At 42.6% G+C, this 922,746-nt stretch carries 822 protein-coding genes, 5 tRNA genes, 3 rRNA genes, 1 other RNA gene, 28 pseudogenes, 2 riboswitches and 6 other annotated features (2 of these 867 cut by a window edge); of the genes and pseudogenes, 656 read left to right on the top strand and 203 right to left on the bottom strand.

Translation table 11 applies throughout. The features are described 5' to 3' along the window. The 7 genes from rpsK to truA (IGJ05_RS09735) form a co-directional block, all read left to right on the top strand. Positions 1-367 carry the 3' portion of a 30S ribosomal protein S11 gene (rpsK, locus tag IGJ05_RS09765; RefSeq protein ID WP_005227104.1) on the top strand. It extends 23 nt beyond the left edge of the window, so 367 of the gene's 390 nt are visible here — the last part of the coding sequence; its start codon lies beyond the left edge, outside the window; the stop codon is at positions 365-367. 79 nt (positions 368-446) lie between these two features. Continuing rightward, positions 447-1,385 carry a DNA-directed RNA polymerase subunit alpha gene (locus IGJ05_RS09760; protein WP_008376367.1) on the top strand — a complete coding sequence of 313 codons (939 nt, stop codon included), beginning with the start codon at positions 447-449 and terminating at the stop codon, positions 1,383-1,385. 70 nt (positions 1,386-1,455) lie between these two features. After that, entirely contained in the window at positions 1,456-1,836 is a 381-nt protein-coding gene (rplQ, locus tag IGJ05_RS09755; protein ID WP_003128038.1) for a 50S ribosomal protein L17, read from the top strand. A 271-nt stretch (positions 1,837-2,107) separates the two neighbouring features. Next, the gene (locus tag IGJ05_RS09750) at positions 2,108-2,944 is read left to right on the top strand and encodes an energy-coupling factor ABC transporter ATP-binding protein (protein ID WP_005227109.1); all 837 of its coding nucleotides are present in this window, start codon (positions 2,108-2,110) and stop codon (positions 2,942-2,944) included. Next, complete coding sequence (locus IGJ05_RS09745) at positions 2,920-3,786, top strand: energy-coupling factor ABC transporter ATP-binding protein (RefSeq protein ID WP_005232516.1); 867 nt, start codon at positions 2,920-2,922, stop codon at positions 3,784-3,786. Before IGJ05_RS09750 ends, IGJ05_RS09745 begins: the two co-directional genes overlap by 25 nt. Next, positions 3,776-4,573, top strand: a complete 798-nt coding sequence (locus IGJ05_RS09740; protein WP_005227113.1) for an energy-coupling factor transporter transmembrane component T family protein — start codon at positions 3,776-3,778, stop codon at positions 4,571-4,573. The genes IGJ05_RS09745 and IGJ05_RS09740 overlap by 11 nt, the downstream gene beginning before the upstream one ends. 154 nt (positions 4,574-4,727) lie before the next feature. Continuing rightward, on the top strand, positions 4,728-5,474 hold the full coding sequence (truA, locus tag IGJ05_RS09735; protein WP_266166198.1) for a tRNA pseudouridine(38-40) synthase TruA: 747 nt from the start codon (positions 4,728-4,730) through the stop codon (positions 5,472-5,474). Positions 5,475-5,531: 57 nt separating this feature from the next. Here the strand turns inward: truA (IGJ05_RS09735) and IGJ05_RS09730 are convergent, their stop codons facing one another. Next, positions 5,532-6,845: an MFS transporter gene (locus tag IGJ05_RS09730; RefSeq protein WP_266166197.1), complete on the bottom strand. Its 1,314-nt coding sequence runs from the start codon at positions 6,843-6,845 to the stop codon at positions 5,532-5,534. 299 nt (positions 6,846-7,144) lie between these two features. On the opposite strand from IGJ05_RS09730, the gene IGJ05_RS09725 reads away from it, so the two are divergent. Beyond that, entirely contained in the window at positions 7,145-8,131 is a 987-nt protein-coding gene (locus tag IGJ05_RS09725) for an Rgg/GadR/MutR family transcriptional regulator (protein WP_266166196.1), read from the top strand. Positions 8,132-8,340: 209 nt separating this feature from the next. Here IGJ05_RS09725 and IGJ05_RS09720 read toward each other — a convergent pair whose 3' ends face one another. Continuing rightward, the gene (locus IGJ05_RS09720; RefSeq protein ID WP_266166195.1) at positions 8,341-10,989 is read right to left on the bottom strand and encodes a YfhO family protein; all 2,649 of its coding nucleotides are present in this window, start codon (positions 10,987-10,989) and stop codon (positions 8,341-8,343) included. Positions 10,990-11,151: 162 nt separating this feature from the next. Beyond that, a complete protein-coding gene (gene rpmB, locus IGJ05_RS09715; protein WP_003128045.1) occupies positions 11,152-11,340 on the bottom strand; it encodes a 50S ribosomal protein L28 in 189 nt (62 codons plus the stop codon). Positions 11,341-11,606: 266 nt separating this feature from the next. Here rpmB and IGJ05_RS09710 point away from each other — a divergent pair, with 266 nt between their 5' ends. The 14 genes from IGJ05_RS09710 (at position 11,607) to ftsY (ending at position 29,852) form a co-directional block, all read left to right on the top strand. After that, complete coding sequence (locus tag IGJ05_RS09710) at positions 11,607-11,969, top strand: Asp23/Gls24 family envelope stress response protein (RefSeq protein ID WP_005227125.1); 363 nt, start codon at positions 11,607-11,609, stop codon at positions 11,967-11,969. 46 nt (positions 11,970-12,015) lie between these two features. Further along, complete coding sequence (locus IGJ05_RS09705; RefSeq protein ID WP_005227126.1) at positions 12,016-13,698, top strand: DAK2 domain-containing protein; 1,683 nt, start codon at positions 12,016-12,018, stop codon at positions 13,696-13,698. A 111-nt stretch (positions 13,699-13,809) separates the two neighbouring features. Continuing rightward, positions 13,810-15,840 carry an ATP-dependent DNA helicase RecG gene (gene recG / locus IGJ05_RS09700; RefSeq protein ID WP_015508817.1) on the top strand — a complete coding sequence of 677 codons (2,031 nt, stop codon included), beginning with the start codon at positions 13,810-13,812 and terminating at the stop codon, positions 15,838-15,840. Between the two features lie 45 nt (positions 15,841-15,885). Then, positions 15,886-16,905: a phosphate acyltransferase PlsX gene (plsX, locus tag IGJ05_RS09695; RefSeq protein ID WP_010748622.1), complete on the top strand. Its 1,020-nt coding sequence runs from the start codon at positions 15,886-15,888 to the stop codon at positions 16,903-16,905. A 110-nt stretch (positions 16,906-17,015) separates the two neighbouring features. After that, on the top strand, positions 17,016-17,258 hold the full coding sequence (gene acpP / locus IGJ05_RS09690; protein ID WP_005227129.1) for an acyl carrier protein: 243 nt from the start codon (positions 17,016-17,018) through the stop codon (positions 17,256-17,258). A gap of 324 nt (positions 17,259-17,582) precedes the next feature. Then, positions 17,583-18,590: an ABC transporter ATP-binding protein gene (locus IGJ05_RS09685; RefSeq protein WP_005227130.1), complete on the top strand. Its 1,008-nt coding sequence runs from the start codon at positions 17,583-17,585 to the stop codon at positions 18,588-18,590. After that, a complete protein-coding gene (locus IGJ05_RS09680) occupies positions 18,591-19,535 on the top strand; it encodes an ABC transporter ATP-binding protein (RefSeq protein WP_005227131.1) in 945 nt (314 codons plus the stop codon). Then, a complete protein-coding gene (gene opp4B, locus IGJ05_RS09675) occupies positions 19,535-20,491 on the top strand; it encodes an oligopeptide ABC transporter permease (RefSeq protein WP_005227132.1) in 957 nt (318 codons plus the stop codon). The genes IGJ05_RS09680 and opp4B overlap by 1 nt, the downstream gene beginning before the upstream one ends. Positions 20,492-20,554: 63 nt before the next feature. After that, on the top strand, positions 20,555-21,424 hold the full coding sequence (locus IGJ05_RS09670; protein ID WP_153883525.1) for an ABC transporter permease: 870 nt from the start codon (positions 20,555-20,557) through the stop codon (positions 21,422-21,424). Between the two features lie 16 nt (positions 21,425-21,440). After that, complete coding sequence (locus tag IGJ05_RS09665; RefSeq protein ID WP_010748623.1) at positions 21,441-23,228, top strand: oligopeptide ABC transporter substrate-binding protein; 1,788 nt, start codon at positions 21,441-21,443, stop codon at positions 23,226-23,228. Positions 23,229-23,440: 212 nt separating this feature from the next. Then, positions 23,441-24,133, top strand: a complete 693-nt coding sequence (gene rnc, locus IGJ05_RS09660) for a ribonuclease III (RefSeq protein WP_005227136.1) — start codon at positions 23,441-23,443, stop codon at positions 24,131-24,133. Between the two features lie 15 nt (positions 24,134-24,148). Then, a complete protein-coding gene (smc, locus tag IGJ05_RS09655) occupies positions 24,149-27,727 on the top strand; it encodes a chromosome segregation protein SMC (RefSeq protein ID WP_225000633.1) in 3,579 nt (1,192 codons plus the stop codon). Positions 27,728-27,739: 12 nt separating this feature from the next. Beyond that, a complete protein-coding gene (locus tag IGJ05_RS09650; protein WP_010748625.1) occupies positions 27,740-28,558 on the top strand; it encodes a Cof-type HAD-IIB family hydrolase in 819 nt (272 codons plus the stop codon). A gap of 1 nt (position 28,559) precedes the next feature. Then, positions 28,560-29,852, top strand: a complete 1,293-nt coding sequence (gene ftsY / locus IGJ05_RS09645) for a signal recognition particle-docking protein FtsY (RefSeq protein WP_010748626.1) — start codon at positions 28,560-28,562, stop codon at positions 29,850-29,852. A gap of 281 nt (positions 29,853-30,133) precedes the next feature. Here ftsY and IGJ05_RS09640 read toward each other — a convergent pair whose 3' ends face one another. Then, entirely contained in the window at positions 30,134-30,502 is a 369-nt protein-coding gene (locus tag IGJ05_RS09640) for a BlaI/MecI/CopY family transcriptional regulator (RefSeq protein WP_005227140.1), read from the bottom strand. Between the two features lie 246 nt (positions 30,503-30,748). Between IGJ05_RS09640 and gshAB the strand changes: the two genes are divergently transcribed. Both gshAB and IGJ05_RS09630 read left to right on the top strand, forming a co-directional pair. Beyond that, positions 30,749-33,013 (top strand): bifunctional glutamate--cysteine ligase GshA/glutathione synthetase GshB, encoded by a 2,265-nt coding sequence (gene gshAB, locus IGJ05_RS09635; RefSeq protein WP_010748627.1) that lies wholly within the window; start codon positions 30,749-30,751, stop codon positions 33,011-33,013. A 903-nt stretch (positions 33,014-33,916) separates the two neighbouring features. Continuing rightward, complete coding sequence (locus IGJ05_RS09630) at positions 33,917-35,293, top strand: LysM peptidoglycan-binding domain-containing protein (protein WP_266166193.1); 1,377 nt, start codon at positions 33,917-33,919, stop codon at positions 35,291-35,293. A 220-nt stretch (positions 35,294-35,513) separates the two neighbouring features. Here the strand turns inward: IGJ05_RS09630 and IGJ05_RS09625 are convergent, their stop codons facing one another. Then, positions 35,514-35,933, bottom strand: a complete 420-nt coding sequence (locus IGJ05_RS09625) for a hypothetical protein (protein ID WP_266166191.1) — start codon at positions 35,931-35,933, stop codon at positions 35,514-35,516. Between the two features lie 14 nt (positions 35,934-35,947). Continuing rightward, positions 35,948-36,400, bottom strand: a complete 453-nt coding sequence (locus IGJ05_RS09620; protein ID WP_010748630.1) for a YueI family protein — start codon at positions 36,398-36,400, stop codon at positions 35,948-35,950. 107 nt (positions 36,401-36,507) lie between these two features. On the opposite strand from IGJ05_RS09620, the gene IGJ05_RS09615 reads away from it, so the two are divergent. From IGJ05_RS09615 to IGJ05_RS09590, 6 genes are all read left to right on the top strand, one after another. Beyond that, complete coding sequence (locus tag IGJ05_RS09615; protein WP_010748631.1) at positions 36,508-37,077, top strand: GNAT family N-acetyltransferase; 570 nt, start codon at positions 36,508-36,510, stop codon at positions 37,075-37,077. Between the two features lie 15 nt (positions 37,078-37,092). Further along, positions 37,093-37,470 (top strand): iron-sulfur cluster biosynthesis family protein, encoded by a 378-nt coding sequence (locus IGJ05_RS09610; protein WP_266166189.1) that lies wholly within the window; start codon positions 37,093-37,095, stop codon positions 37,468-37,470. A gap of 1 nt (position 37,471) precedes the next feature. Continuing rightward, positions 37,472-38,365, top strand: a complete 894-nt coding sequence (locus IGJ05_RS09605; RefSeq protein WP_010748632.1) for a metallophosphoesterase — start codon at positions 37,472-37,474, stop codon at positions 38,363-38,365. 85 nt (positions 38,366-38,450) lie between these two features. Continuing rightward, complete coding sequence (locus tag IGJ05_RS09600) at positions 38,451-38,672, top strand: DUF2829 domain-containing protein (protein ID WP_005227147.1); 222 nt, start codon at positions 38,451-38,453, stop codon at positions 38,670-38,672. Then, positions 38,669-39,418 (top strand): 3-oxoacyl-ACP reductase, encoded by a 750-nt coding sequence (locus IGJ05_RS09595; RefSeq protein ID WP_266166187.1) that lies wholly within the window; start codon positions 38,669-38,671, stop codon positions 39,416-39,418. The genes IGJ05_RS09600 and IGJ05_RS09595 overlap by 4 nt, the downstream gene beginning before the upstream one ends. Before the next feature lie 30 nt (positions 39,419-39,448). Continuing rightward, a complete protein-coding gene (locus IGJ05_RS09590) occupies positions 39,449-40,015 on the top strand; it encodes a nucleotidyltransferase family protein (protein ID WP_010748634.1) in 567 nt (188 codons plus the stop codon). A 91-nt stretch (positions 40,016-40,106) separates the two neighbouring features. Here IGJ05_RS09590 and IGJ05_RS09585 read toward each other — a convergent pair whose 3' ends face one another. The 4 genes from IGJ05_RS09585 to acnA form a co-directional block, all read right to left on the bottom strand. Then, the gene (locus IGJ05_RS09585) at positions 40,107-40,646 is read right to left on the bottom strand and encodes a biotin transporter BioY (protein WP_005227150.1); all 540 of its coding nucleotides are present in this window, start codon (positions 40,644-40,646) and stop codon (positions 40,107-40,109) included. 105 nt (positions 40,647-40,751) lie between these two features. Further along, a complete protein-coding gene (locus IGJ05_RS09580) occupies positions 40,752-41,606 on the bottom strand; it encodes a helix-turn-helix domain-containing protein (protein ID WP_010748635.1) in 855 nt (284 codons plus the stop codon). 104 nt (positions 41,607-41,710) lie between these two features. Continuing rightward, on the bottom strand, positions 41,711-42,961 hold the full coding sequence (icd, locus tag IGJ05_RS09575; protein WP_010748636.1) for an NADP-dependent isocitrate dehydrogenase: 1,251 nt from the start codon (positions 42,959-42,961) through the stop codon (positions 41,711-41,713). Continuing rightward, entirely contained in the window at positions 42,954-45,650 is a 2,697-nt protein-coding gene (gene acnA / locus IGJ05_RS09570; RefSeq protein WP_081116163.1) for an aconitate hydratase AcnA, read from the bottom strand. Before acnA ends, icd begins: the two co-directional genes overlap by 8 nt. A gap of 235 nt (positions 45,651-45,885) precedes the next feature. Between acnA and IGJ05_RS09565 the strand changes: the two genes are divergently transcribed. The 4 genes from IGJ05_RS09565 to spx all read left to right on the top strand — a co-directional run bounded on the left by IGJ05_RS09565 (position 45,886) and on the right by spx (position 50,115). Beyond that, complete coding sequence (locus IGJ05_RS09565) at positions 45,886-47,247, top strand: citrate/2-methylcitrate synthase (RefSeq protein WP_010748638.1); 1,362 nt, start codon at positions 45,886-45,888, stop codon at positions 47,245-47,247. Positions 47,248-47,481: 234 nt separating this feature from the next. Then, the gene (locus tag IGJ05_RS09560) at positions 47,482-48,927 is read left to right on the top strand and encodes a peptidoglycan DD-metalloendopeptidase family protein (RefSeq protein WP_270286655.1); all 1,446 of its coding nucleotides are present in this window, start codon (positions 47,482-47,484) and stop codon (positions 48,925-48,927) included. Positions 48,928-49,213: 286 nt separating this feature from the next. Continuing rightward, a complete protein-coding gene (locus IGJ05_RS09555; RefSeq protein WP_005227156.1) occupies positions 49,214-49,615 on the top strand; it encodes an Asp23/Gls24 family envelope stress response protein in 402 nt (133 codons plus the stop codon). A 50-nt stretch (positions 49,616-49,665) separates the two neighbouring features. Next, positions 49,666-50,115 carry a transcriptional regulator Spx gene (gene spx / locus IGJ05_RS09550; protein ID WP_010748641.1) on the top strand — a complete coding sequence of 150 codons (450 nt, stop codon included), beginning with the start codon at positions 49,666-49,668 and terminating at the stop codon, positions 50,113-50,115. A 147-nt stretch (positions 50,116-50,262) separates the two neighbouring features. On the opposite strand, the gene rpsD is transcribed toward spx, so the two are convergent. Next, entirely contained in the window at positions 50,263-50,874 is a 612-nt protein-coding gene (gene rpsD / locus IGJ05_RS09545; RefSeq protein WP_005227158.1) for a 30S ribosomal protein S4, read from the bottom strand. A gap of 367 nt (positions 50,875-51,241) precedes the next feature. Here rpsD and IGJ05_RS09540 point away from each other — a divergent pair, with 367 nt between their 5' ends. From IGJ05_RS09540 to IGJ05_RS09375, 34 genes and pseudogenes are all read left to right on the top strand, one after another. After that, complete coding sequence (locus tag IGJ05_RS09540; protein WP_005227159.1) at positions 51,242-52,039, top strand: formate/nitrite transporter family protein; 798 nt, start codon at positions 51,242-51,244, stop codon at positions 52,037-52,039. Between the two features lie 217 nt (positions 52,040-52,256). Then, a complete protein-coding gene (locus tag IGJ05_RS09535) occupies positions 52,257-53,033 on the top strand; it encodes a Cof-type HAD-IIB family hydrolase (RefSeq protein ID WP_005227160.1) in 777 nt (258 codons plus the stop codon). Between the two features lie 118 nt (positions 53,034-53,151). Next, positions 53,152-53,574, top strand: coding sequence for a methylglyoxal synthase (locus IGJ05_RS09530; RefSeq protein ID WP_008376307.1), 423 nt, complete (start codon positions 53,152-53,154; stop codon positions 53,572-53,574). 37 nt (positions 53,575-53,611) lie between these two features. After that, entirely contained in the window at positions 53,612-54,847 is a 1,236-nt protein-coding gene (gene pepT, locus IGJ05_RS09525; protein WP_005227162.1) for a peptidase T, read from the top strand. Positions 54,848-54,997: 150 nt separating this feature from the next. After that, complete coding sequence (locus IGJ05_RS09520; protein ID WP_010748642.1) at positions 54,998-55,795, top strand: TIGR00282 family metallophosphoesterase; 798 nt, start codon at positions 54,998-55,000, stop codon at positions 55,793-55,795. A 7-nt stretch (positions 55,796-55,802) separates the two neighbouring features. Beyond that, positions 55,803-56,192 carry a YlbF family regulator gene (locus tag IGJ05_RS09515; RefSeq protein WP_010748643.1) on the top strand — a complete coding sequence of 130 codons (390 nt, stop codon included), beginning with the start codon at positions 55,803-55,805 and terminating at the stop codon, positions 56,190-56,192. After that, positions 56,176-58,728, top strand: a complete 2,553-nt coding sequence (gene mutS / locus IGJ05_RS09510) for a DNA mismatch repair protein MutS (RefSeq protein WP_010748644.1) — start codon at positions 56,176-56,178, stop codon at positions 58,726-58,728. The genes IGJ05_RS09515 and mutS overlap by 17 nt, the downstream gene beginning before the upstream one ends. A gap of 15 nt (positions 58,729-58,743) precedes the next feature. Beyond that, positions 58,744-60,852: a DNA mismatch repair endonuclease MutL gene (mutL, locus tag IGJ05_RS09505; RefSeq protein ID WP_010748645.1), complete on the top strand. Its 2,109-nt coding sequence runs from the start codon at positions 58,744-58,746 to the stop codon at positions 60,850-60,852. Next, positions 60,849-61,409: a Maf family protein gene (locus IGJ05_RS09500; protein WP_081116165.1), complete on the top strand. Its 561-nt coding sequence runs from the start codon at positions 60,849-60,851 to the stop codon at positions 61,407-61,409. The genes mutL and IGJ05_RS09500 overlap by 4 nt, the downstream gene beginning before the upstream one ends. Positions 61,410-61,411: 2 nt before the next feature. After that, a complete protein-coding gene (locus tag IGJ05_RS09495) occupies positions 61,412-61,810 on the top strand; it encodes a GFA family protein (protein ID WP_010748647.1) in 399 nt (132 codons plus the stop codon). Positions 61,811-61,898: 88 nt separating this feature from the next. Further along, positions 61,899-62,330, top strand: coding sequence for a peptide-methionine (R)-S-oxide reductase MsrB (gene msrB / locus IGJ05_RS09490; RefSeq protein WP_008376288.1), 432 nt, complete (start codon positions 61,899-61,901; stop codon positions 62,328-62,330). Between the two features lie 181 nt (positions 62,331-62,511). Beyond that, a complete protein-coding gene (ruvA, locus tag IGJ05_RS09485; RefSeq protein WP_005232405.1) occupies positions 62,512-63,102 on the top strand; it encodes a Holliday junction branch migration protein RuvA in 591 nt (196 codons plus the stop codon). Between the two features lie 14 nt (positions 63,103-63,116). After that, positions 63,117-64,118, top strand: a complete 1,002-nt coding sequence (ruvB, locus tag IGJ05_RS09480) for a Holliday junction branch migration DNA helicase RuvB (RefSeq protein ID WP_010748648.1) — start codon at positions 63,117-63,119, stop codon at positions 64,116-64,118. Positions 64,119-64,470: 352 nt separating this feature from the next. After that, the gene (locus IGJ05_RS09475) at positions 64,471-65,382 is read left to right on the top strand and encodes an ABC transporter permease (RefSeq protein WP_005232388.1); all 912 of its coding nucleotides are present in this window, start codon (positions 64,471-64,473) and stop codon (positions 65,380-65,382) included. 11 nt (positions 65,383-65,393) lie between these two features. Next, positions 65,394-66,275 carry a carbohydrate ABC transporter permease gene (locus IGJ05_RS09470; protein ID WP_005227173.1) on the top strand — a complete coding sequence of 294 codons (882 nt, stop codon included), beginning with the start codon at positions 65,394-65,396 and terminating at the stop codon, positions 66,273-66,275. 14 nt (positions 66,276-66,289) lie between these two features. After that, on the top strand, positions 66,290-67,891 hold the full coding sequence (locus IGJ05_RS09465; RefSeq protein WP_010748650.1) for a sugar ABC transporter substrate-binding protein: 1,602 nt from the start codon (positions 66,290-66,292) through the stop codon (positions 67,889-67,891). Positions 67,892-68,189: 298 nt separating this feature from the next. Further along, positions 68,190-68,792: a DUF624 domain-containing protein gene (locus IGJ05_RS09460; RefSeq protein ID WP_010748651.1), complete on the top strand. Its 603-nt coding sequence runs from the start codon at positions 68,190-68,192 to the stop codon at positions 68,790-68,792. Continuing rightward, positions 68,785-69,705 (top strand): acetylxylan esterase, encoded by a 921-nt coding sequence (locus IGJ05_RS09455; protein ID WP_010748652.1) that lies wholly within the window; start codon positions 68,785-68,787, stop codon positions 69,703-69,705. The genes IGJ05_RS09460 and IGJ05_RS09455 overlap by 8 nt, the downstream gene beginning before the upstream one ends. Beyond that, positions 69,696-70,475, top strand: a complete 780-nt coding sequence (locus tag IGJ05_RS09450; RefSeq protein WP_010748653.1) for an endonuclease/exonuclease/phosphatase family protein — start codon at positions 69,696-69,698, stop codon at positions 70,473-70,475. The genes IGJ05_RS09455 and IGJ05_RS09450 overlap by 10 nt, the downstream gene beginning before the upstream one ends. Positions 70,476-70,481: 6 nt before the next feature. Next, a complete protein-coding gene (locus tag IGJ05_RS09445) occupies positions 70,482-72,632 on the top strand; it encodes a glycoside hydrolase family 3 N-terminal domain-containing protein (RefSeq protein ID WP_010748654.1) in 2,151 nt (716 codons plus the stop codon). A 15-nt stretch (positions 72,633-72,647) separates the two neighbouring features. After that, positions 72,648-75,938 carry a GH36-type glycosyl hydrolase domain-containing protein gene (locus tag IGJ05_RS09440; RefSeq protein WP_010748655.1) on the top strand — a complete coding sequence of 1,097 codons (3,291 nt, stop codon included), beginning with the start codon at positions 72,648-72,650 and terminating at the stop codon, positions 75,936-75,938. Between the two features lie 13 nt (positions 75,939-75,951). Then, a complete protein-coding gene (locus IGJ05_RS09435; protein ID WP_010748656.1) occupies positions 75,952-76,911 on the top strand; it encodes a LacI family DNA-binding transcriptional regulator in 960 nt (319 codons plus the stop codon). Between the two features lie 633 nt (positions 76,912-77,544). Continuing rightward, a pseudogene (locus IGJ05_RS09430) lies at positions 77,545-82,331 on the top strand (hypothetical protein). 14 nt (positions 82,332-82,345) lie between these two features. Beyond that, entirely contained in the window at positions 82,346-82,714 is a 369-nt protein-coding gene (locus IGJ05_RS09425) for an LPXTG cell wall anchor domain-containing protein (protein WP_010748658.1), read from the top strand. Continuing rightward, complete coding sequence (locus IGJ05_RS09420; RefSeq protein WP_266166292.1) at positions 82,683-83,360, top strand: WxL domain-containing protein; 678 nt, start codon at positions 82,683-82,685, stop codon at positions 83,358-83,360. The genes IGJ05_RS09425 and IGJ05_RS09420 overlap by 32 nt, the downstream gene beginning before the upstream one ends. Before the next feature lie 45 nt (positions 83,361-83,405). Beyond that, positions 83,406-84,206, top strand: coding sequence for a WxL domain-containing protein (locus tag IGJ05_RS09415; protein WP_010748660.1), 801 nt, complete (start codon positions 83,406-83,408; stop codon positions 84,204-84,206). 11 nt (positions 84,207-84,217) lie between these two features. Continuing rightward, the gene (locus tag IGJ05_RS09410; RefSeq protein ID WP_010748661.1) at positions 84,218-84,958 is read left to right on the top strand and encodes a WxL domain-containing protein; all 741 of its coding nucleotides are present in this window, start codon (positions 84,218-84,220) and stop codon (positions 84,956-84,958) included. Positions 84,959-85,025: 67 nt separating this feature from the next. Next, positions 85,026-86,108 carry a DUF916 and DUF3324 domain-containing protein gene (locus tag IGJ05_RS09405; protein WP_015508842.1) on the top strand — a complete coding sequence of 361 codons (1,083 nt, stop codon included), beginning with the start codon at positions 85,026-85,028 and terminating at the stop codon, positions 86,106-86,108. After that, on the top strand, positions 86,098-86,898 hold the full coding sequence (locus tag IGJ05_RS09400; protein WP_438725222.1) for a class A sortase: 801 nt from the start codon (positions 86,098-86,100) through the stop codon (positions 86,896-86,898). Before IGJ05_RS09405 ends, IGJ05_RS09400 begins: the two co-directional genes overlap by 11 nt. Positions 86,899-86,942: 44 nt before the next feature. Continuing rightward, positions 86,943-87,434, top strand: coding sequence for a hypothetical protein (locus IGJ05_RS09395; RefSeq protein ID WP_015508844.1), 492 nt, complete (start codon positions 86,943-86,945; stop codon positions 87,432-87,434). Continuing rightward, positions 87,412-88,872, top strand: a complete 1,461-nt coding sequence (locus tag IGJ05_RS09390) for a helix-turn-helix domain-containing protein (RefSeq protein ID WP_266166174.1) — start codon at positions 87,412-87,414, stop codon at positions 88,870-88,872. Before IGJ05_RS09395 ends, IGJ05_RS09390 begins: the two co-directional genes overlap by 23 nt. A gap of 208 nt (positions 88,873-89,080) precedes the next feature. Beyond that, positions 89,081-89,650 (top strand): TetR/AcrR family transcriptional regulator, encoded by a 570-nt coding sequence (locus IGJ05_RS09385; RefSeq protein WP_005227190.1) that lies wholly within the window; start codon positions 89,081-89,083, stop codon positions 89,648-89,650. 3 nt (positions 89,651-89,653) lie between these two features. Continuing rightward, positions 89,654-90,112, top strand: a complete 459-nt coding sequence (locus tag IGJ05_RS09380; protein WP_010748668.1) for a low molecular weight protein-tyrosine-phosphatase — start codon at positions 89,654-89,656, stop codon at positions 90,110-90,112. Positions 90,113-90,220: 108 nt separating this feature from the next. Further along, positions 90,221-90,574: a hypothetical protein gene (locus tag IGJ05_RS09375; RefSeq protein WP_005227192.1), complete on the top strand. Its 354-nt coding sequence runs from the start codon at positions 90,221-90,223 to the stop codon at positions 90,572-90,574. Positions 90,575-90,637: 63 nt separating this feature from the next. Here the strand turns inward: IGJ05_RS09375 and IGJ05_RS09370 are convergent, their stop codons facing one another. From IGJ05_RS09370 to IGJ05_RS09345, 6 genes are all read right to left on the bottom strand, one after another. Next, complete coding sequence (locus IGJ05_RS09370; protein WP_010748669.1) at positions 90,638-90,997, bottom strand: iron chaperone; 360 nt, start codon at positions 90,995-90,997, stop codon at positions 90,638-90,640. 360 nt (positions 90,998-91,357) lie between these two features. Further along, positions 91,358-92,863, bottom strand: a complete 1,506-nt coding sequence (locus tag IGJ05_RS09365; protein ID WP_005227194.1) for a helix-turn-helix domain-containing protein — start codon at positions 92,861-92,863, stop codon at positions 91,358-91,360. 118 nt (positions 92,864-92,981) lie between these two features. After that, complete coding sequence (brnQ, locus tag IGJ05_RS09360; RefSeq protein WP_081116168.1) at positions 92,982-94,334, bottom strand: branched-chain amino acid transport system II carrier protein; 1,353 nt, start codon at positions 94,332-94,334, stop codon at positions 92,982-92,984. 204 nt (positions 94,335-94,538) lie between these two features. After that, positions 94,539-95,273, bottom strand: a complete 735-nt coding sequence (locus IGJ05_RS09355; protein ID WP_005227196.1) for an amino acid ABC transporter ATP-binding protein — start codon at positions 95,271-95,273, stop codon at positions 94,539-94,541. Positions 95,274-95,284: 11 nt separating this feature from the next. Continuing rightward, the gene (locus tag IGJ05_RS09350) at positions 95,285-96,874 is read right to left on the bottom strand and encodes an ABC transporter permease subunit (RefSeq protein WP_016609561.1); all 1,590 of its coding nucleotides are present in this window, start codon (positions 96,872-96,874) and stop codon (positions 95,285-95,287) included. A gap of 115 nt (positions 96,875-96,989) precedes the next feature. Beyond that, positions 96,990-97,163: riboswitch (Lysine riboswitch) on the bottom strand. A 147-nt stretch (positions 97,164-97,310) separates the two neighbouring features. After that, on the bottom strand, positions 97,311-97,613 hold the full coding sequence (locus IGJ05_RS09345; RefSeq protein ID WP_005227198.1) for a hypothetical protein: 303 nt from the start codon (positions 97,611-97,613) through the stop codon (positions 97,311-97,313). A gap of 316 nt (positions 97,614-97,929) precedes the next feature. Between IGJ05_RS09345 and IGJ05_RS09340 the strand changes: the two genes are divergently transcribed. Together IGJ05_RS09340 and IGJ05_RS09335 are read left to right on the top strand one after the other, a co-directional pair. After that, a complete protein-coding gene (locus IGJ05_RS09340; RefSeq protein WP_266166173.1) occupies positions 97,930-98,847 on the top strand; it encodes an ABC transporter ATP-binding protein in 918 nt (305 codons plus the stop codon). A 1-nt stretch (position 98,848) separates the two neighbouring features. Continuing rightward, a complete protein-coding gene (locus IGJ05_RS09335) occupies positions 98,849-99,610 on the top strand; it encodes an ABC transporter permease (RefSeq protein ID WP_010748673.1) in 762 nt (253 codons plus the stop codon). A gap of 75 nt (positions 99,611-99,685) precedes the next feature. Here IGJ05_RS09335 and IGJ05_RS09330 read toward each other — a convergent pair whose 3' ends face one another. Together IGJ05_RS09330 and IGJ05_RS09325 are read right to left on the bottom strand one after the other, a co-directional pair. Further along, the gene (locus IGJ05_RS09330; RefSeq protein WP_266166172.1) at positions 99,686-100,591 is read right to left on the bottom strand and encodes a sensor histidine kinase; all 906 of its coding nucleotides are present in this window, start codon (positions 100,589-100,591) and stop codon (positions 99,686-99,688) included. A 13-nt stretch (positions 100,592-100,604) separates the two neighbouring features. Then, positions 100,605-101,273, bottom strand: coding sequence for a response regulator transcription factor (locus IGJ05_RS09325; RefSeq protein ID WP_015508850.1), 669 nt, complete (start codon positions 101,271-101,273; stop codon positions 100,605-100,607). A gap of 157 nt (positions 101,274-101,430) precedes the next feature. Between IGJ05_RS09325 and IGJ05_RS09320 the strand changes: the two genes are divergently transcribed. The 7 genes from IGJ05_RS09320 (at position 101,431) to IGJ05_RS09290 (ending at position 108,144) form a co-directional block, all read left to right on the top strand. Continuing rightward, the gene (locus tag IGJ05_RS09320; RefSeq protein WP_081116171.1) at positions 101,431-102,123 is read left to right on the top strand and encodes an NAD-dependent protein deacylase; all 693 of its coding nucleotides are present in this window, start codon (positions 101,431-101,433) and stop codon (positions 102,121-102,123) included. A 13-nt stretch (positions 102,124-102,136) separates the two neighbouring features. Continuing rightward, the gene (locus tag IGJ05_RS09315; protein WP_005227205.1) at positions 102,137-102,985 is read left to right on the top strand and encodes a chorismate mutase; all 849 of its coding nucleotides are present in this window, start codon (positions 102,137-102,139) and stop codon (positions 102,983-102,985) included. Continuing rightward, positions 102,982-103,506, top strand: a complete 525-nt coding sequence (locus tag IGJ05_RS09310) for a transcription repressor NadR (RefSeq protein WP_005227206.1) — start codon at positions 102,982-102,984, stop codon at positions 103,504-103,506. Before IGJ05_RS09315 ends, IGJ05_RS09310 begins: the two co-directional genes overlap by 4 nt. A gap of 121 nt (positions 103,507-103,627) precedes the next feature. Further along, positions 103,628-103,866: a binding site (T-box leader), on the top strand. Between the two features lie 360 nt (positions 103,867-104,226). Then, positions 104,227-105,303, top strand: coding sequence for a methionine ABC transporter ATP-binding protein (locus tag IGJ05_RS09305; RefSeq protein ID WP_010748679.1), 1,077 nt, complete (start codon positions 104,227-104,229; stop codon positions 105,301-105,303). After that, a complete protein-coding gene (locus IGJ05_RS09300) occupies positions 105,304-105,984 on the top strand; it encodes a methionine ABC transporter permease (protein WP_010748680.1) in 681 nt (226 codons plus the stop codon). A gap of 52 nt (positions 105,985-106,036) precedes the next feature. Next, positions 106,037-106,876: a MetQ/NlpA family ABC transporter substrate-binding protein gene (locus IGJ05_RS09295; protein ID WP_010748681.1), complete on the top strand. Its 840-nt coding sequence runs from the start codon at positions 106,037-106,039 to the stop codon at positions 106,874-106,876. Positions 106,877-106,935: 59 nt separating this feature from the next. Next, entirely contained in the window at positions 106,936-108,144 is a 1,209-nt protein-coding gene (locus IGJ05_RS09290) for a M20 family metallopeptidase (protein ID WP_438725171.1), read from the top strand. A 78-nt stretch (positions 108,145-108,222) separates the two neighbouring features. Here IGJ05_RS09290 and def read toward each other — a convergent pair whose 3' ends face one another. Further along, positions 108,223-108,786: a peptide deformylase gene (gene def / locus IGJ05_RS09285; protein WP_005227211.1), complete on the bottom strand. Its 564-nt coding sequence runs from the start codon at positions 108,784-108,786 to the stop codon at positions 108,223-108,225. A 246-nt stretch (positions 108,787-109,032) separates the two neighbouring features. On the opposite strand from def, the gene IGJ05_RS09280 reads away from it, so the two are divergent. From IGJ05_RS09280 to IGJ05_RS09180, 21 genes are all read left to right on the top strand, one after another. Further along, entirely contained in the window at positions 109,033-110,097 is a 1,065-nt protein-coding gene (locus tag IGJ05_RS09280; RefSeq protein ID WP_010748683.1) for a DUF871 domain-containing protein, read from the top strand. After that, complete coding sequence (gene murQ / locus IGJ05_RS09275; RefSeq protein ID WP_010748684.1) at positions 110,090-110,998, top strand: N-acetylmuramic acid 6-phosphate etherase; 909 nt, start codon at positions 110,090-110,092, stop codon at positions 110,996-110,998. Before IGJ05_RS09280 ends, murQ begins: the two co-directional genes overlap by 8 nt. Then, positions 110,998-113,010 carry a glucose PTS transporter subunit IIA gene (locus IGJ05_RS09270; protein WP_010748685.1) on the top strand — a complete coding sequence of 671 codons (2,013 nt, stop codon included), beginning with the start codon at positions 110,998-111,000 and terminating at the stop codon, positions 113,008-113,010. The genes murQ and IGJ05_RS09270 overlap by 1 nt, the downstream gene beginning before the upstream one ends. A 128-nt stretch (positions 113,011-113,138) precedes the next feature. Continuing rightward, the gene (locus IGJ05_RS09265) at positions 113,139-114,170 is read left to right on the top strand and encodes an LPXTG cell wall anchor domain-containing protein (protein ID WP_010748686.1); all 1,032 of its coding nucleotides are present in this window, start codon (positions 113,139-113,141) and stop codon (positions 114,168-114,170) included. A gap of 266 nt (positions 114,171-114,436) precedes the next feature. After that, on the top strand, positions 114,437-115,105 hold the full coding sequence (locus tag IGJ05_RS09260; protein WP_005227217.1) for a TetR/AcrR family transcriptional regulator: 669 nt from the start codon (positions 114,437-114,439) through the stop codon (positions 115,103-115,105). Continuing rightward, a complete protein-coding gene (locus IGJ05_RS09255) occupies positions 115,098-116,825 on the top strand; it encodes an ABC transporter ATP-binding protein (protein WP_005227218.1) in 1,728 nt (575 codons plus the stop codon). The genes IGJ05_RS09260 and IGJ05_RS09255 overlap by 8 nt, the downstream gene beginning before the upstream one ends. Further along, positions 116,822-118,702 (top strand): ABC transporter ATP-binding protein, encoded by a 1,881-nt coding sequence (locus IGJ05_RS09250; protein ID WP_005227219.1) that lies wholly within the window; start codon positions 116,822-116,824, stop codon positions 118,700-118,702. The genes IGJ05_RS09255 and IGJ05_RS09250 overlap by 4 nt, the downstream gene beginning before the upstream one ends. Before the next feature lie 203 nt (positions 118,703-118,905). Further along, positions 118,906-120,051, top strand: a complete 1,146-nt coding sequence (locus IGJ05_RS09245) for an acetylornithine transaminase (RefSeq protein WP_081116173.1) — start codon at positions 118,906-118,908, stop codon at positions 120,049-120,051. A gap of 146 nt (positions 120,052-120,197) precedes the next feature. Further along, on the top strand, positions 120,198-121,220 hold the full coding sequence (gene argC, locus IGJ05_RS09240; RefSeq protein WP_010748689.1) for an N-acetyl-gamma-glutamyl-phosphate reductase: 1,023 nt from the start codon (positions 120,198-120,200) through the stop codon (positions 121,218-121,220). Between the two features lie 77 nt (positions 121,221-121,297). After that, positions 121,298-122,488 carry a bifunctional glutamate N-acetyltransferase/amino-acid acetyltransferase ArgJ gene (argJ, locus tag IGJ05_RS09235; protein ID WP_010748690.1) on the top strand — a complete coding sequence of 397 codons (1,191 nt, stop codon included), beginning with the start codon at positions 121,298-121,300 and terminating at the stop codon, positions 122,486-122,488. 35 nt (positions 122,489-122,523) lie between these two features. After that, complete coding sequence (gene argB, locus IGJ05_RS09230; protein ID WP_015508861.1) at positions 122,524-123,285, top strand: acetylglutamate kinase; 762 nt, start codon at positions 122,524-122,526, stop codon at positions 123,283-123,285. 175 nt (positions 123,286-123,460) lie between these two features. Beyond that, positions 123,461-124,282 carry a VOC family protein gene (locus IGJ05_RS09225; RefSeq protein ID WP_010748692.1) on the top strand — a complete coding sequence of 274 codons (822 nt, stop codon included), beginning with the start codon at positions 123,461-123,463 and terminating at the stop codon, positions 124,280-124,282. A 199-nt stretch (positions 124,283-124,481) separates the two neighbouring features. Continuing rightward, positions 124,482-125,498, top strand: coding sequence for a serine hydrolase domain-containing protein (locus IGJ05_RS09220; RefSeq protein WP_225000908.1), 1,017 nt, complete (start codon positions 124,482-124,484; stop codon positions 125,496-125,498). Positions 125,499-125,543: 45 nt separating this feature from the next. Continuing rightward, complete coding sequence (gene manA / locus IGJ05_RS09215; protein ID WP_170920124.1) at positions 125,544-126,497, top strand: mannose-6-phosphate isomerase, class I; 954 nt, start codon at positions 125,544-125,546, stop codon at positions 126,495-126,497. Positions 126,498-126,696: 199 nt separating this feature from the next. After that, on the top strand, positions 126,697-127,836 hold the full coding sequence (locus tag IGJ05_RS09210; RefSeq protein ID WP_015508865.1) for a cysteine desulfurase family protein: 1,140 nt from the start codon (positions 126,697-126,699) through the stop codon (positions 127,834-127,836). A 68-nt stretch (positions 127,837-127,904) separates the two neighbouring features. Further along, positions 127,905-128,246: a DUF1831 domain-containing protein gene (locus IGJ05_RS09205; RefSeq protein WP_005232263.1), complete on the top strand. Its 342-nt coding sequence runs from the start codon at positions 127,905-127,907 to the stop codon at positions 128,244-128,246. 177 nt (positions 128,247-128,423) lie between these two features. Then, positions 128,424-129,269, top strand: a complete 846-nt coding sequence (locus IGJ05_RS09200; RefSeq protein WP_010748695.1) for an aldo/keto reductase — start codon at positions 128,424-128,426, stop codon at positions 129,267-129,269. Between the two features lie 41 nt (positions 129,270-129,310). Beyond that, positions 129,311-129,916: a metallophosphoesterase gene (locus IGJ05_RS09195; RefSeq protein WP_005227234.1), complete on the top strand. Its 606-nt coding sequence runs from the start codon at positions 129,311-129,313 to the stop codon at positions 129,914-129,916. Positions 129,917-130,121: 205 nt separating this feature from the next. Then, the gene (gene amaP / locus IGJ05_RS09190; protein ID WP_060792382.1) at positions 130,122-130,685 is read left to right on the top strand and encodes an alkaline shock response membrane anchor protein AmaP; all 564 of its coding nucleotides are present in this window, start codon (positions 130,122-130,124) and stop codon (positions 130,683-130,685) included. A gap of 11 nt (positions 130,686-130,696) precedes the next feature. Further along, complete coding sequence (locus tag IGJ05_RS09185) at positions 130,697-130,891, top strand: DUF2273 domain-containing protein (protein WP_005227236.1); 195 nt, start codon at positions 130,697-130,699, stop codon at positions 130,889-130,891. A gap of 56 nt (positions 130,892-130,947) precedes the next feature. Next, positions 130,948-131,466, top strand: a complete 519-nt coding sequence (locus tag IGJ05_RS09180; protein ID WP_005227237.1) for an Asp23/Gls24 family envelope stress response protein — start codon at positions 130,948-130,950, stop codon at positions 131,464-131,466. Positions 131,467-131,551: 85 nt separating this feature from the next. Here IGJ05_RS09180 and IGJ05_RS09175 read toward each other — a convergent pair whose 3' ends face one another. After that, positions 131,552-132,265 carry a C39 family peptidase gene (locus IGJ05_RS09175; RefSeq protein ID WP_010748697.1) on the bottom strand — a complete coding sequence of 238 codons (714 nt, stop codon included), beginning with the start codon at positions 132,263-132,265 and terminating at the stop codon, positions 131,552-131,554. Between the two features lie 412 nt (positions 132,266-132,677). Between IGJ05_RS09175 and mnmA the strand changes: the two genes are divergently transcribed. Continuing rightward, positions 132,678-133,796 (top strand): tRNA 2-thiouridine(34) synthase MnmA, encoded by a 1,119-nt coding sequence (gene mnmA, locus IGJ05_RS09170; protein ID WP_034695311.1) that lies wholly within the window; start codon positions 132,678-132,680, stop codon positions 133,794-133,796. Between the two features lie 123 nt (positions 133,797-133,919). Here the strand turns inward: mnmA and IGJ05_RS09165 are convergent, their stop codons facing one another. Together IGJ05_RS09165 and IGJ05_RS09160 are read right to left on the bottom strand one after the other, a co-directional pair. Then, positions 133,920-134,876 carry a 1-phosphofructokinase family hexose kinase gene (locus IGJ05_RS09165; RefSeq protein WP_010748699.1) on the bottom strand — a complete coding sequence of 319 codons (957 nt, stop codon included), beginning with the start codon at positions 134,874-134,876 and terminating at the stop codon, positions 133,920-133,922. Further along, a complete protein-coding gene (locus IGJ05_RS09160; RefSeq protein ID WP_005227243.1) occupies positions 134,873-135,634 on the bottom strand; it encodes a DeoR/GlpR family DNA-binding transcription regulator in 762 nt (253 codons plus the stop codon). Before IGJ05_RS09160 ends, IGJ05_RS09165 begins: the two co-directional genes overlap by 4 nt. Positions 135,635-135,915: 281 nt before the next feature. Here IGJ05_RS09160 and IGJ05_RS09155 point away from each other — a divergent pair, with 281 nt between their 5' ends. The 5 genes from IGJ05_RS09155 to IGJ05_RS09135 are packed head-to-tail and all read left to right on the top strand — an operon-like array spanning position 135,916 to position 139,175. Continuing rightward, positions 135,916-136,377, top strand: a complete 462-nt coding sequence (locus IGJ05_RS09155; RefSeq protein WP_005227244.1) for a PTS sugar transporter subunit IIA — start codon at positions 135,916-135,918, stop codon at positions 136,375-136,377. Between the two features lie 20 nt (positions 136,378-136,397). Continuing rightward, complete coding sequence (locus IGJ05_RS09150; protein WP_005227245.1) at positions 136,398-136,697, top strand: PTS sugar transporter subunit IIB; 300 nt, start codon at positions 136,398-136,400, stop codon at positions 136,695-136,697. Between the two features lie 36 nt (positions 136,698-136,733). Next, positions 136,734-138,125 (top strand): PTS galactitol transporter subunit IIC, encoded by a 1,392-nt coding sequence (locus IGJ05_RS09145; protein ID WP_010748700.1) that lies wholly within the window; start codon positions 136,734-136,736, stop codon positions 138,123-138,125. A 28-nt stretch (positions 138,126-138,153) separates the two neighbouring features. Next, positions 138,154-138,405, top strand: a complete 252-nt coding sequence (locus IGJ05_RS09140) for a hypothetical protein (RefSeq protein WP_008376154.1) — start codon at positions 138,154-138,156, stop codon at positions 138,403-138,405. A gap of 17 nt (positions 138,406-138,422) precedes the next feature. Next, positions 138,423-139,175 (top strand): class II aldolase/adducin family protein, encoded by a 753-nt coding sequence (locus IGJ05_RS09135; protein WP_266166168.1) that lies wholly within the window; start codon positions 138,423-138,425, stop codon positions 139,173-139,175. A 267-nt stretch (positions 139,176-139,442) separates the two neighbouring features. Here the strand turns inward: IGJ05_RS09135 and IGJ05_RS09130 are convergent, their stop codons facing one another. Next, positions 139,443-140,630, bottom strand: a complete 1,188-nt coding sequence (locus IGJ05_RS09130; protein WP_010748508.1) for an IS110 family transposase — start codon at positions 140,628-140,630, stop codon at positions 139,443-139,445. Positions 140,631-140,946: 316 nt separating this feature from the next. Between IGJ05_RS09130 and IGJ05_RS09125 the strand changes: the two genes are divergently transcribed. Beyond that, positions 140,947-141,237 carry a hypothetical protein gene (locus IGJ05_RS09125; protein WP_010748703.1) on the top strand — a complete coding sequence of 97 codons (291 nt, stop codon included), beginning with the start codon at positions 140,947-140,949 and terminating at the stop codon, positions 141,235-141,237. A gap of 57 nt (positions 141,238-141,294) precedes the next feature. On the opposite strand, the gene IGJ05_RS09120 is transcribed toward IGJ05_RS09125, so the two are convergent. Next, positions 141,295-142,155 carry an AAA family ATPase gene (locus tag IGJ05_RS09120; RefSeq protein WP_010748704.1) on the bottom strand — a complete coding sequence of 287 codons (861 nt, stop codon included), beginning with the start codon at positions 142,153-142,155 and terminating at the stop codon, positions 141,295-141,297. A 311-nt stretch (positions 142,156-142,466) separates the two neighbouring features. On the opposite strand from IGJ05_RS09120, the gene IGJ05_RS09115 reads away from it, so the two are divergent. Beyond that, positions 142,467-142,844 carry a DUF1033 family protein gene (locus IGJ05_RS09115; protein ID WP_005227251.1) on the top strand — a complete coding sequence of 126 codons (378 nt, stop codon included), beginning with the start codon at positions 142,467-142,469 and terminating at the stop codon, positions 142,842-142,844. Then, positions 142,777-144,849 (top strand): DNA topoisomerase III, encoded by a 2,073-nt coding sequence (locus IGJ05_RS09110; protein ID WP_005232250.1) that lies wholly within the window; start codon positions 142,777-142,779, stop codon positions 144,847-144,849. Before IGJ05_RS09115 ends, IGJ05_RS09110 begins: the two co-directional genes overlap by 68 nt. Positions 144,850-144,930: 81 nt before the next feature. Here IGJ05_RS09110 and IGJ05_RS09105 read toward each other — a convergent pair whose 3' ends face one another. Genes IGJ05_RS09105 through IGJ05_RS09095 form a run of 3 tightly spaced genes read right to left on the bottom strand, consistent with a single transcriptional unit; the run spans position 144,931 to position 148,925 of the window. After that, entirely contained in the window at positions 144,931-146,484 is a 1,554-nt protein-coding gene (locus IGJ05_RS09105; RefSeq protein ID WP_266167031.1) for a response regulator, read from the bottom strand. Further along, the gene (locus IGJ05_RS09100) at positions 146,462-147,910 is read right to left on the bottom strand and encodes a sensor histidine kinase (RefSeq protein ID WP_010748706.1); all 1,449 of its coding nucleotides are present in this window, start codon (positions 147,908-147,910) and stop codon (positions 146,462-146,464) included. Before IGJ05_RS09100 ends, IGJ05_RS09105 begins: the two co-directional genes overlap by 23 nt. Before the next feature lie 10 nt (positions 147,911-147,920). Then, positions 147,921-148,925 (bottom strand): ABC transporter substrate-binding protein, encoded by a 1,005-nt coding sequence (locus tag IGJ05_RS09095; protein ID WP_266167030.1) that lies wholly within the window; start codon positions 148,923-148,925, stop codon positions 147,921-147,923. Positions 148,926-149,157: 232 nt separating this feature from the next. Here IGJ05_RS09095 and chvE point away from each other — a divergent pair, with 232 nt between their 5' ends. The 4 genes from chvE (at position 149,158) to IGJ05_RS09075 (ending at position 153,480) form a co-directional block, all read left to right on the top strand. Further along, on the top strand, positions 149,158-150,258 hold the full coding sequence (gene chvE / locus IGJ05_RS09090; RefSeq protein ID WP_005231478.1) for a multiple monosaccharide ABC transporter substrate-binding protein: 1,101 nt from the start codon (positions 149,158-149,160) through the stop codon (positions 150,256-150,258). A 146-nt stretch (positions 150,259-150,404) separates the two neighbouring features. Next, the gene (mmsA, locus tag IGJ05_RS09085) at positions 150,405-151,934 is read left to right on the top strand and encodes a multiple monosaccharide ABC transporter ATP-binding protein (protein ID WP_005231476.1); all 1,530 of its coding nucleotides are present in this window, start codon (positions 150,405-150,407) and stop codon (positions 151,932-151,934) included. A 1-nt stretch (position 151,935) separates the two neighbouring features. Next, positions 151,936-153,132, top strand: coding sequence for a multiple monosaccharide ABC transporter permease (mmsB, locus tag IGJ05_RS09080; RefSeq protein ID WP_266167029.1), 1,197 nt, complete (start codon positions 151,936-151,938; stop codon positions 153,130-153,132). A 12-nt stretch (positions 153,133-153,144) separates the two neighbouring features. Then, complete coding sequence (locus IGJ05_RS09075; protein WP_010748708.1) at positions 153,145-153,480, top strand: PTS sugar transporter subunit IIB; 336 nt, start codon at positions 153,145-153,147, stop codon at positions 153,478-153,480. Positions 153,481-153,992: 512 nt separating this feature from the next. Here the strand turns inward: IGJ05_RS09075 and IGJ05_RS09070 are convergent. The 3 genes from IGJ05_RS09070 to IGJ05_RS09060 all read right to left on the bottom strand — a co-directional run bounded on the left by IGJ05_RS09070 (position 153,993) and on the right by IGJ05_RS09060 (position 157,112). Then, entirely contained in the window at positions 153,993-155,102 is a 1,110-nt protein-coding gene (locus tag IGJ05_RS09070) for an ABC transporter ATP-binding protein (protein ID WP_005227260.1), read from the bottom strand. Between the two features lie 107 nt (positions 155,103-155,209). Next, positions 155,210-156,040, bottom strand: coding sequence for a helix-turn-helix domain-containing protein (locus IGJ05_RS09065; protein WP_010748709.1), 831 nt, complete (start codon positions 156,038-156,040; stop codon positions 155,210-155,212). A gap of 205 nt (positions 156,041-156,245) precedes the next feature. After that, positions 156,246-157,112 (bottom strand): SHOCT domain-containing protein, encoded by an 867-nt coding sequence (locus IGJ05_RS09060; protein ID WP_081116181.1) that lies wholly within the window; start codon positions 157,110-157,112, stop codon positions 156,246-156,248. A 149-nt stretch (positions 157,113-157,261) separates the two neighbouring features. Between IGJ05_RS09060 and IGJ05_RS09055 the strand changes: the two genes are divergently transcribed. From IGJ05_RS09055 to IGJ05_RS09035, 5 genes are all read left to right on the top strand, one after another. Then, entirely contained in the window at positions 157,262-158,368 is a 1,107-nt protein-coding gene (locus tag IGJ05_RS09055; protein ID WP_375351966.1) for a GntR family transcriptional regulator, read from the top strand. A gap of 4 nt (positions 158,369-158,372) precedes the next feature. Next, positions 158,373-159,968, top strand: coding sequence for a xylulokinase (locus IGJ05_RS09050; RefSeq protein ID WP_266167027.1), 1,596 nt, complete (start codon positions 158,373-158,375; stop codon positions 159,966-159,968). A gap of 19 nt (positions 159,969-159,987) precedes the next feature. Further along, positions 159,988-160,683: an L-ribulose-5-phosphate 4-epimerase gene (locus tag IGJ05_RS09045; RefSeq protein WP_010748713.1), complete on the top strand. Its 696-nt coding sequence runs from the start codon at positions 159,988-159,990 to the stop codon at positions 160,681-160,683. Between the two features lie 19 nt (positions 160,684-160,702). Further along, a complete protein-coding gene (araA, locus tag IGJ05_RS09040) occupies positions 160,703-162,127 on the top strand; it encodes an L-arabinose isomerase (protein ID WP_266167026.1) in 1,425 nt (474 codons plus the stop codon). Between the two features lie 197 nt (positions 162,128-162,324). Continuing rightward, positions 162,325-164,691, top strand: a complete 2,367-nt coding sequence (locus IGJ05_RS09035) for a phosphoketolase family protein (RefSeq protein ID WP_438725166.1) — start codon at positions 162,325-162,327, stop codon at positions 164,689-164,691. A 129-nt stretch (positions 164,692-164,820) separates the two neighbouring features. On the opposite strand, the gene IGJ05_RS09030 is transcribed toward IGJ05_RS09035, so the two are convergent. Then, on the bottom strand, positions 164,821-165,741 hold the full coding sequence (locus IGJ05_RS09030) for a LysR family transcriptional regulator (protein ID WP_005227268.1): 921 nt from the start codon (positions 165,739-165,741) through the stop codon (positions 164,821-164,823). Between the two features lie 126 nt (positions 165,742-165,867). On the opposite strand from IGJ05_RS09030, the gene IGJ05_RS09025 reads away from it, so the two are divergent. The 12 genes from IGJ05_RS09025 to IGJ05_RS08970 all read left to right on the top strand — a co-directional run bounded on the left by IGJ05_RS09025 (position 165,868) and on the right by IGJ05_RS08970 (position 180,666). Next, positions 165,868-167,022: a cobalamin-independent methionine synthase II family protein gene (locus tag IGJ05_RS09025; RefSeq protein WP_266167025.1), complete on the top strand. Its 1,155-nt coding sequence runs from the start codon at positions 165,868-165,870 to the stop codon at positions 167,020-167,022. 126 nt (positions 167,023-167,148) lie between these two features. Then, positions 167,149-167,383: a binding site (T-box leader), on the top strand. Positions 167,384-167,691: 308 nt separating this feature from the next. After that, a complete protein-coding gene (locus IGJ05_RS09020; protein WP_438725164.1) occupies positions 167,692-168,336 on the top strand; it encodes an amino acid ABC transporter permease in 645 nt (214 codons plus the stop codon). Positions 168,337-168,348: 12 nt separating this feature from the next. Continuing rightward, positions 168,349-168,981 carry an amino acid ABC transporter ATP-binding protein gene (locus tag IGJ05_RS09015; RefSeq protein WP_010748718.1) on the top strand — a complete coding sequence of 211 codons (633 nt, stop codon included), beginning with the start codon at positions 168,349-168,351 and terminating at the stop codon, positions 168,979-168,981. A gap of 13 nt (positions 168,982-168,994) precedes the next feature. Beyond that, on the top strand, positions 168,995-169,798 hold the full coding sequence (locus tag IGJ05_RS09010) for a transporter substrate-binding domain-containing protein (protein ID WP_438725163.1): 804 nt from the start codon (positions 168,995-168,997) through the stop codon (positions 169,796-169,798). A gap of 176 nt (positions 169,799-169,974) precedes the next feature. Continuing rightward, positions 169,975-170,292, top strand: a complete 318-nt coding sequence (locus IGJ05_RS09005) for an AbrB/MazE/SpoVT family DNA-binding domain-containing protein (protein ID WP_010748720.1) — start codon at positions 169,975-169,977, stop codon at positions 170,290-170,292. A gap of 7 nt (positions 170,293-170,299) precedes the next feature. Continuing rightward, on the top strand, positions 170,300-170,737 hold the full coding sequence (locus IGJ05_RS09000) for a type II toxin-antitoxin system VapC family toxin (RefSeq protein ID WP_010748721.1): 438 nt from the start codon (positions 170,300-170,302) through the stop codon (positions 170,735-170,737). 130 nt (positions 170,738-170,867) lie between these two features. Then, on the top strand, positions 170,868-173,306 hold the full coding sequence (locus IGJ05_RS08995) for an FtsK/SpoIIIE family DNA translocase (protein ID WP_010748722.1): 2,439 nt from the start codon (positions 170,868-170,870) through the stop codon (positions 173,304-173,306). 41 nt (positions 173,307-173,347) lie between these two features. Continuing rightward, complete coding sequence (locus IGJ05_RS08990; RefSeq protein WP_005232219.1) at positions 173,348-174,049, top strand: GntR family transcriptional regulator; 702 nt, start codon at positions 173,348-173,350, stop codon at positions 174,047-174,049. Between the two features lie 61 nt (positions 174,050-174,110). Continuing rightward, entirely contained in the window at positions 174,111-174,911 is an 801-nt protein-coding gene (gene proC / locus IGJ05_RS08985; RefSeq protein WP_010748724.1) for a pyrroline-5-carboxylate reductase, read from the top strand. Between the two features lie 46 nt (positions 174,912-174,957). Then, positions 174,958-175,632 (top strand): HAD family hydrolase, encoded by a 675-nt coding sequence (locus tag IGJ05_RS08980; protein WP_005227279.1) that lies wholly within the window; start codon positions 174,958-174,960, stop codon positions 175,630-175,632. Positions 175,633-175,919: 287 nt separating this feature from the next. Beyond that, a complete protein-coding gene (locus tag IGJ05_RS08975) occupies positions 175,920-178,625 on the top strand; it encodes a YhgE/Pip domain-containing protein (protein WP_266167024.1) in 2,706 nt (901 codons plus the stop codon). A 217-nt stretch (positions 178,626-178,842) separates the two neighbouring features. After that, positions 178,843-180,666, top strand: coding sequence for an APC family permease (locus tag IGJ05_RS08970; RefSeq protein WP_005227281.1), 1,824 nt, complete (start codon positions 178,843-178,845; stop codon positions 180,664-180,666). Between the two features lie 72 nt (positions 180,667-180,738). Here IGJ05_RS08970 and IGJ05_RS08965 read toward each other — a convergent pair whose 3' ends face one another. Continuing rightward, complete coding sequence (locus IGJ05_RS08965; protein WP_438725159.1) at positions 180,739-181,629, bottom strand: ArsR/SmtB family transcription factor; 891 nt, start codon at positions 181,627-181,629, stop codon at positions 180,739-180,741. Between the two features lie 315 nt (positions 181,630-181,944). On the opposite strand from IGJ05_RS08965, the gene IGJ05_RS08960 reads away from it, so the two are divergent. The 10 genes from IGJ05_RS08960 (at position 181,945) to IGJ05_RS08915 (ending at position 192,859) form a co-directional block, all read left to right on the top strand. Then, the gene (locus IGJ05_RS08960) at positions 181,945-183,195 is read left to right on the top strand and encodes an extracellular solute-binding protein (protein WP_005227283.1); all 1,251 of its coding nucleotides are present in this window, start codon (positions 181,945-181,947) and stop codon (positions 183,193-183,195) included. A 46-nt stretch (positions 183,196-183,241) separates the two neighbouring features. Beyond that, positions 183,242-184,132 (top strand): carbohydrate ABC transporter permease, encoded by an 891-nt coding sequence (locus tag IGJ05_RS08955; protein ID WP_005227284.1) that lies wholly within the window; start codon positions 183,242-183,244, stop codon positions 184,130-184,132. Positions 184,133-184,144: 12 nt separating this feature from the next. Next, complete coding sequence (locus IGJ05_RS08950) at positions 184,145-184,996, top strand: carbohydrate ABC transporter permease (RefSeq protein WP_005227285.1); 852 nt, start codon at positions 184,145-184,147, stop codon at positions 184,994-184,996. An 8-nt stretch (positions 184,997-185,004) separates the two neighbouring features. Continuing rightward, the gene (locus IGJ05_RS08945; protein ID WP_010748727.1) at positions 185,005-185,421 is read left to right on the top strand and encodes a hypothetical protein; all 417 of its coding nucleotides are present in this window, start codon (positions 185,005-185,007) and stop codon (positions 185,419-185,421) included. A 15-nt stretch (positions 185,422-185,436) separates the two neighbouring features. Next, entirely contained in the window at positions 185,437-186,393 is a 957-nt protein-coding gene (locus tag IGJ05_RS08940; RefSeq protein ID WP_266167023.1) for a glycoside hydrolase family 43 protein, read from the top strand. An 18-nt stretch (positions 186,394-186,411) separates the two neighbouring features. After that, positions 186,412-188,034, top strand: coding sequence for a glycoside hydrolase family 43 protein (locus tag IGJ05_RS08935; RefSeq protein ID WP_010748729.1), 1,623 nt, complete (start codon positions 186,412-186,414; stop codon positions 188,032-188,034). A gap of 10 nt (positions 188,035-188,044) precedes the next feature. Then, positions 188,045-189,490 carry an alpha-N-arabinofuranosidase gene (locus IGJ05_RS08930; RefSeq protein WP_010748730.1) on the top strand — a complete coding sequence of 482 codons (1,446 nt, stop codon included), beginning with the start codon at positions 188,045-188,047 and terminating at the stop codon, positions 189,488-189,490. Positions 189,491-189,494: 4 nt separating this feature from the next. Then, complete coding sequence (locus IGJ05_RS08925) at positions 189,495-189,761, top strand: DUF6171 family protein (protein ID WP_034695322.1); 267 nt, start codon at positions 189,495-189,497, stop codon at positions 189,759-189,761. A 137-nt stretch (positions 189,762-189,898) separates the two neighbouring features. Beyond that, positions 189,899-190,825, top strand: coding sequence for an AraC family transcriptional regulator (locus IGJ05_RS08920; protein WP_010748732.1), 927 nt, complete (start codon positions 189,899-189,901; stop codon positions 190,823-190,825). 33 nt (positions 190,826-190,858) lie between these two features. Then, on the top strand, positions 190,859-192,859 hold the full coding sequence (locus IGJ05_RS08915; protein ID WP_266167022.1) for a glycoside hydrolase family 31 protein: 2,001 nt from the start codon (positions 190,859-190,861) through the stop codon (positions 192,857-192,859). Between the two features lie 123 nt (positions 192,860-192,982). Here IGJ05_RS08915 and IGJ05_RS08910 read toward each other — a convergent pair whose 3' ends face one another. Then, the gene (locus IGJ05_RS08910; RefSeq protein ID WP_266167021.1) at positions 192,983-194,248 is read right to left on the bottom strand and encodes a glycoside hydrolase family 27 protein; all 1,266 of its coding nucleotides are present in this window, start codon (positions 194,246-194,248) and stop codon (positions 192,983-192,985) included. A 120-nt stretch (positions 194,249-194,368) separates the two neighbouring features. Between IGJ05_RS08910 and IGJ05_RS08905 the strand changes: the two genes are divergently transcribed. The 5 genes from IGJ05_RS08905 (at position 194,369) to IGJ05_RS08885 (ending at position 200,967) form a co-directional block, all read left to right on the top strand. After that, entirely contained in the window at positions 194,369-195,268 is a 900-nt protein-coding gene (locus IGJ05_RS08905) for a helix-turn-helix domain-containing protein (RefSeq protein ID WP_266167020.1), read from the top strand. Positions 195,269-195,318: 50 nt separating this feature from the next. Then, positions 195,319-197,259 (top strand): glycoside hydrolase family 127 protein, encoded by a 1,941-nt coding sequence (locus tag IGJ05_RS08900; protein WP_010748736.1) that lies wholly within the window; start codon positions 195,319-195,321, stop codon positions 197,257-197,259. A gap of 154 nt (positions 197,260-197,413) precedes the next feature. After that, positions 197,414-197,677, top strand: coding sequence for a type II toxin-antitoxin system Phd/YefM family antitoxin (locus IGJ05_RS08895; RefSeq protein ID WP_010748737.1), 264 nt, complete (start codon positions 197,414-197,416; stop codon positions 197,675-197,677). Further along, positions 197,677-197,943 (top strand): Txe/YoeB family addiction module toxin, encoded by a 267-nt coding sequence (locus tag IGJ05_RS08890; protein WP_081116192.1) that lies wholly within the window; start codon positions 197,677-197,679, stop codon positions 197,941-197,943. Before IGJ05_RS08895 ends, IGJ05_RS08890 begins: the two co-directional genes overlap by 1 nt. A gap of 192 nt (positions 197,944-198,135) precedes the next feature. Continuing rightward, positions 198,136-200,967, top strand: a complete 2,832-nt coding sequence (locus tag IGJ05_RS08885; RefSeq protein WP_266167017.1) for an endo-beta-N-acetylglucosaminidase — start codon at positions 198,136-198,138, stop codon at positions 200,965-200,967. Between the two features lie 132 nt (positions 200,968-201,099). Here the strand turns inward: IGJ05_RS08885 and IGJ05_RS08880 are convergent, their stop codons facing one another. The 4 genes from IGJ05_RS08880 to IGJ05_RS08865 are packed head-to-tail and all read right to left on the bottom strand — an operon-like array spanning position 201,100 to position 204,501. Next, positions 201,100-201,762, bottom strand: coding sequence for an ABC transporter permease (locus tag IGJ05_RS08880; RefSeq protein WP_005227316.1), 663 nt, complete (start codon positions 201,760-201,762; stop codon positions 201,100-201,102). Between the two features lie 4 nt (positions 201,763-201,766). Beyond that, positions 201,767-202,687, bottom strand: coding sequence for an osmoprotectant ABC transporter substrate-binding protein (locus IGJ05_RS08875; RefSeq protein ID WP_010748740.1), 921 nt, complete (start codon positions 202,685-202,687; stop codon positions 201,767-201,769). After that, positions 202,687-203,322 carry an ABC transporter permease gene (locus IGJ05_RS08870; protein WP_010748741.1) on the bottom strand — a complete coding sequence of 212 codons (636 nt, stop codon included), beginning with the start codon at positions 203,320-203,322 and terminating at the stop codon, positions 202,687-202,689. Before IGJ05_RS08870 ends, IGJ05_RS08875 begins: the two co-directional genes overlap by 1 nt. Before the next feature lie 3 nt (positions 203,323-203,325). Continuing rightward, entirely contained in the window at positions 203,326-204,501 is a 1,176-nt protein-coding gene (locus IGJ05_RS08865) for a betaine/proline/choline family ABC transporter ATP-binding protein (RefSeq protein ID WP_005227327.1), read from the bottom strand. 352 nt (positions 204,502-204,853) lie between these two features. Here IGJ05_RS08865 and queA point away from each other — a divergent pair, with 352 nt between their 5' ends. Beyond that, positions 204,854-205,885 carry a tRNA preQ1(34) S-adenosylmethionine ribosyltransferase-isomerase QueA gene (queA, locus tag IGJ05_RS08860; RefSeq protein ID WP_010748742.1) on the top strand — a complete coding sequence of 344 codons (1,032 nt, stop codon included), beginning with the start codon at positions 204,854-204,856 and terminating at the stop codon, positions 205,883-205,885. A 449-nt stretch (positions 205,886-206,334) separates the two neighbouring features. Here queA and IGJ05_RS08855 read toward each other — a convergent pair whose 3' ends face one another. Then, on the bottom strand, positions 206,335-207,045 hold the full coding sequence (locus IGJ05_RS08855; protein WP_015508900.1) for a DUF975 family protein: 711 nt from the start codon (positions 207,043-207,045) through the stop codon (positions 206,335-206,337). Between the two features lie 198 nt (positions 207,046-207,243). Between IGJ05_RS08855 and tgt the strand changes: the two genes are divergently transcribed. Both tgt and yajC read left to right on the top strand, forming a co-directional pair. After that, positions 207,244-208,389, top strand: a complete 1,146-nt coding sequence (gene tgt / locus IGJ05_RS08850; RefSeq protein ID WP_005227333.1) for a tRNA guanosine(34) transglycosylase Tgt — start codon at positions 207,244-207,246, stop codon at positions 208,387-208,389. Positions 208,390-208,472: 83 nt separating this feature from the next. Continuing rightward, positions 208,473-208,814 carry a preprotein translocase subunit YajC gene (yajC, locus tag IGJ05_RS08845; RefSeq protein ID WP_005232170.1) on the top strand — a complete coding sequence of 114 codons (342 nt, stop codon included), beginning with the start codon at positions 208,473-208,475 and terminating at the stop codon, positions 208,812-208,814. 131 nt (positions 208,815-208,945) lie between these two features. Here yajC and IGJ05_RS08840 read toward each other — a convergent pair whose 3' ends face one another. Then, positions 208,946-209,377 (bottom strand): Hsp20/alpha crystallin family protein, encoded by a 432-nt coding sequence (locus tag IGJ05_RS08840; protein WP_005227339.1) that lies wholly within the window; start codon positions 209,375-209,377, stop codon positions 208,946-208,948. Positions 209,378-209,624: 247 nt separating this feature from the next. Between IGJ05_RS08840 and IGJ05_RS08835 the strand changes: the two genes are divergently transcribed. From IGJ05_RS08835 to IGJ05_RS08795, 9 genes are all read left to right on the top strand, one after another. Next, complete coding sequence (locus IGJ05_RS08835; protein WP_438725156.1) at positions 209,625-210,467, top strand: YitT family protein; 843 nt, start codon at positions 209,625-209,627, stop codon at positions 210,465-210,467. A 26-nt stretch (positions 210,468-210,493) separates the two neighbouring features. Beyond that, entirely contained in the window at positions 210,494-211,222 is a 729-nt protein-coding gene (locus IGJ05_RS08830) for a GntR family transcriptional regulator, LSA1692 subfamily (RefSeq protein WP_016609636.1), read from the top strand. Between the two features lie 25 nt (positions 211,223-211,247). Then, positions 211,248-212,549, top strand: a complete 1,302-nt coding sequence (locus IGJ05_RS08825; RefSeq protein ID WP_266167015.1) for a Sapep family Mn(2+)-dependent dipeptidase — start codon at positions 211,248-211,250, stop codon at positions 212,547-212,549. A 124-nt stretch (positions 212,550-212,673) separates the two neighbouring features. Then, positions 212,674-213,621 carry a N(4)-(beta-N-acetylglucosaminyl)-L-asparaginase gene (locus IGJ05_RS08820; protein ID WP_266167014.1) on the top strand — a complete coding sequence of 316 codons (948 nt, stop codon included), beginning with the start codon at positions 212,674-212,676 and terminating at the stop codon, positions 213,619-213,621. Positions 213,622-213,660: 39 nt separating this feature from the next. After that, positions 213,661-213,993 carry a PTS sugar transporter subunit IIB gene (locus IGJ05_RS08815; protein WP_266167013.1) on the top strand — a complete coding sequence of 111 codons (333 nt, stop codon included), beginning with the start codon at positions 213,661-213,663 and terminating at the stop codon, positions 213,991-213,993. A gap of 68 nt (positions 213,994-214,061) precedes the next feature. Next, positions 214,062-215,417: a PTS cellobiose transporter subunit IIC gene (gene celB, locus IGJ05_RS08810; protein WP_266167012.1), complete on the top strand. Its 1,356-nt coding sequence runs from the start codon at positions 214,062-214,064 to the stop codon at positions 215,415-215,417. A gap of 17 nt (positions 215,418-215,434) precedes the next feature. Further along, a complete protein-coding gene (locus IGJ05_RS08805; protein ID WP_266167011.1) occupies positions 215,435-215,953 on the top strand; it encodes a GrdB-related putative oxidoreductase in 519 nt (172 codons plus the stop codon). Between the two features lie 340 nt (positions 215,954-216,293). Further along, complete coding sequence (gene adhE / locus IGJ05_RS08800) at positions 216,294-218,885, top strand: bifunctional acetaldehyde-CoA/alcohol dehydrogenase (protein WP_010748754.1); 2,592 nt, start codon at positions 216,294-216,296, stop codon at positions 218,883-218,885. Positions 218,886-219,494: 609 nt separating this feature from the next. Continuing rightward, on the top strand, positions 219,495-219,842 hold the full coding sequence (locus tag IGJ05_RS08795; protein ID WP_266167009.1) for a hypothetical protein: 348 nt from the start codon (positions 219,495-219,497) through the stop codon (positions 219,840-219,842). A gap of 238 nt (positions 219,843-220,080) precedes the next feature. Here the strand turns inward: IGJ05_RS08795 and arfA are convergent, their stop codons facing one another. After that, a complete protein-coding gene (arfA, locus tag IGJ05_RS08790; RefSeq protein ID WP_266167008.1) occupies positions 220,081-221,613 on the bottom strand; it encodes an arabinosylfuranosidase ArfA in 1,533 nt (510 codons plus the stop codon). A gap of 101 nt (positions 221,614-221,714) precedes the next feature. Here arfA and IGJ05_RS08785 point away from each other — a divergent pair, with 101 nt between their 5' ends. The 8 genes from IGJ05_RS08785 to sufB all read left to right on the top strand — a co-directional run bounded on the left by IGJ05_RS08785 (position 221,715) and on the right by sufB (position 229,203). Further along, positions 221,715-222,482, top strand: a complete 768-nt coding sequence (locus IGJ05_RS08785) for an AraC family transcriptional regulator (RefSeq protein ID WP_266167007.1) — start codon at positions 221,715-221,717, stop codon at positions 222,480-222,482. Between the two features lie 91 nt (positions 222,483-222,573). Next, positions 222,574-223,059 carry a hypothetical protein gene (locus IGJ05_RS08780; protein ID WP_266167006.1) on the top strand — a complete coding sequence of 162 codons (486 nt, stop codon included), beginning with the start codon at positions 222,574-222,576 and terminating at the stop codon, positions 223,057-223,059. Between the two features lie 113 nt (positions 223,060-223,172). Next, positions 223,173-223,715 carry a GNAT family N-acetyltransferase gene (locus IGJ05_RS08775; protein ID WP_266167005.1) on the top strand — a complete coding sequence of 181 codons (543 nt, stop codon included), beginning with the start codon at positions 223,173-223,175 and terminating at the stop codon, positions 223,713-223,715. A gap of 226 nt (positions 223,716-223,941) precedes the next feature. Beyond that, positions 223,942-224,715 carry a Fe-S cluster assembly ATPase SufC gene (gene sufC / locus IGJ05_RS08770; RefSeq protein WP_005232112.1) on the top strand — a complete coding sequence of 258 codons (774 nt, stop codon included), beginning with the start codon at positions 223,942-223,944 and terminating at the stop codon, positions 224,713-224,715. Between the two features lie 13 nt (positions 224,716-224,728). Next, on the top strand, positions 224,729-226,069 hold the full coding sequence (gene sufD / locus IGJ05_RS08765) for a Fe-S cluster assembly protein SufD (protein WP_266167004.1): 1,341 nt from the start codon (positions 224,729-224,731) through the stop codon (positions 226,067-226,069). After that, positions 226,066-227,310, top strand: a complete 1,245-nt coding sequence (locus tag IGJ05_RS08760; RefSeq protein ID WP_015508911.1) for a cysteine desulfurase — start codon at positions 226,066-226,068, stop codon at positions 227,308-227,310. The genes sufD and IGJ05_RS08760 overlap by 4 nt, the downstream gene beginning before the upstream one ends. After that, on the top strand, positions 227,288-227,782 hold the full coding sequence (sufU, locus tag IGJ05_RS08755) for a Fe-S cluster assembly sulfur transfer protein SufU (protein WP_005232105.1): 495 nt from the start codon (positions 227,288-227,290) through the stop codon (positions 227,780-227,782). The genes IGJ05_RS08760 and sufU overlap by 23 nt, the downstream gene beginning before the upstream one ends. Before the next feature lie 29 nt (positions 227,783-227,811). Beyond that, positions 227,812-229,203 carry a Fe-S cluster assembly protein SufB gene (gene sufB / locus IGJ05_RS08750; RefSeq protein ID WP_005232103.1) on the top strand — a complete coding sequence of 464 codons (1,392 nt, stop codon included), beginning with the start codon at positions 227,812-227,814 and terminating at the stop codon, positions 229,201-229,203. Positions 229,204-229,298: 95 nt separating this feature from the next. Here sufB and IGJ05_RS08745 read toward each other — a convergent pair whose 3' ends face one another. Continuing rightward, positions 229,299-230,441: a tyrosine-type recombinase/integrase gene (locus IGJ05_RS08745; protein ID WP_002301919.1), complete on the bottom strand. Its 1,143-nt coding sequence runs from the start codon at positions 230,439-230,441 to the stop codon at positions 229,299-229,301. Positions 230,442-230,479: 38 nt separating this feature from the next. Continuing rightward, positions 230,480-231,214, bottom strand: coding sequence for a helix-turn-helix transcriptional regulator (locus IGJ05_RS08740; RefSeq protein ID WP_002287709.1), 735 nt, complete (start codon positions 231,212-231,214; stop codon positions 230,480-230,482). Positions 231,215-231,446: 232 nt separating this feature from the next. Between IGJ05_RS08740 and IGJ05_RS08735 the strand changes: the two genes are divergently transcribed. Both IGJ05_RS08735 and IGJ05_RS08730 read left to right on the top strand, forming a co-directional pair. Further along, complete coding sequence (locus IGJ05_RS08735) at positions 231,447-231,722, top strand: helix-turn-helix domain-containing protein (RefSeq protein ID WP_002287723.1); 276 nt, start codon at positions 231,447-231,449, stop codon at positions 231,720-231,722. Positions 231,723-231,819: 97 nt separating this feature from the next. Beyond that, positions 231,820-233,817, top strand: coding sequence for a hypothetical protein (locus IGJ05_RS08730; RefSeq protein WP_025188151.1), 1,998 nt, complete (start codon positions 231,820-231,822; stop codon positions 233,815-233,817). Positions 233,818-233,892: 75 nt separating this feature from the next. Here the strand turns inward: IGJ05_RS08730 and IGJ05_RS08725 are convergent, their stop codons facing one another. Continuing rightward, complete coding sequence (locus tag IGJ05_RS08725; protein ID WP_002354523.1) at positions 233,893-234,228, bottom strand: helix-turn-helix domain-containing protein; 336 nt, start codon at positions 234,226-234,228, stop codon at positions 233,893-233,895. Positions 234,229-234,356: 128 nt separating this feature from the next. Between IGJ05_RS08725 and IGJ05_RS08720 the strand changes: the two genes are divergently transcribed. The 5 genes from IGJ05_RS08720 to IGJ05_RS08700 all read left to right on the top strand — a co-directional run bounded on the left by IGJ05_RS08720 (position 234,357) and on the right by IGJ05_RS08700 (position 236,815). Next, on the top strand, positions 234,357-234,572 hold the full coding sequence (locus IGJ05_RS08720; RefSeq protein WP_002404111.1) for a helix-turn-helix transcriptional regulator: 216 nt from the start codon (positions 234,357-234,359) through the stop codon (positions 234,570-234,572). Between the two features lie 36 nt (positions 234,573-234,608). Next, positions 234,609-234,971, top strand: coding sequence for a zinc ribbon domain-containing protein (locus tag IGJ05_RS08715; protein ID WP_025188152.1), 363 nt, complete (start codon positions 234,609-234,611; stop codon positions 234,969-234,971). A gap of 45 nt (positions 234,972-235,016) precedes the next feature. Further along, on the top strand, positions 235,017-235,343 hold the full coding sequence (locus IGJ05_RS08710; RefSeq protein ID WP_010822397.1) for a hypothetical protein: 327 nt from the start codon (positions 235,017-235,019) through the stop codon (positions 235,341-235,343). Positions 235,344-235,830: 487 nt separating this feature from the next. Beyond that, complete coding sequence (locus IGJ05_RS08705; protein WP_010784189.1) at positions 235,831-235,968, top strand: hypothetical protein; 138 nt, start codon at positions 235,831-235,833, stop codon at positions 235,966-235,968. A 64-nt stretch (positions 235,969-236,032) separates the two neighbouring features. Beyond that, complete coding sequence (locus IGJ05_RS08700) at positions 236,033-236,815, top strand: hypothetical protein (protein ID WP_139907553.1); 783 nt, start codon at positions 236,033-236,035, stop codon at positions 236,813-236,815. Positions 236,816-237,308: 493 nt separating this feature from the next. Here IGJ05_RS08700 and dcm read toward each other — a convergent pair whose 3' ends face one another. Then, positions 237,309-238,586, bottom strand: a complete 1,278-nt coding sequence (gene dcm / locus IGJ05_RS08695; protein WP_025188154.1) for a DNA (cytosine-5-)-methyltransferase — start codon at positions 238,584-238,586, stop codon at positions 237,309-237,311. 222 nt (positions 238,587-238,808) lie between these two features. Between dcm and IGJ05_RS08690 the strand changes: the two genes are divergently transcribed. After that, positions 238,809-240,287, top strand: coding sequence for a Sau3AI family type II restriction endonuclease (locus tag IGJ05_RS08690; RefSeq protein WP_002354533.1), 1,479 nt, complete (start codon positions 238,809-238,811; stop codon positions 240,285-240,287). Positions 240,288-240,300: 13 nt separating this feature from the next. On the opposite strand, the gene IGJ05_RS08685 is transcribed toward IGJ05_RS08690, so the two are convergent. The 4 genes from IGJ05_RS08685 to IGJ05_RS08670 form a co-directional block, all read right to left on the bottom strand. Then, a complete protein-coding gene (locus IGJ05_RS08685) occupies positions 240,301-240,732 on the bottom strand; it encodes a very short patch repair endonuclease (protein ID WP_002354535.1) in 432 nt (143 codons plus the stop codon). A 1,003-nt stretch (positions 240,733-241,735) separates the two neighbouring features. Continuing rightward, positions 241,736-242,032, bottom strand: a complete 297-nt coding sequence (locus IGJ05_RS08680; protein WP_081117388.1) for a YciI family protein — start codon at positions 242,030-242,032, stop codon at positions 241,736-241,738. Between the two features lie 291 nt (positions 242,033-242,323). Next, entirely contained in the window at positions 242,324-242,725 is a 402-nt protein-coding gene (locus IGJ05_RS08675; RefSeq protein ID WP_081117389.1) for a VOC family protein, read from the bottom strand. A gap of 123 nt (positions 242,726-242,848) precedes the next feature. Further along, a complete protein-coding gene (locus IGJ05_RS08670; protein ID WP_081117390.1) occupies positions 242,849-243,094 on the bottom strand; it encodes a hypothetical protein in 246 nt (81 codons plus the stop codon). 1,337 nt (positions 243,095-244,431) lie between these two features. Between IGJ05_RS08670 and IGJ05_RS08665 the strand changes: the two are divergent. From IGJ05_RS08665 to IGJ05_RS08625, 9 genes and pseudogenes are all read left to right on the top strand, one after another. Next, positions 244,432-245,622 (top strand): annotated as a pseudogene (locus tag IGJ05_RS08665) (IS256-like element ISLgar5 family transposase). A 401-nt stretch (positions 245,623-246,023) separates the two neighbouring features. Beyond that, positions 246,024-246,626 (top strand): exosortase family protein XrtG, encoded by a 603-nt coding sequence (gene xrtG, locus IGJ05_RS08660; RefSeq protein ID WP_002326396.1) that lies wholly within the window; start codon positions 246,024-246,026, stop codon positions 246,624-246,626. Next, entirely contained in the window at positions 246,626-247,960 is a 1,335-nt protein-coding gene (locus tag IGJ05_RS08655) for a TIGR03111 family XrtG-associated glycosyltransferase (RefSeq protein ID WP_081117380.1), read from the top strand. The genes xrtG and IGJ05_RS08655 overlap by 1 nt, the downstream gene beginning before the upstream one ends. 6 nt (positions 247,961-247,966) lie before the next feature. Next, the gene (locus tag IGJ05_RS08650; RefSeq protein ID WP_002326398.1) at positions 247,967-248,338 is read left to right on the top strand and encodes a 6-carboxytetrahydropterin synthase; all 372 of its coding nucleotides are present in this window, start codon (positions 247,967-247,969) and stop codon (positions 248,336-248,338) included. A gap of 13 nt (positions 248,339-248,351) precedes the next feature. Continuing rightward, positions 248,352-249,872 carry a TIGR03766 family XrtG-associated glycosyltransferase gene (locus tag IGJ05_RS08645; protein ID WP_025478680.1) on the top strand — a complete coding sequence of 507 codons (1,521 nt, stop codon included), beginning with the start codon at positions 248,352-248,354 and terminating at the stop codon, positions 249,870-249,872. 439 nt (positions 249,873-250,311) lie between these two features. After that, positions 250,312-251,016: an EAL domain-containing protein gene (locus IGJ05_RS08640; protein WP_194185778.1), complete on the top strand. Its 705-nt coding sequence runs from the start codon at positions 250,312-250,314 to the stop codon at positions 251,014-251,016. 17 nt (positions 251,017-251,033) lie between these two features. Continuing rightward, positions 251,034-252,203: a GGDEF domain-containing protein gene (locus IGJ05_RS08635; protein ID WP_162783196.1), complete on the top strand. Its 1,170-nt coding sequence runs from the start codon at positions 251,034-251,036 to the stop codon at positions 252,201-252,203. 62 nt (positions 252,204-252,265) lie between these two features. Continuing rightward, the gene (locus tag IGJ05_RS08630) at positions 252,266-252,970 is read left to right on the top strand and encodes a Firmicu-CTERM sorting domain-containing protein (RefSeq protein WP_002326402.1); all 705 of its coding nucleotides are present in this window, start codon (positions 252,266-252,268) and stop codon (positions 252,968-252,970) included. Positions 252,971-253,228: 258 nt separating this feature from the next. After that, positions 253,229-254,419, top strand: a pseudogene (locus tag IGJ05_RS08625) (IS256-like element ISLgar5 family transposase). 387 nt (positions 254,420-254,806) lie between these two features. On the opposite strand, the gene IGJ05_RS08620 reads toward IGJ05_RS08625, so the two are convergent. Both IGJ05_RS08620 and IGJ05_RS08615 read right to left on the bottom strand, forming a co-directional pair. Next, on the bottom strand, positions 254,807-255,187 hold the full coding sequence (locus tag IGJ05_RS08620) for a DUF7006 family protein (protein WP_194185775.1): 381 nt from the start codon (positions 255,185-255,187) through the stop codon (positions 254,807-254,809). Positions 255,188-255,840: 653 nt separating this feature from the next. Beyond that, complete coding sequence (locus tag IGJ05_RS08615; RefSeq protein ID WP_266167241.1) at positions 255,841-256,278, bottom strand: hypothetical protein; 438 nt, start codon at positions 256,276-256,278, stop codon at positions 255,841-255,843. Positions 256,279-256,450: 172 nt separating this feature from the next. Here IGJ05_RS08615 and istA (IGJ05_RS08610) point away from each other — a divergent pair. Both istA (IGJ05_RS08610) and istB (IGJ05_RS08605) read left to right on the top strand, forming a co-directional pair. Further along, positions 256,451-257,688: pseudogene (gene istA, locus IGJ05_RS08610) on the top strand (IS21 family transposase). Then, entirely contained in the window at positions 257,678-258,418 is a 741-nt protein-coding gene (istB, locus tag IGJ05_RS08605; protein ID WP_010747573.1) for an IS21-like element helper ATPase IstB, read from the top strand. Before istA (IGJ05_RS08610) ends, istB (IGJ05_RS08605) begins: the two are co-directional and overlap by 11 nt. 67 nt (positions 258,419-258,485) lie before the next feature. Here the strand turns inward: istB (IGJ05_RS08605) and IGJ05_RS08600 are convergent, their stop codons facing one another. Together IGJ05_RS08600 and IGJ05_RS08595 are read right to left on the bottom strand one after the other, a co-directional pair. Continuing rightward, a complete protein-coding gene (locus IGJ05_RS08600; RefSeq protein ID WP_317756474.1) occupies positions 258,486-259,475 on the bottom strand; it encodes a helix-turn-helix domain-containing protein in 990 nt (329 codons plus the stop codon). 78 nt (positions 259,476-259,553) lie between these two features. Next, a pseudogene (locus tag IGJ05_RS08595) lies at positions 259,554-260,744 on the bottom strand (IS256-like element ISLgar5 family transposase). Between the two features lie 126 nt (positions 260,745-260,870). On the opposite strand from IGJ05_RS08595, the gene IGJ05_RS08590 reads away from it, so the two are divergent. From IGJ05_RS08590 to IGJ05_RS08580, 3 genes are all read left to right on the top strand, one after another. Then, on the top strand, positions 260,871-261,839 hold the full coding sequence (locus tag IGJ05_RS08590) for a GGDEF domain-containing protein (protein WP_225001295.1): 969 nt from the start codon (positions 260,871-260,873) through the stop codon (positions 261,837-261,839). A 446-nt stretch (positions 261,840-262,285) separates the two neighbouring features. Continuing rightward, on the top strand, positions 262,286-262,603 hold the full coding sequence (locus tag IGJ05_RS08585; RefSeq protein ID WP_081116992.1) for a hypothetical protein: 318 nt from the start codon (positions 262,286-262,288) through the stop codon (positions 262,601-262,603). A 58-nt stretch (positions 262,604-262,661) separates the two neighbouring features. Then, positions 262,662-263,204 (top strand): DUF3267 domain-containing protein, encoded by a 543-nt coding sequence (locus IGJ05_RS08580; protein WP_208788461.1) that lies wholly within the window; start codon positions 262,662-262,664, stop codon positions 263,202-263,204. Positions 263,205-263,398: 194 nt separating this feature from the next. Here IGJ05_RS08580 and IGJ05_RS08575 read toward each other — a convergent pair whose 3' ends face one another. Next, the gene (locus tag IGJ05_RS08575; protein WP_005232083.1) at positions 263,399-263,818 is read right to left on the bottom strand and encodes a DUF2000 domain-containing protein; all 420 of its coding nucleotides are present in this window, start codon (positions 263,816-263,818) and stop codon (positions 263,399-263,401) included. Further along, positions 263,811-264,644 (bottom strand): AraC family transcriptional regulator, encoded by an 834-nt coding sequence (locus IGJ05_RS08570; protein WP_081116990.1) that lies wholly within the window; start codon positions 264,642-264,644, stop codon positions 263,811-263,813. Before IGJ05_RS08570 ends, IGJ05_RS08575 begins: the two co-directional genes overlap by 8 nt. Positions 264,645-265,011: 367 nt before the next feature. Here IGJ05_RS08570 and IGJ05_RS08565 point away from each other — a divergent pair, with 367 nt between their 5' ends. Continuing rightward, a complete protein-coding gene (locus IGJ05_RS08565; protein ID WP_081116989.1) occupies positions 265,012-265,116 on the top strand; it encodes a putative holin-like toxin in 105 nt (34 codons plus the stop codon). Between the two features lie 519 nt (positions 265,117-265,635). Here IGJ05_RS08565 and IGJ05_RS08560 read toward each other — a convergent pair. Beyond that, on the bottom strand, positions 265,636-267,060 hold the full coding sequence (locus IGJ05_RS08560; protein WP_060792765.1) for a glycoside hydrolase family 1 protein: 1,425 nt from the start codon (positions 267,058-267,060) through the stop codon (positions 265,636-265,638). Between the two features lie 168 nt (positions 267,061-267,228). Here IGJ05_RS08560 and IGJ05_RS08555 point away from each other — a divergent pair, with 168 nt between their 5' ends. Together IGJ05_RS08555 and IGJ05_RS08550 are read left to right on the top strand one after the other, a co-directional pair. Further along, positions 267,229-267,942, top strand: coding sequence for a GntR family transcriptional regulator (locus IGJ05_RS08555; RefSeq protein ID WP_005227520.1), 714 nt, complete (start codon positions 267,229-267,231; stop codon positions 267,940-267,942). A 145-nt stretch (positions 267,943-268,087) separates the two neighbouring features. Next, positions 268,088-269,416 (top strand): PTS sugar transporter subunit IIC, encoded by a 1,329-nt coding sequence (locus IGJ05_RS08550; RefSeq protein ID WP_194185668.1) that lies wholly within the window; start codon positions 268,088-268,090, stop codon positions 269,414-269,416. A 190-nt stretch (positions 269,417-269,606) separates the two neighbouring features. Here IGJ05_RS08550 and IGJ05_RS08545 read toward each other — a convergent pair whose 3' ends face one another. Beyond that, positions 269,607-270,359, bottom strand: coding sequence for a MurR/RpiR family transcriptional regulator (locus tag IGJ05_RS08545; protein WP_005227526.1), 753 nt, complete (start codon positions 270,357-270,359; stop codon positions 269,607-269,609). Between the two features lie 145 nt (positions 270,360-270,504). On the opposite strand from IGJ05_RS08545, the gene IGJ05_RS08540 reads away from it, so the two are divergent. The 8 genes from IGJ05_RS08540 to IGJ05_RS08505 all read left to right on the top strand — a co-directional run bounded on the left by IGJ05_RS08540 (position 270,505) and on the right by IGJ05_RS08505 (position 279,743). Then, on the top strand, positions 270,505-271,830 hold the full coding sequence (locus tag IGJ05_RS08540; RefSeq protein WP_060792763.1) for a 6-phospho-beta-glucosidase: 1,326 nt from the start codon (positions 270,505-270,507) through the stop codon (positions 271,828-271,830). Positions 271,831-271,832: 2 nt separating this feature from the next. Next, positions 271,833-272,558 carry a glucosamine-6-phosphate deaminase gene (locus IGJ05_RS08535; RefSeq protein ID WP_081116986.1) on the top strand — a complete coding sequence of 242 codons (726 nt, stop codon included), beginning with the start codon at positions 271,833-271,835 and terminating at the stop codon, positions 272,556-272,558. Between the two features lie 14 nt (positions 272,559-272,572). Continuing rightward, positions 272,573-273,835 carry a PTS sugar transporter subunit IIC gene (locus tag IGJ05_RS08530; protein ID WP_081116985.1) on the top strand — a complete coding sequence of 421 codons (1,263 nt, stop codon included), beginning with the start codon at positions 272,573-272,575 and terminating at the stop codon, positions 273,833-273,835. Between the two features lie 363 nt (positions 273,836-274,198). Beyond that, on the top strand, positions 274,199-276,238 hold the full coding sequence (locus tag IGJ05_RS08525) for a BglG family transcription antiterminator (protein ID WP_081116984.1): 2,040 nt from the start codon (positions 274,199-274,201) through the stop codon (positions 276,236-276,238). Further along, positions 276,235-276,516, top strand: a complete 282-nt coding sequence (locus IGJ05_RS08520; RefSeq protein ID WP_005227537.1) for a PTS sugar transporter subunit IIB — start codon at positions 276,235-276,237, stop codon at positions 276,514-276,516. The genes IGJ05_RS08525 and IGJ05_RS08520 overlap by 4 nt, the downstream gene beginning before the upstream one ends. 16 nt (positions 276,517-276,532) lie before the next feature. Further along, entirely contained in the window at positions 276,533-277,897 is a 1,365-nt protein-coding gene (locus IGJ05_RS08515; RefSeq protein WP_015508967.1) for a PTS ascorbate transporter subunit IIC, read from the top strand. Positions 277,898-277,919: 22 nt separating this feature from the next. Continuing rightward, positions 277,920-278,777, top strand: a complete 858-nt coding sequence (locus tag IGJ05_RS08510; RefSeq protein ID WP_005231438.1) for a transketolase — start codon at positions 277,920-277,922, stop codon at positions 278,775-278,777. Positions 278,778-278,780: 3 nt separating this feature from the next. Beyond that, the gene (locus IGJ05_RS08505; RefSeq protein WP_081116982.1) at positions 278,781-279,743 is read left to right on the top strand and encodes a transketolase family protein; all 963 of its coding nucleotides are present in this window, start codon (positions 278,781-278,783) and stop codon (positions 279,741-279,743) included. Positions 279,744-279,857: 114 nt separating this feature from the next. Here the strand turns inward: IGJ05_RS08505 and IGJ05_RS08500 are convergent, their stop codons facing one another. Then, on the bottom strand, positions 279,858-281,324 hold the full coding sequence (locus tag IGJ05_RS08500) for a PH domain-containing protein (RefSeq protein WP_081116981.1): 1,467 nt from the start codon (positions 281,322-281,324) through the stop codon (positions 279,858-279,860). Beyond that, positions 281,314-281,805 (bottom strand): PH domain-containing protein, encoded by a 492-nt coding sequence (locus IGJ05_RS08495; protein ID WP_005227545.1) that lies wholly within the window; start codon positions 281,803-281,805, stop codon positions 281,314-281,316. The genes IGJ05_RS08500 and IGJ05_RS08495 overlap by 11 nt, the downstream gene beginning before the upstream one ends. A gap of 105 nt (positions 281,806-281,910) precedes the next feature. Between IGJ05_RS08495 and IGJ05_RS08490 the strand changes: the two genes are divergently transcribed. Then, on the top strand, positions 281,911-282,111 hold the full coding sequence (locus IGJ05_RS08490) for a transcriptional regulator (RefSeq protein WP_081116980.1): 201 nt from the start codon (positions 281,911-281,913) through the stop codon (positions 282,109-282,111). 387 nt (positions 282,112-282,498) lie between these two features. Further along, positions 282,499-283,341 carry a class I SAM-dependent methyltransferase gene (locus IGJ05_RS08485; RefSeq protein WP_081116979.1) on the top strand — a complete coding sequence of 281 codons (843 nt, stop codon included), beginning with the start codon at positions 282,499-282,501 and terminating at the stop codon, positions 283,339-283,341. 119 nt (positions 283,342-283,460) lie between these two features. Here IGJ05_RS08485 and IGJ05_RS08480 read toward each other — a convergent pair whose 3' ends face one another. The 3 genes from IGJ05_RS08480 to IGJ05_RS08470 form a co-directional block, all read right to left on the bottom strand. Then, positions 283,461-283,922: a GNAT family N-acetyltransferase gene (locus IGJ05_RS08480; RefSeq protein ID WP_081116978.1), complete on the bottom strand. Its 462-nt coding sequence runs from the start codon at positions 283,920-283,922 to the stop codon at positions 283,461-283,463. A 99-nt stretch (positions 283,923-284,021) separates the two neighbouring features. Then, positions 284,022-284,540 carry a helicase gene (locus IGJ05_RS08475; protein ID WP_228077443.1) on the bottom strand — a complete coding sequence of 173 codons (519 nt, stop codon included), beginning with the start codon at positions 284,538-284,540 and terminating at the stop codon, positions 284,022-284,024. A 40-nt stretch (positions 284,541-284,580) separates the two neighbouring features. Then, positions 284,581-285,489 (bottom strand): helix-turn-helix transcriptional regulator, encoded by a 909-nt coding sequence (locus IGJ05_RS08470; protein ID WP_194185669.1) that lies wholly within the window; start codon positions 285,487-285,489, stop codon positions 284,581-284,583. 93 nt (positions 285,490-285,582) lie between these two features. Here IGJ05_RS08470 and IGJ05_RS08465 point away from each other — a divergent pair, with 93 nt between their 5' ends. From IGJ05_RS08465 to IGJ05_RS08450, 4 genes are all read left to right on the top strand, one after another. Then, complete coding sequence (locus IGJ05_RS08465; RefSeq protein WP_081116975.1) at positions 285,583-286,011, top strand: effector binding domain-containing protein; 429 nt, start codon at positions 285,583-285,585, stop codon at positions 286,009-286,011. A 15-nt stretch (positions 286,012-286,026) separates the two neighbouring features. Continuing rightward, a complete protein-coding gene (locus IGJ05_RS08460; RefSeq protein ID WP_081116974.1) occupies positions 286,027-286,539 on the top strand; it encodes a ClbS/DfsB family four-helix bundle protein in 513 nt (170 codons plus the stop codon). 422 nt (positions 286,540-286,961) lie between these two features. After that, positions 286,962-289,325: an HAD-IC family P-type ATPase gene (locus IGJ05_RS08455; protein ID WP_194185670.1), complete on the top strand. Its 2,364-nt coding sequence runs from the start codon at positions 286,962-286,964 to the stop codon at positions 289,323-289,325. A gap of 229 nt (positions 289,326-289,554) precedes the next feature. Beyond that, positions 289,555-290,481: a LacI family DNA-binding transcriptional regulator gene (locus tag IGJ05_RS08450; RefSeq protein ID WP_179135473.1), complete on the top strand. Its 927-nt coding sequence runs from the start codon at positions 289,555-289,557 to the stop codon at positions 290,479-290,481. 415 nt (positions 290,482-290,896) lie between these two features. Here the strand turns inward: IGJ05_RS08450 and IGJ05_RS08445 are convergent, their stop codons facing one another. Then, positions 290,897-291,085 (bottom strand): hypothetical protein, encoded by a 189-nt coding sequence (locus IGJ05_RS08445; RefSeq protein ID WP_005227564.1) that lies wholly within the window; start codon positions 291,083-291,085, stop codon positions 290,897-290,899. Between the two features lie 957 nt (positions 291,086-292,042). On the opposite strand from IGJ05_RS08445, the gene IGJ05_RS08440 reads away from it, so the two are divergent. The 4 genes from IGJ05_RS08440 to IGJ05_RS08425 all read left to right on the top strand — a co-directional run bounded on the left by IGJ05_RS08440 (position 292,043) and on the right by IGJ05_RS08425 (position 295,119). Further along, the gene (locus tag IGJ05_RS08440; RefSeq protein WP_081116972.1) at positions 292,043-292,501 is read left to right on the top strand and encodes a hypothetical protein; all 459 of its coding nucleotides are present in this window, start codon (positions 292,043-292,045) and stop codon (positions 292,499-292,501) included. A gap of 322 nt (positions 292,502-292,823) precedes the next feature. Then, the gene (locus IGJ05_RS08435) at positions 292,824-294,131 is read left to right on the top strand and encodes a DUF3440 domain-containing protein (protein ID WP_438725151.1); all 1,308 of its coding nucleotides are present in this window, start codon (positions 292,824-292,826) and stop codon (positions 294,129-294,131) included. A 36-nt stretch (positions 294,132-294,167) separates the two neighbouring features. Further along, entirely contained in the window at positions 294,168-294,659 is a 492-nt protein-coding gene (locus tag IGJ05_RS08430; RefSeq protein ID WP_005227570.1) for a hypothetical protein, read from the top strand. Continuing rightward, positions 294,586-295,119: an IbrB-like domain-containing protein gene (locus IGJ05_RS08425; RefSeq protein WP_005227576.1), complete on the top strand. Its 534-nt coding sequence runs from the start codon at positions 294,586-294,588 to the stop codon at positions 295,117-295,119. Before IGJ05_RS08430 ends, IGJ05_RS08425 begins: the two co-directional genes overlap by 74 nt. A 51-nt stretch (positions 295,120-295,170) precedes the next feature. Here the strand turns inward: IGJ05_RS08425 and IGJ05_RS08420 are convergent, their stop codons facing one another. The 3 genes from IGJ05_RS08420 to IGJ05_RS08410 form a co-directional block, all read right to left on the bottom strand. Beyond that, positions 295,171-295,323, bottom strand: a complete 153-nt coding sequence (locus IGJ05_RS08420) for a hypothetical protein (protein WP_179135471.1) — start codon at positions 295,321-295,323, stop codon at positions 295,171-295,173. A gap of 491 nt (positions 295,324-295,814) precedes the next feature. Continuing rightward, on the bottom strand, positions 295,815-296,690 hold the full coding sequence (locus tag IGJ05_RS08415) for a LysR family transcriptional regulator (RefSeq protein ID WP_194185672.1): 876 nt from the start codon (positions 296,688-296,690) through the stop codon (positions 295,815-295,817). A 457-nt stretch (positions 296,691-297,147) separates the two neighbouring features. Further along, the gene (locus IGJ05_RS08410; protein WP_016609732.1) at positions 297,148-298,653 is read right to left on the bottom strand and encodes a helix-turn-helix domain-containing protein; all 1,506 of its coding nucleotides are present in this window, start codon (positions 298,651-298,653) and stop codon (positions 297,148-297,150) included. 266 nt (positions 298,654-298,919) lie between these two features. Between IGJ05_RS08410 and IGJ05_RS08405 the strand changes: the two genes are divergently transcribed. Then, a complete protein-coding gene (locus IGJ05_RS08405) occupies positions 298,920-301,817 on the top strand; it encodes a bacterial Ig-like domain-containing protein (protein WP_266167281.1) in 2,898 nt (965 codons plus the stop codon). Between the two features lie 169 nt (positions 301,818-301,986). On the opposite strand, the gene IGJ05_RS08400 is transcribed toward IGJ05_RS08405, so the two are convergent. Beyond that, a complete protein-coding gene (locus IGJ05_RS08400) occupies positions 301,987-302,562 on the bottom strand; it encodes a recombinase family protein (RefSeq protein WP_005227582.1) in 576 nt (191 codons plus the stop codon). Positions 302,563-302,740: 178 nt separating this feature from the next. Between IGJ05_RS08400 and IGJ05_RS08395 the strand changes: the two genes are divergently transcribed. Beyond that, positions 302,741-304,231, top strand: coding sequence for a helix-turn-helix domain-containing protein (locus IGJ05_RS08395; RefSeq protein ID WP_266167280.1), 1,491 nt, complete (start codon positions 302,741-302,743; stop codon positions 304,229-304,231). A 196-nt stretch (positions 304,232-304,427) separates the two neighbouring features. On the opposite strand, the gene IGJ05_RS08390 is transcribed toward IGJ05_RS08395, so the two are convergent. After that, a complete protein-coding gene (locus tag IGJ05_RS08390; protein WP_081116967.1) occupies positions 304,428-304,631 on the bottom strand; it encodes a hypothetical protein in 204 nt (67 codons plus the stop codon). 880 nt (positions 304,632-305,511) lie between these two features. Here IGJ05_RS08390 and IGJ05_RS08385 point away from each other — a divergent pair. Continuing rightward, entirely contained in the window at positions 305,512-306,375 is an 864-nt protein-coding gene (locus tag IGJ05_RS08385; protein WP_438725150.1) for a hypothetical protein, read from the top strand. Here IGJ05_RS08385 and IGJ05_RS08380 read toward each other — a convergent pair. After that, complete coding sequence (locus tag IGJ05_RS08380; RefSeq protein ID WP_228077446.1) at positions 306,280-307,047, bottom strand: helix-turn-helix domain-containing protein; 768 nt, start codon at positions 307,045-307,047, stop codon at positions 306,280-306,282. The two genes, IGJ05_RS08385 and IGJ05_RS08380, sit on opposite strands and share 96 nt — an antisense overlap. 205 nt (positions 307,048-307,252) lie before the next feature. On the opposite strand from IGJ05_RS08380, the gene IGJ05_RS08375 reads away from it, so the two are divergent. From IGJ05_RS08375 to IGJ05_RS08355, 5 genes are all read left to right on the top strand, one after another. Further along, a complete protein-coding gene (locus IGJ05_RS08375; RefSeq protein ID WP_010748825.1) occupies positions 307,253-308,053 on the top strand; it encodes a MurR/RpiR family transcriptional regulator in 801 nt (266 codons plus the stop codon). 113 nt (positions 308,054-308,166) lie between these two features. After that, a complete protein-coding gene (locus IGJ05_RS08370) occupies positions 308,167-309,537 on the top strand; it encodes a glycoside hydrolase family 1 protein (protein ID WP_081116966.1) in 1,371 nt (456 codons plus the stop codon). A gap of 5 nt (positions 309,538-309,542) precedes the next feature. Next, complete coding sequence (locus IGJ05_RS08365) at positions 309,543-310,832, top strand: PTS sugar transporter subunit IIC (RefSeq protein ID WP_008378054.1); 1,290 nt, start codon at positions 309,543-309,545, stop codon at positions 310,830-310,832. 108 nt (positions 310,833-310,940) lie between these two features. Further along, positions 310,941-312,647 (top strand): glycoside hydrolase family 3 protein, encoded by a 1,707-nt coding sequence (locus IGJ05_RS08360; RefSeq protein WP_010748826.1) that lies wholly within the window; start codon positions 310,941-310,943, stop codon positions 312,645-312,647. A 24-nt stretch (positions 312,648-312,671) separates the two neighbouring features. Next, complete coding sequence (locus IGJ05_RS08355) at positions 312,672-315,083, top strand: glycoside hydrolase family 2 TIM barrel-domain containing protein (RefSeq protein WP_266167279.1); 2,412 nt, start codon at positions 312,672-312,674, stop codon at positions 315,081-315,083. A 125-nt stretch (positions 315,084-315,208) separates the two neighbouring features. On the opposite strand, the gene IGJ05_RS08350 is transcribed toward IGJ05_RS08355, so the two are convergent. Next, positions 315,209-316,993: an ABC transporter ATP-binding protein gene (locus tag IGJ05_RS08350; RefSeq protein WP_208788466.1), complete on the bottom strand. Its 1,785-nt coding sequence runs from the start codon at positions 316,991-316,993 to the stop codon at positions 315,209-315,211. Beyond that, a pseudogene (locus tag IGJ05_RS08345) lies at positions 316,986-318,719 on the bottom strand (ABC transporter ATP-binding protein). The gene IGJ05_RS08350 and the pseudogene IGJ05_RS08345 overlap by 8 nt, the downstream one beginning before the upstream one ends. A 106-nt stretch (positions 318,720-318,825) precedes the next feature. Here IGJ05_RS08345 and IGJ05_RS08340 point away from each other — a divergent pair. From IGJ05_RS08340 to IGJ05_RS08295, 10 genes are all read left to right on the top strand, one after another. Then, a complete protein-coding gene (locus tag IGJ05_RS08340) occupies positions 318,826-319,629 on the top strand; it encodes a MerR family transcriptional regulator (protein WP_080646970.1) in 804 nt (267 codons plus the stop codon). 99 nt (positions 319,630-319,728) lie between these two features. Beyond that, positions 319,729-320,478, top strand: a complete 750-nt coding sequence (locus IGJ05_RS08335; RefSeq protein WP_081116963.1) for a YczE/YyaS/YitT family protein — start codon at positions 319,729-319,731, stop codon at positions 320,476-320,478. Positions 320,479-320,617: 139 nt separating this feature from the next. After that, positions 320,618-321,985 (top strand): RsmB/NOP family class I SAM-dependent RNA methyltransferase, encoded by a 1,368-nt coding sequence (locus IGJ05_RS08330; protein ID WP_438725149.1) that lies wholly within the window; start codon positions 320,618-320,620, stop codon positions 321,983-321,985. A gap of 68 nt (positions 321,986-322,053) precedes the next feature. Beyond that, positions 322,054-322,389: a hypothetical protein gene (locus IGJ05_RS08325; protein ID WP_005227636.1), complete on the top strand. Its 336-nt coding sequence runs from the start codon at positions 322,054-322,056 to the stop codon at positions 322,387-322,389. Between the two features lie 131 nt (positions 322,390-322,520). Next, complete coding sequence (tadA, locus tag IGJ05_RS08320) at positions 322,521-323,027, top strand: tRNA adenosine(34) deaminase TadA (protein WP_081116961.1); 507 nt, start codon at positions 322,521-322,523, stop codon at positions 323,025-323,027. Between the two features lie 29 nt (positions 323,028-323,056). Then, positions 323,057-323,143: signal recognition particle sRNA small type (ffs, locus tag IGJ05_RS08315), an RNA gene on the top strand. Positions 323,144-323,774: 631 nt separating this feature from the next. After that, on the top strand, positions 323,775-325,157 hold the full coding sequence (locus IGJ05_RS08310; protein ID WP_081116960.1) for a bifunctional metallophosphatase/5'-nucleotidase: 1,383 nt from the start codon (positions 323,775-323,777) through the stop codon (positions 325,155-325,157). Positions 325,158-325,247: 90 nt separating this feature from the next. Next, entirely contained in the window at positions 325,248-325,868 is a 621-nt protein-coding gene (locus IGJ05_RS08305) for a YutD family protein (RefSeq protein WP_081116959.1), read from the top strand. Between the two features lies 1 nt (position 325,869). Continuing rightward, entirely contained in the window at positions 325,870-326,640 is a 771-nt protein-coding gene (locus IGJ05_RS08300; protein WP_010748835.1) for a TIGR01457 family HAD-type hydrolase, read from the top strand. Further along, a complete protein-coding gene (locus IGJ05_RS08295) occupies positions 326,637-327,275 on the top strand; it encodes a TIGR01906 family membrane protein (RefSeq protein WP_081116958.1) in 639 nt (212 codons plus the stop codon). Before IGJ05_RS08300 ends, IGJ05_RS08295 begins: the two co-directional genes overlap by 4 nt. 108 nt (positions 327,276-327,383) lie before the next feature. Here the strand turns inward: IGJ05_RS08295 and IGJ05_RS08290 are convergent, their stop codons facing one another. The 5 genes from IGJ05_RS08290 to IGJ05_RS08270 all read right to left on the bottom strand — a co-directional run bounded on the left by IGJ05_RS08290 (position 327,384) and on the right by IGJ05_RS08270 (position 331,120). Beyond that, complete coding sequence (locus IGJ05_RS08290; protein ID WP_438725219.1) at positions 327,384-328,259, bottom strand: IS3 family transposase; 876 nt, start codon at positions 328,257-328,259, stop codon at positions 327,384-327,386. Continuing rightward, on the bottom strand, positions 328,229-328,795 hold the full coding sequence (locus IGJ05_RS08285) for a helix-turn-helix domain-containing protein (RefSeq protein WP_016249835.1): 567 nt from the start codon (positions 328,793-328,795) through the stop codon (positions 328,229-328,231). The genes IGJ05_RS08290 and IGJ05_RS08285 overlap by 31 nt, the downstream gene beginning before the upstream one ends. Before the next feature lie 83 nt (positions 328,796-328,878). Further along, positions 328,879-329,388, bottom strand: coding sequence for a phosphatidylglycerophosphatase A family protein (locus IGJ05_RS08280; protein ID WP_005227653.1), 510 nt, complete (start codon positions 329,386-329,388; stop codon positions 328,879-328,881). A gap of 107 nt (positions 329,389-329,495) precedes the next feature. After that, positions 329,496-330,137 carry a bis(5'-nucleosyl)-tetraphosphatase (symmetrical) YqeK gene (yqeK, locus tag IGJ05_RS08275; RefSeq protein WP_081117372.1) on the bottom strand — a complete coding sequence of 214 codons (642 nt, stop codon included), beginning with the start codon at positions 330,135-330,137 and terminating at the stop codon, positions 329,496-329,498. Between the two features lie 5 nt (positions 330,138-330,142). Then, on the bottom strand, positions 330,143-331,120 hold the full coding sequence (locus IGJ05_RS08270) for an NAD(P)/FAD-dependent oxidoreductase (protein WP_010748839.1): 978 nt from the start codon (positions 331,118-331,120) through the stop codon (positions 330,143-330,145). Between the two features lie 140 nt (positions 331,121-331,260). Here IGJ05_RS08270 and IGJ05_RS08265 point away from each other — a divergent pair, with 140 nt between their 5' ends. Further along, on the top strand, positions 331,261-331,848 hold the full coding sequence (locus tag IGJ05_RS08265; protein WP_005227659.1) for a peptidylprolyl isomerase: 588 nt from the start codon (positions 331,261-331,263) through the stop codon (positions 331,846-331,848). Positions 331,849-331,935: 87 nt separating this feature from the next. Here the strand turns inward: IGJ05_RS08265 and IGJ05_RS08260 are convergent, their stop codons facing one another. Beyond that, complete coding sequence (locus tag IGJ05_RS08260; RefSeq protein WP_081117374.1) at positions 331,936-333,117, bottom strand: MalY/PatB family protein; 1,182 nt, start codon at positions 333,115-333,117, stop codon at positions 331,936-331,938. Between the two features lie 93 nt (positions 333,118-333,210). Here IGJ05_RS08260 and IGJ05_RS08255 point away from each other — a divergent pair, with 93 nt between their 5' ends. The 8 genes from IGJ05_RS08255 (at position 333,211) to IGJ05_RS08220 (ending at position 341,120) form a co-directional block, all read left to right on the top strand. After that, positions 333,211-333,591 carry a CvfD/Ygs/GSP13 family RNA-binding post-transcriptional regulator gene (locus IGJ05_RS08255; RefSeq protein WP_005227662.1) on the top strand — a complete coding sequence of 127 codons (381 nt, stop codon included), beginning with the start codon at positions 333,211-333,213 and terminating at the stop codon, positions 333,589-333,591. A gap of 67 nt (positions 333,592-333,658) precedes the next feature. Further along, entirely contained in the window at positions 333,659-334,021 is a 363-nt protein-coding gene (locus IGJ05_RS08250; RefSeq protein WP_005227664.1) for a hypothetical protein, read from the top strand. A gap of 204 nt (positions 334,022-334,225) precedes the next feature. After that, a complete protein-coding gene (tnpA, locus tag IGJ05_RS08245) occupies positions 334,226-334,678 on the top strand; it encodes an IS200/IS605 family transposase (RefSeq protein ID WP_010750015.1) in 453 nt (150 codons plus the stop codon). Between the two features lie 637 nt (positions 334,679-335,315). After that, a 16S ribosomal RNA gene (locus tag IGJ05_RS08240) occupies positions 335,316-336,875 on the top strand. 229 nt (positions 336,876-337,104) lie between these two features. Next, positions 337,105-340,019: ribosomal RNA gene (locus IGJ05_RS08235) — 23S ribosomal RNA — on the top strand. Positions 340,020-340,100: 81 nt separating this feature from the next. Further along, positions 340,101-340,216, top strand: a 5S ribosomal RNA gene (rrf, locus tag IGJ05_RS08230). The 16S, 23S and 5S rRNA genes sit together here with 1 tRNA gene alongside, the layout of an rRNA operon. An 11-nt stretch (positions 340,217-340,227) precedes the next feature. Then, positions 340,228-340,301: transfer RNA gene (locus tag IGJ05_RS08225), tRNA-Asn, on the top strand. Positions 340,302-340,469: 168 nt separating this feature from the next. Further along, complete coding sequence (locus IGJ05_RS08220; protein WP_005225128.1) at positions 340,470-341,120, top strand: HAD hydrolase-like protein; 651 nt, start codon at positions 340,470-340,472, stop codon at positions 341,118-341,120. 48 nt (positions 341,121-341,168) lie between these two features. On the opposite strand, the gene IGJ05_RS08215 is transcribed toward IGJ05_RS08220, so the two are convergent. After that, positions 341,169-341,525, bottom strand: coding sequence for an iron-sulfur cluster biosynthesis family protein (locus IGJ05_RS08215; protein ID WP_015509034.1), 357 nt, complete (start codon positions 341,523-341,525; stop codon positions 341,169-341,171). A gap of 392 nt (positions 341,526-341,917) precedes the next feature. Here IGJ05_RS08215 and IGJ05_RS08210 point away from each other — a divergent pair, with 392 nt between their 5' ends. From IGJ05_RS08210 to IGJ05_RS08200, 3 genes are all read left to right on the top strand, one after another. Then, positions 341,918-342,352: a universal stress protein gene (locus tag IGJ05_RS08210; RefSeq protein WP_005225130.1), complete on the top strand. Its 435-nt coding sequence runs from the start codon at positions 341,918-341,920 to the stop codon at positions 342,350-342,352. 637 nt (positions 342,353-342,989) lie between these two features. Beyond that, positions 342,990-343,229: a hypothetical protein gene (locus IGJ05_RS08205; protein WP_081117386.1), complete on the top strand. Its 240-nt coding sequence runs from the start codon at positions 342,990-342,992 to the stop codon at positions 343,227-343,229. A 200-nt stretch (positions 343,230-343,429) separates the two neighbouring features. Beyond that, positions 343,430-344,725, top strand: coding sequence for an ISL3-like element ISEfa11 family transposase (locus IGJ05_RS08200; RefSeq protein WP_153884166.1), 1,296 nt, complete (start codon positions 343,430-343,432; stop codon positions 344,723-344,725). 122 nt (positions 344,726-344,847) lie between these two features. On the opposite strand, the gene IGJ05_RS08195 is transcribed toward IGJ05_RS08200, so the two are convergent. Continuing rightward, positions 344,848-344,920: transfer RNA gene (locus IGJ05_RS08195), tRNA-Thr, on the bottom strand. Between the two features lie 194 nt (positions 344,921-345,114). On the opposite strand from IGJ05_RS08195, the gene IGJ05_RS08190 reads away from it, so the two are divergent. Then, positions 345,115-345,188: transfer RNA gene (locus tag IGJ05_RS08190), tRNA-Asn, on the top strand. 115 nt (positions 345,189-345,303) lie between these two features. Here the strand turns inward: IGJ05_RS08190 and IGJ05_RS08185 are convergent. Then, a complete protein-coding gene (locus tag IGJ05_RS08185) occupies positions 345,304-346,692 on the bottom strand; it encodes a hypothetical protein (protein WP_225001137.1) in 1,389 nt (462 codons plus the stop codon). Continuing rightward, positions 346,689-347,078, bottom strand: coding sequence for a GntR family transcriptional regulator (locus tag IGJ05_RS08180; protein ID WP_081116804.1), 390 nt, complete (start codon positions 347,076-347,078; stop codon positions 346,689-346,691). Before IGJ05_RS08180 ends, IGJ05_RS08185 begins: the two co-directional genes overlap by 4 nt. A gap of 164 nt (positions 347,079-347,242) precedes the next feature. On the opposite strand from IGJ05_RS08180, the gene IGJ05_RS08175 reads away from it, so the two are divergent. The 6 genes and pseudogenes from IGJ05_RS08175 to IGJ05_RS08150 all read left to right on the top strand — a co-directional run bounded on the left by IGJ05_RS08175 (position 347,243) and on the right by IGJ05_RS08150 (position 353,997). Further along, the gene (locus IGJ05_RS08175; RefSeq protein ID WP_081116803.1) at positions 347,243-348,259 is read left to right on the top strand and encodes an acyltransferase family protein; all 1,017 of its coding nucleotides are present in this window, start codon (positions 347,243-347,245) and stop codon (positions 348,257-348,259) included. A 119-nt stretch (positions 348,260-348,378) separates the two neighbouring features. Beyond that, positions 348,379-349,707, top strand: a complete 1,329-nt coding sequence (locus tag IGJ05_RS08170; protein WP_005225135.1) for an aminopeptidase C — start codon at positions 348,379-348,381, stop codon at positions 349,705-349,707. Positions 349,708-350,051: 344 nt separating this feature from the next. Next, positions 350,052-351,440, top strand: a complete 1,389-nt coding sequence (locus tag IGJ05_RS08165) for an L-cystine transporter (RefSeq protein WP_010747447.1) — start codon at positions 350,052-350,054, stop codon at positions 351,438-351,440. Positions 351,441-351,597: 157 nt separating this feature from the next. Further along, positions 351,598-352,376: pseudogene (locus IGJ05_RS08160) on the top strand (tyrosine-protein phosphatase). Positions 352,377-352,392: 16 nt separating this feature from the next. Next, positions 352,393-353,205 (top strand): fructosamine kinase family protein, encoded by an 813-nt coding sequence (locus tag IGJ05_RS08155; RefSeq protein ID WP_266166785.1) that lies wholly within the window; start codon positions 352,393-352,395, stop codon positions 353,203-353,205. 33 nt (positions 353,206-353,238) lie between these two features. Continuing rightward, positions 353,239-353,997: an acyl-ACP thioesterase domain-containing protein gene (locus IGJ05_RS08150; protein WP_081116801.1), complete on the top strand. Its 759-nt coding sequence runs from the start codon at positions 353,239-353,241 to the stop codon at positions 353,995-353,997. Between the two features lie 50 nt (positions 353,998-354,047). On the opposite strand, the gene IGJ05_RS08145 is transcribed toward IGJ05_RS08150, so the two are convergent. After that, positions 354,048-355,016: an asparaginase gene (locus IGJ05_RS08145; RefSeq protein WP_005225140.1), complete on the bottom strand. Its 969-nt coding sequence runs from the start codon at positions 355,014-355,016 to the stop codon at positions 354,048-354,050. A gap of 88 nt (positions 355,017-355,104) precedes the next feature. Here IGJ05_RS08145 and IGJ05_RS08140 point away from each other — a divergent pair, with 88 nt between their 5' ends. The 3 genes from IGJ05_RS08140 (at position 355,105) to IGJ05_RS08130 (ending at position 357,434) form a co-directional block, all read left to right on the top strand. Continuing rightward, a complete protein-coding gene (locus IGJ05_RS08140; RefSeq protein ID WP_016610430.1) occupies positions 355,105-355,935 on the top strand; it encodes a DUF72 domain-containing protein in 831 nt (276 codons plus the stop codon). A gap of 8 nt (positions 355,936-355,943) precedes the next feature. Next, on the top strand, positions 355,944-356,804 hold the full coding sequence (locus tag IGJ05_RS08135) for a Cof-type HAD-IIB family hydrolase (RefSeq protein ID WP_081116800.1): 861 nt from the start codon (positions 355,944-355,946) through the stop codon (positions 356,802-356,804). Between the two features lie 99 nt (positions 356,805-356,903). Beyond that, the gene (locus IGJ05_RS08130; protein WP_081116806.1) at positions 356,904-357,434 is read left to right on the top strand and encodes an HAD family hydrolase; all 531 of its coding nucleotides are present in this window, start codon (positions 356,904-356,906) and stop codon (positions 357,432-357,434) included. A 71-nt stretch (positions 357,435-357,505) separates the two neighbouring features. Here the strand turns inward: IGJ05_RS08130 and IGJ05_RS08125 are convergent, their stop codons facing one another. Then, positions 357,506-358,855 (bottom strand): aspartate kinase, encoded by a 1,350-nt coding sequence (locus tag IGJ05_RS08125; protein WP_081116799.1) that lies wholly within the window; start codon positions 358,853-358,855, stop codon positions 357,506-357,508. 358 nt (positions 358,856-359,213) lie between these two features. On the opposite strand from IGJ05_RS08125, the gene ezrA reads away from it, so the two are divergent. The 10 genes from ezrA (at position 359,214) to IGJ05_RS08075 (ending at position 371,471) form a co-directional block, all read left to right on the top strand. Then, positions 359,214-360,935, top strand: a complete 1,722-nt coding sequence (ezrA, locus tag IGJ05_RS08120; protein WP_005225145.1) for a septation ring formation regulator EzrA — start codon at positions 359,214-359,216, stop codon at positions 360,933-360,935. A gap of 186 nt (positions 360,936-361,121) precedes the next feature. Then, positions 361,122-362,264, top strand: coding sequence for a cysteine desulfurase family protein (locus IGJ05_RS08115; protein ID WP_026008148.1), 1,143 nt, complete (start codon positions 361,122-361,124; stop codon positions 362,262-362,264). 47 nt (positions 362,265-362,311) lie between these two features. Then, on the top strand, positions 362,312-363,520 hold the full coding sequence (thiI, locus tag IGJ05_RS08110; protein WP_081116798.1) for a tRNA uracil 4-sulfurtransferase ThiI: 1,209 nt from the start codon (positions 362,312-362,314) through the stop codon (positions 363,518-363,520). Positions 363,521-363,674: 154 nt separating this feature from the next. Continuing rightward, positions 363,675-364,328, top strand: coding sequence for a redox-sensing transcriptional repressor Rex (locus tag IGJ05_RS08105; RefSeq protein ID WP_005225148.1), 654 nt, complete (start codon positions 363,675-363,677; stop codon positions 364,326-364,328). Between the two features lie 65 nt (positions 364,329-364,393). Further along, positions 364,394-364,885, top strand: a complete 492-nt coding sequence (gene tpx, locus IGJ05_RS08100; protein ID WP_081116797.1) for a thiol peroxidase — start codon at positions 364,394-364,396, stop codon at positions 364,883-364,885. Between the two features lie 57 nt (positions 364,886-364,942). Then, positions 364,943-365,177: a binding site (T-box leader), on the top strand. Between the two features lie 345 nt (positions 365,178-365,522). Further along, complete coding sequence (locus IGJ05_RS08095; protein ID WP_074934637.1) at positions 365,523-368,168, top strand: valine--tRNA ligase; 2,646 nt, start codon at positions 365,523-365,525, stop codon at positions 368,166-368,168. Positions 368,169-368,315: 147 nt separating this feature from the next. Beyond that, positions 368,316-369,629 carry a bifunctional folylpolyglutamate synthase/dihydrofolate synthase gene (locus tag IGJ05_RS08090; protein ID WP_081116796.1) on the top strand — a complete coding sequence of 438 codons (1,314 nt, stop codon included), beginning with the start codon at positions 368,316-368,318 and terminating at the stop codon, positions 369,627-369,629. Then, entirely contained in the window at positions 369,622-370,296 is a 675-nt protein-coding gene (locus IGJ05_RS08085) for an HAD family hydrolase (protein WP_081116795.1), read from the top strand. Before IGJ05_RS08090 ends, IGJ05_RS08085 begins: the two co-directional genes overlap by 8 nt. A gap of 82 nt (positions 370,297-370,378) precedes the next feature. Beyond that, positions 370,379-371,071, top strand: a complete 693-nt coding sequence (gene radC / locus IGJ05_RS08080) for a RadC family protein (protein ID WP_005225154.1) — start codon at positions 370,379-370,381, stop codon at positions 371,069-371,071. A 199-nt stretch (positions 371,072-371,270) separates the two neighbouring features. Beyond that, positions 371,271-371,471: a cold-shock protein gene (locus tag IGJ05_RS08075; protein WP_005225155.1), complete on the top strand. Its 201-nt coding sequence runs from the start codon at positions 371,271-371,273 to the stop codon at positions 371,469-371,471. Positions 371,472-371,613: 142 nt separating this feature from the next. On the opposite strand, the gene rnjA is transcribed toward IGJ05_RS08075, so the two are convergent. Both rnjA and IGJ05_RS08065 read right to left on the bottom strand, forming a co-directional pair. Further along, positions 371,614-373,293, bottom strand: coding sequence for a ribonuclease J1 (gene rnjA / locus IGJ05_RS08070; RefSeq protein WP_005225156.1), 1,680 nt, complete (start codon positions 373,291-373,293; stop codon positions 371,614-371,616). Between the two features lies 1 nt (position 373,294). Continuing rightward, positions 373,295-373,507 (bottom strand): DNA-directed RNA polymerase subunit epsilon, encoded by a 213-nt coding sequence (locus IGJ05_RS08065; RefSeq protein ID WP_005225157.1) that lies wholly within the window; start codon positions 373,505-373,507, stop codon positions 373,295-373,297. 401 nt (positions 373,508-373,908) lie between these two features. On the opposite strand from IGJ05_RS08065, the gene IGJ05_RS08060 reads away from it, so the two are divergent. From IGJ05_RS08060 to IGJ05_RS08050, 3 genes are all read left to right on the top strand, one after another. Further along, positions 373,909-375,642, top strand: a complete 1,734-nt coding sequence (locus IGJ05_RS08060; RefSeq protein ID WP_010747462.1) for an ABC transporter ATP-binding protein — start codon at positions 373,909-373,911, stop codon at positions 375,640-375,642. After that, positions 375,639-377,396 carry an ABC transporter ATP-binding protein gene (locus IGJ05_RS08055; protein ID WP_081116793.1) on the top strand — a complete coding sequence of 586 codons (1,758 nt, stop codon included), beginning with the start codon at positions 375,639-375,641 and terminating at the stop codon, positions 377,394-377,396. Before IGJ05_RS08060 ends, IGJ05_RS08055 begins: the two co-directional genes overlap by 4 nt. Positions 377,397-377,458: 62 nt before the next feature. Continuing rightward, entirely contained in the window at positions 377,459-378,052 is a 594-nt protein-coding gene (locus IGJ05_RS08050) for a gamma carbonic anhydrase family protein (protein ID WP_005231095.1), read from the top strand. 62 nt (positions 378,053-378,114) lie between these two features. On the opposite strand, the gene clpP is transcribed toward IGJ05_RS08050, so the two are convergent. Next, positions 378,115-378,705: an ATP-dependent Clp endopeptidase proteolytic subunit ClpP gene (gene clpP, locus IGJ05_RS08045; RefSeq protein ID WP_005225161.1), complete on the bottom strand. Its 591-nt coding sequence runs from the start codon at positions 378,703-378,705 to the stop codon at positions 378,115-378,117. A 175-nt stretch (positions 378,706-378,880) separates the two neighbouring features. Here clpP and IGJ05_RS08040 point away from each other — a divergent pair, with 175 nt between their 5' ends. The 6 genes from IGJ05_RS08040 (at position 378,881) to glnA (ending at position 384,598) form a co-directional block, all read left to right on the top strand. Then, positions 378,881-379,399, top strand: a complete 519-nt coding sequence (locus IGJ05_RS08040) for a hypothetical protein (protein WP_266166781.1) — start codon at positions 378,881-378,883, stop codon at positions 379,397-379,399. Positions 379,400-379,622: 223 nt separating this feature from the next. Next, positions 379,623-380,372 (top strand): glycerophosphodiester phosphodiesterase, encoded by a 750-nt coding sequence (locus IGJ05_RS08035; protein WP_081116792.1) that lies wholly within the window; start codon positions 379,623-379,625, stop codon positions 380,370-380,372. Next, positions 380,369-381,286 (top strand): tRNA (adenosine(37)-N6)-dimethylallyltransferase MiaA, encoded by a 918-nt coding sequence (gene miaA / locus IGJ05_RS08030; RefSeq protein ID WP_208788393.1) that lies wholly within the window; start codon positions 380,369-380,371, stop codon positions 381,284-381,286. Before IGJ05_RS08035 ends, miaA begins: the two co-directional genes overlap by 4 nt. Beyond that, a complete protein-coding gene (gene hflX, locus IGJ05_RS08025; protein WP_005225165.1) occupies positions 381,283-382,527 on the top strand; it encodes a GTPase HflX in 1,245 nt (414 codons plus the stop codon). The genes miaA and hflX overlap by 4 nt, the downstream gene beginning before the upstream one ends. 290 nt (positions 382,528-382,817) lie before the next feature. Beyond that, positions 382,818-383,198 carry a MerR family transcriptional regulator gene (locus tag IGJ05_RS08020; protein ID WP_005225166.1) on the top strand — a complete coding sequence of 127 codons (381 nt, stop codon included), beginning with the start codon at positions 382,818-382,820 and terminating at the stop codon, positions 383,196-383,198. 59 nt (positions 383,199-383,257) lie between these two features. Next, complete coding sequence (gene glnA / locus IGJ05_RS08015; RefSeq protein WP_005225167.1) at positions 383,258-384,598, top strand: type I glutamate--ammonia ligase; 1,341 nt, start codon at positions 383,258-383,260, stop codon at positions 384,596-384,598. Between the two features lie 317 nt (positions 384,599-384,915). Here glnA and IGJ05_RS08010 read toward each other — a convergent pair whose 3' ends face one another. Further along, positions 384,916-385,305 (bottom strand): YxeA family protein, encoded by a 390-nt coding sequence (locus IGJ05_RS08010; protein WP_081116790.1) that lies wholly within the window; start codon positions 385,303-385,305, stop codon positions 384,916-384,918. Between the two features lie 234 nt (positions 385,306-385,539). Here IGJ05_RS08010 and IGJ05_RS08005 point away from each other — a divergent pair, with 234 nt between their 5' ends. After that, positions 385,540-386,142 (top strand): LysM peptidoglycan-binding domain-containing protein, encoded by a 603-nt coding sequence (locus IGJ05_RS08005; RefSeq protein ID WP_016611944.1) that lies wholly within the window; start codon positions 385,540-385,542, stop codon positions 386,140-386,142. 153 nt (positions 386,143-386,295) lie between these two features. Beyond that, complete coding sequence (gene nagB, locus IGJ05_RS08000; protein WP_081116789.1) at positions 386,296-386,997, top strand: glucosamine-6-phosphate deaminase; 702 nt, start codon at positions 386,296-386,298, stop codon at positions 386,995-386,997. On the opposite strand, the gene IGJ05_RS07995 is transcribed toward nagB, so the two are convergent. Then, positions 386,938-387,243, bottom strand: coding sequence for a hypothetical protein (locus IGJ05_RS07995; protein WP_225001135.1), 306 nt, complete (start codon positions 387,241-387,243; stop codon positions 386,938-386,940). The genes nagB and IGJ05_RS07995 overlap by 60 nt on opposite strands. Here IGJ05_RS07995 and IGJ05_RS07990 point away from each other — a divergent pair. Further along, positions 387,229-387,939, top strand: a complete 711-nt coding sequence (locus IGJ05_RS07990) for an MgtC/SapB family protein (protein ID WP_034858162.1) — start codon at positions 387,229-387,231, stop codon at positions 387,937-387,939. The two genes, IGJ05_RS07995 and IGJ05_RS07990, sit on opposite strands and share 15 nt — an antisense overlap. A 61-nt stretch (positions 387,940-388,000) precedes the next feature. On the opposite strand, the gene IGJ05_RS07985 is transcribed toward IGJ05_RS07990, so the two are convergent. Next, entirely contained in the window at positions 388,001-388,825 is an 825-nt protein-coding gene (locus IGJ05_RS07985) for a DUF92 domain-containing protein (RefSeq protein WP_081116788.1), read from the bottom strand. A gap of 136 nt (positions 388,826-388,961) precedes the next feature. On the opposite strand from IGJ05_RS07985, the gene IGJ05_RS07980 reads away from it, so the two are divergent. The 6 genes from IGJ05_RS07980 (at position 388,962) to IGJ05_RS07955 (ending at position 397,041) form a co-directional block, all read left to right on the top strand. After that, positions 388,962-390,269 carry an NAD(P)/FAD-dependent oxidoreductase gene (locus IGJ05_RS07980; RefSeq protein WP_081116787.1) on the top strand — a complete coding sequence of 436 codons (1,308 nt, stop codon included), beginning with the start codon at positions 388,962-388,964 and terminating at the stop codon, positions 390,267-390,269. Continuing rightward, positions 390,259-391,701: a helix-turn-helix domain-containing protein gene (locus IGJ05_RS07975; protein WP_081116786.1), complete on the top strand. Its 1,443-nt coding sequence runs from the start codon at positions 390,259-390,261 to the stop codon at positions 391,699-391,701. The genes IGJ05_RS07980 and IGJ05_RS07975 overlap by 11 nt, the downstream gene beginning before the upstream one ends. A 131-nt stretch (positions 391,702-391,832) precedes the next feature. Continuing rightward, positions 391,833-393,353, top strand: a complete 1,521-nt coding sequence (glpK, locus tag IGJ05_RS07970) for a glycerol kinase GlpK (RefSeq protein ID WP_005225176.1) — start codon at positions 391,833-391,835, stop codon at positions 393,351-393,353. A 3-nt stretch (positions 393,354-393,356) separates the two neighbouring features. Continuing rightward, on the top strand, positions 393,357-395,186 hold the full coding sequence (gene glpO / locus IGJ05_RS07965; protein ID WP_081116785.1) for a type 1 glycerol-3-phosphate oxidase: 1,830 nt from the start codon (positions 393,357-393,359) through the stop codon (positions 395,184-395,186). Next, a complete protein-coding gene (locus IGJ05_RS07960) occupies positions 395,179-395,895 on the top strand; it encodes an MIP/aquaporin family protein (protein WP_005225178.1) in 717 nt (238 codons plus the stop codon). The genes glpO and IGJ05_RS07960 overlap by 8 nt, the downstream gene beginning before the upstream one ends. A 90-nt stretch (positions 395,896-395,985) precedes the next feature. After that, the gene (locus IGJ05_RS07955) at positions 395,986-397,041 is read left to right on the top strand and encodes an alpha/beta hydrolase (RefSeq protein WP_194185653.1); all 1,056 of its coding nucleotides are present in this window, start codon (positions 395,986-395,988) and stop codon (positions 397,039-397,041) included. Between the two features lie 59 nt (positions 397,042-397,100). Here IGJ05_RS07955 and nrdF read toward each other — a convergent pair whose 3' ends face one another. The 3 genes from nrdF to nrdH form a co-directional block, all read right to left on the bottom strand. Beyond that, on the bottom strand, positions 397,101-398,066 hold the full coding sequence (gene nrdF, locus IGJ05_RS07950) for a class 1b ribonucleoside-diphosphate reductase subunit beta (protein ID WP_005225180.1): 966 nt from the start codon (positions 398,064-398,066) through the stop codon (positions 397,101-397,103). 97 nt (positions 398,067-398,163) lie between these two features. Further along, entirely contained in the window at positions 398,164-400,323 is a 2,160-nt protein-coding gene (gene nrdE / locus IGJ05_RS07945) for a class 1b ribonucleoside-diphosphate reductase subunit alpha (protein ID WP_081116783.1), read from the bottom strand. Positions 400,324-400,420: 97 nt separating this feature from the next. Beyond that, positions 400,421-400,645, bottom strand: coding sequence for a glutaredoxin-like protein NrdH (nrdH, locus tag IGJ05_RS07940; protein WP_005225182.1), 225 nt, complete (start codon positions 400,643-400,645; stop codon positions 400,421-400,423). 357 nt (positions 400,646-401,002) lie between these two features. Between nrdH and IGJ05_RS07935 the strand changes: the two genes are divergently transcribed. The 15 genes from IGJ05_RS07935 to IGJ05_RS07865 all read left to right on the top strand — a co-directional run bounded on the left by IGJ05_RS07935 (position 401,003) and on the right by IGJ05_RS07865 (position 415,811). Continuing rightward, complete coding sequence (locus IGJ05_RS07935) at positions 401,003-401,470, top strand: FeoA family protein (RefSeq protein ID WP_060793026.1); 468 nt, start codon at positions 401,003-401,005, stop codon at positions 401,468-401,470. Further along, positions 401,470-403,608, top strand: a complete 2,139-nt coding sequence (feoB, locus tag IGJ05_RS07930; RefSeq protein ID WP_142967585.1) for a ferrous iron transport protein B — start codon at positions 401,470-401,472, stop codon at positions 403,606-403,608. Before IGJ05_RS07935 ends, feoB begins: the two co-directional genes overlap by 1 nt. Beyond that, entirely contained in the window at positions 403,605-403,736 is a 132-nt protein-coding gene (locus IGJ05_RS07925) for a FeoB-associated Cys-rich membrane protein (RefSeq protein WP_115224854.1), read from the top strand. The genes feoB and IGJ05_RS07925 overlap by 4 nt, the downstream gene beginning before the upstream one ends. 432 nt (positions 403,737-404,168) lie before the next feature. Beyond that, positions 404,169-404,615, top strand: a complete 447-nt coding sequence (locus tag IGJ05_RS07920; RefSeq protein WP_016610455.1) for a PTS sugar transporter subunit IIA — start codon at positions 404,169-404,171, stop codon at positions 404,613-404,615. 1 nt (position 404,616) lies between these two features. Beyond that, entirely contained in the window at positions 404,617-404,982 is a 366-nt protein-coding gene (locus IGJ05_RS07915) for a PTS sugar transporter subunit IIB (protein ID WP_016610456.1), read from the top strand. A gap of 25 nt (positions 404,983-405,007) precedes the next feature. Then, positions 405,008-406,294 (top strand): PTS ascorbate transporter subunit IIC, encoded by a 1,287-nt coding sequence (locus IGJ05_RS07910; RefSeq protein ID WP_081116782.1) that lies wholly within the window; start codon positions 405,008-405,010, stop codon positions 406,292-406,294. A 24-nt stretch (positions 406,295-406,318) separates the two neighbouring features. Then, complete coding sequence (locus tag IGJ05_RS07905) at positions 406,319-406,984, top strand: SIS domain-containing protein (RefSeq protein WP_060793029.1); 666 nt, start codon at positions 406,319-406,321, stop codon at positions 406,982-406,984. Further along, positions 406,981-407,886: a 4-hydroxy-tetrahydrodipicolinate synthase gene (dapA, locus tag IGJ05_RS07900; protein ID WP_060793030.1), complete on the top strand. Its 906-nt coding sequence runs from the start codon at positions 406,981-406,983 to the stop codon at positions 407,884-407,886. Before IGJ05_RS07905 ends, dapA begins: the two co-directional genes overlap by 4 nt. 23 nt (positions 407,887-407,909) lie before the next feature. Continuing rightward, positions 407,910-410,012, top strand: coding sequence for a BglG family transcription antiterminator (locus IGJ05_RS07895; RefSeq protein ID WP_081116781.1), 2,103 nt, complete (start codon positions 407,910-407,912; stop codon positions 410,010-410,012). Between the two features lie 436 nt (positions 410,013-410,448). Beyond that, complete coding sequence (locus tag IGJ05_RS07890) at positions 410,449-411,714, top strand: CapA family protein (RefSeq protein WP_060793031.1); 1,266 nt, start codon at positions 410,449-410,451, stop codon at positions 411,712-411,714. A gap of 232 nt (positions 411,715-411,946) precedes the next feature. Next, positions 411,947-412,561 carry a hypothetical protein gene (locus IGJ05_RS07885; RefSeq protein WP_005225192.1) on the top strand — a complete coding sequence of 205 codons (615 nt, stop codon included), beginning with the start codon at positions 411,947-411,949 and terminating at the stop codon, positions 412,559-412,561. 266 nt (positions 412,562-412,827) lie between these two features. Continuing rightward, positions 412,828-413,484 carry an HAD family hydrolase gene (locus tag IGJ05_RS07880; RefSeq protein ID WP_081116780.1) on the top strand — a complete coding sequence of 219 codons (657 nt, stop codon included), beginning with the start codon at positions 412,828-412,830 and terminating at the stop codon, positions 413,482-413,484. 578 nt (positions 413,485-414,062) lie between these two features. After that, the gene (locus IGJ05_RS07875) at positions 414,063-414,446 is read left to right on the top strand and encodes a DUF7006 family protein (protein WP_010747547.1); all 384 of its coding nucleotides are present in this window, start codon (positions 414,063-414,065) and stop codon (positions 414,444-414,446) included. Between the two features lie 239 nt (positions 414,447-414,685). Continuing rightward, complete coding sequence (locus tag IGJ05_RS07870) at positions 414,686-415,528, top strand: Cof-type HAD-IIB family hydrolase (protein ID WP_015509100.1); 843 nt, start codon at positions 414,686-414,688, stop codon at positions 415,526-415,528. Positions 415,529-415,646: 118 nt separating this feature from the next. Continuing rightward, on the top strand, positions 415,647-415,811 hold the full coding sequence (locus tag IGJ05_RS07865) for a hypothetical protein (RefSeq protein ID WP_016610470.1): 165 nt from the start codon (positions 415,647-415,649) through the stop codon (positions 415,809-415,811). A gap of 157 nt (positions 415,812-415,968) precedes the next feature. On the opposite strand, the gene IGJ05_RS07860 is transcribed toward IGJ05_RS07865, so the two are convergent. Continuing rightward, entirely contained in the window at positions 415,969-416,607 is a 639-nt protein-coding gene (locus IGJ05_RS07860; protein WP_015509102.1) for a CPBP family glutamic-type intramembrane protease, read from the bottom strand. 513 nt (positions 416,608-417,120) lie between these two features. On the opposite strand from IGJ05_RS07860, the gene hisG reads away from it, so the two are divergent. The 8 genes from hisG to hisIE all read left to right on the top strand — a co-directional run bounded on the left by hisG (position 417,121) and on the right by hisIE (position 424,433). Beyond that, a complete protein-coding gene (hisG, locus tag IGJ05_RS07855) occupies positions 417,121-418,680 on the top strand; it encodes an ATP phosphoribosyltransferase (RefSeq protein ID WP_010747551.1) in 1,560 nt (519 codons plus the stop codon). Continuing rightward, positions 418,677-419,957, top strand: coding sequence for a histidinol dehydrogenase (gene hisD, locus IGJ05_RS07850; protein WP_081091763.1), 1,281 nt, complete (start codon positions 418,677-418,679; stop codon positions 419,955-419,957). Before hisG ends, hisD begins: the two co-directional genes overlap by 4 nt. Beyond that, the gene (gene hisC / locus IGJ05_RS07845) at positions 419,954-421,012 is read left to right on the top strand and encodes a histidinol-phosphate transaminase (protein WP_060792981.1); all 1,059 of its coding nucleotides are present in this window, start codon (positions 419,954-419,956) and stop codon (positions 421,010-421,012) included. Before hisD ends, hisC begins: the two co-directional genes overlap by 4 nt. Beyond that, positions 421,009-421,602: an imidazoleglycerol-phosphate dehydratase HisB gene (gene hisB, locus IGJ05_RS07840; RefSeq protein ID WP_266166774.1), complete on the top strand. Its 594-nt coding sequence runs from the start codon at positions 421,009-421,011 to the stop codon at positions 421,600-421,602. The genes hisC and hisB overlap by 4 nt, the downstream gene beginning before the upstream one ends. 65 nt (positions 421,603-421,667) lie before the next feature. Beyond that, entirely contained in the window at positions 421,668-422,291 is a 624-nt protein-coding gene (hisH, locus tag IGJ05_RS07835) for an imidazole glycerol phosphate synthase subunit HisH (protein ID WP_060792980.1), read from the top strand. Further along, a complete protein-coding gene (gene hisA / locus IGJ05_RS07830) occupies positions 422,288-423,007 on the top strand; it encodes a 1-(5-phosphoribosyl)-5-[(5-phosphoribosylamino)methylideneamino]imidazole-4-carboxamide isomerase (protein ID WP_015509107.1) in 720 nt (239 codons plus the stop codon). The genes hisH and hisA overlap by 4 nt, the downstream gene beginning before the upstream one ends. Continuing rightward, positions 423,004-423,762 (top strand): imidazole glycerol phosphate synthase subunit HisF, encoded by a 759-nt coding sequence (gene hisF / locus IGJ05_RS07825; RefSeq protein WP_005225205.1) that lies wholly within the window; start codon positions 423,004-423,006, stop codon positions 423,760-423,762. Before hisA ends, hisF begins: the two co-directional genes overlap by 4 nt. A gap of 38 nt (positions 423,763-423,800) precedes the next feature. Beyond that, positions 423,801-424,433, top strand: coding sequence for a bifunctional phosphoribosyl-AMP cyclohydrolase/phosphoribosyl-ATP diphosphatase HisIE (hisIE, locus tag IGJ05_RS07820; RefSeq protein WP_010747556.1), 633 nt, complete (start codon positions 423,801-423,803; stop codon positions 424,431-424,433). Positions 424,434-424,565: 132 nt separating this feature from the next. On the opposite strand, the gene IGJ05_RS07815 is transcribed toward hisIE, so the two are convergent. Then, positions 424,566-425,015: a DUF305 domain-containing protein gene (locus IGJ05_RS07815; RefSeq protein WP_005225207.1), complete on the bottom strand. Its 450-nt coding sequence runs from the start codon at positions 425,013-425,015 to the stop codon at positions 424,566-424,568. Between the two features lie 259 nt (positions 425,016-425,274). Here IGJ05_RS07815 and IGJ05_RS07810 point away from each other — a divergent pair, with 259 nt between their 5' ends. Beyond that, positions 425,275-425,748 (top strand): DUF1456 family protein, encoded by a 474-nt coding sequence (locus IGJ05_RS07810; protein ID WP_010747557.1) that lies wholly within the window; start codon positions 425,275-425,277, stop codon positions 425,746-425,748. Between the two features lie 395 nt (positions 425,749-426,143). Further along, complete coding sequence (locus IGJ05_RS07805; protein ID WP_081116779.1) at positions 426,144-428,615, top strand: MucBP domain-containing protein; 2,472 nt, start codon at positions 426,144-426,146, stop codon at positions 428,613-428,615. A gap of 103 nt (positions 428,616-428,718) precedes the next feature. Here IGJ05_RS07805 and IGJ05_RS07800 read toward each other — a convergent pair whose 3' ends face one another. Continuing rightward, positions 428,719-429,153, bottom strand: a complete 435-nt coding sequence (locus tag IGJ05_RS07800) for a hypothetical protein (protein ID WP_005225210.1) — start codon at positions 429,151-429,153, stop codon at positions 428,719-428,721. A 531-nt stretch (positions 429,154-429,684) separates the two neighbouring features. On the opposite strand from IGJ05_RS07800, the gene IGJ05_RS07795 reads away from it, so the two are divergent. The 15 genes and pseudogenes from IGJ05_RS07795 (at position 429,685) to IGJ05_RS07725 (ending at position 443,774) form a co-directional block, all read left to right on the top strand. Further along, positions 429,685-431,178: a helix-turn-helix domain-containing protein gene (locus IGJ05_RS07795; protein WP_081116778.1), complete on the top strand. Its 1,494-nt coding sequence runs from the start codon at positions 429,685-429,687 to the stop codon at positions 431,176-431,178. A 485-nt stretch (positions 431,179-431,663) separates the two neighbouring features. Next, positions 431,664-432,044, top strand: coding sequence for a DUF7006 family protein (locus IGJ05_RS07790; protein ID WP_005225213.1), 381 nt, complete (start codon positions 431,664-431,666; stop codon positions 432,042-432,044). 198 nt (positions 432,045-432,242) lie between these two features. Further along, entirely contained in the window at positions 432,243-432,836 is a 594-nt protein-coding gene (locus tag IGJ05_RS07785) for an HD domain-containing protein (protein WP_060792975.1), read from the top strand. A 206-nt stretch (positions 432,837-433,042) separates the two neighbouring features. Further along, a pseudogene (locus tag IGJ05_RS07780) lies at positions 433,043-433,384 on the top strand (DNA topoisomerase); the annotation flags it as partial. 573 nt (positions 433,385-433,957) lie between these two features. Further along, a protein-coding gene (locus IGJ05_RS07775; RefSeq protein ID WP_438725142.1) for an IS3 family transposase occupies positions 433,958-435,120 on the top strand; the annotation gives its coding sequence in 2 pieces (ribosomal slippage) (positions 433,958-434,234 and positions 434,234-435,120; 1,164 coding nt in all). 406 nt (positions 435,121-435,526) lie between these two features. After that, a complete protein-coding gene (locus IGJ05_RS07770) occupies positions 435,527-435,949 on the top strand; it encodes a cupin domain-containing protein (protein WP_002307506.1) in 423 nt (140 codons plus the stop codon). An 83-nt stretch (positions 435,950-436,032) separates the two neighbouring features. Then, complete coding sequence (locus IGJ05_RS07765; RefSeq protein WP_002307505.1) at positions 436,033-436,686, top strand: ABC transporter ATP-binding protein; 654 nt, start codon at positions 436,033-436,035, stop codon at positions 436,684-436,686. After that, positions 436,683-437,447 (top strand): ABC transporter permease, encoded by a 765-nt coding sequence (locus IGJ05_RS07760; protein WP_002318452.1) that lies wholly within the window; start codon positions 436,683-436,685, stop codon positions 437,445-437,447. The genes IGJ05_RS07765 and IGJ05_RS07760 overlap by 4 nt, the downstream gene beginning before the upstream one ends. A gap of 175 nt (positions 437,448-437,622) precedes the next feature. Further along, positions 437,623-437,829, top strand: a pseudogene (locus IGJ05_RS07755) (IS256 family transposase); the annotation flags it as partial. A gap of 534 nt (positions 437,830-438,363) precedes the next feature. Further along, positions 438,364-438,936, top strand: coding sequence for a Dps family protein (locus tag IGJ05_RS07750; RefSeq protein WP_002292150.1), 573 nt, complete (start codon positions 438,364-438,366; stop codon positions 438,934-438,936). A 144-nt stretch (positions 438,937-439,080) separates the two neighbouring features. Then, entirely contained in the window at positions 439,081-439,785 is a 705-nt protein-coding gene (locus IGJ05_RS07745; protein ID WP_003125436.1) for a Crp/Fnr family transcriptional regulator, read from the top strand. Between the two features lie 228 nt (positions 439,786-440,013). Next, positions 440,014-440,352, top strand: coding sequence for a hypothetical protein (locus IGJ05_RS07740; RefSeq protein ID WP_081116777.1), 339 nt, complete (start codon positions 440,014-440,016; stop codon positions 440,350-440,352). Next, positions 440,337-441,191 (top strand): prolipoprotein diacylglyceryl transferase, encoded by an 855-nt coding sequence (lgt, locus tag IGJ05_RS07735; RefSeq protein WP_438725145.1) that lies wholly within the window; start codon positions 440,337-440,339, stop codon positions 441,189-441,191. Before IGJ05_RS07740 ends, lgt begins: the two co-directional genes overlap by 16 nt. Positions 441,192-441,337: 146 nt before the next feature. After that, positions 441,338-441,571 carry a heavy-metal-associated domain-containing protein gene (locus tag IGJ05_RS07730; RefSeq protein ID WP_003125439.1) on the top strand — a complete coding sequence of 78 codons (234 nt, stop codon included), beginning with the start codon at positions 441,338-441,340 and terminating at the stop codon, positions 441,569-441,571. 319 nt (positions 441,572-441,890) lie between these two features. Then, entirely contained in the window at positions 441,891-443,774 is a 1,884-nt protein-coding gene (locus tag IGJ05_RS07725) for a heavy metal translocating P-type ATPase (protein WP_081132257.1), read from the top strand. Between the two features lie 18 nt (positions 443,775-443,792). On the opposite strand, the gene IGJ05_RS07720 is transcribed toward IGJ05_RS07725, so the two are convergent. Continuing rightward, complete coding sequence (locus IGJ05_RS07720; RefSeq protein ID WP_002389568.1) at positions 443,793-444,473, bottom strand: IS6 family transposase; 681 nt, start codon at positions 444,471-444,473, stop codon at positions 443,793-443,795. A gap of 74 nt (positions 444,474-444,547) precedes the next feature. On the opposite strand from IGJ05_RS07720, the pseudogene IGJ05_RS07715 reads away from it, so the two are divergent. Together IGJ05_RS07715 and IGJ05_RS07710 are read left to right on the top strand one after the other, a co-directional pair. Next, positions 444,548-444,778, top strand: a pseudogene (locus IGJ05_RS07715) (ferritin-like domain-containing protein); the annotation flags it as partial. A 16-nt stretch (positions 444,779-444,794) separates the two neighbouring features. Continuing rightward, positions 444,795-445,487: a Crp/Fnr family transcriptional regulator gene (locus IGJ05_RS07710; protein WP_005225225.1), complete on the top strand. Its 693-nt coding sequence runs from the start codon at positions 444,795-444,797 to the stop codon at positions 445,485-445,487. Between the two features lie 110 nt (positions 445,488-445,597). Here the strand turns inward: IGJ05_RS07710 and IGJ05_RS07705 are convergent, their stop codons facing one another. The 4 genes from IGJ05_RS07705 to IGJ05_RS07690 form a co-directional block, all read right to left on the bottom strand. After that, complete coding sequence (locus IGJ05_RS07705; protein WP_206902100.1) at positions 445,598-446,026, bottom strand: replication protein; 429 nt, start codon at positions 446,024-446,026, stop codon at positions 445,598-445,600. Then, complete coding sequence (gene mobV, locus IGJ05_RS07700; RefSeq protein WP_154694252.1) at positions 445,984-447,174, bottom strand: MobV family relaxase; 1,191 nt, start codon at positions 447,172-447,174, stop codon at positions 445,984-445,986. Before mobV ends, IGJ05_RS07705 begins: the two co-directional genes overlap by 43 nt. Before the next feature lie 113 nt (positions 447,175-447,287). After that, positions 447,288-447,908 carry a CadD family cadmium resistance transporter gene (locus tag IGJ05_RS07695; RefSeq protein ID WP_438725144.1) on the bottom strand — a complete coding sequence of 207 codons (621 nt, stop codon included), beginning with the start codon at positions 447,906-447,908 and terminating at the stop codon, positions 447,288-447,290. A 400-nt stretch (positions 447,909-448,308) separates the two neighbouring features. Continuing rightward, positions 448,309-448,503, bottom strand: a complete 195-nt coding sequence (locus IGJ05_RS07690; protein WP_154694254.1) for a hypothetical protein — start codon at positions 448,501-448,503, stop codon at positions 448,309-448,311. Positions 448,504-448,775: 272 nt separating this feature from the next. Here IGJ05_RS07690 and IGJ05_RS07685 point away from each other — a divergent pair. The 7 genes and pseudogenes from IGJ05_RS07685 to IGJ05_RS07655 all read left to right on the top strand — a co-directional run. Further along, a pseudogene (locus tag IGJ05_RS07685) lies at positions 448,776-449,070 on the top strand (IS110 family transposase); the annotation flags it as partial. Between the two features lie 126 nt (positions 449,071-449,196). Beyond that, positions 449,197-449,634 carry a hypothetical protein gene (locus IGJ05_RS07680; protein WP_170924071.1) on the top strand — a complete coding sequence of 146 codons (438 nt, stop codon included), beginning with the start codon at positions 449,197-449,199 and terminating at the stop codon, positions 449,632-449,634. Positions 449,635-449,888: 254 nt separating this feature from the next. Then, the gene (mobL, locus tag IGJ05_RS07675) at positions 449,889-450,566 is read left to right on the top strand and encodes a relaxase MobL (RefSeq protein WP_266166955.1); all 678 of its coding nucleotides are present in this window, start codon (positions 449,889-449,891) and stop codon (positions 450,564-450,566) included. A gap of 105 nt (positions 450,567-450,671) precedes the next feature. Then, positions 450,672-450,815, top strand: a complete 144-nt coding sequence (locus IGJ05_RS07670) for a hypothetical protein (RefSeq protein ID WP_242596012.1) — start codon at positions 450,672-450,674, stop codon at positions 450,813-450,815. A gap of 282 nt (positions 450,816-451,097) precedes the next feature. Then, on the top strand, positions 451,098-451,523 hold the full coding sequence (locus IGJ05_RS07665; RefSeq protein ID WP_086293244.1) for a hypothetical protein: 426 nt from the start codon (positions 451,098-451,100) through the stop codon (positions 451,521-451,523). Between the two features lie 186 nt (positions 451,524-451,709). Continuing rightward, positions 451,710-452,069: a transcriptional regulator gene (locus tag IGJ05_RS07660; protein WP_236596215.1), complete on the top strand. Its 360-nt coding sequence runs from the start codon at positions 451,710-451,712 to the stop codon at positions 452,067-452,069. Between the two features lie 345 nt (positions 452,070-452,414). After that, complete coding sequence (locus IGJ05_RS07655) at positions 452,415-452,558, top strand: putative holin-like toxin (protein ID WP_221928441.1); 144 nt, start codon at positions 452,415-452,417, stop codon at positions 452,556-452,558. Between the two features lie 401 nt (positions 452,559-452,959). Here IGJ05_RS07655 and IGJ05_RS07650 read toward each other — a convergent pair whose 3' ends face one another. Beyond that, complete coding sequence (locus IGJ05_RS07650) at positions 452,960-453,289, bottom strand: hypothetical protein (RefSeq protein WP_142425322.1); 330 nt, start codon at positions 453,287-453,289, stop codon at positions 452,960-452,962. A gap of 373 nt (positions 453,290-453,662) precedes the next feature. Between IGJ05_RS07650 and IGJ05_RS07645 the strand changes: the two genes are divergently transcribed. The 7 genes from IGJ05_RS07645 to IGJ05_RS07615 all read left to right on the top strand — a co-directional run bounded on the left by IGJ05_RS07645 (position 453,663) and on the right by IGJ05_RS07615 (position 460,598). Continuing rightward, complete coding sequence (locus tag IGJ05_RS07645; protein WP_266166956.1) at positions 453,663-454,088, top strand: thioredoxin family protein; 426 nt, start codon at positions 453,663-453,665, stop codon at positions 454,086-454,088. A gap of 647 nt (positions 454,089-454,735) precedes the next feature. Further along, positions 454,736-455,050, top strand: coding sequence for an ArsR/SmtB family transcription factor (locus tag IGJ05_RS07640; RefSeq protein ID WP_266166957.1), 315 nt, complete (start codon positions 454,736-454,738; stop codon positions 455,048-455,050). A gap of 13 nt (positions 455,051-455,063) precedes the next feature. Then, positions 455,064-456,143 carry an ACR3 family arsenite efflux transporter gene (arsB, locus tag IGJ05_RS07635; protein WP_266166958.1) on the top strand — a complete coding sequence of 360 codons (1,080 nt, stop codon included), beginning with the start codon at positions 455,064-455,066 and terminating at the stop codon, positions 456,141-456,143. A 17-nt stretch (positions 456,144-456,160) separates the two neighbouring features. Further along, positions 456,161-457,828, top strand: coding sequence for an FAD-dependent oxidoreductase (locus tag IGJ05_RS07630; protein ID WP_266166959.1), 1,668 nt, complete (start codon positions 456,161-456,163; stop codon positions 457,826-457,828). Between the two features lie 120 nt (positions 457,829-457,948). Continuing rightward, positions 457,949-458,305: a hypothetical protein gene (locus IGJ05_RS07625; protein ID WP_223597931.1), complete on the top strand. Its 357-nt coding sequence runs from the start codon at positions 457,949-457,951 to the stop codon at positions 458,303-458,305. A gap of 80 nt (positions 458,306-458,385) precedes the next feature. Continuing rightward, positions 458,386-459,492 (top strand): GGDEF domain-containing protein, encoded by a 1,107-nt coding sequence (locus IGJ05_RS07620; protein ID WP_266166960.1) that lies wholly within the window; start codon positions 458,386-458,388, stop codon positions 459,490-459,492. A 404-nt stretch (positions 459,493-459,896) separates the two neighbouring features. Then, positions 459,897-460,598, top strand: a complete 702-nt coding sequence (locus IGJ05_RS07615; protein WP_438725143.1) for a chromate transporter — start codon at positions 459,897-459,899, stop codon at positions 460,596-460,598. A gap of 22 nt (positions 460,599-460,620) precedes the next feature. Here IGJ05_RS07615 and IGJ05_RS07610 read toward each other — a convergent pair whose 3' ends face one another. The 3 genes and pseudogenes from IGJ05_RS07610 to IGJ05_RS07600 all read right to left on the bottom strand — a co-directional run. Beyond that, a complete protein-coding gene (locus tag IGJ05_RS07610) occupies positions 460,621-461,301 on the bottom strand; it encodes an IS6-like element IS1216 family transposase (RefSeq protein ID WP_001015311.1) in 681 nt (226 codons plus the stop codon). 246 nt (positions 461,302-461,547) lie between these two features. Then, positions 461,548-461,616, bottom strand: a pseudogene (rpsI, locus tag IGJ05_RS07605) (30S ribosomal protein S9); the annotation flags it as partial. Between the two features lie 243 nt (positions 461,617-461,859). Next, a pseudogene (locus tag IGJ05_RS07600) lies at positions 461,860-462,039 on the bottom strand (hypothetical protein); the annotation flags it as partial. Here IGJ05_RS07600 and IGJ05_RS07595 point away from each other — a divergent pair. The 3 genes and pseudogenes from IGJ05_RS07595 (at position 461,996) to bsh (ending at position 465,700) form a co-directional block, all read left to right on the top strand. Next, positions 461,996-462,968: pseudogene (locus IGJ05_RS07595) on the top strand (polyprenyl synthetase family protein). The pseudogenes IGJ05_RS07600 and IGJ05_RS07595 sit on opposite strands and share 44 nt — an antisense overlap. Before the next feature lie 415 nt (positions 462,969-463,383). Next, on the top strand, positions 463,384-464,688 hold the full coding sequence (locus tag IGJ05_RS07590) for a conjugated bile salt MFS transporter (protein ID WP_266167286.1): 1,305 nt from the start codon (positions 463,384-463,386) through the stop codon (positions 464,686-464,688). 34 nt (positions 464,689-464,722) lie between these two features. Then, positions 464,723-465,700 carry a choloylglycine hydrolase gene (gene bsh / locus IGJ05_RS07585; protein WP_002326152.1) on the top strand — a complete coding sequence of 326 codons (978 nt, stop codon included), beginning with the start codon at positions 464,723-464,725 and terminating at the stop codon, positions 465,698-465,700. A gap of 194 nt (positions 465,701-465,894) precedes the next feature. Here bsh and IGJ05_RS07580 read toward each other — a convergent pair. Then, positions 465,895-466,212, bottom strand: a pseudogene (locus tag IGJ05_RS07580) (IS6-like element IS1216 family transposase); the annotation flags it as partial. Positions 466,213-466,291: 79 nt separating this feature from the next. Here IGJ05_RS07580 and IGJ05_RS07575 point away from each other — a divergent pair. Further along, a protein-coding gene (locus IGJ05_RS07575) for an IS3 family transposase (RefSeq protein WP_438725142.1) occupies positions 466,292-467,454 on the top strand; the annotation gives its coding sequence in 2 pieces (ribosomal slippage) (positions 466,292-466,568 and positions 466,568-467,454; 1,164 coding nt in all). A gap of 130 nt (positions 467,455-467,584) precedes the next feature. Here the strand turns inward: IGJ05_RS07575 and IGJ05_RS07570 are convergent. Next, positions 467,585-467,944: pseudogene (locus tag IGJ05_RS07570) on the bottom strand (IS6-like element IS1216 family transposase); the annotation flags it as partial. A 299-nt stretch (positions 467,945-468,243) separates the two neighbouring features. Between IGJ05_RS07570 and IGJ05_RS07565 the strand changes: the two are divergent. The 5 genes and pseudogenes from IGJ05_RS07565 to IGJ05_RS07545 all read left to right on the top strand — a co-directional run bounded on the left by IGJ05_RS07565 (position 468,244) and on the right by IGJ05_RS07545 (position 471,906). Then, positions 468,244-468,444 (top strand): cold-shock protein, encoded by a 201-nt coding sequence (locus tag IGJ05_RS07565; RefSeq protein ID WP_005237682.1) that lies wholly within the window; start codon positions 468,244-468,246, stop codon positions 468,442-468,444. A gap of 66 nt (positions 468,445-468,510) precedes the next feature. After that, positions 468,511-468,726 carry a hypothetical protein gene (locus tag IGJ05_RS07560; RefSeq protein ID WP_266166770.1) on the top strand — a complete coding sequence of 72 codons (216 nt, stop codon included), beginning with the start codon at positions 468,511-468,513 and terminating at the stop codon, positions 468,724-468,726. 1,057 nt (positions 468,727-469,783) lie between these two features. Continuing rightward, positions 469,784-470,029 (top strand): annotated as a pseudogene (locus tag IGJ05_RS07555) (MerR family transcriptional regulator); the annotation flags it as partial. A gap of 415 nt (positions 470,030-470,444) precedes the next feature. After that, positions 470,445-471,353 carry an IS982-like element ISEfm1 family transposase gene (locus IGJ05_RS07550; protein ID WP_266166769.1) on the top strand — a complete coding sequence of 303 codons (909 nt, stop codon included), beginning with the start codon at positions 470,445-470,447 and terminating at the stop codon, positions 471,351-471,353. A gap of 55 nt (positions 471,354-471,408) precedes the next feature. Continuing rightward, positions 471,409-471,906: a GNAT family N-acetyltransferase gene (locus IGJ05_RS07545; RefSeq protein ID WP_060792668.1), complete on the top strand. Its 498-nt coding sequence runs from the start codon at positions 471,409-471,411 to the stop codon at positions 471,904-471,906. A 36-nt stretch (positions 471,907-471,942) separates the two neighbouring features. On the opposite strand, the gene IGJ05_RS07540 is transcribed toward IGJ05_RS07545, so the two are convergent. Then, positions 471,943-472,545 carry a PHP domain-containing protein gene (locus IGJ05_RS07540; RefSeq protein WP_266166771.1) on the bottom strand — a complete coding sequence of 201 codons (603 nt, stop codon included), beginning with the start codon at positions 472,543-472,545 and terminating at the stop codon, positions 471,943-471,945. A 388-nt stretch (positions 472,546-472,933) separates the two neighbouring features. Between IGJ05_RS07540 and IGJ05_RS07535 the strand changes: the two genes are divergently transcribed. The 9 genes from IGJ05_RS07535 to IGJ05_RS07495 all read left to right on the top strand — a co-directional run bounded on the left by IGJ05_RS07535 (position 472,934) and on the right by IGJ05_RS07495 (position 480,732). After that, positions 472,934-473,686: an amino acid ABC transporter permease gene (locus IGJ05_RS07535; protein WP_003125416.1), complete on the top strand. Its 753-nt coding sequence runs from the start codon at positions 472,934-472,936 to the stop codon at positions 473,684-473,686. A 35-nt stretch (positions 473,687-473,721) separates the two neighbouring features. Continuing rightward, positions 473,722-474,534 (top strand): transporter substrate-binding domain-containing protein, encoded by an 813-nt coding sequence (locus IGJ05_RS07530; RefSeq protein ID WP_060792670.1) that lies wholly within the window; start codon positions 473,722-473,724, stop codon positions 474,532-474,534. 12 nt (positions 474,535-474,546) lie between these two features. Beyond that, positions 474,547-475,257, top strand: a complete 711-nt coding sequence (locus IGJ05_RS07525; protein ID WP_021150492.1) for an amino acid ABC transporter permease — start codon at positions 474,547-474,549, stop codon at positions 475,255-475,257. Next, entirely contained in the window at positions 475,254-476,000 is a 747-nt protein-coding gene (locus IGJ05_RS07520) for an amino acid ABC transporter ATP-binding protein (RefSeq protein ID WP_054114517.1), read from the top strand. The genes IGJ05_RS07525 and IGJ05_RS07520 overlap by 4 nt, the downstream gene beginning before the upstream one ends. A 23-nt stretch (positions 476,001-476,023) precedes the next feature. Then, positions 476,024-477,244, top strand: a complete 1,221-nt coding sequence (locus tag IGJ05_RS07515) for a PLP-dependent aminotransferase family protein (RefSeq protein WP_060792671.1) — start codon at positions 476,024-476,026, stop codon at positions 477,242-477,244. A gap of 12 nt (positions 477,245-477,256) precedes the next feature. Further along, positions 477,257-478,228, top strand: a complete 972-nt coding sequence (locus IGJ05_RS07510) for an NAD(P)-dependent oxidoreductase (RefSeq protein ID WP_081117243.1) — start codon at positions 477,257-477,259, stop codon at positions 478,226-478,228. Positions 478,229-478,253: 25 nt separating this feature from the next. Further along, positions 478,254-479,006 carry an amino acid ABC transporter ATP-binding protein gene (locus IGJ05_RS07505; protein WP_060792673.1) on the top strand — a complete coding sequence of 251 codons (753 nt, stop codon included), beginning with the start codon at positions 478,254-478,256 and terminating at the stop codon, positions 479,004-479,006. A 14-nt stretch (positions 479,007-479,020) separates the two neighbouring features. After that, positions 479,021-480,193, top strand: a complete 1,173-nt coding sequence (locus IGJ05_RS07500) for an MFS transporter (protein WP_081117242.1) — start codon at positions 479,021-479,023, stop codon at positions 480,191-480,193. 92 nt (positions 480,194-480,285) lie between these two features. Beyond that, on the top strand, positions 480,286-480,732 hold the full coding sequence (locus tag IGJ05_RS07495; protein ID WP_005470356.1) for an Lrp/AsnC family transcriptional regulator: 447 nt from the start codon (positions 480,286-480,288) through the stop codon (positions 480,730-480,732). A 58-nt stretch (positions 480,733-480,790) separates the two neighbouring features. Here IGJ05_RS07495 and IGJ05_RS07490 read toward each other — a convergent pair whose 3' ends face one another. Continuing rightward, positions 480,791-481,222, bottom strand: a complete 432-nt coding sequence (locus IGJ05_RS07490; protein WP_003125427.1) for an Lrp/AsnC family transcriptional regulator — start codon at positions 481,220-481,222, stop codon at positions 480,791-480,793. A 158-nt stretch (positions 481,223-481,380) separates the two neighbouring features. On the opposite strand from IGJ05_RS07490, the gene IGJ05_RS07485 reads away from it, so the two are divergent. The 4 genes and pseudogenes from IGJ05_RS07485 to IGJ05_RS07470 all read left to right on the top strand — a co-directional run. Continuing rightward, complete coding sequence (locus tag IGJ05_RS07485) at positions 481,381-482,727, top strand: aspartate ammonia-lyase (protein ID WP_081117241.1); 1,347 nt, start codon at positions 481,381-481,383, stop codon at positions 482,725-482,727. A gap of 297 nt (positions 482,728-483,024) precedes the next feature. After that, positions 483,025-484,215 (top strand): annotated as a pseudogene (locus IGJ05_RS07480) (IS256-like element ISLgar5 family transposase). A gap of 279 nt (positions 484,216-484,494) precedes the next feature. Further along, positions 484,495-485,906: pseudogene (locus IGJ05_RS07475) on the top strand (IS5 family transposase). Positions 485,907-485,938: 32 nt separating this feature from the next. After that, positions 485,939-486,373: pseudogene (locus IGJ05_RS07470) on the top strand (AI-2E family transporter); the annotation flags it as partial. A gap of 356 nt (positions 486,374-486,729) precedes the next feature. On the opposite strand, the gene IGJ05_RS07465 reads toward IGJ05_RS07470, so the two are convergent. Continuing rightward, positions 486,730-487,944: a helix-turn-helix domain-containing protein gene (locus IGJ05_RS07465; protein ID WP_438725141.1), complete on the bottom strand. Its 1,215-nt coding sequence runs from the start codon at positions 487,942-487,944 to the stop codon at positions 486,730-486,732. Positions 487,945-488,081: 137 nt separating this feature from the next. Between IGJ05_RS07465 and IGJ05_RS07460 the strand changes: the two genes are divergently transcribed. The 8 genes from IGJ05_RS07460 (at position 488,082) to IGJ05_RS07425 (ending at position 499,219) form a co-directional block, all read left to right on the top strand. Further along, positions 488,082-490,574: a glycoside hydrolase family 2 TIM barrel-domain containing protein gene (locus tag IGJ05_RS07460; protein WP_266167371.1), complete on the top strand. Its 2,493-nt coding sequence runs from the start codon at positions 488,082-488,084 to the stop codon at positions 490,572-490,574. Positions 490,575-490,654: 80 nt separating this feature from the next. Beyond that, positions 490,655-493,240, top strand: a complete 2,586-nt coding sequence (locus IGJ05_RS07455) for a glycosyl hydrolase (protein WP_266167372.1) — start codon at positions 490,655-490,657, stop codon at positions 493,238-493,240. A 12-nt stretch (positions 493,241-493,252) separates the two neighbouring features. After that, positions 493,253-494,539, top strand: a complete 1,287-nt coding sequence (locus IGJ05_RS07450) for a PTS sugar transporter subunit IIC (RefSeq protein ID WP_266167374.1) — start codon at positions 493,253-493,255, stop codon at positions 494,537-494,539. Next, positions 494,529-495,998, top strand: coding sequence for a glycoside hydrolase family 1 protein (locus IGJ05_RS07445; protein WP_266167375.1), 1,470 nt, complete (start codon positions 494,529-494,531; stop codon positions 495,996-495,998). Before IGJ05_RS07450 ends, IGJ05_RS07445 begins: the two co-directional genes overlap by 11 nt. A gap of 702 nt (positions 495,999-496,700) precedes the next feature. Continuing rightward, on the top strand, positions 496,701-497,300 hold the full coding sequence (locus tag IGJ05_RS07440) for a tyrosine-type recombinase/integrase (protein ID WP_266167376.1): 600 nt from the start codon (positions 496,701-496,703) through the stop codon (positions 497,298-497,300). 48 nt (positions 497,301-497,348) lie between these two features. Next, positions 497,349-498,044, top strand: a complete 696-nt coding sequence (locus tag IGJ05_RS07435; protein ID WP_087627004.1) for a Fic family protein — start codon at positions 497,349-497,351, stop codon at positions 498,042-498,044. Positions 498,045-498,099: 55 nt separating this feature from the next. Further along, complete coding sequence (locus tag IGJ05_RS07430) at positions 498,100-498,477, top strand: hypothetical protein (protein ID WP_087627007.1); 378 nt, start codon at positions 498,100-498,102, stop codon at positions 498,475-498,477. 490 nt (positions 498,478-498,967) lie between these two features. Next, a complete protein-coding gene (locus IGJ05_RS07425) occupies positions 498,968-499,219 on the top strand; it encodes a transposase (RefSeq protein WP_029485507.1) in 252 nt (83 codons plus the stop codon). Between the two features lie 161 nt (positions 499,220-499,380). On the opposite strand, the gene IGJ05_RS07420 is transcribed toward IGJ05_RS07425, so the two are convergent. Then, positions 499,381-500,061 (bottom strand): IS6 family transposase, encoded by a 681-nt coding sequence (locus IGJ05_RS07420; RefSeq protein ID WP_016628553.1) that lies wholly within the window; start codon positions 500,059-500,061, stop codon positions 499,381-499,383. A gap of 73 nt (positions 500,062-500,134) precedes the next feature. Here IGJ05_RS07420 and IGJ05_RS07415 point away from each other — a divergent pair. The 3 genes and pseudogenes from IGJ05_RS07415 to IGJ05_RS07405 all read left to right on the top strand — a co-directional run. Continuing rightward, positions 500,135-500,575 (top strand): annotated as a pseudogene (locus tag IGJ05_RS07415) (conjugal transfer protein TrbL family protein); the annotation flags it as partial. 16 nt (positions 500,576-500,591) lie between these two features. Then, the gene (locus IGJ05_RS07410) at positions 500,592-501,560 is read left to right on the top strand and encodes a hypothetical protein (protein WP_270273447.1); all 969 of its coding nucleotides are present in this window, start codon (positions 500,592-500,594) and stop codon (positions 501,558-501,560) included. Positions 501,561-501,588: 28 nt separating this feature from the next. Then, positions 501,589-501,942, top strand: coding sequence for a hypothetical protein (locus IGJ05_RS07405; protein WP_438725138.1), 354 nt, complete (start codon positions 501,589-501,591; stop codon positions 501,940-501,942). A gap of 59 nt (positions 501,943-502,001) precedes the next feature. On the opposite strand, the gene IGJ05_RS07400 is transcribed toward IGJ05_RS07405, so the two are convergent. Then, on the bottom strand, positions 502,002-502,379 hold the full coding sequence (locus IGJ05_RS07400; RefSeq protein ID WP_002339800.1) for a hypothetical protein: 378 nt from the start codon (positions 502,377-502,379) through the stop codon (positions 502,002-502,004). Positions 502,380-502,621: 242 nt separating this feature from the next. Between IGJ05_RS07400 and IGJ05_RS07395 the strand changes: the two genes are divergently transcribed. The 7 genes and pseudogenes from IGJ05_RS07395 to IGJ05_RS07365 all read left to right on the top strand — a co-directional run bounded on the left by IGJ05_RS07395 (position 502,622) and on the right by IGJ05_RS07365 (position 512,111). Continuing rightward, positions 502,622-502,867, top strand: a complete 246-nt coding sequence (locus IGJ05_RS07395; RefSeq protein ID WP_087627009.1) for a restriction endonuclease subunit S — start codon at positions 502,622-502,624, stop codon at positions 502,865-502,867. Between the two features lie 461 nt (positions 502,868-503,328). Further along, positions 503,329-504,876 (top strand): type I restriction-modification system subunit M, encoded by a 1,548-nt coding sequence (locus IGJ05_RS07390; protein ID WP_266167079.1) that lies wholly within the window; start codon positions 503,329-503,331, stop codon positions 504,874-504,876. Next, entirely contained in the window at positions 504,873-506,093 is a 1,221-nt protein-coding gene (locus IGJ05_RS07385; RefSeq protein WP_266167080.1) for a restriction endonuclease subunit S, read from the top strand. The genes IGJ05_RS07390 and IGJ05_RS07385 overlap by 4 nt, the downstream gene beginning before the upstream one ends. Before the next feature lie 2 nt (positions 506,094-506,095). Further along, on the top strand, positions 506,096-509,194 hold the full coding sequence (locus IGJ05_RS07380) for an HsdR family type I site-specific deoxyribonuclease (protein ID WP_266167081.1): 3,099 nt from the start codon (positions 506,096-506,098) through the stop codon (positions 509,192-509,194). A 192-nt stretch (positions 509,195-509,386) separates the two neighbouring features. Next, positions 509,387-510,798, top strand: a pseudogene (locus IGJ05_RS07375) (IS5 family transposase). Between the two features lie 7 nt (positions 510,799-510,805). After that, on the top strand, positions 510,806-511,144 hold the full coding sequence (locus IGJ05_RS07370) for a chromate transporter (protein WP_225582140.1): 339 nt from the start codon (positions 510,806-510,808) through the stop codon (positions 511,142-511,144). A 40-nt stretch (positions 511,145-511,184) separates the two neighbouring features. Beyond that, entirely contained in the window at positions 511,185-512,111 is a 927-nt protein-coding gene (locus IGJ05_RS07365; protein ID WP_087627012.1) for a Spy0128 family protein, read from the top strand. Between the two features lie 81 nt (positions 512,112-512,192). Here the strand turns inward: IGJ05_RS07365 and IGJ05_RS07360 are convergent, their stop codons facing one another. Beyond that, entirely contained in the window at positions 512,193-514,127 is a 1,935-nt protein-coding gene (locus tag IGJ05_RS07360; RefSeq protein WP_060792678.1) for a BglG family transcription antiterminator, read from the bottom strand. Positions 514,128-514,374: 247 nt separating this feature from the next. Here IGJ05_RS07360 and IGJ05_RS07355 point away from each other — a divergent pair, with 247 nt between their 5' ends. The 5 genes from IGJ05_RS07355 to IGJ05_RS07335 all read left to right on the top strand — a co-directional run bounded on the left by IGJ05_RS07355 (position 514,375) and on the right by IGJ05_RS07335 (position 520,026). Then, the gene (locus IGJ05_RS07355; protein ID WP_005225261.1) at positions 514,375-514,836 is read left to right on the top strand and encodes a PTS sugar transporter subunit IIA; all 462 of its coding nucleotides are present in this window, start codon (positions 514,375-514,377) and stop codon (positions 514,834-514,836) included. Further along, positions 514,833-515,156: a PTS fructose transporter subunit IIB gene (locus tag IGJ05_RS07350; protein WP_005225262.1), complete on the top strand. Its 324-nt coding sequence runs from the start codon at positions 514,833-514,835 to the stop codon at positions 515,154-515,156. Before IGJ05_RS07355 ends, IGJ05_RS07350 begins: the two co-directional genes overlap by 4 nt. An 18-nt stretch (positions 515,157-515,174) precedes the next feature. Further along, a complete protein-coding gene (locus IGJ05_RS07345) occupies positions 515,175-516,275 on the top strand; it encodes a PTS fructose transporter subunit IIC (protein ID WP_060792679.1) in 1,101 nt (366 codons plus the stop codon). 263 nt (positions 516,276-516,538) lie between these two features. Continuing rightward, a complete protein-coding gene (mngB, locus tag IGJ05_RS07340; protein WP_005225264.1) occupies positions 516,539-519,214 on the top strand; it encodes a mannosylglycerate hydrolase in 2,676 nt (891 codons plus the stop codon). Between the two features lie 383 nt (positions 519,215-519,597). Continuing rightward, a complete protein-coding gene (locus tag IGJ05_RS07335; protein WP_005225265.1) occupies positions 519,598-520,026 on the top strand; it encodes a GNAT family N-acetyltransferase in 429 nt (142 codons plus the stop codon). Positions 520,027-520,111: 85 nt separating this feature from the next. Here the strand turns inward: IGJ05_RS07335 and IGJ05_RS07330 are convergent, their stop codons facing one another. Continuing rightward, positions 520,112-520,939: a LysR family transcriptional regulator gene (locus IGJ05_RS07330; RefSeq protein ID WP_081117234.1), complete on the bottom strand. Its 828-nt coding sequence runs from the start codon at positions 520,937-520,939 to the stop codon at positions 520,112-520,114. Between the two features lie 150 nt (positions 520,940-521,089). Between IGJ05_RS07330 and IGJ05_RS07325 the strand changes: the two genes are divergently transcribed. From IGJ05_RS07325 to IGJ05_RS07305, 5 genes are all read left to right on the top strand, one after another. Further along, the gene (locus IGJ05_RS07325; RefSeq protein ID WP_081117235.1) at positions 521,090-522,058 is read left to right on the top strand and encodes a TDT family transporter; all 969 of its coding nucleotides are present in this window, start codon (positions 521,090-521,092) and stop codon (positions 522,056-522,058) included. Positions 522,059-522,151: 93 nt separating this feature from the next. Next, positions 522,152-523,111: an L-lactate dehydrogenase gene (locus IGJ05_RS07320; RefSeq protein WP_010747562.1), complete on the top strand. Its 960-nt coding sequence runs from the start codon at positions 522,152-522,154 to the stop codon at positions 523,109-523,111. A 318-nt stretch (positions 523,112-523,429) separates the two neighbouring features. Continuing rightward, entirely contained in the window at positions 523,430-524,506 is a 1,077-nt protein-coding gene (locus tag IGJ05_RS07315) for an ABC transporter permease (protein WP_010747563.1), read from the top strand. A gap of 5 nt (positions 524,507-524,511) precedes the next feature. Beyond that, complete coding sequence (locus IGJ05_RS07310) at positions 524,512-525,213, top strand: ABC transporter ATP-binding protein (RefSeq protein ID WP_438725135.1); 702 nt, start codon at positions 524,512-524,514, stop codon at positions 525,211-525,213. Positions 525,214-525,260: 47 nt separating this feature from the next. Beyond that, on the top strand, positions 525,261-525,887 hold the full coding sequence (locus IGJ05_RS07305) for a TetR family transcriptional regulator (protein WP_081117236.1): 627 nt from the start codon (positions 525,261-525,263) through the stop codon (positions 525,885-525,887). Between the two features lie 115 nt (positions 525,888-526,002). Here the strand turns inward: IGJ05_RS07305 and IGJ05_RS07300 are convergent, their stop codons facing one another. Continuing rightward, positions 526,003-527,430 (bottom strand): APC family permease, encoded by a 1,428-nt coding sequence (locus IGJ05_RS07300; RefSeq protein WP_005225272.1) that lies wholly within the window; start codon positions 527,428-527,430, stop codon positions 526,003-526,005. Positions 527,431-527,987: 557 nt separating this feature from the next. Further along, positions 527,988-528,527: a hypothetical protein gene (locus IGJ05_RS07295; RefSeq protein ID WP_010747566.1), complete on the bottom strand. Its 540-nt coding sequence runs from the start codon at positions 528,525-528,527 to the stop codon at positions 527,988-527,990. 140 nt (positions 528,528-528,667) lie between these two features. On the opposite strand from IGJ05_RS07295, the gene IGJ05_RS07290 reads away from it, so the two are divergent. The 10 genes from IGJ05_RS07290 (at position 528,668) to istB (IGJ05_RS07245) (ending at position 537,606) form a co-directional block, all read left to right on the top strand. Continuing rightward, on the top strand, positions 528,668-531,145 hold the full coding sequence (locus IGJ05_RS07290) for a vitamin B12-dependent ribonucleotide reductase (protein WP_010747567.1): 2,478 nt from the start codon (positions 528,668-528,670) through the stop codon (positions 531,143-531,145). Between the two features lie 86 nt (positions 531,146-531,231). Then, positions 531,232-531,621: a DUF4430 domain-containing protein gene (locus tag IGJ05_RS07285; RefSeq protein WP_010747568.1), complete on the top strand. Its 390-nt coding sequence runs from the start codon at positions 531,232-531,234 to the stop codon at positions 531,619-531,621. A gap of 538 nt (positions 531,622-532,159) precedes the next feature. Continuing rightward, complete coding sequence (locus tag IGJ05_RS07280) at positions 532,160-532,648, top strand: AAA family ATPase (RefSeq protein ID WP_010747569.1); 489 nt, start codon at positions 532,160-532,162, stop codon at positions 532,646-532,648. 392 nt (positions 532,649-533,040) lie between these two features. Further along, complete coding sequence (locus tag IGJ05_RS07275) at positions 533,041-533,292, top strand: type II toxin-antitoxin system Phd/YefM family antitoxin (RefSeq protein ID WP_317726403.1); 252 nt, start codon at positions 533,041-533,043, stop codon at positions 533,290-533,292. After that, complete coding sequence (locus IGJ05_RS07270; RefSeq protein WP_225001469.1) at positions 533,277-533,540, top strand: Txe/YoeB family addiction module toxin; 264 nt, start codon at positions 533,277-533,279, stop codon at positions 533,538-533,540. The genes IGJ05_RS07275 and IGJ05_RS07270 overlap by 16 nt, the downstream gene beginning before the upstream one ends. 661 nt (positions 533,541-534,201) lie before the next feature. Continuing rightward, complete coding sequence (locus IGJ05_RS07265; protein WP_154694168.1) at positions 534,202-534,450, top strand: AbrB/MazE/SpoVT family DNA-binding domain-containing protein; 249 nt, start codon at positions 534,202-534,204, stop codon at positions 534,448-534,450. Beyond that, on the top strand, positions 534,451-534,768 hold the full coding sequence (locus IGJ05_RS07260; protein WP_225001468.1) for a type II toxin-antitoxin system RelE/ParE family toxin: 318 nt from the start codon (positions 534,451-534,453) through the stop codon (positions 534,766-534,768). It abuts the gene before it with no gap. Between the two features lie 275 nt (positions 534,769-535,043). Further along, positions 535,044-535,574: a DUF3324 domain-containing protein gene (locus IGJ05_RS07255; RefSeq protein ID WP_010747571.1), complete on the top strand. Its 531-nt coding sequence runs from the start codon at positions 535,044-535,046 to the stop codon at positions 535,572-535,574. A gap of 63 nt (positions 535,575-535,637) precedes the next feature. Further along, complete coding sequence (gene istA / locus IGJ05_RS07250) at positions 535,638-536,876, top strand: IS21 family transposase (protein WP_096742316.1); 1,239 nt, start codon at positions 535,638-535,640, stop codon at positions 536,874-536,876. Continuing rightward, entirely contained in the window at positions 536,866-537,606 is a 741-nt protein-coding gene (istB, locus tag IGJ05_RS07245; protein ID WP_010747573.1) for an IS21-like element helper ATPase IstB, read from the top strand. Before istA (IGJ05_RS07250) ends, istB (IGJ05_RS07245) begins: the two co-directional genes overlap by 11 nt. 21 nt (positions 537,607-537,627) lie before the next feature. Here istB (IGJ05_RS07245) and IGJ05_RS07240 read toward each other — a convergent pair whose 3' ends face one another. Together IGJ05_RS07240 and IGJ05_RS07235 are read right to left on the bottom strand one after the other, a co-directional pair. Then, a complete protein-coding gene (locus IGJ05_RS07240; RefSeq protein ID WP_010747574.1) occupies positions 537,628-537,801 on the bottom strand; it encodes a hypothetical protein in 174 nt (57 codons plus the stop codon). Beyond that, positions 537,801-537,887, bottom strand: a pseudogene (locus IGJ05_RS07235) (resolvase); the annotation flags it as partial. The pseudogene IGJ05_RS07235 and the gene IGJ05_RS07240, both read right to left, overlap by 1 nt. 87 nt (positions 537,888-537,974) lie before the next feature. Here IGJ05_RS07235 and IGJ05_RS07230 point away from each other — a divergent pair. The 5 genes from IGJ05_RS07230 to xylB all read left to right on the top strand — a co-directional run bounded on the left by IGJ05_RS07230 (position 537,975) and on the right by xylB (position 545,768). Further along, positions 537,975-538,607: a YitT family protein gene (locus tag IGJ05_RS07230; RefSeq protein WP_010747575.1), complete on the top strand. Its 633-nt coding sequence runs from the start codon at positions 537,975-537,977 to the stop codon at positions 538,605-538,607. 329 nt (positions 538,608-538,936) lie between these two features. Further along, entirely contained in the window at positions 538,937-540,241 is a 1,305-nt protein-coding gene (gene xylA, locus IGJ05_RS07225; protein WP_438725129.1) for a xylose isomerase, read from the top strand. A gap of 73 nt (positions 540,242-540,314) precedes the next feature. Beyond that, on the top strand, positions 540,315-542,258 hold the full coding sequence (locus tag IGJ05_RS07220) for an alpha-glucuronidase (protein ID WP_317726409.1): 1,944 nt from the start codon (positions 540,315-540,317) through the stop codon (positions 542,256-542,258). A gap of 465 nt (positions 542,259-542,723) precedes the next feature. Beyond that, on the top strand, positions 542,724-544,253 hold the full coding sequence (locus tag IGJ05_RS07215) for a glycoside hydrolase family 43 protein (protein ID WP_081117180.1): 1,530 nt from the start codon (positions 542,724-542,726) through the stop codon (positions 544,251-544,253). An 18-nt stretch (positions 544,254-544,271) separates the two neighbouring features. Continuing rightward, complete coding sequence (xylB, locus tag IGJ05_RS07210; protein ID WP_010747579.1) at positions 544,272-545,768, top strand: xylulokinase; 1,497 nt, start codon at positions 544,272-544,274, stop codon at positions 545,766-545,768. A gap of 227 nt (positions 545,769-545,995) precedes the next feature. Here xylB and IGJ05_RS07205 read toward each other — a convergent pair whose 3' ends face one another. Next, complete coding sequence (locus IGJ05_RS07205) at positions 545,996-547,165, bottom strand: ROK family protein (RefSeq protein ID WP_010747580.1); 1,170 nt, start codon at positions 547,163-547,165, stop codon at positions 545,996-545,998. A gap of 174 nt (positions 547,166-547,339) precedes the next feature. Here IGJ05_RS07205 and IGJ05_RS07200 point away from each other — a divergent pair, with 174 nt between their 5' ends. Next, positions 547,340-548,821 carry a GH39 family glycosyl hydrolase gene (locus tag IGJ05_RS07200; RefSeq protein WP_081117181.1) on the top strand — a complete coding sequence of 494 codons (1,482 nt, stop codon included), beginning with the start codon at positions 547,340-547,342 and terminating at the stop codon, positions 548,819-548,821. Positions 548,822-548,913: 92 nt separating this feature from the next. Continuing rightward, positions 548,914-550,683: a family 43 glycosylhydrolase gene (locus IGJ05_RS07195; protein WP_010747582.1), complete on the top strand. Its 1,770-nt coding sequence runs from the start codon at positions 548,914-548,916 to the stop codon at positions 550,681-550,683. An 85-nt stretch (positions 550,684-550,768) separates the two neighbouring features. Here the strand turns inward: IGJ05_RS07195 and IGJ05_RS07190 are convergent, their stop codons facing one another. After that, a complete protein-coding gene (locus IGJ05_RS07190; RefSeq protein ID WP_428209343.1) occupies positions 550,769-551,548 on the bottom strand; it encodes a helix-turn-helix domain-containing protein in 780 nt (259 codons plus the stop codon). Between the two features lie 218 nt (positions 551,549-551,766). On the opposite strand from IGJ05_RS07190, the gene IGJ05_RS07185 reads away from it, so the two are divergent. Genes IGJ05_RS07185 through IGJ05_RS07175 form a run of 3 tightly spaced genes read left to right on the top strand, consistent with a single transcriptional unit; the run spans position 551,767 to position 554,836 of the window. Then, positions 551,767-552,642 (top strand): sugar phosphate isomerase/epimerase family protein, encoded by an 876-nt coding sequence (locus IGJ05_RS07185; RefSeq protein ID WP_010747584.1) that lies wholly within the window; start codon positions 551,767-551,769, stop codon positions 552,640-552,642. Between the two features lies 1 nt (position 552,643). Further along, positions 552,644-553,804 carry a Gfo/Idh/MocA family protein gene (locus tag IGJ05_RS07180; protein WP_010747585.1) on the top strand — a complete coding sequence of 387 codons (1,161 nt, stop codon included), beginning with the start codon at positions 552,644-552,646 and terminating at the stop codon, positions 553,802-553,804. Between the two features lie 15 nt (positions 553,805-553,819). Then, the gene (locus IGJ05_RS07175; RefSeq protein ID WP_010747586.1) at positions 553,820-554,836 is read left to right on the top strand and encodes a Gfo/Idh/MocA family protein; all 1,017 of its coding nucleotides are present in this window, start codon (positions 553,820-553,822) and stop codon (positions 554,834-554,836) included. A 65-nt stretch (positions 554,837-554,901) separates the two neighbouring features. On the opposite strand, the gene IGJ05_RS07170 is transcribed toward IGJ05_RS07175, so the two are convergent. Further along, entirely contained in the window at positions 554,902-555,732 is an 831-nt protein-coding gene (locus IGJ05_RS07170) for a helix-turn-helix domain-containing protein (RefSeq protein ID WP_010747587.1), read from the bottom strand. Positions 555,733-555,951: 219 nt separating this feature from the next. On the opposite strand from IGJ05_RS07170, the gene IGJ05_RS07165 reads away from it, so the two are divergent. From IGJ05_RS07165 to istB (IGJ05_RS07115), 11 genes are all read left to right on the top strand, one after another. Then, the gene (locus tag IGJ05_RS07165) at positions 555,952-557,649 is read left to right on the top strand and encodes a sugar ABC transporter substrate-binding protein (protein WP_231473213.1); all 1,698 of its coding nucleotides are present in this window, start codon (positions 555,952-555,954) and stop codon (positions 557,647-557,649) included. An 89-nt stretch (positions 557,650-557,738) separates the two neighbouring features. Beyond that, positions 557,739-558,704, top strand: coding sequence for an ABC transporter permease (locus tag IGJ05_RS07160; RefSeq protein ID WP_080646945.1), 966 nt, complete (start codon positions 557,739-557,741; stop codon positions 558,702-558,704). A gap of 18 nt (positions 558,705-558,722) precedes the next feature. Further along, positions 558,723-559,619 (top strand): carbohydrate ABC transporter permease, encoded by an 897-nt coding sequence (locus tag IGJ05_RS07155; protein ID WP_010747590.1) that lies wholly within the window; start codon positions 558,723-558,725, stop codon positions 559,617-559,619. A gap of 38 nt (positions 559,620-559,657) precedes the next feature. Continuing rightward, a complete protein-coding gene (locus tag IGJ05_RS07150) occupies positions 559,658-560,266 on the top strand; it encodes a YesL family protein (protein WP_081117184.1) in 609 nt (202 codons plus the stop codon). 267 nt (positions 560,267-560,533) lie between these two features. Next, a complete protein-coding gene (locus tag IGJ05_RS07145) occupies positions 560,534-562,660 on the top strand; it encodes a glycoside hydrolase family 3 C-terminal domain-containing protein (protein WP_010747592.1) in 2,127 nt (708 codons plus the stop codon). 12 nt (positions 562,661-562,672) lie between these two features. After that, entirely contained in the window at positions 562,673-563,773 is a 1,101-nt protein-coding gene (locus tag IGJ05_RS07140; protein WP_010747593.1) for a glycosyl hydrolase family 8, read from the top strand. Positions 563,774-563,868: 95 nt separating this feature from the next. Next, positions 563,869-565,032: a GDSL-type esterase/lipase family protein gene (locus tag IGJ05_RS07135; RefSeq protein WP_438725125.1), complete on the top strand. Its 1,164-nt coding sequence runs from the start codon at positions 563,869-563,871 to the stop codon at positions 565,030-565,032. A 21-nt stretch (positions 565,033-565,053) separates the two neighbouring features. Then, positions 565,054-565,953: an alpha/beta hydrolase gene (locus tag IGJ05_RS07130; RefSeq protein ID WP_010747595.1), complete on the top strand. Its 900-nt coding sequence runs from the start codon at positions 565,054-565,056 to the stop codon at positions 565,951-565,953. Positions 565,954-565,970: 17 nt separating this feature from the next. Next, the gene (locus IGJ05_RS07125) at positions 565,971-567,509 is read left to right on the top strand and encodes a glycoside hydrolase family 43 protein (RefSeq protein ID WP_231473215.1); all 1,539 of its coding nucleotides are present in this window, start codon (positions 565,971-565,973) and stop codon (positions 567,507-567,509) included. A 478-nt stretch (positions 567,510-567,987) separates the two neighbouring features. Then, the gene (istA, locus tag IGJ05_RS07120) at positions 567,988-569,226 is read left to right on the top strand and encodes an IS21 family transposase (protein WP_096742316.1); all 1,239 of its coding nucleotides are present in this window, start codon (positions 567,988-567,990) and stop codon (positions 569,224-569,226) included. Then, positions 569,216-569,956 (top strand): IS21-like element helper ATPase IstB, encoded by a 741-nt coding sequence (gene istB, locus IGJ05_RS07115; protein WP_010747573.1) that lies wholly within the window; start codon positions 569,216-569,218, stop codon positions 569,954-569,956. The genes istA (IGJ05_RS07120) and istB (IGJ05_RS07115) overlap by 11 nt, the downstream gene beginning before the upstream one ends. 338 nt (positions 569,957-570,294) lie before the next feature. Here the strand turns inward: istB (IGJ05_RS07115) and IGJ05_RS07110 are convergent, their stop codons facing one another. Then, positions 570,295-571,482, bottom strand: a complete 1,188-nt coding sequence (locus tag IGJ05_RS07110) for an IS110 family transposase (RefSeq protein WP_010748508.1) — start codon at positions 571,480-571,482, stop codon at positions 570,295-570,297. Positions 571,483-571,801: 319 nt separating this feature from the next. On the opposite strand from IGJ05_RS07110, the gene IGJ05_RS07105 reads away from it, so the two are divergent. From IGJ05_RS07105 to IGJ05_RS07095, 3 genes are all read left to right on the top strand, one after another. After that, entirely contained in the window at positions 571,802-572,107 is a 306-nt protein-coding gene (locus tag IGJ05_RS07105; RefSeq protein WP_010747600.1) for a DUF7006 family protein, read from the top strand. Positions 572,108-573,482: 1,375 nt separating this feature from the next. Continuing rightward, positions 573,483-574,223 (top strand): helix-turn-helix domain-containing protein, encoded by a 741-nt coding sequence (locus IGJ05_RS07100; RefSeq protein ID WP_010747601.1) that lies wholly within the window; start codon positions 573,483-573,485, stop codon positions 574,221-574,223. A 13-nt stretch (positions 574,224-574,236) separates the two neighbouring features. After that, positions 574,237-574,632 carry a hypothetical protein gene (locus IGJ05_RS07095; RefSeq protein ID WP_010747602.1) on the top strand — a complete coding sequence of 132 codons (396 nt, stop codon included), beginning with the start codon at positions 574,237-574,239 and terminating at the stop codon, positions 574,630-574,632. A gap of 525 nt (positions 574,633-575,157) precedes the next feature. On the opposite strand, the gene IGJ05_RS07090 is transcribed toward IGJ05_RS07095, so the two are convergent. Continuing rightward, a tRNA-Lys gene (locus tag IGJ05_RS07090) sits at positions 575,158-575,230 on the bottom strand. Between the two features lie 78 nt (positions 575,231-575,308). On the opposite strand from IGJ05_RS07090, the gene IGJ05_RS07085 reads away from it, so the two are divergent. From IGJ05_RS07085 to IGJ05_RS07030, 12 genes are all read left to right on the top strand, one after another. Beyond that, on the top strand, positions 575,309-575,545 hold the full coding sequence (locus IGJ05_RS07085; protein WP_010747603.1) for a helix-turn-helix domain-containing protein: 237 nt from the start codon (positions 575,309-575,311) through the stop codon (positions 575,543-575,545). A gap of 60 nt (positions 575,546-575,605) precedes the next feature. Further along, positions 575,606-576,793 (top strand): tyrosine-type recombinase/integrase, encoded by a 1,188-nt coding sequence (locus tag IGJ05_RS07080; protein ID WP_223347065.1) that lies wholly within the window; start codon positions 575,606-575,608, stop codon positions 576,791-576,793. A 494-nt stretch (positions 576,794-577,287) separates the two neighbouring features. Beyond that, positions 577,288-577,854: a DUF1836 domain-containing protein gene (locus tag IGJ05_RS07075; protein ID WP_010747605.1), complete on the top strand. Its 567-nt coding sequence runs from the start codon at positions 577,288-577,290 to the stop codon at positions 577,852-577,854. Beyond that, positions 577,847-578,707: a DegV family protein gene (locus IGJ05_RS07070; protein WP_010747606.1), complete on the top strand. Its 861-nt coding sequence runs from the start codon at positions 577,847-577,849 to the stop codon at positions 578,705-578,707. The genes IGJ05_RS07075 and IGJ05_RS07070 overlap by 8 nt, the downstream gene beginning before the upstream one ends. 132 nt (positions 578,708-578,839) lie before the next feature. Further along, the gene (gene yycF / locus IGJ05_RS07065) at positions 578,840-579,544 is read left to right on the top strand and encodes a response regulator YycF (RefSeq protein WP_010747607.1); all 705 of its coding nucleotides are present in this window, start codon (positions 578,840-578,842) and stop codon (positions 579,542-579,544) included. Between the two features lie 3 nt (positions 579,545-579,547). Further along, the gene (gene walK / locus IGJ05_RS07060) at positions 579,548-581,389 is read left to right on the top strand and encodes a cell wall metabolism sensor histidine kinase WalK (protein WP_005225283.1); all 1,842 of its coding nucleotides are present in this window, start codon (positions 579,548-579,550) and stop codon (positions 581,387-581,389) included. Then, a complete protein-coding gene (locus IGJ05_RS07055) occupies positions 581,386-582,696 on the top strand; it encodes a YycH family regulatory protein (RefSeq protein WP_225001446.1) in 1,311 nt (436 codons plus the stop codon). Before walK ends, IGJ05_RS07055 begins: the two co-directional genes overlap by 4 nt. Continuing rightward, a complete protein-coding gene (locus IGJ05_RS07050) occupies positions 582,697-583,551 on the top strand; it encodes a two-component system regulatory protein YycI (protein WP_438725121.1) in 855 nt (284 codons plus the stop codon). It abuts the gene before it with no gap. A 55-nt stretch (positions 583,552-583,606) separates the two neighbouring features. Further along, positions 583,607-584,413, top strand: coding sequence for an MBL fold metallo-hydrolase (locus IGJ05_RS07045; RefSeq protein WP_005231151.1), 807 nt, complete (start codon positions 583,607-583,609; stop codon positions 584,411-584,413). Between the two features lie 42 nt (positions 584,414-584,455). Next, positions 584,456-585,193 carry a MurR/RpiR family transcriptional regulator gene (locus IGJ05_RS07040; protein WP_010747610.1) on the top strand — a complete coding sequence of 246 codons (738 nt, stop codon included), beginning with the start codon at positions 584,456-584,458 and terminating at the stop codon, positions 585,191-585,193. Between the two features lie 155 nt (positions 585,194-585,348). Beyond that, positions 585,349-586,641, top strand: coding sequence for a PTS sugar transporter subunit IIC (locus tag IGJ05_RS07035; protein ID WP_010747611.1), 1,293 nt, complete (start codon positions 585,349-585,351; stop codon positions 586,639-586,641). A 25-nt stretch (positions 586,642-586,666) separates the two neighbouring features. Then, positions 586,667-588,097, top strand: coding sequence for a 6-phospho-beta-glucosidase (locus IGJ05_RS07030; RefSeq protein ID WP_438725119.1), 1,431 nt, complete (start codon positions 586,667-586,669; stop codon positions 588,095-588,097). 42 nt (positions 588,098-588,139) lie between these two features. On the opposite strand, the gene IGJ05_RS07025 is transcribed toward IGJ05_RS07030, so the two are convergent. Beyond that, positions 588,140-588,784 carry a CPBP family intramembrane glutamic endopeptidase gene (locus IGJ05_RS07025; RefSeq protein WP_005225290.1) on the bottom strand — a complete coding sequence of 215 codons (645 nt, stop codon included), beginning with the start codon at positions 588,782-588,784 and terminating at the stop codon, positions 588,140-588,142. 217 nt (positions 588,785-589,001) lie between these two features. Between IGJ05_RS07025 and groES the strand changes: the two genes are divergently transcribed. Then, complete coding sequence (gene groES / locus IGJ05_RS07020) at positions 589,002-589,286, top strand: co-chaperone GroES (RefSeq protein ID WP_005225291.1); 285 nt, start codon at positions 589,002-589,004, stop codon at positions 589,284-589,286. Positions 589,287-589,318: 32 nt separating this feature from the next. Then, on the top strand, positions 589,319-590,947 hold the full coding sequence (groL, locus tag IGJ05_RS07015; protein WP_005237384.1) for a chaperonin GroEL: 1,629 nt from the start codon (positions 589,319-589,321) through the stop codon (positions 590,945-590,947). A gap of 206 nt (positions 590,948-591,153) precedes the next feature. Here groL and IGJ05_RS07010 read toward each other — a convergent pair whose 3' ends face one another. After that, a complete protein-coding gene (locus IGJ05_RS07010; RefSeq protein WP_231435116.1) occupies positions 591,154-591,360 on the bottom strand; it encodes a hypothetical protein in 207 nt (68 codons plus the stop codon). A 390-nt stretch (positions 591,361-591,750) separates the two neighbouring features. Here IGJ05_RS07010 and IGJ05_RS07005 point away from each other — a divergent pair, with 390 nt between their 5' ends. The 3 genes from IGJ05_RS07005 (at position 591,751) to IGJ05_RS06995 (ending at position 594,418) form a co-directional block, all read left to right on the top strand. Beyond that, the gene (locus IGJ05_RS07005; protein WP_034695380.1) at positions 591,751-592,497 is read left to right on the top strand and encodes a YcjF family protein; all 747 of its coding nucleotides are present in this window, start codon (positions 591,751-591,753) and stop codon (positions 592,495-592,497) included. Between the two features lie 95 nt (positions 592,498-592,592). After that, the gene (locus IGJ05_RS07000) at positions 592,593-593,099 is read left to right on the top strand and encodes a hypothetical protein (RefSeq protein WP_231473121.1); all 507 of its coding nucleotides are present in this window, start codon (positions 592,593-592,595) and stop codon (positions 593,097-593,099) included. Continuing rightward, entirely contained in the window at positions 593,099-594,418 is a 1,320-nt protein-coding gene (locus tag IGJ05_RS06995; protein ID WP_231435115.1) for a glycosyltransferase family 2 protein, read from the top strand. The genes IGJ05_RS07000 and IGJ05_RS06995 overlap by 1 nt, the downstream gene beginning before the upstream one ends. Before the next feature lie 65 nt (positions 594,419-594,483). Here the strand turns inward: IGJ05_RS06995 and IGJ05_RS06990 are convergent. Further along, a pseudogene (locus IGJ05_RS06990) lies at positions 594,484-595,182 on the bottom strand (GntR family transcriptional regulator). 199 nt (positions 595,183-595,381) lie between these two features. On the opposite strand from IGJ05_RS06990, the gene IGJ05_RS06985 reads away from it, so the two are divergent. From IGJ05_RS06985 to IGJ05_RS06970, 4 genes are all read left to right on the top strand, one after another. After that, positions 595,382-596,761, top strand: coding sequence for a glycoside hydrolase family 1 protein (locus IGJ05_RS06985; protein WP_074932468.1), 1,380 nt, complete (start codon positions 595,382-595,384; stop codon positions 596,759-596,761). Between the two features lie 11 nt (positions 596,762-596,772). Next, the gene (locus IGJ05_RS06980; protein ID WP_016620624.1) at positions 596,773-598,086 is read left to right on the top strand and encodes a PTS sugar transporter subunit IIC; all 1,314 of its coding nucleotides are present in this window, start codon (positions 596,773-596,775) and stop codon (positions 598,084-598,086) included. A 152-nt stretch (positions 598,087-598,238) separates the two neighbouring features. Continuing rightward, entirely contained in the window at positions 598,239-598,538 is a 300-nt protein-coding gene (locus IGJ05_RS06975) for a MazG-like family protein (RefSeq protein ID WP_081117217.1), read from the top strand. Between the two features lie 72 nt (positions 598,539-598,610). Beyond that, entirely contained in the window at positions 598,611-599,069 is a 459-nt protein-coding gene (locus IGJ05_RS06970) for a GNAT family N-acetyltransferase (protein WP_081117216.1), read from the top strand. Between the two features lie 256 nt (positions 599,070-599,325). On the opposite strand, the gene IGJ05_RS06965 is transcribed toward IGJ05_RS06970, so the two are convergent. After that, positions 599,326-600,165, bottom strand: coding sequence for an AraC family transcriptional regulator (locus tag IGJ05_RS06965; protein WP_081117215.1), 840 nt, complete (start codon positions 600,163-600,165; stop codon positions 599,326-599,328). Positions 600,166-600,279: 114 nt separating this feature from the next. Here IGJ05_RS06965 and IGJ05_RS06960 point away from each other — a divergent pair, with 114 nt between their 5' ends. Next, positions 600,280-601,158, top strand: a complete 879-nt coding sequence (locus IGJ05_RS06960; RefSeq protein WP_081117214.1) for a DMT family transporter — start codon at positions 600,280-600,282, stop codon at positions 601,156-601,158. A 74-nt stretch (positions 601,159-601,232) separates the two neighbouring features. Here the strand turns inward: IGJ05_RS06960 and IGJ05_RS06955 are convergent, their stop codons facing one another. Beyond that, positions 601,233-601,373, bottom strand: a complete 141-nt coding sequence (locus tag IGJ05_RS06955; RefSeq protein ID WP_005237363.1) for a hypothetical protein — start codon at positions 601,371-601,373, stop codon at positions 601,233-601,235. Positions 601,374-601,984: 611 nt separating this feature from the next. Here IGJ05_RS06955 and IGJ05_RS06950 point away from each other — a divergent pair. Both IGJ05_RS06950 and IGJ05_RS06945 read left to right on the top strand, forming a co-directional pair. Further along, the gene (locus IGJ05_RS06950) at positions 601,985-603,631 is read left to right on the top strand and encodes an SH3 domain-containing protein (RefSeq protein ID WP_271292445.1); all 1,647 of its coding nucleotides are present in this window, start codon (positions 601,985-601,987) and stop codon (positions 603,629-603,631) included. Between the two features lie 244 nt (positions 603,632-603,875). Then, positions 603,876-605,648: an oleate hydratase gene (locus tag IGJ05_RS06945; RefSeq protein ID WP_081117212.1), complete on the top strand. Its 1,773-nt coding sequence runs from the start codon at positions 603,876-603,878 to the stop codon at positions 605,646-605,648. A gap of 86 nt (positions 605,649-605,734) precedes the next feature. On the opposite strand, the gene IGJ05_RS06940 is transcribed toward IGJ05_RS06945, so the two are convergent. Beyond that, complete coding sequence (locus IGJ05_RS06940; RefSeq protein WP_081117211.1) at positions 605,735-606,523, bottom strand: MerR family transcriptional regulator; 789 nt, start codon at positions 606,521-606,523, stop codon at positions 605,735-605,737. Between the two features lie 73 nt (positions 606,524-606,596). Between IGJ05_RS06940 and IGJ05_RS06935 the strand changes: the two genes are divergently transcribed. From IGJ05_RS06935 to IGJ05_RS06920, 4 genes are all read left to right on the top strand, one after another. Next, entirely contained in the window at positions 606,597-607,220 is a 624-nt protein-coding gene (locus tag IGJ05_RS06935; RefSeq protein ID WP_271292446.1) for a GNAT family N-acetyltransferase, read from the top strand. A gap of 156 nt (positions 607,221-607,376) precedes the next feature. Further along, on the top strand, positions 607,377-608,216 hold the full coding sequence (locus IGJ05_RS06930; protein ID WP_179135483.1) for a Cof-type HAD-IIB family hydrolase: 840 nt from the start codon (positions 607,377-607,379) through the stop codon (positions 608,214-608,216). Positions 608,217-608,324: 108 nt separating this feature from the next. Then, positions 608,325-609,272, top strand: coding sequence for a hypothetical protein (locus tag IGJ05_RS06925; RefSeq protein ID WP_262119018.1), 948 nt, complete (start codon positions 608,325-608,327; stop codon positions 609,270-609,272). Between the two features lie 228 nt (positions 609,273-609,500). Continuing rightward, a complete protein-coding gene (locus IGJ05_RS06920) occupies positions 609,501-611,165 on the top strand; it encodes a peptide ABC transporter substrate-binding protein (protein WP_010747630.1) in 1,665 nt (554 codons plus the stop codon). Positions 611,166-611,358: 193 nt separating this feature from the next. Here the strand turns inward: IGJ05_RS06920 and IGJ05_RS06915 are convergent, their stop codons facing one another. Beyond that, the gene (locus IGJ05_RS06915) at positions 611,359-611,943 is read right to left on the bottom strand and encodes a polymer-forming cytoskeletal protein (protein WP_010747631.1); all 585 of its coding nucleotides are present in this window, start codon (positions 611,941-611,943) and stop codon (positions 611,359-611,361) included. Positions 611,944-612,203: 260 nt separating this feature from the next. On the opposite strand from IGJ05_RS06915, the gene IGJ05_RS06910 reads away from it, so the two are divergent. The 8 genes from IGJ05_RS06910 (at position 612,204) to IGJ05_RS06875 (ending at position 620,332) form a co-directional block, all read left to right on the top strand. Further along, complete coding sequence (locus IGJ05_RS06910) at positions 612,204-612,935, top strand: GntR family transcriptional regulator (protein ID WP_194185683.1); 732 nt, start codon at positions 612,204-612,206, stop codon at positions 612,933-612,935. 156 nt (positions 612,936-613,091) lie between these two features. Then, the gene (locus IGJ05_RS06905) at positions 613,092-614,504 is read left to right on the top strand and encodes a glycoside hydrolase family 1 protein (protein ID WP_262119019.1); all 1,413 of its coding nucleotides are present in this window, start codon (positions 613,092-613,094) and stop codon (positions 614,502-614,504) included. Between the two features lie 11 nt (positions 614,505-614,515). Continuing rightward, positions 614,516-615,826 carry a PTS sugar transporter subunit IIC gene (locus IGJ05_RS06900; protein ID WP_194185685.1) on the top strand — a complete coding sequence of 437 codons (1,311 nt, stop codon included), beginning with the start codon at positions 614,516-614,518 and terminating at the stop codon, positions 615,824-615,826. 340 nt (positions 615,827-616,166) lie between these two features. Beyond that, entirely contained in the window at positions 616,167-617,042 is an 876-nt protein-coding gene (locus IGJ05_RS06895) for a hypothetical protein (protein WP_194185686.1), read from the top strand. Between the two features lie 11 nt (positions 617,043-617,053). Further along, entirely contained in the window at positions 617,054-618,280 is a 1,227-nt protein-coding gene (locus tag IGJ05_RS06890) for a glutathionylspermidine synthase family protein (RefSeq protein ID WP_194185687.1), read from the top strand. Further along, entirely contained in the window at positions 618,277-619,029 is a 753-nt protein-coding gene (locus IGJ05_RS06885; RefSeq protein WP_194185688.1) for a hypothetical protein, read from the top strand. Before IGJ05_RS06890 ends, IGJ05_RS06885 begins: the two co-directional genes overlap by 4 nt. A gap of 257 nt (positions 619,030-619,286) precedes the next feature. Next, a complete protein-coding gene (locus tag IGJ05_RS06880; protein WP_005225331.1) occupies positions 619,287-619,487 on the top strand; it encodes a cold-shock protein in 201 nt (66 codons plus the stop codon). A gap of 491 nt (positions 619,488-619,978) precedes the next feature. After that, entirely contained in the window at positions 619,979-620,332 is a 354-nt protein-coding gene (locus tag IGJ05_RS06875) for a nuclear transport factor 2 family protein (RefSeq protein ID WP_262119023.1), read from the top strand. A 450-nt stretch (positions 620,333-620,782) separates the two neighbouring features. Here the strand turns inward: IGJ05_RS06875 and IGJ05_RS06870 are convergent, their stop codons facing one another. Beyond that, a complete protein-coding gene (locus IGJ05_RS06870; RefSeq protein ID WP_208788507.1) occupies positions 620,783-622,183 on the bottom strand; it encodes a metallophosphoesterase in 1,401 nt (466 codons plus the stop codon). Between the two features lie 391 nt (positions 622,184-622,574). Between IGJ05_RS06870 and IGJ05_RS06865 the strand changes: the two genes are divergently transcribed. Then, entirely contained in the window at positions 622,575-623,951 is a 1,377-nt protein-coding gene (locus IGJ05_RS06865; RefSeq protein ID WP_262119025.1) for a CHAP domain-containing protein, read from the top strand. 132 nt (positions 623,952-624,083) lie between these two features. Here IGJ05_RS06865 and IGJ05_RS06860 read toward each other — a convergent pair whose 3' ends face one another. Both IGJ05_RS06860 and IGJ05_RS06855 read right to left on the bottom strand, forming a co-directional pair. After that, the gene (locus IGJ05_RS06860; RefSeq protein ID WP_194185691.1) at positions 624,084-625,379 is read right to left on the bottom strand and encodes an ISL3 family transposase; all 1,296 of its coding nucleotides are present in this window, start codon (positions 625,377-625,379) and stop codon (positions 624,084-624,086) included. A gap of 255 nt (positions 625,380-625,634) precedes the next feature. Continuing rightward, on the bottom strand, positions 625,635-627,776 hold the full coding sequence (locus tag IGJ05_RS06855; protein ID WP_438725112.1) for a HelD family protein: 2,142 nt from the start codon (positions 627,774-627,776) through the stop codon (positions 625,635-625,637). Positions 627,777-628,039: 263 nt separating this feature from the next. Here IGJ05_RS06855 and IGJ05_RS06850 point away from each other — a divergent pair, with 263 nt between their 5' ends. The 14 genes from IGJ05_RS06850 to IGJ05_RS06785 all read left to right on the top strand — a co-directional run bounded on the left by IGJ05_RS06850 (position 628,040) and on the right by IGJ05_RS06785 (position 637,674). Continuing rightward, on the top strand, positions 628,040-629,077 hold the full coding sequence (locus tag IGJ05_RS06850; RefSeq protein ID WP_142967811.1) for an NADH:flavin oxidoreductase/NADH oxidase: 1,038 nt from the start codon (positions 628,040-628,042) through the stop codon (positions 629,075-629,077). A gap of 154 nt (positions 629,078-629,231) precedes the next feature. Further along, positions 629,232-629,549, top strand: a complete 318-nt coding sequence (locus tag IGJ05_RS06845; protein WP_008377296.1) for a PadR family transcriptional regulator — start codon at positions 629,232-629,234, stop codon at positions 629,547-629,549. 6 nt (positions 629,550-629,555) lie between these two features. Continuing rightward, the gene (locus IGJ05_RS06840; protein ID WP_159161268.1) at positions 629,556-630,389 is read left to right on the top strand and encodes a hypothetical protein; all 834 of its coding nucleotides are present in this window, start codon (positions 629,556-629,558) and stop codon (positions 630,387-630,389) included. Positions 630,390-630,507: 118 nt separating this feature from the next. After that, positions 630,508-631,452, top strand: a complete 945-nt coding sequence (locus IGJ05_RS06835) for a tocopherol cyclase family protein (RefSeq protein WP_262119033.1) — start codon at positions 630,508-630,510, stop codon at positions 631,450-631,452. Between the two features lie 90 nt (positions 631,453-631,542). Next, a complete protein-coding gene (locus IGJ05_RS06830; protein WP_194185694.1) occupies positions 631,543-633,522 on the top strand; it encodes a S9 family peptidase in 1,980 nt (659 codons plus the stop codon). A 300-nt stretch (positions 633,523-633,822) separates the two neighbouring features. Next, positions 633,823-633,975 (top strand): 50S ribosomal protein L33, encoded by a 153-nt coding sequence (rpmG, locus tag IGJ05_RS06825; protein ID WP_005225339.1) that lies wholly within the window; start codon positions 633,823-633,825, stop codon positions 633,973-633,975. A 16-nt stretch (positions 633,976-633,991) separates the two neighbouring features. Continuing rightward, positions 633,992-634,261 carry a 30S ribosomal protein S14 gene (gene rpsN / locus IGJ05_RS06820; protein ID WP_005225340.1) on the top strand — a complete coding sequence of 90 codons (270 nt, stop codon included), beginning with the start codon at positions 633,992-633,994 and terminating at the stop codon, positions 634,259-634,261. Positions 634,262-634,276: 15 nt separating this feature from the next. After that, the gene (locus tag IGJ05_RS06815) at positions 634,277-634,411 is read left to right on the top strand and encodes a putative metal homeostasis protein (RefSeq protein WP_005237325.1); all 135 of its coding nucleotides are present in this window, start codon (positions 634,277-634,279) and stop codon (positions 634,409-634,411) included. 29 nt (positions 634,412-634,440) lie between these two features. Next, complete coding sequence (rpmF, locus tag IGJ05_RS06810; RefSeq protein WP_005225341.1) at positions 634,441-634,611, top strand: 50S ribosomal protein L32; 171 nt, start codon at positions 634,441-634,443, stop codon at positions 634,609-634,611. Between the two features lie 37 nt (positions 634,612-634,648). Continuing rightward, positions 634,649-635,044 carry a hypothetical protein gene (locus IGJ05_RS06805; RefSeq protein ID WP_005225342.1) on the top strand — a complete coding sequence of 132 codons (396 nt, stop codon included), beginning with the start codon at positions 634,649-634,651 and terminating at the stop codon, positions 635,042-635,044. A gap of 25 nt (positions 635,045-635,069) precedes the next feature. After that, on the top strand, positions 635,070-635,477 hold the full coding sequence (locus IGJ05_RS06800; protein ID WP_034868672.1) for a NusG domain II-containing protein: 408 nt from the start codon (positions 635,070-635,072) through the stop codon (positions 635,475-635,477). Positions 635,478-635,852: 375 nt separating this feature from the next. After that, a complete protein-coding gene (locus IGJ05_RS06795) occupies positions 635,853-636,560 on the top strand; it encodes an EAL domain-containing protein (RefSeq protein ID WP_194185696.1) in 708 nt (235 codons plus the stop codon). A gap of 4 nt (positions 636,561-636,564) precedes the next feature. Next, complete coding sequence (locus IGJ05_RS06790; protein ID WP_228077455.1) at positions 636,565-636,981, top strand: hypothetical protein; 417 nt, start codon at positions 636,565-636,567, stop codon at positions 636,979-636,981. A gap of 9 nt (positions 636,982-636,990) precedes the next feature. Further along, complete coding sequence (locus tag IGJ05_RS06785) at positions 636,991-637,674, top strand: GGDEF domain-containing protein (protein WP_228077456.1); 684 nt, start codon at positions 636,991-636,993, stop codon at positions 637,672-637,674. Between the two features lie 443 nt (positions 637,675-638,117). Here the strand turns inward: IGJ05_RS06785 and IGJ05_RS06780 are convergent, their stop codons facing one another. Next, positions 638,118-639,305 (bottom strand): IS110 family transposase, encoded by a 1,188-nt coding sequence (locus tag IGJ05_RS06780; protein ID WP_010748508.1) that lies wholly within the window; start codon positions 639,303-639,305, stop codon positions 638,118-638,120. 319 nt (positions 639,306-639,624) lie between these two features. Here IGJ05_RS06780 and IGJ05_RS06775 point away from each other — a divergent pair, with 319 nt between their 5' ends. Next, positions 639,625-641,454, top strand: a complete 1,830-nt coding sequence (locus IGJ05_RS06775) for a lantibiotic ABC transporter permease (protein WP_262119037.1) — start codon at positions 639,625-639,627, stop codon at positions 641,452-641,454. Positions 641,455-641,646: 192 nt separating this feature from the next. On the opposite strand, the gene IGJ05_RS06770 is transcribed toward IGJ05_RS06775, so the two are convergent. Next, complete coding sequence (locus tag IGJ05_RS06770) at positions 641,647-642,528, bottom strand: AraC family transcriptional regulator (protein WP_034872044.1); 882 nt, start codon at positions 642,526-642,528, stop codon at positions 641,647-641,649. Positions 642,529-642,727: 199 nt separating this feature from the next. Between IGJ05_RS06770 and rhaB the strand changes: the two genes are divergently transcribed. The 4 genes from rhaB (at position 642,728) to fucO (ending at position 647,461) form a co-directional block, all read left to right on the top strand. Then, positions 642,728-644,143 carry a rhamnulokinase gene (rhaB, locus tag IGJ05_RS06765; protein WP_244323950.1) on the top strand — a complete coding sequence of 472 codons (1,416 nt, stop codon included), beginning with the start codon at positions 642,728-642,730 and terminating at the stop codon, positions 644,141-644,143. Next, the gene (gene rhaA, locus IGJ05_RS06760; RefSeq protein WP_016612607.1) at positions 644,140-645,393 is read left to right on the top strand and encodes an L-rhamnose isomerase; all 1,254 of its coding nucleotides are present in this window, start codon (positions 644,140-644,142) and stop codon (positions 645,391-645,393) included. Before rhaB ends, rhaA begins: the two co-directional genes overlap by 4 nt. Positions 645,394-645,400: 7 nt before the next feature. Then, a complete protein-coding gene (rhaD, locus tag IGJ05_RS06755) occupies positions 645,401-646,225 on the top strand; it encodes a rhamnulose-1-phosphate aldolase (protein ID WP_438725109.1) in 825 nt (274 codons plus the stop codon). An 84-nt stretch (positions 646,226-646,309) separates the two neighbouring features. Continuing rightward, positions 646,310-647,461 carry a lactaldehyde reductase gene (gene fucO, locus IGJ05_RS06750; protein WP_194185768.1) on the top strand — a complete coding sequence of 384 codons (1,152 nt, stop codon included), beginning with the start codon at positions 646,310-646,312 and terminating at the stop codon, positions 647,459-647,461. Between the two features lie 279 nt (positions 647,462-647,740). On the opposite strand, the gene IGJ05_RS06745 is transcribed toward fucO, so the two are convergent. Beyond that, positions 647,741-648,604 (bottom strand): alpha/beta hydrolase, encoded by an 864-nt coding sequence (locus IGJ05_RS06745; RefSeq protein ID WP_194185769.1) that lies wholly within the window; start codon positions 648,602-648,604, stop codon positions 647,741-647,743. A gap of 169 nt (positions 648,605-648,773) precedes the next feature. On the opposite strand from IGJ05_RS06745, the gene allC reads away from it, so the two are divergent. From allC to arcC (IGJ05_RS06710), 7 genes are read left to right on the top strand one after another with little or no spacing between them, the layout of a single operon-like run. Next, positions 648,774-650,003, top strand: a complete 1,230-nt coding sequence (allC, locus tag IGJ05_RS06740; RefSeq protein WP_081116829.1) for an allantoate deiminase — start codon at positions 648,774-648,776, stop codon at positions 650,001-650,003. 15 nt (positions 650,004-650,018) lie between these two features. Beyond that, on the top strand, positions 650,019-650,804 hold the full coding sequence (allE, locus tag IGJ05_RS06735; protein WP_081116828.1) for a (S)-ureidoglycine aminohydrolase: 786 nt from the start codon (positions 650,019-650,021) through the stop codon (positions 650,802-650,804). A gap of 13 nt (positions 650,805-650,817) precedes the next feature. Then, a complete protein-coding gene (gene allD / locus IGJ05_RS06730) occupies positions 650,818-651,894 on the top strand; it encodes an ureidoglycolate dehydrogenase (protein WP_081116827.1) in 1,077 nt (358 codons plus the stop codon). Positions 651,895-651,902: 8 nt separating this feature from the next. Beyond that, a complete protein-coding gene (gene fdrA / locus IGJ05_RS06725; RefSeq protein WP_074932374.1) occupies positions 651,903-653,657 on the top strand; it encodes an acyl-CoA synthetase FdrA in 1,755 nt (584 codons plus the stop codon). Positions 653,658-653,669: 12 nt separating this feature from the next. Then, a complete protein-coding gene (locus IGJ05_RS06720; protein WP_081116826.1) occupies positions 653,670-654,932 on the top strand; it encodes a DUF1116 domain-containing protein in 1,263 nt (420 codons plus the stop codon). Between the two features lie 38 nt (positions 654,933-654,970). Further along, complete coding sequence (locus IGJ05_RS06715) at positions 654,971-655,834, top strand: DUF2877 domain-containing protein (RefSeq protein ID WP_081116825.1); 864 nt, start codon at positions 654,971-654,973, stop codon at positions 655,832-655,834. Beyond that, complete coding sequence (arcC, locus tag IGJ05_RS06710; protein WP_061053108.1) at positions 655,807-656,742, top strand: carbamate kinase; 936 nt, start codon at positions 655,807-655,809, stop codon at positions 656,740-656,742. The genes IGJ05_RS06715 and arcC (IGJ05_RS06710) overlap by 28 nt, the downstream gene beginning before the upstream one ends. A 30-nt stretch (positions 656,743-656,772) precedes the next feature. Here the strand turns inward: arcC (IGJ05_RS06710) and IGJ05_RS06705 are convergent, their stop codons facing one another. Beyond that, on the bottom strand, positions 656,773-658,404 hold the full coding sequence (locus tag IGJ05_RS06705) for a PucR family transcriptional regulator (RefSeq protein WP_060791737.1): 1,632 nt from the start codon (positions 658,402-658,404) through the stop codon (positions 656,773-656,775). Positions 658,405-658,534: 130 nt separating this feature from the next. On the opposite strand from IGJ05_RS06705, the gene IGJ05_RS06700 reads away from it, so the two are divergent. The 4 genes from IGJ05_RS06700 to abc-f all read left to right on the top strand — a co-directional run bounded on the left by IGJ05_RS06700 (position 658,535) and on the right by abc-f (position 664,267). After that, a complete protein-coding gene (locus IGJ05_RS06700) occupies positions 658,535-659,749 on the top strand; it encodes a pyridoxal-phosphate-dependent aminotransferase family protein (RefSeq protein WP_081116824.1) in 1,215 nt (404 codons plus the stop codon). A gap of 151 nt (positions 659,750-659,900) precedes the next feature. Further along, positions 659,901-661,151 carry an MFS transporter gene (locus IGJ05_RS06695; protein WP_005225368.1) on the top strand — a complete coding sequence of 417 codons (1,251 nt, stop codon included), beginning with the start codon at positions 659,901-659,903 and terminating at the stop codon, positions 661,149-661,151. Positions 661,152-661,169: 18 nt separating this feature from the next. Further along, positions 661,170-662,438, top strand: a complete 1,269-nt coding sequence (locus IGJ05_RS06690; RefSeq protein ID WP_262119046.1) for a dicarboxylate/amino acid:cation symporter — start codon at positions 661,170-661,172, stop codon at positions 662,436-662,438. Between the two features lie 359 nt (positions 662,439-662,797). Continuing rightward, positions 662,798-664,267, top strand: coding sequence for a ribosomal protection-like ABC-F family protein (gene abc-f / locus IGJ05_RS06685; protein ID WP_121262035.1), 1,470 nt, complete (start codon positions 662,798-662,800; stop codon positions 664,265-664,267). A gap of 156 nt (positions 664,268-664,423) precedes the next feature. On the opposite strand, the gene IGJ05_RS06680 is transcribed toward abc-f, so the two are convergent. From IGJ05_RS06680 to IGJ05_RS06670, 3 genes are all read right to left on the bottom strand, one after another. After that, positions 664,424-665,569: a cation:proton antiporter gene (locus tag IGJ05_RS06680; protein ID WP_060791741.1), complete on the bottom strand. Its 1,146-nt coding sequence runs from the start codon at positions 665,567-665,569 to the stop codon at positions 664,424-664,426. A 203-nt stretch (positions 665,570-665,772) separates the two neighbouring features. After that, positions 665,773-666,570 carry an alpha/beta hydrolase gene (locus tag IGJ05_RS06675; protein WP_438725107.1) on the bottom strand — a complete coding sequence of 266 codons (798 nt, stop codon included), beginning with the start codon at positions 666,568-666,570 and terminating at the stop codon, positions 665,773-665,775. Then, entirely contained in the window at positions 666,567-668,144 is a 1,578-nt protein-coding gene (locus IGJ05_RS06670; RefSeq protein WP_005225373.1) for a PucR family transcriptional regulator, read from the bottom strand. Before IGJ05_RS06670 ends, IGJ05_RS06675 begins: the two co-directional genes overlap by 4 nt. Positions 668,145-668,260: 116 nt before the next feature. Between IGJ05_RS06670 and fdrA (IGJ05_RS06665) the strand changes: the two genes are divergently transcribed. The 11 genes from fdrA (IGJ05_RS06665) (at position 668,261) to IGJ05_RS06615 (ending at position 683,954) form a co-directional block, all read left to right on the top strand. After that, complete coding sequence (fdrA, locus tag IGJ05_RS06665; protein ID WP_142437535.1) at positions 668,261-671,269, top strand: DUF1116 domain-containing protein; 3,009 nt, start codon at positions 668,261-668,263, stop codon at positions 671,267-671,269. Continuing rightward, on the top strand, positions 671,262-672,080 hold the full coding sequence (locus IGJ05_RS06660) for a DUF2877 domain-containing protein (RefSeq protein ID WP_228077377.1): 819 nt from the start codon (positions 671,262-671,264) through the stop codon (positions 672,078-672,080). Before fdrA (IGJ05_RS06665) ends, IGJ05_RS06660 begins: the two co-directional genes overlap by 8 nt. A 15-nt stretch (positions 672,081-672,095) precedes the next feature. Beyond that, the gene (locus IGJ05_RS06655) at positions 672,096-673,346 is read left to right on the top strand and encodes an MFS transporter (RefSeq protein ID WP_428207813.1); all 1,251 of its coding nucleotides are present in this window, start codon (positions 672,096-672,098) and stop codon (positions 673,344-673,346) included. After that, a complete protein-coding gene (arcC, locus tag IGJ05_RS06650) occupies positions 673,343-674,275 on the top strand; it encodes a carbamate kinase (RefSeq protein ID WP_008379201.1) in 933 nt (310 codons plus the stop codon). The genes IGJ05_RS06655 and arcC (IGJ05_RS06650) overlap by 4 nt, the downstream gene beginning before the upstream one ends. A 13-nt stretch (positions 674,276-674,288) precedes the next feature. After that, positions 674,289-675,506, top strand: a complete 1,218-nt coding sequence (locus IGJ05_RS06645; protein WP_010747683.1) for a dicarboxylate/amino acid:cation symporter — start codon at positions 674,289-674,291, stop codon at positions 675,504-675,506. Positions 675,507-675,554: 48 nt separating this feature from the next. After that, positions 675,555-676,616, top strand: a complete 1,062-nt coding sequence (gene allD / locus IGJ05_RS06640) for an ureidoglycolate dehydrogenase (RefSeq protein ID WP_010747684.1) — start codon at positions 675,555-675,557, stop codon at positions 676,614-676,616. A 228-nt stretch (positions 676,617-676,844) separates the two neighbouring features. After that, positions 676,845-677,327, top strand: coding sequence for a single-stranded DNA-binding protein (gene ssb / locus IGJ05_RS06635; RefSeq protein ID WP_034695396.1), 483 nt, complete (start codon positions 676,845-676,847; stop codon positions 677,325-677,327). A gap of 293 nt (positions 677,328-677,620) precedes the next feature. Further along, positions 677,621-678,331, top strand: coding sequence for a gamma-glutamyl-gamma-aminobutyrate hydrolase family protein (locus tag IGJ05_RS06630; RefSeq protein WP_262119050.1), 711 nt, complete (start codon positions 677,621-677,623; stop codon positions 678,329-678,331). A 28-nt stretch (positions 678,332-678,359) separates the two neighbouring features. After that, a complete protein-coding gene (locus IGJ05_RS06625; RefSeq protein ID WP_142973712.1) occupies positions 678,360-680,003 on the top strand; it encodes a peptide ABC transporter substrate-binding protein in 1,644 nt (547 codons plus the stop codon). A gap of 464 nt (positions 680,004-680,467) precedes the next feature. Next, positions 680,468-682,222 (top strand): ABC transporter ATP-binding protein, encoded by a 1,755-nt coding sequence (locus IGJ05_RS06620; RefSeq protein WP_262119052.1) that lies wholly within the window; start codon positions 680,468-680,470, stop codon positions 682,220-682,222. After that, the gene (locus IGJ05_RS06615; protein ID WP_005225384.1) at positions 682,206-683,954 is read left to right on the top strand and encodes an ABC transporter ATP-binding protein; all 1,749 of its coding nucleotides are present in this window, start codon (positions 682,206-682,208) and stop codon (positions 683,952-683,954) included. The genes IGJ05_RS06620 and IGJ05_RS06615 overlap by 17 nt, the downstream gene beginning before the upstream one ends. 137 nt (positions 683,955-684,091) lie before the next feature. Here IGJ05_RS06615 and IGJ05_RS06610 read toward each other — a convergent pair whose 3' ends face one another. Further along, entirely contained in the window at positions 684,092-685,003 is a 912-nt protein-coding gene (locus IGJ05_RS06610) for a LysR family transcriptional regulator (protein ID WP_208788219.1), read from the bottom strand. A 135-nt stretch (positions 685,004-685,138) separates the two neighbouring features. Further along, complete coding sequence (locus tag IGJ05_RS06605; RefSeq protein WP_005225386.1) at positions 685,139-685,978, bottom strand: MetQ/NlpA family ABC transporter substrate-binding protein; 840 nt, start codon at positions 685,976-685,978, stop codon at positions 685,139-685,141. Positions 685,979-686,027: 49 nt separating this feature from the next. Then, positions 686,028-686,259 (bottom strand) — a binding site (T-box leader). Between the two features lie 201 nt (positions 686,260-686,460). On the opposite strand from IGJ05_RS06605, the gene IGJ05_RS06600 reads away from it, so the two are divergent. Further along, positions 686,461-687,066, top strand: coding sequence for a short chain dehydrogenase (locus IGJ05_RS06600; protein WP_208788218.1), 606 nt, complete (start codon positions 686,461-686,463; stop codon positions 687,064-687,066). Between the two features lie 81 nt (positions 687,067-687,147). On the opposite strand, the gene IGJ05_RS06595 is transcribed toward IGJ05_RS06600, so the two are convergent. From IGJ05_RS06595 to IGJ05_RS06580, 4 genes are all read right to left on the bottom strand, one after another. Next, a complete protein-coding gene (locus tag IGJ05_RS06595) occupies positions 687,148-687,732 on the bottom strand; it encodes an SOS response-associated peptidase (protein ID WP_005225388.1) in 585 nt (194 codons plus the stop codon). 218 nt (positions 687,733-687,950) lie between these two features. Continuing rightward, the gene (locus IGJ05_RS06590) at positions 687,951-688,097 is read right to left on the bottom strand and encodes a hypothetical protein (protein ID WP_005234527.1); all 147 of its coding nucleotides are present in this window, start codon (positions 688,095-688,097) and stop codon (positions 687,951-687,953) included. Between the two features lie 464 nt (positions 688,098-688,561). After that, entirely contained in the window at positions 688,562-690,166 is a 1,605-nt protein-coding gene (locus tag IGJ05_RS06585) for an amidohydrolase (protein ID WP_428207814.1), read from the bottom strand. After that, complete coding sequence (locus IGJ05_RS06580; RefSeq protein WP_034868369.1) at positions 690,167-691,246, bottom strand: ABC transporter substrate-binding protein; 1,080 nt, start codon at positions 691,244-691,246, stop codon at positions 690,167-690,169. 267 nt (positions 691,247-691,513) lie between these two features. Here IGJ05_RS06580 and IGJ05_RS06575 point away from each other — a divergent pair, with 267 nt between their 5' ends. The 4 genes from IGJ05_RS06575 to IGJ05_RS06560 all read left to right on the top strand — a co-directional run bounded on the left by IGJ05_RS06575 (position 691,514) and on the right by IGJ05_RS06560 (position 694,782). Next, positions 691,514-692,482 carry an NADP-dependent oxidoreductase gene (locus IGJ05_RS06575; RefSeq protein WP_005225392.1) on the top strand — a complete coding sequence of 323 codons (969 nt, stop codon included), beginning with the start codon at positions 691,514-691,516 and terminating at the stop codon, positions 692,480-692,482. Between the two features lie 14 nt (positions 692,483-692,496). Beyond that, on the top strand, positions 692,497-692,859 hold the full coding sequence (locus IGJ05_RS06570; RefSeq protein WP_005225393.1) for a TIGR02328 family protein: 363 nt from the start codon (positions 692,497-692,499) through the stop codon (positions 692,857-692,859). Between the two features lie 152 nt (positions 692,860-693,011). Further along, positions 693,012-694,073 carry an LLM class flavin-dependent oxidoreductase gene (locus IGJ05_RS06565; protein ID WP_087627089.1) on the top strand — a complete coding sequence of 354 codons (1,062 nt, stop codon included), beginning with the start codon at positions 693,012-693,014 and terminating at the stop codon, positions 694,071-694,073. Continuing rightward, positions 694,066-694,782, top strand: a complete 717-nt coding sequence (locus IGJ05_RS06560; protein ID WP_010747699.1) for an NADPH-dependent F420 reductase — start codon at positions 694,066-694,068, stop codon at positions 694,780-694,782. The genes IGJ05_RS06565 and IGJ05_RS06560 overlap by 8 nt, the downstream gene beginning before the upstream one ends. Positions 694,783-695,018: 236 nt before the next feature. Here the strand turns inward: IGJ05_RS06560 and IGJ05_RS06555 are convergent, their stop codons facing one another. Beyond that, positions 695,019-695,471 (bottom strand): DIP1984 family protein, encoded by a 453-nt coding sequence (locus IGJ05_RS06555; RefSeq protein WP_010747700.1) that lies wholly within the window; start codon positions 695,469-695,471, stop codon positions 695,019-695,021. Between the two features lie 561 nt (positions 695,472-696,032). Between IGJ05_RS06555 and IGJ05_RS06550 the strand changes: the two genes are divergently transcribed. Beyond that, complete coding sequence (locus IGJ05_RS06550) at positions 696,033-697,685, top strand: peptide ABC transporter substrate-binding protein (RefSeq protein WP_438725104.1); 1,653 nt, start codon at positions 696,033-696,035, stop codon at positions 697,683-697,685. 93 nt (positions 697,686-697,778) lie between these two features. Here IGJ05_RS06550 and IGJ05_RS06545 read toward each other — a convergent pair. Continuing rightward, positions 697,779-697,860: transfer RNA gene (locus IGJ05_RS06545), tRNA-Leu, on the bottom strand. Between the two features lie 807 nt (positions 697,861-698,667). Further along, positions 698,668-698,907, top strand: a binding site (T-box leader). Between the two features lie 91 nt (positions 698,908-698,998). Between IGJ05_RS06545 and IGJ05_RS06540 the strand changes: the two genes are divergently transcribed. From IGJ05_RS06540 to IGJ05_RS06515, 6 genes are all read left to right on the top strand, one after another. Then, positions 698,999-699,847, top strand: a complete 849-nt coding sequence (locus IGJ05_RS06540; RefSeq protein ID WP_005225399.1) for an SAM hydrolase/SAM-dependent halogenase family protein — start codon at positions 698,999-699,001, stop codon at positions 699,845-699,847. Beyond that, positions 699,844-700,398, top strand: coding sequence for an ECF-type riboflavin transporter substrate-binding protein (locus tag IGJ05_RS06535; RefSeq protein WP_005225401.1), 555 nt, complete (start codon positions 699,844-699,846; stop codon positions 700,396-700,398). The genes IGJ05_RS06540 and IGJ05_RS06535 overlap by 4 nt, the downstream gene beginning before the upstream one ends. A gap of 25 nt (positions 700,399-700,423) precedes the next feature. After that, complete coding sequence (locus tag IGJ05_RS06530; protein ID WP_010747702.1) at positions 700,424-702,133, top strand: ABC transporter ATP-binding protein; 1,710 nt, start codon at positions 700,424-700,426, stop codon at positions 702,131-702,133. Continuing rightward, positions 702,123-702,953 carry an energy-coupling factor transporter transmembrane component T family protein gene (locus IGJ05_RS06525; protein ID WP_005225404.1) on the top strand — a complete coding sequence of 277 codons (831 nt, stop codon included), beginning with the start codon at positions 702,123-702,125 and terminating at the stop codon, positions 702,951-702,953. Before IGJ05_RS06530 ends, IGJ05_RS06525 begins: the two co-directional genes overlap by 11 nt. A 442-nt stretch (positions 702,954-703,395) precedes the next feature. After that, entirely contained in the window at positions 703,396-704,280 is an 885-nt protein-coding gene (locus tag IGJ05_RS06520; RefSeq protein ID WP_081116807.1) for an ABC transporter ATP-binding protein, read from the top strand. Continuing rightward, positions 704,277-705,092: an ABC transporter permease subunit gene (locus IGJ05_RS06515; protein ID WP_428207817.1), complete on the top strand. Its 816-nt coding sequence runs from the start codon at positions 704,277-704,279 to the stop codon at positions 705,090-705,092. Before IGJ05_RS06520 ends, IGJ05_RS06515 begins: the two co-directional genes overlap by 4 nt. A gap of 284 nt (positions 705,093-705,376) precedes the next feature. On the opposite strand, the gene ypfJ is transcribed toward IGJ05_RS06515, so the two are convergent. After that, positions 705,377-706,267, bottom strand: a complete 891-nt coding sequence (ypfJ, locus tag IGJ05_RS06510; protein WP_010747705.1) for a KPN_02809 family neutral zinc metallopeptidase — start codon at positions 706,265-706,267, stop codon at positions 705,377-705,379. Positions 706,268-706,468: 201 nt separating this feature from the next. Between ypfJ and IGJ05_RS06505 the strand changes: the two genes are divergently transcribed. The 5 genes from IGJ05_RS06505 to IGJ05_RS06485 are packed head-to-tail and all read left to right on the top strand — an operon-like array spanning position 706,469 to position 710,819. Beyond that, entirely contained in the window at positions 706,469-708,109 is a 1,641-nt protein-coding gene (locus tag IGJ05_RS06505) for a BglG family transcription antiterminator (protein WP_060791760.1), read from the top strand. Then, a complete protein-coding gene (locus IGJ05_RS06500; protein ID WP_010747707.1) occupies positions 708,106-708,534 on the top strand; it encodes a PTS sugar transporter subunit IIA in 429 nt (142 codons plus the stop codon). Before IGJ05_RS06505 ends, IGJ05_RS06500 begins: the two co-directional genes overlap by 4 nt. A gap of 12 nt (positions 708,535-708,546) precedes the next feature. Continuing rightward, positions 708,547-708,828, top strand: coding sequence for a PTS sugar transporter subunit IIB (locus tag IGJ05_RS06495; protein ID WP_005225413.1), 282 nt, complete (start codon positions 708,547-708,549; stop codon positions 708,826-708,828). A gap of 2 nt (positions 708,829-708,830) precedes the next feature. Continuing rightward, positions 708,831-710,081: a PTS ascorbate transporter subunit IIC gene (locus IGJ05_RS06490; protein ID WP_060791761.1), complete on the top strand. Its 1,251-nt coding sequence runs from the start codon at positions 708,831-708,833 to the stop codon at positions 710,079-710,081. Further along, entirely contained in the window at positions 710,082-710,819 is a 738-nt protein-coding gene (locus IGJ05_RS06485; protein ID WP_005225415.1) for an SIS domain-containing protein, read from the top strand. A 95-nt stretch (positions 710,820-710,914) separates the two neighbouring features. On the opposite strand, the gene IGJ05_RS06480 is transcribed toward IGJ05_RS06485, so the two are convergent. Together IGJ05_RS06480 and IGJ05_RS06475 are read right to left on the bottom strand one after the other, a co-directional pair. Beyond that, a complete protein-coding gene (locus IGJ05_RS06480; RefSeq protein WP_005225416.1) occupies positions 710,915-711,754 on the bottom strand; it encodes an aldo/keto reductase in 840 nt (279 codons plus the stop codon). A 135-nt stretch (positions 711,755-711,889) separates the two neighbouring features. Next, a complete protein-coding gene (locus IGJ05_RS06475; protein WP_010747709.1) occupies positions 711,890-712,717 on the bottom strand; it encodes a manganese catalase family protein in 828 nt (275 codons plus the stop codon). Between the two features lie 187 nt (positions 712,718-712,904). On the opposite strand from IGJ05_RS06475, the gene IGJ05_RS06470 reads away from it, so the two are divergent. Continuing rightward, complete coding sequence (locus tag IGJ05_RS06470) at positions 712,905-713,846, top strand: magnesium transporter CorA family protein (protein WP_144770727.1); 942 nt, start codon at positions 712,905-712,907, stop codon at positions 713,844-713,846. Between the two features lie 72 nt (positions 713,847-713,918). Here IGJ05_RS06470 and IGJ05_RS06465 read toward each other — a convergent pair whose 3' ends face one another. The 3 genes from IGJ05_RS06465 to IGJ05_RS06455 form a co-directional block, all read right to left on the bottom strand. Then, positions 713,919-714,770, bottom strand: a complete 852-nt coding sequence (locus tag IGJ05_RS06465) for a carbohydrate ABC transporter permease (RefSeq protein WP_010747711.1) — start codon at positions 714,768-714,770, stop codon at positions 713,919-713,921. Next, on the bottom strand, positions 714,760-715,632 hold the full coding sequence (locus IGJ05_RS06460; protein ID WP_010747712.1) for a carbohydrate ABC transporter permease: 873 nt from the start codon (positions 715,630-715,632) through the stop codon (positions 714,760-714,762). The genes IGJ05_RS06465 and IGJ05_RS06460 overlap by 11 nt, the downstream gene beginning before the upstream one ends. Positions 715,633-715,724: 92 nt before the next feature. Next, on the bottom strand, positions 715,725-716,984 hold the full coding sequence (locus tag IGJ05_RS06455) for an ABC transporter substrate-binding protein (RefSeq protein WP_144770729.1): 1,260 nt from the start codon (positions 716,982-716,984) through the stop codon (positions 715,725-715,727). A 405-nt stretch (positions 716,985-717,389) separates the two neighbouring features. Between IGJ05_RS06455 and IGJ05_RS06450 the strand changes: the two genes are divergently transcribed. The 3 genes from IGJ05_RS06450 to IGJ05_RS06440 all read left to right on the top strand — a co-directional run bounded on the left by IGJ05_RS06450 (position 717,390) and on the right by IGJ05_RS06440 (position 719,336). After that, complete coding sequence (locus tag IGJ05_RS06450) at positions 717,390-717,638, top strand: GlsB/YeaQ/YmgE family stress response membrane protein (RefSeq protein ID WP_005225422.1); 249 nt, start codon at positions 717,390-717,392, stop codon at positions 717,636-717,638. A 184-nt stretch (positions 717,639-717,822) separates the two neighbouring features. Beyond that, complete coding sequence (locus tag IGJ05_RS06445) at positions 717,823-718,224, top strand: Ohr family peroxiredoxin (protein WP_005225423.1); 402 nt, start codon at positions 717,823-717,825, stop codon at positions 718,222-718,224. Between the two features lie 77 nt (positions 718,225-718,301). Further along, entirely contained in the window at positions 718,302-719,336 is a 1,035-nt protein-coding gene (locus IGJ05_RS06440; RefSeq protein ID WP_262119073.1) for a hypothetical protein, read from the top strand. A 60-nt stretch (positions 719,337-719,396) separates the two neighbouring features. On the opposite strand, the gene IGJ05_RS06435 is transcribed toward IGJ05_RS06440, so the two are convergent. After that, entirely contained in the window at positions 719,397-719,741 is a 345-nt protein-coding gene (locus IGJ05_RS06435) for a peptidase (RefSeq protein WP_005234590.1), read from the bottom strand. Between the two features lie 292 nt (positions 719,742-720,033). Here IGJ05_RS06435 and pepA point away from each other — a divergent pair, with 292 nt between their 5' ends. From pepA to ytpR, 4 genes are all read left to right on the top strand, one after another. Continuing rightward, positions 720,034-721,110, top strand: coding sequence for a glutamyl aminopeptidase (pepA, locus tag IGJ05_RS06430; protein ID WP_005225427.1), 1,077 nt, complete (start codon positions 720,034-720,036; stop codon positions 721,108-721,110). A gap of 133 nt (positions 721,111-721,243) precedes the next feature. After that, positions 721,244-721,564, top strand: coding sequence for a thioredoxin family protein (locus IGJ05_RS06425; protein WP_034857755.1), 321 nt, complete (start codon positions 721,244-721,246; stop codon positions 721,562-721,564). 12 nt (positions 721,565-721,576) lie between these two features. Continuing rightward, entirely contained in the window at positions 721,577-722,038 is a 462-nt protein-coding gene (locus IGJ05_RS06420) for a universal stress protein (protein ID WP_005225429.1), read from the top strand. A gap of 578 nt (positions 722,039-722,616) precedes the next feature. After that, the gene (gene ytpR, locus IGJ05_RS06415) at positions 722,617-723,231 is read left to right on the top strand and encodes a YtpR family tRNA-binding protein (protein WP_142964304.1); all 615 of its coding nucleotides are present in this window, start codon (positions 722,617-722,619) and stop codon (positions 723,229-723,231) included. 68 nt (positions 723,232-723,299) lie between these two features. Here the strand turns inward: ytpR and IGJ05_RS06410 are convergent, their stop codons facing one another. After that, on the bottom strand, positions 723,300-724,604 hold the full coding sequence (locus IGJ05_RS06410) for a S1C family serine protease (protein ID WP_015509239.1): 1,305 nt from the start codon (positions 724,602-724,604) through the stop codon (positions 723,300-723,302). A gap of 373 nt (positions 724,605-724,977) precedes the next feature. Here IGJ05_RS06410 and rlmH point away from each other — a divergent pair, with 373 nt between their 5' ends. The 7 genes from rlmH to IGJ05_RS06375 all read left to right on the top strand — a co-directional run bounded on the left by rlmH (position 724,978) and on the right by IGJ05_RS06375 (position 728,656). After that, the gene (gene rlmH / locus IGJ05_RS06405; RefSeq protein ID WP_142972842.1) at positions 724,978-725,457 is read left to right on the top strand and encodes a 23S rRNA (pseudouridine(1915)-N(3))-methyltransferase RlmH; all 480 of its coding nucleotides are present in this window, start codon (positions 724,978-724,980) and stop codon (positions 725,455-725,457) included. A 66-nt stretch (positions 725,458-725,523) separates the two neighbouring features. After that, on the top strand, positions 725,524-726,261 hold the full coding sequence (truA, locus tag IGJ05_RS06400) for a tRNA pseudouridine(38-40) synthase TruA (protein WP_005225435.1): 738 nt from the start codon (positions 725,524-725,526) through the stop codon (positions 726,259-726,261). Between the two features lie 42 nt (positions 726,262-726,303). Beyond that, on the top strand, positions 726,304-727,089 hold the full coding sequence (gene map / locus IGJ05_RS06395; protein ID WP_142962483.1) for a type I methionyl aminopeptidase: 786 nt from the start codon (positions 726,304-726,306) through the stop codon (positions 727,087-727,089). Positions 727,090-727,149: 60 nt separating this feature from the next. Beyond that, positions 727,150-727,248, top strand: coding sequence for a type I toxin-antitoxin system Fst family toxin (locus IGJ05_RS06390; RefSeq protein ID WP_123906405.1), 99 nt, complete (start codon positions 727,150-727,152; stop codon positions 727,246-727,248). Positions 727,249-727,594: 346 nt separating this feature from the next. Further along, positions 727,595-727,762, top strand: coding sequence for a hypothetical protein (locus IGJ05_RS06385; protein WP_123906404.1), 168 nt, complete (start codon positions 727,595-727,597; stop codon positions 727,760-727,762). Positions 727,763-728,048: 286 nt separating this feature from the next. Continuing rightward, positions 728,049-728,312, top strand: a complete 264-nt coding sequence (locus tag IGJ05_RS06380; RefSeq protein ID WP_074932272.1) for an AbrB/MazE/SpoVT family DNA-binding domain-containing protein — start codon at positions 728,049-728,051, stop codon at positions 728,310-728,312. After that, positions 728,306-728,656, top strand: coding sequence for a type II toxin-antitoxin system PemK/MazF family toxin (locus IGJ05_RS06375; protein WP_096741485.1), 351 nt, complete (start codon positions 728,306-728,308; stop codon positions 728,654-728,656). The genes IGJ05_RS06380 and IGJ05_RS06375 overlap by 7 nt, the downstream gene beginning before the upstream one ends. Positions 728,657-728,971: 315 nt before the next feature. Here IGJ05_RS06375 and IGJ05_RS06370 read toward each other — a convergent pair whose 3' ends face one another. Further along, positions 728,972-729,379 carry an AsnC family transcriptional regulator gene (locus IGJ05_RS06370; protein ID WP_317720856.1) on the bottom strand — a complete coding sequence of 136 codons (408 nt, stop codon included), beginning with the start codon at positions 729,377-729,379 and terminating at the stop codon, positions 728,972-728,974. A gap of 120 nt (positions 729,380-729,499) precedes the next feature. Here IGJ05_RS06370 and IGJ05_RS06365 point away from each other — a divergent pair, with 120 nt between their 5' ends. The 24 genes from IGJ05_RS06365 to IGJ05_RS06250 all read left to right on the top strand — a co-directional run bounded on the left by IGJ05_RS06365 (position 729,500) and on the right by IGJ05_RS06250 (position 755,020). After that, positions 729,500-730,045, top strand: a complete 546-nt coding sequence (locus IGJ05_RS06365) for a cysteine hydrolase family protein (RefSeq protein WP_185932311.1) — start codon at positions 729,500-729,502, stop codon at positions 730,043-730,045. 327 nt (positions 730,046-730,372) lie between these two features. Beyond that, positions 730,373-731,296, top strand: coding sequence for a peptide-methionine (S)-S-oxide reductase MsrA (msrA, locus tag IGJ05_RS06360; protein WP_096741481.1), 924 nt, complete (start codon positions 730,373-730,375; stop codon positions 731,294-731,296). A gap of 349 nt (positions 731,297-731,645) precedes the next feature. Continuing rightward, the gene (locus IGJ05_RS06355) at positions 731,646-733,007 is read left to right on the top strand and encodes a hypothetical protein (protein ID WP_005225442.1); all 1,362 of its coding nucleotides are present in this window, start codon (positions 731,646-731,648) and stop codon (positions 733,005-733,007) included. A 16-nt stretch (positions 733,008-733,023) separates the two neighbouring features. After that, on the top strand, positions 733,024-734,247 hold the full coding sequence (locus IGJ05_RS06350; RefSeq protein ID WP_142972843.1) for an amidohydrolase family protein: 1,224 nt from the start codon (positions 733,024-733,026) through the stop codon (positions 734,245-734,247). Positions 734,248-734,798: 551 nt separating this feature from the next. After that, positions 734,799-737,780, top strand: coding sequence for a WxL domain-containing protein (locus IGJ05_RS06345; RefSeq protein ID WP_262119090.1), 2,982 nt, complete (start codon positions 734,799-734,801; stop codon positions 737,778-737,780). A gap of 168 nt (positions 737,781-737,948) precedes the next feature. Next, entirely contained in the window at positions 737,949-738,299 is a 351-nt protein-coding gene (locus IGJ05_RS06340) for a hypothetical protein (RefSeq protein WP_226818222.1), read from the top strand. 93 nt (positions 738,300-738,392) lie between these two features. Next, the gene (locus IGJ05_RS06335) at positions 738,393-740,942 is read left to right on the top strand and encodes a WxL domain-containing protein (protein WP_438725101.1); all 2,550 of its coding nucleotides are present in this window, start codon (positions 738,393-738,395) and stop codon (positions 740,940-740,942) included. A 9-nt stretch (positions 740,943-740,951) separates the two neighbouring features. Then, the gene (locus IGJ05_RS06330; protein ID WP_017144328.1) at positions 740,952-741,104 is read left to right on the top strand and encodes a hypothetical protein; all 153 of its coding nucleotides are present in this window, start codon (positions 740,952-740,954) and stop codon (positions 741,102-741,104) included. Between the two features lie 304 nt (positions 741,105-741,408). Continuing rightward, positions 741,409-741,816: a helix-turn-helix domain-containing protein gene (locus IGJ05_RS06325; RefSeq protein WP_015509256.1), complete on the top strand. Its 408-nt coding sequence runs from the start codon at positions 741,409-741,411 to the stop codon at positions 741,814-741,816. A 322-nt stretch (positions 741,817-742,138) separates the two neighbouring features. Then, positions 742,139-742,717, top strand: a complete 579-nt coding sequence (locus tag IGJ05_RS06320; protein WP_262119093.1) for an LOG family protein — start codon at positions 742,139-742,141, stop codon at positions 742,715-742,717. Continuing rightward, entirely contained in the window at positions 742,714-742,908 is a 195-nt protein-coding gene (locus tag IGJ05_RS06315) for a hypothetical protein (protein ID WP_262119094.1), read from the top strand. Before IGJ05_RS06320 ends, IGJ05_RS06315 begins: the two co-directional genes overlap by 4 nt. Further along, the gene (locus IGJ05_RS06310) at positions 742,896-743,153 is read left to right on the top strand and encodes a nucleoside 2-deoxyribosyltransferase (RefSeq protein ID WP_262119095.1); all 258 of its coding nucleotides are present in this window, start codon (positions 742,896-742,898) and stop codon (positions 743,151-743,153) included. The genes IGJ05_RS06315 and IGJ05_RS06310 overlap by 13 nt, the downstream gene beginning before the upstream one ends. 15 nt (positions 743,154-743,168) lie before the next feature. After that, positions 743,169-743,891 carry a deoxynucleoside kinase gene (locus IGJ05_RS06305; protein ID WP_194185445.1) on the top strand — a complete coding sequence of 241 codons (723 nt, stop codon included), beginning with the start codon at positions 743,169-743,171 and terminating at the stop codon, positions 743,889-743,891. Positions 743,892-743,957: 66 nt separating this feature from the next. Beyond that, on the top strand, positions 743,958-744,809 hold the full coding sequence (locus IGJ05_RS06300) for a helix-turn-helix domain-containing protein (protein WP_262119097.1): 852 nt from the start codon (positions 743,958-743,960) through the stop codon (positions 744,807-744,809). A gap of 201 nt (positions 744,810-745,010) precedes the next feature. Further along, positions 745,011-745,949, top strand: coding sequence for an FAD:protein FMN transferase (locus IGJ05_RS06295; protein WP_262119098.1), 939 nt, complete (start codon positions 745,011-745,013; stop codon positions 745,947-745,949). A gap of 24 nt (positions 745,950-745,973) precedes the next feature. Next, positions 745,974-746,579, top strand: coding sequence for an NADPH-dependent FMN reductase (locus tag IGJ05_RS06290; RefSeq protein WP_142962484.1), 606 nt, complete (start codon positions 745,974-745,976; stop codon positions 746,577-746,579). 26 nt (positions 746,580-746,605) lie between these two features. Next, entirely contained in the window at positions 746,606-747,826 is a 1,221-nt protein-coding gene (locus IGJ05_RS06285) for an NAD(P)H-dependent oxidoreductase (RefSeq protein ID WP_042890446.1), read from the top strand. Between the two features lie 261 nt (positions 747,827-748,087). Beyond that, entirely contained in the window at positions 748,088-749,137 is a 1,050-nt protein-coding gene (locus tag IGJ05_RS06280) for an FUSC family protein (RefSeq protein WP_005234658.1), read from the top strand. Positions 749,138-749,375: 238 nt separating this feature from the next. Next, complete coding sequence (locus tag IGJ05_RS06275) at positions 749,376-751,445, top strand: BglG family transcription antiterminator (protein WP_142972844.1); 2,070 nt, start codon at positions 749,376-749,378, stop codon at positions 751,443-751,445. Positions 751,446-751,469: 24 nt separating this feature from the next. Next, the gene (locus tag IGJ05_RS06270; RefSeq protein ID WP_074932245.1) at positions 751,470-751,772 is read left to right on the top strand and encodes a PTS sugar transporter subunit IIB; all 303 of its coding nucleotides are present in this window, start codon (positions 751,470-751,472) and stop codon (positions 751,770-751,772) included. A gap of 31 nt (positions 751,773-751,803) precedes the next feature. Then, entirely contained in the window at positions 751,804-753,093 is a 1,290-nt protein-coding gene (locus IGJ05_RS06265; RefSeq protein WP_008379073.1) for a PTS sugar transporter subunit IIC, read from the top strand. Positions 753,094-753,111: 18 nt separating this feature from the next. Beyond that, entirely contained in the window at positions 753,112-753,504 is a 393-nt protein-coding gene (locus IGJ05_RS06260; RefSeq protein ID WP_005225457.1) for a hypothetical protein, read from the top strand. Positions 753,505-753,526: 22 nt separating this feature from the next. Continuing rightward, the gene (locus tag IGJ05_RS06255; protein WP_010747730.1) at positions 753,527-754,393 is read left to right on the top strand and encodes a class II fructose-bisphosphate aldolase; all 867 of its coding nucleotides are present in this window, start codon (positions 753,527-753,529) and stop codon (positions 754,391-754,393) included. Further along, positions 754,394-755,020 carry a zeta toxin family protein gene (locus IGJ05_RS06250; RefSeq protein WP_096741468.1) on the top strand — a complete coding sequence of 209 codons (627 nt, stop codon included), beginning with the start codon at positions 754,394-754,396 and terminating at the stop codon, positions 755,018-755,020. 43 nt (positions 755,021-755,063) lie between these two features. Here IGJ05_RS06250 and IGJ05_RS06245 read toward each other — a convergent pair whose 3' ends face one another. Next, the gene (locus IGJ05_RS06245; RefSeq protein WP_226818218.1) at positions 755,064-756,068 is read right to left on the bottom strand and encodes a DUF389 domain-containing protein; all 1,005 of its coding nucleotides are present in this window, start codon (positions 756,066-756,068) and stop codon (positions 755,064-755,066) included. A gap of 189 nt (positions 756,069-756,257) precedes the next feature. Between IGJ05_RS06245 and IGJ05_RS06240 the strand changes: the two genes are divergently transcribed. The 5 genes from IGJ05_RS06240 to IGJ05_RS06220 all read left to right on the top strand — a co-directional run bounded on the left by IGJ05_RS06240 (position 756,258) and on the right by IGJ05_RS06220 (position 762,704). After that, on the top strand, positions 756,258-756,857 hold the full coding sequence (locus tag IGJ05_RS06240; protein WP_010747733.1) for an NUDIX hydrolase N-terminal domain-containing protein: 600 nt from the start codon (positions 756,258-756,260) through the stop codon (positions 756,855-756,857). Positions 756,858-757,017: 160 nt separating this feature from the next. After that, positions 757,018-758,328, top strand: coding sequence for an NCS2 family permease (locus IGJ05_RS06235; RefSeq protein ID WP_016610053.1), 1,311 nt, complete (start codon positions 757,018-757,020; stop codon positions 758,326-758,328). 372 nt (positions 758,329-758,700) lie between these two features. Then, the gene (locus IGJ05_RS06230) at positions 758,701-759,696 is read left to right on the top strand and encodes a LacI family DNA-binding transcriptional regulator (RefSeq protein WP_010747735.1); all 996 of its coding nucleotides are present in this window, start codon (positions 758,701-758,703) and stop codon (positions 759,694-759,696) included. Positions 759,697-759,842: 146 nt separating this feature from the next. Further along, on the top strand, positions 759,843-761,219 hold the full coding sequence (locus tag IGJ05_RS06225) for a PTS transporter subunit EIIC (RefSeq protein WP_010747736.1): 1,377 nt from the start codon (positions 759,843-759,845) through the stop codon (positions 761,217-761,219). Between the two features lie 42 nt (positions 761,220-761,261). Beyond that, a complete protein-coding gene (locus tag IGJ05_RS06220) occupies positions 761,262-762,704 on the top strand; it encodes a glycoside hydrolase family 32 protein (protein ID WP_262119108.1) in 1,443 nt (480 codons plus the stop codon). Positions 762,705-762,825: 121 nt separating this feature from the next. Here the strand turns inward: IGJ05_RS06220 and IGJ05_RS06215 are convergent, their stop codons facing one another. Next, complete coding sequence (locus tag IGJ05_RS06215) at positions 762,826-763,497, bottom strand: cyclic nucleotide-binding domain-containing protein (RefSeq protein WP_010747738.1); 672 nt, start codon at positions 763,495-763,497, stop codon at positions 762,826-762,828. A 92-nt stretch (positions 763,498-763,589) separates the two neighbouring features. On the opposite strand from IGJ05_RS06215, the gene IGJ05_RS06210 reads away from it, so the two are divergent. Next, on the top strand, positions 763,590-764,246 hold the full coding sequence (locus tag IGJ05_RS06210) for a YczE/YyaS/YitT family protein (RefSeq protein WP_010747739.1): 657 nt from the start codon (positions 763,590-763,592) through the stop codon (positions 764,244-764,246). A 109-nt stretch (positions 764,247-764,355) separates the two neighbouring features. Then, entirely contained in the window at positions 764,356-765,618 is a 1,263-nt protein-coding gene (locus IGJ05_RS06205; RefSeq protein ID WP_010747740.1) for a PTS sugar transporter subunit IIC, read from the top strand. Positions 765,619-765,674: 56 nt separating this feature from the next. Here IGJ05_RS06205 and IGJ05_RS06200 read toward each other — a convergent pair whose 3' ends face one another. From IGJ05_RS06200 to IGJ05_RS06190, 3 genes are read right to left on the bottom strand one after another with little or no spacing between them, the layout of a single operon-like run. Then, positions 765,675-766,079 carry an arsenic metallochaperone ArsD family protein gene (locus IGJ05_RS06200; RefSeq protein WP_034695728.1) on the bottom strand — a complete coding sequence of 135 codons (405 nt, stop codon included), beginning with the start codon at positions 766,077-766,079 and terminating at the stop codon, positions 765,675-765,677. Between the two features lie 51 nt (positions 766,080-766,130). Then, complete coding sequence (locus tag IGJ05_RS06195; RefSeq protein WP_010747742.1) at positions 766,131-767,108, bottom strand: ABC transporter substrate-binding protein; 978 nt, start codon at positions 767,106-767,108, stop codon at positions 766,131-766,133. Continuing rightward, positions 767,105-767,857: a polysaccharide deacetylase family protein gene (locus IGJ05_RS06190; protein ID WP_010747743.1), complete on the bottom strand. Its 753-nt coding sequence runs from the start codon at positions 767,855-767,857 to the stop codon at positions 767,105-767,107. Before IGJ05_RS06190 ends, IGJ05_RS06195 begins: the two co-directional genes overlap by 4 nt. Positions 767,858-767,953: 96 nt before the next feature. Here IGJ05_RS06190 and IGJ05_RS06185 point away from each other — a divergent pair, with 96 nt between their 5' ends. The 10 genes from IGJ05_RS06185 (at position 767,954) to IGJ05_RS06140 (ending at position 778,440) form a co-directional block, all read left to right on the top strand. Further along, positions 767,954-768,673 carry an ABC transporter ATP-binding protein gene (locus IGJ05_RS06185; RefSeq protein ID WP_010747744.1) on the top strand — a complete coding sequence of 240 codons (720 nt, stop codon included), beginning with the start codon at positions 767,954-767,956 and terminating at the stop codon, positions 768,671-768,673. Further along, positions 768,670-769,404 (top strand): ABC transporter permease, encoded by a 735-nt coding sequence (locus IGJ05_RS06180; protein WP_010747745.1) that lies wholly within the window; start codon positions 768,670-768,672, stop codon positions 769,402-769,404. Before IGJ05_RS06185 ends, IGJ05_RS06180 begins: the two co-directional genes overlap by 4 nt. A 113-nt stretch (positions 769,405-769,517) precedes the next feature. After that, the gene (locus tag IGJ05_RS06175; protein WP_262119114.1) at positions 769,518-769,751 is read left to right on the top strand and encodes a DUF1858 domain-containing protein; all 234 of its coding nucleotides are present in this window, start codon (positions 769,518-769,520) and stop codon (positions 769,749-769,751) included. Next, entirely contained in the window at positions 769,748-771,061 is a 1,314-nt protein-coding gene (locus tag IGJ05_RS06170; RefSeq protein WP_010747747.1) for a DUF438 domain-containing protein, read from the top strand. Before IGJ05_RS06175 ends, IGJ05_RS06170 begins: the two co-directional genes overlap by 4 nt. 216 nt (positions 771,062-771,277) lie before the next feature. Further along, positions 771,278-772,099, top strand: a complete 822-nt coding sequence (locus IGJ05_RS06165; RefSeq protein ID WP_010747748.1) for a PRD domain-containing protein — start codon at positions 771,278-771,280, stop codon at positions 772,097-772,099. Positions 772,100-772,210: 111 nt separating this feature from the next. Then, on the top strand, positions 772,211-774,145 hold the full coding sequence (locus IGJ05_RS06160; RefSeq protein WP_010747749.1) for a beta-glucoside-specific PTS transporter subunit IIABC: 1,935 nt from the start codon (positions 772,211-772,213) through the stop codon (positions 774,143-774,145). Between the two features lie 13 nt (positions 774,146-774,158). Next, positions 774,159-775,646, top strand: a complete 1,488-nt coding sequence (locus IGJ05_RS06155) for a sulfatase-like hydrolase/transferase (protein ID WP_010747750.1) — start codon at positions 774,159-774,161, stop codon at positions 775,644-775,646. A gap of 29 nt (positions 775,647-775,675) precedes the next feature. Continuing rightward, positions 775,676-776,788 carry a radical SAM/SPASM domain-containing protein gene (locus IGJ05_RS06150; RefSeq protein ID WP_010747751.1) on the top strand — a complete coding sequence of 371 codons (1,113 nt, stop codon included), beginning with the start codon at positions 775,676-775,678 and terminating at the stop codon, positions 776,786-776,788. Continuing rightward, on the top strand, positions 776,785-777,561 hold the full coding sequence (locus tag IGJ05_RS06145) for a sulfite exporter TauE/SafE family protein (protein WP_010747752.1): 777 nt from the start codon (positions 776,785-776,787) through the stop codon (positions 777,559-777,561). Before IGJ05_RS06150 ends, IGJ05_RS06145 begins: the two co-directional genes overlap by 4 nt. Before the next feature lie 15 nt (positions 777,562-777,576). Continuing rightward, positions 777,577-778,440, top strand: coding sequence for a formylglycine-generating enzyme family protein (locus IGJ05_RS06140; RefSeq protein ID WP_010747753.1), 864 nt, complete (start codon positions 777,577-777,579; stop codon positions 778,438-778,440). 51 nt (positions 778,441-778,491) lie between these two features. On the opposite strand, the gene IGJ05_RS06135 is transcribed toward IGJ05_RS06140, so the two are convergent. From IGJ05_RS06135 to IGJ05_RS06120, 4 genes are all read right to left on the bottom strand, one after another. Continuing rightward, positions 778,492-779,334 (bottom strand): hypothetical protein, encoded by an 843-nt coding sequence (locus IGJ05_RS06135; RefSeq protein ID WP_010747754.1) that lies wholly within the window; start codon positions 779,332-779,334, stop codon positions 778,492-778,494. A 180-nt stretch (positions 779,335-779,514) separates the two neighbouring features. Further along, positions 779,515-779,730, bottom strand: coding sequence for a DUF378 domain-containing protein (locus tag IGJ05_RS06130; RefSeq protein WP_008379021.1), 216 nt, complete (start codon positions 779,728-779,730; stop codon positions 779,515-779,517). A gap of 28 nt (positions 779,731-779,758) precedes the next feature. Next, positions 779,759-780,103: a YrhK family protein gene (locus tag IGJ05_RS06125; protein WP_010747755.1), complete on the bottom strand. Its 345-nt coding sequence runs from the start codon at positions 780,101-780,103 to the stop codon at positions 779,759-779,761. A 19-nt stretch (positions 780,104-780,122) separates the two neighbouring features. Continuing rightward, entirely contained in the window at positions 780,123-781,256 is a 1,134-nt protein-coding gene (locus IGJ05_RS06120; protein ID WP_060791802.1) for an alcohol dehydrogenase catalytic domain-containing protein, read from the bottom strand. A 287-nt stretch (positions 781,257-781,543) separates the two neighbouring features. Between IGJ05_RS06120 and IGJ05_RS06115 the strand changes: the two genes are divergently transcribed. After that, complete coding sequence (locus tag IGJ05_RS06115) at positions 781,544-781,828, top strand: hypothetical protein (protein WP_026008050.1); 285 nt, start codon at positions 781,544-781,546, stop codon at positions 781,826-781,828. A gap of 55 nt (positions 781,829-781,883) precedes the next feature. Here IGJ05_RS06115 and IGJ05_RS06110 read toward each other — a convergent pair whose 3' ends face one another. Then, complete coding sequence (locus IGJ05_RS06110) at positions 781,884-782,402, bottom strand: isochorismatase family protein (protein ID WP_010747758.1); 519 nt, start codon at positions 782,400-782,402, stop codon at positions 781,884-781,886. 242 nt (positions 782,403-782,644) lie between these two features. Between IGJ05_RS06110 and IGJ05_RS06105 the strand changes: the two genes are divergently transcribed. From IGJ05_RS06105 to IGJ05_RS06065, 9 genes are all read left to right on the top strand, one after another. Then, positions 782,645-783,961 (top strand): ABC transporter substrate-binding protein, encoded by a 1,317-nt coding sequence (locus IGJ05_RS06105; protein WP_008379010.1) that lies wholly within the window; start codon positions 782,645-782,647, stop codon positions 783,959-783,961. A 132-nt stretch (positions 783,962-784,093) separates the two neighbouring features. After that, entirely contained in the window at positions 784,094-785,005 is a 912-nt protein-coding gene (locus tag IGJ05_RS06100; protein ID WP_005234717.1) for a carbohydrate ABC transporter permease, read from the top strand. Further along, positions 785,005-785,865: a carbohydrate ABC transporter permease gene (locus IGJ05_RS06095; RefSeq protein ID WP_005225484.1), complete on the top strand. Its 861-nt coding sequence runs from the start codon at positions 785,005-785,007 to the stop codon at positions 785,863-785,865. The genes IGJ05_RS06100 and IGJ05_RS06095 overlap by 1 nt, the downstream gene beginning before the upstream one ends. Beyond that, positions 785,862-786,464, top strand: coding sequence for a hypothetical protein (locus IGJ05_RS06090; RefSeq protein ID WP_010747759.1), 603 nt, complete (start codon positions 785,862-785,864; stop codon positions 786,462-786,464). Before IGJ05_RS06095 ends, IGJ05_RS06090 begins: the two co-directional genes overlap by 4 nt. Before the next feature lie 141 nt (positions 786,465-786,605). After that, entirely contained in the window at positions 786,606-787,640 is a 1,035-nt protein-coding gene (locus tag IGJ05_RS06085; RefSeq protein WP_016621049.1) for a LacI family DNA-binding transcriptional regulator, read from the top strand. Positions 787,641-787,740: 100 nt separating this feature from the next. After that, positions 787,741-789,075 (top strand): PTS sugar transporter subunit IIC, encoded by a 1,335-nt coding sequence (locus tag IGJ05_RS06080; RefSeq protein WP_015509292.1) that lies wholly within the window; start codon positions 787,741-787,743, stop codon positions 789,073-789,075. Between the two features lie 52 nt (positions 789,076-789,127). Continuing rightward, positions 789,128-789,595: a hypothetical protein gene (locus tag IGJ05_RS06075; protein WP_010747761.1), complete on the top strand. Its 468-nt coding sequence runs from the start codon at positions 789,128-789,130 to the stop codon at positions 789,593-789,595. An 8-nt stretch (positions 789,596-789,603) separates the two neighbouring features. Beyond that, complete coding sequence (locus tag IGJ05_RS06070) at positions 789,604-791,841, top strand: alpha-galactosidase (protein WP_081116576.1); 2,238 nt, start codon at positions 789,604-789,606, stop codon at positions 791,839-791,841. Next, positions 791,838-793,892 (top strand): beta-galactosidase, encoded by a 2,055-nt coding sequence (locus IGJ05_RS06065; protein WP_231472403.1) that lies wholly within the window; start codon positions 791,838-791,840, stop codon positions 793,890-793,892. Before IGJ05_RS06070 ends, IGJ05_RS06065 begins: the two co-directional genes overlap by 4 nt. A 73-nt stretch (positions 793,893-793,965) precedes the next feature. Here IGJ05_RS06065 and IGJ05_RS06060 read toward each other — a convergent pair whose 3' ends face one another. After that, a complete protein-coding gene (locus IGJ05_RS06060) occupies positions 793,966-794,802 on the bottom strand; it encodes an NAD(P)H-hydrate dehydratase (RefSeq protein WP_081116578.1) in 837 nt (278 codons plus the stop codon). Between the two features lie 159 nt (positions 794,803-794,961). On the opposite strand from IGJ05_RS06060, the gene pepV reads away from it, so the two are divergent. Then, positions 794,962-796,386, top strand: a complete 1,425-nt coding sequence (gene pepV, locus IGJ05_RS06055) for a dipeptidase PepV (protein ID WP_005225493.1) — start codon at positions 794,962-794,964, stop codon at positions 796,384-796,386. Positions 796,387-796,521: 135 nt separating this feature from the next. Here pepV and IGJ05_RS06050 read toward each other — a convergent pair whose 3' ends face one another. Continuing rightward, positions 796,522-796,977 (bottom strand): type II toxin-antitoxin system HicB family antitoxin, encoded by a 456-nt coding sequence (locus tag IGJ05_RS06050; RefSeq protein WP_081116579.1) that lies wholly within the window; start codon positions 796,975-796,977, stop codon positions 796,522-796,524. 310 nt (positions 796,978-797,287) lie between these two features. Between IGJ05_RS06050 and IGJ05_RS06045 the strand changes: the two genes are divergently transcribed. Continuing rightward, positions 797,288-797,581, top strand: coding sequence for a hypothetical protein (locus IGJ05_RS06045; RefSeq protein WP_005234725.1), 294 nt, complete (start codon positions 797,288-797,290; stop codon positions 797,579-797,581). A gap of 140 nt (positions 797,582-797,721) precedes the next feature. Here IGJ05_RS06045 and IGJ05_RS06040 read toward each other — a convergent pair whose 3' ends face one another. Then, positions 797,722-797,928, bottom strand: coding sequence for a hypothetical protein (locus IGJ05_RS06040; protein WP_034857684.1), 207 nt, complete (start codon positions 797,926-797,928; stop codon positions 797,722-797,724). 128 nt (positions 797,929-798,056) lie between these two features. Further along, complete coding sequence (locus tag IGJ05_RS06035) at positions 798,057-798,365, bottom strand: DUF5960 family protein (protein WP_008378984.1); 309 nt, start codon at positions 798,363-798,365, stop codon at positions 798,057-798,059. Between the two features lie 159 nt (positions 798,366-798,524). On the opposite strand from IGJ05_RS06035, the gene IGJ05_RS06030 reads away from it, so the two are divergent. Then, positions 798,525-798,875, top strand: coding sequence for a hypothetical protein (locus IGJ05_RS06030; RefSeq protein ID WP_081116580.1), 351 nt, complete (start codon positions 798,525-798,527; stop codon positions 798,873-798,875). Positions 798,876-798,994: 119 nt separating this feature from the next. Here the strand turns inward: IGJ05_RS06030 and IGJ05_RS06025 are convergent, their stop codons facing one another. Next, entirely contained in the window at positions 798,995-799,738 is a 744-nt protein-coding gene (locus tag IGJ05_RS06025; protein WP_315036730.1) for an NADPH-dependent oxidoreductase, read from the bottom strand. Between the two features lie 349 nt (positions 799,739-800,087). Between IGJ05_RS06025 and IGJ05_RS06020 the strand changes: the two genes are divergently transcribed. Then, entirely contained in the window at positions 800,088-802,739 is a 2,652-nt protein-coding gene (locus tag IGJ05_RS06020; RefSeq protein ID WP_016608271.1) for a cation-translocating P-type ATPase, read from the top strand. A gap of 58 nt (positions 802,740-802,797) precedes the next feature. Here the strand turns inward: IGJ05_RS06020 and IGJ05_RS06015 are convergent, their stop codons facing one another. The 5 genes from IGJ05_RS06015 to IGJ05_RS05995 form a co-directional block, all read right to left on the bottom strand. Further along, a complete protein-coding gene (locus IGJ05_RS06015; RefSeq protein ID WP_375847751.1) occupies positions 802,798-804,936 on the bottom strand; it encodes a transglutaminase-like domain-containing protein in 2,139 nt (712 codons plus the stop codon). Beyond that, complete coding sequence (locus tag IGJ05_RS06010) at positions 804,933-805,976, bottom strand: DUF58 domain-containing protein (RefSeq protein ID WP_315036726.1); 1,044 nt, start codon at positions 805,974-805,976, stop codon at positions 804,933-804,935. Before IGJ05_RS06010 ends, IGJ05_RS06015 begins: the two co-directional genes overlap by 4 nt. 2 nt (positions 805,977-805,978) lie before the next feature. Further along, entirely contained in the window at positions 805,979-806,917 is a 939-nt protein-coding gene (locus tag IGJ05_RS06005) for an AAA family ATPase (protein WP_005225502.1), read from the bottom strand. Between the two features lie 191 nt (positions 806,918-807,108). Then, positions 807,109-808,950 carry an FAD/NAD(P)-binding protein gene (locus IGJ05_RS06000; RefSeq protein WP_315036722.1) on the bottom strand — a complete coding sequence of 614 codons (1,842 nt, stop codon included), beginning with the start codon at positions 808,948-808,950 and terminating at the stop codon, positions 807,109-807,111. Between the two features lie 37 nt (positions 808,951-808,987). Further along, positions 808,988-809,983, bottom strand: coding sequence for an ROK family transcriptional regulator (locus tag IGJ05_RS05995; protein WP_081116584.1), 996 nt, complete (start codon positions 809,981-809,983; stop codon positions 808,988-808,990). A gap of 172 nt (positions 809,984-810,155) precedes the next feature. Here IGJ05_RS05995 and IGJ05_RS05990 point away from each other — a divergent pair, with 172 nt between their 5' ends. Beyond that, positions 810,156-810,962 (top strand): HAD-IIB family hydrolase, encoded by an 807-nt coding sequence (locus IGJ05_RS05990; RefSeq protein ID WP_081116585.1) that lies wholly within the window; start codon positions 810,156-810,158, stop codon positions 810,960-810,962. Between the two features lie 85 nt (positions 810,963-811,047). Here the strand turns inward: IGJ05_RS05990 and IGJ05_RS05985 are convergent, their stop codons facing one another. Further along, positions 811,048-813,198: a GH92 family glycosyl hydrolase gene (locus IGJ05_RS05985; RefSeq protein WP_081116586.1), complete on the bottom strand. Its 2,151-nt coding sequence runs from the start codon at positions 813,196-813,198 to the stop codon at positions 811,048-811,050. Between the two features lie 5 nt (positions 813,199-813,203). Then, positions 813,204-814,256, bottom strand: coding sequence for a GntR family transcriptional regulator (locus IGJ05_RS05980; protein ID WP_010747776.1), 1,053 nt, complete (start codon positions 814,254-814,256; stop codon positions 813,204-813,206). 155 nt (positions 814,257-814,411) lie between these two features. On the opposite strand from IGJ05_RS05980, the gene IGJ05_RS05975 reads away from it, so the two are divergent. The 17 genes from IGJ05_RS05975 to IGJ05_RS05895 all read left to right on the top strand — a co-directional run bounded on the left by IGJ05_RS05975 (position 814,412) and on the right by IGJ05_RS05895 (position 835,409). Further along, positions 814,412-815,701 carry a glycoside hydrolase family 125 protein gene (locus IGJ05_RS05975; protein WP_081116588.1) on the top strand — a complete coding sequence of 430 codons (1,290 nt, stop codon included), beginning with the start codon at positions 814,412-814,414 and terminating at the stop codon, positions 815,699-815,701. Between the two features lie 73 nt (positions 815,702-815,774). Continuing rightward, positions 815,775-818,453 carry an alpha-mannosidase gene (locus IGJ05_RS05970; RefSeq protein WP_081116589.1) on the top strand — a complete coding sequence of 893 codons (2,679 nt, stop codon included), beginning with the start codon at positions 815,775-815,777 and terminating at the stop codon, positions 818,451-818,453. A gap of 3 nt (positions 818,454-818,456) precedes the next feature. After that, positions 818,457-819,332: an ROK family protein gene (locus IGJ05_RS05965; protein ID WP_438725097.1), complete on the top strand. Its 876-nt coding sequence runs from the start codon at positions 818,457-818,459 to the stop codon at positions 819,330-819,332. Further along, positions 819,325-820,716 (top strand): glycoside hydrolase family 1 protein, encoded by a 1,392-nt coding sequence (locus IGJ05_RS05960; RefSeq protein WP_231472406.1) that lies wholly within the window; start codon positions 819,325-819,327, stop codon positions 820,714-820,716. The genes IGJ05_RS05965 and IGJ05_RS05960 overlap by 8 nt, the downstream gene beginning before the upstream one ends. 240 nt (positions 820,717-820,956) lie before the next feature. Further along, positions 820,957-821,838, top strand: coding sequence for an ABC transporter permease (locus tag IGJ05_RS05955; RefSeq protein WP_086294872.1), 882 nt, complete (start codon positions 820,957-820,959; stop codon positions 821,836-821,838). Between the two features lie 13 nt (positions 821,839-821,851). Next, on the top strand, positions 821,852-822,772 hold the full coding sequence (locus tag IGJ05_RS05950; protein WP_005225516.1) for a carbohydrate ABC transporter permease: 921 nt from the start codon (positions 821,852-821,854) through the stop codon (positions 822,770-822,772). 27 nt (positions 822,773-822,799) lie between these two features. Further along, on the top strand, positions 822,800-824,269 hold the full coding sequence (locus tag IGJ05_RS05945; protein ID WP_005225517.1) for an ABC transporter substrate-binding protein: 1,470 nt from the start codon (positions 822,800-822,802) through the stop codon (positions 824,267-824,269). 277 nt (positions 824,270-824,546) lie between these two features. Beyond that, the gene (locus tag IGJ05_RS05940) at positions 824,547-825,167 is read left to right on the top strand and encodes a DUF624 domain-containing protein (protein WP_231472407.1); all 621 of its coding nucleotides are present in this window, start codon (positions 824,547-824,549) and stop codon (positions 825,165-825,167) included. Then, entirely contained in the window at positions 825,160-826,908 is a 1,749-nt protein-coding gene (locus tag IGJ05_RS05935) for a sensor histidine kinase (RefSeq protein WP_231472408.1), read from the top strand. The genes IGJ05_RS05940 and IGJ05_RS05935 overlap by 8 nt, the downstream gene beginning before the upstream one ends. Further along, on the top strand, positions 826,901-828,385 hold the full coding sequence (locus IGJ05_RS05930; RefSeq protein WP_231472409.1) for a response regulator transcription factor: 1,485 nt from the start codon (positions 826,901-826,903) through the stop codon (positions 828,383-828,385). The genes IGJ05_RS05935 and IGJ05_RS05930 overlap by 8 nt, the downstream gene beginning before the upstream one ends. Before the next feature lie 107 nt (positions 828,386-828,492). Further along, entirely contained in the window at positions 828,493-829,092 is a 600-nt protein-coding gene (locus IGJ05_RS05925) for a YczE/YyaS/YitT family protein (RefSeq protein WP_194185456.1), read from the top strand. A 188-nt stretch (positions 829,093-829,280) separates the two neighbouring features. Then, on the top strand, positions 829,281-830,501 hold the full coding sequence (locus IGJ05_RS05920) for an MFS transporter (RefSeq protein ID WP_194185457.1): 1,221 nt from the start codon (positions 829,281-829,283) through the stop codon (positions 830,499-830,501). 123 nt (positions 830,502-830,624) lie between these two features. Beyond that, complete coding sequence (locus IGJ05_RS05915; protein WP_266166464.1) at positions 830,625-831,956, top strand: APC family permease; 1,332 nt, start codon at positions 830,625-830,627, stop codon at positions 831,954-831,956. Then, entirely contained in the window at positions 831,953-832,912 is a 960-nt protein-coding gene (locus tag IGJ05_RS05910) for a D-2-hydroxyacid dehydrogenase (RefSeq protein WP_015509314.1), read from the top strand. Before IGJ05_RS05915 ends, IGJ05_RS05910 begins: the two co-directional genes overlap by 4 nt. Before the next feature lie 168 nt (positions 832,913-833,080). Further along, positions 833,081-834,112, top strand: coding sequence for a YibE/F family protein (locus IGJ05_RS05905; RefSeq protein ID WP_194185458.1), 1,032 nt, complete (start codon positions 833,081-833,083; stop codon positions 834,110-834,112). Beyond that, a complete protein-coding gene (locus tag IGJ05_RS05900; RefSeq protein ID WP_194185459.1) occupies positions 834,109-834,870 on the top strand; it encodes a YibE/F family protein in 762 nt (253 codons plus the stop codon). Before IGJ05_RS05905 ends, IGJ05_RS05900 begins: the two co-directional genes overlap by 4 nt. A 17-nt stretch (positions 834,871-834,887) precedes the next feature. Further along, complete coding sequence (locus IGJ05_RS05895; protein WP_194185460.1) at positions 834,888-835,409, top strand: GNAT family N-acetyltransferase; 522 nt, start codon at positions 834,888-834,890, stop codon at positions 835,407-835,409. An 82-nt stretch (positions 835,410-835,491) separates the two neighbouring features. Here the strand turns inward: IGJ05_RS05895 and IGJ05_RS05890 are convergent, their stop codons facing one another. After that, entirely contained in the window at positions 835,492-836,490 is a 999-nt protein-coding gene (locus tag IGJ05_RS05890) for a LacI family DNA-binding transcriptional regulator (protein ID WP_081116594.1), read from the bottom strand. Between the two features lie 254 nt (positions 836,491-836,744). Between IGJ05_RS05890 and IGJ05_RS05885 the strand changes: the two genes are divergently transcribed. The 4 genes from IGJ05_RS05885 (at position 836,745) to IGJ05_RS05870 (ending at position 842,324) form a co-directional block, all read left to right on the top strand. Beyond that, positions 836,745-838,016, top strand: a complete 1,272-nt coding sequence (locus IGJ05_RS05885) for an extracellular solute-binding protein (protein ID WP_194185461.1) — start codon at positions 836,745-836,747, stop codon at positions 838,014-838,016. 138 nt (positions 838,017-838,154) lie between these two features. Further along, positions 838,155-839,390, top strand: coding sequence for a carbohydrate ABC transporter permease (locus IGJ05_RS05880; RefSeq protein WP_016608233.1), 1,236 nt, complete (start codon positions 838,155-838,157; stop codon positions 839,388-839,390). A 3-nt stretch (positions 839,391-839,393) separates the two neighbouring features. Continuing rightward, positions 839,394-840,248 (top strand): sugar ABC transporter permease, encoded by an 855-nt coding sequence (locus IGJ05_RS05875; RefSeq protein ID WP_010747791.1) that lies wholly within the window; start codon positions 839,394-839,396, stop codon positions 840,246-840,248. Between the two features lie 9 nt (positions 840,249-840,257). Further along, entirely contained in the window at positions 840,258-842,324 is a 2,067-nt protein-coding gene (locus IGJ05_RS05870; protein ID WP_249850504.1) for a beta-galactosidase, read from the top strand. Between the two features lie 84 nt (positions 842,325-842,408). Here the strand turns inward: IGJ05_RS05870 and IGJ05_RS05865 are convergent, their stop codons facing one another. Then, positions 842,409-843,923, bottom strand: a complete 1,515-nt coding sequence (locus tag IGJ05_RS05865) for a flavocytochrome c (RefSeq protein WP_010747793.1) — start codon at positions 843,921-843,923, stop codon at positions 842,409-842,411. A 573-nt stretch (positions 843,924-844,496) separates the two neighbouring features. Between IGJ05_RS05865 and IGJ05_RS05860 the strand changes: the two genes are divergently transcribed. After that, a complete protein-coding gene (locus IGJ05_RS05860; RefSeq protein WP_266166463.1) occupies positions 844,497-845,219 on the top strand; it encodes a metal ABC transporter ATP-binding protein in 723 nt (240 codons plus the stop codon). 1 nt (position 845,220) lies between these two features. Further along, positions 845,221-846,978, top strand: coding sequence for a metal ABC transporter permease subunit (locus tag IGJ05_RS05855; protein ID WP_005225531.1), 1,758 nt, complete (start codon positions 845,221-845,223; stop codon positions 846,976-846,978). Positions 846,979-847,006: 28 nt separating this feature from the next. Here the strand turns inward: IGJ05_RS05855 and IGJ05_RS05850 are convergent, their stop codons facing one another. The 3 genes from IGJ05_RS05850 to IGJ05_RS05840 form a co-directional block, all read right to left on the bottom strand. Continuing rightward, the gene (locus IGJ05_RS05850; protein ID WP_010747796.1) at positions 847,007-847,180 is read right to left on the bottom strand and encodes a hypothetical protein; all 174 of its coding nucleotides are present in this window, start codon (positions 847,178-847,180) and stop codon (positions 847,007-847,009) included. 134 nt (positions 847,181-847,314) lie between these two features. Next, complete coding sequence (locus tag IGJ05_RS05845) at positions 847,315-848,175, bottom strand: metallophosphoesterase (RefSeq protein ID WP_266166462.1); 861 nt, start codon at positions 848,173-848,175, stop codon at positions 847,315-847,317. 173 nt (positions 848,176-848,348) lie between these two features. Further along, positions 848,349-849,065 (bottom strand): hypothetical protein, encoded by a 717-nt coding sequence (locus tag IGJ05_RS05840; RefSeq protein ID WP_010747798.1) that lies wholly within the window; start codon positions 849,063-849,065, stop codon positions 848,349-848,351. 185 nt (positions 849,066-849,250) lie between these two features. On the opposite strand from IGJ05_RS05840, the gene IGJ05_RS05835 reads away from it, so the two are divergent. The 15 genes from IGJ05_RS05835 to IGJ05_RS05765 all read left to right on the top strand — a co-directional run bounded on the left by IGJ05_RS05835 (position 849,251) and on the right by IGJ05_RS05765 (position 863,479). Then, positions 849,251-850,021, top strand: a complete 771-nt coding sequence (locus IGJ05_RS05835; protein WP_010747799.1) for a TatD family hydrolase — start codon at positions 849,251-849,253, stop codon at positions 850,019-850,021. Next, positions 850,014-850,586: a ribonuclease M5 gene (gene rnmV / locus IGJ05_RS05830; protein ID WP_034695433.1), complete on the top strand. Its 573-nt coding sequence runs from the start codon at positions 850,014-850,016 to the stop codon at positions 850,584-850,586. Before IGJ05_RS05835 ends, rnmV begins: the two co-directional genes overlap by 8 nt. Further along, on the top strand, positions 850,583-851,470 hold the full coding sequence (rsmA, locus tag IGJ05_RS05825; RefSeq protein ID WP_005225536.1) for a 16S rRNA (adenine(1518)-N(6)/adenine(1519)-N(6))-dimethyltransferase RsmA: 888 nt from the start codon (positions 850,583-850,585) through the stop codon (positions 851,468-851,470). The genes rnmV and rsmA overlap by 4 nt, the downstream gene beginning before the upstream one ends. A gap of 117 nt (positions 851,471-851,587) precedes the next feature. Next, positions 851,588-852,199 (top strand): hypothetical protein, encoded by a 612-nt coding sequence (locus IGJ05_RS05820; RefSeq protein WP_005225537.1) that lies wholly within the window; start codon positions 851,588-851,590, stop codon positions 852,197-852,199. Positions 852,200-852,337: 138 nt separating this feature from the next. Continuing rightward, complete coding sequence (locus IGJ05_RS05815) at positions 852,338-853,096, top strand: C39 family peptidase (RefSeq protein WP_266166461.1); 759 nt, start codon at positions 852,338-852,340, stop codon at positions 853,094-853,096. 399 nt (positions 853,097-853,495) lie between these two features. After that, entirely contained in the window at positions 853,496-854,464 is a 969-nt protein-coding gene (locus IGJ05_RS05810) for a homoserine O-succinyltransferase (protein WP_010747802.1), read from the top strand. After that, positions 854,454-855,653 (top strand): MalY/PatB family protein, encoded by a 1,200-nt coding sequence (locus IGJ05_RS05805; protein ID WP_118214825.1) that lies wholly within the window; start codon positions 854,454-854,456, stop codon positions 855,651-855,653. Before IGJ05_RS05810 ends, IGJ05_RS05805 begins: the two co-directional genes overlap by 11 nt. Next, positions 855,643-856,737, top strand: coding sequence for an aminotransferase class I/II-fold pyridoxal phosphate-dependent enzyme (locus IGJ05_RS05800; RefSeq protein ID WP_016608218.1), 1,095 nt, complete (start codon positions 855,643-855,645; stop codon positions 856,735-856,737). The genes IGJ05_RS05805 and IGJ05_RS05800 overlap by 11 nt, the downstream gene beginning before the upstream one ends. Positions 856,738-856,993: 256 nt before the next feature. After that, positions 856,994-857,824 carry a MetQ/NlpA family ABC transporter substrate-binding protein gene (locus IGJ05_RS05795; protein WP_010747806.1) on the top strand — a complete coding sequence of 277 codons (831 nt, stop codon included), beginning with the start codon at positions 856,994-856,996 and terminating at the stop codon, positions 857,822-857,824. A gap of 51 nt (positions 857,825-857,875) precedes the next feature. Next, entirely contained in the window at positions 857,876-859,456 is a 1,581-nt protein-coding gene (locus IGJ05_RS05790; protein WP_010747807.1) for an ABC transporter substrate-binding protein, read from the top strand. Positions 859,457-859,528: 72 nt separating this feature from the next. Next, the gene (locus tag IGJ05_RS05785; protein ID WP_002307597.1) at positions 859,529-860,488 is read left to right on the top strand and encodes an ABC transporter permease; all 960 of its coding nucleotides are present in this window, start codon (positions 859,529-859,531) and stop codon (positions 860,486-860,488) included. After that, positions 860,488-861,318 carry an ABC transporter permease gene (locus tag IGJ05_RS05780; protein ID WP_010747808.1) on the top strand — a complete coding sequence of 277 codons (831 nt, stop codon included), beginning with the start codon at positions 860,488-860,490 and terminating at the stop codon, positions 861,316-861,318. Before IGJ05_RS05785 ends, IGJ05_RS05780 begins: the two co-directional genes overlap by 1 nt. A 3-nt stretch (positions 861,319-861,321) precedes the next feature. Beyond that, on the top strand, positions 861,322-862,200 hold the full coding sequence (locus IGJ05_RS05775; protein ID WP_144770780.1) for an ABC transporter ATP-binding protein: 879 nt from the start codon (positions 861,322-861,324) through the stop codon (positions 862,198-862,200). Beyond that, positions 862,200-863,090 (top strand): ATP-binding cassette domain-containing protein, encoded by an 891-nt coding sequence (locus IGJ05_RS05770; protein WP_002316738.1) that lies wholly within the window; start codon positions 862,200-862,202, stop codon positions 863,088-863,090. Before IGJ05_RS05775 ends, IGJ05_RS05770 begins: the two co-directional genes overlap by 1 nt. Continuing rightward, positions 863,087-863,479, top strand: a complete 393-nt coding sequence (locus IGJ05_RS05765) for an OsmC family protein (protein WP_010747810.1) — start codon at positions 863,087-863,089, stop codon at positions 863,477-863,479. The genes IGJ05_RS05770 and IGJ05_RS05765 overlap by 4 nt, the downstream gene beginning before the upstream one ends. A gap of 55 nt (positions 863,480-863,534) precedes the next feature. Here the strand turns inward: IGJ05_RS05765 and IGJ05_RS05760 are convergent, their stop codons facing one another. Beyond that, on the bottom strand, positions 863,535-864,191 hold the full coding sequence (locus IGJ05_RS05760) for a Crp/Fnr family transcriptional regulator (protein WP_008378905.1): 657 nt from the start codon (positions 864,189-864,191) through the stop codon (positions 863,535-863,537). 222 nt (positions 864,192-864,413) lie between these two features. Here IGJ05_RS05760 and IGJ05_RS05755 point away from each other — a divergent pair, with 222 nt between their 5' ends. The 4 genes from IGJ05_RS05755 to IGJ05_RS05740 all read left to right on the top strand — a co-directional run bounded on the left by IGJ05_RS05755 (position 864,414) and on the right by IGJ05_RS05740 (position 868,141). Next, entirely contained in the window at positions 864,414-865,679 is a 1,266-nt protein-coding gene (locus IGJ05_RS05755; RefSeq protein WP_266166459.1) for an MFS transporter, read from the top strand. Positions 865,680-865,710: 31 nt separating this feature from the next. Continuing rightward, positions 865,711-865,893 carry a hypothetical protein gene (locus tag IGJ05_RS05750; RefSeq protein WP_005225550.1) on the top strand — a complete coding sequence of 61 codons (183 nt, stop codon included), beginning with the start codon at positions 865,711-865,713 and terminating at the stop codon, positions 865,891-865,893. Between the two features lie 232 nt (positions 865,894-866,125). Further along, positions 866,126-866,227: riboswitch (THF riboswitch) on the top strand. Between the two features lie 26 nt (positions 866,228-866,253). Further along, positions 866,254-866,784 carry a folate family ECF transporter S component gene (locus tag IGJ05_RS05745; RefSeq protein WP_005225551.1) on the top strand — a complete coding sequence of 177 codons (531 nt, stop codon included), beginning with the start codon at positions 866,254-866,256 and terminating at the stop codon, positions 866,782-866,784. 130 nt (positions 866,785-866,914) lie between these two features. Next, positions 866,915-868,141: a glycoside hydrolase family 3 protein gene (locus IGJ05_RS05740; RefSeq protein WP_231435782.1), complete on the top strand. Its 1,227-nt coding sequence runs from the start codon at positions 866,915-866,917 to the stop codon at positions 868,139-868,141. A gap of 72 nt (positions 868,142-868,213) precedes the next feature. Here the strand turns inward: IGJ05_RS05740 and IGJ05_RS05735 are convergent, their stop codons facing one another. The 8 genes and pseudogenes from IGJ05_RS05735 to IGJ05_RS05700 all read right to left on the bottom strand — a co-directional run bounded on the left by IGJ05_RS05735 (position 868,214) and on the right by IGJ05_RS05700 (position 873,009). Next, positions 868,214-869,065 carry an Rgg/GadR/MutR family transcriptional regulator gene (locus IGJ05_RS05735; protein WP_010747814.1) on the bottom strand — a complete coding sequence of 284 codons (852 nt, stop codon included), beginning with the start codon at positions 869,063-869,065 and terminating at the stop codon, positions 868,214-868,216. A gap of 404 nt (positions 869,066-869,469) precedes the next feature. Continuing rightward, complete coding sequence (locus IGJ05_RS05730; RefSeq protein WP_005225554.1) at positions 869,470-869,658, bottom strand: hypothetical protein; 189 nt, start codon at positions 869,656-869,658, stop codon at positions 869,470-869,472. Between the two features lie 216 nt (positions 869,659-869,874). Next, positions 869,875-870,297: a hypothetical protein gene (locus IGJ05_RS05725; RefSeq protein ID WP_010747816.1), complete on the bottom strand. Its 423-nt coding sequence runs from the start codon at positions 870,295-870,297 to the stop codon at positions 869,875-869,877. Between the two features lie 103 nt (positions 870,298-870,400). Next, positions 870,401-870,984, bottom strand: a pseudogene (locus IGJ05_RS05720) (hypothetical protein). Positions 870,985-871,102: 118 nt separating this feature from the next. Continuing rightward, positions 871,103-871,475: pseudogene (locus tag IGJ05_RS05715) on the bottom strand (hypothetical protein). Positions 871,476-871,701: 226 nt separating this feature from the next. Then, a complete protein-coding gene (locus tag IGJ05_RS05710; protein ID WP_010747820.1) occupies positions 871,702-872,187 on the bottom strand; it encodes a tetratricopeptide repeat protein in 486 nt (161 codons plus the stop codon). Between the two features lie 57 nt (positions 872,188-872,244). Next, entirely contained in the window at positions 872,245-872,772 is a 528-nt protein-coding gene (locus IGJ05_RS05705) for a GNAT family N-acetyltransferase (RefSeq protein ID WP_034695438.1), read from the bottom strand. 24 nt (positions 872,773-872,796) lie between these two features. Then, a complete protein-coding gene (locus IGJ05_RS05700) occupies positions 872,797-873,009 on the bottom strand; it encodes a hypothetical protein (protein ID WP_010747822.1) in 213 nt (70 codons plus the stop codon). A 672-nt stretch (positions 873,010-873,681) separates the two neighbouring features. After that, positions 873,682-873,735: a sequence feature (sodium ion sensor (DUF1646 type); this cis-regulatory element may regulate processes involved in with the transportation of sodium ions), on the top strand. 110 nt (positions 873,736-873,845) lie between these two features. On the opposite strand from IGJ05_RS05700, the gene IGJ05_RS05695 reads away from it, so the two are divergent. The 10 genes from IGJ05_RS05695 (at position 873,846) to IGJ05_RS05650 (ending at position 883,719) form a co-directional block, all read left to right on the top strand. Further along, entirely contained in the window at positions 873,846-874,178 is a 333-nt protein-coding gene (locus IGJ05_RS05695; protein WP_010747823.1) for a hypothetical protein, read from the top strand. Next, positions 874,156-876,117 carry a V-type ATP synthase subunit I gene (locus tag IGJ05_RS05690; protein WP_010747824.1) on the top strand — a complete coding sequence of 654 codons (1,962 nt, stop codon included), beginning with the start codon at positions 874,156-874,158 and terminating at the stop codon, positions 876,115-876,117. Before IGJ05_RS05695 ends, IGJ05_RS05690 begins: the two co-directional genes overlap by 23 nt. After that, the gene (locus IGJ05_RS05685; RefSeq protein ID WP_005225567.1) at positions 876,114-876,584 is read left to right on the top strand and encodes a V-type ATP synthase subunit K; all 471 of its coding nucleotides are present in this window, start codon (positions 876,114-876,116) and stop codon (positions 876,582-876,584) included. The genes IGJ05_RS05690 and IGJ05_RS05685 overlap by 4 nt, the downstream gene beginning before the upstream one ends. A gap of 13 nt (positions 876,585-876,597) precedes the next feature. After that, complete coding sequence (locus tag IGJ05_RS05680) at positions 876,598-877,182, top strand: hypothetical protein (protein WP_010747825.1); 585 nt, start codon at positions 876,598-876,600, stop codon at positions 877,180-877,182. Between the two features lie 3 nt (positions 877,183-877,185). Next, positions 877,186-878,172, top strand: a complete 987-nt coding sequence (locus IGJ05_RS05675) for a V-type ATPase subunit (RefSeq protein WP_010747826.1) — start codon at positions 877,186-877,188, stop codon at positions 878,170-878,172. Then, positions 878,162-878,470: a V-type ATP synthase subunit F gene (locus tag IGJ05_RS05670; protein ID WP_005225570.1), complete on the top strand. Its 309-nt coding sequence runs from the start codon at positions 878,162-878,164 to the stop codon at positions 878,468-878,470. Before IGJ05_RS05675 ends, IGJ05_RS05670 begins: the two co-directional genes overlap by 11 nt. A 15-nt stretch (positions 878,471-878,485) precedes the next feature. Continuing rightward, on the top strand, positions 878,486-880,273 hold the full coding sequence (locus IGJ05_RS05665) for a V-type ATP synthase subunit A (RefSeq protein WP_010747827.1): 1,788 nt from the start codon (positions 878,486-878,488) through the stop codon (positions 880,271-880,273). Further along, positions 880,257-881,654 (top strand): V-type ATP synthase subunit B, encoded by a 1,398-nt coding sequence (locus IGJ05_RS05660; RefSeq protein ID WP_010747828.1) that lies wholly within the window; start codon positions 880,257-880,259, stop codon positions 881,652-881,654. The genes IGJ05_RS05665 and IGJ05_RS05660 overlap by 17 nt, the downstream gene beginning before the upstream one ends. Next, positions 881,635-882,264 (top strand): V-type ATP synthase subunit D, encoded by a 630-nt coding sequence (locus IGJ05_RS05655; RefSeq protein WP_010747829.1) that lies wholly within the window; start codon positions 881,635-881,637, stop codon positions 882,262-882,264. Before IGJ05_RS05660 ends, IGJ05_RS05655 begins: the two co-directional genes overlap by 20 nt. A 78-nt stretch (positions 882,265-882,342) precedes the next feature. Then, complete coding sequence (locus tag IGJ05_RS05650) at positions 882,343-883,719, top strand: TrkH family potassium uptake protein (RefSeq protein WP_034695440.1); 1,377 nt, start codon at positions 882,343-882,345, stop codon at positions 883,717-883,719. Positions 883,720-883,762: 43 nt separating this feature from the next. On the opposite strand, the gene IGJ05_RS05645 is transcribed toward IGJ05_RS05650, so the two are convergent. Next, complete coding sequence (locus IGJ05_RS05645; RefSeq protein WP_010747831.1) at positions 883,763-884,422, bottom strand: hypothetical protein; 660 nt, start codon at positions 884,420-884,422, stop codon at positions 883,763-883,765. A 308-nt stretch (positions 884,423-884,730) separates the two neighbouring features. Between IGJ05_RS05645 and IGJ05_RS05640 the strand changes: the two genes are divergently transcribed. From IGJ05_RS05640 to IGJ05_RS05610, 7 genes are all read left to right on the top strand, one after another. Beyond that, positions 884,731-885,102 (top strand): MarR family winged helix-turn-helix transcriptional regulator, encoded by a 372-nt coding sequence (locus IGJ05_RS05640; protein ID WP_010747832.1) that lies wholly within the window; start codon positions 884,731-884,733, stop codon positions 885,100-885,102. A 172-nt stretch (positions 885,103-885,274) separates the two neighbouring features. Continuing rightward, positions 885,275-886,387, top strand: coding sequence for an NADH-dependent flavin oxidoreductase (locus IGJ05_RS05635; RefSeq protein ID WP_010747833.1), 1,113 nt, complete (start codon positions 885,275-885,277; stop codon positions 886,385-886,387). A 346-nt stretch (positions 886,388-886,733) separates the two neighbouring features. Then, positions 886,734-887,780: a hypothetical protein gene (locus IGJ05_RS05630; RefSeq protein WP_010747834.1), complete on the top strand. Its 1,047-nt coding sequence runs from the start codon at positions 886,734-886,736 to the stop codon at positions 887,778-887,780. A gap of 227 nt (positions 887,781-888,007) precedes the next feature. Then, complete coding sequence (gene licT / locus IGJ05_RS05625) at positions 888,008-888,844, top strand: BglG family transcription antiterminator LicT (RefSeq protein ID WP_010747835.1); 837 nt, start codon at positions 888,008-888,010, stop codon at positions 888,842-888,844. 217 nt (positions 888,845-889,061) lie between these two features. Beyond that, positions 889,062-889,514 carry an IS200/IS605 family transposase gene (tnpA, locus tag IGJ05_RS05620; protein ID WP_010750015.1) on the top strand — a complete coding sequence of 151 codons (453 nt, stop codon included), beginning with the start codon at positions 889,062-889,064 and terminating at the stop codon, positions 889,512-889,514. A gap of 174 nt (positions 889,515-889,688) precedes the next feature. Next, positions 889,689-891,560 carry a beta-glucoside-specific PTS transporter subunit IIABC gene (locus tag IGJ05_RS05615; protein WP_317756282.1) on the top strand — a complete coding sequence of 624 codons (1,872 nt, stop codon included), beginning with the start codon at positions 889,689-889,691 and terminating at the stop codon, positions 891,558-891,560. 16 nt (positions 891,561-891,576) lie between these two features. Then, positions 891,577-893,004, top strand: coding sequence for a 6-phospho-beta-glucosidase (locus IGJ05_RS05610; protein WP_096741408.1), 1,428 nt, complete (start codon positions 891,577-891,579; stop codon positions 893,002-893,004). A gap of 106 nt (positions 893,005-893,110) precedes the next feature. Here IGJ05_RS05610 and IGJ05_RS05605 read toward each other — a convergent pair whose 3' ends face one another. Both IGJ05_RS05605 and IGJ05_RS05600 read right to left on the bottom strand, forming a co-directional pair. After that, a complete protein-coding gene (locus IGJ05_RS05605) occupies positions 893,111-894,814 on the bottom strand; it encodes a sensor histidine kinase (RefSeq protein ID WP_142424281.1) in 1,704 nt (567 codons plus the stop codon). After that, positions 894,811-896,334 (bottom strand): response regulator transcription factor, encoded by a 1,524-nt coding sequence (locus tag IGJ05_RS05600; protein WP_081117025.1) that lies wholly within the window; start codon positions 896,332-896,334, stop codon positions 894,811-894,813. Before IGJ05_RS05600 ends, IGJ05_RS05605 begins: the two co-directional genes overlap by 4 nt. A gap of 168 nt (positions 896,335-896,502) precedes the next feature. Between IGJ05_RS05600 and IGJ05_RS05595 the strand changes: the two genes are divergently transcribed. From IGJ05_RS05595 to IGJ05_RS05570, 6 genes and pseudogenes are all read left to right on the top strand, one after another. Further along, complete coding sequence (locus IGJ05_RS05595; RefSeq protein WP_096741405.1) at positions 896,503-897,792, top strand: ABC transporter substrate-binding protein; 1,290 nt, start codon at positions 896,503-896,505, stop codon at positions 897,790-897,792. A gap of 61 nt (positions 897,793-897,853) precedes the next feature. Continuing rightward, positions 897,854-898,729 carry a carbohydrate ABC transporter permease gene (locus IGJ05_RS05590; protein ID WP_010747841.1) on the top strand — a complete coding sequence of 292 codons (876 nt, stop codon included), beginning with the start codon at positions 897,854-897,856 and terminating at the stop codon, positions 898,727-898,729. A gap of 2 nt (positions 898,730-898,731) precedes the next feature. Then, a pseudogene (locus tag IGJ05_RS05585) lies at positions 898,732-899,547 on the top strand (carbohydrate ABC transporter permease); the annotation flags it as partial. A gap of 40 nt (positions 899,548-899,587) precedes the next feature. Then, positions 899,588-901,780 carry an alpha-galactosidase gene (locus IGJ05_RS05580; RefSeq protein ID WP_438725091.1) on the top strand — a complete coding sequence of 731 codons (2,193 nt, stop codon included), beginning with the start codon at positions 899,588-899,590 and terminating at the stop codon, positions 901,778-901,780. A 191-nt stretch (positions 901,781-901,971) separates the two neighbouring features. After that, positions 901,972-902,250 (top strand): (4Fe-4S)-binding protein, encoded by a 279-nt coding sequence (locus IGJ05_RS05575; RefSeq protein ID WP_118214843.1) that lies wholly within the window; start codon positions 901,972-901,974, stop codon positions 902,248-902,250. Then, complete coding sequence (locus IGJ05_RS05570; RefSeq protein ID WP_438725090.1) at positions 902,238-902,510, top strand: GNAT family N-acetyltransferase; 273 nt, start codon at positions 902,238-902,240, stop codon at positions 902,508-902,510. Before IGJ05_RS05575 ends, IGJ05_RS05570 begins: the two co-directional genes overlap by 13 nt. A gap of 66 nt (positions 902,511-902,576) precedes the next feature. Here IGJ05_RS05570 and IGJ05_RS05565 read toward each other — a convergent pair whose 3' ends face one another. From IGJ05_RS05565 to IGJ05_RS05545, 5 genes are all read right to left on the bottom strand, one after another. Then, on the bottom strand, positions 902,577-904,331 hold the full coding sequence (locus IGJ05_RS05565) for an ABC transporter ATP-binding protein (RefSeq protein ID WP_438725088.1): 1,755 nt from the start codon (positions 904,329-904,331) through the stop codon (positions 902,577-902,579). Beyond that, complete coding sequence (locus IGJ05_RS05560; protein ID WP_438725086.1) at positions 904,328-906,058, bottom strand: ABC transporter ATP-binding protein; 1,731 nt, start codon at positions 906,056-906,058, stop codon at positions 904,328-904,330. The genes IGJ05_RS05565 and IGJ05_RS05560 overlap by 4 nt, the downstream gene beginning before the upstream one ends. 15 nt (positions 906,059-906,073) lie before the next feature. After that, on the bottom strand, positions 906,074-906,613 hold the full coding sequence (locus IGJ05_RS05555) for a GNAT family N-acetyltransferase (RefSeq protein ID WP_438725085.1): 540 nt from the start codon (positions 906,611-906,613) through the stop codon (positions 906,074-906,076). A gap of 149 nt (positions 906,614-906,762) precedes the next feature. Continuing rightward, entirely contained in the window at positions 906,763-907,122 is a 360-nt protein-coding gene (locus IGJ05_RS05550) for a hypothetical protein (RefSeq protein WP_128431854.1), read from the bottom strand. A gap of 74 nt (positions 907,123-907,196) precedes the next feature. Next, on the bottom strand, positions 907,197-908,129 hold the full coding sequence (locus tag IGJ05_RS05545; RefSeq protein ID WP_270286696.1) for a helix-turn-helix transcriptional regulator: 933 nt from the start codon (positions 908,127-908,129) through the stop codon (positions 907,197-907,199). Between the two features lie 77 nt (positions 908,130-908,206). Here IGJ05_RS05545 and IGJ05_RS05540 point away from each other — a divergent pair, with 77 nt between their 5' ends. The 8 genes and pseudogenes from IGJ05_RS05540 to IGJ05_RS05505 all read left to right on the top strand — a co-directional run bounded on the left by IGJ05_RS05540 (position 908,207) and on the right by IGJ05_RS05505 (position 916,462). Continuing rightward, positions 908,207-908,671 carry a VOC family protein gene (locus IGJ05_RS05540; protein WP_270286697.1) on the top strand — a complete coding sequence of 155 codons (465 nt, stop codon included), beginning with the start codon at positions 908,207-908,209 and terminating at the stop codon, positions 908,669-908,671. A 193-nt stretch (positions 908,672-908,864) separates the two neighbouring features. Continuing rightward, entirely contained in the window at positions 908,865-910,004 is a 1,140-nt protein-coding gene (locus IGJ05_RS05535) for an LCP family protein (RefSeq protein ID WP_438725084.1), read from the top strand. 178 nt (positions 910,005-910,182) lie between these two features. Beyond that, positions 910,183-911,098 (top strand): annotated as a pseudogene (locus IGJ05_RS05530) (cation diffusion facilitator family transporter). Positions 911,099-911,864: 766 nt separating this feature from the next. Beyond that, positions 911,865-914,531, top strand: coding sequence for a cation-translocating P-type ATPase (locus tag IGJ05_RS05525; protein WP_438725082.1), 2,667 nt, complete (start codon positions 911,865-911,867; stop codon positions 914,529-914,531). 209 nt (positions 914,532-914,740) lie between these two features. Continuing rightward, the gene (locus IGJ05_RS05520; protein WP_008378808.1) at positions 914,741-915,148 is read left to right on the top strand and encodes a MarR family winged helix-turn-helix transcriptional regulator; all 408 of its coding nucleotides are present in this window, start codon (positions 914,741-914,743) and stop codon (positions 915,146-915,148) included. Between the two features lie 14 nt (positions 915,149-915,162). Then, on the top strand, positions 915,163-915,798 hold the full coding sequence (locus IGJ05_RS05515) for a nitroreductase family protein (protein WP_008378805.1): 636 nt from the start codon (positions 915,163-915,165) through the stop codon (positions 915,796-915,798). Positions 915,799-915,812: 14 nt separating this feature from the next. Next, entirely contained in the window at positions 915,813-916,100 is a 288-nt protein-coding gene (locus IGJ05_RS05510) for a putative quinol monooxygenase (RefSeq protein WP_317738245.1), read from the top strand. Between the two features lie 2 nt (positions 916,101-916,102). After that, a complete protein-coding gene (locus tag IGJ05_RS05505; RefSeq protein ID WP_015509373.1) occupies positions 916,103-916,462 on the top strand; it encodes a DUF1304 domain-containing protein in 360 nt (119 codons plus the stop codon). A gap of 132 nt (positions 916,463-916,594) precedes the next feature. Here IGJ05_RS05505 and IGJ05_RS05500 read toward each other — a convergent pair whose 3' ends face one another. Next, the gene (locus IGJ05_RS05500; protein WP_317738244.1) at positions 916,595-917,197 is read right to left on the bottom strand and encodes an ECF transporter S component; all 603 of its coding nucleotides are present in this window, start codon (positions 917,195-917,197) and stop codon (positions 916,595-916,597) included. 110 nt (positions 917,198-917,307) lie between these two features. On the opposite strand from IGJ05_RS05500, the gene IGJ05_RS05495 reads away from it, so the two are divergent. The 3 genes from IGJ05_RS05495 to IGJ05_RS05485 all read left to right on the top strand — a co-directional run bounded on the left by IGJ05_RS05495 (position 917,308) and on the right by IGJ05_RS05485 (position 921,647). Next, on the top strand, positions 917,308-917,928 hold the full coding sequence (locus IGJ05_RS05495; protein WP_438725081.1) for a TetR/AcrR family transcriptional regulator: 621 nt from the start codon (positions 917,308-917,310) through the stop codon (positions 917,926-917,928). Between the two features lie 365 nt (positions 917,929-918,293). After that, complete coding sequence (locus IGJ05_RS05490) at positions 918,294-919,769, top strand: C40 family peptidase (protein WP_438725079.1); 1,476 nt, start codon at positions 918,294-918,296, stop codon at positions 919,767-919,769. A gap of 33 nt (positions 919,770-919,802) precedes the next feature. Continuing rightward, positions 919,803-921,647 (top strand): glucosaminidase domain-containing protein, encoded by a 1,845-nt coding sequence (locus tag IGJ05_RS05485; RefSeq protein WP_438725077.1) that lies wholly within the window; start codon positions 919,803-919,805, stop codon positions 921,645-921,647. A gap of 66 nt (positions 921,648-921,713) precedes the next feature. On the opposite strand, the gene IGJ05_RS05480 is transcribed toward IGJ05_RS05485, so the two are convergent. Next, positions 921,714-922,337: a hypothetical protein gene (locus IGJ05_RS05480; RefSeq protein ID WP_077454610.1), complete on the bottom strand. Its 624-nt coding sequence runs from the start codon at positions 922,335-922,337 to the stop codon at positions 921,714-921,716. A 383-nt stretch (positions 922,338-922,720) separates the two neighbouring features. After that, positions 922,721-922,746 carry the 3' end of an IS110 family transposase gene (locus IGJ05_RS05475; RefSeq protein WP_010748508.1) on the bottom strand. 1,162 nt of this gene lie beyond the right edge of the window, so 26 of the gene's 1,188 nt are visible here — the last part of the coding sequence; its start codon lies off the right edge, out of view; the stop codon is at positions 922,721-922,723.

Genomic DNA, 922,746 nt, shown 5'->3' with positions numbered 1-922,746 from the left:
TAAACGCCGTGTGAAAAAGAATATTGAAGCGGGTATTGCACATATTCACTCAACATTCAATAATACAATCGTAATGATCACTGATACTCATGGTAATGCATTAGCATGGTCATCAGCTGGTTCATTAGGTTTCAAAGGAAGCAAAAAATCTACTCCTTTTGCCGCTCAAATGGCAGCAGAAACAGCTACCAAAGCAGCAATGGAACACGGATTAAGAACTGTTGAAGTAACAGTTAAAGGACCTGGTTCTGGACGTGAAGCAGCAATTCGTTCATTACAAGCAGCAGGTTTGGAAGTGAGTGCGATCCGTGACGTGACTCCAGTCCCTCATAATGGATGCCGCCCTCCAAAACGCCGTCGTGTTTAATGAGTGCTGCTCATTTTGAGTGTAACAAATACGTCATTGAACAAGACACTTTTCGTTTTGAAAGGGGTAATAGATAAGAATGATTGAATTCGAAAAACCAAGAATCGCAAAGATTGATGAAGACAAAGATTATGGCAAGTTCATCGTGGAACCTCTTGAAAGAGGCTACGGAACTACACTAGGAAATTCCCTACGTCGTATTTTATTATCTTCTTTACCTGGTGCGGCAATCACCAATATTCAAATCGATGGAGTTTTACACGAATTCTCAACTGTTAAGGGTGTTCGGGAAGACGTTGCTCAAATCATCTTGAATATTAAAGGTCTTGCATTGAAAATGTACGGGGATGAAGAAAAGACCCTTGAAATTGATATTTCAGGACCTGCTACAGTAACTGCTGGCGATATCATCGTTGATAGTGATGTAGAAATCCTTAACAAAGATATGTATATCTGTACCGTTTCTGAAGGTGCTACGTTCCATGCTCGCTTAACAGTGAAACCTGGCCGCGGCTACGTTCAAGCGGACGAAAACAAAAAAGAAGACATGCCGATCGGCGTTCTTCCAGTCGATTCAATCTATACACCAGTACGTCGTGTCAACTACCAAGTAGAAAACACACGTGTCGGTCGTCGGGATGATTTCGACAAATTAACGATGGAAATATGGACTGATGGCTCAATCGAACCATTGGAAGCAATGAGTTTGTCTGCGAAGATCATGACTGAACATTTAGACATCTTTGTTAACCTAACGGATGAAGCGAAAAACGCTGAAATCATGGTTGAAAAAGAAGAAACACAAAAAGAAAAAATGTTGGAAATGACGATCGAAGAATTAGACTTATCTGTTCGTTCATACAACTGTCTAAAACGTGCAGGAATCAATACTGTACAAGAATTGACAAACAAATCTGAACCAGAAATGATCAAAGTAAGAAACTTAGGCCGTAAATCTCTTGAAGAGGTCAAAGTGAAATTACATGATTTAGGTTTAGGACTACGTAAAGACGATTAAACCGTTTTCGATTACGTTAGTTCGGTTCGTCTGACCGATACAACATTCGAAAGTGAAGGAGGGAAACCACGTGAGTTATCGTAAACTAGGACGCACATCTAGCCAACGTAAAGCGATGTTGCGTGATTTGACAACTGATTTATTCATTAACGAACGTATCGTTACGACTGAAGCTCGTGCGAAAGAAGTTCGTTCAACTGCAGAAAAAATGATCACTTTAGGTAAACGTGGTGATTTGCATGCACGTCGTCAAGCAGCAGCATTCGTTCGTAATGAAGTTGCAAGTGTACGTGAAGAAAACGAAGAAGTAGTTATTGAATCAGCATTACAAAAATTATTCAATGATATCGCTCCTCGTTACACAGATCGCCAAGGTGGATATACTCGTATCTTGAAAACAGAACCAAGACGCGGAGATGCTGCACCAATGGTTATCCTAGAACTTGTTTAAAATCACACTTATCATCACTTTATAGATGTTTACTAAGAGTGTTATGATGTTGGAAGAAACTTTCCGAGTCTAGCTCAGCGCCTACACCTCGATGTATTTCGAGGTGTACGCACTCATCATAAAGTGCTTTTTTTTTACTTTCGATTACCTGTCAAGACAGATAATGGCAAGTGAAAAAAAGATCTGGAGACAAATCGTGCGTGAATCATTGAAAAACGTGCGCTTTTTTGGTAGTGTTAGAAAGAATTAATCGCAAATGAAGGAGTCTATCATGAAGCCAATCATTGAATTGAATGCTATTACTGTGCGTTATAGCGAAGAAGAGCGTGCCGCGTTAAATAACGTATCCTTTTCCATCAACAAAGGGGAATGGGTGGCGTTGATCGGCCATAACGGCTCTGGTAAATCAACTTTAGCAAAAACCATCAATGGTTTGATCTTGCCGCAAGAAGGCAGTGTTTCTGTCGGCGAATTGCCTTTGAATGAAGAAAATATCTGGAATATTCGAAAAATGGTCGGTATGGTCTTTCAAAACCCTGACAATCAATTCGTTGGTTCGACGGTGGAAGATGATGTGGCTTTCGGTTTGGAAAATCAAGGAATCCCACGTGAAGAAATGCTGGTTCGTGTCAAAGACGCTCTGGAACAAGTACGGATGAGCGAGTTTGCGACCCGGGAACCCGCGCGTCTTTCTGGTGGTCAAAAACAGCGGGTAGCCATTGCGGGCGTCGTTGCATTGCGCCCAGATATCATCATTCTTGATGAAGCCACTAGTATGCTAGATCCAGAAGGTCGTGAAGAAGTGATCGCAACGATCAAAAAAATCAAAGAAAAAAACAATTTGACCGTGTTATCGATCACCCATGATATCGATGAAGCAGCCAACGCCAATCGGGTGCTGGTGATGCGTCAAGGAGAGCTCGTCCGCGAGGGGACACCCGCAGAGATTTTTTCTGCAGGTCCAGAACTGATTGAGCTAGGCTTAGATCTGCCATTTCCTGAAAAATTAAAGGCGGCACTAAAACAGCGGGGCGTCACGGTACCGCAAGCGTACTTAACTGAAGAAGGGATGGTGGATTGGCTATGGACATCCGTTTTGAACAAGTAGGATTCACCTACCAACCGCATTCTCCGTTTGAACAGCGGGTTTTGTTCGATATCGATTTAGAGATCAAAGAAGGCTCTTATACCGCCTTAGTCGGTCATACAGGGAGCGGAAAATCTACGTTGTTGCAGCACTTGAATGCATTATTAAAACCAACGACTGGCACGGTCACGATCGGTGAGCGAGTCATCAAACCCGAGACAGATAACAAAAATCTAAAACCGTTACGTAAAAAAGTCGGGATCGTTTTTCAATTTCCTGAATCCCAATTATTTGAAGAAACCGTTGCGAGAGATATCGCTTTTGGACCGAAAAACTTTGGGGTCTCCGAAGAAGCAGCCAAAGGTTTAGCCCAAGAATACATTCAATTGGTAGGTTTAGATGAAAGTTTTCTGGAACGTTCACCATTTGACCTTTCAGGGGGCCAAATGCGCCGTGTAGCGATTGCTGGGGTCTTGGCTATGGAACCAGAAGTTTTGGTCTTAGACGAGCCGACAGCTGGCTTAGATCCACAAGGACGCAAAGAGATGATGGAAATGTTTGATCGCCTGCATCGGGAAAAGAACATGACGATCATTTTAGTGACCCACTTGATGGATGATGTGGCAAACTATGCTGATTATGTCTATGTGTTAGAAAAAGGCCGTCTCGTCAAAGCAGGCACGCCGTCCGTTGTGTTTCAAGACACTGCCTGGCTGCAAGAAAAGCAGTTGGGTGTACCGACAGCAACCGCATTTGCGGAGCAACTACAAGCCAGAGGATTGGCATTTGAGCAGTTGCCGCTAACAGCTGATGAGCTGGCAGATGTTTTAGTAGCAAAGGGGGCGACTGCCCATGATGAATAAACTGATTTTCGGTCGTTTTATTCCTGGGGACTCCTTGATCCACCGTTTAGATCCACGAGTCAAATTGATTGCTAGTTTTTATTTTATCGCGATTATCTTTTTGGCGAATAATTGGCAAAGCTATTTATTAGCGGGTGCTTTTACGCTCTTTTGTATCTCCTTTTCAAAAATCGATTTTGGCTTCTTTATTCGAGGCGTGCGTCCTTTGATTTGGCTGATTTTATTTACTGTGGCGTTACAGATTTTATTTACTACCGGCGGCGACGTCTACTGGTCTTGGTGGATCTTTAACATCACAGAATTTGGTGTCCAAAACGGGATCTTTATTTTTTGCCGTTTTGTTTTGATCATTTTCATGTCGACCTTGTTGACGTTAACGACGCCTCCATTAGAGCTTTCAGATGCGATCGAATACATTTTGCGTCCTTTAAAAGCGATCCGTTTCCCTGTCCATGAAATCTCACTGATGCTGTCGATCGCGTTGCGCTTTGTGCCAACCTTGATGGATGAAACAGAAAAAATTATGAATGCTCAGCGTGCCCGCGGGGTCGATTTCGGCGAAGGGGGACTGTTGCAGAAGATGAAGGCGATCGTTCCTTTATTGATTCCTTTATTTGTCAGCAGCTTTAACCGTGCGGAAGATCTAGCTACCGCTATGGAAGCCAGAGGCTATCAAGGCGGCGAAGGGCGTACGAAGTATCGGATTTTGCACTGGCATCAACGGGACACATTGGTTGTCATCGTTTTTGCGCTCTTTACAGTAGCGTTAGTGTTCTTAAGAGGATAATCGAAGACCTATGATTGAAGTCAACCCACGAAAGGTTCTTAACGAAGCAACGAGGCTGCTGGCGATCCCAGCGGCTGGTTCGAAAAGGCCTGTCGATCGATCAGACTTTTCTCATAGGCTTTTTTTGAAAAAATAGAAAGAAACAGGTGATTCAATGGTCCGCTATAAAGCGACGATCGCTTATGATGGCACGAATTTTCAAGGATTTCAGCGTCAACCCAATGGACGAACGGTTCAAGAAGAGATTGAAAAGACATTAACGAAGATGAACAATGGTCAGCCGATTCAGATTCATGGCTCTGGACGCACCGATGCGGGGGTCCATGCGCAGGGGCAAGTGATCCACTTCGATTTCCCTCAAAAGCGCCCACTGGAAAAAATGCGCTTTGGTTTAGATACCCAAACGCCAGAAGATGTTGCGGTAAAATCGGTGGAGATCGTTGACGATACCTTCCATGCCCGCTACTTAGTCGTTGAAAAAACCTACCAGTTTCGAGTGGACATTGGGAAACCTCGCAGTCCTTTCCGTCGTCATTATGCCAGCTATTATCCGTATCCGCTAGATTTGGAAAAAATCCAACGAGCGTTGCCATATTTTTTAGGCACCCATGACTTTACCAGTTTTTGTGCGACGGGCAGTTCCGTTGATGACAAAACACGGACGATCCATGAAGCATCCATGGCAGTCAATGACGCTGGAGATGAGTTGATTTTCACCTTTCGCGGCGATGGATTTTTGTATAAGATGATTCGGATCATGGTGGGCACATTGCTGAAAATCGGCAATGGACGCCTCGCACCTGACAGTATTCCTGCAATCATTGCGCAAAAAGACCGAAATGCGGCAGGTCCCACAGCGCATCCAGAAGGATTGTATTTGGTTCACGTTGCCTATGAATAAGGAAAAACACAAGCTTCGCTGCTCTTGTCCAAAAAGAGAAAGCGAAAGCTTGTGTTTTTATTTTTTCTCAGGCAAAACAGGGGCAGTTTCTTGCCAATCTTCAGTCCTTTCCGCAGCGGTTTTAGACGCAGCAGTGGTGGGTGTTTTTTCTAAGGTGCTGGCAGCGACTAAGGCGGCGATGGCTACCAAAAATGCGAAAAGCAAGTAAAACAGCCAGCTCCAAGCAACGTGATAGCGATTGCCGATGCCTAAAAAGACCATTTGACCGACGGGTCCCCCTAGCATCACAATGGTGGAAAAGATCCCGCTGCTGATGGCGAGATGTTCTTCATCGATCTCACGAATCAGATGTGCCGAAAAGCGAGGATTGATTTTTCCAATCAGATAGCCTTCAGCAAAGAGCAGCACAATCATGAGCCAACGATTATGCAGGAAGAGAAAATTCAAGGTCAATAGACATAAAACGAAGGAGGTATACGCAATCAAGCGAACCAGACCAGTATTCTTGAACCAGTCGGCAGCAAACAAGGCGCCAGCGACCATGCCGATGGAAGTGGCGATGCCTGCCATCGCAACGGTGTTGCCATAAGTGGCAAACCAAAGCGCAAGGTCATCCAACAGCTGGAGATTTAGCAGACCGCTCGTGCTAGCGGCTAAGGTATTGATCAGTAAGGCAAAGAGGATCATCTTTTTAAGAAAAGCTGTGCCAGTCAATAATTTAAAGGTTTCCGAGAAATTCTGAAAGAGTGGTGTGGGTGCTTGATTGATTCTCCCAGGCACCGCATTAAAGAGCGAGCGGTTCCAGAAGATCACGATGGCGGCTAAGAAAAACGTCACGGCATTGATCAAACCAAAAGCGGCAAAATTATTATTCAGTAAAAGGATCCCCCAAGCACCGATCCCTTGAAAGACGATTTGAACGGTGGTTTGACACGCCATTTGAAAGCCCATGGCACTGTCTAAGGCGTCAGCAGGCACAAGACGGCGAACATAGGGCAGCTGCAACCCAGAACAATAAGCGCCCAAACAATCAGATACAATGTTGATGCCTAGCAAAAGGAAGAAAGACCATAAACTAGGCGGCAGTTGGATCAAAAAAGCGAGTGCCACAAAAAGGACTCCTTGTAATAGTCGACTGCTGATCATCCATTGCACTTTGTTTCTGGTACGATCGGCTAGATAGCCAGTCAGGATCCGTAAGAGATCAGGGACCAGCAGTGCCATGGAGGCTAAGGAAACAGCAAGGGCATTAAAGGGTAATGTACTGGCGTAAACCACGAACACGATATTAAATAAACTCATGCCGATGCCACTGAGTAAGGCGGCGTTGACTAAGGCACGATAGCCTTTGTTTTGTTGATATTCTTTCATCGAAGTCATCCTTTCACGTTCTACGTTGTAAAATCAGTATAGGATGCTTTATACTAAGAAGAGAAAATAATCCACTATAGTGGAATTTAAATGTACCAGGAGCGTACCAGAGGTTACTGCCACGAGTGGCTAACAGCTAAAAGAGTGGCATGTAAATAGGGTACCGTAGATTTTGTTCCTCAACATTTTATAAGGTTGAATCTAGATTTGAATCTAAAATAGTAGCATTTAATGGCAGAGCTTCATTCGTAAAGCAAGTTTGGTTTGGCGTTTGCAGACTGATCGCTAGGAGGATGGTTATGGAAGAAGGAAAACTGTACCGACAATTGCGCAAAGAGCGCGGCTATACGATCGCTCAAGTGGCGGATGAACAAAACAGTCGCTCGTTTATCAGTAAATTTGAGCAAGGTGCTTCAAGTATCAGTATTCATCGATTGGAACGCTTATTAGAAAATATCCATGTCACGGTGGAGGAGTTTTATTATTTACGTGCGCAGCAAAAAGGCATAAAAAGTCACGACAACATGATGAGCTTCCCCAGCTATATGACGAGCGAATTTATGGATTTACTGGATCGAATTTTAGGGATCAACAAAGAAGCTTTCTTGAGTAACGCCCACGCCCAGCGAAGCAAAGAAGGGCTGGAGGAAATGCGCAGCGAACTGATCGCCGCTTCCAAACAGCATTCTTTTGTTTTTCTGTACCTTGAGATCACAAAGGAGATACATGAAATCAATCTCTCAGGTCCTAAACCCAATCACTCTTCTGGTGACTATATGGAAAAGCTGCGCACCAAAACTCGTCCCGTCATTTCCTACCTTACGAAAGTAGACAACTGGGGCGTTTATGAGATTTTACTGTTTCGGTATTTTCAATTCTTGTTTCCTGTCGAAACCTCCTATCACTTACTGCAGATCGCTATTTCCCGCACAAAAAAAGAACAAGGCTTGTCCTTGATGCGAGAAATTCAAATGGATTTGATTTTTAGTTGTTTTACGACGTTTGTCAATTTTCGCCGCCTGGAGTGGGCAAAAGAGGTGTTGACCATTGCAGAGGAATTATTGGCAGATCGCGGAGACATGCTAAACAGCACGCATCTTCTTTGCTATCAAGGGTGGTACTGGTATATTTATGGTGATCAAGAAAAAGGACTGTTGAAAATCGACCAAGGGCTTTCGATCTTTCGCGTCTTGAAACAAACCAAAATGGTTAAATTATGGGAGCGATCGTTGCACTCCATCAAGAAAAATGCGGAAGAACCTAACAGTTATCTTATGTTTCGCTAAACGCTCTAAGGGCTAACGGGCTAGACATTTGTCCCCGCATCGAAGGGGATCTAGTCGGTAGTGGAGGCTAAGGCCAATAGAGCGAACAACTGCGGAACGCCAGCACAAAAAAAGAACCAAACTCACCGATCATTGAGCGACACCCATAAGTCAGCGTTTGCTCTAACTTATGGGGAGCGCCTCAAAAAGACGAGTTGGTTCTTTTTCGATTAGGTTTCTGGTGGTTGATCCATGAGTTGGCGTTGGTCGTCTAAGACTTGCTTTTTGGCTACTTGTTTCTGGTAAAACCAAGCAAACAGGATAAACAATGCGATGCAGCCAAAGAACAAGCAAACACCGATAACAAAGCCTTGCGGCAAGAAGGACAGTTCCAAGTGATGGGTGCCACTTGGGATCGTCACACTGATAAAGCCGTCTTGAAAGGCGGTGATTGGAACTTCTTTGCCGTCAAGCGTAGCAGTCCAACCCTTGTCATAAGGGATGGTCGTTACAAGCTGCTGCTCTTTTTCAGTCGTGATATCGGCTTTGGCACTGCGTTTGCCGACCGTCATAGCGACCCCTCGATCTTGGATCGCATCAATGGCTTGTTGGTAAGCGTTGGTATCCAAGGTCACGACTTGCGGGTTTTGGAAGGAGATTTCAGGCGTTCCGTAGAAGCTGACGGTGAATTGAACCGTCGTATCGGTCTCATAGTGCCCTAAGTCGTAGTATTGACCGTTGATACTGATTTGCGTTTCTCGCTGCTGACCGTTGACTGTCACGGTGGCAGATGAGCTTTCCAATTCCCCAAAGTTGGCAGGGAAAAGACTCAAGTATGCTTGCGAGTTCGCTGGAACCTCCACTTGCCAAGTCACTTCTTTTGCGACATTGCTTTCTTGCTCGGTAAATTTCATATACATGCCGTCATTGGTGATATCTGTATTTTTACTATGGATCACCGTGATTGGCTGAAAGGCAAAATACTCTAAATTTAAATCCGCCAAGCCATTGAAAAGATTTTTCTGGCTCGTCAAGTTGTCATTTTGCGGCTGTTCAATCGATTCAATGGTTGGTTCAGCCAAGAAACCTAGCGGTAACGCATTTTGATTCTCATAAAGCTTGTATTCACCAGATTCCCCCACACGTTGAAAGCCGTATTTGGTGAGATTTGGCTTGGAGATATTGTATTTGATCCCTGTAAAAGCATCCATCAGCAAGGTATTATTCGGATAGCGGATATTTAAATTGGTGCCGCGGGACCGAAAGCCCAGCTTATCCAGGTAGCTTGAGGAATTGCGGTTACGGATCGAAGAAAACATGCTGACACCGCTGTAGCCATAATTGATACTGTCATTGGAAGAAACAGGATCAAGGTTTTCTAATCGGAAAAAGGTATCATTGTCTTCGTTGGCTTGAGTGACTAGTTTTTTGATGTCCGGATAAGGTTCTGTATACAAACTGCGAGAAGCATAGTTCCAATCATTCAAAATTCCGCGAACCATGCCGCTCGTATTGACGGCCATTTCTCCGCAGACGAAGATCAGCATCAAGATCGTCACTCGTTTTTGTGTTAAAAGACCTAGTTGCCCGAACCCAATACATAACAAGTAAAGAACAAAGAATACGATCGTTAGCGCAAAAGAAGTAGCGGAAACATATTCATAGGTTCCAGGTCCTTTCAATGCGTAGGAGAGGGCAAACACCACGATCGTAGAAAGACCAATAATGAGAAACAATCCGCGATCTTTTTGCTGCAGCTGCTCCCACCCGTATCCCGCCAGCATGATCACTAAGAAGGAGAACAAATAGGCATAGCGGAAAAGGAACATATTTGGGGCATGCATCCCGTGCCAAAAAAGATTCATCGGCACGATATAAAAACTGGCGATCAAAACAGCAAACATGCCAGCGTATAAGAATTTATCCTTCAAGCGGATTTTCTTCGAAACAAAATATAAAATACACAACAGCAACGGCAATAAACCGATATAGATGAAGGGAATGGAGCCGTATTTTGTCGTATCGTAAACACCGATCATGTTTTTCATCACGAGATCAAAGACATCGGTGGCTTCGGTTTTAAAGGAAGAAATCGTTGTTAATTCTTCCCCGTTTGAGCGCAAATCCAATAAGGCAGGTAAGATGATTACCATTGAGGCGCCGCCAGCTAACAAGGAGGTGATGCCATATGGGATGATCGCCCCCCGAGCTTGCTTCCAGTTGCGGCCCAACTGAACCAAGAAATACATCACGGAAAAGAGACCGATCATAAAGCCCATGTAAAAACTGGATAAAAATAACAGCAGATAACTGATAAATAACACGACTGGTTTTTTCTTTTTCACTAAACGGTCAATACCTAAAATCACTAGCGGTAGATAGATCATGGCATCAAGCCACATGATCAGTTCCGAATGGGCGGTGATGAAGGACATCAAGGCATAACAGACAGCTAAGGTCACATGCTGCCAACGTTGGATCTTAAAGGTTTGGCTGGCATAAAACCAAAACGCCAAGCCCGCGCTGCCGATCTTGATCAAGGTCAAGAAGTACAACGCATCTGGCATCAGCTGATTTGGGAAAAACAAGACCAGAGGAGTGAAGATCCCGCCTAAGTAATAGGAGATCAGTGCCAGATAATTCAAGCCTAAAGAGGCGTTCCATGTATAAAAGATACTTTGCTTGCCTAAGAGCATATTGCGAAAGCTGGCATGAAAGTTTGAGAATTGTGAAAAGGCATCACTGGCTAAGACACTGCGGCTGCTGCCAGGGTAGATGCCGATGGTCAAATAGATCACTGCCATGATAAGAAACGGCAAGCAGAAACTAGCAAGCATATAAGGCCAATGTTGTTTGGCAAATGTTTTTATTTTCGTCACAAGAAGTCACCTGTTCTTTATCAATTTTTTCTTAGTTTACCACAGGTGAATCGATTAAAAAAACAAAGACCTGTTTTCTTTAATGAAAACCTAAGTGAAAGCGCACCAAAGAAAAAAGGGTACAAAAAAAGCCGTTCAAAACGAACGGCCGAAAAGGTCTAATTATACGCGCTCAACTTTTCCAGATTTCAAAGCACGAGTTGACACCCAAACTTTTTTAGGTTTTCCGTCAATCATAACGCGAACTTTTTGCAAGTTAGGTTTCACAGTACGTTTTGTCGCATTCATTGCGTGAGAACGATTGTTTCCACTTGTAGTTTTACGTCCAGTAAAGTAACAAACTTTAGCCATGTGGTTATTTCCTCCTTTGCCTTGATGTTGGAGCGCTATTTCAGCTCATACCATCTGAATTTATCACAGAAAGGTGAAAAAAGCAAGAGTAATTTTCAAGAAACATTGACTTTTCCCGGTAAACATTGTAAATTAAACAAGGTCGAAATGCAAGACGTTTGGTCAGAAAGCCCCTTTTCATATGTCTCATCCTTTTATTTGCGGTACAGCTATGATAAAATATGTAAGAAGAAAGATGGGTCATGCCCATTGAAGGAGGCTATAAAATGGCTGTAAAAATTCAAACCTCATCAGGTATTATTGAAATCAGCAATGAAGTCATTGCAACAGTGGTCGGAGGCGCAGCAACAGATGTGTTCGGCATTGTTGGTATGGCTAGCAAGAAACAAATCAAAGATAACATCAATGAAATTTTACGAAAAGAAAATTATTCTCGCGGTGTCGTTGTCCGCCAAGAAGAAAACGGCATTGCAGTGGATGTATACACGATCGTCAGCTATGGAACAAAGATTTCCGAAGTTTCCCGCAACGTGCAGGAAAAAGTGAAATACAACTTAGAAACAATGCTAGGTGTATCTGCGAACTCGGTAAATGTATTTGTTCAAGGCGTACGTGTACTGCCAGATTAGGCAAGGGATCCGTTCATGGCGGATGATTTTAAGGAGGACTATCTAAGTGAAGGTAACGAATATCAGCGCAAGTCAGTTTCAAGAAATGGTGCAGGCAGGCGCGGCTCGTCTACAAGTTAATGCAGAGTTTGTCAACTCATTGAATGTGTTTCCTGTTCCAGATGGAGACACTGGGACAAACATGAATCTATCCATGACCAGTGGAGCAAAAGCGGTCGCAGATGCGACTTCAGAAAACGTCGGCGATCTTGCCGCTACACTTTCAAAAGGACTATTGATGGGCGCACGTGGGAATTCTGGCGTCATTTTATCTCAATTATTCCGCGGTTTTTCTAAAGCTATCCCGACCGCAGAAACACTCACTGCACCAGAATTGGCTCAAGCCTTTACTCATGGAGTAGAAACCGCCTATAAAGCAGTCATGAAACCTGTGGAAGGAACCATCTTGACTGTGGCACGCATCGCAGCTGAATATGGCGAGAAAAAAGCACAAACTACCGATGATTGTATCGAAGTGATGAAAGCCGTGGTTCACGGTGCAAAACGTTCATTGGCGAAAACCCCAGATCTATTGCCCGTCTTAAAAGAAGTCGGCGTGGTAGATAGCGGCGGTCAAGGATTGTTGTTCATTTATGAAGGCTTCTTAAATGCGTTGACGGGTGAATACCCAGCCGATGAAATCTTCGAACCTTCCCCAGCGGCTATGGATGAAATGGTCAATGCCGAACATCATCGCAGCGTTCAAGGACACTTAGCGACAGAAGATATCACCTTTGGTTACTGTACAGAAATCATGGTGAAGATCGGTGAAGGTCCGACTGTAGATAGTGAATTTGATTATGAAACATTCCGTAATTACTTAAATGAGTTAGGGGATTCCTTATTAGTGGTCAACGACGATGAGATCATCAAAGTCCATGTCCATACGGAACATCCTGGCGAAGTCATGAATTATGGTCAAAAATTCGGCTCATTGGTGAAAATCAAAGTTGACAACATGCGTCTTCAGCATGAAACGATTTTGGAACACGACCAGCAAGGTGCAAAACCTGCACCAGTGAAACGTCCACGGACACCATTTGCGATCATCGCGATCGCGGCTGGCGAAGGCTTGAAAGAATTGTTCACTAGCCTGGGTGCTTCATATGTCATCAGTGGCGGCCAAACGATGAACCCAAGTACGGAAGACATTTTGTTGGCGATCAATGAAGTTAATGCCGACCAAGTGATCGTTCTACCAAATAACAAAAACATCTTTATGGCTGCACAGCAAGCAGCGGAAGTTTCCGAGATTCCAGTAGCGGTTGTTGAAACACGGACGATCTCACAAGGGATGACAGCGATGCTGGCATTCCACGAGCAATCCACACTAGCTGAAAATCAGCAAGCTATGACCGATGTCTTAGCAAGTGTTGTCAGCGGATCAGTGACTCATGCGATCCGTAATACATCAATTGATGGCATCGAAATCACAGAAGGCGACTTCTTAGGAATGGTCGACGGCAAAATCGTTGTTTCTGTTCCTGATCGTTTCTCTGCTTCCATGACTACCTTAGAAAAAATGATCACAGAAGATACTGAGATCGTCACCATCATTATCGGTGAAGAAGGCAAAGCCAAAGAAGCAGCGAAAATTGAAGAAGCGATCGTTGAGCTGCATCCTGAGATCGAAGTAGAGATCCATCAAGGCGATCAGCCAGTTTATCCGTATCTTTTCTCAGCAGAATAAACAAATTAGGCGGCGGGGGCAAAAATCGTAGATGATTTTTGACTCCGTCTTTTTCTATGAATGCAGGAATCTCTGCAATAAATAAAATTACTTTGGAAAAGGAGGGTACCTATGCTGAATCAGCCACTTACGGTATTAAAGGGTGTCGGAGAAAAACGCGCCCAAGACTTGGCGAGTTTAGGGATCGAAACCATTGAAGACCTGCTGAAGTATTATCCGTTTCGTTATGAAGACATTCAAGAACGGCAATTAGCGGAGATTCAAGACCAAGAAAAAGTAACGATCAAGGGGATCGTCGTTTCCCCGCCGGTCGTCAATCGCTTTGGCTATAAGAAAAGTCGGTTGCAATTTCGCATGATGCAAGACCACGATGTCTTTAATGTCTCCTTTTTCAATCAGCCTTATTTGAAGGATAAAGTAGAGGTTTCAGAAGAGATCGCCGTCTATGGCAAATGGGACGCCAAACGCAAAGGACTGACGGGGATGAAAATTCTCGGCAGCAAGAGCGCAGAAGACTTTGCCCCCATTTATCATGTCAATAAAGCCGTGCGTCAAAGTGTGTTGATCGAACTGATCAAACAGGCATTCCTTGATTTTGGTGATCAGATCACAGAGATCTTGCCTTTGTCATTGATCGAAAAATATCGCTTGTTGGATCGGAAATCCGCGATGTTTGCGATGCACTTTCCTAAAGATCCCCAAGAGAGTCATCAAGCGAAGCGTCGGGTGATTTTTGAAGAGTTCTTTTTGTTCCAAATGCAGATCCAAGGACTGAAGAAAAGCGAAAAAGCCGAGAAAAACGGTCTAGCGATCGATTATGATGTGCAACGCTTGAAAGAGTTTACTCGTAAACTGCCCTTTGAATTGACGAATGCGCAAAAGCGTGTGACCAATGAAATCTGCCATGACCTGAAAAGTCCGCAGCACATGCAGCGACTCTTGCAAGGAGATGTAGGAAGCGGGAAAACAGTCGTGGCGGCGATCGCCCTTTATGCCACGATGACAGCTGGCTTTCAGGGCGCACTGATGGTGCCGACTGAGATTTTGGCCCAGCAGCACCTAGAAAGCTTGAATCAACTCTTTGACCCCTTAGAAGTGACCACCGCTCTTTTGACAGGCTCGACCAAACCAAAAGAACGGCGAGTCATCTTAGAACAATTAGCAGCCGGGGAGATCGACATCATCGTTGGGACCCATGCGCTGATTCAAGAAGGGGTGGACTTTGCACATCTTGGCTTAGTCATCACCGATGAACAACACCGTTTTGGCGTCAATCAGCGAAAAGTCTTACGGGAAAAAGGCTATCTGCCTGATGTGCTCTTTATGACCGCCACACCGATCCCTCGTACGTTAGCGATCACGGCTTATGGCGAAATGGATGTTTCGGTGATCGATGAAATGCCAGCAGGACGGATTCCTGTAGAGACTCGCTGGGTCCGTCCGCCGCAGTTTGAATCGATCTTAGAGTGGGCGCAAAAAGAATTGGCACAAGGGCATCAGATGTATGTCATCTGTCCTTTGATCGAAGAATCCGAAATGCTGGATGTCAAGAATGCCACGGAGATTTATGAGCAGCTGCAAAGTTACTTTTCTCCTACTTATCAAGTGGGGATGCTGCATGGGAAAATGAAGAATCAAGAAAAAGACAGCATCATGGAAGCTTTCAAAGAAAATCAACTGCAGATCTTGGTTTCCACGACGGTCATCGAAGTAGGGGTCAATGTCCCCAATGCGACAGTGATGCTGATCATTGACGCCGATCGCTTCGGGTTAGCCCAGCTTCATCAATTGCGTGGACGGGTAGGGCGCGGTGCCGATGCTTCTTACTGTATATTGATCGCAAACCCGAAGAATGAGACAGGGGTCGAGCGAATGAAGATCATGACAGAAACCACCAACGGCTTTGTAGTCAGCGAAAAAGATTTGCAGTTGCGAGGACCAGGAGAAGTCTTCGGCAATCGACAATCGGGCTTGCCAGAGTTTGCGGCTGCCGATTTGGTCGCGGATGCCCATATTCTAGAAGTGGCACAAGTCGAAGCTGCCCAGCTTTGGCAAAAAAATGGCTGGCAGCTGTTGCCAGAATTTTCGGCATTGGCAAACTATTTAGCAGCAAAAAAAGCAGACAAACAATTTTTTGATTAAAGAATATGCTATACTGATTGGGAAAATGAAGGGAGTGGCAGCGAGATGCGGATTGCTGTTGATGCAATGGGCGGAGACAACGCCCCAAAAGCGATCGTAGAAGGAGTCATGCTGGCAAAAAAAGACTTTCCAGAGATTGAATTCCTCCTTTACGGAAAAGAAAATGAAATCAAAAAATACATGACGGATGATAAGAATGTCACCATTATCCACACGGATGAAAAAATCAATAGTGATGATGAGCCTGTCAAAGCGATCAGACGAAAAAAAAACGCCTCAATGGTCTTGGCAGCACAAGCGGTCAAAAATGGTGAGGCAGATGCGATTTTTTCAGCTGGAAACACTGGGGCCTTATTAGCGGCTGGTTTGTTTATCGTCGGTCGGATCAAAGGGATCGACCGTCCCGGATTGATGTCCACAATGCCAGTGATCGGCAAAGATGCTGGCTTTGACATGCTGGATCTAGGTGCCAATGCCGACAATAAACCAGAACATTTGGCAAACTATGCCGTCTTAGGGTCCTTTTATGCCCAAAAAGTTCGCGGGATCAATCGACCACGGGTCGGCTTGTTAAATAACGGAACGGAAGAAACCAAAGGCAGTGAATTAACGAAAAAAGCCTTTGAACTGCTTTCGCAAGACCCGACGATCCACTTTATCGGCAATGTCGAGGCTCGGGAATTATTGGATGGTGCAGCTGACGTCGTCGTGACAGATGGCTTTACTGGAAATGCTGTTTTGAAATCGATCGAAGGAACCGCCTTGAATTTGATGGCGCTGTTGAAACAATCGATTCTCGATTCTGGTGCCAAAGGGAAATTAGGCGCATTATTATTAAAAGATGCGTTGCGGAAAGTGAAAAATGAAATGGATTATGCGAAACACGGCGGTGCCGTATTGTTTGGTTTGAAAGCCCCAGTCATCAAAACCCATGGTGCGACAGGACCAGAAGCGGTGGCGTACACCATCAAGCAGATCCATACGATGTTAGCGACAGATGTCGTGGCACAATTGGTCGCCCATTTTGAAGAAATGCCGACTGACAAAGACGAAACGCAATCATAATGCAATGATTGTAATGAAATTGCAAAAATATCTAGACAAAAAGCATAGAAAGCAGTACAATGTTTGTTAGCCATTCTATGTTTTGTGCAAACGCGTGGAGGTGAAGCCAGTTGACACGAGATGAAGTATTCAAGAAAGTTGCGGTCGTGATCGCCAATCATTTTGAAATTGACGCAGAGAACGTAACGGATACGATGAGCATTAAAGACGACTTGAACGCTGATTCGATCAGTGTGATGGAATTCGTCCTTGAACTAGAAGATGAATTTGGTACCGAGATTTCTGATGAAGATGCCGAGCAGATCGAAACAGTCGGTGGAGCGGTTGATTATATTTCAAGCCATCTTGCTTAAGACAGACATAAGAGCTAAGTCCTAGATGACTTAGCTCTTTCTTTCTCATAATTGATCCGCAGTGATTTTGAGCGGCTTTTCTTTGGTAGTGAAATCTAAAAAACGGTCGTTAAACCTGACATGACGGCGTTGAAAGCATAATGTAAATTTTCTGAAAATTCAGTGTATTAACTTTTCTGGGACTTGCATTATTGGTGGCATTTCTATATAATTATTAAGAATATATTATACAATGTTAAGAAAGCTTTTGGAAATGAAATGCATGTTCCTTCTTTTTTTACATTAAATTGCAAGACATCTTAGAAAGTAGAGAGGGGTATTCGATTGTCCAGAGATAATCAATTACTAGATGTTCAAAACCTTCACACAGGTTTTCGTATTAAAGACGATTACTATGACGCAGTAGATGGTATTTCTTTTACACTGGATCGCAATGAGATCTTAGCGATCGTAGGAGAATCTGGTTGCGGCAAGAGTACGTTAGCTACAACGATCATGGGGCTGCATGACCCAAACAACACGAAAATCACCGGAGAAATCTTATATAAAGATTTAAACTTGTCAAACTTAAACGAAACGCTGTACAACAAAATTCGCGGAAATGATATTGGGATGATTTTCCAAGATCCATTGTCTGCACTGAATCCTTTGATGCGGATCGAAGATCAAATCAAAGAAGGGTTATCCTACCATACGGATATGACCGCCGAACAGCGTCAAGCACGAGCATTAGAATTATTAGAACAAGTGGGGATTCCCAATCCACCGCGAGTAGGACGTCAATACCCTCATGAATTGTCTGGTGGGATGCGTCAGCGGGTCATCATTGCGATCGCGATTGCTTGTAAACCACCAATCATTATTGCGGATGAACCAACGACCGCGTTGGATGTGACGATCCAAGCACAGATCCTTGATCTACTAAAAGATTTGCAAGAAGAAACACAGACGGGGATCATTTTGATCACCCACGATTTAGGTGTCGTAGCAGAGATGGCCGACCGAGTAGCCGTGATGTACGGGGGTCAGTTTGTGGAAGTCGCAACAGCCGAAGAGTTGTTTGCCAATCCAAAACATCCATACACCCGCTCATTGCTTAACTCGATCCCTCAAGAAAATTCACAAGACAGTGAACTGCACGTGATCGAAGGCGTAGTTCCTTCATTGAAAAATATGCCACGGACGGGTTGTCGGTTTGCCGCACGGATTCCTTGGATTCCTGAAAGCGACCACGAAGCAAACCCAGTCTTGCATGAAGTAGCACCTGATCATTTGGTCCGTTGCACATGCTACAAGCATTTTCATTTTAGAGACGAAGAAGGAGAAGTGTAGATGACAGAATTAATTACAATTAAAGATCTGAAAGTCCACTATCCTATTCGCAGCGGATTTTTCAACCGCGTCACAGACCATGTGTATGCCGTTGACGGTGTGGACTTCATCATAGAAAAAGGAAAAACCTACGGATTGGTTGGTGAGTCTGGTTCTGGTAAATCCACGACGGGGAAAGCCATCGTTGGATTAGAAAAAATCACCAGTGGCGAAATCATTTATGATGGGCAAGACGTGACCAAACGTTCCGTCCGCAAAAAAATGAACTACAACAAAGATGTCCAAATGATTTTCCAAGATTCAATGTCCAGCTTGAATCCTAAAAAACGCGTGGTCGACATTATCGCCGAACCATTACGCAACTTTGAACGCTTAAGCGATCAAGAAGAGAAAAAACGAGTGAAAAGCCTTCTGGATATCGTTGGGATGCCAGAAGATGCCCTATACAAATATCCTCACGAGTTCTCTGGTGGACAACGTCAGCGGTTAGGGGTTGCCCGCGCGGTAGCATCCAATCCAAAACTGATCGTCGCCGATGAGCCGGTTTCAGCCCTTGACTTATCCGTGCAAGCGCAGGTGCTAAACTTTATGAAACGGATCCAGCAAGAATTTGGCTTAAGTTTCTTATTCATCTCTCATGACTTAGGGGTCGTAAAACACATGTGTGACAATATCGCCATCATGTACAAAGGCCGCTTCGTTGAGATCGGGACACGGGAAGACATCTATCAAGACCCGCGTCACATCTATACAAAACGTTTATTATCAGCGATTCCTCAAATCGACGTAAAAAATCGCGATGCTCACAAAGAAAACCGCCGCAAGGTCGAGTTGGAATATGTGACCCATCAAAAAGATTACTACGACGAAACTGGCAGAGTGTATGACTTGCGTAAAATCACCGAGTCGCACCAAGTCGCATTGAAAAACGGGGGTGCTGAATAATGTGGAAAACAATTCTACGTCGTTTGTTGTTGATGATCCCGCAAGTCATTATTTTGAGTATCTTGATTTTCTTGATCGCACAAGCAATGCCTGGGGATCCATTTACCGGTTTGATCAATCCAAACCAAGATCCAGCTGTTATTGAGCGGATGCGTGAAGCCGCTGGTTTGAATGACCCATGGTATACCCAGTATTTCCGTTGGATCGGAAATGCCTTAAAAGGGGACTTTGGTCAAAGTTTCATCTTTAAATTACCTGTTTCAACGTTATTAGCAGGACGTATCAGCAATACATTGTGGTTATCTTTATTGACGGTCATTTTGACTTACGTGATTGCCATTCCTTTAGGGATGTGGGCAGGACGTTACCAAAATTCATTGCTTGATAAAGTCGTCGTTGTTTACAACTTCTTCAGTTTCGCCGTACCGTTGTTTATCTTTGCGTTGATCGCATTGTTCATCTTCGGTTACCGATTGGCTTGGTTCCCAACGGGTGGTTCCGTTGCACCGGGGGTCAGCGGCATGGCTGAGTTTTGGAGTCGCTTGTATCACCTACTATTACCGGCGATCACTTCTGCATTATTAGGAACAGCAGTGACGATCCAATACTTGCGAAGTGAAGTCATTGATTCGAAATCATTGGATTTCGTTCGTACCGCTCGTTCAAAAGGGGTACCAACGAATAAAGTCTTCTCACGTCACGTTTTCCGTAATGCATCGTTGCCGATCGCATCACAAATGGGCTACGAGATCACTTCATTGATCGCAGGTTCTGTGGTCATTGAGAAAATCTTCGCTTACCCAGGTGTCGGAAAACTGTTTATCGATAGTATCGTCCAACGGGACTATGCCGTGATCACTTCACTGACATTGATCTTAGGACTAGCGACCTTGATCGGTACGCTGCTATCAGATATCATCATGAGTATTGTCGATCCAAGAATCAGAATCCAGTAATAGGAGGGGATAAATGTGTCTGAAAAGAAAGAAAAAGTACTAAAACAAGAGAGCATCCCGCCTATGGGATTAAAAATGATTTTTCGCGAATTCTTAAAAGATAAAATGGCGATCTTTTCATTAGTTTTGTTAGTCGCAGTTTTATTGTTCGTGTTTATCGGCTCAGCAGTTATCGACCAATCACAAGTGATGCGTGTCAGCATCCTTGATAAATACGCTGTACCCGGCGCGATTTCGCCAAACGGCGGCACCTACCTTTTAGGGGCGGATGAAGGTGGCCGTGATGTTTGGGGACAATTGATCATCGGTGCGCGTAACTCAATCTTGATTGGTTTTTCAATCACGATCATTACGTCGATCGTTGGGGTCGGACTAGGGATCATCTCAGGTTACTATGGTGGCATCATTGATAACATTTTGATGCGTATCGTTGACTTCGTTATGATTTTGCCGATCATGTTGATCATTATCGTTATCGTATCGATCGTACCTCGTTATAACGTTTGGACCTTTATATGGGTCATGAGTGCCTTTTACTGGGTCGGAAAAGCAAGGCTCTTCCGAAGTAAGACCCTTTCAGAAGGCCGTCGCGACTATGTTAGTGCATCGAAAACCCTCGGAACCAATGACTTCGTCATCATGTTCCGCGAAATCATGCCGAACCTTAGCTCATTGATCATCACCAACTTAACAATGAACTTTGCAGCGAATATCGGTATTGAAACGACACTAACATTCTTAGGTTTTGGTCTGCCGACCAATGTTCCAAGTTTGGGAACACTGATCGGATATGCCAGCAGCGGTGATGTGCTGGTCAACAGACAGTGGATCTGGTTACCCGCATCAATTCTAATTTTAGTCTTGATGTTGAGTATCAATTACGTTGGTCAAGCATTTAAGCGTTCAGCGGATGCGCGTCAACGACTAGGATAAACAAGGAGGATACAGGATGAAGAAAAATATTTTTGGTATGGTCACTCTTTTGTCAGTGTTAGCATTGGCAGCTTGTGGCAGCAACGGCGGCGGAACCGATTCTTCTGGTGGCGGCAGCAATGCAGCAAACGATACGGAAGATGTAAGCAACTTCCCAATCGAAGTTAGCAATGATGCAGAGGCAATCGAAGGTGGTACTTTGGATGTTGCAGTAGTGATGGATACGCAATTCCAAGGGTTGTTCCAAACAGAATTTTATCAAGATAACTATGATGCACAATTTATGTTGCCAAGTAATGAAAGTTTATTCGTCAATGACGCTGATTTCAAAATTGTTGACGGCGGGGCTGCAAACCTTGAGCTAGATGAAGACAACAACACAGCAACAATTACTTTACGCGACAACCTGAAATGGTCTGATGGCGAAGATGTTACGGCAGATGATATCATCTTCACTTACGAAGTAATTGGTAACAAAGATTATACTGGTATTCGTTATGATAGTAACTTTACTAACATTGTTGGTATGGAAGATTACCATGATGGTAAAGCTGATACTATTTCTGGTATCACCAAAGAAAGTGACAAAGTCGTTAAAATTCAATACAAAGAAGTTCACCCTGGTATGATGCAAGCAGGTGGTGGTATTTGGGCTTCAGCATTACCAAAACACGCCTTTGAAGGAATCGAAGTCAAAGATATGGAATCAAGCGATCAAGTTCGTAAAAATCCAATCGTCTTCGGACCTTATGTAATGTCAAATATCGTAGCTGGTGAATCCGTAGAGTACGTTCCAAACGAATACTATTATGGAGATAAGCCAAAACTAGATAAATTATCATTTAAAGCAGTTCCAACTTCATCTATTGTTGAAGCGATGAACGCAAAACAATATGATATGGCTTTATCAATGCCGACAGATACGTATCCTACTTATAAGGATACTGACGGTTATCAAATCTTAGGCCGAACAGATACTGCTTACACTTATTTAGGTTTCAAATTAGGTAAATGGAATGCCGATGAAGGTAAAGTTGAATACAATCCTGATTCAAAAATGGCTGACAAGTCATTGCGTCAAGCAATGGGTTATGCATTAGATAATGATGCTGTCGGAAGCCGTTTCTACAATGGCTTGCGTACAAATGCAACGACATTGATCCCACCAGTATTTGGCTCATTACACAATACAGATGTTGAAGGTTATACTTTAAACATCGACAAAGCAAATCAATTACTTGATGATGCTGGCTACAAAGATGTCGATGGCGACGGTATGCGTGAAGACAAAAATGGTGAGAAATTAACCATTAACTTTGCTTCAATGTCAGGTGGCGAAACAGCACAACCATTAGCAGATTACTACATCCAACAATGGAATGAAATCGGACTTGATGTACAATACACAACAGGTCGCTTGATCGACTTCCAAGCATTCTATGACAAATTGGAAAATGATGATCCTGAGATTGATGTTTACCAAGGTGCATGGAATACTGGTTATGACCCATCACCAATGGGCTTGTATGGACCTAACTCTGCGTTCAACTACACTCGTTTTGAATCAGAAGAAAATACGAAATTGCTAGAAGCAATCGATTCAAAAGATTCGTTTGACGAAGCAAAACGTAAAGAAGCATTTGATGCATGGCAAGAATATGCTGCTGATGAAGCGTTTGTTATCCCAACACTTTACCGTAGTGCGGTGTTACCTGTATCAAATCGCGTCAAAGACTTCACATGGGCTTATGATGTGAATTACAATCCTTGGGCAACAATTTCAGTTACAGCTGAATCTCGTTAATCAATGATCGATGAAAAGACGTCCTTTCCAGGACGTCTTTTTTCTGTTTTTTTTGCGGGTATCTGAGAAAAACAGGCTTTTTTATACAGGAGAAGATTAAGTAAATAAAATTTTATTACAGTCTTTCCAAGAATTTGGAGGAAACATTTCATAATTCGGCAAAAACCAGTATAATAGGGAAGTGTCGATAAACTAATGAAGGAATGTGACAAATGAATACACAATTAACGAAAGAACTAAAAGAAAAGTTTGATATTGTGTTCCATGATGTAGATCTGCTTGAACAAGCGTTTACGCATTCATCTTATGTGAATGAGCACCGCAACTTGCACTTGTCAGATAACGAACGTTTAGAGTTTTTGGGCGATGCTGTCTTAGAGTTGATCGTTTCACGGTATTTGTATCGTGAATTGCCAGATCTGCCCGAAGGTAAGCTGACGAAGCTACGGGCGGCAATCGTTCGCGAAGACAGTTTATCCATGTTTGCCAAAGATTGCCGATTCGATGAATACATTCGTCTAGGCAAAGGGGAAGAAAACTCTGGCGGTCGTAAACGACCTTCTTTGCTTTGTGATCTATTTGAAGCCTTTTTAGGTGCGTTATACTTGGACCAAGGTCTGGAAAGTGTCAGCGGCTTTTTGACGAAAGTTGTCTTTCCAAAAGTAAAAGCAGGTGCTTTTTCCCATGAGATGGATCACAAGACCCGCTTGCAAGAAGTCTTGCAGCGCGGCGGCGATGTTTCCATCAATTATCGTTTGATCAAAGAAGCAGGCCCCGCCCATGAACGGATTTTTTGGACGGAAGTCTATTGCGATGATACCTTGATCGGAAAAGGACAAGGAAAATCGAAGAAATTATCAGAACAGGACGCCGCTGCGAATGCCTTGGCGGATCTTGAACAGTAAGAGAGGACTGGCGGAGTGTATTTAAAACGAATAGAGATTGCCGGCTTTAAATCCTTTGCCGACCGCACAGTCATTGATTTCGAACATCGAGTGACTGCAGTCGTCGGACCAAATGGCAGCGGCAAGAGCAATATTACCGAAGCGATTCGTTGGGTTTTAGGAGAACAATCTGCCAAAAATCTACGTGGTGGCAAAATGCCTGATGTTATTTTTGCAGGTTCTGACACCCGCAGAGCGCTAAATATAGCGGAAGTGACGATCGTTTTAGACAATAGCGATCATTACTTGCCGATGGATTACAGTGAGATCAGCGTGACTCGCCGCTTGAGAAGAACCGGCGAAAGCGACTTTTTCTTAAATAAACAAGCTTGCCGCTTAAAGGATATCCAAGAGTTGTTTATGGACTCTGGGTTGGGGAAAGAATCATTTTCGATCATTTCCCAAGGCAAGGTAGAAGCAATTTTCAGCAGCAAACCAGAAGACCGTCGTGGGATTTTTGAAGAAGCGGCGGGGGTATTGAAATACAAACAGCGGAAAAAGAAAGCCGAGCAAAAATTGTTTGAAACTGAAGACAATTTAAGCCGTCTACAAGATATCATTTATGAACTAGAAGATCAGTTGGTGCCTCTGGCAGCCCAAAGTGAAGCAGCCAACCGCTTTTTAGCGTTAAAAGAAAAATTGACGACGGTCGATGTGGCCTATGCGGTCTTAGAGATCACGAAAGCAAAAGAAGCGTGGGAGACAGCCAAAGCTCAACTGAGTACCTTTAACCAAGAACTGGCGCAGATTTCCGAAAAGATCAACCAAGGGGAACTGTCGTTACATTCTTTGCGGCAACAACGTACTGCTTTTGATGAAACGTTGGAGCGTTTGAATCAGCAGCTTTTAGAGGTCACCGAAGGACTGAAGCAAGCCGAAGGGCAAAAAGAAGTCTTGGATGAACGTTCAAAGCATACGCAAAAAAGCTCTGCCGAATACCAAGAAACTTTAGAGGAAGTCACAGAGCGGGTCACACTTTTAAATGAAGAAAAAACGGAACTGATCGGCTTGCTTTCACAAAAGAATCGTAGTGTGCAGGAAGTTGAAGCAGCGATGCTGGCGTGTCAGCAAGAGCAGGAAAAGTACCAACGTTCAGCAAAAGAAATCATTGAAGAGTTGCGCAGCCAATATGTCGAAGCCATGCAGGAGCAGGCAACGATTGGAAACGAATTGAAATACTTGGAGCGTCAATACCAACAAGAAGCCGCGAAAAATCAAACGGCGCTAAGCAAGCAGACGCAAATGAATACGTCGTTGAAAGAAAAGACGACGGAAGCGCAAATCGTGGAAGAGCAGCTGACGCAGGCTAAAGCGATTTTAGAAGAACAACGCAAGCAATACATCCATCTTCAAGAAAAAGCTCAGACCAACAAAAAACGCTTTGATGAAGAACAAAAGAAAATGTATCAGTTAATGAGTCAAGTGCAGCAGGTACGAGCGAAACAGCGCAGTCTGCAAGACATTCAAGAAAATTATAGCGGCTTTTATCAAGGCGTTCGCTTGATTTTGAAAAACAAACAGCAGATCAGCGGTATCGTTGGCGCAGTAGCGGAGTTGATCGATGTGCCACAAGACTATACCGTGGCGATCGAGACCGCATTAGGCGCCGCTGCACAGCATGTCGTCGTTGAAAATGAGCGGGATGCGCGAGCAGCCATCACGTATTTGAAAGAAAATCGAGGGGGTCGTGCAACCTTCCTACCGCTGACGACCATCAAAGCCCGTCATTTGCCAGATTATGCCCGCAATCAAGCCAAGCAAGTGTCTGGATTTATCGGCGTTGCCAGCGAATTGGTCCAGTCGCCCGAACACGTCCAAACGATTACGGATAACTTGTTAGGCAGTATCTTGATTGCCGAAGACTTGCAAAGTGCTAATGCGTTAGCACGGGCATTGAACTATAGCTATCGGGTCGTTTCTTTAGAAGGGGATGTCATGAATGCTGGAGGTTCCATGACGGGTGGCGCAACGAAGAAAAATGCCGGTAGTTTGTTTAGCCAAAGCAACGAGCTGCAACAATTGACGGCACAAGCGGCGCAACTGGATGAGCGGCTTTTAAAAACGGAAAAGCAAGTCCAGCATTTTGAAGCAGCGACCAAAGAAGCACAAGCAGCATTAGAAGAATTGCGGACGCAAGGAGAACAGGCTCGCATGACGGAGCATGAGCTGCAAAGCCGTTTACAAAATCTTGAGAATGACCTGAGCCGCTTGAAGCAAGAGCAGCAAGTGTTTGATTTTGAACATCGCGAAGTGCAAGCCTTCTTTGAGGAATATGATGAGAAGAAGACGAGCTTGGAAGAACAGCAAAAGAATATTGCAGCGCAATTGGCGAAAATCGACCAAGATATTCATCAAATGAATGCCGAAGAAGACTTGATCGAGGAAAAACGCCAAACCTTAGCACAAGAAAGTGCGCGCTTGCAGGCAGCTTTCGCAGTTCAAAAAGAACAAGTGGCGCATTTGCAGCAAAAAATTGCCGCTACGAATCAAGCATTAGAAGAAAACGAAGCGCGTCAACTCTCCTTAGAACGGCAGTTAGCTGCCTTGACAAGCAACGTCAGCGATCATGAGTTTTCAGAAGAAAGCATTCTTCAGCGAATTGAAGCCTTCACAAAAACCAAGCAGCAGGTAACAGCGGAATTGACGGTGATTCGTGAACAACGTCAAGTCGTTCAACAAGAAATCGGTGCATTAGACGAAGCCCTGAGTGCTGAAAACTTAACGCAAAAAGAAAAGCTGTCAGAAAAAACCGAAGTTGAGATCGAAAAAAATCGCGCAGAATTGGTGATGGATAATCGTTTGTTGTATTTACAAGAAGAATACAATCTCACCTTTGAAAAGGCAGCGCAAGATTTCCCTGAAATCGAGGATGCAGAACAAGCCAAAGTCGACATTCAGGAACTAAAACAAGCGATCGAGCAAATTGGTCCAGTCAATTTAAATGCGATCGAACAATATGAGCAAGTCAATCAACGGCATTTGTTCTTGACGAGTCAGCGAGACGATCTGCTGTCGGCTAAAGCACAGCTGTTTGATACGATGTCTGAAATGGATGAAGAAGTCAAAACCCGTTTCGGCGAAGTCTTCGATGCGATCCGTCTGCAATTCAAACAAGTCTTTCCTAATATGTTTGGCGGCGGTCATGCGGAATTAGTCTTAACAGATCCGAAAGATTTATTGAACACTGGGATTGAGATCGAAGCCCAACCACCGGGCAAGAAATTGCAAAACCTCAGCTTGCTATCAGGGGGCGAACGGGCACTGACTGCGATTGCGTTATTGTTTTCCATTATTCAAGTTCGTCCAGTACCGTTTTGTGTGCTTGACGAAGTGGAAGCAGCATTGGATGAAGCCAATGTCTCTCGTTTCGGTCATTACTTGAGTGCTTTCCAAAATGATACACAGTTTATCGTCGTAACTCACCGTAAAGGAACGATGGAGGCAGCAGATGTGTTGTATGGTGTGACCATGCAAGAATCTGGAGTGTCGAAGACCGTGTCCGTGCGCTTAGAAGAAGTGCGTGAAGGCGGTAGTTTTACAGCAGATCAAGCATAGAGGAGGAATGATATGATTAAACTGATTGCGATCGATTTAGATGGAACGTTATTGAATGACAAAAAAGAAGTGACTCCTCGCAACAAAGAGGTACTTGCTCGTGCCAAAGCACAAGGCGTAAAAATCGTCATTTGTACGGGACGTCCATTACGGGCGATCCGTCCGTACTTAGAAGAATTATCGCTGAAAGAACCCGGCGACTATAGCATCACCTTTAACGGCGGTTTGGTTCAAAAAAATGAGACTGGCGAGATCATTGAAAAAGCAGCGATGCAGCTGGCAGATATCCATGAATTGGTTTCAGTGGCGGAAGACTTGAATTTGCCTCTAGACGTGGTATCCGAAGAGGTTGTCTTGAGTTTACCCACTTCAGCAGCGCATCCATCGATTTATGGCTCGTTGAATCCTTTATTGGATTGTCGTCCTTTTGCCGTAGCTGATCTGGATGAATCGATGCTCTATAATAAAGCGGTGATCGCCTACCATCAGGAAGTCTTGGATCCTAAGATCCCTGAGATTTCCTCAGAGATCCGCGAGAAATATGAAATCATCAAAAGCCGGAATAACCTGTTGGAATTTATGCCTAAAGGAATCACCAAAGCCTATGGTATCAGCCTATTGGCGCAAGATTTAGGGATCAAGCAAGAAGAAGTGATGGCGATCGGTGATGAAGAAAATGACTTGCCGATGATTCGCTATGCAGGGATTGGCGTAGCGATGGCCAATGCCGTGCCAATCATTAAAGAAGCGGCTGACGTTGTCACCGTTTCAAACCAAGAAGACGGTGTGGCAGCAGTGATTGAAGAATATGTCTTAAAAGGAGGTGCGTAAGATGGGATTTTTTGACAAAATCAAAAAAGCGCTGATTGGAGAAACCAAAGAAGCAGAGCAAGAAATTGACAAACCGTTAGTCGATGCTGACTCACCAGAGGCACAGCGTTCAGAAGAAAGCCAGCCAGCACAAACTCCTGCTGAACAAGGCGCTTCAGAACCAGTGGCACCTGCAGAAACCGCCGACTCCAGTGATTTGGAGGCAGAGCAAGAAACTGCTGAAGTGTCCCTGCAGCAAGAAGCAACGACAGCGAACAAAGGAGAAGAAGCACCAAGTATTCCAGAAGAAGTGGCTAAGGATGTACCATCAGAGGAAACCCCAGCGGCTACACCAATCCTTCAACCAGCGCCAGAAACGGAAAGTGTGCAGGATAAATACACCAAAGGATTGACGAAATCACGGAAAACCTTTGGGCAACGGATGAACGAATTGTTTGCCAACTTCCGTACGGTGGACGAAGACTTCTTCGAAGAAGTGGAAGAAACGCTGATTGGCGCAGACGTCGGCTTTGATGCGGCGATGAAGATCGCGGATGCATTGAGACAAGAAGTCAAACTACGTAATGTGAAGAAAACGGCAGATGTCCAAAATGTCATCATCGAAAAATTGGTTGACCTATATGGGGAAGCGGGTGTCGGTGAAGTTAACGAGTTGAATATGCAGTCGGGGTTGACCGTCATTTTATTTGTTGGCGTGAACGGTGTTGGAAAAACCACCAGCATCGGGAAATTAGCCCATCAATTCAAAGCCGAAGGCAAAAAAGTCTTATTGGCAGCAGCGGATACTTTCCGTGCCGGTGCCATCGATCAATTAGTGGTCTGGGGTGAACGGGCTGGTGTTGAAGTCGTTCGTGGCAATGCAGGAGGCGATCCAGCAGCAGTCGTGTTTGATGCGATGGAGCGCGCAAAACGAGAAAATGCTGACGTTTTATTAGTAGATACCGCGGGTCGTTTGCAAAACAAAGTCAATTTGATGAACGAACTAGAAAAAATCAAACGGATCATTCAACGAGTGGACCCAACGGCCCCTCATGAAGTCCTGCTCGTGTTGGATGCAACAACGGGTCAAAACGCGATGAATCAAGCAAAACAATTTAAAGAAACGACGGATGTTTCTGGTCTCGTCTTAACCAAACTTGATGGAACGGCTAAAGGGGGGATCGTCTTGGCGATCCGTAACGAGCTGCGGCTGCCCGTCAAATTAGTGGGACTCGGAGAAGGCATCAATGATTTAGAACCATTTGATCCAAATGAATTTGTCGTTGGCTTATTCAAAGGCTTGATCAAAGAATAAAAAAACAGAGCCCTGTGTTAGGTGATACACCTACACATGGCTCTCCTTTATTGTTGCTTTTGTGAGATCAAAGGGAAGAGAAAACGGGTCGTCGTCTCTTTCCACGAGCTTGACTTGTGACGTAAAGCTGAGAACACTTGGCGTGGCAAATGTGGGTACAGCGATGCACGACTTTGCCAAAAATCAGGAAAAGCAGTTTGAAGGCTTCGTTTTCTTCTGCGCTGTCTAAAAACTTTGGGAAGTATCAGGCAGAATACAACGAGTTGAACGATGGGGAAAGATTATTTCTTAAGTTCCCCTTGGCGCTCAGTGATCATTTTTTCCAAGTTGTTCAATGTATCGATATCTTTATTGGTTTCGATAAAGTTCGTAATCAAATTCAATAAAGATTGATCAGACAATTCTGCTGCTAAGAAGTCTTCTTGGGTCACATTCGGAGAATACAACCGAGTCAAAACAGTACCGCTGTAGCCGATATCCGCTACTTTCAATAAGTCGTGGTTTTTTAGTTTACGTACGACTGCTTGAATGGTATTCTTGCTTAGATCTTGCTGTTGGACAGCAATGTCATTTGCAGAAAGAGGTTTGTCTGAATTCCAAAAGATATTCATGATTTGACGTTCGCGTTTGGTAAGATTAAGTGGCTTCATTCACTATTCTTCCTTTCAAAAAAGAGTAATATGGACATAATAATTTACTGTTCTATAAGCAGTATACTTTATTTTGAAGGTAAATATCAAATTTATTCAAGTATTTTATAAATTCTTGGTAATTTTAGTAAGAGATATTACAAGTGAGGAGCAAATTTCTGCATTTTTCACCAGTTTTCACTATAATAGATGGAAAGAAATAGCATTTGAGAAAAAATTTAGTAGAAGAACATAGAGGGCAGTCGAATGAAAATAAAAACATTGTTATCACATAAAGAGCTTTTTCCCTATTTATTGAAAGGACGCTACGGGATTGAGCGTGAAGCGCAGCGGGTGCGGCTTGATGGGACGTTTGCAGGTACCGATCATCCTAAAACGTTAGGCAATCGGCGCTTCCATCCGTATATCCAAACGGATTTTTCCGAAAATCAACTGGAACTGATTACGCCCGTCGCTGATTCCGTGGATGAATTGTTCCGTTTTTTAGGGGCGATTCATGATGTGGCGTATCGTTCGATGTCAGCAGAAGAAATGCTCTGGCCATTGAGTATGCCACCGGCTTTACCAGAAAAAGAAGAAGACATCGTCATTGCTAAATTAGATCAATTTGAAGATGTGCTCTATCGCCGCTATTTAGCTAAAACATATGGTCGCCGCAAGCAAATGGTCAGTGGGATTCATTTCAATTTCGAATTTGCGGAAGACTTTTTGCAGCAGCTGTATGCTTTGTCTGAAACGAAGGAAAGCTTCCAGACGTTTAAAACGGCACTTTATTTGAAAGTAACTCGCAATTATTTGCACTATCGCTGGTTTTTGACGTATTTCTTTGGGGCGACTCCTGCTTCAGAAGCCAATTATTTTACGACAGAAAACGGACCGCAAGAACCAGTCCGCAGTATTCGCAATAGCCGCTATGGGTACACGAATCACGAAGACGTCAAGGTATCTTACGCTTCGTTAGAGACCTATCTTGCAGATATTGCCAAATTAGTGGAGACGGGAAAGCTTTCAGAAGAAAAAGAATTTTATGCGCCAGTGCGTCTACGTGGGGGAAAACGGGTCGCAGATTTAGCCTCAGCGGGTATCCGTTATATTGAGTTAAGAAATATTGACATCGATCCCTTTGCCCGCTATGGGATTTCCAAAGAGCAAGTCGCATTCTTGCATTTCTTCTTATTGTTTTTAAGTACAAAAGAAGAAGGCAGCGATGCGGATGCGTGGATCGAAGAGGGCAATCAGAAAAATGATCAGGTCGCATTAGAACATCCGCTTGCACCTTTGACTTATCAGCAAGAAGCGCAAGCGCTGATTACTGAAATGATGGACTTTGCCCAAGCCCTTGAGCTGCCGCATCCACCATTTTTGGATCAGCTTTCAGAAATGCTGGCTGAACCAGAAAGAACCTTCGCGGGACGTCTTTTCTCAGCAAGTCAAGCAACCAGTCAAGCCCAGACAGCAACATTGCTGGGACAAAAGTATCATCAAGCTGCTTGGGAAAAACCGTATCAATTAGCTGGCTTTCGAGCAATGGAATTGTCGACCCAGATTCTCTTGTTCGATGCGATCCAAAAAGGAATCGAAGTGACGGTACTGGATGAAACGGATCAATTCTTGAAATTAGCCGTGAGAGACCACATCGAATATGTTAAAAATGCCAATATGACCAGTAAGGATCAGTACATCGTCCCATTGATCATGGCGAATAAAACGGTCACTAAAAAAATCTTAGCCGAAAATGGCTTTCATGTACCAAGTGGCGCTGAGTTCGCTTCGGCAGAAGAAGCGATCACGTTTTATCCTCAGATTGCCCACAGCGGGTTTGTGGTAAAACCGAAAACCACCAACTATGGGATCGGTATCTCGATTTTCAAAGAAGGTGCCTCTTTAGCGGATTATCAAGCGGCGGTCGCCATTGCCTTTGCGGAAGATGATTCGATCCTCGTTGAGACTTTTTTGTCAGGGACGGAATATCGGTTCTTCGTGATCGATGGGCGAGTCGATGCGATTTTACTACGTATCCCTGCCAATGTCGTGGGTGACGGCAAGCGCACGATCACGGAACTCGTCGCAGAGAAAAATCTCGATCCATTGCGCGGCACCCATCATCGGACCCCATTAGAGCTGATCCAATTAGGGGAACTGGAACAACTGATGTTAAAAGAGCAAGGGTATCAAGTGGATTCAGTACCCGAAGAGGGGCAGATCGTTTATTTGCGAGAAAACTCGAATATCAGTACTGGCGGTGATTCTATCGATGTGACGGATGACTTCAACGATGATTACAAACAAGTAGCAGTCGATGCGGTAGCCGCATTACAAGCATCTATCAGCGGAATCGATCTGATTATTCCAGATAAAACCAAGCCAGCCAATGAACCGGGGGCTTATGGAATCATTGAAGCCAATTTCAACCCAGCGATGCATATGCACGTTTATCCATACAGCGGGAAAGGCCGACGCTTAACTATGTCTGTTTTACGCCTGTTGTTCCCTGAAGTCTTCGAGAGCTGATGGAAGTACAAAAAGCAAAGAACTGCACACTTTGGAAGGAGAGTTCCTTTCAAAGTGTGCAGTTTTTTTTATATCGTTGTTTGATTCCTGATCTGACAGTTAGCATAATAGTTAATCCCCTCGTTTTTTGTCTTTATTTATCAAATAATATTTATTTTAATATGAATACTGGAAAAATAATTGTATTTTTGGTAATCTAAAGAGAGGAAGTTTTAGTTTTTTTATACACGATTAAATAACTATCGTTTTTTGAAGAGCCGCTAAATTAGGTCAGCATGTATAAAAAAGATATGAACATAGATATTGTCTTTCAACTATGCTTTTACATATAACAAAATGAGTAACATCAAAAAAGCGGCAAAGGCAGACGGATTCTCTTAACTTTGTTAGTGACAAAAGAAGTGCAAAGATTGTTTTCAATTGAATCAAAAACGAAAGTTCATCATCGGAAACTGAGTTGAATCGATACTCAATGTTCAAGTTATTTGGAAGTAAGGCAGGTTTTATAGCCGAAACTGATTGTGGTTCGATGAGTGACTCCTAAACATAGGCGCATTGCTTTAAGAATTTGCGGAACGGTCCTTTGGCAGCACCTTATAGGTACACAAAGGATATGGATGATTTTTTCCGATCCCTGCGAATGTTTGACAGTGCTTTGTCGGTTCTTCATTCAGTGTGCAGGCTTTTTTCGTAGGCTTAAATCAATGGTTTTAGTGCTTCCAACCGAGGAATCACTTTTTCTTTAGCCGCTCTTTTCTGTCTTTCAACGGGCTATGATTCACACGAGCCCTTCTGCGTAGATAAGTATACTAAATTTATTATACAGATCCATCCTGAAATTTTAATCAGGTTATGGTGTGTAATAAGTTGAATATAATAGCATTATAAAAAGGAGAGTACGGAATGAAAAAATTTAATGGTAAGATTGTTAAAACGTTGGCATTACTAGCAACAATTTTTACGGCTGGTGCATTATCAAATCAAGTTTCGGCATCAGAAGAAACAGCATCCCCTATTTCCGCAAGCGTATGGGTTGCCAGAACACCCGAACAAATCAAAGCTGATATTACTGGGAATGAATATACGATTGTTTGGGGTGATACACTTAGCGCCATCAGTAAAGCGACAAATATTACGATCGAACGTCTAGCACAATGGAATAATATTTACAATATTGACTTGATTTATGCTGGCAACAAATTAGTGTTTGATGGAAATGTGGTTTCTCTAAAGGATGCAGAGGGTAATACGATTAGTCAAGCAGTGATTCAAGATACTGACAAAATTGATCCGACCAAACCAATTGGGGGAGGAAGCAATACAAATCCTGGAAACAGTAATAATGGATCAAATGTCTCTACAAAACCGACACCTCCAGCAACAGATAACGGATCAGGAGACGGATCAACAAAACCAACGCCGCCTGCAACAGATAATGGATCAGGAGAGGACTCCACAAACCCAACACCACCAGCAACGGATAATGGTTCAGGTGGAGATAATGGTTCCACTAATCCACCAGCTGATCGAGAGTTTGAAGTGACAGTCGTTGCAGAAAATGAAGAAATTACACGCCTCCGTGTCGGACCATTCTTAACTACCGATGAAGTGGCGGCATGGCTGCTTGAAAACTATGTTGGATTAGTTTCAGACCTACAAATCTATCTAGAAGGAAACTATATCTATATTGAGTTCAATATTCCGACACCTGATAATGGAGGCGCGACTGACCGTGAAATTGTAGTTGAAGTTGTCTATGAGAATTCATATTATACTCGTCTACGTGTCGGACCATTCCTAAGTAACGAGGAAGCTACTGCTTGGAAGCATGAAAATTATCCAGAAGTAGTTAAGGGGCATGAAGTTCATTTTGTAGGCGATTATATCTATATTGAATTTGGTGTATTTAATAAAGACGAAGATGATAAAGATGTAGACGGCGGAGATAACGGTTCCGGTGGCGGAGATACAGATGTAGATGGCGGCGAAAATGGCTCTGGTGGCGGAGATACAGATACCGATGGTGGAGAGAATGGCTCTGGTGGCGGAGATACAGATGTAGACGGTGGCGAAGACGGCTCTGGCGATGGCGAAACAGATGTGAATATTCCAGTCAATCTGGGCAATAGCGGCATTTTTGCAGCTACTAGTGCAGAAGCGAGTGCAAGTGCATATTCTTTATGGGCTGAAGGGAAGTTTTTAGAGTTTACACGCTTTGTTATTCGGCCAGCGCTAAATGCAAATGGAGATCCAATTGGTTTTACAGTTGATTTTTACTAAATAAAAAAGATAAGTTGATTCTTTGATGTATCAAATAAATTAAGAAGAATACAACTTAAAACTAATAAAAACCAGTCAGAAACTGCCTCTGACTGGTTTTTATTTGAAGAAATCATGAGAAATACGTTAACGTCCTGCTTTATGGTTCGCTTTACTAGCAAACTATTATATCCAGTACTTTCTATCTGCAGGAAGTATCGCGAGCCTTTTTTGGATGTTCTTATCCTTCAAAAGCAGCGATTTCAATCGTTTGTTTTGTTTCTTCCACCTTGAGACCCGTTCGGGCTTCCCACCATTGTTTCATTTCTTTTTCATAAGTGGTAGGAAAACGTTGGATCAAGGTTAATAACGGTACGCCTTGAATCGAGGCGTAGGGAAAGTTTAAAACCAGATTGTACTTCAGTTCCGACAGGAGGCTATAATATTGAAACATCATAAAGTTCATTTCATTCTTATCCTCCAGCAGGAGTACTTTCGGAGCGCGATCCAGCATAAAACCCAAGCTGCGCATTATGAACAATACGCCATCTAGATGGCTGGATTCGATCGTGGGTGCCGTTTTTAACAAATCGATATGCAGATCCAAAGCATCAAGCAGTTCTTTCTTTAATGAAAGGTAGGGCGGTGTTGATTGTTCCATGATAGTTCCTCCTTTTAATGGAAAAGACGTTTCCAAAATGACGTTTTCTCTGGTTGTTCCTGCTCTTTATCCGATGGAGCGGCAGCTGCAGGGAATTTTTTTTCGATATCGATGACGTCTTCATTGACGGCTTCTTTCCCAGCAATCAGCAAGCCGATACTGTCTGGACCAGCATCTTGGGCATCGGAGACGATCCGAAATTCCATCTGTTGTTTGGTCAGTAAAGTGATGTAATCGGTCTGGATCGATTCTGGCAATTTTCCATTAAGCAGCACGAGCGCTCCTTGATAATCTGGTAAGGCGTTCAAGAGCGTTTTCTGGTTGTCCTTCTTCTTCATTTCTGTTACTGTCATACTAAGATAACACCGTTCACGAAACGTGCCTAAATACTTGCGCTGTTCATCTGGGTTGACGCGAGGCGTCCCATACATTCCTGTATCAAGGCGTTTTTCTAATTCGTCTGACATTGAAGTATCCTCCTCAAAGCGTTTACTTATGCTTATTATAGCATATCCAGCAAATAGCAAAAGAGGGGTGCGATCGTGAGAGAGTATTGACAGAAAGTAGGGATCCTATGACAACAAAAGAACGACATTTGCTATTGTTAGCAGAAAATCAACGGTTGGAGACACCGAGGCTGCTCTTGCGTCCTGTTTCCTTGGCGGATGCAGCGGACATGTTTGCCTATGCAAATGATGAAGAAACGACGACCTTCGTCTTTGCTAGACATGGGTCGGTTGAAGAAACAAAACTACGCATCGCCGAGTATTTTGTTGCTGCACCCTTAGGAAAATTTGCGATCGAAGAAAAAGACTCAGGAAAAATGATCGGGACCATCGATTTGCGGGTAGAATCAGAAAAAGAGATCGCTGAGCTCGGTTATACATTGAGTCGCGATTATTGGGGGCAAGGGATCATGCCAGAAGCGGCAATGGCACTGCTGCATTTCGGTTTTGAAACACTCGAATTGATTCGAATTTTTGCTCGACATGATGCCCGAAATCCCAAGTCTGGACGGGTCATGGAGAAAATTGGGATGAAATTGGAAGCAACGATCCCAGCTGCCCGCAAATCGGGTGAAGAAATCATCGATGAAGTCACGCGTGGCATCACCCTTGAGGAATGGAAAAAACCTATCATGTAAAGGAGGGCTCTCGTCATGGAACTGAACATTGAGCCAGCAGCATTTAAAAAAATAACCCCTTATGTGCAGCCAGATGATCGTCTCTACTTGGATTTTGAAGACGGCGTTGGTCCGTTTCCTGCAACGGAGATCACCTGCCGTTTGGACATCCATTTTCGCCTGATCATCGTGCCGCAAAGCTATCCAGAAGAAGGATTGGCGATCTACGACACCCCTTTAACGACACCCTTAGGCACGATTTGGTTGAAGCAAGGGGCTCAGGTGTATTTAGAAGAACAGACTCGGATGCAGGTGGAACCGACCTATCAACGGTTGCAATTGGTGGGAAATAGCGGGATCTTAGCTAACGATGTCCAATTGTTACGGATCGAAAAGCAGACGGCGGGCCGCTGAGATGGGCACGTTGGCGGTTATTAGCGACTTGCACGTCGATATCAACCAATTATTTGATCCCCATCTGCAGCTGATCGCTGATTATTTGCAGCAAAATCAGGTGACCCATCTGCATCTGGCAGGAGATGTGGCGAATAAAAAACAACGGCTATTAGACGTGGTCGCATTTTTTCAAAGTCGACAGGTGCCAACGACCTTTCACTGGGGCAATCATGAAATGGTGGACTTGACGGAACAAGAGATCGAGGCTTTCGATGATCCCGCCTTTCTTAATTTTCAGACGTATCGCTTATCAGAAAAAACACAGCTGTTGGGAATCAATGGCTGGTATGACTACCAATATTCTGATCTGACCAGTGAAGCTGAGATCTTGCGGCTGAAAAATTTGTTTTGGTATGACCGCATGATTCAACGAAAGGGATCGGATAAGGAGATCAGCCAAGCCATCAATGAGCGTTTAGCGGAAACATTGGCCCATTTGCCGCAAGACCAAGAAATTTTTCTTTCTACGCATTTTGTGCCCCAAGAAGCGTTTATTGTGCGGCAGACCGGCAAGTACGCCCGCTGGAACCACCTAAATGCGTTTTTGGGGTCGCCCGATTTTGGCGCAGTGATCGACCAGTACGCCAATGTGCGGGCAGTCGTCTTTGGGCATACCCATCGACGCTTTGAGAAAAAGGAGCTTGCGGGAACCAGCTACTATTGCCGTCCCTTCGGCTACTATTATGAATGGCAGTTGACCCGACGCTTCGTTTTGGAAAATCACTTAGCAGAAGCATATTCTCCAACGAAAGTTCGGACGCTGCTGCGAAACCATCATGAGGCATTTGAGGACTATAAAACGGCGCATCTTGTAGAGGAATTGGCGCAAGCGATCACGCTGCTGCCGTATTAGCGCAGCAAACGAGTCCTGCTTGTTTTCGTGATTGAATTTCCAAGCAATTTAAACCATTAGAAGAAACACACAAAGGAGAAAAATCATGACATTTGAAGAAATCTTACCAGAATTAAAAGCTGGCAAAAAAATCATTCGTGAAGGTTGGGGCGGCTTTGAACTTTATGTGACATTCGTTGAAGGCGAAGTGTACGACAATGCCCCAGTCACCCCTTACTTTTTGATCAAAACAGCAGACGAGGGATTCTCGAGTTTCGCACCGACTGTTTGCGACATTCTTGCGGAAGATTGGAAAATCGTGGAATGACGGCAGCGTGGATCGATGACAAAACGATTGTGTTTGTCACAGGGGCTGCTTCAGGTATCGGTAAAGCGCAAGCAGAGGTGTTTCTTGCAGAAGGCGCTCAAGTATTTGGTGTTGACTGCCAATCGTTTCCTGATACGCTTTTAGCCCAGCCCCGCTTTTTCGGCACATGTTGTGACTTAGCGGTGAAAGAAAATTGTCTTGCAGCGGTCCAAGCTTGTGTGACGCACTTTGGCGGTATCACGGTCTTGTTAAATACAGCAGGAAAGCTTGACGGCTATCATACGATCGCTGAGACGACGTCAATGGAGTGGGAGGAGATATTTCAAACCAATGTCTCCAGCATGTTTTATTTAACGAAAGAAATTTTGCCGCTGATGCAAGCCAATGGCGGCGGAACGATCATCAATATGGCGTCCATCGCTGGAATGGTCGCAGGTGGGGGCGGGATCGCCTATACAACCGCAAAACACGCGATCGTCGGGTTTACCAAACAGTTGGCATTGGATGTTGCAGATCAAGGGATCTCGGTGAAGGGCATCGCGCCCGGTGCGATTCAAACGCCGATGAATGCGGCTGATTTTGCGGGTGACGGGAAAATGGCGCAATGGGTGGCAGAAGAGACGCCAGTCAAGCGTTGGGCGCAACCAGAAGAAGTTGCAGCGCTGACCCTTTTTCTTGCCAGTCCGCAAGCTAATTACTTGCAGGGGGCGATCGTGCCCATCGACGGTGGTTGGACCTTGAAATAACTAGCCTGAACCCATTAGAGGAGGACGCCAATGAAGGAACAAGCGATCCAGAACTTGTTTGCAAAAAATCGTGAATGTCGACAACTGCTTACGATCATTGAAGCGTTGCAGCTGTCGGATTGCTGGCTGTGTGCTGGGTACCTGCGGAATTATTTATGGGGGTTTCTCAGTGGGAAAATAGCGGAGGTGCCGCTGACCGATATTGATGTCGTGTTTTATGATCCGACTGTAAGCATAGAAGAAACAGCAGCGATCGAAGCGCAACTGCGCCGCTCGTTTCCCGAATTTCCTTGGGAGGTTCGAAACCAAGCGTTGATGCACCAACATAATTTTGCCGAGGAGCCGCCTTATACAAGTACCTTCGATGCTTTAACGAAGTTTCCAGAGCGTTGTACAGCGGTAGCGGCACGAATGAATCAAGGCAAGCTTGAATTGATGGCGCCTTTTGGCTGGCAGGATATTTGCAGTTTTCGGGTGCGTCCAACACCACATTTTGCCCAAAATGAACAGTATCTTGCGGTTTATCGACAACGCCAAGCGATGAAGCAGTGGCAGAAAATTTGGCCGCAGCTCTCGATTGAAGAGGGGAAGAAATAAAAAAGAACACTCGCGTGATGCGGCGATTTTCAAAAGTTAGACGAGAAAGCTAACTGATGGGAATCGCTGCATATGACGCGAGTGTTTTTTATTAACGTAAAGCCAATGGTTGCGCCAAGCGGTTTCTTAAAAAGATACCTAGATAAGCTGCGGCAACGGCTTTGATGATCCCAGGGATAATAAACAGAACAAAGCCACCGTTAAAGGCAGCCGGCCATGCCATGCCCGTGCTCCATTTCAGCCACAATGTACCAAACAACAAAGTTGCCAGCGCACCGACAATATTGCCGATCACTGCTCCTGTGTAGCGAAACGCTGTTTTTTCTACGATCAATCCAGTAAGCAATCCATTAAAGAGGAAGCCGACTAAATAGCCACCAGTTGGTCCTAACAAAACACCGACACCGCTGGAAAAACCAGCGAAAACGGGCAAACCAATCAATCCTAACAGCAAGTAGATGATGATCGCCATCGTTCCAGTTCGCGTGCCGAGGAAAGTCACCGCCAGCCCGATCGCAAAGGTTTGTCCTGTCAATGGGATCAAACCTAATGGAATCGTCAGTTGGGAAAGACCAGCAATAATGATCGCAAATAAAGCGGCATGGATTTGTTCACGTAATGATAATTTCATCGAATCCTTCTCTCTAATAATAATTTCGTTAACCTAAAAATAAATTATTTGGTTAACGAAATTATAAACGGTGGTTTACCAAAAGTAAAGAAGAATCTTGTTTTTTTAGTGTTCTTTTTTTAAAAGGACAATCAAGTTCTTTGAGGAGAGGAAAGGGGCGATCTCTTCCAGCTCATCTGTTGAGAAGGGCAGTGCTTGAACGAGCCGGCAGATCGTTGCTTCTGTTAGAAACGGCAGCAGTTCTTCGATTTCATCATAAGCCAAGCGTTCTGATGCGGCAACGTTTGGCTGTTCCAGGGCAGTCAGCAGGAGTTCATCCAGATAAGGCGCAGGTAAAAAGGGCAGCAGTTCTTCAATCTCAGAAAAGCGGAAGTCAGGATTTTCAAGCCAGCCTTTGATTTCTCCCGCCAAAAAGTTGGGGGGTAAAAAGGGCGCCGCCTCTTCCCAAAAAGCCATGGAATAGTGCTTACCTTTCAGGAGCTCTTCTACTTGGGGCTTTTTCAAAAAAGGCAGGAGTTCTTCCAGTACCTCTTCTGGGATATTCTCGGCACCATTTAGCAGGTGCTGCAAGTCTGCGCTGGTCAAATGAGGTGCTAGCCTAGGCAATAAGTCTAAATCTAAAGAAGTTTCTTGAAACGGTTCTTCTTGAATCAACGCTGACAATTCTTGCGGTTTGATCAGCGGAGCTAGTTCGGCGATTTCTTCTGGCTGTGCGGTTCCTGCTTGATAATGTTGCACCGCAGCTGCTGGCTTCCCTAACAGCTCATCGATGGATAGGTCTAAAATCGCTGCTAGCTGCGGCAATTTTTCAATGTCCGGCAGTGAGTTGCCCCGCTCCCAATTACTGACCGCCTGATAGCTGACAAGTAACTGGTCGGCCAAGTTGCTTTGGGTCAGATTTTTTTCTTTGCGTTTGGCAGCGATCTGCTGACCGATTTTTCTCATGTTGAATTCACTCATAAATGAATTCCCCCTTTCATGCTCTAAGTATAGTTTCTCAAAAGGTGAAAACGCAATCAAGCTGTGATTGAGCAGGCAAATGCCGACTCAATCACAGCTTGAGTTTACGAATGGATCAACTGAAGGAGGTGTTCACCAAACGCTTGTGTCGTTAAACAGACCGCTTCTGGCATCAACTGCGCGAAGTCGGCAGTGACGTGTTGACTTTGCAAGGCTTGTTCAATGGCTTGTGTTAGGATTTGGGCTGCTTCTGGCCAGTTCAAATGTTCTAATAGCATGCACGCTGACAGCAGCAGCGAACAGGGATTGGCTTTGCCAAGTCCTGCGATATCCGGTGCTGTTCCGTGGGTAGCTTCAAAGATGGCTGCCCCAGTAGCGTAGTTGATATTGGCACCGGGGGCGATCCCGATGCCGCCGACTTGTGCAGCAAGTGCATCAGAAATGTAGTCGCCGTTCAAATTACAAGTGGCAATGACGTCGAATTTTTCTGGATACAAAAGGATCTGTTGTAAAAAGTTGTCTGCGATCACGTCGTTAACAACGATTTTCCCAGCCGCTTTTGCCGAGGCAAGAGCGGCTTCGGCTGCCTTTGAGCCGCTTTCTGCTTTGATTTTGTTGTATTGATTCATTGTAAAACACTGGTCGGTGTATGTGGTCTCTGCAAGCTGATAGCCCCAGTTTTTAAAGCCGCCTTCTGTAAATTTCATGATATTGCCTTTATGCACCAGTGTCACCGTGGGCCGCTTTTGAGCGATCGCATACTCAATGGCAGCAGCGATCAAGCGCTGACTGCCTTCTAAAGAGATCGGCTTGATGCCGATAGCGGCAGTTTTAGGAAAACGAATCGCCTTGACAGCAAAGTCTGCTTGCAATGTCTGGATCAGACGCTGCGTTGCGTCGTCGTCTTTGGCAAATTCGATGCCAGCATAAACATCTTCAGTATTTTCTCGAAAGATCACCATATCGGTTTTTTCTGGCTGCTTTAAAGGCGAAGGGACCCCTGTAAAATAGCGAACAGGTCTGACACAGGCATAAAGATCCAGCGTTTGCCGCAAGGTGACATTCAAGGAGCGAAAGCCCTCGCCAATTGGGGTAGTCAACGGTCCTTTTAAGGCGTATTGTTGAGCCTTGATCGTATCGATGGTTGCTTGCGGCAGCCATTCCCCCGTCTGTTCAAAGGCGGCTTCTCCAGCTAAAACTTCCAGCCATTCGATACGGCGTTGATTGTCATAGGCTTTATTTACAGCGGCATCAATCACAGGTTGCGCAGCCTGCCAAATCTCGGCACCGATGCCGTCTCCTGCAATGTAAGGAATGGTGATCGTCGTTACTTCATGGGTTGTTTGGTTAGGCATGGGCAGTTCCTCCTAATTCAGCTTTTTTTCGAATGACCATCGGTAAAATTCCTTGATGCTTCCAATAGCGAATATCTGCAGGGGCATCAAAGCGCAGGCGGGTCATAAAGGAGACAGTCCCTCCGTCGATCCGTTGCGCAGTGACTTCGATCAGCTGCTTGACCACTGGCTCTTCTGGCAAAGCGATCGAGAATGTTTCGCTGCCGTCCAAATCAAATGATGCAGCACTTTCACCAGCAAGATATTCAAGCGGAATGATCCCCATCATGACCAAGTTGCTGCGATGGATTCGTTCGAAGCTTTCTGCTAAGACGACTTTAACGCCTAACAATTGTGTTCCTTTGGCGGCCCAGTCGCGAGAAGAACCCATGCCATAATCTTTACCAGCTAAAATGATACAGCTTTGACCAGCTTTTTGGTAATTCATAGCTGCGTCAAATATCGACAGGGTTTCCCCTGTTGGAAAATAATGCGTGACACTGCCAGTACTGCCAGGCACTAGCTGGTTTTGCAGACGGATGTTGCCGAAAGTCCCCCGCATCATAATCTGATGATTGCCGCGTCGCGAACCAAATGAGTTGAATTCACGATACGGAACTTCTTTTTCTTGTAAAAATTTTCCAGCTGCAGAATCCATACTGATGCTGCCAGCAGGAGAAATATGGTCAGTGGTGACGGAATCACCCAATTTTGCCAAGACTTTCAGATCAGCTAAGACATCTGGTTTAGGCAACTCTTTGGTCAATGTTTCAAAGTAGGGCGGATGAGCGATGTAAGTGGATTGCTCCTCCCATTCATAACATGCGCTCGTGGTGGTTTCGATCGCATTCCAGCGTTCATTGGCATCAAAAAGATGCTCATAGGCAGCGCGAAATGCTTCTGGTCCGACGTACTCTTGAACGTAAGCATTGACTTCTTCATTGCTAGGCCAAATATCAGACAAATACACCGGCTCGTCATTGACGATAGCTAACGGTTCTTTTGTGAGATCTTTGCGAATGCTGCCAGCGATGGCATAGGCAACAACTAATGGCGGTGAAGCCAAATAATTGGCTTTGATCTGTGGATGGATTCTTCCTTCAAAATTTCGATTGCCTGACAGAACCGATGCCGCCAGTAGATTGTCTGCCTCAATTGCTTCAGCGACCTGCGCTTCTAAAGGACCTGAATTTCCGATACAGGTGGTACAACCGTAGCCCACCAAATAAAAGCCGAGTTGCTCTAAATACGGCAGCAAACCACTGTTTTGCAAATAGGTGGTCACGATCTGGGAGCCAGGTGCAAGGGAGGTTTTGACCGTACGAGAGACGGTCAGACCTTTTTCAATGGCTTTTTTAGCCAATAAGCCTGCCGAGAGCATGACGAAGGGATTGCTCGTATTCGTACAGCTAGTGATCGCCGCCAAGACGATATCGCCGGTCACTAATTTGTCAGGTGCAGCATCTGACCAGGTAACGCTGGCTTCTTTTTGCCATTCGTCCTCTGAAAGACCAAAGCCCTTGGGACCGACGGCAGCCGTGACCGATTGTTCAAAATCCTGACGGACTGCTGGAAGCAAAATCCGATCTTGCGGGCGCTTGGGCCCTGCTAATGCTGGCTGAACTTCTGCTAGATCGATGGTGATCGTCTTAGTATAGGTTGGCACGATCGCTTCATCATAAAAGAAATGGTTGGCTTTGGCGTAAGCGGCAACGAGTTCGATCAGCTCGCTGGAGCGACCGGTCGTTGCTAAGTAGTTCAAGGTCTCTTGATCAATCGGACAAAAACCGCAAGTCGCACCATATTCGGGAGCCATGTTTGCTAACGTTGCTCGATCAGCTAAACTTAAATGACGATAGCCAGGACCGAAGTATTCGACAAATTTTCCGACCACTTTTTCGATCCGCAGCACTTCAGTTACTTTTAGTGCTAAATCGGTGGCGGTGGTACCTGCAGGCATCTCGTTGATAAATTTCACCCCGATGACTTCAGGCGTAGGGAAGAAAGAAGGTTCGCCAAGAATCGCAGCTTCCGCTTCAATACCGCCAACCCCCCAACCGAGAACCCCCAAGCCGTTGATCATCGTGGTGTGAGAATCGGTTCCTTGCAATGTATCAGGAAACAGCAGTCGTTGATCTTCGTGTGTTTTTTGCAAGATCACATCAGACAACGATTCGATGTTGACTTGATGAATGATCCCTGTTTCAGGTGGAACGACTTCGAAATTGTCGAAAGAACCTTGCGCCCATTTCAAGAATTGATAGCGTTCTGCATTGCGTTCAAATTCCCGCTCCGTATTAAAAGCGATCGCCCCAGGAGTACCGGCTTGATCGACTTGCACAGAGTGGTCGACGACGAGTGTGACGGGGATCTCAGGATTGATGTCTTCTGCGGCACCGCCTAAAGCGACCATCGCATCCCGCATGGCAGCCAAATCAACGACTGCGGGTACCCCAGTAAAGTCTTGCAAAACGACCCGCTCTGGTTTGAATGGCACGACACCAGTAGGGGTTTCTGCCTGCCAGTTCGCTAAAAATGGTAAATAATCCTCTGTAATTTCCTCGTCTTGATGACGAGCAACACTTTCCAATAAAACTCGAATGGAGTAGGGCAAGCGAGATAAATCAGCCCCTAAGTCTTGGGTGATTTTCGCTAAGTCAATATACGTGTATTGCGTATCCTTGACGGTGAGTTGAGATTGCCACTTCATAAGAATCCTCCTTTTTACGAAGATAAACGTACTTATTAGGAATAATTATACGTTGATAATTTAAAAAATCAATTAAATTTATGAAAAATATTTCATTTTATAAACATCGTGCTATAATGTGTGAAAGTTTGTTAAAAAGCAACGATTTTATAGGATGACTATTTTAACGATGTTTGTATACGGTTAAATAACATTGTAATCGATAGTTTGTAGAAAGATTGGAGGTAACATCACCGTGGAAAGATTAGAAAAGAAAGAGAAGATGTCCTATCTTGCATCGCAATGTCAGAAATACAATTTGATAGATGTGAATCTTTATTCAGAATATGATGTGAAACGTGGACTGAGGGATTTAAATGGCACGGGGGTCTTAGCAGGGCTTACGACGATCTCCACCATTTATCCAGAAAAAATCATTGCTGGTAAGCCAATTGAAGCTTGTGGCGAGCTGCGTTATCGCGGAATTGACATCAACGAGTTAGTTGCAGGGTTCGTCAATGAAAAACGCTTTGGCTTTGAAGAGGTTGCATATTTATTACTTTTCGGCGAACTGCCAAACAAAACAGAACTTGCGGCCTTTCATTGCCTATTAGCAGAAAAACGTACATTGCCGACCAATTTTGTTCGTGACGTCATTATGAAAGCACCTTCTTCTGATATCATGAATAGCTTATCTCGCAGTATCTTGACACTGGCAAGTTACGATCCACAAGCAGATGACATCAGCATTGAAAATGTATTGGAACAAAGTCTGATGCTGATCAGTGTCTTTCCGCTCTTGGCAATCTACGGCTATCATGCCTACAATCATTACAATCAAGGGGAGAGTATGTATATCCACCGACCGACCGAAGAGTTGAGTACAGCTGAAACGATTTTGACTATGCTACGTCCAACGAAAGAATATAGCTTCCAAGAAGCCCAAACATTGGATATGGCACTGGTTTTGCATATGGAACATGGCGGCGGGAATAATTCGACCTTTACGACACGAGTCGTTACCTCCAGTGGGACGGATACCTATTCAACGATTGCTGCAGCGCTAGGTTCTTTGAAAGGGCCTAAACACGGTGGTGCTAATATCAAAGTGACAGAAATGATGGGAGATTTGAAGCGTAACGTTGCTGACCTTACCGATGAACAGGCGATCCGCAGCTATTTGGAAGCAGTTTTAGATAAAGAAGCGTTTGACCGTAAAGGATTGATTTATGGCATGGGCCACGCGGTATACAGCGACAACGATCCCCGTGCGGCGATTTTTAAAAATTATGTGGCAAAACTGGCCCAAGAAAAAGGATCAGAAGCTTGGCAAGAATATCAATTGTATACGATGGTCGAACGTATTGCTCCTCAAGTCATCAATGAAAAGCGCAAAATCTACAAAGGAGTCAGTGCCAATATCGACTTTTTCAGCGGGTTTGTTTATAACATGTTGGATCTGCCAGAAGAACTGTATACACCAATGTTTGCTATCGCGCGGATCGTCGGCTGGTCCGCCCATCGGATCGAAGAGCTGGTCAACGCACAAAAAATCATGCGTCCCGCCTACAAAGAAGTGTCAAACGATCGGGAATATATCGATATAGAGTCAAGATAGATCAAAACAGCAGGGAGGAAGCTCGCTGCTGTTTTTGTTTTGGACACTCGAAAAGAGAAGGATTGAGCCTTTTTTTGCGTATTTTTACTAGAGAGAAAATGAATGGCTTGGATCATTCGTTCATTAGAAAATTCAAGTTTTTCTCGTTTTTCATATAGGAATGCAAAAATTGATTACAAAGTTTCTTGCATTTTTTGTATGATAGAGGGAGGAATAAAGGAGGAAAGTTCACGAATGAAAATAAAAAAATGGATGGCGATTGCCATTATTACCAGTCAATTTTCAACAATGCTGCCAGTATCGGCTGCGGCATCTGTTTTGACGAACGAGTCTACTGCAGGTCAAAATACAGCTGAGTCAACGGTTCCGGGAGTGAACGGGCCAACCATGGGCTTGGTTCCTGAAGATGCCGCAACGGTACCAGGAGAAAACGGCGAAGTAGTTCCAGGAGAGTCAACACCTGCTCCTGAACAGCCAACACCAGAACCTTTGCCAGAACCAGAACCAACCCCGACACCAGAACCAACACCGGAACCAGAAGAGCCGACACCAAATCCTGATCCTGAGCCGAATCCAGAACCAGAACCAACACCTGAGCCGGCGCCAGAACCAGAAGAACCAGCACCAAATCCAGCACCAAATCCAGAACCAGAACCAGAGACAACACCAAATCCTGAGCCAGAATCAACACCAAGCCAGCCTTCGCCTGACATCAAAGAAGTACCGAATGTACCAGAGTTGACGGTAACGCCGCCGCAAGAAGATGAGCCAGCAAAATTTGAAGTCACGCCAGTCAAAGAAACGTGGGACTTTATTATGGAGATTGGAGAAGATGCTCGTAAAGTTGGACAAGAAGAAGATCTTTACGCATCGGTCATGATTGCCCAAGCGATTTTAGAGTCTGGCAGCGGAAGAAGCCGTCTGAGCCAGGAGCCTTTTTATAACTTATTTGGTATTAAGGGACTTTATGAAGGGAATGGGATTTCCTTCCAAACGCAAGAAGACGATGGTTCTGGTAATTTATACACAGTTCATGCCACTTTTCGCCAATATGACAGCATCGAATCTTCTTTGAAAGATTATGCGAAATTGTTGAAAGAAGGATTGGACCACAATCCGAATTTTTATAAAGGTGTTTGGAAATCAGAAACGGAATCTTATGAAGACGCCACGGAATATCTGACCGGACGTTATGCATCAGATACACAATACAATGAGAAGCTGAATGCGCTGATCGAAGCGTATGCACTGACGAGTTATGACAAAGAGAAACCAGAATTACCGACAGGCAGCGAAAAGATGATCTATCCTGTCAGCAATCCAGTTGTCTCCTCTGTCTTTGGTCCGCGAGGCAATGGGTTTCATCGTGGAGTGGACTTCGCCGCACCACAAGGAACGCCAATCATGGCTAGTCTTTCAGGAACGGTGATCCGCTCAGAATATCATTCTTCATGGGGAAATTATGTTGCCATTGAGCACAAAGATGGGCTGACGACATTGTATGCCCACAATCATCGCAATTTAGTGGAAGTCGGTCAAACGGTCGAACAAGGCGAGGTGATTGCTTCTATGGGAAGTACGGGGAACAGTACAGGCCCGCACTTGCATTTTGAAGTCAGTCTTTCACCAAGTTTAGCGCGACACCAACTGATTGATCCGTTGGAAGTTTTGTCAAAATAACACGAAAAAAAGAGAGCGTTGTAGATGCTTTCTTTTTTTTTGTCAAGAAAAACGAATCATTTCAGGAAAATTATGCTTTGAGATTTTTTTAGCGCATTCATTTTATCTTGCACGATAAATTTATTCCGAAAACAAGTGTTTTTCTTTGTAAAAAAAACAAAAAGAATTTATGCTAAAAAGGTAGGGAAAAAAATTCCCAAGAGGAATGTCCACTTTAGACAAGGTCGTGTATGCGACTTTGCGATGTCTCTAGTATCCTTTCTTATTTAACCAAGGAGTGTGAAAAATGACTGACGATCAGCAAACAACGAATGTGTCTAATGAAGCAGCGCAAGCAAGTCCACTGTCCTTTGAAGAGAAAGTCATTGAAACAATTGTTGGTGTCGCTTTGCAGTCAATTGATGGCTTGATTAGTGTAAATGGCAGATTTCTTTCAGATATGACCGAAAACCTTGAAGAACAGCCGCAAGTCGCTTCTGGCATTGATGTGGAAGTTGGCAAAGAAGAGGTTGCAGTTGACTTGGAAGTAATCGTGGCTTACGGCAAAGATATCCCCAAACTCTTTGCGCAAGTCCAAGAAGTGGTCTTAGAAGAAATTAGCCGCTTGACTTCTTTGAAAGTCAAAGAGATCAATATTCGAATCGCCGATATCGTCAAACAGGAAACGATCGATCAAATCGAAGGTTGAGCACCAAACAAAAAATCGAAGTACATCAAAGAGAAAGGAAGAATGAACAAATGATATCACTATATACAACACCCAGCTGTACGTCATGTCGTAAAGCCCGTGCATGGTTGACCGAAAATGAACTACCATTTAAAGAGAGAAACATTTTTAGCGATCCATTAAATAGTGATGAACTAATGGAGATTCTTTCTTTAACGAAAAATGGAACGGAAGACATTATATCTACTCGTTCGAAAGTGTACCAAAAGCTAGACATTGATTTAGAAGAGTTGAAGCTAGAGGAGCTGCTTTCATTGATCGAAAAATACCCGAACTTATTGAAACGACCAATTATCTTAGATGAGAACAAGCTCCAAGTGGGATACAATGAAGAAGACATTCGTAAATTCGTGCCACGAAACTTACGAAAGATCATTTTCAAACGACGTCAAACAGAGCTGCTCATGTTTAATTATCGCCAAAAGCAAGAAGAAGGCGAATCTGTTGCGAACTTTATCTAAAATAGGAACAAAACCGGCAAATGAATACAGCGATGTATCATTGTCGGTTTTTTTGGTATTTTTTAAGGGTCTTCTTAAAGGGATCCGTAAATCCGTTGAGTCCACAAAAAAACACGATTCCCAAAAGGAATCGTGTCGGTTGAAATCTTAAAGTTTTTGGTTGTAGAATTCAACGACTAGTGCTTCGTCAACTTCTGCAGACAATTCATCACGCTCAGGTAAACGAGTTAATGAACCTTCTAATTTTTCGCTATCAAAGCTTACAAATGACGCGCGGCCAGCTGTTGCTTCAACTGCTTCTTTGATTGTTGAGATGTTTTGTGATTTTTCACGAACGCTGATGACTTGTCCAACTTCAACGTGGTATGAAGGGATATCAACGCGTTTGCCATCAACTAAAACGTGACCGTGGTTTACTAATTGACGTGCTTGACGACGAGTAGTTGCTAAACCTAGACGGTAAACAACGTTATCTAAGCGTTGTTCTAGCAAGATCATGAAGTTAACACCGTGTTTACCTTCTTTGATTTTGCTTGCTTTGATAAACAATGTACGGAATTGACGTTCGTTCATGCCATACATATGACGCAATTTTTGTTTTTCAGTTAATTGCATGCCGTATTCTGATTTTTTGCCACGGCTGTTTGGTCCGTGTTGACCTGGAGCGTAAGGGCGACGTGCCAATTCTTTTCCAGTTTCTGATAAAGAAATTCCTAAACGACGAGAAATTTTCCATGATGGTCCTGTATAACGAGACATAATTTAGTTCCTCCAATAAAATAGTTTGGAGTAAAATAATCCGTTGAAAAATTCACATTCGTGCAGTTCGTTCTTCAATCTTCACCTTTGCAGCCGCGGTTACGCAATTGCACCCGAGGGGCAACGAACTGGTGACGAGCTGTTATTTTCCTGCTGCATTATTTTACACAAGGAATAGTATACGACAAACTAGGGGCAAAAGTCAAGATGGAGCTGGCTTTGGATTTGATGAAAACAAAGCTTGAAATTTTTCATTAATTACTTATATTTTCAAATATCTCTTTACAAATCAGCATTTCGTCATTAGAATATGGAAGTATTGTGCAAATTATAACGAAGTAAAATTTTTCATAAAAGGAGTAGAAAAATGAATCCAGTATCCCCATTATTTGAGAAGATCGATTCATCCATAGAAAAGAAAATCGATTTGATCAAGAGTAGTTATTTGCGTTACGCTGTACGTGCGATGATGGCTTGTTTATTCTTGACCCTCGGAACAGCTATTGCTTTTGCGATCGCTATGAAAGGTGAATCAATGGTTCACGGGTTAGGAAAAATTTTGTATGCATTTATGTTTAGCTGGTCTTTAGTCATGATTCTTTATATGAACGCAGAATTAGGAACATCGAATATGTTGTATATGACTGTTGGGGTTTACCGTAAACGTCTAAGTATTCCTTTGGCATTGAAAATTTTGCTTACGTGTGTCTTATTCAACTTGATCGGCGGGGTGATCTTCGGCTCGATCGTTGCGCTAACCGGACCTTTTCAAGGGCTGACCGCAGACAACTTTATGCTGACCTCGATCACTGCAAAATTAGAAAAATCCACTATCCAAATTTTAGTGGAAGCGATGTTCGCTAATATCGTGGTAAACACAGCCGTGTTGGTAAGCATGCGGATGAAAGACGATGCTGGAAAAGTCGCAGCAATCATTTTCATCATCTTCATCTTTGCTTTCTTAGGCTTCGAACACGTCATCGCTAACTTCCCAGCGTTTACCTTAGCTTTCTGGGCTTCAGGGGGACACTTGGCAGGCATGACTGTCGGCAGTGTGATCCATAATTTAGTTTTTGCCTTTATTGGTAACTATATCGGCGGTGGCTTGGTCATGGGACTTGGCTATGCATGGTTGAACAACTCAAAATCGACCTATGTCGACTAATCAGAACCTACAAAAAGAAGCAGCGATGCTTCTTTTTTTCTTTTCTCTAACATTTCTCTAGGAAGAAGCTATCATCCCTTAACGGAGCGTTGAAATCAGCGGTCATTTGTGTTAAGAATAAGTATGTACGGTTTTTCTTGCTGTTTTTTGTAAAAATGACCGCAACCAAGACCAAAATCTTAGTTACTTCTTAATAGAAAGCGAGCCTTAACCTTTTATGAATCGGAAATTCTTTGCCTTTGATATTGATGGAACCTTGCTTGACTCGAACAAACAGCCACTAGACAGTACGCTAAAAGCCCTTGACCTTCTGCGAGATGCTGGCCATTTCGTGACCGTTGCCACTGGGCGCAGTCGTTTTCACGCCCAAGACATTATTCGTTCATTGTCCTTTGATAATTACATTTTATGTAATGGGGCAGCCGCCTTTCTTTCGCATCAGCAGGTGTATAAAAATTTGCTCGATGAAACGCAATTGGCTGCTTTCGTGGCAGAAGCCCAAGAGCTTGGGATCGATACGGCCTTTGTCGGGATGGATACAGCGAAACGAGCGTCTTCGTTGGATATTGCTAAAATGGAAGCAGCGATGCATTCCTTTGGTGCCCAACTTCCTGAGCTGGACATGGACTTTCCTGAAGAAAAAGAAGTCTATCAAGCATTGGCTTTTTACGGAAAAGAGTATGAGCATTTTTTTGACGAGAAATACAGCAAACTGCGTTTTGTACGTTGGCATGAAAACAGTGTGGATGTCGTTCCAAAAGAAGGCTCCAAAGCAGCAACGATCTTGTGTGTCGCAGAACAATTAGGGATAGCACAAGAAGATGTGATCTGTTTTGGTGATGGCCAAAACGATCGTGAAATGCTGACTGCCGCAGGTGTCGGTGTGGCAATGGGCAATGCGGTCCCTGAGATCCAACAAGTCGCAGATATGGTGACCGCTAGCAATGATGAAGATGGCATCTGGTTAGCCTTGAAAGAATTACAACTGATTTAAAAAGGAATCCTTTAGACATAGCACAGTCGATTTGCGGCATCTGTGCTATGTTTTTTTGTTTTTTCTCGGTCGCAAAGAAAATAAATTGGTACAATAGAAAAAAGGGGGAATGCAGCAAATGAAAATCGCATTGATTGCTCATGATCGAAAAAAGGATGTAATGGTAAAATTAGTGACTGCCTATCGAGAAATTTTAGCGCAGCATGAACTTTTCGCAACAGGAACTACGGGGAAGAGGATCGAAGAAGCAACCCAGTTGCCTGTCCACCGCTACAAATCAGGGCCGCTGGGAGGAGACCAGCAAATTGGCGCCATGATTTCGCAAGATGACTTGGACATGGTGATCTTTTTGCGCGATCCTTTAGCCGCACAACCCCATGAACCAGATGTAACGGCATTGATTCGCTTGTCAGACGTGTACGAGATTCCTTTAGCCACCAATATGGGAACGGCAGAGATCTTGCTGCGCGGCTTAGCAGCTGGCTTTGCTGATTTTCGACAAGTGATCCACGAAACGGACAATCGTCCCCTGTCGTTATAAAGATAGTAGAAGAATTGAAGAAAAAGGACGTGCAGAATTGAAAGCAATCTTAAAGGATTTTTTGACCTATGCAAAAATGAATACTCGCTCGGATGCCACGAGTCAGACCATCCCAACGACGCAGGGACAAGTTGAGTTGGCTCTTTTATTGAAAGATCAGTTGATCGAGATGGGATTAGCGGATGTTGCTTACTATGAAAAGAATAGTTTTGTGATCGGACGTCTACCTGGTAATCCTGAAAAAACGGCGATCGGCTTTATTGCCCATGTAGATACGGCAGATTTCGAAGCTGAAAATATTCAACCGCAGATCCATGAAAATTACGATGGCAAGGATGTTTGTTTAAATAAAGAAAAAGCCATTTATATGACAACTGCTGAATTTCCTAATCTCAAAGACTATGTCGGCGAAACGTTGATCACAACGGATGGAACGACCCTGCTGGGTGCAGATGATAAAGCTGGTATCGCAGAGATCATTGATGCGCTGCGGATCTTACAAACGATGGATGCGCATAAGCGTGGCGATGTCTGGGTCGCTTTTGGTCCGGACGAAGAGATCGGGACTGGCGCTGATCGCTTTGATGCGGCGGATTTTCCAGTAGCATTTGCTTACACGATGGACAGTGGTCGCGTGGGCCATATGGAGTATGAAACCTTTAATGCGGCTCGTATCGATATAACGATCGACGGTACGAGTGTGCATCCTGGGACTGCCTATGGTCGTTTGGTCAACGCCTTGAAAATCGCGCATCAAATCGATGATGCCTTACCAGCAGAGGAAGTTCCTGAACGCACCCGCGGGTATGAAGGCTTCTACCTGCTGCACAATTTGACGGGACATATTGGTCGAGCAGAAGTTTCTTATATCATTCGTGATCACGATCATACGCTTTTTGAACAGCGAAAAGCCAACATCGTGGGGATCATTGATGAACTGAACACAGCCTATGGGCAAGAACGTATCACCTATACGCTGTATGATCAATATTACAATATGGGGGATTTGATCAAGAAAGATCCCCGCAGTATCGAAGCTGCCCGAGCAGGGATGCAAGCGATTGGCGTGACGCCGATCGAAGCACCGTTTCGTGGCGGGACCGATGGCTCGAAAATCACCTATAAAGGGATCCCAACACCGAACTTATTTGTCGGCGGTGAAAACTTCCATGGCCAGTATGAATTTATTACCGTGGAAGCGATGGAAAAAGCCCGTGATTTGATCGTGGCGATCGTAGAACATGTAGGACAAGAGGACACCACTGTTTCCTAAGAGAATTAAGCGACACGCTAGACTGATGCGAAAGAGTCTAGCGTGTTTTTTTGTTCTGCTGCAGGGAAGAACCGCAAGTGAAAGAACCTTTTTTTTCTGGACCAAAACCCTTATAATAGAAAAGAAGCTAAAAGAGAAGAGGAAAAATGTGTGCGGGTATTATTCATTGGAGATGTAGTTGGTTCATTAGGAAGAGAAACGATCACGGAGTACCTTCCAAAATTAAAAAAGGCGTATCGGCCACAGGTGACGATCGCAAACGGCGAGAATGCGGCGGCGGGTCGTGGGATCACTGGTAAAATCTATAAGAAATTTTTGCAAGATGGTGTCGATGTCGTGACACTAGGCAATCATACATGGGACAACCGTGACATTTTTGAATTTATTGGCGATGCGAAGAAAATGATTCGTCCAGCCAATTTTCCAGAGGGAACACCGGGCGTCGGCATGGTATTTGTGAAAGTCAACACCATTGAATTAGCGGTAATCAACATGCAAGCTCGCTCGTTCATGGTAGACCTTGATGATCCGTTTCGCAAAATGGATGAACTGGTTGCGATTGCCCGCAAACGCACACCGTTTATCTTTGTGGATTTTCATGGGGAGACCACCAGCGAAAAACAAGCGATGGGCTGGTATTTGGATGGCCGTGTTTCGGCAGTCGTCGGCACGCATACCCACGTCCAGACCAATGATGCGCGGATTTTGCCCCAAGGAACGGCTTATTTGTCAGATGTCGGCATGACTGGTCCTTATGATGGGATCTTGGGGATGAAACGCGAACCAGTCATTGAAAAATTTTTGACGGCGTTGCCGCAACGGTTTGAAGTGATTGAAAAAGGCCGCAGTATTTTGTCGGCTTGCTTGCTTGAGATTGATGAAGCCACTGGTAAAGCAAAATCGATCCGTCCGATCCAAATCAGTGAAGATCGCCCGTTTACAGAATAGGAGAAGCATGGAAGAGCAATTAGCCAAGGAACCACACGTTGCCCAAGAGCTGGCTGCTTTGCAAAGGCTCTTGTCTGATCATCCGATCGTTCAAGAATTTCAAGAAATTCAAGCACGAGCCTTGCAAAACCAAGGGCTATTGGAGCTGGAAGAAGCGTTGAAGCAAGCGCAAAAAGAAATCGTTCAATTTGAGCATTATGAGAAACCCGAAGCAAAAAAAGCTGCCGAGCAGCGTTATGCGTCATTGACAAACGAATACGAGCAGCATCCTTTAGTGGTTGCTTATCGCCAAGCGTTACTGCAAGCAGATGAATTGCTGCAATATGTCACGACGGAGATCCAAAAGAAAATGAATAAAGCCATCGAGGAGGATGAAACCAATGCCTCAAAAAACTAAAAATACCCCGATGATGGAACAGTATTTAAGCATCAAGGCTCAGTACCAAGATGCTTTTTTATTCTATCGTTTAGGGGATTTCTATGAATTATTTAATGAGGATGCTGTCAAGGCAGCACAAATTTTAGAACTGACGTTAACCAGCCGCAACAAAAATGCGGAGGAACCGATCCCTATGTGTGGGGTGCCTTACCACGCTGCCAGCAATTACATCGACACCTTGATCGAGCAAGGCTACAAAGTAGCGATTTGTGAGCAAGTGGAAGATCCAAAAACCACCAAAGGAATGGTCAAACGCGAAGTCGTTCAACTGATCACGCCGGGAACGGTGATGGACAGCAAAGGCCTATCCGCCAAAGAAAACAACTTTTTGACAGCTGTTTTGCAGCAAGGGGAGCGTTTTGGCTTTGCCTATGTCGATCTAAGTACCGGTGAATTAAAAGCAGCGCAATTGGAAGATGAAGAAGCTGTCGTCAATGAGGCCGCCGCTCTGCAAACGAAAGAAGTCGTTTTGTGCAGCGAGATCCCTGAGTCATTGCAAACAACACTGACCAATCGCTTGAATGTCGTGTTTTCTAAGCAAGAAACGTTGGAAGAAAATGCCGAATTTCAATTTTTAACAGAACCTCTCTCCCAAGAGTTAGAAAAAGTAGTCACAGGGAAGTTGCTAAGTTATTTGGCGATCACCCAAAAACGCAGTTTAGCGCATATTCAACAAGCCGTGGAATATCAGCCCGATCATGCCTTGAAAATGGATCATTATTCCAAATTCAACTTAGAATTGACGCAGTCGATTCGAACTGGCAAAAAACAAGGGACTCTTTTGTGGTTGTTGGACGAGACAAAAACCGCAATGGGTGGCCGTTTGTTAAAGCAATGGTTAGACCGTCCCTTGATCCAGCCAAAGAAAATCACTGCCCGCCAAGAAATGGTCCAATCGTTACTGGACAGTTTCTTTGAGCGAGCAGATCTGCAAGAAGCGTTGACGAAAGTCTATGACATGGAACGCTTAGTCGGACGGGTCGCCTTCGGAAATGTCAATGGCCGCGATTTGCTGCAGTTGAAATCTTCTTTGGAGCAAGTGCCTCTGATCGCGCAATTGCTGCAAGGCATCAACCGTGGCGAGTGGAATGACTTGCTGCTGGAATTAACGCCCTTAGATGATTTGGTTGCACTGATCGAAGCTGCGATCGATGAAGATGCCCCGTTACAGATCACGGAAGGCAACATCATCAAAGACGGGTTCCATCAACAATTAGATGAATACCGTACAGCGATGCGTAACGGCAAGCAATGGCTGGCGGAATTAGAAGCCAACGAACGCCAAGCGACGGGAGTCAAAAACCTGAAAGTTGGGTTCAACCGCGTCTTTGGCTATTACATTGAGATCACGAAAGCCAATCTAGTGAATTTAGATACCTCTCGCTACGAGCGCAAGCAAACGTTAGCCAATGCGGAACGGTTTATTTCCCCCGAGTTGAAAAAACTGGAGACTTTGATTTTAGAAGCCGAAGAGAAATCGGTGGATTTGGAATACCGCCTGTTTCTTGACGTCCGTGAAGAAGTGAAAAAGAGTATCACCCGTCTGCAAAAGTTAGCCAAAGCCGTCAGTGCGGTCGATGTCTTACAAAGTTTCGCCACAGTTTCGGAACGCTACCAATACGTGCGGCCGACAGTAGCGAAAAAACGAGCGGTATCGATCATCGACGGCCGTCATCCTGTAGTGGAAAAAGTCCTTGGTCACCAAGAGTACATTCCGAATAGTATCGTGATGGATGAAGAAACAGAGATCTTGTTGATCACAGGACCAAATATGTCTGGGAAAAGTACGTACATGCGGCAGTTTGCCTTGCTAGTCATTATGGCGCAGATCGGCTGTTTCGTACCCGCACAATCTGCAGAGATGCCGATTTTTGATCGGATCTTTACTCGCATCGGTGCCAGCGATGACCTGATCGCCGGTCAAAGCACGTTTATGGTGGAGATGATGGAAGCCAACCAAGCGCTGCGTCATGCAACGCCTAACAGCTTGATTTTGTTTGATGAGTTAGGGCGTGGGACTGCGACCTATGATGGCATGGCATTGGCACAAGCTATCATTGAATATATCCACAAAGAAGTTCATGCCAAAACACTTTTCTCCACCCATTATCATGAGCTGACGGTGTTAGATGAGGAATTGGCGCACTTGCGCAATGTCCATGTTGGTGCCGTTGAAAAAGAAGGCGAAGTCGTCTTCTTGCATAAGATGATGGAAGGGCCCGCAGATAAAAGCTATGGGATCCATGTAGCCAAAATCGCTGGACTGCCAAGTGCACTCTTACAGCGCGCAGCCACGATCTTAAAAGCGCTGGAAGAACATGAACCGACGGTACAGCCAAAACCCGTCGTCGAAGAAAGTCAGCAGTTGTCGTTGTTTAGTGAAGTATCTACGGAAGAAATCGGCGTCATCGATCAGTTGAAGAAATTGAATCTGTTGGAAATGACCCCGATGGACGCTCTGAATACATTGTACGAGCTGCAAAAACGAATTTAGAAAGAAGGTCAGCAGATGGGAAAGATCCAAGAGTTATCCGAACGTCTGGCGAACCAAATCGCGGCAGGAGAAGTCGTTGAGCGACCGGCTTCTGTCGTCAAAGAATTAGTTGAAAACGCCGTGGATGCCGGCAGTACCCAAATCGATATTTTTATTGAAGAAGCGGGCTTGCGTAAAATCCAAGTCATCGATAATGGCGAAGGAATTGCAGAAGAGGATGTCTTGACTGCCTTTAAACGCCACGCCACCAGCAAAATCCACAATCGGGATGACTTGTTTCGAATACGTACCCTCGGGTTTCGCGGGGAGGCTTTGCCTAGTATCGCTTCGGTTTCGATCCTCTCGATTGAAACGGCAGTCAAAGGCGCCCAACAAGGCTCCTTTGTGCGCTTAAAAGGCGGCGCTGTTGAAGAGCATCTGCCTGCCAACTTGCGGCAAGGAACCAAGATCACTGTGGAAAACCTCTTTTACAATACACCGGCACGTTTGAAATATGTCAAGACGCTGCAAACGGAACTAGCGAACATCGGCGATATCGTCAATCGGATCGCCCTGAGCCACCCAGAAGTGGCTTTTCGTCTCGTTCATGAAGGCAATAAGATGTTGAGCACCACTGGAAGTGGGCAGTTAAAACAAACCATCGCAGGGATCTACGGGGTGGAAACCGCCAAAAAAATGATCGCGATCGATACTGAGGACCTCGACTTTAAAGTCACTGGCTTTGTGTCACTGCCAGAAGTCACCCGAGCCAGCCGCAACTATTTATCCACGATCATCAATGGTCGTTATATTCGCAATTTTGCTTTGAATAAAGCGATCGTTGCTGGTTACGGATCAAAATTGATGGTCGGTCGTTTTCCATTAGCTGTCCTTGAAATCAAAATGGACCCCTTATTAGTCGATGTCAACGTTCATCCGACTAAGCAAGAAGTTCGTTTGTCAAAAGAAGAAGAACTGACCAAGCTAATCAGTAAAGCCATCAATGAGGCGCTGCGGGAAATCAATTTGATTCCTAACGCCGCTGACAATCTGCGTTTCAAGAAAAAAGTGGCCGATCAGCCAAAAGCCCAGCAGCTTGGCTTGGAACTGGAGTCAGCAGGAAATTCGACTTCTGGGTTGTCTTATAATCGCGAAACAGGGAAATTTGAGGTGCAGGGCAACACTTATCAACAGACTGTGGATAACTCTGTGGAAAAACCTGTGGAGGAAGGTGGAAAACTTCCAGAAATGCCACAGGAATCTAGCGACAACCTGTTGGAAGAAACCGAGGAAACCTTTCGCAGTTTGGAAGAGACGCTGCCAAATAAGCCTGTCCGAAAACCATTTGTGGAAGGCCAGACGGAAACAAAAGCGTCGCTGCCAGAAGCGCCAGTCTTTCTCCCAGATGAGACGCCAGAGCTTACGGCGCAGGATCTGCAAAGTCAAGCGACTCTGCATCCTGAAATGCATGGGGATGACCGCAACTACCTAAAAACGGTCGAACGGTTGCTGGAAGAAGAACCAGCGAAGGAGCGTTTTCCCCAATTGGATTATTTTGGGCAGATGCATGGGACCTATTTGTTTGCCCAAAGCGAGGCGGGGCTATATATCGTCGACCAGCATGCGGCGCAAGAACGAATCAAATACGAGTATTACCGCGAAAAAATCGGCGAAGTGACCAATGACCTGCAAGAATTGTTGGTGCCGATCGTTTTGGATTATCCCAACAGCGATGCACTGCAATTACAAGAACAAAGCGACAAGCTGGCAGAAGTCGGGATCCATCTGGAATCTTTTGGGACCAATAGTTTCATCGTCCGAGCGCACCCGACTTGGTACCCTAGCGGTGAAGAAGAAGCCATCATCCGCGAAATGATCGATATGTTATTGACGACAGGAAGTGTCAGTGTCAAAAAGTTTCGTGAAGCAACCGCGATCATGATGAGCTGCAAACGATCCATCAAAGCCAATCACTATTTGAATGAAGCACAAGCTAGGATCTTGTTGCAAGATTTAGCGAAATGCGAGAATCCCTTCAACTGTCCCCATGGTCGTCCGGTGCTGATCCATTTCACCAACAGCGACATGGAGCGGATGTTCAAACGGATTCAAGATCCTCATCGAGCAAGGAGTGGCATGGAATGATTATTTTGGCTTCACAGTCGCCGCGGCGCAAAGAATTACTAGCAGAGTTAGTCTCGGAATTTGCGGTCATACCAGCAGATATCGACGAGTCGGTCCGACCAAACGAAGCTGCGATCCCTTATGTCCAACGGATGGCAGCAGAAAAAGCGGCGGCTATTGCGCAAACCTATCCTGAAGATCTGGTGATCGCGAGCGACACGACGGTCGTGGTGGGTGAAGAAATCTTAGGAAAGCCAGTCGACCGTAAAGATGCTCTGTCGATGTTGCGAAAAATGAGCGGACGTACCCATTGGGTGCATACCGCCGTCGTTTTGCAAAAAGGCAAACAGCAACGCCAAGCAGTGGTTTCGACGGAAGTTGTGTTTCGTCCTTTGACGGATCAAGAGATCGACAAGTATCTTGCCTTAGATGAGTACCAAGACAAAGCGGGCGCCTATGGGATCCAAGGGGCAGCCAAAATATTTGTCTCATCGATAAACGGCGATTTTTATACGATCGTAGGATTTCCTGTCGCTACGGTCTATCAGTTGTTGCAAGAGTTTACGGAGGAGGAATAAGGATGGATGTTTCTGGTAGTTGTCTTTGCGGCAAAGTCACGATCAACTTGACGGGAGTTGCGAAAGAAATCACGGTTTGTCATTGTAGTCTCTGTCAAAAATTTCACGGCGGACCGATGTTTGCTCTTGCGCCATGCGCTGAGGACCAGATGACTCTTCAAGGAGCGAAGTGGCTGCGACGTTACGATTCTTCTGAGTGGGCACAGCGAGGATTTTGCAGTCAATGCGGCTCGAGCCTGTTCTTTTACCTCAAAGAAGCACACACCTATTTTTTTGCGGCTGGGTTGTTTGGCAACATGCCAGAAGCTGTCTTAAGCGAAGAAATCTATACAAAAGATCAACCGCATTTCTACCATTTTGCGGAACCAACGACTCGTTGGCAAAAGCTACAAAACCCTTAAACAATTTGAGCAAGTCATTTTACATTCGCTAAGAAAAAAGGCATGATAGAGCATACAGGATGAGTCTAGAGGAAAAGCAGGTGAAAAAATGACAGATAAAAAAGAATTAAAAGAAAAATTGTCGCCAATCGAATATGCGGTGACCCAAGAAAATGCAACCGAACGCCCCTTTACTGGCGAGTATGATGATTTTTATGAAAAAGGGATCTATGTTGATATCGTCAACGGAGAACCATTGTTTGCTTCTACTGATAAATATGACGCAGGTTGTGGCTGGCCGTCCTTTTCGAAACCGATCAGTCGCCAAGATATTCAAGAAAAAGCCGATTTTTCTCACGGCATGCATCGGGTAGAAGTCCGCAGTAAAGAAGCTGACTCTCATTTAGGACATGTTTTTTCAGACGGTCCTCAGGACAAAGGCGGTTTGCGCTATTGTATCAACTCGGCAGCATTGAAGTTCATCCCTTTAGCAGAAATGGATGAAAAAGGCTATGGCGAATTCAAATCACTCGTTGAGTAAGTATTAGGAACTGTGTGCGAAAAAAAGACGCAGCAGCATGTCTCGTTTGAAAAAATGCGACTGAAACAACGGTTTTTCCTCCGTTTGTTTCCTGCTAAGCCTTTTCCTTCGTTCACAGTCCTTTTTTTGCCCTCTCGTCTGTGCTACAATAAAGGGAACATATGTACAGAAAGGAAAGCACATGTACGAATATATCATAGGAAAAGTAACGGATATCTTTCCGGCGTATATCGTCGTTGAGACCCATGGCATCGGCTATCAGATCGCTTTTGGCAATCCGTATTCATTTAGCGGCAAGTTGAACCAAGAAGTAAAAATCTATCTGCACCAAGTGATTCGTGAAGATGCTCATAGTCTCTACGGCTTTGCCACGATCGAAGGCAAGCAGTTGTTTTTAAAATTGATCAGTGTCTCAGGTATTGGACCAAAGAGTGCGTTAGCAATCATGGCCAATGAAGACCATACAGGGTTGATCACGGCAGTCGAAAATGGGGACGTCAATTATTTGACTAAGTTCCCAGGTGTCGGTAAAAAGACGGCGCAGCAAATGATCCTAGACTTGAAAGGCAAAGTGGCTGAACTGGTTGGAGAAGAAGCGATCGTTCCTCTAAGCGTAGCAACGACTGCTTTAGATGAAGCAATGGAAGCCTTGAAAGCATTGGGTTATAGCGAAAAAGAAGTCAAGAAAGCCGAAAAACAATTAGCGGCGAATACCACAAAATCGACGGATGAGTACTTGCGGGAAGCTCTCCGATTGATGATGAAAAAGTAAGGAGCAAGTAGACGATGGATGAACGAATTGTTTCGCCAGAAAGCACTGAACAAGAAGAGATCATCGAAAAATCCTTGCGTCCGCAAACCCTTGCCCAATATATCGGACAAGACAAAGTCAAGCAGGAGCTTTCGATTTATATCCAAGCGGCGAAAAATCGAGAAGAAGCGTTGGATCATGTCCTCTTATATGGTCCGCCAGGCTTAGGGAAAACAACGATGGCAATGGTGATCGCCAACGAGATGCAGGTCCAAATCAAGACGACCAGCGGTCCTGCGATCGAAAAACCAGGGGATTTGATTGCGATCTTGAATGAGCTACAGCCAGGGGATGTTCTGTTTATCGATGAGATCCATCGCTTGCCTCGTGTCGCCGAAGAAATGCTTTATTCGGCAATGGAAGATTTTTATGTAGATATCATGGTGGGGCAAGGGACAACGGCTCACCCGGTTCATTTTCCACTCCCGCCATTTACCTTAGTCGGCGCAACGACGCGGGCGGGGATGCTCTCGGCGCCGCTACGGGATCGCTTCGGGATCATTTCTCATATGCAATATTATGAAGACCATGATTTAAAAGAGATCGTGCAGCGGACTGCGTCGATTTTTGAAACGGATATCGTGGAAGAAGGGGCGATCGAAATCGCCCGCCGATCCCGAGGCACTCCACGGATCGCCAACCGGTTGCTTAAACGAGTTCGCGATTATGCGCAAGTGCAAGCGGATGGCTTGATCGATCGCGCCGTTGCTGATCAGGCATTGGCGCTTTTGGCAGTCGATCATGCTGGCTTGGATTATATCGATCAGAAATTGATCCGCACGATGATCGAATTGTATCAAGGCGGCCCGGTGGGATTAAGTACGATCGCTGTCAATATCGGGGAAGAAACCGAAACAGTGGAAGATATGTACGAACCGTTTTTGATCCAAAAAGGATTTTTGAAACGCACCTCGCGTGGGCGGATCGCAACGCCGTTAGCCTATGACCATTTTGGCTATCCGCAAAGAAGTGAATAGAACGAAGCAGCAATCAACGATAATTGCTGCTTTTTTGTGCTTTTGGTGAAACGTTTCTTTTTATTTTTTAATGATTTCTGAGAATCAATCGATGTTGAAAAAATACGGCGTTTGTGAAATTTGATTAGAAGGAAATATTTTGAAAAAGGATTTCTTCTGAAAAAGCTGATATGAAAGCTTTTTTATTTGTGAGGAACCCAACAAAATTTGTGAAAAAAGAAAAGCTGAAAAAAATAATTGGAAAGGCTTGCATTTTCGATTGGCAGCGGATATAATCTTTTTGTAGAAACGTTTCACCAAAATGTGGAGATATAGGTAGTGTTGCGAGGATAGAAAGAAGGAGATTTTGTGTATGAGTAAACTGCAAAAGTTTTATAGTCAACGGCAGCTTCACTGGATGGTTTTTCCCGGCGTGGCATTTATGATCGTATTTAATTATATTCCGATCTACGGAATTATAATCGCTTTCAAAAACTATACGGTGATTGACACGATTTCATCAGCACCATGGGTCGGGTTAGAGAATTTCCGTATCATTATGAATGACAGTTTTTTCTGGGAAGCTGTTAGAAATACGTTAGCCATCAGCTTATTGAAATTAGGTTTAGGTTTTGCGATCCCGATTGTGTTAGCCATTATGATTTTTGAAATGCAAGATGGCCGCTTGAAGAAATTTATTCAAACGGTTTCATACATTCCCCATTTTTTCTCATGGATCGTGCTAGGTGGGATGATGATTTCTTGGCTGTCAACGAACGGCTTTATCAACCAAGTGCTGATGTCCGTAGGATTGATGGACAAAGGGGTCAATCATCTGTTGGATCCAAGCAAATATTGGTGGATCGCGGTCCTTTCTGATCTATGGAAAGAAGTCGGCTGGGGAACGATCCTTTACTTGGCAGGTATGTCGCGGATCGATCCAACGTTTTATGAAGCCGCACGAATCGATGGTGCCAGCAAGCTAAGACAGATTCGTTCGATCACATTGCCATTACTGACACCGATCATCTCCTTAAACTTGATTCTGAATGTGAGCGGTATCTTAGGGTCAAACCTAGATCAAACATTAGTTTTAATGAATTCACAGAACCAAAACCGTTCAGAAGTCATCAACTCCTTCGTTTATAAAATGGGGTTGACGCAAGGTGATTTCTCTTATGCAACTGCTGTCGGCTTGGGGATCGCGGTCATTTCCGTCATCTTATTGGTGATCACGGATCGAGTGACCCGCAAGTTGAACAACGGCAATTCAGTTATCTTATAGGAGGAAAAAACATGATCAAAAGAAAAGCAAAAGAAAACACGTGGTTTTACTTCTTCAATACCGTGATCTTGATTTTATTCTCATTGATGATCATCGTACCGATTTGGAATATCTTGGTTTCCTCCGTGTCTTCTAGTTCTGGATTAGCGGGCAACGGCCTCGTGTTATGGCCCAAAGGCTTTACCTGGGAAAACTATCGGAAAGTTTTTTCCGACGCAAGTATCCCCCGTGCCTTCTTGATCTCAGTGTTAAAAACGGTTCTTGGGGCTGCGACCCATACCTTGTTTTGTGCGATCGTGGCTTACGGATTGAGTAAATCACGCTTGGTCGGCCGCAACATCTATACAACGATGGGGGTCATCACCATGTACTTCAGTGGTGGGATGATTCCAACATACTTGCTGATTCGCTCGCTAGGATTACTGGATTCTTTCTGGGTCTACATTATTCCAGCCTTGTTCAGCTACTATGATGTCGTAATTTTAATGAACTTTTTCCGTGAGATTCCGCCTTCACTCGAAGAATCCGCGAAGATCGACGGTGCAAGTGAATTCCAAATCTTCTATAAAATCTTCTTACCATTAACGAAACCGGCCTTGGCAACCATCATCTTGTTCAACGGGGTTGGCCAATGGAACGATTTTATGACGACAAAACTGTATATCACAAAAGAGTATCTCTATCCGCTGCAAATGAAGATTTATGAAATCATCGTCCAATCCAACTTGAGTACGATGACTGAAAGCGGTAGTACCGACTTTATCGTCCAAGCAACGACCCGTGGGGTTCAGTTGGCTACGATCGTCATCACGACAGTGCCAATTTTAATTATATATCCATTGCTTCAAAAACACTTTATCGGCGGTATGATGGCCGGTGCAGTAAAAGAATAGAAAGAGGGATAGACATGAAAAAAGTAGTAGGCGGTTTATTGGCAGCATCAGCATTACTCAGCTTAGCAGCATGTGGCGGCAGCTCAGACAATGCCAGCAGTTCGGATTTTTCTATCAAAGATCGGTATGAGTTAGATGAAAAGACACCAGCATGGAAACTCGATACCAAAGAAGAACCAACCAAGATCACATGGTACATCAATTCAGACTGGACAGCTTTGCCATTTGGTGAAGATGTGACGACAGCCCAAATCAAAAAAGATTTGAACATTGATATTGAATTTATTTCAGGGGATGATTCGAAATTAAACGCTTTGATTTCAAGTGGTGATATGCCTGATATCGTGACGTTGATGGATAAAACCAGTCAAGCAGCCACAAAAGCTGATAGCTGGGCATACTCATTGAACGATTTAGCGGAACAATACGATCCGTATTTGATGAATGTCGTGACCGAAGATACCTTCAAATGGTTTGCTTTAGATGATGGCAAAACTTATGGCTATCCAAACTATTCCAACACAGCAGCAGACTACGAAAGCGGCAATATTCCCGTCAACGACAACTTTGTGATCCGTGAAGATGTCTATGAAGCATTAGGCAAACCAGATGTTTCAACTCCAGAAAACTATGTGAAAGTCATGAAAGAAATCAGCGAGAAATTCCCTGATTTGACACCAATGGGCTTCACAACGATCGGCGAAACAGCAGGACCATTCTTAGATAAATTGCAAGATTTCTTAGGTGTTCCATTAGAAGATGAAGATGGTGCGTTCTACGACCGTAATTTAGATGAAGAATATATCTCATGGTTGAAAACCTTCAATCAAGTGTATCGTGACGGCAACATCAGTGATGACAGCTTTACCGATGACGGTCCAACCTATGATGAAAAAGTAAAACAAGGGGACTATGCAACGATCTTAGTCGCAGGAACGAGCGGACAAGGTGGGAACTTCACTGAATTCATGAAAAACTCTGACACACGCTACATCGCAATCGATGGCCCTGCCAGCACGTCTGGTCGTGAAGCAACCTTGAACCAAACAGGAATCTCTGGCTGGTTGATCAACTACATCACAAAAGATGCGGCGGATCCAGCAAAAGTAACCCAACTCTTCACGTACTTGATCGATGAACCAGGACAAATTTTGACAAAATTCGGTGTTGAAGGCGTGACGTATGAATACAACGATGAAGGCAAAATCGATTACTTGCCAGAAATCAAAGAAATGGAACAAACCGACAACGAAGGCTACAACAAAAAATATGGTATCAGCCGTTTCAACTACTTTAATAATGACCGTGTCAATGCAATGAAAGTCAAAACCGAAAATGCGTTGACTCAAATGCAAGAGTGGGGCGAAGGCAAATTGTATCCACACTTTGTGATCGAAAATACGGATCCAGATGCTGGAACTGCTGAAGCACGTTCAAACACAGCCATCAAAACCAAAATCAACAGCACGATCATCTCATTGATCCGTTCAAAAGATGAAGGAACATTTGACAGCACACTAACCGACTTTGAAAGCTTCTTAGATTCAAACAACTGGGATGCAATCAAAGACATTAAAACTGAAAAAATGGCCGAAAACCGCGAACGACTAAAATAACCCCCATAGGAGAGGAAAGGAAGCCAAAAAAAAGACCTTTCCTCTCCTTTGCTTTGAAACACAGGTTTTGCGCGTACTTTGCGCAAAATCTGATGTTTCAAAGTACTAGGCGACTGCAGGGAGCGTAGTGACCGTACAAAGAATCACTGCAATTGGCTCACGTAGTGAGACATGCAAGCTGCAACCTGCAACCCAGAAAACTGTACGTTGAGAAACGACCCAAATTCACAAGAAGGCAAGAAACAAGTTTACGTAGCACCCGCAGCACAAATCAGCAAGTTTTGATTGGAGGATCATAATGAATCGACTATTTTCTTATGAAGGATGGTACTATCGGGTCTTTGCTTTTTTAGCAGATATGATCATTGTTAGTTTTCTCTTTATGATTCCAGCAATGACGCTGATTCTCGCAGGACCAGCATTGATCGCGCTGTATCAGACGATCGATCAATTGTACAAGGAACGGGATGTCCCGATTTGGCAGCGATACAAGCAAGCATTCTTAAGCAATCTCAAACGTGGGCTCTTCTTAGAAGGTCTTATTATTGCGTATGTCGCAGTCTTTGCTGGGTTGATCTATTCCTTGATGATGATTACACCTTACTTTGGCGTTTTAGCCGTGATCCTCGTTAGCTTGGCTGCGCTGTATCTCGTCGTGTTCGTTCTCTTGTACAGCTTGTTTGCCCAATCATTGCAAGAAACAGCAAAAGAAACGGCCTATGCGGTTCTTAGCAGTACGGCGAATGCGATCATTTTATTGGTGGTCCCAATCATTGTCTTTGTATTGTGCAGCAAAGTGAACCTATTCTTATTTGTTTGTTTAGGGATCTCAGGCTCAGCCTTTGTCCAAGTGTTGTTTTTCAATAAAGTATTAGCGAAGGGGGAAGAGACAAATGACTGAATCCACAGCGACGGATCGATCCTGTTTTTGGGCTTCGGTCCAACAAGAACTTGACACCCTTCCGCTAGCCTTTGAAAGAACCAAACAAGCGCCTTTGCTGAAAGGGATCGATTGTTTTACGATTTCTTTTCAAAGTCTTGGTAATGAAACGATCTATGGGCATCTGCTGCTGCCAGAACAAGCGGCAGATTGTCCAATCGTGATTGATTTTTTAGGCTATATGAATCATGTGCAAGAACCGTTCCAATTTGCTCATTGGTTATTGATCGGCTGCGGCTGTCTTGTCATCGACAATCGCGGACAAGGGGGACGCACGCAAGATCAGGTTCCCTATGAGACCACGCAGCATGAAGCACCTTTTGGACGCGGCATCTTGAAAAAAGAAGATTTTTATATGAAGCGATTGGTCGCAGATAGTTTGCGCACACTAGAAGTCCTTCAACAGATACCGGAAATCGATCCGCAGCGCATTATTTTAAGAGGCGGCTCACAAGGAGGCGGCATCGCCTTATTGGTCAACGCATTAACGAACGTCCCGATTTTTGCGACGTTTGCCGATGTCCCAAGCCACTCCAATCTTGTCCATCGGATCGAACAAAAAACAGGAAGTTACCAGGTGATTCAAGAGTATATTGAACAATTTCCAGAAACGCGGGAAACGATCTATCAAGTCATGAGTTATTTTGATTTGAAGTATTTTGCTCATCAGATAACTGGTCCTGTTTATACATCGGTCGGCAGTGCTGATCCCATCTGTCCCATGGAAGATTTCTTCGTTTCCTATAAAAAGATTCCTGGACCGAAAGAATTGCGTATTTACTTAAATAAAGGGCATGGTGGCGGCGAAGCGAAACAAATCCGTCGTGAAATGCAGCAAATCACAAAATTACTCAAAGGAAATGAATGCAGATGAAAGCAGCAACCTACAATCTACGAGTCGATACCGACTATGACCAAGAATGGCAATGGCACTATCGATCGGAGGCGGTCTGCTCCTTGATCGATTACTACGACTGGGATGTTCTGGCGATCCAAGAAGCTCGTCCCAGCCAATTTGCGGATTTAGCAAAGTTAGCGCAGTATGCTTCCGTCACGGCTGAACGTGACGGTGATGGCTTAGGCGAAGGCATCGGACTGTATTATCAAAAAGAGGCTTTCGAGTTATTAGATTCAGGTTCGTTTTGGTTGTCATTGACACCGACTGAACCAAGTATTCATCCAGAAGCTGCGTATTCACGCTTATGTGTTTGGGCAGTCTTGCAGGAAAAAAAGAATCCGCCGTTTCTTGCTATCACGACTCATTTAGATAATATTTCAGAAATGGCTCGTTTTGAAGGGATGAAAGTGATCCTTGAGCAGCTGGCAGATCAGATCGAACGCTATCCTGTATTGCTGATGGGCGACTTGAATGCGGAGCCAACGGAGCGGGTGCATCGGTACTTAGAGCAGCATTTTCAAAATGCCAAAGAACATGGACAAAAGCCGCATCATGGGCCAAAAGGCTCCTATCAAAATTTTATTTATACGTTACCATGGCAAGAACTAGAAGAAATTGATTATATCTATACGAAAGGCTTCACGGTGGTCAAAACCGCCTGTCTAACGGATTCTTGTGATCGTCGTTTTCCCTCCGATCATTTTCCTTTAGAAGCAGAAGTCCAATTTGAAGAAAGCAAAGGATGAATAAAAATGGAACAGCAGAAATTAACCGAACTACTTTCAGAAATGACCTTAGATGAAAAAATCGATCAGTTGCTGCAACTGGCAGCGGCTTTTTATTCAGATAAAGCAGAAGAGAAAACAGGTCCGATGGGCGACTTAGGACTGACACAAGAAAACATCAACAATGCGGGAACAACGCTAGGTGTTTCTGGTGCAAAAGAAGCGATCCGCGTCCAAAAAGAGTATATCGCCAATAACCGCTTGAATATCCCGACGATATTGATGGCGGACATCATTCACGGCTTTCGGACGATTTTCCCGATTCCATTAGGATTAGGTAGTTCATGGGATTTGGCAGCAGCGGAGAAAATGGCGGAAGTATCTGCCAAAGAAGCAGCTGTTTCTGGCTTGCATGTGACCTTTTCACCGATGGTGGACTTAGTAAGAGACCCACGCTGGGGCCGTGTCATGGAATCGACGGGGGAAGATCCTTACTTGAACAGTCGCTTCGCTGAAGCCTTCGTCAAAGGCTATCAAGGGGATGATCTGCGAACGGATTTCAACCGCGTGGCTGCTTGCGTCAAACATTTTGCGGCTTACGGTGCGGCTATCGGTGGTCGCGATTACAACACGGTCAATATGTCAGAACGCCAACTGCGAGAAAGTTATTTGCCAGGCTATAAAGCAGCCCTTGATGCTGGTGCCAAGCTGGTGATGACCTCCTTTAATACGGTAGACGGCATTCCAGCAACGGCCAATCGCTGGCTTTTCCGCGATGTTTTGCGAGAAGAATTCGGGTTTGAAGGCGTTGTGATCTCTGACTGGGCAGCAATCAAAGAAGTGATCGCTCATGGCGCAGCGGAGGATGAAAAACATGCCGCTGAACTAGCCATCAAAGCTGGGGTCGATATCGAGATGATGACGACTTGCTACACCGATAACTTGAAAGAGTTGATCGCAGAAGGCACCGTTGAGGAAGCCTTAGTCGATGAAGCGGTGCTAAGAATCTTGACCTTAAAAAATGAGCTGGGGCTATTTGAAAATCCATACCGCGGCGCTGATGAAGCCGCTGAAGCAGCCACTGTTTTGTCTCAAGAACACCGAGAGATCGCCAGCGATATCGCAAAGAAATCAATGGTGTTGTTGAAAAATGAAGGTGTCCTGCCGTTGCAGAAAACCGAAAAAGTCGCAATCGTAGGCCCAGGTGCTCACTCCCGTGATCTATTAGGGGCTTGGTCTTGGCAAGGGAAACAAGAAGAAGTAGTGACTTTAGTGGAGGGTGCCCAAGCCTTGGGTGCGGATCTGTTGATCGGTCAAGAGCCCTTTGATTATTTTGCACCGTCTGAAGCGGCGATCCAAGAAGCGATCGAATTAGTGAAGGCAGCCGATAAAGTGGTCCTAGCACTAGGAGAGCAGGAATGGATGAGCGGTGAAGCTGCCAGCCGCAGCGACATTCGTTTGCCGCAAGCCCAATTATCCTTGGTTGAAACCTTAAAAGAATACAACGAGCAATTGATCGTAACACTTTATAACGGTCGTCCTCTTGATTTGCAAGGTGTGGATGCAGCCAAAGCGATCGTCGAGGCTTGGTTCCCTGGAACCGAAGGCGGAAACGCACTTGCTCAGATCCTGTGGGGAGAATACAATCCAAGCGGTCGCTTGAGCATGTCATTCCCAGAAACCGTTGGACAAGTTCCTGTGTATTACAACGTTGACAATACCGGTCGTCCTTATGAAAGTGCACCGGATGAAAAATATGTCTCGAAATATTTGGATGTCTCCATTTATGCCAAATATCCATTTGGGTTTGGCTTGAGTTATAGCCCAGTTGCGTATTCTGCGGTGACGTTGGATCAGCCGACTATGACCAAAGATCAAACGGTCACGGCTTCCATCACTGTTACGAACCAAGGAACAGCAGCGGTCTGGGAAACGGTCCAATGCTACATTCGCGATTTAGTCGGTGAAGTGGTTCGCCCAGTGAAAGAACTGAAAGGCTTTAAGAAAATTTGGCTAGAGGCTGGCGAATCAGCAACCGTTCAATTTGAGATCACGGAAGAACTGCTGCGCTATGTCCACAGCAACCAACAAGTAAGCAGTGATCCAGGGAAATTCCACATCATGATTGGTGGGAACAGCCGAGACACCCAACAAACAACCCTGCAATTAGTTAGGTAAGATAGGAAGGTTTCTATGACGAAAAAAATAGTGATGAATAACGCAAATACGACCGTGACGTTTTTACCAAACGGTGATTTATATGAGATCCAAAGTCACGGTGTGATGATCAATCAGTTGATCGGAAATGCGCTAGATGGTAGTTTGAATCAAATCTATCTACGTCTGCGTGAGGCGGGGGAGTTGTCCTTTATTCCCTTGATCGGTTCAAATGCTAACAGTGCCTTTGCCTACTCAGAAAAACAGCTGACTTGGACTGGGACGTACCAGTCCATCGATTACCAAGTTGATTTCCAATTGGCACAAGATTGCTGGTTCTGGCGGGTTCAATTGAGTGGTTCTGGGGAAGCGGAACTGGTTTACGGGCAAGACCTTGGCAATGCCGCCAAAGGTGCTGTTCAATCCAATGAAGCCTATGTTTCGCAATATATCGACCATCATGTTAGCCATGATAAGGATCGCATCGTGCTTTCCTCGCGCCAAAATCAACCACAAAATGGTCAATTTCCATTGGTGGAACAGGGCAGCTTCCAAGCCTTAAAAGGCTTCTCGACGGATGGCTATCAATTTTTCGGTCGCAGCTACAAAGAAAAGAATCAACCAGCTGCACTTAGCCAAGAAACGTTAGCCAATGAAGTGTATCAATACGAATTTGCCTATACGGCACTGCAAACGCAATGGTTGACGGTAAGTGAGACGCCTACGGAAATCGTTTTTTACGCAGCGGTCAAAGCCAATCAAGCGACGGCAGTCAATGAACCGCAGTTTGCGCTTGAAACGCTGAAAGAAACTTATCAAGCCTTGTCCTTTGACTCGTTGCAAGCAACGGCGCAGCCACGAAAAAACTTCGGTCGACCGCTCACAGGGCTGACATTTTCCACAGAAGAAATCAACGAGCGGTTCCCGCAGCAAGAAGCAGTGGAAATCGTTGATAAGCAGCTTTATTCCTTTTTTACCCCTGACTATCACCATGTCGTGTTGAAGGAAAAAGAAGCACAGATGGAACGCTCCCATGGGCATATTTTGATGAGCGGACAAGAGTTGATCGTCGATCACCCCATTTTGAGCACGACTGTTTACATGACGGGGATGTTTAACTCCCAAATCGTATTAGGCAATACGAACATGAATAAATTGTTGAGTAATAGCCGCAACTCATTGAATCTGTTCAAACGTTCTGGTCAGCGGATCTATCTGAAAGACGGCGATCAATGGCGGATTTTAACGATGCCATCTGCTTTTGAAATGGGCTTGAATTCGGCGACGTGGTACTACAAAACAGCGGATGATGTCATCCAAGTAACGACCTTCACGAAAGCAAACGGACGCACGATCGCAACCACCATCACCAGTGAAGCAGGACGTGCCTACACCTGGGCCATCACCAATCAATTTGTGATGGGGATCGATGAAGCCGCACCGACTGCTACTGTTACGCAAGACCAGCAATTGCTCACCATCAAAGGAACAGCGGATTCACCGATTGCGGAAACTTATCCAGAATTGACGTATTATCTCCATGCAGCTCAACCTTTTGAACTGACCGATGAAGCAATCTTCAATGTGGCCGCTGCTGATAGCACGACCGTATTGACCTTTGCAGAACAGGCGACGGTTTCCTTCGTGATCCAAGGCACACTGACTGGTGAACCCTTTGTTTCCGAAACGTTAGATCGCCAGCAAGAAGACACTGCCTATACGGCCTTTGTCGATGATTTGTTGAATCAGTTTGAATTGAAACATTCGCAGGCGGACGTTACATCCTTCAATCACTTGGCACGTTGGTACACCCACAATATGCTTGTTCATTACCTGTCTCCTCATGGTCTTGAACAGTACGGTGGTGCTGCTTGGGGGACTCGAGACGTTTCCCAAGGACCGACTGAGTATTTCTTAGCACTTAATCGTCCTGAAATGGTGGCGTCCATCATCGAGCATTTGTTTGAAAATCAATTTGCAGATGACGGCAACTGGCCACAATGGTTTATGTTTGATCGCTATGAGAAACAAAAAGCCGATGAGAGCCACGGAGATGTGATCGTCTGGCCGATGAAAGTCGTTAGTGACTATCTCGAAAAAACCAAAGATTTCGCGATTTTGGAAAAAGAACTGCCTTATACGGATCGCGCGACCTTCCTGAAAACCAAGACCAAAGCTTCATTGTTTGATCATTTGAAAAAAGAAGTGGCGTATATCGAAGCGAACTTCTTGGAAGGAACGTACCTGTCTTGTTATGGCGATGGCGATTGGGATGACACCTTGCAGCCAAATAACAGTAAGTTGAAGAAACAAATGGCCAGCAGCTGGACCGTTGCCTTGACCTATGAAGTATTGAAAAAATTAGCCAGCCAGTTGCAGGCATTTGACCCAGAGTATGCCAAACATTTAACAGAACTGTCTAAGGGCATCAAACACGACTTTGAAAAATACATGTTAGCTGATGGCACGTTGCCAGGATTTGTCTATATGGAAGATAGCGAGCACGTGGAACTGATGGTCCATCCGACTGACAAGAAAACTGGTATCCAATACCGCTTGCTGCCGATGCAACAAAGCATGATCGGTGAGCTGTTATCTCCCGAACAAGCCGATCATCATGTGGCGATCATCAAGGAGCATTTGCAATTTCCAGATGGGGTGCGCTTGATGAATCGTCCAGCGACTTATGCGGGTGGTGTCAGCACCAATTTCAAGCGTGCAGAACAAGCAGCCAACTTTGGACGAGAAATCGGTTTGCAGTACGTTCACGCCCACATCCGCTTTACCGAAGCGATGGCGAAATTAGGTCGAGAAGAAGAGACTTGGCAAGCGCTTGGGGTCATCAATCCGATCCAGATCGCTCAACGGGTCGAAAACGCGGAGATTCGTCAAGCAAATGCGTATTTCAGCAGTTCTGATGGCGATTTCAAAACAAGGGTTGAAGCCCAAGAAAATTTTGGTAAACTTAAGGAGGCAGCAGTCGGCGTCAAAGGCGGCTGGCGCATCTATTCTAGTGGACCGGGGATCTATATGAATCAGTTGATCAGCAATGTGTTAGGCATTCGTACCTTTGTTGATCACGTTGAACTTGATCCCGTCTTGCCAGCGGAGCTAGCAGGGTTGACACTGACGTATCGACTCTTTGATCGGCCGGTCGAAATCGTCTATCATTCGGCAAGTACGCCGAAAGTATTGATCAACGGGGAAGAAATGTCCACTGAGTTTGCGGAAAATCGCTACCGTCAAGGTGCGCTTGTCCTGAAGAAAGCAGCACTTTGCGCCAAATTAAACGAAAACCAAACCAATACGATCGATATTTATCGTTAAGAAAGGAGAAGCCATGGTAGGAATCAAAGATATTGCCCAAAAAGCGGGTGTCTCCATATCCACCGTTTCGTATGCATTGAATGGCAGTCCAAAAGTGACCGAGGAAACCCGCGCGCGGATTCAAGCGATCGCAAACGAATTGAACTATGTTCCGAACATGGCTGCTCGCACACTGAAACGCAGACAAACCAACATCATCGGTGTTTATCTCGCCGATTATGCCGGAAGTTTTTATGGGGAATTGCTAGATGGTATCAAGAAAGGGCTGGAACTTTTCGGCTATGAAATGATCGTCTGCAGCGGCAAGAAGTCACACTTGTTTATTCCTGAGCGGATGGTGGACGGTGCCATCATTTTGGATTGGACGTTTCCAGCAAAGGAAATCGAGCAATACGCCCAACGAGGGCATCAAATCGTCGTGTTAGACCGTGTCTTGTCTCATGAAAACATCCATCAAGTCTTGTTAGACAATAAAGGAGGGGCTGTGCTGGCGATCGATCGCTTGATCGCTGGACAAAGCCAAAAAGTCTTCCTCTTAGCAGGGCCAGAAAAAGGCTACGACAGTCGGGAGCGCTTGGAAGCCAGTACGAAAGAATTGACGCGCTTTGGTATTCCTTATGAAGTCATTCCTGGTGACTTCACGGAACCTTCTGGTTATCGAGCGGCAAAACAGCTCTTAGCAAATGATCCCCAGTTTCCCATTGATATCTTTGCCTTCAATGATGAGATGGCGATCGGGGTCTACAAATATGTCCGCGAGACCGACTATCGCATCGGAAAAGAGATCCGCATCATCGGGTTTGATAACACGGAATTAGGCGCTTTTGTGCAGCCGCGCTTAGCGACGATCTCCTATTCGAAACATCGATGGGGCATGGTGGCAGCTGAGAAAATCGTACAATCGATCCAAGGGGATCCAGTGGCGGACGAGCATATTTATACCACTTTTGTGGATGGCGGATCATTTATTTAATTGATCCATTAAAGGAAAAAGAGTTGAAAAAGCCTCAAACAGAGAACACTGTTTGAGGCTTTTTTTGCGTTATTTCAAAAATAACTTTACTTATTTTATCAAAATCAGTGATTTATAAAAAAATAATAATTTTTATTTTGTTATTTTATATGCAATGGAATTTTTAAATAACGTTTTTTATTCATTTTTGATTATAACATTATCATTATCTACAGTCAGAAGATAGGAAGCGTTCTTTTAACTTATTATTTTAGGTCGTTAGAAAAGAGTTTTGTGCTGCTGAATTTTGTCAAATATTCTAACTTTTTATTTATTTTTCTCATCTTAATTTAATTATGAGTGTTGATTTATCCCTCGTTTTTTGTATGATTTATGAAAGAGAAAAGCAGTTTTTTGAAAAGAATCGATGATTCATCCTGATAATTTGCGTTTTTTTTCAATCGATGAGTAACAGATAGCTCTAAGATGTGGAAGTTACAAAAATCGGAATTATGAAAAATCAATTATAATCATAATTTTGAATGGAAGAAAAAAAGAATTATAATTCTCTTTCGCCAACTCGCTAAACTAAGAGTTGTAACACAGGGCGTGCACTGCGCGATACGTTTATTTTTTTAAGATAGGAGGGATAAAGTGAAACGGTTTTTAACAACTTTACTTGTTTTTCTACTAACATCAGGTCCGTGTTTTTCATATGCAATGGTAGTGGCACAAGCCGAAAGTGTTACAAAAACAAGTGAAGAACAAAGTATGTCTTCTTCTGACCCTGTCGTTTCATCGATCGACAGTCTGGAAGAGACGAACGAAACTGAAGTGCAAGCATCTAGTGAACCTGCTTCGACAGATTCGTCTACAGGAGCCACTGACACAGCTTCATCTGAAACAGAAGCTTCATCGGAAGCTGCAGAAGAAGTACAGGTGACCTTTCTGACAGACACGGAGCATCTATTTGCTACCGGGGAAACCCGCACTCAGATCAGCAAAAACAAAGGGGAAGCACTAAAAGAAAGTGAGTTGCCAGTTTTCGAAGATGATACTGCTTTTGAAGGCTGGTCGTTAGATGGCACGGTCTATACAAGTCAAGCGTTGACCGAATTGATTCTCACGGAGAACCAAACCTTAACTGCTGTTTTTAAACCGACGGTTAAGGCAAGAGCGGCGGACATCTCGTTGGCAGAGCAATCGATCAAAGAGATCATTGCAGAAGCCGATAAAACGAAAGTGATCGCTGTACCAAGCCCAGCTGGAGATGGATCAGCATATGCGGAATACACCAATAGTGCTGAAGGCATTCGTCAAGCGTTGTTTGATATGTATCAAAACGGCAATGGCCAAGAATTTGCTTTGTATGTTGGCTCGGGTGGATCGTTATCACTGCCAACGAATCTGACTTCAAAGACGATTCCAGCCACAGTCGATAATACGAACATGACTTTTTATGCGCTGCAAGGAAAAGTCAGCCGCTTGATCATCACAGGGCATAGTGATGATCCCATCACAGATGCAACAACGTTGACCACTGGGAGTCGCACGGTTGCACTTGGCACGGACATTTACTTCGGTTCTCATGTAGTGATTCGAAACCTCAACTATAGTGGTACGAGGATGTACATGAATGGGTATAGCCTTTCATTGAACGGTGGGTCCACCGGGAACGGTCTTGCGATTTATGGGGGAATCAAAACGGTGGTACATTGACCGGGAATACAGCAATTGTCGTAAATAATACAGTAGGTAATATCAGTACGATCGCTGGAGGTGCCAATATTGGTACGATTGATGGGAATACCAGTGTCACGATCAATCGTTTAAATGGCACATTAGGCAGTTATTATGGCGGTGGTCTTGGAACAAACGCTTCCAATACAGCCAATGTGACAGGCAATGTTGAAACGACGATTCAAACCACCAATGCAAGCTTCCGTTTAAGTACTTTTGCTGGTGGCGTTCAATATGGCAACATCAATGGAACGATCCGCAGTACGATCTCGGGTGCAGGCGGTTGGTCAGGGATATCCAATCGGTTTGTAGGCGGTTCATTTTATGGCAACATCGGCTCTGACCGTTCTAAGGATGCCATCGTGACCAACCTTGATGCCAGCAGCTATTCCACTGGACGGAGTGAATTTGAAGGTGGCAATCGGAATACTGGTACCATCACAGGAAACATCGTCAACACCGTGAAAGCCGGACCGAGTGCCAGCGTCGGCGGAATTGGTGATTTTAACGGCGGTGGGGGAAACAACGTTAGTACCTTGACTCAAAGTTCAATGGGGGCTTCGAATACGACGACGTATGACAATTATACTCCGGAACAACGAGCAGCACTGGCAGAAGCAGCGGCAAGTTTTAAAGTTTATGGCGATATCACTTCTCATCTAGTCAGCGGTTCCTTTTCAAACGGTGCGATTTATTCGACGGCAGCTGGTCGAGGCGGCTATGTTGAGGGAAATACGACGATTGAAGTTGGTACGATCACTTCGGATGGTAGTCCTGGGGGAGATGGGATTGCTTACACAGGATCCAGACCGACAAATCTAGATTACTCAACGAGCAATAAAACGAGAGGCTATTCATCTGGATGGGATATCGTTGGTGGCGGCGGTTATCCAGGAACAGCTTGGGATATCTATATTAAAGGGAATACCAAAACGATCTTGAATAACACGGTTGCTCGCTGGACCTACGGTGGTTCCTTCTCAGGTGTCATTGAGGGAAATTCTTCCAATACTTTGAACTCTGGGATCGTCGATACGCTAGAAGGAACAGGCTATACTGGACGCCGTGTTTACGGAGATGGACGAACGACCGTAAATAATGGGCAAGTAGACTGGTTTTTATCTGGTGGCGGCTGGGATGACTTATTAGTGACCGGCAATGTCGCAGTAACGGTTTATGATGGGGTGATCAATGCCTCACTCGGTGCCTCTTATGGTGTCGCTTCTTCCCACACCATTAACGGAAACTCAGATAATCGAGTGTTTGGCGGAAACTTCTCAGGTACTCCGCGTACAGGGTCTAATGGTTTTTCAGGCGGTGTTACGAACAATGGACGGTTATTAGGAAATGCCAGTTTGACATTGGATTTGAGAAATTACGATGGTGAGTTTGCCCTTCCTTCTGGAACGAACATCTCAGGCGAAAATCCGTTTAACAGTACGAATATCGTTGGGACCGACAGCTCCAATACGATTACATTGAACATATACACAAAGCCGGGGTCAGATGCACTGAATGGGGCGACGATCTATGGTGATGGCGGACGGACTGCTAGCAATACGAGAAGCGGCAAAATTTATATGAATATCCAGGCGGAAGGATCAAGTATCGGGAATTTATACACCACGTATTATTCCAATATTTCTTCCAGTCAAATTTTAAGAGATGTCGAGATGCGACTTCAAGGAGCCAAAAGTATCAATGGGATCTCAGGCGGAAACGCGTCAGATAATTTTACGAACACGATCGTAGCCAACAGCAGTAATCAAGTGAAGATGAACTTTGGTGAAAATGTCGATGGGACAGCTTCTTATCAAACTGATCCAATCGCTGTGACGGGTCTGGGGATCGTCAACTTTACCGAATTGAATGTGACAAACGGTATCAAGCTGATGGCCAATGGGGGAGACATCAAAAATGGCCGTTCAGCGACTGCTGCCAATCACGCAACGACCTATCATCAGTTCGGTGACATCCATCTTTCCAAAGATGCTGGTATCGGGATTACTTCCGCAACGAATTTGATTTCAGGGGCGAAGTTAACGGTAGAAGACAAAGGGACGATCGAGTCGCCGCCGGGAACGGGACGAATCAATCTGTCAGATTTCGCCACACCAGATACGGACAAAGATCACTTAATGTGGCTGAAAACGACGACCAATGATGCAGGTTCTCGAGTCAACAGTCAAGGAACGTGGTTTGGGGCGGTTAGTGCCTATCAAGTACTGACCATAAATCCAACTGCTGCTAATGCTGCAGCGATCACGCCAATCAATTTCAGTGGGATCGAAAAAGCGACTGGGAAAACCTTCATTGGGGACAACGATGTCACCAATGCAGCCAATGGGTACGGTATTGCGATACCAGGTTCGATCATTAACTACGAAGTCGAAACACCGGGAGTCGCGAATGGGATCGGTGCCATTAGTCACAATGTAACGGCAGTCAAAGAGAACAATACGCCGCTGACCTTGCAAGCATGGGGAACTGAGCAGGCGGGGACGCAGGTGCAAAAAGGGCGTTTATTGATTCCCTACACGGTAACGGAATTGCCAACATTGACGTTCACACCAGAAACCCAAACGTCCGGTTCATGGGTCTATGGGGGTCAAATCAAATCCAGCAAGCTGGATAGCACGGATCAGCAGTTGACGGAACAACCAGATTCAGAACCAGTTGATTGGACGAGTCCTGATGGGGAATATAGTTACGATATCAGCGTCCGCTACTCAAATAAGGCGGAAGTCCAAGCACGCAATGTGATCCTTACAGAGCAAGAGGCACAATCGCTGACCAAAGAACAAGCTGTGACTTATCTCGAAGCTAGTGGGCGTCCTTTCTTTAAGGATACACTGACAGATGAGGTCTTAGCTGCGATTCAAGAACCGTTAGAAACAGCGGTCTATCGCAAACAAGCGATCACTTTTTCCGTAGGGGAAAACGATCAGAATCAGGCAGAAACTACCGTGAATCTGGTGGTGGTCAAAAATGAAAGTGTCATTTCTGCTGATCGGCAATTTGCCGTCTATGCAAAAGATGTCCGTTTGACCTTACCAGAAGCAACGGCACTGACAGATGAAGCCGCTTTGGCAGACTATACCCAAGCAACCACGATTTTTGCAGATAATCGGGCAAATGTACCACCGACTGTCGATCCGCAAGCTTTTGCCGCGATCCAGCAAGCAACGGAAGCTGAGCTGTTGAAAAATGTGTCAACGGCTTACCATTATGAAGCAGGCAGTCAACGGGCAGGAAAAGTCGTCAATGTCGCAGTTGCCGGCGAGCTTATTTTAAGCAGTGTGCCAACAGACTTTGATTTTGGGCAGCAGAAAGTTGCCACAGAAACACAAGATTATTGGCCAACGATCACAGGCGAGCTAGCAGTGAAAGATACGAGAGGGTCCGAACGGAGTCCATGGCGCTTGACGGTCAAAGAGCAACAGCCATTAACGGATGGGACAGATCAATTAACCGATGTCTTCCGCTTTGTGACAAACGGTCAAGAACAGATGATAACCAGTGGGGAAATGATCATCGAGGAAACGGAATTGACAGAAAATGGCACATACGTCGTGAACCAGCACTGGGGCGAAAGTCAGAATGAAGGAATCAAGCTTACCGTTCCAGTCGAACAGCAAAAAGTCGGGGACTATCAAGGAACCTTGAGCTGGCAGCTAGTTTCGGCACCTGGCAACCCATAAAGGCAGGAAAATAAATGAAAAAAATCATGATCGGTATTATTGCTGGCTGTCTATTAATGTTTCCTCAGCTCGTTTCAGCAGCCGAAGCAGGTGCCTATGACAGCAATGGCATTACTTCCTTTTTCGGTGTCTATGAAGAACCAGTTGAGGAGCCAGAAGAGCCCGTAAAAGAACAGCCAGGGAATAAACAAGTAAATCAAAAAGGCAACAACATTCTGCCGGCAACAGGGTCGGATCACTTTAATAGCTATCAAAGCAGTGGTCTTGTCGTTTTGTTGGCAGCAGGAATCATTTTAATCAAAAGGAGAACAAAAAATGAAAAAACTTTTCTTGACGGCAGGCATTCTATTGATGAGCACTGCTCTGTTACCAACAACCGTTAATGTCGCTGAATACACCTCAAATGGAGCAATCACTTTTGAAGCGGACCCGAATCCAACCAATCCAGTTGATCCGACCGATCCAGAAAAACCAGTGGATCCCGTCGATCCAACCGATCCAGATGGACCAAACCCTGGAACAGCTGGACCATTATCGATCGATTTTGCTTCAAGTTTTCAATTTGGCAACCAACTGATCACTTCCGAAACAAAAGATTATTACGCACAGCTGCAAGAGTTCACAGCTGGCGCTGCTGGACCAAACTATGTGCAAGTAACAGATAAACGAGGAACGCAAGAAGGCTGGTCATTGAGCGTTGTGCAAAACGGACAATTCAAAACGGCTGATGACGAAGAACTAGTCGGGGCTTCATTATCGATCGCCTCAGGTGCAGCAACTTCGGTCACCGATATGCAGTATGCACCAACGGTTACGGCAAGTCATACCTTTGTACCCGATAGTGAAATCACATTGGTCAACGCACCTGTCGGAAAAGGAATGGGCACTTGGATCTACAAGTTTGGGAACGATGCAACGGAAGGGTCAACGGCAGTAAAATTAAATGTACCAGGCAGTTCCGTAAAATTAGCCAAAGAGTATCGGACGACATTGACTTGGAATTTAAAGAATGTCCCTGAAAGCAATTAAAATCACTGATTTTCAGTAAAACAGATAAAGGAGTGTCAAATAGAAATGAAAAAAACAGCATGGGTCTTTTTAAGTCTTGCCGTATTGGCAGCAGCGAGTGCAGCAACTGAGGTTTCAGCAGCTGAAGCGGCTTCTTACACCTCAAATGGGGCGGTTGATTTTATTCCAAATACCGATCCGACGAACCCAGTCAATCCAGAAAATCCAGATCCAGAAAACCCAGTCAATCCTGTGGATCCAACCGATCCAGATGGACCAAACCCTGGAACGAATGGACCATTATCGATCGATTATGCCTCTAGCTTAGATTTTGGTGTCAATAAAATCTCCAATAAAAACGAAGTCTATTATGCACGAGCACAAGGGTATTTGAATGACGATGACACAGTTTCTACATTAAAAACTGCCAATTATGTTCAAGTAACGGATAATCGCGGTAGTAATGCTGGTTGGCGGTTGTCTGTGAAGCAAAATGGTCAATTCAAAAACGAATCGACGTTGAATCAAGAATTGACTGGTTCTGTCATTACCCTAACAAGTCCTGCCGTTAAATCAAATGCGATCGGCGTTACTGCTCCAGTGGCAGAAGCGACGATCATATTGGATGCAGCAGGTGCTGAATCAGTGGTGATGACCGCAGCAAATCAAACGGGTGCTGGAACATGGGTCAACGCTTGGGGAAGCGTTGAGACGGTCACTGAAATAGATAAGGATGGCCAAGAAGTACAAGCAGATGTTACCAAAGCGGTCGCACTTTCTGTACCCGGCAGCACACCAAAAGATGCCGTTAGCTACACGACTACACTAACTTGGGTATTATCAGATACACCAGGAACGGAAGGATAAGGAGTATAGACATGAAAAAAACACTAGCATTTCTCTCAGTATTAGGGCTAAGCTTCGCTGCTCCTGCGCTGGCACAAGCAGCGGACAGCGCAGAATACAATTCAAACGGACAGATCACTTTTGAACCAAATACAGACCCAACCAATCCAATCAGTCCAACAGACCCAGATCCAGAAAATCCGATCAAACCAGTTGACCCAACGGACCCAGATGGACCAAATCCAGGAACCAACGGACCGTTATCGATTGATTTTGCTTCAAGCCTTTACTTTGGTACGCAAAAAATCACCTCAAAAACAGAGATCTACCATGCGGAAACCCAAAAATACGTAGATTCAGCAAATGTGAATCAAGAAGGACCAAATTTTGTCCAAGTGACAGACAATCGGGGAACAGAGAGCGGTTGGACATTGAATGTTCGCCAAAATGGTCAGTTCAAAACAGCAGAAGATCAAGAATTGACCGCCGCGCAAATTCGTTTGACGAAGGGAACTGTAGTAACACCTTCCTTGTCACCAAAACCATCAAATGTAAGTTCAACGATCACATTGAATCCAAATGGTGCTCAATCCTTAGTGATGAGTGCCCAAGATGGCGAAGGGGCAGGGACCTATCTAATGAGCTGGGGCGATAGTTTAGCTGCAGCTATGGATAGCATTGAGTTGGAAGTTCCAGGCTCAACGACAAAATATGCCAGCCAATACAACACCACGTTTACTTGGTTACTGACAGACACACCAACAAACCCATAAGTACCAGCTTTCTCCTTGAACCCTTTCGTGGTTTAAGGAGAATACATAGAAAGAAGGGACATCCATCATGAAAAAAATCAACCAGCTTTTGGCGCTCCTATTCGCAAGTATTTTCTTTTTTGTACCAACGATAGGAACCGCTTCTGAATTTAACTTTGCCGTCAATCCCGTAATTCCAGAAAATCAAATCGATAAAGAAAAAACGTACTTTGACTTGAAAATGGCGCCGGGTACGGTACAAACCGTTGAAGTTCAATTGCGTAATGACACCGATCAAGAGGTCGTCATCGCACCAGTGATCGCTTCAGCTACCACAAACTTAAACGGAGTCGTGGAATATGGCGAAAACGACATCGAAGCGGACGAAACCTTGCCTTATGATATGGCTGATTTGATTGAAGTGGATGAAGAGATCACGATCCCCAAACAATCCCAAATCACCTTGCCCTTAAAGATCACCATGCCTTCAGAATCCTTTGAAGGGGTTATCGCAGGCGGATTGACCTTAAAAGAGACGACAGAGGAAACCGATACTGCTGACAGTGAAGAAGAGCAAGGGTTAGCTATCAAGAATGAGTATGCCTATGTCGTTGCGATTTTACTGCGTCAAAACACAACAGAAGTTTCACCGGATCTAAAACTGCTGGATGTTGGACCAGGTCAAGTCAACGCCCGAAATACTATCAATGTCACTCTTCAAAATCCTGAAGCAGCTTACTTGAATTCATTACGCCTGATCAATGAAGTGAAGAAAAAAGGTGATAGCGACGTCTTGTATTCTTCGGATACCTCACGAATGCAAATGGCACCTAATTCCAACTTCTCGTACCCAATCTCTTTAGAAGGACAACGTTTAGAAGCAGGGACCTACGTGTTGACTTCCGTTGCCTATGGTGGAAAAAGCGATGAAGGGCAATACAAAATTGAAAATGAAGAAGGCGAAGAAGAAAGCTATCTCTATAAATGGACCTTCGAAAAAGAATTTACAGTGACGGGAGAGGTCGCACGTGATCTTAATAAGAAGGATGTGACGATCGAAACAGATTACACATGGCTTTACTTCTTGATCGGCGGACTGTTGCTACTACTCGCCTTGCTGCTGCTTTTATGGTACCGACGAAAGAAAAAAAATGAAACGGATGAAGCGTGAGCACCTTGAGAAATGCTTGATCGATGGGTTGATCATCGTAGGTATTCTTTTGCTGGCACTGCCTTTTCTAAAAGAAAGCATCGTCAGTTGGCAATTACGCACCACGCAATTGACGATAGCCACCCAGCTGCCGGCAACGATCCCAGAAGAAGAAACGATCCAAATGCCAGCTCTGTCAGATGTAATGGCGCCTCAGCCGACAACGATCACTGGGTACGGCTTTGTCGCAATCGAGGCGATCGATTTCCAGCAGCCGCTGTTGGTGGGACTAACGAATCAACAGCTGCTGAGAGGCGGCGTCGTGATGTTTCCCGAACGTTCGTTGAAAAATAGCAATTTTGTCGTTTTAGGGCATCATCTTGGGAGACAAAGTTTGTTATTTGGTCAATTGCTAGAAGCACAGGTGGGGATGGAAGTATCAGTGACCTATCTCGAGGAGAGTCAACAGTATATCATCACGGATAAAAAAATCGTAGACGAGTCGGACTTGTCGGTGCTAGAGGAAGAACAGACACCAAAATTGACCTTGATCACTTGTCCTACGCCTACTCGAACAGAAGAAGGGTACGTGCTGACAGCAATTCCTGTTGAGCAGGCAACTGCCGATCATCCACAAAAACCAGCGGCGACAATCAGCACGCCGAAAGCAGCAAAAGTGATGGTTGAAAAACAAGAAACGGTATGGAAACAACAATCAATGAAAAATTGGTTTCTTTTATTTGTTAATTTATTTATAATTAGTGGATGTCTGCTGGGCGCCCATAAGTTGTTGGACCGTTCAGCGTCGTAGAAACATCATCAGAAGATGCGCTGATGATAAGGAGGGTGAATAAAATGAAACGCAGATTTGGCTTTGTCATTGGTGCGTGCATGATTATCGGAATGATCGATCTTGTTACAGAACAAGTCGTTTTTGCGACCATTTATAATCCGCTGGACCCCTCAGAAGAAATCGTCCCCACGGACCCACCAGAAGAAATACCAGAAAAAGTGGAGGAACCGCCAACTGAAATGGAAGAATCCAAAGAACAACCCGCGCCTGAACCAGAAACCGTTCCGAAAAAAGAGCCGGAGCGATCCTCACTGTCAGAAAGCAGTTTTTTGGAAAAGCAAAAACATTTTGCCCAACGAGTCATGCTGGAGGATGTCTTTGCACCGGATCGTTTGAACGTCGATCTAGCACTGCCAGGAAATAATACAGATGGTGATGGCGATGATAAGCCTTCTTATCTTGCCAGCTTGTGCTACTTATTTTCAGGAAACGTCCTTTATGGCCAAAAAAACAATGGAGGCTTGAAAACGCATGTTTGTGACATTTTTGAATAAGGCGGACAAACGAAAATTGGTGATGCTGCAATATTTGGAAAACGCAGTCGCTCTTTCGGAAACGAAGGAAACATTGATGGATCAATTGACCATGTCAGAATTTTTGATCAACAAAACCGTTCAAGAATTGAATCTTGATTTTTATGAACTCGGATTGAACGAGGAATTTGAGATCGTGACCGATGGGACGGTCATTAAACTGAATGCCTCGGGGCTGGCAACTTCCGATACACTGCTGACCTATTATTTGGATCAAGCGTTGAAATTTTTCATGTTGAAAGAATGTTTTTTTGAGCAATTGTCTTCTTTATACGAATTTGCCACCAATCACTATTTAAGCCATAATCCCGTCTATAAAGAATTTAAACAGTTCAAACTGATCTTGAAAGAATATGATATTGAAGTGACGAAAGAATTTCAGCTGGTTGGGGAGGAAAGTGAGATCAGGGAATTTATTTTTCTCTTTTTTATGAAGGAATACTATCTGAATCATTCGCCTTTTCCAAAAGAAATCCTAGAAAAAGAAAAGACCTTTGATCGTTTTAATGAAAGCACCTGGCTTAAACCAGAACAGTCTGCTCGCATGCGGATTCGCAAGAAACATTATCTAGGAATCGTTTTGGCACGGATGACGAATGGTCATTACCTGCAAAACAGCGTGGAAAATGATTTAGTCTTGCCCAAACATCTCGTGATCATTGAGGAATTGAAACGCTGGCTGCAGGAGATTTTGACGATCACCGATCAAGAAGTGCTAGAGCGTGAAGCTCGAGATATTTTGCGCTTTTTGATCGTTGAGGGCTGGCTGATCGACAACAATAGCTACATCGATCAAGAACAAACCTATATCCAACAATTAAACGAGCATTTTATTCAAGCCGTCCAACAGCAGTTTTCCTTAACCGCGGACACGTTGGCACTTCTTCATGCTGAAACGACAACGATCCATTATCAGCTCTTGTCGTTTTCCTTTAGTTCTCGCTATGAATACCAATATATGGATGTGACGTATTTTCTTGAAACCTATCCAGAATATGCTGCCTTTTGCCGTAACTATCTGGAAGAAAGCCGCAACCGGCCGATCTTATGGAACAATAAAGAGTTTTTGTTTTTCAGGTACCTGATTCTGTTGATTTCCACGATTCCGCTAAAAGAGATTTTGGTTCCCTTGTATGTCTGCGTGGACTTTTCATTTGGCGATTCCTACAATCAGATGATTCAAAAGAATATCGAAAAAATCCTCGATTTAAATGTCCAATTCCAAAGTTACCCAGATGATCATACGCATCTGATTCTTTCAAACTTACCCTTTTATGGTGCATTGGGGATCGACCATATCTTATGGCTGGCACCACCTAGACCCATCGACTGGGCCAATTTCACTGAAAAAGTCAGTGTGATTCGAAGAGAACAGTTTCAAACCAAAATGGCACAATGAGCAACCCGCCGTTTAACTATCGAAAGCAACGTCTGCCTCAAATGGAGGCAGGCGTTTTTTGTAGAAACCTGTCCTATTTAAAAAGCGCCCAGGAATCTATTGCTCTGATGAAGGTTTCGGGGAAGGTCTGTGAAAAAGGACCATTTGATAGGATTTTTTTTTGCAGGAAAATTTGGTATGATAGAAAGAGAAGAAAAAGAGGTGCCCTATGATGGATGGGAAACAAACGAAGGCTGTGATTGGCCAGACATTGATCACCCTTTGTGAGACCAAAGAAGTGAATAAAATCAGCGTACAGGAGATCGCCGAAAAGGCGCAAGTCAATCGGCAGACGTTTTACTACCATTTTCCTGATAAAAAAGCTTTGATCCAATGGATCTATCGGCAAGATGCCCTGATTTTTTTGACGACAGAAGATGTCTCCCTTGATAACTGGGAAGAAGCCGCCTTGCGCATGCTGAAAGCAATGAAACAAGCGCCGGCCTTTTACCGCAAATCACTGGCTTATGACCGCGAAATCTTAATGAACGGATTTCTACAGATCACAGAACCGCTTTTTCAGCGCTTGTTCTTGGAGGTCGATCAAGAGCAGCAATTGACGAAACAAGACATTCTATTTTATAGCCGGTTCTTTTCCTACGGCTGCGGAGGCATTTTGGAAAATTGGATTCACAACGACTTTCCAGAGACCCCCTTAGAGATTGCAACGCAATTGTTTCGTTTGGCGAAGGATGTGGAATTTTTTGGCCACCAAATCTATGAAAAAGAGGAGCAGTGAGCGATGACGAAAGTTTTATTTGTTTGTTTAGGTAATATTTGCCGTTCCCCCATGGCAGAAGCTATTTATAAAGCAGAAATAACAAAACGCAAATTGGATTGGCAGATCGATTCGGCAGCGACCAGCTCATGGGAAGTCGGACATTCTGCTCATCCCGGAACCAAAAAAAGATTGCGTCAAGCAGGCTTATCCAGCGAGGGACTCATTTCACGGCAGATCACAGAAGCAGACTTTGCCAAATTTGACTGGATCATCGGTATGGATCAAAGTAATGTTGAAACACTTCAAGCGCTGGCACCTGCCGATACCACCGCAAAGATTCGTTCGTATTTGAGTGTTGTTCCTGGCAAAGAAACCGCGGAAGTACCAGATCCTTATTATACAGGAGATTTCGAAGAGACCTATCAACTGCTACAAGAAGGAATTCCTTTTTGGCTAGAGGTTATTTCTTCTGAAAAATAAGGCGTGTTCGCTTGTATTTTACCAAAAATTTGCTAAAATAGAACCATGGAAATGCGAACGTATGTGTGGTTTTTATAAACTGCTGCAACGCGCAGAAAGGAATGTCCAATGGAAAAGAAACCATCGCCCATCAAACAATTGGGCAAACTCATTGTGATGACATCCACAACGTTGCTGGATACCTTTTTCAGTGATGATGCTGACAAGAAGAATCAGTCTGAAAAAGTCAAAGAAATCCAGCGAACGCTGCAAGAGGCAGCCGCTGCCAAGCACCTGGTCGTGCTGCAAGTAAAAACAGAGAAATTGGGTGGTTTTGAAACCGTTACCGGCTGGATCGTCGGCAAAACGGTAGCAAAAGAACAAGTTGTCTTGAAATTACAAAGCGACCGTCAGCAGCTGCGGATTATTCCCCTGCATCATGTGCTGAAAGTTAGCACCTTGAATACAAAACCTGGCTTGTAGACAAGCCTGTGCATAGCAAAAAAACCGCTGCGTCATTAGACACAGCGGTTTTTTTATTGCTGGTTAAGCGTGCTTGTTTTTGACTTCTGCGAGTCGCCAAGCGGTCATCACAGCGATCAGTTCGTAAGGGATCGGCTGTGCAAAAGGAAACTGAACCGCCCCTTTACTGGTTTTGTAGGGTTGTAGGTCTTCTGTGAAGGCCGTGATCGCAGAAGGCGTGGGATAAAAGCCAAGATGCTGTTTGGCGCAGGCAAAATGCACGATATTTTCTCCCTGATGATAGGTAGGCATTTGATAACTGATTTTTTCAACCGCTTCAGGTAAAACGGCTTTGATGGTTTGACGGACCTTTCTTAAAATCGCTTGTCGTTCTGCTGGAGCTGTTGCAATGTATTGGTCAACTGTCGTAATGGCTTTTGTCATAGGACACCTCCTGCCTTTAGTATACGGCAAACCCCGTAAGAAAAAAAGGAGCCTGTCAGTGGGTAGCTGACAGGCAAGGAGTAAAAATGAAAAGTGTTAGTTAGGGTTGTTTGTTGGGTTATGTATACTATACTGTTCAAATATGAATTTTTTGTGGAGAAAAGATTGGAAAGTGTTTAAGTTTGCTGGCTGCGAAAAGAAGCAAAAAAAGACCCGTCGGTGGGTGGCCGACGGGAAGGAGTTAAAAATGAAAAAGTGTTAGTTAGGGTTGTTTGTTGGTATACATAGAGTATACGAGATAAATATGAATATTTTGTGACAAATCTTTTCGGAAGTTCTTAAGAAACCGTAACGGTTTGATTACAGAGAAAGGTTCTTTTCATCAAAACGGTTTTTCAAGGTACGATACAAATCAATGTATTGCCGATCATCTGCCGCATAATCCCAAATATAACTCATTTTTTCTGGTTTGAGTTTTTTCATCAACTGATTGGAACTAACGATGACATCATAGTTTTCTTGCTGGTTTAGATCATAAGGTTCTGCTGCTACGAAGGTCAAGTCATGTAAGAATTGATTCAATCCTTGAACGACTAAGAAATTGTCTTCTAACGCAACCCCTACCCGTAAACGATTCGAATAACGGATTTGATCATAAAACGGTAGCAGGGCGTGGGTATACATCGTTGCCATCTGCTCTTGGTTTTCATCGTTGATATAGTCCACCGCGGATTCTTCACGATAACTCGTTAAGAATTCATCGATTTTTTGCTGCAGCTGCTCTTCAGCAGACCCGCGATTGATCGATGGCGTCAGCAAGCGATAGATATTTGGAAACGGCTGACGGAAAACGTAGTTGCCGAAAGTCACATTGATTAAATTACCCACGACCAATGGCTCATCTAACAGGCCAGGTTGTGAAGCAAAGAAGGTTGCTTTCATCTCTGCTAACAAGTCTGCGACTAATGGATAAACTGGGTTTTGTTTGCTTGAAAAGAATTGCAAGGTTTGTTGCAACGCTTCTTCTTCAGGACTCAAATAGAATGGGAAGATTTGCGCCATCAAGTAAATAAACCCTGATTCGCCTTTTAATTGTTTGTCTGTCATTGAAACTTCAGGATCAACGACTTGTGTCAAACGCTCAAAATCGAAATATGGATTATTTTTCATTAGGAAATTGTACCGCTTGTCGTATTTGGCAAAATTTCCTTTTTTGATTCGTAAAAGAATCAAGGCGGCGAAATACTTCAACTCTAATCGGCCAAGATAAGAATGAGTCATTGGGAAGTACTCCGTGAATCGATCCACCATTTTTTCTGTCTCACTCTCAGCGATCGCAAATGGCCATTCTATTCCACGAGTACCTAACCAAATGATATTGAATAGGGAGAGCCGCACAAGACGCTCATCGCCCACCAAGTTTGATTCAGTGTACGTAAAGCGAAGCTGAAATTGCTTCAAATGTTTTTTTAGATGTTCAAATTTGCGAGACACCGTTGAACGACTGACATCGTATTTTGCACAAAAATCCGTGATCGTAGGATGGTCTTCATTCAGCATGTAAAGAACATATAAGAACGGAACGCTTTTATTCAATAAATAGAAGCGGTATTCATCGATCGTTACCGCGATATTCTGAGGCTGTAATTTACCGCCACGACCGAGTATCGACATATGATCCGGAGTTAACTCAGTTAGATCTTGGTCGATCTCAGTCAACTCTATAAAAGCTTGTTGGTAGCTTAACTCCATTTCCTTTGCCAATTGTGCGATTGGGTGGCTAGGGTTTTGCAGAGTCAGCATACGCCGGAATATTTTAAATTTAATTAATGTTTGCGGGTCCATCATAAGTTCTTCATAAAACATAGGTATCCTCCTTTGTGGCTCTATTGTATCTTTTTTTTACGAAACTGTCAGTCTTTTTAATCAAAAAAATAGCCTACCCTTTAAAAAAAGGTAGGTTATTTTCATCTTTTTAACTAATTTAGGCTGAAACAGGGTCTTTTTTGAACCACGACCATAGCAAACCGATCAAAAATCCGATCGCAGCCGGTACGACCCACCCCATCCCGATTTGGAAGAAGGGCAGATAATCTGACGCAAAAGACAAGATTCCTTGCACGAAAGCGTTGTTGGTAATCAGTGCGGGACTTGCATTTAAGCCGTCGATGATTGCAGCGATCAACGTGAAGTATGTCGTCATTCGGTAGACACTGGCACGATGATGAAACAAGGGACTGATGATCGCCAACAAAATCAACGTGATCGCCAGTGGATAGATAAACATCAAGACTGGAATAGAAAACTCGATGATATTGGTCAAGCCGACATTGGCGAAGATCGCTGGCAAGATACTTGTCAAAGCGATAAAGAACCCGTAGCTTTGCTTGGGAAACAATCCAGCAAAGGTTTCGGAAAAAGCCGTGATCAAACCAATGGCAGTTTTTAAACAAGCGGAGATAACGATCAAAGTCAACAGCAGACTGCCAACAGTGCCAAGGTAGTGGTTGGCGATTTGTGCCAAAGCGATCCCCCCGTTTTCGCTGATAGGAAATTGCCCTAGACTTTTGGTTCCCATATAAGAAAGTAAGGTATAGATGATCCCCATCAACACGATGCTGACAGAACCAGAAAGGATCGTGTCTTTTGCGACCGTCGTAGGTTTTTCAACCCCCATATTGCGAATCGTCGAGACGATGATGATCCCGAAGGCTAAAGATGCCAGCGCATCAAGGGTATTGTAGCCGTTGGTGAAACCAGTAAAGAAAGCATCGCTTTGATAGCTAGGATAGATCGGCGCATCGCTGATGGTTCCTAGAGGTTGCCAAAAAGCAAAAAACAGCAAAACGCCTAGTAAGACCAGAAATAATGGATTCAAAAATTTCCCTACATAATCTAAGATTTTGCTTGGTTTACGAGAAAACCACCAGGCAGCGCCAAAGAAGAGGGCAGAAAACAACGCCAATAACCAAGTTTGCATGTCAGATGAAACATGGGGAGCGATCCCGATCTCATAAGAAGTGGTAGCCAAACGGGGCAAAGCAAAGAACGGCCCGATCACTAAATAAAGCAAAATCGTAAAAATAAGTGCGTAGCGGCGATTGATTCGAGAAGCTAATTCAAAAACACCGCTGCTCTGGGAAACCCCAATGGCGATCACCCCTAAAAACGGTAAGCCGATCCCTGTTACTAAAAAGCCAAGATTGGCCAAGCCGACATTCGCACCGGCTTCTTGTCCCATGTGGACTGGGAAAATCAGATTTCCCGCACCAAAGAAAAGACCAAAAAGCATTGATCCAACATACATATAATCCTTAAACTGTAACTTTTTTTCCATAAATGAAAGCTCCTATAATTCCTTAGTTTTAAAAAAAATAACAAAGTTTCTAACAAATAGCAATGGTTTTTTGTGATTTTTTGATAAATTCTGACAATTGTTGTTTAGAGAATAAAAAAACACTTAGCATTAAATTCTTCCAAGCGTACTGAAAAAGGACGAAAAAGCTCGGAAGAAGACCGCTAAGTGTTTCAAGACAGAAAATTAATTCAACACACGGGAAAGGAATTCTTTGGTGCGCTGTTCTTTTGGATGAATAAAGATATCTTCAGGTGTCCCTTGTTCGGCAATGACACCTTGATCCATAAAGATGACCCGATCAGATACTTCTTTGGCAAAGCCCATTTCGTGGGTAACGATCACCATCGTCAAGCCAGTATGAGCTAACGTATTCATGGTTTTCAACACTTCACCGACCATTTCTGGATCCAGTGCAGAAGTCGGCTCATCAAACAACATGACATCGGGATTCATCGATAAGGCACGGGCAATGGCTACCCGTTGTTTTTGTCCGCCTGAAAGCTGGGAAGGCTTGGCGTTGGCATATTGAGCCATACCGACTTGCTCCAGATTTTCTTTGGCAGTCGCTTCTGCTTCTTTGCGATCACGTTTCAAAACAGTGACTTGTCCCGTCACGCAGTTTTCTAATACATTCATATTGTTGAATAGGTTAAAGGATTGGAAAACCATTCCTAGATGCGTACGGTATTTCGGCAAGTCGTAGCCTTTTTCCAGCACATTTTCACCTAAGTAGATGATTTGCCCACTGGTAGGTTTTTCTAACAAGTTGATGCAGCGAAGAAGTGTGGATTTTCCTGAACCAGAAGAACCGATGATCGTGACAACTTCTCCTTTATTAACAGACAAACTGATGTCTTTTAAGACTTCGTTGTCGCCAAAACTCTTTTTTAAATGGTCAATTTCAATGATTGCTGACATGTTCTGCCTCCTTATTCGTTCGGGTTGATGTCTTCTAATTTGACATACGCACTGGGACCATCCATTTTGCGTTCAACAAAGCGCAAGATCTGGGTGGCACTGATGGTCAAGACTAAGTAGATCACACCGATGATCGCAAATGTTTGGAAGTATTGGAAGTTCGTTCCAGCGGCTGATGTACCTTGGAAGAAGAGGTCCGCAACACTGATGACACTTAAGACGGCAGTATCTTTGATATTGATAATGATCTCATTTCCGGTAGCTGGTAAAATATTGCGCATTACTTGCGGCAACACGACTTTGATCATGGTTTGCCAATGGGTCATTCCGATGGCTTGAGCTGCTTCAAATTGGCCGTCATCTACAGCAAAAATCCCTCCACGAACGATTTCAGACATGTAGGCACCCGTATTGATAGAAACGATCAGCACAGCTGCCAGCGTGCGATTCATGGAGACACCAAAGGCTAGAGCCGTTCCGTAGAAAATAACCATTGCCTGAACCATCATTGGGGTACCGCGGAAAACTTCGATATAGATGGTCAGCAGGCCGTTGACGATTCGTTGGAAGAAACGTCCTACTGGATTTTCTGAAAGCGGCAGTGTCCGGAAGATACCGACTAAAAGACCGATGATCAATCCGATGATCGTTGAAAGGATCGCGATGAATAAGGTCAAGCCAGCGCCTCGTAAAAAGAGCATGCCGTAATCATCAATGATTTTTTTGAAATCAGCGATCAGACCTTGATCCGCCGTTTCTCCGCTGGCATCTGCAGGCTGATCTAAGACTGCTTGATCCATCAGGGAAACCCGTTCTTCTTCAGAGATTCCTGCAAGGATCTCATTGACTTTTTCAACATCGGGATCGCCTTTGCGCATCCCGACTGCTACTTGGACGTCTTCTGGATTGGTTTCAAAACCTGCTCCTTCATCGAACTCGACCATCTTCAAATCAGGATTTGCTCCGACGGCAGTGACGCCTTCTGGTCGTTCGCTGACGTAGCCGTCAATGATGCCCGAAGCTAAAGCAACGCGCATGGAGGAGAAGTCCCGCATGGCTTGTTCTTTTTGGACCTCAGGGATTTGATCAATGACCGTATAATGGAAGGTATTCAGCTGAGCAGTGATTTTTGCCCCCGAAAGATCGGCGAGACTTTTGGCATCGGCGAATGCCCCATCTTTACGTACTACGACCACCAAGTCGGATTCATAGTAAGGATCAGTAAAATCAATTTGCTCGCGGCGTTCGGCCGTTGGTGACATACCAGCGATGACGGCATCGATAGTCCCCGCCTGTAATGCTGGCGGCAGACCGTCCCATTGGGTTTTAACGATCACTAATTCCTTGCCTAAACCTTCAGCGATTCGTTTGGCGATCTGGACATCGTAACCGCCGGCAAACGCCGAGCCTTCTTCCCCGGAAATCGGCACGGCACCATTGGCGTCCGTCGTTTGCGTCCAGTTGAAGGGGGCATAGCCTGCCTCCATACCGACACGGAATTGTTCCGCAGGCGTTTGGTCATCCGCTTGCACGGTTAGGGGCAGCTGAATGAGGGTTAGACAGAGGGCGAAGACCGCCCAGATCCAATTATTTTTTTTCATTTTATCTCTTTCCTTTCACGAGTTGGACAAGCAGGTAAGGATGAAAAAGCAAAAAAACAGCCGTACTCCATGATTGGAAAACGGCTGTTGACAGGTCATCGTCGACAAACCTTTCACAAAACATAGCGCAACTTAGACAAGCTAAGACAGTCCGCAAATTGTTCATTTGCGGCCCAACAAAATCGATGCAAGCAAAACCGATCTTGTTTCGGCGATGTTCCCTAGCTCTGCTGTAAACGTGTTGCTTCACTCAGCAGGATTAATGAACCTCGCGACCTCTACCTAAATGTTAAAGGGTACTCGTATTTAATTTGATTCTTCTCAGAGTTTAGAAGAAAAGCACCCAAATGTCAATTCTTTTTAACAAAAAAACGACCATTTCCCTATTTTTATCAAAGAGAAAGCGGATCGTTTTTACGAGTGTCTATTGGAACCCTTAAGCGACTTTCGCTTTTGGTTCACGGCCTAAAACAGCTTGGATGACTGTCAAGCCAAGCAATAAGCCAAGTGCTAGATAGATGAGGCTTGAGTATTGTGTAACGCCCCAATCTTGTCCTAAGGTACGGTAAACCACAAGGACGATGGCTTGAATGATTGCTGTGATGACATTTAAAAAGCCGAATGCCCATAAATTGCCATTTTCTTTACGTGCTAAATAGAAGATAGAGAAATATAAGCTGACTGCCAACCAACCGAAACTGATAATGATCATTGCCCAATAAATAATAGCTGCTACCAATGTATTTCACCTCACTTTGATTCGTGACTAGTTTACCACGTTTTTTGTTCCTTGTCATGAAGGAATCTCTTTCTTTGTGAGGCAAAAAACAAAGAGCAAAAGCTGCAGCAAAATGATCGTTTGCTATATTTATTGCTAGAGGGGTTGCTGCCAAAGAGGGATTTTCTTCAAAAGGTGCATTTTCAGCTGTGTATAATAGAAATAAGTTGTTTTTTTGCAAAAAACTACGAGTTAAGAATCAATTAATAATTAGTTAATAGCTGATTTAGATCTGCTTGCTAGAATGATCACAGAAGCAAGCAAGGAGGAAGTAGAAATGGAAAATGTTCTTAAAATCAAAGGATTAAACAAGCGTTACGGCAAACAGCTGGCGCTGCATGATGTCGATCTAACGATCGCCAAAGGAGATATTTATGGATTGGTAGGGAGAAATGGTGCTGGGAAGACGACCTTACTAAAAGCGATCGTGCAGTTGATCCAACCCACCAGTGGCAGTCTGCAGTTGTTTGGTGTTGAAGGCGGCAAAGCATACATCCAGATGCTGAAACGGGTCGGTAATGTGATTGAGACCCCAGTCGCTTACGACCAATTGACCGCAGAACAAAATTTGAACTATTATTGCAAAATCAGCGGGGTGGTGGAACCTGATGCCGTTAGTAAGGCACTGGCATTTGTTGGTTTGACCAATGTCGGCAACAAGAAATACCGTGATTTTTCTTTAGGGATGAAACAAAAACTGGGCTTAGCGATTGCTTTGTTGAATCAGCCAGATTTTCTAATTTTAGATGAACCGATCAATGGCTTGGATCCTGTCGCGATCGTTGAATTTCGAGAGCTGCTTTTACGATTGAATCAAGAACGCGGCATGACGATTTTGATCTCCAGCCATATTTTAGAAGAGTTGTACTTAGTGGCTACACGCTTTGGGGTCATTAGTGAGGCGCGTCTGATCAAAGAGATGACCAAACACGAATTCGATCTGATGGCGAAACGGTTTATTCAATTAGAAGTCGATGATGTAGCCACAGCTAGCCGCTTACTGGACAGTCAGCTGATTTCTGAATATAAAGTTGTCAGTGACCACAAGATCCACATCTACCAAGAAAATGTATTGATTCGTGATCTAATCCGTCAATTGGTTTATGAAGGGATCGCTATCGACCAGATTTCTTTTGAAGGGGAAAACCTAGAGTCGTATTTCAAAGAGTTAGTGACAAGTGAAGGGGGAAATTAAGATGTTGAATTTTATTCGAGCAGATTTGTATCGTTTATCTAAAAGTAAAAGTTTTTGGATCACAGAAGGAATTATTTTATTGTTGGTGATTTTAGCGGTTGTTTCAAATGGTGACGTGGGAGTCACCCTGGGAGATAGTACGCAAACCACAGGCAGCCTTGCCGAAATGACGGGCTTTCTTGCGATCCAGACCAGCCTGTCTTCCATGTTATTGTATTATTCACTGCCGTTAGTGATGCAAGTTTTAGGGAGTGAGTACACGAAAGGGACGATGAAGAATATCATTACCGTCGGTGTTTCTAAACCCGCCTATCTCTTTGGAAAATTCTTGGTGTATGCGTTGGTACTTGTCTTGCAAATTTTGGCTATTTGCTTAGTGAGCTTTGTTGCTGGAACGATCATTGGCGGTACCGGCTTTGAAGACATCTCTCAGCTAGAAAACTTAGTGTATTATTTCGCTGGCTTTGTATTGATCTTATTGGCTACCTCATCCTTTGCCTTGTTGGTGTTGTATTTGACCAAAAATACAGCAGTCAGCGTGTTGGCGACGATCTTTATTCCGATGGGCTTTGCGATTGCACGTTTTTCTTTGCCAACCTGGAAATTCTTAGAATACTTGGATTTCCAAGGCGGATTAGAGATGGTGACTATGACCACTTTCAAAACGTGGGAAATGGTTCAACCAATTTTTGTTGGGAGTCTGATTAGTTTGTTGCTTTGTCTTTTGGCTGCACATCTGGTGTTTAAGAGACAAGAATTATAAAGAAAAGAAAAACGTCCAACAGGACCGACCGCAAAAGGTCAGACTGTTGGGCGTTTTTGTCCGTGTAGCCAGTGTTTAATGGGACTTAGCAGACTGCTGCCAAGCCAAAGTCAAACGAAACGTCTCTTCGGTTGTATCCAATTGAATCTTGCCCTCTAATGCATGAGTCAATGCCGCGATGATATACAGACCAAGTCCAGCTTGCTGTTTGTGCCGTGAAAGGTCTTCCGTATAAAAGCGGTGAGTCAATTTTTCTGGGTGCTGAATCGGTGTCCTCAGCTGATTTTCCTGTTGGAAAACGATGCGGTCTCCTTGTTGTTTCAAGCGGATCGTTCCCGTTTCATTGCCATGTTCCAGCAGATTACCAAGGACATTTTGAAAAATACGCTGCCAACTTTTTTTATCTGAAATGATCATGATATTGGGTTGGATCGCAACCGTCAGTGATAAATGGTTTTCCTCAAAAGAAGGATAGAGTTGGAGCAGTTCCTCCTCCAGCAAACGAGAAAGATCGAATTCTTCTAAGGTCAAAGCCAGTTGATTGTCTTTGAGGCGCTGATAGGTCAATAACTGTTCCAGATGATTTTCGACTTTTTCTAGGTTACTGCTGACTTTTTCCAACAGCTGCAGCTGTTGGTTGTTGAGGGTCGTATCGGCTTGCAGCAGTTGTGTGTAGCCGCTGGCGACCGTTAAAGGTGTGCGCAAGTCGTGAGAGATATTTTGAATGGCTTGTTCCAATTGCTGGTTTTCTTGCAGCATTTGATAGTGCTGCTGCTTATTTTTTCTAAGTATCTGATTGTTTAACAAGGCGATCGCTTTTAAAGCGGGCACTCGGGTCTGCAAATGGATCTCTTGATTTGTTTCGATTTCGCTGATTCCTGCTAATTGTTGGTGGTACTTTTTCAGATCATACAGTAAAAATAGCCAGTAACCGATCAATAAAGCAACGATCAAGGCAGCGAAAAACTGAAGTATATGCATGGGGTTCCTCCTTTTAAGCTAACTTGATGCCGATACCCCAGACAGTATCGATATACGCTTCCTCTGGATCGAGTGTTTTGATTTTGCTGCGTAAATGGCTGATATGGACATTGATCGTGTTTTCTTCGCCGTAATAGGGTTCTTGCCAAACAGCTTCATAGAGCATTTCTTTCGTATAAACTTTTTTGGGGTTGGCTAAGAGCAGGGAAAAAATTTCAAACTCCTTTTTCTTCAACTGAACCGTTGCTTCTCCTCGTTGCAGCTGAAACGAGTCAGGCAACAGTTGAATGTTTTTATACGAGAGGCTGCTGGCAACAGGAGGGGCTTGTTTATTTGTGCGCAACTGAACAATGATACGGGCTTTTAATTCTTCGACATTGAAGGGTTTGGTCAAGTAATCATTGGCACCCGCCAACAAAAGGGTGGAAACATCAGCTGGTTCATCTAAGGCAGTCAAGATAATGACGGGTACCGTAGAGGTTTGGCGAATCTCTTGCAAGACTTGTGTCCCATCTTTACCAGGGAGCATTCGATCTAGCAAAATCAAGTCGAAAGCATCTTGCTGAAAAAGTAGCAGACCTTCCGTGCCTGAATAGGCTTGCTGGACAGTATAGTCAGCTGCTAAAATAGTAGCCAACATTTCGCTGATCTCATTGTTGTCTTCGATAATCAAAATTTTCATTTGGTTTTCCCATTCTCCTTGCATTTGTTGCATCTATTATAAGCAATTCCGCACGAAAAAGCATTAGTTGCTTTTAAAAAAGAAAATGGTTGATTTTTCGCAAAAACGGTTCTTTTTCGGTTAGAATAAGAGAAAAGCCATAAAGGAAGTTAGAACGATGAAGGTATCTATTGAGCAAGCAATCGCAGCGGTCACCGCCGCATCATCCGTGACCTTTTTGACGGGGGCTGGTGTTTCGACCCCATCGGGCATTCCTGATTACCGTTCCTTAAAAGGGGTCTATCAAGGAGTGGCACAGCCAGAGTATTTGTTAAGCCATGACTGTTTAGAAAACGAACCGGAAACATTTTATCAATTCGTCAAGCACCTCTACCATCCTCAAGCACAGCCTAATATCATTCATCAAAAAATGGCTGAGCTGCAAGCGAAGAAAACCGTCTGGGTCGTTTCGCAAAACATCGATGGCTTGCATGAAAAAGCAGGCAATCACCAAAGAATCGATTTTCACGGCTCCTTGTACAACTGTTATTGCCGAAAATGCGGCAATTCGGTACCTTGGCAAGCGTATTTGCAAGATTGGCACCATGCAGGGTGCGGTGGTCAGATTCGGCCAGCGATCGTGCTTTACGGGGAAGGATTTACTGATGAAACCATTGAAGGAGCCATTCAAGCCGTTGCTCAAGCCGACCTGACGGTGGTCGTGGGGACTTCGCTGCAAGTCTATCCTTTTGCAGGGCTAGTCGATTACAGCCAGCAGGTGTTGGTCATCAATAAGGAACCATTGGCGATCCCGAATGAATATGGCATGTTGACCGCAGCAGCCGAAACGTTTTTCCAGAAAATTGAATGAAGGAGTTTATGATATGACACAACGTACCGAAAAAGAGAAAATGATTGCTGGCGAATTGTACTTTTCCCCAGATCCAGAATTGGTGGCAGATCGAAAATATGCCCGTGAACAAATGAACCTGATCAACCAAGAAACTGATACAAAAATCAAAGAGCAGTTACTAAAAGAAACTTTCGGCTCTGTGACTGGTCGAATCTATATCGAACCGAATGTCCGCTTTGATTATGGCTACAATATTTCTGTCGGCAAAAACTTCTATGCTAACTACGACTGTGTGCTATTAGATGTTTGTCCAATTACCTTTGGTGACAACTGTATGCTGGCACCCAATGTTCGGTTGTTTACGGCGACTCATCCATTACATCCGGTCAAACGAAATAGCGGCTTAGAATTAGGGGCACCGATCGTGATTGGCGATAACGCGTGGATCGGTGGCGCGGCCACGATTTTGCCAGGGGTCCGCTTAGGCAACAATGTCGTGGTGGGGGCTGGCAGTGTCGTTACCAAATCATTCCCCGACAATGTCGTGCTGGCGGGAAATCCAGCACGGGTCATCAAGACGATCGACTTAGAAGAAGAAAACAACCAGCAAGATCCCTTGGCTGTTCAGCGGGCAGCGATCGATGACATTGATTGGCAACTCACGCATCTTTTGGAAAAACGTATGAGCACGGTCAACGAAATCGTACAATTGAAGAAAAGCAGTCAATTGCCAGTATTAGATGAAAATCGTGAAGAGAAAGTGCTGGAAAACATTCGGCAGGCGATTTCTAATCAAGCCTATGAAGAAACGATTTTGGCTATGTTTCAATCAATTATGAACCACTCAAAAACCTATCAAGAGAATCAATTGGAGGAATGAGTATGGATGGAGGAACACGTCGAGAAAACATTTTAGCGGCATTGAAGCAAGCGGACAAAGCGATCAGTGCCAGCAAACTGGCAGAATCCCTCGGAGTCAGCCGTCAAATCATCGTTGGAGACATTGCCTTATTGCGAGCAGCTGGTGAAGCGATTGTGGCTACGGCTCGCGGCTATCGTCTGCAAGCGCTGTTGGATGAGGCAGGACATGTAAGTAAGCTAGCAGTGCAGCATCGACCTGAACAAACGGAAGAAGAATTGCGCATCTTTGTTGCTTGTGGTGTGGAAGTGGTCGATGTCATCGTTGAGCATGAGATCTATGGAGAGATCACTGGCAATTTGCAGATTCAAACAGACCAAGACGTGACTGATTTCATCAACAAAACCAAACATGCAGAAGCCCGCTTGCTCTCAGATTTAACCAATGGGGTACACTTGCATACGTTGCGCTACACCGATCCTGCGGCTCTGGAAAAAGCCAAACAACAGTTAGCAGAAAAAGGCATGCTCTATCAAAATTGAGGCGTAAACCATTCTGGCAAGGACGCTTTGCGGAAGTCTTGGCAAATCCTCAGATGAAAAAATTGTGATTTTTTGTTGACAAGGCGTTCATTTTCCAGTAAAGTACTCTTCAACAAGAATAATGAATCTGTTGAGAAGGAAAGTAACCGCGGATACTTCAAAGAGAGACTCTGGTTGGTGGAAAGAGTCAAGTCAGAAGCGATGAAAAATGGCCTTGGAGGATTGATTGTCGATAAGTAGGCAATCACGGATGCGCACTATCGTTACAAAGTGCACCAATCTCTAGCACGACTAGACGTTGGGTTGAGGGAAGGGAAACCTTCTAAACAAAAGGTGGTAACACGAGTATTCGTCCTTTTACTAGCAAACGCTGGTAAAAGGACTTTTTTTATACCCAAAATCAAATAGCACCACACACGAAGAATTGGTAAGTACAAAAGCACGTTTTTTCAACAGAGAGCTTCGGTAGCTGAAAAGAAGCATCAAACGACTTTTAGAAAATGGCCAAGGAGTGATTCGTTCCGAGCAGTAGTTTGCAAGGCGACGACGGTAGCGACCGTTATCTGGCTAGAGTATGATCGTACTCGAAAAGGAGCTGTATGTGAGTGCAGCTTAAACTGAGGTGGTAACACGCAAAAAGGCGTCCTCAAACAAGTCACAGGTGACTTGTTTGAGGATGCCTTTTTTTTATTGAAAAAGACAAGAACTAGGGGGAAGACGATGATTTCATTAAAAGACATATCAGTAACATTCAATCAACCAAAGAAACCCGCGATCCAAGCGGTCAAAAACGTATCGATCGAGATCGACAAAGGGGACGTTTACGGCATCGTGGGCTACTCAGGCGCCGGGAAAAGTACACTCGTCCGTGTGATCAACTTATTGCAGCGCCCAAGTAGCGGCAGCGTCGTCGTCAATGGTACCGAGCTGACCACGCTTTCTGCGAAAGCCCTGCGAGAAAAACGGAAAACGATCGGAATGATCTTTCAGCACTTCAACTTGATGGACAGCCGCAATGTTTTTGATAACGTGGATTTCTCCTTAAAATATGGGGGACGGTCCAAACAGGAACGTCATCAAAAAGTAACCGAGCTGTTAGCATTGGTGGGATTGGAAGAAAAAGCCCAAGCGTTTCCTAGCCAACTATCTGGAGGACAAAAACAGCGGGTCGCGATTGCCAGAGCGTTAGCGAATGATCCAGAGATCTTGCTTTGTGATGAAGCAACCAGCGCCCTTGATCCGAAAACGACCTTACAGATATTGGCTTTGTTGAAAAAATTAAATCGAACCCTCGGCTTGACTATCGTGATCATTACTCATGAGATGCAAGTCGTCAAAGAAATCTGCAACAAAGTGGCAGTGATGGAAGACGGCGAAGTCATCGAGCAAGGTTCAAGCGTTCAGATTTTCAGTCAACCAGAAAAACCATTGACCAAAGATTTCATCCGAACGGCGACGCACATCGACCAGGCCTTAGAAACGATCCTTGGCAGTTCGAAGTTTTCTTCCTTGGCACCAAATGAATGGCTGGTGGAGCTGTCCTACGTTGGCGATCAAACCAATGAACCACTGATCGCCCAATTGTACAGCCGCTACAAAGTGACCACCAATATTCTTTACGGCAACGTGGAGATCTTGCAAGAAGTGCCGATCGGCAGCTTAGTCGTTAGCTTATCTGGCGAATACCATCAGCGTAAACATGCCTTAGAATACTTGAAGGCTCAAGGAGTTTACACCAATATTTTAAAAGAAAATCATGCAGAACCATTAAACAATGTGATTAAAGGAGGATTTTAGATGGCTGCCTTATTAGAAAGATATTTTCCCAATGTTGTTGCGATCCAAGATGAATTTGTGACAGCAACGATCCAAACCTTGTATATGGTTTTTTGGACCTCTTTGATTGCGGGCATCTTAGGTATCTTGTTAGGGATCGTCTTGGTAGTAACTCGACCGAATGGGATTTTAGAAAATCGACCGCTCTTTGAATTTCTCGATAAAGTCATCAATGTGGTCCGCTCGATCCCCTTTATTATCTTATTGACGTTACTAGGAACCTTTACCCGATTCCTTGTTGGAACGACCATCGGCGAAACAGCAGCATTGGTTCCTCTGATTGCTGGGATCATCCCCTTCTTTGCTCGGCAGATCGAGATCGCCTTGCTAGAAGTTGACCCCGGTGTCGTAGAAGCAGCTGAAGCGATGGGCACCAGTCCTTTCGGTATCATTTTTCGGGTCTATTTACCAGAAGGCGTGGCGGGAATCATTCGGGTCTCTGCATTGACTGTGATCAATGTGATCGGATTGACCGCCATGGCAGGAGCTGTTGGCGCTGGTGGTTTAGGCAACTTAGCCATCACCCGCGGGTACAACCGATTCCAGACCGATGTCACGATCATGGCGACCTTGATCATCTTGGTATTCGTTTTTATCAGTCAATTTGTCAGCAACCTACTCATTAAACGAGTATCACACTGACCACTACTTACGTACAAATAAAAAAACAAGCAAGTCTATGGAGGAAGCAAAAATGAAAAAAATCGTACAATCAATCGTTTTAGGGGCAGCATTATTCTTTATTACAGGATGCGGAAACAATGGCAGTGCCGCAGCCAATGACCAAGAAGAAGTGACGGTGAAATTAGGGATGATCGGGGCGGACACCGACGTCTGGGATGATGTCAAGGATCGTTTGAAAGACGAAGGCATCAATTTAGAATATGTCCAATTCTCTGATTACAATCAACCCAATGCAGCTTTAGCTGATGGGTCCATCGACCTTAATTCATTCCAACACCAATTTTTCTTGGACAACTATAATGAAGAATTTGGTACTGATCTCGTATCGATCGGCAATACAGTCAATGCGCCATTAGGCATTTATTCCGACAAAGTGACGGATGTCAACGATTTGGCGGAAGGAGCTAAAGTTGCGATCCCTAATGATGTGACCAATGGTGGTCGGGCATTGCTTTTATTACAATCAGCTGGATTGATCAAAGTGGATGAAGCAGCCGGACAAACACCAACGGTCGCGGATATTACAGAAAATCGTTTGAACTTAGAAATTTCAGAACTTGATGCAGCGCAAACCGCCCGGGCACTTTCGGATGTCGATGTTTCGGTCATCAATAGCGGCATGGCGGTGGATGCAGGATTTGTACCAACCGAAGATGCGATCTTTTTAGAGCCTGTTGATGAAACGGCCCGTCCTTACGTCAACATCATTGCCGCCCGTAAAGAAGAGGAAGACAATGAAGTTTACCAAAAAGTGGTCGCTGCTTACCAAACAGAGGATACGAAAAAAGTCATCGAGGAAACGTCAAAAGGATCAAGCGTTCCTGCTTGGGAAACCTTTGGGGCAAAATAAGCACCATGTAATTTGATAAAAAAACTGAAAAAGCATGTATAAAAAGGAGAGATTTGATTATGACAACAGCAACTATTACGAAAGTAGCCATCAAACCATTTATCCAAGAGCGTTTAGCCGCTTATCAAGCCTTGGCATTAGATATCCACAATCACCCAGAAGTCAGCAACTATGAGTTTTATTCAGCCGATGCCCTGATCGCCCAATTAGAAAAAGAAGGCTTTGCTGTCAAAAAGGATGTGGCAGGCCATCGCACCGGCTTTGATGCCCGCTATGTCAGTGGAAAACCGGGTCCGACGATTGCCTTTTTAGCCGAGTATGATGCGTTACCTGGCATCGGTCATGCCTGCGGACACAATCTCTTCGGGACTTATTCCGTCTTAGCTGCCAGTGCTCTGCAACCTTTCATCGATGAGCTAGGCGGGGAGATTCGAGTCTATGGGACGCCAGGAGAAGAAGGTGGAGAAAATGGTTCCGCTAAAGGCAGTTTTGTCCGTGAAGGGTTCTTCGATGATGTCGATGCCGCTCTTTGTGTCCATCCAGCCCATCGCTATGGCAAAACGACGGCTTCATTAGCCAATGATCCAGTGGATATCAAGTTCTATGGTCGGGCTTCCCATGCGGCAGCGGCACCAGAAGAAGGCATCAACGCGTTAGAAGCATTGCTGCAAGTCTTTAACGGGATCAATGGGTTGCGCCTGCATTTACCAAAAGACGTCAATATTCATGGTGTGATCACCGATGGCGGCGTGGCAGCCAATGTCGTGCCAGAATATGCAGCCGGTCGTTTTTATTTACGAGCTGCCAATCGAGCAACCTTGAATGATGTCTACGAGAAAGTCGAAAACATCGTAAAAGGAGCAGCTTTAGCTACGGGAGCGACCTATGAATTTGGTTTGTTCCAAAACTCCGTCGACGATGTGATCGTGACACCAAGTTTTGATGAGATCTTCTTCGCCCATGCCCAAGAAGCGGGCGTACCTGCCGATGAGATCGATACGGAAGCCAAAACAAGCCTTGGTTCGTCTGATGTCGGCAATGTCAGTCAAGTGATCCCGACGATCCAACCCACCGTTTCGATTTCAGATGACTACATTGCGGGTCATTCGGAAGAATTCAAAGCCGCTGCCAAGAGTGAAAAAGGCTTGCAATCGATCGCCATCGCGGCGGAACTTTTAGCGCTGACGGCATTAGACCTTTTTGAACAGCCAGCGTTATTAGAAAAAATCAAAGCCGATCATCAAGAAAGCCTAGCGAAAGGCAATTAATGCCAAAACCGTGAAGGAAGATAGTCAATAGTATAGAAAAAAAGTCTCTGCCGCAAAATGTCGGTAGAGACTTTTTAGTTAGTCGATGACTAAGATGCCTTCTTTCAATGAAAAAGGATTTTGTTGATTGATATGATCGTAGAACATGACCCCGTTCAAATGATCGATCTCATGCTGAACGACGATCGCAGGATAGTTCTTCAAACGAACTTTTTTCTTTTTGCCGTTGATGTCGTAATAGCTGATCGTGATCCGGGCATGGCGTACCACGTAGCCAGGGACTTCACGGTCCACGGACAGACAGCCTTCGCCTTCACCCAAACAAGCTTCTTGCACGGAATGACTTAAAATTTTGGGATTGTATAGAACATCTTTAAAATCAGGTTCTGTTTTTTCTGGGTCGCTGCTAGGGACGAGGACCGCTGTGATTCGTTTTGAAATATCTAATTGAGGAGCTGCTAGACCAACGCCGCCTCTTAATTCAAGTTCTTCTGCCTTGACTGGATCTTGGCTATTTTCTAAAAAGGTCATCATTTCTTTTCCCAGTGCGATATCTTCTTCGCTCAAAGGAAAAGGTACTTCTTTTGCTACTTCACGCAAGGTTGGATTGCCTTCGCGAATAATATCATCCATTGTAATCATTGATGATGTGATTCCTCCTACTATGTAAAAATGACGAAAGCAAGTTTCGTTCCTAATAAAGTGTACCATAAGTGTAGAAAGAAGGGCATAAGAAAGTTTAAACGGTAAAGCTTTCTTATTAAATGAAATAATATTTCTATATTAATGATTTAATTATGAAATATAGTTGCGAATGGGAAAAGAATCAGTTATAATGCTTTTATAGAAAACGGTATCACGAAAGTGACCCATCAAGGAGGCAAAGAGATGTTCGGCTTTTCTGTATTTATGAACGAAGACTTGACGGCAGCAGAACTTGAGCAGATGACTGCGATGGCATCAGGCTTTAAAGGGATTTTCACCTCCATGCACATACCAGAAGATGATCGCAGTACTTATCGGCAGCGTTTGACGGACTTGGGAGGTTTCGCAAAAGACCATCAGCTGTCTTTAATGGTAGATATTTCTGGAAACGCATTAGCAGAAGCGGGCTTTTCCATCGACAATCTGGCGGAACTAAGGGAGATCGGTGTCACTGGTTTACGAATGGATTATGCGATCGACAATCAGCAAATCGCAGCTTTTTCAAAAGAAATGACCATCAGTTTGAATGCCAGTACATTGACGGAAAAAGACATTCGAGAGCTGCAGGCGTATGGAGCCGATTTTACTCGTTTGGAAGCTTGGCACAATTATTACCCCCGACCAGAAACGGGACTGGATGTTGGCTGGTTTCAGGAGAAGAACCGCTGGTTGAAAGCACAAGGCTTTTTCGTCCAAGCCTTTGTTCCAGGGGATGCCAAGAAACGCAGACCGTTATTTCAAGGATTACCCACACTGGAAAGACACCGCAACTGGTCGCCTTTTGCCGCAGCGATCGACTTATTGGCAACTGGCTCAGTCGATGCTGTTTACATTGGCGATGGCATGGTTTCTGAAAAAAGTGCCCAGCAGTTTGCGACGTATCTGCAAGAAGCGCGGATCGTTTTGCGGGTCAAAGATCTTGGTTCCACTTACTTTGAACACGTCTTAGGGAATCACCAAAATCGTTACGATGAAGCTCGGGATGTCTTGCGCAGCGCCGATGCCCGTTTCAATGCCATTCCAGAAGTCACACCTGAACTTAGCCAAGAGCGGCCAGTGGGGGCTGTGACGATCGATAACCAAGAGTACTTGCGCTATATGGGAGAGATCCAGGTGTGCAAACGACCTTTGCCGACAGACCCAAAAGTCAACCTCGCCGCTCAGGTGATACCAGCCGATCTGCCGTTGATCCAACAAATCAAAGCAGGGATGCGATTTAAATTAGAAAGAGATGATTCCGATGAATAAAATCAATTTAGACAAATTAACGACCGAACGACGCAACAGTGAAACGAGCAATTTAGATGAAATGACGATTTTAGAAGCGTGTCAAAAAATGAACCAAGAAGATCAAAAAGTTGCCTATGCGGTGGAAAAAGAAATTCCTAGTATTGAAAAAGTGATTGAACAAACCATCGTCGCTTTTAAAAAGGGCGGACGCTTGATTTATCTTGGCGCTGGGACAAGTGGTCGATTAGGCGTCTTGGATGCGGCCGAATGTGTCCCAACCTTTGGGGTATCACCTGAGATGGTGGTCGGTCTGATCGCCGGTGGCGAAGAAGCGATGACGGTCGCTGTCGAAGGAGCAGAAGACTCCTTAACGCTAGGCAAACAAGACCTTGTCGATTTGAAGTTGAACCAAAATGATATGGTGATCGGGATCGCTGCCAGTGGCAGAACCCCTTACGTGATTGGGGCGCTTGACTATGCCAATGAGCTCGGTGCCACAACGGCTACGATCGCTTGTAATAAAGACGCGGAGATCTCTCAGCATGCCAGCTTTCCAATCGAGGTCGATTGTGGACCAGAATTTCTGACAGGTTCGACTCGCTTGAAATCTGGGACTGCCCAAAAACTGATTTTGAATATGATCTCGACGTTATCGATGGTAGGGATCGGCAAAGTCTACAATAATTTGATGGTCGACGTGAAAGCGACCAACGAAAAATTGGTGGAACGCTCAAAACGGATCATCATGCAGGCGACTGAAGCTGATTATGAAACAGCCGCCGCGGCATTTGAAGAAGCAGATCAGAATGTCAAATTGGCGATCGTGATGCTGTTGACTGATAGCACGAAAGACGAAGCACAAGCAAAACTTGCCACGGCACAAGGGTTTGTCAAAACGGCGTTAGGAGGAGAAAAGTAATGGCAAAAGAAACACTGACGGTAGAAGAGTTAGCGGAGAAGATTTTTCAAGAAGCCGGCGGAATGGACAACGTAGAAACAGTCAATCACTGTATGACTCGCGTACGAATGACCGTCCGCGACCACGACAAGGTCGATCAACAAGGGTTAAAAGAGATTCCCGGTGTAATGGGTGTGGTCAATGATGAGCAGCTGCAAGTCATTATCGGACCAGGGAAAGTCAACAAAGTAGCCAATGCAATGGTGGCAAAAGCTGGTGTTGATTTAGGGCAAGAGATCCCACCGCAAAAATCAGGCAAAGAGGCGTTATCAGAAAAAACGGCAGAGATGAAAGCAGCCCAAAAAGCCAAACAAAAATCATCACCATTAAAGTCGCTGCTGAAAGATATTTCTAATATCTTTGTTCCAATGATTCCAGCCTTCGTTGGTGCAGGACTCGTCGCAGGGATCGCTTCTGTCCTGACCAATATGATCACGGCTGGCCGATTAGATGGAGATACTTGGAATTATTATGTCATGATTTTAAACGTCCTCAGAAATGGGATGTTCACCTATTTAGCGATCTTTACTGGGGTCAATGCAGCGCAGGTCTTTAAAGCCAATCCAACCCTTGGTGGCGTGATCGGTTCGATCATCTTGCTGACAGGTATGAACCCAGAAGCCCCGATCCAAAACTTGTTCACTGGCGAAGCTTTAGCTGCCAACCAAGGAGGGATCATCGGTGTGATCTTCGCTGTATGGCTTTTGGCGAAATTAGAGGCAGTGCTGCATCGAGTGATTCCTGAAGCGATCGATATTATCGTGACCCCGACGTTGTGTTTGCTGATCATCGGTTTGACGGAGATTTTCTTGATCATGCCATTGGCAGGTCTGATCTCTGACAGCTTAGTCGGTTCGATCACTTGGGTCTTGAACGTGGGCGGTGCTTTCTCTGGGTTTGTCTTAGGGGCGGCCTTCCTACCAATGGTCATGTTTGGTTTGCATCAAATTTTGACCCCGATCCACATTCAAATGATCGAAGCAACAGGCAGCACGCAATTATTACCGATCTTAGCCATGGCTGGTGCTGGTCAAGTCGGTGCAGCTTTAGCCTTATGGGTACGACTACGTAAAGACAAAGAGCTTTCTGAAATGATCAAAGGTGCATTGCCAGTTGGGATCTTAGGCATCGGCGAACCATTGATCTATGGAGTGACGTTGCCATTAGGTCGACCATTTATCACTGCTTGTATTGGTGGTGGGATCGGTGGTGCGGTCATTGGCGCTTTGACAAATATCGGCGCAACGGCGATTGGACCATCAGGGCTAGCTTTGATCCCCTTGATTGCCAACGGCCGTTGGATGGGCTATATTTTCGGCTTGTTAGCAGGCTATGCTGGCGGCTTCGTTGCCACCTACTTCTTTGGGATTCCGAAAGATCGCTTAGAAGCAGTCAAAGAAAGCGAGGCAGAAGAAGCAAAACCAGCTGCAACCGTTACTGTGCAACCGCAACCAAAAGAAACGAGTGAAACGGCTGCAAAGGAAATGACAGCAAATCCATCAAAAGAACCGATCGATACCCCTTTATACGCAGTAGCCACAGGCACGACAAAAGCGATCAGTGCATCAAGTGATCCGGTATTTTCGCAAAAAATGATGGGCGACGGGTATTTCGTCTTGCCAGACAATGGTGCGATCTATGCACCAGCAGCAGGAACCGTCACGACGATTTTTCCCACGAAACATGCATTGGGGATCAAGACTGCCAGCGGGCTAGAGATTCTGCTGCACATGGGTGTTGACACCGTCGAATTGCAAGGAGCACCTTTTGAGATCCTGGTGGAGGAAGGCCAAGCCGTGACACCAGCTACCCAAGTTGCCCAAGTCGATTTGGCACAGTTGACGGCTAAAGGCAAAGCTTCTGAGATGCTCGTGATCATCACCAATATGGAGCAAGTAGCCAATATCGAAGGGTTACCAGGAACAGAAACAAAAGCGGGTCAAGCCGTCATGCATGTGGCAACGATAAAATAATGTTAAAACCTCTATCGGATAAAGATAGAGGTTTTTTTTAAGAAGTTACTAAATAGATTGCGAAAAATTTTCCTTTATGTTACAGTTTCGTTACAAAGGGAGTGTTCCCATTCGAGGAGGCAATGAGGATGAAAAAAATAATTTGGTTCGGACTAATGACGCTGGCTTTTTCACCACTGATGGTTCATGCAGATGAAACAGCTACGAGTGAAAGTGGCAATCAGGCTGCCGTTAGCGAGACGCTTTCATCAGAGGAGCAATCAGGAACGGATCAGACACAAGCTGCTGTCCAAGAAAGTACAGTAGAAAATCAAGAGACGGATCAATCCGCTGCTTCAGAAACTACGACTACCGAGAATCAAGAACCAGTCGATTCCGAAGCTGTTATTGCCTCGATCCAAGCAGAGACGGGGACGCAAGATGTCAGTGAGATCAACACGTTAGCCGATGAACCTAGTTCGCTGCGTAGCGCCTTAACCCAAGGGATCACTGAAGGAAGTGTGACCGCATTTACCCAAGAACAGTTGGACCAGTTGACAGATGAAGAATTGACCAATGGCAATCGTCTGGCGCTACGTTATTCCAGTGATGCGATGGGCTTTGATATTGCTTACTTAGCAAAAATCATCGGTGCCTTGTTTGTCGATCAGACGTTATCCTGGGAAGCCATTGAGCCGCAACTGGCTTTTGATGCAAATAGCTACGCCAGTTTTGCTGACTTGATTCCTGTTGTGGATCAGCTGCAAGAATATTTACGGGTCGTCTATCCAGCAGACGGAGTCTTTTTACATTTGAATCAAGCCGTTTCCAACGAATGGATGATCTCAATTTTGACCAATTTAAATCAGATGGAACAAGAGATGCAAGTCGATCCAGATGCCTTTGTCCCAGGACGGATCTCTTATATCATTCAAGCGGCAAATGATTCCATGTATCTGCCTACAGGCACGCAAACGAGTACGTCTGAAGAAGCGACCGCAACATCGACGAGTGCTCAAGAAACAGCGACAACGACTTCTTCGAAAGAGGCCAACGCTACTGCCGATGGTGAAAAAACATTACCTAAAACCAATGAAGCGCCAAGCTATACCTTACTGATCGCAGGTGTTATCCTGCTGCTGATCGTTTTCTTGATTCTATGGCGCCGCAAGAAAAAATGATTGTTATTTATAATCGTCAGAATGAAAAAATAGCAACCTTCGTTTTCCATCAGGGAAACGAAGGTTTTTTGTTTTCAGAAATTTCATTGGTTATTTCTTTTCAAATAACGCCCTTTATAAAAAGACCAGAATCGATTCCTTCATAAAAAAGTCAAATTTAAATTCTTGCATTCTCTGGTGAGGGGTGTATAATGACACAGTGTCATATGACAACGTGTCATATCGAGAGCTGTGATTTATTTTAAATTAGAAAGGAGTTGCTTGTGATGCCGACCGATACATTTTTTCACTTGCCGCCAGAAAAACAAAAGCGCATCTTAAATGCGGCGAAAAAAGAATTCTCAAGACTGCCGCTGAAAGACGCCTCGATCGCCAACATCATCAAAGATGCCGAGATTCCTCGCGGGAGTTTTTACCAATACTTCGAAAACAAAGAAGATCTTTATTACTATTATTTCCATACGTTGAAAAAAAATAGTCAGCGAGATCTGCTGAAATCGATCCAACATGAAAACGGGGATCTGTTTGCGGGGTTCGAATGGTACTTTTCACGGATGATCGCCGAGGTTTTCAAAGGCAAAAACGCAAACTTTTACCGCAATTTATTTATGAGTATGGATTATCGTTCCTTCCATAAAGTCGTGCCAGAGATGCAGCACAAGATGCATCAAGAAAACAAAGCCGATCGGCAGAAGCAGCAAGCCATCTTTTTGTCAGAGGTCGACAAAGATTTATTGAAAGTCAAAGACGACCATGAGTTGAAAATGCTGATCCAGCTGCTGATGCATACCGTCTTTTCGACGATTGCCGAAGCCTATCGCCAATCAGCGTTTGATCCAGACTATGATCCTGCCGAAGCGATCGCTGATTTCAACAGTAAAGTCCGCTGGTTAAGAGAGGGCGCAAAAAAAGAAAGAGGGGAAACCTATGATTAAGCTGATAAAACGCGTATCCGTCATTTCTATAATCATGGCAGTGGTGTTTATGGTGATCCAAGTCGTTTCTGATTTGTATCTACCGACATTGACTTCCAATATTATCAACAATGGGGTGGCGACAGGCGACATTGATTACATTTGGAAAACCGGCTTTTACATGATCGGCTTTTCATTGATCAGTATCATCGCCGCTTTAGGAAATACGTATTTCGCAACAAGAGAATCACAAAAATTAGGACAAAAACTACGTTCGGACATTTACCAAAAAGTTGAGAATTTTTCTTCTCGATCGTTTGATAAATTTGGGACCGCATCATTGATTACAAGAACCACCAACGACGTCAACCAAATTCAAATGGTGACGCAAATGTTTTTACGTATGATGATCAATGCACCGATCACACTGATTGGGGCGAGTTTCTTGGCCTATCAAAAAGATGCCCAATTAACCCGAATCTTTTTAGTCGTTATTCCTATCATGCTAGTATTGGTCGGCGGTATTATGTATTTTGCCGTTCCTTTATTCAAAAGTATGCAAAAGAAAACCGACCGTTTGAACTTAGTCTTTCGTGAAGGCTTGACGGGGGTCCGCGTTATTCGGGCATTTGACAAGACGGATTATGAAGCGAATCGCTTTGATGAAGCCAACAAAGATTACACCCACACCGCGATTAAAGTAAACACCATCGTGGCATTGATGATGCCATTGATGACGTTGATCATGAGTGGGACGAACATTGCCATCACATGGTTTGGGGGTCATTATATTGCCGAAATGACCTTAGAAGTCGGAAACTTGATTGCGTTTATGACCTATGCAATGCAAATTTTGATCAGCTTTATGATGCTGTCCATGATCTTCGTGATGGTGCCAAGAGCCCAAGCATCAGCTGATCGGATCAACGAAGTCTTAAATGAAGAAGATGAAATTCTCGATCCAAAAACACCAGCGACATTGAGCTTACAAGGGGACCAAGCAACCTTGGCCTTTGACCATGTGGCGTATCGCTACCAAGGCGCTGAGAAATTGGCGTTGGAAGATATCGATTTTCAAGCAAAATCTGGTGATTTTGTTGCCATCATCGGTGGGACGGGCTCAGGGAAAACGACCTTAGTCAATCTCTTGCCTCGTTTGTACGATGTGGAGTCTGGTGCAATCAAAATCAATGGGGTCAATATTGCAGAAGTCACCCAGCACAATCTACGAGAAGTCGTGGGCTTTGTTCCGCAAAAAGCGGTACTGTTTTCTGGTACCATTCGTGAAAATATGAAATACGGAAAACCCGATGCATCAGATGAAGAAATCTGGCAAGCACTAGAGATCGCCCAAGCCAAAGATTTTGTCTCCGAACTGGCAGATGGCTTAGATAGCCGTGTAGAACAAGGCGGCGGCAACTTCTCTGGTGGACAACGTCAACGTTTAGCGATCGCTCGTGCGTTAGTGAAACAAGCAGATGTCTATGTCTTTGATGATTCCTTCTCCGCACTGGACTTCAAAACCGATGCCAACTTACGAGCAGCGCTGAAACGCGACATGCAAGACAGCATTATGGTCGTGGTTGCCCAACGGGTCAGCACCGTCATGGATGCCGATACGATCTTAGTATTGGATGAAGGAAAACTCGTAGGAAAAGGAACCCATGAATCATTAATGGCAGACAATGAAACCTACCAAGAAATCGTTTCTTCACAATTGAGAGAGGAGGATCTTGCATGAGTGAAAAGAAAACAACAACACAACACCGTGGCGGACCAATGGGCGGCGGTCCAGGCCGTAACATCGGTGCCAAAGGACCAAAACCAAAAAACTTTTGGGGGACGGTCAAACGGCTTTTCGGGTACATGTCGAAACGCTCCATCGCTATCATTGCCGTCTTCGTTTTAGCGATCGCAGCCGTGATCTTCCAAATCCAAACACCGAAAATTTTAGGGGAAGCGACCACTGAAATTTTTAAAGGTGTCATGATCGGTGCGCAGCAGATGCAAGCCGGCCAACAGGTAACAGAATTTCCTATCGATTTTGAGAAAGTTGGTCAAATCATTTTGATCGCGATCGGCATGTATGTGATTTCAGCCGTCTTCAACTTTCTACAACAGTTTATTATGACCCGTGTCTCGCAACGGACGGTTTATGAGCTGCGTCGTGACTTAGATGAAAAAATGAACCGCTTGCCGATTTCTTACTATGATACTCACTCAAATGGGGATATCATGTCACGGGCGATCAATGATATGGATAATATCGCAAGTACCCTGCAACAAAACTTGACCCAATTTATTACGAGTGTCGTGACCTTTATCGGGGTTTTGTGGATGATGCTGACGATCAGTTGGCAACTGACTTTGGTTGCTTTAGCAACGGTTCCTTTAAGCTTGATCGTCGTGATGATCGTCGCACCAAAATCGCAAAAATTCTTTGCGGCACAACAAAAAAGTTTAGGATTGCTCAATGACCAAGTCGAAGAAACTTACGGCGGTCATACCGTTGTCAAAACCTTCAACCATGAAGCTGCCGATCAAGTCGTTTTTGAAGAAGAAAATGACCGTCTGTATTCCGCTGGTTGGAAAGCCCAATTTATTTCAGCGATCATTATGCCCTTGATGAACTTCATTAAAAACTTAGGCTATGTCTTCGTGGCTGTCCTTGGTGGGATCAAAGTGGCGAATGGGAACATGACGTTAGGGGATGTGCAAGCATTCTTGCAATACACCAATCAATTCTCTCAACCAATCACTCAAATCGCTAGCTTACTAAACACCATCCAATCAACCGTTGCATCTGCCGAACGGGTCTTTGAAGTCTTGGATGAAGAAGAAATGACTGATGAGCCTTCTGGATTGCCAGTGGAAGACAGTGAATACAAAGTTCGTTTCGATCATGTTCAATTTGGTTATGCGCCAGACAAATTATTGATGACCGATTTTAATCTGGATGTCAAAGCTGGTGAGATGGTGGCTATCGTAGGACCTACCGGCGCTGGGAAAACCACGCTGATCAATCTCTTGGAACGTTTTTATGATGTTTCTGGCGGTAGCATTCGTTACGATGGCAAAGATACCCGAGACTTGACTCGTGATGAGTTGCGTAGTAATATCTCGATGGTGCTGCAAGATACGTGGTTGTTTACTGGTTCCATCTATGACAACATTCATTATGGAAATGAAAAAGCAACCAAAGAGCAAGTGATCGCTGCGGCGAAAGCTGCCCATGTGGATGATTTTGTTCGCAAATTGCCAGAAGGCTATGATACGGTCTTGAATGAAGAAGCCAGCAACATCTCCCAAGGTCAACGTCAGCTGATCACGATCGCCCGCGCCTTCTTAGCGGATCCCGACGTTTTGATTTTGGATGAAGCAACTTCTAGTGTCGATACGCGGACGGAAATCTTGATCCAAAAAGCAATGGGTCGTTTGTTAGAAAATCGGACCAGCTTTGTGGTTGCTCACCGTCTCTCTACGATTCGTGATGCTGACAATATCATCGTGATGAATCACGGGTCCATTGTTGAGACTGGAAATCATGAGGAATTGATGGCACAAAACGGTTTCTATGCAGACCTGTATAACAGTCAATTTTCAGAAGAAGTGGCGTGATCCACTGTTTGTAATGAAAGAAATTCTTCCCCAAATGATGATAAACAGACCGCCAAAGGTTGACTGAAAGAAAGCAGTGATTGTCACTGCTTTCTTTTTTTATGAATTTTTATCGCTTTAATTTAAATATTTATTGCAATTTATTGGATTGAAATGTATATTAATACATAATTTCGAATGATCCAAGACAAGGAGTGAAACCAATGAGTCATCTTTTTCCTAATTACAGCCGTTTACCCATCGACATCCAGCAAGGAAACGGCAGCTATGTGGTAGATTCGCAAGGCAACCAATATTTAGATTTAACAAGTGGCATCGGGGTCGTTAATCTCGGTTATGGGCATCCCAAAGTGCAAGCCGCGTTGATGACCCAAGCAGAGCAGATTTGGCATGTGCCGAATTTGTATGACAGCCAGTTGCAAGAAGAAGTTGCCCAGAAGCTGACCCAAAATCAAAAGAGCGCCTCAGACGAACCGTATCTGGCTTATTTTTGCAATAGTGGCGCTGAGGCGAACGAAGCTGCTTTAAAGCTGGCTCGCAAAGCGACTGGCCGCAGCAAAGTCATTAGTTTTGAACAATCTTTCCATGGTCGAACCTTTGGGGCGATGTCTTTGACTGGGCAAAGTAGTATCCATGATGGGTTTGGACCGTTAGTACCAGAGATGGTGTATGTACCCTTTAATGACCTTGAGGCATTGCAAGCCGTTTTAGATGAGCAGACGGCAGCCGTGTTTTTAGAATTGATCCAAGGCGAAGGCGGTGTGATCCCTGCTGAGGTGGCGTGGGTCCAAGCGGTGGCAGCCCTTTGTCAGGAGTTGGGGGTACTACTGGTGGTGGATGAGATCCAAACCGGGATGGGACGGACAGGAACCCTGTTTGCTTTTGAAGGATATGGCATTGAACCTGATCTTTTTACCGTAGCAAAAGGGCTTGGTAACGGGATCCCTGTCGGAGCGATGCTAGGCAAAAGCCATTTGCAAACGGCTTTTGGACCCGGTAGTCACGGTTCGACCTTTGGTGGCAATAAATTAGCGATGGCTGCTGCTAGTGCTGTTTGCAGTGTGTTGCAAGAAGGGGACATTCAAGTCAATGTTCACTTGCGCCAGCAGCAGTTTCTCGACGGATTGCAAGGACTATCTAAGGTGCAGGCGATTCGTGGGAAAGGATTGATGATCGGTATCGAATTAGCCGATTCGGAAAGCTTGCAATCCGTGTTGACCCAACTGCGGAACCAAGGCCTCCTCGCATTAAAAGCGGGATCCAAGGTTTTGCGCTTGCTGCCGCCTTTAACGATCTCGCAAGAGGAAACGACAGCAGCCTTGGCGATTTTGCAAGCTGTCTTAGCATAATTGCATAAAAATAGATTTTTCGGGCTTTTTTTCTTATAAAAACCGAATAATAGTGAATTTATTTTGAATAGTTTTATAAATAATCATTGACAGAGCGATGGGAGTTTCTTATAATCTTAAGTAAATTCTTTTGAGGAGTGACGTGTTTGAAGGCAGCAATCGTTGGTGTAACAGGGTATACCGGAATTGAATTGATTCGTTTGATCCAGCAACATCCCCAATTGGAGGTGGGCACCTTGCATAGTCATTCTATGCATGAAAATTCATCTGTTTTGTATCCTCATTTAATTGGACTGACAGAGCGGCTGATCGAACCTTTTGATGCAGAAAAAATCCAAAAGGAAAATCAACTCGTGTTTTTTGCGACTCCTGCTGGAATCAGCAAAGAACTCGCAGCGACTCTTGTCGCAAATGACTTTCCAGTGATTGACCTTTCTGGTGATCTGCGATTGAAGGATCGGGATAGCTATCAAAAATGGTATCACCAAGAAGCTGCACCTGCCGAGTTGTTGGCACAAGCGACCTATTCGCTGCCTGAGTTTGCACCGACTCCTGGCAATTTGATCGCCAATCCAGGCTGTTATGCGACTGCTGCCATTTTAGCTGCTGCGCCGTTGGTTCAGCAAAAACTATTCAGCGGTACGTTGATTTTTGATGGCAAGTCGGGTTTGTCGGGTGCTGGTAAGAAATTGACGGACAGCAGTCACTTTGCAACCGCTGCGGATAACATGACGATGTATAAGCCAAATCAGCATCAGCACATTCCTGAGATCATGCAGCAGTTTCAGCAATGGGATCAGGCAATGCCGCCGATCCAATTTTCTACCAGCTTACTGCCTGTCAAAAGAGGGATCTTTATGACGCTTTATGCGCCTATCAAAGACGCGATTTCGCAAGAGGACATCTATGAGCAGTACGTAAAAACGTATCAAGACCATCCGTTTGTCCGAGTGCAACCGTTAGGAAAGCTGCCCGAGCTGCGGCAAGTGACGGGAACGAATTTTTGTGACATTGGCATATGTTTCAATCCGCTGACCCAAGTGTTGACCGTTATCGCAGTGATCGATAATTTAGGCAAAGGGGCTGCTGGCCAAGCGATCCAAAACTTCAATCGATGGGCAAAGATACCAGAAACGACTGGTCTTATGCAAGCACCGTTATATCCATAAAATAGCCAACAGACGCGTGAGGATACTCGTGTCAGCCAGTGGACAATCCGCAAAAGGTGGCAGTAGGAGGAAAGAAAATGAAAGAAATCGAAGGAACGATCGCAACCCCCAAAGGTTTTTTTGCCGACGGTCTGCATTGCGGTCTGAAGAAAGAGAAAGTCGATCTTGGTTGGATCGTCTCTGAAGTGCCAGCCAGTGCTGCAGCAGTCTTTACCACCAATCAAGTACAAGCAGCACCCATTCTCGTTACAAAGGAAAAAATGCAAGCAGGCACCTTGCAAGGTGTGATCGTCAATGCGGGCAATGCCAATGCTTGTACCGGGGAGCAAGGTTTAAAAGATGCACAAGAGATGGCAGAATTGGCAGCAGCCCAGCTGCATACGAGTCCCGAAGCCTTTGCGGTAGCCTCCACCGGGATCATTGGTAAGAGCTTACCGATGGAAAAAATCACTGCAGGGATTCAGCAACTAAACAGGCAAGGGGATGCCCACCGATTTCAACGAGCGATTTTGACGACGGATCTGACTGAAAAAAGCAGTGTCATCCAATCAACGATCGCTGACAAAACGGTGACTGTTGCGGGCTGTGCCAAAGGGTCTGGTATGATCCATCCCAATATGGCTACGATGCTGGCCTTTGTTACGACGGATGCGGCGATCGCTCCAGCACTCTTGCAAGTACTGCTGAAAGAATTAACCGACGTTACCTTCAATCAAATCACGGTCGATGGCGATACATCCACCAATGATATGGTGTTAGTTTTAGCTAACGGGTTAGCCAAAAATCCAACGATCGAAGCTGACACGCCAGCTTATCATGAGTTTAAAGGGATGCTCAAATCAGTTCTGACCGCACTAGCCAAAGCAGTTGCAAAGGACGGAGAAGGCGCCAGCAAATTGATCGAAGCTCATACGAGTGGAGCTGTGACCGATGAAGCAGCCCGAATGATCAGCAAAACCATCGTCGGTTCGCCACTGGTCAAAACAGCTCTCTTTGGCAAAGACCCGAACTGGGGGCGTATCTTATGTGCAGTGGGCTATAGTGGGCAGCCGATCGATCCAGCAACGGTATCGATTGCATTAGCCGACATTCCCGTCTTTGTCCAAGGGACACCGGTAGCTTTTGACGAAACCATCATGCAAGAACAATTGGCGGAAAATGAAGTCAAAGTCGTTGTCGAGCTGAAAGAAGGGGCAGGTGTTGGCACCGCTTGGGGCTGTGATCTGACGTATGACTATGTGAAAATCAACGCACTATATCATACCTGAAAGAAATCAGGTACTAGACAAAAAGGAGCGAGTAGATGGAAACGATCGTAGTAAAAATCGGCGGTGTCGCCTCAGACAATTTAACCCCGTCATTCTTTGAGACGATAGCAGACTGGCAAGCTGCGGGCAAAAAAGTAGTCATCGTCCATGGCGGTGGTCACTACATCTCAGAAATGATGGAGAAAATGGCGTTGACAGTCACGATCAAAGACGGCCTGCGGGTGACCGACCCCCAGACGCTTGAAGTAACTAGAATGGTCCTTTTGGGACAAGTTCAACCGCTGATCACGACCGCTTTCCAGCAAGCTGGGTTCCATGCCGTAGGACTGAATGCTGGCTGTGATCAACTGATTCAAGGAGAAGTCATTGATGAAGAAAAATTAGGACAGGTGGGGAAGGTTCAACAAATCAACGCTGCTTTCCTGAAGCTCTTGACAGAGAAAAAACATGTCCCGATCCTGGCACCGCTAGGAATTACCCCAGAGGGGCAATGGCTGAACATCAATGCCGATGAAGTAGCGTGTCAGGTTGCTGCTAGTTTACAAGCAGAAAAACTATATTTGTTGACGGATGTCCCTGGGATCAAGCAAGAAAGCCAGTGGTTATCAGCTGTTTCTTTTGAAGAGATCCCCCGTTTGATCACCGAAGAAGTAGTCACAGGCGGCATGCTGCCAAAACTAAAAAGTGCGCAGAAAGCCTTGAAAGCAGGGGTAGCTGCCGTTTGTATCACCGATCGAATCGATCGTTTAGGAACCCAGATCCTCGCGGCAAGTCCAGCCGCAGCTGTCTGTAGCTGAAGTCATTAGCAACACCCAAATGCCTCTTCTCTACTCATAAAAATGCAAAATTCTGACTTTTCTGTGCTTTTCTTCTTATTTTCTCTAAAAAAAGAATAAAATAGGTAGGGATTTCATTTGCTAGAATTTCGTTTTATCAGTACAATGAGTACATATGTAAGTAGGGGGAGAAACAATGACAGATTTCTTATTGGGGAGCAGTACGAAGTTGCTGACTGTTGCAATCCGGGTAAAAGACCGCGATCAAGCGATTGCCTTTTATCGGGATGTACTTGGTTTTGAGTTGAAAAGAGAAGAAAATGAATTGGCCATCTTTGGTCTAAAAGGATTAGATAGAGAAGTTTTATGGTTGGAAGAAAGCCCGCGTGCCAACGATCACTTCGGCGAGATCAAAAAAATGCAGCGCATCGTCTTAGCCGTATCCTCATTAGAAGAAGCGGCAACTATCGCGAGCAATGCCCAACAAAAAGCGATTGCTTTCGAAGAAGCTCGTTATGAAGCGAATCAATTAGGCTTTATTATAGCTGATCCAGAAGGGAACAAAATTGAAGTCTTATTTACAGCACCCGCAGGAACTGCGGTACCAAAAGACGAAGCAGAATTGATCAAAGCGGCACCTGCAAAAGCGGCTGGCTTATCAAAAGAAGCTCATTTTGGCAAGCTGTATTTAAACGTCAGTGATCTAGCCAAAGAGCAGCTTTTCTTAGAAGAAAGCTTAGGCTTGAAAACAAAAGAAGCCGAAACGAAGGAATTTATCCTCAATGATGGTGACTTCCAAGTCGGCTTGACTGAAGCACAAGGTGGTACGATCGATTTGCCGACCCATGAGGTGCTTGGCTTAGACTTCTTGAAAATCTCCATCAGTCAAGAAGATATCGATACATTGGAAAAACACTTGTCTGAGAAGAAGCAAGAGTTTTTCATCGACAAAAAACGGAAGTTGTTGACGACCTACGATGCGATCGGTATCGAATGGTGGTTTATCGTTAAAAAATAAATCTAAATAGATAAGAAAAAACATCGGAAACTCTTTTGAGTAGTCGATGTTTTTTGATGACTAAGAAACCAAGCAAGCGAATCGACTAGCTGATCGAGTCGGATAGTTGGAGGAAAAAAGGGGATAACGAGTTTTGTTTGCTGCTAAAAAGTGCTAAAGTTAGAAGCAAGACAAGCCTGAAAGGAGCGAGTATGGAACGATGACAATGTACCCAAAAACAGTACAGCTCATTCAAGAAAAAATGCCGACCGTTTTCCCAGGAGCGGTGCTGCGTTTTATCGCTGGTGAAACCCAAGAGACCCATGTATTCGGACAGGCAGCGCTTCTTCCGAAAACCGAACCTATGACGAAAGATCATTTGTTTGATTTAGCCTCATTGACGAAAGTCGTTTGTACAACGAGTGTTCTGTTAAAATTGTGGGATCAAGGAAAAATCGAGATGGAGGCGCCGCTTACTCGTTGGCTGCCAGCGTTTAAAGACGATCTGGTAACGATCAAGCACTTGCTGACGCATACGGCAGCCATCAACACGTGGATTCCTCATCGAGACCAGTTGGATGCTGCTGCCTTGCGCAAGGCGTATTTGCAGCTTGAAAGCAGTGATACGATCGGTCAAACGGTCAACTATACGGATACTGGGACGATTTTGCTGGGCTTTTTATTGGAGGAGCTGTATCAAAAACCAGTGACCGAGATTTTTCAAGAAGAAGTCTTGACGCCTTTAGGCATGAAGAACAGCGGCTTTCCGCCTTTTCCTCCCTCACAGCTGCCAATGATCGTTCCTACCCAGCAGCAGCCAGACGGCAGCATCCTTAGAGGAATCACCCATGATCCTAAGGCACGAGTGTTGGGAAACCATGCCGGCAACGCAGGGGTGTTTTCTACCGTGGATGACTTGACGCTTTTCGTTCAACTGTTACTGGCAAATGGTCAGCAGCAAGGAGCGCCGTTTTTCTCAGAAAAAGTCATGCAGGCGCTGACTCACAGGCAGACGCCTGAAAGCACAAAGCCTCGCACCTATGGTTGGGACTTGTTAGGTGCACCGTATCAATTATTTCATACAGGCTATACAGGCACGTTTCTCGCAGTAGATATCCCTAACAAAAAAGCGTTTATTTTCTTATCGAATCGGGTCCATCCAGTGGATCATCGAGAAAGCTATTTGGGTCATCGTGACGAAATCCTGCAATGTTACTTAAAAGAAACTGCCGAATAAGCGGATTCATGCTATAATATGCACGAACAACTAGAGAGGGGAACAATTATGGAACCATTGTTTATGAAACCTGTTTTTCAAGAAAAAATTTGGGGCGGCAGTCGCCTGCATTCTGTTTTTGGTTTTGATTTACCGAGCGACAAGATCGGTGAAGATTGGGCGATCAGTGCGCATCCTCATGGGGTGAGCGTCATTGAAAATGGGCCGTTTAAAGGCAAAACATTGGCGGATCTTTGGCAAGACCATCAAGAACTATTTGGTCATTCAGACGAACCAGTCTTTCCATTATTAATTAAAATTTTAGACGCAGAAGATGATCTATCCGTTCAAGTCCATCCTGATGACACATATGGGTTAGCCCATGAAGGGGAATTAGGGAAAACGGAATGCTGGTACATCATTGATGCCGAACCAGGTGCGGAAATCATTTATGGCCACCATGCCCAAACCAAAGAAGAACTTGCGGAAATGATCGAAGCGGGTCGTTGGGATGATTTGTTAACAAAAGTCCCTGTGAAAAAAGGCGATTTCTTCTATGTGCCAAGCGGAACGATCCATGCCATTGGAAAAGGGATCATGATCTTGGAAACCCAGCAGAGTTCGGATACGACTTATCGGGTGTACGACTATGATCGTACCGATGATCAAGGACAAACTCGGGAGCTGCATATCCAACAATCGATCGATGTGACGACGATTCCTGCACGGACGCCAGAATTATCGATCCGTGAGGTCAAACAAGGACAATCAGCAGTCGTTACCTATCTTGAAACGCCATTTTTCAATGTGTATGAGTGGGAAGTACGTGGGAAATTATCGTTGGCACAAAAGGCCGATTATACTTTGATGACCGTGATCGATGGGTATGGGCATTTGATGATCGACGGTCATTCCTATGAACTAAAAATGGGCACGAGCTGCATTTTGCCAAACCCGATCAAGAAATGGGAATTGGTTGGTGAATTGACTGTCATTGCCTCTGAACCTGGAAAAAAATAAAACGATCAGTAAGTGACGTGAGCCGCACAAGCAAAACAGCACACGTTCCTGATTTTTCGTAAGGCTGAACTCGTTCAGCTGCCTGTCATCATTGGCGATTTTTCCGCTTTTGACTGACAGGTTTTTTCGTATGGACACTCACGATAGACGTCTGAGGAAGATTTGTTATAATGGCAGTAATGAAGGATAGGTGAAAAGAATGGTTTACTTAGATCATGCAGCAACGACACCGCTGCATCCAGAAGTGATCAAAGTGATGAGTGAAACGATGCAGACATTTTTTGGCAATCCATCAAGCATTCATCATTATGGTCGAGACGCCCACACCCAATTAGAATTGGCTCGTCAAGCGATCGCTCAGCAGCTAGGAGTCAAAGAACATGAGATCATTTTTAATAGTGGTGGTACCGAAAGTGATAATACAGCAATCATCGGTACAGCCCTTAGCAAACAAGCACAAGGCAAACATATCATTACGACCCAGATCGAACATCCGGCGGTCATTGAGAGTATGCGCTATTTAGAAGGCTTAGGCTTTGAGGTGACCTATTTGCCCGTAGATCAAAAGGGGCAATTGGCCGTCAGTGAAGTTGAGGCTGCCTTACGTCCCGATACGATTTTAGTATCCATAATGACGGCAAACAATGAAACGGGCAATTTGCTGCCGATTGCAGAAATTGGGGCCCTTTTACGGGAGCATCCCGCCGTGTTTCATACCGATGCCGTGCAAGCTTATGGCAAGATCCCGCTTGAAATCAATGAAAACAGTATTGATCTTCTAAGCATTTCTGCTCACAAAATCAACGGACCAAAAGGGATCGGCTTTTTGTATAAACGAGATGGCTTGTCGCTGCCTGCGCTACTCCATGGCGGCGAGCAAGAAGAAAAACGGCGAGCAGGGACGGAAAACTTAGCAGCCATCATGGGAATGGCCAAAGCAGCTTCTTTGCATACCCCCGAAGCGCAGCAAGCAGCGGCGGAACAATATCAAACGTTTGCCGATGTGCTGATGGAGACCTTAGCAGCACAAGGCGTCGATGTTCAGTTGAATGGTGATCCAGCACACAAATTGCCGCATATTTTGAATCTGCGTTTCCCAGGTGTCAGCAGTGACTTGCTGCTGATGAAATTGGACTTAAAAGGGGCTGCGATCTCGACAGGCAGCGCTTGTACGGCGGGCAATGTGGAGCCCTCCCATGTGCTCGAAGCGATGGTGGGCAAAGAGCATCCAGCTATTCGGGAATCGGTCAGAGTCAGCTTTGGCTATGGCAACACATTGGCGGAAATCGAAGCATTTGCTCAGCTATTAGCAGAAACTGTCTTAGCCACGAAAAAGTAGGAGAACAGCTAGCAATCTCGCTGAAAACTATTTATAATGAAAGAAATGATGTTAAAGAGGTGAAGAACATGGCATTTGAAACAACAGCAACCGTTTTAGGCGCAGCAACCCAATACCGCATTGCTCCTGAAGCAAAAAAATATACGTTGCGGGACAATGGCTTTACAGAAACGAACGGCGGCAACTTCCAATTGATTCGCGGCCTTGAAGCAACACCCCAAAGCAAAGAAGGCTTTAAATTAAAAATCACTGTTGCAAAAGATCTGCAAACCTTCAAGATGTCCATCACGACAGCCAATGGGTTAAAAGCAGTCAATATTTTCAAAGATGAACAGCACAAAATGTTGCAAGAAAAATTTTACTTTTTAATGGATGGTTTTATCAGCCGCGGGTTGTTTGTCAAAGCGTAAGCTTTTGTCAAAAGCAGCTATATCATTCAAAGGGCAAGAAGTGTGTCACTCCGCCAAGCAGGCATGGGATTGATACACTTCTTTTGTATCTTTGGCGGTTTCTTTTTATACTATAGAAAACAAACCCTAGGTGTTCGCAGGAACAGGATGAGTTAAGACGAGAAAGAGGGAATCAAGATGAAACGATCCTTAAACAAGCAATCAGTGCTAGCCGTCGGCATGGGGACTTGGCATATGGGGGATGACCCAGCCAAGGAAAAAGCCGAGATCGATGCGTTGCAAGCGGGCATCAAAGCTGGAGCGGCTGTCATCGATACCGCAGAAATGTACGGCGAGGGAAACGCAGAAACACTAGTTGGCAAGGCGATCCAGCCCTTTACACGAGGGGATCTTTATTTGATTTCAAAAGTCTATCCTTGGAATGCCTCCGCAGATGAATTGCCGAAAGCTTTAGACCGCAGCTTAGCGCGTTTAGGCACCGACTATCTTGATTTGTATCTGCTCCACTGGCGAGGAGATGTGCCGTTAGCAGAAACAGTTGACGCACTAGAAGCTGCCAAAGCTTCTGGAAAGATTCGTGCATGGGGCGTCTCTAATTTTGACGTGGCAGATATGGAGGAGCTGTTGCGGTTAGAAAACGGCGATCAATGTGCCGCCAACCAAGTACTCTATAATTTAGGTGCCCGGGGGATCGAATACGATCTTTTGCCTTGGCAGGCAGAGGCTGAGATTCCTGTGATTGCCTACTCACCCATTGCTCAAGGCGATCGGCTAGGGCACCACTTCAAAAATGATGAAGTGTTGAAAGAGCTGGCAGAAGCCAAAGGCTGCACGATTTTTCAGCTGCTTTTGGCATGGACCCTTCGACAACCCCACGTCTTAGCGATCCCCCAAACCAGTGACTCGCTGCATATGCTGCAGAACATTGAAGCTTGCAAAATCGTTTTTTCCAAAAGCGAATTGGCAGCAATCGATGCGCGGTTTCCTGCACCGACGAAAAAGCAGCCGCTAGCGATGATTTGAAGACGCTGATCACAGAAAAAGCACCAAGGTAAGGAGCGACTATGAAATTTTTTACGTCTGATACCCACTATTTTCATGCAGCCTTGCTCGGGGACAATGACTTTGCCCCACGCCCCTTTGAGACAGTGACGCAAATGCATGAAACGATGATCGCCAGCTGGAATGAGGTCGTGGCGGATAAAGATGTCGTCTATCATTTAGGGGATGTCGCGATGCACCCTGATTACGAAGCGGGCTTTCCAGAAATTGCTGCGCTGTTAGCACAGCTGCAGGGCAAAATCGTTTTTATCAAAGGCAATCATGATACCCGAGCTTTCTTTGCGTACTTGCGCAAGCATGATCCTGGTTGTTTGGGAGCCGAAAAGTATGCGTTTGAAGATGTCGGTGTCTTGCTGAAGTTTGCTCATCAGCAATTTATACTGACCCATTATCCTATGCTGCTGGGGATCACCAAAAACAGCCGCAATCTGCATGGGCATATTCATCATCACAGTGTACCGATCGCTGAGAATCTCAACGTAGGAGTCGATGCACCAGAATTGGCGTTTCTGCCACAGCCGCGTCCTTTTGGTCGGCCAGTTTCCGAAAATGAACTGGCGGTGTTGTATCATGCAAAACAACAAGAACTTACTAAGCTGGCTCGTTAACAGATAACAAAAAAAGCAAGCGTCCAAACAGATTTGGGCGGCTTGCTTTTTTTGTGATGACTTTGACAGCAAGCTTTGATTAAGGAAATTTTTTTGATAAAAATAAACTTTATATGTAAAAAATAATCGATTCCAAGAGTTATTATTTGATGGATATTTAAGAAATGTGTATGCTTTAAGTAGAAAGCAGTAAAGGAGGTTGCCAATGCGTAAGATTTCTAAAGTGATTTTTATCATCGGATTGCTTTTACTCTTACTTGTCTTTTATTTTGGGATCATCGCCAATCAGCAAGCGGCTTCATTGCCTGTTTACTTGATTCCTTTGGATGAATATCCTTGGGTCGGATCTTCCATGAGTATGCTGCTCTTTTGGTTATCTGTTGGCTTTGCCATTTTTACCGTGATCGCGCTCTTTGTCGTTTTGTTTTATCCAAAACGTTCGGACCGCTTGATCATTTCCCATAAGACAGGCGATTTAGTGATTCAGAAGAAGGCGTTAGAGCATTTTGTGCTTGAACGGGTGAAACAAGCAGATTTCATCCATCAGCCATCCGTAAAAATCAAAATCGTCAAGAATAAAGTATCCGTAAAAATCGATGGAGAAATGAAACAAACAGCAGCCATCCCGCAAAAACAAGAAGCATTGGTTGGTGAGATCAGCAGCAGTCTGCAGCAGCTTTTCGGTATCGAAAGCAATATCCAAACGGAAGTTGTCTTAAAAGATACGCAAGAAACGCCAGCAGCCCATGACCAGCCGCGTGTAGTTTAGGAGGAACAGGTATGAGTGAATGGTTCTACCACTATAAGATCCCACTTATCTTTGCAGGCTTCGGTTTGATCCTAGCGATCCTGTTTCTAACGATCGGCTTTTTGAAAACCATACTGCTGGTGCTGTTTACGGCACTAGGTATGTATCTGGGATTTTATCTCAAAGAAGTCGGATTCTTTGAACAATTTCAAAGACCGCGCCGTTAACTTTGGTAACATTATTAGTTTAATTTATATCAAGATTATAGTAGGAGGAATGTACGATGGAAAACCAAACAAAACCAACAACAGGTGTTAAAGGAGAATTAACTTACGAAGATAAAGTGATTCAAAAAATCGTAGGCATTGCATTAGAATCTGTAGACGGACTCTTAACAGTCGATGGCGGTTTCTTCTCAAATATTGCAGGTAAATTAGTCAACACCGATGATGTGACTTCAGGGATCAACGTTGAAGTTGGGAAAAAACAAGTGGCAGTCGATCTTGATATCGTTGCAGAATACGGCAGCGACATGACCACGATCTACGACCAAATCAAAGAGGTTGTTTCAACACAAGTCAACAAAATGACGAATTTAGACGTCATCGAAGTAAACGTGAACGTAGCAGATGTCAAAACACGTGAACAATTCGAAAAAGACTCTGAAACAGTTCAAGACAAAGTAAGCAGTGCGGCAGAAACAACTGGCGACTTTGCGTCAAAACAAACACGTAAAGCCAAAGGTGCCTTCAACCGAACAACGACGCGTATTCAAGAAAACAACGAACCACGCGTTCAATAATAGTAAGATAAGCAAAAGACTAGCTTCGGCTAGTCTTTTTTGTCGCAAAAATGGCGTGTTTTTGCAGCTTCAGCCGGTCAGAACATCAAAGCCAAAAGCTCCAATAATGGATTCCTTCTGCTTGAAAGACATCGTTAGGATAGCTTTTCTCATAATGAGCTTTTTTGGGGGAATCATTAGGATCGAATACTTGAACATTTCCTTCTTTGTTCAAAGCCAATACCATGATATGTCCTGAGGTCGTAAAGGTTCCTGATTGAACCGAGACCACAACGGGGATGCCTTGTGTCATTTTCTCATAGGCAGCCGCAAAGGAACTTCCTAAATCGGCAAATTGGTAACCAAAAGCTTCGGCAAACTGAGGAAAGATTTGCCAACTCGTTCCTTGTTTGGGAAGATAAAATTGATCGCCAGCCCACTTTAATAGTTTGTCAGGATTCGACGGATGATCCGTCCAAAAAGAATCGATCATCGCTAAAGAAGCAATAGCGCACCCGTTTGCTGCAAACGTATTTTGCGTTTCTCCATATCCATATGTGTCATTGCCCCAGCGTTGATCGGTTTGTACAATCAACGGCACTTGCTGCGTGTCTGCCATCGCTTGTTGAATCGCTTGATTGGCTTGGTGAGTGAACTCTTTTGAGACAAGCGCTGTCTGATCAAACGCAGCATCCCTGACCTGATCAATCACGTAATGAATGACAAAAACACCACCGATGAGAAAAAGCAGTAGCGCAAGGCTCTTTCTTTTCTTTCCGTTGTTTCTCCTAGTTTTCGATATCCCTGTGTGTGATCTCATGAAATGCCCCTCCTCATAAAGTAGTATCTAAAAGAAGTATAGTCTTTTTCTGATAGCGGCATTTCTGCTTTTCCTGAAGAATTCCATACGATTTTATGACAAACGACCGTTTAAAAGGTAAAATGCGGCTTCTTAGCATTCGCTTATCTAGTTGTCTTTGAACAATGGGAGTCGTTTGGATGGTTGTCGATAAGATACACAAAAAGCAGCGCTTCTTCTATTGGGCTGAATGGGGGGAGAACAGACAGCGGGTATCCTCCAGATGACTTTTCTAAAAAAGGAATTTATAAGAAAAGACAGCAAACAGTGAACTTTTTTGTGTTTTGTTGTATAATGCAAATTACTGAAAAGTTGCGACCTTCAAATCGTAGATGATTTCAGAATCTATAATTGAAATGATGGTGAAACGATCATGTCTAACGAAAACACCCGTGTGGTGGTTGGAATGAGTGGCGGGGTAGACTCGTCAGTAACAGCACTTTTGCTGAAAGAACAAGGGTATGATGTTGTCGGGATCTTTATGAAAAATTGGGATGATACCGATGAAAACGGTGTTTGTACCGCAACAGAAGACTACAAAGACGTAGCCAAAGTGGCTGCGCAAATAGGGATTCCTTATTATTCAGTGAATTTCGAAAAAGAATATTGGGATCGTGTATTTGAATATTTTCTTGCAGAATACCGTGCCGGACGGACACCAAATCCAGATGTCATGTGTAACAAGGAAATCAAGTTCAAAGCCTTTTTGGATTATGCGATGGATCTTGGTGCCGATTATGTAGCAACTGGCCATTATGCGCAAGTGACCGTTGATGAAAACGGCGTGACCCATATGTTGCGAGGCGTGGATAACAACAAAGATCAAACGTATTTCTTAAGCCAATTGTCACAAGAACAATTGAGTAAAACCATGTTCCCACTAGGCGGCATGGAAAAATCAGAAGTACGAGCGATCGCTGAACGGGCAGGACTAGCAACAGCCAAGAAAAAAGATTCCACGGGTGTCTGCTTTATCGGAGAAAAGAATTTCAAACAATTTTTGAGTAATTACTTGCCAGCGAAAAAAGGCAATATGGTTACATTAGATGGCGAAGTCAAAGGACAACACGATGGCTTGATGTACTACACCATCGGACAACGTCAAGGCTTAGGCATTGGCGGCGGCGGTGCCACTCAAGAACCATGGTTTGTCGTAGGAAAAGACTTAGCGACCAACACTTTGTATGTGGGACAAGGATTCCATCACCCCGCATTGTATGCAGATCGCTTGGAAGCAAGCCAAATCCACTTTACTACAGAACAAGACCGCGGCAGGGAATTTTCATGCACAGCAAAATTCCGCTACCGTCAACAAGATGTACCGGTAACGGTGCGTCTATTAGATGGAGATCGAGCAGAAGTGATTTTTGACGAACCAGTCCGCGCCATCACTCCTGGACAAGCAGTCGTTTTTTATGACGGGATGGAATGCTTGGGCGGCGGTTTGATCGATGCAGCCTACAAAGAAGCCAAAGAATTACAATATGTTTAACCACTAACACAATCAGCCCTAGCTAAGACCACTGAACCAATCAGTTGCACTTAGCTAGGGCTTTTTTTATTTGTACCAACGAATGTTTTGCGTAATCAAGAGAACCAAAAAATAGGTAGCCGATTATTCTTTGATCTTGAAAAGGTGGATCTGTTCGCTAAATGCAGCGACTTGTGCAGGATCGATCGTACCGTTTGTTTTCGAAAGCGCATTAGACATGCCACAAGCCATCGAATAGGTCAATGCTTGTTCCATTGGATACTGTTTATTCAATGCAACAGCCATGCCACCAACAGTTGAATCGCCACAGCCAGTCGTATTAACGATGGCGATTTTAGGAATCTCAATCTTATAAAAAGTCGACTGATGTTTAACGATTGCCCCATCGCCGCCTTGAGATACCATGACGGTGTCGATTCCTTCGAAAAGAGTGCTCTCCAAGACAGAGAAAATGTCTTGAGATGAATGTAATTTTTGACCTATTAGTTCTTCCAATTCCTGTTGATTCGGTTTAATAAAATTCGGACGAGCATTCGTTTGAGTCAAACAATTTTTTAGTTGTTCACCTGCTATATCCATGAGGATTGGTACCTGCTCACCTAATGTCTTACGGATGAATTGAAGCAATTGATCGTGAAAATGCCCATTATCAGAATTTACTGATCCAGAAATACAGACGACCGTGATGGGATGTTGTTCAATTAATGCTGCAAGGTGTTGGTAAAAAAGTTGTTCGTTTTTCTCCGATAGATAAAGTCCTTTTTCTACTAGCTCTGTATGGGTGTTACCGTCATGCATGATCGTGATCGCATTGCGAGAATTACCATCGATGGTTAGGAAATCCAATACATAACGTTCTTCGGCTAGTAAAGAATCAAGGATCGTTTTGCCTACAGGTCCACCTAAAATACCTGTCAATAAAACGTCTTCCCCAGATTGTGCGATGACTCTGCCAGCATTGATACCTTTTCCCCCAATTGATGTATGTGGGTTATCTACCCGATTTACTTGATCCAATTTCAACGAAGGAACCAAATAGTTGTAGTCCATGGAAGGGTTCATTGTGATGGTTAAAATCATTTTTGTTCCTCCTTGAGGATCTCTGTAAAGGAGCGATAATACTCAAAAGTAGTCTCAGAAAGTTTATCATCAGTGATCAAATAGTCGATATCTGAAAGTGAGTAAAAGGTGTAAACGTCGGAGCGATTAAACTTGGAACTATCCGCAACGATGCATTTTTTGCGGGAATGCTTGAAAGCGACTCGTTGAATCGAACCTTCAACAAGATTCGCAGTGGTGATATTATTTTCAAAGATCCCATTTGTAGCAGCAAAAGCGATATCGATATTTAGATTTTCAAAACTCTTCTCTGCCGTTTCCCCATAAAATTCTTCCGTCGTGCGGGAAAATTCTCCGCCTGTCAATAAGACACGATAGTCTGTGTTGTAAATCAAATAATTAAAAGCAAGCAAACTATTTGTGATCACGAATAAGTTTGCTTTTTTTAGTTCAGGTAAAGCGTGAAGCATCGTAGTTCCAGCACCGATATAGATAGTATCGTTGTCTGAAATGATACTGTTCATCACTTTTCCGATGAATTTTTTTTCAGCAACATTCGTATCGATTTTTTCTTGAGTAGAAAGCTCGTGTTCGATTTTTTCGAGTTTTTGGGCGCCACCATAGATTTTTACCAATAAAGATTGATTCGCTAACTCTGTAATATCTCTACGAATGGTCATATCGGAAACGTCTAATGTTTTGGCTATTTCTGCAATGGATAAGTAATCGTGCTGATTCACTAGCGCTAGAATTTTTTCTTGCCGTTCTTTCTTTAACATAGTTTCACCTCTGGTTGATTAACGATTTTTTTAAGTTTCTTTTTCAACTGTCTTCTTTATACATTAATTAATAGCATTTACTTTTGGAAAAAGCAAGGATAAATGTTCATCTTTGTTAAAGTTCGATAATTTTATGTATCGATAAAAGTAATTAGTTTGGAAAAAATACGAAAAGAAAGCGTTTACAAGAAAAATTAACTATTGTATATTTACATTGTAAAACACATTGTAACAAAGTTTAACAATATTTATCATTAAAGTTGAACAAGGAGGAAGAATAGGTGGGCTATACGAGCATGTTTGATGAAAGGCTGATTTTTCTCGACGTGGAAGGAGAGGATTTGAAAGAACTATTTGAAGAGATAGCCAAACGATTACAGGAACAAGGTTTTGTGAATGAACAGTATGTAGAAGGATTACTAGCAAGAGAACAAGCCTTTCCAACTGGGCTGATTACACAGTATTTGAATATTGGCTTGCCTCATTCAGAACCAGCGTATGTCGAAAAGCCTTTTATAGCGATCGTGCGTCTGAAAAACGAGGTGAAGATGAAGCAAATGGGTGACAGTCAAGAAATGCAGGTCAAGAATCTCTTTTTTCTAGGGATCAAAGAACCAAAAGAGCAAGTCGGCTTACTGCAATCGTTAATGGCATTATTTATGGATGAAGGATTTGTAAAGGCATTCATTGGGACACAAGAAGTACAGGCAATTTATCAATTAGTTACACAGTATACAAAATAAAATTTTTGGAGGGATTCAAGATGAAAAGAAGATTGATCGTAGCATGTGGAAGTGGCGTTGCAACAAGTCAAACGATCGCAAGTAAAATTGCTGGGATGCTTGAAGATGACGGGATCGATTTCCCCGTTGAAGCAGTTGATTACAAGTCGATCCAAAACGAATTGCCGTCGACAGGAATTTATGTGTATGTTGCACAGCCAGATGATGAAGTATTGGAAAAAGCGGCTGAGCTAGGTGTACACGTTTTTGCTGGAATTCCGTTTCTTACAGGTATGGGTATGGATACGATTTATGAAGAAATCAAAGAATTGATTGGCTAGCACAAAACATCCTATCAAAAGAAAGAAGTGAAAAAAATGCAAGTATTTCAAGACATTATCAATTATATTTTAGGTTTAGGTTCCGCTATTTTTGTGCCGCTAATCATTTTAATCCTAGGCTTGGTTGCAGGGATGAAATTCAAAAAAGCCTTTATGTCTGCGATCACGTTAGGTATTGCTTTTACTGGGATGTCGATGGTCATCGGCTTTATGTCAAATGCAGTTAGTCCAGCTTCCGAAGCATTGGCGAAAAATACTGGCTTGAACTTGCCTGCGCTAGATTTAGGTTGGACAGGAGCAGCAAGTATCACCTGGTCATGGTCTTATGCATTTGTTTTCTTTGCCGTCGTTCTTGGTGTGAATTTTGTCATGTTGATTTTGAACTGGACCAAGACGTTGAATGTTGATATGTGGAATGTATGGGGCAAAGCGCTGACTGCCTATCTAGTCTACTTTATCAGTGGGAGTTTACTTGCTGGGTTTATCACCGCCGTCGTACAGGTTATCTTGGAACTTAAGATGGGGGATATGTTCCAACGCCACATTGAGGACTTGACTGGTATTCCTTTAGTAACAGTGACCCACTTGATGAATATTTCAGCAGTACTTTTATTACCGATCAATGTGATTATGGATAAAATTCCTTTCTTTAATCGACGTGCCGATACCAAAGCCTTAAAAAAGAAAATCGGCATCTTCTCTGAAAATTCGGTGATGGGCTTTCTCATAGGCTTAGGCTTGGGGTTAGCCGCAGCCTATGGCGTGTCAGGTTCATTGAATTTAGCTATTCAAATCGCGACGGCAATGGCTTTGTTCCCAATGATCTCAAAAATGTTTATGCAGTCCCTTTCACCACTTGCTGATGCAATGTCGGAAATGATGAAAAAACGCTTTAAAGATCGGGAAGTTTACATTGGGTTAGATTGGCCTGTATTAGCTGGTCGCTCTGAGATTTGGGTCACTGCTATCTTGTTGGTACCTGTATTTATTGGCTATGCCATCATCTTGCCAGGAAATGCTGTGTTGCCTTTAGCAGGAATCATTAACTATTCGATCGCAGTAGGTGGATTATTGCTTACCGGCGGAAACTTGGTTCGTATGCTGATCATGGGGGTTATTTCGATGCCAATCTATCTATATGCAGCTACGTATTTGACGCCGATCTTAACGGGCTTAGCAGATCGAACCGGCGCAGTAGAAGGAATACAAAAAGGGCAGCAAATCACTTGGTCTTCGATCGAAGGACCAGAATTTCGAATTTTATTTGCAGAAGCGTTTAAAGGAAATATCTTGGGTATCGTCGGTTCCGTTGTGTTTATCGCAATGTTTGTCTGGTTGTATAAATATATGAGTAAGGTAAAGGTACCAAGTCAAAGATATGAAGAACAAGGGACCCAATCGACGCAAGTGCGTGCGACGAATGGCTAATATTTTCAAAAAGGAAAGGGCGACAGGAATGGGAAAGAGCGAAAAAATAAAATGGCAATTGCTTCTTTTTCTAGCAATTGGCTGCTATCTCTTAGCTTTGGTGACACAACAGTACCTATTTAATGTCGTAGCGATTGGTCTAGCAGTCTGTGTGTATAAATATGGCAGTCCAGTACTTTTTAAAGAATATGATGAACGGAAAAAGAAAAAAGAGGAAGAAGCAGCAAAAGTAAGAGAAGCTGTTCAAACAATCTTACGCAACAAAACGTTTGAAAAATAAAAAAGGTGGTCTTGAATATGTCAGATGGACGGATGATTTTTGAAAGAGAACGGGAAGATTTAGCACGAATCGTAAAATTGATTTTTACCAGGAAGAATACAAATGTTGCAGGCGGTAATTTTTCTTTTAAAACAACCGATGAAACTGGAAAAGAATACATTATTATGACACCAACTATGATGTCAGAAGCCTATTTAGGAGAAGTCTCACCAGCCCAGATTTTAGTCGTTGAGCCTCATACGAGAAAGGTGATTGATGGGGTAGGACAGCTGACACGAGAAATCAACTTACACGAAGCGATTTATGATACGAATCCAGCGATAAAAGCAGTCTTACATGCCCATTCTCCTCACTCAATGTTTTGGGCAACCGCCGGATTGGATATGCCTAACTTAACGGAAGCGACCCAAAAAATTGGCTATATTCCTGTACTAGACTTTGAACCTAATTGCTCACCAGAATTAGCAGAATTAGTTTCTGATTATATGAAAAAAGAACAACTTGCCTTACCGAATATGTTACTCCTCAACAGTCATGGGGTACTGATCAGTGCGCCAGGAGCATCTGGCATCGAAGCAATCCATAAAGCTTTGCAAATACTAGATACCACGGAATGGAATGCGGAAATTGCCTATAAGCAAACGATTTTCCAATCTTTAGGCTTGTTAGATGGTTTTTACTCCAAAGGGAGACAAGTAGGAACCCTTGAAGACTTGAAAAAACATACACCGATTTATAATAAAGAAGAAATTTTTGCTGGTGGTGATTAGCCAGCAAGTAATCATCTTTTTCGATTGATAAAAATCCAAGAACATTCGTTTACGAGTTCTTGGATTTTATTTTTTTAGTCAAATTATGCTATAATTTAGGTAGAAAATGAATTTTTTTGATGCATTGGCATTTTTAAAAGAAAGACTAACTATATAGAGTCAAGTGAAAATTAGCTAAATCAAAAAAATATTTTATAACAGTTAAGTCCAAAAAATGAGTACAACAAATAGACCTTTCACTATTAGATTTTTTTGATTGTTCAATAGCTAATCGGAAACAATCTTATAAGGTTCATTTTTAGTTAAAATAGCATGAATCACATAACAAAGCTTACGAGAAACAGCACCTAAGGCCGTCAGATGATGCTTTCCCTCAGAAATTTTTTTCTGATAAAACGCGCGAAAAACAGGATCACATTGAGAAGCAACTAGAGCAGCTGAAAACAAGGCTTTTCGTAAGTATGGAGATCCACGCTTGCTCATAACATTATGTGTTGCTTCGTATTGCCCAGATTGGGACACAGACGCGTCTATGCCAGCATAAGCAACCAGTTTTTTCGGATTAGAAAATTTGCGAATGTCTCCAATTTCACCAAGAATTGTCGCGCCATTTATAGGGCCGATTCCAGGGATTGTGAGAATAACAGAGTCTAAATTACTCATTATGCGCTTAATTTCTTTTTCAGTTTCTTTTACTTGGCTTTCGATGAATTTCAATTGTTCAATCATGGAGCGTAATTGAAATGTAAAAGCTTCTTGAGCAAATTTCACTCCAAAGGAGTTAGAAGCTGCTTGCTTCAATTGATCTGCTTTCTCTGGCTTTATTCGGTTCCTGCTTAACTCAGCTAAGTATTGAGCCAACGTTTCTGCCGAAATTTCTTCTAGCTCTATAGGAGAACTAAACTCAAGCAATAACTCTTTAGACGCTTTTCCGAAAATACCTTGTTTAGAAAAAATTGATGCATATTCAGGAAACACTTGATCTAGTACAGCTATGATTTTTCGTTTGAAGTCGCTTGCGGTACCTACTAAATAGGTTCGGTAACGTGAAAGTTGTTTTAACGAAAAAACATTTTCATCAGACAATACTGTTTCTACAAAGGAACCATAACGCATCAAGTCAGCAATCAAAACAGAATCAATAATATCATTTTTTCGTTTTCTGATTTCTGTTCCTTTGCGCCAGCCATCGGTTTGAAGAGGATTCACAACGTGAATCAAAAAGTCTGATTCGTGGAGGTATGAAAAGATGGAGAGCCAATAATGACCCGTAGCTTCCATTCCGACAATAAAGTCAGCGGGAGTCTCTGAATATTTTGAAAGCCGCTCAATCAGGGAATCAGCTCCTTCAGTAGTGTTAGGGAAAGAAAAACCTTTTAGGATCACTTTACCTTCTTCACTCATTAAAGAAGCCACGTGAGTTCGCTTGCCGATATCAATTCCTAAGAAGTACATACATTTGACCTTTCTAAAAAAATATTTTGGATTGAAACCCGCTCAACTGAAAAGCGTCACTACCTTGTACGAGATACGGAGTAAAGCAAAAACTTTCAACATCTAACTCATACGTAATCCACTTATCAGAGAGAGGTGCCAGTCTTTCGATTACGAGCTTCAAAACTCAAGGAGGCAACGGCATAGCCTCTCAATCCAATAAATATATTATCTCAAAATGAATGAGTTAATACCAAATTAAAATAACGATGGTTCATAGGGTTATCCAATCAAAACCGGAAGGTTAAAACCCTAACTCTAATATACAAGGAGGAGCATGAATCGTACCAAAGCCAATCTCATGAAATCGGGGTTTGTCGTTAGTGTCGTAGGGGTGGTGATGCTTCATCAGGCTCAGGTCGTTTCAAGCCAAATCAACCATCTTGCCTTAGCCGTACTATTGGGTTTAGCCGGGTATTTGCTTGTTTTTAAAAAGTTCTACTTTTTGTCCTCTCAAATTGCGGGGCATTCCGATCAGTATAATCAAGCAGAAGTCAAGTGGGGCAAGATTGCGGGAGTTATCGCCTTCTTTATTGCTCTGATCAATTTGATTTTGGTCTTTGTGTGAGTGTGGCGGAAAAAAAGCCGCCAAAAGAAATCTTTGACGGAAACTGGGTTGCTTGGCTCATGATCGATCATCAAATTCGGCTTGGTGTGCTTGAAAAAAGCGGTAATACTGCTGGACACTAGCTAACTGGGTCCACTTCCGAACATCGACGGGCGTTTGATCCAAATCATAGATTTTGGCTTCCTTTAAAGACAAAACGAAAGGACTATGGGTAGCAATAATGAACTGACACTGTTCATAGCGAACAAAATCTTCCAGTAACTGCACCAGTTCCAGCTGACGCTCAGCAGAAAGAGAATTTTCTGGTTCATCTAATAAGTAAAGGCTGTTGGGACGAATCTTTTCTTGAAAGAAGCGAAAGGCACTTTCACCATTGGAATATTCTCGGACATTGTCGATCAAGTGCTTACGGGTGAATTTGGACTGTGTGTTAGATTGTGCAAGATTGATTTTCTTCAATTCATGGTAATCGTCAAAACCCGTGAAACGAAAGTCTGCATACTTTGCTTGGTAGTATTCTTGGAATACTTCTTCTCGGCGATGATCGATCCCTTGATTCAAGTTTCGAATAGCCAGCATGTAATCAAAGACATCATCGCTGGTCAAAAGTACTTTTTCTTGCGGTTCGTCGATGCTGCCAGTAGTACAGTAGGCTAAGTAGTCCTCGAAAAAATTCGAGCGATTATACGCAGCAAAGCGCTGCGCGTGGATCTTTTCGGCAATCACGTTCAATGCGGTGGTTTTGCCAGAACCATTGCCGCCATATAAGATCGTGACCGGTTCAAAATCGATCTGCTGAAAAAGGCGGGCACTGAGAATCTGAAAAGGGTAGTAAGAATCATAAACGGTTCGTTTGATGGAAAGGAAAAAATCAAACTCGGTCTCTTGATCGGGAAAAGTGATTTGTTCGAGATACATGGGGCACCTCCTGGCAATTTCGTGGTTGTCATTATTGTAGCATATCCATCGCAGACAAATTTTTTTTACGAGGTTAAAATAAATCTTGTTTGATATTTTTTTAATCTTTTGATGTTATATTCACAATAGGAAACATCTATGCTAGACTATAGGGGCATAGAAATGATGTAATCTTAAACAACCGATAAATCGTACAAAAAAACGAGGGTTTAATGAATTTTTAAAGCAATGTTTAAATGCTGAAACTTATTCCTTGCAAGTTTAAGTAAAAGTGACTAATATGAGGAAGGAATCGTGAAAGGAGCAATGGAATGTATCAAGTAGTAGTCATGTATGGGGACAATGAACCGTGGTGGTTTTTTGAGGGATGGCAGTCAGATATTCAAGAGGCGTTCACATTTGCAACTTTCAGCGAGGCGCAGTCATTTTATGAACAAAAATGGCAAGAAATCAGAGAAGAGTATTCGTACATAAATGCAAAATCAAACTTTATGACGGCTTTTTGGAATGAAGAAGACGAACGCTGGTGCGAAGAATGCGACGATTACCTCCAACAATATATTGGACTGGCATTGCTTAAAGAATATCAGCAAGTCGTCGATGAAAGCAGGAAAGATTTTTATGAAACAACTAATTCTAGCGGAAAAGCCAAGCGTTGCCAAAGACCTCAGCAAAGTTTTGGGCTGTGAGCAAAAACATAAAAATTATTACGAAGGACCCAAGGCGATCGTTACTTGGGCCCTTGGTCATTTATTGGGCTTGAAAATGCCTGAAGATTTAAACAAAGAGTGGGCATCATGGCAGATGGAAACGTTACCGATGATTCCTAAGTCCATCGGGATCAAACCGTTACCAAAAACCGGTCATCAACTAAAAGCCATCAAACAACTGGCTCAAAGAAAAGATGTCGGGGAAGTCGTGATCGCTACCGATGCGGGAAGAGAAGGGGAGCTAGTCGCTCGCTGGATTTTGGAGTGGGTTCGTTTTGACAAACCAGTCAAACGTTTGTGGATTTCTTCGCAAACCCCTAAAGCCATCAAAGAAGGCTTTGCAAAATTGCAGTCAGCCAAGCACTACGACAATCTTTACTACTCCGCCCTTGCGCGGGCAAAAGCCGACTGGCTGGTAGGGTTGAATGTCACCCGGGCATTGACGGTCAAATATCAAGACAATCTTAGTGCGGGTCGGGTCCAAACCCCTACCTTAGCTTTGGTGCGCAGTCAGGAAATGCAGATCGAGAGTTTCCGTCCGCAAACCTATCATGTGATTACCCTAAACGTAGGCGATGCCAAGGCCCGCCTGCAGCAAAAAAATCCCTATCAACTAAAAGAACGCAGCGACGCCGAAGCATTGGTCAAGCAAATGAGTCAACAGAATGGTCGCGTGACAGCGATCGAAGAAAAGGTCAAAACAGAAAGTGCACCATTGCCATACGATTTGACCGAGATCCAACGAGAAGCCAATCAGCGTTATGGATTTTCAGCCAAGAAGACCTTGTCGCTTGTTCAAAGCTTGTATGAAACCCATAAAATCGTCACTTACCCAAGGACGGATTCCAAGTATTTGACCAATGATATGAAGGCAACCATGAAGGAACGCCTGCAGGCAGTTGCGGATTTTGCCCCAGAAGTCAAAGGATACTTGAAAAATGGCGGACAAGTGGTGCAGCAAGCTGTCTTCAATGATAAAAAAGTTACCGATCACCATGCCTTATTGCCAACGGAACAGCGGGCACGTTATGAAAAATTAACTACCGATGAACAACGGATCTATCAAATGATCGTTAGTCGTTTCTTGATGCTCTTTGCGAAACCCCATAAAAAGCAGCAGCAGAAAGTGACCGTGACCTTTGGTTCAGAAACCTTTGTATTCAACCGCAATACCGTGTTAGAAGCGGGATGGAAAACGACTTCTGAAGAAGAAACCAGTGACATAGCTTGGCAAAAAGGCAGTACCGTCAAGCCTGAGTTCACCATCCAGAAAGAGTTGACCACACCACCTAAACCGTTGAATGAAGGAACTCTTTTAGGTAAAATGGAAAAACATAGTCTCGGTACGCCGGCAACCCGTGCGGAGATCATTGAAAAGCTGATCAAATCTGAGCTGATGGAGCGGACCCCAAGCGGCTTACAAGTATCGCCAAAAGGCAAGCAGCTGTTAGTCTTAGTCAATCCATCCTTGGTGACACCAGAATTGACGGAAAAATGGGAGAAGGAACTGGAAGCCATTGCGAAAGGCACCTATTCTGCCCAAACCTTCCTTGCACAAATCGAAGCAGACACAAAACAACTGGTCAAAGAAATCAAGCAAAGCGAAAGCAAGTACCAAGATTTCTCATTGACCCAAAAACGTTGTCCCGAATGCGGTGAACCCTTGCGGGAGAAAAATACCCGTGATGGCAAGATCTATGTTTGCTCCAGTGGCACCTGCAAGTACCGTCGTCGGAAAGACCCGAAAGTTTCAAACCGACGCTGCCCGCAATGCCACCGAAAGATGGAGATCATTGAAGGCAAAAACGGCGCCTATTTCCGCTGTAAATTCGATGGGACCACCGAAAAAATGGCGGATAAAAAGGAACGCAGCAAAAAGCTGTCGAAACACGAAGAACGCCGCTTGATGAACAAAATCAATCAAGAAGAACCGCAAGAAAGCCCATTAGCAGCTGCTTTAAAAGCTGCTATGGAGAAGAAATAACTGCATGAGGTAGAAAATGAAAAAGAGTGAGGACGATTTTGCTGTCCCTCACTCTTTTTTTGCATCCATTCATTCACTCATCTAGGCATTTTTTTGACGGTATTCTTTCGGTGAGATTTTTTCTTTCTTCTTGAACAAAAAGGAAAAATAATTTGGGTCATTGTAGCCAACATCAAAGGCGATCTCAGATAGCCGTAGATTGGTCGTTAACAGCAGTTCCTTAGCTAAGGTCAACCGTTGCTCGGTCAAGTATTCGATAAACGTAGAATCAGTGGCTTGCGAGAAGATGGTGCTGAAATGTGCTGGACTCAAATGAACTTTTTCAGCAACTACATTTAAGGAAATATTGGGATCAGAAAAGTGCTCACTAATAAAGGTTTTGGCTTGATTGATGACGCTTTGATATTTCGCCATTGCAGGATTGATGGGTTGTTTGGTTAATAATGGCAACAGTTCTGCCAGAGTCGTTTGATAGTTCTCTGGCTCATGGGTCAATGCCGCTAGATAGTCTAAGTCATGGGCGTGTTGAACGATCTGGGGCAACGAATGACTGTCTCTTTTCTTCAACAATGCCAGCAGTTCGACTAAGACGAACAAACGGTACATTTGCGTTCGCTCAACGGTTCCTTGAGGCGCCATCAATTCAGCGATCAGCTCAGGGATCGTCTGTTTCCCAGCATTTGCCAGCCGTGAAGCAAGGTCGGTTTTGAAAGGATTGGTGGGGGATAGTTCCCCTTCGCGAATGTCGTCTTCATAGCTGATGATTTTTTCCTTGCGGATGCTACCATAGGTTTTTAGCATGTCACGAGCTTTCTGATAAGAAAGAGAGATACCCGAGAAGCGATCTGCTACCGGTCCGATCGCCACTGCTACTTCTTCCCCAGAACCATGAACGAGGCTTTGAGCGATCTGATAGGCTTTTTCTAAAACTTGTTCTCGGTCATGGTCAAAAAGCAAAAACTTGATGAAGCGGCTGGACACACTGGAGAACAAGACGGCATCATCTTGTTCATAGGCTTTGGTCAGCTGCTGGCTAAAGCGAGTGTAGTCAGAAAAGCTTTGATTGAAGGGGGTTTTTGCTAATAGCACACAAAACTGTTTGCCTGAAAAGCGCCGGCCCAGTTCTTCTGCTTGCAAAAAGGCTTCTGAGATCGTGATCTTTTGTTTAAAGAGGTGATTCAGAAAGTGATTCTTTTTGATTTCCATTTCGAATAAATCGTCTTCTTTGGATAATTGCTGATGAGTGGCTTGTTGTTCATCTAAGTGTTGAACGACGGTTTTGATGGCTTGTTCTAATTCTTCGTTTTTGATGGGCTTGAGCAAGTAATCGTCTGCTTGCAGCTGCAGTGCCGTTTTTGCATAGTCAAAATCATCAAAGCCGCTAACGAAAATAATGCGAACTTGCGGCAATAATTTCTTGGCTTCTTTCGCAAAGACCAAGCCGTCCATAAACGGCATTTTGATATCACTGATAATAATATCAGGACGCAGATCAAGGATCGAAGCCAGCGCCAATTCGCCATCTGCGGCTTCATCGCTATAAACGATCGGGTATTGTTTGGCAAGAGTCATGATTTGGTGGCGCAAACTATCGCGAATCAGATGTTCATCTTCAACTATGAACACTTTGTACATGGTTGGGTTCCTCCCTTTTTGGTACTGTGACGTTAATCGTGGTGCCTTCTTGGTATTGACTGTGGATCGTCAGTTGCGCTTCGCTGCCGTAGTTCAGCTGGAGACGGCGATAGACGTTATATAGGCCATAGCCGCTCTCAGAGGCGGGATCAGTGGTTTCTTTAAGGTTACGACGAATCTCCTGCAAACGCTCAGGGTCGATCCCAACGCCGTTGTCACTGATGGTCATTTGAATCTGGTGAGGCAATTCTGACACTGTGATTCGAATCATGCCGACACGACGGACAAACTTGGTGCCATGATATACGGCGTTTTCAACAAGGGGCTGCAGGACCATTTTCAAAACCTGTAGTTCTGGACTGACGGTTTGATCTTCAATGGTGTAAGACAGCATCCTGCCATAGCGGATCTGCAAAATCTTCAAGTAATCGTCCACATGCCGCAATTCTTTTTCCAGCGGAATCCAGTCTTGCCCTTTGCTTAAGGAGATGCGGAAAAAATCTGACAGCGCATAAGTCATTTCGGTTGCTTGCTCGTAACGGGCAGCTTCGATCAAAGAAACGATCGCATCTAAACTATTATAGATGAAATGTGGAGTGATCTGGGCTTGTAAGACCCGCACCTCACTTTGGGCTAAGTGATACTGCTTCAAGGCATTTTCTTCCAAGAGCCGAGTCAAGTCATCTGCCATTCGATTCAAGCTACTCGTCAGAGTCCGCAGCTCTGGGGTTTCGGGCAGTTCTGCTCGGTAGCTCAAATGTCCTTGGGATAGTTCATTGGAAAGGTCTAACAACCGATCCAGCGGGTATTGCAGATTATCTCGAACAAAGCGGCGGTTTTTATTGATGATCGCAAAGATGATCAAAAGTAACACGACTTGAAAAAGGATCAGCAGCAACACGGATTGGACCAGTTCGTGATTGGTCTGGCTGGCTAAGCTGATCTCTACTCCGACAAACTGCTGCAAAATATCGGATAGCAAATCGATCACCGAATCCACTTGGATCATGACGTATTGGTTTTGTTCCACCGGTTCATCGTTGAGAATATTATCGATCAACTGTTGCTGATAGGTTTCTAAAGAATCGAGCGTCCGAAAGGCGACTGCTAAAATATTGAGTTCTTTGGCAGTGCTGGTATTTTCTTGAATGTGCTGCAGATCGCTCCTTAGTTCATCGATCACATTGGTTTCTTGAACTTGTGCGACGGTTTTTTGACCAAAGACTAAATCCCACATTTCTTCCAAGACAATGGCATCGACTTTTTCCGATAATTGATTGGCTTCTTCAATATTGTTGATGGTGTTTTGGTAAATAAAAATCTGCCGCGAGTAAAAGACACTGCTTACTACGAGGGGGATAAAGGCGACGAGGATCATCAGTTTGTTGGTCTGCTGGAAGATGCCCTTGATACTTTTTGTTTTCATCTTCATCTCCTCAATAATTTCTCGGTGGAATCTGATCAAAGTCCATATCATTGGAAAAAACTGTTTCATGGACATAGATTTCACGAGGAATGGCATCGGCGCCGCGAGCCAAGTAGCGCGAGATGGCATTTTTGACGAACACACCAGCATCTGGGTTGCATTCAACGACACAATTGACGATCCCTTGCTTCAATTTGTCGATCATTTCTTTTTGGGCATCGATCGATACGATCACCAAATCCTTCCCTGGCTCAATATCGGTTTTTTCGAGGGCTTCAAGAGCGCCAAGAGTCATCTCGTCATTGTGACTGAACAAGACATCGATCTGCTCCATTTTGCCTTCTGCGATGTATTGTTCAATGACTTCTTTGCCTTTGCGGCGAATGAAGTCACCATTTAGCTCATCTTTGACTTGGATCGTTACATTGTTGTGGGCATAATCACGCTTGATGGTTTCTCGGAACCCTTCTGAGCGCAAATACGTCGGAGAAGTAGCATCCAGTCCCGTCAATTCTAAAACATTGATCGTTTCATTTTGATGTTCTTTATAATAATTGCTGACGTAGAGACCTGCACGATTGCCCTCGGCTTTGAAGCTTGGCCCGATATGAGTCAGAAACAAGGAGGGATCGCTGACGTTGACATGACGGTCCACCACGAAAACGGGAATCCCCGCTTGCGCAGCTTCTTCCAAAATCGGTTCCCAATTGTTTTCCTGAATCGGGGTAAAGACGATGGCATCGACTTGATACACGATAAAACTGCGGATATCTTGAATCTGACGTTCTTGATTCATATAGCCGTTACGATAGAGCACTTCATAGCCTTCCTTCTCTAATTCAGTGCGAATCGATTCGGTGTGGCGCTTGCGCCAGCTGCTTTCTGTTCCCGATTGAGAAAAACCGATCACGATACTTTCTTCCGATGTTTCAGCGGTCGTTTCTTTGACTGTTTGGCAACCAGCCAAGAAAGACAAACACAAACAAAGGAGTAACCCAATTTTTATATTCCTCATTTTTTTCACCTCTATGGTCTATTCTACTAAAAAATACGGAAGCGCTTTACACAAAATATCAAATCAAATAAAAACCAAGGGAATCTTAAAAAATCCAAGATTACGAAAAGAAATGGGGGCAACTGAGTCGTTTTTTCTCAAGAAATCCAAGAAACCTCGAAAAAATCTAAATGTAAGCGATTCCTTAACTGGCTATACTGAGAATGTAAGAAAAAGACATGGAGGGATCACAATGAAAGGTACTTTTGGTAAATTGGTCGTCCTAGCATCCACCTTATTGGTTGGCGGATTGTTAGCAGCTTGTGGGAATGGATCAGACAGCGGGGCAAACGGTGACGGAGACAAAGGATTTGTTGGGATCGCGATGCCGACCAAATCGGCAGAACGGTGGATCGCAGATGGCGACAACATGGTAGAAGAATTAGAGAAGCTCGGCTATAAAACTGACCTGCAATATGGAGAAGACAAAGTAGAAAACCAAGTGGCACAAATTGAGAATATGATCACCAAAGGCGTTGATACTTTAGTGATCGCCTCGATCGATGGTTCGGCACTGACAGACGTGTTGGAAAAAGCCCATAACGAAGATATCACAGTCATCGCCTATGACCGTTTACTGATGAACTCGGAATACGTCGATTATTATGCCACCTTTGATAATTTTGGAGTCGGCGTGCTGCAAGCGTCTTATATTGAAGACAAATTGGGTCTCAAAGACGGTGAAGGACCATTTAACATTGAATTATTCGGCGGCTCTCCAGATGATAACAATGCACTGATCAATTATAATGGGGTCCTTTCGGTCTTCCAACAATACTTTGACAGCGGACAGCTAGTCGTTCCTTCTGGTCAAACCAACTTCAACCAAATCGCTACTTTGCGTTGGGATGGTTCAACTGCGCAAGCTCGGATGGACAACTTGTTGAGTGCCAACTATACGGATCAAACATTGGATGCCGTTCTTTCACCTTATGATCCAATCAGCCTAGGAATCATTTCATCGCTTAAAGGCGTTGGCTATGGTTCTTCCGATAAACCACTACCTGTGATTACCGGTCAAGATGCGACGGTGGCAGGGGTGAAATCGATCATCGCGGGCGAACAGACCCAAACGATTTTCAAAGATACACGGGTGTTGGCGAAAAACACGATCGAAATGATCGAAGCCATCACCAATGGCGAGGAAGTGCCAGTCAACGATACGGAAACCTATGACAATGGCGTCAAAGTCGTACCAACCTACTTGTCAAATCCCGTTTCTGTGGATAGCGACAACTACAAAGAAGAACTGATCGATACCGATTACTATACAGAAGAAGAGCTAGGCATTTAAGCAAGAAGCGCTGATCCAGCGAGAAAAGATACTAGTTTCCCCGAAAGCAGTAGGGAAGAACGAATCATCCCCAATATTCGTTCTTTCCGCTTTTCTTACAAAGGCAGCGCACCACTTTTACATAAAAAGGAAAAGGGTGAAAGAACATGGCAGATAATATTTTGATGATGAAAGGCATCGTCAAAGAGTTTTCAGGGGTTCGCGCCCTTGATAACGTCAACCTCTCGATCGAGCGAGGAGAGATCCACGCACTGTGTGGAGAAAATGGCGCTGGCAAGTCCACGCTGATGAATGTCTTAAGCGGACTCTATCCTTACGGCAGCTATGACGGAGAGATCTATTATGAAGGGGAGTTATGCAAGTTCAAAGATTTGCGAGACAGTGAGGACAAAGGAATCGTTATTATTCATCAAGAGTTAGCATTAAGTCCTTACCTGTCGATCAAAGAAAATATCTTTCTAGGAAACGAACAAGCCAAACACGGCATCATTGATTGGGATCTGACCGAAAAGAAAACAGACAACCTCTTAAAGATTGTTGGCTTGAAATTAGACCCGAATACGCTGGTTTCACAAATCGGTGTCGGGCATCAACAGCTGGTGGAAATTGCCAAAGCATTTTCAAAATCCGTCCGATTGTTGATTTTAGATGAGCCAACCGCGGCGTTGAATGAAGAAGAAAGTGCCAATCTGTTAGAGCTGATCAAAGAGTTCCGCAACCAAGGGATCACCTCGATCATCATCTCCCACAAGTTGAATGAAATCGTCAATGTGGCGGATCGCATCACGATTTTACGTGACGGGCAAACGATCGAGACGCTGAGTGGTGCCGAAATCTCTGAAGAGCGCATCATTCGCGGCATGGTTGGCCGAGATTTGACCAATCGCTACCCAGAGCGGAACCCCACTATTGGTGAACCGTTTTTTGAAGTCAAAAATTGGACGGTCCATCATCCAATCGACCATACCCGTGTGGTGAATGAGAATTTGAACTTGATGATCCGCAAAGGAGAGATCATCGGCATCGCCGGTTTGATGGGTGCGGGACGGACAGAGTTTGCCATGAGTGTCTTCGGTCATTCCTACGGCAGTTCGATTTCGGGGGAAGTCTATAAAGACGGCCAACCGATTTCTGTCAAAGACGTGCCAACCGCCATCAAAAATGGGTTAGCCTATGTGTCGGAAGATCGAAAAGCGCTGGGTTTGAATCTGCTGATGGATATTCGCGAGAATACCACCATTGCTAGTCTTGCCAAAATCAGCCGCCAAGGGGTCATCGATAAAGAAAAAGAAGTCACGATGGCTGAAGAATTCCGCAAAAAAATGCGGACGAAAACCAATTCGATCTATCAAAACGTCGGCAGCTTGAGCGGCGGGAATCAGCAAAAAGTCGTTTTGGCAAAATGGCTGATGACCACACCAGACATCTTATTTTTAGATGAACCGACCCGTGGGATCGATGTCGGGGCGAAATACGAAATCTATACGATCATCGAAGAGATGGCAGCAGCTGGCAAAGCCATTTGCATCATCTCCTCGGAGCTGCCAGAACTATTAGGCATGTGTGACCGAATCTATACGATGAACGAAGGCCGCTTCACTGGCGAGGTCCTGCGGGAAGAGGCGGACCAAGAACGATTGATGAATCTAATGACATTAGAAGAGAGTGGGGTTTGAGATGGAAACAACCAATAAATTAAAAAAAGAACGCAGCCATTCGCTGAAAGAAAAGGCACTGGAAATCTTTAGCAAATACAGTATGATCATTATCTTAGCAGTGCTGCTGGTGGCCTTTCAGCTCATGACCGACGGGATTTTCTGGCGGCCGCTGAATATCACCAACCTCGTGTTGCAAAACAGTCATATTCTCGTTTTGGCAGCTGGTATGCTCTTGGTCGTCTTGTTAGGACACGTTGATTTATCCGTAGGGTCCGTGATGGCGTTTGTCGGTGCGATTGCAGGCGTCTTAATGGTCAATAACGGCATCAGTCCTTGGCTGGCAGTGCCTCTTTGCTTACTGATGGGCGCAGTGATCGGTGCCTGGCAAGGCTTCTGGGTCGCGTATGTCGGTATCCCAGCATTTATCGTGACCTTGTCTGGTTTACTGATGTTTCGAGGACTGACCCAAGTCGTCTTAGGTGGTCAATCATTGGCGCCGTTTCCCAAGGCATTCCAACAAATTTCTACTGGGTATTTGCCAGATATTGCAGGCGGTCAGATCCATTTACTTTCCATGATTTTAGGTGTAGTGATCACGGGCATCATGATTTTAGGCCAATGGCGGACCCGTGAGCGTCGCAAAAAAAATCTTTTTGAAGTGGAATCAATGGCAGCATTTGCCTTTAAAGCCGTCTTTACTGCGGTCGTATTTCTCGGCGCTACCTATATCTTTGCCTCTTATCAAGGGTATCCGATCATTTTGATCGTCTTAGGGGTGATCGTGGCTGCTTATGGCTTTTTGACTAACAAAACCGTTGCTGGTCGTCAAATCTATGCAACCGGCGGCAACAAAAAAGCAGCCGAACTTTCTGGGATCAAGACGAAGAAAATCACCTTCTGGGTCTTCGTGAACATGGGGATGATGGCAGCTTTGGCGGGCTTGGTTTTAGCCGCTCGGTTGAACGCAGCCACCCCGCAAGCAGGAACGTCAATGGAATTAGATGCAATGGCCGCAGTGTATTTCGGCGGTGCTTCCACCTCAGGCGGTATTGGTACTGTGATGGGCGCGATCGTTGGTGGGCTCGTGATGGGTGTCTTAAACAATGGGATGTCGATCTTAGGAGTCGGTGTCGATTGGCAGCAAGCCATCAAAGGATTGATTTTGCTGCTGGCCGTCGTGTTGGATATCTACAATAAGAAAAAGAAAATATCGTAGGAGGGCCTGTTTATGGAGGAACAAGCACAAAAGACGATTTTATTGATTTGTACCGCAGGTATCACTACGGGTCTCTTAGTGAAAAATATGCAGCGAGCTGCAGATGAAAAAGGATTAGCCGTGCATATCTATTCGGCACCAGCCATCATTGCTGAACAGATCCTGCAGCAGCAGACTGTCGATGCCTTGCTGATCGGTCCGCAGTCGAAGTACGAAGTCAATCGATTGAAAGACTTTCTCATGGTCAAAGCGGTGCCTTATAAATTGATCAAAGAAACAGATTACGAGTTGTTAGATGGCGAAGCTGTCCTGGCAGACAGCCTGACCCTCTTGCAAAACGATCGCTAACCAGCAGCTTGGCAAAAAGCTAGGTGGTCAGCAGTTGAATAGGCTCCCCAGAGTAGTGCTTGTCATCCCCTACAAGCACTACTCTTTTTGTGGTGCTTTTTTGCCTACACTAGCCAAGAAAGCCCCTCTTAAGCAGCAATGCGTGGCAAGCCCGTTGGTTCGTTTTCTCGTGTTTAGGACATCGCATCATAGACAAACAAAAGAGAAGTTGAGGGGGAAGAGGACGAAGCTGACACCACGCGTATGTTGTCTAAAGGCAAGTGATGGGCGAGTGTTTCACGTACTTAAAGCATCGAGGCTGTGGGCGGTAGAAGGGGGGAAATGAGCTGCTTACACCGCTTCTGGTTTCTCGTTCGTAACTAAGCGTTTCGTAGGAAACACAACGAAACCCAAAAACAGACAGTCTGCTGACTGTCTGTTTTTAGGGGATACAAATAAGGAATAAAAGTGGATATTAGTTAAATGCGACTGCCTAGGGGGCAAATCCGAGAACAGTGCATGGTAACTACAAATTAAGGAAGTGTGATGACATTTTCTGAATCTTTGTCGAAGAAGTGTGCTTTGTTGATGTTGAAAGCCAAATCAACTGTTTCACCTGGACGGTGGAAGTCACGAGCATCAACTTTCGAGATAAATTCAGTCGCACCTACGCGTGTATAAAGCATCGTTTCTGCACCTAATAATTCAGATACGACTACTTCGGCACGTACAGTTGCTTCAGGAGAAGCTTCCAATGCGATTTGTTCACTGTGAATATCTTCTGGACGAATACCAAAGACTAATTGTTTGCCTTCGTACCCTTTTTCCACAAGAATCTTGTTCTTGCCTTCAGGAATACGTAAGTTCAAGCTTTGTCCATCAGAGATCATACCGTTTTTCAACGTAACATTGAAGAAGTTCATTGCTGGTGAACCGATAAAGCCGGCAACGAAAATGTTTTTCGGTGTGTTGTAGACTTCTTTTGGTGAACCGATTTGTTGAATGAAGCCATCTTTCATGATAACGATCCGGTCAGCCATGGTCATCGCTTCTGTTTGGTCATGGGTTACATAGATCGTCGTTGTTTCTAAACGTTGGTGTAATTTTGCGATTTCCGCACGCATGGCAACCCGCAATTTCGCATCTAAGTTTGACAACGGCTCATCCATCAAGAAGACTTTGGCATCACGGACGATGGCACGGCCTAGGGCAACCCGTTGACGCTGACCACCTGAAAGGGCAGCTGGTTTACGATCTAAGTATTCTGTCAATCCTAAGATCTCAGCGGCATTTTCTACCCGTTTTTTAATTTCTTCTTTGTCGTATTTACGCAATTTCAAACCAAATGCCATGTTGTTGAAAACAGTCATATGGGGATACAATGCGTAGTTCTGGAAAACCATCGCGATGTCGCGGTCTTTTGGTGCCACATCGTTCATTACTTTTCCACCGATGCTCAATTCGCCTTCAGAAATATCTTCTAAACCAGCGATCATTCGAAGCGTTGTTGATTTTCCGCAACCAGAAGGTCCAACGAAAACGATGAATTCGCGATCTGCGATATCTAAATTAAAATCAGTTACCGAATACGCATCATTATTATCATATTTTTTGTGGATATTTTTTAAGGCCATTTCTACCATTGGGATTACCTCTTTCCATTTAGTTTACATGAACATCATAAATGAAAACGCTTCGAAGGTGCAACGGAAACATGCACAAGAAAAAAACGTTTTCTTGTGCATGTTGTTTAATTGCTCTGATGGGTGAACTGATCGATCAATAAATAGCAAAGCAGCAGATCATCCATATTTTTTAAATTTAAACGTGTCAGTGTTTGAAACTTATCGATCTTATATAGGAGAGAATTCCGATGCATGAACAGTTCTTTGGCTGTGGAGCTTGCATTGCCTTGATTGCGCCACAGTGATTGAATGATCGTTTCGGTCTCTTCTTCAAACCAATCTAGATATAAGGTACGAAACAAGGAAATATACTCGGAAAAGCCGTTGCGAAAAAGAGAGAAGACCACTTTGGGCAGATCCATACTTTTACTGGTGGTTTTCGTTTTTAACTCATTTTTGAACAGGGTAGACTCACTTGCCCATAAGGTAGTGAAATCGTGGCGCGGATGATGGAAAGGACCGACGAACAGCTGAGAATAGCAGTCGAAATCCATATCCAAAGCGACGAATAAGCCGTCGAGATCTTCGATGGGCAAATTGGCACCATCTTGTTTTTCTACGATCACTGCATGGTCTTCGGTGAGGAAAAAAAGATCCACCACGCTAGGGAGCATTTGCTGAATCTCTGCGAGCCATTCGGATTGCAAAGAGTCGATGGTTCGGGTGAAATGAACTTGCAGCAGGCGAATCCACTCCGGCTCTTGAACGGGCTGATGTTCAAATAAAATCGGATACCATGGATGGTTTCGGTTATCGATTTCTGGTTGCAAAGAGCCGTTTCCCAGTTGGATCAGCAATTTTTCACTGTCACTTAATTGGTCAGTTGGCAGCCAAATATATTTTTTGCCGAATGCGATGGATTCGATATCCTTCGTTGTGGCAACTTTGTCATGCAACGTTGCCTGGGGGAAACGTGCTTTGATGTCATTAAAAGAAAAAATGAGAAAGACCTCCTTTGAGATACTCTACGTATTCTTCATTTAGTATAGCATGTTCTAAAAAAACCGTTCAAAATTTTCCCAGGAAAAAAGCACAGCCCTTCACCGAAAGCTCTGCCTTCTCATGGCAGGAGGGCGGCTTTTTTCTCCGAAGTGATTGCTTCTATAATCCTAACAGTTGTTTTTTCTTGAATGCAAATTCTTCTTCAGTCAAAATTCCTTCGTCGACCAGCACTTTTAGTTCGCGTAGTTCAGCAATGAGCGCTTCCGTCGGCTTCGCAGCTGGCGGCGGCGATGGGTTCGTTAACGGGACCGACCGCTCCCGAGGGAAGTTGGTGAGGTAGCGCTGTATGATCCGAGCAATCACCAGGTCTTTTTCGGCAAAGCAAAGAGAGTGATTCGGTTCCATTCGTCTGAAGGAATGGGTTTCTCTGATCGCTCCGCCGCCAATATACAATTCTAAAAAGCCATTGCCTTTCCAAAGACCTGATTCAGCAACTTCTTTCAAATTGACACTGGTAATTTGGGGAATCTGCAGAACCTGTTTCGCTTTCTTCTTGTAATCGATGATTGTGAGGGTATCTTCTGAAATGACCCAAGCATCACGATAATGATAGGAAAGTAATTTGATTTTTCCAGCCTCTTCATCCACGTAACTTTTGGCTGATTGCCCACCAAGTGCTGCCAAATGATCCGTTAAAAATTCATAGGCTTTTTGGGCATCGATTCGATTGGTGAAATAGAGCAATTGAGAATTACCTGGTACCTGTAGTCGGAGGTAGTCCACTAAGAGACCTTTGCCTATATGTAATTCCACATCGGCAATTTTTGCCATGGGGATCTTTTCATCTGGGATTTTTGGATGGGTGTTGTTTATCCAGACGCCTTTTTTCGTAATGATCCAACGACAGCTGGCATCATGTCTGCGATTTTCTCGATATTTTTTTGAATACAAAATAATGGGTTCCTCGTAGGTTTCATTAGGTGTTCTCGTCAAAATACTTACCTCCTTAAACGTAATAAGCAACATTTTATTCAATTATACAACAAATAGTGTTTTGATTCGTTTAATTCTGATGAAAATAAAGGGAATTTATCATTTATCTTCTTTTCGTTAGGTTTTTTTAGAAAAAAAGCCATAGCAGCAATTGACACGGAAGCGGTTTCTTGGTATCTTAGATGTACGGACAACTTTTGAAAGATGGGATTAAAATGGCGAATAAGTACGAACAACTTGCGGATATCTTAAGAGAAAAGATCCGCTTAGGCACCTATCATGAAGGCGATGCGATCCCTTCAGAAGCAACCTTACAGGAAGAATTTCATTATAGCCGCCACACGGTGCGCCAAGCGATCGCTGTTTTGGTCAATGAAGGCTATTTAAGAAAAGAACGGGGCTCAGGCACCTACGTTTCAAAACCTGAGACTATCAATCATAAAAACCGCAAAACGATTGGGATCATCATGACCTATTTGTCTGATTATATTTTCCCTTCGATCATGCGCGGCGTGGAACAGACATTGCGGGAGCAAGGTTATTCACTGCTTCTAGGATCAACCAACAATGACCATGAGCAAGAAAGAGCGTGCTTGCAGCAAATGATGGATCAAGGGGTAGACGGGTTGATCGTTGAGCCAACGAAGAGCAGCCAGTACAACCCGAATCTTGCCTATTATGTCGCCCTCCAAGAAGCTGGGATTCCTCTCGTCATGATCAATGCCTATTATGAAGAACTAGACTTGCCGCATATTTGTGTCAACGATACACGTTCTGGTTTTTTAGCAACCAATTATTTATTAGAACAACAGCATCAGCAGTTGATGATGATCACGAAAATCGATGACTTACAAGGGAAATATCGGATGAAAGGGTTTGTCAAAGCATTGACCCAAGCCAAGCGGACGTTTGCAGCAGAAGACGTCTTGACGTATACGACGGAGACGAAAGAAGCCGTTATTGAACAAGCGATCCAGCGCTTGACGGCTGCCGATAATCAAGTCACAGGCATCGTTTGTTACAACGATGAGATCGCGCATCGCTTGATTCAAGCATTGACGGCTGCTGGGAAGAACGTTCCTACTGATTTTTCGATCGTGGGTAACGATGACTCGCCTCTTAGCACCTTGTCCACACCGACGATCACCACACTGACTCACCCGAAAGAAGCGATGGGGGAATTGGCGGCACAATGGATCACTACAGGTAAGGCAACAGAAGCGCAACGCTTTTATTTTGAACCGGAGCTGATCGTTCGCGGTTCAGTCAATAACCAAAAAGGAGAATAAGAAGATGACGCAACAAGTAAGGCAAGCAATTATTGACGGGCGCACGTCTCTTGGGATCGAGCTAGGCTCGACACGGATCAAAGCTGTCTTGATCGATGAGCAGTTTCAGACGATCGCTTCAGGTAGCTTTGAATGGGAAAATCAATTGGAGCAAGGGATTTGGACCTACTCACTAGAGGCGATTTGGCAAGGACTGCAAGCCAGCTACCAAGAGTTGGCGCACAACATCCAACAGCAATTCGAGGTACCTTTGACGACGATCGGCAGTATCGGTTTTTCTGCAATGATGCACGGCTATATGGCTTTTGATCAGCAAGGCACGCTGTTGGTACCTTTTCGGACATGGCGCAATGCGATCACGGAAGAAGCAGAAAAAGCCTTGACGGCATTGTTCCAATACAACATCCCGCAGCGTTGGAGTATCGCGCATTTGTATCAAGCGATTTTGAATCAAGAAGCCCACGTCCCAGAGGTTGCTTTTTTCACTACCTTAGCCGGCTATGTCCATTGGCAGCTGACAGGGGAAAAAGTTATCGGAATCGGCGATGCATCAGGGATGTTCCCAATCGACAGTACGACAAAAAACTATGATGCGAATATGCTGCAGCAATTTGATGCACAAATCAGCAGTCAGGGGTATCCTTGGCAGATCAAAGACCTTTTGCCGCAAGTGTTGACAGCAGGCGAACCAGCCGGCACATTGACGGCAGAAGGGGCAAAAAAACTCGACCCAACTGGTACTTTGCAAGCTGGCATCCCGTTATGTCCGCCAGAAGGCGATGCGGGCACTGGCATGGTTGCCACGAATAGTGTGGCACAGCGAAGCGGGAATGTTTCAGCCGGGACGTCTGCTTTTGCCATGATCGTCTTAGAAGAACCCTTAACTAAAGTGTATCCAGAGATCGATTTGGTCACGACGCCTTCTGGTGATTTGGTGGGGATGGTCCATACGAATAACTGTACCTCGGAGATCAATGCCTGGGTCAAACTTTTCCGCGAATTTGCCGATGCAGCTGGAATGAAACTTTCCACGGAAGAATTGTTTGCGACCTTATTCAACGAAGCATTGAAAGGGGATTCAGACTGTGGCGGGATGCTTTCTTATGGCTATTATTCTGGTGAAAATATCACTAAGATCCCTGAAGGACGGCCGCTTTTCGTCCGATCGCCAGAAAGTTCTTTTAATTTAGCAAATTTCATGCGCTTACATCTGTTTAGTGCCTTTGGTGCGATGAAGATCGGGATGAAGATTCTGGAAGCCGAAGACGTCGCTATTGATCGAATCGTTGGTCACGGTGGGATCTTCAAGACGCCAGAAGTTGCCCAACGTGTCTTGGCAGCTGTCATGGAAGCCCCAGTCACGGTCATGGAAACGGCTGGTGAAGGCGGCGCCTGGGGGATCGCCCTTTTAGCAGCGTACCTTCGCCGTCACACGCCAGAACAATCCTTGGCCGCATTCTTAGCAGATCAAGTGTTTAAAAATGACCACGGCGTGACCTTAGCCCCGACAGAAGCCGACATTCAAGGGTTCACCGTCTTTACCCAACGTTACCAAGCAGGGTTGCCGATCGAGCAAGCGGCAATCGATGCGTTGATTTAAAAAGAAAGAAGGGAATTTTGTGTTAGAAGGATTAAAAGAAGAAGTCTTTCAGGCCAATTTGGCATTGCCGAAGCAAGGATTGATCAAATACACTTGGGGCAATGTGTCAGCAGTGGATCGCCAACAGCAATTGTTTGTCATCAAACCTAGCGGTGTTGACTATGAAACCATGCAAGCCAGTGATATGGTGGTTTGTGATTTTGAGGGCAACGTAGTGGAAGGAGCGAAAAATCCTTCCTCCGATACGCCAACGCATGCCGTTTTATACAAAGCATTTCCAGAAATTGGTGGGATCGTCCATACCCATTCTACTTGGGCGACGAGCTGGGCTCAGGCAGGACTCGATTTGCCAGCGATGGGCACAACCCATGCCGATACGTTTTATGGAGCAGTCCCCTGTGCCCGCTTTTTGACGCAAACCGAGATCGATGAAGGCTATGAAGCACAAACAGGACAGGTGATCGTCGAAACCTTTAAGGAACGCGGCATCACGCCAGAAGAAATTCCTGGTGTCTTGCTTCACGGTCATGGACCATTTACCTGGGGCAAAACGGCGGATGCGGCGGTGATGAACGCAGTGGTCTTAGAAGAAGTCGCTAAGATGAATTTTATCACGCGTCAGCTGAACAGTTACGCACCCGAATTGCCGCAGCGGGTCTTAGACAAACATTATTTACGCAAACATGGAGAAAATGCCTATTACGGGCAAAAATAACGAAAAAGGAGCAAGTAGAATGTTAGAAATCGGGAAAAAAGAATTTTGGTTCGTCGTAGGATCACAGCACTTATACGGAGAAGAAGCGTTACAAGAAGTACGGGACCATGCAGAAGAAATGGTCAAAAGCTTAAATGACAGCTCAAAGCTGCCTTATCCAGTCGTTTTACAAGAACTCGCTGTTACTGCCGATACGATTACGAAAATCATGAAAGAAGTCAACTATCGGGATGAAGTCGCTGGGGTGATCACCTGGATGCACACCTTCTCACCAGCAAAAATGTGGATTCGCGGCACGAAATTATTACAAAAACCATTGCTGCACCTTGCCACTCAATACAATGAACAAATTCCATGGGAAACCATCGATATGGACTTTATGAACTTGAACCAAGCGGCTCATGGTGACCGAGAATATGGATTTATCAATGCTCGTTTGAAAAAGCAAAACAAAATCGTTGTCGGCTATTGGAAAAATGAAGCCATCCAAAAAGAAATCGCTGCTTGGATGGACGTGGCAGTCGGCTACAATGAAAGCTTCCAAATCAAAGTCGCTCGTTTTGGCGACAACATGCGTAACGTTGGGGTGACCGAAGGCGATAAAGTCGAAGCACAGATCCAATTTGGCTGGACCGTTGATTATTTTGGGATCGGCGATTTGGTTCAAGTCGTCGATGCGGTGACTGACGAAGAAGTCGATGGACTCTTTGAAGAATACAGCCAGCTGTATGATTTCGATTATGGCGATTACGACAAAGAAGAATGGGCACGTCATGTCAAAGCCCAAGCCAAACAAGAAATCGGTCTGCGCCGCTTCCTTGAAGCAGGCGGCTATACGGCATTTACCACGAACTTTGAAGACCTATATGGTATGCAGCAGTTGCCTGGTTTAGCTGTACAACGTTTGATGGCAGAAGGCTATGGGTTTGCTGGTGAAGGGGACTGGAAAACCGCCGCTATTGACCGCTTGATGAAAATCATGGCCCACAATAAGGCGACTGGCTTTATGGAAGACTATACCTATGAGCTGACACCAGGAAAAGAAGCCATCTTGCAATCCCACATGATGGAAGTCGATCCAGTATTAGCAGCCAACAAACCAAAAATCGTGGTTTCGCCATTGTCGATGGGGGATCGTGAAGACCCAGCCCGACTCGTCTTTGACGGCCAAGGCGGCGAAGGTGTCGTGGTTTCGATGGCAGACTTTGGCACCCACTACAAATTATTGATCAATGAAGTCGATGCCTTTGAGCCAACTGAAGAAGCACCAAAACTACCGGTTGCACGAGTAATGTGGACACCAAAACCAAACTTCCACGATGGCGTCAAACAGTGGATCGAAACAGGCGGTGGCCATCACACCGTCGTCTCACTTGTCCTAAATTCTGATCAGATCGAAACATGGGCGAAGCTTGTGGGATTAGAATACGTAACGATCAAATAAGTACCCAATCACAAAAGAAACCGTTGGCGATGGTCGGCGGTTTCTTTGCGTTTTTCTTAAGCTTTCTTGCCTTCTATCTGCAAAGTGCGGATAAGCAGACCCCTGAAAGCACCAGCAATCAGCAAAATTGACTTTTAAATATAGGGGGCATAGACTTTTATGTAAGAGTGGAACAATGGACTAAAAGGAGGAGCACAATGAAGACAACCTACGATACACCAGAGTATTATCAGAAAATGAACGCTTGGTGGCGAGCAGCCAACTACCTTTCCGTTGGTCAGATTTATTTGAAAGACAATCCCTTATTGCGCCGCCCCATCGAAGAAAAAGATTTGAAAGTGAATCCGATTGGTCACTGGGGAACGATCGCAGGACAAAATTTTATTTACACCCATCTCAATCGCGTCATCAATAAGTACGACTTAAACATGTTTTATATCGAAGGACCAGGCCATGGCGGACAAGTCATGGTTGCGAATGCTTATTTAGACGGCAGCTACAGCGAGATCTATCCAAAAGCCACCCAAGACGAAGCAGGGATGAAACATCTATTCAAAACCTTCTCTTTCCCAGGTGGGATCGCTTCTCATGCGGCACCTGAAACGCCAGGTTCGATCCATGAAGGCGGCGAGCTAGGCTATTCCATCGCCCACGCTACTGGAGCTATTTTAGACAATCCCGATGTCATTGCAGCAGTAGTGGTCGGTGATGGCGAAGCCGAAACTGGACCATTAGCGGGCAGCTGGTTTTCAAATACCTTTATCAATCCAGTCAATGATGGCGCAATTTTGCCTATCTTGCATTTGAATGGCGCCAAGATTGCCAATCCAACGATCTTGGCTCGTAAAAGCGATCAAGATCTCACGAAATATTTTGAAGGCATGGGTTGGACCCCTTATTTCGTAGAAGGGGACGATCCAGAAGCCGTTCATCCGCAATTGGCACAGAAAATGGATCAAGCCATCGAACAGATCCACGCGATCCAAGCAGAAGCCCGCAAAGGTTCTGCGGAAGAAGCCGCTATGCCTCATTGGCCTGTTTTGATCGTTCGCACACCGAAAGGCTGGACTGGACCGAAAGTCTGGGATGGCGAGCCGATTGAAGGGGGCTTCCGTGCCCACCAAGTGCCGATCCCGGTCAATGCGAAACATATGGAACACGTGGATGCTTTGACGGATTGGCTGCAGTCTTATCGTCCAGAAGAGCTTTTTGACGAAAACGGCCGCATCAAAGCTGAGATTCAAGAATTGGCGCCAAAAAGGGAGCAACGGATGGCGGTCAATCCGATCACCAATGGGGGGATCGATCCGCAACCGCTACGCTTGCCAGATTGGCAAGCACATGCCATTGCGATTGAGACACCTGGGGAAACGACTGCCCAAGACATGATGGTCTTTGGGAAATTTGCCCGTGACATCATCAAAGAAAATCCTGACAACTTCCGCATCTTTGGCCCAGATGAAGCCAAATCCAATCGGTTGAACCATGTGTTTGAAGTCACGGATCGCCAATGGTTGGAGCCAAAACATCCTGATTACGATGAATGGCTGTCTTCAGTGGGCCGTGTGATTGATTCACAATTATCAGAGCATCAAGCAGAAGGCTTCTTGGAAGGCTATGTGCTGACGGGTCGTCATGGCTTCTTTGCCAGCTACGAGTCATTCTTAAGAGTCGTTGATTCTATGATCACGCAACACTTCAAATGGTTACGAAAAGCCCATGATCTTGACTGGCGCAACCCGTACCCCTCATTGAATTTGATTGCTTCATCAACGGTCTTCCAACAAGACCATAATGGGTACACCCACCAAGATCCAGGGATCATGACCCATATTGCAGAGAAAAAAGCCGACTTTGTGCGGGTCTACTTGCCAGCCGACGCTAATAGCTTGATGGCTGTCATGGCAGAAACGCTCGCTTCTGAAGAAAAGATCAATCTAGTGGTCTCTTCAAAACACCCACGTCCGCAGTTTTATTCGGCGGATGAAGCGAAAGTGCTTGTCAAAGATGGCTTGAAAGTCATCGACTGGGCATCGACAGATGAAGAACAAGAACCCGATATTGTGATCGCAGCTGCTGGGACGGAACCGAATTTGGAAGCTTTAGCCGCTGTTTCCTTGCTGATTGAAGCCTTCCCAGAGTTGAAAGTCCGCTTCATCAATGTGGTTGATCTATTGAAATTGCGTCGTCCAGCAGTCGATCCTCGTGGGTTGAGCGATGAAGCATTCGAAGCCTACTTTACGAAAGACAAACCGATCGTGTTTGCTTTCCACGGGTATGAAGGACTGATTCGCGATATCTTCTTTGGCCGTCGCAACCAACAGCTTCATATTCATGGGTACCGAGAAAATGGCGACATCACGACACCGTTTGATATGCGGATCCTTTCTGAATTGGATCGCTTCCACTTAGCCAAAGACGCCGCCGAATGGGTCTATGGAGAAAAAGCAACGGACTTTGCCCAAAAAATGGCAGACACCGTTGCGTATCACCATGACTTTATTCGAGAAAACGGCTATGATATCGCCGAAGTCGAAGAGTGGGAATGGAAACCATTGCGTTGATTTATTCTCCACAACGCCAACGTAAGACAGTTTAAGAACAAAAAAAGCACAAAAGAAACAAAACGATCCGCAACAGGGTCGGGACACCTTACTAAGGTAGCCCGACCGACTGTCTGCGGATCGTTTTTTTTAAAAGACGTCGAAACCGTAGTTTTTGATATGCTGCTTCAACAAGGCGAGATAGTCCAAAGCCATCTCACTCAGTTCCATTTTCTTGTGTTTTAGGTAACCTAGTGTCATCGCATCATCGACTTCCAAAGGGATCGCAACGATTTTTTCATCATTCAGCTCACTGCTGATGATCCCAGAGCTGATGGTATAGCCGTTGAGACCCACCATCAAATTGAAGATCGTGGCACGATCGCTGATGCGGATGTGTTTTTTGCGCTGTAAAGTGCTTAAGATCTCTTCAGAAAAGTAGAAGGAATTGGTTTCCCCTTGTTCGTACGACAGATAGGTATATGGTTCCAAATCAGCTAATGTGATGCTTTTTTTCTGAGTCAGGGGATTTTCTCGGCCGATGAAGACGTGGGGTTTGGCTTCAAATAAAGGAATGAATTGCAGGTCTTTTTCGTGGATCAAACGGGTCAAGACCGTTGTGTTGAAATCATTCAGATAAATGACCCCTAATTCGCTCTTAAACGTCTGGATATCATCCAGTACATTTTGTGTCTGGGTCTCCCGCAAGGTGAATTGAAATTCATCTTCCCCTAACTGTTTGACCAGCTCCACGAAGGCGTGGACGACGAAGGCATAGTGTTGTGCGGAAACACTGAAAACATGCTTGCGATGGCTGTCTTTGCGAAAGCGTTCGTCCAAGAGATTGACTTGGTCTAAAACATTTCGAGCATAGTTGAGAAAGGAACGGCCATCATCGGTCAAGGTCACCCCTAATTTACTGCGGTAAAACAGCTGCAGATCATACTCTTTTTCCAACTCTTTCATGGCTTGAGAGAGGGAGGGCTGACTGATGAAAAGCTGTTTGGCGGCTTCATTGAAAGAGCCAGTTTCTACGATTTTTTCCAAATATTCAAGCTGCTGGATACGCATGGGATACAACCTCCTTTTTATGTTATAGGTATTGCCTATGGAATATACAAGTTTATAAGTATTATCTATAGTATAAGATGTTTGCTAGAATAAATCTAACAATTTTGAAAACTTTGTATAGGAGGAATGGATATGGCAACAGACAAATTTCAGCTTGTGGGGTCATTGTTACGACCACAAGATTTATTGGACTACAAAAATCAAATCGAGCATCGGGAGGATATCCGCTACCCGTTTTATGATGCGTTTCCTGGCTACCAAGAAACGGAAGCAAAAGCGATCGCTGACATCATTGCAGCGCAAAAAGAACACGGCATTACAGTCATCACAGACGGCGAACATGGCCGCTCAATGTGGCACCTGGATTTTCTCTGGGGATTAAAAGGCGTTGAACGCTATATCTCCGATCATGGGTATGCCTTTGAAGATTTGGACGGTGGACATTTTGAGACACGTAAAGACATCGGCATCCGAATCACAGAACCATTATCTGGCAAAAACCATCATTACTTGACGTTATTTAAAGAAACCAAACGCCAAGCTGGCGACCTGCCAGTCAAAATCACCGTCTGGGGGGCTGCCCACGCCTTTACCGAGCTGACTGTCTTTAACGACCTCGTTGGTGAAGGTCAGGTGTATCCAACGAAAGAAGCCTTGCGGGAAGGGCTGCTTAACGCCTACAAGGAATTCTTGCAGGAATACCGAGAAGCCGGTGGTGAGATCGTTCAGTTCGATGATTGTTTATGGGAATTATTCGCCGAAGACAATGACAAGAGCTTCTTCACCCAAGGCAATGACGGCTTAGAAGCGTTAGCCGATGAATTCGTGGCGATCAACAACGAAGTCGCTGACTACGCCCACGAATTAGGATTAAAAGTCTTGACCCACAACTGCCGCGGCAATTACCAAAGCCGCGCGGCCGCCAGCGGTACCTACAAAGCGATCGCCGAAAAATTCTTGCGTGATCAGCATTATGACCGCTTTTTCCTAGAGTGGGACGATGACCGTGCTGGTGATATCTCGGCTTTAGAAGCGCTGAAAGACCGTCCAGAAGTGGAGGTTGTCTTAGGCTTATTATCCAGCAAAACCGCCACATTAGACGATGAAGAGCGAGTGATCGCTTTATTAGACAAAGCCAGCCAAATCATTCCTAAGGAGCGGCTTTATCTTTCTCATCAATGCGGCTTTGCCTCTTGTGACTGCGGCAATGAGCTTTCGACTGAACAGCAATGGGCAAAAATCAAGCAAGGACAAGCCTTAGCTGAAGCGTACTTCGGTTAAGCAGCTGCGTCTTCTTTTCCCTGAATCTTCCCTTCGAAATCGGTGCATGCGACAAAGTTTCGAAAATTTCAGAAAAAATGTTTGACATTTTCTTTAAGAGCGAGTAAAGTAAGACACAACTTAATGAAACAGACATCGAAAAGAAGAGTAGCAAGGCTTGCTGTTTGAAGAGAGTCTCTGGTTGGTGCAAAGAGATAACGCATGGTTGTGAAACACATCTTGGAGTCGTTTTTCCGAAAGAAAAGTAGGAGAGACCGGGTTTGCCCGTTACAGCAGCAGTCATTGATTGATGACTTTCTGAGTTCAGTTGCTGTGAAGCACTGATAAACAAAGGTGGAACCGCGTTGATAACGTCCTTTAGCTGTAATGGCTAGGGGACGTTTTTTTTCTCTTTTTTTGCATCTCACCGAAAACCGAAAGTGGAAGGATCACAAGGACTGCACGAGGCCTTTTCCTGTGAAGGAAAGGCAAATTGAGGTGGAACCACGTATCAAGCGTCCTCTGGCAAATGCCAGTGTGCGCTTTTTTTGTTTTTCTTTTTTAGAAAAATGAAATTTGCCAGTTGCCCCTCACCAGCCAACGCCCAGCGTCACATAAGCGTCGGAGCAAACCGTCGCTAAGCTGTATCGCTGCTAATCGAAATTGAAACCTATCAAGGAGGAAGTCACCATGTTTGAGTATTTAGTCAATGTTATGCCCCAACTGATTTCAGGAACTGGAATCACCGTTAAATTGTTCGCACTGACCTTAATCGGGTCCATTCCCTTAGGCATCTTGTTGGCCTTTGTTTTAGCCAGTCGCCTGAGTATTTTGAAATTGATCGTGCAAGTCTACGTATGGTTGATGCGAGGAACGCCTTTATTGCTACAGCTGATCTTCGTATTCTACGGTCTGCCGATCTTAGGGATCGTCTTTGACCGCTTTGAAGCAGCCTTGATCGCCTTTATTATCAATTACGCTGCTTATTTTGCCGAGATTTTCCGTGGAGGGATCCAATCGATTCCAGCAGGACAATATGAAGCCGCGAAAGTCTTGCGTTTGTCCCCGATCCAAACGATCCAAAAAATCATCATCCCACAAGTCGTCAAGATCACCCTGCCATCTGTCGGCAATGAAGTCATCAATCTTGTCAAAGACACATCCCTCGTCTACATCTTAGGATTGTCAGACGTGATGCGAATCGGGAAAATCGCCATGGAGCGAGACAGTACCTTGCTTCCGTTAGTTGGGGTCGGCTTGATCTACTTGGTGATGACGGGCGTCTTTACGTTATTGTTAAAACAAATCGAGACCAAACTGGACTATTACCGTTAGGAGGAACCACATATGTTAGAACTAAAACAAGTATCAAAGTCATTTGGCGCTAAAAAAGTCATCGATCAGCTAGACTTGACGATCGAAGACGGCAGTATCTTAGCGGTGGTCGGTCCTTCCGGTGGCGGGAAAACCACCTTGCTTCGGACACTGGCTGGTTTAGAAACGATCGATTCTGGAAGCTTTTTACTGGATGGCAAAACCTTTGATCCCACCGACACAAAAGAACAAGAACAAGTCGTCGGTGTCGTCTTCCAAGACTTCCAATTGTTTCCGCACTTGTCAGTTTTTGAAAACATCACTTTGGCGCCAAAAATGGTGCTAAAACAAGACAAGGCCGCGTATACAGCAAAAGCCGAACAGTTGGCAGAAAAACTAGGATTAAGTGACCTACTAGCCCAATATCCCTTCCAATTGTCCGGGGGGCAGCGGCAACGGGTGGCTATCGCACGAGCGATGGCGATGAATCCCAAAGTGTTGGCCTATGACGAGCCTACCAGCGCCTTAGATCCAGGCTTGAGACAGCAAGTCGAACAGCTGATCTTGGATCTGAAAAAAGAAGGAGTGACCCAGATCGTGGTGACCCATGATTTGGTTTTTGCCGAAAATATCGGTGATCAATTATTAAAAGTAGCAGGAGAATAAGGGGGAGAACAAAATGAAAAAATTACTATTGACGGGAATCGCAGCAGCAAGTGTATTTTTATTAGGGGCGTGTGGCAGCAGCAATGACACCACAACCAGTGCCGCTGACAAAGAAGAAGTGATCGTCGGCCTAGACGATACCTTCGTACCGATGGGCTTTAAAGACGACCAAGGCAACATCGTTGGGTTTGATGTGGATTTAGCCACAGCGATTTTGGATCTAACAGGAACCAAAGTCAAATTTCAACCAATCGATTGGTCCATGAAAGAAACCGAACTAAGCAATGGCACCATCGATATGATCTGGAACGGGTATACCAAAACCGCAGCTCGTGAAGAAAAAGTATTGTTTACAGATACTTATATGGAAAACAAACAAGTCTTAGTCACAGCAAAAACCAGCGGCATTACTAGCTTTGATGATATGGAGGGCAAAGTCTTAGGCGCCCAAGAAGGTTCTTCTGGTTATGAGACCTTCAATAACCAACCGGAAGTTTTGAAGGATCTCGTAGACGGCAATGACGCAACCTTGTATGCCAGCTTTAATGAAGCCTTTATCGATCTAGAAAACGGTCGGATCGACGGTCTTTTGATCGACCGCGTCTACGCAGAATATTATTTGACTCAAACAGGCAAAACCGATGACTTCAAAGAAATCGAAAGCCCCTTTGAAGCAGAAGATTTTGCTGTAGGTGTGCGTAAAGACGATCAAGCCATGGCAGATAAAATCAATGATGGCTTGAAAGAATTGCAAGACAATGGCACCTTTGCTGAAATCTCTGAAAAGTGGTTTGGCGAAGACGTCACACCAAACTAAAACAAGTCAACAAGATACACTGGCTGCTTAGCAGTTGGTGTTTTTTTATACATTCATTTCTTTTGCGTATTTAAGGAAAGAAGGAACGATTGAAGTATATACTTGTGTATACATATGCTTGCTCATGTTATAATGATAGGTAGTAAGGAAAATCCGATTAAGAGGGGGGGAGCCTAGTGGAACATTATAAAGAGACCGCTCATTTGATTAAGTGGGGCAACGGACAGGGGGTTCGCTTGTCTAAGAAAATGATTCAGAAATTGGATCTCCAGGTAGGTTCTGAACTAGAAATGGAACTGGCAGAAGAAGTCAATGGCAAAAAACAGTTAGTTATTACAGAAAAGCAGTCAGTAGGAGCGTTGTCCCCAGAGGAGAAACTTCGTTTAGTCGATTCATTGCAAGGCATTTTAGCAGATTCATTTGAAACACCTGACGTTGTGGACATCAAAAAAGTAAGAAACGAACGGCGTAGGAAAAAATATCTGGGAGAATAAAATAAGCATGACCAAATACAAAGCCAAACGAGTCGTGATTGACACCAATGTGATCCTTGACTATTTATTAGGAAGAGGGTCTAAAAGACATCAAGAAGCCATCAAACAGATATACAACAGTTCCATTTATGGACTTTGCGAGGGCGTGATTACGGCAAGTACCTTAACGGATCTTTTCTATATTCTCGATGGAGCAGCAGGAGTCGATGCTCGGAGGGAAGTCAAAAAACTGATCCAAGTGCATACCGTCTTAACAGTTACGGAAGCAGATTGCCTTCAGGCGCTTGATTCAACAATGACAGATTTTGAGGATGCTGTTTTAGCAGCTTGTGCGAAGCGAAATCAAATCGACAGTCTAGTAACGACCAATACAGCTGATTTTGAATCATCGGGACTGATTGTCTATACAGTCGCTGGATTTGTGCAGCAGCTAAAAAGAGGATGATCACTGCTATATCTGGCAGACATCCTCTTTTTTCCTTAAATTCCAACAGCGAACCAAAATTTCTCACAGGAAAACTTTTGTTCGCCTTCTTTTTTCGTTATAATAGGGAAAGATGAAAAGAGGGATAGAAATGGCGCAAAAAAAACGCGCAAAGAAACGCAAAACAAAAAAACAACAAAAACAGCAAGAGAAATTAATGCTGGTCGGCGTCGGCCTGCTCTTTGTCTTGTTTTCGATATTTGGCTTTTTCCATTTAGGTTTTTTAGGAACCTTGATTGCCAACGGGTTTCGGATCGTTGGCGGAAACACGTACCAATTTTTGAGTGTTGCCCTAGCCGCTTATGGTGTCTGGTTAGCGATCAAAACGACCGATGCTCGCTTTAAGAGTATTCGGCGAGTGATTGGCTGTGTATTGGTGTATTTTGGTTTACTGATCATCCTCCATGCGCAAATCTTTAGTAATGTGGTGGGAGAACAAGCCAATATCTTCCAAACGACGTGGATGACGCTGTTAGGCGATATTCGGCGTAGCCAAGTGACCCAAAATGTCGGGGGCGGAATGATTGGCGCCATGCTCTATGGGGCGACCTATTTTCTTGTTTCCCAGATCGGCAGCTACATCATCGCTGTTTTACTCATGCTGATCGGGGCGTTCTTGTTCAGCCAAATGAGCAGCCACGAGTTAGTCGAGCACCTGCAAGCAGCTGGTGACAAGCTGCAGCGGTTGTTAGAAGGCTCTCCAGAAAAGCAAGCCGAACGAGAAGCCCGCAAAGCGGAACGAGCAGCAGAGAAGCAAGCTGCGAAAGAAGCCAAAAAAGAAGCCGAACGAGCAGCAGTCATGGCGGAGATCAAAGAAAAGAATCAAGTCCGACCAATGACAGAAGACGAAAAATCAGCAAAAGAACAACAGATGCAAGCGCCAGCTGATTTTGAACCAGAGCAGCTGAGCTTTGTACCCATCGACCACTTCCAGGAATTGCCGCAAGCGGCGGGACCAGAGGCCGCTCAAGCACCACATCCAGCAGGAAACAAACCGGGACCAAGCAAAAAGGTCAATGAAGACGGAGAGATCCTCGATGATGATGGTGAAGTATTGGAATTTGAGATTTCGGAAGAAGCTGAAAATCGTGATTATGAATTGCCTTCAGCGCAATTACTCGATTCGATCCCTTCAACGGATCAAAGCAGCGAGTACAAAAAGATCGAACAAAATATCGGTGTGTTAGAAACCACCTTCCAAAGCTTCGGTGTTGATGCAAAAGTCGTCAAAGCCAGCTTAGGACCAGCAGTAACCAAATTCGAAGTTCAACCAGCAGTAGGGGTCAAAGTCAGCAAAATCGTCGGGTTGACCGACGATATCGCCTTGGCCTTAGCTGCCAAAGATGTGCGGATGGAAGCGCCGATCCCAGGGAAATCATTGATTGGGATCGAAGTTCCAAACAGTGCAGTCAGCATGGTTTCATTCCGAGAAGTGATCGAAGCCCAACCGGATCATCCAGATAAACTATTAGAAGTACCTTTAGGACGCGATATTTCTGGCCGTGTCCAAACGGCAGACTTAACGAAAATGCCCCATCTCTTGATTGCCGGATCGACCGGGAGCGGGAAGTCCGTAGCCATCAACGGTATCATCACCAGTATTTTGATGCGGGCAAAACCCCATGAAGTCAAACTGATGATGATCGACCCGAAAATGGTTGAATTAAATGTTTACAATGGGATTCCCCATCTCTTGACACCTGTCGTGACCAATCCCCGCAAAGCGGCGCAAGCGTTGCAAAAAGTGGTCAAGGAAATGGAAGAGCGCTACGAAAAATTTGCGGCAACTGGGGTCCGAAACATTACTGGCTACAACGATTTAGTGATCAATAAGAATTTAGAAGACGGTGAAAATCGTCCGATCTTGCCATTCATTGTAGTGATCGTCGATGAGTTAGCCGACTTGATGATGGTTGCCAGCAACGAAGTCGAAGATGCCATCATTCGTTTGGCGCAAATGGCACGGGCAGCAGGTATCCATATGATCCTAGCAACGCAACGACCAAGTGTGGATGTCATTACAGGGATCATCAAAGCCAATGTTCCATCACGGATGGCCTTTGCGGTTTCCAGCGGTGTCGATTCGCGGACCATCATTGATGGGAACGGAGCCGAAAAACTGCTGGGACGCGGCGACATGCTGTATCTGCCGATGGGTGAGAACAAACCGATTCGGGTCCAAGGGGCCTTTATCTCCGACCAAGAAGTCGAACGAGTGGTTGAATTCGTGACCGATCAGCAAGAAGCCAATTATGAAGAAAAAATGATGGTTACTGAGGAAGAAACGAGTACCGGCAGCAGCGGACAACCGCAAGATGAGCTATTCGAAGATGCCAAAGCCCTTGTGGTGGAAATGCAGACCGCCAGCGTTTCTCTCTTGCAGCGACGTTTTCGCATCGGCTATAACCGAGCGGCTCGGTTAGTGGATGAATTAGAAGATCAAGGTGTCGTTGGCCCTTCTGAAGGCAGCAAGCCACGGAAAGTCTTGATCGAGCCGCAACCAGAAGACATTCCTACCTTTGATGAATAAGGAGAACAAGACCAATCCAATGAGAGAAAGGCGAGATAGCAATGAAACGCAAACACATTCTTTACCGTGATGTTGCCGATAAGCTCAAAGAAGACATCATGTCGGGTCGCTACCCGATTGGTTCATTTTTACCGACGGAAACAGAATTGGAAGCCACCTTCAATGTCAGCAAGATCACTGTCCGCAAAGCCATCGAATTGTTAGCGGCAGATGAGTATGTGGAAAAACGCAGCGGACGTGGGACGACGGTTTTAAGCAATCGCCCTTATAACAAGCTGTCAAAAGGCACGACGTTTAGCCAATTGCTTGAAAAGACTGGCAAGGAATACACGAAGAAAAACCTCAGCTATGAATTAGTTGAACTTGCGCCTGAACACCCAGCGTATTCCTTGATGGGCAAAGAAGTCATGCGTTTACGTCGCATGTATTATTTTGACCACCAACCCTTTATTTACTATGAGTACCATTTGCCAAAGCAGCTAAAGGGTACCTCCATCGAGGTCTTTGAAGAAAAATCATTGTATCGCCTATTGGATGAACATCGAATGATCATCGATCGCTTTCAAGATGCGTTCGTGGCAACGACCTTGACCGAAGAGCAACAGAAGTTTATGATCACGCCAGAGGTCGCTGCCTTGAAACGAACCCGTTATTCGTATGATCTACAAGGAGAAGTGGTAGAATATACAGAAGGGATCTATAACACCGCCTTGCATCCGTATATGATCGAGTTTGAAGCCTAGTCATTGATTAGGCTTTTTTAGCAAAAAGTGGTACCAAAATCAGAAGTGGAGCGTGAAAACTATGAGAAAAATCGCCTTTTTAGGAGCCGGTAACATGGCAAAAGCCATCATCAACGGCTTGATTGCAGCAAACCTGTATGAACCAGCAGAGATCTTGGTTTATAATCATCGCTACGAGCCGACTTTGGCACAATTAGAAAAAGAAACCGGGATCACTGGGACAACTAAGCTGGCAGATGTCACCGAAAAAGCAGAGATCCTTGTCTTAGCAGTCAAACCTTTTGTCTTTCCCCGCTTGCTTGCTGATTTAAAAGACGGCTTGACCAAGGAGCATTTGCTAGTATCCATTGCCGCGGGCGTGACGATCGCGCAAATGGAAGAAATCATTGGTGCGCACAAAATCGTGCGGGTCATGCCAAATACCCCTGCACTGGTGGGGGAAGGGATGTCTTCTATCAGTCCCAACGGTCAAGTGACGGAAGCCGAAGCCAACGAAGTCAAACAGCTTTTTGAAAGCCTAGGGAAAGCCGAGCAAGTACCAGAAAGCATGATCGATGCAGTCATTGGTGTCAGCGGTTCTTCACCAGCCTACACGTATTTGTTCATCGAAGCTTTGGCAGATGGAGCAGTAGCAGAAGGAATGCCGCGTCCGATGGCGTATGAATTTGCTGCTCAAGCGGTATTAGGCGCAGCGAAGATGGTACTAGAGACGAAGGAACACCCAGGTGTCTTAAAGGATCGTGTCAGCTCGCCAGGGGGCACAACGATCCAAGCAGTCAAAACCTTAGAGGAAAATGGCTTTCGGGCGGCTGTCATCAAAGCAGTGCAAGCAGCTGCTGACAAAAGTCGGGAGATGTCTTGATCCCCAGTGAGTGAGGAAAAAATCTTAGCAAAACGAAGGAGCGTTTATGAAAGAACTTTTGATTTTTGATTTTGATGGATTGTTAGTCGATACCGAAAGAGTCTATTTTGATGGGTGGTTGGCGCTATTTAAAAAGTATGAGCTTCCGATTACAGCCGCTGATATTTTTGGTTGGCGTGGTCAAAGTTGGCAACAGACTGCCACTAAATTAGCCGACCTCGTAGGCGGTCAGCAGCGGGTGCAGGAATTACGAGCAGAACGGGAAGTCTATATTGCCCAGCAAATAACCGATGGCACCTTCAAAACCAAACCCTATGCGAAAGAAACCATCGCATTGGCTCGTGAGAAAGGATTCCAAACGGCATTAGCCACCTCGACGATGAAAAAAAGAGCCTCTGAATTGTTGGCGCATTTCGATTTGTTGCAGGCTTTTGACTATCAGACCTTTGGCGATGACGTCTCCGCCCATAAGCCTGATCCAGCACCTTACTTGCTGACTTTAGAAAAAGCGCAAGTCGCAGCAGAAAAAGCTTTAGTCATGGAAGATTCTCTTGTGGGAGCAACAGCCGCGACACGTGCGGGTATCGATGTCGTGCTGATTCCCGATCAAAGCTTTGATCAAGTCTATTCCCCAGAGGAAAAAGCAGATCTTCAATTATATGGCGAAGCTACCTCATTGAAGTATGTGTATGAGTTATTGGCAAAGGATCAACTGAAATAATACCTAAAAAAGCTTCCTTTTTCGTTGCAGAAAAAGGAAGCTTTTTTTGTATAGGAAAGACCTGTAAAAAAACAGATCAAAGGATATGAGTGGTGTGTTTTTCGCCATCATGGTAAAGTTAAAGAAAGTTTAACAATAAGCGAAAAAAAACAAAAAGTAAAGGGGTTTCATTTTGACAAAAACGTCCATTTGTCAAAAGGACTTTTCTTGGTCGATCCTAGCCGTTGGCGGCAGGGGAAAAAAATGGTAAATTATCCTTCGACGAAGAACTAGTGGGGGAAGAAAAAATGAATAAACTAAAGAATGTTTTCTATTTATATAAACTGGACTGGAAGCGAATTTTCAGCAATCCAATCTCTGCATTTTTGATCATTGCCTTAATGATTTTACCCTCGCTTTATGCGTGGTTCAATATCAAAGCCCTCTGGGACCCATACGGCAACACCAGTGAATTGCCGATTGCCGTTTACAGTGCGGATAAAGGGGCAGAATTTCAAGACAAGCACATCGATATCGGTGATGAAGTCATCGACACCCTCCATAAAAACAAGCAGTTGGGCTGGCGCTTCTTGGATTCAAAAGAGGACTTAGTAGAAGGGGTCAAGTCAGGAAAATATTACGCGGGTATTTATCTGCCAGCGGATTTTTCAGATGATCTGATCAGCTTTACCAGTGGGAAAATCGAAAAACCGACCATCGAGTATTATAGCAACCAAAAAATCAACGCCATCGCACCAAAAATCACCGATAAAGGAGCCAGCAGCCTTCAAGAAGAAATCTCACAAAACTTTATTGAAACCGCCAGCTCCACGTTGATCAAAGTCTTCAATGAAATCGGCTATGACATTGATTCCAACTTAGTCAGCATCAACAAAGTCAAATCGATGATCTTAGACACCGATGACAATTTGGCTACGATCGATGGCTATACGAAAGAGATCGTCACCTTGCACGATAAGTTTCCAGAAATCAAAGAAAAGATCGCAAAAGCCGAAGAATTCACCGATTATATCCCACAAGTGGATGCTATGGGGGAAAAATTGATTGGCCTAAACGATAAGCTGCCTGCATTGAAGAAAGAAGCCAGCATCATTTTGACCTTGCAAGAAAAGATCCCAGAGATCCAAAATGCTGGCAAACAATTGAAGATGATCGACGATGATTTCGATGACATTGCCAGCACTATGACGGACGGCATCGACACCGCCAAGCAAGGACTGCAAGTCATTGAACAAGTGCAAGCCGCTTTACCACAGATCGAACAACTAGGCGACCAAGCCGCCAGCTTCGCCACCGCAACCAAAGATGGGGCGCAACAATTGCAAGATGCCCTGCCAAGTATTTCTAGCAGTGTGAAGGTGACGATTGAGTCGATCAGTCAAGTGGCAACCACCACTGCCGGTCTAACAAGTACGATTCGCCAAGCGCTGGCTGACAATGAACTAACGGATGAAGAGCGTCAAGCAATCAGTGCAACGATCACTGACTTTCAAAAGAACATCCAACAACAACAAGCCGCCTTGGATTCCTTGATTGCCTTTTTAACCAATATTCAGAATTCTGGCAGTAACGCCGACCTAGAAGGCATCATTGCACAATTAAGCAATGCCAAAACAACGTTAGGTGTTTTATCTGACCGCTTATCGCAATTGAATAACCTTGTTCAAAATGGGTCTGTTGATGAAATTACAGCGTATCTCGATCAAGTTACCGCAGCTGCTCAAAACGTTGCCAATCTCATGAACAGCATCAATGTTGATTCAATCACCACCACCATCAACGACATTCTAACCAAACTAATCAAAACCATCACCACCGCCGAAGATGTCTTGAAAAAAGCCCAAGAGATCGATTTTGATTCGTTGCTGTCTTCCACCAAATCAGTGGTCAGCAATGCCGTGACGATTTTGGAAAAATACCAAAAAGAATTGCCTGCCATCAAGCAAGAATTGCACGATGCCAATACGATGCTGAATGGTCACATGGATGAAATCGTCAATGCCATCAACAAAGGAGCCGACCTGTACAACAACGAATTGCCAGTGGTCGAAGAAAAATTAGGGCTGGCCGTAAACTTCTTGCAAAACGATTGGCCAACTATCAAATCAGAAATCAGCTCTACGATGGCAATGGTGGATGAAAAACTGCCAGAAGTTGAAAAAGCCTTGGATGCGGCTGTCGATTTGATCAATAACGATTGGCCGAGTATCAAAGCAGGCATTCACAAAGCCGCTGATGCGATCCGAGCAGGAGAAAATGAAGTCGATCTTGGAGAAGTCATCAAATTATTGAAACTTGATGCCACCGATGAAGCCGACTTCTTCAAACAACCAGTGGAATTAAAAAGCAATGAAATCTATCCAATCGCCAACAATGGTTCAGCTAGCACACCGTTTTATACCGCATTGTGTTTGTGGGTAGGGGCATTATTGTTGTCAAGTGTCGCTACAACGGAGTATCATTTAGAGAAGAAAGACAAAAAACGCTTTACCCAACGTGAAACCTTTGTGGCACGAATGCTGACGTTCTTGACGATGGCAGTCGCCCAAAGTTTGATCGTGACCCTAGGAAATATGTTTTTATTAGGCGTTGATGTCCACAATCCAGTGTACAGTGTCTTCTTCGCATTACTCGTCGGACTCGCCTTTATGATGATCGTCTACGTACTGGCAGGACTGTTCGGCAACCTCGGGAAAGGGATCGCCATCATCATTTTGGTTCTCTCCATCTCAGGTGGGGGAGGAAACTACCCGATCCAAGTTTCTGGGAAGTTCTTCCAATTCATTAATCCGCTGCTGCCATTTACCCATGCAGTCAATCTGTTAAGAGAATCAGCTGGCGGGATCTATTGGCCAAATGCCGTGCCACAATTGGTTATTTTAACGATTTTGTTCCTGGTCTTTGGGATCGTCGGTACCTACGCGTATCCTTATCTAGTCAACTCTACGAAGAAATTAAGCGACATTTCCAAAGAAAGTCATTTCTTCCACTAACATCGAAAAGCAGAAAGAGCATTTGTTCTTTCTGCTTTTGTGCCATCACGTGAAATTTCTAATAATCAAAAGAGGGAAAAAGGGGCGTTTTTTCATCTGATTTTCATTGACTTTTCGCGGTTACAAGAGTAGCATACAGTCTTGATAATTCAATATTTGTGAGGATATCGTTACAAGTTTAACGAAGGATTTTTTCATGAAAAGGAGTGTAGAAAAAGTGGAGTATTTGAAACGTTTGTTGGTCGGACGTCCATTGAAATCCGCAGAGAATGATGAACAAAAACTGAGCCGGACGGCGGCCCTTGCGTTGCTATCTTCTGATGCTTTGTCTTCGATTGCTTATGGGACAGAGCAGATCGTTGTCGTATTAGTGGCACTTTCCGCTGCTGCCATCTGGTATTCATTACCGATCGCTGCTTTTGTTATTATTCTTTTGATTTCATTGACCTTGTCTTACCGTCAGATCATTCATGCTTACCCTCACGGTGGTGGGGCGTATGTAGTAAGTAGTGAAAATTTAGGGAAAAATGCGGGCCTGATTGCCGGCGGCTCACTGTTGATCGATTATATGCTGACAGTAGCAGTATCCGTCTCAGCAGGGGCGGAAGCCATCACTTCTGCTGTGCCAGCGTTGTTCGGCCATCAAGTGGCCATTTCTGTCGTGATCGTGCTCTTGATCATGATGATGAATCTGCGAGGGCTGCGAGAATCAGCTAGCTTCTTAATGATTCCTGTCTACACCTTTATCGCAGTGATCACAGTCTTGATCGTGGTCGGCTTGTACAACATCGTAACTGGTGCGCAACCGTTGAATGCAACCGCACTGCCAGGAGCTGTCGTACCTGGGGTATCCGTAGCCTTGATCTTACGGGCTTTCTCATCAGGTTCCTCTTCTTTGACGGGGGTCGAAGCGATCAGTAACGCGGTGCCATTTTTCAAAAAACCACGGGCGAAAAATGCAGCTGCGACCTTGACGATCATGGCTGCGATCTTAGGGTTCTTCTTCGTCGGTATCACTTTTATCAACTATTGGTACGGTATCGTACCAGAAGCAGAAGTGACCGTCCTATCTCAAATCGGCTCTGCTGTTTTTGGTCATGGGTTTATGTACTACGTTTTGCAATTTGCCACAGCGCTGATTCTAGCAGTTGCCGCAAATACTGGATTTTCCGCCTTCCCCGTGTTGGCGTATAACTTAGCCAAAGACAAATATATGCCACACATGTATCAAGACCGTGGGGATCGTCTCGGCTACTCAAACGGGATCATCACCTTGGCTGCTGGTTCCATCGTCCTATTGTTTATCTTCCAAGGATCGACCGAGCGTTTGATTCCGTTGTATTCCATCGGGGTATTCATTCCTTTTGCACTATCTCAAAGCGGAATGGTCGTCAAATGGAAAAAAGAAGGCAAAGGCTGGTTCTTTAAATCGATCGCCAACATCATTGGGGCTTTGATTTCTTTTGCGATCATTGCCATCTTGTTCGTGTATCGCTTAGGCGATATTTGGCCATTCTTCATTATCATGCCGATCCTCTTGTATATCTTTTACAAGATCCATGATCATTATAAAAAAGTCGCAGAACAGCTGCGATTGGAAAAACAAGAAGCACTGCATGTCTATGAAGGAAATACCGTGATCGTTCTCGTCGGAAATGTTACCCGAGTAAATATCGGCGCATTGAACTATGCCCAATCGATTGGTGATTATGTCGTGGCGATGCACGTCTCGTTGGATGAAGATGTGAAGAAAGAAAAAGAGATCGAACAAGAATTTAAGCAAAAATTCCCAGACGTGCGTTTCTCCGTCGTTCATTCTTCGTATCGTTCGATTGAAAATCCCATCTTGCGTTATGTGGATCTAGTCAGCCGCAATGCAGCCAAACACAATTACACAACGACCGTCATCATTCCACAGTTTGTCCCAAGACGTCGCTGGCAAAATATTTTGCACAACCAAACAAGCCTGCGCTTGCGTTTCAGACTCTCTTGGCGTGAGAACATCATTGTAAGTACGTACAGTTACCATTTGAAGAAATAACAAAAACGCTAGTTTAGCGACCTGATTCCCAAAAGAAATGTTTGGGTCAGCCGCTAAGACTAGCGTTTTTTTTTAGCTATAAAACATTTTCAGTTTGATATCCTGATCGTAATTCCCAAACCCCTTGCCAAAGAGGGTACAACCGCCGACATGCTCGGCATCTTCTTTGACTTCCATTTTTAAGTGCCACGTATCTTCGTAGGCAGGTATATCCTTGATCGTAATGTCGGAAAGAGGAACACCTTCCATGTAGGTTCCGTGATCCATGATGCGGATCGTCTTCAATAACCCGTACTGATTGAGATTGTCTGGATACCAATCCGGTGTATACTTGCCGCGAATATCTGCAAAATCCCCTGGGCTAGTCCATGTACCAAGCTCCACACCATTTAAGCTGAAGGTGATGTCTGACGGCCAGTTGTTATTGGAAAAAGGAAATTCAGACGAAACTTCCATTGAAATCTCCATCATTTCCAGTTTTTCTTCTCTTGCTAAGAAGTTTGGCGATTGGTATTCAACAAATCCTTTCGTAAACCACAAGATGCGGGCATCCATTCGTCGGGGATCCATGAAAAACTTCGGTTCATCCACCATTCCCACAAAATCAGCTGAAGTAGCAAGCCCGCACGTTGGTTCTACCGAATAATTTGTATAATGACCGATCGGTATCGCCGTTTCTTTCGTATCAAAGGCATTAAAGATTTTCTCAGGAAAGTTGATATCGATATGATCCACTCTCAAACTGGAAATCTTTTTTTGCCCCACACGCTCTGTTTTGATGATTTTGGCTTCTTCTAATTTTTTGATGTGCATCGTAATGATGGCGCTGCTTAAGCCTAACTCTTGTGCCAACTCTTTGACATTCATCTTGTTTTTAGCCAGCAATTGAATGATTTTGATTCGTACGTTACTGGCAAGTGCCTCATAGACAGGCAATGCTTCTTGATTGATTTCTAATTGCATCGTGTCACCTCCGCTTAAACTGTTTGATTTACTTGAATGTTAACATATTTGCTAATTTGTGTAAATAGCGTTGTTTATTTCGCTAGTTATTAATATATTTATTAATTAATATAGATGTTATCCTGAATAAATTAATCAAAATATTGTTGACAGCGATTACAAATCAAGTTATGATTTATTTGTAAATTGAAAGTGTTTGCAAACGCTAGAAATGAATAATGCAATTATAAATGCTGGGATAGCAAATAAGAGAAGGAGGATAGGCGTGTTCGGCTTCAAAGACCAAAATTCAATTTCTATGAAAGAGGGAAAAACATGAAGAAGAAACTTATTATTATTGGTGCTTTAGTTGCAGTCGTTGCAGTTGCCCTTATTGGTTTTAATCGTTATCAGGCAGCGGAAAAAGAAAAATACACGATTAATTTTTGGTCACCCCTTACTGGTGATGATGGCGCTTATATGGATCAGATCGTAAATGAATTCAATGAACAATCAGGTTCCGATTATACAATCAATCATGTGATCACGTCTGATATGTACACTAAATTAAGTACGGTTGTAAGTTCTAAAAGTGGGATTCCAGATTTGACTTTGATGCATTCTTATAAAGTAGAGGAATTTGTCAATTCCGATATTATTGATCCGGTTGATCGTCTGGTTTCTTATCAACCTGAGTTAGAAGAAAGCAATTATTTAGATACGGCGTGGAATGCAGGGAAAATCGGCGATACTCAATATACGATCCCATTAGATATCCATGCCAGTGCCATGTATTACAATCAAGATCTTTTAGAAAAATACAATGTCACTTCTTGGTTAGACGATAACATCGTGACGTTTGATGAAATGATGTCATTAGCAGGGCAGATGGAAGAAGGCGATTATGTCGTAAATAATGCGTTACTTTCTTGGGTTATCTTAGCGCAAATCCGTAACTTAGGCGGCGCGATTTCTGACGATGCTGGGAACCCGACGGTGAATACGCCAGAAATGAAAGAAGCGTTAGAAAGAATTAAAGCGTTAACAGATGCAGGCCTGATGACACCTTATGGAGAAGATGGGTATTTGATGTTCCAAGGCGGAAACGTACTCTTATCAACAGATGGTACTTGGACTTCTACCGCTCATGATGCGGTTGAGGGCTTGAATTGGGGCGTAACAAATATTTATTCGACTTCAGATGACATCGCAACCAACCGAGCAGCTTCTCATATGTTTGGCATGTTGAAGAGTGAAAGCAGAACAGAAGAAAAAGAAGAAGTAATCGCACAATTTTTAGAATTCGTTCGTACAAACTCGATCGAATGGGCAAAAGCCGGTCAAATCGTTGCAAGTAAAGATATTTTAGAAAGTGATGATTACCAACAATACCCACAATCATTCTTTACTTCTACACCAGAGGAAGAAGAAACACTTTACATCTTTGACTACGTTTATTTCTCTTATGTCTTAGAAGCATTAGATGTTTATAGTACAGATATCGCTTACGGTGAATTAGATATGGATGAAGGATTAGAAACGATGCAACAATATGTCGAAGATAAGATTGCAGAAGTAGCTAGATAAGTGAAGGGGGGATAATTCTATCCCCTTTTCCAATTTTTAGAAGGGAATGAAAGGAATGAAAAAAAAGAGCATTAACTGGGCATCGATCGCATTCATTGGACCACACATGGTACTCTTTATTATTTTTGTATGTATTCCAACGATCTATGGTATTTATGCTTCATTTACGCAATGGAATTTGATCTCTGATCCAGTCTGGGTCGGTTTTAACAACTATAAAACATTATTGTTTGATAGTTCCTCGACGTTCTATACCCAATTTTGGAATGGTTTGAAAAATACCTTTATTTTCGTTTTGATCATGGTGCCGTTACAAATCATCATTCCACTGATGATTGCAGCTGCATTGCAACATAAAAAAGTGAAGCTGAAAGGACTTTTTCAAGCAATTCTATATATTCCAGGTCTTATCTCTGTTTCAGCAGGTTCTTTGATTTGGTCATTGATTTTCCACTCTCGATTAGGTGCCGTCAATAATATTTTTGGGTTCGATTTCTCTTGGGCTTCGCGACAACCCTATGCTTGGATCTTAATTTTTGTTGTCAGCATTTGGGGAGCGATCGGTGGTAACATGATCATTTATCGCTCAGCTTTAGCGGGTGTCAATGAAGACCTTTATGAAGCGGCAGAGATCGACGGAGCGGGAGCATTCCAAAAATTCTTGAATGTGACCTTGCCATCTATTCGCTTTCCACTGTTATATACGATCGTGATGACAACTGCTGGAGCATTTAATGTCTTTGCACAGCCTTTGATGATGACAGGTGGAGGTCCAAACCAAAGCACGACTGTATTGATGATGTATATCCGCTCACTGGCTTTTAGTCAAGGAGAGTCAATTGCAGGAATGGCTTCGGCAATGGCAGTCATCTTAGGATTGATCATTATGTGTGTGTCCGTATTTCAATATTTTCTTTTAGATAGAAGCAATACTTAAGGGGGCAAAAAAATGAATACACAAAAGAAACATATACCTAGTATGGTCATCGCATATTTGTTTCTGATCGTTTTATGTATCATCTGGGTTATTCCATTGATTTTTAGCTTCGCCACTTCTTTTCGTTCTCAAACCGAAATCGTCTCCACTGGATTTCGTTTATTACCCGTAAACTGGATATTAGATAACTATGTAGCGATTTTGACTAATACGTCTACTGCACCAATTATGCAGTGGTTATGGAATTCAATGTTTATCGCAGTCACGCACACTGTTTTAGTTGTGATCGTTGTTTCAGTGACCGCTTATGGCTATGGCAGAATGCGGTTTAAATACCGTGATCGTATCTTTTATCTTTTGATGGGGATCTCGATGTTTCCCGGTGTAGTGAATTTGATCCCGTCTTACAAAATCATTGAAACCTTCGGCTGGGTCAACTCTTCTCTTGCCATGATCATTCCAGGCTTAGCAGGGATGGGAAATATCTTTCTTGTGCGACAGTTTATGAAAGGTATCCCGCTTGAATTTGACGAGTCAGCACGAATGGATGGTGCAGATGAATTTACCATTTTTGCAGAGATCATCGTTCCTTTGATCAAACCTGTGTTGATCGTTGCAGGCCTCTTTTCTTTCACAGGTTCATGGAATGATTTCTTGTGGCCAGTGATCGTGTATACGGATGTTAGTAAAATGCCGATCACAGCCGGTTTGCTATTACTACAAGACATTTATGGCAACTACCGAATGATTGGTCAATTGATGGGCTCGGCATTGATTGCGATCATTCCCACCGTCATGCTGTTTCTATTTGCTCAAAAATACTTCATTGAATCTATGAACTTAAATGCAGGAATAAAAGGATAGTGAAGATCATGAATCGAAAATTGGAAAGAAATTTACTACGTGCCAGTGCGGTCTGGGATGTCTGTATTGGTCTTGTAACGATGTTTGGGTATTATCCTTGGTTTGAAGAACAAGGGATCGCAGCATTTCAAAATCAAAATCAGTATGAATACTTGCAGTCAAGTCTGGTAGGAATGATATCGAAGGTAGTTATGATCGTTGCGTTAGCGACGATTTTGATGGGCGTTATCAGTTGGATCAACGCGAAGAATATGCGAGACAAACAAATAAACAAAGGAACGATACGTTGGATGATCGCCTGTGTCATCATCCATTTGATCATCTATGATGTGATCGGTGTCGTCCTCTATTTACTAGCTACGACGATGTATATGTCTAAAAACAAAGCAATAAAAATACTAAAAACGGAAAATGGAATTATTTAAGAAGGTGTAGAATTTATGGCAGAAAATTATTTGGAACCGATTGTATTAGAACGTGCAGACCCATGGATATACAAGCATACCGATGGATATTATTACTTCACTGGATCAAAACCAGGATATCAGGAAATCGAATTAAGGCGTGCGAAAACCTTGAAAGGACTGGCTGACGGTGAAGTAAAAGTCATCTGGAAGGCTCATGCCGAAGGCCCCATGAGTGAACTGATTTGGGCACCCGAGATTCATTTTATTCAAGGAAAATGGTACATCTATTTTGCTGCTGCAGATCATGGAGAAGTCAGAAATGATCAGCATCATCATCGGATGTTTGCGATCGAAAATGGGAATGAAGATCCCTTTGCAGGCGAGTGGGTAGAAAAAGGACAGATCAAGACGCAATTTGAGAGTTTCAGTTTAGATGCTACGGTATTTGAACACAGGAACCGATTGTATTATGTCTGGGCACAAGCAGATCCAAACATTCCAGGCAATTCCAATCTTTATTTATCAGAGATGGAAAATCCTTGGACATTGAAAGGAAAGCAGATTCTGCTGAGCATTCCTTATTATGAATGGGAAAAAATTGGCTTCAAAGTGAACGAGGCACCAGCTGCTTTGATTAGAAATGGAAAAGTGATCATTACTTATTCAGCCAGTGCGACGGATGAAAACTACGCGATGGGACTGTTGTGGGCAGATGAGGATAGTGATTTATTGAATGGGTATTCTTGGCATAAGTTGAAGGAACCAGTCTTTTCAAGTTCTGAACAAAATTCCCTATACGGACCAGGACATAACTCCTTTACAGTCGATGAGGAGGGGGAACAAGAGATCTTAGTGTATCATGCAAGACCAGAAAAAAATGATTACAGTAATCCTTTAGAAAATCCCAATCGACATGCGTATGTCCAACCGTTTACTTGGAAAAAAAATGGATTGCCTGATTTTGGCGAACCCGGTGTAGTCAAAGGATAGATAAAAGAGAGGGAAAAAATGAATACAAAAAGAAAAATGCTCTGTTTAACCATGTCCGTTTTTTTTACTAGTTTATTTCTTGCTGGCTGTCAAACAGGAGATGCTGCTGAGCAACTTTCACAAAAGGAGTGGGAAACAACGACAAAAAATCGAGTGTCGATTCATGACCCATCGATTACTTCTATTCATGTTGGTGACCAAGAGCTGTTTTACGTATTTGGTTCGCATCTCGCCCAAGCGAAAACAGAAGATTTACAAACTTGGGAAGTGCCTTTCACTCACGAATATGAATCAATGGAAGACAATATGATCTATGGTAACACAAAAGAAAATCTAGCTGAGACTTTTGAATGGGCAGGCTATGATGATGCCGATTCACAAGGTGGTTACAGCCTTTGGGCACCAGATGTCATTTGGAATGCTGATTATGAATGGTCAAATGGAGACAAAGGAGCCTACATGCTCTACTACTCAGCTAGTTCTACTTGGCGGCGTTCAGCGATTGGATTGGCCGTAGCTAAAACGATCGAAGGACCCTATAGCTATGCGGATACCGTGATCTATTCTGGCTTTACAGAAAAAGATTCGACAGATGGTAGTGAACGCAATACCAACTATCAAAATACCCATTTGGCCAAATTGATCAAAGAGGGGAAAATCAGTGGGTTCAGTGAAAACTGGGCGATCGAAGATGGTCTGACGTATAACACCGATTATGCGCCAAACGCCATTGATCCAGCGTTGTTTTATGATGAAGAAGGGAAACTATGGATGACCTATGGTTCTTGGTCTGGCGGTATCTTTTTATTGGAAGTTGATCCAGCCACTGGAAAACCAATGTATCCTGGGGAAGATAGCACGACGGAAGATGGGCGTATCATTGATCGCTATTTCGGGATCAAGCTTTTTGGCGGCTATCATCAATCAGGAGAAGGTCCCTATATTGTATATGATGAGGAAACCGATTATTATTACCTATTCGTCACTTACGGTGGTTTAGCAGCAAAAGGTGGTTACAATATGCGACTGTTTCGCGCTGAAAAACCAGAAGGACCTTACCTTGATGCCCAAGGAAATAGCCCAATCTTAGAACAAGGGGACCAAAATTCAAACTACGGCATCAAATTGATTGGAAACTACCAATTCTCGTTTCAACAAATGGGGTATCGAGCAGCGGGACACAATTCGGCGATCATCGATGAGAATGGTCAGTGGTCCTTGGTGTACCATACGCGCTTTAACAATGGAACCGAAGCCCATGAAGTGCGGGTCAACAGAATGTATATGAATGAGGAAGGCTGGCCAGTTCCAGCACCCTACGAGTATCGAGGCAATGAACAAGTAGCGGATGCTTTGACAGAAGATGACATTATCGGGCGCTATGAAATCATTAACCATGGTACCGACAATGGAACGACCATGCTAAAAACGCAGACGATCGAGCTTCAAAAAGATGGAAGCGTTACTGGTGACTTGACCGGAACTTGGACGTACGATGCGGGATACTTGGCATTGACTTTTGAAGAAGCGACCTTCAAAGGAATTTTATTAACTCAGGAAATAACAGAGTTTGAGCAGCAAAAATTAACGTTCTCAACGATTGGCGATAATAATGAGTCCATTTGGGGAATCAAAGAATAGGAGTATAACAATGACGATTAACATTCAAAACACAAAATCAGGAACAACGATTAGCAAATATATCTACGGTCATTTTGCAGAGCATCTAGGCCGTTGTATCTATGAAGGATTATACGTTGGAGAAGATTCGCAGATCCCAAATAAAAATGGGATGCGAATCGATGTGGTTGAAGCACTGAAAAACATTCAAATCCCTGTGCTGCGTTGGCCAGGCGGCTGCTTCGCCGATGAATACCATTGGAAAGACGGGATTGGTCCTAAAGAAAACCGCAAAACCATGGTCAACACTCACTGGGGCGGCGTGACTGAAAACAATCATTTCGGGACCCATGAATTTTTTGAATTGATCAAGCAGCTGGAATGTGACGCGTATGTCAACGGCAATGTCGGCAGCGGAACGGTGCAAGAAATGTCGGAATGGGTGGAATACATCACGATGGATGGCATTTCTCCGATGGCTGATCTTCGCAGAGAAAATGGCCATGAAGATGCGTGGGAAATGAAATTCTTTGGCGTAGGAAACGAAAACTGGGGCTGCGGCGGCAATATGCGGCCAGAGTACTATGCGGATCTGTATCGCCGCTATCAAACCTATGTCCGCCAATACGGTGACAAAAAAATCTACAAAGTTGCTGGCGGAGCGAATGTCGCAGACTATCATTGGACAGAAACGCTGATGAAAAACGCCCATTGGTTGATGGACGGCCTAAGCTTGCACTACTACGTTCATCCGCAGGGCTGGGAAGAAAAAGGGAGCGCCTTGGAATTTGATGAGGCAGAGTGGCAAGTGACCTGTGAAAAAGCAGCCTACATGGATGAATTATTGACCCGCCACAGCGCGATCATGGACCAGTATGACCCAGAACAGCGTGTGGGAATCATTGTTGATGAATGGGGCACTTGGTTCTCAGCAGAACCTGGGACGAATCCGGGCTTCTTATACCAACAAAATACGATTCGTGATGCCATGGTCGCAGCGATCACCTTGAATATTTTCCATAAACATGCCAAGCGAGTGCATATGGCAAATATCGCACAAACCGTCAACGTCCTGCAAGCGATGATTTTGACAGATGGCGAACAAATGGTGAAAACCCCAAGCTATCATGTCTTTGATTTGTACAAAGTCCATCAAGATGCTGAAACCATTGATAGCCATGGAACTAGCAGTGATACCATTACGTATACGATTTCGAAAAAAGAGGATACGATCCATCTATCGGTTTGTAATTTTGCTACACAAGGCACGGAAGAATTAACCTTCTCCCTGGAAACAGCGATCAATGAAGTGAAAGAAGCTCGTTATATCGTGGGGGACAAAATGAACGCACACAATGATTTTGATCATCCTGAAGATGTGGTGATCCAAGACTTCACCGCTTACGATGTTGAAGAGAACAAAGTCAGCTTGCGGGTGCCAGCAATGAGTGTTCTAACGATCTCATTGACAGTCTGATCCCATGACTTGTAAAGGATGCGAAGTGAAAGATGCTGCTGCAGCAGCACAGGAAGACATTGAATCCTTGATTGCAGAACAACTTTCTTTAGAAAGCGACTTGGCTTCGCCGGAGATCGTCAGTAGGAGAATCGCTGTTTGTGAGACTTGTCCATTGCGATTGAATCATACCTGTACCAAATGCGGCTGCTTTTATCGGTTTCGCGCAAATTTAGCTAAGAAAAACTGTCCTACAGGAATGTGGGAACAAACAGGACAGCTCGTCAAGTAGCTGTCCTGTTTGTTTCAATTGGTCAAAAGGATCAACAGATAAACTATTTTTTTGATTACGCTTACATAATCGTTGTAGATACGCTATGATTAAACGAAAAACACTGTTAACAAAGTGGAAAGTGAGCGAGTGATTCAATGAAAATAAATCAACCTGCAGCGCTTGCTTATTATGAAGCTGCGAACCATGGCACGGAAGATTTCCCATTAGCATATTATCCTAATTTAGTGAGTGTTTGGCGAGAATTCTTTTTTGTGCCACATTGGCATAAAGAAATCGAAATTTTATGTGTCCATCAAGGACAGCTAGAATTAGTCGTTAATGGAGTCTCACGCAAGATTAAGGCAAATACGATCGTACTGATTCCTCCCAATACTTTACACACTGCCTATCGAATCGCACAACAAAGCTGCCGTTTTTCGTGTATCGTTTTTTCTGAACAATTAATCACGAGTCGACAATCAGATAGAATTCAAAGCCAACAAATCGATCCTTTTTTGATACAAGAAGGTGTTACTTCTTATGTGGATTTTCCAGATAAAAGTCAACAAAGTCTCACCTTGTTTCAACTATTTGATCAATGCTTTATGGGGAAATCATCTTATCGTGAATTACGTCTGAAAGGGATTGTTATCCAACTCTTGTCATATCTATTAGAAGTTGGGACCGACCAGCCAGCAAAAAAATCAAGCGAGCGCCTCCAAGAAAAACGGGAAAAAATGGTTTTATCTTATATTCATAGTAATTATCATGAAATGATCCAATTACAAGATTTGGCCGATTCTGTTTCCTTAAGTAAAGAGCAATTTACACGATTTTTTAAACAATCATTTCGAACTTCCCCAATGGCTTATCTAAATCATTATCGCTTGATCCGATCGGCAGAATTGTTGCGAGAGACTGATTTGACCATGGTGGCGATCGCTCAAGCTGTCGGTTTTTGTAATAGTAATCATTTTTCTGTGTGCTTCAAAAAGATGTTTGGTGAGACCCCTACACAATATCGGAAAAATGACATGATTACGATAGAACACGCCATAAAATCGAAGGATAGCCCTCTGTAATCCAGCTATACTGAAAAAAAGGAGGGTTCAAAAATGTCGTTTTTTTCAATAGGTGAGAATTACCTCGAATTTCAAAATGGAAATGAAGTCGTGCGCATTATTGCTTGGGGCACGAACAGTTTGCGGGTGGTGAGTGCACCGTCTGGTGAACTAGATTTATCCTGCTGTGCATTATTAACACAAGATTCTAAGGCCGAGGTTGCGATTGAGGGGGATGTAGGATCTATCGGTAATGGAAAAATCCACGCAGTAGTCACCAAAGAGTCAGGCTGGAACAACTATGGCAAGATCACTTTTTACAATCAAAAAGGCGAAGTGATTTTGAAAGAAGCAGCATCTGGCGGTGCGCTCTTGAAAAAGGCGCGGTTTTTTAAGTCGATTATTGGAGGAGATTTTCAACTAAAAGCTACTTTCGAAGCCAATCATGAGGAGAAAATCTATGGTATGGGGCAATATCAACAGGATATTTTTGATCTAAAAGGGTGTAATTTAGAATTAGCACATCGAAATTCACAAGCTTCGATCCCCTTTTATTTATCAAACAAAGGATACGGATTTTTTTGGCACAATCCAGCAATCGGTTCGGTCTCTTTTGGTAAAAATACGACCGAATGGCGTGCCGAAAGTACGAAGCAATTGGATTACTGGATCACTACTGGAGAGACACCAGCTCAAATCGAAGAACAATTTAGCCAAGTGACAGGACGGGCACCTATGATGCCCGAATATGGTCTAGGATTTTGGCAATGTAAACTTCGCTATGCGACACAAGCGGAAGTAGTGGCGATCGCTAGGGAACACAAAGAGCGGAACATTCCCGTTGATGTACTAGTGATCGATTATTATCATTGGCCGCGCTGTGGTGATTTTCGCTTTGATGAAAATTTCTTTCCAGACCCCAAGGCGATGGCAGAAGAAGTACGAGATAAATATGGAATCGAGCTAATGGTATCGATCTGGCCCCAAATCGACACGCGTAGTGAGAATTTTCAAGAGATGAAAGAAAAAGGCTTATTAGTCAAAACGGATCGCGGCATTGATGTGCAGATGTTGTTTCATGGGAATAACATTTTTTATGATCCAACAAATCCTAAAGCTCGAAACTATGTCTGGGAGAAAGTATCAAAAAATTATGTCAATAACGGCATTCGCTTGTTTTGGTTGGATGAGGCTGAACCAGAATTTGGTACGTATGACTATGATTCCTATCGTTATTATGTAGGGAGTGTGCTGCAAAAAGGCAATATTTACCCCCGTGAGTATGTTCGTGGTTTTGATGAGGGAGAAGCCTCCTCACAAAAAGAACATTCAATCAAATTGGTTCGTTGTGCTTGGGCGGGCAGCCAACGATATGGGGCATTGGTTTGGTCCGGCGATATTCATTCGACTTACCAAGACTTACGCAACCAAATCGTTGCTGGCATGCAAATGGGGTTAGCAGGCATCCCGTGGTGGACAAGTGACATCGGCGGATTTCATGGTGGTTCTGTGACAAGTCTAGATTTTCAAGATTTATTGATCCGCTGGTTTCAATATGGGACTTTTTGTCCAGTCATGCGATTGCATGGTTCACGTACTCCCCATAAAAAAATCTTCAAGGCAGATGGTGAAGAAACAGAGCAAACCGGAGCAGCTAACGAAATATGGGCGTTTGGGGAAAAGAACTATGAGATTATGAAAAAATTTATTGGAATTCGTGAATTGATGCGGGACTACTCGCGTGAATTGATGCGCGCAGCTCATGAAAAAGGGACGCCAGTCATTCGCCCAACTTTTTATGAATTTCCAGAGGATCACCAGGCATGGGAACTGACAACACAGTATCTCTATGGTTCTGATATTCTAGTAGCGCCCATCGTTGTAGCGAATGCTACTGAGCGTGAGGTATACTTGCCAACAGGAGCAAAATGGGCCGATGCTCGAGATGGAACTATCTATGAAGGTGGACAATGGATTGTCGCACAGGCACAAATTGATTCCTTACCAATCTTTTTACGAGAGGGAAAACAGAGTTACTTGATTCATGAAGTGTAACTGGAAATGGTTACGGTGAGTTGTTTGTAAGACTAGTAGGTACCTTGTTGAGAGGGGAAGAACCATATGAATAGAAAAGCAACACAATGTGCCGAGCACATTGTGTTGCTTTCATTGAGAGGACTATTGTAATGGGCTTTTGAGTAACAAGACACCATGAGTAGGAACCTCAGCATCGGCAATTGTTTGTTCTTTTTGTTGCCATAACTCAGTGCCGCTTTTAATTGGTAGTAAAGCAGCGATCGATTTTTGGATGGTTTGCGTTTGATCAGAAACATTGAAAATGGCATAGTAGACGGCTGTGTCGCTCAACGCCTCCCAAATGATCCACTCTTGATCACGATAGAACTCTTTTTTCGTATGGATTCTTCGATACATTTCTAAGACTTCAGTATTCGTCAATAAACGTAACGTAAAGGGATCGATGTCTGGTAAAGTACCACCGAACATCAATGGAGATTGGAAGATCGTCCATAAACTCATCAATAAGTATTGCTCGTCTTCCGTAAAACGTGTCCAACTATCACCACCGCCACCATCAACTGCCCGAATGCCGATATGACCCAACGGCAGCATATCACAGTCAGGCCAGTTACCTGGACGGACGAAAGGTGCCCACTCTGCTGCTCGGTCAAACATGGCGTAAAGGGCGCCCCAATGATCCCAAAAGTCATCCGTCAAGCGCCACATATTGGCATGATTTTGAAAGAAACTACCATTTTTGAGGGCAGCTGGTCCGGGAGACAAAGAAAGGACGATCTCTCGACCCGATCGATCGATCGCACGGCGAATCGCTTTGATTTCTGCTTTATGGGCATCACCGTAAATTTTCGAATCGCCGATATCATCCACCTTTATAAAATCAACACCCCAAGAAGCATATAATTCGAGCAAAGAATCATAATAAAGCTGTCCTTCAGGCAATGAAACATCGACCCCATACATATCGGAATTCCAAGGGCAGATTGAATTCATAGCAATGTCCCGTGCCCGTTTATCCGTTCCTTTGATCGGCGTATTTTGATGAACTGCTTGTCGTGGAATGCCGCGCATGATATGGATACCAAACTTCAGCCCTTTTTGATGCAGATAGTCACCAAGTTTTTTGAAACCAGCGCCATCTTTTGCTGAAGGGAAACGGTTCTCAGCAGGAATCAAGCGAGAATAGTCGTCCATACACAATGGACAAAAATCATTGTACCTTGTAGACTTTGCTTCTGGTTCGCTCCATTGAATATCCACGACGACGTACTCCCAACCATAAGCTTTCAAATGCTCTGCCATAAAATCAGCATGGGCGATCACTTCTGCTTCGGTTACAGAAGCGCCATAGCAGTCCCAAGAATTCCATCCCATTGGGGGTGTTTGTGCAAAATGTAAAAAAGACATCGATTTCCTCCTAGTACGTTTTTCTTATAGTATAGTAAGCAATAAAAAAGAGAGGGAAAGTTTTGTCTACTAGCAATAAAAAAGAAAGAAATCGTCAACAAATGAAAAAGGAGTTGATCAATGGTGTTTCCACAAGAAACAAACTATGCGAAGATTACAGCATACTATAGTGTTGCCCTTGAGCGTTTTTCCATGGATCCACATCAACACCCAGCGTGTGAGATCATGTTTGTGACCAAAGGGAAGTGTAAGATAAAGGTGCAAGATCAAGTAATTGTTCTGGAAAGAAATGATTTCGTTTTCATAAATGCGTTTGTGGAACACGCCTTACTCGTTGAAGGAGATTCCTGCACCTTACTGAATATTGAATTTCTTCTGAGTGAGACACCGTCCGGCCTTTGTGTTCGTGATGTTTTTGCATACATCAAAGGAAATGTACAATTGAATGAGCCTTACGCGAAAAGTCGCGATGTCCGCCAATTTGGACAAGCGATCAAGTCATTGCTGCAGCTGCTAATGATCGATGATACTCAAGAGCAACCGACTGCTGAACGGCAATTTACGATCGAGCTCTTGTTTAAGCGGATGCTGATGGAATTAGCCTTTTCATTACGTACGAAAGAAACCAAACGGGGCAATTGCTATGTGAACGCTGCGGTCAACTATATTCAACAGCATTTTGATGAAGATATTCAAGTCTCCCAAATCGCAGCGGCTGTGGGGATTACGAAAGCCTACTTGCATAAACTCTTTCATGAGCAACTGGGAGTGACGGTCAACCATTTTCTCACCAGTGAGCGTCTGAAGCAGGCAGCATTTTTACTAAGCAATAGTCAGCTGCCAATCGTCGAAATTGCCGCTCAAGCAGGATTCAACAGTAGGCAGCACTTTACCAATACCTTTAAACAGAAAAAAGGCATGAGTCCTAAAGCCTACCAGCTCTTATATAAGCAAACGATCAAAGAAGAGGCAGGGCAACATATCACAGGAGATGATCCGGCCTTTTTATTAATGAAGTAAATATGAAACGAATGATCAAACATAAAAAAATAAAAGAACAGGAGAACGTAATGAAAGAATTCGCATTAAACAAGATCCAGCTCACGGACGAGTTTTGGCAAGGATACCAAGAGCTTGTTCGCAAAGAAACGATTCCTTACCAATACCAAGTCCTAAATGATGAAATCGATGTAGATGTTCAAGCAGAACGGGAAGATCCCAATTTGCCAGCTGGGAAAAGCCATGCATTGGCGAATTTTCGCATCGCTGCAGGGCAAATGGAAGGGGAACATTTTGGCTGGTTTTTCCAAGATAGTGATGTCTACAAATGGATCGAGTCGGCTGGGTATAGCTTGTTGAATACTAGCGATCCGCAATTGGAAAAGATAGTAGATGAAGTGATTGACTTAGTTGCTGCTGCACAAGAAGCGGATGGCTACTTAAATACCTTCTTTCAATTGACCCGACCGAAGTTAAAATACCGTCAGCTGTATTTCAGTCATGAACTTTATTGTGCCGGGCATCTAGTCGAAGCGGCTATCGCTTATGATCAAGCAACAGGCAAGGATAAATTACTGACCGTGGCAGAGAAAAATATCGCCAATATTTGCACGTATTTTGGGCGGGAGCCTGGAAAAATTCAAGGTGCTGATGGCCATCAAGAGATCGAATTGGCTCTGGTGCGTTTGTATGAATACACCGGTAAACAAACCTATTTGACATTAGCTGATTTCTTTCTTGAAGTACGTGGGGAAGATCCTGCCTTTTACGAAAAAGAAATCTTGAAAAACCAAGCGGATGGCTTATCGGATGAAACGCCAAGGGTAGACCTCACCTATTTACAAGCCTACGATCAACCTAAAAAGCAGCATGAAGCCAAAGGTCATGCGGTACGAATGCTGTATATGGCAAGCGGGATGGCAAAAGTCGCCCAGCATACCCAAGATCAAGCATTAAGCGATGCTTGTGAAGCGATTTGGGAAGACATCGCCTGTAAGAAAATGTATGTGACCGGTGGCGTCGGCTCAACCGTTCACGGGGAAGCCTTTGTCGGTCCCTATGATTTGCCAAATGATACGATGTATTGTGAAACCTGTGCAGCCATTGCATTGGTCCAATTTTCTTTTGAGCTGTTCAAACTAACCAATGAACCAAAATATTTAGCGACGATGGAACGAGCGTTGTATAATAGCGTCCTTTCTGGTGCGGCAATTGACGGCAAACACTTTTTCTACGTGAATCCTTTGGAGGTCAATCCCCAACGAGATCAAGAAAATCCTGGCAAAGGTCACGTCAAAGCCCAACGACCCGATTGGCTCGGTTGTGCGTGTTGTCCGCCGAATTTTGCGCGGATGGTCGCTTCGCTGCAGCGCTTGGTTTACACTTGCGATCAAGAGAAGCTTTACGTGAATTTATTTGTAGCAAGCCGTTTAGAAGAACCTGATCAATTTACGTTTGAACAAACGGGCGGGTTTCCTTTTACAGAGGACCTCACGATTCGCTATCAAGGCATTCCAAAGACGCTCATCATCCACAAACCTAACGGACTAAGTAAGTTTCAAATCGATAGTGGACACGAATGGCTGGAGACGAACGAGGCAATCATCTTTGAGGCAGTCGAAAACGTGACGGCCAATATCCGTTTTGAACAACCATTGCAAATCTTGCGTGCGAATCCTCAAGTTATTCAAGACATCAATCAAGTCGCATTGCAACGTGGCCCCTTCGTGTATTGCATAGAAGAAGCCGACAATGGTCAAGCACTCTGGCGTTGCCGCATCGACCCCCAGGCGCTGGAGGCGACCTTTTCGAAAGAGGATACGTTGTTGCCAACTACTTTACGTTTGGCGATCAAAGGCTACCAAAGCGAAGAATGGTCGGGAACAACCCTTTACGAAGAACGAGCGGAAACGGTCATACCTCGTACGTGGCAACTGATCCCATACCATTTATGGGGCAATCGGGGCATAGGCGAAATGCGCGTTTGGCTGCCGCTCGTTGGAAAGGAGTAAGAAGTAAGCAGGGCCAAAGAGCTTCCCTAAAAGGAGGCTCTTTTTTTCTATGTAAAAATAACGGGGAAAGTTCGCTGTATATGAGTACGTTATTGTATTTTTGATGTACTCAATCAGGTACGCTATAATTATATCAAGAAAAGGAGGAGTGGCAATGGCTAAAACAACGATGAATCCTAGCACTGCTCGTAAAAATTTTTATCAGTTATTGAAAGATGTAAATGAAAACCATACTGAAATTGAGATTATTAGTGATCGAAGTGGAAACAATGCGGTGTTGATTGGGCTAGGAGACTGGAGAGCGATTCAAGAAACCCTTTTTCTTGAGCAAACAGGTACTCTAGAAAAGGTACGAGACCGCGAAAAAGACGACAGTGGCTTTACGGATATCGATGATATTGATTGGCAAGCTCTTTGATGAGGAGTGATACGGTCACAATCAAAAACTCTGCGAAAGTGGATCTAAGGAAAATCAAACAATCGAATTTAAAAAAACAGTTTGAAGAAGTGATTCAGGCCTTGAAGGAAGATCCATATATGCCCACGCAGTCTTTTGAAAAGCTGAGACCTACACATGAAGGCAGATATTCACGTAGGCTGAATAGGCAACATCGAATGGTTTACAAAGTTGATGAGGAAAATAAAGTTGTGGAAATTTATTCTGCATGGACACATTATGAATGAAGTGTGAAGAGCTGATTTTTTAGCTAGTTGACCAAGAGCTTCCCTAAAAGGAGGCTCTTTTTTTTCTAAACTCAACCTTCTTGGATTTGTTGCATGATTTCTTTAATTTGTTCCTATATTCCGACCTTTGAAAGCGTTATCGTTTTAGTGTAGGAATGTTGGCGGATTTATGTAAAACAAGTAGGAAGAAGTGTGACAAGGAAAATCAGTAAAGTTGGCGCATCTTTGTTGGTGTTAGCAGCGGCAATGGCAATCGGCGGCTGCACCCAAAGTGAGGCGAAGACAACTGGAAAAGTCGTTTACCAAGAAACAGCCAAAAGTACGTTGGAAAAAGCGATGGACAATCAACCGGAGTCGTCTTATTGGTTCCCAGAGGATTTGTTGGCATGGTCTTTTGAAAAAGATCCAGATGCGAAATACAATACCAGCGTTGTTCCATTAGCGCAGCGGGCAGCTAAAGAGACGTTGCCGAAGATGAATGACACGCAAACGGCAGAAAACAAAGTCGTGGCGCTTTCGATCATGAATAGCAGTACGAGCGGCAATGCACCACGTGGGATCAATACCTTTGATGCCAATGTCTTTTCTTATTGGCAATACATCGATCAATTGGTTTATTGGGGCGGCTCTTCTGGTGAAGGGATCATCGTACCACCAAGTCCTGATGTGACAGATGCTGCTCATAGGAATGGCGTGCCGGTTTTAGGAACGATCTTCTTTCCGCAAACTGCCCATGGTGGGAAACTGGAATGGCTAGATACGTTTTTAGCTAAGGATGAGGATGGCAATTTTCCGATCGTAGAAAAGATGATCGAAGTTGCCAATACGTATGGCTTTGATGGCTGGTTCATCAATCAAGAAACCGATACGGCGGTCACTAGTTTTGATGATGCAGCGGAAGGTGTCGAACAATCGGGGGCTGATGGTAAAGGACTAAATGAAAGCCACGCCAAAGCGATGCAAGAATTGATCGCCCAATTCAAAGAACAAGCCGACGAGCATTTAGAGATCATGTGGTATGATTCCATGACGAGTGATGGGAAAATGGATTGGCAAAACGCTTTGACGGATAAGAACAAAGCCTATTTGGTGGATGCAGAGATGAACCCATTGGCAGATAGTATGTTCTTGAATTTCTGGTGGACCACTGACAAACTGGCGGACAAAGAGCTGTTGAAGGCCTCCAATGAAAAAGCCCGTGAAATCGGTGTCGATCCTTACGATCTTTTTGCTGGGATCGATGTACAAGAAAATGGCTATTCAACGCCTGTGCGCTGGGATCTGTTTACGGATGAAAAAGGCGTTCCTTATACCTCATTGGGCCTGTATGTGCCTAGCTGGACCTATTCTTCTGCTAGTACGCCGGATGATTTCCAAAGCAAAGAGAATGCTTTTTGGGTCAATAACACGGGCGATCCTCGGGAAAGCCAGCTGCCAGAAGCGACAGAGTGGCCTGGGATCTCCACGTATGCCCTGGAACAGACCGCTATCACAGAGCTGCCTTTTGTGACGAATTTTAGTTTGGGGAATGGCTACAACTATTTTATCGAGGGAGAAAAAGTGTCCAGCCGCAATTGGAACAACCGAAGTTTGCAAGCTGTTTTGCCGACCTATCGTTGGGTCTTTGACCATGGAAAAGACAATGATTTGGCTGTATCAATCAATTATGCGGAGGCCTATAATGGCGGAAATGCACTGAAACTACGTGGACAGATGACAAAAGGCAGTACCAGTCACATGGCATTGTATCAGACAGCATTTCCTGTGACGAAAAAGACGAAGCTGACGACGACTGTCAAAGCAACGGTACCGACAGCTCTTGATTTGGTCGTGACTTTAGCTGATGGTTCAACACAAACGATCAAAGGAGACAAAGAGGTCGCAACAGACTGGACGACGATCACTTACTCATTGAAAGACATCAAAGGGGAAGTGACAGCGATCGGTTATGACATAACCACGAAAGATACCAGTGATGTCTATGAGTTGAATCTAGGGCAATTAACGATCGGAGATCAGAAAGCGGAGAAATTCGCTGCCGAAGCATTGACGGTTGAGGATGTGCTCTTTGATGAAGAAGAGGGCAACTATGCGGGTGTCCGTTTAACGTGGGAAGCTGCCAAGGACAAGACAGCTGCGGTTTATGAGGTCTACCAATTGAACGATGACGGCTCACGCTCTTTCTTAGCAGCTACGCCAGCAACCAACCACTATTTGAATGCCGTTGAACGACCAAAAGGGACGAAAACCAAGTTCGCGGTGGTGGCAGTGGATCGCTATGGCAATCGCGGCAAGCTATCCGATACGGTGGAGATCACTTGGCCGAACAATCAGCTGCCAAAAGCAGCCTTTACAGCCTCTAAAACCTTAGCGGCACCGGGGGAAACGATCACCTTCACGAATACCTCATCTGCGAATGCCGAAGCATTTGAATGGACGTTTGAAGGCGGCGATATCACCAGCAGTACAGAAGAAAATCCCCAAGTGACCTATTCGGAACCAGGTACCTACAAAGTCACGCTTGTTGCCAAAAACGAAGCAGGAGAGACCCCTCTGGAAATGGCGGGATTGATCACGATTTCTGCTGAGGCGCCAAAAGAGTTAATGCTGCTTTCAAAAGATGCCGAAGCAACTGCTTCATCGTTTGTCAATGATGCCGAAGCACCAGCTTTTGCCCTCGATGGTGATTTGAGTACGAAGTGGTGTGCGACAGGCAATGCGCCTCATGAGTTGATGATCGATCTCGGTCGACCGCAAACGGTCAGTGAAGTACGCCTCGCCCATGCGGAAGCTGGTGGAGAAGGCCCAGACATGAATACGCGGGCGTATACGGTGCTCGTCAGTGAAGACGGCAAAGACTATGAGCCAGTTTCACGAACGTTGAAAAATGAAGCTGGCACTAGCACCAATACGTTTGCCGTCAAGAAGGTGCAATATGTAAAAATCAGTATTGATAAACCAACACAAGGAGCAGACTCAGCAGCCCGAATCTATGAAGTCGAAGTATATGGAATGGATAAATAGAAAAAAAGAGCAGGGCGTTAACCCTAAGAAGGGAAGCGGCTGAAGCGATACTTTCCTGAAAAATGACCGAACCAAAAAAGCCGTTGCGACCAATAAATGGTCACAACGGCTTTTTGCTTTTTCCAAATAAGTTTAGCGTGAAGTACGGCTGGCTGGATCTAAGCGGCGTTCAATAAAGCTCAATCCAAGATCCGTAATGATCGCCATCAAGGCAGTTGGTAAAGCACCGGCTAAGATGATCGATGCACCATCCGTCGCATTGGTTCCACGGATGATGATGTCCCCCAGTCCACCAGCACCAACGAAAGCGCCAATAGCGGTGATACCGATCGCCACGACTAAGGCGTTTCGAATCCCTGCCATGATCACCGAAACAGACAATGGCAATTCGATCATATACAATCGCTGCCAGCTAGTCATCCCCATCCCTTTGCCGACATCTAACGTATTGCGGTCGACTTGGCGCATGCCAGTATAGGTATTTTTGATGATCGGTAACAAAGAATAAAGGAAAATCGTTAAAATCACGACATTCACACCTAAGCCCATGCCGATCATTAAAATCGAGATCATCGCTAAAGATGGAATCGTCTGGATGATATTGGCGAAACGAATCACCCAATCTGCCAAACGCATTTTTTTAGAAATCAAGATCCCGATTGGAATCCCGACGATCGAGGCAAAAAGTACCCCGTAGATTGAAATCAAGAAGTGACGAATGAACTGAGCAAAAACATAGCCGCCATTTTCTTGAAAATAGAAAAGAAATTGTTGGAATAAATTCATGTCTGCCATTTCGTCACTCTCCTTCGAAGTAATTATTTTCTTCTAAGAAACGTTCGGCAACTACCGTTGGTTCTAGAAGGTCATTATCCACTTGGTAATTCAATTCTTGCATTTTTTCGGTATCGATTTTGCCTGCTAGTTTGTTCAGGGCATCGCCGATTTCAGGTGTTTCTTTCAACAATTTGTCATCGACGATCGGTGCGGCATCATAAGGCGGGAAGAAGTTTAGATCATCTTCTAGCATCACGAGATCGTAACTGCCGATCCGGCCGTCGGTTGAGTACCCTAAAACGATATCCATTTTTCCGTTATCAACAGCATCATAGACGAGACCGATCTGCATCGGTAGGATATTTTGGAAAGAGAACCCATAGGCTTTCTGGAAGCCATCGTACCCATCGCCGACCCGTGTGATCCACGCGGTATCGACCCCTGCAACCAATTGATCTGCGACATCTTTCAAGTCACTGACTTTTTCCAATCCGTATTCTTCGGCAGTATCTTTTCTGACAAGAAAGACATATGTGTTATCAAAGCCGTAAGAAGGGAACCAAGTCTGTTGGTACCGTTGCTCAAATTCTGATTTGACTTTGTCAAAGGCGGCTTGCGGATCAGATTCTGGCTCCAACCCTAACGTCGTGGTCAAGTCAGTTCCTGTGTAGCGGGCAGCTGAGATCGACGCATCGCCATTCATCATCGCTTGGTGATTGATGGTCGTTGTTGCTAAGTTGTTAATGACGGTTGTGTTTTTATCCGTATAGTGTTCGACCATACCTGCAACCACTGCGCCAAGAATTTGGGCTTCGGAAGTGATCCCACCTGTGATCGCCACGGTATTCTCATCAGAAGTCGAGGCTAAACCGGGAAAGGAACAGCCGGACAGTAAAGCGACACCTAAGGAAAACAACAGCGCTAATTTTGAAGTTTTTTTCATTACGCATCCCCCCTTAAGGCAGCTGGTGTCAGTTTGTATTCTAACAAACCCAGTAACCAGTCAGCTAATAAAGCAAAGATCGTCACTGGAATCGTCCCAGCAAAAATCAAAGGCGGTTGGTAGTTGTTTAGTCCGCTAAAGATCAAATCACCAAGTCCACCGGCACCAATGTAAGAAGCCAAGGTAGCCCAGGCTAAAACATACACAGCCGATAAGCGGATCCCTGCCATGATCGTTGGGATCGCTAGTGGTAATTCCACACTGATGATCGACTGCAAGTTGGTCATCCCCATCCCTTTGGCAACATCACGGTAATTCCAATCGACTTTTTTCATTCCAATGTAGGTGTTTCGCAAAATCGGCAACAAGGAATAAATGAAAAGAGCGACGATAGCAGGGACTTTTCCGACACCTAAAATCGGGATCATCAATGCCAATAGTGCCAAAGAAGGCACGGTTTGCAACGCACTGGTGATGCCGATCACGATCGTTGCTGCTTTGGGGAAACGGGTCAAGATCACACCGATCGGTACAGCAACAAGAATCCCTAAGAGCAAAGCCGCAAAGGAGATATACAAATGTTCGAGACTTTTGGTGACCAATTGGCTGCCATATTCATTAAAGAAGCTTTGCATGCGCTAGACCTCCTCAGTTTCTTCAGGTTTCGCCGACTCAATGGCTTCCATGATCGATGGCTCATCGCCCCAAATCACGTCATAAACGATATCAACTAAGGAAGCACGGGTCAAAATCCCGACTAAATGTTTGTCGGCATCTACTACCGGCACATATTTTAAGCCGCGTTTTAAAATGCGTTGCAAGGTATCCCGCAACAAGGCGGTTTCACGAACGAAAAAGACATCTTTGTTCAAGATATCGCCGACACTAGTAACTTTGCCACGGTTGCGGTCGATGGATTCGACATCGATGTAACCTTTTAGCACGTTGCTATTGTCGGTAACCAGCAAGGTATCGACCCGTTTTTCCCGCATCAAATGAATCGCTTCTTGTAAGGATTTTTCTGGTGTGATAGCGATCGGGGTATTCAACATCACGTCTTTAACTGGCGTTGTGTCAGGTTTTGCTTGCAACAAGCGGTCTTCACCGATCAATTCTTCCACAAACGGTGTTGCTGGGTGTTGCAGAATATTTTCTGGTGTATCAAATTGAATGACTTTTCCTTCACTCATGATCACGATGCGGCTAGCAAGTTTCAATGCTTCATCCATATCATGGGTAACGAAGACGACGGTTTTTCCAAGCCGTTCTTGCAAGTCTTTGACCAAATCTTGTAGGGAATCACGAGTGATTGGGTCTAGTGCGCCAAAAGGCTCATCCATTAAGATGACATCTTGGTCAGCTGCCAAGGCACGGACAACACCGATCCGTTGCTGTTGGCCCCCAGATAATTCGTTGGGGTAGCGGTCGAGCATTTCTCGCGGCAATTCCACCAAATCGATCATGCGCTCGGCAGTTTTGTTGCGTTCTTCTTGGCTGACTTTTAACAATTTTTGAACCAGTGTAATGTTTTCCCGAATCGTCATGTGAGGCATTAAACCGATGCTTTGGATCACATAGCCGATTTGACGGCGTAATTCCACTGGGTTGATCTCTGTAACGCTTTTTCCATTGATCAAGATTTTTCCTTTTGAAGGATCCGTCATACGGTTGATCATCCGCATACAAGTCGTCTTTCCGCTACCACTTGTCCCGATGAAGCAAATGAATTCGCCTTTTTCAAAGGAAAGATTCACATCTTCAACAGCGACTTTACCACCTTTGTAAATTTTGGATACCTGCTGAAACTCAATCATGATGTCACCTCTATTTTTATTTAAGCAATCTGAATAATGGCTTAGAATCTGTACTAAGTATGCCGAAAAGTCCCTTGTTATTCAAATAATCTGCCCATTTTTTTCATAATTGTATAGACAAAACCGAAAATAGCGCCATAAGCAAGTCCAAATTAAGGAGCGATGCATAGAGAAAAGAAACGGCAAAGATCCCCCGTTATTTTTCATTGGGAAAAAGGGGGCTTTTTTGCAGAACGCCTTGGCAGCAGTCTCTTTATTTTTTTCTAAGAAAGGGCAGAATAAAAAGCTGTTTTTTCAATTTTTATAAAAACATGCTAGAATAGAGAAGAATTTAGGGAAAGAGAGGAACAACATGCTTACAACTGAAGATTTTGATTTTGAATTACCGGAAGAACTGATCGCCCAAACGCCATTAAGCGATCGCTCAAGTTCCCGTTTATTAGTGGTTGACCGTGAGACTGGCAAATTTGAGGACAAGCACTTCTATAACATCATTGATGAATTGGCACCAGGGGATGCTTTGGTGATGAATGATACGCGGGTATTACCAGCTCGTATCTATGGCGAAAAACAAGAAACAGGTGCCCATTTAGAAATCCTTTTACTGAACAATATTGAAGGGGATACGTGGGAAACCTTGATCAAGCCAGCCAAAAGAGCCAAAGTCGGCACGAAGATCACCTTTGGCGACGGACGATTAGAGGCAGTGGTGGAAGAAGAGCTCGATCACGGCGGCCGGATCATTCGTTTTCAATACAAAGGGATCTTTTTAGAGATTCTGGAATCACTTGGCGAAATGCCGTTACCGCCTTATATCAAAGAACGGTTAGAAGACCCAGACCGCTATCAAACGGTTTATGCCAAAGAAAACGGCTCAGCTGCTGCACCAACTGCCGGCTTGCATTTTACCCCAGAATTGCTAGAGCAGATCGCAGCAAAAGGTGTCAAGCTGGTTTATCTGACTTTGCACGTTGGTTTAGGAACGTTTCGTCCAGTGAGTGTCGATAATATCGCTGATCATGAGATGCACAGCGAATTTTACCGTTTGACAGAAGAAGCTGCCGCTCAATTGAACGAGGTTCGGGCAAATGGCGGCAAGATCGTTGCAGTCGGAACGACTTCGATCCGTACGTTAGAAACCATTGGGACTAAGTTTGATGGGCAAATCAAAGCCGATAGTGGGTGGACGAGTATTTTTATCACGCCAGGCTATCAGTTTAAAATCGTGGAAGCTTTTTCTACCAACTTCCATTTACCAAAATCAACCTTAGTGATGTTAGTCAGTGCCTTTGCAGGACGCGACCTAACACTTTCTGCCTACCAACATGCCATCGATGAGCGGTATCGCTTCTTTAGCTTTGGCGATGCGATGTTCTTAAAATAAACAAAAAAAACTGAGCGACGTAAGCGGCTCTTTAAGTTGAAACAATTTCTCAACTTTTAGAACTGCTTTTTTGTCGCCCAGCTTACTACTAGAGGAAGGTATAAGCGGTGGTCGCTTTTTGTGGTCCATGCAAAGCAATGTTTCTCGAAAATTTGTTTTCATTTACAAACTTACACATGTTTCGTGTATTCCGATACAAAATGAGACGTATCATTTTTCGATATGGAAATGTTCGATCCTTGTTACGTTTTTCTTCTTGTTACTTTACACGTTTGGTACTAGGTGAAACTTGTACGTTCAACAACTTTTAGTAGATTGAGTTTGCGATATTTACGAAAACCACCAACAGAGTTGCTACCTTCCTTACACGTATACTATAACACGAAACGGAAGCGTTTGCAAAAGAAAAAGGTCGTTTTCCTCAAAAAAAAGACCGGCGAACCGATCTTTTAAGCAAGTGCTCGTTTAGGCAGATTGTCATAAAACGCTGCTTTGGTTGCACTGATGTAAGGTGTCAGCCATAAGTAGCCGATTCCTGCAGTCATGATGGCCAAAATGTGCCAGCCGATGAAGCTCAGATCAAGGATGAACAGTTGACCTTTGTAGCCTCTCATTAAATGACGGCTACCTGTGATGCAGCTGAGAAAATCTGGCCGCATGCCCGTTTCTTCATAGGTATCATAAAAAACAAAATATGCTTGAGAATAAGAATAAGCTTTAATGATCCCAGGAATGATAAACAGGAATGTCCACAACGTCGTGAAGATAGTCGACAAAATATAAATGACGATGATCCCTAACACGAAAGCACCACTGAAGCCACGAAAGACATCAGAAAAGGGTTGGATCGACTGTTTTTTACCGCGTAAAAGATCAAGGAAAGTCCAAGAGATCCCAGCACCGAATAAGGCAGAAAATAGACCGCTGATCAAACCGCCGCCGCCACTGCCACCACTGCCGCCAGCGGAATTGACTGCATCGGTAGAACCAAGATCATTGAACATACCGCTTTGATACAATGGAATAACAGTAAGGACGATAATGACGAATGCGATAGCGATCGAGATCAAAGTCGGTACAATACACATCAAAACACTGTCTTTCCAGCGTCCTCGCAGCATTGCTTTTGCTTCTGCTTTTAGTTCTCTATTTGATTTCATTTCAAAAAACCTCCCTTCAATATAAATAACATGATAGCAAACTTTCGCTAAATCTTCAAAAAAAAGTAATAGATGTTTCGCATGACTAGGAGAAAATACTCTTAGTTTCTTTAAACTTCCTTGCAAAATGTAAGGGCAACCCTTATCATAGATAGCGTTGCACAGTTAATCGAGTATAGAGAGAAAGTAGGGAAATGAATGACGGAACCAGCCATTCGTTATCGTCTGATAAAGAAAGAAAAGCATACCGGTGCCCGTTTAGGCGAACTGATCACGCCTCACGGAACCTTTCCAACGCCAATGTTCATGCCAGTCGGCACATTAGCAACGGTCAAAACCCTTGCCCCTGAAGAGTTGAAAGAAATGGGTGCAGGCGTCATTTTAAGCAATACCTATCACTTGTGGTTACGTCCAGGAGAAGACATTGTTGCAGAAGCAGGCGGCTTACATAAATTTATGAATTGGGATCAACCAATCTTAACAGATTCTGGTGGTTTTCAGGTCTTTTCATTAGCCGAAATGCGTAACATCGTCGAAGAAGGTGTCCATTTCAAAAACCATTTGAATGGATCGAAAATGTTTTTATCTCCTGAAAAAGCGATTGATATCCAAAACAAATTAGGGTCAGATATCATGATGAGTTTTGATGAGTGTCCGCCATTTGATGAAAGCTATGACTACGTCAAAAAATCGGTGGAACGGACGTCTCGCTGGGCGGAGCGTGGCTTGAAAGCCCATGCCAATCCAGATCGGCAAGGCTTGTTTGGGATCATTCAAGGTGCAGGCTTTGAAGACTTGCGCAAGCAAAGTGCCCAAGACTTGATCAGTATGGACTTCCCAGGGTATTCCATCGGCGGCCTGTCAGTTGGCGAACCAAAAGCGGAAATGAATCGCGTGTTGGAATTTACGACTCCTTGGATTCCAGAAAACAAACCACGTTACCTGATGGGCGTTGGGGCAGCTGACTCCTTGATCGATGGCGTGATTCGCGGTGTCGATATGTTCGACTGCGTTTTACCAACACGGATCGCAAGAAACGGTACCTGTATGACTTCAAAAGGTCGTTTAGTCGTGAAAAATGCGCAATATGCCCGTGACTTTCGACCAATTGACGAGAAGTGTGATTGCTATACATGTAAAAACTATTCTCGTGCGTACATCCGCCACTTGATCAAATGTGATGAAACCTTTGGTATGCGTTTGACGTCTTACCACAATGTCTACTTCTTATTGAATCTGATGAAAAATGTCCGTCAAGCCATCATGGATGACAACTTGTTGGAGTTCCGTGAGCATTTTATTGAAGAGTATGGGTTCAACAAGGAAAATGCGAGGAATTTCTAACATTCTCTACTAAAATGGTGGGAATAATAGAGGAATTCTGATAAAGTATCTTATAGGAAAGAAAATAAATCGAGGTGAAAAAAATGGCACAATCTTTACCAATGCTCTTTATGCTGGTTGCTTTAGTGGCAATGTGGTTCTTTATGAGTCGTTCACAAAAGAAACAACAGCAAGAGCGTAAAAATCTTTTAGAAAATATGAAAGCTGGCGATGAAGTCGTAACCATCGGCGGACTCCACGGCGTTCTTTCTGAAGTCAACACAGAAAAAAGCACCGTGATCATCGACTGTGAAGGAATTTTCTTAGAGTTTGATCGTTCAGCGATCCGCACAGTGAAACCTGGAACTGTTGCATCCGTTGAAACACAAATTGAACCAGCTGATGTCGAAGACGCAACGAGCATCCAAGACGAAACCAAAGAATAAGCACAAACGCACCGTCGCTTTCTCAGAAGCTACGGTGCATTTTTTTAGTAGTCGGACAGTTTCTAAAATAAAACAAGCACCGCAGCAAAACAGAGATCGCTCGTTTTGCTGCGGTGCTTTATTTGCCTTGGTTACTCGATCGGAATCAGTTTCTTTGACGCTTGTTTGCCTTGGTCTTTTGGCAACGTCAATTTCAAAATTCCTTCAGCGTAAGAGGCTTTGATTTCATCCTCTTTGACGTTTTCTAACAGGTATTGTCGCCGAACGCTTGTCAAGCTGCGCTCGCTGCGAACCAGACGTCCTTTTTCATCTTCGGTCGCATGATCCGTCTGGTGTTGTCCCGTAATCGTTAAAACCCCATTTTCATAGGTTACTTGAATATTTTCTTTAGGGATGCCAGGCAGTTCTGCTTCAACGAGAAATTCCTTGTCATTCTCGTGAATATCGGTTTTGATCAGGTTCGATGGAAACCCATCAAAAAAACTGCGGCCAAAATCTTCAAAGAAATCAAAAGGTGTCATACTGTATGAATCTGAGCGGCGTGGCACAATCTCATGTGTCATAAGAATCATCCTTTCTTTATTCTTTTGTTTTTACACTTTTTATTTTATTCATTTTTTAGCGAATTTCAAGTGATTTACTTGCTTTAAAAAAATCTTAAAAAACCTTTGATACCAACGTTTTACTCCTTGATTTTGGTGTGTTTTTACATTGCTTCGTTCCTGTTTTTCCCCTCATTTCGCCTGCTTTTTCTGCGTGACAGTATATACTTAATGATATATACTAAAAGCGAAGTGGAGGAGGGAAAACATGGCACGTTATAGAAAACGAATGCTTGTTGCTTTGATCTATGCATTGCTGTCGTCGATTGCCCTAAATCTCTTTTGGCTGCCGGGAAATATTTATGCGAGTGGGATCACTGGTTTGTCGCAATTGCTGTCGCAGCTTTTAGATGAGCAGTTGAATCTGCAGCTTTCGATCCCGCTTTTGGTGCTTTTTTTTAATGCGCCATTGTTAGCGGTTGCTTGGGTCAAAATCGATCGAGAATTTACCATCATGACGGTTTGTACCGTCGTCCTGTCTTCTGTTATGATGAAGGTAGTACCGGTCATTGCTTTAACGACCGATCCGGTGATCTGTGCCGTGTTTGGCGGATTGCTGCACGGGGTGTCGGTGGGCTTGACATTGAACGACGATTTTTCAACGGGTGGGCTTGACATTTTAGGGATTTTAGTGAAAAAAGCCACTGGTAGAAGTATCGGCAGTTTCTTTATCGGCTTCAATGTCAGTTTGCAGCTAGCAGCTGGGCTGATCTTTGGCTGGCCTTATGCTTTTTATAGTGCCATTTCCTTCTTCATCAGTGGGCGGATGGTCGACTACGTCAACCTGAAGCATCGGCGTGTACAGCTGCTGGTCGTTACAGAAAAAGCAGAACCCGTCATTACGACGTTGCAATGTGCCTTGCAGAGAGGCATCACGGTCATCAACGATGTCGAAGGTGGATTTGATCATCAACAGAAAAAACTATTATTACTGGTCATTTCCCATAGAGAACTCAAGACCGTCGAAGGCATGATCCAAGGGATCGATGAACAAGCGTTTGTCAGTGTTTCTTCTGGCGTCAGTGCCAATCGATCGTTTTATGAATGGTAGCAAAGTGAAAGAAAGTAGGAGAGACGTTGAAAAAACAAGCAGTATTTCAAGAAGTTGCCCAGCAGATTGCGCAACGGGTTCATGAAGGTACGTACGTGACGAGCCAAAAGCTTCCTTCCGATTATGATTTAGCAGAGGAATTTCAGTGCAGCCGTTTAACGGTGCGCAAAGCCATCGATCTATTGATTGGCCAGAATTTGTTAGTGAAAGAAAAAGGCAAAGGAACCTATGTCATGAAACAGCCCAAGATCCAAAGCGGCTCTGGCGGGCTCCAAAGTTTTACCGAGACCGCCAAAATCCAAGGGAAAAAGACCCGTACGGAAGTTTTGCATATCGAAACCGTCAAAGAGCTCCCAATAGAGATTGGTCAGCTGTTTGGCGATTACGCCAAGGAACCGATCGTTTATTTGGTGCGCTTGCGTTACTTTGATGATGAGCCGATGACGGTGGAAAATCTTTACGTACTGAAACGCTATCTGCAAGAAGACACCGCAGAACTCACGAAAGCTCAATTAGAGTCGTCTTTGTATCAAGTCATTGAAGCCAACATCGAGATTGGTTATTCCCATCAAGAGGTGGAAGCTGTGAAAAGTCCTGCCGATATTGCGAAACTTTTACAGGTGCCTCAAGAGGAACCGATGCTTTTGGTCCATTCGATGACCTATTCCGCATCAGCCAAACCGATCTTATACGATACATCCTATTACCGAGCAGACAAATATACCTTCAAAAATACATTAGTGCGTCAAAAATAAAATCAATCCTTTAGAGGTGAAGACAATGGATCCACTCACAGCAAGTATTGAAGCCAATTGGTCAGAATTTCTCACGCTTTTGAGCGAGGTGATGCAGATCGCAAGCGTCAAAGGTGAGCCGGCGCCTCATGCGCCTTATGGCACAGGACCACGAGAAGTGTTAGCATACGTCATGGAAAAAAGCGCAGCATACGGGTTTCAAACAACGGTCATTGATGATGCGATCGGCTATGCCCATTGGGGACCAACGGATACCGACTATATCGGTGTGTTAGGACACTTGGATGTCGTCTCGGCAGGTTCTGGCTGGAGCTACCCACCGTTTGCACTAACTGAAAAAGACGGCAACTTTTATGGCCGAGGGATCTTAGATAACAAAGGCCCGATCATCAGCTGTTTGTTTGCCATGAAATTATTGAAAGACCTTGGTCATCAACCGCAATTACCGTTGCGGATCATTTTCGGTACAGATGAAGAAAGCGGCATGTCGGATATCCCGCATTATCTAGCGGTTGAGCAACCACCGCGTTTTGGTTTTACGCCAGACTGCAAGTATCCAGTGGTTTACGGCGAACGGGGTGTCGTCAATGTGCAACTTGATTTTCCATTGCCCACCCAAGAACAGCAGCTGTTAGCTGCGTTTTCTGGCGATCAATTCCGCGATCATGTGCCAGACCACCTATCGGTAACCGTAGGCAGCCGGTCCTTTGAAGCACTAGGCAAACGCTCCCCTAGCAATGCCCCTGAGCTAGGGGACAATGCCATTACAAAACTTGCGCAGCAAGCGGCACCGCAACTGGCGGCGACACCGTCATTGCAAGCAGCTTTGCAGTGGATCACCCAAAGTTTTCACCAGCAGCACTATGGCGAAGGCCTTGATTTGGTAATAGAAGATGCCGACTCAGGAAAATTGATCTTGACCCCTGTGGTTCTCCAAAAATCCGCCAGTGGACTAGCGTTAGAAGTGGCCTTCCGCTATCCTGTATCGGTAACGGAGGAACAAGTGCTCGCTGGGGTGCAAAAGGCATTGCCAAAAGGGGCAAACCTTACGATCCTTCGCAGCATTCCAGGGTTCTGCCGATCAAAAGATGCCCCCGAAATCCAAAAGCTATCGACGATCTATCACCAAGTAACGGGCAATGATCCAACCCCCGTGACCACTACAGGAGCAACCTATGCCCGCAAGATGCCAAACATCCTTGCTTTTGGTCCGTCTTTTCCAGGGCAAAAAGGGATCGCTCATAACCAAGATGAGTACATGGCGGTTGCCGATCTACGGATGAATCTTGAAATTTATCTGAGCAGCTTACAAGCACTGACAAAATAAGCGAAGACACGAACGAAGAAGAGTTTTTCCAATTTTTTTGAGAAACTCTTTTTTTAGTATAGACATAGTAGTATATACCGTATAGAATATACTTGAAAGCGCTATGAAAAATGGAGGGATAGTTATGTGGGGAATGATTGCTACATGGCGGATGGCACACGATGGTGTGCTCGCTGCTAAAGCAATATTAGAGCAACAAGGCTCCTGCCGAGATGCAGTAGAAACAGCCATTAAAGCAGTGGAAGATTATCCATTTTATAAATCAGTGGGGTATGGCGGACTGCCCAACGAAGAAGGCGTGTTGGAAATGGACGCTGCCTTCATGGATGGTGATACCTTCAAAATTGGTGCCGTCGCTGGGATCGTCGATGTGGAAAATCCTATTTCCGTGGCACGCAGCCTAAGTGAGGAAAAATTCAATAGTTTTCGGATCGGCCAAGGAGCGGTCGCTTATGCGCTTGCCGAAGGATTCCAGCCCAAAGAGATGCTGACACCCCGAGCCAAAACTATTTGGGAAAAGCGCAAAGCAGAGATCGCTGCCAACAACCTCGATCCCTATGACGGCCACGATACAGTGGGAGTAGTTGCGCTGGATGAACACCAAAGCATGGCAGCAGGAACCTCTAGTTCTGGTTTATTTATGAAAAAAAGCGGTCGTGTTGGCGATTCACCTTTATCTGGATCTGGTTTTTATGTGGATAGTGAAATCGGCGGTGCCGCTGCCACAGGGTTAGGGGAAGACTTGATGAAAGGCTGCCTTTCCTACGAGATCGTCCGTTTGATGGGAGAAGGGCTAGCACCGCAAGAAGCATGTGATCAAGCCGTTTACGACTTTGAAGCGCGATTGAAGAAGCGCTACGGCAAAGCCGGCGCCTTCTCGCTGATCGCCTTAGATAAACAGGGTCGCTGGGGGGTGGCAACCAATGTAGAATTTACCTTTAGTGTCGCAACCACCAATCAAGAGCCTGCTATTTTTATGGCAACACCAGGACCTGAGCAGACAACCGTGATCGAACCCATCACGAAAGAATGGTTGGAGGCGTATGAAGAACGAATCAAAGCGCCGGTCTAACAACCGCGATTGAGAAAAACAAACATTGGAGGAATGGATATGGTAACGAAAAAAATCTATTTGTTTTGTGAAGCTGGAATGTCAACGAGTATCATGGTCAATAAAATGATGGAAGTCGTCAAAAAGCACAACATGCCTTTGACGATCGAAGCATTCCCTGCGATCCATGCAGAAGAAAAAGTCGAACAAGAAAAACCAGTCGCTATTTTGTTAGGTCCACAAGTACGACACTTAGATAGCAAAATGAAAGCAACTTTCGAGCCAATGGGGATTCCAGTCGGCACGATCGCGACAGAAGCATACGGCATGATGGATGGCGAACGAGCGTTGAAAGATGCCTTAAGCTTGATCAAAAAAGCCAAAGCAAAGTAATAAAAGTGTTGGAGTAACAGGGGACTACGTGTTATCTGCCAGATAGCACGCAGATGGGAGGAAGAAAAATGCAGAAATTTTTAAACTGGTTAGAAAAAGTGTTAACACCGCTGGCAAAGACGATCGGTGAAAACAAATACTTGATTGCGATTCGTGATGGTTTCTTATTATCCACACCGTTGTTGATCGTGGGTTCACTCTTTTTAGTCTTGACCAATTTTCCGATTCCAAATTGGAACGAGATGATGAGCAGTTTGCTGGGAGACAACTGGGCAACGATGTTAAATATGCCAGCAACAGCCAGCTTTGACATTATGACGATTTTAGCCGTTGGTGGGATCGGGTATAGTTTGGCAAAACAGTTTAAAGTTGATGCCATGCAAGCAGCCATTATTTCACTCGTTTCTTTTTTTATCGTGACACCATTTACGACCGTTTTCACACCAGAAGGCTCTACGGAAGTATATGAAGTTGGCAGCCTGCCATTACGATGGATGGGTTCTAGCGGTTTGTTCTTAGGGATGGTCGTTGCCTTGATTTCCACCAGAATGTTCGTTGCGTTATTACGCAAAGGGTGGACGATCAAGATGCCTGACGGTGTTCCCCCAACCGTGGTGAAATCCTTTGAGGCGTTGATTCCCAGCTTTGTGATCGTGACGGTTTTTATGATCGCCAACTGGTTAGCCAACTTGACGTCTTATGGCAATCTCCAAGAGATCCTCTTTAAGTTCTTACAGACACCGTTGTTAAGTTTAGGAAATACTTTAGGTGCCATGATCATAGCCTACCTATTTTTGCATTTTTTCTGGTTCTTTGGGATCAATGGTTCCAGTGTGGTCGGCGCTGTCTTCAACCCTATCTTACGAGCATTATCTATTGAAAATTTAGATGCTTTCAAGAATGGCGCAGAAATTCCTAACATCATCACCGGTCAATTTCAAGACATGTTCGCGACCTTTGGTGGGGGCGGTTCGACATTATCTTTGATTTTAGTCATGATCTTAGTCTGTAAAAGCCAACGGGTCAAAAAACTATCACAGTTATCGTTGATTCCAGGTATTTTCGGGATCAATGAACCCATCATCTTTGGGTTACCGATCGTCTTGAATCCAGTTCTGCTGATTCCTTTTGCTTTAGTGCCAACGATCAATATTATAATCTCATACTTCTGTATGGATCTTGGGTTAGTCAACTATACCAATGGAATTCAACTGCCGTGGACCACGCCACCGATTATTTCTGGTTTCTTAGTCAGTGGTTGGCAAGCGTCCGTGTTACAAGTCTTGTTGATCCTCTTAGGAATGGCTATTTATTATCCGTTTATCAAAGTCTTAGATAATCAATATCTAAAAGAAGAAGCGGATGCCGTTGAACAAGAAGAAGAGGAAATCAATTTTGACGATTTCGATTTTGATGATCTATAAGAAGAGAGGCACCGCTCATGAAAAAAATAATTTTGATTCTCAATCATGTCACTGCAGGGATGGGAAGTGATGAAAATGCTCAGTTGCCGCCAAGCGGCAAAAAAGCTGCCCTTGGTCCAGGTCGAACTTTGAATCCACTTTTTCAAGAGCAAGACGCACAAATCGTTGCAACGCTTTATTGTGGTGATCAATATTATCACGAGCATCAAGAAGAAGTGAACAAAAAATTTGTGGGGTTTGCTAAAAAATTTGCCGCCGATGCCGTTCTTTGCGGACCTGCGATGCATTATCCTAATTTTGGCGAAATGGCAGCAGGATTGACGAAAGTATTCAATGCGCAAGGAATTCCAGGGGCTGCAGCGATGTCAGAGGAAAACCCAGCAGTGGCAATCTATGCCAAAGACATCTATATCTTGAAGATGCCGAAAAAAGGTGGAATCGGATTGAATGATTCCTACAAAAAGATGGCGCACGTTGTTTCCCAGCTTGCTCACGGAAAGCCTCTACCAGAAGCCGACCAAGACGATTTGTTTTAAAGAGAAAGACGATCAGCGCTGGCTGGTCGTTTTTTTGCCCTCAAAGGTCACTTTGAGCAATGTAAAATACTAGAGGGAAGATATCGTTTTTAAATGTGCGCAGTAATCCAGTGTAATTTATAGTTTGTTCAATCAAGCACATGACATTTTTCTTAAGAAAAACCGAAACTTTTGTCCACTTCTTTTCTTGAAAAGGCTTTGTAAACGGTTAAATACCAGAAAATAAAATAAACTGTGAAAAAAATCACAAAAACTATTTACAAACGAAAAAAGATGTTGTATGATCTGTATGTGAAGTAGTTAACAAACAAAACATGTTTAAAAACTAGGAGGACATACAATGGCTAAGACATTGGAAAAAGAAGTGACGATCGACGTACAAGCAATGATCGACGATTTAGCAACGAAGGCAAATGTGGCGTTAAAAGAAATGGAAAGCTTTGATCAAGAAAAAGTGGACCACATTGTTCATGAAATGGCAATGGCAGCATTAGACAAACACATGCCTTTAGCTAAAATGGCAGTAGAAGAAACTGGCCGTGGTATCTATGAAGATAAAGCGATCAAAAACATGTACGCTTCAGAATATATTTGGAACAGTATCAAACATGACAAAACAGTCGGCGTGATCAATGAAGACAAACAAAAAGGCTTGATCGAAATCGCTGAACCAGTTGGTGTCGTTTGTGGGGTAACACCAACAACCAACCCAACATCTACAACGATCTTTAAAGCAATGATCGCTTTGAAAACACGTAACCCGATCGTTTTTGCTTTCCACCCATCTGCACAAAAATGTTCAGCAGAAGCTGCACGTATCGTTCGTGATGCAGCCATCGCTGCTGGGGCACCTGAAAACTGTGTGCAATGGATCGAACATCCATCAATCGAAGCGACTGGCTTATTGATGAACCACCCAGGAATTGCGATCGTATTAGCAACTGGTGGCGCTGGCATGGTCAAAGCAGCATACTCAACTGGTAAACCTGCATTAGGTGTTGGACCAGGGAACGTACCTGCATATATCGAAAAAACAGCGAAAGTGAAACGAGCAGTCAATGACTTGATCGTATCAAAAACTTTTGATAACGGAATGATCTGTGCCTCTGAACAAGCAGTGATCGTTGATAAAGAAGTCTATGCCTCTGTGAAAGCAGAATTTGAAGCACATCAAGTATATGTTGTAAAAGCAAAAGAATTACAAAAACTTGAAGATGCCGTGATGAACGAAGGAAAATATGCCGTAAATCCAGCAATCGTTGGACATTCAGCAATGGAAATCGCGAAATTAGCAGGCATCAACGTACCAGAAGGAACAAAATTATTGATCGCTGAACTTGACGGTGTCGGTGCTGATTACCCACTATCAAGAGAAAAACTTTCTCCAGTTTTAGCAATGATCAAAGCAAACAACACAGAAGACGCGTTCGAAAAATGTGAAGCAATGCTTGATTTAGGCGGATTAGGCCATACAGCGGTGATCCACACTGAAAACGAAGACTTGCAATTAGCATTCGGCCTACGCATGAAAGCTTGCCGTATCTTAGTTAATACACCATCTGCAGAAGGTGGTATCGGAAATATCTACAACGAAATGATTCCATCATTGACACTTGGTTGTGGTTCATACGGGAAAAACTCTGTATCACGAAATGTTTCTGCTGTGAACTTGATCAACGTGAAAACTGTAGCGAAACGGAGAAATAATATGCAATGGTTTAAATTGCCACCAAAAATCTTCTTTGAAAAGAACTCTCTAATGTACTTGGAGAAAATGGAAAACGTTGAACGTGTCATGATCGTTTGTGACCCTGGTATGGTTCAATTCGGCTATTGCGATACGGTTCGTGAAGTACTTGCTCGTCGTAAAAATGACGTGAAAATCGAAGTCTTCTCTGACGTAGAACCAAACCCATCAACAAACACCGTTTACGCTGGAACAAAAATGATGGTTGATTTCAAACCAGATACAGTGATCGCCCTTGGTGGTGGATCAGCAATGGATGCTGCCAAAGGCATGTGGATGTTCTATGAGCACCCAGATACTTCATTCTTCGGCGCGAAGCAAAAATTCTTAGATATCCGTAAACGGACATACAAGATCGACAAACCAGAAAAAACGCAATTCGTTTGTATCCCAACAACGTCTGGTACTGGTTCTGAAGTAACCCCATTTGCGGTTATCACTGACAGTGAAACACACGTGAAGTACCCATTAGCTGATTACGCATTGACACCAGATGTAGCAATCGTTGACCCTCAATTCGTAATGTCAGTACCTGCTTCTGTTACAGCAGACACTGGAATGGACGTCTTGACTCATGCGATCGAATCTTATGTGTCCGTAATGGCATCTGATTACACTCGTGGATTGAGCTTACAAGCAATCAAGTTAGTCTTTGACTACTTAGAAAAATCAGTGAAAACACCTGATATGGAATCTCGCGAAAAAATGCATAATGCCTCAACAATGGCAGGTATGGCCTTCGCCAATGCATTCCTAGGTATTTGTCACTCAGTAGCCCACAAAATCGGTGGTGAATATGGTATTCCTCACGGACGTACAAATGCGATTCTTTTACCGCACATCATCCGTTACAATGCCAAAGACCCACAAAAACATGCAATGTTCCCTAAATATGACTTCTTCCGTGCTGATACAGATTACGCAGACATTGCGAAATTCTTAGGCCTTAAAGGCAAAACAACGGCTGAATTGGTTGAAGCATTGGCAACAGCTGTTTACGAATTAGGACAATCTGTTGGTATCGACATGAGCTTGAAAGCGCAAGGCGTCACTCAACAAACACTAGATACAACAGTTGATCGCATGGCTGAATTGGCTTACGAAGACCAATGTACAACAGCAAATCCAAAAGAACCACTAATCTCTGAATTGAAACAAATCATCGTTGATGCCTATAACGGCTAAACAATGAATCAAGAACACCCTGCGGTATCTTAGCTGCCGCAGGGTGTTCTTTTGTCGTCTCTTTTTTTGAAAAGCAAGCTGGCAGTTGCCACTTCCTTGCCCAGAGCAGTTAAGGATGAAAAAACAGCGTTCATAGACAGAGGGTTGCTGTTTTGCATTTCTAGTATATTAAATAAAAAAGTTTTTAATCATTTTTGAATAGTATGACTCAAAAGGATTTTTGGTTTTATCCTCTTGCTGTCTTTAAAACAAAAAGAAGAATTCTATTTGTTTTATCGATTATTTGTGATAATTTGAATTTGAAGAACTAGAAACAAGCTGTTTTCAAGTTAAAAATCTTTGATTAGTCAATGTATCAAAAGTGATTATCTAGCTTATGGAGCTAATAAGAAAAATATTTTCTATATCAGCTAAAAGCGAAAATTACCTAGCGAATATGTCTTGCAAAAATATAATGGGTACGGTATTCAATTTAATATTTTAAACTTGATTATTGCATTACTTATAATACAATATTTTAGGAAAGTGGGAGATGTTATGAAAAGGGGGGTAGGAATCCTCATTCTATGTTTCATTTTATTTTTTTCTTGTTGGAAAGAGGGAAGAGAGGTGAATTACTCAGTAGATGAAATTCCACCAGAAAAAATTTTCGGAAAAATCGTTGGGAAGAGCACTACTCAATTTTTTTTAGATGTTGAAGTGACAGATATTGATTTAGTCCTTCTCGATTCAATAGATGTAAGTATTGGCGATAGTGTACGGATTTATTTTGATGAAATTGAACGGTTTGATTTTATTACGGAGAACTTAGATCCAAACGAATTAGATGACAAAAGAAGAAACGTCTTTTCAAACTACCAAATTAATCAAAGTGTTTTGTATTATTTCAGAGACAACATCCCTAAGATTAATAAAATTATTTTGAAGAATGACAATGAGTTAAGGATAGTTGATTAGCTTTGTTTGTATCGGTGTTTATAAAATGTAACTTTTAGATAGGTCCTTGAACTATGCAGAGTATTGGAGGTACGTGTCAGTCTGGAAGCAAACTTTTCCTTTTTTAAGTAAGGAACACTTTTGCTAAGTGATGAAGCAAGTATCTATGATTCTATGTAAATGGGGTTGCAGATTCAATATTGATTCTGCAACCCCATATTTATATAACACTGTTTTTTTCATAGTATAGGGAATAACCTTACTTGCTGCCGTTTTTCTTCAAGCGTAGCATCTGGAAGCTTTGTTTTTCCAAGACGACACGCAAAATGCCGTCATTCAATTCCGCTGTTTTTCCATTGACGGGCACAACGTTGTTCGGGGTTGCTTCGGTATTGACGGCATGCAAGTCTGGGTGGTGCAAGACTTGATGGGTAGCGATTTGCAATGAATCATATTGACGCAAGTCGCAAGTGAATTCATTGGCATCCTGCAAATCCTTATTTACTAAGAAAAAGGTCAAATAGTCATCTTCATTTTCGATCGCAATGGCATCCACATAAGAAGCTTTTCCGTGGCTGCTATCGAAATCAGCCCCTCGAAGAATGCTATGCAACACGTGACCGCGACCATAGTTGCTGATCATTTCATAGGGATAAAAAATCGTTTGTTTCCAAGCGGCAGTATCGGAAGTCATGATCGGTGCGATCACGTTGACCAGCTGTGCCATGCAGGCGATTTTGACGCGATCTGCGTGATGAAGCATCGTGATCATCATGCTTGCGACGAGTAAAGCATCTTCAAAGTGATAGACGTCTTCTAATTGTGGTGGGTGTTGACTCCAAGGTTCAATTTTTTGATCCTGTTCATTTGAGTGATACCAGACGTTCCATTCGTCGAAGGAAATATTGATCGTCTTCTTGCTTCGGCGTTTGGCTTTCACTGCATCACAGATTGCTGCGACTTGACTGATGAACTGATCCATTGCGACATTGCTTGCTAGATAATCTTGGCTATCGCCGTTACGGTTGCCATAATATTGGTGCATGGAAATGTAGTCGACTTGATCGTAACAATGACTTAATACTGTATCTTCCCACATGCCAAAGGTCGGCATCGTGAGAGAAGAACTACCACAAGCGACGGTTTCGATCGTTGGGTCCACCAGACGCATCGCTTTGCCAGCTTCTTCTGTGAGACGGCCATATTCATCGGCTGTCTTATGTCCTTCTTGCCAAGGACCGTCCATTTCATTGCCTAGACACCAAAGCTTGATGTCATGAGGATCGGCCACCCCATGGGCACGACGGAGGTCACTATAATAGCTGCCGCCTTTTAAATTGGTATATTCGATCAAGTTTTTCGCTGCTTCGATTCCTCGTGTCCCAAGATTGATCGCCATCATCGGTGCCGTATTGACTTGTTTGGTCCAATCCATAAATTCGTTTAAGCCGAACTGATTGCTTTCGATTACCCGCCAGGCCAAATCGATTTTTGCTGGCCGTTGGCCTTTAGGGCCGACGCTATCTTCCCATTTATACCCAGAGACGAAATTGCCTCCTGGGTAACGGACGATCGGCACATTCAACTGCTTGATCAAGGCAGCGACATCTTGACGAAAGCCTTGCTCATCGGCAAAAGGACTTTCTGGTTGATAGATCCCTTCGTACACACAGCGCCCTAAGTGCTCCACAAAAGAGCCGTAGATCCGTTCGTCGACTGGTGCCAAAATAAAGTGTTTGTCTAAATGCATCGTAGTTTTCTTCAATTTTGCAACCCCTTTCTTTTCTTTCATTGTAGCGATAGTCCATGAAAATAAACACTACATTCTGTCTTATTCTATTGACGTTTTGTCCGTTTTCTTTATACTAAAGGCAAGTAGGAAGGAGTGAGAAGTTGAACGTAACCTATTCAGGATTTCAAATGCACAATGCTGTTTCCGATCATATTTATCGCCCCTCTGGCTTAAAGCATTATCTTTTCGTGTTGACGTTGTCTCCAATGGTTTTCACTTTTGAAGATGGTCATGAAGAAACTAGTGAAAAAGGTAGCTGCATTCTTTTTCCTCCAACCGTCTATCAAGATTATCGTGGCAAAGAAGATTTTTTTAATAGCTTTGTTGAGTTTCAAACGGATCAGGTGATCGAAGAAACCTATGCGATCCCTTGCAACCAATTGTTCCAGCCGAAAAATATTCAACAAATCAACAAATTGATCCAAAAGATCAATCATGAATCCTTGTTGCCACAACGGCACACGCAAGAATTGATTGCGGCGTATATGACAAATCTATTGGTCTTACTTGAACGCAATTTTGAAGAAAGCATTCCGCAACCACGAAACGAACACTATCAACTGTTTCAAGCGATGCGGTTGAAAATGTTAGTCAATTGCGAACAGCAATGGGATTTTTACCAGTTTAGCCGAGAGCTTTCCATCGGTAAAAGCCAATTCTACAAGCTCTATCAACAGTTTTTTCATACCACGCCCAAAGAAGATTTATTGCAAGCTCGGTTTCAAAAGTTTTTTTATCTACGCAGCAACGAAACACTAACGATTCGAGAGGCGGCGTTTCAATCTGGGTTCCAAAACATCAACCATTTTAATCGGCTCTTTGCGAAGCGCTATGGCTGTGCACCCACAAAGTACCAACAGGAGCAATAGTCAGGGGTGATTGGTAAAAACGCAGAAAAAAGTCCAACGAATTCTTGACGGATGAAAGAGAAAACGGGACAATGTCATTAGGAGGTGGCATATGGATATAGAAATGATCGTAAGCGAACTTTCTAAACGTTCAAGTGAATTGGAAGCGCTACAAAGCAAGTTGAGTCAAAGCCAATTAATGAATAATGAGGCGGCACAAACGTTCATTTTTGACTTAAAGGATTATTTAGATAGCTTAAAGCTCATAACAGATTTAGTACCGTCAGCGGCAACTACAACAGTGGAAGTTGACCAGTTGTCGTACGTCTTAGGTGAACAAAATCAAAGCATCCAGCAGCTGCTGGTTATTTTGGAAGAAGCCGAAGCAAATGACGACCAGCGCTTTTTCGGCAAAAGTGCGGGAGAAGTGCGGCGGATGATTGGCAGTCTGTCTGGGATCCTGGAACTAAACGGTCTGTTGCTGCAAGACAATCGTGGCTTTCAGCAAGTCGTGAAGGAAACTGGACCGCTTCAGGTGACTGAGACAAAGGAAGCCCCTGAGAAAAAAGGGTTTCTCCATAAGCTTTTCGGGAAATAAGCACTGATCGTCAATCAAAACATGAATCACTTGTACCAAAAAAACGGCGCTTCACAATGTGTGAAGAACCGTTTAAGGAGACGACTTTCTTTAGGAGAAAGGGGTGTTTGAAGATGGCAGAAACAGTCACACTTCAACCGATTACGGAAGAAATGATTGCTGAACTTTGGTCGATCAGCTATGGACCAAAGGCAGATTTAGAATGGAAAAAATGGGACGGACCGTATTTCCAAGACCCCGTATTGACGTGGGAAGAATTTCGAACGGGGTTTGGCGCTAGCTGTATCGACAACCCGTTACGTAAAGCGATCAGCTATCAAGGTAGAATCGTGGGGATCGCGACCGCTTATTGGGAAGACAATACCTTGCAGCAGTGGTTGGAATTCGGGATAGCCATCTATGATGCTTTCCTTTGGAATCAAGGCATTGGCAGCCAAGCAATTCGCCAGTGGATCAATGATTTATTTGAATCACAGCTTCATATCCAGCGAGTCGGGTACACCACGTGGTCCGGTAATCACCGCATGATGAAACTAGGAGAAAAGCTAGGGATGACAAAAGAAGCCCAGATCCGCAAAGTCCGTTTCTGGGAAGGCACCTATTATGATTCCATCAAGTATGGCATCTTGCGAGAAGAATGGGCACAGCAGAAGTGAAGGTAGGGGATGCGGCAGCCAATGTCGTATTCCTTTTTCTTTTTTACAACAAATCAAAAAAATTTCTAGCATTACAGACAATAACCATGTACTATCTCTATGTAATACTTTATAATAATTCCAATGTACAGATTAGAAATATTTTAAAAAAGTCGGGAATAGCGTTTGAAGTTCATTCTCAATTAGTCTAAAATAGTGAGAAAGAAAAGATACTGGAGGGAAAGAAATGTCAGTTTTAGAAATTAAAAATCTACACGTCCAAATCGAAGATAAAAAGATCTTAAAAGGCGTTGACTTAGTGTTAAAAACTGGAGAGATCCATGCCATCATGGGACCAAACGGTACAGGGAAATCAACCTTGTCCGCTGCCATCATGGGTAACCCGAATTATGAAGTGACAGAAGGGGAAATTTTGTTCGACGGCGAAAATGTCTTGGAAATGGAAGTGGATGAGCGGGCTCGTTTAGGTCTGTTCTTGGCGATGCAATACCCAAGTGAAATTCCAGGCATCACCAATGCGGAATTTATGCGGGCAGCGATCAATGCCAAACGTGACGAAGACGACAAAATCTCTGTCATGGATTTCTTGAAAAAATTAGATGAAAAAATGGATTTATTGAATATGCCAGAAGAAATGGCGGAACGCTATTTGAATGAAGGCTTCTCTGGTGGAGAAAAGAAACGAAATGAAATCTTACAATTGTTGATGCTAGATCCAACCTTTGCGATTTTGGATGAGATCGACTCTGGTCTAGATATTGATGCCTTGAAAGTCGTAGCAAAAGGCGTCAATGAAATGCGCGGCGAAGGCTTTGGCGCTTTGATCATCACCCATTACCAACGTCTGTTAAACTACATCACACCAGACGTGGTTCATATCATGATGGAAGGCCGTGTCGTGATGACCGGTTCGGCAGATTTAGCCAAACGCCTAGAAGCAGAAGGCTATGCTGGGATCAGTAAAGAGTTAGGGATCGACTACAAAGAAGAAGAAGCGTAAGGAGGCAAGGTAAATGGCAAAATTACAGGATTATCTTGAACAAGTCAACGTTTTTTCAGCGTTAAAAGAAGAGCCTGAATGGATGTTGGAATTACGCCAAGCAGCCCTTGCGAAAGTGGATGAACTTGCGTTTCCAAAAATCGAGCGGGTGCGTTACGAGCGTTGGCCATTGTTCAATATCGACGAACAAGCACTTGCTGGTGAAAAAGAATTTGCAGGCTTCATCGATCCAACCTTACCTGCAAGTGAATCTAAGGAGACAGGTGCTGGCTTGATTCCCGCCTTTGACGCGATGGATAACCATCCGACCCTCGTTCAGTTCGATGACACCACCATCTTTGAGCAATTACCGCAAGAGTTGATCGACAAAGGCGTGATCTTCACCGACTTGTTTACAGCAATGAAAGAAGTACCAGAGTTGGTCAATCAATACTACATGACCAAAGCAGTGCCAATGGATGAAGACAAAATGACCGCAGCACATGCGGCGTTTATGAATAGCGGCATGTTCTTGTATGTACCAAAAAACGTGGTGATCGAAGAACCCCTTGAAGCGATTTTCTATCACAATGGCAATAGCCAAGCGCATTTCTTCAAACACATTTTGATCGTTGCTGATGAGCACAGTGAGTTCAGCTACTTGGAACGTTTCCAAACCAAAGGCGACCAAGCGAAAAAACTGTCTGGCAATATCGTAGTGGAAGTGATCGCCAAAGCAGGTGCGAAGGTCAAATTCTCTGCGATTGATCAGTTAGGTGTCAACATCACTACGTACATGAATCGTCGCGGCTACGTATTACGAGATGCGATGGTAGATTGGGCAATTGGGGTCATGAATGACGGCGACGTCGTGGCGGACTTTGATTCTGATCTTGTAGGCGAAGGCGCGCATTCGGAAGTCAAAGCGGTCGCAATCAGTGCTGGGCGTCAAACACAAGGAATCGACACTCGCGTCACCAACAAAGCACCGCATTCCATTGGCCATATCCTGCAACACGGCGTCATTAGAGAACGCGGCGTCTTAACCTTTAACGGTATCGGACACATTTTAAAAGGAGCAAAAGGGGCGGACGCGCAACAAGAAAGTCGGGTCTTGATGCTTTCTGACCAAGCCCGTGGCGATGCCAACCCAATCCTTTTGATCGACGAGCACGAAGTAACCGCCGGACACGCAGCCAGTGTGGGACGAGTCGATCCAGAAGAAATGTACTACTTGATGAGTCGTGGGCTGCGCAAAGCAGAAGCGGAACGTTTGGTGATTCGTGGTTTCTTAGGCTCCGTCTTGACCGCGATCCCAGTCAAAGAAGTGCAACAAGAATTGGTTGCCGTTATCGAAGGGAAGTTACTCGCATGATCGATGCCCAAAAAGTGAAACAAGCGTTTCCCATCTTGGATCAGCTCGTAAATGACGAACCATTGATCTACCTCGACAATGCCGCCACTACGCAAAAGCCAGAGGCGGTGCTGCAGGCGATCACCGATTATTACCATCAAGACAATGCCAACGTTCATCGTGGGGTCCATACCCTCGCAGAACGGGCGACCCATTCCTATGAAGGCGCACGGGAAAAAGTGCGCAGCTTTATCCATGCGAATGAAACGGCGGAAGTGCTGTTTACTCGAGGGACGACCACTGGTTTAAATTGGGTCTCCCGCAGCTACGGCGACCGTTTTGTCAATGAAGGCGATGAAATCGTGATTTCCTATATGGAACATCATTCCAATATCATCCCTTGGCAACAATTAGCAGCCCGAAAAAAAGCTACCTTGAAATATATCCAGCTGACGCCAGAAGGCACCTTGGACATGGAAGATGCCAAGAAACAGATCACAGAAAAAACCGCTATCGTTTCGATCGCTCACGTTTCCAATGTTTTAGGCGTGATCAATCCGATTGCGGAGCTAACCAAATTGGCGCATCAGCACCAAGCCGTCATGGTGGTGGATGGTGCTCAGGCTGTTCCACATATGACAGTTGATGTCCAAGCACTGGATTGTGATTTCTATGCCTTTTCTGGTCATAAAATGTGCGGACCAACTGGCATCGGTGTCTTATACGGCAAGCGGCAATGGCTGGATCAGATGGAGCCCGTCGAATTTGGCGGTGAAATGATCGATTTTGTCCATCTGCAAGAAAGCACGTGGAAAGAACTGCCGTGGAAATTTGAAGCTGGTACACCAAATATTGCCGGTGCGATCGGTTTAGGTGCAGCGGTGGATTACTTAACAGAAATCGGCTTAGAAAACATCCACGCCCATGAAGCAGACTTAGCTGCTTACGTTTTGCCAAAACTGCAAGCCATTGAAGGCTTGACCATCTATGGCCCCCAAGAAGCAGCAAAACGCACGGGAGTGATCGCGTTTAATCTAGCAGGCATCCATCCTCATGATGTTGCCACCGCTTTAGACATGGAAGGCATCGCGGTACGGGCAGGTCATCATTGTGCCCAACCCCTCTTGAGCTATTTGCAAGTCCCAGCGACTGCACGGGCCAGCTTTTACCTGTATAATACAAGAGAGGACGCCGATCGACTGGTTGACGCCATCAAGCTGACGAAGGAGTTTTTCCAACATGGCACTAACGAAATTAGATAATTTGTATCGACAAGTCATTCTGGATCATTCCAGCCACCCACATCATCGAGGCACCTTGGATGATTCAACGTACAAAGTCGAATTGAATAACCCTACCTGTGGCGACGTGATCCACTTGGAGCTCGCTGTCGAAGGAGACACCATCAAAGACATCGCGTTTACTGGCGAAGGCTGTTCCATCAGTACCGCCAGTGCATCCATGATGGGGGATGCGATTATCGGTAAGACACTAGCAGAAGCTGGTGAACTATCAGGCTTGTTTTCTGAGCTCGTCCAAGGAAACGACATTCCCCAAAGCGATCGCTTAGGCGATGCTTCCATGCTTGGGGGGGTGGCGAAGTTTCCTGCACGCATCAAGTGTGCGACTTTAGCTTGGAAAGCATTAGAAAAAGCCATTGCTGCCGACAGTACACAAGCATCTGTCAGTCACAGCCACGCCAATGAATCTGATACTGAAGAAACCAGCGAATAGACAACCGCACTACAAAAGGAGTGAGAACCATGGGTGTACCCGAATTAGAAGAATATAAATTTGGCTTCCACGATGACGTGCAGCCTGTTTTTAGTACCGGCGAAGGATTGACCGAAGACATCGTCCGTGAAATCTCACGGGTCAAGCAAGAGCCAGAATGGATGCTTGAGTTCCGCTTGAAGTCTCTTGAAGCCTTCAACAAGATGCCCATGCAAAACTGGGGTCCAGACCTGTCTGACATCGATTTTGATGCCATCAAATATTACCAAAAACCAAGTGATCGTCCTGCCCGTGATTGGGATGACGTACCAGAAAAAATCAAAGAGACCTTTGAACGCATTGGTATTCCAGAAGCCGAGCGGGCATACCTGGCTGGCGCTTCTGCTCAATACGAATCAGAAGTCGTTTATCACAACATGAAAGAAGAGTTTGAAAAACTTGGCATCGTCTTTACCGATACCGATTCAGCCTTGAAGGAATACCCTGAGCTGTTCAAACAATACTTTTCAAAATTAGTCCCACCAACCGATAACAAGCTTGCTGCTTTAAACTCAGCCGTTTGGTCAGGTGGTACCTTTATCTATGTACCAAAAGGCGTTCGTGTCGATGTGCCATTACAAACCTATTTCCGAATCAATGCCGAAAATACCGGTCAGTTCGAACGCACATTGATCATCGTTGACGAAGGAGCCAGCGTCCATTACGTCGAAGGCTGTACCGCTCCAACCTATTCAAGCAATAGTTTGCACGCAGCCATCGTTGAAATTTTTACCCTAAAAGACGCTTACTGCCGCTACACCACCATTCAAAACTGGTCAGACAACGTCTACAACCTAGTAACCAAACGGGCCAAAGCCTTAGAAGGTGCTACCGTTGAATGGATCGATGGCAACTTAGGTGCCAAAACAACCATGAAATACCCAAGTGTGTATCTTGATGGCAAAGGCGCACGGGGCACGATGCTTTCCATTGCCTTTGCAGGTGCCAACCAAATCCAAGATACTGGTGCAAAAATGATCCATAACGCACCAAATACCTCCAGCTCCATCGTCTCAAAATCAATTTCTAAAGACGGCGGTGCAGTAAACTATCGTGGACAAGTCACCTTCGGCAAGAAGAGCGCCGGCTCTATCTCCCATATCGAGTGTGACACTATCATCATGGATGACCTATCGAAATCCGATACCATCCCATTCAATGAGATCCACAACAGCCAAGTGTCCCTAGAACACGAAGCCAAAGTCTCCAAAATCTCAGAAGAACAACTATACTACCTAATGAGTCGCGGCCTCTCCGAAAGCGAAGCAACCGAAATGATCGTCATGGGATTCGTCGAACCATTCACCAAAGAATTACCGATGGAATACGCAGTCGAATTGAACCGGTTGATTAGTTATGAGATGGAAGGCAGTGTAGGTTAAACCTGTTATAGGAGCTAGAACCCTTGATATATAAGGATTCTAGCTTTTTTTGTTTTGCCTGTATACTAGAAATGACCAGCTTTTGACCAGCTCTTTTACTGATGAGCCATCATATCAGCAAAGTCTTGACCTGTTTTCTTAGGTGCATTATTTGTAATATGTGCATAGATGTCTAATGTCACTTTACTATTTTCATGCCCTAATCGTTGTTGAACTACCTTGACAGATTCTCCTGCTTCTAATAACAAACTAGCATGTGTATGTCTAAACCCATGAGGTGTAATACGAGGCAAGTTATATTTTTTCAAAATATATCTTAACCAATCATTAACAGTGTTTGGAATGTATAGAGTGTTTTTAACTGTTGTAAAAACATGTTGCTCTTTAGAGCTAGTATTGTATCCAAGTTTTAAATACTCTTCTTTTTGCTGTAATTTCCAGTTGTTGAGGATAGAAAGAGTCTCAGTATCTAAAGAGATAACTCGTCTAGAAGCTCTTGTTTTCGGAGATTGAATTATAACGTTACCAAATTCATCTACAGCAAGAGTTTTATTGACATGTAGTTCTTTATTAAACGTATCTATGTCTTTCCACTGTAAAGCGAGTACTTCACTCTTTCTCATACCTGTGTATGCCAATAATCTGAAGAAGGCGTATTGTTTCATGTTACCAAAATCTTTAAAAGCATCCAGTAAATCATTAAGCTCCTCTTTTGAGTAAAATTTACGATTTTTCTCATACTCTTTTTTTCGTGGAAGAAGTGTTTTTTCCATAGGATTATTGTCAATATATTGCATTGCAACCCCGTAGCGTAAAATTTGTGCAGTCTGTTTTCTCATATAGTCGTAACTTTCATATTTACTGTGCCATTCATCTACCACTTTTTGACAATATGGGACAGAGATATTCGATAATTTAAGCTTACCAAATGCTGGAAGTATTTGATTATTTGCGTATCTTACTGAAATTGCGATTGTTGAAGCTTTAACACTGGTACGCTGATGAGCTATCCATTCATTATACAGGTCTTCAAATGTCATATCAGGTGCTTTCTTTTTAACACCGTATAATATTTGATGTCTGTATTCGTCATAATCTTTTTGAGCTTCTTGTTTGCTACTAAAACCTCTTCTCGTAGTATTTATTTTTTCACCAGTTCGTGGATCGGTGGCAATGTGTCCTTTATACATCCACGCCACTTGACCGTTTTTCTTTTTGTACTTTGATATTTTTGCCATGAAATCATCTCCTCTTAGTTTACAAGGAGTACTTACCACTAGATGGTATCACCTCCCTTCATTTTTTTCTTAGTGTATTTTTTCCCAATTGATGAAATCGTTTGTTCTAGCTTGTTTATATTATCAGTAATTTCTCTCACAGCTTCTTCGGGATAAGACATGTCTTTCAATTGAATAGGTAGCCATTCATCTACCATTCTTTCTAGTAGTTCTTCTATACTGCTAGTGAGGAAAAGAATGTTATTGTCAAATTCTTCTACAATAGCATTGATGAATAATTCTTCTATTTTTAAGATATTGAAAAGACTAATTTTTTCATTTTTAACTTTATTACAAGTCTTGTTAGCAATAAATTCTTGCATCTCTGGTTCTAATTTGGAATATCTATCTAGCCATGTATCTAAATTAGAGTGTACTGGTGGGAACTGTTGACGAAGATGCTGGAACAGGTTTTTATCTGGAAATGTTATACCATCTAGTACAATGCTATCTCTATAAAGAATAATTCCCAAAATATATTCTTCTACATTGCCACAAACTAACTCCTCTATACTCATATTTCCCAAATCAGCAATTCGGGATAATCGCTCTGGTATTGGTAAATAGGTTCCCTTTTCCCATTCGTAGATAGTTTTTTTGTCAATCAATTGACCGTTGTTAATCATAAGACCAAATGCTGGTTGTGTTAATTTTTTACTCTTTCTTATAGCTTTTATTTTTGTTCCGAGTATCTTTTTTCGTTCTAAATAATTTATTGGTGGACGCTTTATCATATTGACCACACCTCCTAAAATTAGTATACCTTAAAAAAGGGGGTGTTGCAAATAAATTTAACAAAAATATTGACACCCCTTTTTCGTCGAGGTATTATGTGTATGTCGATGAACTGGTAATCATTTTTTGTTTGATTAATCGGTTAATAACAAAATACTTTTATTTTGAGCAAAAAATACGAAGATGATTCTTAGAAAATTTGTTCAAGCAATCACGAAAGGAGGGGAAAATATGTCTCTACAAATCATTGATAGCATTGTTTCTATACAAGTTGAACAACAAGTGAAAGAGATAATTACAGTGCTAAAGCCTATGCTAGAAGACATTATTTCTGGAGTCACTCTAGAGTATATGGACTATCAGCAGGCAAGTGAATATCTAGGTGTATCAGTAGGAACGATTAGAAAATATGTTTCTCAATACGGGTTACCTGTTATAAAAATTGATACGGTCATTAGATTCAAAAAATCTGATATTGATAGTTTCATGGAACGGTATAAAGGTTGAGTAAACAAATAAGACTAAAACATATAGTAATAAAGAGTTTGTGTTTATTATCTGTATGTTTTAGTCTTTAACAGAATTTTATAAGGAGGAAACACAAATGGAAACATCAATGATTAATATTCCAATTTATGTGGATAAAGAAAAATTATTAGAGAAACCAGTTATAGATGATGAAAAAAAGAAAATACGAGAAAGATGTTTAGATAACTACAGAGAAGTTACAAGAGATGAGTTTGTAGAGATACTAAATTCATCACAATCATTTATCCCAAGTAAGACAAAGAATAAAGGCAACAAAAGTGAAGAGTTTTTAGAAACTAGAGTAATTATTCTGGATGTCGATAACACTGTTAAAGATGAGAAGGAAAATGTAGTAGATTTGAGTAAAGATGATAGTAGATACTTAAGCATAGAAAAGGTTTTATCTATCAATTTAGTTCATAATTCTGCGTTTGCGATACAAAAAAGTATTCGATACTCTGAAAATCTAGAAAAATTCAAGATTGTCTTTATATTAAAAGAAGCAATTACTGACTATAGTAAAATGGTTGCTGTTTACGAATACTTGAAAAAGAGCATCCCCGGGTGTGATGACAAGGTAAATGCTTCTACTAGAATGTTTTTTGGAGGGTATAAGTCAGATGCAGTCATGATAATCAATGAAGACAACATGTTAGATATTACTGAGCTTTCGATTGACTTTACCATGACATGTTCTAAAAATTGTCAAAGTGATTCAGGGAGAGAGTATGAACTAGTCAATGAAACCGATTTTGTTAAGTTGATAAAAAATGACGACAAAGAAGAAATGAAACAGTGGTTTAAAGACTGCCTGTTTGATTCCTCCGACATGTCTTTTAATGAGATTTATGAAAGATTGTTAACCATTGATATGAATAAATTACTTAAGTCAAGTAAAAACTTAAGATGTCTGTTTCACAACGATCATAATCCCTCTGCTAGTATTTTTACCAGTAAAACTGGGCATTCCATTTTTTATTGTCATTCCAGTAATTGTGATATCAGTGAAAATTTTATTGGAGTTGTGATGCTAATTTTAAAGAAAGACAGTCGGGTAGAAACATTTAATTGGCTATTAGAGAACCTAGACTTGTATCCTACACATTTTCGAAAATTGAAAGAGGAATCAAAAGTACTTTTTGACACTCTTGAATCAATGAAAGACAAACTTTTCAGGACAATAAGGAATTATCTAGAGGAAATGCGACGTGTCTATGATGTCTTGCTTTCTGATGTTAATTTTTTTGATGATAGTAAGGAAAGTGTGACTTGTATTTTGTCGGGGGAACAATTAGCTAAAAAAATGAGTTCTTACTATGGTAAAACTTATAACATAGATAAATGTAATAAGTTACTATCACTTATGACTTTTATAGGATTGATAAAAAAATTAGATGATGAAGATGTTCCTTTGAAGATGCTCGAATACCTAAATAGGTTAAAGGAAGAGAAAGCGTTAGGAAACTTTAATCATAAGAGAAGCAATGTCTATCGATTAGACGTTTTTAATGCAACTTCTGTGATTCAAAAATTGAATGAAGATATCCTTCCACTTCTGGAAAAATTTCATTTTACATATCAATATTTTTCTTATGAATGGGTTAAGATATGTTTTAACGAAAAAGAGGCTAAAAGAGTATTTCCTCAAAATTCCCCATCAGAACTTAGCAAGGAAAAACAATTGATTTTAGATGAAGCACATGAAGTTTTACAGGGCTTATCGTGGCAAGGGACATATCTAATGACAGAGAAAGAACTTATTAAAACTGTTTGTGAACGCCTACGAAATATCAGAGATAACAGCGTGAAAAATGCTTTAATAGAAAACAGAGGCTACTTTGTTAAACAAGGATTCCCTCTTGAACGAGCTTCTAAGGATATTAAGAAACTATACAATGTGAAAGCAAGCAGTAGTTTTTTAGTCTACCTAGCAAAAGGGGCAGAGATAGATGAAGTAATAAAAGAATTGATAGCATCTGGTGTTGAATTAGTTCCTCTTTATCAATTTACAAGTGTAACAAGAGATGATGGACGGAGAGTAAGGAAGAGAAGAGACCCAATTGTATTAACCTAGACAGGTTATCCATAGCTCTTAATCTTATTTCATCTCAATACACCCACCGTTAAAGTTCGGTGGGTTATTTATTTTTCAATCTTTCAATAGCTGATTGCGTTCATTTTCTTGCCTTTTTAATAGCTTCATATAGTCAATTGTTCGAACTGCATCTTCAGTGCTAAGAGAGCGATAGAGAGCTAAAAACTCTTCCTCATAATCTACGACAACATTGTCTAGAAAATGGCTTACAGGGGTTCCTAGGGCTCTAGAAAGAGCTGTTAAGCTATCGAGGTTAGGTTCTGTCACAGAATTTTCCCATCTTGCTACTGCCTGTTGTGTAGAGAAGATTTTTTTAGCTAATTCTTTTTGTGTCCACCCGAGCGCTTTTCGCTTTTCTCTAATGACCTTTGCATATTGTTTCTGTTTCATTAATACACCCCCCTTCTCAGTAGAGTACAACAAGTTGTTGTATTTGTAATGGTATTTAAGGTTTTTATATATTTTATGAGTTGAAATACATCATATTGTTGTATATAATAAAAAAGGAGGGGAGAATCATGAAAAAAGTAAGTAATCTCAGCCGATACAGAAAAGAAAAAGGATTTTCTCAAACTGAGTTAGCCAAAAAAATGAATGTTACACAGCAATGTGTAAGTTCGTGGCAAACAGGGAGAACGATTCCTAAACCCTATCAAATGAAAATGCTTTCTGAGATATTAAGTGTACCAATAAATGAGCTGTTTTCTGATGTATTTAATAAAGTAAACAGTTAGCTAATAAGCAATTGAATGATTTTAGGAGGAGAAGACATGTATTGTAGAAAATGTGGCAAAGAAATAACAGATGAAAGTAAGTATTGCCAGTTTTGTGGAGCACTACAAGAAACAGATGAGACAACTGGAGCAGACACAGTAAAGAAAAGTACTGAGCAGACATTTAGTGAAATGAAGGAACAAATCGTACATGGACAAGAGACCGGGAAGCTGTATTTGATTATTGGTTGGATTTCTATGGTAGTATCGTTAGCATTTATTCCTGTTGTATTTGGTGCTGTTGCTGTTATTATGGGTTACTTATATCGAGAGAAAGATGAAAAAATGGGTACAATTTTGATGATAGCAGGGGTAGCTGGAGCCATCTTTGGTGTACTTTTAGGGATGTCAATGTACTGATAAGAGGGATAAGAGCAAATTATTTTGGAGATAGGAGATAAAAAGTTGAATAAAGTAAATATGAACAAGAAGTTTGTCATTATAGGTATTGTTGTCTTGGCTATTATAGGTATCATTTTTTCAAAAATGACAGGTACATCTGGATTAGAGAAGTCATCGAAACCATTGGTAACACAGATTTTACAAGAACAGTACAGTTTAAATCGGACATGTGATGATGTGACGATTACTCATGAAAATGGAGATAACACATACCGAGCTAAAGCTATATTAGACAATGGAAGTGCTATCAACATAAATATTGAGTACTATCCAAAGAAAGACCGTATATATGTAGAGATACCATATACTGAGGTGTTAATGTTGAATTGAACCCCACCCCATTGATGATTGACCGTATTTTGCATGGAAACCTTGGGAGGCATAAGCTAACTAGGGGTTCCTTTTTCTTTTCTTTTTTTGGAATCTATTTAAGTGAAATGTATCTGAAATGAAATGGGAGTAAGTGTTATAATAGTTAATACATAAGCGCTTTATTTTATTTCAGATGGTGAATAGTATAAGGAATTTTTTTTGATATTATTACAGTTTATCTTACTATAAAGTACTATTTTTTAAAGCAATAACAGATGAAAATTTGATTCATTCATAACAACATGTACAGCTATACCACCTACTTGGAATAACTGAAGAAAATGTGCGAAAAACCATTTCAAGTAAACCCCAAATGATTGTTAATGAACTACAAGGGTGGTGAAGCTTCATGAGTCTCCACAGAGATGCTCCATCAAAAGTTCCGTCAAGCTCATGAAAATTATGAAAAACGTTTTGAATAATATCAAAGAAAGAGGGAATGGAAATGGCACACAATGAACGTTTTAAACAAGAAATTATTCAAGAACTCGAGAAAGGAGTACAACACCAAAAATTAATATCAAAGACCGCCCAAAAATTTGATATCTCACTGGCTAAGGAGGTTAAACTTCATGAAGTTTAACCTGCTAGCTCTACTAACCGTGGTAACGCTCGTTTTTGTTGGTTGTACTAAGGCTCCTGATTCCTTGAAAAATTCTTCTAACAGTGCGGAGGTAAACGTTTCGACCTCTACCAGTGAAGCAGTACAGTGTTCACAAGAAACTACTAGCTTGCCAGAAGAGCTACTTGGAGAGTGGCAGATTAATAATAAGGATGCTGGTATAGAGATATCAGACAGTAAAGCTGTATTCCGTATAGGAAGGTCTCAAGTAGAGTCAAAGGACTATTATGTAGATGTAAACAACAAAATGCTTTTACATGTCTATTTTTCTTTTGAGTATGATGGTGTGAAATACAGTGAAGTCTCTATTGAAAGAACTGGCTATAGTGAATTTATTAGCAAAAGCGTGGGAATTTTAACTATGCATACTAAAGATGGACAATATATAAGTTTGGGTGTGAAGAAAGTTTCCGGTGAGAATAATGAGACAGAAGCAGTTACGGAGCAGACGATGGATGAAAGAATTGATTCATCTGAGAGTAATGAGACAGAAGTAGATACTGGGAAGACGATAGATGAAAGAATTGATTCATTCATCGAAACATACACAGCTATACCACCTACTTGGAAACTTGTAAATGAAGATAAAGGAATCACGATAAATACTGATACAGAGATTTCTACAGATGCTCAATCTTTATCAGATTTATTAGCCAACCTAACAGGAATCAGTAATGCGGTGACAGAGCAAGTTGGTAAAAATGTTCCACTTCGGTTACTTGAAAATGGGAAAAAAGATTATTCTGTGGTATTTAAGAACGGACAGGTAACTGATTACAACGAAGTATTTAAAAAAGTTATTGAATAATGCTTCTTCAATCTTTTTCATTCATTTACCCCACCCCGTTGTTATATAACCGTATCTCAAGAGGAACCATTAGAAAGCATAGGCTAACTAGGGGTTCCTTTTTCTTTTGTTTTTTTGGAATCCGCTTAAGTGAAATGTATCTGAAATGAAACGAAAATAACGTGATTTTTTACTGTAATATCAAGGTTTTAGCTGTTTTAGATACCATGTAACCCAAAATAGTTTATTGAGAAAATAGGAGAGTATGTGATACTAACTAGTAGGGAAAAATGAGATAAAAAGTAAATGGAATCATTTCAGAAATAAGTGAAATAAGACAACGTAATAGGTATAACATGACTATTACATAGTTTTAGACATGAAATATTACTACAAAATTTGTCTAATTATGTCATTATTTATGGAGGAGTTTTATAACGATTTTTGTAATAAAAAGACGAGAAGGAATGCATACATGTAAATCCTCTCGTCTTTTAACTATTTACTTTAGGAATTACAACAATTGCTGTAATTCGTCACCTATTCGTTCAACTATTTTCGTGACTAAAGCATTTCCCATAAAGAATAAGCGCATTCTATCTGAAACTTCTACTATTTCCCCGGAGGATAATTTTTTATACTTTGTCCAATCATCAGGAAAGTCTTGTAGACGTTCGGCTTCTATAGGGGTCAACAAGCGGTAACGACCATCTATTTTTAATAAATGTGTAGATCTATTCACAGAACCTTCTGAAGTTAGCATCGTCCGTCCGGGCATATCTAAATCATCATAAGGAGACATACCACCTTCGGAGAATGTATAGGTATGACCTTCAGCAGTGACTCGCTCTATTTTTTTAGGTCCACGAAGATATTCGAATTTTTTTATTTTACTTTCGTCGGTCAAGTAATACTTTTCAGCTACTTCATCTTCAGGTTGAATGATTTCTCTTAATGGAGTAGGTTTTTCTTTATCGTATGGTTCCGTATCTATAGTAAAGTAACGTCCATGTCTCATTACCCCAGTATTGTATACTTTTCCAGTAAAATTATCTGATATCTCTACTATGTCATTGGATAACTTATACGACGCTTGTCTACCCTTATAAGGAGTCTTGATGATTGGAAATTGTCGAGCAAAAAGTCCTTCACTGAATATATACTCATCATAACGATGTTCTTCTTCACCAAGTATTTTTTGTTCGAATCGTGCATCTATCTTGTTCGCAAAATCAGTATCATTTTTGTAAACGAAAAAAAAGACACGGCGTCTACGTTGTCTACGGCCATAATCAGCAGCATTGATAACACGCCATTCTACGGAATACCCTAAATCATTAAAGGAAGCAAGCATTATAGCAAAATCTCTGCCACGTTGTTTAGAAGGAGATTTAAGTAGACGATCAACATTCTCTAAAATGAGATACTTTGGTTTTATGTGGTTCGTAGCACGGATTATTTGCCAAAATAGAACTCCTTTTTTACCTTCTATCCCCATCTCATGTTTTTTACTACGTGCAACTGAATAATCTTGGCACGGAAATCCACCAACAATGATGTCAGCGTCCATTTGCTCAAATTCTTCATTTGATATTTCTTCTATATTCCTGTTGATATTTTCACTATTTGGGAATCGGTAGTCATATACTTCAAAAGCATCTTGTGATTTTCGAGAAGGCTCCCATTGGTTTGCCCATTTCGTTTTGAATAGGTCGGCATTAGAATGCTCGAGTCCAACTCTGAACCCCCCTACACCGGCAAAAAGTTCTAATACATTTAGTGTTTCACTCATATTGGCGAACATCCTTTCGGTTTTAACTTAAATGTATTATACAATAAATAAATCGATTTGAAAAGATCGAAATCAAAAATGCTATGATTTACTTAAGGAGTTTCTCAAGGTTATTCTGTAAAGTTGAAACAACATCAAATGATTTTGTATAGACTTGGTTTCTATGTAACCATGTAGTATAGTTTTATATAGGAATAAACGTAGGATGGAGTGACTGAACGAATGTCTGAATACTTAACAAAAGAGCAAGTACATAATAGAGCTAAAGAAGCAGTGGGGAAGTCTATGATAGAATTAAATAATGGAATTCCCCTTCTCAATAGTAAAAATAAAAACTCTATAGGAGACATATTTGAGTCTTGGTTCGGCAAGGTAAAGGATAGCGAGAGTAGGCCAGACCTGGAAGAAGCAGGTGTAGAGTTAAAGGCTACGCCAATAAAAAAGTTGAAAAACGGTCAGTATAGCGCTAAAGAACGATTAGTGTTGAATATCATCAACTATAATGAGGTCGCTGAGGAAACATTCGAAGAAAGTCATTTTTTGTATAAAAACAACATCATGGAAATCGCATTTTATGAATACTTAAAAGATACGCCGAAAGACCAGTGGACTATCCGTGAAGCTATTTTATATGAGATGTATAAAAACCCTGTAGATTTTGAAATCATACGACAAGACTGGGAGCTTATAAAGAAATATATTTTAGATGGGAAAGCTCATGAGCTAAGTGAAAGTTTGACGAACTATCTTGCTCCATGTACAAAAGGAACTAATGCTGTGAAGTCACTCAGGACACAGCCCTATTCAGAACAAAAAGCTAAACAACGGGCATACTCATTGAAATCAGGATACATGACATCTATTTTACGTAAATATGTATTAGGCGATGAAAAAATCGATTCAATCGTGAAGAATACTTTTCAACTTGAAGAAAACAACTTAGAAGATTTAGTATTAGAACATTTTATACCATATGTAGGTCAAACTGTACAATCTTTATGTGAAAAATTCACAATCAAGACATCGTATCAAGCTAATTATAGAATCGTTTCTTCAATACTAGGGTTATCTGGTACTGTAACCAAAGGGGAACCTTTCCCAAGAGTCGAAGAATTTGAAAAAGCGTCTATACTAGTTAAAACCATATATTTTGATAAAAGTGGAAATAACAAAGAAAGCATGTCATTTCCATCATTCAATTTTATTGATTTGAGCAAACAGGTATGGGAAAAAGAAGATGGGGAACCAAGCAGTGATTGGCATAATTTTTTATTAGATACAAGATTTCTTTTTGTAGTCTTTAAAGAAGAAGATGAAGGTGTTGTATTCAAGGGAGCTAAATTTTTTAGTATGCCAGAAGAAGATATAGAAGGGCCAGTCCGTAAGGTATGGGAAGATACTGTGTCTAAACTTCGAGAAGGAGTAGAGTTAGAAGCTATTCCTGATAAATCTACTAAGGATGGATGGAAAATCAAAAATAATTTTATAAAGAAAACAGACAAAATGATTTGCCATGTTAGACCCCATGCTAGCCAACGAGATTACTCTGTCGATGGACGCTATGCGGATAAACTTCCTGTACCCGCAAAATGGATTAATAAACCAGACAACGATAATTACTCGGATCAATGGATGACCAAACAATGTTTTTGGATAAACAATGATTATATAAAAGAGCAAGTACAAGATTTGATATCATAAAAAAAGAGGAAGACTACTCCTCTTTTTTTTGTGCAATATAATCTAATATCACAGATGTGCAATAATTTAAGTTTTTCAAAATATCTTTTTCCCAAAAGTGTATAGGTACCCAACCAAGTTTTATGAGAGACTGATTATTCCTTTCATCTCTCCTCATATTTTCTTCTATTTTTTCAATCCAGTAGTCCCGATTCCGTTTCAACTTTTGTTTTCTATTGTCCCAATCGTGTCCGTGCCAAAACTCTCCATCGACGAAAATTGCTAGTTTATATTTGGTAACTGCTATATCGGGAGAGCCTGGTAATTTTTTATAGTTTTTTCGATACCTGACACCTTGATGCCATAACTCTTTGGCTAGCAGACTTTCAGCTTTTCCTCCCTTCAAGCGTACATTTGCCATACGTTTTGATACTTCGGGAGTGGTCGATAGTTGTCTATGCTTCATTGTTTTTTACCTCCAATGTTCTAATAGAATCAAGAAATGTTAGTACAGAGATATGATTTATTTAAGATATCACTATCATAAATATATAGCTAAATGAAAAAAGTTGCGAATATGGTCTTATAGAAATAGTAATTATTTTCAGTTCTCAGCGGTCTTATTGATTCCGTTTTATTGATTTTAAATGTTATTCTGTGACCCTTTAACAGGTCAATTTTTATGTTTTTGTCTTCGTATGACTCAGTTTGATATCTAGTGATATAGTGATTTGAGTCTACATCGAACAATGGAATAATCCAATAAAAAATGATTTAGAATATCAAAATAACAAAAAAGAGGACTACCTGTATTAGTCCTCTTTTTGACCAGATTTTGACCAGTCTATTTTACATTCTAATATATTCATATGAGCTAATTTTATGAGTAAATGGTAAGTTTTTCCTTGTTTGTTTTAGTTTAAACTAGTGTGTAATTTAAAAATCTATATGGAAGGGTCTGTGGGGTAATAGGGATACACCATTACATTCAAAGCTTCATTGACTTGATTAGTATGTTACTGTTTTCCATAAAATAATATGACAAAAAGGAGCACTCTTAGGAGTGCTCCTTTTTGTCGTTTTTTATTGGTAAAAAAGTGTGAGCATAGTGGAAATCTGCATAGAAAAACCGCACCATGACTATCTTTCGCAGCTCACAGGAAGATTACAATATTTTTTGGTTACTACGACTTCGACACTTATACTAATTCTTCAGCATATACGGTCATTTCATTCAATTTGTTTATTCGTTATTCTACTATCAATTTTCTTACAAAAAAGCTTCGTGATTAATCAAAAACGCAAACGAATTAAAAAACGCTTGTCTAATTTATGTGTATAAATGGAAAAACATTCCTCATCGCTTGCTGGTAATTCAGATGAATGAATTGGGTTAATTGTTTTGTTAATAGAAGAAATAGTGAAATTGATTGAAATAAAAAGTGACCAATATGGATCAGTCGCCCTCATTACAAACTATTAAATGTAAAGTCACTTCTGAATTTAGTAGGAACAAATTCGATAATAGAATAAGTAGCAATACCATGAATTAAAAATGGATCTTCTTTGATAATAGATTGTGCCTCGTCTTTGGAGGACAAACGTGCTAATATGATTCCTCCTGTTCTAGGATTTTTACGTCCAGAGCAGATAAAATGACCTGAATCATAGTTTTTTTGTAGATATTGATTATGTGGGGGAAGAAATTTTTCTACTTGGCTTAAATCTTTTTGATAGGTCAATTCTAAAATAAATAAATTCTTCATGTTGGGGAGTCCTCCATTTTTACCTTATGACTGTTTTGCTTTTCAGACAATAGTTTTTACTGAATGTTATCACTTATATTCAAAGATGTTGAGTTAATTACCCTGCTCTTTAAGTATATGATCAACAATGACATGTTTTTTACATATCGGGTCTGACAAGAAAATTATACCAAAAGAATTTTAAACCAGTTATCGATATTTTGAATAATGTACAGAAGGGTTCGATCAGCTATTCACCCAATTTGTTGAAACGAAAAATAGCTAAACGAGTAGTAAGTAAAAGGCAGTATGCTAATGCGAGGTCATGATCATCCATGTGATACCGTATTTATCTTCAACCATACCATAGAGCGAGGACCAGAACACTGGCGCAAGAGGATCAATCACTTTTCCGTCTATCGAAAGGCTATTGAAAATAGTAGTAACTTCATCAGCGGATTCTTTCACAAGACAAAAGGAGAAAAAATCATTTGCTGGTCTATTTAGTCTGCCGTCTGTCATCATGATTCTCTGACCGTCGATGATGATTTCTGAGTCCATAACGAAATCATCAGGCATCTCAGGATCTAAACCTGAATCTATCGGGGCTTCACTCGCATAAACGATGGACTTAATTTGAGCGTCTAACGCCTCTTGATAAAATTTTATTGCATTTTCACAATTTCCTTGAAAACTTATAGCTGGGATAAGCATACAAAAATTCTCCTTTTTATTGATAGTATCACAAAGAAGTTACTCGCTTCTTTCAGTTTTTTCGTAGGAATCGGAAAATTTTGAATTGGTTGTCCAAAAAAGGAGCAGAATACGTCGCTGCAATTAAATGACAAAATAATGTCTTGGAAAAATCTCAGTAGGTTTTTCTACGTTATATTTGATGGTCATTGTATTGCCCACACCATATCTCATTGGAACAGGAATACTGTTTTCTGAGATATAATATTTTCCATCAATGGAGTAGCTAAAAGTTGCAAGTTTTGAATTGCGAAAATCCATCAGGTCGGGAAGAACAGTAGTGAATGCGACAATATTTCCTACGACTTCCTTTTTTTCAATTTTACCCATAGCTAATCACGCTCCTACTATAATTTTTATAGTGACAATTATAACATGCAGGAGTGTGCGTGAGGTGACATCAATGTCAATAACTCTTAATTTAAGTTCAAATAAACTGTTTAATCATTGGATAAGTATGTAAATATGATGATTAACTTGATTTTGTCTAGTCAAATGAGTAATTTCTGAATTTGTCTGATAAATGGTAGCAGAATAGGTACAAAATAGTTTTTACTGTTGTCATAGCATTGATGGCTAAATTATATTTTCCATCGATAGAGGTAAATAACTACAAGTTAATCACCTCAAATAAAAATATAAATATGAAGTGATCTAGATTATAGAAAACAAAGATGTGATAATAAAATAGCGAAATAAGTACTATAGTTAGAATTAATCTTTTCATCAATCATTGAATGAGGGAGAACAACAAAAAATCTGAGATAGAATAAAGTTCATTCTATCTCAGATTTTAGTTTGCACAATATATAAGCCTATGGTGAAAAAGGCTTACTTTTTGGTGTGCATGATCTAAATATAGATACTAAGACTCTTTGTTAATAGAGATTGAGTAATCAGTTCAGATTCTTCAGTACATAAATTATAAAGCCAGTTTAGGTGTTTCTGACATGTTTGTTTCTGAGTAATTGGAAGTCATAATAAAAGACTTATGAATATTTAATGATTAATTATGATATATAACGATTATTTTTTTGTCATAATGATTAACAATGAAAAAATATTCCTGTTATTAAAAATCTTTTTTTAATAGAGAAAAACTATAAACATAATGATAGTTTACTGAAAATTAATATAGTAAAGAGCTGTATATATATTCTCATATTTGACTCTCTGGAAGAAAAGGACTATAAAAATCTGCTACTAGTAAATAAATTTGATGCGAAATTTAGTTTTAATAGAAAAAATTTTTTAGGTTTTTCTAGAATTTATTTATAAATAGAAAATTGAATTAAATCAATATGCATACTGAATACTTAATAGAAATGTTGCTGCAGCGCTTATTATTTACATTTCTTTTTTCTCAATGAGAAAATTAGCTGACAATTATGATGCTAGTATTTCTTTCATCGTGAAATCTATAATATTCAATTGTTGTATATTATCTTTAATATTGAATTATAGGAAAATATAAATTTTTTTGCAGTCTTTCTACATAATTTTAATTGTTATATAAATTCTATACAAAAAAATATATTTTGCCAATAACTTATAGGAGTTTATATTTCTGTAAGAGAGTGTAAAATATTTTGTGTAAATAGAAAAAAGGAAGTCCCTTCTGTAGAATAGAGTTACCACAACACATTCACAGAAGAGAGGACTTCCCTATGAACGATTTTACTACAGAAATTCTAAAGACTCTAGCGAACAAAGGCGATTTGAATGAATTATTCCGTGTCCATTTGGAGAAAGCAGTCAATACGCTTCTCAAAACGGAGTTAACGGCTTTCCTAGATTACGAAAAGTATGATCGCATTGGTTTTAACACGGGTAATTCTCGTAACGGCTCCTATGACCGTACGGTCAAGACCGAGTATGGGGAACTTCATCTCCAGATTCCGCGCGACCGCAATGGTGAGTTCAAGCAACAGACTGTTCCTGCTTATAGACGGACGAATGACACGTTAGAGGAGACCGTCATTCACCTCTTCCGAAAAGGTATTACCATGTCGTAAATCGCAGACTTGATTGAGAAAATGTATGGGCATCACTACACGCCCCAAACCATGTCCAATATAACAAAATCATTTACAGAAGAGGTAACGGCGTTTAAAGGGCGGGAGCTTCATGACCGTTATGCTGCTATTTATATGGACGCAACGTATATTCCGTTAAAGCGGAAAACCGTCGCCAAGGAAGCTATTCATATCGCAGTTGGCATTCGCCCGGACGGATCAAAGGAAGTATTGAGCTATGCGATTGCACCGACTGAATCCATCACGATTTGGGAGGAAATTTTATTGGACCTTCAAGAGCGCGGTTTGAAAAATGTCCTCCTGTTCATCACGGATGGCTTAAAGGGGATGGTAGGAGCGATTAGTCGGTTCTATCCCAAAGCTCGTTTTCAACATTGTTGTGTACACGTTTCCCGTAATATCAGTCACAAAGTGCGTGTCGATGATCGTAAGGAAGTCTGTGATGATTTTAAAATGGTGTATCAAGCCTCATCTAAAGAGGTGGCGTTGGAAGCACGTGGTGCTTTTGCGGAAAAATGGAAAACCAGCTATCCAAAAGTGGTTGAATCGATTCTTTCGAACGATCACTTGCTCACTTTCTATGATTTCCCCTTGGCCATACGCAAGAGTATTTATTCTACGAACTTGATTGAATCCTTTAATAAGCAAATCAAGAAATACAGCCACCGCAAGGAACAGTTCCAAAACGAAGAGTCGATGGAACGTTTCTTAGTCTCGTCTTTTGATACTTACAACCAAAAATTCCTAGGTCGCAGTCATAAAGGCTTTCAACAGGCCGAAGGCGAACTTGAACAAATGCTAAGCCAACTGATTGAGAATTAGAAACAATCTGCAGTAGGGAAGAATCATTTACACAAAATTATTGACGCTCCCTTCTGTAATTCAAAGATAAATAATTGTTGATTTCAAATCATGAAGTATATATTATATATTTAGAAAAATCAGAACATATTAATCAATTATATCGCTATAAACTATTAAAATATTCAATTATTGTAAATCATTCAAAATTAAGCACGTGTATTGTTTTATTACTTAAAGCGTAAGTTATTTATAATTACACTGAGAAAACTAGTCATTCTTTGATAGCTAAAAAATTGCTACCATTTCTTGAACATATGAGAGATGATAAAAATATTTATTAGTGTATTAAAAAATTTGCCAATTACTGATCTTATTGATTATGAATTGAATGAGATTAACTATATAAAGAGGATTGAAAAATGAACATATATATATTGATTTGTTTATTTATCTGGATTTACTTATTGTCCATAATGAAACGCTCTAGACTGTCAGCCTTCTACTTTATTTTAGGCAGTATAGGTTTGTTTTATTTCCTGATCTTGTTTAGTAGACCTTATTGGGTTTGGTTCTTGACTCAATTGTTAATTAAAGCAGTCGCTTTATTTGATTCAATCACTCATGTTACAGAGACGTTTAGTCAGTATAGTTTGCTTGTTGTCCATAGTGCAAAGGAACAAATGTCTTTGTATGTTGATTATGAATGTTCAGGGGTTATAGAAACAGCAGCATTTTTAGGATTGTTGACTTTCTATCCTTTATACGATCGACAGGAAAAATTTTTCTATGGAATTTTTGGTATATTATGTATTTTTGCTAGCAATGTCATAAGGTTACTTCTTGTTATTATGCTTGTGCATTTTGGCGGTAGTCAACTTTATTTCTTTGCACATTCGATATTAGGGCGATTAATCTTTTATGGATTAGTCATTGCTTTATATTATTACACATTTACGTATTCTCAAGTGGCCAAAAGTTTGTATCAAAAAAAGAGTAAATTGCTTAAAAGAGGGGTATATTAATGGATTATGTATTTAACTTAACACTTGCACAAATGGGCTTCTGGATTACTTGGTTGCTCATTCCTTTGTTAGTGGAAATCATACCAGGTATCTATTCCATTTGTTACTTATTCTTCAAAAAGTTTCGGATTAAACCGTTGGAATTACCAGAGAAATTGCCTTTCATAACTGTAATCATCCCTGTTTATAATTCGGCAGATTCTTTATATAAATGCATCCAGTCGATTGATGCTTCTTCATATCCGAATGAAAATATTCAAATTATTTTAGCAGACAATGGAAGTACAGACTCTAGCTTTTCTGTATTTGATGAGGCACATAATCAGTTCAACCATCTTAATATGCATTGGATTCGCACTGAACAAGGAAAAGCACAAGCACTGAATTCTGCTATATACAATAGTATCGGCACATACATTATCAATATAGATAGCGATGGTTATTTAGAACCGACAGCGTTGATGAACATGGTTCTAAATTTTGAAAGTAATTGTAGTATCTCTGCCATGACTGGTACGATATTAACGCAAAAAGAAGTTATTGAGAAAACTAAATCCTCGTTGATTCGTTGGGTACAAAAAAGTGAATACATAGAATATGCCCAGTCTTTTCTAGCTGGACGAAATGTCGAAGCAATGAATAATCATTTATTCACAATGGCCGGTGCATTTTCTGGTTTTAGAAAAGAAATTTTAATTAATACCTATCTCTACAACACAGATACTGTTGGAGAGGATACCGATATGACGTTTCAAATAAGGCATCGATTAAAAGGAAAAGTTTCATTATGTGAGAATGCTATATTCTATGTGGAACCGATCCAAACTCTCGATGAATTATATATTCAACGACAAAGGTGGCAGCGAGGTGAGCTAGAAGTAGCCAAGGAGTATTCTGAAGAGCAAGTTGGTTTAAGCAAATTTTTTGATAATTTTTTGGTACGCAGGTTAATTATTGACCATACGTTTATTTTTCCAAAAATGATTTGGTTGTTTGCTAGTACCGTTTTATTTTTCTTTGGTTATACAGTTAAAATATTGTTCCTATCTTATTTACTCATTTATTTGCTTTATTTCTTTGACTCGTTACTCAAATTTATCAGCATTTCATTGTTGTTGCAATCCTTTAAGTCTGAACAAAAATTTTATTTTAAACAATGGATAGAAGTGTTAACCTTTCCATTCTATAATTTCTTAATATCATGGTTTCGTTTGATTGGAATTATTAATGAAATCACTTCTACTTCGAAATGGAATGCGACGCCTTTTTCAAAAGAAATAGGACAGATTAAAGAAACTATTTCCAATGATTTAATGAAAATTAGAAAGAAGTGATCATCATTGTCAGAAAAAAGCTGTATCTATAAATTTAAATCACATGTTAATGCAAGTCATGCGATGCGGTGGGAAGGTGGTATGGGAGCAAAACATAATCACACCTGGGAAATTATTTGTGAAATCAAATCCAATAATGGCGAAATGCACTTGTTTGAAGAAATAGAAGGGGTGCTAAAGGATTTCTTCCAACCTTTCTCAGGCTGTTTCTTAAATGAAATGTCACCGTTTGTGGAAATCAACCCATCAGTTGAGAATGTAGCTAATTATTTCTATGATCAATTATTTCATAGATTTGCAGCAATCCAAACGGAGTTGATTCGGATTGAAGTAGGGGAATCACCTACTCGCTTTTATTGTATTGAAAAACAAGGGTAACATGGGGTGGAGAATGAAATCGAAAATATTTAATGCTGGGAATAGACTAATTAACGTCCTATTCTTTATCTTCATAGTTTCGGCGTTATTGTTTGCACTGACTTCTCCTAATTTAATAATCGGAGATAATCAAACCCTTGGAACCAGTACGACATTAGTTACGACTTATCTTGTTTTAAGTGCAGTTGCTTTGTTCATTGCGCTTTATTGTCATCCAAAATTACAACGATCATTTAAGTGGCTTTTTGTAAAAAATCGCATGATAGCTATCACTATATTCATTATAGTTGTTTTAGTTTGGCAAGTGACCTTTGTACACTTCTTACATCCGGCGATAGGCTGGGATGTGTCAGCAATTCATGATGCCCTGACAGATAACATGAGTCCTGAGATTCTTGCTTATTATAGTTTGAATCAGAATAATCTACCGCTTCTCTTGTGGCAACATCAATTGTCTGAGTGGTTCTCAACGACTTCGTGGCTCTTTTTTGATTTTGTGACACTCTTTTTAGTTGATCTTTCAGTCTTGCTCAACGTACTATCGATTCGCTTACTAGCCCGAAACTATTTGTTTCCTTCTATTTATCTGCAAGGAATCTGGTTATTGGTATTTCCTTGGATCATCGTCCCGTATACGGATACATGGGTCTTGCCTTTTGTTTCTTCCAGTCTATTCTTTTACGCATTGATGAACAAGAAAAAGCTTAACTTAAAATACAGAGCAGTTGGAGCTATTGCTATGGCTGTGGTTGCCACATTGGGTTATTTCATCAAACCGTCAGCGTTGATTCCTATCATTGCTATTTTATTGATTGAACTAGTAAGTTTTTTTGAAAAAAAATGGCAGTCAAAAGGTCGTTTGGTATTGCTATTAATAGCCGTACTTACCGCAGGTGTAACGTATGCTGTCTGCAATCAACTATTAGAAAAGCAGCAGTATATTACTATAGATGAAAGTCGCGGAATTCCAATGATTCATTTTATGAACATCGGCCTAACCAACGATGGTGGGTATAGTGCTGAAGATGCACAAGCAATGGCTAAATTACCGAGTAAAGAAGCGAAGATCGCTTATTCAAAAGAAAAAATCCACGAGCGTCTCAAAGAAAGAGGAATTCTTGGCTATTTGAACTTTCTATTTCAAAAACATCGAAACAATACATCAGATGGAACATTTGCTTGGCTAAAAGAAGGGTCATTTATCAAAGAGAGAGAAATACCTACGGGTAAAGGATACAGCGGTTGGCTAGAAGAATGGTATTACTTGTATGGAGAACGAATCGCTGATTTTCGTTTTATTGCACAAATTTGGTGGGTCACTTGTCTTTTTTTTATCGTATTTGGATGGAAGTATCAAGGAAAATTTGAACAGATGTTGCGACTGAGTTTAGTTGGAGGATTCATTTTCTTGCTTTTGTTTGAAGGAGGACGTAGTCGATATTTAATTCAGTTTTTACCAATTTTTTTATTATTGGCAAGTCTTTCTATGGACAACAGCATAAATTTTATTAAACGACTCTTCGCATCGAAATGACGGATTACATGCAGAATGATTAGAAACAAATATTTCTTGTTACCATCAAGGCTGTCTCTACTTGATATAGAATCTTTAACTCCATCATTCATGTGAGGGTAACCCGATTAGCTATTTTTAACAAAATGTGATTTAAAAAAGTTGTTTGGGTTTTGACAATGATCAATAGTGCCTCGCTTTTTTATCATTATTCAGAATTTCACTAATGGGATTGTTGTTCAAAACATTGATTTACAAATGATCATTCTTTTCTAGTCTCTATATCTATTTTGATAAAAATGGTTCGTTTGCTTTGATATTTTCTAAGTATAATTGTTGTTTTTTACTATATGTATCAAGGAGAATATCCCACATCAAGTATTATTTTGTTTAAGCGAATAGTAAGTATATTGGAATAATCATATTTTTTGAAAAATTGTTAAGGGAGTATTTTTTGGTAATGAATTATAATGATTTAAATTTTTTTTGTCAGGGGATTCATCACCCAGAAACGAAGAAAACAATTTATTATGAGTTATTATTAAGAAAAAAAGAAAGTGAAAGTATTTTTCCTAAAGATTTTCATTTGAGTATAATTAGCGATCTAGATAAACATTGGCTATATATGTATTGGCTAAAGAAAACGTTAATTAAGATCTTAGAAAATAATCCGAAAAAAATTTTTAGTCTTAATTTAGACCCACAAGAGTTAGAGTACGACTCCACCTTTTTACTGCTTGAAGAGTTGAGGCGGTATAAGCATCAATTAATTATTGAAATCACAGAAACTCCGCCCCTTAAGAGAAACTACCCCTATTACTCTTTAATAAGCGAAGATGCTTTAAAAAAAATTATCCAATTTGGTTACACAGTTTCTATAGATGATGTTGGTCAAGGGATTAATTCTTTAAGTGCTATGTTTAAAATGAAAAATTACTTTCATATCATCAAATTTTCAACAATGGTATTTAGGAAAACAACTTCGGAAGAAACTTTGAAGCAAATTATAAAGTTGTTTGCAAGCATTGCGATTCAGTTAGATAAGCTCTTTGTTGTTGAAGGAATAGAAAATCAAGAATTTGCACAATGGTTAGAAACAAATATTTCTTGTTATCATCAAGGCTATCTTTACTCGATACCGAAAAGGCTCCAAAATATCGATTGATAAGGAGGAAGTTTTTGATGGAAATATTTTATGGAATGTATTTTATGATTATTCGGCTATTTATTGTAATGGGACTCCTTTTTTGTAACTACATGATTTTTATGGGAGTAACTCAATCACCTGTTTTTGAAACAAAAAGTAGTCTAAAAAGAATTATTTGGATATTGATTATAATCAATAGTTTGTTAATTTTGCAAGGGGTACCTGGTTTTTCTTACATTATTCAGAATTACGCTTATGGTATTGTTGTTCAAAATATTGATTTACAAATGGTCATTCTTTTCTATAGTTTATATCTATTTAGAGAAAAATGGGTCATTTACTTTAATGTGTTTCTAGGCAGTATTATTACCTTTTACTATATGTATCAAGGAGAATATCACACAACACAAGATTACATTATTTCAATAGCTATTATAGGAGGGATCTTTTTATCATGTTATCTTGTTTTGGTTTTAGAAGATAGAGCCCTAACAGATTTTTCTACATTCTTTTTGTCAATTTTTCTTTTCGGATCTACTTGGGGGTTCAAAATGAATCCATCTTTGAAATTTGATTTTCCTACATATATTGTTTTCTTATTAAACTTTCTTTTTTTGATGATTATAGTTCGTTTAGTCAACAGATTAGTGTATAAACAATTTGCAAAAATAAATGAATTATCAAACCAAGTTCAAATAGATTTTTTGACTGGTATAAAAAATCGATTGACTTTTGAACAAGAATTTAAGAAACGGTTCGATTCTCCGAATTTAAAAAATAGTTTGGTGCTTGCTATAGTCGACATCGACCATTTTAAAAGGATCAATGATAATTATGGACATGATACAGGTGATAGAATTTTAAAAAGTGTAGCTCAAATCATTGAAGAAACACTCTTTCAATATCAATTAGAAAATCAGGTATTTCGGATTGGGGGGGAAGAGTTCGGGTTATTATTTCAAGAAGAACAACATCATGATATTTTGGATATCTTGAAAGTGATAAGTAAAAAGATAAAAAATTTTTCCTTCATTATTGAGGGAGAAGAAATTCGAGTAACCATTTCCACTGGTGTATCTCATTATAATATAACGGATCATAGTAAGAAGGATCTTTATAAGCGTGCGGATGAATACTTATATATCGCTAAGCGCGCGGGACGTAATGCCATATTTATGGATGGTAAAATCAATTATATTACCTAATTAGAATAGATTGTGTTTCTACTTTTACAGTATTTATAGCGGTTATTAGGGAGGAGAACCAAATGAAAAAAAAATACTATCAGTTGCTTATCGCTTTACTAGTCATGGTAATAACGGATGTTTTTTTGACAATAAATGCTCATGCAGACAATAAGTATGATATTGTGATTGATGGTGCATTTAGTGACTGGTCAGACTTGCCAAAGACTAAAATGTTTTTTTCTTATGAAAATGGACAAAATATTAAATATGCTAGCCTAGTCACGGATGATAAGAACTTGTATTTCTGTTTGGATATGGCACCAGAAGGACATAACTACCGTAATTTACAACCAAGTGGACATAGGTTGACAATTGGAAACAAAGTGTATTGGATGACATTTATTAATGTATTTAATAGTGAAGACCTGTCAGTTATTGGTCAAACAAAAGATGTTCAGGTCAATTTTTGGGCTGAAGATAATACTGTTAACTTAACGATTCCAGGGAAACTTACTCGTGTAAAAACGAATTATAGCGCTACTTCTTACTCAGATACAGTGGAAGTTGCAGCTCCTTTTGAGCAATTGAAAGTAGAAGCAACAAGCAGTCAAACTATCACTTATAGCAATAACAATTTGGGACAGCAGATGATTTCTGTAGCAGGAGGAAGCACTGGGCCATGGATACTTGCCGGAATTGCAGCAGTAATCGTAGGTTATTCTTTATGGAAAAAAGAGAAATCCCAAAAAATTAAAATAAAAAACTTACTCTCAAGAATTTCTTGATTAATAATTAGGAATATTTATGAGGAAATAGCTATAGTATAAATACAAAAATTGTATTTGAATAACAATTTTTGTGGTTAAAGATGTCTTGATTTAATTATTTCAAATTTCTTATAATAGAATTAAAGATATCTTTTAAGATATTTTGAGGGGGAATTTTGGGGGAGAGTGTAAAATATTTTGTGTAAATAGAAAAAAGGAAGTCCCTTCTGTAGAATAGAGTTACCACAACACATTCACAGAAGAGAGGACTTCCCTATGAACGATTTTACTACAGAAATTCTAAAGACTCTAGCGAACAAAGGCGATTTGAATGAATTATTCCGTGTCCATTTGGAGAAAGCAGTCAATACGCTTCTCAAAACGGAGTTAACGGCTTTCCTAGATTACGAAAAGTATGATCGCATTGGTTTTAACACGGGTAATTCTCGTAACGGCTCCTATGACCGTACGGTCAAGACCGAGTATGGGGAACTTCATCTCCAGATTCCGCGCGACCGCAATGGTGAGTTCAAGCAACAGACTGTTCCTGCTTATAGACGGACGAATGACACGTTAGAGGAGACCGTCATTCACCTCTTCCGAAAAGGTATTACCATGTCGTAAATCGCAGACTTGATTGAGAAAATGTATGGGCATCACTACACGCCCCAAACCATGTCCAATATAACAAAATCATTTACAGAAGAGGTAACGGCGTTTAAAGGGCGGGAGCTTCATGACCGTTATGCTGCTATTTATATGGACGCAACGTATATTCCGTTAAAGCGGAAAACCGTCGCCAAGGAAGCTATTCATATCGCAGTTGGCATTCGCCCGGACGGATCAAAGGAAGTATTGAGCTATGCGATTGCACCGACTGAATCCATCACGATTTGGGAGGAAATTTTATTGGACCTTCAAGAGCGCGGTTTGAAAAATGTCCTCCTGTTCATCACGGATGGCTTAAAGGGGATGGTAGGAGCGATTAGTCGGTTCTATCCCAAAGCTCGTTTTCAACATTGTTGTGTACACGTTTCCCGTAATATCAGTCACAAAGTGCGTGTCGATGATCGTAAGGAAGTCTGTGATGATTTTAAAATGGTGTATCAAGCCTCATCTAAAGAGGTGGCGTTGGAAGCACGTGGTGCTTTTGCGGAAAAATGGAAAACCAGCTATCCAAAAGTGGTTGAATCGATTCTTTCGAACGATCACTTGCTCACTTTCTATGATTTCCCCTTGGCCATACGCAAGAGTATTTATTCTACGAACTTGATTGAATCCTTTAATAAGCAAATCAAGAAATACAGCCACCGCAAGGAACAGTTCCAAAACGAAGAGTCGATGGAACGTTTCTTAGTCTCGTCTTTTGATACTTACAACCAAAAATTCCTAGGTCGCAGTCATAAAGGCTTTCAACAGGCCGAAGGCGAACTTGAACAAATGCTAAGCCAACTGATTGAGAATTAGAAACAATCTGCAGTAGGGAAGAATCATTTACACAAAATTATTGACGCTCCCCTACTAATTCATACAATATTAATATTTATTATAGAAAATCAACAGAGTAATATTTCTAGATTCATTTCTATAGTTTTTTTGTTATATTTGCAATTAAAACCTTATTCTGAAAGAAACTGTTAAATGATTAATTAATCTTAAGTTAAGAGGATTGATCAAACCAGTAAAACTACAAAATAATTAAGACTAAATACTATGCATACAAATTCTATTTTTGGCTTTCACAATTGATTATAACGAATCAGAAACAATTTTATAATTCATCATTATTTTCCCAATCAGTTGAGAGAATGATTTTTTGTGCGGAATTGCATGAGAATTAGCAAAAAAATATAATTATAATACTGAAAAATACAATGAGTGATCCATAATTTCACTGGGATAATATTCGCATTGTTCTTTCATGTATGTAAGATAATCTTGCTGAGCGCAATCCAGAATGTCTTTTTCAGTTAAGTTTTTAATAAATTCTGATTCTACTGTCTCAACTAAAAATAAAATAATCTGTAGTTGAGCATCTAAACCAAGAACTTTAGCATGAAGTCGAAAAAAGTCTTTTCCTTCGTAACTGTAAATACATTCTTTAATTTCTTGGCAAATTTTATTTATTCTATTAATAATCAGCGGATACTTTTCACGAAATTCCAGATCATTACATTTCTGTTCAAAGTATAAAAAATACGATTCTTCATTAATATAATGAGGTTTGGAAGTCATAACTGTCTCTCCTGTTTCTTACTGTTTTATCTTTTTCTTAGATTACATAGTAATTGAAAAATTTTTAGATTAAAAAATTATGCAGAGCTGGTTGTTTCCTGGATTGTCTTCTTTGTCAGCAAAATTATTTGTAATAAATATTTGTTAAATTAAGAAGTTTATTTTCATAAACTTCTTAATTTATAGCAATTTTTATACTACTAATAAAGTTTATAAATTGTCTAACGGCTTGTCTTTGCACTATTCATAGTAACATGGATATAACAGAAATCGCCATTCCCAATTTATGTATGATATTTTACACAAATTGGATTCAATAATAGTATATAAGAAAGTAATACACCCACACTTCTTAATAAAATAGGCTCTATAATTTGATGACAGATTCAGAGAATAAATTCAAAACCTTATGAACATTATCTAATTTTTCACAACTCTTCATTTTTTATTGACAAAAGTCCCTTAAAAACGTATCACATTAGAAGAATATAGCATAATTTTACACATTATCTTGCATAAGAAATTTATTGAAATAATTAAAATATAATATATGATAGAATTTAACCGCCAAAATCGTAATCTACAAAGAAATAAACACAATATAATACTATCTAATTATCATAGTGAATTATATAGAAGCATAAATACTTCCTCTACACTTTTTGCATCATCTGTTTATCAAGATACGAATGTTGTATTAACGAAAGTAATTTTCTCCAACTATCCATATTACTGATAGAATCTAAATAGAATACTTTCTTATCACATATTGCTCTTTCTAATGTGTCTGTAACTACGATATCAGCTACAGAATAGTCTTCTGTTATGATAATTTGGTTTTCATTAAACAAACCTTTAAGTCTTCTTTCAATAAAAAATCCAGCCATAAAATCTTTTGACATTCGTAAATATATTTTTATCTCTGTCTTTAATTCTGAAATAAATAAAACATGAAGTAAACTAACTAAAAGGTAATTGTGACTTTTACTAAGATTAAAGGGAGCTATGCTTTTCTGTAATTCATTTATGTATTCATCATTAATATCTGAGTGATATGTTAATGGTGGAATAAAAAGCTTTGTAAAATCCATAATAGATTCACCAACCAAAGCATACAGTGCATTGAATAGTGTCAAGTAATATATGAATAAGTTCTGTTTGTTAACGGCAACGATAAAATGTAGGAAAATGGCAATTTAAAATTGTTGGTTTTCCTACATTTTTGTATGCTCTTCTTATCCCAAATGAAACGGAGGTTCAGGGATGAGAAAAGATATACGCGAAGGAGTGATGATCTACGTGATCAACGAAATCAAACCGAACTATGCCGCATTAGCCAAACAATATGACTGTGATTATCGAACAGTCAAAAATGCATACGAAGAAGCTAAGGGTGAAACGTCCACACCTACCCCGCGCAAGAAACGTCCAAGCAAGTTGGATCCATATAAAGAAATTATCCAAGACAAAGTCAAGGGGCATTGTAGTGCCTACAGTATCTTCAAATTTATCGAACGCAAAGGATTTGACGGGAGCTACAGCCTAGTAAAAGCTTACTGTCGCGAGTTCAAACAAGAAAAAGTGCAAAAGGCCACCATTCGTGTCGAGCATAACCCGGGACTTTCCGCCCAGGTTGATTGGAAGGAAGATATGCGCTTAATCAGTAATCAAGGAGAAGTTTTTGAATTTAATATCTTCTTATACGTCCTTCCTTACTCGAAGAAAAAATTCATTACTTTAACCTTTGACCGTAAGCAAGATACCCTGTTTGAATGTCTGGATGATGCCTTCTATCACACCGGTGGTGTGCCAAAAGAAATCTGGTTCGACAATATGAAGACGGTGGTTGATCATTCTCGCAGTCAGTTTTCAAAAGCGTATTTCAACGAACGCTTTTATGCCTTCAGTAAAGACGCCAGCTTCACGCCAATTGCCTGTCGTCCCTTTCGACCACAAACAAAAGGATGTGTAGAAGCGTTAGCCAGAACTGTTGATCGACTGAAGGTCTATAACCATGAATTTTATGATACCGTAGAGCTATGTCATCTAGTGAATGACCTATGTTCTGAGTTAAATAGTGAAGTCTCCCAGGCAACGGACCAGACGCCAGATGAGCGTTGGTGGACAAACGAAAAAGAGCACCTACATGAATTACCGAAAAACCTTTTGAATCCTTATTTTGAGGACTTTATTAGCCGTAAAGTCACGAAGGAAGCCATGGTCGTTTTCCGTAAATGCAGGTACTCTGTAGATCCTCGCTATATCGGTAAAGAGGTTGAAATCGAGCTCTCCGACAAGGAAGACCAAGTACAAATTCATTATAACGGAGAACTGATCCGGTCGCATCCCTTAACGAAAAAACAATTGAACTATCATGAGGAGGACTATTTCCAAACCTAAAGTCAGATGTCATGAGCCATAAAGAGGACGATGACATCAGAGCTTATACTCGCGAAAGTCTAAAACAATATGATTTGGTGGAGATTGCTGATGAAGAATAGCCATTATCAAGAACTGATGACCAACCTAGAAACGCTCGGTTTGAATCACATGCGGGAGTATGTTCCCAATTATATCGAGGTTGCCAATCGAGAGGAGCTTTCCTTGACGGAAGCTCTTCTGGAATTAACGCGAAAGGAAGTCAATCATCAACATAACCAGAAAATGAATCGCGTGATAGAGCGAGCGCGCTTTCCTAAACGGACCAGTCTAGAGGAATTTGATTTTACCTTCCAGCCAAGTATTAATAAACGTGAACTGCTGGATTTAAAGCACATGGGTTTCGTAGAAAAGCATGAGAACCTGGTCTTTATTGGGAGCCCAGGAGTTGGGAAAACGCATCTAACGATTGCCTTAGGAATTGAAGCCTGCCATCAAGGGTACCGGACTTTATTCATCCCTTGTCATGAGCTTCTTTTACGCTTACGAGCTGCCTATGAGAAAGGCACGCTTGAGCGAGTACTAAACCGATATGCACGATATGATGTGTCGATTATTGATGAGATTGGCTATCTACCGATACAAAAACAAGAAGCCGATTTGTTCTTCCAGCTTCTGGCCATGCGTTATGAACACCGCTCTACGATTATTACGACAAATATCGTCTTATCTCGATGGGGTGAATTGTTTCAAAGCCCAGAAATCGCGGCAGCGATCCTTGACCGACTGGTTCATCATGTCAAAGTGTTCAAGATTACCGGCAAGTCTTATCGTATGAGAAATAAAATCTAAACTGGCGATTGCCGACAATTCCTATTGCCGAAAACCTACATTTTTATTCTGCCCAAAACCTACATTTCTAAGTTGCCCTTGACATCTGTTCATGCGTAGACATTTTTTTCTGAAATATTGAAGTGCTTACTCCTAAAATTTCTCTTGATAAAAAACAAAATGGATGTTTAGAATCAATAAATATTTGCCCCAAATTTATTTTACTTTCTTTAGAAATAATGTCGGGAATAAAAAAAAGAGACATAAAATAGAAGTAATCGGCTTCGCAAATTTCATCTACTTTTTCAAGAAAAAAAAACCTATTGTCTTTACGAAATAATAAACCACTTATATTTTCTGAAATGATAGAAAAGAACGATTGGATAAGTTTCGATTTTGGTGAAAACAAGTATTGCTTATTATTAATCCGTGTTTGTAAGACTGCAAAAAAAATATCCTTTAACTGCCCTTGAGTACTTGATTCGCTATAAGTAGTGTTTAGTAATTTATCAGGCAAAAAGGAGGGAATGCTTGCATTAGAAACATCAGAAAAAGGCCATTCTATATCTTGAAAGGAGTCTTGCAAAAAAATACAAGAGAAGAGCCTGATATTAAATTCATTTCCTGCTAATCTATACTGACCATTTTCATTTAGTATATAAAAATCGAAAGAAGAAAAGAAAATATTTAGTTTTTTTGTTATTTTATTTAAATAACTCGGTGAAATGAAGAGCTCCTCTAAAATTTCTTTTTTTGTTAAAGAAACTCTTGTTACAAGTAATATCGTATAATTAAATGCAATATTTTTTTTCAGTAAAAGGAGTTTCAATGTGTAGGCCAAAGAAATGGCACAATCCCAGTATTCTTCTCGAATTTTTATATTCCCATTCCTACTTGAAACAACAAAATCAGTGATTTTCATTAGTTCTTCAAAGTGTTCATTTATCGTTTTAATAGTTTCTCTAACTGCTCTTTTAGAAATTTTTAAATTAAAAGAAATTTCTTCCGTTCTTGTTTCCTTTTTATTAATAGTAAAAAAAAGTACATGAAACTCTCTTCGCAAATAATTTGGAATCACTCATTAACTTCCTTTCTTACAAACCTTGGGAGCGTCAATAATTTTGTGTAAATGATTCTTCCCTACTGCAGATTGTTTCTAATTCTCAATCAGTTGGCTTAGCATTTGTTCAAGTTCGCCTTCGGCCTGTTGAAAGCCTTTATGACTGCGACCTAGGAATTTTTGGTTGTAAGTATCAAAAGACGAGACTAAGAAACGTTCCATCGACTCTTCGTTTTGGAACTGTTCCTTGCGGTGGCTGTATTTCTTGATTTGCTTATTAAAGGATTCAATCAAGTTCGTAGAATAAATACTCTTGCGTATGGCCAAGGGGAAATCATAGAAAGTGAGCAAGTGATCGTTCGAAAGAATCGATTCAACCACTTTTGGATAGCTGGTTTTCCATTTTTCCGCAAAAGCACCACGTGCTTCCAACGCCACCTCTTTAGATGAGGCTTGATACACCATTTTAAAATCATCACAGACTTCCTTACGATCATCGACACGCACTTTGTGACTGATATTACGGGAAACGTGTACACAACAATGTTGAAAACGAGCTTTGGGATAGAACCGACTAATCGCTCCTACCATCCCCTTTAAGCCATCCGTGATGAACAGGAGGACATTTTTCAAACCGCGCTCTTGAAGGTCCAATAAAATTTCCTCCCAAATCGTGATGGATTCAGTCGGTGCAATCGCATAGCTCAATACTTCCTTTGATCCGTCCGGGCGAATGCCAACTGCGATATGAATAGCTTCCTTGGCGACGGTTTTCCGCTTTAACGGAATATACGTTGCGTCCATATAAATAGCAGCATAACGGTCATGAAGCTCCCGCCCTTTAAACGCCGTTACCTCTTCTGTAAATGATTTTGTTATATTGGACATGGTTTGGGGCGTGTAGTGATGCCCATACATTTTCTCAATCAAGTCTGCGATTTACGACATGGTAATACCTTTTCGGAAGAGGTGAATGACGGTCTCCTCTAACGTGTCATTCGTCCGTCTATAAGCAGGAACAGTCTGTTGCTTGAACTCACCATTGCGGTCGCGCGGAATCTGGAGATGAAGTTCCCCATACTCGGTCTTGACCGTACGGTCATAGGAGCCGTTACGAGAATTACCCGTGTTAAAACCAATGCGATCATACTTTTCGTAATCTAGGAAAGCCGTTAACTCCGTTTTGAGAAGCGTATTGACTGCTTTCTCCAAATGGACACGGAATAATTCATTCAAATCGCCTTTGTTCGCTAGAGTCTTTAGAATTTCTGTAGTAAAATCGTTCATAGGGAAGTCCTCTCTTCTGTGAATGTGTTGTGGTAACTCTATTCTACAGAAGGGACTTCCTTTTTTCTATTTACACAAAATATTTTACACTCTCGCCTGTCGTTTAAAATTCTTATTGGTATTGTTTTGTTTATTTCGCAAGTCTACTTTATTATATCATTTTCTTTGAACAGTATCGGTTATGTTGCGTATGAATATACGATTCCAATCTTTATTTATTATTTTGGCATTCTCAAAGAAAAAATCTATCTGGTTGGGTTAGTACCCGTCATTTTGCTGACCTTTTTTGCATTGATCAATAAATTTGAATGGGAAGCCATGCTCTTTATTATCGGATTAAATTACATCATTTTAATCGTTACGGGCTTATTAAAGAAAAGATTTTATGGACAACCAAATCACACGGCATTTTACCTATTTTCGATTTTCGTTACGGTTGTCTCGCCGATGCTCAACGCCTTGCTTTTTTATCGCCGCGAAATTAGCGTTTGGGATGTGGTGTCTTTAGGCATTGGATCTGTGGGGATCGTTTCTTTATGGAAGTATTATTTGCAGAATCAAAAAAATTTCCTGGAAAAAATCAACACAAAAATCATTGAACGCAATTATGATGAGTTGACCAAGGTGAAAAATTTCCGCAGTCTGAACGAGGATATTTCAAAGCTGGCGCTACTTGAGAAGGACCAGCTCGTCGTGGTGATGATGGATTTAGATCATTTTAAGCGCATCAATGATCACCATGGACATCAAATCGGCAATCAAGCCCTATCCTTCTTTTCGGAAAAACTGATGACGTTTCTCTACCAGAAAAGTCCTTCCCATTTAGTCGAAGTTTATCGATATGGCGGCGAAGAATTTTTAGTCCTATTTAAAGAGAATACTTCTGATGCTGTGAAAAAAATTATTGAAGAATTCCATTTGTTTTTAAGCAATGAACAGTTGAAATTAGAAACCGCCCAACTGACCCTTTACTTTTCGGCAGGGATTTCAGAAGCAGCCTCTGCGTTAGACATTTCAGAAACCTTCTACCAAGCAGATCAAGCATTGTACGAAGCCAAAAGGAAAGGCAGAAACCGCACGATTATTTTTTCTTGAGACGTTTGCTTTTCTCAAGAAGGTTCCGCAGTCTTTTCTCAAGTGGATAGGTGTTGTAGGAAACCAAAAGGAAAGACAAGGTCGTATGATTTTTTAGACGAATATTTTTCAGAAGAAGTTTTAATAAAGAGACAAGGTTCGCAGGCTTCTTTTTCCAGCGTCGTGTCTTTTTCAAAGGGAAGAGAGGAAGCAATCTGGCAAGTATAACGGTTTACCGATTATCTTGAGAGGTTAATTGAAGGGAAAAAACAAGTAGAGTGCTTTTTAAGAAGTGGGAAGAAACCACTTCTTTTTTTGCACCAAGCATTGGGCAGTCGCGCTTGGCAGCATCGACTTGGTTTTCTGGCGTGTTTACAGTCTTTAAAAGCAATGGTATATTTATTTGATAAGTAAATAAAATTATTTTGTCCCTGTGCGTAACGATTACTGACTAAGGAGACTTCCCCATGAAACCAATTCGGCGAATACTATACCAAAGTGTTTTGTACGTAGCTATTCCTTTGATCGTGAGTCTACTGATTGGCTACCTAGCCAAATGCTCACTCCTGATTCCTGCATCCATTATTTATGGCGTTCTTTTGGTGTTTATGATCCCTTCCGACAGCTTTTTATCAAGCAGCGTGGACTACCAAACGAAACGTATGAATCCAAGTTTTCGTCCTCCGCCATTACAGAGAAGGATTGAAAGTGCGCCAGAGATGATCAATTTCCTCTTCGTTTTAACGGCACTGGTTTTGTGTTTGCTGCTCTTATTGGTTGGGTAAAGGGAATTCATAGAAATCATGTACTAAGAAGAATGACAAAAAGAAGAGGAGAACAGCGATGAAATTACTCAAACAAATCAATTTGATGGATGATAAAAAAACAATAAAGAGATTGAATCTCGCGGCGATTCCTAGTTTTATTTTTTTCTATGTGTTCTTTACACTCTTTGTCTTAGGTGGTCATGGGTCAAATGCTGAAACTTCGTTTATTTTCGATCTTTTGATCTTAATGGTTGCATATTTTATTCTCATCATTATTCATGAATTGATCCATGGTGACTTCTTCAAGCTTTTTGACCCTAAAGGGAAGGTAAAGTTTGGGTTCAAAAATGGCGTAGCATATGCCACGAGTCCCCATTCCTTTTATTCAAAAGGGAAATTTGCCATCATTTTATTGGCGCCATTCCTTGGCATTTCTGTGGGTCTCTTTCTATTTTATTTATTTGGCTGGTTGACGGCATCTCTTTTTACCTTGATTGCTGCCGCACATGCCGCTTCTTGTGTGGGAGACTTTTACTTTCTTTTTCTGATTGTTAAAGCACCAGCGAACAGTTGTGTAGAAGATACTGAAGTGGGGCTGAATATTTATCAAGGAGAGTAGTTTATTTTTCAATTGATCTTGTCAAAATCAAAGAGCAAGAAAATGTATGCTAGAAAATCTCTTACAAAAAAACAAACACCTCAAAAGTGTTTGTTTTTTTTATAGGACTGTTTATAAAAAACGTATATAGCAAGAAGACTGTTCGGCCGACAAAAAGACAACTTGTTTTAAACGACCGTTTTCTTATTAGCGCTTTACCGATACAACGGTAAGCTGCCAGCGACTTTATTGATACTCTTTTTCTTGCCTTTTAAACAAAGGCCGAAATAAGCCAGTGTTTCTGTGGGAATCGTCTCAAGCGTCTGACGGTATTGCTCATAAGAATTGGTGGTCTGAGCAACGTCGGAAAAATCAATGATGGTTACTTCTGGATCTGCTTGTTGACTGATCGATTCACGAATGGTCTGCAACTGTTCCTTGTTCGTTTTTAAGATAGGAATGGGGAAGTTGACAATGCCAAGGTGTTTTCTGCCCGTCGAATCGTAAATATCTTCTCCGATTCCTTCGGGAAACAATTTGCCCAAGGTTGCGCCTAAAATTGCAGCAGTATTTGCAACTAAGCCAATCGGTAATTGTTCATCGATAATCATGACACATTTTTCTTGGTTATTCATACGTTCTCACTCCATCTTCTTGGTAAATTGTTTGGTAAGCTTTCGGGGTGACCCCAATCAAGCTTTTAAAGATACGGGTAAAATGACTTTGGTCACTAAAACCTGTCAGAAAAGCGACTTCTGCAATTGCTTCTTGTGCTTCTAGTCTTTTCTTGGCAGCACTGATGCGCACCGTACTTAAATATTGAAACGGCGACAGCCCATACGCTTTGGTAAATTGCCGAATCAAGACGTACTGATTCATTCCAAGAACGTCACTTAATTCACTCAAGGACAATTTTTCGGCATAATGTTGATCGATATAGGCTTTTGCCGCTGTGGCTTTATTTGACACCGGGTCCGTTTGTTCGTGGGTGAAATCCGCATACTGAACAAGCAGGTCGTGAAGCAGACAAGTAAAGCGTTCTTGCTTTTCAAACTCATCACCGCGATCCGACAGCAACAGCTGGTGCACTGCATGAAATTCCTCTTTTTCTTTCACTTGGCGAATGACCGGTTCAGGAAAGTGGGGCGTCAATTGAGTGTTAAAAATTTTTTGTACTTGTACCGCCATGTTCTCCGGGGTTAAGTGGATATTGCGGTAAACCAGCTTTTCCTCCGTGAGTTGCTGGCAGCGGTGGGCAGCCTTTGGCGGAATCAAAATCAAGTCGCCTGCTTCAACGATATAGCAGGTATTTTGACAGGTGAATTGACGCGTCCCAGCTTCCATCAAGCCAATCACATAATATTCGTGCCAATGGTTAGGAAACTCCTGCTGGATGCCGTTAAATAATAAAGCTTCTACACCAAGGGTGCTATCTTGAATGATTTTTCGTTCATTTCTCATCTGCATTCTCCTTTTTGTTACTATAACAAAAGTGGTTTTTGGTGAATAGAATGATATTGACTTTTGACTATTTTTCTTGATGGAAGACACTTGGTTGGGACTGAGAAAAGGGGCTGGAGAAGGTCGGAAAAGAGTGGATCAGGCTTGAAGAGAGAACAGCGGGTTATTTTGACGAATTTATGGAATGAATCACAGCAGATGGACCATGCGCCGTGAAAAAATAATGATAAATCCTTGGCATTTGAAAGTTTTATTGATGGAAGTATGGGACCATTTGACTGCAGTAAAGTTTGTGACGGTGGCTATCTTTGAAAGGTGGTGGTGCTTATGAATGTAAGTACTAACTCTTCAGAAAGGAGAAGCCTTTTTGTCCACAGCGGAAGCAATCGGGCTAATGATCAGTTTTGGTACATTTACCGCCATGCTGATCTTTGGTACCCTAGCCGCAGTGAAAAATGACAAAAAAAAATAACCGTCGACTTTAACAGGGAAACGGTTATCTTTTAAGTTAAAAAAACTGTCGCCGTCTTAAATGGCGCTGCAGAGGGATTGTGGCAACAACTCCTCTTTACATAGTTAGTATAGCAAGAAGAGAGTGATTTTTCAACTTTTAACAAGGATATTCTCAAACAAAATCGATAAGCGACATAGGCAAAACCTTATTCTCAATTGAAATAAGGTGTTCGATGCAGTCATTTTGGAAAAGTGTTCGAACATCTAAAAACGAATGCAATGTTTAAAGAAAAGGGAAGCATTATTATCGAAACTAGCGGCTAATAAGTTCCAGATAAATTCTGATACATTTATTGCCATGCTGCTCTTTCGTATCCTAGCCACAGTGAAAAATGACAAAAAAATAACCGTCGACTTTAGCAGGGAAACGGTTATTTTTTTACTAATAAAACCCTGTCGCCTTCTTCAAAGGTGCGAAAGAGGAGTTGTGGCAACAGGTTTCTTCTATACAGATCACTATCGATCATATTCGTGAATGCTAATCTACCAGTCGCTCGAGATCGTAGGAAAAACCGTTTTGCTTACTTAGTTCCTTGTAAAACAAGCCGCTTTTCTTTATTGTACGTTTCTGTGTGGCTAAATCTAAAGAAACTAAGCCGTAGCGGTTTTTATATGCATTGATCCATGACCAACAATCAATGAATGTCCATAGATGGTATCCTTTTATATTACAGCCATCTTGAATTGCTTTCCATAAATAGGCGAGATGGTCTTGGATAAATTCAATGCGATAGTCATCAATCACCTGTCCATTTTCATCCATGAACCGTTCTTCATTAGCAACACCCATGCCGTTTTCTGAGATAAAGGATTCAATATTTCCGTAGTTATTTTTGATATCCATACATAAATCATAAATTCCTTTTTCATAGATTTCCCATCCACGATATTCATTCATTCGACGGCCAGGCATAATATGCGGTTCAAAGAACCATTCTGGTAAGAATGGACTTTCTAGATTAACGGCAGAAGTTCTTGCTTTGACACGGCGTGGTTCATAGTAGTTTAGACCAAGTATCTGTGCGGTATTCTCTTCAATAATTTTTAGGTCTGTGTCATTGAAATCAACGGGTAATTGGTCATATTCCTCCAGCAACGAGATTAGTTTTTCTGGAAATACTCCTTTGACCATGGGATCTAAGAAACTACGAGTATAAAAAAGATCCGCAATTTCTGCTGCTTTTTTATCTGCTGAATTTTGGCTTCTTGGGAAAGTCGGACTCAAATTGAGAATTACTCCGATTTTGCTAGATAGCTGGTATTTTTTAAAAGTTTGAATGGCTTTTGCATGGGCTAATATGGTAAAGAACGCTGCTTGAGCACCACGCTTAAAATCAATGAGATTTGGATAGTGAAAATCTTCTAAATAAGATCCCAAGATTGGCCCCAAAGGTTCGTTAAAGGTGAACCAATGATAAACCAAGTCGCCAAACGCTAGAAAACAGGTATCAGCAAAATTTACATAAGCATCAACAACTTCACGTGATTCCCATCCCCCTTTATCTTGTAATTTTGCGGGCATATCAAAATGATAGAGATTCGCAAAAACTTTGATATTATTATTTTTCATTTCGGTAAAAAGATCTCGATAATAGGCTATCGCTTTCTCGTTTGGTTTACCAACCCCGTCATTTGGAAACATTCGTGCCCATGAGATAGACACACGAAATGAATTGTGCCCCGTTTGTTTCATCAATTGAATATCTTCGTGGTAACGATGGATATGGTCTGTCGTAATACTAGGTCCAATTCGTTTATAAAAACGATGAGGTTCTTCGTGAAACCACCGATCCCATACTGTCTCTGCTTTTCCTGTTTCTCCACGCCCTTCAGATTGTTCTGCTGACCAAGCGGAGCCCCACCAAAAGTCATCTGGAAATGTTAACTGAGTTTGTCTTGACATTATCGTTTCCTCCTGTTCGTTTTTAATAGTGTAACATTGCTTTTGATATAAATAAATACTTTTTATTAAAAATATATATCTTTGTGTGATGGGTATGTTTTTAGCTGTAAAAAGAAAATTTTTTATGTTAAAGTATAAGTAATAGAGATGAGTATGAGGGAGTAAGTTATGAAGAAACAGCCAAAATATATGGAGGTTTATACGGAGGTAAAGAAAAAAATTGCCAATGGAACCTATCAAATCGGCGAAAAATTACCTACAGGCGATGAACTTGCGCATGAGTATCAAACAAGTAAGCTCACTGTGAAGAAAGGTATTGATATGCTAGTATCAGAGGGAGTTTTACGAACACGTAGTGGATTCGGAACGGAAGTTCTACGCAGACCAATTGATAATTCGAAAGTGTTTGGACCAAATGAAGGTCTTTTTGATTTAGTAGGGGAAGAACATGTGACTTCTGAAATCCATACGTTCTCAATTGAGTTGCCATCGAATGAAGTGGCAGAAATTTTAGAAATAAATCAAAAAGAGTATGTCTATAATATTATTAGAAGTCGTTTTATTGATGAACAACCGTATTCTATTGAGCAAACGTTTATGCCACTTTCTGTTATACCGGGGTTAGAACCAAAGCATTTGAAACGTTCTGTATATGGCTACATTACAAATGAGCTTGGTCTAGAGATTAAATCTTCCCATATTTGGATCAAAGGTGATGTGGCAAATGACTTCGATGCGGAAATTCTTTCTGTAAAACCAGGCGAGTTTATGATAGAGGTAGACAAAGTGGTGTCATTGTCATCTGGTGTACCGTTTGAATATTCTCTTTCGAGACATTTATACAAAGATTTTATTTTTGAAGCAGTTTTTGTTGAGAAGTGAAGACCAACGAATTTCGTTGGTCTTTTTTTGACTTTTAAAAAAAGATATATAATTTTAGATAAAGATATTTACTTTTTTAAAAAGCTGGTGTATGATCATCCCATAAGCAATCGCTTACAACTAAAAAAGGAGACTGATCGGGATTATGAGTAAAAAAGATGCTATTTTTGAAAAGTTCGGAATAATAGCCACAAGGCTAGGGAACCAGATTCATCTTCGAACACTAAGGGATGCTTTCGCCACTTTTATGCCTTTTATGATGTTGGCGGGATTTGTTACATTGATCAACTATGTTATTTTAGAGCCAACAGGATTTATGGGAAATATCATTGATCCAGCAACATTAACGACGATTCAAGAAATCGGGACTTCCATCAGTAATGGAACACTAAGTATAACGACGCTATTAGTTGTTGCGGCAGTTTCTTATCATATGTGTGTTAGCAGAAATTATACGAATCATATTGCTGCTGTTCTAGTCGCTATTTCAACGTTTATTGTTCTCACCCCTATGATGACGATGTTTACACCAGAAGGAAGTCAAGAAGCGCTGGAGGTAGGTGGGGTTATTCCTGTCACTCATACTGGCGCGTCAGGAATGTTCGTTGGAATTTTTGTGGGCTTAGCTGCTACGGAACTCTTTATTAAGTTATCAAATAACAAAAAGTTACAAATTCAGTTGTCAGGAAATATCCCACCAGCTGTGTTGAAGTCATTTAACGTCCTTATTCCAATCATGATTACCGTGACTACCTTCGCAATTGGTTCATTTGCAGTCAATCAATTATTCAATATGGATGTTAATTCGTTGATTACTACTCTAATCACTGGACCTTTAAGTAGGGTAACGACAGGTTTACCAGGATTCCTCTTAATTACATCAATTGCAAATCTATTTTTCGGGTTTGGAATTCATCAAGCAGTGATATCAGGTTCACTTCTCGATCCGTTCTTAATTCAAAATATGCAAGAGAATATGGCTGCTTATGCGAATAGGGAAGATATTCCACATATCATAAACATGGCATTTAAAGATACGTTTGCTGTTATGGGAGGATCAGGAAATACTATTGCTTTGCTAATTGCTATTTTTATCTTTAGTCGTCGTAAAGACTACAAAGACTTTGCAAAATTATCCGTAACTCCTGCACTATTTAATATCAGTGAACCGATCATTTTTGGTTTACCAATTGTTTTCAATATTAGTTTGATTATTCCATTTGTATTGGCGCCGATTTTTTCCCTAACAGTTGCATATTTTGCAACAGCTGTTGGTTTAATCAATCATGTAGTCGTGCAGATACCTTGGACCACTCCTCCCGTCATATCTGGATTTTTAGCAACTGGTGGCGATTGGCGAGCAGCAGTCTTGCAAATTGCGATCATTGCTGTGAGTGTTTTTATCTACTTACCATTTTTACGTATCGATGAAAAAGTTACCTCAACAATAGGGAATGAAGAGGCAAATGATTGAGAAGAGGAAACTTCACAAGATTTTTTGAAGTCTTCTCAAACCAAAGGTAAGAGAAACAAATAAATTGAACAAATCTATATATCAAAAAGAGACCACATAGATACATGTGAGTCTTTTTTTTTGTGGGGATATCGATCGGTGAACTTGTGAATAGAGGGAAAGAATTACCTGAAGAATTTTTTTTACAAATCTATTGAGTTTCCATTCTATTTCTCACGGTTTTCGCTAACTTTTCAATAATGTACATTGCCGGTATCTGTGTTGTAATATCAGCTTCATTAATTTTTTCTAGCGAAATATTATAGGTTATTGCAATATCAGCTAATTTAGAAAGTGTTGAATTAGAGCTGCTGGTAATTCCTATTACTGAGCTTTCTGATAGATTCAAATGATTTAAATATTGAATGATTTCTGTGGTCTCGCCCGAAACGGATAAAGCGACGATACACATTTTTTTTGCTAACTCAGTGGATAGGTAATTAATAGGGTAATTACTAGGATCTTCAATGCGAATCGCCATGTTAAATAGCGACGAGAAATAAAGTGAACCATATTCAGCAACAACATTTGAGGAGCCTACGCCAATAAAAATAATCAGCTCTTTTTCCATCAATAAGTGAACTGCCTCATCAAATTTATCTTCAAAGAATTTGTCTTGTGTGCGTGCTAAAAAATTCAAGAGTTCACTCTCAAAATCAAGTGTTTTTACCTCTTTTTCTTCTTTAAGAGATTCGAGATACGCACTGAGGTAAATTTTAAATTCAGAAAAACCGGTACAGCGAAATTTTTTACAAAAGCGTAGTACGCTGGCAGTACTCGTATGACTTTTCTCAGCTAATTCACGAATACTCATGGAAGCAACTGCATTTACGTCTGAAATTATTGCTTTATATACTTCAATATCCGTTTCATTTAAGTCTGGTTGATAGTCAAGAAACAACATAGTAATCCCCTCCTGTTACAAATTGTAACAGGATTGTAACCGGTGTCAATCATTTGCTTTTGTAACCGTTTACTTAAAGGCGGTATTTATGGAGATAAAAATAATCTATACTGACCATGTAGTTAAGTTAAAGGAGTGTTTCAGGATGGATAAAGGAATAAAAATTGCAACAATTGGCGGTGGATCAAGTTATACACCAGAATTGATAGAAGGATTTATTAAACGATATGCTGAATTACCGATTTCAGAATTATGGCTTGTGGATATTGAACAAGGAAGAGAGAAATTAGAAATTGTTGGGGAACTTGCTAAACGTATGGTAAAAAAAGCGGAACTTCCAATGAAAATTTATATGACTCTTGATCGTGAAGCGGCATTAAAGGGTGCGGACTTCGTTACGACCCAATTTCGTGTAGGTCTTTTGGAAGCGCGAGCGAAAGACGAGAGAATCCCTTTAACATATGACACGATTGGACAAGAAACGAATGGTCCAGGAGGGCTTTTTAAAGGATTACGCACGATTCCCGTTATCTTAGAAATAGTGAAAGACATGGAGCGTCTTTGCCCAGAAGCATGGCTGATCAACTTTACTAATCCAGCTGGCATGGTGACAGAAGCTGTCTTACGCCATAGCAATATGCGTAGAGTAGTAGGTTTGTGTAATGGACCAATTGGAATAGAACGTGGCATTGCAGAAACATTAAAAGTACCCAAAGAAGAATTATATGTTGAATTTACTGGACTAAATCATATGGTTTTTGCGAAAAAGATTTATCATAAAGGGATTGATGTGACTCAAAAAGTACTTACATTGATGACGCAAGATGCTGGTGATGCAGTTGGTCTGAAAAACATTGCTGATTTAGAATGGGAACCAGATTTTTTCCGAACACTTGGCATGATTCCCATCGGCTATTTAAGGTATTACTATCAGACAGCCACTATGTTGTCTGAGCAAAAACAATCAGCAGAAAAAGAAGGAACTCGTGCAGAAGTTGTGCAGAAAATCGAACATGAATTGTTTGAACTTTATAAAGATGAACATCTAGCAATCAAACCACCTCAATTATCAGAACGTGGGGGCGCTTATTATAGTGAAGCAGCATGTAATTTAATTAATTCCATCTATAATGACAAACGTGATATTCAAACGGTCAATACAAGAAATAATGGAGCCATCAGTGATATCGATTGTGATTCAGCGGTTGAAGTAAATTGTTTGATTACAAAACAAGGACCGATCCCTTTGACTACAGGTGAATTGCCTATTCCTATCAAAGGGCTAGTTCAACAAATTAAGTCTTTTGAACGTATAGCGGCCCAAGCAGCTGTTACGGGAGACTATAACACTGCTTTATTAGCGATGACGATCAATCCCTTAGTTCCAAGTGATAGGACAGCAAAGCAACTACTTGATGAAATGCTTTTGGCACACAAAGAATATCTGCCGAATTTTTTTAAAGGAGAATGACAATGAATATAAAATACTATGTTGAGGCAAATTACCAGGAAGTCAGTAAGATCTGTGCAAAACTCATTTTAGATGTCTTGAAAGAAAAGCCAAATGGGTTATATTGCTTTGCAGGTGGTGATACACCCGTAGGAACGCTTAACATCATTGCAGAAGCAGCAATCAATAAAGAAATAGATTTATCCCAGGCAAAGTTTATTGAACTAGATGAATGGGTTGGAATCGATCCGAAAAATGAAGGCAGTTGTATATCCTATTTGAAAAGAAACTTATTCAATCGGGTTCCTATTGACCTAAAGCAACTTCACACATTTGATCCTTTAGCCGATGATTTAAATGAGGAATGCAAAAAAGCTGATAAATTTATCGAGGAGAATGGAGGATTAACACTGAGTTTGCTTGGGGTTGGAGTAAATGGTCACTTAGGTTTTAATGAGCCTGGTTCGTCCTTCGAAGATAAAGCTCATATAGTGAACTTAGACGAATCAACCCAAAGTGTTGGGAAAAAATATTTTTCAGACGTGAAAGTTGATCGTACGAAAGGAATTACGTTAGGGATAGGACAATTATTACAATCTGGAACAATGATCGTACAAGCTAGTGGAGCAAAAAAGAAATCTGCGATACAACAATTTCTAAGCGGTACGATTACAAAAGAGTGTCCAGTTACTTCTCTATGGTTGCATAAAGATCCTGTATTGGTGGTTGATAAGGAAGTCGTGAACTAAAAGGAGGAAAAAAGATGCAGGTCATTGAGAACAAGGTATTGCCTATATTGCTGAAAATAGGCAATAGTAAACACTTAGTTGCTATAAGAAATGGGATTTCCATGACGATTCCTTTTACTATTGTTGGAAGTATCTTCCTAATCATTGGTAACTTTCCAATACAGTCATGGATGGATTTTGTGTCAAATTGGGGGCCGCAGTTGAATGCACCAGTCAATGTTACGTTCGGAATCCTTGGACTGATATCTGCAATTGGCATAGGCTATCATTTAGGAAAAGAGTTTGGTGTTGATGCTATTTCTAATTCGATGCTCACAACTATCGGCTTTCTTCTAGCAACATTAAACGATGACTGGACGATAAATTTGGCTAATTTTGGTGCTAGTGGTATGTTTACCGCGATCATTGTTGGGGTATTTGTCACTCATGCTTTTAAATGGTTTGTCACTCATAATATTGTAATAAAAATGCCAGAAGGTGTGCCGCCCACTGTAGCAACTTCTTTTGCAACGTTAATCCCAGGAGCATTTATTCTGACCGTTATATGGATCGTCAGAACTTTATTAGGGGTTGATATCAATGAAATCATTACTATTGTTTTCCAACCTTTAATGCAAGGGATGGGAACACTCCCAGGCATGCTGCTATACACACTTCTCGTTTGTATGCTATGGATATGTGGAATCCACGGAGACAATGTTTTGTCCGGAATTGCGACCCCTGTTTTCCTAAGTTATCTTGCTGATAATACGGCAGCTTTTCAAAGTGGTGTAGAAGTTCCTCATGTTTTTGCCGATGGATTTTGGATTGTCTTTATGTGTTTAGGCGGAACTGGAGCAACACTAGGTCTAGTGTTAAATATGCTCCATTCCAGAAGTAAGATGTATAAGTCGATTGGACGATTATCATTGCCGTCAGCTATTTTTTGTATCAATGAACCGGTTATTTTTGGTTTGCCTATTGTGATGAATCCTGTAATGCTTATTCCCTTTATAGCAACGCCTATGGTCCTATGTATCGGTACGTATATCCTAATGAATATTGGTATAGTAGGACCGATTGTTATTCAAGTTCCATGGACTATTCCTCCTATTATTGGTCCTTATTTAGCTACTAATGGTAGTATTGGAGCAGCTGTTTGGTCTGTTGTATCAATTGCTATCTCATATTTTATTTATATGCCATTTTTCAAAATATTGGAAAAGCAGCAAGTAAAAAACGAAGCCGCAAAGACACAGGAAACGGAAACAACGATTCCTGTTAGTATAAGTGAGTAGATAGAAAAAGCTTATTTTCCATCATTTATTAAGATAAGTCTTTTAGGTATCAGAAAATAACTTTAAAAAAGTATATTGGAAAAATGACGATTGCTTTTAATGATTCTGATAGTTTCAATAATAAAACAACAAATAGCATCAGTATCTAAGCGAATCAGTAAATGATTCGCTTTTTTTAATGTTGTATTTTTTATCCATTTGTTTCTATCAACAAAACCTTCTCGGATACTATATTGGATGTTATGGTAATCCTTGAGATCACCTCTTCGGTCCATCGTTAAAAAAAAACGAAGTTTCAGTTGTACCGAGAAATGATGGCGATTTCATTTTGTGCAAGCTATAGTTTAGGTGGGGGTAGCAAATATGATTCATTTCAAATTGACGTATCTGTTTTCAGAACCAAATGTTGAGGCGTTTCTTGATTTGACGAAGTGGAGGGATGAGGAATTTTTGGCTGAGATTGCCAAAATCAATCAAATCACTGAACAGCGGTTGAATCAACGAATCATGATTCATGAGGGAGAAGTTTTGATTCCTTCACTGATTCAACGAAAGTGGCCGGAAATTCTTTTCGATGTCCAGAAGAATACGTTGTTTTTTTCGGAAGAAGAGCGGCGGTCCATGATTTATCTTCTGACTTTTTCAGCAGTGAAAGATTTATCCGTCTATCAGTTTCAAGAGCTGTTCTATGTCAGTAAAAATACGATTTTGAAGGATGTAAAGGGGATCAGAGAGGAACTTGCAGCTTTCAAGATTCAACTATTGTACTCTCGAAAATATGGCTTTTATCTAGAGGGAGAGGAATATCAGATTCGCGCTCTTGCCTTTCGAAAGGTCAGCACGTTATCCAATACGAAAAACGGGAACTTGCTCTTATTTGAGGGAATCTATGAGCAGGATAAAACGATCTATGTTCAAATCAGAGATCGTTTGTCCGCAACACTGACTGATTTCAATCTGGTGATCGTTCCGAGTCGCTTCGAAGAAATGCTTTATTTTCTTAATTATCTATCCTTTCGGATGGCAGAAACGGCTGTTTCTTTAGCGGAGACAGAAATACCGCTGCTCCAGTCGCTGAATGTCCATCAAGTCAGTCAGCAGTTTTTAGCAGAATTTCCTGACATCAAAGATCGGAAAACAGAAGAACTTTATGTAACGATCCTGTTGAAAACGATTCTGCAAGGAGATATCGAAGATACTTCATTAGAGTTTTTATTGGAATGTGCCAGTAAGATCATTCATGAAATGGAACGGCTGGCAGCTATCGAGTTTGTGGACTATCGCACCCTTTTGATGAACACATTCTATCATCTTGTACCAGCGTATTTTCGAATCCGCTACGGTTTTCCACTGGAGAATGTACTGATTGAAGAAATCAAGCTGCAATACAATGAGTTGTTTGAACTGACGAGACGAGCACTGGGTTCTTTAGAAGACCTAGTCGGCACGATCCCTGATGAAGAAATCGGTTATTTTACGATTTTGTTTGGTGGAGAAATCAGTAAACAAAAGGCCAAACGTGATTACTTCCAACTGAATGCATTAGTCGTTTGTCCCAGTGGCATCAGTTCATCCTTGATTTTGGAATCAGAATTAAAGGAACTGTTTCCCCAGATCCATTTTTTGCCGGCTCGTTCGATCGAAGAGTACGAAAATGTTCGGTTTAATGAAGAGATTGATCTGATTTTTTCCAGTGCGCCGATCAAAACCAAACGACCCTGTTATGTGATCAATCCGATTATGACACCCATTGAGAAGGATGAACTGGTTAAAAACGTACAAGCGGCATTTTTCCCTTCAAAAACTGGATTGCATTCCATTGACGATGTGTTAGAAGTGATTTTGCCCTATGTTGATTTAAAAGCAGGAATCAGTAAGCAAAAGCTGAGAAAAATTTTGCAAAGAAAAATCAATCGAGAATTGAATAGAAGGGAAGACCAACGTCCGATGTTATCAGATTTATTAACAGCAGAAACCATCCAATTTACCGAGGTGCCGCTGACTTGGCAAGAAGCCATTCGAGAAGCTGCTGCGCCATTAAAAAAGACCAATAAAATTGAGGAGCAGTATATTACCGCCATGATCAATAAAGTGGTGGATCACGGTCCTTTTATCCATATTGGAAAAGGCATCGCTTTGCCTCATGCACGTCCAGAAGATGGGGTCAATGCCATCGGGATGTCGTTATTAAAAGTCAAAGAACCAGTGCTTTTGAATGATGATCCGCAACACCCCATTCACGTGTTTATATGTTTGGCGGCGGTTGACAATGAACTCCATCTAAAAGCGTTAGCGAGTTTAACTAAAATTTTGTCGAATAATGAAAAACTAACTGCGTTACTTTCCGCAACCAATGCGGATCAAATAATTGAAGTGATTAGAGAAGGAGAAGATGAAAAATGAAATTTGCAGCAGTGTGTGGGTCAGGATTAGGATCAAGTTTTATGGTGGAGATGAATATCAATTCTGTTTTAAATGAACTGGGTGTCTCAGGCGTGGAAGTGTCCCATTATGATTTAGGAAGTGCTGCACCCGATATGGCGGATGTTTTCTTCGTTGGCGGCGATTTAGCCGATAGTGCGCAGCATCTAGGTGAGATCGTAGTTTTAGACAGTATTATCGATCTCGATGAATTGAAGCAAAAGGTTCAAGCCGTTTGTCAGGAAAAAGGATTACTATAAAAAGGAGTAGACAGTCATGAACGAATTTTTAGATATTCTTGTTGATATCGCGAGTACCCCAGCGATCTTAGTTGCGCTGATCGCCGTTTTGGGGAATGTGCTGCAGAAAAAAGACATTGCCACGATCGTCAAAGGGGGGATCAAAACCTTTGTTGGGTTTCTCGTGGTCACTGCCGGGGCTGGGGTGATCGAAAGCTCTCTGGCGCCATTTGGGGAGATGTTCCAAGCAGCCTTTAACATGCAAGGGGTCGTACCGAATAACGAAGCGATCGTTGCGCTGGCTTTGACGACTTACGGCACCTATACCGCACTTATTATGTTAGCAGGAATGGCCTTCAATATTTTGATTGCACGTATCACTCGCTTTAAATACATTTATTTGACTGGGCATGCCACGTTGTATATGGCTTGCATGATTGCGGTGATTTTGAGCGTTACTGGAATGAACACCTTTAATCTAGTTTTATTTGGCGGCTTAGCGTTAGGGATCTGTAACACGATTTTCCCAGCGATCGCACAACCGTTTACCCGAGAAATTACTAAAAATGATTCCGTCGCATTGGGGCATACGGGGAACTTCGGCTACGCATTGAGCGGGTTGATTGGGAAATACGTCGGCAATAAGGAAAAATCTACCGAAGACATCAATTTTCCGAAAGGCCTGTCTTTCTTGCGGGATTCTACTGTTAGTATCACGATTACGATGGCGGTTGTATACGTGATCGTAGCAATTTTTGCTGGGAGTGAATTTATTACGGAAAATCTTAGCAATGGCACGAACTCGATCATTTATTCGTTGCAGCAAGCAGGTTCGTTTGCCGCTGGTGTCTTTGTGATTTTAGCTGGTGTCCGTTTGATTTTGGCAGAAATCGTACCAGCCTTTAAAGGGATTTCTGAAAAGCTTGTTCCTAATGCGATTCCTGCATTGGATTGTCCAATCGTCTTTCCTTATGCGCCAAATGCTGTTCTGATTGGTTTTCTAACCAGTTTTGTCGGTGGGATCGTTAGTTTGATCATCATGGTCTTCACAGGAACAACCGTTATTATTCCAGGGGTCGTACCCCATTTCTTCTGTGGCGCAACGGCAGGTGTTTACGGCAATGCAACGGGTGGTGTGCGAGGCGCCGTCATTGGTTCCTTTATTCATGGGATCATTATCAGCTTCATGCCGATCTTGTTGATGCCAGTCATGGGGGATCTTGGGTTCCAAGGATCAACTTTCTCTGATACCGACTATGGGGTTGCAGGGATCTTCCTAGGAAACTTAGCCAATATGGGCGGTCAAATCGCCATCTTCTCAGGGATAATTGCGGTAGTCGCGGTCTTGATCGGATTGACGATTTTCAAGAAAAACAGTCGGACAAAATCTGTTTCTGAATAAATAGAGGATGGAGGGATAAATAGTGGCAATCAGTGAACAAAAATACCACGAGCTTGAAGAATTAGCGGCAAAGATTCGTTTAGATACCCTTTGCAGCATCAAGAAAATGGGACAAGGCCATCTGGGCGGCTCCTTTTCAATTGTTGAATTATTGGCCGTTTTGTACGGCAAACAGCTGCGAATCAATCCACAAGATCCACAGTGGGCGGATCGTGACCGACTCGTCTTGTCAAAAGGGCATGCTGGCGCCGCCCTGTATAGTGCATTAGCAAATACGGGCTATTTTGATCGGTCGTGGTTATGGACGATCAATGAGGGCGGCACGAGACTGCCTTCCCATCCAGATCGCTGGAAAACGCCGGGGGTTGATGCCACCACAGGTTCACTGGGGCAGGGAACTTCCATGGCTGCTGGGATCGCGACAGGCCTGCGCTTGGCAGGCAAGGACAATTTTGTTTATTTGATCGTTGGAGATGGTGAACTAAATGAAGGACAGTGCTGGGAAGCCTTCCAATACATTGCCCACTTTAAACTGAATCACTGTATCGTCATTATTGATGACAACAAAAAACAGCTAGATGGGCCAACCAAAGACATTCTTGATCCTTTTGATATACAGCAGAAGATGACTGCTTTTGGCTTTTATACAGAAAAAGTTCCAGGGGCAGACATGCAAGCCATTGATGAGGCAATCGAGCGCTGCAAAGCAATCGAAGACCAAGCGGTTTGCATTGTCTTGGACAGCGTGAAAGGACAAGGCGTTCCTTTCTTTGAAGAACTAGATGCCAATCACTCCGTGAAGTTTACCACGGATGAGATCAATCAAGCGGCAGAAGCGGCAATCAAAGAATTGACGATAAAAATCGAAGGAGGACGCTAAGGCATGTTTACATTAAGCAAAACCACTGCTGCTGGTAAAGAGCTACGAACATGTGTCGTTGACACATTGGTGGAACTCATGGATGAAAATAACCAGCTAGTTGCGTTAGATGCCGACCTTGGTTCTGCCAGCGGCTGGACAGCGATTGCCAACAAACATCCCCAACGCTTTATCAACATGGGGATCGCGGAAGCCAATATGGTTGGTGTCGCAGCTGGCTTGAGTTTAACTGGTTATACACCTTTTATCCACACCTTTGGGCCATTTGCGACGCGTCGGGTATTCGATCAGCTGTTTATTTCTGGCGGCTATGGCGGCAATACGATCAATATTTACGGTTCTGATCCAGGGTTTGCAGTCGGGCACAACGGCGGCACCCATACGACATGGGAAGATGTGGCTTTGATGCGAATGATTCCCCAATCGGTCGTCTGCGATGCAGCGGATGAAGTCCAAATGGCGTGGATCATAAAAACCTTTAGCCAATTATCAGGCATTCATTACGTACGAGGCAATCGGAAAGCGGTTCCGATGATTTATGAAAAAGGCTCGACCTTTGAACTAGGAAAAGGCAATATTTTAAGACCAGGCGATGAACTGTTGTTGATTGCTAGCGGCCAATTGGTTTCTGAAACACTGCAAGTGGCAGAAGAATTAGCAGAAATAGGAATTAGCTGCGAAGTGATCGACATGTTTACCATCAAACCAATCGATAAAGAATTGATCCTCCGCGAAGTTCAGGGGAAACGGCAAGTCATCACCATCGAAAATCATTCTATTACCGGTGGACTAGGAAGTGCCGTCGCCGAAGTACTTGCTGAAACTGGCAGTGCTGTCCCCTTAAAACGCATTGGTGTCAATGAACGATTCGGTCAAGTCGGCACACCCGATTTTTTGCAAAAAGAATATGGCTTAGATGCTGCTTCAATCAAGCAGCAAATAGTCGAGGGGAAGGCCAGGGGATAGAAAAAGGAAGCATCAGCGACTCAATGGTTGATGCTTCCTTTTCATTCCTTTCAGATCTTGTAAAAAAAGCGTCAAACAGCGTGTCAGTCCTGCTGTTTGATGCTTTTTTATGAACTAAGACAAAAACCAGCGCCGTAAGTTTTCTGCTTCGGTTAATGGAAAATAGAACAGCTTACTTTCGGTGAGAGTATCTTCGGTTTTGATGGTTAGCTGTGACTTGCCAAGCCCTCTTTTGTGCTGCCAATGCGTGGTGGTGACAGTGAAATCTTGGATTTTATTTTTCTTCAGATAAGCGGTCACCTTCGTAAGACCGCGGATCGTTTGGCACAACAATACGTGGTTATCTAAAAATTGATAGCCTTGTATTTTGCCTCGCCAGATGCTTGATAACACGAAGGAGCCAAAGAACACGAAGAAAATCAGGGCTAACCACCAGAAAAAGAAGGCAGAGATTCCTACAGCAAGCAGTCCGATCAGCAGCGGCCAACGGCAGAAGTACCAAAAGTTGGGTCGTGGATTTTTCACTAGAGCGGGTTGTTGAAACGACCATTCGGGCAAAAAGCGGGCCAATGTTTCGGTCAGCTGCGCCTCTTTCAAAATGGGGAACAGATAGACCGTATCGTCGCTTTCTGATGAACTGCCAGCAGCCAGCAGTAATTTGACGGAGCTTAGATGAAAGATTCTTCGATAAAGGTTTTGTTCGACACTCAGCCCTTGGATCCTAGCGAGGGGAATCGTTTGGTGTCGTTTAGAAAACAAGCCCTGCGTGATCAGCAGCTGTTGTTGGTTCGTTTCCACCGTAAAGCCATAATAACGGAAAAGATTTCTGGCGATCGCAAGGAAGAAAAACAAAATCAGTAGCCCGAGTAAAAGTGCAGCACCTAATAAAAGGCCAAGTTGCTGCAATTCCGATGCATAGGCAAAGAAATTGGGAATGTTGTCGATCACGTTGTAGCCGATGACTAGAACCAAGGTGAAAACAGAAAAATCAGTGAGAGAAAACAAGAAAATCTCCTTGAATTTCAAAGTGAATGTTTCTAGCGGCGGCTTGGCTGACTTCTCAGCTGAAAACGCAGCGTAATCGTCGGTTGGTTCTTCTCCACTAGCTGCTTGGGCATTCGGCTGTTGTGGTGTCGCAGCCGCCTTTTTTGACGCTTCGATGGAGGCAATGAGAGTCAGCGGCAATGCAGGGAAAAGAATTTCGGCTTCACCACTCGAACTTGCGGCGCTTTCCAACTTCACTTCAGCTAATTTAAACGGACGTAAATAAAAGTAATGATTCTCTTGAATGGTTTGGATGCGTTCAAATGGCAAAATCGTTTGTTTTTGAATAAAGAGTCCTTTGTTGACTAGCACACTCGTTTGATCGATTTGAAAGGTAAAGCGGGCGTAAGACAGTACCGCAAAAATCAGACAGACCAGTAAAAATAGCAGAATGCCGCCCAGAATCATCGGAAAAGAAGGGGCGTCGTTGAATAATTTGAATACAAGCAGAAATGCTAGTACCAGAAAATTTTTGCAATTTTTGAACCAATAAAGACCGATACACAGCAACGGCAGTCGTTGTTTTTCATAGATCATCTTTGACCACCTCGACTAAATTCATGATGGTTTCTCGCAAGCGTTCGGCTTGCGCCACTGGCAAGCCTTCAATGGTGTGGTTGGTGGCAGCCGTATGGATCTGTAAGGAGACTAAAGCGTATTTTCGCAAAAAGATCCCTTGGTCCGTTTCGATGTGCTGGATTCGGCGGATCGGAATATACGTGGTGCTGCGAAATAGATAGCCACGTTGAATAGCGATATCCTTTTCTTGGATCTCGTAGCGATGGAATTTGTAACGGTAGCTCATCAGCACAAAAGAAAGCAGATGACTGATCAAAGTCAGTGCCAATAGGCTTGACCAAAGGGCGAACACCCAGAAATGAAGCCAGTTTTGCATGGATAAAAACCAAAAAGAAGCAGCGAAAAGTAAACTGAAAATGATTAGTGAAGTAATTGTCCGCAACCGCCAAACACGGATGATGGTCTGAGGCATTTGTTCATTTAATAAGGGATAATTCAAGGGAAACGTCCTTTCTACATAGAAATAACTGGTTTACCCACAAATATAGTGGAGATAGAAGAAAAAAACAAGCTTAGAAATTAAAAATAGTTAATTGTGATTTAATTGCAGATAGAAGAAGTACCAGAGGCAGTTTGCACGGTCCATAAAGGAGCCTATGCTGCAGTGATCCAGTTTGCTGAAAATAACGGCTATCGAATCACAGGGCCTTTTCGTGAAAGCTATATTGATGGCATTTGGAATAAAGAAAGTGAAGAGGAATGGCTGACTGAGATCCAGCTTCCTGTTGAAAAAATCAGCAGGTGAAGGGAAGTAAACATTCAGCGTTCTTGCAAAATTTCTCCCCCTAAGGTGCGAATTTCGGCAAGACCATCGTTTAATCGAGCGTCTACAGTCAATTCCCATTGACAAATCGACTGGCGCCTTCTAAACTAAAGGCAGAAAAACAAGAGAAAAAGGTGATGGCTCCGGCCTATCTGCTGTTATTCCTTCGTTAACAGGGGTAGGACTGGAAAAGAGTAAATAAAATCAATTTCATAGGCAAAAAATTGACTGCATGCAGTGTTATTTGAAGTGCCTATCATTGATTTTATTTTACTCTTCGCTTTTTGATCTTCATCGCTTGAAGATTGACCGCAGAGTAAAATCTGCGGTCTTTTTTGTTTTTCGATTATTTTGAAAGGGGAAAATAAAATGTACCAAGAATTGAGAAAGGCAATCGAGCGGCCACCGCTCTATAAAAAAATGGCAGGGGCGTTTTGGGATGATGCGTATATTTCCAAGCAAATGTTAAAGGCTCATTTGGATCCTGATTTTGAGGGAGCGAGTAGAAAGGCTGACTTTATCGACGAATCCGTTCGCTGGATCAGTCGCATTGTTCCACCAGAAAAACAGACGCAACTTCTTGATATCGGTTGCGGACCAGGGATCTATGCGGAAAAATTTGCAGCGCTGGGCTATCAAGTGACAGGCGTTGATTACTCCAGAAGGTCCATCGCCTATGCGAGAGATTCCGCGAGTAAGCAGCAATTAAACATTTCCTATCTATTTGATAATTATTTGGAGATGGCATTGCCTCAGCAGTTTGACTTTATTACCTTGATTTATTGTGATTATGGTGCCTTAAATCCAGAGGAACGAAAACTGCTGCTAAATAATGTGCTGGCGCATCTAAAACCAGGTGGCAAATTTTTGTTCGATGTATTTACGATTGCCCAGTTTTTAACGCTTAATGAAGAGCAGACCTGGGAAAGTCACGAATCAGCAGGGTTTTGGCGGGGGAAGCCCCATCTTGTGCTGAATCAACGATGGAAATATCCTGATCACGTCTTGCTGGAGCAAACAACGATTTTAGCAGAAACTGAGCTCACCAATTATTATTTATGGACGACCTATTTTACAAAAGATGCATTGCTGAGGGAAGTTCAGGCTGCAGGCTTTGATATCTGTGAGGTATTTGGCGATGTCAAAGGCAGTCCTTATAGCGAAGAAGGTTCAACAATGGCGATACTACTGAAAAAACCATGCACTCATTGAAAGAGTGGTTTTTATGTAAATAGAAGCAAAAAGAAACGACGATTTTCTGTCGTTTCTTTTTGTTTGGCGCAGGTCTGGTCGATTGATTCCTAGGTACGAATGATGTGGCTCTTTTCGTACTACTCAGCGAAACGTCGAACCATCGTAATATCTGTTTCCAAATAGCCCATTTTTTTGTATAGCTGATACGCAGACTGATTATGGGCAAAAACATGCAAGCCGATCTCAGTGATGCCTTGCTGGATCGCCCACTTTTCCAAAGCCTGTAACGCTTCGGTGCCATAGCCTTTTCCTCGCTGGTCTTCCTCGATGATAAAGTCATAGATGAAGGCTTTCTGGGCAGCTGTGTTGATCCAAATCACCCCGATCGGTTCACTAAAATCAGCTGCAAATAAAGAAAACAAGTGATTGTTTTCGGTGGCAGTCCCTTGAGGAAGCAGGGAAGCAAAGCTTTCTTTGGCTAGGGCGAGGGCCTCGTCTTTGGCCCATGTGCCTGCTTGGACTTTGTCGTTGGCGTATTCGAAAACTGCATTGGTTAAGTAAGCAGCATAGTCGCTGTCTTTCATTGGGATTAAGTTCATCTATTTCTCCTTTTGTCCTTGTCGGCTCTTCTTAACCTACAGAATGATTGTAGGCAATGAGAAACAAGAATATTTGATATGAAACGGTTTGTTTCCCCTTCAGTTGAGGCGCTCTGGCAACGGGTCTCGTCGTTGAAACAAAAACAGGTCATCCGGTGCAAACTGGTGGCGTGCATCGCAAGTATAGCCTCGTAGCCAGTCAACCCCATCGATGCGGCGAACGTAGAATCCTTTGGGGAAATCGTCGGTTTTTTCCAAAGGCACAGAAGCGATCGTGATTGCGGCAGCTGGCGCTTTTCCTTGGGATTTCAATCCGGTACTATTTGCCAGTTGGCGATAGCCCAGACGAAAGTGTAAGGCCATTTCCAATGTACAACAAGTCAATCCATAAGAAGGCGCAGCTGCAAAAATCTCCGTCAAAGAGCCGCCTTGGGGGAGTCCCAGTTCTTTAAGGGGAACAATCACACAAGCAGCACGCTGTTTATCGGCACTGAAGGAGAGCTGGGGATGGCGCAAGAGCTGGTTGGCATACGCGTTTAAGTGAATCTGATTTTCTTCCAACTGCTGGCAGAGGCGGTTTAGCGAAACCCCGCCATACTGTACGATCACTTCCTTCAAATCAAACACTCCTTTCAATAGAGATCCTTTTCCTAAAAAATCAGTTCGCGCCCTCGTTCTCGGACAAATTGGCATAAATCGCAGCAACTTCTTCTTGATAACGATTCTTTAGTCGAGGGGGACTTAAAATGCGTAGGCTTTTTCCAAAAGAGAACAAATAGGGCACTACCCAGCTTTCCTCGGGCAAATCAACGGTAACCACAGCAGTGCCTTCCTCCGTCAAAGTAATATCCTGATGATCGAACTCATCATATACCCGATAAAGAACGTCGGCTTGAAAGAATAGACGCGCAGGATAGGTGTCAACAGTCAACTCAATGGCAGAATCAGGCGCAGTGACTGGGAAAAAATGCTGGTCAGTGACGTGGACCTGACTCATGCGGCTGATTTTAAATGTCCGAAAGGCATTCTTTTGCTGGTCGACGGCTTGCAGATACCAAGCTTGCGAGCGAAAAAGCAGTTTATAAGGCTGGCAGATGCGTTTTTGCAGGCCCTGTTTACTGACATAGTCAAAGGTGATCACGTGGTTTGTTAAAATACTCTTTTTTAATAAATCAAACGTGTCGTTGCCGTTTTCTCGCCGATGCCAAGTGGAAAAATCCACTTCTAGCCAATCAGCATCGGGCTGCTTAAACAAGGATTGCAGTTTTGCCAGTGATTGCCCACTGATCTGTGGCGTCAGCTGGCGAATCCCTTTCAACGCCAAAAGCAGGTTTTTCCGTTCTTCTTCTGATAATAACACTTTATCCAACACAAAACTGCTTAACAGATAAACGCCGCCATTTCGACCCGTTTCGGTATAGATGGGCACGCCAATACTGCTTAGGGTATTGATATCTCTGGTGATGGTGCGAGTCGAGACTTCAAATTGTTTGGCTAATTCAGAAGTGGTTGCTTTTTCATGATTCAACAGGTGATAGATAAGGCCGAATAGGCGTGTCGTGCTCACTTGGTTTGCTCCTTTTATAAAAAGATGATAAAACACTGACACAAGGTGTCTAGGTTTCTATCGTATCATAAAGACAAAGAAGGAGGAACTCCAATGAAATTTTCGATAATGGCAACGGAAAGAACCAATAATTTTACTGATCCAGCGATTCAAGCAAAAATCACTGGCTTATGGGAGAAAAACAGCGAGGCGGTCAAGAAAGCCGCAGAAAAAGGAACGGTCATCGCTTGCGTTTACCACGAGTATGAGTCAAACTATCAAGGAGACTATGCCGTTTCGCTTTGTTTCGAAGAAACGGAGCAAGCAGACTTTGATACAGAAAAATATACTTGGAAAAAGTATCCGGTCGATCGGCGCGATGCGCAGGGCATTTTGTCTACTTGGCGTCAAGTCTGGTCTGAGGAAGAAAACCAGCAGTTGCAGCGCAAGTATTCCTTTGATTTTGAACAATATGCGCCAGATGGCGAAGTAACGATTTTTATCGCCATTGCTGAAAGCGACAAAGAGCAGCCATTTTCCTGAATAGGAGGACAAACAATGAGACAGTATGAAAGCAAAGTAGCGCTGATCCAAGAGATCACAGAACGTTACCAAAAATTTCGCCAAGAATTTGATGAAATTCCTGAAGCCTTGCGAAATCAACGGATAGCAAGTGTCGACAAGACCCCTTCAGAAAACTTGTCTTACCAAATCGGCTGGGTCAGTTTGTTATTGTCATGGGAAACACAGGAACAACAAGGGATGAGCGTTCACACACCTGCTGAAGGGTACAAATGGAACAACCTTGGCGGATTGTATCAATCCTTTTATCAGACATATGGCAGTTTGACATTAGCACAGCAGCAAGAGCTCTTAGACCAAAAGGTGACGGCACTTTGCCAGTGGATCGAAGGCTTATCCGATCAGGAATTGTTTGAAGCAGGGCAACGGGATTGGGCAACCACCAAAGCACAGTGGCCAGTCTATAAATGGATCCATATCAATACAGTAGCACCCTTTACCAATTTCCGAACGAAAATCCGAAAATGGAAAAAGGAAGCACTGCATTGATCAATAAAAGAAGCAAGCTGGTTGAGCGTTTTTTAGCAACTGAGGGAACAGCTAACTTAAAGAATTGTTAAACAGTTGATCTGCGAAGATCAGCTGTTTTTTTGTTTTGTGTCATCGCAAGAAACCACCTGGAAAGCCTATGATAGCTTATTGTCTAGTCGGTTCAGGTTAAGGAATAAACTGTTATTTTAATTCCTAAAGTGACGCGAAGGTGACAAAAATGAAACGCCAATTCGTAAAAGGGTATGCTATATTTTAAACAGTACTTGTTTTTTTACAGAAAAAAAGCGGGGAGTCGATGGCGCATCTTACGCAATCGACGCCAATTGTTTTTATAGAAAAAACACAAAACCATTCCCAAGTCTGATGCAAGTTTGCTGAATATTCAGCAAAATAAAAGTAAATGACCAAGAATAGAAAGGGTGAGGATCATCGAAAACAACCAAACCATTGGCTTGACGTCAGGAGAAGTCAAGGCGCGGGTGCAGCGCGGTCAAGTCAATAAGACAAAAAAGGATACGACGAATACGTACCCGAAAATCCTTTTTACCAATATCTTTACCTTTTTCAATTTGATCAACTGTGTCCTATTCTTTCTCGTCTGTTTGACGGGTTCTTACCAAAACGGCTTGTTCGTCTTTGTTGTCTTCAGCAATGTGATCATCAATCTCTTTCAAGAAGTTCGTTCCAAACGAACGCTGGATAAGCTGGCATTGCTAAAAGTTGCCAAAGCCGATGTTTATCGGGATGGCAAGCTGGAGAACTTGCCGATCCACAAACTCGTAATGGATGATGTGTTACGACTGAAAAGCGGGGATCAAGTGCCGACGGATGCCAAAGTCATTCAAGGATCTTTAGAAGTCAATGAATCCTTGCTGACTGGTGAAATGGATACGATCTACAAGCAGCCAGCAGACGAGTTGTTTTCTGGCAGTTTTATCACTGCTGGCGAAGCGTTATGCCAAGTGATCCACGTAGGCGCTGACAACTATATCGCAAAAATCAACAAAGAAGCCAAAACCATCAAACGACAAAAATACTTGATCCAAGGCAGTTTAAACAAAATCATTCGTTGGATCAGTCTGATTTTGGTGCCGTTATGTACCCTCTTGTTCGTCAAACAGTTCTATTTCTCTCATGCAACTTTCAACACCGCCATCTTACGGACGGTGGCGGCAGCTGTGGGAATGTTCCCCGAAGGTTTGTTTTTATTGACCAGTGTCACATTGACCATCAGTGCCGTCTATCTGGCGCGCAAAAAAGTGATGGTGCAGGAATTGAACTGCATTGATGCCTTGGCACGGGTCGATGTTCTTTGCTTAGATAAAACGGGCACGATCACCGAGGGCAAGATGACGGTGGAAAAGACGATTTCCTTTCAATCGGACACACCGTTGGCAGAAATCACTGGTAACTTAATGGCGCAGCTACCCGATCAGAACCCAACGGCAATGGCGCTGCGAACCTTTTTCCCAGAAAAAACGACGTACCAGATGCAGCAAGTCGTCCCTTTTTCATCAGATCGTAAATTCAGTTGCGTCACGTTTGAAGGACAAGGCACTTATTTCATCGGAGCTGCGTCGATTTTACTAGGAACCAACCATGAAGCTGTCTTAAAACAGGAAAGGCAGCTGGCAGAAGAAGGCTACCGAGTGATCGTTTTGGCTCACAGTACGCAAGGCTATGAGGAGGCAGGACTGCCGACGGATATTGAACCGCTGGGCTTTTACTTACTGTCAGACACGATTCGTGAAGATGCCAAAGAGACCTTGGAGTATTTTCGTTCACAGGCAATCCAATGCAAGATCATCTCTGGCGATGATCCAGTGACAGTCAGTCAAATCGCGAAAAAAGTCAATCTACCAGGGGCTGCTGATTTTATCGATGTATCAAAATTAACTGCAGCCGAATTAAAAGAAGCTGTCAGCAACTATCAGATTTTTGGTCGAGTGACGCCGCAACAAAAGAAAGAAATGGTGCTCTACTTGAAAGAACAAGGGCATACCGTCGCAATGACTGGCGATGGCGTCAACGATGTTTTGGCGCTGAAAGAAGCCGACTGCTCCATCGCGATGGCTTCTGGTGTTGATGCTGCGCGCCAAGTATCAAATTTGGTGCTTTTGGAAAATCAATTTGATGCTTTGCCATCGGTCATGGATGAAGGCCGCCGAGTGATCAATAACATTACCCGCTCAGGTTCATTGGTGCTAGTGCAAGTCTTATTCTCCATCATGATCACCATGGGGACGTTGTTATCAGGAACGACCTATCCTTTTGAGCCGATCCAATTAACGATCATCAATGCCTGCTTTGTCGGCATTCCGACCTTCTTTTTAAACTTTGAACCAGACTTCAATCGGATCAAAGGGGACTTTATGACGACGATTTTCAAAAATGCTTTTCCAACAGCCTTGACGATTACGGTAGGAACTTTGCTGATCATCAACTTTGGTTATTGGTTCAACAGCAGCAGTAAAGCTCTATCGATCATGAGCATTATTTTTACTGCTTGGAACTATCGCTTGATCCAGAAAAAAGTCTATCCAGCGATCAACAGCTATCGAACGATGATTTTTTTCAGCACTCAGATCTTGTACTTTGCTGCTTTGATCGTCGGTCGCGACCTCTTTAACCTAGGCAATACCAGCTATCTCAACCTCATCCTCTTGATTGCCTTGTTGAATTTTTCCGCCTACATGCAACGCTTTGCGGATAAGGGCATCGAGCTGCTGATGCGAAGATATACGAAGAAACGTAAAAGTTTATCAAAAGAAATGATTCAGTAAATAATAGAAAAACTGATTGCTTAAGCAGCTTTTGCAGCGTGCTAGGCAGTCAGTTTTTGTTTATAAATAAATTTCTTTTCAAGGAGTCTAACTAAGTCTTGCTATGAAACTCGTTTCATACCGTACAATCAACCAAGAGACCTTTTCAGAAAATTGTCGAAAGTGGAACAACTAGTTTTCTATGGTAGACTTAGGTCACGAGCAAAACAATCAGATAGGAATGAAAGAAATGGCAACGATTCGCGATATAGCAAAAATTACTGGTTTTTCGATCACGACGGTCTCTCGTGTGATCAATGGCCATCCTTATGTTGATGAGCAAAAGCGAGCAGCGATTTTGGCGGTGATGGAAGAACTGGATTACAAACCGAATAAAATCGCCCAAAAACTTAGCTCGGGGAAAACCTATAATATTGGAGTCATCGTACCGTTTGTCAATCACGCCTTCTTTGATGGAATTTTAAATGGCATCATGGAAGAAGCCTTTGCCCAAAAATACAAGGTGACGTTGCTTCCGACCAATTTTGATCGGAAGCTGGAGCTAGAATATCTAGAAGAATTCGCTGCAAAGGGATTTGACGGCTTGATCGTCATCACCCGCGCAAATCATATCGAGACATTTTATCCCTACATGGAAAAAGGCCCGATTGTTTTTTGTGAAAATTCGACCGGTACTGCCGTTCCTTTCGTTGCGATCGACTTGGTCGGCTCTGTGACAGCCAGTATCAAGTATTTGAAAGAACAAGGTGTAAAACGCTTGGGACTGACGCTAGGGCGCAGCAAACGCCTCAGCTGCAATTCAGTCAACACGATCGCAAAAGCCAAGGAGCTGTTTCCAAATTTTTCTGAAGCGGATATTTATTGGGATTGCATCAAAGCACAAGATGGGATTCCCGCAGCTGCATTTTTTAAGGAACGAGGAATCGATGGGGTGATCACAAATGGGGACGAGATCGCAGCGATGATCTTAAATCAATACCCTCACGGGACAGCACCCATCGTGATCGGACAAGAAAACCTGCTCATCAGTCAAATGCTGCACTTTTCTTCCGTTGAGTTTCATCTGGATCAGTGCGGCAAAGAAGCCTTTCGCTTGTTTCAAGAAAGAAAACAAGAGCAGATCATTCTGCCTTACGAACTTATTATTCGTGAATAATCATTGTTATAAAAAGAACACACCTTTTTGTCGAGAGGTGTGTTTTTGCCTGCTTATTAAAGGGGAATTGTAGAGATAAAATAAAAAAATAAAGAAAAAATTTATTTTGAAAGCTTGCTTTTCACAAAGTAAAGGGCTACCATTGGTCTGTGGCTTTTTCGCCACAAAAATAGGAAACGTATCAGACAAGAGTACTTGGGGAAGATTCTCTTGGGGGAAGCCTGATACGTTTCCTTTTGTTCATTCTAACACTATTTATATATAAAGTAGAGAGATATTGAGTAGATAAATAAAAATACTACTGTAATTGATGAATAGGAAAAAGGCAATCTCACAGACGAGTATCTCTGGAGCGATTTCCTACAACATGCTGGATGGCAAATTGCTCCATCATGTTTTGATTAATTACAAAGCATCAACTAACTAATTGTGTTGCACCCACTAGAAAATTACATAATTTCGCAACACCTGTTTCAGCTGTTTCTTTGATTAGAACAGTCGCAGTATTTTCGTAAACATGAATCACACTAACTTCTTGTAAACCGGTAAAGCCAATAACATTTGCCTGATAGTTTTGGCCAGGGAACACTTGGTATTTTTCCATGTTTTTATCTCCTTCATTAATCTTATTTCAAAAGAATAATAATTAAAATTTAAGAAAAAGTAAAGTGAAACGATTTTTCATTCAAAAACTCGTCCTTTCGGCTATTTATTCGAGTTGAAATCAACTTTTTCTGTAATTTTTCATTTGGTTTTTCAATAAATATACGATGGCTAGTTGAATATTATTCAATGGATCGTACCAATTTACTGAGCAATCGACTACAAAGTTGAGGGAAAGAAAGCCAGAAACTACCAGCTATATTGTTTGTTTTGTCCCGTCTTCACGCTTATAATAAAGGTAGGAAGAACGATCGGCGTCACCACTTCCTAATTCAATTGAAAAGGGCGTGCAAGTTATGGAAAACGTATACCGAAATAACTTTGTCAAAAGAACGGTTCAACTGATGTTTGCACCAAAAAAAATCAGAAAACGTCCACCCGAACAATGGATCAAAATGCCTACCGACCGAGGTATTCGGAGAAAGGACGCGTGATCCAGCATCTCGCAGCTATGCGTGAAATAGTATTCGAAGAAACGAAACTCAGGAAGTCCCGTCATGGGACTTCCTTTTTTATGTCATTTTTATCACATTCTTCATTGAGAAAATTATTAGTACAGGCGCTCTTTTGCAGACGCAAGGTCAAGAATACGATGGAATAAGAAATCACAAACTACAAAGAAACCAATGTCAGCACTCAATGGATCATTGGATAAGGGACTACAATCCTTCTTTTCATTGAGGGATTTCCCTGTTTCTTTTGATCGATTTTAAATTGGATATTGCCAGGAAAAATACGCGCCAACGAATTATCATTCTCTAATGGTACAGGAGACCAACGTTTAAGGAACGTAAAAGCAATCAAAAAAGCGCTTTTTCGTACAAAGATTCTGTTAAAATGAAGATATGGATAAAAAAAATTAATTGCTGCAAATCAATCATTTAAAGAAGGTGAAAGCATGGACTACCAAGAAATCGCGCGTCATTTTCAGACAACATCGTTTGATCCCCAACCGTTTGTGCAAACGGCGATCGATGATCGAAAGGTAAGGGAGAAGCTAGTGGAGAATGTCGTTGATGGTCAAAATCATATCAATGAGTATTTCAATAGTTATTTGATCATTAAAGAAGTAGCCATTAAAAACCCTGAGCTGATTTATGATGAGTGGGAACGGATCTGGGCACTGCATACCCACAAAAATTCCTATCATCGGTGGATCGCCCATGATCTGATCACGCAACTTTTGGTGATCGATCATGAAGAGAAGTTTGAAGCAATCAAGCGAGAATATGTACTGCTGCCCAAAGAAGAAAAAATCAGTAATTACAAGAAGATGTCTGAGAATATCCAAAAGGCTATGAAGCTCAAAGACCTCAGCAAAGAAATTTCACTGTTATGGAAAATTAAGTACATGTGATGAATGAACGGAAAATCAGGTTGATGGTATTGCTTTCTATTAGCTAAATCATAGAAAAAACAGGCTATCTTTTTGTGATTCAAAAAAGAGCAGATGTATCAGTAGCAAGCAGTGATTATGAAGTTTAAAAAATTGATATCTCTGCTTTTTTAGCCTGTAGTTGACTCATTATCCGATACTGAGCGCGCGTATTTCAACATGTCGCTGTATGAAATAACAGGGAAATCTCCCTTAAGTCCTTGTAAGAAGCCAAGTGAAACTTTATACTAGAATGTAATACTTATTCAAAAAAAGGACAAATAAAATGAGGACATGAGCTTTTATGAAGAAATATTGTAAGGAAAATGTGCTAGAAGCGGCGATGACGCGTTTGGAATATATTTTTGATACGTTTCCCCATGTGTATTTCTCTTTCAGTGGTGGAAAAGATAGCGGGGCCATAATCCAGTTGGCTGACCAAGTCGCACAGAAAAAAAAGAAAACCTTTGATCTGCTGATTTTAGATATCGAGGCAAATTATGATGCTACGAGAACGTTCATGGAAAAAATCAAAGCGTTACCAAGTATCAATCAAACCTTCCACTTCTGTTTGCCCTTTTACGAGGACAACAATACCAGCGTCTTTCAGCCACAATGGCTGATGTGGGATGAACAAGAACGTGAGAAGTGGGTACAGCCGATGCCTAAAGATGCGATTTCACTTGCTGATTTGGATGAATCATTGATGGAAATCTATCAGAGTGCAAATATGAACCCTGATAAGTTTTTACGAAACTTTGCTCATTGGTACGCAAGCTATCATCAGTTTGAGCCGGTTGCTTGTGGTGTGGGGATACGAACCCAGGAAAGTCTGTATCGGTATCGATCGATCACATCGCCAAAGTATAACTTTCGGAAGCAATGCTGGATCAAACGGCAAGTAGCAGATTCAATGGTCGTTAATTTTTACCCAATCTATGATTGGAAGACCGAAGATGTGTGGGGAGCCTATGCCCATTTTGACTGGCCGATCAATGGCTTTTATGAAAAGTTGTATGATCATGGCGTTCCGATCCATCAAATGCGGATCTGTCAGCCTTACGGTATGCAGCAACGAAAAGGCTTGTACCAATATACTTTGGTGGAACCGGAAACGTGGGAACGCGTCGTAAATCGTGTGTCAGGAGCCAATTTTGGTCGATTGTATGCCCAGACAGGATTGCTGGCGCATTACAATACGAGAAAGCCTAGTCATATGACTTGGCAAGAGTATGCGGTCTTTTTACTGGAATCAATTGGACTTTATTCAAAGAAATTACAGGATCATTATTACCGCAAAATCACGATCTTGATTGATCATTATCGAGAAAAGCACGGGATCGAAGTGGAAGATATACCCGATGTGACCAAACGTAAGGACTGGCTGAAAAACGAAGTACTCTGGCATGACTGGAAAGGGATCGCTCGTGCGTTAGAAAAAAATGATTTTTCTTTGAGTACGCGACAATATAGTTTGACGAAAAAAGATGAGTCTGAATTGTATGAGTTGGCGGTCGATTTTGGGGCGGCTTTGGGGATCGAGCATTTACCCAAGTATCAGTTAAAAAAATTGAATGCCAAATACGAGTATTTAACGAAAAAAATCACCTAACGATGGACGAGTGCGTCCTTAGAGAGGAAGGGTTTTGTGAACGAACGATTGGTTTTATTTTTTCCACCGTATAAGAAAAGCCAATTCTATCAATTGATGGGGGCTTTTTTTGCAGAACGGGTGTATCAGCAGCAATTTCCGTACTTGGTCAATGATGAGAACTGCTACTGGTACGTGATTCTTGATGACGAAAAACGGGTGACTGCTTTTTCTTATTATGAAAAAGGCGCCAATAAAGTGGAGCTAGGGGAATTTTATGAAAAAGATCCAGCCGCTCAATTTAAAAAGTTTCTTTTACGGAAGATGCTGGTGGATATCAGCCGCAACTACCCAGAAGCAGAGATTCTCGCTTCTAGTAACCAGCCTAGTGAAATTGCACTTTTGGAGTCAAAAGGGTTTGCGGTTTATCGACAAACAAAAAATTATTCATTTCTAAAAAGGAGTGTAGTACCTCATGAGCGATATCGATTTTCCAGTGTTAGCGGCGAAGCTGATCCCAGTCAGCAAGATTCACGCGAATACGTATAACCCCAACACCGTGGCTGCTCCAGAAATGGATCTACTGGAACTGTCGATTCGAGAAGATGGCTTTACCCAGCCATTGGTTTGTTACCACGATAAGGAGCAAGACAAGTATATTTTGATCGATGGGTTTCATCGGTACATCGTAGCAAAAGATCGCTTGGAATTGCCAAGCGTTCCGGTCACGGTGATCGATAAGCCTTTCGAGAATCGCATCGCTTCAACGATTCGCCACAATCGAGCACGTGGTACCCATGGCATCGAGAAGATGGGAAATATCGTGCAGCAGTTAGTGGCTAACGAGTGGTCGGATGAACGAATTGCCAAGGAATTGGGGATGGACCGCGAAGAGGTCTTTCGCTTTAAGCAGCGTTCAGGTTTAAAAAGTGCCTTTTCTAACCATGAATTCAGCAAGTCTTGGATAGAGTTTGAAAAAAGATATTACAAAGGCAAAAAAGAGACCTGAGAGGTTGAAAAAACTATTTAAAAAAGCTATCTATTAGAAGATAGCGATTCGTTAATAATTCTTTTTAAATTTTGAATAGGTGTTTTTTACAATGATAACGATCAAATTGACCACCATCGACAAACAAAGCGTCCCTAAGAGAATAGCTAGGATCACACCTAATGCGTCTCTTAGAAAGCTGAAGATCGCTTCAATGATAAACATGGTTTTTCCTCCTTTTCTCATCGTCTATTTTTTCTGACAATTGCAAAAACAGATTCCTTGAGCAATAACTACCCAAAGACTTTGCCCTGCGGGGTACAAGCCTCAGTTTCTTGAGAACCCGTCGCTTCAAAATTGAGTATACTTTATAAATGATGAAAAAACGTTTCTATTTTTTACAATCGGAGAAAAAATCGGAAATGTTAAGAATAACGACATTTTTTCTGATTTTTCTTCGATTTACATGAATAATCGTATCAGGTTGCATAAAAAAAAGTAAAATAATAACAAAAAATCGAAACGTGAGAAAAGATACTATCTTGTAACTTTATAACCGTAAGTGAATTCAAAAACCTTGCTGCACCAAGTCTTTAAAACGTAAAGACTTGGTGCAGCTCTTTTGTTTCTCGCTGTGACGAGGTTTACAAAATGACTGACATTATTTTTCCGGAAAAAGCATAATTGCATAAAAATCAATGCGGATTAAAACCGTTTTATAACAAAGATAGTAAGCGCATTTTTAGCTCGATGACAAAATTTTTTGTGATGCTGGGAGAAAGCATCAGTGGATGTTTTGACAATAAGCCGATCGACATGTGGGGATCAGGCAAAGGAAGCGAGACGATTTTTACTCGAGCATAAGTTTGCTCAATGATGGAACGAGGGATCAGACTGAAGTATCCAGTTCGTTCGATCAAGTAAGGAATCGTACTGATATTGCTGACAGACTCCCAATGGATCGAAGGAACCTGATTGTCAAGATAGCTTTCAATTTTTGTGCGAGCTGGACAATCAGACTTGGAACGATAGAGATGGCTCCCTTCAAGGTCGGCTAGCTTATTGATGATTAATGGGTTTGAGATTGAGGTAATGCAGCAAAGCTCTTCTTGAAACAATTCCTCGTAGGCAAAATGTTTCTCGTGAGGAAGTGAGCATAAGGCGAAATCAATTCGGTTTTCATTTAGTGCATTGGCTAATTCCAGTGTTGAGCCCACGATGATCTCGAAGTTTATTTTTGGATAGTGCTGCGAAAAATCGTGAAGCAGTGCAGGCAAAACCAAAATGTCATAGGGTTGAAGGATGCCCATCCGCAACGAATACTCGACCGTATGGGAAGCATTGATCAACTGTTCTTTGACCCGCTCCCAGTGGGCAATCAGTTCGGGTACTTCCTGTTTCAACAATTCGCCTTCCAAGGTCAATACATTGCTTTTTCCTTCCAAAAATAACGCTACTTCTAATTCGTCTTCTAACTTTTTGATATGGTTCGTAACGGTCGACTGGGCATAGTTTAGTTTGGCGGCAGCTCTAGTAAACGTACCTTCCTCGACGATTGTTTTGAAGGATTGCAGCTCCTTGATAAAATCCACGTTTGTTCCCCTCTCTTTTTACCTATTATACAAAAAAGGAGCGGGGAGAAAATTTCTTTTTTTTCTAGTAAATAAAAAAATTAGATACAAAAGTTATTTAAAACATGCAGTCTGTTATGACCGTATGTTTCTTTGCTTTTAAAATAACACTTCTCACAGCTGGGGCTAAAAATAGCCGCTAAAATTTCTTTCATTAAAAATTCACGAAGCAGGCAACTTTTCAGGGATTACGAACAGCACATAAAAACAAGACAGTGGCTTTCTCCGCTGCGCTTGAATGGAAAAGCGTTTATTAGGAAAGGAATCTTGCAAAAAAGGTCTGATTTTTTTCTGATGTGAAAAAAATAGACACGCTAAGAGAAAAGAAAAATGGATACTTAGGAAAGGGTCAAAATAGCAAACCGCGCAATGAAAAACTGGCGGCGCTTCCTTCAAGAAGGCCGTCAGTTTCCTTAGGTCAACGAATCGGTGTGATTCTTGGCTGAATCAGCTGTTCAATCGTTTTGTGGATGATCGTCCAGTCCGAAAGGGTGGGGACATTTGAAATGCGTAGTTGCTGAAATTTGGTGTTGCTTTTCAGATGCAAGTCAAAATTGCTGACGATCAAATCTATTTCCCGATGGATCAATTCTTGTTCATCAGGAGCCACTTCAAAAAAGTAACTGATTTCTGTATGGTCGTTTTTAAATAATTCCGTTGATGCAGCTAAGAAAGCATCTAATCCAGCACCGCCTTGAAAAGCAAAGGCTACTTTGAGGTGTTTTTTCAGCTGGGGATTAGGCGCTAACTCGCTTAACAAAGTCAATGTGACTGCGATATGTTCCAAGTGAGTAAAGGAAAAGAAGCGGCTTTGATCGTTGAAAGGTTTCAACCACTCATTCCAAGCAAGGTAATCCGTCTTGAATGTCGTTTCAACAAAGGCTTTGATCTGCGGATCAGCAAACTCATAATTGGCAGAAATCATCGTCAGCAGGCGAAGATTCACGAGATACGCGATGATCTTGTGGGCGGCTGCAGGTGGAATAGCGACGCCAGATTTCTCTAAAAAGGCAGCCGCTTCTGCAATAATTTCTGGTCTTTCTGTATGGTGAAAAATGTAATCCGCATCGCTTTCGCCGTTGATGTCCATCGTACTATAGGAAAGACAATGGAGCGCATTGACAAAGATCCAAAGCAGTTCTTGTTGCGGCAAGTGGATGATTCGGTATTTTTTCAAGTAATGTTCGTTTAATATTTCTGAGAAAATAGCGAAGCGTTCTTTCTCCAATAGATTGCGTTCTAAAGACGGCGGCAAGGTCAAAAAGTAAGAATAGCGCCACCTACGCTTGGCGATACTTAGCCACAGAGCAAGTCGGTAATGGCTGTAATGCAAATCTTTCGTGTTGGCTTCCTTGGCTTTTTGGACCAGCAGGCGGGCATCCGCGGGACTATCCTTATCTAAAATCGTGCTATCGCCATAAGCAGAAAAAAAGACGAACAGACAAAATCGGATGTCCGCTTCGGTACCAATAAAGTCAAGATGATTCGTGGCAATAGTTACAGAATAGGTTTGCAACGACTTGTTCATGTAGCTGATCGTCCGTAAAAGATGACTGCGAGAATAACCGAATTCAATCGTTGCTCGGTGAATAGAGTATTTTTTATTATCAATAATACTCGTCATGATTTTAAACTCCAGCGTTTCCATCCCCAGGTATTGGATGGCAGAATTGATGGAAGCGTTCGGCGCATAAGCGATCGAGACGATGTTCGTTTCTGAGAGTGTGATCTTGACCAGGTCTTTTGGCAAACTGTCACTTAAAATACTCAGCTCTTTGGTAACTGTAGGCAAAGATAGCCCTAGTAATGTCGCCAATTCTTGTGGATGATACCCTGTCGGTGCAGCATTTAGCACTTGTAAGATTTTTACTTGTCGAGAAAATGCTTTGTCCCGATGCAAGTTGATAGATAAATTTTCTAACATTGAAGTCACCACCTATCCATTGAAATTACGCTCGTTTTAAGTAAATTATATAATACTCTGCGCCAATCAAGAAGTCTTATCCCTTGAAAATTGGCGGATTTCATGTTAATGGTGCGCCGCATGTTTCATCGAGTGTGAAACAGTCATTGAAAACAGCTTTTTAGAAAAAACAACCTTGCCAGTTGCAGACCTAAAACGCTTGGATAGATTGGTCCAAAGATAAGTGTGAATAACGTTGGGGAAAAGAAAAAGGAGAAAAAATGAAAATGAAAAAACGCGTAGTTATAAGTAAGAGCGCTTTAGTAGGGATGCTGATTTTAGGGACAACCTTTCCAAGCACATGGCCGATCGCTCAGGCAACAGAAACACAACAAACAGAGCAGCAAACACCATCCATAGACTCATCGGTTCCCTTGCTGGCAGATTCAACAGGAAGCATGGACTCAGGAGAAAAGACAGATTCCCAAGAAGGAAATGCTGACGTCGTATCTTCCGAAACAACCGCAAGTGAAGTGGTGACTACCCCTTCAAACCCAGAAACAAATCAATCTAACGCATCTGATACTGCAGAAAAAACTCAAATTTCAGTTACTGCCCCATCTGCTGAAACCATTGTAGAATCTACGGATAGTCAACCTTTCGCTGCAGAATCAACGAAGAGTATCGAGAGTTTCAACTACGATCTGACTGTAGAATATGATCCGATCAAGTATAAAGCACTGGTTTTGGATTTGCCAATCCCGGAAAAATACGCACACCAAACACTATACCAAGACCCGCAGCTGACAGAAGATTTTTATGTCTACAAAACGGATAAGGTATACATGCTGGTGGGGCTATGGTATACAAGTGAAGTGACTGGTACCAATCAATTAAATATATCTTGGACAAGCTTCACAGGTTTTACGATCAACTATTACGGTTTAACAGCGGTTTTAGAATATACCGACGTTAACGGAAACCTTTTGTTCACGGCGACATATAATGTTCGCTTTACGAATAGCCATTTGACGGTTAAATATGTGGATGAATCAGGGATGGAAATCTATCCTTCTCAAACCATCCATAATAGCACCAATGAACCCTATAATGTCTCTACAAGTGCGTTTATTCCAGAAATTCCAGGGTACGTTCTTGATACCAATCAACTACCGACGAATGCAAAAGGGAATTTTCCTCGAGGCGAAGCGACAGTGACCTACGTCTATCAAAAAGCACCAACGGATTTCACAGCGCTATCCGTGAAAGATACCACGATTTATGAACAGGATACATGGTCAGCGGCGGATAATTTTGAACAAGCAGTCTCAAAAGAAGGAAAAATACTGACTTACGAGGAATTCCTCGCTGAGGGCGGCAGTGTGTCTGGGCAAGTCGATACTACTCAAGCGGGTACTTATACAATCAGCTACCACTTAAACAATGTAAGCAAAGAAGCAACGGTCCTCGTCAAACCTCGATTCACTACGATTACTGTTCACGATTCTTCGTTGTACGTCGGCGAAAATTGGTCCCCAGAAGATAACTTCGACCAAGCCGTCGATCGGGACAACCATCCAGTTGCTTTTGCCGATGTGAGCGTTGACGGAAGCGTGGATACCAAGAAAGCGGGGACCTATGAGGTAGTGTATCGTTATGATGGGATAGAAAGCAAAGCCATTATCACCGTCAAAGCCGATCAAACCAACGTGACTGCCCATGATAGCGAGTTGTACACAGGGGAAAACTGGACAGCCAGAGACAACTTCGATAGTGCAACGGATCGGGATGGTAAACCTGTTGAATTTGGGGATATCACTGTTACAGGCAAAGCAGATACAACAAAAGCTGGCGAATATGTGGTTATTTACAGCTATAACGGAATAGAAAGCAAAGCCCTTGTTACCGTCAAGGCGGATCAAACGACAGTCAAAGTCCACAATAGCGAGTTGTACACAGGAGAAAACTGGACAGCCAAGGACAACTTCGATAGCGCAACGGATCGAGATGGTAAACCTGTTGCTTTTGAGGATATCACTGTTACAGGGACTGTCGATACAACGCAAGCAGGCAAGTACGAGGTCACTTACAGCTATCACGGTGTAGAAAGCAAAGCCATTATCACCGTCAAAGCCGATCAAACGACAGTTAAAGTTCACGATAGCGAGTTGTACACAGGGGAACAATGGGAAGCCAAGGACAACTACGATAGTGCAACAGATAGAGACGGTTCATCTGTTGATTTTGGGGATATCACTGTCACGGGGACTGTCGATACAACGCAAGCAGGCAAGTATGAAGTCATTTACGGCTATCATGGCGTAGAAAGCAAAGCCATTATCACCGTCAAAGCCGATCAAACGACAGTTAAAGTTCACGATAGCGAGTTGTACACAGGGGAACACTGGGAAGCCAAGGACAACTTCGACAGCGCAACGGATCGGGATGGTAAACCTGTTGATTTTGGGGATATCACTGTTACAGGCAAAGCAGATACAACAAAAGCTGGCGAATACGTGGTCATTTACAGCTATCACGGTTTAAAAAGCAAAGCCACTATCACCGTAAAAGCGGATCAAACGTCCCTGAAAGTTCACGATTCAACGATCAAGCAAGGCGATGAATGGCTACCAGAAACAAACATTGATTCTGCCATGGATCGTGATGGCAAAGAAGTAGCCTTTTCAGAAGTAGAAGTCAACGGCACAGTGAACAACAACATAGTCGGTCAGTACACGGTCTCCTACCATTACGGAGCAGTGATTGCCTATGCCGTGATTACTGTACAAGCAAAAGTCAGCGAAGCGCCTAACGAAACACCTGAAGAAACGCCAACAGAAGTACCAGAAGAAAATCGTCCGGAAAGTGAGTCGCCTGTGACTGAAATCCCTGAAACTGAAGCGTCTGATCCAATAATAGAAGAACCGATCAAGACACGTCCTGAGACAGAGACGTCAGAAACAAACAATCAAGAGAGAAACGGAAAACGGCCATCAGAACAATCAGACAAACCCTCAGCAACGGAACAGAAAGCACGGATCAAAGCAAGCAAACAATCCACTGCTAAGCAACTGCCAAAAACAGGAGAAACAAGCAGTGTCTTGCTAAGTGTGACAGGTATCTTATTCTTAATCGGCGGACTGGTGTTCTTGTTCCGTAAGAAATCATGGAGAAAACAACAATAGGATCAACAGAAGAGCTAGCAGAATAAAACATACAGGACGAACAAGCTGGATGAATCGCTTATAAGAGAGAAAAAAATCGATCTTTAAGCCATCACAAACATCAGCAATGTTCGTCCTGTTTTTTATATAGTGAGCAGCCGAAAGTACGAAGTTCAACCAGCACGTGTATTTATGAAATGACCTCATCCTTCTCCAGACTAAGATAGCGATAAAAAGTCGAGCGCTTTAAGCCTGTTTGGGCACAGATATCCACAACGGCTTTTCCTTCCTTTTGATAAAGGTGCAATGCGTGTTGGATCAGTGCGGGATCGATTCGTGGACGACCGCCAATATTTCCTCTAGCACGCGCGGATTCTAAGCCTTCTTTGGTCCTCTCAACGATGATGTCTCGTTCGAATTGGCTAAAGGCTTGGAAAACAGTCATCATTAATTTTCCTTGAGGGGTTTGTGTATCAAAATTTTCTTTGATACTGATGACTTTTACCCCTTTCTTTTCAAAAAAGTAGACGAGATCAATCAGGTCTTTGGTACTTCTTCCTAGCCGCGAGAAACTTTCAATAATGATTTTATCGTTTTCTTTCACTCGTTTTTTTAGTTTATTTAATTCAGGACGATTTGCGCGTACACCACTGATCTTTTCAGTATAAATTTTGTTGCATTCATACCGGTCAAGTAAATCCAATTGACGAGAGAGATCCTGTTGTCTTGTGGATACACGGGCGTATCCATAAACCATATTTGTCATACAAATTCCTCCAGTTGCACAAAAAGAGTCTACATAGAGAATACCTTGTTTGTTCACTTAAGTACATATTCTAACACCAACTTAAGTAAATTTGGGAAATAGGAAGGTTTTTTTATAGACGCAAATATTGTACTATAGAAAAGAAACCAGTCGGTGAAGGAGAAACACGGAGGGCAAAATGAGAGAATTGCAGTTAAATTTTATGCTAAACAAAACGACCGTTCGATGGCTTCAAATGTTAAATACCTTTGAGCGAGAACGGACTTGTTCCATCGCAAGTTTAGCCAACAAGCTTGATGTGACCCAACGGACGATCAGCTCTGACATCAAGGAATTGAAAACCTATCTGCAGGAGGCAGCGGAATTTACTCTTGAAGCCAATGGCTATCATTTTAGGGAAACTGATCCGAAAAGATACTTGTCTCAAAAAAAGGAGCTTGTTGCAGAAGAAGGCATGTATCAAATCGTGGAAGCCATTTTCCACGGGGAATTCTGTTCGGTTGAAGAGTGGGCGCAGCGCTTATATGTATCAGAAAGTACGATGCGTCGTTATTTGAATACCGCTTCTGCGACGTTACGAAAGTATCATTTAGAGTGGATCTTGCAACCGGTGAATTTGAGTGGATCAGAAGCCAATATTCGCAAGTTTTTTAAAGATTTTTATTATGAATCAGATGTCACGCCGCATACGCTCTTGCCCCCCAAAGAACTGATCGCGTTAGTCAGTGATGCCTTGTCAAAAATTCCCACAGCGCTGGTGAATACAGGCGTTTCTCCGAGTGATTTTTATTATAGTTTGTATATTACGATCAAGCGCTATCAACTGGGAAAGACTGTTCAGATTCCTCGATCGTTGGCAGCAATCGTCGAAACGCATGAGGCGTTTGCGATAATGAAGAACTTAGCGCCTAAAATCGAAGCGCTATACCGAGTAAGACTACCGCAACAAGAAATGATGTGGCTTTATTTAGTGACCGTGATGAAACGAACTTTGACCGAGCCTGAAAAAGAGCAGCAATTCGTTGCAGCGTTTGGGCTGTATCCTGAACTCGAAGAACTGAGTCAGCGCTTCGTGCAAGAATGGGGCATTTCCTTTCAAGAGCCTCAACAGGTCCAGACGATGATCCACGCCTTTTTCCTGTCAAAGAAAATCAATGAGCAGCTGGCGCCCGTTTTAAATCACTTGCTAACAGAAGTAAAAACTGAAGCGCAAAAGCATGGTTCTGCTGCTTATCAAAAAAATCTGGCATTTATGAAGCAGCACCAAGCGATTCTAGGGGTCAAACAGGAGTATCTGTCAGATGTTTGTGCGGCACTGACCCTTTACAGTGAAGCAATCAGGGAGCTTTATGCTCAAAAAGTCAAACGGATCGCGTTGATAATAGAAGGTGATCTCTATGCCTGTCACACGATTCGTGCGCGCTTCTTGCGTTATGTCGGCAATGATCATCGGGTATTTTTTCCAAAAATCAATGAATTGACGAGCGATTATTTGAAGGAAAACGCCATTGATCTTGTGGTCACGAATTATAGTGAATATTTATCAGAGTTCATCTTATCGACTGATTCTCTTTTACTCAAAGCAATCCCCGATCATCAAGATTGGCTAAGAGTGATTGAAAAAATCGATCCTCAGTTAGGGCAAGCGTTAAGCGTTCCCACAACCTAATCCACGTGTTGCAACACAGCATGACGAGGACATGGGTGGATAGATCAAAGAGAAAAGCCGCAACCGTTACGATCGACGGGTGCGGCTTTTATTCGTTTGTCTAATAAAAAAGGGAGTTATCTGAAAATATGCCCACTATTCCTGAATACCAAAAGATTGGGTTATTTTGGTGAAAGAACAGCCTACGCGAAAATAATTAGTTGGCATTTACTAGTTTATCAAAAATCGCTTCAAAGGTTTTGAACGTATCACTGTCTAACTGACACAGCCATAAAAGGTAGCTTTTTTCTTTGAATGTCCATTCGATTGAAGGGTAAGAGGCAATCAAGGCTTGGTATTTCTCTCGTTGTTCACTGGTAGCTAATAACCAGCGCTTCTCAAAAATCTTTTTCTCTTCCATTTTTTATCTATCCCCCATAAAGAAACGTTGCCTGAAACTTCACTAACGGGCAACGTAAATCTAATGATATGCAGATCTACGTTTAGTATACCAAAGAAAAATGAATTTTTTTAGAAGATGTGTAAAATTACATATAATTTCTTTTATTTTGCTTTTTTCTGACATTTTTTATAGAAAAGAAGCATTCTGTTGAAGATAACTGTTGATAAAAATGTTTCAGACAATGCTAAGAATGAGTAGGCAAAAACAATGTATCCATCGTATTGAGTCAAGTGGTTACAGGTAATAACATAAATGGACGATCCTTTTTAAATCATAAGGAATCGTCTTTTTTTATAACGCTTTTTTTTGCACAAACTTTCAAAATGCCTTATTTGAAAAGAAAATGAAAATCAATTTATTCACACAGGTTTGCAAATCTTGATTTATTGCTCGATGAGCAACCGTGTTAAATTTAACCTCGATTAAAACAATAAAATTTCGTCAAAAAAACATCTTTTTTTAGAGCTCATCTATGATATTTAGTGAGTTTCTATCGAATAGGTTGTTCCAATAAGGTCTAAGACAGATTTTTTTTAAGGGAGTAAGAAAGGACGCGTGATAAAAGTGAAATGAATCTTTAACGTACGAAAGAATAGAGAAGCAGGGGTGACTTATGAATAACTAATTTAGTGATGAAGTCACAGGTTTGTTAATGATCAGTCATCGGACAATGTTCTCCATTCTAGCAGCGGTGATTGGCTCAGAAGAAAATGCGAAGTCATTCTATGACAAACTACCTGATGAGGAAGGATGAATTCGTACAAGCATCATTAACCGGAGAACATGAAGAAATACAACGATAGAAAGATATATAGGTTGAGTTGGAAGGGAAAATAAAATGAAAAACAATTTTAAATTGAAAGCAACAGGTTTATTACTCGTTTGCCAAATGACTTTATCATCATTACTAGTGGTAGCGATGGCACAAGAGCACGAGGATTTGGAAGAAAATTATAACATAGAAAAACTAGTGGATGGGTTAGAAGAGAAGCAGCCAGAGGCAGCAAAACAAGCTGAAAATGAACCAGTCGATCCACAAGAACAACATTTAGCACCAGATGATACCCAAAAGTCAGAAGCTAGGGATATGACGGACACAAACGCATTATCTGAACAAGTACTACAGATGAATACTCAAGGAAGCCCCATCTATTCTTTGAAGGGTATTAACAAAAGAGAAACACTCAATACAACTGGAAGTAGTGCTTATATTTTTAATGTATGGATAGAGGAAGATGCGAATGGGTTACCTGTATTCAATCATGATATCAGTAAGCATTTCATAAATTATGGCGCGAGGGTTACATTTAGCAATGGACAGTCGGCTCAGACATTTAAAAATGCTGCGACAGGCTCCCATATGATTTGGCAAGTAAATTTAAATGACCAATTGAGACCGAGACGTGGTGATACTTATACGATCAGAGATCTTAATCCATCAGGTAATCCGATCCATGCGGCAGCTACCGGCGTCTTGATGGAAGATCGCTATTATGAAGATGATCGCCAATTCGGGCAAAGTGTCTATGATCTTTTTGTAGGGGATACTTTTGAGCAACTACAAGAAGGTGTAACACAGCAAACAATTGCATCAACAAGAAGTAACTTAGAGGAACAAATGTTTCCTAGTGAAGAGAAGCAAAGATTGATTGAGGGGCTGGATTTCTTGGAAGAGTTCATCTGCCAAGACGATCTTTTTTAATTGTTCGGAGACAACGACAGTTTCTCCCGCTTGATGACGCTCAAGGATAATATACAACCAATAACTGATATACCAAAATGAAGCTGTATTATTGGTTTTGCCGCGTATATTGCGAAAAAAATCTAAGACGATATTTTGCACAGCAATGGTTGGACGTACCGTATGAGGCGTAGCATCCGACTCATAATAAAAGGCATGGAAAAATTTGCGAATATCCGCTTCTGATCCGATCAGACGGAAATTCTTATGATCAACAGATAACTGAAAGGGCTTCAGGGCTTTTTCAAAAAGTGTCAAATAGCGTAAAAGGGAACTCTCAGAAAGATAAAAATAGTCTGCCCATTCGGAAACTGTCCGATATTCTCCCTTAAACAGATGCTCAAGAATAACGAATAACGGTTCATTCTGAAGGAGCGCTCGTTTTCGTTCCAGATATTCTTTCGGTAGTAATTCATGAAGAGAATAGCCATTCGACGTGGATTCGATCATTAGCGTACTTCCAAAGTAGTTCCGTAGCCCCTCCATATCATAAATGATCGTGCGCCGCGAACTCTGGACAGCTTTTGACAACTCACGATTCGAAAGGGTCTTATGCCGTTCCAAAAGATTCAATAGTTTCAACCAACGATTGGTGGTCGTAGAAGTAATAAACGTCATCTGAAAATTATTCATTCGTAACACTCCCATACGGTCTGTTTGATGGATCATCGCTCACGTCTGATTATGGAATATGGATACGGGCAAGGCAAGGGAAAGGTTTTTAGATTTAAATTATCGAAATGGGCGCAGAGTATAAGGAGAATTTCACCAATTCAACTTTGCTTTCCCTAGCTTTCATTGTATATTTAGGTGAAAGCGTATTTAGGAGGTAGCACGAATGGAAAATAAAGGAACCTCAGTCAGAAGTCTTTTGTTGCGCTATTTAAATAATCAGAAAAAACAAGACAATAATTACTTTATTGCACAGGCGATTCTAAGAAGTTTTTCGAAAATCCCTAAGATGACCATTTATGAACTCGCAGAAGAATGCTTTGTGTCGACTGCAGCGATTTCGCGATTCATTCGAATTTTGGCTTTTTCATCTTATACGGAATTCAAACAAGCGGTTGAAAAAGAGATCGATATCGTCAGCGATTATTCCAAAAAAGTGATCCAGCCCGTGGAACAAAGGGAGAAATTTCTGGACGAATTCACCTCAAATCTTTTGATCAATTTGAGGTACGCCAAAGAACATCTCTCGATTTCAGAACTTGAAACAGTGGTCTCTGCGATCTATGAAACAGAAAACGTTGCAGTGTTTGGCTTAGAATTTGCTGCTTTTATGGGACAGCATTTGCAAAGCAAATTAGCAAGCATGGATAAAATTATTCGGATTGGTTTTACAGTGGAAGAGCAATTAAAAATTGTGGAAGAAAGCTCGCCAGATAGCTTGGTTTTGATTTTTTCGATGGAGGGTGGTTTCTTTTACTTTAGTGAAAAAGTGATTGCAGCATTGAAGAAAAAGGGAATCAAAATTATCGTCTTTACGTTTAAGCATTCTCCAATCATTGAGCGAAGTGCAGACCAAATTATCCTCTGTGGAGAGATCAACGAAAACACCGAAGGACGGATTGCTATTCTATACACGATGGAGTTACTGATTTATATGTATATGAAAAAGTTCTATTTGCCTCAATAGTTTCATATTTTGAAACAAGACCTTTGGATTTGAAACCAGAGGTCTTGTTTTGTTGTCGTTAGAATTAATTCTGAATGGTATCGTTTTCTTATAAGGGAAAGGTGGAAGGAACAATGGTTAAAAAAGATTTTTATTGGGGGGCATCAACCTCAGCATTTCAAGTAGAAGGAGGCTTTGGTGAAGGTGGAAAAGGGATTGCAACAACAGATGTGCGTCACGTACCGGAGGGAATTGCAGATTCGAAGATCGCGTCCGATCACTATCATCATCTAAGCGAAGACATTGAATTAATGGCAGACTTAGGGATCGATCTCTATCGTTTTTCGTTCAATTGGACACGTGTCATGGGTGATGGTGATCAGCCGAATCAAGAAGGCATCGATTTTTATAATCGTTTGATTGATGGGTGTCTTGAAAAAGGAATCACACCTTTTCCTACCCTCTATCATTTTGAAATGCCGCAAGCATTGGTAACCAAATTTGGCGGATGGAAATCAAGAAAATGTATTGATTACTTTGTTGCTTATGCAAAAGTTTGCTTTCAGCATTTCGGTGATCGAGTCAAGTTGTGGGGAACGATCAACGAGCAATTGATCGTCACAGCAGCTTCTGATTTAAATGGCAATCACGAAACGGATGCAGATGAAAAAATGAAGCAGATGTATCAAATGAGTTACAATATGTCGCTAGCTGAGAAAAAGACAATTCAAGTTTTTCGAAAAATCGTAAGAGATGGGAAAATTGGACCGGTGTGCTCTATGCAAGTTGTTTATCCTGAAACACCTTCGCCAAGGAACATCTTAGCAGCTAAGAACGCCGAAGACTTTTTACAAAATTGTTTTCTCGACATGTCAGTATTCGGCGAGTACCCGAAAAGCTACTGCAATTATTTGAATGAGAAAGGTTGGTATCCAGAAACGGAACCAGCTGATCAAGAAATTTTGAAGAAGAATAAACCAGATCTTATAGGGATAAACTATTACTGTAGTACCTGTATACGTGCCGTTGAACCGGGAGAAGATACAAGCAAACTACCACCATTTTATCGAAATGAGCGATTTACCTTAGGGAACAATCCTTATTTAACGAAGACGAAATGGATGGAATTTGGTATTGACCCTGAAGGATTATATATAGGTATGCGGTCGATTTATGAAAAATACCAATTACCAATGATGGTGACTGAAAACGGTTTAGCGTATTCTGATCGTATTGAAGATGGGCAAATTCACGATGTCTATCGTATTGATTACTTAGAACAGCATATTAAGCAATGTGAGCGTTTTATGGAGGAAGGATATCCTTTATTGGGTTATAGTCCTTGGTCACTACTTGATCTGGTTAGTTCACACCAAGGGTTTAAAAAGCGATATGGTTTGATTTTTGTTGATCGCACAGATGAAGATCCAAAAGAATGTCGACGAATTCCCAAAGACAGTTACTATTGGTACCAAAATAAAATAAAAAACACTAAAAAGGGGTAAGAAAAATGAATGCATTTATCCACTTTATGGAAAAAAGATTTATTCCCGTTGCGAATAAAATTTCTTCGAATCGCTATTTAAAAAGTGTGAGTACAGGTTCGATGTCATTACTAGGCGTTATTATGTTAGGTGCCATCTTTACAGTTATTTCTAGTTTAAGCTGGGAACCGTATCAAAACTTTCTATCAGTGACCAACATTGGGACAGTAATGAATTATATTCCAGCTTACACAATTGATTTATTAGGTTTGTATATGGCATTTAGTATTGCCTACTGTGGAGCAGGAATATTCGGGATCAAAGAACAAGCCTTGGGGACGGGGTTCATCTCATTGGTATGTTTCCTGTTATTAACGCCACTCACTGAAAATCCCGAAGCAAGAGCTTCATTTTTAAGTACCAATTATTTAGGCGCGCGCGGGGTCTTCGTGGCAATTTTCGTTTCACTGATCACGATTCAACTGATGAAATTGTTTGTGGAAAAAAATATTACGATCAAAATGCCCGATGGGGTGCCAGAAATGGTGACCAAGTCATTTACTTCTTTAATTCCAGCAGTTGTGATTGCGTCACTTTTTGGAATTGTTAAATTTGGTTTTAGCGTAACTAGTTATAATTCAGCGACAGATTTTGTTTATACATTGCTTCAAGAACCATTGCAGCGATTGACGGGTTCCTTAACTGCCTTTTTGATTCTTATTTTGATCTCGAATCTCTTATGGTTTTTCGGGATTCATGGTTCAATGACCGTATTGCCGATTCTCATGCCGATTTTCTTGGGTTATCTTGCAGACAATAGTGCTGCTGTGGCGGCGGGAGAAGCAGTCCCTCATGCCATTAATTTTGGGTTATACGATTTGGCATGTTTAGGGGGGAGCGGTGCAACGATTGGTTTAGTGACTGACATGTTTTTATTTTCCAAGAGTAAGCGCTACAAATCATTTTCAAAAATCGTATTTCCAAGCGGTCTTTTTGGTGTAAATGAACCAGTTGTCTTTGGAATGCCGGTAATGTTGAATGTGATGCTTTTGATTCCGTTCTTATTGACGCCATTAGTGATCACTTCTCTTGGGTACGCATTGATTTCTATGGGAATCATTACCGCACCGATTGGCATCCTAGGGGCGGGCTCGTTACCTCCGCTGATCCACGGCATCGTTCAAGGGAGTCTCTCTTTTGGTATCTATCAACTATTTGCAGTTGCTATTTCTATGGCTATCTATTACCCGTTCTTTAAAACCTTAGATAATCAAGCAGTTCAAGAAGAACGTTTAGCACAAGAACAAGCTGGATAAGAAACTCGCACAGGATTTACAGTTAACCATAATAACAACAAACGAGCGCAAGAGTGAAGTGATTCTTGCGCTCGTCGTCTGTGAAACTATCGATTGGAGGACAACTCAGTGAGAGAGACAAGAGAAACACTTTTCAAATTTACAGAGACAAGGAAAAAACAAATTCAGAAGATCGTAGAAAACATGTCAGTTATGGAAAAAATTGGTCAGCTTTTTTTCGTGATTGGACAATCAGGTTCTGTAAAGGAATTGACGGCTTTTATTAAGAAATACCAACCGGGTGGAATGATGTATCGCCCCGACAATGCTGAAAAATTGAAGGATCAGCTAAGAGCAGTCCAAGATGCTAGCACAATACCGTTATTTCTTTCAGCAAATTTAGAGTCAGGTGGGAATGGTATTCTTACGGAAGGGACATGGGTCGGTAATCCTATGCAGATCGCCGCTACAGATTGCACCGAAAATGCCTATTACTTAGGAAAAATTGCTGGGCTGGAAGCGGCTCGAATTGGTATTAATATGGCTTTTTCACCGATTGTCGATATTGATTATAACTTCAAGAACCCAATCACGAATACTCGCACATTTGGAAGTGATCAAAAACGAATTATTCGCATGGCTCAAGCGCAGATAGACGGTTTTTCTGAGAGTAACATCATTCCAGTGATCAAGCATTTTCCTGGGGACGGTGTTGATGAAAGGGATCAACATTTACTGAGTTCGATCAATTCACTCTCCGCGAATGAGTGGATGGAATCGTATGGGACTATTTATCGCCAGTTTATTGAAAAAAACGTCAGCTGTATCATGGTGGGACACATTTATCAGCCTGCGTGGGAGCGAAAACTTTCACCAACTATCAGAGAAACCGAATTGATGCCTGCTTCTTGCTCGAAACTTCTAGTTAACGGGTTACTAAGAGATACACTGGGCTTCAATGGTTTGGCTATCACTGATGCAACACCAATGGTCGGTTACACGACGATCATGCCTCATAGAGAGCGACTCGTTGCTTCAATCAATGCAGGAATCGATATGTTGCTTTTTAATAAAAATATTGATGAAGATTATGAAGTGATCGCATCTGCTGTAAAAGAGGGAAGCATTCGTATGGAACGTTTGGATGAAGCAGTCGCACGAATTTTAGCAGTCAAGATGTACCATGGTTTATTTACTGAAGTAAGGGAAGAGACAGTCAATAGTACTCCTAAAAGTGTCATCGATCGTACTGAATATCAGTGGGTAACGAAAAAAATTGCTGATGAGTCGATTACATTGGTCAAAGACAGAGAAAAACACTTACCACTCACCCCACAACGATACCCTCGAATCCGTCTCGTTATTTTGGGTGATTCTGACGACGGTGGATTTAAAGAGGGAGGACGAGTGGGTCCGCTTTTTAAAGCTGGATTAGAAGCTGCTGGATTTGAAGTCAACCTTTTCGATAATCAACAATTGGATTTCCAAGAGGTTTTCGAGGCAGGGGTTGAGGATCTTGGAAATAAATTTGATTTGGCATTGTATGTTGCTAATGTTGAGACCGCCAGCAATCAGACAACAGTTCGTTTGGATTGGAATCATTTGATGGCCGCAAATGCTCCCTGGTATGAAAAGGATCTCCCTACCATTTTTGTTTCTACTGCCAATCCCTATCACTTATTTGACATCCCTTATGTTTCAACTTTTATCAATGCGTATACAGGAAATCCAGAAACAGTGGAGGCTGTAATCCAGAAATTGCTAGGGAAAGAACCGTTTAAAGGTAAGAGCCCGATCGATCCATTTTGTGGGGACTTTTTAGCTAGAGCAAAATAACTTTTATAAGAAGGAGGAGAAAAAATGAGACAAAATCGATTACTGAATGATGGCTGGCAATTTCACTTAGGTGAGATAGAAGAGCCAATGAAAACAGTCAGAAAAGCCGCAGCTATCGGTGGCTTGGCAGCTCCGCTTGAAAATGAAGCGGGGGATACTGTTTTGATAGGTGCTGGTGGAGAACATTTTCTACGGCTGATTGCTCAAGGTGATCGTGAAAAAGGCTTGAGAATGTTGGCGAACACTGCTTTGGAAAGTGAACTTGACGAAGATTGGGTATCTGTTGATCTCCCTCATGATTGGAAAAATGAACTTCCGTATGTTAATGATCCCGATTTACTGATGAGTGGATCAAAGCCAGATGGCATTGCCTATTACCGTAAGACTTTTGCGTTAACTCTAGATGAAGTGAACGAAAAGCAAGTGACTCTCCACTTTATGGGCGTCATGCGTATGGCATCTGTCTGGTTTAATGGTGTATTTCTAGGTGATCATTACAGTGGATACTCTGATTTTTCTTTTGATGTCTCTGAACTGATACGCATCGGCTCAGAGGGAGTGAATGTGGTGTTGATCAAAGTGGATACGACGAAAGGCGCGGAAGGCTGGTGGTATGAGGGAGCAGGTATATATAAGGATGTATATTTAGAAATAAAACCAAAGCTTCAGATTGTGGCAGAAGCATCGTTTATCGAAACAACTGAAATAAACCAGCAGGAAGCGCTCCTTAAAATCACCATTGGTCTTGCTAACCATCATTTTGAGAAAAAACAAAAGATAACGATCAAAAGTCAGGTGGCTGATCAACAAAATATCCATGAGTGTAACGTAGATCCTTTGGCGACAACAGAATGGAGTTATTGCCAAAAAATCTGCGCGCCTCAGCTATGGTCTCTCGAGAATCCACATCTATACCAAGCTACTTTTCAACTATTTGATGGCGAGAACCAAATCGATGACTATCAGCTTTGTTTTGGTATTAGGACAGTCGCATATACTACGAAAGGTTTTCTGCTTAATGGGGAACGTAAAGAATTAAGAGGGGTCTGTGAGCATCAAGACTTTGGTGGTCTAGGTGTCGCATTACCAAAAGATATTTTACGGTATAAGCTGTTGAAAATGAAAGAAATGGGGGTAAACGCCTATCGCAGTGCACATCACTTTGCTTCCAAAGATCTCCTTGAATTATGTGATGAATTAGGTATCATCGTTATGAACGAGAACCGCATCTTGGAATCTAGTGAGTGGCGGACAAATGAGCTGGTAAAAATGGTGAAGCAAACACGTAATCATCCTTCTCTTTGTTTTTGGTCCCTTTGTAATGAAGAGGTGATTGGTCATACGCCGCTTGCTTACCGAATGGCACAAAAATTAGCAGCTGTGATCCGAACCCATACTTCGCAAAGTCTCATTGTTTCAGCGGAATTACTTAATCCTGCTGGTCAGGTGGATGCTTCTTATATGCGTATTTTTGATGTGAACGGGGTTAATTATCCTGAGTCTGCTGTAAATGGGACAGGTTTAGTTGCTGTAAAGGAAAAGTATCCGCTATTTTCATATCTTAGTACGGAAAGTGCTTCTTACTTTTCGACAAGAGGGGTCTATCAAGATAACAGCGAAAAATGTCATACTTCAAACTTTGGTTCTCTTTATTCTATGGTCTTACCTGGGAAACGAAAGCCTGAAGAGCCAGGAACCGGTGGTACGGCTAAACCGAAAGAAGTACTGCGTTACTTAGAAGAACATGCCTATATGGGAGGTGTCTTCTTGTGGACATTTATGGATTACTACGGTGAGTCAGCACCGTTTCACTGGCCTGGAATCAGTTCTCAATTTGGAATTACAGATACGGTCGGATTTGAAAAGGATTCTTTTTATTATTATCAATCAAGGTGGACTGAAACACCAATGGTTCATGTGTTTCCTCACTGGAACAAAGAAGGGTTAACAATTGACCAAGGGGTTACGGAGGTGAGGACTTTTTCTAATTGTCATACTGTTGAGTTGTTTCTGAACGGGAAGAGTTTTGGAAAGAAAAAAAATGATAAAGATGGCCTATCTTGGCATATTCCTTATGAACCAGGTTGTTTAAAAGCCATTGGTGTCAAAGAGGAACAAACAATTGAAGCAACTCGAAAAACAAGCGGTCCGACTGATTCTGTCACAGTTAAAGAACGATTCTGTGGAGCGGACTACTCTCTATTTGAGATCCAAGGAATCGATTCAGAAGGGATCGAGGTGCCAACTGCAGACGAACTTGTAGCGGTTTTGGTAAAAAATGGAACAATCCTCGGACTTGCTAATGGCGATCCCGCAGATCTAGACGGGTATAATTGCCAAGAGAAAAAACTTTTTTCAGGAAAATTAATGGCAATCATAAAAAAAGAACCAGGAAAAGTACCGCTTATCCAAGTAGCACTAAAAAAAGTTGAGTAAAAGAGAAGCAATTGAAGGTAATAGTAGTTAGCCTTGGTGCTCACAGATTTTTACGGAAAAAGAAAAAAGCCGACCCACAACCTCGACAGTTTATAAAGTCATAGGTTGGTGGTTCGGCTTTTTCATCAAGCTGTTGCAAACTGGCTGTTATATAGTTGGGCGTAAAGGGAATCTTGTGCCAGCAATTGAGTATGGGAGCCTTTTTCGACGACGGAGCCGTCTTTCATCACTAGAATCAAGTCAGCGTTTTTGATGGTAGAAAGACGATGGGCGATGATAAAGCTGGTTCGTCCTTGGGTCAAACGATCCATCGCCGTTTGGATCATTTGTTCCGTCCGCGTGTCGACACTGGAGGTGGCTTCATCAAGGATCAGGATCGTTGGGTCTGCTAAAATCGCCCGAGCGATCGTCAATAATTGTTGTTGTCCTTGTGACAGTTCGCTTTCGGAACCAATGACGGTATCGTAACCGTTGGGCAGGGTCCGCACAAAGTGGTCGCATTGGGCGGCTTTCGCGGCAGCCAAGATGTCTTCCCGAGTGGCATCGGGATTGCCATAAGCGATATTTTCAGCAATGGTTCCTTGGAACAGCCATGTATCTTGCAGCACCATACCGAATTTTTTCCGTACTGCCGGTGCCGAAAAGTACATCATGTCTTGATCGTCCAGCAAGATCTTCCCACCATTCAATGGATAAAAGCGCATCAAAAGATAGATCATGGTGGTTTTTCCAGCACCTGTTGGTCCGACGATCGCGACCGTTTGTTTTGGTTTGACGGAAAATTCGACGTTTTCCATCAAGAGTTTTTCCTTGCTGTAGCCAAAGGAGACGTGTTGAAAATCGATTTTTCCTTTGATGTTTTGTGGAACTGGCAGTTGTTGGGTCGCAGTTTCTTCTTCAGGATAATCAAGGATCTCAAAAATTCGTTCGAGAGATGCTAAGGCACTTTGCAAGGTGTTCATAATATAAGAGGCTTGCGTGATCGGTTCAGACACTTGGTTGATGTATTGCAGATAGGCTTGTACGAGACCAATGGATAATTGCCCTTGCAACACCATTAGACCACCAACGACGGCGCTTAAGATAAAGCCGATTTGATTGATAAAGCGCACGAATGGATTGATAGCTGCACTGACGAACTGTGCTTTCCGAAAGGCTTTAAATTGGGCTTCACTCAATTCCGCCATTTCCGCTTCAACGGCAACTTGTTGGTTGTAGGATTTGATCAGCGGATTTGCGGTATAAAACTCTTCCGCACGACTGCTAACTGCACCTAATGTTTCTTGGTTTTTGGTAAAGTAGCTCAAGTTTTTTCGTGCGAGAACGGTGGTCACAAAAGCACTCAAAAGCAAAATCAGAACCACGCCGATCGTCAGTAATGGGCTGAGATAAAGCATAGCGATCAAGCCGAAGGTAATGCTGATGGTTGCGGTGATCAACTGCATCAAACCGACTTGTAAGACTTCGGATACTTTATCTAAATCGAGAATCACTCGGCTTAAAATATCGCCAGTATGATGTTTGTCGTAAAAACTGATAGGCAGGCGATTGAATTTGTCACTGATTTGTTTGCGTAAAGTCAAGGTCAGGGTTTCACTGACACTGGCCATCGTATACTCTTGCAGCAAGGAAAAGAGACTAATCAAAAGCCACGTTCCCGCTAAAAGGACGACTGGACCTAAAATACTTTGCCAAAAATCATTGATCTGCCAGCCTTCTTGTTGAAACAAGGCAATCAGATTATCCAGTCCACGCCCCAAGATCAAAGGGGCGATGGACATTAGTAAGGAAAAGAACAAGGCGGAAGCGATAATCAGTAGAAAGCGGGCTTTTTGTTCCATCAGCAAACGCAGCAAGCGTCGGCTTGTATGTTTCATGTTTTTTGGGGTATCCATTGTTTGTTTACTCATCCTTCATTCCTCCCATTCCTTGAGATGAGGCAAACTCTTGATAAGTTTGGCAATTGCGTAATAATTCTTCGTGGGTTCCTTTACCGACCATCTTGCCGTTATCCAAGACAATGATTTGATCGGCATTTTTGACGGTCGATACCCGCTGAGCCACGATAATGACGGCGGCATCTTTCGTGTATTCTTTCAATGCACGCCGCAAGTTGGCGTCTGTTTGATAATCCAAAGCAGAAAAGCTGTCGTCAAAGAAGTAGATTTCTGCTGGCTTTGTCAGCGCTCGGGCAATACTCAATCGTTGCTTTTGACCGCCAGAGAAATTGCTGCCTTTTTGAGCAACTGGACTTTCATAACCTTCAGGCAAGCCTTCAATAAATGACTTGGCTTGAGCAACTTCAGCGGCTTTTGCCATCGCCTCATGGGTTGCTGGACGATTGCCGAAACGCAAGGTTTCTTGAATCGTGCCGCTAAGCAAGAGCGCTTTTTGCGGGACATAACTAATTTAGTCCCGTAATTCGGCTTGTGAGATCTCTTTGATGTTGCGGCCAAAAAGCGTGATCGAACCAGCAGTCACATCTTTGAAACGCAACAGCGCTTTGGCGATGTTGCTTTTGCCAGAACCAGTTCCACCAACGATCGCTGTCGTTTTGCCTCGATGGATCTCGAAGCTGATATCTTCTAAGACAGGTTCTTCGGCACCTTCATACGTAAACTGCACGTGATTGAAAGCTGCGATCGTTTCTGACACGGCGGTCTTGTTTAAGGTTTGGTCACCGTCGATCAAATCAATTGGTTCTTCCAAAACTTCTGTGATCCGTTGCAAGGAAGTCAAGCCTTTAGGCACCATCACGATCACCATCGCTGCCATAGTCAAAAACCAGAGACTCAGGATCGTGTATTCGATGATGGCAGTAATACTACCAATAGCAAGGTGGCCCTGCAGACTTTGATAGCCGCCGTAGACAAGGATAGTCGAAATCGAGAGTCCCATTACTAAATTGACGGTCGGATTCAAGACAGCAAAGAGGCGATTGACTTGGATCATGGTTTTCGCATATTCCGTCAGTGTTTGATCTGTCCGTTCTTTTTCGTAAGCAGCTTTGTCGAATGCTCGAATCACCCGAGCGCCAGTAAAGGTTTCTCGTAAGATCCGCATCATGTTATCGACTAGTTTTTGCGTGATTTGTGATAATGGGATCGCTTTGCGAATCACTCCATAAGCGATCATTGAAAAACATAGGATCGCTACGATTGGGACCCAAATCATCCGTAAAGAGACGGTGCCGGTTAGAAAAATTGAAGCAGCGACGATCATTGGGGCTGGCAAAATCATTTGCAGCGCCATCATCAAAATTTGTTGGATGTTGTTGATGTCGCTGGTGGTACGTGCCAGCAAAGTGGGCGTACCATAGCCATCAACGGCGGATACAGAGAGTTCTTGTGTTTTTTTGAAAAGGCGCATCCGCAAAAAATGCCCGAATTTTCCTGAAAGGTGGGCAGATAAATAACTACCGCCTACAGAGACGATCACGGTGCCGATGGCAATGGCAAACATCCACCAGCCATTGTGCCAAATGGCTGTCGTGTCGACTTTCAAGATCCCTTCATCAATGATTTTTGCCAAAAAATACGGCAACAAGAGTGTGCCGAAGGATTGGACCAGCATCAAAAGAAATAAACTGAAAAAGAAGCGTCGTTCTTCTTTATAAAATAACTGTAATTGTTTCATGATTTCCCTCCAAAAATGTCGTTCTATGGTAGAATAAACTGTAACGTTACGTTACAGTCAAGCAAGGAGTGAAATTTTTTTGAAAAAACAATTGACCATCAGTGAGATGTCCGCTTATGCTGGCGTGAGTCGGCGCACATTGATTTATTACGATCAGATCGATTTGTTCAAACCGCAATCGATTGGTGAAAACGGCTATCGCTACTACGGCTTTGAACAATGCCTTGAGTTAGACGTGATTCTGCTCTTGCGTTCTTTAGACATGCCCTTGCAAGACATTCGACAATTTTTGAAAAACCGCAACCCTGAATACACGCAAAAGGAACTTGTGGAACGGCGAGGAGAAGTTCGTACCAAAATCGCTGCGCTGCAAGAATTGGAACGAACCTTCGATCGCTACATCCAGCGCTATGAAAAAGTACAGAAAGCCGATTTTGAGACCTTTACGATAGCGCACCACGAAGCAGAGGCGTTTATCGTTTCCGAAGAGATCGCTGGCGATGATCCAGAATCTGCTTATCAAGTGTACGCCCGTTTTTATCCGCTAGTGGATTATAAAGATGCTTTCAGTGGCTACCCCATCGGCTTTTTAAGTGCTGGAACGACATTAGAGGATCAGACCTTTCACGCATCGCCTTATCGGGCACTGATCTTGATTCCACAAGATCGGCTGCATCTCTATCCTGAAAAGCTGATCATCACGCGTCCTACTGGCACGTATGTGTCTGGGTTTGTCAGTGAGGGAGAGGAACAAATTGCTGCTTTTACCCATCGCATCCAAGCCTTTCTAAAAGAGAATCATTTAAAGATCGATGGCGATGTTTGGGAATTGTTATGGCAAGATGAAGTCTTTACCGCCCAAAAAGAATTGCAGATATTTGAAGTGATGGTTCCAGTGAAGCCCGAGTAATGGACGAGGCACGCGTATCTGTAGGAACCGAAAATCAAGATACGCAATCGCAATGGTTGTTGCGGGCTTTTCAATGGAAGCAAAATAGAAGCAAAGGAGATGGACGAAGCCAGATCTTATCCCTACAAAGAGCCCTGGGAAGCGTTGAAATTCCCATTTTCCTTTTTTCTCGTTATACTTGAAAGAACAGATGAGAAAAAAGGGGAAATTTTAATGAAAAAAGAAACAGGATTACGCTCGCTTTATGCGTTGATTGGTGTCGCCATTTTAGGATTCGGGGCGGCATTGCTGCGGGTCGGCGGAGTAGGGCTAGACCCATACACAGCTGCCAATATCGGTGTCGGCGAGCTACTAGGGTTATCCCTTGGGGTCTATCAATTGATGATCAATATCGCTGTCCTAGTATTGATTTTTATCTTTGGCCGTCGCCATATCGGCATCGGGACGGTCATCAATATGGTGCTGACAGGATTTTTCATCGACTTTTATACCAATGTTTTTGATTGGTTATCCGTCGGTCCCAATAACTGGTGGCAGCAAGGCTTGTTCTTGTTGATCGGGATTATCTTCTTTACCTTCGGTGCTTCGTTTTATATGTCAGCGAATTTGGGCAGCGCCCCCTATGACGCGATCGCCCCAACCATCGTCGATCAGACGAAAGCCAACTATCGAGTGGTGCGGGTGATTCAAGACGTTGCCTTTGCCTTGATTGGGCTCTTCACAGGCGGGCCTATTGGAATCGGAACCTTCATCAGTGCCTTTTTAGTGGGCCCACTGATCAAATTCTGGGACAACCGTGTCTCTCAGCCATTCATCGAAAGCAGTGTCAAAAAAGCGATTTTTAAATAAAAAAGGTCTGCAGCAAAGAGAAGTCGAAGCGATTTAGTCGCCCACTTCACTCAGCTGCAGTTTTTTTGCCATTTGATCAAGGAATTCTTGCATAATTGCTTCTCAGTCGCTAGAATAAAAAAGCCGAGGAGGGGTAAGTATGCAATTACCAACACCATTTATTGAAAAATACCAACGGTTGCTAGGAGAAGAAGCACCAGCTTTTTTTACCGCTTTAACCGATAATCAGCCAGTCAAAGGCTTTCGCTTGAATGTTGCTAAGCCGCACGCACAAGCGATGCTGGCAAAATATGGGCCAGCCGCTGTACCTGCCCCCTATGCAGAAGCTGCTTATATTGGCGAAGTCAAAGGCCGTTCGCTGCTCCATCAAGCTGGCTATGTCTACAGCCAAGAACCTAGTGCGATGATCGTAGCAACGATCGCAGCCGCTCAACCAGGGGAGCTGGTCTTAGATTTATGTGCGGCACCAGGGGGCAAAACAACGCAGCTGGCAAGCCAGTTACAAGGAAAAGGACTGCTTGTAGCAAATGAGATTTTCCCCAAGCGTGCCAAAATCCTATCAGAAAATGTGGAGCGTTGGGGCTTCGCGAATGTAGTTGTCACCAATCAGGCACCGCAAGAATTGAGCCGCCATTTTCCTCAGTTTTTTGACAAGATCGTGGTGGACGCCCCATGTTCTGGTGAAGGGATGTTTCGTAAAGATCCCCTCTCCTTAGAAGAATGGCAAGCAGAAACACCTGATCAGTGTGCGATCAGACAAAAAGACATTTTGGCACAAGCCGTTACGATGCTAAAACCGGGGGGGCAGCTGATCTATTCCACCTGTACCTTTGCCCCAGAAGAAAACGAAGCGATGATGGCTTGGTTAATGGAGGAGTACCCCTTCACGATCGAAGCGATCGACTTGGACAATGTATCTCATGGGCGCAGGGAGTGGGGAGCTGCACCTGGGATTGAGAAAACCATCCGCTTATGGCCGCATTTAAACCAAGGAGAAGGTCATTTCGCTGCGAAATTGACCTCGCTAGCAGAAGCAGCGCCAGTGAAAAAGAAGAAAAAAGGCAAAGGAGCGACAGCCAAGAGTCCATTGGATGCAGCGACTCAAAAGTTGTGGCAAGCCTTTCGCAAGGAGTTTCCTTTTTTACAGGCACTGAATGCGACGCCTCAGCTGCTAGGAGAAAACCTCTGGCTCGTTCCTGAAGAAATGCCTTCTTTAAAAGGGATCAAGTTTATGCGCCCAGGTTTGCACGTCGGCGTCGTTAAGAAGAATCGGATCGAGCCAAGTTATGCGTTGGCATTGGCGATCCATGCAGAAGAAGGGGCACCGACAGTGCCAATCACTTTGCCGCAATGGCAGCATTATGTGGCAGGTGAAACCTTGAGCGTGCCAGGAAATGCTGGATGGGTGATTTTGACAGTCGATGAGATCCCAGTCGGTTTTGGAAAACAAGTCCAAGGAACCGTGAAAAACTTCTTTCCTAAAGGATTAAGATTCAAAGCGATTTAAACGAAATAGTGTTTTTATTTCAGTCCTCGTGCTATGATGGAAGTAGCAAAATAAGGGAGCTGATCGATATGAAAACATCATCAAAAGTAACGATTGGATTAAGCATTGCAGCGATCGCTGGGATCACTACTGCCGTCGTTGTATCAGACAAAGTATTCAATAAAGTACGCTTCGCTTGCAACCGACACAAAGTAAAGAAATTTGTCGATGACAAATTCAACGGCAATGAAAAATTGCTGGATGTCGTAGACGGCTTGTCCGACAATGAATTGGATTCGTTGTTAGGTGTGATGAAAAAAGTCAATGAGGGCCGCAACAAAATCTCTGTTTACGGAGACAATATCAAAGATTCGACAGAACATGTCAAAGACAAGTTGACGAGCTTTGTTGATTCCGTCTTTTAAGCCAATCATTCCATTTGAAACTCGCAGGGACATCGGTCTTTGCGAGTTTTTCTCGTCTTTCTAAGCGTTTTTCGTTATACTAACAAGGAAATGCACGAAATGGTGCGAGGTAGAGGAGTGAGAGTGAAGTCGTGGAAAAAACAAGTACCTTGACTGCCGAGGAAAAAGCGTTCTTTATGGAAGAAGCAATCAAAGAAGCCCGAAAAGCAGAAGATTTGGCAGAAGTACCGATCGGTGCTGTCGTCGTCTTGGATGGTAAAATCATTGGTCGTGGGCACAATCTACGAGAAACGCAGCAGCAAGCCGCAGCGCATGCGGAGATGTTTGCGATCGAAGAAGCCTGTCGCACTGTCGGAAGTTGGCGCTTAGAACAAGCGCAGCTGTTTGTGACCTTGGAACCATGCCCAATGTGCAGTGGGGCGATGTTATTGGCACGGGTGGAAGAAGTGTATTTTGGTGCCTACGATCCCAAAGGCGGCACTGCTGGTACATTGATGAATTTATTGGAAGATGAGCGCTTCAACCATTGGTCCTATGTGGAAGGCGGCATTTTAGAAGAAGCATGCGGCCAGCTGCTGACAGATTTTTTCCGAGCATTACGAGAAAAGAAAAAACAAAAAAAGGCTGGCAATCTCTAACGAAATACGTTATACTAAGTTTTGCCGAAAGGCTAGGACAATGGAGGTCTTGTGAAGCGTGTCAGATCCGGAAGGAAGCAGCACTAAGCAGGATTCTCCATGTGTCTGATTGAAAAACTGCTTGTTTTGAAGAAAGCAGTAGTACTAATTGAATCGATGATCATTCAAACCTGAGACAGACTGTCTTAGGTTTTTTTATTTTTGAAATTCTTTGTGACACCAAGGACTGTTCTAATTGTATTCTGCTTTAAATCTAGGCAATCGATAGCAGCTCTCAGAGGGTTAAGTTGTATTTTTGATACAAAGGCTTTATTCCTGTTTAGAACCTTACTCTGATAACTTTTCCGTTGACGATTTTTATATTCTCAAAAAATCAGTAGTTCTGACGAACTGAAACATGGATTACCTGCTCTCGATATTCGATAGAATCTTCGTTTCAAGAACTCTTTATTTTCTCTTCAACGAATTGCCGCCGCCGTGTTATCGATAGAACTTCTCAAAAATAACCAGAAAAAATCACTTTCCTTTTTACAGTCAGAAAGTGATTTTTTCTTTTGAACAACTGTTACTGCAGCTGGTTCTTTTTTACAAAAAGTCACCATTCTTTTCCAAGCATTCCAATGGTTTCCCAGAGATTTTATGCTATGCTTATTTTGTAGAGACTTCCGTCGCCTTTCTACTGGCAACCCTTGCTGCCAAGAGAAATGGATAGTGATTTCAGGCGACGTATTTGAAAAGAGGCGCACAATGGAAAAAATTACGATTATTCATACGAACGATCTGCATTCCCACCTAGAACATTGGCCGAAGATGCGACGTTATTTGGATCAAAGAAAACGAGAAGCGGATACGACCGAAGAGACAGTGATCGCACTCGACTTAGGCGACTTTGTCGATCGTTGGCATCCTTTGACAGAAGCAACTGACGGCAAGGCGAATGTCGATTTGATGAATCAAGGACATTACGATGCGGTGACGATTGGGAACAATGAAGGGGTTGGCAATCCCAAAGAGGTCTTGCAGCATTTATATGACCAAGCAGAATTTCCTGTCATTTTAGGCAATTTATTTGATAAACAGGATTTGCGTCCGCCAAAGTGGGCACAAGAATACAAAATCATGGAAAGCAATCAAGGCGCTAAAATCGGCCTGATTGCTTTTACAGCACCGTTTCCGCTGACATATGCCCCAAACGGCTGGGACATTCGCGAACCCTTGGAGATTTTGCCTTCATTGGTGCAGCATTTGCGCCCCGAGGTCGATCTGCTGGTCTTGATGAGCCATCTAGGCATTAATGCTGACCGCCAGATTGCGAGGGACTTTCCAGAACTAGATGTTATTTTAGGTTCTCACACGCACCATTTGTTTGAAAAGGGCGAAGTCATCAATGGCGTTCAAATTGGGGCAGCTGGCAAGTTTGGTTTTAACATTGGCGAAGTCGAAGTGGTCTTAGATGATCACCACCGCCCAATCAAGCATCGCGCCCGTGTGATTCCGACGGATTCGTTGGTGGCTTTTCCGCAAGATGAGGAAGAGATCGCCGAATATCTATCGATCGGCCATCGCTTGCTGCGGGCAAATCAGGTGGCAGAAATTCCAGCAGCATTTACGAGGGATTGGCAAAGTGAACATTCCTTGGTTCGGGAGGCGCTTTTGGCATTATGTGCCAAAGGACAGACGGATGCCGCCATCTTAAATACGGGGCTATTTTTAGATGATTTGCCGCAAGGACGGGTCGATCAAGATCAACTGCACACGATTTTACCCCATCCGATGCATTTGATTCGGGTGACGCTGCAAGGCGCAGATGTCATTCGATTGGTCTTAGAAATGGAAAAAAATCGCAACTTTTTGCGCAATTTCCCAATTATGGGAATGGGCTTTCGAGGGAAGATTTTTGGTGAACTGGTTTATGAAGGCATCCGCTTTGATGAAAAAAACCACCAAGTATTGTGGAAACAAGAGCCCGTCGATCCTGCTCAAAGCTACACGTTGACCCTTGTGGATCACTACTTGTTTATTCCGTTTTTCCCGACGATCGAGATTGCTGGAACCGTTGAGTTTCTTTTTCCCGACTTTATTCGCACAGTGGTCGGTGATTACCTGAGTCAGAAATACCCCATCCAGTAGTTCGTCACTCCTCCAGCTGGATTTTGCGAGAAAACCGTGACTATCATTGGGGAATAAAACAAGGTATAATAAACAACAGGTGGTGAAAAAATGACCGAAAAACAAACGATCACAGATGAAATGACATCTGTACTAGAAGAAATTATTGAAGAACCAGCGAAACAACCGCAAAAAGGCGAGTTGGTGACTTTGTTAAATGATGAAGAATTAATGATTGGCAATCGACAATACAAATTGGTCATGGATTATCGTGAAGGCTTCAATCCAGAAAAACTTGGCGAGCGTTACAGTGAAGTGTTGGCACGTTATGATTATATCGTAGGCGATTGGGGTTATGAGCAGCTGCGTTTGAAGGGCTTTTTTGAAAAGGATAACCGCAAAGCATTACCCGATCAGCGTATCGACATGCTGGAAGACTATTTGTATGAGTATTGCAACTTCGGTTGTGCCTTTTTCGTGATCCAACGAGTTGGCGGCAAGAAAGAAAAAAGTACCTCCCGCCGACGCAAGAAAAAGCCAACCCAAAACAATCAAAATCAAAACACACAACAAAACGCCCATATAGAAGAAAAGCGTGACACAGTACCTCAGAAAAAAAGCAAACCAACGATCAAAAATCGTAAACCAAAAGAAAAGAACGTCAAAAAAACCGAAACAACCACGGTGAAAAAAGGCAAAAAAGAGTTTACGATTCGACAAAGGGAAGAATAAGATGAAATATAAAGGCTATTTGATTGATTTAGACGGCACGATTTATTTAGGAAAAGCGCCGATCCCTGCTGGGAAACGCTTCGTAGAATCCTTACAAGAAAAAGGACTGCCCTATTTATTTGTGACCAATAATACGACCCGCAGTCCTGAAGTCGTGGCGCAGCGATTAGCGGATGAATTTTCAATCCATGTGGCACCAGAAACGATCTATACCGCAAGCTTGGCGACGATCGATTTTATGAAAGACCATGGCAAAGGCCGCAAAGTATTTGTGATCGGCGAAGCGGGGTTGATCGATTTGATCTTAGCTGCTGGGTTTGAGTGGGAGGAAACCAATCCGGATTATGTCGTGGTTGGTTTAGACAACCATGTGACCTATGAAAAATTTGTTTTAGCAACGTTAGCGATCCAAAAAGGAGCTACCTTTATCGGGACCAATCCAGACAAAAATATCCCGACGGAAAGAGGCTTGTTGCCAGGTGCGGGTTCACTGATCGCAATGGTGGAGACTGCCACCCAAACTCAACCGATCTTTATTGGCAAGCCAGAAGCCATCATTATGGAAAAAGCGGTGGCACACATCGGCTTATCAAAAGAAGAGGTCTTGATGGTGGGGGACAATTACGAAACCGATATTCGATCGGGGATCCAAAACGGGATCGATTCTTTGCTCGTATTATCTGGCTTTACCCCGAAAGCGGCGGTTCCGACATTACCGGTAGCACCAACCTATGTGGTGGATTCTTTAGATGAGTGGGATTTTGAACAATGAAAAAGCAAGTGTGGCTTGAACGCTTAGGATTTGTCTGCTTGTTTTTGTTTTTGGTCAGTCTAGCGATCACCCTAACGATCAATTTTCGACCGTTATATTGGTTTGATGTCGATCACTTGAATCTGTTGGATTATACCTCGCTAACAAGAGAAGAGTTGTTGAAGAACTATGGCTTATTGTTAGATTTTCTAAACAATCCTTTTGCAAGTACGCTCGCCTTGCCAGATTTTCCAATGTCTGAAGCTGGCGCTGGGCATTTTTACGATGTGAAGCAGTTGTTTCTATTAAATTATGCCGTGATGATCGTCACTTTGCTGCCGAGTATCTGGTTCGTCAATCGGTTACGGCAAAAAAAACAGCAATGGCGCTTGATTCGTCCCTTTCAATGGGGGATGATTTTGCCGCTGATTTTCGGTTTTTTGATGGCTGTCGGCTTTGACCGCTTTTTCGTTACGTTCCATGAGATTTTCTTCAGTAACGACGATTGGCTCTTTAATCCAGCCACCGATCCGATCATCAACGTGCTGCCAGAAACGTTTTTCATGCATTGCTTTATTCTCTTTTTCGTCTTGATTGAAGTCTTCTTTTTTGCCTTCTATTGGTGGGGCAAACGAGGCTTGAAAAAAACAGTGTAATGAAAAAAAGACCAACGATCCCTTCCTTTGAGGGTGTAGTGACCCCAAAAAGTTAGACTTTTATGGAGTGGAGAAATCCACTCCTTTTTTGTACGATAAGATTAACTGTTAGACAGCTGTTTTTACAGCTTCTCGAAACTGAACCGGACTTCGCCAATTTAATTTCTTTGTGATGCGTTTATGGTTGTAATAATAGATATATTGGTCAATTTTTGTTTTCAATTCATCTAAACTCCGATAGACTTCTCCATGAAAAATCTCTTGCTTTAATAAACCAAAGAAGTTTTCCATAGGTGAGTTATCTAAACAATTCCCTTTACGAGACATACTCTGGAAGATTTTGTGCTGCTTCAATTTATTCTTATAAGCATTCATTTGATAGGCCCATCCTTGATCTGAATGGAAGGTTCTACGAAATGGACAATCATTTGTCATCTGGATTGCTTCTTCTAATCCTTCCATTATGGCTAGTGCGTTTGGTTTTTCAGAAATCCGATAAGATAGAATTTCACTATTGTAGAAATCCATGAAAGGATCTAAATACAGCTTTTTCTGACGAACGACACCTGTGGTGTCTACTTCATAATACTTAAACTCTGTGGTATCAGTTGTAATTTTTTGGTGACAGATATTTGTATAAAACCGACGATGAATACGATTTTTGGCGACAGTGCCAACCTTCCCACGATAAGAATTGTACCGTCGAGATTTTCGAGTGTAAGACTTTACTTCGATACCTAGTTTTTTTATCAGACGTTGAATCTTCTTTTTATTGACATGAATCCCTTGATTCTCTAATTCTTTTTTTAGTCGCAGACAGCCATAGTCTTTATGCTCTTTGCGAATTTCAAGCATTTTTTCTTCAATTTCTTGGTCTGGGTTTGGTCTGTCAAACCGTTTCTGCCAATACATATAGGTTGCTTTAGGAAATTTCAATGTTTCAAGAAGCTCAACTAGTTTGAATGATCCTCGGAGGCTGGCGATGATTCGTGCGATTGATTCTTGCGTCTTTGCTGGGCTTCCTGTTTTCGCAGCTTCCTCAACTCTTTTAAAAAGGCATTCTCAATTTGAAGGGATCGGACTTGCTTTTCTAATGCCTTGATACGATCGCGTTCTTCAGTTGTTGTATTTTCTTTTTTGTTTTCTTTTTTTCTAGTCAAAGTAAGTGGTCGCCCTTTCTCTTTTGAGAGCCCCTCAATACCTGCTTCTCTGAAATTACGCATCCAATTGGCAATAAGCGCAGGGTTGTTCATTTCTAAAGTGCTAGCAACTTCTCGATAGGACATCTCACTTGTTTGATATAACTCTAGCGCATTTAACTTAAATTGAACAGAATATTTCTGATTTTGATGCTTTCTCAATAGACCTTCCTCTCCGTATTCACGATAGGCATTCACCCAATTACTTACTTGAGACTTGCTTGAAATACCGTATTTGTTGGCAAGATACCGATATCCGCCCACGCCACTAAGATATTCTTTAACGATTTTTAGTTTTAATTCAAAAGGATATTTTGCCATACAAATAACGACCCCCAAAAGTTAGATTTTTTTGGTCTAACTTTTGGGGGTCGCTTCAGGGAGGCGAATCGTCGGTCTTTTTTTTATTGCGTAATGTAATGAGATTTACTTGGGTGTTGATGGGCTAAGCGACTTGCGGCAGAAGCGGCGATGGCACCTACGATATCATCTAAAAAGGTGTGAACGCGGGGACCGTCGTGCTTGTTCAGTTCTTTCAAAATGCCCGGTTTGACTTTATCAATGTATCCGTAGTTAGTAAAGCCGATGGAGCCATACACGTTGACGATGGATAGTGCGAGGATCTCATCGATCCCATAAAGCCCTTCGTCTTCTTTGACGATTTCTTGCAGTGGATGCAGCAGTTGATTTTCTTCTGCCAAAATATCCAATTGGACCCCCGTTAAAATCGTGTTGTGGACTTCCCGCTTGCTTAAGACAGCGTTGACGCTTTCGATACACATCTCCAACGTGATGCCTTCAATGTAATCTTTTTGCAAGAACATCACCAATTCGCCAATGTCTTGCAGCGAGACACCGCGGTCGGCCAACAATTCTCTTGCTTTGTCTTCAAGTGTTTTGCTTTCTAATACCATATAGTTTCCCTCCATGTAAATATAGTTTATTCAAAAGTCAACATGCGACTGATGGATTGCGATCATAAGTAGTGCCCTATTCCAGTTGCAGCCCATGCCGTTTGGGTTTAATCCCTTCTGACATCCATTGAATCACAGGTGTTGGCTAGTTCTGCTTTGGCTGCCACTGCCCAAGGATGGGGGACCACCAAGTCACCAGCAAAAAGCCAGTCCATATAATACCCAGCGGCGGCTTCCAAGGAATCATCGAGGCGGTCTAATAAGCCGATTAAGAAAGGCGCTTGATCTTTACGATCCCATTTGATTTTGTCGGCTAAAAAAATGAGTAGATCGAGACGACGATAATGGGCCTTTAAGGTGGTATGACAGCTGATGGCGGACAGAATGTCTGGATCAGACACCTGAAAAACCGTTTTTGCCAACAAAGCGGATTGCTGCTGATGCAGCAAAAAAGGTGCTTGCCGCTCCTCGTCTAAGATCGGTTCGCCTACTGCTATCTGCAAGGCGATTCGCTGGTCATTAGGGATGACGACGCTGACATCGTGCAGCAGTCCTGCCAAGTAAGCTTTCTCCGCATTGACTTGAAACCGTTCTGCCAATCGTTTGGCTTCTTGGGCAACAGCTAGATTGTGGACCGCCGTTTCGGCATGATCGAAGGCTTCCAGATACTGAACCATTTGCTCAGTGAGGGTCTCCCCCTGTAAGGGGAGAGCATAGGCGGCAAGTTGACGTTGACCAGCTTGTTTCATCTCAGCTACTCCTTAAAAAGACTTGTACTATGGGCAGGTTGTGTCCGCGTTTTGGGATCAATGTAGTGGAGCGCATTGTTCACCGCAGTTGGGGCTTCCCCGAAACCAGTAGCGATCAGGTCGACTTTTCCATCGTATAAAACGACATCTCCACAGCCATAGATCCCAGGAACAGACGTGCTCATATCTGAAGAGACGAAGACTCCTTGGCGACTGCTTTTCATGCCCCAATCCTTGATGTTCAATGTGGAAGAGAAACCATAATTGACGATCAAAGCATCCAATGAAAGGCTGACCGTTTCATCACCCTTGACTTGCTGCAACGAGACACCAGTCAAACGTTGCTCTCCTTGGATTTCTTGGATCACATAAGGAGTCAAAATGTTGACGGCAGAAGCCTGTAATTTACTAACGCTATGTTCATGGGCACGAAATTCAGGACGGCGATGGATCAAGTAGACTTCACTAGCGATCGGCTCCAGCATTAATGCCCAATCGATGGCAGAATCGCCGCCACCGGCGATCGCTACTTTGCGTCCAGCATACTTCATCAAATCGGTGACAAAATAGTCTAAGCCGTATCCTTCAAACCGCTCGCTTTCTGGCAAAGTCAGTTTGCGTGGCTGGAAGGAGCCGTTTCCTAAAGCCAAAATCACGGCTTTCGAGTAATGGATTCCTTTGTCGGTGGTGACTTCGATATAGTCTTCTTGTTTTTCGACCGACAAGACGGTTTCTTCTAAACAATATTGGTGATTGAAGGTCGTCAACTGTTTTTCCAGGTTTTGGACAAGATCGCCCGCTTTGATTTTCGGATAACCTGGGATATCGTAGATGTATTTTTCTGGGTATAAAGTAGCAAGCTGACCGCCTAATTGCGGCAAGCTGTCGATGATCTTGGTTTTGGCGTTACGCATACCGGCATAGAAAGCAGAAAACATCCCGCTAGGTCCCGCGCCGATAATCGTTATATCAAAAATATCCATGTTATTCCTCTTTTCTAACCACGTTGGGGTGAAGCGTGTTCGTAGTGTACGAATAGCTTCATTATAGCAAAAATTATCCAAACTAGCATTTTTTCAATTTTCTGCTATCATGGATTTATGAGAGAGAAGGAGGAGTTAATGTGTCTGAATTTCCACAGTTAGCATTAGAAAAACAAACTGGCCATAAAGCAGTCATCAAAACCAATCGTGGGGATGTAGTTGTACAATTGTTCCCAGAATTGGCACCAAAAACAGTGAAGAACTTCGTTGAATTAGCGAAAAAAGGGTATTACGATGGGATTATCTTCCACCGTGTCATTCCTGATTTTATGATTCAAGGTGGCGATCCAACTGGTACAGGTATGGGCGGCGAAAGCATCTATGGTGGCAGCTTTGAAGATGAATTTTCAAAAGAATTGTTCAATCTTCGTGGCGCTTTATCCATGGCAAACGCTGGTCCGAATACTAACGGCAGCCAGTTTTTCATCGTAAACAATCAAAATGTTCCTAGCAACATGTTAGGTCAATTAGAAGGTGCTGGTTATCCAGCTGAAATCATCGAAGCGTATCAAGCAGGTGGTACTCCTTGGTTAGATTTCCGTCACACAGTCTTTGGTCATGTGATCGAAGGAATGTCAGTCGTTGATGAAATCGCTGGCGTGCAACGGGGACCACAAGATCGTCCAGTGCATGATGTAGTGATCGAAACGATCGAAATCAGCGAATAAAACAAAAGAACCCAAAAGCAGTTTCAACGGTCATCCTCAAGGAGATCGTTGAAACTGCTTTTGGGTTCTTTTTTTCATAAGAAAGAGTTAACCGATCGGTTGGTCTTTAAACGCGGCGGCGATTTGATTGAGTGCTTTTTCTAATAGCTCTTTAGGACAGGCAAAGTTCAGCCGCATATGGTGACTGCCGCGAGGACCAAAGATACTTCCTTGATTCAATACGACATTGGCTTCTTTGATCAGTTTGCGCTGCAGCTGACTGTCCGTTAGGCCATAGGCAGAAAAATCCAGCCAGATCAAGTAAGTACCTTCGGGTTTTTGAAAGGTCACTGCTGGGAGTTGTTCAGTCAAAAAGTCGCAGACAAAGGTGCGATTTGCTTCTAAATAGGACAAAAGTTCTTCTAACCATGCTTCAGATTCACGATACGCTGCTTCAGTAGCGACCAACCCAAACGTATTGATTTCCCCTTGAACGTTGCGTTCTTGTGTTTTTGCAAATTGGCTGCGCAAGGTTTTGTCTTTGATGAATACCATCGAATTTTTGATCCCAGCTAAATTAAAGGTCTTGGTTGCTGAGGTCAAGATGATCGAAAAATCGGCAAAGCTTGGCTCGACTGTTTGGAAAGAGACAAATTGATTTGGTGCAAAAACGATGTCTTGATGGATCTCATCACTGACAACGATCACCTGGTGCTTTTGACAAATACGGCCGATCGTCAGCAGTTCTTCTTTTGACCACACGCGACCGCCAGGATTATGAGGATTACATAGAAGAAACAATTTTACCTTCTTTTCGATGATGGTTTGTTCCATCGCCTCAAAATCGATGACAAAGTGGCCAGCTTTTTCTAGTAACGGTTCTTGAATTAAGGTCCGCTGATTGTTTTTGACAACATGGGCAAAGGGATGGTAGACCGGATCGTGGATCAATACGGCATCTCCTTCTTGCGTATAACTTTGGATCGCCAGTGCAATACTAGGGACCACACCGCTATTAAAAAGGATCGCTTCTTTATTGATGGTATAACCATGACGTCTTTGCTGCCAATCGATGATGGATTCAAGCAGCGAATCAGGGATGGTAGAGTACCCATAGATCCCTTGGGCAACTGCTTTTTCTAAAGCTTTTTTCACAGGTTCTGGTGCCAGAAAATCCATGTCGGCTACCCAAAGCGGCAACAAGTTTTCTTCCTTATAGGTTTTTGCAATGGTATCCCATTTGACGCTATTGGTATTTAAGCGCGGATGAACTTTGTCAAAATTGATCATGCGTTTCCCTCCTATATTGTGCAACGTTGTTTCTGATGCTTCAAATCTACCACTAGTTCAAGTATAATGAAAGTGGAAAAGAGAGGAAAGACTATGAATTATCAAATCGGGAACATTATAGAAGGAACAGTCACTGGGATTCAACCCTATGGTGCATTTGTTTCGTTAGATAAGGAAACACAAGGATTGATCCATGTTTCAGAGATCCAATCTGGGTTTACCAAAAATATCCATGAAGTCTTACAGATCGGGCAAAAGATCCGTGTACAAATCATTGATATTGACGAATACAGCCAAAAGATCAGTTTGTCCCGCCGTACATTGGAAACGAGTTTTGTTCAGCCACCCTTTAAGCGTAAACGCTACTTTACAAATAAGAATAAGCGGATCGGTTTTCGTACGATTGGAGAAGCTTTACCAGTGTGGGTGAAAGAGGCCAAAGAAATGTTAGAAAAAGAAAACAGCAGCAGATAATCGTGCATATTTTCTGAAAATGTGCTAAAATTAGTTTACAAACAGATGAATAACTGAGGTGGGTATTTTGGGATCCAAAAAAGTAGCGGGTACAGTTATGATGCACTTAGCAAATGGTTCGAAACGATTTTTGATGCAAATACACGAAGGCACTGCGGAATTAGCGTCAACGGATTTTTCTGAAGATAAAACCGGCTTGGCTACGATCTTACAATTGTTTAAAGACCGTATCCACCTTGATGTGACAGCGATCGAACTCGTTGAACTCACAAATGGCAATATTGATACGCAAAACATTCCTTTATTTGTTTTTGAAACACAAGAAGCAGGACAAACGCAACAGCTGCCAGAAGGGTATGCGTGGGAAGAGCCCAATATCTTTCGTAAGATCATTGAAGACTACGAGATTGAAGGCGTTCCGTTCTTTTAGCACCTGAATATTAGCGAAAAAACTGAAGACCGTTACGACGGTCTTTTTTTATTATTGACTTTAGTCAGTTTCGTTCGCGTAGCGTACGAAACAAAAAAACCGCGCGTTTCTACGCGTGGACGAAATAGCTTTAGCGATAAAAAACTCCTTTCGATATACTAATAGTGGCTACCAACCGCATATCAGATCGAAAGGAGTTTTTTTATGTCTAACGACGATAAAAGTTTAGCACATACCAGATGGAATTGTAAGTATCACATAGTCTTCACCCCGAAGTATCGACGAAAAGTGATTTATGGAAAGTTAAGAGTAAGTATTAATCAGATATTAAGAAAATTGTATGAGATGAAAGATGTTGAAATCATTGAAGCTCATGCCATGCCTGACCATATTCATATGTTAGTAAGAATACCACCAAAGATTAGTATTTCTAGTTTTATGGGCTACTTAAAAGGACGAAGTGCAACCTTAATCCATGAAAAACATGCGAATTTGAAATATAAGTATGGGAATAAAAGCTTTTGGTCCAAAGGATACTACGTGAGTACGGTTGGGTTAAATCAAAAAACAATTGAAAAATATATTCGAGAACAAGAAGCAGATGATCGAATAAGAGATAGTATAAGTAAACAAGAGTATGTAGATCCATTTAAATAGTTAAAGAGAGATAGGGCTGTGAGCGGTTGGTGGTCATTTAAAAAGCCCCTTTTAAGGGGCTAGCGAGTGGTGAGCCCTTCTAGGGCTGTTAAAAAGCCACCCGTTTCACGGGTGGATATTTACTGAAAACTTTTTGTAAATAAAATGAAATATTTCCTTGACCTGAGTCAAGAAGAATGGTAAATTAGTCAACGTTGGCAATTGAGCCAGCGGGTCAAAACAACAGTTGAAAAAACTTCAAAAAAAGACTTGACCAAAAATGAAACAGATGATATTATAACGAAGTCGCAATAATAAAACAGTTAATCAATGTTGATACATCAACAAAATTAATTGAAAAAAGTTGTTGACAAATAACAAATCATTTGTTATTCTAATTAAGTCGCTGAGGCAGCCGCTACGAAGTTGAAAAACAACGAGCGAAAAAAACTTTTAAAAAAAGAGTTGACAATCAAATGTCGCTCTGATATGATATAAAAGTTGCTAACACAGCACGGTAGACCTTTGAAAACTGAACAAAGCAAGCAAACGAACCAATGTGTAGGACGTTTCAATTTATTGAAACAAATACATGCAAGCAATAGCTAGCAAAGTTAATTTTTATGAGCTTAATGACCGTATGGTCATTCAAACAAATCATTATGAGAGTTTGATCCTGGCTCAGGACGAACGCTGGCGGCGTGCCTAATACATGCAAGTCGAACGCTTTTTCTTTCACCGGAGCTTGCTCCACCGAAAGAAAAAGAGTGGCGAACGGGTGAGTAACACGTGGGTAACCTGCCCATCAGAAGGGGATAACACTTGGAAACAGGTGCTAATACCGTATAACACTATTTTCCGCATGGAAGAAAGTTGAAAGGCGCTTTTGCGTCACTGATGGATGGACCCGCGGTGCATTAGCTAGTTGGTGAGGTAACGGCTCACCAAGGCAACGATGCATAGCCGACCTGAGAGGGTGATCGGCCACACTGGGACTGAGACACGGCCCAGACTCCTACGGGAGGCAGCAGTAGGGAATCTTCGGCAATGGACGAAAGTCTGACCGAGCAACGCCGCGTGAGTGAAGAAGGTTTTCGGATCGTAAAACTCTGTTGTTAGAGAAGAACAAGGATGAGAGTAAAATGTTCATCCCTTGACGGTATCTAACCAGAAAGCCACGGCTAACTACGTGCCAGCAGCCGCGGTAATACGTAGGTGGCAAGCGTTGTCCGGATTTATTGGGCGTAAAGCGAGCGCAGGCGGTTTCTTAAGTCTGATGTGAAAGCCCCCGGCTCAACCGGGGAGGGTCATTGGAAACTGGGAGACTTGAGTGCAGAAGAGGAGAGTGGAATTCCATGTGTAGCGGTGAAATGCGTAGATATATGGAGGAACACCAGTGGCGAAGGCGGCTCTCTGGTCTGTAACTGACGCTGAGGCTCGAAAGCGTGGGGAGCGAACAGGATTAGATACCCTGGTAGTCCACGCCGTAAACGATGAGTGCTAAGTGTTGGAGGGTTTCCGCCCTTCAGTGCTGCAGCAAACGCATTAAGCACTCCGCCTGGGGAGTACGACCGCAAGGTTGAAACTCAAAGGAATTGACGGGGGCCCGCACAAGCGGTGGAGCATGTGGTTTAATTCGAAGCAACGCGAAGAACCTTACCAGGTCTTGACATCCTTTGACCACTCTAGAGATAGAGTTTCCCCTTCGGGGGCAAAGTGACAGGTGGTGCATGGTTGTCGTCAGCTCGTGTCGTGAGATGTTGGGTTAAGTCCCGCAACGAGCGCAACCCTTATTGTTAGTTGCCATCATTTAGTTGGGCACTCTAGCGAGACTGCCGGTGACAAACCGGAGGAAGGTGGGGATGACGTCAAATCATCATGCCCCTTATGACCTGGGCTACACACGTGCTACAATGGGAAGTACAACGAGTTGCGAAGTCGCGAGGCTAAGCTAATCTCTTAAAGCTTCTCTCAGTTCGGATTGTAGGCTGCAACTCGCCTACATGAAGCCGGAATCGCTAGTAATCGCGGATCAGCACGCCGCGGTGAATACGTTCCCGGGCCTTGTACACACCGCCCGTCACACCACGAGAGTTTGTAACACCCGAAGTCGGTGAGGTAACCTTTTTGGAGCCAGCCGCCTAAGGTGGGATAGATGATTGGGGTGAAGTCGTAACAAGGTAGCCGTATCGGAAGGTGCGGCTGGATCACCTCCTTTCTAAGGAATATTTCGGAAGACTACACATCGTTTGCCTTTGTTCAGTTTTGAGAGGTTTACTCTCAAACAAAATTTGTTCATTGAAAACTGGATATCGAAGAAATAATCAAAACAAGTAACACACACCGAGTTGAAATGTTAAAAGAGTTTTTTAATAAGTTCAACGCTTATTTTCTTGAGCAACCTTCTATCGCTAGAAGAAGTACTCAAAACCGACCGTAAGGTCAAAGGTTAAGTGAATAAGGGCGCACGGTGGATGCCTTGGCACTAGGAGCCGATGAAGGACGGGACTAACACCGATATGCTTTGGGGAGCTGTAAGTAAGCTATGATCCAGAGATTTCCGAATGGGGGAACCCAGCATCTTTTATAGGATGTTACGTCTGCGTGAATACATAGCGCAGTCGAGGTAGACGCAGAGAACTGAAACATCTAAGTACCTGCAGGAAGAGAAAGAAAATTCGATTCCCTGAGTAGCGGCGAGCGAAACGGGAAAAGCCCAAACCAACAAGCTTGCTTGTTGGGGTTGTAGGACTCCGATATGGTAGTCTATTCAGATAGTCGAAATACTTGGAAAAGTATGTCAAAGAGGGTAAAAACCCCGTAGGCGAAATTTGGATAACACCTAGGAGGATCCTGAGTACGGCGGAACACGAGGAATTCCGTCGGAATCCGGGAGGACCATCTCCCAAGGCTAAATACTCCCTAGTGACCGATAGTGAACCAGTACCGTGAGGGAAAGGTGAAAAGCACCCCGGAAGGGGAGTGAAATAGATCCTGAAACCGTGTGCCTACAACAAGTTAGAGCCCGTTAATGGGTGATAGCGTGCCTTTTGTAGAATGAACCGGCGAGTTACGATAGCATGCGAGGTTAAGTTGAAGAGACGGAGCCGCAGCGAAAGCGAGTCTGAATAGGGCGAATGAGTATGTTGTCGTAGACCCGAAACCATGTGATCTACCCATGTCCAGGTTGAAGGTGCGGTAAAACGCACTGGAGGACCGAACCCACGTACGTTGAAAAGTGCGGGGATGAGGTGTGGGTAGCGGAGAAATTCCAAACGAACTTGGAGATAGCTGGTTCTCTCCGAAATAGCTTTAGGGCTAGCCTCGGAATTGAGAATGATGGAGGTAGAGCACTGTTTGGACTAGGGGCCCATCTCGGGTTACCGAATTCAGATAAACTCCGAATGCCATTCATTCATATCCGGGAGTCAGACTGTGAGTGATAAGATCCATAGTCGAAAGGGAAACAGCCCAGACCACCAGCTAAGGTCCCCAAATAACTATTAAGTGGAAAAGGATGTGGGGTTGCACAGACAACTAGGATGTTGGCTTAGAAGCAGCCACCATTTAAAGAGTGCGTAATAGCTCACTAGTCGAGTGACCCTGCGCCGAAAATGTACCGGGGCTAAATAGTTTACCGAAGCTGTGGAGTGCACCATTAGGTGCATTGGTAGGAGAGCGTTCTAAGGGCGTTGAAGGCAGATCGTGAGGACTGCTGGAGCGCTTAGAAGTGAGAATGCCGGTATGAGTAGCGAAAGACAGGTGAGAATCCTGTCCACCGAATGACTAAGGTTTCCTGGGGAAGGCTCGTCCGCCCAGGGTTAGTCGGGACCTAAGCCGAGGCCGACAGGCGTAGGCGATGGACAACAGGTTGATATTCCTGTACCCGTTGTTTTTGTTTGAGCAATGGAGGGACGCAGGAGGCTAAGAAGTGCAGACTGATGGATATGTCTGTTCAAGCAGTAAGTCTTGGTAGGAGTCAAATGCTTCTACCTATACGGACAAGCTGTGATGAGGAGGGAAATAATAGTACCGAAGCTTCTGATGTCACACTGCCAAGAAAAGCTTCTAGTGAGAAAACAACGGCCCGTACCGCAAACCGACACAGGTAGTCGAGGAGAGAATCCTAAGGTGAGCGAGAGAACTCTCGTTAAGGAACTCGGCAAAATGACCCCGTAACTTCGGGAGAAGGGGTGCTGCTCTAACGAGCAGCCGCAGTGAATAGGCCCAAGCGACTGTTTATCAAAAACACAGGTCTCTGCAAAATCGAAAGATGACGTATAGGGGCTGACGCCTGCCCGGTGCTGGAAGGTTAAGAGGAGTGCTTAGCGTAAGCGAAGGTACGAATTGAAGCCCCAGTAAACGGCGGCCGTAACTATAACGGTCCTAAGGTAGCGAAATTCCTTGTCGGGTAAGTTCCGACCCGCACGAAAGGCGTAACGATTTGGGCACTGTCTCAACGAGAGACTCGGTGAAATTTTAGTACCTGTGAAGATGCAGGTTACCCGCGACAGGACGGAAAGACCCCATGGAGCTTTACTGTAGTTTGATATTGAGTGTCTGTACCGCATGTACAGGATAGGTAGGAGCCGTAGAGATCGGGACGCCAGTTTCGATGGAGGCAATGGTGGGATACTACCCTTGCGTTATGGCCACTCTAACCCGCAGCCCTTATCGGGCTGGGAGACAGTGTCAGATGGGCAGTTTGACTGGGGCGGTCGCCTCCTAAAAGGTAACGGAGGCGCCCAAAGGTTCCCTCAGAATGGTTGGAAATCATTCGAAGAGTGTAAAGGCAGAAGGGAGCTTGACTGCGAGAGCTACAACTCGAGCAGGGACGAAAGTCGGGCTTAGTGATCCGGTGGTTCCGCATGGAAGGGCCATCGCTCAACGGATAAAAGCTACCCTGGGGATAACAGGCTTATCTCCCCCAAGAGTCCACATCGACGGGGAGGTTTGGCACCTCGATGTCGGCTCGTCGCATCCTGGGGCTGTAGTCGGTCCCAAGGGTTGGGCTGTTCGCCCATTAAAGCGGCACGCGAGCTGGGTTCAGAACGTCGTGAGACAGTTCGGTCCCTATCCGTCGCGGGCGTTGGAAATTTGAGAGGAGCTGTCCTTAGTACGAGAGGACCGGGATGGACTTACCGCTGGTGTACCAGTTGTCTCGCCAGAGGCATCGCTGGGTAGCTATGTAGGGAAGGGATAAACGCTGAAAGCATCTAAGTGTGAAGCCCACCTCAAGATGAGATTTCCCATTTCTTTAAGAAAGTAAGATCCCTGAGAGATGATCAGGTAGATAGGTCAGAAGTGGAAGGCCAGTGATGGTTGGAGCGGACTGATACTAATCGATCGAGGACTTAACCAAAAAGAAAAAAGCACGTAAACTCGTAGAGTTTTGATTTCTTCGATCCAGTTTTGAGTGAGCAAAACTTACTCAATTGAATAGTGTGGTGGCGATAGCAAGAAGGATACACCTGTAACCATGCCGAACACAGAAGTTAAGCTTCTTAGCGCCGATTGTAGTGAAGGGTTTCCCTTTGTGAGAGTAGGACGTCGCCACGCATTTCAATTTTTCCGGCATAGCTCAGTTGGTAGTAGCGCATGACTGTTAATCATGATGTCGTAGGTTCGAGTCCTACTGCCGGAGTTGCTTGATAGCATATGCTATCTTTTTTTTTACATAAAATGACAAAAACAAAGACGTTGCCTTTGATGGGGCAGCGTCTTTTTTATTTAGATGAGATCAGAACGAAAAGGAAGAAGTGTTGCTTGTACTGCTGTTTTTTTCTATACTATTAGAAAAGGAGACGATGGCGTGAGAAAGAAAGTACTTTTTGATTTAGATGGAACGATCATTGATTCGAGTGAAGGAATCTATGGATCGATTCAATATGCGATGGAAAAAATGGGAAAAGAGCAATTAGCGCAAGACGTACTGCGGAGCTTTGTGGGGCCGCCTTTGATTGAATCCTTCCGTGGCTTGGGCTTCGATGAAGCTGCTGCCCAGCAAGCCGTTGCCTTCTACCGGGAAAATTATCGTCAAGCGGGCATGTTTCAAGTCCAACCATATCCGTTGATCGAAGAAACATTGCAGGAGCTGGCGCAGGATCACGATTTGTATATCGCTACGTCGAAACCAGAAGTTTTTGCAAAAGAGATCCTGACCCATCTCAAGTATGATGGCTATTTCAAAGGAATCTATGGGGCGGATCTTGAGAATAAACGTGGGGAAAAAGCGGCCGTTATCCGCTACGCGTTAACTGAGATCGAAAAGGAGCAAAAAGCGCAGCAAACCATCATGATCGGCGACCGTGAGCATGATATTTTAGGGGCAAAAGAAAACCAGTTACCGGCAATCGGCGTTTTATATGGGTTTGGGTCAAAAGAAGAATTGCTTGATGCTGGTGCGATCGCTTTAGCCGCTGAGACACAAGAACTCTTAGCGTTGATTCCAGATTCATTATAGAGAAAAAGAGCTGACAAGCACCTTACAAGGCGTTTGTCAGCTCTTTAGTTACGCATTCGTTTGTTTCAACTGTGGAGAGGATTCCAATAAAAGATTGGTATCCAAATAGCCGCTTTCGTTTTTCAAAATCAAAGTTCCTGAAGTTGGGTGAACATCTAGAATCAGATGACCAGTCAAGAACATTTGATCATAGGTTGATGTAAAGAAAGTAAACTGATTGCTTGAGACTAACTCATTGTATGGGTCTAACGGTTCGTCGATCGGTGTGATCAAAAAACGTTCGCCGATCATACAGCATCCAGCTGCTGAAGAAAATTGGTTCGATCCGTCATTACTCGTCAAAATATATAAGTCGTGTCCTTCTGGAAAGCGAGCAGCGGCAGTAGGGGTAATATGTAAGTCCATTTTGCATGATCTCCTTTTTGAAACGAGTGAGCAGCAAGCTGTTTCGTTTCGATAATTGTTGATAAACCAAGTGTATCACTCCTCTTAGGGATGTGACAGCAACTTGCTTTTCAACAAACCAAGCTTAAAGTTTTAGCAAGAAAAAGGCGATAATACCGATTATCAGCAAGAAAAGCCCTAAGTACAAGAGCACAGTGACCGCAGCCTGGAAAAAAGAGCGCATTTCTTTCACCTCGAATCAATCTTCTCTTTATTTTACTGCATAATCACGGAGACAAGTAAGGAACTTCACAAATCTTAAAGGAAGTTTTAGGTCTCTTAAGAGTAGACCTTGTCCTTTTTTGTAACGCTTCCATTTTTTGTGGTAAAATAAAGAAAAGGAGGCGATTTGGATGTTACGTAATTGTCAAAATGTACTTGTTGCCTTGGATGGGTCGGATCAGTCAGAAAAAGCGTTCCAAGAAGCACTCGCGATTTGTCGTATGAACAAAGCCAAATTGTATGTCCTCTCTGTTATCAACAATGCTGAGTTATCCACAAGTGCCTATGCTTTTGCAAAAATTTTTGACCAAGAAAAATTGCGTGTGGAAACGGACATGTTGAAAAAAATCTATGATGCCAATCAGCATGGGGTAGAAGATGTTGAGGTGATCGTTGAAGTCGGCGATCCAAAACGCTTTATCATTCATGCAGCAACAGAATTGTACCCGATTGATTTGATCATTATCGGTGCAACTGGTAAAGGTACATTGACCCGAGCTGTCGTAGGCTCAACCACCGATTATGTCGTCAATCATTCGAAATGTACGGTGTTGGTCGTGAAGTAAAAATTTAAATTAAACGGAAAGAATATGTTATTTTTTAAGCCAGCATCATGCATCTCCTTTCAAAAAAATTCAGTTAGTTGAAAAACCCGCTCTCTTAGCTTTAGGAGAGCGGATTTTTTGTGGTAAAAAAGATGTGTCTAAAATTGAGCTGTGAGCACCGATTGGAAAATTCGTTTTGTTTGTTTTATAAAAAATATTTATTTAAATTGATAAAAATTGACTATTAGAAGAAATAGTTTGTTACACTTTTAATAAGCAAAGGCTGTAGGAAAAGTATTGGAGAGAGGGGCTGATAATTTATCGACTTTACAGAATGCAGCAGAATACAATCGAATATTGTTGGAAAGGAGAAATAAATGATGTAAAAGATTTTTAAAATTTTAATGATCATGTTTGTTATTTTTATAGTAATTATTTTTCTGCCTACTATTATACTTTTCATAATTAAATAGAAAGAAGGCATTTGAAATGAATTGGTTAAATTGAATTGAAGCTTCACCCCGTGGTAATTGTTCAAGTTTGACTTGCGGAATTAAACCTTGTATTTCAGATTCTTGTTCAAATAATGAGGGACATTGAGAGGATGTTGGAATAAATCTTGTTATATCAATTTTAAACAATAAAAAAGGAGAATGAAATGAAGCGTGTTGCAGAAAACGATTTGGTTGTTTTTTCGATTCTTTTGCTGATTATATGGCTAGGCTTGATCCAAGTGAAAGAATATTCGCAAGAAGCAGCCCTGTCGATCATTTACTTTATTAATCTATATACGCTCTTGTTTAAATTTAAAGATACAGCGAGGATAGTGAAAGCAGTTGTATCGGTCCTACTATTGGGTTTTACGATCTTATTTCTTTTGTATATCGCAGGAAATTAGGGGCGTACGAATGATTAAGTTCAGAAATTATCGCTATACTTTGGGAATTAGATGCACAAAAAAAGGCTCTATAATTTATGGGACTGATGAATCAGAATTGATTCTTCAGCCCCATTTTCATTTTAGGTATTAAAAAACATATCGTTCTCTAGTATGATTAAATCACCACAAAATAAACAACTGAGAGGACGATATGCTATATGAATGATTCTATCAAAAAAATGCTGAGAATAATAGAGAAAGATTTGATGATTACAGAGGTCTCTTACGAGACCCTTCAGAAGAAAAAGACGTTGGTCGTCGATGCTGTTCTCTCGCCTACTCCTCGTGCTTGTAGAAGTTGTGGTTCTACTGTGGTAGATGGAAACGGGAAAGCAATTATAGTGAAAAATGGGAAGAAGGAAATGATTGTCCGTTTTGAACAATACAATCATATGCCTTTGGTTATGCGCCTAAAAAAGCAGCGCTATACCTGTAAAAACTGCCGAACCCATTGGACGGCTCAAAGTTATTTTGTCCAACCCAGACATTCAATCGCAAATCATGTGAGATATAAAATTGCTTCTTTACTGACTGAAAAAGTATCTTTATCTTTTATTGCGAAAAGCTGTCAGGTATCTTTGACCACCGTTATTCGTACATTGAAAGAGTTTAAAAGCTATTTGCCAAAACAATCTAAGAAGATTCTCCCAAGAGTATTGATGGTTGATGAATTTCGTTCGCATGCTTCCATAGAAGATAAAATGAGCTTTATTTGCGCAGATGGCGAAACAGGAAAATTAATAGATGTTTTGCCTACGCGTAAATTACCCCGATTAACAAGCTATTTCTCAGGTTGTACCAATCCGGAAGAAGTAGAATTCTTAGTGACAGACATGAACGCCGCCTACTTCCAGCTCACCAAACGTGTTCTGCCAAATGCGAAAGTAGTGATTGATCGGTTTCATATTGTCAAACACATGAATCAAGCGTTCAATGAGTTGCGTATCCGTGAAATGAATGAACTTCGTAAAGCAGGACAGAAAAGCCAAGCAGAAAAACTGAAAAAGAACTGGCGCTTTTTGCTAAAAAATCGTGCAAACATCAACCATTATGAATACAAAACATGGAAAAGTTTCCGAGCGCCAAAATACCCATTTCTTACTGAAGCAATGATGATTGATCGATTGCTTGAGTTTTCTGCGCCCCTAAAGGAGGCGTATCCCTTTTTTCATGAATTAGTTGAAGCCTTTCGAGACAAAGACCCTGACTTATTTTTCTCCTTATTGGCAGAACTTCCCGAAACGTTAGATGACGGCTTTCGAGAAAAGCTTCAAAACCTTCTTACCCATGAAGAAGGCATCACCAACGCAATGATCTATCCTTATTCCAATGGAAAAATAGAAGCGAAGAATACCCACATAAAGACAATGAAACGAGTATCCTACGGATTTAAATCATTCGAGAACATGAGAATTAGAATCTTTTTGATCAATCAATTAATCAATGTAAGATAACAAAAAAATCTGAGCCAGAATGTGGTTCATTCTGACCCAGATTTGATTTTACACAACTCATCAGTCCTTATTGACAAAGAGCCCAAAAAAAAGACAACGTCCGACAAACGTTGTCCTACCAAAGCCACTTGACGGGCTTGAACCGTCGACCTCATCCTTACCATGGATGCGCTCTACCAACTGAGCTAAAGCGGCGTGTTATTTAACACAAGATATAGAATACCGTAAAGGCGCTACTTTGTCAATGAGATTTTCGGATATTTCTTGAGAAAAACGCTTTGCGGGAAGGGAAGTTTCAAAAAGGGGATTTTCTTGAAAAAAAGGATCAAAAAATTGATTTTTGCTCTTGCTAAATTATCTGACTATTTGGTATAGTACAGATAGATTCTTCCGGCATAGCTCAGTTGGTAGTAGCGCATGACTGTTAATCATGATGTCGTAGGTTCGAGTCCTACTGCCGGAGTATCAAAAACGACCTTCGTTTCGGAAGGTCGTTTTTTTGTTGGAAAGAGTCCGTTCTTTTGTTGGTTGTGGATAGCCTGGGGATAATGGGTTCCCCAGTTTTTTCTCCAGAACACTCACTCCGCTGAGGAAATCTTCTGTAATAGTTCCTCGTATAAATCCGTCGTTTCGGCGGCTTTTTTATTTGTGTAAAAAACTGTTGGGCCATCGTTAGTAGTGACTTTTAAAATGGGCGTCACCTTCGTGTCGACAAACATTCTGGCAGGTTCGCCGGCAACGGTAAACTGACCGATTTGGTAACTGGCGGTTCCTACACCCATGGTACGAACACGAGGAGACGGCAATGTTTCGATCAATTCCACTGTCTCTATATCTGCCAAAGAGACCGTAGTTTTCCCGGTCATTGGTGCATCGAAGGTGACTTCTTGTCCTTGCACTTCACCAGTGATCGCATCAGCAGTAAAATCTAAGCGATACATCGGAATGATGGTCCCGATCATTAACACAAGTAAGAAGACAGCGGTGATGCCTGCGACGATTTGTCCGCTGCGTTTGCCTAAATTGATGCCGATATTCATCCCAACACGGTCAGGAACGAACAGACGCGCATCATTAGGATTGATGTAAAAACCATATCGCCAGTAAGCATCTTCGCCATAATAGCGCGGTTGTGCTGCTGGTTCTAAGAGCTGATCTTGTTTTTTACGCAGATCAAGCAATAAGAAGAAGGTAAAGACGATCAAGAAAACCACCAAAACAATAAAGAGCACTAAGAGGATAGTACTTAATGCTCCGGTAGCGGACATGGACGCCAGCGGGACAGTCAACAAGAGCAGCGTAATGGTGCAAGTCACGGCGATCATTAAGGACCAATAGCGCTTTGTTAAATCATTGATGTGTTGATCGATAGTTGAATTGCCGCTGATCCCGCGAACGGGTAAGCGGCTGATGATCACCCAGAGATAGACGAACAGCGCAAAAATTGCTAAGGAGACGCCGCCCATCAAGTATCCTGTAGAAAGATCAGGCAAATGCCATGCTTGGTACAAACTGATCATCAACAAAATCCCCGCAGGAACGAGGCTATACCACGGCAGCATCCGTTTATTTTTGGCTTGAACGAGTTTTGTATCGATCCGAATCGGATCGATGGGTAGTTCCCATCCATTGGTAAGGATCAATTGCCGCATTTTCCCGATGTAATGCACTTGCACCAGGTAAGCTGTCCCCAGCAAAGCGGCCATATAAAGCCAGAACAGGGTAAGGATGATGGAGTCAGATAAATTGAACAAAAAAAGGAGACTTGCTACACTAAATGTACCAACGATTTGTAAGATACGCTTGCGAAATTCTGTGATCAAGCTGTGGACGCTAGGATCATCCAGATGCTCAGGGGCAAGGGTATTTTCGAGTAAAACATTTTTGTGGGGTTTACTGATCAAGCGTAAACCAAAGGCGGTCGTCCCGCAGAGGACAAGAGCAATAATGAAAAAAAGATAGGTCATTTGCATTCATTCCTTTCAGGAAATTGGTCCAGCAGTTGTTGAAAATCCATTAAAAGCGTTTGCTTGCTTTTGCCGTGTAAGAGAGCGGTTGCTAGCTGCAGTTGCAAGTTTTGACGATACTCCGCTTCTTGTCCAGAAGTAAACGGTGGTGGCGCGGCAACGGCGGTTCCTTTGCGGCGATCCGTGACTAACAAGCCTTCTTCTTTGAGGGAATTGTAGGCTTTTGAGATCGTCATGGTATTAATGCCGATCTCTTCGGCTAATTGACGGACGGATGGTAGCAATTCGCCAGCGGATAAATCGCCTTTTGCGATACCGACAATGATCTGTTCCCGCAACTGCTGGTAGATCGGTTGGTTGCTTTGGGTTTGAATATCAAATATCATCGAAAACAGCTCCTTTGTATTATATATATTAATACAAAACATACAAAATAGCAACTAGTAATCAAATGAACAAGAATCGTTAGGAAAAAGTAAATAGCTTGTTACAGTTCTGTTTCATGGATCAGGTATCCTTTGACAGATACAACTTAGAGGAGGAACTTTTTATGAGCCAATCGCAAAGAACGGCTTACTTTGATAATGCAAAATTTTTACTGATGATCTTGGTCGTCTTCAGTCACTTACTACAGCCTTTTATCGGCGATCAGAAGTTTTATCATGACCTATATTATTTTATCTTCACTTTCCATATGCCAGCTTTTGTTTTTCTGGCTGGGTACTTTGCCAAACCGCTGACGAAGGGACACAAGCTTCGTGAGCTGATGAAAAAGTTCTTGCTGCCTTATGTCTTTTTTCAGGTGTTTTACACCGTCTATTACTGGTTGATCGGTCTACGGGAGTCGTTAAAAATCCAACTGTTGAATCCGCAATGGGCACTTTGGTTTTTGCTTAGCATGTTCTTTTGGCAGCTCTCCTTGCTGGTCTTTCAAAAAATGTCCAAAAAGCAGGCGATCTTGCTGAGTATCGGCTTGAGTATCTTCGCTGGCTACGTGCCATTTTTAAATCAAGTGTTGACCTTGCAGCGGACCTTTGTCTTTTTGCCGTTTTTCATCATCGGGTTTTATTTTCCCAAAAATGAGATGCGCTTTTTATTGAAACCAAAGATTCGGACTATCAGTTTGCTTTTCTTACCGATCATCTACACCTTTATCGCGTTTTTTCATGGGATGAACAAGTACATGGTTTTTGGTTCCAAGCCTTATGACGATTACTTGAGCTATCCGTTGTTCGGCGGTCCCTTGCGTGCGGTCTTTTTCGTGATCGGGCTGATGGGGATCATCGGCTTTCTGAGCCTCGTGCCTAGAGAGCACCTCTTTTTTACGAAGTGGGGCAAAAACACCCTGCTGGTCTATCTTTTACAGGGGATCTTCATCAAGAGCTTGCGGGCATTAGCGATCACCGACTTGAACCTGTCGGTATTAGGCTTTGTGACGTTGGTGTTAGCCAGTGTTTTACTGACGATCTTGCTAGCTAGTCGTCCGATCCGCTTCCTTTATGCACGATTTGAACGAGGACTATCCTTTGTTTTACTTGGCTTTTTGCTTTTGATGCTAACTCTTTAAATCCTTGATACGAGCAACCGCTCTTAGAAAGATGATCCTTTCATTTTTCTAGGAGCGGTTGTTATTTGAGAGGCAGAGGCGTAAAATGGAAGGAACGGAAAGTGAAAGGATGAAGAAATATGTCAGAAATTTCAAAAAAGACCACCGCTGCCTTTGCGCAAGCGTATCAAGACAATAATAAACAAACGGCACTGCAACGGAGTGTTGTGAAAAATGGGATCACCGCTTCTGCTGAAAACGTGTCAGCAAAAGTCAACAATGTGCCAGTTTTTTCAGTTGATGTGACAACCGGGAAAGTCTCAAACCAAAAACAATCAGGCCGCTGCTGGATGTTTGCCGCATTGAATACATTCCGTCATAAGATGCTGAATGATTTCAATTTAAAAGAATTTGAATTGTCGCAAAACCATACCTTCTTTTGGGACAAATACGAAAAAGCCAACTATTTCTATGAAAATATTTTAGCAACTGCTAACGAGCCTTTAACAAGTCGCAAAGTTGCTTTCTTATTGCAAACCCCACAACAAGATGGTGGGCAATGGGACATGATCGTTTCGATTTTCCAAAAATATGGTGTCGTACCAAAAACGGTCATGCCAGAAAGCAGCAACTCTTCCAATTCTCGTGACCTAAACAATTACTTGAACAAAAAACTGCGTAAAGATGCGGTTGCTTTGCGTCAGCTAGTGGCTGAAGGCAAAACAGCTGAAGACATCCAAACAGCCAAAGAAGCGATGTTGGAAGACATTTATCGTTTCTTAGCGACTTCTTTAGGCACACCGCCAGAAACCTTTGATTTTGAATACCGTGATGAAGACAAAAACTATCACATTGATCGCAACTTAACACCACAAAGCTTTTATGAAAAATATGTCGGGGTGGACCTTGATGATTATGTCAGCATCATCAACGCACCAACTGCCGACAAGCCTTACAATCAATCGTATACCGTAGAAATGCTAGGCAACGTGGTTGGCGGCAAAGAAGTCAAATACTTGAACGTCGATATGCCGACCTTCAAAAAATTAGCGATCGCTCAATTGGAACAAGGGGAGTCCGTGTGGTTCGGTTGTGATGTCGGTCAATCTTCTACCAGAGATACTGGGATCATGGCATTAGATGCGTATGATATCAACGACCTATTTGACATCGACTTTACGATGACTAAAGCAGAACGCTTAGATTTTGGCGAAAGCTTAATGACCCACGCGATGGTCTTGACTGGCGTTGACTTGATCGACGGCGAATCAACCAAATGGAAAGTCGAAAACAGCTGGGGTGAAAAAGTCGGAACGAATGGCTTCTTCGTTATGAGCGATGCGTGGATGGATGAATACACCTATCAAATCGTGGTTCGCAAAGAGTTCCTGACAGCAGAACAATTGGCTGCCTTTGAAGCAGAACCAACAGTCTTAGCACCTTGGGACCCAATGGGTGCTTTAGCGTAAGACAGCAATTTCTAATGATTGCCTGAAGATTCTCTGAAATTTTTCAAAAAGACGAAATGAAAAATAACGAACCAGTTGCCGCAATCCAACCGTTAGGAAAGTAGAAATCCTAACAGTGTGGGGTTGCGGCATCGGTTCTTTTTTTATTTTCTGACAAAAAAGCGGTACCATCCCAGAAAAGTGGGAACTTATTTATTGTAAGATGAAGCAAACTTCTTTAAAATGGAATAGTCACTAATGATGCCACACGTCTCATTAGAGTGAACTGTTGAAGAATGGTCACTGGGAACCTTTACTTCCTCTGACAGACTTTGTCATGTTTATTGAACAAAAGGAGGATTCAAATGACAAATCTGTTAACTATTATTGTTGTTCTACTTTTTGCTGCCCTTATTTATGGGTTCTACTTATTGCAAAAGCGTCACGTGAAGTTTTCTACGCGGGTCTTTGCGGCGTTGTTCGTCGGGATCGTTTTTGGTGGCGTGCTGCAGCTGATTTTTGGGACAGGCTCTGACGTTGTCACGCAAGCTCTTGACTGGATCACGATGGTCGGTAGCGGCTATGTAGCTCTCTTGCAAATGCTGATCATGCCCTTGATCTTCGTTTCGATCGTTGGTGCTTTCACCAAGATGAAAGAAAGCGAAAAAATCAAGAAGATCAGTTTTACGGTTCTTGCGACTTTGCTAGGGACAACGGCGATCGCTGCCTTGATCGGGATCGTGATGGTCATGGTCTTTGGTCTTGACGGTGCCAGCTTTACCGAAGGGGCAACGGAAACAGCGCGGATCGCAGAATTAGCGGAACGTTCGACACAAGTCCAAGACCTATCGATCCCACAACAAATCGTTTCCTTCATCCCAAGCAATGTCTTCGCCGACTTTGCGGGTACTCGTTCGACAAGTACGATCGGGGTCGTGATTTTCTCAGCCTTTGTGGGGATCGCCTTTCTTGGTGTCAAACGTAAATCACCGAAAGAAGCGGAAACTTTTGCGAATTTGATGGACAGCTTATATAAAATCGTGATGCGTATCGTCACGTTAGTTTTGCGCCTAACACCTTATGGCGTTTTGGCATTGATGACAAACGTATTAGCTTCAAGTGATTTTGAAGCCATCTTGAACTTAGGCAAATTTATCATCGCCTCTTATGCGGCTTTGATTTTGGTCTTACTTGTTCATTCATTATTGCTGATCGCTGTTCGGGTCAATCCAGTAACGTATTTCAAAAAGGCTTTTCCAGTCTTGAGCTTTGCCTTTACTTCTCGTTCAAGTGCGGGAGCCTTGCCATTGAACATCGAAACCCAAACCAAAGCGTTAGGTGTTGATGAAGCCACGGCTAACTTTGCAGGCAGCTTTGGGTTATCGATTGGTCAAAACGGCTGTGCGGGTGTATATCCAGCGATGTTGGCAACGATCGTTGCACCAACGGTTGGGATCAATGTCTTTGATTGGCAGTTTATCCTGCTGCTAGTTGCAGTAGTTACGATCAGCTCATTCGGTGTTGCTGGTGTCGGCGGTGGCGCAACCTTTGCTTCATTGATCGTCTTAGGCTCAATGAACTTGCCGATCGCCATCGTAGGCTTAGTTATTTCTGTTGAACCATTGATCGATATGGCACGGACACTCGTTAATGTCAGCGACAGTATGGTTGCAGGAATGGTGACCAGTAGTCGTATCAACGAACTGGATCGTTCGATCTTAGATGATTCCGCCGCCGTGATCGAAGCCGAATAGAAACGTTTTGTAACAAGCGAAAGCAAAGAAAGACTGCGTGTGGTCTTTCTTTTTTTGTCCGTTAAAGCTCAGCTCATAGAAAAATCTAGGTTTCAGTGCCCTTAATAGCGAAGTTTCTGCTATACTTTTAACTAGAACATCGCGGGAGGGATAAGCAATGACACAATTGATTCAACTAGAACGAGCAGCAAACGTCAGAGAACTTGGCGGCTATCAAACGACAAACGGCACGACGATCAAACGAAAAAAATTGATCCGCAGTGCGGCGATCAATGAATTGACTGCTTCAGATCAAGCAGTACTGGCAAACTATGGGGTCAATCAGGTCATTGATTTTCGCTCCATCGCTGAAGCCAATGCACAACCTGATCGACCGATCGCCACAGCAAAGCAGCTTTTTTTACCTATTTTCAAAGAAGACGAAACGATGGTTTCCTTGTCGCCAGAAAGCTTGAAGCAGCGCTTGAAGATGGGGAAGATGCCGAAGAGCAGATGAAAAAAGTCTACCGTCACTTTGTTGAAAGCGACTATGCCCGCCAACAATATCGGCAGTTCTTTGATCATGTGATCGACAATGCGGAAGGCGAAGGAGCAACCTTGTTCCACTGTACCGCCGGCAAAGATCGCACAGGCTTTGGCGCCTTTTTATTGCTGCATGTGTTGGCTGTGGCACCAGCGACGATCAAAGAAGATTATTTAGCGACCAATCGCTATTTAGCCCCAATGCTAAAAGAAAAATTTGCCCCAATGACCCAGCATTTGCCGCAAGAGCTGTTAACGGCGATTACGGTTTTGATGAGTGCCAAAGAGAGTTTTCTTGATGAAAGCTTGGCTGCGATCGATCAGCACTTCGGTTCGGTCGATCAGTATCTCCTGCAGGGACCAGGGCTGACGAAAGAAGAGCAAGCGTATTTGAATGCCCAACTGACTGAGTAAAGAAAGGGAGATCCGTATGGAGGAAGCATTGTTCGCAGCAATCGGGATGACCGGCTCGCTGACGCCCATCAGTGGTGGGGATGTCAATCAAACGTATCGTTTCACTACAGCAGAAAATCGCTATTTTTTAAAGACCCATCCTCATGTTTCATCGGTGTTCTTTCAAGCAGAGATCAACGGCTTAGCTGAATTAGCCCCTTTCGTGCGGGTGCCAAAAATCGAACATCTCGGTCAGACTGAAGAGAGGGCATTTTTATTGATGGAATGGATCGATGGTGGGGAAGGACAGCAGCGACGCTTAGGTCAAAGCTTAGCTCGGCTTCATCAGCAGACGCAGGAGTCTTTTGGGTTTTACGAAGACAATTACATCGGCTTTTTGCCGCAAGTCAATCCGAAAACCACCGATTGGCTTGATTTTTATACAGTCTGCCGTTTGGATGTGCAAGTCGAATTAGCGAAGCTGGGTAATCGCTGGCATGCCAAACGGGAAGCCGCTTATCTGCGTTTGAAAGAATTTTTGCATGAGAATTGGCGTGATCGCAGCGTCACACCTGCTTTATTACACGGTGATTTTTGGCGGGGGAATGTGCTGTTTGATCAACAAGGAGAACCAGTGTTTCTTGATCCAGCAGTCACTTATGGGGATCGAGAAATGGATATTGCGATGTCCCAGCTCTTCGGTGGTTTTCGTCAGGAATTTTTGGAAGGCTATCAAGAAGTCTATCCATTAGATGAGGATTGGCAAGAGCGACTGCCAGTGTATCAATTGTATTATTTATTGGTCCATTTGAATCAATTTGGCGAAAGCTATGGACCAACTGTCGATTAAATATTGAGTCGTTTTTAGGAGGCAATTAGAACTATGGCAGCAAAGTATCAAACCACGCATGAAGTGGCGTATTATGAATGTGATGTCAACCAAACGATGACGTTTCCGGCCATGCTAGGCATCGCCATCAAGACATCAGAAGAACAAAGTGCGGCGTTAAACCGCGGACCAGAAGTCATCACTAGTTATGGCTTGACCTGGATCATCACCAGCTATCACATAACGGTGACTCGTTTGCCGCGCGTAGGGGAGCAGATCCAAGTGGCGACCCAGGCGAGAGAATACAATAAATTTTTCTGCTACCGTTACTTTTGGTTATTGGCAGAAGATGGAACGGAACTGGTCAAAATCGAGGCGGTTTTTGCGTTGATGGACCCTGAGACGCGCAAAGTCAGCAGTGTATCAGATGAGATCGTGGCGCCTTTTGGCAGTGAAAAAATCAAGCGAATCAAACGCTATCCGAAGATCACCCCTATCACGCAAGGACAATTTTTGCCGTATCGGGTGCGTTTCTACGATATTGATAGCAATCAGCATGTCAACAATGCCATGTATTTCAATTGGCTGATGGACGTCTTAGGCTATGAGTTTTTAACAAAACATGAAGTGACACAAGTGACGATCCGTTTTGATCGGGAAGTGGCTTACGGCCATTTGATCGAAAGCCATTTTCAAATCAATGAGAAGACAGTCGATGAAGCCGGCGAGGCTGTGCCGCTGCAAACGATCCACGAGATCAAGATCGGTGAGGATACTTACTGCGAAGCCATCTTTACTTGGCGAGAAAAATAAAACAACCCTTTTGCCTCCATTAGCGGAACGGCAAAAGGGTTTTTGTTTGGTTAATTCTCCATGAAATCAGGCAGTTCATCCATGGTCAACCCACGGTTTTTCGCTATCAGCAATTTGATGCGGGCTTTTTGGCTATTGATGCTATTGCAGAAAATCACCCCAAGAGCTTGCAATTCGATCCCGCCGCCTAAGTAGTCATAGACCGGCTCGGCAACTCCGTTGAAGCAGCGAGAAACTAAGACGACTGGAATGTTTCTAGCAATCAGTTTTTTCAAAGGCTCTATGGTCTGCGGCGGCAGATTGCCAGCGCCTAAAGCTTCGATCACTAGTCCATCGATCAGCGAGTCGGCTAAAGCATCGAACAATTCCCCAGTCATTCCCGCATAGGCTTTGACGATCGGAAACAGACCATCGACACGATCAACATCCAAATGACGGTTATTTAACAGCTCTTGCATGAACAAGATACGGTGCTTTGTGACTAAGCCGATCGGACCTAATGTCGGGGTGCGGAATGTCGCAATATTGGTGGTGTGGGTCTTCGTAACATAACGTGCGGAATGGATTTCATCGTTCATCACGACTAAGACGCCTTTTCCTAAGGCATCAGGTGATTTCGCCACCCGAATCGCACTTTCAAAGTTATAAAGCCCGTCACTGCCGATTTCATTACTTGAGCGCATGGCGCCAGTCACCACGATCGGTAACTGACCGCCGATCGTGGTATCTAAAAAGAAGGCTGTTTCTTCCAGCGTATCGGTTCCGTGAGTGATCACGACCCCATCGACACCGCTTAAATGCGCCAGCTGGATACGTTCTTTCAGCTGCAGCATTTCTTTTGGGGTCATATGAGGACTGGGAATATTAAAAATGTCTTCGACGATCAATTCAACATCGTCGTCAATGTGGATCGGTGCATCCATCAGCGGATTGCTGACATCAGGGCTGACGCCGCCTGTCAGGGTATCTTCTTTCATGGCGATGGTGCCGCCAGTGTGCAACACGAGAATTCGTTTCATTTTTTCATCACCTGCAATGATTTATTTACTCTTAACTCAAAACTATTGTATACTATTAAAATAAGAAAACAAGGAGCGATGGGAAAAAATGATTCGAATTGGTTGTACCACATTTAGTGAACATGGCAGTCTCGTGCAAAGAAAAAACTCGAAATTATTTGAGTATGCCCGTTATTTTCCGTTAGTTGAGCTGGATACCACCTATCATTTTTTGCCAAAAGAAAAAGACGTGCGCAACTGGTTGACCCAGATTCCCGAAAATTTCCGCTTTGTGCTGAAAGTCCATCAAAGTGTGACCACCCAAGGAGATTTGCCAGATCAGTTGACCATGACCGAAGCGCTGCAGCTTTATAAAGAAGCGATCGCACCAATGGTAGAAGCAGGCAAACTCTTTTGCCTATTGGCACAGTTTCCCAACAGCTTTAAATGTACGAAAGAAAATGTCGCCTATTTAGACCAAGTGCGAGAATGGTTTGCGGGCTACCCAGTGGCGATCGAGCTGAGAGACAGCAGCTGGTATCAGCCGAAACTGTATCCGGGCATGATCGATTATATGAAGCGAAAGCAGTTTTCCTTAGTAGTTGTTGATCAGCCGAAAAAGCTATCGACCACCATTCCCCTTGATCCAACCGTGACCAATCCCGCGTTTGTCTTGTGCCGTTTTCATGGACGCAACGACAGCGGCTGGACAGCGACAGGACCAGATGCCAAAAATCTGCGGACCTTGTATCGTTATGACCAAGCCGAACTAACGGAGTTAAAACACGCAGTCCAAGCCATCGAAGCCAATGCCAAAGAAGTCGCAGTGGTCTTCAATAATAATGCCGGTCGTGATGCCGCTGACAATGCTCGCGCATTGATCGATGCGCTGCAGATCGATTACGAAGCATTAAATCCTAATCAGTTGAAATTATTTTGAGGAGTCATATGATAAAAGCAATCTTTTTTGATATTGATGGCACGCTGATTGCCAGCAACGGCAAGGCGCTTGCCAGTACCCGTGAAGCCATCAAACAAGCCCAAGCCAATGGCGTCCTCTGCGGCATTGCCACCGGACGTGGTCCGGTTGATTTAGAGAAGGTGATCGATTACTTGTCGTTAGACATGTTTATCACCTATAACGGCCAATATGTCTACACGAAGGAAAACTTGATTTATGCTAAACCTTTTCCAAAACAAACGCTGGAAGCGATCGTAGAATACGCAGATGAAAATTACCGCCAAGTCATGTTTGGCGGAGAAACGCAAGTGGCTGGTAGCTTAACGATCCGCTTAAGCCAATCACCCGTCATGCAGCGCTACTTACGCTATGTACCGAAAAAATTTCCCGTCGGTTTTTTAAAGAAAGTCTTGCAGCGCTTTAGTCCCAATCGCAACGCCAAGCGCTATGAATCGTTGGATATTTTACGAGAGCCCATCTATCAGTGCATTATGCTGAGCCCTGAGTCAGAGCGCGAAAAATTACGGTCCAAGCTGCCGCAATGTGATTTTAAGCGATCCAATGCCTATTCTGTTGACATCGTGCCGAAAAACGGTTCGAAAATCAAAGGCATCAAAGAGTTTTTGGCCTATGAAGGGATCGCGATGGAAGAAGCGATGGCATTTGGGGATCATTTTAATGATGTGGAAATGTTAGAAGGCGTGGGGATCGGGGTTGCGATGGGCAATGCCCAGCCCATCACTAAAGCCAGTGCTGACTTTGTGACGGATACCAACGATCATGACGGCATCAAGAAAGCCTTGATCCATTTTGGCATCATTGATGAGGATGCCCAAGGCAGAGAATGAATAAAAAAATAAGCAAGTAGCCAATCTATGAAGCAACGTAGAAGACGGCGCAGAACCATGAAACAGAACCATGAGAAAAAGCAGAAAGAAGCGAGCAAAATGAGTCCATTTGAAATGACGGAAGAGTTTCATAAAACCTTTGATCCAACGCGACCGCCATATCCACAAGCTTTTTCAGCGGAAAAAGCCCAGTTTCGTGCTGGTTTTAAAATTGAAGAATTAGTTGAGTTCCTTTATGCTGCCAGCAACAATGACGAAGAGACCTTCCAATCAGGTCTGGAGCATTTGCATCAAGCGATCGATCAAGCCCAAGCCAAGCTGGCTGCCAAACAACAGCCTGTCAGTGATTCACTAGTAGAACAAGTCGATGCGCTTTGTGATCTGCTGTATTTTACCTATGGCTCGTTTTCACTGTTAGGGGTCGATCCAGCGCCGATCTTGGCTATCGTTCATGACGCCAACATGGGAAAACTTTTCCCAGATGGGCAGCCCCATTATGATCCTGAGACCCACAAAGTCATGAAGCCGAGCGATTGGGAAGAACGGTATGCTCCTGAACCGCGAATCAAGGCAGAAATCAACCGCCAATTGGCACAAAAACAAGCGCAAGCCCAAGAATCGTCAGAATAAAAACCAAACGTGCCAGTTGCCCGTTCCGATTGCTTATCAGCAAAAGGAGTGGTGCAACTGGCACGTTTGGTTTAATCAAAGAAAGTGTAGTAAAGGGTTCTGACAGCGGCTTTTTCTTGTTCTTTGTGGATACCGAACATGATGCTGACCTCAGAGGACCCTTGGTTGATCATCTCTAAGTTGATATTTTTCCGCGCAAGGGCAGCGGTACTGTCGGCAGTGATCCCGACTCGTTGACGCATTCCTTCACCAACGACAACGACCATGGATAGATCGTGGGTCATTCGCAGTTCATCGGGATCGATCTCGTAGGCGATCTTGCGCAGCAATTCTTCTTCCAATACTGGATTCAACTGGTTGGAGCGCATAATGATCGAGATATCATCGATTCCTGAAGGCATGTGTTCATAATTTAAATCAAATTCACGGAAAATCTCTAAGACCCGTAACGTGAACCCAACTTCGCGGTTCATCAAGTATTTGCGGATATAGATCATACAAAAGCCTTCGTCACTGGCAACGCCGATCACGGGCTGATCCAAATTGTCTCTCTGGTTGGTGATCAAGGTACCGGGATGACTTGGATTATTGGTGTTTTTGATCACCACGGGAATTTTCGCATGGTATGAAGGCATCAACGCCTCATCGTGCAACACAGTAAAGCCTGCATAAGACAGCTCTCGCATTTCTCGGTAGGTCACTTCTTTGATGGACTCTGGATGATGAACATAGCCTGGATGAGCAGAAAAAATCCCATCGACATCGGTAAAGTTTTCGTACAATTCTACTTGCAGACCAGCCGCCACGATGGCACCAGAAATATCTGATCCTCCTCGAGAGAAGGTACAGATCTCGCCCGCTTCTGTGTAACCAAAGAAGCCAGGAATCACTAAGATTTCAGGACTGTCGCGCCATTGTGCGATCTTGGCGTACGACTTGTTCAAGATACGGGCGTTTTGAGGTTCATCCGTCACCAGCAGCCCAAGTTCTTGCGGATTCATGTAGCGAGCAGCTAACCCACGGCTTTGTAAAATCCCTGCGATCAATTTGGCGTTGTTGTCTTCGCCGCTTGCCAAGACTGTATCATAAAGATGCGGATTGTCTTGGGTAGGCAGTGTTTGAAAAGCCGCCAATGATTGCCAGATGCGATCTAAATGGACTTGTTCGATACCAAAGGGGGCGGCGATCGCTGTATAGCGGGCATAGATTTCTTCTATTAAATCAGTGATCTCTCCTTGGGCACACAGACGGGTACAGACAGCTAGTAACAGATCGGTGACTTTCTGATCGTCGCTGGAACGCTTACCAGGCGCTGAAACAACAACAAACCGTCTTTTAGGATCACTTTCAATTATCGCAACAACTTTTTCGACTTGTTCGGCTGAGGCAAGGGAACTGCCTCCGAATTTCGCTACTTTCATTTGACATTACTCCTGTTCAAGCTTTTTACTAGAGTACAGTTTCAATAGGGAGAAATCAAGCGGTTTCTTGAAAAAAATCGGAAAAATCAGAAAAAAAGTCACTTGTTGATGTAAATTTCACGATTTGTTTTCATTATCGCTGGAAAAGCCGTGATTTATTTTATTCGATGCGAAAAAAGTCGATCTTTTTTGCCTCAATCTAATGCTTGATTTTTTTCTTTATGCTATAATCTAGCGTAGATGCTTTTTTATAAAGGGACTATCTGTCCTTTTTATACTCAACGAACTTATCAATCAATCTGCTGATCAGCAGGTTTTAGACGAAACATGTATATTTGAAAATTGGAGGAACCACAAAATGGGAACTAATATCATCTTTGGAATTGTCATTGCCATCATCATCATCGCAGCGGTCTTGTATGCAATTGGCTTTTTCATGCGGAAGAAAAACCAAGAAAAGCTGAATGACTTGGAAAAACGCAAAGAAAATCTGTTTGACTTGCCGGTGATCGAAGAAGTCGATGAAGTAAAAAGAATGCACTTGGTTGGTCAAAGTCAAAACACCTTCCGTGAGTGGAACCAACAATGGACAGATATCTCCACAAAATCTTTTGCTGAACTTGAAAGTCAAATCTTTGAAGTGGAAGAGCTGAACGAACGCATCCGCTTTTTTAAAGCAAAAGGGGCGATCGTCCAAGCCGAAGCGACCATGGACGAGATGGAACGCCAAGTGGAAGAGATTCGCGCAGGCTTGAAAGAATTACGAGAAAGTGAAGAACGAAATTCACTGGAAGTTCAAAAAGCGCTGGACGTTTACGAAGACTTGAAGAAGAAGCTGCGGGATCAAGGCGAAGAATTCGGTCCTGCCTACAATGAGCTGCAAAAACAAATCAAAAACATTGAAATTGAGTTCACCCAATTTGTTACCTTAAATACTTCAGGCGATCCTGTGGAAGCACGGGAAGTGTTAGACCAAGCGGAAAAACACACCTATGAAGTGGAAGACTTAATGAAACGGATCCCAGCGGCGTACGAAGAATTAAATCGTACCTTCCCTGATCAGTTGAAAGAAATCCAAGAAGGTTATAAAAAATTATTAGAACAAAAATATGTGTTCCCAGAAGCAAACTTCCAAGAAGAAATCAATCGTGTGAAAAAACGGGTTGAAAACTCCATGAACGATCTAGCGAAAACAGAAGTCGCTTCCGTTGAAGTGGCAAGCCGTGATACTGCAAGTGATATTGATGCCTTGTATACGGTGATGGAACGTGAGATCAATGCCAAGAAATATGTCATGAAAAATCGTCAGATCATCGAAGACTACATTGACCATGCAACGAAGAACAACCGTCAGTTGTTGATCGAGTTGGATCATACGGCACAAAGCTATACTTTGAATCATAATGAATTGGGTCGCGTCCGCGGCTTCCAAACCGAAGTGGACGAATTGGCTCGCCGCAACAACGAGTACTTACCGAAATTGGAAAAACATGAGATTCCTTATTCAGAAGTGCAAAGCTTCTACAAAGATGCCTACAAGATTTTGGATGATGTGGAAAGCCAGCAAGTTGAAATCGATGATTCTCTTGCGGAATTACGTCGTGGCGAAAAAGTTGCACAAGAAAAAGTGGAAAGCTTCGAATTCCGTCTACGCAACTTGAAACGGTTTGTTGAGAAACAACGCTTACCTGGTTTGCCAGGCGAGTATTTAGAATTCTTCTTCGTGGCAACGGATCGTGTCGAAGAATTAGGCAAAGAATTGAACAAGATTCGCATCAACATGCAAGAAATCAATAAATTGGTTTCTGTCTGTGAAGAAGATCTTGATCTTTTAGATGAACAAACAAAAGACTTAGTGGATGCTGCGGCATTGACTGAACAAATGATGCAATATGCCAACCGCTATCGTCATTCTCATCCAGATATCAAGGCAGCGATCGACAAATCACTTTACTTGTTTAGTAAAGAATATCGCTACCAAGATGCGCTAGATGAAATCGGCACAGCGTTGGAACGAGTAGAACCAGGTGCCTTCAAACGGATCGAAAACTTCTACTTCAATAACCGCGACTTAGTATAATACGAAAGCCAGCAGTGAAAAACTGACTGGCTTTTTTCATGGAAAGAATGGCTCGCTGCATGAGTACCGCTTACGAAGGAAGGAAAAGTTTCCTTTAAAAAAAGCCAAAGCCAGCGAGTCACCTTGAAACTCAGCCCAAGAGCAGTTATAATGGGAAAGAATTTTTTTAGAGAAAGGGTCCTATCATTGATCTATTTTGACAACAGTGCAACAACCGCTATTTATCCACAAGCTTTAAATACATATGTCCAAGTCAGTCAGCGAATCATCGGCAATCCCTCAAGCCTGCATGATTTAGGAAATCAAGCCAATCGCCTGCTGCAGCAATCTCGTCAACAGATCGCCGATCTGTTAAACGTTTCTTCCAAAGAGATCGCATTTACCAGTGGGGGGACTGAAGGAGACAACTGGGTCATCAAAGGGACTGCTTTAGCGAAAAAAGCCTATGGGAATCACCTGATTATTTCCAGTATTGAACACCCTGCCGTCAGTGAAACAGCGGCTCAATTAGCCGAGTTAGGGTTTGAGGTCAGTGTTGTGCCTGTCGATGCCCAAGGCTTTGTCAACGTGTCTGAATTAGCAAACATGATTCGCAAAGAAACGATTTTGGTTTCGGTGATGGCGGTCAATAATGAGGTAGGATCGATCCAACCGATCCATGAGATCGCAGCTGTGCTAGCTGACCATCCAACGATCCATTTCCATGTGGATGCCGTCCAAGCCATCACAAAGGTGCCGCAAGAACAATGGTTCAATGAGCGGGTCGATTTTGCCGTGTTCTCTGCGCATAAATTTCATGGACCTCGTGGCGCAGGCTTTATCTATTGGAAACAAGGCCGTAAGCTGGCGCCATTGATGACCGGCGGTGGGCAAGAGCAAAACCAGCGCAGCGGTACCGAAAATGTACCAGCAATCGTTGCTATGGCAAAAGCCCTACGTTTAGCGACAGAACAAAAGGCTGAAAAGCCGAACCATGTTCAATTATTAAAAGGCTATTTGCAAGAAGCACTGGCTGGGTACGAGAAAGTCACGCTTTTTTCTGGCACAGAAGGGTTTGCGCCGCATATACTTTGTTTTTCATTAAAAGGGATCCGAGGAGAAGTCTTAGTCCATGCCTTTGAAGAAAAGCAGATCTATCTTTCGACGACGAGCGCTTGTTCCTCCCGTAAAAAGATGGCCAGCAGTACGCTTCATGCGATGCACGTTCCAGAACAGTTAGCAACATCGGCTGTTCGTATCAGTTTAGATGAGAGCAATACAATGGCAGAAGTCGAGCAGTTTCTGATCGTCTTCCACCAGTTGTACCAAAAATTTTCGAAAATCAATTAAGCACGACAGACCACTATAAAATCAATCCAAATCAAAGGAGTTTTCTCGTGAATTATTCAGAAATCATGGTTCGTTATGGCGAACTGTCAACAAAGGGCAAAAATCGTCGTAGTTTTATTATGCAATTAGCTTCAAACGTCAAACGTACCTTAGCAGATTATCCCCATGTCAAAGTTCATGCCGAGCGAGATCGCATGCACTTGCTATTGAACGGTGAAAACAGCCAAGAGATCATTCCTAAGCTGCAAAAAGTCTTTGGGATTCAAAACTTTTCCCCCAGCATTCGGGTCGAAAAAGATATCGAAGTATTAAAGAAAGCCGTTCAAGACGTCATGGCAGAGATCTATACGGGTATTGAGACCTTCAAAATCACAGCCAAGCGCAGTGATCATTCGTTTGTGCAAGATAGCAACCAGTTGAATTTGACCTTAGGGAATGCGGTGATCGACCGTTTTCCTGATATCAAAGTCCAAATGAAAAAACCAGACATCAATTTGCGTGTAGAAATACGGATCGATGGCGCTTATTTGTCTTATGAAACGATCCAAGGAGCCGCTGGGCTGCCAGTGGGCACCAGTGGAAAGGGAATGTTGATGCTTTCTGGCGGTATCGATTCGCCAGTTGCAGGCTACTTTGCCATGAAACGCGGCGTTGAGATCGAAGCGGTCCATTTCGCAAGTCCTCCTTATACGAGTGAACAAGCGTTGCAAAAAGCCAAAGATTTAACGAAGAAGCTTGCGCCTTATGTGGGAAGCATCCAGTTTATCGAAGTTCCGTTTACAGAAATTCAAGAAGAAATCAAAAATCGTGTGCCACAAGGCTATTGGATGACCATCACCCGTCGGATGATGCTGCGTTTGACGGATGCGATTCGGGAAGCTCGTCATGGCTTGATCATCTTAAATGGTGAATCATTAGGACAAGTGGCTTCACAAACTTTGCATAGCATGGTCGCCATCAATGAAGTAACCAATACGCCGATCGTGCGCCCAGTGGCAACGATGGACAAATTGGAAATCATTGAAGTTGCCGAAGCCATTGATACCTTTGAATTATCAGTTCAGCCGTTTGAGGATTGCTGCACAATCTTTGCACCTCCTCAACCAAAGACGCGCCCAAGACTGGATAAGGTCCACCAGTATGAAGAACGTCTCGATATCGAAGGGATGATGGAACGTGCGATGGCTGGGTTGAAACTGGAAGCAATCACGGCAAATCAAGAGAAAGCAGCAACGGAATTCGCTGAATTTTTATAATAAAACCCCGATTTTAATGCTACGACCACAACTGTTTTTGAACATTTGTGGTCGTTTTTCATCGAGTGAGAGAGTTTGTGAATATTTTCTTGCTATTGAAAATGGAACATGCTACACTCAATATGTGAATCATTTAACAAGGAGGGTGGACAGGATGGAAGCATTAAGAGATAAAAAACTTCCGAAAGCGACGGCAAAACGTTTGCCAGCTTATTTACGACACTTAAAATTACTGGATGCCTCTGGTATTCAGCGAATCAAATCAAAAGAGTTTGCAGAAATCACGCAAGTTCCTTCAGCCACGATCCGCCGAGATTTTTCTCATCTAGGAGAATTGGGCAGAAGTGGCTATGGCTATGATGTTCCTTATCTGATTGAGGTATTGAGCTATATCTTAGAAACCAATGAAGAGAAAAAAATCGCCTTGATTGGTTATGGAAATTTAGGAAAAGCGTTAGCCAACAACAATTTTCGCAGAAATGAAAATCTTTCCGTGGTCGCGGTTTTTGACAATGATCCAGAAATGATTGGTCAGACCATTAGTGGGCGTTATGTCTATGGAATGGATCAATTGGCGGAAGTCGTAGCAGAAAAAGGGATCACCGTAGCGATTTCGACCGTTCCTAGTCGTTATTCGCAAATGGCGATCGATGCGATCGTGGATGCTGGGATCACAGCGATTTTAAATTTTGCCCCTGATCCCGTCATCGTGCCAAAAGACGTCAATATCCAATACATTGATTTGACGACAGAATTACAAACATTGATCTTTTTTGATACGACCTACTCGCAAAAATCGAAAGTCTGAGCAAATCCTTTTCGTTTTTTGACAATCTTTCTTATACTGGGAGAAAATGCTATAGGAGAGATTTTATGCAAGTTACACGCAAAGAAACGGTTTATGAGATGCCTGGCAACCAACCAAACGTAGGGGATAAAGCAGCTGATTTTCGCTTGAAAAGTTTAGAGGACAAGGAATACACACTGACTGATTTTTTAGGAAAACCAACGATCATCAGCGTGGTTCCCGATATCGTGACACGCGTCTGTGCATTGCAGACCAAGCGTTTCAACCAAGAAGCAAGTCAATTGGATGACATCCATTTTGTCACGATTTCTAACAATACAAAAGAAGAACAAGCGCAATGGTGCGGCCAAGAAGGCGTCGACATGATCATGCTTCATGATCCGGCGAATACCTTCGGTGAGGCCTATCAAATCATGATCCCAGACTTCGGTCATTTTGCCCGAGCAATTTTCGTTTTAGACCGTGAAGGCGTGATCCAACACGTTGAGATCGTGCCTGAGATCTCCCACGAACCGGATTATCAAGCAGCCATTGATGCTGCGAAAGCAAACCTCTGATTGACTTTCAAAAAAGTTCATTGTAGAATGTAGCAAGATGAAACAAGAATCTATGATAGCAAGACAATGTTCAAGAGGAGTATCAGTGACCCTGGCGGTCAGAGAGAAGTCGGTCGGTGCAAGACTTCCCCAGACACTGAAAAGGTAGCTTGAAGGTCTTTGATCCGAACCACGGTTTGTTTCTTGCAGACAAAGCCGCACAGTAAGATCAAGCGCGTCGTGAACGTTACCTCACGTCAAAGTGGCAGAGCAATCTGCAATTTAGGTGGTACCGCGTATCAGCGCCCTAATGCCTCGGCATAAGGGCGCTTTTTGCTGTGAATCACTGCGAGTGGCCCACAAAGTGGGACAGAGCAGATGATGAACAGTACTCGAAGTCATCAAAATTGGTTCACGAAGCGAGCCAGATCGTTTGCCAAAAGCCCTAAGACACAATAGCGGATCACGGAAGTGTGCCTTGACCTCTGTAAGCAACGTTTTTTTTACGAATAACAAGCGTGGCGTCAACAAACAGCTGATAATTACCACGGCACTAATCCTGAACGATTCAAACATTGTCACGCTTTACCCAGCAACAGGCACAAAAAAACCACACCAACCATTACGTCTAAAAAACGTAACTTTAGGAGGACCAACAATGACAGAAACTGAAAATCTATCCACCAAGTACAATCCCCAAGAAGTAGAAGCGGGGCGCTACCAAGATTGGTTAGAACATGACCGTTTTAAACCAAGCGGCAACAAAGAAGCAAAACCTTATTCTATCGTGATTCCACCACCAAATGTAACAGGAAAATTGCACTTAGGTCATGCCTGGGATACCACGTTACAAGACATCATCATTCGTCAAAAACGGATGCAAGGGTATGACACCTTATGGCTACCAGGTATGGACCATGCCGGGATCGCTACCCAAGCCAAAGTAGAAGAAAAGCTGCGGGAACAAGGGATTTCTCGCTACGACCTTGGTCGGGAAAAATTCGTTGAACAAGTATGGGATTGGAAAGAAGAATATGCCGGTCACATTCGGGAACAATGGGCGAAACTAGGTTTATCTCTAGACTATAGCCGTGAACGGTTCACATTAGATGATGGATTATCCGAAGCGGTCCGTAAAGTTTTCGTGACGCTATATGAAAAAGGCTTGATCTATCGTGGCGAGTACATCATCAACTGGGATCCGCAAGCCCGCACGGCATTATCTGATATTGAAGTGATCCACAAAGACATCGAAGGTGCTTTTTACCATATGTCTTACGAATTAGCAGATGGCAGCGGTGTGGTGGAGATCGCAACGACTCGTCCAGAAACGATGCTGGGGGATACAGCAGTCGCGGTTCATCCAGAAGATGAACGTTATCAAGCATTGATCGGTAAAAAAGTGATTTTGCCTTTGGTCAATAAAGAGATCCCAATCATCGCAGATGAGTACGTGGACCAAGAATTTGGAACTGGGGTCGTAAAAATCACTCCTGCCCATGACCCGAATGACTTTGAGGTCGGTAACCGCCATGACCTACCACGGGTCAATGTCATGAATGATGACGGAACAATGAACGACTTAGCAGGTACTTATGCAGGCATGGATCGTTTTGCTGCTCGTAAGCAAATCGTGAAAGACTTAGAGGCGTTAGGTCGTCTGATCAAAATCGAAAAAATGGTCCATAGTGTAGGGCACTCAGAACGGACAGGCGTAGTAGTCGAACCTCGTTTGTCGACACAATGGTTCGTAAAAATGGAGCCATTAGCAAAACAAGCCATCGACAACCAAGAAACCGACGATGCGGTGGACTTTTATCCGCCACGTTTCAACCAAACATTCTTACGTTGGATGGAAAATGTCCATGACTGGGTGATCTCTCGTCAGTTGTGGTGGGGCCATCAAATCCCAGCTTGGTACCACAAAGAAACGGGAGAAATGTATGTAGGACTTGAAGCGCCAGCGGATGCCGAAAATTGGCAGCAAGATCCAGACGTATTGGATACCTGGTTTAGTTCTGCTTTATGGCCGTTTTCAACAATGGGGTGGCCAGATGAGACCAATGAAGATTTCCAACGCTACTTCCCAACCAATACATTAGTGACTGGCTATGACATTATCGCATTTTGGGTAAGCCGTATGATCTTCCAAAGCTTGGAATTTACTGGCAAACGACCATTTGAAAATGTCTTGATCCACGGATTAATCCGTGATGAACAAGGTCGCAAAATGAGTAAGTCTCTTGGAAACGGGATCGATCCGATGGAAGTCATTGAACAATATGGTGCCGATGCATTGCGTTGGTTCTTATCAAATGGCTCTGCACCGGGGCAAGACGTGCGTTTCAGCTATGAGAAAATGGATGCCGCTTGGAACTTCATCAATAAAATTTGGAATGCTTCCCGTTTCGTCTTGATGAATGTCAGCGAAATGACTGCTGAAGACATTGATTTTTCTGGTGAAAAATCAGTGGCGGATCGTTGGATCTTGACGCGCTTGAATGAAACGATTGAAAAAGTCACTGACCTTTTTGAACGCTTCGAATTTGGGGAAGCGGGTCGTCAATTATACAACTTTATCTGGGATGACTTCTGTGACTGGTACATTGAAATGTCGAAAGAAACCTTATACGGTGACAATGAAGCAGCGAAACAAGTCAATAAGAGCATCTTAGTCCATGTTCTTGATCAAATTTTACGCTTGTTGCACCCAATCATGCCATTTGTTACAGAAGAAATCTGGAGCAAACTGCCGCATACAGGGGAATCATTAGTTGTTGCTGAGTATCCACAAGTGGCACCAGAATGGACCGATGAAAAAGCGGCGCAAGGGATGGAAGTGTTGAAAGAATTGATTCGTTCGGTTCGAAACATCCGTGCAGAAGTAAACACACCACTTTCGAAACCAATCACTTTGCTGATCCAAGCAAATGAGCCTGAGATCGAAGAATTCTTGATCGCCAACAAAAACTATATCGAACGCTTCTGTAATCCAGAAGAACTAGAAATCTCTAACAGCTTACAAGCCCCTGAATTGGCGATGTCAGCCATCCTATCAGGCGCGACGATCTACTTGCCGCTAGCTGGGTTGATCAACATTGAAGAAGAAATCGCGCGTTTGGAGAAAGAACTAGCGAAGTTCACCCAAGAAGTTCAACGGGTACAAGGCAAATTGGCAAATGAACGCTTCGTTGCCAATGCACCAGAGGAAGTCGTAGCACAAGAACGCAGCAAAGAAGCCGATTATCTTGAAAAACAAAAAGCAGTCCAAGAACGGATCGAGCAATTGCGCACGATTCAATAGGAAGCGTCGACTGTCTGCAAACAAGCATCTCTTGTAGATGCTTGTTTTTGCGTAATCGATAGAAACCGTCAAACAAATTTCTCGTTTAAAGGAAAGAAATTGGGAAAGCTGTGTGATTTTTGATAAAATAAGAGCGAGGTGAAGGAGATGACAAGCGAAGAAGCAACAGCGTGGATCCATTCGCGTTTGGCATTTGGGCAAAGACCCGGATTGATGCGTGTCGAAGCATTATTAAAACGAATGGGCAATCCTGAAAAAAACATAACCATGATCCATATCGCCGGCACGAATGGCAAAGGATCAACCGTCAGCTATTTGCGCAGTCTTTTAGAAGAAGCTGGGCAGCAAGTGGGGACTTTTACTTCCCCGCACATTGAAGCGTTCAATGAACGGATCGAAATCAATGGACAATTTATATCAGATGAGGATTTGGTCGCTTGGGTGGAAAAAATCCAGCCGCTGGTTGCTGAAATCGATCGTGATGAAACCTTGACGGGCATCACTCAGTTTGAGATCATTACTGCCATGGCATTAGGCTATTTTGAAGAAAAAAACGTCGATGTTGCGATAATGGAAGTTGGCCTAGGGGGACTTTTAGATAGTACCAACGTTATTTCCCCGATGTTGACAGCGATCACGACGATCGGCATGGATCATATGGATGTCTTAGGCGATACCATTGAAAAAATCGCTGCCCATAAGGCGGGGATCATCAAGCCACAAATTCCCCTTGTGACTGGCAATATCGTTGAAAGCGCGCTTTCGATGATCGATTTGAAAGCTGCAGAAGCACAGGCACCTGCGTATCATGCAGGGGAAGAGTACCGTGTGACCTATCGTCATCCTGATGAAGAGTGGGGCGAATTGTTTGATTTTGAAAATGAGCATGGCAAAATCAAAGGCTTGAAAACACCGATGTTAGGCCGCCATCAACCAGAAAATGCCGGTGTTGCGATCCAATTGTACAGTCTGTATTGCGACCTGCGGCAGCTGCCATTTTCAGCTAAAGAAATTCGTAATGGGCTAAGAAAGGCCTATTGGCCCGCCCGAATGGAACGAATCAGCAGTGAACCACTGGTGATCATCGATGGCGCCCATAACGTGCATGCCATGGCTCGCTTGGTGGATACGATGAAAGAAGAGTTCAGCGACTATCGCATCCATGTGCTGTTCTCAGCCTTAGAAACCAAAAACGTCAATGAGATGCTTCAGCAATTGCTGGCAATTCCGCAAGCCGAGATTTATTTAACGACCTTTGATTTCCCAAAAGCATTGCATTTAGCAGACGGCTATCAGGAACTCGATGAAAAACGAATCTCAACCGTCTCTTTATGGCAGTTTGGCTTGGCAGAATTATTAGAAAAAATGACCAATGAAGATTTGCTGCTGGTGACAGGATCGTTGTATTTTGTTTCAGAAGTTCGTGAATTGTTGTTGGCAATAGGAGGAAGAAATGGCTAAGTTACGTGGTGTGATTTTCGATATGGACGGTTTGATTTTTGACACGGAGCTGCTCTATTACCAAGCAACTCAAATCGTGGCGGATCAAATGGGGATTCCCTATACAAAAGAGTTGTATTTAGCTTATGTGGGGGTCTCGGATGAAGAAGTCTGGGCAGCTTACCATGAGCGATTCGACGAAGCCTTTGGCCATCAAATGATCGAAGACTTTATCCAAGCGGCTTTTCAGCAAACGCTGGAAATGTTCCAACGGGGCGAGGCTGAATTGAAGCCGGGCATCTACGAGTTATTGCATTATCTTGATGAGAAAAAGATTCCCCGAGTGTTGGCGTCTAGCAACCAGCGCAAAGTGATCGATACCTTGCTGGAAGCAGCAGGCTTAACGGCGGAATTTCCTGAGATAGTCTGCTTTGATGATGTCACACGGGCAAAACCAGATCCTGAGATTTTTGAAAAAGCCCACGCATTATTGGCGGTACCAAAAGAAGAATTGGTGATCCTTGAAGATTCGGCTAACGGTATTCATGCTGCTCATGGGGCAGGGATCTCAGTCATTATGATTCCCGATTTGATCGCACCGACGACCATCATTGAAGAAAAAGTCTTGAAAGTCTTACCATCACTAGAGGATGTCCCAGATTTTCTAGAAACCGCCTTTTCAATCTAACTGTGATTTTTTGCGCACCTGATTCATGAAATACTCTCTCCTTTGCGTATCTTTTATTAGACCGACGCAAAGGAGTTTTTTTATGATCAATGAAACAGTGATTCCCCAAAGCTCGTTTCCCCGAGAGCGTTTAGTAGAATATGGAGTGGATGCCCTTTCGAATCAAGAATTATTGGCCATTTTGCTGCGAACTGGCTCACGTCCTCTGAATGTCCTCGAATTAGCGGCCAGTGTCTTGAATCGTTTTCAAGAATTGTATGAACTAAAGCAAGCGACGATCGATGAATTACAAGAAATTCGCGGCGTCGGACAAATCAAAGCCATCGAGATCAAAGCGATGGTTGAATTAGGTGTGCGAATCCAGCGCTCCGCTCAACCAAAGTACGGTAAGGTCAACTCTAGTATGGCGATCGCCCATCAGTTGATCCAAGAGTTGAAGGATTGTCGTCAAGAGCATTTACTAGGGCTATATTTGAATACGAAAAATGAGATCATTCAGAAAAAAACGATCTTCATCGGATCGTTGAATCAGTCGATCGCTCACCCACGGGAGATTTTTCATTGGGCGGTACGCTACAGTGCCGCCCGAGTGATCGTCGTCCACAACCATCCCAGCGGCAGTCCCCAAGCCTCAGAGGCAGATCTGCTGTTTACACGCCGCTTGATCAAGTGCGGAGACTTGATGGGGATCGACATATTGGATCATTTGATCATTGGCGACAATGCCTATGTCAGTTTGCGAGAAGAGGGGCTGTGGCAACAGGAAGACGTGTGAAAATAAGCCGAGTTTGCGAACATTATTAAAAATAAAGGTGAATTGTCTAATCGTCTGTCTTGCAAAAAAATACGGGCAAGTGTAAAATATTATTGTAATTTTGTTTGCTGAATAGATGTTGAAACGCACGTTAGGCCTCTATCGCACAAAGGCAATGTTACACACAATTAAGTGCTTATGCACGAGGAGGTTTTTTTTAATGGAACAAGGTACAGTAAAATGGTTCAATGCTGAAAAAGGGTTTGGTTTTATCTCTCGCGAAGACGGTACAGACGTATTTGTACACTTTTCAGCGATCCAAGGTGAAGGATTCAAAACTTTAGAAGAAGGTCAAGCAGTAACTTTCGACGTGGAAGATTCTGATCGTGGACCTCAAGCAGTTAACGTAAACAAAGCGTAAGCTTTCAAACAAACTGCCAGTAAGAGCACTTTGAAATCAAAAACCCCAAAAGACCATCGATTCGATGGTCTTTTTTTTTCTTTTTATAACGGAAAGGAAAAGGCAGTTCTCAGTAACCTGAGAACTGCCCTTGCATGTAAGATTATAAATCGTCCGGCGTCATGATCATCGAAAGGATCATTGGATGACGCTCGGTTTTTTCAAATAGGAATGGCTGTAACGCCGAAGACATCGCTTCTCTTAATTTGTGTTCTGTTGGGTCTGGTTGGTTCAAGACTTCCCGCAATGCACGGAAGAGGATCTGCTGTGCTTCGTTGATCATCTCGCCAGATTCCCGCATATAAACAAACCCACGAGAAAGGATATCTGGTCCAGCAAGGACTTCTTTCTTCGCTACATCGACTGTCGCGACTGCTAAGACGAGGCCTTCCTCTGAAAGAATGCGACGATCTCGTAAGACGACATTTCCGATATCACCGATACCGCTGCCGTCAACATAAACATCATTGGCATTGAAATGACCAGCCAAGCGAGCGGTATCCGCTGTTAAGGCCAACATGTCACCATTTTCCATAATGAAACAATTTTCTTTTGGTACACCGACATCTTGTGCCAACTGGGTGTGGATGTTCAGCATCCGAAATTCCCCGTGGACAGGCATAAAGAATTTTGGCTTCATTAGACGCAACATCAGTTTTTGTTCTTCTTGGCCACCGTGACCAGAAGTATGGATGTTGTTCAATTTGCCATGGATCACGTTTGCGCCAGCTTCCAACAACAAGTTGATCAGCTGATTGACACTCGTGGTATTTCCTGGGATCGGTGAGCTTGAGAAAATCACGGTATCATCTGGGTGAATTTGGATTTGACGGTGAGTCCCGTTGGCAATCCGACTCAAAGCAGCCATCGGCTCTCCTTGAGAACCCGTACAAAGGATCATGGTTTCGTTTGCAGGCAAACGGTTGATCTCATGAGATTCCACAAAGGTTCCATCTGGCACCTTGATATAGCCAAGGCGCTGTCCGTTGACGATCGCATTTTCCATACTGCGTCCAAAAACGGCGATTTTACGTCCAGTCGCAACCGCCGCATCTGCAGCTTGTTGGAGACGGAAAATGTTGGAGGCAAAGCTGGCAAAAATGATCCGACCATCGATTTTTTCAAAAATCTTTTGGATCGAGCTGCCGATCGTTTTTTCTGATTTGGTAAAGGTCGGAATTTCTGCATTGGTACTATCGGAAAGGAGGCAAAGGACGCCTTCTTCACCAATTTTTGCCATTTTGTGCAAGTTTGCTGGTTCGCCCACAGGCGTAAAGTCAAACTTGAAATCGCCAGTTGCGACGATATTGCCAGAAGGCGTTTTGACAACGACACCTAAAGCATCAGGGATACTGTGGGTCGTTCGGAAGAAGCTGATGGATGTTTTACGGAAACGAATCACCGTATCTTCATTGATTTCGTGTAATTCCGCATCCCGCAATAAGCCATGCTCATCTAATTTGTTGGTGATCAAAGCAAGTGCCAAGGGTCCCGCATAGATCGGGATATTGGCTTCCCGCAACAAGTAAGGGATTCCGCCAATATGGTCTTCGTGACCATGAGTGACGATCAAGCCTTTGACTTTCGGTAAATTTTGAACGATGTAGCTATAATCGGAAATGACATAGTCGATCCCAAGCAGTTCATCTTCGGGGAATTTGATTCCCGCGTCAATTAAGATGATCTCATCTTGGAATTGAACCCCATAACAGTTTTTTCCGATTTCGCCAAGTCCACCGACGCCGAATACGCCAGTCTCATTATTTTTCAGCGAAACTTTCATCTTAAAACTCCGCTAATTTGAAATCAGCGTTTTCTTTTTCGTAAGCTAAATGTTTTTCATCTAGTTCTTGAACGAACTCGATGTTGTATGGGGTATTTTGTTCAACCAGACGGCGTGCGATCACTGCATCGTCTGCTTCAATGTACAAAGAGTGGGTTTGTTCTCTCTTTGGGTTGCGGTCTTTTGTTTCTTGGTAATAAATTTTGTAAATCATATCTTTTCTCCTTTATCTGCTTTTCGCAGTAGTCTATTTGGTTGATGAATTCGCTGCATCACAAAATCGAGGTCCGAATAAAGTGACCTGAAAAGAAGGCTTCGAGAGCCGCTGCATGCTTTTTTCAGACAATCGTTGTGAGAAAAAAGAGAAAGCCTCGTCTTTGCTTTCCAAATGTCGTCATAAAAAATTCACCGGGTTTGTAAGTCGTTCCACTACAAGTATCCCTAGTTTATCACAGAAAAACGAATAAGTATAGAAACACGTCATTTTGAAAAGGCTTACTGAAAGAAAATGAAAGGACTATCGCTGAAGTTTGCTTTTTTTCGTTGAAAGTGCATTACAATAAGAATATTCCTATGCTATAGTAGAAGTAATGAAGTAAAAAAGGAGGGGATTTTTTGAAATTAATGTGGCACTACACGATGAGAAACAAGAAACTGCTGGTTTTTAATTTCATCTGTGTTTTTGGTTTTATTTTGATTGAATTAGGTTTGCCGACGTTATTGGCAAGAATGATCGACAAAGGGATCGCCGCTGGTGATCGCGACTACATATGGAAAATGGGTGCGGCGATGATCGCGATCACCATTGTGGGGATCACGATGAACATTTTGTTAGGCTATTTCACGTCACGTATCACCACTAACATTGTGGCAGATATTCGTGACGATCTTTTTGAAAAAGTCCAAGGCTATTCACATACCGAATATGAAAAAATCGGGGTTTCATCATTGATCACCCGTGTGACCAATGATGCGTATCAAATCATGCTGTTTATGCAAAGCATCTTACGGACAGGTTTGATGACACCCATGATGTTTGTGGTCAGCTTGTACATGGTCATGCGGACAAGTACACAACTAGGGTTGTATGTTTTGGGGGCATTGCCGATATTGCTGATGGCCGTCATCGCCATTGCCAAAATCTCGGAACCCTTATCCACTAAACAACAAGCCAATCTAGATAAAATCAATGGCATCTTGCGGGAAAATCTCTCTGGTTTACGAGTGATCCGTGCCTTCGTCAATGAAAAATTTGAAGAAAAACGCTTTGGCAAAGTCAACCAAGCCTATGCTTCTAGTTCTCGCAGCTTGTTTCGCTTGATGGCAACGGCACAACCGGGCTTTTTCTTCTTATTCAATATCGTGATGATCTTGATTATTTGGACGGGAAGTATTCAAATCGATCAAGGGCAACTGCAGGTCGGTGACTTGATTGCATTTATCGAATACATCTTCCATGCGCTGTTTTCTTTCATGCTGTTTGCGACTGTCTTTACGATGTATCCACGAGCGGCCGTTTCTGCGCGCCGAATCCAAGAAGCGTTAGATGCGACTTCTGAAATCAAAGAGCCAGAACAGCCAGTGACAGAAACTAAGACGAAAGGCTTCTTGGAATTCAAAAATGTTACCTTTGCTTATCCAGGACATGCTCAAAGTCCAGTGATCCGTAATGTTAGCTTTACCGCTTCACCAGGGGAAACCGTGGCGTTTATCGGTAGTACTGGAAGTGGAAAATCAACCTTGATCCAATTGATCCCACGTTTTTACGACGTCAGTGAAGGCCAAGTTTTGGTGGATGGTGTTGACGTTCGGGATTACAGCTTAACGACGTTGCGCAACAAGATCGGGTTTATCCCTCAAAAAGCGTTGCTATTTACAGGGACGATCGCAGAAAACCTACGCTATGGGAAAGAAGATGCCACGCAAGCAGAGCTGGAACGAGCAGCCGAGATTGCGCAAGCGGCAGATTTCATTTCTCGCACACCAGATGGCTTTGATGCTCACTTGGCAGAAGGCGGAACCAACTTCTCTGGCGGACAAAAGCAACGCCTAGCGATTGCCCGTGCGGTGATCCGCCAACCAGAGATCTATATTTTTGATGATAGTTTTTCTGCATTGGATTACCAAACGGATGCAAAATTGCGGGCACGCTTGAAAAAAGAAACCACAGAATCGACCGTTTTGATCGTTGCTCAACGAGTAGGAACGATCATGAATGCCGATAAGATCGTCGTCTTGAACGAAGGCGATGTGGTTGGCATCGGCACCCACAAAGAACTGCTGCAAACTTGTCCAGTATACTACGACATTGCGGCGTCACAATTATCAGAGGAGGAGTTGGCACAATGAAAGCAATCTCTTCTTTAAAACGGTTAGGTGCTTACATCAAACCGTACAAAGTACAATTTATCCTAGTCTTGCTGTTTACTGTTGCAACCGTCGGCTTCAATGCGGCAATGCCGTATGTTTCTGGATTACCGACGACAGAGATCAGCCGCAACATCGCCACTGGCGAAGGCGTTAATTTTGATTACGTGATCCTTTGCTTGATCTGGATCGCAGTCGTTGGTGTCGGTTACTGTTTCTCACAATTGATGTCAGGGCTGCTGATCACCAACGTTGTCCAATCTGCGATGCGAGATTTGCGGCAAGACATTGAAGAAAAAATCAATCGTTTGCCCGTTTCTTACTTCGACCGCAACCAACAAGGGAATATCCTGTCACGGGTGACCAATGACGTGGATGCCGTCAGCGGTGCAATGCAGCAAGCCTTGATCGGGATCGTCAATGCCTTCTTAGGAATCGTTATGGCGGTTTCCATGATGTTTTACATCAATACCTACATGGCGTTGGTTTCATTGATCATGATCCCAGCCTCCTTATTGATTTCTCGCACGATCGTCAAAAAGTCGCAAAAAGACTTCCAAGGCATGCAAAATGCGTTAGGGGATCTGAACGGCTACGTACAAGAAAACATGACTGGATTCAGTGTGTTGAAAGTGTATGGACGGGAAAAGCAAACACTTGAAGGGTTTAAAAACGTTAACCACCAGTTGCGCTATTACGGCTTTCGTTCTGCCTTTGTGTCAGGATTGATGATGCCGCTGGTGCAAATGACCGCTTACTTTACCTATATCGCAATGGCAGTCATGGGGAGCTTTTATGTGATCAGCGGCGTGATCGTTGTTGGTCAGCTGCAAGCGTTCATTCAATACATTTGGCAAGTCAGTCAGCCAATGGGGAACATTACCCAGCTGTCTTCCGTCTTGCAAAGTGCCTCAGCAGCAGCAAAACGGGTCTTTGAAATCCTAGATGAGGAAGAAGAGCCAGTCAATCAAACGGATATCCAATTGCCAGAACAAATCAGAGGCGACGTGACCTTTGAACATGTCGGCTTTGCCTATGATCCGAAAAAACCGTTGATCAAAGACTTGAACTTTGAAGTCAAAGCTGGACAAACCGTGGCGATCGTGGGACCAACAGGTGCTGGGAAAACCACTTTGATCAATTTGTTGATGCGTTTTTATGATGTCAATGAAGGGGCCATCAAGATCGACGGCATCGACACGAAGAAAATGGAACGTCACGATGTTCGGTCACTATTTGGGATGGTCTTACAAGATGCATGGTTGTACGAAGGCACGATCGGCGACAACATTCGCTTTGGGAAATTAGATGCCACCGATTATGAAGTCGTTGATGCAGCGAAAACCGCCAACGTCGATCACTTCATTCGCACGATGCCAGACGGCTACGAAATGATCATCAATTCTGAAGGGGACAATGTCTCCTTGGGGCAAAAACAATTGTTGACCATCGCTCGGGCAGTCATCTCTGATCCGAAGATCTTGATTCTCGATGAAGCCACCAGTTCGGTGGATACCCGCTTAGAAGCGCTGATTCAAAAAGCAATGGATAAAGTGATGGAAGGTCGTACCAGCTTTGTGATCGCCCATCGTTTGTCAACGATTCGTGAAGCAGATCTGATCTTAGTGATGGATCAAGGGTCGATCATTGAAAAAGGCAATCACGAGACCTTGTTGGCAGCTGGCGGCTTTTATAGCCAACTGTACCAAAGTCAATTTTCAGAAGAAGCCGAGTAAACCCAAAAGAGCGTCCAGTCTGACTGGCGCTCTTTTTGCATTGTCGCAAGGGTGGTGCTATAGTGAAAAAAGAAAGCGCTGATCCGTTTATGGATTGGAAGGAGAAGTTGATGGACAAAGAACAATCAGGGAATGAAACCCACAAAACAGTTTCGCCAGCCTCGTTGCAAGGAACACCTTGTTTTGTGGCGAAAAATGCGACGATCGTAGGAAACGTGACTCTAGGAAAAGAGAGTACGGTCTGGTTTCAAGCAGTGATTCGAGGCGATGCCAATCGCATCGAAATCGGCGCGCGTACCAATATTCAAGATGGAACGATCATTCACGTTGATCACGATGCCCCGACGATCGTGGAAGACGATGTGACAGTTGGGCATCAGTGTATGCTTCATGGCTGTACCATCAAAAAAGGGGCGCTGATCGGCATGAGCTCGATTGTTTTGAATCATGCAGTGATCGGTGAAAATAGTTTGTTAGGTGCTGGTTCGTTAGTAACGGAAGGAACCGTCATTCCGCCCAATGTGTTGGCGTTTGGTCGTCCTGCACGAGTGATCCGCCCGTTGACAGAGGAAGAAATCGCCAAAAATCAGGCAAACATCACGCATTACGTGGAAAATGGGTATGCTTACCAACAGGGCGAATATGGTGAAGTCTGACGCCGAACCAAAAGACGCAAAAAGGTGTACGAATTGCTTCGTACACCTTTTTTTATGCAAGCTTATTTCAATTTGTTTGATTCCATGATCTCGTCGATTAGGCCGTAATCTTTGGCTTCTTGTGCGGTCATAAAGTTGTCGCGATCGGTGTCGCGTTCAATCACTTCGATTGGTTGACCAGTACGTTCTGACAAGATTTTGTTCAGACGTTCGCGGGTTGCCAAAATGTGGCGGGCAGCAATTTCGATTTCAGTTGCTTGACCTTGGGCGCCACCTAATGGTTGGTGGATCATGATTTCTGCATTTGGTAACGCAAAGCGTTTGCCTTTTTCACCAGCGGTCAATAAGAATGAACCCATAGAAGCAGCCATCCCCATAACGATGGTTTGAACATCGGCTTTGATAAAGTTCATCGTATCAAAGATCGCTAGACCAGCAGTAACGCTTCCGCCAGGCGAGTTGATGTACAAGTAGATGTCTTTTTCAGAATCTTGCGCGTCCAAGAATAAAAGCTGAGCAATGATCGAGTTTGCTAAGTCATCGGTTACTTGACCACTCAACATAATGATCCGGTCTTTTAATAGACGAGAATAGATGTCATACGCTCTTTCACCGCGAGATGATTGTTCAATGACTGTAGGAATTAAATTCATAGTGATAGTCCTCCTAAAAATCGTTATAGATATAGTTTAGCATAAAGTTTTCGCAATATCTAAGAGATAGTATACCGATTAGGTCAAGAAAGGTCAAATAAAAAGTTCGTTATCTTTTTTGCGAAACTTTCAAATATGATACAATATGAAAAAAGGAATGAGGAAGGATCGAAGAATGGCAGTAGCAATAGCAGGTTTGATCGGCGTCTTAGTGGGCGCATTGTTAGTAACCATCATTTTTAATTTACGCATTCGGTATGAGGAACAAAAAGAAAAACAACGCCGTTTGTTGGAGCATAAAGTCAAAGAAATCGAAACGTTGGTTTTATTGAATCAAAAAATCAGTGAGATTCTACAAAAACGGGTCATGCTGATGGATGAGTATGTCAGCTTTGATGCCTTTGACGACTGTTATATCACCATCGATGATTTTGCCTATCTACAATCTTTTGCGGCGCAAAACAGTTTTTATCTACCGAATTTTTTCTTGGAAGAATTTTTCAAAAAAATCGGAACACGTCGGGTGATTTTATCCCCAGAGGAAACTGTTAAAATCGGTGGGTATACCTATAAAGGCGGTCGGATCATTATGGAAAATTTCCTTGATCAATTGGTTGAAATGGTCAATGAGCGTAAAACCCAAATGAAAAACATGACGAGCGAACCGTTGACCTATTTTTCAAAAAAGATTTGATTCTACTGGTCAGCCGTTTTCCTTGGTTAAGGCAACCAAACCAGAGTATCGACGGTTGCGCTTTTTTAACTGATCACACACACTCTTACTGCGATCATAGTAAGGGTGTTTTTCTTTGACCGAAACAAAGCGTTATTATTCATTAAGAGGATCGAAACAAACAGAGGCTTTTTGGTTCTAGGAGATTCCATGGTAAAATAAAAAGTGAGAATGGAGTGAAAGAATGATGGTACAAATCGTTGCCCACCGCGGGAGTAGCGGCAACCGACCTGAAAACACGCTACCAGCATTTGCGGAAGCGGTGCGGGTCAAAGCTGATATCATTGAGTTAGATGTACATCTATCAAAAGATGGCGGCTTGATCGTCATGCATGATGAAACGGTTGATCGAACGACCAACGGCAAAGGTCGGATCTGTGACCTGACGGTTGCTGAACTAAAAGACCTCAATGCTGGCAGCTGGTTTTCTGAGGAATTTCAAGCCGCCAAAATCCCCACGCTAAAAGAAGTGTTGGATTTGCTTGCAGCGAAGAATTATCGTGGCATTTTGACGATCGAATTAAAAACCGATCATTATGAGTATGAAGGAATCGAAGCCAAAGTATCCGACTTAATGAATAGTCAAGAATGGCCCTTTACTCATTGGTATTGTTCCTTCAATATCGAGACCTTGGATCGGATGCATGCGATCGAACCGGATGCGACCCTTGATTTTATTATGGGACGCGGGGAAGACAAACCACCGTTGGCGCTCAGCCGACCGTATATCGAAGGAATTCATCCTGCCTATCGCTGGGTCCAAGAGACAGCAACGGTCTTAACTGATTTTCCGATCGCGATCCGTCCGTGGACTGTCAACGAAGAAGCGGCGATTCGCACCTGCTTGGCTCTGGGGTTGACGGGGATCATCACCGATTTTCCAGAAAAAGCTCGGGCAATTGTGCAACAGGTTCGCGAGGAAACAAAAGGATGAAAAAAGTCTTAGTAATCGTGGGACCGACCGCAGTTGGCAAAACCGCCTTGAGTATCCAGTTAGCCCAAAAATACCAAGGGGAGATCATCAGCGGGGATTCCATGCAAATTTACCGTCAGTTAGATATCGGTACCGCCAAAGTGACGAAGGAAGAAATGGCAGGGGTTCCTCATCATTTGATCGATATTCGTGGGATGACGGAAGCATACTCTGCCGCTGATTTCCAGCAAATGGGGCGTGAAGCCATCGAGACGATCCAGCAGCAAGGAAAGCTGCCGATCGTTGTAGGGGGAACAGGGTTATACATCCAAGCGCTTTTGTATGACTTTCGTTTAGGGGCAGAAGAAGGCGACCCAACGATTCGTCAGCATTACGAACAAGAAGCAGCAGCCATCGGCAAAGAAGCTTTATGGCAAAAGCTGCAGGCGGTCGATCCCTTGGCAGCAGCGAAGATCCACTACAACAATGAGCGGAAAGTGATTCGTGCGTTGGAGGTTTTTGAAACGACTGGCGAAAGTATCGCTGCACCAAAAGAGACACCACAAGCTTTGTACGATTTCTTCATGATCGGGTTAACCACTGAGCGAGAAGTGTTATACCAGCGAATCAATCAGCGGGTGGACTTGATGATGGATCAAGGCTTGATCGAAGAAGCAAAAGCTGTTTTGCAGTATCCAGAAACGCAAGCCGCCAAAGGGATCGGCTACAAGGAATTTTTGCCCTATTTTCATGGGCAGGCCACATTGGAGGAGACCATTGAGCAAATCAAGCAAAACTCACGCCGCTACGCCAAGCGGCAGCTGACGTGGTTCAATAACCGAGCACAGCCCCGATGGATTGATTTAGTGAGGCAACCTGAAGAACAACGTACCCTTGAAACAGAAATCGACCAATGGTTGGAGGAGAAAAGATGAGCCAAGAACGTGTGATTCTTGTCGGAGTAGAAACGGAGAAAAACTATCTTCATTTTGATTCGTCAATGAAAGAATTGAAAAGCTTAACAAAAACCGCCAATGGTGAAGTTGTTTTTTCACTGGTGCAAAAACGGCAGCAAGTCGATCGACAAACCGTGATCGGCAAGGGGAAAGTTGCGGAATTGCAGCAGTTGGCAGAAGCACATGAAGCAGATCTAGTGATTTTCAATCATGAATTGACACCAAGGCAAAGCCAGTTGATCGGTGATGCGCTAGAAGTGCCAGTGATTGATCGCGTCCAGCTGATCCTTGATATTTTTGCGATGCGTGCCCGTTCCAAAGAAGGAAAGCTGCAAGTAGAACTGGCGCAGCTGGATTATTTGCTTCCACGCTTGATAGGGCAAGGAAAGAACATGTCTCGGCTAGGGGGCGGAATCGGAACGAGAGGGCCAGGGGAAACCAAGCTGGAGACCGATCGTCGACACATCCGCAACCGCATCACCATTATCAAACGGGAATTGAAGGAAGTGGCAGCCCATCGAGACCGAACACGCCAAAAGCGCAAAGACAGCCAAGTCTTTCAAATGGGCTTGATTGGTTATACCAATGCTGGAAAATCAACTATTTTAAACATTTTGACCAGTGCGGATACGTATGAGCAAGACCAGTTGTTTGCGACACTCGATCCTTTGACGAAACGCTGGCGGATGCCAGAAGGATTCGAAGTCACCATTACCGATACGGTTGGTTTTATCCAAGAATTGCCGACCCAATTGATCGATGCGTTTCATTCCACACTGGAGGAAAGTCAAAACATGGACTTCTTGCTGCATGTCGTCGATGCCAGTTCCGAAGAACGGGTCCAGCAAGAGGAGACGGTCTTAAAATTAATGGAGGAACTTTCTTTGACCCAATTACCGATGTTGACGGTCTACAATAAGGCGGATCGCATCGACGCCGATCAGTTTGTCCCAACACTATTTCCCAATGTCTTGATCTCAGCAAAGAGTACCAAAGGCAAAGAGCGCTTGACTCAGGCGATCAAAATGGAATTGATGCAGATCATGCAGCCTTATCATCTGGTGTTGCAAGCCGATGAAGGCAATGCGCTGAATCGGTTAAAACGGGAGTCGCTAGTGTTGAGCAATGCCTTCGATGAAGCAACACAGACCTATCATATCAAAGGATTTGCGCTGGAGGATACCTATCCACTACGCAGAATGGCGCAAGAACAAGAATAAACAGAAGCGGTGCAGCCGATGCACCGTTTTTTTTGTGGTGACAAAATTATGGAAGTATAAGTGGTTTGACTTCCTTCAAGTGCAAAACCCGAACATTTTTGGCTAAGGCACCATTTCTTCCAGAAAAAGGACTGCTTGAACATGCGATCAAATCAAGGGCTCAGTGGAAAAATCAAAAAAATTTGCATTCATGTCACTTTTTCTAACATGAGGGGTTGACACGCAAAAAAAGAATTGGTATAGTTTCCATAAAGTTACGCAGCATCATTGAAACGGAGGGGAGCCAAGTTATGCGGGAAAAAGAATTGCGGCGCTCAATGTCAGTCTTTCCTATCGGAACAGTCATGAAATTGACCGATCTCACCGCCCGTCAAATTCGTTATTACGAAGAACAAGAATTGATCCACCCGGAACGCAGCGATGGCAATCGACGAATGTATTCGCTGAATGATATTGATACCTTGCTAGAGATCAAAGACTATCTTTCCGATGGACTGAACATGGCGGGAATCAAACGAGTTTATGAAATGAAAGTTGCCAAAGAAAAAGAAGCGAAGAACAAACCGCCGCTGACCGATGAAGATGTACGTCGAATTTTTTATGATGAACTCTTGGCTCAAGGTGGATTGAATCAACAACAGCCATACCAGCAAAAAGGTCCACGAATGTAGAGCACTTGTAGATCATTGCTGTGATATAAAATAAGAATTGGGAAAAAGGAAGGGATACTATGCCAAAATTTGAAAGAACTGCCGAAGACATCAAACAAATCGTAAAGGATGAGAACGTGCGCTTTTTACGCTTGATGTTTACTGATATTTTAGGAACGAACAAGAACGTTGAAGTACCTGTAAGTCAATTAGATAAAGTACTGGAAAACAAAATGATGTTTGACGGTTCTTCTATTGAAGGATTTGTCCGTATTGAAGAAAGTGACATGTATCTGTATCCTGATTTGTCCACCTGGATGATCTTCCCTTGGGAAAGTGAACATGGCAAAGTGGCTCGTTTGATCTGTGATATCTACAATCCAGATGGCACCCCATTTGCAGGCGACCCTCGCGGCAACTTAAAACGGGCATTAGCTGACATGCAATCCCTTGGTTTTACTTCTTTCAATCTTGGACCAGAACCCGAATTTTTCCTATTCAAATTAGATGAAGCAGGCGAAATCACAACTGAATTAAACGACAAAGGCGGCTACTTCGATTTTGCCCCAACCGATCTAGGGGAAAACTGCCGTCGCGATATCGTATTAGAATTAGAAAGCCTTGGCTTTGAAGTTGAAGCGTCTCACCATGAGGTGGCACCAGGGCAACACGAGATCGACTTTAAATATGCGGATGCAGTGGAAGCATGTGACAACATTCAAACCTTCAAACTTGTCGTGAAAACCATTGCTCGTAAACACGGCTTGCATGCGACCTTTATGCCAAAACCATTATTCGGCATCAACGGTTCAGGCATGCACTGCAACATGTCCTTGTTCAAAGGTGATGAAAATGTCTTCTTTGATGAAGAAGGACCAATGCAATTAAGCCAAACAGCGTATCACTTCTTAGGCGGTTTGATCGAACACGCCCGTGCTTACACGGCTGTCTGCAACCCAACCGTCAACTCTTACAAACGCTTAGTGCCAGGTTACGAAGCGCCTGTATACGTGGCATGGTCAGGACGCAACCGTTCACCATTGATTCGGGTGCCAGAATCAAGAGGCTTGTCAACGCGTTTGGAATTGCGTTCGGTTGACCCATCCGCTAACCCATACTTAGCAATGGCTGTTTTATTACAAGCAGGACTTGATGGCGTTAGACGTGAGTTGACACCACCACCAGCTGTCGACCGCAACATCTATATCATGAACGAAACAGAACGTGCAGAAGCACAAATCGAAGATCTGCCATCAACGATCCACAATGCCATCAAAGCATTGCGTAAAGACCAAGTGATGATCGATGCCTTAGGCAAACACATCTATGCCAACTTTGTCGAAGCAAAACGATTAGAATGGGCAGCCTTCCGCCAAACAGTCTCCGAGTGGGAAAGAGAACAATACTTGGAACTCTATTAAAATCGCAAAAAAAGCCGCTAGAGATAAACAATCTAGCGGTTTTTTTATGATGAAACTAGCGTTTATCCTATTGACTCTGGTTTTATTTATTTCCGATCGTCAATAGCTGCTTGATCAAAGTTTGAGAAAAAACACATTGCGAAGCTAGAGCGGTTTTGTCTATAAGAAGCGTAACTCCTGACCATTGGGAAAAATCAAAAAAATACCAGTCGGGCGAGGACTGGTAAGAGGAAGAAAAATAGTTTTGGTATAAAGCTAGCATAGACCGTCAAAGTAAAATGAACCTTAAAAAGTAGAAAGTTTTTTGTAAGAAGTCCTTATTCGTCAAAGGTTTCCAGCTCAGACAGTATTTTTGCGGGGACTTCTGATTGAGGGATTTCATTGGGACCAGAAATGATGCGGGTCTTACTGATTTCTGCTTTGACTAAAGTATTTGGAGCCAATGGTTTTACATTTTCGCCCGTCTGGTCATAGGTCATGAGTTCTTTTTCACCATTTTTCTTTACGAATTCAAAGGTGTATTTGTAGGTAAAAGAGCCATCGATTTTTTCACCAGAATCGCTGTAGGTCTGTGTCTTTTCAGGGACTTTGTTGGGCGTGATAGCATAAGCCGTGATGCCTCGATACGTTGTTGCATAGTACGTGTAGCCGAAATAGCCGGCTACGACAATAATCAAAACGCCAAGCGTTACTAGTAGTTTTTTCATGGGTGTCATTCCTTTCCATTACTAGCATCACTATAGCATGTGGCCACTAAAAGCACTCATCGAAAGGGATAACAATATTGTAAGTTTAGCATTTTTGAATAAAAATCCTGTAACTTTCTGTTTAACAATTGTGATAATGAAAAATATTTCTGAAACCTTCCTGCAATATTGTAATGTTATTCTCTTACTTGTGCCCGATAGCGGGACAAATAATCAAAAGAGAGGTTTTTTCATTTGAAAAAATTTGCATTTACAGTTGTTGCAGGATTTGGTTTATTCGTTGGCGGAACAGTTGTTTCAGCAGCAGAACAAACCCATGTTGTCGAACCAGGAGACACTCTATCTGGGATCGCTGCTACTTATCAAACAACGGTCGAAGACCTTTTAGCTTTAAATGATTCGATCGAAAATCCAAATATGATTTTTGATGGCGAAACATTGTTGGTTTCTAACGATGGCCAATCTGTAGAAAACAAAGAAACAAGTACGAAAGAAAGCACAGAAAAAAGTGAATCTACAGCGACTGCTAACGTGAGTCAAACCCGTTCAAGCATTCCTGGTGCTGGTTCTGGAGTCTTGAATCCAGTGGATGGGATCAACTACTTCAATGGTGTGAGAGAATCGTACTACTCACAAAAAGTCTTGCCAGGAGGCGGATTGAATATCCCTGGTCGCCATGTAGCATCAGACGGAACCATCCGTGATGCCGATGGGTACATCGTTGTTGCCAGTGATAATCAACCGAAAGGATCGACTGGTCAATCATCTTTAGGTGCCTATAAAGTCTATGACACAGGTGTTGGTCATAGCGGTATTGATGTTTATACGAATTGGTAAGCAAGTAGAATACGAGAGAGACGAGCGCATTTTAGAGCTCGTCTTTTTTTTGATCGGCGAGAAAAAATCGTCATCTGGTCTAGACTAATTATTGTAATCAAACACAACCTGTGGTATTATTGGACTATACCAAATAGAAACGGAGCGCTGATCATGGAAATTATTCGCGTTAAAGATGCTGCTCAAGGCGGAAAGAAAGCTTTTGAATTGATACAAGAAGGTATGGCAAATGGCGCCAAGGTCCTAGGCTTAGCAACAGGAAGCACGCCAGAGACCCTTTATGCAGAAATGACTGCCAGTGAAGTTGATTTTTCAGAAATGACTTCAGTCAACTTAGATGAATACGTAGGACTAGGCGGCGAAGACGAACAAAGCTATCGCTACTTCATGAATGCTCATTTATTCAATAAAAAACCATTCAAAGAAACCTTCGTACCAAACGGCAAAGCGGAAGACTTAGAAGCAGAATGCGAACGCTACGATAGCGTGATTGCGGATCACCCAGTTGATATCCAAATCTTGGGTATCGGTCAAAACGGACATATCGGCTTCAACGAACCTGGTGCATCTTTTGAAGGAACGACCTCAGTCGTTGATTTGACTGAATCGACCATCAATGCCAACAAACGCTACTTTGATAAAGTCGAAGACGTCCCAACGACGGCAATTTCAATGGGAATCGGTTCGATTATGCAAAGCAAAAAAATCATTTTGATGGCATTTGGCGAAGTCAAAGCGGATGCGATCCAAAAAATGATTGAAGGACCCGTAACCAACGAATTACCAGCTTCTGTTTTACAAAAGCATGATGACGTGATCGTGATCATCGATGAGGCTGCTGCCAGCAAGCTGTAAAACAAAATCAGCCCTTTTCAGAAATAAGTCAGAAGGAAAAATGAGCCATCCTCGCAGCTTCCCCCTGCGCTTGTGCAGTAGCGCCAGCGCAGCTGCGAGCAATGGTTTATAGCTAACTTGCTTATTTTCTGAGGGGGCTTTTTTATTTGGCTGATTCGGCGCTGTTTTTTTCTTTTTTTCATCAGAGATGCTATAGTTAAAAGAGAGAATACGAAGAAAAGAGGGATGCAAATGGTTGATATGCATTTATCCATTCCTGAAGTAGCGCTGAGATTGCTGCTGGCAATGATCATGGGAGGAGCGATTGGGTACGAGCGGCAATACAAAAGCCGACCAGCTGGTCTTAGAACCCATATCTTGGTTTGCATGGGAGCTTGTGTCATTGCCTTGATCCAAGTGGAGATCGCCACAGGTGCCATGCGAGATGCGCTGGATCATCCAGATTTAGCAGGCGTGATTCGTTCAGACGAAGCACGATTGATCGCCCAAGTCGTCAGCGGGGTCGGTTTTCTAGGCGCTGGAACGATCATTGTGACGAAGCGCTCGGTGACGGGGTTGACGACGGCTGCTTCCTTATGGGCGATCGCAGGTTTAGGAATTGCCATCGGGATGGGCTTTTACACCATCGCATTAAGCAGTTTTATCGGGATCTTCTTTGCATTGACGATCGTTAAGCGGATCGTCCGCGTACCAACAGCAAAGAAATTAGAGATCCAGTACATCCATCGCACCGAGACCAAAGAGTTTTTGACGGAGTACTTCCAAGAGAAAAATATCGTGATCGAAGATGTCAATTTTGATGTCAAATTCATGGAAGACTATCGCATTTATACCAACATTTATACGATTGATCTCCCCCGAGGGCTAGGCTTTTCTGAAGTGATCGAAGAATTGTCTGTCTACAAAAATGTCACGAAGATCCGCTTAGTGGATATTGCTTAATCGGTATTGAGTCAAAAAGCAGCAAGACACCTCACATTAGTGACGTGCTTTGCTGCTTTTTTTATGATGCGGTAGACATTTTTAAGTAAAAGAAACATACAGTCAAAATAACGATCACTATTGAACTCAGCAAATTGACCCCTTCATTCGTTACAAAGGAAAGACCGCCGACTTGCTTGGTGGCAACGTCGTGGTGGACTTTTTTTTCGGTGTATTGGTGACAGACAGGGCATTGATAGCGCACCTGAATCGTTGCGCCCAGTAAGCTGTCCAAGAGACTACCGCCAAAGCCTAAAGCAGTCAAGGTCAACCAGAGATCAAAGGAGAACGGCTTGCCGTTCAACCATAAGGCTGCTGCGAATAAACCAGTGATGGCGAGACTCCCTGCTAGGGAAGCGGCAGTTCCCAACCAACTGACACCGCCGGAAAGTCCCGGTGGTAATTTTTTTCCCGTTAGTAAGTGACGCGGTGGACTTGGACTCAGCACGCCGATTTCTGAGCCCCAAGTGTCAGCCGTACAGCTAGCGATTCCCGCCACAAATCCCCAAAGGAATAGCGGTTCTTTCGTCCAAAAGGCAAGCAGTAGAGCAAAGATGCTTGGTGTGATGCTCGCAAAGACTTGTTTTGCATCACGGCGAGCACCTTTGGCAAGCACAGCTAACTCTGGCTGACTGCGCATTTTCTTTAAAAGACCAATGATGCCAGAGCTGGCAAAGAAAAAGCCAATCAAAAAGATGCTGTACCACGGACCAAAGCCAATGACCAGTGTGCCGCAAAGAATCGCAGCCAGTGCGCCAGAAACAGTCAGCCACTGAAAGACGAATGCTGCCGCTGCAACGAATGTACTGGCAAACAATCCCAGCATGAATTGATAAAAGAAAACCATTTGAACACTCCTTTGCGTATAGTGTAGCATAGGTCTCATTTATTTTACCGCAGTTAACAAAAAAATAGTCAGCCTGATAGCTTTTTACTCGTCAAATGAGAGCGTTTCATTTAAGCTAAGGGAGAGAGGTGATCCAATGAAAATCATTATCGTAGGCGGGTCCTTTGGTGGTGTCAGCTGCGCCCGTGAAGCACGCCGATTATACCCTGACGCAGAGATTTTATTGATAGAAAAAAAAGCCCATCTTGGGTTTGTTCCAAGCGGTTTGTTATTGCTGATCGAAGGCAGGATCGCATCGCTGGAAGAAGCATTCTTTTGTACGAAGGAGCAGCTGGAGGCAGAAACGATCGACGTTGTCTTAGAAGAAACGCTTCTGGAGATTTTTCCTTCGGATCATCGGATTCGAACGGATAAGCGAGAACTAAGTTATGATCGACTCGTCTTGGCAGCAGGCTCCAGTCAAGATTCCACTGTTTTGCCACAACCAGAAGAAGCACTACTGACCTACAAGGAATATGAGGCAGCCAAGCATTTCTTGCAGCAATTGCCCCAAGCAGAGTCGATTACCATCGTAGGTGCTGGTCAAGCAGGGATGGAAGCGGCGAATACCTTGACTGCGATCGGAAAAAAAGTCAGTGTGATCGAATCAATGTCATATCCTTTATTCAAGTACTTTGATCACGATTTTTTGCAGCCCTTTTTAACGGAGATCGAAAAAATCCCCAACTTGCAGCTGCATTGGTCCAAGCCAACTTTGGCAGTCGTTAAAACGGAAACAGGCTTTCGGATCGAAACCGCCGATCAAGGCTATGAAAGTGATCTGGTATTGACGACAGTCAACGTTCATCCTCGCTTGCCAGAGGCATTTGCGGTCTTTGAATTACACAGTGATCAAACCATCTGGACAGATGCCTACTTGGAAACCTCTGCCACGGATATTTTTGCGGTCGGCGATTTGATCCAAATTCCGAATGCTATTACGAAAGACACGGTCTATATGCCCTTAGTCAACAATGCTGTTCGCTCAGGAATCGCAGCAGCTCGCAATCTGGCAAGCAAAACCACCCCGTTTCGTGGTGGATTGCGGACAGTCGGTACGCAACTGTTTGAATGGTACTTAGCAAGCACCGGCTTGACCGAGTCGGATCGGTTTTTCTTCGAATCTCCGATCGTCTGTCATGCGTTTACTGCCGCCAGTTCCTTGTTTGATCCAACACAGGTTCATGGAAAAGTGATGATCGAACAAGCCAGCGGCCGAATCGTTGGTGCGCAGCTTTTATCAAAAGCCAATATTTTGGAAAAAATCAATTTACTAGCGTTTGCGATCGAGCAGCAGGCAACGATGGAGGAGTTGACCCAAAAAGACTTTTTCTTCCATCCACGATTCACTAATGTAATCGACGAAACTTTTCTTTGGTCGGGAAGTGATGCCGATGAGACTTGATCAGTTATTAGAAAAAAAAGAAGCAAAGCAATTGCAGCTGCTCAAAAAGCTTTTACTGGTGGGCGGAAAAATGGAGCTGCACGAGCTGGCGAGCTATCTTGGCATCAGTAAGCCTTCCTTGGAAAAATATGTGGAGGAGTTGCAAGATGAGCTGGCTCACTACCAAGAGCAGTGTCGGTTGTATTATCGAAAAGGTGTCCTGGTCTTTGAAATGAGTCCCACTTTTTCCCTCAATCAAATCGAATGGGCGTTTTATCGGTCAGCATTGAAATTTCAAATCCTCGAGCATCTTTTGCAGCATCAAGAGGTGACCACTGTCCAGCTGGCACAAAAATTAGCGGTCAGCGAGTCATCCTTGTTTCGCAAAATCAAAGAGCTAAATGGCTTGCTAGCAGAATTCGAGTTAGAGATCTGGCAAGGAAAGCTGATTGGGGAAGAAACGCAAATTCGTTATTTCTATTTTGAACTCTTTTGGTATGTCCATTCTTTCGACAGTCAGCCGCTGCCGATCGATGAAAAATACGTCGGTCTGATCACACGAGGTCTGAACATGACCTTCACGAAAGAAGCCCAACAGCGCTTGTCCCTATGGCTGAGGATCATGAAGGCGCGACTGAAAATTGCTACTCAATCCTTTCATGTCTTACGGGAGAAAATGGTACCCTACACGAAAGATCCTTTGTTTCAGCAATTACGGGAGTTGGTATTTCGTGGGTTTGGCCATTATGCATTAGAAGTCAGAGAAGAGGAGGCGATGCTGCACTTTGTCTTTTTACTGTCGTTCTCGGTGTTATCCGAACACGATCTGCAAGTGTATATGCTGCAGCGTTCTCGGTTTACGCCAACTGCCTTGACGGATACCTTGATTTTGGAACATATTTTGCATCTCTACCGCCCATCGTTTGTTCCCCGTGAAATCGAAGCCACTTGTTATGGTCACCTGCTGCAGATCCACAGCCGCGTGTATTTTTTCAAAGGGGATGTGGAGGTTTTTGATCGAGAAAATATTTGGCAGTTAGAAGCGCAGCTATCCAGTCGTAACATTCAGCAAATCAGTCACGAACTATTGGATAAGGCTTTAGCAGAGCTTGATATCAAGCCATCTGATAAAAATAGTTTGTTGATGATGACGATGGTCAAATACTTGAGCGTGATCACGATCATCGATTATCAAATCAATCGGGAGTTTCGCGTCGGGATCGCTTTGAAAATGGATGAACTGTTTAAAGAAGCCCTCTACTACATGTGGCTGCTGTATCTCAAAAATTTGAATGGCGTAGTCGTAGAACGCTATCGCCCGGAACAAGAATATGATTTGATCTTGGCAAATTATGCTATCGAGACGAAAACACCGACTTATCGAATCAGTGAACTAGGTACCGCTTATGATCGGGAAACGATCAAAAAAATGATCCGCGAACGCTTTCAATAGTGGATTTCGTCAATTTCTTAGAAATTTGAAAAAAAATTGACGAACCACATTGCGAAAGTTCAGCTAAAATAAAAGCAAGTCAGAAAGCGCTAACAAGAAAAGCGTATAAAAAACTAAAGGGAGCGAATCAAATGGCAGAAAAAAATTATGTAATGGCGATCGACCAAGGAACCACTAGTTCAAGAGCAATTATTTTTGATCGTAATGGGAAAAAAATCGGCAGTTCACAAAAAGAGTTTCCGCAATACTTTCCAAAATCGGGTTGGGTAGAACACAACGCCAACGAAATTTGGAACTCTGTCCAATCAGTCATCGCAGGGGCATTTATTGAATCAGGTATCCGACCAGAAGCAATCGCCGGCATCGGGATCACCAACCAGCGTGAAACGACAGTGGTTTGGGACAAAACGACAGGCCAGCCGATCGCAAATGCAATCGTTTGGCAATCCCGCCAATCTTCACCGATCGCTGACCAATTAAAAGCAGATGGCCATACAGAGATGATCCATGAAAAAACTGGGTTAGTCATTGATGCGTATTTCTCAGCGACCAAGGTGCGCTGGCTTTTAGACAATATCGAAGGGGCACAAGAAAAGGCGGATAATGGCGAGCTACTTTTCGGAACGATCGATTCATGGCTTGTGTGGAAACTGACAGATGGGCAAGTCCATGTCACCGATTACTCCAATGCTAGTCGGACGATGCTTTACAACATTCATAAATTAGAGTGGGATCAAGAAATCTTGGATCTTTTGAACATTCCAAGCTCGATGTTGCCAGAAGTCAAAAGCAACTCAGAAGTCTATGGTCACACCCGCAGCTACCATTTTTACGGCAGTGAAGTACCAATCGCTGGAATGGCTGGGGACCAACAAGCCGCCCTCTTTGGACAAATGGCCTTTGAAAAAGGCATGATCAAAAATACTTACGGCACTGGGGCATTTATCGTCATGAATACGGGTGAAGAACCACAATTGTCTGACAATGACCTACTGACGACCATCGGGTATGGCATCAACGGCAAAGTCTATTATGCCTTAGAAGGAAGTATCTTCGTTGCTGGATCAGCGATCCAATGGCTGCGGGACGGTCTACGAATGATCGAGTCTTCTCCGCAATCAGAAGAAATAGCTGCCAAAGCAAAAGGCGATAATGAAGTGTATGTGGTGCCTGCCTTTACTGGATTGGGTGCACCTTATTGGGATTCAGATGCAAGAGGAGCCGTCTTTGGCTTGACTCGTGGGACGACGAAGGAAGATTTTGTTCGGGCAACATTGCAAGCTGTTGCGTATCAATCAAAAGATGTCATCGACACGATGAAAAAAGATTCTGGCATCGATATCCCATTGCTGAAAGTCGATGGCGGTGCAGCCAAAAACGATCTATTGATGCAGTTCCAAGCGGACATTTTAGACATTGACGTGCAACGAGCTGCGAATTTGGAAACAACCGCATTAGGTGCAGCTTACTTGGCAGGGCTAGCGGTTGGCTTCTGGAAAGACTTGGATGAATTGAAATCAATGGCAGAAGAAGGGCAAATGTTTACACCAGAAATGCCAGCAGAAGAAAGAGACAATTTGTACGAAGGCTGGAAACAAGCGGTGGCAGCTACTCAGACCTTCAAATTCAAAGCGAAGAAAGAAGGCGAGTAAGCCATGACCTTTTCACATAAAGATCGGAAGCAAACCATTCAAGAAGCGGCAAAGACCACCTATGATGTATTGATCATCGGTGGTGGGATCACTGGCGCGGGGGTTGCTGTTCAAACCGCAGCCGCTGGGATGAAGACGGTTCTTTTGGAAATGCAGGATTTTGCCGAAGGAACGTCTTCGCGGTCCACCAAACTTGTTCATGGTGGTATTCGCTATTTGAAAACCTTTGACGTGGAAGTGGTCGCTGACACCGTGCGGGAGCGCGCGATCGTGCAGCAAATTGCTCCGCATATCCCGAAACCAGATCCAATGCTTTTGCCAATCTATGATGAACCAGGGGCAACCTTCTCCTTGTTTTCTGTCAAAGTGGCGATGGATCTTTATGATCGCTTAGCGAATGTGACAGGCAGTAAATACGAAAATTATCTGCTGACGAAAGAAGAGGTCTTAGAACGCGAACCTCAGCTGCAGGCGGAAAACTTAGTCGGTGGCGGTGTCTATCTTGATTTTCGCAACAACGATGCCCGCTTGGTGATCGAAAACATCAAACGAGCACAAGCCGATGGGGCAGCAATGATCAGTAAAGCCAAAGTCGTCGGCATCTTACATGATGAGCAAGGCATCATCAATGGGGTAGAAGTGGAGGATCAACTGACAAACGAGCGCTTTGAGGTTCACGCCAAAGTCGTGATCAACACGACAGGCCCTTGGTCAGACATCGTTCGTCAATTAGACAAGAATGATGAGTTGCCGTCACAAATGCGTCCGACGAAAGGTGTCCATTTAGTGGTCGATCGGGAAAAACTAAAAGTGCCGCAACCAACCTATTTTGATACTGGGAAAAATGATGGTCGGATGGTTTTCGTGGTACCAAGAGAAAATAAGACCTATTTTGGCACAACCGATACGGATTATACAGGCGATTTCGCCCATCCAACGGTCACGCAAGAAGATGTTGATTATCTACTGACCATCGTGAATGAACGCTTCCCTCACGCTCAGATCACCCTTGATGATATCGAAGCGAGCTGGGCAGGATTGCGTCCGTTGATTGTGAATAATGGCGGGTCTGATTACAATGGCGGCGGTAAAGGCAAACTATCGGATGAAAGCTTTGAGCAGATCGTTGAAAGCGTCAAAGAGTATCTTGAAGATGAGCGGCAGCGACCAGTCGTAGAAAAAGCCGTAAAACAAGCACAAGAACGAGTAGAAGCCAGCAAAGTGGATCCATCGCAAGTTTCTCGCGGCAGCAGTTTGGAACGCTCAAAAGACGGACTATTGACGTTGGCAGGGGGAAAAATCACCGATTATCGCTTGATGGCGGAAGGAGCAGTCAAACGGATCAATGAATTGCTCCAAGAAAGCGGTGCATCCTTCGAGTTGGTGGATTCAACCACGTACCCAGTTTCTGGTGGTGAGCTTGATGCAGCCAATGTAGAGGAAGACTTAGCGAAGCTGGCTGACCAAGCGCAAGCCGCTGGATTCGATGAAGCCGCTGCGACGTATTTGGCTCATCTTTATGGGTCGAATCTTCCCCAAGTGTTGAACTACAAGACGAAGTTTGAGGGCTTAGATGAAAAAGAAAGTACGGCCTTGAACTATTCCTTGCATGAAGAAATGGTTCTGACGCCTGTCGATTATCTATTGCGTCGGACCAACCATATCCTATTTATGCGAGACACCTTAGATGAAGTCAAAGCCGGTGTCGTTGCAGCTATGATCGACTTCTTTGGCTGGAGCGAGGAAGAAAAAGCAGCCCATGTAGCAGAATTGAACCAAGTGATCGCAGAATCAGATTTAACAGCCTTAAAAGGAGGAAAAAAAGATGAATGAAACAACCCAGATCTTTAGTGAATTTCTAGGAACGGCTATTTTGGTTTTGTTAGGGGATGGTGTGTGTGCGGCTGTCAATCTGAAAAAGAGTAAAGCAGAAGCCTCTGGCTGGATCGTGATCGCAATGGGCTGGGCGACAGCGGTAACGATTGCCGTTTACGTTTCAGGGTACATGGGACCTGCTCACTTGAATCCAGCCGTTACATTAGGCATGGCGATGACGGGGAATTTTTCTTGGAGCTTGGCTGTACCGTTTATGCTGGCACAAATTGCTGGTGCGATCGTAGGGGCGATCCTCGTTTGGCTTAACTACTTGCCATTATGGGATGAAACAAAAGACCAAGGCGCGATTTTAGGTACCTTTGCAACAGGGCCTGCAGTTCGTAATTTAGTATCGAATACCATCACTGAAGTGATTGGTACCTTTGTCTTAGTCTTTGGCTTATTGGCTTTTGGTGCCAATACCTTTACGGATGGATTAAATCCCATCGTCGTTGGGATCTTGATCTTAGCGATCGGGCTGTCGCTTGGTGGACCAACAGGCTATGCCATCAATCCGGCACGGGACTTAGGACCACGGATTGCTCACCAAATCTTGCCAATCAAAAACAAAGGGACTTCCGATTGGGGCTATGCGTTAGTACCAATCATCGGTCCAATGATCGGGGCAGCGATCGCTGCTGGTTTGTTTATGATGTTGCCATTATAAACGATGTTATTTTAAGGATGATGCCTATTGGTATCATCCTTTTTTAATCTTTAGCAATTGTCATTGAATTTGCTAAAAAAACATGGTTAAATGAAAAAGCTGAAACAGAAAGAAGGAAGGAGCTTTTGCGTGAAAAAAATTCTGCGCTTTTTCATGTGGGTGGCGATGGTCCTGATCGGACTCTTAGCTGCCGTTTTTCTGGCTTTTCAACTCTCCCCACGACCGGGGGCTTTTTTGATCGGTCATCTGTTTAACCAAGAAGTGACCATCAAGGATGAGGCAGCTTATCAAAAAAGTTTGCCGAATGTGACGGTCAAACAGGACTTGACGTATCAATCGGATTATCAACGCAGTACCTTTGATCTATATTATCCCAAAGAGGCACAAGGCCCTGTTCCAGTCATTTTTTGGGTCCATGGGGGCGGCTATGTCGGCGGAGACAAAGAAGGGGTCAAAGAGTTTGCGACCTATGTCGCCGATGAAACCAAAGCCGCTGTGATTTCGATCAATTATGAATGGGCACCAAGTCTGCATTATCCTGGACAGGTCAAACAAGTAGCCCAAGCGGTAGACTCGATCAAAGCAGATGCCCAAGCATACCCCATGCTGGATTTCGATCAACTCTTCTTCGGCGGGGATTCTGCAGGGGCCCAAATCGCTGGGCAATATGTGGCGCTGCAAACCAATCCAGCGTATGCGAAGGAAATGTCCTTTGATCAAGACATTCCTGCATCGGCCCTGAAAGGGTTTATTTCCTATTGCGGACCGCTTGATTTGAAGCAGATCGCCGGGACTTCTTCAGATGATCGCTTTATGAAATTCTTTGTCAAAACGGTTGCTTGGTCGTTATTAGGCAAAAAAGAATGGCAAGATAGTCCCCAACTGCAGGAGATCTCGCTGGTGGATAAATTGACGGCTGATTTTCCACCAACGTATATCACGGATGGCAATGCCTATTCCTTTGAAGACCAAGGCATTGCCTTTGCCAACCGGCTGCAAGCTCTTGATATTCCCGTGACGAGTCGCTTTTACAAAGGGGATTCGGAAACGGTGACCCACGAATACCAATTTGATTATAGCTTGCCCCAAGCACAGGCCTGTTTGACAGAAACGTTGACCTTTATCAAAGACCAGCTGGCTCACTAAAAAACACCTTGTTTCTCACCCTCAATTGGCGAGAAACAAGGTGTTTATTTGTCAGCAGATCAATCAAGTCCGATGAAGTAGTCATCGTCTTTCATCGCTTCTACGGAACCAAGCAGATACCCGTTCCCAACTTGTGAGAAGAAGTCGTGGTTGCTGGTACCAGTTGAAATACCGTTCATGACGATTGGATTGACATCGTTGGCGGTATCTGGGAAAAGCGGGTCTTGACCTAGATTCATCAAAGCCTTATTGGCATTGTAACGCAAGAAGGTTTTGACTTCTTCGGTCCAGCCGATCTCATCGTATAATTCTTCGGTATAACGCTCTTCATTTTCATACAACTCATACAACAAGTCGTACATCCAGTCTTTTAGCTTTTGCTGTTCGTCTTCTGGTAATTCGTTGAAACCTAATTGGAATTTGTAGCCGATATACGTGCCGTGAACGGATTCGTCACGAATGATCAATTTGATGATCTCCGCTACGTTCGCTAGTTTGTTATTGCCTAAGTAGTAAAGGGGTGTATAGAAACCTGAATAGAATAAGAAGGTCTCTAGAAATACACTGGCGATTTTTTTCTCTAGCGGTGTGCCATTTTTGTAGATCTCATTGATTCGTTCGGCTTTCTTTTGCAAATATGGATTGGTGTTGGTCCATTCAAAAATATCAGCGATCTCCGCTTTTGTATTCAGGGTGCTGAAAATCGATGAATAGCTTTTTGCATGGACAGATTCCATAAATTGGATGTTGTTCAAGACCGCTTCTTCATGTGGGGTGCGGACATCTTTACGCAGTTGATCCATACCGCTTTCTGATTGAACGGTATCTAATAAAGTCAAGCCGCCAAAGACGTAGCCCACCGTTGTTTTTTCTAATGGTGATAGCGTCCGCCAGTCATCAAGGTCATTTGATAAAGGGATCCGCGTGTCTAACCAGAATTGTTCTGTTAATTTTTCCCAAGTGGATTTATCGATGATATCTTCGATCTCATTCCAGTTGATTGCTTCATAGTAAGTCTTACCCATAGTCGGTTCCTCCAATAATCGTATCAAGACAACAGCCGACCCGCTGTCAAGAAAGAGCAGGGGCAGGCGGTTGGTTCGTTTTCAGGCAAAAGTTGGATTAGATGACGCAGCTTTCACATTGGTTGCTGCCGATCTCTTCTGCATCATCTGTAAAGGTCCGTACATAGTAGATCGATTTGATGCCTTTGTGGAAAGCGTAGTGACGCAAAATGTTCAAATCACGGGTGGTTTGTTTTGTCGTTTCTTTCCATTCGTAAAGACCTTCTGGAATATCTGAACGCATAAACAAGGTCATACTCATACCTTGATCGACGTGTTTTTGAGCAGTTGCGTAAACATCGATCACTTTGCGCATATCCATATCGTAGGCTGATTTGTAGTAGCCGATCGTCTCATTGCTCAAGTAAGGTGCTGGATAGTAGATCTTGCCGATTTTCTTTTCTTGGCGTTCTTCGATCATCCGAGTGATTGGGTGGATGCTGGCACTCGTATCATTGATATAAGAGATCGAACCATTTGGTGCAACGGCTAGGCGGTTTTGGTGATACAAGCCGGTTTCTTTGACGGTTTGTGCCAAGGCTGCCCAATCTTCACCAGTTGGTAAAAAGACGCCTTCGAACAATGCTTTGACTTTTTCCGATTTTGGTTGGTAGTCACCTTGGATATAATCGGTGAAGTAGCTGCCGTCTGCATACGCTGATTTTTCAAAGTTATGGAAAACTTCGCCTTTTTCTTTGGCGATGGCATTGCTTTCAACCAATGTCCAATAGTTCAACAACATGAAATAAAGATCAGTAAATTCAAGGGATTCTGGTGAACCATATTCCATTTGATTTTTTGCAAAATAGGTATGCAAGCCCATTGCGCCTAAACCGATCGTGTGGTTCAAGGCATTCCCATTTTGGATCGATGGTACTACGTCAATGTCAGACGCATCAGTAACAAAGGTCAAGGCACGAGTCATTGCTCGAACAGATTTCCCAAAGTCAGGGCTGTCCATCAATTTCACGATATTGGTGGAACCTAAGTTACAGCTGATATCTGTTCCTAAAACTTCGTATTCTTGTTTGCCGTTGATCTCAGATGGTGCTTGGACTTGAAGGATCTCGGAACAAAGATTACTCATGATGATCTTGCCATCGATTGGGTTGCTGCGGTTTGCTGTATCGATATTGATGATATAAGGATAACCAGATTCTTGCTGCAATTTAGAAATTTCGTTTTCTAGATCACGGGCTCTGATTTTGGTTTTGCGAATCCGTGGGTTCATGACTAAGTTGTCGTATTCCTTGGTGATATCGACATAAGAGAAGGGCACGCCATATTCTTTTTCGACACTGTAGGGACTAAAGAGATACATCTCTTCATTTTTACGCGTCAATTCGTAGAATTTGTCAGGTACGATCACGCCTAATGATAAGGTTTTGACACGGATTTTTTCATCCGCATTTTCTTTTTTCGCTGATAAAAAGCTGATGATGTCTGGGTGGAAGACGTTCAAGTAGACCACGCCAGCCCCTTGCCGTTGACCCAATTGGTTTGAGTAGCTGAAGCTATCTTCAAACAATTTCATTACAGGCATCACACCACTTGCTGCCCCTTCGTAGCCTTTGATAGGCGCGCCGGCTTCCCGCAAGTTTGATAACGTGATCCCGACACCGCCACCGATTCGTGAAAGTTGCAGCGCGGAGTTGATCCCACGACCGATCGCGTTCATGTCATCAGTGATTTGGATCAAGAAACAAGAAACCAACTCACCGCGACGTTTGCGTCCTGCATTCAAGAAAGAAGGGGTTGCTGGTTGGTAACGTTGGTAGATCATTTCATCCGCCAAGCTCATTGCTAACTCTTCATTGCCATCCGCAAAGTAAAGGGCGTTGAAAGCGACCCGATCTTCGTAACGTTCTAGATACGCGGTACCATCATTCGTTTTTAATGCGTATTGTGAATAAAATTTGTAAGCAGCCATAAATGATTTGAAAGTAAAGTGTTGCTCATCTAAGAATTGATACAATTGCTCAATAAAGGCAGGGCGATACTTTTTGATAAATTCTTCTTCTAAATAATCATTTTCAATCAAATAATTGATTTTGTCCATTGCAGTCGCAAAGGTTAAGGTATTTGGTTCAACGTTTTCTTTAAAGAATGCCGCTAAGGCTTCTTTGTCTTTATTTAATGGAATTTGACCATCTACTGGACGGTTGATCTCATTATTCAATTTGAAATAACTGACATCTTTGATTTCTTTCAAGCTCATAAATGGCTAACCTCTTTTCTTGTTTTGTTCGTATAAAAAAGGACTTGCGGTCTGGACGACTGACAAATCCCTCAAAAGCATCACATTGAGAAAAATCTTAGCTCGCTAATTGACGTAGTTGATCTGGACGGAAACCGATGATCGTTTGCGCATCAGAGGTAATGACTGGCACACTTTGGAATCCTTGTTCTTTCAAAAATTCTAATGCTTCAGGCTCATTATCAATATTGATTTCTTCAAATGCAATCTGATTTTCACTTAAAAAGCGTTTCGCCATTTTACATTGCATGCAGTTGTTTTTAGAAAATAGTTTGATATTCATAATTGTTTCCTCCGAGTTGTAATAGTTATAAACCTAGTATAAATAAGTCTCGGAGAAAGTCAACGAAAAAACACTATATCTTGTGCTTGTGAATTCGGCATACACAATTTATAGTGTTTCTGTGTTTTTTATGCAAGGGAAAAAAGCGGAAAATACTTAGAATTACAAGGTTTTTGCGTAATTAATACAGGGGATATGCAATCAAAATGAGTAAAAAAAATCCGTATTGTGAAGGAAGATTCAAAGTGAGGGCCGAAACAGATTGACTTCTTATGGAAATGGCTCTATTATAATGATAATCATTCTCAATTAAAGTAGGTTAATTATAACAACACTTCACAAAAGGAGTAAGAAGCAATGAAAATGGCGCAAACTCGGGCTTCTGGAACATACAAAATCGACTCGTTGGCAACCACCAAAGAAATCACGGCTCATTTAAATGATCTTGGTATTCGCACGGGCGTTGAAATCGTTGTGGTACAAAAAGATCGCAAAGGCGGCATCATTTTACACCAAGGGACGCGGATCGCTTTAGATGAACGGGTCATGGAACAAATCGATGTCACAGAAACCCAGCAGCAAACCATCATTACCTCTTTGGATCAGCTGCAAGTCGGTGAAAGCGGGAAGGTCAATCAGATCGCCGCCAAAGGTGCGGTGCGCCGTCGATTGATGGATATGGGACTTACGAAAAACGTCCATTTGGAAGTGGTGAAGCTGGCTCCTTTGGGTGATCCGATGGAGATTCGGCTCCGCGGCTATGAATTGTCTTTGAGAAAGCAAGAAGCAGCGTTGGTTTTTGTCGAAAAAGGAGTCGAAGCGTAATGACCTATCACTTTGCATTAGCAGGAAATCCCAATAGCGGGAAAACGAGTACCTTTAATCAATTGACCGGTGCCAAACAAACAGTGGGGAATTGGCCAGGCGTTACCGTGGAACGAAAAGCGGGGCGACTGCGAAAAGACCGACAAGTATTGATCCAAGATCTACCAGGGATCTATTCCTTGTCGCCGTACACACCAGAAGAACTGATTTCTCGCAATTATTTGATGGAAGCATCATTGGACGCGGTGATCAATATTATCGATGGAACCAACCTGGAGCGCAACCTGTATCTAACATTGCAATTATTAGAAATGAATGTCCCGACTGTGGCAGCCATCAACATGATCGACCTATTAAAGAAAAAAGGCTTGCAGATCAATTTCGAAAAGCTGGCTTACGGTCTAGGGGTTCCCGTAGTAGGGATCAGTGCTTTGAAGCAACGCGGCTTAACCAAAATGATCGAGGCAGCGAAGCATGTAGCCAATACACAACCGCTTCCTCCCCGCTACGATGCTCGTCTAGAAGCTGGCTTGACCGAGATCATGGCGATTTTGCCAGAGACGATCCCTCAGCAGCAAAAACGCTGGTTTGCCATAAAACTCTTTGAAAAAGATGAAGCGATTCAGACGATGTGTAAACTGACTGATTCCCAGCAGGCAGTCCTTCAGGAGACGATTTCGATTTTAGAGCTGATCTTTAAAGACAGCAGTGACGCCATTCTCGTCAATGAGCGCTATGGCTTCATTGAAGAATTGTTGGCGCTGGCAGTCATCAAGGAAACAGATCAGCACTTAGCCTTCAGCGACAAAATCGACCGTGTGTTGACCCATCGCGTATTGGCACTACCGATTTTTGCCTTCATTATGTGGGGAATCTACTATTTATCGATTCAGACGATTGGTACGATTGGTACTGATTGGGTCAATGATGTATTATTTGGCAGCTGGATTCCCGAAACAGCAGCGCACTGGCTAGAACAGCTGCAAGTCGCCCAGTGGCTGCAAGAACTGATTTTAGACGGCATCGTGGCAGGGGTCGGTGCGGTCTTAGGCTTTTTGCCGCAGATCTTCGTGCTCTTTTTTTGTTTGGCTATCTTGGAGGACTGCGGATACATGGCACGGGTGGCATTTGTCATGGACCGCCTGTTTCGCAAGTTTGGTCTATCTGGCAAGTCGTTTATCCCCATGTTGATCGCTACCGGTTGCGGGGTGCCCGGCGTGATGGCAAGCCGAACGATTGAAAATGAAAAGGATCGTCGGTTGACGGTGATGGTCACGACCTTCATGCCATGTTCTGCCAAATTGCCGATCATCGCATTGATTTCAGGAGCCTTTTTCCCTCAGTATAGTTGGGTCGCCCCATCGGCCTATTTTGTCGGCATGGGTGCTGTGATTTTTTCAGGGATCGTCTTGAAAAAAACGCCTTTATTTGCAGGTGATCTGGCACCATTTATTATGGAACTGCCAGCGTATCACTTGCCGCAGCTCACAACGATTTTGAAAAGTGCCTGTGATCGAGCCATTGCTTTTGTGAAAAAAGCCGGTACGATAATTTTTGTGGCTTGTATCTTTGTCTGGTTTACCTCCAGCTACAGCTTTGCCTTGCAGCGGGTCACAGAAGACCAAAGCATTTTGGCCTTTTTCGGACGACTTTTGGCGCCGCTTTTTGCTCCCCTAGGCTGGGGAACCTGGCGAGGCGCCGTGGCGACGATCACTGGCCTGGTCGCCAAAGAAAATGTGATCGGCACCTTTGGGATCCTCTACGGACAAACTGGGGAGTTGTCAGAAAGCGGGACGGAGATTTGGCAAGTGTTGCGCGGCGATTACACTGCTGTGGCGGCATACTCTTTTCTCGTCTTTAATTTACTATGTGCCCCTTGTTTTGCTGCTATCGGTGCGATCCACCGTGAAATGGGGGACAGCAAGTGGACGTGGTTAGCCATTGGCTATCAATGCGGCTTGGCATACTGCGCCAGCTTGTTGGTCTACCAATTCGGGCACGTCGTCTTTGAAGGCGGACACCTCACGCTGGGTGTTTTCGCGGCAATCCTCATTGCTGGGCTATTGGTATTTGCTCTGTTGAAGAAACCATTCCGCGGGAGTGCACCCTTGATCCAAGTCGTAGGAGGCGAAAAATGATTGCTACAATAATTCTAAGCGGCCTGATTTTTGGCTATGGCACCCGTGTGGTGTACCGCATGGTGAAAAAGGATCATTGTTCTGATTGTCATATCAGTTGTCCTGTGAAGCATGAGGAAGCAAAGTAGAAAATAGCAGTTGTAAGTAAAAATTTGTGTGAAAATACCTACAGGTAGAAATACAATTGAAACGGTAGATCTTAGCCATGAATAGATTGTTTGCTTTAAGAAGTTCTTAGTTTATTTAAGAGCTTCTTTTTTTATTGTGGGTGCAAGCAAAAGATCTGTCCATTTTTGGTTCACTTTTTCCTTGAGAGAATAAGTTTTGTGAACTGCTCAAGAAGGATATCGAGAAAAACTGGAGGCTAATAAAAAAAATAGCCAGTATATCTGGTCTTTTTGAAAAGAGCAGTTCACTTAATCTGGAAGCGCGTACAAATATGTGGTCTCAAATCGTCTATTCAGGCCAGAACTTTTCACTTATAGTGTGTGTATAGGAATGATCTCGAGAAATTCTTTACTAAAACCTAAAGAAATTTTTTTTAGAAAGGAAATCGTCGTTTGCAAACTACATTATTAACAAAAGAAAACATTTTACTTCAGCAAGACAGTACCAGTTGGCAAGAAGCAATCAAAAAAGCTGCCCAGCCGTTATTGAAGAATGGCAGCGTTACAAAACAGTATGTCGAAGCGATGGTTCAATCTGTCTTAGATGCCGGGCCGTATATCGTGCTTATGCCTGGGTTTGCTTTGGCCCATGCCCGATCAGAAGATGGGGTTTGTCGTTTAGGACTAAGTGCGATGACATTAAATACCCCCATCTCATTTGGTTCGCCCAATGATCCAGTGAAAGTCATTTTCTGTTTGGCAGCGATAGACCCGACCAGTCATTTGGAACTGATGGGTGAGTTAGCAGAAGTTTTAGCAAGGGACAATATCATTGATCGTTTAGCAAATGTGCAGACACCAGAAGCATTTATAAAACTATTAGAAGAAACGAGGAGTTAAGATGGGATTCTTTCAAAAAAAGAAAAATGATGCATCGATCCAAGCAGATGCAAAACCTAAGACAAGTAATGGTAAGAAATATTTGATAGCGGTTGCATGCCGTGCGGGGATGGGGAGTTCAACGCTGCTTCACATAAAAGTAAAATCAGTGATTGAAGAAAACGGCTATCCCATTGAAACGATTCATGGAAACCTAGACGTCCTCATTGGTTTTACGGGCGATGCCTTTATGAGTATGGCAGATATCGCAGCGGAACCTGATTTTCAAAACAAACCTTATGAAGTCATAGGCATTCAAAATATTATGAGTAAAGAAGAGATCCAAGGAAAACTAGAAACATTTCTTGAAACGATGCAAACAAAATAAATTGATGGAGCGAGGAATAAATTGAATGGCAATTTTAGTAATGAACCAATTCAGAAATACTGCTGTGTTGCTAATGATTTTGGCTTTGATTGGGTTACTTGCACAAAGAAAGCCTGCGAAGGAGACCCTGAGCGGTGTCCTCAAAGTGGGCATTGGGTTTATGATTTTTAATATTGGTGGTGGTCATGTAGGAACGATTGCTGCAAATTTTGCCACGTTGTTTCAGACCGCATTTGGTGTTCAAGGGACGGTTCTGGCAGTAGAGCCTGCTACAGCGTTAGCCATGGATGTATATGGTTTTGAAATATCAATGATTATGGGCTCAGGGTTCATATTCGGATTAGTTATTGCGAAATTGACGCCTTTAAAATCAATTTTCTTAACCGGTCAGCATTATCTTTTCTTTGCTGCTGTCATTGGGTTGATTTTTATTTCGAATGGTATGCCCACTTGGGTAACAGTTATCTTTGGTTCTTTGGTGCTAGGTTTTGCAGGAGCAGGGCTGCCCAAATTGGCTCAGAAATATACAGATGAGCTGACAGGTAATGCAGGGGTTGCACTAGGTCACTTTAACTTGATTTTTTACTGGTTCTCAGGTGTCATCGGCAGTGTCATTGGAGGGAAAAATTGGCAAGCAAAGAAAGAGAAAGCAGCCAATCGCGAGCTCCCTGATTTCTTCTCCGTATTCCGAGATTTTGTCTTCTCTGTTGCATTTTTCATGATTATTCTTTTCTACATTGCAACGATCGCAGCAGTTTTAAGTGGTCATATGGATGTCGTTCAAGAAATGGCTGGCAACGACTTATGGTTCTTGTATCCGTTGATTCAAGGGTTGCAATTTGCTGCGGGGATGTCTGTACTGATTTATGGTGTGCGTCAATTTATTGCTGAATTAACGGCTGCCTTCGTGGCGATCTCAGAAAAATATATCCCAGGATCAATGCCGGCAGTAGATGTTCCTGTGTTTTTCCAATATGCGCCAACCATGGTTCCTGTCGGTTTTATTACCTCGTTTATAGGTGGGTTAACAGCGACGTTTGCCATGGCTGCTATGGGTTCTCCCGTTGTGCTTTTGCCAGCAGCTGGGATTGCTTTTTTCTCGGGTGGAACCATGGGTGTCTTTGGTTCAATAAGAGGCGGGTTGAAAGGGGCGATCATCGCATCCTTCTTAGGCGGTATTTTGCTGACTGCATTGCCTTTGGTGCTTTTCCCAGCTTTTTCTGAATTAGGCATCACAGACGCTGGATTTCCTCAAATCGACTACAATATTATCGGAATTTTACTAGACAAAATCTTAAAACTATTTAGTTAAACAGTATGATTAGCAAGGAGAAGGATGGATACAATTTCTCCTTGCTATAAGGAAGGAAAATCTGTATTGAATGAAAAAAACGTTTTGTTTGCATATAGTACGAATTTAAAAGCCCAAAGCGATGCTCAATTTTATCGGCTTGAAGAAGAAGAAGTCTATCAACAGATGGTGAAGGCCAAAGAACTTATTCTCCATGCAGAAAAAAATCATAAGCGCGTTCATGTAACAGGCGTGGGAAAATGTTCCTATGTAGCAGGCTATGCAGCTTCACTTTTCTCCTCTGTCGGTACGCCAGCCTATTTTTTAGACACAACCGAAACTGTGCACGGATCGGCAGGACAAGTCGTGGCTGGCGATGTAGTGATTGCGATAAGTAATAGTGGGAACACCAAAGAATTAGAATATGCACTTGCTGCCTTAAAAGCCAATGGCGCCGTAATTTTAGCGGTAACAGGAAATGAAGATTCTTCCCTAGCTTCCTGTGCTGAAGTCACATTGTCTTCTTATGTTTCCCAAGAAGGGGACTCATTGAATAAACCGCCACGTTCCTCTGTGATCGCCCAAATGATCCAGCTGCAGGTTCTGTCGGTGTTGCTGCAAGAAGCAAAAGAAATCAATTTAGAAGATTACCTTAAATGGCATCCAGGGGGAAGCTTAGGAGCAACGACAAAAAAGGAGCTTACACAATGAAAATCAGAGGAATTATACCAGCAATGGTCACACCATTAAATGAGAACGGTATCAATGAAGAGGGCACTAGAAAGCTTGTAAGACATTTGATTGCTGGTGGTGTCCACGGGTTGTTTATTTTAGGAACCAATGGCGAATTTCATACCTTAAGCAAAGAAGAGAAAATCCAGTTTGCAAAAATCGTTGTCGATGAAGTATCGGGCAGAGTACCAGTATTTGCAGGTGCCGGAGATATTGCAACGAATAAAGTGATTGAGTTAGTAAATGAGTTTGCAAAAATCGGCGTTGATGCTGCTTCCATTATTACACCATATCTTTTGAAATATACCGATGAAGAGCTGATTCATCATTATCGTGTGATTGCTGAGCAAACGACACTGCCAATCATTTTGTACAATATTCCGCCAAATACTAGAAATTTCATCAATCGTCATGTTTTCTCGGAATTACTCAAAATTGATTCGATCATTGGGATAAAAGATTCGAGCGGTGATCTAGAAAACTTTAAGGGCTATCTTGAATTAAATCATCGAGAGGATTTCTCTTTGCTGATGGGAAGCGACTCTAAGATTTTAGAAGCATTACAGTTAGGAGCAGATGGTTCTGTGGCTTCAACCGCAAATGTTGTGACGAAAACAGATGTGTCGATCTATGAACAATTTGTAGCTGGAAACATAGAACAAGCACGGCAAGCACAAGCAAGTATTGATGATTTTAGAGAAGCCTGCAAATGCTCAACGATTCCGTCTGGGCTGAAATACTGTTTGCGGGCAATCGGACAGGATGTTGGGTTACCGAAACTGCCTGTTCTAGATCTTACGAAAGAAGAAAAGCAGCAGGTGGATCAAGTGCTTCAAAAATATGTACAAGCGGAAGGATTTACATTGAAAGTAGAACAGTAGGCTGCAGAAATGGGGGAACATTGATGGTGAAAATTGACTATAGGACGAGAAAGATGATGATGGCTCTGATTGAAAAACCGACCATCAGTTACGATTATCTTCAGCGGAATTATTCTATGAACCGCACTCAAATAGAGTATACCATTGATAAAATCAACCAGTTTCTATCTGCCCAAAAACTACCACTTAGCGTGAATAAGGAAAGTGTGATCCGACTGCCTGAAAAAAGCAAGGAATATTTGTTGGAGTCATTTTTACGTGAGCGTATGTTTAAGTATTATGAGATGAGTTCAAAAGAACGAGGAAAATATATCTTTTTGACGCTCTTTTACTACGAGAAAGACTATCTGTCGGTCAACCATTTTTTAGATGCGTTAAAAATCGGCAAAACAACCTTTATGAGTGATCTGCGCAAATTACAAGCGGAATTGCAGGGGTACGATATTTCAATCAGTTACTCGAGAAAAGAGGGGTATCACTTAGCAGGTGATGAACTGATGATTCGTTACGCTTTATTTCGAATGATTTTGGAAGATGTAACTAGCAAGGACGATGATTTTATCTACCGTTACTTTATTCATAACGAACGAATACAATTGGCGGATGAGCAGGACACCTATCTTTCTCTTCTTTTAGAAAAACATGCGATAGAGTTAGTTGAAAATAGGTTGATTGAATTGAACTATATCCTTATTTTTTTATACCCAAGAATGGGCTTGAATGAATTTGATCTAAAACCTTTTTCTAATGATCATGAGTTAGTAAAAATGAAGGAGTACCGCTTTGCTGAAGAAGTTTTAGAAAACGCAGGGGTGATGAATAGTATAGAAAAGAACTATCTCTGTGGGTGGGTACTGGGAATGGCATTAGGGAATGAAAAGGAATGGCTTCAAGGAAATTTGGTCATCATTGACTTGGTAGAAAGAATTGTCGAGCGATTTGAATTGCTTTCAGGTATTCGTTTCAAGGATAAACACTCTGTCATCAAGCAATTATATAGTCATTTTCGACCGACCTATTTCCGAATGCTGTTTCGATTACCGATCATCAACCCTATGCAGGATAAAATTTTTGAAAAATATAATGACCTTTATCAGATCGTAAAAGAAACCTTGAGACCAATCAGTGATAGCTTTGATTCAAAGCTTCCAGATGAAGAAGTAGCCTTTTTAACCATGCACTTTGCGCTTTTGATCAGAAATTCTGAAGAATATATGGTGCAACAAAAAGTGGGGGTCGTTGTCTGCCCAAATGGTATTGGAAGCTCAGCAATCATTTACAATGAATTAAAGGAAATCTTTCCCTCTTTTATCTTATTGGGACCGATTGAAACAAGCGAACTGCATTCATTTGATCAGTCATACGATATCATTTTTACGACAAAACCCAACTTTCAACTTTATCCGTTAAAAAAGCCGATTTTTGTAGTAAACCCGATCATGTCTTACGAGGAACGAACCCAGTTGTTTTTAGATGTCAAATTCGAAACCAGTACAAGCATCAAGCCCAATACTGTGACGATCGACGGCTTGATGCAGGTTATTCAACAATATTCAACAGTTACTAGTGAGTCAGCTCTGCGGCATCATTTAGAGAAATTTGTACAAGAGACCTGCTCGCCAACGGCATCTATCATGTCTCAAAAAGAGAAAAAGTCAAAAGAACCTGCAATGCTGTTGGATATGATGCGTCCAGAATTGATACAATTAAACAAAAAAGCCAGAACATGGGAAGAGGCCTTTTATCTCGCAGCCAATCCATTGATTGAAAGAAAGATCATCACTAGAAATTACATCGATTCGATCATTCAACAAACCAGATCAGAAGGCGCTTATATGGTGATATTCGATCAAGTTGCCTTACCGCATACAGTTCCTGAAGCAGGTGCAAAAAAACTTGGCATGGGATTGACAACGTTAGAATCTGAAGTATATGTCTTGGGAACGATTCCTGTAAAGTATATCTTTACCCTTTCTGCATTAGACAGCAAGCAGCATCTAAATGCGATGACTCAGTTTATTACCCTTATTGAATCCAAAGATTTTTTTCGAGAATTAGAAAAACATGAATGTCCGGAAACAGTTTATCAATGGTTTGCAGAGATTTTACGTACTGCTGTTGTATAAATTTTTTCGAAAATACTGTAAGTCTTATAGGATAAAACAGATACTCTTTGGTCTTTATTGAGAGAAGCGTGCGAAGGGGAGTCATTTGCCTTCATCATTTGCTGCTGTTCATCCGAACGCAAGCGATGTTACTCAGAACTGTTAACAGCGGAAGAATTCTCTAATGATACTAATTTATGCCGTTTGAGGTTAGTCCAGTTCTACAAGAAAGATGCATTCGGGAATCAGCTACTATAGAAGTGGAGAAACAGTTCGATCACGATCGGGCTGTTTTTTTATTCTTTACAAAACGACCTATTAAAGGAATCTCAAATATAGTATAATTATTTAATAAAAAGATATTATTTAGTGAGGTTCGCAGGAAAGGGAGCAGGGAATCTCGTTAGAACGTAAACGAAGATAGGTTTTTGATAAAGCAGAGTGAAAGGGTGAGGGCATGAGACAACAACGAAGACGGGAGCGTCAGAAACACCAGCGGATCATTGTGGGGTTAAGTACAGCGTTGCTGGCAATCATACTTGGAGTGATTTATCTAGTGATTCAAGTGACAAGCATCCCCGAACAGCGTCATACAGCAGAAACGACAAAGGCAACAAAGCCAATGCAAGAAACGAGTAGTTCTACCGAAACAAAGCCAGCAGTAAAAACCATCACAGTGACAGCTAGTGGCGATATGCTTTATCATACACCTGTTTATTTAAGCGCTTACGATGGGAAGCGTTATGATTTTGACAATGATTTTGAGCAAGTCAAACCGCTGATTGCATCGGCGGACCTTGCTTTAGGTGATTTTGAAGGAACCATCAATCCTAATAAACCGCTTGGCGGTTTTCCCTTATTCAACGCCCCTATCGATGCTGTTGCCAGTATCAAAGACGCGGGCTTTGATGTGATCGATCTTGCCCATAACCATATTTTAGATACAGGGATCGAAGGAATCAAAACAACGGCGGCTGCTTTTCACGACCAAGGCTTGGCAACGATTGGTGTCACGGTCGACAATAGCGGAATCCTGGTCAAAGAAGTCAACGGGATTAAAGTTGCTCTCTTGGCCTATGCCTATGGCTTCAATGGCCTTGAAGAAAGCTTAACTCAAGCAGAGTATGACACCTATTTGAAAGACTTGTCGTTAGATAAAGTGGAAGCAGAGATCAAAGAAGCGGAAAGCTTGGCGGATATCACCATCGTGATGCCTCAGTCTGGTGTCGAGTATTCTTTAGAACCAACGGAAGAACAACAAACTGTTTATCGGAAGATGATCGATTTTGGTGCTGATATTATCTTCGGTGGCCATCCGCATGTAGCAGAACCAACCGAAATCATCGAAAAGGACGGGGAAAAGAAATTTATCATTTATTCAATGGGAAACTTATTGTCGAATCAACGTTATGAAACCGTCAATAACAACTATTGGACCGAACGAGGCGTCATCCCAGAAGTTGAAATCTCCAAAGAAGGGCAGCGGACCTATTTAAGCAAGATTGCCTTGCATCCGACTTGGGTCTCCAAAGAACCGATCCCTGATCGTACCTATTATGATCCAGAATACGGCGTCTTGCAGGCCTTTGATTTTCAAGTTTACCTTGCCGCAGATTATCTGCCAGATGGGCAATATGCCAAAAATGTCCCTGAAGAAAAGCGCCAGCGGATCGAAACCGCCTACCATGAAATGCTGGAGCTGTTGGATTTGAAGTGGGAGTAGTGAGGACAAGAAAGCAATCTGGCTAACAGGTTGCTTTTTTATTGGCTATCGAAGAGTATGAACCATGAAATGAAAGTCAATCTATTTTTTAAAACATGACACCAGATCACCATTTATGAACAAAAAATGACACCTCAAGCTGATAAAAATAAGTAATAATGTCAACATAAAGTATTCAGAAATCATTTCCAACTCATTTCTGAATAAATAAGAAAGGAAAGTAGGGTGTGTCATGAGAATTATCATATTGACGAAAAACATATCATATGAGATTGATTTGCAGCGGGAGCTGCAGATTTTGAGCCATGAAGTGTTCGTGGGCAGAAGTACCGAAGAGGAGGAATGGTTGATAGAAAGTGCCAAGTTATTTGACTGTTTATTTGTCAGTGAAACAATTGCTGATCCAGAATTTTTATTGCTCAATCAGACATTGGCTCCTTATTATCAACAGCGGATCGTTCGAATCTTGCCAGGGAATGACGAACAAGAAATGATACTGGAAAAAGCGGAAAATGCGACCTATCTTAATCGGTCATTTGTCGAGTTGAGAGAATTTTTGGCGGCTTTGCCACCAAATACTCGCAAGTTAGAAAAGGCATCAGTAACGAAGGAATCGTTCCCTAAATTTCTTAGTCTGCAAGAACAGATCTTTTTCAATAATCTAGCAGAAGAGCAATTTATCAACCGAGAGGACCTTTGCTGGAAAATTTGGGGCAACGGCGGCACGAATTCCCGAAAATCGCAGCTATCGATTTTGGCGAAACGAATCAATGAGAAATTAGATGAATACGACTATACTGAAAAACGCGTCCGTACCGCTTGGGGCAAAGGATATATCTTGCAGTAAAAAAGCTGAAAATGGGTTTAACTTTTATGCCTGACAAATAGGCCTTCAGGTAAATTTGCCTATCTTGTAGAAACGACTCTGTTTTCAAAGCGAGTCGTTTTTTTATATAAGTATATTAGCAATAAATGAAGAAGGTTATGGAAAAATATGATAATGCTTTTTTTTAGTGATAAAATAGAGATAATCAGTAATGGAAAGAAATACTGCGTAAATGAAAAAAGCATTTGTAGAAAATTGATGGAATACCTTTTGGAGGAGGAAATATCGTGAAGCAGGTTGAATGTGTGCTATTTGATTTGGATGGAACTTTATTGGATTCAAAAGAATGTAGTGTGAAGGCGACAAAAGCAGCTTTTAAAGAGATGGGACTCAAAGTACCCAGTGAAGTAGTCATTGAACATTATATGGGAATACCGATCGAAGAATCATTTTTTAAAATGTCTGAACAGCCATTAGATCAAGAAACCGCAGCGGAATTGATTCGGATTTTCCGAGCCTATTACCAAACCTATGAAGAAAGTACCTTGAAAGTATTTCCAGAAATTCCCCATGTCTTAGAAATCTTAAATAAACGAAAGGTACCTTGTTTCGTCGTTTCAAGTAAGAAGACAGCGGTCGTCAAACGAAACTTAGCTGCTCAGGACCTTGTGGCGTTCTTTGAAGAAATCATCGGCTCTGATGCGGTGACCCACTACAAACCTCATCCCGAAGGAATCAACAAAGTCGTGTCACACTATCAATTTGACCCGACAAAGACGATCATGATAGGAGATGCTATTTTTGATATCCAAATGGGAAAAGCCGCGGGTGTCAAAACGATCGCCGTTACGTGGGGCAGCCACGATCCGAAAAAGCTTTCTGAAGAAAACCCAGATGCTTTGGTAGATGCGCCACGTGAGATTTTAGATTTTCTATATGCATGATCCTTTTTTGTGCTCACAGTGTAAGAGGACGTTTTAGCCTCGCTTATATCTTGGCATGATCCAAAAAGAAAGGACAGATCGTCCTTTTACAACATGCAATTTGAGAACTTTGACCAATGATCGAAACCAGCGATCATTGGTTTTTTGTGCTGTCGTGAGAATGAAGGCGCCACAGCATTGAATAAAGGTATTCATTTCCATTCGTTCTTTTGGTTGATCGCGTAATCATCGGAAAATCACTGCAAATAAATTCCTTTTGATCTTTCTTCTTAGATAAAGCAATGCGGGTACGCTGGATTTTTCTCTCTTATTCCTCTGCTAGAGCAAAAAGGAATTATAAGCTTGGAGCAACAAAAAACTATAATGAGAGTAACTGATTTCCTTAGATCATGCATTGGAGGTGAGCGCAGAACGGGATGCCACCCAAGGATTTCATGTGATTTGAAATACTAGAAGATAAAGCCTTTGTTTTATGTGAAGGGATGTAGGGGCGATTAACGAAGAAGGAAATCATTACGATCAAACGAGGGATCAATGCTATCATTGAAGAAAAGCCATGGATGGAAAGGAGTGATTCTGTGTTATCAGAAAAAATAAATGACCCGAAGGATTATCTGTCTTATTCAAAGGAAGTATTGTTAAGCGCTGGGGTACTGACAGCCTATCCGAAACTTTTTACTTATTATCAGGAACTTTGTGTTGACTTCGAAGACATTTACTATGATCGAACAAAGAACTTATTTGATACCTTTCGAGCGCTTCTGGCTGTGGACGCACAGATCCAAATTCTACTGGAACTTGTGACCAATACCAAAACTGACCTATGTCAAGAGCTGGGGATGAAGGAAGAGGAAATTATCAGTATGATCAAGCATGACAAACGGTACTATTATCGCGAGCTTACGGGCCATGCAACTAACCAACTACCTAAATGGGGATTGATTTATTTAAGTGAAGAGTAAGCTACGCAAAGGATAAGTCACCTTAAAAGTGATCAAATGAAAGCCATTTGACGATCATCAAGGATAAAGGGCATCGAGAAAAAACGAGAGCGTGTTTATGTATGAGTCAGTAAAATAGTCTAGCGAGGTTATCTTGTGATTTGTTATACTAATAGCAAGCGGCTGATGGTGACATCTTGGATTCAGCAAATATGTTCATGTGAGCGCTTTATTGATTGGGTTAGGAAAGAGGGAATGAAATGACGAAGAAAATTATCTTTTTAGATGTAGATGGAACATTGTGCGATGATGCGGGAAACGTACCAGAAAGTGCTCGCCAAGCGATCACAGCGGCACATAAGAAGGGGCATGAGTTTTTCTTGTGTACGGGTCGTTCAAAAGCCGAAATCACAGAAGATGTACTGGCACTGCCTTTAAGTGGAATGATTGGTGCTGGAGGCGGTTATTGCGAGGTGCACGATGAGGTGATTTTGCACAAAGTTTTTGAAAAGGAAGCCTTATTAAGACTGATCGATTTCTTAAAAGCAAACCAAATCGAGTATTACTTGGAATCGAATCAAGGATTATTTGCAAGTACCAATTTACGAAATCGGTTGATTGAGATCGTCTTAGCAGGTGAGCCTGTTGAAAGTGAAGCAGGAAAACAACGTGTTCAAACTATTCAGTGGTTCCTTGATTTATTGATCGAGGACGAAGCGAAAATCGATTACGATGACGTGAACAAAGTTTCCTTCATCAATCATTCCATTCCTTATGAACAGGTCCATGACCAATACCACGAACAATTCCAAATGATTCGCAGTACGGTACCTGTTTTTGGCAAGGACAGTGGCGAGATCGGCATCAAGAATATCCACAAGAAAACAGCCATCGATTTTCTCTTGAACCATCTAGGGATCGATAACAAAGATACCTTGGCGTTTGGTGACGGCCATAATGATGTCGAAATGTTTGAAGCTGTTGCGACGGGAATTGCGATGGGCAATGCCTGTGAACAGCTATTGGCAGTAGCTGACGAGGTGACGGCTCGACCAGAAGACGGCGGGATTGCGCAAGCACTCCAAAAGCACGGTCTGGTGTAACCACTAAGAAGCAAACGTCTGCACAATCCTTCTGCTTTCTAGAGAGATTGATCAGGAGTTGCGCGACGTTGTTAAAGTGACCTGTAAAACCAACGATTGACAAGGAGGCTGAGTTAAAATGAAGGAAACGACTTTTCTTTGTTATCTTGAACAAGCATTGAAAAACCTGAAGGCGACAGAAGCCTTGCGTTTTAATATCGAAGGCGAAGTCAAGCGGCTGATGAAGGTGTACAGTGAAGCAGAAATTTGTGAGAAAGTAAAAGAGGATCCCTTTAAAAAGTAAGGACATTTTCTTATGAAACACAGCGAATAGAACAAACACCCAACCTCGTGAAAGGCACAAAAGCGATCAATGCTTCTTTTCAGGGAGGGATACTCAGGTAACTAGTTGTTGTATCAAAAAAGACTGATTTCAATTGAATCAGTCTTTTTCGTTTTTCTCAAGCAGTCAGATAAGCCACTAAAATAGCAAACAGGTCGAACAAGACATGTGTGCCCCAACTAGTCAGGATCGAGTTGCTCTTGATGGCAGCTTGGTTAAATAGCAAGCGCGCCACCCCTTGAATGAAAAGAATATGGACCAAGGTATGGAAAACATTGCCGTTATCATAAGTGCTGTAATGAACCAAGCCAAAGATGATCGCGGAAAGGATGCTGGCAACTGGCAAGGTACATTTACTAGAAAAAATCGCTAAAAAGAAGATGGAAAAGAGTTCTTCTCCAAGTAACATGATTGGAATAACGAGCAGAGTCAACCATTGAAAGCCTTCGTTCACTGGATTTCCATGAAGATCCCACTTTAGTCCGTATTGCAAAACGAGAGAAACGAGGAAGCTGATCAGGATGTTTAAAAGAAAATACTTGCTGATCGTCTTCACTGGCGCGATGGGTTTCCCAAAGAGCTGCTTGACTGCTTCTTTACCGTAAACTAGCCGTAATGCCCAATAGCTGGCAATCGACAATGAGAAGATGCTGACGATGGCAGGGGCATACAAAAGACCGACCAAACCGATACCTGCGAGGACTGTTCCTAGTAAAGCGTGGTTCCATGAGATTTGTTTTCCTATAAGTTTGTTCATTTACTTTTCTCTCCTTATTAAGCTATAGAGCATGTACTATTTAGCTGTTTTCTCTGATTCTTCTGCTGTGTGCTTTTTGTGCCGTAATATAAGCGATAAGTACAACAATGAACGTTTTGGGTGATTTTCATATCATCGCTTCATTTGCGCCAATTCTTTGTAGGGTACAAAAGATAGAGTAATCGATAACGAGTTTCTGAAACAAGATGGTCGTATATTTCGGACTTTTTTATGGTTGAGCAACTAAGTGATGGAGGATGCACAAGTACTAAGTTACTTCATTAAGAAAGGAAAACTGACTTCCAGATTCGATGGAATAATCGTCAACAAAGAAACGACATCGCTATGTTCTCTTGAAATCGACTAAAAATTCCAGAATATTTCGAAAAATACCATTGCTTATTTATGGCAAAACCATTAGTATTATTAGAAAAACTGATGGTGAATCGATGATAAAGCGAGCCTTTAACAGTGAGAAAGCCGAATCGGTGGCATGAAATAGGAGTGATAAGTGTGGAAGAGTTATGGAATGTATTAAAACCAGCCGAACAAGTCGAACTGAAATTAAGAAAATTGTATACGCAGCATCATTTTTCACCTTATCACTCGAACAATTTTGAAGAGTATCGCAACTATCAGCAAAATGATCAGTTCTTGCGTGGTTCTTCCATCATCACGTTTACAGGCACGGATGGCAGGACGATGGCGCTAAAACCCGATGTCACCTTGTCGATTGCCAAAAATACACCTTCTGGAGAAGCGCGCAGAGTGTATTATGTGGAGGATGTCTATCGACAGGATCGTCAAGCAGGGGAATACCAAAAGATCGATCAAATCGGTTTGGAGCTCATTGACCAAATCACATGGGAAGATCAACTGGAGGTTGTAAAACTGGCTTGGGAAAGTTTGGCTCAGGTGGGAAAAGGGACCTTGGATCTGTCTCATATGGGGATTTTGGATGGCATCTGCCAACGCTTCCCCGAAGCGGATCGACAAAAGGTACTGCACTGCCTGCGGGACAAGAGTTCCCATGGCATGGATGCACTGACTGAAAAAGCTGGCTTGTCAGCAACAGAAGCTGAAAAATTGGCGAAACTGGTACGTTTGTCAGGTGATTTTGAAACCAAGTATCAAAAGGCCAAAGAGCTGCTGGCAGAGTATCCCCAAGCACAAGCTGGTTTAGCAGAACTAAAACAACTGTATCAAGCATTGCAAAAAGAACAACTGTCAGCTTCCATTCGGATAAGGCTGGATTTTTCAATTTTAAATGATGCCGATTATTACAGTGGCTTGCTGTTTCAAGGATTCATCGAAGAAGCAAGAGAGACGATTTTATATGGCGGCCGTTATGATCGCTTGATGAGTCGGCAAGGCAAAGAGCAAGGGGCGATCGGGTTTGGTATGAAGCTCAACCATGTAGGGCAAAAGGTGCCGACTGACAACGAAAGTTCAGGCTATTTGAACATTGCGCTACCTAAAGGCCGCATGGGGGATGCCGTCTACGATTTATTCACGAAAGCTGGAGTCGCTGCGCAAGGCGTCTTCAAAGACAATCGCCAACTAATTTTTTGTGATGAAGAAAACAAGCTGCGCTTTTTCTTAGTCAAGCCTAGCGATGTGGCGATCTATGTGGAGCACGGAGTGGCGGATATCGGTGTCGTAGGCAAAGATATTTTAATGGAAAGCAAGGCAGAAGTCATCGAATTTCTTGATTTGCATATGGGGGTCTGCCGTTTGGCAGTAGCGGCGCGTACGGATTTCGAGGAAGATTTCTCCCGCCCGCTGCGGGTCTCCACAAAATATCCGCAGATCACCCGTCAGTTTTATCAAGGGTTAGGTCGCTCGGTGGAATTGATCCAACTGCATGGATCCATTGAATTGGCTCCTTTGTTAGGTCTATCCGATGTGATCGTTGACATCGTCGAAACGGGGACGACACTAAAAGAAAATGATTTAGAAGTGATCCAAGACATCGCGCCGTCTTCAGCGCGTTTAGTGATCAACCACGCCACGTGGCGTTTCAAGCAAGAACGCATTCAAACAGTGATTGAGAAGGTGAGGGAGCAATTATGAGAATTTTTTCGACCCAAAAAGATACGATCGAAACGATTGTGGCAAGGAAACAGTCGGAAACGAAGGATGTTTCAACCATTGTCGCCCAAATCATTGCCCGTGTTCAGCAGCAAGGAGATCAGGCGTTGTTTCAATTAATTGAAGAAATCGATCAAGTGACCTTGTCTTCCTTAACCGTCAGTCTTGAGGAGGTTGAAACGGCTGTCCAAGCCGTCTCCCCTGAGCTGCTTGAGGTGATGGAACAGGCGAAGGAAAACATTTTGGCATTTCATCAAAAGCAAGTCCAGCAAGGCTTTGTCTTGACGAAGGAAAATGGCGTTGTGATGGGACAGCGGGTCTTGCCACTAGCAAAAGTCGGGGTCTACGTTCCTGGCGGAACAGCAGCTTATCCTAGTACGGTTTTGATGGATGTCCTGCCCGCAAAAATCGCCGGGGTCAAAAAAATCGTTATGATCACACCGACGGACAGCCAAGGAAAAGTTCCAGCTGCTATCTTAGCGGCAGCTTCCGTTGCTGGAGTGGATGAAATCTACAAAGTCGGTGGTGCCCATGGCGTAGCGGCATTGGCTTATGGGACAGAAACGATTCCCAAAGTCGACAAAATCGTGGGACCAGGAAATATTTATGTCGCCACAGCGAAAAAAATGGTGTACGGCGAAGTTGATATCGATATGATCGCAGGGCCCAGCGATGTGCTGATCATCGCCGATGCCAGCGCAAATCCGCGCTGGCTGGCAGCGGATCTTTTGGCACAAGCCGAGCATGATATCTTAGCGCAAGCCATCTTAGTCACAACAGAAGCAGCCTTGATTGAACAAGTCCAAGTAGAGCTTGACTTGCAACTGAAGCAACTGCCCCGCAAAGACATTGCTGCTGCAGCGCTTGAATCTAGCGGAAAGCTGATTCTGGTCAATGATTTGACTGAAGCACTTACCATTGCCAATCAAATCGCCCCAGAACACCTTGAATTAGCAGTGGCAGATCCTTTTGCTTTGTTGGGACAAGTAGAAAATGCGGGTAGTGTTTTTTTAGGACATCATACACCAGAAGTGCTGGGAGATTATTTTGCTGGACCAAATCATACCCTACCAACAGAAGGGACCGCCCGTTTTTACTCGCCGTTATCAGTGGATGATTTTATTAAGAAAAGCAGCTACTTGTATTACCCAGAAGCAGCCATGAAGGCGGCTGGTCCAGCCGTAGCGTTGTTCGCAGAAACCGAAGACTTGATCGGCCATGCCCGTTCGATCAATGTACGAAGAGAGGGAGAAAAATGACCTTTTTACATCAAAAGTATCACAAGCTGACTCCTTATACACCAGGGGAACAAGTAGACGAGCAAGCCGTTATTAAACTGAACACCAATGAAAGTCCTTATCCGCCAGCGCCAAGTGTTCAAGCGGCGGTTGCCGATGCCGCCCACAAGCTGAATCGTTACTCGGATATTGCTGCTGAAGTGGTGACAACCCCTCTGGCTGCCTATCTTGGCGTTAAACCAGCCCAGCTGTTTCTCGGTAATGGCAGTGACGAAGTCTTGTCCTATCTCTTTCAAGGCTTCACGGAAAACGGCATCGCCTTTCCCGATGTGACCTATGGGTTTTATCAAGTGTATGGTGCCTTGTACCAAGTCGCTGCCACCGTTGTTCCGCTGCAAGAAGATTTCTCGATTGCGTTAACGGACTACGATTCGCTCAAAGGGACCGTTATTTTTGCCAATCCCAATGCGCCGACTGGGGTTTATCAAGAACAAAGCGAAATTTGTGCCTTTCTAAAACGGCATCCCGATCGCTTAGTGATTGTCGATGAGGCCTATATCGATTTTGGCGGCTCTTCAATGGTTTCTTTGATCGATCAATACCCAAATCTCTTGGTCGTGGGGACGTTTTCGAAATCTCGGCAGCTGGCAGGGGCACGCCTAGGCTTTGCGGTTGCCAATGAAGGACTGATCCAAGACTTGAATCGGTTGAAATTTAGCTTGAATCCTTACAATGTCAATAGTTTGACCCAAGCCGCTGGTGCAGCCGTTTTGCAAGAACAAGCGTATGTCGATGAGAAGATCCAAGCAACGATCCACGTGCGTGAGTGGAGCAAGCAAGCCCTAGCGAAACTCGGCTTTGAGCAGACCGACAGCCAAGGAAATTTTTTGTTTGCAAGGCACCCTGCGATTGCTGGTGAAGAGTTGTATCAGGCACTGAAAGAGCAGAAAATCTTCGTCCGCTGGTTTAATCAGCCCCGCATCAAAGAGTATTTACGGATCACGGTAGGAACGAGGGCCCAGATGGAACGATTGATGACGGTGTTAACAACGATCATAGAAGAGGTGAAGGAATGAGAAAAGCAGAAGTTACCCGCAATACGACTGAAACCAAGATCCACCTGCAGTTGACGATCGATGGTACTGGTCAGCAATCAATCAAGACTGGTGTGGGGTTTTTAGACCACATGCTGGAATTATTTGTCCGCCACGGTCGCTTTGATTTGACGTTGGTCTGTGATGGTGATACAGAAGTAGATGCCCATCACACAACAGAAGACGTAGCCATCGCCATTGGCCGAGCGTTTTCAGAAAGTCTTGGGGAGCGACGAGGCATCAAACGCTATGGCAGTATGCTGCTGCCGATGGACGAAGCCTTAGTCATGACAGCGATCGATATTAGCGGTCGTGGCATGGCAATCGTAGAGTTGGCGATACCGAGCGAAAAAATCGGGCAGCAGTTTGATACAGAATTGGTTGAAGAATTTTTCATTGCTTTTGCCCGTGAATTAGGTGCTACGATCCATCTCCATCAAATCGCTGGGAAAAACAGCCACCACATTGTGGAAACTTGTTTTAAAGGCTTTGGGCGTGCCTTAGGTGAAGCAGTAGCGATCAATCAAGCAGCCCCAGATGAGATCCCTTCAACCAAAGGGACGATCCAGTGATTCATGAGGGAAAAATGATTACGTATCTTCCACACAGATGGATGAGATAAGGAAAGGGGCGTATTATGTTAGCAATCATCGACTATGGGGTCGGCAATTTGTTCAGCTTGTCTCGTTCGCTGGATTATTTGGGTGTTGACTGCCAAATCACGCGTTCACTAGCAGAATTAAAAGCTGCCGACCGCATTCTTTTACCTGGCGTAGGCGCTTTTGGCGATGCCCGCCAAAAGTTGGCAGAGTTGTCGCTGATCGAACCGATCCAAGAATTGGCAGCAGCTGGCAAACCCTTTTTAGGCATTTGTTTAGGGATGCAGCTGTTGTTTGATAGTAGTGAGGAGTTTGGCACACATGCGGGGCTCGGTTTGATTCCAGGACGGATCGTTTCCATGCAAAGCGCCTTTGAAGAAGCCAAACTGAATCTGAAAGTGCCGCAGATTGGTTGGAATCGGCTGACTGTCAGAAAGGAAAGTCCTCTAGTCAGCGGGCTAGGGGAACAAGACTTTGTCTACTATGTCCACAGTTATTTTGCTACTGATTGCCAAGAGTATGTCATAGCAGACAGTGACTATGGTCTAGCAATTCCCGGTATCGTGCAAAAAGACAATGTCTTCGGTACTCAGTTCCACCCAGAAAAAAGTGGGGCTGTCGGGTTGAAGATTTTAAAAGCATTTACGGAGGTGCCGCTATGAAAATTTTTCCAGCAATTGATCTGTTAGATCAAAAAGTGGTCCGTTTGTACCAAGGAGACTATGAGCAAAAAGAAGTGTTTGGGGATGATCCAGTGGCATTTGCTCGTTCATTTGAAGAAGAAGGTGCCAACTATCTGCACCTCGTCGACTTAGATGGTGCCAAAGCTGGCAAACTCCATTACTTTGATGTCGCAAAAAAAATCGTCCAGCAAACCAATCTGTTTGTCGAAGTTGGCGGCGGGATTCGTGAGGAAGAAACGATCCAGCATTGTTTGGCAGCAGGCGTTCATCGGGTGATCCTCGGCACGATTGCCCAGAAAGACCCAGCATTCACAAAAGCGATGCTTAAGAAATACGGCAATAAGATCGCGATTGGGGTCGATGCCAAGGAAGAAAAAGTGGCCGTGGAAGGCTGGCTCGAGAAAACGGCAACAGACGCGTTTACTTTTTGCCAACAATTGGTGGAATGGGGCGCGCAAACGATCATCTTTACCGAAATCTCACGTGACGGTACAGGAGAAGGCATCAATCTGCCGCTATACGAAAAACTCAATCAATTGGATTGCGACATCGTGGCTTCTGGCGGCGTGGCTTCATTGGCAGATATTAAAGGATTAAAACAGTTGGGCATCTCTGGCGTGATCGTTGGGAAATCCTTATATAACGGCAGTCTCCAATTGGCGGATGTCTTAGCAGCAGGGGAGGCAGAAGCATGATCGCCAAACGAATCATTCCTTGCCTTGATGTGCGAGATGGGCGAGTCGTGAAAGGGGTCAATTTTGCTGGCTTAAAAGATGTCAATGATCCAGTGACTTTGGCGCGCTTTTACAATGAACAAGGTGCCGATGAGCTGGTTTTTTATGACATTACTGCTTCTGCAGAAGAACGCGGCTTATTCACGGACATTTTGCAGCGCGTGGCGTCAGAAGTGTTTATTCCTTTGACGGTGGGCGGTGGCATCAATCAAGTAGCAGATTTTGAACGAGTCTTAAACTGTGGCGCCGACAAAGTCAGCGTCAATTCGGGGGCACTTCGCAGACCAGAGTTGATTGCAGAAGGCGCGAAACGCTATGGCAGCCAGTGCGTTGTTTTATCCGTTGATGTTCGCCGTGTCGGTGAGAACTGGCATGTGTTTGCCAAAGGCGGACGGGAAGATACAGGCTTAGAAGCATTGGCGTGGATTCGCCAAGCTGAGCAGTTAGGTGCTGGTGAACTAGTCATCAACAGCATGGATACCGATGGCGTGAAGCAGGGGTTTGATTTAGACTTGCTGAAAGCTGTCAGCGAAATCACCAAATTACCGATCGTCGCATCGGGTGGTGCTGGCAAAAGTGCCGATTTTATCGAGCTGTTTCAATTGCCAAATATTGAAGCAGGGTTGGCGGCCTCGATTTTTCACTATGGCGAGGTAAAAATCCCAGAACTGAAAAAACAATTACAGGCCGTCGATATTCCCGTACGAATCGTATAGCGTTGGCGTTTTGATAGGCAATAGAAGGAGTGGATAACATGGTGCAAGTACGATTTGATGAACAAGGATTGGTTCCAGTGATCGTGCAGGATGTGGAAACGAATGAAGTTTTGACCTTGGCTTATATGAACCAAGAAAGTTTGACCTTGACCTTGAAAGACCGATTGATGACCTTTTATTCCCGCAGTCGCCAAGAATTGTGGCGCAAAGGAGAAACCAGCGGCAATTACCAGCATTTAGTATCATTGACCGCAGATTGCGATCAAGATGCTTTAGTCGCCAAAGTAAAAAAAGACGGACCTGCTTGCCATACAGGCACAGAAAGCTGCTTTACAGAGGTGCTTTATGGTACAGAATCCTCTCCGACCATCGATGCGTTGTATGAGCTGATAAAAGGTCGTAAAGATACGCCGCAAGAAGGCAGCTATACCAGCTACTTGTTTGAAAAAGGCAGTGAGAAAATCTTAAAAAAAATCGGCGAGGAAGCAACCGAGGTCGTGATTGGGGCGATGAAGGAAGACCGCCAAGAAACCGTTTATGAGATTGCTGATTTGGCGTATCATACATTGGTTTTAATGGCAGAAATGGGGATTGATTTAGCGGCTATTCGCCAAGAGCTTGCCAAGCGTCATGTTGTGGATAAGAAAGTCAAACAAGAACGGATGCAATAACGGTCAGGGGTTTTCAGTAGAAAGAAAGCAACTGACGATAAAAAAAGAAGCCCTTCAGCCATTGTTTGAAGGGCTTCGCAACCGTGGCGATAAAGTTGATCTGCTGGTACTTTGAGTGAGCACACAAACTGGCTATTTGTTTTCCAACTCTTCGATCAATTCTTTCATTTCTTTGATTTCTTTTTCCTGTGCGTCAATGATTTTTTCTGCAAGTTCTTTTACTCTTGGATCAGACAAATCGGCATTTTTACTGGTTAGAATCGCAATCGAATGATGGGGAATCATGGCTTTCATCCAGGCCGTATCTCCCACGGCGGTTTGGCTTCTGACCATAAACAGTGAACCAAAAAAGAGTACAACACTGACAACTAAAATTCCGATATTCATTTTCTTGTTGTCATACATCTTCCACATAAATAACAGCATGATGATCGCCATCATCGCGCCCATCATTAGTGCCATAAATAGGCGGGTTTGGCTGAAAAAGATATGATCGAGGGCGTAGACATTGAAATACATCATACAAAACATAATCACCGTCGATACCCCAATCATTACCAAAAATTTCCCGTATTTCTTCATTTCTTTCCTCTCCTTTTTGTGTACAAAATAAAAACAATAAAGCAATCCAAAACATCATCGGAACAGATGCTTTTTTTCGTTTATTGTTTTGTTAGAATAAATTTACTCCCTAAATCAAGTATAGCGGAGGAAGTAGAATGAGAGAAGCGATATACATTTGAACGAAAACAAATGGGTTCTTAGAGTAAAAAAGCGAAAACGGGATTACTCGTCTAGGTTTATTTGTTATAATCAACCTAAGAAATGGATGGTGTATAGAATGAATCACAATGATCGCTTGACGCGTTTACGCTATGCTTTGGATATCAAGGATACCGACATGGTGAAAATTTTTGAACTTGGCGGCGCTTCTTTCACAAAAGAAGAAGTAAGACAATTATTGAAGAAAAAAGATCCTGAGACCTACGAGATTGAGTGTACCAATGAAGCCTTTGAGCGTTTCTTAAATGGTTTGATTCGCTCGCAACGAGGAACAAAGCCAGATGCTGCAGAACCTGTCCTAGAGTTGAACAATGGCAATGTAAATAATTTGATGCTGAAGAAAATAAAAATCGCCCTTTCCCTAACAACAGATGAAATGCTGGACATTTTCGAGCAAGCGGGAGTTAAAGTTTCAAAAGGTGAATTAGGCGCCATTTTACGAAAAGAAGGCCATCGCAATTACAAACCATGTTTAGACAAATATGCCCGCAACTTTTTAAAAGGATTGACGATCGAGTATCGGGATAACTAGTAAAAAATCAATAATAGGCTGAACTTACAATGGGCCGCCCAAAGAGATGCATGTTATGTGTCTCTTTTTTTGTGTGTAAATTAAAAAAAACAATTTAAATCAGTGATTATAACGCTAACTGAGGCCAAGCTTGGAGCATGAAGGAGCAGGTGAAGTGAGCGATCTGTTTGCTTGAATAACCTGTTTGTTAAAACCTGACAAGTTTGGTCATTTCTGATACAAATGTTGACGTGTTCAGAATGATGAACCATGTAATACTATCAAAATGAACAGGGGTATCCTGTGTCTAAAGATTGTAATTAACAAGTCGTCACCATCATCAGAAGGGGAAGTTTGTCGATAGGTGAAAGATAGGAAAGCGTATCGTATTTAAACGAATATAAAAGGAGAATGTTATGAAAAGGAAATTTTGGGGCTATTTGTCATTGGCGATCTTGTTAAGTCAGCCTGTGTTGGCACCTTTGGCACAAGTTATGGCTGAGGAACAGGAAACCATTCCATCAAACAAAGAAATCACGACATTAGGAACATTAGAAAAAGTGGAGGAGACTACTGAAACAGTCGATTCTTCTCGTATAAAAGAAGAAATCAACGGTGACACCACAAGTAACTCAGAATCGCAAGAAGTGGTTAATGATGATGAGAAAAGTGGCTCGACGGAAAGTACAGAAAAAAACCTCCCTGATTCAAGTAAAGACACAGCTAGCTCGGCAACTGAATCATCAGCGGAAATGAAAGAGGCATTCTCTAATCGAAGCGTTTCATTAGACGCTTGGATGCCGGATAAGAATTTGCAAAATGAGGTAGCGAAAGGGCTAAACAAAACAGTTGATACGATCACTCAAGAAGATATGGTGAATCTAAAACAGTTAGATTTTTCTTCTTTAGTCAAAGACACAGTAGTCGATTTTACTGGTTTAGAATACGCTAGCAACTTGCAAGCGTTATACACGACGTCTATTATTGCTACGAATGTTCCCCAAATCACTATGGCGGAAAATGCAACATTGTTTACCCGTCCTAATGTACTAGCACACGTTCTTCCAAAAGGATCTTTTTCAAATATCCACATAGGAAATTATGATGCCTATTTGACAGCCCAAGAATTAATTGGGGTTGGTCAATATCTTAGTGGATGGGTAACAGATTATCTGACGGTCTATGCAAGTAGCATGACGGATTTTTCTAAGTTAGAGCTATCTCCAGAACACCATCAAAATTCCCAACTATCTATTATGACTCAGGAGAAAATACTATTAGAGCCAATGCTAGTAAAAGATGGCCAATCTGATGTTCTTTATAAAGACCGTATGATGGTTGATACCCAAGGAAATGCGTTGCTCTCTTCTTTGTCCAACAAAAAGTATTCTTATTCGATTCGGGGGATAGATAAAAATGGCTATATCTTTCCCTTATATGAAAATGATGGGTTTGAACTGACTGAAGAAGGGATTCAATTTAAAAATATTCCCGCCAATGTTGACTATTTGTCAATCACTTCTCTGGTTCCTAATCGTTTATCCACCGAGAGAGCTGCTAGTACAGGTACCATTCAATATTTAGTGAATTATCAAGTACCTGTGAAGTATGTGAATACTGCAGAAGATGTTACGGTCAAGTATCTTGACGAAAACGGACAGACGCTTGCACCAAATGTCACTTTATCAGGGTATGTAGGCGACCCCTTTACTACGGAAGAAAAGGATATCTCAGGCTATACACTGAAAGAGATCCAAGGGGATAGGATAGGGACCTTCAGTGATGTCGCGCAAGAAGTCGTTTATGTCTATGAACGTAGCGATGCAGCGCCAGTTACTGTCAAGTATGAAGATACAGAAGGGAATCAACTATCTGCACCGACGGTATTAAGTGGCAAAATAGGTCTGCCATATACAAGTGAAGCTAAAGCAATCAATGGCTGGTACGTTTCTCAAACACCAACTAACGCTAACGGGACTTACAGCGAAACGGTACAAGAAGTCGTTTATGTCTATGAGCGTAGTGATGCAGCGCCAGTTACTGTGAAGTATGAAGATACAGAAGGCAATGAATTGGCAGCACCAACCGTAATGAATGGCAAAATAGGGTTGCCATATGAAAGTGAAGCCAAAGCGATCCCAGGCTGGTTTGTAGCTCAAACGCCAAGCAATGCTACAGGTACATTTAGCGAAACGGCACAAGAAGTCATTTATGTCTATGAACGTAGTGATGCAGCGCCAGTGACGGTCAAGTATGAAGATACAGAAGGGAATCAACTATCTGCACCGACGGTATTGAGTGGCAAAATAGGTTTACCTTATACAAGTAAAGCTAAAGCCATCCCAGGCTGGTACGTTTCCCAAATGCCAACTAACGCTAATGGGACTTATAGTGAAAATGCGCAAGAAGTTACCTATGTTTATGAACGTAGTGATGCAGCACTGGTTATCGTAAGATATGAAGACATGGAAGGAAATCAATTAGCTGAACCAACGATCCTTAATGGAAAAGTTGGCTTGTCTTATGAAAGCAACGCCAAAGAAATATCTGGCTGGCGGGTTTCAAAGACGCCTAAAAATGCAAAAGGTACCTTCAGTGATGCCGTCCAAGAAGTTATTTATGTTTACAGTGCTGATAAAGAGAATGAACCGGGAGAAGATTCAGGAAAAGATACACCAGAATCAGAAAACAAGACGCCGGACGAAGAGAACGGGAATAGCTCAGGAAATAACAGCAAGCAAACAAACACACAAACCAAATCAAAAAATAAGTTGCCTGCAACAGGAGAACAACTTACAGGTCAACGAATCATGGGCTTTTTGGGAGTCATCACTGTTCTGTTTTCTTTCGTAGTAATTTTGAGACGAAAAAGAAAAACTGAAAATTAAAAGCTTTTCAATAGAGAGGAAAGAGTATCCAGAATTGATTGTTTTCTGGATACTCTTTGTTTAACCCTATTTAAATATGAGCGAGAATATAGGTTTTTATCAGTTATCTTTCGAATGTTACGTTCTTGAATTCATCATTCAAGCCATCACGATAGGCAATAGTCAAGACTAATTTTCCTGTTGTTTTGTCATAGTCTTCCACGTTTAGTTCTAGAGAGAAGTTCTTAACATTGGCATCAATATAAGAAACAATTTCTTTTTCTTCCTCACCGATTTTTATCGAAAGTGTGCTTTCTCCTAATAAATTCGCCTCCTCCAGAACTGTTTTGGCTGAGCGTATTTCAGGCTGATAGAAGACAGTGTTTGTTTGAGTTAAATAGATTCTACTTATTCGCAACGGAACTGTGATCTTTCCAAAGTCATTTGAGACAACGATCCCAGGTTTATTACTAGGGGAGACAAAGACAGCGAGACTTATTAAAATTGGAACGAGAATACTAGCAACACTTGACCATACTATTTTTTTTGATATTTTCATTGATTTCAGTTCATTCAGCGAAGCATGAACACCTGTCCCCCCATTCTTTTTAATTAATGTAAGAAGTTAGCTTGATTATGGCGAAGATACTTTAAAAATAACTGTACTAATTTTCAACTTTATATAAGCGTAATTGATAGAAAGTAAAAGCTTTTGGAATTGTTGAAATGCTCAAAGGCTACCTAACTCTTCGATTGTAAATACTCCTAAAAACCGACTCTCTTATTATCGTAGCAAAATATACGGTTTTTTACTTTTATTATTATAAAATAATTTTTTGATAAATAGCGCTTTGGACTGTTTTGTCGTCTTAAACTAGCTGTTAGAAAGAGCAATGTTCTCCAGACGTAGTAACTCGTAGTTCTAAGTAGTTGTAGCCATGATTTTGCTTATCCTAAATGATTCAGAAGGTGATAGTTTCAGAGACAGCTTCTTATAAAATGAAATAAGTAGTCAATGAATACACACTGAATGAAAATAGATCGTGAAAGGAGTATAATTACCTTAAAAATAAAGTTAAGAGGTATTATTATGTATAAATTTCTTTTAACTAAATTAGACCAAGATGTTTATGAATTGTTTGCGCATTTTTTTGAGCAGGCTGTGGAGCGTGAAAAACTAAATGTTCTTGCTGAAAAGACAAACTTATCAAAACGACGAATCGTCTTAGTTTTTGAGCGAGCACTCGATTTGCAAACGGCGTATCCTTATTTTGAGATTGCGTTGCATGAAGGTAGAGAGATGACGCTTTATTTTGCGCCGAATTTTCTTTTGTCTAAGCTTTATTCGGTCATGCTAGAAGAAAGCATGCCATTTCAAATTTTAGACAGACTCTTTAGTGATAAGTATGTGTCGCTGGAAGAAACCGCCCAACAACATTATGTCAGCAATCGCACGGTTCAAAGAAAACTAAAGGAAGTAGAAACGATTCTTGAAAATTATCACATTCGATTGAACCTAAAAAGAAAACCGCTTTTTGTGGGCGAAGAATACCGCATTCGGCATTTTTTCCACATCATGTATTGGCAGATCTATGATGCAACGAACGTGCGTTATAGTGGATTGACGAAACAAAGTGTCAGTACATTGAAGAAAAAGTTGACAAGTTATCCCAGTTTTTATCGCGGGATTGATCAGGAGAAATTTGTTCAATTGTTGGCGTTAAGTATTTATCGTTTTAAAAGAGGCTTTCCTGTAAAAGAGATTCCTCAAGAGATGAGGGAGATGAGGCATCTGACGATTTCCTTTGAAGAATTTAAAGAAGAGCTGATCAAGCCATTGCTAAGAGACAATTTGATTCTAAATGGGCTTCCAGAAACAGAATTTCTCTTCTTGTATTATATGTTTTCTGTCATGATGACGTACTTACCTGAAGAGATTCCTAGTCAGTTAACAATTGGGGATCATTTTTCTCCACGAGCAATCGCTGCAGCAAGGCTATTTGCGGAAAACGCTCAGAAAGTTTTTCTCGTTTCTGAAAGCAATATTGATTATCTGTTGGTCAATGCCTTGAATATTCATTCGGTTTCGCTTCTTTTTGCATCGAAAAATAAGATCGATGCCTTTGGAAAAAGCACCACGGACAAAGATTATCGCCGTGTCTTTTCTAAGATTTTTCCGTTTGTTCAGGAGATGTACGAATCGTTAGCGCAACAATCACCAATTTTTTCAACCATGTATGAAGCGAACAATCGCTTGCTTTTTCAATATAGTATGCTTCTTTCTCTGGTAGCGAAAATTGATCGTTCTACGGTTCGTATTTTTCACGAATCAAAATTCGGAAAAATCCAAGAAATCAGACAAAAGGAACGATTGAAGCGCTGGTTTGGGTACACACTTTCATTTGTTTCCGAAAATCCCGATTTTGTCGTGACAGATTATCCCGTCAATCGGCAAGCTTTTATTGACCAAAATCCCAACGTCCAATTTTTTAAATGGAATAGTTTTCCAACGGGGGATCGCTGGCTTGAACTGATTGAAGCAGTTGAAAAGTTCCAGAATGAGTTTAGTCAAAAACATACGTAAAACTGTGGATTTCACAGTATGAAAAAAAGGAGGATTCTCAAAACCAGAGAATCCTCCCTTTTTTTAGTAGGAAGCGAAAAGTTTTGCACAGCGTTTCTCAGATTTCCTATGTAGTTTGTCAATCGCTCAATCGGCTATTGGGCTTGTTTACTTTTATGAAACTAAAATTGATACGATCCAACCCGAAGGTATCTAACAGGACTTTATTTGCTTCTAACAAACAAATGATTGGCGTCTCCTTTCCTAAAAAACATGTAATAATGCAGGCATAAAGATCTCGGTCAACAGAAACGTTTTACGAAAAAGCGAAGGTAAGAAAGAGTGTTCGAATCCTCTATTTAACGTAATGCTAGTGATTTCAGCCTAAAGGTCGATTTCCTTTCAATATTTCCATAGAGTACGCATCGACGTATTCGTTCCAACGATAAACACATAAACAGGATTTTACATAAGATTCACCAATCAATAGAACAGGAGGACTAAAGATGGAGTCAGCATTTAAGATCCATTCAATGGAAGAATATTTAAACTTCTACATGGAAGAAACGGAGCGGCTTTTTTTCAAGGAAGAGTTTCCAGAACTCAAAGAAAAGATTCTTGCCAATTGCTTCGAAATCAAACGAGCGATCCAAGAAATCAATCACGAAAACTTTTTTGAACAGTATGCGAGAATCAATACATTAGAAGCAGAGATTTTGATTATTTTGGAATGCAGTGAATTGCGGGGGAGTGACAATGTGGTCCCTTTTGCTGAGGCAGAAATTTTGCAAGTGGCGAAACAAGATAGCAAAACCTATTTTAAAGAAAGATGTGGGCTGACATTGATCGCGCCTACGCCCCATTCATTGCATTTTTCCGTGGAGTAGTTGAAGTAACAACAAAGATCATTCGTGAGGAAAAAGTGTTATAGGAAGTTTGAAAGGAGCCTTTCATTAAGGTTTGTGCAGGAGTAATTGTTTTACCAAAAGAAAAGGCTGCAGTTTTTTTATGCAACTTTGGAGGCATTGTGGAAAAAAGCTGTACCTTTGATATAAATTCATTCAACAAATAATTGGAGGTCACAGATGAATGCAATAGAAAAGAGGATCCAGTTTATTGTCGAAGCTGACAAGCTTAAAGCCATCCTTAGACAATCGACACTGATCTATGATAGAAACCAACGGGAAAATGATGCAGAGCACACCTGGCATTTGACATTATGTGCACTATTGCTTGCAGAACATGTCGCAACCGAAGGGCAAGTGGATTTGTTGCGAGTACTCAAAATGTTAATTATTCATGATATGGTAGAAATCGAAGCAGGTGATACCTATTGTTATGATGAAGCTGGGTACCTGGATAAAGTACAGCGAGAACGGGAAGCAGCTACAAGTTTATTTTCTACATTACCGAGAGAACAATATGATGAATTTATGGATTTGTGGGAAGAGTTTGAGGAGATGGCAACCGTAGAAGCAAAATATGCAGCGGCAATCGATAGGTTACAGCCTGTCTTGCAGATATACTACTGTGACGGGAATACCTGGTTAGAAAATAACATTGATGTTGAACGCGAATTAAAACGAAACGAGGTCATCAAAGAAATTATGCCAGAAGTTTGGGACTATGTTAGAAAACTTATAGATGATGCCGTAAATAAAGGTTGGCTGAAGCAATAAAGCAAAAATCAATAAGCTGCTAAACATGAGCCGAAGTAGAAGAGCATCATCAAAATGAACACCAAATGTACTAGAAGAGAAGGAATGGTTATGAGTATCGGGGAAGTAGGGTATATTTTTACAAAGTATTTTATCGTAACAGTGTCTATTCTTACATCAATATATACAAGATCGTCAAAAAGCATTTAGATGAAGCGGAAACAATCGTGATTGCGACCGACAGCGACCGAGAAGGTGAAGCAATCGCCCGCTTGATTATCAACCTTTCGGGAAATAGCCGGAAAACCATTAAACGTTTATGGATCAACTCGCTTGAAACTAGCGAAATCAAAAAAGGATTTCAAAATCTGAAGGACGGACAGGCGTTTTATTCCACTTACAAAGAAGCAGAAACCCGACAAATCGCTGATTGGCTGGTAGGAATCAATCTCACCCGTCTTTACACGCTTTATATGCAGAAAAACGGCATGAGAGGCGTGTTTAGCGTTGGACGCGTCCAAACCCCGACTTTGTTCTTGATTTACCAACGCAACGAAGAAATCAAACATGCATTGGCACTTAAACTCTTATTACTGGAGTTAAATTCATATGATTTTTAATCTGCAAAAAAGTTTATAGCACCGTCGCTTATACCAGAAAATATAACAAACGCCGCATTGTTTTTTTGTGCACTTTAATAATCTATTCAACTAAGGAATTAAGCTGGCTGTCAAGAGAGTAATATCGTATTGAATCTCAGGTGGAAATTTTCTGCGGTATCTTTTTTGACTGAAATGACATTAGTGTTTTTTGGGGATTGTGTATGTAAGTATTTTTTAAAATCATTTTAACAAGTTTTGGACAAAAATTCTCATGAAAAAACAGAATTTAAATAGCATGATAAATTAGAGAAGATAGTTTAATGTGCTTATAGGAACACCCCACTTTTACAGTCACAATCAATAACCTTGCTACTTTCTTTCGAAATTGATAAGAGTCTAAAGGATTGACAACGCTTGATAGTGAGCATAAACTTAATATACGCTAGTTAGTTTACAAGTGCAAACTGGATAGGCTACAATTAACTAGACAGAAAAATTAAGGTGTGTAGACTAGAAGAAAACATACCAGGAGGAATTTTTATGTCTAAGAGAACACGAAGAACTTTTTCACAAGAATTCAAGCAACAAATCGTCAATCTTTACTTAGCTGGAAAGCCACGTGTAGAAATCATTCGAGAATATGAACTAACGGCTTCAGCATTTGACAAATGGGTAAAGCAATCTAAAATGAGTGGTTCATTCAAAGAAAAAGATAATCTTACGCCTGAACAAAAAGAATTGTTAGAACTACGTAAAAGAAACCAGCAATTAGAAATGGAAAATGATATTTTAAAGCAAGCAGCGCTGATATTCGGACGAAGAGACAAGTAATCGATGCGAATAAGCATCTTTACCCTATATCAGCGATGTGCAGAATATTAGGTCTATCACGTCAGTCCTATTATTATCAATCAAAATCAAAGAAAGACGAATCAGAACTTGAAGAAGTAGTCGCTGAAGAATTTATCCGCAGCCGAAAGGCCTACGGCTCAAGAAAAATAAAAAAAGCCTTATCAAAACGAGGCATTCGGATCAGCCGACGAAAAATTAGTAGAATCATGAAAAATAGAGGATTAAAATCGAGCTATACTGTTGCTTATTTTAAAGTACATCATTCTACTTGCAATGAAGCCAAAACGACAAACGTATTGAATCGTAAATTCTTAAGAGACAACCCATTAGAAGCGATCGTAACAGATTTGACTTATGTACGAGTCGGGAAAAAATGGAATTATGTCTGTTTCATTTTGGATCTGTTCAATCGAGAAATTCTCGGCTATTCTTGTGGAGAACATAAAGATGCCGTTCTAGTAAAAAAAGCATTTAGCCGTATCAAACAACCTCTGACAGAGGTTGAGATTTTTCATACTGATCGTGGAAAAGAGTTTGATAACCAAGCTATTGATGAATTATTAACAACTTTTGACATCAATCGATCATTGAGTCATAAAGGCTGTCCTTTTGATAATGCCGTAGCTGAATCAACTTATAAGTCGTTGAAAGTAGAATTTGTCTATCAATACACATTTGAAACCTTACAACAATTGGATTTGGAGTTATTTGACTATGTCAATTGGTGGAACCACCTTCGGTTGCACGGTACACTTGGCTACGAGACACCGGTTGGTTACCGTAACCAGAGATTGGCGCAGCGAATCCATGATAATGAGCTCGGATGTGCTAACGCTAGCGAGGCAGTCTAACTTTAACTGTTAGCTCCTGCCGAAGATCGTCACATCCGAGGAGGCTCATTGTCAAGGACAATCGGAATAGCATACGGAAAGAAGTTCTGCACCTTATAAAATTTGTCAAAAAAACTGTTGCCATTCCAAACTAAAAAAGTATGATGTGTCGTCTCTGAAATTCTCCCTGATTCAAGTCATAACCAGAGTACATATCGGTTATTTTTTGATTCCATATTTTTTCCTTTATGTGCTGAGGATTAAGGGGTACCAATTGTAATTGCGCGTTATATGGTCTTTGTTTAGAATCGCTCTCCAAAAAGCCAATTTTTTGCATAGAATTTTAGATGTGGTACCATTAATTAGAATTATTATAAATAAGAAGTAGGTATCATTGTTTTAGTAAAAAGACTAGGAGGAATGGAAGATGGAAATAGACTACAAGGATCATGGGAAGAAGCCGTATATCATTAATATTGAAGACGCCACCACAGGAAATGATAATTACCGGACGACCATTTGGACAGGCAGTAAACTGCAAGTCACCGTAATGTCCATTCAACCGGGCGATGACATCGGTTTGGAAGTGCACGAAGGCATTGACCAATTTATCCGTATTGAAGAAGGAGAAGGCGTGTGTAAAATGGGGCCTTCTAAAGATAACTTACATGTTCAACAAAAAGTGATGGATGATGACGCCGTATTTGTTCCGGCGGACATGTGGCACAACATCGAAAACACCGGTGATAAGCCGCTCAGACTGTATACCATTTATGCTGGTCCAGATCACCTTGAAGGAACGGTTCACCCTACTCATGAAGACGCCAAAAACGATCCAAACGAACACTGAGGTACACTAGGATGAAACAAAAGCCCTGCACCCGTATGGATGGTCCACTGGTGCAGGGCTTTTTTATAAAGGAGAGAAGTGGTATGAGTGATTCATTGTTTCAATTAGAGAAGGTTGGTTTTCAGGCAAACGGAAACCAAATCCTTCAAGATATCTCTTTTACAGTAAACAAAGGGGAAGTGATTGTTTTTTCTGGTCCTTCTGGAAGTGGAAAAAGTACCCTTTTGAAATTAATTGGTACGCTGCTTTCCCCAACTTCCGGAAAAATTTATTATCGAGGTACGGATCTGCAAAAAATCGATCCTGTGGAGTATAGAAAAGAAGTCTCTTATTTCTTTCAAAACGCTTCTCTATTCGATGAGACAGTTCAAGAGAACTTGTCTTTTCCTGCCCGCATAAGAGAAGAAGGATTTGATCGGGAACGTGCAAAAAAATTGTTAGAACGAGTTCAAATACCTGAAACTTACTTATCGAAAGAGGTCAAGGAACTATCAGGAGGGGAAAAACAACGGGTTGCATTGGTCCGAAATTTGATGTATCAACCGAAAGTGTTGCTCCTGGATGAAGTTACCAGTTCATTGGACCAAGAAAACAGAGCGATTGTCCTTGATTTAGTCCGAGACATGATGAAAGACCAACAAACTACGGTGTTGGCCGTCACTCACAACCAGGAAGAAATCGACCAAGCTTCTCGTCTGATTACTATCAAAGGTGGAAAAATGGAGGAATCGAAATGACAAACAATTTGGAAATCAGTAATCTTTCTTTGCTTTTATCCTCTGTCCTCTTGATAGTTGCCTTGTTGATTGATTACAAAGAGAAATTGGGATTAGGAAACGACATTTTTATTGCGGGAATTCGCGCTGTCGTTCAATTATTCCTTATTGGATATGTATTGAGCTACGTATTACGAGTGGATAACAACTTTCTCACTTTAGCGATGGTTTTGTTCATTGTGTTCAACGCTTCTTATAACGCCCATACACGCAGTGAGGGGATCAACCGCTCTTTTAAAATTTCAACGACGGCTATTGGAGTAGGAACAGCCTTGTCCTTACTCATTCTTGTTTTTTCAGGAGTCATTGACTGGTCCCCTTCCCAAATCGTTCCAATTACAGGCATGATTGCCAGCAACGCCATGACTGCGATTGGAGTGACCTATCGGTCTTTGAATTCAAAATTTACGGACCAACGCCAACAGGTATTGGAAAAATTGGCATTGGGAGCCAATAAAAAACAAGCGTCCATGAGTATTGTAAGAGAAAGCGTCAAAACGGGCATGGCTCCTTCTATTGACCGAACAAAAACGGTTGGACTTGTCAGCCTACCAGGTATGATGTCAGGGTTGATTTTTGCGGGAATTGATCCTGTTCAAGCGATTCGTTACCAAATTGTTGTGATGTTTATGTTGATTTCAGTTACTGCGATTTCTTCGTTTATTGCTAGTTATATGGCTTACCGTGAGTTTTATAACAATCGCAGTCAATTAATTATATGATTTGGGATGATACACTACTCTTAAAACCAGTGGTTACAATTTTATGTAGTTAAAAGAAGACCTCACGAGAATAATTGCAAAAAGAACTTCATTTTTTAAGGAAGAAGGATATTTTTGTCATCGAATCTTTGGAACGACTAGGGCGAAACTATGATGAAATTTTTTATATAGTGCAGCAACTGGATTGATTGAATCCTTTAATAAGCAAATCAAGAAATACAGCCACCGCAAGGAACAGTTCCAAAATGAAGAGTCGATGGAACGTTTCTTAGTCTCGTCTTTTGATACTCACAACCAAAAATTCCTAGGTCGCAGTCATAAAGGTTTCCAACAGGCCGAAGGCGAGCTCGAACAAATGCTGAGTCAACCGATGGAGAATTAGAAACAATCTACAGTAGGAAAGAACCATTTACACAAAATTATTGACGCTCCCAAGCTAAAACTCCTATTAATCGATCTACTAAAAATAAATAAAAAATTCTTTTCAATTTTTATTTATGGTATGACATAAATAAAGTAAAGTTATTCTTCTAGGTTAATCTTATTAATACTCTTTCTCACTAGTGTTGCATGCAACACTAGTGAGAAAGAGCATTAAATATACTGCAAGGCAAGACATTTGGTAATTGAAGAATAACAAGCAAAAAAATAGCAGTCAGGTCTCTTGACAAAGTATAGTTGCTATTCTTTTTTTAGGCCCTACTTTAATGAAATTTTTGTTTGGAGGGAACGACTTCATTCCTTTGATTATTTCAGTTGAATTTAATAGAGAAGCCTGGCGTCTATTAAGAAATACTTTTCTTGATGAGCGTCAATTTTTTTAACGGAAATCTATCCTATACTAAATTCAGTAAAGAAAAAGGAGGAATTAAAGAAAGCTATTTTAAACAAACCAAAATTATAGGAGGAATAAATCATGACTGAAAATAAAGCTACTCAAGAAAGAACACCCCAAGAAAGATTGCAAGAAGAACAAGAACACAAGGAACATGTTCATCATACGAAAATTAATGCAGCGGCCATTGCGGATCATCTTTTAGGCAACATGCATACATTACATGTGAAACTGCACCAATATCACTGGTATGTAAAAGGAGCCAATTTCTTTACGTTGCATGAAAAATTTGAAGAGTTGTATAACGAAAATGAAAAATGGTTCGACAAACTTGCGGAGCGTCTAATTACTTCTGGGCATAAACCTGCTTCGACAACGGTTGAATTTGAAAAATATTCGATGCTTTCGGAAGATGCAGTTAATAAATACGCTAAAGCAGAAGACATGGTTGAAAATATTATCGAGGACTTCAGAAGCACTCGTGACCTAACTATTCGCGCGATTCGTTTAGCTCAAGACGAGGGTGACGATGCTTTAGAAGATACATTGATTGCTTTTAAAAATGACTTAGACAAGAACATTTGGATGCTGCAAGCGTTCATTGGTAAAGAAGCATTAGAAGATGATGACGCTCTTGATGAGGATGAAGATTAAGGTAAAAGTAGAAGCTGATTTAGGGATTGGAATTCTTTCCAGTCCTTTTTCCATTTTCTTGATGTGCATCAATTTTTTTGTAGTAAGAGACTTATATAATAAAAGCAGCGAATATAAACAAAATAAATAAAGGGGGAGAATGAATTGACTAAACATACCCATCATGAAATTGGCGACCACGCAGCCTGTATCCGCTTGGTTCCAATATTCAATCACTTAGAGGATAGCGCGATGAATTACATTGCTGAAAAAGCCCACACGAAACAGTATCAAAAAGGAGAGTTTCTGTTTCGTTCACAAGAAAAAGAGGATACTTTATATATTATCAATCGTGGGAAAATCCGTATTTATCGATTGGCAGACTCTGGCAAAGAGCAGCTAGTGCGGATCTTGAACCCTGGTGATTTCACCGGAGAATGGACCTTGTTCAACCCGGATGCAGTACACGAGGAATATGCCGAAGCAACCCGAGATACCGTTGTCTGTATGATTCAGCAAAAAGATGTCCAAGATTTTCTGGAACAATACCCAGCTATTTCTTTAAAACTATTGGCGGAAATGTCTAAACGGTTAGAAAGTTCAGAACGTCAAACGACACAAGTAGCCTTGGAGAGTGTCATTACCCGTTTAGTTTTGTTTTTGGCAGAAAATGTGGAACCTGAAATGGGCAACTCTCCCACCATCACCCTGCCGATGGAAAAAAAGGACATTGCTTCCTATTTAGGAACGACACCTGAGACCATCAGTCGCAAATTTGGAGAATTGGAGGACGAGGGATTGATTCAACAGCTGTCTGGGAAAAGGATCAAGATTCAGGATTTAGATGATTTATTGCTTTACAGCGAATAATCGGACACACTTTTTTCTACACATTGGTGTTCTGTCGCTCTTCATTAACAACGGGACAGAACTCAGTGCTTTTGCTTCCATCTGTCCGTTTTTGGCTTTTTTAAGACAGAACGACCTTCATTCATTGGAAAAATAAAAGCACAAACATGATAACCCTCAAGTTTTTTTGTTTTATTTTTCTTTAAGATAGGGTTGTCGAACAAAACGTAAAAATAAGTAGGGGTGAATGTGCATTATTTTTGGGTGATAGTTGCCATCACGTTGTCAGCAGCGGGTGCATTCTTTGTCGTCCCTTTCACCAAGAACACGATTGGCGGCGAAGCAAAAACGTCTAACGTTGTTGAGGCAGATAGGTTAGCTATGGAAAAAGAAGAGGAAGTTGTAAAAGGAGCCGGCGTAATCGGACACGGAAAAGTGGCGTATTACGAAGCGAGTGACCAGGGAGATAAAAGTGTATTCACTGTTTGGTTTCCATGGAGCTTAGCCGGAATCTTGTTCAGCATCACCATGACTAGAATGACGCGAAAAGTTGAAGAAATGGAGCAAATAGAATGGAATTCGTATTAGGCGTTTTGAATCCCCATGCGGTGGAGATTGGTTCTGTTGTGATTCATTGGTATGGAGTCATTATTGCAGCGGGCATATTAGCGGCTCTCCAGTTCAGCACCAAGGAAGCAAAGAAAAAAGGACTGGAAGAGGATACCATTATCGATATGGCCTTATGGGCAATTCCGATTGGACTCCTCGGCGCTCGGCTTTATTATGTGTTATTTGAACTTGGTTATTATCTGCAAAATCCAGGACAAATCCTTGCGATTTGGAATGGCGGCATTGCGATTTATGGGGGATTGATTGCAGGAGGGGGTACGCTATATTGGTATGCAAAGAAAAAAGGTACTTCTTTGGCACTCGTTCTTGATATTTTAGCGCCCAATGTATTGTTAGCCCAGTCCATTGGGCGTTGGGGCAATTTTATGAATCAGGAAGCTCATGGTGGACCGGTTACTCGTCAATTCTTGGAAAATCTTTATTTACCTGAATTTATCATTGAACAAATGAATATCAATGGTACCTACTACCATCCGACTTTTTTATACGAGTCATTGTGGAGTTTGTTGGGCTTTGTCCTCATCGTCACTATACGGAACCGAAAACAGCTTTTGCGTCAAGGAGAAGTCGCTTTGAGTTACGTTTTGTGGTACTCAGTGGGTCGGTTCTTCATTGAAGGTATGCGAACGGACAATTTATGGATTGGCGAGTGGATCCGCGTTTCGCAAGCCTTGTCTCTGGCCCTGTTTATTGGCGCGATTGTAGTATGGTTTATACGCAGACAAGACTATCCACCAATTTATTATTATTCTGATGGCAATAAGGGGCAGAAAAAGACTATTAAGATGGTGAATTGAGCAAAAAGATAAAAAGAAGTGCAAAACTTGATATGCGTCAATTTTCGTTTGCTAAAAGTGAGCTATACTACAGTTGTAAAGAGGAAAAGGCAGTGTTCATTAATCTGCTGCGGATAAAATAAAAACACATAAAGGAGATAGGAATTATGGAAAAAGCTATATTGCAATTAGAAACGTTGTCTTGTCCAAGTTGTATGCAAAAAATTGAAGGTGCCTTGAAATCAGTTAACGGTATTGATAAAGACAGCATTAAAGTATTATTCAACTCCAGCAAAGTCAAAACCAATTTTGATTCAGCTGTCACTTCGATTGAAGAGATTCAAAAAGCTATCGAAAACGTAGGCTATCCGGTCCTTAAAGCAAAAGTCAAGGCCGCTTAACAGATTAAATGAACTAGGCAATTCTGGAAGAAAAGCTATTTTTCCGGGATTGCTTTTTTGTTGCAATCCGATTCGAGGTGCTTAGAAACGATAAAAGAGAACTTTCTAAACTTGATAGCCGTAAATTTTTATTCGATAAAAAGAGGGTATCGTTATAACTGTAAAGAGGAATAAGTGTCATTGAGGCTGTTAGATCAAAAAAATAGTGAGAAGGGACACGTATTTTTTCAAAACTTGATGTCAGTCAATTAATTACTTAGGCAATTATCTTATACTGTGTTTATCAATAAAAGAGAAATTAAATTTGGAGGGAAAAAGCATGCAACAATATATATTAAGCAAGAAAAATGTTATCACCGTCATCAGTGGATTGTTAATCGCACTCGGTTTCTTCAGTCACTTTGTTTTAGAAAACGTAGGACTTTCAGAGTGGTCTTTGATCATCGCCTCTGTCTTTGGGATTACGCCAATTGCCATTCAAGCGTTTCAAGCAATGAAAGTCAAAGTCATCAGTATTGATGTCTTAGTCAGTATTGCAGCGATTGGTGCGCTTTTTATTCAAAATTATGAAGAATCGGCTATTGTCACGTTCTTATTCTTATTCGGACACTACTTGGAACAACGAACATTGAACCAAACGCGATCTGCTATCAAAGAATTGACTGAAATGGCACCCGAAAGCGCCTTGAAACAAATGGATAATGGCGAATTTGAAGAAGTAGAAGTGGATGATGTAGATGAAGGGGATATCTTGCTCGTTAAAACGGGTGCGAAAGTTCCAGTGGATGGCACAGTCCTTACGGGCGAAGGGCATATCAATGAAGCTAGCATTACAGGGGAAGCTGTTCCGGTCAACAAGCTAGCTGATGCAGAAGTTTTTGCAGGAACCATTTTAGAAAACGGAACGATTCAAATCAGAGCTGACCGAGTTGGTGAGGACACCACATTTGGAAAAATTATTGAACTCGTGGAAGAAGCACAAGATTCTAAATCCGAAGCGGAACGGTTCATTGATCGCTTTTCTAAATACTACACACCAGCTGTCTTGGTTCTGGCAATTGTTGTATGGGCGTTCAGTCAAAATATTGAGTTAGCAATCACCATCTTGGTTCTTGGTTGCCCAGGCGCATTAGTTATCGGAGTGCCTGTCTCAAACGTTGCCGGTATCGGGAATGGTGCTCGTAACGGTGTTCTTTTAAAAGGGAGTGAAGTCATTCAAGACTTCAGCAATGTGGATACAATTGTATTTGATAAGACAGGTACTTTAACTGTCGGAAACCCAACCGTTGCAGCGACTGAACTGTATGAAAAAGATTCTGCTGAAACGCTTGGCTATCTGGCCAGTGTGGAACGGGAATCAGATCATCCATTAGCAAAAGCGGTCTTAAATCAAATTGGAGAAACAAATTTTTATCCTGTTGAAGGAACTGAAGTCGTGAAAGGCGGCGGAATCGTTTCAAGTGTAGCTGGACATAGAGTGGCTGTTGGGAATGTGGCCTTGATGGAAAAAGAAAATGTCACTCTCAGCAAAAAAGTGCAAAAAGATGTCAAACGGTTTGAACAACAAGGGAACTCTCTCGTTTTGACAGCGGTCGACGGTGAATTAAAAGTACTGATGGGCATTCGCGATCAAGTCCGTCCGGGTGTGAAAGCTAATTTGCAGGAATTAAAAGACTTGGGCGTGAAAAATCTAGTCGTTCTTTCAGGAGATAACCAAGGAACCGTTGATGTGGTCGCCGGCGAACTTGGTTTGACCGAAGCTCACGGCCACATGTTGCCGGAAGACAAATCGGCTTATATCGGAAAACTTCAACAACGTGGTCAAATTGTAGCCTTTGTTGGAGATGGCGTTAACGATAGTCCGTCCTTAGCTTTAGCAGACATTGGAATCGCAATGGGAAGCGGAACGGACGTAGCGATTGAAACATCCGATGTCGTTTTAATGAACTCGAACTTCAGCAACTTGCCTCACGCATTAGGATTAGTAAAAGCCACCGCAAATAATATGAAACAAAATATCGTGATTTCAATTGGAGTAGTGTTGGTCTTGTTGACCAGCGTCTTCTTCAGCGAATGGATGAATATGTCTATCGGAATGTTGGTTCATGAAGGTAGTATCTTGGTGGTAATTTTCAATGGCATGAGATTAATGAAGTATAAGTTGAAAGGTTCTGTTGCAAAGTTCCAAAATGAACAATACTAGTCTAACACTAGCTATAGTTTATGCAGGTATTCCTAATAATATCTTCATTTCCGTGCAGACTGAAAACCCGAAGAGAGTGCCTTCTTTTCGGTTCTTCTTATATAATCCTCGAATGGCTTCCATGCCTTTAATCGTGGTTGAGGCTGTTCGTAAGCTTCGATAAAATTTGTTTCGTCTCTTGATGGGACGATGATCTTGTTCAATGAGGTTATTTAGATATTTCACCGTGCGATGTTCTGTTCGCTGGTAAAACCCGTGTGCCTGTAATTTTTTGAAGGCACTGGCAATAGAGGGAGCTTTATCGGTCACCAGAACCCTTGGTTCATCGAACTGTTTAACTAATCTCTTGAGAAAGGCGTAAGCTGCTTGTGTATCTCGCTTTTTCCGTAACCATATATCCAGAGTGAGACCATCTGCATCAATGGCGCGATAAAGATAATGCCATTTTCCTTTGATTTTAATATAGGTCTCGTCCATTTTCCACGAATAAATGGACTGTTTGTTTTTCCTCTTCCAAATGTTGTAAAGTAGTTTCCCATATTCCTGTACCCAACGATAGACAGTGGTGTGAGACACGTTAATACCACGGTTGTACAGAATTTCTTGGACGTCACGATAACTCAGGTTGTACCGAAGATAGTAGCCTACAGCGACAATAATCACATCTTTCTGAAATTGTTTGCCTTTAAAATGGTTCATCTTCGTTACTCCTCCTAGTTCCTATTAAACTCAGTTTACCCTATAATGGATCTGAGGGGAAACTTTGCAACAGAACCGAAAAATATTATTCTGCTGAAGAAATGGTCATACAGTTAGTAGAAGATTTTAGGACTAATCGTGAATTTACCGTTCGTGCAATGCGTTTAGCACAAGAAGAAGCAGATGATGCATTAGAAGATTTACTAATTAGTTATAAAGATTACTTAGATATAAATATTTGGCAACTTCAAGCCTTTGTTAACAAGGATGCGTTAGAAGATGATGACTATATAGATAACGATTAATTAGGAGGAAAGCTGTATGGCACACCATCACCACCATAGTCATATAGATTGTATACGTTTAGTTCCGATTTTTAATCACCTAAATGAAGAACAAATGAGTTTAATTGCGCAATCAGCGCAAGAAGTACATTATGCAAAGAATGCGTTGTTATTTGGAAATGGTGATAAAGATGACACACTTTATATTATAAATAATGGGCGTGTACGTGTTTATAACTTAAATGAATCTGGTCGTGAACAAACTGTACGCATATTAAATCCTGGTGATTTTATGGGAGAAGTGGCTATTTTTCAAACTGAAAGTTACCATTCTAATTATGCTGAAGCAATATCAGAAGTGAGCATATGTAGAATTCATAAAAAGGATATGGATGACTATTTAGGCGCTTACCCAGAAATTATGAGAAGAATACTATCAGATGTTACGAAACGTTTACAGGTATCAGAAAAGCAAACGATGCAGGTTGGTATGGAGCAAGTAGAGTCTCGTATTATTGATTTTCTATCAGAATACGTTGAAGATGAAGAAAACCATACTTATGTGACTTTACCAATGTCGAAAAAAGATCTAGCCTCGTACTTGGGTACAACCCCAGAAACAATAAGTCGTAAGTTCTCATCATTGGAAGAGAGAGGTTTAATTAAACAGCATACTCAAAAATATGTTGAGATATTTGATTTAGATAAGTTATTATTTGCATCAAGTTAAGTTAAATGGTTCTGTGTCAAATAGTATTGGTCACCAACACTATTTATCATAGAACCCAATTTTTTAGTACAATGATCCATGGTGATATCCTTTCTTGGTGTAGTTTTGTTTTAGAAGCCTAGAAAGTCAGCATAATTATCAATCTCATTTTCGTAAATATAAGTGGCAATATCTTTCATCACACTTATTTTATTTGTTTTCGTTAATTCAAAATAACTTTCAACATCAGCACCACCATGACCAACTATTTCATCACGTGAATATTGATATTTTTCAGGATTATCCAAATGAATAAAATATCTAATCATTCCACGTCCTGAACCAACTTTTTGTGGTGCAGGCACATTCAAAGGTTCAATAATTTTCTCAACTGCTTTTAACGTAATCGGCCCATCAGCCGATAACATTACATGCCAATGCGGTTTTTTGATCGTTCCATCAGGATTGAAATCTTTATCATGCAAGGGACTTTCAATCCAACGCATATGCGTTTCGTCTAAAATCTCTCGCCAATTTTTTGGCGCACTCTCTGGATACACAATAAATGCCCAAACTCTTTCACTTCACTGACAACACCTTCTACTAGCGTTTTTATCTGTTCAGCCGTTACACTCTTAGATTTCTCAAAGAAAGCCGTAAAACCTCTGTAAATGCCCTTAATTTCGTTTTTAAGCGACTTATTCTCTTTTTCTAAATCTTCAATTGTTTCAATATTCCGATTACTCTTACGCACTAAATCATTGTATTCTTTCACTAATTCGCTATATTTCCCTTTAACTTTAGTGATTTCTTTAGGTAAATCAGTTTCCACATATTTCTTTAATCGCTCATTTGAGCTATATAAATCTTCATAGCCTTGTATTAAAGCATTTAATTTATCTTTAGGAATAATCACATTTCCTGTTTTACGTTCTTCATTTTTCATAAATTCATGTCGCAACTTACCAATATCAATGGTTTCGCCACTTGGTACTTTGACCGTTTTCATTTCGTCTTTTAAATCTAAACTCTCTTTCTTGATTGTTGGTGTTTTATCGTTCGATAACGCTAAAACTTCTGACTTCCGCTGTTCCAGCGTGGTAGTCATCTCTTTCAATTCGTCTTTCGCCTTTTTATATTCAGACACAGTTAAATTTTTACGCTCTGACCCTTTTTCGCCACGTTCAAGGTTAAACCCTCGCTCTTGCAAGTACGTTGGCAACTCGTCTTGTACCGCCTGAAAGGCTTGTCGATTAAAGACTGTCTTTGCAGATAGCTTATGTTCAGCGTTAAATGGCACAATCCCTAAGTGCATATGAGGTGTCGTTTCGTCCAAGTGAACTTGAGCGTAACGAATATTATTATCGCCAAATTTTTCAGCGAAGTAATCTTTCGCCTGTTCGAAAAAATCTTTAATTTCTTTATCGTCTTTATCTTTAAAAAATTGGTTGTCAGAAGTTATGATCCATTCGTTTATTAATATAGCATCTTTTCTGACGGCATGACTACTTGATTTGTTATCGTTAATAAATTGCTGAATATCCGTTTTGTAATTGTCTGTGCGATTGACCAAATCATAATTCAAATACGAGCGTTCCGTATCAATATCTTTGTTTGAATGATTGTCAGTTAACCGTTGATTATGATTACCCATTCCGACTAAATTTCCAGCTTTCATCTTTTGCATTCTTGCGACTAAATAACTCATCATAAGTCCTCCATTCTTTGGTTTGGCGAATTAGCGGTAAAAAAACGTATCTGAGGTTTGAGGTTAGGATTCAAAAAAATATAAGAAAAGCCCCATTTAAGGGGCTTTTTTATCTATAAAATAAAGTTCAGAAAAGTCTCAATCGTGCCACTTTCATACATGATGTATAGTCCAAGTGGAATGAATACTAAGGGCACAATGATTCGCTCGTATTTTTCAATTGTCTCGGATATTAACGGAATAGTAGATAGCACCCGACTAAGCTCGCAAAAGATAATTATGCCGATTGCAAACACAAGCAACGCCACGAGGGTCTGTGACCAATCTAACGAAGCAAAATAAGGTATATAGATACCTAAATTATCTCCGCCAGACGCAATTGTCAGCAATGTGACTGTCCAAAACAGTTGATTTGCCTTGCTTTGTTCTAATCTTTCAATAATTTCTTCCTCTTCTTCTTCCTCACCTTCTCCAACAATTGCAAAGCGAATCCCTAAATAGATAGGGATTAAACCAAGCAATCCAACCATCCATGCTTCAGGCACGAAATTGACGACATAAGCAGCAACTAAACTCGCCCCTACAAGTAAGCCAGTTCCTAGATATTGCCCCGCATAAATATGCCATTTCTGTTTATTCTGTGATAGCTGTGCAAATAAAATAATTAAAATAATTAAATAATCGATACTGGTGGAAATATAAACACCAATAGCAGATATGATTGTCTGTCCCATAAAAAAACCTCCTGTATTAGTCAGTAATAAATCAGCAGATTTTAGGAGAGCACAGACACATTAATTTAGCTATCGCTAATGGGTAATGTCGAACGTAGGAAAGCATTTTACTCCTCCTCAAAACGTAGTTACAAAGTAATTTCTAACTGGAATTCGGTGACTACTTCCTTGTAAAGTATAACCCACTATACTTTACAAGGTAAAGTGTGGGCTCTCCGAGGGGTCTTGCAGACGGCTCTGTCGGCTCTTTTGAGCCGAGTATCAGCGCACCCTTATGGTGCATTTAGCTGATACCTGTTTGACGTTTTGCTACTCTACCTTTTCGGTAGGTATGCAAACCTCAAACCAAAATAAAAACCCCCTTCGACTTTCGTCAGGGGGCTTTTATATTTAAGTGCATTTAATTTTGAAGATTACCCCCAAAATATAGACCAAAAACATCGACATTATTATTAATGGTTTGATGAAAACGAGTGATATTTTTGAACGTAAATTCATCACTATGATTTTCAAAGTATCTTCTTAACTGAATAATATTTTTTAAATCATTATCTGCAACAACAGTTAATAATTCATCTTTAAATTTACCAGTCATCTCTCAAAAATCTCCTAGCTATTTTTCTTCTTTAACCACATACCGTCAATCATCTTGTTGATTGCTAAAGTATTATTATTAATTGCCACGTCAAACCATTCATCTGATTTTTGAATACAAATCATTAAAAATTGTAATTATGATATTGATTTTTGGGATTCTTTTCCAGCTGGAATGGACGAGTTAGCGAAAATTTTTAGAATGGTTGTCATGGGTGAAGATACCGTAAAAGGAATTGCATTAACTATGGAAATATTGCGGATGCTGCGACTATAGCTAAAGAAGCCTTAGAGGCGTTCTGTGACTTACTACAAGAAGAAGGAAAAGGTTGCTTTAAAGATCCAGAAAAAATTGCCAAATCATTCAACGTGCATTTACCATGAGTTATCGTTTAGGTAGACTTGCACAAGAATCCATCAATGTCGTTCTAAGTGTTCTTGTACGTGAAATTCGTGCGCTTGAAAAGAACATCAAAGACTTGGAAAAGCAATCAAGCAATTATTTGTCGGCATTCGAGAATATCAATATTTGCCCGGTGTTCCAGGTATTGGAAAGGTGTACTCCACTTAATTAATCGTTGAAATCGGTCAAATTGAACGATTGGAAAATCAAACCAAAATTTCTGATATCGAAAAGACGATTCAGTTGATTGAATCGAAAATTGACGAACTAAAAAAAGGTGTGTGAGATAGCATGTCAAAGAAACGAATTCCGGTATTTTTAGACACGGAACATGAAGATGCTTTGAAAGAATTAAAAACCTATCTGCCCGTTGACGAGGATATTAAAGACAGTCCGATGATTCGATATGCGCTGCTTGAATTACTTAATCGGGTGAGAAAAGAAATAAATTTCGAAAAAAAAGTATTGGATTCTTTGTCATTATTAGAGATTATGACCAATGCAAAATTGGAGCAAGATCATACCAAAATACAAGAACTTTTTTCTTCTGATGTTTATCAAGAAGCAGTCACAATGAGTAAGAAAGTTGTTCGAAATAAGAACTATCGCTTCAAAAATAGGAAGGACGAATCAAAGAAAGAAGAAAAGAAAAAGGTCAAATCTGTTCAAGAAGATGTCAAAAAAGAACGTGATTTTAATGATATTGTTTCCCAATATTTACCAAAATAATTGAGGGTTGATGATGGCACCTAGGTGGTACTTTTTGTAAAAAGTGCCACCTAGGTGCCATCGGTAGTGGTATCTGGGTTTCACTAAAAAAGCCTCAATGATATCACTTTGAAATCTCTTAAAACCCAATAGGCACAGCCTATTTTCCACCTTCTAACTAGAAGGTGGGGGTATCTACCTTATGCTCTTTCATTGTTCTAACTCTTTTAGGCACTCACAAGATTCATAATGATTAAATAGCTGGAGGTTTTCTCATGCCAAGATTTACTTTAATAATTGAAAACGAGCCATTGGTTGCGTACCTCGAACAGCGAGCTAAGAAACAAACCTTTAATACAGGAAAGAAAGTCACTCGAAACGAAGTGATCAATCAGATTCTTCAAAATAAAATGATCAATGACCTAACGAATAAGAATGACGATCCTAGTCAATCATTTGAAGGTTATTTGGATTATATGGATCGAAAAAATGCGTTACTCGCTCAATTAAAATTGACAGCTGAAGAAAGAGTATCATTAGGTGAGATCAACAAACGTCTCGCTGATTATTCGACTTTATCAAAAGCGCAAATTGAGATCATGCAAAAAGAAACGCAAGAAAAAATATGGTCGCTGAATACAGGGATGTTTGATTTCAACAATGATGATTTGACGCAACAAGAAGTTGAACAATACAAAGAATTATTCGATCGAGCGAACAAAAATGAATCTGTATTGTTTCAAGATGTGGTGTCTTTCGATACAAAAGCATTGATTGAAGCAGGCATTTACAATCCATATTCAAATGAATTAAAAAGGGAACCGTTAATCATGGCCGGTAGAAAAATGATGAACGTCCTTTATGAGAAAGAAAAATTAAATGGATCAACAATCAGTGTCGGCGAAATCCATTACAACACGGGTCACTTTCACGTAAGTTATACCGACAGCTAACGTTAAAAAATACCAAAATCCCATTGTTATCGCCCACTTTCTTTGAATAGTTTTTACTTTCAAACTGTTTAATAAATTTTATCATAGACAAGAAGAACTAAAGATGTGTCTGAGCAGCGTGCGAATGAATCCAACGAAACAGCTGAAAAAAACAAACCAACACCGCCGCCGCTACCAAAACAAGAAACGGATCCATTTGCACAAAGCAGTTCGGCAATTGATGTGTCAAATGATGATTTACCTTTTTAATTATACAAAAGCCAATGATTGCAGAAATAAAACTCAAAAAAGTGCCAACGTTTGGTAACGTTGGCACTGAGAGAGTTGAAAATAAAAGGTGCACTTATTGGATTTTTTAACCTCATATAATCAACATAGCTTTAGCTTACTATTTTGGTAATAGCTAGTCAATTTCTAAGTGTTGAAGAATAAATAATGATTGTTGGATCGTTCAAAATAGATTTGTTGATTAAAAAAATTCTTCATGGTATTTTTAAAATGTAAAAATATTTATAAGAAGGAGTTAATTGCATGAAAAAATTGATGGTTATGTTACTTGCGTTAGGATCTTTTATGGTATTTTCACATGAGGCAAATGCTTCTACGGTTACTGATAGCGCAGAGATAAATGGTAATAGTGCAAAAGTAGAAGTGAACGATGAACAGTATTTAGAATTTGAAAAGGGGTATTTAGGTTCTTTAGAAGGGATTTCAATCGAACCAGAAAAAAGTAACAATAACGATTCTAGTTTTATAGCCGCAGCTGTTGTCCCAATCAGATCGTATAACAAAACAATTACAATGACCTTCAGCAATACAAATTTTCCATCAAGTACAAAATATAGTGAATATAAATATAATGCTTGGTACAGAGGAACTTTGACTTTCCAATCATCTAAAAAAAGTGGAAATTCTTACATTGCAACTTATTCAGGTGCATTATTTATTTCTAACTAATATTAGAGTTTGATTCTCTGATATAAGTTAATCTATAAAAAGCCCACGATGATTCTCTCGTGGGCTTTTTCGTGTCTAAAAAACAAATGACAATAGTATAAGCTACACCTTCGTCTTAGCCAAAGCCTGTATGAGTAAACCATACTCATACAACAGTGACTACTTTAATATGAAAAGAGGAAAAACGTGCGATTATTTGATGTTCACCAATTTGAATTACCTGAAAAAAAGGTGATTGATTGGGATAAAACCAAAAGAGAGATCGGATCGATGCTCTCTAGTTATCTTGTTTCAAGAGAAAGGATGGGATTGACGAGGATGCCGCCGATCCATTCTACGTATTCGCTCTTAGACCAAGATATACCAGAAATCAAACACTCTAGCTTTGTTCAAGAAAATCAGCAGTTCAAACAAGAGTTTCTTTATTTTCACCATTTATTTTCTTTGGGTCTGACGGCCACTAGCCATCCATATAAACCAGAAATCACCGATCGGAGACGAAAGATTTTTTTGATGCGTTTTGTCTACGGATTATCAATCATGTGAGCGATCGGATCCATTATCAGAAAAATGTGATCGTCGATGATTCTCAATCCAGCTTACTGCAGTTTGCGAATGCTTTGTCTATTTTAGCTTTAAAAGAACAAGAGATCTCTGCCTGATGCTGGTACTTTTTTCTATTGATCACTTCGGGTTGTGTCCACAACACGGTTTCTGAAGGAGCGGTGGTGGTGGCTGGAGCGACTGAAGGAACAAGCTTATTGGCTTAAATAATGTTGATAAAAAACGCTAAAAACCTTGATAAATATAGGTTTTCAGCGTGGGTTATGGTATAATATGAGTACAGTAAAGTTTGTGACGGTGGCTATCTTTTGGAAGGTGGTGATGCTTATGAAAGTAAGTGTTCACTCTTTAGAAAGGAGAAGCTTTTTGTCTGTAGCTGAAGCATTAGGGCTAATGATTAGTTTCGGTTCTTTAATCGCAACGATCATCTTTGGCATCCTAACAGCAGTGAAAAATGACAAAAAAAAATAACCGTCTACTTTAGCAGGTCACGGTTATTTTCGTTTAAATAATAGTACTGCCACCGTCTTAAACGGTGCTGTAGGGGAGTTGTTAGCGCAACTCCTCTTTACATAGTTAGTATAGCAAGATTTCAGTGAAATATCAACCTTTTGCTCTACAGATGTGCCTTGCACGTCTATTTTTTTTGCCCTCCTAAGTGGTGGAAACGGCTGGAACGTAGAGGGCAAAAAAGATCGCTTTTCTTTCTTAAAAAAAGGCCTAAGTACCACCATTGTTTCGTAATTTAACAAACTATTTCCTCGGTATTCTAAATCCATCAGGTACTTGAAATACCTTTCATACGCATGAAGAAACTGAGTGAACAATGAAAAATTCTGAGACATTGAATAGAGCTACTGTTAAATAATGAATTATATTTTGTCTACCTGAATTTTGTTTTTTGAAGTTTCCAAAAAATAGTTATCAATATAAAACTTGATTTTCTCAAAGTCCCTCTCTAAAAATAAAATTGTAGGTACCTTAATAACAGGTAGATTGCGTTTATTAATGAATGCTACAAAGGAATCTGGGATAACAAGTATATCGACAGTATCTTTATCTTCTGGGTAATCTGCTGTTACATTATAATATTCAGAAAAATAAGCTAATAAATCATCTATATTACGTCTAGCGTGAGTAGCGAATATTGTAGTTGTTCCTATACCAGAATTTGAAGTTAGCGTAAAACATATTTTCGACATAGTTTAATCCCCTTTTTTTATAGTATAAAACTAAATTTAAATTTGAGAAAGGGGTTACAATATCATGAGATTAAAACATTTTATAAAATAACATAAAAATAGATGATGCTAAATTGGATAAATACCAAGTGTCTTGAACATATTGTTTGAAGCAAAATAAATTTTACTTTTTAGAATAAAAACGATGTATGTAATTAAAATAAAACGTATTATTAATACAGCTCGTTAAATAATAAATCCTTTATAACTAATGAATCAAGTTGATAAAAGGTAGTTTAATCCTTGCAAAAAAATTGATAGAATTGAGGACGTATTTGAAAAAAAGGAAATGGAAGACGTTTGCTGGTACTGTTGCAAAGGCATGTAATCCTTAATGAGAATAGTAATTAAAGTTATTTCAAGTATTTTTGCTTTGACCTCGATTTTGCTTGTATTATTTTTGTTTAAAAATCAGTTGACCTCTGGATCAGTATTTTCATATAGTTATTATGAAAAAGAAATCTCTGCAAAAACTTCAGTGACTACTAAATCAGATATTAATAACTTTGACTATGTACTATTTACAAGAGAATCTTGTCCGTATTGCAATGCATTTGCCCCTAAACTATTTTTATCTTCTCAATATGAAGATAAAAAATTCTTGATTATAGATACGAACACAAAAGAAACTAATCCTTCTACTTTATGGTATATTAATGAGTTAGAGATAACCGAAGTTCCAACTATAGTAAATATGAAAACTAAAGAGCGCTTCTCTTATACCGATCAAATTGGTAGCATAAATAATTTTTTAGAATAGAGGTTGATTTGATGTTAGAAAATATCGGTTTTTTTCTTACTGTTGTCCCATTTTTGCTACAAGTGTTTTTGTTACTTATAGTCTATAAAAAGGATAATAATCGAGAAAAATATAAAAATTACTTACTTTATATTATTACTATATTGAATATCATTTCAGTTCTTGCATTTTCTGTAATGCAAGGATACCTTGTAGATGCGTACGTAATTGAATCAACATACGTAATGTTCGTCCCTGCAGTCCTAACAGGAATCGCTGCTTTAATTACATTTATAAAGATCTAATTAGAAAGAGGACAATTATTGTTCTCTTTTTTGTTAGGATAGGGTGCTCTTAATATTGTCGATTCATTGTGCCGCTAAGACAAAAATAGATAAGAATAATATGGTTTTCTATTTTCAAGTTTAATACAAAAGGGTCAGAAACTTAAGGGTTTATGAGCTCTCTTTGATTGCTATAACTATAAAGGAGTTCAAGATAGAATATTCTTTAACAGTTTTTCTATGCTAAATTAACCTATAGTGAGAGTACTAACTATGCTATTAATTCCTATTTACTTAGAAATTATGAGTAAACAACTTGACCTTATATAGATGGTTGTCTATATTACATATATAGACAACCATCTATATAAGGAGGGTCGAAGAATGAATTATGAATCTCTTTCATTAGTATTAAAATCTCTAGCGGATCCAAATCGTATGAAAATAGTAGATGTGCTTTCTTGCGGTAGTTTGTGTGCATGTGATTTACTTGAATATTTTGATTTTACGCAGCCTACACTTTCTCATCATATGAAAGTACTTGAAAAAGCGGGTGTCGTTTGTGTAAGTAAAAAAGGGCAATGGCACCATTATTCATTGAGGGAAGAATTTGTTGTAGAATTTATGGAATCTATTCAACAATTACTTGTAAATAATGAAGACAACTGTGTATGCAAAGTAAAAGAAGAATCTAAGTAGGAGGAAAGTAAAAATGAAATCAAAAGGTAAAGCTGAAGGGTTAGGCTTTTTTGAAAAGTATTTAACTCTATGGGTAATTTTGTGTATGATAATCGGAGTATTGATTGGACAGTTTGCTCCAGCTATCCCTGTTACATTAAGTCAATTTGAGTATTTTCAGGTCTCAATTCCAACGGCTATTTTGATATGGTTGATGATTTATCCTATGATGTTAAAAATTGATTTTACCAGTATTGTTCGTGCTGCTAAAAAACCTAAGGGATTAGTTATCACGTGCGTTACTAATTGGCTTATTAAACCGTTTACGATGTATGGCATTTCAGCACTCTTTTTTTATGTGATTTTCCAACAATTGATTCCAATAGAACTAGCAAAAGAATACGTCGCTGGTGCAGTTATTCTAGGAGCAGCACCATGTACAGCGATGGTTTTTGTGTGGAGCTACCTAACAAAAGGCGACTCTGCCTATACTTTGGTTCAAGTCGCAATCAACGATTTAATTATCCTAGTATTATTTGCACCTATTGTTGCTTTCTTGTTAGGTGTTGATAATGTAAGTGTCCCCTTAGCTACTTTATTACTGTCTACTGTTCTTTTTGTAGTTGTTCCATTGTTTTTAGGCTTCATTACTCGAGTGTTGATCATAAAAAAAAGAGGTTTAACCTATTTTGAAAATGTCTTCTTGAAGAAATTTGATTCAGTGACGATTATTGGTTTATTACTAACTCTGATCATTATCTTCTCCTTCCAAGGTGAAAGAATCATTGCTAATCCATTGCATATTTTATTGATTGCAATTCCTTTAACGATTCAAACGATTTTAATATTTACAATTGCTTATAGTTGGGCAAGATTTTGGAAGTTGCCACATAATATTGCTTCTCCTGCTGGAATGATAGGAGCAAGTAACTTTTTTGAGTTGGCAGTAGCGGTATCAATATCACTTTTTGGATTACAGTCGGGAGCAACTTTAGCAACAGTCGTAGGCGTACTTGTGGAAGTGCCAGTTATGTTACTTTTAGTTAAGGTTTCTAATAAAACAAAAGACTGGTTCATAAATCCGGAATCTTTGAGTGAAATCAAGAACGTATAAAGGATAGGTGTGGAGAAATGAAAATCATCATTATTGGATCTGTCGCTGCTGGAACAAGTGTCGCTGCAAAAGCAAGAAGAAATACGGAAGATGCAGAGATTGTTTTGTATGATAAAGATATGGATGTGTCTTACGCAGTTTGTGGGATTCCATATGCAGTGGGGGGAGAAGTGGAAAACTTTGATGAACTGACGCCTCGTAATGCTGAATGGTTTAAAAAAAGGTACGACGTAGATATTCATACCTCTCATGAAATAACTCAGGTTGACTATGATAAAAAATTGGTGCACGGAATCAATCTAATTACAAAAAAATCATTTACCAATAATTTTGATGTTTTAGTGTTGGCCACAGGATCGGTTTATAATACCCCAGAAATATTTGTTAATAGACATTTTGAGAATGTTTTTCAGGTGAAAAATATTTCGAGTGGGAAAAGTATCAAGAAGTTTGTAGATGAAAACGAGCCAAAAAAAGCAGTTGTCATTGGTGCTGGATATATTGGTTTAGAAATGGTCGAGCAGTTGCAGAGACTAGGTCTTGAGGTCTCGTTACTTCAACGAAGTAAATATCCCATGTCCCATTTAGACTGGGACATGTCTTCAAGAATCATTAATGAAATGAAAAGGAAAAACATTGCCTTTTTCCCTGAAGAAACCGTCAGAAAAGTTAACGGTGATGGTAGTCTGAAGTCTATTGAAACGGCTAAAGGAACTATCTTTTCGGCAGATATTTTTGTATTAGCTACCGGAGTAAAGCCGAACACCGCATTAGCAAAATCCATGGGAATTAAATTAGGAATTACCGGAGCTATAGAAGTAAACGATAAGTTAGAAACCAATTTTCCAAATGTTTATGCTGTAGGTGATGTTGCAGAAAGTTTTGATCGCATAACTAGGCGACCAATTTATCGACCTTTAGCTTCAACAGCCAATAAAATGGGAAGGATCGCAGGAGATGTTATTACAGGTGGCAATCTACGACACAAGGGAATCTTAGGAACTGGTATTTTACGATTCTTTGATTTAACAATTGCTCAAACTGGTCTCACAGAAAAAGATGCTTTAGCAAATAATATAGCTATTACTACTTTATATAATATTAAACCTAATAAGCCGGACTATATGAATGGTAAAGAAATGGTGATCAAAGCAATCGCAAATAAAGAAAATGGGAAGATACTTGGGGCTCAAATCATAGGTTATGATGGGGTAGATAAGCGGATCGATGTGCTTGCTACTGCTATTTCATTTGGCGCAGCTGCTGAAGACTTATTTCACTTGGATTTAGCATATGCTCCACCTTTTTCTACAACAAAAGATCCCATTCATTATACTGGGATGGCTTTGAACAACGATATAAATAATGATACCCCGTTAATGACCCCTATAGAGCTATTGAGAAGAATTGATAGCGGCGAAAAATTACAAATTATTGATACCAGATCAAGAAAACAGTTTGAAACTTCGAAAGTTGAGGGAGCAATTCACATACCTTTAGCTGAGTTAAGAGAACGATATGAGGAATTGGATAAAGAATGTGTGACAGTAACTTATTGTAATAAAGGCGTTACTGGAAATGCAGCACAAAATATTTTACTGAACAAAGGATTTAAACAAGTTTATAATTTATCCGGAGGAAATAAAAACTATCAAGAAGTTTGTGAAACGATACAAAAATTATGATAGAATTCTAAATATTGGAATAATTAGGAAGAAACTTATTTTGAGGTTTGATGTAACATTTGTATTTTTTTCAAGCTTCATTTTTTTATATATTATGGACTACTAGAGGTGAAATTGAAGATGGTAGATTTAACTAAAATTGAATACCGAGTTTTGATTTCATTATATGAATGCGAGGGAGGGATAACAAAACGTAACTTTGTAAAAAAATACCCAGAATTTAAGCTGAATACAGCTTATTTAGTTATTGATCGGCTAGTAGACAAAGGGTACTTAGAAATGAATTACTCAAAAAAAACTGAATTATCAGAAAAATTGTTTAGTCCAATCAAATCAATAACTGACTTCTATTCTGATATGTTTGGTATTTGCGCTGTTGATCGTACGGTGAAAAAAGTAATACGTGAACTAACTGATTATAGTCAAACAAGTTTTATTCTAGATAAAATAAGAGAAGCAAAAAGATATGCAAAATAAATTTATATAGTTGGAATGAAAAGGTAAAATCTCATACTTATAGTCTTGGTATACAGTAAAAAAGAAATGGAGAAATGTCTATGGGACTTTTACATTTGCTTTATGTAATATTGTATTCAATTATAGTAATTAGCTTACTTATTTCCTATGATTTATTTGTAAAAAATTTTAAGAAACTCCATTTACGATATTCTTTTAAAATAATTATTGGTTTAATATTATTTGTATCGCAAATGTATTTTATCATAACTTTTTCTATAAATAATGTGGGGTATGTTTATTATGAATATACATTACCTTTATTTATCTTATACTTTAACTCATTCAAAATGAAAAATTATTTTCTTTTATTGGTTCTAATGATGGTGTTTATCGGACTATCAGTAATAAGTATTGTTGATATCAAGACATTACTTAGTATTCTAGTTCTAAGTATACTGGCATTCACTTCTAGTTTCGTAATTAAAAAAAGCTTTTATAAATATAAAATACAGATACCGTTTTATATATTTTTTGTTTTAATTACTCTAATGATGGCTGGATTGAATTCTATGCTCTTTTTTGAATATAAACTTACTTTTTGGGAATATCTATCTTTGTTTATAGGGTCTATAATTATTTGTATTTCTTGGCAATACTATCTAAGTACTCAAAAACAATTCTTAAAAGATATAAATAGAAAACTTATTGAGAGAAACTACGATGAATTGACGAAAGTTAAAAATCTTAGAAGCTTAAATGAAGACGTAGATATTATGACAGATGTTGAAAAGGAAAAGCTTATTTTTGTTATGATGGATTTAGATCATTTTAAAAGAATTAATGATCACTATGGACACATTACAGGAAATCGTGCTTTAATATTCTTTTCAAAAAAAATAACAACTTTTCTTAGTGAAGCACACCAAGATCAAGTAGAGGTTTATAGATATGGAGGCGAAGAGTTTTTAGTTATTTTCAAAGATAGTACATTAAAGTCTGTTCAAAAGACTATATTAAGATTTCAGGCATTCTTATTAAAAAATAAGTTGAGTATTGGAGGGGAAAGAAAGATTACTCTTTATTTTTCTGCTGGCATTTCTAAGTATGATTCTTCTTTAGATGTATATGAACTCATCAATCAGGCTGATCAAGCGCTGTATGCTGCAAAAAAAAGAGGTAGAAACACAGTTGTTGTTTATTCTTGATTTATTATGCAATTAAACATGATTTTGGCTTGATCAAGATCTCTTGGACGGTTAATTTAAAATAGTATTGTTTAACAAGGGCATTTTACTTGCTATATATAAATAATTGTTCTAAAATTTTCTAGTGTGTCTCATTAAAAGAGTAGCGGGGAAAGCAGATTGGGGAAGTCTTCTTTTTATACGTTGCTTTTATATTTATAGGTGAGTAAATCTACTGTAATGATAATATATTTATCATTTTTCAGAAGGTTTCATCAAAGGACGCAAAGAGAAAGTTCTATTTTTCTCTTTGCGTCCTTTTCTAAACTATTTATTGGAAAGTAAAGATCTAATAAACTGAAACCGGTCATTGATATAACAAATCATGCACATAACTTAATATTTCTCATGCTATTGGAGGGCTTATGGAAGAAAATAAATACATCGAGATTGTTAAAGTGTTCTCAAAACTTGGGTTCTTTGCTTTTGGTGGACCAGCTGCTCATATCGCTATGATGGAAGAAGAAGTCGTGGATAAAAGGCAATGGATGTCTAAGGAAGAGTTTCTAGATTTATTAGGATTTACTAACTTGATTCCTGGTCCAAACTCTACAGAGATGGCAATTATATTAGGTCATCGGCGTGCTGGAAAATGGGGATTATTTTTAGCAGGTATTTCATTTATTTTACCAGCAATGGTCATTGTAATGATTATAGGGCACTTTTATAAATTATATGGAGACCTTCCTAGAGTTCAAACAATTATGGAGTATATAAAGCCTGTCATTGTAGCAATTATTGTAGCAGCTCTAATAAAGCTTTTTAAAACAGCTATAAAAGATATGTCTACATTTATTGTTTTTTGCCTGTCTCTGCTTTTGGTTGTTTTTGGTGCTTCGGAACTCACTGTGTTAATAGTTGCCGCAATACTCTTACTATTAATAAAAAAAGATTGGAATTTTAAAAATTATGTCATAGAGCCATTTAGTCTCTCAATTTTATTTTTAACTTTCCTGAAAATAGGTTTACTTTTATATGGTAGTGGCTATGTATTACTTGCGTTTATCCAATCAGAATTTGTTGATAAGTTACAAGGGTTCTGTTGCAAAGTTTTAAATAAAGAATAAAATCCCTTACGGTATCTATGATTTAAGCTGGGATTCCCAATAATACCTTGATTTCAGTACAGACCGAAAACCCGAAGAGAGTGCCTTCTTTTCGGGTTTTCTTATATAATCCTCGAATGGCTTCCATGCCTTTAATCGTGGTAGAGGCAGTGCGTAAACTTCGATAGAATTTATTGCGTCTCTTTACTGGACGATGGTCTTGTTCAATCAAATTATTCAGGTATTTAATGGTACGATGTTCTGTCCCTTGATAAAAGCCGTATTCTTTTAGTTTCTTAAAGGCACTTGTAATAGAGGGGGCTTTATCTGTGACTACAACCTTCGGTTCATCAAACTGCTTCACTAACCGCTTAAGAAAAGCATAGGCTGCTTGTGTGTCCCGTTTTTTACGTAACCAAATATCCAAGGTTAAACCATCTGCATCGATGGCTCGATACAAATAATGCCATTTTCCTTTAATTTTGATGTACGTTTCATCCATTTTCCATGAATAAAAGGATTTTTTATTTTTCTTTTTCCAAATTTGATAGAGTAGTTTGCCATATTCTTGCACCCAACGATAAATCGTCGTATGAGAAACGTTAATGCCACGATCATATAAGATTTCTTGAACTTCACGATAGCTAAGGTTATAACGAAGATAGTAGCCCACGGCTACAATAATCACATCCTGCTGAAATTGCTTTCCTTTAAAATGATTCATCGTCATTCCTCCTGCTATCTTTTTCTATTATTCTACCTTATTTGATAGTAGATTTAAAACTTTGCAACAGAACCGAAATGAAATATAACAGATCATAACTACATTTAATAAGTTTTTATTTCTATCCAATGCAACTTTTTTTTCGGCTATAATTAAATTCAATTCACTAGTTTCCATATTCATAATTTCATTATAGTAATTCTGCATATTTTGATTTGAAAATCTAATTTCTTTCATAAAAATCCCTTTTTTACGTTCAACCATACGAGCGTCACGAGTAAGTAAGCCAGCATGTTTTAAAGCTGAACGGAAGTCCTTATATATCAACGTTTACAATGGTTTTTCTCACCATCTTTTATACTTTAGAATACAGTCTTAAATTCTTCAATTTACCTCAAATTTTCAAAATCCAGACCCAAAAATAAAATGGAGTTTAACCACATTTATCAAGATAATAGATAACATTTCAAAAATAAAATAGACCCCATTTATTAGAATATGGAAAGTTTTTACACTATACCCAGTAGAAATAGAAAATAGTCAGTAGTTATATGTTTATTAAATAAATTTCCGCTTATCTTTAGGGATTAAATCTATCAATAAGATTGCTGAAGGATAATGTTTTTCCATGTATTCTACAGCCCCTAATACATGTGAATCCTCAGAAGCATACAATTCGTCCTTTAATTGCCCCATATCTATTACAATACTTCTACTTAGAAAATCAACTGCATCTGAAGCTGTTTGCTCATTTTTAGAAACAGAATTACGATTAAATAACCCAACGATTCAAAATACTTTAATTGATTTGGCTCGTTCAGGGGGTAAATTATTACGCCCAGCTTTTTGTCTACTTTTTGCTGAATTAGGTTCTAAAAAAGAGCACTAAGATTTGATTAAAGTAGCCGCTTCTTTGGAAATGCTCCATATGGCTACACTCATTCATGATGATATCATTGATGACTCGCCACTTAGACGAGGAAATATTACAATCCAGTCAAAATATGGTAAAGATGTCGCGGTTTATACTGGTGATGTTTTATTTACTAAGTTTTTTTGAAGTCTTAATTAGTGTAATGAATGGATCAGAATACTTAGCTTACAATGCACAAACAATGAAACGCATCTTACTTGGTGAATTAAATCAAATGACCATACGTTTCAAATTGGACGAAACCATTTATGATTATTTACGTAGCATCAAAGGAAAAACGGCTGAATTATTTTGGTTAGCTTGTAAAGAAGGGGCTTATTTCGGTGGTTGCGATGTGCAAACAGTACGTTTAGCCGGCCGAATTGGTCGTAACATCGGTTTTGCTTTTCAAATCTATGATGATATCCTAGACTATACTGCTGATCAGGATAAACTTAAAAAGCCAGTGCTTGAAGACTTAGGACAAGGCATCTATACCTTACCGCTACTTTTAGCCAAACAACAAAATCCTGAAGCATTGATGCCTTATCTATGTAAACAATCAGCGATTACTCCTGATGAGATTACTGAGGTCGCAAAGCTAGTTGTTCAATTAGGAGGCGTAGAGCAAGCAAAACAAATGGCTCAGGCTTTCACTCAAAAAGCTTTGATCGATATTGAATAATTACCAAATTCTCCAGCCAAAGATTGTATTCAACAATTAACTTTACAACTATTACAGCGTCAATATTAACTTTAATCGTAAAGTAGCTTGGCTATTTTACGATTATTTATTATATATAGTCCGTTTTTATAAGAATTCCTATTCTAAAATATTCTTTCTGAATATATTCCCTCCATTCATTCATTTTTTTTATTAATCCAATGGTTTATTTTGGCTATTTTTTTTATTTGGCTGTATAATATAATAGAAGATTGGTTGACTTCAATCAGTCTTCTATTGCAATTATTTATACATCTTCGCTTTCTATAAGAAAGCCCCATTTATCCAATTTTTATCTATTTTTTGATATCTCATTGATTCTCTTAATTATTGAATAAATCATTTTATTTTTTATTCTCTAAAAATAAGATATTCACAAAAAAGGAGGGCTGTTATCATTTTTAAGAGATCAATGTTTTATAAATAAATATTGAGGTGATAATTTATGACAAATGTGTCTAAAGGTAGTAAATATTTAATTATTTTTGCTTGTATGCTATTACAAGCCATTCCTTATGGCATTGCACAAAACATCCCTCCATTATTCATTCACTATTTAGAGAAAGAATATCATTTTAGTGTCCAAAGTGTTGGCTATATTTTTATGATTGGCGCTTTAGCAGCATCATTAATTTCACCAATGGCTGGTAAAATGTATAGTAAATTTCCAGTCAAGCTAATAATGTTAGGTGGATTAATTTTGTCTGCTTTTGGAGTTATGTTAAACGCAGTTTCAAGCAAATTATGGATGTTTTTAGTAGCAAATGCAATTACTCAAATAGGAACTGTTACGTTTTCAGGTTTAGGGGTACCGTTTTTAATCGCTACTTGGTTTGATGAAAAATCTAAAGCTAACGCACTAGGAATTGCCTTTGCAGGTGGTTCTATCGGGAATTTCTTTTTACAACCTATCGTAACCAACCTACTCAATCATTATGAATTACATAGAGTCTATTTCATGTGTGCATTGGCTTCCTTGGTTGTTGGGGTACTTGTTGGTGTGCTTTTAATCCATCCTAACAAACAACCGATCGAATCTAGTGCTGCCAAACAATCAACTGATTCTTCTAAAGACTCAAAAATCTCTACAAATCAATCTGTTCCCCAAGGTACCCATCCTGCTAATACTCAAACCGGTATCGGCTATAAAAAAACTACCCAACAAAAAAGTTTTTGGGCATTATCTTGTTTTTATTTAATTATAGGATTAGCTATTTCTGCTCTTTCCAGTCAATATGCAAACTTTTTCGCTTCTATTCATATCAATACTACCTTAATTGGTACGATTGGCTCTACGTTTGCCATTGCTTGTTTGGTTGGAAATGTTGGCGGAGGTTTCTTATTCTCAAAAATTGGTGTACGCAACGCCATGTTTTTAGCCTTTATTTTACAACTAGTTACCGTTATCTTGCTAATTGCTAGTATTTTTATTCCTAGCATTAAAGTCATTTCTGCATTTGCTTGGGCCGTCCTTTATGGTTTTAATGTTTACTCTTATATGAGTGCACCGGCTGTAATGATGCAAACACTCTTCGGTATGAAAGACACCAGTCAAATACTAGGTGTATTTAGTATCTTTTTTGCAGTTGGCTTTGCTTTAGGAAATATTGTATTTGGTTTCTTTGTTGATACCTTTGGCTTTACTGCAGCTTGGATTAGCATTTTATGTTATGTACTTATCGGATTTTCTGGTTTATTATTCTTCATTACCGATATTCAAAAACATAAATTTGCCGATCAAACTGCTTAATGTATAATTTTTTTGAAAGGAGTGCATCATATTCATGTGTACTGGATTAAGATATGTTAACGGAGATTTTTACTTTGGACGAAATTTAGATTTAGATTACCATTTTGGCGAAGAAATCGTTATTACACCTAGAAACTATGAAATCACCTATAAAAATGAACCTTCACAAAAATCACACTATGCTTTTATCGGCGTAGCTATGGTATTAGATAATTATCCACTTTATGCCGATGCGATTAACGAAAAAGGCTTAGGCATTGCAAATTTGAATTTCCCACAGTTTTCTAAATATGCTGATGAAATCAAAGAAGGTGCCCTTAATCTTCCTCCTTATGAATTAGTGCCTTGGGTGTTAGCACAATTCTCAACTGTTAAGGAAACTAAAGCTGCCCTTAAAAATTTAAATATGGTTGATATTCCTTTTAAGCCTAATGTACCGAACACTACTTTACATTGGCTCATCGCCGACAAAGACGAAGCGATTGTCGTTGAAATTATTGACGGAAAAACCGTCATTTATGATAATCCTGTTGGCGTTTTAACTAATAGTCCTAGTTTTGATTATCATTTAATGAATTTACACAATTATCGTCATTTAAGTAGCAAACAACCTCACAATTCTTATTCTCCTGATTGGGATGCAAAACCTTTTGGCGAAGGTTTTGGTGCGATTGGTTTACCTGGTGATTGGTCACCAGCATCTAGATTAGTTAAAGCCACCTTTGTTAAAGAACATTCAGTTTGTCCGCAAGATGATGTAGCCAATGTTACACAATTCTTCCACATTTTAGATTCAGTCGCTTTTGTTCAGGGCTGTACCACTTCTGATCGAAATACTCATGATATCACTATGTATTCTTCTTGCGGAAATACTGCTACTGGTGATTATTACTATAAAACCTATACCAACAACCAAATCTCAAAGGTTTCTATGTCAAAAGTTGATCTGGAATCTACTAAATTGTTTGTTTACCCTATGGAAGATAAACAACAATTTAGACAAGTCAATTAAGGTGTTGGCTTGCTCATTTTAATCAGCTTAATCATAAATAATTGGTAAATGCAATGTAAGCGTTAGATAGCTTAGCGGTCTTTCCTCCTCCTTTGAATTTAGGTAGTATTAAGCTACCAAAAATTTAAAGGAGGTTTTTAGGTTCTGTTGCAAAGTTTTAAATAAAGAATAAAATCCCTTACGGTATCTATGATTTAAGCTGGGATTCCCAATAATACCTTGATTTCAGTACAGACCGAAAACCCGAAGAGAGTGCCTTCTTTTCGGGTTTTCTTATATAATCCTCGAATGGCTTCCATGCCTTTAATCGTGGCAGAGGCAGTGCGTAAACTTCGATAGAATTTATTGCGTCTCTTTACTGGACGATGGTCTTGTTCAATCAAATTATTCAGGTATTTAATGGTACGATGTTCTGTCCCTTGATAAAAGCCGTATTCTTTTAGTTTCTTAAAGGCACTTGTAATAGAGGGGGCTTTATCTGTGACTACAACCTTCGGTTCATCAAACTGCTTCACTTGGATAGGCTACAATTAACTAGACAGAAAAATTAAGGTGTGTAGACTAGAAGAAAACATACCAGGAGGAATTTTTATGTCTAAGAGAACACGAAGAACTTTTTCACAAGAATTCAAGCAACAAATCGTCAATCTTTACTTAGCTGGAAAGCCACGTGTAGAAATCATTCGAGAATATGAACTAACGGCTTCAGCATTTGACAAATGGGTAAAGCAATCTAAAATGAGTGGTTCATTCAAAGAAAAAGATAATCTTACGCCTGAACAAAAAGAATTGTTAGAACTACGTAAAAGAAACCAGCAATTAGAAATGGAAAATGATATTTTAAAGCAAGCAGCGCTGATATTCGGACGAAGAGACAAGTAATCGATGCGAATAAGCATCTTTACCCTATATCAGCGATGTGCAGAATATTAGGTCTATCACGTCAGTCCTATTATTATCAATCAAAATCAAAGAAAGACGAATCAGAACTTGAAGAAGTAGTCGCTGAAGAATTTATCCGCAGCCGAAAGGCCTACGGCTCAAGAAAAATAAAAAAAGCCTTATCAAAACGAGGCATTCGGATCAGCCGACGAAAAATTAGTAGAATCATGAAAAATAGAGGATTAAAATCGAGCTATACTGTTGCTTATTTTAAAGTACATCATTCTACTTGCAATGAAGCCAAAACGACAAACGTATTGAATCGTAAATTCTTAAGAGACAACCCATTAGAAGCGATCGTAACAGATTTGACTTATGTACGAGTCGGGAAAAAATGGAATTATGTCTGTTTCATTTTGGATCTGTTCAATCGAGAAATTCTCGGCTATTCTTGTGGAGAACATAAAGATGCCGTTCTAGTAAAAAAAGCATTTAGCCGTATCAAACAACCTCTGACAGAGGTTGAGATTTTTCATACTGATCGTGGAAAAGAGTTTGATAACCAAGCTATTGATGAATTATTAACAACTTTTGACATCAATCGATCATTGAGTCATAAAGGCTGTCCTTTTGATAATGCCGTAGCTGAATCAACTTATAAGTCGTTGAAAGTAGAATTTGTCTATCAATACACATTTGAAACCTTACAACAATTGGATTTGGAGTTATTTGACTATGTCAATTGGTGGAACCACCTTCGGTTGCACGGTACACTTGGCTACGAGACACCGGTTGGTTACCGTAACCAGAGATTGGCGCAGCGAATCCATGATAATGAGCTCGGATGTGCTAACGCTAGCGAGGCAGTCTAACTTTAACTGTTAGCTCCTGCCGAAGATCGTCACATCCGAGGAGGCTCATTGTCAAGGACAATCGGAATAGCATACGGAAAGAAGTTCTGCACCTTATAAAATTTGTCAAAAAAACTGTTGCCATTCCAACTAACCGCTTAAGAAAAGCATAGGCTGCTTGTGTGTCCCGTTTTTTACGTAACCAAATATCCAAGGTTAAACCATCTGCATCGATGGATCGATACAAATAATGCCATTTTCCTTTAATTTTGATGTACGTTTCATCCATTTTCCATGAATAAAAGGATTTTTTATTTTTCTTTTTCCAAATTTGATAGAGTAGTTTGCCATATTCTTGCACCCAACGATAAATCGTCGTATGAGAAACGTTAATGCCACGATCATATAAGATTTCTTGAACTTCACGATAGCTAAGGTTATAACGAAGATAGTAGCCCACGGCTACAATAATCACATCCTGCTGAAATTGCTTTCCTTTAAAATGATTCATCGTCATTCCTCCTGCTATCTTTTTCTATTATTCTACCTTATTTGATAGTAGATTTAAAACTTTGCAACAGAACCGTATAGCACATTAAAAATAAAATAGTGTATAGTGAGTGATAAGTTTATAAAAAAATAATATTTTTATGTAAAGTTGCAACTAAAGAGTTTGTGTGGTATACTACTTGTAGTGATAAACTTTGAAACGTATTAAGAGTGCTATACATAAATTTATACTCTCCTTTTGCTTATCAAACAATTATTGCAACAAAACGCATTCGTAATGATGCACAAGGAGGAAATAGTATGAATAAAGGTACAGTAAAATGGTTTAATTCAGATAAAGGTTTTGGGTTCATTACAGGAGAAGATGGTCAAGATGTCTTTGCTCATTTTTCAGCGATTCAAGCGGATGGATTTAAATCTTTAGATGAAGGTCAAGCAGTTACTTTTGATACTGAAGAAGGTCAACGCGGTTTGCAAGCTGCTAATATCTATAAAGCATAAAAGTGCCTTTTAACCCGTCTCAACATGTGTGAGGCGGTTTTTTCATACTTCAAAGGAGGGGTAAGAATGAGTTTTTCACAATGGAAACCACAACAACTTTCAATAGAAGGCCAAGCTTTTCATATAGATCAACAGGTCATATTTCGATATAGAAAAAAACAAGCAGCTGGAACAATTATAAAGCTACTCAGAAATTCGGCAGTTGTAACCCTTTCAAATTCAGAAGTGACGAATACTACGGAAAGAACAGTTATAAATTATAAAAATTTAATGAGTAACTGATAACAAAAATTGGCTTAATGACCCAATGATTGTTAATCAAGTGAAATATCTAGGAGATCAACTTTCTTGTACACGACGTTCTCCGATTAATTATAATCAGATTCAGGGAATCAATGTTTATTATCTGGATGGTTCTGAAAAAATGTATACTTCTTTAAAAATTTGCTGTGAAGGAGAAAAACTCTTCAAAGGAACCATCCAGAAATATATTTTATCTGATTCACCCATAGCAGATGGCAGATATTTCTGTGTCATTCGCTAATCTATAAACTTCTAAATCCGCCACCATAAGTTTAGCGATAAATATTTCTTTTTATTAAGCAGATTAAGGATGAACATTTAGTTCATTAGATACAGATATACAAAAAAACTAGCTATGATCAGCTAGTTAAATTATTTATACATAAGAGAGTTACATCTAGATTTAGCTTCCTCTAAAGTAGAAAATTTTTCGATATCAATATCGTAAATAAATAATTTGAGTTGAATATTGCGCAACTCTTTCAAATTTAGCACAGCAAATGACGTGATCAAAGGTGGTCTCGATTGAAAATCATACAAATTTGTTTTTGCTTTTGATGAATATAAACGGTAGTCAGAACTAAAAACTTCCACTGGATAAAAATTAGTATTCATATTTGAACACCTACTTTCATGGTACTTATCCAGTATAGCACTTAAAAGAAGTCAAAAGTAAAAATAGAAAAAACGTAAGGGATTCCTAAGCATTGCTTCTACATCGTAATTACTTGCAAAAAAGAAATATATAGCGTAGGCTGATTAAGCAACATGCATTAATCTAAGAAGAGTACCGGCACAGAAAACTTGGGGAAGTTTTTCTGGACTGCGCCGAATACTCTTCGTTTTTTTATTTTAACATTATTCTTACTTAATAAACATTAGAATATGAGAAGTTGCATTTAACTGATTTTATCTATTGCTTAATATTTTAATAGTCTACGGAATGTGAGGAGGTATTTAGTGTAGTATTAGCATAGAGACAAGAGGCTTCTGGTTTCTCTAGAGTTAACTCCATGGTTTCTTATAAATAAGAAGAATGAGGAGAAGATTCGATGAATATAAAAAAGCAGCTGAAATGTTTGATTTAAGTGTGGATACACTAAGCTATTATGAGCGTGTTGGCGTGATACCACCCGTTCACCGCCACGAGAGCGGCTACCGAGATTATACTACCAATGATTTAAATTGGATTTATCTAGCAAAAAACTTGCGAAATGCTGGATTGTCGATTGAATCTTTAATTGATTTTGCTCAACTAGTTCAATTACGTGAAACACAAAATGATGCTATATAGATAGAAGGAAAAATTTGGGAGGTTATCATTCTGGATGAAAAATAAGCGTAGCTATTAAAGAATTTTACATTTAACTGCTGAAAAGGAATGGTAAGATTCTCCAAAAATTGTCAATGAGGTTCAAACGATAGAAACAACTATTTTAGACGGACGCGCTTCGCCCATGAACTATTAGGAGTCAAACGGAATAAGAGTTACTGAATCATAAGAACAATGTCAGAAACTATGCAACGATCAGTGGCTGCGTAGCTAATGAACTACCGTGTCGAGTAATTATTACAAAACTTATTAAACCCGTGGTGCTAGTTAATTTTTTCCTAGAGGAAAATGTCTAAACATGTTGGTAAATCAACAAAAAAACGCATATAGTAGTCTCAAAACTCCCAAGAAATGAGGACTACATATGCGTTCATCAAAATATACTGAACATTATACAGATACTTTTATAACATTCAAGGAAATTATGAGAACTGTTTCTAACATATACCACAATTGTGTACCAGATAAGATTAAAAACCGAAGAAATACTGATCAACTGAAGCAACGCGATACAGTGATTATTGCTTGTGTTATATGGGGCATAATTAATGGCTATACTAGCCAAAGAGCCACGTATAGAGCGGTTTGTTCCGTCTTATTTCCTAATGGTGACTTTCCTAGTAGGAGTCGATTCACTCGCTTAAGTTCAAACTTAGCTTACACTATCAAGATTATTCGATACTTTTTCATCAAGAAGCTCACCAAAGGTGAACTAGTCGGAATTATAGATAGTTTTCCTAGTTTATTATGTAAACCAGTTAGAAATAGACAAGCAAAACTATTGAATCAAATAGCCAAAGTTGGCTATAACTCAACAAAAAAATCTTATTTTTATGGTCTTAAAATTCATATGATCGTTACTAAGACTGGCTTTCCGATTACTTACTCAATCACGAATCCAGGTGTCCATGACGTGAAAGTGTTAGAGACTTTATCGGAAGAAGCGAATCTTCCCAATATCCTAGGGCACAAAGGATATATTAGCCATAAAATCCATGAAAAGCTTGCCCTTAAGGGCATTACTATATCCGTTCCGCCACGTAAAAACATGGATAAATCAGAAAAACTAGACCACAGCTTACTTGGAAAACAAAGAAAAACAGTTGAGACTGTTTCTTCTTCCTTAGAAAAATTAGGTTGTCAAAATTTCAACTCACGTTCTGTTAAAGGGCTAGAGAGTAGATTTGAAAGCATATTACTGGCTTACAGTGTTCTATTAAGTCGAGCACAACGACGTTTTGAAGGAACTTTGAGATATTCTTTAGGATATTAAAATTAACTAGCACCACGGGTGATTTATAGTATACTATGTCAAAAGGAGGAGTTAGATGAACAATCAAATCACACTAGCGTATTTAGATTATGATGATCTAGATGCTTTACAAGTTGTAAGTGTTGTCAGTTTTTATGAATCGTTTATCGATGGCGCAGATCCACTTGATATGCAAGGATATTTACAGACACAATTGACAACTGAAATATTGGCAGTAGAATTGGCACAGTCAACCAGTAAATTTATTGGTATTAAGGATCATCAAATACTCATTGGTTATATGAAAGTCAATGATGAAAAAGATACTATAGAGATTCAACGGCTCTATCTGCTCAAAGATTATCAAAACAAAGGGTTAGGGCAACGGTTACTCGATGAAGCGAATCGTTATGCTAAAACGAAACAAAAACGTTATTTACGTTTGACTGTTTATGAAAAAAATCATGCAGGTATTCGTTTTTATGAACGTCATGGATTTAAAAAAATCGGGATCAAACATTTTCCTTTAGGAAAACAAGATCGTATTTGTCCGATTTTAGAAAAAGAAATCTAAAAAAACGTCCTCACTTTTGATGCTGAGGACGTTTTTTTAGACTGGTAATGGAACCATAATTCGCTTTCCTTTTTGATAAATCGCTAATTCCGTCACACCTTTTGCTTTTAACAGAGCAAAAAGATCATCGAAATGGAAACGGAAATGTTCAAGGTAATGCCCATCTGATCCAACACTAAACAAGGTACCACCACGTGAAAGATATAAATCGATGACATATTCATATAACGCTAAATTGTCATACAAGTAAGCGCTCTTAGCATTTAATTCGAATGCCAATTTATTTTTGATTACTTGATCTAGAATCGGTAAAAACTGCGCTTCATATTGTGTAAATTCAGCAACGGATAGACCAAATACCCGAAAACCATAGTCAAAATGAGCAAAGACATCTGCTTCTATAACAACTAGTGCTTCTGAAAGTTGTGCAAAATACTGAGGAATCACAATAGCAGGATCCATATCTTTGACTTCGTCATCTAAATAATCAAATTGACCATTATGATGCACACTGAGTAATTTTAAATCGTAATCTTTATCGGCTAAATAGTCGATGATCCGATTCTTTTCAGAAGCGATGTAACCGATTTCGATGCCTTTTAAAACACGATTGCCAAAACGCTTATTTAAGCTATCGATTGTTTAACTGTACATTTCATAATCGGGGATATCATCGACTTTAGTAACAGGATTGGCTAAGTCAAAATGTTCAGTTGTCACGACGTAACCATCGTAGTTTGTTAAATAGTCCTCATTTCTTGGGAGTTTTGAGACTACTATATGCGTTTTTTTGTTGATTTACCAACATGTTTAGACATTTTCCTCTAGGAAAAAATTAACTAGCACCACGGGTAGTATTTTATATTCTTATATTAAAAAGAAAGATGCCGTTTGCATCTTTCTTTTTTTAGTTAAAAGGGAGAATTTATAAAATTAATGAAGTTTTAGTAATGAATCTATTGAAAAATTTTTTTCCATTAGTAATATTGTCTAATAATCAGAATATTCAGAAAAAAGGAGGGGCAATATGTCGGAATTTTTTCAGTGGAAATTAGTTTGGGAATATTTTCCAAAGGTTTTAAGTGCTTTGCCGGTTACGTTGATGATAGTGGCAGTGGCGTCGATTACAGGATTGCTTTTAGGGATTTTACTTGCATTTATTCGTGTCGAAAAAGTGCCATTTCTGAGTCAACTGGCGGCAGTCTTCGTTTCATTTATTCGAGGCACACCGATATTGGTTCAACTGTATGTTGTGTATTATGGTGTACCCGCCTTATTACAAATGATTCAAATCGATGTTTCCTCATGGAATAAAATTATTTTCATCTATATCACCTACGGATTAAATACTGCTGCCTTTCAGTCTGAAACTTTCCGGGCTGCGATTCTAAGTGTACCGGTCACACAGAAGGAAGCGAGTATTGCTTGCGGATTGACGAAAACACAAATGTATCGACAAGTGATTTTACCGCAAGTTGTCCGTGTCGCATTACCTGCATTTGGTACAACTACGATTGCACTGCTGCAAGACACATCGCTGGCTTTTACCATTGGGGTAGTGGATGTTGTCGGCAAAGCGCGAGCGATAGGCGCAGTGACCTTCCATACACTTGAAGGCTATGTCGGTGCGGCGATCTTGTTTATTACCTTAAGCTTCCTCTTAGAACGTGTTTTCACCGGTCTGGAACGTCGGATGAGTTTTTCGAAAACAAAACAACAAACAGCAAAAGTACCACTGATATCATGGACCAAAAAACAGCAAAAAATCAAAACAACATAGGAAAATTTTGGGTAGAGGGAAAGGGAGGAATTCAAATGAAAAAAACGATTTTAGGTGCAATTACATTGGTGACACTTTTGGTTTTAGGGGCTTGCGGAAGCAGTTCTGCCGACACTACAAGCAGTGGAGCAAGTGATGCAACAGAAATCAAGGTGGGTACTGGGAATGAAGCATTGCCATATGCTTATTTAGACGAAAATGGTGAATATGATGGCTATGATGTCGCCGTCGTTAAAGCAATCGACGAAAAATTACTTGATTATACCTTTACCTTTGAAGGAGCGGATTTCCCAACGACGTTATCAAATTTAGAAAGCAATAAAGTCCAGATGGCTGCCTATGAATATGAAGTCAATGATGAACGGAAAGAAAAATTCGTCTATGGGGATGTTGGGTATGTGGTCTGGGATACGTATATTGTCTCTGATCCAGATGCCGGTACGGTCTACGATAGCTTCGAAGATTTAGCAGGAAAAAAAGTCTATGTGACGACTGCTACTAACCAAGCAGCAATGGCTGAGGCTTATCTGGCAGAAAATCCCGATGCTTTTGAATTGGTTTATGGGGAATACAACAACGAGCAAATCGTACAAGCAGTCACTTCAGGTGCGGTCGATGCAACGTTAGCACCAGAATATCAAGTCGATAATTGGAACAATTCATTTAGTGAAAATCTAGAGATCGGCAGCGAACCAGTCCACAACTCAGATGCCTACTTATTGTTCAACAAAGAAGCGGACCAAGACTTTATTGATGCGGTCAATACAGCATTAGAGGAATTGAAAGCAGATGGAACGATCAAAGAATTATCAGAAAAATATCTAGATGGGGATTACGTCCCAGAATAGGGAGGAATGGCGATGAGTTTTCAATTGTCTATTATGATCGAAGCGCTGAAAACAGCAAGTCATTATATTGGTACGACGCTTTTTATGGCGTTGACCGCACTAGTCATTGGCGCGGTGGTTGGGTTGATCATCGCCTTGATTCGTCTGTATAGGATCAAGATCCTCGCACCAGTGCTGCAAGTGATTGTCACGGTCTTAAAAGGGGTCCCAGTGGTTTTAGTGATTTTAGCGTTATATCTTATTTCTGCTAAACAGTTTGATATTTGGGCGGAGTCGATGCATTGGACTTTGCGATTTAAAGATTTCAACATGGTTTGGATAGCGATCGCCGCCTTGAGTTTAATGTCTGCTATCAATAGCAGCGAGATTTTCAGGGGCGCATTTGCGGCAGTCAAAAAAGGGCAGTTCGATGCAGCCAAATCGATCGGCATGACGAACTTACAAGTCATCCGTCGTGTGCTGCTCCCGCAAGCCTGGCCGATTTCATTGCCCATGTTCAGTAATTTGCTGATCTCGTTGGTTAAAGCGTCGGCCTTAGCTTCCATGGTCAGTGTTGTCGATGTTTTTGCGGCAGCTAAAATCACGGCCCAGCAAAATTATCGGTTTTTAGAAGCGTATGTGGCTGTTGCGATCATTTATTGGCTGATTAGTTTGGTCATCGAAAAAGGGGCACAATTACTGGAAAATCGGCTGTTGCGCAAACTAAGGAGGGCCGCATTATGATGAAAGTAACGGATATCCATAAGCGATTCGGCAAACAAGAAGTGTTAAAAGGGATTGATCTTGATGTCGCTAAAGGCGAAGTAGTCGTCTTATTGGGGCCTTCCGGTTCGGGAAAAACGACCTTCTTGCGTTGTCTCAATTTTTTGGAACGAGCAGATCAAGGTGTGATTCAATTGGGAGAAACCACCACCACATTGCACAAAGCAAGTAAAAAAGAAATATTGACCCATCAACGGCAAACAGCGATGGTTTTCCAAAATTATGCCTTGTTTCAAAATAAAACAGCCAAAGAAAATATCATGATGCCATTGATCGTGACCAAAAAACAAAGCAAAGAAGCTGCCCTGCGAACAGCAGAGGCTTTGTTGGATCAAGTCGGTTTGTCTGAACGACAAGATTTTTATCCTAGCCAACTGTCAGGTGGACAACAACAGCGTATCGGGATCGCCCGTGCGTTGGCGTTGAATCCTAAGGTCATCTTGTTTGATGAACCTACCTCGGCATTGGACCCGGAACTAGTGGGACAGACATTGGCGCTGCTCAGAGAAATTGCGGAAGCCGGTGCGACCATGGTATTGGTGACCCATGAAATGAAATTCGCGTATGAAGTAGCAGACAAAGTCGTTTTCATGGAGAATGGACATATTGTTGAACAAGGCACACCGCAACAAGTATTCGAGGAAACCAAAGAAGAACGAACCAAAGCCTTTTTAGCCCGCTTTACCACACAGCTGGCCGGCTAACAACTATGCAGGGAGGAAATAGAATGGCCTATCAATTCGCACAACGTATCATGACATTAGAAGCATCTCCATTAAGAGAGAATGCAAAAAAAAATATGGAGTCTGCAGCAGCTATTTCCTTTGCTTACGGATTTCCACCGACAGAAGCATTTCCAATGGCTACATTGAAAGAGATCTCGCAAAAATTATATAACGAAGCGGACCCAGAGTCTTTCTTGCAGTATGGGGCATCAGAGGGGTATCCGCGCTTACGGACCTTGATCAAAGAACGTTTGCGTCAATTGTCAAATATCGATAACGAAGAGGAGGTGCTGGTGGTTTCGGGCTCGACCCAAGCCATGGATTTGGCGGTAAAAGTCTTTTGTAATGAAGGCGATGTGGTGTTATGCGAGGAGCAAACATTTTCCGGTGCGGTGAATGCTATCAAAGGATATGGGGCGATACCAGTGCCGGTACCGATGGATCTTGCAGCAGAATCAATGGATCTTGACGCTTTAGAAACAATCCTCAAAACAGACGCAAGAGTGAAAATGTTGTATCTGATCCCCACTTTCCAAAACCCTTTAGGCACATCAATGCCATTGGAAAAACGTAAAGCCATTTATGCATTGGCATGTCAATATGATGTGCTGATTTTTGAAGACGATCCTTACGGTGAGTTGTTGTATGAAGGTACACCGATCCCTAAGATGAAAACATTAGATACCGAAGGACGAATCATTTATGCGGGATCTTTTTCAAAAATTTTGGCACCCAGCAGCCGGATTGGTTTTATGATGGCTGCTGGTCCTGCAATGGAAAAATTGATTTTGGCCAAGCAATCCGCCGATTCCCACACCAATTTTTATTGGCAAGTGGTATTGGCCGAATATATGGATCATCATGATTTCGAAGGTCATGTGGCCCAATTGACCTTGTTGTATCAAGAGAAATATGCCCGCATGCTGCAAGCATTACAGGCACTGCCAACGGATAAGCTTACCTTTATCAAACCAACAGGCGGCTATTTTATCACCTGTTTCCTATCGACTGAGATGGACGCAGAGCGGTTCTATGAATACCTTGATGAGGCGAAAGTTGCGGTCATTCCAGGCAATATCATGAGTGTTGCGGGAAAAGGCTATGAGCATTCATTTCGGCTGAATTTTACGAAGCCGACATTGGCACAGATCGATCAAGGGATCGCTTTATTAGGTGATGCGTTGGAATACGCTATGCCGCCAGCATATGAAGGGGTCATTTAGGAGGTGTTGCCAATGAAATTGATTTATTACGGGGTAAGTGAAGAGGAAATTGCTTATATCGAACGGTGGCAATTTATCCACAAAACACCAGTGACGATCGTAATGGAGGGCTTGTCTTGGGAGAATATCCATTTGGCAGCAGGGCACGACGGCATCTGTTTGTATCCTAGTCTGGCTATGCAGCAAGATGAGTCCCTGTACCAACGCTTGCATATTTTAGGGATGAAGCAGTTATCGATCAAATCAACGGGGGTCGACGGTCTTCGTTTTGACTGGGCGCAAAAGCATCAGTTGACGGTCACCAATGTCCCTTCTTATAGCCCAACATCGGTGGGCCATTACACTGTGATGTCGATCTTGATGGTTTTACGCAATATTCCAGCAATGATCAAAGGAAAACTTGATCGACGGTCTGTGATTGGTCGGGAGCTACAAGACGTAACAGTCGGTTTGTTAGGCACTGGTCGAATCGGTGCTCTAGTCGCAGAAGCGATTTATCATATGGGGGGACATGTGATTGCCACTAGTAGGAGTGAAAATCCTCGGTTGAAGGGGATTGTCGAATATGTGTCCTTTGAGACCTTGATTGCTGCATCGGACGTCTTGTCGATCCATATCCCGCTGACAAAAGCATCAGAAGGGCTATTTTCGGCCTCTGTTTTTGCACAGATGAAGCCTGGCAGTTGTCTGGTCAATACGGCACGTGGGGGAATCGTTGATACGGATGCGTTGATTGCCGCACTCGCGCAAGGGCGTTTGTCTGGTGCTGTATTAGACGCTATCGCCAATGAAGAACGGTATTTTTCAGTTGGGTGGGATCAAAATCCTTATTATCAACAGCTGAATCAACTGCCAAATGTGCTTTTGACCCCGCATATTGCGTATTATACCCAATTGGCTGTACAAGAAATTGCAGAAACAGCTTTGAACAATGCAAGAGATATTTTGCTAGAAGGACAATCTGCCAATACGATCGCGCTTTGAGCGATAGAAAAGAAAGGGTGGGAGTATGCTGCAAGCAGAAATCAAAGGATTGAAGAAGTCTTTCGATAAACAAGTCATCTTAAAAAATGTTGGCTTACAAATTGAACGTGGGGAAGTTGTATGCATCATTGGTCCTAGCGGCTCTGGAAAAACGACCTTTTTGCGTTGCTTGAATTTGTTGGAGCAGCCTGATGCGGGGAGTTATTCTATCGGTGACTTCCAGTATGATCTCGCACATATTGGCAAAACCCAACGATTGGAGATCGCCCGCAAAACAGCGATGGTCTTTCAATCCTATGAGCTGTTCAGCCACATGAATGTGTTGCAAAATGTGGCGGAAGGACTACGCACACCACGGCGTTTCCCAAAAAAACTGGCAGAAAAAGCAGCGTTATCTGCCTTAGAAAAAGTGGGTTTGGCAGATAAAGCTATGATGTATCCTAGTCAACTGTCTGGCGGACAGCAACAACGTGTAGGTATCGCCAGAGCGATGGCTTTGACGCCAGAATTATTACTGTTTGATGAACCCACTTCAGCGCTCGATCCAGAACTTGTCGGTGATGTCCTAAATGTCATGAAGCAACTGGCTGATAGTGGGCAAACGATGATCATCGTGACGCATGAAATGCAATTTGCACAAGAAGTCGCGGATAAAGTGATATTCATGGCGGATGGTGTGGTGGTAGAAGCGGGAACACCAGAAGAAATTTTTGAGGATCCGCAAGAAGAATGTACACAGCAATTTTTGACACAAGTACGTTTTCAATTAGCTGTATAGAAGCGAGGCACAATATGGAAAAGGTGAACAGCTCTAGTCGGCTTTGGTCGAAAGATTTTTACTTAGTGATGGTGGTCACGGTACTAGCAATGACAGCCATCACGACCCAAATGGGGACTATGCCGTTATATGTTGCTTCTTTAGGTGGTTCTAAAGCAGTATCCGGCGCCATTGTAGGTGTCTTGGGGCTATCTGCTTTGTTTTGCCGTTTGCCAATCGGTGTGGCATTGGATCGATATGGACGCAAAGTCTTGCTTTGTATGGGATTAGCCATTCTGTTGATTGATTTTAGTTTATTGAATCTGCTGCAGGGGCTATTGATGCTTTTTTGTCTGCGCATCTTGCAAGGGGTGGGCAATAGTTTGCAAGCGACAGCAGCAGCGACGATGGCAGTTGATACGATTCCTGAAGGCAAATTAGCAGTCGGATTGGGGTATTTCAGTATCGCCCAGGCTGTGCCGAGTGCCATCGGCCCGTTGATAGGACTTGCTGTTGTAGAAAATTATGGATTTCCTGTACTTTTTCGGATGGCTGCCTTGTTGAGCGGAACAGCTTTTTTGTTGAGTTTCTTTTTGAAAGAACAGCCCTTTTCACGGAGGAATACGCACTCTGGCGAAGCGAAATCATCGTTACGAGAACTGCTTCGCATCAAAGCGGTTGTGTTTCCTAGCGGTATCCTTTTTTTGATATGCTTTGCCAATTCTGGCGTGGTGGCGTTTATTGCACAATATGCCCTTGAACGTGAGATTATCGGCGCAGGCTATTATTTTACGGTCATGTCGATCATGACGGTCACAACACGGGTCGTATTTCCACGTTTGCTCGCCAAAATCCAAACGGCTACATTGATTTATGGCAGTTTATTATTGATTTTGGTTTCTTTTTGTCTGTTGCCATTTACGACACAGCTCAGTAGCTTGCTTCTGGCCGCGAGTTGTTATGGTGTCGGTTATGCCGGCTTATTGCCTGTGATGAATACGATTGTATTAGAATCGGTGTCTGAGGCGCAGCGAGGGCAAGGGACAGCGGTATTTTCAGCAGCCTTAGATGTAGCTTATGGAGGTGGGGCTTTTTTGTGGGGAATCATCGCCAGTCTTTTTGGCTTTGACATGATGTTTTTTGGGTGTGGTCTGTTTGCTTGTGGGGCGATGATTGTTTATCGCTATTTCCAATTATCTCAGCGTTGATGTTAGGAAATTTAACATAGGATGTAATCTGCAACTTGCGCTTCTGTTGTTTTCTCGATAAACTGAGAAAATAATGAGAACGGGGGATGATTATGGATAACTTAGACCGCAAGATACTGAACATCATGCAGCAAAATGCCCGAGTCACTGTCAAACAGATCGCAGAGCAATGCTTTATTTCATCGCCATCTGTTTCTGTGCGGGTACAAAACCTTGAAACCCTTGGGTATATCCGTTCTTATCAGGCACTGATCGACTACCAAAAACTTGGTTATCTGATCAAAGCGTATGTCCATTGCGCAGTGAATGCCAAAGATAAAGAAGCCTTCTATGCCTATATCGCAGACATCCCAAATGTGATCGAGTGTGACTGTATCACTGGAGATTATTCTATGCTCTTGAAGGTTTATTTTAGTGATACGGTCGTCTTGGATCGGTTTATCACAGATTTGCAATTTTATGGGGATACCAAAACCCACATTGTATTTTCAACGAATGTCGGACCACGAGGGTTGCAAGTGCCAGTCGATGACCAGTGACCCCTGTATATAAAAAAAGCGTGCCTGTCTATGTGAGATAAGCGCGCTTTTTGGGTTTTCAGAATTGATATCCTCGAGAGGGAACTGGCGTCGAGAAAACGATTTGGGTGTTGGTTCGACCGAATTTTTGCAAGTCATTGATAAAGCTGTCCAATGATTTGGTAGAAGGGAAAACGACTTTGATTAACATTGAATAAGGGCCGGTGACACAATCACATTCCAACACATTGGGGATCGCCTGTATGAAAGGATAGAAACTTGCTTTTTGCTGTGGTTCGATCGACAGGTGGATAAATGCTTTGATCGGCAAGCCGGCTTGTTCATAGTCAATCGTCGCTTGATAATACAACAATTGCTCGGTTTCTTCTAAATGTTTTATTCGTTGGGAAACAGCAGGTGCAGTGATGAATAACGCTTCACTTAACTTTTTGATCGATAACCGACCATTTTGCTGCAACAGATTCAACAACTTTTTATCTAGTTCATCCAAATACTTTCCTCTTTTCTGTTTTTGTACTGTTTCTCTTTGTTTTTCAAAGTGAAAGGAATCAATTTCAAGGATTAACAAAGAGATGGCTGAAAAGGCTCGTGTCTTTTTCTCTTATGTGATATTTTATCACATATAATACAAAAAGGGGCGTTTAAATCATGATGAGGATCGAATCAGATACAATTGGCAGTCTACCTATATACGAGGGGGCTTATTATGGTATTCATAGTTATCGCGCAAAAGAAAATTTTGCTTTCACTGATCAAAAAGTTGATCTGACGATGATCAAACAAGTAGCACGTATCAAAGCCGCAGCTGCGCTAGCCAATCAACAATCTGGCACGCTATCCAAAGAAAAAGCACAAATCATTGTGACTGCTGCGGAAGAAATCATCATGGGCAAGTGGGATGAAGAATTTATTGTTGATACATTTCAGGGGGGAGCAGGAACATCCACCAACATGAATGTGAATGAAGTGATCGCCAATCGCGGGTTAGAATTGATGGGGCATAAGAAAGGGGAATATCAATATCTTCATCCTTTAGACGATGTCAATCAAAGCCAATCCACCAATGATGTCTATCCTAGTGCTGGGAAACTGGCTTTGCTTGTATATATTGAACAATTGGATGAAGCGCTGGTACAGTTGATTGACAGATGGCATATGAAAGCGAAAGAAGTTCAGCACGTGGCAAAAATGGGGCGAACCCAACTGCAAGAGGCGGTGCCAATGACAGTAGGGGAAAGTTTCGCTGCATATGCCCACAGTTTGACGCGTTGCCGTGAACGGCTGCACCACTTATCGGCAGAACTATTGACCTTAAATATGGGTGGGACAGCCATTGGGACAGGTCTTAATGCGTCCTATCGCTATCAAGAATACCTCTATCAAGAATTGAACCGACGTTTTCCAAGACCCTTACGGCCAGCGAATGACCTGATTGATAGTACACAGCATACCGACAGTTTCGCCTCGATTTCAGGTGGATTAAAAACGATTGCCATCACATTGAACAAAAGCGCCAATGATCTGCGTCTCTTAGCCAGCGGTCCGCGAACTGGTTTTCATGAACTCAACTTGCCAGCAAGACAAGCAGGCTCATCGATCATGCCGGGCAAAGTCAATCCAGTCATTCCAGAAGTTATCAGTCAAATTGCATTTCAAGTGATTGGAAATGACGGTGCCATCACCTTTGCGGCAGCTTCCGGAGAATTGGAATTGAATGCTTTTGAGCCGGTGATGTTCCATAATTTATTTGAATCATGTCAACTGTTGACCAAAGCGTGTCAAATTTTTGCCGATAAATGTGTGGCAGGTATTACCGTCAATGAAACAGCTTGTTTGAAAGCTGTAAATAACAGTACAGGGACTATTACAGCCCTTTCACCGCAAATTGGTTATGAAAAAGCCACTGCTTTTGTCAAAGAAGCATTGGAAAAAAATTGTTCCATCGAGGAGCTATTAAAGCAAGAAGAATTCTTGCGGACAGAAACTTATCAGTAAGGAAAAACTGAAATATCCATATACCTAAAAGCCTAAAAGCATAAAAAAATAAAAAACTTATCTGTAGTAGGGATTTGTGTCTGGTAAAAGACACTCAATCTCGCTGAGGATAAGTTTTTTAGATTTTTGTCAATGAGTCAAACAAAAGTATGGTAATCCATCTTAAAATTTATATAGACAGAATGATATTCAGTTTAACTCAGGAGAGTGTAAAATATTTTGTGTAAATAGAAAAAAGGAAGTCCCTTCTGTAGAATAGAGTTACCACAACACATTCACAGAAGAGAGGACTTCCCTATGAACGATTTTACTACAGAAATTCTAAAGACTCTAGCGAACAAAGGCGATTTGAATGAATTATTCCGTGTCCATTTGGAGAAAGCAGTCAATACGCTTCTCAAAACGGAGTTAACGGCTTTCCTAGATTACGAAAAGTATGATCGCATTGGTTTTAACACGGGTAATTCTCGTAACGGCTCCTATGACCGTACGGTCAAGACCGAGTATGGGGAACTTCATCTCCAGATTCCGCGCGACCGCAATGGTGAGTTCAAGCAACAGACTGTTCCTGCTTATAGACGGACGAATGACACGTTAGAGGAGACCGTCATTCACCTCTTCCGAAAAGGTATTACCATGTCGTAAATCGCAGACTTGATTGAGAAAATGTATGGGCATCACTACACGCCCCAAACCATGTCTAATATAACAAAATCATTTACAGAAGAGGTAACGGCGTTTAAAGGGCGGGAGCTTCATGACCGTTATGCTGCTATTTATATGGACGCAACGTATATTCCGTTAAAGCGGAAAACCGTCGCCAAGGAAGCTATTCATATCGCAGTTGGCATTCGCCCGGACGGATCAAAGGAAGTATTGAGCTATGCGATTGCACCGACTGAATCCATCACGATTTGGGAGGAAATTTTATTGGACCTTCAAGAGCGCGGTTTGAAAAATGTCCTCCTGTTCATCACGGATGGCTTAAAGGGGATGGTAGGAGCGATTAGTCGGTTCTATCCCAAAGCTCGTTTTCAACATTGTTGTGTACACGTTTCCCGTAATATCAGTCACAAAGTGCGTGTCGATGATCGTAAGGAAGTCTGTGATGATTTTAAAATGGTGTATCAAGCCTCATCTAAAGAGGTGGCGTTGGAAGCACGTGGTGCTTTTGCGGAAAAATGGAAAACCAGCTATCCAAAAGTGGTTGAATCGATTCTTTCGAACGATCACTTGCTCACTTTCTATGATTTCCCCTTGGCCATACGCAAGAGTATTTATTCTACGAACTTGATTGAATCCTTTAATAAGCAAATCAAGAAATACAGCCACCGCAAGGAACAGTTCCAAAACGAAGAGTCGATGGAACGTTTCTTAGTCTCGTCTTTTGATACTTACAACCAAAAATTCCTAGGTCGCAGTCATAAAGGCTTTCAACAGGCCGAAGGCGAACTTGAACAAATGCTAAGCCAACTGATTGAGAATTAGAAACAATCTGCAGTAGGGAAGAATCATTTACACAAAATTATTGACGCTCCCTTTTACATTAGGGCCAAAGGAGTGAATATAGAAATAACTGCTCTAAATGAAATATTAAATAAGCTACCATAGTAAATAGGAAATTAAGTAATGTCTACTGAATAATTTACAAACCTTATCGTAACAGTGCTTTTAGCTGTTTTTTGGTATAATAGATGCATAGAATACAGAGGGAAACACCAAAAACCCGTGCACTTTTTTCAAAAATCATACGAAGGGGCGATGAATATGTACAGAAAGCAGACTAATCGGCAATTAACCCTTTATGACTTCGATCAGCCGTTGGGGCTCACGATGAACCCAGAAAACCGTTGGATCAAAAAAGCGGCTACGATTCCCTGGTCAGTCATTGAAGATAAGTATGCCGCTCTGTTCAAAAGTGACAGAGGGAACATCGCCAAGCCGGTAAGAATGGCACTGGGTGCCTTGATTATTCAAAATGAATTTCAGTACGCAGATATCGAAGTCGTCAATCAGATTCGCGAAAATCCCTATCTGCAGTACTTTGTCGGACTGCCTTCGTACAAGGATGAAAAGCCGTTCGATGCTTCTTTGATGGTGCACTTCCGCAAACGTCTCTCTTCCGAAATTCTGATTGAAATCAATGAATTGATCCTCAAACCGATAGAGGATAGAGAAGATGATTCCCACAATGACGACAATGACAATGATGCGTCAGGATCTGAGAATGAAGGAACGCTCATTCTGGATGCCACTTGTGCACCTTCAGAAATCAAGTTTCCGCAAGACACGGAACTGTTGAACGAATGCCGGGAAAAGTTGGAAGGCCTCATCGACGCAATCTGCGAAGCAAACCATCTTCCCAAACCCCGCACCTATCGGAAATGGCCCGAAAGGATTATCTCAACATCGCGCGCAAGAAAAAGAAAAGCGGAAAACAAATTCGCAAAGCCATCGGCAAGCAACTGAACTACATCCGGCGGGATCTCGGGTACATCGATGCGTTTCTAAAGCAAGGCTATACGCTAGTGCCGAAGCAAGCCAACCTGTTGGGGACATTGCGGAAATTGTACGAACAGCAGCTTTACATGCACACAAGCAGGACGCACAAAGTGCAGGATCGCATCGTCAGTATCAGCCAGCCTTTTATCCGCCCGATTGTCCGGGGAAAAGCCAAGAATCCGGTTGAGTTCGGGGCCAAACTGGATATGAGCATAACCAACGGTTACGCCCGAATTGAAAAAATTTCCTTCGATGCCTACAACGAGAGCGAATGTCTCATAGTTGCGGTAGAACGCTACAGAGAGCGGATGGGAGTGTATCCTGAACGAGTTTTGGCGGACAAAATATACCGAAATCGCACAAACTTGAGCTACTGCAAAGAACTCGGAATCCGATTATCCGGACCGTCGCTCGGCAGGCCCAAGAAGGATCAAAAGATTGACAAAAAACAAGAATACACTGATAACTGCGATCGAGTAGAGGTCGAAAGAGGCTTCAGCCTGGCGAAAAGAAAGTTCGGGCTCAGGCTTATTCGAACACGCCTTGAAGAGACCAGTCTGTGTGTAATTGCTTTATCCATCCTTACAATGAACCTGTCCAAGGTTTCATTGCGCATTTTTTTGACTCTCATCCAATGGATGAGCTTACCCAGAATTGAACCCCTGGTGAACCCGTAAGCTAAAAATGGGGGATTTATTCAGCAGGCATTACTTATGTCAGAGGACAGATTACTGTAGCTTTAATTGTTTCTATAATGTTTATAATTGGATTTTCTATAATTGGCTTAAATTACAGTATGACTTTGGGGATCTTAGCAGGAATCTTAAATCTAATACCTTATGTGGGATCAGCTCTTGCAACTATTCCCGCTCTCTTAATAGCTCTTGTAGAAGGACCCAAGAAGTTAATAGCAGTCATAATAATTTTTATTCTAGAACAATTCATTGAAGGCAGATTTATATCACCTCTAATTTTAGGTAGCCAATTAGATATTCATCCAATCACAATTATTTTTGTATTGTTGTCTGCTGGGAAAATATTTGGAGTAATGGGAGTTATTATTGGAATTCCAGTTTATGTCACTATTAAAGTTATAGTGATTCATTATTTTACTTGGTACAAGGAATCATCGGGTCTATATTAAAGCGAAAAAAGTGAAAGATTCAAATCAATTTGAAGTATGAGAAAAAATTTTAATAATTTTAGATCTAAATATAGCCTATAATCTTGAAATATATAACAATAATTAAGTTAAACTTGCTAATCATGGGGCATACTTATTGTCCCACCAATATTTATCAAAGAAATAAGTAGATAAAATACCCGGAAGTAATTATCTACTTTTTTCATAAGAGACAGTTAAATTTTTTTAATTGTTCAAACCGATTTAAATGTATGTAAGATACGAAATTAAACGCGGAAAACAGAGATCTAAAACATTTGTTTTTAGGTGTCTGTTTTTATATTGAACGAAAGTTTATATCTATCCTAAATTTCATATTACTTTAAGAATAAGGTCACTTTTCTTTTTTTTCTATAGTTATTAGGTGTTTCTTTAAACTGCTCTTTAAAGCAATTTTGGAAATGAGACTGATTTGAGAACGAGAGGTAGTTAGCAATCTCAGAAATACTCATTTCAGTATATCTTAACAAATCTTTACTTTCATTCAGCTTAGTCAACTTAATGAAGTTTCCTATAGTCAAACCTACTTCTTTTTTGAATAGTTTGCTCAAATAAGATTTACTTTTACCTGTATAATCCACAATATCATTCAGAGAGATAGGTGTGTTTGTTCTTTCATCTATGAAATCAATAATTTTTTGAGTTTCTAAAGAAATAGAAAGTCTCTTTTTACTTTGACTGACGCTTTCGCAAAAATCTAGAAGCATCCTTGAATGCAATTCTGCAATGGCGCTAATATCTGAAGTATTCTCACATTCAAGTGAATAGGTATCAATCAACTCATAGGCTTCCTCAACATTCATCCCTCCTGGAATTGCAGCTTGATTACCAACTTTTGTTAAAATAGATAGAAAAATATTTTTCTCTTGTCTAATTGGTGAATTGGCCATCCTACCAGCTCTAATGGGATACGCACTTATCTTGTTATTTAAGAAATTAACCAACTTTTCTCTTTCTCCACGTTTAATATACGTTAACATTTCTTTCTCAAGATAATAAGTATTATGGCGTACTTGATTTTCTTTTTTTTCTATCATTTCATTAGTTTTGATTTGATACGTTTTTTGAAGTTTTGAAAAATCATTGACCATTAAACTCTCATTCACAGAAATGAGCTCATCATTAATAATAAAATTAATAAAGCTAAGTAAATTTGATGCGGATACAAAATTAAATGTAGGGAAAAAATTAAAATTTCTATATTCAAAATTAAGTGATTCTTTTTCTAAAAAGTCTTCTTCAAATGTAGAAGTTAGAAATAAATCGTTTTTGAGAGGTCCTATTATAATATAATCAAATGAATTTTTTATAGGAATCTTACAAAATAAATTTGAAGGGGAAAATGAAAGCAATTCAGGACTTTTTTTTGAATTAAATATTTTTTTTATTTTTCCAAAAGACTGTTGTCTATCTGTAATGTCTTCTACTGTAGGAAACTCAAAGCTTATTTTCTCATTGTTGGAAACAAAAATTGTTGGGATTGAAAACGTTGAATATAGAAATAAGCAAATTTGATAAATCGTATCTTTCATAATACCACCTCGAATAATATTTTACATAATATTACTTTATTTTACAATAATAAAGAAGACTTATATGATATATTCTCTATGAAATCACTTTCATTAGTAGTGTTTAGATTTCAGAAATGAGTAAAGTGAGGCATAATATGAAAAAAATAAGTTTTAACGATAAGTGGTTTGTTACTAAATCTGGAACTGAATCTGTAGTTGAATCGTTCTCAAATAACCAACAAGAAGGTAAGGTGGCAATTACGTTACCGCACGATGGAATGATATCTGAAGAGAGATGTAGGGATACAAAAAATGGGGGACAAACTGGTTATTATCCAGGAGGTACTTATTACTACAGTAAAAGCTTTTATGTTCCCTCAGATTGGAAACATAAAAAGGTAATGATTGAGTTTGAAGGGATTCAAGGTTTATCTAAAATAAACGTCAACGGTAATTTTGTAGCTAGTAGTTACAATGGCTATATTAATACTCTAATTGATTTAAATTCTTTCTTAGTTTTTGATGAAATAAACACTATTGAAGTAAGAGCTAATAATGAGATGGAGCAAAATAGTCGTTGGTATACTGGAAGTGGAATTTATAGAGATGTGAATCTTTACATTGGATCAACAACGAATATACCAGTTTATGGGGTAAAGATAAAGTCGTCAGTAACAGATGACAATTGTGGAGTAATCGATTTAGACTTAACTATTAATAATGAAGATTTCGATAAAAAGAAACTTGATTTATTTGTAGAAATATTTAATAAAGAAAAAGAAGTTGTTACTTGCCAAACATATCCGATAACTATCAATGGTCATAGCATGGAGAAAATCAATCAAAAACTATTTGTTGAAGACCCATTGTTATGGAGTTGTGAAACCCCTAATTTATATAGTCTTGCTGTAAGTATCAGTGAAGACAATCGAATATTAGATAAAACAACAACTAAATTCGGAATCAGAAATTTAACATTAGATCCGTTTAATGGATTGAAAATTAATGGTGAAGTTGTTAAATTACGTGGATCTTGTTTACATCATGATAATGGAATAATTGGCGCTGTTTCCTTAGAAAATGCCGAGCGCAGAAAATTAGAGCAACTTAAAAAAGCAGGATTTAATAGTATTAGAAGTTCTCACAATCCAATGAGTGAATTAGCTTTATCAATTTGTGATGAGCTAGGAATATTAGTTATGGATGAGTTAACTGATTCATGGAACCAAGGAAAAAATATCAATGATTATTCGAATTACTTCTGTGAATTTTGGGAAAATGATTTAAGAAAAATGGTTGATAAAGATTTTAATCATCCTTCTGTAATTCTTTATAGTACAGGTAATGAAATTAAAGAGGCAGGTTCCGCTATAGGAGCAAAAATGAATCGTGAAATTACTAACAAATTTCATGAATTAGACCCAACAAGATATGTCACAAATGGAATCAATGGGATATTAGCTACAGGGGAAAAATTCAATGAAATTATTATGGATATTATCAAAGATATGGACTCGGGAGAGGATCATAAAAATAATTCTGACACAAATGGGGAGGGAGGGAGTAACGCACTAAATAGTATGCAGGCTGTTTTAGTCGGCGATTTGGCCGATGCAATAGCTACTCACCCTATTATGGATGATATGCTATCTGAATTTGTTGATGCAATGGATATCGCAGGCTATAACTATTTAACAGGTAGACATGAAAGAGAACATGAGTTATATCCACATAGAATAGTACTTGGAACAGAAACCTTTCCAGGAGATATAGTTAATTTGTGGACCATTGTAAAAAATAACTCACACGTAATTGGTGATTTCACTTGGACTGGATATGATTATCTAGGAGAAGCCGGAGTCGGAGTATTTTATTACGATGGACATGCAAACTTTGATCCTCACTTTCCCGATCGAACAGCTTATATTGGTGATATTGATATTATAGGTAACAGAAGACCTATAAGTTACTATCGAGAGATAGTGTATGGACTAAGAAAAGAGCCATATATTGCTGTAGAACGGGTCAATAAATATGGGCAAGAGTTTAGTCATACTCCTTGGATGTGGAAAGATACTATTTCAAGCTGGACATGGACTGGCTATGAAGGAAAACCGGCTAATGTATTTGTCTTATCAGATGCAGATGAAGTGGAGCTGTTTTTAAATAACAAAAGTTTAGGAAGAAAACCTGTTGGGCTATTACACGATTATCAAGCAGAGTTTGAACTATTATACCAGCCCGGGGAATTAAAAGTTATCTCATATAGAGATGGAAAGGTTGCTGAGGAGACAGAGATAGAGACTGCAAATTCAAGTAAGATTTTACTGATTGAAGCAGATAAGAATGAGTTGAAAGCAAATGGACAAGATTTAATTTATGCGATGATTAAATTAACTGATGAAACAGGTAGAATTAACAAATGGGATACAGCTAATGTAAATATAGACATTGAGGGCCCTTGCTCCTTAGCAGGTTTCGGTAGTGCGAATCCTTCAAGTGAAGGTAATTATTTTGATAAGGAATGGGAAACTTATGATGGATGTGCATTGGTAGTAATCAGAAGTAGTTCAACTAGTGGGAATGGTAAACTTATAGTCGAAGCTGAAGGTTATGAAAGTTCAGAATTTATTTTTACAATCGTTTGAAATTGGAATTGATTGTACTGTTCCGATGGTAATTTAATGAAAGGAGATAAATTGAGAATAAGAGAAAGGAGATATGAAAGATGATAAAAAATTTTTGTGAAGTAAAAAATGAATGGCGTCCTTTAGTTCGTTATTGGATTCCACAAGCATTACCCAATGAAAATGATTTGAGAAAAGATATTCAAGATTTAAGTAAAAGAGGGTTTGGGGGGCTGGAGATTGTGCCTATGCACCATCTCCAAAACCAAACAGATCTTGATCCTAAGTATTGGTGGGGTAGTCAAAGATGGTTAAATAATCTTTCATACATTTTAGATGAGGCTCAAAATCAAAATATGACTGTTGATTTAGCAATCAGTTTACAGTGGCCTATCTCTTTACCCGGTGTAAAACATGCAGATGAAAAGACAACATTGTATGAATTATCTTATGGTTTTAAGATTATTGAGAATAGTAACGGATATATTAAATTACCACAACCGAGAGTTAAGCGTGACGAAGGAACAAAAAGATTGTTGGCATTATCAAGCTATGAATTTAATAAAGAAAATGAATTGATTTTTGATTCGTATGTTGACTTAAGTAATTTCATCGATGATGGTAATGTTTATTATGAATTTCCTAATGATAGTAAAAGAATTATCTTTGCATTTTGGGAACAGCCAGCTAATCAAAAAATCAATAATTATTTTTATGTTATTGATCATTACAGTAAGATAGCGACTGATGAATTAATAGCGAATTTTGAGCAAACTGTTCTACCAATACTAAAAAAATATCCCACTACTTTTAAAAGTATTTTTTGTGACTCGTTGGAATTTGATGTTGCACAAGACTGGTCAAGAAATTTTGATAAAGAGTTTTTAATCAGACGAAAATATGATTTGAAGAGATATTTACCAGCCATTGATGTATATCAAACATACCCTAAAAATGATTCTCCATCTTATAAGTTTGATAAATGTGAAATTAATAAGCAATTTAATGATGATTATTGTTTAACATTGAGCGAAATGTTTAATGAGAACCACTTAAGTATCTTAAAGAAAAAGTTAGAACATCATAATATTAGTCTACGTTATCAGGTGGCTTACAATAAACCTCTAGAAATAGAAACTGCTGCCGCAGAAGTTTCTATTCCAGAAAATGAAACATTAAATAGACAAAGTTTTGATAGCATGAAAACTATGGCAGGTGCAGTACATTTAACAGATAAAAAAATCTATTCTTACGAAACAAACGCCGAATTTGGTAACGCTTACGGACAGACCTATGAGGATATAAACTGGTGGATAAAACGTGGTTGGATATCTTCTGTAAATCAACAAGTTCTTCATGGAGCTGTTTACAATGGTACATTTGAAGGATATGTTTGGCCAGGATATGAGAGCATGGGCAAATATGTTTCTAATTACTGGAATAGGACATTTTCTGTTGCAGGCAGTAAATCAAGTTTAGATTACATCTCTAGAGTAAATCGAATTGCAAGACAATTAGTAAAAGTAGATTTAGCATTTTTAAAAAATTCTTTTATTAATGAAGGCAAAGGATCAGATGGTCATCATATAGTAAAAGACGATATGTTATTAATGAATAATGGATACACTTATGACATTGTAAGTAGTAACTTACTAAATAAAGTATCTATAACTGTTCAAAACGGCTTGCTGAATGATCAAAACGGTCCTGGATACAAAGCCATAATTACTGAAGATAGATATTTAAAGCAAAAAGATTTAGATATTTTATTTGAACTTGCTGAAAAAGGATTACCAATTTTTATCCTAATAACCAATAAAATAGAAAAAAAACAAAAAAATATTTATCCAAATATTCATTATGTTACTAATTATACTGAAATACTAACTATGATGGAAATGCTTAATATCGAGCCAAGTATAAGATTTGAGAAACCAGTTAATATCGCTGCATTACACACTAAAGACAAAAATTCAGACTATTATGTACTTTATAATTATAACCGAGTTCACATAAAAGAATCCGATGGAAAAATGAAGTATGACCCCGAAACATCATTTCCCAATATTAATAGAGAGAATTTAATTGATAGGGAAGTAACGGTTATTGTACCTGAAGAAAAATATGTCTATCAATTAAACCCAATAAATGGGGAAGTAAAGTTAATAAATATAGATGACAATAAAGTAACGTTTACTATCCCGAAAAATGATATTTTAATTTTGAGTTTCTCAAATATTTACGACTCTTCGTTACATCAAGAGGAGATTAATGAAAAGGCAGAACGCCAAATTATAGAAAAAAAGAAATTAAAAGAACATATTTATGAATTGAACATACTCTCTACAGCAAAATCTTTTTTTGATTATTCAATTAAACCAAAATTGTTGAGAGATAAAAAGTATGTACCGAAGAAAACTTATAATTTTGATTTCAAATGCAGTGAAGAGATTAAAGAGTTAGAAATAAAATTTTTATTTCAAGGCGATAATTGCGAAATAATAATCAATGAAGAAACATACTATCCATCCCCTTCTAATGAAATAAATTTAAGGGTTAAGAAGCAACATGTGAAAGAAACAAATATCGTAACAATAAATATATTTGATAATCTTAAAAATTTCTTTGATGAAAAAGAGAGTAACACAGGAATTGCATCAAATATTGAAATTATTAAGTACTATTGAGGAGGAAAAAAAGTGTTAGATAAATTTCAAGGAATCTTAGAAAAATATATTGGACCGGTGGCGACGGCCTTAAACCAGAGCAAATTAGTCCAGGCCTTAGCAGCAGGTATGATCATGTCAATGCCTATTACTTTAGGAACTTCAGTACTGGCTATTTTAGGTAATTTACCTATTCCGGTATGGATGGATCTATTAACGAATATTGGTATATCGCCAATAATTGAAGATGTTTTATCAGTCACTATGACGTTGCTTCCTATATACATTATCACTACAATTTCTTATAGTTACGGAAAACAATTAGAAGTTAACCCTGTAACGTCTGCACTTCTTAGTATGGCGGTATTATTAATTTTAGTGCCACTAAGGATTGGTACTGGTGATAATAAAATTTTAGCTTTATCTACGAACTACTTAGGAAGTAATGGTATTTTTATCGCAATGATGACAGCGTTAATTGTTCCTAGATTATATCAATTCCTATATAAAAAGAATATAAAAATTAAATTACCTGATACAGTTCCTCCCATGGTAACTGATTCGCTTTCACCAACATTTATTGCGATGATTATATTCTTTCTGGCATTTTTGATCAAGTATGGATTTAGTTTAACATCATTCGGAAATATATTTGACGCATTCAATCAGACAATTGGTTTAGTTATTAACTTATTTGGTACATCAACCATCTCAATGATTTTCCTATTTACAGTATGCAGCTTGTTCTGGTTCTTTGGTGTCCATCCTAGCCCGATATTAAGCTTATATACACCATTTATAATTGCTCCGTTGACACAAAATTTTGAGGCTTTTTTAGCAGGCCAGCCATTACCGCACCTTGAGTTAGTTATTGTATTTGCTGCTTTGTCCATGGGAGCAACAGGAAGTACATTAGGTTTAGCAATATCAAGTTTCTTTGCAAAATCTGAAAAATATAAAACAATGAGAAAACTTGTTGTAGTACCTAATTTTTTCAATATCAATGAGCCAATTATATTTGGTTTTCCAGTTATGTTAAACCCAATCTATTTTATTCCAATGATTTTAACGCCAATTCTATCTGGATTTGGAGCACTATTTTTAACAAAGATACTTCAACCTGATATTAATCCATCTATTTCGTTTCCGTGGATTATGCCACAAGTGATTTCTGCAATATTCCAAGGAGGGTTCAAATATTTTATTATTTTACTTTTAGTTATATTAGTTCAAGTGATTGTTTACTACCCATTCTTTAGATTGGATGATAAAAGAGCATTAGATGAAGAAAATAAAGGAGGACAATTGAATGAGGTTTAATAAAAATTTCTTATGGGGTGGAGCAACTGCTGCTAATCAATTAGAGGGGGCTTATCTAACTGATGGTAAAGGACTGAGTTCAGCTGATGTGATTACTTTAGGAGATAAAAAAACCCCTCGTTTAGTAACATACAAAGATAAAAATGGTGAAAATAAACAAATGCCTCTGATGCAAATGACAGGAGTACCTGAAGGATCTATTTTTGATACGCAGGAAAAATATAAATATCCAAGTCATGAAACAATTGATTTTTATCATAATTTTAAAGAAGATATCAAACTCCTCTCTGAGTCAGGTATTAACTCATTTAGAATGTCAATTGCATGGAGTAGGATTTATCCAAATGGATATGATGAATCTCCCAATGAAAAAGGCCTTGAGTTTTACGAGAAGGTTTTTAAAGAGTTAAAGAAATATAATATTGAACCAATTGTTACACTATCTCACTATGAAATACCACTAGCATTAGTTAATAGTTGGGGAAGTTGGAGAGATACTAGAACTATTGAGTGTTTTGTAAAATATGCTAGAACAGTTTTTGAAAGATATTCTCCGTATGTTAAATATTGGATAACATTTAACGAAATGAACTGTATCGAAGCTCTACCATGGTTAGCTGGTGGGATTGATACTACGGATAAAATAGTTACTGAGAAAGCTGGATTTAATCAGTTAATTGCAGCTGCAAAAGTTGTGAAGTTAGGAAAGGAAATTAATCCAAACTTTCAGTTTGGAGGAATGGTTACTTACCCGGCAATGTATCCTTATAGTAGTAACCCTGCTGATAACATTCTGACCTGGCAAGCATCTCAATTTATTAATTTTTATTTAGATGTTCAATGCAGAGGGTATTATCCAAGCTATAAACTTAAGGCTCTAGAACAAACAGGAATCTCTCTTGATTTAAATCCGCAGAATGAAAAAATATTAAGGGAGGGAACCGTTGATTTTGTTGCAATATCATACTATCAGTCACTAGTAATCGCATCTGATGAGAGTTTAGAAAAATCAGATGGGAATTTAACGACAGGGATCAAAAACCCTTATTTAAAGGAATCTGAATGGGGGTGGCAAATTGATCCGACAGGATTAAGGGTTGCGCTAGCTCAGATATATGATAGATTCCAAATGCCGATCATGATTGTGGAGAATGGCTTAGGAGCAGAAGATAAAGTTGATGAATACAATGAAATAAATGATGATTATCGAATTAGTTATCTAAAAGAACATATCCATGCACTTAATCAATCCATCAATGAAGATGGTGTAGATGTTATTGGATATACTCCGTGGGGAATTATAGACGTTGTATGTGTATCAACTGGAGAAATAGCTAAACGATATGGAATCGTGTATGTTGATATAGATGATTTAGGAAACGGATCAGGAAAACGAATAAAGAAAAAATCATTCGAATGGTACAGAAAAGTAATTGAATCAAATGGAGAAGAACTTTAACTTAGATATAATTAAACAAAATTGCCGAAAGATAACATCTTTTGGCAATTTTTTTGTAAAAATAATTTTTATAGTAAGCCTGAACTTTGTTTCTTTTAAAATGTAAAGTAAGTATATTGGTTATTTTGTTTACAAAACATCAATTCGATAGATTTCAGTATAAAAAGTGGACTTATGTTCTATTATGGTTTAAGACCAGCATAATATTATTTCAAAAATATTGAAAATAGTAACCATTCAGTATTATTTATTGTTTAAATTTATAATTACAAAATATCGCTGAAAACTCTTGAAAAAGTCAGGAATTTTCTTTTTTTAATTATATCTTTTGGGTTATATATTATTTTTTGAGGAATATTTTCAGAAGATAATCTTTTTTCATAGTTGCAGTTGTTTGTACGCAAATAATATTTAGTTCATTTTAAATAAGTCCTTATCTTCTGCGAAAAGAAAAATTAACTATCGAATTCTTTATAAGTTTTTGTATTCATTGTGTACTAACTGTTTGGAGAAAAATTCAAAAAATTATTCCAAAACGAAAGAGACACAATCGGATTCTGTCACATTCGTGAAAATCGCTCCATCCTTAGAAGCTCTAAGAGAAAATCACTTTTCTTTTAGGGCCTTTTTTCTATAGCATGTTTAAATGAGACTTATTATCTGTTATAATCATATTAAGTAACATTTGAGAGGGGGCTAAAAATGAAGAGCGTGGAACCGATTCGCGACAAAAAAAAGATCGATGCCATGAAGGCAATTTTGGCTTCCGGAAAATATGGGCAACGAAATTTGGTGCTTTTTTCGATTGGGATCAATACGGCGTATCGAATCTCTGATTTAAGACAGTTGAAATTAAGTGATGTATTAGAAATTTCCCGTGGTCGGGTAATTGTCAAAGAACGTCTGGCCATGAAGGAACAAAAAACAGCTAAACACAATTCGGTCTTCATTTCGAACAAATTACGAAAAGTGATTCTTGATTATGTTCAATCAGAATTTCCTGAGCAGTTACAAGCACAAGACTTCAGCAATTATTTGTTTCCAAGTCGAAAGGGAGCAGATACACCTTTGACCCGACAAAGTCTTTGGCGGATCATTCATGAAGCAGGAACGGCGGTTGGGTTGAAAGAAATTGGCCCCCATTCGATGCGCAAGACCTTCGGCTATTTTTTGTACAAGCAAGGGACCAAAACAGAAATCATTCAGCCGCTGCTCAACCATTCTTCACAACGGGAGACCTTACGCTATATTGGGATCACCCAGGAAGACAAAGATACTGCCGTAAAGAGTTTGGATCTATGACAGAATAACACCCTATATAATAGAAGGAAAAATTCAAGAGGTGAGAAGATGAACGAAGAAAAGTGGCATAAATTTCCCGATAAATATCACTTATCTCGCAAAGAGTCCGTGTATTTATTGAAGAAAAACATTGTGGAACTGGTGTATAATGCGGGGAAATTTGAAGGACTAAATACAACACTATTACAAACAGAAGAGATTATTAAGTATAATCGGGCTAACAACGTGGCTGTAGATGATGTCCTGACCGTCGTTAACTTAAAAAGAGGCTTTGAAATGCTTTTAAATGACATACAGGAGCCCCTGTTAGAGACAAGTAAGCGGATTAATCGGATCGTTGCAGCGGAAGATGCGCTTTTTCCTGGTGAAATACGAACCGGTGGAGTAGAAGTATCGACCATTCAAGGAAGGTATGTTCCTCCAATGTTAACTGAAGATGAGGTAAAGAATCAATATGACAAGATAATGAATCAAGAGATATCAGAGACAGAAAAGGCATTGCGACTGTTTCTATTCATTTCGAAAAATCAAATATTTTGGGACGGTAATAAGAGAACTGCGTTATTAACTGCTAATCAGATTATGTTTAGCCAAGGTTTGGGATTGTTGTCCATTCCTGAAACTGTATTTGCAAAATTTAATGAACTTCTATCTATGTATTATAATAGCAACCAATCTAGTGATGAATTAAAAATTTTATCATTTATACATGAAGAATGTATTTATGGTATTCGTTATTTATAGTAAACAATAGAACAGTTACTGAATTACAATAAGCCAATAAAAAGGAGAGTATGTAATGTCATTAATGTCAATAAATTATTTTGGATATGCTGTATATAATGTAACTGTGGAAGAATCAATAGTAAACTTGTTACGATTTGAGATATCAAAAATGGATGAGAATGCCACTACTACAATTAATATAGATCCTAAATATAATAATTTAATATCGTTTGAAGTAACTGTTGAATCTAGAAACCCTGAGGATGAATATGATAAAATCGTTGATATTATATCTGAAACCAATGCTATCATTATACATTTAGGTAGTGTAGAAGAAAGTTATTCTACTGGTGAACGATGTTACATGGGAATTCAGACTCTGACACCAGCTAATGATTTGAATGATTATATCGTAACTTGCATTGACGACTTTTTTTCTGAATACCAGTAAATTAAAGAAACGAATTTCATGTTATAGCATAACGTTTAAAATGGGTAAAAAAATTAGGCACTAATTTGTATGAACTAAGAATTATTTGAAAAGCAACAATGCCAGGTATGCTGATTTTCTCTCTTTGGATCAATCAATCATACAAGATCAACCTAGAAAACGTTATGTAGACGTTAGTAAGGTTCAAGAACATTATGTAATCGTTCCTCGACAAAACAAGTCGTAAGCATTGCAGCGTTTGAAAAATTAGGTGATATACAAAGTAAAGCTTATTATTCATTTAATTGAGAATGTGCCATCAGACGTTGAGAAACTGAATTTTAAAACGTACCAAGCAAATAGAAAAAAGAAGACGAAAAGAATACAGTAGCGATTTGTCCTAAATCTGGCGGAAATATTATCCTTTAAAAGCTTTTATGGCTGGTGCTAGTATGATTTAGTGGACACATTTTTGGAGAGTATTATAATACTTTCGAAAGGGTGTTCAGATATGGCAAAAAAATACAGTCAAGAAAAGAAAGAGTTAATACTTCAGCTTGTGGCAACTGGTAAATCAGTTGCCGAAATTTCCCGTGAATATGGCATTGCAGAACAAACAATTTATAAATGGAAGAAAAACAATAGTCCAATCTCAGGCAGTTCGACAACCCCAGCTCAAATCAAACAGATGGAAAAAGAAATGATCCGTCTGCGTCAGGAGAACGAAATTCTAAAAAAAGCAATGGCTATATTCACGAAGTAAACTTACACAATAAGATTCTCTTTATCAAAAATCTAAGAAACAGCTATCCCATCCGAATGCTTCTGCGTGTAATGCAAGTGGCACCAAGCAGCTACTATAAAGAATTAGGTTCTGTTGCAAAGTTTTAAAATAAACAACCAGCATTCCGTTTTGACTGCTTTTTAAGCTGGGATACCCAATAAGACCTTGATTTCAGTGCAAACCGAAAAGCCGAAGAGTGTGCCCTCTTTTCGGCTTTTCTTGTATATTCCGCGAATCGTTTCCATGCCTTTAATCGTTGTTGAGGCAGTGCGTAAGCTTCGATAAAATTTATTCCGACGTTTGATTGGTCGATGATCTTGCTCAATCAAGTTATTGAGATACTTAACTGTTCTGTGTTCTGTCTTCGTATACAGACCAGCTTTTTGTAATTTTTTAAACGCACTGCCAATAGATGGTGCCTTGTCTGTGACTAGAACCTTTGGTTCGCCAAACTGCTTTCTAAGACGTTTTAAAAATGCGTAGGCTGCTTGTGTGTCGCGTTTTTTACGTAGCCAAATGTCCAGCGTTAAACCGTCTGCATCGATCGCGCGATACAAATAGTGCCAGGTCCCTTTGATTTTGATATAAGTTTCATCCATTTTCCACGAATAAAAAGACTGTCTATTTTTCTTTTTCCAAATTTGATATAGGGCTTTGCCGTATTCTTGTACCCAACGGTAAATCGTTGTATGACACACATGAATGCCACGATCATAAAGTATTTCTTGAACGTCTCGATAGCTGAGGTTATAACGAAGATAATAGCCAACGGCGACAATAATCACGTCTTTTTGAAATTGTTTCCCTTTGAAATGCTTCATCTTCGTTCCTCCAAGCTATCTTTTCTATAATTTTAACTTAAAATAGATTCTTTTGAAAACTTTGCAACAGAACCGTAATTTCTTAGTATCAAATTTCTTTAATGGTGGCGTTAGCGCCGTTGTTCTCTTTGTTTTCGTGATATTCTTTGCCTTTTCCATTGCCAAGTATTTTGTGGCGATTTGTGTTTTTTATGCTGATTTCTTGGTACTGACTATGTTAACACCATTAGTTGCCTTATCGCTTTTAACAGGCGAACAAAATTACTTTCAAATATGGATCAAAGAACTGTTATCCGAAGCACTCACAATGCTTATTAAGCTTATTTTGTACTTACTCATGATTACACTCATGATTGCTGAAAAATACACGTTACCAAACTTTATGTTAATGGTTGGTTGTGGCTTGTTGATTATCAAAACACCGTCTGCCCTACAAAATATGTGGTATTCAACCAAAGTGTCAAAAGGTGGCGGACTTGGAAACTTAGCAATGATGGCTATGTTTAGAAAATAAGAGAGGGGGATAACGATTGTCTTATTATTTTGAAATACGAATTATTCTTCCCGAAGAAGAAAAACAATTTTTGAATCGAAAATTAAGTAAGAGCGAATTATCCGAAGTCACACACTATTTACAACAAAAGACAAGTCGAGGAATTCCAGTTAAATTTCGTGTAGGTATTTTTAGAGTAGAAGATCAAACAAAAATTATGTCTGTTACGCTGAATACAAAAAATACCAAAGAAACGGACGTAATTAACTTGTTATTAAATCGAGTAATAGATCAACACGTTTTAGTTTACTTGAATGAACCAACAGAACCAACGCTTAATACGCAAGAATTAAATCGTCAGGAGTTAAAAACGAGTAATGAAAGCCAAGAAATACCGCAGACAGAAATTCCAACTGAAACAGTAAATGAACCTAGTGTTATTAAGGAAATATCGAAAAAGAACCAAGCAAAACAAACGAATAGTAGAAAAGAATCACTATCAGAATCCATAACCAAGAAAAATGTTCCCAAAATTCATTTGTTCATATCTATTTTGACTCTTTTTATTGTATTATTGATAGGAATAAGTGTTATTCAACAAGTACAACTTCAATCAGTCAAAAAAGAGAGCGAATTATTGAAAGAACAAATTGAACGTGTCAAAGAAACGGATATTTCTCAATCCAAAATAGATACTTTTGGAAGATACTTTTTGACTTACTATTTTTCACAGGAAAAAAATCAAGAAAATTATCAGTCAAGTTTAAGAACATATGTATCCGAAAAGGTAGATATATCCGATTGGAAAGCGTTAGGGAAAACGCTTAAGAGTGTCAATTACTATGGTAGTGAACAAACAAAAAAAGGGTATAGAGTTGAATACCTTCTAAATGTTTCAGTAGACAATCGTAGTAAAATGCAAAAAATCACTTTTGAGGTTGAACCAACTAAAAACGGCTTTCTTGTGACAACTCAACCAAAACTTACAGACTTCTCTTTTAACTGAAATACGCTAAAAAGAGAGTGCTTAAACAATGGGAAAAATTAATTTAAATCAAATTTACACAGCAAAAGAAATGAGTGAAAGGATAGGTAAGAATAGAAATTACCTATCCCAAGCTTACTGTAACAACAAACATGAAATACTTAAAAATTTTAATTATCGAAAAATTGGTGGAACAATTATTTTCTCTGATAATCCCAATAATGATTTATCGCAATTGATTACAGCAAAAGAAGCAAGCCAGTTGTTAGGAAAGAATGATGAATACTTTGCCCACATTTATAAACGGTTTCCTCATAGACTAGAGGGAATCGATCACATTTATACAGGTAAAACATTATTCTTAACGAAAGAATCGCTAGAAATATTTCAAGCTAGAAAATGAACAAAGAAATGCACGGTAGGTATCCCACCATGCAATTCTTTGTTAGATTTAGCTGGGACTTAAAAACCTCTACCACCGCCACCCATTATTGCTCCGTCTTTGGTTACATGTACGGTTGATTTATGTTTAGGATTTTTAGAAAGATAATTCTGTGCAGCCCTCATACCTCTAGCTATCCATTCTGCTGAAGGTTGTCCTGTAGCATATATAATGACACCGTCAACGATATATCCGGCTAGTATTCCGCCAACAAAGATAGCTATACCACCAATAATAGAACGTGGTTGTATATCTGTATCATTGTCAGGATTTCCTAATAAGGTTACAGAATCAGACAATAGACTTGGAGAGATAGCTGTGTTACTTTCGGTTTCTGGAATTGTAGAAGTCTCACTAGCAAACGCAGGACACGGGGAAATAGCATAGATACTTAACAACTACACAACGGATAGTGATAGAATCGATTTTTTCATTCTAAAATCCTCCTATAAAAAAATTTTTTTTGAAAACTTAAATAATAACCAGCTAATAATAATACCTACAATAATACCTAAGATAAAAAGGAGTATATATTTTTTATTCAAAAATATCACCACCCACAATATGAATTATTTATTTCCGTCCAAATAAAGGTTACAATCCATACTTTATTAAATCCTTTTTAGAATCGCCTATTGGAATGGCGCTACTCACAATTAACCAAACAGGTTCTATTATTTCATCTCTAAATATCCGAGATATTGAAGATATAGAAATTCCTGGTCTGTCAATAGCAGAACAAGAAAGAATAGGAACGGAAGTCAAAGAAGCTGACTTACAGGTGCAGGAAAAAATAGAAAATGCAAAGAAAGAGTATTTAGAAAAATACCAAGATATCTATATAAAAATGGGACTAAACCAATCGTTTAATCAAGTGGGAAATTAAACTTTGTAGATAAAAAGTAAAAATATAAAAAGAGTAATAAAACCATGTTAAAACAAATTCACTAGAAGGTTGTGTTGCAAGATATCTAGCTTTTAATGAAGAAATATCATTAATAGATGTATATGATTTTGCAAAAAAATACCTGGAGTAAAACATTCTAAATGAGTTAAATTTGCGAAAAAAATATAATCAGGTTTTTTATTCAGTAGATAAAACGACTGAAGAGTACAGTAAGATGCTAGAAAAAAAGCTAATACTATTTATGACTTTGAACGTGTAGATCCTGGATATATATCAGAAAGAATTTAGAAAAAAACCCGACTTATATCTGTATAAAAAAGAAGAATTATATAATGTAATAGATTTTTCTTATGTAAGATATTGTCTAGATGGAATTAGATAGAAAATAAAAAAATTGCTCGGAATTTCGAGTGACTATTATCATAATTGGAGGTATTCAAATGTCAGGTGCAACACAACGAGCTAAACTACAATCACAAATATGGAAAATAGCTAATGATGTTCGAGGATCAGTAGATGGCTGGGATTTTAAGCAATATGTTTTAGGAACACTTTTTTATCGTTTTATTAGTGAAAATTTTTCTTCATATATCGAGGGTGGTGACGATAGCGTCAATTATGCAGAACTTAGTGATGACGTTATAACCAATGAAATCAAAGAAGATGCCATAAAAACAAAAGGGTATTTCATATATCCTAGTCAGATGTTCTCTAGGATCGCTAAAACGGCTAATACAAATGAAAGTTTGAATACAGATTTAGCTGCAATATTTTCTGCTATTGAAAGCTCAGCTAACGGTTATCCGTCAGAATTAGATATTAAAGGATTATTCGCTGATTTTGACACGACAAGTAGTCGATTAGGAAATACGGTAAAAGATAAAAATAGTCGTTTAGCTGCGGTTATTAAAGGAGTTGAAGGGCTTGATTTTGGTGAGTTCGAAGAAAATCAAATCGATCTCTTTGGTGATGCTTATGAGTTTCTAATCTCTAATTACGCTGCCAATGCAGGTAAATCTGGAGGGGAGTTTTTCACGCCACAGAGTGTTTCTAGTCTGATTGCACAATTAGCGATTCACAAGCAAACAACGATTAACAAAATTTATGATCCTGCAGCAGGTTCAGGTTCTCTACTTTTACAAGCAAAAAAACAGTTTGATGCGCACATCATTGAAGATGGTTTTTATGGGCAAGAGATTAACCCTACAACGTATAACCTTGCGCGTATGAATATGTTTTTACACAATATAAATTACGATAAGTTCCATATTGCTTTAGGAAATACCCTTTTAGACCCTCACTATGGTGAGGATAAACCGTTTGATGCCATTGTGTCTAACCCACCGTATTCCGTCAAATGGATTGGAAGTGAGGATCCAACACTCATTAATGATGAGCGTTTTGCTCCTGCAGGTGTATTAGCACCTAAATCTAAAGCAGACTTTGCCTTTGTCCTTCATGCGCTTAGCTATCTATCAAGTAAAGGGAGAGCCGCTATCGTTTGTTTCCCTGGCATTTTCTATCGTGGTGGTGCAGAGCAGAAAATAAGAAAATATTTGATTGACAATAACTTTGTCGAAACAATCATATCATTAGCACCTAACCTATTTTATGGGACTTCAATAGCTGTTAATATATTGGTTCTTTCTAAGCATAAAAGTGATAATAAAACACAGTTTATAGATGCAAGTGGTATAGAGTTTTATAAAAAGGAAACAAATAATAACATACTAACGGATGAACATATTGCAAAGATTATGAGTATGTTTGATAGCAAAGAAGATATCGACCATGTCGCAAAATCAGTTGATTATGATGCAATCGTTGAAAATGATTACAACCTTTCTGTGAGTTCTTATGTAGAAGCGAAAGATACAAGAGAAATTATTGATATCAATGAACTAAATGCAGAAATAAAAAAGACTGTATCTAAAATTGATAAGCTTCGTACAGAAATTGATGAGATTATTGAGGTGATTGAATCATGATGAAGCTTAACTTTATAGATGAACTTCTTGATGGCGTTGAAATTGTGTGGAAGAGATTGGGGGAGGTTACGACCATTAAAACTGGACAATCTGTAAGCAAACAGCTGATTTCAACCAATCCTGGTAAATATCCTGTAATTAACAGTGGGCGTGAACCTCTTGGTTTTATTAACAAGTGGAATACTGATAATGATCCAATTGGTATAACAACACGGGGAGCAGGGGTTGGGTCAATTACTTGGGTAGAAGGTAAGTATTTCCGTGGTAACCTGAATTACTCAGTTACGATTAATAGTAATCAAAAAATTAACGTCAGGTATCTATACCACTTATTGCTCGAAATGCAGGCAGACATAAAGGCGTTATGTACATTTGTAGGAATTCCGGCTTTAAATGCAGGTAATTTAAAAGAACTTAAAATCCCAATACCCTGCCCAGAGAATCCAGAAAAATCTCTTGAAATCCAAGAAGAAATCGTCCGTATTTTGGACACTTTCACAGAGCTCACCGCAGAGCTCACCGCAGAGCTCACCGCAGAGCTTACCGCTCGTAAAAAGCAATATACTTATTACCGTGATCAGTTGTTGACGTTTGAAGAGGGTGAAGTTGAGTGGAAAGCATTGGGTGAAATTTTTGACTTCAAAAATGGTATTAACAAGGGTAAAGAGTTTTTTGGTAGTGGTGATAACATTATCAATTACACAGATGTTTTTAAGAATAATAAACTATTTGAAAACTCTATTGTAGGTAAAGTACAAACGACATCTTCTGATATTGAGAGATTTAGTTGTAGAAGAGGAGACGTATTCTTCACTAGAACATCAGAAACTAAAGATGAAATTGGATATGCTTCAGTTTTATTGACGGATATTTCTATTTGTGTTTTTAGCGGTTTTCTTATTCGGGCGCGGCCGAAGACAAATCTTTTGCTTCCAGAGTATTGTGCTTACTGTTTTAGATCTCACGAAGTAAGAAAAGAGATTATTAATTCCAGTAATATGACAACAAGGGTAACTACAACAGGAACAATACTATCGAAGATTAAAATTCCTATACCTAGTCTTGAAGAGCAAGCCCGAATTGTCTCTATCCTCGATAAATTTGAAGCACTAACATCTTCGATTACTGAGGGGCTACCTCGTGAAATAGAGTTGCGTCAAAAACAATATGAGTATTACCGTAATATGCTTCTTAGTTTTCCAAAAGAGGTGGTATAAAAATGGCTGATTTCAAACCTATCGCAGAATCAAATAACTTTATCGTACTAGATAAATATACGAAGATAGATTCACAAGTAACAAATTATCAAACGGAAGCCGATTTAGAACGAGAACTGATACAAGATTTGGTCAATCAAGGATATGAGCATCTTACCAGCGTAACTACTCCTGAAAAAATGCTTGCTAACGTCCGTGTGCAACTGCAAAACCTTAATAATGTAGAATTTACAGAAGCAGAATGGGTTAGATTTTGTGTGCAATTTTTAGATAATCCAAGTGACAACACTATCGATAAGACTCGAAAAATTCATACAGATTATATTTATGATTTTGTCTTTGATGATGGGCATATTCAAAATATTTATCTCGTAGATAAAAAAAATATCGCAAAAAATAAGGTGCAAGTGATTTCACAATTCGAACTAAAAGGGACTCAAGCTAACCGATACGATGTGACTATTTTGGTTAATGGGCTACCTCTGGTTCAAATAGAATTAAAGAAACGTGGAATCGCCATTCGAGAGGCATTTAATCAGGTTCATAGATATAGCAAGGAGAGCTTTAATTCAGAAAACTCTCTATTTAAGTATTTGCAGATTTTCGTTATATCTAATGGGACTGATAGCCGTTATTTTGCGAATACAACTAAACGAGATAAGAACAGTTTTGATTTTACTATGAACTGGGCGAAATCAGATAATACCCTGATTAAAGACCTTAAGGATTTCACAGCAACTTTTTTTCAGAAAAACACATTATTGAATGTATTATTTCACTATTCAGTTTTTGATTCTAGCGATACGTTACTTGTTATGCGACCTTATCAAATAGCTGCAACTGAAAGAATCTTATGGAAAATAAAAAGCTCATACCATGCTAAAAAATGGAACTCCAGTGAAAGTGGTGGATTTATTTGGCATACAACAGGTTCAGGCAAAACACTAACCAGTTTTAAAGCAGCTCGTTTAGCTACCGAGTTGGATTTTATCGATAAAGTATTTTTTGTGGTCGATAGAAAAGATTTAGACTATCAAACGATGAAAGAATATCAACGATTCTCTCCTGACAGTGTAAATGGATCAGAAAATACTGCGGGATTGAAGCGTAATATAGACAAAGATGATAATAAAATTATTGTCACTACGATTCAAAAGCTGAATAACCTGATTAAAGGCGAATCCGATTTACCTATATACAATAAGCAAGTAGTATTCATTTTTGACGAGGCTCACCGCTCACAGTTCGGTGCAGCGCAAAAGAATATTACGAAAAAGTTTAAACAATATTATCAATTTGGTTTTACTGGTACACCTATATTTCCTGAAAATGCTTTAGGTTCTGATACAACGGCAACAGTATTTGGACAAGAATTACATGCTTATGTTATTACAGATGCCATTAGAGACGAAAAAGTCTTAAAATTTAAAGTAGATTATAATGATGTGCGTCCTAAATTTAAGTCTATTGAGATGGAACAAGATGAGAAAAAACTATCGGCAGCCGAGACTAAGGAAGCATTATTACATCCTGAAAGAATCAAAGAGATATCACAGTATATCCTGAATAATTTTAGACTTAAAACGCATCGGTCTCACGCTAATAGAAAAGGATTTAATGCAATGTTTGCTGTAAGTAGTGTTGATGCAGCTAAGCTTTACTATGAATCTTTAACTACGTTACAAAAAGATAGTGAAAGACCCTTAAAAATTGCGACAATATTTTCTTTTGCCGCTAACGAAGAACAAAGTGCGATAGGAGAAATCCTTGATGAGACATTTGAGCCGTCTGCTATGGATAGTAGTGCAAAAGAATTTCTATCTCAAGCAATAAAGGATTACAACGATTTATTCAAAACCAACTTTGGGGTAGATAGTAATGGTTTTCAGAATTATTATCGTGATCTTGCTAGTCGAGTAAGAAAACAAGAGATTGATCTTCTAATTGTAGTTGGAATGTTTTTAACTGGGTTTGATGCACCAACACTGAATACTTTGTTTGTCGATAAGAATCTGCGTTTTCACGGCTTAATGCAAGCTTTTTCAAGAACCAATCGTATTTATGATGCGACTAAAACATTTGGAAATATTGTTACTTTCAGAGATCTAGAACAATCAACGATTGATGCAATCACTCTTTTTGGTGATAAAAATACTAAGAATGTAGTGCTTGAAAAAAGCTATAAAGAATACATGGAAGGTTTCACTGATATTTCTACTGGTGAAGCCCGTCGTGGATATGTAGATGTAGTGAAGGAATTAGAATCTCGTTTCTCAAACATTGATGAGATTGTCACTGAAAAAGATAAAAAAGATTTTGCTAGGCTCTTTGGTGAATATCTACGGGTTGACAACATCTTACAAAACTATGATGAGTTTTCTAGTCTAAAAGCTTTGCAATTGGTAGATATAAATGATCCTGAGGCGGTGGAGGAATTTAAATCTGCTCATTGTCTAAGTGATGAAGATATCAGTGTTATGAGGGAGATTAAGATGCCTGAAGAAAGAGTTATTCAAGACTATCGGTCTACTTATAACGATATTCGTGATTGGCTTCGACGTGAAAAAGCAGGTAAAGAAAAAGCAGATTCCACGATTGATTGGGATGATGTTGTCTTTGAGGTAGATTTATTAAAGTCACAAGAAATCAACCTAGATTATATCCTCGAATTGATTTTTGAGAAAAACAAGAAGTCAAAAGACAAAGCATCATTAGTTGAAGAGGTACGTCGATTAATTAGATCCAGTGTGGGAAACCGCGCAAAAGAAAGCTTAGTAGTTGATTTTATCAATCAAACAAATTTAGATGAGATTCATGATAAAGCGAGCATTATTGATGCGTTCTTCTCATTTGCGCAAGCAGAACAAAAACGTGAAGCAGAGGAACTGATTAATACCGAAGAACTTAATGAAGAGGCTGCAAAGAGATACATACTTGCCTCATTAAAAAGAGAATATGCTAGCGAGAATGGAACCGAACTGAATGAAATTCTGCCTAAGATGAGCCCTCTGAATCCTAAATACTTAACGAAAAAACAAACTGTCTTTCAGAAGATTGCGACCTTTGTAGAGAAGTTTAAAGGCATAGGAGGAAAATTTTAATAAAGATTTTACTGAAATTAAAAAGCATTAAGTCAGTTACATTAATTTTATTTAATGTCTACTGAATAATTTACAAACCTTATCGTAACAGTGTTTTTAGCTGTTTTTTGGTATAATAGATGCATAGAATACAGAGGGAAACACCAAAAACCCGTGCACTTTTTTCAAAAATCATACGAAGGGGCGATGAATATGTACAGAAAGCAGACTAATCGGCAATTAACCCTTTATGACTTCGATCAGCCGTTGGGGCTCACGATGAACCCAGAAAACCGTTGGGTCAAAAAAGCGGCTACGATTCCCTGGTCAGTCATTGAAGATAAGTATGCCGCTCTGTTCAAAAGTGACAGAGGGAACATCGCCAAGCCGGTAAGAATGGCACTGGGTGCCTTGATTATTCAAAATGAATTTCAGTACGCAGATATCGAAGTCGTCAATCAGATTCGCGAAAATCCCTATCTGCAGTACTTTGTCGGACTGCCTTCGTACAAGGATGAAAAGCCGTTCGATGCTTCTTTGATGGTGCACTTCCGCAAACGTCTCTCTTCCGAAATTCTGATTGAAATCAATGAATTGATCCTCAAACCGATAGAGGATAGAGAAGATGATTCCCACAATGACGACAATGACAATGATGCGTCAGGATCTGAGAATGAAGGAACGCTCATTCTGGATGCCACTTGTGCACCTTCAGAAATCAAGTTTCCGCAAGACACGGAACTGTTGAACGAATGCCGGGAAAAGTTGGAAGGCCTCATCGACGCAATCTGCGAAGCAAACCATCTTCCCAAACCCCGCACCTATCGGAAATGGCCCGAAAGGATTATCTCAACATCGCGCGCAAGAAAAAGAAAAGCGGAAAACAAATTCGCAAAGCCATCGGCAAGCAACTGAACTACATCCGGCGGGATCTCGGGTACATCGATGCGTTTCTAAAGCAAGGCTATACGCTAGTGCCGAAGCAAGCCAACCTGTTGGGGACATTGCGGAAATTGTACGAACAGCAGCTTTACATGCACACAAGCAGGACGCACAAAGTGCAGGATCGCATCGTCAGTATCAGCCAGCCTTTTATCCGCCCGATTGTCCGGGGAAAAGCCAAGAATCCGGTTGAGTTCGGGGCCAAACTGGATATGAGCATAACCAACGGTTACGCCCGAATTGAAAAAATTTCCTTCGATGCCTACAACGAGAGCGAATGTCTCATAGTTGCGGTAGAACGCTACAGAGAGCGGATGGGAGTGTATCCTGAACGAGTTTTGGCGGACAAAATATACCGAAATCGCACAAACTTGAGCTACTGCAAAGAACTCGGAATCCGATTATCCGGACCGTCGCTCGGCAGGCCCAAGAAGGATCAAAAGATTGACAAAAAACAAGAATACACTGATAACTGCGATCGAGTAGAGGTCGAAAGAGGCTTCAGCCTGGCGAAAAGAAAGTTCGGGCTCAGGCTTATTCGAACACGCCTTGAAGAGACCAGTCTGTGTGTAATTGCTTTATCCATCCTTACAATGAACCTGTCCAAGGTTTCATTGCGCATTTTTTTGACTCTCATCCAATGGATGAGCTTACCCAGAATTGAACCCCTGGTGAACCCGTAAGCTAAAAATGGGGGATTTATTCAGCAGGCATTATTTACTTTTCGATATCCCAGGTGCTTTGGTAGCTACAGTAGGGATTTTTTTACCATCGTTTCTACTGGTTCTTATATTAGCACCACTATTTTCCAAGCTTAAACAATCCAATACATTTTCCAAAATGTTAATTGGTATAAATGCGGCAGCATTAGCATTGATGGCTAATGTTACCATCCAATTAGGACAAAATATCTTTGTTGAATGGTATTTCATTTTAATTTTTTTTATTAGTCTATTAGGTATTCTTAAATACAAAATTAACTCTGCATTCTTCATCTTAGGGGGAATTCTATTAGGTCTATTTTTATGATTTAGATTAGATGATCTATTGATAAGAGTTTTGCATAAGAATGTTAGGGTATACGATCCGAGAAGTCGCAGGGACAGATAGCACTATCACCTATGACCAAACAGAATACCATGTAACCGTAAATGTGGAAGACCAATCGGGGCAATTAGTGGCAAGTCCAAGCTATGAAGGCAGTGCTGTTTTTAAAAATAGCTACAATCCCGCAAAAGGGAGTGCGGTTCTAGAAGCAAGTAAAGAATTGACTGGCAAAGCACTAAGTGCAGATGAATTTCAATTCCAGCTGTTGGACGAACAAGGGGAAGTGATTCAAACCAAGAGCAATGATGCCAACGGAAAAATTTACTTCGATGCAATCGACTATGACCAAGCAGGCACATACAAGTATACGATCCGAGAAGTCGCAGGGACAGATAGCACGATCACTTATGACCAAACAGAATACCATGTAACCGTAAATGTGGAAGACCAATCTGGACAATTAGTGGCAAGTCCAGCGTACCAAGAATCGATTATTTTCAAGAATACTTATGTATCACCAAAACTTGGGAAAGTAACTCTGAAAAAAGTAGACAGCGAAACAGGAAAACTACTGGCAAATGCAGAGTTTGAGCTGCAAGATTCGAAAGGAAATATTTTACAAAAAAACATAGTTACGAGCAAAGATGGAAAGGTTGAGATAAGTAATTTAGAAGTAGGAGAGTATCAGTTGATTGAAACCAAAGCACCGAGTGGTTATCAAATTGATAAAACACCGATCAAATTTTCAATAAATGATCGCTCCACTAATATATCGAAGCCAAAAGTGTTAGAAAAAGAAAATAAAAGGATAAAAAAATCAGACAGTGCTGCTCTGCCTAAGACAGGAGAAACTGCAGATCAACGATATGTTCTCGTTGGATTGTTTTGTATTATTGGTTTCATCTTGTTAATGATATTTAAAATTTTAAAGGTCAAGAAACAATCTTAATCTTGCATACTATGAATGAGAAAAAGAGCTATCAAATAAGATTAGTCATATCAACAAAAGGAGCTGGATTCCCAGCTCCTTTTATAATTGCTTTATACAGCTCAAAAAGTGGTGATAGTCACTATTTTGCAGGATTGCTTGTTGAATATCTTCACGATCCATCAACTCTAATAAAAGACTATAGATTTCTTCGGTATCTTCATATTCGTCTTTTTGAATCGCAAAGAGAAAGACGAATTTAACCAAATCACCATTTCCCCAATCAACGCCGTCAGGAATGATCGCCACTGAAACGGCTGAGCGTTTTGCCATCAAGGTCATGGGATGGGGGATAGCAAGCCACTCGTTAATATTGGTCTGATTGATTGCTTCTCGTTTTTTCACACTGTCATAAAAATCTTGGGGCACAAAATCTTTTTGGTACAGTTGCTGCGCCATTTTCTTTAGTAAGGTTTCTTTATCTGCATGATTTTCATGAAGAAAAAATGCTTTTTGAAACAATGAATAGATACCATCTTTTGATTCACTGAGCGTTTCAATGAACGGTTCGATTTTGCCAATTTCTTTATCTAGCTTGGCCATGTTGATGTAAATAGAAGGAACCGAGAACTGTTCTAATGGAACGGTTGTGATCACAAAATCAATGGCAGAAAGATCACATTGTTGTAGCTCGACGTAAGAAAAGCGATCAACGACTTCGATCGTTTCTTGATAGTGCTTGATAATTTTTGCTTCAATAATACGACTCATGGCTCGACCGGTTCCGCAAACAAGGATGACGCGATGTTTATGATGATTTCTGATGGAACTCCTTTCCATAGCACCTGCGATGTGCAAAGCGATATAGCCGATCTCATCAGGAGAAAAATAAAAACCGTGTTTCAGGCTTACCGTTTCTAAATGAGTCAAACATAAATCATAAGCCTGTGGAAAAGATTTTCTGATCGTTGCCAGCAATGGATTGCTACGGCGTGCATCCATTAGATTCATGTTGATAAAGCCCTCAATATGAGATGTCAAATCGTCTATTAGCATCTTGTCTGTCTCTAACGCATAGTTTGACGTCTGTTTGATCGCAGTTAATAATTCTTCCACAATGGCTTTCGCAGTTTTCGTGGAAGAATCGCTTGCATCGCCTGTTTCAACTAAACGTGGTGCATTCATCGCAAGATAGTAAATGAAGTATTGTTTTTCTCCAGCAGTCAATTGTATATCAAATGCATGATCGATTTCTTCTAAGAAGTGACCAACAACTTTCTGGGCGTCTTCTTTGAGCGCGGGCACGTGCAAGGGAAATTCGTTGATCTGATGGCCAGCTATAAAGCGACTGATTGCTAAAGCAAAATGAGAAAGAATGTTTTTATGATAGTAGTCAGAGTCTAACAAGTCTAAGGGCGCCAGATGATTTAATGACAATTCTTGCAAGCGGGTCAGATCAATCGTATCAAACAACTCAAGTTCCATTTCCGTAAAACCCACCAAATACTCTTGGAGATCTTTTTCAATCAAAAGATCACTGATTGCTTGTCGCTTGGCGAATTCGTTACCCAAGACTTCAAAGCCAATATTTGGACGATTTACTATTTTTAATTGATAGGTCGCTAAATTGTCTCGAGCCGTTTTTAAGTATGAGTAAAAGGTGTTTTTACTAATAAATAATCGATCAAGAAAATCATCTAAGGATAAAGGGTTTTCATTCTTAAATAAAAGGAAAAGTAGATAGGCTTGTCGTTCTTCACTCGTAGTTAGAAAGGACTCGGTAGTCGACATACTTTCAGTCCACCAGTCATGAAATCGTTCTTTTGAACCAATAGACAACAAATAGCCTTGCCCTCGAATCAACTTGATGGAGGCACCCACATTTGTTAACAAATCATTCAAATTTGCAATGTCGGTCCGAACCGTTCGCTCAGAAATCGAGAAGCTTTTTGTTAACTCCTTCATTGGTAGCGGCGCCGTTTGTCTAGTTAATACTTCCATTAGATCATCTAATCGTTGATAAGCAAGTTTTGACACTTGTTTCACCTCCGTGCTCTTTCTCATCATACAATAGAAAGAATAAGAATGAAATGCTTCACCAGTACCGAAAATTTCCAGAAGAGTTGGCAATCATTTTGGAAAACGCTTTACTAATGATTGCCACTTGAATTGGAAATTTGTTGTGTTTACATCGTGAATTAGAAACCGTAAATTAAACGTGTACAGAAAATAAACCACACGAATTACGCTAATGGTTTCATAATAAAGGAAAGGAGCAGATGAGATGGATTTTCAGAAAAAAAATATTCTCTTGAATGTGGCTGTTACATCAAAAGAAGAACTGTTTCACGTAATTGCGCATCATGCCTATGAATCAGGGATCGTTACCAATGCAGCAGATACATGTGCGGCATTCATTGAACGGGAAGCACAATATTCAACCGGCTTACAAGAAGGCTTTGCTATTCCACATGCAAAAGCTGAACCCGTTTTGGAACCGACCGTTTTGTTTATTCGTTTAGAGCAAGCCATCGAATGGGAAACCTTCGATGATTCAGCAGTCAAAAATGTGTTTGCTTTGATGGTTCCTAAAAAAGATGAAGGAACGGTGCATCTGCAAATGTTGAGTCGCCTAGCAACCGCATTGCTTGAAGAGACATTCATCCAGCAGATTCAACAATCAGAAGACAAAGCTTATTTAGCAGAATTGATCAAAAAGGAAATGATGGGAGAGAAAATTGTATGAAAATAGTAGGAATTTCCGCCTGTCCAGCTGGATTGGCACATACACCGATGGCGGCAAAAGCTTTAGAAAAAGCTGGTGTGAAACTTGGCTATGAGGTCAAGATCGAACAGCAAGGCTCATTAGGGCAAGTCAATGAGATCACTGCAGCCGAAGCAAAAGAAGCGGATTTCTTGCTTTTAGCGACTGACCAAAAAGTTGTTGGGATGGAACGGTTTGAAGGAAAACCGCAAATTCGAGTAAATATCAATACGTGTATCAAGGCACCGGAAGCGGTGCTGAAGAAATGTGTAGCTGCTGTTGAACAAAGAAACGCAAACTAAAGGAAAGAGGCAAGGATGATGAAAAGAGTTCTAGCAGATTTAAAAGGCCACTTGATGAGTGGAATTAGTTTTGTACTGCCATTGATTATTGGTGCTTCACTGGTTGTTGCCATTCCGAAAATGATTGCTCTTGGTATGGGGATCACAAGCTTAGATCCTTATGCTGACACGGAAGGCTTTAAACATGCGCTTTATTTGATTGAACAAGTAGGGTGGGCAGGAATCGGCTTGATCAATACTGTCTTGGCTGGTTTTATCGCGTATTCTGTTGGAGATAAGGCTGCGCTAGGTGCCGGCTTTATCGGTGGTGCAGTCGCTTCTAGCACCAATGCTGGGTTTTTAGGGGCAGTTATTGCTGGGTTCTTAGCAGGATACTTAGTGAAGTGGGCGAAAGAACATATCAAATTACCGGAGTCGTTTGCTGGGGTGATGCCGTTGGTAATTTTACCTTTGATTGCTACATTGTCCGTAGCAATCGTCATGGGCGCCTTACTCTCTGAGCCCTTGGCGTGGATCAATACTAGTTTGGTTGAATGGATCCGAACCATGATTGAAAATGACGTTAACAAAATTTTACTGGCATTCATCATGGGGGCAATGATTGGCTCTGACTTAGGGGGACCTGTAAACAAAGCTGCTTGGATGGCAGGAAATGTGTTACTAGCGGAAGGAGTCTATTTACCAGCCATCATCGTGAACGTTGCGATTTGTGCGGTACCATTTGGATATGCCTTAGCAACTTTGTTCCACAAAAATCGATTCAACAAAGAGCTACTGGATGCTGGGCGTAATAACTTTATTATGGGGTTCATCGGAATCACAGAAGGAGCAATTCCTTTTACATTAGTCAATCCATTACGGCTTGTGCCGATCAACATGTTGGGAGGTGCAATTGCTTCTGGTTTGGGGATCGCATTAGGAATGTATGACAAAATGCCACCAGTTGGGGGAATCTACGGCTTCTTCACTGTTGGAAACGGTTGGGCGTATTTGATTGGACTATTTGCAGGAGCAGCCTTCATCGGTTTTGTCGCGCCTTTATTCGTGAATTTCAATAAGCAAGAAGAACAAACAGAAGATATTGCCCTCGATGATATTGAAGTGAGCTTTGAAAACTAAGTAACAAGGCTGATTAGCTAAATAGTAGCAAAAGAAAAGGCACGAGCAGGTGATTTTTCAAGAACGCTTTAAGGTATCTGACAAGGACAAGACTTGGGGAAGAAAACAAGAGTATTTGAAGAGAAACGATTTTCAAAATTCGAAGCATTTATGTAAGGATCAAATGATGCGTACCAGATGGTAAAAAAATTGAGAAAAATTAATAGGCACGAACGACACCCATCGTTACGTGCCTTTTTTAATCACGGGAGAGGAATGATTGAATGAAAAAAACAGTACATGTCGTACCCCACAGTCATTGGGATCGCGAATGGTATTTTACGACGAGTCGCTCGAAAATCTATTTGATGCACGATCTAAAAAACGTCATTGAACAACTAGAAAAGGATGATCCTTATGAAAGTTTCATTTTAGATGGACAGGCTTCTCTGTTAGATGATTACTTGAAATGGCGCCCACAGGACAAAGAAAGGATTCAACAACTTGTTCAACAAGGAAAATTGATCATTGGCCCATGGTACACACAAACCGATCAATTAGTGATCTCGGGAGAAAGCATTGTTCGTAATATGTTATATGGCATGAAAATTTGTGAAGCATTCGGAACCTACATGAATGTCGGCTATGTGCCAGATTCTTTCGGACAAGCAGCTAGTATGCCACAAATCTATCGTGAGTTTGGTATCACAGACACAATGTTTTGGCGCGGTGTCAGTGATGACGATGTTAAACACACAGAGTACAAATGGCGTGGAGAAGATGGTTCTGTGGTCAATGTTTACCAGATCCCAAGTGGGTACTACATTGGCGGTGCCATTCCTGAACGAGAAGCAGAATTAGCAGAGTTCTTACATCAAGAACCGTTTAAAACGACTTGGGGGCGCAGTGCAACGGATCAAGTGTATTTTCCAAATGGTTTCGACCAAGCACCAGTTAGAGAAAATCTTCCAGAATTGGTTGATCGAATGAATCAACTGTATCAGGATGAGTATGAGTTACAATTTTCAACGATCGAAAAATACATTGCTGCGGTCAAAGTACGCCATCCTGAGTTGGAAGAAATCGCTGGTGAACTGATCAACGGCAAATTGATGCGAATTCACAAAACGATTTTTTCTTCACGTCCTGATTTGAAGGCGATGAACACACAGATCCAACATTACTTAGTCAATGTCATGGAGCCTATCTTAACCATGGCTATGCAATTAGGATTTGAGTACCCCGTAGAAACAGTCATAGAGATTTGGAAGTTAATGTTTGAAAATGCGGCGCATGATTCGATCGGTTCTTGTGTTTCTGATACGACCAACGAAGATATCTATATGCGCTATAAGCAAGCGCGAGATATTTCTATGAATCTTGTCGAATTGATGTTACGACAGATTTCTACTGCAATCAACAACCCACAAGCAAAAGAAATTACTTTTACGCTTTTCAATACCTATGACACAAAACGTAATGGGGTGATCGAAGCAGAGGTTTATTTGCCGCAAAAAGATTTTGCGATCCTTGACCAGTCAGGTCAGGCGTTACCTTATACGATTTTAGAGCTTACCGACCAAACGGAGTATGTGTTGAATCAGGGGAACATATTAGATCCAGTCAAGGAGATCTATTTGCCGGAGAAAGTCTATAAAGCAAAGATTGCCATAGAAACGACTGATGTGCCGAGTATGGGGTATACCCAGCTGACAATTGATTTAAAAGGTGATACAAGCGCACCATTGCAGGAGATTACAACCAATACGATCGAAAATGAGTACTATCAGATCACTGTCAATAGCAATGGCTCGTTAGATATTCTAGATAAAACCAATCAGGTGCTTTATCAAAATCAAGGGATCATTGAAGAAAATGGCGACGATGGTGATTCATTCAATTATTCACCACCTGTGAAAGATTTTGTGATTTCATCAATTGATGCGCAACCAACGATCTCGATTCAGCAATCAGCAATCTACCAAAAGATTGATGTGGTATTCACGCTGAGGGTTCCGAAGGATTTAGCTGAACGTGCAGAAAAGAAGGTCTCGGCTTCACTACCGATCCAATTGACGATCGTGTTGAAAAAACAATCGCAACAAATTGATTTCAACTTAACGGTTGAAAACCAACAAGTGGATAGTCATCGGGTATGTGTGCTATTTGATACCGGAATTGCCTCGAAATTTTCGCTGGCTGACCAACAGTTTGGCACGTTGCAGCGCCCTGTTGTGTTTGAAAAAGAAATGGCTCTTTGGGAAGCTAATAAAGAGCAATGGAATGAGCAGCCGATCGCCATAGAAACTTGTCAATCGTTTGTCGGTTTATTCGATGCATCCCATGGCGTAGCAGTCATGCCCAAGGGTGTACGTGAATATGAGATCGTGGGGAAAGCGTTTGATACGATTCGCTTAACGATTTTCCGAACCTATGGCTTCATGGGGAAAGAGAATCTACTGTATCGACCAGGGCGTGCTTCAGGAGAATCAGTGATTGCGACACCAGCTGCGCAGTGCCACAAAACGATGCATTTTGATTTCTCTGTTGCTTACTTTGCTAAAGGATTTGATCAAGCAAATGTTGCACAGAGTGCCAAACAAGCAGTAACACCGATCACTCTTTATCAATCCGCAGAATTCCTGAATTCCCGCTTGATATTTACTTTAGGACCGGTTGAACCAACCTTACCGGCAAACTTTAGTCTTTTTGAGATCAATGGCAATTTGACCCTGAGTGTATTGAAAAAAGCCGAAGATCGTCTAGGTTATATTTTGCGTCTATACAATGGGCTTTTAGATGAAGGTGGACACGCAACGATCACATTCAACCATCCAGTGAAGTTAGTAGAAACAGTCGATTTAAAAGAAGCTACAAAAGAAGCACTGGTTGTGGAAAAGAATGTAGTCACTCTTGAAAAGATAGGCCACGCAAAATTTGTGACATTGTATGTAGAGTAATTGCTACTGAGAAAAAGTCACGCGAAGCGGCGAGTCCGCTTGTGCCATAGAAAAGTGAAAAAGGTTCGTAAGTCTTATCAAAGTATTTACGAGCCTTTTTTAATACTAATGCGAAACAGACGAGAATCTTTGTAGGTTGAATGCCAATAGCGAATGTATACCTAACCCATCCTTTCCAAGGTATGCAAAAATCTCTCCTCTGTACGAGTTGCACGAAAGGAGGAAAGTCAGAAGGCAGCTTGTCGGTTTTCTTTTAATTCTTATTTCCATCTCAGTTTATGTAGTTTTTGGTATTTCACATCAGCGGCGCAGAACGGGCTTTCTTGACAAATAAGCATTCTAAAAATATAGTTGAGTCAAAAGCTGCAAGACAGGAGAATATCATGAAAATTAGAGCCGCAGCATTGTCTGATCATAAAGAACTAACTCATTTGTCGAAAGTACTAGGCTATCCAATCGAAGAAGAAGTATTGATCGAAGGCCTAAAGAGAATTTTAGCTGAGGAGGATCATCTCTTGCTTGTTGCCGAAATAAAGGGTAAAGCAGTTGGGATGATTGAAGCACAGCCGTATTCAACAGTTTATTCTGCTGGGCAATTTTTTAATGTCCTAGGTTTGGTAGTGGATGATCAAGTGCAAAAGCAAGGCGTTGGCGGGAAACTACTGTCGGCAATTGAAGAAGAAGCCCGACAGCGAGGAATGCAAGGCATTCGATTAAATTCGAATGTTAAACGCCATGCTGCTCACAGGTTTTATGAAAATCATGGCTACCACAGCAGTCATGAACAGAAACGGTTTATCAAGGAATTATAAAAATACAAAGACGCTGGAGGAGTGACAAACGACACTCCAGCGTCTTTTTTTTGTATTCACTTTAATTGGTTCAAAAGACTAATATTTATGGAATCAATGCTAACAACAGCCGTTTAATCTCCTCATAAACCTCTCCGGTTTCCGGCGTCACACGTTGACGATTCTGAATGATAAAAAGATCACGATAGCGGTACTCTGGATCAAGTTCCTGCCAAGGCAACTCTTCTGGTAATGAAAGTTTCGAAATGATCGATTTGCCGATGTTTTGTTTTAGTAGGGACAAAATCACTTCGCTATTATTGGCTTTGATGATTTGCGGATTTAGGTGCTGTGCGTAAAGATAGGTTTCGTTAATGTAATACATCCCCGAGTCGTTTTCTCGCAAGACCCAAAAATCAGAAGCGAGGTTGCCTGCTAACACCAATTCATCGCGATAAACGAATTCTTTTTGGATCAATGGCGAAACGATTGATTTTTCGATCAGGCCGATATGGGCTTTGTTTGATTCGACGGCATCGATCACTTCTTGCGAATTCATGATTTTGATTTCAAAGGCAAATGTTGGAAATTCTGCAATCAGCTGTGCCATGATGCTAGGCAGTAAGTAAACGGCGGTGGTATTCGAACAAGCGAGCACACACGCTGTTTTAAAATTTTTGGTGTCTTTGGCTTGCGAAAAAATAGTGGACAATGAGCGGAGGGACTCGACCACACGAGGATACAAAAACTCCGCTTGGCTAGTGGGTAAAATCAATTGTTTTCCTTTACGTTCAAAAAGTTTGAAGCCAAGTTCCGCCTCTAATCGTTGGATTTGCAAGGAGATCGTTGGCTGAGTTTTATAGAGCTGTTTTGCGGCAAGACTAAAGTTTCTCGTTTCATAAACAACAATGAAGGTTTTGAGCAATTCAATCATTTTGCGGACTCCTTTATTATTAATAATATTTATAATTAGTATTTAAAAGTACAATTTTACAAATAGTTATCAGGTGATTATAGTATAAGTGTAGAGAAAAAAGAAAGCAAATTTAATTGAAATTTTCATACGTTAAGAAAGGATGAGTTGATGAAAACATCGATCCAGCATTTTTTACATTCATTGCCAATCCCGATTTGCGGCTTGATTTTAGGCACTGTGTCTTTGGGGAATTTATTGTATTCAGAAGGAATGGAGACGGTTGGAAATGCGTTTTGCACCCTTGGTATTTTCATCATGGGGCTCTTCCTTCTGAAAGTATGCTTTACATTTAAGCACACGATGTCAGAGTTGCAAAACCCAATCGTTGCTTCGGTGGCGCCGACCTTTACGATGGCGCTGATGGTGATCTCCACTGTTTTTGAACGGGTCATTCCCAATGCAGTGGTGAATGATCTGCTCTGGTGGGGGGCTATCGGCTTACATTTTGCTCTAATGATCTATTTTGTTGTCGTGCATATTTTGCCTGTCGACCTTTCGCTGGAATACATTTATCCAAGCTGGTTTATTACCTTCGTCGGGATTGGCGTAATTCCCAATACTTCTGCTGTCTTTTTTAAAGAGCTAGGGGAAGTGATCGTCTGGATCGCATTGGTATTGTATTTTACGCTTTTGCCGATTATTTTAAAGCGAGTCGTCCATCAAAAGCTGACGGAACGTGCGGCAGTTCCTTTGATCACGATTTTAACAGCACCAGGTTCTCTTTGCTTAGCAGGTTACCTTTCCGTATTTGAACAAGGCTCTGCTTGGTTTGTCGCCTTTATGCTGTTATTGTCACAAACGATTTATTTCTGTGTTGTCGCTTATATGAAAAACATGCTGGCAGTCGGGTTTTACCCAAGCTATGCGGCATTTACGTTTCCTCTTGTGATCTCGGCGACTGCAATGTTCAAATCAGCACTGTTTTTTGCGAATCACCCACTGATATTTGGGTTTCTACAAGCCTTAACGATTATTGAAACCAGCTTTGCCGTGATTGTCGTCTGCTATGTGTTAGGAAAATATGCTGTTCATTTGTATCAGCAAACCAAAGCGCTGATTGCCGGTCATAGTTATTAAGGAAACACAAAAAATCATCCATTTTTTGAGAAAATGCGTACTCTACGCAAAACAATAGCACAAGTATTTGAAAAGAAAGGGAAGGGATCGCACATGAAAAGTACAAGCAGAAAAGTTGTCGTTGTCGGAACAGGTTTCGTTGGAACGAGCATTGCGTATTCCATGATCAATCAAGGACTAATCAATGAATTGGTCTTGATCGATGTCAATCGAGACAAAGCAGAAGGAGAAGCCCTCGATTTGTTAGACGGTATGTCATGGGGGCAAGAAAACATCAAAGTTTGGGCGGGAGAGTACTCGGAATGTAAAGATGCTGATATCGTCGTTATTACTGCAGGGATCAACCAAAAGCCAGGACAAACACGGCTTGAATTGATCGATGTGAACGCCGAAATTATGGCAAGCGTCACAAAACAAGTGATGGCTTCAGGCTTTGATGGCGTGCTTGTCATCGCTTCAAACCCAGTCGATGTCTTAACTTATCAAGCATGGCGTGTGTCAGGGCTGCCAGCCAATCGTGTTGTTGGTACGGGAACGACCCTCGATACCACAAGACTTCGAAAAGAAGTGGCGGCAAAATTAGCCATCGATCCACGGAATATTCATGGGTATATCATTGGGGAACACGGTGATTCGGAAGTCGCTGTCTGGTCCCATACAACGATCGGTGGTCAACCGATCGTAGAATTGATCAAGCAAAAGGATCGTTTGACCGTTGCCGATCTAGCGGTTCTTTCTGAACGAGTAAAAAATGCCGCCTATGAAATCATCGATCGAAAACAAGCAACATTTTACGGGATAGGGATGAGTGTCGCAAGAATCGTTCGAGCGATCTTAAATGATGAGCAAGCGATTCTGCCGGTGTCTTCCTACCTTGATGGGGAATATGGCATCAACGATTTATTCACAGGTGTTCCTGCAGTCGTGGACCAAAACGGCGTCCGCGAAATTATTGAATTGACGCTTACCCCTGAGGAAAAACGGCAGTTTGATACTTCGTGTCATCAGTTACGAGCAGTAATTTCCACAATTGGACAAAGCAAAGTCAGCTGATCTCAAGAATACTAGTAATGAAATCCTCGTGTTCGTTTTTGCCAAAGCATGGTTCGACTATTTACGGTCGGCCATGCTTTTTTTACATCTAGCCAAGAATGTTAAAAGGAAATGGCGTATTTTACGCGAAACGCCCACTATTCAACTCTCTTTTTTCTCACTCCTTTAGAAAAAACATCCTCAGTGAATGACAGAAAAAGAATGATCGATCAACCTTGCAAACATTTCGAGTTGTAAAAAGTGACAAAGTGTCACCTTGTGTGGTATTCTTCAAAAAGTGACACTTTGTCAACATTTGGAAAACAGGAGGAAAGAGCAATGTTTCTGGCTATAAAAGAAATGCGTTATTCAAAATTAAGATATGGGCTGATCGTAGGAATCATGTTTTTGATTGCCTATGTTGTTTTTATATTGTCTGGCTTAGCTACCGGACTTAACTGGGATTTTAAAAAGGCCATCGTCGACTGGGATTCATCCGCGATCGTTTTATCAGAAGATGCGAATGACACATTTGCGGCTTCGCAATTGACGAGAGGGGATCTAGACCGTGTAGCAGGAACCCAAAAAGCCCCGATTGGTTTATATAGCAGTGTCATCACGGTCAACGATGAACAAGTCAATGTGACTGTTTTTGGTACACAAGACGATGCGTTCTTGTTACCAGAAGTTTTAGAGGGCAAGCTGTTTTCAAAAGAAAATGAGATCACGATTTCAGAAAACTTAGCAGAAGAAGGTATCAAGGTCGGGGATCAAGTGAAAATCGGACGTTCAGATGAAACCTTCAAAGTCGTTGGGATCACCCCAGAAACGTCTTATACGGTGTCACCAGTGATTTATACTTCCCTCGATACTTGGACGAAAATGAAGTTTGCTAATCAACCATTTCCATCTGATAAGGAGCAGCCCATCAATATCATTGTGACCAAATCAAGTGATCCGAGAGTCGATAACCAAGAAGGAACCCAGCTCAAAGTCTTGGCAACGGAAGACTTTATTGAAAAGCTTCCCGGATTTTCTGCCCAAAACTTGACCTTAAATGCCATGATCTACTTCTTATTTGTTGTTGCAACGGCAATCGTGGGGATTTTCATGTATGTGATCACCCTACAAAAAACGGCGATTTTTGGTGTGATGAAAGCCCAAGGGATTCGGACCAGCTTTATTGCTAAATCAATTATTGCGCAAGCATTTATGGTCGGTGTGATCGGGGTAGCCCTAGCCTTTGCGGCGGCATACGGCACCAGTTTGTTTTTACCAGATGCCATGCCATTTTTCTTTGAATTAAAGCAATGGCTGCTTTATAGCGGCATCTTGATTCTCGTGGCAGTTCTAGGCGGCTTATTCTCCATTCGGACGGTCACAAAAGTCGATCCAATTACGGCAATAGGAGGGTAACAAAGATGAAAGACATTTTAGTAATGAAGGATATTATAAAAAAATTTGGCAAGCTGCATACCGAAGTAACGGCATTAAAAGGACTGAATTTTCACGTTCAAGAAGGGGAGTTTGTCAGTATCATCGGCCCTTCTGGTTCAGGAAAAAGTACCTTTTTGACCATCGCTGGCGGCTTACAAAGTCCAACATCGGGAGAGATCATCATCAACCAGGTGAACTTTTCCCAATTAAATGAAAAGCAACGAGGAAAGTTGCGTTTTAAAGAGATTGGGTTTATCTTGCAAAGCTCGAATTTGATCCCTTTTCTAACGGTAAAGGAACAATTTTATTTGGTCGACAAAGTTTCAAGAAAAGCCAAGGAAAAGGAACGGATTGATGAATTGCTTGCTTCATTAGATATTCTCGATCTTCAAGACAAGTTTCCCCGCGATTTATCTGGTGGGGAACGTCAACGAGTAGCAATCGGCAGGGCGTTGTTTAAGGACCCAAGCTTGATTTTGGCGGATGAACCAACTGCCAGTTTAGACACCGATCATGCGTATGAAGTCGTGAAGTTATTGGTGAAAGAAGCGCATGAGAAAAAGAAAGCGACAGTCATGGTCACTCACGACGAGCGAATGATCCAATGGAGTGATCGCATTTTCCGAATGGAAGATGGCAATCTGATCGAACAAAACGCCCCGTCAAGAGAAACTGCACAAGTCTGAGTGGAAAAGTAGAGGGATTTGTTTATAATAGAGGGAGTAGATTGCGAATGATGGAGGAGAATCCCTTGCCAAGTACAACATTTTTTCATTTAAAACAAGAGAAAAAAGAAAAAATCGATGCCGTGCTTTTAGAAGAATTCTTCAGCAAGCACATCAGTCAAGTCAAGGTCTCTGCCATCGTCGAAAAGTCGCACATTTCTAGAGGGGCGTTTTACAAGTACTTTCAAAACTTAGAAGATGCCTATGACTATGCGATCGCCGACTATTCAAACCAAATCCATTCCGCGATTTTTACGTTTATCAATCGCAACAAAAATGATTTTTTCAAAGGGATCGAAGAATACTTGGCTTGGTGCAGTCAATGGTCACCTGAAGATGATCATTGGAAAATGATCCACTTATGTACCCAAAGCAATGCCTGGACGAAGCGCGATGCGATCCCTGACGATTCGCCCATGATTCGTCAGTGGTTGGAGCTGTTGGAAGAAAATCGCTTTACGATCCATGATACGCAAGAAGCTGTCAGTTTCCTTTATTTTATTATGGCGGTCGTGATGGATAGTCTGACAGATTTTATTTCGAATGAATGGACCGCAAAAGAGCTGATCAAAGATTTTCGCTATAAGGTGCAATGGATCAAGTATGGAATCAAAGAGGAAAATGACGAAGAATGAACGCTTCGGCAAGAGGATGGAGCAAATGCCTCGCACAGCGGAAAAGTTCATATATAAGGAAAGAGGTGCCCGACAACCGAAATAGTTGTCGGACACCTCTTTTTTGAGGGAATGATTATTTTTTATTTACACGTTTCGCAATGATCGGCAAGATCAAGCCAATCAAAAGAAAGGCGATTGGCGTAATGATATTTAAGGCCAATTGGAAGAACCAAGCTTGCGGATCTGCCGCATAATCAAGCTTAGGAACCATCCCTAAAATGCAGGCAAAGGCCGTGAACAAGAAGCACCATAAGCCGATCCCAAAGCCAACCTTGGTGTTTTTCACGAATTTATAATCGGAAGTAAAGCGATTGGCGTGTTTGTTGACTAACATAAAGGCTAAGAAGACCCATAAGTAACGCAATGGCATGACAACTGAATTCAAGTTCAACAACCAACGATACAGTTCGGTCATATTGCCGATTCCTAGTGCTGGAATAATGATCAAAATGCTGACTAGGATACCAGTCATAATATACCCATTTACTGGTGTTCCTTTTTTGTTTAGTTTTGCTAAGCCATTTGGTACAAATTCTGAATCAGCATCAGACAATAATATTTTCAATGGGGCATCAATTGAAAAAGCCAAAGCAGAAATTTGCGCCAACGCATTGGCGATGGAATAAAGAATGACAAAGAAATTGCCGATTCCGTAGAAGTTTCCTAGTCGTTGAAAGGCTTCATAAGCGCCGTTGACCATCAAATCTTCTGGAATATGGTTGGCATCAAAAAGCATCCCCATAGCAATCGAGCCTAGCAAGGCACATAACGCCACCATACCGGCTAAAAAGATCATGCCTTTTGGAAATTCTTTGGCAGGATTTTTTGTGTTATTTACGTAAGGCGAGATTTTTTCACAGCCACCTACCGCAAATACCAGCATCGAGATCGTGGTTAAATAGGTAAAGTCAAATTTAGGGATATAGGTTGAAACAGATGACATATTTGGTGTAGCAATCTCAGCACCAGTCATTGCTGGAGCAGTCACTGCTAAAAGAATAAAAAGAATCGACATCACGAACATGGCTGTTCCGGCGATGTTCCCAATCATTTTTAAGGTCGTCAATCCTTTAGAGGCAATCCATAAAAAGAATAGAAAAATAGCTAAACAAATCAACGAGACTTCCATGGAGCCCATCGTTGATACAAATGTACCATTTCCTTTAAATAACCAACTCAATGACACTAAGATTCCTTGGGGTTTTTGTGCCAAATAAGGCACGTGAACGACCCAATAAGTCCAAGCAGCAAAAAAAGCCAACCGCTTTGTTGAGGTTTCTTTGATCCATGAGGAAACCCCACCACTTGACTCTTTGAAGGTCGATCCTAACTGACCAACACTTAATGCATAGGGTACAAAATAAAGAGCCATAATTAATAGCCACGAAACAACAACAGTCAATCCTTGTTGAGCGTAGTTGTTTACAACATTTCCCAGTCCCCAAACAGAGACGAACGCCATCAGCGCAATATTATACCAGCGTAATTGTTTCTCATTCATCGCTTTCTCCTTCTTAAAATGATTTTTCTGACTGGTTAAAATAGAGCGTTTTTTGAAATTTAGTGAGAAAAAAATTTCTTTCCATAAGCGCTTGATCACTATCAAGTTTCTTATGCATTTTTTCGCAAATGTCAAAGATCAAATTGAAAAAAAATTTCATTTGCTTCTTTTTATCCAGTCGTTGATTTTCCATAGTTAGGATAAACCTCTGAATTCTTTTGGTCAAGAAAAATTAAATTGTTATTTAAAAAAAATAATAAATTTCTGATGATTGAAAAAGCAAACATCATCATTCATTAATAATCTGAAAGGAATCCAACTACATTTGGTCAAGGGCATGGATGAAAGAGGGAGTGTTTCATTTAAATGAATGGACGTACAAAGATGGAAGAAACCCTTTCGTAAGGCTTTTCGCTGGTACTTTTTGGATTGATATTTAAGCAAAGAAAGTAGGAGAGTAGTCGTAGTTTTTTTGGTTTTCTAAGAAAAATTTTACGCGAACATTCTTTCAAAGAAACACTAAAACAAAGTTAGCCGAATGCTTCGTTCCATCGAAATCACTCGTTTTTTTTCGCCAACTTATAGGAGGTGGGTGTTATTCGCTCAAATACTGGCCATAAAATCAGATAAAAGACGAAGTTTCCGCTGGCATGGAAGAAATCGAACAGTAGTCCTTGAAGGTAATAGGCAAGAAACGAAGGAAACTGATAAAGCCAAACTTCCATCAACGAAACGATCAAGCCATAAAGAAGTCCGCAAAGAAAGGCAAAGAAAGCTTGCAAGAAGCGGTTTTTCTTGATGATCGGTATTTTTCCAATCTGATGAAAAAGAACGATGGTGACAGTAAGTGCAGCCAATTGACTGATCGTCCAGAGACCCATGCCTAGATAGATATTTGTTCCGAGCAAACTTAATAAGGCAATCACCAACGCATCGGATAAACGGTAAGAAAAAGCCACTAAAAATAAAAGGGCACTCATAGGCTGAATGTTAGGGATAAAGACAAAAACTAACCGTCCAACGATACAAGCCGCAGTGATCAGTGCTAAATGAGAAATTCTTTGGATAGAAAATATCTTGGTTTGGGGAGGAAGCATGAGAATCGCCGTCTTTCTAATTGATAATCATTCTCATTATACATGGAAAATAATAAAATTCAAGATTGAAATGCACATTATATAGTACGATAATAAAAAACGAGCACAATATGTTGTGTTTTAGAAGGCGAGGGAAAGAAATGGAATACAAAAAACAAACGATTGAGAAATTGAACGAGGATATCAAGTTGTTCCAAGAAGTTTCGGCGATCACACCAGAAATGACCCAAACATTTGAGGGAATCGCTCGTTTGATTATGCTGGATCGTTATTCATACAAGGATCAAACCCATCAAACATTGCGTAAGGATGATTTGGTGATTTTGACAACGAAAGCTGATCCTAAATATCCTGCGCGAGGAATCGGTGTTGTGAAAGCAATCGATGGGGAACTAGTCTCTATCGAAGTGGAAGAGGCCTATCGCTCAGCGTTAGAAGATATTGATGAACAAGCCAATGGACTTGTTAAAAGAAGAAAAAGTGACATTGAAAAACCGTTAGAACTCTTTTTTGAGCAAGTGGCGCATCGTGTAGCCAAAGGGATTTCTGCCAACGAGTCCCATGACCAGGAGCACTTCTTTGAGGCGTTTTACCAACAAATCGTGGCGCAAAACCTAATTCCCGCAGGCAGAGTACTTTATGGAGCAGGAACAAATTCTCAAGTTACCTACTTCAATTGCTTTGTGATGCCTTTCATCCATGATTCCCGAAAAGGGATTGCTGTTCATCGACAAGAAGTTATGGAAATCATGAGTCGAGGTGGCGGGGTTGGAACCAATGGGTCGACTTTGCGACCAAAATCAAGTGTGGTCCACGGTGTCAGTGGTCGGTCTTCTGGGGCAGTTTCTTGGTTGAATGATTTGGCAAACTTGACGAACCTTGTCGAACAAGGAGGTAGCCGCCGTGGAGCGCAGATGATTATGATGGCAGATTGGCATCCAGATATTTTTACGTTTATTCTTTCTAAAGTTCAAAATCCTGCTGTATTGCTTCACCTGAAAAAAACAGTCACGAATGCAGCAATCAAACAACTGATCAATGAAAAACTGCAATTTGATCCTTTGACAAAAATGGAAGAAAGAATGTTCACTTATCTAGCGCAACTGCCTGAATCGTCAGATAAGGAACATAATGACATGATCCAAAAGGCAAAAGAAAAATTGCGCATAGGTGGCAGCTATACGGTAAAAGAAAGTGATTTCTTAACTGGTGCGAATATTTCAGTCTGCTTGACAGGAGAATTCATGGAAGCAGTGAAGACAGATGGGTGGTATGAGCTGCGCTTTCCAGATATTGACAATTATTCAGAAGCAGAGATGGCGCAATATGATGCAAAATGGGCGGAAGTCGGGGATGTGCGAGAATGGGCAGCTGCTGGTCATAAAGTCAAAACCTATCAAAGAATCAAAGCTCGTGAGTTATGGGAGTTGATTACTTTTTGTGCAACGTATTCTGCTGAGCCTGGTATTTTCTTTATCGATAATGCCAACAAGATGACGAATGCTACAGCATACGGACAAAAAGTCGTGGCAACCAATCCGTGCGGTGAACAGCCCCTAACCCCTTATGCCGTCTGTAACTTGGCAGCCATCAATCTCGCAAACATGGCGGATCGCCAGAAAGGCACCGTTGATTTTGCCAAACTAAAAGAAACCGTGAAAACAGCAGTTCGTTTCCAAGACAATGTTATTGACGCAACGCCTTACTTTTTTGACAAAAATGAGCAGCAGGCGAAAGGGGAAAGACGTGTTGGATTAGGGATCATGGGCTTGGCAGATTTATTGATCTACTGTGGGAAAAAATACGGATCGGCAGAAGGGAATCAATTCGTTGATCAAATTTTCGAGGCAATGGCAGTCACTGCCTATGAGGCATCCATTGAATTGGCGAAAGAAAAAGGCAGCTTTCCCTTCCTGATTGGAAAAAATGACCAAGAGACGCAAGCGTTGCGGAAGAAATTTATCGATACAGGATACATGAAAAAAATGCCAGCGCACATCCGCGAAGGCGTGCTGCGAATCGGTATTCGCAACTCTCATCTTTTGACTGTTGCGCCAACAGGATCGACAGGCACGATGACGGGAGTTTCAACTGGTTTAGAACCTTACTACTCCTTTTCTTATTTTAGAAGCGGTCGACTAGGTAAGTTTATTGAAATCAATGCGGAAATCGTTGACGAATACCTGATGGATCATCCTGAACGAACCAAAGCGGAGTTGCCGGCATGGTTCATTTCCGCTATGGAGTTGACACCCGAAGAGCATGTCGGTGTGCAATGCACCATTCAACGCTGGGTGGATAGCTCCATTTCAAAAACGGTCAATGCACCAAAAGGATATACAGTAAGCCAAGTAGCCAAGGTTTATCGAGATCTTTATGAAGGAGGAGCCAAAGGAGGGACCGTCTATGTAGACGGCAGCCGAGATTCACAAGTACTTACCTTAGAAGCGGTTGAAAATGAGCTGACCGCACAAGTTGAACCGCTGCCTGTCGTTCAAGTAGATGAACCCGTCGCCTCTGGTAAAATCTGTCCCATCTGCCATGAAGGAACCATTGAGGAAATCGGCGGCTGCAGTACCTGCACAAACTGTAAAATCCAATTAAAATGCGGGCTCTAAGAAAAACGGGATTGATAAAATAACTCTTATCCGCATATTGGATAGAAAAACGATTAGTATTTTGACTATTGGAGAGGAAGAAATAGATGAAAAAAGTATTTGTCGTATTCATGCTAGTGAACACACTACTCGTCGCTACAGGATGCCAACAGGTAAGTGTAACGTCAGAAAGCACGCAGCAAAGTTCCTTGAAGCAAGAACAAGGAACAGCTACGATCGTCATCCAAAATCAAGAAGCTGTGACCTCAAAAGAAGTAACGTTCCGAGAAAATGAGTCGCTGCTGGAAGTAATGAAAGAAAACTTTGCGATCAAAGAAAAAGATGGCTTTATCACTTCGATTGACGGCATCAGCCAAGATCAAAAAGCCAATCTATTTTGGGTCTATACCGTCAATGACCAAATGACCGATAAAGGGGCACAAGAGTTGTTTTTAAAAAACAATGACACTATCACATTTGATTTGAAAGCATTCTGATTTGTTTGATTCTAAGGATCTTTACTGGTACAAAAGAACTTGCCCATAAAGATCTTTATCTATACAGATAGACTCTTGCGTTGATTTTGGAGGCAGTTTTGCACTCAAGTTCTACTCAAGAGTCTATTCTTGTTTTTCTATCAGAGTTTGGAGTGGTGGCTTATTTTATTTTAAAATTGGAATAATAGAAATAAAGATACCATTACATACATAAGTTTTAGCCATGATGTTTCTTTCGTATTTTGGCTTTCGTTCCTATTTTTTGTAGAAAATAATTTTTTTATAGTAGAGTGGAAATGGACAAAAATTTGATTTATCCGTTAGCTTAAGTGGCTAACGCTTCTATTCTCTAATATATGATTTTACTTACTATTTTTCTTGCGATTGTTTCCCAATCTGCTTGTTGTTCATAAAAACAATGTTATCATTGTATCATCAGATGTGGGTGGCGAACAGTGGTCTAAAACACGAGCGTTGATTACAAATAAGGTTTTTTCGTTCTCTTTGTTTATTGTTCGAAAAAGGTAGGAGGAGAATAATGGTTGAGGTACTTTTGATGTGTGGCGTTAGTGGTGCAGGCAAAACCACTTACTCAAAACAAAAAGAGCAAGAAGGCTATGTAAGACTAGCAATAGATGAATTGATTTGGGAAGATTATGGCGTTTATGGTGTTGATTACCCTTCGGAGAAATATGCAAAAGTTTCTTCATTATCTTCAGTTAAATTGAAAGAGCTTACAGTGAAGGCTGTTCAAGAAGGAAAAAACGTAGTTGTCGATTCTAGTTTTTGGGCTAAAAGTCACCGAGACGCTTATAGAGAACTACTGGCAGCATATGATGTGACGATTAAAGTAATCTATCTAAAAGCTGATTATGATACTTTACGAAAACGATTAGCGATCAGAAATAAAGTCCAGACTGCAAATTCCGCTTTTCCTATTACAGAAGAAATCCTTCAACGTTTTTTTTCAGGATTCGAAGAACCGATAAATGAAGATGAAGTAGTGATTGAGCAAAAGAATAAATGAAGTAGCATCAAAACGTTTTTTACTCTTTTTCAATACAGTTAGTCTTATTCCTGTGCAGGACACGAAGGACAGTCATGCTAGAAGCAAAATAGTGATTGGCAATTTCTTTTCTTGTTGCATTCTTCGATTAATAAACGAATCAAAAAGCAAGCCGCTGAAGACAAAATGACTATGACAGCTGTTAAAGACCAAGAATCAATACATGAAACCGCCCATTGGATAAATAGGACGGCAAACAGTAAGCACCTTGAGCAATCGAAACCACAAGTTAAGTCTCAAAAAACGATTACTACAAGATATGAAGAATTGTAAGAAAAATTAAGTATATTCACTCTCTTTGTTAACGTACGTTATAATATGTTTAAGATATTTAAAGAAAAGGAGGAGAAAACATGGAAGTAATTACACCAACAAATGTAAGAAAAAACCTTTATGAAATCATTAAGCATGTTGTGGCTGACAGTCAACCTGTAGAAATTGCGAATACAAAAGAGCAAGAAAGCGTCATTATGATTAGTAAGAGCGATTGGAACTCCTTACAAGAAACACTCAACTTACAAAATGTGGGTGTACTTGATCGGATCAAACACTTTGAGAATGAAGAGAGTGAAGATTTAGGTGAAATAGATTGGGATACAATGTAAAGATCAAAAAGAATGCTCGCAAAGATTTGTCTAAATTGAAGAGTATCAATCTAACTAGTAAGTTTGATGAACTGATCAAAGTTAAGGAAAATCCTTTTCAAACACCGCCACCTTACGAAAAATTAACAGGATTACCTTACTGTTCAAGGTGTCTCAATATCAACCACAGGTTGGTATACAGCGTGGAGGAAGAGAGTAAAACGATCACGATTCTCTCTGTTTGGTCACATTATGAACGTGGACTATGATATGATAAACTATTTCGACTCTTTGTCAATAAGTCTAATGGTAATAAGTCAAGCTGAAGATTGAGAATATTTTTATTGTGTAACCTGTTTTGAAGCGCACTTAACTAGCCCCGGCCAAAATCAATTTTTTTCGGAGTATTTCAAAGGTTTGCGTCAATAACAGAATGTTATTTATCTATCACGCTCCTTGGTGGCGTGTATAGTTGATGGTTACGTAGTAGCGTATCCACCAGACGCAAAAATATTTGAGAAACTCTGGCAGTTAGCTTCAAGTGAACAAAGAGTAAGATCTGACAATCTGTTGTCCTCCTCCCATACTGGTGACTGGACCTATAAGGAAAAGAAATGCTTGCTTTGGCTGTGCTAATTAGATATGGATACTTTTGAAACGTTTGAAGTGATCCTTCACTCGGTTCGCTTGTTTTGCTATATATTGGTTGTCCCAGAGCCATTCTAAGATCATTTGAAAAAATACCACTGGATAAATCCCCTTAGGTACTGCTTCAGAATGCTTTGATGTACATATTGCCAATGTTTGAGGTACGGGATCAACGGTGCGAGAAGTTCCCCTTTTCCTAAAGCGGAACAAACAGGTTAGTAATTTTCGTTATAACCTGTTATAATGAAATGGGTGCAACAGTAGAAAAGGAGCGTGAAATGTATGCGATCAATTAAAGTCCGTAAGATTGGAAACAGCGTAGGAATTATTTTGCCTAAGGAACTTGGATTGAAGAATGGAGATACTCTTCAAGCAGAAAAGGAAGGGAACTTATTTATTTTGGATACAACTCAAACAGCTAAGAATCATGATAAAAAGCTGATCGAGGAAAGTTTTAAAGACTTTGAAGAAGGTTTGATCGTAACTGAAACCGAAATGAGAGAGAATTTCGGAAAGTATGGTTGGAGTTAAATGAAAGAATACACACTAGTTTATTCCCAGCGTTTTCAGCAAAGTTTATCAAATTTAATAACTGAATGGGAAAATGAGTTGCTGCTTTCACAAACTAGCATCAAAAGATTTGTAGGAGCGATACAGAAGGCGCTAGAACTTACTAAGACGTTCCCGAAAATGTATGAGGAAGTTTCAAAAATATACGGTATGAAGACTACAACTTATCGAATTGTTATCGGCAAAAGTTATGCTCTTTTTTATCGGATTGATGACGAGAAAAAAGAGATTCTTGTAGGACGTATTTTCCAGTCTAAACAGATGAGACTAGACTTTTGAGCGTCTTAGTCGTTTTGAATATATTCGATTATTTCAATTACCTTCTGACTCGATTGTTCAAAGTAGATAGAATTGTTTCTTAATGTTTGGATCAATTCCTCCACCGGAGTTTTGGAGTACGGCAGTGATTTAAATCTTCAAAGAGCTTTTAGCTTGGGGTATTTGGGAGTATGTTCAGATAAAAAGGTGTCAGAAACTTAATGGTTTTTGATCCTTTTACTATATTAAAATATTGAAGAATAAATTATAATGAAAAAATTTTATCTTTAGAATCAATGGCTATTGAGAACACACTGTCTCATGTTATGGGTCTTGTTGTATCGAATAAGCGAGAGCAACTTTCTCCCGAGCTAGATTTCTTAGATGTCTATGCGGACCAATTAAACTTTAGAAATGTGTTCAGTGCTCGGATCCAAAATCAATCGGGGACGTTTGTTAATCAGTTAGAGGTTATTGCATCAATTTATAATGAAGATCAAACAGAAAGCCTCTATTCCACAGAGGCATCAGGAATGCAAATGGTGCCTCACTCCAATTTTGCCTTTCCAATTCCTTTGAATGGTGAGTCATTTGTCCCACGTAATTATGTTCTTCATCTACAAGCAAATTCTGGAGAATTGAAATGGGAGTGGACGAGATCATTTGAGGTAGATGATCATATATCTAAGACATTTAACCGACAAGATATAACTATTCCTAGCCAAAATAAATACTGGGTATTAGTTTCTATTTTTCTTGTTATACTATTACTTTTAGTGCTTTTTATGTTAACGGCAACGATAAAATGTAGGAAAATGGCAATTTAAAATTGTTGGTTTTCCTACATTTTTGTATGCTCTTCTTATCCCAAATGAAACGGAGGTTCAGGGATGAGAAAAGATATACGCGAAGGAGTGATGATCTACGTGATCAACGAAATCAAACCGAACTATGCCGCATTAGCCAAACAATATGACTGTGATTATCGAACAGTCAAAAATGCATACGAAGAAGCTAAGGGTGAAACGTCCACACCTACCCCGCGCAAGAAACGTCCAAGCAAGTTGGATCCATATAAAGAAATTATCCAAGACAAAGTCAAGGGGCATTGTAGTGCCTACAGTATCTTCAAATTTATCGAACGCAAAGGATTTGACGGGAGCTACAGCCTAGTAAAAGCTTACTGTCGCGAGTTCAAACAAGAAAAAGTGCAAAAGGCCACCATTCGTGTCGAGCATAACCCGGGACTTTCCGCCCAGGTTGATTGGAAGGAAGATATGCGCTTAATCAGTAATCAAGGAGAAGTTTTTGAATTTAATATCTTCTTATACGTCCTTCCTTACTCGAAGAAAAAATTCATTACTTTAACCTTTGACCGTAAGCAAGATACCCTGTTTGAATGTCTGGATGATGCCTTCTATCACACCGGTGGTGTGCCAAAAGAAATCTGGTTCGACAATATGAAGACGGTGGTTGATCATTCTCGCAGTCAGTTTTCAAAAGCGCATTTCAACGAACGCTTTTATGCCTTCAGTAAAGACGCCAGCTTCACGCCAATTGCCTGTCGTCCCTTTCGACCACAAACAAAAGGATGTGTAGAAGCGTTAGCCAGAACTGTTGATCGACTGAAGGTCTATAACCATGAATTTTATGATACCGTAGAGCTATGTCATCTAGTGAATGACCTATGTTCTGAGTTAAATAGTGAAGTCTCCCAGGCAACGGACCAGACGCCAGATGAGCGTTGGTGGACAAACGAAAAAGAGCACCTACATGAATTACCGAAAAACCTTTTGAATCCTTATTTTGAGGACTTTACTAGCCGTAAAGTCACGAAGGAAGCCATGGTCGTTTTCCGTAAATGCAGGTACTCTGTAGATCCTCGCTATATCGGTAAAGAGGTTGAAATCGAGCTCTCCGACAAGGAAGACCAAGTACAAATTCATTATAACGGAGAACTGATCCGGTCGCATCCCTTAACGAAAAAACAATTGAACTATCATGAGGAGGACTATTTCCAAATCCTAAAGTCAGATGTCATGAGCCATAAAGAGGACGATGACATCAGAGCTTATACTCGCGAAAGTCTAAAACAATATGATTTGGTGGAGATTGCTGATGAAGAATAGCCATTATCAAGAACTGATGACCAACCTAGAAACGCTCGGTTTGAATCACATGCGGGAGTATGTTCCCAATTATATCGAGGTTGCCAATCGAGAGGAGCTTTCCTTGACGGAAGCTCTTCTGGAATTAACGCGAAAGGAAGTCAATCATCAACATAACCAGAAAATGAATCGCGTGATAGAGCGAGCGCGCTTTCCTAAACGGACCAGTCTAGAGGAATTTGATTTTACCTTCCAGCCAAGTATTAATAAACGTGAACTGCTGGATTTAAAGCACATGGGTTTCGTAGAAAAGCATGAGAACCTGGTCTTTATTGGGAGCCCAGGAGTTGGGAAAACGCATCTAACGATTGCCTTAGGAATTGAAGCCTGCCATCAAGGGTACCGGACTTTATTCATCCCTTGTCATGAGCTTCTTTTACGCTTACGAGCTGCCTATGAGAAAGGCACGCTTGAGCGAGTACTAAACCGATATGCACGATATGATGTGTCGATTATTGATGAGATTGGCTATCTACCGATACAAAAACAAGAAGCCGATTTGTTCTTCCAGCTTCTGGCCATGCGTTATGAACACCGCTCTACGATTATTACGACAAATATCGTCTTATCTCGATGGGGTGAATTGTTTCAAAGCCCAGAAATCGCGGCAGCGATCCTTGACCGACTGGTTCATCATGTCAAAGTGTTCAAGATTACCGGCAAGTCTTATCGTATGAGAAATAAAATCTAAACTGGCGATTGCCGACAATTCCTATTGCCGAAAACCTACATTTTTATTCTGCCCAAAACCAAAGGTGATAAACGTTTCATCTGTAAATAGTGGGTCTTTGATCTCAAAATAACCGTCTTTTTTGGTGCTTTGTTTTAAAGCACTTGCGTAGGCTAATGCCTGGCTTGGTTTTTCAGCTAAAATAACCGTACTCATTAACTATCCCTCTTTTCTTTGTTTTTTCTTTGATCTACTGTCACGTTATATCTTGCTCGATACCTTCTAAACGTTCGGCGATTGATTCAGTTTTGTGAAGAGTACAAATTGGTGAAATAAGGCTGGTTACATTCATCAACAAAAATAACTTATCTGTTTTGGAGAAAAATACTGTGTTAAAAACAATTAAACCCCGCGCACTAACGATGGTGTTTTTGGGGAGTACAATCTTATCTTTTGGCTTATTTAATATCCATTCCTTCAGTGGTGTGACTGAAGGTGGTGGTCTGGGGCTGACCCTGTTACTAGATCATTGGTTTCATTTGTCACCAGCAATCACTGGGTTCATCTTCAATATGTTATGTTATGCGGCTGGCTGGAAAATATTAGGGCGAGAGTTCATATTTTATTCCATTGTCGCTTCTGTGGGTTTTTCTGCTAGCTATAGTCTTTTTGAAGCAATCGGACCTTTTTGGCCCCATATCGGTGATACGCCCCTTTTGGCAGCAGTAGTAGGAGCTATCTTTGTCGGGGGTGGCTGTGGGCTTTGTGTTCGAGCAGGTGGTGCCCCGGGTGGAGATGATGCTATGGCCATGAGTATTGCCAAAGTTTTTAAAATGAAAATTCAGTGGGCCTACCTTGCTAGTGATTTGGTCGTCTTGGTATTGTCTTTGAGCTATATTCCCTTGAATCGCATTGGTTTTTCATTGCTGACAGTCATACTTTCAGGACAACTCATCGGTATCGTACAAGAATTTCATTTGCCAGCTTGGATGCATCAGGAAAAGCCGGCTAAGGTGGAGTAATCAACTTTTCTAGCAAGCTTAAATACAAAAGCGTAAAGGCAAGCAACCTTGAAAGAGGGCTTGCCTTTTTTTAGACTTGGTATTATAAAGTTTTCACAAGTGAAAACTCCATAATACCAAGTCTACAATCCGGCTGATTCTCCGGTAGCAAGGCAATCTTGTTTTCTAATTGATAGGAGGGGATGAAGGTAGCTTTGGGAGTAGCGCATTTCTTTAAAAAAACTGAAAAAAAGATACGTGAAAGCGGTTGACATTTAAAAAAGGTTGCGCTATTCTTTAATAGAGTTAGTTAGTTAAGCTAAACAACCTATTTGATGGAGGGATTTTCAATGAGTTATTTTCCAAGTATCGACAAGATTCAATATGAAGGCACAGACACAAAAAATATGTTTGCATTCCGCCACTACAATCCAGATGAAGTAGTGATGGGCAAAAAAATGAAGGATCATCTTCGTTTTGCCATTGCTTATTGGCATACAATGACTCAAGATGGTTCGGATCCATTTGGTAATCCAGTCAACCAACGCCCTTGGTTTGGTGAAACGCCAATGGAAACTGCCAAAAATCGGGTAGAAGCCTTCTTTGAAATTTGCGAAAAATTAGGCGCAGAATACTTCTGTTTCCATGATGTAGATATCGCACCAGAAGGCGATAGCTTAGAAGAATTCTTTGCAAATGTTGATGAAATTACTGACTTGATCAAAGAAAAAATGGATCAAACAGGGATTAAATTGCTTTGGAACACTGCCAACATGTTTTCTAATCCACGTTTTGTTAACGGCGCGGCTTCAACAAATAACGCTGAAGTTTATGCGATTGCTGCAGCACAAGTGAAAAAAGGCTTAGACATCTCCAAAAAACTTGGCGGTGAAAACTATGTCTTCTGGGGTGGCCGTGAAGGATACGAAACTTTACTGAATACCAACATGAAACTTGAACAAGACAATATAGCTCGTCTTTTCAAAATGGCGATTGCTTATGGTGAAAAAATTGGTCACAAACCACAGTTCTTGTTGGAACCAAAACCAAAAGAACCTTCAAAACATCAATATGACTTTGATGCAGCGACTACGATGGCCTTTATCCAACATTACGGTTTAGAAGGCGACTTCAAGTTGAACTTGGAAGCGAACCATGCTACTTTAGCTGGTCATACATTTGAACACGAAATTGCAGTGGCACGTTGCTACGATTCATTGGGTTCATTGGATGCCAACCAAGGGGATGTTTTGTTAGGTTGGGATACGGATGAATTCCCTACCAATGTCATGGACGTGACTTTGGCGATGTACGAAGTCTTGGAAAATGGCGGTATCGCTCCTGGTGGGATCAACTTTGACTCCAAAGTACGTCGTTCCGCTTTCGAAGCAGAAGACTTGTTCTTGGCTCATATTGCTGGGATGGATACTTTCGCTCGCGGTTTGAAAAATGCAGCGAAATTAAAAGAAGATCGTTTCTTCGATGATTTGAAAGAAGAACGCTATGCTTCCTTTAACGAAGGCCTCGGCAAAAAAATCATGAAGGATGAAGAAGACTTGGAAAGCTTATACGATTATGCTGTTAGCCATGAAGATCCAGTCCTGAAATCTAGCCATATCGAATATGTGAAAAATATCTTGAACGATTATTTATAAGCCGTTTAAATGATGAGGGGTCTTCTTAGGCCCCTTTTCTTGTACAAAAAATTAATGAAGGTTAGGTGGACTGATGACTCGCGATTTATGTTGGTTACGAAAAGTAGCCAGTCATTATTTTCAACATTTCTCATTGCCTGCGGATGATTTAGTGGCAAGAAGTATTCGCCGAGAAGTAGGCACATTACTGAATTTGACAAAAGAAGTAGCAAGTGAAGGGGACTTGGCCTTTTCACTTGTAACAGAAGAGTGTTTGGGAAGGGAAGGCTATCGAGTAAAAGGGGAGCAAAATCATGTTGCTATTCAGAGTAATACGACAAAAGGCTTACTCTATGGCTTATTTGCCTTGTATGAAAAATTGATATTGGGAGAAGATTTCACTTCTTTTACAAGTGTGCCAGACCAAGCGCTACGGATGATTAATCACTGGGATAATATGGATGGAACAATTGAACGAGGCTATGCCGGAGATTCCATTTTCTTTAAAGACAATGAATTTCGTAAGGATTACCAACTGATTGAGTCCTACGCTCGTCTTTTAGCATCTGTGGGAATTAATGCTATCTCAATTAATAACGTGAATGTTCGTGGTGCAGCCAAAGCCCTCATTTGCGAGGAGCATTTTGGCGAATTGCGACTTATTGATGAAATTTTGGGCTCTTACGGAATTAAGCTATACCTTAGTGTGAACTTTGCCGCCCCTAAAGCGATTGGTGGTTTGGAAACAGCGGATCCTCTTGCTAAAGAAGTCATCGCTTTCTGGCAAGAAAAAATTGATGCTTTATATCGTTATATTCCTGATTTTGGGGGCTTTGTAGTGAAAGCGGATTCGGAAGGGGAACCAGGGCCTTTTGCTTATGGTCGTGGGCATGATGATGGGGCCAATATGTTTGGCAGGCTATTGCAACCTCATGGTGGACATTTGGTATGGCGTTGTTTTGTTTATAATCATCAGCAAAACTGGCGGGACCGTAGCATTGACCGTGCCAAAGCAGCGTATGATCATTTTATGCCTTTGGATGGGAAATTTGTTGAAAATGTTAGCCTACAAATTAAGCTTGGCCCATTGGATTTCCAAGTGCGAGAGCCCACTTCTCCTTTGTTGAGTGGGTTGCGAAAGACCAATCATATCATTGAGTTTCAATTGACTCAGGAATATACGGGGCATCAAAAAGCCGTTTATTATCAATTGCCCGTGTGGAAAGAAGCATTGGATTTTGATTGTCGCAATGAAGACGTACCAGGCCAAGTGAAGGAATTATTGAAAAACACTTCACCACAACCAGCTTACAGTGGTATTTGTGCCGTAGGAGTGGTGGGCATGTCAGAAAACTGGACTGGCCATAAGCTGATGCAAATCAATCTCTATGGTTATGGCAAACTGTGTTGGAACAATCAGCTGACCACCCAAGACTGTGCCCAACGTTGGATTGGCTTAACTTTCGATTTAGCTGAGGATCAAACGAAAAAGTTGGCAGATCTTTTGGTGACTTCTCGGGAAACCTATGGCATGTATACAGCCCCTCGAGGTGTCGGTTTTATGGTGACGCCAAGAACCCACGATGGGCCCAATATCGATGGTTATGAATATGATCGGTGGGGAACGTATCATTTTGCTGACCATCTGGGTATTGGCAATGATCGAACAACTTCAGGAACGGATTACGTGTCACAATATGCGCCAGCTATCCGAGATTACTTTAATGACTTAACAACTTGTCCCGATGAGTTGTTGTTATGGTTTCACCATGTACCTTACACGCATCGACTACACAATAGCAAAACCCTGATTCAAGACATCTATGATACGCATTTTGAAGGTGTTAAACGAGTTGAGGACTATCAAGCTGTTTGGGAAGAAATCGGTCCTCATGTTGACCAGAATTCTTATCAAAATGTCAAAGAGTTGCTGCAATGGCAACGAGAACTGGCAGTGGAGTGGCGAGATCAAATCAATACTTATTTCTGGCGAAAATCGGGTATTGCCGATCAAGCAGGGCGTAAAGTATATCCATAAAGTTACGCTTATAAAGGGTTCTACGCTTTCAAGCCTTGAAAAATAAATACGAGGCCATCTGACGCGGGATATACGAAGGTTTTGAGGTAAAAAAGAACTTTAGTCTTTAGAAAATAGTATGACGGTAGCTAAACTAGCCCTGTCAAAAGAAAAACGAATTTTTTGTCTGTCGGTTTCGCTATAACCTGATGAAGTTGTTGGGGGGCGAGACCGACTTTTTTTAAGGAGTAAAGGGTTCGTGCATAGTTGTTCATTAGTGGTTAATAGACGGATAGTGGTGTAGCAAAAAAAACAAAAAAATTGTTCTGTAAGCGGTTGACTTGTGTCAAGAGGTGTTTTATCATTTAGAAAGTTAGTAAAGCATACAAACTGAACTAGCTGACTCATTTTAATAGCGCCTTATTTCAGGGATGCTAGCTGGTGTCCCTCTTCCTTAGCAATTAAAAATGAGAAACGAGGCTAACCATGAATACTTTTACTAATCCAGTTTTGAAAGGCTTTTCTCCAGATCCAAGCGTTTGCGGGGTAGGAGAAGATTTCTATTTAGTGACCTCGACGTTTGCTTATTTTCCAGGTGTTCCCATTTATCACAGCAAAGATTTGGTAAATTGGACACAAATTGGCAATGTCTTAGAGCGGGATAGCCAGTTGCCTTTAGACCAGGCGGGGCATTCCCAAGGGATATTTGCACCTTGTCTTCGTTACCATGAAGGAACTTTCTATATGATTACCACCAATGTTACCCATGGTGGCAACTTTGTGGTGACAGCAACCGATCCCAAGGGGCCGTGGTCTGATCCCTATTATTTAGAAGATGCTCCAGGTATTGATCCCAGTCTATTCTTTGATGAAGATGGACGTTGTTATTATGTAGGCACGCGCCCGAATCCAAAAGGTGTCACTTACAATGGTGATTGGGAAGTATGGTTGCAAGAACTTGATCTAAATACCATGCGTCTGATTGGTGTGAGTACTTCTTTGTGGAAAGGTGCTATGCGAGATGTAGTTTGGCCTGAGGGACCACATCTTTATAAAAAAGACGGCTATTATTATCTGATGATTGCGGAAGGGGGAACTGGCTTTAACCATTGTGTGACGATTGCTCGAAGTCAACAAGTGGCAGGGCCTTATTTGGGAAATCCCAATAACCCTATTTTGACTCATCGACATTTGGGTAAAGATTTTCCTGTTTGCAATGTCGGGCATGGGGATTTAGTAGAAACGACAACAGGCAAGTGGTATATGACTTGTTTGGCTAGTCGAAACTATGAAGGTTACAGCAATCTTGGACGTGAAACGTTTCTCGCTGAAGTTGTCTGGGAAGACGGCTGGCCGGTAGTCAATCCAGGTCATGGGCAGCTTTTAGACGTCCAAGAACATGCACTGCCCCTCAGTCCAGTCCCAGAAACAAGCCAGTTTTCATTGGCTGAAGAAAACGTTGCCTTTGTCTATTTGCGTAATCCGCATCCTGCTGATTACAATCGGACTGTTCGTCCAGGCTGGTTGCGATTGACACCCGGGGAAGCGACTTTATCAGATGTGGCTTCACCCACTTATATTGGGTTACGACAAAAAGCGATGAATTACCATTTTCGTGTCGATATCCAACCATCCTTGGCTAAAGGGGAAGCATGTGGCTTGGCGTTGATTCAAAGCAATGACTACCATGTACGTTTGGAAATTACCGAAACAGAAAATGGCTATCTAGCCCAGCTCATCCGTACTCTAGCTGGCGTAGAAGAAACACTAGGGAGGACGACCTTTACCGGTGATCGTTTCGTATTGCAATTTACCGGTGCGTTGCAACAATTGACAGCCAAGGTAATTGTAGCTGAAGAAGAACATCTTGTCGCAGAAGCGGTGGCTATTCATTATTTAAGTACAGAAATTGCTGGTGGTTTTGTAGGCTGTACAATGGGTCTATATGCTACCAGAACAGCACCACAGGCTACAGGATATGTGGATGCTTATCAAATTGAACACCAGGTCAATTAAGAGAAGGGAATAATCGCTATGAAACAAATTTTAGGCTTAGATCTCGGAACGAGCGCGTTAAAAGGACTCCTTTTTGATGAGGGCGGGAACCTGCTAGCATCAGCAGATAGTGCTTATCCTTTAGATACACCACAAGCTGGTTACAGTGAACAAAATCCGAATCATTGGCAAAAAGCAGCGGAAATTGTGATGACAAAACTGTTGGATTTGCGTCCAGATATGAAGGATGCGTTGGTGGGGATTAGTTTTTCCGGTCAAATGCATAGTTTGGTGTTATTAGACGATGCCAACCAAGTTATTCGTCCAGCAATTTTGTGGAATGACGTACGAACAACCAAAGAATGTCAAGAAATCATGGCAACTTTTGGGGACCAATTGTTAGCCATTACGAAAAACGTGGCTCTCGAAGGATTTACCTTGCCTAAAATTCGTTGGGTTCAAAAAAATGAACCAGCCAACTGGGAAAAAGTGGCTCATGTGATGTTGCCAAAGGATTATTTGGCGTTTTGGCTGACAGGCCGATATTCGATGGACTACTCTGATGCAGCCGGTACATTGTTATTGGATGTAGAAGAAAAAGTTTGGTCAGCGGCTATTTTGAAACAGTTTGATATCGATGAAGCGGTCTTACCAACACTACATGAATCAGCTGGATTAGTCGGCAAGATAGTACCAGAATTGCAATTGAAATTTGGTTTTACCCAAGAAGTAGCGATTTTTGCTGGTGGGGCAGATAATGCCTGTGCTGCATTGGGAGCTGGGATTATTAAAGAAGGCTTAGCGATGGCCTCTATCGGAACAAGCGGCGTCTTCTTGTCTTATGAAGCAGATGAAACAGTGGATTATCAAGGAAAACTCCATCTCTTTAATCATAGCGTCAAAGACAAATTGTATGGGATGGGCGTGACTTTGGCCGCCGGAAATTCATTGAGCTGGTTTCGGGATACCTTTGCGCCAGAAGAAGATTTTGCGACCTTATTAGCGGATGTGGGGACTGTGGCAGCTGGCTCAGATGGGCTGTTGTTCACTCCTTATATCGTAGGGGAACGGACACCTTATAGTGATGCCAAGATTCGTGGCAGTTTTATTGGCATTGACACTCATCATCGATTGCGCCATTTTGGCCGTGCAGTTTTGGAGGGCATCACTTTTTCTTTAAAGGATTCTCAACAAATCATGGCAGATACGACGGGGCGCCATTTTAAACAGATTGTCTCCGTTGGTGGTGGGGCGAAAAACCCTGATTGGCTGCAAATGCAAGCAGATATTTTCGATGCTGAAATCTTAACGTTGACTACCGAACAAGGTCCAGGCATGGGAGCTGCCATGTTAGCAGCTATCGGAGCGGGATTATTCCCAGATGCTGAAAGTTGTGCCGAGGTTTTTGTGCACTATGACAAACACATCATGCCTGATCCACAACAAGTAGCGAAATATGCGAAAATTTATGAGATTTATCAAGATGTTTATCCCCAAACTGCACCAATCTGTCATCGTTTACTGACAGAAGAGTAAAAAAATGCCTCATTGCCTTGAAAGGTAAATAAGACATCGGATAATCAGCAAGTCGGCTGATTACTCGATGGCTTTCTTTAAAAAAACGATGGAACCGTATTCGTTTGCCCTGGATAGCGGAAGTTTCATGATGAATGGTAGCTAGTAAGCTTGGGACAAAAAGACTTATAGCCACTTAACATCGTAAAAATTGCTCATGGGTTTCGCCATGAGCAATTGGAAGAAGCCTACTTTTTAAGCATTCCTAGTCTTAAGTTTTGGATTTTTAAAAAGTGGGAAGTAGCCTGGGCAATGCCACCGTATAGCGGGGCATGATCCCCTAACAGGCTCGTCTGAATGGTGATACTTTGCGTAAAACGAGAGACCATTTTTCGACGTATCCGGGGAAGAAGATCGGGAATTTTACGATAGACAGAGCTATTGACGATCAATAACTCAGGATCTTCTGCCACGATGATATTGTTTAGGCCGATACTTAAATAGTCAACATTTTCTAGGGCTAGACGGATGGCATCCACATCACCGGCATTATAGGCGGCTGCAAAAATATCAGAATTAACAAAATCCAAGTCTTTTAATTTGGCAAAAGTATCAAATAACACTCTGTTGGAGGCATATTGTTCGAGACAGCCCTTATTACCACAAGGACAGAATTTGCCATTAGGGAAAAGCGTGCTGTGTCCTAATTCTCCAGAGAAGCCATGGGAGCCAGATTGTAAAGAACCATTGGCTACTGTGCCAGCGCCAATTCCGCTATGAATACTCAGACTGATAATTTTTTGGTAGTCGCCAGTTGTCATAAAGCAGTATTCCCCGACAGCATTAAGGTTGGCTTCGTTTTCTACAAAGACCGGCACACTGAAAAGTTGCTCTAGGGGTTCTTTGATATCCAAGCCAGACAAATCGTAGTAAGGAGTAAAGGTGATGCGGTTATCGTTGACAATCCCGTGGATGGCCAATGAAATCCCCACTAGACCATGGGGCGTCACTGGGGCCTGACTTAAAAAATTGGTGATAATGCTTTGAACAGTGGGCAAGATATTTTCGCTATTGATTGGGGTATTTTTTCTTTCTTCGAGGCGAATCACTTCCCCATCGAGATAAGCCAACATCCCTGCCACATAGTTATAGCCCACATCAAAAGCAAGCGCCAATCCGCAGCGTCCATTAAAGTGCAGCTGAATCGGTTTTCGCCCCCCCATCGAACTAGCGTTACCGATACCAACTTCTTCTACGATATCGTTTTCAATTAGGTTTTTGATAATTTGCGAAACCGAGGCCTTATTTAGATTGGTTAAAGTGGAGATGTTGGCTCGGGAAATATTTTTATTTTCAATAATCGCTTTTAGTACAGTTGCTTCATTTTGCTCACGAATGTCAAGTTTATTAATAATCATGGACAATCCCCTTTTTAAAGTACGTCTTAGAGTTAGTATACTGTGCAAATTAACTGATTACAACTGAAAAAAGGGGGATTCATAAAGTTTTGTAACAAATGTTAGCCAATTATAGTTAAAACCACTAGCCAAAATGGTTGTTTTTTTAACTAACTATTACGAGGAGAAGAAAAAATGGAAACTATTCAATTGACAAAAAATATGACAGTTAGCTCATTTCACAATTTTGCGGATGATTGTATTGGTACTGGCCGGATGGGCTTGGCTCTACAGCGGCAATACCAAGAACAATTACGTCTCGTACAAGAAAAAATTGGGTTCAAGTATATTCGCGGTCATGGCTTATTTAGCGATGACATGGCAATCTACCAAGAATACGAAGACGAAACGGGACAAAAAGTCGCGGAATATAATTTTACCTACTTGGACATGGTGATGGATTTTTATCAAGAAGTGGGTATAAAACCCTATTTAGAGTTGGGCTTCATGCCACAAAAACTAGCTTCTGGGGATCAGACGGTCTTTTATTGGCAGGGAAACGTGACCCCGCCTCGCTCATACGAAGGTTGGTGCCAATTAGTCCAAGCGACCTTACAACACTTAATCACACGCTATGGTCGGGCTGAGGTAGTGACTTGGCCGGTGGAAGTTTGGAATGAGCCGAATTTGCCAGGTTTTTGGCAAGATGCTGATATGACCGAATACTTTAAGTTATTCAAAGAAACTTTTTTGGCGGTGAAAGCTGTCGATGACCAATTCAAAGTTGGGGGACCAGCGATTTGTGGGGTAGATGATATCAATTGGCTACAACAGTTTATGGCCTTTTGTCACGAGGAACAATTGGCGATTGATACGGTGACCCGCCATTTTTACACCATTTCTGATCCAGAGACCGCCGGACATTATAGCTATGTGACTTTGCGAGAAGCACAGGAATCCCTGACTGAGTTGGATATTTCCCGTAGTATTATCGATGACTATCCAGAATATCGTGGCTTGCCGATGCATATTACGGAGTTCAATACGTCTTATCGGCCGGATAGCCCTTTGCATGATACGAATTTGAACGCAGCCTATATCGCTCAGTTGCTTTCAAGATTAGGAGAAACCAGTGCCTCGTATTCTTATTGGACGTTTGGGGATATCTTTGAAGAAATGGGGGTTCCCTTCACACCGTTTCATGGAGGTTTTGGGCTAGTCGCCAATGGCAATATTCCTAAACCAACTTTTTGGACCTTTGCTTTTTATAAAAAACTACAAAAGAACTGTCTTTATAAAGGGGAACACGGCATAGTAACTTCAGATGGCAAGGAGCGCTTTGCTGGCGTTTTTTGGAATTTAACAGCTGAAGCGATGTCTTTCCAACTAGATTTCCCAGAAGAGGTTGAAAAATGGTGTATCACTTCAGAAGTGGTGGATCAACAAACAACCAACCCATTGCAAAGTTGGCATGATTTGGGAGAGCCAGCCAATTTGAGTGCTGAACAAAGAGCGCTTTTGCAGCAAATTGCTCAGCCAAAAGTGACTACCACGGTCACGTCTAACAGCTATTCATTTACTGTACAGCCTCATGGAGTTCATTATTTCGAGGCGCGGCCAAGAAAGCAAACATCTGATCGAGGCTATGATTATCAACGAGTCTTGGCTGGTAGATAAGAAAATTTGTTTATTTGGATTTGATGGGTTTGAAAATTGGTGTGTGGACCACTAATCAAACTACTCGCAATTATTATATTTAGGAGGCTACTATGAGTTATCAATTATTGAATTATCAACGAGAAGCTAAAGAAACAGAGCTTTATGATACTCGGCTGGGATTGGCGATGCATTTAGCATTGGCAGATGAATCAGGAGTGTTTCAGCCATTAAATCAAAACTTTGGGGTCTTGTTTGCCAAAGCACATTCTTTACCAGATGGGTTTTTAGTAGCAAAAGCCCTTAAAAAAACTTGGATTTGTCAGGGAAAAGAGAAATTTTACATCATCGGGATTCGGGTAAATGCCGATGGAACGTTGGATGAAACCAGTGTGGGTAGCATTTTAGTTTTTGAAACGGAAAACTTTATTCAGTATCAAGAACTACCTTTGCTCCACCTAAGTGAAATGCCTCTGATGGATGTTCAATTGGCTTATACGGATGAAGGGTATCAAATCCGGTGGTTAGATAGCTGTGATCAGGCTTATCAAGTGACGACCCCAAGCTTAGATCATGTGGATGAGACTAAAAAGGTTGCCATTCAGTGGCAACCACTTTTGGAAGTAGCAACGGATATTGAAGGGGCAATTCCGAGGAATAGTTTGACCATTAGTGAGGAACAAGGAGACTATTTACAAAAAAAATTGATAACACCCCATCATATCACTGTGGACTTACCGGATGAAGTCGTTGTTGAAAACATGGAAGAACTTACCACGATGAAAGCAACCTTGCGCTATAGTGATGGCTCGAGTCGCCAAGCCGGAATTGATTGGTTTGATTTACCAGCAAGTGCTACTGAAAAAGCTTTTGTAGCAAAGGGTCAAGTGCACCAGGAACATTTTTCTTTCCCGATTTCGACTTATCGCGCGGATCCTTGTATCGGCAAATGGCAAGGGGAATACTACTTTATTGCCACGAATGATTATGATGATAACCGTAGTCTCTATATCCGTAAAGCCAAGACGATTGCTGAGTTAGTTACTGCCCAAGAGATGAAGATTTTGGATAGCGAGATGTACCCTGAAATTGCCAATCTCTTGTGGGCACCAGAATTTCATATTATTAATGATCGTTTGTATATTTTCCACGGTGCAACACCAGGTCCTTTTGAAGAGGAACAATCCCACGTAATGGCTTTGAAAGAAGGCGGCAATCCCTTGGTGCTAGCAGATTGGCAGCGACCGCAAAAAGTCGTAAAAGCAGATGGATCGCCTTTGATTACAGGAGGCATCACTTTGGATATGACGGTGATTAAAGATAGTGGCCGAATCTATGCCGCTTGGTCGCAACGTCAGTTTTTTCCAGTGGATTTAGGTGCGTGGATTTATTTTGCGGAGCTCAATCCTGATCAACCGTGGCAATTATTGACAGAACCAGTAGTCTTAGCAAAACCAGATTATGGATGGGACAATAATCATACCTTTGTCGATGAAGGTCCCTATGCCTTGTATCGAGGAGAAGACATCTATTTAACCATTTCCGGCGCAGCTGTCGACAGTAGCTATTGTGTGGGGTATCTAAAAGCCAAAGTTGGCAGTGACTTGCTCAATCCAGCGGTCTGGGAAAAATCAAATTACCCATTGTTGACTTCTCTGAATGTTCCAGGAGAATTTGGACCTGGACACAATGCTTATGTAGAAGATGAAGAAGGCAATATCTGGAACACTTATCATGCACGTCCAGGTATCGATGCTCCCCGTTCTTCAGGTATCCGGCGGGTACATTTTGATGTAGATGGACAGCCAATTTTGGGAATGACGGAAGCAATGGATGTCAATCCTGAGTTATCTTTGGTGCAAGTAAAAGTAAAGGTAAAATAAAGCGTAAAAACAGCCTGTGAGACTAAATACTCACGGGCTGTTTTTTTGAATCACGGGTTGCAAAGGATCAATCAAAATCAGATTGTTAAAGGTTTTGTTGTTGAAATTGACGAGGAGTCAGCTCAAATTCCTTTTTAAAGGCTTTAATAAAATGAGAATAATTAGTAAAACCAGCATCGTTGCAGGCAATCGTAATTGTGGCCCCTTCTAATAAACGCTCTTTGGCATAGAGCAGTTTCCGTTTTTGGATGTAGGCATGGGGACTAAAGCCGGTATGACGCTTAAATTCCCTAGTAAGGTGTTCGCGGCTAATAAACTGGGCTTTGGCTAGGGTCTCGACTTTGACGGGCTCTGATAAATGGTCTTGGATATAGTGAATGGCGTGGCGAACAACATGATTTTCTTTACTATTCGTCAAGGGAGTATTTTCTTTTTGCAAAGCTAAAAAGCGTTGATTGAGAAAAAGCAGAAACTCGTTAAAACATTGGGTATAGCGCAAGTCACTACCATATTCTTCAGAGGCACTATGTTTTTGTAAATCTTGAATAAAAGGTCGAACTTCGGTTAAACTTGTAGGCAAAAAATGACTTTGGCGGTTATTGATACGGGAAAAGCATAACGTCAAATCTGTTTTAGCGGAAGAATAATGGTGTAAATAAGATTCGTCAAAATAACAGAAAACGCGCTCATAACGGGCAGAAGGTAAGGTTAGCATCATGTGATGGATATCATGATGATGAATTAACAGGATATTTCCTGGTTGCATATGATAGACACAATCTTCCACGTAGTAATCCACTTCCCCATCTAATAGACAATAGATCTCATGAAAATCATGGTAGTGGTACTCTGGTAAAAATGTGATGGGGGTTTCGAAACAGGAATCTTTATAATAAAAATCGAAATCTTTTGAATGAAGATGATCTTGAATCGTTGCTACTGGTTTCGTCGGGGGTCACTCCTTTTTCGCAAGTTTCTCTGATGATATCACATCTAGCATGAAATGGGTCACATTATAGCGTTTTTATTATTTATAAATGTACGTATAATAGCCGTAACAAAACAAGAAAGAAGGTTCATTTAATGAACAACTTCACCATCACCGGTTTCGCAGATGAAATCGCAAGTGACTTAGATACACAAATCAAAGGACTGAAAGAAAACGGCATTGCCCATATCGAAGTCCGAGGCATCAATGGCGTCAATGTCAGTGAATTGACGCTGGATCAAGTACTTACTTACAAAGAAACACTCCATGAAAACGGGATCAAGATTTCTTCCATCGGCTCTCCCATCGGTAAAATCAGTATTGAGGATCCTTTTGAAGAGCATTTAGCGTTATTCAAACATGTTCTCGATGTAGCAGTAGCTTTTGAAAGTCCCTATGTCCGGATGTTTAGTTTCTTCATTCCAGAAGGCAAACCTGCCGACGACTTTCACGAAGAAGTGGTGAAGCGATGGAACCAATTTTTAGAGGTAGCCAAAGATTATCCTCAAATTACCTTGCTTCATGAAAATGAAAAAGACATTTACGGAGATATTCCAGAACGTTGTGCCAAACTTTTGACCGAACTGAACAATCCACAAGTCAAAGCGGCCTTTGATCCGGCCAACTTTGTCCAATGTGATGTGGAAGTCTATCCCCATGCCTATGAATTATTAAAAGATGAAATTGGCTATATGCACATTAAAGATGCCCATTTCGCAGATCATAAAGTCACACCGGCTGGACTTGGCGATGGGCAAGTGGAAGCTGTCTTGCGGGCACTTGTGGCAAACGGCTTTACAGGCTTTGCTTCCTTGGAACCCCATTTGTCAATTTTTGATGGCTTTGCGGCGTTGGAAAAAGAGGGCGTCTCCATTGAAGAAACAAAATCCGATGGTGAAAAACTGTTCACTGTCGCTAGTAATGCATTGAAAAAAATCCTTGTGGAAAACATGGGTCAGGAGTGGAACTAATATGGAAACAGTAAAAATCGGTATCGTCGGCGTCGGTAATATCGGCTCCTTTCATATGCGCAATGTCTTAGGTGGTGAATTAAAAAACGCTGAATTGGTGGCATTGTGTGATAACAATCCAGAAAAATTGGACCGTATCCAGGAACAATACGGGGATCAATTCAAATTATATGATGATGTGGATAACTTGTTGGCAGATCCAGAAGTGGACGCAATCATTATCTCTACGCCCCACTATGATCATCCTGTGATTGCCATTAAAGGTTTGCAAGCAGGCAAACATGTCTTAGTAGAAAAACCGGCTGGGGTGTATACGAAAAAAGTTCGGGAAATGATTGAAGAATCAGAAAAACATCCAGAACTGTCCTTGTCTTTGGTGTATAACCAACGGATGAACCCGACTTATCAAAAGGCCAAAGAACTCGTAGAATCCGGTCAAATCGGTGAATTGCGTCGGACCAACTGGATCATCACCAACTGGTATCGGTCCCAAAGCTATTACAATTCTGGCGGCTGGCGGGCCACTTGGAAAGGGGAAGGTGGCGGTGTCCTCTTAAACCAAGATCCCCATCAATTGGACTTGTGGCAATGGATTTGTGGCATGCCGGAACGGATTTTCTCCTTTGCCTATTATGGCAAACGTCGGGATGTGGAAGTGGAAACAGAAGTAACGGCCTATTGTGAATACGCAAATGGGGCCACTGGGGTCTTTGTGACAACCACTACGGAAACGCCTGGGACCAATCGTTTTGAAATCGTGGGTTCTCAAGGAAAAATCGTGATTGAAGATGAACAGTTGAAATTCTGGCGGACCGTTACCGATGAAAAAGAATGGAACGATACTTACACCGGCGGCTTTGGCGAACCGGAAGTTTGGGAAATCAAGATTCCTGTTGAATTTGACGGCAGCACCGGCCATTTGCGAGTGACGCAAAACTTTGTCAACAATATTCTCTTTGGCGAAAAACTGGTGGCACCAGCGACAGATGGGATTTATGGCTTGTCCATTTCTAACGCCATTCACCTCTCTTCTTGGTTAGGCCAATGGGTTGAGTTGCCGATTGACGAGGAGTTGTTCTTGGAAGAGTTAAACAAGAAAATTGCGGGCTCAAAATACAAAGATGTGAAAGAAAAAGTCTTGGATACTGAAAATACTTACTAAAAAGAGTGTGAAAAGATGATACGATTCGGAATTGTGGGCTGTGGCAATATCTCCGGTACCCATGCAGAAGCCCTTCAGAAAATTCAAGAAGCCCAGTTGACGGCTTGTTGCGACATAGATGAAGTAAAAGGGCGACGCTTTGGGGAAAAACATGGCTGTAGTTTTTATGGGAATTACCTAGACATGCTAAAAAATGGTGAGATTGACGCAGTAATCATCGCTACGCCGCATTATCTCCATGGCCAAATGACCCTGCAAGCTTTTGAAGCCGGGAAACATGTCCTATGTGAAAAACCGATGGCCATAACGGTCCAAGAAGCTGAACAGGTTTTAGCCAAATGGGAGGAACAGCCAGACTTGCATTATGCCGTGTGTTATCAAAATCGCTTCAACCCTTCCTATGCCCAACTGAAAACGATGATTTCCCAACAAGCTTTCGGGCAGTTAAAAGGAATCAAATGCGAGCTAACCTGGCATCGGGATAAAGGGTATTATGAGGCGGCATCATGGAAAGGTACTTGGAAAAAAGAAGGTGGGGGTACCTTGATCAATCAAGCCATCCATACCTTAGATGTGGTGACTTGGATGATTGAGTTACCAGAGAAAATCAAAGGCAAGATAATGACCACGCTTTTGGAGGAAACCATCGAAGTAGAAGACGCGGCGATGGCGACAGCAGTGCTTCCAGATGACGTGCCGGTGGTCATTCATGCCTCCAACAACTACTCTTCAGATCCCGCCCCATCCGTCACCTTTGATTTTGAAGAAGCCAGAGTGGTGTTGACCGCTGACAAACTGGTAGTCAATGACGTAGCGGCACCTCTTGAAGAAGGCATGGTAAGCGAAGTAGCTAAAGCTTACTGGGGAGCAGGACACCTGCGCTTTGTACGAGCCTTTGTCAATCAGTTAGTCGGCTTGCCAGATCCTCACGCAGAGTACCTCGCCGTTGCGGATGCGTTGGATTCTTTGAAGATGGTTTGTGGGATTTATGAGTCGGATCGTAGTGGGCAGTGGGTTCAACTGAATAAATAGTAAAAAACCATGGAGACTAGTTGGACTAGTGCTTCATGGTTTTTTGCTGAGGTGCATTCAATTTACTACAACAATTGTTGGTAGTAGAGATTGTCAAAGCGAATCAATGTCGGCTCCTTTCGTCCGCTACGGGCATTTTTCCGATAATCTTTTGGGGAGTGACCAATTTTCTGCAAAAAATTACGATTGAAGGTTCGCGTGTTTTGAAAACCAGATAAGCTAGCGACTTCTGTTATAGAATAATCGGAGTTTGCTAGTAAATAGCAAGCTTGATTGATGCGGTACTGGTTGATTAGTTTTGGAAAGGTGGACTCAAGTTTTTGGGTAATGACCTTGGATACGTAATCTTTACTATAGCCGATATCTTCACTCAGCTGACTCAAAGTAACTTCATTTTGAAAATGAGAAGAGACCCACAATAGAATTAATTCTAAAATATTCTCTTTGCCTCGTGTTTTGACTAGCTTGGTATGTTGCTCATATAGATATAAGATTTCATATAAAGCGGCTTTGTGTCTAAAAAATGAGTTGCTCTCAAATAATGAATCGTAGAGCTGATTAGATTTAGTGCGTCCCACCGGAATGACAGGATTTAAGAAGGATTTCCCTTTAATTAATGGAAGATAGTCTTCTAGATACTCGGGAGAAAAAATCCAAATATGACCAGAGTTTTCCATTTCAGCTTCTACTTGATGGGTTTGATAGGGGAGAATTAGGGCGATATCGCCAGCTTTTAAGGTGTGAATTTCAGAATCGATTGTCAATAGAAATTCGCCAGTTTCACCAAACCATAATTCGAAACTCCGATGAAGATGCTCAGGATAGCTGAGATTCTCCGGATGATATTCCACGTGGGAAATTTTTTCCCCGAAGTGATAGGATTCCAATTCAGTCATTTTTAACCCTCCCATTTAAGAAATCATAGTCAACTGATTACGTCTATTAGTGTACTGAAATTGTCTTGTTTTTGCAAGCGTTTCAGAGTAAAGTTGAATCAAGGAAGAGAAGTAAGCGCTATTAATTTATTTGAATCAGGGTTTAGAAGGAAGTTGTGTCGCAAGGTTTTTTTATGCATCAATGTTTGTTATTTAAACATACCAACGGAGGGGAAACACATGAAAAAGTTTGGAAAAGTTGCAGTGACAGCAATGGCACTAGCTTTATTGGCTGGGTGCGGTAGTGGAAATGGTAAAGGAGACAAAGATGGTGGCACGCAAGCCACAGATAGTGAGGGCAATAAAAAATATACAGCCTTTATGGCGGTACCTGGTTCTGAAGTTCCCGATGATTCTCGTTTAAACAATGTTTTTGCAGAAGAATTTGGTTGGCGAGTGAAAGTTAGCTGGCTGACGGGTCAAACTGCAAAAGAACGGATTGGGGTTATGGTATCTGGTGGCGAGTATCCAGATATCGTGGATGCTTCCGATGGTCGTTCAGCGATGATTGATGCTGGAGCTTATGTTCCCTTAGAGGATAAGCTAGATGACTATCCGAATTTGAAAGCCACATTAAGTGATATTCAATGGGAAAAAATTAAAGCTGATAATGATGGCCATATTTATACGATTCCACAATTTGCTCAAAAAGATGGTACCGTGGATACGGCAACTAGTTATGGTGGCGAAGCTTTCTGGATTCAAAAACGTGTCCTCAAATGGGCGAACTATCCAGAAATTAATACTGTCGAACAGTATTTTGATTTGATCAATAAGTATTTAGCTGAAAATCCTGATACTGATGGTCAAAAAAATATCGGTTTTGAAATCTTATCTGATGACTGGCGTTACTTCTGTTTGGAAAACCCACCGCAATTCTTAGCGGGATATCCAAATGATGGCGCAGCTATTGTCGATCCAGACACAATGAAAGCAAAAGTATATGACAAAATTCCAGAAGCCAAAGAATACTACAAGATTTTGTCTGAACAATTTGAAAAAGGAACGATTGACCCTGAAACCTTTACTGCTAAATATGACCAGTATATTGCAAAATTATCTTCTGGTCGAGTGTTGGGGATGATCGACCAAGGTTGGAACTTCCAATCTGCAAGAGATTCATTGGTTTCTCAAGGGAAAGATGAATTAACTTGGGCACCTCTTGATTTGACTTTGGATGAAAATGTTCAACCACAATACCGAGAAGGTGGCGTCTTGTCTACTCAAGGTGGGATTGGGATTACCACTAGCTGTAAAGATGTTGATGGCGTATTGCAAATGTGGGATGACATGGTTTCTGAAAAAGGGATGATCCTACGCAACTGGGGCGAAAAAGGCGTTGACTATGAAGTTGACGACGACGGCATGTTCTACCGCACTGACGAACAATGGGCAAATTGGAAAGATACCGATTATGTTCAAAAGAATAGTGTAGCGTTTGGTTATATGCCTGGTTACCGTGGTTACTTGCCAGATGGAAAAAATACAATTTTGCCTTCTGAACAAATCTCTGAATTCCGCAAAACATTGTCTGATATCGATAAAGAAGTGTTGGATGCTTATAAAGTAGACAACTGGACTCAAATGGTACGCTTGCAAGATCCAATTCAACCATGGTTCCCAATCTATACAGAACGGAACAAATGGACTTCTTCTGATCCAGCTGGGATTGCTAGTCAAAACATGCAAGAAGTGAAAATGCAATGGTTACCAAAAGTCATCATGGGCGGACCAGCAGCTTACGAACAAAACTGGGAAGATTATATGACTGCTTATGATAGTCAAATCGATTACAAAGCCTTTGAAGATACATTGACTAAAGAAGTGAAACGTCGGGTAGAAATCGAAAAAGAACTAGAAGCAAAAGTTGACAAATAGTCTGCTGTAGCGAGGTGATGGGAGTTGTGAAAATAACAACTCCCACAATCTTGCTTTGCTACATACTCGAAGATTTGGGGGAATAAGAAATGAGCGGAAATTCAACGATGTTAGATTCAAACGAGGGTATTCCAAAAGCAAAACGAAAAACATTTTGGGAACGTGTCTGGGCTCAAAAAGATCTGTGTTTACTTTGTCTGCCATTTGTCATTTACATTCTTTTCTTTAATTATGCACCGTTATCTGGCTGGTTGATGGCTTTCCAAAAATACCGTCCTGGTACTGGTCTTTTTGATCAAGAATGGATTGGACTTGAAAATTTCCGAATGTTGTTTGCTGATCCAAACTTTTTACGGGTTGTCCGCAATACTTTGGCAATGAGTTTAATCAATTTGACTTTGGGTTTTGTTTTCTCGATTGGCTTTGCGGTCTTATTGAATGAAGTCAAAAATAAACATTTAAAGAAAATCATGCAAACTGTCTCTTATCTGCCTTACTTTTTATCATGGATTATTGTAACAGGGATCGTGTTGGATGTGCTGAGTCCTGAAACGGGGATTATTAACCAACTACTGATGCAATTTAACTTTGTAGACAAGCCGATTAGTTTCCTTTCCGAACCGAAATATTTCTGGTGGATTGTTGGTTTCTCTAATGTTTGGAAAAGTACTGGTTGGGGAAGTATCATCTACCTTTCTGCGATGTCAGCTATCAACGAAGAACTGTATGAATCCGCCGAAATGGATGGTGCCAGCCGCTTGCGGAAAATCTGGCATATCACTTTACCAGGAATTAAACCAACAATCTTTATCCTCTTATTAATCAATATCGGAAATATCCTAAATGCTGGGTTTGAAGTGCAATACTTGTTAGGGAATGGCTTAGTTCAACAAGTTTCCCAAACTATTGATATTTTCGTGTTGAAATATGGGATTAGCTTGAACAACTACTCCTTTGCCACAGCAGCCGGGATTTTCAATGGTGTGATCAGTATCATCTTGATTACATTAGGTAATAAACTTGCCAAAGTTGCTGGCGAAGAAAGTTTGTTCTAATCAGAGGAGGAAAAAAAGATGAAACGAGTTGCGATTTCAGATCGACTATTCGATATATTTAAGTGGATTTTTCTAATTTTATTCACGTTGGCAACCCTGTATCCAATCTTAAACACCTTAGCAGTCGCCTTTAACGACGGACTAGATGCTTTGCGTGGAGGGATTTATCTGTGGCCACGAACTTTTACCTTGGATAATTTCAAAGCTGTTTTAGCCAAACAATCGTTACTAAACGCAGCTTTTATCTCGGTGGCTCGAACGGTGATTGCTACTTTATCACAATTGTTTTTAACATCATTGTTGGCTTATATCCTTAGCCGAAAAGAATTTATCTTTCGGACACCGGTTACTTTATTGTTCATCTTCACCATGTATTTGAATGCTGGGATAATTCCTAATTACATGTGGTTGAATAAAATCGGTTTGACGAATACATTTTGGGTTTATATCTTGCCGGGGATGATCAGTGCTTTTAACTTATTGGTTATCCGGACTTATATCCATGGAATCCCTGAAAGTTTAGTCGAAAGTGCCAAAATCGATGGGGCCAGTCATATCCGGATTTTCTGGAGCATTATCTTGCCATTGTGTAAACCAGTGTTGGCAACCGTTGCTTTATTTATCGCTGTTGGTCAATGGAACTCTTGGTTTGATGCGATGTTGTACAACGGCTTTAATGAAAAACTTAGTACGTTGCAATACGAATTGATGAAACTCTTGTCTTCTGTAACAAGTCAAGGGGCCAACGCCAATGATATGCAAAATGCCGCTCAAGCAGGTGGTGGCGGCATGGTGACCCCAACTTCGGTACGGGCAGCTACGACAATCGTCACAGCCTTGCCAATCGTCTGCCTGTATCCATTCTTGCAAAAATACTTTATCAGTGGTCTGACTATTGGTGGGGTTAAGGGTTAATTTAAGGCTTAAAAGAAAGGTTTTAAAAGGTGTTTATTATGAGAAAATCTGGAAATAGTCAAGCGATTATGGACAAGTTGAGTTTGGTAGCCGATTACTTATTGGTAGGCGTGCTCTGGCTACTTTGCTCAGTACCGCTTGTTACGACGGGGGCAGCAACTAGTGCCATGTATCGCACGGTTTATCAATGCATGTTCCAAAAAGAAGGCTATGTCTTAGGGACTTTTTTCAAGGCATTTAAACAGTCCTTTTTCCAAAGTTCATTGATTTGGACGGGGTATCTGGTGTTGGCAAGTTCTTTTCTGCTAAATCGTCAACAACTTGCTGGGAGTTATTCCTTGCTTTCAGATGCTATCCAAATTGTTTTAGGGATTTGTTTGTTGGTTCTCTTGCCCTTGGTGGTGTTGGTATTGGCTTATATTGCTCGTTTTGAAGATCCTTTAAGAATAATTTTACGCAATTGCGGTCTTTTAGCGCTAACCCATCTTGGAAAAATGATCCAAATGCTCGTCTTGTATACCGTAGTGATCGTAGGGATTTGGCTATTACCAGTTTTTGCTCTGGTGTTATTACCTGTTGTAGTGAAAAAAACAGTACCCATTTGTGAAAGCTTATTTGGATTTTGTACCATTGAAAATGCATCATAAGGATTAATTATCAAGATAAATCACATTCAGAAACACGGGAATATTCGAGCTAAATACATTGTAATGCCACTGTTTCCAGAAGCTGTCCGGTAAATCCTACAGGCTGTAGCAGCAATGCCAATTTAGTTCGGATATTTTTCTTGCAGAAACGACTACTCTTCTTGTTTGATCAGCTGCATGATTTTGTAGTATATCCCAGTTGATCGTAGCAGAGTATTGTCGGATTGTTTCTTATTGTAAAGTTGAAAGAATGTTGGAGGAAAAAACATGATTACCCATTCAGAGGCAAAAGTTGAAGCACAAAAAATTGTGGCACAAATGACCATAGACGAAAAAATTGGTCAAATCAATTTCCGCGCCCCAGCCATCCAACGCTTGGGCATTACGGATTATAACTATTGGAATGAAGCCCTTCATGGCGTGGCGCGGGCGGGGGTTGCCACCGTCTTTCCGCAAGCGATTGGCTTAGCAGCAATCTTTGATGATCAGTTGATGGAAGAAATTGCTGGGGTGATTGCTGAAGAAGGCCGTGCAAAATACAACCAGTACCACGCAGAAGGAGACAATGATATCTACAAAGGGTTGACATATTGGTCGCCTAATATCAACATTTTTCGGGATCCACGTTGGGGTCGCGGGCAAGAGACTTATGGCGAAGATCCTTATTTGACGTCTCGACTTGGTGTGGCTTTTATCAAAGGCTTGCAAGGGGACGGCCCTTATCTGAAATTAGCGGCCTGCGCCAAGCATTTTGCGGTTCATAGTGGACCAGAAGCGGATCGCCATTCTTTCGACGCGGTAGTGAATGATAAAGATTTGTATGAAACTTATCTACCTGCTTTTGAAGCTGCTGTAAAAGAAGCCGATGTGGAAAGTTTCATGGGAGCCTACAATGCAGTAAACGGGATTCCAGCATGTGTGCACCCCGAATTGTTACAAGATATTTTACGTGGTAAATGGGCGTTTGAAGGGCATGTTGTCTCAGACTTTGGCGCTTTGGAAGATGTTCATGAGCACCATCACTATACTGAAAATGCGGCGCAAACCATGGCCTTGGCGATGAAGATTGGTTGCAATCTATGTGCAGGGAATGTTTCTGATAGCTTGCATCAAGCGTTAGCAGAAGGCTTGGTGACAGAAGCAGAAATTACGCAAGCAGTAGTAGAACTTTACACAACTCGCGTTCGTTTGGGCATGTTTGATGAGACCAATCCTTATAATGCTATTCCTTATGAAGCCAATGATAGTAAGGAGCATATGGCACTATCTTTGAAGGCTGCCGAAAAAGCTTTAGTTTTGTTGAAAAATGACGGCATCTTACCGATTAAAAAAGAAAGCGTAAAAAATGTGGCAGTCATTGGCCCAAATGCTCGTAGTATCGAAGCATTGCAAGGCAATTATTTTGGTGTTGCTTCGCGAAATGTGACTTTCTTAGATGGCATTCAAGACTATCTGGAAGATGATGCACGGGTGTATTATGCGCCAGGTTGTCACTTGTTCCAAGAATATGCAGAATCGACCTTGTCTCGTCCTCATGAGCGAGCATCAGAAGCAATCATCGCTGCCAAACATGCTGATACCGTGGTGATGTGCCTTGGTTTGGATCCGACAATCGAAGGAGAACAGGGAGATTCCGGTAATGTCTACGGTTCTGGTGACAAAGAGACGTTGGGCTTGCCGGCAGAACAGATTCGCTTGTTAGATCAAATTTTAGCATTGGATAAACCAGTGATTTTGGTAGTGGCAGCTGGTTCAGCAATTTCTCTGTATGGTCGAGAAGAGCATCCAAATCTTCATGCCATCCTTCATGCTTGGTATCCTGGTAGCCAGGGTGGAAAAGCGTTAGCGAAAGTCTTGTTTGGAGAAATTAGCCCAAGTGGTAAATTACCAGTGACATTCTATCGGACCACTGACAATCTACCGGATTTCAAAGATTACGGCATGAAAAATCGGACTTATCGTTACTTGGAGGAAAGTCCCTTGTATCCATTTGGTTACGGTTTGACGTATGGCCAAATTGCTTTGGCTGATCTGCAAGTAGAGACGCAAGAAAAAGACTACTTGATCAAGGGAACCATTACCAATACCAGCGATTGCGCTATGGAAGAAGTACTACAAGTTTACGTTAAAACCGATTCGAAACATGAAACGTTAAATGGTAAACTCGTGGCCTATAAACGTGTAGCATTGGCACCCGGAGAAACAAAAACGGTGACGGTACCTGTTGCCAAAATCAATCTTACTGTGGTTAATGAAGCGGGGGAACGATTATTTGATGGCGAACAAATTACCTTTACGTTAGGGACAACCGCGCCATGTTCACGGGCTCAAGAATTAGGCCAACCGGCACCACTTGTGGCAACAGTCCCACTTGTGGAAACCGTAGTAATTTAGTAGGAGAAACGGATGAAAACATATACGAATCTTTTTAAAACATATGGTTATGATGAAAATGAAATCCAAGACCGTTTAACGCAAATCTGGGAAGAAATTTTTGTCGGACCGGATAAGGTTTATTTTGAAACAGCAGATGCAGGTTATCTAGTGGATACCGGAAACGATGATGTACGGACAGAGGGCATGAGTTACGGCATGTTGATGGCGGTTCAGTACGACAAAAAGGAAGTCTTTGACCGGCTTTGGCGCTGGGTGATGACTTATATGTATATGGATAGCGGGGAACATGCCCATTATTTCGCTTGGTCGGTCGCTCCTTCTGGTCAGAAAAATGCTTATGGACCCGCTCCGGATGGGGAAGAATTCTTTGCCTTGGCGCTGTTTTTTGCAGCCAATCGCTGGGGGGATGGAGAAGGGATATTCAATTACTCTCATCATGCCCGAGAATTGTTGAACTATTGTATTCATAAAGGGACTGAATTTCCTGGCATGCCTATGTGGAACAATGAAAATAAATTAATCAAGTTCATCCCAGAAGTAGAATTTACCGATCCTTCTTATCATGTACCGCATTTTTATGAACAATTTGCTCTTTATACAGAACCTAGCGACCGGCCGTTTTGGAAAGAGGCGGCGAGGGCTAGTCGAAGGTATTTGAAAAAGGCCATTCATCCAGAAACTGGGTTGAATCCAGAATACAGTTGGTACGATGGCAGTCCACAATTGGAAAGTGAACATCCGCATTTCTTTAGTGATGCCTATCGGACAGCCATGAATGTGGCGCTTGATATGCAGTGGTATGGTGAAGATGTTGTACTCAAAGATCGGTTGGCTCATTTGCAACAATTTTTCCATGCACTACCAGCTGGGGCAGAAAATTACATTTATACTGTGGAAGGGGAAAATACTGGAGAAGAAATCTTACATCCAGTAGGCTTGCTAGCAACCTTAGCCGCGGCCTCCCTTGCAAATCCTGAAACAGAAATCGCCCGAGAATTTGTGACACGTTTCTGGCAAACGCCCCTTCGTAAAGGCGTGCGCCGATATTATGATAATTTTTTGTATGCTTTTGCCTTTATGGCTTTGAGTGGTAACTATCGTATTTACTAATTTTTTGACTGGTCAGCAGAGGTATTGAGGAAAATCTCAGACTAGGCTGACCAGTTTTTTTACATAGGGAATTTCATTTAGGAGGAATAAATGGCGTGTGGCAACGAATTTGGGAATATCAGGAACAGGATTACCGCAGTGCTCCTTGCGAGATTGAACAACAAGTACAAGTAGTGCGAATTCGGTTAAATCATTATGGGGATCAATGGCGTGTATTGTTTTCTAACCTTTATGGTAGAGGGCCGTTAGTGTTTGATAAGGTGACTGCACAGGTGAAATCGGCAGAGCTCATTGCACGCACACCGGTAGTTCCCCTGACTCTTCATGGAAAGTCGGAAATACAGCTAGCCCCTGGTTGTGAGCAGTTGGCAAGTGATCCTATTTTATTATCAGCTGCACCAGGAGAAGTGTTAGAAATCACTACTTATCTAGCCAAACCGGTGCAACTGACTAGTTTTCTAGTGAGTTATGCTCGTTTGCAACAGGAAGTGCTGAATTATCGTTGGGTTGAGAATTTCTGGACCCATCTCTTGGATAATTATCAGCTCTTTCAAAATGCGTTGTGGAATCCACGAATGTACGTTATCTATGGTATTTCGGGCCTACAATTGCAAGGAAACAGTCAGACCCTGATAGCTTTTGGGGATTCGTTGACACAACAGGGATTTTGGACGGATCATTTCAAACAGCGCCTGGTGACAGAGGGCTTTTCACAAGTGGCACTCGTAAATCGTGGCATTGGGGGAAACCGGGTATTGCTAGATACAGATGCTACAGCCGATGACTTTAGCCGTCATGGGCGAGCTGGGGTGAAGCGGTTTTTGTCAGACGTTTTTGCGGATGGGCCAGTTAGTGGCTTGATCCTTTTTCATGGTATTAATGATTGTTTGACGATTGGCGAGAGACCTGTCGCTGAGGGATTAGCCGAATTAACCGCGGCTTTTCGGTTTATGATTGAGGAAGCCCATTTGCGGCAAGTACCAGTGATTGGAGTGACACTTCTTCCTTTTAATCAATCAGCCTTTTACAGTGAAAAGGCCGAAAGTTTGCGTCAAGGATTGAATCATTGGCTGCGTAATAAAGCGCCAATTGAGGCACTATGGGACTTTGATCAAGTCGCCGGAGATCCTCAAGATTCTCAAAAACTCTACCAATTATTTGATAGTGGCGACGGGTTGCATATTTCCAGTGTAGGTGGGAATCATTTGGCGGCTGCGGTTGATTTCCAGCAGTTGGCTACGTTACTTGGTATTGATTAAGCGAAAAATGGAGGGGTTCAAATGAAAGTCTTTACTACGTTACTATATGACAACAAACCCAATGTATCCTATACAAGTTATCTTCATGAAGGCTCAGAGGAAATTGATAAAGACCGGCAATTTCCGGCCATGATTATTTGTGGTGGGGGAGCATATCTAGGGATTTCTGATCGCGAAAAAGAACCGGTGGCCTTGCATTATCTGCAAGCCGGTTTTCAAGTCTTTGTATTGGATTATCAAACAGAAGCCACTGGTAATGCGCAATATCCGAATCCACTTTTAGATTTGGCGATGTTGATGAAACAAATTCGCCTGCAAGGGGAAACGTGGCAGATTGATAACGATAAAATTGCCATTATCGGCTTTTCAGCAGGAGCCAATCTTTGTGCTCAATTAGCAACCCATTGGCACAATCGTTGGCTAGCAGAAGGGGTTGGAACCGGCGATAATCAGCTTCTGAAACCCAATGCTGTTATTCTCGCTTATCCGTTATTGGACTTCATTGTCCAAGAAAAATATGCCAATCTAGATCCTCGGATTGACCTAAGTCTCAGCTATACCGATACCACGAAGCGAGATTTTATGCATCATGCCAATAAAGTCTTTTTAGGCAAAGAGTATACAGAAAATCGGATGAAAGAGGCGAGCCCTTATTATTTCTTATCAGGAAAAACACCGCCTACATTCCTTTGGACAACAGCCCAAGATGATCTTGTCTACCCGCAACAATGTTTGCGTTATGCTAATAAAATGATGGAACTAGGTGTGCCAGTAGAGTTGCATTTATTTGAAGAAGGGCAGCATGGCCTCTCGTTGGGAACCTACCAAGCATCTGGTGATCCCACGTTGCAAAATGCTGATGTCGCTCAGTGGCAAAATTTAGCTTTACGTTTTTTACACCGGCGTTTCGGTGAATTTTAAAAGAATGAGGAAAACAGATGAAGAAAAGCCTTGAAACAATTCAGAATCCGATTATTCCCTTGGATTATCCAGATCCAGACGTCATTCGGGTGGAAGATACGTATTATATGGTCACCACTACGATGCACTTTATGCCTGGCTGTGAAATTTTACGTTCTTACGATTTATTGCACTGGGAACATGCGGCATTTGTCTATGAGCGCTTGGATAGTACGGCAGGCCAGCGCTTAGCAGAGGGGAAAGACAGTTATGGCAAAGGAATGTGGGCGGCCTGTTTACGATATCATGAAGGACGTTTTTATGTCTTTTTTGTCGCCAATGATACCGGCTTGACCTATTGTTATACTGCTGAAAAAATTGAGGGACCTTGGGATAAGAAAATCATTGAAGGTTTCTATCATGATTGTTCCGTGTTGTTTGAAAAGGAACGTGTTTTTATCGTCTATGGAAACAGTAATGTCTGGTTGACGGAATTGAAACCCGATCTCAGTGGCCCGAAAGTTGGGGGCATCCATCGTGTGATTGTCTCAGAAAAAAATCCTCGGTTAGGCTATGAAGGAGCTCATTTTTATCAAATCAATGGCAAGTATTACATTTTCTTGATTCACTCAGATCCAAAGGTTTGGCGACGGATTGAGGCTTGCTTTGTGGCGGAGGATTTGGAAGGTGAATTTGTCGGCGGTGATGTCTTTAATGATGATAACGGGTATTGCAATCAAGGCATTGCCCAAGGTGGTATCGTGGATACGCCAAAGGGAGACTGGTACGCGATCTTGTTTCAAGATTATGGTGCAGTAGGACGGTTACCCATACTTTTACCAGTAACTTGGCAAGACGATTTTCCAGTTTTTGGTGAAGAAGAAAAGACGCCACAGCAATTTTTTATTACCGACAATCGACCGGAATATGTGTATTCGCCTCTTGTAGGGAGTGATGATTTTAAAACGTTAGCCAAAACGCCTTACCGACTAAAACCGCAATGGCAATTTAATCACGAACCGGATTTGTCTGGCTTCTTATTGGATCCAAAACGTGGCTGTGTGGAATTAACGACGACACGGCTTGCACAATCTGTGACAACGACGCCAAACGTCTTAACACAGCGGATGCGCTATCCAAAATGTGTAGCCACCGTGACAATCGATGGGACAAAAATGAAAGATGGGGATTGTGCCGGATTAGCTGCCTTTCAATCCGCTTATGGTTTTATTGGTTTATCCAAAGAGGAAGGCCAGTATTATCTTGTCATGGAGACCCGTGAACTAGATGATTCCAGTTTGCAAGCAATGCCTAAAGAGGCAACTAACGGTAAATCCACTCGTATTTTGTGGGAAAGTGGAAAAGTCACGCTAAAGGTAGCCGCTGATTTTCATGAAATGACGGATTTGACCCGGTTTTATTACCAAAACGAAGGGACTTTTTTGCAATTAGGAGAGGCACATCCGGTGGCATTTAAAATGGATCATTTTAGCGGCTGTCGTTTCGGGCTATTTATCTATAATAGGAAAACCATTGGAGGCACCGCGTCGTTTCAGTCTTTTGATTACCAAGTTTAAGAAGCGGGATTTGTTAGAAAAGCTCTAGGCCAATTGCTGTTTTGGTGGAAATATGTTATACTGTGTCTTACACGAAAGATATTGTTACGCGAGAAATACAAGGATATTTTTAAGAAATTTGATCCAACTGGCGCAGCTTCAGGGCTGCAAGGGTGTGTTAGTAGGTTATGGGAACACACTGTTTAAATGAGAAATACTTGATTTTAAGTAATAGTCTGATCTAACTTTAGAGTAAAGATATTGAGTAGTTAGATGGCCTTCTTCCGTTTGGGAGAGGGCCATCGTCCATTTTGGGGATAGCATCATCATAAATGCCGAGTAAAAGAAGCTGATCTGTGTTAGAGAGCAAGGGGGAAAAATAAAGTCCGTCTAGGTGTTAACGGCAACGATAAAATGTAGGAAAATGGCAATTTAAAATTGTTGGTTTTCCTACATTTTTGTATGCTCTTCTTATCCCAAATGAAACGGAGGTTCAGGGATGAGAAAAGATATACGCGAAGGAGTGATGATCTACGTGATCAACGAAATCAAACCGAACTATGCCGCATTAGCCAAACAATATGACTGTGATTATCGAACAGTCAAAAATGCATACGAAGAAGCTAAGGGTGAAACGTCCACACCTACCCCGCGCAAGAAACGTCCAAGCAAGTTGGATCCATATAAAGAAATTATCCAAGACAAAGTCAAGGGGCATTGTAGTGCCTACAGTATCTTCAAATTTATCGAACGCAAAGGATTTGACGGGAGCTACAGCCTAGTAAAAGCTTACTGTCGCGAGTTCAAACAAGAAAAAGTGCAAAAGGCCACCATTCGTGTCGAGCATAACCCGGGACTTTCCGCCCAGGTTGATTGGAAGGAAGATATGCGCTTAATCAGTAATCAAGGAGAAGTTTTTGAATTTAATATCTTCTTATACGTCCTTCCTTACTCGAAGAAAAAATTCATTACTTTAACCTTTGACCGTAAGCAAGATACCCTGTTTGAATGTCTGGATGATGCCTTCTATCACACCGGTGGTGTGCCAAAAGAAATCTGGTTCGACAATATGAAGACGGTGGTTGATCATTCTCGCAGTCAGTTTTCAAAAGCGCATTTCAACGAACGCTTTTATGCCTTCAGTAAAGACGCCAGCTTCACGCCAATTGCCTGTCGTCCCTTTCGACCACAAACAAAAGGATGTGTAGAAGCGTTAGCCAGAACTGTTGATCGACTGAAGGTCTATAACCATGAATTTTATGATACCGTAGAGCTATGTCATCTAGTGAATGACCTATGTTCTGAGTTAAATAGTGAAGTCTCCCAGGCAACGGACCAGACGCCAGATGAGCGTTGGTGGACAAACGAAAAAGAGCACCTACATGAATTACCGAAAAACCTTTTGAATCCTTATTTTGAGGACTTTACTAGCCGTAAAGTCACGAAGGAAGCCATGGTCGTTTTCCGTAAATGCAGGTACTCTGTAGATCCTCGCTATATCGGTAAAGAGGTTGAAATCGAGCTCTCCGACAAGGAAGACCAAGTACAAATTCATTATAACGGAGAACTGATCCGGTCGCATCCCTTAACGAAAAAACAATTGAACTATCATGAGGAGGACTATTTCCAAATCCTAAAGTCAGATGTCATGAGCCATAAAGAGGACGATGACATCAGAGCTTATACTCGCGAAAGTCTAAAACAATATGATTTGGTGGAGATTGCTGATGAAGAATAGCCATTATCAAGAACTGATGACCAACCTAGAAACGCTCGGTTTGAATCACATGCGGGAGTATGTTCCCAATTATATCGAGGTTGCCAATCGAGAGGAGCTTTCCTTGACGGAAGCTCTTCTGGAATTAACGCGAAAGGAAGTCAATCATCAACATAACCAGAAAATGAATCGCGTGATAGAGCGAGCGCGCTTTCCTAAACGGACCAGTCTAGAGGAATTTGATTTTACCTTCCAGCCAAGTATTAATAAACGTGAACTGCTGGATTTAAAGCACATGGGTTTCGTAGAAAAGCATGAGAACCTGGTCTTTATTGGGAGCCCAGGAGTTGGGAAAACGCATCTAACGATTGCCTTAGGAATTGAAGCCTGCCATCAAGGGTACCGGACTTTATTCATCCCTTGTCATGAGCTTCTTTTACGCTTACGAGCTGCCTATGAGAAAGGCACGCTTGAGCGAGTACTAAACCGATATGCACGATATGATGTGTCGATTATTGATGAGATTGGCTATCTACCGATACAAAAACAAGAAGCCGATTTGTTCTTCCAGCTTCTGGCCATGCGTTATGAACACCGCTCTACGATTATTACGACAAATATCGTCTTATCTCGATGGGGTGAATTGTTTCAAAGCCCAGAAATCGCGGCAGCGATCCTTGACCGACTGGTTCATCATGTCAAAGTGTTCAAGATTACCGGCAAGTCTTATCGTATGAGAAATAAAATCTAAACTGGCGATTGCCGACAATTCCTATTGCCGAAAACCTACATTTTTATTCTGCCCAAAACCTACATTTCTAAGTTGCCCTTGACATACAAAAAACTATTTTTTGTATAGCACTGTTACTTTAAACGGATAGAGAACAGAAAAAATGAGGAAGCGAAAAGAATAAGAATAAAAGGTAGCTAGAAGGTACCGATATATCATTTTAAAAATTTAGAAAGACTAACTATATAGAGTCAAGTGAAAATTAGCTAAATCAAAAAAATATTTTATAACAGTTAAGTCCAAAAAATGAGTACAACAAATAGACCTTTCACTATTAGATTTTTTTGATTGTTCAATAGCTAATCGGAAACAATCTTATAAGGTTCATTTTTAGTTAAAATAGCATGAATCACATAACAAAGCTTACGAGAAACAGCACCTAAGGCCGTCAGATGATGCTTTCCCTCAGAAATTTTTTTCTGATAAAACGCGCGAAAAACAGGATCACATTGAGAAGCAACTAGAGCAGCTGAAAACAAGGCTTTTCGTAAGTATGGAGATCCACGCTTGCTCATAACATTATGTGTTGCTTCGTATTGCCCAGATTGGGACACAGACGCGTCTATGCCAGCATAAGCAACCAGTTTTTTCGGATTAGAAAATTTGCGAATGTCTCCAATTTCACCAAGAATTGTCGCGCCATTTATAGGGCCGATTCCAGGGATTGTGAGAATAACAGAGTCTAAATTACTCATTATGCGCTTAATTTCTTTTTCAGTTTCTTTTACTTGGCTTTCGATGAATTTCAATTGTTCAATCATGGAGCGTAATTGAAATGTAAAAGCTTCTTGAGCAAATTTCACTCCAAAGGAGTTAGAAGCTGCTTGCTTCAATTGATCTGCTTTCTCTGGCTTTATTCGGTTCCTGCTTAACTCAGCTAAGTATTGAGCCAACGTTTCTGCCGAAATTTCTTCTAGCTCTATAGGAGAACTAAACTCAAGCAATAACTCTTTAGACGCTTTTCCGAAAATACCTTGTTTAGAAAAAATTGATGCATATTCAGGAAACACTTGATCTAGTACAGCTATGATTTTTCGTTTGAAGTCGCTTGCGGTACCTACTAAATAGGTTCGGTAACGTGAAAGTTGTTTTAACGAAAAAACATTTTCATCAGACAATACTGTTTCTACAAAGGAACCATAACGCATCAAGTCAGCAATCAAAACAGAATCAATAATATCATTTTTTCGTTTTCTGATTTCTGTTCCTTTGCGCCAGCCATCGGTTTGAAGAGGATTCACAACGTGAATCAAAAAGTCTGATTCGTGGAGGTATGAAAAGATGGAGAGCCAATAATGACCCGTAGCTTCCATTCCGACAATAAAGTCAGCGGGAGTCTCTGAATATTTTGAAAGCCGCTCAATCAGGGAATCAGCTCCTTCAGTAGTGTTAGGGAAAGAAAAACCTTTTAGGATCACTTTACCTTCTTCACTCATTAAAGAAGCCACGTGAGTTCGCTTGCCGATATCAATTCCTAAGAAGTACATACATTTGACCTTTCTAAAAAAATATTTTGGATTGAAACCCGCTCAACTGAAAAGCGTCACTACCTTGTACGAGATACGGAGTAAAGCAAAAACTTTCAACATCTAACTCATACGTAATCCACTTATCAGAGAGAGGTGCCAGTCTTTCGATTACGAGCTTCAAAACTCAAGGAGGCAACGGCATAGCCTCTCAATCCAATAAATATATTATCTCAAAATGAATGAGTTAATACCAAATTAAAATAACGATGGTTCATAGGGTTATCCAATCAAAACCGGAAGGTTAAAACCCTAACTCTAATATACAAGGAGAATAAATATGCTTCTATTTACAATAGAAAAAGATTATACAAACTATTTTTGGCAAGAATTAGGTGAGTCACGCAGAGATACAGTAGAAACTCGAGAGTATATTAATAAACACATAGTCAGACTGCTAGAGCTGACTGAGAATATTTCAAAAACAACATTTTGGCAAGACTTTCCAGAAATACTAGGGCTTGTTGCGAAGTTGAATCTTTTAGTGGAATTGAGCAAAATTCAAGAATTTTCAAGTACAGAAATCATTCGAATCACCAAAAACGATTATCGAACCTATTTTAAAGAGTTATGTACTATGATTTAAGCATGAAAACGAAAAACTCAATGATTTTTAATATCTCTTGATAATAGAAGGAAGTGAAAGTTAATCAATGTGTAAGTTACCTAAAAATTGTTTTAATCTTTGGAACATTCAGACTGCCAATACGATTTAAATTTTCCACATTTACAATAGACTTACCATACTTTTCAAGATAACTCAATATCAAACGCCGTCTAGTATACAGTGTTGATGAAGCAAGCAAAAACGATTAAGATTCTCTCTATTTGGTCACACTGTGAACGTGGAATGTAATATAGTAGTTTCCTTTTCTGTGTAGAGATACAGCTTTTTTTGATTACCAAGAAAAATTGACACAAACGGAAAAAACTATTTACTGAAAAGTCAATGGCGGAAGAATATGAAATCAAAACAAAGAACATTAAAAAATTGGTCTTTGTTTAGCATGAATTCTAACTTTTTACATTCCAGGATTTCACAAAGCATAAACAATGATTTTAAAAGTAATGCAGAAATAACTTTTTAATACGTGAAATATTGGATTTTGAGTTTCCCAGTCATGTCATAATAAGTAGATTGGAATTTATTACATGATCAAAAGACCTTAGTTATTAAGGATTGATTAGTTGTCCAAAATAAAATCTGTGTCAGATGAACCTAATTCTGGCTCAGATTTTTTGTTTTCCAACATTGAACAACTTATTATTAAAAAGCTCTTGATTCTCAATTTCCTAGATGATTCAAATCCGTGGGATACTCGTATTATTGTCTTTGTATGGGAATTGTTATCATTTATTTTTCTTTTAGAATGAGGATAAATCATCGCATTAGTGATGACTTTTTCTACTTATGTTAGAAGATTTACTCGAAAACCGTTATACAAAGTTTGGGGAAGTTTAACAAACAAGAAGAAAGAATAAATTCGGGTCTGTATCTGTAAAGGCTTCAATTAACTTTTAAACAGTGAGCTTTAGACGTTCGAAAATTCTGCTACATTATTTGATTGTTAAAAAGTATTTTTTGCAGGACTTCTTGAGCAGACGTGAAATTCTGATAATTAAAGTTAGAAGTTATTTTTAATTCATTTATACAGATTTTTAATCTGTGCTATTTCTTAATAAGTGATATATTTTATTGAATTTTGGATTGTGTATTAAATTACGTAATAAAGAAAAAATATATACTGATAATATAACATTGATGGATTGAAATATTTAGAAGTTAAAATAATAATTTGTAATTCGAATCAATAATTTTGCATTTTTAATCATCATTGTTTGAAATCGTTTTAGTTATTTGTTTTATATGATAAAAGTGGATTAAGAAGTTGATAAACAGGCACAGAATATGTCAACTTCTACAAATAAATTTAGTAGCATAATGTAGGAGGGTGAAAAGAATGATAGAAATCAAAAACATCTATTATACAAATGGTAATAACTATTCTCCAAATGATCATTGCGAAAATGGTTGGGCTATCCTGTTGACGAAGAAAGGACTGTACATGGAGAAATCTGAGGTGGAAATAATTCTGATAGAATCTCATATGATTTTTCAATATCTTTCGCAGAGCCTATTGAATCAAATCATTATTGTCGAGTTGAATTTGTTCTGCGAGCCTTCTTCAAACTATATTAAAAAAATTGATCTGATAATCAATCAAGAGTTATCTAGCTTAATTCAATTACTTTTTACAAGGTTTGAAACGAGAGATCGAACGTATGTAGTGAATCCCGCTATCGAAATGATAATAAGAAAGACATTTAGATTGAATCTTTCAACGCTGAAAGAATACTTTGAAATATTTAAATTAATAGCATTTATACAAGAGAATTTATCTGGAAATTTGACCGTTAGTGACTTGGCGGAGTTTATGCATATGTCTAAACCAACTTTAAATCGATTTTGTATGAATAAAATAAATAAAGTGCCTCAGGATTTAATTAATGATATCAAAATTACGTTGGCGAAAAATTTGTTGGAATCGACAGATGAAAAAATTTTTGAGATTGGCGAGAAAACTGGTTTCTTTAACGCTAGTGCATTTACTATTTTTTTTAAAAGGGAAACTGGGGTATCTCCAAAAGAATATAGACAAAATTATTTTAATTCTTGGAAAGAGCATAGCTTAACTATTTAGAGGTGAAAGTGATATGGGAAGTAGAGAAATAGAAGCTCGTATAATAGAAATCATGGATGAGATTGTTACTTTATCAAAAGAATATGTTTTGTTAAAGAATCATAGATTTGACTACGACAAGAAAGTTTCGCAGGAGAGAGTTTATGAAGAATATATAAGAGAGAATGATTACCAAAAATATAAGAATAATTATGACATTATTTCGTTATATATAGCTTCTTTTTTTAAAGAAAAAGGTATTCCAACTAGATCTAAAACTATTTATGAATACTTGGTGAAAGAAAAGCTAGTATCTATATCTTATAGTAATTTGCAAAGCAACTATCTTAAGAGGATGCACGATGATGCTCAGATTAATGTTGAGCGAGCATATAGGGGATATTATCAATATAGAAGAAAATCAAAGTGAACGATAAATTTATCTAGTGGTGTCTTTAGTCACTAACAATTAATTGAAGATAGGGGGCATACTATTCTTTTAGAATCACTAGTCTTTGTGTTTTGGATCATCTACTTTTCAATATGTGTCATTCTAGCCTGTACTTATATATCTTCTGAAAAAAATTTGGTAAAACTATTTTAGAAAGGAACGCTTTCGTTCTTTTATTGCTCATTGATAACAGAATAGCCCATTTTCTAAATTCTTTTCAGTGATTAAGTAGCAGGCAACTTTTGGCGCCAAGATCTCTTAGATTTGAAGGAGCGATAGATCAAAAGTTGTGACTAAAGCATGGAAACTTTAGGCAAAGAGATAATTGTTGAAGATAATGATACTCACGTAAGCGTCCCGCTGATGAACAGGGGGAGGAGGAGACTCCTGTGTACCTTTTCCAAGGTGGTTTAGAAAATGTTTAAAATAAAAAAAGGAACAGCATAAATGTTTTCGAAATGCTTTCGCACCAACATTTACCTGTTCCGTGGGTTTGGCACCCAATGGGCCATGAAGGACTCGAACCTTCGACACCTTGATTAAGAGTCAAGTGCTCTACCAACTAAGCTAATGGCCCAAAATTTATTACTTTGATATAGTATCACTATTTTAAAATGTTGGCAACAATAATCTATGGTTTTTTTAGGAGGTAAAAATGGATCGAAACATTTATGACGTCATGTTTGAGAACTATAAAGATCTGGTTGGAATAAATGAATTGAGAGAAATGTTAGGAGGGATAGGTAGAAATAAAGCTTATGGGTTACTAAAAGCGAACAAGATAAAACATGTCAAGATAGGCAGCAACTACAAGATTCCTAAAAAGTGTGTGATCGAATACTTACAAGATGCCCAAAATGTGGCAGATGAGCATACGCAGGCTATGGTATAATAAAGGTGTTAGAATTGCGTTTTCCATAGCTTGCTTTTTTCAGTTTTAGGAGGATTTGAATTGAAATTACGAGCGAATATTGTAGAAAAAAGAGGAACTCTCCAAGTTGTTGTAACAATAAAAGATGATTTTGGAAAAACTTCTCAACGATGGAGAGATACCAAACTAAAAAAGAAAGGAAATAAAAAAAGAGCTGAAAGAATAAAAGACCAATTTATATCTGAGATTGAGCAAGAAATTGCTATGAAACAAGAGGATTATCTTGTTTTAAAACAGGAAAGAACCGAAACACCTTTTGTCGATTACCTATATAGTTATCTTGAAACTGCTAAACCACAACTGTCTAAAACGTCTTACTTTAGTTATAAACGTTACATCGATATCAGGATAAAGGATTATTTTGGACCAAGTGGAATTATGTTATCTGATTTAAAACCGGTCCACTTGCAAAGGTTCTATCAAAAAATATTAGACGATGGGTGCACTGGAAATACTGCTCTACACTATCACGCCTTTATTAGAAAAGCTTTACAGGAAGCTTTTATGACAGAACAGATAGATAAAAATATTGCTGACCGTGTACGTAGACCAAAAAAGGACTCCTTCGTGCCAAACTTTTACACAAAGGATGATGTGCTAAAACTACTTCAAATATTCAAAGGTGAGAAGCTCTATCCAATAATTCTATTAACAGTATTTTATGGATTTAGGAGAAGTGAAGTTTTAGGGCTTAAATGGGATGCGATTGATTTTGTGAATAAGACGATTACCATTAAACATGTAGTTTTGGAAAATAAAGAAGACTTAACAACTGTTCTTAAAGAAGACAGAACTAAAAATGCTTCCAGCTATCGTTCTGTTCCTTTAATAGAAACAGTTGAAGAGGAGTTAGTGAAATTAGCTAGGTGGAAGGAAAAAAATAAAAAGCTTTTCGGAGCTGAATATAATTACGAAGACGACGATTACCTCTTTACCATGGAAAATGGCAATATCATAAGACCAGATTTCGTTTCCAAACGATTTGCGAAGGTAATCAAGAGAAACAATATAAAAAGGATACGATTCCACGATTTGAGACACACAACCGCTTCTATAATGATTGGAAATGGTGAGCACATGAAGAAGGTTCAAGAGTGGCTTGGTCATGCCTCTTATACGACAACTGCTAATCTTTACGCACACCTTGATCCAAGCTTTAAATATGCTTCTGCAGAAAATTTAGCTAATACATTTGGATTCAAAAAATAAATAACAAAAAAGACTTGATCAAAATTGAATGGCAAGTCTTTGAACGATTACTATTAAAAAAAAATCTGTCATTTTGTTGGCAAATTGTTGGCAATAAAATGGCTTGAAGATTATCAACTAAGTAAACCTCATTAAAACCTCTACATATCAACTTTTATAAACATACCTCTACATAAGAGGGCAGGTGATTAAGAGTCAGCTGCTCTACCAACTGAGCTAACGGCCCGTACCAAAAGTACTTCATTATCTTAGCACTCCATTGTTGAAAAATCAATCATTCTTTTGAAAAAAATATGCGCTTTTTCAGTTGAGAAACTGGCGTTATCTTAATAAAACACCATTTGTTTCCCAAATTCAAATGATAGGAAATTCTTAAAAGATTGATCAGATTGCTTTAAAAACTAAGAAAACCGTGATAAAATGTATCTAGTTATCAAAACTAGATGATTAGTTTGTGATAATCTAACCTTCTGTTCGTCAAAATGGAGGATAACATGGAAAAATTACAAGCAGACATGAAAAATTGGGGCAATTCATTGCTGAAATTCCACCTGCCGAGATGGGAAGAATTGCCAACGCTGGAACTGTATATGGATCAGGTGATCACATTGATCGATCAATATTTATCGCCGGTGATCCAAACGGAAAAGCATCCGCTATTGACCTCTTCCATGGTCAATAATTATGTCAAAAAAGGGATGATTCCAGCACCAGAGAAGAAACGTTACAATCAAAAGCATCTCGCATTTTTGATTGCGATCACGATGCTCAAGCAAGTGCTGACGATTCCTGAAATAAAGACGGGGATCCTTTTTCAAGGGAAAGTTGTCGGCATCAGAAATGCCTACAATGTATTTTGTGAAGAACAAGAAAAAGCGATCCACCTTGTCGGCAAAGAAGCGATGGGAGAACCCGAACAAATGACGTCGGAACCGATCCCAATTGAATTAGTAGCCATGAAAGGTGCGACGCGTTCCTTTGCCAACAAACTATTGGCAGAAAAAACGATTGAATTAGAAGTCATTTATTTAGAAACACATAAAGGAGAAGCCCATGAATAAAGAGAAAATTGCCCTATTAGTTGATTCAGGTACCGATGTTCCCGCACAGATCATGGAGCAATACGGCATGTATATGCTGCCATTGCAAATAATCTACAAGGATCGGACCTATACCGATAAAGTTGATATTACTGCGGAAGAAATCTACGAGCGCTTGCCGCAAGAGATCCCTAGTACCTCGTTACCTGACGGTGCTGCGATCGGGGAAATCTTTGATCGGATCAAAGGCGATGGGTATGAGAAAGTCTTTGCCGTAACCATCTCCAGCGGATTGAGCGGAACGTTTAACGTCGTTCGCCTGTTGGGTGAACAACGGACGGATCTTGAGGTTTTCGTGCTTGATACGAAAAATATCGGGATCGGTGCAGGGCTGCAAGCGATTCGTGCAGCAGAACTGTTAGAAAAAGGCGTGACTTGGGAAGAACTGCGGGCACAATTAACGAATGAAGTGCCAAAAAACAAAGTCTTTTTCAACGTAGCTACCTTAGAGTATTTACAAAAAGGCGGCCGGATCGGTCTGGTTGCATCTATCTTAGGCAATGCCTTGAAATTGAATCCAATTATCTCTTGTAATGAAGAAGGGATCTACTATACGGTCGCAAAATCTCGTGGACGGAAGAAAAGCTTGGACAAAACCGTTGACTTGATCAAGCAATTCATCGGTGATCATCGCCATGTGCGTTTAGCCGTGGCGCAAGGTGATGCACTGCAAGAAGCCAAAGAGATGAAAGCACGATTAGAAGCCGAATTTCCTAAGGTCAAAGAAATCTTATTTGGACAAATTTCTCCCGCATTAGTCGTCCACACGGGTCCTGGGTTGTTAGGGATCGGTATCCAGCTTTTAGAAGAGTAAAAAAGAAAGGCCCCGTGCCTTTCTTTTTTTGTGCTTTCCTTAAGAATAAGGCCGCGGTTTTTGGGAAAGATGAAAAGCCCGTTTAAATAATGTATAATAAGTAAGAAACCAAAAAAAATTGAGGTGACATTTTTGAAAAAGATCCTAGTCGTGGACGATGAGAAACCAATTTCTGATATCGTCAAATTTAATTTAACCAAAGAAGGATATGAAGTATATACCGCCTATGATGGAGAAGAGGCATTAGAAAAAGTAGCCGAGGTCGATCCTGATCTGATTTTGCTTGATTTGATGCTACCAAAAATGGATGGGTTGGAAGTTGCACGGGAAGTGCGCAAAACCCATGACATGCCGATCATCATGGTCACAGCCAAAGATTCTGAAATCGATAAAGTACTAGGCCTCGAGCTTGGTGCGGACGATTATGTAACCAAACCATTTTCAAACCGGGAATTGGTGGCCCGCGTCAAAGCCAATCTGCGTCGCGGCTCGGCAGCTGCGAAGGAAGCAGACGATAACGCCAACAGCGAATTAACGATTGGTGATTTAACCATTCATCCTGATGCGTACATGGTCACTAAAAATGGTGCAGCCATCGAATTGACGCACCGGGAGTTTGAATTGATGCACTACTTGGCAAAACATCTTGGTCAAGTGATGACCCGGGAGCATTTATTGCAAACGGTTTGGGGCTATGACTACTTTGGTGATGTCCGGACCGTTGACGTGACGGTGCGTCGTTTACGTGAAAAAATCGAAGACAGCCCGAGCCATCCAAATTATTTGGTTACTCGTCGCGGAGTGGGCTATTACTTGCGGAACCCAGAACAGGAATAAGCTATGAAAAATAAAGTTCGCTTTTTTCAATCGGTGAACTTCAAAATCGCCCTGACTTTTATCTTGATCTTATTGATTGCGATCCAGATTATCGGGGCGTATTTTATTCGCGAATTGGAAAGAACAACGGTCGATGCCTTCAAACGCGACATGGAGGCACGTGCCAGCACGTTAGTGGTAACATTAGGCTCTGAATTGAGTCGAATGGATAATGATGACGGTTTAGATTGGGATTCCATGAATGCTTCCTTGAATCGAATCTTAACGAGTACCAACTCATCGGAAATTTTGGAGATGCGGGTGGTGGATGAGCAAGGGATCATTCGTGCAACCACCAATATCAATGATCGTGGCTCGGTGGGAGAAAAAAATGATTACCGTGATTACGATACGAACCGCAGTGAAGTCCTCTATGATGAATCCAGCGGCCAGCGGGTGTTCAATATCGTGCAGTCGATCCAATCTCCGACAGGGGATACCGTTTTAGGAACCCTTTATTTACGGAGCAATCTTGAGTCAAAATACAATGAAGTCAGTACGACTGCGGTCATTTTTGTGACAGCCTCGCTGATTGCGGCAGTGATTTCGATCATTGTGGCACTATTGGTCTCTCGTTCCATCACCCAACCGATCGGAGAGATGCGCGAACAAGCGATTCGCATCGCCAAAGGAGATTATAGCCGCAAGGTCGCGATTCATGGAAAAGATGAATTGGGGCAACTGGCGGAGACCTTTAATCAACTAGGAGAACGAATCGAAGAGACTCAAGAGGCGATGGAATCTGAGCGAAACCGCTTGGACAGCGTCTTGTCTCACATGACAGACGGCGTTGTTGCCACCGACCGACGAGGCAAAGTCATTACCATCAATGAGATGGCGATGTCCTTGTTAAATGTCAGCAACGAAGAAGCGATCGGGCAGTCGATTTTGACGTTATTGGAAATCGATGAAGAATACACGTTACGAAAGCTTTTGGAAAATCCTGAAGACATGCTGTTGGAGCGTCCTAGCAATGATTTGACGGGAACAAATATGATTTTGCGTATCGATTTCTCCATGATTCGTCGGGAGTCTGGCTTTATTTCTGGGTTAGTTGCGGTGATGCACGATGTTACAGAGCAAGAAAAAAATGAACAGGAACGGCGAGAGTTCGTTTCCAACGTTTCTCATGAGTTACGGACACCATTAACGAGTATGCGCAGCTACATCGAAGCGTTGAGTGAGGGTGCTTGGAAAGACCCGGAAATTGCGCCGAACTTTTTGAAAGTGACGTTGGATGAAACGGATCGAATGATTCGGATGATCAATGACTTGTTGAGTCTGTCGCGGATGGATAGCGGCAATTCGCAACTGCAGCTGGAATACATCAACTTCAATGAGATGGTCAATTTCGTGTTGGATCGTTTTGACATGATGGTGACGAATGAAAGCAAAAAATACTTGATTCGTCGGGAGTTCACTAAACGAGAATTGTGGGTGGAAGTCGACACCGATAAAATGATCCAAGTGATCGATAACATCATGAATAATGCCATCAAATATTCGCCAGATGGCGGGATCATTACGGTGAAATTGATGGAGACCCATAACAACATCGTACTTAGCATCAATGACCAAGGACTAGGGATTCCGAAAAAAGATCTCACGAAGATCTTTGATCGTTTTTACCGAGTCGACAAAGCTCGTGCCCGTCAGCAAGGAGGTACTGGCTTAGGATTGGCGATCTCACGAGAAGTCATCAAAGCTCATGGCGGTGCGATTTGGGCGGAAAGTCGAGAAAATCGCGGGTCAACATTTTACATCATGTTGCCGTATGAACCGTATGAGGAGGATTGGTGGGTATGAGAATCTCAGAAAAAATCATTCGTGTAGGCTTGATCGTGATGATCGCCTTGAGTTTTTATTTCTCCTATATGATTTGGCTGAATCCGACTGGGTTCAACAATGCCAGCACGGAAACAGATACCGGCGTCAATCCTTCGGTTCAAACCTACAAACAAAAAAGCGATTTGTTTTTGCCCCTGTATTTGACTTGGAATGACGAGGACGCGATCAAAGAAACCAACTCTGAAGCGGTGATTCGAGAGATCCAAGAGGTGATCAATGAGGCAACGATCAGTGATTTGACGCTGCGGACCTATGGCGAGGAACAAGCTTTTTCAAAAGCCCAAGAAGTCAATCAAGGGGTGTCCTTAAACTACTATACGACGTTTTACTTGAAAGATTATGAGAAAACCTTTGAAAAAGAGCTGTCCTTAGAGGACGAAAGTGAAACAGAGGATTTTCCGTTTTCCCGCATCCAGTTTGACTTTGAAGAAAACACGATCCAATTTGTTGATTTTACCCATCAACGAGTGGTGCGAGGCAAAATCGACTGGGACAAAAGCCAAGTAAAACACTTACTAGCAGACAACCCTCGGGAATGGACGACAATGGTGGCAGATGAAGAACGATCCAGCAAGCAATATTATACGCAGGATTCGATTAAGCTGAAAAAATACAGCTACTATTCTTCGACCCAATCTCAGAGCTTGTTTCGAGAAGCCTTTTTCAGCAATCCTAAAAACGTCAAGATCAATGATGAAAGTGTCGATACCTACTATTATGAAGGTGGGCAAAACATGACGGTCTTGCAAGATCAGCAGCAAGTCAAGTTTGAAACTACCACAGACGGTTCCGATGAAACGGACCTGGCGATGTTGAGTGCGGATTATATTATTCGTTTAGGCAACAATTTTGGGACGATTCGCTATTTTGATCAACAAGACAAGCACTTGGATTATCGGGTCTTCGTTGAAGGCTATCCAGTCTTTAGTACTGGTGGTCAAGGGGTGATCAGTGTGGCTTTTTCAGAAAGTGGTCAGACCGGCAGTCGGGAAATGACGATTTCTGCCAGTTTGAACGCGATTCAAGTGCCGATTCCTTCTGAAACCGAGATTGAATTGCCCTCTAGTTTGTCAGTCAAAAATGAGCTGATTGCGGCAGGGGCTGATCCGGAATTATTGCAACAGATCATCGTTGGCTATCAATGGGGGGAGATCAAAGATGCACCACTCGTTGATTTGACGCCTGCTTGGTATGTCAATTATGACTCGTCTTGGATCAGTTATGATGCATTAATGACAAAATTAGCAGAAACGGAGGAGAATTAATTGGATTTTAAACGAATCGAATGGATTTTTTTCCTCGCTTTTCTTGGTCTGAACGTCTTTTTATTCAATGTTTACAGTGAGGCTCGCAGCGAGCATCAGATAGTTTCACAATCAAACCAAACGATTCCTATCGAACAACGCCTCGAGTCTGAGGACATTCGGTATTCTGGCGAATTATCAGATGAGGTCTTGAGTGGCTATTATTTGAGCGGTGAACAGACGGATTTTGATGTGGAGTTACGAAATCCGCAACTCAATACGCAGTTCAAAAGAGGGTCGACGGTCAAAGGGCAGCAGTTGATCCATGTCTCAACCAATGGCTTTTACATCAGTGATGATTCCCAAACGGAAGAAACCGTCAATGGTTTTTTGCAACGAAAAGATCAAGTCCTGTTTGGGGATGAATATGACTATTTGGAAAACCTCTCTGTCTTGAACGCCAATCATCCGACCGTGGTGGCGGTTCAATCCTATGAAGGCATTCCTTTCAATGACAGCTCAAGTCGAATCGATATCACCTTAGAACAAACGGATGATCTATTGCAGATTGCCCGTTACACGCAAACACATATCTCCAATATTACGCCTCTAAGGGAAAAGATGACGGTTTATTCAGAAAAAGAAGCAGTAAATACGCTTTATCTAAACAACAAGCTGCCGAGTCACTCGAAAATTCTCTGGACGGAATTAGCCTATACGATGATTTTGAAGGTTAGGGAAAAAAATGTGTATATTCCTGCATGGTTTATTGCGTTCCAATTAGATGGCGATGACACCATCCAAATCGAAACGGTCAATGCCTTTAGCAATCGGATCATCACGAATAATGCCGTTCAAAAGGTAGAAAATCCATAAAAAAGCGGGTATAATGGAACTCGTTGAAACAACCAGAGAGGAAGTCACGTAAACCATGATGAAGGAAAATGCCTTTCAAGTAAGTATTCTAGCCAGCGGAAGCTCAGGAAATTCGCTCTATATCGAAAGCAATAAAAAGCGGATCTTAGTGGATGCCGGTTTGAGCGGCAAGAAGATCACTTCATTATTGGATGAAGTAGGGCGTAAACCAGAAGATTTGGACGCCATTCTTGTGACCCACGAACATCGAGATCATATCCACGGTGTCGGAGTACTGGCGCGAAAATACAAACTTGATGTCTATGCGAATACAAAAACATGGCAAGCGATGGATCCAATGATCGGTAACGTCGCTGTCGAACAAAAACATATCTTTGAAATGGGAAAAGTGCTGACCTTGGGTGACTTGGACATTGAGAGCTTTGGCGTCTCTCACGATGCTGCAGCGCCGCAATTTTATCGTTTCCATAAAGACGGCAAATCATTCGTGATGTTGACGGATACCGGTTATTGCAGCGATCATGTACGAGGCATTATCAAAGGCGCCGATGCGTACCTTGTGGAAAGCAACCATGACCTAGAAATGCTGCGAATGGGCCCTTACCCATGGAGCCTCAAACAGCGAATTCTTGGAGACCGTGGTCACTTATCGAATGAAGATGGCGCTCTGGTCATGACGGATATCTTGACCGACAATACCAAACGGGTCTATCTTGGTCATTTAAGTAAAGAAAACAACCTGAAAGAGTTGGCGCACTTAACGATGGTCAACACCATGAAAGAACATGATCTAGGTGTTGGAGAAACATTTGAAGTCTATGATACCGATCCTGACAAAGCGACGGAGTTATTTGCAATCTAATCGATCAACAAAGGATAAAATTGTCGGGTGGAGGCAGCAGGTATGTTTGATGAAGAAAAAATCAAGCGTCTGAACGAGCTTGAAATGGCTGTTTATAAGTACATTGTCCAGCATTTTGAAGAGATCGATCAACTGACGATCCGCGAATTGTCAGCTGCATGCCATGTCTCGACCTCGACGATTTTACGATGTATCACGAAATTAGGCTATCGCGGGTATTCAGAGTTAAAGTATGCGATCTGTCAAAAAAAGGAACAAGATGCACGAGCGTTTGATCTTTTCTATGATGCAACGATCCAAGTCAATACATTCTTAAAAAAAGTCAATAATGAAGATTACCGTAAGTTTATCCAGCCAGCGGTAGAACTGATTCTTTCCGCACGCCATGTGGCGTTTTCAGGTATCGGCACAAGTGGCATTCTGGGCACCTATGGCAGCCGCTATTTTGCTAATTTAGGCATCAATGCCTATAGCATCGTCGATCCCTTTTTGCCAGTACCGCCTCGTGGGATGGAAAATACGTTAGCGATCATTTTATCAGTTTCGGGAGAAACCATTCAAATGATCAAGCAAACGGAGGACTTCAAACGGTATGGGGCAAAAGTACTCAGCATCACCAATGATGAAAAATCGACGATCGCCCAAATGGCAGATTACAATATTTCCTACTATATGCCCGTCGTCAGTGGGGGAAAAGAAGTCGATTTGAATCTGACGACGCAAGTCCCGGTGATTACACTGATCGAACTTTTAGCCCATCAAGTCTACAAGCAAATCTAAGTGATCGTAAAAAAACAGCTTCGGCTGTTTTTTTTGTTGGAACATGTTTCATAACTTAGAAAAGCTATAGGCAAGGGGAATATTATCCATTAAGATTTATTTGTAAGCGAATTCACTGGCCAGTGGATGGAATTTTATTTTAGGAGTGATGTGAGATGAACGAATGGATCAATGAGAAATTATTACCCCCAATATTAAAATTTGTCAATACGAAAGCAATCACTGCATTAAGAAACGGTATGCTCTATACGATGCCCTTTTCAATCGTAGGATCGATTTTCCTGCTATTAGCAAACTTTCCCGTCCAGTCGATTGCGGATTGGGTAACGAATAGCGGCTTAGGTGAATACTTCAACCAAGCCTATGGCGCCTCTTTTGCAATTATGGCCTTTTTCGCCGTAATGGGCATCGCCTATTCATATGTAAAAGCAGAAGGTTACGAAGGACTCCCTGCAGGAATGATTGGTTTAGTTATTTTCTTATTAACTATGGAGTCAAGTGTGACGGATGCTGAAGCAAATGTGACCATCGCAAATGTCATTGATAAGACGTGGACCGGTGGACAAGGAATGATCAGTGCCATCTTAGTGGGACTTTTTGTGGGTTGGGGCTATACGTGGTTCTTGAAACGCGACATCCGAATCAAACTGCCAGAGCAAGTACCCACCAATGTCGCAAACTCATTTACAGCATTGATTCCAGCCGCTGTTTTGACGACCATCGCATTAGGCATTTATATTTTCTTTGATAAAGTTTTTCAAACAACCGTGGTCGAATGGATCTACACCGTGATTCAAAGTCCGATGCAAGGGGTGACGGATTCCCTTGGTGGTGCAATGATGTTAGGCTTCTTAGTGCCATTCTTGTGGTTCTTTGGGGTTCACGGTTCGACGATCGTGGGCGGGATCATGGGACCAATTTTACAAGCCAATTCACTAGCCAATACGGCTATTCTTGAATCTGGTAAAGCATTGACATTAGAAAATGGCGGACACATCGTGACCCAGCAGTTTTTGGATCAATTTATGACGGTAACTGGCGCAGGAATGACGATTGGGATCGTGCTATACATGGTGGCTTTTGCCCGTTCGGCGCAGTTCAAACAATTAGGACGTCTTTCCTTGATCCCGGCATTCTTTAATATCAATGAACCAATTATTTTTGCGACACCGATCGTCATGAACCCAATCATGGTATTACCATTTATTTTGACACCGATGGTTTCAGGCGTGATCACGTATTTTGCACTTTATACCAGTATCGTACCGCTATTTACTGCTGTGCAAGTTCCCTGGACGACTCCGCCGATCATTTCAGGTTTTCTAGTAGGTGGCATTCGGACCGCTATTTTACAATTTGTTGTTTTAGCAATCGGCTTCTTTATTTACTATCCTTTCATTCGTAAGGTCGATAGTTTGAACTATAAACAAGAAACAGAGATCGTTTAATACCAAGGAAGCAGGTTGAATAGAAATGAATAAACTAAGAAGCGATTTTTTATGGGGTGGCGCAGTCGCTGCTCACCAATTGGAAGGCGGCTATCGTGCGGGTGGAAAAGGCGTGAGTGTCGCTGATGTCATGACTGTCGGAGGCAACGGAATTCCTCGCCGAATCACGGAAGGGATCCAACCGGGCGAAAGCTATCCCAATCATGAAGCGATCGATTTTTATCATCGGTATCCTGAAGACATCAAGCTTTTTGCCGAATTAGGGTTGAAGTGCTTCCGAACATCGATTGCCTGGACCCGTATTTTTCCAAAGGGGGATGAGCGCGAGCCGAATGAGGAAGGCCTGGCCTTTTATGATCAATTATTCGATGAGTGTTTACGCTATGGCATTGAGCCAGTCATTACCCTGTCTCACTTTGAAATGCCTTATCATTTAGTGACCGAATACGGAGGTTGGCGTAACCGTAAGTTGATCGATTTGTTTGTCCGCTTTGCAGAAGTTTGTTTTACGCGCTATCAAAAGAAAGTGAAGTATTGGATGACCTTCAATGAAATCAATAATCAAGCAAACTATAAAGAAGATTTTGCGCCATTTACCAATTCTGGTCTGTTCTTTACGGAAGGAGAAGACCGAGAAAAAGTCATGTACCAAGCAGCTCATTACGAGCTCGTTGCCAGTGCAAAAGCGGTGGCGCTAGGACATGCGATCAATCCTGCGTTTCAAATCGGATCGATGATCGCGATGTGCCCAATCTATCCGTATTCTTGCGATCCCAAAGACATGATGGCAGCCGCGGTGGCCATGCAACGGCGCTATTGGTTTTCAGATGTTCATGCCCGTGGGCACTATCCGAGTTATATGCGCAGCTATTTTGAAAGAAAACAATTTGATTTAGATATCACCCCTGAAGATGAAGCAGCTTTGGCAAAAGGTTGTGTTGACTACATTGGTTTTAGCTACTATATGTCTTTTGCGATCAAAGGCAAGGAGAATGATCCAACCTATGACTATGATGAGAGCCAAGATCTGGTGGACAATCCTTATGTCGATGCTTCTGAATGGGGCTGGCAGATTGATCCCGTAGGCTTGCGCTATGCCATGAACTGGTTTAACGAACGCTACGAATTACCGATTTTCATTGTAGAAAATGGCTTTGGTGCGGTGGATACGGTGGAAGAGGATGGACAGATCCACGATGACTACCGTATTGACTACCTAAAAGCCCATATCGAAATGATGAAAGAAGCAGTAGCTTATGATGGCGTCGACTTATTAGGTTATACACCGTGGGGCATCATTGACTTGGTTTCTGCGGGGACAGGGGAAATGAAGAAACGCTATGGTGTGATCTATGTGGACAAAGACAATGAAGGAAATGGAACCCTTGCTCGTCAGAAGAAAGATTCATTTGCATGGTATCAGCAAGTGATTGCGTCCAATGGCACGAAGGTCTAAAGAAAAAAACGTTACGCAAAATTTCTGCGTAGCGTTTTTTCTTTAGGGCATTTGGATATAGCCGTAATGAAGCAATAACTGAATAATAATAACTAAAGTGTTCATTCCCACATGGGTGATCATGGAAGTCCAAATACTGCCGGTCAAAGCATAAAGCCCAGAAAAGAACAGTCCTAAGAAAATATAGACTAAGAGATGATTGTCATTGTGGGCAAAGGCAAAGGCTACGGCGCTGACCACTACACCAACCCAAACATTGCTGTATTTCCCAATGATGCCAACTAAGGCTCTGCGGAAGACAAATTCCTCCATAATTGGCCCACCGACCATTGCTGCGAGAGCAAAGAGTGGGTTTTGCACCACGATGGCAATGATGTTTTCGGTATTTTGCGAAGCGCTGACTTCTCCGAAAAAGGATTCGATAAAGATGGCTAGATTTTGTAACAAAATCGCTGCGACAATGCCGGTTAGCCCGTAAATAAGAATCGCTGAGACTTTGGTTTTTTTGTGTTCAAACGATAGCGGTTCTGTTTGTTTGAAATACAAGAAAAACATGATCGCTGCACCAGCTAAGTAACCGATCGTTGTTGCTGCTACTTGATGTCCGCTAGGGACGAAGGCGATCGGTAGAAAAAAGACGATGCCGTAAGTAAGAATCGTGGACAAAGAATATTTTGATAAAGACATAGTTGTTTCCTCACACTCCTTTGCTTCATTATAGACTAGGTTGCTTCTAGAAACAAAAAATCCTACTATATTTATCAATCAATTAGAAATGCAAAAAAAATTTAGCAAAAGGCTTGCAAAAATTTGGGAAAATGAGTAATATTGAAACTGTAAGTTAGCACTCGATACAAGAGAGTGCTAATGCTAAATTCTATAACATTCATTGGAGGGATTTATCGTGTTAAGACCATTAGGTGATCGTGTGATTATCGAAGTCGCAAAAGAAGAAGAAAAAACTGTAGGCGGAATCGTGCTTGCATCAGCAGCAAAAGAAAAACCACAAACGGGTACCGTTATTGCAGTCGGCGAAGGACGCACGCTCGAAAACGGTGAAAAAGCTCCTGTTGCTGTCAACGTTGGCGAACAAGTAATGTTCGAAAAATACGCTGGCACAGAAGTGAAATATGAAGGAACAGAATATTTGATCGTTGCTGCAAAAGATATCATTGCAGTAGTAGAATAAGAAAAATAAAAAATACTTGAGGTGATGAAATCATGGCAAAAGAAATCAAATTTGCAGAAGACGCACGCGCAGCAATGCTTCGTGGGGTAGATAAATTAGCAGATACAGTAAAAGTAACCTTAGGCCCTAAAGGTCGTAACGTGGTTTTAGAAAAATCTTACGGTTCACCATTGATCACAAATGACGGTGTAACGATCGCTAAAGAAATCGAATTAGAAGATCATTTTGAAAACATGGGCGCAAAACTTGTTTCTGAAGTCGCTTCAAAAACAAACGATATCGCTGGTGACGGAACAACGACTGCTACGTTATTGACACAAGCAATCGTTCGTGAAGGATTGAAAAATGTCACCGCTGGTGCGAACCCATTAGGTATTCGTCGTGGGATCGAAATGGCAACAAAAGTGGCTGTAGAAGAGCTACACAACATTTCATCAATCGTTGATTCAAAAGAAGCAATCGCACAAGTTGGTGCTGTTTCTTCTGGTAGTGAAAAAGTTGGTCAATACATCGCTGATGCAATGGAAAAAGTCGGCAATGACGGTGTTATCACTATTGAAGAATCAAAAGGGATCGAAACAGAATTAGATGTTGTGGAAGGAATGCAATTTGATCGTGGTTACTTATCACAATACATGGTAACTGACAACGATAAAATGGAAGCAGCGTTAGAAAATCCATACATCTTGATCACTGACAAAAAAATCTCTAACATCCAAGATATCTTGCCATTGTTAGAACAAATCTTACAACAATCAAAACCATTATTGATCATCGCTGATGACGTTGATGGCGAAGCATTACCAACACTTGTATTGAACAAAATCCGTGGAACATTCAATGTTGTTGCAGTGAAAGCACCAGGATTTGGTGACCGTCGTAAAGCAATGCTAGAAGACATTGCGATCTTAACTGGTGGTACAGTGATCACTGAAGACTTAGGTCTTGAGCTGAAAGATGCAACCATCGATAACTTAGGTCAAGCAAGCAAAGTGGTTGTGGATAAAGACAACACAACAATCGTTGAAGGTGCTGGTGAAAAAGAAGCAATTGACGCACGCGTTCAATTGATCAAAAACCAAATCGCTGATACAACTTCTGACTTTGACCGTGAAAAACTACAAGAACGCTTAGCAAAACTTGCTGGTGGGGTTGCTGTGATCAAAGTTGGGGCACCAACTGAAACTGAATTGAAAGAATTGAAATTACGTATTGAAGATGCATTGAATGCAACACGTGCCGCTGTTGAAGAAGGCATGGTCTCAGGTGGGGGAACTGCCTTAGTGAATGTCATCAACAAAGTTGCAGAAATCGAAACAGATGGCGATGCAGCAACAGGTGTCAAAATCGTTTTACGTGCCTTAGAAGAACCAGTTCGTCAAATTGCTGAAAATGCAGGCTACGAAGGTTCAGTGATCATCGACAAATTGAAAAACGCTGACTTAGGCGTTGGTTTCAATGCAGCAACTGGCGAATGGGTAAACATGCTAGAAGCTGGGATCGTTGACCCAACAAAAGTGACGCGTTCTGCATTACAAAACGCAGCTTCTGTTGCCGCATTATTGTTAACAACTGAAGCAGTCGTTGCCGACAAACCAGAACCAGCAGCGCCAGCAGCTCCTGCAATGGACCCGTCAATGGGTATGGGCGGCATGATGTAAGCAAGCCTTGAGAACTCCTCTTTTGAGGGGTTCTTTTTTTGTGCGATCTAAAAATACTTCAACACAGAAAAAGACAAAAAACCTTTCTTCTTAGTATTCTAAGCACCAAAGAATTGGTTCATTGCTTGAATAAAAGGAGAAAGGATTGGTAGATATAAGCTATCTATTTGTCTTGTAAAGGCAGCGAGTTTTGTAAGGAACGTCAATCACAACCGTTCCCAAAATCCCTGCGCAAAACCAGTAATAAATTCGTAGAGAGCCGGCAGTATCACCGAAATACATAAGACGACAAAGACCATTTTCTGAACAGCAGTTAATTGTTGGAGGAAATGGTTTTTTGTGAACAATAAATACGCGATACAGATAACGGCAAGCAGCTGCAATAGATCAAATAAAATGGACAAGAAAATCACCTTTTCTGATTAGATTGAATGGACGATAGAATGATGGATTCTCTCAACATAGAGCAAAGCGTTGAATGATATGGTTCTGAGAAAGCGTGAAGATCAACGTTTATAAAGAAACGGTATTTCGACGCCAAAGAATGCGAAGATCCCGCTTAAAAGAAAGTAAGTCAATAAGCCTAGATAAAAAAGGACTTTCCAATTCAATTTCTTTTTCATTCGATCCACTCCTTTTGTGTATCATAGCATAAAAAAACGATAATATAAATAAATAATCCAAAGATGCAAATTTGCATTTTTTAGCAAGTGTAAGCTCTCTCAAGCTACATTTTCGCTATCTTGAAAAACCTGAGCTAAAATAGAATTAGGAACAAAATCATGGCTCACTTTGATTTTTAAATGAACAACGAGTCGAAAGAAGGAGACATTTCTTTGAAAAAACCATGGATAAAACGCAAAAAGAAACAAAACGAAAATGAATTATTAACGGAACAGTCCGTTCAAGTCGAGCAAAGTCAAATGGGAGAAGAGTTGCAAGAAGAAGCGGAGTTTACTTCTTTTTTTGCGGATGTCATGAAGCGAATGCCGAAAAAATCGGCTGCCCTGGTGATGAAAGGCTATGACGGATCAAAAGCCCAGGCGGAAAAAGTGTTAGCGAAAAGCAAGGATCAATTTGATCAGGTATTTGAGGAGTTTTTGGTTGGCGTAGATGATGAAACGCGAAAAAAAGCCCACCGCACGATCCATGCGGCTTCTTTGACGGCGGCGATCATCGGCTGTTCACCGATTCCCTTTTCAGATGCAGTGTTACTTGTGCCAGTTCAAATGACGATGATGGCCCGTTTGTATCGTATTTTTGGGCGAACATGGCGTGAAGGGTTAGCGAAAAGCATTTCGAAAGAGCTAGTCGTTGTGAGTTTTGGTCGTAGTGCCGTTGGCAATATCTTGAAATTTGTCCCAGCAGTCGGCACCGTTGCTGGAGCTGCAATCAATGCCAGTGTGGCTAGTGGTATTACCGAAGCATTAGGCTGGGTGACGGTCAAGATGCTGAATGATGGGGAAGATGTGTTTGAGCAAGTGATGTCCTTTAAAGGCCAATTTCACACGCTGTTCAATGCGTTGAAAGTTGGCAAGAAATCTAAGTGAGACAAACAGAAGAAGAACAAAGCAGGTCCAGACGACTTGCTTTTGTTGCTTCTTTTTCTTCACAGCAAATAAAAAAAATTTAAGGAGTGAGTAAAATGAAACAACGAGTGACACGGGAAGAAGTCAAAGAACGGTTGGTCACCGATGCGTATTTTCAAAAAGGTCGTTCCGCTTTAAAGACCCGCCAAACGATTTTGACGATTCTTGCTTGGCTGATGGTCTTGGTTCCCTTTGTCTGGCTGGCCATTCCGTTGACGCTGCCGAATCTGGCGGATCGGATCGCCTTTCGGACCTATTTAGAAGAAGCAGTCACTTTCGAATTTCTAGCGTTATTTTTAGGCATTTCTTTTTTGATTTTAGTTCTTACGTTTACTTTATTAACTTTGAGGAACAACCGCCGCTTCAAACGATTGCTTCAAAAGCAATCGATGCATGATGAAGCTGACTTGGAAAAACGCAAAGAGTTGCTAGAAGCATTTTACGAAGAACGCTTCGGGACGAAAGAAGAACGCCACGGGGCAAAATACTACGCAGTTGCACCGGAGCAAAACATCGGAGAAACGGAGATTCAAGAACTTTTCCGTAGAAATGGGGTGGGCTGATGGTTGTCAATTTTGATACTGGGTTCCCATGGTTGGATACATTTTTAACAGTCGTTTTGATGATTCTCTTCACGTATCCAATTTTAGGTGGCTTTGCTTGGTTCATCGGGGTGATCTGCAATCGTTTTTTGTTCCGTTATCGACAATTAGAGTGGATACCGATCCCCGAAGAGATCGAGCCGATGATCACGATTATGGTACCAGCTCACAATGAAGAAATCGTTATTGAAGACACGATTCATTATTTAATGAACAATCTGAACTACAGCAATTATGAGGTGTTGGTGACTGATGATGGCTCAACGGATCAAACTCCTGTGATACTAGACCGATTGATGGAACAGTACCCAAATCTAAGAGTGTTGCGCATCGAAAAAAACCAAGGAAAAGCCCATGCCTTTAATATTGGGGTAGGGTTTGCCAAAGGGGAATTGATCTTGAGCAACGATGCAGATACGGTTCCTGAACCTGATGCGTTATGGAAATATGTCAATTATTTCATTCGCCAAGACTCCATCAATATCTCTGCCATTACGGCGAATATGGATGTTCAAAATCGCACAACGATCGTAGGGAAATCACAAACCGTTGAATTTTCAAGTATCGTAGGGATTATCAAACGGACCCAGCAAGCCGTTTTCGGCGTCATCTATGCCTATAGCGGTGCCAATACGATGTATCGCCGCGCGGCATTGATGGACGTGGGTCTGTTTCGACAAAATCGAGCCACAGAAGACATCAGTATTGCCTGGGACCACCAATTCCGAGGTTGGCTGTCTTTATTTGCTTCACGAGTGATGTTTTTCATGGAGGTGCCAGAAACACTCAAGATGCTCTACCGACAACGGAAACGCTGGGCGAAGGGCGGTACAGAAGTATGGCTGACCAACTTTAAAAAGGTCTTTTTGCATCCTTTTGAAAACATTGGTCGAACCGCTATGTTTGTCGATCAAACATTAAGTATCATATGGTCATTCTTTTTCTGGCTTTCATCTGCCTTGTTTGTCTTCTATCTGATCTATTATGGTGCAACTGGGAATTACGAACGGATCTATCATATGTTTACGATGGCCTTTCTCTTCGTTTGTCTCGAGATGATTGCGGGGGTGATGCAGCTATTTACCAGCCTCCTGGCGGATGATAACCGCAGCAAGCTGAAGTATTTCCGTTTTGCCCCTTTTTACATGCTGTTTTACTGGATGATCAATGCCATAACGATCGTCACTACCTTTATTCCAGCCGTCAAAACCATCCTTGGATACGGCAGCGGCGTTTGGGTCAGTCCAGAGCGAACGGCGAAAAAAACCGAAGAATCTTAACGAATACACCTTCCCTGGATAATAAAAAACAAGTCTGAGTTTTCTTCAGACTTGTTTTTTTGCCATTAAGGTTCAGAAAGATAGTAAATCTCACGATTTTGGTATGGATAACGAGTTTGCGAAAATTCGAAGGGTCGTCCGTCGGAGAGACGAGCAACTTGTTCTAATTCTAAGATCGGATCATTCGGATCGACTTCTAAATGTTTGATATCATAGGAATCTGCTTTGTCGGCACGGATTTTACGTATGGCGGGACCTATTTTGAGATGTAAGGAATCAGTGATATATCGATAGATCGAGTGTTCAAGGATCGCCATATCAATATCGGGAATGGTTTTGATGGGCATGATCGTGTACTCCAATTCAAAGGGTTCGTTATCAACATAGCGCAGTCGTACGATATCATAAACAGGTTCGTTTTCTCGCAAGGACAAGTAATCCATTTCGTTGGCTTCTGGAAAACGTACATTGAAACTAATGATTTTACTTTGCACTTTATGCCGCCCGCCATATCGGTTGACTAGACCGATATACTAATTGATCTGTCCTTGGTAGGTCGCTGAATTGACATAGGTGCCATGACCTCTTTTGGTGGAAATCAGGCCTTCTTGCTTCAGTTGATTTAGCGCTTTTTGGATTGTCATTCGCGAGGTTTGAAATCGTTTGGCTAACGCCGTTTGTTCCGGTAGTTTTGATAAAGCTGGAAAAACTCCTTCATAAATATCCGTCCGCAACTGATCAACGATCTCTTTGTATTTTGTCATAGTCATCACTCCTTATGTAAAGAAATTCATGGACTTGAGTTTTGTTTGAAGGGGATAAAAACAAGGTCTATCACTAAAGAATCCGCTGAAATTCACATGTATAGAAAAAGCTTTACATATGTTTTTGAAAAATTTACATGCCTGTTTCACCTAATTATAATAGGTTTTGTAAGCGAATACAAATGATGGAGGAATCAATATGAAAAAATTTTACTGGGGAAACAGTGTCAGCAGTATGCAGACAGAAGGTGGTTGGAATGAAGGCGGTAAAAGCTTATCCGTTTATGATATACGGGAAGCTTCGGAACAGGCTAGCGATTGGCATGTAGCAAATGATAACTATCATGCGTATACAGAAGATTTTGATTATATGCAAGATTTGGGGATGAACATGTATCGTTTCCAAATTTCTTGGTCAAGGGTCGTTCACGATGGAGATGGTGCCTTTAATGAAGAAGGGATCGCCTATTACGATCGTTTTATTGATGATCTGTTAGCTAGAGGGATCGAGCCTATGATTTGTTTGTACCATTTTGATATGCCTCTGCATCTGGCGAAAACCTATAACGGGTTCATCAGCAAAGAAGTGAAGGACGCATTCATTCGTTTTGGAAAAGAAATGGTGGATCGTTTTGCGGATAAAGTCCATTATTGGTTAACCTTTAACGAACAAAATCTTTTCCACCAAGACCATGGTTTTAAGATCAGCGGTTATTTAGAAGGGGAAGAAACGACAGAAGAATTGTATCAGATTTTCCACAATGTCATGGTTTGCCATGCAGAAATCTGTAATTATCTTCATGAAACAACAAATGCGAAGATCGGCGGCATGCTGGCGTATTCTGAGGCGTATCCAGCGACTTGTCGTCCACAAGACATCAAAGCAGCAAGAGAGTTTGATGAATTTGCGAACTTTACTTTATTAGATTGCTATGCGCACGGCAAGTATTCGGCAGCACAAGACCGATACGTGAAAAATCATCAACTCAATATGAATATTTTACCTGGGGAATTAGAAGCGATCGCAGCGCAGAAAAATGATTACATTGCCTTTAGCTATTATGCTTCTTCTACCTTGAATGCTGAAAAAATTCCTGAAGGAACGCCGCCGAATCGGTACATGACTTTTGGAAAACAAGACAATCCGTATATTAAAACGACGGAATGGAATTGGCAAATTGATCCGCTCGGCTTCCGTGATGTCTTAAATAAAGTCTATCAGCGGTACCGGTTGCCAGTGTTTCCGATTGAAAACGGGATTGGTGTCAGAGAGCATTGGGATGGCAAAGAACCGATTCAAGATGATTACCGTATTGCCTATCATCAAGAGCATATTCGAGCGATGTTTGAAGCGATGGTGGAAGATGGAGTGGTCTGTCTTGGGTATCTTGGTTGGGGGCTGATCGACATTTTGAGCTCGCAAGGTGATATGGAGAAACGATACGGACTCGTGTATGTCAATCGTGGCAACCATGAGTTGCGAGATATGAAACGTGTACCGAAAAAATCGTATGAATGGTTCAAAGAAGTGATCAAAACCAATGGTAGTACGATCTATACAAACCCATATACAGAATAGGAGGAACAAAAATGGCAGCAGAAAAGCGCACGTTTTTAGATAAATTTACAGAGTTTTCGGTCCGTCTCGGCAATCAGGTTCATCTCAAAAGTCTTCGTGATGCGTTTGCGACCTTAATGCCTGCCTTTATTATCGCAGGGATCGCTGTGTTGTTTAATAATGTCTTCTTTCCATGGTTTTTAGAAGGGGCTGCCTTGGCGCGAATGCAAGTGTTTGGCAATTCCATCACCAATGGAACATTGAATATCGCCGGTCTGCTGATCGCCCCGATGATCGCTTATTTTCTTTGCCGCAATAAAAACAATCCGAGCGCCATCAATGCAACCTTTGTGGCAACGACTTGCTTAGTGGTCATGTTGGCGATGGCTCATGCCGTGATGCCAGAAGGCGCTCAAGCAGAAGTGACCATCAGTGGTGTGATGCTATTTGACGATGTCGGGACCAAAGGGATGTTTTCTGGAATCATTTGTGGGTTAGTTGCCACGGAATTATTTATTCGACTGTCAGAAAACAAGCACCTAAAAATCAATTTAGGGGATCAAGTTCCTCCTGCCGTCAGCAAATCCTTCAGCACGTTGATCCCTGCTATTTTGGTGATTTCCTTCTTTGCCGTAGTTGCGACCGTGCTAGCAGCCTTTGATACCGACCTGATTCAAATCATTTCAACAGTGATCCAAGAACCACTGCGTTTATTGAACACATCGATTTTTGGGTTCTTGATCATCTATTCAACGGGCAATTTTCTGTTTACTTTAGGCATTCACCAAACCGTCATCAATGGCACCTTGTTAGATCCATTGCTGTTAGTCAATATGAATGAAAACATGCAAGCCGTGCAAGAAGGCGCTACGCCACCCAATATCTTAAATTCAGCATTCGTGACGGTTTTCGCACAACTAGGCGGGACTGGATTTACGATCAGCTTGATCATTGCAGTGCTCTTATTCGTCCGCAATTACCAACCTTTTCGGGATGTCGTCAATCTATCCCTAGCTCCGGGTATTTTTAATATCAACGAGCCAATCATCTTTGGTTTACCGATCGTCTTCAATTTACCCATGATCATTCCCTTCGTTGCAAGTCCAATTGTTGCGACGTTGATTGGCTACTTTGCTACCGCAGTAGGATTCATTGAGCCGCTTTCTGTGATGGTTCCTTGGACGACACCACCAATTCTTAGTGCATTGTTGGCATCAAAAGGGGATTTTAAAGTTGTTTTGGTTCAAGTGATCATCATCGTCGTCTGTGTAGCAATCTATTTTCCATTTCTAAAAATCGCTCAACGGGTTGCAATCAAATCTGCTGAATTGGAGCGGGCAGAATAAACAAAACAGGATGAATTCTATACTAGAGTGACCTACAAAAGTTAGAACAAAATTCTAACGTTTTGGGGGTCACTATTTTTTGAGGTGATTTTTTTACTAAGCTTCTATTTTGAACTTTAATTAAATGGTATACTATCCCAAAAGGAGCGACTATGAAAATTTCAGAAATGCAAAAAGCGATTTATCAAAACAAAATCGATCACCAATTCAATGTCACAAATATTGAAAAAGAGTTTTTGGCTTTATATGGTGAAGTAGGGGAAGCCTTTGACGCGTATCGGAAGCAACAAGAGGTAGGAGAAGAATTGGCGGATGTGGCGATTTATCTTCTTGGGTTAGCGGAAATCCTTTCCATCGATCTTGAAGCAGAGATTCATAAAAAAATGGCCGTCAACCAAAAGCGTCGTTATACGAGTTATGGCAATGGCTATGCCAAACGAATCGATAATTGATACACGCACAAAAACTAGTGGATTCCTCGAGTATAGGCCCTTACCGAAATAGAAATGGAAGCAGGAGATAGGATGGAAAAGAATGTAAGCATGCGTGAATTAACCACGGCGGATTTAGCAGAAGTCGTGGACCACTATATTTCCGTATTTTCAGCAGAACCATGGAATGACCAATTGACAGTGCCGCAAATCACCGACTATGTATCATCAATGATGGCAATGAATACTTTTATTGGTTATCGACTAACAGACCGAGCATCGAATGAATTGATTGGTCTTTCATTAGGCTTTATCAAGCCCTGGTATCAAGGAAAAGAGTATGTGATCGATACTTTTTTAATTACTGGCACGCACCAAGGAAAAGGCTTGGGTTCCACTTTTTTAGAAAGGATCAAAGAGGATCTGCTCAAGAAAGAGATTCCAACGATCCTGTTAGATACCGAAGAAAGTATGCCAGCAGCGGATTTTTACAAAAAGAATGGATTTAAACCGCTACCAGATAATGTGAGCTATTATTTATCTCTAGATTAATAATAGCTTGTCAATAAATAAAAAAGTCTGCGAAAAAAATCGCAGGCTTTTTAGTTATGCACAGTTTCAACAGGTTTATACACAATATATTGTAGGAACGTGTTTTCGCCTACTAAATATTGGGTGTGTGGTTTTTAGAAAAGGATTTCAAGGAGATTCTTATGGACCAATGAGTGTAAAAGTGAAAAAAGTACTGAAACGCTTATAGAATATAGCAAAATTTATCTAGATGAGAGACTCTGTTGGTACCGATCAGCTAATTTCTATCATCTTCGCGATAGGTCTTGCGATACTGTAGCGGCGTTAAACCAAATTTACGCTGAAATCTTTTGCTGAAGTAGCTCAAGTGATTGAAGCCAACGTGGTAGCAGATGGTTGAGACAGGCTCATCCGTTTCGATCAATAGGTTTTTGGCTTGAGACAATCGATAATCAATCAGATAGTTGATTGGGGTCAATGTCGTGTATTGCCGAAAAAGGGCGGTACAAGTACGTGTATTGATGGCAGCAGCTTTAGCGATCGCAGGAACCGTTAATGGTTCTTGATAATGCTCATGGACAAATGCCAGCATTAAGTAGATAGTTTCTTTCTTGGGTGAAGCAGGCCTTGCAGCCATTAGCTGTGAAAGGGCAGCTAAAAACAATTCATAGAGAGTAAATCGTTGTTCAATAAGCAGAGGCAGACGCACGGTTTGAACAAATGCTTGATGTTGGGCGGTTAAGGTTAAGCGCCGATAGCTGCGGGTGCGATCGTGGACTAATTGTTCGATCGCTTCTTTAAAAACAGGGTCAGCAATAAAGCCTGAAGAAAAATCAAAGCAGCAATATCGGACGTTTTCTGAAGCTAAAACAGCACCATGGAGTACACGGCTATTAATAATGATCGCCTCATTCTTATTTAGCAAAATTTGCTCGTCGTCAATCGTATACATGAAGCTACCTTCTTCGACCCATACGATTTGTAGCTCGTCATGCCAATGTAGAGGCAATTGGTCGCCACGCTTTTGTTGCAAGCAACGTTGATAAATTGCAAAGGAGCGATTTGTAGTTGTATGTTTGGTCGTTTCTTCGTTTTCTTCTGTGCGTTCAAAGTACATACCGCACCACCTTTTTACTTAATAGTGTTAAAAACAATCAGGATATTGACAAAAATTCACTATCTGATTCGGTATAATACTAACAAAGTTAAGCGAAAGACAAAAGGAGTTTTTATGAAAAAAACAGTTGGGATTGTTTATGCTTGTTCAGCAGCAGCTTTGTGGGCAGTTTCTGGCATCGCTGGACAAATTTTATTTACAAAATATGGTATTTCAGCAAATTGGCTCGTTTCAACACGATTGGTTCTTTCAGGGTGTTTGTTGCTAAGTATTGGGTTAAAGGATCGCGCCCGATTGATTTCCCCATTTCGGGAGAAAAAGGACTTCATTCAGCTGCTCTTGTTTTCTTTCTTAGGCATGTTTCTCGTTCAATTTACCTACTTTAAAACGATTGAGCAAAGCAATGCTTCGTTTGCAACGATTATTCAATATACTGGACCTTTCTTTGTTTTACTCTATGCTGCGATAGCCAAAAGGCAGTTCCCCTCTTTAAAGACATGTTTCTGGTTATTGGTAACCTTACTTGGCGTGACGGCTGTGGCATCAAAAGGACAGATTGAGCAATTAGCGACTTCCCAATCTGCGCTAGGCTGGGGGTTAGCATCAGCGATATCACTAGCTTTTTATTCTATACAGCCGCGTAAACTCTTGCAAAAATATGGGAGTTTACCAGTTGTCGGTTGGGGGATGTTGATTGGTGGAGGCTTGGGGAATGTGGTTCATCCAATGTGGCAGATAGGTAGTCAACTGAACGTTCAAGTGATTCTTTATTTGCTGGTGGTCATTTTATTTGGAACAGCACTAGCGTATTTGATTTTTTTAACAAGTTTACGCTATTTATCCTCAACACTTGCAACAGTTTTAACAGCAGTTGAGCCACTGCTGGCTGCTTTCTTATCGATCATTGTTTTTCATGATCACTTCACAGTGGTGGAGCTAGTAGGATTTATGGCAGTTATAGGGAGCATCATGTGTTTACAAAAAAAATTGTGAAAAAGACGAGATTCGCCAAAATCGGTGAAGTCTCGTCTTTTTTATAAATCAACAGAAAAAGAAAACGCAGGAGTCTACGCTTTCTTTTTCTGTTCTTCTTTTTTCTTGTCTGTGGTCGGTACGGAATCTAGGGCTTTTTTGAAAATCTCTTCTTTTTTCGTTTTATAGTTATGTTGTCGTTCAGCATACACTTTTTCTTTCGTCTTTGTTTTCATACTCGGTCACCTCTTCCTTTTTTTAAGTATAGCATGATTTCACAAATTTATGCAAATCCTTGGTTTTCTCCTTGGTGTTATAATCTTTCTCGTAAAACACATTGTGAAAATATTTCTTTTGGCAGAGATGAGGGACTTCTCTATTAAAAAATTCGCATGCGGTTGGAAGCGATGTAACAGGATTTCATCTAAGCGTCGATCACAAAGGTGAAAGCAGCGTTCTTTTTGAAACAATTTTTTCACAGAATCCCTCGTGTAAAAAAGGAATGATAAATGGGTGGTTTTAGTATCGATTTTTGAAAAAGGGGATCAGGAAAGAAATGTTATTCAAATAACAGTCTTGTTTTTCAAAAAGTGGGTTTGTTTGCAAAAAAAATCCTGTTTTTATTCGCGAATTAAAATAACGTTGAATGAAATAGCATTTTTCTGTCGTTTATAGAAATCTTTGTAAATAGAGTGCCATTGAGCAACACCAAAGAGAAAGTGATCAAAAAGAATAACGCAGGAAAATAAATGACACGTTTTATTAAACGTAAATTAAAAAAATACAAAACGAAAACAATATCAAAAAATATTAATTTTTGTTAAAATGGGGTACAGGGGGTGTTTTATTGGAATCTCGGAAAATCAAACGTAAGCGTTTAGTGAAACAAAAACGGTCCCTTTTCGTACAAAAAGGATTGGGTATCACAGCAGCGTTAGCATCGACTTCAGGTGTCTTTACGTCTCTTGCTCATGCGACCGAAACGACAAACGCTTCGTCATCAACCAACACAACTGCTACTCTTGCCAGATCGTCAGCTGAAACGGCGATCAATCGACAATTTAAAACAACAGCTTCACTGAATGTTCGTTCAAATGCTTTAACAAGTGCCTCTATCGTAAGTGGTGTAGGAGCAAATACAACAATCACTGCGGTGGCTCAAAAGAAGGGTACCTCAGTGAATGGCAATACAACATGGTATAAGCTATCAACAGGCGGCTGGATCTCAGGGGCTTATGTGAAAAGCACTTCAGGCTCTTCTTCTGCCAATACAGGCTCGTCCAATTCGTCGTCGTCTTCTTCATCGGAAAAAGCAATTTCGAAATCAGTGAAAACGACCACTGCATTGAACGTCCGTTCAAATGCAACGACTAGTTCTAGTGTCGTACGTGGACTAAGCAGCAATGCGACGGTGAAAGTTGTTGCACAAAAGAGTGGAACGTCGGTGAATGGCACGACCACTTGGTACAAATTGTCCACAGGCGGTTGGATCACGGCAGCCTATGTCAAAGATGTTTCCAGCAGTTCGACAGGAAATAGTTCTTCTGGCGGCAACACAAGTGTTTCTGCAGAAACGGCTATCAGCAAGAACGTGAAAACAACAGCGGCATTGAATGTCCGTTCGAGTGCCTCAACAAGTGGTAGTGTCGTTGGCAGCCTAAGCAACAGCACGACGGTGAAGGTCGTTGCCCAGAAAAATGGCACATCCGTTGGCGGCACCAATGTTTGGTACAAAGTATCGACTGGTGGCTGGATCACAGCGGCATATGTGCGTGACGTCACGTCTAGTTCTGGAAATACAAGTAATAACAATAATTCAAACACAGGTTCAAGCAACACTGGTTCATCAAACGGCTCAAACAATGCGAGTGAGCAAGCCATCAATAAAACGTTCCAAACAACCACTGGTATGAATGTCCGCTCAAATGCATCGACTTCTGCAAGTGTAGTCAGCAGTTTGGGCACCAATGCTACCTTCAAAGCAGTCGCTCAAAAACAAGGTACGTCAGTCAATGGCAATGCCACTTGGTATAAGTTATCAACGGGTGGCTGGGTATCTGCAGCGTATGTGAAGGAAGTCAGTGCAACGACTTCTGGCAACAATAACAACGCAGGCAATACCAATGTTCCTATGAGCGTGAACGGAGCAGCGATCGTTGCAGAAGCTAGAAAACATATTGGCACTCCTTATCAATGGGGAGGCAAAGGACCAGATGTCTTCGACTGTTCCGGGTTTACACGTTATGTCTTCTTAAAAGTGACGGGCAAAAACATCGGTGATTGGACAGTCCCACAAGAAAGCGCAGGGACGATCATTCCTGTCTCGCAAGCACAAGCTGGCGACTTGCTGTTCTGGGGTCAAAAAGGGAATACCTACCACGTAGCGATCGCTACCAGTAATACAAGCTATATCCATGCGCCAAGCACGGGTTATACAGTCACCGAAGCACAATCAGGCTTTTCGACTGCTAGCTTCGCTCTACGAGTGAAATAAATGTTTCATTGAATAGGCAAAGGGTTTGTCCTTTGTTAGAAACGCCCCTAAGAAAGCTGCCATCAGTTTTCTTAGGGGCGCTTTTTGGGTTGGGCGCAGATCTTTTTAAAAGGTGGGGCTTTGCCCTGTTTTTTTGACAAAAAGGCCGATTTGTCAAAATCACTTGTTTTTACTAGTACAAATTTTTGTCAAAAAAAATAGTTACTGATACCATAAAAACGTACCAATATTAGGAGGGATCTACATGAGATATACGAACGGAAATTACGAAGCTTTTGCAAGAAGCAGAAAACCGAAAGATGTCGAAAAGAAAGAAGCCTATATTGTTGGTGGGGGATTAGCAGGACTTGCTGCGGCAGTCTTCTTGATCCGTGACGGCCATATGGCGGGTGAGAAAATCCACGTCCTTGAAGAACTTTCTTTATCAGGCGGTTCATTAGACGGAAAATTCATTCCCCATGATGGATTTGTGACCCGCGGCGGTCGAGAAATGGAAAATCATTTTGAGTGTCTGTGGGATCTATTTCGCTCGATTCCATCTTTGGAGGTGGAAGATGCTTCGGTGCTAGATGAGTTTTACTGGTTGGACCACGATGATCCAAATTCGTCTAACTGTCGGATCATCCACAATCGCGGCCAACGAGCAGCAGATGATGGAGAATTTACCTTGTCTGCTACAGCACAAAAAGAATTAACCCAATTATTTATGACTTCAGAAGATCAATTGATCGGGAAAAAAATCGAAGATGTTTTTGGCGAAGAATTCTTTGAATCTAATTTTTGGCTATACTGGTGTACGATGTTCGCCTTTGAAAAATGGCATTCGGCGATTGAAATGCGCCGCTATGTGTTGCGTTTTGTGCACCATATCGATGGCTTGCCTGATTTTACTGCGTTAAAATTTACCCGTTACAACCAATATGAGTCATTGGTCAAACCACTACTTGCTTATTTGGAAGAACAAGGAGTTGACTTCCAATATGAATGCACCGTCAGCAATATCGATGTTCGGATCGTGGGCGAGGAAAAAGTTGCTAAAAAACTTGTGCTAGAAAAAGCGGGGGCAATCGAAGAAATTCCTTTATCAGAAGATGACTTGGTCTTTGTTACCAACGGATCGATCACTGAAAGTTCCACGCAAGGGGACCATTATACTCCAGCGCCTATCTCAAAAGCACCTGGTGGCAGCTGGCGTTTATGGAAAAACTTGGCGGCGCAATCGCCTGAGTTTGGTCATCCAGAAGTCTTTTATGAAAACTTACCTGAAGAAAGCTGGTTTGTTTCGGCAACCGTGACTTGGCAGAATTTTGATGTGGAACCTTATTTAGAAAAATTGACCCATCGCAAGTTACGAACAGGCAGAATCGTCACTGGCGGAATCATCACCATCAAAGATTCCAATTGGATGATGAGCTTTGCGACCCATCGCCAACCGCACTTTAAAGAACAAAAAGACCAACAAACGATCACATGGGTGTATGGCTTGTTGTCAAATACACCAGGGAACTACATCAAAAAACCAATTGAACAATGTTCTGGACAAGAAATCGTGCAAGAACTGCTTTACCATTTAGGCGTGCCAGAAGCAGAAATCCAACGCATTTCAAAAGAATCAAGTGTGGCAGTCCCTGTCTACATGCCGTTTATCACTTCTTACTTCATGCTGCGTGAACCAGGGGATCGGCCATTGGTTATTCCAAATGGCTCCAAAAACTTAGCTTTTATCGGTAATTTCGCAGAGACTGAACGAGACACTGTTTTTACAACAGAATATTCCGTTCGGACTGCAATGGAGGCTGTTTATCAGCTATTAGCTGTGGAACGTGGGGTACCAGAAGTGTTTGCTTCCGCTTATGATCTACGTACTTTGGCCAAAGCTGTCTATTATCTGACCGATAAGAAAAAAATTACGGAAATGGAGCTGCCGTTTATCGAACGGAAACTCTTGGAAGGCTTCGTTAAGAAAACCGAACATACCTACATTGGCGATCTGTTGAAAGAAAACCATTTGATTTAAATAAAACGCAACGACAACGAGGCGAAAGAAGCTGCTCGTTGTCGTTGCGTTTTTTATTTGCTTTTTAGCGCAGTTTGAACGAATCATTATTCCTCAGATAAAATCCGAACTTGGATCTCTGTCAAATAAGCTTGCTCGTTGCTAAGGGTCGTTTCGTGGATCGATCGTTCATAGAAGTAGTCATCGATTTGCCATTGGTGCGTCGCAATCAGCTGCTTGAGTTTTTGATAGAACTGCTTCAATCCTTCGTCATCCCCCTGATAAATGGCGGTTAAATAGCATCCTGCTGGTTTCACGAAGGAAGTCCCTTGCGGCTCTTCTTGCCGCACGTAAACGTAGTCGATGTCTTGCGTATCGTCTTTGTTCGTCCGAATCATAGAACCGTACTCGTTATTCGAGAATAGATAAGGCTGTGCCATCAAAAGATCGTAGGCTTGGGTGATCATCTCTGGGATGGAGCTGCCGTTTAATCTAGGACTGAGGGAGAAATATTCCTCTGGCTGTTCCTTCAAGGTGAAGGGGGAAGTTTTTTCTGCAGCCAGGCGCAAATCCGCAGCTTTTCGTTCGATGATTTTTTTGATGTTGGTCAACTGCTGAATTTTTTCATCGATGGTTTGCCGCTTGGCTTCCAATAAGTTTCTCATGGTCTCGGCATCCCCCTGCAGCGCTGTTTGGATCTCTTTTAAGGGCATCGATAATTCTTTCAATGACAGGATCAATCCGAGATCCAAAAGTTGATCAAGGGAATAATACCGATACCCGTTCTCGTCTTTGCTGTTTGGTTGAAATAGCCCAATCTCGTCATAATAGTGGAGTGTCCGAGGATTGATCCGCGCTAAGCGTGCCATTTCCGATACTTTTAATTTGGTTTTCATGAAGTTCCTCCTTGACTTTACAGTTACTGTAAACTTTATACTAAGGATAGTCAACTACTGGGAGGAAGATAGAATGAATAAAAAAGTAACGTATCGACCATTTAAACGAGAAGATCTGCCTGCGCTTGTGCAAGTGATTATTGATAGCTGGAACTACGACAAGCAATTTGACAAGAAGACCGCCAAGCACTTTGCTCATGTCTTTTTGTGTTATGAACTTGCCCGTGCGACCTATTCGCGGGTGGCTCTTTTAAATGGTGAAGCTGTCGGTATCTTATTAGCAGATAGTAAGAGAGGGAAGAAGCTTCATCCAGCGCGCTATTGGGGGAAAACGATTTGGCATGCTGGCTGCTTACTGCTTATGAAAGAAGGGAGAAACACGCTGCTGCATTATGCCAAGGAGGTGGCTGAGTTAAATCAAGCGATGTTGAAAGACTTACAAACTCCTTTTCAGACCGAAGTTGGTTTGTTTGCCGTTAGTCCCAAAACACAAGGATTGGGTGTAGGCAAGCAGCTCTTTACTTCCTTTTTAGCGATGGTCCAGCAGGAAAAAACGGCTCCGTTTTTCCTTTATACCGATACCACCTGTAATTTCGGTTTTTATGAGCATATGGGCTTGAAGCGGGCAGCTGCTGTGAAAAGCTGGATCAAAAAACTGATCAAGAAGGAAATCGAGTTTTATATCTATACTTCCTAAGAGTGCAGCGATGCACTCTTTTTTCATTGGCTAGTATGGTAAACTGGAAGCAAAGAAGGTCAAGGAAGCTGTTTTCGTTTTATGGAAACGGTGCTTGTTTTGGTCGAAAGCGATGGCTCGATCCGCTTTCGTAAAAAGGATGGGGAATGGGAAAGGATGGTTTATTTGGAAAAAAAGCAGATAGGGTTTATTTTAAGTGATATTGATGGGACGATCTTGGATCATAAGCATCAAATCGATCTGGATTTGATTGAAGAAATCAAACGATTGAAGCAGCAAGCGATTCCTTTTGTTTTGGCTTCCGCTCGCTCCCCGAAAGGAATGCTACCGATAGCTCAAGAATTAGGGATAGAAGACTGGCCCTTGGCTTGTTACAACGGTGCCTTGATTGGAGGGTACGATCAAAAGGGCACACTGGTACCGATTTTCAGTCATGAGGTCAAAAAAGCAGAAGCAAAAACTTTGGTTGCGCGCATCAAAACTGATTTTCCAGGTGTTTCCATCAATGTCTACTCTGGTGATCAGTGGTATTGCGAAAGAGTGGACCAATGGGCACGAGCAGAAGCGGCGATCACCAAAGAGACTCCTGTAGAAACTTCATTAGAACAACTGTTGGCACAAGAAGCTTTTGAGGTTCATAAGTTTCTTTTGATCGGCACAACGGCAGAAATCCGAGCGCTTCATACTGCCTGCCAGAACGCTGGATTTTTAGAAAGCGCCTTTTACTTATCCAAAGAGAATTATTTGGAAGTCACTCATCAAGCTGTGGGAAAAGATAAGGCGCTAAATGAATTGGCGGCCTATTTTCAAGTGCCGCTGGCGCAAACCTTAGCGATCGGCGATAATTTTAACGACCTGCCAATGATTGCTTCAGCTGGTATTGGTGTTGCGATGGAGAATGCACCCGAATTGGTCAAAGCAAAAGCTGATTTTGTGACGACTAGCAATACAGACCATGGGGTTGCTGATGCATTGCGGCGATTTGTCACAGAATAGATAAAAAAACTAGGTTTTTTGAACAAATTGATTGACTTTCATTTCTACTCTCCTTAAACTTTTAGCTATACCTAAAAAGGTAAGTGTTTGTTGGAAAGAAGGAGAAAAATGAATAAGAAGATCGAGAAGACATTGACCAAATTTGCCGAGCCGTTGGGGCTCTCCGTTGATACTTCCACTGGGGTGATTTATGGAACGTATCATAGTTATAAACTTTTTTTAGTTCAAGAGAATAACAATAGTTATTCTCTAGTGGCTCATTTTTCACTTAGCAAAGATGGCGAACTTCCCATCCAAGAAGAAGTCAAAGAAGTTCTAAGTGAGTCAAAAGAGATCATCGACTGTGTGATCCAAGGATATCAAGTTGCCTATACATTACGCGGAGCGATGACTGCAGGGAAAACCGTGGACAAGTTACGTACTGCGTTGGACCAGTTGACGAATTTTTTGAAGACGAAAGGTTTCCAAAATGCTTGTACCTTCTGCGGCGCGGTCACTGAGCCGGTTTCGCTATATGCTATTGGCGGCGCTCCCGTCATTGCCTGTGAAGCTTGCTTTAAGAAACAACAAGAAGCAGTCCTTGCGCAAGAACGGGAAAAAGGGCAGAAAAAAGAAAAATGGTTAGCTGGAACCGTGGGTGCGTTTCTTGGCTCACTGATTGGTGCCGGCGCAATTATTTTATTAGGACAACTGGGGTATGTTGCTGCATTGTCTGGGATCGCGATGGCGATCTGTGCCATCAAAGGGTATGAATTATTAGGTGGAAAACTCAGCACAAAAGGTATTATTAGTAGTATTATCGTCATGATCATCATGGTCTATGTCGGGAATCGTATCGACTGGTCGATCAGTGTAGCGAATTATTACACGGACGTTGATGTCTTCTATGCCTTCCGTATTTTACCTGATTTGATTCGTGAAGGATATTTGGAAGCGAGTCAATATTACGGGAACTTAGGTCTGGTCTATCTATTTACGGCGATTGGGGCTGTGCCAACTATTATCGCTACGGTACGAGAGGGGAAAGTGACGCGTCAAAGCTATAAAATGGAGTAATCCACGTTTCTATCCAAAGATAAAAAAACACAAAGCGAGATCTTTTTCGCTTTGTATTTTTTGTTTTTGTGTCATAAATAATAACATGCAGTGTTAACATAAAAAATAAATAATAATAAAATGAGAAAAATAGCTTGCTTTTATAATTAATATTTATTAAAATCTTATTTACATTCAGAGTTTTGTAATAATTCTGAAAATTTTGGATTTTCATAAGGGGTAGGTAAGATGAAGAAAAAATGGGGATATGGTGTTGTCGCTGTTTGTGGAATCGTATTAGCAGGTTGCTCAACAGGAGGGACATCAAGTACAGGTGAAAGTTCAAGTGGTAGTGGGACAGCAGCTGCCGAACAAATTTTTAATGTTGTGGTTCAACAAGAAATGCCGAGTGCCGATCTATCCTTAGCCACCGATACGATCAGTTTCAGTGCTTTAAATAATGTGTATGAAGGGTTGTACCGCTTAGATGCTGATAGTAAGCCCGAACCAGCAGGTGCCGCCGAATTAGCGGAAGTCAGTGAAGATGGTCTGACCTATAAATTGAAATTACGTGAAGATGCCAAATGGTCAAATGGAGAACCAGTAACAGCAGCGGATTATGTCTTTGGCTGGCAACGCACTGTAAGTGCGGAAACAGGTTCTGAGTATGCGTACTTATTTGCGCCCGTAACCAATGCCGAAGCGATAACAGCAGGTGAAAAAGATGCCTCAGAATTAGGGATCAAAGCAGTCAGTGACTATGAATTAGAAATCACGCTGACGACACCTACGCCATACTTCCAATACTTATTGGCGTTTCCATCCTTCTTCCCACAAAGCCAAGCAGTCGTAGAAGACAACGGCGATCAATATGCTTCAACAAGCGACAATGCCGTTTACAATGGACCCTTTGTGTTGGCTGGCTTTGATGGGCCAGGAACCGATACAGAATGGTCATATGAAAAGAACGACCAATATTGGGACAAAGAGACGGTGAAACTTGATACCATCAATGTTAGTGTCGTAAAAGAATCATCGACCTCCTTGAATCTATTCCAAGATGGGCAAGCAGACGACGTCATCTTAACAGGAGAATTGGCACAGCAAATGGCCAATGATGAAGCGTTTGTGTCAGAACCATTAGCCCGTACTTCCTATATCGAGTTGAATCAGCGCGAAGAAGATTCGCCATTCCGCAATGAGGATCTGCGTAAAGCAATCTCTTATGCCATCGATCGTGATGCATTAGTGACATCGATTTTAGGGGACGGTTCATTGGCTTCCACAGGATTGATACCAAAAGGAATGACCTTTAACCCAACTGATAATACTGATTTTGTCGATGAAGCGGAAAGTGTCATTGAATACGATCAAGAAAAGGCCAAAGAACATTGGGAAAAAGCCAAAGAGGCGTTAGGAATCGATTCCTTGAGCTTTGAAATTTTGGCTTCTGATACAGATTCAACCAAAAAGGCCATTGAGTATATTCAAAGTGCGATCCAAGACACGCTGGATGGGGTGAAAGTTAGCCTAAGTCCTGTTCCTTTCTCCGTTCGTTTAGATCGTTCAAACTCAGGTGACTTTGATGTCGTCATGGGTGGTTGGGGAGCTGACTATGCGGATGCTAGTAGCTTTACTGATTTGTTTGTTACCGACAATTCCTACAACCGCGGTCGTTGGACAAGTGAGGCGTACGATGCAGCAGTGAAATCGTCTGCCACGACAAACGCTGGCAATCCAGATGCTCGCTGGCAAGATTTGTTAGATGCAGAGAAAATCATTATGGATCAACAAGGGGTCATCCCTGTGTACCAAAACGTTGAAGCTCATTTACGTGCACCAAAAGTAAAAGGGGTCGTATCACACGGTGCTGGTGCGCAATATGACTACAAGTGGGCAGTTATTGAAGAATAAGCGCCTAAAGAAGAAACTGGTTTTGCGTAAGCAAGCCAGTTTTTTTCTTGGGCTTTGTTCTTACTTACACAATGTTAGTAATGAGAGCGGATGCAATTGTTTATAAAAAAACAAAAAAAGTTGGCAAGGGATCAACGATCGACTTGCCAACCTCGTTTTTTGTTCATCTATTTCACAGAAATCCAGTGAAAGATTATTCGCTAACTGTTACGTCACCTGTTACAGAAGCGCCATCTTCGTCAAGTGTTGCTGAATCTTGGAATTCTTTTGAAGTGAATGTTACGTTACCTTCAACTTTTGCACCGTTCAATACAAAGCCGTTAGCATTCACTTCAACGTCACCTTTGATTACACCGTGAACGATGTTGAAGTTTTCTGAGTTAACGATCAATTTAGGAACAGTTACTGTGTATTCAGCTGTTACGTTGCGGTCTTCATCTTGTGAGTACAATGCAAATTTACGGTAGATATCAGCAGAGTCGTCACCTTTGTCGTGGAATTCGCCATCAACGGTTACATCGTTATCAAATGTCATGTCGCCAGTTACAGCAACGATCCAGTTACCATCTGCGCTCAATGCTTTTTCGATCACTGAAGTTTGGTCACTGATAGAAGCAGTTGAAACAACGTCATCTGATGATTCAGTTGATGCAGCAGTTGAAGCTGCTGTTGATGATGATGAGCTTGCAGCTGTATCGTTATCTGAACTACATGCAGCTAAAAGAGTGCCTCCCATAAGCAATGATGCAGCGATTAAAGTGATTTTAGTTTTTTTCATGTTTCCTTCTCCTTTGTATTCCCATAGTTTTCTTAAAAACAAAATGATTATACCATACCGAGATGAAGTTTGTGAAACAAAAAACATAAATGAGGAGAAATTTAATAAATAGCAGCCTAGGATTAAAAAAATTTCAAATTCACAGATGGGAGAGGTAGGGAAATTTCTGTAGGTTAAAAAAATCGTAGGTGGTTTATTGACAAAGATTAATGCTAAAATTTGAAGGAAGCTATAGTCTGAAAAGGGGAGGAGGAAAAAGAATGAGTAAAGCTGAGTTTATTGTGGAGGATTTATTAAGCAAAATCTATCAAAAGAAGAGCAAACCCTCCCAAAAAATTCTTTCAGAAAGAAATCTTGCGGAAAAATATGAAGTATCGCGAAATACTGTTAGAAAAGCGTTAAAAAAATTGATCGATATAGGTGTTTTGGAAGCTGTCCCTAAAAAAGGTTATCTAATCAAGAAGACAAAAGTAAACCCAAGCTTGATCTACAGCTCGGTAACTGAAAAAAAATCGAATCAAATAGAATCAAAAGTCCTTTTATTAAAAGAACGAGAAATGACAAAAAGAGAAGCGAATATCTTTGATGCCCAATTGATTGGATCTGTTTGGGAATTGAAGCGTTTACGCATTCTTGATCAAAAGGTAACGGAGATTCAAGAGTCGATTTTTCCTAAAAAAGTATTTCCTTATTTTGATGAAGAGATGGGGAAAGGTTCGATTCAGAAACTATTGATTGATGCTGGTTATTATATCTCTCATAGTTTGACGAGTTTTGAAGCAGTAAATCTCTCGGAGCAAGATGCGCAAGTCTTTCATCTTAAAAAAAATAGTGCTGCAATGAAAGTCACCAGCCGAACGATTACTACTGAGGGGCTGATCGTTGAGTTAACTTCAAGAATTGCTGTAGATTATAAAGGGACTTTCCGTTTGCCATTTAATAAAGAAACCTTCGATTTTCGACATCAACAAGATAAACTTTATGATTTTTGATTTTTCTGGTACTTTTTATAGATGGATTTCTATCTTTAAAAGGTACCAGATTTTTTGTAAAACCTTTTTAAATCAAAAATTGTAAGCCTTTTTATAAAATTGTGCTTTTCTTTTTCTATGATAAATTTTAGCTATCAAGAAAGAGGAGTGATAGTTATGAGCAAAGGATTTCCCGACAAGTTTTTATTTGGCGGAGCCATTGCAGCAAACCAAGCGGAAGGAGCCTACCAAGAGGGGCTCAAGGGATTGGGGATCTGCGACATTTTACCGGTGGGGAAAGAACGATTACTGACGATTGATCCTCAGTTAAAAAAAGATCACTATTATCCTTCCCATAAGGCAATTGATTTTTATCATCATGTTGAAGAAGACATTGCTTTGTTAAAAGAAATGGGTCTACAATGCTTTCGTTTTTCGATCAACTGGGCGCGACTTTTTCCACGTGGCGATGAGAAAGAAGCGAATCAAGAAGGAATAGACTTTTACCATCGCTTGATTGATGGACTACTAGCTGCCAAGATCGAACCAATCGTGACCATCTCTCATTATGAAACACCATTATTCTTGGCGACAGAATACGGTGGCTGGAAAAATCGGCAACTGATTTCTTTTTTTCTCAATTATTGTGAGGTGATTTTTTCAGAATATGGTAAAAAGGTCACTTATTGGATGAGCTTTAATGAAATCAATAATATTGTAAAAATTCCGTGGTTTGCGGGCGCTTTAAGAACGGAGGAAGACGAAAATCCTGCACAAGCGCAATATCAAGCAGCTCATCATATGTTCGTTGCCCATTCTTTAGCAAACAAATCATTGAAGAAGATAAATCCTAAAGCAAAAATGGGCTGTATGCTTTCACTTAGTGGTGTGTACCCTGATACACCCAATCCGAAAGATATATTTGGTAGTTATGAGTTTCGCAGAAAATCTTTGTTTTTTTCAGACGTGATGATCCGAGGGGCCTATCCAGCATATTCTAAACGATTATTTGAAGAGTTATCTATCGATCTTGAAATAGAAAAAGGCGATTTAGAAACGATTCAATCTTATACGAGTGACTATTTAGCATTCAGTTACTACTTAACGACAGTCTACTCTCATGATTTAAAGATAAAGACGGGAACTGGCGGTCCACAAGGGAAAAAAAATCCCTATTTAGAAACTTCGCCTTGGGGCTGGCAAATTGATCCTTTGGGATTGCGGTATGTTTGTAATGAATTGTATGATCGCTATCAAATTCCTTTAATGATTGCTGAAAATGGCCTCGGCATGGAAGATCACATCGACGCTAATGGCAAGATTATCGATAAAGAACGCCAAAACTATTTAAGAGATCATTTGCTTGCCTTATCTGAAGCCATCCATGATGGCTGTGAAATCCTTGCTTATACGTGGTGGGGGATCATAGATATTGTAAGTGCAGGCACAGGAGAAATGAATAAAAGATACGGTTTTATCCACGTAGATGTTGATAATGAAGGGAACGGAACATTTGAGCGTCGCAAGAAAGACAGCTTTGCGTATTACAAAAAAATAATCGAACAAAATAATAATCTAGCTGATATGTAGGAGGGGAAATTATGTCTTTTTTTGATTCTTTTGCGAATAAAATCGGCCACACTGCCGAAGCGATCAACCAGAATAAATATCTTTACAGTATTAAAACAGCCTTTACCGTTTATATGCCATTTATTATTGTTGGCTCTTTCGCAACTTTATTTAACACCATTCTTTGTTCTGAAGAAGTCGGTTTGGCGCAATTTGCAGCTTTTTCTTTTTTAAGCGCTATCGGTCCAGCTTTTACAGCAATTAATTATGCAACTATGTCGACGATGAGTATTGCCATTGCCTTTTTGATTGGGAAAATTATTGGGCAAAGAAATGGTGTGGATGAAAACTATAGTGCGTTAGTAGCAGTTGTTTCATTTTTGACGATCGTGCCACAAACGATCGTAACAGTGGTGGAAGGAATGGAGGACATTTTAACCAGTGGTATTGCAACAACAAGTATCAATGCACAAGGATTGTTTGTAGCGATGCTGATTGCTACTCTTTCAGTAGAACTTTTTTCTTGGTTAATGAAAAAAGAAAAATTGAAAATCCGAATGCCAGAAAGTGTACCAAGCGGAATTGCTCGGTCTTTTAATTCTTTGATACCAGTACTACTCGTTCTTTTAGTATTTTCAATTATTAGTACCGTTATTTTCAATTGGACGGGCAATTATTTAAGTGACATTATCTATAATACATTGCAAGTACCGATGCAAAAAGTGATGCAAAACGGTCCTGTTGGAATCATTTTATTGGCTTTTGCTTCAGCCATTTTTTGGGTCTTTGGTCTGCATGGCAATATGGTGATCATGCCTATCTTAAGTCCATTGGCGTTAGCAGGTCTTGCAGACAATATTGCGCAAGTTCAAGCAGGAGAAGCTGCTACAAATCCATTGACCATGACATTCTTTCGAGTATATGTGGTAATGGGTGGGGCTGGAGTGACGATTGCCTTGATTCTCTCTTTACTGGTTTTTTCAAAAAGAGAAGATCAAAAACTCATTTCAAAACTAGCTTTGATTCCTGGGATTTTCGGTATCAATGAACCGCTAGTCTATGGATTACCAATCGTTATGAATCCAATTTTTGCGATTCCATTTATCCTTTCGCAATTGATGGCTACCGTTGTTGCTTACATTGCTACAGTGACCCAGATTATTCCAGCAGCTAGTGTGGAAGTGCCGTTTGGATTGCCCTTATTTGTCAATGCGTTTGTAGGTTATCAAAGTTTTGCGGCCATTTTGGTTCAAGTAGTTATTTTGGTGCTAGCCTTTTTGATCTATACACCATTTGTTTTAGCTTCGAACCGTATGGGAGGTAGCGAAACGGGCAACAAATAAGCAGATTTTTCCTATAAAAAACAAACACACGTCCAGTCATGTGAGCGGAAGCTTCTTTCCGCTATCGGCTGTGCGTGTGTTTTTTGTGCTACATGCGCTTTCGATCAGTCAACTGCTTGAACTTAGGTATAATGTCTTTTCTTTTATCTGCTTGTAATAGTGAATGAAACTATCTGGCTTCTTACCTTCAAATGAGAACAGTTCGCTAATCACTGTTTCATTCTCTGAAATAAGCTGGAAAATGCAAGAAGAGCGGTATGTTCCCTACCCTTTGATTATTTTCTTCGGTAAAATGAAGAATAATGATTCATTTGCAGAATAATTTGACAAGAAGGAGGGGTTGGTTTCGTTTTACTTACAAATCTTTTTGTTTGCAGTACTGATGATCTTAGGCTTTTTCTATCACCACCTGTCTTACTCCGTACCAGAATTGATCCTATTTCTCTTGTGTATTTTTATCAGCATACGGTTTCTTCGAAGCTGGTATTTGAGCATTTATCGCAACGCTCGTTTTTTTAAACATTATGGCCGATTCCTTTACTTGTCAAGCCTGCCTTTGCTAGTGACGCTACTGTATCTCTTGATTTTACTGAATGCTGCATCTTGGGATGTTAAAGGAATTTATATTTATTTTTATATTTTTATGGGAATTACTTGGCTGGCTATAGGCTTAAACGGTGTTTTGCTGGCAGTCGAGTTCTCCTACAGAGATGATGCATTACTAGGCGAAAATAAAGGCGCAGTTGCAGTGCTTGCCGGTGCTCTTGTAGGTATCGGCGTAATTTTTGCTGGCGGCAATATTGGTGATGGACCGGGATGGTGGACGATCGTTCTTGCTAGTGGAATTGGGACGGTGCTATGGCTGTTACTGCTTCATCTTTTTGACACAAGTACGCAAGTCATCACGAAAATTGTCAGAGAACGTACTTGGCCTAGCGGCATACATCTCGGCAGTTATTTGGCAGCTTCTGGACTGATTTTTGCACGAGCATCTGGAGGGGATTGGGTCTCAGCAGTCGCTACCGTGACCGACTTTTCAACTGCTTGGCCAGTTTTACCATTGTTTTTTACAGCCGTGTGTTTTGAATATTTCTGTTTTCAAAAAGCACATGCGAAAAACAATGTGAAAAGATTTGCCTTGATCGCCAAGCTTGTCGGCGCTCTCTATCTGCTGTACAGTGTGGCTGTCATATCGCTGCTTCCATCCATTTTTTAGGAGTTGATTTTATGCTATCGACGAAAAAACAAATCAAGCTAATAAAAATACCAGATAAACAGTATACCTCTTATCGGCAACAGGTGATTTTTCAAGGGTATAAATGGGATCCGCAAGTCTATGACAGCAATACGGTCAGTGAATATGCCGTAGTTTTGAATGAAGAGACGGAGCAAGAACTGGCGTCCTTGTCAGAAGAACTGGCCGCTGAAACAACAGCAATCGAAGCGCAGCTGTTGGCAGACCGTTCATTGATCAACGCACTGAAGCTGCCAAGAAGAATCAGAAACCAGCTCAAAAAACATCGGAACTATGATTCATCACGGCACATCCGCTTGATGCGGTTTGACTTTCATCCCACGACTGAAGGATGGCAAATTTCAGAAGTAAACAGTGATGTCCCCGGCAGTTTTGCGGAAAGTTCGATTTTGCCAGAGCTCGCTAAGAGATATTTAACAGATGTACAGGAAAGCCAAAAAGTGTCAGAGCATCTGTTGCTGGCGTTTAAAAAAAGGATATCGTTAGGGGCAAGAATCGCTTTTGTGCATGCGACTTCTTACGCGGATGATCGGCAAGTGATGCAATTTATGGGGGATCATTTCCAGCATAACGGATACCAAGCTGTCTACTTGGCACCCGATCGGTTAAGCTTTCGTGAGGGAGTTGCCTATGAAAAAGATAATCAGACAAACATTCAAGGAATCGTCCGTTTCTTTCCTTTAGAATGGATGCTGTGCCTGCCATTTCGTACACAGTGGCAAGGTTTTTATCAAACGAGTACGGTATCATGCAATCATCCTTTTGCGATTTTGACCCAGTCCAAACGCTTACCGCTGCTTTTTCAACATTTGGGGCAGCCAACCTTATGGAACAAGCTTTTGCCGGAGACAAAAGCTGTGGAGGCTCTTGATTATGAAGATAGCGACTATTTGTATAAGCCGGTTTTTGGTCGAGTTGGGGAGTCGATTACAATTCGTGAACGTACGTCGGAAAATGAGTTTAAAAAAATCCGTCGTGATGCATTGCGTTTTAAAAAGGAGTGGATCGTTCAAAAGCGGTTTGACAGTCAACCGATTTTAACAGAAGACGGGCGAGCGTTTCATTTGTGTTTAGGCGTTTTTGTAATTGATGGCAAGTTCGCTGGGATCTATGGTCGTATCAGTTCCTATGCTCGAATCGATGAAAAAGCGCAAGATCTTCCAGTACTTATTCGTCGGAAAAAGGAGGGGGAAATGTGAGAAAAAATCATGACGACGCCCAATATCTTTACCAAAGATGGACGGCTGAGCGATTGCTATGGACGCGTTGGACAAAACCGGTGGTATTTATGGGGATCACTGATGAACAGCCGGGCGCTTTTTCTCAACTAAAAAAAGCGCCTTGGGCCAAGTACCGCAGACGACGAGCAGTGATCGTTGATCTGCCGGGAGAAAAAAGTGTCGAGGCAGGGCTGACAGCCGCATTATCGGGTTATTGCCCTGTATTGCTGTTTAATGGGGTCAATGGCGGCAGTTCCTCCATCGTTCCGATGAGAAACCTTGTTCAGTCAGTTGTCGATGGCGCATATGCTTTTGATAAAAACCGCATAGCAGATGATGCCAATCCAGTATTTTTATTGGATGGCAATCGTTTAACGAAGATCAAACGAAAATTAGGCAAGTTTGATAATCGCTGGTGCGTTGTTCCGCAAGATTTTCCTTCCGCAAATCTACTTTTAGAGCATGGTATCCGCGAGATCCTTGTTCAGACGGACAAAGTACGCCGTGATTTAGAATACGTGCTGTATCAATTCCAAAAAGCTGGTATTACTATCATGTTTTGTAATCACCGTGGCGGAATCAGTACCGTAAAAATCAGCAATCCTCAGCGCTGGAAGCTGTTCTACCGCTTTTTCGTTTTACTGGGTTTCAACCGAAATGCTGCTGGCGGTTTTGGTATGTCGATCCCTGAAATCAGTTCAGGTGGTGAAAAGTATCGAGTAGGATAATCCAATAATAGATTGTAAAGCCTTGGCGGCAAGATCACGCCAACTGAATCATAAGGTTTCTTAACAATTTACCTTTTTATTAAGAAAAAAAGCCAACTTTATTTGCTATTTTATTTTAACCATGCTATGATGAATAGGTAAAGTTCTGATATGTTAATACTTGTTTATCTTTTCTATTGATACACACTTCAATTACACATCATTTTCTATTACAAACAAATAAACACAGTCGATGTGTAATATGGAGGTATACGTTTATGAATAACGGTACAGTAAAATGGTTTAATGCAGATAAAGGTTTTGGATTTATTACAGGTGAAGACGGCAATGATGTATTTGCTCACTTCTCAGCTATCCAAGGCGACGGCTTCAAAACTTTAGAAGAAGGTCAAGCAGTGACTTTCGACGTTGAAGAAGGCCAACGTGGCTTACAAGCAACAAACATCGTTAAAGGTTAATTGACGTTAACAAGCGAGAATCCATTGGGTTCTCGCTTTTTTTGTTTTATTTTATATAAATATTGAAATGGATCGGGTGTTGATGATCTGCTACAAGAGAATAGTTGCAGGTTTTGAGGACCTGACATGGTAAATAGTACATCTTTGATTTCACTATTCAACTAGCCCTAAGCGTCGCGGTTTACTTACCTATGATTTCTCATTCGATGATAAGCGTATAAAAAGAAAGAGGGGCTGTATACCGTATTCAATAAATTAATAAAGTGGTTGAATAGGTTTAGTGGCGTTGCTACCATTAAAAGCAATGGTTACTAGTGATTCAGGTATCATGTACTTATACAAGAGTAATCGATGTGAAAGATCGATAATTCTTATTCGTTTCCTCGTTATTGTCTTGAATGAATTGTAAAAGTAGAATATATTGATACAAATTAGCTACTTTTTTTATTGGAGATGGGAACAAAGATGATCACATTTCGAGGGGGATTCATATGAAGCCAAAAGAAATACTTTGCCAATGGGGTGATGCGTTTAATCAGGCAGATGTTGAAATTATTACAGAATTATATGATGAGAATGCAATAAACCACCAGGTTGCCAATGAGCCAGTTGTTGGGAAAGAAGCGATCAAGCAGATGTTTGAGCAAGATTTTTCTAACACAAACATGGTTTGTATCGTTGAGAACATTTTCGAAGATGGACAATGGGCAATTTTAGAGTGGCGGGACCCTTTAGGTTTGAGAGGCTGCGTTTTTTTTCAAATAGTAAATGATAAAATTTTATTTCAAAGAGGCTACTGGGATAAATTATCTTTCTTAAAACAGCACGACTTGCCTATTGAATAAAAGGAATTCCCTTATAGGAATGGTTAGCAGATATGCATGACAGGAAGGTTGATCGCTTCACGTAAAATTCTTAAAGGAGCAACACTGTTTGAAAACAATACCTTTTGTTAAAGTAATGATTAAGAATAAGTTAGTTTACTTCCGTCGGCGCCTAGTTGCGTGGTATAGTTATTGATAAGCGAAAAATATTTTTGTACCACACGTTACTTGTTTTGAAGAAATTTATTCAAACCTGGCGTAACTTCAGAGTTACAAGGATACAATAGAGGTTAGGGATTGTATCGTTTAAATGAGAAATAAATAATAGTAGTAATAGTATGCTGCACTTTCAAAGAATAAATATTGACTCGTCAGATAGCCTTCTCGTTTACCCAAACGAGAGGGCTATCGTTCATTAGAAAAGAAAAAGTGTCTTTTTCCTAAAAGAAAGGAAGAAGACACTTTTTGGCTTTATTCTGCTGTGAGGGGGATCGTCAGCTTGCGATCATCGGTTTGATCGTCGAGCATTGAATCGACATATTGCTTCAAAAAGTAAGAATAGGTCGCTAACCACTGATACTCCTCGGAGTCTTTGATAGCAGCTTTTTCTTCGGCTGAGTAAGTATCATTGCCAGTAAAAAGGGCAGTGTTCAGCCTCGTGACAAACGTGCAAAGTTTTGTCATCTGGGCATCTGACAGTTCAGACACTGCGGACAATTGGTCACGGACCAGTTGGTCGGTGTCTTTTTCAAAAATACTTTTCTGGTAGTTTTGATAGTTCAGCAACTGTTCATCAGTTTGCTTCGTTTCAGCCGCCCAAGCATCGAGATCAATCTGCCGAGCTTCATAGTTGATTTCCTTGTCAGAAAGAGAAAGGACGCCGTAGCCTAATTCTGCCGTTGAATAAGACCCAGTGACTGCTTCATAAAGCGAATCATTCCCTTCGTTAATGTCTTGAATGTGGATATGACCAGAGAAAACGGCTGGCACGTTGAAGCGTTCCAACAAAGCGACAGTCTCAGAGGCGTTGTCGAGAACATAACCGTCTTGTAAGAGTTCATTATGACCAAACAAGTTATGGTGCAAAAAGACCAGTGGTACTTGCTCCGCTTCTTTCGTCAGGGTTAATTGCTCCTCCAACCAAGTTAGAGTAGCCGGTTTCAACTCACCATTCGTAGTAGGATCATCCCAATTAACCTCAGAATCGTAGATACATGAATCGAGCAAAAAGAGACGATACTTGTCGTTTAACTGAATGCTGTAGCTAAGGGAAGACTTGTCGATACTGTTGGCTTTTTCGTAACCTTCAGCAAAAATCGTTTGAAAATCCTCAGGACTGATTTGATCTGCGTAGTATTCCTTTTCACCTTTAAATGCTCGCGCCCAACCATTGTAAATCTCGTGGTTGCCAGGTAATGCTAAAACCATAATGTCAGCTTCTTGCAATGGTTCAAGCAATCTTGCCAACTCTTGAGCACTTGCTTTCTCGCCATTGAGCGTCATATCACCGGTCAAAATAATTCCCGTGGGTTTCTCTTTTAAGGCTTGAGCGGTGAAGGCCTCGATCGATTGTTCTTGATACGTCATCTCTTTGCCAGCAGCTCCCTTTGTGAAGGTCTGAAAGGCTGCGCCGTTATCATGGAGCGTGGAGGAAAAAAAATGAATATCACTTAAGAGCCAAAACTCACTGTTGCTCGCCTGTTGCAATGGAGTATCGGCTTCATGCACCTTACGAAATTGAAAGAATAACAGGAAACAGGTGACAAAAAGTGTAAGTAGTGCCAATGGCCAAAACCATTTTTTGTGTGTACGAATCGCGATTCCCTCCTCGCTTGTTTTATTTATTATAGAAAGGAATAGGGATCTTGTCACATAAATGGTCTTTTTTTGAATGATTTCTTGTTTTCATAGTTTTTCTTATTAAAAAAAGTGTGATCAAGCTTTAAACCCTGACGAATTAGCTTTACTTTCGATAAAGATAACATGAATTGATTTTATTTTTGATAATGAAAATGAAAAGAAAACGCGGTAATTTATTCAGAAACGTTGATTTAACGATCTTTAATTGTCCTGTTATTTATCGTTGAGATAAAGGGAGTGTTAGATTGAAACATTTTTGTAACATTTCCTTTATCTGTGTGTCATATCATTATGGTAGAATTCATTTGTCGTTAAATCGAACATTAAACTTTCTTAGACAAAATTAAGTTTTTATAAAGGCAGTTCATCTGTCAAATCAACCAGCTAGTCGGAGGAAAAACGAGTGAAGAATAGTTTGTTATCAGCATTAATGGTGTGTTCACTAACATTAACAGCAGTTGCAGCACCTGCATTAGCATTTGCAGATTCCATTGATGATCAAATCGAGCAGCAAGACCAAAAAATCAATTCTCTTAAAGGTCAGCAAGCTGACGCACAATCACAAATCGATTCTCTAGAAGCAGAAATTGAAACAGTGAGTGCAAAAGTTGCTTCATTAGAAGCGAAACAAGTTGAGTTAGGTCAAGAAGCTGAGAAATTGCAAGACAAAATCGCAACATTGAAATTGCGTATTGCCAAACGTGAAGAAGCAATCCAAAAGCAAGCCCGTGATGTGCAAGTTAACGGTCAAAGCACCAATTTCATTGATGCTGTTTTAGAAGCAGATTCTTTAACGGATGTTATCGGTCGCGTACAAGCGATGACAACGATCGTCAATGCAAACAATGATTTAGTTGAACAACAAAAACAAGACAAACAAGATGTTGAAGACAAAGTCAAAGAAAACGAAAGCAAGATCCAAGAAGTTGCTGCGAACCAAGCAGAACTTAGCCAACAAAGAGATGCCATTGCAGCAAAACAAGCTGATTTAAATGTCTTGAAAGCAAACTTAGCAGCAGAACAAGCGACTGCTGAAAAAGACAAAGATGCTTTGAACAAGAAAAAACAAGAAGCGGAAGCTGAAAAAGCACGTATCTTGAAAGAACAACAAGAAACTGCTGCTGCTCAAAAAGTAGAAGAAGAAAGACAAGCTGCTGCTTTGAAAGAAGCACAACAAGAAGCTGCTGCTCAATCAACTGAAAGCACGACAGAGAATACAACAGCTTCTACTGAAACAGCAACAAGTAGTTCTTCAAGCAACACAAGTTCAAGTAATACCAGCAGTTCTAACAGCTCAAGTTCATCGAACGCAGGCTCTTCAAACACTGGTTCAAGCAATTCAAGCTCAAGTAACTCAGATTCAAACTCTTCATCAAACAATAATTCTACCGGAAGTATTTCTACTGGCGGCGGAAAAGATCATTCAAGCTCAGGTAACATGTATGCTTGGGGTCAATGTACTTGGTACGTGAAAAGTGTTGCACCATGGGTAGGTACTTACTGGGGTAACGGAGCACAATGGGGTGCGTCAGCTGCAGCTGATGGGTACACTGTCAATGGTACACCAGCAGCCGGTGCCGTTGTGGTCTTTGCCGCTGGTCAATCAGTTGGTGGCGAATGGACTGCTGATCCAGTTTATGGACACGTTGCTTATGTTGAATCATACAACCCATCAAACAATACCATCACAATCTCTCAAGGCGGAATGGGCTTTGACAGTCCTGGTGGACCAAATAGAGCTACGATGAACGCATCTGGATATACTTACATCCATCGTTAATCAATTCAAAAGCAAAGCATCAACGCAATCGCGTTGATGCTTTTTTATTGGCTCTTTGTCAATAAAGGACTGATGAGTTGTGCAAAATCAAATCTGGGTCAGAATGAACCTCATTCTGGCTCAGATTTTTTGTTATCTCACTTTGATTAATTGATTGATCAAAAAGATTCTAATTCTCATGTTCTCGAATGATTTAAATCCGTAGGATACTCGTTTCATTGTCTTTATGTGGGTATTCTTCGCTTCTATTTTTCCATTGGAATAAGGATAGATTATTGCGTTGGTGATGCCTTCTTCATAGGTCAGAAGGTTTTGAAGCTTCTCCCGAAAGCCGTCATCTAACGTTTCGGGAAGTTCTGCCAATAAGGAGAAAAATAAGTCAGGGTCTTTGTCTCGAAAGGCTTCAACTAATTCATGAAAAAAGGGATACGCCTCCTTTAGGGGCGCAGAAAACTCAAGCAATCGATCAATCATCATTGATTCAGTAAGAAATGGGTATTTTGGCGCTCGGAAACTTTTCCATGTTTTGTATTCATAATGGTTGATGTTTGCACGATTTTTTAGCAAAAAGCGCCAGTTCTTTTTCAGTTTTTCTGCTTGGCTTTTCTGTCCTGCTTTACGAAGTTCATTCATTTCACGGATACGCAACTCATTGAACGCTTGATTCATGTGTTTGACAATATGAAACCGATCAATCACTACTTTCGCATTTGGCAGAACACGTTTGGTGAGCTGGAAGTAGGCGGCGTTCATGTCTGTCACCAAGAATTCTACTTCTTCCGGATTAGTACAACCTGAGAAATAGCTTGTTAATCGGGGTAATTTACGCGTAGGCAAAACATCTATTAATTTTCCTGTTTCGCCATCTGCGCAAATAAAGCTCATTTTATCTTCTATGGAAGCATGCGAACGAAATTCATCAACCATCAATACTCTTGGGAGAATCTTCTTAGATTGCTTTGGTAAATAGCTTTTAAACTCTTTCAATGTACGAATAACGGTGGTCAAAGATACCTGACAGCTTTTCGCAATAAAAGATAAAGATACTTTTTCAGTCAGTAAAGAAGCAATTTTATATCTAACATGATTTGCGATTGAATGTCTGGGTTGGACAAAATAACTTTGAGCCGTCCAATGGGTTCGGCAGTTTTTACAGGTATAGCGCTGCTTTTTTAGGCGCATAACCAAAGGCATATGATTGTATTGTTCAAAACGGTCAATCATTTCCTTCTTCCCATTTTTCACTATAATTGCTTTCCCGTTTCCATCTACCACAGTAGAACCACAACTTCTACAAGCACGAGGAGTAGGCGAGAGAACAGCATCGACGACCAACGTCTTTTTCTTCTGAAGGGTCTCGTAAGAGACCTCTGTAATCATCAAATCTTTCTCTATTATTCTCAGCATTTTTTTGATAGAATCATTCATATAGCATATCGTCCTCTCAGTTGTTTATTTTGTGGTGATTTAATCATACTAGAGAACGATATGTTTTTTAATACCTAAAATGAAAATGGGGCTGAAGAATCAATTCTGATTCATCAGTCCCATAAATTATAGAGCCTTTTTATTTGATCGATAGCTTTCTAAATCAGTCAGATAAGAGAACTACTCAGAGAGACAAGACAGGATTCTTTCAAATCTTATCAAGATTCTATAGAAAGTAGGAGGTTTTTCGTTCTACTAGCAAGGAGGGAGAAATGGCGAAAAGGTTCCTTTTGAAGTTACCACCAGTTCTTCCATTGCACGAGAAATCGCCGTGTAGAGAATTCGCCGGTCTTGATCGGTATGATAATTTTCTTCTGAGACATCATATAAGAGGACCTGCTTAAATTCCAATCCTTTGGCAAGATGAATCGGTAAAACCGTTCCATGAAATGACACGGCCTGTTTATCGAAGAACTGTTTGAGCTCCTCACTGGATCGACTATCTTTGGTGATGATCGTTACTGGTTGCTTAAGTTCCTTTACTATGTCTACTAACGCAACGTCAGGTAGATTGGCATAAAACTGTGGCAACTTTCCTTCTGGTCGAACGGCAGAGATGTTTAAATTGGTTTCTTTTGGTAGCATTTGGGCAAATAACCGCGTGATTGCACCGCTAGACCGATAACTCGTAGTCAGCTGATACGTTTCGAGGGATTTCGCCTGTTGTTGAAACAACGTTTGGATTTCTGATACGGTGATGGCACTTGTAAAGATCGCCTGTTGCTGATCCCCCACGAGGGTAAAAGCGGTCATAGGAAAAAGACATAATAGAAACTGAATTTGTGCTGGCGTATAATCTTGGACTTCATCGATAAATAGATAGCGTAACGCAGGGACAGGTTGTTTTTCGGCGAGCAAATGACGAATCAGCAATAGACAAACGGTATAATCCAAACTATCTGTTGTTTGCGTCAAAGTGATCTGTCCGTGAGTAAAATAGTCGGCACTGTCTGCTAACAATCGTTTTGTATCAAACCAAGTAAGGTTTTTTATTTGTTTGGAAACCGTTGCGTATTTTTTCTTCAGGAGGCGAATGGCTGCTTTCTGAATTGTTTTTTCTGAATCATCCTTTAAAACTCTCCCTAATAGGGAGCGCTGTTCGGCTTCAGTCAAAGAACGAACTTGGTCGTGAACATTTGCTGCTAAGGCATTTTTTTGCAGTCGTTCCTCCCAAGCGTAAGCCAATTTCTTTTTGACTGCTTGGATGCGATCGCGCAAGGATGCCTGTTTCGGTGTCTCTTGGAAGAAAGTGTCGATCGTTTCTTCAGAAAAAAGGACGACGTTTTTTCTTTTGATTGGTTTAAACTGAAGCACAAGTTCTTCTGGCAGCTGTTTGCTCAAGGATTGAAGAAAGCGACTGAAGTCCGCACTGCGCAAAAGGTCGATTGCTTCATTGGGTGTTTGCTGGATGCGGTCAAAATACGCCTCTTCCGATTCTAAGTCAACGCTAGGAAATGCTTGGCAAAACTGCCGCATGGTCAGCGTCAATGGATTTTTTTCACCGAGGGAAGGCAGCACTTGCGAAATATAATCAATAAACCGAGAGTTCGGAGAGAGGATCAAGACATTGTCTGCGGTCATCTCATCACGAAAATGGTACAGCAAAAAGGCGATCCGTTGCATGACAGCAGACGTTTTTCCGCTTCCAGCAACACCGTTGACCAGTAGGTTTTTATGCGCTAAGTCACGGATGATGACGTTTTGTTCGTGTTGGATCGAAGCAGTGATATCTTGCATTTTTTGGCTATTATTGGCTTCAAGGGCTGTCAGTAACACTTCATCTTGAATCGCGACTGAGGTATCAAAGGCTTGCTTCAAGTGATCTTTTTCGATAATAAATTGTCGGCGATGTTCAAGAACGGCAGAAATCGTCTGATTGTTCACTTGATAAGAGACCGGGCCCAAGCGTTTGGCATAGAACAATTCGGCAATAGGGGAGCGCCAATCATAGATAAGCCCTTCCTTATTTTCATTAACAAAACCATTGATCCCAATGTAAAAATCTTCTATTGTTTCCTCATCTTCAAACTGTAGGGAGATTTTACCAAAGTAGGGACTATCCAGTAGACGATCGATGGCAGCTAATTCACGTTCAGCAGATTGAAGAGCGGCGTTCATTTGGTCGATCTCACGGTTCTTACTTTCGATGGCAGCAAAAGTATCTAAACGGTCAGAAAAATTATCAAAGTTTAAGCGAATCTCTTCGCCGATGCTTTGCATCGCAAGGCGATCTTTTTTTCTGCCTTCAGTCAAGAAGCTGCTCAGCATTGTCTTTCGTGTCAGCAATTGCTGGTACGTGTCTGCGAGATGCTTCTTTTCAGCCTTTAGGTCGTTCATTCAGACTCACATCCATTCTCCAAAGTATCTCAATTATACGAGCATCCACCAAAAATACTAGTCTATTTTTTTGACTCTGGATGCGGTATAATAATAGTGGGAAGAGGCAGCTGATTGTTCCAATGTCATGGGAGCAAGCAGAATGCGTCTATTTTTTTGTTTTAAAAATGGGAAAAAGGGTCATTGCTTGTGTTTTTGAAGGGGCTGTTTATACTGAATATAGAGAAAAATACAAAGCGAAAAATCGTTGAGGGAGTGTCAGCATGTCCAAATTATTGTCACCAGTGAAGCTAGCGAATTTAGCATTGGCCAACCGCGTCGTTATGTCGCCGATGTGTATGTATGAAGTAAAAAAAGAAGACGGTGTTGCGGAACCCTTTCATTTTGTTCACTATGGGGCACGAGCATTAAGCAAAGTCGGCTTGATCATTATTGAAGCGACTGCCGTTGAACCAGACGGACGAATCACAAACAATGATCTAGGGCTATGGAATGAAGAACAGCAAACAGAGCTGACGAAATTGGTGGAACTGCTGCATGGGTTCGATGCGCAAGTAGGCATCCAACTAAGCCATGCAGGACGAAAAGCAGTTGATGCCAGCAATCCTTTGGCACCAAGTGCCGTTGCCTTTAACGAACGCTACCCGTTACCGTCAGAAATGACCCTGTCGGAAATCAAACGGGTGCAAGATAGTTTTGTTCAGGCTGCCCAACGAGCAGCCAAAGCGGGTGTCACGATGATCGAACTTCATGGGGCTCATGGCTACTTGATGGATCAATTTCTTTCGCCTCTCGTCAATCAACGAACCGACCTGTATGGTGGTTCCTTAGAGAATCGGTATCGCTTTGTAAAAGAAACGGTACAAGCAGTTCGGGCAGTCTTTTCTGGGTCCTTGTGGATGCGCTTGTCACTGACAGACTATGAAGAACCAGGACGCCAAAATTCGTTGGAAGATTGGCAGCAAGTGGCCCAATGGCTTCAAGCAGATGGCATTGATTGTCTTGACTGTTCCACAGGCGGTGTGGTGGATAAAAAGCCTAATATTCCGATCTATGATGGCTACCAAGTGCCCTTTGCTGCAGCTATCAAGCAAGTGGTCGATATTCCCGTAGCAGCAGTCGGTTTATTGGATAATCCTGATCTTTGCGAATATCTTTTGCAAACCAATCAAGTGGACTTGGTTTTACAAGGCCGCGCATTGATCAGAAATGTCAACTGGTTGGCAGATGCAGCGGCGAAACTCCACGATAAGTCCTTTCAAGCATACAATGATTCCTATCAACGCGGGGTGAAGCGTTGATTCATCTGATAAAAAAATCTCCTAGAAGAAAAATCTTCTTAGGAGATTTTTTTATTCTACTAGTATGCTTTACAAACTAGTGACAAACACGTATATTATGTACAACACTAGTTTGTATAACAAACTAGACAAAGGGAACCAAAGGAGGGAAATCGTGAAAGAGACGCAATTGCTAAAAGGGGTTTTGGAAGGGTGTGTTTTGCAAGTGATTGCTCAAAAAGAGATTTATGGTTATGAACTGGTACAGGAACTGAAGCAAAGAGGCTTTGAAACGATCGTTGGCGGCACGATCTATCCTTTGCTGCAGAAGTTGGAAAAACAAGAACTTATTACCTCTGAGATGAAAAAATCACCTGAAGGACCTGATCGCAAGTATTTCTCGATCACCCCGAAAGGCATAGACTATTTGGCACAATTTAGAGAACAATGGACGAACCTAATGAAGAAAGTCGAAGGATTATTTAAGGAGTGAGGAAACATGGCAAATAAACAAGAGACGACCTATTGGCGAGAGCAAACCAATCTGATCGAGCAACAATTCAATGAGAAAAATCGCCAATTTTTTGATGATTTTCGAAGCTACCTCTTACTTTCCAGCCTTTTTTACGATGAGCATAAAGTCACAGAGCAGGTATACGCGATTGCAATGGATTTATTAGAAGCACAAACTCATGGAGAAGAGGCGCAACACTATTTTGGTAATGATCCGAAAGGGGTGGCAGATGAACTGTTGGCAAACACGCCAAAGAGCAATCTCAAAGAGCGTCTCAAATTGGCATATTTAGCGGTTGGTATCAGTTGGGGGATCAAGTTTATAGCTGATTTTACAAATCAAGGACCACTGGTTCTTAACCTGCTGGATTATCTTTTAACAGGATTGGTAACTGTGGTAGCGGTCATCGGGATTTTTGCGATCATCAGCAAAACTATCTATCAAAAGAAGGGCACAAGCAAGGTGATTCGTTTCGGCTCCCTTTGGCTCGTTGTGAGTGGCTGGATTGGTCTTTCACTGTTGATCAATCTGCTGACCCCAAACTGGTGGCTCCTGACGATCGCATTTCCTTTTGATGTAGTATTGGTTGGCAGTTTGCTAGTAGCGGCGATCGTTTTTGTTGTATCACGCAAAGAAAAAGCTTTTTATCCGATCGTTTTTCTACTGGGGGTATTTGTGTTGCTTGGTTGCCTGCAAAAAGCCATGGCATTTTATCACATTGGGGATCCATCGTGGATGACCGGCGGACTTTTGACACTGCTCGTTGTAGGGTTTCTTATTTTTCTCTGGTGGACCCGTCGAGTGATGAAAAAGCAATAAGCAAAGCCAGAAACAAGTGTGTTGCTTGTTTCTGGCTTTTTTACATGGACAAAAGCATTATCCTGAGGAATCTTTCTGCTTCATGCTACACTTAAAAAAGAAACGGAGGGAAATCAAGATGTTGATAACAGATCGGTTCTTTCACGGCCACGACAAGCAGACCGCTTTTTTTGAAGGCTGGTACCATAAGCACCAAATCGGTGAAGAAGTCTATGCTTTTATTCCAGGTCTTTCGATTCAAGAAGACGGTACCAAAGAAGTGTTCATTCAAGTGATCAATCATGAGGGCGCGCATTACTTCTCCTTTTCAGAAACTGATTTTCAGGTTTCAGAAGAGGAGCGAAAAGTAACGATTGGTGACAATATCTTTAGTGAAGCAGGCATTCAAGTTTCTTTAAAAAATAACGATCTCCAAGTACAAGGAGCAGTAATATATAACGACCACAAACCGATTCAGCGGACACGTTATGCGCCGAGTATCATGGGGCCTTTTTCGTATCTGTCATTTATGGAGTGCTACCACGGTGTCTTGAGCATGAGTCATACCTTAGAAGGTACGCTGTACTGGAACGAAGAACCAATCGATTTTACGAACGGGATCGGTTATTTGGAAAAAGACTGGGGTACCTCCTTTCCAGCAGCTTATATCTGGGTTCAGTGCAACAGTTTTGATGCACCAGATGTACGGTTCTTTTTCTCCGCAGCCGACATTCCCTTTGCTGGTTTTGCTTTTTTGGGAACGATTTGTGTTCTGCAAGTCGGCAGCCAAGAATATCGTTTTGCTACTTATCATGGTGCAAAGATTCATGATGTCAAACGTACGGAAGACCGTTTAGTGATCCATCTCAAACAAAAACAGTGGCTGCTGACGATCGAAGTGTTGACGAAAGAAGGCCATTCGTTGTTAGCACCTTCTATTGGGCAAATGAATCGGATCATTCGCGAAAGCGCCAGTACGGAAATTGCCTTGACCCTTTTAGAAAATGGGCAGGAGATCTTGCGGCAGACGGGAACGTTGGCTGGTTTTGAAGAAGTAGCGAATCTGCGAGGATTTCACTATTAAAAAAAGGCGGGAAAAAAGCAGAAAAATTCGTTTCTTTTGATATACTAGTAGATAGTTACTGCGAAAACACGTATCTTTGGAGGGAAACGGATGGAAAAAATAACGAATGAGACACTGTTTGAACTGAAAACGATTGCGCAGCCTGCAGTGGGGCAAAATCAGGTTTTTTACTTGGAAACGGCAGTCAACCAAGAGACTAATACGTATGATTCAGCGATTTATAGTATTGACCCAAAGACCAACGAACGGCGTGAGTGGGGCACCGAAGCGACGACCCACAACAACCTAAAGGTCTCGCCAGATGAGCAAAGGCTCAGTTTTGTGACGACCGATCCAAAGAAAGGTGAAAGTACGTTATGGACGATGCCAGTGTCCGGAGGCAAGCCCCAAGCACTTGTCACTGAGAAGGGTCTGTGGGACTATTTTTGGAAGCAAGACGCAACGGCGGTCTATTATAAGCTAGCACAAGAAGAGCCGGTCTCAGAGAATCAAGACGACACAGAAAAGACGGACAAGCAAAAGGAATTTCCAGAAGTAAAAGCTACTACGAAAGTCAATTATTTGGCGGATGGCGTCGGCTTTTTAAAAGAAAAAAAACATTCGATCATCAAAAAAACGATCGCGACACAAGAAACGGAACTGATTTTTGAGCATGATTCTCCCTTTGTTTTTTCTGGCATCGCGGATGATCAGAAGACGTTGTTCCTCACCTTTGACAAAGAGGAAGAAGATGAATGGGACTATGGCTCGAAGGTTTGTCTCCTTGATAGCCAGACGAAAAAGACAGAAAGTTTAGAAAACATTCTGCCAGAAGGAACCTACACTTTTGCTGCTGCGCGCAATGATCAGCTATTACTATTAGGCAATGATCTCTCTTACGGATTTGTGACCTTGGATGATTTGTTTTTGATCGACTTAAAAACGAAAGCAGTCAAAAATCTTTCCAAGGAGTTAGATATTGCCTTTGGCAATGCGATCATCAGTGATTTTCAACAAAAAAATCGTGGCGTAGCGATCACCTGGTTGACGGATGACACATTCCTTGTACCCGTAACAGAACATGGCAAGCTGCAATTGTACCGTGCCACGACCCAAGGAGAATGGACCAAACTCCTTGATGAAAAAATGGATATCCTCGATGCGGCGATCTATTCAGAAGCCAAACTTGCTGTTGCTTATGCGACGCCAACGATCCCTAGTCGCTTAGCATTGATTGACTTAACAAGTGGTGAAGTAACTGATCTCTATGATCCCAACCAAGCAGTTATGTCACAGTTAGCGATCAGTAAACCCGAAGCGTTTTGGTACGAAGGAGCAGATGGCTGGCAAATTCAAGGCTGGTATTTGCCCCCGACCGAAACAAAGGAGAATCATCCAGCGATTTTGTACATTCATGGCGGTCCGCAGGTCTGCTATGGGGAAACATTTTTCCATGAGATGCAAGTCCATGCCGCTAATGGCTATGGGGTCATCTTGTTGAACCCTCGTGGCGGGCAAGGATACGGTCAAACATTTGTCAAATCGATTTTAGGTGATTATGGCAATAAAGATTATCAAGACTTGCTGTTGGGGGTGGATGCCGTGGTGGCAAACCATCCAGAAATAGATACGAACACCATCCATGTGGCTGGCGGCAGTTATGGTGGCTTTATGACCAACTGGATCGTTGGCCATACCGATCGTTTTTGTGCGGCCGTTACGCAACGCTCGATCTCAAATTGGATCAGCTTTTATGGGACGAGTGACATTGGACCTGCCTTTGTCAAATTCCAATTGTTGCGGGAACTTGATGAGACCGAAGGACTTTGGAAGATGTCGCCTTTGGCCTATGCCAGCCAAGTCAAGACACCTACGCTAGTCCTCCATGGGGAAAATGATTTGCGATGTCCGCAAGAACAAGGACAGCAGTTTTACATGGCATTGCAACGTCAAGGCGTCGATACGAAGCTGATGCTGTTTCCTCAATCCTCTCATGGTTTGTCGCGCAATGGCTTACCGAACCTGCGGATAGAACGCTTGCAGGCGATTAGTGAATGGCTTGCATCACATGAGAACCAATCAGTAAATTAACCGAATGAAATCACCTGACAAAGAATCACGACTTGGGCTGCTTGAAAAGACCGACCAGTGATTCCTTAAAGATCAGGTGATTTTTTTGCGGGATCAAAAGCTACAGGGTCCTGATATCTTGCCGTCAATGACAGTGACGGTTGAAAACAAATTCATATGACGTTTTCTTCACGTGTTAAATAACAAAAAGAAGAAATAGTTTTGCTTGCTTCCTGTGTTTTAGTGTGATATGATACAAAACGTAATCGTTACACTTTGAGTGTTCTTTTGGTGTGACGCAAGAGAAAGGAGCTGGTTATTATGAGAAACAATATTATTTTGGCATGTGTGGAGACAGGGGAAAGACTTTATTTGACCAATAAGAACCAGCGCAATACGCCGGAACGTTTAGAATTAAAAAAATATTCACCAAAGTTGCGGCGCAGAGCGATTTTTCGTGAAATCAAGAAATAGGAAGGAAAATAACTGAATGGCAAAAAAATCAAAAATTGCAAAATACAACAAACAAGTACAACTCATCGAACAATACCGAGCAGTACGTCAAGAACTAAAAGCACAAGGAGATACCCAAGCATTGGCCAAACTACCGAAGGATTCGAATCCGACTCGTTTGAAGAAACGGGATATGATCGATGGTCGTCCTCGCGGCTACATGAATAAATTCGGCATGTCACGGATCAATTTCCGTAAGCATGCACATCTCGGAGAAATTCCCGGCGTTACAAAAGCAAGCTGGTAACAGAAAGGAGTCAATATGGAAAAAACGGACTTGTCTAGTGCGTATCGACGTTTAAAGAGCCCGAACATCAAAACAAGGAAACGCGCATTAAAGATCATTCATGAATTTAAGCGAAATAAACGAAAAAATGCATTGCAGCTGCGTGCATAATGAGAAAGTGAAAGAAAGTTGGAAATGACATGGCAGTACCTGCAAGAAAAACATCAAAAGCAAAAAAGAATAAGCGCCGGACCCACTATGGCGTCAAAGCACCAGCGATTTCGTTTGATGGGACAACAGGAACCTTCAAGCGCAGCCACCATGTATCTTTAGCAGAATATAAAGCGCAGCACCCGATCGAAAAGAATTAACGGCGTCTTATGACGCCGTCTAGAAAGCAGGGGGAAAATGGAGATCATCTATCCGTCATTGATTGAAGAAGCCTATCGTCACAGTAAAAAATTTCATCCAGAGATCACCAAAGAGGCAATCTATCGCCATTTTTACGAAGCGGGCTTGATCAAAGAAAACGGCGATCCGACGGAAAAAGCCTTGTCAGAAGGGGTCGTTAAAGATTATACTGAGGACTGGGATCTTACCTTTGAAGAATTTTTGATGATCTACCCCGTGTTTCGTTCCTTTGACTCAAAGCATTTCAAGAAGATCGAGCATTTTTGGGAAATGGATTTGGCTTTGCAAGAACAAATCCTTGCCCAATGGGAGCAAGAAACCTTCACAGAGGAAGAGATCATCGACCTAACTGCTTTTTTTGAAGAGCGATTACCTTCTAAAAAGGAACAGTGAATGAACCGTGAAAGGCGTACATGTGATGAAAAAGACGATCCAGCCATTTTTAAAACTTTTAAAGCCCTATGATTATCTGCTGTTTATTCTGTTAGTTGTCGGCTCTTTTTTACCGCTTTTTCTATTTGAAGCACAAGCTCAAAGTGATACTGGCGATCGGTATGCAATCGTGCGGATCAATGGAGAAGAGGTTGACCGTTTTAACTTAGAAGAAATCGATGCGATGGAAAAAACCTACTATCCAGCAGAAGGTCAGTACAATATCGTCGAGATCAAAGATGGCGCGATCCGAGTTCGTGAAGACAATAGTCCCGACCAGATTGCTGTCAAAACCAGCTGGATCTATCGCAATGGGCAGACGAGCATTTGCCTGCCTCATAAGCTGGTGATCGAGATCAAGCAAGCCGGTGCCTCTGACTATTTAATTTATTAACAGAAAAAGGAAGCCAGCTGAACAATTCCTGTTCAGCTGGCTTTTTTATGAGGATGAGCAGAAGAAGCTGTCAAAACCGCCAATCGACCAACGTGTAAGTCAGCCAGAAACAGCGTTTTTGATACAAGAAAAGCGCAGAATTCCAACTGTCAGAAGAAAGAGGAACTATGGGTGAAAGCTACAATCTCTGTCCAATCGTTCACAAAAATTTCTGCCCAATCATCTAAAATAGTTGGGGAACTGCGGCTCTATTTGGTATACTTAGGCAAGTCAGTTCCTTTGAAGCTTCTCTTTCTAAGGACTATGAACGAGCGATGATACGAATATGACCAATTTTCGGAAGTGATAACTTTACTAGATGGGGGCTTAACGAAGATGGGAAATGAAACAATTTGGGAAAACACAGACAATTCTTATCTGTTATGTCAACCAATCATGCAGGTAGAATCGCTAAGTCAGCAAGAGGTGAACGGCTATGAGGTCTTGCTGCGCAGCGAGAAAAACAACCGCTTTCCGCAACAAGAATTCAGCGCAATGATTCAATCTGAAAGCGGCAATCAGCAGTTGATGGGGTGGTATGCCCAGGAGCTGCAACGGTTGTGCCAAAAAAAGCCGAAAACCCGCTTTAGTGTCAATATTCATCCACAACAGCTGCTGTGGCAGTCAACGTGGACTTTTTTTGAGGGGATGACTGCCCACAAAGAGCAGTTGCAGATCGAATTAACAGAGCATCCTGTAAAAGGTCAGCATGATTCTTTTGATTTGTCTACTGCCCTTGCAAAAATCAAAGCCTATGGCTATGTGATCGCTGTCGATGACATCGGCTGTGGCCAAAATACCCTGTCATTGGTCTTTGCCAATCTTGAAAATGTGGATTGTTTGAAATTTTCACTACTGCCGTTTATTCAGCTCGATGAGGAGATCGGGTTTAGTTTCTTGACCTGTTGGTTGAAGGTCGCCAAAAAGTATCAGCTTGAGTTGATCGTTGAAGGCATCGAGACCCGCGATAAGATGACGCAGCTGCTTGAGATGGGGGTTCATTTACAACAAGGATATTTATGGTCTAAAGGAGAGCGATTGTGATGGAATGTTAGAACGAGGCGTGCTCTTGGCGTTTGGTTTGCCGCTGATGATTGCCAGTTTACTGGTGACCGCAGATGTTTTTGTACGAAGTGTGCAAAAAATATCGGTTTCTCGTCCATTTAAGTATTTTATTATTGGTATTCTGACGTTTACGCATTTGTATTTTATTCTTTCTTTTTCAATGAATTCAGTTGGGTTTATCTGTTATCAATACACAACTGCTTTTATTGCGAGTCATTTTTTCTATGGTGATCGTGGCAAGATCTTGATTTTGATAACGCCGTGTATGGTTGTTTTCTATTTACTGTTTGTCGGTTTTTCTGACATTGGCAAAGCCTTTTATTTACCGCTCTTAGGTGTCGGCGTCTTTGTCCTTGATTTTCTCTTATCAAAAATCAAGCCGCTGCGTCCGCAACAGTAATTTTATTTGATGTATTTTTTGACCTGTCTGCTCTCACCGCGTTTTTCGATGTTGGTCCATCATACGACGACCTATGACTGGGAAGCGATGTTGGCAGTACTTGTTGGTTCTTTTGTGCTGTTGGGCGGCTTTATGTGGCTGCATCGGTTGATTGAAGGCGAAGAGTACCAAGTACTGGCAGAGTTGGCGAATAGTAAGATCGATGCGTTGACCGGCTGCTTCAACTATGGGACCTATAACCACGATCTGCTTCAAGCCGTTTCACAGAAAAAGACTGTGACGATCGCCATGATCGATCTTGATCACTTCAAAAAGGTCAACGACCGTTATGGTCATATCGCTGGAAATGAGCTGCTGAGAACCTTTGCCACACGGACGACTACTTTTTTAGAGGCGCATTTTGCCGAGACCTTTTCCTTTTATCGTTATGGCGGCGAAGAGTTCTGTGTCGTGATCGAAGGGGATGTCAAAGAAAAGACCGTAGCTGCGATGACGACACTGTGTCAAACTATTTCCAGCAGTATGTTTCCTGTCGCCAATTTTGAAAAAGGGACGATGTCTTTGTCTTGCGGCGTTGAAGCGAGCACCGTTTGTCATGGCGATATCTTGGCAGCCGTCGAAAGAGCCGATCAAGCACTCTATCTCGCAAAACAAAGTGGTCGAAATCGGGTGTGCACCTTACCTGAGACGTAAAAAAATAATGAAAAAATGATTTGCACAAATTCACAAAGAATTAAATCTTTATGCACAAATTGTTAGTAATAATAAAGAAATAATGTTATTTATTTAAAAAATATACATTTTGCTTTTTTTATTTATCTTGAGAATCTTCGTATATCAACAAAAAGATTGAAACTATGTATAATTTCTGGTAAATTATTCTAAATCAAGAGTGATAAAAACTGTCAATAATAAATAGTGATTCTTACTTGATGCTTTGTCCGCTTTTCCAATGAAATGTTTCTGGAATTGTCCCGTCGAATCAGCAAGTAAGGGTTCTTTTTTTTAGAAAGACTAACTATATAGAGTCAAGTGAAAATTAGCTAAATCAAAAAAATATTTTATAACAGTTAAGTCCAAAAAATGAGTACAACAAATAGACCTTTCACTATTAGATTTTTTTGATTGTTCAATAGCTAATCGGAAACAATCTTATAAGGTTCATTTTTAGTTAAAATAGCATGAATCACATAACAAAGCTTACGAGAAACAGCACCTAAGGCCGTCAGATGATGCTTTCCCTCAGAAATTTTTTTCTGATAAAACGCGCGAAAAACAGGATCACATTGAGAAGCAACTAGAGCAGCTGAAAACAAGGCTTTTCGTAAGTATGGAGATCCACGCTTGCTCATAACATTATGTGTTGCTTCGTATTGCCCAGATTGGGACACAGACGCGTCTATGCCAGCATAAGCAACCAGTTTTTTCGGATTAGAAAATTTGCGAATGTCTCCAATTTCACCAAGAATTGTCGCGCCATTTATAGGGCCGATTCCAGGGATTGTGAGAATAACAGAGTCTAAATTACTCATTATGCGCTTAATTTCTTTTTCAGTTTCTTTTACTTGGCTTTCGATGAATTTCAATTGTTCAATCATGGAGCGTAATTGAAATGTAAAAGCTTCTTGAGCAAATTTCACTCCAAAGGAGTTAGAAGCTGCTTGCTTCAATTGATCTGCTTTCTCTGGCTTTATTCGGTTCCTGCTTAACTCAGCTAAGTATTGAGCCAACGTTTCTGCCGAAATTTCTTCTAGCTCTATAGGAGAACTAAACTCAAGCAATAACTCTTTAGACGCTTTTCCGAAAATACCTTGTTTAGAAAAAATTGATGCATATTCAGGAAACACTTGATCTAGTACAGCTATGATTTTTCGTTTGAAGTCGCTTGCGGTACCTACTAAATAGGTTCGGTAACGTGAAAGTTGTTTTAACGAAAAAACATTTTCATCAGACAATACTGTTTCTACAAAGGAACCATAACGCATCAAGTCAGCAATCAAAACAGAATCAATAATATCATTTTTTCGTTTTCTGATTTCTGTTCCTTTGCGCCAGCCATCGGTTTGAAGAGGATTCACAACGTGAATCAAAAAGTCTGATTCGTGGAGGTATGAAAAGATGGAGAGCCAATAATGACCCGTAGCTTCCATTCCGACAATAAAGTCAGCGGGAGTCTCTGAATATTTTGAAAGCCGCTCAATCAGGGAATCAGCTCCTTCAGTAGTGTTAGGGAAAGAAAAACCTTTTAGGATCACTTTACCTTCTTCACTCATTAAAGAAGCCACGTGAGTTCGCTTGCCGATATCAATTCCTAAGAAGTACATACATTTGACCTTTCTAAAAAAATATTTTGGATTGAAACCCGCTCAACTGAAAAGCGTCACTACCTTGTACGAGATACGGAGTAAAGCAAAAACTTTCAACATCTAACTCATACATAATCCACTTATCAGAGAGAGGTGCCAGTCTTTCGATTACGAGCTTCAAAACTCAAGGAGGCAACGGCATAGCCTCTCAATCCAATAAATATATTATCTCAAAATGAATGAGTTAATACCAAATTAAAATAACGATGGTTCATAGGGTTATCCAATCAAAACCGGAAGGTTAAAACCCTAACTCTAATATACAAGGAGGAAGATGATGATCGAGATCCTGCTGCGATTTAGTCTTTTTGGTTTATCATTAGCTGGCTATGCCTATCTTTTTGTACGAGTTTGCCATTTTCCCAAACACATCAGCTGGATCGCTGCTTGCTGTTTGCCGATCCTCGTTCTTTCCTTTGTCGCATATGGTCCAAAAGGATGGTTGATCCGGGGGGCATGGGTTTTATTTGGTCTTGGTTTACTATTATGCGTTTGGCGTTTTTGGCAGGAGCGCTATCAGGTACGTTGGGGCTTGCAAGAGCCCATCCTGCTGTGGTTTTACGGCTATTTTGCTTTGTTCGTTTTAACCTTGCTTCACAGTCATTTGACCCACTATGACAACTTCTCTCATTGGGCGACGATCGTTAAATTCCTTTATACGCAGGGACAATTGCCAACGGCAGACGATGCCATCATCAGTTTTACTTCCTATCCTTTAGGTAGCTCGCTGTTTGTTACTTATACAGAGATCATTGTTGGCTATCATGAGAATGTCTTGCTGATTGGTCAATTGATTTTGATTTTCTGTAGTCTGTATAGTTTCTTTGCGATTATTCGTGATCCGAAAAGAAAGCTGGCTTTTGCCCTGATCTTCACCAGTATGGCGGTTTTCAATTATTTTAATATTGCGATACGAATGAATAATTTGTTAGTAGACTTTATCCTGCCAGTGTTGACTTTAGCTGGCATCGCTGGCTTATTCGCTTTAAAAGGCAACGTACTACCGTCGATCGGTTTCTTTCTTTTGATTGGCGCCTCTCTTGATTTGGTCAAAAATAGCGCCGTCTTTTTTCTGCTGATTTTAGGTGGCTATTTACTAGTCTGCTTGTGGCAGGCATCAGTTCGTTGGCGGCAACGGCTGGGCATGATGATTGTAGGATTAGCTGCCATTGGGCTATCTGTCCTGCCGGCGATTCTTTGGAACCTGCATGTCAAAGCGAATTTTCCTAAATCGAAGCATGAAGTCAGCGTGACCGCTTATAAACAGATTTTTGGCGAAAAGGATTCTCAGATACTGCAGCAGATTACGGATGTTTTTGTCAAAACGATCACGGATGTTGCGACGATCTCCACGCAAGGGATTCTCTTGATCCAGGTCATTCTTTTGGGCAGTTGGCTATTTGTCCGATTTATCATGAAAAAACGCAATCCATTTTTCAAAGAACTGCTGTTGATCGATGGTGTCATTGGGGGGTATTATTTAGGAATCTATGCCATGTTCTTGTTCTCGATGCCCACTGATGAAGCATTGTCTTTGGCAGGGTTCGATCGCTATGCCTCAAGTATCGTGATTTTAGCACTTGGATTAATGACCTTTTTCATGGTCCGAGGCATTGATCATTTGTATCATGAACAAGCGATCGATCGGCGAAACTACCGTAGTTTTGCCAGCTTGACCACGAAAAAAATCTATCAATACAGTACCTTGATTCTGCTATTTTTTGCGACATTGCTGATCCTTTCAGAGAATAATGGCATGCGTTATACCAATCGTGAATATGCTGCTTCGATTCCAGCACAAGTTTCAGCCGTTACTGGCGATCACTTTGACCAAAACGAGAAAAAATATTTGGTGGTCAGTACTAACAAAGAAGCAGTAGATAGCTACTTAGTTGGCTATGTCGGAAAATATTACTTGTTTTCACCTAATGTCGATGGCCGAGAGAATTTCCTCTTACCCGATGCAGATTTTCGCACGCTATTAAAGCAATACGATGAAGTCGTCGTCTTAGAAGAGCACTATACCTTTAATGCCATGACGAAGAAGCTAACAGGCAAGACCTTTGCCCCAGGCGTATATTCGGTGGCGGAGGTGTTGGGGCGTTAAATGAAGATTATACACAAAAAAGCCGATCCTACTCTAGAGAGGATCGGCTTTTGTGGTGTCTGAAGGTTGATTTATACGGAATGCACATCAATAAAAGGAACGGCTGACATGCGTATAGGCCCTAAAAAGTTAAACTTTTGCGGTCGTACTTTCTACACATGGTAGTAAGTGCTTTTTTAATAAGAACCAGTCCTACCGTCCATTCTCCGTCTGTCGATAATCACTAGGTGAAATGCCGACTTTTTTCTTGAATAAACGGCTGAAATAGGCGGTGTTTTCGATGCCGATCGCCAATGAGATCTCTTTGATGGAAAGCCGAGAATAGCGCAAAAGGTCTTTCGAATAAGAGATGCGTTTGCTGATCTGGTACTCGATGGGGGGCAAGCCCATATATTTGGAAAACTCCTTGACGATTTGATACTTATTGATATGATACCTTTCCTCCAAAGATTCCAAGGTGATCCCTTGACGGAAATCTTCTTCTAGCTGGTCACGAATCTGCAAAATATAAGGCGGGATTTCACTATCCGAAAAGTCGAGATGATATTTTTGCAGGAGCAGTTCATTGAGCAGCTGATGGATCAAAACAGAGCTTTGGAAGGCAGTTTTTGCATTTGGTTCTGGCTGTAACATCAATAAATCTTGTAAGACCAAATGGATCGGATTTTGGCGGCTGCTGGCAGGATTGGTGTGAAAAACTGGACTGCCATTTTTGAGGAATTCATCATAAAACGCTGCGACATTGGCGCCATATAGATGGATCCAGTCCATTTCCCAAGGCTCTTGACTAACGGTGCGGTAGTACTGATAGTCTAGACAGTCGATAAAAAACACATCACCTGCTTTCAATTGATAGCTTTTTCCTTTGTAGCGCAATTCACCGCAGCCGGACAATGTATACTTGATCAAATAAGAAGGCAGGTTCTCTCGTTCTGTAAAGTAAGGTTTGCTGGCTTTGAAATAGCCGATTTCTTGAATGTAATAGAAAAGTTCACGCTGCTTTTGGGTTGAAGTATTGATGTAACGCAGTGAATCGGTTGACCATGAGTGGTTGGCTTTTTCCCAGTAATCCATCGGATCCTCCTTTTTACCAAGATTGTGCAAGTCTTTATCAAAATTGTGTGATGAAACTCGTTGATTGTCAAGCTAAAATTGAGTCAACAAGAATGAATCAGTGAATTGTAATCGATTTATTTTTAAACAAGATAATGAAAGGTGGAGACCAGTGAACACATTTATCGCAATCGATATCGGTGCATCAAGCGGTCGTCTGATGCTGAGCCGTTGGGAAAATGAGCAGATCACTTTAGAAGAGATCCATCGCTTTAAAAACGGCTTTCGTCCTCATGAAGGCTTTGACCGTTGGGCGATCGATTATTTGACCCAAGAGATTTTAGTAGGACTGCAAAAAGTGAAACAAGCAGGTATCCATGACTGCTTCGTCGGAATCGACACCTGGGCAGTGGATTACTGTTTGATCGATCAAGCAGGCGAACGTTTAGGCGACCCAGTCGCTTATCGAGATAGTCGCACCAATGATGCGATCGCAGCTTTTGGTCAGCGCTATTCTTTGCAAAAACTGTATGAGAAAACAGGCATTCAGCTGCAGCCCTTCAACACGATTTTTCAGTTAGCCGCAGAAGAAGCGCAACTGCTGCAAAAAGCCGACAAGCTGCTGCTGATTCCAGACTACTTGGGCTACGTTTTTACTGGCAAGATGGTCACGGAAAAAACCAATGCCTCGACGATGCAGCTTCTAAATGCCAACACCCAAACATGGGATGCAGAATTGTTAGCTGAGATCGGCGTAACAGAAGGCCTATTCCCACCATTGGTTGATGCTGGAACGGTTTTAGGCGCACTGCAAACACAGAAGTTTCCAGCCTATGATTTGCCACAAGCGACCTTTGTCACTGTCGCTAGTCATGATACGGCATCAGCGATCATCGGTACACCTGGAGAGGGGTCAGATTGGGGCTACATCAGCAGCGGGACTTGGTCATTGCTGGGGATCGAAACCAAAGTACCCAATGTTTCCCTTGCCGCCTTTGATGAAAATTATACGAACGAATGGGGTGCCCACAACACGATTCGCTTTTTAAAAAACATCATGGGCATGTGGCTGATCCAAGAAGTGGATCGGCAGCAAGACTATCAATATTCCTATGCAGAATTGGCGGAATTGGCGCAAGCAACGCCTGCTTTTCAACAGTTTGTCGATGTCAATGATCCTCGTTTTTTGAATCCAGAAAACATGATTACTGAACTGCAAGCGTATTGTCGAGAAACCCAGCAGAAAGTTCCAGAAACCGCAGGGGAACTGGCTCGCTGTGTGTATGATAACTTAGCGCTTTGTTATGCCAGTGAATTGCAAAAGCTGGAACAGCTGACAGGTACGACGAGCAAGCTGCAAAAACTGCATATCGTGGGGGGCGGTTCCAACAATCGCTTTTTAAATCAACTGACGGCTGATGCTGCGCAGCTGACGATCGAAGCTGGCCCAAGTGAAGCAACGGCGATCGGTAATCTTTTAATGCAGATGATGAGTGCTGGCATCTTCACGTCGCTGGCTGAAGCACGCCGTGCGGTCAAACACTCATTTCCTTGCAGTGTTCATGAACCACAGCCTTTTGATCACAAGATTTTAAGCAACTATCAACGTTTTATAGAAGGAGTAGGAAAAAAATGACAACGATTCAACAGCGTTATGAAGAAGCTAAGACAGCATATGCCAAATTAGGCGTCGACACGGATGCGGTTTTGAAAAAATTAGCCGATGTGAAAATCTCGATGCATGTTTGGCAAGGGGACGATGTCCAAGGATTTTTGAGTGATGAAGCGTTATCTGGTGGGATCTCTGTAACGGGGAATTATCCCGGTGCTGCCCATACCCCAGAGGAGTTGCGCCAAGATTTAGAAAAAGCCTACTCTTTGATTCCTGGAAAACACAAATTGAACCTTCACGCCATCTATTTAGACACCGAGGAAGCAGTGGATCTAAACGAATTGGAGCCGAAGCATTTTGAAAAATGGGTTGCTTGGGCGAAAGAACAAGGCTTAGGTTTAGACTTCAATCCAACCTTTTTCTCACATCCCATGTTCAAAGATGGCTTTACCCTTGCTTCACCAGATGAAGAAGTTCGTCAGTTCTGGATCGAACACGGCAAGCGTTCTCGTCAAATCGCTGCTTATATGGGGAAAGAAACTGGGCAAGTCTGTGTCAATAATTTCTGGGTGCCAGATGGCTACAAAGACAACCCGATCGATCGTTTTACACCACGGGAACGCTTGATGACAGCATTAGATGAGATTTTTGCTGAAGAATTGCCAGCGGAATACACGGTAGATGCCGTGGAAAGCAAGTTGTTTGGTCTTGGTGCCGAAGCCTACACCGTCGGCTCTCATGAATTTTATATGGGCTATGGCTTGACGCGCGATAAATTGATTTGTTTGGATGCTGGACATTTCCATCCAACCGAAGTGATCTCCAATAAATTGTCTTCATTGGCACTATTTAGCAAAGGCATTTTGCTGCATGTCAGCCGTCCTGTACGCTGGGATAGTGATCATGTCGTGATCATGGATGATGAATTGCAAGAGATTGGCCGCGAATTGGTTCGCAATGACTTATTGCCAAAAACCAACATTGGGTTAGATTTCTTTGATGCGACGATCAATCGGGTCGCTGCGTGGGTGATCGGGACGCGCAATACTCAAAAAGCGTTGCTAAAAGCGATGCTAGAACCGATCGAAGAACTAAAAGCAATCGAATTGTCAGGTGATTTCACCACTCGTTTAGCCATGACGGAAGAATTAAAAGACTATCCGTATGCAGATGTTTGGAATTACTTCTGTGAAAGTCAAGGGGTACCAGCAGGTCTGGATTGGCTATCAGAAGTGAAAGCCTATGAAGAAACCGTCTTAAAAGCCAGAAAGTAGGAGAACGATGAAAAAGATTGATATTTTACAAGCAAATTTTGTACAAGAAATGATGGAAACGACAGCAAATCTTTACCGTTTAGGGTGGGATGAGCGCAACGGCGGCAATATTTCTTACTTATTAACAGAAGAAGAGATCTTGCCTTTCATCGATCCGCAAAGCGTCTTGCGGGAAATTCCCATGATTTTTGATGCCACGGCACTAGCTGGCAAGTACTTTATCGTGACAGGTTCAGGAAAATACTTTAAAAATGTAGCGGCACATCCAGCGGAAAACCTTGGTGTGATCCGAGTCAAAGAAGATGGGCAAACATTGGAATTGCTTTGGGGCTTGGAAAATGGTGCGGTGCCAACGAGTGAACTGCCAAGTCATTTCATGAGTCATATCGCTCGCTTGTCGGTCGATCCAGAAAACCGAATCATCATGCATAACCACGCATCACATCTTTTAGCCATGAGTTTTACCCATGAGTTGGATGAACGCAGTTTCACGCGGACCTTGTGGCAAATGTGTACGGAGTGCTTGGTGGTCTTCCCAGAAGGTGTTTCCATCATTCCTTGGATGGTTCCAGGAACGAACGAGATCGGCGAAGCAACGGCTACTAAAATGAAAGAAACCCGTTTGGTTCTTTGGCCGCAACATGGGATCTATGGCGCTGGCAAAGATATGGACGAAGTCTTTGGCTTGATTGAAACGGCAGAGAAAGCTGCGGAAGTGTACACCTATGTCAAAGCGCAAGGCCCAATTTTACAAACCATTACAGATGAAAATCTGAAAAAATTGGCTGACGCTTTCAAAGTCACTCCCCGAGAAGGCTATCTTGAGGTATAATCAATGATAGAAGAATAGAAAAGGCTTTCAGTCTTTTCTATTTAAAATATATTGTGAATAAACAAACAAATGGAGGTAGGAAGAATGGCAAATAGAATGATTTTGAATGAAACATCGTATTTTGGAAAAGGAGCGATCGAGAACGTACCGACCGAATTCAAGGCACGAGGGTTTAAAAAAGCGGCAGTGATCACCGACAAAGATTTGGTGAAATTTGAAGTTGCGACCAAAGTGACGAAATTATTGGATGAAGCAGGTGTCGATTATGCGTTATATGATGGGATCGTGCCGAACCCAACGATCCAAAATGTCAAAGACGGCTTAGCGTTTGTTAAAGAAGCCCAAGCCGATTGTATCATTGCGATTGGCGGTGGTTCACCGATCGATACGGCAAAAGCGATCGCAATCATTGCTACGAATCCTGAATTTTCCGATGTGATTAGTTTGGAAGGCGTGGCAGACACGAAACATCCATGCTTGCCGATTTTAGCGGTACCGACAACTTCTGGGACTGCAGCCGAAGTAACGATCAACTATGTGATTACGGATGAAGAAAATCATCGGAAATTTGTTTGTGTAGATCCTCACGATATTCCTCTGGTAGCCTTTGTGGACAGCGATATGATGATGGGGATGCCTAAGAGCTTGGCAGCCGCAACGGGAATGGATGCCATGACCCACGCCATCGAAGGCTTCATTACCAAAGGCGCTTGGGAAATGACTGATATGCTGCACATCAAAGCAATTGAGATCATCGGCCGCTCATTGAGAGATTCCGTGAATGGCGATCAAGCAGGACGAGAAGCGATGGCGTTAGGACAATACATTGCCGGTATGGGCTTTTCAAACGTCGGCTTGGGCTTAGTCCACGGCATGGCCCATCCATTGTCCGCTTGGTACAACATTCCTCACGGAGTAGCGTGCGCGTCCTTGTTGCCAACCATCATGAAATACAACAAAGACTTTACGGGTGAAAAATACCGTGAGATCGCGATCGTTTTAGGCATTGAAGGGGCAGATACGATGTCACTTGAAGACGTCCGCGATGCTGCTTGCCAAGCAATCGATCAGTTAAGCAAAGATGTGGGCATTCCAGCGACCATTTCTGAATTAGGTGTCAAAGAAGAAGATATCCCAGCCATCTCCAAAGATGCCTTGAACGATGTCTGCACACCAGGCAACCCGCGGGATACGACTTTAGAAGAGATTATTGAGCTTTATCGTTCGTTGATGTAATCTTGTTAAAGGTACGAAATTCGAAGAAATGAAAGATACTTCTGCAAGTTTCCCTTAACAACGATCTGCTGATCAGTTGCTGTTTTATTCTGAAGACTTCAGTAAAATTGCAAGGCAAAGCGTTAGATTTTTGAAGAAATCGTTGTGCCCATATACTAGTAATCAAATCAAAAAAAAGTGATCATTAGAGTCGGTTCTCTAATGGTCACTTTTTTTGCTGTACGCAAGATCGCAGCGTACCGATCGTTCAAAACTATCACCTATCAAGAGCTGAGAGTTTCAGAATTGGTTAGTCAGCCACCTAATCATCTCTCGATAGCACTCATCAGCGCTCGCATTTGGTGTCCGATCAAAGTCATGCTGATCTAAGTCGAGCCAAAGTGTTTTGGCATGGGGGACTTGTGCAGCGAAAGCTTCGGATGCGCTGAAGGGAACATCTGGATCTTTTTTGCAATGAACGACAAAGCAAGGAGGAAAGTCTTGGTAAGCGGCAGCAAGAATCGCCAAGGCTGCTAGCTGTTCCCGATTCCCTAAATAACGCTGCCAGTTGCCATATTGACGGGCGGAAAGGTATAAAGGAAATCGTTTTTCTAACGTGCCGTGGATGATGGGGTGGCTTTCGATCATGGCTTCAGCGACGAGTGGTGGGACTTTCGGAAATTGTGTGTAAAAGCGTGCCGGCTGCAAAAATTCTTTACAAAACAACTCTTGGTAACCGTAAAATCGGATCAAGCCCTTTTGCTCCGAGTGCTTTGTGCGTGCGGTCAGTAAGGTCGCTAAAAAACCGCCGGCGGAGCGACCGAACAAAACGTACTCATTTGTACCAACGCCGCTGAACTGCCAGCCTTCGGCCAAAAACCACGCCACTGCCTTTTTTGCATGAAGGTAGATATCGTGTAGCGCTACTTCGGGAGCCAGTGGATAATCGAACAGGTAAAGGCTAACACCGGCAGCCAGCAATTGGTGGACATAATCCTGCGGAAGGTCTTCCCGCTGACCATAGAGGAAGCCACCACCATGAAAATACAAAAGGCTGATCCGAGGCTGCGCTGCTTTTAGGATCGTCACTTCTAACGGCAAAGTGCCATAGGTGTCAAATTGGATTTTTTCTGTTTGCGCAAAGGCATTTTTAGGATAAACCATTGTTTTCTTCCTTTCTCTTCTTCGATAGTATAAGGAAGAGTATAGGAGAAGGAAGCGGTTTAAAAAACAGCGTTATGACTAAAAATAGAAATGGTTTTGTCGAAAGTGAACAATGATGTCCTTCAGTAACACGCTTACAATAACCGTATAAATCAAAGGAGGCAGAACAATGGAGTTGAAAAAAGAAGTAGCGGCAATGATCGATGCACTATCTCAGATTGGGAGTGATCCAACGGGAGGAATGACTAGACTGCTTTATACCGATTCATGGAAAGAAGCGCAATCATTTGTAGAAAAACAATTAAAAGAAACTGGCTTAACGACGTCCTATGATGCAGTCGGCAATCTCTTCGGCAGAATGGAAGGCAGCCAGTATCCAGAAGAAACGATTCTTTCAGGGTCACATATCGATACCGTCGTTAACGGTGGCACATTAGACGGTCAATACGGGGTCGTTGCTGCTGCTTTAGCGATCAAGTATTTAAAAGAGACCTATGGGCAACCTTTACGCTCCTTGGAAGTCATCTCAATGGCAGAAGAAGAAGGCAGTCGTTTTCCAACCGTTTTTTGGGGAAGTAAAAACTTTGTCGGAGAGGCCAAAAAAGCCGATGTTGAAGCGATCGCAGATTTTGAAGGCAATCGCTTCGTGGCAGAGATGCAACGCCAAGGCTTTGATTTTCGCGACCCACAAGAACCGGTTCGATCAGACATCAAAGCCTTCGTGGAAATCCATATCGAACAAGGCAGTGTTTTAGAAAAAGAAAATTTGCAGATCGGTGTCGTCAATAGTATCGCTGGTCAAAAGCGCTACACCTTTGTCTTAAAAGGACAAGCCAATCATGCAGGAACCACACCGATGGGCTATCGCCAAGATGCTGTGTATGGTTTTGCCAAAATGTGTGCCGCAGTGATCGACCGTGGCTTAGAGCTTGGGGATCCATTAGTAGTGACATTCGGTAAAGTTGAGCCAAAACCGAATACGGTCAACGTGGTTCCTGGTGAAGTGTTGTTTACGATGGATTGTCGCCATACCGATGGGCAGCTATTGGATGCCTTTACTGCTGAAGCAGAACAAATCATTCAAGCGATCGCCAAAGAGCACGACCTGACAGTGGAGATGGATCTATGGATGGATGAACGCCCTGTGCCGATGGACGATACGATCGTTGCCACGGTGGAACAAGCGGTGAAGCAAACCGGCAAACGTTACAAAGTCATGCATAGTGGGGCGGGGCATGATTCCCAAATCATTGCACCACATTTTCCAACTGCGATGCTGTTTGTACCAAGTATTGATGGGATTAGCCACAACCCAGCCGAAGCAACGACTATCGAAGATTTAGTAGCTGGGGTTGAAGTTTTAGCAGCTTCCCTTTACGAGCTAGCATACAAAGAATAGAAAGCAGGAACACACATGGGATATAAAAATAATAATACGGGCTATTTAGATGGATTGCTGCAATCACGAGCAGTCATTAGAAAAAATAATTTTGCGATCTTGCCGCATGACGGGCTAGTGAATAATGTCATTCCAGGCTTCGAAAACTGTGAATGTTCGATACTCGGCACACCAAAATTAGGGGCGTCTTTTGTCGATTACATCATTTCATTCAAAAAAGATGGCGCCAACCAATTGGGCTTCGGCGGTCCAGAGATCGAGAGTTTCTTGTATGTCATCTCGGGCAAACTGGAAGTAAGTGATGGCAAAGAAACCCATACATTGACGGACGGAGGCTATATCTATCTGCCTGCTGGAGAAAAACTGTATATGAAAAATCTCCAAGAAGAAGCGACAGAAGTGTTCTTGTATAAGAAACGTTACCAACCGCTTGAAAATCACCAAGCTTACAAAGTAGTGGGGAATCTTTCAGAGTTGACACCGATCCAATACGAAGGGATGCCAGACGTCCTACTTTGGGATTTCTTACCGAAAGAGTTGGGCTTTGACATGAATATCCATATCCTTTCCTTTGAACCAGGGGCAAGTCATGGCTACATTGAGACCCACTACCAAGAACATGGGGCGTACTTATTGTCAGGCAAAGGGATGTACAACTTAGACAATGAGTGGTTCCCAGTGGAAAAAGGCGACTACATTTTCATGAGTGCCTATGTACAGCAAGCGGCCTATGGTGTTGGTCGTGACGAACCATTGACCTATATTTATTCCAAAGATTGCAACCGCGATCCGGAAATTTAAAGGAGTTTAGAAGATGGAAGAAACGGTTATTGTACAGTCACAAGAGTTACAGCAATTGATCCAAAACAAATTAGCGGCTGCTGGTTTGTCTGAAGAGCACGCAGCCATCGTTGCAGAGCATTTGGTCTTTGCCGATGCCAGCGGGATCCACTCTCACGGGGCTGTGCGGGTAGACTATTACGCAGAGCGGATCGCTAAAGGTGGGATGAATCGCACTCCACAGATCACGTTTGAAGAGACTGGGCCGAGCAGCGGGATCGTTCACGGTCAAAATGGCGCAGGGCAGGTCGTCGTATTAGAAGCGACAAAGTATGCCATTGAGATGGCCAAACGTTCTGGGATCGCGGCGGTTGGTGTACGGAAAACGAGTCATAGTGGTGCGCTATCCTATTATGTCAAAAAAGCTGCAGAAGCTGACTTGATTGCATTATCTATGTGCCAATCGGATTCAATGGTGGTTCCTTTTGGCGGCAAAGAAAATTATTTTGGTACCAATCCGATTGCCTTTGCGGCACCGCGAAAGCATGGTGCGCCGGTGGTTTTTGATATGGCAACGACGGTCCAAGCGTGGGGCAAAATTTTAGATGCTCGTTCCAAAGATAAAGAGATTCCAGCAACATGGGCCGTTGATGCCCATGGCAAGCCAACGACAAATCCGCATCATGTTCATGGGTTATTGCCAATCTCAGGACCAAAAGGCTTTGGGTTGATGATGGTGGTGGATATCTTGTCTGGAATGCTCCTTGGGCTGCCTTTTGGCAAGCATGTTTCCTCTATGTACAACGATCTGACGAAAGGTCGCGACTTAGGGCAGTTTATTTTGCTGATCGATCCGCAACGCTTTACAGATTTAGAGACATTTAAAGAGTCAGTCGAAACGATGATCGAAGAGCTACACGCCATACCGGCTGCTGAACAGTTCCAGCAAGTCTATTATCCAGGCGAGATCAATCAACTAACCTATGAAAAATATATGGCAGAAGGCATTCCTATCGAAAAGAACATTTATCGCTATCTCATTAGCGACACGGTTCATTTTGACCAGTATTCTGGGTCAGATGCCTTTGCACAGACAGGAACAGGAAAGTGAGGAGACCCATGTTACACACTATTATTCAAAAAAACAATTACCAAGATTCCATTGTTTTAATGCTTTTGACCAATCGTTTACTGACGATCGAAGGGATCAACAACGCTTCGGTCATGATGGGTACACCTGCCAATAAGGATATCTTCAAGACAGGTGGTCTTTATACCGAGGAGATGAACAATGCGACATCCAACGATATGGTGCTCGTTTTAGACATTGAAGAGGAAGAAATCATCGAAACAGTCCTGTCAGAAATCGATGCCTTCTTATCGGACCAAAGCAATAGCGCAGGAGAAGAAACCCAAAGCGTCAAAACTTGGGAAAAAGCCTTAGATCTTGGAAAAGATGCGAAGGTCGCTGTCTTATCGATTCCTGGTACTATGGCAGCACCAGAAATTGAAACCGCATTAGCAGCAGGCAAACATGTTTTTTGTTTCAGTGATAATGTTTCATTGGAAGAGGAAGTTCGACTAAAGAAAATGGCTCATGAACAAGGACTTCTTTTAATGGGACCAGATTGTGGCACAGGGATTCTCAATGGGATACCAGTAGCCTTCACGAATGCCGTCCGTAAAGGGAAAATCGGTGTTGTCGGCGCTTCGGGTACGGGCATCCAAGAAGTCACCACCATCATTCATAAATTGGGTGCCGGTGTGACACAAGCCATCGGAACCGGTGGACGAGATCTCAAAGAAGAAGTCGGTGGGATCACCATGAAAGACAGCATTCTTGCCTTGGAACATGATCCTGATACGGAGGTGATCGTGGTGATCTCCAAACCACCTGCACCACGTGTCCGAGATGAAGTATTGGCATTATTAAGAAGAGGAACAAAACCTGCAGTCACGATTTTTCTTGGGGAAGAACCAACGGATCACGAAGAAAATCTTTACCGAGCCTACACGCTGGAAGAAGCGGCACAATTAGCCGTGCAGCTGCTACGTCAAGAACAGATTGGATTAGAGCCAGTAAAAGAGGAAACGGCAGCTGCCGCTTTTGGACCTGAACAGCAAAAAATCAAAGCTTACTATTCTGGCGGAACATTGGCGTACGAAGCAGCGATGCTAGTCAAAGCAGGATTAAATCTAGAACAAGAAGATGCCCATCAGGAAGGGTACATCTTAAAAGCAGCTGGCCATGAGATCATCGATTTAGGTGATGACATCTATACGCAAGGCAAGCCCCATCCGATGATCGACCCAACAAAGCGGATCGAACTGTTGAAACAAGCGGGAGAAGATCCTGAAACGGCAGTGATTTTGTTAGATATCGTTTTAGGGTACGGCTCTCATCAAGATATGGCGAGTGAATTGGCACCGACCATCAAATCGTTGAAGGAAGCAGCACAAGCAGCTGGCCGGGAGTTAGCGGTGATCGCTACGATCGTCGGAACTGATTTAGATCCCCAAGACAGCAACGAGCAAGCAGAGATTTTAACCGCAGCTGGCGTGATTTTGTGTCAAAGCAATGCCCAAGCAGTCAAACAAGCTTTAGCAATGCTCGGTCACCCTTTTTCACCAATTAGTCGTAAGCTGTTGCCAAAAGCAGTGACAACTGCGGATGCGTTGCCAGAGCCATCTGAAAAGAGCCGCGAATTGTTAGCGAATGACGCGTTCATCAATGTAGGATTGCGTAGCTTTGCGGAAGCGATCCAGGCGCATCACGGTCAAGTCGTTCAATATGACTGGCAGCCAATTGCTGGTGGAAACGTAACGTTACAAAAAGCCTTACGTTTCTTAGCACAAGTGTCACTATCAGAGTAGGAGGAAGTTATCGTGTACGAAACTATTGAAGAAGCAAACCAAGCCGTTATTGCCAAAATCGTTGCCGGTTCGCCTTTTTTGCTGGATGTCGTTCCAGCAGTCAGTGTCATTCCAGAGTTAGGTGAAGGAAAAGTCCTATTGCATGCAGGACCACCGATCCGCTACGATCAGATGATTGATCCGATTCAAGGTGCTTGTGTTGGTGCGGGGCTTTTTGAAGGCTGGGGCGAAACGGAAGAAGAGGTACGTCATTTATTAGCATCTGGGGAAGTTCAACTGATTCCTTGTCACCACGTGCAAGCGGTTGGCCCAATGGGGGGCATCACCTCTGCCAATATGCCAGTGCTCGTGGTGGAAAACAAAACCGATGGCAACCGAGCATATTGTACGATGAACGAAGGGATCGGGGCAGTTTTACGTTTTGGCGCCTATTCTCAAGAAGTCATTGATCGCTTGCATTGGATGAAAAATACGTTAGCACCAGTTTTAAGTGCTGCACTACAAACAAAACCCGATGGCTTGAACATCAATGTTTTAGTCGCAAAAGCAATCGCCATGGGGGATGAGTTCCATCAACGGAATATCGCTGCTTCGTTGGCGTTCTTAAAAGAAGTAGCACCAGCGATCGTTACTCTGGAAGGATTTGAAAAAGAAAAACCAGAAGTCATTCAGTTTTTAGCAGACACGGATCAGTTTTTCTTGAATATCATGATGGCTTCTTCAAAAGCGGTGCTTGATGGCGCCCGGACGATTGAAGAAGGCACGGTTGTGACCGCAATGTGTCGCAACGGGCATGAATTCGGTATCCGTATTTCTGGCATGGGAGATGAGTGGTTTACTGGTCCTGTCAATACACCAAAAGGGCTGTATTTCTCAGGATTCAGTGAAGAAGATGCCTCTCCAGATATGGGCGACAGTGCCATTACGGAAACCTTTGGTGTTGGGGGAATGGCAATGATTGCTGCCCCGGCTGTGACACGCTTCGTTGGTTCTGGTGGATTTCACGATGCGTTGAAAACCAGCAATGAGATGTTAGAGATCTCCATTGATACCAATCCGAATTTTCCCGTTCCTACATGGGACTTCAAAGGGATCTGTTTAGGGATCGATGCTCGTAAAGTCGTGGAAACAGGGATCTTACCGATGATCAATACAGGGATCGCCAACAAACAAGCTGGACGAGGACAAATTGGTGCCGGGACAGTGACACCACCAATGGATTGCTTTGAAAAAGCTGTCTTGGCTTATGCAAAAAAATTAGGATTTGAAGAATAAATCAGGGACTGAAAACGTGAAAAAGGAGCAATCGAGCGATGATACAGGCAAAATGGATCGACCAAGCTTTATTTGAACCCGCATTTATCAATGGCAACTGGATCGTTCACAGTGTGTTTCAGCATAGTTTCAATCTACAAGATCCTCGTCAGGATCAGCTGATCTGTGTCTCCAAACAAGCGGCTCGCGTGCCCAAAGGGATGATTTTAGCTGCCGACGATTATGCAGCGTTGGCGACAGGCTTAGTTGCTGGTACCACTCTTTTGGTTCAGCAACGGGTGGTCCATTTTCCGCATCATCGTCTGTCTTTTCAAAAGGCAGCCAAATTTACAACGACCGTTCCGGCTGGCACAGTCCCATTTGATCGAGAACTGTTTTGGTCAATCCTTCAAAACGTCACGGAAAAGACGGGGATTCAAGAAGCTGTTTCAGCAACCATCCGCAGCAATCATCCGTTTTATGACGCAATCGATCAGCTATGCACGCCTTCATTTAAGGAACAACGGCAAGCAGTCGCTTATTTAGTCGGACGGGGTGTCGGATTGACCCCCACAGGAGATGATATGCTAGTTGGTCATTTACTGGCTCGCCGAGTGATGGGGCAAGAAGATACCCGCTTGGTGGCTTATCTACAAAGAAGGCTGTTGACAGTCAATGATTTGACGACTGACGTCAGTAAACACTATCTTCTTCATGCACTGACAGGCGCATTCAATCAATCGGCGTTATCCTTGACCAGGTGTACCGATTCAGGCTCTTTTTCCCAAGTAATCAAAGAGATACTAGCGATCGGTCATACCTCGGGGGCTGACTTTTTGGCAGGGTTTGCTCGCAGTATCGATCAATTTCAAAACAATAGAAATGAGGAATTCATATGGCAAAACGAGTGGTCATCGCTCTAGGGGGCAATGCAATTTTAAAACCGAATCAACCAGCGACCGTTGAGACACAGCTTGCAAATATCCAGTTAAGTGCGGAACAGATCGCTAAAATCGAGAAGCTTGACCATCAAATCGTCGTGACGCACGGCAATGGTCCGCAAGTCGGCAATATTTTACGACAAAATGAAGAAGCCAAAGAAGTCGTGCCGCCTTTTCCACTAGATGTCTGCAATGCAGAGTCACAAGGCTTTATCGGTTATTTAATGGAGCAAAGCATCAAAAATAAAATCGAGCAAGAAGAACTGACCAGCAATGTCGTGACCTTATTGACCCAAGTGGAAGTGGCAGCGGATGATCCCGCGTTTGAAAAGCCAACGAAACCAATCGGTTTGTTCTATTCAGAAGAAGAAGCAAAAACGATGGCTGAGGAAAAACATTGGGTGATGGAAGAAGATGCTGGACGTGGGTACCGTCGCGTCGTGCCATCTCCACAACCTGTGACGATCCACGGCGTGGAATCAATGGTTCATTTATTGAATCAAAATACCATCGTGATCGCTGGTGGCGGCGGTGGGATTCCAGTCGTAAAACAAGCGGAAGGCTTGAAAGGGATCGAAGCAGTCATCGATAAAGATCGAACTGGGAAAAAACTGGCAGAACAAGTGGATGCCGATGTATTTATGATGCTGACCGACGTCAACAACGTTTATATCAATTATGGAACACCGGAGCAAGAAAAATTAACGGGCTTATCCGTAAGTGAAGCGCAAGCATATTTTGATGCGGGGCATTTTGCAGAAGGCAGTATGGGGCCGAAAATGGAAGCGGCGATTGCGTTTGCCAAACAAGGAAAGACAGCAATCATCTGCTCATTGGAAGAAGCGGACTTAGCATTGTTAGGTGAAGCAGGCACAAGGATCGCTGGGTAACACCAGCGATCCAACTGCTTGATTCGCCTATTAGTCGCCTTCTTCGGACAGCTCAAGGGCTAAACGCAGATCCAGGCTGATGCTAGGATCATGCACGTTTTTTCCTAGTAGCTTTTGACACTGTTCGATGCGGTATTTGATCGTGTTGCGATGAACGAACAAGGCTTTGGCGGTGCGGGTGATCTCACATTGATAATCCAAGTAAGCCCGTAAGGTTTTCCGCAATTCGATGGTGGCATCTTCTTGCGGAAACGCCAATTCTTTAAGAATCGTACGGCAGAAATAATGGATATCTTCAGGACTCATTTTTTCAAATAGACTCCGCATTCCCCGTTGATGGTAGAAAGAGACGATGGACGAATCATGTTGGCCTCTTCGTTCTTCATACGCAGTCTTTGCTTCGATGTAGGAGCTGGCTAAATCATTGATACTTTCACAGACACTCCCTACCCCAAAGGCCATTCGAAATGGCAACCGATTGGTCAAAGCATTGGCGGTCTCGATCAAATGGTCTTCTAAGGCATCACACTTGTGCTGCACGAAAATCGCAAAGTGATTGCTGCCCTTTAAGCGAAAGAGACAAACATCTTTGATGCGATAAGGCAGTTGTTCACTAAACCACTGATAAACCAAGTCACTTTCTTCTTTTAAGTATTTGTCTTTGCCTTTGGTTTCTTTGGTTGGTTCGCAGGCACCATAGATGACACGATAATGGCGGGCTTTGACTAACCCGTAAGTCTTTCCGAGATCTAACCAATCCTTTTGTTCTTGCTTGGTGGATTGCTGGTATTCGATCATCCGTGTTAAAAAGTCACTTTTTAAATCTTCAAAAGATTCTTGCACTTTTTGGTTCTTGTAAAGCATAAACGACAAGACCAAGGCTGCTTGTTCCAGCGCAAAATCCGAGACAGGATAAGGAATCGCCTCAGGATTCAAAATGACTAAATAATGGGGGAAATAAGTGGAGGTTTCAATAGCATAATAAGAAATTTGTGACGTTTTTTCATGAAGATCTTTGATAGGGATCGCCCCGCTTTTTTCACCAGTAAAAACCCCTTTCGTTTGTCCTAATTGATGGATGTAGTACTCCGCGGGTTTTGACATGCGGGTGAAATGCTTGGAGTGGGCAATCACTTGTTTAAAAGGATTCAACAAAATGATCGGTGTATTGACCATTTGGCCAAAATCAGCGATAAAGCGAGCGATGCTGACATCCTTCATCAAGGAAGCAGAGAACCGTTTTTGAATGTCTAACGCATAACTCAGCTGCTCGGTTTTGGTGTTCCATAGCAAATTCAAAAGCTGGTGCATCAAACGACCCAGCGGCATCGTGGCAGGTACTTCTACGATGGGGAAACCCAAGCTATCGGCATAGGCGATGACTTCAGGATCGATGACATCCAAAAAACGACCGATCTTGATGCCTAATCCGGCGGCATTTTTGGCTACGAGAGAATCGATCAGCTCTAGAAGCGCTCCTTGATTATCTTTATAAACCATCGCCGTGCTTAAGATAAAGGTATGCTCAGGAATATAGTGGGCGATATCGGGGGTCTCGGTGATTTCGATACTATCGACGGGAATTTCCGCAGTCAGGGGATCTGTCAATAAACGCAAATTGGAAAAGCGAGGTATAGCAAGCAATTCAGCAACTAACTTCATAGAGAAACTCCTTTTGGAATTGAACAAAATAAACAAAAACATGTCCTTTTTTAGCTTTATTGTACAACAAACTTGGAAACGTTGACAAGGCGTTGGACAGTGAAATCAAAAAGAGAAATGAGGGAAAAAGATGTATAAAGAGTTAACGATCGCACAACGTACGATCATGACACCTGGGCCTGTAGAAGCCCATCCAGCTGTTCTACAAGCAATGACCAATCGCATTTTGGGGCAGTTTGATCCGAATTTTTTGGCGATCATGGATGAGGTCAAAGAAATGATCAAACAACCGTTTGGAACCAAAAACAAAGAGGCATTTGCCATTGACGGGACTTCCCGAGCTGGTTTAGAAGCGGCGCTGATCGCTTTGATCGAACCAGGGGACAAAGTCTTGATCCCAGCCTATGGGCGCTTTGCTTTCTTACTGGGAGAAATCTGTGAACGTGCTCAAGCACAAGTCAAATATGTAGAAAAAGAGTGGACGGCTCCTTTTGCACCCGCAGAGGTCATCAAAGAAATCGACGCATTTCAACCCAAGATCGTGGCGATGGTCCACGGGGAAACCGCCAATGGGCAAATGCAGCCGTTAGCAGAAATCGGGCAGTATTGTCGCGCAAAAGATATTTTCTTTGTCGTTGACATGGTGGCGACTTATGGTGGCGTGGCCCTGTCAGTCGATGATTGGTGTGTCGATTTAGCGATTGCCGGTACACAGAAGTGTTTAAGTGTGCCGTCTGGTCTTTCATTAGTGACCTACAACGAGCGAGTCGAAGCCGTCCTTAATGCTCGTTACCAAAAAGAATTAGGCTTGAGTAAAACGGATCGAAACAAGCGGCACATTATGAGCAATTACCTGGATTTGAGTCAACTGCAACGCTACTGGAACACAGAGCGAATCAACCATCACACAGAAGCGACGAGTATGATCTATGCGCTTCATGAAGGATTACGGATGCTGCTAAACGAAGGCCTTGATGCAGCCTATCAACGTCATTTGACGAATGAAGGCGCGTTGGTCGCTGGACTGGAGGCAATGGGGCTGTCGATTTATGGCGAAAAAGCAACCAAAATGCCGACAGTTACCCCTATCTTTATTCCAGAAGGTGTTGATGGCGAAGCTGTCCGAGAAGAGATGCTTCACTCCTTTGGTGTAGAGATTTCTAGTTCATTTGGTGATCTAAAAGGAAAAATCTGGCGGATTGGAAATATGGGCTACAGCAGCCGCAAAGAAAATATTTTACATGTCCTAGCCGCGTTAGAAGGGGCACTATTGTACCAGCAAGCACCAATTTCTGCTGGCAAAGCGCTCATCGCTGCGTTAAATTACTACCAAAAAACGACGTAAATTTTTAGCACAAATGCACAACGACTGAAAGCGCTTTGTGAAAAATGACAAATGCAATTGTCGGCAAAAAAACGTACACTAAGACTATCTTAAAGCGCTTTCGTTGGCGTGCTTCACAAACTTTACTTGTGTAACTGATGGAGGGAAAAAAATGGAAATCAATAAAGAACGTGGTGGGCTTGCCTACTGGAAACAAATTATTATCTTAATGTGTTCAGGCTGGGTCACTATCTGGATTTATCGCGCTGCATTATCGCCAGTCTATCCGCAAATCAATGAGTCACTTGGCGGCAATATTTCTGATACAGCATTAGGATCGATTGCCAGCTTTTACTTTTTCGGCTATGTAATCATGCAGATTCCTGCCGGCTTTTTGGTGGATAAGATTGGGAAGAAAACAGTTCTGCTTCCAGGATTCGTGGTATTTGCACTGGCAGCTTTACTGATTTCACAAGCCTCTTCAATCTCCATGATCTATACCGGTAGCTTTTTAGCAGGGATCGGCTGTGGGTCATTTTACGGCTCAGCGTATTCTTTGACCTCACAGAACATTCCGAAAGAAAAGAAGAGCTTCTCAACAGCGATCGTCAATAGTGGTTCTGCCGTTGGTTCAGGGTTTGGGATGATCTTATCAAGCTTTATCGTTATTCAGATGAACATGCCTTGGCAAACAATGATGTATTTATCCGCTTTCTTGATCGTTTGTATGACGATCGCTTTTGCATTGGTGATCCGCAGCAACAAAGAAGACGTGGCTTTCTTGGAGAGCCAAGCAGCAGCTGAAGAAGAAACAACGGATCAGCCGAAAGAAAAAGTTTCCCTTTCGACCTTGTTCTCACTGCGGATGCTCTTTACTTATGTGTTATATTTTGCGACGTGTTATGCCTACTATATGACGGTTACTTGGCTACCAAACTTCTTAGGAACAGAACGAGGTTTCCAAGGAGTCGCGATCGGCTTCTCTTCTTCATTGGTAGCATTTGCTTCCATTCCTGGGGCATTGTTCTTTAGCCGCTTGGCAGACAAATACATGCACAAAAAAGTAACTTTTATCGTTATTTTAGAAGTGTTGGCGGCGTTGATGTTATTAGTAACGGTGCAAGCGACAAATTCGACCTTCTTAATGATCGCGTTGATCTTGTACGGGTTCCTTGGGAAATTAGCGGTTGAACCAATCATCATTTCTTGGCTAGGGGAAAATGCACCCAAAGTTGGGGTTGGTACGACATTAGGGGTCTTCAACTTTTTCGGCATGATGTCTTCCGTTATCGCACCAACATTGACCGGATCGATCTCGGATGCAACAGGGTCAAAAGTAATGGGCTTTTATATCGCAATTATTTTGTTGATCGGTGGTACATTCTTATTCTTGACTGTAAACTCTAAGAAAACAGCCAAGTAGAAAAGTGAGGCAAAACAGATGAAAAAACGATCCTTAAAAATCAGTTTGACCAACCAAATCATGATTGCAACGGTATTGGGGATTTTTTTGGGCGTTTCCTTTCCCGGGTTAGGTGATCAAATGCAGCTAGTCGGGGACTTCTTCTTGCGACTGATTCAAATGTCTGTGGTCGTGCTGGTCATGGGCTCGGTGATTGAAGCGGTGGGGGGACTTGATCCAAAAGAATTAGGTGGGATCGGCGGGAAAGTCTTCCTCTGGTTTACTGGATCGACCCTCGTCGCCGCTATTTTCGGTCTCTTGTTCGCCTTGATCTTCAAGCCTGGCGCCGGCCTTGATCAGTCGCTGCTGCAAAGTACAGAAACCGCATTAAGTACCAGCAGCATGGAAGAAGTCATCTTAAACTTTGTTCCACTGAACATTATTCAAGCCATGGTGGAGAAGAATATGATCCAAGTGATTATTTTTTCGCTCTTCTTTGGCCTTGCCTTGAGCTTGATCAAGCATGAAAAAAAGAATCAGCTGTTTCTAGATATGATCAGCAGTTTTAATAATATTTTGATAAAAATGGTCAGCATGATCATGAAGTTGGCGCCGATCGGGATTTTCGGCCTTGTTGCTTCCTTAGTAGAAGATACCGGTATTCGTGTGTTGGGAATGTTAGCCAGTTTTTTATTGACGTTAGCAGCAGCATCTTTGCTCTTTTTGTTTCTTTGGTTTCTCTTGACGTCACTCTATTGCAAAGTTTCCTTGTTTCGTTTGATAAAGAACATGTGGCGCCTCTCGGTGGTTTCCTTTACGACTACCTCTTCTGCTGTTTCATTGCCGTTTCAAATCGAAGATGGCAAAGAACGATTTGGGATCAGTGATCGAATCAATAAGCTCGTGATGCCTCTGGGCATGACCTTAAATAGCAATGGGCTCTCCTTATTTTTAGCCCTGGCAATCGTAACCGTTGCTCAGGCGTACCAGATCCAATTGAGCTGGGGGGATCTTTTGCAAGTGGTCTTGTTGTCCTCGTTGGCATGCTTGGGAACGATCGTCGTTCCAGGCGGCGGATTAGTCACACTGGCTACGGTTTTACCTATGTTAGGACTGCCTAATGAAAGCATCGCCTTACTGGCTGGGATCGATTGGTTTTCTGGGATGTTTCGGACCATCTTGAATGTTGACCCTGACGTCACGGTGGCGTTGATCGTTGCTCATGATGAAGGAGAACTGGATCATGCAGTCTTCAATGGTGAAAAAGCCTCGGTCAAATTAGCAGAAAAAATCACCGATGGCGTATAAGACCAATCATTCTTGTGATGAAACTTTACTCTTTTTTGAAAACGTGTTACGATTGATTCGTTGATAGACGAAAGAAGCTTCCTGAAATACCGTAAACGGTAACCAGTAGCGGCTGATTTTCCGCTCGTCATTCAACAGACAACTACGACAAAAAGAGGAGGAAAAAACATGACAGCATCGATGAAATTGTGGATTGACCTTTTGAATAGCTAATTTAAATCTATTTCAAAAGTCTAGGCAATCGTGATTTCAAGGGATGAGTGTCCTCTTTTTTCCAATTTCTTATTAAAATCAGGGTATAGCGGTAGGCTATGCCCTTTTTTTGTGCTTGCGTTTTCCTAGACGGGAAGGACAGACTGATGGAACAATTAAGTGTAAAAATAAACAATCTAATCAAAAATTATGGGTCCAAAGAAGTACTGAACATTGAAGAACTGAGCACCTATCAAACGGATCGTATCGGGATCGTGGGAGCAAACGGGCAAGGCAAGTCTACCTTGCTGAAATTGATTGCGGGAGTCATCGATCCTGATTCAGGAACGATTCAAAAAGAAAATTCGTTTCACTATTTTCCGCAAATCGCTGAGGTGACTGAAAAGACGGAGGCCCTTGACTGGGCGCTGTTCGGTCGTTTTTCGATCCCAACAAATGAATTGGCGACACTAAGCGGCGGGGAGGAGACCAAATACCGGTTGGCACAAACGTTATCTTCCTATCAGTTAGGACTATTGCTCGATGAGCCAACGACCCATTTGGACCAGCAAGGAATTCAAGTCTTGATTGAGGAATTGCAGTATTATTATGGCACCCTGATCGTGGTCAGTCATGATCGGTATCTATTGAATCAGCTGGCAACGAAAATCTGGGAAGTCGATCAAGGAAAAGTCACCGAGTATGCTGGCAATTATGACAGTTACCGACAGCAAAAAGAGCAAGCGGCACAGCGTATTGCCTGGGAGGCTGCGCAGTATCAGCAACAAAAACAGCAGTTGACCCAAGCAATCCAAAAGAAAAAAGAACAAGCGATCAAGAGCAGTCGTATTTCTGAAAAAAAGCGACAGCAGAACATCCGACCAGACCGTTTGTCGTCATCAAAACAAAAAGACACGGTGCAAAAGTCATTGCAAAAAACAGTCAAAGCCATGGAAAGCCGCTTGGATCAGTTGGAAGAAGTGAAGGGCGTCGCCCGGCAGCAGGTGATTCGTTTTCCAGTAGTCCCTGCAGTGGAGCTGCATAATAAACGACCGATTCGTGGGGAGCAAGTAACCATTCAAAGAGGGGCGAAACGTTTGCTAGACAGCAGCAGTTTCCAGTTTGCTGCCGGGAAGAAAATCGCTATCGTGGGTCCGAACGGTTCGGGAAAGTCGACTTTACTAAAAGAAATCATCGCAGGCGGAGAGGGAATCTATGTATCACCGAAAATCGTCTTTGCGGTCTACGAGCAAATGGGCTATCGAAAAAACAGCACCACACCGCTTTTGACGGAATTGATGGCTCAAACAGACTATCAGGAACCACTGGTCCGCAGTATTTTACACAATCTGGGATTTAGCCAGATTGACGTGATGAAGCCAGTCAATGTGCTAAGCGGCGGAGAAGCGACACGGGTCGAGCTCGCACGCATCTTTACTCAACCTGCCAATGTTTTGATTCTTGATGAACCGACGAACTTTATTGATCTGCCGACAATCACCGTCTTGGAACAATTGATTCGCAGCTATCGAGGCATGGTTTTGTTCACATCTCACGATCAAGCGTTTATCGATGCCGTCGCGGATGATGTGTATCAAATCGATCATGGAAAATTAACATTGGTTTCCAGTAACTAGCAGCATTGTCGCTTTTATACCTGTATAAAGAAAAACAGCGCGGGAAAGGAAGCGACCGCCCAACGTTCGATCAACAATCGGCCGTTGAGCGGTCACTACAAAACCCGTGCTGTTTTTTTCGCAATCATCGGTATCGCCTAGCTGTTGCTACATCGCTTAATAAATCTTTTTCGTAAAGTATTTTAAGATCAGGGGAGAGATCAAGGTACTCAACAAGACAACGATCACCAAAGGGGAATACAATGCGGACGAAATCAATTGGTTTTGTTGACCAATCTGCAAAATGATCAATGCCATTTCACCTCGGGAAATCATTCCAGCTCCCACCATCCAAGCACTGTTGTTCGAGAATTTCGCGATTTTCGCCCCGACATAGCCGCCGACCAGTTTGGTCAAGATCGCGACCACGGTAAAGGCAAGAATAAAGAATAATTGCTCATTTAAGCGGGAAAAATCAACTTCTAAGCCAACGCTGACAAAGAACACCGGAATGAAGACGGCGTAACCTAATGCTTCGACACTGTGTTCCACTTCCTCACGAACCTTCGTTTGACTGACAGCGATCCCTGCGAAGAAGGCACCAATGACAGAGCTTAACCCAACGAGGTCAGCAAGATACGCCATTCCTAAGCAGATGATCAGTGACATGATGATCACCGCGGAATTTGCAAATAGCTTTTCTGCAAGTGCCAATAAGAACGGAGCGATCCATTTCACTAATAGAAAAATCAACACAAAATAAATCAATTCTACCAATAAGGTGACCGGCAGTGGTGTTGCTTGGCTGCTTTCGCCGCCTAAAAAGGAAAGGCTAAGACTCAAAACCAACACGACCAAAATATCATCCACGACGGAAGCACCAAGAATCGTCGACCCTTCTTTCGTATTCACCACATTCAACTCTTTCAATACTTCGACAGAAATACTGACTGAGGTGGCAGCTAATACGATCCCGAAAAAGAACGCTTCTGTGGGACTGCTTTGAAAACCGACCCCCGTGGCATACCCGAAGAGCATTGGGAACACGATCCCCAAAAGGGCAACGAGCATCCCAGGACGAAAATAGCGTTTCAATAAAGAAATATCACTTTCCAGTCCCGCTAAAAACATCAGCAAAATAACACCAATCTCTGAAAAATCATGAACCAGAATATCTGGATGGACCCAATTGAGTCCTGCGCCTCCTAATAAAACCCCTGCTAACAACTGCCCGATAACAGCAGGAACGCCCATCCGCCTCGCCAGATGCGAGAAGAGGGTCGTCGTGATTAGGATCAAACACAAAATCCCGACAAAATGCATAAAACCTCATCCTTCTTTCCTATAACATACTCCCCTTTAGTATAGCATTCTCTCTTGAATTGAGCCTGTATCAAGCCTTTTTTATTAAAAGAGTTTCATTAAACCGCACGTTTTTTGAGATAAGGAGGAAGCGAAGGCAATCAGAGTTTTTCTGTGTACTCGTCGAAATAAAAAAACATTATTTTCACTTTACTTGTATCAAATTATTGTTTGAGCCAACGGGCGAGCTGCTGAAACACCATTTGGACTTGCGGCTCCTCGACGTTTTTCAAAAAGTCGTGGGGCAAATCATAGACAGGGACAAATTTGCTTTTAGGCACTTTCTTCAAGCCTTTGCTGTAACGAAAAGGAACTTCCTCATCGGTACTGCTGGCACTGCTGAAAATTGGAGAAAATTGAGCAAGCAGCTCAGGATCAATGGCATAGTCAGAAAGAGCTTCAGCTGTTAGACCATAGATCGTGGTGAGTTCTTGCTGTTGAACCCAATAAACATAAGGCAAATAGCGCTGAAACTGCGGATCATCCCAAACGATCTCGGTTTGATCCAAAGAAGGGACTTGCTCTTTGCTTAAGAGCGGCTGCTGCAAGACTCGTTTGTTTTCAATAAAAGAAAGATCGGTATACCCATAAAAATTGACCAGTTTTTCAGGCAATCTCTGTTGTTCCTTCAGTAATTGCTGGGTCAGCGCCAGCATCAAATAACCGCCAGCTGAGCGTCCGCACAAACAAAACGGGTTATCTTTAAGCACAGTTGCTTGCAATTCTTGAAAATTTTGCCAGTTCAGCGCCAAAATCTCCGCTAACGAGGAATTGGGCGCCAGTAAATAATCGACTGTGAGGACGCTGTATTGCTGCTCTTGAAATAGTGCGATCAGTGATGCGGGAATGTCTTGACGGGTCCCATAAACAAAACCGCCGCCGTGAAAGTAAATCACGTATTTCTCCGAAGCAGGATAAAGGGACACCGAAGCACCGGTGGTCAATTGCCATTCTTTTTTCATTTTGCTTGACTCCTTTTCTGAAGCTCTAATAAATAGGTGCCGATCTCGTAATTGACTAATTGGATCGGACTTGTCAGATCGATCTCTAGTAGCTGTTCGATTTTGCTTAGCCGATAACGAATCGTTTTGGCATGAAGAAACAAGGTTTCAGCCGTATTTTTGTAATTGCGATTCGTGATAAAAAAGGTATACAGCGTTTTGAACAGCTCTTCATTTTCTTCCGAGAGTTGATACAGCTTCGGGGGAATGCTTTGCTGCAGCTTTTCCAGTTGGTTCTCCTTGATAAAGGAACTAAAGATACCTAAGTCGCTATAGGCAATGATCGGCGCCAAATAAAACTGCCGATTGAAGCGGATCGCATCCAAACACTCTGGCAGGATCTCTTTGATCTGTTCCTTGCGCAAGACTTCGCTGACCACCAAGCAGCCATGTTCATCGGCTAACAGGGCATCATCAAAATGTGTCTGCAGCATCTGTTTCGTCACCTGATGGGCGATCGATTGGAAATTATAGAGGATCACCAAATAATTGTGGTGTTCAAAAAAGACGTGGGGTGTTTTCAACGCCCGTAGCTTGTGCAAAACGACGGACTTACGCTCCTTATCTTTGAAGCTGTTGGAAGCAAAGGCAATGCCTTGGTAGAAATCGTAGCGATCCAGTTGCGCTTCTTCTAACAAAAGATCCAGCTCAGCCAAATTACTAGGAGTGTTTTGTAAGATTGCATCGGCAAGATTGTTCATGCGATTGTAGCGTTCTTTCTTCAACAAATACTCCATTTGGAGGCGTTCATAAATGACGTCGATCACATTTTCAATGATCATGACTTTTGCCTCAGGGATCTGCGAATCTTTCTGATAAACGATCAAGGTACACAGATCATTGTAAGGATTGATGATCTCTACTTTTATGGCAGTCACATATTGATTGTTCTCATGAGAAAATAATTCCAAATATTCGTAGTGGTTCTTGGTAAACTCGATGGTTTTCATGGGTTCTTGTTTGGTCACCACGAAATTCTTAAAGGATTGACCGACGGACACATGCACATCTAAATGGGGGATGCGCAACGAACAAGGCTTTTCGATCAATTGATAGAACTCCTGCATGATCTGATCGAAAGAAGAGTGGTTGCGCTCAACTTTCATGAAGCGCTGGCGAACTTCGTAATAGGTACGCAGCAGCTGGGTTTGGTGATTCAGCAATGGTTCGTAAACCGCTAGCATGATGGCTTCATAGCTGACTTCTTGCTGCACTTTGATCAAAGGGATCTGATAAGCAAAGCTAAGCTCAATCACCCAATCTGGGATCATAGGGATCAAGCGATCCACTTTGATCACTAAACCGCTGACACCGATTTGCTGCATTTTTTCAAAAAAAACACGCAGTTCCTCAGGGGATTGGTCTTTGAAGGCATAAAAAGAAGTCAAAATCAATTGATGGGCTTTGCTCCACTTCTCAATGTCCATCGCTTCCAGCACCATGACGGAACCAACGGAATTTGTTAAACCAATGGAGCCAGTCAGTACTTTACTTTTTTCAAAAAGCGGCAGTTCAACCAATTCTTTTAATTTCATAAAATGCTCCTTTTTTCTCTTTTGGATAAAAAGTATAGCATTTTTTTAGAACTTTATCCAATGAAAACGCAAACAAGGCTCGTTAGAATGAGAGTATAAGAAAAGGAGGAGAACAAATGCTGCACACAGTAATCTTAAAGAATAACTACCAAGATTCCATTAACTTAATGCTGCTGACGAATACGATCAATGATCTAGGCGATGTCGAAATGAGTCAAATCATGATGGGGACGGATGCAAACAAAGACATATTAAATAACACTGGCTTGCTTTCTGAAGAGGCTGAAGGGGCTTCACCCAACGATATGATGATCGTAGTCGATAGCCAAAACGAACAGATCATGGATCAAGTAATGCCAGCGATCGATTCATTTTTAGCTGATCTTTCAGCAAAAGATCAAGGCAAAGAAACGCCAGCGGCGGCTTCATGGCAAGAAGCCTTGAGCGCAATGCCGGATGCCAATGTTGCATTATTTAGTATTCCTGGGGAATATGGCGCAGCCGAGATGGAAAAAGCCTTGAAAAATGACTTGCATGTTTTCTCGTTTACGGACAATGTTGCTATCGAAGATGAAGTTCGTTTGAAAAAGCTGGCTCATGAAAAGGGTTTATTGATGATGGGGCCTGACTGTGGGACCGGTATTATTTCCAGCATTCCGATTGCCTTCACGAATGTCGTGGCACCAGGAAATATCGGCGTCGTTGGTGCCTCTGGTACGGGGATTCAAGAAGTGACGACGATCATTGACCGATTAGGCGGTGGTGTCGTTCATGCCATCGGGACCGGCGGACGTGACTTAAGCGAAAAAGTTGGGGCGATCACTGTCAAAGATGCCATCGTTGCTTTAGAAAATCATGAACCGACAGATGTGATTTGCGTGATCTCGAAACCACCTGCAAAAGAAGTGCGGGATGAAGTCGTTCAATTGCTGCAAAGTATCAGCAAACCAGTGGTAGCGATTTTCTTAGGAGAAAAACCAGAAGCCCATGAAGGAAAAGTCTATTTGGCACATACTCTGGAAGAAACAGCGCGCATCGCTGTTGATCTTGCCAATGAAGAACCCGTCAAAGCGAACTATTTTGAACGCGTGGCAACCCCAGATGTGCCCAAACTCGCTGAAGACAAAGTGGTCAAAGGTCTTTATTCTGGCGGTACATTAGCTGCCGAAGCAGGAATGCTGATCTCCGAAGCCTTGAATCTAGAAGGCCTTGTAAAACAAGAAGGCTATATCTTGCATTCCCACGGCTATGATGTGATCGACCTTGGTGATGATATCTATACCCAAGGCAAACCGCACCCAATGATCGATCCTGAAGTGCGCATCAAAAAAATCGAAGACTATGCGCAAGATGAGCAAACCGGGGTCATTTTATTTGATGTGGTGTTAGGTTACGGCGCACATGCAGATATGGTAGGTGCACTGTTACCAGCCATCGAAGCTGCACAGCAAACAGCCCAAGCAGCTGATCGCGCGCTATACTTTGTTGCTACCGTCTGCGGAACTGAAAAAGATCCGCAAAACTATCAAGAAGCAGTCAACCGTTTGAAAGCAACTGGCGTCTATGTGGCACCAAGCAATGCTCAAGCAGTGCAATTAGCCCTCGCCTTAAAAGGGGCGACTCTTTCTGAAGCAGACAAAGCGGTCAATGATTATACTGGTAGCAAAGTTGAGGTGCCGACAGTTAGCGAGAAAGTGATGGAGCTGTTGACCACCAAACCACGGATCATCAATGTTGGCTTGCAAAGCTTCAATGAATCGATCCTGCAATATGGCGGGAAAACAGAACAATTTAACTGGCGTCCTCGTGCCAACGGCAACAAGAAAATGATCCGTATTTTAGACGCGTTAGAAGAATTTGACGAAAAAATCACAGCTGAAAACCAAGCAGTGACGGATAAAATCAAAAATGCCCAACCATTCTTGATTGATGTCGTTCCAGCTAAATCAGTGATTGCTGAATTAAACGAAAGCCAGAAAACCTTGCTGCATGCAGGACCGCCGATCCAATGGTCGGAAATGACGGGACCGATGCAAGGGTCTTGTATCGGCGCTGCCTTGTTTGAACGCTGGGCGAAGGATGAAGACGAAGCCCGACGCTTACTCGAAAGTGGGGAAGTCCGCTTTATGCCATGTCACCATGTCCAGGCAGTTGGACCAATGGGGGGAATCACTTCTGGGAATATGCCTGTCTTTGTGGTTGAAAACCGCCTTGTCGGCAACAAAGCCTACTGTATTTTGAACGAAGGGATCGGTAAAGTCTTACGATTTGGTGCCTATTCACAAGAAGTCATCGATCGTTTGGATTGGATCAAAGACGTCTTAGGACCAACCATTGCCAAGGCATTACAATTAACAGAAGAAGGCATCAACTTGAATGTATTGATTGCCCGGTCGATCACAATGGGGGATGAATTCCATCAACGAAATATTGCAGCATCATTGAACTTTTTGAAAGAGATCGCGCCGTTGATCATCCAAACAGAGATCGATGAAAAGCAAAAATATGAAGTGATCAAGTTCTTAGCAGATACCGATCAGTTCTTCTTGAATATCATGATGGCAACCGGGAAAGCCATCGTTGACGGTGCCCGTGTCGATGCCAAAGGAACGATCGTGACCACCATGACGAGAAACGGTGTTAACTTTGGGGTTCGTGTCGCCCAAACAGAAGACCAATGGCATACTGCACCAGTCAATACGCCGAAAGGTTTGTACTTTACTGGGTTTACCGAAGCAGATGGCAATCCTGATATTGGGGACAGTGCCATTACTGAAACCGTCGGTGTCGGAGCAATGGCGATGGTAGCCGCACCAGGGGTAACACGCTTTGTCGGCGCTGGTGGCTTTGAAGATGCGCTGGAAACTTCCAACGAAATGGCAAAAATCTGTTTCGGTCATAATCCGACCTTCTCGATCCCAACATGGGACTTCCAAGGGACTTGTTTGGGGATCGACATCCGTAAAGTCGTTGAAACAGGCATCACCCCAATCATTAATACTGGGATTGCCCATAAAGAAGCAGGTGTCGGTCAAGTCGGCGCAGGCACGGTGCGTGCACCGTTAGGCTGTTTTGAAAATGCCTTGACGGCTTATGCGAAGGATCTGGGGATCGAAGTTGACTGAGAAAATCAAAATCAGTGATTATCTAGACCCACTGCAACGATTCGGTCGTACCGGTCGGGTGCATAGCGTGTTTGATCGTTCATTCAATGTGATGATCGGGCAGCAGCTGGTCAATATCAACAACTATCGCAACTATTTAACTGGCTTCGGCGTCTTTTTACCCGATGCATTGTTTGAACAAGTCCTACCTTTGATCGAAGTCGGCAATCGCGTGCAAGTCCGAGAGCATGGTCTGACCTTTTACAGCACAAAAGGAACATTTTCTCTTTCATTAGAGGAGAAAGAATTGGTTTCGCTGCAGGTGAAGGAGTTATCCTTCACCTCTGCGGAATTGCAGCTTTTGAAAGAAATACTGCTTCAACAAGAACTAGAAACCAAGATTGGGTTGCCAGAAGATGAGAAAACCCAAGCAGTGTTTGCGGCATTGCGGCAGTCTGTCTCAGATTGGGAACCAATCATTGACCACCTGATTGGTCGCGGCAAAGGATTGACACCTAGCGGCGATGATCTTCTCGTTGCCTATCAAGCGATGCTCTATGCCTTGCAGCAGCCAGAAGCCGAAACGTTAGCGCAAGCATTGGCAAAACCGCTGTCTACGACGGATGTCAGCCTTGCATATATTCAAAGTGCCAGTCAAGGGTATGTCAATTCGGTAATGCTGCAATTATTCCAAGACGTAAAAAGCAAAAACCCACAGGTGCTGGAAAACGACGTGCAGCAGCTGATGTCCATCGGTCATTCGTCAGGCAAAGATCTTAGCTTTGGGTTGTTGTTAGCGTTGGAGTCATTGTCACTTGAGGAAAAAGAATAGAAAAGGGGAGAAATCATGGAAATCAGTAACCAGAAAGATGCGGTCAAAGTAAGCAATTCTTACTGGAAAAAAGTCATTGCTATTTTCTTTGTCGGCTGGATTTTAATGTACGCCACACGGACGATCTTCAATCCAATCATGGGTGTGATCGGTGAAGAATTCAATTTAAGTAACACACAACTAGGACTTGCCAATAGTATTTTCTTTTTGACTTATGCCGTTGCGCAAATTCCTTTTGGGATCATCGGCGACAAAATCGGTCGCAAATTAGTGATCGCTCTAGGCTTTGTTTTATTGGCGGTGACTACGTACTTCAGTGGGCTAGCCACAAGCTTTGTTTTGTTTTTAGTGATTCGTGCCATTGCAGGGATTGGTCAAGGTGCCTATTACGGTCCGCAATACGCATTGTCTACCGAAGCGATTCCCGACAACAAACGAACCGTCGGAAATGCCATTATCAACAGTGGGATGGCGTTTGGAACGTCTGGTGGGTACTTGCTTTCTAGTAAATTAGTCTTGGATAACGGGGGCCATTGGAGCCAACCCTTCTTCCTAATGGCAATTCCGACCTTGATCGTCGGTGTCTTGTTCTATTTTGTTTTGAAAGAAAAAGTGATTCGTCCAGAAGATGAAGGACAAGAAATAAAAGAAGAAGGGCCGAAAGAAAAGATTTCCTTGAAGCAGATTTTTTCAAACCGCAATCTCGTGGCAGCCTTTGTTCTATGCTTTACCAGCATTTATGCAAACTTTGTGATCATTACTTGGCTGCCGCAATTCTTGATTGCCGAGCGTGGCTTTGAAGGGGCGAGTGTCGGCTTTATTGCTTCCTTAGTCCCATGGGCATCAATTCCAGGTGCGTTGATTTTTGCTCGATTGAATGATAAAACAGGCGCAACGAAAAAATTAGTCTATTTATTGGTCCCATTGGCGACCCTTTCCGTATTTGCCATTGCCTTTGTAACGGATCGTACCTTATTGATCACTGTTTTGATTTTGTATGGATTGACTGGCAAGCTGGCGCTTGATCCAATCGTCGTGACCTTTGTGACGAAAAACGCACCAAAAGGCGCCTTAGGAACGACCTTGAGTGCCTATAATTTTATCGGGATGTCGGGGTCGATCTTAGCACCTTATGTTACTGGCTTTTTAGCCGATTCTTTAGGATCGATGCAGGTCGGGTTTTACCTGTCTTGTCTATTACTGCTGATCGGATTAGGTGTTTTTGCCGTATTAGCAAAGGAAAATCAGAAGGAGAGCATAAAATGAGTTTGAATGTGATCGCGTTAGGCGGCAATGCTATTTTAGATAAAGACCCTAGTGATGAAGGACAAAAAGCAGTTGTTGCGCAAGCAGCACGTTATATTGCCGATTTTGTCGAAAAAGGGGAAAAAGTCATTGTTTGTCACGGCAATGGACCACAAGTCGGCAACTTACTGTTGCAGCAAAAAGCAGGGGAAAGTGAAAAAAATCCCCAATTGAAATTAGACAGCTGCGTGGCGATGACCCAAGGAAGTATCGGTTATTGGCTGCAAAATGCCTTGATCAATGAGTTTGCCACACGTCAAGCACATCCTTCGGTGATCTCATTAGTCACCCAAGTTCGTGTCGATCCAGCAGATCCATCCTTTGAGAAACCTTCCAAACCAGTCGGACCTTTTTATAGTGAAGAGGAAGCCAATGCTGCGATGGCAGCCAATGGCGGGGTATATCAAGAAGATGCTGGGCGTGGTTACCGGAAAGTGGTTCCATCCCCGAAACCGCAAGAAATCGTTGAAAAAGAAGCCATCAAAACATTGGTCGATGCTGGTGTGATCACGATTTGCGCCGGTGGTGGTGGCGTACCTGTCGTTCGCAACGACAATGGGTTTACTGGCGTGGAAGCCGTCAACGACAAGGACTTTACCGCTAGTGTCTTAGCAAAAGACGTGCAGGCCGATCGCCTGATCATTTTGACTGGTGTCGACAATATCTACATCAATTACAACCAGCCGAATCAGCAAGCCTTAGGGGAAATCAGTGTGGCACAAGCCAAGGGCTACATCGAGGAAGGCCATTTTGCAGCGGGTAGTATGTTGCCAAAAATAGAAGCTGCGATTGATTTTGTCGAAGAAGATGCAGCCAGAACCGCGATTATTACCTCAATCGAAAAGTTAGCTGAACTGGATCAGCATACAGGAACCATACTTCGAAAATAAAGAGGGGATCAAAGTGAAAGCAAAAAAACTACCGATGGTGACGCAGATCGTTATTGCCGTTCTTCTAGGGATTCTTTGCGGTTTGTTCTTTGGGCAAGCCGCTTCGTTCCTAAAAATTTTGGGCGATCTTTTCTTGCGTCTGATGCAAATGGCGATCCCATTATTGATCGTTGGCCAAATCATTCAAGCAGTTGGGGGGATTGCCCCGAAAGAACTCACTCGTTTGGGTGGAAAAACGATCGCTGTCTTTGGGATTTCCTCCTTATTCGCTGCTGCATGGGGCGTGCTGATGGCGCTCTTCTTTGCTCCAGGCAAAGGGATCGACTTTTCACAAGCTGCCGGCGAACCTCTGCAAGCACAAGAAATTTCTATATCAGAGACAGTGATCAACTTTATTCCCACGAATATTTTCGATGCGTTGAGTAAAGGGTCAATTATTCAAATCATCGTTTTTGGGTTATTTTTTGGTGTTGCCCTCAATCGCTTTGTGCAAAAGAAACCTGAGTCAGCTCTTTATGGGCTGATCGTGGATCTGAATGAGGTCGTCATTGCCATCATTCGTTACGTGATGATCGTGGCACCAATCGGTATTTTTGCTTTGATCGCTTCAACGATCAGCTCCCTGGGCTTGCAGATCATTTTGCCATTAGGCAGCTATTTGCTCGTCTACGGTCTAGCCACCGTCACGTTCCTTGGGCTGTGGCTAGTCTTGTTGACCGTGTATTGTCGGATCAATCCGTTACGATTGATCAAAAATATGAAAAATATGTCGGTCATGGCATTGGCGACAACCTCCTCTGCCATCACGCTGCCGATCGCTATGGAAGAATCCCAGAATAAATTAGGACTCAGTAGCCGCATCACCAATTTGGTATTGCCGTTAGGGATGTCTTTGAACAGCAATGGGTCAGCGATGCATATGGCGATTACAGTCATGACGATCGCCCAAATGTATCAAATCAACTTTGACGGGATCCAAATGGTGACGGTAGCTGTAACTGCGACTTTCGTTTCTTTAGCCAATGCAGTTGTTCCCGGAGCGGGGTTAGTTTCCTTGGCAATCATTGTTCCCCAGCTCGGTTTACCAATCGAAAGCATTGCGCTATTTGCTGGTGTCGAATGGTTTGTTGGTATGCTGCGGACGATCTTGAACGTGAACTCAGACGTCTATTCAGCGCTTTTGATCGCTAAGTCTGCTGATGAACTCGATCATCGCGTGTTTAATCAATAAGAGAAGCCGTTGCCAAGCGTGCTTCTCTTTTTCTAAGGAGGAGAAAAGATGGAAGAAATGAGCAGACGATCTCTGCTGGAATTAGAAGCATTGATGAAAAAGAAACTCTTGGCTGCTGGTTTGCCAGAAGCCGCTGCCAGTGAAACAGCGGCGCATTTGACCTTTGCGGATGCGTGCGGGATCCATTCTCATGGTGCCGTGCGGATGGACTACTATGCCGAGCGCTTAGTAAAAGGCGGCATCACGCTAGAACCAAACATGTCTTTTGAAAAAACAGGCGCCGCTACTGGAATTTTTCACGGAGATAACGGCATGGGGCATTATGTGTGCAACGAAGCGATTGCGATCGCCATTCATCTGGCGAAAGAAGCAGGGATCGCTGCAGTAGGAATCGAGCAGACCAGCCATAGCGGGACGATGGCGTATTACGTCAAACAGGCTGCTGAAGCCGACTTAGTGGCGATCGCCATGTGTCAATCGGATCCGATGGCGGTGCCTTTTGGTGGGACCGAAAACTATTTTGGCACCAATCCAATCGCGTTTGCAGCACCACGAGCCAATCATCCGCCGGTGGTTTTTGATATGGCGACAACGGTTCAAGCGTGGGGCAAAATTTTGGACGCTCGCTCGAAGAAGCAGCAGATCCCCGATACTTGGGCCGTAGACGAGCAAGGCTTGCCTACCACCGACCCCTATGCAGTCCAAGGATTATTGCCAATCGCTGGTGCCAAAGGATATGGCTTGATGATGATGGTGGATATTTTAGCTGGCTCGATGTTGGGCTTGGCTTTTGGTAAACAGGTCACCTCCATGTATGCGGATTTGACGGAAAAACGTCGCTTAGGACAATTTCTTCTTGTGATCGATCCGTCTCGTTTTACGGACACCGAAACCTTCAAGCAAAGCGTCGATCAGATGGTGACTGAGCTGCATGCAATCTCGCCAGTAAAAGGGCAATCACAAGTCTACTATCCTGGAGAGATCAGCCAAATACACTTTGAAAAAGCTCAGCAAGAAGGGGTCCTGATCCCCAAAGCGATCATCGATTATCTCGAAAGCGAAACCCTCCATTTTGATCGCTATGGTAGTCAAGATTCCTTTGCTAAATAAAGATTTGCAGAAGACGGTTGGTTCATAGGGGTATTGAACCAACTGTTTTTTTGCTGTGTGGAGCAAAGAGAATTTTTCCGTCAAAAAATCGCAGCTTTTTGACAGGAGCAGACGAATTCTTTGAGTTGGTTCATTTTTTTCAAAGCATTTCTTAAGCCATTCGCCCTTTGATTGCTTGTTTTTTGGAATATGGTAGAATAGGTCGCATAAGTTTAGATCACTCAAGAAATGAGAGAAAAGCGAGGATGCAGCGTGGCAATGAATAAAGTGGTTCTTACTGGGAAAATCGCAGCGATGCCTAGTAAAGAAGCGTTTGATGCGGCGGACGATCAGGGCGTACGTTTTGATCTTGTCATTGTATCTCAATGGCAAAACAGTGAAGAAGTGCATCATGAATGGTTTGCTTGTGTCGTTCATGGGAAACAGGCAGAGACCTTTTTACGGTATACTCAAAAAGGAGCAAGTATTAAAATCAACGGACACTTGCAAGGCTGTCCGTATGAAACAGCAGAAGGGCAAAGATTTTGTGCGGCAGAAGTGGTGGTGGATACCTTTCAAATTTTAGAGTTAGCAGAAGAACCAGCGACGCCTTTTCCTAAAAAGCGACCATCGACACTTGATGAAACGACGCAAACAAAGTCGATCCGCAATGAAAAAGATCCCCTAAAAACACAGATGCTGGAGTTTTTAAAAGACAATCGATTATTTTAATGACGAAACATGCGGAAAGCCACGGCTTCTCGCATGTTTTTTTACGTAGAGAAAGCATTGGCAAAATTCAACTATATCTGACTAGCGGTGTTCTTTATTGCGAATCAAAGAGGCGGTTGAATAGAATGGTGATTGTAATAAATGATCGCGAAAGTGAAAATAGTGTTTCACAAAAAGTGCCGATTGGTTTAGAATAGTTGAAACATATCTTGAGGGAAAAAGTGGCGCTTGCCTTGTTCAACTGCTAGATGCCGCTTTTTTCTGAAAAATTCGTTAATCAGGGAGGGATGTCGATGGGCAAACCAATTATAGGGATCGCTGCGAATGAAGTGCAAGATGCTGGCGATGTGCTGCATCATTTGCCGATCGCCTACACACCATTAGGGTATGTGCGAGCGATCCAGCAAGCGGGCGGACTGCCATTGCTCTTGCCAATCAGTGAACCAGCTATAGCCAAGGACTATGTTTCACAGATCGATAAACTGGTGTTAGCTGGTGGACAAGATGTTTCACCCAAGTTTTATGGGCAGGAGGCCCATCAGGCAACTGGAAGCGGCTTTTTGGCACGGGATGAGTTTGAACTGGAGCTGATCGATGAAGCGCTGCTGCAAAAGAAACCAATTTTTGCGGTTTGTCGGGGGATGCAGCTGGTCAACGTGGCCTTTGGGGGCACGCTGCAGCAAGACATCAGTACCTTCAGTGAGATCATTCATATGCAGGCGCCGATTCCGAAAGAAGTGCCGACCCATGCCATCGCGACGGCTGAAAAAAGCATGTTGGCTCGTGTATACGGTCAAAAAACAAAGGTCAATTCCTTTCATCATCAAGCGGTGGATCGATTGGCTCGTCCATTGCAAAAGACAGCTTGGAGTCCTGATGGCATCATTGAAGGCATTGAACACGTGGGTCAGCGCTTGTTGGCGGTTCAGTGGCATCCTGACTTTGCCTATGATGCGCTTTTACAAGAACAAGCGGTTTTCAAGTATGTCGTTGACGTGTTGTAAGAAAGAAGGTCACGCAAGGAGGAGAAAAATGAAAAAGAAAATGATTGGTATCACTGCTTTCACAGTATTGGTTTTAAGTGCCTGCAGTACCACGAGTCCCACGACGGATTCTGGACAGCAAGAGGAGCAAGGCGCTGTTGCGCAAGAGATTCAAGTATCAACCGCGGGCGCCTTATCGACCCTTGATAGCGGGCAATACACGGATGTCAACAGTTCCGATATGATCGGACAAGTGGCAGAAGGGTTATACCGTCTGGATCAAGAGGGGGACCCTGAGCTTGCGATGGCCGCTGAAGAGCCTACGGTATCAGAAGATGGACTGGTTTATACCTTCACCATTCGTGATGCAACATGGAGCAATGGCGATCCTGTTACAGCGGATGATTTTGTCTACGCCTTTCAATATGTTGCCAATCCAGAGAACGGTTCTAGCAGCAGCAATCAAATGGATGTGTTGAAAAATGGCAGTCAAGTACGTCAAGGAGATGCTGAGGTCAGTGAGTTAGGTGCCAAAGCATTGGACCAGCAGACGTTAGAGCTGACATTGGCAAGTCCGATCTCGTATTTGGATCAGATTCTGGTCGGGACACCTTTTATGCCAAAAAATCAAGCGTTTGCTGAAGAAAAAGGCGCCGATTATGGGTTGTCGGCGGAAAATTTTGTCGGCAATGGCCCATTCTTGATCGAAGGGTGGAACGGGACCAACGAATCATGGACGTTAACGAAAAATCCTGATTATTGGGATGCTGAGAATGTCCAATTGACCAAGATCGACGTGCAAGTAGTGAAGGAAACGGCAACTGGTGTCAGCCTTTTTGAAACAGGAGAACTGGACTACACCACCTTAACGGATACGTACGCGCAGCAATACCAAAACTCAGCTCAAGCCAACTATGTGCCAAAGGCGCTGGTGGGGTATTTAAGTGCCAACCAAAAACGAGAAGTCACAGGCAATGTCAAGGTACGTCAGGCGATTTTACAAGCCATCGACAAAGAGGCATTTGCTGAAAATATCTTAGGCGATGGATCCACTGCATTGAACGGCTTTGTGCCAAGCAACTTTGCCAAAGATCCTGAAACAGACCAAGATTTTCGTGAAGAAAATGGCGATTTACTGCCGTATGATCTCACAGCCGCACAAGCGCTTTGGGCACAAGCCAAAGAAGAGTTGGGACAAGACGAGATCACTTTGGAACTGTTGTCAGCAGATACAGCAGCAGCCAAGAAAACCATCGAATTTGTCCAAGGACAGTTAGAAACTAATTTGCCTGGTTTAACCATCGATGCCAAGTCGATTCCTTTACAAAACCGCTTGGACTTGCAATCCCAAGGTGAATTTGATCTCGTCTTCGGGACTTGGACACCAGATTACGCGGACCCGATCAACTTCTTAGAATTTTATGATTCGACAGGTGGCTTGAATACCTCTGGGTATGCTAGTGAAAGGTACGACCAAGGGTTACAAGAAGCACGGACGACTTTAGCAAACGACCCAGCTGCCCGTTGGGACTTATTGAAAGAACTCGAGAAACAATTGATCGTTGAAGATACAGCCGTCTTGCCGTTATATCAAGGAGCGGTAGCGTATTTGAAAACAGATCGCTTGCAAGGGGTGCAAGTGTTTCCTTTTGGACGAACAGTATCCTATCGCCTAGCATCTGTCACAGAATAAACAGGTAGTAAGAAAACAGAGGAACTTTTTTTTAACCAATTGTGCTGATCAAACAGCGCTTGTTGAAAAGAGGGGCATCTGTTTTTTTATTTTTGCCAAAATCCTTGCAACTCTTGGGATAAAACAGGAATTCGTTTTCAAAAAAAGGTTGTTAAAAAGGACTGTTCTGACATTCGTATTTTTAGAAAAGTCAATCTTTTTTAAAGAAAATTAATAAAAGTTGTTGCATTCTCAGAAACTTATCTGTAAAGTGTTAGGTGTAGTCAGCAAAAATAAAAAGAGAAGGAGGGATTACGATGCAAAAAGTATTTGATAAAAAAACAACCAAATTGAATAAAGTGAATCCCTCATTCGGTAACCATTAGTGTACAGATAATGTCTATAATAACGACGTTTATGCTCTGTCCTTTTTCCGAAGGGACAGAGCTTTTTTGTGTACTTTTTTAGAATGTGAGGGATAAAACATGAAGTATGTATTAAAACAATTAACAACGTATTTTAAAGAACATAAGGTGCGCTATACCTTTGTATTCGTCTTTATGGTGATCGCTAGTGCGATGTATGTCGCACCGATCTATATTCTGCGCTTGTTCATTGATGCGTTGATTCAAGATAATTTTGATTACTCCGTACTGATCCAATATGTGAGCCTCTTCGCGGGAGCTATCTTGTTAGGATATTTGGCGGAATTTGTTTGGACGTTTAATTTATTTATTGGTTCCTACGATTTGCAAAAACAATTACGGGAACAATTGATGAGCCACTTTCTCAAAATGGGGGCGCCGTTTTACCATCGTTTCCGAACAGGTGATTTAATGACTCGTTCCAGTGACGATGTCCAAGTGATGGGGATGACCGTTGGGTATGGACTGATGGTTTTCTTAAATACTAGTTTGTATCTAAGCTTTATCGTAGCGATGATGGCTGGGACGGTTTCTTGGCTACTGTCCTTGATTGCCTTGATTCCAATGCCGCTTTTAGCCTATTACATTTTCAAATGGGGCTCGCAAGTCGATAAGGCGTTTACGGAAGCGCAGAATTCTGTTTCTGAGATGAACAGTGAAGTGCTGGAGATCATTGATGGCATTCGGGTCGTCCGAGCTTATGGACTAGAAGGAGCCACCACGGAACAGTTTCGAAAGAAAACACTGGAAACACGAGCGAAAAACAATATCGTATCTGAGATCGATTCCCGTTTTGGGCCGCTGATTACCATCATCTTAGCGATCAGTTTCGTGATGAGCTTTGGTGTGGGGGCGTTTCTTGTTGCCAACCAAACGATCACCATCGGTGCGATGGTCTCTTTCCAAGTGTACTTGACAATGGTCGTTTGGCCGATGATCTCAGCAGGAGATCTTGTGAATGTGATGCAGCAAGGTGCCGCATCCTGGCGTCGGATCAATGAAGTGCTGCAGACGGGGGATGAATTAGAAACGCCAGGCGAAGCCGACCTGCAAGCCATCAATACGATCCGTTTTGAAGCATACCATTTCCAATACCCGCAAGCAGCTCGTTATGTGTTAGAAGGACTGGATTTGACGATCACTCGTGGAGAAGTCTTAGGGATCGTTGGGAAGACCGGCAGCGGAAAAACGACGCTGCTAAGACAATTCGGTCACCGCTATCCATACTCTGATCAAGTCCCCTTGATCAACGAGCAGCCGTTGACGGCCTATCAAACAACAGCAGTGCGCAACCACTTTGCAGAAGTGCCGCAAGAACATACCTTGTTTTCACGAACGATTCGCGAGAACTTGTTATTCGGACAGCCAGACGCTTCCGAAGAAGTATTGTGGGAAGCACTGGAAGCTGCTTGCTTTAGCGAAGACATCAAGTGGATGCCAGAAGGGCTCGAAACGGTCGTCGGTGAGAAAGGCGTTTCCCTTTCTGGTGGACAAAAACAGCGCTTGTCCTTAGCACGGGCGTTTTTACGAAACAGTGAAGTCCTCTTACTGGATGATGCCCTTTCGGCAGTTGATGCCAAAACGGAACAAGCCATCATCACGAATTTGAAAACGATGAAGCAGGCACCGACCTCCATCATCGTGACCCATCGATTGTCCGCCATCACCGAAGCGGATCAAATCATCGTCTTAGAAGACGGACGGATCACACAGCGTGGTACCCATCAGGAGTTGATCGAAACGCCAGGCTGGTACCAAGAGCAGTATTATCATCAACAGTTAAAGGAGGACGATACGAGTGTTCTCAACGATTAAACGTTTGCTCACGTATTTGAGCTATTATAAAAAACAATTTACCGTGGGTGCGATCTTGCTGTTGCTGGCTGCAGCGCTCGAACTGACTTCACCACTGATTGCCAAGCAGCTGATCGACCGAGTGATGACACCGGCGGTTAACAGTAGCAATTTAGACACGATGCTTTTGATCCAATTGCTCGCTGGGTATTTGCTGGTCAATTTGATTGGTTCCCTCTTTCGTTATATCAGCTTGCTGCAATTGCGAAAAATGTCCAACAGTATCGTCAAAAAAATGCGGGATCAGCTTTTTGACCATATGCACAAATTACCGGTTTCTTACTTTGACCAGATCCCAGCAGGTAAAGTCGTTGCACGAATCACGAATGACACCGAAGTCTTGCGGTCTAATTTCTACGTGATCGTGATCAGTAATTTGTTAAGCAACATCATCCAAATCATTGGTGCGTTTATTGCATTGTTTCTTTTGAATCGTACCTTAGGAGCAGCGATGCTGATTTTGATCCCGATTTTAGGAATCTGGCAGCACTTTTATACCAAATATGCCTCTCGTTACAATTTAGCAATGCGGGAATACATCTCACAAATCAGTGGGCAGTTGAATGAATTTGTCCAAGGAATGGCGATCATCCAAGCCTTCCAACGAGAAAATCAGTTGCAGAAAGAATTTAATGAAACAGTAGAGAAATGGTTCAAAACTGGACGTAAATACCTCTTGCTCGATTCAAGTATCGCTTGGGGATTAGGCAATTTGTTGCGAAATTCAACGATCTTGATTTTGATCACGACCTTGGCCGCCTTTTTCCTTGATGGCCGTTTGGCGATCTCAGCAGGCTTGCTGTATGCCTTTATTGATTACATCAACCGCCTGTATGATCCCATCGAAGGGCTTGTCCAAACCATCACCAATGTGCAGCAATCATTAGCTGCTGGACAGCGGGTCTTTGAGTTTGCTGATCAGCCGGTTGAAAAACAACAAAGTGAGCAGCTGACTGTCACGAATGGCGATGTTTCTTTCCAACAAGTGACCTTTGGCTACGACCCTGAGCAAGCGATCTTGCACGATATCAACTTTGACGTTGCCGCAGGAGAGACCATTGCTTTAGTTGGTCATACTGGTTCTGGAAAATCGAGTATTTTGAACCTGTTGTTCCGTTTTTATGATCCGCAGCAGGGAAAAATCGTTGTGGATGGACAAGTGATCGCTGATTATGATCGTCATAGTTTAAGAGATTCAATGGCGATCGTCATGCAAGATCCCTATCTATTTACTGGAACGATCGCCAGCAACATCGGGATGAACGATCCAACGATCACCGAAGCGATGATTATCGATGCCTTGAAACAAGTCGGCGCTGACTACCTTTTGAGCCGCTACGAAAAAGGCATCCATCATCCGGTCGTTGAAAAAGGCAATGAGTTTTCTAGTGGAGAACGCCAGCTGATCAGTTTCGCCCGTGCGCTGGTGTTTGATCCAAAAATCTTGATTCTGGATGAAGCGACGAGCCATGTGGACACTGAAACAGAGTCCATCATTCAAAAGGCGATGACCGTCTTGCAAAAAGGACGGACGACCTTCATGATCGCTCACCGTTTGTCAACGATCAAACAAGCCGATCAAATCTTGGTCCTAGACCAAGGGAAGATCGTGGAACGGGGAACCCATGCAAGTCTTGTCCAAGGGCAGGGAATCTATCAGCAAATGTATCAAATGCAGGCAGAGCAGCTGTAATCAGCGGTGATTGCCGACAACAGTAACCGTAAAAGAAAATCCTTGAGCCTCCTGCATGGGAAGTGGCTCAAGGATTTTTTATATAATGCGAAGGTGCAGCCAATCATCTATGGGGAGTAGGAAGAGGAGGCCTTCGCTTATATATCAGTAGGAAAAGCGGCAAGGTGTTGTCGTAATTTTGTTAAGAAACGCTCGCCGATCACTGATAATGGGCGAGCGTTCTTTTTAATGAGGATGATCTCACCCTCGGACGCGTCGATCAAAGGAAGAAAAGCCAAGCCTTGGCGTTCTGGTTGGGCAACGATCCCCGAGCCGGTTCCATACAGATCCGTCTGCTGTAATAGCTGGACCATCGTGCCTCGATCGCTGACATGCACCACTTGAGGGCTTTGAGCAAAGTCGATCAAATCTTCGGAAAAGAACGAATAGCGTTCATCTTCTTGCAAAAAGCGTACTTGCGGATAGGGGGCGAGATCCTTTAAGGAAAGCTGCTTTTTTTCTGTCAAGGGATGAGTCGCTCGTAAAAAGACATGGGGGCGAAACCGTCCCAACGCCTCGAAAGACAATTGGGCGCCTTGCAACAGTCGTTCCAATCCTGCTCGGTTTTGCTCATTCAAATAAAGAACCCCAAATTCACTTCGATATTGCTGCACGTCCGTGATTACCTTTAAGGTCGTGGTTTCTAAAAGGCGAAACTGGCGACAGTCGGGAAATTCCTGCAGCAGCTCACTGAAAATTCCAGCCGTGAAATCATAGTGCTGGCTTGCGATGGCGAAGGTTTGACTCGCTGCTTGCTTGCTGGAAAAACGCGTTTGCAGCTGCGCCACTTGACTCAAGATCGGCTGGGCATGGTCTAGAAATTCCGAGCCTTCGGCAGTCAAGCGGGCACCTTGATTCGTACGCTCAAAAAGCTGGACCTCCAATTCTGTTTCCAACTCTTTCACGGCTTGGGAAAGACTTGGCTGTGAGAGATACAGCCGTTTGGCTGCTTCACGAAAACTTCCATGGTCAGCGATCGCTTGCACGATCCGAATTTGTTGAATATTCAATTTTTGACCTCCTTTACAAAGATTCAGACGGAAAAAGGGTCCACCAATCAATAGTAGTCAGTTCTTTTCCTTCTATAATAGAAGCTTCTTAAAAAATAAGACGACAGTTGCTGCTTATTGCTACTTGTGAAGCGGTTATTGCAATTCTTCAGGAATAAACCAATAGCCCGTTTGATTCTCTTCTGCCAGCAGTTCTTTAAAGGCTTCAGAACGATATGCTGCCACCACTGCCTGTGCCCAATCACTGTCTTGGTTGGCTTCTTTGACCGTTGCCACCAGTTCATACTCTTGCAAAATGTCTTCACTTAATAAGCTTTCCTCTGCAGCAATTCCAGCACTATAAACGATGCTGCCGGGAATCACCGCATAGTCTAAGTCTGCTAAGCTGCGGGGGATTTGCGCAGAATCCATCTCGACGATATCCAGGTTATAAGGATTGTCAGTAATGGTTCTTAACGTCGCGTCAATGGGCGCCACTTCGGGGTCAAGTTCGATCCAGCCAGCTTTTTGCAGCAGCAACAGGGCACGGGCGCTATTTGACGGATCATTGGGAATCCCGATGGTATCGTTTGCTTCAATCGCTGCTAAATTGTCCTTTCTGCCAGGATACAAGCCAGCTGGAACGGTAGGGATCGGTGTGATACCCACCAAATCGGCACCCGTATTTTCATTAAAGTTCTCTAAATAGGCGGTATGCTGATCGACGTTTAAGTCGATTTCGCCATCGTTCAGTGCAATGTCTGCTTCCAATACCCCAGTAAAGCCAATATCAGTCACGGTATAGCCTGCTTCTTCTAAAATCGGTTTGATTCCCTGAAGAAACAGTTCGCTGTAAGGTCCTGGTGTCGTACCAACTCTGATTTCTGTCTGCTGCTCTTCGGCATTTCCGGTCACTTCTTCTTGGTTGCCGCAGCCAGAAAATAAGACCAAGGACAACAGACCAATGCCCATACCTAATCGAATCCTTCGTTTCATACCTCTTCCTCCTTTTTTATAAAAAAAACCTTCCCAAAGACAATTCTTTGGGAAGGACGATCATTTCGCGGTACCACCTTCATTTGTTTTTTGTTGAAACAAAAAACCTCAGTCAGTTCATCAAATAAACTGCATTGCGCTATCGGGCTTTCTCCGTCGGGGATTGTTCGTCCACGAATGCTCAAAGGTCATCTTCGGATCGTCTTCCTTACTCGTTTCCACCAGTTCCGAGTTCTCTTGAAAGAAAGGGGGGATCGTACTCTTCTTCTCACTGCATGTGTATGAAATTAGTAGTATCTTAGAACAAGATGAGAAAGTTGTCAATTGCTTTCGTGATAGGTGATTCCAATCACTACGCAGGTAGTAGGGGAACAAATAGGTAAGGGTAAGAATAGACCAATAAGTCAGGAAAAGCAGATGAATGGTCGAAATCGCTTGGTTGGGTTAGAATCGAAGCACAAAACAAAAAAAGAGGCGAGGAAATGAAATTACTTTTGATTGGACACACCGGCACACTTGGGCAGCTTTTAGTTGAAGGCTTTCAGCAACTGCCAGAGGTGGAGCTGATCACGGCTAGCCGTAGCAGCGGCGATCATCAGGTCGAAATTGCGGATGCAGCCAGTGTCAGCCAGCTATTTGCAGCTACTGGGAAAGTGGATGCCATTGTTTCCGCTGCGGGAAGCACAGTGTTTAAACCCTTTGAGGAATTGACGCCAGCAGATATTCAACAATCAGTGGCTTCGAAGCTGCAAGGACAAGTCAACCTTGCGTTGATTGGCCAGCATTTTCTCGCTGAAGGCGGCAGTATCACACTGACTTCTGGAATTATCAAAGACGAATTTATCCCAATGGGCACGCCTTCAGCACTGGTCAACGGCGGTTTGGAAGCCTTCGTGGCATCGGCAGCTTTTGAGATCGGTCATGGGATACGAATCAATGCAGTCAGTCCCAATGCGCTTGTGGGCTCTTGGGAAACCTTCGCCGATTCTTTCAAAGGCTTTATTCCCGTTGGTGACGCACCCGTTTTTGCAGCGTATCAAAAAGCAGTCTTTGGGATCATGACTGGCAAAACCTTCACCGTTTATTAAGAAAAAGCAGAAATAGGAAAAACCGCCAAATCAAAGCTGACTTGGCGGTTTTTGTTCTGCTGAAAAAGAAGCAGCAAGCAGTTAAGAAGAGAGCAATTGGGTTTTCAGCTTGGGCATTTCTGCTTTGAGTTGTTGGCGAGCAAAAGCCAAGTCATTGATCCAAGAAGCAATCGCTTCTTTTTCTAAGAACAGAGGCATTCGATCATGGACTGGTTCAACAGAATCGTTCGCGGCAGTCGTTAGAATGATTGATTCGGTTTCGATTTGATCCTCTTTTTGAAGGATGCGATAAAAACCAGCGGCATAAATCACGTGATCTTGCGAAAAGAGAAACTTTTCCTTTTCATGATTCCATTCATAGAAACCAGACATCGGAAAGACACAGCGATGCTCTTGGAAAGGTTTGCGAAAAGTCGGTTTTTCTTCAACGGTCTCAGAACGGGCATTGATCATCAAATGCCCTTTTTTAAAGCCGGTAAAGCCCCATCTTGTCACACCAGCTACAACTTGTTGTTGTTGATTTGCACCGATGGTTACGACATGATTGGAAGGGAAAACATCATTGACAGCGACAGTCTGTTGGCGCTTGCGGGCTTTCGCCGCGGCTTCTTGATAATATTCTGACAATTCGCCAGTTGTTGGGTCAAATAAGTATCGGCCGCACATGGACGGGTCACTCCTTTTTTTGGATTGGCTGGTGCCTTTGTTTCAGTATAAAGACTCAAGGCGTCAAAACCAACTAACTTGCTTCACTTCTCGATTCAACAAGAAAAGGATCTTAAACATATGTAAAAAGTCAGGAGTATCGCTTGATTTGCTGGAAATCAGATAACAAAAAAAGGCAGTCACCTACTGAGGTTGACAGCCTTTTTTATTCTAGTTGGTTAGCCAATTTTTTTAACTCTCCCGCCGATTTTATTTGCGAAACGTTCAGCATCTTCTCTGCAAGTATAGGTCAATGCAATTGTTTTGTCCCGTGTTCTTTTTCCTTCGGCGGTTAGATAACCATGAAAGATTTTAATCGCATACAATAGATAAACACCTCCTTATCCTTGGTAATAATAACAAATTTACCGCTTACATTCAAGGGATATAGTAAAAGTTTATTTTTTGTTAGTTATTTTATTAAGAATTTATTCAAAGGTTTAAGAAACGATTGAAGGAGAAAGGGAGGGGGTGGAATAGACCAATGATTGCTGTTAAAAGGAAAAAGCTCCTGGGAAAAAGAGGCATGTTTCTGAATTTCCATCAAATAAAGAAACTGACAACTGCTTGAATTATTCTTTTGCTGCGCCAATCGAATAGACCAATCCACGCGAATCAAAATGGCCGAAAGAAAACCTATGATAAAGCATAGCTGCCAAGCAGGGAATCCATCGTAAGGGATAGGGGCAAGTACGAAAAGGGAGAGTGGTCCAAACTAAGCACCTGTTTCTGTATTTTTTGATCAAAGAAAAACACCAGACCTTGTACTTTCACAAGATCTAGTGTTTCATCAGTTACCCCAATAAACAAATCGCCCATCAAATACGGTCGCTTCAACGGTCGTTTGAAGCAATTCTTCGGCAGTCAAAGGCAAGATGTTTTGGGACAAAATACAAAGATCGGCTAAACAGCCAACTTCTAATCGCCCGATATCTTGCCGACTCAAGGCTTTAGCGGCGCCTGCGGTGTGGGCATAGAGGGCATCGGCGATGGAGATTTTTTCTTGGGGCATCAATCCGCCTGCTGGCTGGCCGTTTTTTTCCTGCCGAGCAACCGCATAATACAGCGAGTCTAAAGGAGTCACGTCGATCACGACTGGCGTATCAGTCCCAAAAGCCAAGGTTGCGCCTTGTTCTAGAAAGGACTGAAAAGGAAACATTTGACTGGCACGTTGAGGTCCTACTTCTTCATCGAGGGTCTCATAACCGACTAATAAATGGCTAGGCTGTACGGAGAGTACCAGTTGTTCTTGGCGAACTAGTGGCAGATCAGCGTCATCCATCACTTCCAAGTGTTCCAAGGTATTGGCTTTGCCTTTAGAAAGCGGGTGAGCAGCAGCACTTTCTTGATAAAAGAGGAGTGCTTGTCGAATCGCTTCATCACCGATGGTATGGATGCGCATCGGCCAGTCTTGCTGGTTGGCTTGTAAAATAAAGCGGCGCATCCGTTGAACATCGATCAACGGCATCCCGACATCACCAGCAAAATACGGTGTTTCATATTCCGCTTTTAAAAAAGCCGTGTGCGTACTCGTCACGCCATCAAAAAATTGTTTGACACCGCCCATTTGTACTTTTTCGGAGCGATAAGTACGGTAAGTTTCTTTCAGTTGCGTGATGTCTTCTCGCATGGCTGGATAAAAGACAGTGCGCAAGGTCGCTTCTGCTTCTGTTTGCCGATAAAGAGTGGGGTAAACCAAATCGTCCCAGCTTTCTCCTGTCAAGGCAACATCACCGATCGTCGTAATGCCGTATTGATTGAGCTGCTTCATATAGGTCAGAAAGGCAGCAGGGCTTTGTGCTTGGAATGACTGTAAGACCTTTGCTAAATAATGAATGGCGATCGCTTCTAAAAAGCAGCCGCTTAATTGTCCGCTGTTTTCGTCAAGCAGTGCCTCCCCGCTGATCCCTGCTGGTAAGTTCTCAGGTGTGATCCCTAAAGCAGCGATCCCTTGGCTATTCAACCAAATACTGTGGGCATCACCGGAAATCAGCATGACAGGCGTGTCGGCACAATAGTTGTCGATCGAGTCTTTCGTCGGGTAGACTTGCTGACCAAAATCACTGCTGAACCAGCCGATGCCGATTTTCCATCCATGGGTGATGGGCAAGGCGGGCACTTGCTGGGCAACGGCTTCTTCTGTCACTCCCGTAAGATGGGTCAGTGCCCCTTGATGGAGTAATGCGGAAAGATAAAAATGAACATGAGCATCAATAAAGCCTGGGATGATCATTTGTTCTTTGAGATCAATGACCTGGGTGTCTTCAGCAAGTGTTGGCAGCGCTGAAAGAGGACCCACAGCCGTGATTTTCTGGTCTTCTATCAGGAGAAAGCCCGCAAAAGTCGTTTTTGTTTTGGTATCAAAGATGTGTTCAGATTTTAGTAATAGTGACAATTATAATCCCAACTTCCATTCAAGGAAAAAATCGTTGTAAAGCTCAACTGCTTCTTTTCCTAAGTATTCATAATGTTCCATTTGTTCCATCGCACTTGGCTCAGGGTAGAAAGCCTTGTCAGCAGTAAGTTCTACTGGCAGCATAGCTTTGGCCGTTTCACTCGGCGTGGCGTAGCCCACGTATTCGGCATTTTGTGCGGCATTTTCTGGTCGCAGCATAAAATTGATGAAGGCGTAGGCTCCCTCAAGATTGCCAACGGTTTTCGGGATCGCAAAATTGTCTGTCCAAATCGCACCGCCGTCATTGGGAACGATATAGGTGACGGCAGGATTTTCCGCCATCACATAAGCGGCATCGCCCGAATATCCGATTCCTAAAGGGGCATCGTTGTTGATCATCAAGGTTTTGATCTCGTCGGTCAAAACTGCTTTGACATTGGGACGGATACTTTCCAGCTTCTTCAAGGCTTTGGCGACTTTGGTCGGGTCTTTTTCATTTTGGGAAAGACCGAGCGTCTGTAACGCGATTCCTAAGGTTTCGCGAGCACCATCCACCATCAATACATCATTTTTAAATGCAGGGTCCCATAAATCACTCCAGCCATGGATCGAAGAAACATCAACTTCTTCAGTATTTGCCATGATTCCGATCGTGCCCCAAAAATAGGGGATTGAGTAGGTATTGTCAGGATCAAAGGCTTGATCCATCAAAAAAGGCGACAGATCTTCCGTTCCCGTCAATTTCTGATGGTCTAAAGGCACTAACAGTCCTTCTTCGATCATTTTCGGAATGATCGATTCGCTAGGGAAAACCAAATCATAGCGCGAGCCGCCTTGTTTGATTTTCGTTTCCATCGCTTCGTTGGAGTCAAATGTATTATAAATCACTGAGTAACCAGTCTCAGTTTCGAATGTTTTGATCAATTCGGGGTCAATATATTCGCCCCAATTGTAAATAATCACTGTATTTTTGTCGGACGAAGTTGCTGCCCCCGATTCTTTCGTTAACACCGAAGCACCTAAAAACAGCAACGCGGTGATGCCGATCACACCGCCAAAAAATACCCACAACCTTTTCAATTCATCAATTCCTTCTTTCTCTACAATTTCGTATTTCTTGAGTAGCGTAATTGATTTTTAAAGAAAAGGCAATAAAAAAATGAAGAAAAAATAAACCCATTTCTTTCAAGGCTTTGAAGGAGGAACGGCTAGGTGGCTGGGGCAGTTTCCAAACATATCATTTGTCAAATTCCCTCCTTTTGCCTAAGCTAGGGAAGTGAGAAATCAAGGGATGGAAAAACAGGAACCTCTCTTTGATGAAGAATGAATGTAAGGAGTGAAGCATCAATGGAAACACGTGCTGTCGTTATTGAAGCCTATGGTGGAAAAGACCAATTAAAAGAAGCAACGGTCCAATTACCAGAATTAAAAGCAAATCAATTATTAGTCAAAGTTGCCGCAACGTCCATCAACCCGATCGATTGGAAATTAAGAGAAGGCTATTTAAAACAAATGTTTCCGTGGGACTTCCCAATTATTTTAGGCTGGGATGTCGCAGGGGATATCGTAGAAATAGGTGCTGACGTGACAGAGTTCAAAGTTGGTGATGCAATCTATGCCCGCCCTGAAACGACTCGTTTTGGGACGTATGCTGATTACGCCATCGTGGATGCTGAGTTAGCAGCGATCAAACCAGAAAACCAAAACTACGCAGAAGCAGCTGCAGTGCCATTAGCTGGTTTGACTGCTTACCAAGCGTTGTTTGAACACGGTCGTTTAAAAGAAGGGGAAAAAGTCTTGATCCATGCCGGAGCAGGCGGAGTTGGTACCTATGCGATCCAACTAGCAAAAGCAGCTGGCGCTTACGTCATCACGACGGCTAGTCCTCGTAACCATGAGTTATTACAAAAACTTGGTGCCGATGAGATCATCGATTACCACACGACAGATTTTGAAGAAGTCTTGCAAGACATCGATTTGGTCTTTGATACGATGGGGGGCGACACCCAGAAGAAAAGTTTCACTGTCTTAAAACCTAAGGGCCGTCTGATCTCGATTTTGAGTATTGAAGACGAAGACTTGGCAAAAGAAAAAGACATCTTCGCCAAAGCAGTTTGGTTACGAACCAACGGCAAACAATTGGCAGAATTGACAGAGCTGATCGAAGCAGAAAAAGTCAGCAGTATCATCGGTGCAACCTTCCCATTGACAGCACAAGGAATTTACGATGCCCACGCATTGAGTGAGACACACCATGCAGTCGGCAAGATCGTTGTTGAAAACCAAGACAATTTCATCAGCCAAGACGCAGAATAAAGGAGGCTGAACCGATGCGCTTATGGCATGAAGCACTGATACCTGCTTTGCCTCGGCAGCAGCTGTTAGGCCAGCATCGTGAAGCAGCAGCCTTGCGGGGGCTAGGCTGGGGTAAAAAGCACGCAACCGTCGATTACGTTTTTACCCATCCGCCCTATAAATTGTTTCAATACCATCAGTTAGTGCTGGATGAAATGACCCGTCGAGGCTATCGGCCAGCACCTGAATGGTACGATCCAGCGTATCGTGGCAAAAATCTGCCGCTGGAACCATCCGTTCAAGCCGTCCCTTTGACTAAGCCGATCTATCCAGAACATGATGAAGCATACTTGGAAGAATGCTTAGTGAATCTCCATAGTAAAGGGATCTATCTTTAAAGACCAAACACTTTCCTGAATTTTTGTTCGGGAAAGTGTTTTTTTGCTTTAAAATCGACAACTTACAAAAAGTAAGCATATTGTTCGCAACTTTTTTTGTTCCTTGTTATAGTGAGAACAGAGAATCAGTAATGAGAAATGAGGAAAAGAAAATGACCATCAATCACAGAAATCTTGAATTTGGGTTAGATACTTTTGGCGATCTAGCCTTTGATGATACAACGAAAGAACGGATCAGTTACAGCGAATCGTTGCGCAATATCGTGGCAGAAGGAAAATTAGCCGATGAAGTCGGCATCGATGTCATTGCCTTAGGGGAGCACCATCGGGAAGAGTATTCGATCTCAAGTCCTGATACGGTACTAGCGGCTTTAGCGATGGTTACCAAAACCATCAAATTAGGTACCGGTGTAACTGTCTTGAGTTCGGATGATCCCGTGCGGGTCTACGAACGGTTTGCGACCGTTGACGCGTTGTCGAACGGTCGTGCACAAATCATGCTGGGACGAGGATCTTTTACTGAATCATTCCCTCTATTCGGCTATGACTTGCAAGATTATGAAGAACTATTTGAAGAAAAAACAGCGATGTTTAGTGAACTGAGAAAAGGCAAACCATTAACTTGGGAAGGCAAGTTCACGCAATCCTTAAAAAATGCCGACGTTTTTCCAAAAATCGAGGGACACCAATTAGATACCTATGTAGGTGTCGGTGGAACCCCTGAATCGATCATTCGTGCCGTCCGTTATGGGTTTCCCGTTATGTTAGCGATCATCGGTGGCGAGCCTGCTCGTTTTGCGCCCTATGTTGATCTGTATAAAAAGGCAGCGCAGCAATTGGGGCAACCGATTTTGCCAATCGGCATGCACTCCCATGGTGTGATCGCCGACACCGACGAAGAAGCCTATGAAATCGGCTGGAACTACATCAAAAAGAGCATGGACAAAATCGGTCTTGATCGCGGCTGGCCAGCCATGAGCAAAGAGCGCTTTGACTTTGAAGTCGAACATGGATCTTACTATGTAGGCAGTCCAGAAACCGTGGCGCAAAAAATCGCCCGTATGATGCCGCAAGTCGGTGTAGAACGCTTTGATCTGGTTTACGGTACTGGCGGACAGCTGCAAAAAGACCGTTTCAAAACGATTGAATTGTATGGAACCAAAGTGATTCCACGGGTGAAAGAATTGTTGGCAGCAGGTGATAGCAATGCCTAAAACCATCGGTATTTTAGGCGCAGGCAAGTTAGGCTTAGCACTCGCAAATCTTGGTGCCCAGGCGGGCTATCGGGTCTTGATCGCCAGTACGAAGCCAGCAGAAAAAATCGCCTTGTCCGTTTCTGTGTTGGCTCCGGGAGCGATCGCAAAAAATGCCGTTGAGGTGATGACAGAAGCCCAAACGATCCTTTTGGCAATCCCATTGAGTAAGTACCAACAGCTGCCAGCAGAAGCTTTGGCTGGCAAGCTAGTGATCGATGCCATGAATTATTGGTGGGAAGTCGATGGCAAAGAAACAGAATACTCATCCATCGAGCAGACTTCTTCGGAACGTGTGCAACGCTATTTTTCCCAAAGTAAAGTAGTCAAAGGATTCAATCATATGGGGTACCACGATATCCAAGAGGAATCCTTGCTGACGAGAACGGCTGCTCAAGGAACTGCCAAAAAAGCCATCGCCATTGCTGGTGATGACCAAACCGCCCTCGATCAGATAGCAGAAATCGTTGCTGCCTTCGGCTTTGATCCCTTTCCTATCGGTGCTTTAGCTAATGGCATCATGTTAGAACCCGGCAGTCCTTTCTTTGGTGCCAATCAAACCAAAGAGGGATTGACGGCATTGATGAAGGCGTTTTGGAGCAGTGAGAAAGGGCAAGCGTTTCTGGCGCGTCCTTCCGCTGTGAGTAACAAGCAGCAGGTTCCTCAGTAAAAGAGCCGGCTCCACGTACGGCTGGATACGATAAAAACAACCCTCTTCTCAAAAAAAGAAGAGGGTTTTTCCCATCCAGTCAAATCAGCACGTGGTCGCTAAAAAATACAATGTGATTGTTACGATTGTGATTCGTAAGCAGTGGTTGTTACGTTTACGTCTCTGCCAGACGTTCCATAGTGTACATATTAGCCTGTACCTGCTTTGTGCTCGCCTTTGACACCCACCCATGTTTGTTAAAGATCGACTAGCCAGTTGGTTTGTTGGATCTTTCCATCTAATTCTCGCAGCTGTTTGGCGGTCGTATTCAATTGCTCCGTTAGCGTTTTTGTATCGATCGTGCGCACCAGTCGAATTTCGTTGCGACCCATTCGGGGAGCTGCTTTGGTTTCATCCAGTGCTTGCGTAAGCAGTGCATGCTTGCGGCGCAGCTGTTCTCGCTGTTCTAGTGCTTCCATCAGCAATAACGCACTATCTGCTAAAGAGGCAGTCGCATTTTTCCGATTGATGGCTACGACTAATTCTGAATACTGTTGATTGATCTCATCGTATTCCTTGAACAATTCTGTGATACTACGATCCAAGGTATCGCCTTCTTGGACTAACACACTGCTAGAGATTTCGTTGCGCAATTGAAACAGACGATTGTTCAAATCTCGTCTTAAAAGTAACGCTTCTGCTAATTTCATTTTGGCACACTCCTTTTTACAAATGAGAAGGCTTATCTAGTTCTTATCCTAGAGAAGAACGTGACGAAAGGCAAGCAAGACGCAAAACAAGCTCTGATAGAAAAATCATAAAAAACTGAATATTCGCAATTCTTGTTGACTTCCAAAAACACCAATAGTATACTTTAAAACAATCATGAAATAGACAAAAAAACGTCATTTACCTGTTTTTTAGATAAAAAGAAAGACGATGAAGAGAAGAGTAGCTTTGGAATCTGTTAGAAGAGAACCCGGATGGTGAGAAAGGGCAGCAGAAAAAAAGTGAAGATGAGCTCTGAGTGATCTGATTTGTTCACGCAAATCAGACGGAAAGCAGCCGTTACCGTGCCAAGTATCTTAGCGTACTGTTGAGGTGCCATTTGTGAGAATGGTGCGAAAAAGGGTGGTAACACGAAAATCTCGTCCCTTTGTTTGTCAAAGTTGATAAGCAAAGGGATGAGGTTTTTTCTTTTTATCGTTGAATGCGTTTTTTGCTGTCATGAAAAACACTTGCGTTGGTTGCGCAATCACATAGGAGGAAGAATGAAAATGATCTGGAAGAAGCGTTTATTGGTTGCAGCAGGAGTGATTGGGTTGACCCTTTCTGGCTGCACGACAACAGGAAATACCGAGGGATCAGAGGCTGAAACTAACGGTGCGCCGAATCAAGCGATTGCGGTGAGTCTACCAGCTGAGCTGACGACTCTCGATACGACCCAAACGACGGATAAAGCAACGTTTACCATCGTACAACATTTATTCGAAGGGCTCTACCGTTTCGATGAAAACAGTGAACCAGTTCCAGGCTTGGCAGAAGGAGTCGAAATCAGTGAAGATGGCAAAACCTATACCTTTACTTTGCGAGATGATGCGAAGTGGAGCAATGGCGAAGCGATCACTTCGGCTGACTTTGCTTATGCGTGGAAAAAGTTAGTTGATCCAGCAACGATGGGACCAAACGCCTATTTGTTGGATAATGTAGTCAATAGTAAAGACATTCGTGAAGGCAATGCAGACGTAGAAACGATTGGTCTGGAAACCCCAGATGACGCGACCTTTATCGTACAGTTGGAGCAGCCGCAGCCTTCGTTTTTATCCTTGATTTCCATCGGCTGGTTGGCACCGCAAAATCAAGCCTTTGTTGAAGAAAAAGGCGAGACCTATGCCCGGACAAGTGAAGATTTGTTGTATTCTGGTCCCTTTGCTTTAACCGATTGGCAACAGACAGGAGACGAGTGGACGCTAGTGAAAAACGACCAATACTACGATGCTGATGTCATTCAATTGGAGGAAATCAAAGGCTCCACCATCAAAGAAGAAAATACGGGGATCCAATTGTTTGAAAGCGGCGACCTTGATTTGCAAAAAATCAGCGGGATCTACGTCCAACAATACGGGGACAATGAAGAACTAGTTACGCAAAACGATGTGGCGAACTTTTTCTTAGACTTCAATAAAACCGCCAAGGATGCCTTAGCAAATGTTCATGTGCGTAAAGCAATCGCGTTGGCGATCGACAAAGAAAGTCTCGTGGATAATGTGTTGAACGATGGAGCGAAAGTTTTAAATGGATTGATCCCTACTGGCTTAGCTGCGAATCCAAATACTGGCGAAGATTTTCGAGCATATAGCGGTGATTATAATCTGTATGATTTAGAGGCTGCCAAGGAAGAGTGGGAAAAAGCCCAAGCGGAAATTGGTGAAAGTACGACGCTGCGTTTATTAGTGACAGATGATGACAATGGTCAAAAAATCGGGGAGTACTTGCAAAGCCAACTGCAAGAAAACTTGCCAGGCTTGTCGATCTCCATCAACAAACAGCCACGTGCCAGCTTAAATCAATCAAGAGCAAATAGTGATTATGAGCTTTCCGTTTCTGGCTGGATCGCTGGAAGCAGTGACATGGATATGTTCTTTATCTTATACAAAAACGGCGCTTCCTTTAATTACGGCGGCTATGTCAATGAAAAATATACGGCGTTGACGGAAGATGCGCGCACCGTTCATGCCAATGACCCCGATCAATATTTTGAAGATTACAAAGCGGCAGAAGAAATTTTGTTGGAACAAGATGCTGCGCAAGTCCCTCTTTACCAAAGTGCTTCAAATTATTTGATCAAATCAAATGTTAAAGACATCCAATTCCCAGCTTATGGTGCGCATTTCTTTTTCCGCACCGCCTATGTTAGTGAATAAGGGGAAAAATAGTTGAATGAAACGCGCATGTTTATTCGATGAACATGCGCGTTTTGCAACAAAAAAAGCAGTTCAGAAAGCTGAACTGCTAAATGCGGAAGATGGGAGTTGAACCCACACGAGATAAACTCACACGCGCCTGAAGCGTGCGCGTCTGCCATTCCGCCACTTCCGCATAAGATAAAGATAATCCTTTCTAGGAAGAAAATCAAGTCCAATCTCACAAAAAGGAGCCCGCCAGCGGGGACTGGCGGGAAGGAGTAAAAATGAAAAAGTGTTAGGGTTGTTCGTTGGTATGCATTTATAATAGCGGGAAAATGTGAAAAAAAGTTGACGAATCAAACAGAATTCCGAGAAGAAATCGCCAAGAAAAAGTGAAACCATTTAGAACAGTCAGAAGGCAAAAAGGAGCCCGCCAGCGGGGACTGGCGGGAAGGAGTAAAAATGAAAAAGTGTTAGGGTTGTTTGTTGGTATGCATTTATAATAGCGGGAAAATGTGAAAAAAAGTTGACGAATCAAACAGAATTCTGAGAAGAAATCGCCAAGAAAAAGTGAAACCATCTAGAACAGTCAGAAGGCAAAAAGGAGCCCGCCAGCGGGGACTGGCGGGAAGGAGTAAAAATGAAAAAGTGTTAGGGTTGTTTGTTGGTATGTATTTATAATAGCGGGAAAATGTGAAAAAAAGTTGACGAATCAAACAGAATTCTGAGAAGAAATCGCCAAGAAAAAGTGAAACCATCTAAAACGGTCAGAAGGCAAAAAGGAGCCCGCCAGCGGGGACTGGCGGGAAGGAGTAAAAATGAAAAAGTGTTAGGGTTGTTTGTTGGTATACAGGTATCATACCGAGAAAATATGAAGAATTTTCGAGTGAAATTTAGAAATTGCGTGAATCTTTTGACAAATTATGGCTTCTGTTTGAATTTTTTCTTAAAAGAGAATTGACAAAAGGCACAAGCTTTGATAATTTTAATGAAACAAAATGCAAACGCGATGAAAAAGAAAGTAGAATCACGGGCGTTGTCTAGCAGAGAGTTCCAGCAGGTGAGAAGGAACGACAACAAATGATTTGAAAATGACTTTGGAGCGGATTTTCTGACTAATTAGGAAAATACGGTTGCCCCGTTAACAAGCGACAGTCTCCGAGTGTTTTCGGGTACTGAATGAGGTGAGGCCTGTGAAGGTTTTACAGATTAAGGTGGTACCGCAGGTGATGCCCTTAGCTTTGGCTAAGGGCTTTTTTTGTGTCTGTAGGGTCAGCTGTTTCATGCGAAGGTTTTGTTGAAAAGGAGAAAGGTTGTTGGGAGGAGAGAAAATGCACAAATTAGTGGTTCAAACCGATTTTGGTTTGCAAGATGGAGCGGTCAATGCGATGTACGGGGTAGCCTATCAAGTGGCACCAGAGCTGGTCATTGCGGATTTGACTCATGAGATCGAGCCATACAACATTCATGACGCCAGCTATCGCCTGCTACAAAGCGTCACCTATTGGCCAGCAGGAACCGTCTTTGTTTCAGTGGTCGATCCTGGCGTAGGGTCTGATCGACGAAGTGTGGTTGCCAAGCTGGCGACCGGGCAGTTGGTTTTGACACCAGATAACGGCACCCTGACCTATTTAGCGACTTATATCGGAATCGCTGAACTTCGGGTGATCAATGAGGCAACTGAGCGCTTGGCAGGATCAGCCGAAAGCCATACGTTTCATGGTCGGGATGTTTATATGTATAATGCCGCTCGGCTCGCCAGCGGCGCCATCAGCTTTGAAGAGCTAGGAACACCTGAACCTAAAGAAGCGATCCAAGTTTTTGCCATTGAAAAGCCAAGCCAAACAGCTGAAACGATCACAGGGACGATCGATATTCTCGATATCCGCTTTGGTTCGTTGTGGACGAATATTCCCCACACGTTCTTTAAGCAATGGCAGGTCCAATACAATGAGTCGCTGCTCGTCAGTATCTACTACCAAGATACCCTGCGTTATCAAGAAGAAGTGCGTTTCGGACGCTCCTTTGCGCAAGTGGCAGAACAAGAACCCGTCTTATATGTCAATTCCTTGCTGAATATCGGTTTAGGGCTCAACTTGGCTTCATTTGCTGAAACCTATAAAATAGGGACTGGCACGAATTGGAAAATTACCCTTAAAAAAAGGAGAAATGAAAAATGAATCAATCAAAATTTACAGTAAAACACATTGTTGCAATCGGTATCGGTGCTGCGGTCTTTTTCGTCTTAAAACGTTTCGTCACGATTCCGACGGGTTTCCCAAATACAGATATCGCCACAGCCTATCCTTTCTTGGCGCTATTAGGCGTTGTCTACGGTCCGATCGTGGCTGGTTTAGCAGGTTTTATCGGTCATGCTCTAGGAGATTTAACGACTTATGGTCCATGGTGGTCTTGGATCGCCGCCTCTGGGATCTTAGGGGTGTTCTTTGGACTTTTGACTCGTTGGATTCCAATCCAGCAAGGAACCTTTGGCGCTAAAGAAATTCGGACCTTCTTGATCGGTGAAACGATCGCAAATTTGGTCGTCTGGGTGATCATTGCCCCGATCGGGGATATTTTGATCTATGGCGAACCAGCGAACAAAGTCTTTACGCAAGGAGTCATTGCGGGATTGACCAATGCAGTCGTAACTGGGATAATCGGAGTGATCCTGCTAAAAGCCTATGCCCAAACCAAAACCAAAAAAGGCAGCTTGAGTAAGGAATCCTAACCAAAGAAATGTGTGAAGGCTAAAAATGAAACAAAAAATCATTCAATTTACGAATTTTTCTTTCCAATATGATGCACAAGCGGAACCGACCTTGAAAAACATCGATCTAACGATCTATGAAGGAGAAAAAGTCCTGATCGTCGGTGCCAGCGGTTCTGGCAAAAGTACATTAGGAAAATGTTTGAACGGTTTGATCCCGCAAAACGACAAAGGCAGTAGTACTGGAGAATTGACAATCGGTACCAATGCCTTTGGGCAAGCTTCCATCTATGAGCTGTCTTTGACCGTCGGCACGGTGCTGCAAGACACCGATAGCCAATTTGTAGGCTTGACCGTAGCAGAAGATATCGTGTTTTCATTGGAAAACGATCAGCGCAGTCAAGCAGTGATGCAAGAGGCGCTGCGTTTTTGGGCAGAAAAGACTGACTTAATGGATCATTTGGCGAAAAAACCGCAGGAATTATCGGGTGGCCAAAAGCAACGTGTTTCAATGGCAGGTGTTTTGATCGATGAAACACCGATTCTACTGTTTGATGAGCCGCTAGCCAACTTGGATCCGCAAACAGGTGTGGAAGCCATCAAAATGATCGACCAGCTGTATCAAGAGAAGCGTTTTACCACCATCATCATTGAACATCGCTTAGAAGAAGTGTTAGCCGCAGCTGTCGATCGCATCATCGTGATGGAAGAAGGCCGCATCCTTGCCGACAGTACACCGAATGAACTATTAAAAACGGATATGCTGCAGCAAGTCGGCATTCGTGAACCGCTGTATTTAGCTGCTTTAAAAAAAGCGGGGGTTCCCGTGACCGACGCTGCTGATTTGGTCGCGGTAGAAGCATTTGCATCACCTGAGATTGCCGAAAAACTGACTCAGTTTCAAGAAAAATTTCCGAAACCGGCGCTTCCTAGCCATCAGCCGCCGTTGTTGGAAGCGAAGAATCTATCGTTTTCCTACCAAGTGGGCAAACCCATTTTGCAAGCACTGGATTTTACCATCCATCAAGGAGAAATGATTAGTTTGGTCGGGCATAATGGCGCAGGAAAATCGACCTTGTCCCATTTGATTACCGGCTTTTTAACTCCGACTTCTGGCAAGTTGCTTTGGCAAGGAACGAACATGGGCAATGATTCCATCAAAGAACGAGCGCAAAAAATCGGGTATGTGTTGCAAAACAGCAATCAAATGCTGTCAAAAAACTTCCTGTTTGACGAAGTTGCCTTAGGCTTGCGCAACCGAAACGTTCCAGAGGCTGAAATTACAGAAAAAGTTCATCAGACCTTGAAAATTTGTGGTCTTTATCCGTTTCGTTCATGGCCATTGTCGGCACTAAGTCATGGGCAAAAACGCCGAGCCGCCATTGCAGCGATCCTCGTCTTAGATCCTGAACTCATTTTATTGGATGAGCCGACAGCGGGACAAGACTATCGCCATTACACCGAAATGATGCAATTTTTACAGGAGTTGAACCAGCGGGGATTAACGATCGTTATGATCACCCACGATATGCATTTGATGTTGGAGTATACACAGCGGACGATCGTTTTGACAAAAGGAACGATTTTGCTGGACGCTCCGCCAGAAGTTGTCTTAGCAGACAAACAAGTGGTGAGTGCCGCAAACCTCAAAGAAACCAGCTTGTATACACTGGCGACCCTTAACCAGCTGACAGATCCCGCCGCTTTTACTGCCGCCTTCATTGCCAGCGAGAAGGAGGGACACGATGGAGAGTAATCTAATCGGCTATCTTGACCGCAAAACGTGGATTCACCAATTAAGCGGTGCTGCAAAACTGATTTGTTTTTTGCTGCTATCCGTCATCGGGATGATTTCTTATGATACGCGCTTTCTCATTGGACTGGCATTGTTTTCGGTCTTTCTATTTGCCAGTGCTGGAATTCGCTACCGAGATATCGCTTTTGTATTAAAATTTATCATCTTCTTTTCGCTTTTGAATTTGGTGGCGGTCTATCTTTTCGCACCAGAATACGGGGTGGAGATCTACGGTACGCGCCACGTGATTTTCGAAGGGATCGGTCGGTATACATTGACCCAAGAGCAAGTGTTTTATGAGTTGAATCTATTGATCAAATATTTTGTCACGATTCCGCCAGGATTGATTTTCCTGTTTACCACCAATCCTAGTGAGTTAGCGTCCAGCATCAACCGCATCGGGATTTCCTACAAGATCGCCTATGCAGTCGCACTGGCTTTGCGTTACATTCCCGATATTCAAGATGATTTTCGGACCATTGCCAAAGCGCAGCAAGCACGGGGCGTGGAGCTTTCTAAAAAAGCACCTTTGCGCAAGCGAGTGGCAGGCAATGTCGCGATCGCGATTCCTTTGATTTTTTCCAGCTTGGAACGGATCGACCATATTTCTGCTGCCATGGAGCTAAGAAGGTTTGGCAAACATAAGCAGCGTACCTGGCTGAAAGCTAAGCCGATCCAAGGCAAAGATCTTTTGGCGATTGCTGTCGTTTGCTTGATCGTGGCGCTCGGATTGTCCTTGATGGTACTTAATGGCGGACGTTTCTACAATCCGTTTCGTTAACAAATCACCCCATGAAAACTAAAAAAACGGACGCATTGTCAATAATGAAAGTGGGACGGATGATTCAGAATTGATTCATCCGTCCCAGAAATGATCGAGCCAAAAAACGCAGGATAGTCAGTCAATTGACTTTAGCGAGTGCTACATTTGCTAAAGTCAGTTGCTGCTAGGTCTGCGTTTTTTTGCCGCAAAAAAAAGGAGCCCGCCAGCGGGGACTGGCGGGATAGGAGTAAAAATGAAAAAGTGTTAGGGTTGTTTGTTGGTATGTATTTATAGTAACGGGAAAATGTGAAAAAAATAGGAAGAGAAAGCAATAGAAGTGTGTCAATCTGTTGATGATTTTCGTAAAACATTCCAGCGGAAGCCTTTTAGATCTTTGATTGACGGAAACGCCAAATAAGGCTACACTGATGGCATCAAAGCAGTACAAGGAGGGGACAGGATGGATGCCATTACGATCAACGGACTAAGCAAACAATACAACAAGAAGTACGCCATCGAGAACGTATCATTGCAAGTGGCAGAAGGAGAGATTTTTGGCTTTATTGGACCAAATGGTGCGGGAAAATCAACGACCATCAAAGTATTGTTGAATTTTATCAAACCAGATGCAGGACAGGCGGCGATTTTTGGACGAGATTGCCAACAAGCAGCCAAAGAGATCAAAACGTTTACTGGGTATGTTTCCAGTGATGTACGGTTTTATTCAAAAATGACGACAGCAGAACTACTGGCATTTACGGCGGATTTTCATCAAGTCAAGCAGCCAAAAAAAGAGATTCAGGAGTTGATGGAGCTTTTTCAAATTGATCCAAACAAATCGATCGCAGAACTTTCTTTAGGGAACAAGAAAAAAGTCGGGCTTGCGAGCGCCTTGATTGCACAACCGAGAATGTTGATTTTAGATGAGCCGACCAATGGCTTAGATCCCTTGATCCAAAAACGGCTGTTTGAAGAGCTCCTTAGAAGAAACAAACAGGGGATGACGATTTTTCTATCTAGCCATGATTTGCATGAAATTCAGACCTATGCCCATCGGACCGCCTTTATTCGTGAAGGACAGATCATCACCGTGAAAGAACTGAGTGAGGAAGAAAATTTCGGCAAAGTTGTAACGCTCACGAATGAGGGTAGCCTCTCATTAGCCGGCTTGGAAAACGTACAGGTTCTTGCTCAGGAATCACACAGCTTGCGTTTTTTCTATCAAGGGGACATGAATCAGCTGGCACATTTTTTAACCAATCCTGCCATTAAAGAGTTCACGATCGAACACCCAACCCTTGAACAGCAATTTATGCTCCTGTATGAAGGAGGTTCTCAAAAATGACTTTAATGAAAATCGATCTTAAAAATACCTTCAAAGGCTGGCTAGTCTGGGCGATCCTTTTTGCAGCAATCATTTTTGCATTTACGGCTATCTATCCTCAAATGATCACGCCAGAAATGAAAACGTCGTTAGACCAGATGTTGGGCTCTTTCAGCCCAGAATTACTAGGCATCTTTAACATCCAACTGACAGGACCCTCAAGCTTGGTTTCCCCGACAGGCTTTTTCGGGTACTACTTTCAATACTTATTTATCGCTGCGTGTATTTATGGGATGCTTTTAGGCTTGAACAGTCTGATCACTGAAGAATCAGAAGGAACGATCGAGTATTTATACGCTCAGCCTATTAGCCGCAGAGAAATCGTTGGGTGGAAGTTCCTCGCTCGATTGTTGTTGCTGACTGGCTTTTTGCTGATTGCTTATGGCAGTAGTCTGGCCTCATTTGCTTTGTTCAAACTACCTGAAGATGACCTGTCCGCTTTTATAGAAGAAATCAGCAAAATCTTCGTTGCCGAGTACGGTGTCTTAGTCTTTTTCCTCTGTCTAGGTTTCTTTTTATCCACGATCTTGCGTTCCAGCAAACAAACCGCCAGCGTCGGCTTAGGCTGCGTGTTCGGTCTGTATTTGCTCGACATCGTGGGGGAACTCTACGATAAATTGGAATGGCTGGCAGGACTTTCACCTGTGCGGATGGCATTACCCGTCCAACTCATGGATAACGGCGCGACATCAGTCCTTTGGGTACTGCTGATCGGTATCATCTGTTTCTTTGGCACCTTTTCCCGTTATGAGCGTAAAGACTTGCAGGTCTGAGTATATCAATCAAAAGACAAAAAAGAGCCTGTCAGCGGGGACTGACAGGCAAAGGAGTAAAAATGAAAAAGTGTTAGGGTTGTTTGTTGGTATGCTTATATAATAGTCTCGAAATGTGAAAAAAGTATGACGAAGCAGGCACGTTTTTGCGAAAAAATCATTGCGAAAGTTAAGAAAGCGTAAAGCGTCCCTTCACCAAAAGGCTTGAAGGGGCAACAAGAACCTAAAATCACTCCGAAGCAGCAGGCGGTTCATGCTGTTTCGGAGTGATTTTTTAATTGAAGCTACTTGCTCAAGTCAAGGCTATCGACATTAAAGGTGTCGCCATGTGCTAAGTCACCATAACGATAGCCACGGTTAAACCAGTCCACGCGTTGCTGCGATGTGCCGTGCGTAAAACTATCTGGAACAACATAGCCTTGGTATTCTTTTTGCAGCGTATCATCCCCGATGGCATTGGCAGCTGTGATTGCTTCTTGAATGTCGCCAGCTTCTAAGATCGGTTGTCCTTGATAGGTTTCGCCTTGCAAGTATTTCGCAAAAGTACCAGCTAAGTAGTCAGCTTGCAGTTCCAAACGAACGCTGTACTGATTGTATTCCTTTTCTGAAACTTGCTGGCGGATTTTGTCCAATTGTTGGGTGATCCCCAGCTCATTTTGCACATGATGACCGACTTCATGGGCGATGACATAGGCCATTGCGAAGTCGCCGCTTGCGCCATATTTATCGGAAAGCTCATTGGCAAAGCTAAGATCAAGGTACACATTCTCATCTGCTGGGCAATAAAACGGACCAACCTGTGACGTGGCATAGCCGCATGCCGACTGCACGCTTCCCGTAAATAATACGAGTGTCGGGTCTTGATAGGTTTCTTGCCGCTCTTGAAAAACGTCTTGCCAATAATCTTCTAAATAGCCGAATACGACTGCGGAAAACTCTTTTTCCTCCGTGTACTCACTGGTGCCCACATTTTCTGTCTGGTAATTGGCTGCTTGACCGCTGCCACCCAAGACATCCGGCAGCGAATTTAAATCACCACCGCTAAACAGGAAAAATAAAACAGCGATGATCACCGTACCGATCCCGCCACCAGCAGCCAGCATCCCGCCTGAGCCAGATGATCGCCCCGTTCGATCATCGACATTTCTGCTTTGTCTACCCCCACGCCATTTCATGTTATCTCCTCCTATATAAATCCTAGCTTAATTATAAGAGAAAGGCGGCAGATTGTGAAAAAAAGCGCCTTGAAATTGTTATAAAATGCCTGCAGGAGCATTGAAAATCAAAGTGTACACTCCTTTTAATCATTCTTTAATCTAACAATTAGCCTTCTAATTTGGTACAGTAGCAATAAAATAGAGGTAGAGGGTGAGCGTATGAAAATGAATTATTCGGGGACATCGGAACGAAGGATTTTGATTTTTAAACGGTTGATTGCTGGCGAGCACCTCAGCTATCAGCAGTTAGCAGAGGATTATTTCGTTTCCCGCAGCAGTATTGCAAAAGATATTTCTTATTTAAAAGAACTGTTTCAAAAAGAAAGCTTGCGCCTGAGATTTGATAATTCAGGTACATTTTTTGAAGGAAGTGAATCCCAGATCCATCGGGTGCTCAAACGCTTTTGCTTAATGATGCTGGATCAACCAGCGGCGTTTTCCTTGTTGGTGGAACCTGCGAAATACCAGGAAGTAAATCAGGCGTTTCGTCGAGCGTTAATGGAAAAACAAGTGGAAATGCCCGACAGCTACATCCAAAGTATCGTCCTTTCCATCGTGCTGCTGATCGAACGGGCGAGTCATGCGGAAAACTTAGTGATTGAAGAAAATCGCCAAGTGGGGAAACTGTTTTTGGAGTTCGACAAATATCCGTTAGTCTATGAGCTACTGAAAGAAATCGAAGAACAGCACATTTATCAATTTTCACCAAAAGAAGTGCAATATCTAACCTACCTGATTGTCGGTAGCGGCTTGAAATTTTTTATGAAAAGTGAAAAAGTTCCTTTCGTCTTTCGGGGAAAAGTGCGCAACTTGATTCAAAAAATCAGCGAAGGCTTAGGCACCGACTTGACCCAAGACAATCGATTGGAAGAAGATGTGACGATCCATCTGTATCAACTGCTGTTGCGGATCGAAGCGCAAACCACAGTCGTCAACCCTTTGTTAGAGGAAATCAAGCAAAACTATCCTGCCTTGTATGGCGTGGTCTGGTTCTCGCTCCATGATTTTTTGAAAGCGTATCAAGTGGGGATCTCTGATGATGAGATCGGATTTGTCACAATCCATTTTCAAGCAGCGATCGAGCGAATGCGCCGCATGAATAAAATCATTTTTGTCTGTCCCAATGGCGTCGGCACTAGCTCGTTTGTCTCTGCGAAAATTCGTCGCATTCTGCCAGAGATCGACAGTATCGAAACCGTTTCAGTTGAAAAATTAAAGCAGATGGACATCTCGGCGATCGATTTTATTATTTCAACCATCGATCTTGTCGGGATTCAAAAACCTGTGGTGCGGATCTCGCCTATGGTGACCAATCGCGACATGAAGCGGATCATGAATCACTACATCGATTTAGTCATCGATAATGAGGCGGTGGTCGATCAAAATGGTTTACTTCTTCAAGCCCAATCGATGATCCAGCCAACCGTCTTTTTCGAGCGATTTGCCAGCAAAACAGAAGCCATCAATTTTCTGATCGAACAAACCCCTTTTAGTGATGAAAAACGAAAAGCGCAGTTTCAGCAATCCGTCATTGAAAGAGAGCAGCTACAATCAACCTATTTAGATAATGGCTTTGCCATCCCTCATGGCAATCCAAATTATGTCGAAAAAACAGCCATCTCGATTTTGCTTTTGGATCAGCCAGTAGAATGGGGCAACCAAAAAGCCGACATCATTATTTTATTGATGATCCGAGAGGATGAGACGCAAAAGGTGGAACCAATGATGAAATTGATCATGCAAGGAATCGAAAACAAAGAATGGTTCCTATCAAAAATGTTGGAGGTTAAATCAGAATGAAAGTGAAGGATTCTTTGCCTGAAAAGCATATACAAACGGATGAGACAGTGACAGATTGGCGCTCAGCCGTAAAATTAGCCAGCCAGCCCTTGCTGGATGAAGCGCTGATTACGTCAGCTTACATCGAAGCGATGATTCAAAGTGTGGAAGAAAATGGTCCTTACATGGTGTTGGCGGATTACTTTGCGCTGATGCATGCCCGTCCTGGAGAAGGGGTTTTGGAACAAAGTATGAGCCTTTTAGTAACGAAACAGCCCATCGATCTTGAGGGCAAACCGGTGCGGATATTTCTTGTCTTAGCCGCCGCAGATAGTCAAAGCCATCTAGAAAGCTTGAAAGAGATCATGGCGATCTTTATGGATGAAGAAAAATACAACGTGATATTAAATGGCGATTGGGAACAAATTTGTCAATTATTCCAATAGGAGGAAAAGGATATGAAAATTTTAGCAGTATGTGGATTTGGTGTAGGAAGCTCAATGGTATTGAAGATGACGATCGACAAGGTAATCAAAGAGTTAGGGTTGACGGCAACTGCCGAGAATACTGATTTATCGACGGCAAAAGCGACACCAGCAGATGTTTATTTTACGAGTAATGAATTATTGAATGAGTTAAAAGCATCCGTGAAAGCACCCGTTTATCCAATCAAAAAGTATATGGATAAAGAAGAAGTCAAACAGCAAATGGAAAAATTTTTAGCTGAAAGAGAGGGATAATCATGAATTTTGTCACGGATTATATTTTAAAAAATCCGCCAGTCCTACTGGGGATCATTGCCATGATTGGGTTATTGGTACAAAGAAAACCTTTTGCAGAAGTCGTTAAAGGAACCTTAACAGCTTCCTTCGGGATGGTGGCATTGACGGCTGGGGTAAATATGTTGGTGGGAACGATCGCACCGATCAATGCAGCGGTTCAAACCCAATTAGGCGTTGCTGTGTCAGATGGGCTCTCTGACATCACCTTTACGGCAGAATACGGCGGAACAGTAGGTTTAGCGATGTTTTTCGGACTTGTCATTCATTTATTGATTGCTCGCTTTACACCTGTGAAGACGATTTTCCTCACCGGTCACATGTTGTGGTGGTTCCCGTTCGTCATCGTCGCTGGGGGCGTTGAAGGCGGACTTACCGGAATCCCATTGTTGATTTTAGGGGCGGTTCTATCTGCTTGTTACTGGTCCTTCATGCCATGGATCATGCGTAAATATGTGTGGGATGCCACAGGCGATGATTCATTCTTGATCGGTCATCCAACGGGGATCTTGTCATTGGTTTCAGGCTTTGTTGCAAAACGGGTCGGAAACAAAGAAAAATCGACGGAAGATTTGAAAGTGCCAGAAAATCTCTCGTTTTTCCGTGAAATATCGATTACTGGCGCGTTAGTGATGTTTTTGATGAATATCGTTATCGGTTTGATTGCGCCCGTATTAGTTCCTGAAGGGGGCAACTTGGTGATGTTTGCGGTTGATGCTGGCTTGAACTTCGGTGCAGGATTATTGATCATGTTGTATGGGGTACGTCTATTGATCAACCAAATCATTCCCGCCTTTCAAGGGATCGCAGAAAAAGTCGTTCCTGGAGCGAAACCAGCTTTTGATGTACCAATCTTGTTCAACTATCGTCCAAATGCTGTAATCATCGGCTTTATCGTGGCGATGATCACCTCAACGATTTTAGTGGTCATTGCCAATACGACCAACGTCTTTGGCATTTTGATCGTTCCTTTAGTTATCACCAGCTTCTTTGAATGTGGCGGTGCTGCGGTGATCGGCGAAGGGCAAGGGGGCTTGCGAGGTGCCATTATTGGTACGATCACAGCTTCTGTCGTTATGGTAGCACTCGTTGGGATCTCTGCAGCGATGTTCTCAACGACGATTCAAAACTGGATCTTGATTTTCGGTGGGAACGATTTATCTCTATGGGGCATCCTTGGTGAATTGATCGGCAAGCTGTTTGGAGGGTTTTAAATGTTTCAATACTTTGAAAAAGCAAAAGAACTATTGTCTATTGTAGAAGAAAAAGAAGCACCAGCGATTGAGCAAGCCATTGAATTACTGACGCAAGCCAACTTGACCAAAAAAGCCATCTACATTTTTGGCGCAAGTCACGCTGGGATCTTAGCCGAAGAGATGTATTATCGAGCAGGCGGCATGATGACCATCAACGCGATCTTTGGAAGAGAACTGATGCTTGATCGCAGCCCAATCACCTTCACTAGTAAAATGGAGCGCTTAGAAGGCTACGGTAGTGCCTTGGCGGCGACCCAACCCTTTACAGCAGGTGATGTGCTGATCTTGCATTCGGTGTCTGGGCGAAACCCAGTTATCATCGATATGGCGCTTCATGCCAAAGAAAAGGGGGTCAAGATCATCGCATTAACGAATCTTACCTATTCAAAAACAGTCACCAGCCGCCATACTTCAGGCTTGCGTTTGTTTGAAACGGCGGATATCGTCATCGACAATCATGGGGAGATTGGCGATGCAGCGTGTACGATTCCTGACGTCGAACAAAAAGTCGGCCCCACATCCACCGTAGTCGGCGCAACGATCTTAAATGCGATCATCGTTGAAGTTTGCCAAAAACTAAAAGAAGCCGGTGTCGACTATCCGCCGATTTTTTACTCAGCGAACCTAGACGGCGGGGATGAATTGAACCAGTCCCTGTTTGAAAAGTACCAAGAAGCGATCCATTATCAGCTGTAAGTAGGGAAGCAAATTCGTTTATTATTGATATTAAAACATCATCTGTTGCTCCGTCGATCAAGGAGTAGCAGATGATGTTTTTTAGGTATCATTGTTTATTCAAATTCTTCATACTCATTTGGGTCTTGACCATCGATGCGGCCGTCTGCTTTGTTTAACTGATTGATTTGATTGATTTCATCTTCAGTCAGTTCAAAGTCGAAGATTGCAAGATTTTCTCGTTGATGGGCGAGGTTTCTTGATTTTGGAAGGGGCAAAATGCCACGATCCACATGCCAGCGCAAGATGATTTGACCAGCTGATTTTTGGTATTTCTCAGCTAATTCAGTGATCAGTGGTTCTTTCAGGGCATCGCTGCCACGACCTAATGGGCTCCAAGCTTCCGTTACGATGCCGCGCTTTTTGTTTTCTGCGACCATCCGTTCTTGGACCCAGTAAGGATGGATCTCAATTTGATTTAATGCAGGAGTCACACCAGTTGCTTCAATGATGGCATCCAAATGTTCTGGTTCAAAATTGGAAACGCCGATGGAACGGATCAAGCCTAATTTTTGGGCGGTCACTAAGGCTTGCCAAGCTTCGACATATTTGCCGCGTTTTGGTAATGGCCAGTGGATCAAAAAGGCATCGAAGTAGTCGAGCCCCATGCGAGCAAGGGATTCTTGAATGCTGGTTAAGGCATCATCATAGCCATGGTATTTTCCTGGTAATTTTGAGGTGATATAAAATTCTGAACGTGGGATACCCGAGCGACGGATCGCTTTGCCGACAATGCCTTCATTGTCATAATTGGTTGAAGAATCGATCAAGCGATACCCGTCGGCGATCGCTGCTTGCAGCTGGCTCAATCCTTCGCCACCACGGATCTGATAGGTACCGATGCCCAATGCGGGGCGTAAATTGCCGTCGTTTAATGTCAGTAAAGGTGCTTTCATAAAATGATTCCTCCTTTTCTTTTCTACATTCTACTCTAACGCTTTTTTGACAGGAACGTAACCAACTTGCTCAAACAGACAAAGAAAAAAGAGCAACGGTTTCTGTTTCAGAAACAATTGCTCTTTTTGATCAAATTATTTTTCAGGCGGTGTGCCATACATTTTTGGTGTGACTTGATCGAGTTTTGGCGCTTTTCCTTCGACTTTTGGTTCGTCTAGCCATTGGTATTCGCCTTCACCATCAAGGGCTTTGCCTTTCGCCCAAGAGCCTTCTTTACTTTGGTCGCCTTCTGAGAAGTTATAGAAATCATAAGCGATATCTAAGCGTTCGTTTTTGCGGTCAAAGGTAGTCGGCACTAAAATTGAGCCTTCGTTTTCTTCCAATTCTTTCACGGCAGCTGCCCAGAGATTTTGGTGGTAGCTATCACGTGCTAATAAAACTGAAAGTAAGTCTTTGACCCCACGGTCATCGATCATTTCATAGATGCGTGCTACTTGCAGACGACCTTGTGATTCCGCATTTAAGTTGGCACGGAAATCAGCAAGTAAGTTGCCACTAGCAATGATATACGCACCTGACCATGGATTGCCGACGCTATCAGCAGGACGTGGTCCTAAGCCTGCAACGATGGAATGTTGCGGATTCATTCCAGAAATGATCGCACCGATCGTTGGGTCTTTTTTCATAGCCGCTTCTTGATCTTCCACAGGTGCACCTTCCAGTAGACGTGCAACCATCGTTGCTAACATTTCAACGTGTCCAAGCTCTTCAGTAGCGATATCCATTAACATGTCTTTGTATTTTTCTTCCCCACGGCAGCTCCATCCTTGGAATAAGTATTGCATGGCAACACTCATCTCTCCATATTGTCCACCGATTAATTCTTGAAGGTATTTCGCAACTAACGGATTTGGTTTTTCTGGCTTAGCTTCAAACTGCAATTCTTTCTGATGACGAAACATACGATTCCTCCTAAAAATTTTTTATTGGGCCCATAAAAAGTTTCTCATGAATCGAAACGTTCGTCTAACAAAATGCACTTTCTCCCGAATGAAAAAAGCATCGAAAAGAAAAGCCATTTATTTTGACAAAAAGCCGTAAGCGTTAGATAGTTAAATTAAGAGAGAATTAGAAAAGGAGCGAGTCACCATGTTTCAGTATTACAAAATGGAAGACCGAAAAATAAGGAAATCTTCGGAGGAGGATTACAATTGGCTAGTGGTTTCTGGCACAGATCCAGAGGAACAACGACACTTGTTAGATAAGTATCAACTGCCCGAAGATATTTTTATGGGAGCGAACGATCCAGAAGAAGTGTCACGGTTGGAATACCTCCGTAATACCAAGTTTCATCATCCGATTCTTTATACCTTGATCGATTTATCGGAAGCGACTGAGGATCGGATCGAAGACCGACTTGAGCCTGTGACTTTTATCTACACCAAGGATCTGTTGATCACCTACGTATCTGAACAATCCAATCTGATCAAACGATTGATCGAAAAGCATGAGCAAGATATCCAGCGGTATGAAGATATTGTTGCTTACGCCACGTTGATGATCTACACCCATTACATCAAAGGTTTGCAGGAGATGAAGAAGCAAATCGATGATTTGGATCAAGCAGCCCGTAAAACGACGGAAAACAAGGAATTGTTCAATTTAGCCGATACCGAACGAGATATGGTCTATCTTGATCACACCTTGCGGGACCAAAACCATACTGTCGATCGATTGATGGATCGCAAAGAATTTTTGGATCGTTTGGATAATGAAGCACTCGTTTATGACATCAAGCTGCGGCAGAAATTTGCCATGAAAATGGTCACTATCTATCGCGACTTGCTAGAAACCATCGGTGGCTTGTTCTCCGATATGATGGACAACAATCTAAACCATTTGATGAAATACTTAGACTCTGCGGCATTAGTGGTGGCAGTGCCGTCCTTGATCGCGGGGCTATGGGGGATCAACACCGGGGGACTCCCAGGAAAAGACAATGCGATCGGTACGATCGTCGTCTTTGGCTTGGCTATTTTAGTCGGCATTTTAACCGCCGTCTACTTGTCACGAAAAGACTTTTCAAAATAAAAAGCGCCGCTGCTCTGTGGCACCGTTCATCCATAAAAGGAGAAAGGTGCGACGAAGCAGTCGGCACTTTTTTTATTTTAGTCCACTGTCTAAATTGCTGTCGAGAATCCAGCGCTGAAAGGCGAGGAAGACCAGCAGCAAAGGCAAAATGGAAATTACCGAGGCAGCGATCAAAATCGTCCAATTGATATTTTCCGCGCCCACCAAGCTGCGGATCGCCACTTGCAAGGTGTATTTTTTCGGATCATTCAAGACGATCAAGGGCCAGATATAATCATTCCACCGCCACTGGAAGGAAAAGATCCCCAGTGTCATAATGATTGGTCGGGCAATCGGCAGCATGATTTTCAAAAAGATCATCCCATCCGAAGCACCATCGATGCGGGCTGATTCAATCAGATCGTCAGGAACGGAGACGAAAAAGGTCCGAAACATAAAGATACCTGTTGCTGTATTGATGGAAGGGATGATGATCCCCAGCAAGTTATCATATAATCCTAGTGAACGAATGACAGAAAACGTTGGGTTCATGATAACTTCTGTCGGCAGCATGGTGGTGGCGATGATACAGATGAAGAAAAAACGCAGCCATTTCGCATCGTATTTTGCAAAGGCATAGCCACAGGCGGCGCTGACTAGGATCGTCAATAAAGTGGTGACCACCGCTGAAATCAACGTATTATTGAAGTAACGAAAGAAATCCAATGTTGTCCAAGCATCAATAAAGTTTTGAATGGTTGGATTTTCAGGAATGATTTTCAAGGGATAAGCAAATAGTTCGGTCCCTGGTTTAAAGGCACTCAATAAGAACCAAAGCAGTGGAAAAAGGTACAGCAGGGAAGTGATGATCAGTGCCAACGTTAAAAAAAACATCGCTGACTTTCTTGTGACAGGTCGTTTGGTTTTGATGGTCTTAGATGTCATTCTTGCCGCCTCCAATCTTCATTTGTGCTAAGCCTAACAGTAAAAGAATCACGAAAAGTACCATGGAGGCAGCACTGGCATAGCCGACCCGCATTTTGTCAAACCCAGTCGTATAGATATATTGCACGATCAACATGTTGTCGGTTCCTGGACCACCATTGGTCAGCGATTGCACGAGGGCGAACTCTTTCATAGCGCCGATCGAAGCCAATAAGATGACCATAAAGGAAGTCGGCCGCAGCATAGGCAAGGTGATGTAGCGTAATTTATGCCCAAAGCTGGCGCCGTCGATCTCGGCAGCTTCATACAATGAGCGAGGGATATTTTTCAAAGCTGCAGTAAATTGCAGCATGTTAAAGGCAGTCCCGCCCCAGATGGCAGCCAAAATAATGACAGAAAAGGCAGCATTCGAGTCGGTAAACCACGGGACAGTTTGTTGTCCTGCTTGCTCTAGAATAAAGTTGATAAAGCCAAAGTTTTCACCAAACAGCCATTTCCAGATAACCCCAGCGATGATCCCAGAGATGGTCCATGGTAAGAAAAAAATGATCTTTGCGAAAAATTTGCCTTTCGCCAGCTGACTGTTCAACATCAAAGCGACGGCGAGAGAAACGACATAGATACTTGGGACCAGAATGATCACATAACGAAATGTACGAAATAGTGCTTTATAAAAGCTGGCGTCTTGAAACAATTCTTGATAATTCGCCAAGCCGATAAAATTGGCTGTCGCAAAGCCTTTATAGTCGGTTAACGAGTAATAAAGTCCTAAGAGTGCTGGAATCAAAAAGAAGATAATGAACAAAATGATGCTTGCACCAGTGAATAGCAACGGCCATTTGTTTTTTTGTAAAGTACTCACAGAAAATTCCTCCTCCGACGATCGTATCAGCAACAAAGAACCCGCAGTCTGCAAAAAGCCAGACTATGGGTTCTTTGTGGTTGAACGTCTGTTTATTTCTTCAAAAACCCATCATTGTAATCCTTGATCGTCTTGTCGATTGCCTCATCTAATGTGATTTCATCATTTAATACTTGCACGATGGCATCACGGTAAGCCCCTGTCAATCCAGTGTAGCCTTTCATACTCATCGTCACTTGATCGGTAGTTTGCTTGCTGCTGATTGGTTGAGCAGCGGCTGCGATCTCTTGGTTGTAGATTTCATAAGCATCCTGGCCTTGTTCATAGTCGACCGTCAAATCTTCCACCGCAGGTAAGTAACCAGCATAGGTACAAAGCTGTTTGTAATTTTCTTCTTCGTACAACCATTTGATGAATTTTTCGCCTTCTTCACTGTTTTTACTATTGTTGAAGCCAGTGATGAAGTTGCCGCCCATATTGACCGCGCGGGTCTCTTCATAAGGAGAATAGGTGGATTGCCAGTTAAAGTTGCTGATGTTGGTAGAAAAATCAACGATCTGCCAGCTGCCAGAAAAGTAAGCTGGAACACGGCCGCTCTTGAACATAGCAGAAGCATCTTCTCCAGAGGTCCAAACCGATTTTGGCATCACTTCGTCATTGTTCAAATCAACAAATTTTTGCAAAGCCGCTTTCGTAGCATCATCGGTCGTGTAAGAATCACCGCTGTCATCTAAAAAGAAATCTTGTCCCCCGTATTGATAGGTGAAAGCCCGTAAACGGTGATCCGACGCGTCCATGACCATGCCGTATTTGGCATCGGTTTTTTCAACGACTTCATTGATCGCGGTTAAAAATTCATCCCAAGTCCAAATGTCCTCTTCCGAAGTGGGGTAGGTCACACCAGCTTCGTCAAACAAATCCGTATTGATAAACAACCCAGTGGCAGTGACATCAGAAGGGAGTGCTTTGACGACATCTGCTTCATCTTTGATCGTCATCGATTCCAATGTTTTTGCCTCACTGGCGATGTCCGATAGATCCATCAGATAGTCATTCCAGTCAGGTTGAACGGTTGAAACCCGCACGACCTCTGGCGCATCATCCGCTTGAACAGCTTTGGTGATTTTTGTCAGCAAGTCTGCATAAGGCACGTCGGTGACTTCGACAGTCACACCAGTTTCTTCCTTGTATTTTTCCGCCATTTTCGAATAAGCGCCGCCTTCACTGGTATCTCCAGAAACGAACATACGAATCTGCTTGCTGTCGCTGGCACTGTCACCACTGCCGCAGCCAGCGACCCCTAACATCACTGCCGCCAAAGGCAAAATTGAATACCCTATTTTTTTGTTCATTTTGTTCCTCTCCTTTATTGAATGATTTTGTTCAAAAAAACGTTTCCAATCGAAAACGATTGAAACGTCCCCCAATGAAAAATAGCTGATGTACTGAAAAGATAGCAGTCCTAGGACTGATCGAGGAGTGAAAAGTGCCAATTATCTGACAAAATAAGAGTGGTTCTCCCTCAGTTTAGCGGATAAGATGCAAAATACAAAATAAAACGATTTCAAAAAATGCACCAATACTAAAAAAAACGAATTAAAGCTCTTACAACGATAATTAAGAAGTGCTGATAAACGTTAATATAACAAGGTTTGAAAATTATTTTTGCAAATTGAGTGCAAATCTTTTGTCTAAAACGGGGATTAAGCGTAACATAATATGTGTAATAACTACTTAAAAGAAAGAAGGAGAAAAATATGCATTGGTTATGGGTATTAATCGTAGGAGCTATTATCGGTTTGATCGCCGGAGCTATCACAAATAAAGGTGGATCAATGGGTTGGATCGCCAACATCGTTGCAGGTTTAGTAGGTTCAGCTATTGGACAAGCGATCTTAGGTTCTTGGGGTCCATCACTTGCTGGAATGGCAATCGTCCCATCAATTATTGGTGCGGTTATTGTAGTTGCTGTTGTTTCATTCTTCTTAGGACGTTCAAACGGCTAGTCCATTCAGCAATTGTTTTCATTCATTTATTTCGGGTAGGAACTACCTTGAATAGACAGGCAAATCCAGAGTTTCTGGGTTTGCCTTTTTTGTTTTTTAAAAGGATGCATAAGCAATCCTTTTGTCAGATTAGAAAATTGTCGTTACACTTGAAGTAGGTCAAAAAAAGAAAGGAAGAGGTTCAATGAAAAAGCAATATGAAACAGCGATGATCAATCGAGGCGGACGTGTCGGAGAGGTCGAAGCACCAAACGGTAGTTTTCACCTGAAAATCGACAAGCCAGGTCTTCATAGTGAAGGGACCAATCCAGAGCAATTATTTGCCGCTGGCTATGCTTCATGCTTCAACGGTGCCGTACAGCATATGCTGAAAGAGCATAACATCGAATCCGAATCCGAAGTTAAAGCAAGAGTGTCTTTGTATCAGCATGAGGACGGTAGTTACCAAATCGGCGTGATTTTAGAGGTATCGTTACCAGGCGTTGAAAAAGCCGAGGCAGAGAAAATTGCAGAAGAAGCCCACGATTTTTGTCCGTATTCTCGGGCCACTCGCGGCAACATTGATGTTGAAGTTCAAGTAGTCTAAGCAGTATTACGAATAGACAAACAATAAGCGGTTGGTAAATCAACCGACAAGAGGGAATTCATCAAGGAGGCCAATCAATGAGACAAACAGAGAGCTTGCTGCTTTTGGGCGTGTTTGCGGTTGGCCTTTTTGTGGTGTACTGGCTGAAAAAGCAACGACATACACGCCACAACCAAGCACTGGCAGCCCAGCTGAAGCGTTATCCCAGCGTGCGGCAAGCGTGGCTGGCAGCCGGGGCAAAAAGGGAAGCAGTCCTTTTTGTTCCTGGTTTAAAAGAAGCCACTGCCGCAGTGGCAACGAAGGCAACGGCGAAAGCAGAAACGAGGCTGCACAAGCATGCAGATCAATGTCAGGCAATGACCCCACAAGGGTTGGCCGTTTCAGAGGACTATTTGTTCATCTCAGCGTATTGTTCGCAGCAGGAACATCACTCACAGCTTTATATAATAGAAAGAACGAGCGGGCGGCATCTGAAAACGGTGGTTCTGCCAAAACGCCCCCATGTCGGTGGGCTAGTCTTTGATCGAGCAACGCAAATGCTGTGGCTAACCATTACAGGGAAAGGAATGGGGCGCGTGGCGTGTGTTTCTCTACAAGCACTGCTGGAAGATGATTCCTTGGCAACCAATCAGCCTATCGCTTATCAGCAAGTCATCGAATTGGCAGGCATCACTCACAGCTCCTATTTGGCAGCCGATAGCGGTGAACTTGTCTCAGGGACCTTTGCCTTGAAACAAGGAGGCGTGGTGGCGAATTATCCGCTGCCTGTTCTTTCAGACAGCGGTCGCAAAACGCCTCCTCGCATCAAGCCGCGTAAGAGAAGGGTCACCACCACGAAAGTCCAAAGTATCGCCTTTACCACTGAATACATGTTGCTGGCACGTTCCTTTGGACCAGGGTCGGCGGAGCTATGGGTCTTTTCAAAGGATGCAACGGTGCTGACCCGCAAACATGCGTTGCGGCGCATCAAGTTTCCCCATTACCTTGAACAGATCGTGGTACAAAAAGGACAGCTGTACTGCTTGTTTGAAAGTGGGGCATGGGCGTATCGGCAAAAAGGCGGCAGCATCGATGAAGTCGTGGTATTGGATCTTGCGACCTTGCTCCAGTAAAAGCGCTGCTTAAAAAGAAAAAAGACCAGCCTCTTAAGAAGCTGGTCGTAAGTGCAGTGATTATTCCACGATTGCTCGTTGGATATCTAAGACGGTACCTGTATGAGCATCTGCCAAAAATTCATAGGTGACAAGCTGCCCGTCTTCGGTGCGGGTGATGCCGCCAGTATAACCTTGGGAAGTGATCGCAAATTTGCGCAAAGGTTGTTTTTCGAAATTGATCCAAGAACCTTCGATCGGTCCTTCTTTGATAAATGCTGCTTTTATATTGTCTAAGACATCATCGGCATTCATGGCTTGCCTTTTCTTCAACCAGATCGTTGAAAAAATCCCTCCTGCAAAGCCAAGACCTAAACCGATGGTCAGTCCATTTTTAAAATAATGCAATGGATGCTCATTCTCCATCTAATGTCCCTCCTAAAGTAAGTTTTCCCGAATGTTTTGATCTCGGTGAAAGCACAGGTTCTCTTAACAATAGTTTACCATAGTTTAGAAATATTCTATAAGAAAAATAACCAACAATAGAAATTTGCGCTATAATAAAGAATATCAGTAGGAATAAGGAGGAAGAGAGCACATCCGTTGTTTCACCCAAAAATTGCTGGAAAACACAGCAACAGCAAGCGTTGCTTTTTCAAAAAAAGCAGCTTTGTTTCTTTAGGGCAGCAAACAACCGATACGTGTTTCTCGAATGATCATGGAAGAAAAAACATTTCAACGCATCAAAGAACTAACGGAGTTACAAGGAACCAGCGGGTTTGAACACGACGTGCGGGCGTATATGCGTGAAGCGATGACCCCCTTGGTGGACGAGATCCAACAAGACGGCTTAGGCGGCATCTTCGGTTTGCGTCACCACCAAGAAGCAGATGCACCACGAGTGATGGTAGCTGCTCACATGGATGAAGTTGGTTTCTTATTGACGACGATCACCGATCGCGGCTTATTCAAAGTCACTCCTTTAGGCGGATGGAACCCTTATGTGGTTTCTGCTCAACGCTTTACATTGAAAACAGCGAAAGGCGATTATCCATGTGTTTCTTCTTCAGTACCGCCACATTTGTTGCGAGGAAGCAGCGGTCAAAAAAATGTCGAAGTCACAGATATTTTGTTTGATGCTGGGTTTGAATCAAAAGAAGAAGCAGAAAGCTTTGGTGTACGTCCTGGCGATACGATCGTCCCACAAGTGGAAACCATCAAAACAGCCAATGGGAAAAACATCATCTCGAAAGCTTGGGATAACCGTTACGGCTGTGCAGTCGTATTAGAAGCACTTGAAGCCTTGAAAGAGGAAACGTTAGGCCATACGCTGATTGCTGGTGCCAATGTTCAAGAAGAAGTCGGCTTACGAGGTTCTCGTCCGTCTGTGACGAAATTCAAACCCGACTTGTTCTTTGCGGTCGATTGCTCGCCAGCAGATGACACAGTCACCAAAAATGGTACCTTTGGTCATCTAGGGGCAGGGACTTTGATGCGAATCTATGATCCAGGCATGATCATGTTGCCACGGATGAAAGAATTCTTGTTGGATACAGCAGAAAGCAACAACATTCCGTACCAATACTTTGTTTCAAAAGGCGGTACCGATGCTGGTGCGGCACACATGGCAAATGAAGGGATCCCAAGTTCAGTCATCGGTGTTCCTGGACGTTACATCCATACTCACCAAACATTATTCAGTATCGCTGATTATGAAGCGGCACGGGAAATGGTGATTCAAGTCTTGAAAGGTTTGGATCGTTCCACTGTTGATACGATCTTGGCAGGACAATAAGCGAGAATGAACGAAAGCAAAGAGACAGCCATCTGTTGTCTCTTTTTTTCTGCAGGGCTTTGCAAGATCAGCATGTCAGTTGGTAGTCCCTGAAAGAAAGGTGTATACTGAAAGAAAAGAAAGTGGTGAGTATTTGATTATTCCAAAAGATTTAGCAGAGTTAGCAACATATGTGGAGAAAGGCAAAAATGTCTTCTTTTTCACCGCCGATTGGTGTGGCGATTGCCGATACATCAAACCGCAATTGCCTGAGATCGAAGCGGACTTTCCAGAGCTTCAATTTATCGAAGTCGACCGTGATGAATACATGGATGTAGCGGTTGAATGGAACATTTTTGGGATTCCTAGCCTCGTCGTTATCGAAGACGGCAAGGAGCTGGGACGGTTAGTCAACAAGGATCGCAAAACCAAAGAAGAGATCGAAGCCTTTTTAACCAGCGTACAATCAGCATAGGAGGGGAAAAAGATGGAAGCACAAAGATATCAAAACATTTTAGTAGGGATCGACGGTTCAGATCAAGCGATGTCTGCCTTCAAAAAAGCAGTGGAAGTCGCTCGTCGAAATCAAGGGAAGGTCTATGCCGCAACGATCATCGATCAGCAAGTGCCGACCATGATGGGCTATGCACCTTTGGATAGTTCCATCTTGGAACAAGAAAAAGACACGGCGAAAAATCTGATCGACGACTGCAAAGCTTATGCAAAATCAGTAGATTTTGATCTAGTAGAAGGCATCGTCGCTTACGGCTCCATCAAAGACGCTCTTGCCACTCAATTACCAGACCAATACGACATCGATTTGATCATGGTGGGGCAATCTGGGCTGAATGCCGTGGAACGCTTCATGATGGGGAGTGTCGCCAGCTTCGTTATCCGTGAAGCCCGGTGCGACGTGCTGATCGTATCACCTGAAGAAACCAAAGCGTAAGGTCATTTTTGAAAAAATAAGCTTGTCGTTGCCGAGTTCTTTTCCTTAAAGAAGATGGCAGCAAAAGAAGACAAGGGTTAAAAGAAAGTTCCTGAGAACCAGCGATGTTTCACTTGTTAGCAAAGCATTGTCTTTCGCTAATGAGTTGCAGCTGGTTCTTAGGTTTTTTTGTGCTCGTTTTGAGGGAAGATATCTGTCGCTGTTGTCTTGTTTCTTAGGTAATAGTGCCAAACAGAAGTTTTTTAGAACTAGCGTTTATCGGCTTGTTAGCAAAGCAGCGTCTTAGCTAATAAGCTGAAGCTGGTTCTTAGTTTTTTTCTGTATCCGTTTTTTGGAAAATTTATTGTTGTTGCCTTCTTTCGTAGAGCGTAGTTCTACCAGCAAGTTCTTGAGAAGCCGCGAGTTCTGCTCCTTCGCCAATTCTCAACCTAAGCCAGCCAGCAGAAGTTGGTTCTCAGGCGTTTTTTGTCTTTGAAAATAAGTAGAATTTCAAGGAAAACAAAGAAATTCCATGACGGATGCCGAAAAATTTGTTAAGATTATGGGCGGAATGTGTAAGTACCTAAGGAGGAAAAAACGTGATTTTTGCTTATAACAAAGAATATGTCAGTGATACACTGCTTGCCATCACAGCAGATGATAAAGGATTAGAACAAACCGTCGAACGCAAAGGCAATGTTGCCCAAATCAAAAATGAAGAAGGCACGATCGTCGGCTGGAACTTTTTTGCGATCTCAGAAGTGATGACGATCGAAGGCCGTGGCCAAGTGACGTTGACGAAAGAACAAATCCAACAATTGAACACCATGATCAAAGAAGCAGGATTCAGCGAAGAACTGCCAGAAGATACAGAACCAAAAATCGTCGTTGGCTATGTGAAATCTTGTGTGGAACATCCAGACAGCGACCATCTGTCTATCACGGAAACAGAAGTTGGAGATGGGGAAGTCTTGCAAATCGTCTGTGGTGCTGCCAATATCCGTAAAGGCTTGAAAGTCGTTGTCGCAAAGCCTGGGGCAATGATGCCAGATGGCTTGATGATTTGGCCGGGGACGCTTCGTGGCGTAGAAAGCTTTGGAATGATCTGCTCTGCTAAAGAACTGCATTTAGAAGGTGCACCAATGAAAAAAGGCATCCTTGAGCTGCCTCAAGATGCCGTTGTAGGTGAAGCTTTTCCAGTCGGTAAAGCCTAAAAAAATGAACTGCCGCTTCCTGTTTTTGCGGCAGTTCATTTTTTGATTGTTTCGATTGGTTTTGATGATTAGTTGCTGCTGTCTGTTGATTGTTCGTTGATCGACGTATCAACGGAAAGTTTTACTTCTGCCGTTTTTTCTTCATCGCCACGATAGAAGGTTACAGTGATCGTGTCACCGACTTTGTGTTTGTACAACGCAGATTGCAGATCCGTTGTTGTGCTGACTTCTGTATCATCGATCTTCGTGATAACGTCATATTGTTGCAATCCTGCTTGTTCTGCTGGTGTTGCATTGTTGACTGAGTAAATCACAACGCCAGAAGTTACGGATGAAGGAACTTTCAAGATTTGTTCTTGTTGTTGTGATGTGATGGAACCTAAATCGATCGTTTGGATCCCTAGTGCAGGGCGAACCACTTTGCCGTCTGCTTCTAGTTGATTGATGATTTCAACGACATCGTTACTTGGGATCGCAAAGCCCATCCCTTCGACACTAACACCTGAAGCAGAGCCCGAGGTGCTGGCGATTTTACTTGAGTTGATCCCAATCACTTGGCCATCAACGTTGATCAGTGGACCACCAGAGTTCCCTGGGTTAATCGCAGCATCCGTTTGGATCGCATTGATGCTGATCGTACCACCAGATTCGTTTTGGCTTGTTACTTGACGATTCAAGGAAGAAACGATCCCTTGTGTCACAGAGTTTGCGTAGTCAGAGCCTAGAGGAGAACCGATCGCGATGGCTGGTTCGCCGACTTTCAAGGCACTTGAATCACCAAATGTTGCGGCAGTCTTCACATGCTCTGAAGAGATTTTCAATACAGCTAAGTCTGTGTAAGCGTCAGTACCGACCAATTCAGCTTTGACTTTCGTACCGTCTGCTAAAACAACTTCTAAACCGTCTTGACCTTCTACGACGTGGTTGTTGGTTACAACATAGGCATCGTCGCCATCGATTTTGTAGATGACCCCACTCCCTTCAGAAGAAGCTTCTAAAGCACTGTCGTCATCGCTTTGGCTATCGCCTTCACTTTGTCCGCCTTGCTGACCAAAGAGGCTGTTCCAATCGTTGCTTTGACTTTGTTGTAGATTAATGATGGAAACGACAGAATCTTGTACTTTTTCAACTGCCTCAGTGACATCGCTAGTCACATCAAGTTTTACATTGGATACTTGGGTTTGTCCGTTAGAATCTTGGACCCCGCTGTTGGTCGTGGTTTCTGGTGTTGAAGTCAAAGAGGAACCCATTGCCAGATACAGACCGCCGAAGGTCAATAAACCGCCGACCATACCGCCTAAAATCCCAATACCTAATCGTTTTAATAAACCAGGAGAAGTTTTCTTGCCTGGTGTGACATATTTTCTTGCCATTACTATTTCCCCCTTAATGAATAATTCGTTATAATCAGTATATTCCTTCTATCTGAGATTAGTCTACTAAGAGATTTTGAAAAAAATATGAAGAAGTTGCGTAAGAATCTGTTTCAAACGATGAAATTTTCTTCGCAAAACCCGTTCATTTTTGAATAAAAATAGCAGGCAAAACTGGGGAGAAGCGAAGGTCTGTTTATCCACAGTGTGTGGACAAACTTGAAAGCTTTGGTTGGGTGGATGAAGAAACCCTTGAAGTGTCGCTGTTTTATAGATAAGATAGAAGGATTTCAAAGAAAGTCAAAGTGTGTAAAAGGTTGTGGATAGCATTGTCCACATTTTCATAAAATAAGGGGATAACGAGGAGGAACCTATGAAAATCAAAATCGTCACAGTAGGAAAATTAAAAGAAAAGTACCTCGTTCAAGGAATCAACGAGTACGCCAAACGATTGGGGGCATACGCAAAGCTTGAGTTTGTCGAAGTACCGGATGAAAAAGCACCAGAAACCTTGAGTGAAGCCCAAATGCTGCAGATCAAAGAAAAAGAAGGGCAGCGCATTTTAGCCAAAATCAAAGACACCGAATATGTCTTTGTCTTAGCGATCGAAGGCACCAACCCTACCAGCGAAGCCTTCGCCAAACAAATCGATCAACTCGGTATCCAAGGAAAAAGCCAACTGACCTTCGTCATCGGCGGCTCCCTAGGCTTAAGCCAAGAAGTCATGACCCGCAGTGATGCCAAAATCTCCTTTGGCAAAATGACCTATCCGCACCAACTCATGAAACTGATCTTATTGGAGCAAATCTATCGTGCGTATCGAATCAATACGGGGGCGCCGTATCATAAGTAAATACCTAAAGCAATATAATAGAAAAAAACTATCCACCGATAGTATCGGTAAAAAGGAGCAACAACCATGCGAAATATCAAATTAACGATTGAATATGACGGCAAGCGCTACTTAGGGTGGCAACGACTAGGAGATTCTGAAAAAACGATCCAAGAAAAAGTTGAAGGGGTCATCAAATTATTGACGGGAGAAGAAATTGAGATTGTGGGTTCTGGTAGAACCGATGCGGGCACGCATGCTCGAGGACAAGTGGCGAATTTCAAGACGACCCATCAAATGAGTTTGCCAGAGATGCAGCAGTTCTTTAACCGCTATTTGCCGCAAGACATCGTCGTCAACAAGATTGAAGAAGTGCCTGAGCGCTTCCATGCACGCTATCACGCCAAAGGCAAGCAATACAGCTATTATGTTTGGAACAACGCGATCCCATCGGTCTTTGCTCGCAATACTAGTTTTCATTGCCCGCAGCCCCTTGATTTGGAAAAAATGCAGCAAGCGGCTGAGAAGTTGATCGGCACCCATGATTTTATCGGCTTTTCTGCATTGAAAAAATCAAAAAAATCAACGGTGCGCACGATCGATGAAATCACCATCACACCAGAAGGCGACCTATTGCGGTTTACCTTCAAAGGCAACGGCTTTTTGCATAAAATGGTCCGAATCTTGACAGGCACACTGATTGCCATTGGCGATGGCACACTGCCACCAGAAGTGATCGATCAAGTGTTAGCCGATAAAGTACGACAAGCAGCTGGTGAAACAGTGCCTTCTCATGGCTTATTTCTAGATGAGGTGTATTATTAAAAGAAACAGGGTAATGGCTATTTAAGGAAAGGAGATCATCTATTGATCACATTAAAATCCCCACGAGAGATCGAACAAATGAAAACTTCTGGTCGTATCTTGGCAAGTATTCACGAACAGCTACGGGAAAAAATCGTTCCCGGTATCACTACGAACCAAATCAACGCCTTTGTCCATCAACAGATAGAAGCTGCAGGGGCAACAGCCGCGCAAATCGGGTTTGAAGGCTATGAATTTGCGACGTGTATCAGTGTCAATGAAGAGATTTGTCATGGTTTCCCTTCAGAATATGTTTTAAAATCAGGCGATGTCGTCAAAGTCGATTTTTGTGTCGATTACAAAGGGGCAATCTCTGACAGCTGTTGGACGTATGCGGTAGGAGAGATTTCGCCAGAACATCGAGCGCTGATGGAAGTCACGAAAGAAGCCTTGATGAGAGGCATCGAGCAAGCACAGGTCGGTAACCGAGTTGGCGATATTGGTTATGCGATCCAAAGCTTCGCTGAAGAAAAAGGGTATGGTGTCGTGCGGGACTTTATTGCTCACGGCATTGGCCCAACCATTCATGAAGAACCATTCTTTCCTCATTTCGGGTTACCTGGCAAAGGAATTCGGTTGAAAGAAGGCATGACGATCACTATCGAACCGATGATCACGACCGGCACTTGGCGCATGAAGATGGACCCGAACGGCTGGACAGCACGCACGATCGACGGCAGTTATTGTGCCCAATATGAACATTCGATCGCCATCACCAAAGAAGGTCCAGTCATCATGACCTTGCAAAAGGAAGAAACGTCATCATCACTTAATGTCTTTGAAAAATAACTGTGTGTAATTTCCGTAACATGAATACTTTCTACTCCCCCTGTGTAGGGTGTAGTGTATATGATTTATCTATCGTTGGTTGTCGCACCAATTATTGTTGGTATAGTCATCGAACTATTTTCTCACTGGTTGGATGAGAAAGACAAAGACGACAACTAAGCAAGTTGCTATCCAACTCACATGCTAGCAGTCGCAACTAGCATAAACAAGGCGCTCCCTTTCGTCGCGGTTAGGGAGCGCCTTTGTGCTGCAGTGCTATAAACTTTCTATCGTTTCGCAAGGTTATTATATCACAGGGAAAATAAAAAACTACCCGTGATATCCACTCGAATAAATAAAGAAAACCTAATAAATTTGAAATTTAATTACCTCTACTTCTATTTTCCGAAATATGGATGGTAATCCCCACTTGAGGTATTACCGTGAAAAAAATAGTCTATAGTGGGAGTTATTGTTTTCTCATTTTTTTTAATTAGAGAAAAATTTAAATTAGGTGTACATGTAAGTGATAAATTCGGATAAAGTAAACGACCCAGAATTTTCTGATAAAGCCATGGGTGACGGTTTTGCAGGTATTCCAATTGAAGAAATTATTGGCTTCCTGATTAGTGGGAAAGTTAACTATTTTTTCGAACTAGCTATGCTATCGAATATAGAACACATGAGGGAATAAGTAGGGGAGGGACAGCAATCCCTGTTGTTTACTACTTACTTGCATCTAAATATTGTTAATACCTAAAGAGCGTATCAACGTGGTTATAATCAAATCGTTTATGTCAGTCATTGTCCTGCAATTTGACATTTCGGCATACTACAAATTTTTATTAGCACAGCAGAGTCCACTTTTGAGAACGATTCTTTTTAATGGAATTTAGGTGAATCGACCAAAAAGGATAATTATGTATATACTCCGTCGTGATATATGTTATACTATGTATATACAGAAAGAGGTGTTGCTCATGGAAATGTTACCTATAAAAAAATGGGGCAATAGTAACGGTCTTAGATTGCCAAAGTACATTATGGAGTATCTTGGCATTCATACTGATGACAAAGTGAAGATAATACAAGAAGAAGTAAACGGACATAAACGGCTAATCATCGAAGCAGCAAATTTAGAAAACGAGTTAACGATTGAAGAGTTATTTGAAAATTACACTGCTGAGAGAAATCATGTGGAAATTCAACATTTAGGTGAAGCAGTAGGGAATGAAAAATGGTAAGAAAACCTAGACAAGGGGATATTTTGTTATTGGATACAGCTCCTCGTTCTGGACATGAACAAACGGGAAAAAGACCCTATATTGTTTTAAGTCATGACATGATTGCAGATTATAGTAACGTTGCCACCGTTGCTCCGATTTCTAGTACAAGTAGAAACTATCCGTTATATGTAAGTATTGATCCAGACTATGGAATGAAGACAACAGGAAAAGTATTGTTGGATCAATTAACGACAATTGATTATGAAGCCAGAGCGTGTGTTTTTTTGGAAAAAGCGCATGAGCACTTGGTTGATGAGTTATTGATGAAAGTTAGAACAGTATTTCAAAAAGTAAGTAAATAAAAACAGCATGCTCATCTAATCGATGTTGACCATGCTGTTTTCTTTTATTCTATAAACGCTTTGTCTCGTAACATTATACACCGTACAATCTTTGAGATACTAGCTCTATTCCCGTGATCCTGAACGATGCTTTTATAAACAAGGCAACGGGGGGCGCTTTTGTGTTTGCACTAGCAGTCTTAATACTTTATGCTTGGCGATGGTTGAATTCGGCACGCTACTGCTGGGCATCATTGCAAAAATTTCGACAATTGAGTCTTCGATAAATTTATCAAGGAATCTAATGGCTGTAGGACTAGCCCACAGCGGCTAACATCAAACATCCCCATGATTGAGTTTGTCAGCCACAAAGGTTTCTACACTATACCTGCCCCACTTTGAGAGACTCTCTATAAATAAAGGGAAGGTTACAACTGTAAAATGACTGACCAAGAGATAACAAGCTTGACCTGAAACTTTATGAAAGACCTCAATTTCTTTGTATTGATTCACGAAGGCTTCAAAAGCTGTATAGCGATTTGAATCCATAAAAAACCGGATGTATTGCGTACTTGGGTAGTTTACTACAATACTAAATCGTTGAATGATTCCCTCATCTTGCAATTTCAAGATCCGATTGCCCACGGCTTGTCCCGTCAGGTGGACCATTTCGCCGATTTCTTTGTTCGATAATTTGCTGTTGTGTTTCAGGATAGCTAGGATTTGTTCATCGATGATGTCCATAAGGGTTCCTCCTTTCATAATGAAAGTAAATTGACTTTATCTTTTTCAAGAGACGCTTTGTTGTAGGGTCATATGTATTTATACTGGATTATAACAAATAAGAAAAGAAATGGTGATTCTATGAAAAAAGCTTTAGTAATTATTGATGTCCAAAATGACTATTTTAAAGAAGGAAGAATGGCCCTTCATTCCCCTGAACAGGCGCTTGCAAACATAAATAAACTAGAAGCGTCTTTTATCGAAAAGCAACTCCCGATCATCTATATCCAACACATCAACGATCAAGAAGCAGCTGATTTTTTTGAACGAGGGACCAAAGGTGTGCTGCTGCATGAACAGTTAAAAACAACGCATTCTTCTATTATTATCGAAAAGCACTTTCCTAACTCCTTCATTGAAACAAATTTAAAAGAGACGTTAGACTCTTTAGGTGTTCAACAAGTTATCATCACTGGGATGATGACGCATATGTGCATCGATTCAACCACAAGAGCTAGTAAAGAACTCGGTTATCAGCCCATACTGATTTCTGATGCCACGGCAACGAAAGCATTAACATTTGAAGCACACGAAATTCCTGCGGAAGCTGTTCAACGAGCGTTTTTATCGGCGTTGGAAACCTTCTCTACGGTGATGAAAACCGCTGACTATTTAAACGGATTGTAGAAAAATTGCGTATTTACTAACAAAGGCAAAGGTTCATTTGCATTGAGTGGTTCTTGATCACTCTTTGAAATTGGCGATCCTATCTCATTCCGCTTCAATGTTTCTAAAAAAAATGAATGCCCAGTTGCGTACCCACCAATGATACTGAGCTGGTTCCTCAAAGGATGCATGCGAACCAATTACGCACCAACCCATACAAAAGCCAAAAACGTTCGAGGATTTCTCTCGAACGTTTTTTTGGGCATCAAATTGGGCGAATCGGCGAAACTATGGTACAGTGCAACCAAACAAGGAGCGAGAGCCGCTCCTTCATGAGGCAAAGGGGCAATGGTGATGAAGCAAACAACGATGGCGTGGCTGTCAGAAATCTATAATTTGATCTTGCATCCTGGCACGAGACAGTGGGAACGAGAACAACTGGTGCAAGCAAAAAATACACTGGAAACCCAGCTGGCGACCAAACAAAAAGCAGGCAAACACGAAAAAGAATCGTCAAATAGCCTTGAAGACCAACAGATCAAGCGGGTTTTGGAAAAACTAGAAGCGTCGTTGCGTCCTTTGGCACTGAGAAACAATCTGACCCCGAATGTCGCAGAGTTCTATCAAACAATCAGCCAGTCAGCACCGAAAAAGGCAATGAATGAAGATACAGGCAAAGTCCAACCAGCAGAAGTTTCCGTGGAGCCGAACGAAACAGGTGAAAAAGCACAAGAAGTGGCTATTTTTGCTGGCGGCTGCTTTTGGTGTATGGTAGAGCCTTTTGAAGACCAGCCGGGCATTCTTTCCGTCTTGTCGGGGTATACCGGGGGAACAGTCCCGAATCCGACGTATGATCAAGTACTAAGCGGAACAACAGGGCATGTCGAAGCGGTAGAGATCATTTTTGATCCCAAAATCATCACCTATCAGGACTTGTTGCAGTTGTACTGGCAAGTGACTGACCCGACAGATGCTTTCGGACAATTTCAAGATCGCGGCAATTTTTATCGCCCAATCATTTTCTATACGACTGCTGAACAGGAAGTGCTTGCGCAAGAAGCCAAAAAGGAGCTAGCCCAATCTGGTTATTATCAGCAACCCATCGTGACCGAGATCCGCAAGGCCACGCAGTTTTGGCCAGCGGAAAACTACCATCAAGCATTTTACAAGAAGCAGCCAAAGCGCTACCAGCGGATCAAGCGAGCGCGCAAACAACTGATGCTTTTTTATCGGCTGAAACGCTGGACAAACCGAGGAAAAAAACGATCATAAACAGAAGATCACTAAAAAAAGCGAGGCTCCGAGAAAAGGGCAAAAGGATCAAATGAAGGCTCTTTTCTTCACAAGCCGCGTTTTTTTCTGCACTTTTAGCCAATTGGATAAAAAACGTAGATTTATTTTAGAATAATGTCCAAAGAAAGCGTTAACAATAAGAATTATAATAGAGAAAGAAAAAGTGGCGAAAAAGGTCGAAAAAGCAGGTGTCTTTTGCTTTATTCCTTTCTTCGAGGAAAGAAGGTGGGAAACACCAGAGAAAAATCAGCGGAAAAATCAATCGGCAACACCCCATAGCAACACAACATTTATTATATGAAGGTTCATATAAGTTAGGAGAAATGTGATGAAAAAAAAAGGAACGTTCGTCTCACTGTTTATGGCTCTCATTCTTTTTATCTTTTCAGAAAGAACAGTGTTTGCGGCAGAAGCGATCAATGAGATCGTCGCACCAACAGGAGTCAAAGCATTTCTAGTACTGATTCCATTAGTGTTAGTGCTGGTTTTGCTCTTTAAAAAAGTAGATATGATCATTGCTGGCTTGATTGCTGGGATCTTGGCGATGATTATTGGCGGGATCAGTTTAGCTGAAGCCAATTCGCAACTGTTGGAAGCTATTCCGACGATGTTGAGTATTACGGTGCCAATCATCAATTCCGCTGTAGCGATGGCGGTCTTCAAAGCGGGCAGTTATACGGCGGCCTTAACCTTAGCCAAAAGAGGGACCAAAGGAAAAGTGGAATATGTGGCTGGTTTTATTGTCATCTTATTGGCAGCAGCGACTTATATGTCTGGGATCGGCGGCGGGAGTGCGATGGTGATCGCACCGTTAGCATTTGCGGCAGTTGGGGTGGTACCCGAATTGATCGCAGCGATGTCGTTAGCGGCAGCGGTCTCCTTTACGACGTCTCCTGCCTCTTTGGAATCTAGTATCGTGTCTGAACTAGGCGGTTTTAGTGTCGCTTCTTATGTCGATCAAATGCGCCCATTTTGGTTGCTATTCGTTGGTTTGGCGATTTTATTGGCATTCTTCGGAACCAAGCGTCGTCATTTGGGCTTCAAAGAATCTGCCAACCAAGAGTATGAAAACAAAAGCAATGGTGAATTGTTCAAAACGACACTGCCTGCGATCTTCTTGCTTTTTGCGGTCATCTTTGGTCCGTTGATCAATGACCTGATCGGCTTTGTCCTCTTTACACCGCTAGTTTATATGGTGGTCACGTTGGCGTTGATTTTTGTTTGTACCGACTTTTCGATGAATCAATCGGTGGAAGCGATGGTGGACGGATCCACGTATATTTTGACCCGCTTGTTCCAAGTGGGGATCTTTTTAGCCTTCATCAACGTAATCGCTGAAACGGGGACGTTTGCTGTAATTGCCGGTGCGGCACAAAATGCCCCCGCAGCGATCGTCGTTCCCGTGGCGATCTTGACGGGTGTCTTGATTGGGATTCCCGCAGGTGCCTATGTCGGCTCCGTTTTAACACTCGTGCTACCAGTTGCCGTTTCATTAGGCTTCCCAGTCTTAGCTCTTGGCTTTGTAACGATGGGGGTTGGCCTCGGCAGTCAAATGAGTTTCGTCAACATTACGATGCAAGCTTTATCTTCTGGTTTCCAAATTCCGATTCTGGATGTAGTCAAAGGAAACGTGAAGTGGTTGAGTTTAGCAGCCGTATTATTATTAGTCATCGGCTTAGTGTTTGGCTGATGGATAGGAGGAAAACATGGATTTATTGATCAAGCAAGCACGTCTTGAAGACGATGCAGAATTAGTAGACATTGCAATTTCAGAAGGAAAAATCACCGCAGTTGCACCCAACATTGAAGAATCAGCAGCAACAACGATTGAGGCGAAAGGCAAAGTGGTGATCCCTGGATTGATCGAAAGCCATATCCACTTAGACAAAGCCTTGATCGCCGATCGTGAGCCCAATAATTCAGGTACGTTGCAAGAAGCGATCCAAGTTACGGCAAAGCTGAAACCGACCTTTACCGAAGAAGACATTTATGATCGGGCGAAACGCGCATTAGAAATGCTGATCGTACATGGCACGACTGCTGTGCGCACCCATGCCGAATTTGATCCAGCACAAGGCTTCACTGGATTTGACACCATCATGCGCTTAAAAGAAGAATACCGCGACTTGATCGATATTCAGGTCGTTGCCTTTCCGCAAGAAGGGATTTTTAAAGCCCCAGGGACGGATAAAATGATGATCGAAGCGATGGAAAAAGGCGCCGATGTCGTTGGCGGCATTCCTTACAATGATGCGCCAGCCAATGAACACATCGACTTGATCTTTGAGATCGCCAAACGATTTGACAAAGACATTGACTTGCATCAAGATTTTGCTGACGAAGCAGACGATACATCGATCGTCTACCTGTGTGAAAAAACCATCGCAGAAGGCTACCAAGGCCGGGTATCAGTAGGACATTTGACTGCGCTGCACGCCATGGAACCGGATCAGCTGGCAGAAGTCATCGATTTGATGGTCAAAGCCCAAATCAATGTGATGCCGTTGCCTGCGACCGACTTGCACTTAGGTGCTAGAAACGATGCCTACAACGTTCGCCGTGCCGTGACGCCGATTCGCAAATTACGTGATGCTGGTGTGAATATCTGCTTAGGTAGCAACAATATCCGAAACGCCTTTACGCCCTATGGCAATGGGGATTTGATCCAAATCGCTATGTTGGCTGTACCAGTGGCACACTTAGGCGGCGCCGATGACTTGCCGACGGTCTTGCCAATGATTACGACCAATACCGCCAAAGCATTAAATATCAAAGACTATGGAATCGCTGTTGGCAACCGCGCAGATTTGATTCTTTTAGATACTCAGAGAAAAGCCGATGTGCTGATCGATATACCTGAACGTTTGATGGTCATCAAAAATGGCCGCATCACTGTGGAAGTCAAAAAAGAGGTGACGATCCACCGCTAAGCGATTTTTCGCCCCTATGGTGGTTGTCACAAAAAAAGTGAATCACTGAAAGAACACGTCCGTCAAAGGCAGTCTGACTGCTTTTGACGGTTGTTTTTTTGTATAGGAGCAACGAGGTCGAAGGGTATGCGCTTTGATTTTCTGAAACCGACAGTGGGACGTTTTCGCTTCAATGAACCTTCCTGATCTAGAAATAGGGAATGCCGCCCATGCAAGGATTTCCTTGACTGATGAATATCCTGATTTTTGCTCTGCGGAGCTGTCCCTTATACTTAAAGAGACAATCGTGGATTATGACTTATTTTCAGCAATTATAAATAAGGAAGCGCTGGTTTTTTCTTTTAAAACCAAATGTTCGAAGCGACGCCAATGCGTAGTTTCTTTGACGCTTTACCTAAGAAACACACTGTTTTGCTGCTTTATGCGCTTCGTTGGTGTGTTGTCTTGTTAGTTTGAACGAATCTCTGACGCACCAGCTAAACACAACAAACAGAATCAAAGGCGTAAGCCATTAAACCATAGAAAATGAAAGAAAGGAGGGGAGCAGCGTAATGAAAAAGAAGCCGCTAAAATTGCTGCTCCTGGTGATCGGGCTAGTGAGTATTCCGTTGCGTTTTCCCTTCTTGCGAGATGCTTTTATTGCGCCCTTGTATGCGCTGCAAGCAGAAGACGAGCACTCATTAACGGAAGAAATGGCTGATTTGAAAGACGCTGATTTTCAATTTTTAACAAGCGGTAAGCAAGGCTATTTAGGGGAGGAAATCCCTATCGAAATCGTGGCGCAGCAGCCAGTAACTGAAGCGGCTGTGGTTTTGCCCCCAGAAGCAGCGATCGAGCCCTCCTTGTTTCCCGAAGGAAGGACGGTTGAACAGGTGGAAGCTGACCAGTGGCGTCTGCTTAGCGAACCCCCTCAAAGCAATTGGCTCTTGCCGTTAACTTTTGCAGAAGGAAGCCACGAAGTCATGGTAGGAGAAGAACGGCTGGCACTAGAGAGCCAAGGTTCACCAGAGGAAAGTGGGGAAGAAACCGAAGAAAGCAAGGGAGAGGGAGTAGAACGCGAGAATGAAGAGCAAAAAGGAAACGCGCATCAAACAGAGCCAGGAGGAGCATTTCCCTATGATGCCGATGATCCAGGCAATCTCTACCTGTTAGAAGTCACGGAGGAGTCAAGCCGAGAGGTCACTAATTGGCAAGAGCTTCTCTTAGCTATCCAAACCCGAACGGTTAATTATATCGCTTTGACCGAGAGCTTTGACTCTCCTGATCGCCCTGCAGAAGGATTGAGTAACGTTGAAATGATTGATTGGTTTGGGGATCAAAACCCCAATGGAGAAGCTTCTTACCTTTATCTCAATTCAGCCGAGATTTCGCGCCCTTTAATTATCGACGGACGAGGACATACAATCGATTTTCGGTCAGTATCGGTTGGTTTTAATGACATGACAGTCAATCCAGATACCCCTTGGGACATTACCCTCCAGAATATTGAGCTGTATAGTGGAAATGACTTTGGACCTATACAATATAACGACTTAGAAACGGACAATCAGGCGGCGGCAACGATACGGTACCATAATGTCAATCATGTCGGCAATCAATTGTTTCATGGGTTTCAATCGACAGCTATTTTATCAGGAAGTGTTTCTTCTATTCAAAAGGATTCTTATGATGCAGCTCTTGGGCGTGGTGAATGGCTCATTAATGCTACCGATCAAGCGAATTTTGAAGTCGGTTATTTGGACGTTCTTGAGGGGGCTAAAGTTCACCTTTCAACAATCGATTCAGGAAATATTTGGTTTCCTCATAGTTCAAATCCAACATTTACGATTGGAGACGATGCGGAGGTTACGATCATTGCAAATGGTACAGGACAAGGTGAAGCGTGGGGAGCAAATATATTCTTTAGATATAGTCCTATCTTAACCGTAGGTAAAGGTGCGGCCCTTGATTTGGCACCTAAAAGCAATTCTCCTGCTATTTCAACTAGTGGTTTGCTGCCAGCTCAGACTACTCAGATCAATCTATTGGAGGAAAGCACATTAAAAATCTTCAATTCTGGACGTATTAGTAATAGTAACAATGATTGGACCAATATTATTTCTATGCCACCTGGTCCTGGCAGTAGTATTCATCTCAGAAAAGGGAGTACGCTTGCTATCGAAGCAGTCAATCAACTTCATTCTGCTAGCCATATTATTTATTTTCCTGTATCTGGACATATTACTATTGATGAAGATGCTACCTTTGATATTCGTTCCGATAGCAGGACACTGGCGCATAGTTTGATCTCATTCGGGCACTTTAATTCAACTATCACTATTAATGATGCTGCAAGAGTGAATTTAGAGAAAATTGGTCCTGATACAGGGAATTCTTCCTTGATCCGTAATGCAGCAATAACTGTAAATAATCAGTCGATTAAGCGGTGGAATCTTAGAACCCGAATAGAAGAACCTGATTTTGAATGGGATAATATTGTGCCGTTGTTTGCTCGTGTTAATGAAGCAGGAGTACCGAATAGAGGCGATATCTCGGTTAGCGTATTAGATCCCACTATAGAAGCAGAGGCCTTAGATAGATTTTCGGCAAGAGTGCAACGGCTCTTATTAGAAAAGATTTCTCCTATCGAAGTAACGCTGGATCCTCTATCTAATAATCGCTCTCAACGAAATTCCTATACGATCACAGGAGAAACTGATCCTGGTGCTTACGTACGTTTTAGCAGAGACTTCAGCATGCCAGAACCAGTGATCGGCCCCATTGAAACGGGAGGCGGCGATACAGAATGGTTCCATGTCAATGCCAGAGTAGATGGCACGTTTGAATTTGATCTCTCCCAATTTGACGACTTTGACTATTTCCGTGGGCAAGAAGTTGTAACGGCAAAGGTATTTTTAAATGGACGACGCGATGAGACCTCCATTATCGTTGAAGGCATCAATCCTCGAGACCCTCTGAATCCTGATGTAGATGTTGATCCAGAAAATCGCCCGACGCTTCCTGAAAACCAAGGGTTGATCGGTATCGACTTTATCTCGCAATTTGATTTCGGGCACGTGCCGATTCGTTCGAGTCAAGCCTATTATCCAGCACTGCCGCAAAAACTGCGGAATGCAGAGGATGATTTGGCTGGTGGAGAACGCCCAAATTACGTTCAAATCTCGGATCGGCGTGAGGAGCCCACCGGCTGGACACTGAGCGCGCGGATGGATGAAGCGGGGTTTGTCAGTGAGGAAGGCCATCAGCTGCGGGGAGTCCAGCTCCTACTCAATAATATTCGTATGGCAACGACAGGTTCGAATACCTCCCGTGCGCCCACCTACTGGGAAAGCCGTGAATTAAATACGGGCAGACAAATCTTGGCAAAAGCAGATGAGGGACAAGGCAGCGGAACATGGGTCCAACGCTTTGGGGATCGAGAAACAATGGATCAAAGCGTGATGCTGGAAGTTCCTGTCAACGCTGCGCCGCAAGCAACAAGCTATACGGGCATCATTCATTGGGAATTAAGCTTTGTCCCAGAGCTGGACTGAGTATTCTAAATAAGGAAACCTTATATTGACTTCAAGTATTGAGCAGGCTGTGCGTTCTAGTTGCTTTGCAGGCATACTTGATTGCTGTACAAGCCAAACGCAATTAATAGAATCAAAGGCATAAGCCATGAATCCATAGAAAATGGAAGAAAGGAGGAGATCAACAAAATGAAAAAGAAGCCGCTAAAATTGCTGCTCCTAGTGATTGGGCTAGTGAGTATTCCGTTGAGTTTTCCCTTCTTACGAGATACTTTTATTGCGCCATTGTATGCGCTGCAGGAGCAAGAACGAGAAGAGGATGAGCTTTCTTCATCGGAAGAAATGGCTGATTTAAAAAATGTTGATTTTCAATTTTTAACAAGCAACAAGCAAGGCTATTTAGGGGAGGAAATCCCCATCGAAATCGTGGCACATCAGCCAGTAACCGAAGTGGCGGTGGTTCTGCCGCCAGAGGCAGTGATCGAGCCCTCCTTGTTTCCCGAAGGAATGACGATTGAACAGATGGAAGCCGACCAGTGACAGCTGCTTAGCGAAACACCTCAGAGCAATTGGCTTTTGCCGATAATCTTTGAAGAAGAAGGAACTTACGAAGTACTGGTAGGAGAAGAACGGTTGGCAGTAGAAATCCAAGGTTCACCAGCAGAAGGTGAGGAAAGTCAGGAAGAAGCGCAAGAAAGCGATCGAGAGGAAGCAGAACCCGAGAACGAAGAGCAGAAAGATACAACCGATCCTGACCAAACAGAGCCAAAAGAGGGAGCACTTCCCAATGATGACGATGATTCGGAGAATCCTAAGCGATATGTCGCTAATTGGCAAGAGTTTATCTTAGCAATCCAAACCCGAACGGTTAAGTATATAACTTTGACCGAGAACTTTGACTCTCCTGATCGCCCTGCAGAAGGATTGAGTAACGTTACAATGACTGACTGGTTTGGAAATCAAAATCCCTCTGGAATAGCTACCTACCTCTATCTCAATTCACCAAGGATTTCTCGAACATTAATCATCGAAGGACAAGGACACACAATCGATTTTCGGTCAGTGTCGGTTTGTTTTAATAATATTACAGCACATCCAGAGACGCCTTGGGACATTACCCTCCAGAATATTGAGATGTATAGTGGAAATTACTATGGACCTATACAATATAACGACTTACAAGCTGATAATCAAAGAGCAGCGACGATACGGTACCATAATGTCAATCATGTCGGCAATCAAGTATTCCATGGGTATCAATCGACAGCTGTTTTATCGGGGAATGTTTCTTCTGTACAAAGGAATCCTTATGATGCAGGATTAGGACGTGGTAATTGGAATATTAATGCGACCAACCAAGCGAATTTTGAAGTCGGTTATTTGGAAGTTTTAGAGGGGGCTAAAGTTCACCTTTCGACAATCAATGCAGGAAATGTTTGGTTTCGCTATAGTCCCAATCCAACGTTTACGATTGGAGACGATGCGGAGGTTACAATCATTGCAAATGGTACAGGACAAGGTGAAGCATGGGGGGCAAATATATTCTTTAGATATAGTCCTGTCTTAACCGTAGGTAAAGGTGCGACCCTTGATTTGACGCCTAAAAGCAATTTTCCTGCTATTTCAACTAATGGTTGGGTTCCGGCTCAGACTACTCATATCAATCTACTAGAGGAAAGCACATTAAAAATTTCCAATTCTGGACGTAATACTGCTGCTAACAATGATACGACCAATATCATTTCTATGCCACCTGGTCATGGTAGTAGTATTAATCTCAGAAAAGGGAGTACGCTTGATATCGAAGCAGTCAACCAAAATAATTCTGCTAGCCATGCTATTTTTTTTCACGCATCTGGACAAATTAATATTGATGAAGATGCTGCCCTAGATATTAAGTCAGACAGTCTCTCAGCAAGTCAAAGCTTAATTATGTTTTCGACCAATAATAATACGAATAACTCAACGATCAATATAGATGATGCTGCAAGGGTAAATTTACAAAAGACTAGATCAATCACCTCAAGTACGGCACACGTGATTCGAAATGCAATACTAAATGTAAGTAATCAGTCGATTAAGCAATGGATCCCTGGAAATACAAACGAGAATCCTAATTTTGATTGGGAGAATATCTTGAGGTTGAACGCGAATATTAACGGAGCAGGAATACCGGCTAATACGGTTAGCGCATTAGATCCCAATATAGCAGAACATGCTAGAGCGAACTTTACGCCAAGAGCGCAACGTCTCTTGTTTGAGAATATTCCTCCTGTCGAGATCGTGCTTGATCCTCTGACCAATGATCGCTCTCAACGCAATTCCTATACGATCACGGGAGAAACCAGTCCCGGCGCTTACGTTCGTTTCAGTAGGGATCTGAGTTTACCAGAACCAACCTTAGATACTGTTGTAAATGCTGAGGGCGAAACGGAATGGTTCCATGTCATTGCCGAAGAAGATGGCTCCTTTGAATTTGATCTCTCCCAATTTGATGACTTTGATTATTTCCGCGGGCAAGAAGTTGTAACGGCAACGGCATTTTTAAATGGACGACGCGATGAGACCTCCGTCATCGTAGACGGTGTCGATCCTCGAGATCCTCTGAATCCTGATGTAGATGTTGATCCAGATAATCGTCCGACGCTTCCTGAAAACCAAGGGTTGATCAGTATCGACTTTATCTCGCAATTTGATTTCGGACACGTGCCGATTCGTTCGAGTCAAGCCTATTATCCAGCACTGCCACAAAAACTGCGGAATGCAGAGGATGATCCTGCTGGTGGAGAACGTCCAAATTATGTTCAAATCTCGGATCGGCGTGAGGAGTCCACCGGCTGGACACTGAGCGCACGGCTAGATGAAGCAGGGTTTGTCAGTGAGGAAGGCCATCAGCTGCGGGGAGTACAACTCTTACTCAACAACATCCGCATGGCAACGACAAGTTCGAATACATCCAGCACCCCAACCTACTGGGAAAGCCGTGAATTAAATACAGGCAGACAAATCTTGGCAAAAGCAGAAGAGGGACAAGGCAGCGGGACATGGATCCAACGCTTTGGTGATGGAGAAACAATGGATCAAAGTGTGATGCTGGAAGTTCCTGTCAACGCTACGCCGCAAGCAACAAGCTATACGGGCATTATCCACTGGGAATTAAGCTTTGTCCCAGAGATGGACTGAGCCGCCCCAATGTTTCTCAGTAATCGGAAAAAGGAAGAAAATAGAGACAGCAGCTGCAGAGAAAATCTGCAGCTGTTTTTTTATCTGCAAGCAGCCATCGACGATGAAGCGACCGATAGCGCCCTTTGTGCTTTGGCGGATCTTCTTTGCTTAGAGAAATGAGGGGATCATTCATTTCGTATACTAGAGCAGATGCTGCTTTTTATTCCTTCACGTTGAAGGGCAAGAAGTAGTTTGGAAACATTCTGTCACAAAAGACGTAGTCGTTCGCCAAATGTTTCCTTAAAAATGAGAAGATCATTTTCTAGTCATTTGTTCTTTTTTCATCTATGATAGAAAGAAAACCGCTATCACGGAGAGTTTGTTTAAGAAAATCCTGTCAAAACTGTTTGACAATGCTTTAATATCAATGGATTTGAGCAGAAATCACAGCAGGTCTGCGTTAAGGTAGGAGAAGGAGGCCAAGATGACGATTGGGGAAGCACTAAAGAACCATCGAGTCACACAGCAAATGAGCCAAGAAGAAGTAGCAACAAAAATTTTAGTGACCCGCACATCGATCTCAAATTGGGAAACCGGCAAGACGGTCCCAGACAGTTTGAATTTATTAAAACTGAGTACCCTTTATGGGTGCAGTGTCGATGAGCTATTAAAAAAGGAGCGAGCAGGAATGAAAAAGAACTTTCGTACGATGACCTATGGTGCTGGATTGAAAGATGGAACGATGCGTTTGAAAATCGAGACCGATGCCAGCAAGTTTTTCCCAAAAGGGGTTGAAGTCAAAGCATCCGTCGATTTAGAAACAGGAGAAGTGACCTTTTTTGTCGAGCAAGAGGAGTTGAAAAAACTGAAAGCAGCCACTGACGAAAAATAAATTTTTTATGCAGTATTTTGCTGAATTTTGCTTGAACAAGAGAAAAAAAGTGATGGATAAAAAAACACGAGCCTAGCTGCGTCGTGTTTTTTTATGTGGGATGAAAGAGGGCTGAGACAATCGATGAAAGCTGATTCTACTTTTTCTTTTCTGCTATTTTCAAGGTTTGTAACGTTTGAGGAAAAGCGAAAAGACGCTAACGACTATATACAATATATAGTGAATATAACGGTTTTTGTCTAAATGAAGCACAATATATAGTATTTACTTTTTTGAGAGATTGTGTAAAATAGCAGGTGTAGTGAAGAAGGAGCTGTTGTTTTTGAGAGTAACTGTATGTTGCGGCACCCGTTTAGAAAATGAGAAAAAGTTGGCAAAGACCGCTCGTGCCATCGGCAATGCCTTGGCAAAAAATCACATCGAGTTGGTTTATTGCGGCCCTTTAGCTGGCTTGATGAGGGAGATCGTGAAAGGGGTCTTTGAGAAAGAAGGCGCAGTGACAGGGATCTATCCATCAGGTTCCTTTGCAGAAGATTTGCCGCCAATCGTCACTGGATCAAGCACCTATACTGAGTTCTATACGGATACGAGGGAGGAACAAACGCAACAATTGCTGGAAATGAGCGATGCCTACCTTGTATTACCTGGTGGATTTGGTACACTAGAGGAGTTGTCATCAGTATGCTCTTTTACGACTCTTGGGCCATTGTCAGGCAAGCCGATCGGTGTGTTGATGACCGAAAGCTTAACTGATGGACTAAAGCCGCTGCTAAAAATGGTTGAAGCTTCCAGCTTTGCTTGGGCTGAACTGTCTGAAACGCTCTTTTTCCTATCTGACGTTGAGTCGTTGATCCAACGATTGGCTGCGAAGGGGTCAGGAAAGGAGTGCTTGGCAGGATGAAGCATGTCTATTTAGCGGGACCGTTTTTTTCAAACGAACAAGTCGCCCGACTCAAACAGGTAGAACGCAGTTTAGCTGAAAACCCGCAGCCCTTGGCGGTCTATTCGCTGCGCTTGTACCAAGAAGGTTCATCTGAACCCAATACACCAGAACGGGCAAGAGAAATTTTCGAAAAGACATGCTGGAATTGACACGAGCCGATGTCGTCGTTGCCGTTTTGGATGACCATGAAGGGATCACCGATCCGGGAACAGCCTTTGAAATCGGCGCAGCAAACCTACGAAATAAACCAGTGATCACTTTTCAGGAAAAAGCCGCGGCGGTCAATCTGATGTTGACGGAGTCGGTGCAAGCGTATTTGACTGATCTGGCGGCACGAACAGCGTATGATTTTGAAGAGATGGCGCACCGAGCATTTGTCGGTGACTATATTTAATAAAGGATGATGAATGTGTTATTAATCGCAGGAACGATCGGGGCAGGAAAAAGCAGTTTGACTGATTTTTTATCGAAGGAAATGGCGTCGAAGCCTTTCTATGAAAACGTGGAGGACAACGATGTTCTGCCATTGTTTTATTCCAATCCAGAGCGATACGCCTTTTTATTGCAGATTTTTTTCTTAAACAAAAGCTTTTTAGGGATGCGGGAAGCTTTGTCCAATGATGACAATGTCATTGACCGCTCCATCTATGAGGATAGTTTGATGTTTCATCTAAATGCGGATCTAGGTCGAATCGCACCGATGGAAGTCGAACAATACGATAACCTGTTGAACACGATGTTGCGGGAATTGGAAGAATCAGCGCCGTTGAAGCACCCAGATCTAATGGTTCATATCAAGGTTTCCTTGGATACAATGATTGAACGGATCAACAAACGTGGTCGTTCCTATGAACAAATTACCAACGATCCGACATTGTACGACTATTACAAAGAGTTGAATCAGCGGTACGATGAATGGTATGAAAACTTTGACGTTTGTCCGAAAATGCAAATTGATGGGGATCAATTGGACTTTGTTGCCAATGAAGACAACCTCATGGTGATCCTCGAGATGATCCAAGAAAAATTGGCGGAAGTCCGTGAGACCCATGGCAAAGGACACTATTGTACGGACAAAGCCATCGCAAAAGGTGACTTTTCCAAGAAAAACGCAGCATCTGTGACAAGCTGACCCAGCAGTTGAGGACAGCTTACGAAAAAAACAAGTGTCTTATCGACAATGGGAGGGAGCAAGGCGATGAATGTTGAACGATTTATTGAGGCGAGGAAACAGGCGGGCTTCTCGCAGCAAGAACTTTCGGAAGGAATCTGTACGCAAGCCACTTTGAGTAAATTTGAAAACAACGGGCAGGCACCGTCCCTCAAAATTTTGATCAAATTGTGTAATCGGATCGGCTTGCCATTGGTCGACTTGTTTTCTTCCATGAATGTCGCAACGACCAAAATCAAGGAAGAATTGGCAAAAGCCGAATTCTACTTGATCACGAGCGAGTATGAACAGTTGGCTGCATTGCTAAGTCAAATCGAAGTGAAGCTGATCGATGAACCAGCATTAAAAGCGCAATATGATTATTTAAAAGGCTTTGAAATGATTTTTAATGAAGCGGCGATTACCGATGTCTTGTTTCAATTCGATCAGTTATTGATGAATGAAACGGCGGAGGAATTGTTTGATCTCTTAGCGTATACTGGGATCGGTTTGGTGTATGCCAGAGAAGAGGAATGGGCAAAGGCCGAGTTTTATGTGACGAAGGTCTTTGAGAAAATTTATACCTATCCGATCAAAACGATCGAAGACACGTGGCGGGTGTTGAACATCGTCTTTCATTGCGGCGTCTTTTATGCGAAAGTCGATGATTTGGAAACTAGTGATACCTTGTTGAATTATGTGTTGGCGATTTGTTCCGACAATCATTTGACCTACTACTTGGCTCGCGCGGCAGCCCAACTGACCGAAAATGCCATTCGTGAACAACAGCCGAAAGAAACGATTTTGGAAATGTTACACGATGCACGAGCGTATGCCAAAATCAATAAAAATGTAAAATTACTGGCGCATTTAAAAGCGGTCGATGAAACGATCGAATAAAAATATATTTTCGACAAAAAAGATTTGTTGCGCAAATGCTTGATAACTAGCAGTCCTTTTGACGAAGGGACTGCTTTTTTTGATTTTCTTTATATAAAAAAATATATAATCGTGTTGACAAAAAAATATATCGGGAGTATTCTTTAATTGTGAAAAAACTAACATAATTTGAGATACATCGTTTTGAGGAGAAGGGATTTTATGAAGGCAGCAGTGAGAGAAGCCGCTCGCACGATTCAGCGGATGGGCACGTCCATTGAGTTAAAAGTCGCTCATACAAAACCAGAAAGTGTACTGGACGAGCTGGAGAACCAGCTGAAAGGATACGACCATCGCTTTAGTGCCAATGATCCGCGATCGGAATTGAATCAGCTGAATCAGTTGGCAGGACAAAAGTGGCTTGTGCTTGATCCAGAATTGTACCAGCTGATCGAAATCGGCAAACATCATAGCTGCGCTCCCCACAGTCAGCTGAATATTGCCATCGGTCCACTGGTCCAAGCATGGCGCATCGGGTTTGAAGATGCCCGCATCGTATCAAAGACGCAGGTCAAAGAATTGCTTGCGCTAACAGACCCGCAACAGATCCAATTGGCAGCAGGCAAGGTTTTTTTGAAAAAAGCTGGAATGAGGATCGACCTCGGAGCATTAGCAAAAGGCTACATCGCTGATAAGTTACGCACCCATTGCCAAGCCCGTGGAGCAGCGTATGGATTGATCAACTTAGGCGGAAATATTGTCTGTTTCGGCGCTGCACCAAATCATTCGGACGGGCATTGGCGGATCGGGATCCGAGATCCCAAAGGCGGTCGGGCAGACACCTTGGGCATTTTGCCAATTAAGGACCAAACCGTCGTCACTTCGGGGATCTATGAGCGGGTCTTGACCACCGCTGAAGGAACGTATCATCATTTGATTGATCCTCAGAGTGGCTTTCCCATCGAATGTGGGTATTTGAGCATCACGATCGTTGCAGCGACATCGTTACTGGGGGAAATCTGGACTTCGCGCTTGTTTGGCAAGCCCATTCCAGTTGTTTTACAAGAGATTCAGCAGCAGCCAGAAATCGAAGGAATCATCGTAACCAAAGAAAATGAAGTCATTGCCTCTAAAGGCATTCAGGCAAGACTTTTAAGATAGCCCAACCAGAAAGGAAGAGACAGGATGAAATTTATCGGATTCGTGGGAACCAATGCCACTCGTTCCACCAATCGCACGTTGTTGCAGTTTATGAAAAAAATGTTTGCCAATGAGGCAGAGATCGAACTAGTCGAGATCAAAGATCTTCCAATGTTCAACAAACCAAAATCAAAAGAGTTGCCCGTACAAGTAACCCAGCTTGCCGAAAAAATCGCGGCAGCAGACGGTGTGATCATCAGCACACCAGAATACGATCATGCCGTACCCGCAGCGTTGATCAATGCTCTGAACTGGTTGTCCTATGGAATTTTCCCGTTTGTTGACAAGCCAGTGATGATCACTGGTGCTTCTTATGGGACGTTAGGTTCTTCTCGTGCGCAAGCCCATCTAAGACAGATTTTGGATTCTCCAGAGTTAAAAGCACGGATCATGCCTAGCTCTGAATTTCTATTAGGTCATTCGCTGCAAGCGTTTGACGAGCAAGGCAACTTGATCGATGAAGAGCAGACCCAAAAACTGCAAGGACTGTTCAACGATTTTCTTTTATTTGTAAAAATTACCAGCCAGTTGCAGCACGCCCATGCCGCCAATCAAAAAGAAGCTGCTGAATTTTCATGGGAAACCATCTAACCGCAAAAGATAGGAGCGTAAAGACAATGAAATTGATCGGAATCGTCGGATCAGCCGCTGAAGTCTCCACCAATCGTCAGCTGCTGAACTTTATCAAAAAGCAATACAAAAAGGAATTCACGTTAGAACTTGTAGAGATCAAAGACTTTCCTCTCTTTAATCAAGAGGAAGATCAAACCCAAAGCCCAGCCATCCAGCGTTTGAATCGGCAATTATTGATGGCAGACGGTGTGATCATTGCTACACCTGAGCACAACCATACCGTGACGGCAGGACTGAAAAGCTTGCTAGAATGGCTTTCATTCAAGATCCATCCTCTGGAAAACAAACCAGTGATGATCGTGGGTGCCTCATACTATGATCAAGGAACTTCAAGGGCCCAGCTGCATCTGCGCCAGATTTTGGACGCACCGGGAGTCAATGCTTTAGTGATGCCAGGAAATGAGTTTTTGTTGGGCAAAGCCAAAGAAGCTTTCGATGAAGCCGGTGATTTGATCGATGCCCGAACGGTTGCTTTTTTAGATGCGACGATCAACAGCTTCTTGCAATTTATCAAAGTCGTTTCTGCTTTAGCGGGTCCCAAACAATTGCCGCCCGAAGACCTCTACGCCACAGGGAAAATCGCAACCACCGTGGAAGGAGTGGATATGTATGATGATCAATGGCTGGAAAAAGCCGCTGAAGCAGTCGGTGCCGTTTCTGGCAATACCTACGTCAAACTAAATCGCGGCTTGCTGACAGTCGATCAGATCAATTACTTCTTAGATTCGATGCCGATGGAATTGACATTTGCCGATAGCAACAACCAATTCTTGTATTACAATCTGCGGGAAGAAGCCCAAAATATGCTGGCAGCACGTGTGCCAGGACAAGTCGGTAATCCATTAGCAAAATGCCATCCTGAAAAATCCTTCAAAAATGTTGAGTGGGTGATCCAACAGCTGCGCAGTGGGGCGACCGACGCGGTTCGGGTCCATGTGCCGAAACAGGTGCCAGAAAAATACATCGTCCACAATTATCAAGCGATGCACGATGAAAACGGTGAATATGCGGGGATCAACGAATACATCCTTGATTTCAAGCCAATCATCGAATGGTATTTGCAACAAACCGGTCAAAAACTTGTCGGCAATGAAGACGCCATTTCCAGTGCTTCTGTGCACCAAGAACCGACCGATGCGGTCACTAGTGCCAGTACTCATGACGCACCTGCAGCAGATGCGGTCACCAGCGCTTCAGTGAAATAAGGGTTGTCTAAAGGGAGAGAAGGAATCGCTAGAAGCATTCGCTTGCAATCAGTTGCCAAGCGAATGCTTCTCTTTTTGCTGCTTTTTTATGAATGAACGGTTTTCTATGAGCGATTGAGTTGATCAAGGACATCGTTGCGAGAATTTCACAAAGTTTCTGAAAAAAATTTGCATATTCATCTTTTGCTTCGTATACTAGTTTAGGACGTTGCTTATAAAACGGCTGTATCATCGTACATATTTTTTGATAGGAGGAATTGCATGAAAGACAAACGAAAAGTCTTGCGTCCGTTAGGATCAGGGTTTGCGATGGCGGTTCCTTTGTTTATAGGGATCCTCGTTCAGGACCCTTTGATAAGTTCTGTGGGGGCGATGGGGGCTTTTTCCTACTTGGCTTTTCAACATCGGTCCCTTTTTTATAATCTACGCGCCATTTTGACCCACGGCGCTGCGCTGCTGTTGGCATTTATTTTAGGCGCTGGGACAGCACTGATTCCTTGGAGCGCGCCTTTTATCATCGGTGCGTTGTCGTTTTCGGCGTTTTTGTTGTCAAAAGTGATGCGGATCCCCAAGCCCGACTATTTCTTCGTGTTGATGCTTTATGCCACCGGCTTTAATTTTCACGCAGCGCACCTTGGAGAGATCTTGCACCACAGTTCCTATTTGCTTTATGGCATCGCAGGCTCGCTGCTTGCTGGACTGGTGATTTCGTTGGCTGAACAGCTGCCGTTGAAAGAAGAAAAAACGGCCTTTCAACAACTGAGCTTGCACGAGAAATATTCGCTAGCATTATCTCAGCAACCAGAAATGGTCATCAAGGCGCTGCACTTTTCTTTGATATTGTTCATTGCGACCTACATTGCCTATCTGTTGCGGGACAGCAACGGCTATTGGATCTTGATTTCTGCTGCTGCCGTCTTGGCAGGAGAACATATGGAAAAAATCAAAAATCGCACGATCGGCAGGGTACTGGGAGGAATCGTGGGGCTGCTGCTGGGTTTCTTATTGATGTCCTTGCATATGCCCCTTGAAGCGATCGCAGTGGTATTGATCATTCTAAACATATTGACGGAGTTTTTTATGCCAGTCAATTATACCGTTGCTAATTTTTTTACCAACCCGCAAGTCCTGCTGTTAATGACCATCGGTACTAGTTTTACGCCGCTGAAATTGATCCCATTGCGTTTTTCAGGGGCATTGATCGGCAGCGTGCTGGCAATGCTGTTGATCTTTCTAATGGATTGGGCAGTAAAGCAAATGGAGCAAGCACTGGGAAACAAACCAGAAGACACGACGGATCAAACACAATAGAATAATGCACCATCATCGATAAGCAAGAGCTGTAGCTCTTGCTTTTTTTGCCTTTGATTCTCTATCTAAACGTTATCTCCATCGGATAGGAAAAATAAGGGAAATATGAAATAATCGAGCAAAGGTTCCTATTTTGAAATAGAAGCGTTTACATTTTTGCAAACTAAAGTGGCAGAAACATCTACTTTTTTTGTTGTAAGCGAAATCATATACTCAAATCAGAGAAGGAGAGAAAGTTGTGAAAAAACGAATCGTAGATGTTTTGCATCGCCTGTTAGTGACTGATTATCCACTATCCATCGAGCAACTGGCAGAAGAGACTGCAGCCAGTGGGCGGACGATCCGCAATGATTTGAATGAGATCAACACGTTTCTTGCTGACTTACACATCGGACCGATCCAAACTCTTCGAGGAAAGGGCATCCTTTTGAAACTGACCTCGAAACAGCAAGCCATCGTTTGGCAGGCATTACACGCACAACAGTCGGAATATATGACCCGTGAAGAGCGTCGTTTTGATCTGCTGCTGCATCTGACATTTTCAAAAGAGATCCTGGTGTTGAATAAAAAAGAAGAAGCGTACCAGATATCGAAAAGTAGCATGGATGAAGACATGCGCCGTTTGCGGGCGGACATCAATAAATATGGCATTGAGATCATCAGCCTAGGAAAAAAAGGACTGCGGTTGAATGGATCGGAACGAGCGATTCGGACGATGATTTTTGACATCATCAATCAGCGGATCGGTAGGTTGCCACTTGATAAACAGACCCCAGATTTAGTCTTTACGAAATTGCTTTATCGCTATTTGCCGCAAAAAGAAATCAAACAGATCCAACTAGTGATGCAAGCAGTGTTGCCGCCAAATCAAAATGAGTTGTATAGCAGCCAAATCTTATTGTTTACCGCCATTTGGCTGATGCGTATCAGAATGAAGGAATTTATCACTCGCATGAACTGGTCTACTTCTAGCAATCAGCTCCAAGGATCAGCCTATATCCAGGCGATCGCTGAAACCTTTTCGATCGAGCCACCAGAAATCGAAGTCAACTATCTTTCTTTCATCATCGAGTCACTGAACTTTAAAGATTTGTCCAATTCCATCGAATGGGCACATGCGCAACTTTTGTCGCTGCAGCTGATCCAATTTGTCGAATGCCAAACCAAGATCCCTTTTAGTAAAAAGGAAGAAGAGCTGTTAGAGGGATTGTATAAACATATGGCAGCGCTGATCGTTCGAGCCAAGAGCGGCATTCAAGTACCCAATCCGATCAAAGAGACTGTTCGCAAAAATTATGGACAAATCTACCAAGCCGTCAAGGGCTTCGCCCCCACGATCGAAGAGATCGTCGGTCAACCACTATCAGAAGATGAACTGACATTTCTCGTGATCCATTTTTCTACAGCCCTAAGTTCATTGAACCACGAGCTCATTACGAGCTATAAGGCGGTCGTCGTCTGTAACCATGGAATGGCAACCGGCAATCTGCTGGCAGCCAGCCTCAAGGAGAAGTTTCCAGAAGTAGAAGTTGCGGCAGTCTTGAATTCACAAGAAGTCAATTTGATTACGAAATTCGATGTGGATCTGGTTTTTTCAACCTATGAGATCGATTATCGAGAAAAGCCGGTATTACTGATCCCACCGATCATCAATGAAGAAAATCACCAAGTGATCCGCCGTTTCTTAAACAACAATGAACAATTCAAGCGGATCGCCTTTGACCAAAAAAATGCCACGCTGTTCTTCAATCAGTTGCTTACAGTGATTGAAGAAAGCGGCGGGACAGTCGATGCTGCCGCCTATCGCAAATTGACACACTTGTTTGAACAAAATCAATTAGCCATTAATGCAAGGGAGATTCAGCCAATGTTAAAAGATGTTTTATCCGCTAATCATATTCAATTAAACGTTCCTGTTCAAAATTGGGAAGAAGCCATTGAACGCTCTGCGCAGCCGCTAGTAAAAGAACAGATCATCGAAAAACGCTATATCGAGGCAATGGTTGCGGCGGTGGAGGAATACGGGCCTTATATCGTCATTGGCAAACATTTGGCGTTGGCGCATGCACGACCAGAAGATGGCGCCCAGCAGTTGGGTGTGAGTGTCCTCACCTTGGCGCCGCCAGTCGCATTTGGGAACCCAGAAATGGACCCCGTCAAAATCATTTTTTGCTTGGCTGCGGTGGACTCCTACTCTCATCTTGCCATCATGAAGGAATTGATCGAACTGATCAATGATGAAGAAAAAGTCACGCAGTTGCTGGCTTGCTCTACGATTGAAGCGTTTCAATCATTGCTATTTTCATAAAAAACAAGAAAAGGGGAAAAAATCATGAACAAATTATCGATCTTATTCGTATGCGGTGCAGGTCTTGGCAGCAGCTTTGCGGCTCAGATGTCAACAGAAGATGTCTTAACGAAATTAGGAGTGGAGGCGAAATTGGATCATGTCGATATCTCATCAGCGGTATCAATGAAACCAGACATCATCATTACGGCAGAGAATTTCCGAACGCAATTTGAAAAGTTTGCCTTGGACCCGACAACCGCAATCATTTATTTACGCAACATCGTTTCAAAACCAGAAATCGAAGAAAAAATCACCCCAGTATTAAAGGAAAAAGGTGCACTGTAAGGAAGAGGCATGACGAAGGGAGTTTGAAAAAATGGGCATCATCAATTTTATCATTGATAATATTTTAACGCAGGCATCGATCACGATCGCTTTGATCGCGATGTTAGGGCTGCTGCTTCAGAAAAAGTCAGCAGGTCAAGTCATTTCAGGAAGTTTGAAGACGCTATTGGGCTTCCAGGTTTTAAGCGCTGGTTCTAGCATCATCGTCGGTAGTTTGACCTATTTCGGCGAGATTTTCACAGAAGGATTCGACATGCAAGGCATAATTCCTTCCATCGAAGCCATCAACGGGCAAGCGATGAATGAGTTGGGCTTGGGTCGGGACATAGCGCTGACATTTTTAGCCATCTTTGTTTTTAATATTTTATTGGCACGCTTTACAAAATGGAAATATATCTTCTTAACGGGTCAAGCCATTTTATGGATGGCGACCATGACGACGGTCTTTGGCTATTTCGCTGGTTTACGCGGCGTTGTCTTGATTCTTGTCGGTGGGTTGATTGGGGCGATCTTTGCCGTAGCGATGCCAGCGATGGCTCAGCCCATCATCCGCAAAGTCACTGGGTCAGACGACATTGCACTCGGACATTTCTGTACGATCGGCTACCTCTTTGAAGCAGGCGTTGCCTATCTGTTTGGAGAAAGAGGCGAGAAGAAAAAATCGATCGAAGACATCAAACTGCCACGTTCTTTTGAATTTTTACAAGATACCTATCTTTCTGTCATGGTCGTGATGGTTCCACTGTATATCGTGACGGTCTTGTTTGCTGGAGAAACCTTTGCTTCTACGCTCTCTGGTGATCAAAATTACATCATGTATGCCTTCTTACAAGCCATTCAATTCGTGGTTGGGGTCTATGTTTTGTTAGCAGGCGTTCGGTTGCTCTTAGGCGAGATCGTCCCTGCGTTTCGTGGGATCGCCATGAAATTGGTGCCTGATGCAAAACCAGCACTCGATTGCCCAGTGTTCTTCCCATATAGCCCAAATGCAGTTATTTTAGGCTTCATTACTACAACGATTGGGACAGTCATCGCCATGTTCGTTTTACCAGTCTTTGGCTTGGCGATGATCTTGCCAGGGATGCTGACGAACTTCTTTGCAGGCGGTACCGCTGGGATCTTCGGCAATGCGGTCGGTGGACGTCGAGGGGCGATCATCGGAGGGATCTTTCACGGCTTCTTCATTACGTTACTGCCAGCCCTACTTGTAACGATCTTCAATCAAATGGGCTTTGTTAACGCTACGGCAACTGATGTGGATACCGTTACGGCAGCCTTGCTATATGCTTGGATCATCAGTCCCTTATTGAAAAACTTTTAATCGCTAGGAGGAAGACCTATGTTCTCTTTTTTCAAAAAAGAAAAAAAGCCCACAGAAACACCAGCGGTTCCTTTGACCGCTGAAGAAAGCCAAGAGGCAGAAGCGCTTATTGCAAATCTAGAAAGTCAGTTGCAAGCAGAAACTGACATCGACGAACAAGCAAAATTGTATGAAGCGTTAGGCTTGGCGCAGGCAAAACTTTCCCGCACAGAAGAAGCGATCGACGCATTGGAAAAAAGCTTGCAGGCGAAAAAATCGATCGGGGACGGCTACAAAAAACTGATGTCCCTTTACAATGCTCAGCGTGCCGCCGCCGCACGAAACGGCGACGATGCAAAGATCGACTATTACATGGACAAAATGGAAGAAATGCGGCAAATCGCCAAACAACTTACGATCAGCGGCAATTAAACTAGACGAGGTGGAATCAAGGATGTATACAACATTAAAAGAAGTAACGAAAACAGCAGAAGCATTGAATTTTACAGTGGGGGCTTTTAATACCCATAATTTAGAAATGCTGCCAAGTATGCTGCGGGCAGCCAAAGAGATGGGGGCACCCATCATCATTCAAACAAGTATCGATACGGCGAAATACATCGGCTATGATGTCTTGGTCAATGTCGTCAAAACGATTGCCGATCACGAGCTAGTAGATGCTGTCTTGCATTTGGATCATGCCAGAGATTTCGATGAGATCAAAGCGGCGATTGATAGCGGCTATAGCTCGGTGATGTATGATGGCTCGCATTTGCCCTTCAAAGAAAACATTTTGAAAACGCGCGCAGTCGTAGAATACGCTCATGCCCATGGGGTGTCCGTCGAAGGAGAACTAGGAACGATCGGCGGCACAGAAGAAGGCATTCATGTGGAAGAAGACGATAAAGTCTTCACACGCCCAGAAGATGCGGTAGAGTTTGTCGCTGCTACTGGCGTCGATGCGCTAGCCATCGCTATCGGAACCAATCACGGTCAATTCCGCTCCAAAACCGAAGTGAATGTTGAGTTATTGAAGGAGATCCATGCAGTCGTCGACGTGCCGCTAGTCATTCATGGAGGAACTGGCGTCAAAGAAGAAGATTATCCTGAATTGATCAATAACGGCATTCGCAAGTTTAATGTAGGTACTGAATTGTTGGTCAATTGGACGAAGATTGCGAAAGAAAATTTTGGGGCAACGGAAGTCAACAAATCTTTGCGCCACAACGTGATCCCATCCAATGAAGCCATCAAAGAAATCGTCAAGCACAAGATCGGCCTTTTCATGAATACGAAAGCGCCGACTGCGATCGGCAAATAGATGGTACGCAAAAAGATGCTTGTTTTATTAGCAGGCAGCCCTGGAACTGGAAAAAGTTATTTACTGAATCTGTTGAAGAAACGTTTTCCTGATCTTTTCGCTCTTACGCCAGATGAAATCAAAGAGTGCTATGCCGAATCCCTCGGCTTTGATTCATTGGCAGAAAAAGCCCAGATCGAAAAGCAGTATGTTTGGCCTTTTTACTATCAGGCATTGGGCTTGTACATGTCTTTAGGAAAACGCTTGGTGGTCTCGGAATACCCTTTTAGTGAAAAACAGAAGCCATTGCTGACTTTTCTCGCCCAAAGCTATGGCTATGACTGCTTGACCATACGTTTGACAGCTTCTTTTGAAACCTTATGGGAAAGACGTTACTTACGTGATCGAGCGGATGACCGCCATTTGAGTTTTATCATGGAACGGTACCATTACGGGGATGTACTGGAAGATAGACAAGCTGCAACCAACCATATAACCAAAGAAGCGTTTCGGCAAATCATCACTGATCGCCGTTACGATGACTTTCAGTTAGGAGCGCTTATCGAAGTCAATGTGGAAGATTACGAGCAAGTGGATTATCGCCCGTTGATCGAGAGAATCGCTGAACAACTCAATGACTCAAATTGAAGAAAAACAGGCGCTACACCTGAAAAGGGCAGCGCCTGTTTTTTTAGTCTAAGCCCAAAAATTTCGAAGTTCCTTGGTTTTGGACTTGGAGGATTTCGGCTAATACTTTGGCATCAAATTGCCCCTCTTTATTGGCAGAATAGACATTGACCTTGAGCTGGTAGTCGGGCAAAGCATAGTTTTCAAGACTTGCTTCAAGCTGCGCGACCGCTTGTTTCGAGAGTGGTTCACCGACGAGTTTTAATTCAAGGGATTGTTTCTGCTCATTAAGTGTTTGCTCCAGCAAATAATGTTCCCCCAGTTTGGCTTCTACAAAACGCTTGGCATGGTATTCCACGATGGTCGTTTGGATCGTCGTATAAACGAAGAAACTGCCAATGACCGTGATCGGTAAGGCAACCACGGCAAACTTCCACCATTTTTGGTGACGGAAATCCCCATACTGCAACAGCCAGATGGTAATGAACAAGGAAAAACAAATCAAAAAGGAATTGGTGAAGAAGAGTTGAGCAGACTCCCATGAAATCGAATAGTCTTTGATCGACAGCCCATAACCCGTCACACAAAGCGGCAAAATCAGGGACGTCCCGATGGAGACACCGATAATGACATCGTTGTCGCGGCCTCTGACTTTGGCAAAAGCCAGTGCTGAACCACCGATCAATGCGATGCAAATATCCCAAATCGTCGCAGACGTCTGGGTCATGATTTCAGGGGTTGTATCTTTGACTGGCGTGAGTAAGAAAAAGGCAAATGAGATGATAAGTACGATGATGACTTGGATGCTAAAGACCAGCAGCCCTTTTTTGACTAAGCGCAAGTGGGAAAGACCTAAACCAAAGCCGATCCCGTTGATCCCATTTAAAAGTGGCGAAATCAACATCGCCCCGATAATCGAGGTAGTGGAATTGTAATTCAAACCAATCGAAGCAATCAGCGTTGCACAAACTAAAAGTGCATAGACGAGCATCGTTTGGTCCATATCTTTTTGAATTTTTCCAATCAATTGTTCTTTGGAAACTAAATCAGGCGTTAAGTTCACCTTCATCATCCTTTCTGAGAAAAATCGTTCTGCTCTTTTCATTGTCCCTTAAATCGGCTGATTTTACAAAAATCTGCGTTTATCAGGCGATGGCAGCAACGAGAATTCAATGATTGGGTTGCCAATCTTTTGCAAAACCGCCGAATTCCTCTAGAATAAGAAGCATAACAGAGAAATGGAAAAGGCGGGGAATGGATGAAAGATTATTTTGCGCAATACAAACGCCTGTTATCGATCGCTGAAGCAGGTTTGTACTATGGCAAAGATGTGTACGATAAGGAACGTTACCAAGAGATCAAAGAGTTGGCATTGCATTTGATGAGTACCGTCGTGGATCAAGACGCAGCTGCGTTGACCCTTTTAACAGAAAAAAATGAGGGCTATCCTACGCCCAAAGTCGATGTACGAGCATTGATCCAAAAAGACGAAAAAATCTTGCTGGTGGAAGACAGCCTGACGAAAGAATGGTCACTGCCAGGAGGCTATGCAGAAATTGGCTTGACGCCACGGGAAAACATCAAAAAAGAAGTGCTGGAAGAAACTGGCTTACTCGTTGAGGTCAAGGAGCTGCGAGCAATTTTTGATACGAATCTAAGACCAGACATTCCGCAAGTGTTTCAATACTATAAGCTGGTCTTTGCCTGTGATGTTTTGGCAGGGGACTTCATCAAAAACAGTGAAACCTCCAACAGCGATTACTTTTCGTTGAAGGAGCTGCCGAAGCTTTCCATCAAGCGCACCACCAAGGAACAACTGGAGCAATTGGTGAATGAGAAGTCGTTACACGTTGATTAAAAACAGCTAAGGGTAAGATGTTGGAAAAAGCGTTTTATTGGTTTTTTTAACTGGATAATATTTACTTGCAGATAAAGTTGGTTTATGATTGATTTCGTCGTTTTCATTATAAAAAATCAAGCAATGGCGACACCTTTGCTTGATTGCTGGAGGAGTAAAAATGAAGAATCAAATCAATTCCTTTTTTGGGCTGGATGCCTTACAAACAACGGTCAAACGAGAAATCTTAGCTGGTTTTACCACCTTTATCTCGATGGCCTATATTTTATTCGTCAATCCAACGGTCCTTGGGGCATCTGGGATGGACGAAGGTGCCGTCTTTACGGCAACGGCGTTAGCCAGCGCATTGGGCTGTATCTTGATGGGGGTTTTAGCAAAATACCCGATCGCTACGGCACCCGCATTAGGGATCAACGCCTTCTTTTCTTATTCAGTCTGTATTGGAATGGGGGTTCCATGGCAAACAGCATTAGCGGGTGTGTTTGTGGCATCACTGATTTTCATCGTGATCACGATCTTCAAATTACGGGAGCTGATCATTGATGCGATCCCTGCTGATTTAAAATACGCCATCTCTGGCGGGATCGGTCTGTTCATCGCCTTTTTGGGATTGAGCGAAGGCGGGATCATCGTTTCCGATGATTCGACCCTTGTGGCACTAGGGTCATTGAGTGTCGGTACGACGTGGCTGACGATTTTTGGTTTAGTGATCACTGCCGTCTTGATGGTTCGCAGAGTTCCTGGTGGAATTTTTATCGGGATGGCCGCAACAACTGTTTTAGGTCTTTTGACTGGCTTGATCCAAGCACCATCCAGTATCGTTTCTGCTGCACCGAGTATTTCTTCCACATTCTTAGTGGCGCTAAACCATGTAGGAGACATCAACTCCCTGCAAATGTGGGTCGTAGTACTGACTTTCTTACTCGTCACTTTCTTTGATACGGCAGGCACCTTGGTGGGACTTGCCAATCAAGCGGGCTTTATGAAAGACAACAAAATGCCGCGGGTCGGCAAAGCACTTGCTTCTGACTCCACCGCCATGCTCGCTGGTTCTTTATTAGGGACCTCACCAGTAGGCGCATATGTCGAATCCTCCGCTGGGATCGCCGTGGGCGGTCGCTCTGGCTTGACTGCCGTGACGACTGGAGTTTTCTTCTTGTTCGGCTTGTTCTTTTCACCATTGCTATCCGTTGTTACTTCCCAAGTGACGGCACCAGCACTGATCGTCGTAGGCGTGCTGATGGCACAATCGCTACGAGAAATCAAATGGCACGAAATGGAAATCGCAATCCCAGCCTTCTTGATTCTACTAGGCATGCCGTTGACCTACAGTATCTCCGATGGGATCGCCTTGGGCTTCATCTTTTACCCAATCACCATGTTAGCAGCCAAACGGGGCAAAGAAGTCTCACCAATCATGTACGGCTTGTTCTTTGTCTTTCTTGGGTTTATGTGGATTTTGAATGTGTGAGAGAGACGTTTTAATGTAAACTTAGGATAGGATTTCAAGTAATAAAAAACCAGTTAAGCGTGGCTTAGCTGGTTTTTTATTATATGTCGCTTGCTATAAAAATGTTCAGAATTGAATAAGGATTTACTATCCGTGGTTTATATGCCGACGAATCAGGGCGTTGTATTGCTTAAAAAATATACTCAATGATCTGATCGATTTTCGCCATATCTTGTAAAGGGAGGTTTTAGTTTCTCTACCATTCATTGATTGTAAGATTACTTTGAAGTGAAACTTCATTCCAAAACCGCCCATCCCAACAATTTTCACGCAAAACCTGCGCTTTTCTTTCTGTTATTGTTATAATAAAAGAAAACGCAAAGGTGGGAAATCATGACAACGATCAAGGACATTGCTGAAAAGGCGGGAGTAGCGAAAAGTACGGTTTCCCGCTATCTGAACAATGGCTATATCAGTGAAGAAAAGCGCAAAAAAATTGATCAGATCATTGCTGAAACTGGCTATCGCCCCAATACATTTGCTCGTTCGCTGAAAGCCCAAGACACGAAATTGCTGGGCGTGATCATTCCTCGACTGAATTCACCATCGACAAATGATGTGTTGAAAGGGATCGATACGACGGCACGGGAAAACGGCTATCAAATGCTGATCACCAACTCTGATCAAAGCGATGAACGGGAATTAGAAAATATCGAAATGCTGGTTAAACAAAAAGTAGCAGGGATGATCCTGTTTGCGCGCAAAATCACACCGCAGCTGCAAGCGGTGCTGGCAGAGGTTCCTATGCCTGTTTTATTGTTAGGTCAACAGTTAGCTGGCATTCATTCCATCGTCCATGAAGATTATCAAGCTGGCAAAACCATGGCAGAATATGCAGTCAGCGCTGGCCACCGACGTTATTTATTTGTTGGTGTCAGCGAAAATGATTATGCGGTAGGTGTCTTGCGGAAAAAAGGGTTTCTTGATGTCTTGGCACAAACGCCCAACGTCAAAGTCGACTTTATCGAAACGTCCTTTTCAAGAAGAGAAACGTACCAAAAAGCCCTTGTGTTCTTGAAAGATCAATCGGCAACGTACATCGCCTGTGCTACCGACAATATTGCTGTTGCTGTATTGAAAGCCGCCCATGAACTAGGGTATCAAGTGCCGCAAGACTTTTCCTTAAACGGCTTTGGCGGCTATGATTCGACGGATTATGTCTATCCGACCATCACAACGACCCAATATCCCTATGTCCAATTAGGCATCGATGCCGTCTTAACGATCCAAAAACTGACGCAAGGGGAAGAGGTTCCTGAGGTGATCGAATTACCGAATAGATTAGTGGTCAAACAGTCGACTGCCAAGCTTGACAAGCAGGAGAAATAAAGCAAACATTTTTAGAGAAAACAGGACGTCCAGTCGCGGCGTTCTGTTTTTTTATTTTCTTTGCTTGCAATTGCAAACGGTTTCTGTTAATCTACAAATGTAGAACCGGTTCCACAAATGGACCGACGATCAAAGGAGTGGGAAAAATGAAGGAACAAAAAACGATCGACCAAGTGTTAGAAGCTGTTGGCGGCAAAGAAAATGTCAAAAACTTTGAACACTGTGCCACACGTTTGCGCTTGATTTTGAAAGACGATCAGTTAGTAGATAAAGACAAAGCGGAAGCAGTTGAGGGCAGCAAGGGCTATTTTTTCAACACGGGACAGCATCAGTTCATTTTTGGAACAGGGAAAGTCAATGAAGTTTATCAAACCTTCGCAGCAGAAATGGGCAATGACGCCTCCGCTGATAAAGCTGGCTTCAAAGACGATGTCTATTCGAATCTGTCACCCGTCCAAAAAGTTGTCCGCACGTTGTCAGATGTCTTGGTGCCATTGATTCCAGCTTTGGTAACGACGGGGCTTTTGATGGGGATTCGGGGATTATTGACCGAGTTGGGGGTCACTTATAGTGCTGACTGGTTAGCTATGTTTGAAATGTTAACGGATACAGCGTTTGCCTTTTTACCTGTTTTGATCGCCTATAGTGCGACGAAAAAATTCGGCGGTAATCCGATCATTGGGATCGTGGTAGGATTGATGATGGTGGCACCGCAATTGCCGAACGCTTGGGCAGTTGCCAGCGGGGATGCAGAGCCATTGCACTTATTCGGTTTATCGATCTCTGGGTATCAAGGGTCGATTTTTCCAGCAATTATTGTCGGGCTCTTAGTTTCTAAGCTAGAAAAATGGTTCCGTAAATTTGTTCCGCAAATGATGGACTTGATTGTGACACCATTCTTAACGATTGTCATTACTTTAGGTTTGATTTTGTTTGCGTTAGGACCAATCTTGCAAGTAGCTGAAAGAGCAGTCATCAACAGTATCGTCTACTTGGTGCAAGCACCATTGGGCATCGGTTATATCATTTACGGAGGGGTTCAGCAAGTGATCGTGATCACTGGATTGCACCATTCGTTAAGTATTATTGAGTTAGGGTTATTGAATACGACAGGCGAAAACGTCCTACAAGTCTTAGGTACAGCAAGTATGGCGGGACAATTTGGGGCAGCGATTGCTGCGGCATTTATTTATAAAAACAAAGTCAAACGCTCAAATGCCATCAGTGCGGCGGTTCCAACCTTATTTGGGATCACGGAACCTTTACTATTTGGGGTCAACTTACGCTCGATGCGCATTTTTGGCGCAGGCATGCTGGGAGGCGCAGTCGGCGGGTTTGCGACGTATGTCTTCCAATTAGCTGCCACTGGGATGGGCATCACTTTTATACCAGGACTGTTGTTGTATACTGGAGATTTCGGTGCCATGCTGAAATACGTTGTCGTGATTTTGATTGCCTTTGGTGTCGGTTTTGCTGGTGTCCAATTGCAGCGCAAACCGCTAGCCAAAGAGTTGAACCAATAAATAATCCCTTGCTGTTCATCGCAAGAGAAAAGAGGTACCACATTGTTAACGAAGGAATACTGGGCACAGCTTGCCCAAACCCAAAACGATTTAGCAGAAAAAATCAGTGCTGATGCGTGGCGCTTGAACTATCATTTGATGCCAGAAACAGGATGGATGAACGACCCGAATGGTCTTTGCCAATTCAAAGGCGTGGTTCATTTTTACCATCAATATGTACCGCAAACACCCCATGGCGGGGAACCACCCCACTGGGGACACAAAACGTCGACGGATTATGTCACGTTTCAAGAAGAAGCGCTGTTTCTTTCTCCCGAACACGACTATGACAAAGATGGGGTCTACTCGGGTTCTGCCTTTATCGAGAATGACACGATCCATTTCTTCTATACTGGGAATGTCAAACATCCTGGTGATCATGACTATACCTTTAGTGGACGAGAACAAAACACGGTCCATGTAATCAGCAAAGACGGCTATACCGTCGAAAAGCAAGAAGTCGTGATTCCTCATGAGGACTACCCTGAAGGATTTACCGATCATATTCGTGACCCAAAGGTTTTTGCCCACGAAGACACCTACTATATGCTGCTAGGCGCGCGTACGTTGGAAAACGAAGGCAAAATTTTGATTTATGAATCGACGGATTTAAATGAATGGACCTATCGAGGAATCTTTTTCGGTGAGGACTATGCTCTAGGCTACATGTGGGAATGCCCAGACTACTTCCATTTAGATGGCAAAGATGTGTTGGTCTTCTCACCGCAAGGCTTGGCAGCCAAAGAACATGCCTACCAAAATATTCATCAATCAGGGTATCTGATTGGTGAGGTGGATTGGGAAACCCTGACGTTTAAAGAAACTTCTGCGTTTCGTGAACTTGATTATGGGTTTGACTTCTATGCCCCGCAAACCTTTGAAGATGAGCAGAAACGTCGGATCTTGTGGGGCTGGATGGGGCTAGGGGATACCAGTCCTGAATACAGCAATCCTACGATCCCTCGCGGATGGCAGCATGCCGCAACGCTGCCAAGACAGCTTTCTGTCAAAAATGACCAGTTGTATCAACAACCTTTGCCAGAATTCCAAAAATTACGAGACAAGCAAGTCAGCCAAAAAATTGTGCTTTCAGAGAAACCGCAGCACTTGTCTCTCGATGAATTGGCATATGAGTTGCAAGTTACGGCGGAAGCCCCATTGCAGCAGTTCCAGCTGGGGCTTTTGCAAGATACGACTTTGGCTTATGAAGCTGGTGTCTTCACGATCCATCATGGCGTTTCTGGCTACGGTCGTAAACAGCGCAGTGTCAAGGTCGATGAACTGACGCAGCTGCAGATTTTTGTCGATACGTCTTCGATTGAGATCTTTCTAAATGGCGGGCAATATTGTTTGACCTCTCGCGTGTATCCCAAACGGACCGAGGCGATCGCTCTCAGCGGAACCGGCACGGTTTGTGTCAATGCTTGGGCATTGGCGAAAAATTAAAGCAACGATCCGAAAACGACAGCAAACAGTTGGTTTTTCTTGTTGCACCCCCAAGAGTCAGCTTTTTCTCTGGCTTTTAGGGGGGCATCATACCAACTATTTTGCTGTCGTTATTTGCTTGTTACTGCTTTTGTTGGTTTTGGATAAAGGTCTGCAGCGCAGGCGCATCGATCCGATAGCCGTCTGCAGTTTTTGTGACTAGTTTTTGCGTTTTGAAATCTTTTAAGGTATACGTTAAATGGCGATAGCTCACGCCTAAGTATTCTGCGGTCTCCGTCAATTTTTCTTGAAAAAGATCATCGATCGAAGCTTCCAACAGTAGATGAGCAAGGCGCCAAGCTAAGGGATAGGTTTGATTGACGGAAAAATGATCCATACGCAGCAGCAATTTTTCACCGATAGTTTTGCCTAGTGTTTGTACGAAAGCCAGGTCTTGCATGAGCCCGTGAGCTGCTGCTTGCATCGGAATGCCCAGACATGTTGTTTCACCGATCGCAACCACGGTTTTCGGTACTGTTTCGGCGCCAATCAACGTGAGATCGCCAATGCAATCACCAGGATGGAGAAACTGCAGCAAGGCACGTTTGCCGTTTTCTTGTGTTTGAATGATCTTGGCTTTGCCAGTCAATAGGACGAAAAAGACCGACATCGGCACCGTTTCTTTTTGGATCGCTTCTCGATGATCAAAGGTCCAGAGGGCACTTTGTTGTAAAATCTCCTCAGGAATCGGCAAAGGGCAGTTTTCTTTGATTGGTACCTGCTTTATTGCCAAGGCATAAGCGGTTTTTTTCACTTTTTTCCTCCGAACTAGGAGAAATCTCCTATTTGTTTTTAGCCAGTATAGCACATACTTAGAAAAGCAAAAAAGAAAGTGTGGGAGAAAAAATGAATAAAAAGCAATGGATAGGATCAGGGATTTTTTATGGGCTGAGTGCATTCGGGATCAGCTTGACCATTAAAGCAAGCGTTGGGGTCAGTAGTTTTAATGCCTTGAATGTTACGCTGGCAACGATGTCAGGAATCAAAGTCGGCACCATCACAACAGCCATCAACTTGGGCTTTTTAGCTGCCTGTTGGCTATTGGATCGGCGGCAGACATCCCTCAAACAAAAAGGCAGTGAGTACTTGATTATGTTTTTCGCTTTGCTGGCATTCGGCTATTTGATCAATGGCTTTGTTTACTACTTCTTGGCATCACTGCACTTGACGAATTATTGGAGCCAACTAGCTGCTTTGATCGGTGGGATCTTGATTTCTGGAACGGCGACGGGGCAAGTCCTACGGTTGCAGGTCTTGAAATTTCCAATCGAGCACTGGTGTCATTTGCTGGCGCAACGCAGTCGTTGGACATTTAAGCAGTACCGTTATGGCGTTGATGCAGTCTGTATTTCGGGGGCACTCTTGCTAGCGATCAGTTTGGGCTTACCGCTAGCGGTGAGGGAAGGGACGGTCATTAGTTTCTTTTTGCTGTCAGGTGCTATCGCTTGGTCGAAGGAACGTGATTTGGCAGCGGCTTTACCCATTTGGCAAAGAAACAGTTAGCCAGTAGTATTCTTGGAATTGGGAAGGCGTCGAGTGTTCTAAAAATGCAGAAAGCGTTTTTTATGCTACTCTTATTAAAAAAGCGAGATATTTAGTAGGAGGAGACAGGATGAATCGGTTGATTGAAGGGTTTCAGGAAAATTTTGCACCAAAATTGGTTAGGATCAGTGAAAATCGGTTTTTAGTTGCCGTGCGCAACGGAGTCGCCGTTACGATGCCGCTGACGATAATCGGCAGTCTCTTTTTGATTTTAGCCAATCTGCCTTTTCCTGGCTGGACCGAGTTTGTCGGGGAATTTGGCGTCAAACTAGGCGCCGCCAGCAATTTTACATTTGGAATTTTGGGACTGGCCGCTTGTATCGGGATCGCCTACTATTTGGCGGCTTCGTATGAGATCGATCGGATCGGTTCTGTCGTGTTGGCAGTCTGCGCGTTTTTGCTGCTGCAGGCGGGGGAAGAATGGACGATCGATCCAGCTTCTTTGGGGGCGTCTGGTCTGTTTACAGGAATCGTCACGGCGATTGCGACAGTAGTGATCCATCGCTTTTTTCTCAAGCACCGCTTAGTGATTCGGATGCCAGCAGAAGTGCCGCCCGCAGTTGCCAAGAGTTTTTCGGTCTTGCTTCCCGGAGCTGCCATCATCACGGGTGCCTGGGTGATTCGGGTCTTATTGGAATTTAATGTCAATCAATTCGTGCAAGCCATCTTTTCACCGCTGGCAGTTGGTCTAAACACATTGCCTGGGATGCTGTTGTATACCTTTTTGATTTTGTTGCTTTGGTGTTTAGGGATTCATGGCAGCAATGTGATGGGGAGTATCGGCGATCCGATTTTTCTAGCTTTATTAGCAGCCAATACCGAAGCCTACACTGCAGGCGAACCGTTACCGAACATTTTTGCAGGCGGGTTTTATATCATGTTTTTGTGCTATGGAGGCACTGGTTCAACACTGGGGCTGATCATCAACATGTTAGTTTCAAAGAAAAAAGCCTATCGTTCCCTAGGGAAGATGGCTTTGCCCTCTGCTATTTTTTGTATCAATGAGCCAATCATTTTTGGGTTTCCGATCGTGATGAACCCTATTATGATGATTCCTTTCATCCTGACCCCCCTTGTATTATGTGTCGGAACGTATTTCTTGTCGGTCACCAATGTCATTGGGCGAATCATGTTCAATCCACCGTGGACCACACCGCCCTTTATCAATACTTACCTTGCAACCGGCGGCAATATCCCTGCTGTTCTTTGGAGTATCGCTTCCTTACTGATTAGTGTGGCGATCTACTATCCATTCTTTAAAATCAGCGAACGAAGTTTAACGGAAGAAGAAAAAGGCGTTACCGACGCAGTTGCCGCGAAGGGGGAGAACTAAACGCTTATGATTGGCTCGTGGTGCGTTGTTTTGTCTGGCGAAGAAAACAGTGGCTGCTACTCATCAAATTGCACAGTGATCCCAGATTTCGTCAATTGTTCCCATTCACGGATCGTTGGCAAGCGACCGTGGCAAAATAGCTGATCGTCGACATAAACGAGTGGCAGACAGCTGCGGCCATTGCTTGCTAATTGCTGCCTGACGGCTTGATTCGTATGAAAAGGGGCAGAATCTTCTGTAAAGAAGTATTCGTCGATCGTTAAAGGTTCGTTATGGAATGTTTGATGAGCCTGGGTTCTTTCTTCATTTATTTTTAACTGGTGAGTCAAGTGTGCTTCCCAAGTATCTTCTTTCTGGTCGGCATAAACCGCAATCATTGGCATTGCATCAAATCCTTTCCTGGCAGCTGATTTGTCAAAAGTATACCTGAATTTCTTGCCACGAGCAAAAAAGAGTATCAAAAAGAAGTGAAACAACAAAAAAAGACGCAAATGCGTCTTTTTTGTTGTTTCTTATTCGTCAGCGGGTAAAAAATCGAAATTGGTCAACTCGTTGTAAGAATACGCTTGGTCGATTTGACCCTTGTCTTTCGTCCAAGCAATGATTGCGTCGAATTGCTCTTGCGGCACTGCCTGGGCATACGGATAGTCTTCCTGGCTGTCTAAGTAAGTACTCATAGCATCGGGAAATTGATAGTCTGCCAAGATGTCGGCATAGTCTTTTGCTGAATGAGCATTCATGTAATCGATGGCTTCGTTGTAAGCAGTGTAGAATGCTTTTAGGTCTTGCGGGCGATTTTGGATAACTTCGTCCATAAATTGCAGTGTGCCGCCTTTGATGCCAGCATCTTTAGAGCTGCCTAAAACAATCGCCCCTTGGGCAGCCAACATGCTGGCTTGCGGTTCCGTATAAACAGCGCCATCGACTTGGTCATTGAGCAATGCTTCGGAACGGGCAGAAAAAGAAGCGATATCCACGATGTCATAGGTAAAATCATTTTCCTGTGCAAATTGGTCCATGATGTATTCTAAAATGAAATTCGGTACAAGGGTGATTTTTTTATCCGCTAACCCTTTCATCTCAGTGATCCCTGAATTCGGTGAAGCGAGAATCTTGAAGTTTTCCAAAATATCAGAAGTGATCGTCATATCGATGCCGTTTTGCTTAAAGGTCGCTTCTGTCATGACATCGCTGATGGTACCATCCAGCTCGCCTGCCTGCACCGCCACATTGCGGTCATTCGGGGAAGTGAAGGATTTGAGTTCCACAGTCAATCCTTGCTTTTCGAAAAAGCCTTCTTCTTTTGCTAGAATGATCGGAATCGCTGATTCAGCTGGTAACACCCCGATCGTCAATGGTTGATCTGTGACCGCAGCTTCTGTACTGCTAGTGCTGGAATTGCTGGTACTTGCTGTTTCGCCAGTGTTACCGCATGCGGCAGCGCCAACAGCGAATAGTGCTAGGATACTTGCTAAAATCGTTTTTTTCATTGGTTCATTTCCTCGTTTCTAAATCGTTGTTCAAAAGCAGCCATTGGTAGTGAGAACGGGATGACTGCCCGATGGAGTTCCATTGGCTTGGTTTGTGCCGTGTTGATACCTGGTTTGGTGGTAAATGCTAGAACAAAGCCTTCCTTTTCCAAGGTAGCGATCGTCTGCGGATCATAAAAACCAAAGGGATAGGCAAAAACATCCTTGATGGCCACGTGCTGATTGCAGCTTCGTAAGTCTTGCGCAAAGGCTGCTGGTGTTTCCCACATTGAACGCCCTTGCTGGTCCTTGCGTTCGTGAAAATGATCGGTATGGTTGGCATACTCGAAGACATCGCTCATTTCGGCTAATTCGGAGCCGCTCAATGTCCGCGAAACTTCTGGCTCGTAAGGCTGAGGGGCATCAAAAAGCCAGCCAGTCACGACAAAGGCTGTTGCCTTGAAACCAGCTTCTTTCAACAGTGGGTAGGCATATTCTTTCATCGATTGATAGCAGTCGTCAAAGGTCAGCAACACGGATTTTTCTGGTAGCGGCTGCTGCTGGAAATAAAAATCTTTGACTTCTGCAAGGGTCAACGTATGGTAATTTTCTGCTTTCAAAAAGTCGATTTGTTGTTTAAAATGAGAAGTGCTATTGAATAAGGGCAGAGGCAAGGCATCTTGATACCCGTCTGCGACTTTGATCGGGCGGACCTGATCATAAAGTTCTGCTTCGGGACGTATTTCATGAAATACGAGGGTCTGAAACATCATAAACCATCCTTTCTTGTCAATCACGCAAAAAATAGTATAGCATAAAATGTGAAAACCAACACAAATAATTTGAAGAAAGAAGTTTATTCTCTGATGAGTATTCTATTCGATTCCGTTTCCTTTACCTATGGAGACACCGCCATTTTTAAAAACCTTTCGTTTTGTTTTGAACAAGGCGCGACTTATGTGCTGCTGGGAGAATCGGGGATTGGCAAAAGCACGCTTTTATCCTTGATCAAAGGGTTGCAGCGACCGCAATCGGGCACGATCACTTACCAAGGCTGTTCCCCTGACAACATCGAGGTCGTTTTCCAAGAACTGCATTTGTTTCCTTGGCAAACAGTCTACCAAGCACTGGAAATGCCGCTGATTATCAATCAAACCCCTAGTGAGCGCCGTAAAAAACGGGTCGCCAGCTGTTTGGCTGAGTTGGGATTGACGCAGGTGCAGGACCGCTATCCGCATCAGCTTAGCGGCGGTCAAAAACAGCGGGCCGCCATGGGGCGGGGGCTGATCACACAGCCCGATGTTTTATTATTGGATGAGCCGACTGCTTCGCTGGACCAAGAAACCAAAGCAAACGCCCAAGCCATGATCGCTGCCCAACAGCAGCGCAGACAAAACAGCTTGATCGTGGTGACCCACGATCCAGAAGAGGCAGTGTTTTTGGGGCAGACGATTTTGCTGCTAAAAGATCAGGGCGTTACGCCGATCAGTAATCCATTTTACGGCAGCCAGCAGGAACGAGATTCGTTGGCTTTTTATGAAGTCGTCTTGCAGTTGAAAGAACAAATGAGGGAGGCGAGGCAATGAAACCCATCAAATCTTTTGCTTGGGGCTTCTGTTCGTTTGTCGTGGTTTGGTGGGGCGTAAGCTGGGTGACCAACAATCGCTCACTGCCTAATCCTTTAGAAACGGCCGAACGTTTTTGGGCACTGCGAGAAGTCTTACTGATCCACGCAGGTGCCAGTTTGCTGCGGGTATTTGCGGCGTTGAGTGGGGCGTTGCTAGTCGGGGTGCCGTTAGGAATCTTGATTGGGCGATCCCAAAGAGTGGATCGGCTGCTTGGTCCACTGCTTTACTTTTTATATCCGATTCCTAAAGTTGCGTTTTTACCCGTCTTTATGATTTTCTTTGGCTTAGGCAATCTCTCAAAAATTCTCTTGATTTTTGCGGTGATCGTCATTCAAGTGATCGTCTCGATTCGTGATGCAGTCACGAAGATCCCACCAGCGTATTTTCAGGTCATGAAAAATTATACCAACCAATGGCGCCATGTCTTGCGCTTCGTTATTTTGCCCGCGCTCATGCCCGCGCTTTTTGCCAGTGTGCGGGTCAGTATCGGGATCGCGTTGGCTTCCCTCTTTTTTGCCGAAAATTATAACACGACGTATGGTGTCGGCTATCTGATCTTAAGTGCGTGGTCAAAAATGGACTACCCACAAATGCTTTCGGGTATCCTCCTGATTGCTTTGATGGGCTATCTGCTTTTTGCCAGTATCGATTTGTTGGAAAAAGTGGTGTGCCGTTACCGACAATCTTAGAAAAAAATGATCGATTGATGAATGTTTGCGGCAGTTCGTGTATTTTTGAACAAAATGATTTATACTAAGGATATCTTATTGAGAATCATTCTCACTGAAAGGAAGACCTTACTATGAAAGAAATCGATCTGTCAAAAACGCTCTATGAACTTGTGGCACAATACCCTGAAATACAAGAAATCATGAGTCAACTAGGGTTTACGGCGATCAATCAACCAGGGATGCTGCAAATTGCTGGACGTTATATGACGATACCCAAAGGTGCTCAGATGAAGAAGATCCCCTTGGAAATGGTTTGTCTCGCTTTCGAAAAGCAAGGGTTTCTTGTGAAAGGAGCGACGAAATGAAAACTAACAGTCAAAGACAAGAACGGATCGTCGAAATACTGAGTTTGCTTCACCAAGGCGGTTCCTTTGAAGAGGCTAAACGCTTGTTTAACGAAGAATTTGATGGTGTGGATGTGACGGAGATCACTGCTGCTGAAAAAGCTTTGATCCAAACGGGGTTGGACCCTTCTGAGATTCAGCGTTTGTGCAATATTCATGCTGCTGTTTTCAAAGGATCGATCAATGAGATCCATGACTCCAATGAAGAATATGGGCAACCAGGCCATCCTGTTCATACCCTTAAATTGGAGAACCAAGTCCTGCAATCCTTGTTGACCGATGAGATCGACAGCCTCTTAGCCAAAATCAAAACCGGTGATTGGACGCCTAAAAAGCGTCTACAAGCTGCCTGCAATGATTTAATGCAGATTGACAAACACTATGCGCGAAAAGAAACGTTGATTTTTTCTTACATGGAGAAGTACGGCATCACTGCGCCGCCAAAAGTGATGTGGGGTGTTGATGATGATATTCGGGTTATGATCAAAGCGCTCAATGAGCTTTTGGCATCCGAAAAAGCTGCCTATAATCCAATTGCTGTCCAATGGGAAGCAGTCAAAAACGAGATCGAAGAGATGATTTTCAAAGAAGAAGAAATCATGGTGCCCATGACGCTGGATGTCTTCAGTCTTAAAGATTGGGAACAAATTGCGGCTGACAGTTTTGACATCGGCTTTGCCTTTATCCCAGAACCGCTTCCTTGGAAACCGAGCCAAGAATCCCTTGAAAAGGAACTGGCGGCAGAACCCGCACGGCAAGCGGCGATCAAACAAGCCCAAGAAACAACCGCTGGCATCGCAGCCGGTTTAGGATTCAATGACTTTCAAGTCACAGAACCGGAAGATTCGCCGCAAATTGCTGAACAGCCGACCGTTTCATTGCCTACTGGTAATCTGCAATTTGAGCAATTGGTGGCCATTTTTCAAACGTTGCCAGTGGACTTGACCTTTGTAGATAGTGAAGAGCGGGTGCGCTTTTATTCAGAAGGCAAGAGTCGCGTCTTTCCACGAACGAATTCGGTTTTAGGTCGTGAAGTCGTCAACTGCCATCCACCGAAAAGCATGCATCTCGTGCAACAGATTTTGGATGATTTTCGAGCGGGTACCAGGGAGACAGCAGAATTTTGGATCGATATGCGGGGCCGTAAAATCTATATTCGCTACTTTGCATTAAAAAATGAAGCAGGCATCTATTTAGGTTGTCTAGAAGTCACGCAAGACATTACAAAGATCCAAAAAATCGAAGGGCAAAGCCGGTTGTTGGATCAGTGAGCAGTTTGGAGAAAGGCTGATCCGTGTCTATTTGAAACGAAGCAAAAAAAAAGAAAAATCAATAAAACGCTTGCAACGTTTCTAGAAAAATAGTATAGTAAAGGCAATCAAATGGGTAGTTACTGATAATGCAGGCTATACCTTTTTACGTGTGTATGGATCCTACACATGTATTAAGGTATCGCCTTTTTTCATTTTAAGGAGGTGAGAAGCGTCTTGAAGATCAAAAAAATCTTAAACAACAATGCAGTTTTGGTCGGACAAGATGGCAAAGATTTTATCTGGATCGGTACCGGCCTTGGCTTCAAAATGAAACCAGGACAAACCGCCGATGAATCAAAAATTGAAAAAGTGTTTGTGCTTCATAAGAAATCCTCTGATCGTTTGATGGAATTGCTAGAGAATATTCCAATCCAATATGCGTCTCTTGCGGATGATATTATCCGTTATGGAAAGCAAGTCATTTCCTACCAATTAAGTGATTCCATTTACATCTCTTTGACGGATCACATCTATAATTTGATTCGCTTGAAAGAAGAAGGGATCAGCATCAACAATCGCTTGACTTGGGAAATCAAGCGTTTCTATCCCAACGAGTATGCAGTAGGAGAGCATGCGGTTCGATTGATTGAAAGCAAAACGCAATTCTCCCTAAATGAGGCAGAGATCAGTAATATCGCCATGCATTTTATTAATGCGCAAATCAATGACGATTCAGAGAAGATGGAAGATATCGAATTGCTGACACAAAAAATCAAAGACATTATTTCACTTATTCGTATTCACAATCGTGTGCACATTGATGAGAATAGTTTAGCTTTCGATCGCTTCGTCACCCATTTGAGATTCTTTTTTAAACGGATTGAAAACAAGGAAATCGTTGAAGGCGTCGGGAATCCTCTGTTAGTCCACGTGATTGATAAATATCCTAAAGCCTATGAAACCACCCGTTTGATTGGCGAATATTTAAATAAAACATTATATGACGATGAACAATTGTATTTAACGCTTCATGTACAAAAATTGATCGATCAATAATTCAAGGTGTTACTGGTAAAGCAGGCAAGACTTGACAAGGCTACAAGAAATGTAGTGTTGTTTGGTCTTGCCTTTTTTATTGGTTGTATAGTAGAGAAAGGAATGAATGAGATGCAATACCAAGAATTGAATGAACAAATTTTAAAGAATATCGGCGGAAAAGAAAACATTGCTGGATTGACGCATTGTATTACCCGTCTTCGGTTTAAACTTAAAGATGAATCAAAAGCCCAGACCCAAACGATCAAAAATTTGCCGGGGGTTGTCACCGTCGTCCAAAGTGGGGGACAATATCAAGTAGTTATCGGAAATCACGTAGGAGAAGTTTACAAAGAATTTACGGACATGATCGATATGAATACGGAAGAAACTTCTGGGCAAGAGGAAGAACCAAAAGGTATTTTAAACCGATTTATCGATATTGTCGCTGGTATTTTTACACCGATCATCAATGTCTTGATGGCAGCAGGGATGATCAAAGGGTTACTTGCTTTATTGACAACATTTGAAGTGCTGGATAAAGCATCAGGGACGTATTTGATTTTAAATGCGACAGGGGATGGATTGTTTTATTTCTTCCCACTCTTTCTAGGGTACACTGCTTCGAAAAAATTTGGGGGTAAACCCTTTATCGGAATGGCGATCGGGGCAGCATTAGTTTATCCGACGATCGTAGCAGCAAATGGCGGAAGCGAAGCGATGTATACCTTATTTGCAGGTTCTGTCTTAGAATCTCCAATCTATATTACTTTTCTTGGAATCCCTGTTATATTGATGAGCTATACTTCAAGCGTGATCCCGATTATTGCAGCTACTTATTTGGCATCAAAACTAGAAGCTTTCTTTTCTTTATTGATTCCACGAGCAGTGCGGAGTTTCTTTGTTTCTTTTCTGACCTTGATCATCACAGTGCCATTAGTCTTTCTAATCGTTGGACCGATTACTACTTGGGCAGGATTATTATTAGGGCAAGCATTGTCAGCTGCTTACGAGTTTAGTCCGATTATCGCGGGTATTGTTATCGGTGGATTTTGGCAAGTCTTCATTATGTTTGGCCTGCATTGGGGCTTTGTGCCGATCGCTTTGAACAACTATGCCACACTAGGGTACGATGTCGTGATGATGGCTGGTCTGGCAACACCTGTGGCGATGGCGGGAGTCACCCTCGCAATCTTTTTGAAAACTAGAAACAAAAAATTAAAAGAAATTGCCTTCCCTGCTTTTCTTTCGGCAATCTTTGGTATCACGGAGCCGGCACTGTATGGGGTAACCTTACCAAGGAAAAAAGCATTTTATACTACCTCCATCGCAGTCGCTGTTGCAGGAGGAATCATGGGATTGTTCAAAACGAGAGTCTATATCAATGGTGGGACAGGTATTTTCGCTTTACCACGATTTATTCACCCAGAAAATGGCATTGATAACAGCTTTATCGGGTTTGCCTTAGCTAGTGCCGTTGCCTTTGCATTAGGATTTTTGATCACGTTCTTTTATGCCTATAATCCTAAAAGTGATGACGAACCAACTAGTGAAGGAACTCAGGAAAAAAACGTGGAGCCATCGACACTGAATCATGAACTTGGACAAACTGTTCTCTATGATTTAGCAACACCAGTTAGAGGAACGATCATCCCACTAAAAGAAGTAAAAGACGAAGCGTTTTCCAGTGGATTGTTAGGGAAGGGATTAGCTGTCATTCCGTCAGAAGGAATGGTCTATGCACCAGCAGATGGAATCGTTTCAACACTTTTTCCGACAAATCATGCTGTGGGAATCACGACCGCAGATGGTGTTGAAGTTCTGATTCATGTAGGGATGGATACAGTGAATTTGAAAGGACAGTATTTCCAACCAGCCGTTGCCCAAGGAGACTCAGTAACGAAGGGACAATTACTTTTGAGTTTTGATAAAGACGCATTGGAAAAAGAAGGCTATTCCATCGTGACACCGATTATTATTTCAAACACGGCGGATTACCTAGATATTGTTGAAACAGACAAACAAGATGTTGAAAAACAAGATACCTTATTAACGGTCATTGGTTAGGAGGAAAGACAAGTTGAAAAAAAATATCTTTTTATTCGTAGCAGATCAGATGAGAAATGACGCACTCGCACATATGGGGAATCCCGCATCAATCACCCCTAACTTTGATGAACTGGCAGAAGAAGGGGTTTCATTTGAAAATGCCTACTGCCAAAACCCTGTCTGTGTGCCTTCTAGAAATAGTTTTCTGACAGGTTTTTATCCACATGTCAATGGGCATCGAACGATGCACTATTTGCAAAGAGAAGATGAACCCAATATTTTGAAAGAAATGAAGAATCAAGGCTATGAAGTCATCTGGATCGGCAGAAATGATGTGGTTCCAGGTGATAAACCAAAAACAGACTATTGTGATGAATATTATGACGGTGTGGTAGACGAAAACACTCGGGATGCTCAAAATAGTGAAGTCAATCATTCTGCTGATATGAACGAAGCCAGTAAACAGCTGTACGACCAGATGCTTTCAGGAGATACGTATTATTCATTTTATATGGGAAAATTACCAGACAGTGAGGGCTATGGCAAAACGGACTGGAATTGTGTGAAAAAGGCGTTGGACTATCTTGAACGCCGCAGTCAGGAAAAGACAGACAAACCATTTTTCGTTTATTGTACGATCTCATTCCCGCATCCACCCTATGCTTGCGAAGATCCATGGTATTCGAGTATTGATCGTCAGAAACTGCCGAAACGCCGGCCGAATATCAAAGATATTCCTAACAAAGCCTCAATGCTGTATGGCATCAATGAGAAACAGAATTTGAACGGTTGGACAGAAGAGCGTTTTGATGAATTACGAGCTACCTATTTAGCAATGGTTTCGCGTTTTGATCATCAACTGGGCATGATCAAAGAGAAGCTGCGTGAAACAGGCTTTTATGATGAAACAAACCTCATTGTTTTCAGTGACCATGGAGACTATACTGGTGACTACACGATCACTGAAAAAGTCCAAAACTGTTTTGAAGAGCCGATCACGAATGTCCCATTGGTCATCAAACCTGCTAAAACGATTGAAAGTGTGCCGCGAATCACCAAAGCACAAGCGGAACTGCTAGATTTACCAGCAACGATCGCCGAACTGGCTGAGTTCGATCTTTCCTATACACAATTTGGAAAATCATTGGTTCCTGTGATCGAAGGAGCCGAAGAGCACAAAGATGCTGTTTTTTGCGAAGGCGGACGCATTCATGGCGAGACACAAGCGATGGAGCTGGGGCATGGACCGAAATCTCCGTATTGGCCGCGGCTTGCGACACAGTATAGCGAAGGTCCGGAACATACAAAAGCAGTTATGTGCAAGATGGGAAACTATAAATATGTGATGCGTCTTTATGAGCATGACGAATTATATGATTTGGAAAAAGACCCAATGGAAATCAAAAACTTGGCGCTAGAAAAAGAATACGCCGAAATTGTCGAGAAAATGAAACAACGCGTTACTCGTTTTTATATGGAAACGACTGATTTTGTTCCGATGAAACGGGACAAACGCTAAATAAGTAAAAAAAGAATCGAGGCCTCCACATGAAACACATCTCCGTATTGATCAAGCCAGCATCCTCTCTTTGCAATCTGCGCTGCACCTATTGCTTTTATGCTAACGTCAGTTCCTTGCGCGAAGTGCGTTCCTTTGGCAAAATGAAAGAGGATGTAATGGAAAAGATGATTGCAAACATTTATGTAGACTTAGAAGCTGGCGATCATTTGACGTTGGCATTTCAAGGCGGAGAGCCGACGATGGCGGGGCTGAGTTATTTTAGAAAACTAACGGCTTATGTTGCGGCGCAAAAAAAGCAAGTGACAGTACACTATGCGATCCAGACCAACGGCATGGTGATCAATGACAAGTGGTGTCGTTTTTTGAAAGAGCATCGCTTTTTAGTCGGGCTGTCGATCGATGGGCATCCGCTTGCGCACGATCGGCATCGATTAGACGCCAAAGGGCGGGGGACCTTTGCTAGGGTTTTACAGACCAAGCGGTTATTGGATGCCTATCAGATCGAGTACAATGTCTTGTGCGTGTTGACAAATCCGTTAGCAAAGGAAGCCCAGCGTGTGTTTGACTTTCTCAAGGAAGAGCAGATTGCCTTTGTGCAATTCATTCCTTGTTTGGCTGATTTGGATGCCACATCAACCAACGACTATGCCTTGACACCAAGAAGCTTTGCTGGCTTTTATCAGCAGCTGTTGGCGTTTTGGCTGCAGGAATTGAAGCAAGGGCGCTACCTAAGTATCAAGCTGTTCGATGATTTACTGAATCTATTGGTGCGGCAGCAAGTAACTGCCTGCGGGATTCTAGGCAATTGCCAAGTGCAGTATGTGATCGAAGCCGACGGCAGTGTCTATCCTTGTGACTTTTATGTATTAGATGAGTTTCGCATGGGCTATATCCAAGAGCAAACGTTACGGGAATTGTTTTCTCAAGACTGTTCGCAGCAGTTTTTGTGCCAGAAAAAAGACATGCCTTCGAAGTGTACGCAATGTCCTTTCCAAAAAATGTGCCGAGGAGGCTGTAAACGAATGAAAGATGCAATGTACGTGGATAGTGAGGGTTTTTGCGGTTATCAGGAGCTGTTAAAAGACTTCACACCTAGAATCAATGAGATACTGGGGCTTTTGCAAGGGGTGAGACAATGATCGGACTGATTTATTTTCTCGTGATCGTCTTAGCAAATGCCGTAGGGGCAGTTTCGGGCATGGGGGGCGGCGTGCTGATCAAACCGATTTTCGATTTTATCGGCGCCCATTCTGTTGCTGCGATCTCTTTTTACTCGGCGACAGCGGTCTTCACGATGTCCATCGTTTCGACAGCTAGACAATTAGCCAGTGGACGGAAAATCAATTGGTCGATTGCCTTGTGGGTTTCTGGCGGCGCTGTGTTAGGCGGTGTTTTAGGCAATGTTGCCTTTGAACGGTTATTGCTGGTCTTTCGAGATGACAAGATGGTTCAGCTGATCCAAATCCTTGTGACCGTGCTAACACTATTGTTTGCTTTTTTGTATACAAAATATAACTGGCGTGGGTTTGCGCTGGAAAAAGTCGGCTGGTATGCAGCTTGTGGCTTGATTCTCGGCTTTCTAGCCAGTTTGCTGGGGATCGGCGGCGGACCCATCAATGTTTCTTTATTGATGCTGCTGTTTGCCATGCCGATCAAAGAGGCGACGATTTATTCAATTTGTACGATTTTTTTCTCACAGCTGGCAAAAATTTTGACGATCGCTTTTTCGACAGGTTTTGGTGCGTATGATCTGCAAATTTTGTGGTTTGTTATTCCAGCCGCGATCGTGGGAGGACTATTAGGCGCCAAGGCCAGCAACGTCCTGTCACCGCAGCGAGTGACACTGGTATTTCAAACTGTGATCGTGCTGGTGTTATTGATCAATCTGTACAATGGCTATCAATTATTGTAAAAAGGAGGCAAACAGATGCCCACGATTCCAGCAGGAACTTATCGAATCGGCACGAATACGATGGACGGCTTTGCCGAGGATCTTGAGGGACCGCAAATCAGCCTCGACAGCCCAGCATTTGCCATTGATGCCACGACGGTGACGAACCAAGCTTTCCAAGTTTTTGTGGAAGCAACAGGATATGTCACAGAAGCCGAGCGCTTTGGCTGGTCGTTCGTTTTTCACTATTTTTTAAGTGAGCAAACGAAACACCGCAGTCAAAAGGTACCAAATATGGCTTGGTGGTACGCGGTTAGCGGCGCAGATTGGCGTCATCCTGAAGGACCTGATTCAACGATTGCCCAGCGGATGGATCACCCAGTGGTTCAGGTGTCTCGCAACGATGCGATCGCCTATTGCCAATGGGCAAAAAAACGCCTCCCGACAGAAGCAGAGTGGGAGATCGCTGCAAAAGGCGGGACAAGTTTTGAAAAATATCCTTGGGGAAGGGAATTTTTGGCAGAAAATACCTATCATTGCAATATTTGGCAAGGAGAGTTTCCAAAAAGCAACACGCGAGCAGATGGCTTTGCCAATACAGCGCCAGCGAAATGGTATGAGCCCAACGGTTTTGGTCTGTATCAAATGATCGGCAACGTCTGGGAATGGTGCGTCAATCCTGCCCGCATCCCGCTGACACAGTTTCAACAACAGACGGGACAAACCTTTTGGGCAAGGAATCAAACACAAGATGATCAACTGTATGCGACTCGCGGTGGTTCGTTTTTGTGCCACGAATCCTATTGCAAACGATACCGAATTGCCGCTAGAAATGGTAATTCTGGGATGTCGGCAGCCAATAATTTAGGGTTTCGGTGTGTCAAAGACTTGGATCAGTAAACCGATAAAAGCAAAAGCGGCACCTATTCACGTGGATAGGTGCCGCTTGTTTTATTGCCATTCGGATTGATAATTTCCTTTGAGATCATAAACATAATTGATCTCGGTGCGATTACGAATCCCATTTAAACCAACGGTCCAAGTCCATTCGCCTTGGAAGCCGTTTAAAATGACGATGCTGACGCCAGGAACATAGTGATCCAGCTGAGCTGCTCGTGCCTCAGAATCCTTGATGATCTTGGGAATGACGCCCCAATCGATGGCATCAAAGGCAATGGTATCTTCCATCGAAAGCTCGATCGTATCGTCGTCTTTTTTCCATTTGGTCAACAGATTTTCTGGGTAATACCAATACTCGTCTTGCAGGCCTGTGTTTGGATTGATCACTCGCGCAACTGCATAAATGCCGCTTTTTAGCGGGACATTGCGGATGTGAAAACTATAGCTGACCAGTTGCAGCTCTTTGTCCTTGAATGAGGATTGATTCGGCAGCACCGCCATAATTTCTTTGGCACTGGCTTCTTCTCGAAAGAGTTGGCGGTCTACAGGTAAAAAGGTGGAAACTACGCCAATACAAAAGAGAATCACTGGCAGCAAGAGCAATGAGAATAACCAATAGAATGGCGATTTTTTGCGTTTCTTGATGCCGATGATCAGACCGATCAAAAAGACCAGCAGGATCCCTGCTACCCAAAAGTAGGGGAACAAACGAATGATCTGATGTCTGGTTTCAACGACTTGGTATTCATTCAGACCAAACCAATTTTCTGCGATGGTGAGGTTATTTAAAACAATGATTCCGCCAATAATACTTAAAATAAATAAGAAAATCAATAGCAAAAGCATCCGACCGAGTATCCGACGTATCAGCGAGGGTCTAGTAGGTGGGGTCATGAGTCACGTCCTTTTTATTTTTTCGAAAATAGTAGGTTAAATACAAGAGTAGTACAACTGGTGTTTTTTTTCAATGATTGTAGACAAAAAAACTGCATCCACAGATGCGACCTCAAAACGTTAGACCAAAAATCTAACTTTTTGGGGTCAGGACATCGCAGATGCAGGTTTTATTTTCATTTAGTCGAGGGTTTGTTGGCGGGCGATAGCTGGAAAGAATTTCAGGCTATACAAGGCGCTGATCCCAACTAGAATATAAATGACGCGGGCAATGATCGACGTGCTGCCGCCGGTGATCGCTGCGACAAGGTCAAACTCGAAGGCGCCGACCAGCAGCCAATTGATACCGCCGATGATCAATAAGGTCAGTGCGATCCCATCAAATGTTTTTAACATAGGAAACTCCTCTCTAGTTGTCGTCCCATCAACGTTCATCGTCGGTGATGGTGACATCTTTTTCTTTCTCGCCTTCTTGATTGCGCTCATTATAGATATAGACATGGCGAACGATTTTAATCAGTGGGCGAATGGTTAAAAAGACTCCGCCGATCAAATAGGCGATCGTTCCGTATAGCGCAGGCAAACTAGTTAATGAAACGATACTTCCGAAAATATAAAACAAGCCCGTCAAAATATCATTCGTAAGTGAGATCAACATGTAGCGATTTTGAAAGTAGATGCGAAAGCGGCTTGCCTTGATGATCACATCTTCTTCTTTTCCCGGATCGACTTGATGTTCACTCCGTTTGATTTTTGGCATAGGTGCCATCACTGCTCCTTTATTTTTGCTAAGGTTTCAAGACAACTTTGATGTTCTTGTCTTCTTTTTTGTCAAAAATGTCATACGCTTTGGCAGCATCTGCTAAAGGCATCGTGTGGGTGATGATCTGTGACGGGTCAAACAAACCGTCTGCAATCATGTCATAAATTTTTGGCATCAAATGGATCACAGGTGCTTGCCCGTGTTTGACATCGATGTTACGCATAAAGAATTCTTGCAATGGATAAGAAGAAGCTGGTGTCATGTAAACGCCAGTGATTTGGACGGTACCAAATTTTTTGACTGCTTTGGCGGCCATCTGGATCGGTGAGATCGTTCCACTTTGCAAGCTGACTAGGTTTTTGGCTTTTTCTTTGACGGGTTCTAAACCATCCATCCCAACGCAGTCGATGATCACATCAGCGCCACCTTTGGTCAGCTCATACAGTTCATCAGCACTAGTAGCCAAATCATCCAATTGGAATGTTTCGACTTGATTGTAGCTGCTGGCTTTTTCTAAGCGATGAGCAACAGGGTCCACGGCAATCACCCGCTTAGCGCCTGCCATCACGGCAAATTTTTGGGCAAACAACCCAACTGGGCCTGAGCCTAAGACGATCACGGTATCATCCTTTTTGACGCCAGCGTTTTGGACACTCCAATACGCTGTAGGTAAGATGTCAGATAAAAACAATACTTTTTCATCAGGGATCGTTGATTCAGGTACGATAAACGAAGTGAAATCTGCGAAAGGAACCCGCAAGAATTCGGCTTGACCGCCCCAGTGGTTGCCGTTCATTTTTCCGAAACCGAATAAGCCGCCATACAATGTATCTTCTGAAGAATTGTCGCATTGACTTTCCATTTCATTTTGACAAAAGTGGCAATGGCCGCAACCGATATTGAAAGGGATGACGACGCGGTCGCCTTTTTTTAGTTTCTGTACTTGACTGCCAACTTCTTCGACAATACCCATTGGTTCGTGACCAACGACATAGCCTTCTTCCAAAACCGAGCCGCCATGGTGGTAAAGGTGGAGATCAGAGCCGCAGATCGCAGTTGCGGTGATTCGGATGATCGCATCCGTCGGTTCTAAAATCGTTGGATCTTCTACACGACGAACGTCCATTTTTTGATTTCCTTGCCAGGTTACTGCTTGCATCATTTTTCCTCCTTGTTTGTTCAGATAAGTTCGGACAATCACTAATTTTTTCAACAACACGTTTTTACTTTTTAGTAACAGATAATTTAATTCTGCAAGGATTTTAACGATTTGACAACGAAAACGCTCAAAACGGTTGATTTGTTTTTTCTTCATCAATGGTTTAAAAAAAGAAAAACAGATGATTTGCTAAAAAAGTGAAAGCGTGACACTATTAAAGTGAAGCATGCATGCGTTACGAGTATCTAACGGAATCTGCATCAACCAGTGACAAGAAATGAGGAGGGATGATCATGGATCTAACGATTCGAGGAAAAGCTTCCTGCACGAATTGCAATGAAAACTTTGATGGGAAGCTGGTCGTTCATTTACAAGAAGACAGCGAGGGGCAATTAACCATGGTACCACCGTTGGAAACGAATGAATTGGCAGAAGATGAAATCGCTATTCATTATGCTTACGGGGAAGTGAAGGAAGCCATCGAAGGAACCTTCGTATGTCCAAACTGTCAGACTGAAAATGAGGTTCGGATTGAAATTCCGACCGAGCTATTAGATGGCTCAATGAATTAAATGAATAATCAAATTGAAAAAGCTCTCTGTTCCTTGAACAGGGAGCTTTCGTTACCTATTGGTCATTGGTTTGTTTTGTGCCATCAATGATTTGGACATTGAAGTCTCGTAAGATGTCGAGTCCTTGTGACTCGTGGTTTTTACCAGCGACTAATGTTTTATTGATAGTAAAATCAGCGTCAGGAAAGGCGCTTTGGATCTCGATGGTATTGGAAAGGACACAGATGTTGGTTTCAACACCGGTGATTTCGATTTTCTTTTCTTCTTCAGGTTCAAATAGATTTTTCTTAATGTCGATCAAGACTTCAGGTGGAATACTGTAATAGTATTTCTTGACGACTTTTTCATTTTCGAGAGGCTTAAGTTCTGGGATCAGCTGCAGGGCATCGGCTTCTTCATCAGGTGTTCCTTTGACTTCGATTGGAATGTCGCGGGTGTGTAAGATGTACTCCCCATCCGCCCGTGCTTGTTCTAGGCGCTTGGCGATTCGTTTGACGAGAGCGGCGCCATCTGGCACATACGCTTCGTTCTCTTCATCGAGAATTTGGTTTTGCATATCGACAATGACTAGCATGTGGTTACTCCCTTTCTATAAACATCATTTGTCAAATGGTCTGACGTGAGGTTGAAAAATAGGTGCTATTTCTATGATGCCCCACTTTTTTTATATTTTCAAAGAAAACGCTCTTCTTGTCGAGAAACGGTAAAAACGTTATTTTTTTATTCGAATCACGATGCTTTTTGTTTGCTGAAAAGAAGAAGTAGTGATTGCTTTTAAATAGTACATTAAAAATAAATGAAAGTAGGTTAGGTTAAATGAGAAAGTTATTTTATATGGGGACTTTGCTTTTTTCAGTTGGTGTACTGGCGGCAGGATGCGGCAACAGTGAAACCGCTGATTCCTCGGGGAATGAGTCAGCAGATGGCAAAACGACGTTGGACTTTTGGTCCTTCTGGGGGTCTGGTGCAAGACAAGAAGTAATTGAAGAAATTATTGATGATTTTAATGCGTCACAAGATAAAATCGAGGTCAAATATAGCTACCAGCCTTGGGGCGATATTTGGACAAAATCACTGTCGTCGATCACTGCTGGCAATCCGCCTGATGTTATTGTACAAGATATTAATTCTGTTGCTCAGCGGGCAGAAGCGCAGCAAGCAACGAATTTAAGTGAGTATATCGAAGAGGGCTTTTCTGATGAATTTTATCCGCAATTATGGGATACAGTGGAATACGAAGGGGATGCCTATGCCGTTCCTTTCAATACAGATACGCAAGTGATTTTCTACAATAAGACACTCTTTAAAGAGGCTGGTATCAGTGAAGAGCAACTGCCACAAACGTGGGAGGAGTTAGAAACAGTTGCTCGGAAATTAGATGTCAAAAACGGTGATGACTTTGAGCGGATCGGCTTTTACCCATTGTGGAATTTAGGCGCTGACGTGTGGGCGTTGAATGCCGACGATGGCGTCAGCTGGTTTGACAAGGATGAGAACGTCAAAATCGATACAGACAACAAAGTGGAAGCGTTGGAATGGATCTTAGACTGGCAAGAGTATTATGGTCAAGATACCATCAATCGCTTAGAAGCTGAATTTGGTTCAGGGGTTGCCGATCCATTCATTTCCGGATTAGTGGCGATGCGTGCGCAAAACATCAACTACTACTCAAGTTTAGCAGAAAATGCACCAGATGACTTTGAATTTGGGGTCATTCAAATTCCTGAAAAAGAAAGTGGCTCTGGTCACTGGTCATGGGGCGGCGGGTTCGTCCTAGAAGTGCCATACGGTGCCAAAGATCCTGAAGCGTCCTATGAGTTTATCAAATACTTGTCGACACCAGAAGTTCAAGAGAAATTTGGTGAGAAGAGCTTTGATATCATGGCGAATCGGACAGCCAACGAAAACTTGGTCAACAACGACAATCTAGATGAAAACGGCCAAATGATCTACCAAATGGCGGATGAAAACTTTGCCAATACGGTGATCACGCCTGTGCCATTGACAGCGCCTGACTTCAGCAGTCTTGTCAATGAACAGATCGACCAAATCATGCTAGGCAGCAAAACACCGGCTGAAGGGTTGGCAGATGCGCAAAAAGCGGTGGAAGATCTTGTTGAGCAAAACAAATAAACCTCAAAACGAGCGTTTTTAAAAAAGAAGGAAAGTCCAGTCGGTTAGCGGACTGGGCTTTGCTTTCTGCTTTGCGAAGCGGACATGTTTTCTTGAACAAACAATGAGTAAAAATAGAATGGAGTGGAAGGAATGCCAAAGAAGCGTTCAAAAAGTAAACGGCAAGAAGCTCTTTGGGGCTACTTCTTCGTAGCACCATTTTTGCTTGGGTTCGTGGTGTTTATGTTAGGGCCCATGCTGTTTTCCTTCGTAGGAAGCTTTACCGATTACAATCTGACTTCGAAAATGAATTTTATCGGCTTTAAGAACTTTACCCGCATGTTCACGCAAGATACCCTGTTTTGGAAATCTCTCTATAACACGGCGTATTTTGTACTCTTCAATGTTCCCTTAACCACGTTGTTCAGTGTCTTTCTAGCCACGTTATTGAATCAAAAAATCCGCGGAATCAGTTTTTTCCGAACCACCTTTTACTTGCCAGCGATCCTTTCAGGGGTTGCCGTCTACGTCTTATGGATGCAATTATTATCTCCTTCCGCAGGATTGATCAATACCTTCTTGAGCTGGTTCAATATCAAAGGTCCAGCATGGCTGTTTGATCCCGAATGGACGAAACCAGCGTTGATTTTGATGAAGATTTGGAGTTCGGGGGGCGCGATGCTTTTGTATCTAGCTACCTTGCAAAATATTTCACCGACGCTGTACGAATCGGCTGAGATCGATGGGGCGGGAGTCTGGGCGAAATTCAAAAATATTACGATCCCTTTGATCACGCCAATCATCTTCTATGATGTGATTACTTCAACGATCGGTTCTTTTCAAATTTTCCAAGAAGCATACGTGATGACCAAAAATGGTACCGGCGGTCCTGCAAATTCACTGCTTTTCTATAATTTGCATATGTGGAACAAAGCCTTCGTCGCCTTTGATATGGGCTATGCGATGGCCATGTCGATGATCTTGTTCTTGATCGTCTTAGTCTTGACCTTTATCAATCTCAAGCTGGCACCACGCTGGGTTCACTATACCGGAGGTGGCAGCTAATGGAAATGACGACAAAAACACGAAGCAAATCAAGCCAACAGCGAGTCAAAAAAATCATCAGCTATGTGGTGATGTCGATCATCGGGATCGTGCTGCTGATTCCGTTGCTGTGGATGGTCTTTACGTCATTGAAACCGATGGAGGAGATCGTGCGCTACCCGCCGACCTTTTTCCCAGAAGAAATCAATCTTGGCAATTATTTGGAGACTATCAACGCCTTTCCATTTTGGCAGTATGCAAAAAATACGTTATTCATTACCGTCTTAGTGGTCTTCGGGAATGTCTTATCAAATTCCTTCATTGCTTATGGGTTTGCAAAATTGGCCTTTCCAGGAAAAAATCTGATCTTTGCCCTCGTCTTGTCTACCATGATGATTCCTGGCTTTGTGACGATGATCCCGCAATATGTCTTGTTTTCCAAAATCGGCTGGGTCGGCACCTATCTGCCGCTGATCGTTCCAGCGTTTTTCGGCAACGCCTTTAACATTTTCTTGATGCGGCAGTTTTACTTGTCTGTCAACAATGAATTGATCGAAGCCGCTAAGATCGATGGCGCCAATCATCTTTATATTTGGAGCCATCTAATGATCCCATTGACGAAACCCGCGCTGATCACGATTGCCATCAACTCCTTCAATGGGGCGTGGAATGATTTCTTAGGACCATTACTGTATATTCAAAACCAAGAAAAGTACACGCTGCAGATTGGCCTGCAAGTTTTCCAAAACCAATCAACGACCCAGTGGAACTACTTGATGGCAGGAGCAACGCTTGTGCTATTGCCGACGATCTTGCTGTTCTTCCTCGCTCAACGCTACTTTATTGAGGGAATGGATCTGACGGGAGGTTCCAAAGGATGAGAACAAAAGTTACCCCGCAACGCTTAAACCAAGCGCTGTTGACTGGCATCAACTGGCTTCCGCATTTACTGGTTTTACAAGGCATGTGGCTGTTGTATTCCTTGCCTTTGATCACGAGTACCACCGCTAGTCGAGCATTGATCGAGACGTTGACGGAACTGCGTAACGATGGCTTGGAGGCAAGCAGCAAAGCTCATTTTCAGCAAGCATTTCATCAGCAGTGGGCAACAAGAAAAGGGCAAGACCGTTTGCTCAGTCTATTCTTCTTGCTGCTTTTAGCGGACAGCTTTGTCTTTAGCCGTCTGCAGCACCCGCTGTTTCAAATCGCTAGTTACGCGTTAGCGTTCACCTTTGGCTTGTTTTGCTTGGTCTTACTTTATCAAACGAGGCTGCTTCACACCTATCCGCAGCAGCCCAGCTCATTGTTTTATAGTTTTTACCAGTTTGCTCGTTCACCCAAACGAGTACTGGCGCATCTTTTAGCAACAGTGACGCTTGTCTTGACCTTTTTGCTGTTTGGTCCAGTCTACTTATTGGTCTTAGGAATCAGCACCTTGTATTTAGTCAATGTCTTGCTCTGTGACCAAGCGCTCAAATAGAAAACAAACGGGTATCCCGAAACTTCCTTAGTGAAAAGCTAAGGAGTTTCGGTTTTTTTGTGAAAAGAAGGTTGACAGGGTCAAAAATTATGCCTATGCTGAATGTAAATTTAGTAAACAGTAAACAGATGAGGTGCAGCTATGGCAAGTATGAGAGATATCGCGAAATTAGCCGGGGTGTCGGTAGCAAGTGTTTCTAGAATCCTTAACAATGATGAAACCTTCAGTATCAATGAACACACGCGTCAGCGAGTCATTGAGATCGCCAATCAAATGAATTATTCAAAAGAAAAAAATCAACCCCATTCCCGTGAAGTCGGCGACCAAAACACGATTGCCATCATTACCCGCCACGATCGAGAGTCGGAAAGAAACGATCCGTATTTTATGATGATCCGCAATGGGATCGAAAAGGAAGCGGCGAAGTGGCGCTTAAAAACGATTCGGGCCTTTTCCATGCGGGAGCCTCAAAAAGATTTGGCACAATTGGCGAAGTATGGCGCAGTCATTATTATTGGAGAGATGACCAGCGATGCTTTGGCAGAGATCAGTCAGCAAAATGCCAATATTATCCTGGTGGATAATTATAGTGAAGCACCCAGCTACGATTGCATCCAAACCGATTTTGCCCAAAAGACTCACCAGATCCTCACGTTGTTAAAAGAGAAGGGCCATGAGAATATTGCCTTTGTGGGCGGTGTTGCCAGCCGAGTGACGATTTCTGGCGAAGTCGTTTACGATGAACAAGAGATTCGAGCAGAAAATTATCGCCAATGGATGCTGCTCAATAAATTGGAAAAGTTCACAACCGTGCTGCAGGGGAAATGGTCACCAGAGACTGGTTTGCATTTTGGTCAGCAGATCGCGCAAATGAATCCTCGCCCCACAGCGATCGTCGTTGCCAGCGATCCTATGGCTGTCGGGGTTTACAAGGCACTCGCTGAAGCGGGGCTATCGATTCCTAAAGATGTGTCAGTCGTTAGTTTTGATGATATCGAAATGGCGCAATTTATGACGCCCGCACTGTCTTCCGTCAAGATGAAAGCTGAAGAGATGGGGCAGATGAGTGTCGAATTAGCGAAAAATAAAATCCTTGGGGTGCGGACGATGCCTGTTCGCGTCGTTTGTGGCAGTGAATTGATCATTAGAGAATCGATTGCCGAAAAAGATCAGTGACGTCTGATCTTTTTTTATTTTAGGGGTTGTGTAAACATTAACTAAACAACTATACTGATTGTAGTAAACGTTTACAGTTAAAAATAAAGGAGAAAACGAAATGAAGTTTATTGATAAATTAGCCGAAAAGATGGTGCCTTTTGCTCAGATCATTGCCAACAACAAATACTTGTTAAGTCTTCGTGATGGGTTTATGGTCGCTTTTCCTGCAACAATGTTTGCGTCAATTATGATTATTATTCAAAATCTGCCTGCTACTTTCGGACTCTCGGAAAAACTTCCAGAGGGATTCATCACGTTTCTAAACGACTTTTTTGGTCCTATCGGAAATGCGACCATGAGTATCACCGCTATTTTCGTTGTTTTTGGGATCGGCTATCAGTTGGCTGGCAAGTATGGACAAGCCAAATTATTTGCGGGTGCCATCTCACTGTCTTCGTTTTTGATGCTGCTGCCTTTTGGCTCATCCGAAGAGTTAGGTACAGTGATCCCCTTGTCGAAATTAGGGGCTGAGGGAATGTTTGTCGGAATCATCACGGCCATTATCGCTACGCAGATCTATTGCAAAATCAGTGCGGCTGGGCTGACGATCAAAATGCCAGATTCGGTTCCGCCAATGATAGCAGAATCCTTTGTCGCCATCATTCCTGGGGCGGCACCGTTGTTCCTTTTCAATTTGATCCGCTACTTGTTCACCTTTACTTCATGGGGCAATGCCGTTGACTTCGTTTATGAGATTTTGCAAAAACCATTAATGGGCTTAGGCGGTACGTTGCCAGCAGTACTGATCGCCGTCTTGTTCACCCAATTCTTCTGGTGGTTTGGGATTCACGGAACACTAGTGGTCAATGCGGTGATCGATCCAATCATGAATGCGTTAGCGATCGAAAACTATGAAGCTTACAAAGCAGGGGCGGAACAACTGCCCCATATCATTAACACTACGTTTATGGGCGTGTTCGTCAATCAAGGAATGCAGCTGGGGATCTCGATTACGATGGCCTTCTTTATCGCTCGTTCGATTCGGATGAAAAAATTAATGAAGACGGTGATCGCTCCATCTGTTTTCAACGTATCTGAACCGATGACCTTTGGTTTGCCGATCGTCTTGAACCCGATCGCTTTTGTCCCATGGATCTTAGCGCCCTTAGCCAGTACGACGATTTCTTACTTTGCGATCGCCGCAGGCTTGGTGCCACGACCAATTGGAGCAACGGTGGTTTGGACGACCCCTGTTTTCTTATCTGGTTGGTTAGGCACGGGTTCTGTTGCCGGCGCAATCTTACAGTTAGTGACGGTTGCCGTAATGACCTTGATTTGGGTGCCATTCTTGATCGTAATGGATCGCGGGTACTTGAAAGAAGAAAAAGCGGAAGCGGCATTAAATGAACAAGCGACATCTGAAACGATCAATCAAAGGGTAGAAGAAAGATAAGCCCAGAAACGGAAAGGAATGCAATAGCGCACCCTTTAGAAAGGAATTTGTGATGAGAACCGATACATTGTCTTGCAGTTATCAAATGAATACCACACCTACGGACTTTTCCCGTGTGTTATTGGCGGAACAAGAGAAATTCTTTCTAGCCAAACAAGCCCAAGAACCGTTCGGGGAAGGCTGCCGTATTGAAACGATGATCCAAACCAAAACCGCCCCGCGGTTGGTACCTGCCGTCATGACGGTCAAAAAAATTGCCGCGGATGAGCTGTGGCTTCGTACGACCCATGAAGAAGGAGTGATCGATCAACGGTACAGTTTTGCACCAGGACGAAAAGGGAAGCTGCAAGTCACGTATTCGGAACAAAGCCGTTTTGAGCAGCAGAAAACAACCTACAGTTTTATGCTGGCGGCGCTGTTTTACAAATTCTTTTTCAATCGCGGCGTCAAAAAACGCTTGCGTTATCTTGAAGCAGCTTGTCAACGAGCAGGGACAAATGAAAAAAATGGGGAAAATTGAGGATAGCAATGATAGAAATTAGGAATGAACAACTCTTTCACTTATACAATGAAAAAATTAGTTATATCATAAATGTGTTACCAAATCAGCAACTGGGTCATGTCTATTTTGGGCCATCTCTAGGCACACTGGCGCCGTTTGATCAAGCGTACCTTGAGAAAAAAGAGAATAAATCGGCAGGAACCGTCAAATTTTTTAAAGCAGACAATCTTTTTACCTTGGCGGACCGTTTTCAAGAATTGCCAACGTATGGGACTTCTGATTTTCGAGAAGGGGCAGTGTCGGTTTTTGAGGAAGAAACCCCTCTTTATGTTGATTTTAAACTTGTGGCTTTTCACTGTTTTGAGGGCAAAGAACGAAAGCTGGCGCAACCAGCCAGCTTTGCTTCTGCCGATGAAAGCCAAAGCATCGTCTTTGAATTAGTAGATCAAGAGCGACAGCTGGAAATGGCGCTCACCTATACGATCTTCAAAGGATCAGGAACCATCACGCGGCAGCAAACACTGACCAATACGGGGAGCAAGCCGAGAACCATCCAGCGCTTTTTGAGTGGTGTCTTGGAGCTGAAAAATCGCGATTTTGAACTGCTGCATCTTTCAGGCGCATGGCTGAAAGAACGGCACATCAAGACGGTCCCTTTGACCCAAGGGACGATCAGTGTCGGCTCGTTAAAAGGAGCGTCTGGTCATCAGCACAATCCTTTTGTCGCCTTAAAAGAACAGCAAGCCACCAATGACACTGGTCACGTCTATGGTGCCAACCTGATTTATTCGGGCAACTTTTTGGCGCAAGCGGAAATGGATGAATGGGACAACGTTCGATTGATGTTGGGGATACATCCTGAGCATTTCAGCTGGCAGCTTTCACAAGGAGAAACTTTTGAAGCCCCAGAATGCCTCTTCACCTTCACCGCTGCTGGTCTGAATGGCTTGAGTCAAGAATCCGCCCAATTTATCGAAAAGCATGTGATTGCCCCTTATTGGCAAAAGCGGCAGCGGCCGATCGTCTTTAATAATTGGGAAGCGACTTATTTTGATTTTAATGAAGAAAAGCTGTTGACCTTAGCCCAAGAAAGCAAGGCGTTAGGGATGGAGTGCTTTGTGCTTGACGATGGTTGGTTTGGAAAACGCAACGACGACCGCAGTTCATTAGGCGATTGGGTGGCGGACCCTGCCAAATTTCCAAAAGGAATCGGGTCTTTTGCTGAGAAAATTCATGCCATGCAGCTGCAACTGGGGATTTGGTTTGAACCAGAAATGGTTTCGCCAGATAGTCAGTTGTACCAAGAGCATCCTGAGTGGGTAGTCAAGCATCCTTATGAGCGGATCTCTGTGGGGCGCGGACAATACGTGTTGGATTTTACCAATCCAGCAGTGGTCGAGGCGATTTTCGAAGCGATGCAAAAAGTGATCCTTGAAACCAAGCTAGATTACATCAAATGGGATATGAACCGCAATATCACTGAAGCTTACTCTCCCTATTTAGCGGAACAGGGAATTTCTCAGACGGAGTTTTATCATCGCTACATTTTAGGTCTTTATCGCTTATATGAAAAAATCTTAGCTGCGTTTCCGACCCTTTTGATCGAAGGCTGTGCTGGCGGCGGGGGCAGATACGATTTAGGGATCTTATTTTACAGTCCGCAGATTTGGCCTAGTGATGATAGTGATGCAGTGGAACGTTTAGCCATCCAAAGCGGAACGTTGTTAGGGTATCCTTTGTCCTCCTTCAGCAATCACGTGTCGGCGGCACCAAACCACCAAGTCGGCCGGGCAACGTCTTTAGCCTTTCGGCAAACCGTCGCAATGTTTGGGCCTTTGGGGTATGAACTCGATCTCTTTCACTTGTCTGAAACCGAAAAGCAGGCGATCAAATCCCAAATCGTCTTTTATAAAAAACAGCGGCAATTGCTGACCTTTGGCACTTTTTACCAGCTGCAGCAGTTGGACCATGCCAATGAAACGACTTGGGCAGTGTATGACCCACAAAACGAAGAAGCATTGATTGCTTTCTTTCGCGTGCTGGCACAAGCCAATCCGACGGCGGAAGACTTTTTGCCCGCAGCCTTTCTTAATGCCCAACAGGTGTATCAGGTCAATGGCGAAACTGTCTCTGGTCAGCTGTTAAGGCAATTAGGGTTGCGTAAACCCTATCAGTTTAATGCCGTCAACCATGGAACAGCGCAAGTCACTGGCGATTTTCAATCATTTGTCTACCAGTTACAAGCCAAAAAAGGAGTAGAATGATGAGCAATCAATTGTTTGATCAGCAGTTTATGCATGGCGGGGATTACAACCCCGATCAATGGCTGGCTTATCCAGAAATCTTGCAAAAGGATCTTGCCCACATGCAGCAAGCCCATGTCAACACCGTCACATTAGGGGTGTTTGCTTGGAGTGCCTTAGAGCCGCAAGAAGGCGTTTATCAGTTTGACTGGTTGGATCGAGTGTTTGATCAGATCCATGGCATCGGCGGCAAAGTCATTTTGGCCACTCCTAGCGGTGGGCGGCCTCAATGGCTAAGCCAAAAGTATCCTGAAGTCAATCGGACCAACGCCCAAGGGCAAAAACATACCCATGGGTTTCGCCACAATCACTGTTACTCTTCACCGATCTATCGGGAAAAGGTGACGCAAATCAATCAGCAGTTGGCAAAACGTTACGGCAAGCATCCGGCATTAGCCATGTGGCATATCTCCAATGAGTACTCTGGGGAATGCTTTTGCTCCTATTGTCAGGAAAACTGGCGCAGCTGGCTGCAAAAAAAATATGGTGATTTAGCCACGTTGAATCATGCCTGGTGGACTTCTTTTTGGGGCGGTACTTACTCCGATTGGTCGCAGGTTTTACCGCCTTCACCTTTAGGGGAACACAAAGTGCATGGCATGGATCTTGATTGGAAACGATTTGTCACAGATAGGACGATCGATTTTTATTTGCATGAATGTGCGCCGATCCGTCAGCTGACACCGGACATTCCTGTGACGACGAATTTTATGGCGGAAGGACATGCTACCCAAGATTTTATTCCTTTAGAAGGCATTGACTACAGCAAGTTCGCTCGTCATGTGGACATCGTTAGCTGGGATAGTTACCCTGATTGGAACAACAACTTTGAATCCTTGGCAGCGACAGCGATGAAATCCGCCTATGTACATGATCAATACTGGTCATTGAAGAAACAGCCCTTTTTAGTGATGGAATGCACGCCGAGTTTTGTTAACTGGCATTCCTTTAATAAAGCGAAAAAGCATGGTGTCCATCAGTTGAGTGCCATGCAGCAGATCGCTCACGGCTCAGATAGTACCTTGTATTTTCAATGGCGCCAATCCCGCGGCAATTCAGAAAAATTCCATGGGGCAGTCGTGGGACATGATGATTCCACGGAGAATCGGGTCTTCAAAGAAGTTGCGGCTTACGGCAAGCGCTTGGAAAAAATCAAAGAGATTCAAGGAACCACAAGAAAAAAAGCAGTGGCGATCCTTTTTGATTGGGAAAGCAACTGGGCATTGAAGCGAGGCGGTGGGTTTGGTCGACCAACCAGACGGTATCCGCAAACGTTGCAGGAGCATTATCGTTATTTCTGGGAACAAGACATCGCTGTCGATATTTTGACGCCAGAGCAAGATTTTTCTGACTATCAGTTGGTGATCGCTCCAATGCTTTACTTGATGACATCAGAGACGATGGCAAAACTTTGCCAGTATACACAAGCCGGTGGTACCTTGATTTCCAGTTACTTTAGCGGCATGGTCAATGAAACCGACTTGTTGTATCTGGGGGGCTTGCCACAGCCGTTGCGAGCATTATTAGGCATCAACGTGCTGGAGCTGGAAACTCTTTTTGACACTGAACACAATCAGTTGGTTTTTCAAGGACAGCCCTTTGAAACACGGGACTATTCTGCAATCATCGAAGCCGAAACAGCGGAGGTACTAGGGGAGTATCAAGCGGATTTTTACCAAGGAACACCTGCGATCACCAAACATACCTTTGGTGCCGGCACCGCCTACTATCTGGCGGCTCGCACCAACTATGACTTTTTCGAACAGTTTTATGCCTCTTTGGTCCGTGAGCTGTCCTTGGCAGAGGAAAGGATCGCGCATGCCAATCCTGCAGTCTCGATCCAAGGCAGGATCAGTCCAGAACGAACGTACTTTTTCATCATGAATTTTTCTGAGAAAGAGCAGACACTACACTTGATCAAAGAAGTCGTTGATTTAGAGACCAATCAAGCAGTCCCTCAAACAGCAACCTTGGCGCCGTATGAAGTGCGAGTGGTTTATTTTAACAATTAGCTGACCATCAAAAAAACGTCCCTTTCGATAAATGCAGAAAGGGACGTTTTTTTGATGAATGGTTTATCAGAAATCATTCTGGATCGGATGCTTGGTGCTTTTTCATCCATTGAGGCAATGCGGCACTGATTTGTGTCGGCAAAACGACATAGTGCTCTTTTGCCAATGCTTCGCCAATCAGGCTATGGAGATAGACAGCCGCTTGGATCGTTTCCTCTGTTTTTTCAAACTGTGCCAAAAAGCTGGTGATCATGCCTGCCAGTGTATCCCCCATGCCGCCGGTCGCCATTGCGGGTGTTCCGAGGGGATTTTGGGCGATGCTGCTGCCGTAAATTTGTGTGCGATGGCTTTTTAAGACTACCAGACTTCCGAGTTTTTGTTGGGCTTGCTGGTTGTTTTCTTCTGTCTGGTCGGCAATTGCCAGTCCGCTGAGCCGTTGCCATTCCATCTGATGCGGCGTGAAGACGACTTGTTCAGGAAAGGGGATGATCAGCGGATATTTGGCAGCCAAATTGATCGCCGAACCATCGATCACCAACCATTGGTGTTCTTTTTGGGCAGAAACGATCCGCTGCAGCAGATCAAAATTGCTTTTTCCTTCGCCTAATCCAGGACCAATCAGTAGGACGTCTGCCGATTCGGTGACCGTATCGATCAGTTCTGTTTGCTGCCAATCGACAAACATCGCTTCAGGCAAGCGGGCGTGCAGGGCGGTTCGGTTGACGCCATCGGAGATCACGGTGGTCAAACCAGTTCCCCCATACACACAGGCTTGCGCAGCCATTAAGATCGCCCCACCGAATTGGCGGTTGCCCCCTACTAAAACGGCTCGGCCAAAAGTGCCTTTGTGGCTTTTTGTCGGGCGCTGTTGGATCACTTTGGATAAAATTGCAGAATCAAGTTGCTCCATGCAATGACTCCTTTCGTTAATCAAAATCGAGTTATATTTATTATACCTGTTTCCTAGAAATTTCATAGAAAAGACCCATGGAAAAAGGCGCAATTTTTTTTCCTTTTTTGGTTTAAGAGTGTTATCATAAATAGCGAGAACAGAAATGGAGGGAACACTATGACAATCGATTGGAAAAAAGAGGTCGAAGCCCGCAAAGACGATTTGCTGAACGACTTGATTGATCTATTGAAAGTGAAAAGTGAAAGAGAAGATGATAAAGCGACTGCGGATGCGCCATTTGGTCCTGGACCTCGTGATGCGTTGCTACACATGCTAGCTTATGGCGAACGTGATGGCTTCACAGTCAAAAACGTCGATAACTACGCTGGTCACATCGAATTTGGTGAAGGAGACGAAACATTAGGGATCTTCGGCCACATGGATGTTGTTCCTGCAGGTGACGGCTGGTCAACCGATCCTTATGATCCAGTCATCAATGACAACAAAATCTATGCTCGTGGTTCTTCTGATGATAAAGGTCCTTCAATGGCTGCCTATTATGGGATGAAGATCATCAAAGAATTGGGCTTGCCATTATCGAAAAAAATCCGTTTTGTCGTTGGTTCTGATGAAGAAAGCGGCTGGGCAGATATGGATTACTACTTTGAGCATGAAGAAAAGCCTGATTTTGGCTTCTCACCAGATGCCAATTTCCCAATCATTAATGGAGAAAAAGGAAATGTGACATTAGGGATCCATTTCCAAGGCAACAATGAAGGAGACTTCACGCTGCAAAGCTTTACTGCTGGCTTGCGAGAAAATATGGTACCAGGAACGGCAACAGCAAGCTTCATTGCTCCATCAACAGAAGAAGCATTAGCGATCGAAAAAGCCTTTTTCGATTACGTTGAAGCCAATCCAGTGACGGGGACGATTGAAACAGAAAATGAACAAGTGACGATCGAATTAGTCGGTAAAGGTGCTCATGGTGCCAGCCCACAATCAGGAATCAATGCGGGGACTTTCTTAGCAGTCTTCTTAGATAACTATGCCTTTGGCGGCGGCGCAAAACAATTCATCCATGCAGCAGCAGCCTATGTCCATGAAGATTTCTACGGTGAAAAATTAGGTGTGGCGTACGAAGACGAAAAAATGGGTAAATTGACAATGAATGCTGGCTTGTTTGCTTTCAAAGCGAACCAAGCAGGAACACAAGCAGACAACTTTATCGCATTGAACTTCCGTTATCCTAAAGGCGTAACTGCGGAAGGACTTGAAATCGGTGTGGAACGCACCGTCGGTATGGAAGGGGCAACCGTTACCCGCAATGACCGCAACATGGAACCTCACTACGTACCAGCAGATGATCCATTGGTAGAAACTTTATTGGCGGTTTATGAAGAACATACCGGCGAAAAAGGCTTCGAACAAATCATCGGCGGCGGCACATACGGTCGTCTATTGAAACGCGGCGTTGCTTATGGCGCAATGTTCCCTGGCTATGTCGACACCATGCACCAAGCCAATGAATTCATGAGCTTGGATGACCTATTCAACGCAGCGGTGATCTATGCAGATGCTATCTACCGTTTGGCGAAATAAAGAGAGATTGATTGGGTCTTTTCACTCGCTAAATAAATACAATTGAACGTTTCGTGCGGCATTCTCGTATCTTTTTCATGTGAGAGAATGCCGCACTTTTTTAGTATGGAACAGGGGGATGAGGTGTAGAAGCAATTAGTCTTTACATTTTTTCTTTAGGATTGCGTCAGTGAGGATTTCTGAAAAATCTAAATGCATAGTTCGTCCTAGTTTATCCGCCCATTGAGGAATCGCCAGTTTTTTCTCGACGAAGGTTTGATTCTCTAAATATTCTGAAACATCAACAAGGACCATCGATAGAAATGATTTTTCTTTGTCGTAATCGAATTCAAAATCTAAATCGTCTATAAACGGATTATTCGCTTCCAGTGATAAACAATTAATGGGGGTAGAGAGCGGAATCTCCCGATTATTTTCAATACAATCTGCCAAAACGATTCCGAGCCAATCGGATGCCATGAATAAAGCATCGGCGATGTCTAAGCCTTGAGTGCCGACTTGCTCAGGAAAATCAGGAAAAGAAATAAAATACTTCACTTCGCTTTCGTCTGTATCGGTGTAATAAAACAATGCAGGGTAACTTGCTAACATAGTGTACAACTCCTTTTTCGCGATTCTCTACAGATCTGATTGCAATGGTAGCGCTCTTATTTTTCACTAGTACCTAGTAGTCTTAAGCAAGAGTTGTTGCTTTTTTTATTGTACCAGTGTCATAAATACTGAACAATAGGCAATATTTTTTAAGAGGAGAGTATCAATTCAGAAATTCTGATGATTGAAAGAACATCATCTTTTGTGGTAATTTAAAAATCTTTGTGTCTATTATTAATGAAAATGTTATATTTTGTTATTGACATCAAATCATCCGAATGATTTACTTTTTGTAAGGAGTTGAAAAGTGATGCCTGATTTAGTGAAATTCATTTTGGTTATTCTGGCGATTTGGGTGGTTTATCAAGTATTTACGACGATTTTATTTACCCTTTCCCAAAAAGCAGTTGCCAAACGAATCAAAAGCGGGAAGATGTCTGATCAGCAGTTGGCGAATTTGTACCACGCTGTAGCACGAGCAAATCAAGGAAGCAATTTCCAAGCGATTTTCTCTTATGGGCTCTTTTACCGCAGCCATGCAAAGCAAAGTGATGCGGTCTATGAACTGTATCGCGCAGAAATGGCGAAAAGAAATCTGCTGTAACCAACTGTGAAGCAGCTGCTTTCGAGAATATTGCTCGAAGTAAAAAAGCCTAGGTCCTGCACAACAAGTGCAGAACCTAGGCTTTTTTGGTATTTACTGGGCAGCAAGCTGTGACAGATAAACACAGCTCCTTGCTGCAGCTATTTCTTGTCTTTGCTGCTTTTTTGATCCATGCCCGCACCGATCGCTACACCTAGTGCGATGCCTAAACCCATGCCTAATGCTAGATTGTCAAAAAACAGCAGCCCAAACGCAGCACCTAATGCCATTCCGACACCGATCCCCAGTCCCATATTGTTAGAAGCGGCTTCCTTTTCTTCAGACGTTTGCGGCGGTTTTTTCGTCATTGTGAAAAACCCCTTTCTTTTTAGTATAGAGGGGTTTCGTTTGGATGACAAATATTCGAACTGCTGCTCAGTGATATGCATCAGGAGAGTGTAGCCGCTAAGTATAGCAAACGGGTTGAACCATTGGTCTATCTTCCGCCGGGCAAATAGTTACGCTCGGGGTTGTAGCGGCGAATGATCTTATTTTCAGCGAGTACGTGCTCATAATAATAAACAGGCGCATCCTTAGTCTCTAGTCGAAAAACAAAGACGAGCGGAACCTTTAAGACGGAATAGCGCGCGGGGATCGCAATATACGATTTTTGATTGCGCTCCATCGTCAGTGCGAATTCATCAAACAAAAGCGCCACTGGTGTGGGAAAGTTTACCAATTCATAATAGTGTTTTTCAAATGCATAGGTTTCTTGTTTTGCATAAGCGATTTTTGCAGCTGGCATACACATTCACCTCACTTGAATTATACGAACGTTTGTTCTGTTTGTAAAGTGAAAAATTACCAAGCGAGGAAAAAGGAGGCGTTCTCTATGAAAAAGATGTTATGCTAACAAGAAATTTGCTACACTAGAGAAAAGAAGGAATCAAAAGGAGCAGATACCATGGATTACGAACGTTTCGCACGATTACAGGCACGCTTTGCCGATGAAAAACTGCTGACCAAAGAAGGGGTCTATCGGTTGCGTTTGTCAGGGAAGGCGCAGTTCGAACTAGCCTTTATCAAAACCGGACCCTGTGGCGAGTCTGTCTACCAGCCGCTGATCAAGGGCACTTTTGCTGAAAAAGAAGCAATCCCTACCTATTTGCTGGATCTTGCGGCGCAGCCTATGACGCAAATCAGTCAGCGAAGCTCCGAAAATGAAGCAGTGTTAGATAAAGCGTTAGTAGCATTAATGGAAAAATGTGAGCAGGCAGTTGCCGTCAACGAAGCCGCACAAGAAGCCGCACGTTAATTAGCATGACAAAGATACAAGAGCCGCCTGAACCTGATTTTTTACACTAAGCAAAAAACGATCCTGACAAGATTCCTTGCCAAAGATCGTTTTTTATTTTCCCGTGGTAATTAGTGTCCTCATTCGCCGAAGTGGTCTGAGAAGCCTTGTTGTTTCATAAAGGCCGCGACATCTGGACGTCGCGGTTCACGGAAAAATTCCGTCATTTTCGTTTGCCAATTGGTTTGCTGTTGATTGCTGCTGCGCTGTGCATAATAGGTTTCTGTCGTTTGATTGTACTGGGCTGTTTGCTCCTGCGTCAGCGGTTGATACTGATCGACACTTACGATCGCTTCTTGGGGCAAGCGGACTTTCGGCTCATTTCTGTGTTGCGGATAGCCGATCGTTAAACCGAATAACGGAAACGTCAATTTTGGTAAGCCGACAAGTTCTGCGATACGAGGCAAATCATTGCGGATGCCGCCGATGTAACAAATTCCTAAGTCTTGCGCTTCAGCGTAAGCTACCATGTTTTGGGCAGCGATGGTCGTATCAACGACAGACACAATAAATGGTTCCATCGTGGTTAAGTGGGTATCAGGCACCCCTGCTTGGGTCAGCAGCTGCTGGTGTTTATGTAAGTCGGCGACAAAAAGATAGAAGACGCCCGTTCGAGTGATGTAATTTGGGGCACCGGCAATTTCTTCGATGGCAGCCAGTTTTTCAGGATCACTGACCTCAATGATCGAATAGGCTTGAACAAAGTTCGAACTGGAACCGCTCTGGGCAACCGTTACTAATTTTTGCTTGAGTTCCTTTGATAGTGGCCGGGGTTGAAAATCTCGGACAGAGCTATGGCGGGTAAAAGTATCAAAAAGATCCATCGTTTTTCCTCCTGTAACGTACAAATTTCTTTCTTCCTTAGTGTAACAGAAAAAAAGGAATGGGAACAAAAAGAATGTTTTCAAAAAATTTTCAAATTGATGTTTTATAGTTGCCAAGCACAAAAGTTTCCGTTATGATAATGATACATTCTTATTATTATTCCTTAGGGGAGTAACCGGTGGCGCAAGCTGCGATAATATCAACAGTAAGTAAGCTGGCGACAGCTTTCTGGTATTATTTGAAATGGTGAGACCTAAGACAAGCGTATACTTGTCTTAGGTCTCTTTTTTTCTAGCAGAGTGCCTAAGGAAAATAAAATTAAAAGGGGCAAAAAAATTGGCGAAAGAAATGTATCAAAAAGAAATCTCGGAAATTATGGCAGAGGTCCAGAGCAGTCCAGAGGGGTTGACGCAGCAAGAGGCAGCCAAGCGGTTAGAAAATGGCTTGAACCAGCTGAAGGAAGCACCTAAGAAATCTAGCTTTGCCTTATTCTTAGATACCTTCAAAGATGCGATGGTGATCGTCTTGCTGATCGTGGCAATCATCCAAATGGTTATGGGTGCCCACGTTGAGTCGATCGTTATCTTCGCAGTACTCTTGTTGAATTCCGTCGTCAGTGTGATTCAAACGAAAAAAGCCGAAGGGTCGTTAGACGCTTTGAAAAGCTTGTCGGCACCAGATGCTAACGTCATTCGGGATGGCAAAGAACAAAGTGTGCTGGCGAAAGAATTGGTTGTCGGCGATATCGTTATTTTAGAAGCTGGGGACTATGTACCAGCAGATGGTCGATTGATCGAAGAGGGTTCTTTGAAGGTCGATGAAGGAATGCTGACTGGGGAATCAACGCCAGCGGAAAAAGAATTAGGTGTGATCGATCGTACCGCACCGATCGGCGACCGTGACAACATGGTCTTCAGTGGAACGATCGTCACTTATGGGCGTGGCCGGTTTATCGTAACCGCGACTGGTAATGTGACGGAAATCGGTCAAGTGGCTGGCTTATTGGAAAGTACAGTTGAACACAAAACGCCATTGCAAAGAGGACTAGACAGCTTCAGTAAAAAACTGAGCTTGGCGATCTTAGTCCTTTCATTGATTATTTTAGGGGTTCAAGTCGCACGGTTGTTCTTAGGTGACGGAACAGGTGATATGACACAAGACTTAGTCAACGCCTTTATGTTTGCGGTAGCCGTAGCCGTTGCAGCGATTCCAGAAGCCTTGCAATCGATCGTGACGATCGTTCTTTCGATCGGAACAAAACAAATGGCGAAGCGTCATGCCATCATTCGAAAACTACCAGCGGTTGAAACATTGGGTTCAACGAGTATCGTTTGTACCGATAAGACCGGGACTTTGACCCAAAACAAAATGACCGTTGTTGACTACTATTTACCAAATGGGCAAACGGGCACGTTCTCCGATGAGCCAACTACCTGGACATTGCCTGAAAAACGCTTAGTAGAGATCAGTGTCTTGGCCAATGATGCTGCCATCAGTGAAGATGGGGCGAAGCTAGGAGACCCTACTGAAATTGCTTTTCTGGATTACAGTGAGAAACTAAATCAGCCTTATCGGGCAATTCGTCAACAGTTTCCTCGTTTGCAAGAATTGCCTTTCGATTCTGATCGTAAATTGATGTCTACCTTACATGAGATCGATGGCGAACATTTATTGTTGACCAAAGGTGGTCCAGACATCGTCTTTGGCCGCAGTACCAAAGTCTTGATCGATGATCAAGTCGTGCCTTTAACAGATGAAATCAAGCAGAAATTGCAGCATCAAAACGAAGAATTCTCAAAACGGGCATTACGGGTCTTGGCGTTTGCTTACCGTCCATTGACTGATGCCCAATCACGAGAATTGACACTTGAGGATGAAAACGAGTTGATTTTGGTTGGTTTGATGGCGATGATCGATCCTCCTCGTAAAGAAGTCAAACAAGCCGTAGCGGATGCTAAATCTGCTGGTATCAAAACAGTTATGATCACAGGGGACCACAAAACGACAGCCGTGGCGATTGCACAAGAGATCGGTATTTCAGCCGAGGGCGACTTAGCCTTGACTGGTACGGAATTGGATGCTCTTTCTGAAACCGAACTAGCGGATCAATTAGACAAAATCACAGTCTATGCTCGTGTTTCGCCAGAAAACAAAATCCGTATCGTGCGGGCTTGGCAAGACAAAGGCAAGATCTCTGCCATGACCGGGGATGGGGTCAATGATGCACCCGCCTTGAAACAAGCGGATATCGGGATCGCAATGGGAACCGGAACGGACGTTGCCAAAGACGCAGCGGCGATGGTCTTGACGGATGACAACTTTGCCTCGATCATTCGTGCCGTAGAAGTTGGCCGAAACGTCTTTGACAACATCAAAAAAGCTATTTCGTATTTGTTTGCTGGAAACTTAGGTGCGATCATTGCGATCGTCTTTGCCTTAGTGATGGGTTGGGACAATCCATTTACTGCCTTGCAGCTGCTCTTTATCAACCTAGTCAACGACTCATTACCAGCGATTGCTCTAGGAATGGAAAAAGCCGAACCAACGATCATGCAGCGCCAGCCAAGAGATCCAAATGCTGGTATCTTCACTGGAAAAACATTGATCTCAGTAACGTATCGTGGTATTTTGATTGCCGCTGTCGTGATTTTGGCACAATGGTTAGGAATGAACCAATCACCTGAATTAGGTGTAGCGATGGCCTTCTCAACACTTATCTGGAGCCGAACATTGCAAACATTACCAGCACGCTCAAACACTGAGACTGCTTGGCAAGCTGGCCTTTTTGCCAATAAAATGGTATGGTTGGCGATCGTCGTTTGTGGTGGACTATACAGCATTACCTTGATTCCTGGCATCCGTGAAGTCTTTGCGATTCCAGCAACCTTCACTTTAGGACATGTCGGTCTATGTATCGCAATGGCTGCTGTGGCAGTTGTTTTGATGGAAATTACGAAACTGATTATTATTGCCGTTCAAAAACGTCAAGGAAACGCCTAAAGCAAAAAACGTATCGATCGTTTGATCGATACGTTTTTTTGTCGTTTATCCTCACTGCTTAGTTGATTTTTTTCAGCTGACTGATTTGGGCAGCGACTTGCTTCAAGAAGGCTTCTTGACCAGCCGGCTGTTCTTGGCTGTAAAGGTAGGCTTCGTATTGCTGCGTCAAGCGGATAAAATCACCATGGAACAGTGGATAGAATGCTTCGAGTCGTTGGGCATAATCGATCAACGGCTCCGCCTCGTTACGGTACAGAACTTTCGTCGTTTGCCGCAAAAACAAAGGATAGGCAGCAACTAGCGGCTGTTTGTTAAAGCGGCAGATCAACCATAAATGAATACGGAAAAACGAATGGCGGAAATAGAAAAGCAGGCCAAGTCCTAGGATAGCTAAGCCTCCAAAGAAGCCATTGCGCAGCGTTTGTTTCAACTCCTCAGTCAACCAAACGTCATCGGTAACCGCGGCTGTTGCAGAACTGCTGGTCGTGGTTTCGCTGCTTTCTGTTTCCCTGCTGCTCGATGGTGTTGTTTCGCTGCTAGCGGTCGGTGTTTCTTCGGAGCTAGTAGATTCTTGAGTCAACACGGGACGATCTGGATTTTGGAAACTAGGGGTCGGTTCAAAAGGTACCCAACCGTAGCCGCCAAAGTAGACTTCCACCCATGAGTGGGCATTCAAGTTGCGAACGGTATAGGTAGTAATGCCGTTTTCTGTTGCAGGAGATCCAGGAGAAAAGCCTTTTGCCCAGCGAGCAGGGATCTCTAAACTCCGTAGTAGCACGACCATTGCTGTGGAAAAATTGTCGCAGTAGCCGACTTGTGATTCAAATAAAAATTGATCAACATAATCTTGCTCTTCTGCAGGCACGACGGCATCGGTTTTGGAATAGCGGAATACGAGCGGATCTTTCACATAGCTTTCAACCGCCGTGACTTGATCAAACAGACTGTTGCTGTCAGCGGTGATCTCAGCTGCGAGATCTCGTACCCGCTGCGGCAAAGAATCGGGTAACTGGATATAATCGATCGGAGAATCCGGATAGATCAAAGGCAGATTTTGGAGATTTTCTGCGGCAAAATCTGGATGGTCCCAATCGAGGGTCAAGGTGGTGTCTGGGAGTGGATCAATGAGATCGACCCGCTGGATGGCGTCGCTGATCTGAAAACCGCGAGCACCGTTTTCAAGGGACAACGTGCTGCGTCCATAGGGCAATGGGACATAGTCTCCATGGTTTTGAAATTGGACCCGAACAGACTCGTTCTCAAGATAGGCTTGCTGATAGCTTTGATCCGCGATCGTGACGGCCTCTGCTTCTAAGCGAGCCTCTTCGCGGCTCGTACTGATCCAGCCCTTACCAGAATAAAAATCTTTGCTTTCCACCCGCCAGTAATGCGGGGTTTCTTGTTGCGCTTCAAATAAAATCGTCGCATCATCCAGTAGTGGTCCGCCTAATTGACGGTCGTTTTCACTGAATCCAGTGCGAGAGCCGCTGGGCGTGCCATGTTCTTCAATAAATTGATAAAAACCCAGCTGATTCAGATTTGTCCGTATAGGCGTGGAACGGGCTGCCAACTGTTCCCGCAGGCTCGTTTGCGGCAAGTAGACAGCAGTGACGGCTAATCCACCAATCAATAGCATCACAGCGAACCAGGGAGCGATCGTTTGACTGGATTGAAAGACGCTGCGCTGGATCAGTGAAGAAGCCAAGGCACAAAGAAAAATACCCATCAAATGCCACGTCAGATCAAATTGATTAAAAATCACGACTGTTAGCAAGTAGCCGATCATGGTAGCGTAAATCAAGAAAAAGCGTTGATAAGCGATCGGTAAGATCGCTAAAAACAAAACCCAACTAACGATCAATGTCACCGCCGCCAGTTCGGTGATATAGCCGACTTCACCGCTGAGGATTTCTTGAAAGGCACGGTGCAGGTCTATCCAAAAACGCAGCAGCCAATCAAAAGAAAAGGCAGTCCCATAAGGAAAGATCCGATACAAGACGATCAGCCAAGCGGCTGCCAGCAAAGGCAAACTGTAATGGACTTTCGGCACCACGGTCAAAATCAAACAGACACTAAAGGCATAAGTTAAAAGGGTGAACTGATTGCCAAGGTCATAAACTGCGATAAACGGCAAGATCACCAGTGATAGACTGAGAAAGGTCAGAAGACCAATCAGCGCTTTCTTAATAAATCTCATCCTACCGCCTCCTCAAGTTTATTCAACTGCCTCATTAAATCAGCGTAGGTAAACACTTGGCAGCTGTTTTTTGCTTCCAACTGACTGAGGTAGTCTTCCAGTTGTGGGGTAAAAACCGGGGTAATGAAGACAAGATGGCTACCAGTCAAAAGCGGTACCCCTTCAGGAACTTTCTCGAAGGGAAGGATCTGGGCATAGGCAGCGGCATCCGTTTGGTAAGGAGAAGTCAATCCGTCACCAATCAAGAGCGGCTGAAAAAGTCGTTGATTTTGCGAGAAATGGTGGATCGAATAAAACAGTGTCAAAGTCTCTTCAAAAGCAGGATGATCTTCTCCCCAAAAGAGCAGAACGATGTCTTGTTCTTCTTCATGTTCTCGTTCGCGATAGATCAATTCCTGTTGTTTGCTGGATAATTTCCAATCGATATTTTTTAAGGAATCCCCTAACTGGTATTGACGGAACTGTCGAATAGAAAAATTGGGTTCTCTGTGGGTTTGGCTGCGGACTTGCTGTTTAAAAAATGGCAGCAGGGTAACGGCTTCTGGCGCCAATTTAGGCAGGATCAAAATCGATTGTTTCGCAACTGCAGCGTAGCTTTTTTCAAAAAAGCCAAAGAGATCATGGCTGTACAATTGAACGGGCAATTCTTCATAGATGCCTCGCTCCTTTGGGGTCCAAGGCAGCTGCAGCCGAATCAGATTGCCTCGATAAAAGGCGCTGTGATGACTTTCCTTGAAACGATCGTCAAACTGTAAGGTGAAATCGACCAGCGGCAGCAGCGTCGGGCGATACTTGAAGACTTGCAGCGGTAAGGTGATCGCTGTGTGTGTTTCAGCTTGGATCGATTCTTCTAAAATGATTTGAACCTTCTTGAGGGAGGGGAGCAAGAATACTGCATCAAGCAACAATAACAAAGTCAGTAAAAACCAAAGGCTCCAGCCAGCATTATTATTGAAGATCCCACAGTAAGCCAGCAGCAGAAAATAGGCAGCGCTAAACAACAGGAGGCGCAGCAGGCGTTCAAGCTTCTTTTTCTTCATCGCTATCTCCTCGTTGGGACAGGCACTCGTTGGATCATCTGTTTCATCAAGTCTGAAAGGGTCTCCGTGCTGGCATGAACGCCACCTTTCAGTAATAAACGATGACCGAAGACTGCTGGTAAAATTCGCTGCAAGTCTTGCGGCGTGACAAAGGTCCGACCTTCCGTCAATGCTAACGCTTTGGCCCCTTTTAAGAAGGCGATCCCACCACGAGGGCTGATACCAAGGTCAATGGCATTATGCTGACGGCTCGCTTGAACCAGCTGCAATGCGTAACGGGCGACCCGCTCATCGACATACACGTCATCGACCATCGCTTTTAAAGCGGTCACTTCATCAGCATGTAAAATGGTTTGGATCTGATCCAAGCTTTGCTGTCGTTTTCCAGTCAAGAGGGCGAGCTCATCTTGAAAATCTGGGTAACCGATATGCAGGCGGAACAAAAAACGATCCAATTGGGCTTCAGGCAAAGGATACGTTCCTTCATACTCGATTGGATTTTGCGTGGCTAAAACAAAAAAGTGGGGACTCAATGGGTACGTTTGATTGTCGATGGTGACATGATTTTCTGACATGGCTTCTAAGAGTGAGGCTTGCGTCCTTGGTGTGGTTCGGTTGATCTCATCTGCCAAGAGGACGGAGGTGAAGATCGGGCCAGGACGAAACTCGAACTGGTGGCTTTGGGAATTAAAAATCGACACACCTAACACATCGTTAGGTAAAAGGTCTGGGGTAAACTGTACCCGTTTGTAGTCACTTTGAATGGCTTTGGCTAACGATTTGACCAACATCGTTTTCCCAACACCAGGGATATCTTCGAATAAAACGTGTCCGCCAGCAAGCAGCGCAGCCACGGTAAATTGGATCACATCTCGTTTGCCTAAAATCACTTTTTCCACTTCTGCGATCAAGGCATCTATTTTTTGTAATTCAGCGGTCATCTGATAACCTCCCTACGTTCGTTTCTTCCATTGTAACGGTTTTCTAGGACTGTCGCAATTTTCGTGTAACAATTAAAGAAAATTTCAAGAATATTCAAAAAAGAGAAATCCTTTCTGCGGATTTGCGAAAGAAAAACAAAAAACTTCCGAAGCGTTTCCTCGGAAGTTTGCGTTTGATAGAACAGAAGCGACTAGAAGGTGTGGTGCAAGAGGTCAGCGGCGATCTGGTCCGCCTGCCGTAAATTCCAAGCATCGGTTCCTGGCTGAGCAGTGGCAGCCGTCAGCCAGTGGATGCCTTCTGTGGGAATCCCAAAACAATAGAGGGTAGGGTAAGGGCGGTCATCTGGTCCAAGGATCTGATTGGTCTCAGGATCGATGGCGATCGCACCCGTCTCAAAAGGCACCTCATTGGGGATCGCCAACTGGTGCGGGTGAATAATCCGATCGTTTAGCAGTTGCCGCAACAAGGAATTGTTGGTTCGACGAATCGCTGTCGATGGAATGCGAGCCTCAATTAGTTGCATCGCGTGATAGCGTGTGTCGTCAAATCGCTTTGAATACGTACAGTAAGCCTCCTCGATCTCAACAGTCATGTCAGGACCTAGTAAGGTCACCACTCCCGCTTCCATCAATGCCACCAGTTCCTGAAGGCGCCTAACTGGTGGACCGATCGATAAAAAGCTGTTCAAGGGAACGAAAGACTGCCAAAAGAGTGTTTTCAAGTCTTGTACTGGCATTAGCTGATGATCGAGAACAAACCGAATCGGGTCCCGCAGGTCTTTGAAGACTTCCAAGGCACTGCTGATAGGTCCTGTTAGATTGCCTTTTTCGGCATCTTGGATTTGGGTACGTAATAGTGCAATGAAAAAGTCTTGCAACGACTGTTGCTTTTTCTGAGCAAAGGGGTCGGCTAATTGTTGCCATGACCACCACTCCGTCGTAGGAAGCTGCCATTTTTTCAGCAAGTCTTCAGATCCTTCAGAGGCAACAAAGGCGGCGGTAAAAGCGGCAAGCTGATCTTTGTCCAGCAGCTGTTTTTCTAAAAGCAGCGTCTGATAATAGACGAGTTCTGCCTCTTTTTTTAAATAGAAGAGCAGGGTCTTGCCAGCAACCGTTTTGGCTGCTTGCCAAGCAGCGAGGCGTTCAGGGGTCAAAAAAACGGGCTTTCGCTGCTGCGTCGGTGTTTTTTGATTGCGGCCACGAGGATGATACGGGACACCCCGACGAGAACCTACGATGATTTGTGGTTCTTCACCAGAAGGTTGATAGACGAGGGATCCATTGACTTTGACGAAGGTGCCGCCCCGACCGCTGGTCAAGCGGGTGACGTAATCGTAAAAGGCAAGTCCTAGTCCCCGTAAAATTACAGGTTCGCCAGCTTTCACCGCCGTTAGATCCGTATCTGCCGCATTGGCTGGTGGTGCATAAAACCAGCCATTATTTTCTGCGGCCGCCGCCAATCGTTGTTCTGCTGCTGACAGTTGGGCTTGCGAATGGCCTGTAGCTAAGACGACGGCATCAACAAGAAATGTGTGGTGAGCCGTCGTCAACTGGTAGCGATTTTTGGAAAGAGGGGTCAAGGAGCTGACACTGTCTGACAGATGGTTGACGGTAATGGATTCAGGCAGCTCTTTTAATAGCTGCTGATAAAACCACTGCTGATAGAGGCCATATAACGCCCGCGAGCAATGCCCGTTAGGATCAAGTGAATCAAGTGCTGTGCATTCCGCAACGAGCTCAGGGGCATGCGTGGCTGCGAAATGTTTCCCTTCTGTCACTGCCCATTCGTATAAGGTAGGTCCTTTGACCACGGGACCGCCGGTGCTTAATGTGTCATCCGTGAAAAGGGTGACTTGACTGGTTACAGAATTCAATAGCAGATCCGCCGATTGGTCCGTGCGCCAAACTGCCCCAGGAAGAAAGGGATCAAACAGCAGCAAGTCGATGGCTTGTTTGTTTTGTTTGCTATGAGCGATCAGTCGTTCTGAAAGTGAAAGTCCACGAGGACCAGCACCAATGATAGCTATTTTCATATCACACCGCCTCAATTATTCTATGGTCTTTGTGTCATCAACGGGCTAAGTCAAAAGGTGTCTTGCGGAAAATCAGCCAGTGCATGCCTAGCACCATGGCTTCCTCGATAGCATCGATATAATGGAAAGCAGGCTGATTGGGTTGTTGCTGCAGTAATGGATTTTTTTGGATCGCGTCTAAGAGATCGGTTTTTACTGCATCACTGCTGGCTAAAATGATACAGTGGGGGGCAAAAGCTGCATTGTAAAATGGCAGTAAGCTTGTCAGGCGCTGAACCAAAGCCGTGCGGTCTTGCGGTGCCCCTTGATCCAAGTAGCCGGGCAAAAATTTTGCCTCTCCCGCTAGGGCATCTTTTCCTTCTAAAAGCGCACCATTGACCAGGAGCGTGATACCAGGCATGCTTTTTTCGGGATTGTACATGCCGACGATGGTTTGCTGCAAGGAGATCTGTTGGGCGATGCAATAGCCGATCGTTAAAATATGGGCATCGTTTTGACAGTAGAAGGGCAGTGCAGTGACCTCTGCCACGAGGGCTGCCAGCTGCCAGCCATTAAATTTTTCATACCAGCTGGAAGTCACGGTTCCTCCACTGATTTTTCCTGGTAAAAAGAGGGCGATCTGTTCCACAGAGGGAAATAATGCTAGCTCGTTCGTTACACATTCTTGAAAGCGATGAGGGGCAACATCAGGAAAGGGCTGGTCGTGTTTTGCCAAAACCTTTCCCTTGCGGTCGATCAGCATGGACCAAAGAGCCAAGGAACCATCGTGATCGATAAAACTAAGCAAAAGAGAATGGCCTCGGTCTTGGTTTAGCTGATAGGTCACGGCAGGCCGCCCTAGCTCTTTTTGCTCCAGCGGACCTTTAGTGATTTCCCCCTCTGCCAACAATTCTTTTAATAATGAGTTAATGGTGACCATGCTGATGCCGGTTTTTTTTACTAAATCGGAGGCGAATAATGCCCCGTTTTGAAATAAGGTTTTTAAAACCAGCTGTTTGTTTTGCTGGCGAATGGAATGGGTGGTAGAAGCCATAGGTGTTCTCCTTAATGAAGTGATTTAATTAAGTATACCGACGGGATGGAACGATGTAAAGTTTTTAAAAGACTGACTTGACGGAAAACTTGAAAATAAGTATACTTAATTAACAATGTTAATTAAGTGATTCGCCATAAAGAGGACACGAGGTAGAGGGGAAGAGAAACGTATGATCAAATTAGTCATCACAGATTTAGACGGCACATTTTTGAACAGCCAAGGCAGTTTTGATCGGCCTTATTATGAACAAGTCAGCCAACAAATGAAAGAAGCGGGTGTTGCTTTTGCTGCGTGTACCGGCAAACAGTGTGAACGAGTGGAAGAACTGTTTGGTGAAGCAGCAGCGGATGTTTGGATTCTTGGGGATAGCGCGACCCGCATCAAACATCAAGGCGAATACATCTTTGAATCACTGCTGCCAAACGAATTAGGGCGGCGGATCATTGCGAAGCTCGCTGCGATTGCGCAAGATCATGTGATCATCGCCTGTACACCGACTGCGGCGTACATTGCGGAAACGACCAATGAAGCAGATGCCCAGAAAGTTCGCGGCTCTTATCGGGTGGTCAAAACGGTGGCGGATTATCAAACCATCACCGAAGATTTTGTGAAGCTCACTATTTTTGATCCCAAACTACGTTGCTTTGAGCATGTCCAACAGTTAGGCGAGTTTACAAACGACGCCTACATCGTGGCTTCGGAAGTCGCTTGGATCGATATCACCAATCAAGGCGTCCACAAAGGAACGACTGTGGCACACTTGCAAGAATTGCTGCACGTCACACCAGAAGAGACAATGGTTTTCGGCGATGGCTTGAACGATTTGGAGTTGATGGCAGCTGGCACGTTTAGTTTCGCCATGAGCAATGCCTTTGAGGAAGTCAAGACAGCCGCAGCGTTTGTGACCAAGTCAAACGATGAAAATGGCGTGCTGAAAACCATCGAACGTCTGTTACCGCTACAAATGAACCAATAAAAAAACCGCTCCCTAGCAGGGATAGCACGTACTTTCATTTGACTGAAAGTAGAGTGCTGCCTGTTGCTAAGGAGCGGTTTTTTCGTTATGCATGTGGTTGACTGACGCTATAAGGATAGGCATCGGCTGACCACTCTTTGCTGCGAGGGACGATACCTAGCTGGAAGTTCAATGTACCACCGGCAGTCAATTCTTGGTGGGTGAAAAACAATCGCTCGAAGGGTTCTTCGTTCAATGTGATTTTATCCACGAAGAGCTGTTGCGGCGCATTGGGCGTGCTCTTGATCACTAAGTCTTTGCCTGAAGCAAGATGTAGTGTTGCTTGATCAAATAATGGCATGCCGATGACATATTCCCCCGTCCCTGGTGTGACTGGATAAAAGCCCAAGGAGTTGAAAATGTACCAACCAGCCATGCTACCGTTGTCTTCATCGCCAGGAAAGCCTTTGGGCGAGTCATTGAAGCATTGTGTCAATAGCTGCTTGATCAAGGGCTGTGCCATTTCTGGTTTGCCCAAATAGCTGAATAGATACGGATAGTGGAAGCTTGGCTGATTGGAGATCGCCAGCTGACCAAAATCGAGTGCGGCCATCTCACTCATTTCATGGATCTCAAAGCCGTAGCCTTCTGTCGTATAGCGAGGTTCTTGATTGCACAAGTCGATCAGTTTTGCTTCAAAGGCCGCTTTGCCGCCATGTTCGGCGATCAAGCCAGCGAAATCATGGTAAACAGCAAAACTGCTTTGCCACGCACTGCCTTCTGCATAATCTAAGCCCCAGCGTATGTCACTGAATTCTGGACGAAAGGCACCATCGGGATCTTTTGCCCGCATAAAGCCAGTTTCCTGATCGAAAATGTTGCGGTAGTTTTGCGATTGCTGCTGATAATAGTCTGCTTGCTCGTCACCCAGCTGTTGCGCGACTTGTGAAATACAAAAATCACTGTAACAATAATCAAGGGTGTGATTGACCGATTCATGATGCGTCAATGGCACATACCCATAAGTCAAATAGTCCGTCGTGCCGCGCCGACCATAATTGGGATTTTCACTTTGGACGGTGGCGCCTTTTTTCATCGCTGCTAAAAATTCGGGCATCAAATCAGGACGAATGCCTTTTACTGCGGCATCAGCGATCACGGCATCGATCAGCGTCCCTGGCATCAATCCACGCTCATCTGGCGATAGCCATTTTGGTAAAAAGCCGCTTTCGCGATAACTGTTCAAAAAGCCTTCCAGCATGTCTTCCAATTGTTCGACAGCCAAGAGTGAAAAGAGCGGGTAGACAGTTTTATACGTATCCCAAAAGCCGTTGTTTGTATACAGTGGTCCTGGTTTGATTGCTTTTGCCAAGGTATCCCAATGCATTTTGCGGCCCTCTTGATCGATTTCGAAGAAGGTTTGAGGAAACAAGAATAAGCGATAAAAATTATGATAAAAAGTAGAAACTTGTGTTTGATCGTGATGCTCAATCTCGATTTTTTGCAAAAAATGATTCCATTGCTGTTGGACAGAAGCCAGATAATCGGCAGGAGCCCATTGCTGTTCCCGTTGCAAGTTCAAACAAGCTTGTTCGCGACTGAGAAACGAGGTCGCAAAACGGATCGTTTGTGTTTGGCAAGCCCCAAAGCGGAGAACGACGAAGGCTTCTTTGCCTGTCAAGGCACCTTCGATCGCCGTGATGGGTGTTTCAAAACGATAGACGAAATGGAAGGTGAAGCGTTCATCTTCGCACCCTGAAAATACGATCAGTTGACCAGCCACTGTTTGTTCATCCAACTGTTCTAAGACATAGTCACCCGGCAGTGACAAGCCAAGACCTGGCTGATCCCCGCAGTTTTCAATAGTCAGCACACCGCCATACATACTGGGGATCAAAGTCGTTGTTGTTAAATACCGCTGCGTCTTGATTTTAAGAAAGGCTGGATTAAAGGTGCTTTCTTCGGGACGATACGAGCTTTGCGCATGGAAAAGGGTATTTTCAGAAAGCGTGCCGTTTATCGGCAGCATCGTCAGATGGCTGAAATCTCCCATCCATGGGCTAGGCTGATGGGTGATGCGAAAGCCCTGAAAGGTTCGATCTTCTGGATGAAACCACCAACTGCCGCGTTGATCGCTGGTTTGCGGGGCAAAGTAGTTCATGCCAAAAGGAACCCCTGTATAAGGCAGGCAGTTGCCGTGGGAAAAACTATATTGGTTGTCTGTTCCGTGTCGTGTGTCGATCATTGATACGTTCACTTGGTTCACTCCTTTAATTGGGTTGATTCTCTTTTGATCAAAGAAACCGCCACTAGATGGGTGGTCGTCTCCGTTGGTACTGGGGTTGCTGCCTTCGCAGCGTTGATTTTCTCAATCACTTGGTTTCCTGCCAAGCGCCCCATCTCGGCAAAATTCTGCCCGATAGTCGTTAGTGCTGGATCAACGAGGGCTGCGGCTTGGATATTATCGAAACCAACTAGGGAAATGTTGGCAGGGACGTGCAAATCTGCTTGGCGCAAAGCACGCATCAATTCAATGGCGATCAAGTCATTTTCACAGACGGCTGCCGTGACCTGATGTTCTTCCAAGTAGGCAAGCGCATTTGCGATGCTGGCAGCCGTGTCGTCGAGCTTGGTGCGAAAGGTTCTTTGGGCTTTTTTCAGCGCATCGATGTAACCTAGATAACGCTGACGGACGGATTGCGGATGATGGGTATCACCAAAAATATAAGCGATCCGGTGATGCCCCAACGCAAGTAAATGCTCTGTGGCTAGCTGTCCACCTTGAAAGTTATCTGGCATCACCGCTGGAAAATTAAACTCATGCAGCTTTTTATCTAAGGTCACGATAGGAAAGTGCTTTTCAGCACATTCGAACAGCAAGTCATAGTAAGAAAACGTATTGCTGGCGTAATAGATCAGGCCGTCGAATTCTTGCATCAGCTCAGCTGCCGTCGTTTTTTCCAAATAATCCACTGGTGTCATCAAAAGTTCAAAGCCGTGTTCTTGCATCACGGGGTAAATGCCTTCGGTAAAGTTTCCTAAAGAGAGATCATTGGCAAAGGGCAAGACAAACAAAATTCGTCCAGTCGCTTTTTTTTCCTTCAATTCTCGGACAAAGCTGCCGCTGCCTTGCACGCGATAGATCAGCTGATTTTGTTCCAGTTCCGTCAAGGCTCTTTTAGAGGTGATCCGACTGACTTGGTATTGTTCAGATAGTTCTTTTTCAGTAGGGACACGACTGCCAGGCGCTAATCGCCCTTCAACGATGGCTTCGTGAAGCTCCGCGTAAATTTTTTTATATAATGGTTGTTTCATAAGAAAACCCCTTTTGATATATCATATTTGTTAGCATACCATAAACCAATAAAAATGAAAACCCTTTAATTATTTTGAAAAAGCGCTAGACATTCAACTAATTCATGATATACTAGGTTCGTAAATTGATATATCAAATCAGGGAAGGTGATGGAATGGTTTATAAAGAAATACCAACTTCAGTAACAACATTTATGGAAACGATTACGGATCTATGCGGAGAAACGCATGCCGATTGGGCGAAAAATTTTAACGCAGCCTTTGCCAATACACTATTAACGACGGTCAAGCGTCATGAGGATGGCACGACCTTTTTACTGACGGGGGATATTCCAGCCATGTGGCTGCGAGATTCCACTGCACAAGTTCGTCCGTATTTGGTGATCGCTAAAGAAGATGAAGACTTAGCAAGCATGATCAGCGGGTTAGTTAAAAAGCAATTCTACTATATTACGATCGATCCTTACGCAAATGCCTTTAACGAATCAGCCAATGGCGCTGGCCACCAAACAGACGATACTGAAATGAACGATTGGATCTGGGAACGCAAATATGAGATCGACTCTCTATGCTATCCGATCCAACTGGCCTATCTGCTATATAAAAACACAGGCAGAACCGATCAGTTCAATGATGATTTTGTAACGGGCATCAAAAAAGCCTTGGAGGTGTTTGTGACAGAACAAAATCATGAGGAATCTCCATATCGCTTTGAACGGGATACCTGGCGAAAAGAAGATACCTTGACTCATGGCGGCAAAGGCGCACCAGTGAAACCTGTCGGCTTGACTTGGTCAGGCTTTCGACCAAGTGATGATGCCTGCAAATACGGCTATTTGATTCCCTCCAATATGTTTGCGGTGGTGGTCTTAGGCTATATCCAAGAAATCTTTACGACGGTTTTAGAAGATGCAGCGATCGTGGCACAAGCGAAAAAATTGCAAGCAGATATCGAAGCAGGGATTAAAGCATATGGGTTGACCACGAACCAAGCTGGCGAAGAAGTCTACGCCTATGAAGTGGATGGATTCGGCAATGGCACCCTGATGGATGACAGCAATGTGCCGAATTTGATTGCCGCCCCTTACTTGGGGTATGGCAGCATGGAAGATCCCCTTTATCTTCAAACCCGTAAAACGTTGTTGAGCAGTGAAAATCCGTATTTCTATGAAGGGAAATACGCCAAAGGCATTGGTAGCTCTCATACGCCAGAAAATTATGTGTGGCCGATCGCCATGGCAATGGAAGGGATGACCACCACTGACAAAGAAGAAAAGAAACGAATTTTGGATCAGTTAGTGGCGACAGATGCGGGTACAAATTTGATGCATGAAGGGTTCGATGTCGATGATCCTTCGCAATACACGAGAGAATGGTTCTCGTGGGCGAACATGATGTTTTGTGAATTGGTTATGGATTATTTCGATATCCGAGTGGAAAAATAAGCAGCACGACCCACCACCATTCGAGTGACACAAAAAGCAGTCCAACGACGCAAACAGCGAGGAGTAAAAATCAATGAAGAAACAAGTTTATATCATCTCACACAGCCACTGGGATCGGGAATGGTACATGCCTTACGAACAGCATCACATGCGGCTAGTGGAATTGATGGATGATCTTTTAGAATTAATTGAAAATGACCCTGAGTTCCACAGCTTCCATCTAGATGGACAGACGATCATCTTGGATGACTATTTAGAAGTGCGGCCTGAAAAACGCGAGGCGGTCAAAGCGGCCATCAAACAAGGGAAATTACAGATCGGTCCGTTTTATATTTTGCAAGATGACTTTTTGATCAGTGCCGAATCAAACACCCGTAATATGCTGATTGGAATGGCAGAAAGCAAAAAGTGGGGCACCCCCGTTATGTTGGGGTATTTCCCAGATACCTTCGGCAATATGGGACAAACTCCGCAAATGATGCTACAAGCCAATCTTGAAAGTGCTGCATTTGGGCGTGGCGTCAAACCGATCGGCTTTGACAACGAAGTTTTACCCGATGATCAATTTACTTCCCAATATTCTGAAATGCATTGGGAAGGTCCAGATGGCAGTCAAATCTTTGGTCTACTTTTTGCCAACTGGTACTCCAATGGCAATGAGATTCCAGTGGATAAAGCAGAAGCCAAAGCTTTTTGGACACAAAAACTGCAAGATGTAGAAAAATTTGGAGCCACCAATCATTACTTAATGATGAATGGGGTCGATCATCAACCTGTCCAAAAAGATATTTCGGCAGCGATTCGTACAGCCAACGAGCTTTTCCCAGAGTATGAATTCAAACACGCCAGCTTTACCGAATACCTTGAAGCGGTGCAAGCAGATCTGCCAGATGACCTAGGAACTGTCACAGGTGAATTGACCAGTCAAGAAACCGATGGTTGGTATACTCTAGCCAATACCGCCTCTTCCCGAGTTTATCTAAAACAATGGAATACAAAGGTTTCCCGCCAATTAGAAAATGTTGCGGAGCCATTAGCAACTATGGCTTATGAAGCAAGCGGCAGCTATCCTCACGATATGTTGGATCATGCGTGGAAAACCCTGATGCAAAATCATCCTCACGACAGTATCTGCGGCTGTTCAGTGGACGAAGTACACCGAGAAATGATGCCGCGCTTTGAAAAAGCCAATGAAATCGGCAAGTTCGTGGCAGATGAAGCGTTACGCAATTTAGTAGCCGCCATCGACACGAGCCAGTTTCCTGAGGAGAGTCGCCCTTTCGTGGTCTTCAACACCACTGGCAGCACCCGTTCTGGTTTAGTGGAATTCGTGATCGAACTTGAGCGTAAAACATTCCGTGAAGGATTGCCAAGCAAGCTTTACCACGAATTGTTGGCGAAGCCAAAAGGTTCTTATTCGGTGATCGATGAAGAGGGGAACCCTGTTGCTGCGATCATTAGTGAAGAAGAGGTTCTTTTTGACTATGAATTGCCTAAAGATGCTTTTCGGATTCCTTTCATGAAACGCTTTGTCAAGGTCCAAGTTGAAGCAAATCAGTTGCCAGAATTTTCATGGCAGACCTTTGCCCTAGTAGAAAAAGCCGCTACGCCAGTAGAGAGCGCCCCGATCGTTTCAGAAGGAGGGCGCAAACTTGCCAATGCACATTTGGAAGCCGTCATTACTGAAAACGGCAGCTTGACGATTACAGACAAAGTAACCCAAAAAACGTATCGCAATTTACTGGTTTTCGAGGATGTGGGGGATATCGCCAATGAGTACATCTTCAAACAACCAGAAGGGGATCAAGCAATCTTATCGACACAATTTCCGCATCACGTGACGATCGAACAAAACGATCCACTGGTGGGGATCGTGCGACTGACGCAAGAATTGCAGATTCCCGTTTCAGCAGATGACCGTTTGTTAGAAGAACAAAAAGCTGTCGTCGATTTCCGTTTCCGTAAGGCACAGCGGAGTCAAGAATTGGTTGCTTTCAAGATCGAGACGGAGATCCGTTTAGAACGAACCAGCAACCGCCTGGCATTTAAAACCACCGTCAACAACCAAAGCAAAGATCACCGACTGCGAGTGTTATTCCCAACAGGGATCATCACGGATTTCCATGAAGCTGACAGCATTTATGAAGTCGTAAAACGGCCGAATCAGGTTTCCAGTCATTGGGAAAACCCAACAAATCCGCAGCATCAGCACGCCTTTGTCAACTTGCATGATGAAACTGGCGGCATGACGGTTTCTAATTTTGGTTTGAACGAATATGAAATCGTGAAGGATCAGATCTGCTTGACCTTGTTGCGCTGTACGGGAGAGCTAGGCGATTGGGGCTACTTCCCAACACCAGAAGCGCAATGCTTAGGCAGCCACACCTTTGAATACGGTGTAGCCTTTCATGGGGCTCCTGAAGAACGTTATGAAACGTATCGCCAAGCACAAGCTGCCCAAGTTCCTTGGACGGCAAGTCAGACCGACAAGCATCAAGGCAAGCTAGCCAGCAGCAACCAATACATGGAAGCTCATGGAACGACGGTAGCTATCACCGCTTTAAAACGCAATCGCCAAGACCAGCAGATCGTTTTGCGGGGCTATAATTTGGCGGATCGAGCCACTGCCTTTCACGTGCAAAAAGAGCAGGCGACGCTCTGTCTGTTGAACCTTTTAGAGGAAGAACAAGCATCGACCGTCAATCAGCAATTACACCCATATGAAATTCGTACCATTGGAGTAAAGGAGTGAGAAATGATGGTTTATGGAGGAATTGAAGCCGGCGGCACAAAAATGATTTGTGCCGTTGCCGATGAACAGTTGACGATCATCGCCCAAGAGTCGATCCCAACGACAACACCGGAGGAAACGTTAGCGGCGATCTTTGCCTTTTTCGATCCCTACGATCTCGTGTCATTAGGGGTCGGTTCCTTTGGTCCGATCGGGATCGATCCAACCCAAGCGACCTATGGCCACATACTAGCGACGCCGAAACAGGGCTGGCAGCAGTTCGATTTTCTCGGTGCATTGAAGAAGCGCTACCCAGAGACAGCATTTGCTTGGACAACAGATGTCAATGCTGCCGCTTATGGGGAATTACGCCAAGGAGCGGCGCAAGGCAAAGACAGCTGTGTCTATTTGACAGTAGGAACCGGCATTGGCGCAGGAGTCGTTCGTGAAGGAAAGATTTTCGAGGGGATCGGTCATCCAGAAATCGGTCATACCTATGTCAAACGTCACAGTGAAGATACGTATGCTGGTACATGCCCGTATCACGGCGACTGTCTGGAAGGATTAGCCGCAGGGCCTTCTTTAGAAGGACATACGGGGATCAAAGGACAAGACTTGCCGCAAGCGCACGAGATTTGGGGGTTGCAGGCCTTTTATCTAGGGCAAGCGCTGGTCAATATCACGTTGACCTTAGCACCTGAGAAAATCATTTTAGGCGGTGGGGTCATGAATCAGCCGCATCTACTCGCTCAAATCCAACAAGCCTTCCAAAAACAAATGGCAGGCTATATGGAGACACCACCAGTGGAAGACTACATCGTCACTTGGGGCTTGCCGAACAAAAGCGGGATTATCGGCTGTCTCTTGTTAGGCAAAGAGCAGGTGACTGCCCATGACTAACCTGTATTTTCCTAAAGATTTTTGGTGGGGAGCTGCTGCCAGCGGTCCGCAAACTGAAGGACGAACGGCCGATGATGGCAAAGGTGATTCGATTTGGGACTATTGGTACGCAACGGAGCCAGAACGTTTTTATCAAAAACGGGGACCAAAAGATACCGTCCAGCTGCTGCAGCGTTACCCAGAAGATGTGGCGTTGATGAAAGAGATCGGCTTTAATTCTTTTCGAACCTCGATCCAGTGGAGTCGCTTGCTGCCAGAAGGAAGAGGGGCGGTCAATCAACAAGCGGTGGCGTTTTATCGCGAGTACTTCGCCACTTTGATCGAAAATGGCATCGAACCCTTCATCAATTTGTATCATTTTGATATGCCGATGGCACTGCAAAAAGAAGGCGGCTGGCTCAATCGCGAGACTGTCACAGCATTTGCAGATTATGCTGCTTTGTGTTTTGAGTTGTTCGGTGATCAAGTCCGTCATTGGATCACGCAAAATGAACCGATCGTGCCAGTGGAGATGGGGTATTTGTATCAACAGCATTACCCAGCAGAAATCAACTTGGCACATGCGGTGCAAGTCGGCTACCATGAAGCACTCGCCAGCTCCTTAGCGATCCAACGCTTCCGTCAATCTCAGCAATCAGGCGAAATCGGCATCATCTTGAATTTGACACCGACTTATCCGAAAGATCCGAACGATGAAAAAGATGTCCAAGCGGCGCAACTGGCAGATGCCTTTTTTAACCGATCCTTCTTAGATCCAGCGGTCAAAGGCACCTTTCCTGTAGAATTGATCGCTGTCTTAAACGAGTTGGCGATCATGCCAGAAACCAGGGCAGAAGATTTGCAGATCATTAAAGAAAACACGGTCGATCTCTTGGGGGTCAACTATTATCAGCCACGGCGGGTGCAGCAAAAGCGTTCTGCCAAAACAGCGGACACACCAATGCCAGAAGATTACTTCGATGTGTATGATTGGCCAGAAAAGAAAATCAATCCCCATCGAGGCTGGGAGATCTATGAACGAGGCATCTATGATACCTTGATCAACCTACGAGACAACTACGGCAATATCCCCTGTTATATTTCAGAAAACGGCATGGGGGTCGAAGATGAAACACGCTTTATCGATGCCAGCGGTCAGATCCAAGATGAGTACCGCATCACCTTTATCAAAGATCATTTGCGGTATGTTCACCAAGCGATCCAAGAAGGCAGCCAGTGCCGCGGGTATCACATGTGGACCTGCATGGACAATTGGTCTTGGCTGAATGAATTCAAAAATCGTTACGGGTTTATTGCTGTCGATTTGGCTACCCAAAAACGGACCATCAAAAAGTCTGGTGAGTGGTTCCACGAAGTGATTCAGCAAAACGGCTTTGTCGACTGATCATTCATAAAAAACAAATCAATGAAGCGTCCTATCTTGCAAAAGGTAGGACGTTTTTCAGGTTTTTAGAGAATAAAAACAAAATATAAACAAAGACCTTTAATTTGTTTCATTTTATCTTTAGTTTGTTCCTTATTTTTTAGGGATGAAAGCGTTATTCTAGTAGCATGAAGGAGATGATGAGATGTGAAGAAAAAGGGGTTTTGGAGGAATGTCTGGCAATACAAAGCATTGATATTGATGGCTTTGCCAGGTGTTGTCTGGTTTATCTTTTTTTTCTATATACCTGTATTCGCAAATGTGGTGGCGTTCAAAGATTTCCACATTTCACCAGACGGCTTTTTTGCCAGTTTGAAACAAAGCCCATGGGTCGGCTTTGATAACTTTAAATTTTTATTTGCATCCAATGATGCTTGGCTGATCACTAGAAATACCCTACTCTACAATATCGTATTTTTAGCATTCAACCTATTCTTTGCGATTGCCTTTGCCATTATTATGAGTGAGCTGCGCAATAAGCGCTTGGTAAAAGTGTATCACACGATGTCCCTGTTGCCGTACTTCCTTTCTTGGGTGGTTATTTCGTACTTTGTCTATGCCTTTTTGAGTCCAGACAAAGGGATCATCAACCAATGGATCACGGGTATGGGCGGTGAAGGAATCAACTGGTATGCTGATCCGAAATGGTGGCCGTTTATTTTCGTCTTTATGAATGTCTGGAAGAGCTTAGGCTACAACAGCATCATCTATTATGCGTCAGTGGTCGGGATCGATCAGACGTATTACGAAGCCGCGATGGTCGATGGCGCCAGCAAATGGCAGCAGATCAAAAATGTGACGTTGCCACAGCTGATTCCAATGATTTCTGTTTTGTTGATTTTGAACATCGGTGGGATCTTCCGTGCCGACTTCGGACTTTTCTATCAAGTCCCACGAAACTCTGGGGCGTTGTACCAAGTCACCTCCGTTTTAGATACGTACATTTATAATGGACTGACTGCCACAGGCGACTTCGGGATGACCGCAGCTGCCGGCCTTTATCAATCAGTGGTTGGGGCATTATTATTACTAACAGCGAATTTGGTTGTTCGTAAACTAGAACCAGATTCAGCATTATTCTAAGGAGGATGGATAAATGAAGAAAAAAGTAACGAAAGTCGAGATCCGCTCCTTTAACCCAACGGTCAACCTGATTTTTAATATCGTGATCGGTCTGTTCGCGATTTCCTGTGTCTTGCCGTTTCTCTTTGTGATCGCGATCTCATTGACCAGTGAAACCTCTTTGGCAGAAAATGGCTATCGCTTTTGGCCACAAGAATTCTCGTTCGCAGCGTATACCTACCTGTTTAGCGGACAAATGAGCAGCAAAATTTTCCAAGCATTTGGCGTATCTATTTTTATCACTGTTTTTGGTACCTTCGTCAATGCAACGATGACTTCGCTATATGCCTATGTCATCTCTCGCTCAAATTTTCCATTCCGTCGTTTCTTTACGATCTTCGCTTTGATCACCATGTTGTTTGCGCCAGGGATGGTTGCCAATTACTTAGTGATGGTCAACTTGATCCAATTGAAAGACACGATTTGGGCGTTGATTTTACCCCTTGCCTTAGGGCCTTTTAATATCCTTGTTATGCGGACCTTCTTTAAAAAGACGGTACCAGATAGTATTATAGAATCTGCGCGCATCGACGGTGCCAGCGAAATGAAGATTTTTCTGTCCATCGTGTTGCCGTTAGCCGTTCCAGGGATCGCAACGATCAGTCTATTTGCCGCTCTTGGCTATTGGAATGACTGGTTCAATGCATTGTTGTATATTCAAAAAGACTCTTTAGTGCCGTTACAAGCACTTTTGATGCGGATTCAAAGCAACTTGGACTATCTAGCCAAAAGCTCTGGTATGGCTGCCCAGATCCAAGGAGGTTTGGCCGCTTTGCCAAGCGAAACTGCTCGCATGGCAATCGTTGTTGTTGCAACCTTACCGATTGCGATCACCTATCCATTCTTCCAACGGTATTTTGTCGGTGGTCTGACAATTGGTGGCGTCAAAGAATAATCAAATAAGTATAGGGAGGAAACAAAAATGAATTTGTGGAAAAAAACAGCTTTTGCTGGGATGGCCGCAGCGGCAACTTTGGGAATGGCTGCCTGTGGGTCGAACGGCGCAACATCCGATTCAGAAAACAATGCAGACGGTGTAACGACTTTATTGATGTATCAAGTCGGGGACAAGCCAGAAAACTTTGATCAATTAATGGAGATCGCCAATAAACGCATTGAAGAAAAAACCAACGCTCGCATCGATCTGCAGTATATCGGCTGGGGTGATTGGGATCAAAAAATGAGTACCATCATTTCATCGGGTGAAAACTACGATATTTCCTTTGCCTCAAACTATGTTGCGAATGCGCAAAAAGGCGCGTATGCAGATTTGACGGAGTTAGCACCAAAATATGCCAAAGAAGCGTATGATCAATTAGACGAATCTTATATCAAAGGCAATACGATCGACGGAAAATTATATGCCTTTCCAGTCAACGGCAATATTTATGCCCAACAAGTCTTGACCTTCAATAAAGAGTATTTAGATAAATATGATTTGGATATCAGTGGGATCGAATCTTATGCAGATGCCGAAGACGTGTTGAAGAAGTTTAAAGAAGAAGAACCAAACATCGCACCGTTTGCGATCGGTCAAACCTTTAATGTTTCTGGAAACTATGATTATGTGATCGGGAAAGATTACCCATTTGCTGTTAAATTGGACGGCGATACAACGAAGATCATCAATCAATACGAAGATGATGAACAAATGGAAAACCTGAAATTGATGCACAAATGGTACAACGAAGGCTTGATCCCAACTGATGCAGCCACTAATACGACTGGTTACCCATTAGAAGGCAACACATGGTTCATGCGTGAAGAAACCCAAGGACCAATGGATTACGGCGATACGATCTTAAGCAATGCCGCAGGTCATGAATTGGTTTCACGTCCAATCACGAAACAATTAAAATCAACAGGTCAAGCGCAAATGGCAAACTTTGTCGTAGCGAATGTTTCGAAAAACAAAGAAAAAGCGGTGGAAGTGTTGGGCTTGTTGAACAGCGATCCTGAATTGTTAAATGGATTGGTTTGGGGTGTTGAAGGCGAAGCATGGGAAAAAATCGAGGGCGAAGACAACAAAATCCGTCTCCTTGATGGCTACTTGCCAAATACCCGGATGGCTGCTTGGAACACTGGGAACAACATGATCCTTTATACACAAGAATCCATCACAGACGATATGATCAAAGAGCGTGATGAAAATATTGCTAACGCTGAAGCATCACCAATCTTAGGGTTCAACTTCAAGACTGATAATGTGAAAACAGAAATCACGAATATCGCCAATGTCATGAACCGTTACAAAGCAAGTTTAGCAACGGGAACGATCGATCCAGAAGAAAATGTTCCGAAACTAAACGAAGAATTAAAAACCGCTGGCTGGGAGAAGGTCCGCGATGAAATGCAAAAACAATTTGATGAGTATCGTGCAAGCCAAGAATAAGCAATAGGCGCTGCTCACCAATCAATAGATCAAGTAAGCCGGAGGCTAAACGCATCAGGACCAATGGTTCCCACGTCTAGCTTCTGGCTGCTTTTTCTTTAAAGTAAGTAGCGAAATCTTTGATGAAAAAATAACGTTACTTTTGTTTTTAACCTTCAAGCAGCAAGCATGGAGCATCTAAAACGTACATAGCATTAAAAGATTCTCAGGTAGCTTGAGTAGGAAGCTAAAATCATGCTACATTTTCGATAGGGAACAAATAAGGGAGGAATTTTAAATGGAAGAAACAGCAAATAGTGGGTTGGTCAAGGGCTTTCGCTTGATTTGGGCGATCGTGAAGTTGAATTTGTTTTTCGTCGTATTGACATTGGCAGGTGGCGGAATCTTAGGGATCGGTCCAGCGTTTCATACCATTAGTACCTTGATCCATGAAGAAGGACTAAATTATGAGCATCAAAGCTTTCGCAGCGCATGGCGCATTTGGCGCAGCGTCTTTGTCAAAGCCAATAAACAATTTTATCTTTTCTTCCTACTGACAGGTTTCTTAGTGTATAACTTGTATTTAGCTACCCAGATCCAAGGCTTGATTTGGCTGATGATCTCTTTTGTTTTAGTTGTCGTCAGCGGATTGAGTATCTTACTGTACTTACTAAGTGTGGTTTTTGACACATCCTATGAGATTTCCTTGTGGAATAACCTGAAATTGTCCTTCGTGTGTCTGTTTCTTCATATGGCGACCTTTCTAAAATTGTTAGTGGGGATTGCCAGTATTTTCGCTTTTACTTGGATGATGAAAGGGCTATTGCTCTTTGGAACCTTTAGTCTATTGATTTTGTGGTGCCATGTGGCAATCAGTCAGGAAAAAACCGTCATTGATCGGGACTTGGCACATGACTAAGCAGCGCTTTCGTTTGTTTAAACATGACTTTTTGATCAATCAGTTGATGCAGCTGTATAGCGTGCTCTTGGTGATCATCTCGATTATTATCATGCTGGTTCTGACGGCATATACTGGGGCAGACCGCTTCAATAGCAGCGAACGCCTCGTGGAAGCCACCAGTATGCAGCTGGATGCATACGTGCAGGATCAAAACGCGGTCGTCTCAACGGTATTAGGCGAATTTACCAGTTCGGATACTGCTTTTGAATCGCTGCGCAATTATTTACAGCTTTCATTGCCAGACTATTTTTCCTATAGTAATGATATTTTTCGCCAGACGGGACAAAGTGTGTATTTGCCAAATATCCTCTATCGCTTGATCCGTAATCATCCTAGTATCGAAGAGATCATCATTCAACTGGATGAAAGCAATGAGACACTAGTGGCAACCCCAGATACCCCTTATGGAGAAAAACGCAGCGGCAAGCAGATCGATTTGAAAAATCGTCTGTTTTTTGTTCGTTCGATCGCCCAACCAAGTAATTATGCGCAACCGTTAGGGCAAGTCTACGTGATTTTTCACTCAGACGATGTCTTAGCCAATCGACAAGAAGACAACCAAACGCACGGTATCAACAGTTTTTTGTATACCTCCAATGGTCAGCGGCTATACAAGGATGCCGCGAACCTTAGCAAGCAGACCTTAGCGAAAATTGATCAGGCGGTGGCTCATGGAACTATTCACGACACTCTGTCGAAAGACTTTTATATCAAAAAACAAACGACCGTCAGCGGAGAGTTGTCACTGATCTTGTTGTCAAAAGGTGTGATCTGGCGGGATATTTTTTCTAGTGCCATTTGGATTTTTAGCTTTGGGATTGGGATTCTCTTATTGGTCCTATGGGTGCTCCATCGGACCTTCAAGCGCTATACCTCGCAAGTACAGCAGATCGTCTATGCGACGAAAGAAGTCAGTCAAGGGAATTTTGATAAGCGGATCGATACCGCCAATGTCCAACAAGAGCTGAAAGAAATCGCAGAAGCCATCAATCAAATGACTTACAGTATCAACGAGTATATCAAAGACATCTACACGTTAGAGATCAAGCAGCGAGACGCCGATATGCGGGCGCTGCAAGCACAGATCAATCCGCATTTTCTGTATAACACGTTAGAATACATTCGAATGTATGCCTTGAGTCGCAACCAAGAAGAGCTGGCGGATGTCGTCTATGCCTTTTCGGCACTGCTACGGAACAATACGACGCAAGAAAAGACGAAGACCTTAAAAGAAGAAATCGATTTTTGTGAAAAATATGTCTACTTGTTTCAGATGCGCTACCCAGATAAGATCGCCTATCATGTAACCATCGATTCGGCATTAGAACAGTTGGAATTGCCGAAGTTCACGCTGCAGCCGCTTGTCGAAAACTATTTTGTTCACGGCATCGATTATCAGCGCAATGATAATGCCATCAGTATCAAGGCTTATAAAGAAGTCGATCAGATCGTGATTGAGGTCAAAGACAACGGCAAAGGCGCAGATGCACAGCAGTTGGCGATGATCCAAGAAGAACTGCAAAATCAGGAGATCGGAGCCCAAACCTCGATCGGGATCAAAAATGTTCACGAACGGTTGCGGGGTATGTTCAACAGCGCCTATCAAATGGACGTTACATCTCAGGCAGGTGCTGGGTTTACGGTCAAGATCCGCTTAGATGAGAAACGTTTGCAAAGGGGGCATGAGACAGATGTATAAAGCAATGTTCGTTGATGATGAATACATGATCTTGCAGGGGCTGCAAATGATCTTGCCTTGGCAAGAACTGGGCTTTGAAGTGGTGCATACAGCGAAAAGTGCTAGTGAAGCTCTCGAGTACTTGCAAGAGCATTCCGTTGATTTGCTGATCACGGATATTCGGATGCCAGAAATGAACGGCATCGATATGATCCGCAAAGCACAAGCGTTTGGGAATCGATTTTTCTCGATCATTCTATCAGGCTATCAGGAGTTTGCCTTTGTCAAACAAGGCATGGCGTTAGGTGTGCGTAATTATCTCGTCAAACCTGTTAACAAAGAAGAACTACGCAGCAGTGTACAAGCAATTGCAGCTGAGTTAGAGGAGCAGCAAAAACTGTTGGCAGAAAAAGAACTGTATCAAGAATCAAGCCTGCTGCTTTGGTTGAATGATGAATTGAACGAAAGCGAGTACCTCCATTTGCTGGCGCAACAGCGGGTGCCACTAGCAGCACCCTTTACCGTTTTGCAGTTCAATGGGACTGCTGAGATCTTACAAAAAATCACGACGTTTTTTCAGCAACACGATCAGCCATTGATCTTACCAGGGCGATTAGATGAAAACCAAGTGATCATTACTGCTGCTGGACCAAGGCAGCAAATCAACGCTGACCTAAAAGCACTGGCACAGCAGCTCAATAGTACAGACTGGCAGTTGATCATGAGCGAGACCATCAACGAGTGGGAGAATTTGTATAAAGCCTATGAAAAAATCAAACAGGTTCAGTCACTGCAAGCCTTCTACCCGGATCTGTTCTTACAAGAACAGACGATCCACGTGGATATTTTAGAGCGAAACGAAGAACTCCCGTTTCTGTCTTTTAACAAAGCATTGACCATTGGGGATGTCAAAACGATCCAACATGAGCTGGATAAAATGTTCGCTATTTTGGAACAAACCCAAGCAGACCCTGAGCATGTTCGCTATGTTTCGTTCTTGTTGTTCAACGATATTTATCGGCAGTTACCAGTACTTTCCCATGAAAACCATGAACAGATTTTGGCACGGATTCGTGAGTCTAATACACTGGCAGATTTGCGGCAGCTCTTTGATGATGTGCTGGAGCTGGCGAAATCGCAGCCACCGCAAAAACGCTATTCGGAGATCGTTCAAAAGACGATCCAACTGATCGAAGAAGGCTATACCCATGATTTGACGGTCAAATCAGCGGCAGAAGAACTGCATGTCAGCGTCGTTTATTTGGGCCAGCTCTTTAAGAAAGAAACGGAAATGAGCTTTAATCAGTACGTCAATCTGGTGCGGATCAAGCAAGCCCAGCAGCTGCTGCTTCATTCGAAAGCTACGATCAGTGAGATCGGCGATCGTATTGGTTACAACAATACCAACTATTTTTCCAAAATGTTTAAGAAATTGAATGGTCTGACCCCCAAAGAGTTTCGCGATACCTATGAACAGCATTATGAATCCCTTGATTGAATTTAGATTTCTTCAAAAAAATTCTGGTTTTTGTGATTAAATGATAGTAATTGTGACGCTTTCACGGTAAACTAAGAGAGGAAAAATAAAGAAGAGAGCGTGATGTTGTGAAAGAAACCAAAAAATTTGCACAAGTTTTGATAGGTACCGGGCTGATTGCGTTGGCCATTTCCTTATTGATCACCGCCCATCAAGGTTATGATACGATCAGTACGTTTTTACTAGGAATTTTGAATTTCGTCGATGTCCCTTTTTGGATTGCCAGTTTGTGTTTTAATATTATTGTTTTGTTGTTCGTTGCAGTCTTTGATCGTGCCGAATTAGGCATTGGCAGTTTTATCAACGGGATTGGCTTAGGCCTGTTGATTGGGATCTTTGAACCAGTGATGGACAAAGTATCGATTCATTTGCCTTTTTATCCTTGGATCGCTATTTTCGCTGCACCGATCTTATTTGGGATCGGCGCTGGTATCTACGTTTCTTCCAACAAAGGATCAGCGGCGTTAGAAGCCTTGACTGCCTTGATCTACAAACGAAGCAAATTGACGCAAAAAACGATCCGTATCGGCTTGGATGCAGCCATGGTCTTGATCGGTTTTGCGCTAGGCGCCAGTGTTGGGTTAGGTACTCTCTTGTGTATCGTCTTTATTGGCCCAATCTTTGAAGCCACCATGAAAACCATCGCTGCTCGGAAGAAAAACGCCTAGCCTTGAGAATAAGTCGGAAAAAGCTGTCTGTAAGGGCAGCTTTTTTGCTGCTTCCATTTAAGGGAATTATCTGAAGGAAGAAAAATCCTGATTTCCTTAAGATTCTCTGGGTAAAAAAAGTGTTTTCTCCATGGTTACTGTCTTATTGGACTTGGTATACTGATAAGACGAGTAAAGGAGAAGTGAAAATGAAAAGTTATCGTTCGACGATTGCGGCTTGCTTTGTAGGGTACATCGTTCAAGCCGTCATCAATAATTTTGCCCCCTTATTATTTTTGACCTTTCAAAGCCAATACCAGCTACCGATCAGCCAGATTACTTTGCTGGTTAGTTTTAACTTTTTGACCCAGTTAGCCGTCGATTTTGCAGCAATCTTTTTTGTAGACCGCATCGGCTATCGAGTGTCGATCGTAGCCGCGCATTTTTTTGCAGCGATCGGCTTGATTGGTCTAGCCGTTTTTCCCTTATGGTTTCCGACCCCGTTTAGCGGATTGTTAGCAGCGGTTTTGTTGTATGCCATTGGCGGTGGCTTGCTGGAAGTCTTAGTCAGTCCCATCGTTGAAGCCTGTCCAACGGAACATAAGGAAAAAACGATGAGCATGCTGCACTCGTTTTATTGCTGGGGGTACGTGGGGGTCGTTATGTTCTCAACTGCGTTCTTCATGGTGTTCGGTATTCAACAGTGGCCGATTTTGGCGATCATCTGGGCGCTGATCCCGTTGGTCAATTTGTTTTTCTTTACCAAAGTCCCGTTGGCGCCAATCGTTGCCGGAGGAGAACGAGGGTTGACCACTCGGCAGCTCTTTTCCTTGAAAAGCTTTTGGCTGTTTCTGGTGATGATGGTCTGTGCTGGAGCCAGCGAACAAGCAGTCAGCCAATGGGCATCGACCTTTGCCGAACAGGGCTTAGGCGTTAGTAAGACGCTAGGCGATTTAGCAGGGCCAATGGTTTTTGCCTTGATGATGGGGATCTCCCGCTTGCTTTACGGCAAGTTCGGGGAACGCATCGATTTGAAACGCTTTATGTTTTTGAGTGTTTTGCTTTGCCTACTGGCGTATATGATGATCGGCTTTGCTTCATTGCCATTGATCGGGTTCCTTGGCTGCGGCTTAAGCGGTTTTGCCGTAGGGATCATGTGGCCAGGGGTCTTTAGTCTTTCTGCGCAATACATTCGCAACGGCGGAACGGCGCTATTTGCTTATTTGGCATTAGCAGGAGATTTAGGGTGTTCAATCGGACCCGCTGTCGTCGGCAGTATCGTCGAATGGACGGGACAACAGCTGCAGGTTGGGATTCTAGGGGCGATCGTTTTCCCGATCATCTTGCTGGCAGGAATTTATTTGGTTCAACAAATGCACAAAAAACGACAGCTTCCGTTGCTGGTTTTTCAAGAATCCACAAAAGAATAAAAAAATTTTGGAGCAAATGCCGTCTTTTCATGGTATTTGCTTTTTGTTTTCTGAAATTCCTCTAGTCAAGATAGTTTCTATCCGCTATACTTTGACTTATTCATTTAAAAAGGATGTGATGTTGTGAAAAGTCAATTGAAAAAAGAAATCAGTTTTTTTGGGGCATTATCGACAGTAATGGGAACGGTGATCGGCGCCGGCGTGTTTTTCAAAGCAGCGGCTGTGGTCCAGCAGACCCAATCCACCGGTTTGACCTTGTTGGTTTGGCTGCTTGCCGGCTTTCTAACGATTTGCGGCGGTTTGACGGTGGCGGAGTTAGCGACGGCGATTCCTAAGACTGGCGGACCCATTCGATATATTGAAAGAATCTATGGAAAATTACCCTCCTTTTTATTAGGCTGGGCACAAAGTATCATTTACTTTCCAGCGAACGTGGCGGCTTTAAGTATTATTTTTGCGACCCAGTGTTTGAACTTATTTCATCTACCCAGCAATTATTTGCTTCCTTTATCGATTTTGACCGGAACGAGTGTGACCTTGATCAATCTTTTGGGAACAAAAGCCGCTGCTCAAGTCCAGTCCGTCACGTTAGCAGTCAAGCTGATCCCGATTGCGGTGATCATCGTGGCAGGTCTGTTGACACCAGGGCAAGTATCGGTCTCATTGGTGGATTTTTCTTCCAATACTCAAGGATCGCTTGCAGCTGGTATCAGTAGTGCCCTCTTAGCAACCCTTTTTGCTTATGACGGTTGGATGGGAGTCGGTAATGTCGCTGGGGAAATGAAGCGACCTGAAAAAGATTTACCAAAAGCCATCATCTTTGGGTTGAGTTTTGTTACCTTGGTGTACGTGTTGATCAATGTTGCCTTTTTAAAAACATTGCCGATCGATCAAATCGCTGGTAATTTGAACAGTGCCTCAGAAACTGCGATGGCCTTGTTTGGCAGCTTTGGCGGAAAACTGGTCACGATCGGTATCCTGATCTCTGTGTATGGCGCATTGAACGGCTATACAATGACTGGTTTACGAGTTCCTTATGCCATGGCATTGGAAGATGAGATTCCTTTCAGCAAGACCTTTGCCACCTTAAGTAAAACCACCAATGCACCTTATGCGGCGGCCTTTTTACAATTAGGGATCGCGTGTATCATGATGCTTTTAGGCACCTTTGATCTCTTGACCGATATGCTGGTTTTTGTTATGTGGTTCTTTAGTGTATTATTATTTGTAGGAGTTTTTCGTTTGCGAAAAACAGAACCGCAGATGAAGCGTCCGTATAAAGTTCCCTTCTATCCAATCATTCCCTTGATTGCGATCTTAGGCGGCTGTTTTATCTTGATCATGACCTTGATCACTGACACGTGGTTAGCAGTCGTGGGAATCGGCGTGACGTTACTAGGAATTCCCGTTTTTTATGGAAAAGCAAAAGGAAAAGCGAGAGGAGCGAAAGAATGAAGATCGTTGTACTTGATGGCTATGCGTTGAATCCAGGAGATTTGTCTTGGCAAGGGTTTGAAGAATTAGGAGAGGTGACGGTGTATGATCGTACCTCGTATACAGATAAACAAGAAATTATTGAGCGAATCGGCGATGCCGAAGCAATTTTGACAAATAAAACGCCGATCACCGCAGATGTGCTCAAAGCATGTCCGCAATTGACCTACATTGGGGTCTTGGCAACTGGATACAATGTCGTTGATCTGGCAGCAGCGAAGGAACAGGGAATCACCGTGACCAATATTCCTAGCTACAGTACCAATGCAGTGGCACAAGCGACCTTTGCTTTGCTGCTGGAAGTGACGAATCAAGTGGGACACCATAATCGTTCCGTACATCAGGGCGACTGGCAAACCAGCAAAGATTTTTCTTATTGGCAGACACCATTGATGGAATTGGCAGGCAAAACGATTGGGCTGATTGGATATGGTGCAATTGCTCAAGCAGTTGCCACGATCGCTCATGCGTTTCAGTTGAAGGTGATCTACTTTAATCATCGACCAAAACCAGCACAAGCGGATTGGGCAAAACAAGTTTCGCTGGCGGAATTGTATCAAGAAGCAGATATCATCAGCCTTCATGTTCCGCAGTTTCCTGAGACAGAAAAAATGATCGATCGCACAGCATTGGCACAAATGAAATCTTCTGCGATCCTGATCAATACCGCCCGTGGCGGCTTGATCGATGAAGCGGCAGTTGCTGAAGCGCTGCAAACAGGGCAGATCGCAGCCTTGGCGGCAGATGTCGTTTCAAAAGAACCGATCGCAGCTGACAATCCCTTATTACAGGCGCCAAATTGCTATTTGACACCGCATATCGCTTGGGCACCCGTCGAAACGCGGCGTCGTTTGATGGGGATTGCTGTGGCGAACTTAAGCGGCTTTAAAGCAGGTACACCGCAAAATGTCGTGTAAGCAAAACGAGCAAGTAAAAGGACTTTGACAAAACAGGCGACTAGCAAAGCAGTTAGTCTCGCCGACACAGTAACCATTTCGACCAGTCATCCAGCCTCACAAGGTGATCGGTCGTAGGACTGGGGGTTTGTCTAAGTCTTTTTTTGCTGAAAATGAAAGGAGACGATCTTGAAAAAGTATTATTATCTAGCGGCCTTTGTTAGCGTGCTGGTCTTGAGCTGGCTGATCCAAACCCAAAGCAGCCGCTTTTATGCACAGCCGATCATAGAAGTACAAACGGTTCAAGTCACCTCCGACCAGCAGCAGATCCAAGGGATCGTTCGTAACGGAGAAGAAGCTGGGGTACTACGGACAGTCACTACGCAATACACCCCCAACGGTGCGATTCATCCATTGTATCAGACCGGACAACAGCTGCTTTTGCAAAAAGAAGGGGATGGCTGGCAGGTACAAGCACAAAAACGGGATGGGTATCTCTTTTTCTTCCTTGCCTTATTTTTGATGGCAGTAGTCGCAATTGGTGGCAAAAAGGGCTTGCGGGCTTTACTTAGTATCTTTGTGAATACTGGCTTGCTGCTCCTTTTTCTTTGGTTTCACAAAGGCAACAGCTCCTTTTCATTGGTCTTTTTGATGATCGTTTTTACGATCGTCTCGTTGGTTTTGACGATGGGGATTTCCTATGGCTTTCGTACGATCGACAGCCGTAAAATCATTGCCTCGTTAGCCAGCGTCCTCTTGGCGTTTTTTCTCTGTCGGTTCGCCATGGATCTTTTGCAAGATCATGGGTTGCGCTATGAAGAAATGTCGTTTCTGACCCGTCCGTATCGCAGTGTTTATCTAGGGAGTCTGCTGATTGGCGCGATTGGTGCCAGCATGGACAATATTGTCATGCTGATTGCCAGTCTAGATGAGATCCAGCGCATCAATCCCCAGACTAGCCGCAAGGAACGATTAGCGATCGGTCGGTCCATCGCGCAAGATACGACTTCTTCGATGATCAATGTCTTGTTGTTTGCTTATTTAAGTGGGAGTATGCCAGCGCTATTGTTTTACCTAGCAAATGGCTGGCTGCTGTCGCAAGCATTGCCGATGCATCTTTCTTTAGAAATAGTGCGTACATTATGCGGCGGCTTTGCGCTGGTTTTATCGGTACCGTTGACGCTCCTTTGCTTTGAACTACAAAGGAGGAAAGCAAAATGAATGTTTTGTTTGTGTTGAGCTTGCTTTTTCTCTTGCTGACCTTCGCTGTTTTTCGGATCGAAGGGCTGTTTCAAGTCACTGGTCTGTTTATGAATGTGGCTGTCTTTCTAGCGCTGCTGGTCCTGATTGACCGAGGGACACCGATTTTACCAGCGGCTTGTGTTGCCTTTTTAACCGTGGCGGCGATCACCTTGTTTTTCGTGAACGGCGTCAATCAGAAAACCAAAATTGCCTTTGTCTGTGTGTTGGTCTTTCTAGGGATTTTTCTACTACTATTTCCGCTTGTGCTCTCTGCAATGAATCTGCATGGGTTTTCGGCAGAGGAACTGGATGAGTTGGCGATGTATTCCTTTGATGTAGCCATCGATTTTAAGACATTGATGACTGCGATCATTTTGATGAGTTTTTCGGGGGCGGTGGCAGATGGGAGTATGGCGATCAGCACTGCGACCTATGAACTTTTTCAAGCAAACCCGCAAGTCTCGATCAAGGCATTAAGTAAAAGTAGTATGACCGTGGTATCAGACGTATTGTCTTCAACGATCAATACCTTATTGTTTGCCTTTATGGGAAGTAATCTGGCGTTGATTGCGTGGTTTCAAGATTTGTCGATCTCCTTTGGTGAAATGATCAATTCGAAGGCGTTCGTCTCAGAATTGGTCGTTTGTTTGATCACGGGTCTGGCAGCGGTGATTATTTTACCCATCACCGCATGGGCAGCAAGTTGGTATTTTTTGAAAAGAAACCGAATGGAATAGGAAGGAGCGCAACCACCATGGAACCACTAATTGAAACTAAGCGATTAGTCCTGCGAGAAATGAGTCACGACGATCGACCAGCAATTGAAAAGATTTTGCAAGATCCAGAAGTTATGATTGCCTATGAAGGACCCTTCAGTGAGCAAGAAGTCACTGGTTGGATCGACAAACAGCTGCAACGCTATCAAAACGATCACATTGGCTTGTGGCTAGTGATCGAGAAAGCATCCGGGCAAGCGATCGGTCAATGCGGGTTGACATGGCAAGACGTCAAGGGAGAAGCCGTTTTAGAAATTGGGTACTTGTTTCAAAAGAACTCCTGGCATCATGGGTTTGCCACAGAAGCCGCCCAGGCTTGTAAAGACTATGCGTTTGCAACGCTGAATGCCGCCAGTGTTTATTCGATCATTCGTGAGACCAATCAAGCCTCCATAAATGTGGCATTGCGCAATGGAATGAAGCTGGTGGATCGCTTTGTCAAACACTATCGGCAAGTGGACATGCCGCATCTTGTGTATGCTGTGGCGAAAGAGATGTGAAAAACGAAAGAGTGCTTTTTTCGATTTAGACAATAAAACGCCCTTAGAAAGTTAGCTTTTTCTAACTTTCTAGGGGCGTTTTTTATGCTTGCGTAAAGCTTTTTCGTTCGATGAGTTCAGCCCCTAAAAGGACTGTTTTGGTGATCGCTCGAGGATGAACGATCTGATCCACCAATAAATCGATCGCGGTTTTGGCGATTTCCTCCACATCAATTTTAAAGGTTGTTAGAGGGGGAGCCACAAATTTTGCGATCTCATTGTCGTTGATACTGATTAATTCCAAGCGATCAGGAATGATGATGGATCGTTCGTTTAACGCTTGGAGCACACCAACTGCGATGGTGTCAGAAGCCACAAAGAGCGCCTCTGGCAAATTGTCACCAAGGGATTCCACCATTTTTTTCGCCAAACGATAGCCGGTTTCAACGGAAAAATTGCCACCACTAAATAAGAACGCCTCATCGAGCGCATCTCGACGAGCCAGCGTTTGACGGAAGATGACCTCGCGACTATCCATTTCTGCACGTTGGGTATCAGGATTTAGATAAGCACCACCAATAAAGCCGATCTTTCGGTATCCTTTTGTTAAAAATAGATCGATCGCCAGTTGCGTCATTCGATCAGTATCAGGTTTGACCGTATCGAACAACTCTGGACAGGGGTTGATTTCCAAAAGGACGCCATAGGGGCAAACGGATTTGAACTGCTGCGTTTCTTTCTCAGTGAAAGAGCCAATCCCAATAAATCCGGCGACTTCTTGCAGTGTTTCTAAAACATCATCTTCATGGGTGATCAGTTGAATTTCCAAATTGTTGATTTTCGCATATTTTTCTAAAGAGATACGCAATTGTCGAAAATAGACATCTTGCAGCTCTTCTTGTTCTGTCAGCCAGAAAAGGACGGCGATTTTTTCTAGTGTTGTTTTTATTTTTGAGCGATCATAACCTAGTGATAAAGCGGTATGAATAATTTTTTGACGCGTATCGGCAGCGATCGACAACGATTCGTCGCCTTTCAATAATCGGGAAACAGTCGCTTGTGAAAAGCCTGATTGCTCGGCAATTTTTTTTATTGTAACCAATCTTCTTCACCTCTTTCTTCTAGTATACGCTAACAACTTTACCAAGTAAATGAATTTACTAAATATATTTACTCAATAGTGAAAGTTTAGAGCGTGGTGGTATTTTGAAAAATTATTTTTGAGATAAACCTTGATTTTATCCGTTTATTTACTCCGTTGAAGAAATTAATTTAGTAAAACTATTTACATATTAAGTAAAATAATTTATTATAAACAAGAAGATAGCGTTTGCAAAATAAAGAAAAGGTGGAGAAATGATGATGAAAAAAATGTCTCGAGTTCTTTTTTTAAGTGTAGCAGCTTTAGGATTAGGTGCTTGCGGTCCACAAAGTGAAGGGACAGATAGTACTGCAGCAAATAGTGGCAGCAATAAGGACTATGATCTATTGGTCTGGGAAGACCAAGCAAAATCAGTTGGGATTGAAGAGGCAGTCAAACAATTTGAAGAAGAACACGATGTGACGATCAAAGTGGTCGAAAAAGCCTATGGTGGACAGATCGAAGATTTACGATTGGATGGACCCGCTGGTACAGGTGCGGATGTCATCACGATTCCTGGCGATCAAATCGGTACAGCCGTTACCGAAGGTTTGTTGAAAGAATTAACAGTCGATCAAACGCTACAAGAGCTGTATACAGAATCAGCAATGCAATCGCAAATCGTTGACGGCAAAGTCTACGGCTTACCAAAAGCGGTTGAAACACAAATTTTGTATTATAACAAAGAACTAATTTCCGAAGATGACTTGCCACAGACAACGGATGAGTGGCTGGAGTATTCCAAGTCTGTTTTAGGTGCTGACAGTTATGGGTTACTGGCATTATGGGATCAAATTTATTACGCACAAGGTGTATTGAGCGGTTATGGCGGTTATGTTTTTGGCGAGAATGCCGATGGATCCTATGACCCTGAAGATATTGGATTAGCTAATGAAGGCGCGATCGAAGGGGCAGACTATATCCAACAGTTTTATGATGCAGGTGTTTTTCCATCGGGATTGGTCGGTGAACAAGGAATCAATGTGTTGGACTCTTTATTTACGGAAGGAAAAGCTGCCGCTGTCATCTCGGGACCATGGAACTTGTCTCCTTATAAAGAAGCGGGCATCGACTATGGTGTGAAAGAATTGCCATTATTAGGCAATGGTGAACATATGGGTTCCTTTATCGGTGTCAAAAGCTACAACGTAAGTAGCTATTCCCAAAACCCTGAATTAGCTGAAGCGTTCGTCAAATTTATCAGCAATGAGGAAAATTCAAAAGTTCGTTATGAAAAAACACAGGAAGTACCAGCGGTTGCTTCATTGGCAGATGATCCAGCAGTTCAAGAAAGTGAAAGTGCTGCAGCCATTGCCGCTCAGTCCCAACACGCAGAACTAACGCCTGGGATCACTGAAATGAATTCAGTATGGGAACCAATGGATGCCGCATTGCAAACCATTGCTACTGGAAAGGCTGAACCGAAAACAGCTTTATCACAAGCAGTCGAACAGATCAAATCAGCCATTGCGGCAATTCAAAACTAGAAAGTCGTCTCAAGGACAAACGTTTCGGAGGTCATTCATCACTAGGAATCAAGTAAGGCCGAACGAAACGTTTGTCAGCGGCTTTTTCTTACAGGGGGCGAAAATGTGAAAAACACGCAGTCGTATGCAAAACGAGCAATGCTATTCTCGATCATACCAGGATTCGGTCAATTTTATAATCGGCAAAAAATCAAAGGCGCTTTATTTTTCTTCTTTTTTGCTATGTATCTTGTCGTCTTTAAAGATTTATTTAATATGGGACTTTGGGGCATCGTGACATTAGGCGTGGAAGTGCCGAGAGACAATTCCATCTTTTTATTAGCAGAAGGATTAGTTGCCTTGATCGTCATCGGTTTTGGTCTGTTGTTCTATTATTTAAACATCCGTGATGCCTATAAAAACGGTGAATTAAGAGACAATGAGCTACCAGTCAACTCTATCCGTGAAAGCTACCAGGCACTATTAAGAGAAGGCTATCCTTATTTAATGAGTAGCCCAGCATTTTTCTTACTCGTGTTTTCTGTTATTTTTCCGATTCTCTTTAGTATCGCGTTAGCTTTTACGAACTATGATCTGTATCATTCTGCACCTGCCAATTTAGCAGATTGGGTGGGATTAGAGACCTTTAAGAAGATTTTTACTGTCGATATTTGGCGTAGTACCTTCTTCAATGTTCTGGGCTGGACAGTTATCTGGACCTTGATCGCCTCAACGTTACAAGTTTCTATCGGAATATTTTTAGCGGTGCTGGTGCATCAAAAAGAATTACGACTCAAAAAGTTCTTTCGAACGATTTTGATCCTCCCATGGGCAGTTCCGGGATTTGTTACGATTTTGGTGTTTTCAGGAATGTTCAATGATTCCTTTGGTGCGATCAATCATTCGATTTTGAATTTCTTCCAGATTTCACCGATTCCTTGGCTAACGAGTGCGAATTGGACCCGCTTAGCTTTGCTACTGATTCAAGGCTGGCTAGGCTTTCCGTATATTTTTATCGTGACTACAGGAACGCTGCAATCCATTCCTGATGATTTGTATGAGGCGGCGACCATCGATGGTGCTTCAGCTTTACAAAAATTCCGCCGAATCACATTGCCATTATTGCTTTATGCAATGGCACCGATTTTGATTACGCAATATACGTTTAACTTCAACAATTTCAATATCATTTATCTGTTTAATTCTGGTGGACCAGCAGTTCCTGGTTCGACCGCTGGTGGTACCGATATTTTGGTTTCGTGGATCTATAAGCTAACGATGCAAAATAGTCAATATGCACTGGCAGCAGCGTTGACGATTCTCTTATCGATCGTCGTGATCGCGATTGCTTTATGGCAATTCCGCCGAACAAATTCATTCAAGGAGGTTGGATAAGATATGAAGGCAGCAAGTATGAAGAAACAAAAATTTGTCCGCCTATCCTTGACGTATCTCGTACTGATTTTTACGGTAGTAGTGATCGTCTACCCTTTACTTTGGACGATCGGTGCTAGTTTTAATCCTGGGAACAGTTTAGTAAGTACGAGTTTGATTCCGACGAGTCCGACATTAAGTCACTACACGAAATTGTTTGCTGGTGACAACTCGCTTTATTATAGTCAATGGTATTTGAATTCATTAAAAATCAGTGTATGCACCATGTTCTTGTCACTGATTTTTGTCTCCATGACGGCGTATTCCTTTTCACGATTTCGTTTTACAGGCCGTAAAAATGGGTTGATGCTGTTCTTACTACTACAAATGATCCCGCAGTTCTCTGCCTTGATCGCAATTTTTGTATTGGCGCAAATGCTCGGCTTGATCAATAGCCATTGGTTGCTGATCTTGATTTACGTTGGGGGCCAGATTCCCATGAACACGTACTTATTGAAAGGGTATTTTGACTCGATCCCGTTAGATTTAGACGAGAGTGCCAAGATAGATGGCGCAAGCAATACGCGAATATTCTGGCAAATTTTGATTCCTTTATCACGACCCATGCTGGCAGTCGTTGCCATGAATGGCTTTACTGGACCACTTGGAGACTTTGCCCTGTCTTCTGTGATTTTACGTAATCCTGAGTACTATACATTACCCATCGGGTTATACAAATTAGTCACGGATAAAATGGGAGCCAGCTATACAACTTTTGCGGCAGGGGCTATTTTGATCAGTATTCCGATCGCGCTCGTCTTTATTGCATTACAAAAACATTTTGTCTCCGGTTTGACCGCTGGTGGCACAAAAGGATAGGAAGAGAAGATGACAAGATATAACTTAGAAGAACGCTTTTTACATGGTGGGGATTATAATCCTGACCAGTGGCTAAATTATCCCGAGATCTTAGCTAAAGATTTAGAACTAATGGAAAAAGCTCATGCTAATACATTTTCCCTTGGTATTTTTGCTTGGAGTGCCTTAGAGCCAGCAGAAGGGGTGTTTCAATTTGAATGGTTAGACAAAATCATGGATGAGCTAGCCGAACGAAACAGCAACGTCATTTTAGCGACGCCAAGCGGCGCGCGTCCTGCCTGGTTGTCTAAAGCATACCCTGAAGTTCTACGAACCAATGAAAAACGGGAAAAAATGTTACACGGCGGGCGTCACAATCACTGCTTTTCTTCACCAATCTATCGTGAGAAAGTGGCGATCATCAATCGGAAATTAGCTGAACGCTACCACGATCACCCAGCACTATTGATGTGGCATATTTCCAATGAGTATTCTGGAGATTGTCATTGTCCCATTTGCCAAGAAAACTTTCGTCAGTGGGTCAAGCAGAAGTACCAAACATTAGCAGCCTTGAATGAGGCCTGGTGGGGACCTTTCTGGAGCCATACGATCACCGATTGGTCGCAAATCGAATCTCCTTCACCGATCGGCGAAATGCAAGTTCATGGACTAAATCTAGACTGGCATCGTTTTGTGACCGATCAGACCATTGATTTCTATGAACATGAGATCAAAGACATTCGTCGTTTGTCTCCAGATGTACCGATCACAACGAATTTCATGGCAGATACCCGAGATTTGATTCCCTTTTATAGCCTTGATTATGGAAAATTTGCCCAGCATGTAGATGTCATTAGTTGGGATTGTTATCCTGCTTGGCATAATGATTGGGGAACGACCGCTGATTTGGCAAGTAAGGTTGGGTTTATCAATGATCAGTACCGTAGCTTGAAAAAGCAACCCTTTTTGATCATGGAATCAACCCCTAGTGGTGTGAATTGGCATCCAGTCAATCGCACGAAACGCCCCGGGATGCATCTGTTGTCTTCTATGCAATTTATTGCTCACGGTTCAGATAGTAATCTTTATTTCCAATGGCGAAAATCTCGAGGCTCATCTGAGAAGTTCCATGGGGCCGTCGTGGACCATGACAACGACGAACAGAATCGTGTTTTTCAAGATGTAGCAGAAGTGGGAAAAGCCTTAGAAGAAATCAAAGAAGTCAAAGGATTGCACAAAAAAGCCAAAGTGGCGATCATCTATGATTGGGATAACAATTGGGCGCTCAATGATGCGCAAGGTTTTGGTTTGGAGAGCAAACGCTACCCACAAACGTTGCAAGAGCATTATCGCTATTTTTGGGATCATGACATCGCGGTTGATGTCATCACGAAAGACCATGACTTTAACTCTTACCAATTGATCATCGCTCCGATGCTTTACCTTTTACCAAAAGAAACTATGAAAAAGTTTCAACAGTATACGAACAATGGCGGGACGCTGGTTTCCACTTATTTGACGGGGATCGTGAATGAAACGGACTTGACCTATTTAGGGGGCTGGCCCCAAGAGTTAGAAGAACTGTTTGGTGTGTCTGTGAAAGAAATCGATACGTTATATCCGAAACAAAAAAATCTGCTTTTAATGAAGGAGCAGCAGTACCAAATTCATGATTATTGTAGTGTTGTTCAAACAAACACTGCCCAAACGTTAGGGGTCTACGGTGCTGATTTTTATCAAGGTCAAGCTGCAGTGACCGTAAATGTTTATGGTGAAGGAAGTGCCTACTATCTTGGGGGACGGACGGATCAAGCCTTTTTGGAAGACTTCTATCAAGAAGTAACACAACAGCTTCGCATACAAAATGAGTGGGTCCGTCAAGGTTCAACGAACGTGTCGATCCAAAGTAGAGAAAGTCAGCAAGAGCAGCTTACTCCGACTACCTATTATTTTGTGATGAATTTTTCCGAAGAAAATCAAGAAGTAGAGGTAGCAACTTCAGGAATCGATTTGCTTACTGGAAAAACGACAAACCAAAAGCTTCAGTTGGCGCCTTATGAGGTGCAGATTATCAAAGTGACAGCACCAGATCAATAAAGACTATTGTGTCAATTATATGAAAAAAGAAGTACTTACGTTGATGAAAAAAAACGTAAGTACTTCTTTTTTATAGAGAGTGTTTTAATTTTCTTGCGCAAATTCGGCAGCTTTTGTTCCTGCTTGGCGTCCGAAGATGATGATATCGGCAACGGCATTACCGCCAATTCGGTTTTCACCATGCAACCCACCAGTTACTTCACCGGCTGCAAAAAGACCTGGAATGATCTCGTTATCCGTAGCGATCACTTCTGTGTTGGTGTTGATCTTCACGCCGCCCATCGTGTGGTGGATACCAGGTGCGATGGCAATGGCATAGTAAGGTCCTGTTGACAAATCGTTGTCCATTGCTGTGCTGCGTCCAAAGGCTTCGTCTTCACCAGCAGCTACACTGCTGTTCCACGTAGCGATCGTTTCAGCAAGCGCTGCTTCTGGCATGTCCAATTCTTTTGCTAATTCTTCGATCGTGTCAGCGGATTTGACTAACCCTTGTTGCTCGTAAAAATCAATGGCTGTCACGCGTTCTTTGACACCTGCATCAAAAACTAACGTTGCTGATTTTTCAGGTAGGGCAATGATCGCTTCTGAGACTTTGTCTCGTGTTTCCATTTCATTGAAGAACCGTTCGCCTTCTTGATTGACCAAGATCGCGCCTTCTCCACGGACAGCTTCAGTGATCAACAGTGATTTAGACTGATCCACTGTTGGGTGGATTTGGATTTGCTCTAAATCAACCGTTTGTCCACCTAATGCTTCGATCATTTTGATCCCATCACCAGTCGAACCCTCTTGGTTCGTTGTCACGTAGTCTGCCAATTCTGGTTTGTATTCGGTGATCATGTCGAAATTGGCACCGAAACCGCCTGTTGTAACGACAACTGCTTTGGCATCAATGGTTTGTTCGGTTCCTTCTACTTCAACGGTCACCCCGTTGACTTGACCATCTTCTTCATTGATTTCTTTGACATCGGCATTCACAAAAATTGGGATTTCCAATTCATGGATGTTGCGCATCAAGCCATCAACTAAGTATTCCCCAACAGCAGAACCATCCGATGGACGGTGCGTCCTTTTTTCACTCATCCCGCCAGTCGTTGTTAAGTTGTCTAAAGTGATACCCATGGAATCTAACCAATCGATTGCTTCTGCTGAATGATCCACAAAGTAGCGCAACAATTCTTCATCATTGGTGTTGTGACCACCAGCTAATGTTTCTTCATAAAATAAATCGTTTGAATCTTCGATGCCTTCTGCTTCTTGGAATTTGGTTTCTGAAGCGTTCATTCCTGCAGAAGATTTCAATGTATTCCCACCAGAAATTGGCATTTTTTCTAAAATAACTGGGTTTGCGCCAGCTTCTTTTGCTTGGATCGCAGCGGCCATTCCAGCGCCACCTGCACCGACGATCACGACATCGTAGCTGTCTGCAAGTTCGCTAGGGTCTGTGTATTCTTGACCAGATGCAGCAGAAGTTGCATCTGTTTCTTCATTAGCAGATGAACCAGTACTTGAGCTGCTGCTTGTTTGTGAATCAGCGCCACAAGCACTCAAAGTTGCTAACGAGGTTAGGACTAATAGTGTTTGGAAAATTTTCTTCATTGTTTTTATTCCTCCTAAAACTTTTTCCAAATCAAAGACTAACATAGTTGTCATGTTATTTTTAGCTTTTGTTCGAAAAATCACATAATAATTAGAAAAGTTTAATTTATAAAGCGTTTTAGTCGAGATGAAAGGGTTTCTTGGTCATCATAAAAAAGAGTGAATTCGTGAATTTGTGGAAATAGAAGAATTATTGATTCTTTGATTTGTTTGGTATTCATCATGAAGGGAGAAAGCGAAGAGGCTTTGATTCGCCTCTCTTCTGTTATTGAAAAAACGTACGTCACTGAGGTGCCGAGGAATGATCTCTTTTATTAAGAATAAATCGAATGCTTTGCGCTCAAAAGATAGAGAGAAATTGATGGCATCCGTGTTTGTGGGCACCAACTTTTACTCAATAAATAAAGATAGAATCTTAGTTTTCAAGAGTCATTGCCAAGAAACTGCGGTGTTTCTTAAAAAAATCAAGAGAACTGTCTTGCAAAACAAATCCTTTCTTGTATAATAAAAATAAGTTAGGTCTACCTAAAAAATAAATAAACTATCCTTAACTATGGAAATGGAGTGAAAATAATGATTACTTTTTCAGAAATATCCGCAGCCTATGATGGCGATCATCAAGTGATCTCGGATTTGTCGTTTCAAGTAGAAAAACCGTCGATCGTAGGGATCATTGGTCCAAATGGGGCGGGGAAGTCGACGCTGATTAAAGCGGCGTTGAAATTGATCCCTTCCAGTGGGAACATGAGTGTCGACAAAAAAGCGTTAAAAGACTTTCAAAAGGAAATTGCCTATGTCGAACAAAAGACCGCGGTTGATTACACGTTTCCGATCACAGTCAAAGAAGTCGTATCTTTAGGGTTGTATCCTAAGATGGGCATGTTCCAAAGGATGTCGGCAAACGATTGGCAGAAAGTGACAGCCGCTCTGGCAGCGGTAGAAATGGAATCCTTTGCGGAACGTCAGATTGGGGAATTGTCCGGCGGGCAGTTTCAGCGGGTCTTGATTGCTCGAACGTTGGTGCAAGATGCCAACTATATTTTCCTCGATGAGCCCTTTGTAGGGATCGATGCCACCAGTGAAGCGATCATCGTCGGCCTGTTGCGTAACTTGCGAGATGCTGGCAAGACGATTTTTATCATTCACCATGATCTGGGGAAAATCACCGAATACTTTGATTACTTGGTTCTGCTCAATCAAACCCTGATCGCTGCGGGACCAGTCAGTGAAGTCTTTACCGAGAGCAATTTGAAGCAAACATTTGGCGATGCGATCATCGTGAAAGGAGGCGTTTAACATGTTGACAAGCTTTTTTACGAGTTTAAGTAACTATCATTTCTTGCAAAATGCCTTGATCACGGCAGTCGCGATCGGGATCGTCGCAGGGGTGATCGGTTGTTTTATTATCTTACGAGGGATGTCCTTGATGGGGGATGCAATCTCTCATGCGGTCTTACCAGGGGTAGCCTTGTCTTATATCTTCGGCGTTCATTTTTTTGTCGGGGCGATCTTCTTTGGGATCTTGGCTTCCATGATCATTACCTATATCGCCAATAACAGCTTGATCAAAAGCGATACGGCGATCGGTATCACCTTTAGTTCGTTTCTAGCTTTAGGGGTTATCTTGATTGGAGTAGCAAATAGTTCGACTGATTTGTTTCACATTTTGTTTGGGAATGTGCTAGCGGTGCAAGACAGCGACAAATGGCTGACGATCGCTATCGCTATCCTTGTGCTGGCAGTGATCATCCTCTTCTTCCGTCCACTGTTGATCACGTCTTTTGATCCGATGATGGCAAAGGCCTTTGGGATGAAAGTGCAAGCCTATCACTATTTATTGATGTTCTTGTTGACTTTGGTTTCAGTGACAGCGATGCAAAGCGTCGGAACGATCTTGATCGTGGCTCTGTTAGTCACTCCAGCAGCAACAGCTTATCTTTATACAAAACAATTGAAGCATATGATGGTCATCGCAGGGGTTTTAGGTGGTTTCGCCTCATTTATTGGCTTGTTTATCGGGTACAGCTTTAATATTGCCGCAGGATCAAGTATCGTTTTGACCGCAGGAGCCTTTTTCGTGATCGGTTTTTTGTTCTCACCAAAACAAAAGACCAGTCCAGTCAAACGCTGGTCAGCGACAGCGGTTTTAGCAACGGCAGCTGTAGCTGGTGGCTTCTTTTTGGCACAGCAAAACGGACAGATGGCCCAAACAGAAGGGAAACTTTCAGTAGTAGCGACCAATTCGATCATTGCTGATATTACGGAAAACATTGCCGGTGATCGAATCGATCTTCACAGTATCGTACCAGTGGGGCGTGATCCCCATGAATATGAACCTTTAGTGGAAGATGTTCGAAAAGCGACCGATGCCGATCTTATCCTTTACAACGGCTTGAATCTAGAAACTGGCGGCAATGGCTGGTTTACCAAATTGATGAACAATGCCAATAAGGTAGAAAATGAAGATTACTTTGCCGTCAGTGATGGCGTGGATGTGCTTTATCTTTCTGACGATGAAGACCACAGCAAAGCCGATCCTCATGCCTGGTTAAATCTAGAAAACGGTATGATCTATGCCCGCAACATTGCTCAACGCTTGAGCGAAAAGGACCCTGACAATCGCTCTTTCTATGAAGAAAACCTTGAACGCTACTTGGCTTCATTAGAAGAACTGGATCAGCAAGCGAAGGAAAACTTCCAATCGATTCCCGAAGAGAAGAAATTGATCGTCACCAGTGAGGGAGCCTTCAAATACTTCTCCAAAGCCTACGGTGTACCGTCTGCCTATATCTGGGAAATCAATACCGAAGAAGAAGGAACCCCTGCGCAAATCAAGAACTTAGTGGATCAGCTGCAAAATTCAGCCGTCGCTTCCTTGTTTGTCGAAAGCAGCGTCAATACTCGTCCGATGCAAAGTGTTTCTCGTGATGCAGGTATTCCGATATTCGGAACCGTCTTTACCGATTCGATTGCAGAGCCGGGAGAAGAAGGCGACAGCTACTATAACATGATGAAGTGGAATCTCGATACGATTTATCAAGGCTTGAATCAATAATGCAAAAAACATCCTTAGCTCGTTCTGGCTAAGGATGTTTTTTCGTCGTATTTTTGTGCTGGAGAAAGGCAAAGAGATAAAATCCGCAGCCCATCAAAGCAGCAAGAAAAGCGATGACAGGAAAGTACAACCCCTGACCGTATACATAGGCTGTATAAGCGAAGAAGGCGATCAAAAACCAAAGCGTTCCCGAGATGAGCATTTTTTGGTTCCTCCTAATTGTTGAAAAGTGTTTATTTAGTATATTTTAACACGGTAGGCGAAAAAAGAAAATCAGCGAATCGAACGTTTGCTGAAACGAGTCGCTGATTTTTTCCCAATTGCACCGATGAACAGTTAAGAAACGTTCAATTGCTGTTGCGGTTCTAAATGGTAATAAAGGATCTCAGGTGGGACACCGAGTCGGGCGGGAATCTTGGTCATACCAACCCCGCTGGAAACACTTAATAAGGTCTCATTGCCTAAAAGGTAGAGCCCATCGGTATATTTCAACGCGCCCTTGGTTTTCGCATAATAAAAAGGCATGCGAATCTGCCCGCCATGGCTATGGCCAGAAAGAATCAAGTCGAAGTTTGGCAGATTGGTGATCCGAGAAACATAATCGGGTTCATGGAGCAAAAGCAGCTGCCATTCTGCTAAGGTTGCTTCATAGGTAAAACTGACTTTCGGACTTTCTATATCGATACCGACAATATTCATCGACGTCTTGTCATCAGAACCAAAAACCGACTCATTATCAAGTAAGGTAAACCCTGCATGCTGGTATATTTCCTTAACAAAGTAATGCCCGTCATTCAAATGGTCATGGTTCCCCATAACTGCGATCTTACCCAGAGGCGCTTGCAATTTTTTCAGCTTTTCGATCAGTCGCTTGGTTGAACGATGCGGCCATTTTTTATAATTATCGATCAGATCCCCCGTGATGATGATCAGATCCGGCTTGTTTTGGATCGTTGATCGAATGATGCGATTCATTCGCCGTGGTTTGTACCAACGAGAAAAATGAAGGTCGCTGATATGGGCGATCACGAGATTGCTTTCTGCTTGATAAAGATCGTAAGCCTTTGAAATATCTAAGACGGTGCGCTTGTCTTTTTTTATGAGGTAGTGCCGTTGTTTGAGAAGATGCGGTTCAATAATAAAGGAGTAAACTAGCAAGCCCGTAAGGAGGAATGCAATAAGAATGAGGGTGTACATGGCGTGGCTCCTTTTTTGATTTGCTAGTTTCTAGCATAGTAGATTCTTACAAAAAAAGCAATCATGCGAAAGCAAAAATAACAAAAAATATCCATCGTATTTCGTTTGTTTCTTCCATGAAAAAAAGATACAAAAGAGGCTGTAATAGCCGACTTTTGTATCCTAGATCGTAATTATTTGATTTTCACCAAACGTTTAAAGCGTGCTTTGTGTTTGACGGGGATCAAAGCCATGACACAATCATAAGGGACGGAGATGATCGCCCATGCGAGACTTTTACTTGAAGCAAAGGGATAGTTTTGCTTTAAGACAAAATGGCCACTGATCAAGGCAAAACCGATACTGCCGACCCACAGCCATTGAGGGTCCCAATTCGTAAAGTGTTGGAGGGCTGTGATGATAAAGGGATAGCCGTAAAAGTACAATGCAGTCAAAACGAAAGTGACGTTTTTGGTTAATTGACGCAGGGTCAGTAAGAAAAATAAGCCAGAAAGAACGATACCCAATGGCGGGAACAGACTAACTAAGAAGGAATACACGATGCCCCATACGATCATGCCAGGTCCTTTGACGAGAGCGGCTAAGACAAAGACAAAAAGTAGGAATAAGAGCTGTTGCGAAAAACTTGCTGCTGTCAAAAGTCCGAAGAAACCAACCAATAACCAGTGAGAAAAAGTCGCTGTTTGATTCTTTTGTGGTGTCTGCTGCTGCAATTTTAGCCAGGTAGCAAAATTCGGGAAATCATGCTGGAAATTTCGCTGAAAATCGCTGTTGAATGCTTGATGGGCATTTTGCTGCCGATAGTAATGATATTGATGTTTTAACGTGCCTTTCGTGGCTGCTTTTTGGCCAGAAAAAAAGCGGCCGGGATCAATTTTTGATCGTTCCATATTTCCACCTCCATACGATTTCGTTACCCTCAGTATAGAGAAAATCAGCTTCGGCGTCCTCCAACTTTGGGCGGATTTTTTTTGCTTGCTGAAAGTTTTCTTAAACTGCTGAAAAAAGCGAAGAGGATTCGTTTCTTAAACCGTCAAAATATGCTAGAGTATAGAAGGACTAAGGAGGAGATTTCATGATTTTTGATTCTCATACACATTTGAATGCAGAACAGTTTAACGAAGACATTCCCGAAACGGTCGCCCGTGCGCAAGAACTAGGAGTAACGGAGATGGCGGTCGTCGGTTTCGATCAGCCAACGATTGAAAAATCGTTAGCATTAAGCAAAGAATATCCTGGCATTTACAGTATTATCGGTTGGCACCCAACCGAAGCTGGTTCTTATACCCCACAAGTGGAAACCTATTTGCAAGAGCGCTTGGAACAACCAAAAGTCGTTGCCCTAGGTGAAATCGGTTTAGACTATCACTGGATGGAGGATCCGAAGGAAGTTCAAGAAAAGGTCTTTCGTCGGCAAATGGCGATCGCCCGTGAACATCAGCTGCCCATCAGTATTCATACCCGTGAAGCCTTAGAAGATACCTATGCGATTTTAAAGGATGAAAAAGTCCAAACGATCGGCGGCATCATGCACAGCTTTAGTGGGGACGGCGAATGGGCGAAAAAGTTCTTGGACCTAGGAATGTATATTTCCTTTAGTGGTGTCGTGACCTTCAAAAAGGCGAAGGAGGTACAAGAAGCTGCGCAAGTCGTGCCACAAGATCGGCTGCTCGTTGAGACTGACGCGCCGTATTTAGCCCCTGTTCCTTATCGTGGCAAGCGCAATGAACCGGGCTATACTCATTATGTAGTGGATAAAATCGCGGAGCTGCGGCAAGAAGCGGTGGCTGATGTTGCGGCCTACACGACAAAAAATGCCCATCGCTTGTTTAGGATCAATGACTAGTAAACCGAAAATCGAAGAAATCATTGTCGTCGAAGGCAAAGACGACACCCGCCGATTGCAAGAAGTGTTCGATGTAGATACCATCGAGACGATCGGTTCGGCGATCGATGACACGATCCTTGATCAAATCGAGCACGCCCAAGAGACACGAGGGGTCATCGTGTTTACCGATCCCGATTTTTCGGGAGAAAAGATCCGCAAAATCATTATGGAAGTCGTTCCTGATGCCAAGCATGCCTTTTTACCGCGCAGTCAGGCAGCACCGAAAAGCAAGGGCAGTTTAGGCGTGGAACACGCCAGCCATGAAGCGTTGAAAGAAGCCTTGCGAAAAGTCGTAACCCCGATTGCTTCAAATGAAGTCAATGAGGGGACCATTGATCGGCAACAGTTGTTAGCGTATGGCTTGATCGCAGGGGCTGGAGCGAAAGAGAAACGAGAGCGGTTGGGGGATCTTTTACGCATCGGCTATACGAACGGCAAACAATTAGAGAAGCGGCTGGCAATGTTTCGTATCACCGATGCAGAATTGGCAGAAGCAATGAAAATAGTGGAGGAAGAATTGTGAAGGAAGAACGGGATATAGCAACCCCCTCAAGAACCAAAGAGATTTTAGCGAAACATGGCTTTACCTTTAAAAAAAGTTTAGGGCAAAACTTCTTAACAGAACCGAATATTTTACGGAAAATCGTAGAAACTGCAGGCATCGACGAGACGACAAACGTCATTGAGGTTGGTCCTGGAATCGGTGCGCTGACCGAACAGTTGGCAAAACATGCCAAGCAAGTGTTGGCGTTTGAAATTGATGATCGGTTGATCCCAGTGTTAGCCGACACAATGCAGCCATATCAAAATGTGAAAATCATTCATCAAGATGTCTTGCAAGCAGATCTGGCAACGACCATTCAGTCAGCATTCAGCGATACGGCTGCTTCATTAAAAGTTGTCGCAAATTTGCCCTACTACATCACTACGCCAATTATGATGCACTTTTTAGAGTCTCAGGTAAAAGTAGATGAAATGGTCGTGATGATGCAAAAAGAAGTGGCAGATCGAATCTCAGCAGTTCCCGGGACTAAAGCCTATGGCTCGTTGTCGATCGCTGTGCAATACTACATGGAAGCAAAACTGGCATTCATCGTCCCGAAAACCGTTTTTGTGCCCCAACCGAATGTTGATTCGGCTATTTTGAAATTGACGCGTCGATCACAACCAGCAGTCGCAGTCACCGATGAAAAAGAGTTTTTCAAATTAACGAAAGCAGCCTTTCAGCTGCGTCGTAAAACCCTTTGGAACAATTTGCAAAATAGCTATGGAAAAGATGAAACAACCAAACAGTGGTTGGCAGACAGCTTAGAAGCAAGTGGGATCGATCCGAAACGACGTGGAGAAACGCTGTCGTTAGCGGAATTTGCCAAATTAAGCAATGAAATGCAAGCGCGTAAAGGATAACTTCAATAAAAACGGATGTTGAATAAACATTCGTTTTTTGTGTCTTGACACCTCGTGGAAATACCAGTAGAATAAGCAAGACAGAACTGTCATGACACATTGAAGGAGAGAGTATAAATGAAAAATCATTCCATTCGCCATTTAACGATCGCTGCATTGTTGATCGGCATGGGGATCGTCATTCCCATGGTAATGCCCAAAATCGTCATCGGACCAGCATCTTTTACCTTAGCTAGCCATGTGCCCGTCTTTGTGGCGATGTTCTTTTCACCTGCGATGGCGATCGCGGTAGCTTTAGGAACGACCTTTGGCTTTTTCTTAACACTGCCACCAATCATTGCTTTACGGGCATTGTCCCATGTTGTTTTTGCCGTCATCGGTGCCTTTTATTTACAGAAGCACCCAGATATTTTACTGAAAAATGGCAAACCCTCTTTATTGAATATCAAATTTCAGAGCTTTAACTTGATTATCGGATTGATCCATTCTGCCGTAGAAATGGCAGTCGTTGCCGCCTTTTACTTCACAGGAAATGTACCAGGGACCGCATTCGATGGTAATTTCTACTATTTCTTGTTCGTTTTGATGGGGATCGGCGGTTTGATCCATAGCTTGATCGATTTCAATTTGGCTTATTTTGTTGCAGGTGCCTTAAGCAAACAATTTGATATTCGTTCGTTTTCAAAAGCAAAAGGACGCTTTATTCAGAAACAGAAGAAAGCGGCATAAGCGCCAGTTTGAATAGACCCGCTGCCTAAACGGGTCTATTTTTTTGTGTTTAGATTAAGAAAATACTCCTTCCTAAAAAGTTTATTATAGTGAAATAATAAACAGAAATAAGTTATAATATACAAGAGGAGGAAGTAGATGAAGAAGAAAAAGTTAAAACGGTTACTTTTAGGTATGTTCGTCTTGATGCTCTTCTTTCTGCTGATTTTTTATGACAGTAAGAACGGGCAGTCCCCCTTTGAAAAGATAGAGGATGAATTGACACTAGCACTTTCGGATGAAGAACAAACACCAGAGCCTGAATACAGTGAGGTTATTCAATTGGATGTTCCGTTAGAAAATCAATTCGATGAAGTGGCGTTAGGGAATGGCTGTGAGGTAACGGCTTTATCGATGCTCTTGAATTTTTACGGATTTGATACCAATAAAAATCAATTAGCGTATGTCCCGCTTTATGAGGATTATTATCACCATGGAGATCCGCGAGAAGGCTTTGTTGGAAACATCTATGACGGTGATAGCGCGATGGGGGTTGACGTAGAACCGATCACCGATGTCGCCGAAAGGATTGTAAAAGAGCAATACGAAGTTGTTAGTGGACGAGACAAAAGCTTTGATGAGATCGTCAAAGTACTTCAATCTGGGAAACCAGTTTGGATGATTGCGACGTTAGAATTACAAGTACCTACCGATGCGGATTTCTTTCAATGGAATACCCAAAATGGCGAAATCCTTGTGACGGCATTGATCCATTCGGTGGTGATCACAGGCATCGATGGGGAGACGATGTATGTCAACGACCCTTATGGACATAAGGATCGTGAAGTCAGCAAAGAAGACTTAGCAGCGATCTATGAAAAAATGGGTCAGCAATACTTATATTTAGAAGAAATCTAAGAAAAACCCCTAACTTGCCGTTGACAGTAAATGAAAAAACAATTATAATTTTTTAAAATTAAACAAAGAAATCGATAACGTTGAAGAGAAGAGTAGCAGATCAACAAAGGTACAGAGACTCCGGTTGGTGAAAAAGGAGACATGCGGTGATCAGTGAAGATGAGCTCTGAGTTTTTTTGTTGGTTCACGCCAGCAAAACGGCATGCGCCCGTTACAGCGCCAAGTATCATAGTGTACTGTTGAGGTGTTATTTGTGAGAATAGCACGAATTAGGGTGGTAACGCGCATCAAGTCGTCCCTTTTATCCGTAAGGATAAAAGGGCGGCTTTTTTTGTTTCTCACAGCCGAAACTATTCGCCTTCTTTTCAACAAGAAATTTATCTGTAAGGAGTTGAAGCAATGCCGATCATTATTCCCAAAGAACTACCCGCTGCAGCGGTCCTGCAAAAAGAAAATGTCTTTGCCTTACTGCAGCATAAAGCGGCGAAACAAGAGATTCGTCCCTTGAAGATCGCAATCGTCAATCTAATGCCGAAAAAGATCGCCACAGAAAATCAATTGCTGCGCCTGCTTTCCCAAAGTCCGCTGCAAATTGAAGTAACTTTACTGAAAATGAAGTACCACGAAAGTAAAAACACGTCTGTCGATCACATGGAAAAGTTCTATCAAGAATTCTCAGTGATCCAGTCCCAACGATTCGACGGCTTGATCATCACTGGTGCCCCTGTTGAAAAAATGGCCTTTGAAGCCATTGATTATTGGCAAGAACTGCAAGAGATCATGGATTGGAGCCAGACGAATTGCACTTCAGTCCTGCATATTTGTTGGGGGGCACAAGCTGGTCTTTATTACCATTATGGTATCGACAAAGTGTTGTACCCAAGCAAGTTGTTCGGCGTCTTCGAACAAGCAGTCACGCATTTTCATCCGCTCGTTCGCGGTTTTGACGACGTCTTTTATACGCCCCATTCGCGCTATACTGGCATCGATGAAGGCCAGCTCGCCCAAGCGCCTTTAGAAATATTGGCAGCGGGTGTTGAAACAGGGCCTTCCATCTTCGTATCAGAAGATCATAAAAATGCCTTCTTGCTAGGGCATTTTGAATACCACACAACGACCTTGAATGAAGAGTACTTGCGAGACATGGAACGGGGCTTAGCTACCGCATTGCCCAAAAATTACTTTGCCTATGACCGTTTAGGCGGAAAGATTACCAACCGTTGGCGGGGACATGCCTCTTTGTTTTTCAGCAATTGGATCAATGAAACCTATTTGCGAACGCCGTATGACCTGTCCGTCACGCCGACGAAAGAAGGATACCGAATTGGCAGTGAGCCAGAAGGTCGGGTGAGTATCAATGACGATTGAGCATTTTCTCTCCCACTATGCTAGACAGCGAAAAGGCACTGATTCTTTAAAATGGGATCTTGTGGATCAACGGTTCCAAGGAGAAAAGCTTTTGCCTTTATGGGTAGCTGATATGGATTTTGCTGCGCCAAAGGCAGTGGAAGAAGCCTTGCAGCAACTGGTTGCTCAAGGAACCTTTGGCTATGCGATTCCCCCCTCAGGCTATTTTTTAGCCTATCAAGCTTGGCAAGATCGCCACTGGGGGACGAAATTCGAAGAAAAATGGCTCTCGTTTTCCACAGGGGTCGTCCAATCTTTGGTTGATTTGCTTCATTGTTTCACAGAACCAGACGATGGCATCTTGATCCAGCCACCCGTCTATTATCCCTTTTTTGACAGCATCAAAGAGACGAAAAGGCGCTTGATAGAAGCACCCTTGCAAAAGGTGGGGAATTCTTATCAAATCGATTTTGTTGCTTTTGAAGCCAAAATCATTGAAGAAAAAGTGAAACTATTTATTCTCTGCTCCCCCCACAATCCAGTAGGGCGGGTCTGGCAAGAGAAAGAATTGCATCAGTTATTGGCCATTTGCCAAAAACATGAGGTTGTCGTGATCGCCGATGAGATCCATCGTGAGCTGATACTCGGTGAGCAGCAATTTGTTTCAGCCGTGACAGTGGCACAGGGGTTCGGCTTTGAGAAGCTGATCGTTCTGGATTCGCCCTCAAAAACTTTCAACTTAGCAGGATTATTGCTCTCTCATGTTTGGATTCCTGATTTAGAGATGCGTAGAGCCTATGAGGAGTGGTGCCGACAATACAAGCAGACGGAAGTCAATCGTTTGGGATTGGTGGCTGCGAAAGCCGCGTATGAATCGGGGGATCAATGGCTAGCGGACCTGCTTTTGGTGATTGCTGCCAACGAACAAATGGTCCGCCAGCAACTGCAAGAAGCATTTCCCAAAATTGAGGTCCTGCCATTAGAAGGAACCTATCTTCTCTGGGTGGATCTGCGGCAAGTCATTGCCAAAGAACGAACCAAGCACGTGATCCAAGATACTGCCGGTCTGGCAGTCGACTATGGGGAATGGTTTTCACAAGACGGTCAGGGCTTGATTCGTCTGAATCTTGCGACAACACCGACGATCATTCAAGAAGCCCTTGATCGCATGATCGAGGCAATCAAAAAGGAGGAACGACATGACGATTGATACAGCAACTTTTCTGGCACAATTAGGCAATCATTCGGATCAGCAAACTGGGGCGATCAGCCCACCGATCTATCTTTCCACGACCTTTGCTCATCCCGAGTTAGGGCAAAGTACTGGCTATGATTATACCCGTACCAAAAACCCGACCCGTGATATCTTAGAAGCAGGTCTTGCTGAATTAGAAAAAGGAGCTCGGGCAGTAGTGACCAGCTCTGGCATGAGTGCGATCGCTTTGATTTTTGACTTATTTACCAGCGGGAGTCGCTTTTTGGTTTCTCGTGATTTGTATGGCGGCAGCTTTCGCTATTTTGCAGAATTGGAAAAAAGCCAACGGGCATTCTTCGATACCTTCAGCACTGTAACAGAATTAAGTGAAAAATTAACTGACGAGGTAACGGCTGTCTTTTTAGAGACCCCAACGAATCCTTTGATGACCGTGACGGATATTGCTGAAACCGCCAAGCTTGCTCACGACCATGGGGCGCTGCTGATCGTAGATAATACCTTTTTGACGCCATTACGACAGCTGCCCTTAGAAGAAGGCGCGGATCTAGTGATCCATTCAGGCACCAAGTTCTTATCAGGTCACAATGATATTTTGGCTGGCGTCGTGATCGCCAAAGATGCGCAAGTAGGGGAGCGCTTGAATTATTTAGCCAATACTTCAGGCCCGACCTTGAGCAGCTTTGATACGTGGTTATTTATCCGAAGTTTAAAGACGCTGCCGTTGCGCTTTGAACGACAGGAAGCCAACGCCAAGGAAGTTGGCCGCTTTTTACGAGCCCATCCGGCGGTCAAAGAGGTGCTGTACCCAAATGCAGGGGCGATGATCAGTATTCGGGTGCTTGATGAAACCAAAATCAGCGGCTTCTTAGCGGCATTAAAGGTCTTTACCTTTGCGGAAAGCCTGGGTGGTGTGGAAAGTCTCATCACGTATCCAACGACACAGACCCACGCAGATATTCCTCAAGAGGTACGAGAATCTTATGGATTGACGCCGGATCTTTTACGGATCTCCATTGGGATCGAAAGTAGTAAAGATTTGATTGATGACTTAGAAAATGCACTGAAGATATTCAAATAACCCAACCACAGATCAGCTAGTGAAAAACTTACTTTTGTAGAGTAATTTTATTGACAGTTTTAGTTGTATAGGATAAAGTTACACTACATATGAATAGTGAGTCCGATGTTTTCGGTTGACGGCAACAGGGATTAACCATTTCTCCTTTGAAAAAGTAGGTTGTTTTGAGAAACAGAGGGGAAATTGGTCTAGTTGGGCCATTCGACAAGGAAATAGGACGATTGATCTGAGGAGGGAACAAAAGGGGAAAAAAGGGATGAAAAGAAATGTAGTAAATGTGTTGACGACAGGAGTGATTGGGCTGTTTGCCTTGTTTAGCTTGGCTGCTTGTGGCACCAACCAAGCGGATGAAGAAACGACCGTCGTCAAATTAGGTGTCGTTGGCGAACAAAATGAAGCCTGGGAACATGTGCAGGAAGAATTGAAGGAAAACGAAAATATCGACTTGCAACTGGTGAAGTTCATCGATTATCGCCAACCAATCGTCGCATTAGAGGATGGGTCAATCGATCTTCACGCAGCATTGACGGAAATTTTTATGGATAATGTCAACGAAGAAAGTGGTTATTCCAACACGACGATTGCGTATACGACATTAAACCCACTTGGTATTTATTCCGATAAAATCACTGATGTCAGCGAATTGGCAGATGGTGCTACGGTGGCTTTACCCAATGATGTGTCAAATGAAAGCCGCGCACTATTACTCTTACAAACGGCCGGTTTGATCACTTTGGATGAATCAAAAGGGTTACTGCCAACAACCAGTGATGTCACTGAGAATCCCAAAGCCTTGAAATTTGAGCTGCTTGATTCCAATCAAACGGCTCGGGCAATGACCGATGTCGACATCTCTTTGATCAACAACGGCATGGCAGTCGATGCTGGCTTGGTTCCTACAGAAGATGCGATTTTCTTAGAACCTGTGGCTGACTCCTCCACGCCCTATTATAATGTCATTGCTGCGCGAGCAGACGAAGCAGAAAATGATGTGTACCAAACGGTCGTAGCGTATTATCAGACCGATGAAGTAAAAGCAATTATTGACGAAGTTACCAAGAAATCAAGTATCCCTGTTTGGGAATAAAAAGCAAAAAATCTACTATAATTATATAGGAACAGGAAGTAGGATGGGAAAATGATCAATTGGAAAAAAGGTTTAGCAAGTGTTGCCGTCGTCGGACTAGGATTCGTTCTAGCAGCTTGCGGTGGATCAAATACAGAGGAAACGGCAACCAGCAGTGCAGCTGGTGCTGGCGATGATGCAACATTCACTTATGCCATCAGCGGGGACCCATCGTCCACCAACCCGATCAACACCAGTGATCGCTGGGGCTTGACAGTGACAAACATGATCTATTCTCCACTCGTTACAGTGGAAGCAGATGGAACGACGAAAAATGCGTTAGCGGAATCAGTGGAACCGGCGGAAGACGGCCTTTCATTGACCGTGCATTTGAAACAAGATGTCAAATGGTCAGATGGCGAAGATTTTACCGCCGATGACGTTGTTTTCACGTATGAACAAAAAGTCAAAAAAGAAAACGGCAATGCCGATTCGCTTTGGGTCGACGACCAGCCGATCGCGATCGAAAAAGTGGATGAATACACCGTGAAATTTGTGTTGCCAACACCGAGTGCAGCAGCAATCAGCAATATCGCAACCGAAACATACATCATTCCAGAGCACATCTTTAAAGATGTTAGCGACTTTTCGGTCAGTGAACTGCCTGAAAAACCAGTTGGTACGGGTCCATATCAATTGAAAGAATACAAACGTGGTGAGTACTTTACTTTTGAAGCCAACGAAAACTATTATGGCGGCAAGCCTTCGATTCAAAACGTGACCTTGCGGATCATTGAAAGTACTGATACGGCCAAAGTTGCTTTGCAAAAAGGGGAAGTTGACGCAGCCGTTGTTTTGCCTTCAGATATCGAAGACTTAGATGATACGCAAATTTCTGTTTATCCCTATACAGAAAACCGCATTGGATACTTAGGCTTAAATACTCATTCAGATGCATTACAAGATGTGAAGGTCCGTCAAGCAGTCTTATATGCTTTGAACAAAGATGAATTAAATCAAGCAGCGTATTTAGATGAAGACTATTATGCAACACCGTATTCATTCTTACCACCGAACAATCCATACGTTACCAAAGATGTCGAGAAATATGAAACAAATGCTGAAAAAGCAAAAGAGCTTTTACAAGAAGCAGGTGTCACTGATTTGTCATTGAACTTGGCGTTCAACTCAACTGATCCAGCTCAAACGATCCAAGCTACGTTGATCCAACAACAATTGCAACAAGCAGGCATCACAGTTACCCTTGAAGGGGGCGATGGTACTGCGATCTTCACTGAGTTGAAAAAACCTGATTCAACGAAATACAACCTGTTCCTTGGCGGGTATATCATGGGGAATGACCCTGACTTATACGGCAGTTTATTCGAAACTGGCGGCAGTGCCAACTACTTCCAAAGCAATAGCGAAACCATTGACAATTTGTTTGCGCAAGCAGCAGTTGAATTGGACACAGACAAGCGTGAAGCATTGTACGATGATCTGCAAAAAGCCATTGCTGACGAAGCGATCATTTACCCAATCGTTGACAACAAGAAAATCTTAGCGGTCAATAACCGAATTGGTAATGTAGAAGATGCAGGCTTGATCCCAATCTATACATTCGAAGATATGTCTAAATTGACAATCAAGTAAATCCATTGGCTGTGATAAAGAGGAATCTTTTTTATCACAGCTTTTTTCTATGAAAAAGAAAGAAGGTCAATTATGTTTCGATATATTGCAAAACGAGTATTGCAAGCAATCCCTTTGCTATTTGTGATCTCTTTTATCGTATTTTCACTAATACATATCGCCCCGTATGATGTGATCGATTCCATCACGACACCGAATATGTCACAAGAGCAAATCGATCTGTTGCGGCAGCGCTATGGCTTGGATCAACCCTTTTTGGTTCAATATTTTCTTTGGATCAGAAATGTTCTTACTGGTAATCTTGGCTTTTCGTTGGTTTCTCAAAGCAGCATTTCACAAGAACTTGCGACTCGGATCCCGAATACGATGCGGCTAGTGATCCCTGCATATTTGACGGCTTTATTGCTGGCGATCATTTTAGGTCTGTTAGCCGCTGCCAACAAAGGAAAGATTTGGGATCGGATCATTGACGCTGTAGCATCTCTAGGGATCGCCGTGCCGACCTTCTGGTTTGCGATGATCTTGATTTATGTATTTGGTTACTTATTGAATATGTTCCCGATCATTGGCATGTATACAGTCGGCAAAGAAGGGGATTTTGGCGATTTTCTGCAGCACTTTATTTTGCCTTATATCACATTGACTGTCGCCTTCTTCCCAGATTTGACAAGGTATATTCGGGCATCAGCGACTCAGCAAGTATCAGAAGACTACGTGATGGTGCAACGGGCATTCCACGCCAGCAAATGGCAGATCTTCAGTCGTCACATTAGTCGCAATATTTTGATTCCCGTTGTCACACAAATCGGCTTGGCGTTACCGATGTTAGTTACCGGTGCGATCATTACAGAAACGATCTACGGTTGGCCGGGCGTCGGACCTTACTTGATGAGTGCAACGAAAAGCCTCGATTATCCTGTGATCATGGCGATCATGCTGCTGTCAGCAACACTGGTCATCTTAGGGAATTTGTTAGCGGATGTATTATATTCCGTGGTTGATCCACGTATCCGTAAAGGAGGGAGCAAGTAATGAAACGTTTCAAAAAAATCAGTGAAGTCATGCTTGCTTCGCCCATCTATACTTTTTCTGTCGTTTTCTTGACGTTATTGATCGTGTTATCGCTCGTTGCGCCTTTGATCCCGATCGATCCCAATGCAACGGATGTCAGCAACATGTCACAGCCACCGAGCTGGGCTCATTTGTTTGGGACTGATGAAGTGGGGCGGGATTACTTTATTCGGGTCGTCTACGGCGGTCGGGTGTCCTTGTTTGTAGGTGTGTTGGCAATGATCACTGCGACGTTTATCGGGACCCTTGTCGGTCTTGTTTCTGGCTACTTTGGCGGATGGATCGATAACTTGCTGATGCGGCTCGTCGATGTGTTGTCATCAATTCCTTGGCTGGTGTTAGTGATCGTTTTGAGCGTCTTTTTACGTCCTGGACTAACCACGATCATTATTGTGATCGGCGGGTTTTCATGGATGAACATCGCTCGTTTGATTCGTGGTGAAACGTTAGCAGCGAAAGAACGGGAGTATGTTGCTTACGGGAAATTTATCGGTCGTTCTTCATTCAGTATTATCGTGAAGCATGTTTTCCCAGCAGTACTGCCAACCTTGATCGTTGCGGCATCCGCAAGTATTTCTGGAGCGATCATGACCGAATCAGCGTTGAGCTTCCTCGGATTAGGCATTCAGCAGCCGATGGCTTCGTGGGGCAGTCTGTTGCAAAATGCGCAAAACAGCTTGCAGCGGGCACCATACATGGCGATCCTTCCAGGGCTCTTTGTTATTTTCACCATCTATTCCTTCAACAACATCGGCGACATGATCAAACATGTCTTGCAAAGGGAGGTGTGACCGATGAAGACAGAATTATTAGCGATCGAAGCGTTGAATGTGACGTTTCACAGCAAAACCGGTCCGAAACCGTTAGTCAAAAAGCTGGATCTAGTGATTCCAAAAGGCAAAGTGGTTGGGATCGTCGGCGAATCTGGTAGTGGCAAAAGTATGACCATGAAAAGTGTCATGGATCTTTTGCCTGATAAGGTGACCGATCACTATGGCAGTTATACATTTGAAGGAGCAGCAGTGACCGATCGTCGAACATTACCGATCGCCATGATTTTTCAAGACCCGATGACTTCGTTGAATCCTTTGCGTACGATTGGCTATCATTTGATCGAAGTGATTCGCCGCTCACAAAACGTATCGAAAAAAGCAGCTCAAGAAATCGCCGTCAAAGAGTTAGAGAAGGTCGGCATACCTTTTCCAGCGCAACGCATGAAACAATATCCCCACGAGCTATCAGGGGGGATGCGTCAGCGGGTGATGATCGCCATGGCTTTATTGGCGCAACCGAAATTGCTGATCGCAGATGAACCGACGACGGCTTTAGATGTGACGATCCAAGCACAGATTTTGGCCTTGATCAAAAATCTGCAAAGAGAGAACCAGCTTTCCGTCGTCCTTGTGACCCATGACTTTGGGGTCGTTGCAGGAATGTGCGACTTTATTAAAGTGATGTATCAAGGTCGAGTCGTGGAAGAAGGCACCACAGAAGAAATCTTTTATCAACCTGCGCATCCTTATACGAAACAATTATTGCAGGCGGCCCATTTAGGCGACAAGCATGCCGAATTAAAAGTCTTTGACTATCATGAGACATTGGCAGATGAGTTGCAAGAAACGCAGTTATCTAAGACCCATCGCGTTTGGCGCAATCAGGAGGTGACAGAATAATGGAAGAACTGATTCGCGTAGAACATGCGACGAAAACCTTTCGCAGCAAAAACTGGCGCGGCACTGTCAGTGAAGTCCGAGCGGTCGAAGATGTCAGCCTAACGATCCATCGGGGCGAGACATTGGGGCTAGTAGGGGAATCTGGGAGTGGGAAAACCACTTTAGGACGCAGTATTTTAAATTTAGAGACCTTAACAAGCGGGGAGATTTTCTTCGAAGGCAAAGAGCTAACAGCATTGACGGCAGAAGATCGCAAAGCAGCGTATCAGCAAATGCAGATCATTTTCCAAGATCCGTATTCATCATTGAATCCCCGCATGACGGCACTTGAACTGGTGATGGAGCCGTTGTATCATGAAACGAAAGATGCTGCCCGAGCGAAAGCCAAAGAAATCTTAGCGATCGTCGGGATCACGGGTGATGATGTCCATAAACTGCCCCGCAGTTTCAGCGGCGGACAACGGCAACGGATCGGCATCGCTCGTGCGGTGGTTAATCGCCCGGCGTTCGTCTTGTGTGATGAACCGACTTCGGCATTAGATGTCTCCATTCAGGCTCAGATCATCCAATTGCTGCTGCGTCTGCAAAAAGAGTTTTCATTGTCTTATTTGTTCATTTCCCATGACTTGTCCGTGATTCGTCATATCAGTGACCGAACAGCCGTCATGTATCAAGGGAAACTAGTTGAATTGGCACCCACCGACCGTTTGTTTGACAATCCGCTGCATCCTTACACGAAGAAATTATTAGCAGCAGCGCCGATCGCTGATCCTGTGTTAGCAAGAGGTGCGATGGAACAAACGGAGATTCAAAGCACGATTACTTTGACACCATTGTATGAATGGGTCGAAGTTGAACCAGATCATTTTGTGAGGAGAGAAAAACGATGACAGTAGAAACATTGACGATCCATCAAGGAAGCGACAAATTTGAAATGACGACCCCAACTGGCAATTGGGTGTTAGCACGGGAAAAAGGCTATTCGCCAGTCCAAATGCTGGTGAGTGCGGTCGCTGCTTGCGGCGGCTATGTATACGCATCCGTCCTAGAGAATTCAAAAATCACAGCAGAAATCGAAAAGATCGAAGTCAGCTATGACCGGGACGACAACAAAAAAGCCCAACCAGTCAGTGCCATCCACATTCAGTTTTATGCGAAAATCGCTGAAGCCGACCATGACAAAGCGACCCGTTGCCTAAAACTCGTTTCACCAAATTGCCCCGTGATCCAATCATTAGATCCAGCTATCGAAGTGACGGAAACAGTGACGTTTATTTAATCGAAAAAGACTTTGTGTGCCTGAAACCAATAGGCGTACAAAGTCTTTTTTTTGATCAATAAATAATATTCTCCCGAATAAAGTCGATATCTGTCACTAATAGTTTGCGATCGACACTTTTTAGGGCGCCAGATTCTCGTAATTTTTGCATCATTCGATTGACACTGCTGGCAGAGGTAATGCCGCAAAAGCGAGCGATCTCCTCATTGGTGACTTCAAAGTCAATCAAGACACCATCTGTTGTCTGGATTCCGAACGTTTCATACAGCTCATTGATTTGGGTACAGACAGCACCAAATTTGCCGTTCATCAGCATTTGCTGCATCTTTTTCATCGTATCCATCAAGTTTCTTCGATAATACTCTTTGACATAATCCTGCAGCAGGCGATCACGATTGACATCTGCCCAAAATTGATCCCGCACGATTTTGTATAATTCGGCTTCTTCTGATTCAACCCGCACATTAAAAGGGGCTTCGACTTCTTGAGAGGATTCGTCTTTAAACAAAGAGACGATCTCAAAATCCGTCAAATAGCGCAAGTTGAATTCGCGCCCTTCATGGGTCACTACGCTAGTTTTGATGATGCCTTTTTTTAAAATATAGACGTAGCGATCCGGGATGCCTTCATATGTCAAGTAACTCTTTTTCTTACGGATAACGACCGGTATTGCTTGTTTTTCTAAATAATCACGTAATATCTGTTTCTCCACCCACGTTACTCCTTCACTTCATGCCAACCCAACATTTTCTGAAAAAAATCTGAAATTTCCTCTATTCATGCTTCATTAAAAGACATTTCTGGTGAAAAAGCAATAACAAATGTTAATGTTTCTTGTTAATGCTCTTTTTTAACAGCAAAAGCGCATTTCAAGCAGAGGAAGTTTCGGTATAGTAAAACGCATCACAGCACAAACAGGAGGAATGGAAGAAACATGTCAGATAGGGAAACCAATCAAGAAGGAGTCGTCAGCTCGTTGCCGTCAACTAAAAATGAAAAACTATGGAACAAAGGGTTTATCACGATTACCTTGATCAATTTTATCGTCTTTCTCGTGTATTATTGTTTTGTCGTCATCACCGCGAAATTTGCCACGCAGGAGTTAGGGGCATCCACTGCACAAGCTGGCTTGGCAGCGGGGATCTACATTATCGGGACCTTGATTGCTCGCTTGTATGTTGGGAAAATTTTAGAATTAGTTGGTCGTAAAGCCGTTTTGCGCTGGGGGATAGTGTTTTATGTCATTACCACCGCTGCTTATTTGGTCTCAGTCAACATTTATATTTTAGATGCGGTGCGCTTTTTCAATGGCTTTGCTTATGGTGCCGTCTCGACTGCGGCTAATGCGATCGTCACCGCTTATATCCCAGCTTCCAAACATGGCGAAGGGATCAATTACTATGGATTAAGTACTAGTTTAGCAGCGGCGGTCGGACCTTTTATTGGTATGCTATTACTACCGACGGTCGGCTTTGATTTCATTATTTGGTTAGCAACTATTTTATCGATCGCAACAGCCATCGCTTGTTTCTGGTTCCCAGTCAAAAACATCCCATTGACGGAAGAACACAAAGCACAGCTGCAAAAATGGTCCATCAAAAGTTTTGTCGAACCAAAAGTTTTTTTCATTTCTGGGATTGCCTTTTTGATCGGGTTGGCTTATTCCAGCGTTCTCGGCTTCTTGTCGATCTACGCCAGTGACCTTGGGTTGGAAACGGCCGGTGCCTTTTTCTTCATCGTCTATGCACTTTCTGTGACCTTCACACGGCCAATGACGGGCAAACTGTTTGACCGCCATGGCGCAGATGCAGTCATGTATCCCAGCTTTCTTTTCTTGACCCTAGGTCTTTTCTTATTGAGTATTACCGGCAACAGCTGGATGTTGTTGCTTGCGGGTTGCTTTGTCGGCTTGGGCTATGGCACCTTCATGTCCAATGGCCAAGCCGTCTGTCTGAAAGAAGTCGATCCTCACCGAGTCGGCGTAGCGCTCTCCACTTATTTCATCGGGCTGGATCTCGGCTTAGGCGTAGGTCCCTATGCACTAGGAAGCTTACAAGGTCTGTTTGATTATTCGCAAATCTACATCTTATGCGGACTGATCCCAGTCGTCGTCCTTGTTTTATACAAATTGTTTTATAAAACGAAACGCGCAGTTGCCGCCGTTGGTACGATGAAGCAGCCAGTCAACGAAGAAGACTAACCTCAACCATTACAAAAAGGAGTGTTTCACCATGGATAACAATCAACTGATTATTGAAGCATTGAACAAATTAGTAACGAATATCAACGAATTGAATGAAGAAATGCATGCCATGAAAGAGGTTACCGCAACGATGACCCATGAACAGCTTGCTATCGATCATCAATTACGCGACATCAAATCGGTATTGATCAATGACAATCTGATTGGGTAAATTGTCATAAGGCTTAAAAGGAAACAAGAAACAGGAATGAACGCTTTTTTTGAGAATGTTTCCTGCTCATTTACTGGTGGTAGAAAGATTCACATGAGAAAAGCGTTTTTTTGATGCACAAAAAAAGAAAAGCGAACATTGGCAGATTTTGTACAAGAAAATAAGCAAGAAAAATTGTAGCAGTCCGCGCTTGTATGCTATAGTGTGTCTGGGTAGCAATACCTAAAAAAAAATCAGAGTAGGAAATAAAGCGTTAAGTGCTGAAAGGATGGGATGTTGCCTTTCGGACGAAGAACGATCATTCGTTCGCGGTTTTATTTTCGCATTCGCTGCATGAATTTGTAGCAACTCTAAAAGGAGATGCTCGCTATGAAAAGAAAAGTCGATGCACACATGATTGCGGTCATGGGACTTCTGATTGCCTTAATGGTCGTCTTGTCGCAAATCTTGGGGTTTGAAACCTCCTATATCAAAATCACATTTTCCTTTGTACCACAGCTGATCATGGGTATGCTGTTTGGTCCGTTTTGGACAGCAGTTGGCTCCTCATTAGCCGATATCGCAGGAATGGTGATTTTTCCAAAATCAGCCTACTTTTTCGGCTTTACCATCAATGCCTTCGTTGGTGGACTGATTTATGGCTACTTCTTTTATCGGAAAGAAGTCACATTAAAACGAGCGGCGATGGTCGTCTTGTTAAATACACTTTTAATAACCTTGATCTTAACACCGATCTGGTTAGCTATGATGCTGAATATTCCTTTGACAAGCTGGGCGATCTGGTCGGTCCGCTTGCTAAAAGCAGTCATCATGTTCCCGATACAAACTGCGTTGATTTACATCGTAGGGCGTGCGGTACCATACAAACGGCTGATCCGACGGTTCGTTTAACGAGTAAAAAAGAACGATAACATCCATTGAAGTGAATCATCTGCGAATATTTCGTCAGTGGTTCACTTTTTTCTTTCTAAGGATTGTCTTAATCATTCTCAATAACTTGTTTAGAGGGGAAGGGGAACCTATGAATAAAAAAGGACTCGCTACGGGACTGTTTCTTTTCTTGGTCTTAGCAGCAATGGGAGGGATGAAGTGGATGATAGAACAGCAAAAACAGCAAACTGAAGAACCAGCCATGATCCAGCAAAGCAGCTTGAGGGACGAAACACAGGAAGAAAGCAGGGAAAGTCAGGAAACCACCTCATTTTCCACGTCAACTTCTGTTTCAACTTCCACGCAAGAACAGCCAGAAGAGGCAATAACAGAAAAAATCGCCACGATGAGTTTGGAGGAAAAGGTCGGGCAATTGTTTTTTGTGCGTGTGCCAGAAAGCAATCAAATCGAAGAGCTTCAAAAGTATCACTTTGGTGGCTATCTGTTATTCGGCCGTGATACCGAAAATGAGACGGCGGAGCGCTTGAAACAGAAAATTTCAGATTACCAAGCAGCCAGCGCCATTCCGCTGTTGATCGGTATGGATGAAGAAGGGGGCACAGTGACTCGCATCAGCCGCAATCCGAACCTTACGAATCAGCGTTTTCTCTCACCACAACAGCTGTATGCCCAAGGTGGATGGTCAGCGATTGAAGAAGATACAGCAACGAAAGCGGAAATTTTAAAAGCTTATGGCATCAATGCTGGGCTGTTTCCCGTTGCCGATGTTTCCACTGATCCGCAGTCCTTTATCTACGACCGAACCATTGGCATGGATGCGCAGGGCACGAGTGCGTTTGTAGAACGTGTGGTTCATGTTTTACAGAAACACCACGTTGGGTCTACCTTGAAGCATTTTCCTGGCTATGGCAACAATCGTGACTCGCATGTCGAAATCGTCACCGATGACCGCCCGCTATCTGCACTGCGGGAAACGGATTTTCTGCCTTTTGCCGCAGGGATCAAAGCTGGTGCCGATAGTATTTTGGTCGCCCATACGATCGTCAATAGTATCGATAAGACCGTACCCGCCTCTATTTCAAAACCCGTGCATGAGCTGCTGCGAAATGAATTGCATTTTAAAGGGGTCATCATGACGGATGACTTGGATATGGCAGGACTTTCTGAGTTCATTCCGCAAAAAGAAGCCGCATTACAGGCGTTGCAGGCGGGAAATGATCTAGTGATCTCTTCTACCTATCAAGAACAGATTCCTTTTGTGGTACAAGCGGTTGAAGATGGCCGCTATTTAGAAGCTGATTTGAATGCTTCCGTCAAACGGGTCTTGCTCTGGAAAGAAGCATTGCATTTACTTTAAGAAAAAAATAAACCTGCTGTTTCCTCCGTGTAAGAGAGTCGTTCTCTTACTGAGAGGAAGCAGCAGGTTTTTTTAGATACTCTGAGCCAGTGCCTCTAATTCTTTGGCAAAGGCTTCTTGCCCAATAAAACGCAGATAATCCAGTGCTTTTTCAATCGTGGCCATTCCCAGCATACGATCTCCTTGAAACAAGGCGTAGATGCCTTCGAAATAACGAATCATCAAGCGGATACGATCATTGTCCGGCGGCAGGTGATCGGCTAGATACGTCAGCACATGCGCCAACTCGGCAGGTTTTTTGCGATCGATAAACAAGAAAGCCGCATTCGTCAGCAATTTTGTGTAGATTTGATAATTGATACTTAACGCATTGCTGTAAAAAATTTTTTTATTCAGGTGTTTCATTTGATACAAGATGTACTCGTCAGAAAAGAGGAAGAGCAGATTGGTAAATAAGGAGATTTCAAATTTTCCCCACGTGTCGATGCGTTCCAAGTATTTCTTGATGGTCGCTTCGATGATGCGCCGTTCTTCCTCGTCGGTAACCACGCCTTTTTTCTCTAAAATCAAAAAGAATTGACTATACAGTACATAATAGAAGAAATCCTTCGTGGTTTTATACAGTGCTTGGGCTTTGTTGATCAAAGAGAGGACTTCAGAATACTTGCTTTCATAGTAAGCGGTGGTCAACTGTTTGGATAGCTGCTTTTTCTCGCTGACTTGATTGTCATCCAAGCGATACTCAAATTCCTCCAAAGTGACATTTAAGCGGTCCAAATACTGGTGCAAAATATCAAAGGCGATGCGGTGCCCTTTTTGTTCAAAGGTTGCCAGTGTACTGCGTTCTGAAATGTTCTCAACCAATTTTCGCTGTGAGATATTTCGTTCCGTTCGTAACTCTTTTAACAAGTCATTGGCCTTCAAAAAATCCCTCCTAAAAAAAGTGGACGGAAAAATAGTCCAAATATGTTACAGCTTTATTTTGCGGGTAAACTTGAAGAAAGTCAATTAAAGGAGGAGAAATGGATGTTTGATTTTTTTAGTTTTCCCTGGGAAGTTGTAGAACTAATGGCTAACGTTTTTTCTTTCTTCAAATAATCGATCCTTTGTGATTGGTTAGCAATTGATTTTTTAACAGGAAAAAAGTATAAGTGGTTTTACGTAATAAGTTACTGTTCATTCGCGCATTCAAACGCCCTCTCCCCAAACAGCTTACCCTGTCAAGGTGCGTAGGTCTGCCGAATCCCTTTTAAAAAAGGAGCAAACACAACAGCGAGTGATTGCTCTTTTTTTGTTGGTCAAAAAACCTGCATACGGCATCGCAACAGTCAGTTTTGTTTTTTCTTGAACATTGGTTCATTCGGATCAGAATAGTAATCAGGATTGAATTCATCATCGATCGAGACCCCGAAAAGAGAGACGAGACTGGGAAGAACCCCAATCACGCCGAGGACGACGGCAACTGGAAGGTAGAACTTTTTGCGCTTGTACCACGGAAGCTGCGATTTCTTTTCCATAGGAACTCCTCCTTTTTAAATAGTGTAGCATGTTCTGAATTGGGTGTGTTAATAATTACCTTCAATATTTAAAAATATACTAAAACGGTATGTCTGATGGGATAAAAAGCTTCGATAGGTAAATCTAGGGAGCGTTCGTTTTTGTCATTGTTGCCAGAATCAAGTTTTATAAAAAAGGAACCGAGTAAGAAAGCCATCCTTCTTACTCGGTTCCTTTTATTGTAAGTAATCCTTGGTTTGGTCCATCAAGGTTTGAAAGTCTGATTCGTTTTTTCTTATCGCCTCTGTTAGGGTAAACAAATAACCGTTGGGGTCTTTGATGGTCATTTCAAGGGCATTCCACGGCTTTTCCATCAAAGGTTCCACGATCCACTTTTCGGGAATTTTTTGAGCGATATTCTGAAGATCAATCATCGCTACATTCAAAATTGCCCCATCGCCAACAGTGAACGAGTCTGCGGCAATCAGCATCAAATCTTGGTAGTCAGCAAGACGCAGATGGTCCATCGTCACTTGATTTTCTTGATTGCGAAACTGATACAATGACTGGAAACCCAAGATTTCTGCAAACCATTTTGATGATTGTTCAATATCTTTTGTCTTCAATTGATAAAACATTGGCATAACATATACTTTCATTTTGACACCTCCTCTTAATTAGAGGATACCACTTGACGCAGCGTCAAAGTCAATAGACATTTTCGTATTGAAGCAAAGCTTGAAAATGGCGTTTCTTTGGCACTTAAGTCAAGGAAAAATGGGCAATAATTGTTTGACTCACTTCATCAGGTGATAAGTGGGTATTGTTGATTTTCAGCGAAGGAATCGTTGGAAAAAGGGTAGTTAATTCCTGTGGCAGGCTTTCTAAGCGATAGTTTTCAAACGAAGACAAAAGCTCGTTTCTAGAAAAATCCAGCGCTCTTTTTGACGGCTTTGCGGCTAAACGGTCCTCATGGCAATTGCGCTTTAAGCGTTCCTCAATATCAGCCACTAATTCGATAAAATAGACCTTTTGCTGGGCATCGGTAAATAGTTGGGCGATCTCTTGTAAAAAAGCTAAATCTCCCGCTTGATCGAAATCAATCAAGACCGTAAAAATGATTGATTTCTCGTATTATTGGCTTCATTTTGAACAAAGGCTTTGAAGAGTTCGATCCGTGTTTGATTAGACAAAGCGAATGCTGTGGGACTATAGCCAAGAAAGTTCGCAAAAAGATCAATGGTCTGGTGATTGAATAAAAGCTTTGCATCCAATCGTTTTTCCAGTTCTTTGCCCACAGTCATTTTCCCTGCGGCTTGTGCGCCAATCAAGACGATCAATGACATCACAACACATCCTTTTTATCAATCGTAACAAAGGTGAGCTATCGTGTAAATTGGTTCTTAGAAAGAAATGATTGAGAAGCTGGAATTTTTCATAAGTGGAAACCAAAGATGCTCTTTTTTAGGTAAAAAGGAATGAGCGGAACTTCTCCGACAAAGGGAAGAAAACCATGCAGCACAATAGCACGGTCTGGAACAACAAAATGACCAGTAGATTGATCGTTTCAAATCGTGAATAAAGATAGAAGTGGATCAGCCATTCGAAGACATTGACAAAGACTAAATAAAGGTAGTGCGCTTTTTTGACTTTGCAGTTTTTTAACCAATAATAGCTTAAGTAATAATCCAGCAAGATCATCAACAATAGAAAAAGTTTGCTGAAAGCCGTCAGATTGTCATGCTGCGAGGCGAGTTTTTTGAAAAAACAGCAAAAGGGTTGGTGTCGGAATATAAATGATCAATAAGGATAGGAAAAAATAGACAATAAAGGGCATAGTCATTCCTCCAATCTGTTATTAAAAAAACATAGATAAACTAACAGATTTATTGAGAGCCGTCAACTGGTTTTTTATCGGAAAATTCGATAATGATAGGTAGTATTGCTTGGAGGAAAAGGTTCAAAGGATAGTCGTTGGTAGCAAAGGATGATTGCGAGATATCCAAAAGAAAGACTCCCTTTTACGAGAAAAGGGAGCGGAGGAGCTGCTTCATAGGGTATATTTATGCCCATGTCTCATTGAGTTTATCCGCATAAAACAAAAGTGCCTGTCGGTAAGACTGGATGTCTGGATCGTTAGAGGTTTCGGCAAGCAGGGTCAATAATCGTTTAGTGGCTTGCTCATACTCGGCGAGATTAAACAGTGTCATGGCATAGAAGGTTTGCAAAGCATGATTTTTTGGATACTGCTTCATCGCTTCTAAAAACACTTCTTCGGCTTTTTGATAATTGCCGAGGGCACGATAGGTGCTGCCTAGACCTAGGTAGGCATCTGGCAAGTCGTTTTCTGATAACCCTAACGAGATTGCTTGTTCATAATAAGGAATTGCCTGTTGCTCTTCCCCTAAAAGATCATAGCTCCAAGCCGTTTGATAATGCACAAAGGCATCTTGGGGATTTTCGGCAGCTAATTGAATCAATTGTTCATTTGATTGTTGCAGTTTTTTTTCAGTCCGCAGTTGGATCGCAGCAGCTAGTCGTTCATTCATTGGTTGGAAGCTCCTTTTTAAATAGTAGAAAATGACTTAGATAACTTGCAAGCATAGCTAAGGGGAAAGATCTGCCCAGCTTTCACCTGCAAAAGAAAAACCGCATGCTTCATACAGCTTGTAGGCTGGCTGGTTTTCAACCGTCACTACCAGATAAAGGTGAGTGAGGCCCATGGCTTTTGCTCGTTGGATCACTTCCTTCATCATCAGCTTGGATAAGCCGTTGCCTTTAAAGGCTGCGCCCATAACAACAAATAATAGCAGGGGAAGCTCTTGAAACGTGCTGGTTACTACGGCACCGATAGGATGATCATCCTTTTGTAACTGAAAAGAAAGCTCTGGAATCAAGGGACCGTATTTTCCGTCAGCGGTCTCTCTCAGCTCTCTTTGCCAGTCAGCAAGCGATTCCCCTTCGTCATCTGTCGTTTCATGATAGGCGGAATAAAAAAGTTCTGCGACACTTCGAGAATTCGGGAGAAACGGCTCAAAAGAAAGGGCGGATTCTTGTAAAGCTTTGGGGGCATGTTGTAAGTCACAAGCCATAATGATTCGTTTCATAGAAGCACTCCTCTCTGCTCGTTTCATTTATTATAGCAGAGCCAAGCTTTTTCACGCTCGTTTTTTTCTAATAAAAGCCCAGATCCAACGAATTCCTTCGTAGATTGCAGTGAAGACTGCCACCAGAAACAAAAACGACATGTAGTGGATCAAAAAAGCGAGCTGAAACCATAAGCCATAGAACATCGGCAGGACGACGAGCAAACAAAGAACCAATTCGATGTTTCGCTTTCTTCTAATTTGAAACCAACGTTCATCTGACATCCTTTTTCCTCCTGTTCATTCTTTACACACACTTTGTTAAATATCCATCTTTTTATAAAATGATCGATATATTTGCGATATTTTGATTAAAAAACTAGAAAATTGATTTGTTTTTTGGTAATCTTGAAAATAAGATTAGAAATAGCTGTTGTTTTTTATTTTGACTGATTTTCCCACGAAAGACAAGGTGAGCACAATGGAAAGAAAACCGATGTATTTAAAAAATGGGCTTCCTTTAACAATGGAACCGGGTAAAATTTACACATGCCTTTATCGTGGCGGTTATTTCATTTGTGAAGAAAAGGGCCAACCGCTGCCACCGATAAAAAGAGAAGCGAAATAAGCGAACTTCTCACTTAAGATTTGTCAGGGATCGAATGGGTTGTTGGAACTGATATCTCCTTTTGGGTACCAATCAAATGATGTCTAGCATTTTCAAAAAATCTCAACGTTCTTCATTCATACCATTCTAAGTCTTAAATTGATTTTGACCGATTTCAATTTAGTAAGAACAATCCGATCCCTGGCAAATGTTAGGTGGAAAGTTGGGCAGGTAGCAAGTGAATCAGTAATAGGTGAAAAACGGTTTTTTCTCACAAAAGATGATTTCACTTGAATAGAACGCCGTTTTTTGCTATAATAGTTCAGGAATTGAAAAATAAAATAGACAAAGGTTGAGCATTTTTTATGCTTCAAGGATCAGGTTTGCCAAGGGGTGAGGCAAACATTCTTGGAGGAATGCTGGCCTTTTTTCATATCAGCATACTTCTTCGTGAGGTATGCTTTTTTTGTTTATTTTTCAGTTGAGAATACAAATCATTATAGGAGGGGAATCGATGAGAGAAGCTTTGACTCGTTTACGAGAAGCAGAAGAAGCCAATGAACAGCAATTGCGCGCTTTGAAAAAAGAATTGCAGTCGGAAGAAGCGCAGCAGCAACAAGCATTGCAAGAGCGATTAGCCGCTTTGGAAGAGGCGCTTGTTCAAGAACAAGCAACAATCGAAGAGCAGTTGCAACAGTCACTAGCAGCACAAAAGCAGCAGCTGGCAAAAGAGAACCAGCAAGTGTTAGATCGTTACCAAAAAAATATGCAAAGCTTCCAAGAGCAAGCGGTTCAACAGATCGTTGAAGGAGTGATCGGGACTTATGGCAGTAACCAAACTAAATAAACTAACGTTGATCACCCCGAAGCACTACCAAGAAAGGTTATTGACGAAGCTGCAAACGATGCAGTTTGTTGAAATCGAGAACGTATTTGAGCAGGAAGCCAACGAAACTTGGCTGCGGGAATTTTTTGCAGGAGCCACCCCAGAAGGTGCTTCTCATCAACCAATGATTCGTCGACTGCAAGAAGCGATCCGCTTTATTCGTCAAAATGGTGATGCGAAAAAAGGCACGGAATGGCAACGAGATGCCTTGCGGCTGTCGGACTTTGAAACAAGCTTCGATGAAGCCGCAGCATTAACGGAGCTGGTTGAAGTCGAGAATTTGCAGGAGCGCTGGGTAGAGACGATCGAAGCGATCGAAGCAGCGACGCAGTCGGAAGAATGGGCGACACAATGGCAAAATCTTGACGTACCCTTGGAGATCGAAGCGCCTGCACATACAACTTTTTTTGCTGGGAGTGTCGAAGGCCCACGCTGGGAAGATCTAGCTGAAGCCTTGCGTCAATTGGAAGAGGTTCATATCGAAGTGATCTATTCTGAACCCAAAAAAGTCAATTTCAGCTGCCTGTTTTTAACAGCGATCGAAGAGCAAGTGTTCCAATTGTTTCACCGATATGGGGTGAAGAAAGAAACTGGCTTGACATCCGAATCACCAAAAGTGGTTTTGCAAAATGCGAAACAAGCCTTGACCTCCTTGACGCAGCAGCGCAAAGAACTGATTACAGAAATCAGTCAGCACAAACAACGGCTGATCCTGCTGCAGCAAGCGGAAGAACTGTTTTTGACTCGTGAGAATCGGGCAATGATGCAACAGCGCTTAGCAGCTGGTCAGACCTTTGCCCTCTTGCGCGGATGGATTGCAAAAAAGGATCAGCCGTTAGTGGCGGAAATGGTCCAAGAATCCTTTGCCAACGAGATTTACTATTCATTTGAAGAACCCACTGCAGAGGAGATCGCTGCCAATCAAGTGCCAACGAAGCTAAAAAACGCCTCGTTTATTCAACCCTTTGAAATGTTGACGGAAATGTACAGCTTGCCAAAATACGATGAGATCGATCCAACCCCATGGATGACACCTTTTTACTATGTTTTCTTTGGTATGATGGTGGCTGACTTAGGTTATGGTGCATTAATGGCTGTCGCGACCACGATTGGGCTACACGCCTTGCGTTTGCCCAAAGGGACCAAACGGTTTCTGAAATTGTTCCAGATTTTGTCTGTGCCAACTATGATTTGGGGCGCAATCTACGGCTCCTTCTTTGGTGCTACATTGCCCTTCCAACTTTTATCGCCCTCCGAAGATTTTATGGCGATCTTTGGTCTATCCATGATTTTTGGTGGCATCCAACTGTTTACAGGCCTTTATTTAGCAGCCAAAGAAAATATCCGCAAAAAGGATCTTTTAGGTGCAGTCAACGAAGGCTTTGCGTGGCTAGGACTTTTGAGTGGTCTTTTAGTGGCAGCCGCAGGCAATCTTTTGATCGATGTCCCAGCACTAACAACCGTCGGCTTGATTTTAGCAGGCTTTAGTGCCTTATTGATCATCGTGGTACCGATTCTGAAAGGGAAAACCAAAGTGGGCGGCTTCTTTTTAGGCTTGTATGACTTATACGGTGTGACCAGTTATATCGGCGACTTTGTCAGCTATAGCCGCTTGATGGCATTAGGGATCTCTGGTGGGAGTATCGCAGCAGCCTTCAACTTATTGGTGGGCTATTTGCCGCCAGCCGCTCGTTTTTCTGTGGGCATTCTCTTATTGGTTGTCCTACAAGCTTTAAACATCTTTTTATCGTTACTGAGTGCGTATGTGCATGCCGCTCGTTTACAATATGTAGAGTTTTTCGGAAAATTTTTCACTGGTGGGGGGCGCCAATTTGAAACCTTTAAGCCAAGTGAGAAATACGTTGATTTTGATAAAGAAAATGGAGGAGACAATAAATGATTGATTACTTAATTAATAATAATGGTGGTATGGTGTTTGCAATTATCGGAATGGGGATCGCTACGATCTTTTCTGGGATCGGTTCAGCCAAAGGGGTGGGCCAAACTGGTGAAGCAGCGGCAGCCTTAACGACGAATCAGCCGGAGAAGTTTGGACAAGCCTTGATTTTACAATTGCTTCCCGGAACGCAAGGACTATACGGATTCGTTATTGCGTTTATGATCTATGGTAGCTTAAGTGGTGAAATGTCGACAGTGACTGGTATGGCGTACTTGATGGCATCACTGCCAGTTGCCTTTACTGGCTTGTTCTCAGGAATGGCCCAAGGGAAGGTCGCTGCAGCTGGGATTCAAATTTTAGCGAAGAAACCAGAGCATTTCTTTAAAGGGGTTATGTTCTCAGTAATGGTTGAGATGTATGCCATCTTAGGCTTTGTTATTTCTTTCTTACTTTTAGGAACGATTTAAAGGGGGCGAAGGTATGGATGCAATCGACAAAATGATTGCTGAACTAGACCAAGAAGCGCAGACAAAACGGGAACGTTTGGCTGCCGCTGAACGTGCTAGGATCAGTGAAACGATGGCACGTGACTGGGCGAAAAAAGAGTCGGACTTGCAGCTTCGTGCCCAGCAAGCAAAAAAGCAAGCCGAAAAAAATTATCATCAAGCGCAAAATCGCCAAGCAAGTGCCGCTAAGCAGCAGCAAATGGTGAAACAAAACGAATACCTGACACAACTTTTTGAGCAAGCGTATCAACAAATGGTTGCCTGGACGCCAGAAGAGCTGCAGTCATTTGCTGAAAATGTGCTGCAACAGCTGCCGATCAGCGGGACGGTGACCTTCCACGCTGGTCCTGAGCAAGCAGCCCATCTAGATGCCGCTTGGCTTACGTCTTGTCAATCAAAACTACCGTATGAAATCAAAGCAGGCGCACCATTGACAGAAGCAGGCTTTTTGGTGGATGACAACGGCATTCAATACAATTTTACCTATCAGGTACTGCTTGATGAATACAAGAAAGAAACCCGGGAACGGTGGTTGCAGATCATACAACAAGGAGGTTGATCCATGAGGAACTATCATCAATTGAATCCAATCATTCGGCTGAAAGAGATGACGTTGTTAAAACCGCAAGAAGTCGAACAAATGATTGCGGCAAAAGGGTTTGCTGAAGTCGAAGCTGTCTTGCAGCAGACCCATTATCAACGCTATTTAAAGCCAGATTTTCATGAACGATTCGAAACCTATCTCGATGAAGAATTGTTAAAGACGATCAAAGAATTGGCCGAGCTGGTTCCTGATCAAGAGATCCTCCGACTGTATATGATGCCTTTTACTTTCCATAATCTAAAAGTCTTGACCAAAGAGTCAGTCACTGGAAAAGATTATGATCATCTACTGATCGAAGACGGTTTTTACACGATCGATGAGTGTCGGACCGCCATCAAAACGGGAACCTCAGAGGTATTGCCTGAGAAAATCGTGACTACGATCCAAGAAGTGCGGGAGTACTTAGAAGGCGGCGCCGTGCTGCAAGGCATCGATATCATTTACGATCGCCGGTATTTACATGAACAACGGCGACTGGCAGATGAAATCAAGATCCCTGAGCTACAAGAAGCTGTCATCAAGATGATCGATCTGACCAATATAACGATTGCCGCACGTTGTGTACTTCAAAAACGATCGCGCAGTTTTATGGAAGCAGTCTTAGTGAGTGTCGGCAGTATCCCGAAAGAAGAATTTTTAGCGTTTGCGGATGCGTCCTATAGTGACTTTTTAGCCTTCTTATTAGAAAGTGATTATCAGGAAGTGTTGCGGCCTTTGATTCATGAACAGGTGATCGACTTTGCTGGCTTGGCACTTTTACAAGACAATTTGATCACAGAAAGCTATGGCCAAGCCCAAACGGATGCTTTAGGACCACTGCCTTTACTCGCATTTTTGAATGCTAAGGTTTTGGAACTGCAAAACCTGCGTCTCTTGCTAGTAGGCAAACGCAGTGGCTTTACGGAAGAACAACTCAGAGAAAGGATGCGGCACTATGACTCATAAAATCGGCGTAATCGGCGAGAAAGAATCCGTCATTCCTTTTCAACTATTTGGCTTTCAGGTCTGCTATGCCTCGGAAGAAAAAGAAGTGAAGCAGGCGCTGGCAAAATTAATGAAGAACAGTACGATCATCTACCTGACTGAAAAATGTGCCGAGCTGATTCCCGATGAATTAGCAAAAGTCCAACAAAAAATGACACCTGCAGTCATCTTGATTCCTGATTATGATGGTTCCCGAGGAATCGGCAAGCGAATGATTCAAGAAAATGTCGAAAAAGCAGTTGGACAAAACATACTATAGAGAGGAGCCGATGTTGTGGAAAAAGGAACAATTATTAAAGTATCTGGTCCATTGGTTTTAGCCAAAAATATGGGCCATGCAAGTTTAGAAGATATCTGTTATGTAGGAGATTTAGGCGTGGTCGGTGAGATCATCGAAATGCGCGGCGACGTCGCTTCGATCCAAGTCTATGAAGAAACGTCTGGGATCGGACCTGGTGAACCAGTCGAAACCACCGGTGAACCGCTATCCGTCGAATTGGCGCCTGGGATCATGTCACAAATGTTTGATGGCATCCAACGTCCCTTAGAAACCTTCATGTCTGTCACCCAAAGCAACTTCTTGACGCGTGGGGTGCAATTGCCTGCGTTGGATCATGAGAAAAAGTGGCCCTTTGTACCGACAGTCGAAGTCGGCGAAGTAGTCAGTACGGGGATGGTCATCGGCACCGTGCAAGAAACACCGTTGATCAATCACAAGATCATGGTTCCTCATGGCGTTTCAGGAACAGTCAAGGCTGTTTATGTGGGGGAATTTACCATCGATGAAACGATTTATGTTTTAGATACACCCAAAGGAGAACGGTCTTTCACAATGCTGCAAAAATGGCCCGTTCGTCATAGCCGTCCAGTAAAGCAAAAACTGAATCCAGTCGAACCAATGATTACTGGCCAGCGAGTGATCGACACCTTCTTTCCAATCGCTAAAGGCGGGGCGTCAGCCGTTCCAGGACCTTTTGGTGCAGGGAAGACTGTCGTTCAGCACCAAATCGCCAAATGGGCGGATGTCGACCTGGTCGTCTATGTCGGCTGCGGCGAACGCGGCAATGAAATGACCGATGTAATGAACGAGTTTCCAGAGTTGATCGACCCTCGTAGTGGTGAATCTTTAATGGCGAGAACCGTGTTGATCGCTAACACCTCCAATATGCCGGTAGCCGCTCGGGAAGCGTCGATTTATACTGGGATCACGATTGCGGAATACTTCCGAGACATGGGGTATTCAGTGGCGATCATGGCGGATTCCACCTCACGTTGGGCAGAAGCACTGCGAGAAATGTCTGGTCGTCTGGAAGAAATGCCTGGGGATGAAGGGTATCCAGCTTACTTAGGCAGCCGCTTGGCAGAGTATTATGAGCGTTCTGGAAAAGCGATTTGCTTAGGTTCTGATCAAGAAGGCAGTATCACTGCCATCAGCGCCGTTTCACCATCAGGCGGCGATATTTCAGAACCAGTTACCCAAAATACGTTGCGGGTCGTAAAAGTCTTTTGGGGCTTAGATGCCACCTTAGCGCAAAAGCGTCATTTTCCTTCGATCGATTGGTTGAAGAGCTATTCTTTATACGAAAATGAATTGGGTGCCTTTTTGGACCAACAAATGCAAGTGGATTGGTCCAAACAAGTAACAGAAGCCATGCGGATGCTGCAAAAAGAATCTGAGTTGTCAGAGATCGTTCGACTTGTCGGCATCGACGCTTTGTCCGAAAAAGATCAGTTATTGCTGGAAACCACCAAATCATTGCGAGAAGATTTCTTGCAGCAAAACGCTTTTGACGACGTCGATACGTTTACCTCTCGTGAAAAGCAGTTCAAAATGCTGGAAACAATCTTGCTGCTCCACAAAGAAGCGGAAGATGCGTTGACACTAGGTGCGTATCTTTCAGAAATCTATGCAGGAACCGAAGAATTGCGAGACAAAGTGGCACGTATGAAGTACTTGCCTGAAACGGAATTAGCAAAAATTTCTGCTTTGCATCAAGAGATCAAAGCAACGATGAAAGAAATTTTACAGAAAGGAGACCGCACCGATGATCAAGGAATATAAAACGATTGGAGAAGTCGTCGGACCATTGATGGCCGTCGATCGCGTCTCCGGTGTCAAATACGAAGAGTTGATCGAAGTCCGCATGCAAAACGGCGAAACGCGGCAAGGACAAGTACTGGAGATCCAAGAAGACAAAGCGTTGGTCCAAATTTTTGAAGGAACCGGCGGGATCAATTTGCGGGAATCTGCGGTGCGTTTCTTAGGACATCCTTTGGAATTAGGCGTTTCCGAGCAAATGATCGGGCGAGTCTTTGACGGCTTAGGTCGGGTCAAAGATGGCGGAGTAGAGATCGTCCCAGAAAAATTTATGGACATCAACGGCGAAGTGATCAATCCAGCAGCGCGGGATTATCCTGATGAGTTTATTCAAACGGGGATCTCATCAATCGACCACTTGAATACGCTCGTTCGGGGACAAAAGCTGCCGATTTTTTCTGGTTCTGGTCTGCCTCATAAAGAATTGGCTTCGCAAATTGCGCGTCAAGCACAAGTGTTGAACTCGGAAGACGATTTCGCTGTTGTGTTTGCTGGCATCGGGATCACCTTTGAAGAAGCAGAATATTTCATGGAAGATTTTCGTCAAACGGGCGCCATCGACCATTCTGTCGTCTTTATGAATCTAGCCAATGACCCAGCGATCGAGCGGATCGCTACTCCCCGAATGGCACTGACGGCAGCCGAATACTTGGCTTACGAAAAGGGCATGCATGTCTTGGTGATCATGACGGATATGACCAACTACTGTGAAGCTTTGCGGGAGATTTCCTCTGCTCGTCGTGAAGTGCCAGGACGTCGGGGTTATCCTGGGTATCTTTATACCAATCTATCAACGTTATATGAACGTGCGGGACGGATTCGCGGCTTGAAAGGTTCAGTGACCCAGCTGCCGATTTTGACCATGCCAGAAGATGACAAAACCCATCCGATTCCCGATTTGACCGGCTATATCACCGAAGGACAAATCATCTTGTCTCGTGATTTGTATAAAAACGGCATCCAGCCACCCATCGATGTCTTGCCGTCATTGTCACGGTTAAAAGATAAAGGGACCGGTGAAGGAAAAACCCGTAAAGACCATGCCGCAACGATGAACCAGTTGTTTTCTGCCTATGCTCAAGGAAAGCAAGCCAAGGAATTGGCAGTCGTTTTAGGAGAATCGGCATTGTCGGAAGTAGATAAAACCTATGCCAAATTTGCGGAACGCTTCGAAAATGAATACTTGAACCAAGGGTATCGCACCAACCGCTCTATTATCGAAACCTTGGAATTAGGGTGGGAATTATTGGCGATGCTGCCAAAAGTCGAGCTGAAGCGGATCAGCGATGCCCTACTGGCGGAATACTTACCGGGAGAGGAGAACAATGGCGCAAAAAACCGTTAATCCAACCCGCATGGAGCTGTCGCGCCTCAGCAAACAATTGGCGACAGCCAAACGCGGACACAAATTATTAAAAGACAAACAAGACGAACTCATGCGTCAATTTATTGAGTTGATCAAAAAGAATGACCGCTTGCGTAAAGAAGTCGAAGAACAATTGCAGCGTGCCATGAAGGCATTTCGCTTAGCCAATGCCACAATCAATGAAAAATACATTGAAGAAATGTTTATTTTACCAGCAACTGAAGTCTCCCTTGAGTTATCCACGAAAAATATCATGAGTGTGGAAGTGCCAGTGATGCATTTTGATTACGACGATACGGTGATGCAAGCGCCGATCGAGTACGGCTTTTTGAATTCCAATGTTCCGTTAGATAATGCGGTCGCCCGTTTTACCGACGTTATGCCGAAGCTGTTGGAGCTAACGGAAATCGAAAAGACCTGTCAATTGATGGCAGGGGAAATCGAACGGACGCGCCGACGCGTCAATGCCCTAGAATATTTGACGATTCCCGAGCTGGAAGAAGCCATTTATGGAATCAAAATGCGGCTGGAAGAAAATGAACGAGCAAACGTAACAAGAATGATCAAAGTGAAGAATAAATCAAAATAAAATGGTATGATAAGAGAAAAAACAAATGCAATAAACTTGGATTACTAAGACATTGGTTTTTGCAAAAGGTCAAAGGAAATGAAAATGAAAAAAAGAAATCGTTTGAAAAAAAAGCTGGCATCGCAACGCTTTTTGATTCCGCAGATCGTCACTCTGGTCTTCGTTTTGCTGATATTGGCAGGAACTGGCTTGCTGATGCTGCCGGCTGTCACCCAAAGTGGTGAAGGCACCAACTTTTTAGATGCGCTGTTTACTGCCACATCGGCTGTTTGCGTGACGGGTCTTTCGACCTTGACCGTAGCCGATCATTACAACCTGTGGGGCCAAGGGATCTTGCTGATGCTGATTGAGATCGGTGGGATCGGCTTCATGTCGATTCCCGTCTTCTTTTACATCTTGGCGAGAAAAAGAGTCCATCTTAGTACTCGGATGATTTTGCGGGAATCATTGAATCTGGACCGAATGTCTGGAGAGATCCATTTGGCATGGTACCTGATTCGGATCGCCTTTTTGATCCAAGTCAGTGGGATCATCTTGCTGGCTTTTGCTTTCGTGCCCCGTTTTGGTTGGGAGCAAGGCCTTTGGTACAGTGTTTTTCATGCGATCTCGGCCTTTTGTAATGCTGGGTTTGATTTGTTCGGCAACAGCATGGTAGGGTTTCAAAACGATCCATTTGTGCTGGGGGTCATCAGTTTCTTGATCATCGCCGGTGGTCTGGGTTTTCTCGTTTGGTTCGATATCCTGCATACGGCGTCCAAAAAACGGTCCCTGCATAGCCGCTTGGCATGGATCGCTATGATCGTTTTGGTGGTTTTTGGAACGGCAGGGTTCTTTTTGACCGAAGCCAATTCACAGTTGATCACGGGTGATTCGGTCATCGAACGTTTTTTCCAATACCTCTTCTTAGCGGTCACCCCAAGAACCGCGGGATTTTTCAGTATTGATTACGGACAAATGAGTCAAGCAGGCTTGATGCTGACGATGATTTTAATGTATATCGGTGGAACCTCTGGATCAACTGCTGGGGGATTGAAGACAACGACATTTGCGGTCTTGATCATCAAGATCCGCAGCTTATTGAAAGGGCGCAGTCGAGCGGAAGTTTTTGGTCGCACGATCAAAGAATCTGCTGTATCGCGTGCCTTTACGTTGTTCTTCCTTACCTTGACGTTATGCTTCGTAGCGATTTTCTTATTGTCGATCACTGAGAGTATGCCGCAAACCCCAAACTTTGGGTTGCCAACCATTGCCTTTGAAGTTTTTTCCGCTTTTGGAACGGTGGGGTTGACCATGGGGTTGACGCCTTACTTGTCGGTTTTTGGCAAACTTTTGATTATTTTTTTGATGTTCATTGGTCGAGTCGGCATCATGACCGTTGCTTTTTCATTGATGAAAAAAGCCAACAAACAAGAAGCTGGCTACAAATATCCTGATGAAACCGTGATGATCGGGTAACGAAACAGGGAAACGAAGCACGCTTCGTTTCCCTGTTTTTCGTTTATTGAAGTACTTCTAACATCACATCTCGTTGGTCATCGCTGACATTTCCCGCATAGTTCGGTGTGATCAAAGATAGACCACCCTCCTTATTTGTAAATAGGTACAGGTTGTGGCTAAAATCAGGATTTCCATTGGAAGTGATCCCTTTTGCAAAGGTCAATTGAGTGTTCACTTTTACGGTGCGAATCCCATTGTCATTTGCTGAAAAGATGCGAATCTCTTTTGTTGCGATCGTATCGACTTGTGCTTCATAGCTTGCGCTGTCGTCGATCAAAATGATCAATGGGCTCGTATTTTGAATCGTGACAGCATCTGGTACATTGACGCCATGGAAATAAAACGTCAGTGAAGGGCCATATTGGGAAAGATCAACCGCATATGGAAACTCGTTGGTGGATACTGAGCTTGCTGTCGTTTGCGTTGCGTCAGAGTGGTCCGTCGATTGCTGGCTTGTGGTTGAAGTTTCTGAAGTAGAGGTTGACGCTAAGGAGCTGTTTTCAGTCGTTTGCATCGTCGTACTTTTTTTGCTTTCAGTAGACACATGACTTTGGCTTAGCTCGCTGGTTGATTGCGCGGCATCTTTTTCGTTGTTACAGCCTGTCAAAAGCCCCACACTGACCAGCGTCAGTGTCCCAATCAAAGAAATTGTTTTTTTCATCGTTTGTTTCATCCTTTCCTACGAATACTAAAACATCTAAAAAAAACAAATTATTGTGTGAAAATGCACAATTATGTTGATATAGTGTTTAAATATTCTTTGGTGTTAAAGATATTGTAGTCCAGAACACTGAAAAAGAATAGGAAGATTTTGCTGAATTTTTCGTCAATTCTATCATAAAACATTCATGAATGCCCGCAGTAGCTGGCTAATTTTGCATAATAAAGTGTTAGCCTTTTCTGGCGACTTGCGTAACGCAGGGATCTAGATTAAAATACCTTGGTATAGAAGAATGGGTGGTGAAGAGGATGGAAAAAGAACGGATGGGGCAATGGTTAGCCTTTACGAATCAGCATCAAGCGATCGAAGCTCGTTTGGAGCAAGCCCTCAAAGCAGAAAGCAATCTGTCTTTGAATGAGTATTACGTGCTTTATTACTTAGAAAAGACCCCCAATCATAGCATGCGCCTCAATGATTTGATCGCCCATTTTGATCTGAGTCAAAGTGCGATGTCACGTATGATCATGCGCATGGAAGACAAGCTGTGCGGTGTGATCGAACGGCATTCTTGTCAAGATGATAAGCGGGGGATCTATATTGATTTGACCCAATCAGGGGAAAAGAAACTGCAGCGTTCAAAAGTCGTTTTTGAAAAAGTCTTGGAGGAAATGCTGGACTAATGATGTTTTTCACTTGTTTTCTCCTTGATTCTTTTGTAATATAGATGCATGTGCATGTATATTTTGATAAAGGGAAAAAAGATGCACCGATTTGCTTTAAGGATCTCCTTGGGCAACTAAGCCAGTCAGATCCACAAAGCGAAATGAATCCAATGGAAAAGGTGGGAAACCCATGCGAAATGTAACAGACAAAGCAACATTTAAGCGCGGATTGCAGTTGAAAAATCGAATCATTATGGCACCAATGACGACCAAGATGTCCTTCTTTGATGGGGTGATTACGAAAGATGAGTTGGCTTACTATGGCTTACGCTCTGGGGAAGTCGGAGCAGTCATCACAGCTGCAGCCAATGTCCAAGAAGATGGCAAGGGCTGGGAAGGGGAATTAGGCGCTTACGACGATGCCTTTTTACCTGGATTAAGTAAATTGGCCAGCACCATCAAAACCAATGGGACCAAAGCTATTTTACAGATTTTTCATGCCGGTCGGATGACGGATGACTCGGTCCTACGAGGAACACAACCGATTTCTGCTAGCGCAGTTGCTGCCGAACGACCAAATGCCCAGGTTCCCCGAGAAGTCACAGTAGATGAGATTTTAACGATTATTGAAAACTTTAAAAAAGCTACCGAACGGGCGATCAAGGCGGGGTTTGATGGCGTAGAACTCCACGGAGCCAATACGTATTTGATCCAACAATTCTTTTCTCCGCACTCAAATCGTCGGTCCGATGAATGGGGTGGCTCACTAGAGAACCGTTATCGTTTTATTGAGAAGCTCGTCGATGAAGTATTGGAAACAGTGGACCAATCAGGTGTGAAGGAGTTTATCGTCGGTTATCGTTTTTCACCGGAAGAATTCGAAGAACCAGGGATTCGCTTTGAAGATACGTTGTTCTTAGTGGACCAACTGGCAGAAAAAGGATTAGACTATCTGCACATCTCCCTTGCGGATTATACCCGCAAATCGATTTCAAAAGCGTACCAAGAAAAATCGATGTTGGCGTATGTCTATGAAAAAATCGCTCAGCGGGTTCCTTTGATTGGTGTAGGGGATGTCCGAACATCGAAAGATGCTGCGGGATTGCTAGAACATGCAGACTTTGTAGCAGTGGGCCGAGCATTGTTGATCGATCCTCATTGGGGACAAAAAGTCTTAGACGGTCAAGATGCGTTGATCCGCACCACGGTTTCTACTTACGAACGTGAGGAACTCGTATTACAAAACGGCGTTTGGGGTTTTATGGAAAACATGATGCCAGATCGCCTAAATGAAGAAAAATAAGCAGACAACCACCTTTGCCTTGGGCGAAGGTGGTTTTTTATGATCGCTACTCATTTTTGGCACATTGAGAAGAGCTGTTTTTTCTCTAATGTGACCCTTTTAGTTTCAAAATGACGAATCAGAAGAAGACTGGGAGAAACAAGCCTGTGATCGAAAGAAAGAGCGCGAAAAGATTTTTTTAGTTAAAATACACGAATGAGTTTTTAGTTTATTTTAATAAATAGTCAAACAATTCAGAATCATTCATTTTTCTTACAAAAAGATAGCGCAAGTCGAGTTGATTGATAAAAAAACAATCAGTTGTTAGACTTAATTCAGGTTAAAAAAACAAAAAGGGGATGTAATGATGAAAAGAGGATTTAGAAATTATTTAGGTTCAGATGAGCGGGAGGCAGGCTATAATTTGTCTTGGGGGTCTATCTTTGCAGGAGTTGTAACATTTATCGCATTGTTCATGACACTCTCAATGATTGGCTCAGCAATCGGTTTTGGTATGGTGGAACCAACCTCTAATAACCCATTAGATGGTGTTGGGACAGGATTATTGATTTGGACAGTGATTACCTTCGTCTTGGCATTATTCGGTGCTGGTTTTGTTTCTGGTGTTGCTGCTCGACGTGTCGGATTGGTTCATGGTTTCTTAACATGGGCAACAAGTATGATCGTGATGATGGTTATGCTCTCTTACTTAACGATCGGTGCTTTTTCTGTAGTCGGTTCACTTTTAGGAAACGTTGCTTCTGCTGTCGGCAGTGGTGTTGAAACAGTGGCATCTGGTGCTGGCGATGTCGCTTCAAAAGCCTTCGATGAAATAACAGGAAACATGGAAGACGTCAATACAGATGAATTACAGGCGAACGTCAATGATGTTTTACAAGATACCGATGTTCCTGAATTGCAACCAGACTACTTGCAAAATCAATTGTCTGATGCGACGAACGACATCAAAGATGCCGGCAAAGACATTGCAACCAATCCAAATGATGCCGATAAAATCATTGATGATTTAGCAAGCAAATTACAAGATCGTGCTACAACGATTGGTGATTCAGTGGATGAAGAAGCAATTTCAAATGCGGTCGCTCAAAATACTGATTTAAGCCAACAAGAAGCAGAAGAAGCAACCAATAACATTGTCACTGGTTTGCAAGATGCTTCTGATGAAGCGCAAAAACAAATCGAAAATGCGCAACAAAATCTTGAACAAGCCAAACAAGACATTGACCAAGCAGTGGAAGACGCTCGTCAAAAAGCGGAAGAAGCAAGTGATGCAACAGCTAAAGCATCCATTTGGGGCTTTGTGGCAATGGTCTTAGGACTCGTTCTTACGTCAATCGGTGGGTTGGTGGGAGCAAACTTAGTCAAAACTGCTGACCACGAAAATCGTATCTAATTCACCTCTCACAAAGAGAGTTAGTGAGCCATAAACCAGTGAACAGCGTTCTGCCAAAGAATCAAATGGCAGCAGCGCTGTTTTCTGCTTTTAAACAAGCGGTTAAAAATCCCCATTGACGAGTGATTTTTCTCATGCTACACTGGCTCTGAGGATTGTTACCGCTTTAGGCGGGCTATACCTATTTTTTTGTGTGAAGAAATCTAAAGAAGAATAGGGTCGTTAAAATGAACGTAACAAAAGTGATCAATAACAACATTGTGATTTCTGAGAATGAGGAAAAACAAGAATTGGTCGTCATGGGCAAAGGCTTAGGCTTTAAGAAAAAGCCAGGCGATGTGATCGACGATACCAAGATTGAGAAAGTCTATCTCAGTACACAAGAGTGGAATGTCACAAAACTAACCCAATTACTTTCTTCTATCCCTATCGAACATATTCAAGCAGCGAATGAGATCATCAGTTTTGCAAAAGTTTCCCTTGGGAAAAAATTGAGCGAAAAATTATTTCTGACGCTGACCGATCATATCAATTATGCTATCGAGCGCTATCAAAATGGCATGGAAATCAAAAATGCCTTGCTATGGGAAATCAAGCGGTTTTATAACCATGAATACCTCATTGGCAAAGAAGCGTTATCGATCATTAAAAATCGCTTGGCGATCGAGCTGCCAGAAGATGAAGCCGGCTTCATTGCATTGCACATCGTTAATGCGGAGTTGGATATGGCGCAGGTCAGTCAAGTATCGGAAATGGCGAAGATCATTCAGCATATCCTAAACATCGTCAAATATCATTTTTCAATGGAGCTTGATGAGTATTCATTGAACTACGAACGCTTTGTGACCCATTTGAAATTTTTTGTCCAGCGCTTATTCAGCGGAACAAAGCTCGATGATGCAGGAACCGGCAGTTTTATTTTTATGTTGAAAGACCGCTATATGAAGGAATATGCGTGTGCGCTGAAAATCAGCGACTACATCAACAAAGAATTCGGTAGACCGTTAGAAGAAGACGAATTGATCTATTTAACTATACACATCAAACGAATAACAAGTGCTTAGGATTGTTACTGGATTGGCAGGCTATACCTAAATGAACTCCCAAGGGGTTCGTTTAGGTATTTTTTTATTGACTTTAGTCAGTTTCGTTCGCGTAGCGTACGAAACAAAAAAACCGCGCGTTTCTACGCGTGGACGAAATAGCTTTAGCGATAAAAAACTCCTTTCGATATACTAATAGTGGCTACCAACCGCATATCAGATCGAAAGGAGTTTTTTTATGTCTAACGACGATAAAAGTTTAGCACATACCAGATGGAATTGTAAGTATCACATAGTCTTCACCCCGAAGTATCGACGAAAAGTGATTTATGGAAAGTTAAGAGTAAGTATTAATCAGATATTAAGAAAATTGTATGAGATGAAAGATGTTGAAATCATTGAAGCTCATGCCATGCCTGACCATATTCATATGTTAGTAAGAATACCACCAAAGATTAGTATTTCTAGTTTTATGGGCTACTTAAAAGGACGAAGTGCAACCTTAATCCATGAAAAACATGCGAATTTGAAATATAAGTATGGGAATAAAAGCTTTTGGTCCAAAGGATACTACGTGAGTACGGTTGGGTTAAATCAAAAAACAATTGAAAAATATATTCGAGAACAAGAAGCAGATGATCGAATAAGAGATAGTATAAGTAAACAAGAGTATGTAGATCCATTTAAATAGTTAAAGAGAGATAGGGCTGTGAGCGGTTGGTGGTCATTTAAAAAGCCCCTTTTAAGGGGCTAGCGAGTGGTGAGCCCTTCTAGGGCTGTTAAAAAGCCACCCGTTTCACGGGTGGATATTTACTATGTTTTGACACACGAAAAGCAAACAAAGGACCAAAATAGGAGGAACGACATGAATTACAAAGAGTTAGCAAAAACGATCATCACCAATGTTGGTGGGGAAGAAAATATCCAAAGCTTGACCCATTGTGCGACCCGCTTGCGCTTCAACTTGAAAGATGACAGCAAACCACAAGAAAGTACCTTAAAACATACACCAGGCATCATGGGTGTGGTCAACAAAGGCGGACAGTACCAAGTGATCATCGGCAGTGATGTTGGCAATGTCTACAACGAAATCACTGCCCAAACCAATTTGACTAGTGATCAAGAAACAGAAGAAGACGATCGGGGACGTGTAGCGAAAATTATCGATACGATCACTGGGATCTTCACCCCGATCTTGCCAGCCATCACGGCAGCTGGGATGCTAAAAGCGGTCCTTTCGTTGCTGGTGGTCTTCAATGTCTTGACGGCAGAAAGTCAAAGTTACCAAATCCTAAACTTTATGGCAGATGCTGCGTTCTACTTCTTACCGATTCTACTGGCTGCTTCTTCTGCGCAAAAGTTCAAAGCCAACATGTATCTGGCGATGATGGTGGGTGGAATTTTACTGCATCCCAACTTCATCGGTATGGTGACAGCAGTCAATGAGTCAGGTGGCGGCATCCATTTGTTCGGTTTGCCGATTTCACCAGTGACCTATTCATCATCAGTGATCCCCATCATCTTAAGTGTCTGGTTCATGTCTTACGTTGAACCGATTGCTGATAAGGTCTCACCAAAAGCAATCAAATTCTTTAGCAAACCGTTGCTGACGATCTTCGTCGTAGGGACGGTAGCATTAGTTGCTTTAGGTCCTCTAGGCTATATGATCAGTGAAGCGATTTCCGCAGGGATCCAAGCCTTAGAAACGGTCAGCCCATGGATCGTTCCGTTATTGATCGGTGCCTTCACTCCATTGTTCGTGGCAACGGGTACCCACTATGGATTGGTTCCTATCGGTATCAACAACCGAATGACCACAGGTTATGATACAGTGATCTATCCTGGCATGCTGGCTTCAAACGTCAGTCAGGGAGCTGCCGCTATCGGCGTTGGTTTCAAATCAAAAGATTCTACGATCAAACAATTGGCATTTTCTGCAGGTCTGACAGGTCTATTCGGCATCACTGAACCAGCGTTGTATGGGGTCAACTTACGGTTTAAAACACCTTTGTATGCAGCAATGATCGGTGGCGGATTTTGGGGTCTGTTTATGGGAATCATGCGTGTCCGTAATTTCTCAGGCGGCTCACCAGGCCTATTGACTTTGCCAAGCTATATCGGCGATGACACCTTACGTCATTTGACCAATGCCTGTATCGGTGCGGCAATCAGTATCGTGGTCACATTTATTGCGACATTATTCTTATACAAAGACCCTGTTACAGAAGAAGCACCTGAAGCAACACCAGCAGACAAAGAGCAAGAACCAACCCATCAAATCAGCGGGGCGGAGATCAAAGCACCTCTAAAAGGGGAACTAAAAAGCCTACAAGCAGTCAATGACGGCATGTTTTCAGAAGAAATTCTGGGACAAGGGGTAGCGATCGAGCCAACCGTTGGAGAAGTGCTAGCACCAGTCAACGGGACTGTCACAGCAGTCTTTGATTCCAAACATGCCATTGGCTTGACTAGTGAGGAAGGCATTGAGCTGTTGATTCACGTCGGGATCGATACGGTGCAATTGAATGGCGAAGGCTATGCCTATCAAGCAGAAAAAGGGCAGAAAGTATCAGTTGGCGACCCATTGATTACATTTGATATCGAGTTTATCAAAGAAAAAGGTTATCCAGTGATCACGCCAATCGTTATCACTAACAGTGCAGAAGTGGGCGACATTTTGACAGCAAACAGTGGTCCGATCACATTTGGTGATCAAATCATCAAAGTGATCGGCTAAAAAAGGAGAATAAGACATGGGATTTCCAGAAAACTTTTTATGGGGCGGCGCAACAGCCGCCAATCAATGTGAAGGCGGGTTTGATCAAGGGGGGCGTGGACTTGCCAATGTCGATGTGATTCCGACTGGCAAGGACCGACGAGCAGTCATTACCGGCAAGCGTGAGATGCTTGCCTTTGAAGAAGGGTATTTCTATCCAGCAAAAGAAGCGATCGATATGTACCATCATTTCAAAGAAGATATCGCCTTGTTTGCGGAGATGGGCTTTAAAACCTATCGTTTATCGATTGCTTGGTCAAGAATTTTTCCGAAGGGCGACGAAGAAACCCCTAATGAAGAAGGCTTGCGCTTTTATGAAGAACTGTTTTTAGAATGCCGCAAATACCAAATCGAACCTTTGGTGACGATCACGCATTTTGACTGTCCGATCCATCTGATCAAAGAATATGGCGGTTGGCGCAACCGTAAGATGATTGCCTTTTACGAAAACCTTTGTCGGGCGATCTTCACTCGCTACAAAGGATTGGTGAAGTACTGGCTGACCTTTAATGAAATCAATATGATCTTGCATGCCCCGTTTCTCGGTGCAGGGCTGACCTTTACTGAGGGCGAAAATGAAGAACAAATCAAATACCAAGCTGCTCATCATGAGTTAGTCGCTAGTGCGTTGGCAACAAAAATCGCCCACGAGATCGATCCAGAAAACAAAGTAGGCTGTATGCTGGCAGCGGCTAGTTATTATCCTTACAGCTGCAATCCGAAAGATGTCTGGGAAAGCAAAAAAAGCGATCGCGGCAACTATTTCTTTATCGATGTGCAATCGCGAGGAGAATATCCAAATTATGGTTTGAAGATGCTAGCGGAAAAAGGAATCACTTTGGAACAAACCGCCGAAGATACGGCTTTATTAAAAGCCCATACCGTCGATTTTATTTCCTTTTCTTACTATGCCTCTCGGGTCGCTGCTTCAGAAGATTCCGGTGTTGAGAAAACGGAAGGCAACTTGTTCCCGACCATTAAAAATCTGTATTTAGAAGCGTCGGAATGGGGCTGGCAGATTGATCCGCTTGGCTTACGGATCACGATGAATGATCTTTATGATCGTTACCAAAAACCGCTTTTCATCGTCGAAAATGGTCTAGGAGCGGTGGATACACCAAACGAAGATGGAAAAATCAATGATGTGTATCGCATCGAGTATTTACGTGCGCATATCGCAGCGATGAAAGAAGCGATTGACCAAGACGGTGTGGAACTGTTGGGCTATACTTCATGGGGCTGTATCGATTTGGTTTCTGCAGGAACCGGAGAAATGAAGAAACGCTATGGCTATATCTATGTCGATCGCGACAATGAAGGCAATGGCACATTAGCCCGCAGCAAAAAACAATCTTTTTATTGGTACAAAAAAGTGATTGCCTCGAATGGAGAAGATTTGGCTTAAGCCAGTTAACTAACGATTATTATTAAGGAAAGAAACGCCAACGGAACAGGACTGCTCAAGGAAGCTGTCTGGTTCTGTTGGCGCTTTTCTTTTTTAATGAAAGAAATTATGCTATTTCCTCCCGCTGGATCGGCAGCAGCAAGCGAACGGTGGTTCCTTCGTTGATGCGTGATTCTACAGTCAATCCATATTTCTCCCCATAGAGCAGCTTGATACGCTGATCAATATTGTCCAAGCCAATACCCGAATAGTGTTCAAAATGGTTGGCGGTGCTGGTTGGGTGCTCTTCATTGAACCCGATGCCCGTATCGATGATCTCAATTTTCAGGCCTTCCTTACTGACGCGAGAAAAAATCTGGATCAATCCTGAATCCTCTTCGGGAAAGGCATGCAGGTAGGCATTTTCGATAATCGGTTGCAAAATCATTTTCGGTACAAGAATATCTTCGCAGCCATCTTCTGAAAAAATCGTTGATTGGATGCGATTGCCGTAACGTACGTTCATTAACACGAGGTATTCTTCCACGATCGCTAGCTCATCCTTTAAGGGGACGATCTCTTTGCGGTTAAAGGTGTGCCGCAACAATTGGACAAAGCTTTCAATCGCTTGGGTGGCGGCTTCTTGTTCGTTTTGCCAGATCAAAAACTTGATGGCCGTCAATGTGTTGTAGACAAAATGCGGTTGGATCTGCATTTGCAACGAGCGGATCTCGAACTTGCGTTTTTCGGCTTCTGTAACCATTAAATGATCGACATAAGATTCCAAGTCCTCTAGCATCAAGTTATAGGCACGCCCCAATTCTCGCGTTTCGTACGTCCCGTTGATGGTAACCTTGTCGCTGAAATCGCCTTGTGTGACCGCAGGCAGCTTGGCGATCAGCTGATAAATCGGTTGGGTGATGTTGCGGATGATCCAAAATGCCAGCAGACTAAAGAGTAAAATACTGACGACAGAAATCAACAGAGCTGGCTTGATCAGATTCATATTGCGTACTAGATGCGATTCATCCAAAACATCGTAAAAAGTAAAATGATACGAATAAAGGGGCAGCTGATTGATGCTAGTATCTCTTTTGACCGTGACAAGACGATTTTCAAACGGCTTGCCTAAAAGGCTCGGATCAGAAGTGGAAAGAATTTGATTTTGCTCATTGACGATATAGATCGAGTGGAGACTGGTATCTAAGAGTTGACGATAGATCGAAGAAAAATCGGATTCTTTTAAGAAAATCAGGGCATAGCCGAAAATCGTTTCTTCTTTCATTAATTTGCGCACGTACATCAAGCCGGGGGAGTCGCTGGTGGAGGTGCTCAAGCCTTGATCCAAGAAATAATATTGACTGATGGCGTCATTGTCATTGATCTGCTGGATAAAGGCACTGGCGAGAAAATCATCTACTGATTGATTGCGAACCGCATCGTTTTGAAAGAACGTGCCCCCGTTGACCCCAATCAACACTAAATTCGAGGGGATGTCTTGAAACAAAGAGCGGGTGTCTTTTAATTGCTCGTTTAATTCTAAAATCGTACGGCCTTGATTCGTGTCGCCTTCTAAGTATGTTTCAACGGCTTTGCTTTCATCGACGATGTCAAAAATTCGATGGATATTCTCGTTCAGACGCTCATAATCTTCTTGGATTTTTTCCAGTAGTAGCTGATTGGAACTCTGGTACGAGGCAACATAGGCATCTTTCGAGCGACCATAGATCACGACGACAGTTAGCAGACAAACACTAATGACCCCGACGACAACAAAGAGGAAGATCCGACTGAATAATTCATTTTTCTGAATCCATTGGTTGATTTTCATAATTGATTCAACCGTCGATACTTCGATGGGGTGACTTGGCATTCTTTCTTAAAGATGCGAGAAAAATAGCTGATATCCGAATACCCGACCGCTTCACTGATTTCAGATAGATTCAGATCAGATTGTGTCAGTAGTTCTTTGGCTTTATCCAAGCGGGTTTTCTTTACATACTCAGAAAAGCTCATTTTCAGTTTCGCAGAAAGAAAAGCCGAAAGATAGGTGTAACTAAAATGAAAGGTTTCAGCCAGTTCAGACAAAGACAGACTTTTGGTGTAGTTGTCTTGAATGAAGCGCTGGATCGCAACGAGTAGATCATCTTCATCCAGCGGTGATAAGGTCGTCAGCTGTTGACGAATATCATCAATGGTCGCCAACAACAAATCAGAAAAATCTTCCAAATACTGCACGTGACCGATGGCATGCAAAAATTCGGCTTTTAAGCGGCTAAAGCGTGGAGCATTGGGAAATTCTTCTTCCAAGCGGGACAGTAACGTGTAAAAAATACTGCTGGCCTGCTGTTTTAAGAATGTCGGATCGACATTGGATAAGATCATGTCATTAAAATATTCCTCGATTCTGGTGATTCCTAATAAAAAGTTGTTGTCTAACAAAGCCCGTAAGAACTTCTTCGTATCAAAGCGTTCACTTTCAATGTACAAAAAGAGTTCTTGTTCTGGCACCAACCGTTGTCGTTTATAAAAAAACGATTGTCCTTGGCTTTTGGCTTTAAGCGTCACAAAATGGTCCCGCAACTGTTCAATCTTTTGAAAGGGCACACTGAGAGTAAAGAAGGCGTCTGGCTCGGTAAAACGTAATTGTTCCAACGTTTCTTTCAAAGAGGAATAAACATCCGTTCCTTCTGGATAACTGATCACTAAGCCGGCATCTTTGTTACTGGTTTGAAAAAAGAGCGTCTTTACCTGCGGTTGTGATTGAGTAAATTCCGTTAATGCATGCAGCAGCTGATCATTGGCACGAAAGCCGCTAAAATTGGTGGTCAAAATTTGGGCTTGCTGTTGCGACTGATCTAATGCAAGGTAGTCCGCCAAAGGAGCCAACGGTTCTTCATACCCTGCTAAATAGCGATTCAACGATTCTTGCAGCTGCGTCTCCTCAGTCACGGAGCCTTTCGTATGTGACAGCTTTTGTGAGATGTTGTGCAGCGTCTTCAACAAGAGTGTCGGTGTCAGTGTCGGTTTTAAAAGATAATCTACGGCACCATTTCTAAAAGACTGACTGACGTATTGGAAATCATCGTAGCTGCTCAAGACCAAAAAATGGACTTCTGGATATTGTTGTTGAATGATCGTTGTGAGTTGAAGACCGTCCATTTGTGGCATTTTCAAATCCGTGATCACGATGTCGGGATTCAGTTCATGAATCAGCGCCAATGCTTCTTGCCCGTTCGCTGCATCGCCTAAGAGACGGAACCCTTCTTGCTCCCAACGTATCATATGTTTCAATCCATCTCGGATCGTTGCCTCATCATCAACGACTAAGACCGTGCGTAAAATAGTCATGGTATCCCCCCTATATCTCTTCTTTATTATAAACGCTTTCAAAAAAGAAAGGTATTGTAACTTTTTTCTATTTTTGGACTAATTTAGTAAACTCTTTCATAATTATTGAATACGGTTACAAAATCGGTGTATAGTTAGCCATGTAAATAAAAGGAAAGAGGGATAAAAATGAAAAAACTATTTGCATCGATGGTAACGGCGGCTGCAGTGCTGACTTTGGCAGCTTGCGGAAACAGCAACACAAGCTCAGGGGATTCTGGTGAGTCCTCAAACAAAGTCACGGTCTGGGCATGGGATGAGACCTTCAACATCAAGGCAGTCAATGAAGCCAAAAAAGTATATGAAAATCAAGATGTCGATGTGGAAGTCGTGACGATGTCACAAGATGATATCGTTCAAAAATTAAATACGAGTCTGGCATCTGGAAATACGGACGGACTACCAAATATCGTTTTGATCGAAGACTACCGCATCCAAGGATACCTTTCTTCTTATCCAGATGCGTTTAGTGATCTAACGGATATTGTGAATGAGGAGGATTTCTCCAGCTATAAATTTGCGGTCAATAAAGTCGACGATGTCATTTATGGGGTGCCATTTGACAGTGGCGTCGCAGGACTATTTTACCGCACAGACTATTTGACCGATGCAGGCTATGAGCAAGCTGATCTCCAAGATATTACTTGGGATGATTTTATCAGCATCGCCAAAGACGTCAAAGAAAAAACGGGTCACGCTATGATGTCGTTAGACCCAAGCGATCTTGGCTTGGCACGAATCATTATGCAATCGGCAGGCGAATGGTATACCGGTGAAGATGGCTCCACTGTGACCATCAAAGACAATGAATCCTTCAAAGCCGGTCTAACTGTCTTAGCAACATTGTTGAATGAAGGCTTAGTTGAACAAGTTTCTGATTGGGATGGTGGGGTCAATGCCGTTCAATCGGGGAATGTCGCCTCTGCGCCAACTGGTGCGTGGTATTCCAGCACGATTCAAGGCGCGGAAGACCAAAGCGGCAAATGGGCGATCGCTCCAATCCCATCTATCGCTGGCAACAGCAATTCAGTCAATGCTTCTAGCATCGGCGGAGCAGGCTGGTACGTGATCAAAGGGGTTGATGGCGAAGAAAATGCCAAAGACTTTTTAGCCAATACCTTTGCTTCAAATAAAGAATTGATGGGTACATTAGCTACCGAGATCGGTTTGGTTTCAACCATGAATGCTGCAGAAGAAACGGAAGAATATACGTCGGGGCTTGATTTCTATGGCGGTCAAAAAGTCTTCCAAGATTTCTCTCAATGGTCACAAGAAATTCCAGCCGTGAACTACGGCAATCACACCTATGCCATTGAATCTGTCTTGACTGAAAGCTTGCAACGAGTGATCAACGGCGAAGACATCGATAAAGTATTAGAAGAAGCACAATCACAAGTGGAAGCACAAATTGCAAACTAATCGAACAACTTTGCAGAAACTCGTGAGCGATCGCGAGTTTCTGTGTTAAGGGGGAATTACAATGAAAAACAAAACAAAAAATTGGTTTGCAAACGGCAATGCCTTTATTACCTTACCCGTCATTTTGATCACGATGCTGGTCTTTATTCCGATGGTCTCGGCATTGTTCACGTCATTCCAATCAGGACCACCGACAGCGATGACCTTTAACGGTCTTGGCAACTATCAGCGGATGTTGAGCGACTCAACCTTTAAAAAAGCCTTTGGCAATACGTTTTTATACTTATTAGTCCAAGTTCCGATCATGCTCTTTTTGGCGCTGATCGTATCGAACATATTGAATGACAAAAAATTGAAATTTAAAGGGCTGTTCCGCACCGCCTTATTTTTACCCTGTATCACATCCTTGGTTTCTTATTCCTTGATCATGAAAAGTCTCTTTTCGGCAAATGGGTTAGTCAATAACTTTTTGACGCAACTACACCTGATCGATGCACCGATCCAATGGTTGACGGATCCCTTCTGGGCAAAAGTACTGATCATTTTTGCCATCACGTGGCGTTGGACTGGCTACAATATGATCTTTTTCATCTCAGGCATGCAAAATATCGATCCAAGTATTTACGAAGCGGCAGAGATCGATGGTGCCACGAAATGGGATCAATTCTTCAAAATCACGATTCCCAACTTGCGTCCAATCATCTTATTTACCACGATCACCTCAACGATCGGTACGCTGCAATTATTCGATGAAGTTCAAAATATCACTGGCGGTGGACCAGCCAATGCCACGACGACCTTGTCCCAATATATCTACAATTTGAGTTACAAATTCACGCCAAACTTTGGGTACGCCGCTGCGGTCTCCTTTGTTATCGTGATTGCGATCGTGATCTTATCGATCATCCAAACGAAAATAGGAGGAAAAGAAAATTGAAAACAATCTCACTCACTTTAAAATACGTCTTTCTGGCGATTTTGGCTTTCATCTCTATTTTTCCATTTGTTTGGATGATTCTAGGGATGACCAATCAAACCTTTGATATCGTTGCTGGAAAAATCATGATTGGCGATCAATTGGTGATCAACTTCCAAAATCTCTTTTCTTCTGATTTGAATTTTACTCGGGCATTAGGCAATTCCGCAGTGATTGCCGTGATTACGACCGTCTTTGCGCTGTTGTTCTCCTCCATGGCAGGGTATGGCTTTGAGATCTATCGAACGAAAACCAAAGACCGCATCTTTAATATTCTCTTGCTGTCGATGATGGTGCCTTTTGCCGCGCTAATGATCCCCCTCTATCGGATGTTCAGCAAACTTAGCGGCACACCGATCGGGATCAATACCTTCGCTGTCGTGATTTTGCCCTCAGTCTGTACCGCCTTTTTGATTTTCTTTTTCCGCCAAAACATCAAGGCATTCCCTAGAGAATTAGTCGAAGCTGCTCGGATCGATGGCTTGAATGAACTGAGTATTTTCTTTAGAGTCTACATGCCTACGGCTAAAAATACCTACGCAGCTGCCGCGATCATTACGTTTATGGGCAGCTGGAACAATTATTTATGGCCATTAGTTGCCCTGCAATCACCAGATAAACGGACCGTTCCACTGGTTCTTTCAGCAATGGGTGCTTCTTATACACCTGACTATGGCATGATGATGTGCGGCATCGTGATCGCCACACTGCCGACGGCCATCATTTTCTTCGTTTTACAAAAACAATTTGTCCAAGGGATGCTGGGATCCGTGAAATAAGCGGGGCATCAGCAAACAAATACAAAGTAGAGGGTACGATATGATTCTTTTTGACAAACAATTAAACGTCTTTCATTTAAGCAACGATCAAATCAGCTATCTCTTACAGATAGAGGAAGGGGGCAATGTGGCGCACCTTTATTTTGGGAAGAAAATCGCCCATTACTCTGGTGGCTATCGCTACCCACGCCTTGATCGCTCCTTTTCACCCAATCCCCCAGACAGTAGCGATCGGCTTTTCTCATTAGACACCTTGATGCTGGAGTTTCCTGGTAATGGCTTCGGGGACTTTCGAGAAGCTGCCTATACGATTCGCCAGTCTGACGGCAGCCGAGTCAGCCATTTTGTCTTTAGTGATTACCAGATTCAACAAGGCAAACCAGCCTTAGCAGGATTGCCTCAGACCCATGGGGCCGACGACGGCATCGAAACACTGATTCTGTCCTTAAAAGATGATGTGGCAGGACTCGAACTGCAGCTGTTTTACACAATTTTTGAGGAGGCGGCAGTGATCGTCCGCTCAAGTAAAATAATCAACCACGGAAACCAGCCTGTTACCATCGAACAGCTGGCGAGTCAATCCCTGGATTTTCCTAACCGTCCCTTTGATTTGATCCACTTGCCAGGGGCGTGGGCGAAGGAACGTCAAGTGACCCGAGAACCCATCCATCGCGGCATCAAGCGTTTAGACAGCAAGCGGGGTTCCAGCAGCCATCAGCAAAATCCCTTTGCCGTCTTGCTGGAACCTAATGCTACGGAGTTTGCTGGGGAGTGTTTTGGTTTTAGCTTGCTATATAGCGGCAATCATGAAACCATCATCGAAAAAGATCCTTACCAACAAACTCGTGTGATCATGGGGATCAACAGCCATCAATTTGCCTGGCAATTGCCGCCAACTGAAAGCTTTCAAGCCCCAGAAGCCGTGATTGCTTATAGTGAGACTGGCTTGAATCAGCTGTCAGCCACCTATCATGATTTTTATGATGAGCATTTGATTCGGGGGAAATACAAAAAGCAAGAACGGCCGATCCTGATCAATAACTGGGAAGCAACGTACTTTGATTTCAATGAAGAAAAGCTAGATGCCCTCGTTGATGAAGCCAAGGAGCTGGGAATCGAACTGTTTGTTTTGGATGACGGCTGGTTTGGTCAGCGAGAAGATGACCAAACCTCATTAGGCGATTGGTTTGAAAACGAAGGCAAGCTGGCTTCTGGCTTGGCAGGATTTGCCCAAAAAGTCCATGACAAAGGGCTGCAATTCGGGCTTTGGCTGGAACCAGAAATGATTTCTGGTGACAGTGAACTAAACCGACAGCACCCTGATTGGCTGTTACAAGTACCCAATCGCAAGCCAGCGCTTAGCCGCAGTCAGTATGTGTTGGACTTTTCTCGGCAAGATGTCAGAGACCATCTCTATCACCAGTTAACCCAACTGTTTGATACGGTTGCCATCGACTATATCAAATGGGACATGAACCGCAGTCTGTCGGATGTCTATTCCTTGCTCCTCGATCCTGCCCAGCAAGGGGAGGTTGCACATCGCTATCTGCTGGGCTTGTATGAATTTCTAGAAAAACTGACCACTGCCTATCTAACGATCCTGTTTGAAGGCTGTTCTGGTGGCGGTGGGCGCTTTGATGCTGGCTTCTTGTATTATATGCCGCAGATTTGGACCAGCGACAACACCGATGCCATCGCCCGTCTGAAGATCCAATACGGAACCAGTCTGGTCTATCCGCCATCCACCATGGGTGCCCATGTCTCAGCGATCCCGAACCATCAGACCCAACGGGCAACGGATCTAGCGATTCGTGGCAATGCTGCGATGTCTGGCTTGTTGGGCTATGAGCTTGACTTGACACAGCTGACACAAGAAGAAAAAGCGCAGATCAAAGAACAAATCGCTTTTTATAAAAAACATCGGCGCCTACTGCAGTTGGGTCGCTTTGTTCGACTGCTCAGCCCTTATGAAGGCAATGACACCGCCTGGCTGTATGTTTCCCCAGATAAAAAAGAAGCGATCGTCTTTTACTTCCGAGTCTTAGCCGAAGCCTCTGCACCATTGGTTACTTTAAAACTGGCTGGCTTAGATCCTGACCTTACCTATCAAAGTGGGGGAGAGACCTTCGGTGGCGATGAATTGATGCAGCTCGGGTTGTATATCGATCCTCATTTAGCAGGGGATTACGCCACGCAGCGGTTTCATTTTGTTGCAAAAGCGCCTCACGAATGAAAATCAGCGTCCTGTCAAAGCAACATGTTTTGACGGGACGCTTTATTGTGCTGCCGCAAGCTTTTGGCTAATGATCGGCAACTGAGAAGTTATTTTTGAACAAATGATTTATTTTTTTCTCGAGAAGTCGTATGATGAAGGAGGAGGCAGGCAGTTTGCTTCTGACAATCAATAAGAGGAGGGTGTTCAACATGGACGAACAGCCACTAGGCAAGGAAACAGAAGCAGGGTTGATCGCTGCAGGATATCGGAAGTATCGTGGCGAAGCGATCGATATTTATTACAACAAAGAGATCTGCACCCACAGCGGCAACTGTGTGCGGGGCAATCCCGCTATTTTTGAAGTTGGACGGCGCCCATGGGTGATTCCTGATAACGGGGAAGCAGCGCAAGCGGCACAAGTGATCCACACTTGCCCAAGCGGTGCATTAAAGTACATATTAAAGGAGGATGAACCATGGAAATCTTAGAAGAAAACACTCGATTTGTGTTAAAAGACGGCGACAAAGAAATCGGTGAAATGACGTGGTCGGAAGCGGGCGAAACGCGCTTGATCATTGACCATACCTTTGTCGATCCCGCTTATCGGGGCCAAGGTCTGGCCGAAAAATTAGTGGCAAAAGGGGTGGAAAAAGCCCGCAAAGAACAAAAGAAAATCATTCCATTGTGTCCCTTTGCCAAAAAAAAATTTGAACGCAAGCCAGAATATGCCGATGTTTGGAACCAATAAATAAAAAAGACCCCCGTCAGCTCAAGCAGGTACCTTTGAGCTGACGGGGGTTTGTGGTATGGCTGCTCAATGTTGGAATTGAGCATGGTACAGGCGATAGTAATAGCCTTGTTCTGCCAGTAATTCTTCATGGGTTCCTTGCTCCACGATTTGACCGGCATCCATCACCAGGATCTTGTCTGCAGCTCGAATCGTTGATAAGCGATGGGCGATCACAAAGCTGGTTTTGCCTTCCATCATTTTCAAGAAAGCATCTTGGATTTTTTTCTCAGTCAGAGTATCAACCGAACTGGTTGCTTCATCCAAAATCAGCATGGGTGGGTTGCTGATCATCGTGCGGGCGATCGTCAAGAGCTGTCGTTGCCCGTCAGAGATCTTGATCCCTTGATGACCGATCGGTGTATCTAGTGTTTCTGGTAGGCGCATCACATACTCATACATATAGGCATGTTTTAAGGCATCGTAGATTTCTTCATCTGTGGCAGTGTCATTGCCGTATTGCAGGTTTTCTCGTAAAGAGGCATCAAAGAGCCACGTATCCTGCAAGACCATTCCGAAGCTTTGCCGTAATTCTTCTCGTTTCAACTGACGAATATCGGTGCCATCGATCTTGATTGCCCCTTTATCGACATCATAGAAACGCATCAGTAAATTGACCAGCGTTGATTTACCAGCACCAGTTTTTCCGACGATCGCGACGGTTTCTCCAGGTTTTGCGGTAAAAGTGAAATCTTCAATCAATTTTTGACCAGGATCATAAGCAAAAGAAACCTCCTCAAAGGCAATCTCGCCTTTGATCTCACCCAGTGATTGAGATTCTTGGTCATCGGCTGTTTCTGGCTCTTGATCCAATAGCTCAAAGGTTCTTGAAAGTCCAGCTAATGCCGTTTGGATCTGGGTGGTAATTCCCGACAATTCAATGAATGGTTTCGAAAACTGACTGGAGTAGATCGTAAAGCTGGAGATCACCCCAACCGTGACAGTACCTGAACCAGAAAAGTAAAGCAGACCGCCGACAAAGCCGACTGACAGATACGCCAAGTGATCGACGAATCGTGAAAGGGGGTTGGTCAAAGAAGAAGAAAACTGTGCTTTTTGCCCCCGGACATTCAATTCTTGGTTGATCGTTTCAAAACGGTTTTGGTTGATGGTTTCTCGATCAAATGCTTTGACGATTTTTTGATTGCCGATCATTTCCGTAACAAAGCCAGAAATTTCGCCGACGATTTCTTGTTGGCGAGCAAAATGCGATTGAGACGTTCGTGCCACGATCCAGTTGACCAAAAAGATGATCGGCGTCGAAACCAATACGACCAACGTTAAGGGCACACTCATTTGCAGCATGACGACTAAGGCGATCAAGACGACCGAAATACCAGAGAACAACTGGTTAAAGACTGCAGCGACGGCAATGGAAATATTGTCCATGTCGTTGGTAAAGCGACTGACGATGTTGCCGTGGGAGTTTTGGTCATAATAGCGCAACGGCAATGTATTGAGATGGGCAAAGCCTTTTTTACGCAAATCGGCGACGGATAAATACGCCACGCGGTTGCCTAGTCGCTGGATCAACCATTGACTGACCACAGTCACTAAAACCACTCCGGCAAACAAAAGCAAAATACGATAGAGGGCGCTGAACTGCACTTGATCGGCACCTATCAGCTGATCGACGGCTTGACCGATCTGATACGTCATATAAACCGAGGAAACACCAGCAGCGATCCCGAGGACAACTGCTGCCCAAGTTTCCTTCGCGTAGGCAGTCAAATAAGGGAGGTAGCGACGAAAGGCCGACCAATCGAATGATTTCTTTTTCATGCTTCTTCCTCCTCTGCCTGTGATGCCACGATTTCTTGGTATTCTTTTGACGTTGCCAGTAGCTCTTCATGGGTCCCTTTGCCTACCAAATTCCCTTGGTCTAAGACCAAGATCTGCTGCGCATCTTGGATGGAGCGTACCCGTTGGGAGATGATGATGACCGTACCACGAATGCTTTCTTTTAAAGCCATCCGCAAATCAAGATCGGTTTGATAGTCAAGGGCGCTTAGAGAATCATCCAAAATCAAGATATCTGGTTTAGCGATCAATGCTCTGGCAATCGTTAACCGTTGTTTTTGTCCCCCAGAAAAGTTCTTGCCGCCTTCAAAAATCGGGGTATCCAGTTGCTGCGGCAAGGCTTCAACGAAGTCGCGGCTTTGAGCGATTTCGAGTGCTCGCCAGCACTCTTCATCGGTGGCATCTTTTTTGCCCCATTGCAAGTTTTCTCGAATCGTTCCCGTAAACAGCACGGCGGTTTGAGGCACCATGGCGATTTTTTGGCGTAATTGCTGTAAAGGCCATTTCCGCACATCGTGCCCGTCAACGATCACTTTGCCATCAGCCACATCGTAGAAGCGGGGGATCAATTGGGTCAAGGCAGATTTCCCACTCCCGGTTGGTCCAGTGATACCTAAAATAGTCCCCGGCGCGACTTGGAAATCAATGTTTTTCAAGGCTAATCCGTATTCTTTTGAAAAGCGGAAATCAACGTGCTCAAAGCGAATCGCTCCAACGTTGTTTTTCGGCTGATCCATAAAGACTTCTGAAAGCTCGTCGCCGATCGACGGCTCAGTGGCTAACACTTCGTTGATCCGTGAACCAGATGCAGCGGCACGGGTAAAGATGATCACTAAGTTGGAAACCACGATCAATGCTAAGAGCATTTGATTCATGTAATTGACCAGAGCCAATACTTGTCCTTGCTGCAAATTGCCAATATTGACCTTGAATCCACCGATATAAAACAACGCGATAATGCCGACATTCATGATCAAGGTGGTGGCAGGCGTCAATAAAGCAGAGAGATTTGTGACCCGTAAATAGACGTCACTTAAATCATCAGTGGCTTTATCAAAACGTTTCGTTTCCGTTTTTGTGCGGGCAAAAGCACGAATCACCCGAATCCCGCTTAAATTTTGACTCACTAGTTCGTTCAATTCGTCGAGATGAATTTGAACTTTCTTATATAATGGCACGGTTTTGGCGATGATCCAGAATAAGACGATACAAAAGAGCGGTAAGACGAGAAGGAAAATCAAGCCAGCTTGCCAATCAATGACAAAGGCCATAATCACCGAACCGATACTTAAGAAGGGCGCACGGACCACCAGCCGAATCAGCATTGCCAAAGCAATCTGCATCTGGTTGATGTCGTTGGTCATTCGGGTGATCAAGGTATCCGTCCCGAATAAGTTTAGTTCGCTATGGGAAAGGGTGTTGATTTTTTTCATCAAGCGATTGCGTAGTTCCGTCCCGAAGCCTTGAGAAGCGACGGAAGCATAATATTGACAGATGACGGCACAGATCATGCCTACCACGGACATCACGATCATCCAGATCGTCATTTCAACGACCTTTGACCAATTGTTTTGCCGCAGCCCCTCATCGACTAAAGCGGCCATCTGCAAAGGCAGGATCAATTCAAACACCGCTTCTAAAAATTTGAAAAACGGACCAAGAATAATCTGTTTGCGATAATCCTTGGCATAGCGTAACAAGCTAATCATAAAAAACCTCCTAAATTATTTCGGATGAGCAGGATATTCACTGGCTAAACAGGCATAAACCAAACTATCGGTCCATTCCCCCTTGTTCCACCAGTCTTGGATAAAATGTGCTTCTTGGCGTAATCCAATGCGTTGGCAAAGCTTGGCTGAGGCCTGATTGCGGGCGTCTAGCGTCGCTTGGACCCGATGGATCTTCTGACTGGCAAACAACCAGCCCAACAATTCTTTCATTGCTTCTTGAGCAAACCCTTGTCCGCCAAATGACGGATGGAAGGCATAGCCGATTTCAACGGAAGACGGTTGACCAGTAGACCACACCGACAAATCGCCGATGACCGTTTGATCGTGTAGTACCGCTAAAGAAAGACCTGCTTGGTCCGTCAAGGCGTGCTGTTGGCATTTTTTGGCAAAAGCCGCAGCTGCCGTTTCTGTCTGCCAAGGCTCATGAAGTAAGAAACGGCAGACTTCCGCTTGCCGATAAATAGCAAAGGTATCGGCAAAATCACTTTCTTGAAACGGACGAAGCAGTAAACGTTCACTTGCAATAAAACCCATAACAGCCTCCAATTCTTTAGGGACATCTTACCATAGAACGAAATAGCCGAAAACATCCCCTGAAAAATCTATTCATTTTCTTGCAAAAAAAATGTAAATCACTTGGAAAGTCTTTTTCTAGGAAACGAACCTTGCCGGTTGCTGCTCATTTACCACGACTGCCAGCGGGCAAGAAAGGTTTTTTGCCAATCTCCCAAGGGCAAGATCACTCGCTGCATTTGAAAACGGTAGGTTTCCCCTTTATAAGTAAAGCGAATCGGGACGAGCATTCCTACAATAGGATCTTTGTGCTGTTTTTTCAGCTCAGCAAGCGGTATGCTTTTGTGCTGCACGACTTTTGTCGAGAAAAGATTCAACGCCAAAATCGTCAATTGCTGATTATCCAAGACGAGCAGGCTACGGCTGGTGATGGCGTTGAAGGACTGCCATTTTGCATAGCCGATGGCAGCCCCTTCTGTCCTATAGGGGGCAGCCAATGCTTGGAAGGTTTTTTTATTTAAAAGAAACATAGGTAGAAAACTCCTTATCAATTAGAATCAGTTTCGGCGCAAGCAAGCAATCAATAATCAATGCAGGAAAGCGGTCAGTCCGTTGCAAATGGCTGCAGCATTTGCCGAACGTTTTCAGTATACGCTTGTTTGAGGACTAACGGGTGGATTTCTTTGATGGTTGGACCAAATTGCAAGAGAAAATCAGCCAGAAAACCCAGCTCATTGTCGGCAATGTGTCCTTCTAAGCAAAGCTCACTAGGACGTTCCACCACTGCCATATCAGGATATTTTTCTTGCCACAAGCGTTCCTTTGCCGATAGATCAAAGCGGATGTGATAGCCCAGTGTTTGTGTCAACACTTGTTGCTGCAGCTGTTTTTCAGCTAACTGCTGCAAGGTGTAGCCTGTTTTTTCAGTCGGAGCAAGTCCCTGCATTGCATCACAGCGATAGCGGCGAAAAGCCTGCTTTTGACAGTCATAGGCCAAACAGTACCAGTAGCCAGCACGAAAATCCAGCTGATAGGGTTGTACGGTCTTGTTCGTTTTTTGATAACGCTGATAGCTAAATTGGATGACCTGTTCTTGTACGATCGCTGAAAAAAGCGCTGAGAGGATAGGGGCACTCGTCAATTGAGGCACCCCTTGAAACGAAACCGCCGTCTCCATTTTTTCTAACCACTCGGTGTCTCCTTGATAAAAAGACTGCAACAATTTTCGCCGTAGCCCTTGATAGCTCCGATCAAAAGGAGAATCGGTTAATTTTTGTAAGAGCTGTAAAGCAAAGAAAAGGGTATACCGTTCATTTTTGTCAAAGTACAAGGGGGTCAGTTGATTTTTCAAAATCTGATAGCCGCCATAACGACCGGTTTCTACCACGAGAGGCAAGCCCAGCTCTTCCAAAGATTGGACATCACGGACGGCTGTACGTTTTGAGATTGCGAAGGTTTCCATCAAATCGGCTAGATGAAAAGTGGTTTTTCCTTGTAAATACAATAGTTCCTGTGTTAAGCGTTCTGATTTTTTCATTTCTTTCTCCAATGGTGCCAAGTTTTGGCAATATTCACAGTTACACTTATGTTAACAAGAAAAGGAGGAACCAACAAATGATCGAACCAAAAATCGCTTTGTTTTTAACGTTAGACGGCAAAGCTCAAGAAGCCATTCAATTTTATCAAGAAACACTAGACGCAACCCTCTTATTTGCAATCACCAACCAGGAGTATCATGAGAGACTTGATCCAACGCTGGAGATTCTTGCGGGACAAGAACAGTATCTTTCTCACTCCATCCTACAGATCGGAGATTTCCAGTTGCAGCTGGCAGACAATCCACTAGTTGAAGGAGAGGCGATTCAGCGAGGCAATCACTTGTCACTGAGTTTGACGTTAGCGGAGACCCAAATAGCTCAGAAGCTTTATCAACGATTGAGGCAAAAAGGCAGTCAGACGATCCAAGCACCAAGTGAGAATGCTTTTGCGTTTTTTTATGCAAGTGTTCGCGATCCCTTTGGTGTAATTATTCAGCTGACTGTCGAAAAAGAAGTTGATCCCTCTAAAAAGGGGGAATGAAAAAACTCGTTTTTTAATAAAATATCCATAGAAGTTGACTAATTATCCAAGTTTCTTTCAATCCCAGAATTATTTTTAAGGAATGTTTAAAGGACTTCACAGAAAAAGAATAAAACTTCTTAAAAAAATAGGCGGATCGTAAAAATTCTGGTACAATCGGGGAGAGCAATTCAGGAGAAATGAAGGAGGCACTATGGATAGAAAGACGAGATATAAACAGCAAAGAGCCCACAAAGCGCGCAACAAACGCGTGATTATTGGAGGAATCTTTCTTTTCGCCATTGCAGGCATCGTTTTATTTGCCGGCTATACGTATTATGCAGCAAAAAATTCAGTGGATAAAATGTTTAAAGAATCCGCTGTGATCAGCTCTAATAAAAGTAAACAGGACAACTCATTAAAAGCTTCAGACGTGAATTCAAAGTTTGGGATCTTGTTAATGGGTGTTGATAATGATGCGGAACGTGAAAAGACAGAACATTTGGACAGTGCCCGTACCGACAGTTTGATTTACATGGTGTACGATGGCGAAAACAAGAAAATCGATATGGTCAGTCTCCCACGAGACATTTGGACCAACATTTATGATGGAACAGGAACCGGGACGATTGCTGCTACCGCCAAGATCAATAGTGCATTCACGATTGGTGAGGAAGACGCAACGATTGAAACAGTCCAAAACTACCTGCAATTGCCAATTGACTATTACGTAAACATCAATTTTACCAGTTTTGAGAAAATCATCGATGCCATCGGAGGGATCACTGTTGATGTGCCTTACGACATCAACAAGAAATATACTTCAGACAACACGGGAGAAACATTGATTCCAGAAGGTCGTCAATTGTTGAACGGTGAACAAGCCTTGATTTTTGCCCGCATCCGTAAAATGGATACCGATGTGGATCGAGGAAATCGTCAGCAAGAAGTTATTGAAGCAGCGATCCACCAAGCTTTGAAAATCAATAATGTCACCAAGTACCAAGAAATCTTAGACTCAGTCAGCGAAGACGTGAATACAAACTTCAAGTTTGAAGACTTAGTATCTTTAGCAGGCAATATGTTGTCTGGATTCGATATTCAAAAACATACCTTTGAATGGTATGATGACGTATCATATGATGGACAATCGATCGTAAATATTCAAGACTATTCTTACAATGAAATTCGTAACGATATGTTGAAAGCATTAGGTCAAGCGCCAGCAGATACACAAGCAGATGCGAATACAGAAGCCCAAACCGGCGTAGGTACCGATACAGGAACCGAAACCGGTGCAGGAACTGGCGACGGATACGGCTCGGAAGTCGTTGATGACGGAACCGGCTACTAATCAAGAGAAAAAAAGTCAGGAGCGATCCTGACTTTTTTTGTGCCCTCAGTCCTTTTTAAACCCCAGTGAAGACAAGATCAGACCCGCAAGCCACTTTCGTTTTCATCTAGGAAGTGCAGTGCTATGCTTAAGAAAAGAGACAGCTTGTTACAGCGAGTCCGACACCGAAGGAGGAACCATGATGGAAAAACAGCAAGAGCAAAAAGCCCGTAGAATCGTTTTTGCTGGCCCATGTCTTAGGGTTGATCATGAAAGCCATCGGCTACTTCTTTAGCGGCAGTGCAGTCTTGATGAATGAAAGTATCCATAGTCTAATCGATTGCATCAATCAAGGACTTCTAGCCATCGGTGAAAACCGAGCACAGCGAGGACGCAGCGAACTGCATCAGTTTGGTGAAGGACGAGCGACCTATTTTTTTAGTACTGTAGTTGCCATGACAGTTTTTTTAGGTGGTGGAATTTTAGCGGTTGTTGAAGCCAGCCGTGATCTGCTAGACCCCACCCACGAAGTGGAACAGCTCCAGCTGGTGGCAGCGATCTTATTTGTCAGTTTGTTCATTGAAGTGACGGCTGTACAAGAGGGATGGCAAGAAGTCAAAGAACAAAACAAGCAAAACCAGCCCCTCGTCCATTTCCTAAAAGAAAGTCGCGATTCCGATCTGCTTTTAGGCTTCACGGAAAATTTATTTGCCCTAGGTAGTGTGACGATCGCCATCGCAGGGATCTTATTGACCGCATTGACGGATAATCCGATATTTGATTCCCTCGGCGGCATTTTAGGTGGATTGTTGCTGATTGCTGCTGCTGTCTTTTTAGCCAAAGAATTTTATAGCCTTTTGATTGGTGAAGGCGCTTCTGCTTCTGATTTAATGGCGATCAAACAAATTTTAGCCGACCCTGCCATCATTCAAATCAAAGATTTGCGAACCCTCCATCTAAGCCCAGAAGAACTTTTGATCGTCGCCGACCTTACCTTGAAGCTAGGACCCGAAGAACCAAGCGTATTTATCGATACCATCGAACAGCGGATCAAACAGGCGTTGCCTGATCTGCGAGTCTATTGCTACATCGAGAGTGAGGAAGTTCCCTCTTAAATTAGAATAGATACGAAGCATTCTTCGGTTGGTGATTTATCATTCAAACGAGGAATGCTTTTTTGGGGTATTGGCGTGCTTGTTTTATATGAACACAATGGATCAATGGCTTGTTTTGCTTCAACCTTTTCAGACGATCAGCAAGGAGAATGTTAGCGAGAGGTCGCAATTTAATTGTTTTTTTAGCAATAAACGTTTTTTTTGTTCAAAAGTTTGTTGTTTTTTGTTAAAATAAAGTAAAGACAGCAAGCGTTCTCTTTTTAAAGTTATTTTTTTGCTAGAGTTGTAACATTGTAAATCACAACATAGCAAAAGCTTAGATTATTAAGAAAACACCGAAACGAGTACCTGTTTGGCATTACTGACATGCTGCCCAATCGTCACCAAAAGCGGTGGTGCTAATTTTGTTACGACTGTTTTTTTACACCACTTGTGAAGCAAAATCCTTTGCGAACATCTTCATCCATGATAGGTTAGAAGTAGGCCGGATGGTTTTTTCACAAAGTACGTACATAGAAAGATCACTTGCGACGATTAAAAGCAGCTGCTTCATCGCTCGCAAAATGATCGATACTCATCACACATACCTTTTCCCTCAGCCAGTCAACCTGCGCTTGCTTTTCTTATTGGTTATATTCCCTTCATTCAGCAATTGCCTGAACCGATTCAAATCAAAAAATGACTGTGCAAGGTATCTGTACCGATTTATCCCTTCAGAAACGTGGAAACCCTCGGCAAGAAGTTTACAATTAAAAGGAGGAATTTGATGGAAAAATTTTACCAGCAAAAGACTGAAGAGACCTTGAAACATTTTGAAAGTGACCGCAAGCAAGGCCTAAGCGGGAAAGAAGCTGACAAACGCTTAGAAAAATACGGAGAAAACACGATCCAGCAACAAGAATCCCTTTCTGTATGGGAATTGCTGTGGCATAACTTGAACAACTTGATTGTTTATTTATTGCTAGCAGCTGCGTTACTCTCTTTTGCGATGGGGGAAACGATTGAAGGAATTGCAGTATTGATTGCCGTGGTGATTGCTGTAATGACAGGCTTTATCACAGAATTACGAGCACAAAAATCAATTGATTCTCTTCAAAGCATGATTTACACTACCGCAAAAGTGATTCGTGATGGAGAAGTAATGGAGATCGAGTCGGCAAAAATCGTTCCAGGCGATATTCTCGTTCTGGAAGAAGGGGATGCCATTGCGGCAGATGCCCGCTTACTTGAAACGAGCAACTTTGCCTGCATCGAATCAGCGCTGACCGGTGAGTCAGAAGCTGTTGAAAAAGATGCACGAGAAACCTATGAAGAAGATGTTCCACTAGGCGATCGCCGCAATGTCGTTTTCGCAGGAACTGCGGCAACTCGGGGAAATGCCTATGCTGTAGTGACAGAAACCGGTATGAAGACCGAGGTCGGAAAAATCAGTGACATGCTGACGGGTGACAAAAAGCGTCAAACGCCGTTAGATATCGAATTGGACAAGCTAGGAAAAGCAATCATTATTGCCGCGCTTTTTGCTGCGGTGGCAGTTTTGATCGCTGGGGTCTTGACGAATCAACCATTTGTCGAAATGATCCATATCTCGATTATTTTGGCGGTCGCAGCGATACCTGAGGCAATGCCAGCCGTTTCGACGATCACATTGTCCCGAGGCATGCGGACGATGGCCGAGCACAAAGCACTGGTCAAATCGTTATCAGCCGTTGAGACTCTGGGCGCCACCAGCATCATTGCCAGTGACAAAACGGGGACGCTGACCGAAAACCAAATGACGGTTGCTGAGATCATTTTAGGTTCCGGAGAAATGTTCAAAGTGACAGGAAATGGATATGAACCCAACGGAAAATTTTACAAGGCAGATTCGGAGGATGAAACCGAGATCGATGCAGTCAATCATGATGCGCTGCAAGGGATGATCGAAAACGGTGCTTTATGTACCACCGCCACCTTACGTGAAAACGAAGGGCAATACGAGATCCTCGGTGATCCAACAGATGGGGCGTTCGTCGTTTTAGGTCAAAAAATCGGCATCGATCGCCAAAAAGAGCAGGACAGCGGGCTGAAGAAAATCGCAGAAATGCCCTTTGATTCCGACAACAAATACATGGTGACTGTGTATGAAGGAAAGCAACGGACATTGATCATCAAAGGGGCACCAGATGTCTTGATTGATTTAGCCGATGCTGATGCCCAAGAAAAAGAACAGCTTCATGAATACAATGACACGTTAGCCAGTCATGGGCAGCGGGTGATCGCTGTCGGTTGCATCAAGGATTATCAAGGTGGAACGGACGAAGCAGAGCTGAAAGCAGCACTGCAGAAGATCAAGATCCAAGGCTTTGCGGGCATCGTCGACCCGCCGCGAACAGATGTCAAAGAAGCAGTGAAGGTTGCCCAAGAAGCGGGGATCCGAGTGAAAATGATCACGGGGGACCATCCGAAGACGGCATCCATGATCGCCAAAGAAATTGGCTTAAAAGACCATGAAAAAACCATGACTGGTCGTGAGATCGATGAATTGGCAGGGCAAGAAGGCTTTAACGAAAAAATCAAAGAAGTCGCTGTCTTTGCTCGAGTTTCACCAAAAAATAAATTACAGCTTGTGGAAGCGTTGCGTGAAGAAGGCGATATCGTTTCAATGACTGGCGATGGGGTCAACGATGCGCCAGCACTCAACGGCGCCGATATCGGGATCGCCATGGGGATTCGGGGGACAGAAGTAGCCAAAGAATCTTCCGATATGATTTTGACGGATGACCGTTTTGGAACGATTGTCGATGCTATCAAAGAAGGACGCATCATTTTTGACAACATCAAAAAATATGTTTCCTTCCTGTTCTCTTGTAATATGGTTGAGATCGTGACGATCTTTCTAAGTGTCATTTTCTTGATGCCCATGCCGATCCAACCGCTGCATATCCTATTCTTGAATCTAGTCATTGATATTGCTCCAGCCATGGCATTAGCCTTTGAACCAGCTGAAGACGACATTATGAAGCGCCAGCCCCGCACAAAAGCGGATGGCCTCGTTAACAAGCGTTTCTTGGGACGCATCATTTTAAGTGGGGTCGTGATTGGTTTGGTGGCGTTTGGCTTCTTCAATTTCCTGATGCTGACGGATCACGAGTTGCTTTATGCACAAACAGCAACCTTTACCTTTATGGCAGTGGCGCAATTAATGCATATTTTCAACGTTCGTAAGAGCAGCGGCTTTGGTTTAGACAAAACCCTCTTGAAAAACAAACCATTGATGGGGGCATTGCTCCTTTCCGTCGGCTTACAGCTTTCAGCGGTCTATGTACCGTTTATGAATGAGCTATTGGATACGATGCCGATTCAAGCTGGCACGTGGGGCATTATCTTCGCTGCTGCAGCGATCTCTACACTGATCGTGATGGGCTTGAAGAAACTCTTCCAATTAAAATAAAATATATTCTACCGTATTTTCTCAAAACTGGAGTCACGAAGACCCGCCGCCTGATGGTGTACCTTTATCAAAGAATTTCTGTTTCGATTCTTGATGAGGTTCGCCTAGCTGCGGGTCTTTTTTGCTTACTCTTTACAAGCAAAAGAAAATGATTTATACTTGACTAGTCAACAGTTGACAAGTCAACGATGAAAGGAGCGGTTCATGCAATGAATTTACGTGAGCTAAGCGGATTGCTGTATCGGATGAAAATCGTGAATCAAGAATTAACGGCGATCTTTGAAAAAGAGACTGGCTTTAGTCTGACCCGTTATCAGTTGCTGCAGTTTTTGAATGAGCAAGGACGCTGTACCCAAAATCAAGTACAGAATGAATTGAAGATCGATAGTGCAGCGGTCACGCGGCATTTGAAGATTCTCGAAGAAAAACAATTTGTGACACGGGAACGAAACAAAGACAATAACCGCGAGATTTTTGTTTCTTTGACACCGAAAGCACAAGCCGATTTGGCTAGTTGTGCTTCAAAGCATGCCAGCTCTGAGGAGTCGTTAGGCATCAATTTGACCGAAGAAGAAGAAGCTCAGCTTCTAACATTACTTATGAAATTAGTTCCATGAAAGAAGGCAAACCCATGACAGAATACAGCAATAACAATTTTTCAGAGATCACCTTTGGCCGAAAATCGGTTCGTGTCTATGATGAAACATACAAAATTCCCCATGAAGAAATGTTGACCATGATCCAAGAGTCAACGACAGCACCTTCCTCAGTCAATATGCAGCCTTGGCGCTTTGTCGTTGTGGAAAGCGACGAGCAAAAAGCAAAATTGAAACCGTTGATTCGTTTCAACGTCCGTCAAAATGATACCTCTTCTGCAATGGTCTTGATTTTTGGCGATATGCTTTGTCATGAACTTGGGGAAGAAATTTATAACAAAGCAGTAGCAGAAGGCAAAATGCCAGCGGAAGTACGTGACCAACAATTAGCAGCGATCATTCCGCATTACGAAAATCTTACAAAAGAACAAATGAATGATGTGGTGAAGATCGACGCTAGTTTAGCAGCGATGCAATTTATGTTAGTTGCGCGGGCGCATGGCTATGAAACCAACCCAATCGGCGGCTTTGAAGCAGATCAATTAGCCGAAGCTTTTGGCTTAGACAAAGAGCGTTATGTTCCTGTCATGATCCTTTCAGTCGGAAAAGCCAAAGAATTAGGCTATGAATCCGTTCGGTTAGACGCAGAACAAATTACGACATTTCTATAAGAGGAGGGAAAACGATGGAAATCATCAATGCAACGTTTTACATCAAAGAAGAAAAGCGGGCAGATTTTTTAGCAGCTGTTACGCCATTATTAGCATCGGCGAGAGCTGAGGAAGGCTGCCACGGCTATCATCTCTATGAATCATTGGAAGAGAACAATCGGTTTGTCATGGTCGAAAAATGGGCGAATCAAGAAGCGATCACCGCCCACAATAAAAACCCGCTGCTGCAACAATTATTCCAACAAATGCCTGACTTTGCAGCCAAACCGAGCGAGATCGTTGTCGCTCAGCAAGGAGAATAAAGATGACGATTTTATCGACGATTTTGATTGTACTGGTTGCCTTAGAGTTTTTCTATATTCTCTATTTAGAAACATTTGCCACTACGTCCAAAGCAACGGCGCGGGTCTTCAACGTGACGAAAACAGAGCTTGAACGACCGATCGTCGTGACCTTGTTCAAAAACCAAGGGGTTTACAATGGGCTGATCGGTTTGGGGTTACTGTATAGTATTACCTTTGCTTCAGCGCCATTGGAAATCAGTCGCTTGCTGTTGATCTACATTATATTAGTGGCTGCATATGGCAGTGTGACTAGCGATAAGAAAATTATTTTGACCCAAGGCGGTCTAGCGATCCTTGCCTTGCTGTCCACCTTTTTTTGACCAATAAAAGAAGAAGTCCCTCGATCGAAGAAAGCTTTTCTATACAATAGAAGCTTTCTTCGATCGGGGGCTTTTAATGTTTGGACAAAGAGTACTCAGAATGTGAAAAAAATGATAGGATAAGAGAAGGGACTAACGATTTTCTGGACGTAAGCTGGTTGCTGCAAATAAGGCTTTTACTAGAATGGGTGTTAAGATCGCAGCTGTGATCACCTCAGAGATTCCATTCGTTACAGCGATTCCACCGAGGGTCACGAATAAAGCCGAAGCAACGACACCATAGGTAGTGGCAACTAAGCCAGTATATAAGGTTCCCATTAACGTTAAGACCAAAACTGTATTGGTGATGGTCCCAAAGATTGCGGCAACAATCGAAGCAGCGACGACCTTTTTGGTCTTTTTGTAAATGATCGTAAACAACAGACCAGCCACTAAGCCAACCAACACACGGGGAACCACCGAGATGATCGGGTTGGTGAAAACGGCAATGTCTAAGGGTGTTGTCGGAGAGGTAAACGCACGGATCATGGTAAAAATCCCCCAGACTAAGCCGATGAACATCCCGTCTTTTGTCCCTAAAACGATGGCAGCGACGATCACCGTGATATGGATGATCGTTAAACTAGTGATACCGATCGGAATAAATCCAAGGAAAGGTACCATCGTCTGTAAAATAATAATAGCAGTTAAAATGGCACGAATGACAAGGCGATAGGTTTTGCTTTTTGTATTCATTGTAAAAACTCCTTTTTTAGAATGACACTCGTGTCATTTTTTAAGTTAGGTTGATTATACAACAAAATGACACGAGTGTCATTAATAATGTGATGAAAGGAGCCAAAAAAATGGCAAAGAAGCAACAGAGCGAATTGACTACAGCGGAAAAGAAAAAACAACAAAAGCGTGATTTGATTCTTGAAAGTGCCAAAGTCGTCTTTAGTAAGAAAGGCTTGATCGATGCGACAATGAAGGACATTATCGAAGAGTGCGGCATTAGTCGTGGTGGCATTTATTTATACTTTCGTTCGGTGGATGAGATTTTTTTGGCAGTGTTAGAGCAGCGATCCAAACGAAAATTTGATGATGTACGAGAGATGATCATGGAGCAACTGCCATTTGAAACAATTTTAAACAAATATTTTTCCGACCATCGCAAGCGTCTACTCCACAGCATTTCTGACGGTATGCTGCGAGCCGTCTACGAGTATTACTATACGCATAAAACCGAAGCCTCCAGTTCCCTGCAGCAAGCACAACTTTCTGAGACGAAACGGACGATCCATGAGATCTTTCAAGTCGGCGTTCAGCAAGGTGTGTTAAAAGATGAAAACTTGGCAGTGATTGCAGAAAACTATATGTTCGTGATTGAAGGATTGGGGATTTTGGCTCTGACCGGTCACATCACAGAACAGACCATTGATGACCAAATCGCTGTAATGAGACAACTACTCCCTTATCGCGAATAACCCAGACAAAAAACTCGCTCTTTTCTAGAAAACACTAGGAAGGAGTTTTTTTCGTCTGTAAATATTTTGTGAATCACGCATATTTTGCAGAAAATTAATGTAATAAAAGTGAAATCTACAACATTATTTATTTTTTCTTAAGAAAAAGGACTTTTTCTATGAAGTTTTCTTGAACAGTTGATAAATAGGGATTCACTAGGGGTGTCGATCGCAGAGGAGTGGGGAACATGCAATAAAAAAACAGAGTTTATTTGTGTAACTAAAATGTAAATCGCTTACGGATTGGGTTTGCTGCTGAACTATGGTAAAATGAAAATGGTCAAATAAATGAAAAAAAAGTTTTAAAATTGAATTTGGAGGATCAGATGAAGAAGAAAATCTTTGCAACAGTGTGTGTGTGTGGCATTGTATTGTCATCATTCGGCGGACCTGTGACCGTTTTTGCTACGAATCACGATCAATTGATCGAACAAAAAAATAACGAGATTGATCAGTTGAGACAGCAACGTCAAAGCGTACAAGGGGAAATTGATGGATTGTCTGCAGAAATTGATTCATTAAATCAAGAAGCAGCAATCATTTTAGCGCAGCAAAGTGATTTGTTGCAAGCGATCGAAGGATTGGATCAGGAAATCAGTCAGTTAGAAGAGCGGATTGCCAAACGCTCAGAAAACATCGAAAAGCAAGCCAGAGAAACACAAGTCAATGGAAAAGGCGACAATTTTCTAACAGCCGTACTAGAAGCTGATTCTGTCAGTGATCTAGTGGGGCGGGTCCATGCCATGACGACGATCATTCGAGCGAATAATGAAGTGATCGAACAACAAAAAGCCGACCAACAAGCAGTTGAACAAAAGCGTGCGGAATCACAAGAAAAAGTGGCAGAATTGCAAGCAGCACAGAGCCATCTGGAAGCACAAAAAGGTGTCTTGGAAGCAAGCCAAGTAGAATTAAATGTCTTGGTTAGTCAGTTAGCCTACGAAGAAGCAACGAAAGAAGAAGAAAAAGAACAGCTGCGTGCGGAAAAAGAAGCTTATGAAGCGGAGCAAGCAAGAATTCGTGAAGAAGCAGCTCGCGTTACTGCTTTACAAGCCCAAGCGGAACAAGCGGCGCAACAGCAAGCAGAACAAGCGGCTGCGGAAGAAGCAGCCTTGAATGAAGCAGCTGCTCAGGCGGATTCAACGGAACCTGAAATACGAGCAGAAAGCCAGGAACCAGTGGAAGAGCCAGAAGCACCACTAGAAACACAACCAGAGGAAACGCAAGGATCTGAGTCGGTTGAAACACCAGAGGCTCCAGAGGAAACACCAGTAGATACACCAGAAATTCAAGAACCAGAAACACCAACAACACCTGCAGCACCGGAGACGCCAGCGGATAGTGCACCTGTAACTCCTGCACCGACGCCAGTGACACCAGCGCCTGCGCCGACACCAGCGCCGACACCAATCGTGACGCCACCGACAGCGCCTTCCGCACCAGCTTCAACAAATGGTGCCGCGATCGTTGCCGAAGCCTATAAACATATCGGAAAACCATATGTTTGGGGTGCCAAAGGACCTGACAGCTTTGACTGTTCTGGATTTACTCGCTATGTCTTTTTACAAGTAACAGGTAGAGATATTGGCTGTTGGACGGTACCACAAGAAACAACCGGTACAGTGATTCCAGTCAGCCAAGCGCAACCAGGAGATCTTTTATTCTGGGGTTCATCAGGAAGTACGTATCACGTAGCCATTGCATTAGGCGGTGGTCAATATATTCACGCACCACGACCAGGACAAAACGTTTCTGTTGGTAGCACTGCTTACTTTACACCTAGTTTTGCAGTGAGAATGTAAGGTTTAACTGGATGTGGTTTTAAGGAGAGACAAATGGAAGAAAGAAAATTGATTCGCAGACGAGCGATGAAACAAAAAAGAGGAGTGTTTTACCGCAAAAGTGCAGCCACAACGGCTGCACTTGTTAGCACGGTGAATATTCTGCCAGTGAGTGTCTTAGCTGATACGCTAGAGTCAACAGAAGCGCAAAATGGCGTTCGGGTCGTTGAAACAGCTGACTCATCGCAAGATACCTCAACACAAGATTCAGTGATCGTTGTAGAAGACAACGCAACGAATGCTGAATCAGGAACACAAGACAATTCCGATTCCTCAAACGTTGAGGTTGTGGGAGTGCCAGAAAGTGAAGAGGTACCTGAAAGGGTACCGGCAAATGACCCGGCTTCCGAACAAGAAGAGACAGAAATAGGGAGCGACATCCCGGTTCTTTCAGAAGAAGAGCGGATTGCCATTGAAACGAAGGTGATGCCGAACTACAACAATCCAATGGCACGTTCTACCATTCAACAAGCCTTTATTCAGCAAGTAGGGCCGATGGCCCAAGAAGTGGCGAGAGCAAATGATCTGTATGCTTCGGTCATGATTGCCCAAGCAATCTTAGAGTCCGGTTGGGGCCAGTCCACACTGACCACTCTTGCGAATAATATGTTTGGCATCAAGGGATCTTACAATGGACAATTTGTAGAGATGCAAACGATGGAAGATGACGGGAATGGCAATCTTTATCCGATTATTGCTAAGTTTCGTAAATATCCCTCGCTAAAAGAATCCTTTCAAGACAATGCCCACGTTTTGAAAACCACCTCATTTTCGCCAGGTGTTTTCTTCTACCATGGGGCATGGAAGTCTAATACCAGTTCTTATCGTGATGCGACACAGTGGCTGCAAGGACGTTATGCAACCGACACGTCTTATGCAAGTAAGCTGAATAACTTGATCGAAACCTACAATTTGACCCAATACGATACCTCAAGCGGTGGCGGTTCGAATAATAACAACAATAATAACAATTCTGAACAAGCCATCAATAAGCAATTCAGGACAAATGCAGCGCTAAATATCCGTTCAGACGCTTCCACCAGTGCCTCGATCGTTGGTTCACTGGCTGCCAATGCGACGTTCCAAGCAGTTGCCCAAAAAAGCGGAACCAGTGTCAACGGTAATACGACCTGGTATCGGATTCAAGGTCGTGGATGGGTAAGTGCCGCTCATGTGACAGAGATCTCATCAAATACGGGTGGGAATGGTAATAACAATAATGGGAATAACAACAATACCGAACAAAGTATCAATAAAGAATTTCGAACAACGGCGGCTTTAAATATCCGTTCAGATGCATCAACTAGCGCCTCAGTCGTCGGCTCGTTGGCGAATAATACGACCTTTCGAGCTGTCGCTCAAAAGACCGGAACCAGTGTGAATGGCAACAATGTCTGGTATCGGATCCAAGGCCGTGGGTGGGTAAGTGCCGCCTATGTCAGCGAAGTAAGCTCAGGAAGTAACAATACCGAGCAAAGCATCAATAAAGAGTTTCGAACAACGGCGACCTTAAACATCCGTTCAGATGCTTCTACTAGTGCCAACATTGTCGGCTCGTTATCAAACAACGCCTCTTTTCGAGCCGTTGCCCAAAAGACCGGGACGAGTGTCAACGGCAACAATATCTGGTATCGAATTGAAGGTCGTGGGTGGGTAAGTGCCGCCTATGTTCGAGAAAATAACACCTCTTCAAGTAGCACCACTCATACGGTGCGTTCGGGAGATACCTTGTGGGGAATCTCGCAACGGTACGGTGTAACAGTAAATCAGTTGTTGCAGTGGAACAATCTTTCTGGTTCATTGATTGTGGTAGGGCAACGACTAGTAGTAAGTAGATAAAAAAGAAAAACATCTGTAATCATTTTTTGCGATTGGACGCAAAAGTGGTTTACAGATGTTTTTTAATTATTCTTCTTTGAAGCTATTCATGATCGCTGTCAGTTCATCTTTTGAGGAGTCATACAAACTTTCCAATGTCCAACCGTATAACTGCACATAATTATTTTCTGTTTCAAGGACATAATAAATATAGTGGATATTTAGTCCTTCAACGGTTGCTGGGAAATCAACGAAATAGGCTTTGGTGTCAGGAATTGGTAAAAAGGTGGCAGTCGTATCAAAGCTCGTTGCCAAATTTTCTTGAACCAACCCGAGATAAGTTTCTAAATCGGCGAAATCTTGCTTTGATTCAACGACAGCAGCTAAGTACTTCGTTTCTAATGCATCTGACAACATAAAATCATTGTCAGGATTCAATGAAGTGAAATCTGGTACTTCTTGCCAATTGCTAGGTAACGCAATCTTGTAGTTTGTACCACTGACCCCTGTGATGGTTTGTTCTGAACTTGGTAAAGCAGATTCGCTAGATGAGGCCGTTGATTCTTGATTCATTTCTGTGGAAGATGTCATGGCCATACTTGAAGTGCTTGCACTTTGCGAACTTTCTCCCGCCGAATTTTCTTTTTTTTGTGTACATCCAGCAAAAAGAAGTGTAAACCCCAACAAACTTAAAACAACACTTTTTTTCATTATTCTCACTTTTCCCTTCGTATGTGCTTTCAAATAACCAACATTATTTAGTTAATCGTATAATAGGAAAGAAAATAACGCAATAAAATATTCTCAGTTATTGCATGAATAAGGTGAAATTTATTTTTCTTGATGATGAAAATAATGAAATAAAGTCAAAAATAAAAGATTATAAAGGTTTGTTTTCACTTTTTTCCTAGATGGATGCAAAAGTTGATTATAAATATGAGAGTAGTTTTGATATGCTTAGTATAAGAAAGACTAACTATATAGAGTCAAGTGAAAATTAGCTAAATCAAAAAAATATTTTATAACAGTTAAGTCCAAAAAATGAGTACAACAAATAGACCTTTCACTATTAGATTTTTTTGATTGTTCAATAGCTAATCGGAAACAATCTTATAAGGTT

The organism is Enterococcus sp. AZ167 (genome assembly GCF_051714025.1).
Taxonomy (GTDB): Bacteria; Bacillota; Bacilli; order Lactobacillales; family Enterococcaceae; genus Enterococcus_D; species Enterococcus_D casseliflavus.
Note: the sequence above shows the minus strand (reverse complement) of the source record. Positions and strands in the feature narration are given on the sequence as shown.

What these genes read in the sequence shown, in the direction of transcription:
- IGJ05_RS07165 (WP_231473213.1), top strand. Translation starts at nt 555,952, where the DNA reads ATGAAAAAGTTTGGAAAAGTTGCAGTGACAGCAATGGCACTAGCTTTA.
- IGJ05_RS07275 (WP_317726403.1), top strand. Translation starts at nt 533,041, where the DNA reads ATGGAAGTAATTACACCAACAAATGTAAGAAAAAACCTTTATGAAATC.
- IGJ05_RS08865 (WP_005227327.1), bottom strand. Translation starts at nt 204,501, where the DNA reads ATGATTGAGTTTCAGCAGGTATCCAAAATTTACAAAGGTGGTAAAGTC.
- IGJ05_RS05540 (WP_270286697.1), top strand. Translation starts at nt 908,207, where the DNA reads ATGATCGAACCAAAAATCGCTTTGTTTTTAACGTTAGACGGCAAAGCT.
- istB (WP_010747573.1), top strand. Translation starts at nt 569,216, where the DNA reads ATGAAGAATAGCCATTATCAAGAACTGATGACCAACCTAGAAACGCTC.
- hisH (WP_060792980.1), top strand. Translation starts at nt 421,668, where the DNA reads ATGTTAGCAATCATCGACTATGGGGTCGGCAATTTGTTCAGCTTGTCT.
- IGJ05_RS09560 (WP_270286655.1), top strand. Translation starts at nt 47,482, where the DNA reads ATGAAAATAAAAAAATGGATGGCGATTGCCATTATTACCAGTCAATTT.
- IGJ05_RS06100 (WP_005234717.1), top strand. Translation starts at nt 784,094, where the DNA reads ATGCCAAAGAAGCGTTCAAAAAGTAAACGGCAAGAAGCTCTTTGGGGC.
- IGJ05_RS09600 (WP_005227147.1), top strand. Translation starts at nt 38,451, where the DNA reads ATGACATTTGAAGAAATCTTACCAGAATTAAAAGCTGGCAAAAAAATC.
- IGJ05_RS08835 (WP_438725156.1), top strand. Translation starts at nt 209,625, where the DNA reads ATGGCACGTTATAGAAAACGAATGCTTGTTGCTTTGATCTATGCATTG.
- IGJ05_RS06245 (WP_226818218.1), bottom strand. Translation starts at nt 756,068, where the DNA reads ATGAAGGTGAACTTAACGCCTGATTTAGTTTCCAAAGAACAATTGATT.
- IGJ05_RS08020 (WP_005225166.1), top strand. Translation starts at nt 382,818, where the DNA reads ATGCGGGAAAAAGAATTGCGGCGCTCAATGTCAGTCTTTCCTATCGGA.
- mnmA (WP_034695311.1), top strand. Translation starts at nt 132,678, where the DNA reads ATGTCTAACGAAAACACCCGTGTGGTGGTTGGAATGAGTGGCGGGGTA.
- hisD (WP_081091763.1), top strand. Translation starts at nt 418,677, where the DNA reads ATGAGAATTTTTTCGACCCAAAAAGATACGATCGAAACGATTGTGGCA.
- IGJ05_RS06020 (WP_016608271.1), top strand. Translation starts at nt 800,088, where the DNA reads ATGTATCAAAAAGAAATCTCGGAAATTATGGCAGAGGTCCAGAGCAGT.
- IGJ05_RS08945 (WP_010748727.1), top strand. Translation starts at nt 185,005, where the DNA reads ATGAATCGAAAATTGGAAAGAAATTTACTACGTGCCAGTGCGGTCTGG.
- sufB (WP_005232103.1), top strand. Translation starts at nt 227,812, where the DNA reads ATGGGTGTACCCGAATTAGAAGAATATAAATTTGGCTTCCACGATGAC.
- IGJ05_RS08875 (WP_010748740.1), bottom strand. Translation starts at nt 202,687, where the DNA reads ATGAAAAAAACTTCAAAATTAGCGCTGTTGTTTTCCTTAGGTGTCGCT.
- IGJ05_RS08840 (WP_005227339.1), bottom strand. Translation starts at nt 209,377, where the DNA reads ATGACACATGAGATTGTGCCACGCCGCTCAGATTCATACAGTATGACA.
- IGJ05_RS09535 (WP_005227160.1), top strand. Translation starts at nt 52,257, where the DNA reads ATGAATCGGAAATTCTTTGCCTTTGATATTGATGGAACCTTGCTTGAC.
- IGJ05_RS05840 (WP_010747798.1), bottom strand. Translation starts at nt 849,065, where the DNA reads ATGGAACGATCAAAAATTGATCCCGGCCGCTTTTTTTCTGGCCAAAAA.
- IGJ05_RS07665 (WP_086293244.1), top strand. Translation starts at nt 451,098, where the DNA reads ATGAAAAAATTGATGGTTATGTTACTTGCGTTAGGATCTTTTATGGTA.
- IGJ05_RS07995 (WP_225001135.1), bottom strand. Translation starts at nt 387,243, where the DNA reads ATGCATATCAACCATTTGCATCCCTCTTTTCTTCGTATTCTCTCTTTT.
- IGJ05_RS08105 (WP_005225148.1), top strand. Translation starts at nt 363,675, where the DNA reads ATGGAAGCATTAAGAGATAAAAAACTTCCGAAAGCGACGGCAAAACGT.
- IGJ05_RS07025 (WP_005225290.1), bottom strand. Translation starts at nt 588,784, where the DNA reads ATGTCTTTATCAAAATATTCTTTGTCCACGATTCTTACTTACGGCATC.
- IGJ05_RS05935 (WP_231472408.1), top strand. Translation starts at nt 825,160, where the DNA reads ATGACTAAGCAGCGCTTTCGTTTGTTTAAACATGACTTTTTGATCAAT.
- acnA (WP_081116163.1), bottom strand. Translation starts at nt 45,650, where the DNA reads ATGAAGTGGCAATCTCAACTCACCGTCAAGGATACGCAATACACGTAT.
- IGJ05_RS06145 (WP_010747752.1), top strand. Translation starts at nt 776,785, where the DNA reads ATGATCGGACTGATTTATTTTCTCGTGATCGTCTTAGCAAATGCCGTA.
- IGJ05_RS08630 (WP_002326402.1), top strand. Translation starts at nt 252,266, where the DNA reads ATGAAAAAAAAATACTATCAGTTGCTTATCGCTTTACTAGTCATGGTA.
- IGJ05_RS07495 (WP_005470356.1), top strand. Translation starts at nt 480,286, where the DNA reads ATGGATAACTTAGACCGCAAGATACTGAACATCATGCAGCAAAATGCC.
- IGJ05_RS09130 (WP_010748508.1), bottom strand. Translation starts at nt 140,630, where the DNA reads ATGTACTTCTTAGGAATTGATATCGGCAAGCGAACTCACGTGGCTTCT.
- IGJ05_RS08300 (WP_010748835.1), top strand. Translation starts at nt 325,870, where the DNA reads ATGAAATATAAAGGCTATTTGATTGATTTAGACGGCACGATTTATTTA.
- IGJ05_RS09205 (WP_005232263.1), top strand. Translation starts at nt 127,905, where the DNA reads ATGGCATTTGAAACAACAGCAACCGTTTTAGGCGCAGCAACCCAATAC.
- IGJ05_RS07650 (WP_142425322.1), bottom strand. Translation starts at nt 453,289, where the DNA reads ATGTCGAAAATATGTTTTACGCTAACTTCAAATTCTGGTATAGGAACA.
- IGJ05_RS07000 (WP_231473121.1), top strand. Translation starts at nt 592,593, where the DNA reads ATGAAACAACGAGTGACACGGGAAGAAGTCAAAGAACGGTTGGTCACC.
- IGJ05_RS05805 (WP_118214825.1), top strand. Translation starts at nt 854,454, where the DNA reads ATGACGATTGAGCATTTTCTCTCCCACTATGCTAGACAGCGAAAAGGC.
- IGJ05_RS09115 (WP_005227251.1), top strand. Translation starts at nt 142,467, where the DNA reads ATGTATCAAGTAGTAGTCATGTATGGGGACAATGAACCGTGGTGGTTT.
- rhaB (WP_244323950.1), top strand. Translation starts at nt 642,728, where the DNA reads ATGCTGAGCCGTTGGGAAAATGAGCAGATCACTTTAGAAGAGATCCAT.
- IGJ05_RS09105 (WP_266167031.1), bottom strand. Translation starts at nt 146,484, where the DNA reads ATGTACAAAGTGTTCATAGTTGAAGATGAACATCTGATTCGCGATAGT.
- IGJ05_RS08715 (WP_025188152.1), top strand. Translation starts at nt 234,609, where the DNA reads ATGTATTGTAGAAAATGTGGCAAAGAAATAACAGATGAAAGTAAGTAT.
- IGJ05_RS09620 (WP_010748630.1), bottom strand. Translation starts at nt 36,400, where the DNA reads ATGTCAGACGAATTAGAAAAACGCCTTGATACAGGAATGTATGGGACG.
- IGJ05_RS06955 (WP_005237363.1), bottom strand. Translation starts at nt 601,373, where the DNA reads ATGAAAACAAAGACGAAAGAAAAAGTGTATGCTGAACGACAACATAAC.
- IGJ05_RS07425 (WP_029485507.1), top strand. Translation starts at nt 498,968, where the DNA reads ATGGCAAAAAAATACAGTCAAGAAAAGAAAGAGTTAATACTTCAGCTT.
- IGJ05_RS05945 (WP_005225517.1), top strand. Translation starts at nt 822,800, where the DNA reads ATGAATTTGTGGAAAAAAACAGCTTTTGCTGGGATGGCCGCAGCGGCA.
- IGJ05_RS07615 (WP_438725143.1), top strand. Translation starts at nt 459,897, where the DNA reads ATGGAAGAAAATAAATACATCGAGATTGTTAAAGTGTTCTCAAAACTT.
- IGJ05_RS08210 (WP_005225130.1), top strand. Translation starts at nt 341,918, where the DNA reads ATGTTACGTAATTGTCAAAATGTACTTGTTGCCTTGGATGGGTCGGAT.
- IGJ05_RS09145 (WP_010748700.1), top strand. Translation starts at nt 136,734, where the DNA reads ATGCAAGTATTTCAAGACATTATCAATTATATTTTAGGTTTAGGTTCC.
- IGJ05_RS05670 (WP_005225570.1), top strand. Translation starts at nt 878,162, where the DNA reads ATGACTCATAAAATCGGCGTAATCGGCGAGAAAGAATCCGTCATTCCT.
- IGJ05_RS09710 (WP_005227125.1), top strand. Translation starts at nt 11,607, where the DNA reads ATGGCTGTAAAAATTCAAACCTCATCAGGTATTATTGAAATCAGCAAT.
- IGJ05_RS09320 (WP_081116171.1), top strand. Translation starts at nt 101,431, where the DNA reads ATGAAGGTATCTATTGAGCAAGCAATCGCAGCGGTCACCGCCGCATCA.
- IGJ05_RS07620 (WP_266166960.1), top strand. Translation starts at nt 458,386, where the DNA reads ATGGGACTTTTACATTTGCTTTATGTAATATTGTATTCAATTATAGTA.
- IGJ05_RS05795 (WP_010747806.1), top strand. Translation starts at nt 856,994, where the DNA reads ATGAAAAGAAATGTAGTAAATGTGTTGACGACAGGAGTGATTGGGCTG.
- IGJ05_RS06375 (WP_096741485.1), top strand. Translation starts at nt 728,306, where the DNA reads ATGGTAAGAAAACCTAGACAAGGGGATATTTTGTTATTGGATACAGCT.
- IGJ05_RS06475 (WP_010747709.1), bottom strand. Translation starts at nt 712,717, where the DNA reads ATGTTTCGTCATCAGAAAGAATTGCAGTTTGAAGCTAAGCCAGAAAAA.
- IGJ05_RS08675 (WP_081117389.1), bottom strand. Translation starts at nt 242,725, where the DNA reads ATGCTTATCCCAGCTATAAGTTTTCAAGGAAATTGTGAAAATGCAATA.
- IGJ05_RS07440 (WP_266167376.1), top strand. Translation starts at nt 496,701, where the DNA reads ATGAAGAGCGTGGAACCGATTCGCGACAAAAAAAAGATCGATGCCATG.
- IGJ05_RS05510 (WP_317738245.1), top strand. Translation starts at nt 915,813, where the DNA reads ATGGAAATCATCAATGCAACGTTTTACATCAAAGAAGAAAAGCGGGCA.
- lgt (WP_438725145.1), top strand. Translation starts at nt 440,337, where the DNA reads ATGGAATTCGTATTAGGCGTTTTGAATCCCCATGCGGTGGAGATTGGT.
- adhE (WP_010748754.1), top strand. Translation starts at nt 216,294, where the DNA reads ATGGCTAAGACATTGGAAAAAGAAGTGACGATCGACGTACAAGCAATG.
- IGJ05_RS06205 (WP_010747740.1), top strand. Translation starts at nt 764,356, where the DNA reads ATGAATCGGTTGATTGAAGGGTTTCAGGAAAATTTTGCACCAAAATTG.
- IGJ05_RS09595 (WP_266166187.1), top strand. Translation starts at nt 38,669, where the DNA reads ATGACGGCAGCGTGGATCGATGACAAAACGATTGTGTTTGTCACAGGG.
- IGJ05_RS09220 (WP_225000908.1), top strand. Translation starts at nt 124,482, where the DNA reads ATGACAATGTACCCAAAAACAGTACAGCTCATTCAAGAAAAAATGCCG.
- IGJ05_RS06570 (WP_005225393.1), top strand. Translation starts at nt 692,497, where the DNA reads ATGCGCTTATGGCATGAAGCACTGATACCTGCTTTGCCTCGGCAGCAG.
- IGJ05_RS07205 (WP_010747580.1), bottom strand. Translation starts at nt 547,165, where the DNA reads ATGATTATTAATAAACTTGACATTCGTGAGCAAAATGAAGCAACTGTA.
- IGJ05_RS05660 (WP_010747828.1), top strand. Translation starts at nt 880,257, where the DNA reads ATGATCAAGGAATATAAAACGATTGGAGAAGTCGTCGGACCATTGATG.
- IGJ05_RS06630 (WP_262119050.1), top strand. Translation starts at nt 677,621, where the DNA reads ATGGGCAAACCAATTATAGGGATCGCTGCGAATGAAGTGCAAGATGCT.
- IGJ05_RS09750 (WP_005227109.1), top strand. Translation starts at nt 2,108, where the DNA reads ATGAAGCCAATCATTGAATTGAATGCTATTACTGTGCGTTATAGCGAA.
- IGJ05_RS06555 (WP_010747700.1), bottom strand. Translation starts at nt 695,471, where the DNA reads ATGAAATTAGCAGAAGCGTTACTTTTAAGACGAGATTTGAACAATCGT.
- IGJ05_RS09355 (WP_005227196.1), bottom strand. Translation starts at nt 95,273, where the DNA reads ATGTCAGCAATCATTGAAATTGACCATTTAAAAAAGAGTTTTGGCGAC.
- IGJ05_RS07485 (WP_081117241.1), top strand. Translation starts at nt 481,381, where the DNA reads ATGATGAGGATCGAATCAGATACAATTGGCAGTCTACCTATATACGAG.
- IGJ05_RS09030 (WP_005227268.1), bottom strand. Translation starts at nt 165,741, where the DNA reads ATGCGTATCCAGCAGCTTGAATATTTGGAAAAAATCGTAGAAACTGGC.
- IGJ05_RS09580 (WP_010748635.1), bottom strand. Translation starts at nt 41,606, where the DNA reads ATGAGTGAATTCAACATGAGAAAAATCGGTCAGCAGATCGCTGCCAAA.
- IGJ05_RS06105 (WP_008379010.1), top strand. Translation starts at nt 782,645, where the DNA reads ATGAGAAAGTTATTTTATATGGGGACTTTGCTTTTTTCAGTTGGTGTA.
- IGJ05_RS07160 (WP_080646945.1), top strand. Translation starts at nt 557,739, where the DNA reads ATGAGCGGAAATTCAACGATGTTAGATTCAAACGAGGGTATTCCAAAA.
- pepA (WP_005225427.1), top strand. Translation starts at nt 720,034, where the DNA reads ATGGAAGAAAAAACATTTCAACGCATCAAAGAACTAACGGAGTTACAA.
- IGJ05_RS07655 (WP_221928441.1), top strand. Translation starts at nt 452,415, where the DNA reads ATGAAAGTAAGTGTTCACTCTTTAGAAAGGAGAAGCTTTTTGTCTGTA.
- tnpA (WP_010750015.1), top strand. Translation starts at nt 334,226, where the DNA reads ATGTCTAACGACGATAAAAGTTTAGCACATACCAGATGGAATTGTAAG.
- IGJ05_RS08680 (WP_081117388.1), bottom strand. Translation starts at nt 242,032, where the DNA reads ATGAAGAATTTATTTATTTTAGAATTGACCTATCAAAAAGATTTAAGC.
- IGJ05_RS07460 (WP_266167371.1), top strand. Translation starts at nt 488,082, where the DNA reads ATGAAAAAAATAAGTTTTAACGATAAGTGGTTTGTTACTAAATCTGGA.
- IGJ05_RS08815 (WP_266167013.1), top strand. Translation starts at nt 213,661, where the DNA reads ATGGTAACGAAAAAAATCTATTTGTTTTGTGAAGCTGGAATGTCAACG.
- IGJ05_RS09640 (WP_005227140.1), bottom strand. Translation starts at nt 30,502, where the DNA reads ATGAAGCCACTTAATCTTACCAAACGCGAACGTCAAATCATGAATATC.
- IGJ05_RS09010 (WP_438725163.1), top strand. Translation starts at nt 168,995, where the DNA reads ATGAAAAAATTACTATTGACGGGAATCGCAGCAGCAAGTGTATTTTTA.
- IGJ05_RS05785 (WP_002307597.1), top strand. Translation starts at nt 859,529, where the DNA reads ATGTTTCGATATATTGCAAAACGAGTATTGCAAGCAATCCCTTTGCTA.
- hisF (WP_005225205.1), top strand. Translation starts at nt 423,004, where the DNA reads ATGATCGCCAAACGAATCATTCCTTGCCTTGATGTGCGAGATGGGCGA.
- IGJ05_RS09760 (WP_008376367.1), top strand. Translation starts at nt 447, where the DNA reads ATGATTGAATTCGAAAAACCAAGAATCGCAAAGATTGATGAAGACAAA.
- IGJ05_RS06250 (WP_096741468.1), top strand. Translation starts at nt 754,394, where the DNA reads ATGGTACGCAAAAAGATGCTTGTTTTATTAGCAGGCAGCCCTGGAACT.
- IGJ05_RS08825 (WP_266167015.1), top strand. Translation starts at nt 211,248, where the DNA reads ATGGATCCACTCACAGCAAGTATTGAAGCCAATTGGTCAGAATTTCTC.
- IGJ05_RS05790 (WP_010747807.1), top strand. Translation starts at nt 857,876, where the DNA reads ATGATCAATTGGAAAAAAGGTTTAGCAAGTGTTGCCGTCGTCGGACTA.
- IGJ05_RS06390 (WP_123906405.1), top strand. Translation starts at nt 727,150, where the DNA reads ATGATTTATCTATCGTTGGTTGTCGCACCAATTATTGTTGGTATAGTC.
- IGJ05_RS08450 (WP_179135473.1), top strand. Translation starts at nt 289,555, where the DNA reads ATGGCAACGATTCGCGATATAGCAAAAATTACTGGTTTTTCGATCACG.
- IGJ05_RS08560 (WP_060792765.1), bottom strand. Translation starts at nt 267,060, where the DNA reads ATGTCAAGACAAACTCAGTTAACATTTCCAGATGACTTTTGGTGGGGC.
- IGJ05_RS07045 (WP_005231151.1), top strand. Translation starts at nt 583,607, where the DNA reads ATGATGAAGGAAAATGCCTTTCAAGTAAGTATTCTAGCCAGCGGAAGC.
- IGJ05_RS08725 (WP_002354523.1), bottom strand. Translation starts at nt 234,228, where the DNA reads ATGAAACAGAAACAATATGCAAAGGTCATTAGAGAAAAGCGAAAAGCG.
- hisC (WP_060792981.1), top strand. Translation starts at nt 419,954, where the DNA reads ATGACCTTTTTACATCAAAAGTATCACAAGCTGACTCCTTATACACCA.
- IGJ05_RS07910 (WP_081116782.1), top strand. Translation starts at nt 405,008, where the DNA reads ATGGCAATTTTAGTAATGAACCAATTCAGAAATACTGCTGTGTTGCTA.
- IGJ05_RS08585 (WP_081116992.1), top strand. Translation starts at nt 262,286, where the DNA reads ATGAAACCAATTCGGCGAATACTATACCAAAGTGTTTTGTACGTAGCT.
- IGJ05_RS06290 (WP_142962484.1), top strand. Translation starts at nt 745,974, where the DNA reads ATGAAATTTATCGGATTCGTGGGAACCAATGCCACTCGTTCCACCAAT.
- IGJ05_RS08375 (WP_010748825.1), top strand. Translation starts at nt 307,253, where the DNA reads ATGGAAAATAAAGGAACCTCAGTCAGAAGTCTTTTGTTGCGCTATTTA.
- IGJ05_RS09300 (WP_010748680.1), top strand. Translation starts at nt 105,304, where the DNA reads ATGGCTGCCTTATTAGAAAGATATTTTCCCAATGTTGTTGCGATCCAA.
- IGJ05_RS09270 (WP_010748685.1), top strand. Translation starts at nt 110,998, where the DNA reads ATGGCAAAAGAAACACTGACGGTAGAAGAGTTAGCGGAGAAGATTTTT.
- IGJ05_RS06620 (WP_262119052.1), top strand. Translation starts at nt 680,468, where the DNA reads ATGAAGTATGTATTAAAACAATTAACAACGTATTTTAAAGAACATAAG.
- IGJ05_RS07335 (WP_005225265.1), top strand. Translation starts at nt 519,598, where the DNA reads ATGAAAATTAGAGCCGCAGCATTGTCTGATCATAAAGAACTAACTCAT.
- IGJ05_RS06225 (WP_010747736.1), top strand. Translation starts at nt 759,843, where the DNA reads ATGAAGGAACAAAAAACGATCGACCAAGTGTTAGAAGCTGTTGGCGGC.
- IGJ05_RS06745 (WP_194185769.1), bottom strand. Translation starts at nt 648,604, where the DNA reads ATGGTTTATCCTAAAAATGCCTTTGCGCAAACAGAAAAAATCCAATTT.
- IGJ05_RS07430 (WP_087627007.1), top strand. Translation starts at nt 498,100, where the DNA reads ATGTCATTAATGTCAATAAATTATTTTGGATATGCTGTATATAATGTA.
- IGJ05_RS08950 (WP_005227285.1), top strand. Translation starts at nt 184,145, where the DNA reads ATGAATACACAAAAGAAACATATACCTAGTATGGTCATCGCATATTTG.
- IGJ05_RS07625 (WP_223597931.1), top strand. Translation starts at nt 457,949, where the DNA reads ATGGTAGATTTAACTAAAATTGAATACCGAGTTTTGATTTCATTATAT.
- IGJ05_RS07175 (WP_010747586.1), top strand. Translation starts at nt 553,820, where the DNA reads ATGATACGATTCGGAATTGTGGGCTGTGGCAATATCTCCGGTACCCAT.
- allE (WP_081116828.1), top strand. Translation starts at nt 650,019, where the DNA reads ATGGGATATAAAAATAATAATACGGGCTATTTAGATGGATTGCTGCAA.
- murQ (WP_010748684.1), top strand. Translation starts at nt 110,090, where the DNA reads ATGAATAAAATCAATTTAGACAAATTAACGACCGAACGACGCAACAGT.
- IGJ05_RS05535 (WP_438725084.1), top strand. Translation starts at nt 908,865, where the DNA reads ATGGATAGAAAGACGAGATATAAACAGCAAAGAGCCCACAAAGCGCGC.
- IGJ05_RS06715 (WP_081116825.1), top strand. Translation starts at nt 654,971, where the DNA reads ATGATACAGGCAAAATGGATCGACCAAGCTTTATTTGAACCCGCATTT.
- IGJ05_RS09055 (WP_375351966.1), top strand. Translation starts at nt 157,262, where the DNA reads ATGTACGGACAACTTTTGAAAGATGGGATTAAAATGGCGAATAAGTAC.
- IGJ05_RS08380 (WP_228077446.1), bottom strand. Translation starts at nt 307,047, where the DNA reads ATGAATAATTTTCAGATGACGTTTATTACTTCTACGACCACCAATCGT.
- IGJ05_RS05750 (WP_005225550.1), top strand. Translation starts at nt 865,711, where the DNA reads ATGGATAACAATCAACTGATTATTGAAGCATTGAACAAATTAGTAACG.
- IGJ05_RS06085 (WP_016621049.1), top strand. Translation starts at nt 786,606, where the DNA reads ATGGCAAGTATGAGAGATATCGCGAAATTAGCCGGGGTGTCGGTAGCA.
- IGJ05_RS06355 (WP_005225442.1), top strand. Translation starts at nt 731,646, where the DNA reads ATGAAAAAAAAAGGAACGTTCGTCTCACTGTTTATGGCTCTCATTCTT.
- IGJ05_RS09200 (WP_010748695.1), top strand. Translation starts at nt 128,424, where the DNA reads ATGAAACGATCCTTAAACAAGCAATCAGTGCTAGCCGTCGGCATGGGG.
- IGJ05_RS08910 (WP_266167021.1), bottom strand. Translation starts at nt 194,248, where the DNA reads ATGTCTTTTTTACATTTTGCACAAACACCCCCAATGGGATGGAATTCT.
- IGJ05_RS08085 (WP_081116795.1), top strand. Translation starts at nt 369,622, where the DNA reads ATGGCTAAGTTACGTGGTGTGATTTTCGATATGGACGGTTTGATTTTT.
- IGJ05_RS07860 (WP_015509102.1), bottom strand. Translation starts at nt 416,607, where the DNA reads ATGAACAAACTTATAGGAAAACAAATCTCATGGAACCACGCTTTACTA.
- IGJ05_RS07075 (WP_010747605.1), top strand. Translation starts at nt 577,288, where the DNA reads ATGGAAAAATTACAAGCAGACATGAAAAATTGGGGCAATTCATTGCTG.
- IGJ05_RS08435 (WP_438725151.1), top strand. Translation starts at nt 292,824, where the DNA reads ATGAAGAAATATTGTAAGGAAAATGTGCTAGAAGCGGCGATGACGCGT.
- IGJ05_RS07560 (WP_266166770.1), top strand. Translation starts at nt 468,511, where the DNA reads ATGAGTTTTTCACAATGGAAACCACAACAACTTTCAATAGAAGGCCAA.
- IGJ05_RS06930 (WP_179135483.1), top strand. Translation starts at nt 607,377, where the DNA reads ATGGTTTATTTGGAAAAAAAGCAGATAGGGTTTATTTTAAGTGATATT.
- IGJ05_RS07380 (WP_266167081.1), top strand. Translation starts at nt 506,096, where the DNA reads ATGGCTGATTTCAAACCTATCGCAGAATCAAATAACTTTATCGTACTA.
- IGJ05_RS07350 (WP_005225262.1), top strand. Translation starts at nt 514,833, where the DNA reads ATGAAAATAGTAGGAATTTCCGCCTGTCCAGCTGGATTGGCACATACA.
- IGJ05_RS06000 (WP_315036722.1), bottom strand. Translation starts at nt 808,950, where the DNA reads ATGAAAATAGCTATCATTGGTGCTGGTCCTCGTGGACTTTCACTTTCA.
- IGJ05_RS08515 (WP_015508967.1), top strand. Translation starts at nt 276,533, where the DNA reads ATGAACGAATTTTTAGATATTCTTGTTGATATCGCGAGTACCCCAGCG.
- istA (WP_096742316.1), top strand. Translation starts at nt 567,988, where the DNA reads ATGAGAAAAGATATACGCGAAGGAGTGATGATCTACGTGATCAACGAA.
- feoB (WP_142967585.1), top strand. Translation starts at nt 401,470, where the DNA reads ATGACCTATCACTTTGCATTAGCAGGAAATCCCAATAGCGGGAAAACG.
- IGJ05_RS06655 (WP_428207813.1), top strand. Translation starts at nt 672,096, where the DNA reads ATGGAAATCAGTAACCAGAAAGATGCGGTCAAAGTAAGCAATTCTTAC.
- IGJ05_RS06935 (WP_271292446.1), top strand. Translation starts at nt 606,597, where the DNA reads ATGAATAAAAAAGTAACGTATCGACCATTTAAACGAGAAGATCTGCCT.
- mutL (WP_010748645.1), top strand. Translation starts at nt 58,744, where the DNA reads ATGGGAAAGATCCAAGAGTTATCCGAACGTCTGGCGAACCAAATCGCG.
- IGJ05_RS09120 (WP_010748704.1), bottom strand. Translation starts at nt 142,155, where the DNA reads ATGTATCTCGAACAAATCACTTTTCCCGATCAAGAGACCGAGTTTGAT.
- IGJ05_RS05650 (WP_034695440.1), top strand. Translation starts at nt 882,343, where the DNA reads ATGAAAATGAAAAAAAGAAATCGTTTGAAAAAAAAGCTGGCATCGCAA.
- IGJ05_RS07030 (WP_438725119.1), top strand. Translation starts at nt 586,667, where the DNA reads ATGAATAAACTAAGAAGCGATTTTTTATGGGGTGGCGCAGTCGCTGCT.
- IGJ05_RS06940 (WP_081117211.1), bottom strand. Translation starts at nt 606,523, where the DNA reads ATGAAAACCAAATTAAAAGTATCGGAAATGGCACGCTTAGCGCGGATC.
- IGJ05_RS06450 (WP_005225422.1), top strand. Translation starts at nt 717,390, where the DNA reads ATGCATTGGTTATGGGTATTAATCGTAGGAGCTATTATCGGTTTGATC.
- IGJ05_RS08180 (WP_081116804.1), bottom strand. Translation starts at nt 347,078, where the DNA reads ATGATATTTGATATTCAAACCCAAAGCAACCAACCGATCTACCAGCAG.
- IGJ05_RS07800 (WP_005225210.1), bottom strand. Translation starts at nt 429,153, where the DNA reads ATGAAAATATCAAAAAAAATAGTATGGTCAAGTGTTGCTAGTATTCTC.
- IGJ05_RS07345 (WP_060792679.1), top strand. Translation starts at nt 515,175, where the DNA reads ATGAAAAGAGTTCTAGCAGATTTAAAAGGCCACTTGATGAGTGGAATT.
- xylB (WP_010747579.1), top strand. Translation starts at nt 544,272, where the DNA reads ATGAAACAAATTTTAGGCTTAGATCTCGGAACGAGCGCGTTAAAAGGA.
- IGJ05_RS09185 (WP_005227236.1), top strand. Translation starts at nt 130,697, where the DNA reads ATGAGTGAATGGTTCTACCACTATAAGATCCCACTTATCTTTGCAGGC.
- IGJ05_RS06860 (WP_194185691.1), bottom strand. Translation starts at nt 625,379, where the DNA reads ATGAATGATTCTATCAAAAAAATGCTGAGAATAATAGAGAAAGATTTG.
- fdrA (WP_074932374.1), top strand. Translation starts at nt 651,903, where the DNA reads ATGTTACACACTATTATTCAAAAAAACAATTACCAAGATTCCATTGTT.
- IGJ05_RS07905 (WP_060793029.1), top strand. Translation starts at nt 406,319, where the DNA reads ATGGATACAATTTCTCCTTGCTATAAGGAAGGAAAATCTGTATTGAAT.
- IGJ05_RS07155 (WP_010747590.1), top strand. Translation starts at nt 558,723, where the DNA reads ATGAAACGAGTTGCGATTTCAGATCGACTATTCGATATATTTAAGTGG.
- IGJ05_RS07085 (WP_010747603.1), top strand. Translation starts at nt 575,309, where the DNA reads ATGGATCGAAACATTTATGACGTCATGTTTGAGAACTATAAAGATCTG.
- IGJ05_RS09075 (WP_010748708.1), top strand. Translation starts at nt 153,145, where the DNA reads ATGGAGGAACAAGCACAAAAGACGATTTTATTGATTTGTACCGCAGGT.
- IGJ05_RS08775 (WP_266167005.1), top strand. Translation starts at nt 223,173, where the DNA reads ATGGCAGAAACAGTCACACTTCAACCGATTACGGAAGAAATGATTGCT.
- IGJ05_RS09330 (WP_266166172.1), bottom strand. Translation starts at nt 100,591, where the DNA reads ATGCATATACTTCAGTTTTTCGCTGCCTTGATCGTTGCTTTATTGATC.
- IGJ05_RS08310 (WP_081116960.1), top strand. Translation starts at nt 323,775, where the DNA reads ATGGAAAAAATTACGATTATTCATACGAACGATCTGCATTCCCACCTA.
- IGJ05_RS09290 (WP_438725171.1), top strand. Translation starts at nt 106,936, where the DNA reads ATGACAACAGCAACTATTACGAAAGTAGCCATCAAACCATTTATCCAA.
- rnmV (WP_034695433.1), top strand. Translation starts at nt 850,014, where the DNA reads ATGACTAGTAAACCGAAAATCGAAGAAATCATTGTCGTCGAAGGCAAA.
- IGJ05_RS06180 (WP_010747745.1), top strand. Translation starts at nt 768,670, where the DNA reads ATGAAACCCATCAAATCTTTTGCTTGGGGCTTCTGTTCGTTTGTCGTG.
- mngB (WP_005225264.1), top strand. Translation starts at nt 516,539, where the DNA reads ATGAAAAAAACAGTACATGTCGTACCCCACAGTCATTGGGATCGCGAA.
- IGJ05_RS06980 (WP_016620624.1), top strand. Translation starts at nt 596,773, where the DNA reads ATGGCAGCAGAAAAGCGCACGTTTTTAGATAAATTTACAGAGTTTTCG.
- IGJ05_RS06495 (WP_005225413.1), top strand. Translation starts at nt 708,547, where the DNA reads ATGAAAATTTTAGCAGTATGTGGATTTGGTGTAGGAAGCTCAATGGTA.
- IGJ05_RS07325 (WP_081117235.1), top strand. Translation starts at nt 521,090, where the DNA reads ATGAAAACATCGATCCAGCATTTTTTACATTCATTGCCAATCCCGATT.
- IGJ05_RS09310 (WP_005227206.1), top strand. Translation starts at nt 102,982, where the DNA reads ATGAGTATGGATGGAGGAACACGTCGAGAAAACATTTTAGCGGCATTG.
- IGJ05_RS06455 (WP_144770729.1), bottom strand. Translation starts at nt 716,984, where the DNA reads ATGAACAAAAAAATAGGGTATTCAATTTTGCCTTTGGCGGCAGTGATG.
- IGJ05_RS08340 (WP_080646970.1), top strand. Translation starts at nt 318,826, where the DNA reads ATGTCCGCTTATGCTGGCGTGAGTCGGCGCACATTGATTTATTACGAT.
- IGJ05_RS09015 (WP_010748718.1), top strand. Translation starts at nt 168,349, where the DNA reads ATGTTAGAACTAAAACAAGTATCAAAGTCATTTGGCGCTAAAAAAGTC.
- IGJ05_RS08855 (WP_015508900.1), bottom strand. Translation starts at nt 207,045, where the DNA reads ATGAAATCAAATAGAGAACTAAAAGCAGAAGCAAAAGCAATGCTGCGA.
- IGJ05_RS05710 (WP_010747820.1), bottom strand. Translation starts at nt 872,187, where the DNA reads ATGAATGAACGACTAGCTGCTGCGATCCAACTGCGGACTGAAAAAAAA.
- IGJ05_RS08460 (WP_081116974.1), top strand. Translation starts at nt 286,027, where the DNA reads ATGAGACAGTATGAAAGCAAAGTAGCGCTGATCCAAGAGATCACAGAA.
- IGJ05_RS06490 (WP_060791761.1), top strand. Translation starts at nt 708,831, where the DNA reads ATGAATTTTGTCACGGATTATATTTTAAAAAATCCGCCAGTCCTACTG.
- IGJ05_RS06835 (WP_262119033.1), top strand. Translation starts at nt 630,508, where the DNA reads ATGTTGATAACAGATCGGTTCTTTCACGGCCACGACAAGCAGACCGCT.
- rpsD (WP_005227158.1), bottom strand. Translation starts at nt 50,874, where the DNA reads ATGTCTCGTTATACAGGACCATCATGGAAAATTTCTCGTCGTTTAGGA.
- IGJ05_RS08295 (WP_081116958.1), top strand. Translation starts at nt 326,637, where the DNA reads ATGAAAAAGCAAGTGTGGCTTGAACGCTTAGGATTTGTCTGCTTGTTT.
- IGJ05_RS05690 (WP_010747824.1), top strand. Translation starts at nt 874,156, where the DNA reads ATGGCAGTAACCAAACTAAATAAACTAACGTTGATCACCCCGAAGCAC.
- IGJ05_RS07865 (WP_016610470.1), top strand. Translation starts at nt 415,647, where the DNA reads ATGAAGGAAACGACTTTTCTTTGTTATCTTGAACAAGCATTGAAAAAC.
- IGJ05_RS05835 (WP_010747799.1), top strand. Translation starts at nt 849,251, where the DNA reads ATGATTTTTGATTCTCATACACATTTGAATGCAGAACAGTTTAACGAA.
- IGJ05_RS06065 (WP_231472403.1), top strand. Translation starts at nt 791,838, where the DNA reads ATGATGAGCAATCAATTGTTTGATCAGCAGTTTATGCATGGCGGGGAT.
- IGJ05_RS08155 (WP_266166785.1), top strand. Translation starts at nt 352,393, where the DNA reads ATGGAGGAAGCATTGTTCGCAGCAATCGGGATGACCGGCTCGCTGACG.
- IGJ05_RS09210 (WP_015508865.1), top strand. Translation starts at nt 126,697, where the DNA reads ATGGTTTACTTAGATCATGCAGCAACGACACCGCTGCATCCAGAAGTG.
- IGJ05_RS07680 (WP_170924071.1), top strand. Translation starts at nt 449,197, where the DNA reads ATGTCAAAGAAACGAATTCCGGTATTTTTAGACACGGAACATGAAGAT.
- IGJ05_RS05590 (WP_010747841.1), top strand. Translation starts at nt 897,854, where the DNA reads ATGAAAAACAAAACAAAAAATTGGTTTGCAAACGGCAATGCCTTTATT.
- IGJ05_RS08720 (WP_002404111.1), top strand. Translation starts at nt 234,357, where the DNA reads ATGAAAAAAGTAAGTAATCTCAGCCGATACAGAAAAGAAAAAGGATTT.
- IGJ05_RS06070 (WP_081116576.1), top strand. Translation starts at nt 789,604, where the DNA reads ATGATAGAAATTAGGAATGAACAACTCTTTCACTTATACAATGAAAAA.
- IGJ05_RS05725 (WP_010747816.1), bottom strand. Translation starts at nt 870,297, where the DNA reads ATGAAAGTATATGTTATGCCAATGTTTTATCAATTGAAGACAAAAGAT.
- msrA (WP_096741481.1), top strand. Translation starts at nt 730,373, where the DNA reads ATGGTGATGAAGCAAACAACGATGGCGTGGCTGTCAGAAATCTATAAT.
- istB (WP_010747573.1), top strand. Translation starts at nt 536,866, where the DNA reads ATGAAGAATAGCCATTATCAAGAACTGATGACCAACCTAGAAACGCTC.
- IGJ05_RS08505 (WP_081116982.1), top strand. Translation starts at nt 278,781, where the DNA reads ATGTTTACATTAAGCAAAACCACTGCTGCTGGTAAAGAGCTACGAACA.
- IGJ05_RS06265 (WP_008379073.1), top strand. Translation starts at nt 751,804, where the DNA reads ATGGGCATCATCAATTTTATCATTGATAATATTTTAACGCAGGCATCG.
- IGJ05_RS06095 (WP_005225484.1), top strand. Translation starts at nt 785,005, where the DNA reads ATGGAAATGACGACAAAAACACGAAGCAAATCAAGCCAACAGCGAGTC.
- IGJ05_RS05570 (WP_438725090.1), top strand. Translation starts at nt 902,238, where the DNA reads ATGGAAATCTTAGAAGAAAACACTCGATTTGTGTTAAAAGACGGCGAC.
- IGJ05_RS08955 (WP_005227284.1), top strand. Translation starts at nt 183,242, where the DNA reads ATGAAAGGAATGAAAAAAAAGAGCATTAACTGGGCATCGATCGCATTC.
- IGJ05_RS08735 (WP_002287723.1), top strand. Translation starts at nt 231,447, where the DNA reads ATGTCTCTACAAATCATTGATAGCATTGTTTCTATACAAGTTGAACAA.
- IGJ05_RS06595 (WP_005225388.1), bottom strand. Translation starts at nt 687,732, where the DNA reads ATGTGCGGCCGATACTTATTTGACCCAACAACTGGCGAATTGTCAGAA.
- IGJ05_RS09370 (WP_010748669.1), bottom strand. Translation starts at nt 90,997, where the DNA reads ATGACAAAAGCCATTACGACAGTTGACCAATACATTGCAACAGCTCCA.
- IGJ05_RS08395 (WP_266167280.1), top strand. Translation starts at nt 302,741, where the DNA reads ATGAGAGAATTGCAGTTAAATTTTATGCTAAACAAAACGACCGTTCGA.
- IGJ05_RS08285 (WP_016249835.1), bottom strand. Translation starts at nt 328,795, where the DNA reads ATGGCAAAATATCCTTTTGAATTAAAACTAAAAATCGTTAAAGAATAT.
- IGJ05_RS05745 (WP_005225551.1), top strand. Translation starts at nt 866,254, where the DNA reads ATGCTCGCTATGAAAAGAAAAGTCGATGCACACATGATTGCGGTCATG.
- IGJ05_RS06080 (WP_015509292.1), top strand. Translation starts at nt 787,741, where the DNA reads ATGAAGTTTATTGATAAATTAGCCGAAAAGATGGTGCCTTTTGCTCAG.
- IGJ05_RS09745 (WP_005232516.1), top strand. Translation starts at nt 2,920, where the DNA reads ATGGACATCCGTTTTGAACAAGTAGGATTCACCTACCAACCGCATTCT.
- IGJ05_RS08520 (WP_005227537.1), top strand. Translation starts at nt 276,235, where the DNA reads ATGAAATTTGCAGCAGTGTGTGGGTCAGGATTAGGATCAAGTTTTATG.
- IGJ05_RS09135 (WP_266166168.1), top strand. Translation starts at nt 138,423, where the DNA reads ATGTCAGATGGACGGATGATTTTTGAAAGAGAACGGGAAGATTTAGCA.
- IGJ05_RS08280 (WP_005227653.1), bottom strand. Translation starts at nt 329,388, where the DNA reads ATGGTATTAGAAAGCAAAACACTTGAAGACAAAGCAAGAGAATTGTTG.
- IGJ05_RS09605 (WP_010748632.1), top strand. Translation starts at nt 37,472, where the DNA reads ATGGGCACGTTGGCGGTTATTAGCGACTTGCACGTCGATATCAACCAA.
- IGJ05_RS06135 (WP_010747754.1), bottom strand. Translation starts at nt 779,334, where the DNA reads ATGACCCCACCTACTAGACCCTCGCTGATACGTCGGATACTCGGTCGG.
- IGJ05_RS06605 (WP_005225386.1), bottom strand. Translation starts at nt 685,978, where the DNA reads ATGAAACGAAGGATTCGATTAGGTATGGGCATTGGTCTGTTGTCCTTG.
- IGJ05_RS09650 (WP_010748625.1), top strand. Translation starts at nt 27,740, where the DNA reads ATGATTAAACTGATTGCGATCGATTTAGATGGAACGTTATTGAATGAC.
- IGJ05_RS07610 (WP_001015311.1), bottom strand. Translation starts at nt 461,301, where the DNA reads ATGAATCATTTTAAAGGAAAGCAATTTCAGCAGGATGTGATTATTGTA.
- hisA (WP_015509107.1), top strand. Translation starts at nt 422,288, where the DNA reads ATGAAAATTTTTCCAGCAATTGATCTGTTAGATCAAAAAGTGGTCCGT.
- IGJ05_RS08140 (WP_016610430.1), top strand. Translation starts at nt 355,105, where the DNA reads ATGATTCGAATTGGTTGTACCACATTTAGTGAACATGGCAGTCTCGTG.
- IGJ05_RS09000 (WP_010748721.1), top strand. Translation starts at nt 170,300, where the DNA reads ATGACCAAATACAAAGCCAAACGAGTCGTGATTGACACCAATGTGATC.
- IGJ05_RS07215 (WP_081117180.1), top strand. Translation starts at nt 542,724, where the DNA reads ATGAATACTTTTACTAATCCAGTTTTGAAAGGCTTTTCTCCAGATCCA.
- celB (WP_266167012.1), top strand. Translation starts at nt 214,062, where the DNA reads ATGCAGAAATTTTTAAACTGGTTAGAAAAAGTGTTAACACCGCTGGCA.
- IGJ05_RS09555 (WP_005227156.1), top strand. Translation starts at nt 49,214, where the DNA reads ATGACTGACGATCAGCAAACAACGAATGTGTCTAATGAAGCAGCGCAA.
- IGJ05_RS07520 (WP_054114517.1), top strand. Translation starts at nt 475,254, where the DNA reads ATGATGAAAGTAACGGATATCCATAAGCGATTCGGCAAACAAGAAGTG.
- IGJ05_RS07795 (WP_081116778.1), top strand. Translation starts at nt 429,685, where the DNA reads ATGTATAAATTTCTTTTAACTAAATTAGACCAAGATGTTTATGAATTG.
- mutS (WP_010748644.1), top strand. Translation starts at nt 56,176, where the DNA reads ATGCCTCAAAAAACTAAAAATACCCCGATGATGGAACAGTATTTAAGC.
- IGJ05_RS05730 (WP_005225554.1), bottom strand. Translation starts at nt 869,658, where the DNA reads ATGGAAAAGAAATCGCAGCTTCCGTGGTACAAGCGCAAAAAGTTCTAC.
- IGJ05_RS06775 (WP_262119037.1), top strand. Translation starts at nt 639,625, where the DNA reads ATGATCGAGATCCTGCTGCGATTTAGTCTTTTTGGTTTATCATTAGCT.
- queA (WP_010748742.1), top strand. Translation starts at nt 204,854, where the DNA reads ATGCTTACAACTGAAGATTTTGATTTTGAATTACCGGAAGAACTGATC.
- IGJ05_RS08075 (WP_005225155.1), top strand. Translation starts at nt 371,271, where the DNA reads ATGGAACAAGGTACAGTAAAATGGTTCAATGCTGAAAAAGGGTTTGGT.
- fucO (WP_194185768.1), top strand. Translation starts at nt 646,310, where the DNA reads ATGGCAAATAGAATGATTTTGAATGAAACATCGTATTTTGGAAAAGGA.
- IGJ05_RS08705 (WP_010784189.1), top strand. Translation starts at nt 235,831, where the DNA reads ATGGCACACAATGAACGTTTTAAACAAGAAATTATTCAAGAACTCGAG.
- mobV (WP_154694252.1), bottom strand. Translation starts at nt 447,174, where the DNA reads ATGAGTTATTTAGTCGCAAGAATGCAAAAGATGAAAGCTGGAAATTTA.
- rhaD (WP_438725109.1), top strand. Translation starts at nt 645,401, where the DNA reads ATGAAAAAGATTGATATTTTACAAGCAAATTTTGTACAAGAAATGATG.
- IGJ05_RS09140 (WP_008376154.1), top strand. Translation starts at nt 138,154, where the DNA reads ATGGGAAAGAGCGAAAAAATAAAATGGCAATTGCTTCTTTTTCTAGCA.
- IGJ05_RS09405 (WP_015508842.1), top strand. Translation starts at nt 85,026, where the DNA reads ATGAAAAAAATCAACCAGCTTTTGGCGCTCCTATTCGCAAGTATTTTC.
- arcC (WP_008379201.1), top strand. Translation starts at nt 673,343, where the DNA reads ATGAGTTTGAATGTGATCGCGTTAGGCGGCAATGCTATTTTAGATAAA.
- IGJ05_RS07070 (WP_010747606.1), top strand. Translation starts at nt 577,847, where the DNA reads ATGAATAAAGAGAAAATTGCCCTATTAGTTGATTCAGGTACCGATGTT.
- IGJ05_RS07320 (WP_010747562.1), top strand. Translation starts at nt 522,152, where the DNA reads ATGAAAAGTACAAGCAGAAAAGTTGTCGTTGTCGGAACAGGTTTCGTT.
- IGJ05_RS07260 (WP_225001468.1), top strand. Translation starts at nt 534,451, where the DNA reads ATGAAAGAATACACACTAGTTTATTCCCAGCGTTTTCAGCAAAGTTTA.
- IGJ05_RS07770 (WP_002307506.1), top strand. Translation starts at nt 435,527, where the DNA reads ATGGAAATAGACTACAAGGATCATGGGAAGAAGCCGTATATCATTAAT.
- IGJ05_RS05655 (WP_010747829.1), top strand. Translation starts at nt 881,635, where the DNA reads ATGGCGCAAAAAACCGTTAATCCAACCCGCATGGAGCTGTCGCGCCTC.
- IGJ05_RS07170 (WP_010747587.1), bottom strand. Translation starts at nt 555,732, where the DNA reads ATGACTGAATTGGAATCCTATCACTTCGGGGAAAAAATTTCCCACGTG.
- IGJ05_RS09465 (WP_010748650.1), top strand. Translation starts at nt 66,290, where the DNA reads ATGAAAAAAGTAGTAGGCGGTTTATTGGCAGCATCAGCATTACTCAGC.
- IGJ05_RS07990 (WP_034858162.1), top strand. Translation starts at nt 387,229, where the DNA reads ATGGTTGATATGCATTTATCCATTCCTGAAGTAGCGCTGAGATTGCTG.
- IGJ05_RS07510 (WP_081117243.1), top strand. Translation starts at nt 477,257, where the DNA reads ATGAAATTGATTTATTACGGGGTAAGTGAAGAGGAAATTGCTTATATC.
- IGJ05_RS09225 (WP_010748692.1), top strand. Translation starts at nt 123,461, where the DNA reads ATGACAGATTTCTTATTGGGGAGCAGTACGAAGTTGCTGACTGTTGCA.
- amaP (WP_060792382.1), top strand. Translation starts at nt 130,122, where the DNA reads ATGCGTAAGATTTCTAAAGTGATTTTTATCATCGGATTGCTTTTACTC.
- icd (WP_010748636.1), bottom strand. Translation starts at nt 42,961, where the DNA reads ATGCCTAACCAAACAACCCATGAAGTAACGACGATCACCATTCCTTAC.
- IGJ05_RS06465 (WP_010747711.1), bottom strand. Translation starts at nt 714,770, where the DNA reads ATGACATCTAAGACCATCAAAACCAAACGACCTGTCACAAGAAAGTCA.
- IGJ05_RS09725 (WP_266166196.1), top strand. Translation starts at nt 7,145, where the DNA reads ATGGAAGAAGGAAAACTGTACCGACAATTGCGCAAAGAGCGCGGCTAT.
- IGJ05_RS09610 (WP_266166189.1), top strand. Translation starts at nt 37,093, where the DNA reads ATGGAACTGAACATTGAGCCAGCAGCATTTAAAAAAATAACCCCTTAT.
- IGJ05_RS06560 (WP_010747699.1), top strand. Translation starts at nt 694,066, where the DNA reads ATGCCTAAAACCATCGGTATTTTAGGCGCAGGCAAGTTAGGCTTAGCA.
- nrdH (WP_005225182.1), bottom strand. Translation starts at nt 400,645, where the DNA reads ATGAATATCAAACTATTTTCTAAAAACAACTGCATGCAATGTAAAATG.
- IGJ05_RS08390 (WP_081116967.1), bottom strand. Translation starts at nt 304,631, where the DNA reads ATGGAAGAGAAAAAGATTTTTGAGAAGCGCTGGTTATTAGCTACCAGT.
- IGJ05_RS08805 (WP_266167011.1), top strand. Translation starts at nt 215,435, where the DNA reads ATGAAAAAAATAATTTTGATTCTCAATCATGTCACTGCAGGGATGGGA.
- rnjA (WP_005225156.1), bottom strand. Translation starts at nt 373,293, where the DNA reads ATGAAAGTTTCGCTGAAAAATAATGAGACTGGCGTATTCGGCGTCGGT.
- IGJ05_RS05780 (WP_010747808.1), top strand. Translation starts at nt 860,488, where the DNA reads ATGAAACGTTTCAAAAAAATCAGTGAAGTCATGCTTGCTTCGCCCATC.
- IGJ05_RS06060 (WP_081116578.1), bottom strand. Translation starts at nt 794,802, where the DNA reads ATGGAGCAACTTGATTCTGCAATTTTATCCAAAGTGATCCAACAGCGC.
- IGJ05_RS07870 (WP_015509100.1), top strand. Translation starts at nt 414,686, where the DNA reads ATGACGAAGAAAATTATCTTTTTAGATGTAGATGGAACATTGTGCGAT.
- IGJ05_RS05955 (WP_086294872.1), top strand. Translation starts at nt 820,957, where the DNA reads ATGGCTTTGCCAGGTGTTGTCTGGTTTATCTTTTTTTTCTATATACCT.
- proC (WP_010748724.1), top strand. Translation starts at nt 174,111, where the DNA reads ATGAGAAAAATCGCCTTTTTAGGAGCCGGTAACATGGCAAAAGCCATC.
- IGJ05_RS09530 (WP_008376307.1), top strand. Translation starts at nt 53,152, where the DNA reads ATGAAAATCGCATTGATTGCTCATGATCGAAAAAAGGATGTAATGGTA.
- IGJ05_RS08055 (WP_081116793.1), top strand. Translation starts at nt 375,639, where the DNA reads ATGAAAGCAATCTCTTCTTTAAAACGGTTAGGTGCTTACATCAAACCG.
- IGJ05_RS05645 (WP_010747831.1), bottom strand. Translation starts at nt 884,422, where the DNA reads ATGAAAAAAACAATTTCTTTGATTGGGACACTGACGCTGGTCAGTGTG.
- IGJ05_RS05880 (WP_016608233.1), top strand. Translation starts at nt 838,155, where the DNA reads ATGCTATTCTCGATCATACCAGGATTCGGTCAATTTTATAATCGGCAA.
- IGJ05_RS06235 (WP_016610053.1), top strand. Translation starts at nt 757,018, where the DNA reads ATGAAGAATCAAATCAATTCCTTTTTTGGGCTGGATGCCTTACAAACA.
- IGJ05_RS06310 (WP_262119095.1), top strand. Translation starts at nt 742,896, where the DNA reads ATGCTGGAATTGACACGAGCCGATGTCGTCGTTGCCGTTTTGGATGAC.
- IGJ05_RS08890 (WP_081116192.1), top strand. Translation starts at nt 197,677, where the DNA reads ATGAGGAGTGATACGGTCACAATCAAAAACTCTGCGAAAGTGGATCTA.
- IGJ05_RS06325 (WP_015509256.1), top strand. Translation starts at nt 741,409, where the DNA reads ATGACGATTGGGGAAGCACTAAAGAACCATCGAGTCACACAGCAAATG.
- IGJ05_RS08555 (WP_005227520.1), top strand. Translation starts at nt 267,229, where the DNA reads ATGAAGAAACAGCCAAAATATATGGAGGTTTATACGGAGGTAAAGAAA.
- IGJ05_RS05480 (WP_077454610.1), bottom strand. Translation starts at nt 922,337, where the DNA reads ATGAAAAAAAGTGTTGTTTTAAGTTTGTTGGGGTTTACACTTCTTTTT.
- IGJ05_RS09335 (WP_010748673.1), top strand. Translation starts at nt 98,849, where the DNA reads ATGTTGAATTTTATTCGAGCAGATTTGTATCGTTTATCTAAAAGTAAA.
- IGJ05_RS07565 (WP_005237682.1), top strand. Translation starts at nt 468,244, where the DNA reads ATGAATAAAGGTACAGTAAAATGGTTTAATTCAGATAAAGGTTTTGGG.
- IGJ05_RS08185 (WP_225001137.1), bottom strand. Translation starts at nt 346,692, where the DNA reads ATGACCTATCTTTTTTTCATTATTGCTCTTGTCCTCTGCGGGACGACC.
- rpsN (WP_005225340.1), top strand. Translation starts at nt 633,992, where the DNA reads ATGGCAAAAAAATCAAAAATTGCAAAATACAACAAACAAGTACAACTC.
- IGJ05_RS09400 (WP_438725222.1), top strand. Translation starts at nt 86,098, where the DNA reads ATGAAGCGTGAGCACCTTGAGAAATGCTTGATCGATGGGTTGATCATC.
- IGJ05_RS07955 (WP_194185653.1), top strand. Translation starts at nt 395,986, where the DNA reads ATGAAAAAGCTGAAACAGAAAGAAGGAAGGAGCTTTTGCGTGAAAAAA.
- rlmH (WP_142972842.1), top strand. Translation starts at nt 724,978, where the DNA reads ATGAAAATCAAAATCGTCACAGTAGGAAAATTAAAAGAAAAGTACCTC.
- IGJ05_RS06350 (WP_142972843.1), top strand. Translation starts at nt 733,024, where the DNA reads ATGGATTTATTGATCAAGCAAGCACGTCTTGAAGACGATGCAGAATTA.
- IGJ05_RS08525 (WP_081116984.1), top strand. Translation starts at nt 274,199, where the DNA reads ATGATTCATTTCAAATTGACGTATCTGTTTTCAGAACCAAATGTTGAG.
- IGJ05_RS06120 (WP_060791802.1), bottom strand. Translation starts at nt 781,256, where the DNA reads ATGCAAGCAGTAACCTGGCAAGGAAATCAAAAAATGGACGTTCGTCGT.
- IGJ05_RS08260 (WP_081117374.1), bottom strand. Translation starts at nt 333,117, where the DNA reads ATGATCAATTTTGACAAAGTTCATCCGCGCTTAAATACCAATAGCGTC.
- IGJ05_RS05885 (WP_194185461.1), top strand. Translation starts at nt 836,745, where the DNA reads ATGATGATGAAAAAAATGTCTCGAGTTCTTTTTTTAAGTGTAGCAGCT.
- ypfJ (WP_010747705.1), bottom strand. Translation starts at nt 706,267, where the DNA reads ATGAAATGGCGTGGGGGTAGACAAAGCAGAAATGTCGATGATCGAACG.
- IGJ05_RS07885 (WP_005225192.1), top strand. Translation starts at nt 411,947, where the DNA reads ATGAGAATTATCATATTGACGAAAAACATATCATATGAGATTGATTTG.
- IGJ05_RS06115 (WP_026008050.1), top strand. Translation starts at nt 781,544, where the DNA reads ATGATCATGGATCTAACGATTCGAGGAAAAGCTTCCTGCACGAATTGC.
- tnpA (WP_010750015.1), top strand. Translation starts at nt 889,062, where the DNA reads ATGTCTAACGACGATAAAAGTTTAGCACATACCAGATGGAATTGTAAG.
- IGJ05_RS09125 (WP_010748703.1), top strand. Translation starts at nt 140,947, where the DNA reads ATGAATCGTACCAAAGCCAATCTCATGAAATCGGGGTTTGTCGTTAGT.
- IGJ05_RS06905 (WP_262119019.1), top strand. Translation starts at nt 613,092, where the DNA reads ATGAGCAAAGGATTTCCCGACAAGTTTTTATTTGGCGGAGCCATTGCA.
- dcm (WP_025188154.1), bottom strand. Translation starts at nt 238,586, where the DNA reads ATGAGTGAAACACTAAATGTATTAGAACTTTTTGCCGGTGTAGGGGGG.
- def (WP_005227211.1), bottom strand. Translation starts at nt 108,786, where the DNA reads ATGATTACAATGGATGATATTATTCGCGAAGGCAATCCAACCTTGCGT.
- IGJ05_RS07790 (WP_005225213.1), top strand. Translation starts at nt 431,664, where the DNA reads ATGGAGTCAGCATTTAAGATCCATTCAATGGAAGAATATTTAAACTTC.
- IGJ05_RS06420 (WP_005225429.1), top strand. Translation starts at nt 721,577, where the DNA reads ATGGAAGCACAAAGATATCAAAACATTTTAGTAGGGATCGACGGTTCA.
- IGJ05_RS06540 (WP_005225399.1), top strand. Translation starts at nt 698,999, where the DNA reads ATGCACAAATTAGTGGTTCAAACCGATTTTGGTTTGCAAGATGGAGCG.
- IGJ05_RS07150 (WP_081117184.1), top strand. Translation starts at nt 559,658, where the DNA reads ATGAGAAAATCTGGAAATAGTCAAGCGATTATGGACAAGTTGAGTTTG.
- IGJ05_RS08205 (WP_081117386.1), top strand. Translation starts at nt 342,990, where the DNA reads ATGAAGCGTGTTGCAGAAAACGATTTGGTTGTTTTTTCGATTCTTTTG.
- IGJ05_RS08975 (WP_266167024.1), top strand. Translation starts at nt 175,920, where the DNA reads ATGAATAAACTAAAGAATGTTTTCTATTTATATAAACTGGACTGGAAG.
- IGJ05_RS08270 (WP_010748839.1), bottom strand. Translation starts at nt 331,120, where the DNA reads ATGGATATTTTTGATATAACGATTATCGGCGCGGGACCTAGCGGGATG.
- IGJ05_RS09410 (WP_010748661.1), top strand. Translation starts at nt 84,218, where the DNA reads ATGAAAAAAACACTAGCATTTCTCTCAGTATTAGGGCTAAGCTTCGCT.
- IGJ05_RS06535 (WP_005225401.1), top strand. Translation starts at nt 699,844, where the DNA reads ATGAATCAATCAAAATTTACAGTAAAACACATTGTTGCAATCGGTATC.
- IGJ05_RS06280 (WP_005234658.1), top strand. Translation starts at nt 748,088, where the DNA reads ATGAAAGACAAACGAAAAGTCTTGCGTCCGTTAGGATCAGGGTTTGCG.
- nrdF (WP_005225180.1), bottom strand. Translation starts at nt 398,066, where the DNA reads ATGGGTAAGACTTACTATGAAGCAATCAACTGGAATGAGATCGAAGAT.
- IGJ05_RS06210 (WP_010747739.1), top strand. Translation starts at nt 763,590, where the DNA reads ATGAATAAAAAGCAATGGATAGGATCAGGGATTTTTTATGGGCTGAGT.
- IGJ05_RS09050 (WP_266167027.1), top strand. Translation starts at nt 158,373, where the DNA reads ATGACGCAACAAGTAAGGCAAGCAATTATTGACGGGCGCACGTCTCTT.
- IGJ05_RS07055 (WP_225001446.1), top strand. Translation starts at nt 581,386, where the DNA reads ATGAGAATCTCAGAAAAAATCATTCGTGTAGGCTTGATCGTGATGATC.
- opp4B (WP_005227132.1), top strand. Translation starts at nt 19,535, where the DNA reads ATGTGGAAAACAATTCTACGTCGTTTGTTGTTGATGATCCCGCAAGTC.
- IGJ05_RS09260 (WP_005227217.1), top strand. Translation starts at nt 114,437, where the DNA reads ATGCCGACCGATACATTTTTTCACTTGCCGCCAGAAAAACAAAAGCGC.
- IGJ05_RS07525 (WP_021150492.1), top strand. Translation starts at nt 474,547, where the DNA reads ATGAGTTTTCAATTGTCTATTATGATCGAAGCGCTGAAAACAGCAAGT.
- IGJ05_RS08125 (WP_081116799.1), bottom strand. Translation starts at nt 358,855, where the DNA reads ATGAAAGTAGCGAAATTCGGAGGCAGTTCCCTTGCCTCAGCCGAACAA.
- IGJ05_RS09625 (WP_266166191.1), bottom strand. Translation starts at nt 35,933, where the DNA reads ATGGAACAATCAACACCGCCCTACCTTTCATTAAAGAAAGAACTGCTT.
- IGJ05_RS07295 (WP_010747566.1), bottom strand. Translation starts at nt 528,527, where the DNA reads ATGCTTCCTCCCCAAACCAAGATATTTTCTATCCAAAGAATTTCTCAT.
- hflX (WP_005225165.1), top strand. Translation starts at nt 381,283, where the DNA reads ATGAGCCAAGAACGTGTGATTCTTGTCGGAGTAGAAACGGAGAAAAAC.
- IGJ05_RS09305 (WP_010748679.1), top strand. Translation starts at nt 104,227, where the DNA reads ATGATTTCATTAAAAGACATATCAGTAACATTCAATCAACCAAAGAAA.
- IGJ05_RS06800 (WP_034868672.1), top strand. Translation starts at nt 635,070, where the DNA reads ATGAAAAAGACGATCCAGCCATTTTTAAAACTTTTAAAGCCCTATGAT.
- IGJ05_RS08545 (WP_005227526.1), bottom strand. Translation starts at nt 270,359, where the DNA reads ATGTTGTTTCTTGACTATCAACCAGACTTAAATGAAACGGATATTGAA.
- glpO (WP_081116785.1), top strand. Translation starts at nt 393,357, where the DNA reads ATGACCTTTTCACATAAAGATCGGAAGCAAACCATTCAAGAAGCGGCA.
- yajC (WP_005232170.1), top strand. Translation starts at nt 208,473, where the DNA reads ATGGCACAATCTTTACCAATGCTCTTTATGCTGGTTGCTTTAGTGGCA.
- IGJ05_RS06850 (WP_142967811.1), top strand. Translation starts at nt 628,040, where the DNA reads ATGTCCAAATTATTGTCACCAGTGAAGCTAGCGAATTTAGCATTGGCC.
- araA (WP_266167026.1), top strand. Translation starts at nt 160,703, where the DNA reads ATGTTAGAAATCGGGAAAAAAGAATTTTGGTTCGTCGTAGGATCACAG.
- IGJ05_RS08425 (WP_005227576.1), top strand. Translation starts at nt 294,586, where the DNA reads ATGAGCGATATCGATTTTCCAGTGTTAGCGGCGAAGCTGATCCCAGTC.
- IGJ05_RS07390 (WP_266167079.1), top strand. Translation starts at nt 503,329, where the DNA reads ATGTCAGGTGCAACACAACGAGCTAAACTACAATCACAAATATGGAAA.
- IGJ05_RS07385 (WP_266167080.1), top strand. Translation starts at nt 504,873, where the DNA reads ATGATGAAGCTTAACTTTATAGATGAACTTCTTGATGGCGTTGAAATT.
- IGJ05_RS05990 (WP_081116585.1), top strand. Translation starts at nt 810,156, where the DNA reads ATGATCAAATTAGTCATCACAGATTTAGACGGCACATTTTTGAACAGC.
- IGJ05_RS07545 (WP_060792668.1), top strand. Translation starts at nt 471,409, where the DNA reads ATGAACAATCAAATCACACTAGCGTATTTAGATTATGATGATCTAGAT.
- IGJ05_RS08820 (WP_266167014.1), top strand. Translation starts at nt 212,674, where the DNA reads ATGTGGGGAATGATTGCTACATGGCGGATGGCACACGATGGTGTGCTC.
- IGJ05_RS09435 (WP_010748656.1), top strand. Translation starts at nt 75,952, where the DNA reads ATGGTAGGAATCAAAGATATTGCCCAAAAAGCGGGTGTCTCCATATCC.
- recG (WP_015508817.1), top strand. Translation starts at nt 13,810, where the DNA reads ATGCTGAATCAGCCACTTACGGTATTAAAGGGTGTCGGAGAAAAACGC.
- IGJ05_RS05940 (WP_231472407.1), top strand. Translation starts at nt 824,547, where the DNA reads ATGGAAGAAACAGCAAATAGTGGGTTGGTCAAGGGCTTTCGCTTGATT.
- yqeK (WP_081117372.1), bottom strand. Translation starts at nt 330,137, where the DNA reads ATGAAACAAGCTGGTCAACGTCAACTTGCCGCCTATGCTCTCCCCTTA.
- IGJ05_RS08920 (WP_010748732.1), top strand. Translation starts at nt 189,899, where the DNA reads ATGAAAATAAATCAACCTGCAGCGCTTGCTTATTATGAAGCTGCGAAC.
- IGJ05_RS07690 (WP_154694254.1), bottom strand. Translation starts at nt 448,503, where the DNA reads ATGACTGGTAAATTTAAAGATGAATTATTAACTGTTGTTGCAGATAAT.
- IGJ05_RS06675 (WP_438725107.1), bottom strand. Translation starts at nt 666,570, where the DNA reads ATGAAAAAAGAATGGCAATTGACCACCGGTGCTTCGGTGTCCCTTTAT.
- IGJ05_RS08330 (WP_438725149.1), top strand. Translation starts at nt 320,618, where the DNA reads ATGCAATTACCAACACCATTTATTGAAAAATACCAACGGTTGCTAGGA.
- IGJ05_RS05865 (WP_010747793.1), bottom strand. Translation starts at nt 843,923, where the DNA reads ATGAAGAAAATTTTCCAAACACTATTAGTCCTAACCTCGTTAGCAACT.
- IGJ05_RS09680 (WP_005227131.1), top strand. Translation starts at nt 18,591, where the DNA reads ATGACAGAATTAATTACAATTAAAGATCTGAAAGTCCACTATCCTATT.
- IGJ05_RS08940 (WP_266167023.1), top strand. Translation starts at nt 185,437, where the DNA reads ATGGCAGAAAATTATTTGGAACCGATTGTATTAGAACGTGCAGACCCA.
- IGJ05_RS06090 (WP_010747759.1), top strand. Translation starts at nt 785,862, where the DNA reads ATGAGAACAAAAGTTACCCCGCAACGCTTAAACCAAGCGCTGTTGACT.
- IGJ05_RS07720 (WP_002389568.1), bottom strand. Translation starts at nt 444,473, where the DNA reads ATGAACCATTTTAAAGGCAAACAATTTCAGAAAGATGTGATTATTGTC.
- IGJ05_RS05860 (WP_266166463.1), top strand. Translation starts at nt 844,497, where the DNA reads ATGATTACTTTTTCAGAAATATCCGCAGCCTATGATGGCGATCATCAA.
- IGJ05_RS08350 (WP_208788466.1), bottom strand. Translation starts at nt 316,993, where the DNA reads ATGAGTAAACAAACAATGGATACCCCAAAAAACATGAAACATACAAGC.
- IGJ05_RS05970 (WP_081116589.1), top strand. Translation starts at nt 815,775, where the DNA reads ATGAAGAAACAAGTTTATATCATCTCACACAGCCACTGGGATCGGGAA.
- xrtG (WP_002326396.1), top strand. Translation starts at nt 246,024, where the DNA reads ATGAACATATATATATTGATTTGTTTATTTATCTGGATTTACTTATTG.
- IGJ05_RS09350 (WP_016609561.1), bottom strand. Translation starts at nt 96,874, where the DNA reads ATGAAAAAAAATAATTGGATCTGGGCGGTCTTCGCCCTCTGTCTAACC.
- IGJ05_RS05520 (WP_008378808.1), top strand. Translation starts at nt 914,741, where the DNA reads ATGAATTTACGTGAGCTAAGCGGATTGCTGTATCGGATGAAAATCGTG.
- IGJ05_RS05820 (WP_005225537.1), top strand. Translation starts at nt 851,588, where the DNA reads ATGAAAAATCATTCCATTCGCCATTTAACGATCGCTGCATTGTTGATC.
- radC (WP_005225154.1), top strand. Translation starts at nt 370,379, where the DNA reads ATGATCAATGAAACAGTGATTCCCCAAAGCTCGTTTCCCCGAGAGCGT.
- IGJ05_RS09365 (WP_005227194.1), bottom strand. Translation starts at nt 92,863, where the DNA reads ATGTTTTATGAAGAACTTATGATGGACCCGCAAACATTAATTAAATTT.
- IGJ05_RS05630 (WP_010747834.1), top strand. Translation starts at nt 886,734, where the DNA reads ATGAAAAGAGGATTTAGAAATTATTTAGGTTCAGATGAGCGGGAGGCA.
- truA (WP_266166198.1), top strand. Translation starts at nt 4,728, where the DNA reads ATGGTCCGCTATAAAGCGACGATCGCTTATGATGGCACGAATTTTCAA.
- IGJ05_RS07265 (WP_154694168.1), top strand. Translation starts at nt 534,202, where the DNA reads ATGCGATCAATTAAAGTCCGTAAGATTGGAAACAGCGTAGGAATTATT.
- IGJ05_RS06805 (WP_005225342.1), top strand. Translation starts at nt 634,649, where the DNA reads ATGGAGATCATCTATCCGTCATTGATTGAAGAAGCCTATCGTCACAGT.
- glpK (WP_005225176.1), top strand. Translation starts at nt 391,833, where the DNA reads ATGGCAGAAAAAAATTATGTAATGGCGATCGACCAAGGAACCACTAGT.
- IGJ05_RS08730 (WP_025188151.1), top strand. Translation starts at nt 231,820, where the DNA reads ATGGAAACATCAATGATTAATATTCCAATTTATGTGGATAAAGAAAAA.
- sufU (WP_005232105.1), top strand. Translation starts at nt 227,288, where the DNA reads ATGGCACTAACGAAATTAGATAATTTGTATCGACAAGTCATTCTGGAT.
- IGJ05_RS08145 (WP_005225140.1), bottom strand. Translation starts at nt 355,016, where the DNA reads ATGAAACGAATTCTCGTGTTGCACACTGGCGGCACCATCGCCATGAAA.
- IGJ05_RS08895 (WP_010748737.1), top strand. Translation starts at nt 197,414, where the DNA reads ATGGCTAAAACAACGATGAATCCTAGCACTGCTCGTAAAAATTTTTAT.
- IGJ05_RS06910 (WP_194185683.1), top strand. Translation starts at nt 612,204, where the DNA reads ATGAGTAAAGCTGAGTTTATTGTGGAGGATTTATTAAGCAAAATCTAT.
- sufD (WP_266167004.1), top strand. Translation starts at nt 224,729, where the DNA reads ATGGCAAAATTACAGGATTATCTTGAACAAGTCAACGTTTTTTCAGCG.
- IGJ05_RS09280 (WP_010748683.1), top strand. Translation starts at nt 109,033, where the DNA reads ATGTTCGGCTTTTCTGTATTTATGAACGAAGACTTGACGGCAGCAGAA.
- IGJ05_RS09175 (WP_010748697.1), bottom strand. Translation starts at nt 132,265, where the DNA reads ATGAGATCACACACAGGGATATCGAAAACTAGGAGAAACAACGGAAAG.
- IGJ05_RS09540 (WP_005227159.1), top strand. Translation starts at nt 51,242, where the DNA reads ATGAATCCAGTATCCCCATTATTTGAGAAGATCGATTCATCCATAGAA.
- mmsB (WP_266167029.1), top strand. Translation starts at nt 151,936, where the DNA reads ATGGAAACAACCAATAAATTAAAAAAAGAACGCAGCCATTCGCTGAAA.
- IGJ05_RS07645 (WP_266166956.1), top strand. Translation starts at nt 453,663, where the DNA reads ATGAGAATAGTAATTAAAGTTATTTCAAGTATTTTTGCTTTGACCTCG.
- IGJ05_RS07365 (WP_087627012.1), top strand. Translation starts at nt 511,185, where the DNA reads ATGTTAGGGTATACGATCCGAGAAGTCGCAGGGACAGATAGCACTATC.
- IGJ05_RS05605 (WP_142424281.1), bottom strand. Translation starts at nt 894,814, where the DNA reads ATGAAAATCAACCAATGGATTCAGAAAAATGAATTATTCAGTCGGATC.
- IGJ05_RS09665 (WP_010748623.1), top strand. Translation starts at nt 21,441, where the DNA reads ATGAAGAAAAATATTTTTGGTATGGTCACTCTTTTGTCAGTGTTAGCA.
- IGJ05_RS07710 (WP_005225225.1), top strand. Translation starts at nt 444,795, where the DNA reads ATGGCACACCATCACCACCATAGTCATATAGATTGTATACGTTTAGTT.
- IGJ05_RS06565 (WP_087627089.1), top strand. Translation starts at nt 693,012, where the DNA reads ATGACCATCAATCACAGAAATCTTGAATTTGGGTTAGATACTTTTGGC.
- IGJ05_RS06370 (WP_317720856.1), bottom strand. Translation starts at nt 729,379, where the DNA reads ATGGACATCATCGATGAACAAATCCTAGCTATCCTGAAACACAACAGC.
- IGJ05_RS09380 (WP_010748668.1), top strand. Translation starts at nt 89,654, where the DNA reads ATGACGAAAGTTTTATTTGTTTGTTTAGGTAATATTTGCCGTTCCCCC.
- IGJ05_RS07925 (WP_115224854.1), top strand. Translation starts at nt 403,605, where the DNA reads ATGATTGCTACAATAATTCTAAGCGGCCTGATTTTTGGCTATGGCACC.
- IGJ05_RS06130 (WP_008379021.1), bottom strand. Translation starts at nt 779,730, where the DNA reads ATGTTAAAAACATTTGATGGGATCGCACTGACCTTATTGATCATCGGC.
- IGJ05_RS05810 (WP_010747802.1), top strand. Translation starts at nt 853,496, where the DNA reads ATGCCGATCATTATTCCCAAAGAACTACCCGCTGCAGCGGTCCTGCAA.
- IGJ05_RS08760 (WP_015508911.1), top strand. Translation starts at nt 226,066, where the DNA reads ATGATCGATGCCCAAAAAGTGAAACAAGCGTTTCCCATCTTGGATCAG.
- IGJ05_RS05490 (WP_438725079.1), top strand. Translation starts at nt 918,294, where the DNA reads ATGAAGAAGAAAATCTTTGCAACAGTGTGTGTGTGTGGCATTGTATTG.
- IGJ05_RS07640 (WP_266166957.1), top strand. Translation starts at nt 454,736, where the DNA reads ATGAATTATGAATCTCTTTCATTAGTATTAAAATCTCTAGCGGATCCA.
- IGJ05_RS06025 (WP_315036730.1), bottom strand. Translation starts at nt 799,738, where the DNA reads ATGGATCTTTTTGATACTTTTACCCGCCATAGCTCTGTCCGAGATTTT.
- arsB (WP_266166958.1), top strand. Translation starts at nt 455,064, where the DNA reads ATGAAATCAAAAGGTAAAGCTGAAGGGTTAGGCTTTTTTGAAAAGTAT.
- IGJ05_RS05910 (WP_015509314.1), top strand. Translation starts at nt 831,953, where the DNA reads ATGAAGATCGTTGTACTTGATGGCTATGCGTTGAATCCAGGAGATTTG.
- IGJ05_RS08150 (WP_081116801.1), top strand. Translation starts at nt 353,239, where the DNA reads ATGGCAGCAAAGTATCAAACCACGCATGAAGTGGCGTATTATGAATGT.
- IGJ05_RS08365 (WP_008378054.1), top strand. Translation starts at nt 309,543, where the DNA reads ATGAATGCATTTATCCACTTTATGGAAAAAAGATTTATTCCCGTTGCG.
- IGJ05_RS05555 (WP_438725085.1), bottom strand. Translation starts at nt 906,613, where the DNA reads ATGGGTTTTATTGCAAGTGAACGTTTACTGCTTCGTCCGTTTCAAGAA.
- IGJ05_RS09420 (WP_266166292.1), top strand. Translation starts at nt 82,683, where the DNA reads ATGAGCACTGCTCTGTTACCAACAACCGTTAATGTCGCTGAATACACC.
- IGJ05_RS07005 (WP_034695380.1), top strand. Translation starts at nt 591,751, where the DNA reads ATGAACAACGAGTCGAAAGAAGGAGACATTTCTTTGAAAAAACCATGG.
- IGJ05_RS05600 (WP_081117025.1), bottom strand. Translation starts at nt 896,334, where the DNA reads ATGACTATTTTACGCACGGTCTTAGTCGTTGATGATGAGGCAACGATC.
- IGJ05_RS05565 (WP_438725088.1), bottom strand. Translation starts at nt 904,331, where the DNA reads ATGAAAAAGAAATCATTCGATTGGTCGGCCTTTCGTCGCTACCTCCCT.
- IGJ05_RS06550 (WP_438725104.1), top strand. Translation starts at nt 696,033, where the DNA reads ATGAAAATGATCTGGAAGAAGCGTTTATTGGTTGCAGCAGGAGTGATT.
- IGJ05_RS05770 (WP_002316738.1), top strand. Translation starts at nt 862,200, where the DNA reads ATGGAAGAACTGATTCGCGTAGAACATGCGACGAAAACCTTTCGCAGC.
- rpmF (WP_005225341.1), top strand. Translation starts at nt 634,441, where the DNA reads ATGGCAGTACCTGCAAGAAAAACATCAAAAGCAAAAAAGAATAAGCGC.
- IGJ05_RS06300 (WP_262119097.1), top strand. Translation starts at nt 743,958, where the DNA reads ATGAATGTTGAACGATTTATTGAGGCGAGGAAACAGGCGGGCTTCTCG.
- IGJ05_RS09325 (WP_015508850.1), bottom strand. Translation starts at nt 101,273, where the DNA reads ATGAAAATTTTGATTATCGAAGACAACAATGAGATCAGCGAAATGTTG.
- IGJ05_RS06900 (WP_194185685.1), top strand. Translation starts at nt 614,516, where the DNA reads ATGTCTTTTTTTGATTCTTTTGCGAATAAAATCGGCCACACTGCCGAA.
- IGJ05_RS06520 (WP_081116807.1), top strand. Translation starts at nt 703,396, where the DNA reads ATGGATGCCATTACGATCAACGGACTAAGCAAACAATACAACAAGAAG.
- IGJ05_RS07305 (WP_081117236.1), top strand. Translation starts at nt 525,261, where the DNA reads ATGATGGAGGAGAATCCCTTGCCAAGTACAACATTTTTTCATTTAAAA.
- IGJ05_RS08305 (WP_081116959.1), top strand. Translation starts at nt 325,248, where the DNA reads ATGACCGAAAAACAAACGATCACAGATGAAATGACATCTGTACTAGAA.
- IGJ05_RS06785 (WP_228077456.1), top strand. Translation starts at nt 636,991, where the DNA reads ATGTATTTTTTGACCTGTCTGCTCTCACCGCGTTTTTCGATGTTGGTC.
- allC (WP_081116829.1), top strand. Translation starts at nt 648,774, where the DNA reads ATGGAGTTGAAAAAAGAAGTAGCGGCAATGATCGATGCACTATCTCAG.
- IGJ05_RS07330 (WP_081117234.1), bottom strand. Translation starts at nt 520,939, where the DNA reads ATGATTGAATTGCTCAAAACCTTCATTGTTGTTTATGAAACGAGAAAC.
- miaA (WP_208788393.1), top strand. Translation starts at nt 380,369, where the DNA reads ATGAAAAAAGTCTTAGTAATCGTGGGACCGACCGCAGTTGGCAAAACC.
- IGJ05_RS06505 (WP_060791760.1), top strand. Translation starts at nt 706,469, where the DNA reads ATGAAAATGAATTATTCGGGGACATCGGAACGAAGGATTTTGATTTTT.
- IGJ05_RS06855 (WP_438725112.1), bottom strand. Translation starts at nt 627,776, where the DNA reads ATGAACGACCTAAAGGCTGAAAAGAAGCATCTCGCAGACACGTACCAG.
- IGJ05_RS05775 (WP_144770780.1), top strand. Translation starts at nt 861,322, where the DNA reads ATGAAGACAGAATTATTAGCGATCGAAGCGTTGAATGTGACGTTTCAC.
- argB (WP_015508861.1), top strand. Translation starts at nt 122,524, where the DNA reads ATGGAAACGATCGTAGTAAAAATCGGCGGTGTCGCCTCAGACAATTTA.
- plsX (WP_010748622.1), top strand. Translation starts at nt 15,886, where the DNA reads ATGCGGATTGCTGTTGATGCAATGGGCGGAGACAACGCCCCAAAAGCG.
- IGJ05_RS05505 (WP_015509373.1), top strand. Translation starts at nt 916,103, where the DNA reads ATGACGATTTTATCGACGATTTTGATTGTACTGGTTGCCTTAGAGTTT.
- IGJ05_RS06050 (WP_081116579.1), bottom strand. Translation starts at nt 796,977, where the DNA reads ATGTTAGCAAGTTACCCTGCATTGTTTTATTACACCGATACAGACGAA.
- argJ (WP_010748690.1), top strand. Translation starts at nt 121,298, where the DNA reads ATGAAAGAAATCGAAGGAACGATCGCAACCCCCAAAGGTTTTTTTGCC.
- IGJ05_RS08980 (WP_005227279.1), top strand. Translation starts at nt 174,958, where the DNA reads ATGAAAGAACTTTTGATTTTTGATTTTGATGGATTGTTAGTCGATACC.
- IGJ05_RS08745 (WP_002301919.1), bottom strand. Translation starts at nt 230,441, where the DNA reads ATGGCAAAAATATCAAAGTACAAAAAGAAAAACGGTCAAGTGGCGTGG.
- IGJ05_RS07505 (WP_060792673.1), top strand. Translation starts at nt 478,254, where the DNA reads ATGCTGCAAGCAGAAATCAAAGGATTGAAGAAGTCTTTCGATAAACAA.
- IGJ05_RS09425 (WP_010748658.1), top strand. Translation starts at nt 82,346, where the DNA reads ATGAAAAAAATCATGATCGGTATTATTGCTGGCTGTCTATTAATGTTT.
- msrB (WP_008376288.1), top strand. Translation starts at nt 61,899, where the DNA reads ATGACAGATAAAAAAGAATTAAAAGAAAAATTGTCGCCAATCGAATAT.
- IGJ05_RS08685 (WP_002354535.1), bottom strand. Translation starts at nt 240,732, where the DNA reads ATGAAGCATAGACAACTATCGACCACTCCCGAAGTATCAAAACGTATG.
- IGJ05_RS06125 (WP_010747755.1), bottom strand. Translation starts at nt 780,103, where the DNA reads ATGGCACCTATGCCAAAAATCAAACGGAGTGAACATCAAGTCGATCCG.
- IGJ05_RS09315 (WP_005227205.1), top strand. Translation starts at nt 102,137, where the DNA reads ATGACACAACGTACCGAAAAAGAGAAAATGATTGCTGGCGAATTGTAC.
- IGJ05_RS05895 (WP_194185460.1), top strand. Translation starts at nt 834,888, where the DNA reads ATGGAACCACTAATTGAAACTAAGCGATTAGTCCTGCGAGAAATGAGT.
- groL (WP_005237384.1), top strand. Translation starts at nt 589,319, where the DNA reads ATGGCAAAAGAAATCAAATTTGCAGAAGACGCACGCGCAGCAATGCTT.
- IGJ05_RS05575 (WP_118214843.1), top strand. Translation starts at nt 901,972, where the DNA reads ATGGACGAACAGCCACTAGGCAAGGAAACAGAAGCAGGGTTGATCGCT.
- IGJ05_RS09110 (WP_005232250.1), top strand. Translation starts at nt 142,777, where the DNA reads ATGAAACAACTAATTCTAGCGGAAAAGCCAAGCGTTGCCAAAGACCTC.
- IGJ05_RS07195 (WP_010747582.1), top strand. Translation starts at nt 548,914, where the DNA reads ATGAGTTATCAATTATTGAATTATCAACGAGAAGCTAAAGAAACAGAG.
- IGJ05_RS08655 (WP_081117380.1), top strand. Translation starts at nt 246,626, where the DNA reads ATGGATTATGTATTTAACTTAACACTTGCACAAATGGGCTTCTGGATT.
- IGJ05_RS08370 (WP_081116966.1), top strand. Translation starts at nt 308,167, where the DNA reads ATGGTTAAAAAAGATTTTTATTGGGGGGCATCAACCTCAGCATTTCAA.
- IGJ05_RS06890 (WP_194185687.1), top strand. Translation starts at nt 617,054, where the DNA reads ATGCTATCGACGAAAAAACAAATCAAGCTAATAAAAATACCAGATAAA.
- IGJ05_RS08335 (WP_081116963.1), top strand. Translation starts at nt 319,729, where the DNA reads ATGGACGAAGCCAGATCTTATCCCTACAAAGAGCCCTGGGAAGCGTTG.
- IGJ05_RS06970 (WP_081117216.1), top strand. Translation starts at nt 598,611, where the DNA reads ATGGAAAAGAATGTAAGCATGCGTGAATTAACCACGGCGGATTTAGCA.
- IGJ05_RS06500 (WP_010747707.1), top strand. Translation starts at nt 708,106, where the DNA reads ATGAAAGTGAAGGATTCTTTGCCTGAAAAGCATATACAAACGGATGAG.
- IGJ05_RS05695 (WP_010747823.1), top strand. Translation starts at nt 873,846, where the DNA reads ATGAGAGAAGCTTTGACTCGTTTACGAGAAGCAGAAGAAGCCAATGAA.
- IGJ05_RS08870 (WP_010748741.1), bottom strand. Translation starts at nt 203,322, where the DNA reads ATGCAAAGCTTCTTTAATGAATATGGCAGCCAATTGGTCACCAAAAGT.
- IGJ05_RS07145 (WP_010747592.1), top strand. Translation starts at nt 560,534, where the DNA reads ATGATTACCCATTCAGAGGCAAAAGTTGAAGCACAAAAAATTGTGGCA.
- arcC (WP_061053108.1), top strand. Translation starts at nt 655,807, where the DNA reads ATGGCAAAACGAGTGGTCATCGCTCTAGGGGGCAATGCAATTTTAAAA.
- IGJ05_RS06380 (WP_074932272.1), top strand. Translation starts at nt 728,049, where the DNA reads ATGGAAATGTTACCTATAAAAAAATGGGGCAATAGTAACGGTCTTAGA.
- IGJ05_RS09630 (WP_266166193.1), top strand. Translation starts at nt 33,917, where the DNA reads ATGAAAAAATTTAATGGTAAGATTGTTAAAACGTTGGCATTACTAGCA.
- IGJ05_RS07915 (WP_016610456.1), top strand. Translation starts at nt 404,617, where the DNA reads ATGGGATTCTTTCAAAAAAAGAAAAATGATGCATCGATCCAAGCAGAT.
- IGJ05_RS07695 (WP_438725144.1), bottom strand. Translation starts at nt 447,908, where the DNA reads ATGGGACAGACAATCATATCTGCTATTGGTGTTTATATTTCCACCAGT.
- IGJ05_RS07125 (WP_231473215.1), top strand. Translation starts at nt 565,971, where the DNA reads ATGAAGAAAAGCCTTGAAACAATTCAGAATCCGATTATTCCCTTGGAT.
- abc-f (WP_121262035.1), top strand. Translation starts at nt 662,798, where the DNA reads ATGGAACAATTAAGTGTAAAAATAAACAATCTAATCAAAAATTATGGG.
- IGJ05_RS05950 (WP_005225516.1), top strand. Translation starts at nt 821,852, where the DNA reads ATGAAGAAAAAAGTAACGAAAGTCGAGATCCGCTCCTTTAACCCAACG.
- IGJ05_RS09060 (WP_081116181.1), bottom strand. Translation starts at nt 157,112, where the DNA reads ATGTTGCTTATTACGTTTAAGGAGGTAAGTATTTTGACGAGAACACCT.
- IGJ05_RS08445 (WP_005227564.1), bottom strand. Translation starts at nt 291,085, where the DNA reads ATGGAAAAATACCAAGTGTTCCCTGGCCAAAACTATCAGGCAAATGTT.
- IGJ05_RS06260 (WP_005225457.1), top strand. Translation starts at nt 753,112, where the DNA reads ATGTTCTCTTTTTTCAAAAAAGAAAAAAAGCCCACAGAAACACCAGCG.
- IGJ05_RS06600 (WP_208788218.1), top strand. Translation starts at nt 686,461, where the DNA reads ATGAAATTACTTTTGATTGGACACACCGGCACACTTGGGCAGCTTTTA.
- IGJ05_RS08090 (WP_081116796.1), top strand. Translation starts at nt 368,316, where the DNA reads ATGACAAGCGAAGAAGCAACAGCGTGGATCCATTCGCGTTTGGCATTT.
- IGJ05_RS09390 (WP_266166174.1), top strand. Translation starts at nt 87,412, where the DNA reads ATGTTTGTGACATTTTTGAATAAGGCGGACAAACGAAAATTGGTGATG.
- IGJ05_RS07815 (WP_005225207.1), bottom strand. Translation starts at nt 425,015, where the DNA reads ATGAAGAAATACGGGAAATTTTTGGTAATGATTGGGGTATCGACGGTG.
- IGJ05_RS09070 (WP_005227260.1), bottom strand. Translation starts at nt 155,102, where the DNA reads ATGGTAGAAATGGCCTTAAAAAATATCCACAAAAAATATGATAATAAT.
- IGJ05_RS05615 (WP_317756282.1), top strand. Translation starts at nt 889,689, where the DNA reads ATGAATTACAAAGAGTTAGCAAAAACGATCATCACCAATGTTGGTGGG.
- IGJ05_RS06440 (WP_262119073.1), top strand. Translation starts at nt 718,302, where the DNA reads ATGAGACAAACAGAGAGCTTGCTGCTTTTGGGCGTGTTTGCGGTTGGC.
- IGJ05_RS06365 (WP_185932311.1), top strand. Translation starts at nt 729,500, where the DNA reads ATGAAAAAAGCTTTAGTAATTATTGATGTCCAAAATGACTATTTTAAA.
- IGJ05_RS06995 (WP_231435115.1), top strand. Translation starts at nt 593,099, where the DNA reads ATGGTTGTCAATTTTGATACTGGGTTCCCATGGTTGGATACATTTTTA.
- IGJ05_RS05920 (WP_194185457.1), top strand. Translation starts at nt 829,281, where the DNA reads ATGAAAAGTTATCGTTCGACGATTGCGGCTTGCTTTGTAGGGTACATC.
- IGJ05_RS07220 (WP_317726409.1), top strand. Translation starts at nt 540,315, where the DNA reads ATGACTCGCGATTTATGTTGGTTACGAAAAGTAGCCAGTCATTATTTT.
- istA (WP_096742316.1), top strand. Translation starts at nt 535,638, where the DNA reads ATGAGAAAAGATATACGCGAAGGAGTGATGATCTACGTGATCAACGAA.
- IGJ05_RS07530 (WP_060792670.1), top strand. Translation starts at nt 473,722, where the DNA reads ATGAAAAAAACGATTTTAGGTGCAATTACATTGGTGACACTTTTGGTT.
- IGJ05_RS08130 (WP_081116806.1), top strand. Translation starts at nt 356,904, where the DNA reads ATGAGTCCATTTGAAATGACGGAAGAGTTTCATAAAACCTTTGATCCA.
- IGJ05_RS06255 (WP_010747730.1), top strand. Translation starts at nt 753,527, where the DNA reads ATGTATACAACATTAAAAGAAGTAACGAAAACAGCAGAAGCATTGAAT.
- IGJ05_RS08400 (WP_005227582.1), bottom strand. Translation starts at nt 302,562, where the DNA reads ATGACAAATATGGTTTATGGATACGCCCGTGTATCCACAAGACAACAG.
- IGJ05_RS08925 (WP_034695322.1), top strand. Translation starts at nt 189,495, where the DNA reads ATGACTTGTAAAGGATGCGAAGTGAAAGATGCTGCTGCAGCAGCACAG.
- IGJ05_RS05870 (WP_249850504.1), top strand. Translation starts at nt 840,258, where the DNA reads ATGACAAGATATAACTTAGAAGAACGCTTTTTACATGGTGGGGATTAT.
- IGJ05_RS08530 (WP_081116985.1), top strand. Translation starts at nt 272,573, where the DNA reads ATGCAGGTCATTGAGAACAAGGTATTGCCTATATTGCTGAAAATAGGC.
- IGJ05_RS05855 (WP_005225531.1), top strand. Translation starts at nt 845,221, where the DNA reads ATGTTGACAAGCTTTTTTACGAGTTTAAGTAACTATCATTTCTTGCAA.
- IGJ05_RS07515 (WP_060792671.1), top strand. Translation starts at nt 476,024, where the DNA reads ATGGCCTATCAATTCGCACAACGTATCATGACATTAGAAGCATCTCCA.
- IGJ05_RS07255 (WP_010747571.1), top strand. Translation starts at nt 535,044, where the DNA reads ATGGCTATTGAGAACACACTGTCTCATGTTATGGGTCTTGTTGTATCG.
- IGJ05_RS05965 (WP_438725097.1), top strand. Translation starts at nt 818,457, where the DNA reads ATGATGGTTTATGGAGGAATTGAAGCCGGCGGCACAAAAATGATTTGT.
- IGJ05_RS07980 (WP_081116787.1), top strand. Translation starts at nt 388,962, where the DNA reads ATGAAAATCATTATCGTAGGCGGGTCCTTTGGTGGTGTCAGCTGCGCC.
- sufC (WP_005232112.1), top strand. Translation starts at nt 223,942, where the DNA reads ATGTCAGTTTTAGAAATTAAAAATCTACACGTCCAAATCGAAGATAAA.
- IGJ05_RS07035 (WP_010747611.1), top strand. Translation starts at nt 585,349, where the DNA reads ATGAACGAATGGATCAATGAGAAATTATTACCCCCAATATTAAAATTT.
- IGJ05_RS08580 (WP_208788461.1), top strand. Translation starts at nt 262,662, where the DNA reads ATGAAATTACTCAAACAAATCAATTTGATGGATGATAAAAAAACAATA.
- IGJ05_RS09100 (WP_010748706.1), bottom strand. Translation starts at nt 147,910, where the DNA reads ATGAAAACAAAAAGTATCAAGGGCATCTTCCAGCAGACCAACAAACTG.
- IGJ05_RS09515 (WP_010748643.1), top strand. Translation starts at nt 55,803, where the DNA reads ATGGAAGAGCAATTAGCCAAGGAACCACACGTTGCCCAAGAGCTGGCT.
- IGJ05_RS08935 (WP_010748729.1), top strand. Translation starts at nt 186,412, where the DNA reads ATGAATACAAAAAGAAAAATGCTCTGTTTAACCATGTCCGTTTTTTTT.
- IGJ05_RS08965 (WP_438725159.1), bottom strand. Translation starts at nt 181,629, where the DNA reads ATGCAATTAGAAATCAATCAAGAAGCATTGCCTGTCTATGAGGCACTT.
- IGJ05_RS06915 (WP_010747631.1), bottom strand. Translation starts at nt 611,943, where the DNA reads ATGAAAAAAACTAAAATCACTTTAATCGCTGCATCATTGCTTATGGGA.
- IGJ05_RS06270 (WP_074932245.1), top strand. Translation starts at nt 751,470, where the DNA reads ATGAACAAATTATCGATCTTATTCGTATGCGGTGCAGGTCTTGGCAGC.
- IGJ05_RS07310 (WP_438725135.1), top strand. Translation starts at nt 524,512, where the DNA reads ATGAAAGACATTTTAGTAATGAAGGATATTATAAAAAAATTTGGCAAG.
- IGJ05_RS07290 (WP_010747567.1), top strand. Translation starts at nt 528,668, where the DNA reads ATGGAATACAAAAAACAAACGATTGAGAAATTGAACGAGGATATCAAG.
- IGJ05_RS08480 (WP_081116978.1), bottom strand. Translation starts at nt 283,922, where the DNA reads ATGAACTTAATCCCAATGAAAGACAGCGACTATGCTGCTTACTTAACC.
- IGJ05_RS09035 (WP_438725166.1), top strand. Translation starts at nt 162,325, where the DNA reads ATGAAGACAACCTACGATACACCAGAGTATTATCAGAAAATGAACGCT.
- IGJ05_RS06010 (WP_315036726.1), bottom strand. Translation starts at nt 805,976, where the DNA reads ATGAAGAAAAAGAAGCTTGAACGCCTGCTGCGCCTCCTGTTGTTTAGC.
- rpmB (WP_003128045.1), bottom strand. Translation starts at nt 11,340, where the DNA reads ATGGCTAAAGTTTGTTACTTTACTGGACGTAAAACTACAAGTGGAAAC.
- IGJ05_RS07535 (WP_003125416.1), top strand. Translation starts at nt 472,934, where the DNA reads ATGTCGGAATTTTTTCAGTGGAAATTAGTTTGGGAATATTTTCCAAAG.
- IGJ05_RS05500 (WP_317738244.1), bottom strand. Translation starts at nt 917,197, where the DNA reads ATGAATACAAAAAGCAAAACCTATCGCCTTGTCATTCGTGCCATTTTA.
- IGJ05_RS07500 (WP_081117242.1), top strand. Translation starts at nt 479,021, where the DNA reads ATGGAAAAGGTGAACAGCTCTAGTCGGCTTTGGTCGAAAGATTTTTAC.
- IGJ05_RS05515 (WP_008378805.1), top strand. Translation starts at nt 915,163, where the DNA reads ATGACAGAATACAGCAATAACAATTTTTCAGAGATCACCTTTGGCCGA.
- IGJ05_RS07240 (WP_010747574.1), bottom strand. Translation starts at nt 537,801, where the DNA reads ATGAGTACGGTTATTTTAGCTGAAAAACCAAGCCAGGCATTAGCCTAC.
- gshAB (WP_010748627.1), top strand. Translation starts at nt 30,749, where the DNA reads ATGAAAATAAAAACATTGTTATCACATAAAGAGCTTTTTCCCTATTTA.
- IGJ05_RS09095 (WP_266167030.1), bottom strand. Translation starts at nt 148,925, where the DNA reads ATGAGGAATATAAAAATTGGGTTACTCCTTTGTTTGTGTTTGTCTTTC.
- IGJ05_RS06965 (WP_081117215.1), bottom strand. Translation starts at nt 600,165, where the DNA reads ATGTACTTTGAACGCACAGAAGAAAACGAAGAAACGACCAAACATACA.
- istB (WP_010747573.1), top strand. Translation starts at nt 257,678, where the DNA reads ATGAAGAATAGCCATTATCAAGAACTGATGACCAACCTAGAAACGCTC.
- IGJ05_RS08465 (WP_081116975.1), top strand. Translation starts at nt 285,583, where the DNA reads ATGAAATTTTCGATAATGGCAACGGAAAGAACCAATAATTTTACTGAT.
- nrdE (WP_081116783.1), bottom strand. Translation starts at nt 400,323, where the DNA reads ATGAGCTTGAAAGAAATCAAAGATGTCAGTTATTTCAAATTGAATAAT.
- IGJ05_RS09020 (WP_438725164.1), top strand. Translation starts at nt 167,692, where the DNA reads ATGTTTGAGTATTTAGTCAATGTTATGCCCCAACTGATTTCAGGAACT.
- IGJ05_RS06780 (WP_010748508.1), bottom strand. Translation starts at nt 639,305, where the DNA reads ATGTACTTCTTAGGAATTGATATCGGCAAGCGAACTCACGTGGCTTCT.
- IGJ05_RS06680 (WP_060791741.1), bottom strand. Translation starts at nt 665,569, where the DNA reads ATGCATTTTGTCGGGATTTTGTGTTTGATCCTAATCACGACGACCCTC.
- IGJ05_RS07725 (WP_081132257.1), top strand. Translation starts at nt 441,891, where the DNA reads ATGCAACAATATATATTAAGCAAGAAAAATGTTATCACCGTCATCAGT.
- IGJ05_RS05680 (WP_010747825.1), top strand. Translation starts at nt 876,598, where the DNA reads ATGGATGCAATCGACAAAATGATTGCTGAACTAGACCAAGAAGCGCAG.
- IGJ05_RS08095 (WP_074934637.1), top strand. Translation starts at nt 365,523, where the DNA reads ATGACAGAAACTGAAAATCTATCCACCAAGTACAATCCCCAAGAAGTA.
- IGJ05_RS08670 (WP_081117390.1), bottom strand. Translation starts at nt 243,094, where the DNA reads ATGGGTAAAATTGAAAAAAAGGAAGTCGTAGGAAATATTGTCGCATTC.
- IGJ05_RS07810 (WP_010747557.1), top strand. Translation starts at nt 425,275, where the DNA reads ATGAATCACAATGATCGCTTGACGCGTTTACGCTATGCTTTGGATATC.
- IGJ05_RS06230 (WP_010747735.1), top strand. Translation starts at nt 758,701, where the DNA reads ATGACAACGATCAAGGACATTGCTGAAAAGGCGGGAGTAGCGAAAAGT.
- IGJ05_RS06875 (WP_262119023.1), top strand. Translation starts at nt 619,979, where the DNA reads ATGAAGCCAAAAGAAATACTTTGCCAATGGGGTGATGCGTTTAATCAG.
- IGJ05_RS06040 (WP_034857684.1), bottom strand. Translation starts at nt 797,928, where the DNA reads ATGACGAAAAAACCGCCGCAAACGTCTGAAGAAAAGGAAGCCGCTTCT.
- IGJ05_RS06525 (WP_005225404.1), top strand. Translation starts at nt 702,123, where the DNA reads ATGGAGAGTAATCTAATCGGCTATCTTGACCGCAAAACGTGGATTCAC.
- IGJ05_RS06815 (WP_005237325.1), top strand. Translation starts at nt 634,277, where the DNA reads ATGGAAAAAACGGACTTGTCTAGTGCGTATCGACGTTTAAAGAGCCCG.
- IGJ05_RS06575 (WP_005225392.1), top strand. Translation starts at nt 691,514, where the DNA reads ATGGAAACACGTGCTGTCGTTATTGAAGCCTATGGTGGAAAAGACCAA.
- pepV (WP_005225493.1), top strand. Translation starts at nt 794,962, where the DNA reads ATGACAATCGATTGGAAAAAAGAGGTCGAAGCCCGCAAAGACGATTTG.
- IGJ05_RS08035 (WP_081116792.1), top strand. Translation starts at nt 379,623, where the DNA reads ATGATGGTACAAATCGTTGCCCACCGCGGGAGTAGCGGCAACCGACCT.
- IGJ05_RS09470 (WP_005227173.1), top strand. Translation starts at nt 65,394, where the DNA reads ATGATCAAAAGAAAAGCAAAAGAAAACACGTGGTTTTACTTCTTCAAT.
- IGJ05_RS05975 (WP_081116588.1), top strand. Translation starts at nt 814,412, where the DNA reads ATGGTTTATAAAGAAATACCAACTTCAGTAACAACATTTATGGAAACG.
- IGJ05_RS08215 (WP_015509034.1), bottom strand. Translation starts at nt 341,525, where the DNA reads ATGGACTTACATATTACCCCTACTGCCGCTGCTCGCTTTCCAGAAGGA.
- IGJ05_RS09500 (WP_081116165.1), top strand. Translation starts at nt 60,849, where the DNA reads ATGATTATTTTGGCTTCACAGTCGCCGCGGCGCAAAGAATTACTAGCA.
- IGJ05_RS05610 (WP_096741408.1), top strand. Translation starts at nt 891,577, where the DNA reads ATGGGATTTCCAGAAAACTTTTTATGGGGCGGCGCAACAGCCGCCAAT.
- IGJ05_RS06110 (WP_010747758.1), bottom strand. Translation starts at nt 782,402, where the DNA reads ATGCTAGTCATTGTCGATATGCAAAACCAAATTCTCGATGAAGAGAAC.
- IGJ05_RS08930 (WP_010748730.1), top strand. Translation starts at nt 188,045, where the DNA reads ATGACGATTAACATTCAAAACACAAAATCAGGAACAACGATTAGCAAA.
- spx (WP_010748641.1), top strand. Translation starts at nt 49,666, where the DNA reads ATGATATCACTATATACAACACCCAGCTGTACGTCATGTCGTAAAGCC.
- IGJ05_RS06925 (WP_262119018.1), top strand. Translation starts at nt 608,325, where the DNA reads ATGAATAAGAAGATCGAGAAGACATTGACCAAATTTGCCGAGCCGTTG.
- IGJ05_RS09395 (WP_015508844.1), top strand. Translation starts at nt 86,943, where the DNA reads ATGAAACGCAGATTTGGCTTTGTCATTGGTGCGTGCATGATTATCGGA.
- IGJ05_RS07765 (WP_002307505.1), top strand. Translation starts at nt 436,033, where the DNA reads ATGAGTGATTCATTGTTTCAATTAGAGAAGGTTGGTTTTCAGGCAAAC.
- IGJ05_RS07200 (WP_081117181.1), top strand. Translation starts at nt 547,340, where the DNA reads ATGGAAACTATTCAATTGACAAAAAATATGACAGTTAGCTCATTTCAC.
- IGJ05_RS08440 (WP_081116972.1), top strand. Translation starts at nt 292,043, where the DNA reads ATGGACTACCAAGAAATCGCGCGTCATTTTCAGACAACATCGTTTGAT.
- IGJ05_RS06240 (WP_010747733.1), top strand. Translation starts at nt 756,258, where the DNA reads ATGAAAGATTATTTTGCGCAATACAAACGCCTGTTATCGATCGCTGAA.
- IGJ05_RS07730 (WP_003125439.1), top strand. Translation starts at nt 441,338, where the DNA reads ATGGAAAAAGCTATATTGCAATTAGAAACGTTGTCTTGTCCAAGTTGT.
- IGJ05_RS07300 (WP_005225272.1), bottom strand. Translation starts at nt 527,430, where the DNA reads ATGAATGAGAAACAATTACGCTGGTATAATATTGCGCTGATGGCGTTC.
- IGJ05_RS09445 (WP_010748654.1), top strand. Translation starts at nt 70,482, where the DNA reads ATGGAACAGCAGAAATTAACCGAACTACTTTCAGAAATGACCTTAGAT.
- IGJ05_RS07445 (WP_266167375.1), top strand. Translation starts at nt 494,529, where the DNA reads ATGAGGTTTAATAAAAATTTCTTATGGGGTGGAGCAACTGCTGCTAAT.
- IGJ05_RS06945 (WP_081117212.1), top strand. Translation starts at nt 603,876, where the DNA reads ATGAGATATACGAACGGAAATTACGAAGCTTTTGCAAGAAGCAGAAAA.
- IGJ05_RS09475 (WP_005232388.1), top strand. Translation starts at nt 64,471, where the DNA reads ATGAGTAAACTGCAAAAGTTTTATAGTCAACGGCAGCTTCACTGGATG.
- IGJ05_RS06190 (WP_010747743.1), bottom strand. Translation starts at nt 767,857, where the DNA reads ATGTTTCAGACCCTCGTATTTCATGAAATACGTCCCGAAGCAGAACTT.
- IGJ05_RS05550 (WP_128431854.1), bottom strand. Translation starts at nt 907,122, where the DNA reads ATGTTTCTTTTAAATAAAAAAACCTTCCAAGCATTGGCTGCCCCCTAT.
- IGJ05_RS09195 (WP_005227234.1), top strand. Translation starts at nt 129,311, where the DNA reads ATGAAATTTTTTACGTCTGATACCCACTATTTTCATGCAGCCTTGCTC.
- licT (WP_010747835.1), top strand. Translation starts at nt 888,008, where the DNA reads ATGAACGTAACAAAAGTGATCAATAACAACATTGTGATTTCTGAGAAT.
- ftsY (WP_010748626.1), top strand. Translation starts at nt 28,560, where the DNA reads ATGGGATTTTTTGACAAAATCAAAAAAGCGCTGATTGGAGAAACCAAA.
- IGJ05_RS09265 (WP_010748686.1), top strand. Translation starts at nt 113,139, where the DNA reads ATGAAAAAAATAATTTGGTTCGGACTAATGACGCTGGCTTTTTCACCA.
- IGJ05_RS06330 (WP_017144328.1), top strand. Translation starts at nt 740,952, where the DNA reads ATGTTTCTCAGTAATCGGAAAAAGGAAGAAAATAGAGACAGCAGCTGC.
- IGJ05_RS05485 (WP_438725077.1), top strand. Translation starts at nt 919,803, where the DNA reads ATGGAAGAAAGAAAATTGATTCGCAGACGAGCGATGAAACAAAAAAGA.
- IGJ05_RS07180 (WP_010747585.1), top strand. Translation starts at nt 552,644, where the DNA reads ATGGAAACAGTAAAAATCGGTATCGTCGGCGTCGGTAATATCGGCTCC.
- IGJ05_RS06185 (WP_010747744.1), top strand. Translation starts at nt 767,954, where the DNA reads ATGAGTATTCTATTCGATTCCGTTTCCTTTACCTATGGAGACACCGCC.
- IGJ05_RS07100 (WP_010747601.1), top strand. Translation starts at nt 573,483, where the DNA reads ATGATAGAAATCAAAAACATCTATTATACAAATGGTAATAACTATTCT.
- IGJ05_RS06975 (WP_081117217.1), top strand. Translation starts at nt 598,239, where the DNA reads ATGAAAATTTCAGAAATGCAAAAAGCGATTTATCAAAACAAAATCGAT.
- IGJ05_RS08960 (WP_005227283.1), top strand. Translation starts at nt 181,945, where the DNA reads ATGAAGAAGAAACTTATTATTATTGGTGCTTTAGTTGCAGTCGTTGCA.
- IGJ05_RS08175 (WP_081116803.1), top strand. Translation starts at nt 347,243, where the DNA reads ATGAGCCAATCGCAAAGAACGGCTTACTTTGATAATGCAAAATTTTTA.
- IGJ05_RS07985 (WP_081116788.1), bottom strand. Translation starts at nt 388,825, where the DNA reads ATGGTTTTCTTTTATCAATTCATGCTGGGATTGTTTGCCAGTACATTC.
- IGJ05_RS05580 (WP_438725091.1), top strand. Translation starts at nt 899,588, where the DNA reads ATGATTCTTTTTGACAAACAATTAAACGTCTTTCATTTAAGCAACGAT.
- IGJ05_RS07095 (WP_010747602.1), top strand. Translation starts at nt 574,237, where the DNA reads ATGGGAAGTAGAGAAATAGAAGCTCGTATAATAGAAATCATGGATGAG.
- IGJ05_RS09375 (WP_005227192.1), top strand. Translation starts at nt 90,221, where the DNA reads ATGGAAAAGAAACCATCGCCCATCAAACAATTGGGCAAACTCATTGTG.
- IGJ05_RS06030 (WP_081116580.1), top strand. Translation starts at nt 798,525, where the DNA reads ATGGATTACGAACGTTTCGCACGATTACAGGCACGCTTTGCCGATGAA.
- IGJ05_RS07370 (WP_225582140.1), top strand. Translation starts at nt 510,806, where the DNA reads ATGGGGGATTTATTCAGCAGGCATTATTTACTTTTCGATATCCCAGGT.
- IGJ05_RS05740 (WP_231435782.1), top strand. Translation starts at nt 866,915, where the DNA reads ATGAATAAAAAAGGACTCGCTACGGGACTGTTTCTTTTCTTGGTCTTA.
- IGJ05_RS07285 (WP_010747568.1), top strand. Translation starts at nt 531,232, where the DNA reads ATGAAAAAAGTATTTGTCGTATTCATGCTAGTGAACACACTACTCGTC.
- IGJ05_RS08615 (WP_266167241.1), bottom strand. Translation starts at nt 256,278, where the DNA reads ATGGATTTTACAAAGCTTTTTATTCCACCATTAACATATCACTCAGAT.
- IGJ05_RS08990 (WP_005232219.1), top strand. Translation starts at nt 173,348, where the DNA reads ATGAAACGCAAACACATTCTTTACCGTGATGTTGCCGATAAGCTCAAA.
- IGJ05_RS08040 (WP_266166781.1), top strand. Translation starts at nt 378,881, where the DNA reads ATGGCAGTAGCAATAGCAGGTTTGATCGGCGTCTTAGTGGGCGCATTG.
- hisB (WP_266166774.1), top strand. Translation starts at nt 421,009, where the DNA reads ATGAGAAAAGCAGAAGTTACCCGCAATACGACTGAAACCAAGATCCAC.
- IGJ05_RS08880 (WP_005227316.1), bottom strand. Translation starts at nt 201,762, where the DNA reads ATGGCAGACATGAATTTATTCCAACAATTTCTTTTCTATTTTCAAGAA.
- fdrA (WP_142437535.1), top strand. Translation starts at nt 668,261, where the DNA reads ATGCTGCACACAGTAATCTTAAAGAATAACTACCAAGATTCCATTAAC.
- IGJ05_RS05875 (WP_010747791.1), top strand. Translation starts at nt 839,394, where the DNA reads ATGAAGGCAGCAAGTATGAAGAAACAAAAATTTGTCCGCCTATCCTTG.
- IGJ05_RS07750 (WP_002292150.1), top strand. Translation starts at nt 438,364, where the DNA reads ATGACTGAAAATAAAGCTACTCAAGAAAGAACACCCCAAGAAAGATTG.
- IGJ05_RS08570 (WP_081116990.1), bottom strand. Translation starts at nt 264,644, where the DNA reads ATGAGAAATGAACGAAAAATCATTCAAGATAGCACCCTTGGTGTAGAA.
- IGJ05_RS09295 (WP_010748681.1), top strand. Translation starts at nt 106,037, where the DNA reads ATGAAAAAAATCGTACAATCAATCGTTTTAGGGGCAGCATTATTCTTT.
- IGJ05_RS06045 (WP_005234725.1), top strand. Translation starts at nt 797,288, where the DNA reads ATGCCTGATTTAGTGAAATTCATTTTGGTTATTCTGGCGATTTGGGTG.
- IGJ05_RS06195 (WP_010747742.1), bottom strand. Translation starts at nt 767,108, where the DNA reads ATGAAAAAAACGATTTTAGCAAGTATCCTAGCACTATTCGCTGTTGGC.
- IGJ05_RS06530 (WP_010747702.1), top strand. Translation starts at nt 700,424, where the DNA reads ATGAAACAAAAAATCATTCAATTTACGAATTTTTCTTTCCAATATGAT.
- IGJ05_RS06690 (WP_262119046.1), top strand. Translation starts at nt 661,170, where the DNA reads ATGAAAAAACGATCCTTAAAAATCAGTTTGACCAACCAAATCATGATT.
- rpmG (WP_005225339.1), top strand. Translation starts at nt 633,823, where the DNA reads ATGAGAAACAATATTATTTTGGCATGTGTGGAGACAGGGGAAAGACTT.
- tpx (WP_081116797.1), top strand. Translation starts at nt 364,394, where the DNA reads ATGCAAGTTACACGCAAAGAAACGGTTTATGAGATGCCTGGCAACCAA.
- IGJ05_RS06920 (WP_010747630.1), top strand. Translation starts at nt 609,501, where the DNA reads ATGAAGAAAAAATGGGGATATGGTGTTGTCGCTGTTTGTGGAATCGTA.
- IGJ05_RS06340 (WP_226818222.1), top strand. Translation starts at nt 737,949, where the DNA reads ATGAAAAAGAAGCCGCTAAAATTGCTGCTCCTAGTGATTGGGCTAGTG.
- IGJ05_RS05700 (WP_010747822.1), bottom strand. Translation starts at nt 873,009, where the DNA reads ATGTCAGATGAACGTTGGTTTCAAATTAGAAGAAAGCGAAACATCGAA.
- IGJ05_RS07455 (WP_266167372.1), top strand. Translation starts at nt 490,655, where the DNA reads ATGATAAAAAATTTTTGTGAAGTAAAAAATGAATGGCGTCCTTTAGTT.
- IGJ05_RS08540 (WP_060792763.1), top strand. Translation starts at nt 270,505, where the DNA reads ATGGATAAAGGAATAAAAATTGCAACAATTGGCGGTGGATCAAGTTAT.
- IGJ05_RS08500 (WP_081116981.1), bottom strand. Translation starts at nt 281,324, where the DNA reads ATGATCTATGAAAAACAACGACTGCCGTTGCTGTGTATCGGTCTTTAT.
- IGJ05_RS06150 (WP_010747751.1), top strand. Translation starts at nt 775,676, where the DNA reads ATGAAACACATCTCCGTATTGATCAAGCCAGCATCCTCTCTTTGCAAT.
- IGJ05_RS09740 (WP_005227113.1), top strand. Translation starts at nt 3,776, where the DNA reads ATGATGAATAAACTGATTTTCGGTCGTTTTATTCCTGGGGACTCCTTG.
- glnA (WP_005225167.1), top strand. Translation starts at nt 383,258, where the DNA reads ATGCCAAAATTTGAAAGAACTGCCGAAGACATCAAACAAATCGTAAAG.
- IGJ05_RS07630 (WP_266166959.1), top strand. Translation starts at nt 456,161, where the DNA reads ATGAAAATCATCATTATTGGATCTGTCGCTGCTGGAACAAGTGTCGCT.
- walK (WP_005225283.1), top strand. Translation starts at nt 579,548, where the DNA reads ATGAAAAATAAAGTTCGCTTTTTTCAATCGGTGAACTTCAAAATCGCC.
- nagB (WP_081116789.1), top strand. Translation starts at nt 386,296, where the DNA reads ATGGAAATTATTCGCGTTAAAGATGCTGCTCAAGGCGGAAAGAAAGCT.
- IGJ05_RS06470 (WP_144770727.1), top strand. Translation starts at nt 712,905, where the DNA reads ATGTTTCAGTATTACAAAATGGAAGACCGAAAAATAAGGAAATCTTCG.
- IGJ05_RS05560 (WP_438725086.1), bottom strand. Translation starts at nt 906,058, where the DNA reads ATGATTAGCTTGTTACGCTATGCCAAGGATTATCGCAAACAGATTATT.
- IGJ05_RS08995 (WP_010748722.1), top strand. Translation starts at nt 170,868, where the DNA reads ATGGCGCAAAAAAAACGCGCAAAGAAACGCAAAACAAAAAAACAACAA.
- IGJ05_RS08780 (WP_266167006.1), top strand. Translation starts at nt 222,574, where the DNA reads ATGGATATAGAAATGATCGTAAGCGAACTTTCTAAACGTTCAAGTGAA.
- IGJ05_RS07435 (WP_087627004.1), top strand. Translation starts at nt 497,349, where the DNA reads ATGAACGAAGAAAAGTGGCATAAATTTCCCGATAAATATCACTTATCT.
- IGJ05_RS09025 (WP_266167025.1), top strand. Translation starts at nt 165,868, where the DNA reads ATGGATATGGCAACAGACAAATTTCAGCTTGTGGGGTCATTGTTACGA.
- IGJ05_RS07315 (WP_010747563.1), top strand. Translation starts at nt 523,430, where the DNA reads ATGTTTCTGGCTATAAAAGAAATGCGTTATTCAAAATTAAGATATGGG.
- ezrA (WP_005225145.1), top strand. Translation starts at nt 359,214, where the DNA reads ATGGGAACTAATATCATCTTTGGAATTGTCATTGCCATCATCATCATC.
- IGJ05_RS09250 (WP_005227219.1), top strand. Translation starts at nt 116,822, where the DNA reads ATGAGTGAAAAGAAAACAACAACACAACACCGTGGCGGACCAATGGGC.
- IGJ05_RS05640 (WP_010747832.1), top strand. Translation starts at nt 884,731, where the DNA reads ATGGAAAAAGAACGGATGGGGCAATGGTTAGCCTTTACGAATCAGCAT.
- xylA (WP_438725129.1), top strand. Translation starts at nt 538,937, where the DNA reads ATGAGTTATTTTCCAAGTATCGACAAGATTCAATATGAAGGCACAGAC.
- IGJ05_RS06880 (WP_005225331.1), top strand. Translation starts at nt 619,287, where the DNA reads ATGAATAACGGTACAGTAAAATGGTTTAATGCAGATAAAGGTTTTGGA.
- IGJ05_RS05495 (WP_438725081.1), top strand. Translation starts at nt 917,308, where the DNA reads ATGGCAAAGAAGCAACAGAGCGAATTGACTACAGCGGAAAAGAAAAAA.
- IGJ05_RS05900 (WP_194185459.1), top strand. Translation starts at nt 834,109, where the DNA reads ATGAATGTTTTGTTTGTGTTGAGCTTGCTTTTTCTCTTGCTGACCTTC.
- IGJ05_RS09255 (WP_005227218.1), top strand. Translation starts at nt 115,098, where the DNA reads ATGATTAAGCTGATAAAACGCGTATCCGTCATTTCTATAATCATGGCA.
- IGJ05_RS06015 (WP_375847751.1), bottom strand. Translation starts at nt 804,936, where the DNA reads ATGAGATTTATTAAGAAAGCGCTGATTGGTCTTCTGACCTTTCTCAGT.
- IGJ05_RS06445 (WP_005225423.1), top strand. Translation starts at nt 717,823, where the DNA reads ATGAAAAAGCAATATGAAACAGCGATGATCAATCGAGGCGGACGTGTC.
- IGJ05_RS08170 (WP_005225135.1), top strand. Translation starts at nt 348,379, where the DNA reads ATGTCAGAAATTTCAAAAAAGACCACCGCTGCCTTTGCGCAAGCGTAT.
- IGJ05_RS06625 (WP_142973712.1), top strand. Translation starts at nt 678,360, where the DNA reads ATGAAAAAGAAAATGATTGGTATCACTGCTTTCACAGTATTGGTTTTA.
- IGJ05_RS06985 (WP_074932468.1), top strand. Translation starts at nt 595,382, where the DNA reads ATGAAAAAATTTTACTGGGGAAACAGTGTCAGCAGTATGCAGACAGAA.
- IGJ05_RS06790 (WP_228077455.1), top strand. Translation starts at nt 636,565, where the DNA reads ATGTTAGAACGAGGCGTGCTCTTGGCGTTTGGTTTGCCGCTGATGATT.
- mobL (WP_266166955.1), top strand. Translation starts at nt 449,889, where the DNA reads ATGCCAAGATTTACTTTAATAATTGAAAACGAGCCATTGGTTGCGTAC.
- IGJ05_RS05595 (WP_096741405.1), top strand. Translation starts at nt 896,503, where the DNA reads ATGAAAAAACTATTTGCATCGATGGTAACGGCGGCTGCAGTGCTGACT.
- IGJ05_RS07935 (WP_060793026.1), top strand. Translation starts at nt 401,003, where the DNA reads ATGAAAATGGCGCAAACTCGGGCTTCTGGAACATACAAAATCGACTCG.
- IGJ05_RS06315 (WP_262119094.1), top strand. Translation starts at nt 742,714, where the DNA reads ATGAAGCATGTCTATTTAGCGGGACCGTTTTTTTCAAACGAACAAGTC.
- IGJ05_RS08640 (WP_194185778.1), top strand. Translation starts at nt 250,312, where the DNA reads ATGAATTATAATGATTTAAATTTTTTTTGTCAGGGGATTCATCACCCA.
- IGJ05_RS05685 (WP_005225567.1), top strand. Translation starts at nt 876,114, where the DNA reads ATGATTGATTACTTAATTAATAATAATGGTGGTATGGTGTTTGCAATT.
- hisIE (WP_010747556.1), top strand. Translation starts at nt 423,801, where the DNA reads ATGGTGCAAGTACGATTTGATGAACAAGGATTGGTTCCAGTGATCGTG.
- rnc (WP_005227136.1), top strand. Translation starts at nt 23,441, where the DNA reads ATGAATACACAATTAACGAAAGAACTAAAAGAAAAGTTTGATATTGTG.
- IGJ05_RS06345 (WP_262119090.1), top strand. Translation starts at nt 734,799, where the DNA reads ATGAAAAAGAAGCCGCTAAAATTGCTGCTCCTGGTGATCGGGCTAGTG.
- IGJ05_RS06005 (WP_005225502.1), bottom strand. Translation starts at nt 806,917, where the DNA reads ATGACCGCTGAATTACAAAAAATAGATGCCTTGATCGCAGAAGTGGAA.
- IGJ05_RS08635 (WP_162783196.1), top strand. Translation starts at nt 251,034, where the DNA reads ATGGAAATATTTTATGGAATGTATTTTATGATTATTCGGCTATTTATT.
- IGJ05_RS05995 (WP_081116584.1), bottom strand. Translation starts at nt 809,983, where the DNA reads ATGGCTTCTACCACCCATTCCATTCGCCAGCAAAACAAACAGCTGGTT.
- IGJ05_RS06160 (WP_010747749.1), top strand. Translation starts at nt 772,211, where the DNA reads ATGCAATACCAAGAATTGAATGAACAAATTTTAAAGAATATCGGCGGA.
- IGJ05_RS06295 (WP_262119098.1), top strand. Translation starts at nt 745,011, where the DNA reads ATGAAGGCAGCAGTGAGAGAAGCCGCTCGCACGATTCAGCGGATGGGC.
- tgt (WP_005227333.1), top strand. Translation starts at nt 207,244, where the DNA reads ATGACGGAACCAGCCATTCGTTATCGTCTGATAAAGAAAGAAAAGCAT.
- IGJ05_RS08420 (WP_179135471.1), bottom strand. Translation starts at nt 295,323, where the DNA reads ATGTTTATCATTGAAGCGATCTTCAGCTTTCTAAGAGACGCATTAGGT.
- IGJ05_RS07420 (WP_016628553.1), bottom strand. Translation starts at nt 500,061, where the DNA reads ATGAAGCATTTCAAAGGGAAACAATTTCAAAAAGACGTGATTATTGTC.
- IGJ05_RS08410 (WP_016609732.1), bottom strand. Translation starts at nt 298,653, where the DNA reads ATGTTAGAAAATTTATCTATCAACTTGCATCGGGACAAAGCATTTTCT.
- IGJ05_RS07040 (WP_010747610.1), top strand. Translation starts at nt 584,456, where the DNA reads ATGTTTGATGAAGAAAAAATCAAGCGTCTGAACGAGCTTGAAATGGCT.
- IGJ05_RS06700 (WP_081116824.1), top strand. Translation starts at nt 658,535, where the DNA reads ATGTATAAAGAGTTAACGATCGCACAACGTACGATCATGACACCTGGG.
- IGJ05_RS05800 (WP_016608218.1), top strand. Translation starts at nt 855,643, where the DNA reads ATGACGATTGATACAGCAACTTTTCTGGCACAATTAGGCAATCATTCG.
- IGJ05_RS07960 (WP_005225178.1), top strand. Translation starts at nt 395,179, where the DNA reads ATGAATGAAACAACCCAGATCTTTAGTGAATTTCTAGGAACGGCTATT.
- IGJ05_RS05930 (WP_231472409.1), top strand. Translation starts at nt 826,901, where the DNA reads ATGTATAAAGCAATGTTCGTTGATGATGAATACATGATCTTGCAGGGG.
- IGJ05_RS08740 (WP_002287709.1), bottom strand. Translation starts at nt 231,214, where the DNA reads ATGATAAAGCGTCCACCAATAAATTATTTAGAACGAAAAAAGATACTC.
- truA (WP_005225435.1), top strand. Translation starts at nt 725,524, where the DNA reads ATGCGAAATATCAAATTAACGATTGAATATGACGGCAAGCGCTACTTA.
- IGJ05_RS07550 (WP_266166769.1), top strand. Translation starts at nt 470,445, where the DNA reads ATGCGTTCATCAAAATATACTGAACATTATACAGATACTTTTATAACA.
- IGJ05_RS09165 (WP_010748699.1), bottom strand. Translation starts at nt 134,876, where the DNA reads ATGATTTTAACCATCACAATGAACCCTTCCATGGACTACAACTATTTG.
- IGJ05_RS09460 (WP_010748651.1), top strand. Translation starts at nt 68,190, where the DNA reads ATGAATCGACTATTTTCTTATGAAGGATGGTACTATCGGGTCTTTGCT.
- IGJ05_RS06435 (WP_005234590.1), bottom strand. Translation starts at nt 719,741, where the DNA reads ATGGAGAATGAGCATCCATTGCATTATTTTAAAAATGGACTGACCATC.
- IGJ05_RS05845 (WP_266166462.1), bottom strand. Translation starts at nt 848,175, where the DNA reads ATGTACACCCTCATTCTTATTGCATTCCTCCTTACGGGCTTGCTAGTT.
- IGJ05_RS08255 (WP_005227662.1), top strand. Translation starts at nt 333,211, where the DNA reads ATGAATTATCAAATCGGGAACATTATAGAAGGAACAGTCACTGGGATT.
- dapA (WP_060793030.1), top strand. Translation starts at nt 406,981, where the DNA reads ATGAAAATCAGAGGAATTATACCAGCAATGGTCACACCATTAAATGAG.
- IGJ05_RS08405 (WP_266167281.1), top strand. Translation starts at nt 298,920, where the DNA reads ATGAAAAAACGCGTAGTTATAAGTAAGAGCGCTTTAGTAGGGATGCTG.
- IGJ05_RS07355 (WP_005225261.1), top strand. Translation starts at nt 514,375, where the DNA reads ATGGATTTTCAGAAAAAAAATATTCTCTTGAATGTGGCTGTTACATCA.
- IGJ05_RS05525 (WP_438725082.1), top strand. Translation starts at nt 911,865, where the DNA reads ATGGAAAAATTTTACCAGCAAAAGACTGAAGAGACCTTGAAACATTTT.
- IGJ05_RS09160 (WP_005227243.1), bottom strand. Translation starts at nt 135,634, where the DNA reads ATGTTAAAGAAAGAACGGCAAGAAAAAATTCTAGCGCTAGTGAATCAG.
- IGJ05_RS06695 (WP_005225368.1), top strand. Translation starts at nt 659,901, where the DNA reads ATGGAAATCAATAAAGAACGTGGTGGGCTTGCCTACTGGAAACAAATT.
- IGJ05_RS09455 (WP_010748652.1), top strand. Translation starts at nt 68,785, where the DNA reads ATGACTGAATCCACAGCGACGGATCGATCCTGTTTTTGGGCTTCGGTC.
- arfA (WP_266167008.1), bottom strand. Translation starts at nt 221,613, where the DNA reads ATGAAAGAAAAGAAAGGGGTTGCAAAATTGAAGAAAACTACGATGCAT.
- IGJ05_RS09415 (WP_010748660.1), top strand. Translation starts at nt 83,406, where the DNA reads ATGAAAAAAACAGCATGGGTCTTTTTAAGTCTTGCCGTATTGGCAGCA.
- ruvB (WP_010748648.1), top strand. Translation starts at nt 63,117, where the DNA reads ATGGATGAACGAATTGTTTCGCCAGAAAGCACTGAACAAGAAGAGATC.
- IGJ05_RS06795 (WP_194185696.1), top strand. Translation starts at nt 635,853, where the DNA reads ATGGGAAATGAAACAATTTGGGAAAACACAGACAATTCTTATCTGTTA.
- IGJ05_RS08385 (WP_438725150.1), top strand. Translation starts at nt 305,512, where the DNA reads ATGAAAAACAATTTTAAATTGAAAGCAACAGGTTTATTACTCGTTTGC.
- IGJ05_RS05815 (WP_266166461.1), top strand. Translation starts at nt 852,338, where the DNA reads ATGAAGAAGAAAAAGTTAAAACGGTTACTTTTAGGTATGTTCGTCTTG.
- IGJ05_RS06670 (WP_005225373.1), bottom strand. Translation starts at nt 668,144, where the DNA reads ATGAAATTAAAAGAATTGGTTGAACTGCCGCTTTTTGAAAAAAGTAAA.
- IGJ05_RS07110 (WP_010748508.1), bottom strand. Translation starts at nt 571,482, where the DNA reads ATGTACTTCTTAGGAATTGATATCGGCAAGCGAACTCACGTGGCTTCT.
- IGJ05_RS05635 (WP_010747833.1), top strand. Translation starts at nt 885,275, where the DNA reads ATGCGAAATGTAACAGACAAAGCAACATTTAAGCGCGGATTGCAGTTG.
- IGJ05_RS08575 (WP_005232083.1), bottom strand. Translation starts at nt 263,818, where the DNA reads ATGAATAACCAAGAAAAATGTGTCATGATTATCGATGAACAATTACCG.
- IGJ05_RS09450 (WP_010748653.1), top strand. Translation starts at nt 69,696, where the DNA reads ATGCAGATGAAAGCAGCAACCTACAATCTACGAGTCGATACCGACTAT.
- rhaA (WP_016612607.1), top strand. Translation starts at nt 644,140, where the DNA reads ATGACAACGATTCAACAGCGTTATGAAGAAGCTAAGACAGCATATGCC.
- IGJ05_RS08165 (WP_010747447.1), top strand. Translation starts at nt 350,052, where the DNA reads ATGACAAATCTGTTAACTATTATTGTTGTTCTACTTTTTGCTGCCCTT.
- IGJ05_RS06075 (WP_010747761.1), top strand. Translation starts at nt 789,128, where the DNA reads ATGAGAACCGATACATTGTCTTGCAGTTATCAAATGAATACCACACCT.
- IGJ05_RS05545 (WP_270286696.1), bottom strand. Translation starts at nt 908,129, where the DNA reads ATGAAAAAATCAGAACGCTTAACACAGGAACTATTGTATTTACAAGGA.
- IGJ05_RS08905 (WP_266167020.1), top strand. Translation starts at nt 194,369, where the DNA reads ATGGTGTTTCCACAAGAAACAAACTATGCGAAGATTACAGCATACTAT.
- IGJ05_RS07280 (WP_010747569.1), top strand. Translation starts at nt 532,160, where the DNA reads ATGGTTGAGGTACTTTTGATGTGTGGCGTTAGTGGTGCAGGCAAAACC.
- clpP (WP_005225161.1), bottom strand. Translation starts at nt 378,705, where the DNA reads ATGAATTTAATTCCTACAGTCATTGAACAATCATCTCGCGGTGAAAGA.
- IGJ05_RS08065 (WP_005225157.1), bottom strand. Translation starts at nt 373,507, where the DNA reads ATGATTTACAAAATTTATTACCAAGAAACAAAAGACCGCAACCCAAAG.
- IGJ05_RS06410 (WP_015509239.1), bottom strand. Translation starts at nt 724,604, where the DNA reads ATGGCAAGAAAATATGTCACACCAGGCAAGAAAACTTCTCCTGGTTTA.
- brnQ (WP_081116168.1), bottom strand. Translation starts at nt 94,334, where the DNA reads ATGGAAAAAAAGTTACAGTTTAAGGATTATATGTATGTTGGATCAATG.
- IGJ05_RS07890 (WP_060793031.1), top strand. Translation starts at nt 410,449, where the DNA reads ATGAGACAACAACGAAGACGGGAGCGTCAGAAACACCAGCGGATCATT.
- IGJ05_RS09615 (WP_010748631.1), top strand. Translation starts at nt 36,508, where the DNA reads ATGACAACAAAAGAACGACATTTGCTATTGTTAGCAGAAAATCAACGG.
- IGJ05_RS09590 (WP_010748634.1), top strand. Translation starts at nt 39,449, where the DNA reads ATGAAGGAACAAGCGATCCAGAACTTGTTTGCAAAAAATCGTGAATGT.
- IGJ05_RS05850 (WP_010747796.1), bottom strand. Translation starts at nt 847,180, where the DNA reads ATGCTCATCTCGGGAACGCTTTGGTTTTTGATCGCCTTCTTCGCTTAT.
- IGJ05_RS06960 (WP_081117214.1), top strand. Translation starts at nt 600,280, where the DNA reads ATGAAAAAAACAGTTGGGATTGTTTATGCTTGTTCAGCAGCAGCTTTG.
- mmsA (WP_005231476.1), top strand. Translation starts at nt 150,405, where the DNA reads ATGGCAGATAATATTTTGATGATGAAAGGCATCGTCAAAGAGTTTTCA.
- IGJ05_RS09440 (WP_010748655.1), top strand. Translation starts at nt 72,648, where the DNA reads ATGACGAAAAAAATAGTGATGAATAACGCAAATACGACCGTGACGTTT.
- IGJ05_RS08550 (WP_194185668.1), top strand. Translation starts at nt 268,088, where the DNA reads ATGAGTAAAAAAGATGCTATTTTTGAAAAGTTCGGAATAATAGCCACA.
- IGJ05_RS05765 (WP_010747810.1), top strand. Translation starts at nt 863,087, where the DNA reads ATGACAGTAGAAACATTGACGATCCATCAAGGAAGCGACAAATTTGAA.
- IGJ05_RS06480 (WP_005225416.1), bottom strand. Translation starts at nt 711,754, where the DNA reads ATGAAAGCACCTTTACTGACATTAAACGACGGCAATTTACGCCCCGCA.
- IGJ05_RS07975 (WP_081116786.1), top strand. Translation starts at nt 390,259, where the DNA reads ATGAGACTTGATCAGTTATTAGAAAAAAAAGAAGCAAAGCAATTGCAG.
- IGJ05_RS09150 (WP_005227245.1), top strand. Translation starts at nt 136,398, where the DNA reads ATGAAAAGAAGATTGATCGTAGCATGTGGAAGTGGCGTTGCAACAAGT.
- IGJ05_RS07395 (WP_087627009.1), top strand. Translation starts at nt 502,622, where the DNA reads ATGGCGCTACTCACAATTAACCAAACAGGTTCTATTATTTCATCTCTA.
- IGJ05_RS09670 (WP_153883525.1), top strand. Translation starts at nt 20,555, where the DNA reads ATGGGATTAAAAATGATTTTTCGCGAATTCTTAAAAGATAAAATGGCG.
- IGJ05_RS09585 (WP_005227150.1), bottom strand. Translation starts at nt 40,646, where the DNA reads ATGAAATTATCATTACGTGAACAAATCCATGCCGCTTTATTTGCGATC.
- IGJ05_RS09245 (WP_081116173.1), top strand. Translation starts at nt 118,906, where the DNA reads ATGAGTCATCTTTTTCCTAATTACAGCCGTTTACCCATCGACATCCAG.
- IGJ05_RS07105 (WP_010747600.1), top strand. Translation starts at nt 571,802, where the DNA reads ATGCTTCTATTTACAATAGAAAAAGATTATACAAACTATTTTTGGCAA.
- IGJ05_RS08900 (WP_010748736.1), top strand. Translation starts at nt 195,319, where the DNA reads ATGAAAGAATTCGCATTAAACAAGATCCAGCTCACGGACGAGTTTTGG.
- IGJ05_RS05705 (WP_034695438.1), bottom strand. Translation starts at nt 872,772, where the DNA reads ATGAAACGAGCAGAGAGGAGTGCTTCTATGAAACGAATCATTATGGCT.
- IGJ05_RS06170 (WP_010747747.1), top strand. Translation starts at nt 769,748, where the DNA reads ATGAAAACTAACAGTCAAAGACAAGAACGGATCGTCGAAATACTGAGT.
- IGJ05_RS07405 (WP_438725138.1), top strand. Translation starts at nt 501,589, where the DNA reads ATGGGAAAAATTAATTTAAATCAAATTTACACAGCAAAAGAAATGAGT.
- IGJ05_RS09180 (WP_005227237.1), top strand. Translation starts at nt 130,948, where the DNA reads ATGGAAAACCAAACAAAACCAACAACAGGTGTTAAAGGAGAATTAACT.
- IGJ05_RS05675 (WP_010747826.1), top strand. Translation starts at nt 877,186, where the DNA reads ATGAGGAACTATCATCAATTGAATCCAATCATTCGGCTGAAAGAGATG.
- IGJ05_RS07130 (WP_010747595.1), top strand. Translation starts at nt 565,054, where the DNA reads ATGAAAGTCTTTACTACGTTACTATATGACAACAAACCCAATGTATCC.
- chvE (WP_005231478.1), top strand. Translation starts at nt 149,158, where the DNA reads ATGAAAGGTACTTTTGGTAAATTGGTCGTCCTAGCATCCACCTTATTG.
- IGJ05_RS08485 (WP_081116979.1), top strand. Translation starts at nt 282,499, where the DNA reads ATGTACCAAGAATTGAGAAAGGCAATCGAGCGGCCACCGCTCTATAAA.
- IGJ05_RS08135 (WP_081116800.1), top strand. Translation starts at nt 355,944, where the DNA reads ATGATAAAAGCAATCTTTTTTGATATTGATGGCACGCTGATTGCCAGC.
- IGJ05_RS08690 (WP_002354533.1), top strand. Translation starts at nt 238,809, where the DNA reads ATGTCTGAATACTTAACAAAAGAGCAAGTACATAATAGAGCTAAAGAA.
- IGJ05_RS06840 (WP_159161268.1), top strand. Translation starts at nt 629,556, where the DNA reads ATGGCAAATAAACAAGAGACGACCTATTGGCGAGAGCAAACCAATCTG.
- bsh (WP_002326152.1), top strand. Translation starts at nt 464,723, where the DNA reads ATGTGTACTGGATTAAGATATGTTAACGGAGATTTTTACTTTGGACGA.
- IGJ05_RS05960 (WP_231472406.1), top strand. Translation starts at nt 819,325, where the DNA reads ATGACTAACCTGTATTTTCCTAAAGATTTTTGGTGGGGAGCTGCTGCC.
- IGJ05_RS08200 (WP_153884166.1), top strand. Translation starts at nt 343,430, where the DNA reads ATGAATGATTCTATCAAAAAAATGCTGAGAATAATAGAGAAAGATTTG.
- IGJ05_RS06035 (WP_008378984.1), bottom strand. Translation starts at nt 798,365, where the DNA reads ATGCCAGCTGCAAAAATCGCTTATGCAAAACAAGAAACCTATGCATTT.
- allD (WP_010747684.1), top strand. Translation starts at nt 675,555, where the DNA reads ATGGAAGAAATGAGCAGACGATCTCTGCTGGAATTAGAAGCATTGATG.
- IGJ05_RS08010 (WP_081116790.1), bottom strand. Translation starts at nt 385,305, where the DNA reads ATGAAAAAACTACTAGTAACGCTTGGCGTTTTGATTATTGTCGTAGCC.
- IGJ05_RS08645 (WP_025478680.1), top strand. Translation starts at nt 248,352, where the DNA reads ATGAAATCGAAAATATTTAATGCTGGGAATAGACTAATTAACGTCCTA.
- IGJ05_RS08915 (WP_266167022.1), top strand. Translation starts at nt 190,859, where the DNA reads ATGTCGTTTTTTTCAATAGGTGAGAATTACCTCGAATTTCAAAATGGA.
- IGJ05_RS09495 (WP_010748647.1), top strand. Translation starts at nt 61,412, where the DNA reads ATGGATGTTTCTGGTAGTTGTCTTTGCGGCAAAGTCACGATCAACTTG.
- IGJ05_RS06705 (WP_060791737.1), bottom strand. Translation starts at nt 658,404, where the DNA reads ATGAAGTTAGTTGCTGAATTGCTTGCTATACCTCGCTTTTCCAATTTG.
- IGJ05_RS08325 (WP_005227636.1), top strand. Translation starts at nt 322,054, where the DNA reads ATGAAAACATCATCAAAAGTAACGATTGGATTAAGCATTGCAGCGATC.
- IGJ05_RS06770 (WP_034872044.1), bottom strand. Translation starts at nt 642,528, where the DNA reads ATGGATTACTGGGAAAAAGCCAACCACTCATGGTCAACCGATTCACTG.
- IGJ05_RS07465 (WP_438725141.1), bottom strand. Translation starts at nt 487,944, where the DNA reads ATGAAAGATACGATTTATCAAATTTGCTTATTTCTATATTCAACGTTT.
- IGJ05_RS08355 (WP_266167279.1), top strand. Translation starts at nt 312,672, where the DNA reads ATGAGACAAAATCGATTACTGAATGATGGCTGGCAATTTCACTTAGGT.
- IGJ05_RS06140 (WP_010747753.1), top strand. Translation starts at nt 777,577, where the DNA reads ATGCCCACGATTCCAGCAGGAACTTATCGAATCGGCACGAATACGATG.
- IGJ05_RS07785 (WP_060792975.1), top strand. Translation starts at nt 432,243, where the DNA reads ATGAATGCAATAGAAAAGAGGATCCAGTTTATTGTCGAAGCTGACAAG.
- IGJ05_RS09385 (WP_005227190.1), top strand. Translation starts at nt 89,081, where the DNA reads ATGATGGATGGGAAACAAACGAAGGCTGTGATTGGCCAGACATTGATC.
- IGJ05_RS05755 (WP_266166459.1), top strand. Translation starts at nt 864,414, where the DNA reads ATGTCAGATAGGGAAACCAATCAAGAAGGAGTCGTCAGCTCGTTGCCG.
- IGJ05_RS06175 (WP_262119114.1), top strand. Translation starts at nt 769,518, where the DNA reads ATGAAAGAAATCGATCTGTCAAAAACGCTCTATGAACTTGTGGCACAA.
- IGJ05_RS07140 (WP_010747593.1), top strand. Translation starts at nt 562,673, where the DNA reads ATGAAAACATATACGAATCTTTTTAAAACATATGGTTATGATGAAAAT.
- ruvA (WP_005232405.1), top strand. Translation starts at nt 62,512, where the DNA reads ATGTACGAATATATCATAGGAAAAGTAACGGATATCTTTCCGGCGTAT.
- IGJ05_RS09340 (WP_266166173.1), top strand. Translation starts at nt 97,930, where the DNA reads ATGGAAAATGTTCTTAAAATCAAAGGATTAAACAAGCGTTACGGCAAA.
- IGJ05_RS06285 (WP_042890446.1), top strand. Translation starts at nt 746,606, where the DNA reads ATGAAATTGATCGGAATCGTCGGATCAGCCGCTGAAGTCTCCACCAAT.
- ssb (WP_034695396.1), top strand. Translation starts at nt 676,845, where the DNA reads ATGAGAGAAAAGCGAGGATGCAGCGTGGCAATGAATAAAGTGGTTCTT.
- IGJ05_RS07895 (WP_081116781.1), top strand. Translation starts at nt 407,910, where the DNA reads ATGGTGAAAATTGACTATAGGACGAGAAAGATGATGATGGCTCTGATT.
- allD (WP_081116827.1), top strand. Translation starts at nt 650,818, where the DNA reads ATGGAAGAAACGGTTATTGTACAGTCACAAGAGTTACAGCAATTGATC.
- IGJ05_RS07805 (WP_081116779.1), top strand. Translation starts at nt 426,144, where the DNA reads ATGAAAAGGAAATTTTGGGGCTATTTGTCATTGGCGATCTTGTTAAGT.
- IGJ05_RS07760 (WP_002318452.1), top strand. Translation starts at nt 436,683, where the DNA reads ATGACAAACAATTTGGAAATCAGTAATCTTTCTTTGCTTTTATCCTCT.
- IGJ05_RS05980 (WP_010747776.1), bottom strand. Translation starts at nt 814,256, where the DNA reads ATGAAACAACCATTATATAAAAAAATTTACGCGGAGCTTCACGAAGCC.
- IGJ05_RS08535 (WP_081116986.1), top strand. Translation starts at nt 271,833, where the DNA reads ATGAATATAAAATACTATGTTGAGGCAAATTACCAGGAAGTCAGTAAG.
- IGJ05_RS07590 (WP_266167286.1), top strand. Translation starts at nt 463,384, where the DNA reads ATGACAAATGTGTCTAAAGGTAGTAAATATTTAATTATTTTTGCTTGT.
- IGJ05_RS06485 (WP_005225415.1), top strand. Translation starts at nt 710,082, where the DNA reads ATGTTTCAATACTTTGAAAAAGCAAAAGAACTATTGTCTATTGTAGAA.
- IGJ05_RS08620 (WP_194185775.1), bottom strand. Translation starts at nt 255,187, where the DNA reads ATGACTTCCAAACCTCATTATATTAATGAAGAATCGTATTTTTTATAC.
- IGJ05_RS09730 (WP_266166197.1), bottom strand. Translation starts at nt 6,845, where the DNA reads ATGAAAGAATATCAACAAAACAAAGGCTATCGTGCCTTAGTCAACGCC.
- IGJ05_RS07185 (WP_010747584.1), top strand. Translation starts at nt 551,767, where the DNA reads ATGAACAACTTCACCATCACCGGTTTCGCAGATGAAATCGCAAGTGAC.
- IGJ05_RS06515 (WP_428207817.1), top strand. Translation starts at nt 704,277, where the DNA reads ATGACTTTAATGAAAATCGATCTTAAAAATACCTTCAAAGGCTGGCTA.
- IGJ05_RS06830 (WP_194185694.1), top strand. Translation starts at nt 631,543, where the DNA reads ATGGAAAAAATAACGAATGAGACACTGTTTGAACTGAAAACGATTGCG.